The sequence below is a fragment of the Pantoea allii genome (genome assembly GCF_046529425.1).
Classification (GTDB): Bacteria; Pseudomonadota; Gammaproteobacteria; order Enterobacterales; family Enterobacteriaceae; genus Pantoea; species Pantoea allii.
In genome coordinates this window covers 1,374,947-2,297,692 of record NZ_CP125958.1, presented here as the reverse complement: position 1 = coordinate 2,297,692, position 922,746 = coordinate 1,374,947, and the positions used below count along the sequence as shown (strand labels likewise).

The window sequence follows — 922,746 nt, the reverse complement described above, 5'->3', positions numbered from 1 at the left end:
AACTGTCCCAACAGCTCACGACGGTAATCACCCAGGCGCGGTTTATCGTTTTCGAGCCAGGGTAAAGGGCGGCATAACTCCATCGCTTTAATGCCCAGACGCGCCGTCAGCAATCCCGCGCCGATGCCCTGCGCAGCACGCGTCGAAAGCCTGGCGGCGATGTCCTGCGACATCCAGTCCATCCCAACTTCACGCACCAGCTCAGAAGCCCCGGCAAAGGCCATGTTCAGCAGCACCAGTCGGAACAAACGCAATCGACTAAAATACCCAAGCTCAATACCGTAGATGGCGGCAATCCGGTTGACCAGTCGTAAGTTACGCCAGGCGATAAACGCCATATCAACCAGTGCCAGTGGGCTGACCGCGATCATCAGCGCGGATTCGGCCGCATGACGGCTGATTTCCCGCCGCGCCTGGCGGTCAAGAACAGGCTGCACCATCTGGGCATAAAGCCGGACCGTTTCCCCGTCATTGTGGGTTTCATGGCGCGCAGCATGCCAGCGCTGCAAGGCAGGATGCGCCTGATCGAGTTCGGCCTGGCGCGCCAGCTTTTCACAAAAGGCACGTCCTTTCCCAATGCCGTGACTGTTGAGCAGTTCCCGGCCCAGATCGCGCTCTTCGGCCCGCTGACGGAGCTGATACAAACGACGCCACTCGCTGGTCAGCGCGCCCACGCCAGCAAGCACAATCAGCCCGCCCGCCATGCCGCTGCCCAGCGCAAACCAGTCGTGAGCCAGCCAGGCATTGTGGCTCCATTGCACGCCCTGCGCCACCACGCTGACGCCAAACAGCGCCAGGCCAGCGCCCACCATTTTACGCCACAGGCTGCGTTTGGGTTTTAAGGCCGCCTCGACCGCCCGCTCGCCTGCACTTTCTTCTTCAACCGCCGCCTCGTTATCCTGCACGGCTAAAAAGGCGGCCTGTGAATCGGCTTCAAACGTCTGAGCCGGACGCAACACCGCGTCGGGCTTATCGTCCAGAGGCCGGGCAAAATCAATGCGCGGTTTCAACGAATCGCTCATCGCAATTTATCTCCCAGTAAAAATTCCAGTGCCGCATCCATGCGGATATGCGGTACGGGACGATCGATATCCAGCTGCTGCGGGCGAAACTGCTCAAACTGAAAGCCTTGCTGCTGCCAGAACGAGCTGCCTGGCAGCCGCGGCGGAACTTCACCCGGATAAACGGTTAATGCCTCGCCGTCCTGCAGGCGATGACCTCGTAGTGCCGGAATTTTTTCGCCACGATGATCGACCAGCCCGCTTTGCGTGGCCTGAACCGAGGCCAGGCCGATGCAGTCCATACTGATGCCTTCGAACGCCGCGTTTTGCCAGGCATCCTGCACCAGCTGCTGCAACAGCGAGACCATATTGCCATGCTGATCGCTGGTGATGTGATCGGCTTTCGTGGCGGCAAATAACAGCTTATCAATCACGGGTGAAAACAGCCGCCGAAACAGCGTTCGCTGTCCGTAATGAAAGCTCTGCATCAACTGGGTTAGCGCCAGGCGCATATCGTTAAACGCCTGCGGCCCGCTGTTGAGCGGCTGCAGACAATCCACCAGTACGATCTGGCGGTCAAAGCGCAGAAAATGATTTTTATAGAACCCTTTCACCACGTGCTGGCAGTAGTAATTAAATCGCTGCTGCAGCATGGCAAAGTTACTGCCTTTGTCCGCCTGCGCCAGCTTAGCAGCCTGGGCTTCATCAGCTGTCGGCCACGGAAAAAACTGCAGCGCTGGCGCGCCCGCCATCTCGCCGGGCAGCACAAAACGCCCCGGCTGAATAAAGTGCAGCCCTTCCGCTTTACACCGATGCAGGTAATCAGTCCAGGCTGCGGCGATCCCGGCCAGGCGGTTTTCATCGGCGGGGGCAAGCGGATCGAGTTTTTGACAATGTTCGCGCCAGGGTGCGGCCCAGTCTGCGCGATCGCCCTGCATTAAGCCGTTCATCTGCCGCGACCAGGTGAGGTAATCCTGTGCCAGCATAGGCAGATCGAGCAGCCACTCACCTGGGTAGTCAACAATTTCAAGATAGAGCGTGGCGGTATCTTTGAGATGGCGGAGCAATGAATCATTGGGACGGTAACGGAGTGCCAGCCGCATTTCACTGACGCCTCGCGTGGGCGTGGGCCAGGCGGGCGGCGTACTGTACAGCTGCGCCAGCCCTTCATCATAGGTGAAACGGGCGATGCCCATATCCCGTTGCGGCACACGTTTCACGCCCAACAGGCGCTCATCGCGCACCACAGAAAACAGCGGCAGTCGTGCGCCGCTGTGTACAGAAAGGAGCTGGTTAACCAGCGAGGTAATGAAGGCCGTTTTACCACTGCGGCTCAGTCCCGTCACCGCCAGACGAAGGTGTCGATCGACGCCGCGGTTCATCAATGCCAGCAACTCAGTTTGCAGTCTTTTCATCTTTCTCCTTGATGAAGCGTGATGCAACCCGGCTCATCACGCGTTTCAGCAGCGGCTCAAGCGCCAGTCCTAACAGAAGACGAAGTGGACGGCGCGCCACCGATTTTACGGCCCAGCCAGTCACGCCAGCAGGACCATAGGTTACCGCATTGATAATGATAAATTTGGCGGCTGACTTCAATGCAGGCGTTGCACGATGACGAAAAGCCGCAGTGCGTGAAACAGTCATCACTTCCTCCTGACGGTCCGCAGAGGGCCAGTCTGGCCCGCCGCAGGACAACGGTTAAATCTGACGGAAACGACTGCGCACGCTAAAGGTTTCAGAGGTGACGTAACGTTCGATGTCCCGGACATTACGTTCGTCCTGCTGCAGTGCAGTTTCCAGTTGGTCCAGCAATTCGCCGGGGCTGGGTTGATGTTCCCCGTTGTCTGCACCTGCCGGTTTGACGTCCAGGACAAACCCCAACACGAAATAGGCAATCACTGTAAACACGAACAGACCAAAGAACAGCGACAATACGACAATGACACGAAGCAGTCGCACCGGCACATCAAGGTATTCGGCTAAACCGGCACAAACCCCCATCAGTTTCCCTTCGTCAGGCTTGCGCCATAGCGTGCGGCCTTTCATCATGGTTGCCTCCAGTTAGGATGTTCAGCATCAAGGATGGCTTCAAGTGCATCAATACGATCCCGCATGCGCTGTGCATCTTTGGTCACCTGTTGCAGGCGCTGCATCTGGCTTTGCGACAGATCTGCCCCGCCGTTGCGCTTGTTGCTGTAATGTAGCCATAGCCAGACAGGTGCCACAAACAGCACAAATATTGTTAAAGGTATGGCTAAAAATAGTGCGCTCATTGACTCTCCTTAATCTTTTCCAGCAGAAAGCGGCTTATTATTCGCTGCGGTTCATTTTGGCTTTCAGCGCGTTGAGTTGTTGACTGATTTCATCATCCGCTTTCAGGTCGGTGAACTGCTGATCCAGCGTTTTAGGTTTACCAAAACCGTGGCTCTCTGCTTCCGCTTCCATGTGGTCGATGCGACGTTCAAATGATTCGAAGCGCGCCATCGCCTCATCAATTTTACCGCTGTCCAGTTGGCGACGCACATCACGTGAAGAAGACGCAGCCTGGTGACGCAGCGTAAGGGCCTGCTGACGTGCACGGGTTTCGCTCAGCTTTTTCTCCAGCTCGGTGATTTCACCTTTCATACGCGCCAGCGTCTCTTCTACCTGCGCAACTTCCTGCTTCAGCGAGGCAATCAGATCGGTCAGTTTCTGTTTTTCGATTAACGCTGAACGGGCCAGATCCTCTTTATCTTTACGCAGGGCCAGTTCGGCTTTGTCCTGCCATTCCACCTGCTGAATCTCGGCCTGTTCGATGCGGCGTGACAGCTGTTTCTTTTCAGCCAGGGCGCGGGCAGAGGTGGAACGGACTTCAACCAGCGTGTCTTCCATTTCCTGAATCATCAGGCGCACCAGCTTCTGCGGATCTTCTGCACGCTCAAGCAGTGAATTAATGTTGGCATTAACGATGTCAGTGAAACGAGAAAAAATACCCATAATGATGTTCCTCTTATTTGTCATGGTTTCATCTTGCTGGTGATACCTGATTCAAGATGCGTGCCAACTTTTATCTTATTGATTTTATTTGCATTGGTGGCTTTGCAGTTTTTTTAAACTGTTCTAAGATAGTTAAATTGATTAATCCGTGGCGAAATTCATCATGTCCGTTAATAACGACAACCTGCTAGGGGAATCGAACAACTTTCTGGAAGTACTGGAACAGGTGTCGAAACTCGCTCCGCTGGAAAAACCCGTGTTGGTGGTGGGCGAACGCGGTACAGGTAAAGAGCTGATCGCCAGCCGTCTGCACTATCTTTCAGACCGCTGGCAGGGCCCTTTCATCTCACTCAACTGTGCTGCGCTGAATGAAAACTTGCTGGATTCTGAGCTTTTTGGCCACGAAGCCGGGGCATTTACCGGTGCGCAAAAGCGTCATCTGGGCCGTTTTGAGCGTGCAGACGGCGGCACGCTGTTTCTTGATGAGCTGGCTACCGCACCAATGCTGGTACAGGAAAAACTCCTGAGGGTCATTGAATATGGTCAGCTGGAGCGCGTCGGCGGCAACCACGTCTTTCAGGTTAATGTGCGCCTGATCTGCGCCACCAATGAAGACTTACCGGCGCTCGCGGCCGCAGGGCAGTTTCGCGCAGACTTGCTGGACCGCCTGGCGTTTGATGTCGTTCAACTGCCGCCGTTACGCGAGCGCCGTAGCGATATTTTGGTCATGGCCGATCATTTCGCTATCCAGATGTGCCGTGAACTGGGGCTGCCCCTGTTTCCAGGCTTTACACAGCAGGCGCAAAACACCTTACTTGATCATCACTGGCCGGGTAATGTGCGTGAACTTAAAAACGTCGTTGAGCGGTCGGTGTACCGCCACAACACCAGCGATGAACCGCTGGATGAGATTATCATCAACCCGTTTGCGCGTCGTACGGCCCCTGAAGAAGCTCCGCTTCCTGCCAGCACGCCAGATGCTCCCACTGCCCTGCCGTCTCTGCCGCTCGACCTGCGCCAGTGGCAAAACCAGCAGGAGCGCGATGTGGTGGAAATCAGTCTGCAACAGGCGAAATATAATCAACGCCGCGCTGCCAGCTTACTTGGCGTCACCTACCACCAGCTCAGAGCCATCATGAAAAAGCACGGTATCCAGGCGCGGGACGTCCAGGCATAACGGACGATCGACCGGATTAAATTGCAGATAAACGCTGAGTTGTTGCTGTGGTAAACAATGATCATTGTACGGCTGAGACCGGGCGGGTGGAGTCAAAAGGATGGGTGCGGGAAAAAAGGGCCCGCCGAAGCGGGCAACTGGAAGCAATGTGAGCAATGTCGTGCTCTTCTTCGGTAGAGCCACCGTCGAAGCGCAACTGAATAATAATCATTCCTGTTCGCATCTGTAAAGGGGTTGTTGAGAATTTTTCTCATTTCCACACCAATGCTGCGCCTTTATTAGCGCGCCCCCGTCGCCTTTACCCTGCTGCAACGGGCTGGTCGCGCTTCACTTTGCATTGAATTTAACAAGGTGACGACGGTGATGTCTTTCACGCCGCCAACCTGTCCTAACCCGCCTGGGTACAACCCCATCGGAATCGGGCCAGGAAGCATTAGCCGCTTCTTTCTACGCTCAGGTGCGCGAAAAACCGGCAATCGACGATGCGTATTTGGGGCCGCGCCCGCTTTGCGATACACTCTGCCTAATGCCTGAGAATCGTTGAGTTCTATGTTAAAACTAATTCCTTCGCTGTTACTGAGTCTCAGCGTGTTAAGCGCGCCTGTCTGGTCTGCGCCAACACCGGCTGGAGATATTCGTCAAAGCGGATTCGTCTATTGCGTTAATGGCACGCTGAACACGTTTAATCCGCAGATGGCCAGCAGTGGCTTAACGGTGGATACGCTGGCTGCCCAGTTATATGACCGCCTGTTGGATGTCGATCCTTACACCTACCGTTTGCAGTCCGATCTGGCCGCCAGTTGGGAAGTGCGTGATAACGGCGCGACCTACCGTTTTCACCTGCGCCACGGGGTACAGTTTCAGCACACCTCAAACTTTGCACCCACGCGCGCGATGAATGCTGATGACGTCGTTTTCAGCTTTGCCCGCATGTTTGATCGCAAACATCCCTGGCATAATGTTAACGGCGGCTATTACCCCTATTTCGACAGCCTGCAGTTTGCCGATTCGGTTCAGAGCATTAAAAAAATCGATAACGACACCGTCGAGTTCCGCCTTAACAGCCCGGACGCCTCGTTTCTCTGGCATCTGGCGACACATTACGCGCCCGTTCTGTCGAAAGAGTACGCCGACAGTCTGGATAAAGTGGGCCATCAGGAAGAGCTGGACCGGCTACCGGTGGGAACAGGCCCGTTCCAGCTGAGTGAATACCGCAGCGGGCAATATATTCGTCTGGCGCGGAACCCGCATTACTGGAAAGGCGTGCCGCGCCTGCAGCAGGTGGTTATCGATCTTGGTGCCGGGGGAACAGGACGGTTATCGAAGTTGCTCACGGGCGAATGCGACGTTCTCGCCTATCCCGCCGCCAGCCAAATCTCGATTCTGCGCGACGATCCCCGGCTGCGCATGACCCTGCGCCCCGGCATGAACATCGCTTATCTGGCATTTAACACCCGCAAGCCGCCGCTCGACCAGCCGGACGTTCGTCACGCGCTGGCGCTGGCGATTAATAATGAGCGTCTGATGGAATCCATCTACTACGGCACCGCTGAGACGGCCGCCTCGATTTTACCTCGCGCGTCCTGGGCTTATGATACCGATGCCAGCATTACGGGTTTCGATCCCAAAAAAGCCAGAGAAGCGCTTGGGGCAGCGGGAGTAAAAGATCTTCATCTGCGTCTGGTTGTGCCTTCCGCCTCGCAGTCCTGGAACCCAGCACCGCTTAAAACGGCCGAACTTATTCAGGCCGATCTTGCGCAAATTGGCGTGCGCGTCACTATCGTCCCGGTTGAAGGCCGTTTTCAGGAGGCACAGCTGATGGCGATGAACCACGATCTGACGCTGGCAGGCTGGGCAACCGACAGTAACGATCCTGACAGCTTCTTTCGCCCGCTGCTGAGTTGTGCGGCCATCAGTTCCCAGACCAACTATGCTCACTGGTGTTCGCCCGCGTTTGACGACACGTTAAAAAATGCCTTGCTGTCACAGCAGTTGTCTGGCCGCATTGATAACTACGATAAGGCGCAGCAGATTCTGGCGCGCGAGCTGCCCGTGCTGCCGCTGGCTTCATCCCTGCGCCTGCAAGCCTATCGGCATGATATTAAAGGTCTGGTATTAAGTCCGTTTGGTAACGCTTCGTTTGCCGGCGTTTATCGTGATGAGCGAGAGGATCGTTAAGTGATCATCTATATTCTGCGTCGCCTGGTGTTGCTGGTCATTACCCTGTTTTTTCTTTCCCTGGTGAGTTTCAGCCTGAGCTATTTCACGCCGAATGCACCGCTGGAAGGCGCATCGCTGTTTGACGCCTGGTGGTTCTGGTTTAAAGGCATGCTGCAGCTGGATTTTGGCGTGTCCAGCACCAATGGTCAGGAGATTGGCGTACAGCTGCGCGAAGTCTTCCCCGCTACGATGGAGCTGTGCCTGATGGCGTTCACCCTGGCTCTGATCGTCGGCATTCCGTTGGGAATTTGTGCCGGTGCCATGCGGCATAAATGGCAGGATAAGGTGATCAGCGCGCTGGCCCTGCTGGGATTTTCTATTCCGGTGTTCTGGCTCGCGCTGCTGTTTACCCTGTTCTTCTCACTGACGCTGGGCTGGTTGCCCGTATCCGGGCGCTATGACCTGCTGTATCCTGTTCAAAACATTACCGGATTTGCGTTGATTGATGCCTGGCTCAGTCACTCGCCATGGCGACATGAGATGATGATTAGCGTACTGATGCATCTGATTTTACCGGTTACCGTTCTGGCGATGGCCCCCACCACCGAGATCGTGCGTTTGTTGCGCATCAGCACCAGCGACGTCGTCGATAAGAACTATGTGAAGGCGGCCGCCACCCGCGGATTATCCCGCTTTACCGTGATTCGCCGCCACGTATTACACAACGCGCTTCCCCCTGTGATTCCGCGTCTTGGCTTACAGTTTTCCAGCATGTTAACCCTGGCGATGATTACGGAAATGGTGTTTAACTGGCCCGGATTGGGGCGCTGGCTGATTAACGCGATTCGCCAGCAGGACTATGCGGCAATATCCGCCGGTGTGATGGTGACCGGTGGCGTAGTGATCGTGGTGAACGTCCTCTCTGACATTGTCGGTGCGGCGCTGAATCCGCTGAAACATAAGGAATGGTATGCCGTACGATAACATCTACGCCGAAAAGCGCCTGCCCAGCGCGTTTCGTCAAAGCTGGCACCATTTTTATGGCGATATGCCGGCGATGATTGGCCTGTACGGCTTTGGCGCACTGCTGCTGCTCTGCCTGTTTGGGCATTTCCTGGCACCCTATCCCATCGACCAGCAATTTCTGGGTTATCAGCTGCTGCCGCCCTCCTGGTCGCGCTACGGTGAAGTCTCATTTTTTCTCGGCACTGACGACCTGGGGCGTGATTTACTGAGCCGCTTACTCAATGGCGTTGCCCCGACGGTAGGTTCTGCCATTCTGGTGACGCTGTTTGCCACCTTTTGGGCGCTGGTGCTGGGCATTGTGGCGGGTATGACGCACGGCGTGCGCTCTGCGGTGCTGAACCACGTGCTGGACACGTTACTGTCGATACCTTCCCTGCTGCTGGCCATCATTGTGGTGGCCTTTCTCGGCCCTCGTCTTGAACATGCGCTGCTGGCGGTGTGGCTGGCGCTGATGCCACGGCTGGTGCGCGAAATTTACAGCGCCGTCCACGACGAACTGGAAAAAGAGTATGTGGTGGCGGCCCGTCTCGACGGCGCGACCAGCATCAATATTATGTGGCACGCGATTTTGCCTAATGTGTTACCGATGTTGATCAGTGAGATTACGCGCGCGCTCTCCATGGCTATTCTTGATATTGCCGCTCTGGGTTTTCTTGACCTTGGTGCCCAGTTGCCCTCGCCGGAATGGGGGGCGATGCTGGGTGATTCACTGGAACTGGTTTATGTGGCTCCCTGGACGGTAATGCTGCCCGGTGCCGCCCTGATGGTCAGCGTATTAGTCGTTAACCTGCTCGGTGATGGCATTCGTCGGGCCGTTGAGGCGGGAGTAGAATAATGCCGTTACTGGATATTCGTAATCTGACGATTGAGTTCATGACCGCTGATGGCCCGGTTAAAGCGGTCGACCGCATTAACCTGTCGCTCAGTGAAGGGGAAATCCGCGGTCTGGTCGGTGAGTCCGGTTCGGGCAAAAGTCTGGTCGCCAAAGCCATCTGTGGCGTGACCAACGATAACTGGCGTGTTACCGCAGACCGTATGGTATTTGATGACGTCGATCTGCTGCGCCTGTCCCCGCGCGAGCGACGTCGCATCGTGGGTCATAACGTTTCGATGATTTTTCAGGAGCCGCAATCCTGTCTCGATCCGTCGGAAAGTGTCGGACGTCAACTGATGCAGGCGATTCCGCGCTGGACCTATAAAGGCGCGTGGATGAAGCGCTTTTGGTTCTGGCGTAAAAGCCGGGCTATTGAGTTGCTGCACCGGGTGGGCATTAAAGATCACACCGACATTATGCGCAGTTTTCCTTACGAGTTAACCGAGGGCGAATGCCAAAAAGTGATGATCGCCATCGCCCTGGCGAATCAACCCCGCCTGCTGATTGCTGACGAGCCGACTAACGCGATGGAGCCGACCACACAGGCGCAGATATTTCGCCTGCTGAGCCGGCTTAACCAGAACAATAACACCACCATTTTGCTGATTAGCCATGACCTGCGAACGATGAGCCAGTGGGCAAACCGCATTAACGTGATGTACTGCGGTCAGACCGTAGAAACGGCGCAAAGCGAAGACCTGATGAGCACACCGCATCATCCTTACACGCAGGCGTTGATTCGTGCCATGCCTGACTTTGGTCGTCCGCTTCCGCATAAGAGCCGTCTCAATACCTTATCCGGCGCGATTCCATCGCTGGAAAGCCTGCCTATCGGTTGCCGTCTGGGGCCGCGCTGCCCCTACGCACAACGCAAATGTGTAGAAGCGCCACGGCTCACCGGCACGCGATCGCACCTGTATGCCTGCCACTTCCCGCTCAACGTTGAGGGCCAATAAGATGGAAACGTTGCTGGAAGTCCGCAATCTCAGCAAAACCTTTCGTTACCGCACCGGCCTGTTTCGTCGTCAGCATGTTGAGGCGGTGAAATCCGTCAGCTTTACGCTGCGTGAAAAGCAGACCCTGGCGATTATTGGCGAAAACGGTTCAGGCAAATCCACGCTGGCAAAAATGCTCAGCGGCACCGTTGCCCCCAGCGACGGTCAGATTATTATCGACGATCACCCGCTGAGCTTTGGCGATTATGGCTATCGCAGCCAGCGCATTCGTATGATCTTCCAGGACCCATCAACCTCATTGAATCCACGCCAGCGCGTGAGCCAGATTCTGGACCTGCCGCTGCGCCTGAATACCGATCTGGATGCTGAGGCGCGGGAAAAGCGCATTATTACCACCCTGCGCCAGGTGGGATTGCTGCGCGATCACGCCGGTTATTATCCGCATATGTTGGCACCGGGCCAAAAGCAGCGTCTTGGCCTGGCCCGTGCGTTAATCCTGCAACCCAAAGTGATTGTGGCCGATGAGGCCCTTGCCTCGCTGGATATGACCATGCGTTCACAACTGGTCAATCTGATGCTGGAGCTACAAGAAAAGCACGGTATCGCTTACATTTATGTGACCCAGCATCTTGGTATGATGAAGCATATCAGCGATAAAGTGCTGGTCATGCATCACGGCGAAGTGGTGGAGCGCGGCGGCACGGCAGACGTGCTTGCGTCGCCACTGCATGAGATGACAAAACGTCTGATCAACAGCCATTTTGGTGAGGCCTTAACGGCTGAAGCCTGGCGGCGGGAGCGTTGATTTTGCGGCATATAGTGGAAAACGCTGCGCGTTTTTCCTGATTTCAAGCAGACGTGCTAGAATCCGCACGTCGATTAACGTCGGTCGTCTATTATTTAAACAACACGACCGCCAACTACCATGACCATAAGGATTACAGCTATGGGTTTTCTTTCCGGTAAGCGCATTCTGATTACTGGTGTTGCCAGTAAACTTTCCATCGCCTACGGTATTGCACAGGCGATGCGCAAACAGGGCGCAGAACTGGCTTTCACCTACCAAAACGACAAACTGAAAGGTCGTGTGGAAGAGTTTGCCAAAGATTTGGGTTCCGACATCGTGCTGCCCTGTGATGTTGCAGAAGATGAAAGCATCCAATCCCTGTTCACTGAGCTGGCAAAGACCTGGCCAAAATTTGACGGTTTCGTGCACTCCATCGGTTTCGCGCCTGGCGACCAGTTGGATGGCGATTACGTTAATGCCGTAACCCGCGAAGGTTTCAAAATCGCGCACGACATCAGCGCATACAGCTTTGTTGCAATGGCTAAAGAGTGTCGTGCCATGCTGAACCCGAACGCTGCTCTGCTGACCCTGTCTTACCTGGGTGCAGAACGCGCTATCCCTAACTACAACGTTATGGGCCTGGCAAAAGCGTCTCTGGAAGCTAACGTGCGTTACATGGCTAACGCGATGGGTCCAGAAGGCGTGCGTGTTAATGCCGTTTCTGCGGGTCCGATTCGTACGCTGGCAGCGTCAGGCATCAAAGATTTCCGTAAGATGCTGGCCCATTGTGAAGCGGTAACCCCTATTCGCCGTACGGTAACTATCGAAGACGTGGGTAACTCCGCTGCCTTCCTGTGTTCCGATCTGGCGGGTGGTATCACCGGTGAAATCGTTCACGTTGACGGTGGCTTCAGCATCGCCGCCATGAACGAACTGGAACTGAAATAAGTTTCCTCACGGGCGAGCCTTGCTCGCCCTGTGCTGTACACGCCCGATTGCCTCGTTATTCCTTATCGCTATTATTTATCACCGATTGGTCTTTTGCCCTGACCTACCCGTGGGCGACGATAAGTCAGCCCTGCGGCCTGCGACTAAATCACCGCCTGCGCCGCATCAGATTTTGCAAAAGGACGGATGATGCAACAACGCCGCTATCCCGGCCAGGATCACTGGTTTTACGAAAGTCAGACCCGCCCGCGGACCGTACAGGCTGCCCCACTTTTTCCTGAAGCCGCCCATATCGATGACCGGTTTTTACTGGGGTTAGCACAGGAAGCCTCCGTTATTCAGCCTTTACTCCAGACAGACCAGCCCGCGATACAGATCGCCCACAACGTCGTTCTCCAGCTGTTTCCTGACCAGGTGAATACCACGCTGACGCATACGCTCACGCTGTATGATCGGTTAAGTACCGCGCTGACCGTCGCCCAGGTGACAGGCATTCAGCGCCTGTGTAATCACTATTCCGCCCGACTGAACCCCCTGCCGGGTCCAGATTCCTCCCGTGAAAGCAACAATCGCCTGACACAAATTACGCAATATGCACGCTTGCTGGCGATGCAGCCTGCGCTAATCACGGCTGAAAGTGTTCGTGCGCTACATGCGGCTGGGCTGAGTGAAGCCGATATCGTCACCCTTAACCATTTAGTGGGCTTTGTCTGCTATCAGGCGCGTGTCATTGCCGGTATTCATGCTCTGCTGGAATTGCCGGTACGCTGGATGCCGGGGATGTCACCTGCCCCGGATGCCGAGGCAGCGACGTTTGATCAGCCCTGGCAGTGGCAGCCGGTCCTGACGCCGCTGGAGCCGCGTTATGCCAGTGAGGAGCAACATGCTGCGGTCACGCAGTGCCAGGGCTCGCCCGCACTTCAGGATGCGGTCTGGCTGCTGGCGCACGCTGCCGGGTTATTGCAGAGCTGGTTTGCCCTGCGTCATCAGCTTGAAAATACGCTGACCTCATCTGTAGAGGCCACTGCGGCAAGGATTCTGGGCAGCCGCTGGCTCTGTCAGCAGGCTGCAGACGCTAAAAATCTGCTGGATGAAGTGGATGCGGCGCAGTTGCCGGGTGAACAGCAAGTCATTATGACCCTGGCCGCGCAGTTGACCCGCCAGCCGGAGCGCTTTAACGCGCGCGATCTTCAGCCGCTGGCTGACGCAGGCTGGTCACATGCCGCGCGGTTCAGCGTGATTCAGTCCATCGCGCTGGCCAACTGGAACAGCCGTTTATTTTATGCCTGCGGTGAAGCCCGCTAGCTATCGAGATGACTGCGCGCTTCATCGTAAAAATGTTGCGCCAGCGGCGTCGCCCGGCCAGGTTCGGCGACGACCAGCGCCGCCTGGCGCGCCATTTTAGGCATTGCAATGGTCCGTTTTTCCAGTCCATGTAATGAGGCGGGCAGTAAATGTCCTCGTGGTGAGATCAGCACGCCAAGACCGACCTGGGTGCACTGTAACAGCTGCATGATGGACGCGCTTTCGACCACCACGCGCGGCACCAGCGCGACGTCGCGAAACGTCATATCCAGATAGCGGCGAAAATAGCGGGTTGGCTCCGCCAGACACAGCGGCTGCTGTGCCAGCGTTGGCAGGTCAAGCGTTTCATGCGCGCATAAGTGCTGAAAATGGTCGGGATGAAAAACGGCTTCCACGCCACTATCCGGCAGCAGGGATGCCTGAAAATGCAGTTCCCGCAACGTCGCCATTTCAAAAAAGCCAATGCCGACATCGACCGTGTGGCTGTTCAGCGCTTCCAGCAGTTGATCGGCGCTTAATACGGCAATACGATAATCCAGCTGTGGATAGCGCGCCTGCACCGCTTTTAACAATTGCGCCAGCGAAACGCTGCACTGCGGGACAACACCAAGACGAAGCGTACCGTTCACCCCGTGTTTTAACGACTCGACTTCCAGCTTAAGTCCCTGATAAACCGAAACGATTTCCCGCGCCCAGGCCAGTACCCTGTCGCCTTCCGGCGTAAAACCCGCAAAATTGTTGCTGCGGTTGATCAGCGACAGACCCAGCTCACGCTCCAGGTTTTTTAACCGCATCGATAAGGTAGGCTGGCTGACAAAGCTGGCTTCGGCGGCACGACCAAAATGGCGCTCGCGTTCGAGATTGCAGAGATAGATGAGCTGTTTGATGTCGATTTTCTTTACCCGCCGTAACACCGTTTTTATGAATACCTATTATGTGCCGATGGATTAACAGAATGCCAGTCAGAGATAGTGACGTAACCAATACAGCGAAGGCCTTAAACGTACGCTACATATTCAGGGCGCAATAAGGTTATGAAGGTGGCTGTCACAATAGCAGGTCAGATAATCGTGGAAGCGTTGTCAGCATTCACAGGTGAATACCGGTGTTGATGATCTTATAAACGCGTTAATTTGTAATTTTTATTGGTGTTTCCCTGGTGTTGCAGGTGCTTACTTGTGCGGATAAGGCCAGGCGTGATCAATGCCGGTGGAAGAGAGAACGCCCGTGACCAATAAGTAGATCACCACCAAAGCGAAGATAACAATTGCTGATATTTCAAAGATTTTAATCAGACTTCGTTTAGCCATAAATAACCCCCTGCTCATTGCGTGTATTTGACACTCACCTCTTACCTTAGAGTGTTACCGGTAAAGCACAAGTCCTGATCACAAAATGAAACATAAAGTATTGCTTATGTATTGTAATGAATTTGTTAAAGACATAGAAACCAAACGTGAGGAGAGACCGTTGACGGAGATTATTATGGTGAAGGCAGATAACACACCAGGCTTTCGAACGGCTGCACGGCAGCTGCGGAGACTGTAATTAATATTGTGTAATTGCCTGTTTTAGTGTGTTCACTCCCCCTGCCCATACAGGCAATTTATTAACAAAAAACATAACCCCCTGTGGCTGAACTGGCTAAATCAAAACTACCTTGTTGTGTGATGACGGCGAGATGGAGTTGAATACGCCTCGTGACCGTGAAAACACCTTCGAACCGCAGTTGATTAAGACGCATCAAAGGTGCGTAACGCACCTGGACAGCCGGATCGTATCCCTCTATGCCAAAAGCATGACCATCCGTGAAATCGTTGCCACCTTCAAAGAAATTTACGAAGCCGATGTGTTACCCATGCTGATATCTAAAGTCATCGACGCCGTAAAAAGTCAGTCACCACATTCTGCCCAGCTCTTTTTTACGGGACTTTTTTTCTGTCGATGACGGGTTTTATAACGTGACAGTATGAGTAGTAATTAAAGCCAACTTCCCGGTAATATCTTTTCTGGTTCGAACTGATAAGGGATTTTCAAGTGACCATTAAATTTTCCCAGCTCTGGGAGGCACACCCTGAGGTAAAAGGCGATGCCAATCCATGCCGCAAACCCGATGGACATAAAGCCTTTGATGACCAGTGCGCAATCCGTATTGGCACTGCATTAACCCGCTGCGGATACGATGTAAGCCGCCTGAAAGTAGCACAGTGCTGGTATCATCCTAAGGAGGCTGGTCATGTGCTAAGGGCTGAAGAACTGGCCAACGCCCTTAAGAAAACGGCAATTCCGGGTGTTTTCAGTGCGGTGAAAGTAAACCCTGAAAACTTCGAACAGACGCTGCGCGGACAGACCGGCATCATTTTTTTTAAAGATTACTGGCGCAGAGGAAGCGAGAGCTTTGCTAACCGGTCAGGAGACCATATCGACCTGTGGAATGGCGAGCGAGTGACATCAAGATCAAGCTATCTCCGAATTCAGTGGGGACTACACTGGGAAGGTGTGCTCAGCGATTTCTTCAACTCCCGTGAAATCTGGTTCTGGAAGATTATATGAAGCGTTCTTTGCAAATATGTCTGGCGTCATTGGCTGGCCTGGCGGTTGGCGCGGGTCTCTTTATTATTGTATTCCCATCACTTGCCCGCTTCATTAATGGCCCGGTAAAGGGTGAAGATCAAATGTCTGCGAACGCAGCACTTTTATTCATCGGCTTACCTGCAACCGCAATCATCTTTGCTGCTGTGACAGGAACCTGGTGGGCCATACGGCTTAAAACGAAAGCGCAGAGCGGCTTAGGATGACGTTGAAAGCCAGGGCGTTTATTGGGTGAATCCTTGCACGTTTATCAGGACGGTGACGGGGGAGATTACAAGAGCGTTTAAAGAGAGCTGCAGTAGGTACAGGCTGGGACGGACGTTCGATAATTGTTTTATCCTCAAAATCGAACGACCGGTCTCACTTGCTGAAGGGACTGGCCCCCACTTGTACCTTTACTGGGTGAATGGTGATTATCCGACGCCCAGGGCCGCTTTCACCTCTTGTGCGATTTTCTCTACCTGTGGGCCGTAAATCACCTGCACATCATGTTCACTAACGCGGTTGATGCCATTGGCGCCGGTGCTCATTAGCGTCTGATCCACCACTTCTTTCATGTCTTTGACCCGAACCCGTAAACGCGTGAAGCAGCAATCGACATCCTCTATATTGGCTGCCCCACCCAAACCACTGATGATCACGTTGGTGCGCTCGCTGCCTTCAACCAGCTGTGGTTTTTCATCATCCGTTTCACGTCCCGGCGTTTCGACATGCATACGCGTAATAATAAAGCGGAAAGAATAGTAATAAACCGGGGCGTAAATCACCCCAAGCGCCAGCGTCCACCACCAGTGGGTTTTACTGCCGCCAAGCATGCCAAAGACCACCAGATCGATCACACCGCCCTGCACATTTCCAATCATCAAATGCAGCATCGACATCAGCATAAATGACAGGCCGGTTAAAAATGCATGCAGCAGGTAAAGCACCGGCGAAACGAAGATAAAGCAAAACTCCAGCGGTTCGGTGATGCCAGTAGTGAATGACGTCAGTGCTCCAGCCATCACCAGCGCCCTGACGCGCTGTTTGTGTTCAGGCCGCGCGGTGTGATAAATCGCCAGGGCAGCAGCAGGCAGACCAAACATCATGACCGGTATTTTTCCCTGAGCCAGGAACTGGGTGGCGGTGCGAAGCGTCGCGTCCGGGATAAGTCCGGGATGGGTGAGCGAGGCATTAAAGATGTTTAACGCACCGACAATCGTCTGTCCGTCCACGATAGCCATGCCGCCAATGGGCGTGAAGCGCACGGTTTCGTTCAGGATGTGATGCAGGCCCGTGGGGATAAGAATGCGTTCCGAAGCCCCCAACAGAAATGCCCCGTACTGCCCGCTCCGGCCGATCATCTGTCCCACCCAGGCAATGCCTTCGCCAATGGTCGGCCAGACCAGCGCCAGTAAGATGCCGATCAGCGGCAGGAACACCACCGTTACAATCGGCACAAAGCGACGCCCGCCAAAGAAACTGATCGCCGTGGGTAACTGCTGCGTATAGAAGCGGTTATGCAGCATCACGGTGATCAGCCCGGCAATCACACCGCCCAGTACGCTCATATTGTAGGTAAAAATACCCAGCATCTGAATGTACTCAGCCGACGTCATCATGGCTGTGGTCTGATCCAGCCCGGCCTGTTGCAGCGCCTGCGGCGTGGTTGTGGCTGCGGTAATGCCCTTCGCCGCCAGCGTGGCATTGATACCGACATTCATAGCGATATAGCCGATAACGGCGGCAAAGGCTGCGGTAGGCTTTTCTGCTTTCGCCAGTCCAATGGCGCTGGCGACGGCAAAGAATAGCGGCAGATTAGCAAACAGCGCGCCGGCCACTTTACGAATAAACCCGATGATGAGCTGGGCAACCTGCATGTGTGCGAAAGCTTCGCCGGTGACGGCGGGATTCTGCATTGCCGCCGCCAGCCCCAGAAAGATACCGGCCGCTGCAATCACCGAAATTGGCATCATCAACGCCTTGCCAAACGCATGGATCTGGCTGGTGAGTTGTTTCATGGTGTCGCGCCCTTTTCTGTTTTAAACAGCAAGTATTAGCGCGATGTGCCGATAACACCCGTTATGGAGAGGTTACGAGAAGGTAAAACATGAACATCATCACAGTTGGCGCGCCACCACGATAAACGCCAGCTATCGCACCATTAAGCCAATCAATTAGACAAGCTTTGTCGTCGATAGCACACTAATATTTACCATCAGGATATATCCTTGCAACATTCGTCCAACATAAAAATAAGCCTGCACCTATGATGAAATTCAAGCGTCAAATTAAACCATACCGTGCCGCAGCGGGCGGCTGGGGTTCACTGGAAGCTACCACACGTTTTGTTTTCGACAGTAAAGCTGCCCTGAAAAATCTGCGCAATTTAATGCGCATGAACAAAGCTCGTGGCTTCGACTGCCCAGGCTGCGCCTGGGGTGATGACAATAAAAGTACATTTAGCTTTTGCGAAAACGGGGCGAAAGCCGTGACCTGGGAAGCGACGCGCCGCGTGGTCGATACCGACTTTTTCGCGAAACACAGCGTTACGACCCTGTATGCGCAAAGTGACTACTTCCTGGAATATCAGGGCCGTCTGACGCATCCGTTACGCTACAACGCTGAAAGCGACCATTACGAACCCATCAGTTGGGATGACGCCTATGCGCTCATCGCGAAACACATTAAGGCGATGGATAATCCGGATCAGATGGAGCTTTACACCTCGGGTCGCGCCAGTAATGAAGCCTCCTGGCTTTATCAACTGTTTGGCCGCATGTCAGGCACCAATAACTTCCCGGACTGCTCCAATATGTGTCACGAGGCCAGCGGTGCTGGGCTGAAACGCAGCATCGGCGTGGGTAAAGGCACCATTCGTCTTGACGATTTTGATCATGCCGATGCCATTTTTGTCTTTGGGCAAAACCCAGGCACTAACCACCCACGCATGCTGCACAGCCTGCGTCACGCGGCCGATCATGGTGCTAAAATCGTTACCTTTAACACGCTACGTGAGCGCGGTCTGGAGCGTTTTGCCGATCCGCAAAAGCCGCTCGAAATTGTCACCTCCAAAGCGGGCACCATCAGTTCTGCCTATTATCAACCCCATCTTGGCGGTGATATGGCGGCCGTGCGCGGCATGGTGAAAGCCCTGCTGGAAACCCATCGCGCGCGTATTGCTGCGGGCGAAAGCGGCTTGTTCGATCAGGCCTTCCTGAACGCCAAAACACACGGCGTTGAGGCATATTTCGACGCCGTAGATAACACAGACTGGATGCAGATTGTGGCGCAGTCGGGCCTGACAGAAGCACAAATCCGTGAAGCGGCAGCGATCTATCAGAACGCCGATCGGGTGATCTGCACCTGGGCAATGGGCATTACGCAGCACAAGCATTCGGTTGATACGGTGCGTGAAATCACCAACCTACAGCTGCTGTTTGGTCAGTTAGGTAAAAAAGGGGCCGGCCTCTGTCCTGTGCGTGGTCACAGTAACGTTCAGGGCAACCGCACCATGGGCATTGATGAAAAGCCGTCCAAACCTTTCCTGGATGCGCTTGGTCAGCACTTTGACTTTGAGCCTCCGCGTGCGGCAGGCCATAACACCGTTGAAGCCCTGAACGCGATGCTGCGTGATGAAATTAAGGTTCTTATCGCCCTGGGCGGTAATCTGGCCGCCGCGGCACCGGATTCTCCGCGTACTGAAGAAGCTCTATCACGCTGTGGTCTGACCGTGCACATCAGCACCAAGCTCAACCGTAGCCATCTGGTGCCGGGTCATGAAGGGTTGATCCTGCCGACATTGGGTCGCACCGAACGCGATCTGCAGGCGACAGGTAACCAGTTCATTACCGTGGAAGATTCGTTCAGCATGGTGCATGCGTCAGAAGGTGTCGGTATTCCTCTGGCGGAAACACAGCGTTCTGAAACGTCGATTGTTGCCAGTATTGCCCATGCGGTTCTCGGTGATGACAAGGTGAAGTGGTTAGATCTGGCGGCTGATTACAACCTGATTCGCAATCATATTGCGGCAACCATTCCCGGTTTTGGCGACTTCAATACCAAATGCGATCAGCCTGGTGGCTTCTATCTCGGCAATGCCGCGGCAGAGCTGCGTTTTAATACGCCGACCGGTAAGGCCGAGTTCAACCCGGCAGCGCTGCCCGAGTCGCTGTTTCCGAAGCTTGATCAGGAAGTGCCTTTCACGCTGCAAACCCTGCGCTCGCATGATCAGTACAACACCACGATTTACGGTCTCGACGATCGGTATCGCGGCGTGTATGGCCAGCGTGAAGTCGTCTTTATTAACCCAGACGACATGGCTGAGTTAGGGTTTAGTGAAGGCCAGAATGTGGATATTGAAACCCTGTGGAATGATGGCATCACCCGTCGCGTGAGCGGCTTCAAACTGGTGCCTTACAACATTCCGCGTGGCAATCTGGCGGCCTACTATCCTGAAACAAACCCGCTGGTCCCGTTAAACAGCTATGGCGATATCAGCGGCACACCGACCTCGAAATCGGTGCCGGTTAAGCTGGAATTGTCGCAGGCGTTGACCACCCAACGAATCGCCTGATTCAGGCTTTTCTCCAGGCAAAAAGCCGGTTCGTCCGGCTTTTTGCCTTGCCGCGAGACCCCGATTCGCGTAAAACTGTCAGCCGCTATTAGGCCACGAAACGTAAAAATCATGTTCCAGGATAATCCGCTGCTTGCGCAGCTTAAAGAGAAGCTTCATTCGCAAACGCCGCGTGCAGAAGGCGTTGTAAAAGGCACCGAAAAGGGATTCGGCTTTCTGGAAGTCGATGCACAAAAAAGTTATTTCATCCCGCCGCCGCAGATGAAAAAAGTGATGCATGGCGACCGCATTGTTGCCGTCATCCACAGCGATAAAGATCGTGAAAGCGCAGAGCCAGAAACGTTGGTTGAGCCTTTTCTGGGCCGCTTTGTTGGCCGCGTGCAGAAAAAAGACGACCGTCTTTCTATCGTGCCCGATCATCCGCTGCTGAAAGAGGCCATTCAGTGTCGTCCGGTGCGTGGACTGACCCATGATTTCCAGAATGGCGACTGGGCCGTCGCTGAAATGCGTCGTCATCCGTTGAAAGGCGACCGTGGCTTTTATGCCGAACTCACCGAATTCATTGTCAAAGCCGACGACCACCTCGCCCCATGGTGGGTGACACTGTCACGTCATAATCTGGAGCGTGAAGCGCCAGAAATCGGCTTTGGCGACATGCTGGACGAGAACCTGACGCGTGAAGATCTGACCGCTCTGGATTTCGTGACTATCGACAGCGCCAGCACTGAAGATATGGACGATGCGCTCTATGCCGAAGCACTGGACGATGGCGCACTGCGTCTGACCATCGCCATTGCCGATCCCACTGCCTATGTCGCAGAAGGTAGCGAGCTGGATAAGCTGGCGGCGCAACGTGCGTTTACGAACTATCTGCCGGGCTTTAATATCCCGATGCTGCCCCGCGAGCTGTCAGACGATGTCTGCTCGCTGCGCCCTGACGTGCGTCGTCCGGTTCTGGCGTGCCGCGTGACCGTTGCTCAGGATGGTAGCCTGGCTGACGATGTTCAGTTCTTTGCAGCCTGGATCGAGTCAAAAGCCAAACTGGTGTATGACGAGGTTTCCGACTGGCTGGAAAACAGTGGCGAATGGCAACCGCAAAACGAGGCTATCGCTAACCAGATCCGCCTGCTGCATCGCTTATGTCAGTCCCGTGCTGAGTGGCGTCAAAACCATGCGCTGGTGTTTAAAGATCGTCCTGACTACCGTTTTCTGCTGGGCGAAAAAGGGGAAGTGCTGGAAATCATCGCCGAACCGCGTCGTATCGCGAACCGGATTGTTGAGGAAGCCATGATCCTGGCGAACATCTGTGCCGCCAGTGTGCTGCGCGAAAAGCTGGGTTTTGGTATCTACAACGTTCACGCGGGTTTCGATACGGCGAATGCCGAGCAGGCCGCCGCTGTGCTGGCGACTCACGGCATTACCGCCGATCCGCAGGCTATCACCACGCTGGAGGGGTTCCGCGTACTGCGCCGTGAACTGGATGCACAGCCTACTCAGTTCCTCGACAGCCGTATTCGTCGTTTCCAGACCTATGCGGAGATCACCACCGAACCGGGCCCGCACTTTGGCCTGGGACTGGACGCTTACGCCACCTGGACCTCCCCGATCCGTAAGTTTGGCGACATGATCAACCATCGTCTGCTGAAGGCCATCGTACGCGGTGAGCAAATCGGTCGTCCGGATGATGCGCTGACGGTCACCATGAGTGAACGTCGTCGTCTTAACCGCATGGCAGAGCGTGACGTGGGCGACTGGCTCTATGCCCGTTACCTGTCGCCCTTTGCGGCTACGGATCGTAAGTTCAGCGCGGAAATCATCGATGTTTCTCGTGGTGGCATGCGCGTCCGCCTGCTGGAAAATGGTGCCGTGGCGTTCATTCCAGCACCGTTCCTGCATGCCGTGCGTGACGAACTGGTTTGCAGCCAGGAAAGCGGTACAGTACAGATTAAAGGTGATGTGGTTTACCGCGTATCCGACGTGATTGACGTGACCATTGCTGAAGTCCGCATGGAAACGCGCAGCGTCGTTGCACGCCCCGCAGCCTGAGACTAAACCGGTGGGACAGCCTTGTCTGTCCCGCCGACACATTCCACCTCGCCTTCCCTCTGCATGTGCGTGCTAAATTTGCTCCGCGCTTCACAGTTTTATCTTTATTAACTTCCACTTACATTCCATTACATTAACGTTAGCTCGTTGTCTTCGATCGCCTTCCATTCGGTCTCTACAAGGAGTGAGTTATGAAGAACGTCAAAAACGGCGTGCTTTGGTTAGCAGTGGCGTTAATTGGCGCGGGTGCGTTCGCGATGCTGGCGCTTAACCGCGGCGAGCACGTCAACGCAGTCTGGCTGGTGGTTGCCGCAGTCGCCTTTTACAGCATCGCTTATCGTTTTTACAGCCTGTTTATCGCCCGCAATATTTTTGAACTGGACGACCGCCGTCTGACGCCTGCTGAGCGCCTCAGCGATGGTCTTGACTATGTTCCCACCAATAAGTGGGTGCTGTTTGGTCACCACTTTGCGGCTATCGCCGGTGCTGGCCCGCTGGTCGGCCCTATTCTGGCGGCACAGATGGGTTTTCTGCCTGGTACTATCTGGATTCTGATCGGGGTGATGATGGCGGGCGCCGTTCAGGATTTCCTGATTCTGTTTATCTCTACGCGACGTGATGGCCGTTCGTTAGGCGAAATGGCGCGTCAGGAGCTGGGCGCTTTTGCCGGTGTGATTACTATGCTGGGTGCGCTGGGCGTGATGATCATTATTCTCTCTGCGCTGGCGCTGGTGGTGGTGAAAGCCCTGGCGAACAGTCCGTGGGGACTGTTTACCATCGCGGCGACCATTCCGATTGCGCTGTTTATGGGCATCTATATGCGCTTTCTGCGCCCGGGAAAAATCGCCGAAGTCTCGTTGATCGGCTTTGTGCTGATGATGGCGGCCATTATTTACGGTGGTGATGTCGCACAGCATCCTTACTGGGGCCCGTTCTTTACGCTGAAAGGCACCTCGCTGACCTGGGTGCTGGTCATCTATGGTTTTATCGCCTCAGTGTTACCGGTCTGGCTGCTGCTGGCCCCGAGGGATTACCTTTCTACCTTTCTGAAAATCGGCGTCATTGTCGGGCTGGCTGTGGGTATCGTCTTTGCCATGCCAGAAATGAAAATGCCTGCCGTGACCCGATTTATTGACGGCTCGGGGCCGGTCTTCTCTGGCGCCCTGTTCCCGTTCCTGTTTATCACCATCGCCTGTGGCGCTATCTCCGGCTTCCATGCGCTGGTATCCAGCGGAACCACTCCTAAGCTGATAGAGCGCGAAAGCCATATTCGCTTTATTGGCTACGGTGCCATGCTGATGGAGTCGTTCGTGGCCATCATGGCGCTGATTTGCGCCTCGGTACTGGACCCGGGTGTGTACTTCGCGATGAACTCGCCCGCGGCACTGATTGGTACCACGGTAGAAAATGCCTCTCAGGTCATCAATGGTTGGGGATTTGTGGTCACGCCTGAGATGTTAAGCGGTATCGCCCGGGATGTGGGCGAAGCCTCCATCCTGTCACGTGCCGGGGGTGCGCCGACCTTTGCAGTCGGCATGGCACATATCATTACTGAGGTGTTTAACAGCCGCGCCATGATGGCCTTCTGGTACCACTTCGCCATCTTATTTGAAGCCCTGTTTATTTTGACCGCCGTGGATGCCGGCACGCGCGCCTGCCGCTTTATGGTGCAGGATCTGGTTGGCACGGTCGTGCCTTCTATGGCGAACAACCGTTCATGGCTGGGCAATATGTCAGGGACCACCGTCGCCGTCGCCGGCTGGGGTTTCTTCGTTTATCAGGGCGTTATCGATCCACTGGGCGGTATCAACACCTTGTGGCCACTGTTTGGGATTGGTAACCAGATGCTGGCCTCTATGGCGCTAATCCTGGGCACGGTGGTGCTGTTCAAGATGAAAAAGCAGCGCTATGCATGGGTGACGATTCTGCCCACCATCTGGCTGTTTATTACCTCGATGACAGCGGGATGGCAGAAGATTTTTCACGAAAAACCGTCAATTGGTTTTCTTGCTCAAGCCAATAAATTCCGAAAAGGTCTGGATGAAGGCGTTATCATCGCACCAGCTAAAACCGTGGCCGATATGCAAACCATCGTATTCAGTAACCAGATTAATGCTGCCCTGTGCGGGTTCTTTATGCTGGTCGCCGTCACGATGCTGATTGCCGCGTTCTTTGTGATTCGCCGTGCGCTAAGCAGCAACGTGCCTACCACGCATGAGTCAGATGTGGAATTGCGTAAGGAGGTGCGCCATGTATGACAGCATCCATCGCGTAGCGCGGCCCCAGGGTAGCTGGCATATTATGCGTTGCGATTTACTTTCCACCCCTGTTCGCATCGGCTTTCGCTGGCGCGCACTGTGGCAGGGACTTCAGCAAAGTTTTCGTTTGATGGTTGGCGTGCAGGATTATCAAAAATACCTGCAGCACATGCGGCGGCGGCATCCTGAAATGACACCGATGAGCGAGCGGGAGTTTCATCGTTATTGTCTGGATGCCCGCTTTCCCAGTCAGGCCGGAAAGCTGGGTAAATGTCCGTGCTGAACATAAACTGAGCCCCGCTTCGGCGGGGTTTTTTATGCCCGTTTTTTCTGGAAAGTAAAATAAATACAGTTTCATCTTGTGCTGGCATCAGTTGATGAATACTGTTGCTAAAATAACGAGATAACGCCAGCAATGTACTTCCTGGAGGGAGTGACCATGACCGATGAACAAGGGCAATCATTGTTGTATACCTTGTTTGGTACAACCAGCCCTCATTGGCGATTAAACGCGGACAGTGATGCGCTGCTATTTGCCTTAGATGAATCATCGAACACCAGCGTGGCTGTTCCCCTGACGCCGGGTCAATGCAGTTTGCTTCGCGCGATGCCGGTTATCACTTCCAGTATAAATCTGACGTTAACAATACACGGCGAGCAGGTTGCCATGCATTTTGTCGGTCGCAGGATCAATAAATCCGTCTGGGCCGGTACCGCGTCGGCATGGGGCGATACCTCGGCGGTGGCTCGCGACCTGACGCTAGGTCTGTCTTTTGCTGAACAGGTCGTTTCGGAAGCCAATTCCGTCATTGTGATCCTGGACCAGCGCGGCAACATTCAACGCTTTAACCGACTCAGTGAAGAGTACACCGGCCTGTATGAACAGGACGTGATCGGTCGGAATGTTTTTCAGCTGTTTATGACCAAACAGGAAGCTGCCGCCTCACGTCGTAACATTGCGGGTTTCTTCCGCGACGGTAACTCCTACGAAGTCGAACGCTGGATCAAAACGATGAAGGGACAGCGACTGTTTCTGTTTCGTAATAAGTTTGTTCACAGCGGCAGCGGTAAAAATGAAATTTTCCTCATCTGTTCAGGAACGGATATCACGGAAGAACGCCGCGCGCAGGAACGACTGCGCGTTATGGCCAATACCGATGGTATTACTGGCCTGCCCAATCGTCATGCGATTCATCAGCAGATTAGCCAGGCGCTGGAGCGTGCAGAAGGCAGCGAAACCGGCGTGGTCTATCTGGACTTAGATAACTTTAAGAAAGTTAATGATGCCTACGGTCATATGTTTGGCGATCAGCTGTTACAGGCCGTTTCTCTGGCTATCCTGAGCTGTCTGAGCAAAAACCAGACACTCGGACGGCTGGGCGGTGATGAATTTGTCGTGTTGGCGGAACACACCAGCCAGGCGGCGCTGGAGGCAATGGCCACGCGTATTCTCGATCGCCTGCGTCAGCCGTTTCGCATTGGCCTGATCGAAGTTTACAGCGGCTGTTCAGTCGGCATCGCCCTTGCACCGCTGCATGGGGAAGATCGTGAATGTCTGATTCGTAACGCCGATACGGCGATGTATCACGCCAAAGAGAATAACCGCGGTCGATATTGTGTTTTTGCTGAAGAGATGAACCGGCGGGTTTTTGAATACCTTTGGCTCGATACCAATTTGCGTAAAGCGCTGGAGCAGGACCATTTATTAGTGCATTACCAGCCCAAAGTCGATTCTGACGGTAAAGTACGCAGTGCGGAAGCGCTGGTCCGCTGGAATTCGCCAGAGCGCGGGCTGGTATCACCCGGCGAATTTATCCCCTATGCGGAAGAGTCCGGCCTGATCGTGCCGCTTGGTCGCTGGGTCATGCTCAATGTGTTGAAGCAGATTCTTGCCTGGCGGCAGCAGAATATTCACCTGCGCGTCGCGGTGAACGTCTCGGCGCGTCAGTTGCTCGATCAATCGATCTACAGTGACCTGAAGCAAGCCCTGACGGATGCGGGTTTGACCGAGTCCCCAGTAGATATTGAACTGACGGAAAGCTGCCTGATAGAGAATGAAGCCGAAGCGTTGAAGCTGATGCGTAAATTCCAGGAACTGGGCGCGCAGATTCACCTTGATGACTTTGGCACCGGCTACTCCTCCCTGTCGCAGCTGGCGCGCGTGCCCATTAATGCCATTAAGCTGGATCAAAGCTTTATTCGAAATGTGAACAAACGGCCGGTATCGCAGTCTCTCGTCAGGGCCATTGTCGCGGTGGCGAAAGCGCTGGATTTGCAGGTGATTGCCGAAGGCATTGAAACTGTCGATGAAGAAGAGTTTGTCGTGAAAAGCGGCGTCGATGGGCGACAAGGCTATTTTTACGCAAAACCAATGCCCGCAGATCAGTTTGGGCACTGGCTGGCTCAGCATCCTGCCCGCGTCTAGATCGCTAACCCGCTTTACGCAGTGATGCGCTGTGGCGGTTTTGTAACTGTACTAAACGTTCCATATAGGCAATATCTTTCGCTTCGAGCGTAAATGCGTAATCTACCCAGTCCTCGGTAATATCCATTAATTCAGCGCGTGAAAGCTGTAATACCCGCTGACGCGCCTTTAACATGGCACGTACGCCATTGAGTTTTGGCCGCAATGTATCGATAAACGTGCGGGTCGCCCGGTAACTGTCGCCCGGTTGAAATACCTTATCCACTAAGCCTCGCGTTTCGTACCATTCAGCACTGTGGGACTCACCTTGCATGATCAGCTCTTCAGCCAGTTTCATGCCCGAACGCCGCGCGACTAACGAGTAGCCCCCCATTCCCGGAAACAGGTTAAAGGCGATTTCAGGAAAGCCCATCCGGGCATTGTTCTGGGCCAGGATAAAGTGATGCGCCAGCGCGGCTTCAAAACCGCCGCCAAGGGCGCTGCCTTCAATCATCGCGAGCGTAACCGCGCCGGTATCAAATCCGCGGGCGGCCGAGTGGATGCAGTCCACACAAGCCCGTGCATAGGCACGCAAAGCTTCACGGCGGTTATTGCGAATACATTCCACAAAAAAGCGCAGATCGCCACCGGCATTGAACATTTGTGGTACTAACGAGCCGGTTACCCAGAAATCGATAGGTAAGCCCGAACGCTGAGCGGTATAACTCAGGTTCATGATTTCTTCGATCAATTCATGATTAAAACTGGGGCGTGGTTGGGCGCGCAACATCATCCACATGGTGCGACGTCCTTCCTCGTAATAGGCAACTAACTGCGTAGTGTGTCCGGCTTCGGAAAACAGTCTGCATGTGGGTTGGTTAATCACGGTCATTGTCTCATCCTCTGTTATTTTGATGCGCTAATTGCGCCACATCAGCCTAATCCAGAGTGAGGCCAGACCAAATGAGAGATTGATTTACAACATAAATTCCAGAGTGATCCCCGATGCATTCGGTTTAAATGATTAGTATGCTTTCTTGATAAAGTCAGGCTAAATCCCAGAAAGACGCGAACCTATAACGGGTATTGATGAGACTGAAAACTGCTTAACATGCCGCCAGCAAGAAACGGGTCGGGACGCAGACAAGGCTACGCCCCCATAATTATTTCTGGCCGTACCAGGCATTTTCACCGTGCTTACGCAGATAATGCAGATCAAGCAGGGTTTGCTGAATAGGCGGAAGACCGGCAGTGAGTTGCTGGCTAAACAATCCCATGTAGGCCACCTCTTCCAGCACCACCGCACTGTGCACCGCCGCATGTGCGTCTTTGCCCCATGCAAAAGGACCATGCGAGTTTACCAGCACCGCTGGGATGGCGGTCGGGGAAAGCCCGCGTTGTGCGAAGGTTTCAATAATCACCTCACCTGTATTCCACTCATACTGGCTCTTGATCTCTTCATCACGCATTGCTCGCGTGCAGGGAATTTCACCGTAGAAATCATCCGCGTGCGTGGTGCCCCAGGCAGGAATCGGGCGGCCTGCCTGTGCCCAGATGGTGGCGTGGCGGGAATGCGTATGGACAATTCCGCCAACCTCGGGCCAGGCCAGATATAGCGCCCGGTGCGTTGCCGTGTCGGATGAAGGGCGTTTCTCACCTTCAACCACCTCACCGGTGGCCAGATTCACCACTACCATGTCCTCAACTTTCATCACATCGTAGCTGACGCCGGAAGGTTTAATCACTAACAGGCCTTGCTCACGGTCAATGGCGCTGACGTTTCCCCATGTAAAGGTGACAAGGTTATATTTGGGGAGATCCAGGTTAGCTTCCAGAACCTGTTGTTTAAGATGTTCCAGCATTTTTTTCTCCTGCTGAGAAGGGTCTTAATATTCTGCTGAGCAGGCAGGAAAAGCGTTATGGAGCAAATGGCTAAAAAGCAGCGGAAAATGGCTGTGAATGAAAAATTGTGCTGCGAATTAAGAATTATCTATCTTCGGAAATTCTTCAAAATGAATAGAATTCTGTCAGGCATCCGACAGGTCCATCTGTTGATGATGCTTTTCAGCCGCTACAAACAGATCGTCCATGGTGTCTGGCGTTTTTATACCAAAAGGGATGCGGTAATAATGCGACACAGGCGGCCTGAAAAAATTTCACAGCTATACTTACTGTGTTGCCTCTGCATACACAATAAAGGAGAAGTTTATGACAATTACAATGAAAAAAATGACCGCTGTTGTATTAGCAACCACGCTGGTTATGGCGTTAAGTGGCTGTTCAAACTGGTCTAAGCGTGACCGTAACACCGCAATCGGTGCAGGTGCCGGTGCAATTGGGGGTTCTGTATTAACCAACGGCAGCGCGCTGGGTACCGTCGGCGGTGCAGCAGTGGGTGGTATCATCGGTCATCAGGTTCACTAAGAACCGCATTACAATAAATAATAACGGCTACGCAGCGCATCTACATAACAAGCCGGGCTACTTTGTAGCCCGGTTTTTTTTATCCCCCTGCCAGTTTGACCTTCATCCCTTTGGCTTCCAGCAGGCTTTTTAATAAGTCACGTTTGTCGCCCTGAATTTCAATCACACCCTCTTTTACCGCGCCGCCGCAACCGCATTTTTTCTTCAGTTCAGCGGCCAGCTGATTCAACGCTGATTCATCCAGATCCACGCCGGTAATAAGGCAAACGCCCTTGCCTTTTCGTCCGCTGGTTTGGCGCTGGATACGGACAATTCCGTCACCTTTAGGACGTTCTGCCTTTGGCTCGGACTGAGTAAGGCGACCTGCGTCCGTAGAATAGACTAAAGGGTTATCACGGCTCATTTTACCGTCTCCAAATCCTGCAGTAGCGCCTTAAGCGTCGCTGCGGGGTCCGCGGACTGAGTAACAGGACGTCCTATTACCATATAATCCACGCCAGCAAGCCGTGCCTGTTGCGGCGTCATGACGCGACGTTGATCCCCTGCGTCACTACCAAGGGGCCGGATTCCTGGCGTAACCAGCGTGAAATCATGACCGATAACCTGTTTGAACCGCGCGGCTTCCTGTGCCGAACAGACCACGCCATCAAGTCCGCATTCGTGCGTCAGTTTTGCCAGTCGCTCAGCCTGCTCTGCGGGTGACACGGTGATCCCAAGGCCCAATAAGTCATCGGCATCCATGCTGGTCAGGACGGTAACGGCAATCAGCAAAGGCGCCTGCTGACCAAATGGCAGCAGCGCTTCACGGGCGGCATTCATCATACGTGCCCCGCCGCTCGCGTGAACGTTCACCATCCAGACACCGAGATCGGCGGCGGCGGCAACCGCACGAGCGGTGGTATTGGGGATATCGTGAAATTTCAGGTCGAGAAAGATGTCGAATCCACGCTGCTGCAGGGTTTTCACAAGTTGCGGGCCAAACAAGGTGAACATTTCTTTGCCCACCTTCAGGCGGCAACTGCCCGGCTCTATCTGATCGACAAAGTGCAGCGCGCTATTCATATCGTGGTAATCAAGCGCCACTACCACCGGCGAAGTCTGGGATAAGGCCATGCTATTTCCTCTGCAGTAGGCACCTGCTGGCGCGTTAGACAAACGGCACGCATTCTACCTGCCTGCTTTTCGCATCACAATCCCTGTTGTTCTGCTAAGCGATATGCGCACGGAGCTGGACTGTTATTTTGAATAAATGCCGATAGTATGTTGTAACTAAAAAGCAGCGACCGACGCCAGCGCTTCGGGGCTATTGTCCATCGAGTCCGCGAATCGGTTTAACGGATGACCAGGTCCGGCATGAAGGACAGTGCCAGTAAAGCGCATGCGCCGTGAAGCCGCATTTGTGGCAGCGATAGCGTGGCTTGGTGCGGATTTGTTCGCCAACCAGATCGCGCAGCACCATCAGGCTTTCTTTTGCACGCCCATCTTCTGCCTCGTGCAGGTGAAACTCCATCAGGCGATGAAAGACGCGCATATTGGGGTGACGTTGTAACTGATGATTAATGTAGTTTTGCGCGGCTTCGGCGCCCTGCTGCCGCTCCAGAATCTCTGAAAGATAAAGCTCCGCTGCAGCACCTGTATTCTCGTCAACACAACGCTTAAGGAATTCTGCCCAGGCATCAGGCTGGTTGAGGCGCTGAAAACACGTCTCCAGCATTGGAAGCGTTTCACTGACCAGCTCTTTATCCTGATCCAGAACGCGCTGCAAATGCTCGACGGCTTTTGCGTACTCCCCTTTTTCCATCAGGATACGGCCCATCATAATAGAGACGCGGGCGCTCTGCCGATCGGCCGACTCCCCTTTTTTCAGCAGCGTCATGGCTCTGTCGAGGTCGTCGCTGCTCATCGCCTGCAGGGCGAGTTCACAATAAAAATGGGCAATCTCACCTTTCTGCCGGTCTTTACCCAGCTTCACCAACCGCTCAGCGACGTCAATAGCCTGCTGCCAGTCGCTGGTCGCCTGATGGATAAGCAGAAGTTGTTGCAGCGCGCCAATACGAAAATCCGTCTCATCCGTCAGCTGTTTGAACATGTCTTCGGCACGGTCGTAAAGGCCTGCCGCCATGTAGTCCCGCCCCAGTTGCTGAATCGCTAACAGGCGCTGTTCGTAGCTCAGTGATGCGCTTTCCATTAAGGACTGATGGATGCGGATCGCGCGATCAACCTCGCCCCGGGAACGGAACAAATTGCCAAGCGTAAGGTGGGCTTCAACGGTGCCGCTGTCTTCCTTGAGCATATCAAGGAACAGATCGACCGCTTTATCTTGTTGATTGGAGAGTAAGAAGTTTACCCCCGCCACGTAATCACGCGACAGGCGGTTTGATTCCTGTTGCTTGTCCTGCTGCGCACTGCGTCTGCCCATGTACCATCCATAGGCAGCGGCGACAGGAAGTAACAGAAACAGCAGCTCTAACATGGAGGCTTATTCCTGCACAGCCGGCGGCAGCGGTTTACCACTTGTGCCTGGCGTGCTCTGATCGACCTGCGCCTGCAGACGCTTAATTTTACGCTGCGCATTGGCAAGAGAGACGCGAATACGTAACCAGAAGAGCCCGCAGATAACCCATCCCAGCAAAAAGCCAACACCAAAAAGGGTTGCCAGTAAGGTGGAGATACGGAAGTCGCCCTGCGCCAGCAGATAGTTAAAGGTGATAACCTGGTCGTTGTGCGCGCCAAGGGTCACGGAAATGATAAAAATGACCAAAACCACTAAAAAAATCAGCAAATATTTCACAGTGCATCCCGTTGTGAGGTAGTCGAAAAGAATTATGCCAAAATTACGGCAAAAATACTGCTCCTGGCAGCATCAGATGACGCGCTTTTGCTCAATCTCAAGATAAAGATATGGTGCTGAATGTTGCAATTACAATCCTTGCTCCCGTTCAGCGACCTCTTGCTGTTCTTCTGGCGGCAAGCTCAGTGGGCCACAGAAGCGCTGGGCGAGCCAGGTCGCCAGGACAACCAACAGCCAGGAAATGAAAGTGGCAACGGCCAGATCGCGCGGCCAGTGCATACCCAGCAGCAAGCGACTGCCCATTACGGCCACAGACCAGACGCCGACAAGCACGATGGTTTTATAATGCCGACGCGGCCATAACAAGCCGATGACCAGCAAGGCCCAACTGGCGGCAAACATGGTATGTCCGGATGGGAAAGCAAAACCCGTTTCAAACGCCCAGTGTTTTTTCAGCCAGCCGGGAATGTGCGACTCATCCGCGATCAGCTCGGTGACGCGCTGGCCACGTTGCTCGCGGCTCAACTGGTAAAAGGTCTTATCATCCAGCCCGTGGGTTTTCTCCAGCCAGACAACATAAGGGCGCGGTTCCTGCACCTGCTCTTTGATAAAGGATTTCGTGTACTGGCCAGCTAAAATCGTAGCGTTCATGATCAACAGCAGCAGCAGCGCCGGTTTAAGCCTGAAACGCAGGCACCACATCACCCAGGCACTTAACACCAGGCTGGTCAGCATACCCCAGGGCCGCGTGACCGTTTCCGTCATCCAGAACAAGATCTTAAGAAACGTATTACTTTCGCCAGGCTGCCACTGCCAACCGGACAAGCCGACCGCAACAGGCATAATGAGCAGCAGCAGCATTCCTGCCAGCGTACGTTGAAAGATGTTAACCATCCCTTTTCCTTTCTCCTGGTGAAAACCTATAACAAAAGCATAACTTTAGCTTAAAAAAGAATAACATAACCTTTTCAGATTAGATAATCGTGCTTTATCACAACAATCGTTTACACAGATTAACAGCCTGCCTCGCGGTTGTGGCACAATATTCCTCGTTTGTCAGGCCGCATCGGCCTGTGCACTATTATGATGATAGTGCATCCTTTGAGGGTTCTGGAGAGTCACATGCAGCTTAAACGGGTGGCAGAAGCCAAACTGCCAACGCCATGGGGAGATTTCCTGATGGTAGGTTTTGAAGAACTGGCAACCGGTCATGACCACGTTGCTCTGGTCTTTGGCGATATTAATGATAATCAACCAGTGCTGGCTCGCGTCCATTCCGAGTGTCTGACTGGCGATGCGCTGTTCAGTTTGCGTTGCGATTGTGGCTTCCAACTTGAAGCTGCGCTGAATGCCATTGCGGAAGAAGGCCGTGGTGCACTGCTTTATCACCGCCAGGAAGGTCGCAATATTGGCCTGCTGAATAAAATTCGTGCCTATGCTTTACAGGATAAGGGATACGACACCGTTGAAGCCAATCATCAGTTGGGTTTTGCCGCTGACGAGCGTGACTTCACCCTGTGCGCGGATATGTTCAAGTTACTCGGCGTGAATGAAGTTCGTCTGCTGACTAACAATCCGCGCAAAGTCGAGATTCTCAGCGAAGCCGGGATTAACATTGTTGAGCGCGTGCCGCTGGTTGTGGGGCGCAATCCTGAAAATGCGCACTATCTTGATACTAAAGCAGAAAAAATGGGCCATCTGTTGCCTAAGGCCTGAATGAAACAGCCGGGTCGCCCCGGCTGTCTTATTAGTTAAGCATGTTGCGAATGACGTAGTGCAGGATGCCGTCGTTGCGGTAATAGGTCAGCTCATTACCGGTATCAATGCGGCAGCGCGTATCCAGCGTCTCTTTACTGCCATCAGCTCGCGTTAACGTAACCGAAACGGTACATCCCGGCTTAAGCTGAGACAGATTTTCAACGTCCACCGATTCATCCCCCTTCAGACCCAGGGTTTTACGCGTGACACCCTGTGGGAATTCCAGCGGTAAAATGCCCATACCAATCAGGTTGGAACGATGAATACGCTCAAAAGATTCGGCGATAACCACGCGAACGCCTTGCAGACGCGGCCCTTTCGCAGCCCAGTCACGGCTGGAACCCGACCCGTACTCTTTCCCCGCAATCACTGCCAAAGGTACGCCCTCAGCCTGATATTTCATCGCAGCATCGTAAATGGCCAGTTGTTCACCGCTGGGATAGTGTTTGGTATAGCCACCTTCAACGCCGGGCACCATTTCATTTCGAATACGGATGTTGGCAAACGTACCGCGCATCATCACTTCGTGATTGCCGCGACGTGAACCATAGGAGTTAAAATCATTGCGCTCAACGCCGTGCGACAGCAGATAACGACCCGCCGGACTTTCGGCTTTAATGCTACCGGCAGGCGAAATGTGGTCGGTGGTAACCGAGTCGCCAAGGATCGCCAGCAGGCGCGCGCCATGAATATCTTTAACCGGTTTAGGTTCCTTCTCCATGTCATCAAAGAAAGGTGACAGACGAATATAGGTGGAACCTTCATCCCAGTCATAGGTTGCCGCTTCACTCACCTTGATTGCCTGCCACTCTGGCGTGCCGTCAAAGACCTCCGCGTACTCCTTATGATACATATCGCTGGTCACCTGCTGTACGGCGGTCGCAATCTCTTCAGGTGACGGCCAGATATCTTTCAGGAAGACTGGCTTGCCATCACGATCCTGTCCAAGCGGTTCGGTTTGCAGGTTGATCTTCATATTACCTGCCAGCGCATAGGCGACCACCAGCGGTGGAGAGGCCAGCCAGTTGGTTTTAATCAACGGATGAATTCGCCCTTCAAAGTTGCGGTTGCCCGACAGCACCGCCCCCACCGTCAGGTCGCCTTCTTTAATCGCAGACTCAATTTCATCCGGCAACGGACCCGAGTTACCAATACAGGTGGTACAGCCGTAGCCCACCAGGTTGAAACCCAGTTTATCAAGGTGCGGCGTAAGCTGCGCGACGGCCAGATAGTCGGACACCACTTTGGAGCCTGGTGCCAGGGACGCTTTCACCCACGGCTGACGTTTTAAACCACGCTCTACCGCTTTTTTCGCCAGTAAGCCTGCGGCCATCAGGACGCTGGGGTTCGAGGTATTGGTACAGGAGGTGATCGCCGCAATAGCTACTGCGCCATCGGTCAGCGTATGCGTCAGCCCGGTTGCGCTGTCGGTGTACTCAACCTGCTTATGTGGTTTTTGTGCGTGATTGACTTCAAGTTCATTACTGGCGTCAAAAGCGGCAGGCACATCGCCCAGCGACACACGATCCTGCGGGCGCTTAGGACCGGCAAGGCTTGACTCTACCTCATTCATATCCAGCGCAAGGCTGCTGGTGAAAATGGGCTCGTCGCCAGCGTTGCGCCACAGGCCCTGACGTTTAGCATAGTGTTCGACTAACGCCACCTGCTCCGCATCGCGGCCGGTTAACGTCATATAGCTCAGCGTCACTTCATCAACCGGGAAGAATCCGCAGGTCGCGCCGTATTCTGGTGCCATGTTAGCAATGGTCGCGCGGTCCGCCAGCGGCAGGTCAGCCAGACCATCGCCATAGAACTCGACGAACTTGCCGACGACGCCATGTTTACGCAACATTTGCGTAACGGTCAGCACCAGGTCGGTCGCGGTAATTCCGGCGCGCAGTTTACCGGTGAGTTTGAAACCGACCACGTCGGGAATCAGCATGGAGACGGGCTGCCCCAGCATGGCGGCTTCGGCCTCTATCCCGCCCACGCCCCATCCCAGTACGCCAAGGGCATTAATCATCGTGGTGTGAGAATCGGTGCCGACTAACGTATCGGGCCAGGCATAGTTTTCGCCGTTAATTTTTTGTTGCCAGATAGCTTTACCCAGGTATTCCAGATTCACCTGGTGACAGATACCGGTACCTGGTGGTACGACACGAAACTGGTCAAAGGCCTTTTGGCCCCAGCGTAGAAAAACGTAACGTTCGTGGTTGCGTTCCATTTCCAGGCGCACGTTCTCTTCAAAAGCCTCATCGTCGCCAAAATGGTCCACTGTTACCGAGTGGTCGATAACCAGATCGACAGGTGAAAGTGGATTCACTTTCGCCACGTCACCACCGAGGCGATTAACCGCTTCGCGCATAGCGGCAAGATCGACCACCGCCGGCACACCGGTGAAGTCCTGCATTAATACACGTGCCGGACGGTAGGCAATCTCACGATCGGCATGGGCTGTTTTCTGCCAGTCGACGAGAGCCTGAATATCCTCTGCCGTAACAGAGTCGCCATCCTGCCAACGTAACAAGTTTTCGAGCAGGACTTTCATGGACTTGGGCAAGCGGTCAATGTTGCCCAGATGTTGTGATGCGCGAGGTAGACTGAAGATGTGATAGTTTTGATTATCTACCTGCAGTGTTTCCTGACTCTGCTCGCGTAGTGTTAACGACATAGCTCCTCCTTTATAATCATGGTCTTTAAACCTCAGAGACAACAAGGTTTAGTATAAAGATAGACCACTTTTCTGTTAACGTTTTGATTACAACACCAATTGCTACAATCTGACGCAAACAAAAATGCCTCGTAAAATTACGAGGCATTTTTTATAAACCGGAATCGTTATATTACAGGGCAGCCCAAAACGCGGTCATCCACACGGTAAAGGAGAAAGCATAGGCACTGAACCAGGTCATTTTAATCATATTCATAAGATTACTCCTGCGCCGAATGGGCAATAAAAAGCCGTACAACCATCCTTTTTATGGGATGTCATCGTTTATACTGTGTGTGAAAAGGGCTTAATTAAGCAGCCTGAATGACAGAAGATGTGTCTAAAAGAAAAGAGCGATGTTTAATTATTTTGCTTTCGGGTCCAGAAAAGACTCGATGAAATTACGTTGATAATCGTTTAAATCCCAGTTTTCGGGGATAGACACTTTTTCCGCCTTTGCAACCGGCTCTTTTGCTTTGTAGCCAGAGAGACGGTGCTGACGAGTGGTGGTCGTGTGCTTATGGCAGAGTGCGTTTGCCCACATGGCTTAACCCCAAATGCGCCAAATCATTAATGCTACAACAACCCAGAACAGCGCTGAGGCAGCGAATACAGTCAACCAGGCGTTGCGACGAGTGTTACCTGAGCGCTTAACCTTGGTGCTTTTAACCGGGAAACCCGGGTCTACAGTCAGTCTCGTAGTCATAGTTTTTGATAATCACTCTCAACAAAACGATTGATAACATCGATTAAGATTTAGGAAGAATCCTAAACCCGTTAAGGCCAAAAATCCAGTAATTTTTATTGCACAAAACGATTAACGCAATTTATCAAAACGGTTAAAATTACTTAAGTAACGATTAATTACTTATTATTAATAAACCTGAATCGCGGTCACAAAAATTTGAGTTAATTTAACTTTAGATCCAGCCATTACTAAACCCCTCTTTCTGCGGCCCCTGAATAAACGCTTTACCGTCAAGGCTTAACTGGAGTATGGGAATTATCCTGGCGAGTCGCAAAGGTATCACGTCAAAAATGTGTCGTAATTCGCATTTAAGATACAGCAAACTTTAAACATGTGATCGACACAGCATTAACAAAAAAATAATAAAACTTTTCAACCTAAGCATGGCGCTAACGTTCAAACAAAAAAAAGGCTGCACTAAGCAGCCTGAGACTAATGGATTGCACCTACCAGTTACTTAAACGGCAGCTTTATATCCTTAAACATGGCTTCAATATCGTCGTTAGAACGCAGCGCCACCGCCGTATCCACCACATCGCGCGTCAGATGCGGCGCAAAGCGCTGGATAAAGTCATACATGTAGCTACGCAGGAAGGTGCTGCGGCGAAATCCAATCTTGGTGGTGCTGTTGATGAAGATTTCAGAGGCTTCAATTCTGACCAGATCAGGATCAGCGACAGGGTCCACTGCCATACTGGCGATAACGCCGACTCCTAATCCCAGCCGGACGTAAGTTTTTATCACGTCCGCATCTGTCGCGGTAAAGACGATACGCGGCGTCAGGCCCGCGCGCATAAAGGCGGTATCCAGCTCTGAGCGTCCGGTAAAACCAAAGGTGTAAGTGACCAGCGGAAAATCGGCCAGTTCCTCAATGGTCACCTGCCCTTTGCCTGCCAGGGGATGATCGGGCGTGACGACAATAGCCCGGTTCCAGTGATAGCACGGCAGCATGATCAAGTCGTCGTACAGGTGCAGCGCTTCTGTGGCAATCGCAAAATCGGCATTACCCTTTGAAACTGCTTCGGCAATTTGCGTCGGTGACCCCTGATGCATATGCAGTGAGACGCGCGGATAGCGCTCGATAAACCCTTTAATCACGCCGGGCAGTGCATAACGTGCCTGCGTATGGGTGGTTGCCACATACAGCGAGCCTTTATCGGGCCAGGTATGTTCACCGGCCACGGACTTAATCGCATCGACTTTAGAGAGCACTTCACGGGCGATACGAATTATTTCTTCACCCGCCGGCGTCACCTGGGTGAGATGCTTACCGCTGCGGGCAAAAATTTGTACGCCAAGTTCATCTTCCAGCATACGCACCTGTTTACTGATCCCAGGCTGCGAGGTGTAGAGACCTTCTGCTGTCGACGAGACATTAAGATTGTGGTTAACGACTTCTACGATGTAGCGCAACTGCTGTAATTTCATATCTGTTTTTATCCTGGTCGGTTACAGAGTCGCATCCCCGGCTGACGTACTGTCGCCCAGGCGGGTGAAGTATGGCTGAGCAGTAAGAAGGGATCGGAAATGCTATAACCACTATAGCATTTTAAGTACCACTGTAGAACGGATTGATATAAGGCAAGAAAAAGGCCAGCGGGCGCTGGCCTTTAGGGGAATTACTTTTTCGCTTCCTGCCATTTGCCGTCAATATAGAACGCTGACCATCCTGTGGCTTTGCCTTCTTTTTCGGAAGCAACATACTGCTGTTTGGTTTTGCGGCTAAAACGGACCAGGGTTTTATTCCCTTCCGGATCGGTCGCTGGCGCCTCAGCAAGGTATTTCAACTTCTCAGGCAGGCGATCGTGGAAACGTTGCAGTTCCTCAACCAAGGGTGCCCGGGTTTCGCGTGATTTTGGAAACGTGTTGGCGGCCAGGAAAACACCTGCAGCACCATCACGCAGCACGAAATAGGCATCCGACTTCTCGCACGGCAGTTCAGGCAAGGGTACCGGATCTTCTTTCGGCGGCGCGACGTCACCATTGCGTAATATCTTGCGCGTGTTTTTGCACTCATCATTGGTACAAGCCATGTATTTACCAAAACGCCCCATCTTCAGGTGCATTTCAGAACCACACTTTTCACACTCAACAATGGGACCGTCATAACCTTTGATTCGGAACTCGCCCTCTTCGATTTCATAGCCATCGCATTCAGGGTTGTTACCACAAACGTGCAGTTTGCGTCCGTTATCAATCAGGTAGCTGTCCATGGCCGTACCGCATTTCTCGCAACGGCGACGTGCGCGTAACGCATTGGTTTCAGCATCATCGCCTTCCAGAATATTCAGGACTTCATTTTCAGGAATCAGATTGATGGTTTGCTTACAGCGCTCTTTCGGCGGCAATGCATAACCTGAGCAGCCAAGGAAAACCCCGGTGCTGGCAGTGCGAATGCCCATTTTGCGGCCACAGGTTGGGCAGTCGATGGTCGTTAATACCATCTGGTTAGGCTGCATCCCACCTTCTTCGGGATCTTTTTCCGCCTGTTCCAGCTGCTGACTGAAGTCAGAGAAGAAGCGATCGAGCACCGCTTTCCATTCCGCCTGATTGTTAGCGACCTCATCGAGGCTGCTTTCCATATGCGCGGTAAAATCGTAATTCATCAGCTCGCGGAAGTTTTCTTCCAGACGATCGGTGACGATTTCACCCATTTTCTCAGCATAAAAACGGCGATTCTCAGACCTGACATAGCCGCGATCCTGAATGGTGGAGATAATGGCAGCATAGGTTGACGGACGACCAATACCGCGCTTTTCCAGTTCACGCACCAGGGAGGCTTCACTGAAGCGCGCCGGTGGTTTGGTAAAGTGCTGGCTTGGCAACAACGCCTGCAGACTCAGTTCGTCACCCACGTTAACCGGCGGTAATGTGCGATCTTCATCGTTCTTACGCAGTGCCGGCATAACTTTGGTCCAGCCATCGAAACGCAGCGTACGCCCTTTCGCTTTGAGTTTGTAATCGCCCGCGGCTACCGTCAGCGTGGTCGAATCATACTGTGCAGGCGTCATCTGGCAGGCAACAAACTGACGCCAGATGAGCTGATACAGCTTCTGTGCATCCGCTTCCATGTCTTTAAGTTGATCGGCCACAACCTCTACATCAGAAGGACGAATCGCTTCGTGCGCTTCCTGTGAATTCTCTTTACTGGCAAAGGTATTGGCATTGTCCGGCAGATATTTTTTACCGAAATTGCCGTCGATATAGCCGCGAACCATGGAAACCGCATCCTGACTCAGGTTGGTCGAGTCAGTACGCATATAGGTAATGTGGCCCGCTTCATAGAGTCGCTGTGCCATCATCATGGTTTTTTTTACGCCGAAGCCCAGGCGCGTACTGGCGGCCTGCTGCAGCGTGGAGGTGATAAAAGGTGCGCCAGGCTTGCTGCTGGTTGGCTTATCTTCACGATCGGTAACCTCAAAACGCGCTTTTTCAAGCAGCGCCAGTGCGGCATGTGTCTGTTCGTGATTGACCGGACGGAAGGGTTTATCACCCGCGTGGGTGACCTCCATCGCCAGGTCGTCGCCCTTCGGTGTGGTCAGGTTGGCGTTGAGTTCCCAGTACTCTTCAGGAACGAAGGCTTTGATCTCGCGCTCGCGCTCGACCACTAATCGCACGGCAACCGACTGAACGCGACCGGCCGATAAGCCACGGGCGACTTTTTTCCACAACAAAGGGGAAACCATATAACCCACAACACGGTCCATAAAGCGACGGGCCTGTTGCGCATTCACACGGTCAATATTCAGCTCGCCCGGCGTTTCAAAGGCCTGACGAATCGCGTTTTTGGTGATCTCATTAAACACCACGCGGCTAAAGCGTTTGTCATCGCCACCGATCACTTCCCGCAGGTGCCAGGCAATGGCTTCCCCTTCGCGGTCAAGGTCCGTTGCGAGATAGATGTGGTCAGCGTTCTCGGCTAAAGCCTTTAGTTCAGCAACCACTTTCTCTTTATTTGGCAGAATCTGATAGTCCGCTTCCCAGCCGTGATAGGGATCGACGCCCATACGACTGACCAGTGCGGCCTTCTCGTCCTTCTTTACTTTTTTGACTTTTTTATCTGTCGAGGTTTCAGCACTTTTTTTGGCGGTTGAACCACTGGTCGGCAGATCCCGGATATGGCCCACGCTGGATTTCACCACGTAGCCACTGCCGAGGTATTTATTGATTGTTTTGGCCTTTGCCGGGGACTCAACAATAACGAGTGCTTTACCCATATTTACCTTTACCTAATGAATACGTCCTGCTCTACGGGAGAGGATTGGATGCCCAAAAACCCATGAGGTTCACTTTTGCTACGCCTGTTTTTCATTTCAGGTCGTGGGGCTCAATCTCTGGTCAGTGAAAACAGCTCATGCAACGTTATGATAAAAATCGCTTTTTCTCCCTGACTTAATCGCACTTCCCGGTGCAATATCCCTGGAATCTGAAACGCCCACACTGTACCTGATAAAATCTGTTACGCAACTTAATTAGCATCTGCTGTGAGTAAAGCCGCTTTTTTACCCCTCACGGCGGTTTGTCGAACAACGCGGTACGCAAGTAATATAGAAAGAATTAACAGACTGTCAAAAAGGAGCCGACACATGCACAATCAGACCCAGGGTATTTCATCTCAGGCACTACTGGAGATCGCCAATAGGCTGCTTGTACAACATGATGATTATCTCGCCGACATCAAAGCCGATGCGGTCAGTCAACAGGGTGATGTCCTCGTTTTCCGTGGCCCCTATTTTTTGGATGCGCAAGGACTGCCAACGGCAAAAACCACTGCCGTCTTTAATCTCTTTAAACACCTCGCGGTTGAACTGTCGCCCCGCTACCACCTGATATAAAAAAACCCGGCCTTGGCCGGGTTTCCCTTATAACAGCGGTTTGTCACCGCGTTGCCACCACTTCAGCATTAAGCGTTCCAGGACATGCCCCGCGCTATGAGTCAGGCGATCAATCCTTGAACGGCGGCGCACATAGTTAACCCCGAGCACGGTATATTTATCCATATGCTGAATAATAAGGTCGTCACTGGTAGAGATGCGATCGACCAGGCCCAGCGTCAGGGCCTGGCGTCCGTACCAGTGCTCACCGGTTGCCACCTTGTCAATATCCAGTGACGGGCGCATTTCATGCACGAACTGCTTAAACAGCAGATGCGTTTCATTCAGATCCTGCTGGAACTTTTCCCGCCCTTCTTCCGTGTTTTCACCAAACAGCGTCAGAGTGCGTTTATACTGACCCGCCGTATGTAGCTCAACATCAATGTCGTTACGCTTAAGCAGGCGGTTAAAGTTGGGGATTTGCGCCACGACGCCAATCGAGCCGATGACCGCAAAAGGGGCGGAAACGATCTGGCTGGCAACACAAGCCATCATGTATCCTCCGCTGGCGGCCACTTTGTCAACGGCAGCGGTGAGGTTTAAGCCGGCATCCCGCAGGCGTTGCAGTTGCGACGCCGCCAGACCATAACCGTGTACCATGCCACCCGGGCTTTCCAGCCGCAGTAGCACTTCATCACCCGGCTGAGCAACGGCGAGTACCGCAGACACTTCTTCACGTAATGACTTAACTTCGCTGGCATCGATACTGCCATTAAAGTCCAGAACGTAAAGCGTGGGTTTAGTGGTTTCCTGGTTGCCCTGCTTCGCTGCGCGTTTCTCTGCTTTGGCCTTTTGTTTTTCGGCCTTTTTATTGTTTTTTAACCACAGCTTTTGAGCCTGAGGTTTCATTTTCTCAAGCTGCAGCTCTTCTTTCATTTTGGTGTAGTCATCACCCAGTCGCGTCAGGCGGAGTTGCCCACTCTGATGACGTTTGCGCTGTGCGGCGTTAACAACAATCATTATGATAGCTGCAATGGCAATCACCACCGTCACCGCTTTTGCTAAAAACAGTCCATAACTCAAAAGAAGATCCATCGTGTCGCCTTATTAAACAGAGGATTACTGACAAACGGTTAGTTTAACTGGTTTATCCAGACCCGTCGCCTGAAATGCCAGCACCTGGCACAGAATGTACTTATTGCCAATTGCGTCATGGCATGAATTGAGGCATAAAGCGTGAAACCCTCACGTTGCGGGAGGCTCCCAACATGCACTATCAACCTAAAAATGATCTACTCGCGAATCGCCTGATTCTTGTCACCGGTGCCTCTGACGGCATTGGCCGGGAAGCGGCCCTGACCTACGCTCGCTATGGGGCTGAAGTCATCTTACTGGGCCGTAGCGCGGAAAAGCTGCAGCACACCAAAGAGGCGATTGGCCAGTTGAATCAGCGCCCGGCGCACTCGGTGGTATTTGATTTGTCTGATGCAACGCCAGAGCAGTGCCATCAACTGGCCGGGCAACTGGCGCAACAGTTTTCGCATCTGGATGGCGTATTACATAACGCCAGCATTTTAGGAGAAATCATGCCGCTGGCGGACCTTGATCCGCAGGTTTGGCAACAGGTCATGAAGATTAACGTTGATGCGACCTTTTTCCTTACCCAGGCCCTGCTACCGCTGCTGTTGAAATCAGAAAGTGGATCGCTGGTCTTCACCACCTCCAGCGTGGGCCGTACCGGTCGTGCGGGATGGGGCGCTTATGCGGTATCAAAATTTGCGACCGAAGGCATGATGCAGGTGCTGGCAGATGAATATAAAAACCACGCGTTACGCGTCAACTGCATCAATCCCGGCGGCACGCGCACAAAAATGCGCGCCAGTGCGTTTCCGCAGGAAGATGCCAGTAAACTTAAAACGCCTGCCGATATTATGCCGCTCTACCTCTATTTAATGGGTGACGACAGTCGCCGTAAAACCGGTATGAGCTTTGATGCTCAGCCGGGCAGAAAACCCGGAGCAGCTGAATAATGACGGACGAACGCCACCAGCAACGTCAGCAACGTTTAAAGGAACAGGTGGATGCCCGCATTGCCGCAGCCAGTGAAGTCAGAGGTATCCTGATGGTATTTACCGGCAATGGCAAAGGCAAAACCACCGCCGCTTTTGGCACCGCGTTACGCGCCTGTGGACATGGCAAGCGCGCCGCGGCCATCCAGTTTATCAAGGGTGAGTGGCCAAATGGCGAGCGCAACATGCTGGAACAGCACGGTGTTGAGTTTCAGGTGATGGCTACCGGCTTTACCTGGGAGACACAAAATCGCCAGACCGATACCGATGCCTGCCTTGCCGTCTGGCAGCATGCGAAGCGCATGCTGTGTGATAGCAGCCTGGATCTGGTGATTCTTGATGAAATCACCTACATGGTCAGTATGGATTATCTGCCCCTTGACGAGCTGGTCACTGCCCTAAAACAGCGCCCTGCTCAGCAAAGCGTGATTATTACCGGCCGTGGATGCCATCGCACCCTGCTGGATATGGCTGATACCGTCACGGAAATGCGGCCGGTGAAACATGCTTTTGACGCCGGTATTCAGGCCCAGCAGGGAATAGACTGGTAACCTTATTATATGCTATTCAGCAGAGGTCGGACGGGGTGCCTGTCTGACCAGCATCTTTTCGGCATAAATCTGTAAACCTGATCGTCAGCCTGTCACCCGATCGTTACATGAGCCTCTTGCCCAATACCGTTAAACCCTCGTCCGTCGCACCTCAGAATTCCGCTTGCCGCGAGCGCGCTGTTGGGTCGGTTTCGGCAAAAATGCGATCTCTGACGCGCCTGTTTACCCCAACCTGTCGGCCATAAATGTAAATTTTCGATTACGCTTCACGCGCCCTTTCCAGTTCCGTTACCTGAAATTGACCGCCATGATTTACATCAGTCATTGATCACAATCACATAATGCCCGGTGAACGGCCGCAAAAACCGATCGGGATCACTCTTCTATGTTAAAAAAATGATAAAAAAAATTTAGCTTTAATATCATCTCTTTGTGCATGGTTAATCAAAACAAGAGGTTAACCATTAACACGCTAAGTAAATCCATAAATTATTATCTTGTTCGATAACAATTGAATAACTTTTGCCAATGAGAGGGCTGTTATTTTGCTGACCATACTGGGCTTTACGATGGTTGTTTGTTTCATGTATCTGATCATGACCAAACGCATGTCAGCGCTGATAGCGCTAATTCTTATTCCCACCCTGTTCGCTTTGCTGGGTGGTTTCTACCAGGGGCTGGGTGCCATGATGCTGGATGGGGTGAAAACCCTGGCACCTACAGGCGTCATGCTCACCTTCTCGATTCTCTATTTCGGCCTGATGATTGATGCTGGCCTGTTTGATCCACTGGTGCGTTTTATTCTTAAAATCGTGCGGGGCGATCCGCTTAAGGTGCTGGTAGGTACAGCGGTACTGACGCTGCTGGTCTCACTGGATGGTGACAGCTCAACCACCTATATGATTGCTATTGCCGCGTTCCTTCCCCTCTACCGTAAGCTGGGCATGAATGTGCTGGCGATGACCTGTCTGGTTAACCTTGCCAGCGGCATCATGAACCTCTCTCCCTGGGGCGGACCAACGGCACGTGCCGCTGCCGCGTTGCGAATTGACGCGCTCGACATTTTCATACCGATGTTGCCTGCCATTTTTATCGCCTGTGTTGCCCTTGTGGGCCTGGCCTTCATGTTTGGCTTGCAGGAGCGTAAACGCCTGGGCGTGATGAGCATCAGCGACCATCATCTGGATAATATTGAGTTGGGGCTGGGTGATGCTGAAGAGTGTGCAGCCAATCGTCGGCCTAAAATGTTCTGGCCAAACTTTGTTCTGACTACGGTGCTGCTGGTCCTGTTGGTTGTTGGTGCCATGCCCATTCAGATCCTGTTTATGCTGGCCTTCGCGATTGCGGTGATGCTGAACTATCCAACGCTGGAAGAACAAAAGGCCCGTATTGGTTCCCATGCCAGTAATGTGCTGGCCGTGACGGCGCTGATTTTCGCTGCAGGTATCTTTACCGGTATCCTTTCGGGAACCGGTATGGTGGATGCCATGGCGAAAAGCCTGTTGGCCTTTATTCCACACAGTTTTGGCCCCTATCTCGCCGTGTTTACCGCCTTAATCAGTCTGCCTTTTACCTTTTTTATGTCTAACGATGCCTTCTATTTTGGCATCCTGCCGGTGATTGCCCAAACGGCGGCCAGCTACGGTATTTCCGCAGAGGAAATTGCCCGGGCCTCCATTGTGGGTCAGCCTTTCCATTTACTGAGCCCGCTGGTTCCGTCGGTCTATCTTCTGGTCGGTCTGGCGAAGGTGGATATCGGTGACCACCAGCGTTTTGCCATTAAGTGGGGAATTTTAATCAGCCTGGTGCTGATGGCCGGTGGGTTAATTACCGGTGCATTTCCGCTGTTTCACCGGTAAGCCGTTGTCACCTGATCAGTGAGAAAACAAAAAAGCCGCAACGATGATCGTTGCGGCTTTTTTAATGAATCTGTTCTGACGTGCAAACCGATATCAGGTTGCGTTACGCTTACTGCCGGGATTACGGCGGGCAGGTCTGCCACTGGTCTGACTGTGGCGCTTCACGGCCCGACGGATCTGATTGGCCTTGGTACGGCGACGGTCTTTCTCGACAGCAAGTTTGGTGACGGTTTCATCATCCATCCCCACCATGTTACGCAGATAATTGACCGCAGACAGATCAAGCTCCATCCAGCCACCGCGTGGAACGCCTTTTGGCAACGTGATATCGCCATAACGAACACGCATCAGTCGGCTCACCTGGACGCCCACGGCTTCCCACAAGCGACGAACTTCACGGTTCCGTCCTTCGGTCAGCGTCACGTTGTACCACTGGTTGATACCTTCACCACCGGCAAAGCGCAGCGTTTTGAATGCGGCGGGGCCATCTTCAAGCTGCACGCCTTTGCTGAGCTGCCGAATTTTGTCGTCATCAACCTGACCAAATACGCGCACCGCATATTCGCGTTCCACTTCACGGCTGGGATGCATCAGGCGGTTAGCCAGTTCGCCATCTGTGGTAAACAGCATCAACCCGCAGGTATTGACGTCAAGACGACCCACGGCAATCCAGCGCGAACCGCGCAACCGCGGCAGTCGATCAAAGACCGTTGGACGCCCTTCCGGATCGCTGCGTGTGCAGAGTTCACCTTCAGGTTTGTAATAGGCCAGTACGCGGCAGACTTCCGTTGCAGATTCCGCAATAGAAACCAAATGACCGTCAATACGGATCTTCAGGGCTTTGCTGTTTTCGATGCGATCGCCAAGCGTGGCAAGCTTACCGTCAACGCTAACGCGTCCGGCAGCGATCATCGTTTCAATTTCACGACGCGAACCGTGACCGGCACGCGCTAAGACTTTTTGTAACTTTTCGCTCATGGAGCTACCTCATTGTCGCCTTCCCAGGCGTCGGATGGATTAGGAATTTAACCTTAAAAATCAATGGGTTATATTTTCCTGTTGGCCCCATTATACAGGATGTCCCTCGTAATGTAACCCGTATTATGGCGTTGCCCTGATACGCACCGCGGGCAGGCAGCTATCCTGATGGAATCCACCTTCTGCAGCGCTGGCGCGCATTCGTCTGGCAACAGACCCTGCCAGATATCAGCGGCAGGCATAATTATAATAATGAACGCGCTGTACTTAAAGAATCGAGATTATCCTCGCCATCAACAGGACACGTTGTGAAGCACAAAGCATCAGGAAACGCTTTATAGCTTCACGTTTCATCAATTTTATCTGCCTTATTGTGGTGAAATGGCGCACTGATGACCGATGAATTGCCTCAACAGCAAAAAGTAACGCTTTGTTACTTAATTTAAGTTAATGTTTCACCGGCAGCAGTTTTAGATAATTTTGCCGTTAACCCTTCTTAGAGAATTCGCATTAAAAAGATTTGTATTTAATGATTTCTACGCTATAGGTTTATCGCGAAACATTAAAAGCCGAGTAAAAGTGTCGTAAGCAGCGAAAATATAGTGGTGAGAAAAGTTTATTTTTACAGGCGGAATGTCATTTGAGTTAATTTAAAAATACAGAAAACCACACTTAAGCCAAATATTTATTTTTTTAATCATCCGCAGGGTGAGCTTTGCACATTGACCGCACTTTACCGCCTCTTTCCGTCGCATCTTTATTTGATATTTCATAGAGTAACCCACAATAAAGTTGTACAAGAAAAAATATGTTGTACAATTTTAATTATTGCGGGATACTGTGCGAAATAATGCCACCTGACCGACTCACTTTTGGTCAGACGGCTGTGTCGATATTCGCTCTCTCATTACAATAAATTTACATTAAAAAAAATGGACTGGCGGCAATCTCAGCCGATAACCATTATACGACCTTTTTAGCAGCCCTAATCTAATAAGCATGCAGACGACGCAACGTTTCAAACGGCGCTGTATGAAAAAGCCGCTAACTGGTTGTTATTAAATATATATACACCGGCGCATCAGGAATATTTGCGTTAATACGGCTCACGATGAGCTTTAATTTGCATGTCTTGAATCTTCACCAGGGATTTTACTGACATGCTCACCTGAAGACACCACTATGCAAAAACAGTTTGTGTGCGCAGCGTTATTGACGCTGGCTCTGAGCGGTTGTTCTGTGGGCCATACTGAGTACAGCCGTACGGCGATGCAGCACGTTGATATGAGCGTGACAGGCATCCCTACCATTCTTGGTTTAGGTACATTAGGCACCAGCATTCCTTTAACGCCCGACTACAGCCTGACCGCCGCTCACGTGGCAAAATTCGCTGTGCAGCGCGTGAAGTCTTATCACCCTTATTGCGATCTCGCGATTATTTATCATAAGAATCCGCCAAATACACTGACTCAATTCCGCAGCACCGATATTGGCGATGCGGTAAAAATGTATGGATACAGCTATATTTCGGCGCTGCCCGTTGAGTCTAAAGGGGTAAATCTGGCGCGCACGGCGATACGTAATACCTGGAATAAAAGCCCGTGTATTGCCATGGCCTCAAATGCGGGAGTCGTTCAGGGCATGTCCGGCGGCGGCGTCTATAACAGCGACGATACGTTGGGTGGGGTTATCGTAGGTTACTCAGATGCGATTAAAAATGGCCGTAGCGGGAAAGTGATTTTAAAAGATGTTTCACTCTATATCCCTTACGGCCAGTTTAAAAACTGGTTACAGGCGACGATTCCCGTCACCCGTAAAACCTGAGTGGGTTACAGAAACGGTTTCACATCTCCCACACCTTCACGGACGACTTCAGGTGCATCACTGGTGAGATCAATGACGGTGGTGGGCTGCTGTCCAAGCGTGCCACCGTCAATAATCAGATCCACCTGCTTGCCAATACGGTGCTGAATATCTTCCGGATCAGATTCCGTGAAGTCATTACCCGGCAGAATTAACGATGTCGACATCATGGGTTCGTTCAGCACCTCAAGCAGGGCAAGTGCTACCGGATTCGACGGTACGCGTAATCCAATCGTTTTACGCTTTTCATTCATCAGACGACGCGGCACTTCTTTCGTCGCCTTAAGAATAAACGTGTAATTACCCGGCGTGTTATTTTTAAGCAGACGGAAAGCGCTGTTACCCACCTGAGAATAAACAGACAGTTCAGATAAATCACGGCACATCAGCGTGAAATTATGATGACCGTCCAGCTGACGAATGCGACAAATTCGCTCCATCGCCCCTTTCTCTTCCAGCCGACAACCCAGGGCATAGCCGGAATCCGTTGGGTAAACAATCACGCCGCCTTTATTCAGGTACTCTACGGCCTGGTTAATCAGGCGCGGTTGTGGATTATCTGGATGAATATGAAACAGTTGACTCATAGAAACCTCTTATCCCCTTTCCGTACATTCCACTGCGGGTGCCAGTGCGGGAAAACGTTCCCAGACCGGTTCTACCGCCGCAGGTAGCCACAATTTGCGGCCCAGTTCAATCCACGGGCAGGGTTGATGAAAATCAGAACCTTGCGATGCAGCCAGATTGTTATCTCTGGCATATTGCGCTAACTGCGTGCGCTCAGCGGGTGCCTGCTGACATTGTGCGACCTCGATCGCATCCCCGCCAGCAGCGCTAAAACTGGCAATCAGGCGCTTTAGCCATTTTGCCGACAATCCGTAGCGTCCCGGATGTGCCAGCACGGCACAGCCACCAGAATGGTGAATCGCATCAATGGCTTGATTAATTGTACACCATTGCGGTGGGACGTAGCCGGTTTTGCCCCGCGCCAGATAATTTTTAAACACCTGCGCCATGTTATTCGCTTTGCCCAGATCGACCAGATAGCGGGCAAAATGGCCGCGCGTAATCATTCCCCCCTCGGCTAAGCGCTGCGCCCCTGCCAGTGCGTCAGGGATCTGCGCTTTATCCAGCCGTTCAGCAATGCGCTGTGCGCGCTCCAGTCGCGCCGTATACTGACCCGCAAGGAACTGGGTCATCACCGGATGCTGGATGTCGATGTTTAACCCGACAATATGAATTTCATGGTTTTCCCACAGCGTTGAAATCTCAACACCGGCTAAAATTTTTATGGGCAGTTGCTGATTCAATACGGCCTGCTGCGCCTCAGGGATACCCGCGACGGTGTCGTGATCGGTAATTGCCAGCACCCCGACGCGCATGTCTACTGCGCGCTCAACCAGTGCCTGCGGCGACAACAATCCATCGGAAGCCCGCGTGTGACTATGAAGATCGTAAAGCGGAAAACGGGCGATATCGCTCAAAACAACTCCTGCTGGCTACTGATCGGGTCAGCATAATAACGATTTTATCGGCCACTGAAAAAGTGTATTGACATTTTTGTCACGAACCAGTTAACTAGTACACAAGTTCACCGCAGACGGGTATTTGATCATGAAAACTGTAATTACGCTTTTAATGGGTTGGTGGCGCAATGTTTCCCAGTACGGGCGACGTTGTCGTGCACACCTTGCGTAAACACTGTGCAGATACCTGAGCCCGCCTCCAAGCGGGCTTTTTTTTGGACGATATTCAGAGAAATCATCATGCTTAATGCAAAACCGACAGTGAAGTTAATTACCGGCAGCGCGCCCTATCGGGAAGATCCCGCCGCCGTTTTTCATCAGTTATGCGGCGCTCGCCCGGCGACACTGCTGCTTGAATCCGCAGATATCGACAGTAAAGAAAACTTAAAAAGCCTGATGATTGTTGACAGCGCCCTGCGCATCAGCGCATTAGGAAACCGCGTCACTTTACAGGCCCTGTCTGACAATGGCCGTGCGCTGCTGCCGCTGCTGGATGACGCTCTGCCCTCTGAAATCATCAATGAACCTCGCCCTGACGGGCGTGTTCTGACATTTACCCCTGTGCAGGATCAGCAGGATGAAGACTCACGCTTACGCGCCTTGTCGGTGTTTGACGCACTGCGTCTGATTCCACAGTTGGTGAATTCCCCAAGCGAAGAGCGCGAAGCCGTGTTTGTCGGCGGCCTGTTTGCCTACGATCTGGTGGCAGGCTTTGAAGATTTACCGGAACTCAGCAGTGAGCAACGCTGTCCCGACTACTGCTTTTACCTGGCGGAAACGCTGCTGGTGCTGGATCACCAGGCGCGCAGCGCACGTCTGCAGGCCAGTCTGTTCTCGCCTTCTACCCACGAATTTCAACGTCTGCAACGACGCATTGAACAGTTGCATGGACAGATGTTACAACCTGCACCGGCGCTGCCCGTTCAGCCTGTCGAAACGATGACGCTGACCGTCAGCCAGAGCGATGAAGAGTATTGCGCGGTAGTGCGTAAGATGCAGGAGGCCATTCGCATTGGTGAAATCTTCCAGGTTGTGCCATCACGCCGCTTTTCGCTGCCCTGTCCCTCTGCGCTCGCCGCTTATGACACGCTGAAACGCAGCAATCCAAGCCCGTATATGTTCTTTATGCAGGATCAGGATTTTTCACTGTTTGGTGCCTCACCCGAAAGCTCGTTGAAGTACGAGGCTGCGTCTCGTCAGATTGAAATTTACCCCATTGCCGGTACCCGACCACGCGGTCGGCACGCTGACGGTTCGCTGGATCGCGATCTCGACAGCCGTATCGAGTTAGAAATGCGCACGGACCACAAAGAACTGGCCGAGCACCTGATGCTCGTCGATCTGGCGCGCAATGATTTAGCCCGTATCTGCCGTCCCGGAAGTCGTTATGTTGCCGACCTGACGAAAGTTGACCGCTATTCCTTTGTGATGCATCTGGTCTCGCGGGTTGTGGGCACGCTGCGCGATGACCTGGACGTGCTACATGCCTATCGCGCCTGCATGAATATGGGCACCCTGAGCGGTGCGCCTAAAGTCCGGGCGATGCAGCTGATTGCTGACGCAGAAGGCACACGACGCGGGATCTACGGTGGCGCTGTGGGCTATTTCACCGCCAACGGTGATTTAGATACCTGCATCGTAATCCGCTCAGCCTATGTAGAAGATGGCGTAGCCACCGTGCAGGCCGGAGCCGGTGTGGTGCTGGATTCGGACCCTCAGGCTGAAGCAGATGAAAGCCGTAACAAAGCCCGCGCCGTATTGCGCGCGATTGCCACTGCTCACCACTGCAAGGAGATTTTCTGATGGCTGACATCCTGCTGCTGGATAACATCGACTCATTTACCTACAACCTGGTCGATCAGCTTCGTACCTTCGGGCACAACGTGGTGGTGTACCGTAATAACATGCCGACATCGCTGTTAATCGATCGACTGCAAAGCATGAATAATCCGGTGCTGATGCTGTCCCCGGGGCCCGGCGCGCCAAAAGAGGCGGGCTGTATGCCAGAGCTGCTGCGCGCGATGCGCGGAAAGCTGCCGATTATCGGCATTTGCCTGGGTCATCAGGCGATTGTGGAAACCTATGGCGGCCATGTCGGTCAGGCCGGCGAAATTCTGCATGGCAAAGCCTCTGCCATTCGTCACGATGGTGAAGCGATGTTTGCCGGGCTCAGCAATCCCCTTCCCGTTGCCCGTTATCATTCGCTGGTTGGCAGTAACACGCCGGACGAATTAACGGTGAATGCCAGTTACAACGGCATGGTCATGGCGGTCCGCCACGAAAAAGATCGTGTGTGCGGATTCCAGTTCCATCCCGAATCCATTTTAACCACTCAGGGCGCGCGTCTGCTTGAACAGACACTGGCCTGGGCGCTGGCGAAGTAACAGGGAGAAAAGTATGAATACGATTCTGGAAAAACTTTACCAGTCGCAGATCCTGACTCAACACGAGAGTCATCAACTGTTCAGCGCCATTATTACTGGTCAGCTTGAACCGACTCAACTGGCAGCGGTTCTGATTGCTATGAAGGTGCGTGGCGAAAACCCCGAAGAAATCGCCGGAGCTGCCAGTGCCTTACTGGAAGATGCCAAACCCTTTCCGCGCCCGGATTACGCCTTTGCCGATATTGTTGGCACCGGCGGCGATGGCAGTAACAGCATTAACATCTCGACCGCCAGCGCCTTTGTCGCAGCAACCTGCGGGCTGAAAGTCGCGAAACACGGCAACCGCAGCGTATCAAGCAAATCAGGATCGTCTGACCTGCTGGCTGCGTTCGGTATCAATCTGGATATGCCCGCCGAGCTGGCACGTAAAGCGCTGGACGATCTGAATGTCTGTTTCCTGTTTGCACCGCAGTACCACACGGGTTTTCGCCATGCCATGCCGGTGCGCCAGCAGTTGAAAACCCGCACGGTATTTAACGTGCTCGGGCCGCTGATCAATCCTGCCCGCCCGCCGCTGGCCGTGATTGGGGTTTACAGCCCTGAACTGGTGCTGCCCATTGCGCAAACCCTGAAAGTGCTGGGCTACCAGCGCGCAGCGGTCGTGCATGGTGGCGGAATGGATGAGGTGGCGCTACACGATGTCACCCATGTGGCTGAGTTGCGTGAAGGTGAGATTACCCGCTATCAGCTCGGCCCGGAAGATTTCGGCTTTGGCTTCCATCCTAAAGAGGCTCTGGCAGGCGGCACACCGGAAGAAAACCGTGACATTCTTACACGTTTACTCCAGGGTAATGGCGAGCAGGCCCATGAGGAGGCGGTTGCCGTAAATGTGGCGATGCTGCTCAAAGTGTTTGGTAATGAAGATCTCCGTGAAAATGCACAGCGTGCGCTCAATGCCATCCGTAGTGGTCAGGCCTATGAGCGCGTGGTGGCTCTGGCATCAAGAGGATAATCATGCAGGGTACAGTGTTAGATAAAATCGTGAAAGACAAAGCCATTTGGGTTGAGGCACGTAAGCAGCAGCAACCCCTGGAGAGTTTCCAGCAGCGCATTACGCTTTCCAACCGTAGTTTTTATGACGCACTGCAGGGCACCCGCACTGCCTTTATTCTGGAATGCAAAAAAGCCTCTCCATCCAAAGGGCTGATTCGTGATGATTTTGATCCCGAGATGATAGCCGGGGTTTATCGCCACTATGCATCTGCGGTTTCCGTGTTGACCGATGAGAAATATTTTCAGGGTGACTTCGCCTTTTTACCTGTCGTCAGTGCGGCCATAACGCAGCCTGTGCTGTGCAAAGACTTTATTATCGATCCTTATCAAATCTATCTGGCACGTTACTATCAGGCCGATGCCATCCTGCTGATGCTGTCAGTGGTGGATGACGAGCAGTATCGTCAGCTTGCTGCGGTTGCGCACAGTCTACAGATGGGCGTGCTGACCGAAGTCAGTAACGAACAGGAGCTGGAACGCGCCATCGCGTTGGAAGCGAAAGTGGTGGGCATTAATAACCGCGATTTACGTGACCTGTCGATTGATCTGAATCGGACACGCGAACTGGCACCCCGTCTGGGCCAGGGCATCACCGTTATCAGCGAGTCAGGCATTAACAACTATCGTGATGTTCGTGAATTAAGTCATTTCGCCAATGGTTTCCTTATTGGCTCTGCATTAATGGAAGAAGACGATCTTCATGCGGCAGTGCGTCGTGTCACCCTGGGCAGCAACAAAGTCTGTGGTTTGACCCGTCCTGAAGATGCCTGCGCCGCCTGTGATGCGGGCGCCCTTTTTGGTGGGTTAATCTTTGTCGAGGGTTCGCCGCGTCAGGTTGATACCGATAAAGCGCGGGCTGTTATCGCGGGTGCGCCGTTGAAGTATGTCGGTGTGTTCCGCAATGCAGCAATAAGTGACATTGTCACTAAAGTGACTGCGCTACAGCTCAGCGCCGTGCAGTTACACGGTGATGAAGACCCCGCCTATGTAGCTGCGCTTTATCAGGCCTTGCCTGAACAGGTGCAAATCTGGAAAGCGCTGAGTATTCAACATGCCCTGCCTGAGCGTAACTGGCCCCATGTGGATCGTTATGTTTTTGATAATGGCAACGGCGGCTCGGGCCAGACGTTTGACTGGTCACTGCTTCAGGGCCAGGACCTCAAGAATGTCATGCTGGCGGGCGGCCTGAGTGCCGATAACTGCGTCGAAGCCGCGCAGCTTGGATGTGCAGGGCTGGACTTCAATTCGGGTGTGGAAAGCGAGCCAGGTATTAAAGACGCCAGCAAAATTGCCGCCGTATTCCGGACGCTTCGCGCCTACTGATTGACCGGGCCCGTGTTCTGGCGGGCCAAAAAAAAGGATAGCAAAACATGACCTTACTCAATCCCTATTTTGGCGACTTCGGCGGCATGTATGTGCCGCAAATTTTGATGCCAGCGCTAAAACAGTTAGAAGAAGCCTTTGTTAGCGCGCAGAAAGATCCTGAATTTCAGGCTGAATTTACCGACCTGCTGAAAAACTATGCGGGCCGTCCCACGGCGTTAACCCTGTGCAGCAACCTGGCAAAAGGGACAAAAACCCGCCTGTATCTGAAACGCGAAGATCTGCTGCACGGCGGTGCGCACAAGACTAACCAGGTTTTAGGACAGGCTCTGCTGGCGAAACGCATGGGCAAGAATGAGATCATCGCCGAAACCGGTGCAGGTCAACATGGCGTTGCCTCTGCGCTCGCCTGTGCGTTACTGGGCATGAAATGCCGTATCTATATGGGTGCTAAAGACGTGGAGCGTCAGTCGCCAAACGTCTTCCGTATGCGCCTGATGGGTGCCGAAGTGATTCCGGTACACAGTGGTTCAGCCACGCTGAAAGATGCTTGTAATGAAGCGCTACGTGACTGGTCAGGCAGCTATGAAACCTCGCACTATATGCTGGGCACCGCTGCCGGCCCGCACCCCTTCCCGACGATTGTGCGCGAATTTCAGCGCATGATTGGTGAAGAGACCAAAAAACAGATTCTGGAAAAGGAAGGTCGCCTACCGGATGCGATTATCGCCTGTGTCGGCGGCGGTTCCAACGCCATCGGTATGTTTGCCGACTTTATTGACGAAGAAGGTGTCAAGCTGATTGGCGTTGAGCCTGCGGGACACGGTATTGAAACGGGTGAACACGGTGCGCCACTGAAGCATGGCCGCGTCGGCATTTATTTCGGTATGAAATCACCGATGATGCAGACCGACGAAGGGCAGATTGAGGAGTCGTACTCAATTTCAGCCGGACTTGACTTCCCTTCTGTTGGCCCACAGCACGCCCATCTCAACAGCATTGGTCGGGCCGACTATGTGTCAGTCACCGACAATGAAGCGCTTGCTGCCTTTAAAAAGCTGTGCCGCGCCGAAGGCATCATTCCTGCGCTGGAGTCGGCTCATGCCCTGGCGTATGCCCTGAAGATGATTGAGGCAGAACCGGAAAAAGAGCAACTGATTGTGGTGAACCTTTCCGGTCGCGGTGATAAAGATATCTTCACCGTTCACGATATTCTGACTGCGCAGGGAGAAATCTGATGGAACGTTATGATCAACTGTTTACCCGTCTGGCGGCGAAGAAAGAAGGCGCTCTGGTGCCCTTCGTCACACTGGGCGATCCTTCACCCGCGCTGTCATTACGGATTATTGATGCGCTGGTCGAAGGTGGGGCTGACGCGCTTGAACTGGGCATTCCTTTTTCCGATCCGTTAGCGGATGGGCCAACCATCCAAAGCGCCACGCTACGGGCATTTGCGGCCGGTACCACGACGGCACAGTGCTTTGAAATGCTGGCAGCTATACGTCATAAATATCCTGAATTACCTATTGGCTTACTGATGTATGCCAACCTTGTATTCAGCAACGGTATTGATGAGTTCTATGCGCGTTGTGCCCAGGCTGGAGTTGACTCAGTGCTTGTGGCTGATGTGCCTGTGGAAGAATCAGCGCCGTTCCGCCAGGCCGCGATGCGACATGGCATTGCGCCAATTTTCATTTGCCCACCTAACGCCAGCGATGAGCTGCTACGTGAGATTGCCTCTCACGGGCGCGGTTATACCTATCTGTTATCCCGTGCCGGCGTCACCGGGACTGAGAAGCGGGCCAGCCTGCCGCTGGATCACCTGATTGCAAAGCTACGTGAATATCACGCCGCGCCACCGCTACAGGGCTTTGGGATTTCCGAACCCTCACAGGTCAAAGAATCGCTCGCGGCGGGGACTGCCGGTGCGATTTCCGGCTCGGCTGTGGTCAAAATTATTGAGCAGCATCAGGCCGAACCCGAGGTGATGCTGGATGCCCTGAAAACCTTCATTGGTAACCTGAAAGCCGCTACCCGCTAATCGCCTTCATGCCTTACCGTCCGGTAAGGCATGATTTCCCTGTTTTTTTTCATTACCGGTTTGCTAATTTCGGATTTACTGCACCACAATTAACAGGCGCCGTTATGGTAACGTCGCATCCAATTTGTGACAGGGAGAGAAGCAATGAAATGGTTTAAAGTGCTGGCAAGTGCCATGGTCGCGGCTGTTGTTGCATTAACACTGAGCGCCTGTGCGCCAACGCCAACTAAAGAAGGCACCGGCGGTTATATTGATGACACTGTCGTCACGACCAAAGTGAAAGCAGAACTGTTAAAAGATGAGTCGCTGAAATCGACTGAAATTAACGTTGAAACCTTTAAGGGTAAAGTGCAGCTCAGCGGTTTTGTCAGCTCGCCGCAGATGGCTAACCATGCAGTACAGGTTACCCGCAGCGTGGCCGGCGTAAGATCCGTCGTGAATAACATGCAAATTAAATAACGCCGTATTCATCACACGAAGGGCCACTTTTCAGTGGCCCTTTTTTTATCAGAAGCGGTAACCTGCCCCGAAGAAGAATACCCAGGGATCAACGCGCATATGGATGTTCTGCTGCTGATCGCCGGCTTTGAATTTCACGTCAGTATCAATATCCATGTACCACAGAGACGCGTTCAGCATCCAGTCACGGTTGATCTGATAATCCAGCCCGACCTGACCGGCTACGCCCCACGAATTTTTCAGACTCAGATCGCTTAAGCCCGCATCACGTCCGGTCTGGTTAAAATCCGCATCATAAAAGGTGGTGTAGTTCACCCCCACGCCGACATAGGGACGGACCTTACTCTGGCTGTCAAAAAAGTAGTACTGTGCCATCAACGTAGGCGGCAGCTGTCTTACCGTCGCCAGGGTGCCGGTTGGGCCAAGCCCCACTTTATGACGAAACGGCGTGGCGGCCAGAAGCTCGACGCCAATATTGTCAGTAGCCATATAGGTAAAGGTTAGGCCCAGTTGGGTGTCATTGCTGGCGCTAAAGGACCCCATTCCCAGCACATTGTCCGAGCCTTCGGTGGGGCGAACGGTAGCACTCCCTGCACGCACAAAGAAATCGCCAGCCTGATGGGCCAGCGCAAATTGCGGTAACGCAAGCGCCAGCAGCATGGCGCATTTAGCCAGTTTCATGTTCACTCCTGTGAGAAATTAAATGCCTGCACTGAATTATTTTTGCCCGCACAGATTTAGCGCGATTCTTTGGTAAATGCATCTAAATCAACTTAGAAAAATGATTTAAAAAACAATGAATTGATTCAAGTCAATTTTACACCTGCTGCTGCAGGCTAAATATCTCTTGCCGAAATAATATCGCCGCATTACTTTGCTCTTCTTTCCTGACTATTTTGGTTCGATGCCTTAGAGGTGGCGGGCGATCAAATGAGCGAAAATATCAATCCTTGTATTAGCTGTGGTGCCTGCTGTGCCCACTTTCGTGTCTCTTTTTACTGGGCTGAAGCCGATGATGCCGGCGGTCTGGTGCCCACAGAACTCACCGAGCCGTTGAGTCTGTTGATGCGAAATATGCGCGGAACGAACGATCGCTCACCGCGCTGCGTCGCCCTTAAAGGCGATATTGGCGGCTGCGTTTCCTGCGGTATTTATGAGAATCGGCCCTCACCCTGTCGTGAGTTTGACATGTCCGGGGAACAGGGTGTCTGGAATGAAGGTTGCGATCGCGCCAGAGCACGGTACGGCCTCCCCGCACTTTTTCACCCATCTTTACCTGTTATGACAGAAAGTTATCCGGTTGCGGGTGCCAGCGAGCCTCCAGAACATGTACAATCGCCGGGTTAATTAACCCGGTTCTTTCAAGGAGAGTACATGTCTATCACGGCAAGCTCGTTATACCGTGACACTGGAAATTTTTTTCGTCATCAATTGTTCACCCTGGTGTTAATGTCGCTGTTGACCGCGTTTGTGACGGTCATGCTGTTGCATGTTTTAACGCCCGGTGAAGATCAAATGGCGATCTTGCAACAAGGCGAGATAAGCAGTAAGTCGCTGTTTGACCTGGTGCAGAGTATGACACCCGAACAGCAACAGGTGCTGCTCCGCGCCTCTGCGGCCGGGACTTTCGCGGGCCTGGTGGGGAATACGCTGCTGTTAGGCGGTATGCTCTGTCTGATTCCGTTAGTCTCTTCAGGCCAGCGTGTCAGTGCACTGCGTGCGATAGGCGCTGCCGCGCCCTTGCTGCCGAAGTTACTGCTGCTGACTTTTTTAGTCACCTTAGTGGCGCAACTGGGTTTTATGGTGCTGGTGGTGCCCGGCGTATTGCTGACTATTGTGCTATCACTGTCGCCGATTATTCTGGCCAGTGAAAAACTCGGCGTTATCGCCTCGATGCGCGCCAGCATGCGGATGGCATGGAAAAACGTGAAGCTGATTGCCCCTGCCATTATCCTGTGGTTACTGGCGAAGCTTGCCGTAATGTTTTTCTTTACCTCATTGACGGTATTACCTATAAACGTTTCAACGGTCATTTTCACCGCTATAGGTAACCTGGTTTCCACTCTGTTAGTGATTTATTTGTACCGGCTTTATATGCTGTTACGTTGATTGTCCGTGCGCCGCCCGGCGCACTGGCTGGAAAGGCAGCCTTAACTGGAATGACTATGAAGCAGCTACTCGACTTTCTTCCCCTTGTTGTTTTCTTTATTTTTTATAAGTTGTACGACATTTTCGTGGCGTCGGGCGCACTGATTGTCGCAACCGGTCTGGCACTGGTGGCGAGCTGGGTGCTGTATCGCAAGCTCGAGAAAATGACCATCTTTACCTTCGTTCTGGTGGCGGTATTCGGTACGCTGACGCTGGTTTTCCATAATGATGAGTTTATCAAATGGAAAGTCACGGTTATTTACACCCTGTTTGCGCTGGCGTTACTGTTTAGCCAGTGGTTTATGCAGCAGCCGTTAATTCAGACCATGCTGGGTAAAGAGCTGGAGCTGCCTGAGCACGTCTGGCGTAAACTCAACATTGCCTGGGCACTGTTCTTCTTGATTTGTGGTCTGGCGAACATATATGTTGCATTTTGGTTACCCCAGTCATTCTGGGTTAACTTTAAAGTGTTTGGACTGACCGGCCTTACGCTGCTGTTCACGCTCCTGAGCGGCGTCTATATCTGGCGTAAGATGCCGCAACAAGAACAAAAATAATCCTGTTGCCCGTGTTAGCGGGCAGCGTTTCTCTTACGATGACATAAGAAACCAGAGCAATGGACGATAAACATAAATTGCCCCAGGGCGAAATGGTGATGCGCACCCTGGCCATGCCAGCGGATACCAATGCCAACGGCGATATCTTTGGTGGCTGGTTAATGTCACAAATGGATATGGGTGGCGCGATTCAGGCTAAAGAGATTGCCGAAGGCCGTGTTGTTACCGTTCGCGTCGATGGCATGACGTTTTTAAAACCCGTCGCGGTGGGCGATGTCGTCAGTTGCTATGCGCAATGTATTCGAACCGGCAACAGTTCGATGACGATCAACGTTCAGGTGTGGATTAAGAAAGTCTCTTCTGAACCGATTGGGCAGACCTACTGCGCCACCGAAGCGGTGTTTATTTATGTCGCTGTCGATAACGAAGGACAGCCTCGCCAACTGCCCGCAGGGCGGGATAATCAGTCATTCCCTTCCTGATAAAGCGATGCATCTACAATCCCGCTAACAGCCCGTTCGTGGTGAGCGCTTGTCACGTGTAGATCGCTCACCGCTCCATCACTTTCGCCCCCGGCGTCACTCGATGCTGGCCCCGCCATTAATTTTGAACACGATATTCATCGTCAAACCGCTGCCCGGCTTACCACTTTGATAACGCCACGTCCGCATAGCCTGTTTAACGGTGCGCTCAAACATGTTACGCGGCTCAGCAGAGAGAATGTCGATATTATCGACCCGACCATCGCTATCCACGTCAAATTTCACCCTGACGCGTCCTTCGATACGTAATGCCGCAGCCCGAGGCGGATAAGACGGCTTACTGATATTAAGCGCTTTAGGCCCGGTGGATACGCTCTGCGTCGGTGCTGCCGACGGCGTACTTTTCGGGGCCGTCGTGGGTTTACTTTGCGTTGCAGGCGCATCCTGCTTAAACGGGTTCGCCTGCGGCTTCACGTCCTGACGCGGTTTAACTTCGCGTTTTGGCTGTTCGCGCCTGGGCTCTGGCTTAGGTTTCGGCTTAGGTTGCGGTTTGGGGATCGGCACAGGCGCGGGCTTCGGCGGCTCTGGTGCGGGTTGAGGCTCCGGCACGGGCTCCGGTTCTGGCTGGGGTTCCGGTTGCGGCTCGGGTTGAGCGACTGCAGGTTCAGGCTGAACGTCCGGTGCAACCATGGTCACGCTAATCGGCTGTGATGCCTTGGGCAACTCAATGGTCTGATGAAAAGACGCATAGAGAATCCCGCCAATGACTGCACCGTGCAGCGCAACAGACAAGATCATAGCAACAGGCGAGCGTTTAGGTAAGGGCATAGTCAGCGTGGTCATAACAATCGCAGTAATGAAATGAAGTCCCGATTTTAAATGCAAATAGCAATCAGTTTCAATAACCTCCTTATGATGCGGCTAAAAAAGCCTATTTAGCCCAATATGCTGCGTAGGTCATTGACGCAAGGTTTCGTTTGCACTCTACTTAACTATCACTTACCGTGTTGCAAAATTTAAGAGTTAATGGGAGCGCCCAATTGCTTTACGTCATTTATGCTGAAGATAACGCCGATTCTCTGGAAAAACGCAACGCCGTGCGCCCCGCTCACCTGGCACGTCTGAAGTTGTTACATGAAGAAGGTCGGTTAATCGTTGCCGGGCCTATGCCTGCGGTGGACAGTAACGATCCTGGCGTTGCTGGGTTTACGGGCTCTACCGTGGTCGCTGAATTCCCGTCACTGGAAACGGCGCAGGCCTGGGCGGCAGACGATCCCTATATCGCCGCAGGCGTTTATAAGCAAGTCAGTGTGAAGCCCTTCAAGCGCGTTTTCTGATTCGACTCCCATGCAAAAAAGCTTCCGGGCAGCCGCTCTGAAGCTTTTTTTTCGAGATGATGTTTTATGCAAGCGATCATTTTGACCCTGTTACTGGTCATCACGCTGTTAGTCGGGGCGGCGCTCTGTCTGTGGCGCAAACACGGCTGGCGTAATAAAAAACACCTGATTGTGATGCTGATTGTTCTGGCCGCCGCGGTACAGTTGGTCAACGTAAAATTATTGATGACCGGGCAGTAGATTTATCAGCCGCTCAACGCGGCTGAATGATTACAGATTTTGCGTGATAAACAGAATGGAGCGACGTTGCTGCTGCGCCAGTTGATGGCGAATCCCGTGAATACGTTTATAGCGACGTGACTGCCCTTCCAGCCAGCGCGAACGTCGGCGCTGTACCTGACGCAACATTCTCCAGCGGGCAACTTCGTTTCTGCTTTTTCTCATTACGTCCTCTCTGACACCAAACTCACGCGCAGGCATTATAAAGATCTCTGAGCCAATGCCAAATCGGATCTTTCATCGAAAAGCCGTTATTATTAAGGGTTTCGCTCCCCTGCATCTCCACGTAAACTTCTCAAACTCAAGCGCGAACAGGATGTCCACTTAATGACCACGTTTTACACGCTTATCAGCTGGTTGTTGTTGTTTGGTTACTGGTTGCTGATCGCCGGCATCACGCTGCGCATCCTGATGAAGCGACGGGCCGTGACCTCAGCCATGGCATGGCTGCTGATTATCTTTATTCTGCCGCTGGTGGGCATCATTGCTTATTTATCCTTTGGCGAACTGCATTTGGGGAAACGCCGTGCTGAACGGGCGCGTACCATGTGGCCGTCCACCGCCCGCTGGCTGAATGATTTAAAAAAGCGCACCGAAATTTTTGCAACGGATTACAGCGACGTTGCGCGCGCTTTATTTCAATTGTGCAATAACCGCCAGGGCATTGCGGGCGTAAAAGGTAATCAGCTACAGCTACTGACCAGTTCTGATGACGTGATGAAGGCGTTAATTCGCGATATCCAGCTGGCGCGTCATAACGTCGAGATGGTGTTCTATATCTGGAATCCGGGCGGTCTGGCGGACGAAGTGGCCGAGTCGTTAATGGCTGCATCACGCCGTGGCGTTCACTGCCGGCTCATGCTTGACTCTGCGGGGAGCGTTGCGTTTTTCAGAAGCCCGTGGGTGGGCATGATGCGTAACGCAGGCATCGACGTTGTGGAGGCGCTCCAGGTCAGCCTGCTGCGCGTATTCCTGCGCCGCATGGATTTGCGTCAGCATCGTAAAATGGTGCTGATTGATAACTATATTGCCTACACGGGCAGCATGAATCTGGTTGATCCGCGCTTCTTTAAACAAGAGGCTGGCGTGGGTCAGTGGGTTGATCTGATGGCCCGAATGGAAGGCCCGGTATCGACGGCGATGGGGATTGTGTATAGCTGTGACTGGGAGATTGAAACCGGCAAACGTATTCTGCCGCCGCCGCCCGACCGCAATATCATGCCGTTTGAGCAGGAAAGTGGCCACACCGTGCAGGTTATTGCTTCCGGCCCTGGTTTTCCGGAAGACTTGATTCACCAGGCGCTGCTTACGGCAGTTTATTCAGCACGTGAGCAGTTAATCATGACCACGCCCTATCTGGTGCCGAGTGATGACCTGCTTCATGCTATCTGCACGGCGGCGTTACGCGGAGTCAACGTGAGTCTTGTGGTGCCCCTTCATAATGATTCTCTGCTGGTCGGCTGGGCAAGCCGCTCATTTTTTGGCGAGCTACTTGAGGCTGGCGTGAAGATCTATCAGTTTGAAGATGGCCTGCTGCATACCAAAAGCGTACTGGTGGACGGTCAGTTGAGCCTGGTCGGCACCGTCAATCTGGATATGCGTAGTTTGTGGCTGAACTTTGAAATTACCCTTGCCGTGGATGATGCCGGATTTGGCAGCGATCTGGCCTGTGTGCAGGACGACTATATTGCCCGTTCGCGCCTGCTTGACGCTAAACGCTGGGCAAAACGTGCCTGGTGGCAGCGGATTGTCGAACGACTGTTTTACTTCTTTAGTCCTTTACTGTAAAACGAGCGAAATTACGAACTGCCCTTAGATAAACGGGACTGAGAATGGATCTAAACAACCGCCTGACAGAAGACGAAACGCTGGAACAGGCCTACGACATTTTTCTTGAACTGGCAGGCGACAATCTTGATCCTGCCGATATCATTCTGTTCAATCTGCAGTTTGAAGAGCGCGGTGGCGCAGAGCTGTTCGATCCGTCAGATGACTGGCAGGATCATGTGGATTTTGATTTGAATCCCGACTTTTTTTCAGAAGTAGTGATCGGTCTGGGCGAAGCGGACGGCGAGCCAATTACGGATGTCTTCGCGCGCGTGCTGCTGTGTCGCGAAAAAGATCACAAGCTGTGCCATATTTTATGGCGTGAATAGCGGACAGATGGCAAATAAACGCCGGGCAAATGCCCGGCGTTTTGCTTTATAGCGGGTCCACCTTCAGGCAGGACACCGCGTGACGGAAACTGCCTTCAAGCAGCGGTCGGGTCTTCGCACACTCCGGGCCGGCAATCGGGCAACGCGTACGGAAGACGCATCCAGAGGGCGGATTAATCGGGGACGGTAATTCCCCTTCCAGAAGCTGAATCTGCTTATTTTTCTCCAGGTCCGGATCGGGGATCGGCACCGCCGACATCAGCGCTTTGGTATAAGGATGCTGCGGATTGGTGTACACCTCATCGTAAGTGCCCAGCTCAACGGCATGTCCCAGATACATCACCAATACGCGATCGGAGATATGTTTCACCACCGCCAGGTCATGGGCGATAAAGATCAGCGACAGCCCCATTTCACGCTGCAGTTGCTGTAGCAGGTTAACCACCTGCGCCTGGATAGAGACGTCCAGCGCCGACACCGGCTCATCGCAAATGATCAGCTTAGGCTCAAGTATCAAGGCGCGCGCGATGCCAATACGCTGGCACTGCCCGCCAGAGAACTCGTGAGGATAACGGTTGATCAGGTTAGGCAGGAGCCCGACCTTCATCATCATGGTCTTGACGCGATCTTTGATATCCTGGCGCGACAGCTCCGGGTGATAAGTGCGTAACGGCTCTGCGATGATATCGCCGATGGTCATACGTGGGTTTAACGAGGCCAGCGGGTCCTGAAAAATCATCTGGATATCGCTACGCGCCTTGCGCCACTCTTCCTGGCTCTGTCCCAGCAGGTTGCGTCCCAGCCAGGATACGCGGCCCTCTGTGGCCTTAACCAGGCCAATAATGGCACGCGCCAGCGTAGACTTGCCGCAACCTGATTCACCGACAACGCCCAGCGTTTCGCCCTCATACAGGCGCAGGCTGACCCCATCGACGGCCTTAAGGGTTTTTGGCGGCTGCCAGAACCACTGCTTGCCATCTTTGATATCAAAATGGACTTTCAGATCGGCGATTTCGAGTAAGACTTTTTTCTCTGCCAGGCTGCTCATACGAGTTCCTCCACCGGCTTAAAGCAGGCGCGTAAACGCCCTTCTGCAAAAGGTAACAGCGGCGGTGCTTTAGAACAGATATCCATGGCATGAGGACAGCGCGGCTGGAACGGACAACCCTGCGGCAAACGCAGCAGGTTAGGCGGATTCCCGGGAATAGTCGTCAGGCTTTCCCCTTCTGCATCCAGCCTTGGGACGGCGTTCAGGAGGCCAATAGAGTAAGGATGGGCTGGCTGATAAAAGACATCGCGCGCACGGCCATATTCCATCGTGCGTCCAGCATACATCACCAGCACTTTGTCGCAGATCCCCGCGACCACACCCAGATCGTGAGTAATCATGATGATCGCCGTATTGAACTCGCGCTTGAGTTCATTCAGCAATGTCATAATCTGCGCCTGAACCGTCACGTCCAGTGCGGTCGTGGGTTCATCGGCAATCAGCAGCTTAGGACGACACATCAATGCCATCGCAATCATCACACGCTGACGCATCCCGCCTGAAAACTCATGGGGATACATTTTCATGCGTTTACGCGCTTCCGGCATTTTTACCGCATCCAGCATTTTTATCGACTCTTCAAATGCCTGGGCGCTGCTCATGCCTTTATGCAGCTTCAGCACTTCCATTAACTGCTCGCCAACCCGCATGTAGGGGTTCAGTGAGGTCATGGGGTCCTGAAAGATCATGGCGATTTGCTCGGCACGCAGTCTGTTCAGCTGTTTTTCAGGCAGGTTAAGGATCTCCTTACCGTTAAACAACGCCGATCCGCCGATACGACCATTGCTGGCCAGCAGCCCCATCAGCGCAAACGCGGTTTGTGATTTGCCTGAGCCCGACTCGCCCACAATGCCTAAGGTTTCCCCCGCGCGCAGTGAAAAGTTGAGATCGTTAACCGCCGTCACGTCACCATCGTGGGTGCCAAAAGTGACGCGTAAATCTTTGACATCAAGCAGCAGTTCGCTTCCCGTGCGTGCAGCCTGAGAAGGCTGAAATTCATGAATAGTCATCGGGAAACTCCTTAACGATCTTTGGGGTCGAGGGCATCACGCAGGCCATCGCCAATAAAGTTGAAACAGAACAAGGTGACAACCAGGAAAACCGCCGGGAACAGTAACAGCCACGGCGAGACTTCCATAGAGTTAGCACCATCACTAAGCAATGCGCCCCAGCTACTCAAGGGCTCTTGGGTTCCCAGCCCCAGGAAGCTCAGGAAAGATTCAAACAGAATCATACTGGGCACCAGCAGCGAAGCGTAAACCACCACCACACCCAGTACGTTAGGGACGATATGGCGCGTCACAATTTTCCAGGTGGAAACACCACCGACATGCGCGGCTTCGATAAACTCTTTGCGTTTCAGGCTTAAGGTCTGACCACGCACGATACGCGCCATGTCCAGCCAGGAAACCATACCGATAGCGGCAAAAATAAGCAGGATATTGCGGCCGAAGAAGGTCACCAGCAGGATAACGAAGAACATGAACGGGAAGGAGTTAAGGATTTCCAGAATACGCATCATCACGGAATCCGTTTTACCCCCGAGGTAACCAGCGATTGAACCGTACAGGGTGCCGACGATGACGGCGATCAAGGCGGCGGCAATCCCGACCATCAGGGAAATACGCCCCCCAATGGCGACGCGCACCAATAAATCGCGCCCTGATGAGTCAGTGCCGAACCAGTGACCAGAGGTCGTATCCGGCGGTGATGACATCATTCCCCAGTCTGTATCGAAATAGGAGAACTGTGACAGCATAGGCGCGAAAATCACAAACAGCGCGATGAGCATCAGCACCATCAGGCTAATTAACGCGGCACGGTTATGGATAAAACGACGTCGGGCATCCTGCCACAGGCTACGCCCTTCGACTTCCAGTTTTTCACTGAATGCATCAAGAGCTTCGCTATTTTTCTTACTTAACATCATGGCGAACTCCAGAATCAGTAGCGGATTTTCGGGTCGATTACGGCGTACAGCACATCGACAATCGCGTTAAACAGAATGGTTAATAACCCCACCAGAATGGTCAGGCTCAGCACCAGTGAGTAATCACGGTTCAGCGCACCGTTCACGAACAGCTGACCAATGCCCGGCAACCCGTAGATGGACTCAATGACCATAGAGCCGGTGATGATGCCGACAAAGGCCGGTCCCATATAAGAAATCACTGGCAACAGCGCAGGCTTCAGTGCATGACGTAATACGATACGACGCAACGGCAAACCTTTCGCACGCGCGGTACGAATAAAGTTGGAGTGCATAACTTCAATCATCGAGCCGCGGGTAATACGCGCGATACTGGCGATATAGGCGAGTGAGAGCGCCACCATCGGCAGCAGCATGTAGTTCCATTGTCCGCCGTTCCAGCCGCCGCCGGGGAGCCACTTAAGCGTGATAGCGAAAACCAGAACCAATAGCGGTGCGACCACGAAACTGGGTATCACCACGCCGGTCATTGCCACCCCCATCACAACATAATCCCACAGGCTGTTTTGTTTCAGCGCCGCGATTACGCCGGCCGTTACCCCCAGCACCACCGCCAGAATAAAGGCGGCAAGACCCAGCTTGGCAGAAACCGGAAACGCATGGCCGACCAGGTAGTTCACCGAATAATCTTTGTATTTAAACGAGGGACCAAAATCGCCGTGCGCCAGTTGAATAAGATAATCAACATATTGCTTACCGATAGGATCGTTGAGGTGATATTTCGCCTCAATATTTGCCATGACCTCTGGCGAGAGCGTGCGCTCGCTGGTAAAAGGACTGCCGGGTGCCAGTCGCATCATAAAGAAGGAGATGGTAATCAGAACGAAAAGCGTCGGAATTGCTTCAAGCAATCGACGCAGGATGAATTTTAACATTGCCGTACCTACCAGGCTGGTGCTTCACATTGCATTAAAAAAAGTACAGGCGGCGCGCGAGGCGCCGCCGCTGTTCTTGGTATATGTTCTGTTAGTGCTTGATGATATACAGGTTTTTATCGTAGGTGTAATCCAGTGGATCCTTACCGGTATAGCCACCCACATACGGCTTCACTAAACGTGTATTGACGTAGTAGTAAAGTGGCACGATAACGGAATCTTTATCCAGAATCTGTTCGGCTTTCTGATAATCGGCGGCACGGGCTTTTTCATCCCCAGCAGCCAACGCATCTTTCATCACCTTATCAAACTCAGGGCTCTTATAGTGTGGCGTGTTATTACTGCTGTCTGACAGCATGGTGTTCAGGAATGACGTTGGTTCGTTGTAGTCGGCACACCAGCCAGCACGTGCAACATCAAAGTTGCCCTGATGACGCGTATCCAGGAAAGTTTTCCACTCCTGGTTCTCCAGTTTCACTTTGACGCCCAGGTTTTTTGCCCAGATTGAAGAGGCAGCGATAGCCAGCTTTTTATGCAAATCCGACGTATTATACAGCAAATTAAACGTCAGCGGTTTTTCAGGCGTGTAACCTGCTTCGGCCAACAATTTTTTCGCTTCAGCGTTGCGTTTTTCCTGCGACCAGGTAAACCAGTCTGGTTTTAACAATGACATGCCATCAGTTGCCGGTGGTGTATAGCTATATGCTGGCTTCTGCCCCTGAGCCAGTACCTTATCTACGATGATGTCGCGATCAAGACCCAGTTTCAGTGCAGCACGCACGCGCGGATCGGTAAATGGCGCTTTCTGGTTGTTAATTTCATAATAGTAAGTGCACAGATACGGATCGACATGCAGTTCTTTACCGTTATCACGCTGTAATTTCTTAAACAGCTCAATCGGCATATTGTTATAGGTCATGTCGCTGCCGTTATCGGAGAAGTAGCGGTTAACATCACTAACTTCTGAGGAAATGGGCAGGAAGGTTACTTTGTTCAATACAGTGTGCGCATTATCCCAATAGTCTGGGTTGCGTACTAACGTAATGCGTTCGTTGACAACATGGGAATCAAGCTTGAAGGCACCATTGCTGACCATGTTTTGCGGTAAAGTCCACTGGTCACCATACTTCTCGATTGCGCCTTTATTCACTGGTGACATCGATGAGTGGATCAGCAATTTGTAAAAATAAGGTACAGGTTCATCCAGGGTGACCTGCAGGGTGTGGTCGTCTAGGGCTTTCACACCTAACTCAGACGGACTTTTCTTACCGGCAATAATATCATCAACATTCTCAAGGTGACCATATTGCAAGAAGCTAGCATAAGGCGATGCCGTTTTAGGATTCGCCAGACGCTGCCAGCTGTAAACAAAGTCCTGTGCCGTTACCGGCTCACCATTCGACCATTTGGCATTTTTACGCAGATGGAAGGTCCAGACCTTAAAATCTTTATTATCCCAGCTTTCCGCTACGCCCGGGATTGGGTGGCCATCCGTATCACTAATCACCAGCCCTTCAAACAAATCGTGGCTGACGTTTGATTCCGGCACGCCTTCAATTTTATGCGGATCCATCGACTGGATTTCGCTACCGTTTCCTTTAACCAGCTCCTGCTTCGCGGCCAGTTCAACCCCAGCAGGTACCGTGGCTGCCATAACGCTGTTCGCTGTGAACGCACTCATCGCTGCAAAGACGCTGGCAGCAATCAGGGTTTTCTTCGTGATGTTGTTCATTCATAACTCCAGTTTTTTATTTTCACTGAGGGTATTTGCGACCTCAGCGTTCCCCGTATTCGGGTCCCCGGTGTTTGCCTGCCGGGGAGTATTGACCCTGTAGTGTGGTCTGCACGGTCACGCCCTTCCCGACTGTGCCGCCGGTTAAGCGCGTGACTCAGTGTTGTTTAATAAAATAATATTTCAGATCTGTCATGTCCTGCGGATCGTGGCCGGTAAACCCGCCAATCCAGGGTTTGACCAGTCGCACACTGACGCGATAGTAAACTGGCACAATTGCTGAGTCTTTGTCGAGTTGTGTTTCAGCCTGCTGATACAATAATGCGCGATCGGCTTCATTCTCAGTTGTTAATGTTGCGGCTAACAGGCGATCGTATTCCGCGCTGCGGTAAAACGCCGTATTGGTCGACGACTGACTCTGGAACATATTGAGGAAAGTAGAGGGCTCATTGTAATCCGCACACCAGGTGGCGCGAACCACGTCATATTGTGCCTGATGACGTGTTTCCAGCAGGGTTTTCCATTCCTGATTTTGTAACGTCACCTGCGCGCCCAGGTTGCGTTGCCACATGGACGCGGCGGCGATAGCCTGGGTTTTGTTTTGATCAGAGGTGTTATAAAGCAGCGTAAACCGTAGCGGGTTTTTATCGTTATAACCGGCCTCGGCCAGCAATTTTTTCGCCGCGTCATTTCGTTGCGGCTGTGACCAGGCCATCCACGCAGGCGCAGCTAATTTTGCGCCTGCGGTATAAGGCGGTGTAAAGCTGTAGGCAGGAATTTGCCCCTGTCCCATAATTTTATTGGCGATGATGTCGCGATCCAGCGTCATTTTGATGGCCGCGCGAACGCGCGCATCGGTAAACGGCGGTTTTTTGTTATTAATTTCGTAATAAAAGGTGCAGAGCAGCGGACTGACTTTCACTTCATCGCCGATGTCTTTACGCAATTTAGCGAACATGTCAGGCGGAACCGCGCTGTTGGTCATATCAATGCCACCGCTACGATAACGATTGATATCGCTGTTTTCCGAGCTGATCGGTAAAAACGTTCCTTGCTCAATGACGGTCTGGCGGTTGTTCCAGTAGCGCGGATTACGCTTCAGGACGATTTTTTCATTCACTACCCAGTCGCTCAGCGTATAGGCACCGTTACCGATGTAGTGGCCGGGTTGTGTCCATGCTTCGCCCCACTGTTCAATCGCAGGTGCATAGACGGGCTTCATCGCGGTGTGCGCCAGCATTGCCACTAAATAGGGCACCGGCTCGGTTAAGGTAACCTGCAGATGGCGGTCATCAAGGGCTTTCACTCCCAGTTGGTCTGGGGCGACTTTACCGGCAAGAATCGCCTCAACATTGGCAATGTGCGCAGCCTGCAAATAACTGGCATAAGGGGAAGCCGTTTTAGGATCGGCAAGACGACGCCAGCTATAAACGAAATCCTTTGCCGTCACCGGCTCACCGTTGCTCCATTTGGCATTGTCGCGCAGCGTAAATGTCCAGACTTTGCCCTGCTGATTTTGCCAGCTTTCGGCAACGCCCGGCACGACCTTGCCATCATTATCCGTGTTAACCAGCCCGTCCAGCAGGTTGAGGATGATATTCGACTCCGGCACACCTTCTGTCTTATGCGGGTCCAGTGACGCCACTTCTGATCCGTTATTGATGACGATTTGTTGGTTTGCGGACAACGCGACATCTGATGGCACAGTCGCGGCACTGGTGGGTAAAGCTGTCATAGTTAATGCTAAACAAGCCAGATAGTGCTGCGTGTTCATTTACCAACCCTTGTTAAGTGCCAACTTTTATTCTGCCATCCCGTCATCAATAAGGAATAAATCTTATTGTTTGGACATTCGGGAAAACTTTATCGATGCGCCGAAAATTAGCAGATGCTGTTGAGGGGCGCCAAAACTAAATAGCTAAAATGTTACCTGATTCTCTTTTATCATGAGATTTTTCCCAGAGGAAGTGTTAATTTTCGCCATAAAAATAGCTTAACAGACTGATTAATAAACAGACTCATCGATTTGATGGTAATTTAACCAAAAAATAACAATCCAGCCGTTTGACTGTGTTGTTGTAGGGTTATTTCACCTCGGCCCATCATTTAAAAACGCTTTTTGGGACGTATACCAGCATTAATCATGCCAACTTAGGCAGTTAAAGCAGAATGTAATGTGAAAATAGTGACAGGGGGAGAATGCGGGCACGGAGTGGGAGCAGGAAGCTATTAGTGGAAGTGATAACTGGCGAGGGATATGAAGACAGATAAATAATTGCATTAAAATGGTGCAAAACAACCGGAATTTGCACCAGATTAGCGCGCTTCTTATTATTTTTTTTTAAATAAGTGCCTTTTTATCCGACCAGACCGGGAAAAATCGCTTTAATCCCGGTAACGACAAATTCAATCCCCAGGGCCATTAACAATAACCCCATGATACGGGTGATGACGTTAATACCGGTCTGCCCTAACAACCTGACCATCAAGGGAGCAGCGCGGAACAGTAACCAACAGCTGAAGGCAAAAATGGCAATAGCTACGGTAAAACCCAGCAGATTAAGCCAGTTATGGTAACGGGTACTCCAGACGATGGTCGAACTGATCGCGCCAGGGCCAGCCATTAACGGCAGCGCCAGCGGAACCACGCCGACACTTTCCCGAATGGCTGTCTCCGATTTTTCCTGCTTGTTTTGTTTATCCTCGCCTAGCTTTCCGCTGATCATCGACATGGCGATCGTCACGACCAGAATACCGCCTGCAATGCGGAACGAATCGATAGAGATACCAAAAACATGCAGGATCGCATCGCCTAAAAACAGTGAGGTCCAAAGAATAATCGCCACGGCGAGATTTGCCGTCAGATTGGTTTTATTGCGTTCAGCCACGCCCTGATAACGGGTCATGCTGATAAATACCGGAATGATGCCAATGGGGTTAACCAGTGCAAACAGGCCTACGAAAAACTTGATATAGCCAGACAGATCTAATAGCGCAGGATTCACGGTTGACTCCACATCCCAGATGAAAAAACGCGCCTAATGTAAGGGAAAAATGCCCTGGGCGCCAGATGACCTGTTAGTTATTTATTCTGTTAATTTACTTACACTTTAGCGCGTTCTACCAGCCATTAAATATCCTGCGGTAGATGTTACTTTTATTACGGTCTTTTTACTTGGTCGTATGACGCTGATCCCAGGCCGGCTGAAAGGTGTCAGCCGCGATCTAAATTGATCTGAATCATCATTGGTCTCCCCCAAACCAGGTACTCTTTGCCTGTCAGCAACGCGTGTCTCACGTTTAAACCGCAAGAAAGCGCTTTTAGTAAACAATTGAAAACTTGCTGCTTTACTCCCGAAATGGTTGGCGTTTGCATCATAAGTATACTCAGGGACTCAGGCTTGTTTACTAAAAAAGTTTAACTTCCTCAGGAGAGCACAATGGCCGTTACTAATGTCGCTGAACTCAATGCACTGGTTGAACGTGTAAAAAAAGCCCAGCAAGAATTCGCCAACTTTTCTCAACAACAGGTCGATGCCATCTTCCGCGCCGCTGCGCTGGCCGCCGCCGATGCCCGCATTCCCCTCGCTAAAATGGCGGTTGCAGAATCCGGCATGGGTATTGTTGAAGATAAAGTTATCAAAAACCACTTTGCTTCTGAATATATCTATAACGCTTACAAGGATGAAAAAACCTGCGGCGTGCTGCAAACCGATGACACTTTTGGCACCATCACAATTGCTGAACCCATCGGCCTGATTTGCGGCATTGTTCCCACAACCAACCCCACGTCGACTGCTATCTTCAAAGCCCTTATCAGCCTTAAAACCCGCAACGGCATTATCTTCTCACCTCACCCTCGCGCCAAAGACGCAACCAATAAAGCGGCGGATATTGTACTGCAGGCTGCCATCGCTGCTGGTGCGCCTAAAGACATTATCGGCTGGATCGACGCGCCTTCTGTTGAACTGTCCAATCAGCTGATGCATCACCCCGATATCAACCTGATTCTTGCTACAGGTGGACCCGGCATGGTTAAAGCCGCGTACAGCTCAGGAAAACCGGCTATTGGCGTAGGGGCGGGTAACACGCCGGTGGTGATTGATGAAACCGCCGATATTAAGCGCGCCGTCGCGTCCATTTTGATGTCGAAAACGTTCGACAACGGCGTGATCTGCGCCTCTGAGCAGTCTGTCATCGTGGTGGACTCCGTTTATGACGCCGTGCGTGAGCGCTTCTCCAGCCATGGCGGCTATCTGCTCAAGGGACAGGATCTCAGTGCCGTACAAAATATTATTCTGAAAAACGGCGGGCTTAACGCCGCCATTGTTGGTCAGCCTGCGGTGAAAATTGCAGAGATGGCTGGCATCAGCGTTCCGGCAGAAACAAAAATCCTGATTGGTGAAGTTGAACGGGTCGATGAATCAGAACCTTTTGCCCATGAAAAGCTGTCGCCGACACTTGCGATGTACCGTGCTAAAGATTATGAAGATGCCGTCAGCAAAGCGGAGAAACTGGTGGCGATGGGCGGCATTGGTCACACCTCCTGTCTTTATACCGATCAGGACAATCAGACAGAACGCGTGCACTACTTTGGCGACAAAATGAAAACGGCCCGCATTCTTATCAATACTCCGGCCTCTCAGGGCGGCATTGGTGATTTGTACAACTTTAAACTCGCCCCCTCTCTGACATTGGGCTGTGGTTCCTGGGGTGGTAACTCCATTTCTGAAAACGTTGGACCTAAACATCTGATCAATAAGAAAACCGTAGCCAAGCGAGCTGAAAATATGTTGTGGCATAAACTTCCAAAGTCCATTTACTTCCGTCGTGGCTCTTTACCCATTGCACTGGAAGAGATCGCTACCGACGGGGCAAAACGCGCGTTTGTGGTGACAGACCGCTTCCTGTTCAATAATGGCTACGCCGATCAGGTTACCCGCGTCTTAAAATCCCACGGTATCGAAACCGAAGTGTTCTTTGAGGTTGAAGCGGACCCCACATTAAGCATCGTGCGCAAAGGCGCAGAACAAATGAACAGCTTTAAACCCGACGTCATTCTGGCACTGGGCGGCGGTTCCCCGATGGATGCGGCCAAAATTATGTGGGTCATGTATGAACATCCGGAAACCCATTTCGAAGAGCTGGCGCTGCGCTTTATGGATATCCGCAAACGTATCTATAAATTCCCGAAAATGGGCGTGAAAGCACGTATGGTGGCGATTACCACCACCTCCGGTACCGGTTCTGAAGTGACGCCTTTTGCGGTAGTAACGGATGACGCCACCGGGCAGAAATATCCGCTGGCGGATTACGCTCTGACGCCGGATATGGCCATCGTGGATGCGAACCTGGTCATGGATATGCCACGTTCACTCTGTGCCTTTGGTGGTCTGGATGCGGTAACCCATGCGCTTGAAGCCTATGTGTCCGTCCTGGCAAATGAATATTCCGATGGTCAGGCGCTGCAGGCACTTAAGCTACTCAAAGAGCATTTACCCGCCAGCTATGCAGAGGGGGCCAAAAACCCGGTAGCCCGTGAACGTGTACACAATGCCGCCACCATTGCCGGTATAGCTTTTGCCAATGCCTTCCTGGGGGTTTGCCACTCAATGGCGCATAAGCTGGGCTCGGAGTTCCATATTCCTCATGGACTGGCTAACTCGCTGCTGATTTCCAATGTCATCCGCTATAACGCCAATGACAATCCGACTAAGCAAACCGCATTCAGCCAGTACGACCGCCCGCAGGCACGTCGTCGTTATGCTGAAGTCGCGGATCACCTGGGTCTGACGGCTCCGGGCGATCGTACCGCGCAGAAAATCGAAAAACTGCTGACCTGGCTGGACGAAATCAAAACCGAACTGGGTATCCCGGCCTCAATTCGTGAAGCCGGCGTTCAGGAGGCCGATTTCCTGGCGAAAGTGGACAAACTGGCCGAAGATGCCTTTGATGACCAGTGTACTGGCGCTAACCCACGCTATCCGTTAATTGCCGAACTGAAACAGCTGATGCTTGACAGCTATTATGGCCGCAAATTTGTGGAGCCTTATTCAGGTGCCGCTGAAGCGGCAGTGGATCAGCCGGTCAGTGACAGTAAAGCGGCGAAGAAAGCTAAAAAAGCCTAATCAGGTTAATGCCCGGTAATACGGGCTGTAAAAACCCCTTGTCTGGCACGCGCCTCAAGGGGTTTTTTATTGCAATTACTGTGCGGTTACGCAGAACGTCGTCGCTCTCCTGGCTAGCGCGATGATGAAGTGATAACGGTGTCCTGAACCGGACTTATCACTTATTTGGGGCTATGCAACGCGACAGGCTTGAGGCCTTAACAGAGGAAGGTCTGGCAAACCGCAGCGAATCCATTGAGTGACGTCATCAGTCGACGGGCGTTTGCGCGCCATGAATGGCCTGCAAACATCCCTGCTCTATCGCCTTCTTATAATGCTTACGGCATACCGAGATATAACGTTCATTTCCACCAATCACCACCTGTTCCCCTTCTCTGAAAGGTTTGCCATCGCTGTCGAGGCGCAGCACCATGCCCGCTTTACGTCCGCAGTGACAAACTGTCTTCAGTTCAACCAGCTTATCTGCCCAGGCCAGCAGATACTGACTGCCGATAAAGAGCTCGCCAAGAAAGTCGGTCCGCAGCCCGTAGCACAGTACCGGAATATCCAGGTCATCCACCACGTCAGACAGCGCCTTAACCTGTTCACGCGTCAGAAACTGGCTTTCATCCACCAGAACACAATGCACAGGCTGGCGTGCATGCTCTTGTGCAATCTCTACATCCAGTTGGCTGTCAGCATTATACAGTACCGCTGGTGAGGATAATCCAATACGCGAACTGACCTTACCTGCGCCAAAGCGATTATCGATTTCCGCAGTATAGACCAGCGTTCGCATACCGCGTTCCTGGTAATTGTAAGATGACTGCAAAAGAGCGGTTGATTTACCTGCATTCATTGCTGAATAGTAGAAATAGAGTTGAGCCATGTGTGCCGTTTCTCAGATATGATGAAACAAAATAATGGCGATTTTACCATATCTGCTCCGTGATGCCGTGGTGATTTTCAGCATCTTCTGTTCAGATTAGCACCACTAATTGATAATGTCCGGTTAATATGGCACGGCGATTTGTCTTGTTTAAGAGATAAATATTAAAGCACTTTCATGGTGAACCATTAATTTACCCTTTATGCGCAAGCGCATTTTCTGCTAAGCGCTTAATGTTCTCGTTGATTCACGGGTACAGCTGCCACACGTTATCAGGCCGAATTAATAATTCATTAAATTGCTTCTTTCCTCTTTTTAAGCTAAAAATTAATTTAATGTTGAAGTTATTTTTCTCCACCACTACTATTAGCGGGCAGAACAACTCTCCTATTAATTATTCAGAGATCAGGACAATGAGCGAAGCACTTAAAAATCTTAATAATATCCGCACGCTGCGTGCCCAGGCCAGAGAGTGTTCTTTGGAAACACTGGAAGAAATGCTGGAAAAACTTGAAGTCGTGGTAAATGAGCGTCGCGATGAAGAGTCACACTCCAAAGCAGAAAACGAAGAACGTGCGCGTAAACTTGAGCAATATCGTGAAATGCTGTTAGCCGATGGCATCGATCCCAATGAATTATTCGGCGCGCTGTCAGAATCAAAAAGTTCAGGCAAAGCCAAACGTGCTGCTCGCCCTGCAAAATATCAGTTTGTTGACGAAAATGGCGATGCTAAAACCTGGACAGGCCAGGGCCGTACGCCAGCAGCAATCAAAAAAGCCATGGAAGAACAAGGTAAGCAGTTAGACGACTTCCTGCTGTAATGAATGGCGTGTTTCGCTCTTTGTTGGCTTCACTTTAGCTATTTGATTACCAACACCAAAAAAAAGGAAGCGACTGCTTCCTTTTTTATTTTTCACACCGAGTAAAAATTACGGTACCAGTCAACAAAGCGTCTGACGCCTTCATCGACACCGGTTTGTGGTTTAAATCCAATGGCATTATATAACGCTGTCGTATCGGCGCTGGTTGCCAGGACATCTCCGGGTTGCATTGGCATCAGGTTTTTATTTGCCGATATGCCAAGCGCTTTTTCAATCGCCTCAATATAGTGAATCAGACTCACAGGCTGGCTATTGCCCAGGTTATAAACACTATAGGGGGCTGAGCTTGACGCGGCAGAACCCGTTTCAACGGTCCAGTTAACATCGGCTTGCGGAACCACATCCTGCAAACGAACGATCGCCTCGACTACATCATCAATATAGGTAAAGTCGCGCTTCATTTGCCCTTGGTTATACACATCTATCGCTTCACCGGCGAGCATTGCCCGAGTAAATTTAAACAATGCCATGTCCGGACGTCCCCACGGACCATATACCGTGAAAAAACGTAATCCGGTTGTGGGTAATTGATAAAGATGTGAGTAAGTATGCGACATCAGCTCATTGGCTTTTTTGGTCGCTGCATACAATGAAACCGGATGATCGACACTGTCCTCTGTTGAGAATGGCATCTTGTTATTTAAGCCATAAACCGAACTGGATGACGCATAGAGCAGATGTTCGATTTTATGATGGCGGCACCCTTCGAGTATATTCAGGTGCCCAATAACGTTGGCATCGGCATAAGCATGGGGATTTTCAATAGAATAACGTACCCCTGCCTGAGCGGCCAAATGAATAACGCGTTGAAAGTTGTGCTGTGCAAAAAGTGCGGCAATAGCCTGGCGATCGGCCAAATCGACTTTGATGAAGGTAAAAGATGGATTATCGCCGATGACATCAAGGCGAGCTTGTTTAAGGTTTACATCGTAGTAGTCATTCAGGTTGTCAATACCGACAACCTGGTGACCGGCGGCCAGCAGGCGTTGACTTACATGAAAGCCAATAAAGCCTGCTGCGCCGGTAACCAGAAAATTCATAAATCCCTCGTTAATCACACAGCCTGGATAGATGCTCCGCGGCCGATTGCATAATAAACGAAGCCGCGTTTGCTGATACGCTCTGGATCATACAGGTTACGCCCATCAAAAATCACGGGTTCTTTGAGTGCATTCTTAATAACGTCAAAGTCAGGTGCACGGAAGTTCTGCCATTCCGTACAAATCACCAGGCCGTCTGCACCGTGCAATGCCGCCTCTTTGGTACCCATCAGCTTCAAATCATCGCGATGACCATAGATGCGTTGCGCTTCATCCATGGCTTCGGGATCGAAGGCCTGAACGGATGCGCCAGCTTCCCATAAGGTTTCCATTAACACGCGGCTTGATGCTTCACGCATATCATCGGTGTTAGGTTTAAATGACAAACCCCACAGGGCAAACGTTTTACCCTTAAGATCGTCACCAAAGTGGCGTTTGATAAAGGTCGGCAGCTTGGTCTTCTGACTGTCGTTGACGTCTTCCACCGCCTTCAACAGGCGCGGCGTGTAGCCAATGGATTCAGCCGTACGAATAAGCGCCTGAACGTCTTTCGGGAAGCAGGAACCGCCATAGCCGCAGCCTGGATAGATAAAGTGATAGCCGATGCGTGAGTCAGACCCAATCCCCTGGCGCACTTTTTCGATATCCGCGCCTAAGCGTTCTGCGAGATTGGAAATTTCGTTCATAAAGCTGATTTTGGTCGCCAGCATGCAGTTAGCCGCGTACTTAGTCAGTTCTGCACTGCGAATATCCATCAGGATCATGCGATCGTGGTTACGGTTGAATGGCTCGTACAGCTCACGCAACAGCTCCACAACATCGTCATTGTCCGTCCCTACGACGATACGCTCCGGGCGCATGCAGTCATTAACTGCCGCACCTTCTTTCAGAAACTCTGGGTTGGACACCACATCAAAGCTGATGTTGGCATCACGCGCCTTCAGGGTTTCTGTCATGACGGCACGGACGCGGTCAGCGGTTCCCACTGGCACCGTTGACTTATCAATGACGACTTTGTGATCGGTCATATGCTGAGCAATGGTACGCGCCACCGCAGTAACATATTTCAGGTCGGCCGAGCCATCTTCGTCAGGCGGTGTACCCACGGCGATAAACTGCATCACGCCATGATTCACGCCCAGTGCAGCATCAGTGCTGAACTTCAGACGACCCGATTCGTAATTCGACATTACCAGCGGCGTCAGACCCGGTTCAAAAATGGGGATCTTGCCTTGTTTAAGGTTTTCGACCTTCTTTTCATCCACATCAATGCAGAGAACGTCATGTCCGACTTCGGCCAACACCGCAGCCTGAACCAGACCGACATAGCCGATACCAAATACAGTGACTTTCATTGAGCTATCCTGTGTTTAAAATTACTTTTTATCGCTAACGGTTTTGTTGAGCCATTCTGTGAACTCTTTGCCCAACACCGGATGGCGAACACCATATTCAACGAAAGCCTGCATGTAGCCCAGTTTGTTACCACAGTCGTGACTTACCCCTTTCAGGTGATAAGCTTCGACGGTTTCTTTGTCCATCAGCATGGCGATAGAGTCGGTGAGCTGAACTTCGCCACCCGCACCTGGAGGCGTTTTCGCCAGCAGAGGCCAGATGTCAGCAGACAGAACGTAACGACCAACAACCGCGAGGTTAGATGGGGCCTCAGACGCTTTAGGCTTCTCAACCACGCCCACCATCGGTGCGCTGTCGCCAGGATTCAGTTCTGCACCCTGACAGTCCACCACACCGTAAGCCGTCACATCGCTGACTGGCTCAACCATGATCTGGCTGCGGCCGGATTCTTCATAACGGCTGAGCATTTCTGCCAGGTTATCTTTGGTTGGGTTAGATTCGTATTCGTCGATGATGACATCCGGCAGAATAACGGCAACAGGCTCATCACCGATCAATGGATGCGCACACATAACGGCGTGGCCCAGACCTTTAGCGATACCCTGACGTACCTGCATGATGGTCACGTGCGGAGGACAGATAGACTGAATTTCGTCCAGCAGCTGACGCTTAACACGTTTTTCAAGCATAGATTCCAGTTCGAAACTGGTGTCGAAGTGGTTCTCAATGGCGTTTTTAGATGAGTGAGTAACCAGTACGATCTCATTAATACCCGCAGCAATACACTCGTTAACGACATACTGAATTAACGGCTTATCAACCAGCGGTAACATTTCTTTTGGAATCGCTTTGGTAGCAGGAAGCATACGCGTACCCAAACCAGCTACCGGAATTACCGCTTTCTTAACTTTGGTCTTATAGGCAGACATCAAAATACCTCTCTTATAGGCCGTTCAAGTTTTAATGCTTGATATGTCGGTTTAAATTCGGAAATGAGTATATCAGTTACTCGCGAACGGATTTATCCTGGAAGACATCTATCCGGAGAATTTAAGACTATTACCCAAGTGTAAAGCTAACTTCTGGCCCTGTCTTGCGGGCGATAATAAAACAATCATCAGGGTTTACTGATCAGACGATAACATCAGTCGTATGCGGCCTCCGGCCCCCCAAATATGGCATTGCCAGTCATCCGCACGCTGACTAATTTGGTTAGTATGTGTACTGCCCATAGTGCCAAGAGGTACACCGTTACTGAGTTGTATTTGATGGGCCTGAACATGCAAAGTGGCATTTAATCCCGCAGAAACCAGCACCAAATTTTTTAATCCGCGATGGTAATATCCCACCAGCAACGGGAACTGGCCGGTTAAGTTAGCCTGGCGCAGCAGTAAATTAACCTGCCTGAGCAAACTGCTCAGCTCCGGTAAACGCTGCTTTTGTCCTGATAACTGCTCTTGCAGTAATCCATTAAACAATGCGCGCAGGAGCAAAGCGGCCAAAACGCCGTTGTCGCCGGCGCGGGTGACATCAAGACAATAAAAGGCGAGGTCTTTATCAGAAAGCGCGGCAATATCCAGCACCAGACCGGGCTGCTCGGCCATTGTCAGTTGGCGATAATTAATTCGGCAGTTAGCAATACGTTGCTGGACAGGTGGCTGAAGCTCTTTAAGGAGTTTTGCTGCCGCTGACGGATCGCGAACCAGCGCATCCCAGTCCTGAAACAGCTGTTCGTCTTCCTCAACCTTCGATGTAAACATGGAGGGATAAAGGCATTCGTAGACAGCCTCGCGGAAGCGCTCGAAATTTTTTAACGGCTTGAGCAACACATCCTGCACGCCAAGACGCAACACCTGCGCGATATCGGACATATTTTCCGTGGCCGAAATGATCAGAATCGGCACGCTGTTCCCACGGCTACGGACATGCTCGACGAATTCGATGCCGCTCATGACAGGCATCTCCAGATCACAAATGACCAGCTCCACAGAATGCTGCTTAAGTTGCTCAATAGCCTGCAGGCCATCTTCTGCTTCAACCGTGACAGCACCCATGGACGACAGAAATTGGTTTAATAGCGAACGGAAAACGGCCTCATCTTCGACAATGAGTATCTTTTTGCCGATCAGTGGTTTTTCCATTCCATCCCCCTGCGTACCCGATAATTCAATAGTGGTTCATAAAACGCAGTTGCGCCTTTCAGAATAGACCGAAGTAACATCTGTGCGTGAACAACCAGATTATCTTCTACGGACCAGCGGTAATAATTCATCCATTTGTTTCTCAACGGCAACCTTCCCCGCCGCAATAGCTTCTTCAGCACGATGAAAGTCCAACGTGGATATTTGTGGACAAAACGGCTGGATGAGCACGTCGGGCGGATCGCCTGCCATCCGGTTTCGCTTCAGGCGATTTTCCAAAACCTGGATTGAAGTGGCCATGATCTCCATTGCACCCGGCATTTGTGATGCCCGTCGCTGGGTAAAACTGACCAGTCTCTGGCGCAACTTTCCGCGCCAGTCGAGATTGAGCGCAACCGCTGCGGCATGTTCCTCAGTACTTTGGGGCGTCAGCACCATTGAGTTGGGTTGCATGAGGTGCGCATCGTGCTGAAGATCCACGGCAATAACCACATCGGCTCCCAGTGCCCGAGTCAGTGAAACCGGTACCGGATTCACCACGGCACCATCTACCAGCCAATAACCATTGTAGCCGACCGGTGGCAATAAGCCTGGCATACTACAGGAAGCGCGCACGGCCTGATGCAATTCTCCCTCGGTGAGCCATAATTCACGTCCCGTGCTTAAGTTGGTCGCCACCACGCCAAAAGGCTTGTCACATGCCTCAAGCGCATTGTTGGTAATGAGCTGACGGACATGATTAAACACCCGCTCACCGCGCAGAAGTCCACCGCGCTGCCAGGAAAGATCCATTAAGCGGATGACATCCCAGTAGCTGAAGGCGCTGACCCATTTTTTCATGTGCGGCAGCCGATGATTGACATAAGCCGCGCCGACGAGGGCACCAATGGAACAGCCTGCGACGACATCAATTTCTATGCCTGCGCTTTCCAGCGCGTCGATGACGCCAATATGCGCCCATCCTTTGGCGGCACCGGAACCCAGAGCCAATCCAATCTTTTGTTTTCTCATCTTGCTCGGGTCCTGGCGTCAATACATAGCGTCACAAGCGTGGGTCGGATAAAGTAAACGATATCATCAACACCCACTGTTACTCACAGGAGAATATGTGTCCGAATCTTGCCCATGTTGTAGCGGCAAGCAGTATAGCCTATGTTGTCAGCCCTTTGTTAAAGGAACAGAAATTCCCTTATCAGCTGAACAACTTATGCGCTCTCGCTACTGCGCTTACGTTAAACACGACGTCGACTATTTAGTGTCGACCTGGCATCCCACCAGGTGCGATCCCGCGCTTGCCGGGCTGTTGTCTGAAAGTTTTGCTGGTACTGAATGGCTGAGTCTGAACGTCACGCACTGTGAGCCGGGGCGTAATCAGGATGAAGCCTTTGTGACTTTTTTCGCCCGTTATCGTGAAAACGGGGTTAATCGGGCGATGTACGAGCGTTCACGCTTTCTTCGCGAGGATCAACGCTGGTACTATGTAGACGGAATAACGCCCGCTATTGGGCGTAACGATCGCTGTCCTTGTGGCGCCGATAAAAAATACAAGAAATGTTGCGGCTAAGGCAGTTGCCTGCGTAACGGTTTTACCCTTAATGCTTTGACAGGACTCTGATTGAGATGCAAGCGCAAACCATGCAAAGAAAAGTTTTACGAACCATTTGTCCCGATGCAAAAGGTCTGATCGCCAAAATCACCAATATTTGTTACAAGCACGAACTGAATATCGTGCAAAACAATGAGTTTGTTGACCATCGCACCGGGCGTTTTTTTATGCGCACAGAGCTGGAAGGGATTTTTAACGATACGACCCTGCTGGCCGATCTCGACAGTGCCCTTCCACAAGGTTCCGTACGTGAACTGCACAGCGCAGGTCGTCGCCGTGTGGTTATTTTGATCACTAAAGAAGCGCACTGCCTTGGCGACCTGCTGATGAAGAGTGCATTTGGCGGTCTGGATATGGAAATTGCCGCCGTCATCGGTAATCACGATACGCTGCGTTCGCTGGTGGAGCGTTTCGATATTCCGTTTGTCCTGGTCAGCCATGAAGGTTTGTCACGTGAAGAGCATGACAACCGTATGGCAGAAGAAATTGACCGTTATCAGCCAGATTATGTGGTGCTTGCCAAGTACATGCGCGTGCTGACGCCGGGTTTTGTGCAGCGCTATCCCAATCAGATCATTAACATTCACCACTCATTCCTGCCGGCTTTTATCGGCGCGCGGCCTTATCACCAGGCTTACGAGCGTGGCGTTAAAATCATTGGGGCAACAGCGCACTATGTGAACGACAATCTTGATGAAGGCCCGATCATCATGCAGGACGTCATCAACGTCGATCACAGCTATACGGCAGAAGAAATGATGCGTGCCGGACGCGACGTCGAAAAAAATGTCCTGAGCCGCGCGTTAGATAAAGTATTAGGTCAGCGCGTGTTTGTTTACGGTAACCGCACGATTATTCTTTAACCGCCACGGCGCTGGATTGGCTGACATTCCAGCGCTACGGGCAAAAAGTGGACAAACGGTTCACCATTTGCCAGTCGGCGCTTTACAGTCCTGGCGCATTTGGTATGATGCGCCCCGCTTCAGAGCACAACAATTCAGTCCCTGGTGGGATTCCCGAGCGGCCAAAGGGAGCAGACTGTAAATCTGCCGTCACAGACTTCGAAGGTTCGAATCCTTCTCCCACCACCATCTGAATCTGCTGCCTGAACACACATATCATCCCCGGTGGGATTCCCGAGCGGCCAAAGGGAGCAGACTGTAAATCTGCCGTCACAGACTTCGAAGGTTCGAATCCTTCTCCCACCACCATCTCGTATATTGCACTCCCTCCCAAATCAAGACCTTTATCATTATCTTCTTCGGGGAGAGGGATGAGAACCTTCGATCAAGGTTCGAGTCGAGCAGCGCGAGACAACGCGCGCAAGCGTGACCCGCAGGGTGAGGCGCAACGCGCCGAATAATCCTTCTCCCACCACCATCTCGTATATTGCACTCCCTCCCAAATCAAGACCTTTATCATTATCTTCTTCGGGGAGAAGGATGAGAACCTTCGATCAAGGTTCGAGTCGAGCATCGCGAGACAACGCGCGTCAGCGCGGCCCGCAGGGTGAGGCGCAACGCGCCGAATAATTCTGACATCAAGCCCCCCTGATACAGCCTGTCTACCACTCGTTGAAATTGCCCTGCTCTGCCATGACTTTTACTGCAAAAATCGCTACCATCCTGCTTATCATTCGCTGAAGGTCATCCCATGAAATTTATTTCATTTAACATTAACGGCTTGCGGGCTCGCCCCCATCAACTTGAAGCGCTGGTCGAAAAACATCAGCCGGACGTCATCGGACTGCAGGAAACCAAAGTTCATGACGATATGTTTCCGTTAGAAGACGTGGCAAAGCTGGGCTATAACGTGTTTTACCATGGTCAGAAAGGCCATTACGGCGTGGCGCTGCTGACCAAAGTTCAGCCGGTGTCCGTGCGCCGTGGGTTTCCGGGCGATGACGATGATGCGCAGCGTCGATTGATCATGGCCGAGATCCCCAGCCCGATCGGTGATATCACCGTAATAAACGGCTATTTCCCCCAGGGCGAGAGCCGTGACCATCCGACGAAATTTCCGGCGAAAGAGAAGTTTTATCGCGATTTGCAAAGCTATCTGAGTGACAGCCTGGCCGCCGATAAGCCGGTACTGATCATGGGTGATATGAATATCAGCAGTACCGACCTTGATATCGGTATCGGTGAAGACAGCCGCAAGCGTTGGTTACGCACCGGTAAGTGCTCTTTCCTGCCAGAGGAACGTGAATGGATGGATCGCCTGCTCAGTTGGGGCCTGGTCGATACATGGCGCGCACAGAACCCGGACGTTAACGACCGTTTTTCCTGGTTCGACTATCGCTCAAAAGGCTTTGATGATAATCGCGGCCTGCGCATCGATCTGCTGCTGGCGAGCACCGGTCTGGCGTCGCACTGCATTGAAACCGGGATTGATTATGACATCCGCGGCATGGAAAAACCGTCCGACCATGCCCCGGTCTGGTCAACCTTCCGTTTCTGATACGGCCCTGACGCGTGGTAAAAAGCCACGCGTTTTTATTTCACAATTTTCCAAATCAAATTGTTGGTACCCAGCGATTTCTCATCGCGCGCGCACTGCAGCAGCACCCCTTCTGACTTCACTACCGCGCCTTCCGTATAGTTACGGTTTTCAAAAATACAGCACTGCAGACAATTCTGCTGGCGGTTTTGTCCCTGCGTCCAGGCTTCCGCTGGCATATTAACGATCACATCGGTATCGCTACCGCCTGCATCACCCTGTTGGTGACGATAGTTAGCCTGTGCCGGGTTGCAAACAGCCATCACAGCCAGGAGGAGCCATGCTGATTTCATTATTCGGTTTCCTTAGTTTTACGCCTTGCTTTACGCTGCGGACGTTTTTGTCCGGTAGATGGTAAACCACGAAACGCCTGTCCCGACGGCTGCTGCCGCGCCTGCTGAATTAACCCGCTCAGCGTTTGTACCAGCGGCTGCATAAACTCATCGTAACGACAGGCTTTTTCACTGATACGCGTCAGGGTCGATTCCCATTGAGCCGTCATATCCGGCCGGGCAGCGAGATCCGGTAATGAATGGATCAATGCTTTGCCTGCATCAGTCGAATGAATATAGCGTCCTTTCTTGTGTAAAAATGAACGGCGGAACAATAACTCAATAATGCCTGCGCGCGTGGCTTCCGTTCCTAAACCATCGGTCGCACGCAGCACTTTCTTTAATTCTTTATCCTGAACGAAGCGCGCAATGCCGGTCATGGCCGACAACAAGGTTGCATCCGTAAAATGGCGCGGCGGCTGAGTCTGCTTCGCCAGTACCTCACCGCGCTCGCACAGCAGCGCATCGTCTTTCGCGACGACAGGCAACGGCGTGCCATCATTTTCTTCATCACGCTCTTTACTGCCGAGCAGCGCTCGCCATCCTGCCTCAGCCAGAAAACGGGCTTTGGCAACAAATTTACCGCCCGCGATATCCAGATCGATGGTGCATTTACGGAACACCGCATCCGGGCAAAACTGCATTAAATATTGCCGGGCGACCAGACCATAAACCTGCTGTTCGTTTTCGTTAAGCCTGACGGCGCTGGCGCGAGCGGTGGGAATGATGGCATGGTGCGCATCCACTTTTTTGTCATCCCAACAGCGGTTTTTGCGGTCTGCATCAAACTCCGCTGGTGGCGTCAGGTCAGGTTGATGCGCCTGAATCGCATTGAGTACGGCGTGGCGACCGGCAAAATGTTCGTCGGGCAAATAACGGCTGTCAGAACGCGGATAGGTGATCAACTTATGGGTTTCATACAAACGCTGGCACACATCCAGTACCGCCTGCGCACTCAGCCCAAAGCGTTTAGCCGCCTCGATTTGCAGAGTAGAGAGAGAAAAAGGGAGCGGCGCGATCTCGTTCTCGCGCTTGTCATTGTAGGCGGTAACGATAGCTGGCTGACCGCTGATGCGTGCCACCACATGCTCCGCCAGCGAGCGTTTCAGCAGCCGACCTTCTTCATCCTGCCAGGGCTCACAGGCTTCGCTGGGGACCCAGTTGGCGGTAAAGCGACTCTCATCCGGCGTCACAATGTGCGCTTTGACTTCAAAGTAGTCTTTGGGGACAAAATTCGCGATCTCTTCGTCCCGACGTACCACCAGCCCCAACACCGGCGTTTGCACCCTTCCCACTGACAGCACACCATCATAGCCCGCATTGCGGCCCAGCAACGTCCAGGCGCGCGTCATATTGATACCGTAAAGCCAGTCGGCACGTGCACGCGCCAGGGCGGACACGCAGAGTGGAATAAATTCGCGATTTTCACGCAGCCGGTTGATGGCCCGTTCCACCGCTTGTGGGTTCAGGTCGTTAATCAGGCAGCGCTGCACTTTACTGCGTTTCTCTGCGGGGAGTTGCAGATAATCCAGCACTTCATCCACTAACAGCTGCCCTTCCCGATCGGGGTCACCTGCGTGGACCACTTCATCGGCCTGCGCCAGTAATCCTTCCACCACTTTAAGTTGTTTCGCAACGGAAGGCCGCGGCTGCAGACGCCATTTTTCAGGGATAATCGGCAGATCCGCCAGCGACCAGCGCGCATAACGGCTGTCGTAAACATCAGGCTGCGCCTGCTCAAGTAAATGCCCCACGCACCAGGTGACAATCTGATCATTGCCGCAGGCGATGAAGCCATCACCACGCCGGTGCGGTTTAGGCAGCACGTCGGCAATGGCCCGTCCAAGGCTGGGTTTCTCTGCAATAAACAAACGCATTAAATCGGGTAATCCTTAACGTCAGCAAACAACAAGGGTGACAGCGCAAACCGGTCAGCGGAGGGTTGAGCGGCACGATGCCTGCCCCTTAGCCCGCTGAACGGTTGCATCACACGCACAGGCCTGGAGAAGAGTATGCGCTGCCAGATGAAGCAGCGCTATGGTAGCCTGGCGGCGCGCGGCTGATAAGCGCGCCGGGTTCAATGCTGAACTATTCGCACAATAACCGCACAATCTCTCGTCTGGGAGCGATCAGAAATAACGAACGAACGGCACCGTGTCGGGATGTACCACGGTAGTGCTGGATTTCAGCTGCGGTGTGCCCAGGTAAAGGAAGCCCACGATAGCGTCCTGTTCCCGGCAACCGAACGCGTCGCGTACCTGGGGATCGTCGGTCCAGGGACCACTTCGCCAGATACCATTAAAGCCCTGGGCGACCGCCGCCATCTGCATGGCCATCACCGCGCAGCTTGCCGAGGCGATTTGCTCCCAGCGAGGCACCTTGTGGTTCAGCTCACAGTGGGCCACAACGGTAATAATCATCGGCGCACGAAACGGGGCCTGGCTGGCTTTGTTAATGGCCTTTTCATCCAGTTGATTGTCCCGCGCCGCCTTCTCAAGCAGTTGGCTGAGGCGATCGCGGCCCTCGTTTTCCACTATGATAAAGCGCCACGGTTGCAAGGTACCGTGATCGGGCGCGCGCATGGCGGCGCGCAGGATATTATCCAGCACCTCACCGCCGGGGGCTGGCTCCGCTAAGCGGGAGGCCGAACGACGATTAACCAATAATTCAAGTGCATCCATGTTTTTCTCCTGAGGGGTTAAAGCACGCATAATCCTGGCACAGGTGGATTTTTTGTAACAGTCCAGGGTGATTTCCTGCTGACTTTTGTTGCGCCGCTCTTTAGGATGAGGTCGTCAACGGAGACCTGGCCTACAAAGCGGCTATTTCCGGTATATCAATATGGAGAGTGTGATGCGCACATTGTGGCGAATAATTGCTGGTCTGTTCCGCGGGATCTGGCGAGTGTTGAACTTTATCAGGGAATGTATCCTTAACCTGTTCCTGATTTTCTTGATTGTCGTCTGTGTCGGGATCTGGCTTCAGGTCAGCGGCTCAGGCAGTCATTCTGCCCCGGTGCAACAAGGCGCTTTAAAAGTTGATCTGACCGGTGTGCTGGTCGATAAACCTTCCGTCAGCAATCGCCTGAGTAAAATTGGTCGCCAGTTATTAGGCACCAGCAGCGACCGCCTACAGGAAAACTCCCTGTTTGATGTGGTTGATGCGATTCGTCAGGCAAAGGGCGACAGCAATATTAAAGGCATGGTGTTAGATCTGCGTGACTTTGCCGGCGGCGATCAGCCGTCGCTGCAGTATGTTGGTAAAGCGCTGCGCGAATTTCGTGAGAGCGGCAAACCCATTTACGCCTTCGGCGACAGTTACAGTCAGGCCCAGTACTACCTTGCCAGTTATGCGACAAAAATCTACCTGTCACCTCAGGGGACCGTTGACCTGCATGGTTTCGCCACCAATGGGTTGTACTACAAAACGCTGCTCGACAAGCTGAAGGTCAATTCACACGTCTTCCGCGTCGGCACCTATAAGTCTGCTGTTGAGCCTTTCCTGCGTGATGATATGTCGCCTGCCGCGCGCGATGCGGACACCCGTTGGGTGGGACAACTCTGGCAGAATTACCTTAATACCGTGTCGGCTAACCGTCAGATCACCCCTGAGCAGCTGTTCCCTGGCGCGGCAGCCATCATTGCCGGCTTACAGGCCGTTAAAGGCGATACCGGTCAGTATGCGCTGGATAACAAACTGGTCGATGTTCTGGGCTCACGGGCTGATGCCGATCAGATGCTTATCAAGACCTTTGGTTTTGATAAACAGAGCAGCGATTATCGCAGCGTCAGTATTTATGACTACAACGTTAAACCGGACGCCAGCCAACAGAAAGGCAATATTGCCGTTGTTATGGCTAGCGGCGCCATCATGGACGGCGATGAAACGCCGGGCAATGTAGGCGGTGATACCACGGCGGCACAGATTCGTGATGCGCGACTGGACCCTAAGATCAAAGCGATCATTTTGCGGGTCAACAGCCCTGGCGGTAGCGTAACGGCCTCGGAAGCTATCCGTTCCGAACTGGCCGCGGCGAAAGCTGCCGGTAAACCGATTGTGGTTTCCATGGGCGGGATGGCGGCTTCTGGTGGTTACTGGATTTCTACCCCAGCCAGCTACATTATCGCCAGTCCTGTCACCCTGACCGGTTCTATCGGTATCTTCGGCGTGATTAATACGCTGGAAAACACCCTGGACAGCATCGGTGTCCATACGGACGGCGTCGCGACCTCACCGCTGGCGGATGTCGCCAGCACCAAAGCGCTGCCGCCTGAAGTCCAGCAGTTGATGCAGTTGACCATCGAAAACGGCTACCACAATTTTGTTGGGCTGGTTGCGACCTCACGTCACAAAACGCCGGAGCAAATCGACGCCATCGCCCAGGGTCATGTATGGACCGGAAGCGACGCGAAAGCCAATGGACTGGTGGATGCACTGGGTGATTTTGACGATGCGGTGAAGAAAGCGGCCGAGCTGGCGAAGGTTTCACAACCGCAGCTTGACTGGTATCAGGAAGATCCCGGCTTTGTCGATTTGATGCTGAACCAGATGAACGCCTCTGTTCAGGCCGTGCTGCCTGGCCAGCTGAAAGCCTGGCTGCCCGCGCCGATGTACGATGTCATGAGCGCCATGCGAAATCAGCCCGGCCTGTTCGACCATCTTAACGATCCACAAAACCGTTATGCCTTCTGCCTGACCTGCGGTGAAGTGCGATAAACCTCTCAGCCCGACTGCTGGTCGGGCTGCTTTTCCCTGCTGTTGCCCTTATACTGCGCGTTTTACAGCAAGTCTGAGTTCACCTATGCAAAAGAAAAACATCTACGTTGCCTATACCGGCGGTACCATCGGTATGCAACGCTCTGCTCAAGGTTATATTCCGGTTTCAGGTCACCTACAGCAAGAACTGGCAAAAATGCCCGAATTCCATCGCCCGGAAATGCCTGACTTCACGATCCATGAATATCAGCCCCTGATCGATTCGTCCGATATGACGCCTCAGGACTGGCAGTCCATTGCCGAAGATATCCGGCTGAATTACGACCGCTATGATGGCTTTGTAATTCTGCATGGTACAGATACCATGGCTTTTACCGCGTCAGCATTGTCATTTATGCTGGAAAACCTGGCAAAACCGGTCATTGTGACCGGCTCGCAAATCCCGTTAGCCGAATTGCGCTCAGATGGTCAGCAAAACCTACTGAACTCGCTGTATGTTGCCGCTAACTATCCGGTTAACGAGGTGACGCTGTTTTTTAATAACACCCTCTATCGCGGTAACCGTACGACGAAAGCTCATGCCGACGGATTTAATGCGTTTGCCTCACCCAATCTGTCAGCCCTGCTGGAAGCCGGCATCCATATTCGCCGTCTGAACACACCGCCTGCGCCGCAAGGTCAGGGCGAGCTCATCGTACATACGATCACGCCGCAGCCCATTGGCGTGGTGACGATTTATCCCGGCATATCGGCGGATGTCGTGCGTAACTTTTTGCGCCAGCCGGTTAAAGCCCTTATTTTGCGCTCTTACGGCGTAGGCAATGCCCCGCAGAACGCCGAGTTCCTGTCTGAGCTACAGCAGGCCAGCGAGCGCGGCATTGTGGTGGTTAACCTCACCCAATGTATCTCCGGTAAGGTCAATATGGGCGGCTACGCAACCGGAAATGCGCTGGAACATGCGGGCGTCATCAGTGGCTTTGATCTGACGGTAGAAGCCGCCCTGACAAAACTTCACTATCTGTTAAGTCAGGATCTCTCAAGCGAGCAAATCCGTGCCAAAATGCAGCAAAACCTGCGTGGCGAACTGACCGAAGATTGAGACGGAGCAAACGGGAATGAAACGGGCACTGATCATTATTGATATTCAGAACGACTTCTGCCCCGGCGGCCCCATGGCCGTTACAGAAGGCGATCATACGGTAGAGATTGCTAATCGCTATGCCCGTGCCTTTCGCGAAAAAGGTGAGTGCGTTGTGGCATTACAGGACTGGCACCCTGCCAACCATGGCAGTTTTGCCTCCGTGTCTGGTGAGCCGGTTTATACCCTGGGCGAGCTTAATGGTCTGCCCCAAATCTGGTGGCCGGATCATGGGATTCAGCACTCAACCGGCGCAGACTTTCATCCTGGGCTTGATCGCAGCCTGTTCGACGCGGTCTTCCACAAGGGTGAAGATCAGGACGTTGACAGCTATAGCGCCTTTTTTGATAACGGCCACCGGCGTAAAACCGAGCTGGACAGCTGGTTACGCGCGCGCGACATCACGCATCTGGTGATGCTGGGCCTGGCGACCGATTACTGTGTGAAGTACAGCGTTCTGGATGCACTTGAACTGGGCTATCAGGTGGACGTGGTGGCGGAAGGTTGCCGGGGCGTGAATCTCAATCCTGAAGACAGCGAAATTGCCCTGGCGCAGATGGCAGCACAGGGTGCGGTTATTATCTGAAACTGAACGTGAAGGGTTGGCTTGTTGCCAGCCCTTCACGTCTCGAACGGCCTGTCACTTTCACAGGCTGTCCAGGCTTAATGCAGGTTGATACGAGTCACGTCTGGCTCAATGCCAAACTCGTCTTTCAACTGCTTTTTAGACTTGGTGACCATCTCGCCGTCTTTACCGATCGTCATATGCTGTGGGGCCTCGTTATTCCGCGCCTGCCACATCATCACCAGTTGCAGGCTGTTATCACGCTGCTGCTGGGTAAGCGCCACGCCATCTGGCCATTTTCCGGTTTCCACAGCCATAACCAGACGGTCATAGATTTCAGGCGTCATGGCATCAAGCATCGCGTCAAGTTGCTGTTTCATCGTTATCCTTTCGTCTCGTCACCTTGCTGATCGGTAAAGTTCAGCGAGGCGGAATTAACACAGTAGCGTTCACCGGTCGGTTGTGGACCATCCGGGAAAACATGACCGAGATGGGCATCACAACTGCCACAACGGATTTCAACACGCTGCATACCATGTGAATTATCTTCCAGATAGCGAATCGCGTCATCGCTTACCGGCTGATAGAAGCTGGGCCAGCCACAACCTGAGTCATACTTGGTGTCAGACAAAAACAGGGGAGCGTTGCAGACCAAACAGTGGTAGATCCCTTCCTGCTTATTGTGCAGCAGCGCACCGCTGTACGGTGGCTCCGTTCCACGCTGCTGCGTGACATAACGTTGCATCTCAGTCAGTTGGGCGATTTTTGCTTCGGGTGCGGTTTCTTTAGGCATTTGAGCAATTCCGGGATGTCATTCTGTAAAAATCGACTACTATTCTAACAAACGATCAACATTAGTCGGGTCTTTTTTTGTGCTCAACCCTTCAGTCCGTATCCTACAAGGTAGATTTGTGACTTCGATCACCTTTTCTCTGGCATATCCCTATATATTCGGCGAAGGATTCAACAGAGCACGTTTTTTTCAGGTGCGCGCAAGCGGTTGCGGCACAAATAATTCCTGTTGAGTGGATTGACCTGTCGCAACAATTGACACGATTCCGCTTGACGCCTGGTAAGGTTTTTGTAATTTTACAGCCAACCTTTTATTCACTAACAACTAGCTGGTGGAATATATGACTATCAAAGTAGGTATCAACGGTTTTGGCCGTATCGGTCGCATCGTTTTCCGTGCTGCTCAACAGCGCTCTGACATCGAAATCGTTGCTATCAACGACCTGCTGGACGCTGACTACATGGCGTACATGCTGAAGTACGACTCTACTCACGGCCGTTTTGACGGCACCGTTGAAGTACAGGACGGCGCTCTGGTTGTTAACGGTAAGAAAATCCGCGTTACTGCTGAGAGAGATCCGGCTAACCTGAAATGGGACGAAGTCGGCGTTGACGTCGTTGCTGAAGCAACCGGTATCTTCCTGACCGACGAGACTGCACGTAAGCACATCACTGCGGGTGCCAGGAAAGTCGTTCTGACCGGTCCATCTAAAGATGACACCCCAATGTTCGTTCGTGGTGCAAACTTCGACAAATATCAGGGTCAGGACATCGTGTCTAACGCCTCTTGTACCACTAACTGCCTGGCACCACTGGCAAAAGTGATCAACGACAAGTTCGGCATCGTTGAAGGCCTGATGACCACCGTTCACGCGACCACCGCGACACAGAAAACCGTTGATGGCCCGTCTCACAAAGACTGGCGTGGCGGTCGTGGCGCGTCTCAGAACATCATCCCTTCTTCTACCGGTGCAGCGAAAGCGGTAGGTAAAGTGCTGCCAGAACTGAATGGCAAGCTGACAGGTATGGCGTTCCGCGTTCCTACTCCAAACGTTTCTGTTGTTGACCTGACCGTTCGTCTGGAAAAAGCAGCGTCTTACAAAGAAATCTGTGCCGCTATCAAAGCCGCTTCAGAAGGCGAAATGAAAGACGTGCTGGGCTATGTTGAAGATGACGTGGTTTCTACCGATTTCAACGGTGAAATCCTGACATCAGTATTCGATGCTAAAGCCGGTATCGCGCTGAATGACAACTTCGTTAAACTGGTTTCCTGGTATGATAACGAAACCGGTTATTCAAACAAAGTTCTCGACCTGATTGCGCTGGTTTCTGCTAAATAAGGCAGCCAGACAGAAGAGAATAAGGGTGACTTCGGTCACCCTTTTTTTGATCCATTTCGTAAGGAGTCGGGCATGCAAGACAAACTCTTTTCTCTCCCCGTGGTTAAACAGATTACGCCTTACCTGTCACAGCGTCAGGTCGGGGATCTTCCGGCAATCGTTGTCAGCCATCCTCGCGTGCGTGCGGCCATAACGTTACAGGGCGCTCACCTTATTGCCTGGCAACCCAGCGGGGAAAAGCACGTGTTGTGGCTGAGCGATAAAAGCCCTTTCTCGCCAGGTAAAGCGATTCGTGGCGGCGTCCCCATCTGCTGGCCCTGGTTTGGACCAGCGGGTGAACCGGCGCATGGATTTGCCCGTAATCAATCCTGGAAGCTGTCTGCTCATGATGAAAACGAAGAAGGCGTGATCTTAACGCTGGTGCTGGAAAGCAATCCACAGACGCTAAAGTTATGGCCACACGAATTTACGCTAATAGCACGTTTTCGTCTTGGGCAGCACTGTGAGATCGAACTGGAAGCCTATGGTGACTATGAGTCCACCGCTGCGCTGCACAGCTACTTTAACGTGGCAGATATCAATGGGGTCGATGTCTCGGGACTGGGTGATACCTATATCGATAAGGTTAACGACAATCAGGAAGGCACCAGTGACGGTAAGCTGCGTTTTACCAGCCGGGTTGACCGTATCTTTACTGCGGCAAACGACTGCTCCGTGATTAACGATCAGGTGGGACAGCGGCAAATCGAGGTTTATCATCACCACCAAAGTGACGTTGTCACATGGAACCCAGGCGTTGAGCTGTCCTGCAGCATGACAGACATGCCCAACGAAGGTTACAAAACCATGGTTTGTGTGGAAACGGCTCGCATCAGCAAACCGTTACGCAGTGCGGGCGAAAAACCGGCCCGACTGGCGACCACGATTCGTCTGAAAGGTAAACCGAGTTAAGGCTTAAGGGCGCAATTCATACTACGTCCAGTGGTATTTTGTGCCGCGGTGGCGGGAAAGCTTTGTCGATCAGGAAACACTCCTCATCACTCAGGCTAATATCCAGCGCCGCGGCATTTTCCTGCACATGCAGCAGTGAGCTGGCTTTAGGGATAGCAATCACACCCGGCGCACGGATAACCCACGCCAACAGAAGCTGAGCAACCGTAATCCCCTTCTGCTGAGCAATGGCGACCAGGGTTGGCTCTGAAAACAGCCGATTGCGTAAGCGTCCTGCCTGAGCCAGCGGACAATAGGCCATTACCGGCATCGCATGCTGCTGGCACAGGGGCAGAAGATCATATTCGATACCGCGTGAAGCCAGATGATAAAGCACCTGATTGGTTGCGCAGGCTTCACCACCGGCTTCGGCCCACAGCTCATCCATATCATCGCTGTCGAAGTTTGAAACGCCCCAATGCACAATTTTTCCCTGCTGCTGCAGGCTTTGCATTGCGCTTATGGTTTCGTCCAGGGGCACGCTGCCACGCCAGTGCAGCAGGTAGAGGTCAAGGCGGTCGGTTTGCAAACGCCGCAGGCTGGCTTCACAGGCGGCTATCGCGTCATATTCTCCGGCATTCCATGGGTAAACTTTCGATACCAGCAACGCGCTGTCACGGCGCCCTTTTAGCGCCTCGCCGACCACCTCTTCCGCCCCGCCATCGGCGTACATTTCGGCCGTATCAATAATTTTCAAGCCCTCATCCAGCCCAGCCTGAAGCGCGCTGACTTCCTGCTGTCGGCTGTTGCTGTCTTCACCCATGTACCAGGTCCCAAGCCCTATCGCCGGTATTGCCTGTTGACCTGCCACGTTAACGTATTTTGCCATTTTACGCTCCTGCACTGTTATAGGGCAGACAAACTAACAGAGGGCAACGCCTGCCCTCTTAAAGTGCAAATCAGAAAGTGTAACTTACGCCTGTCCAGATCGTGAACTGTCCACTTTTATCAACCATGGGACTGTCTTTGATTTCACTGGCAAAACGGGTGTAGCGTCCTGACAGGTTAGCATTCCACTGTGGCGTAATGCTGTAGCTGGCATTCAGCTCCGCATAAGGTGACCAGCTGTCATCGGGATGATAGCGGCTGATACCGGTACGATCGCTCTCATGGCCAGATACGCCATAGTAGTAACGGTTCTGATTCGCGCTGTTCCACATGGCCCCAATCCCCGGCGTTAAGGTAAAATCACCGAAGTTAAAGCGGTAGAGGTAGGTAAGATCCCAGATGATGCCATTACTGTTGTTGAGTACGTCACCGAGCAGTGAAGTACGAACAATCCCCCAGTCTGCGGTATGTCTGTAGGTCGCACCGCCCATCAGCGTCATGCGGCGCTTATCCAGCCCTTTCATATCGCCCAGATCGTTGTCACCCGGGTCATATTCTTGTGGTGAGCCCAGCAACGTCAGAGACAGCTGATCCTGAGGGTCTTTCCACAGGTAGTAACCGCCCTGTAGCGTGTTAAACCAGAAGTTTTCTCCTTCATAATTGATGATGGGCACGGGCAAATAGCGGTCCTGCCCACCCCGATACGGGGATTGCGCATAAATCACTGATGCACCGAGTGATAAAGGCGCGGCCTGAACTGACTGCCCCAGAAAATAACAAGGGAGAAGCGCGATAAGCGTGTTAAGTTTGAATTGGTTCACAATTTATTCATTCCATAAATATAACAATCACTCATACAGTCTAACGCTTTTTACAGACTGAATTAACCTTATATGAAAATCATCTACCCAATTTAAGGCAGGATGTGGCATAACCGGGTTAGAGACATCACAAATTTGCCATTTATGCGTCAAAAAGGTTTCGCAACAAAATGATTTTGTTATTGATATGTGGCTCACTAATCAAAAATCTATGATGAAATTTCCTGAATGCCTTCTACAGTTAAACTTAATACCGAGGGTTTTGTTGAAAGAGAGTAACCATAAAAGTTGTGCATCCCGATAACAATGATCAGGTTGGCATAAGGGTTGCTGTAGTAAAAGATAATATCTTCCGGGAGCTGTACGAGCACTGATTATTGCTCCTTTACCTGTGCTAAAAACGAAAGGACGGGCATCGCTATGAATATATTCGATCATTATCGTCAGCGTTATGAAGCTGCCAAGGACGAAGAGTTCACACTGCAGGAATTTCTTACCATCTGTAAACAGGATCGCAGTGCATACGCCAACGCCGCAGAGCGACTGTTAATGGCTATCGGTGAACCCGTGATGGTTGACACCGCTCAGGAGCCACGCCTTTCCAGAATCTTTTCTAACCGGGTGATGGGACGTTACCCGGCATTTGAAGAGTTTTACGGTATGGAAGAAGCGATTGAACAAATCGTTTCTTACTTGAAACATGCGGCACAAGGCCTTGAAGAGAAGAAACAAATTCTTTATCTGCTGGGTCCGGTCGGCGGCGGTAAGTCCTCTCTGGCAGAGCGACTGAAATCGCTGATGCAGCGTGTGCCCATCTTTGTATTGAGCGCCGATGGCGAACGCAGCCCGGTCAACGATCACCCCCTGTGCCTGTTTAATCCGCAGGAAGACGCCAATATTCTGGAAAAAGAGTACGGCGTACCCCGCCGCTACCTTGGCACCATTATGTCGCCATGGGCGGCTAAACGCCTGCACGAATTTGGTGGGGATATCACCCGCTTCAAAGTGGTGAAAGTATGGCCGTCGATTCTGGAGCAGTTAGCCATCGCTAAGACCGAACCCGGCGATGAAAACAATCAGGATATCTCCGCACTCGTCGGTAAGGTCGACATTCGTAAACTGGAAAACCATGCTCAGAACGATCCTGATGCCTACGGTTACTCAGGTGCGTTGTGCCGGGCGAACCAGGGCATCATGGAATTCGTTGAGATGTTTAAAGCACCCATTAAAGTGCTGCATCCCCTGTTAACCGCCACCCAGGAAGGTAACTATAACGGTACAGAGGGCATCTCTGCTCTGCCGTTTAACGGTATCATTCTGGCGCACTCGAACGAATCTGAGTGGGTGACGTTCCGTAACAACAAAAACAATGAGGCGTTCCTTGACCGTGTTTACATCGTTAAGGTGCCTTACTGCCTCCGCGTATCCGAAGAGATCAAGATCTACGAGAAACTCCTGAATCACAGTGAGCTGTCCACGGCACCTTGCGCGCCCGGCACGCTGGAAACTCTGGCGCGATTCTCCATTCTCTCACGCATGAAAGATCCAGATAACTCCAGCATCTACTCCAAGATGCGCGTGTATGACGGTGAAAGCCTCAAGGATACCGATCCCAAGGCGAAGTCCTGGCAGGAATACCATGACTACGCCGGCGTAGACGAAGGGATGAACGGATTGTCCACCCGTTTCGCCTTTAAAATTCTGTCCCGCGTTTTTAACTTCGATCATGCTGAAGTGGCAGCCAACCCTGTTCACCTGTTTTACGTGTTGGAACAGCAAATAGAACGTGAGCAGTTCCCGCAAGATCAGGCGGAAAAATACCTTGAGCACCTGAAAGGTTATTTAATTCCGAAATATGCAGAGTTTATTGGCAAAGAGATTCAGACGGCTTATCTGGAATCCTATTCCGAATATGGTCAAAATATCTTTGACCGCTATGTCACTTATGCCGATTTCTGGATTCAGGATCAGGAGTATCGCGATCCTGATACAGGGCAGCTGTTTGACCGTGAGTCACTTAATGCGGAACTGGAAAAAATTGAGAAACCTGCGGGGATTAGTAATCCTAAAGATTTCCGTAATGAAATTGTCAATTTTGTGCTGCGTGCACGGGCCCATAATAACGGCCGCAATCCGAACTGGACCAGTTATGAGAAACTGCGTACGGTGATTGAGAAAAAAATGTTCTCAAATACCGAAGAGCTGTTGCCGGTTATTTCGTTCAATACGAAAACGTCCACGGATGAGCAGAAGAAGCACGATGATTTTGTCGATCGCATGATGGAAAAAGGCTATACCCGCAAACAGGTTCGCCTGCTGTGTGAATGGTATCTGCGCGTACGTAAATCGTCCTGATCAGAGTCTGTAAGCAAACCGGTGCGGGATAGCACCGGTCACTTAAGGACGGGACAGCCCGGCCTGCTTGCAATGTAGTTTGGGGGAACATCATGGCCTATTTTATCGATCGCCGACTAAACGGTAAAAACAAGAGCGCGGTCAACCGCCAGCGCTTCTTGCGTCGTTATAAGTCCCAGATTAAGCAGTCGATCTCCGAGGCCATCAATAAACGCTCGGTGACCGACATCAGTAGTGGCGAATCCGTTTCCATCCCGATTGATGACATCAATGAACCGATTTTCCATCAGGGTCGCGGCGGGCAACGCCATCGTGTCCATCCGGGCAACGATCACTTTATACAGAATGACCGTGTTGAGCGGCCGCAGGGCGGCGGTGGCAGCGGTTCCGGTCAGGGCAACGCCGGTCAGGACGGTGAAGGTCAGGATGAGTTCGTTTTTCAGATCTCCAAAGATGAATATCTGGACCTGCTGTTTGAAGATCTGGCGCTGCCCAACTTGCGTAAAAATCAGCACCGCCAGTTAAACGAGTATAAAACCCACCGTGCGGGTTTTACCTCAAATGGTGTGCCGGCCAACATCAGCGTGGTGCGCTCTCTGCAGAACTCTCTGGCGCGTCGTACTGCCATGACCGCAGGTAAACGTCGCCAGCTGCATCAGCTTGAAGATGAACTTGCCACGGTTGAAAAGTCAGAACCGGCTCAGTTGCTCGAAGAGGAGCGCTTACGCAAAGAGATTGCCGACTTGCGTGCGCGTATCGCTCGGGTGCCCTTTATCGATACCTTTGATTTACGCTACAAAAACTTTGAAAAACGCCCTGAACCTTCCAGCCAGGCGGTTATGTTCTGTCTGATGGACGTCTCGGGCTCCATGGATCAGGCCACCAAGGATATGGCAAAACGCTTTTATATTTTGCTCTACCTGTTCCTGAGCCGCACTTACAAAAATGTCGATGTGGTTTATATCCGGCACCATACACAGGCCAAAGAAGTCGACGAGCAAGAGTTTTTCTATTCACAGGAAACCGGCGGGACCATCGTGTCGAGCGCCCTGAAGCTCATGGATGAAGTGGTCAAAGAGCGTTACGATCCGGCACAGTGGAATATCTATGCCGCTCAGGCGTCAGATGGCGACAACTGGGCGGATGATTCACCGCTGTGTCATGAGATTCTGGCGAAGAACATCTTACCGGTCGTCCGTTACTACACCTATATTGAAATCACCCGTCGTGCTCACCAGACCCTGTGGCGCGAATATGAACACCTGCAGTCGATATTCGATAACTTTGCGATCCAGCACATTCGTGAACCCGAGGATATCTACCCGGTGTTCCGTGAGCTGTTTCACAAGCAGGCAATGGAAGCCTGAGACACGAAGCCGACGCCCTGTCGGCTTTTTTTTGTCTAATAACCTGTTAAAACATGGCCTTCCCCGTCACAAACCCTCCAACTACTCTATTAATATCGTTAAACTGGAGTAACAAAGGCATTAGCAATTGATATAAATTGCATAATGACCATGACAACTCATTGATAAAACATTATCTTGCAGACATAGCATGGGTGTTTCTACACATTAGCTAACATTGATTGCCGTATCTCAGGAGACCGGGTTTGAACCACACTATTGTTTATAGTCTTTTTATTATTGGGTCCGTGCTGGTTGCGTCGAGTATCTTACTCAGTTCCTTTTCATCCCGTCTGGGCATTCCTATCCTGGTCATTTTCCTGGCGCTGGGAATGTTAGCCGGGATTGATGGCATCGGCGGTATCGCCTTCGATAACTACCCAGCCGCTTACCTGATTTCTAACCTTGCCCTGGCGATTATTCTGCTGGATGGCGGAATGCGCACCAAAGCCAGCTCGTTCAAGGTGGCGCTGGGCCCGGCACTGTCGCTGGCAACGGTAGGCGTCATTATCACGGCTGGATTAACCGGCCTGGTCGCCGCATGGCTTTTCCGGCTCGATATGATGCAGGGTTTTTTAATTGGCGCCATTATCGGTTCCACCGATGCGGCGGCGGTGTTCTCACTGCTGGGCGATAAAGGCCTGAATGAACGCGTAAGCTCAACGCTGGAAATTGAGTCTGGCAGCAACGATCCTATGGCAGTGTTTCTCACCATTACGCTGATAGAGATGATCGAGCAGGGCAAAACCGGCCTTGACTGGATGTTTGTGGTACACCTGATTCAACAGTTTGGTCTGGGCATTGCGCTGGGCCTGGGCGGCGGCTGGGCCCTGCAGCAGCTGATTAACCGCATAAACCTGGCTCCTGGCCTTTACCCTTTACTGGCACTCAGCGGCGGTATTCTGGTGTTTGCCCTGACCACGGTCCTGGAAGGCAGTGGGATTCTGGCCGTGTATCTGTGTGGTTTCTTGCTCGGCAACAGTCCTATCCGCAACCGCTTTGGTATTCTGCAAACCTTTGATGGTATGGCCTGGCTCAGTCAGATAGGCATGTTTATCGTGCTGGGCCTGTTAGTCACGCCGTCGGATCTTTGGCATATCGCGGTCCCGGCCATGATTCTCTCGCTGTGGTTGATTTTGGTTGCGCGCCCCCTGTCCGTCTTCATCGGCTTATTGCCCTTCCGTGGCTTCACCGGGCGCGAGCGGGTTTTTATCAGTTGGGTGGGCCTGCGTGGCGCGGTGCCGATTATCCTGGCGGTGTTTCCGATGATGGCGGGCCTGGAAAACGCGTCGCTCTATTTTAATATTGCCTTCTTTGTCGTGTTGGTCTCACTGATGCTACAGGGCACCTCGCTGGGATATGCCGCGAAGAAAGCCAAAGTGGTGGTACCGCCTACGGCGTCGCCCATCAGCCGCATCGGGCTGGATATCCATCCGGAAAACCCCTGGGAGCAGTTTGTCTATCAGCTTAGTGCCGACAAATGGTGCGTGGGCGCCGCGCTGCGCGATCTACAGATGCCGCGTGAAACCCGCATCGCCGCTCTGTTTCGGGATAACGTGTTGATGCATCCAGATAGCGCGACGCGTTTAAAAGAAAACGACGTGATTTGCGTCATTGGTCGTGAGCGTGATCTGCCTGCGTTGGGAAAAATGTTCAGCCAGTCGCCGCCTGTCTCGCTGGATCAGCGTTTCTTCGGTGACTTTATTCTTGATGCCGACGCTCGCCTGAACGATGTGGCGCAAATATATGGTCTTGAACTGGATGAACACACCAATGCGCAACAATCACTGGGACAACTGATGCTCGGCATGCTCGGCGGCACGCCCGTCGTAGGCGATCAGATTGAATGGAATCAGCTGACCTGGACCGTGGCGGAAAAAGAAGATAATCAAATCGTGAAAATTGGTGTACGCCCAAGTGAAGACAAGGAATAATCTTAATTAATTGGCGCGGTTAATTGGCTGAATTGCACTAAGCTTTTATGACATTCAGTTAAAACGGGAGTTATCCATGGGTCACGTGGTTAAAATTGGTCGCTACGAAATTGTCGATGCAGAATTCAGCAGCGAAGAACCTGTGACAGTGAGTATTCCCTGCCACACCAACCCCGGCCTGAGTTATCAGCTCGACGGCTGGGATCATGACACCAGCGTTCCTGCCTGGATTGATGACCAGGAAGTCATCTTGCACATCGGGCATTACGATAAGCAACAAGACCGCTGGGTATTAAAAAAATCAGCATGATCCTGTGAATTGCCGCCAGACAGTGGATTTGGCGGTAATTCCTAAAAAAAGCCCCTGTACGCACTGCTCATAAGTTATACTTTTTAAATATTATCTTTCAAATTAGCCACTTAAACAAAACTCACGCGATTATCGCCTGGTTTTTTAAGAATTATTCCGTATTAACTCTGTCAAATATCTCCTGCATACTCTTCCCCAGTGCTGCATTTTTACGTGACTCAACTCACGCTTAGCGAAATTTTTTCTTGCAGCGTTAATGGCTCTAATGACTGTAACAAACTGAAAACATCCCGGTTTTGGATTTTCAGTCGTTAACCCCTGAACGCGTACTTGATTCTGGTCAGGCCATCTTTTACTTAATTAAGAGAGCAGGTTTTATGGCAAGTACAATGGTAATAAACAATGCGAGTCGCTCATGGAGCGGTCTTCGTAAGAATATTCTTGTAAAGTTTGCACTCAGTTTTTCCGACCTTATTGCGCTGAATTTAGCGCTGTTTCTCTCTGCTGCCACTATTCAGGGTATTTGGGGAGATCTTGATGCGTTTATTCCACCGCATCAAATTGAAAACCGTTTTATTGCGCAGTTTATTATGTCGGTATTATGTACTGGCTGGTTTTGGATGCGTCTGCGTCACTACACTTACCGCAAACCCTTTTGGTTCGAACTGAAAGAGATTATCAAAACACTGGTTGTTTTCTCTCTGCTCGATCTGGCATTAATCGCGTTTTCTAAATGGGACTTTTCCCGCATGGTGTGGGTGTTCAGTTGGAGCTATGCCCTGCTTCTGCTGCCGCTGATGCGCGCCGGCGTAAAAAAAGCCATTAATAAAGCCGGTCAATGGAAAAAAGAGACCATCATCATTGGTTCAGGTCGCAACGCCACCGAAGCCTTCGCGGCCTTACAAAGTGAAGAAATTCTCGGTTATAACGTTCAGGCGTTTATCTCTGTAGAAGACGCGCCGCAGCAGCAGAGTGTTAATGGCGTGCCCGTCATCTCGGCGAAGGATATCAACTGGAACACCATCGACCGTGACAATGTGCAGTTTATTGTCGCGATGGAGTATGAGCAGCAGCCGGAACGCGATCGCTGGTTGAAGTTTTTATCCAAAATGAACTGCCGTTCCGTGTCAGTGATCCCGACCTTACGCGGCGTGCCGCTGTACGGTACGGACATGTCGTTTATTTTTAGCCATGAAGTGATGATTCTGCGCGTAAGTAATAACCTGGCGAAGCATTCCTCACGCTTCCTGAAGCGTGGCTTCGATATTGTGGTGGCATCATTGCTACTGCTCTTCCTTGCACCGGTCTTCGCCCTGCTTTGCTACATGGTCAGGCGTGACGGCGGCAATGCGATTTACGGTCACGAACGTATCGGCCAGGATGGCAAAAAGTTCAAATGTCTCAAGTTCCGCTCTATGGTCACGAATTCCAAAGAGGTTCTGGAAAAACTCCTGGCGACCAGCGAAGAGGCACGCCGGGAATGGGACAAAGACTTTAAGCTTAAGAAAGACCCACGCATTACAGGCATTGGCGGCTTCCTGCGTAAAACCAGTCTTGATGAGTTACCGCAGCTCTGGAATGTGATCCGTGGCGAAATGAGTCTGGTGGGACCACGACCGGTGATTGAGGCTGAGCTTGAGCGTTATGCCGGCGATGTGGATTACTATCTGATGGCAAAACCGGGCATGACCGGGTTATGGCAGGTCAGCGGTCGTAACGATATTGATTACGATACCCGCGTCTATTTTGACTCCTGGTATGTTAAAAACTGGGCGTTGTGGACGGACATCGCCATTCTGTTTAAAACGGCGTGCGTGGTATTCCGCCGTGACGGCGCTTACTGATGTAGCCAGCGATGCCTGTTTCGGACAGGCATCGCGATTTCGTCCGGTAATTCGCTTTCCTTTTGTCCTGTTAATCATTACCCTCTTCCCTCGCTTTATCGAACGTTTACCCTCTGGTTGCTATGCAAAAATATACCTTATTGTTATTGAGCCTGGTGTTACTGGCACCTTTAGGCATCGATCTCTATTTACCGACGCTGCCCCAGATCGCCGAAGGCTTATCAACACCTGTTGCCCTGGTGCAAACGACTATCCCACTCTTTTTGCTGGTGATGGGCCTGGGGCAACTGGTCAGTGGCCCGCTGGTGGACAACTATGGACGTAAGCCCATCGCCTTGCTGGGCCTGGCGCTCTATATTGCTGGCAGCGCCATCGCCGCCACAGCGACCTCTTTCCCGCTGTTTTTACTGGCCCGTCTGGTGCAGGGTTGCGCGGTATGTTGCAGCGCGGTGGTGGCCTTTAGCGGCGTGCGCGACCGACTGAGCGGCGATGATGCCGCCCGGGCTTATGGCTTCCTGAATGGCGCACTGAATATTGTGCCCGCACTGGCTCCGTTACTGGGTGGGCTGTTGGCCAGCGCCTTTGACTGGCGAGCGCCCTTCTGGTTCCTGTGCGCTTACGCGGCAGTAGTGATGCTGATGGTTATCGTCTGGCTCCCTGAAACGCGCCCGGCGGATACGCTGCGCGTTAAAGGCCTTCCCGTGAATCAGTACGCCACCATTCTCCGTCAACCTCGCTTCCTGGCCTTTGCTTTTGCCAATGCGGGGGCACTGGGCATGGTGCTGACCTATGTGTCACTGGCCCCACAGGTATTAATGACCGAAGGCGGTCTGTCCCCTCTGGCTTTCTCTTTCGCCTTCGGCGCCAATGGTTTTTGGATCATGATGGTTAGCGTGGTGGTGAATAAAGCGATTCGTAAAGCGGGCCGACCGTTTTGCCTGGCCATCGGCTTTATTACGATGCTAACGGGTGCCGTGCTGCTGGTGGCAGGCATGACGTTATTCCCTGCGAGTATGCAATCCCACTGGGCGCTGTATATGTTTCCGGTCGCGGTTGCCGTCGCTGGCCTGGCCTTTACCGTTGGGCCAGCCACCAGCTATGCGCTGGAGCCCTATCAACAACAGGCGGGCGTCGCTTCAGCGCTACAGGGGTTTATTCAGATGGCGGGAGGCGCAGCAGGCAGCCTGCTCGTCGTGGCTCTGCCAATGGCAGAAAAGCTGTCGCTGACGTTAATGATGCTGCTGGGTGCAGCGCTGGCCTTCCTGGCCTGGCGCTGCAGCAAAAACATGCAAAGTCGTATTACCGCTGTTAAATAAGCTTAACCGGTACGCGGGGTGCCAGTGCGCACATGAGCTCATAGCCCACGGTTCCGGCTGCTTTCGCCACCTGATCGATTTTGACGTTTTCGCCCCATAACTCGACAGACGAGCCAATGCCAGCCTGCGGGCAAGGCGTGAGATCAACCGTAATCATGTCCATAGACACCGCGCCGACAACCTGCGTCATAATGCCGTCAACGGCAACCGGGGTGCCTGTCGGCGAATGGCGCGGATAACCATCTGCATAGCCGCAGGCTACCACGCCGATACGCTGTGGCTGCTTTGCATGATAGCGGTAGCCATAGCCTACGCCATCTCCAGCCTGAAGTTGCTGCACGCCAATAATCTCACTGGTGAGCGTCATCACCGGCTTCAGACCACTGCTGGCGATATCCTGCCAGTCACCGCTTGGTGAGGCGCCGTACAGTATGATCCCCGGGCGCACCCAGTCGTGATGTGCTTCGGTATGCCACAGCGTACAGGCCGAATTGGACAATGAAAGCGGGCTTTCCAGCCCTTCCGTGGCCTGCGCGATGCGCTTTAACGGCTCGACAATACCGTCAGGATTTTCCGCATCGGCAAAGTGCGCCATCAACGTGATATCCCCGACGTTTTCAATCGCACGCAGTTTATGCCAGATCCCATTGACCTGCTCAGGACGGAACCCCAGACGGTTCATACCGCTGTTGATCTTCAGATAAATATCAACAGGCGCAGAAAGCGTGGCATTGGCCAGGGCGTGAATCTGCCAGTTGCTGTGCACACTGGTGGTCAGTCGGTAGCGATCGATTAATGCCAGGTCATCAGGATGAAAGAACCCTTCGAGCAGTAATATCGGCTTTTTCCAGCCCTGCTCGCGCAACATAATGGCCTCTTCCATGTTAAGCAGAGCGAAACCATCGGTCGCTGACAGGCTTTCCCATACGCGGGCAATGCCGTGACCATAGGCATTCGCTTTGACCACTGACCAGATGCGTGACGCAGGAGCCGCCCGGCGCGCAATCGCCAGGTTATGTCGCAACGCGTGTTGATCGATGGTAGCGACAATTGGACGTGACATACTTCCTCTCCCTGAAGGCTTAACGGGTAGCGTTAACGTTGCGAAGCGGCGATCGGCTGGCCGCAAAACCGGGTAAATAGCGAAAGACGGTGAGATCATCTGCGGCTATCGCGGATGATGTTCCGGACATGACGTCAGCGAGTAACTGACCGGAGCCGCACGCCATTGTCCATCCCAGTGTACCGTGTCCGGTATTCAGATAAAGGTTCGAGAGCGGCGTAGCGCCAACCACCGGCGTTCCATCTGGCGTCATAGGGCGCAGGCCGGTCCAGAAACTCGCCTGGCTGACATCACCGCCTTCAGGATAAAGGTCTGTGACCACCATCTCCAGGGTTTCACGACGCGCCTCCAGCAGTTTGGTGTTAAAACCAACAATCTCGGCCATGCCGCCGACGCGAATACGGTTATCAAAGCGCGTCACTGCCACTTTGTAGGTTTCATCAAGAATCGTAGAAACCGGTGCCGCATCGGGATTGGTCACCGGAATCGTCAGGGAATAGCCTTTAAGCGGATAGACGGGAATATCGACGATATTCTTCATCAGCGAGGTCGAATAGGAACCCAGCGCCACGACATAGCTGTCGCCTTTAATCACTTCCTCACCGCACTTCACGCCATAAATACGATTACCGTCGCGTAGCAACTGATCGATTGGCGTATTAAAACGGAAGACAACTCCGGCTTCTTCGGCCATTTTAGCCAGACGTTGAGTAAAAAGTTGGCAATCCCCGGTTTCATCATTCGGCAGGCGTAATCCGCCAGTGAGTTTATGGTGGGTCGCCGCCAGTGCAGGCTCGACGCTGGACAGCTGATGCGCCTCCAGCAACTCGTAGGGCACGCCGGCCTCGCGCAGTACAGCAATGTCTTTACTGGCGCTGTCAAACTGCTGCTGGGTACGAAACAGCTGCAGCGTGCCGCCCTGGCGGCCTTCGTAGGCAATGCCGGTTTCGGCACGGAGCGCTTTCAGGCAATCACGGCTGTATTCTGCCAGGCGGACCATGCGGCTTTTGTTTTGCTGGTAATGACGCATATCGCAGTTACGCAGCATGTTCCACATCCATTCAAGCTGAAAGCGACTGCCGTCCAGCCGGATTGCCAGTGGAGCATGACGCTGGAACATCCATTTCATTGCCTTCAGCGGTACACCCGGTGCCGCCCAGGGCGCAGCATAGCCCGGAGAGATCTGTCCGGCATTCGCGGCGCTGGTCTCCATAGCGGGCTGAGGCTGACGATCGATCACGGTGACCTGGTGCCCGGCGCGCGCCAGATACCATGCGCTTGTTACGCCTACTACGCCACTTCCAAGAATCACTACGTGCATAAGTCCCCCGCGAAATTAAAAAGCATAATCCACTGTTCACTGGTTTACATTCAGTGTGATCACAAAGTGGAAACATCCTCTAAACAATTCAACTATTTCACCTCTTTTTCCGTCAGCAGGTAACTAAAATCATTTCACAGACTGAAATTCAGAGATTTATGCGCCCTGATGCAAAAAATCAGGCATAAATGACATTGTTTATAGTTAATTCCTCCTCTTGCAGGAGAATCATTTGACGCGCGCCTTTATCCTAAAAAGCAGTGCTTTATGCTAAAAAAAACCCACAGCGCAGCAAGTAGGGCTATTTAATCCCAACCCTTTCAACCTGAAATGATTTTTCTGCCAAAGAATTCGTTTGAGTTCCCCGATCGGATAAGCGACAGTGAACTATCATTGATATGTTCACTCAGTTTTTTTGGGTTTCCTTTCTCAGGAAGAGCCTTAAATAAATCGTAACGGGCAGCCAGTCAGCGTTAGCTCGTTCGCCAAAACAGAGGTGCGCTATGACCACAATCTTTGACGATTCCCTCATGGACAGCAAACGAATTAGCGATGGTCCTGACTGGACATTCGAATTACTGGATGTCTATCTGGCTGAAATTGACCGTGTAGCCAAACACTACGGTCTGGATACCTACCCGCACCAAATTGAAGTGATCACCTCAGAACAGATGATGGATGCCTACTCCAGTGTCGGCATGCCGATTAACTACTCGCACTGGTCATTCGGCAAAAAATTTATCGAAACCGAACAGCGCTATAAACACGGACAGCAAGGCCTGGCTTACGAGATTGTGATTAACTCCAATCCCTGTATCGCCTACCTGATGGAAGAGAACACCATGACCATGCAGGCGCTGGTGATGGCCCATGCCTGCTACGGACATAACTCCTTCTTTAAAAACAACTACCTGTTTCGGAGCTGGACCGACGCCAGCTCCATCGTCGACTATTTGCTGTTTGCTAAAAATTACATCTCTGACTGCGAAGAGCGTTACGGTGTAGAGGAGGTAGAGCGCCTGCTTGATTCCTGCCATGCCTTAATGAACTACGGGGTTGATCGCTATAAACGTCCGCAGAAGATCTCGCTGCAGGAAGAGAAAGCACGTCAGAAAAGCCGTGAAGAGTATTTACAGAGTCAGGTGAATACGCTGTGGCGTACGCTGCCACGACGGGAAAAAGAAGCCACTCAGATTGAAGCGGCGCGTTACCCGTCAGAGCCGCAGGAAAACCTGCTCTACTTTATGGAAAAGAATGCCCCGCTGCTTGAATCCTGGCAGCGTGAAATTTTGCGTATCGTCCGTAAGGTGAGCCAGTATTTTTACCCGCAGAAACAAACCCAGGTGATGAATGAAGGCTGGGCAACCTTCTGGCACTACACCATCCTGAATCACCTCTATGATGAAGGCAAAGTGTCTGAACGCTTTATGATGGAGTTTTTGCACAGCCATACCAACGTCATTTTTCAGCCGCCTTATAACAGCCAGTGGTACAGCGGGATTAATCCGTATGCGTTAGGTTTTGCCATGTTCCAGGACATCAAACGCATTTGCCAGTCGCCAACCGAAGAAGATCGCTACTGGTTCCCGGATATTGCGGGTTCTGACTGGCTTAAAACGATGCATTTTGCGATGCGTGAATTTAAAGATGAGAGCTTTATCAGCCAGTTCCTGTCGCCTAAGGTCATGCGTGACTTCCGTCTGTTTACCGTGCTGGATGACGATCGTAATAACTTTCTGGAGATTGCAGCTATCCACGATGAATCCGGCTACCGCGCCGTTCGCCAGCAGCTTTCGGCGCAGTACAACCTGAGTAATCTGGAACCCAACATACAGGTTTATAACGTCGACTTACGCGGCGATCGTTCACTGACCCTGCGCTATGTACCGCAAAGTCGTGCACCGCTGGATAAAAGCCGCCGGGAAGTGCTTAAGCACGTCCATCGCCTGTGGGGGTTTGATGTGATTCTGGAACAACAGAATGAAGACGGAACAGTAGAGCTACTGGACCGAAATCCACCGCGTAACTCCCCGCTGTAAATGGACAAAAAAAAACCGGACGTCACGTCCGGTTTTTTATTAACGCTTGCTGCCTAAATCATCAGGCATCGTTTTTTGCATTGAATGCCAGATATCCCCGCTCTGACGGCCATAGCGGCGCACGCACTCGACGATTTCGTCCTGAGTGGGCTCTTTATCACACAGGGCAAGCAGCGTCTGATAGAAATCCCGGGCCACTTTGCGGGCTTCCGGATTAGAAAAGTAGTGTCGTCCAACCCGGGTATAGAGCCCTTTCAGCCCGTTCAGGATCAGGCCATAGATTGGGTTGCCGGAGGCAAACGCCAGGCCACGGAACACCTTGTAATCCAGTTCGGTATAGCTATCGACCTGGTCTTCAGCACTATTGACGGCCTCCAGCACTTCGCGCGCCTTCTCAGGATAATGGCGTAATGCGCGGCTAATAAAGATAGAGGAAATATTGGTGCGAACGGATAACAGGTTATCGATCAGTGCGGGCACGCTGTCGTGATCGAGTCGCGCCAGGGTTTCAAGAATATTAAGACCCGAGGTTTCCCAGAAATTGTTAACGCGCGTGGGTTTACCGTGCTGAATCGTCAGCCAGCCGTCACGTGCCAGACGCTGTAACACTTCACGTAACGTGGTGCGCGTCACGCCAATCAGTTCAGAAAGCTCACGTTCAGCAGGAAGAATCGATCCGGGTGGAAAACGGCTGTTCCAGATGCTTTCAATTATATACTCTTCAGCAAATCCGGCTGGACTCTGCGCCTTAATAACCATAACTGTGTGTTCTCATTGCTTTCTGGATCGTAATGGGCACTCATCATACCAGACGCCCTATAGCGGATATAGCCTGCACAACGATTAAAAGCGCGGTTTAGCACAAAATTAAGACAGATTACCGTGATAATCTCTGACGCCATTTAAGCCCACATCACACCTCATTTTTGCGCCTGCACCACCGCAACGGCTGCGGTCTTGCCTATCCGGTTTAGCGCCACCGACGAACAGCAATAACATGCTGTGTGGCGGTTTGCGTGAGGTCATTAATCTGGAGCAGTGTCAGGTCATGTTTGTACATGATTTTTTATCCACGCAGGATGGCGTGCAGCGACTTTTGGTTTACACTGCTGGCTTGACGTTTACAGGGAATGCAATATGTTGCGATATTTAAACCAATGTTCGCGTGGTCGCGGTGCCTGGTTATTACTGGCACTCACAGCACTGGCCTTGGAGCTTACGGCGTTATGGTTTCAGCATGGTTTGGGCTTCAAACCCTGCGTAATGTGTATTTATGTCCGCTGCGCGCTGTTCGGCGTAGTGGCGGCAGGCGTTATCGGCTTTCTTCTGCCTCGCTCACCGTTACGCCTGGTGGCGATTCTGGTGTGGATTTACAGCGCCTGGAAAGGGCTGCAGTTGTCTTACGAACACACGATGATCCTGCTGCATCCCAATCCCTTTGTGACCTGTGATTTCGCTGCGCGTTTCCCGACATGGTTGCCGCTGGATAAATGGCTGCCGTCGGTATTTGTTGCCAGCGGGGATTGCTCAGATCGCGGATGGGATTTTCTGTCTCTCAGCATGCCACAGTGGATGATCGGTATTTTCGCCGCCTATCTGTTAGTCGGCGTGCTGGTACTGATCGCTCAGCCGTTGAAACCTAAACGCCGCGACTTATTTGGTCGCTAACGTAAAAAAGGCTGCCGCTGGCAGCCTTTCGTTTATAAGCATCATCCGTTCCGATCTGGCCGGTCGATAATATGATCTTCCCAGTCGCGGACTTCACTTTCCCGCACGGCAATATAGCGCACCGAAATGCGCTGAGCGTGCATCTCGGTTTTTGACCCTGCGCGCAACGGGTGCCAGGCCGGTAGCGGTTTCCCCTCGCCCAGGAGTCGATAGGCGCAGGTGCGAGGCAACCAGTTAAAGGTCGTCAGGTTTTCGCGCGTCAGCTTGATGCAGTCTTCTTCATATTCAAACCGGCGCTCGTAATTGCGACACTGGCAGGTTTTGATGTTGAGCTGGTTACAGGCAACGTTGGTGAAATAAATTTCATCGGTATCGGCGTCCTGTAACTTGTTCAGACAGCACTGGCCACAACCATCACACAAGGATTCCCATTCCTCATCGCTCATTTGTGCCAGGCGCTTGTGTTGCCAGAAAGGGGTTTCAGTCATGATGGTTGTCCAGATTTAGCGTAAACCGCACCTTATAAAGATATTGGCCCAATGATGCAAGTTTTACAGTACCCGCGTGCTGATGCCATGGCCCGCGATGGAAACCTCTAACGTATCGCCAGCGTGCATTGGCCCAACGCCTTCCGGCGTACCGGTCAGGATGACGTCACCCGCGTGCAGGGTAAAATACTGGCTCATATGGGCAATCAGCGGCAGGATTTTGTGAATCATATCGGCGGTATTGCCGTGCTGACGAACCTCACCGTTCACGACCAGCTTCAGTTCGGTGTTCTGTGGATCACCTGAAAATTCCGCAGTTGGAATAAAACCCGACAGAGGACAGGCGTTATCAAAGGCTTTCGCTTTTTCCCAGGGCTGCCCGGCTTTTTTTAAGCCCGCCTGGAGATCGCGCAGGGTTAAATCCAGTGCCACACCATAACCGGCAATGGCTTTGGCCACATGCGCGTCTGAAGCCTGTTTCAGGGTGGTGCCAATCAGCACCGCCAGCTCAACCTCATGATGCACTTCACCAAACGCATCAGGAATCGATAAAGGCTGACGCATATCGCATAAGGCCGTTTGCGGTTTAATAAAAATTACCGGTTCGGTTGGTGTCGCACTGCCCATCTCTTTAATGTGCTTCGCATAGTTACTGCCAACACACACCACTTTACCCACGGGATAATCTAACAAAGCGCCTTGCCAGTTACGATGCTGATACATGCTAATCCCCTGCTTATGTTACCGAAATGTCAGCCATATCGGCGGGTTGACGTTACGGACAGACGGCACGCAAAGCCAGCCTGCTCATAACGGTTAAGAGTGGTTAAACCTGACAGATGCGTGAAAATTGTCAACAAGTCAGCCAGGCTATTTGTGCGTCACCGCGAACCGATGACCGATCGGATTGCGCTGAAAAAGCAAAAAAACAGCGGTGCTGCACAATTATTATTCACCCCGGCTGGGAATATAAATTGGCCGCCGACCGTCGCGCAAAATTTATATTAAAGGAACAATCCGAGTTAATCTTTTCTGTCGTGTTCGAGATGCGTTTTTAACAAACTTTCGATCGGTGGGGGAATTTGCAAATAATATCCCTGATCGCTTAAACCCTGCTTAACGTTATTGATGTCTGCATTAGCCAGTTTGTCGCGTTGGGCAAGGTTTACCACCATCGCGAGTTGCGGCTTACCAAAGCCTTTGAGCAGGGCGTCAGGAACGCGTGAAAAATCGTCCTTTTTTTCAACGTAGAGATAAGTTCGGTCGCGGACCGGACTTCTGTAGATCACACAAAACATATTTTTTACTCGAATTAACCAGCGCTGAGGCTTGTTTGAATATAGCGGTAACTATAACATGCTTGCAGTACTTCGAATATTCGCCGATCGCGCTTTAACGATGCTTTTATCATCGCTTAGCACAGGGTAGTAAAACAGGACTGAGTCGGGACAGATGCCGCAATCGCCAATCGAATTTAAGGGAAGCAGTTTTACCTTGTCCGTCGTTCATTTGCATCACCATGAGCCAGAGGTGATCCGCAAAGCGCTCCAGGACAAAATTGACCAGGCTCCAGATTTCCTGAAGAACGCACCCGTGGTGCTGAATGTTGCGGCCCTCGATGCCGCGGTGAACTGGAAACAGATGCAGCAGGCCGTGAGCGAAACGGGACTGCGTATCGTCGGGGTCAGTGGATGCAAAGATGATGCGCTGAAAAAAATGATTGCCCGCGTCGGACTTCCGGTGCTGGCTGAAGGCAAAGAGAGCCACAAGCGTGACGCGCAGGAGCCGGAACTCAAGCCCGCTGCAGCCGAACCGCTGGTAGCGAAAACACGCATCGTTAACACGCCGGTGCGCTCTGGCCAGCAAATTTATGCCCGCAATGCGGATTTGATCGTCACCAGCAGCGTGAGCGCCGGTGCGGAACTGGTCGCTGATGGCAATATTCATATCTATGGCATGATGCGTGGCCGTGCTCTGGCAGGCGCCAGCGGTGACAGCGATTGCCAGATTTTTTGCACCAACCTTGCAGCAGAGTTGGTTTCTATCGCCGGGGAGTACTGGATCATGGATCAAATCCCCGAAGCGTTTTTTGCTAAAGCAGCACGCCTCTGTCTTCAGGATGGCGCGCTGACTATACAGACACTTAATTAGGCCCCTTTTCTTTCGTTAAGGAAATCAACATTTATGGCACGCATTATTGTAGTTACATCCGGTAAAGGGGGCGTTGGTAAGACCACGTCAAGCGCGGCCATCGCCACCGGTTTAGCGCAGAAAGGCAAAAAAACGGTTGTCATCGACTTTGATATCGGCCTGCGTAACCTTGATTTAATCATGGGCTGCGAACGCCGGGTTGTTTACGATTTTGTTAATGTCATTCAGGGTGATGCCACGCTGAACCAGGCATTGATTCGTGATAAGCGCACTGAGCAACTTTATATTCTGCCAGCCTCACAAACCCGTGATAAAGACGCCCTGACTCGTGAAGGTGTCGAAAAGGTCCTGAACGATCTTGCAGAGATGGCGTTTGACTTCATCGTCTGTGATTCGCCAGCCGGCATTGAAACCGGGGCGTTAATGGCACTGTATTTTGCAGATGAAGCCATTATTACCACTAACCCGGAAGTCTCCTCTGTCCGCGACTCAGACCGTATTCTCGGCATCATCTCTTCAAAATCCCGCCGCGCTGAAACCAGCCAGGAACCGGTTAAGGAGCATCTGCTGCTGACCCGTTATAACCCGGGTCGCGTTAATCGTGGCGATATGCTGAGCATGGAAGATGTGCTGGAAATTCTGCGCATTCCTCTGGTCGGCGTGATCCCGGAAGATCAGTCCGTGCTTCGTGCCTCTAACCAGGGCGAGCCGGTGATTCTGGACGGTGAGTCTGATGCTGGTAAAGCCTATTCCGATACCGTTGACCGGTTACTCGGTGAAGTTCGCCCCTTCCGCTTTATTGAAGAAGAGAAGAAGGGTTTCCTGAAACGCCTGTTCGGGGGATAAACCATGGCATTACTTGATTTCTTTTTATCCCGGAAGAAGAACACTGCCAATATAGCCAAGGAAAGGCTACAGATTATTGTGGCAGAACGGAGAAGGGGCGACAGTGAGCCCCATTATCTTCCGCAACTTAAGCGCGACATTCTTGAAGTGATTTGCAGATACGTGAAGATTGATCCGGACATGGTGACGGTTCAACTCGATCAGAAAGGGGATGATATCTCCATTCTTGAACTGAACGTCACGCTACCCGAAACGGAAGACGTGCCTAAATGACGTCAACCGTTTCCTGACTTTCCCCTGCGCAGTTGCAGGGGAAATTTTTTACAGCCCGGCAAGGATGTCGGTAATACCGGGTTTCAGCAACTCGCCACGCCAGCCTGTTAACAGCTCGGGTTCGCGGTTCTGTGGCTTAAGCCCCCAGTGCTGACTTAACACCTGATTGATCTGTCGACGAGACGCCAGCAGTTCCTGACTAAAACCACTCTGCTCACTCACCTGCTGTACCAGCGCTTTGATTGCCTTAAACGCCCGCTTGTAATTCACATGATCCACCAGATTGCTTAACGGCGGCGGTAACGCACTCTCATCCAGCTCAGCGGCTTCTGCCACCTGCGCCAGCATCGCCCTGCCGTGGAAACGAATCTCATGGCCCGATAAGCCCAGATGATCTAACTCACCCTGAGAACCCGGCATAAAACGTGCGACTTTCCACAGGTTCTCTTCACGCACCACAAAATTGACCGCCATGTCTTTTTCACGCGCCACTTTCAGGCGCCATGCCGCCAGGCGTTGCAGCGCCGCCAACTGGCGCGGACGCAACTGCCAGGCGTTAGTGATGTCACGCCACGCATCCTCCGGCGCTAACGTATCCAGCCGACGCTGACACAGGTTTTCGCATTCACTCACTGCCGCGGCCATATTACCGGCCTGCTCAACCTGCTGTATCAGTTGATGAGCAATCGGCAGCAGGTAATGCACATCCGCCGCCGCATACTGGCACTGCCGTTCCGTGAGCGGACGGGCTAACCAGTCGGTCCGCGCTTCACTCTTATCTAATTCAACCTGCGTAAAGTGCGCCACCATTGAGGCAAATCCCCAGGAAAGCGGCTGACCACTGAAAGCCGCCAGAATCTGTGTATCAATCATCGGCTGTGGCAGGACACCGAAACGGTGCAGGAACACTTCCAGATCTTCCCCGCCCGCATGGAGAAATTTCGTCACGCGGGTGTCCGTTAGCAGTTCAATAAACGGTGACCAGTCACGAACGGGTAACGGATCGATCAACACTAACTGTTCGCCATCAAACAGCTGAATCAGTCCCAGCTGCGGATAGTAAGTACGGGTACGGACAAATTCGGTATCCAGGGCGACGGCCGCATGCTGGCGTGCTTTGTGGCACACCTCGGCCAGGTGATCATCGTTCTCGATCAGGGAATAGTTCACGTTCAGTTTTCACCGCAGCCGACAACGTGCGGTGCTCCATGTTAAAAGCAATAAAAACGCCGGACAGCGCCGGCGTTCAACCTGAATCCTGACGGTGAATCAGCCTGTGCTGGTTTTCACCTCGTCGCGCAGTTCGCGACGCAGAATTTTTCCTACATTGGTTTTTGGCAGTTCATCGCGAAACTCGACGATTTTAGGCACTTTATAGCCTGTGAGCTGGCGACGACAGTGATCCAGCAGTTCTTCTTTGGTCAGCGAGAGATCTTTTTTAACCACGCAGACTTTAACGGCCTCGCCGGACAGCTCGCTGGGCACGCCGATCGCTGCCGCTTCACGCACTTTGGGATGCTGCATCAGGACGTCTTCAATCTCATTAGGATAGACGTTAAAGCCCGACACCAGAATCATATCCTTTTTGCGGTCCACGATACGGATAAATCCTTCGGGATCAACGGTAACAATATCCCCGCTATGGAGCCAGCCATTTTTCAGGACTTCTGCTGTGGCCTCCGGGTGCTGCCAGTAGCCGAGCATCACCTGAGGGCCACGGATGCACAGTTCGCCAGGCTCTCCGGTAGGCACTTCATTCCCGCTCTCATCCAGAATAATCACGTCCGTTGAGGGCACAGGTAATCCGATACTGCCCGTGTGACAGCTGATGTCATAGGGGTTTACCGAGACCAGGGGGGAACATTCCGTCAGACCATAGCCTTCCAGCAAATAGTGTCCTGTGAGCTTTTCCCAGCGTTCGGCCACCGCTTTTTGGACTGCCATGCCGCCGCCCGCTGAAAGGCGTAACGTCGAGAAGTCGAGTTTGTTAAAGTTGTCGTCATTAAGCAGCGCATTGAACAGCGTATTCACGCCGGTAATGGCGGTAAACGGATATTTGGCGATCTCTTTAACAAAGCCCGGAATGTCGCGCGGATTGGTGATTAACAGATTCTGGCCGCCTAACTCAACGAACAGCAAGCCGTTAACGGTTAATGCAAAGATATGGTAGAGCGGTAATGCCGTGACGACGCACTCTTTACCGTCACGTAACAGCTTGCCGTAGGTCGCTTTGGTTTGCTCCAGGTTGGCCTGCATATTGCGGTGGGTAAGCATGGCACCTTTGGCCACGCCGGTGGTGCCGCCCGTGTATTGCAAAAATGCCAGATCATCGTTGCTGACTTCCGGACGCTGGTACGCCATTTTTTCACCGGCATCCAGCACATGGCGAAACGATATCGCGCCTGGCAGATGATATTTGGGCACCAGCCGCTTCACATACTTCACCACAAAGTTCACCAGCGTGGCTTTAACCGGCGCAAGCTGGTCGCCCATGCGGGTCAGAACAACGTGTTTCACGGCGGTTTCACTGACGACTTTTTCCAGCGTATGCGCAAAGTTAGAAACAATGACGATCGCACTGGCACCGCTGTCATTGAGTTGATGTTTTAATTCGCGCGGCGTGTAGAGCGGATTAACGTTGACCACCACCATCCCTGCCCGCAGAACACCAAACAGCGCCACCGGATATTGCAGGAGGTTCGGCATCATCAAAGCAACACGGTCGCCGGGCTGCAGTTTCAGCGCATGTTGCAGATAGGCAGCGAAGGCCCGGCTTTTCTCGTCCAGTTGGCGATAGGTCATCTTTTGACCCATGTTATAAAAAGCTGGCTGTTCCGCGTAGCGGACAACGGCCTGCTCAAACATATCAACCAGAGAGTGGTAACGATCAGCATTGATTTCGGCAGGTACGTCTGCCGGGTAGCGTTTTAGCCAAACCTTATTCAAGGATTCACCCCGATAATCTTGTTGTGTACTCATCGCCGCCTCGACAATCGTATTTTTAACAATATTTTAACTGATTGTACCAGTTTGCTCTGCTTGTCATGTTGAGGTTGCGAAGTGCATCACTAAATTTCGTGTTAGTTAACAATACAAATAAAAAGCCCGGCTGCGAGCACCGCGACCGGGCTTATTAAAAACGGCTAACGCTTATGGCGTCAGGAAAGTTTCCACCTGGGCAGGCCCGGTGTTATACATGCCCCAGTAAGGATTGGGCCCCCAGTAACCGCCGCGATGACGCGTTGGCCCGTACCAAATCCACGGATCGATCGGCTGTGGTGGCGCAACGATCTGGCGCGTGAGATGCCAGCGCTGGTAGCCCCGCACGTCGATGACCACAAACTGGTAATTTGCCTCGCCAATCTTGCCCTGCTCGGTGCCTTTTAGCGTGCCGAGCACCGTCACGTATTGATCTTTCACATCGGTAGGATCAACAAAGCCCGGAATGTCAGCATAGATTCGGCCAAGCGAGCTGGCACCCAACACCGGTCTTGCGCCCTCATCCAGCGGCTGCGTTGCGATTTCCAGCCGGGTTTTGCCGTTGCGGTTGATAACGTTAACCACTTTACCGCCGAAGCGAGATTCCTGACCAACATAGATGGCCGGATCTTTCATTACGCGCAGCAAGTCCTGCTGGGGCATCGGCGAGTTGCCCTTAATATTATCCGGTACGGAAACACAACCACTTAAAACCAGGGCACAGGCCAACATCAAACCTGCAACACCGCGACGACACATTGACATGGGTATTCTCCTGAACGTTGCTGTTTAGAGTGCCTGGATAACAATAAGTTGCGTCATATTTTACCGTCCGGGCAGTTTTTTCCATGCCACTTCGTTTCTCAGATAAGTGGGCTCGGCATGTTCAGGTTGCACGGTAGCGCCCTGCTGTAATGCGGCGACCGCCAGTGGCAACATATCTTCAGCGGCCGGCAGCGCCACATTGCTGTTGACCAGTTGCAGCGCGTGCCCCTGCTGCAGGTCCGGCCAGGCCTGCCAGCCCGTTCCAGCGGTGTACCATTCCCCTTCCAGCGCCTGCATCCGGGCCAGCGCGGCGGCGGGCGACAGCACGCTCTCAGTCGCTTCCCCCTGCCAGTTGCCCTGTTCATCGCGCTGATATTCGGCCCAGTAGACTTCACCCATACGGGCATCAATCGCGGTTAACACCCGGTTTGCGCCGTGCTGCCGCCAGGCACCCTGTGCCAGCGTGGCCAGGGTGGAGATGCCCGCCATCGGCAAGGCGGCACCTAACGCCAGGCCCTGGGCAATCCCGATACCAATACGGACGCCAGTAAAACTGCCCGGCCCGCGGCCAAATGCCAGCGCGTCGAGTTCGGTCAGTTCAAGCTGCTGAGACTCAAGCAGCTCTGCGATCAGGGGTAAAATGCGTTGCGTGTGATCGCGGGGCGCTATCTCAAAGCGCGCGTCAATCTGTTGCCCGTTGAGCAATGCCGCAGAACAGGCTTCTGTCGCTGTATCCAGCGCTAAAATTCGGACCGACATAACGACCTCTGAAGATTCAAAAACGGCGCGCATCTTAGCACACAATTACTCGCCAGGTTGCTGACGAATAAAGGCAATAGCTTGCGCAATATCACGTGTTCGTGGCGTTGGCGGCAGACTGTTAAGAAACAGCGCGCCATAGGGACGGGAAACCAGCCGCTGGTCGCAAATCACCAGCACGCCACGATCGTCCGTATCACGAATCAAACGGCCAACGCCCTGTTTAAGCGTAATCACCGCGTCGGGCAGTTGCACGTCGCTGAAGGGATCGCCACCCCGAATCCGGCAGTCTTCCATGCGTGCTTTAAGCAGAGGATCTTCCGGCGAGGTAAACGGCAGTTTGTCGATGATCACCAGCGACAACGCATCGCCACGGACATCCACACCTTCCCAAAAGCTGCTGGTGGCCACCAGCAGCGCATTGCCTTTATCAATGAACTGCTTCAGCAGTTGCCCTTTGCTGGTTTCACCCTGCACTAACACCGGCAACGTCATAGAGGCACGGAACTCTGCGGCCAACTCACGCATCATCAGATGCGAGGTACAAAGAAAGAAACAGCGGCCTTTGTTCGCGTCGATCAGCGGCTTCATCATTTTTGCCAACTGACGCGCACCACCCGGACGATTGGGTTCAGGCAGATTGCGCGGCACGCACAGCAAAGCCTGCTGTGAATAGTCAAACGGACTGTTGAGGATCAGATTCTTAGCCTGGCTCACGCCCAGCCGGTCGGCAAAGTGGTCCATCTTTTCATCGACGGCCAGGGTCGCAGACGTGAAAATCCATGCGGCTTTACGGTTATCCATGACTTCGCGGAAGCGTTCGGCCACCGATAACGGCGTCAGCGCCAGCACAAAGTGACGCGATGTGCATTCATACCAGTAACTGAAGCCGGGTTCACTAATGGCGCGTATCCGTTTCAGTCGTGTGCGATAGAGCGCTGCACGTTCAAACGCCGCATCAAGCAGCGCCGAACGCCCTAGCGAGAGCTTGATCACGTCGTAACAAAGCTCCAGCGCATCATCGAGCAGGGTAAACATGCGCATGATGTTGTTATCGCTGAGTAGATCACGCAGGTTACCGCGATAACCCGGCTCGCCCAGCGCCAGACGGAAGTCCTGCGCGCATTGTGCCAGACGGTCGGCTGATTTTTGCAGCTGCTGTACGTCACGGACTTCCGTGCGATAGGCAATAATGATGTCTTTTGCCAGATCGCCTAACTGGCGGCTGGAGAGCTGCTGACCGAAATACTGGCTGGCGATGTCTGGCAGCTGATGGGCTTCATCAAAAATCATCACGTCCGCTTCGGGGATAAGCTCACCGAATCCGCCCTCTTTCACCACCAGATCGGCAAGAAACAGATGATGGTTAACCACCACGACATCGGCGTCCATGGCCTTCTTACGCGCCTTCACCACAAAGCACTCTTTGTACAGCGGGCAGTCGCTGCCCAGACAGTTGTCATTGGTGCTGGTCACCAGCGGCCAAATCGGACTGTCTTCGGTAACGCCGGCACAGGAACTGATGTCCCCATCCGTGGTTTGCGATGACCAGGCGCGCAGCGTCACCAAATCCGTGAGCGCCTGAACGCTCAGATCGCCGCCGGTCGCCGACTGTTGTTCCATGCGCTCAAGGCAAAGGTAGTTAGAGCGACCTTTCAGCAGCGCCGTTTTACCGGTGAACTTCAGCGCGTTGGCAATGGTAGGCAAATCGCGGGCGTAGAGCTGATCCTGCAGGGCTTTAGAGCCAGTGGACACGATCACTTTTTTATTGGCGCGTAAAGCCGGAGCCAGGTAGGCATAGGTTTTGCCTGTCCCCGTCCCCGCTTCAACCACCAGCTCGCCGCTATTCTGCACGGCTTCCGCGACGGCCTGCGCCATTTCACGCTGGGCTTCACGCGGTTTAAATCCCGCAATGCCCTTTGCCAGCGCGCCATCAGTTGCAAAATCGTCTGCCACGAACCCTCTCAATAACGGCAAAAAACACTGTATATTATGCCAGCATTCCCTGACTTAAGGAAATCGCTGACGGTGGCGTCTTTATTACCCTGCCGTCCTGTTGCCTGCAGACCCAGGGATGACGCCGTTTTCAGCGCTAATGACTGATGTAAAGCGCGCCGGCAATCAGAAGCACCAGTAACACCGCCAGAGTGATAAACCCCTGTTTGGCCGTGCGTGACATGCCGACAAAGGTCGATATCACGATAAACAGCAGTGCCAGTGCTCCAAACATCACCCAAAACAGATATTGCGTATTCGCCATGCCTTCATCCTGTTAGTCCTGAACCGGTAAGCGACGTTTTATACCATTTTTCCGCCCGTGATGCGCGGCTGACGCCCAGTGCGCGCTGCAACGGATGACAATCGCACCGGGATTATGGCAGGCTAGGCGTTCAAAAAAACAGGGAGAAGATGATGAGCATTACGCGCATTGATCCAGAACATCGTATGTCCGAAGCGGTCATTCATAACGACACGATTTATTATACCAGCGTGCCTGAAAACCTGGAGGCGGATGCCGAAGCGCAAACCGCCAATGCGTTGGCGGTGATTGATGCCCTGCTTACGCGGGTGGGCAGTGACAAAAGCAAAATCCTTGATGCCACTATTTTCCTGGTGGATAAAGCTGATTTTGCCGCAATGAACCGCGCCTGGGACGCCTGGGTTTCGCCCGATAATGCGCCCGTTCGCTGCACGGTTCAGGCAGGTTTAATGAATCCACAGTATAAAGTCGAAATAAAAATTATCGCTGCACGCTAAACCGCTTGCCGGGCGTCAGCCTTCGTCGTCTTCATCTTCGAAGCGCGCCCGGATCAGTTCACCAGTGTGGCTTTCGCGAATCTCCTGCGCAACCAGGGTAATCGCTTCACCGCTGGACATGCCACCAGCCATTAATTGCTGAATACGTTCAACAGCGCGCTGCTGCTGGTCGTGTGAAAGTGCGGGTAATCCTGTAATCATGTTTTACTCCTGCTATGAGGCTGCCATTATTTCATGGGGAACAAACAGGTGCCAGTCAGGAAAAAATATGTCAGTCTAACGGCCTTACTGATGTCAGATTTCGTGCTCAATGATCGTTCAAACTCATAACCTAAGTTATTCGCCTGACGCCATCACCCACTATTTTTCCCGTATTGCGCATCTGCCGTGGGCGATGCTGTTGTCTTCAGGACAAGCTGACCACAGCGACAATCGTTTTGATATCCTGACCGCCGATCCACTGACGACGCTGACGACCCGGGGCAGGATAACAGAAATTCAGCAGGGCGATCGCTCCCAACGTAGCCAGGACGATCCCCTGTCCCTGGTACAACAGCAGTGCGACGCGTTGGGCATTGCCCCGCAACGCCATCCGGACTTGCCGTTTTTAGGCGGCGCGCTGGGTCTGTTTGGCTATGATCTGGGCCGGCGTTTTGAGCAGTTGCCGCAGACCGCCCTCGCCGATCTTCATACACCGGATATGGCCATCGGCATTTATAGCTGGGCGCTGATTGCCGACCATCACTGTCACACATTAACGCTGGTTGCCATTGATGATGTTGCGCGGCGTCTTCGCTGGCTTGAAGGCTGGCCCGAACGTGAAACCGCGCCTTTCTCGCTGACCAGCAAGTGGCAGTCCAACCTTAGCCGGGATGAATACGCGCAACGCTTCCACAAAGTGCAGGCTTATATTCAGGCGGGCGACTGCTATCAGGTTAATCTGGCACAGCGCTTTAAAGCAGGCTATCAGGGCGATGAATGGCGTGCTTTTTGCCTACTGAACCAGACCAACCGCGCGCCGTTCAGCGCCTTCTTACGTCTGCCGGAAAGTGCCATCCTCAGCCTGTCCCCCGAGCGCTTTATGGCGCTGGATCAACACGTCATTACGACCCGGCCGATTAAAGGCACCCGCCCGCGTAACCGCGATCCTGTTGCTGACGCGGCTCAGGCCGAAAGCCTGCGTACCTCGGCCAAAGACCGCGCCGAGAACCTGATGATTGTCGATCTGCTGCGTAATGATATTGGCCGGGTCGCCGTTGCGGGTTCCGTCAGCGTCCCGGAACTCTTTGTGGTGGAGCCCTTCCCTGCGGTTCATCATCTGGTCAGCACTATTCGCGCCACGCTGCCTGATCACCTACAGGCCTGCGATCTGCTGCGCGCCTGCTTTCCCGGCGGCTCGATCACCGGCGCGCCTAAAATTCGTGCCATGGAGATTATTGATGAGCTGGAGCCGCAACGCCGCAACGCCTGGTGTGGCAGCATCGGTTACCTGAGTTTATGTGGCCGTATGGATACCAGTATCACTATCCGCACGCTGGTGGCCGAAAATCATCACCTTTACTGCTCTGCCGGCGGCGGGTTAGTGGCGGACAGCGAAGTCGAATCTGAATATCAGGAAACCCTGGATAAAGTCAGTCGTATTTTACCTGCGCTGGAAAAAGGGGCCTGAATGGCATTGACGCTCGCGGATTTCCGCACCCGTTTTTTACTGCAACAGCCCCTGGAGCCTGCACAAGCACTCTCAGGTCGTCATGCTGCGGTGTTAATTCCCATAGTGGCACGCCAGCAGCCGGGTTTACTGCTCACCCAGCGTTCGCACGGATTACGGAAGCACGCCGGACAGGTGGCCTTTCCCGGCGGCATGCAGGACCCTGAAGATGCCTCTCTGGTTGCCACCGCATTACGCGAAGCGCACGAAGAAGTGGGTATTTCGCCTCTGCAGGTCGATGTCCTGGGCTGTCTGCCGGCTGTCACCAGCAGCACGGGGTTTCAGGTCACGCCGGTGGTGGGCATCATTCCAGACCAGATTGCGCTGCGCATCAATCCGGATGAAGTGTTAAGTGTGTTTGAAATGCCGCTCACGGAAGCTTTACGTCTGAGCCGTTATGCCGAGCTTGATTACTATAGCGCCGGGATTCGTCATCCTGTCTGGTTGTCGCGCTATCAGGATTACCTGGTCTGGGGAATGACAGCAGGGATTATTCGTTCGCTGAGTCAGCAGATTGCTTTTTAATTGACGCAGCCTCCATTTTTAAGCCTGTTTACAGGCTTCCGCGCAATATCACACTATAATTTTTTCTCGTGGTGTTAATTAGTTTATTTCATGCGAAAAGCAGCGCGTTTACCCTGCTTAGCCGTTTACTATTAGCGCCATAAACTGCTGCGGCAGTCTGAACGTTTTTTGTGAGGAGTGTCACCCATGATTTCGGTTTTTGACATGTTTAAAGTGGGCATTGGCCCATCCAGTTCTCATACGGTCGGTCCGATGAAAGCGGGTAAACAGTTTGTGGATCTGTTGTCTGAACAGGGCAAACTGCATGAGGTGACACGCATCGCCGTCGATGTCTATGGTTCCCTGTCGCTGACCGGCAAAGGTCACCATACGGATATCGCCATTATTATGGGATTAGCGGGTGAGTCGCCTGACAGCGTCGATATCGATGCTATCCCCGCCTTCATTAAAGATGTGCAACAGCGGGAACGTTTGCTGATCGCGAAAGGTGCCCATGAAGTCGATTTCCCTCGCGAAGGCGGCATGGTGTTCCGCAGCGAGAATCTCTCGCTGCATGAAAACGGCCTGCGTCTGCTGGCGTTTTCCGGCGATCTGCTGGTGCTGTCAAAAACCTATTACTCCGTTGGCGGTGGGTTTATTGTCGATGAGGAGCATTTCGGTCAGTCTGCGCTGGATGAAGTGTCCGTGCCCTGGCCGTTCCATTCTGCCAAAGAATTATTATCCCACTGCCGTGAGACCGGGCTTTCCCTGTCCGGCCTGGTGATGAAAAACGAACTGGCGCTGCATTCGCGTGAAGAGATTAACCAGTATTTCACGACAATTTGGCAAACCATGCAGGCCTGTATCGATCGCGGTCTCAACACCGAAGGCGTCCTGCCTGGCCCGTTGCGCGTTCCACGCCGCGCTGCCTCGCTGCGTCGTTTACTGATCTCCTCCGCCAAGCACTCTAACGATCCCATGGTCGTTATCGACTGGATCAACATGTATGCGCTGGCGGTAAACGAAGAGAATGCCGCCGGTGGGCGCGTCGTTACCGCACCCACTAATGGTGCCTGCGGTATTGTGCCGGCAGTGCTGGCTTACTATGACCACTTCATTGAAACGGTTACACCCGATATCTTTATTCGCTATTTCCTTGCCTCCGGTGCCATTGGTATTCTTTACAAAATGAATGCCTCTATCTCCGGTGCTGAGGTCGGTTGTCAGGGTGAAGTTGGCGTGGCCTGTTCGATGGCGGCGGCAGGTCTGGCAGAACTGTTAGGCGCAAGCCCGGAGCAGGTTTGCGTCGCCGCAGAAATCGGCATGGAGCACAACCTTGGCCTGACTTGCGATCCCGTAGCCGGCCAGGTTCAGGTGCCCTGTATTGAACGTAATGCTATCGCATCAGTGAAAGCCATCAATGCCGCACGCATGGCCCTGCGTCGTACCAGCGAACCGCGCGTTTCACTGGATAAGGTGATAGAAACCATGTACGAGACCGGCAAAGACATGAATGCGAAATATCGCGAGACGTCACGGGGCGGTCTGGCAATAAAAGTTCAGTGTGACTAATCATTTTTGAGATTTAATTCTAATTTTTTGCTTTTTAACCAGTGCATTAGTCAGTCCTGCCTGCTATAAATATTAACGATATTAAAGCGACCTGCGGGTCGCTCTGCTTTTCTTCTAGCCTTTCATTTTACGCTCGGGTCCTAAATTTGCGTTGGGCCGTGCCGATAACAACCCAGCTATATCTATTTTCTGGTTTTGGGAAGGTGATTCTTGATGTTCATGGCCCAGCAATATGTTGGACAATACAGACGTAAGCGATTGCTTATTGCTGTGGTGATTGCTTCGATTGTTCTTTCGTTAACGCTGGCTTTTCGCTACTTTGAAGAAAAATCACATGTTCAACAGCGAGCAATCAGTTTTGCCGATAATGCGATTACGCGTTTTGATCGCATGTTTTCACCGCTTGATGTCTCCGCCAACAATATGCAGGGATTGGTCGGAATGTCCTGTCAGGATGCCCGTTTTCCCTTAATCGAAAAGATTTCTTCGCTACAAACCGTGCGCGCTATTTTGCTGGTCGATGAGGACAGGCTTTACTGTTCCAGTATTTTTGGCTCACGAGATATCGCGTTCAGCCAGGTCTACCCTGAACTCGCCCTTAACGAGAAGCGCATGCTGCTCTCCACGGATGACTATTTGCTCAAAGGTTCGCCCGTCTTGTTATTGTGGACGCCCACGACGCTGGATAATCGTTCCGGAATACTTCAGGCCATCAATATTGAATTAATGAGCAGCTACCTGCTGGAGCCGCAGGCCCCCTGGGTTGAACGGGCAATTTTTAACGTGAACGGCAAAAGCCTTGAATATGGCAATCCTCTCATTGAGTCCACGCTGCCTTCTGAGGATGAAGTTACCTATACCGAAGCCTCGCTGCGTTATCCCTATACCGTTACCCTTTATGGTCCCTCACCTTCGCGCCTGGCCCTGGCCTCTTTGCCCTCGCAGTTGCCCCTGGCGCTCATGCTGAGTTTGCTGATTGGCTATGTGGTCTGGCTGGCAACCGCCAATCGCATGAGCCTGAGCTGGCAGATTAGCTACGGCATCACAGCCAATGAATTTATGGTTTACTGCCAGCCCCTGATCAATGCCCGAAACGGTAAATGTGATGGCATTGAGCTTCTGTTGCGCTGGCATAATCCGCGTCAGGGCTGGATTCCACCCGACGTTTTTATTCCCCTGGTTGAACGCCAGAACCTGATTAAGCCGTTAACCCGCTTTGTGCTGAACCGCGTCGTCGACGCCTTGCCGGATCTTCCCCACAGTCCAGACTTTCATATTGCCGTTAATGTCGCGGCGAGCCATTTTCGCGAACGTGCCATTCTGGAAGACCTACAAAATATTTGGTGGCCCGCTAATCCTGTCCCCCAACTGGTGGTCGAATTAACCGAGCGTGATGCCCTGCCCGTGGTCGATCAGACGGTCATTGCTCAACTGCACGACATCGGCGTGCGTTTGGCGATAGATGATTTCGGTACCGGGCACAGTTCGCTGTCCTACCTGAAAGATTTGCAGCCGGACGTGCTTAAACTGGACAAAATCTTTACCGCCTCAATCGGGACGGATGCGATTAACGCCACCGTCACCGATATGGTGATCTCGCTGGCGCAGCGTCTGAATATCAGCCTGGTCGCAGAGGGCGTAGAAACCCAGGAGCAGGCAGACTATCTGCGCGATCGCGGCGTGGATCATCTGCAGGGTTATTACTTTGCCCGTCCGATGCCGCTGGAGGACTTTCCGGCGTGGTTGCGCCATCATCAACTGACCTGTGACCTGTAGTGCCCTCAACGCCATCCATCACGTCAGCAGGTCATGTCTTCGCGCAAAAAAAAACGCATCACTATGTGATGCGTTTTACGCTAAGAAGGTAGGTTAACCTTCTTCTTCCTCATCATGTTGTTGATCTTTGGTCACGCGCACCAGATCGATACGGTACTCCGTGGCTTCGATGATCTGGAAATGAAGCGGCTCAATATCGATGACGTCGCCAGGCTTAGGCAACTGCCCTTTCTGCGCAATCAGCAACCCTGCCAGAGAAGCGTGATCTTCTTCTGGCTTTACCAGCTCGTGGAAGTCGAGGAGCTGCTGCAGTGAATGCAGGTCAGTGCCGCCTTTCACTAACCAGCCATCACCGTCCATGATGATATCCGGCGTTTCATCTTCATCCGGGAACTCACCGGCGATCGCTTCCAGCACATCCAGCGGCGTGATTAAGCCCTGTACCACGCCAAACTCGTTAGTCACGATAACAAAGCTGCCTTTAGCACGGCGCAAGACGCCCAGCAGGTTAATCGGGTCAAGCGTTTCCGGTACAATGATGATCGGTGTATTGGCAGCAAAGGTCGCGACGTCAACGCCGTGATCCAGCGCCACTAACAGCTCTTTGGCTCTGACCACGCCAATGATTTCATCCAGCTCACCCCGGCATACCGGGAACAGGCTGTGCGGCGTATCCAGCAGCTGAATACGAATTTCGTCAACCGGACGGTTGGCATCCACCCAGGAGATATCACCACGCGGCGTCATAATGCTGCGAATCGAACGGGACGCCAGCGTCAGCACGCCATTAATCATATAGCGTTCTTCGTCTTTAAAGGCTTCCTGTGGCATGGCAATGGCAATCGCCTGCTCTTCCGTGCTCGCGGGAGCGGACTGCACCCGATTACGTCCGCCCATCAACCGCAAAATCGCCTCGGCGGTGCGTTCACGCATAGGTCGATGAGACTGATGACGGATAAAGTTGTGGCGGGCAATCTGATTGAACAACTCGATAAGAATCGAGAAACCAATCGCCGCGTACAGATAACCTTTCGGAATGTGAAAACCAAAGCCTTCGGCCACCAGCGACAGGCCGATCATCAACAGGAAGCTGAGACACAGCACCACCACAGTGGGATGCGCGTTGACGAATTTTGTCAGGGGCTTAGACGCCGCCAGCATCACGATCATCGCAATAACAACCGCTGTCATCATCACCGGCAGGTTATTGACCATACCGACGGCAGTAATCACCGCATCCAGTGAGAAGACCGCATCCAGGATGACAATCTGCGTCACAACCGCCCAGAAACTGGCGTAGCTGCGGTTGCCGTTGTTTTCCAACTCACGGTTCTCCAGCCGCTCATGCAGTTCCATGGTGGCCTTGAATAACAGGAATATCCCTCCCGCCAGCAAAATGAGATCGCGTCCGGCGAAGCTGAAACTTCCCACGCTAAACAGTGGACGCGTCAGAGTCACCATCCAGGAGATAAGCGATAACAGGCCCAGACGCATGACCAGCGCCAGCGACAAACCAATCAAACGCGCTTTATCACGCTGCTTAGGCGGCAGCTTATCCGCAAGAATGGCAATAAAGACCAGGTTATCAATGCCGAGGACGATTTCCAGCACAATGAGCGTGAGCAATCCCGCCCAGATCGAGGGGTCGAACAGAAATTCCATTAGTGACTCCTGAACAAGGATGTGATTACGTTAAAGCGTGCCAGCGTCTGATGACGTGACTGAAATAAGCGCGGAAAAGCAGAGAAAACGCGGTCTGGCGTGAATTGACGCGCTGAAGAGCGCAAAGACAAGGTTAAGCAACGTCGGTGACGATCCATAAGGGTGGGCTGCTGCCCGCTACTCCTGAATAATAAACAGATTGCTAATGTATCAGTTCGTACCACGAGGTCAAAAAATTTTCTTATTTTTACACTCTCTCACGGCCGGGTTCAGGCGTCATAAAAACTCAATTTCCCTCTTTTATGCTGCAAATAGCCAACCAATATCACAAACTTTATTTTTTCGGACACTAAAATAAATCCGGCATTCACGTAGTGAGTTGGTTATCCCAACAATGTTGAAATTAGGTTAATTCACATTAACAAGATTTAGATGTTGTTAACGCGATAATTCTTAACGGTTCCTCACATTATGATGAACCAACAAGCGAACGGAGGTAGCACGTGACCATTGCTCTTGTAATTGGTACACACGGCTGGGCAGCGGAGCAGCTGCTTAAAACGGCAGAGATGCTTTTAGGCGAACAGAAAAATGTCGCATGGATAGATTTTGTACCGGGGGAGAATGCTGACACCCTGATAGAAAAATATCAGGCACGACTGGCAGAGCTGGACACATCACAGGGGGTGCTTTTCCTGGTGGATACCTGGGGCGGCAGTCCATTCAATGCAGCCAGTCGGCTGGTCGTTGATAAAACGCATCACGAGGTGGTCGCCGGGGTAAACATTCCTATGTTAGTCGAAACCCTGATGGCCCGAGACGATAACCCCTCTTTTGACGAACTGGTGGCGATTGCGGTTGAAACCGGCCGTGAAGGCGTCAGAGCGTTAAAAGCACAACCTGAAGAAAAACCGGCTGCTGTTGCCGCCCCGCCGTCTGCGCCTCGCGCAGCGGCCCCCGTCAACCGGCCGCTGACGCCTGACGAACATATGAATATTTGCCTGGCACGCATCGACGATCGTCTTATTCATGGGCAGGTCGCTACGCGCTGGACCAAAGAAACTAACGTCAGCCGCATTATCGTGGTCAGTGATGAGGTGGCTAACGACAAAGTGCGTAAAACGCTGTTAACCCAGGTGGCACCGCCGGGCGTCACCGCGCATGTGGTGGACATCGATAAAATGGTGCGCGTCTGGAATAACCCCAAATATGCCCGCGATCGTGTCATGCTGCTGTTTACCAACCCAACGGATGTCCTGCGGATTGTTGAACAAGGCGTGGATATCAAGAGCGTCAACATTGGCGGTATGGCATTTCGCCAGGGGAAAACCCAGGTGAATAATGCCGTCTCGGTCGATGAAAAAGATATCGCCGCCTTTCGCCAGCTTCACGCGCGCAATATAGAACTTGAAGTGCGCAAAGTCTCGGGCGATCAAAAACTAAAAATGATGGATCTGGTGGCTAAGGTGAGCGCATAACACGCCAGCTATATTTTTCTATCCTGTAGAGGACAAGAAGTATGATGGAAATAACCACACTTCAAATTATTTTAATCTTTATTGTCGCCTGTATTGCCGGTATGGGTTCGATTCTGGATGAGTTCCAGTTTCATCGCCCGTTGGTGGCCTGTACGCTGATCGGGATTGTACTTGGTGATATGAAAACCGGCATCATCATCGGCGGTACGCTGGAGATGATTGCACTTGGCTGGATGAATATCGGTGCTGCTGTTGCGCCTGATGCCGCGCTGGCCTCCATTATCTCCACCATTCTGGTGATTGCCGGTGGACAGAGCGTGGGTGCTGGTATTGCGTTGGCCATCCCACTGGCGGCGGCCGGTCAGGTTCTGACCATCATCGTGCGTACGCTGACCGTGGCGTTCCAGCATGCGGCGGACAAAGCCGCGGAAAAAGGCAACCTTACGGCCATCTCATGGATTCACGTTTCCGCCTTGCTGCTTCAGGCAATGCGCATCGCGATACCGGCGCTGATTGTTGCCATCTCAGTGGGAACGGATGCGGTTCACTCTCTGCTCAGTTCCATCCCTGAGGTCGTCACCAACGGTCTGAACATCGCAGGTGGCATGATCGTGGTCGTCGGTTACGCCATGGTCATCAATATGATGCGTGCAGGCTATTTAATGCCGTTCTTCTATCTGGGTTTCGTCACTGCCGCGTTTACCAACTTCAACCTGGTGGCTTTAGGCGTGATTGGCGTCGTGATGGCGGTGCTTTATATCCAGCTCAGCCCGAAATATAACCGCGTAGCCGGTGGGCCCGCGGCATCGCCGTCAGCTAACGACCTCGACAACGAACTCGATTAAGGAACAGGTGACAACATGGTTGATATAACAAAAGTCGAAAAGAAACTGACGCCGGGTGACGTTCGCGCTGTATTTTTACGCTCAAACCTGTTTCAGGGTTCCTGGAACTTTGAACGTATGCAGGCGCTGGGGTTCTGTTTCTCAATGGTGCCAGTGATCCGCCGTCTTTATCCTGAAAACAATGACGACCGCAAGCAGGCCATCAAACGCCACCTTGAGTTCTTTAATACGCATCCTTACGTGGCCGCGCCTGTGTTAGGTGTGACGATGGCGATGGAAGAGCAGCGTGCTAATGGTGCAGCGATAGATGACGGTGCAATAAACGGTATCAAAGTGGGCCTGATGGGCCCGCTGGCCGGCGTAGGCGATCCGATTTTCTGGGGAACCGTTCGTCCGGTGTTTGCGGCCTTAGGTGCAGGCATCGCGATGAGCGGCAGTTTGCTCGGTCCGCTGCTGTTTTTTATCCTGTTTAACCTGGCGCGCCTGTTAACCCGTTACTACGGCGTCGCTTATGGTTACCGTAAAGGGATCGATATTGTCAGCGACATGGGCGGTGGCTTCCTGCAAAAACTGACCGAGGGAGCATCGATTCTCGGCCTGTTTGTTATGGGCGCGCTGGTTAACAAGTGGACGCACGTCAATATTCCGCTGGTGGTTTCACGCATTACCGATCAGACCGGGAAAACCACGGTGACGACCGTACAGTCGATTCTGGATCAGCTGATGCCGGGCATTGTCCCGCTCCTGCTGACTTTCGCCTGTATGTGGCTGCTGCGCCGCAAGGTTAATGCGCTGTGGATTATCGTTGGCTTCTTTGCTATCGGTATATTTGGTTACTGGATCGGTTTGCTCGGGCTGTAACGTTAACCGCATCGGGAGCCTCGGCTCCCGATGCTTTTAAGCGGCCCGCTGCGTGAGAAGTCCGGCTTTTATCTGTAAAGGAAGAACAATGTCATTGACCGACGGCATCATCGCCCTCTGCATCATCGCCCTTCTGTTTTTTGCTGTTTATGATGAAGCGGTTCTGCCACGTCGTCATGGCCCCACGCTGTTACGTGTACCGTTACAACGCCGTCATAAAGCCGACAGCCTGATCTTCATAGGTTTACTGCTCATCCTGTTGTGGAACAACGTCGCCCATCAAGGCCCGAAACTTACCACCGCGCTGTTGATGGTGCTGTGTTTTTTATCATTTTGGCTTTTCTGGCTGCGTCGTCCCAAACTGCTGATGAAAAGTCAGGGATTGTTTTATGCGGGCATGTGGACAGACTATCGACGCATACAGGGCATGAATCTTTCAGAGGACGGCATTTTAGTCATGCAGCTTGAGCAGCGACGTTTGCTGATCGCCGTGCAGCAGCTTGACGATCTTGAACGTATTTACCAAACGCTGGTCGAGGCGCGTTAGTCGCGTTGCCAAAGAGTAATCATAAAGTCCGCGTCACAGTGAAATTGCGAGCTTTCAGCGAGGGACTGCCAGACTTCTGGCCGCGCGCGCCAGGCAAACGGGGTCATCTGCAACAGGGTGGTTGCCGCCTGTGCGGTCAACGCCATCGGATAGGTTAAACGATGCTGGGCCCGTTGCGTAAATCCCTGGTAGACTTTCTCTTCCGACGCGTGAAGCTGCACTTCGCGATAAATCAGCGCCTTGAACTGCTCAAGATGATGAGGCCCCGGCGTAACCGTTAGCAGCAGACCACCCGGTTTGATGACGCGGCTCAGTTCCGCCTCGTTGCAGGGCGCATAGATACGTACCACCGCATCCAACATGTTGTCACTAAACGGCAGGCGCTGGCTTGAGGCCACACAGAATAACACCTGCGGATAGCGCTTAGCCGCCAGTCGAATCGCCATTTTCGCCACATCCAGACCGTATACCTGCCCTTCAGGGGCGAGACTGTCGGCGAATGCGCCCGTGTAGTAACCTTCCCCGCAGCCGATGTCCAGAATCTGCGCAGCCGGTTGCTGCAGGTGCTGATCAAGCACGCTCACCACCCGATCCCGCAACGGCTGGTAATAACCGGCCTGAAGAAACTCACGCCGCGCCTGCATCATGTCAGCACTGTCGCCCGGCTCACGCGAGCCTTTATGTTGAACGGGCAGCAAATTGACATAGCCCTCTTTCGCCTGGTCAAACTGGTGACGATTCTCACAGCGCCAGCTGCGTTCGGTAAGGCTCAGGGGAAAGTGACAAAGTGGGCAAATCAAAGACATCAGGCGCTCCGGCAGAAATCGACGCGCAGAAGTGTACTCGACGGGAAACAATATCGAAAGCGTAAAAAAAGCCTCGGCCAGATGGCCAAGGCTTTAATATCTGAGACAGTGGTGCCTGGCACCCGTCTGAGGCGAAATCAGATAGCAGTAACGTTAACTGCTGCTGGACCTTTCTGGCCGTCCTGAATTTCGAACTCTACGTTCTGGCCTTCAGCCAGTGTTTTGAAACCGTTGCCCTGAATAGCAGAGAAGTGTACGAACACATCTTTGCTACCGTCAGCTGGAGTGATAAAACCGAAGCCTTTAGACTCGTTGAACCACTTAACCTGACCTTTAATCTTTGCCATTTTACTAATTCCTTAAAGTGTTTATTTTGCCCGGAGGCTAACCTACAGATAAAACAGAGACATTACTGAATGAGGCACTGATTAAAGTTCGGCAAGGAAGCGGTATTCAACGTCAACGTCTTTACTCGTAACTTCTTTACTGAAGATGCCATACATAAACAGAACTGTACCTCGTTTAACCCACGAATTGTTATCACATATCCGCTAAATAATGGCAAGCCATTTTTATATGCCTGACCGGCGCTTTTTGCATAATTGCAAAGTGGCTCCCAGAGAATGTACTTCCTGGTACAAAACCCTGGATAGCGAACGCCAGTAATAGCCCTGACATCACTATAAAATAATGCTTTCCTGCCCGGACAGGATGATATCTGACTCCCTTACCCACCTCACTCGCGATGGATAACATTAAAAAAATAACATTGCACTAATATGGCAATATTGCACCAAATAAAGGAGCAGATAAGTGAAGCGCGAGTAATCTATTGCGGCAAGCTTGTACAACAAAACTTATTCCGTACACATATAAATATTATTTTCAGCAAAATCATAAGTTGAGCGTGAACGCAATCATTTATAGCTTGCGCGCAGGCGTTTTTTGAATTAGGCCTGCGCCATGTAGGATATTAAAATGGATTCCAGTCAACACGTAGCGGCGTCTGACGAGAATGTTATCACGACGGATTAATCGGGTTGATATATGTCAGGCTGCGGCTCTCGCCAATCTGCCATGGCGTAAAGTGCCTGCTCGCTTCACCGCTTTGCGTTAAAACACGCTGCAATTCCGCCGGAGGCGCATCCAGCGATTCATCGGCCAGTTCAAAAACCCCCCAATGGATTGGGACAGTAAGAGGCTGGCCGATTGCCCGCCACAACGCCACCGCCTGTTGAGGGTCCATATGTTGTGCCCCCATAAACCAGCGGGGTTCATAGGCCCCGACGGGCAGCGCGGCCAGATTGAACGGGCCGTGACGTTCTGCAATGGCATGAAGATTTTCCGTGTAGCCACTGTCACCCGAGAACCAAAAACGCACTGAGTCGGTTTTAATGACCCAACCGCACCAGAGAGATCGGTTGCGATCGGTAAAGGTGCGCATACTCCAGTGGCGGGCCGGTACCGCATCAAACTGAATCCCACCCATCGCCTTGTGTTGCCACCAGTCCAGCGCGTGCACCTGTTTAACCCCACGACGTTTACACCAGTCCGCCAGACCCAAGGGCACCAGAAAAACAGCCTCAGGAAAATGGCGTACGATCTGCTTGATGGTTGGCTTATCCAGATGATCGTAATGATTATGGGAGATCAGCACGTAATCCAGACGAGGCAACTGACTGATGGTCAGCGGGGACGGCGTTTTCCGTTCTGGCCCGATAAACGGCAGAGGCGATGCCCGCAGGGAAAGCGCAGGATCGATTAATATATAGCGTTGATTCAGCCGCAACAACAGCGCAGCATGGCCCAGCCACCAGAGCCGGTCATCCTCACCGCTCAGGTCGGCAGGTTGCCACCACTGCGCAATAAAGTCGTCATAACCCCGCTGAGGCGGATGGGGTAATCCCTGGGCTTTACGTTCCTTACGCCAGCACTTCAGGTCACCCTGCTGGCGTGTGTCAGGTTCGGGGTTGCGAAAACCCGCCGGTGTGTGATGGGCTTTACTGCTGTCAAACCAGGGATTCTTCCAGGCCATCCGGCCTCCATGCAGGCGTTAACGTTCCGGAATGAGGCGAATAAAATCGCCATTTTCCGGCTGCGCGTCAGTTTTTTGCTCTGACGTACCACTTTGCTTCTCGATCAAACGCTTCAGCAGGGCGTTTTGTTTCTTTTGCTCTTCCAGCAGCGACGCCAGCAACGCAATCTGTTCATTTGCCCGAACGCTGGCGCGGTTAACGTAGAACCACAGGATCAATGCCACAATCAGCATTATCCCCATCACGCCATAGCTGACCACAGGACCCGCATTAGCGGCTAACTCATTCATAACTTCCTCAAGATACCAGGTGAAACCACCATAAAAGGTGCGACCGTCTATTCTACCCTGCGGCGCAGTAAAAGATAATGGCGGAGTAAGGGATGGGCATCATTCTGCTCATTTCAGTTATCTCTGATCGCTTCCCGCGTAAAAGCGAGGCATGCTGCTGCGGTACATCATGTCAGGCAGCAGTCACTGGAACGCTGCGTTAGGTATCATAAGGAGATACAATGAAACTGTTTATTCGGGCGATTATTGTTGTGGGGATTATCTGGCTGGCGATGCTGTTTACCGGCTATGGCATTCTGGCTGGCAGTAATAAGAATGCGGCGGGACTGGGACTTAAGTGTAACTACCTTACCGCACGGGGCATGATCACGGCACAGTATCTGCACACAGACAGCGGCGTAGTGGGCGTGACCGACTGCCCGCTGTTGAAGAAAAGTAGTGAAGTGGTTGATAACTGATCGCACTGAAGCGGGCCAACTGGCCCGCTTTTTTTACGAAAACGTGTAATCGTGATAACCCAGCTCGGCGGAAAGACGTCGTCCCGCGTCTTGCAGCATCATTACATAAGTCTGCTTATTCGACTCTGAGAAGCGAATGGTGGGAAAAGAGATACTCAGCCCGGCGACGGCCACGCCAAAGCGATCAAAAATGGGCACGGCGATACAGCGCACGCCCGCTTCCTGCTCTTCGTTATCCTCACCATAACCCTGCTGCTTCACCTGACTCAGCGCCTCCAGCAGCGCACCCGCGTCAGAAAGTGTATTGGCGGTATGAATGCTAAACGTCATGCGCTGCAGAATCTCGTTGACGTCATCACGGCTGCGCCATGCTAATAACACCTTACCCAGCGCGGTAGAGTGCAGCGGATTACGGCGACCGATACGCGACGACATGCGCAGGTTATACAACGAATCGATCTTGTGAACATAGACGATGCTCTCGTCATCCAGCGCGCCCAAATGAATCGTTTCTTTGGTCAGGCGGGACAATTCCCGCATCTGCACATCGGCACTGCGAATCAAATCGATGTTCTGCAGCGCTTTCGATCCCACCTCAAACAGTTTTAGCGTCAGCGAGTATTTCTCGCTTTCCCCTTCCTGGGCCACATAACCCAGTGACTTCATGGTTTGCAGGAAACGGTAAACGGTGCTTTTCGACATCATCAGCCGTTGAGCCAGCTCGGTAATCCCATGTTCGCGCGCGTCACTTAATGCCTGCAAAATGCCAAACACCTTTTGCACCGACGAGACCGAATCAGGCTGTTTGTCCTTTTCATCAGGAACCATGTGCCACCTTGAATACGTGTTTCAAAAAAAACGGAACGAGGTTGCAGTATAGATGGGCCGACATTGCCCCAGCAATCCTTCAACGCCTGTAACATCTGCAAAATATATTTTTCGGCCCGGCGCGATGCATTTTGTCCGGTAATTGATTAGGATCATGATATTCACCCCCTTTAATATTAGCCTCTATGTCACTCTCTTCTTCAGACGGCGGACTTGCTGTGCCACAACGGTACTGGGCCATTCTGACGATCGCCATTGGCCTCATCATGGCGGTGTTAGACGGTTCGATTGCCAACGTGGCGCTTCCCACCATTTCACGTGAACTGCAGGCCAGTCCGGCCCAGTCGGTGTGGGTGATTAACGCCTATCAGATCGCCATTGTTTCTTCGCTGCTGTCATTGTCATTTCTGGGTGATATCGTCGGCTACCGTCGCGTGTATCAGTTCGGCCTGGTGGTGTTTGTCGCGACCTCCGTATTCTGCGCCCTGTCGTCCTCGCTGACGATGCTGACCGTGGCGCGCGTCATGCAGGGGTTGGGCGGTGCCGCGATAATGAGCGTGAATACGGCCCTGATACGCATTATCTATCCGCCCCGCTATCTGGGACGCGGGATCGCCATTAACGCACTGCTGGTCGCGATCTCAACCGCCGCCGGGCCTACAGTTGCGGCGGCCATTCTCTCGTTCGCCAGCTGGCGCTGGTTATTCCTGGTTAACCTGCCGCTCGGTGCGGTGACACTGTGGCTGGCGTTACGCTACCTGCCGGATAACCCACAGCGGGCAAAAACACAGAAGTTTGATGTCATCAGTGCCGTGATGAATGCGCTTTTTTTCGGCCTGTTGATTTCTGCGCTGGGCGGCTTTGCACAGGGACAATTGCACTGGCTGATAGCCAGTGAAGTGGTGGTGGTCATCCTGGTGGGTTATTTCTTTATTCGTCGCCAGTTAGCGATGGCGGTGCCGTTACTGCCGGTCGATTTATTGCGTATTCCCATTTTCGCCCTGTCTATCTGCACATCAGTGTGCTCTTTCTGCGCCCAGATGCTGGCCATGGTTTCACTGCCTTTCTATCTGCAAAGCGTACTGGGTCGTGATGAAGTTGCTACGGGCTTGCTGTTGACGCCCTGGCCGCTGGCCACCATGCTGCTTTCGCCGGTGGCTGGCCGCCTGATTGAGCGGGTGCATGCCGGTTTACTGGGCGGCATTGGTCTGGCTCTGTTTGCTGTCGGGCTGTTCCTGCTCGCCCGGATGCCGGCCCAGCCTGAGGATAGTGATATTATCTGGCGCATGATGCTGTGCGGTGCAGGTTTTGGCCTGTTTCAGTCACCCAATAACCACACCATCGTCACCGCAGCCCCGCGCAACCGCAGCGGCGGTGCCAGCGGTATGCTAGGAACGGCACGTTTACTGGGGCAGAGCAGCGGTGCAGCGCTGGTTGCGTTGCTGTTCAATCTGATGGGAAATGGCGGAACCCACGCCTCGCTGTTACTAGCCGGGGGATTCTCTACCGTCGCCGCCCTGCTCAGCCTGTCAAGGATGAAAGCGTCCTGAGTCCGGCGACAAAAAAGGCGACTGAGCAGTCGCCTTTTTATCGGGGTTTACTTCAGATATTCGCCGCTACGCAGCGCTTCGATACGTTTGTCTAACGGCGGATGGGACATAAAGAGTTCGCTAAATGACTTTCCTTTACCGTTGATACAAAACGCCATCATGCTGCTGGGTTCCTGTGGCTCATAGCTGGTTTTCAGACGCTGCAAAGCCGCAATCATCTTCTCGCGCCCAACCAGTTTGGCCGAACCGGCATCGGCATGGAATTCACGATGGCGTGAAAACCACATGGTAATAATGCTGGCAAGGATACCAAACACCAGCTCAAGCACCATGGAAACGGCAAAGTACACCAGCGGATTACCGTTGCTGCTTTCTTCACCATCACGGTTGCCGGACATAAAACCGGCCGCAATCTGTGCCAGGATGCGCGACACAAAGATAACAAAGGTGTTCACCACACCCTGAATCAGCGTCATGGTAATCATGTCGCCGTTCGCAATGTGCGCAACTTCATGCGCCAGCACGGCCTCCGCCTCATCCCGGCTCATGTTTTGCAGCAGGCCGGTAGAAACGGCGACGAGGGAAGCATTACGTCGCGCACCGGTTGCAAACGCATTGATATCCGGCGCGTGGTAAATAGCGACCTGTGGCATCGCGATGCCCACTTGCTGTGCCTGGCGGCCAATGGTCTCAAGTAACCAACGCTCGGTTTCATTGCGTGGTTGTTCAATCACTTCACCACCGACCGAACGGAGCGCCATCCACTTCGACATCAGCAGTGAGACAAACGCACCGCCGAAGCCAAACAGACCTGCCATTATCATCAGGCCCTGAACACTGCTTGACTGAATTCCTGTCAGGCTGAGAATCAGCCCGAATACCAACATCACAGCCAGGTTGGTCAGCAGGAAAAGAGCAATACGCATCATAACGGTTAATCTTCCTCAGTAGTTCATGCGCTCATGCGCGGATACATATCCTATGAGCATTACGCGGGTTTTCAAGCGACCTTAACGTTTAAGTGCCTAAAAAGACATAACTTTACAATATGACACAACCTTCCGCGTAACCTGCCGAAAACCGCCCGGAAGAACACATTAACTGCGCTAATCACTGCCAAATTAATGATAAAAAAAAGCACCGCGCTGAGCGGTGCTTTTCGTCAATCTGATGCCGTTAGTTGGTCTTTGCCGCGGGAGCGTCGGGTAATGACTTCTCCAGTTGCGCCAGATCATTGGCAATTTTGACCGTTTCATCCAGATAAGGATCGGGCTCTTTATAGTCCTTCGGTAAATCATCCAGGCTTTTCAGCGGCTTTTTACCTTCAGCCTGATAGCGCGCATTAATCCGTTCCAGACGCAGTGCATCTTCTTCATGATTCTCTTTCTCACGCTGGGCAAGATTGAGTGACACGATATTGCGTTTGTCTTTCATGGCATTAAAGCGAGCGATGTCCTTCATGATGTACTGGAACTCGCGATCTTTAGCGATACGTTCGTCGTGTTCTTTGGTCAGCTGCGGTGCCAGCGCTTTGACATCACCGGTCCTGGTGTACGTGGCGGCCGTAATGCTGTCCCACGGTAACGCGTTATCTTCGAACTTCTCGCCCGTTTCTGCCGCTTCTACGCCGGTCGGCATCAGCAGGTCAGGCGTAACGCCTTTGCGCTGAGTACTGCCACCGTTGATGCGATAGAACTTCTGAATCGTGTACTGCACCGAACCCAGTGCCGGCCATTCCGGGCGCAGCATCTGATCGTAAATCCGGTTCAGAGAACGATACTGCTGAACGGTACCTTTACCAAACGTCGGCTCGCCAACAATCAGCGCACGTCCATAATCCTGCATGGCAGCCGCGAAGATTTCTGATGCTGAAGCACTGAAGCGATCAACCAGCACCACCAGCGGGCCTTTATAGTAAACAATGCCGTCGTTGTCGCTGTCCTGGCGCACGTGGCCGTTGTTATCACGCACCTGCACAACCGGGCCGCTGGGTATAAACAGGCCGGAAAGCGAAACCGCTTCGGTCAGCGCACCGCCGCCGTTGGTACGCAGGTCAATAACAATGCTGTCCACATTCTGCTTCTGCAGTTTCTGCAGCTGGACCTTAACGTCATCGGTCAGGCCAACGTAGAAGCCCGGAATGTCCAGCACGCCGACTTTCTGTTTACCGACGTTATGAACGCTCATTTTAACGGCGCGATCTTCCAGACGGATTTTCTCACGCGTTAACGTCACAATGCGGGTCTTGGTGCCTTTGCCTGCAGGCAGAACCTCAAGGCGAACCTTGCTGCCTTTCGGCCCTTTAATTTTGGCGACCACATCATCCAGACGCCAGCCGATCACGTCTTCCATTGGCTTGCCCGGTTCACCGACGCCGACAATCCGGTCGCCAACGGTAATGGCTTTGCTTTTCGCCGCCGGACCGCCTGCCACCATCGAGTTGATAACGGTATAGTCATCATCCATCTGCAACACGGCACCAATACCTTCGAGCGACAAACTCATTTCAGTATTGAACTGCTCGGTATTACGCGGCGAGAGATAGTTGGTGTGCGGATCGATTTCGTGAGCAAACGAATTCATGGCCAGCTGGAACACATCTTCACTGTTGCTCTGCGCCAGACGGCGTATCGCAAAGTTATAGCGTTTGGTCAGCACTTCACGAATTTCTTTTTCGTCTTTCCCAGCGAGTTTAAGGCTCAGCTCATCGTATTTGACCTTGGCGTCCCACAGCGCATTTAACTCGCTCTGATCTTTCGGCCACGGAGCTTTAGCACGGTCAATATCGATCGTGTCATTGCCGGAAAAGTTCATCGGGCGAGCCAGCACCGTGAGCGCATACTGATAGCGCTCAAAGCGGCGTTTCTGCGCCAGATTATAAAGATCGTAGAAAATATCCAGTTTACCGCTACGCAGCTCATCACCCAGTTGGGCTTTCTTGCTGGCAAACTGCGCGACATCCGACGCCAACAATACGTTGTGGCTGTAGTCGAGCATATTCAGGTAGCGATCAAAAATCTTAGCGGAAAACGTACCGTCAAGATCGAACTGGCGGTAGTGAGAACGGGTAAACCGCGAGGTCACACGCTCGCTCACCGTCGGATCCTGCGGGTCCTCGTGCAATTGAGGAATTTGATCGGCACGCGTGATGTTCTCGGCCGCAAAGGAAGGGCCTGACAACAGCAGGCCCGCGATCAATCCAACTTTTAAAAGGGTGTTCATGCCGGGGTCAGCCTCCGTTTCAGAACTGCAAATGTTCTGCGCGCACAATCATTGCCATGCCGGAAGCGAGCTGCACCCGGACGCCGTCTTTTGATACTTCCAGAACGGTCGCGTCCATCGCACTTTTGCCTGCTTTAACTTTAATACTCTGGCCGGGTTGCAAAGTTGAGGTATCAGTGATGGGTTTAGCCTGCTGCTCCGGGCGTGGTGCCGGTTTGCGATTCTGTGATGCAGTAGGACGCTCAGCAGACTGTGGACGCGGCTTACGCGCGGCCTCACCTTCTGCCGGTTTACGCGGAGCAGGTTTACGTGGGCGACGTGGTGCAGATGCACCTTCTTCGCCTTCACCGGCTTCACGACGCGCGGCTCGCTGCTGGTCGCGTTGTGCCTGAACACGCGCTTTCGCATCTTCAAGCTGCTTGCGGGCATGCTCCACGTGCTGCTCATCGAGCACACCACATGGGTTTCCATCGAGATCCACGCGGGTTGCGCCCGCTTTGATACCGTAGAGATAACGCCAGCTGGAGGTATAAAGGCGCAGGGCCGAACGCAACTGCGTTTTGCTCAGGTTCATTTCGCCCTGAACGCGCTCTACCAGATCCTGAAAGATACCGATTTTGAGCGGACGCGCTTCACCTTCAGCGCTAAAGCAGTGCGGAAAGCGCTCCGCCAGAAAGCTAATGACTTCTTTACTGCTATTCAACTTAGGTTGATTTTCCATGAAATTTCCTGATTACTACGGGTTTGCCGACCAGAGCAGGCATGAACAGGCGACATTATAATGACAACATCGCCAAATGCCATGCAATCCAGTCGATTAGCTGCGCGTCAGTTGCAAATATTTTTCTAAGTCACTGTTCGCGAGCACGTCGCAAAGCCCGTTAGTCAAGGCGACCAGCCCTTTTTCATCTTCACTATCAAAGCGATTGTATTCCACGCTGTCGATGTCCAGAACGCCGACAACCTGACCGTTTATTTTCAGAGGAATCACAATTTCTGCATTACTGGCCGCATCGCAGGCGATGTGTCCGGGGAAAGCATGGACATCATCAACACGCTGAACCTGTTCCTGCGCCAGTGCCGTACCACAAACTCCTTTACCCACCGGAATGCGGACGCAGGCAATCTTACCCTGGAACGGGCCAAGTACCAGCGTGTCCGCTTCCGTCAGCAGGTAGAAGCCTGCCCAGTTCACGCCTTCAAGACGTTCATACAACAGCGCGCTAAAATTACCCATCGCGGCGAGGAACGCCGTTTCTCCCGCCAGTAAGGCGCGCATATCGCGATCTAAATCGGCGTAAAAGGCAGTTTTGTTCATTATTCAACCGTTACTAGTGACATCCGAGCGGCTAACCACTCCGCTTGTTAAAAATAAGCACTAAAAATCCATAGCCATAAGGTGAATCATAGCGTTAGTTACTATAACCTTAACATTCTGTGGATCGAAGCGTGATACCCAAGACAGGTACCCAGGCGATGTCTTACTGACCCTTTGCGTTAATGACAATAAGCGAAACTTGCACTTAATGATGAAAATTCACGCTATCAGCCAGACATTGCCTCACGCACGTTATCAGCGTTGTCCGCAATGCGATACCCTTTTTTCCTTACCAGATGTGAAATCGCATCAGTCAGCGCACTGCCCCCGCTGCAACGCGCAGATTGTGAGCGGCCGTGACTGGTCAATGACGCGTTTACTGGCGATGGCGGCCACCATGCTGGTGCTGATGCCTTTTGCTTTTAGCATGCCGCTCATCGACATTCGCCTCCTGGGTATGCGCATTAATGCCAGCGTGCTGGAAGGCATCGTGCAGATGACGCTGCAGGGCAATGTTCTGACGGCCTCGATGGTGGCGTTCTGTACTATCGGTGCGCCGGTCACCCTGGTGGCGGGCATCGGCTACCTGGCGCTGGGTCAGCGTTTAGGCATGAACCTCCGTCCGGTATTGTTGATGCTGGATAAGCTTAAAGAATGGGTCATGCTGGATATTTTTTTGATTGGCATTGCCGTGGCCTCAATCAAAGTGCAGGATTATGCCGATCTTGAACTGGGCTATGGGCTGGTGGCCTATGTGGCGTTAACCGTGCTGAGCGTGATAACCCTGATCCATCTGAACATGGAGCAACTCTGGGAACATTTTTACCCACAACAGCCTCAGGTGACGCGCCGGGACGATTTGCAGGTCTGCCTCAACTGTCACTATACCGACATTCCTGATGCGCGCGGGCGCTGTCCGCGCTGTCATACGCCGCTCGACTTTCGGCGTCGCCACAGCTTACAAAAATCCTGGGCCGCACTGATCGCTTCTATCGTGCTGTTGATTCCGGCAAATCTGCTGCCGATTTCTGTGGTGTATCTGAATGGTTCGCGCCGGGAGGACACGATTTTTTCCGGTATCCTTTCGCTGGCCTCCGGTAACGTTCCCGTGGCCGCCGTGGTATTTATCGCCAGTATTTTAGTCCCGTTTACCAAAGTGCTGGTGATGCTGGCGCTGCTGATCAGTATCCATTTCCGCTGCGAGCAAGGCATGAAAACCCGCATTCGCCTGTTGCGTTTTGTTACCTGGGTTGGACGCTGGTCTATGCTGGATCTGTTTGTCATTTCACTAACCATGTCGTTGGTCAACCGTGATCAACTGCTGGCTTTTACCATGGGACCAGCCGCGTTTTACTTTGGCGCTGCTGTTGTCCTGACCATTATGGCCGTTGAGTGGCTGGATAGCCGCCTGCTCTGGGATGCACATGCAACAGGAAACGCCGACTACACCGACTAATGCTACGCTGCGCAATAAGCGTAAGATTTCGCCTTTTTGGCTTCTGCCCATTATCGCAATGCTGATTGCGGGCTGGTTGCTCTGGACAAGCTTTCAGGAGCGCGGCACCACCATTTCTATCAATTTCCAGACGGCCGATGGCATCGTGCCTGGGCGGACGCCTATTCGCTATCAGGGCGTGGAAGTCGGTACGGTGCAGGGCATCAATCTGAGCGATGACTACAGCAAGATTCAGATCAAAGCCAGCATCAAAAGCGATATGCGCGATGCGCTGCGTGAAAATACGCAGTTCTGGCTGGTCACGCCGAAAGCCTCGCTGGCGGGTGTGTCCGGTCTTGACGCGCTGGTTGGCGGTAACTACATCGGCATGATGCCAGGTGATGGTAAAGAAAGTGACACCTTCACCGCACTGGATACCCAGCCCAAATACCGCGTGAACACCGGTGAGCTGATGATTCACCTGCATTCACCTGACCTCGGCTCGCTGAATACCGGCTCGCTGGTGTATTACCGTAAAATCCCGGTAGGCCGGGTTTATGATTACAGCATCAACGGTCAAAATAACGGCGTTTCGATTGACGTCCTTATTGAACGTCGCTTCGTGAACCTGGTGAAAACCAACAGCCGCTTCTGGAATGTGTCGGGGATGAACGCTGACGTCAGCCTGAGCGGTGCCAAAGTCCAGCTTGAAAGCCTGGCGGCACTGGTCAACGGCGCTATCGCCTTCGACTCCCCTGACGGCGCTGAAGCCGCGAAAACCGATCAGAACTACCAGCTGTATCCCGATCTGGCACACAGCCAGCGCGGCGTGCTGATATCACTTGATCTTCCCAGCGGGGATAATCTCTCAGCAAACCGGACGCCGCTGATGTACCAGGGCTTAGAAGTGGGCACCCTGACCAAGCTGAATTTGCAGGATGGCGGTAAAGTGACGGGCGAGATGACGATCGATCCGTCGGTCGTGGGCCTGATGCGCGCAGGCACCCGCATTGAGATGCGCAGTCCTAAACTCAGCCTTACCGATACCAGCCTGAGCAGCTTACTCACCGGTAACACCTTTGAACTGGTGCCGGGCGACGGTGCGCCGCAGCAGCATTTCACGGTGGTCGCGCCCAACAAGACGTTACTGCAAAAACCCAATGTCCTCACGGTTAAGCTCAGTGCACCCGAGAGCTATGGCATTGATGCGGGACAGCCGCTGATGTTACACGGCCTGAAAATTGGCCAGGTGATTTCGCGAGATCTGGATGAAAACGGCGTTAACTTTGTGGTCGCAGTCGATCCTGAACAGCGGCAACTGGTCCATGGTGACAGCAAATTCATTGTCAACAGTCGTCTTGACGTGAAGTTTGGTCTGGATGGCATGCAGGTGCTGGGTGCCAGCGCCCGCGAATGGGTTGACGGTGGCATTCGCCTGGAGCCGGGTAAGCAAGGCGCACCCAAAACGGCCTATCCGTTGTTTGCCGATGCCGAACGCGCAGAAGAAGGTATTACCGGCGATGGCCCGTCAACCACACTCATGCTGACCGCCAAAAGCTTACCTGACGTGCAGGCTGGCTCCATCGTGCTCTATCGCAAATTCCAGGTGGGTGAAATTACCAACGTCACGCCGCGAGCCGATGCGTTTGATATTGCAGTCCACATCAAACCGGAATACCGCAAGCTGGTCTCTGGCGAAAGTGTGTTCTGGGCGGAAGGCGGCGCACGTGTTCAGCTTAACGGCAGCGGCTTAACCGTGCAGGCGTCACCTTTGAACCGTGCGTTAAAAGGGGCCATCAGCTTTGATAACCTGACGGGCGCGAAAGTCGATAAAGGCGTTAAGCGGGTGCTGTATCCGTCTGAAACTGCGGCCCGTGCGGTCGGCAGCCAGATTACGTTACATACCTATGACGCGAGCAAACTGTCCGCCGGTATGCCAATTCGCTACCTGGGGATTAACGTCGGGCAAATTGAGTCACTGTCGCTGAGCAATGACAACAATCAGGTGGTGGCGAAAGCCGTGCTTTACCCTGAATATGTCCAGAGTTTCGCCCGCGTCGACAGCCGTTTCTCCGTCGTGTCGCCAGAGATTTCAGCTGCGGGCGTCAATCATCTGGAAACCATTCTGCAGCCCTACGTTAACGTCGATCCGGGTAAAGGCCGTGGCGCGCGGACGTTTGAGCTGCAGGAAAGCACCATTACCGACTCACGTTACCTCAACGGCCTGAACATCTATGTCGATGCCACCGAGGCGGGTTCCCTGTCACTGGGGACGCCGGTGCTGTTCCGCGGGGTGGAAGTGGGTACGGTGACCGGCACCTCGCTGGGTAATATGGCGGACCGCGTCCAGATCGCCCTGCGCATCAGTAAGAAATACCAACATCTGGTGCGTAATAATTCCGTATTCTGGCTGGCCTCTGGCTACAACCTGGACTTTGGACTGATTGGTGGTGTGGTGAAAACCGGCACCTTCCAGCAGTTTATTCGCGGTGGTATTCAGTTTGCTACGCCGCCAACGGTGCCGCTGGCTCCGCAGGCGACCGCAGATAAACACTTCCTGTTGCAGGATGAACCGCCTAAAGCGTGGCGGAACTGGGGAACGGCGATTCCGGACCCGAATCAGCCTTAAGACAGACGGGCAGCGCAGGCTGCCCGTTTTCTTTCTGCGTGCTACACTGCCACCTTTGCCTCAAAGAGAACCTATCCGTGTCCGACTCCGCCTCACGCTTCCCTGCCGACTTCCTCGACCTGATACGCCAGAGTTTGCCCGATGACACCAGCCTGCAGCAGTTTATGGATATCAGCCTGCAGCCTTTGCGCCGCAGCCTGCGGGTTAACACCTTAAAGATCAGCGTGAGCGACTTTCTGGCACAAACGGCCCACTACGGCTGGCAGTTAACGCCCGTGCCCTGGTGCAAAGAGGGATTCTGGATCACCCGCGAGGATGAAAGCCTGCCATTGGGCAGTGTCGCCGAGCATCTGAGCGGCCTGTTCTATATCCAGGAAGCCAGCTCGATGCTGCCGGTAACGGCATTGTTTGATGCGCACCCCGATGCGATGAGCGTCATGGACATGGCCGCGGCACCCGGCTCAAAGACCACCCAGATTGCCGCCTGTATGCATAATCAGGGCGTCATCCTTGCCAATGAGTTCTCTTCCAGCCGGGTCAAAGTGTTGCACGCCAATATTACCCGTTGCGGCGTCACCCATAGCGCACTCACGCACTTTGATGCCCGCGTCTTTGGACCTGCGCTACCGGAGCAGTTTGATGCGATCTTGCTGGATGCGCCCTGCTCCGGCGAAGGTGTCATGCGTAAAGACGCTGATGCCCTGAAAAACTGGTCGCTTGCCAGCACCCATGATATTGCCGCTACCCAGCGCGATCTGATTGACAGCGCGTTTCATGCCCTGAAGCCAGGCGGTACGCTGGTGTACTCCACCTGTACCCTGAATCAGATTGAGAACCAACAGGTGGTGGCCGGGCTACTTGAGCGCTATCCGAATGCCGTCGAAATTGCCCCCTTGCAGTCATTGTTCGCAGGTGCGGAGCGGGCAGCCACGCATGAGGGTTTCCTGCACGTTTTTCCTCAGCTGTTTGACAGTGAAGGTTTCTTCGTCGCCCGCTTACGTAAAACGGCGTCCGTCGAGCGTTTGCCCGAACCGACTTATAAAGTCGGTAAGCTGCCGTTTAGCCACCTGAGCCGCAAGCTCGAAAGCGAGATTGTGCAGGCAGCCGCGAAGGTCGCCATTCAATGGGATGATAGTTTGCAGCTCTGGCAGCGTGATAAAGAGATTTGGCTGTTCCCGACCGCGGTTACACCGCTGTTAGGTAAGGTGCGCTTCTCGCGGATTGGCCTGAAGCTGGCAGAGACCTTTGCAAAAGGCTATCGCTGGCAACACGAGGCGGTTATCGCGCTGGCCTCACCGCGCCCTGAGCAGACGTTTGCGTTGAGCACGGCGGAAGCCGAAGAATGGTATCGCGGTCGTGATATCTATCCTGAAAATGCGCCAACCCTCGACGAAATGATAGTGACCTATCAACATCAGCCGCTCGGTCTGGCCAAACGTGTTGGTAGCCGCATTAAAAACAGCTACCCGCGCGAGCTGGTGCGTGATGGCAGGCTGTTCCGCTAGGCGCACGCACGCAATGTGACACTGTCACGTTGCGTGCCCTGTTTTTGGCCCAGGATTGCGGTTAAATCGGGCGTGATGTGATGGAAGATGCGTTAAACAGGACAGGACCACGCCGGACGCCGCCGGCGCGTTCAGCCTTTATGCGTTGCGCAGTTTGGCGGGATGCGTCAGCAGTTTAGCCGCAGGCCGGATTGGCCGCCGGACTAATTCCCCGCCACAGTTTGGACACAGCCCTTTAAGATGCTGCTCAGCACAGGGAGCGCAAAAGGTACATTCGAACGAACAGATGCGCGCATCGTAGGATGCGGCAGGCAAGTCGGTATCACAGCGTTCACAGTTAGGGCGCAGTTCTAACATGGCATCCTCCTTGGCGGTAGCGTCTGTCAGCGTGGCAAAAGCCGCACCGCTTGTCGAGGATTTTCATCTTGCCATCAGGATGCCGTATGGATTTTATCAGCGGTTAGCGTGTTCCTGATTTTGCGTATCCTTGCTGCCCCGATCGTCATCGTCCTCTTTATTCTCTTCGTCATCCTCGTTCTCTTCGTCGCTATTCACCATCGCCGCCTGAATCGCCTCATCTTCCAGCACCGGGTTAAGCGCCGCGCCTAATGGCGATGTCGCCAGGCTGTCTGGCAAGACCACATGGGGCAGCGGTACTTCGGTGGTCGGCAACGGAAGCGGCGTTTTCATATAGCTCAATGCGGCAATCAGCAGCGTACACAGGGTGAAGAACAGATAAAGCATGTTGCTGCCAAACGGCTGAATTAATGCCCCCACCAGCAAAGGACCGATACTGGCACCGATGCCAAAGGCCATCAATAAACAGGCCGTGAGTGACACGCGCTGCTCGGCAGCCACCTGATCGTTAGCCAGAGCGACCTGTAAAGGATAAAGCGAAAACTGCACCATGCTGGCAACAAACGCGATGCCCAGCACCCAGTTGAAAGAGAGGTTTGGCAATACAACCAGCGGCAGACAGGCCAGCATCAATACGACGGAAATATAGAACAACAGTCGCTGGCGGTCGTAGCGATCGGACAGCCAACTGAGGGGAAACTGTGAAACCAGCCCGGCGAAAATAGTCAGGCTCATGAATATCCCGGTTTGGGCATCGCTGAACCCTTTACTGCTGGCGTAAACCGGTGCCAGACCATAAAACGCACCGACCACCATACCAGTTAACAAGGTGGTACTGAGCAACTTTGGAATCGTGCGAATAAAATAGCTCAGCTCCATGGGCGCGGGCGACATGGGCCGCACATGGGTGCGCGTTGTCAGGGCGATGGGCACCAGACAGAGCGCAAAACACAGGGCCACAATCAACAACGTATTGATACCAAACCCGCTTTGCAGCGTCAGCACCACCTGGCCACTACTCAACCCAAGGTAGGTTGCCACCATATAGAAGCCAAAAATCAGGCCGCGCTGTGAAGATTCCGCCTGATCATTGAGCCAGCTTTCCAGCACCATGTACTGACACATCATGCACAGGCCGATAATCAGACGCAGAAAAACCCATAGCGGTATAAAGTCTGTCAGACCGTGCCCTATCACTGACGCGGTGATAATACCGGCACAGGCCACATACGCACGAATATGGCCGACGCGCGCAATCAGGTTGTGCCCCACTTTTCCGCCGATCACCAGGCCAATGTAATAGGCTGCGATAATCGCGCCGATCACCGCCCCGTTAACCTGTTCATGCGCCAGGCGCAGCGACACATAGGTCGTCAGCAACCCCGACCCCAGTAGCATCAGCAACGTAGTGGTGTAAAGCGGCAGAAATGTTCTAAGAATTTTTCGCATACGACTCCCTGTCAACCACGGTAATCGGTGTCCTGTAATCTTTAAAGATAGTTGATTTTGTGACGGTTTAGGTCGGGACTATTCCGACTATGAAAAAAGCCCGTAAACCTCTCGGCTTACGGGCTGCTGACTCAGGCGTTGGGGAAGGTAATGTTGCTTCCCGGTGCCTCGCGATGGAGGTGGATAAAGTTCAGGTGACGTTCATATTGATCGAGGATATCAATAATCACCTGCTCTTTGCTGTAGTCCATCAGGTCATTGCCCTGACTGCCTTCCAGCAGGAAGGTTTCCAGCCGGTAATAGGTGGACTTACCGCTACGCGCCCGGTAGGTAAAACCAGGTACCGAGTATTGCTGCGGCCAGACCTGGTAGAGGAAGTCCTGCTCGTCGCCCAACTGAACGCGCAAATCCAGATAACCCAGCGGATGCTCGTCGTCAGCCGCCACCTTATCCAGCGAAACCCTGGCGCCACGCAGCTCCAGCTCTTTTGCCACTTCCTGCATGGCAGGGAAGATGGTCTCTTCCATCATCTTCAGGGTGTAACGCGAGCCGGGGTAGTTCATCAGCCGCGACAGGCGTTTTTTCCAGGTCAGACGATCGGTCGCATGTGCCAGGTAAGGCGCAGTATCGCGTGTCGCACTGGCACGACGGTAGTCCTCTACCTTGAGTGACTTATACAATCCCGCCATCACAAAGAAGATCACGAAGCTAAACGGCAGCCCCATAATCACCGTGGCATTTTGCAACGCAGTGATGCCGTTGGTCATCAGCATACTCAACGTCAGCACACCAATCGCCACCGACCAGAAGATACGCAGCCAGTTGGGCGCATCGCTGTTGATGTCTTTCAGTTTTGAGGTGAAGTTACCTAACACCAGCGAACCGGAATCCGCCGAGGTGACGTAGAACAACATACCGGTAATGGTTGCCACCGATGCGCTCAGCTTAAACGCCGGATACTGGGCCAGCAGGCTATAGAAACCGCGCTCTGCGTGCGTCATCACTTCCTGGGCAAAGCCCGCGTCGCCATGAATAATTTCATACAGGGCGGCGTTACCGAATACAGACAGCCAAAGCAGCGTAAAGGTAAAAGGAATCACCAGCGTGCCAAGAACGAACTCACGGATGGTACGACCACGTGAAATACGCGCCAGGAACAGGCCAACGAATGGCGACCAGGCAACCCACCAGGCCCAGAAAAACAGTGTCCAGCTGTTCATCCACTGTGTTGGCCGATCAAAAGCAAAGGTATTCAGCGTCATGCCCATAAAGCGGTTGATATAGTCGCCCACATTAAGGACCAGCGCATTAAGCAGGAAGCTGGTATCACCGGCAAACAGGACAAACAGAATCAGGCCAAGTGCCAGTGCCACATTCAGCTCGGACAGAATACGGATACCTTTGTCCACGCCAGAGGTAACAGAGATGGTCGCGATAACCACCGACAGAATGATCAGGGCCGTCTGGGCGGTCAGCCCTTCGGGAACATCAAACAACACCTTCAGCCCGTAATTCAGCTGAACAACGCCGATGCCGAGCGTGGTTGCGATACCAAAAATCGTGCCGACAACCGCCGCAATATCCACGGTATGTCCAATCGGGCCGTTAATGCGCTTTCCAAAGATAGGATACAGCGCCGAGCGGATGGTTAACGGCAGATTATAACGGTAGCTAAAATAACCCAGCGCAATGCCCATTAAGGCATACATTGACCAGCCGGTTAAGCCGTAGTGGAACAGCGTCCAGACCATCGCCTGGCGGGCCGCCTCCATGGTCTGCCCTGCACCTTCCGGCGGCTGCATATACTGTGAAACAGGTTCCGCTACCGAAAAGAACATCAGGTCAATACCGATACCGGCGGCGAACAGCATCGCCGACCAACTCAGTACACTGAACTCAGGCTTTGACTGCTCTGGCCCCAGCTTGATCGAGCCGAAGCGCGAACACGCCATATAAACCACAAAGACAATGTACAGCGTTGCCGCCAGCATGTAATACCAGCCAAACGCGGCTGACACCCAGTTAACTGCCTTTAAAATCCAGCCTGCAGCTTCGTTGCTAAACAGAATGGTGATGAGTGAAAACGTCAGAATCAATCCTGCCGATGTGTAAAACACTACAGGATTGATTCTGTCTTTTTCACTAGTTGGTGGACTCGTCATCGTTTACCTCTGGTTGTTGGCTTGTAAATTCTGCAAGAGATCAATCCGGTTAAAAATCCGGCGCCCTGGCGGCATGTGTTTTTTTACGCTTCGTTTCCTGCTGTTACATTCTGGTCAAAACTAGCAAATCTGCCACACTTACCGCTTCACTTACTCAACTTTTAAGACACATCATCCTAACAAGGTTTCTATTTATATTGAACATCCAATCAAAAAAAGTTTAAATAGAGGCTCGGTTTCAGGCTGGAGTGAAAGTCATGCCAAAGGTAGGGATGCAGCCAATACGACGTCGGCAGTTGATTGATGCCACGCTGGGCACCATCAATGAAGTCGGCATTAATGATGCCACCATTGCCCAGATTGCGCGGCGCGCAGGCGTTTCAACGGGCATCATTAGTCATTATTTCAAGGACAAGAATGGCTTGCTGGAAGCCACCATGCGCGATGTAACCCGACAACTGCGTGAAGCGGTCGCGCATCGGCTGGCTCCACTGGCGCAGGCTTCGGCAGAAGTCCGGCTGCGCGCTATCGTCGACGGCAATTTTGACGAAAGTCAGGTGGAACGCGCGGTAATGAAAGCCTGGCTTGATTTCTGGTCAAGCAGCATGCATCAGCCTCAGCTTCGACGGCTGGAACGGGTCAGCCACCGGCGCTTGTTTTCAGCGCTGGCAGTGGAATTTCGCCGCCAGTTGCCCAAAGAAAAGGCCCGCCTTGCCGCCCACGGGCTGGCCGCCATGATAGATGGCCTGTGGCTACGCGCCGCACTGAGCGGAAAGCCTTTTGACCCGGCTACCGCCCGGACACTGACCACCCAATTCATTCGTCAGCAGTTAGCTGGCGAACACGAGTAACGGAACCAGGAGAAATTATGTCCCGATTCAACGAGCAACAACTCTACATCAATGGTACTTACGTTGCCGCTACCTCTGGTGAAACCTTCCAGAGCATTAACCCGGTTAACGGTGAGGTACTGGCTGATGTTCAGATCGCCGGACGCGAGGATGTCGATCGCGCCGTTGCCGCTGCCCGAAAAGGACAAAAAGTCTGGGCGGCCATGACCGCAATGGAACGTTCACGCATTCTACGTCGTGCGGTTGATATCCTGCGCGAGCGCAATGATGAGCTGGCTGAACTGGAGATGCTTGATACCGGTAAGCCGTTCAGTGAAACCGCAAGCGTTGACATCGTTACCGGTGCCGACGTGCTGGAATATTACGCTGGGCTGATCCCTGCGCTGGAAGGCCAACAAATTCCGCTGCGTGATACCTCATTTGTTTATACCCGCCGCGAACCACTAGGCGTTGTCGCAGGCATCGGTGCCTGGAATTACCCGGTTCAGATTGCACTCTGGAAGTCTGCGCCAGCGCTGGCGGCGGGCAACGCCATGATCTTTAAACCCAGCGAAGTTACCCCGCTGACGGCGCTGAAACTGGCTGAAATCTACACAGAAGCCGGCGTGCCAGATGGTGTGTTTAACGTGCTGCCGGGCACCGGCGCGGTCACCGGCCAACTGCTGACCGAACATCCGGGCATTGATAAGGTGTCATTCACCGGCGGTGTGGTCAGTGGCAAGAAAGTCATGGCGAACGCGGCAGGTTCCACGCTGAAAGACGTCACGATGGAGCTGGGCGGTAAGTCTCCGCTGATTATTTTTGATGATGCCGATCTCGACCTGGCAGCCGATATTGCCATGATGGCCAACTTCTACAGTTCTGGCCAGGTGTGCACCAACGGTACGCGGGTGTTTGTGCCTGCCGCGCTGCAGTCTGCCTTTGAGGCCAGGATTCTTGAGCGCATTGCACGTATTAAAGCAGGCGACCTGCGCGATCCTGACACTAACTTTGGTCCGCTGGTCAGCTTTAGCCACCGTGATAATGTCATGCGCTTTATTGCATCTGGCATTGAAGAAGGCGCACGTCTGCTGTGCGGCGGTAAGCGCTTAACCGGCGAAGGCTTTGATCAGGGTGCCTGGGTTGAACCCACCGTATTCAGCGACTGCCGTGATGAGATGAAGATTGTCCGTGAAGAAATCTTTGGCCCGGTCATGTCGATTCTGAGTTACACCTCTGAAGACGAAGTGGTGCGCCGCGCCAATGACACCGAGTTCGGCCTGGCTGCCGGTCTGGTGACGCAGGATCTGAACCGCGCACACCGGGTGATCCATCAGATTGAAGCCGGCATTTGCTGGATTAACACCTGGGGTGAGTCCGCCGCCGAAATGCCGGTTGGCGGTTACAAGCACTCTGGCGTGGGACGTGAAAACGGCCTGATGACGCTGCAAAGCTACACCCAGGTCAAGTCGGTTCAGGTGGAACTGACGCGTTTTCAGTCTGTATTTTAATCCCCTAACCTGAGGAACGACGAATGGAATTTGATTACATTATCATCGGAGCCGGATCCGCAGGGAATGTTTTGGCTACCCGACTCACCGAAGACAGCAACGTAAATGTTTTACTGCTGGAAGCGGGCGGCCCTGACTACCGTTTTGATTTTCGCACCCAGATGCCTGCAGCCCTGGCTTACCCTTTACAGGGAAAACGCTATAACTGGGCGTACGAAACAGAGCCTGAGCCCTACATGAACAACCGCCGGATGGAATGTGGCCGGGGCAAAGGCCTGGGCGGTTCATCGCTGATCAACGGTATGTGCTATATCCGCGGTAACGCCATGGATCTGGACAACTGGGCTGACATGCCTGGGCTGGAGAACTGGAGCTATCTGGACTGCCTGCCCTACTACCGTAAATCAGAAACGCGCGATACCGGTGCCAACGATTACCATGGCGGTGACGGCCCGGTCAGCGTCACTACGCCGAAGAAAGGCAATAACGTTCTGTTTGAAGCGATGATTCAGGCTGGCGTTCAGGCGGGCTATCCGCGTACCGATGACCTTAACGGTTATCAGCAAGAAGGCTTTGGCCCGATGGATCGGTTTGTGACGCCTGAAGGCCGACGCTCCAGTACCGCTCGCGGCTATTTGGACAGGGCGAAAAGCCGCCCTAACCTGAAAATCACCACACATGCCACGACTGACCGCATTTTGTTTGAAGGTAAGCGCGCGATTGGCGTCGAGTATTTAATCGGTGACAGCAATACGTTGCACACGGCTCACGCACGTCGTGAAGTCCTGCTGTGTGCGGGTGCCATTGCCTCACCACAAATTCTGCAACGCTCCGGCGTCGGTGCCTCAGCGCTACTGAAGCAGTTCGATATTCCCGTGGTACACGACCTGCCAGGCGTCGGTGAAAATCTGCAGGATCACCTTGAGATGTATCTGCAGTACGAGTGTAAAGAACCGGTATCGCTTTATCCGGCCTTGAAATGGTGGAATCAGCCTAAGATTGGTGCGGAGTGGCTGTTTAACGGCACCGGCGTGGGAGCAAGTAACCAGTTTGAAGCGGGCGGCTTTATTCGTAGCCGCGAAGAGTTTAGCTGGCCAAATATTCAGTACCACTTCCTGCCGGTAGCGATTAACTACAATGGCTCGAACGCGGTTGATGCGCATGGTTTCCAGTGCCACGTGGGTTCAATGCGTTCACCGAGTCGCGGTCACGTGCACCTGAAATCACGCGATCCGCGTCGCCATCCGGCTATCCTGTTCAACTATATGTCTCATGAACAGGACTGGCATGAATTCCGCGATGCGATTCGTATCACGCGCGAGATCATTAATCAGCCCGCGCTGGATAAATACCGTGGCCGCGAAATCAGTCCCGGTATTGAATGCCAGACCGATGAACAGCTGGATGAGTTCGTGCGTAACCACGGCGAAACGGCCTACCATCCTTGCGGCACCTGTAAAATGGGCAACGATGAGATGTCGGTCGTTGACAGTGAAGGCCGCGTTCACGGACTGCAGGGGCTACGCGTTGTCGATGCCTCTATCATGCCGCTGATTATCACCGGTAACCTGAATGCGACCACCATCATGATCGGTGAAAAAATTGCCGACAGCATTCGTGGCCTTGAACCACTGCCACGCAGCACGGCAGACTACTATGTTGCAGGGGATGCTCCCGTCCGCACGGCGCCAGAACGCACGGCGTAACGGTTTTCTGTGCCACCACCAAGCCGGACATCTGTCCGGCTTTTTTATTTCTCTGCCAGAACGAAACCGCGCCTCAACCTACGTCATATTCACCTGATATTCGTCAAATACCCGAACAAACAGACTGTCTCTTCATCTGACTACGTGATATAACGCTGTGGTGTTTATTACCGGAGGCTTTATCCGTCCACTGAAGAGAAGCAACAACGTGGATGCATTGTTAAATTATGAGCAGGACGTTCATTACGCTTTTTACCGCCCTTTTAACCCTTACCGCTTTCAGCGTTAACGCCGTCGATCAGCACTGGCGCAGCGCGCTTTAGCCCCCTCTCTGCCAGCAAATTTCTCTTTCTGCCGTTGCGTTACGCATCACGGTAAATCATGACGTTTATTTGTGGAGAAAACCCATGCGCGCCTGGGGATTATTAGCACTCGCTATTGTTACGGAAATCATTGGCACCTTAACCATGAAATGGTCCAGCCTGAATCAAAGCCAGACGGGATATGTGATCATGCTGGGGATGATTGCCTGTTCTTATCTCTTTCTGAGTTTCGCCATTAAGCGCATTGCGTTGGGTGTCGCTTATGCGCTCTGGGAAGGCGTTGGCATTATGCTGATCACCGTATTTAGCGTGCAGCTGTTTGACGAAACCTTATCGCTGATGAAAGTCTGCGGCCTGTTCACCCTGGTTGTCGGCATCCTGTTAATGAAAGCCGGCAGCGGTGAGGTCAAGGAGGCAGAACATGATCCTGCCTGATCTGATTCACTTTGCCTGGCTGGCGCTGGCCGTACTGCTGGAGATCGCCGCTAATATTTTACTTAAGTACAGCAACGGCTTTAAAAAACCCGGTTATGGGATTCTGTCGTTGGCCTGCGTGCTGCTGGCGTTTAGCGCGCTGTCTCAAGCGGTAAAAGGCATTGAGCTGTCGATTGCTTATGCCCTGTGGGGCGGCTTTGGCCTCGTCGCGACCGTGGCAGCAGGATGGATTCTGTTTGATCAGCGGCTCAACCGAACAGGCTGGGCCGGGCTTGCCCTGCTATTACTGGGAATGATTATCCTTAAACTGGCCTGACACTGCGGGGACGGTGACGTCCCCCATTGTCATTTATGACGTCACGCGTATTAGGCGATGCGCAAAAACATCCCTGCGCGCTCGGGAGGCAGTGCCGGTTCAAAACCATAGCGCGCATAAAAAGCGGGCGTACCGTGGCTGGCGATTAAACTGATATAAGCTGACGGCGGTGCGTGACGCTGAATATAATTCATCAGCGCACGCATAATACGATCGCCTACGCCTTTCTTTTGATGCTGCGGGATCACTGCAATATCCGTAATGACAAAAAAGCATCCTCCGTCCCCGATGACCCGGCCAAGACCAATGGGGCTATCCTGGTTATCCGACCGTGCCCGCGTGCTCTTAGCTGTACTTCACGAGCATTTGCAAAGCCTCATCAAAGTGGCCTTTCGCTTCGGCCTCGCGAAAATAGCGCACGCGCGCCACGCAGACTTCCGCAGGCGTTGCCCCGCTATGCAATAACGTCATCACCTCATCGGCAAACGCATCAAGCGGCATACTGTTGGCATCCTGTGACTGTCCGGGCGCCAGCTCGGTCTGCACCTGGGGCGGGATAATCTCAATCACCTCCACCTTTCCCTGCAATAGCGGCCGAATAGCCGCCGTATAGGAATGGAGTGCCGCTTTGGTCGCACTGTAAGTTGGTGACGCCGGAAAAGGCACAAAAGCCAATCCTGACGAGACGTTGATGATGGCCGCATCGGGCTGACCGCTGAGATGATCGATCAGCGCATCCGTGAGCCTGATGGGGGCAATAAAATTGGTTTCTGTCATTCTGGCTACCTCGCTCAGATCCCGCCCTGTAGTGATATCTTCGGGGCTGAACACACCGGCATTATTCACTAAAACATTCACGTGCGGGTAGGTGCGCAGTAGTTGAGGAATGGCGTTGTTGACGTCGGCTGCATCCGTAACATCCATCACCCAGGTTGCAATCCGCTCTCGTCCGGCAGCCGCGTCGTCTAAGGTTTCCTGCCGACGCCCGGTGATAATCACCTGATTTCCGGCGTCGTGCCAGCGATGTGCCAGTGCGCGCCCAATGCCCGATCCCCCACCGGTAATCAACAACGTATTGCCACTCTTTTTCATGTTTTCGGTTCCCGTTTGACGTACCAGACAGCGTTAGCGAGCACATCATCTCGCCGTTCAATTATTAACCACAGCGTCAGAATCCTCTCACTTTTTTGTTTGCGGGTGGACTTGGCAACAGCGTTAAGGCTTAGTTACCGCCTTAGAGCCAGTATAACTAACTGATTAACGAGGTTTTACCATGTCTGCGACACGAGGTTGGTCCACGGAGCTGGAGGGGTTGCGTGGCATTGCTTCTCTTTGGGTACTGCTGGGGCACATCAGTTTGCTTATCCATTGCCATATCACCCTGATTTCCTCACCCGGCATTGGTGTGGATCTGTTTATCCTGCTTTCGGGTTATCTGATGGCGAAAAACTACGTAGAACGCCAGCATAAAGAGCCCTGGCAAAGTGCGGAAACCATCAAGAAATTCTGGTTACGTCGTTTTTTCCGCATCGCCCCGCTCTACTATTTGCTGCTGGCCGTTGCGCTGATTTACGGCCCCTGGTTTGGTGAAATGCGCGATACCATTGCACAGTTTTATTCCGGCACCGCGACAGAATCCTCCCGCTATGCCGATCAGTCGTTGATGAACGTGCTAACGCACCTGTCGTTCCTGTTCGCCTTGCTGCCCGCCTATGGATTCAATACAACGCTGCCCGACTGGAGCATTGGGCTGGAAATGCAGTTCTATCTGCTGTTTCCCTTTATTATGCTGGCGGTGATGCGCTTTGGCTATGCCACCGCCCTGCTGAGCATTATGGCGCTGAGCTGTGCCGGTCGTTACCTGCTACCCGACTACTATGAAGCGTTTGAAATGCCATCAATGATTCTGATTAAACTGAATATGTTTATTTCAGGTATGTTGCTGGCCGAAGCCGTTCGACGCAAATCCCTGCTTTATATCGTGTTTGCCCTAGCCGGTCCGGCAGTCAGCGTTCTTATCGGATTGGGTGCCATTAAGCTGCAGGTGATGCTGGAAGCCGTCATGATTATCGGTATGGCGGCCGTGCTGTGGCAGTATCAGGAAAACAGTCTGATGGCGAAACTGATCCAGATCCCACGCAAGCTTTTGAACAACCGACTGAGTACATGGTTAGGTGACGTCTCGTTTTCGGTTTATTTGCTGCACCTGCTGATCGTGATTCCAGCGATTGCGCTGTTGCTTAATCAGACGGATATTGAGTATCAACATGATCTGACGCGTTTCCTGATCGTGTGCGCCGTGTCGATTCCGCTGACCTATGCACTGGCATCGTTGCTGTTCAAATACGTGGAAAAACCGGGGATCAATCTGGGTAAAAGGTTCCTGTCAGCTAAGCCTGCACGCTGACCGAACAATGGCTCGCGAGTGCGAGCCATTTTATTCACTTCACACTGCTTTACCCACCTCGTGCTGCCTTTCCCTCACGTGTTCATCCGGTGACTCCGGCGTATCGGCGATGCTGCTATGGGTTTTTAATCCGGCGACATGAACGCGATCGATCCTGGTGTGCACCAGACCTTGTGCGGTTGCCCCAAATGAAATCATCAAAAATAACCAGGCCACGGCTAACGGTTTCTTCATTGCGCTTTCCCATGCTGTGAATGGAGTCGCTATAGTGAAGAAACTGGCGTAATGAAGTGTCTGATAAACTTAAAATTCGCGTCAAGATTGTTACCTCGATCACACATTCTTGCCGCTGTTTATCCTCTCTTCCTGCGGGCACAGCACCCGGTTGCATCCTGCTATCTCGGCACGCGGTGTTATCTGTTCGGTAATGTTGCGTCATCTCCGGGGAGAGAGGATGGCATCGCCGTGTGCGATAGGCGGTAAGGCACTGGCTAAAGCCTGATAGCAGGTCGCTGGCATGATCCTGATGCCCGCTGAATCAGCGCTATCAGGCTTAATCTAAACCACCATTATAATTTATGTTTTCACCGAAAATCCGCGCTCAAACCGATTAAACACATCAACCTGCCATCTTAAATTCCTGAATTCCGCCTGAATATACTGCCCATAACAAAAATATCCCTCTTTATTGATTAAGATCATTTTTCTGATTTATAAAAATAATATTAAAGAAACTTATGTAAATTTTGCTTTTTTCGTTAATCCTTTTCCAGACTGGTGCCGATAGAGAACAAAACGGTAATCCATCGGGAACATCTACATGAAAATCTCTACTCGTCTTTCAATCGGTTTCGGTTTGTTAATTCTGCTTTTTATTATCTGTACCTCCGTCTCCCTTAACTCGCTGCATAACGCTAAAACGGGGATGGATGAGGTCGTGAATGTCAAAATGAGAAAGTACCAGCTTATTCTTGATATGCGCGGCGGGCTGCGGGATTTGGCGATAGCCGTGCGAAATCTGGCCTTACTTTCTGACACGAAAGAGATGCAGCCAGAATGGGAACGCATTGAAACGCAGAAAAGCCTGTTCACCAAAAACCGTGAAACGCTTGAAACCATTATGCAGAGCCAGTCCACTGCTGAAGAACAAGCTGCCTTGAGTCACATCAAAGAACTTGAGGCCACGGTGATGGGTGCCTTTGAGTCCGCCGGGCAACTGGGACTGAAGAATGAGCGAGATGAAGCGACACGTTATCTCATGGAAACCCTGCGTCCGCTGCAACGCGATATGCTGAACGCCCTAAATAAAACCACCGATATTCTGATGCACAACAGCCGAAATGCGGTGGAAGTCAACAGCAATGCCACCAGTCGGGCCTCGCTGACCCTGGTGTTTTTATCCGTGCTTTCCGTGCTGTTCTCGGTGGCCACCGGCTATATGATAACCCGTGTGTTGATGCGCCAACTTGGCGGTGAACCGGCGCAGGCACAGGTGCTGGCGGCCACGATTGCCGCAGGCGATCTGACCTCCAGCGTCACGCTCCGTCGTAATGATTCCACCAGCCTGCTTGCTTCACTGGATGCCATGCAGGCCAAACTTCGTGGTCTGGTATCGGAAATTAAACAGACCTCGGGCAATGTCGCGCTGGCGGCTGAAGAAATCGCCCAGGGTAATACGGAGCTCTCCTCCCGTACCGAACAGCAGGCAGCCGCGCTGCAGGAAACCGCAGCCAGCATGGAACAGCTTACCGCCACAGTGAAAAGTAATGCCGCCGGTGCTCAGAGTACCGCATCTACGGCTCGCGAGACCGCCGTACTGGCACGCAGCGGCGAAAGCGACGTCCACCGGATGTCGGAAACCATGAACGAGATTTCGCTGAGCGCGTCTAAAATTCGCGATATCACCGGCGTCATCGAAGGAATTGCCTTCCAGACCAATATTCTGGCGCTCAATGCTGCGGTTGAAGCCGCACGGGCCGGCGAAGATGGCCGCGGTTTTGCGGTGGTGGCGGGCGAAGTCCGTACCCTGGCGCAGCGCAGCGCTACCGCAGCGAAAGAGATAAAATCACTGATTGAGCAGGCAGTGGAACAGGTTGGTAGCGGCGTGAAAGTCGCCAGCGGTACAGGTGAAAGCATCCTGAAGATTGTCAGCATGGTGGGCGATCTGGCCAGCGCGATGGATGAGATCTCACTGGCCTCTTCCGAACAGATGCAGGGCATTTCTCAGGTCAGCGTCGCCGTCAGCCAGATGGACAGCGTCACGCAGAATAACGCCGCCCTGGTGGAAGAGTCATCGTCCGCTTCACAGTCACTTTCTGAACAGGCGCACGCCCTGCGCGGCATGGTCGAAGCCTTCAGGGTATAAATGCGCCCTCTTCATCTGGCAGAGATGACCTGACCGATCAGGTTATGTCTGCCATCCCGTTACGGGGACCGGGCCAGAACAGTGCGGCCTGGCCCCAGCCGGCCTCTGCGTCCCTGTCTGACTGCCATACCTCGCCCTCATAGATGATGAAACTCTTGCCCTGTTTATCTACCCGCGGCCCGCTGTAGCCGGTGGCAATGCCGTCGCGTTTGACAATGTCCAGCAGGCGCTGCCGCGCTTCCCTGTCGGAAGGTCCGGCACTGAGTCGTGAAGGCAATTGCAGCATCTCTTCCAGGCTGTATTTGAAGCAGCTCAGTGCACAACGATTGGCGTAGACAAATACCGGATCGGCTTCGCTACTGTGGGCCAGAATGCTGTACGGTGCATGTTCATGCAGCCACAGGTAGCGATCAGCACGCTCATCGGGGCAATAAAGGCCACGTCCGGTGAGTGCGCGGTAGCGTTCATCAATACGCTGCAATAAAGCCAGTTGGTTTTCCGTCGACATTATCAACTCCGTTACAAAAGGCAGGATGCGAGGAGGTAATGTGGCGGGATGCGTGTTGAAAATCAAGAATGGGTTACGGTGAAGATGAATGGCTCACAGGTATCTCCCTCGCGCGCTGCGCACAGCACGGCTATCGCCGCTCAGTACACGTTAGAATATTGGCATCTCCCGCGCCCCATCCACAGGGTGATCCATAACGGCATTCGAGTCTGTTGGCTTGCCCTGTGTGCGCTGAAGTCAGCCAGCCTGAACGCAATATCAGGCTGGCTGGCGGTTTAGCTCAACGGCGGCCAAAAGGCTTTATTTGCCTCGATAAGATCGTCGAGAATCGCGTTTGCGACCGCCGCACTCGGCACCGTTTTAGACAAGGTAATGGCCTGCCATAACTTTTGCCGGGAACGCTGTTCCCATGCCTCCACCACAAGCTTTTCGACCGCAACCTGCTGACTCATTAAGCCCTTCTGGAAAGTAGGAATGTCTCCAACCTGAAGCGCTTCCGCACCGTTACGACCGACCAGACAGGGAATTTCCACCATCGCTTCCGGGTCGAAGTTAGAAATGGCACCCCGGTTAGGCACAATTAACAGCATACGCGCCTGAGTATTGAAGGCGATCGCGGTTGCCAGATCGACAATGTAGGAAGCATGTTCGTCTATCTCCAACTCGCCGGCAGATGAATGACCTGCATCGCTGATTGCCCTGCAGGCACTGAATACCTGCTTTTCACGATGATCCATGACTTCATTAGCGCGGGTGCGTGCAGGATTGGAATGCGCGACTACATAATCAGGAAACAGATAATATTTCAGATAGGTATTGGGCAACGTCAGTGGGTCCAGCGCCTGCACATCGCGCGCCTTCACGAAGGTGTCGTTCCAACTCGGCTCTACTGACGACGCCTCTGAAGGCGGCACATAGCCGTGTTTCGCCACGTACTCACGCAGTTGTGGCATCAAATCATTTCCCTTCAGATCTTCAACAGCGGTCCACCAGCCAAAATGATTGAGTCCGTAATAGCGTACCCGCATTTGTTTGCGGTCTTGCAGACCGACAATTTTTGCCATCCGACCTTCTATACCAATCGGCATATCACAAATGTTCAGGATCTTAGCCTCAGGTCGCAGGCGCCGCGTTGCCTCAGCCACGATGGCGGCCGGGTTAGAATAATTCAGCATCCAGGCATCGGGTGAGTACTGCTGCATATAATCGACGAGCTCAAGGACGCCGCCGATTGAGCGCATCCCATAGGCAATGCCACCCGGCCCACAGGTTTCCTGGCCCAGCACACCATGACGCAACGGGATTTTTTCATCTTGCTCACGCATGGGATATTTACCGACCCGAATATGCGCCATAACAAAATCGACGTCGCTAAATGCTTCCTGCGGATCGGTGGTGTAGCTGAACGCAATCTCAGGTGCCTGTTCCTGCAAGATAATCTGACAGGCCTGTGCAATGGTTTCCTGACGGGCGGCGTCATTATCGTAAAATTTCAGCTGGCGCAAAGGAAAGCGGTGCCGGTTCGCCAGGAGCATCAGCACAATACCCGGCGTAAACGTGCTGCCGCCGCCCGCAATTAAAACTGAGAATGTCTTCATAATGGTTTCTCCATGGAAGGTGTTGCTTCAGATTCGGCCTGGTCTTTCATTTGGCTTTCAAGTTGCTCGCGCACCTGGGGGACCTGTAAGCCCACGATGACCTGAATACCGTTGCCACGCCGGACGACACCGTGCGCCCCCAGCGCCATAAACGCGGCATCGTTTTGCGTTTTAGCCTCATCGACCAGGGTTATCCGCAGGCGGGTGGCGCAGTTGTTGATGTTGGCTATATTGCTGGCCCCGCCCAATGCATGCAGAAACCCCCTCGCCTGATCGCGTTGCGGGTTCTGCCCACCAGATGAAGCAGGCGCGTGTCGCGCTGCCCGGTAGTCGGCTTTGTTGTAAAGCCTGACTTCACTGTCCTCACGACCGGGCGTTTTCAGGTTCAACCGCAGGATGAGTTGGTGAAAAACCACAAAGTAGAGGCCCGTAAAAACCAGGCCAATGCCTATTTGGGTCAGGACCATGCCAGCATGATTAGGGAACATGGGTATCCAGTTTTGCGGCAGAAACTGGTCCAGTAAGCCGCCGCCATAATTCCCCACGACGCCGCACATATACATTGCTGTCGCCATGCTGGCGGCCAGCACAGCGTGCACCGCAAACAACAGAGGCGAAATAAACAGGAAGGTAAACTCCAGGGGTTCTGTGATGCCGACCAGTACGGCTGTCAACGTGGCCGGAATTAATAACCCTGCGACTTTGATCCGCTGAAGCGGTGAGGCTGTCGAATAGATCGCCAACGCAATCCCCACTGCGCCAAACACTTTGGCATTGCCATGAAGGGCGAAACCGCCTTGAGGAAACAGTTGTTTGAGGGGTTGCGTGCTCTGGCTGAACGCCTGCAGATGCTCGGCCCAGTAAACCTGGATGCCACCTTCAACCACTGCCGGGCCAAAGATAAAAGGTCCATAAATAAAATGGTGCAGTCCGGTGGGGATCAGAATGCGTTCAAGAAAGGTATAAACCCACACGCCAACAGCGCCCGCATCGCGTAAAAACTGTTGAAGCGACTCAATGCCCATTTGAATTTTGGGCCAGCCAAACAGCGTTAACCAGGCGCAGGGGATCATCGCTAAGAAGGCAACAATGACCACAAATGATGAGCCCTGAAAAATACCCAGAAACACCGGCAGTGGTTTATCAAAATAACGATTGTGTAACGCCGTCACCAGACCGGCGATGACGATGGCACCAATGATGCTGGTATCCAGCGTTTTTATCCCGGCGATCATGGCCAGTCCGCTTCCGGCTTCGGTACCTTTGGAAAAATCGACGGAAAAAAAATCGCCCCAGGTGCTGCCCATGGCATTAATCAGGTAATTCCAGGTTAAAAAACTGACGACAACGGCCAGGCAGGCACGTCCCTGAGCCTGTTTTGCCAACCCCACCGGCAAGCCAACCGCAAAAATTAACGGCATATTTCTAAAAACCGTCCAGCCGCCTTCTTCAATAATGAACACGACTTGATTAAATAAACTATCTGGATGCGTTAGTGCTTCCCCTACAAATAAAGGATTGCGTAACATAATTGAAAGGCCAACGATGATGCCGGCAAAGGGAAATAACAATACTGGGGTAAACATGGCGCCGCCAAAGCGCTGTATTTGACTGAGCATTTTAGTTCCTCACGCAACGACTCTAAGAATATATCGTTATAGTCAATGTAACCGCAGTCAAAATAAGGCAATAGCTCACCTGACATACGTGGTCACTGGCGACTTTGTGAGCACCCTCATGGTTTTATTTTTAATCATGATGTCTATTTTCATGGTAATAACCAGACATCTTGCAGTGCGGTTAAAAAAAATAAAAATTGAGTTTATTTATAACCCCTGCACGCCTTAACGTTATGCTACGTATGTTGGCGGTTATGTCCCCATTCCAGGAGGTACAGAAGTGATCTATAAATTTATTGCTGACAAACTTCGTCTCCGGTTAAATTCACCCTACGTGGCAGTCGGTAGTGCTATACCGGCTGAAAAAGTGCTCGCCACAGAATTTGGCGTGGCGAGAATGACCCTACGTAAGGCAATAGATTTGCTGGTCAGTGAAGGGTTGCTGGAGCGACGACATGGCAGCGGAACCTACGTTTCAGGAAAGGATATTTGTCATGAAACCAGTTCGCTCACCGGGCTGGCTGAGGTATTACGTCTGCAGGGAAAGGAGGTTATTAGTAAAGTTCTGGCATTTGAATTAATCGCCGCGCCTCCCGCCGTAGCCAGTCAGTTACGCATAAACAGCGGTGAACGCCTCTTTTTCTCACGTCGGTTACGATATGTTGATGAAAAGCTGCTGATGCTTGAAGAAAGTTATATGCCAGTTAAAACATTTCCTGATCTTACCCTGGCCCATCTGGAAAAATCTAAATTTGACTATATCGAGCAGGAATGTGGCATTGTTTTAGAGGGCAATTACGAATCTTTGAGCCCGGTTTTATCAGATAAGCGCCTGTCGCACCTCATGAATATCGCTGAGAAAACACTGCTACTTAGAGTCGATTCGCTTTCATACAGCAATACGGGCGCATTTATCAACTATGCAGTGATGTACAGAAACACCTACGATTACCAGGTTAACTATCATTTACGACGCACCGGGTTGAGTGACTAAAGCTATCAGCAGGCTTCATCAAGGCACGAGCGTCCTTCACTCCTGTGAAATAAAATCACCGGTTCGAATCACAGGTCAATTTCCTGAGACAGAGTTTCGCTAACACATTTTAAAATGTCGTTAAATTTAATGTAGCAGGCGATCGGATAAACTTGTCTGTTAATTTAACAAAAGCGTCACTCATAAGGAAAATGAGGGCACTTATTTCAAATTAAGGAAAATGCAGTTCTTTCCTCGCGGCACATCTTTAGCGATCCACTGCTGTGCTGCATAATAGCTTTGTAAAAATTATCCTCCTCCCTATCATCAGCCACGTTCAATTGGTTAATTAAATTTATAAGTCCTTTTAAATGACCATTCCCCCAGAAACTTTCACCCTACGTACAGATTTTATTATTTAAAAAATATGCGTTTTTTATTAATTTTTTATATATTTTCTGCCGATAAGAACCCTGAACTTAACTTTCAGGAATTCTAAGATGAAAATCTCAACGCGTCTGGCAATAGGTTTTGGCCTGTTAATTCTGCTTTTTATTATTTGTATTGTTATTTCTTTCAAAGCCCTTAATTCCGCCAGTGCCGGTATGGATGATGCGGTCAATGTTAAGATGCGCAAATATCAACTCGCCGTTGATATGCGAGATGAACTGAGAGATATGGCTATTGCAGCGAGAAACCTCGCGCTTCTTACCGATATCAAAGCAATGCAGCCTGAGTGGGAGCGGCTGAAACTGCAAAAAGCGGCTTATTTAAAAAATCGTGAAGCCCTTGAAACCATCATGCGTACGGACTCCACGGCCGCCGGGCGTGCCGCGCTGGAAAAACTTCAGGTCAATGAAGATCAGGTGCTCTCCGGTCTGGAAAAGGCCGGTCAGTTTGGTCTGGATAACCGTTCACAAGAAGCCATAAATTACCTGATGGTAACGGTGCGTCCTGCTCAACGTGCACTTCTCAGTTCTCTTAGCGAAATGACTACCGTTCAGTTGAATAACAGCCGTAAATCAGTCGAAGATAACAGTCGTTCAACCCGAACCTCAACGCTCATTTTGGTTATCCTGGGCCTGCTTTCCATCGTGTTTTCAGTCGTCACCGGATTTATTATCACCCGTGTGCTGATGCGTCAGTTAGGGGGCGAGCCTGCTCAGGCCCAGTCTATTGCGGCTGCGATTGCCAACGGTGATTTGACCTCCGCAGTGCTACTGCGTCGTAACGATACTTCAAGCCTGTTGGCCTCCCTTGACGGTATGCAGGCCAGGCTCCGCAGCCTGGTTTCAGAGATCAAAAGCTCTTCCGCTAACGTCGCGCTGGCCGCCGATGAAATCGCACAAGGCAATACCGAACTCTCTTCCCGTACTGAAGAGCAGGCTGCCGCCTTACAGGAAACCGCTGCCAGCATGGAGCAGTTAACCGCGACAGTGAAGAGCAATACCTCTGGGGCACAGCACACAGCGACATCAGCGCGCGAGACAGCCAATCTGGCTCAACGTGGCGAGGCCGATATGCAACGGATGTCGGAAACCATGAAAGAGATTTCAGACAGTGCGACAAAGATCCGTGATATCACCGGCGTCATTGAAGGGATTGCTTTTCAGACCAATATTCTGGCGCTTAATGCCGCCGTTGAAGCCGCGCGGGCCGGAGAGCAGGGTCGTGGTTTTGCCGTAGTGGCAGGGGAAGTCCGAAATCTGGCCCAGCGTAGTGCTATCGCCGCCAAGGAAATAAAAACGCTGATTGAACAGGCAGTTCAACAGGTTGCAGACGGTGTGACAGTCGCGAGTGGAACCGGTCAAAGTATTCTGAAGATTGTTAACATGGTGGGTGAACTGGCAACGGCAATGGATGAGATCTCTCTGGCCTCGTCCGAACAGATGCAGGGGATTTCGCAGGTCAGCATCGCCGTGAGTCAGATGGACAGCGTTACCCAAAACAACGCCGCACTGGTTGAGGAGTCCTCCTCGGCATCACAGTCACTTTCTGAACAGGCACACGCACTGCGCGGCATGGTTGCAGCGTTCCAGGTGTAGCGCCCTTTAGCACAAGGCAATGAAACGTGACCGAGCCCCGGTTACGTTTCGGCCCTCCGGTTGCGGGGGCCGGGTGCTGTCTGACCAACCCTGTGAAAACAGGGCTAGATTGTCGCAAACGCAGTTCCCCTATCTCTTCAGGGCTGGGGTTAAAGTACTTTAGTGCACAATGATGACACCCTGTCTGCTACACCGCTTTAGCCAGAGCTGTAACGCGCTTATTAACACAGTCATGAATAGCCGTCATCGACATCATAAAGGCGGTGAAGCCCACGTCGGCTGAGTTAACCGGAAAATTGATCGATACGCTGCTTAAGGCCAGCATTTTTTAGATAACATCACTCTTTGTGCAGCGAGAAGCCTGATGCGAGGGAGAAAGGTAGTGGACTCTTATTGAACATCAAAAACTCAATATTAGGTGTTATATGCACATGCATGTAAAAATTAGATACTGATATCAGCATGTCAGGGTGCACATAAAGAGAAAAAGACGACATCAAATTTATTTAATGTCGCCATGATTACGTAAGACCTTTTCATTCTGCAAACCAGCTTCAATCAGAGATCATAATCAGCAATTATATCTTCCACCTGCTTGTTACCTCTGTATTTCTTCTTTAACTGTTTTTGTTGCTCACGGGCCTGTGTACAATATTTGTCTACACCAGCTTCAATTTCCTTTTTCCGGCTTTTAGATAAAGAGCTGTCCCACTCACCCGCGAAATGCTGACAGTCCTCAGCGTTGTCCTGAAAAGCCTTTACATCAGCTTGTAATGGCTCAGCTTGCACGGAGGAACAACTGACTGTGACTAATAAGGTTGTTAGCACCATTATTATTTTTTTCATATTATCTCCCATCCGATGACCAGTGGGGCTTATCTCTGGCACCACCATGATATTTAATTACGCCATAACTTCTGCCTACCAGATGAAGTGCTGTATTCATTCCATCCCTCGGGGGGACTTTTATAATGACAGTTCTGTTATTTTTGTCGACGATGTTTAGATCACCTGACCATGAAATGTTCATATCAATAGCATTACCCTCGGTATGCCGACTCCGTAATGCTGGAGCTACATGCAATCCAGTCATGCCGTAGGCGGCTACCATAGCGTTAGCTTCATGCAAACTTTTAGCATCGTTTTTATGGTCCCATTCGATGTTTACACCAGCCATCGGAGGTACATCGGAAACGTGGACGATCCTCCGGCTTATTTTCCAACACCAATGCATGAGGTAAGCTCTTTCTGGTGGGCGAAGCGTAGCTGCAATGGTAACGCTGGCTCCGGCCAGCTTCAATGCAGACAAAAATTGCTCAACATTTGTTCTAAATGGGTAACTTAATGTTTGAGTCGATGCACTGCCCTGAAATTTATTGACCCAACGTGCGCCACTTAACTCCTTCATAATACTCTCCTTTTTTAGCACACTTAATAATAATTGAATTTGAATGGATTGAAAAGTCATAATTAAAATTTCATTAAAATTCACCTGTTAAAAATAGCTTTTTATTTTTTTCTTAAATTACCCCCATCATCGAAAGCACATTTTTAGGCGACAAAGACGAACACTACCAATTTTTATTGGTAGTGCAATTAATTTGAAGCGTGTTTACACGGTATCTAAATCTACGCCTTCCAAAGATGAATTCCTGTGCTTGACTATGGCTTGTGAACCTAAACTCAGTATTGAAATAATCTGGAGTTGAACGATCAGTGCTGTCTTCACAGAGCACGCCCTATAAAAGCGCAAAGAATTGGCCAATAAACATCAAATCATCCCTGAAAAACCATCCATCGACTGGATAAATCAGAGTCATCAGAACCCTTTATCCAAAAGCACCCCTTATAAATATAAACTATTGTATTAATAAAGCATTATTTAGAAATTCATCCGCGACTGTACGTCAGGAAAAGAGTGCGAGTTTTCGAAAAGAATCAGTGAGCCAGTTGAGAAAAATATAAAAAGCAGACAGAAAAAACGATGAGACGGTTAAATTTTTATAACGCCCTATTCAGTAACCGGAGGCGAGTTAAGCGTAAGTCGCTCATAATAATGCTGCAACAAAGCATATTGAAGTGCTAATAACTTTAAAATAAACGGTAATCAGCTTAACTCAAAATACGCTTCACATGAGGGTTGCGAGAATGAGTACGAGCCATGATAAATTGACGTGTATTAGTCAGACTCTGATTTTGTATATTTTTATTGATTTATTAAATTTGTAGCTCGTTCTTAATCGACAAATGTATTTTTATATTTAATTTCCTTCCTGCCAAATCTGGCATCATAGGTTGAATGATCCTCGGGCCATGAATCATGCTTCCGCATAGTATTTGGCCTATGTCCGTCGTTCAGTTCTTTGACCGGTGGTTACCTGACGCCGCTCAAAGAACTGAACGACGGGTTCTAAAAGTTTATCCCAAAGCACTCCGATATTGGTTCGACTAAAGGGCCAGGTTATGCCAAATCCCCACCTGTTTATCTAAAACAGGAAAACCAAAAATCAGCGAAAGCACAAGAATTAACGTATTGATTTTAATGAAAATTAAAATTAATGGTATAAAAAAAGACCGAACACGATTCCTGTATTCGGTCCAGGGAAATGGCTCTCAAGGAGCCGTGCGCTAAAAGTTGGCATTGATAGAGGCTCTCGCCTTGCTAATAAAGCGTAGGACAACCCTGTAGATTTTCCAGCCAGCGCAGCGGCTCAGTCCATAAACCCGACAGGTTTGTGACCGGTAAGACAAATTTTCAGTGATTCGGGCACGTCACCGTGCCCTGAGTCTTATTGGGTGCACAGCGCCTGGGCGCGTTCAACAATCAGTTGCAGACTCATCATCTGACCCGGATGTGCTTTATCGGGTGCCTGAATCACACTGATGGGCTGCGCTGTCACCCGCTTAGCATTGAGCTGGGCATCCGCTTTATCATTGAGCGGATACTGCATCAGAGTACTGGGATTGATGGCAAACAGCGATCCGTCTTTCTCGCAGGTTAACATCACCTCTTCACGATTAAATGGCCATTTGTCTTTGCCAATTTCAAAACGGCTGACGGTGATGATTTGCGCCGCCAGCGCCTGACCAGCCAGCGTTAATAACAGCAGTGTGGGGATCGCTCTCTTCAGCAACATAACTTACCTTTATCGGGTTCTTATCAATCAGATTGGCGACAACGTGGCGAACACGCTGACCAACCCCACTACGCCGCATGCCAGCACAATTTCCAGCTGAGTCATACGAATAAACAGACGTTGCGCAGCAAGGCCCGCAACATGAAAGCGCGGGACCAGCCAGTAACGGTTCCAGAGCGCAATCAGCACCATAAGTGACACCAGCCCTGCCTTGCACAACAACAGTACAACATAATCATTGAGATGCCAGTCTACTGGCGACCCGGCAATCAGCAGGCTGTTAATCACACCGGTGACGATCGTTAAGGCTACAGCAATGTGACCATAACGGGAAAAACGCATCATGGTTCGGATGGCATCAGTCCGGAATTCAATATTACGTGCCACTCGCATCAGCACCAGTATCGGCACTAACCCGCCCGCCCAGAAGGCGGCGGCGACTAAATGTACTGCGTGGTTACCTTGTTGCAGCAGTCCGGTTATACCTTCGCGCATTGCGGCATGGCCGGTGAGCGCCAGGGAGCCGGTCTGCAGCAGGCCAGACAACAACCAGACCTGCTGACGTAGCCGCCCGCGCAGGCTTATCGCGGCCAGGCCGCACAGCGCAAACAGTAGCTGCCATTGCCATACCGATCCCCAGCGGGTTGAGAACACCGCCAACCAGACAGACATGTCTGACAGATTGTGCCAGTCGCCGCTCATCAGCACATTTTGCGTGGCCAGCATCCCCAACGCCGTTAACAGCGCCAGCCAGGCGCTTGCCTTCAGCAAGGGAAACAGACGAGTTGCCAGTGATGGCCGGAACGCAGCAGGCGCCAGCAGCGTGGTATAGAAGGTGCTTCCCACCAGCAATATCAACGCCGTGAAATGCAGCGCGCGCAGCACCAGCCACAACAGGGTCACAGATTTATTTCACGGTAAAAGCGTAACGTCCGTGCGTCTTATGCCCATCCACGGACAGCACGTGCCAGTTGACCTGATAACTGCCCTGCGCCAGCGGTTGGGCAAAATCCACCAGCAGGCGGTTGTGCTGCTTGCCATCCAGCCGGGCCTTTTCGCCTACGGCTTTATGCTGTGCATTGGTTACCTCAACGCCACTGAATGCGGCTTCCACATCTTCTGTGAAGGTCAGCGTAATGTTCTGTGGGGCGGGTGAAACCGCCGCGTTGGCTGCAGGCGTCGAAGACTGCAGATGCGCATGGGCTAGCGCGAACTGGCTAAAAGCCAGGGCACCAGTGGCAACCAGGCCGATTACCACACGAGAAATCGCTGTTTTGTTCATCACATCATCCTGTTAGCTGTCGTTAAGGCCACGAGCGTGGCGCAAGAATACGCCGCAGCGATTTAACTGTCGAGGCCAGCAATGCTATCCTGTACCTTGCGCTATGCGGAGGAAAACATTCCGTTTGGCCACGTTTATCGGGAGAACATCATGAGTCATAACCTTGCCTTGCTGTCGCAGGAAGAGAAAGACAAAGTTAATGTCGATCTGGCGGCGGCAGGCGTTGCGTTTAAAGAGCGCTATAACATGCCTGTCGTGGCTGAAATGGTCGCGAATGAACAACCAGAAGCCCTGCGCGACTGGTTTCGTCAGCGTTTAATGCATTACCGTCAGGCCTCTCTCAACTTGTCACGCCTGCCCTACGAGCCTAAACAGAAATAATGATGCTACGCGTAATTGATACAGAAACCTGCGGGCTGCAAGGCGGCGTGGTGGAGGTTGCCTCGGTCGATGTGGTTGACGGCCAGATCGTCAATCCAATGAGCGATCTTGTGTCACCTGACCGGCCAATCAGTCGCCAGGCCATGGCCGTGCACCGCATTACGGAAGCCATGGTCATCGGCAAACCGCCGATTGAAGAGGCCGTCGCCCGCTATCACGGCAGTGCCTTTTATGTGGCACATAACGCCAGTTTCGATCGCCGGATGTTGCCGGAAATGCACGGCGAGTGGATCTGCACGATGACGCTGGCACGTCAGCTGTGGCCGGGCATCAAATATGGCAATCAGGCGCTGCGCCATAGCCTTAAGCTGGAAGTTACCCCGCCTGCGGAGTTACATGCCCACCGGGCACTTTACGACTGCTATGTGACGGCCGCCCTGCTCATCAGGATTATGGCGATCTCCGGCTGGAATGCGGAAGAAATGTGTCAACGCTCGCAGCCTGCCGCTCAACGTGATGATGTGCTGCCATTTGGCAAGTATCGTGGTCAGGCGTTGGCCGTGATTGCCCGTAAAGATCCGGGTTATTTGAAATGGATGCTGGATAACGTAAAAGATTTGCGCCCACCGTTGCGGCAGGCGCTGCGGAAGTGTCTTAGTCAGCTTCCGTAAGATCTGCCGGTGGCAGGCTGCCCTGCGCAAGGGCGACAATGAAGGTGAGCTCAAGGGCTACGCCTTCATAAGCCTTATATCGACCGGACTTGCCGCCGTGCCCCGAGTCCATGTCGGTACAGAGCAGCAGCAGATTGTCATCCGTTTTATGCTCCCGCAGTTTTGCCACCCACTTAGCCGGTTCCCAGTATTGCACCTGTGAATCATGCAATCCGGTTGTCACCAGCAGGTGGGGACAGGTTTTTGCTTCAACATTGTCATAAGGACTGTATTGCCGGATATAGCGGTAGTACTCCGCCTCATTGGGATTCCCCCACTCCTCATATTCTCCGGTCGTCAGAGGAATAGACTCGTCCAGCATGGTGGTTAACACATCGACAAAAGGCACCTGTGCGACCACGCCATGATAAAGCGTTGGGGCCAGATTAATGATCGCGCCCATCAGTAATCCCCCCGCACTTCCGCCCATCGCGTAAAGCCGGTCTGAATGACCGAATCCGCGAGCCACGAGCGCATTCGTCACATCGATAAAATCGGTGAAGCTGTTCATTTTATTCAGCAGTCGACCACCGTCATACCACTGCTGTCCCATCTCCCCGCCGCCTCGCACATGCACCAGTGCATAGACAAAACCGCGATCCAGCAGACTGAGGCGACTGACGCTAAAATCTGCATCCATGCTACTGCCATAGGCGCCGTAACCGTAAACCAGCATCGGGTTTTGCCCCTTCTGGAAATACTTGCGGTTGTACACCAGCGAGACCGGTACTTCTGTCCCGTCAGAGACGGTGATCCAATGGTGCTCGCTTTTGTAATCATCCGGATTAAAGTCTTTTACCGCACTCTGTTTCAAAATGCGGCGTTCACCCGTGTCCATATCCAGTTCAAACAACGTGGCGGGCGTGGTCATTGACGAATAACCATAGCGCAGCTTGCTGGTGCGGGTCGTGGGGTTGTATGCCAGCCAGGTGACATAGGTGGGATCGTCAAACGCAATGCCGCTGGTTTCTCCCGTTTGCCAGTTGATTTGCCGCAGGCTGGTCAGCCCACGCTGGCGCTCTTCCACCACCAGCCAGTCACGGAAGAGCTGAAAGTCTTCCATCACAATATGGTCGCGCGCCGGGATCACGGTTTCCCAACGTGACTCCTCCAGATAGCGGCTGCGATACAGGCCGAAGTTTTTCCCATCGCGGTTCGAGCGTATAAAAAACGTATGGTCATAATGATCGAGACTGTATTCGTGATCGCGCCGTCTGGGCAAAAAAACCTGAGGAATAGCGTCCGGGAAACTGGCATCAATCAGCTGAATTTCACTGCTGCTGGTGCTGTACAGCACGACCAGGATGAATTGTTTCGATGTGGTTTTATGGATGCTGAGGTGATAGGTATCGTCTTTTTCTTCGTAAACTAACCGATCGTCGCTCTGCGGCGTGCCCAACTCATGTTGCCAGAGCTGGTAAGGCAACAGGGTTTGCGGATGTTTACGTACGTAATAGAGCGTGCGCGAATCGCTGGCCCACGCGAAGCTGGAGGACGCATCGTTGAGCACCTCTGGATACCAACTGCCGTTATCCAGATTGCGAAAGCGGATACCGTACTGACGCCGGGAAAGGAAGTCTTCTGCCAGCGCCATTACCCGGTTATCCGGGCTGATGTGCAGCGCGCCCATGGTGTAAAAATCACTGTGCGACGCACGCTGATTCGCATCCAGCAGCAACGTCCACGCCTCGCTCTCCTCGCTGGCGGCTGGCTGTCGGTAATAGGCAGCGTATTCATTGCCGCTTTCATACCGGCTTTGATAGCGATAGCCATTTTTCACGTAAGGTACGGAGTGATCCTGCGGTGGCAGGCGGTCGATAATTTCATGCAGAATACGATGCTGTAAGGGCTGCTGTGAACCCATGATTTTTTGGCCGTAATTGTTCTCAGCGCGCAAATAGTCCAGTACGTCGCTGTCTTCACGTCTGTCATCACGCAACCAGTAATAATTATCAACGCGCGTCTCGCCATGCAACGAGAGTTCATAAGGTATTTTTTTTGCGCTCGGTGCTTTCATGTCATCCGTCCCGCTGAATGTAATGAACACTAAGCGTGGCACTAATGTAATCAGATGCCAAGTTAAGTACGAACATTGTTAATTAATTCAGGGCCATGTGGCGGCCCTGTTCGGGATTAGCTGGCTTTCTGCTGGAGGATATCTTGCTGAATGCCATCACGGACATCCTGTGGGATTTTTAACGCATCGCCCAGTGCCGATAGATAGCTGCGCTCCATAAAATGGTCCACATCAATGGCGGCACAGCTCAGAAAATAGAGTTCAAGCGCCTCTTCTTCATTTTTGACATCAGCGGCGAGCCACTCAGGGTCCAGCGGTCGCTGCATAGCCTGCTGGATGAGCGTTTCGGCATCCTGACCATAGCCTGCCTGATGGATATTTTGCTCAATCGCTGCGCGTTCCCGATCGTCGATATGACCATCACTTTTGGCGGCAAAGACCAGAGCGGTTACCAGACGTTCTGCCCGCTGATCCACAGGCGTTTGCCATTCGCCAAAGCCGGGGTCATTCTGATGGGTTTCCCGCACCCGTTGTTTATATTTGTTCCACAGCACAGCCCCTGCTGCTGCACCGCCGCCGATAATCAATGCTTTGCCGCCATAGCGGGTTAACAACTTCCGGGATGATTTGCTGGCCACCAGCATGCCCGCCAGCCCACCCAGTGCACCCGGAGCCAACATATCGCTCAATCCACCGCTGGATTTGCCATCGCTGCTTTTTGTAGCCAGTAGCGATTGAATCTGTTGCAGCCAGTTATTCATCGTTCACTCCCTTAACCATTCGGAAACATCATCATTACCAAAAAGATGTCAGGAAACGTCAGAGCAGGAAAAGTAGCGCAAACCCTGCCTCAAAAGCAGAAGGGGTGAGAACGCAAACGTTTTCGTATATACTGCGCGCGCATTTTGACTGCTTTGATTTTAGGTGGATTTATGACGACTCTCGGAACTGCGCTGCGCCCTGCCGCAACGCGCGTTATGCTGTTGGGCTCAGGTGAACTGGGCAAAGAAGTTGCGCTGGAATGTCAGCGTCTGGGTGTGGAAGTGATCGCAGTTGACCGCTATGCCGATGCGCCTGCTATGCATGTTGCCCATCGCAGCCATGTGATTAACATGCTGGATGGCGATGCACTGGCCGCCGTTATCGCGCAGGAAAAGCCTCACTTTGTCGTGCCCGAAATTGAAGCTATCGCGACCGATAAGCTTCTGGAGCTGGAGCAGCAAGGCCAGCACGTGGTGCCCACCGCACGCGCCGCGCGCCTGACCATGAACCGCGAGGGCATTCGTCGTCTGGCGGCAGAGGAGCTGGCGCTTCCTACCTCCAGCTACCGTTTTGCCGACAGTAAAGATAATTTTGTGTCTGCCGCCGCCGAGATAGGGTTTCCATGCATCGTTAAACCGGTGATGAGCTCTTCAGGTAAAGGTCAGAGCTTTATCCGGGATGCCAGCCAGTTGGAAAAAGCCTGGGACTATGCCCAACAAGGCGGCCGTGCGGGCGCAGGACGCGTTATCGTCGAAGGCGTGGTGAAGTTTGATTTTGAGATCACGTTGCTGACCATCAGTGCCGTTGACGGCATTCATTTTTGTGCACCCATTGGCCATCGTCAGGAAGACGGTGATTACCGTGAATCCTGGCAGCCTCAGCAGATGAGCGAACTGGCACTGCAACGTGCTCAGCATATCGCTGAAACCGTGGTAAAAGCCTTAGGTGGCTATGGATTGTTCGGCGTGGAGCTGTTTGTCTGTGGCGATGACGTGGTATTCAGTGAAGTCTCACCCCGGCCGCACGATACCGGTATGGTGACGCTGATATCACAGGACCTGTCTGAATTCGCCCTTCACGTTCGTGCTTTCCTTGGTCTGCCCATTGGTGCCATTCGTCAGTACGGCCCTTCTGCATCAGCCGTGATCCTGCCGCAGTTAACCAGCCAGAATGTGCAGTTCGTGAATGTGGAAGCCGCGCTGGGTGCAGGTTTACAGTTGCGCCTGTTTGGCAAACCGGACATCGAGGGCCAGCGCCGTTTAGGCGTCGCCCTGGCCTGTGCTGATACAACCGAAGAAGCCGTTGCGCGCGCGGTCGCCAGCGCGGCAGCAGTCAGCGTTCAGGGTTAATACCGTTTGCGGTGAGTCCAGGACTCACCGCACACTTTTGACTTGCTTTACTTCGCGCCAGCGACGGCGTCACGCGCCAGTTGGGTAATGCGTTGCCAGTCACCCGCTTCCAGTGCATCGTTGGGCACCAGCCAGGAGCCGCCGATGCAAAGCACGCTTTTCAGCGCCAGATAGTCACGGTAATTCGCTGGTGAGATACCGCCCGTCGGACAGAAACGGACCTGAGGGAAAGGCCCGCCGATAGCCTGCAGCGCTTTTACCCCGCCGTTGGCCTCCGCCGGGAAAAATTTGAATTCCCGCAAACCATAATCCATACCCGTCATTAATTCTGACACCGTGCTAATACCAGGAATCAGCGGGATCGGGCCTTCCACCGCAGCCTTGAGCAACGGCTCAGTAATACCCGGACTGATCACAAACTGAGCACCCGCGTCTGTGACTTCCTGCAGCTGTTGAGGGTTAAGCACGGTGCCGGCCCCTACAATGGCGTCAGGCACATGTTTGATAATGGCACGCAGTGCCTCCATCGCCACGGGGGTGCGTAACGTCACCTCAAGCACCTTGACGCCGCCTGCGACCAGCGCCTGCGCCATAGGAACCGCATGTTCCAGTTTATTAACCACAATTACCGGCACGACCGGTCCGGTTTTCAGAATCTGTTCGGCACTCGTTTTCCAGTTTTTCATCACATCCCCTGATGCATAACATTGGGAGCGGCACGCCGGAGAAAACACAGCGTCAGCCCTGTTAACAGCGCTACTACCATACAGGATTCACGGTTTATCCGTCTATTGCCGGTTGAGATTTTTAAAACGGCAGTTCATTTTTGAGAGTGAGTGCCAAAAAAAGCCCGCACGCGGCGGGCTGAGACATTTATTCAAATTCGTTCCAGGAACGACCATCACGGGTAATCATGGCGACGGAAGCAACCGGCCCCCACGTCCCTGCCTGATAAGGCTTGGATGAATCGCCATCTGCGGCCCATGCATCGATAATCGAATCCACATACGTCCAGGCGGCTTCCACTTCATCGCGACGCACAAACAGCGCCTGAATACCGCGCATGGATTCCAGCAACAGGCGCTCGTAGGCATCCGCCAGATGAGACTGATTGAAGGTTTCTGAGTAGCTCAGATCCAGCTTGGTGGTTTGCAGTTTATGTTTATGATCCAGGCCTGGCACTTTGTTCAGGATCTCGATATCAACACCTTCGTCAGGCTGCAAACGAATAGTGAGTTTATTCTGTGGTAACTGAGAGTAGGAATCTTTGAACAAGTTCATCTCAGGGTTTTTGAAATACACCACAACTTCTGAACACTTTGTCGGGAGACGTTTACCGGTACGCAGGTAGAAAGGTACGCCTGCCCAACGCCAGTTATCGATATCCACGCGGATAGCCACAAAGGTTTCAGTAGCGCTGGTTTTATTCGCGCCTTCTTCTTCCAGGTAGCCCGGTACCTTCTTGCCCTGCACAAAGCCAGACGTGTACTGACCGCGCACCGTTTTTTCGCGGACGTTGGTTTGATCGATTGGACGCAACGAGCGCAGCACTTTCACTTTCTCATCGCGAATACTGTCCGCGCTGAGATCGGAAGGCGGAGACATGGCGATCATCGTCAGAACCTGTAACAAATGGTTCTGGATCATATCGCGCATCTGGCCAGCTTTATCAAAATAGCCCCAACGGCCTTCGATACCGACTTCTTCGGCCACGGTAATTTGCACGTGATCGATCGTGCGGTTATCCCAGTTATTCACAAAGATGGCGTTGGCAAATCGCAGGGCTAACAGGTTCAGCACCGTTTCTTTGCCCAGATAGTGGTCGATGCGGAAAACCTGGCTCTCGTCGAAATATTCGCCCACGCTGTCGTTAATTTCTTTTGACGTTTCCAGCGAGGTGCCCAGCGGTTTCTCCATCACGACACGTGCCGGCTTGTCATTCAGCTTCGCCTTGCCCAGTCCCTGACAAATGGCACCAAAGGTGCTTGGCGGCATGGCAAAATAGTTGATGGTGGTACGGTTTTTCTGATCCAGCATCTTACCCAGTCGTGGGAAATGCGAGGTATCATTCACATCAAGATTACAGAAGTCGAGACGGCTGCTGAGCTTGTCCCAGAGCGCTTCATCAATCTTTTCCTTCATGAAGGTTTCTAACGCTTCACGCACCACTTTGGTGTATTCAGCCTTATCCCACTCAGCCCGGCCCACACCGATGATTCGGGTTTCTTCATGAATCTGGCCCGCTTTTTCTAACTGATACAGCGAGGGCAATAGTTTACGACGGGCGAGATCGCCTTTGGCGCCGAAAATTACCAGATCGCATGCCTGGGCTATTTGTGTTACCGCCATTTTCCTCTCCTCGTTGCAGGATTGTCCCGGTGGCGTTGCGTCCTGAGCACCGGGTCCACGTTGTCATGTTCTTTCAGCACAATGTACTTTTTTCCCCAGGCCAGGTAAACCAGCCAGCGGCGTCACGACGCTAACTCTGCACCCAATTAGCATCTGAGGTAGGTTGACCCGTGCGCTTTCCTCTATTTTTCTGTGTCAAATATTGTCTGGCAAAAATCCAGCGTGGGCCTGATTATCGCAAAAAAAAGTGCTGCAGACTTATCAGACCTTGCGCCCCTGTCGGTCAGGCAGGGTATATTCTCTGTTAATTTACTGTAACAACAGCAATTATTCATTTTAACAGATACGCCATGCTTAGCAGGTCAGGACTATGTTGGATAAAATTCGTGCGCAGATGACTGTGCTCAGTAAGTCAGAACGTAAAGTGGCACACCATATTCTCGCCGCACCTGAGCAAGCGATACATTCCAGTATTGCCACGCTGGCTCGGGCGGCCGAGGTTAGTGAGCCCACGGTAAACCGCTTTTGCCGACACCTGGGCACGGCGGGTTTCCCCGATTTTAAACTTCAGCTTGCCCAGGCCCTGGTGAAGTCACCTAACTGGCTGAGTCGGGATGTGCAGGAAGATGACAGCGTTGAGCGCTACAGCGAGAAAATCTTCGATTCCGCCCTTGCCGGTCTTCAGCGGGTACGGGACAGCCTCGATCTGGCCGCCCTGCAACAGGCCGTGGTTTATTTAACGCGTACCGACAAAATTACCTTCTTTGGTTTAGGTGCGTCCGCCGTGGTAGCGCATGACGCCTTCAACAAGTTTTTGCGGTTTAACCTGCCGGTTATCTGGTCAGACGATGTGGTGATGCAACGCATGAGCTGTATCAACAGCCGCGACAACGAGGTGTTTGTTTTGATCTCCCATACCGGGCGCACCCGCAATATGGTCGAGCTGGCGCAGCTCGCGCGCGCCAACGGTTCTACCGTTATCGCCATGACGTCAGCAGGCTCGCCGCTGGCGCTTAACGCCACGCTGGCGCTGCTCGTCGATGTGCCGGAGGACACTGATATCTATCTGCCAATGGTCTCGCGACTGGCTCAACTCACCGTGATCGATCTGCTGGCTACCGGTTTTACGCTGGAACGGGGGCCGTCCTTCCGGCAGAACCTGAAGCGGGTTAAAGAAGCCCTGAAGGCCTCGCGCTACGATAAAACCGCTATCGCCGATAACGATATCTCCTGATTCACCGGCTGGTCGGGCAGCATCTGGCTGGCGCGTAAGCCTGTGCGAAAAAGCGACCTGGCTTGCGTCTGGTCAATTAAGCTTTCGCTAAAGCCGTCCGGGGGATGACTTCCTTGGTGAGTCTCAGTATTGTATCTAAGAAAAATGCCTTTACTTTACTTCGTAAAGGCCCGGTGCCACAGTTCTGACACACTCGAATGTATAATAATACCTCTGTGTGGTAAGCATGATCTGATAGGTTAACCCCTTAAAATGTAATGATTCAGCTCAGTTCCAACCTCCAAAGGAATCCCTATGTCCCGACGTTTAAGAAGAACCAAGATCGTAACCACCCTCGGCCCAGCCACTGACCGCGACAATAACCTCGAAAAAATCATTGCTGCTGGCGCTAACGTCGTGCGTCTTAACTTTTCCCACGGCACCGCTGAAGATCACCAACTGCGTGCTGACAAAGTGCGCCAGATTGCGGCAAAACTGGGGCGCCATGTTGCCATTCTTGGCGACTTGCAAGGGCCTAAAATCCGCGTTTCAACCTTTAAAGAAGGCAAAGTCTTCCTGAACGTCGGTGACCCTTTCCTGCTGGATGCGTCAATGGGGAAAGGTGAAGGCGATAAAGAGCGCGTGGGCATCGACTATAAAGGTCTGCCTGAAGACGTGGTGCCTGGCGATATCCTGCTGCTGGATGATGGGCGCGTACAGTTAAAGGTGCTGGAAGTTCAGGGCGTAAAAGTCTTTACCGAAGTCACCGTTGGTGGCCCGCTCTCTAACAATAAAGGCATTAACAAACTGGGTGGCGGTCTGTCGGCCGAAGCGCTGACCGAGAAAGACAAAGCAGACATCCTTACTGCGGCAAAAATTAACGTTGATTACCTGGCCGTTTCCTTTCCGCGCTGCGGCGAAGACATGCACTATGCACGTCGTCTGGCGCGTGATGCCGGCTGTGATGCCCTGATGGTCGCGAAGGTGGAACGTGCTGAAGCGGTTGCCTCTCAGGAAGCCATGGACGATATCATTCTGGCCTCAGACGTTGTTATGGTCGCCCGTGGTGACCTTGGCGTCGAGATTGGCGATCCTGAACTGGTCGGTATCCAGAAAGCGCTGATCCGCCGCGCCCGCCAGCTTAACCGTACCATCATCACCGCGACCCAGATGATGGAATCGATGATCACAAACCCAATGCCAACCCGTGCAGAAGTCATGGATGTGGCCAACGCCGTGCTGGATGGGACGGATGCCGTAATGCTGTCAGCTGAAACCGCCGCAGGCCAGTATCCTGCTGAAACGGTAGCTGCCATGGCAAAAGTCTGTCTGGGTGCAGAAAAAATCCCGAGCGTTAACGTCTCCAAACACCGTCTGGACGTACAGTTTGACAATATCGAAGAAGCTATCGCTATGTCGGCGATGTATACCGCCAACCACCTGCAGGGCGTAACCGCGATTATCACCATGACGGAATCCGGTCGTACGCCCCTGATGACCTCGCGCATTACCTCTGGCTTGCCCATCTTCGCCATGTCTCGTCATGAGCGCACGCTGAACATCACGGCCTTATTCCGTGGTGTCACACCGGTGTTCTTTGACAGCAACAATGAAGGCGTGGCTAACGCCCATGATGCCGTAAATCTGCTGCGCGACAAGGGCTTCCTGGTGTCTGGCGATCTGGTTGTAGTAACCCAGGGTGACGTCATGGGTGCCACCGGCACAACCAATACAGGTCGTGTGCTGCGCGTCGATTAATTCCGCCTTTTTAGCCTCACCTGTATTACCATTGGAAACGCGACTGCCCTGCAGTCGCGTTTTTGTTTTTTGACAAGGAGGCCGGATGGCCCGTTACCAACCCATCAGCCAGCTCACTGGTCGCATGATGCTGTTTCCGCTGGCGATGGTGCTGTACGAATTTGCGACCTATATTGCTCACGATATGATTCAACCCGGCATGTTGCTGGTGACTGCCGAATTCGATGTAGGCGCAGAATGGGTATCCACCTCTCTCACAGCCTATTTACTGGGCGGCGTTGTGCTGCAGTGGTTACTTGGCCCGCTGTCAGATAAATATGGCCGTAGGCCAGTATTGCTGTTTGGGATTCTGTTTTTCGCTGCCGCCTGCATTCTGACCACCTGGGTCAGTGATATTCAGGAGTTTGTCAGCCTGCGTTTCGTCCAGGGCATCAGCTTGTGTTTTATTGGCGCGGTAGGTTATGCGGCCATCCAGGAAGCTTTTGACGAAGCCTTAGCGGTGCGCATCATGGCGCTGATGGCAAACGTGGCCTTACTGGCTCCCCTTGCCGGCCCGCTGGCGGGCGCAGCCTGGCTGACAGTGGGAAGCTGGCGCAGTATGTTTTGGCTGTTCGCCGCCTGTAGCGCTGTGGCATTTATCGTTTTATGGCGCGTCATGCCTGAAACCGCCGGGGATCGCACCCAGTCTGTTGCGCTGCCTGTGCTGGCACGCAACTACGGCCGTATTCTCAAAGATCGTCAGGTGATGTTTGGCTCTTTCGCTATTGGGCTGGTGTTTATCCCCATCCTGACCTGGGTTGCGCTGTCCCCGGTGATTTTAATGCGGGATGAAGGGCTTTCCCGTATGCAGTACGCCCTGCTCCAGCTCCCGGTTTTTCTGGCGATGATCGCCGGCAACGTGACGTTGAGTAAGCTGGTAGGCCGGATGCCGATTGAACAACCCGTCAGGTTTGCGGCATGGCCGATACTGCTGGGCCTGAGCCTCGCCCTGTTAGCCACACTGCTTAACGCGCACAGCTACCTGTTTATTACGGCGGGACTCAGTTTGTATGCATTTGGCGGCGGCATGGTCAATGCCGGTCTTTATCGTCTGACGCTGTATGCCAGCGATGAGGGCAAAGGCAGCGTAGCGGCGATGCTGGGCATGGTCAGCATTATGACCCTGGCCACGGGCATTGAGCTGGCTAAGCATTTTTATTTTAACAGCGGGGTGATCGGGTTTAGCCTGATTAACTTTATCAGCGGCATACTGTGGTTTGGTTTGGTGCTGATGTTTCTGCGCGAACGTAAGCGCCACGCAAAAGTGACGCCACTTTAAATCATGCAGGCCGCATTGCGGCCTGCATGTTATTTGCGCGGATACAGCTCGTCACGCGAATAAGGTTCTTTGTCTCCCGCTTTGCGTGTTTTAAGCAGCTTTAATATCCAGGTATATTGTTCCGGATGAGGGCGCACAAACACTTCCACTTCTTCATTCATCCGGCGAGCCAACTGACGGTCATCGGCTTCCACTAAATCGTCCATCGGCGGACGGACATAAATGTCCAGCTTGTGGCTTTCGGCATTATAAACCGGGAACATCGGTATAACCCGCGCACGGCAGACTTTCATCAACCGGCCAACGGCAGGCAACGTGGCTTTATAGGTCGCAAAGAAATCCACAAACTCACTATGTTCAGGGCCATGGTCCTGATCGGGCAAATAATAGCCCCAGTATCCCTGACGGATCGAGCTGATAAAGGGTTTGATGCCGTTTTCGCGCGCATGCATACGTCCACCAAAGCGGCGTCGGGCGCGGTTCCAGACATAATCCAACAGCGGGTCGCTCTGGTGATGGAACATCGCAGCAATGCTTTGCCCTTCTGACGCCAGCAGCATGGCGGGAATATCGATGGCCCAGCCATGCGGCACCAGGAAAATCACGTTTTCCTTTTCGGCGAGCATCTGATCGATAATTTCACGACCGTGCCACTTAACGCGCTTTCGCACCTGAGCCGGATCGCGCATGCCCAGTTCTGCCATCATTGCCATGGCCTGTGGCGCAGTCGCAAACATCTGATCCACGATCGCTTCACGCTGAGATTCACTGAGTTCAGGCAGGCAATAGTAGAGATTAATCAGCGCACGGCGACGCGCTCCTTTCGCCAGCTTTCCGGCAAATTTACCCAGCCGCCCCAGAAGCGGATCGCGCATTTTTGCCGGTACTAACGCAATGCCAGCCAGCGCACCAATGCCCAGCCAACTGCCCCAGTATTTTGGTTTTAAAAAAGAACGTTCAAAAACGGGAATAAATTCACTGTTATTTTTTTTACGGGTTTCCATGCACTCGCCTCAATCAATGACGGGCTAATGATAGTGGCGACGAGTAAATTTGCAATCATCCTGCGCCAGAGATAAAAAAAGTCGACGGCAATACCGTCGACTTTATCAAAAACTTACTTCAGTCCCAACTGGGGTAGCCAGCCTTTCACCTGAGCAAGATACTGTGTTCGTTCTTTACCCGCCAGCCCTTCCATACGCGGCAGCTTGGCCGTTAAGGGGTTCACAGCCTGGTTATTAATCCAGATCTCGAAATGCAGGTGTGGACCGGTTGAACGACCGGTGTTGCCAGAGATCGCAATACGATCGCCACGCTTCACTTTTTGCCCCGGTTTCACCAGCACTTTTTTGAGGTGCATATAGCGCGTCATATACTGACGCCCGTGCCGAATGGCAACATAGTTACCGGCTGCGCCGCCATTTTTGGCCACCACGACTTCACCATCGCCAACCGCCAGAACAGGGGTACCGATCGGTAAGGCGAAATCGACGCCTTTATGAGGCGCAATGCGTCCCGTTACCGGATTAAGGCGACGGGGATTAAAATTAGACGACACGCGGTACTGCTTGACGGTCGGGAAGCGCATAAAGCCACGAGCCAGGCCTGCGCCACTGCGGTCATAGAACTTGCCGTCATCCGCACGGAAGGCGTAGTAATCTTTACCCCCACTGCGTAAACGCACACCCAGCAGTTGGCTTTGAGCACTCTTGCCGTCCATCATTTCACGTGACATCAGCACGCTAAACTTATCGCCTGCACGCAGCTTACGAAAGTCCATTTGCCACTGCATCGCTTTGATGACGCTGCTGGCTTCACCACTGGTCAGGCCGGCACGGCGGGCACTGGCGGCAAAGCTGCCGTGTACCTCACCCTGCATCACGCTATTGCGCCACTCGCCCTGCTGCATCTGCGACTGCATTTTAAAGCCACCGTTATCGGTGCGCTCATAGGTGCGGGTTTCCCGACGCGAAATTTCCCAGGTAAAGGTGTTCAGTGCGCCGTCGTCGTTTAACGTCCAGCTAAGCTGCTGACCGACCTGTAAATTACGCAGATCACGATCGCTGGAGGCCAGGGCGTTAATATCGCCCATGTCGATACCGTACTGATTCAATGCACTACTGAGCGTGTCACCAGAAGAAACCGTGTATTCATGCGTACCAGCGCTGTCTGCGACATCCTGATCGACATCATCCGCAGGAAGCTCTTCATCCGGTTCAGGGGTGCTTTGATCGATGGGTTCACTGGCTTCAGGAAGCAGTGTCCGAAATTCGTTTTTGTCCAGTTCGATGGTTTTGACGATAGGGGTCACATCGTTACTGGGATGGTAGACGTAAGGCCGCCAGACTGCGACGGCCAAAGTGACAACGGTTAACGATCCCAGCATAACGCGGTGGGGGCGCGGCAAATTATTAAATGCGAGGGCGACAGAGCGGGCTATCTGCTGCACGTTGAACTATTCCTCTATGCTCCTTTCAGGCAGGTCTCATACTGGCTCGACAACTGTGAGAGGAATTTCACATAGCTGTCTTTTCCTAAGCTGATGTCTGTGCCCAGTGGATCGAGCGTGCCTTTTCGCACCTGGGTTCCACGGGCAACAGCATCGATGACCGCCGGCCTGAATTGTGGCTCAGCAAAGACGCAAACGGCCTTTTTCTCAACCAACTGTGTTCGAATTTGATGTAAGCGCTGTGCTCCAGGCTGAATTTCTGGGTTAACGGTAAAATGCCCTGTGGGCGAGAGACCGTAGTGTTTTTCAAAGTACGTGTAAGCGTCGTGAAAAACGAAATACCCTTTATCTTTAACCGGAGCAAGCTGTGAGATAATGCGCTTATCTGTGTTCGCTAATTCTGCCTCAAAGTGCTGCAGGTTGGCGTCAAGTTTGGCTTTATCCTGCGGCATAAGTTCCAATAATTTGCCATGGATTGCAACCGCGGTTTTTTTCGCTATCTCTGGTGACATCCACAAGTGCATATTAAACTCACCATGATGATGGTGATGCTCTGCATCGTGATCGTGCTCAGTATCGTCGTGGTCATGATGATCATCGTCTTCACCACCGCGGAGCAGCATCGGTTTTACGCCGGAAATTTGCACTATCTCAAGATTCTTTTTCTCGGGCAGTGCTGCGGCCGATTTGGTCATGAAAGCTTCCATTTCAGGACCAACCCAAACAACTAACTCCGCGTTTTGTAAGCGTTTTACGTCAGAGGGACGCAAGGCATAATCGTGTTCGGATGCCCCATCAGGCAGCAAAACGTCCACGGGCGTCACGCCATCAGCAATGGCCGAGGCGATAAACCCTACGGGCTTAATTGAGGCCACGATAGTGGCATGCGCGGGTAAGGCAGCAGAGGTCGCAAAAGCCATCGCAGTCAGGGTAAAAAATACCCCTTTTTTATTATGTAACATAATGCGTCATTCCTTCGTCATCAACAGATTGGATGTGATATTATAACATTCGAAATTCTGTGCAACCTGTAAATCTTATGCCATCACTTGTCACACTTGAGAACGTATCCATTAGTTTTGATCAGCGCCCGGTGTTATCTGGCGTGAGTTTAGAACTTCATCCTGGTAAAATTTTAACGCTGCTGGGTCCTAACGGCGCGGGTAAATCGACGCTGGTTCGGGTGGTACTTGGCCTGCTTGCGCCCACGTCCGGTCAGGTTCGCCGAAGTGCGGACTTGCGTATCGGTTACGTGCCACAGAAACTGCATATCGATCCTACGCTGCCGGTGACGGTCGAGCGGTTTATGCGTTTGTCACGCGGCGCCCGTAATCAGGATATTTTGCCGGCCCTGAAGCGCGTTCAGGCCGGACACCTGCTGAAATCACCGTTGCAGAAACTGTCGGGCGGCGAAACCCAGCGCGTGTTACTGGCCCGCGCCCTGCTCAGTCAGCCTCAGTTGCTGGTGCTGGATGAACCGACTCAGGGCGTGGATGTTAACGGGCAAGTCGCGCTTTACGATCTGATCAATCAGCTGCGTCATGAACTGAATTGTGCCGTGCTGATGGTTTCCCATGATTTGCATTTAGTCATGGCAAAAACGGATGAAGTGCTCTGTCTTAACCATCATATTTGCTGTTCAGGTACGCCTGAAGCGGTGTCACAGCATCCGGAGTTTATCGCGATGTTTGGACCGCGTGGCGCGCAGGAACTGGCTATCTATCGTCATCATCATAATCACCGTCACGATCTTCAGGGACGTATCGTATTACGCAAAGGACCGGGTCCATCATGATTGAATTACTGCTTCCGGGCTGGCTGGGCGGCGTGATGCTGGCGCTGGCGGCCGGTCCACTGGGCTCGTTTGTCGTCTGGCGCAAGATGTCCTATTTCGGCGATACCCTGGCGCATGCCTCACTGCTCGGTGTCGCCTTTGGTTTACTGCTCAACGTCAATCCCTATTACGCCGTGATCATGGTAACGGTCTGTCTGGCGTTGGGTTTGGTCTGGCTGGAACGCCGCCCACATCTGGCGATTGATACGCTGCTGGGGATTATGGCACACAGTGCACTCTCACTTGGGCTGGTCGTGGTGAGCCTGATGTCGAATGTCCGGGTGGATTTGATGGCCTATCTGTTTGGTGATTTGCTGGCGGTAACGCCTAGCGATCTGTGGGCAATGGCGGCTGGCGTGCTGTTCGTCCTGGCCGTGATGGCCTGGCAGTGGCGCGCACTGTTGTCGATGACCATCAGCCCGGAGCTGGCTCAGGTTGACGGCGTCAATATTCAACGCACCCGACTGATGCTGATGCTGGTAACCGCGTTGACCATTGGTGTGGCGATGAAATTTGTTGGCGCACTGATCATCACATCGCTGCTGATTATTCCGGCCGCCACTGCCCGGCGCTTTGCCCGTTCACCTGAAATGATGGCGGCGGTCGCCGTACTGATTGGGATCATAGCGGTAACCGGTGGATTAACCTTCTCGGCGTTTTATGACACGCCTGCCGGCCCTTCAGTGGTGCTGTGCGCAGCCATACTTTTTATGCTCAGCATGGTGCGCAAACCGGCGCTGTAATCACGCGTCTTTGGTGATACCAAAGTGGCGATAGGCATGCTGCGTGGCCATCCGGCCGCGCGGTGTGCGCTGAATAAAGCCCTGTTGAATCAAGAATGGCTCGATGACATCTTCGATCGTTTCCCGCTCTTCACCAATCGCCGCCGCCAGGTTGTCCAGCCCCACCGGGCCGCCGGTGAATTTATCAATAATGGCCAGCAACAGTTTACGATCCATATAGTCGAAGCCTTCACTGTCCACATTCAACATATTGAGTGCTGTTACCGACACCTCGCCGCTCAGAAGACCATTTGCACGCACCTCCGCAAAATCGCGTACCCGACGCAGCAGGCGATTGGCGATACGTGGTGTGCCCCGAGAGCGGCGGGCAATTTCCAGCGCGGCTTCTTCGCTCAGCGCCAGGCCAAGGCAGGCGGCACTCCGGCCTACGATATGCTGGAGATCTTTTACCTGATAAAACTCCAGACGCTGTACGATGCCGAAGCGATCGCGCAAGGGCGAGGTCAGCGAGCCTGCCCGCGTCGTGGCACCGATCAGGGTAAAGGGCGGCAGATCCAGTTTGATTGAGCGCGCTGCCGGGCCTTCGCCAATCATAATATCCAGTTGGTAATCTTCCATGGCCGGATAAAGGACCTCTTCCACCACCGGCGAAAGGCGGTGGATCTCATCAATAAACAACACATCGTGAGGTTCGAGGTTGGTCAGCATCGCCGCCAGATCGCCCGCTTTCTCCAGCACCGGGCCAGAGGTTGTGCGCAGATTAACGCCCATCTCGTTTGCCACAATATTGGCCAGTGTGGTTTTACCCAATCCGGGCGGACCAAAAATCAGCAAATGATCCAGCGCATCGCCACGCAGTTGCGCAGCCTTGATGAAAATTTCCATCTGCTCGCGCACCTGAGGCTGGCCCACATATTCGGTCAGCATTTTCGGACGAATAGCGCGGTCGAGGCCCTCTTCTTCGTTAATGCTGACAGCGGAGATCAGGCGATCGGCTTCAATCATGAATTACCTCAAATAGCAGCGCGGAGCGCTTCACGGATCAACGTTTCGCAATCCGCATCAGGGCGGCCAACTTTGCTGATCATACGGCTCGCTTCCTGCGGTTTATAACCCAGTGAAACCAGCGCTGCAACCGCTTCCGCTTCTGCGTCGTTGGTCTCCGGCTCCGGGCCAGGCGTGGTAAGCGTAAAGGCCGAATCCCCGCCGAACAGATCGCCATGCATGCCTTTAAAGCGATCTTTCATTTCCACCACCAGACGTTCAGCGGTTTTCTTGCCCACGCCCGGCAGTTTAACCAGCGCGGCGATCTCTTCTTTTTCCACTGCCGTGACAAACTGCTGTGCCGACATGCCCGACAGAATCGCCAGCGCCAGCTTAGGGCCAACGCCGTTCACTTTAATTAACTCGCGGAACAGCGCGCGTTCCTGCTTGCTGTTAAACCCAAACAGCAGTTGCGCATCTTCACGTACCACAAATTGGGTGAAGATCACCGCTTCGTGATTAAGATCAGGCAGCTCATAAAAACAGGTCATTGGCATATGTACTTCATAGCCGACGCCATGCGCCTCAAGCAGCACCAGCGGCGGCTGCTTTTCCAGAATAATGCCCCGTAAACGACCAATCACCTGATGCCTTCCTTATCCAAAGTATGTGGCGGAATTTATACCATAAAAAAGGCTGGATGAATATCCAGCCTGATAGCGATTACGCTGCGGTTGCTGTTAACTCTGGCGCAATCTGCCACGGCTCAGCACCAGCTTGCTGTCACTCATGCGCGCCGCGTTTTGTGCAACGTGGCAGTGCGTGATGGCGATTGCCAGTGCATCGGCGGCATCGGCCTGCGGATTCGCCGCCAGTTTCAGCAGGGATTTGACCATATGCTGAACCTGGCTTTTTTCCGCACTACCTGTGCCCACCACCGTTTGCTTCACCTGACGCGCCGCATATTCGAATACCGGCAAATCATGGTTAACCGCCGCCACGATAGCTGCACCTCGCGCCTGCCCCAGCTTCAGGGCAGAATCCGCATTCTTCGCCATAAAAACCTGTTCTATCGCGAAAAAATCCGGGGAAAACTGCGTAATGATTTCGCAGACCCCGGCATAGATCAGCTTGAGACGTGCTGGTAATTCCGTTGTGTTGGTACGAATACAGCCGCTGCCCAGATAAGTGAGCTGGCGACCGGTCTGACGAATCACCCCATAACCGGTAACGCGTGAGCCGGGGTCAATCCCCAAAATAATCGACATAACGCGTCTCCAGCCTGAGCGTGCGGCAGTACAGCATTAAAGCGTTTCCGCCACCTCGTCGGAGATTTCACCGTTATGGTAAACCTCCTGCACGTCATCACAGTCTTCCAGCATATCGATAAGACGCAGCAGTTTGGGGGCCGTTTCCGCATCCATTTCCGCTTTGGTTGACGGGATCATCGCCACTTCGGCCGTGTCGGCTTTCAGGCCAGCCGCTTCCAGCGCATCACGCACTGCACCCATCTCTTCCCACGCGGTAAACACGTCGATGGCACCGTCATCGTAACTGACCACATCTTCTGCGCCAGCTTCCAGCGCCGCTTCCATGACCGCATCTTCATCATGTCCCGGTGCGTAGGAGATCACGCCTTTTTTGCTGAACAGATAGGCCACGGAGCCGTCGGTGCCCAGGTTGCCGCCGGTTTTGGTGAAGGCATGACGCACTTCACCAACGGTGCGGTTGCGGTTGTCACTCAGGCACTCAATCATCACGGCTGACCCGCCAGGACCGTAACCTTCATAAATGATGGTTTCCATATTGGAATCATCTTCACCGCCCACGCCGCGTGCAATCGCCCGGTTCATGGTGTCACGCGTCATGTTGTTGGACAGCGCTTTATCCATCGCCGCACGCAGGCGCGGGTTCGAGCCAGGATCGCCGCCGCCCAGTTTGGCCGCCGTGACCAGCTCACGAATTATTTTGGTGAAGATTTTACCGCGCTTGGCGTCCTGTGCCGCCTTGCGGTGCTTGGTATTCGCCCATTTACTGTGTCCAGCCATCTTACTTTCTCTCCAATCTTTTATTTCGCCCGAGCTATCTGACGTGCGACCCCGACTCCCGCCAGTGCTCACTCAGGTTGCAGACAACCTGAACGCCCGGAAAAGGCGGCCCCGAAGGGGCGAGCATCACCCGTCATCCTCACGTACTTAAGTACGCGTCGGTTGCGGTACGCTGGCGGTAACCGGCCTCGCTGCGCCGATTACGCTCGACTGTTCAATGCGTTGGTGACGTTGTGTGAAAACTTACCCGCTTCATAAAACTTAATGCATTCGCCGCGCAAATAACGCGTTGCGGCAAGCATTCAAATAAATTCTTCAATCGCCTGACGATTACTCCAGGACTTAGTGAGGGCCGCGGCGGCGGCAGGCTCAAGCCAGCGCGCGGCAAGATGCTCAGTGAGCAGCAGGTCGCGCTCAGTCGGTAAGGTCAACCTGAACCAGTGCTCACGATTGTGCGTGGTGCCGGGCGCGTAACGATGCCGATAGTGCGGGAAAATCTCAAAGTCGATTTCACGCTGACAGTCTTCTATCGTTAGCTGCTCGGCCTGCACATCAATGCCTAATTCCTCACCCACTTCGCGCTCAGCGGCCTTAAGCGGCACTTCATCCGCTTCAAGGCTGCCGGTGACCGATTGCCAAAAGTCCGGGTCGTCACGGCGCTGCAGCATTAACACCCGGCCACTGTCCTGCGCAACAATCACCACTAACACAGAAACCGGATGTTTATACGGCATTACTTATTCTCAAGCTTATCTTTCCTCACCACCTGAATGCCTAATTCAAGCAGTGAGGCCGGATTGGCTTCGCTTGGCGCTTCAGTCATCATACAGGCCGCTGCCGTGGTTTTCGGGAAGGCGATAACGTCACGAATATTATCGGTACCGGTTAACAGCATGGTCAGACGATCCAGACCAAAGGCCAGGCCAGCATGCGGCGGCGTGCCGTACTTGAGTGCATCCAGCAGGAAGCCAAACTTCTCACGCTGTTCATGCTCTTCTATGCCCAGAATGCTAAACACCGTCTGCTGCATTTTACCGTTATGGATACGCACAGAACCGCCGCCCACTTCATAGCCGTTGATCACCATGTCGTAAGCATTCGCTACGGCCTGGGTAGGATCGGCCGCCAGCTGTTCCGCACTCATCGCTTTCGGTGCGGTGAACGGGTGGTGCATTGCGGCCAGGCCACCTTCATCATCTTCTTCAAACATCGGGAAGTCGATAACCCACAGCGGTGCCCAGGCTTTCTCATCGGTGATCTGCAGGTCGCGGCCCACTTTCAGACGCAGTGCGCCTAACGCATCCGCCACCACTTTGGCACGATCGGCACCGAAGAAGAGGATATCGCCATCCTGAGCGCCGGTGCGGCTGAGAACGGTTTCGACGATCTCAGCGTTAAGGAATTTCGCCACCGGACTCTGCACGCCATCCAGACCGTTCGCGCGTTCATTTACCTTCATCCATGCCAGACCTTTGGCACCGTAGATCTCGACAAACTTGCCGTATTCATCAATCTGTTTACGGCTCAGCTGCGCACCGCCTGGAACGCGCAGCGCGGCAACACGGCCTTTCTCGTCGTTAGCCGGGCCGGAGAACACCTGGAATTCCACCGTTTTCAGCAGATCGCCAACATCCACCAGTTCCATCGGGTTACGCAGGTCCGGTTTGTCAGACCCGTAGCGATGCATGGCTTCGGCAAAGGTCATCTGCGGAAACTCACCGAGGTCCACGCCCTTCACGCTCTGCCAGAGTTCGCGGATCATGCGTTCCATAATCTCACGCACCTGCGGCGCGGTCAGGAAGGAGGTTTCCACGTCGATTTGCGTAAATTCAGGCTGGCGGTCAGCGCGTAAATCTTCATCACGGAAGCATTTGACGATCTGATAATAGCGGTCAAAACCCGACATCATCAGCAACTGCTTAAACAGCTGCGGTGACTGCGGCAGTGCGTAGAACTTCCCTTTGTGCACGCGGCTCGGCACCAGGTAATCACGCGCGCCTTCCGGCGTGGCCTTCGTCAGCATCGGCGTTTCAATATCCAGGAAGCCCGCCTCATCCATAAAGCGACGCACAAAGCTGGTGATTTTCGCACGGGTCTTTAAGCGCTCCACCATTTCCGGGCGACGCAGATCCAGATAGCGGTACTTCAGACGCGCTTCTTCGCTGTTGTTCTGATTGGAATCGAGCGGGAGCGGTTCGGAACGGTTAATGATATTCAGCGTTTCGGCAAACACTTCGATTTCACCGGTCGCCATATCGGCATTTTTGTTTTTCCCGTCACGCGCACGCACAGTACCGCTGATCTGAATACAGAATTCGTTACGCAGTTCAGAAGCCAGCTTGAATGCATCCTGACGATCGGGATCAAAAAATACCTGCACAATACCTTCACGGTCGCGCATATCGATAAAAATCAGGCTTCCCAGATCGCGACGGCGGTTGACCCAGCCGCAAAGCGTGACTTGCTGACCTACATGAGACAGATTGAGCTGTCCACAATACTCTGTACGCATAACACTATCCTTTTAACTTCGCCGCTGCAGCTGACAGCACCGGGCCGCGTAACCTGATGAGGTGCTGTCGTAAAAAAGGCCGCTATTATAATGGAAAAAGGCAAACAGGATAAGTGGAGCCACGTTAAAGCGCGGCATTTCCTGTTCGCTTTTCACCGGTTTGCGTCAATATACTGCCTTACAGGATAATTACTATCACACTCAACGGCGGGAGTCAGGCGTGACACTTCGTATTGGTTTGCCACAATGGCACCATGCGCACTGGAAGCGATGGGGCATCGAAACCCTGGCTGACTATGCGCGTTATTTCGGCACGGTGGAGGGCAATACCACGCTGTATGCGCTGCCGGATACCGAAACGGTCCTGCGCTGGCGGGATATGACACATGACCAGTTTCGTTTCTGTTTTAAGTTTCCCAGCAGCATTAGCCATCAGGCAGCTCTGCAAAATACTGACGATTTAGTCACCGACTTTTTTCGCCTGATGACACCGCTCGCCGATCGCATTGGTCAGTACTGGTTACAGCTGCCTGCCAGCTTTTCGCCCGCCCAGTTGAACGATCTCTGGCGCTTTCTGGACAGCTTACCGGCGCATTTTTCCTATGGCGTAGAAGTGCGTCATGCCGCGTTTTTTGCCAAAGGTGAGGCAGAACGCGCCCTGAACCGCGGTTTGCTGCAGCGTGGCGTGAATCGCGTGGTCCTGGACAGCCGCCCGGTTCATAGTTCCACTTCGCAAAGTCCGGCAGCGCTTCACGCCCGTCAGCAAAAGCCTCGCGTTCCGCCGCATGCGCTGTTGACCGGTTCGCGGCCCATGATTCGCTTTGTCGGCAGCGACAATCTGGAAGAAAGCCTGCCACTGTTTCACATCTGGCTGGCAAAGCTGGCGGAATGGCACACCCAGAGTGAACCGCTGGTGTTTATTCACACGCCGGATATGGGACAGGTTTTTCCGCTGGTGCAGGCTTTATGGCCAGAACTCCAAAAAATTGATGCCAGCATCGGTCCCGGACCTGACTGGCCGCAACAGGATTCGCTATTCTGATAGCAATGGGCAGCCTCGCCCCCTCTGGTGATATCGATAAAAAAGGAATCAATGATGATCAGCGCGTTATATGTGGTTATAGGTGCTTTACTGATAATGAAGTTCACGCTCAACGTCGTTCGCTTTCGGCGTCAGCACAAGGTTGCCTTTGGGGATGGCGGCCATCACGACCTGAATATGGCTATCCGTATTCACGGCAATGCCATTGAAACGATTCCCCTGGCGTTGCTGCTACTCGTGACGCTGGAAATGAACGGCGCAGATGTCTGGATGGTTCACCTGACGGGCATCCTGTTTTTTATTGGCCGTTTCCTGCACGCTTATGGGTTGCGCAATGACGCCATGAGCGGCCGCAAATATGGCATGATGCTGACGCTGTTTGCCCTGTGCGGAATGGTGGTTTTTAATCTCATTTATCTCCCCTGGCAGTTGGTGCTCACCCTGCATTAATGTTCGCGGCTTAAAGGGTGCAGGCCGCGGCAGTTTCTGCCAGAATAGCGCCCTTTCCGCTGTCTCTTCGGATTTTCGATATGTCTGATCGCGATCAACTCTTTTCTGCGCCCATTGCAAAACTGGGCGACTGGACTTTTGACGAACGTGTAGCTGAAGTGTTTCCCGACATGATTCAGCGCTCGGTGCCCGGCTATTCCAATATTATTTCGATGATTGGGATGCTGGCTGAACGGTTCGTCCAGCCCAACAGCCAGGTGTTTGACCTTGGCTGCTCATTAGGTGCCGCCACGCTCTCGGTGCGCCGCAATATTCACGTGCCCGGCTGCCAGATTATTGCCGTGGACAACTCTCCGGCCATGGTCGAGCGCTGCCGCCGCCATATCGATGCCTTTCGCGCCGATACGCCGGTTAGCGTGGTTGAAGCGGATATCTGTGACATTGAGATTGAGAACGCCTCTCTGGTCGTGCTCAATTTCACCCTGCAGTTTCTTGAGCCACCGGCCCGTCTTACGCTGTTGAGTAAAATCTGGCAGGGGCTGAATCCCGGTGGTGCGCTGGTGCTTTCTGAGAAGTTTAGCTTTGAAGATCCTGAGGTCGGCGAACTGCTGTTTAACATGCACCATGACTTTAAGCGTGCCAACGGTTACAGCGAGCTGGAAATCAGCCAGAAGCGCAGCATGCTGGAAAATGTCATGCTGACCGACAGCGTGGAAGCGCACAAGGCGCGCCTGAAGCAGGCGGGGTTTTCCCATGCTGAATTATGGTTTCAGTGCTTTAATTTTGGTTCGTTGGTGGCATTAAAATGATCGACTTTGGCCGTTTTTATCAGCAAATCGCCGTTGGCCCCCTGGCAAAATGGCTGGAAGTGCTGCCCGCACAGATCAGCGACTGGCAGCGGGAAAATTTGCATGGACATTTCCGTGACTGGTACAAATCGCTGGAATATTTACCGCTGCTGGAACCCCAGCGGCTGGATCTGCTGAATAGTGTGAGCGCCGATCGTGATGATATCAGCGATCGTCATCGTCAGGGCATTGAGAAACTGCTGCGAAACCTGATTCCGTGGCGTAAAGGCCCCTATTCTCTGTATGGGACTGAGATTAATACCGAATGGCGTTCGGACTGGAAATGGGAGCGCGTGCTGCCTCATATTTCATCGCTGGCCGGACGAACCGTGCTGGATGTCGGTTGTGGCAGTGGCTATCACATGTGGCGCATGATTGGTGCGGGCGCGCATCTGGTGGTAGGTATCGATCCCATGCAGCTGTTTTTATGCCAGTTCGAAGCCGTGCGTAAACTGCTGAATGACGATCGGCGCGCCCATTTGCTGCCGCTCGGCATTGAACAACTGCCGGTTCTTCAGGCATTTGATACGGTGTTTTCCATGGGCGTGCTGTATCACCGTCGCTCCCCGCTTGACCACCTTCTCCAGTTAAAAAATCAGCTGGTGAACGGCGGCGAACTGGTACTGGAAACGCTGGTGATCGAAGGCGATGTGAATCAGGTACTGGTGCCAGGCGAACGCTATGCGCAGATGCGCAACGTCTATTTTATCCCCTCGGCTGAGGCGCTGAAAAGCTGGCTGGAGAAGTGCGGTTTTGTTGACGTGCGTATTGTTGATTTCGCCCTGACCTCCACCGAAGAGCAGCGTCGTACCGACTGGATGACCAGTGAATCACTGGCCGAGTTCCTCGACCCCGACGACAGCAGCAAAACCGTTGAAGGTTATCCAGCCCCGCTGCGCGCCGTGCTGGTTGCCACAAAACCGTAGCCCTCAGCGGCGAGACAGCGCCAGTTTCGCCGCAAAGCCTATAAATACACAGCCGGTTAAACGGTCCATGACCTTCAGTACCCGAGGCCGTTTTAACTGCTCAGCAAAATAATGGCTGCTGCCGATCAGCACCGTGCTCCAGGCCAATCCCACCAGCATATGCGTCAACGCCATCAGGCTGCACCAGATCGCCACGGAAGCACCCTGCGGAATAAACTGTGGCAAAAATGTCACATAGAAAACGCCGACTTTGGGATTCAGCAGATTACCCAGCAAGCCACGGCTAAAGCAGACCAGATGGCTTTGCTGAGCCACGGCTTCAGCAGGCAGCGACGCGCTCTGGGTGCGTGGGTGCCACAGCAGCTTGACGCCCAGATAAAGTAAGTAGGCCGCACCTATCCACTTCAACAGGTTGTAAGCCATTTCAGAGGCCAGCAGCAGCGCGCCCAATCCCAGCCCCACCGCTATCCCCCACAACAAACACCCTGAGGCCACGCCCAATGCCGTGGCGCTGGCGCGCCGCCAGCCTTGTGCCGCTGCCGACCGCAGGATTAAGGCGGTATCAAATCCCGGTGTCAGGGTCAAAATCACAATAGCAAACAGGAAAGAGAGTAAAGAAGCCGTCATATGCGAATCCCCGATAAACACCGACTCACGATATCAAGCGCATTTCTGTCTGTACAGCCAGCAAAAAAGCATTAGCTGCTATTCTTTTTAAGGGCTTTATCTTCGGGCCGGTAACGGCCTTCATTTATGTAACCAGGAGCAACGTTTATGAAATTTATTTTCTCTTCACCCCGCAAATATGTGCAAGGTGCTGGCGTACTCGATGAACTGGGAAACTATGTCGCCGAGCTGGGTAATCATGCTTTTGTGGTGGCAGACGATGTCGTCTGGGGACTGGTCGGTGAGCGGGCGCACTCTACGCTGACCCAGGCGGGCGTGAAGGTTATTCGCCAGCAGTTCAATGGTGAAGCGTCCAGTAATGAAATCACCCGCCTCAGCCAGCAGGCACAGCAACAAGGCTGTAACGTGGTGATTGGGCTGGGTGGCGGTAAAACGCTGGATACCGTTAAAGCAGTTGCCGATGAACTCAAGCAACCGGTGGTTATCGTCCCGACGATTGCCTCCACCGATGCGCCCTGTAGTGCCCTGTCGGTGATCTATTCTGACAGCGGCGTCTTTGAAAGCTATCGCTTCTACAGTAAAAACCCGGATTTGGTTTTGGTCGATACTGCAGTCTGCGCCGCCGCGCCTGCTCGCTTATTTGCCTCGGGCATTGCGGATGGTCTGGCCACCTGGGTCGAAGCCCAGGCAGTAGCCCGTAGCCATGCTAAATCGATGGTGAATGGCGATCCGACCATCGCCGGGCTGGCAATCGCCCGCGCCTGCGAAGAGACCTTATTAACGTGGGGCTACAGCGCCTATGTGGCCGTTAAAGAAAAACGCGTGACGCCTGCGGTCGAGGCGGTGGTGGAAGCGAATACCTTGCTGTCAGGACTGGGGTTTGAGAATGCTGGTCTGGCAGGCGCGCACGCCATTCACAATGGTTTTACCGCCATCGAAGGCGATATTCACCACCTCACTCACGGCGAGAAAGTGGCCTACGGCACCTTAACCCAGATGGTACTGGAGCAGCGTCCCGATGAGGAAATTGCCCGCTACATCCGTTTCTACCGCTCGATCAATATGCCAACAACGCTGAAAGAGATGCATCTGGACGGGGTAAGTTGGGAGAATCTGGTAAAAATAGGGGCGCTGGCCAACAGTGAAGGCGATACGCTGAAAAACCTTAACCCCAACCTGGCACCGGAGCAGATTGCCCATGCGCTGCTGGGGTTGGATGCCTTTAGTCAGACGGTAAAATAATCGCTATTCCGTCGCCTCAGCGGGGTTATCCCAGTACTGGTATTTATAGACCGCGCTGAGGTGACGTTGAATGGTCCCTTTTTCGAACACTTCGGTTTCATTCAGATAACTCAGCGTGCAATTGCCCTTTTCATCCCAAAACTGGCATTCATCCACGGAGCGCAAGGTGCTGACGTCGGTCGTCGCGGTGCCATTCAGGCGCAGTTCCCGCGCCTGCTTGTCGTAGGTGTAAGTATCTTTGCGACGGGCCGAGGTCGAACGCGTTACCAGACCTTGCGAATTCCATTGATAACGGTATTCACCGTTACTGACGGGATCGGTTCCCCGCGCAACACTTTTCAGCAAACGGAAGCCGTTGTCATAACGGTAAGTCGTATCGGTAAAACCGTCTTTGCCCATGCTGATAAATTTATCTGACGCGCTGATGATGTTGCCGTTTTTACCCTTCTGCCAGTTAATCGTGCCCTGGCGATTATCCACCACCACTTCGCTACCCTGCTTTAACACTTTAACCAGATAGGCATATTCCGCGACCCAGCCGCCCTGAACCCGCACCAGGTGTTGCTCCATACTCAGGATGACATTACGCTCATTTTTGTCGTAGCTGATATCGGCCACCAGCAGATCGCCACAGCGGTCGAACTGCCCCAGCACCCGCTTTTGTGAATTAACGTCTTTGCCAAACTCACCGGCGATGACCTGACGTACCTCACCCTTTGCGCTACCGCCCAGCAGAATCCAGTTATTGCTGTTGGTCACCGCTTTATTGTGTGGCTGGCATGCTGCTGCCCATGAAGAGGGGAATGAAATCAGGGTGATTACAGCGGACAGCAGAACGCATCGCATGGTATGAGCCTCGGACGTCAATGTCGTTAACGGTTTACCTTAAATAGCAGGAACCGACTGATGAAGGAAAGCAGAATTATTTTGACAGCACGATTGCCTCACAGGCCATCCCAGAGGCGTCCTGACGGAATTTTGGACAAAAAATACCCCAGCAAATGTGCTGGGGTTTGGTACTTGCAAACATCACGTCATCAAACGGCGTGCTGCGCGGCAAAACTGGTAGTGAGTCAGGCCACTCGGGCGGTATTCATCTGCATCACGCTTTTCATTGCTTCAACGACATCGCTGTCGACGCAGTAACGGCTGAACTCATCAATTTCGGCTTCGGAACACATGGAGACACCCGCTTTGCGGTAGCGCATCGGCGATGCCACAAGGTGGCTGGCCGAGCTGTGTACCTCGCGGATATCCGCATCAAGAAACTTTTGCAGGTTGCTGAGACGTACCCCAGCACCGGCCATAATGATTGGACCTGTGCTGTATTCATTAAGTTCCCTCAATAATGCAATTCCGTTTTCCGCACTTTGTTGCTGGCCAGAGGTCAGGATGCGCCGGACGCCGAAGTCCGTCAGCACCTCAAGCGATCGCTTAGGCCGATGGCACAAATCAAAGGCGCGATGAAAGGTCACCGCCATACCGTCGCAAAGCGCCATAATCTGGCGCATCTGGCTGGCGTGGATATTGGCATCTTCATCCAACATACCCAGCACGATGCCCGGGAACCCCAGTTCACGGATGCGTGCTACGTCTGACTTCATCGTTTCAAATTCACGGCTGGAATAGCAAAAGTCGCCGCCGCGCGGGCGAACGATAGGATGCACCGGAACAGAAATGTCACGACGGGCGACTTCCAGCATGCCTGCAGAAGGCGTCAGTCCGCCTTCACGTGGCGCCGCGCAAAGCTCAATGCGATCGGCTCCCGCCTGCTGGGCGGTTAATGCACAATCCACGCCATAGCAACAAATTTCCAGTGTGGTCATTCTCTTCTCCTTTACATGGCTTCCTGTTCACGCCAAATTCGTCAGGTATGCTTATCCCTTAGAACAGTTTACGTGGAAAACTAACTATGACATTCAATTTTGACCAACGGATAGACCGCCGTCACAGTGATAGTCTTAAATGGCACAAATATGCGGGTCAGGATATTCTGCCACTGTGGGTCGCCGATACCGATTTTCGATCGCCTGAGTCGATCATTGAAGCCATTAAAAGTCGCGTTGACCACGGCGTTTTTGGTTACGGTGATGCGCCTCACGGCCTGATAAAAGCGCTGATCGCACGTTGTGCATCGCGCTATCACTGGCAGGTTGATCCCGAATGGATAGTGGTTTTACCCGGCGTGGTCTGCGGCTTAAATCTGTCGGTTCGGGCCTTTACCTCGCCACAGCAAGGCACCGTTGCCCCCTTACCGATTTATCCCCCTTTCCGTTCGGCCGCCAGACTGGCAGAGCGCGATCAGCTGAGCCTGCCATTAACCTTGCAGCAAGGACGTTGGGTGATGGATCTGCGCGCAGCGGAGGGAAAGATGCAGGACAAAAAGCTGTTGATGCTCTGTAATCCTCAGAACCCAGGCGGCACCGTTTATCGTCGGGAGGAACTGGAGGCACAGCTGGCATTTGCCCAACAGCATGATTTACTCGTGTGTTCTGATGAAATTCATTGCGATCTGCTGTTAACGCCGGGCTTGCAGCATATTCCATTTGCCTCGCTGAGCGATGATGCTGCCCAGCGCAGCGTCACGCTGCTGTCCCCCTCAAAAACCTTTAATATTGCGGGCCTGGGCGCCTCCGTCGCCATCATCCCCAACCCCGAACTGCGCGCACGTTTTACCGCCGTGCGTCAGGGCATTGTGCCCTCGGTGGATATTCTGGCGCTGGTCGCTGCCGAGGTTGCCTGGCGCGACAATGATGACTGGCTTGATGCACAGCTTGAATATTTGCGGGGTAATCGCGACTGGCTGGTTTCTCAGGTGAATGCGCTGCCCGGGCTCTCAATGACATCCCCCGAAGGCAGCTATCTTGGCTGGATCGATGCCAGCGCCTTGCCGGTGGCCAGTCCGGCACTTTACTTCGAAAAGCACGGACTGGGATTCTCACCGGGTCGCGATTTTGGCGATGACCGCTTTGTGCGGATTAATTTCGGTTGCCCGCGCGCCCTGCTGGAAGAAGCGGTCAAACGGCTTAAACGCGCCGTCGAGGCTCTCGCCTAAGACTGCTCACTGGCTACGATCTCTTCCAGGCTCCACGGGTGAAATTTTATCGTGGTTTCCCCATCGGTCACCGCCAGGGTCGGATTAGGCAGACGCTCATTTTCCCCTTTAGGCGAGCTGGTTTTAAAAGAAATACCGGGTTGTGCGAGCGCGTGGTCAGACAGTAGCGCCATCGCACGCATCCCAAGGGTTTCTGGCTCGCCCCTCAATACCACTTCCACATGCTCCCAACCTTCATGGCGATAACGTTTCTCTCCCGGCCACGGCAGTTCAATCACGTCAATGTGCCAACTGGCAATGACCAGAGGTTGATACAGTTTAAACAGGCAGACAGGACGACCATTAATCATGGCCGCCGAGAACTGCCGCCCCATTTGTGCCAATCCCCGCTGCCAACGTTCGGCGGTGGCATTTTGGTGACAGCGCACAGCAACGTGATCAACGTGCAGTTCGTCACCCTTTAACCCCAAACGTTGTGAAAACTTTTGTAACCGTTGTTCAAAGGCGGCCAGATCGTCGCGTAAGTCGTCCAGTTCTGCTGGAAAGGGGGTACTCACTGTTACTTCTCTCCCGATCAAATTTAATTACTTAAGGTTCGTAACTCATTGTCAACGTTGAATCGTAAATGACAAAAGGGTGAGATTCATCTTATTTGGGTGATTATTTTCAGCTAAAGCGAATAAATAACGTTTTTAATTCAGAGTTATCTTCTTTTTAGATCCACTCTTAAGTTGATAAACACCAGCTAATATAATGTTTTTATTGAACATAATTAATACAATAAGATAAGTCTCATTTAATCCCGAACTGATTGCAGCTGCGTCGCCTTTCTTATAAATTTGCATTGATACCATTATAAGGAAAGTTTTTATGACTATGCTCATCGTTGTTGCAACATTGATCGCACTGATGGGATTTGCCCTTGCGCGCCACTGGAAGGTGCGAGAAGACAAAAGTGTTAAAAACGCGCGCCACGCACGCCGTCGCTGACGCCGCCGGGAAACATCTTCGTGCCTGTTTCCCCCGCCTTTATCCAGTTACTGACTCAAGCTGACATTTCACGTATACTTTTTCCCTCATTTTTTCCGTTCTGCCTGATGATTGATCTTTTCACTCCATCCGGCAGAATGATGATGACAGCTCGCTGCGCTGTCAGCGTGCTTTTCTCAGCATATTTAAGGTAATCCGGTGAATATTCAGGCGCTTCTTTCCGCAAAAGTCAGTCAGGCTATGGTGCTGGCTGGTGCTCCCTCCGATTGTGAACCTCAGGTTCGCCAGTCGGCCAAAGTTCAGTTTGGTGATTATCAGGCAAACGGCATTATGGCCGTTGCTAAAAAACTGGGCCAGGCGCCACGACAACTAGCCGAAACCGTCATTCAACATCTGGACCTTAGCGGTATCGCCAGCAAGGTTGAGATTGCCGGACCGGGTTTCATTAATATCTTTCTCGATCGCAGCTGGCTGGCAGATAACGCCAGAAAAGCACTGCATCATCCGCGACTCGGTGTCAGCACCGTTGAACCCCAAACGGTGGTGGTGGATTACTCTGCGCCGAACGTGGCGAAAGAGATGCACGTCGGTCACGTACGCTCCACCATTATTGGTGATGCGGCCGTGCGCACCCTGGAGTTTCTGGGACATAACGTCATCCGCGCCAACCACGTTGGCGACTGGGGCACGCAGTTCGGTATGCTGATCGCCTTTCTTGAGAAACAGCAAAACGAGAACCACGCCGAAATGGCGCTGGCAGACTTAGAAGGCTTTTACCGTGAAGCCAAGCGCACCTACGATGAAGACCCTGATTTTGCGGAGCGTGCGCGCCGCTACGTGGTGAAGTTACAGGGCGGCGACGAGTACTGCCGTCAGATGTGGAAAAAGCTGGTTGATATCACCATGAGTCAAAACCAGCATATTTATAACCGTCTGAACGTCACCCTCACCCGTAAAGATGTCATGGGCGAAAGCCTTTATAACGATATGTTGCCCGGTATTGTCGCCGACCTGAAAGCAAAAGGCTTAGCGGTCGAAAGCGAAGGTGCAACGGTCGTTTTTCTGGATGAATACCAGAATAAAGAAGGTGAGCCGATGGGCGTCATCATTCAAAAGAAAGACGGCGGCTATCTTTACACCACAACCGATATTGCCTGTGCGAAATACCGTTACGAGACGCTGCACGCCGATCGCGTAATTTATTACATCGATTCGCGCCAGCATCAGCATCTGCAGCAGGCATGGACCATCGTGCGTAAAGCCGGCTATGTACCTGAATCTGTCCCGCTTGAGCATCACGCATTTGGCATGATGCTGGGCAAAGACGGTCGTCCGTTTAAGACCCGCAGTGGCGGTACCATTAAACTTTCCGATCTGCTGGATGAAGCCTATCAGCGTGCTTACACGCTGGTGCGCGAAAAAAACCCGGATATGAGCGAAGACGAAGTGGTTTCGCTCGCGGAAGTGGTGGGCATCAGCGCAGTGAAATATGCTGACCTGTCAAAAAGCCGTACCACGGATTACATCTTTGACTGGGACAACATGCTGGCGTTTGAAGGTAACACCGCGCCCTACATGCAGTACGCTTATACGCGTGTGCTGTCCGTATTCCGCAAAGCGGGCATCGAGGCCGAGACGATTCAGGCAGACATCACCCTGAGCGACGATCGTGAAGCCCTCCTGACAACGCGCCTGCTGCAGTTCGAAGAGGTCATCACCCAGGTTGCCCGCGACGGCACGCCGCATGTGATGTGTGCTTACCTCTACGACCTGGCCGGTCTGTTTTCTGGCTTCTACGAACACTGCCCGATTCTGGCGGCAGAGGATGACGCGACCCGCCAGAGCCGCTTACAGATTGCTGCCCTGACCGCTAAAACCCTGAAGCTGGGGCTGGATACGCTGGGTATCAAAACCGTCGATCGCATGTAATTGCTTAAGGCGCTGAGTCCTCACTCAAACTCAGCGCCTGTCTGTCATCCTGCCCACCTGCCTTATCCCCCGCTGCCTCATGATTTCCTCTGCGCCTCTCTGCATGCCTGTCTTCGCACCTGAAGGTGGTAACGACATAAATCAGCACATTATTGCCTCAAAACAAGACATCGTCATGCCTGGCGGCAGCCCGATCGGCGCAGACAACCTACATCCCCTGTTTATCGGCAAAATCTCATGACGTGATGCCATTCTCAGTACCGGACTCTACTATAAGCCCGCATTTCATCAGGTCTTTACGTGTTTCGAGAAAGGATAATCCATCGATGTTAAGAAAAACATTTGCCGAATTCATCGGTACATTCTGGCTGGTATTGGGGGGTTGCGGGAGCGCCCTCTTCGCCGCAAATTTTCCGCAAACCGGGATTGGTTTTGCTGGCGTGGCTCTGGCTTTTGGCCTCTGCGTGCTGACCATGGCCTTTGCTGTTGGTCATCTCTCAGGCGGGCATTTTAATCCTGCCGTCACTCTGGGGCTGTGGGCCGGTGGCCGCATCGGATATCAGACTATTTTCCCCTATATGATTGGGCAAGTGGCTGGCGGTATCGCCGCGGCGGCTCTGCTGTATCTGATCGCACGGGGCCAGGCTGGTTTTGATGTGGCAGCCAGCGGTTTCGCTGCCAATGGCTTTGCCGAACATTCCCCAGGCGGCTATTCACTGTGCGCAGCCGTGGTGACTGAGCTGGTGCTCAGCGCCTTTTTTCTGATCATCATTCAGGGTGCGACCGATAAACGCGCGCCTGCGGGTTTCGCGCCGGTGGCGATTGGCCTGGCCTTAACGCTTATTCATTTAATCAGCATTCCCGTGACCAATACGTCGGTGAATCCGGCGCGCAGTACGGCGATGGCGGTATTCCAGGGAACCTGGGCGTTACAGCAGTTGTGGGTATTCTGGCTGGTGCCGCTGGTGGGCGGTGTAACTGGCGGGTTGCTCTATCGTTATTTGCTGGCAAGTAAAGACTAATGGATGACGGTGATGACCGAACCTGTGGGTCATCGCCCAGACCGGCAGCGGCAACAGGATCGCACGCTGTCGGTCTGACCTGAGCCGGTTGATGGCCCGACTCAGTGATAATTGACCGTCACTTCTGTGCTGACCACTTTTAGTCCCGGCGGTAAGCTTCCGCTGCCGGCGAAACCAAACACCATGTGCAACGTTTCACCTGCGGCAACCCCGGTAAGACCGCGCGTCCCACCATTTGCCCCCTCCAGATCGGTACAACGCTGCTCAGCACAAAGCCGAACCTGCAGGCCTGACGGCGCAGGCTGGGTAAACTGATAGCGCCAGTTTACGAGGCTGATTGCCCCTTTGACCTCTCCCGGCGGCGTCAACGGCTGGGACGATTGCCAGCTCCCGCGATTGACCAGCAACGGCCCTGCGGCGCTGGCACTCCATGCGCCATCTGCGGCCTGAGCAAACATCGGCAGCAGTAGCGCAAACAGCATCATCGATCTCATTGTTTGCCTCCGATGGTGGCGGTCATTCGAATCTGGCGATTATCGCTTAATTCCATATTTGACAGCACCACCAGCTGCGGCATGTTACGGCGCAGGAAGCGGGCCAGTAAGGCACGTAATGGATGATTCACCAGTAATACCGGCGGTGCGCCCATCATCTCCTGACGCTGCAATGCTTCTTGCGTCTGCGCTAACAGACGGTCGGCAAGCCCCGGCTCCAGTCCGCCACCGCCCTGCAGGGCCTGCAGCAACAGGCGCTCCAGTGTGGCATCCAGTCCAATCACCTGAACTTCACCGTTACCCGGGAACCACTGCTGGGTAATTGCCCGACCCAATGCCACGCGTACCACGCTGGTTAATTCCTGCGGATCGCTTTGTACCGGGGCGTGCTCCGCCAGGGTTTCAATAATGGTGCGCATATCGCGAATTGAGACACGCTCTACCAGCAGGTTTTGCAGAACTTTATGCAGGGTGGTCAGATTGATAACGCCCGGCACCAAATCTTCGGTCAGTTTAGGCATCTCTGAAGAGACGCGGTCCAGCAGTTGCTGTGCTTCCTGACGACCAAACAGCTCGCTGGCATACTGACCAATGAGATGATTAAGGTGGGTTGCCACCACGGTACTGGCTTCCACCACGGTAAAGCCCTGAATCTGCGCCTGTTCTTTCAGCGCGCCATCAATCCAGACGGCGGCAAGGCCAAAGGCCGGGTCCACCGTGGCTTCACCCGGTAAGGTCCCTGCGGCGGTGCCTGGGTTGATCGCCATCCAACGTCCCGGATAGGCGTCACCACTGCCAATTTCCACGCCTTTCATCAGAATACGATAGCGGGCTGGTGGCAATTCCATGTTGTCGCGGATATGCACCACCGGAGGCAGGAACCCGACGTCCTGCGCCACCTTTTTACGAATGCTGCGGATACGACCGAGCAGTTCGCCGTTTTGGTTATGATCGACCATCGGAATCAGGCGGTAGCCCACTTCCATGCCCAGCGTATCTTCCAGTTGGACATCGGTCCAGGAGGCTTCAGCCGATGCCGGTGTGTCCATGGATTTGGTGAGGCTGCCCGGCGATTCGATATTCGCTTTAGGCTGCATTTCACGGCCACGTAACCACCATGCCAGGCCCAGCAATGCGGCGGTGAACAGCAGGAAAACAAAGTTTGGCATGCCCGGCACTAAGCCCAGCAAACCAATCACCCCGCCACTCAGCATCAACACGCGGGGATCTTTGAACAGCTGCCCCACCATCTGCTCACCCACGTCCTGGTCGGTCGCTACGCGGGTCACAATCACACCTGCCGCCGTGGAGATAACCAGCGCCGGGATCTGGGCGACCAGGCCGTCACCAATGGTCAGCAACGTATAGGTCTCTGCCGCATGTCCTGCATCCATACCGTGCTGAACGATACCGACCAACAGTCCACCGATCACGTTGATCACCATGATCATAATGCCCGCGATGGCATCGCCGCGTACGAACTTACTGGCACCGTCCATTGAGCCGTAAAAGTCGGCTTCCTGGGTGACTTCGGCACGGCGGCGTTTCGCCTCATCTTCACCAATCAACCCCGCATTCAGGTCGGCGTCGATGGCCATCTGTTTACCGGGCATCCCATCAAGCACAAAACGCGCGCCCACTTCAGCGATACGGCCAGCACCTTTGGTGATAACCATAAAGTTGATAATCACCAGGATGATAAACACCACAATACCGATGGCAAAATTGCCCCCGACCAGAAAGTGGCCAAAGGCTTCAACCACCCGTCCGGCTGCGGCCGCACCCGTGTGACCTTCCAGCAAAATGATACGGGTTGAGGCGACGTTCAGCGCCAGGCGCAGTAAGGTCGAAAACAGCAAAATGGTCGGGAACGCCGCAAATTCCAGCGTCCGCTGGGTAAACATCGCGACCAGCAGCACCATAATCGACAAGGCAATGTTGAAGGTGAACAACAGATCCAGGATGAATGGCGGTAACGGCAGGACCATCATCGACAAAATCATGATGATCAGGACCGGGCCAGCAAGCACCTGCCACTGCATGTCTTTGAAGTTGCCCGGTAGGCGTAGTTTAGCGGCCAGATTAGCCATCGTTTTTGTTCTCTCCTGCAAAGTCCATCTCTGCCGGGACCGGCAGGTCTTTAGGTTTTACGGGTATCAGGCCGCCTTCGCGCTTCCAGCGACGTAGCTGCCAGACCCAGGCCAGCACTTCTGCCACAGCGCCATACAGCGCGCCCGGAATGTGTTGTCCAATTTCAGTATGTCGGTACAGCGCACGCGCCAGCGGCGGTGCTTCCAGAACCGGGATACGGTGTTCCGCGCCCAGTTCACGAATGCGTAAGGCAATATCCCCTGCGCCCTTAGCGATGACCTTCGGTGCACTCATCTTTTTCTCGTTATATTGCAGGGCAACCGAATAGTGCGTCGGGTTAGTGACGATCACATCCGCTTTGGGGACATCGGCCATCATGCGACGCCGGGCTGCGGCACGCATCTGTTGACGGATGCGTCCTTTAACATGCGGATCACCCTCTTGCTGCTTGTGCTCATCGCGAATTTCCTGACGTGACATGCGTAGCTTTTTAAAGTGACTGTACAGCTGCCAGAAAACGTCATAGCCCACCATGGGGATCAACCCGAGCATGACCAGCGAGCAGCAGATGGCAATCATATCCATGCCGTGAATCAGTGCCGTTGTGGGTGACTCGGCAATCAGACGCAGCATATCCGGCCAGTGCGTCCAGATGTACCAGCCTGCCACACAGCCAACCAGGATGGTTTTCAGTATCCCTTTAAACAATTCGGTCCATGCCTGCGCCGCAAACATACGTTTAAAGCCCGTCAGCGGATTAAGCTTGCCGAAATCCACTTTGATGGATTTACCGCTAATCACTACGCCGCCCAGTAGCATCGGCGAGGCGATGGCGACCAGAACCAGCCCACCCAGTAACGGCAACAGTGCGCCAAGAGCCTGCATAATCAGATTGCCGACATGGGCAATAATGATTTTGTCATCGGTGACCATGCCGTGGTCAAAACGTAACCCGGTTGACACCATGGCACCCAGTCGGTGAGCCATCATGGTGCCGCCAATCCATAAAATCATGATGCCGGCTAACAGCATCAGCAATGAGGTCAGTTCGCGCGAACGCGGAATCTGGCCTTCTTCACGTGCTTTTTCAAGTCGGTGGGCCGTGGGCGATTCTGTTTTGTCTTCGTCGCTATTTTCTGACACCACACACCTCGGTTGGCAGGAATTCTGAGCATAGAATGCCAAATTTGGGTTTGGTTAAAGCGTGGATAAAACGTGAAAAACACGCGCTCTTTCACGGATGGCAAAAGAGAAAAGAGAAGTGGCCTGTCAGAAACAGGCCATCTTGAAGAAGGGGGCGATGGCGACCCGGTAGTGGGTCAGCCATCGCCAGACAGGCTGGCGGTTAAAAGCCCAGGCTATCCAACAGGTCATCAACCTGGTCCTGGTTAGCCACAACGCCTGGCGCAGCAGAGTTTACCTGCGGGCCATTGAGCAGCGTGGTGCCAACCTGACGTTTCTCGGCGCTGACTTCTGGCATGTTTTCCAGCAACACCATCAACAACTGGCGCTCGATTTCCTGGATCACATCCATCATGCGCTTGATAACCTGACCGGTAAGGTCCTGGAAATCCTGCGCCATCATGATGTCGAGCAACTGCTTGTTAGTAAAAGAGGTGTGCTCAGGCACTTCCCCTAAATACTCACGCGTATCCGTCACCAGTTCGCGCGCGTCGGCAAGTTCAATTGGATTTTCAAACCACGCATCCCAGCGTCCTTTCAGCGCTACCGCTCCCGCTTCCATTTTATCCTGGTGCGGTTGCGCAGCTTCGACGCTGTTCAGCGCCCGGTCGGCCGCCTGGGCGGTCTTTTGTACTACATAGTCCAGACGGTCGCGGGCGTCAGGAATGGCTTCAGCAGCTTCTGCAATGGCCTGATCCAGCCCCAGCTCACGCAGGCTTTCACGCAGCATGCGGGTCAGTGAACCGATGCGGGAAATAATATCATGTGCCGCGGCTTGCTCAGCTGATTTCGGAAGGTCGCTCATCACATCTCCTTACATACCCAGTTTTTCAAAAATTTTGCCCAGCTTTTCTTCAAGCGTGGCGGCCGTAAACGGCTTAACTACGTAGCCGCTTGCACCCGCCTGAGCGGCAGCAATAATGTTTTCTTTCTTCGCTTCCGCCGTCACCATAAGTACCGGCAGACTCGCCATGGCAGCATCGGCACGAATGGTCTGCAGCAGTTGCAGGCCATCCATATTCGGCATGTTCCAGTCAGAGATCACGAAATCGAAACCACCTGCCTTGAGTTTGCCTAACGCATCAACGCCGTCTTCTGCTTCTTCTACGTTATTGAAGCCCAGCTCTTTCAGCAGGTTACGCACAATACGACGCATCGTATTGAAGTCGTCCACTACCAAAAAGCGCATGTTTTTATCAGCCATATCTACTCCTGTGTTATCTCGCCCGGCAGGACGGGCCTGTTATATACGCAATGCCTGTCCGGCGCTAATTTTCGCCAGCATATGCTGGCTGATGTTGCTTAAATCCACTACTTCGCTCACGCCACCGCTGGCTATCGCCTCGCGTGGCATGCCAAAAACGACACAACTTGCTTCATTTTGTGCGATGGTCCAGGCGCCGGCACGATGCATTTCCAGCATGCCTGCAGCCCCATCGTTACCCATACCGGTCAGGATGACGCCGACGGCATTACGCCCTGCGTTGATCGCAACCGATTTAAATAAGACATCGACGGAAGGTTTATGCCGGTTGACCGGCGGACCTTCATTCAGTTTCACCACGTAGTTGGCACCGCTACGGCCCAGTTCCATATGCATCGCGCCGGGCGCAATGTAGGCATGGCCTGGCAGAATACGCTCGCCGTCTTCCGCTTCCTTCACCGTGATCTGGCACAGCTTATTCAGCCGTTCAGCAAAGGAACGGGTAAAACCTGGCGGCATATGTTGTGTAATCAGCAGCGCCGGGCTGGTCGCGGGTAACGGTTGCAAAACGTGACGAATCGCTTCTGTGCCCCCGGTTGATGAACCAATGGCAATCAACTTTTCACTACTCAGCAACGGGCCGGCTTTCAACGTGAGCGGTGCAGGCATCACGTTACGCACATGCAGACGTGCCCGGGCAGCGGCGCGAATTTTGTCACCAATCATCTGGCTGTAGGCCAGCATACCTTCACGAATACCCAGCTGCGGCTTGGTGACGAAATCAATGGCGCCTAACTCCAGCGCACGCAACGTGATTTCTGAGCCCTGTCCGGTCAGTGATGACACCATGACGACGGGCATCGGCCGTAAACGCATCAGTTTTTCAAGAAAATCCAGGCCATCCATGCGCGGCATTTCCACATCCAGCGTTAACACCTGCGGATTAAACTGTTTAATTAAATCGCGTGCCACTAATGGATCGGGGGCAGTCGCCACCATTTCCATATCAGGATGACTGTTGATGATTTCGGTCATCAGTTGCCGCATCAGCGCAGAGTCATCTACGCACATCACGGTAATTTTGCTCATCATCTTTCCTTCGTCAGTCCATACACGGTTTGCCCACGCAGCCAAAACTCTTTACTAATCTGGCTGAAGTTCTCTGAGTGTCCGGCGAACAGGATGCCGCCAGGCTTAAGCAGAGGAACAAAACGACGTAGAATTTTTTCTTGTGTTTCTTTATCGAAATAGATCATTACGTTGCGGCAAAAAATCGCATCGAAAGGTCCGGGTAAGGCCCAGTCGTTTGCCAGCAAATTAAGTTGGCTGTAGTTCACCATGTTCGCCAGTTCGGAACGTACACGAACCATCCCAGCATGCGGACCCGTGCCACGTAAAAAGAAACGCTGTAACTGTGCAGGCGACAGCGTGCGCAGCTCTTCCTGGCGGTAAACGCCCGCCACGGCTTTCTCCAACACCTGGGTATCGATATCACTGGCGTGAACCTGGAATTTACCCGGTCCCGCGCCCAATGTTTCTGCCAGCGTAATCGCGATAGAGTAAGGTTCTTCGCCGGTTGAGGCAGCCGTACTCCAGACGCTAAAATTACCCTGACGTTTACGTGCATGTTCCGCCAGAATTGGAAAATGATGCGCCTCACGGAAAAAAGCCGTCAGGTTGGTGGTTAACGCATTAATAAACGCCTGCCACTCTGCACTGTTCTGATCATTCTCTAGCAGCGCCAGGTAGCGACCAAAGTCATCAATATTCAGCGTGCGCAGACGACGAACCAGACGGTTGTAAACCATCTCGCGCTTATGATCGGCCAGCACGATACCCGCACGCTGATAAATGAGCTGGCTGATACGGCGAAAATGGGTATCGGAGAGGGGCAGGCGCTGTACCATTTGTGACAGCAGCGTGGTCGCCTCCGGTTGATCTAATAACGTCGATTTCTTCATCTTTGCACCTGGCCTGAACTAAACCTGTTGAACATCTGCTGCTACGCCCAACCGCACATCAGCGGTTGGGCCATCCAGGCAATTAGAAGGTTTCCCAGTTCTCATCACCGCGTGGTGATGGCTGGCGAATACCTTCTGACGGACTTTCTAAACGTAAATTTTTTACCGCCGTAGTCTTGTTAACGGCCTGCGTGACAATTTCTTTACCAATATTGAAGACAGAAACCGCTTGTTTTAAGTTACTGGCCTGATCTTCCAGTGCAGCCGCGGCTGCAGCAGACTCTTCAACCAGTGAAGCATTCTGTTGTGTCACGCGATCCATCTCCGTCACCGCCTGGCCCACCTGGTCAATGCCACGGCTTTGCTCGTCGGATGCAGAGGCAATTTCACCCATGATGTCGGTAACGCGCGTCACCGCGCTGACGATTTCACTCATGGTGTCGCCCGCGCTTTCGACCAGGACTGAGCCGGTGTTAACCCGACCAACAGAATCTTCAATCAGCCCTTTAATCTCTTTGGCCGCCTGCGCACTGCGCTGGGCCAGGTTACGCACTTCACCCGCGACGACAGCAAAGCCACGGCCCTGTTCGCCTGCGCGCGCGGCTTCAACGGCGGCGTTAAGCGCCAGAATATTGGTCTGGAAAGCGATACCATCGATCACGCTGATAATGTCGGCAATTTTGCGCGAACTGCCGGCAATCTCTTTCATGGTTGTCACCACGCCATCCACGACTTTGCCGCCCTGCTGTGCGGTTTCAGAGGCGTTAAGCGCCAGCTTTGAAGCCTGACGGGCGTTTTCCGCATTTTGCTTCACGGTCGCGGTGAGCTGCTCCATGCTGGCCGCCGTTTGCTCCAGCGACGCCGCCTGCTGTTCCGTTCGGGACGAGAGATCGTTATTGCCAACAGCAATTTCGCTGGCACCGGTATAAATCGCATCAGCGCCGTCACGTACGGTGCCGACAGTTCGCACCAGCGCCTGTTGCATGTCTTGCAGGGAGGTCAGCAAATCGCCAATTTCGTTACGCACACTAATATGAATCGGCTGCGTCAGATCGCCGTTCGCGATATGTTGAATGTGTTCGATGCTTTGTTTAAGCGGGCGAATAAGCAGACTTCGCATCAGGTTCCATACCAGCACGATCACTAACAGCGTGACCGCCAGCGTACCGATCACCAGCATAATCATGCTCTGATAGGCGGCATCATTGGCATCCACACCCTGCTGGCTCAGCTTAAGGTTATAATTGAGCCAGTCATCGTAGTCTTTCTGGAATTTGTCCTGATAGCTCTGCGTCGGCTGATCAACAAATCCCTTAAAGTTACCGTTGCCCAGAAACACAATCAGTTCAGCGAGCCCGTCATGGAACTGCTTATAGTTCGCCTGCAGCGTCAGCACGTTAGCTGCGCTTTTGCCTTTCTCAGAAAGATTCGCGTTGAACAAGGCATAGCCTTGCTCGGCGCGCTTTAATTCGCTATCTGCCAGCGCCACTAATTCTTTTACCGTGGCACCTGAACCCGCCATTTGTCCGTCCTGTAAATAACGAATTCCGGCGCGGTTTAAGGTATTTCGCGCCTGAACCAGTGCCACCCAGGAGGTGCCCATGGCGCGTTGAAGAGTACTCAGACGTTGGTTATAGGCAAAGTTTTCTTTATCTTCCGTCACCGTCTTGTAAAACACACCACCTGAAAAAATTTGCAGTAATGCGAACAGTGCCAATACACATAGAAGACCGGAGACAACACGTACTCGACTAAACATAGAAACCTCATTCATTAGCAATTCGATTCTGTTTATCGGCCCGGACGTGCGGAACTTTACGGCCAGCGTGAAGAGAGGTTCACGCTGGCCGTAAAAAGTGTTGGAAAACTTATAAGCGGGAAATTTTAAATACGGCCACGGCCTGTGACAGTGAGCTGGCCTGTTGCTCCAGCGCAGCGGCGGCGGCGGCGGACTCTTCAACCAGTGAGGCGTTCTGTTGCGTCACGCGATCCATTTCCGTTACGGCCTGACCTACCTGGTCGATGCCGCGACTTTGTTCGTCAGAAGCAGACGCAATCTCGCCCATGATGTCGGTGACGCGCGTTACAGCGCCAACGATGTTATTCATGGTGCTGCCTGCGCTTTCAACCTGGAGCGAACCGCTGTCAACGCGCGCGACGGAGTCTTCGATCAAGCCTTTAATTTCTTTAGCGGCCTGGGCACTGCGCTGCGCCAGATTGCGCACTTCACCCGCCACGACGGCAAAGCCACGGCCCTGCTCACCTGCACGTGCCGCTTCGACGGCGGCGTTAAGCGCCAGAATGTTGGTCTGGAAAGCAATGCCATCGATCACGCTAATGATGTCAGCAATTTTCTTCGAACTGCCGGCAATCTCTTTCATGGTGGTTACAACACCGTCCACCACCTTGCCGCCCTGCAGCGCAGTTTCCGATGCCGTTTGCGCCAGCTGAGAAGCCTGGCGGGCATTATCCGCATTCTGTTTCACCGTCGCGGTTAACTGCTCCATGCTGGCAGCGGTTTGTTCAAGCGATGCTGCCTGCTCTTCCGTACGGGCAGAAAGATCGTTGTTTCCAGCGGCGATTTCGCTGGCACCGGTGAAAATGGCATCACATCCACTGCGCACCTCACCCACCGTGGAAACCAGAGAGCGTTGCATCTCATGAATGCCCTCTGCCAGCTGACTCATCTCATTGCGGCCTTCCACCAGAATGGGTTGCGTCAGGTCGCCAGAGGCGATGGTCCGAATATCCACCAGCAGACGTTGCAGAGGATGGATAAGAAGCTGGCGCAGCCCAAACCAACAGCCCATGATGACAACGATAACCAGTACGCCAACCATGCCAAGCAGCCACATCATCTGGGTAAAGGCCTGCTGGTTCTGCTCTGCCCCGTGCGCAGACAGTTCACTCTGCTTCATGCGCCATGTTGAATAGGTGGCCTGCATCGCCTGCTGTTTCTGCTCAATGTTTTGTTTAAACATGCCTTCCAGGTCTTTCGCTTTCAGGCTGGCGATCATGCCGCGCAGTCCGGTCAGGTAGGCGGCAAAATTGTGTTGCAGCTGATCGCGCAATTCGGTATCGGCCCCTGGCGTTTCAGGAATGGCGTTAAACTCCGTCAGGAACTGTTCACCTTTGTTAGCCTCGCTGATGGCTTTATCTGTCAGGCTCTCCAGCTGACCGCCATTCATCTGTGTCGCCAGGCTGGTTTGTAAGCGCAGCATGGCGCGGTTGAGCGTGGTACGTGACTGATTCAGCGCCATATAAGCATCGGTCATCGCCGCAACATTTCGGGTGGAAATTTGCGACAGGGCAAAGGCCTCTTTATCTTTGTGCAGCGCTGACCAGAACAGACTGCCCGATAGCAGCTGCATGGCACCGAAAAGCATCAGTACCGCAATAAGACTGGTCACCACTTTTATTCGTTTTAACATCGTTTTCCCCGAGCGTAATAAGTAAAGTGCAGGGGCTGTATCGGCGGGAATGTGAGATGTTTTAGTGATGATCGAGGAAAAAGCAGCGTTTAAGGCTTTTGTAATTATTGATATCAGTCAATTGTGTTATTTAGCGGGAACGATCACAGACAACGCGAGAAGAATTAACATATTGCGAACGCTGTTAACGCGTTTGAAGCAGGCGAGAATGCAGAAAGCTTTGGAGATCAACACGGGCCAGCGTTCACTGACCCGTGAAGGAAGATTAGGCAGTACGCAGGTTGTCTACCAGCGCCATCTCTTCGCTGCTCAGCAGCTTCTCGATGTCAACCAGAATCAACATGCGGTCGCCCAGTGCACCCAGACCGGTCAGGTACTCGGTGGACATTGTCACAGCAAACTCTGGTGAAGGACGGATCTGTTCCTGCGTTAAAGACAGGACATCAGAAACGCCATCAACCACGATACCGACTACGCGGTTTTCCAGATTAAGGACGATTACGACCGTATTCTCATTGTACTCAACATCGGCCTGTGCAAACTTCACACGCAAATCGATGATGGGCACGATAACGCCACGCAGGTTGGTCACGCCGCGAATAAAGTCAGGCGTGTTAGCAATGCGGGTTACCTGATCGTAGCCGCGAATTTCCTGAACCTTAAGAATATCGATGCCGTACTCTTCATCACCCAGCGTGAACACCAGGAATTCCTGACCAACGGTTTCGCCAGCAATTTTTGTCACGGTTGCCATTCCACTCATGTTATTTACCTTTTCGTTATCAATCAGGCGGCAGCGCCGGCCACACGTTTTTCACGGTTAAGTGATTGCAACGCCGAAACGTCAACAATCAACGCCACGCTGCCATCGCCGAGGATGGTGGCGGCTGAAATACCTGGTACTTTGCGATAGTTGCTTTCCAGGTTTTTAACGACAACCTGATGCTGACCGATTAACTGGTCTACCAGCAGCGCGTAACGCTTGCCCGCGCTTTGCAGAATCACCACGATGCCTTGCGTCGCTTCTGTTTTGGCCTCTTTCACATCAAAGACGTTCCACAGCTCAACCAGCGGCAGATATTCACCACGGACTTCCAGAACACACTCGCCACCCGCCAGCGGTTTTAACTCTTCTGCGCGAGGCTGTAATGATTCCATCACCGCGTTCAGCGGCAGAATGAAGACCTCATCGGCTACGCGCACTGACATACCGTCCAGAATGGCCAGCGTCAGCGGCAGCAGGATACGGATCGTGGTGCCTTTACCTTGTTTAGAGGCAATTTCAACGTGACCACCCATTTCCTGGATATTCCGTTTCACCACATCCATGCCCACACCACGACCAGACACATCGGTTACCTGTTCTGCGGTGGAGAAGCCAGGGGCGAAAATCAACATGCCAACTTCTTCGTCGCTCATGTTTTCGTGAACCGGCAAACCGGATGTGAGCGCTTTAGCAAGAATACGTTCACGGTTAAGGCCCGCACCATCATCTGACACTTCAATACAGATGTTGCCGCCCTGATGTTCTGCCGACAGCGTCAGGTTGCCCGTTGCCACTTTTCCTGCGGCAATACGCTTGTCCGGCGACTCAATACCGTGGTCAAGACTGTTACGCACCAGATGCGTTAACGGATCGATGATACGTTCGATCAGGCTCTTATCCAGTTCGGTAGAACTGCCGAGTAAGGTCAGCTCGACTTCTTTGCCCAGCTTGCTGGCCAAATCGCGAACCAGACGCGGGAAGCGGCTGAACACATATTCCATCGGCATCATACGAATCGACATCACCGACTCTTGCAGGTCGCGTGCATTACGCTCCAACTGCCCCATGCTGTTCAGCAGTTCGCCATGGGCCACCGGGTCCAGCTCACCTGAACGCTGCGCCAGCATAGACTGGGTAATCACCAGTTCGCCCACCAGGTTAATCAACTGATCGACCTTTTCTACGGCAACACGGATGCTGCTCGATTCGCTGGTCTTGGCCGGTGCGGCAACACGTTTGCTTTCGCGCTTGACGGCAGCAACCGGCAATTCGGTGACGGTGGCGGTCTGCACTTCTGCAACCTCAGGCTCAGCATCGCTTTCCGCCGCTGCAGCAGCGTCGGCGTCTGCGCTCGGGAAGCGAATCTGTGCTTCATCAATCACAAAGCAGAGTACGGCAACAATATCGTCTTTACCGACGCCAGTGATGTGGCACTCAAGAGACGTCGAGCCTTTCTTGACGTCGCTGAGCGTGCCGAGGTTACCCAGCTCTTCCAGCATCAGGTCGATGTCTTTTTCTTTCAGATCGACCAGCTGCAGGTGGACGCTGTCTGCGCCCGCTTTCGCTGATTCTGCCTGACTTACTGGCACATCAAGTGAAACCACAACCGGTGCTGCAACCGGAAGACCTTTAGCCTCTAACGCCAGTTGGCGTAATGCTTCACAGATATACTTGAAGCTTTCCGCGTTAGGCTCTTGCGCGGTTTTATAAGCATCTAGCTGTTCCTGCATAATGTCTTTAGTTTCCAAAAACAGATTGATGATGTCGGTGCTGAGCTGCATCTCGCCGCGACGAGCACCATCCAGAATGTTTTCCAGGATATGGGTTGTTTCCTGTAAAACCGTAAAACCAAAGGTTCCGGCTCCGCCTTTAATGGAATGGGCGGCGCGGAAGATGGCGTTAAGCTGCTCAGAATCTGGCTCCTGGGGATCGAGTCCCAACAGGTGTTGCTCCATATCCGCTAACAGCTCATCGGCTTCATCAAAAAACGTCTGGTAAAAATCGCTGATGTCCATGCTCACGGGAATCACCTCTGCTGTGAGGGGGCTGCTGTAGTCACCGCACCCGCCGATGACGCTGGCGGCGCGGAGGTTATTTTACCCGCACCAGCCGATGACGCTGGCGGTGCAGAGGTTACTGTTATCACCGCACTCGTCGACGAAGCTGACGGTGCAGGAGATACTGTGGTTACCGCACCAGTCGAAGACGCTGGTTGTGCGGATGTTGCTGTTTTCACCGCACCCGTCGAAGACGCTGGCTGCGTGGAAGTTCCTGTTTTCACCGCACCCGTCGAAGACGCTGGCTGCGTGGAAGTTCCTGTTTTCACCGCACCGCTCGATGATGATGGCGGCGTGGATGTGGCTGATTTAGCCGCACCCGCGGATGTGGCAGCGGATGAAGGTGCAGACGTTACGTTGTCTACCGCATTCCCTATTGAAGCTGAGGGTGCGGTCACCTTTTCAATGGCTGCCGGATCGCTGACCTGAACGGCGTCACTTTCAGCGTTCTCTTTTTCAATCGCTGCTTCGGTATCATGGTTCAAGACCAGCAGACTAATACGGCGGTTTACGGCATCATCACCACCGCGGTTTTTCAGTTTCATCGTGTCAGCCATGCCGACAACACGAAGAATTTTTCCGCCATCCAGGCCACCAATCACCAGCTCACGACGGGAAGCATTGGCACGGTCAGCCGACAGCTCCCAGTTACTGTAGCCTTTATCGCCCCTGGCATACTGAATGTCATCCGTGTGCCCCGCGATACTGATTCGGTTGGGGATATCATTCAAAACCGGTGCAATCGCACGCAGAATATCGCGCATATAAGGTTCAACTTCAGCACTGCCGGTTTTGAACATTGGGCGATTCTGACTATCGATAATCTGAATACGCAGCCCTTCTTCCACCATATTGATGATCAAATGCGGACGCAGTGCTTTCAGGCGTGGGTCGGCTTCAATCAGCTGGTCGAGCTTTTCACGCAACCGGTTGAGGCGAATCTCATCCAGCTTGCGTTTCTGCGCATCCATATCCACAACCTTTTTAACTTCGCCATCCTTCTTGGTCGCATCGTCACCGCCGCCGGGGATAGGACTGCTGCTATCGCTGCTTCGCTGTCCACCCGTCAGCGCCACTTTTAATGGCGTCTGAAAATATTCCGCTATCTGGATCAACTGCTGTGGACTGGCGATCGACAGCAGCCACATCACCATAAAAAATGCCATCATCGCCGTCATAAAGTCGGCATAGGCAATTTTCCATGAGCCATGTCCTCCTTCATGTTTTTTATGTTTGCGCTTTCTAATCAGCACAATTGGGCGATTGCCATGTTTCATGAGGTCTGATCCGAAGTCTGTTTAGCCGGGTTCTTCGCGTTGCGAACGTGCTCTTCCAGTTCGCTGAACGAAGGACGTTCGGCTGAGTAAAGCGTTTTACGACCAAACTCGACGGCGATTTGCGGTGCGTAGCCATTCAGGCTGGACAGCAATGTCACTTTGACGCACTGCATCATTTTGGTCGTTTCAGCACATTTCTGACGTAATACTGACGCCAGAGGCGAAATAAAACCGTATGCCAGCAAAATCCCGAGGAAGGTTCCCACCATCGCATGTGCAACCAGCGCGCCTAACTCTGCGGCTGGTCGGTCGGCGGATGCCAGGGCATGTACCACACCCATCACCGCTGCGACGATACCGAAGGCTGGCAGGCCATCGCCCACTGCTGCGATACTTTGCGCAGGCACTTCACACTCGTGTTCGTAGGTTTCAATCTCTTCATCCATCAATGCTTCAATCTCAAACGCATTCATGTTGCCGCTGACCATCAGGCGTAAATAATCAGTGATGAAATCTACTAACTGTTTATCGGCTAAGATGCGGGGATAATTAGCAAAAATTTCGCTCTGCGCAGGATCTTCAATATCGCGCTCCAGCGATAACATGCCTTGCTGGCGAGATTTCGCCATTAGCCTGTAAAGCAGGGCCATTAAATCCATGTACACCGCTTTATTGTATTTGGACCCGCGAAACAGCATCGGCAGGGCTTTCAGCGTCTTTTTAATCGCCTTACCGTTGTTACCCACCAGAAAAGCACCCAGACCTGCACCGGCGATCATCAACAGTTCAGCAGGCTGGTACAGCGCACCAAGATGGCCGCCTACTAAAGCGTATCCGCCCAACACGGAACCTAATACAACGATGTAACCTATAATTATCAGCACAAAAAATCCTTACGTCCGTAACGTGTTGGTCGACGTTAAGCCAGAGACCCAGGTGATATTCACCACATGGAGGCAAAAAAAAAGCAGCGGGATTAACCGCTGCTGGATGACTTCCACATTGCGAACAAATTTAAACGGCTTGTTTAACCTGTTCATCCAGCAGTTGTGGAAAGATATCGGCAGTATCTGCAGAAAGTTTACGTCTTTTTACGGCACGTGATGGCGGCTGGCACAGGCTGCAAACAAAACTGCCAATGGGCTGATGTGCATGATTAATGAAGCTACCATTGCAGCTTTTGCAGTCAGATAATTCCAGCATACCGCTTTCAACGAATCGCACCAGGGTCCAGGCGCGTGTCAGCGCCAACAGCGGGCCCTCGTCCGATTGCGGGCACTGCTCAAGATAGAGACGATAAGCTTTAATTACCGCATCAATACCTTTGCTCAAACCGGTTTTCAGTAAGAAAGTCCAGGCGTTACAGAACATGGAAGAGTGAATATTCTGTTCCCACGTCATGAACCAGTCAGTAGAGAAAGGCAACATGCCTTTTGGTGGCGGACTACCACGCAACTCTTTATACAGTTTAATCAGGCGACCGCGGCTAAGCTGGGTTTCACTTTCCAGCATTTGTAAGCGCGCACCCAGTGTGATCAACTCCATCGCGAGCTGAATATCACGTGCTTCCTGAACAATACTTTTTTCACCCATTATACCGCCCTCTTTTTAGTAGGCGCGGCGTCTTTAGACGCGCTGCGTAGTAAACGGCTGGATAACAGAATCCCGGTGTGGATTTGTTGTAAATCATCCACGCGTGATTCCTGCGTCAGGCGATTAATAACGGTGCTATCGGTAAAACGAAACTGACACACAAGTTGATTGGTCTCAGCTAATTTTACCATTTCAGGTAAGGTTAATTCAGACAATGCGTCTGCCATCTTTTCATCAATCCCGAGGCGAAACATTGCCGAAGCTTTTTCCTGGTTAATTAATCGCTGCGCGAGCAGTAAATATGACAAGTTGATATCGTAAATATGTTTTAGTAATTCAGATGTACCCATTTTTCCATCCTGAGAGACGCGACGTAACTTACCGCAGATAACTTCTCTGCGTATCGAGCTGCTGGTTGGTAAATCTAAAGATGGCAAAATAATTAATCATAAACAGCCAATGGTTCTGAGCACTGCTTCTTTTTGTGACCCTTTTACGTCCGGGTCAGAAGTCATTTTTCAGTCCACTTTATTCTTAAGTCGTTAACCTTCTTCCGTGAGGTCTTTTCACATTTTTTAAGACTAATCCGAAAACAAGGCAAATCTATATCGTCTGATCCTCACATACAACGACAGTTAGGTTAAATTTTAGATAAAGTGTGACGCAGGTCACACTTTTGCCCCTATTTTCTTCAGAAATACTTTATGATCACACTTTGCATGGCTAATTTTTGAACAAATCCGTGTTTTTTTTGTAGGGATTTGTCCTGACAAGGACTTAATTGGCAACAAAACCATGACGGAATTGAAACAGGGTGGTTGAGCTCACGTTTATGTTCGCGAATGCAATTTGCGCCCTATTTAGAACCAGCCAAAACCATAAAACTAGTGGAATACTCTGTCACCAGAAACAATTATTCGTATTCAAATTAGACAGTTAGACGTTTACTGACCCCTGAAGACAACCAGTAATGAAAGGCAGCTCAGAAGGATTAGGCGCTTTCTGACAATCCGGTATAAAGGCTGACAGCAAGGTGTTTAGGAGGCGATCGTCGATGTAACAAGGAGTTACATTAAGAACGTGAATGAATTGCAGGCAGGATACTTTTGTGCACTTAGACTATCGGCAGAATTGAAGAGAACTTTAGCTTAACCAGGTAAAAATAGTGTTTTGCCATTTTTGTTACTCATCCTGAGGTCAGGATGGCGTCATACCGTACAGCCGCAGGTCAGGTGAGGCTTTGCGTTAAGGATAACCTATTAGAAACCTGAGTCATGGGACTGGCGAGGCCAGACGCGTTTTGTGGGGGTGAGAAAGGGTTTTGCGAGGTAAGGGATAAGTACGGCAAACAGCAAGCCATCCGTGGCTTGCTGAGGCATCAGGCGAGTTTAGGAAAGGTTGCCACTTTATTCGCTATTCCATGATCTGCGCTACGTGGCGCAATCTTTTCCAAATCGCGTAAGAAGCTTTCACGCCAGGCGGTGATATCGTTTTTGCGTAATACCGCCATCATGTCGTTATAGCGTGAAATCCTTTCTGTACGGGGCATGGTAATGGCCTTGTCCAACGCTGCGGCCACTTCATCCCGGTCATAAGGATTCACTATCAATGCCGAAGTCAGCTCATTAGCTGCACCGGCAAAACGGGACAGCACCAGTACGCCTGGGTCATCCGGGTCCTGCGCCGCAACATACTCTTTCGCCACCAGGTTCATGCCATCACGCAACGGTGTGACTAAACCGACGTCGGTTAGGCGGAAGATTTTCATCAGCAAGCGACGATCAAAGTGCTGGTTGAGGTAATAGAGCGGTGTCCAGCCAAGCGTACCGTATTTACCGTTGATGCGCCCTGCTTCGGTTTCAAGCTGATGGCGGATGTCCTGGTAAGCCTGCACATCACCACGTGACGTTGGCGCGATCTGCGAGTAGCGGATTTTACCCCGATGTTGAGGATAGTTTTCCAGCAGCGCTTCATAAGCCAGGAAGCGCTCGGGAAGCCCTTTAGAGTAATCCAGCCGTTCACAGGCAATGATATTACGCGCATCGCCGAGCTCTTTTTTCATCGCGGCCATCTTCGGTGGCAGCGGCCCTTCTGCCATCTCTTTAATGCTGTCTGGTTCAATCCCGATAGGGTAAACCTCAGTCATAAAGGTGTTGCCGTAGGCGCGATGTTTCTTATCACCCTTGTTCTGCAACTGGGTCAGTTGGCTGACGCTGTCGAGAAAGGCGACGCGATCTGATTCTGTCTGGAAACCCAGTAAATCGTATTCGCACAGCATCTCCAGCAGTTCCTGATGCGGAGGCAGCGCATTGAAAATTTCCGGCGTAGGGAACGGAATATGCAGGAAGAAACCGATACGGTTGTTGATGCCTGCCCGACGCAGCGCGGCGGCGAACGGCAAAAAGTGGTAATCATGAATCCACAAGATGTCATCCGGCTGGATCAATGGCTTCAGGCGCTGTGCCACCGCATCATTTACCTCGCAGTAGCCTTCCCAGGCTTCACGCTGGAATTGCACTAAATCCAGGCGGTAATGGAAGGCAGGCCAGATAACGGTATTGGAGAACTGGCAGTAGTAGAGATCGTACTCGTTCTGGCTCAAAGGGAAAGAAGCGTACTCAATACCGTCGTGCTCCATGACCGATACCGGGTTTTCTTCCTCGCCTGAAAACTCACTAATCTCACCGTTCCAGCCAAACCAGAGTCCGCCAGTGCTCTTAAGCGCATCCAGAATACCGACTGCAAGGCCGCCTGCACTGGTTTTGTTACCATTTGGCATGGCGATACGGTTAGATACAACCACTAAACGACTCATAACCTAAACTCCTTACCAACGTTGTCTTTCTCTAATTGTAATCGTGTTCTTTCAAGCCAGGCATGGACATCCGTAACGTCATGTAAACGATAACGTGCCTCGCTTGGGCCTTCTCCGACTTTTATCGAGATCCCCTGCATCGCATTCACTGCAGCGAATCCTTTTTCATCTGTGAGGTCGTCGCCGATAAATACGGGGATACGGCCTGAGAATGGCGCTTCCTGCATAAATTTATGGACGGCTGCGCCTTTATCAATACCGGTAGGTTTGATTTCAACGACGCATTTGCCTGGCTGCAGCGCAAGTCCATCAAAACGGCTGACTGCCGCCTCTGCCAGTTGCATAACATCCTGCTCGTACTGCGGTGCGCGACGAAAATGCAGCGCAAACGCCATGCCTTTGGCTTCAAGTTGCGTGCCGGGCCACTGCGCCATCGCATTCTCAAGCATGATTTTTAGCGGACGTTCAACGTCGTCCGGCAAGGTCACCCGGTGCAGCTCGCCTGTCGCATCGCGCCGTTCTGCGCCATGAACGCCCGCTGCTGGTGCACGCAGAGGAGCCGCCAGTGCGTCAAGTTGTTCAACGGGTCGACCTGAGACCAGCGCCAGTGCGCCGTGGCATAAAGATGAGAGCCGTTGCAGTTGTGCGACGACATTTTCTGGAATGAAAACGGCATCTGGCTGGGACTGAATCGCTGCCAGCGTGCCATCAACATCAAAAAAGAAGGCATACAGACCGCCGCTCAATGACGGGAATGAGGCATCACTATCTGCCGTCTGGGTCACGTGTCTTCTCCTGTAAATAGGTTCATCATCAGGACATTACAGCAGAGGGATTTCAGCAAGAGGTTGGCTCAAGGCCATATGAAGTAAGGAGAGTGCGTGGTAAAACCCTGCAATTCTATAACGTTATCTCCAAAAACAAACGCGTTTCAATGCTGATAAACCCGCTGACTGTCATTGTCGCCACATAAAGTGTAGTCGCTATCTTCTGTTCTGCCAGAAATATGCATTTCCCGTGCCAGCCGTCTCGCTTTAACAGGGTCGTAGAAAATTTCACTTGCATTTCGCGATTACTGGATCGTTTTTGCGCAAATCCAGACGAAACATAAATGTAATAAATGGACCTGTTTAAGGTTTTCCTAATCTTTCACAGGCAGACTCGACAATATTATTGTCGGCAAATATGTCCTGTCTGTTCTGGACATTTTGATCCCGGCTTTTGCTTCTGGGTTAAATGAATATTCCTCAATTGATAATAAGGGTGATTAATTGTTTTTTCTTATAGCGTATGGCTACCCTCTTTTTCTGATGATTCCTTTTTAAATTGGCGCACTGTCCTTTTTTACTGATTAGATTATTTTTACCGATGCTGAACGCTGTATTTGCCGAAAGGGATGCGTGCTTTACGATAAACGTGCACGTTAACGCGCTTTCTGGTCTTAGCAAATGCGGGCAGGCCGCCGGCGTAAACGCGGTATCATCGAGGCATTGAGTACGGGATGCCTGTAACAGATATTCGTCGTGCGATGTAAAAGTCGCATTTCCCCGGATTCGATAGGCGACCTTCTGGTTTTCGGTCAAAATGCTCAACATGCATGTCCTGAGAAATCCGAGTCTGTTGAGGCGGAGGCGCTGCAACCTCTCTTCCAATAACCTGCGCTGGTTGGTAAAGGTCCCCAAAACACGATTATGAAGATATTGATTGTTGAAGACGATGCCCTGCTCTTACAGGGACTGGTACTGGCGCTGGAAGGTGCAGGCTACGTTTGTGATGGTGTTTCGACGGCGCGTTCCGCAGAAGCGCATCTGGCTAATGGGCTCTATAGCCTGCTGGTTCTGGATATCGGCCTACCAGATGAAGACGGGCTGCATTTGTTGCAACGTCTGCGTCGGCAAAAGCAGATGCAGCCGGTGTTGATCCTGACCGCTCGCGATACCATAGAGGAGCGTATTGCGGGACTGGACGCCGGGGCTGATGACTATTTGATAAAGCCTTTTGCACTGGATGAGTTGCTGGCACGGATTCGTGCGCTGATCAGGCGTCATGTTAATCAGGGTGACTCCCGCGTCGAGGTGGGTAATCTGTCGCTGGATATGACTCACCGCCAGATTCATCTGGACAATACGCTACTGGACCTCACACCAAAAGAGTTCTCCATCCTGTCCCGCCTGATGCTTAAGGCGGGCCATCCGGTTCATCGCGAGTTGCTGTATCAGGACATCTACAACTTTGATAATGAACCTTCCACCAATACGCTTGAAGTTCATATTCATAACTTGCGTGACAAGATTGGTAAAAGCATGATCCGTACAGTGCGCGGTTTCGGCTATGCCTTATCGCCGTCGCGTACAGAAAAAGAGTCGTGATAACCATGAATCCTTATCGCGCTGGCACCACGATGCGTTTTCGGCTGATGCTCACGATTGGCCTGATCATGCTGTTTTTTCAGTTGATCAGCGTTGCGTGGCTCTGGCATGAAAGCAAAGAGCAGGTACAGTTTTTGGTTGAAGCCCATCTGCATAAACGCAATATGGATAAGCACGTTAATAAAGAAGTGCGCGAAGCCATCGTCAGCCTTGCCTTGCCAAGCCTGGTGATGATTACCCTGACGCTGCTGCTGTGCTATCAGGCGGTAAGATGGATTACGCGCCCGCTTTATCAACTGCAGCACGAACTCGAAAGTCGCAGTGAAGTGAATCTGGAACCGATTGTCTTTGAAGGCTCGGTGCAGGAGATTGACGCGGTGACGCAGGCTATTAATCGGCTCGTCGCGCGCTTAACCGCCAGTCTGGAACGTGAACGACTCTTCACTGCCGATGTTGCCCATGAGCTGCGGACGCCTTTGGCCGGGCTGCGGTTACATCTTGAGCTGTTACAACGTAATCAGGCGGTCGATACTCAGCCTTTATTACAGCGGCTGGATCAGATGACTGCAAATGTCGCCCAGTTGCTGCAACTCACGCGTGCCGGTCAGCAGTTTACCTCTGGCAGCTACCAGAATGTCGCGATGGTGGATGAGGTGATCCTGCCGATGGAAGCCGAGCTGAGCGCGATGCTTGAGGCGCGTAACCAGACACTCACTCTGGACGTTGAAAACGCTTTCGTGGTTAAAGGCGATGCCATATTGCTCAGGATGCTGCTGCGTAACCTGGTCGAGAACGCCCATCGCTATAGCCCACCCGAAGGCAACATTACGGTTCGGCTTGAAAACGCCACCGGCATGTCGCTGGTAATAGAGGATGAAGGGGCCGGGATTGACGAGAGTATGAGCGGTGAACTGAGCAAAGCGTTTGTGCGCATGGATACGCGCTATGGCGGCATCGGGCTGGGATTGAGTATTGTCAGCCGGATTGTCCAACTGCATAACGGACAATTCCTGCTGGAAAATCGCCCTGACCGCTCAGGCTGCCGCGCCAGGGTAAACTTCGCTGGCGTGCTTTAGCCGTTGAACCAGCAGGCAAGGAAGGCAATCACTGTGCAGACGGCAATCATGGTAGCAAGATATTCGCTGCTGCTGCGCGACGAAACAGAACTGACGGATACGCTAGTGGTTTTCATGGGTCTCTCCGGTAACGTTTTATGCAGTATCTCTTCCTAATATTAAGGAAACATTAAACCGCACTGCCCTCAGATTTCCCTTCAGGCACAGGCAAGCAATCCCTGCTACGCTAAGTCATTCGCCTCACGGCATTTCCTGACCCTGCTACAGGCTGACACGGAGTGAATTGCCTTGTGGCGTTGAAAACGATCGATCCCATCCCCACCTCTTTCCTTCAGACCAGACAGGAGTAACTTTATGGCTATCGAATATGCAGTGATCGCAGGCGGCTGTTTCTGGTGTACAGAAGCGGTATTTAAAGATGTGATCGGCGTTGAGTCAGTGGAAAGTGGTTATACCGGCGGCGAGCGCCCTAATCCGACCTATGAGCAGGTATGCAGCGGTGCCACCGGCCATGCCGAAGCCATTCGTATTGGTTTTGATCCTGAGAAAGTCAGCTACGGCGATTTGCTGGACATCAGCTTTGCGACCCACGATCCGACCCAGCTTAATCGTCAGGGCAATGACATCGGTACACAGTACCGTTCCGCTATTTTTGTTGAGACGCCGGAGCAGGAAGCAGAAGCCCGGGCGGCCATTGCGCGCGCTCAGCAGGATCACAATGACCCGATCGTGACCACCATTGAGCCGTTAAAAGCATGGTATCCGGCGGAAGGTTATCATCAGGATTATTGGGAAGGTGCCGGTCAGCGCAACGGTTACTGCATGGCGGTGATTCCACCTAAACTGCAAAAGCTGCGTAAGAGTTTTGCTAACCGGGTTAAAAGCGCGCAGTAAGCTTACGCATCCTGGCGAATCTTCCCGACAAATGCGCTGTGCACTGTCGCGTTTTTTGCACTAAAAAACCGACTTTTGCGCAGCCTTAATGCGATTCGTTCAGAGCTTAAGCGAATAGAACAAAAGAGAAAAATAGTGCTTGACCGTTTCAGGCCGACTCCCTATAGTAGCGCCCCGTTGACCCAGCGCGGTCAGCGACAATTTGCGGTGAGGTGTCCGAGTGGCTGAAGGAGCACGCCTGGAAAGTGTGTATACGGCAACGTATCGGGGGTTCGAATCCCCCTCTCACCGCCATCTTCAAAGAAGAGTCCAGACTAACCTCTGGACTTTTTTTTTGCATATTCTCCGTTGAGGGGGATGAGAAACCCCGACCGGGGTTCGACAAAACGGCCCCGCCGTTTTGCATGGCCGCAAGGCCACCCGCAGGGCGAGCGCAGCGAGTGAATCCCCCTCTCACCGCCATCTTCAAAGAAGAGCCTGAACTCACGTTCAGGCTTTTTTTTTACCTATTCTGCGCTGAGGGGGGATGAGAAGCCCCGACCGGGGTTCGACAAAACGGCCCGCCGTTTTGCATGGCCGCAAGGCCACCCGCAGGGTGAGCGCAGCGAGTGAATCCCCCTCTCACCGCCATCTTCAAAGAAGAGCCTGAACTCACGTTCAGGCTTTTTTTTACCTATTCTCCGCTGAGGGGGATGAGAAGCCCCGACCGGGTTCGGCGTCTACATACCTTGATGCTTAGAGGTAAAGAGCTCAGGGCCATTATCGCGAAGAAGTTGCAGCATCCGCATCACCGGTGGGCACGGTGTGATTTCACCTCGCTCCCATTTCGATACGCTATCGACTGTCATGCCAAATGAAAGCGCCACAAGCGATTGCGACATTCCCCAACGCATGCGCACGTCTTTAATTTCAGTTGCCGTCATGGGCTTTACTGCTGCAATACGGGCACGGAGTTCACGATTTTTTGCGCGCTTTGCTATGGACTCCACTTCTTCATCTGTTGCCAGTCCTAACGCGTGAAACGCTTTCGCATCTTCAAGTAGTTCGCTCAATTCGGCGGGTTCAGTTTTCATTACATTTAACCTCTCTGACCATTCCGCTTCTGACGAGCAGGCTCATCACTTCACTGTTTGCACGGAAAAGCATTCTTGCCACATCCCTGTAGGTATCCAGCTGATCTTCATCGATTTCCCTGGCGTATTTCCTCGACAAGTTTTTAACCCATCCATCGTAATAAACCAGGTTGGTGCCTTGTCTGAAGAAGATGACCGTTCGCGCGCCGCCACGCTTGCCCTGGCGAAGAGCAAGGCGCTTTTTAATAACGCCCCCGCCTAAGTCAGCCTCAAACACGCCAGTAATAACGTCACCTGCTGCGTAACACAGGACGCTGTCTGTCAGACGCGTTTTTTTAAACACTCTGTCAAAACGTTTATGAACATAAAGCGTAAAACCCATGAAAAGTCCCTTTTCGTTATGGCGAGAATTATAGTAATGATTACTACACTTCACAAGCCTGAGGCTCCTGGTCTTACGTCCAAATGGGTCTGAAGCTATTCGTAAAAAAGCAAGAAATCCAATCGGTGCGCATCGCCATTACCGATGGCCATGAATAACACCCGCCCACACTATCAGCGATTCAGATTCCCCACTCACCTGTTCACGCCTTGCGTACGCGAAGTGCGAGCCGCTCCCCAAAAAATTACGCGCTACGAAATGTATCCCCCACCAATACAAAAGGCCTACCGGTCTACCCGGCAGGCCCTTAACACATCCATCCCTTATTTTTTATCCAGCGACCATGTCGCACTGCTGACATCCACCTTCACCGGCAATAATCCAATCTGCGTAAATTTATCCGCCAGTGTCTGCTGCTCTTTAAAGACATCCGGCGTCATTCGCTCGGCCCCTAAAGGCATTCTTGCCAGCGCGCGCTGCCAGACAGGTTCGGGCAGGCCCGTCGAGCCAGACAGAATTTTAGCGGCTTCACCCTGATTTTTATTGGCCCAGCTGCTCAGCTTTTCAAGTTCTGAAAGAACCTGTTTTGCGGTGCCGGGATGACCGTCAGCAAATTTGCGACTGGCCAGATAAAAAGTGTAGTGCGGCACCAGGCCTTCGGCATTTTTGAGCAGCCGCGCTCCAGCGTTGGTTTCCACTTCCGCCAGGTAAGGGTCCCAGATGACCCATGCATCCACGGCGCCACGCTGGAATGCGGCTCGCGCATCAGCCGGAGGAAGATAAACCGGCGTGATGTCTTTGTAGCTCAGCCCCGCTTGCTCCAGGGCTGATACCAGCAAATAGTTCACATCCGATCCCTTGTTCAGGGCGACGCGCTTGCCTTTTATATCCTTGACACTTTTTATCGTCGAATCCGCGGGCACCACAATGGCTTCGGTTTGTGGATTCGCCGGTGAGTGACCCAGATAAACCAGGTCAGCCTGTGCGGCCTGCGCAAAGGTTGGCGGCGCATCACCGGTTGCGGCCAGATCGATACTGCCAATGTTGAGCCCTTCCAGCATTTGCGGGCCTGCCGGAAACTCCACCCAGTGCACCGCAATCCCCTGCTTTTTGAATTCGCTGTCCAGCGTGCCACGGTATTTGAGTAAGGCAAAAATATTGGCCTTCTGAAAACCGATATTCACCACGTTGAGCTTTTCTTCTGCCTGTGCCGTCACGATAGTACCAATGTGCGCGACCGCAAGCAGCGCGCTAAATAAGATTTTTTTCATGTCTCTTTCCTGAGTGGTGTTGTCATCAGCGCAACATAACAAATCAGGCGCAAACGGCTTAATGCGTAAAACGTCTATCTTTAGTCATAAAACGTCATTGCGGCCATACCCTGTCACGCACGTTAATCGCTCGGGGAAACAGGCCGAGCGCATAAAAGCGATCGGCGATTCTCTGCTGTTCACGAATGATCGCCAGGTTCATCGACTGCGTTTGATGGCTTCGCCGGGCTAACGCACGTCGCAGCGCGCTATCGGACATGCCCAGCTCTCCGGCCAGCAGACCGGCGGCCTCTTGCGGGTACGCATCAATGTAGCGTCCTGTCTGCTCCAGGGCGGTCATCAGTATCTGCAGCAGGTCTGGCGAATGGTTCGCGAAGTGATGGTCCGCAAGGTAGAACTGATGGTTATTCACTCGCCCGACACCGTCGGCAATGACCCGAAGCTGATCCCCGCTTTCCGCCTCGCTCAGCAAAGGGTCCCACATCATCCATGCATCAACGGCATTCAGATCGCTGGGCGTTAACGGATATTTAGGCGGTGCATAAACAATCCGCACGTCCTCCGGCGTCAACCCTGCCTCATCCAGGATTTGCAGTAGCAGAAAATGGACGTTGGAACCTTTATTCACCGCAATACGTCTGCCCTTTAAATCGGCAATCTGGTTTATTGGGCTGTGCTTTGCCACCAGCAGCGCCACGCTTTGCGGCGCGGGCGGTTCCCAGGCAACATAAACCAGTGCGCAGTGACTGGCCTGGGCAAACAAAGGTGGCACTTCACCCGTGGTGCCAAAATCTATTTCCCGGTGGCTCAGCGCGTGTAACAACTGAGGCCCGGCGGGAAACTCGCTCCACAGGACACTAACGTTTTGCCCGGCCAGCTGCTGTTCAAGTTGCTGGCGCGCTTTGAGGATGCCAAGGTTGCCGAACTTTTGATAACCGATGCGCAACTCGCGCTCCTGCGCGACGGCCATTGAAGCGGTGCGGGGGCTTGACGTCAGGCTACGGCGCGGCTTGATGATGCCGAAATGGCCAAGGTGGGTACGCAGGCTGTTACGGCTGATTCCCAGCAGCGCTGCGGCCTGTAACTGGTTGCCCTGGCTCAGTTCATAGGCATTTCTGACCAGCGCCTCAATGACGCGGGGATAAAGTGGCGACTCGCTGCACTGGATCTGCTGGCGAATAAACGCATCAAGCGCATCCTGCTTTTGTACCTGTCCCGCGCCCGTCACCGTGCCCAGCCGCAGCTGCTGGGGTTCTATCTGCGGTGTTTCGCAGAGCAACACCGCGTTGTGCAATGTATTTTCCAGCTCCCGTATGTTCCCCGGCCAGGAATAGGCTTTGAGCGTTTCCATCGCCTCGTCGCTCAGACGCAACTGCGGTCGCCCCAGTCGGCGCGCATACCGTTGCAGAAAATAGTCTGCCAGAACCGGGATATCCTCAGACCGCTGGCGCAGCGGGGGCAAGGCAACGCTGGCGACGTTAAGCCGGTAGTAGAGATCTTCGCGAAACCGCCGCTCGGCTATCGCCGTTGTCAGATCGCGGTTCGTCGCGGCAATAACCCGGACATCAACCTTCACCGCCTGAGAAGAGCCCACGCGGGTAATTTCCCTTTCCTGTAGCACGCGAAGCAGCTTGACCTGAAGGGGCAGACTGAGTTCGCCGATTTCATCCAGCAGTAACGTTCCGCCCTGCGCGGCCTCAAACCAGCCACGATGGCGATCGCCCGCCCCGGTAAACGCCCCCTTTTCATGACCAAAGAGTTCAGACTCGGCCAGGCTCTCCGTCAGCGCACCGCAGTTAACCGCCATAAAGGGCGCATGACGACGCTGGCTGTGATGATGCAGATAGCGCGCCATCACCTCTTTGCCGGTACCCGTTTCACCGATGATCAAGACAGTGGCGTCCGTGGGTGCCAGCTGATCCAGAATATGCCTGAACGCCAGGGAAGCGGGGTCAATTAAATCGGGGCCAGCGTGCTGCATAGCGCATTCCTGCAGAGTGAGTGAACGCTAAACATATCCCTTGTTGCGGTCAGAAACGAGCCGGTGCCGGTCGTGAATTGCTGCAAACGCAACAACAGCGGTCACACATTGCTGCATTTGCAGCAGTCATTACCACACCGATGAAAATCCATCTTATTGATATTAATAGATAAAAAATAAAATGCCGGTTGGCACGCATTCTGCTTAAGGCTATATAACCGAAAATGAATTTTCTAATTACCAATTTCAAATATCGTTATAAAGGAATCTGCTAATGCGTGATGCCGCTGAAAAAAACATTAATCTTTTTTGGTTCTTACCGACCCATGGCGACGGGCGTTATCTGGGAACCACCCAGGGCGGCAGAGCGGTAGATCTGCCCTATCTGCAACAGGTTGCCCTTGCCGCCGATAATCTGGGATTTTACGGCGTACTGATTCCGACCGGGAAAAGCTGTGAGGACGCCTGGCTGGTTGCCTCGGCGCTGGCTCCGATAACCAAACAGCTTCGTTATCTGGTGGCCGTCCGACCGGGTTTACAACCACCGAGCCTGGCCGCACGCATGGCTGCAACGCTGGATCGTCTGTCTGAAGGACGTTTACTTATTAATGTGGTGACGGGCGGTGACCCGGTTGAAAACAAAGGCGACGGCATTTTTCTCAGCCACGCCGAACGTTATCAGGTCACTCGTGAGTTTCTTGATGTCTATTCTCGCCTGCTTAAAGGGGAAAAGGTGGATTATCACGGGGAACATATTCACGTTGAAGGCGCTGAGATCCTCTTTCCCCCGGTTCAGGCCGAAGGCCCGCCCCTTTATTTTGGCGGCTCCTCGGATGAAGCCGTTGAGGTTGCAGCCAGCCAGGTTGATACCTATTTGACATGGGGCGAGCCGGTAGACCAGGTTGCCGCTAAACTGGAAGTTGTGCGCAAGCGTGCCGAGGAACGTGGCCGGACGCTCTCCTACGGCATTCGTCTGCACGTGATCGTGCGGGAAACCGAGGAAGAGGCCTGGGCCGCAGCCGATAAGTTGATCGCGCACCTGGATGAAGAAACCATTGCCGCAGCACAGAAAATCTTTTCCCGAATGGACTCGACCGGTCAGGCCCGCATGAGCGCCCTGCACGGCGGTTCACGTGATGGACTGCGCATCGGGCCCAACTTATGGGCTGGCGTCGGCCTGGTGCGCGGCGGCGCAGGCACTGCGCTGGTGGGCAATCCGCAACAGGTGGCGGAACGGATACGGGAATATCAGGCGCTGGGCATTGATAACTTTATTCTGTCCGGTTATCCGCATCTTGAAGAAGCACATCGGGTTGCCGATTTACTGATGCCGCTGTTGCCGCTTTCCACCCATGCCGATAAAAAGCAGCGCAGTGTGAATACCGGTCCTTTCGGCGAAACCATCGGGGGCGATCGTCGTCCCGAAAAACAGGCCAGTGCGAGCTAATCAGAGAGGCAGTGTATGTCCGAGCAGCATATTGTCATCGTTGGCGGCGGATTCAGTGGAACGGCGCTGGCCGTTCATTTGGGTCGTCTCGGCAGTTCAGGATTGCGCGTGACGGTTATCGAACCCCGGGCGCAGCTGGCTCAGGGCGTTGCCTACTCGACAACCGATCCGGCCCATCGCATTAATGTGCCCGCCTCGCGTATGCAATTAGCCGGTGATGAAGAAGGCAGTTTTGACCGCTGGTTCCGTGCTTCCAGTGCGTTTATCCGTGATTCGGCTGCCCACTGGCATGACGGCAATGTCTATCCTCAACGCAGGCAGTTTGCTTACTGGGTGAATCAGCAGTTTGAGGCGGTAAAGGCGCATTCCCCGGTCGGGCTGGTACATGTGCAGGACCGCGCCGTAACCTTGCGGCAAGGCACGGTCAGCACCGCATCCGGCAAGCGTATTCAGGCGGATATCGTGGTGCTGGCGATCAGTCATCCCGCGCCCCAGCTTCCCGCAGCCTTAACACCGCTGGTAAATCATCCCGGGCTTATCGCCAATCCCTGGCGGCATCAAGCCCTGTCACAGATTGCGCCTGACGACCGTGTCGCGATTGTCGGGTCGGGCTTAACCATGTCCGACATGGTTGCTACGCTTGAACGGCAGGGACATCGTGGCCCTGTCACCGTCTTTTCCCGGCGCGGGCAGCTTCCCCGGCCCAATCTGAGCGAGGCGAACCTCAGTTGGCAGTTTGATGGTGATCTTACCGTCCCCTTGAGCACCCGCGCCTGGCTGCGGCGAATAAGGCAGGACATCCGCCAGGCCGAAGCAAAATCGATTCCCTGGCAGGTGGTGTTTGATGAGGTCAGGCGCAATGGCCAGGCGATTTGGCAGCGCCTGCCGTTGAGTGAACAACGCCGCTTTCTGCGGCATCTGCGGCCATGGTGGGACGTACACCGCTATCGCATCGCGCCTCAGGTCGGACAGGTCTTAGAGGACAGACAACGCCGTGGTGAATTATGTGTGCTCGCCGCGCGGCTGACAGTAGCTGAAGCCCTACCGTCCGCCCTTCAGCTTACTCTGCAACCCCGTTCTGGCAATGCAGTGATGCTGGAGGTGGAGCGGGTCATCGTGACCACTGGCCCTGCACATGGTGCTTTAACCGAGCGCGATGCGCTGTTAAAACAGCTTTCCGACGACGGCGTTATCCAGCCCGATCCGCTGGCGCTGGGAATACATGTCAATGCGCAGTCACAGACGCTCAACCTTCAGGGCCAGCCTAACCCCCATCTTTACGTGGTCGGCCCCGCGGCGCGCGGGCGTTTTGGCGAACTGATGGGCCTGCCCCAGGTTGCCACACATGCTGAATCCGTCGCCCGCCAGTTGCTGAACCTCACCGCCGAAACGCTAAATGAGCGATGTCCCCTTTCGCTGACTGACTAACTCACCCCTTTTCTTCACCATCCCAATAAAGTGGGCGGCCTGACAGTGCCGCATCCGCTCAGGAGTTTGCTATGCCTAAACAACGTGAAATTCGCTTAAATGCGTTTGATATGAACTGTGTTGGTCATCAGTCCCCTGGCCTGTGGGCGCATCCCCGCGACCGCTCATGGCAATACAAAGATCTGGAGTACTGGACGGACTTAGCGGCGCTGCTGGAACGCGGTAAATTCGATGGCCTGTTTATTGCCGATGTACTGGGTATTTATGATGTGTTCAACGGCAATAATGATGCGGCCATTCGCAGTGCGGCCCAGGTGCCGGTGAATGATCCCCTGGCCCTGATTACGCCAATGGCGATGGTCACAAAACACCTCGGTTTTGGCCTGACCGCATCGCTCTCTTTTGAGCACCCCTATCCGTTTGCCCGGCGCATGTCGACGCTGGACCATCTGACCAAAGGTCGGGTCGGCTGGAATATCGTCACCTCCTACCTGGAAAGCGGCGCCCGCAATCTGGGTCAGGCCACGCAAACCAGCCACGATGCCCGCTATGACTACGCCGACGAATATCTGCAGGTGGTTTACAAACTGCTGGAAGGCAGTTGGGAGGATGATGCCGTCATACGCGATCGCCAGCGCCATATTTTCAGCGATCCCAGTAAGGTGCATCCCATCAATCACCAGGGAACCTTTTTCCAGGTGCCGGGCATTCATCTGTGTGAACCTTCGCCGCAGCGCACGCCAGTGCTTTATCAGGCGGGCGCATCCAGCCGCGGTAAAGGCTTCGCCGCGCAGCACGCCGAATGCGTGTTTGTCGCCGCGCCGTCTAAGGTGCTGTTAAAGAAAACTGTGGCCGATATCCGACGTCGCGCAGAGGAAGCCGGTCGCGATCCACGCAGTATTTTGATTTTCAATATGCAAACGGTGATTGTGGGGGAAACCGACAACGTCGCCCGGGCTAAATGGCAGGATTACAAACGCTATGTCAGCCATGAAGGGGCACTGGCGCTGATCTCCGGCTGGACCGGCATCGATTTCAGTGAGTACCAACCCGATCAGGTGTTTAAGCATCTGCATACCGATGCGATTCAGTCCGTTGTGGAGAGCTTTTCCACTGCCGATCCGCAGCGTGAATGGACCGTACAAAATATGGCCGAATGGGTCGGCATCGGCGGCTTTGGGCCTCTGCTGGTCGGCAGCACTGAAACCGTTGCCGATGAATTACAAAGCTGGGTAGAGGAAACCGATGTTGATGGCTTTAATCTGGCCTATGCCGTTACGCATGAAACCTTTGCAGATGTCGTCGATTTGCTGGTGCCGGAACTGCAAAAACGGGGCGTTTATAAACAGGATTATCAACCCGGTACGCTGAGAGAGAAGCTCTTTGGCCAGGGCGCGCGCCTTGAGCATCCGCACCCGGGCGCTGGCTATCGACGCACCACGTCGGAATCGGGTCTGATTGTCCCGGCGGAGGCATCATAATGAGGTTTGTCCCGCCGCCTGAGGTCTGTCCATCTGGCCTGTCAGCCCCTGGTCAGACCTGAATTATTCCCTCTGACGCTCTCTTTTCACCGGATGCGCGATAACGCTTCCGGTGTTTCTCATGCCAAAAATAAATGAAATAACTTATTGAATTTAAAATAATAGTTATGACTTTTTGTTGTTTGTTTACGGCTCAATTCCTTCATATAAAGGCATTACCTGTACAGACAATAACGAGGACAACATGAGCACACTGAATATTGATGAGGAGGCGGCGATCCCCGCCTCGCCTCACTCCACGCCTATTCGCTCCGTCAGTGATGTCGCGAAACTGATTAATACCCAAAGTGAGAAAACCAGCTATGCGCGCTGGATAGTGTTTCTGGCGCTGGGCGGTGTATTTCTGGATGCCTACGATCTGACGACCCTGTCTTACGGCATTGATGATGTGGTGAAAGCGTTTAGCTTAACGCCCACGTTAACCGGATTAGTCACGTCATCCATTATGATTGGCACGATTTTGGGCAATCTGATCGGTGGATGGCTGACCGATAAATATGGTCGCTATTCCGTGTTTATGGCTGACATGCTTTTCTTTGTGGTGTCCGCCATTGCAGCCGGTCTGGCACCTAACGTCTGGGTACTGATTGGCGCGCGCTTTCTGATGGGCATTGGTGTGGGCATTGATTTGCCTGTGGCGATGGCTTATCTGGCTGAATTTTCGAAATTCTCCGGGAAAGGCAATAAAGCGTCCCGTCTGGCAGCCTGGTGCCCGATGTGGTACGCCGCCTCCTCGGTGTGCTTTCTGATTATCTTCGCCCTTTATTTTCTGTTACCGGCGCAGCACCTTGACTGGTTATGGCGTGCCTCGCTGCTGTTTGGTGCCGTGCCTGCTCTGCTTATCATTGCCGTGCGCAGTAAGTTTATGAACGAATCCCCACTGTGGGCGGCGAACCAGGGTGATTTAAGCGGTGCAGTACGTATCCTGCGCGATTCGTACGGCATCCGCGCGCATGAAGACACCAGTATTCCTGCGGCAACAAAACCGGCCGCACCGGCGGTCAGTTTTCGCGTGTTATTCCAGAAACCTTATCGGGAGCGCACCGTGGTGGCAGCGGTGATGAACGCCTGTATTTCGTTTGAATACACCGCGATTGCCTTTTTTCTGCCCTCCATTCTGGCGCAGTTTCTGGGGGCGGGCATCTTCGAAACCATTTCCGCCTCGCTGGGACTCAACGCGCTGTTTGCCTTTACCGGCGGCCTGCTTGGCATGCGTTTGGCCTGGAAATTTCCGTCACGCCATGTCGCCATTGCCGGATTTGCCCTGCAGTTTATTGCCCTCACCTCACTGGCCTTGATTGGCCATCCCGATGCGACAACCGGCGTGGTGTTTGCCATTTTGATGCTGGGACTGTGGTTGTTTGCTGAGGGCTTTGGACCGGGCGCGCAGTTAATGATCTATCCCGCACTCTCCTATCCCACACATATTCGTGCCACTGGCGTCGGTTTTAGTCGTTCCATCTCGGGCATCGGAAGCGCCCTGGCGCTGTTCATCCTGCCCATCCTGCAGGCGGCTTATGGCACCAACATGTTCTGGATTGTTTCACTGGCCGCCATTATTCCCATCATTTTCTTGTTAGTGGTCCGTTTTGAGCCGACTCGCCACGATATTGATGACCCGTCAACACACGGAGAACACCATGTCTGAACCTGATTACACCTTACTGGCCGCGCGTTTTCGCCCTCTTTTTGCCCGTATCGCCGAAGGCGCCGTCGAGCGTGAACGTGACCGTACGCTGCTGCATGAGCCTTTGCGCTGGCTGAAGGCGGCGGGCTTTGGCACGCTGCGTATTCCTCAGGCACACGGCGGTTTTGGCGCGTCCCTGCCTCAGTTATTCCGCTTACTGACTGAACTGGCCGAGGCCGATTCCAACCTGCCTCAGGCGCTGCGAGCCCATATGGCCTTTGTCGAGGATCGCCTTAATCAACCCGACAGTGACGATCGCCAACGCTGGTTTCGTCGTTTTATCGACGGCGATATCGTTGGCAGCGGCTGGAGTGAAACAGGCAGCGTCAAGCTGGGAGACGTTAACACCCGCGTGTCTCCTACCGACAAAGGCTGGCAGCTCAATGGTGAGAAGTTTTACAGCACCGGCTCGTTGTATGCCGACTGGATCGATGTTTACGCTAAGCGCACTGACAATCAGCGTGATGTGATTGCGGTAGTCAGTACACATCAGGATGCGGTGGCGCGGGACGATGACTGGGACGGATTTGGCCAACGCCTGACGGGTAGCGGTACGACCCGCTTTCGCGAGGCCTGGGTTGAGCCTGCGCACGTCTATGATTTCAGTGAGCGCTTTCGCTATCAAACCGCCTTCTATCAGCATGTTTTACTGGCGACGCTGGCCGGTATTGGGCGGGCCATTGTTCGCGACGTGTCACAGGGCGTGGCAAGCAGAAAGCGAATCTACAGCCACGGTAATGCCCGACAGGTTAGCCAGGACGTGCAGGTTTTACAGGTCGTGGGGCAGATAAGCAGTTGGGTGTGGGCAACTGATGCCGCCGTGCAGCAGGCAACGCATGCGCTACAGCTGGCTTTTGATGCGCACATTCAGGGACGGGACGAAAAACAGATTCATGCGGCCAACGTGCAGGCCGAAGTGGAGGCGGCTAAGGCTCAGGTGGTGGCCGTTGACTGGATTACGCGCGCAGCAAGCGAGCTGTTTAACGCCCTTGGCGCATCAGATACGCGCGTCAGTAAAGCCCTGGATCGGCACTGGCGCAATGCCCGTACTATTGGTTCGCATAATCCAGTGATCTACAAGAGCCGCAACGTGGGTGACTGGGAGGTAAACCAACGTGATCCGACCTTTATCTGGCAGATTGGTGGCGGCGAATAACGCGCCGGGCGAATATAAAAAACCCGGCCGAAGCCGGGTTTTGGTCGCTACATGGCTCAATCGAACGCTAGCTGTAAGCATGCAAAGTGCGCTGACACAGCGCGGAACGCACGCAATCCCCTTTGCCGAAACGGACAATGCCCACCATCTCGTCCTCTTCGAAACGCGCCAGCGCGTCTGCGAGACCAGAAGGCACCCCAGCGGGCAAATCGCACTGGGTTATATCGCCGTTAACAATCACCGTGACATTTTCGCCAAGGCGGGTCAGAAACATTTTCATCTGCGCAGCTGTCACGTTCTGCGCTTCATCCAGAATCACAACCGCATTTTCAAAAGTACGACCACGCATATAAGCAAAGGGAGCGATTTCGACTTTGCCGATTTCGGGCCGCAGACAATATTGCATAAAGGATGCGCCAAGACGTTTAACCAGAATGTCGTAAACCGGGCGGAAATAAGGGGCGAACTTTTCTGAGATATCCCCGGGAAGGAATCCCAGATCTTCATCCGCCTGCAGCACCGGGCGCGTAACGATAATCCTGTCGATATCCTTATGAATCAGGGCCTCTGCCGCTTTCGCAGCACTAATCCAGGTTTTGCCGCAGCCCGCTTCACCGGTGGCGAAGATAAGCTGTTTTGATTCTATGGCGTTAAGATAGTGCGCCTGAGCTTCATTTCGGGCTTCAATCGGTGCCCGGTCACGCACATCGCGCGCCATGCCAATCGAGTCCAACCCACCCATTTGCACCAGCGAAGTGACCGATTCTTCTTCACGCTGACGATGACTGCGGGAGTCATTACGAAGCACTCGTCTTGCTTCTCGACGCGCTTTGATCACTGCTTTCTGTCTTCCCATAGTGGCACCTTACAGTTGGTTTCATTTCCCGCTCAGGCAACAAGCCCGATGCGATTACGTGAACGCTTTAGAGGTTTCAGTTGGCTTCCTTTAGAGCCGTGACAGGCCATGACGATTGATATCCGGCAGCAAAACAGCCTTGCCGTTTACCGGTAAAAAAGGAATGAGGTTGAAGAGAGAAAACACGTTGAGGTGTAAAAGCGATTGAGGAAGAAAGGTCCTCACGGGAAAGTGCGATATTGTTTACTGCTGTACGGCTGTAAAAACATCTATCCATGCGCGAACTCCAGTGTGAGACATCAACACGCCCGATTACGCTTTCATAGTAAAGTGAACCATCTTATTGGTATTTTGCAACAGTATTTTCACTTTAATGAAAAATAAATATTCAACCGACCGTTAACACTGACCTTACTTAAATTAAATTACGCTTGTATTACAGCGTGTTAGTTTATTTGTCGTCAGGTGAACAAACGTTAAAAACGGAGCGCTAAAAAACAGGCTGGAGAGGAAAACGGCCAGGCGAGGAGACGGCATCCTGTGCTGTCACACACAACATGCCGTGACTAAAATTTAATCAACTCTCGAGTAAGGACTGGCCTAAATAATGTTTTTCACTGATAACGCCAGGTAATACAAAAAAGTACCCCCCGCCAAACGGACGTATATACTCTTCCAGCGCCTCACCATTCAGACGATTTTGTACGGTAAGAAAGCCTAATTCTAAATCATGCTGATAACAAACAAACAGCAATCCCATTTCCAACTGGCCCGACGCTGAAATACCCGCTGAATAGCTGTATCCACGGCGCAGCATCAAACTGCTTTCGGTTGCTGCGGTGCGTGGGTTCGCCAGACGAATATGCGCATCCAGCGCAATAATGTCGCCATCAGGGTCCTTGCGATAATCCGGCACGTCGTGCTCGTTCTGCATGCCCAGCGGTGCACCACTCAGTTTCTCTCGGCCGAAAATCGTTTGTTGCTCACCTAATGGCGTGCGATCCCACATTTCAACATGAAAGCGGATCAACCTTACGGCCTGATAACTGCCGTGACGCGCCCACTCAGGTTCGGCCTGTTCTTCCGTTACCCACAGCAGCTTATCCATCAACGCCGTGTTATGCGTGTCCGGGTTAGCCGTGCCGTCTTTGAAGCCCAGCAGATTGATCGGCGTTTCTTTGCCTGCGCTGCGTGCGGCGTGATCGGAAATAAACCCCTCCCGACGCCAGCGAATGCCTAACAGATCGGGCGTGTGTTTGACCACATCACGCAGCGCATGAATCACCGTGTCCTGGGTGTTCGCACAGATTTGCAGCAGCAGATCGCCGTGGCACTGATTTGCATCCAACGCGTCGTTAGGAAAACGCGTCATTGTCTGCAGTTTCACCGGTTTCAGCGCTGACAGGCCAAACCGCGCATCAAACAGCGAGTGGCCGACCGAAACAGTCATGGTCAGATTATCCGGGGCAATCTCTGCCCCGAGAATGCCTGAGTCGAGCGGCGGCAACTGCGGGTTGGTCACTGCGGGTGCCATGCCGCCCCGGGTCAGAAAGGCGATGCGCTGCGTCAGCAACCGGAACAAACGCTGCAGTTCCTGCTTGTCGCTGGTCAGCACATCGAACGCCACCAGCATCATCGACGCCTGCTGCGGCGTCGTAATGCCAGCCTGGTGCACGCCATAAAACGGCTGCGTCTGCTGGCGCGCGTTCGGCGTCACTGTGCCCGGCGAAAAGCTGTCGGGATTCTCGGCGGCCCCGGCATGAAACGGGCATCCGGCACTGACGGCCGCCGCGCCACCGAGCATCCCCAGGCCTTTCAAGAGACGGCGACGCGATGGCTGGGTCAACTCCTGATCCTTATCCATGATTAATCCAGGCCTAAGGTGCCACGCAGCAGGGAAAGATCTTCAGCCAGGGCGGTGATCGGGCCCTTCAACGCGGTGCGGTCGGCAGGCGTCAGTTTTTCGTAAGATTCATACCCCTGACCGCTGCGGTATTTATCCAGGATCGCGTCAACTTTAGCGAAATTCGCATCCACTTTCGCCAGAAGCTGGGGATTCGCCTGCTTCAGAACAGGACGCAACAGCTCGACAATTTTTTGCGCGCCATCGACGTTAGCCCGGAAATCCCACAAGTCGGTGCGGCTGTACCGATCTTCCTCTCCAGAGATTTTGCTGGAGGCCACTTCTTCGATAAGCCCCGCCGCGCCACCGACCACTTTTGCCGGTGGGAAGGCCAGCTCGCTGACGCGTTTTTGCAGATCGTGCACATCGTTGTTCAACTGTTCGGCATAGCCCGCCATATCTTTGGTGCTGTTATCAGCAAACAGGGCTTTTTCCAGACGGTGGAAACCGGTGAATTTCGGATCTTGCGCTTTTTTCTCATAATCATCTTCACGGGCGTCGATGCGACCATCCAGATCGGAGAACAGCTCAGCGATGGGTTCTATACGTTCATAGTGCTGGCGCGTCGGCGCAAACAGCGCTTTGGCTTTTTCTACATCCCCGGCTTTCACCGCGTCAGTAAAGGCCTGGGTGCCCGTCACCAACTGATTCACTTCATCAGTCACATAGGCTTTATAAGCGTTGATCGGGCCGGCCAGTTGCATCAGTTCGGTCTTCCCTTTCTGCGCACTTTTGCCGCCGCTGCCCTGCACAATCAACTTACCTTTCGGGTTGGTCAGCAGGCCACAGGTCATTTCATATTCACCAGCTTCGAGATTGGCGGTCAGTTTTTGACTGAAACCCGGTGCAATATTTTCGCGCTCCTCAACCACCATCACACCTTTGAGGATTTCCCATTCCAGCGCTTTTTGACTGTTATTTTTGATTAAAAACTGAGTCTTACCCGCCTGAACCATCAGCGACATAGGCTCGCACTGCTTGTCAGTGACACTCACGCTAACCTGTGGGATCGCGGCGGCCAGCGTAGAACCGGAAACCGCCAGCAGCGAAGCCAGCACCGCATTACGGCGAAAACGCATCATCATATTTTTCCCTATAAAGTCAGAGGCGCGGCGAACGCGCCAGGTAAACGCGTTAGCGCGCAGCGGCTGAGGTTTCAGCGCGTGCAGGCATAACAAACAGTAATAACGCGGGAATCAAATAAAGCAGCCAGACGGCCACCTCACTGATGCTGGGGGCTTCCTGATAGCCCAGAATGCCCTCCAGCAGCGTGCCAAACAGCGAGTGCGTCGATAAGGTATTACTCATATCGAACGCCACCTGCTGAAAATGGTTCCACAGACCAGCCTCATGAAAGGCGCGGATAGCGCCTGCCGCCAGCCCTGCAGCAACGAACAGAATGAAAATACTGGTCCAACGGAAAAAGTGCGCCATGTTGAGGCGCACGCCGCCCCAGTAGATCGCCATGCCCAGCAACACGGCAGTGGCTAACCCAAGCAGAGCACCTAGCGGCGGTGCGTAACCCACATCCTGCGTGAAGGCGGCCAGCAAAAAGAACACCGATTCCAGCCCTTCTCGCGCCACGGCCAGGAAGACCATCAGGACCAGCGCCAGACCGCCCCCGGCGGATTTCTGTAAGGCCTGATCAACCGCCTGCTCAAGTTCCCGTTTGATATTGCGCGCTACCCGGCGCATCCAGAACACCATAGAGGTCAGGATGACGACCGCAACCACCGCCACGATACCTTCAAACAGCTCTTGCTGTTTCTGAGGAAACTCGCCCGTGGTCTGGTTAATAAAGATGCCCAACGCCAGGCAAAGCGCGGCGGCAATAAACACGCCCGCCCACATGGCCGGAAACCATTGTGTGCGCTGCGTCCGTTTCAGGTAGCTGGCGATGAGGCTGACAATAAGTGCCGCCTCCAGACCTTCACGCAGCATGATGAGAAAAGGAACAAACATCGCCAACCTCTTAAATGTTAAGCAGCGTCAATAAGACGTAAATTTACGTAAAAACGAACGATACCGATTATCATTACCACTCAGAAAAAAACAAGTTCCTTGGTGAAATAATTTCGTAACTGTCTGTGCCAAATGGCAGGCAAAAAAAAGCCCGCCCTCAATAAGGCAGGCTTTTTCAACGCATAACGCGATTTATTTGGTCAGGAATTCAGCCTCGGCAGCCTCAAAGCGTTCGACGGCCTGCGCTGAGGGTTCACGACTCGCCAGGCTAAAGATCACGATGGCGATACTCGCAAAGATAAAGCCCGGAATGATTTCATACAGTCCCAGCCAGCCATACTGTTTCCACACCAGCACCGTTACCGCCCCCACAATCATGCCCGCCAGCGCACCGTTGCGGTTCATGCGTTTCCAGCATACACCAAACAGGACCACCGGCCCGAATGCCGCGCCAAATCCGGCCCATGCATAGCTGACCAGGCCTAAAACCCGGTTCTCCGGGTTAGACGCCAGTGCGATAGCAATTAATGCCACCAACAGCACCATCAGACGGCCGACCCATACCAGCTCTTTCTGACTCGCATTTTTGCGTAAAAAGCCTTTGTAGAGATCTTCCGTCAGCGCACTGGAACAGACCAGCAGCTGACAGCTGAGCGTGGACATGACCGCCGCCAGAATCGCGGAAAGTAAGATGCCCGCAATCCAGGGATTAAACAGGATGCGCGCCAGCTCAATAAACACACGTTCGCCATTCTGCGAAACGCCTGCGGCCTGAGAAGGGTTGTTCTGGAAATAGGCGATACCGAAGAAACCGACGGCTACCGCACCTGCCAGACAGAGAATCATCCAGGTCATACCGATACGGCGCGCGGTGCGAATAGATCGATGTGAGTCCGCCGCCATAAAACGCGCCAGAATATGGGGCTGACCAAAATAGCCCAGGCCCCAGCCCAATAACGACAGCACGGCAACCACATTCAGCCCTTTAAACATATCCAGGTTTTCAGCGCCTTTGGCCTGAATAACCGCCACGGAATCGCTCCAGCCACCCACGGCAATCACCACGAAAACAGGCGTCAGAATCAGCGCGAAAATCATCAGGCTGGCCTGGACCGTATCCGTCCAACTCACGGCCAGGAATCCGCCCACCAGCGTATAGAGAATCGTGGCGGCCGCACCGGCCCACAAAGCCGTGGCGTAATCCATCCCGAAGGTACTTTCAAACAGGCGAGCGCCCGCAACCACACCTGACGCGCAGTAGATGGTGAAAAACACCAGGATCACCACCGCAGAAATCACCCGCAAAATTTTGCTGCGATCTTCAAAGCGGCTGGTAAAGAAGTCTGGCAGCGTCAGGGCGTTATCATGGTGCTCTGTCTGGACACGTAACCGCCCCGCCACGATTTTCCAGTTAAACCATGCCCCGATAATCAGGCCAATAGCGATCCAGCTTTCAGAGATACCGGAAAGAAAAATGGCACCGGGCAATCCCATCAACAACCATCCACTCATATCAGAGGCACCGGCTGACAGCGCGGTTACGACACTGCCCAGACTGCGGCCACCCAATATATAGTCGTCGAAGTTTTTGGTTGAGCGCCAGGCGATAAAACCGATGAGCACCATCCCGAGGATATAAATTAAAAAGGTCACCAACATTGGCGTACTTACTGTCATTTGTTTCTCCGTTATTATCCGATCTCTTAAGAGAAATCTTTTTCCTGAACCATCGGAACGTGACGGCGTCAGGGTAGTACCGCATCAAGAGAAAGCGATTTCCCTTAAGGCGCGGTATCCTGCCGTAAAGGCACGGCGCACACAATGCATTTAACACATCCGTCACATTGGTTTCACCTCCCAAGCCTTTTTAAATGTTCACAGGTTGCGCCCGCTCACAGTTAAGTTGCACCTTTGCATCCCTTTCAGCCTTTATCTTGAATGGGGTTGCAACATTGGCGAGTTTCTTGCAGCAAGATTTGTGCCGCTTTTAAATGTTAATAATGAAAGGGGTTTCAAAGTGTGCAACTGAGGTCACATTTAACACGGTTGCACAAAGTTGCAACATGGGTAATAGTGCAGCCCATGCTCTGGTCAAAACCGTTTTAAGGAAGAGAAAATCATGGGAACAACCACCATGGGGGTGAAGCTGGATGAAGCCACCCGCAGCCGCATTAAACTGGCGGCACAGAAAATTGATCGCACGCCGCACTGGCTGATTAAACAGGCGATCTTTAATTATCTGACCCAGTTAGAAGCGGGTGAGACGGTGGAAGAGATTCCATTGCAGCTGAGCGATGCGGCCGCCGATGAGCTTGCCCCGGAAGAGATGGTTCAGCCCTTCCTTGAATTCGCAGAAAACATTCTGCCTCAGTCGGTTGCCCGCTCGGCGGTGACCGCCGCGTGGCGTCGTCCAGAGACCGATGCCGTTCCCATGTTGCTTGAGCAAGCCCGTCTTCCGGCCGCGCTGGCAGAAAAAACCCATCAACTGGCGTACGCGCTGGCCGACAAACTGAGGCACCAAAAAGGGGCAACCGGCCGCGCCGGCATGGTGCAGAGCCTGCTGCAGGAGTTCTCCCTCTCCTCTCAGGAAGGCGTAGCGTTAATGTGCCTGGCCGAAGCCTTGTTACGTATTCCCGACAAACCGACCCGCGATGCGCTTATCCGTGACAAAATCAGCAACGGCAACTGGCAGTCGCACCTTGGCCGCAGCCCGTCACTGTTTGTGAATGCCGCCACGTGGGGATTACTCTTTACGGGGCGTTTGGTCTCAACCCACAATGAAGCCAACCTGTCGCGCTCGCTCAACCGGATTATAGGTAAGAGCGGCGAGCCGCTGATCCGTAAAGGCGTGGATATGGCGATGCGCCTGATGGGCGAGCAGTTCGTGACCGGTGAAACCATTGCCGAAGCCCTGGCGAATGCCCGCAAGCTCGAAGAGAAAGGCTTCCGCTATTCCTACGACATGCTGGGTGAAGCCGCCCTGACCGCCAGCGATGCCAAAGCCTATCTGGTTTCCTATCAGCAGGCGATTCACGCCATTGGCAAGGCCTCGAACGGCCGTGGAATCTATGAAGGCCCGGGTATTTCGATCAAGCTGTCTGCGCTGCATCCGCGCTACAGCCGCGCCCAGTACGACCGGGTGATGGACGAGCTGTATCCGATTCTTAAGTCTCTGACCCTGCTGGCCCGCTCTTACGATATCGGTATCAACATTGATGCTGAAGAGGCCGACCGCTTAGAGCTTTCTCTTGATATGCTGGAAAGGCTCTGTTTTGAACCTGAGCTGGAAGGCTGGAACGGCATTGGTTTTGTCATTCAGGCTTATATGAAGCGTTGTCCGTTTGTCATTGATGAACTGACGGACCTTGCTCAGCGCAGCCGCCGCCGCTTGATGATCCGTCTGGTAAAAGGGGCCTACTGGGACAGCGAAATCAAACGCGCCCAGATGGAAGGGCTGGAAGGCTATCCGGTTTATACCCGCAAGGTGTACACCGATATTTCGTATCTGGCCTGCGCCCGCAAACTGCTGGCGGTGCCGAACCTGATCTACCCGCAATTTGCCACGCACAATGCGCACACGCTGGCGGCCATCTATCAGTTAGCGGGAAATAACTACTACCCAGGACAGTACGAGTTCCAGTGTCTGCATGGTATGGGCGAACCGCTTTATGACCAGGTCGTGGGCAAAGTGGCAGAGGGTAAACTCAATCGTCCCTGCCGTATCTATGCACCGGTTGGCACGCATGAAACTTTACTGGCTTATCTGGTGCGTCGCTTACTGGAAAACGGCGCGAATACCTCGTTTGTTAACCGTATCGCTGATACGACGATGCCGATTGACGAACTGGTGGCCGATCCGGTGGCCCAGGTCGAAAAAATGGGCATCAGTGAAGGCACGCTGGGCCTGCCGCATCCAAAAATTCCACTTCCACGTGACTTATACGGCAGCGATCGGGTGAACTCTGCGGGTCTCGATATGGCCAATGAACATCGCCTGGCTTCGCTGTCCAGCGCCCTGTTGAGCGGTGCCAGTGAGCCTTACGCCGCACAACCGCTTATCGACGCACCGCTGAGCAGCGGGGAAAGCCAGAATGTCGTCAACCCGGCCGCACCGTCGGACGTGGTAGGTACGGTCCGCAACGCCTCAGAACAGGAGGTTTCGCAGGCCATTGAGGCGGCGGTGAATGCCGGCCCTATCTGGTTTGCTACGCCACCGCAGGAGCGCGCGGCGATCCTTGAACGTGCCGCGCAGCTGATGGAAGGTCAACTGCAGCAATTGCTGGGCATTCTGGTGCGTGAAGCCGGTAAAACCTACAGCAATGCCATTGCTGAAGTGCGTGAGGCCGTCGATTTCCTCTATTACTATGCTGGCATCGTGCGCCATGATTTTGACAACGAAACGCACCGCCCGCTGGGCCCGGTGGTCTGTATCAGCCCGTGGAACTTCCCGCTGGCCATTTTTACCGGTCAGGTCGCGGCCGCACTGGCTGCGGGGAACAGCGTACTGGCGAAACCTGCCGAGCAAACACCGCTGATCGCCGCCCAGGCCGTGGAGATTTTACTGAGTGCCGGTGTTCCGGCTGGCGTACTGCAACTGCTGCCGGGCCTGGGTGAAACCGTGGGTGCGCAACTGACCGGAGATGAACGCATTCGCGGTGTGATGTTTACCGGCTCCACGGCTGTCGCCACGCTGCTGCAGCGTAACCTTGCCGGCAGGCTGGACCCGCAAGGCCGTCCTACCCCACTGATTGCCGAAACCGGCGGCATGAATGCCATGATTGTCGACTCTTCCGCCCTGACCGAACAGGTGGTTATCGATATCGTCGCCTCGGCCTTTGACAGTGCAGGTCAACGCTGCTCTGCCCTGCGTCTGCTGTGTGTGCAGGAAGACGTGGCGGATCATACGTTGAAAATGCTGCGTGGCGCGATGGCGGAATGTCGTATGGGCAACCCGGAACGCCTGTCTACCGACATCGGCCCGGTGATCGATGAAGAAGCGAAAGCCAATATTGAGCGCCATATTCAGGCGATGCGTAATAAAGGCTTTAAGGTGTACCAAACGGCGCAGGATAATCCGCAGGACAGCAAAGAGTGGGCAACGGGCACCTTTGTTAAACCCACGCTGATTGAACTGGATAAGGTCAGTGATCTGACCCAGGAAGTGTTTGGCCCTGTGCTGCACGTGGTGCGCTTTACCCGCAGCAGCCTGCCGCAGTTGATTGAACAGATTAATGCATCGGGTTACGGTCTGACCTTAGGCGTGCACACCCGCATTGACGAAACCATCCTGCAGGTAACGGCGGGGGCCAAAGTCGGCAACCTGTACGTCAACCGCAATATGGTCGGTGCGGTCGTCGGGGTACAACCGTTCGGCGGGGAAGGTTTATCCGGTACCGGCCCGAAAGCGGGTGGTCCGCTTTATCTGTATCGCCTGCTGGCGAACCGTCCGGATGACGCACTGAGCATTACCCTCGCCCGTCAGGATGCTGAGCGTCCGGCCGATAATGCGCAGCGTCAACTCCTGCTGGCTCCGCATCAGGCATTGACCGACTGGGCAACAGATAAACCTCAGCTGTCTTCACTCTGCCAGCACTATGCCGCGCTGGCCCAGGCGGGAACCGTGCGTCTGCTGCCAGGCCCGACCGGTGAGCGCAATACCTTCCTGTTGTTGCCGCGTGAGCAGGTGCTGTGTCTGGCGGACAACGAGCAAGATGCACTGATTCAACTGGCGGCGGTGACCAGCGTCGGTAGCCAGGCACTGTGGCCGGACGATGAACTGCACCGCAAAGTGCTCGCCACCTTGCCGACGGCGGTGAAAGCCCGTATCACGTTGGCGAAAGATCCGCTGGCTGGGCATTTTGACGCCGTGATCTACCATGGTGATGCCGACCAGCTCCGCAGCCTGTGCGAACAGGTCGCGGCGCGCGAAGGGGCCATTGTGTCGGTGCAGGGCTTTGCCCGTGGAGAAACCAATCTGCTGCTGGAACGCCTGCTGATTGAACGATCGCTGAGCGTGAATACCGCGGCGGCAGGTGGAAATGCCAGCCTGATGACCATCGGCTAACGTTCTTCAGACTTTCTCTCTGATCGCTAATGAATAAAGGTTCATGCCCGGCATGAACCTTTTTTTTTCGCCTTACGCATGGCGTAATTTATTTCTGGCATCCGTCATCGTTAAATAAAAACAGCGTTAAAAACGAATATTTCCCCAGAAAGAAAAAAAACTTTATTGCAGCGACCAATGCTGTCAAAAGCGTTGACAGAAAGCGTCAGGTTGATAACGAAAACGCACGCCCTCAGCGCTATTCTCAGTCATTTCCTGCTAATGACTGACGTACGACAACGCGACAGAAACTTATTAGTGGCACTTACACCTTATCCCGCCCTGTCAAAACAAGCCCAATCTAACAACCTGATTTAAAGGCAGTAATTTGATTTAAAATTTCAATATCCCATTATTAATACAATTTTGTTAATCCTTATTTTAGCCAGCCTTCTACCCCTTTAGGCGTATTTGGGGATGTTCTTGATATTTATCAAAATCCACAACCGAAACTTAATCATAATTTAACCAGCAAAATTTACGTTAATTGACATTTCATCATCTTTGCCCTCAATGCAGGCAGATGCCTTCACGCCCGCCTGCACGTAACGTTTATCCTGACCCGGAGTACATTGTGAATAAAAAAGAAAGACTATTACGGGAATGGCATCCTGAAGATTCTGATTTCTGGCAACGGCGCGGGCAGCATATTGCTCGTCGAAATTTATGGATTTCGGTTTCAGCGTTGCTGCTGGCATTTTGTGTGTGGATGTTGTTCAGCGCCGTTTCCGTTTACCTGAATCAGGTGGGTTTTCATTTCACCATTGAACAGCTCTTTTTATTAACCGCACTCCCGGCGCTGTCGGGTGCCCTTTTCCGCATCCCCTACTCCTTTATCGTGCCCATTTTAGGCGGCCGTGTCTGGACCACGTTCAGTACCGCTATCCTGATCGTCCCCTGTGTCTGGCTTGGGTTCGCTGTGCAAAACCCGCAAACGCCCTATGCGGTCTTCATCATTATTGCGCTGCTGTGCGGATTAGCAGGCGCGAACTTCGCGTCCAGCATGGGCAATATCAGCCTGTTCTTCCCTAAACGTCAGCAGGGTTCGGCGCTGGGCATCAATGGCGGCTTGGGTAACTTAGGCGTCAGCGTGATGCAACTCGTTGCCCCTTTTATCATTTTTGTTCCGTTTTTATCCCACGGCGTTCCCCACGGCGAAGGATCAGCCATCTGGCTGGCAAACGCGGCCTGGATTTGGGTGCCGCTGCTGGCGCTGACCGCTATTGCCGCCTGGTTTGGCATGAATGACATTGCCGGAATGCGTTCGTCACTTCGTGACCAGTTGCCGGTGTTGAAAAATGCCCACGTCTGGATCATGGGCATGCTTTATCTTGCCACCTTTGGCTCGTTTATTGGTTTTTCCGCGGGCTTTGCCGTGTTGGCGAAAACCCAGTTTCCAGCGGTGGATATCACGCATTTCGCCTTTTTTGGCCCGCTGCTTGGCGCACTGGCCCGGTCGGGGGGCGGGATGATCTCCGATAAGCTCGGTGGCGTAAAAGTGACCATCATTAATTTTATGCTGATGGTGATGTTTTCCGCCCTGCTGTTCCTCACCTTACCCGGTAGCGGCAGCGGCTCGTTCCTGGGTTTCTACCTGGTGTTTATGGGGCTGTTCCTGACCGCCGGGCTGGGCAGTGGCTCCACCTATCAAATGATAGCGGTGATTTTCCGCCAGCTAACGCAAAGCAAAATGCTGGCACAAGGCCACAGTCTGGATGCCGCACAGCATGCCGCCGTGACCGATACGGCGGCGGCGCTGGGTTTTATCTCGGCACTGGGCGCCATCGGCGGTTTCTTTATCCCCAAAGCCTTTGGCAGTTCGCTGGCCATTACAGGTACGCCCGCCGCGGCCATGATTGTGTTTTTGCTTTTCTACATCGTCTGCCTGCTCGTGGCCTGGCTTTTATATGGTCGTGGTAAGAAAACCAGCGATTAATTCACCCGATTATTATTCACACATCAGCTCATGATTGAGTTGAATTCAACGGGTCGTTGACCCGACTGGAGAAGTGTTATGAGTAAACTTCTTGACCGTTTTCGCTATTTCAAACAAAAAGGTGAAAGTTTCGCCGATGGCCACGGGCAGGTTTATCACAACAACCGTGACTGGGAAGACGGTTATCGTCAGCGCTGGCAGTACGACAAGATTGTCCGTTCAACCCATGGCGTGAACTGTACCGGCTCCTGTAGCTGGAAAATCTATGTTAAAAACGGTCTCGTCACCTGGGAAACCCAGCAAACGGATTACCCTCGCACTCGCCCAGACCTGCCTAACCATGAGCCTCGCGGCTGTCCGCGTGGTGCCAGCTATTCATGGTATCTCTACAGCGCCAACCGCCTGAAATATCCCCTGGTGCGAAAAGCCCTGCTTGAGCTGTGGCGTGAAGCACTGCGTGAGAACCGCGATCCGGTTGTGGCATGGGATGCGTTGATGTCTGACGCGGAAAAATCGCGTCAGTACAAATCGCAGCGCGGCCATGGCGGCTTCGTGCGGGCCAACTGGCAGGAGATGAATCAGCTGATTGCGGCAGCCAACATCTGGACCATTAAACGCTATGGCCCCGACCGCGTTGCTGGCTTCTCCCCTATCCCGGCGATGTCGATGGTGTCCTATGCGGCAGGTACGCGCTATCTGTCGTTAATCGGCGGCACCTGTCTGAGCTTCTACGACTGGTACTGTGACCTGCCCCCGGCCTCGCCCATGACCTGGGGCGAACAGACGGATGTGCCGGAATCCGCTGACTGGTACAACGCGGGCTACATCATTGCCTGGGGTTCAAACGTACCGCAAACGCGTACGCCTGATGCGCACTTCTTTACCGAAGTGCGCTACAAAGGAACGAAAACCGTCGCCATCACACCGGACTACGCCGAGGTCGCAAAACTGAGCGATCAATGGCTGGCCCCGAAACAGGGCACCGACAGCGCCCTGGCCATGGCGATGGGGCATGTGATCCTCAATGAATTCCACCTGAAAAACCCCAGTGATTACTTCCTGAACTATGCCCGTCAGTACACCGATATGCCGATGCTGGTCGTGCTTGAAGCCCGTGAAGACGGCAGTTATGCGCCGGGCCGCCAGCTCCGTGCCGCTGACCTGATGGACAATCTGGGTGAAGAAAACAATCCACAATGGAAAACCGTGGCCTGCAATGCCGATGGCGAACTGGTGGTGCCTAACGGCTCGATAGGTTTCCGTTGGGGTGAAAAAGGGAAATGGAACCTGGAGCAAAAAGCAAACGGCTCTGCCACCCAACTGGCACTCAGCCTCATCGATCAGAACGATGCGCTGGTGGACGTGGCGTTCCCTTACTTCGGTGGACTGGAAAACCCACAGTTCCGCCATGTTAAGCAGGACAACATCCTGCTGCATAAACTGCCGGTGAAAATGCTGACGCTGACGGACGGCAGCCGGGTGCCTGTTGCATCGGTTTATGACCTGACCCTGGCGAACTATGGCATCGATCGTCAGCTGGATGACAGCAACTGCGCACAGGACTACAGCGATATTCGCGCCTATTCGCCAGCCTGGGCGGAACAGATCTGTGGCGTGCCACGCAGCCAGATCGAAAAGATCGCCCGGGAATTCGCCGAGACTGCCCATAAAACCCACGGCCGTTCCATGATCATTCTCGGTGCCGGTATTAATCACTGGTATCACATGGATATGAGCTATCGGGCGATGATCAACATGCTGGTGTTCTGCGGTTGTGTTGGTCAGAGCGGCGGCGGATGGGCGCACTATGTCGGTCAGGAAAAATTACGTCCTCAGACAGGCTGGGCCCCGCTGGCGTTTGCGCTGGACTGGAATCGCCCTCCTCGCCATATGAACAGCACCTCGTTTTTCTACAATCATGCCAGCCAGTGGCGATTTGAGAAATTGCAGGTGAAATCCATTCTGTCACCGCTGGCCAATCCACACGATTACACCGGTCACCTGCTGGACTTTAACGTTCGGGCAGAACGCATGGGCTGGTTGCCTTCCTCGCCACAGCTTAACGTCAACCCACTGGAGATCAGCGCCCAGGCCCGCCAGGCCAACATGACGCCAGAAGCCTGGACCGCTCAGGCGTTGAAAGCCGGTACCGTTCGTATGGCCAGTGAGCAACCCGACAGCGGCACCAACCATCCACGCAATATGTTTATCTGGCGATCCAACCTGCTTGGCTCATCCGGCAAAGGTCATGAGTACATGCTGCGCTATTTACTGGGCACCGATAGCGGTATTCAGGGCCAGCCAGTGGATGATCCGGCGCTGATGCCAGAGGACGTGGAGTGGCAGACCGAGGCGCTGGAGGGCAAGCTCGACCTGTTGGTGACCCTCGACTTCAGGATGTCCAGCACCTGCCTGTTCTCGGATATTGTGCTGCCCACGGCGACCTGGTATGAAAAAGATGACATGAACACCTCTGACATGCATCCCTTCATCCATCCGCTTTCTGCGGCAGTCGACCCGGCCTGGGAATCAAAAAGCGACTGGGATATTTATAAAGGCCTCGCTAAAACCTTCTCGGCACTCTGTCAGGGCCACCTGGGTGAGGAAACCGATGTGGTGCTCCAGCCTGTTCAGCATGACTCGCCCGCCGAACTGGCGCAGACCGGCGATATCTGTGACTGGAAAAAAGGCCAGTGCGACCTGATTCCGGGTAAAACCGCGCCGCATATCGTGACCGTTAAGCGTGATTATCCGGCCACCTATGAGCGCTTCACCTCTGTCGGGCCGCTGCTGGAAAAACTGGGCAATGGGGGGAAAGGCATCAGTTGGAATACCGATAAAGAGGTCGAACTGCTGCGCAAACTCAATTACGTGAAAGCGGACGGTCCGGCCAAAGGACAGCCGCAGATCAACAGCGCCATTGACGCTGCTGAGATGATTTTAACGCTGGCCCCGGAAACCAATGGTCAGGTCGCCGTCAAAGCCTGGAATGCGCTGAGCGAATTCACTGGTCGGGAACATGCCCATCTGGCCCGCAACAAAGAAGAGGAAAAAATCCGCTTCCGAGATATCCAGGCGCAACCGCGCAAGATCATTTCCAGCCCCACCTGGTCCGGGCTTGAAGATGAGCATGTCTCTTATAACGCCGGTTATACCAACGTCCATGAGCTGATTCCCTGGCACACCCTGAGCGGTCGTCAGCAGCTCTATCAGGATCACCCCTGGATGCGGGCGTTCGGTGAAAGCCTGGTGGTTTATCGTCCACCGGTTGATACCCGCAGTCTGGAAGGACTAAAACATATCCCGTCCAACGGCTTTCCGGAAAAAGCCCTTAACTTCCTGACGCCGCACCAGAAATGGGGCATTCACTCGACTTACAGTGACAACCTGCTGATGCTTACGCTGTCCCGTGGCGGACCGATTGTGTGGATGAGCGAAGCCGATGCGCAGGAACTGGGCATTGAGGACAACGACTGGATTGAAGTGTTCAACGCCAACGGTGCCTTAACGGCCCGTGCCGTTGTCAGCCAGCGCGTACCTGCCGGCATGACCATGATGTATCACGCCCAGGAGCGACTGATGAACATTCCTGGTTCTGAAGTAACAGGCATGCGCGGCGGTATCCATAACTCGGTGACCCGCGCCTGTCCTAAACCCACCCACATGATCGGTGGATATGCCCAGCTGGCCTATGGCTTCAACTACTACGGCACGGTCGGTTCCAACCGGGATGAGTTCATCCTGGTGCGCAAAATGAAACAGGTTAACTGGCTGGATGATGAAGGCCGGGATCAGATTCAGGAGGCAGCAAAATGAAGATTCGCTCACAGGTCGGAATGGTACTGAATCTGGATAAATGTATTGGCTGCCACACCTGTTCGGTGACCTGTAAAAACGTCTGGACCGGGCGTGAAGGCATGGAATATGCCTGGTTTAACAATGTCGAGACCAAACCCGGCATAGGTTATCCCCAGGCCTGGGAAGACCAGGAGAAATGGAAAGGCGGTTGGATACGCAAAATCAACGGCCAACTGACGCCACGTCTGGGGAGCCGCAGCGCCGTGCTGACTAAAATCTTCGCCAATCCCGTGGTGCCGGGCATTGATGATTATTACGAACCCTTTACCTATGACTACCAACACCTGCATACCGCTAAAGCAGGTAACAGTCAGCCGACCGCCCGTCCACGTTCGCTGATCAGCGGCGAACGGATGGATAAAATCGTCGGCGGCCCTAACTGGGAAGAGCTGCTGGGTGGGGAGTTCAGCAAACGCAGTGCCGATAAAAACTTCGATGCCATGCAGAAAGAGATGTATGGCCAGTTTGAAAACACGTTCATGATATATCTGCCGCGCCTGTGCGAACACTGCCTGAACCCAGGCTGTGCAGCCACCTGCCCCAGCGGTGCGATCTATAAGCGTGAAGAAGACGGCATTGTGTTGATCGATCAGGATAAATGCCGGGGCTGGCGTTTATGCATTAGCGGCTGTCCCTACAAAAAGATCTATTTCAACTGGAAGAGCGGCAAGTCAGAGAAGTGTATTTTCTGCTATCCCCGCATTGAGTCAGGCATGCCGACCGTCTGCTCTGAAACCTGCGTGGGCCGCATTCGTTATCTGGGCGTGCTGCTCTACGACGCCGATAAGATTGCCGACGCCGCCAGCACGGAAAATGAGCACGACCTGTACCAGCGCCAGTGCGACATCTTCCTTGACCCGAACGATCCCGCCGTGATTGAGGAAGCCTTACGTCAGGACATTCCGCAAAGCGTGATCGACGCCGCCCAGGCTTCACCGGTCTGGAAAATGGCAATGGACTGGAAGCTGGCCCTGCCGCTTCACCCGGAATACCGCACCTTACCGATGGTCTGGTATGTGCCGCCGTTGTCACCCGTTCAGTCGGTGGCTGATGCCGGTCTGCTCGAAGCGGACGCCAGCGTTTTACCCGATGTGGAAAGCCTGCGGATACCTGTGCAATACCTCGCTAACCTGCTCACGGCGGGCGATACCACGCCGGTATTACGCGCGCTGAAACGGATGATCGCAATGCGCCATTACAAACGCTCGCAGACGGTTGACGGCGTGACGGATACGCGCGCGCTTGAAGAAGTGGGCCTGAGTATGCAGCAGGCAGAAGAGATGTACCGTTATCTGGCCATTGCCAACTATGAAGACCGCTTTGTTATCCCCTCCAGTCATCGCGAACTGGCCCGGGATGCCTTTCCGGAACGCAACGGCTGCGGCTTCAGTTTTGGTGACGGTTGCCACGGCAGTGATACTCAGTTCAATTTGTTTAACAGCCGCCGCATTGATGCCATTGATATCGGTAATAAAGCGGGAGGGGAATGATGGATATCCTGAAACTTATTGGCATGTTGCTTGAATACCCGGATGAATCGCTGTGGCAGCACCAGGATGAGGTACGTGCACTGATCGCGCAGCACTATCCTGCACTTTCGTCCTTTACCCAGCATTATCTGGCGGCAGCACCGCTGGATAAGCAGAGCGACTGGTGCGCCCTGTTTGAACGCGGGCGGGCAACATCACTCCTGCTGTTTGAACATGTTCATGCTGAATCGCGCGATCGCGGTCAGGCGATGGTGGATCTGCTGGCTCAGTATGAGCAGGCCGGTCTGGAACTCCACTGCCGGGAGTTGCCCGATCATCTGCCGCTCTATCTGGAGTACCTGAGTCAACAGGATGAGAAAGCGGCGCGCCAGGGCCTGAAGGATATCGCGCCAATCCTCGCCCTGCTGGGCGGACGACTGAAAGCGCGCGGCAGTGAGTTTAGCCAGCTGTTTGACGCCCTTCTCAACCTCGCGCGTAGCCCGCTGCACAGTGAGAGCGTTGCCCGGCAGGTTGCCACCGAGCCGCGCGATGACACGCGCGAAGCGATAGATGCGGTATGGGAAGAAGAACAAATTAAGTTCATCGATGATAAAGCCTGCGATCGTTCTGAACGGCAACAGCATCAACGCCGTTTCAGTCAGGACAGCCGTCCGCAGTATCTTGAACTGACCTCTGGAGGCGCACAATAATGCACTACCTGGACGTGTTATTCTTTGATATCTATCCCTACCTGTGCGGAACGGTTTTCCTGGTAGGCAGTTGGCTGCGCTATGACTACGGACAGTATACCTGGCGTGCCTCATCCAGCCAGATGCTGGACAAAAAGGGCATGCGCTTTGCGTCCAACGTCTTTCACATCGGCATTATTGGGATCTTATTCGGGCATCTGTTCGGCCTGCTCACGCCGCACTGGATGTACGAACCCTTTCTGTCGATTGCCACCAAGCAGAAACTCGCGATGATGGCCGGTGGCGTCTTTGGCTTAATGACGCTGGTTGGCGGCTTTCTGCTGCTGAAAAGACGGCTGCTCAATCCACGCATCCGGGCGACCTCGACGCGCGCCGACATTGTGATTATGGGTATCCTTGTGGTGCAGGTTTCTCTGGGGCTGATTTCCATCATCTTTTCGCTGCAGCACATGGACGGCCTTGGCATGATGAAACTGGTCGGCTGGGCGCAGGCGGTGGTGACATTCCAGGGCAATGCTGCCCAGTGGCTTGACGGCGTTGAGTGGATTTATCGTGTTCACTTGATTCTGGGCATGACGATTTTTCTGGTCTTCCCGTTTACCCGTCTTGTGCACGTCTGGAGCGCGCCAGTTGAGTATCTCACGCGTCGCTATCAGGTGGTACGCGCACGTAAATAAGACGGACGTGAACCCGTCCACCTCATCGCTGGCCGGGTTCATTTCTCTTTTTCAAACCGCTGATATCTCGCCCGGCCAGACGTTATGACCCAAACGCGTGGTCAGATGCCAGGGTAAACTGGCCGTTTTATCAGGGTTGGAAAGATAAACAGCGCGCGCCCTGCTCCCCGATTCGTCAGCGACCAGACGGCAATGGAACACAGTGAGCAGAGGGCCACAATCACCAGCGGATACAGGCTGGCCCACAGCCAGGAAAACCACGCTAATTCAAACAGCTGATGACGCTGTGCCAATAAAATGGCCGTCATACCGAAATACTCAATAAAGATACGATGGAGAACGTAAATGGGTAAAGTATGACGCCCTATCCAGTTGAGCCAGGCCATGCTGCTGATCTGATTTAACCAACGGCAGGCGGCAATACTGATGAGGATGGCAAGGACAGATACGAAAAGGCGCTTATCCACACCGAACAGGCCGTGCAGACCTGCCACCAGCGCCAGCAACAACCACTGCAAGCCATTTTCCCGTCGCCACTCGCTCAAACGCAGCATCTGCGTACACCAGAACGTCCCCAGTATGAAGAACACAAAATACTGCGCCAGACTCTGTGGCCCCCAGAAGGGAATCACCTTTTCTACAGCCAGGTAATTGAGCAGCGTTGCCGCGACCAGCAATAGCACCTTATAACGCTGAAAAAGTTTAGCGCACAGGAAGTAGATCGCTAAACCATATAAGTACCATGAGGTACTCATCGCCAGAAATGTCAGCGTAAGAAACTCCGCCAGCGACCCCGCATAGGCCGCATTAAGATTTTGTGAAATACGCTGTCCGGTGATTTCTGTTGAAATCCCCACGATTGACCACCACTGAATGGCTCCCCATACAAGGTACAGGTAAAACAAATTAGTGATTCGGCTGGTCGTGATGTGCTTCCAGGGGCGATTAATAATGGCATTGCTGGCCAACAAACCTGAAACAAAGAAAAAGGCAGGCATACGCAGTGGGGATAATAATCTATTGAACTGCCCCCACATCTCTGCGGGAAACACGCCCGCGCTCAGGTCTTTTAGCGTATTTTCAAAGCCGGGCAACACCGTATGGTACAGCACAACAAGCAGGATACAGATGCCTTTGAGCGTATTAATCCATGCAATGTGTTCTTTTTCATTGTGCTTCATCAGGGAATTTCCTGCGGCGGTGTCATTCCAGAAAAAACGAATTCGCGCTGCTCATATGATCGTTATGTGGAAAGTATTCCGTATGTCCTGTCACCTGAATGTAGCGAAAGTCTTAAAGTTATCTGTCGGAAACGGTTTAGAACCCAGCTTTACAATAAAGGATATTCTTTGACATTTATGCCGGCTTTAATTTGACGTCGGTAACATTCATTGAGCGTCAGAATAAATCAGGATCGCCCGTCCACAATGGAATATGACTTTACTATGAATTTTCTCTGTCGGTACTTGCTTAACGCTATATTTGCCATTACGTTAACTGTACTTTAAGACAGGCCACTCAACGTAAGTGCAGGTGAGCGTTATCCGACAATCGCGAGTGAGTCAGTCCTCCAGGTAAAAGAGTTTGCCGGAAAAACATTTTGTCCTACGTCGAAACGTATTAATCATGTTGCCCCTTCTCCTGCCGCCTTTAGGGTAATTTCAGGTCCGGATATCACCTGAATAACAGAGAGGGCGCACAGGTCGTGTGGATAAATGCCGTAATAGCTTATTCGTCTTTTTGTTTATTTATGCTCTGCGGAATAACGCAGACAGGCTAAAAAGGCCATTTTGGCTTTTACGGATTCAGGATTAATTTTTCAGTTTTCCATTCGGCACGCGCTGTCTGAATGGTTGTTTCTGATTTACTCACAAATGGAATGTCATCATGAAGCAGACGCGTTTTACGCCCGTTGCCACTACCGCTACCGTTAACGACCAGCAGATACTGGCAAACGACTGGGGCACCCTGACCAAATACGATATGACCTATGTGCGCACCGATGGCACAGAACAGCGCTTTACCCGTGAAGCTTATGATCGCGGTCACGGTGCGACCATCCTGCTCTACAACCGCGACGACAGGACGGTCATCCTGACCAGCCAGTTCCGCATGCCTGCTTTTTTGATCGGTCATCACTTTGAGCTGATTGAAGCCTGTGCCGGTTTGTTGGACGCACGTGACCCCATACAGGCCATCAGAAGCGAAGCGGAGGAAGAAACAGGATATAAGCTGAATGACGTCACTAAGATTGGCGAGATATTCATGAGCCCCGGTTCCGTTACCGAGCGTCTGCACTTTTTTATCGCCCCTTTTACCCGTGAGATGCGAATAAACGCGGGCGGGGGTATTGCCGCCGAAGGCGAAGATATCAAGGTGATTGAGGTGCCGATTAAAGAGGCGCTTGCCATGATTGATGCGGGGACCATCATTGACGCGAAAACCATTATTCTGATTCAGCATCTGGTCATCAAAGGCATCTGCACGCCAGACTAACGTAGACAAAAAACGGGCCAGTAAGCTGGCCCGTGAATTCAGGATGATGAGGTTTGCGTTTCCGCCTGATGCTTACTGAGTAAACGCGGGTGGATAAACAGTATCCGTCCGGGTCCACGGTTCAACAGCGTCCAGACCAACAGCGAAAGCAATGTACACACCGCCACGCCGGTTAACGGCATCAACAGCGCCCAACCCCAGCTAAAGCCCGCATTGCCGAACCAGCCATAATGTAGCGCCAGGGAAATGGCACTCAGCCCCACTAACTCGATAAAAATTCGGTGCAAGACATAAATCTGCAGCGTATTGCGGCCGATGTAATTCAACCAGGCCATATTGAAATGTGCGTTAAGAAAACGGCACAGTACAATGCCAAAGACGATGGTCAACAGGCTGTAAAACGGATTTTTATAAATACCGCCCGCATGATGAAGGATGCCGATCAGCGCTATTGCGCCCAGCCACAGCCAGTGACGACCTTTCAGACCGCTAAGCTCAATTAATGCCGCGCTGAAAAAGACGCCCAGTAAGAAATAGAGATAGTTTTGCGCGACGCTGGCCGGTCCCCATCCGGGAATAAGGCTAAACTGCGCCGCATAGTTCGCCGCAATCGCGAATACGACCAGCACTATTTTCTGTCGATGAAAAAGTTTGGTCACCAGGAAGAATCCGGCCAGCGCATACAGGTACCACAGGCTGGTCATCGACAGCATTAACAGCTTGATAAACTCCAGCGGGGAATCAGCATAGGCGGCATTCTTACTGCTCGACAGCCGCTCGCCCAGATGGGTTGAGATGTAGTGGATACTCAGCCATTGAATCACGCCCCACAGCAGGTAGAGGTAGACAATATTGCTGAACTTCTTGGTAAAGACCGCTTTCCAGCTTTTCTTCACGACCGAATTGGCGGCCAGCAGCCCGGAGACAAAGAAAAATGCGGGCATCCGCAGGGGCGAAAGCCAGGTATTAAATGCTACCCACCAGTGAGCCGGGAACAGACCGGCAGTCAGATGAGGGAGCGAAGGTGCGAACGTGGTGATGATGGAGTGATGCAATACCACAAGTAAGATGCATCCTCCTTTTAGGGTATTAATCCAGAGGATTTCCTTTCTGTCCTGACTCATTATTTCGTCCTGATCGTGCGATGAATTTGTGAAGAATTATTTATATTTTCACGCAGGTCTCAATCAGGCGGCTCTTAAAAGTTACAGTCTGTTACTCGCGCAGAAGCTAAGCCAGTATAAAACCATCAAAATCAAATCATTAAAATAATACTAAATGTAAATTTTCAGAAGAAACTGAGAGGATAAAAGCAGAAGGCACGGCAAGAAACGCCGCCTGTTTCCGGCGGCGTTGGCGTTTATTGATTAAGAAATTTATCGAGAAATTGTCGAGTCCGCGCTTGCTGCGGATCGCTAAACAGCGCTTTAGCCGGTCCATGTTCTACGATGCGTCCCTGATCCATAAAGATGGCGCGGTCGGCGACGTCGCGGGCAAAACTCATCTCATGCGTGACAATCACCATAGTGCGCTTTTCCTGCGCCAGCGCGCGGATAGTGTTCAGCACCTCGCCCACCAGCTCCGGGTCCAGCGCAGACGTCGGCTCATCAAACAAAATCACTTCGGGTCGCATTGCCAGCGCACGGGCAATCGCAACACGCTGCTGTTGACCGCCGGACAAACGCCTTGGGTAGCTGTCTTCTTTACCGTGAAGCCCGACTTTTTCAAGCAGGCTCCGCGCGCGGGCAATCGCGTCCGCTTTTGCTTCACCTTTTACAATCACCGGCCCTTCAATGATATTTTCCAGCACCGAGCGATGGGGAAACAGGTTGAAGTTTTGAAAGACAAAGCCCACCTGCTGGCGTAACAGGCGCACCTGCTCTTTCTGCTTGTGGATGCCCTGGCTGGCATCAATGGTGATATCACCCACTTTAATGCGACCGGCGTCAGGCACTTCAAGCAGGTTAATACTGCGCAACAGCGTAGTTTTGCCCGAGCCGCTGGGGCCGATGATGGCGACGATTTCACCGGGCGCGACGTCAAGGTCAATGCCGTGCAGTACCGTTTGTCCGTTAAACTTTTTCACCAACTGGCGAACGTCGATTGCACTCATTTCGCCTCCTGATCCTGACGGTTAACGTGGGCTTCCAGACGGTTTTGCAATGCTGACAGCACGGTGGCCATCACCCAGTAGATCAGCGAAGCCGCCAGGTACATGGTGAACACTTCCAGGGTACGCGAGGTAATCAATTGCGCCTGGCGAAACAGTTCAGGAACCTGAATGGTGGCGGCCAGTGACGTATCTTTCACCAGGCTGATAAAGCTGTTTCCCAGGGGCGGCAACGCGGTGCGGGCAGCCTGTGGCAGAATAACCCGACGCAGGGTTTGCCACGGCGTCATGCCGATACTGGCAGCCGCTTCCCACTGACCACGCTCAATCGCTGCAATTGCGCCACGCAGCGACTCCGATGCATAGGCCGCCATATTCAGCGATAACCCAATCATCGCCGACGGAATGGGGTCCAGCTCAATGCCAAACTGCGGCAGACCGTAGTAGATCATAAACAGCTGCGCGATGAGCGGCGTGCCGCGAAAGATGGACACATAGATACGCGCCAGCCAGTTTACCGGCCAGAAGCGCGATAAACGCATCAGGGCCAGCAAAAAGCCCAGTATCAACCCAAAGAACATCCCGCCGATACTGAGCTGTAGCGTGAACAACGCGCCTTTAAGTAAAAAAGGTGCTGAATCCAGCACCAGTTGTAAACTTTCCTGCATTATTTCGTTACGTCCGCGCCAAACCATTTCTCTGACAGCTTTTTAAGTGAGCCGTCTTTCTGCATGTCCGCAATGGCCTGATCGATCGCTTTCAGCAAGTCTTCATTGCCTTTGCGCATTGCCACGCCGGCTTCCAGACGGGAGAATGCCGGACCGGCTACGGCCATGGTATCACCGGTTTTCTTCACCAGGTCCAGGGCTGCCAGACGATCGACCAGAATCGCATCAACGCGACCAGAACGCAGATCCTGATACTTGGTTGGGTCATCATCGTAAGTACGGATATCCACGCCTTTAACGTTGGCACGTAACCACTGTTCGTAGTTCGTCCCCAGGCCTACACCGACTTTCTTACCGGCCAGATCCTCTGGTTTGGTAATGCTGCCCGCGTTTTTCTTCAAGGTCAGCGCCTGCACACCTGAAATGGTATAGGGCGTAGAGAAGTCATACTTCTTTTTACGCTCATCGGAGATCGTGACCTGATTGATCACCACATCAATACGTTTAGAATCTAACGCGGCTAACATACCATCCCACTTGGTCGGTTTAAGCTCGGCTTTCACCCCCATGTGTTTCGCCAGTTCCTGGGCGAACTCCACTTCAAAACCCGTCAGCTTGCCCTTTTCATCCTGAAAACTGAAAGGGGGATAGGTGCCTTCCAGGCCCACACGCAGCTCGCCTTTGCTTTTAACCTGCGCCAGTAAATTCTCCGCCGCAAAAGTTTTAACGCTGACGCCTGCAACCAGCGCAACAGCCATCATTCCCGTCACCAGCTGGCGACGAATCTGTGAAAAAGCCATGTTTACCCCATTTATTATTTATCAGTGTGGTGTTAAGCGGCTAAACACGGTTTGCCGCTCTGTCATTATGGGCGTTATTTCGCATAAGACGTCAAAATAACGCCTGAATTATAACCCTTTTTTGCGCTGCGTCTCAGACCGAAGGGTGATAAGCAAATAACGCCGGTGCACCGCCTGTATGCACAAACAACAACGGGCCTTCACGGCGAAAACGATTCTGGTTAATCCCATCAATAAGACCGGCCATCGCTTTACCGGTATAAACGGGATCAAGAAAAATGCCTTCAAGACGGGCCAGCATTTTCACCGCCGCCATGCCCTCTTCATTCGGCTCGCCGTAGCGCGGAGAAAAATACTCATCCCATAGCGTTATAGGTGCCTGCGCCTGCACGGCTAACTGCGTCGCCAGCGCCTGACGTAGTTCTTCAACCTTAGGCAATTGCTCACTGACTTTACGCGACACGGTTACGCCAACCAACTCGGTCTCTGGCAAGAGCTGCTCCAGTCCTATGGCCAGGCCCGCATGGGTTCCGGCGCTGCCTGACGCCACGACCACCGCCGCAAAATCCACTACGCCTTCACTTTGGTGCGCAATCTCCTGGGCACATTCCACGTAACCTAGCGCACCCAGTGCATTTGAGCCGCCCACAGGTAGCACGTAAGGCCGGAAACCCTGCGCCTCCAGACGTTCCGCCTGTTCCGCCAGCTGCGCAGCGGGATGGGTCAGGGCATCGACCATCACTACGTCAACATCCATCAGGTCCAGCATCAGGCGATTACCATTGGTCAGGTAGTTTTCACTCTGAGTCGCAATCGGATTTTCCAGTAACGCTACGCATTTCAGGCCCAGTTTCGCGGCGACCGCCGCCGTCTGCCGCACATGGTTTGACTGAATGGCACCCGCAGTCAGCAACACATCTGCGCCTTCACGCAGGGCATCTGCGGCCAGAAACTCCAGCTTACGCAGCTTGTTGCCGCCCATCGCCAGCGGCGTCACGTCATCACGTTTGATAAAGATGTCGCGGCCAAGATGGTCCGATAATCGGGGCAGGTATTCTAACGGCGTCGGTGCGCCCAGAAGTTCGATACGGGGAAACTGATGAATAAGATGTAAAGACAATGCGGCCTCCATTTGGGCACAGAGCAGTGATCTTTACAGTGTTACAGAAGATGCAGAAAGGATCATCCTGAATTCAAACTCAGGTGATGAACGGAGAAGCGGTCGGGCAAGTATCCACCGGCTGTTACACAACTTCCCCATTTTCCTCCTGTGGACAGGGGGAAAATGGGGTGGGAGACAGAATGTCAGAGGAAAACCTGCCTGACACTTTTACCCGATCCCTTAACGTTGCTGCCAGCCCAAAAACTGGTCGTACTTACGAAGCGCAATACGATAATTGTTATTACCTGCATCGGGTAAGTCTTCTTCCAGGCATTGATGCCAGCTATTGCCTGTGAGTTTTTCAGCCGGAAAATTTCTGGCCTTCAACATATCGTCAAGCCGACGTAAGCGAACCACATATTCACGAATGGTGCTTGGGCTCATTTCAGTCTGTTCAAACAGATATTGTTTGAAGGCCATGATGTCAAAATAATTAGGATGCGTATTACAAAAAATATCGCTGCAAAAACGACAAAGTGCCGTTAATTCTGGCTGCAGTTTTAGCCAAAGCGGCTCATCAATCATTTGATCCATCCGTGCGATGGCCTCTTTATTGATGATCTGGCCACGAAAGACCAGCGCCATACGGTCTAATACTTTGCCACAGTGTGAACAATTGTTTTGGCTGTGTTTGTAGTCTTTAAGATAACGACTTAAAGGTCTGGCTTTGGTTTTGGCTCCCACTGTTGAGTCCCCGATTTCTTATTATTTATAGATCGCCAGGAACTGAGCCTTCTAGCGCGCTCCCGTAAGTCGGGCACGCAAGCGTTTTATCGCCTGACTGTGCAGTTGGCTGACTCGGGATTCCCCCACGTCAAGTACCGCGCCAATCTCTTTCAGATTCAGTTCTTCCTGGTAGTACAGTGTCAGCACCATCTTCTCGCGCTCGGGCAACGCCTCGATCGCTTCAATGACGCGTTCACGCAGACTCCCTTCCATTAACTGATGAAGTGGATTGGCCTCTTCGTGCCCTTCCGTCACCAGTTCCGCACTGTCACCGTGTTCTTCTCGATACTCATCGTACGAAAAGAGCTGGCTGTTGTTGGTATCCAACAGAATCTGCCGGTACTCTTCTATCGAAACATTCAACTGTTGCGCGACTTCCTGTTCAGAAGCGGCCCGACCCAGCATCTGTTCGACCTGATGCATAGCCCCGGCTACCTCACGAGCATTTCGTCTGACGCTACGCGGCGCCCAGTCCCGGCTGCGAAGCTCATCAAGCATGGCCCCACGGATGCGCTGTACTGCATACGTGGTAAAGGCGGTACCCTGAAGCGCGTCATAGCGCTCCACCGCATTCAACAGACCAATGCCCCCGGCTTGAAGCAGGTCGTCAAGTTCAACACTGGCTGGCAGGCGGACCTGTAAGCGCAGTGCTTCATGACGTACCAGTGGGACGTAGCGCTGCCAGAGCGAATGTTTGTCCATCACGCCATCGGCGGTATAGAGATCGTTCACGTTGACTACCCTGCGTTAATGAAGTTATCGGCATGATTATGCAATTCTGTAGGGCTTTTGATTGGCTGAATAGGCGGGATAAACCAAGGTTATTTCAAATTTGTGATGTTTCAGAGCGGGAGGTCCCGCTCTGTACAGACAGACTAACGTAGTGACAGTAAACGCTGGCGGGTTGCGGATGGCACGTTTTCCCACAGTGCACAAACCTGCCCTTCCATCTCCTGATAAAACGGACCAATGCTTTCACGCGTTTTTTCATCCGCATGAAAACGCACCTGCCCGGAATCACCATCAATGCTTATCATTTTGTTGACAAAAAGCCGCTGTAAATCGCTACGCAGGAACAACCCGTTATCCACACTGTTGTCTGCCAGAAAACCTTCATCGTTTTCTCGCGTGTCGATATGGCAGGCTTCAACCCACGGCCACTGATGCGGGTCGAGAAGGCTGGTTCCGGTAATAATACAGGCACCGTAGCGCGCTTTTACGGCCGCCATAAATTCTGACTGGCTGGCTTTCTGCAACACTTTGGCTTTGACTCGCCGCCCCACTTCAGTACCAGGCATAACTGCAGCGGGAATCTTATGTTCGGGCGTGCTCAGTACCACAATAAACTGGATGCGACGAGACTGCGGGAAACAGGGGTTAGACTGCACGTTGAACAGCTGCCACCAGGCATCTTCTTCATCTTCACGCATCAAAACCAGTTTATAACCCCGGCTGTTGATCAGGTTTTGCGCCTGCGCAGAATGGGGATCGACCATGGCATAGACATAGCTTTTCCCTATCACCTTCCAGCGATTATCCTCATCCTCTTTTCCACGACGAAAATAGTGAAAAGGCTGCTGCTGTTTAAGGTAGTACTCAAAACGGCGCAAATAGTTTTTCCGTTCATTGTCGTTAGCAATGAACAACAGGTCTTCCAGAGGACTGTTACTCTCTTCCTGAGCAAAGACAGCACGAATTTTTAACGTCCGATAGCTGGTTGAAGGACTCAGCAGCGCACGCGCCGTCAGTTCTTTCTCATCAGGGTATTGCTGTGCATAACGCCGGGCGATCTCTTCAAAAGAAAGGCGTTCGCCCGGAAGCAGGTCATAGTTAAAGCGCATAACCACCCCAGAACATGAAAAGTTATATCAAAATGAGAGTCATTCTGAAGGGGATTATCGGCATAGTTGTAATGAACTGTAACGCTGCGATGACTTTTTTATTATTTCCCCGTCCGGATTAAAATCCTGCCGTTTAAGTACGTCACATTTGCCTTATTACGCGAGAAAACAGGTATTTTCGTCGCGGATGACCGGGTGTCTTTTCCGCTTGTGCGCTGTGTCTGTTGCTTATCCTTTACTTTACCTGCTTTTTTATCGGTTATTCTTGCCATTAGTTTCACTTGCAAGCTCGTATTCTTTCATCATCACTCTGCAAGCGTAGACCGGTTCTAGAGGAAGTGAATAGCGGGGACGTCATACATGCCCATCGTGAATGGGTTGATTGCAGAACGGGTGACAATTTCCAGAGAGTTTAGGGCATGGCCTGAGATCAGGGCTTCCAGGAAACCTTGCTGAAACAATTACCTAAAGGACCACACCTGCCAAATGAGGAATAACCGCAAAGTGACTTTTCTATCGCCAGTACTGCTGTTGATACTGTGTGCAAATGATCAGCAAGGAACATTACCGCAGGAGTCGCTCTGATGCGCGTTTTACTAACAGGTGCTTATGGTCAACTGGGCCGCTGCATACTGGATCGCTTTCCCACAGACTGGATTACCCTGGCGTGTGGTTCGGCAGAGCTGGATATTACCGACCGTTCAGCAGTCATGCGTATTGTTAAAAAATTCAAGCCTGATGTCATCATGAATACGGCTGCGTACACGGCAGTCGACAAGGCAGAAACTGACCGTACACGCGCACTCAAAGTTAATGCCATCGGCCCAGAGAATCTGGCTCAGGCGGCCAAACTGGTCAGTGCTCGTCTGATTCATATTTCTACTGACTACGTTTTTGATGGCATTAAAAAAACCGCTTACACCGAAAGCGATCAGCCCTGCCCGATTAATTTTTATGGTCTGAGCAAGTGGGAAGGTGAAAAGCGCGTAATAGATATCTTACCTGAAGCCATAATCATCCGTACCTCTTGGGTTTTTAGTGAATATGGAAGTAACTTTGTCGACACGATGCTCCATTTAGCGGAAACGCGTCATGAGATAAAGGTGGTGAATGATCAGTACGGTTGCCCTACCTACGCAGGCGATCTGGCCCAGGCAATGATTCTTCTTGCTGTACAGCCTGAAGCGCGGGGGATTTATCATTACTGTGGTGATGAGCCCGTAAGTTGGTGTGAGTTTGCACAAGCGCTTTTTATCGCAGTAAAAAAAGATATTTCAGTATTCGGCATTCGCAGCACCGATTATCCAACCGCTGCGGTTCGACCGTTAAATTCACAATTATGTTGTGATAAAATCAAAAAAATGAATATAAAAACCTCAGACTGGCAAAGTTATCTGCTAACTATTTATAAAAACTATAAAATAGCCTCTTAGCAGGGGTTGTCTTAATGGGGTAATGTTTACACGACAAAGATGTGCCAGCCAGTTACAAAGCAATCTAACTGGCTGATACATAAGCATTTCATATCAAGGCTATCGCCTCATTATTGAAGTATAGTGTAATCAAAATCTTCCTCTTGCCTGCCTGCTAGCAAATGTCACCCGTTTGCCTCTGTTCATTTCTCAGCTTATTTTTTCAATCTATAAACGTTATCTTTTTTGAATATGGTTATTTGAGCAATGCGAGTGTAATGATGCAGGATAGAGAAAAGTGCTTACTACATTAGAAAGCATTAAGCATCACGGCTAAGGACGAGAAAAGCGTAATAACAGTAAGCAAAACCACAAATAAAATCGTATTATTTCCCTAAACACGATCAAAACTCATAAATATAAAATCCTTGCGTCTTTGCATGGCAATCTTATCGGAGATAGAGATCACTCTGAGGACGTGCGTACATTACTCACTCCGAACGGAGCGCGATAAGAGGTGATCTTTTAAAAATCTTCATCGATGATTATCCTTACAAAATACTTTTTACCATTCTCATCACGAAAAAACGCATTTTTAAAGTCACCATGCGTTGTCGCACGCAATATTTTCAAATGTTCATCAAGCGTAGCGACAGAGTTCAAATCTAATTCACACAGCGCGTTATAGTCCTTAATTCCGTTGTAATTCCCTTCTGCCTGTGGTTTCTTTGTCGTATATGAACCGGAGATGATAGTAAAAATATTTTTACTTATGAGATACTTTTCTGTTGCGATGACGTTTCTGTAAACTGTCAAAGAAGTATCTGAAACTTTCACTTTAACTACCTGCTGATCGATAATTTCGCCATGGTCAACTTCGGCGTCCATTAAATGAATTGTCGCGCCCACAGGCAAACCATTGATAATTGAAAAAGCCTGGGGATACCATCCACGATTAAAAGGATTGAGACCGGGATGAAAGTTAATACAGCATAGGTTATCAGTAAGGGCGGCAGGGAAAATTTGTTTACAATGCAAACTGAAAACCAAATCATACTCCTGAATGATCCTTTCAACTGTGGACTCATCTTTGACATTAATCCGGGTCGCTCCAATAGCCATCATTAGTTGCGGATTCGTGTTAAATGACGTATAGCAAAAGTCCGCGTTGAAGGGTAGCTCAAAGGGCTGTTTTTCAAGTTCCTCTTTAAGATAAAGCGACAGCTCCTGGTTATCGGACACCACCAGTAAACGCTGAGCCTGCGTACTCAGTCGTGCACCTGTTGCCTCTGTATAAACTTGAGTCATCGTCTTAATCCTTTATAAATACGAAATAACCGAAACGGGTTGTAAAGTGTACGAGGAGAATGTGTTTATCTTATATCGACAGTTTACACTGATTCTTACTGGGGTTTGGGACTCCACGAAGATAGTGTTTAAAGGATTAAGAGGGCTTACCCGCGGCAAGCCCTCTTTTTACCTTTACTGCATGTCAAAACGTATTAATCAGGCAACCACATATTCATCCAGTGGCGGAGAGGCTCTCCAGTAAGCATCCAGTCTTTGTGGATGGCATTTCGCAATGCCTCGCCCGAACGTCGTGAGGCTTCCGGATCATCAAGATGCATCTCGATTGCCTCCACCCAGTCTTTATAACGGTTTTTGACGCGCGTGACAGGTAAGTCATAATGATAACACTCCACATCACTGCAAATGACGGGGTATCCGCATGCGCCGTATTCCAGTAGTCTTAGATTGCTTTTACAGCGGTTAAACAAATTATCCTCAACCGGTGCCAGTGCTAAATCGAGATTCAGTGAAGCCAGTTTTTCAGGGTATTTCTTTATCTCTACACCGCTGTAGTATTCATGAATATACGGACGAAGTTTTGGCGGGCACATTCCAAAAAAGACCCATTCAACCCGATCTGCAAAGGCACGAACAACATCCGCAATCATTTCCAGATCGCCCCTGTGGCTCGACCCGCCTGCCCAACCAACCCGAGGTTTCTTACCCTGGTTTCGTAAGCTGGTAAGATGTGCCCACGTTTCAACAGGCAAGCGATTTTCAGCTACGCGGATGTCATGATGGTTACCATCGAATGCATTAGCCAGAGCGGGCGTGGAGACAACAAAACGATCAGCCAGGCTCAATGCTTTGCGAAGCGATTTCAAGATATCTTTCGGCATATTGGCGCGATGAATACTTTTCATTGGCAGATTAGGTAAGTAATCATCCAGTTCAAAGATTTTAAAGGTATTTTTTAATACCCCCAGCCGACGCTGCCATTCCAGTGATTCCGGAGTAATTTGTCTCTGTAAGACGATGCTGTCAGGAGCATACCGGGCAAGTTCAGCCGTGTGATGCATGTAATCCGAAAGACGCCCTTGTACCAGCCCTTCCGCCTTCATTGCTTTTAATGGTTGAATAATTCGGTACTGGCCGCAACCGGTGAAGTCCGCCATCATGGCAATAATAGTCGGCAACGGTTTCCATGACAGTGGTTTCCAGGTCATGTCTAAAGCCTGTTCCAGCTCAAAACCAGTGCCGTTGAGTGACAAGTTAGCGTTATAAGAAGGATCGTTAGCAATTAGCGGCAGCCATTTTTTATAAAAGCTGTCCTGCTCGTCTGTAAATCGTTTGATCTTCTTCTCTTGAGTAGACTTATCCACTTTTTTCTGGCTGACACTCCCTTCGTGCATCACGACGGCGTGCGGTGTCCATACGGTCAGATAGCCTTGTTCACGAACCTTAAGGCAGAGGTCGACATCGTTGTAGGAAACTTTAAAATTCTCTTCGTCCAGTCCGCCAACCGATTCATAAACGGATTTACGGATCATGAGGCAGGCCGCTGTAACCGCAGTGTAGTTTTGATCGACCATCAGGCGGCGCATGTAGCCTTTTGCATCTGCCGGCTCACCAATAAAGGGATGTTCTGCAGGTCCTCTCAGACCTAACAAAACGCCCGCGTGCTGTACTGTATTGTTAGGGAAAAGAAGTTTGGCACCCACCACACCCACTTCGGGCCGCTGTGCATGATTGAGAAGCTCATCAAGCCAGGCACCATCAATAATGGCGGTATCGTTATTTAACAGTACCATGTACTCACCCCGCGCTTCGCGCGAGGCCAGATTATTCATAGCAGAATAGTTAAACGGATAAGGGAAACGCAGAACTTTTATGCGCGCAGGGTCAACAGTTTCTAATCCCGATAACCACTGTTTCGCTTCCGCTGTTTCACTATTGTTATCGACGATGAGGAGCTCATAATTTTTATAAGCCGTTTTTTCCAGCAATGATGTCACACACGTTATCAGTACGGGTAACTGGTCTTTAGTCGGAATAATAATTGACACAAGAGGCTTTTCTGCGTGCTCATATCGAAGATTATACAATCCCGGCCAGGTATTTTTGACCCAACCATTCGAATAACCCCGTTGACGTAGATGTGTGCTCAGGATATCCAGGTACTCTGGATTGGTATTAAGTGAAAAAGTATGAGAAATCACCAGTGGTTCAGGCAGATGCCCAATACTGTTTGTACCATATTGTTCGATAAGTTTAACGATGCCTGCAAACTCCCATGCATTCACATAGCGCGTATCGAAAAAGCCTGAGTTAACGATACACTCACGGCTAAAGAGCCAATGGCGCGCCATTTCAGCAGGATGACTTAACAGTAAATCCAGATTAAAATCAGGACGGAAAGAGGTTCCCGTAATCTCGCCAGCTTGCTGATACATTTCATCCGCATAGACAGCGCTGCAGCCTGCCGCAGAAGGTAATGACAGCGCAAGTTGCAGCAAGCCACTTTCTGTAAGCACACTTCCCGCATTAATGATCAGAATCCATTGTTCCTGACGTTGCTCGATATGTGAATTGATTGCTTCCGCATCATTTCTTCCAGATATGGTTTCAGCATTGCAGGATAATTGTCCGTTATGGTTTACAATAACGGGTACCAACGTCAGGCCTGAAATATGCTTTTTATTAATATCATTTACGGACTGTTCAATAAATAACGGTTCGGCACCACTCGATAAGATATAAACCGCAATCTGTGTGCTAAACATCTGGCTGCTGATGTAATCATCGATCTTTGCTGAATCACGATCGGTGACTGTACGTAATGCCAGCCACTCTTTTAAGCTCTTGTTCGCGCGGTTACCGTCCGACAAGTGTAATGCACTGCTCATCGCAGCAAGAAGATTACAATTGATATAATTTTGGGGATGACTAAGCGCCGTAACCCGCACAGACTGATTCTCATTAGGATCGCCTTTGTACAATCCTAACTGCTCAATCATTAACGGAAACTGTTGATAAGTATTAGAGACAATATCCGCCTGAGATGAAGCCTGATGGCTGACCTGACTTTCAGATACCCTAAATTGCGAAAGCGGCTCACTGATAAAAGCCAAATTACCTTTAACTAAAAGGTTAACATAAATGCAGAGGTCATAAAGATAGGGCAGGACCTGGCCGTTCAGGTAAACCGGATTATGATTTAATTCCGTTAAGGCTTCGCGGCGGCATAGTACGCAGGAAGGCTCACCAATAAAATTAATGATGTAATCACAAAGGAATGAAATAACATCCCGCCCTTCTAAAATAACATCGCCACGGAAAGGATAAGCGGTTGCCATGATATCAGCCAGCACATAACCAGACTCGTCAATACGCTGCCGACGTGAGGAGGCAAGAATGATATCAGGTGAAGCATTGAGTGCTTTGACTAAGCGGCTTACACAATCAGAGCGCAGAATATCGTCGTCATATAAAAATTTAACGTATTCGCCCTGGGCAAAGGATAAGCACCGCTCTATGTTACCCAGTTCCAGTAGCCGTGTTTCGTTTTTATAATAGTGAACTGGATGCGGGCTCCCCTGACTCACTCGCTCAACGACACGAGCGAGCTCATCGCTGCTACTGTCATCACAGATGATAATTTCAATTTCAGGGTAATCCTGCTGCATAGCACTTTTTAGTGCATCCTCGATATAATCACTTTTATATGCAGGGATCAGGATAGACACCAGATTACTTTTTGACATACTAAGCCTCAATGACGATGTGGGAACATCGCAAAATTGTTATTTACGCTGCTCTGACGTGACCGGCTGTCAGGATGACGTGAATAATCTCATTCTGACTCTCTTCACTTAAGGTCGGATAGATGGGTAAGCAAAGAACTTGCTTAGACAGTAAGGACGCCTCAGGGAGATTATCAGGAGATGAAGACGAATAGCCTTTATACATTGGGAATTCTGAAATCAATGGATAAAAATAGCGGCGTACATAAATATTTTTTTCTTTAAAGAGCATATACATCGCATCGCGAGAAAGTGGGAACAGGCTTTCATCGATAAAAATTGCACAGTAGGCATAATTCCAGTCCACACCGGCTGGGACAAAACTAAAAGAAATGCCCTTAAGATGGCTCAACGCCGCAACATATCTCTCAAAAATTTTTCTGCGACAATCCAGGGCGTAGTCAATATGTTTTAATTGCAATAAGCCAAATGCAGCCTGAATCTCGTTCATTTTTCCATTAATGCCCGGGGCAACAACGGTGGTTTCATCTGCAAAGCCAAAGTTTTTCAAATAATCGATGCGACGCTTGATTTTTTCATTTGGGCAAATGATCGCGCCGCCTTCAAAGGTATTAAATACTTTGGTCGCGTGGAAACTTAATACTGACAGATCGCCATGATTCAGTATGCTTTCGCCGTCCTGCTTCACCGAAAAAGCATGGGCTGCGTCGTAAATCACTTTAAGGCCATACCGATCGGCAATTTCCTGAATAGCGTCCATATTACAGGGAATGCCATAGCAATGGACCGGCAATATGGCGGTTGTCTGAGGCGTGATCGCCGCCTCGATTTTAGCCGGATCGAGATTACACGTTACGGGATCGATATCGACGAAGACAGGTTTTATGTCATTCCAGAGTAAAGAGTGAGAGGTGGCAACAAAGGAAAAAGGCGTCGTGATGACTTCACCAGAGATACGCAAGGCCTGCAATGCGGTCACCAGTGCCAGCGTACCATTTGCGAACAGGCAAAGATGTTTCACATCCAGATACTCAGCCAATGCCTGTTCAAGCTGTTGATGAAAAGGGCCGCCATTAGTCAATTGCTTGCTCTGCCAGATCTCTTCAAGATAAGGCATAAACTCTTCCAGAGGCGGAAGCAACGGACTGGTCACCATTATATTGTTATTCATACCCTCTCCTGCTGACCATATGTCATCAAAATAAACCAGATTGATTTATTCTACTCAGGTCAAGGGAGAGTCAATCGGCGCAAAAACACTATAAAAGCGCAGTATTCTTGCTTATCAATAGCAACAGAACAGATAAAAAAAACCCTGCCAAAAGGCAGGGTTCGAATGCGTTGTAAAGAGGATTAACGCAGCAGAGAAAGCATAGTCTGTGGCACCTGGTTGGCCTGGGCCAGCACCGAAGAACCTGCCTGCTGCAGGATCTGCGCGCGGGACATGTTAGACACTTCGGTCGCGTAGTCGGCATCCTGAATACGGCTGCGGGCTGCGGTCAGGTTGGTCACGGTGTTGTTCAGGTTGCTGATGGTGGACTCGAAACGGTTCTGAGATGCACCCAGCAGGCTGCGCTGGTTGTCGACAGATTTGATTGCCGCATCGATATCAGTCAGTGGGCTGCCATCTGTAGCGCCACCAGAAGTAACGGTACCTTTCAGTACGTCAAAGCCTTCAGCGACGGTTGAACGTGCGTTACCGTTGATTGTCTGACCTGAAGTCTGACCTGATGCACTTGCAGTATTGAACAGGTTGAAGCCGTTACTTGAACTGATAGTGATACCGATAGTTTCGCCATCTTTCGCGCCAACCTGGAAGTTATAGGTCGTGCTGCCAGAACCGGTGTTCAGGACTTTAATGCCGTTGAAATCGGTCTGCTGAGTAACACGGTTGATCTCTTCCATACGCTGGTTAACTTCAGACTGAATGGAGTCGATGTCAGACGCTGAGTTAGAGCTGTTCTGCGCCTGTACGGTCAGGTCACGTACACGCTGCAGGTTGTTGTTGACTTCGGTCAGTGCGCCTTCAGCGGTCTGTGACAGAGAGATACCGTCGTTGGCGTTACGTGCCGCAACGGTCAGACCGTTGATGTTAGAGCTGAAGCGGTTAGCAATTGCCTGACCCGCTGCGTCATCTTTGGCGCTGTTGATACGCAGGCCAGAAGACAGGCGCTCAATAGCAGTACCTAATGAAGACTGGGATTTTGTCAGGTTATTCTGGGTAACCAGTGACAGGGTATTGGTATTAATAACTGCCATGATAAGTATCCTTCATAAAGAGATTTAGGTTTGGTTTTTGGCCTGCGGCTTAATTGCCTTCAATAATGTTATCGCCCGCTATGCGCAAAACTTTAAGCCTTACTGGTATTTTTTATCTTAATAAAGGAAAAAACAGGTTTGCGAAAAATTATTTGACCGAGTTTTAAAATCGTCCTTACTGGCTGTCAGCCCCACCTCTCTGAAGACTCATAACCTTATGTTTTTTAAGTCATCATTAAAAATATACATGACCATATCACAGTATCTGACCAGTATATAGACCTCTAACACTACCGCATTTCTGTTGAAGAGAAAGATGCTAAGCCATTGAATTACTGTAAAACCATAATAGTGTAATAGTATTAGTAATGTAACGGACGCAATAATACTTTATCGCGCAATTGAAACCCTCACCGCCCTATTCCGTCTACGTATCACCTTTTTTATGCATGTTATAATCACGGCAGGTTAATAAATGCGGTTTTGCCAGTTAATTAAAACAAGCTATCTTTACGAAATTATAAAAAGAATCAACGATAGTAACGCACAGGATGACAGTAGCAGACTATCCGCTGAAAAATCTTTGCCGCGGTAACATATCCACGGATGGGAATATGAGATAACTGCGTGAGGTTTCAGGCGCCAGAAGACGGAGCTAACGTTTTGCAGCTTCCTACGCGCAGGACGCTATCTAAAAGCCACTTAGCATAGCCAGTAAGGGTGAAAGCCTTAAAACAGTACTGCTTCACTTCAGCTAATATCAGGCCGTGGTAAAACTGTGATTGGCCTGGTATATGCTTGTATAAAATAAAAAAACGCCCTCATTACTGAGGGCGTTTTTATTAATGCGTGCTTTGCGGCAATTAACGCAGCAGAGACAGCATAGTCTGAGGCACCTGGTTGGCCTGCGCCAGCACCGAAGAACCTGCCTGCTGCAGGATCTGCGAGCGAGACATGTTAGATACTTCGGTCGCGTAGTCCGCATCCTGAATACGGCTGCGGGCCGCGGTCAGGTTGGTCACGGTGTTGTTCAGGTTGCTGATGGTGGACTCAAAACGGTTCTGAGACGCACCCAGCAGGCTGCGCTGGTTATCAACCGCTTTAATCGCTTTATCGATATCAGCCAGCGGCGTAGTACCCGTTGCAGTACCACCGCTACCACCCGTTACAGCACCTTTCAGCACGTCGAAGCCGACTGCTGAAGTGGTACGCGCGTTACCGTTAACGATATCTGTGCCTGAAGCCATAGCACGGGTGTTCTGAACACTACCAGACTGACCCGCTGCGGCCAGGTCAAAACCGTCGCTTGAGCTGATCGCGATGCCGATGGTTTCGCCGTCTTTCGCGCCAACCTGGAAGTTATAGGTGGTGCTGCCTGAGCCGGTGTTCAGGACTTTAATGCCGTTGAAATCGGTCTGCTTGGTGACGCGGTCGATTTCCTGCATACGCTGGTTAACTTCAGCCTGAATCGAGTCGATGTCAGACGCTGAGTTAGAGCTGTTCTGCGCCTGTACGGTCAGATCACGTACACGCTGCAGGTTGTTGTTGACTTCTGACAGGGCGCCTTCAGCGGTCTGCGACAGAGAGATACCGTCGTTGGCGTTACGTGCCGCAACAGTCAGGCCGTTGATGTTAGAGCTGAAGCGGTTGGCGATAGCCTGACCCGCTGCATCATCTTTGGCGCTGTTGATACGCAGGCCGGAAGACAGGCGCTCAATCGCAGTGCCCAGGGATGACTGAGATTTGCTCAGGTTGTTCTGAGTAACCAGAGACAGGGTATTGGTATTAATGACTGCCATGATGAATATCCTTTAATAAGAAATACTGGGTCAGGTATTTGGCCTGCGGCTTTATCGCCTTCAATATTGTTATCGTCCGGGCTAAGCAAAACTTTATGCAAGAGGCATATTTTTTAATCGTCTAACGGAAAACAGGTTCAGCCAGGTCTTCAGTCATACCTGAAAAACATCAGCAGAGCTCGAAAGGCCGTAGCGCCGTTTCACTTTCGCCGCTGAATTTCCGATAGCGTAAAAACCGTGGTTAGGATGGAAAGCCAAACGAAAGAAGCGTGGTCGAGGATAATATTGACAGGCCATAAATGAAAAACGCCTTCATCACTGAAGGCGTTTTTATTAATGCATGCTTTGCGGCAATTAACGCAGCAGAGACAGCATCGTCTGAGGCACCTGGTTGGCCTGCGCCAGCACCGAAGAACCTGCCTGCTGCAGGATCTGCGCGCGGGACATGTTAGATACTTCGGTCGCATAGTCGGCATCCTGAATACGGCTGCGGGCTGCGGTCAGGTTGGTCACGGTGTTGTTCAGGTTGCTGATGGTGGACTCAAAACGGTTCTGAGACGCACCCAGCAGGCTGCGCTGGTTATCAACCGCTTTAATCGCTTTATCGATGTCAGCCAGCGGCGTAGTACCGGATGCGGCACCAGTAGCACCACCGGTGACAGCACCTTTCAGTACGTCGAAACCGATTGCTGAGGTAGTACGCGCGTTGCCGTTAACGGTATCGCCAGTGCCCATAGCACGGGTGTTCTGAGTGGTACCGGTAGAGGCGTTACCTGCTGCTGCCAGGTCAAAGCTGTCACTTGAGCTGATCGCAATACCGATAGTCTCGCCGTCTTTTGAACCAACCTGGAAGTTATAAGTTGTGCTCGCAGCACCGGTGTTCAGGACTTTAATGCCGTTGAAATCGGTCTGCTTGGTGACGCGGTCGATTTCCTGCATACGCTGGTTAACTTCAGCCTGAATCGAGTCGATATCAGACGCTGAGTTAGAGCTGTTCTGCGCCTGAACGGTCAGGTCACGTACACGCTGCAGGTTGTTGTTCACTTCTGACAGGGCGCCTTCAGCGGTCTGTGACAGAGAGATACCGTCGTTGGCGTTACGTGCCGCAACGGTCAGACCGTTGATGTTAGAGGTGAAGCGGTTAGCAATGGCTTCGCCAGCGGCATCGTCTTTAGCGCTGTTGATACGCAGGCCGGAAGACAGGCGCTCAATCGCAGTTCCCAGGGATGACTGAGATTTGCTCAGGTTGTTCTGAGTAACCAGAGACAGGGTGTTAGTGTTAATCACTGCCATGATGTTTTTCCTTTAAAAAATTGAGCCAGATTAAGGCGTCTGAATTCGGTTTGCTCACCGATAACCTGATTATCGTCAGCACCTACTCAACCTTTAGAAAAAAAACACAGTAATTTTGAGATGGGCAAACCCAAGAAGACAATTAAAGAAGCACTGCTTATCCAGCCATCGATTTTCTAAAGAACAGGCTAATCTTTTACCACTCGCTGCCGATACTCATTCTACTTAGCGTAAACCTCGTAAAGGATAAACTATGGCAAGTGTAAGTTCACTCGGTGCTGGTACGAATCTCGACCTCAATACTCTGTACACGAGTCTGGAAACAGCTGAAAAGACTAAACTGACGCCAATTACTCAACAGCAGTCGTCCTATAACGCTCAGCTAACCGCCTGGAGCGTGGTAAAAACCGGTCTTGCGAAAGTGCAAACCGCTGCTGCGGCCTTGCAGAATGCGTCCGCTATCGCTGCAACCAAAGTGACCAGTACCAATACGGCATTTACCGCCACGCTTGCCAGTAAAGCCTCTGCCGGTAACTACTCGATTGAAGTAAGTCAGTTGGCCTCTTCTCAGTCACTGCTGTCTAAATCAGCAACCAGTAAAGATACCGATCTGGGTGACCAGAGCATGGCATCCCGCACCATTACTATCTCTCAGTCTGGTCAGAAAACGCCGCTAAGCGTTACGTTGACGAAAGACCAGACCAGCCTGTCTGATATTCGCGATGCGATCAACAAACAACAAGGTAGCGTTAACGCGAGTATTATTAAAGCTGATGACAATACCTATTATTTGTCCCTGACCGCACGTGATAGCGGAACGGCTAATGCGATGACGGTCAGTACCAATGACAGTACCTTGTCTCAGTACATTAACTACAGCCAGGGCGGTAGCAGCAATGCCATGACCGAACAGGTTGCCGCGAAGGATGCTCAGTTAAAGATTAACGGTGTGTCCATCACCCGTAGCAGCAATACCATTACTGATGCTCCTGAAGGCGTGACGCTTAATCTCAGTAAAACAACTGCGACGGGATCACCTGAAACCCTAACTGTTGTCACCGATAATCAACCGATGACGGCAGCGATACAGGCTTATGTCGATGCTTATAATTCGCTTCAGACTACCATTGGTAATCAGACGAAATATACTGCTGTCAAAGCTGGTACTGCTCAGGACTCCGGTAATGGCGATTTATTAGGTGATAACACGTTGCGCAATATTCAGACCAGTTTGCGTAGCCAACTTTCATCGTCTCAGTCCAGTGGAAACCTAAAAACACTGGCTCAGCTTGGTATTACGCAGGATGTGAATGGCAAACTGACTGTCGACAGCACTAAATTGAGTAATGCGTTAACGAATCAGCCTTCCGATGTGTTGAACTTCTTGACAGGCGACGGTAAAACGACAGGTTTTGCAACGCAGGCTAACAACACTCTGACGCAGATGCTCTCAAGTAGTGGTCAGGTACAAAATGCCACTAACGGGATTAATACCTCCCTGAAGCAGCTTTCAGACCGTTACACTGAAGTGAATGATCAGATCACCGCTACGATGGCAAGGTACAAAACTCAGTTTACCAATCTGAGCACCCTGGTTTCTTCCATGACGCAGACGGGTAACTATCTGACCCAGCAGTTCGCCAAATTATAACAGGAGTGGTAAGCATGTACGCTAAGTCCGGTATTCAGGCCTATGCGCAAGTCGGTGTGGAAAGCGCGGTATTAAGCGCCAGCCCACACCAACTGGTCGTGATGCTATTTGATGGTGCCCTAAGCGCCATGAAAAAAGCCGCTATTTTAATTGAACAAGGCGATATCCCGGGTAAAGGAAACGCCTTATCAAAAGCCATTAATATCATTACCAATGGTTTGCGCGCAGGTCTGAATCATGAGGTGGGTGGTGAAATTTCTGCCAACCTCGATAACCTGTATGAATATATGACTCGCCGTCTGTTACAGGCCAATCTCAATAATGATGTTGAGGCGATTACCGAAGTCGAAGGTTTACTGAATAACATCGCGGATGCCTGGAAACAGATTGGACCTAACTATCAGCCACAGCAGGATACGTTTTAATGAGTAATCCACTCGAGCTGCTAAAAGGGTATCAGCAATTGCTCACGCTCAGTAATGCTATGCTGGAGCACGCCAGACAAGGGCAATGGGATGAGCTGTTGAGTTGCGAATCAACTTACATTAGCAGCGTCGAGCGTGTAGCGCGTGATAACGATGCCGACATTCTTTCCGCACTACAGCGGGCACAAATTCGCCCGGTACTTGAGCAAATTCTGCGTAACGAAACCACGCTGAAAACCTTGTTGGGCGAGCGGATGCATGAATTGCGCTCGCTGGTGACGACCTCAACGCAACAACAAAATGTCATGACCTCTTACGGCAATATGGCGGGCAATATTCTTTACCCAAAAAGCCAATAAAAAGCCGACTTTCGCGGGTGGAAACTATATTTTTAGTTCACCCGCGTAATTTCTTCACTCTTATCCCATACTTCCAGTTCTCTCTCCTTTGACTGGAAGCACGTCATGCAGAACCCAACCTTATTGCAGTTTTTCCACTGGTACTATCCCGATGGCAGCAAGCTGTGGCCGGAAGTAGCCGATAAAGCTGCCCTGCTTAACGACATGGGCATCAACATGGTATGGCTCCCTCCTTGTTATAAAGGCGAATCAGGTGGCTATTCGGTGGGTTATGACAGCTATGATCTGTTTGATTTAGGCGAGTTCGATCAAAAAGGCAGTCAAGCCACGAAATATGGTGATAAACAGCAATTGCTGGATGCGGTTAACGCGTTACGCAGTCACGATATTGGTGTGTTACTTGATGTCGTGCTTAACCATAAAATGGGGGCAGATGAGAAAGAACAGATTCGGGTCAATCGTGTTAATCCCGATAATCGTGATGAAATCTATCCAGAAGTCGTGGAGTGCGAAGCCTGGACACGCTTTAATTTTCCGGTACGAGCAGGACAATACTCAAAATTTGTCTGGGACTACAAGTGTTTCAGCGGCGTAGATCATATCGAAAACCCGGATGAAAACGGTGTATTTAAAATCATCAATGATTACACCGCCGAAGGCTGGAACGATCAGGTAGATAATGAGTTAGGTAATTTCGATTACCTGATGGGTGCCAATATCGATTTTCGCAATAATGCCGTCAGAGAAGAACTTAAATACTGGGCGCGCTGGGTTATGGAGCAGGTGCCCTGCACTGGATTCCGGCTGGATGCGGTGAAGCATATTCCGGCGTGGTTTTATAAAGAGTGGATCGATCATATTCAGGACGTCGCCAGCGATCCATTGTTTATCGTGGCGGAATACTGGTCTTTTGAAACTGATAAACTGCAGGAATATATTCACCAGGTTGACGGCAAAACCATGCTGTTTGATGCGCCCTTACATATGAATTTCCATGAGGCATCTAAAGCCGGCAGCGCCTATGACATGAGCAAAATCTTTGATAATTCGCTGGTTCTGGCCGATCCCTGGCATGCCGTGACTATCGTTGCTAACCACGATACGCAACCCTTACAGTCTCTTGAAGCCCCAGTCGAGTCCTGGTTTAAACCGCTCGCTTACGCGCTCATTCTGTTACGGGAGCAAGGTGTGCCAACCGTCTTTTATCCCGACCTGTTCGGTGCCAGCTATCAGGATGAAGGCGGTGACGGCGAAGTCCATCAGGTTGATATGCCGGTTATTCCTGAGCTGGAAAATCTTATTCGTGCCCGTCAGCTATTCGGCTGGGGAGCACAGACCGATTATTTTGATCATCCAAACTGTGTGGCATTTAGCCGCAGTGGCACGGCTGAAAACCCTGGCTGCGTCGTCATCATGTCCAACGGTGACGCGGGAGAAAAACATATTTCGATGGGGGAAGGCTATGCAGGGAAAGTCTGGCGTGATTATCTGGGACACAAGTCAGAAACCCTTACCGCTGATGACAACGGCAGTGCGTTGTTTAGCTGTAACGGTGGCAGCGTGAGCGTGTGGGTAGTTAGCGAGTAGCTCTGTTTTCGACGGTCTTCCTGACCGTCGAATTTTACTGAATAGTTACTAAGCCCAAATTTAGATAGCAAAACATGACATGTTTACAGGCTAGATATGACTAATCTATGGCAAATTTAGGGCAGGATAATAGTCAGTCAGCGTGGCTGTTCATTGTGATAATTTGCAGAAAGGTAATAAAATGCTTGAGCTTGCCGACTTAAAGGTTTTTTTTGAAGAACCCGAAATCAAGAATCTGATCGACCATACCTGGGACAGAGTTGGCGAATCGCTCGCTCAGGCACAATCACAGTTGCCTGCCGAATTAGCAATGCCACGTAAGGAACTCTCCTTTCATACCCAGGTAAAATGTCTCGGGTACCTTTGCTGGTTGTTGCAACATAATAATGTGGAAGGCGATATTATTGAAATTGGCGTCTGGAAAGGAAAATCCACGTCTTTTATGAACGAGATTTGCCAGCACAAGCGCAGAATAATTAGCATTGACCCGATGGAATTGCCAAATCAGGAAAATGAGCTGCGTTTTTATCATCAACGTCTTTTCCCGGAGGTCACGTTGGTTCGTGGCTATTCTGAGGTCAGTATTGAACGAGTGCGGGCATTAAATCCAAGAACGGTACTGCTTCATATTGATGGAGGTCATGAAGGCCGCCATGTTTTACTCGATTTCCTGCTTTATTCTCCCACCGTGATTAAAGGCGGGTTTGTTGTATTTGACGACTACCGCGATCATCAGTATTCACCGCAGGTCGGGCCGGCGGTTGATCTGCTGCGGGCTGGCGGCTATTTTAATGATTTTGATGTCATTGGCAGTCTGCCAGGATTTGAAAATAGCTATCTATTGCAAAAGCGCTAATCACGCTATTGATACGTCTCATTAAAAACGGCCCACAGGGCCGTTTTTACCATCATTTCGCCAGATGAGGACGCATGCTCTCAGGCTCGATATTCTGGATAACCGCAACGCCGGGCTGCTTTGCCACTTCAGCAATGGCGTTTTGACAATCAAGAGTCGGTCGCTCGACCTTACGCATTGTGAGGCCGTCGTATTCCAGCTCCCCATTATCTACATCCAAAGTCATCACCCGCATCTGACGCGTAACGTTGACGTAATCCCCGTTCAGCAGTGTCAGTTTACCTGGTTTCGCAATCACCCGCTGCCACTGGCGACAATCCAGCGTACTGCCATCGGCATGGATAATGAGGCTGGCCATTGCCTTGTCACTGATCAGATCGCTTTGTGGCCCTACCGTCTGCCAGTTACCTTGTAAATTTGCCGGAGCAGGCGTTTGCACCGCACTCTCATAACTATTGATTTGCGCGCAACCACTCAGCGCCAGTGTGGCAATCAGCATCCAGTTTTTCATCTTTGATCCCTACAATCCGGTTGATGGCGGCTACGTTATAATTTTTACGGTAAGGTGCGCAAGCTATCTGAATACGGTCCTCGAGATAAAGCGGCATTTTCCTGGGTATCAGGCGCTGGCGAACGGGGTTTATCCACGCCATCTGCATGAAGGACGCCGTCTTGCCCTGCCCCGGCTATGCCTGACAAGCCTGATGTAACAGGCTACACTGTGCCGCTGCAATAGATATCAGGAAACCTGCAATGAAAACTCCAGAAGCGTATTACGCTCAGGCGCGAACCCTGTTCTTCACTGCCCATGCTGACTTCCAGGCGGCATTAGACGAGCTGACGGAAAGCGATGCACGCGCCGCCAACATGTCGTTGCGAGAATTACGCGAATGGCATGCCGAGCGCATCTACGCCGCTTTTTTACGTCAAAAGAATCTCGATGGCATTATTTTCTCAATCCAGCTCGCGGAACCAGATAAAGCCGTTGCCGCCGAGGCGATAGAGGCGTACCTCAGATCGCATGCGGAATCACTGGGAATGAGCTGGGAAGAGTTCTGTATTAAGAATGAACTGTAGTGACTCAGCCCTTTGCAGGCGAGAAGGCAAGACGCGTGATGCGAACGACAGAGTAACAAAGTGAGCACGCGCTTGCCGATCATCATGTTGACCGGCTTCGCTGGCGACAGACCACAGACTTATCGCCAGCGAAGCCGTTACTCTTCCTCTGCCATTTTACCTCTTACTTCAACATATTTGGCGACGGCCAGCAGCCGGTTGATGTGAGTCAGTAGCAAATCGATATCCGACTGCATGAACTCAGAGGATGAACGTGAAGCCGTTACTATCGCATCCTGAACCGTTTCTGAAATGGTTAACGCGTTGTCTTGTTTCGCCTGGACTAATAAAGCTGCAACCAACAACGACTGCGCTTCGATCTGCGCAGTCAGTTCCTTTGCGTCGACATCCATTTTTGCTAGTTTGAGCAGAATATCTATAACCAATTGTCGCATTGCACTTCTCCTGGTGAGTGAGCGCACATATTGTTGTGAACGCCATCAGAGTAAACCAGATGAAAGTGCTTTTCTACGCAGCTCAGAAAAAACGAATTAACCCGAACATCAGCTTGATACTGTTTTTATTTACAGTAAAATGGCAAAGCGATTTTGCCCTTAAGGGATTGTTAACATGTTTGTAGAGTTAATTTACGATAAACGTAATGTCGCGGGCTTGCCAGGCGCGCGTGAAATGATCTTAGAAGAGTTAGAAAAACGCGTACATCGTGTTTTTCCTGATATCGAGGTTAAGGTCAAACCCATGGAACGTAATGCGATTGAAACCGATCTCAGCAAAAACGAGAAGGCGACGATAGCGCGTCTGGTGGAAGAGATGTTTGATGAGGCAGAGTTTTGGTTGGTGGCTGATTAATCCCTTAATCGCCACCACATCAGTTAGCGGGAGATAACTTAACTCTCCTGCTCACTGTGGTTAATTTCAATTTCGATATCCTGAATCGCCTTCTCCAGATCTTCCAGCAACGTACCCTGCTTGTTGAGCAGCGCATCAATGCGGGCTGCATTGCCCTCATCTTTGTATTCACCGGCATCAAAAGCTAACCAATGGGCGGAAAGTGTCTCGGTATTGGTCTGTGCATAGTGACGCATTTCTTTCAGCTGTGATGCCACGTCACGCAGGTAATCTGTTTTGCTTTTGGTTTCGATTGAATCAGTCATGCTGTCTTTCCTTTTGGTGGTTTATCCAATGAAAATATCGCCTGGAGATTTAAAGATAGGACAATATAGCGATATTGCATTAGGAATAATCGGAAGTGGCTGAAGAGCCTGGTGAGCGAAGTCTGAGTAAGCAGGTCAAACGCTTAGCGTCAGCGTTTAAGCGTAGTCGCAATAGCGCAACAATGCTGGCTAATGCACAGCAGCATTCATCCGTGTCACGGCGGTTTTCCACGAAATTGTTTTGCTGGTCTACACTAAACAGAGTGAAGAAAGGAGCAAACAATGCATAAACATCAGAGTAACGAACAACGTAAACATGAAGGTGATGTCAGCAAAGGATTACCCGAAGCTGCGCCGAATGCGGGTAATGCGTACGAGGAAGATGATCATCCTGCTACCGATGCGCCGAAAGATCATGGCGAAGTCCCAAGAAAAAATGATGACAGCCAGGATGATAAAAAAGATCCATACAAGGCATCCTAGACTATAACACCCTGCCCCTATAAACGGGGCAATCATACTTATTTTTATACAGTAGCTAGTGCAGGAAGCATGCCTTGATGAAATATTATTCTTATCTCGCAACATAAAAACACAATATTTCAAAAAGTCAATTAATTTTAAAACAAAAACTTTACACAAGCTATCCTGGCTAGCCACAAAAAATTAATAAAAAATCATCAATTCAAAAAAACTAATTGCGATCAATAAATTTTAAAAAATTCACAGCGAATGTTTTTTATGCAGGCATAAAAAATGCAATAATTTGCTTCCCCAACACCTTTGAATTAATTAAGAAAAATGACATATTTTTTATTGACATCATTAATTTTATCAACATTTTTATCTAATAGATTTATAATTTGCAAAACAGTTATCACTTGCATAATATTGTTGCTTTTTTGTTTCTGGTCTGTTTGCAATATGTTTACAGGAAATGGCATAACAGATGCCGTTTTTTATCATTTATTCAATAGTACTCGTGGAACATCCCTTGACGACTTATACCCTAAGTTAAAGCTGGCAATACCATTCCTCATTACATCGTCAATACTGATTGGTTATTGTGTCTTATGTAAAAAAAATAAAATCAAAAAAATAAATATAGAAAAAACGAACTATTTTTTCGTTTGTTCACTTCTCATAATACTAACGATGCCATTTTCAAGAAACATATCAGCTTCAATATTACATATTATAAAGCCTCAAGGGAATGCAGACCGCGTCTCGGCGGAATATAAAACTTTAAATTCCAGCTTAAATAAAAAATATAACTATGTTTTTATATATGCTGAAAGCCTTGAAAAAACATTTGAAAAAATAAACGAAACAAATTATTTACCTGAATTATCGAAAATCGCAAACGACTATGCTCAATTTACTAACATAATACAACCAACAAATGGCGGCTTTGGTTGGACGATGGCTGGAATGGTCAATACACAATGTGGCGTACCATTAGTAATGGCGCAAGGGAACACCGGCGGCAACGCGGCCCATTTTTTACCCAAGGCTAATTGTGTTGCTTCATGGCTTAAAAAAATTGGTTACCGGACTCACTTTATCAGAGGCAGTAATAAAGAGTTTGCTGGTGCGGATAAATTTTTTTCACAACATGGATGGAGTCGTCAAGACGATTTGAATTTTTTCATTGAAAATAAAATTGCTAAATCTGATCAAATCAGTGGATGGGGTGTCCAGGATGATGTCTTGTTAGACTATGCATGGGATAAGTACCTTAATTTATCTAATACTAAACAACCCTTTTTATTGTCTCTCCTTACTGTTGGCACCCATGCACCCGATGGTAAAACCTTAGCAACCTGTGAAAATAAAATCATAAAAGAACAAAAAATTAAGATGTTATCCGCAGTGAGATGTTCAGACTATCTTATTTCTAATTTCATTAATAAGTTAATCAATAGTGATTATTTTGATAATACAATTATAGTTTTAGTTTCCGATCACTTAATGATGCGTAACAGTGCCAGCCAACTTCTTGATGCCAACTCTAGCGAGCGTAGAAACAATTTTATTATTATCAAAAAAGGGTTGAATAATTATAAGAATGATAACCCTGGCTCTTTAATTGATGTTTGGCCAACCGTCCTTGATATTTCAGGAAAAAAAGATAACTCACTCGGCTTTGGTGTGAGCCTGCTTTCAAACAATGAAAGCTCTTTTTACAAAAACTTATCTATAGATAACGCCTATGATTATATAAAATTTTCTTCTAAATTATGGAACACCCCCTCATTAAAAGAAGGTTTATCAAAATCTGGAGATCGTATTCAGATCGGAAAGCAGGCTTATTCTCTACCTGTTTTTGCTGAGCTATCAAATGAAAATCTTGGTTCAGTTTGGTTTGAAGGGTTCGCAAAAAACGTAATTCAATATACGTCTAAAGGCAAATCGTTTTTTTACGCAAATCTATGTAAAAACATTGGCATTGATAGTGAAATGATCTGTGCATACCATGTAACTCCAAAAAAAATCACAAAAATGTTAGTAACACCAATGGGTTTGAAATCTGTCTACGAAAAAGATGCAACGAGTATTTTATACAAAGAGCATATTGCAGGTATTTCTTCAGGACCTTACTTCATCGATAGTGGGATTTCTTCAACCGCGGGTAAACGTATGGCTACTCCTTTTGGTTTTTCTTTTCTGACCAAAAAGGATGATGGTTTTAACGTGACTTTAAACTTTGAAACTTGTCATAATCAATCTTTGGATAAAGATAAAATTAAGACCCTTCTGGCAGAAAATCACCATTTAATTTATACTTCTAATGATTCTATTAATTGTGGGGATGATAAAACAACCAATGAGCTTAGCTCGCTTTTGTCAGATAAAAATTTTACAAATCTTGCATTCCGCCAGCAGGTTACGGGAATTATCACTGGAGGTAAAAGCGTCTCTGTAAAAGGATTGCCTGATATGCCGCTTGATACATTCATCGATCTGCAACAAAACACCATTCATCCTGTCTGCGAAGTCTTTCTTGACTGCCCCACCCCCAGTAGTTAAAAAGTATGAAAGGTGCAACAATTGTGTTGCACCTTATAATATTACTTTTCTCACATCACTTTTTTTCATACTATTTAACTGAAAGAGTCATACATCCCTTAGGATAAAAGCCATGTCCTGACAACCCCCTGCTATTTTTATGAAAATTACATAAACCTTAACCAGTTTATTCTCATGAGCAGGATAGTATCTTTTTGATAGTATTGAAGACTCTTGACTCATGCGAGTTATTAATGGCGGAAAAATCCGTTTTTATCATTGCAAAAGCATCCTTCCGACAACTTTCTTCAATTGCATTGGCAAAGTGAGATGAACGTGATAAACGTCTATACAACCAACATCGAGGCCAACAGTTGAGTAAATAATAAGTTCAGACATTCACTGGACCCTTCCCTTTTGGTTGGTCATATTACTCAGGAAAGCTTTTTTATCGTCTGAACCTCAAAAAATTCACACTTCTGGATGTGCCCACAGAAAAGCCGACCGCTGGTTCCCCTCTGTGCATGGATAAATATTTACGGGTACTACCGGGGTTATTAAGAGAAGCAGTTGCTTTACACGTAGGTGGCTACGTTTTTCTTGTAGCGATCTCTGCCCCGGCTGATAGCAGTCCGGTGCATCTGCATATCCTTAAAATTAATGATATTAAGATTCCTTAATAATGTTACGCCATAGACCACATCATGCCCAGGCAAGAGGGCGGGTTGATATTCATCGACGTCGTAAAACTACCTGACGACTATGCACAATTAAACTTGCTGATAACTGTTCTGAGAATATTGTAAAAAGACTGAATTATTGCGGATTTGAGCAAGTCTATCATTATGGATGTTATGCGGTACGGAACACTAATGAGTAACGCCACAGTAAGGTTATCTGACAAACAGTGCTTCAGGAATACGCAAAAGAAACCTACTGCGTCAGCAGGGTGAGGGCTGATGTAAGAATGAAGCCTCTACAGGCTGATAACGATTATGAGAATAAGGTTTTGTAACTGGCAGATTTTTGATAACAGAAGTTATGAGGACGTTTTTCAGTCTGTGGCTATGTGTTTACTCAGGCACACGATTGTCTGTCGTTACTGATGGCGGTTAGATATTCGGAGTCAACGTGAGGAAAAACAGTCTAAACCAGGTTGTCTTGCATCCAGCTGGGCCTGAGCATCTAATAAATTTTATACCATAAACCCGCTTTCTTTCTTTTGCGTGAAAATGAACGATCTTGAGCTACATCCGTTCTTCGTCAAAGTGGCTTCTCAATCATTCATTTTTTTAAAATACGTTAGCCTTCTACACCTGCATGTTCATGATGTCAGTATAAGCCGACACCAGCTTGTTCCTGACCTGAATGCCCATCTGCATAGAAATTGATGATTTTTGCAGATCGACCATCACATCATTGAGCGCGATACCTGGCTTACCCATTTCAAAATCCTGGGCCTGGGTACGTGCTGTCGTCTGGGTTTCACTGATTTTGTCGAGTGCGGCCTTCATGGTCGCGCCAAAGTCGATATGGCTGGTGACGTCGTTGCTTTTGTTGTTGGCCTGAAGCGACGTCATCTGTAGCTGCTGTAAAACACCGTCGATTGCCTGAATTGACATTGCTGTTACCTCATTGAAAAGAGATGAAGATTTTTGATGAGGAGAGAAGTTAACACATTGTCAATAAGACAAAGCCCCTAAATGACACTAAAAACCGTGGCTTATTCACCCATCGAATTTTGCGTTTCATCAAATAATGCCAGGCATTGAAGTGGAAATTTTATTTAAGCAGGTCAGGGAGTCTGTTTTGCCAACACAACTAACCCGGTCAATTACGTCAGGCAGGAATCGGTCATGAATGCGAGTGCAGCCGCCACACAAGATCAAGATAAGAAAGGCTTCGGTGACCTTCTCGCTCGCCTGCGTGCTAATCCACGTATACCTTTAATCGTTGCCGCCGCCGCTGCCATTGCAGTGGTGTTTGCGTTAGTCCTCTGGGCCAAGACACCTAACTACAGCGTGTTATTCAGCAATCTCTCTAATGAGGATGGCGGTGCCATTGTCACGCAGTTGACGCAGATGAATGTACCTTATCGCTTTGCCGATAACGGTGGCGCATTGATGGTCCCTGATGACAAGGTGCATGAACTGCGTCTGCGTCTGGCACAGCAAGGTCTGCCGCAGGGTGGCAACGTTGGCTTTGAACTGCTGGATAAAGAGAAGTTCGGTATCAGCCAGTTCAGCGAGCAGGTGAACTACCAGCGCGCACTGGAAGGTGAGCTGGCGCGTACCATCGAATCACTGGGTCCGGTTAAAAGCGCTCGCGTGCACCTCGCGATGCCTAAACCTACCCTGTTCGTGCGTGAGCAAAAAGCCCCTTCTGCTTCGGTAACCTTAATGTTGCAGCCGGGTCGCGCCCTGGATGAAGGCCAGATTCAGGCCATTACCCACATGGTTTCCAGCAGCGTGGCCGGTTTACCACCGGGCAACGTCACCGTGGTGGATCAAAGTGGTCACCTGTTAACGCGTTCTGATGCAGTTGGCCGTGACCTGAATGATGCACAACTTAAATATGCTGCCGAAGTTGAAACCCGTTATCAGCAACGTATCGAAGCGATCCTGAATCCGATTCTGGGCCAGGGCAACGTGCATGCACAGGTCACCGCGCAGATTAACTTTGATACCCGCGAACAGACTGACGAGAAATATCAGCCAAATGGCGATCCGAAAAACGCGTCTATCCGCTCACAGCAGACCAGTACCAGCGATCAGTCTGGCAGCCCATATCCTGGCGGCGTGCCTGGCGCGCTGTCGAATCAGCCAGCGCCAGCCAACACCGCGCCGGTGAATGCACCTAATACCAACGCGGCTAACGGTCAGAATGGCAATGGCCAGAACGCAAATGGTCAGAATACGAACGCGAATGGTCAACGGACCAGCACTGCGGCCGCCAGCAGCGTGCCCACCAACTCTCGCCGCGATGACACGGTGAACTATGAGCTGGACCGCACCATTCGCCATACCAAGATGAATGTGGGCGATGTGCAGCGCCTGTCCGTCGCCGTGGTAGTGAACTATCGCGAAGACGATAAAGGCAAAGCGCTGGCACTGAATGATCAGCAGCTGAAGCAGATTGAAGACCTGACACGTGAAGCCATGGGTTATTCACAACAACGTGGCGACAGCGTCAATGTTGTGAACTCGCAGTTCAATACCACCGAACCAACGGTCAGTGAACTGCCCTTCTGGCAACAGCAGACGTTCTTTGACCAGTTGATGAACGCAGGTAAATGGCTGTTGGTTGCGCTGATTGCCTTCATCCTGTATCGCAAAATGGTGCGTCCACACGTACTGCGTAAGAAAGAAGCTGAGAAAGTGGCAGCAGAAGCGCTGGCCGCACGTGCCACACAGCAGAACGATCAGGAAGCGTACAGTGTCCAGCTCAGCAAAGATGAAATGGACCAGGAACGGAAAACTAATAACCGCATGAGCGCTGAAGTCATGAGCCAGCGTATCCGCGACATGTCTGAAAACGATCCGCGCGTTGTAGCGCTGGTTATTCGCGAATGGATGAGTAACGAACTATGAGTCTGACCGGTACTGAAAAAAGCGCCATTCTGATGATGACCATTGGCGAAGAACGCGCTGCGGAAGTGTTCAAGCATCTGAACCAACGTGAGGTTCAGCACCTGAGTGCGGCCATGGCCAGCATGCGTCAGGTGTCGCACAAGCAACTAACAGAAGTGCTGCGTGAGTTCGAATCTGATGCCGAGCAGTTCGCGGCGCTGAGCCTGAATTCTAACGATTACCTGCGTTCCGTCCTGACCCGAGCGCTGGGTGAAGAGCGTGCATCAAGCCTGCTGGAAGATATCCTTGAAACCCGCGATACCACCAGTGGGATGGAAACGCTTAACTTCATGGAACCGCAGGCGGCTGCCGATCTTATCCGCGACGAACATCCGCAGATTATCGCCACCATTCTGGTGCACCTCAAACGTGGCCAGGCGGCAGATATCCTGGCGCTGTTTGATGAGCGCCTGCGTCACGATGTCATGCTGCGTATTGCGACCTTCGGTGGCGTACAGCCAGCCGCGCTGGCAGAACTGACCGAAGTCCTGAACAGCCTGCTCGATGGTACCAACCTCAAGCGTGCGAAGATGGGCGGCGTAAGAACAGCGGCCGAAATTATCAACCTGATGAAAACCCAGCAGGAAGAAGCGGTCATCGAAGCGGTACGCGACTTCGACGGCGAGCTGGCACAGAAAATTATCGACGAGATGTTCCTGTTCGAAAACCTGGTGGAAGTGGACGATCGCAGCATCCAGCGCCTGTTGCAGGAAGTGGAGTCCGAGCAGTTGTTGATCGCACTGAAAGGTGCCGAGCAGCCACTGCGCGAGAAGTTCCTCAAAAACATGTCAGCACGTGCGGCAGATATCCTGCGCGACGATCTCGCCAACCGTGGTCCGGTGCGTATGTCTGCGGTCGAGAACGAACAGAAAGCAATCCTGTTGGTGGTTCGCCGCCTGGCAGAGTCCGGCGAGATGGTAATCGGTGGTGGCGAGGAAACCTATGTCTGATGCATTTTCCGCCCGTCCATGGCAGCTGTGGCAGCCGGTAGAGCTGGGTCGTCCTGAAGAACCTGCCATGGTGACGGCTGAGCCAACAGACGTTGAGGTCTTCGAATCTGAAGAAGATGAGCAACAACAACAGTTTGAACATATGCAGCAGCAGCTGCGTAAAGAAGCCCATGGACAAGGCTATAGCGAAGGCCACCTGCAGGGATTTGCTGAAGGGCAGAAGACCGGTTACGACGCAGGTTTTCAGCAAGGTCTGGCCGATGCACAGCAGCAGCAGGCGCCGTTGCAGGCCCGTATGCAGCAGTTGGTGACTGAGTTTCAGAACACGCTGGAATCACTGGACAGCGTGATTGCAGCCCGCCTGATGCAACTGGCGCTTGAAGCCGCCCGTTCGGTGATCGGTCAGGCGACGACGGTGGATGGTAGTGCCCTGCTTCGTCAGATTCAGGGCCTGCTTCAGCAGGAACCTATGTTCAGCGGTAAACCTCAGCTGCGCGTGCATCCGGATGATTTACTGAGAATTGAGCAGACGTTAGGGCCCACGCTTGATCTGCACGGCTGGCGTTTACTGGCGGATAACACGTTGCATCCCGGTGGCTGTAAGCTCAGCGCCGAAGATGGCGATCTTGACGCCAGCGTAGCCACTCGCTGGCAGGAACTGTGCCGCCTTGCTGCACCGGGAGAGTTTTAATGACCACACGTCTGAACCGCTGGCTTGGCTCGCTTGATGCCTTTGAGAGTCGTATTGCGCAGGTCCAACCCATTCGTCGTTATGGACGTCTGACCCGTGCCACTGGCCTGGTGCTGGAGGCAACCGGCCTGCAGTTGCCCCTCGGTTCGACCTGTGTGATTGAACGTAATGACGGTAAAACCATTAGCGAAATTGAAAGTGAAGTGGTCGGCTTTAACGGTCAGAAGCTGCTGATGATGCCGCTGGAAGAAGTGGACGGCATTCTGCCTGGCGCTCGCGTTTATGCCCGCGCCACGGGTGAACACCCACAGGCAGGCAAACAGCTTCTGCTTGGCCCACAACTGCTGGGCCGCGTACTTGACGGCAGCGGACGTCCTCTTGATGGCCTGCCGTCACCGGAAACGGGCTACCGCGCGGCCTTAAATACGCCGCCGTTTAACCCCTTACAGCGTACGCCCATCACTGACGTCCTGGATACCGGCGTGCGTGCTATCAATGCCCTGCTTACCGTCGGCCGTGGTCAACGTATGGGGCTGTTTGCGGGTTCAGGCGTCGGTAAGAGCGTGCTGCTTGGCATGATGGCGCGCTATACCCAGGCCGACGTGATTGTCGTGGGATTAATCGGTGAACGTGGTCGTGAAGTTAAAGACTTTATCGAAAATATTTTAGGTGCCGAAGGCCGCGCCCGTTCCGTGGTGATTGCCGCGCCGGCCGATGTGTCGCCGCTGTTGCGTCTTCAGGGCGCCGCCTATGCCACACGAATTGCAGAAGACTTTCGCGATCGCGGTAAACATGTCCTGTTGATCATGGACTCCCTGACGCGCTATGCGATGGCGCAGCGTGAGATTGCCCTGGCCATCGGTGAGCCACCGGCCACCAAAGGCTATCCACCGTCCGTGTTTGCCAAACTCCCGGCACTGGTTGAGCGCGCCGGTAACGGCATTGATGGCGGCGGTTCCATTACCGCCTTTTACACCGTACTGACCGAAGGCGATGACCAGCAGGACCCGATTGCCGACTCTGCTCGCGCGATACTCGACGGGCACATCGTGTTGTCACGCCGTCTCGCTGAAGCCGGGCACTATCCGGCCATTGATATTGAAGCGTCAATCAGCCGTGCCATGACATCACTGATTGATGAGAACCACTATGCACGCGTACGCCAGTTCAAGCAGTTGCTCTCGAGTTTCCAGCGCAACCGTGACCTGGTCAGCGTCGGCGCCTATGCCGCAGGCAGCGATCCCATGCTGGATAAAGCCATTCAGCTTTACCCGCAGATGGAAGCCTTCCTGCAACAAGGCATTTTTGAACGCAGTGAGTACGACGATGCCTGCCTGCACTTGCACGCCTTGTTCGGCTAAGCCGCGCGTTTAATACGAGGACATCCTAATGAAAACAGCTAATGCCATTGACACACTGCGTGACCTGGCGGAACAGGACCTGGAACGCGCTGCCGTTTTGTTAGGCGATATGCGCCGTGGTCAGCAGGCGGCTAACGAGCAGCTCACCATGCTGCTTGATTATCAGGATGAATACCGCAACAAGCTGAACAACGACATGTCCAGCGGTATTGCCAGCAATCGCTGGACCAACTATCACCAGTTTATCCAGACGCTGGAAAAAGCGATTGACCAACATCGCAGTCAGTTACAGCACTGGAATCAACGACTGGAGCAGGCGCTGGTTAACTGGCGTGAAAAACAGCAGCGCCTGAATGCCTACCAAACGCTGATTACCCGGGCAGAGGAAAATGCATTACGACAAGAAAACCGTCTCGATCAGAAACGGATGGATGAATTTGCCCAACGGGCTTCACAGAGGAAAGGCGAATGATTACGTTGCCAAACACCGCGTTGACGACCAAAGCCATCGGCACCGCTGAAACATCAGGTACTACAGATTTGCTCGCCAGTGGTGGAGAAGCTCTGCCACAGGACTTTATTACCGCCCTGGGAAACCAGTTGCTTTCCCTCGCTAAACTGCACGGTAAAACCCCACTGGCTACCGATAAAAATGTTACCGCTGACACTGAGGGTAAAACGGCCACGTCATTGAATGCCCTGCTCTCTTCGCTGGAAACACCCACGGCGCTCAGTGCCTTGTTTAAACCGGAAAATATTAAAGCCGGTACAAAATCAGCCGATGATAAAGATGAGTTAACTGGCGCCGTCCTTAATAACAGCGACATGCAGAATATTCAGGCGCTGTTTGCCATGTTACCGGCAACGGGTCTGCAGCAGGCGGTCAAAGAGAGCGTGGCAAGCCGTGACGCCGACAGCCTTCGGGAGGCTCCACGCTCAGCGTTGTCAGCCCTGACCCAGGCTGTTAATACGGCACTGACCGGTGATGACAAAGAAACGAAGAACACTAAGGTGCAGGACGGAAACCTGGCGAGCAAAGTTAGCCAGACAAATCAGGCTGCTAGCGGCATAACCTCCGCGACAAACCATAACCCCGCGACTGCGACTGCACCTGCGACGCTGACCACTGACGGCAGCTTTCAGCAAATACTCAGCAGCGTCACGAAGCAGGATGACCGCCCGTTAACGGCAACGGCCAGTGATAATCAGGCCATTATCAGTGCGCCCCTGAGCAGCGCCAGCAGTTTGCTGCAGTCGCCTGGCGCAGCAGCGCCAATGAACTCACCGTCGACCCCGATGCTCAATGCGCATCTGGGCAGTAATGAATGGCAGCAGGCGCTGAGTCAGCAAATTGTGATGTTTAGTCGCAACGGTCAGCAGAACGCAGAGCTGCGTTTGCATCCTGAAGATTTGGGTGCGATTCAGATCAGCCTGAAACTGAATAACGATCAGGCACAGTTAAGTATGGTTTCCAGTCATAGCCATGTCAGAGCCGCGCTGGAAGCCGCGCTTCCCCAGTTGCGTAGTGCGCTGGCTGAAAGCGGTATTAACCTGGGTGAGAGTCAGGTAAGCAGTGAGAGTTTTTCGCAGGGACAAGGCTTCCAGCAGCAGCAGGAGGCGCGTCGCGACGGACAGCACGGCAGCTTCTCCCTTACTCAGGACAGTGATAACGACATCACGCCCATTGCCGTACCGCAGTCTCTTCAGGCCCGGTTAACCGGCAAGGGCGCAGTCGACACATTTGCCTGACAGCGACAAACGCTGAAGGTAAGCGTAAAACCCGTGTCTTTTCTTGCCATTGTTTGACTTAAGACACGCGATAATCTGTTCAGGCGAGCCGAGAGGCTTGCCCATAATTCACAGGAAGTTACTGCAAAAATGTCTGATAACGCGAAAGCCAAAGGCCGCAAACGAAAACTCTTAATACCAGTGTTACTGATCGTAACGCTGGCCGCTTGCAGCGTGGCAGGCTATGCAGTCTGGCGAATAATGAATAAACACGAGGGTGATAAGCCGGAGGTCGCGAAAGTTGAACCGCCTCCCGCCCCGGTCTTTTTTGCACTTGATACATTTACGGTTAACCTGGTCAATCCCGACAACGACCCAGACCGCGTTCTGTACGTAGGCTTTACGCTACGTCTGGCGGATGAAGAAACACGTCGTCGGATGAGTGACTACCTGCCTGAGGTTCGCAGTCGTCTGTTACTGCTGCTGTCTCGTCAGAGCGCAGCTGCGCTGGCGACGGAGCAAGGAAAGCAAGCGCTTGTTGAGCAAATCAAACAGGCACTGGCACCACCACTGGTAAAAGGTCAACCTCCGCAGGCTGTAGACGACGTACTGTTTACCGCCTTCATTTTGAGGTGAATCAATGGGCGACAGCATTCTCTCCCAGGCTGAAATTGACGCGCTACTTAACGGCGACAGTGGCAGTGCGGAAGAAGAAAAGAAACAAAACGGACCTGAGGGCGACATTCGCCCTTATGATCCGAATACCCAGCGTCGCGTGGTGCGCGAGCGTCTGCAGGCGCTGGAAATTATTAACGAGCGTTTTGCCCGTAGTTTCCGTATGGCGCTGTTTAACCTGCTACGCCGTAGCCCGGATATCAGCGTAGGCGCGATTAAGATTCAGCCTTACCATGAGTTTGCCCGCAATCTGCCGGTGCCAACCAACCTGAATCTGATCCACCTTAAACCGTTACGCGGTACGGCACTGGTGGTGTTTTCGCCGAGCCTGGTCTTTATTGCAGTTGATAACCTTTTTGGCGGTGATGGCCGTTTTCCTACTAAAGTAGAAGGACGTGAGTTTACCCATACTGAGCAACGTGTCATCCGCCGCATGCTGAAGCTGGCGCTGGACGGCTACAGCGATGCGTGGAAAGCCATTTACCCACTGGATGTCGAGTACGTGCGTTCGGAAATGCAGGTGAAGTTCACCAACATCACCACATCGCCTAACGATATCGTTGTGAATACGCCATTCCAGGTCGAGATCGGCAACCTTGTCGGTGAGTTCAACATCTGTATTCCGTTTTCGATGATTGAACCTCTGCGTGAGTTGCTGGTGAATCCGCCACTGGAAAACTCGCGTTCAGAAGACACACACTGGCGCGACAATCTGGTGAAGCAGGTTCAGCACTCCGAACTGGAACTGATTGCCCATTTTGCTGAAACATCATTGCGTCTGTCGCGCGTTTTACAGCTGAAGCCTGGTGATGTTCTGCCGATTGAAAAGCCAGAGCGCATTATTGCCCATGTGGACGGTGTGCCTGTTTTAACCAGCCAGTATGGCACGCTCAACGGCCAGTACGCCCTGCGTGTTGAACATTTGATTAACCCGATTTTGAATTCGCTTAACGAGGAACAGCCCCATGACTGACAGCAAGAAACCGTCCGATGACACCATCTCTGCGGACGATCTGTGGGCTGAAGCAATGAATGAGCAGGTTGGCTCTGGTGCCAGCGCTTCACAGAGTGACGACGTATTCAAAACGTTTGAAAGCAGTAATGCATCAGGTTCGTTGCAGGACATTGACCTGATCATGGATATCCCGGTGAAGCTCACCGTCGAGCTTGGCCGCACAAAAATGACGATTAAAGAACTCCTGCGTCTGACTCAGGGTTCCGTTGTCTCACTGGATGGTCTTGCAGGTGAACCTCTGGACATCCTGATTAATGGCTATTTGATTGCTCAGGGCGAAGTCGTCGTTGTGAACGATAAGTATGGCGTGCGCATCACAGATATTATTACGCCGTCAGAACGTATGCGTCGCCTGAGCCGTTAAGATGAATAACCAGAATCACACGCTACAACCTGCTACGCCTCCGGCGCAGCCGATTTCGGCAGGTTCAGTGCTGACTCAAGTCAGTGGCGTATTAGTCGTCATTATATTGTTGATTCTGGCCTGTGCCTGGCTGGCTCGCCGCATGGGGTTTGCGCCTAAAAAAGTGGGCAGCCGTGAGCTTAATCTTACGGCCAGTGTGCAGGTTGGTCAGCGCGAGCGCGTCGTGATTGTGGATACACCTGATGCGCGCCTGGTGCTTGGCGTCACTGCTCAGCAGATTACTCACCTGCATACGTTGCCACCGGCCTCACCCGACATGAACACACCGGAAAAGCCAGCACCGCAGGATTTCCGTCAGCTGTTACAAAATCTGGTTAAACGTCCCGGAAAAAATCCATGATGCGTCGACTGCTTCCTCTTCTGCCGCTGCTGTTGCTGGCACCGGTCGCCCATGCCCAACTGCCGGGCCTGGTTAGTCAGCCATTAGCCAATGGTGGCCAAAGTTGGTCACTGCCGGTGCAAACGCTGGTTTTTATTACCTCGTTAACGTTTCTTCCGGCCATTCTGTTAATGATGACAAGCTTTACCCGCATCATTATCGTTTTCGGCCTGCTGCGTAGTGCCCTGGGGACGCCTTCCGCGCCACCTAACCAGGTATTACTTGGCCTGACGCTCTTTTTAACTTTTTTTATTATGGCCCCGACGTTCGATAAAATTTATCAGGATGCCTACCTGCCTTTTAGTCAGGATAAAATCAATATGGATGTGGCGATTGAAAAAGGGTCGCAGCCGCTACGTGAGTTTATGCTGCGTCAAACCCGTGAGGCCGACTTAGCATTATTTGCCCGCCTCGCTAATACGGCTCCCATCGCGGGACCCGAAGCCGTACCGATGCGTATTTTACTGCCTGCGTATGTCACCAGCGAATTAAAAACGGCTTTCCAAATTGGCTTTACGGTATTTATTCCTTTCTTAATTATCGACCTGGTCGTTGCCAGTGTATTAATGGCGTTAGGTATGATGATGGTTCCCCCGGCAACCATTGCTCTGCCTTTTAAATTAATGTTGTTTGTTCTGGTGGACGGCTGGCAATTGCTGGTGGGATCGCTGGCACAAAGTTTCTATTCCTGATCTCATCCGTTGCACGGGAGAAATACATGACACCTGAATCAGTAATGGCAATGGGACAGGAAGCGATGCGCGTTGCGCTGCTGCTGGCTGCCCCCATGCTACTGGCCGCGCTGGTTAGCGGTTTACTGGTGAGCCTGCTGCAAGCGGCTACCCAGATCAACGAACAAACGCTGTCTTTTATTCCAAAAATTATTGCAGTGGCAACCACTGGCATCATTGCTGGCCCGTGGATGTTAAACGTGTTGCTGGATTACATCCGCACCGTCTTTTCTAACCTGCCTTATATCATCGGCTGATGATTACTCTCGATAGTAGCCAACTTGTTCACTGGGTCAGTCAGTTTTTCTGGCCGCTTGTGCGCATTTTGGCCCTACTGTCGACCGCCCCGGTGCTCAGTGAACGATCGGTGAGCAAACGGGTAAGAATTGGTCTTGCGGCCATGATTACCTGGATACTGATCCCCAATTTGCCCCCGGTAAACGTGACCCTGTTTTCACCAGCTGGCTTCATGTTGCTGATTCAGCAGATGCTCATTGGTATTGCCATTGGTTTTACCATGCAGTTTGCCTTTGCCGCCGTTCGTACCGCCGGTGAGTTGATTGGCTTGCAGATGGGCCTGTCGTTTGCCACCTTCTTCGATCCCGCCAGCCGACTGAACATGCCCGTCCTTGCTCGCTTCCTGGACATGCTGGCGATGCTTTTATTTTTGACGTTCAATGGCCACCTGTGGCTTATTTCGCTGCTGTCGGACAGTTTTCATACGTTGCCCATTGGTGGCGAACCGCTGCACGCTAATGCTTTTATGGCACTGGCAAAATCGGCCAGCATGATTTTCCTTAACGGCATGATGTTAGCGCTACCCTTGATCGTTTTACTCCTCACGCTAAACATGGTCCTGGGTTTGTTAAACCGCCTTTCACCACAGTTATCAATCTTCGCGATTGGCTTCCCGATTACCTTATCAGTGGGCATCCTGACCATCAGCCTGCTAATGCCTCTCCTTGCGCCCTTCTGTGAGCACCTGTTCGGCGAAATATTTGATCTGCTGGCCCTGTTCCTGACAGAACTGTCCCCCGCCTGAACATTAAGTATCTAACTATTTATCACTTTTGATACTTAAGAAACCCATAACTATCAGAGCATTTTTCAAACCACATTTTTCAGAAATCAACTAAGGATAATCTGATAAGCGTGCGGAAAGTCTTAAAATTATTCTTATTAAACCGCGCTTCGCGTATTTTAGTCAGGCGGTTAACAGAGTCATCGACAGGGTTGTTTTGGTGATAAATTCGGCAATACATTGAATTTATTCAAGAAAAATTTTTATGTGATTTTTCTTGTCAGAAAATGTTTTTTCCGGCATTGTCAAATCGCTTATCGACATCACACTTTCGTGAAATAAATGTTTTTAAGACTTGTCCTATCAGAAAACTCTGGGTTTTCGGCGATAGTGACAGCGCTCCCAAAAAACGGTATTTCGCTCAGTGCGGCTTTATATCAACAAATCAGGTTGATACAGGCTCATGTGTGAGGTCAGAGCAATACAAAATTTTTGCAGAACGGGTCAGGGAAGAAGAATTTTATGGGCCATTGCCTGTTGCCTCGCTGCATCAGCACAATAAAAAAAAGCGCTTTGAAATCTTCTCGTACCGCAACGCGTAATTCATCGTTGATTTAAACGGATAACAAATTGGTGAGGGTCGCTAACATGCCAACGATTATTATGGATTCCTGCAACTACACACGCCTGGGATTATCAGATTATATGTCGTCGAAAGGAGTGAAAAAGAAAAATATCACTTCCGTCTCCGACATTGAGCAATTACAGCAAAGATGTGAGCAGTTAAAACCAGGTGTTGTTTTTATTAATGAAGATTGCTTCATTCATGAAACCGACTCCAGCGAACGTATTCGCAGTGTTATTAATCAGCATCCTGAGACACTGTTTTTTATATTTATGGCCATCAGCAATATTCATTTTGAAGAATATTTGTATGTCCGTAAAAATTTAATTATCACCTCAAAAGCCATCAAGCCTTCGACGCTGGATTCACTTTTGAGTACCTATTTGCAAAAGAAACTCAATATGTCACCGCGTATTTCTTCGGGTCTCGATGTCCACCCGCTTACGCTAAGTCAGACGGAGTCCAATATGCTGAAAATGTGGATGTCAGGTCATGACACCATCCAGATATCAGATAAAATGCAAATTAAAGCGAAAACCGTTTCGTCCCATAAAGGCAATATCAAGCGGAAAATTAAAACGCATAACAAACAGGTGATTTATCACGTGGTGCGTTTAACCGATAACGTGACGTCCGGCATCTATGTCAACGTAAGGTAGTACCTCCCGTCTTCAGGAACTGGCCCACAAGGCCGGTTTTTTTTTGGATTAGCGATCCAGATCTCATTTTCAAGCGTAAACCTTTCCGTTCTTTTGCCGATGTTTTGTTCAACAGAACAACCTCCTAAGAGAGCAAGGAAATGAACACGACGCTGGTTAATGAAGGACATCACAAACTCAGTATTTGGCAAAATATCCGCCTGGTTCCTCTGTTTAGTTTGATATTTGGCGGTATCTTGTTTCTGTTCGCGCTCTGTATCGCGATATCAAGCTATTTCCTTATCCTTAGTAATCAATCACTAAAAGACGCAACCGACGAAATTCAGGTACGTAATGGGCTGGTCGACAGTTCCTCTCATATGCGTTCTGCGCGTTTAAATATTATCCAGGCCGGTGCCGCAGCACGTATTGGCGAAATGGATGAGTTCAACGCCAACCTGGCGGCAACCGATGATCGTATCAAACAGGCTTCAGAAGGTCTTAAAATCTATCTGAATCGTAAAAGTAAAACCCCTGAAGGCACCAAGGTGGACGAGCAGTTACAGGCTCTGTTCAAAGAGTATGTGACTAAGGGCCTGATGCCGATGATCGACGCCGGAAAACAGGGCAGTTTTGAAAGTATCATTGCTCAGGAAACCGATACGACGCGCAAACTGGATAACGCCTATAAAGCCGTGTTGATGCAAGCGATTAAACTTCGTGATGTGCGCTCCGCGCAGATCAACGAGCAGGCTGCCGAGCAGTCTCGCATTGGCTTTATCGCTATGGGTTCCGCATTTATTGCTGCCCTTCTACTGGTGTTGCTGACCTTTGTGTTTTTACGTCGGGTGGTCATTAATCCACTGCACAGTTCAGTGGCGCATATAGAACGTATCGCGCAAGGGGATTTAACGGCACCTTCCGTCCCGCACGGTCGTAACGAGATTGGTTTGTTGCTGGACAACCTGCAACACATGCAGCAGTCGTTAATCAAAACGGTAGGCACGGTTCGTGAAGGTGCGATTGCGATTTATCAGGGATCAAGTGAAATTACGGCTGGCAACACCGACCTTTCTTCTCGTACAGAGCAACAGGCTGCCGCACTCGAACAAACCGCAGCCAGCATGGAACAGCTAACGGCCACGGTAAAACAGAATGCTGATAATGCGCACCATGCAAGCCAGCTGGCCGCTGATGCATCAGGCAAGGCACGTAGTGGCGGTGATATGGTGAACGGCGTGGTGAAAACCATGAACGACATCTCCGGCAGTTCGAAGAAAATTGCCGAGATCACCAACGTGATCAACAGCATTGCCTTCCAGACCAATATTCTGGCGCTTAACGCCGCGGTTGAGGCTGCGCGTGCAGGTGAACAGGGACGCGGGTTTGCGGTCGTCGCCAGTGAAGTACGCAACCTTGCCCAGCGCAGTGCGCAGGCTGCAAAAGAAATCGAATCGCTAATCGCAGAATCCGTGAAATTGGTCAGCAGTGGTTCACAGCAGGTGGGTGAAGCCGGCAGCACCATGGGCGAGATCGTAGAAGCGGTCCGTCGGGTGACCGATATTATGTCGGAAATTGCCGCGGCCTCCGATGAACAAAGCCGGGGTATTCAGCAGGTCAGCCAGGCCGTGACTGAGATGGATAACGTTACACAGCAAAACGCCTCGCTGGTTGAAGAAGCCTCTGCAGCAGCGTCCTCACTGGAAGATCAAGCGGGTAAGTTAACGAAAGCGGTCGCCGCGTTCCGTTTACAGGATACGCCGGTAGCGAAGTCAACTTATCAACCGGATACAGCCCCAAAAGTTTCCGCGCCAACGTTACGTCCAGCCGCGGTCACTCACGGCAACGAGAACTGGGAAACGTTTTAAAAAACGCTGAAGCTTTAGCCACACTGCCAGACATTATCTGACTGGCAGGCAGACAAGTAAGAAAAAAATCGCCCTCTGCGTATCACTATGCAGAGGGCAATTTTTTTACCGGTTACGCGCAGGCGTCAGGCGGAAGGATAGGGTTCGACGAAAACGCCATCCTGATGGCTGCTCTCGTTAAAAAACCAGATACCCTGCGGGTAATCTTCCAACGCGACCAGAAACATTGTGCCTTCACTAAAAGGCTCTACGGCAAGAATTGTGCCGGTTCGCCGTGGCCCGCCATCCGTTTTAACACTGACGCGATCGTCTACCTTCATTTACGACTCTCCTGATATTTTCCTGCTGAACAGTTTAATCGAAGAGCGCCCGTAATGCAGGCGTTAGCGACGTGCGATAACCCAGACAGCGTGGATGATACCCGGGATGTATCCGCATAGCGTCAGTAAGATATTGAGCCAGAACGCGCCTGCAAAACCCACCTGCATAAAAACACCGAGTGGGGGGAGTAAGATCGCGATAAGAATTCGAAGTAAGTCCATAACCATTCCTTTAGGTATTGATAAAAAACGTTTTGTTATCAAATATAGCCCCTTTTTGCCAGGTTACAGCAAAAGTCAGGTAAATCTGAGTAATGCGTTTTTTCATTTTCCTGACATTTCCCTGCGAGACGTTTAACAGGCAGAACAGATAAGCTTCATTTCGTTGCTTTCCTCCCCAGGAAATACAACACCCAAAGTAACAAGGATTATTTGCCCGCGCAGCGCGGGCTTTTTTTTAACTTCCCTGCCCCCGCATTTTCCGCTAAGTTGTATATTTATTGCTCACACTGACCGCTGGAGGCATGCCATGACGCTTCCCCACTTACCCGATCAGAACGACAGAGACAGAGAAATGGACGCGCTGCTTAAGGCGATACAGCCTGAAAGCACTGGCGATCTTCAGGATTACTTTTCTCAACAAAAGCATTCATCCTCGCTCGCGGATGATCATCGTGCCGGGCTGTGCCGTGAACCCGCCGAGCAATGTGAGATGGATATTCAGGATTGCCGTTATGGCGAGATAAGCCGATAGACGACAAGCCGCGCGCCTGTCGCCATAGCGCACACAAAAAAATACCCGGCGCGAGCCAGGTAAGTAGTCAATTCGTTACATCAGGGAAGTCATAGTGCTCTTCGAGACTACGCTTCCCATAAGCCATAACAAGCCTTTTCCATGCGTGTTTTACTCACCTCATTGCCGTCCGCGCGGTCAAACCCACTTCTCTGTCTTGTTAATTCAGCAATAATCGATGCACGATATGACGGAACCGGCTTTTCCCCTCTTCCGGTTTTAGGAATCCTCCTGGTTATAAAGCTTCCACTGCGCAAATCAAAGCCTGCTGTAGACTCAACTACACTAAAACGTAATGACTACGCTGTAGTGTCAAACCAGAGTGAAGGAAATCAGGATGCCCAATTTGAATGAATCGCTGATGATAGTGACCGACCTCGATGGATCGCTGCTTGACCACCACGATTACAACTGGGATGCCGCCGCAGAGTGGCTCGACAGGCTGAGGCAGCACGCTGTCCCCTTAATTATTTGCTCCAGTAAAACGGCGGCTGAAATCCTGCCCCTGCAACGCAAACTCGGCGTTGTGGGCGCGCCTTTTATTGCTGAGAACGGTGCGGTGCTCTACCTCGACGACAGCAAAAGCGTTCGTATCCCGGACGATAAAATGAACTATAAGTCGATTTGTCGGGTTCTGGCCACGTTACGGCAGCAGTTCCGCTTTACCGGCTTTCATGACTTTAGCGATGTCGATGTGTCATCCATGACCGGCCTGAGTGAGGCGGATGCCGCCCTCGCCCGCCAACGTGACGCATCCGAGGTGATCGTCTGGCGGGATACCGATGAGGCGTTCAATCGTTTTCGCGCAGCACTTGCTGACTATCATCTTTCCCTGACCCAGGGCGGTCGTTTCTGGCATGTGATGCCCGCCAGAAGCGGCAAAGGAGAAGCCTTACGCTGGTTGCTGTCGCACCAGACAGACCAGCCGTATATCACTGTCGGCCTGGGCGATGGGCCAAATGATGCCCCGATGCTGGATGCGGTCGATTATGCCGTAGTGATAAAGGGCTACAGCAAGACGCCCGTCACTCTGCAGCGCGCGGATGATGACCGGGTTTTCCATACGACACATCATGGCCCGGAAGGCTGGCGTGAAGGTCTGGACCATTTTTTGACTCAGCCATGAAAAGCTGTTGTTCCTCTGGCAACCCCATAAGGATGATGCAATGAGTGATTTTTTTCAGAATGGCGTAATTACTAACTTTCACAATCTTACGCACCGCAGCGTTGAGTCACTGGAAAAGGAAATGGTGCGCTTTGCCCGTAAGCGCAAAATGGGATTGATCCTGCCATCGCTGTTTTCCGAACTGGAAGGCCCGGCATTGACGAAAATCGTGGATGAGCTGGCTAAGGTGCCCTATCTCGATGAAATTGTCATCGGGCTGGACAGGGCTGACCGCGATCAGTTTCTTCATGCCCGCGAGTTTTTTTCCCGACTGCCACAGCGTCACCGTATCCTGTGGAATGATGGCCCGAGGCTCAAAGCCATTGACGCGGAACTCGACAAAGAGGGCTTATCGCCCACCAATCCGGGCAAGGGCCGTAACGTATGGTTTTGTACCGGCTATACGCTGGCGTCGGACCGCACCAGCTGTGTCGCACTGCACGACTGCGATATCGTCACCTACGAACGCGGCATGCTGGCGCGCCTGCTCTACCCGCTGGCGAACCCGGCTTTCCAGTATGAGTTCTGTAAAGGGTTTTACGCACGGGTTGCCGATGGCAAGCTGAACGGCCGCGTAGGTCGCCTGTTGGTGGGCCCGCTGCTGCGCTCATTGCAAAAAGTCTACGGTCACTCCGAATACCTTGATTATCTGTCCAGCTTTCGCTACCCGCTCTCCGGCGAATTTGCGATGCGGACACACGTGCTTAATGGCATCAAAATTCCGGGTGACTGGGGACTGGAAATCGGCGTGCTCTCGGAAATTTACCGTAACTACACCACACGCCAGTCGTGCCAGGTGGAGATTGCGGATAACTATGACCACAAACATCAGCCGCTGGCGGAAGATGATGGCACCGGCGGCCTGAAGCGCATGAGCAACGATATTGTTCAGTCACTGCTGCGCAAGCTGGCGACCATGGGCGTGCCGTTAACCAGTGACTCCTTCCGGGTGCTTAAAGCGACCTATTACCGTAATGCGCTGGATATGATGGAAATCTATAATCACGAAGCGGCCATGAACGGTTTGAAATTCGATCAGCACGTTGAGGAAGCCGCCGTCGAAATGTTTACGCAGTCGATTCTTGACGCCGGACAGTCATTTATTGAGCGCCCAAATGATAAACCCTTTATCCCCAGTTGGAGTCGGGTCCAGTCGGCTTTTCCGGATATTCTGCAGCGTATTTATAAAGCGGTAGAAGAGGATAACGACGGCAACGTCTGATGCTGCGCGCGCCTTGTGATAACGGCGTGTAAGCCAGGTAGCATAAAATCGGCCAGGCCAGTGAGCAATCACAGGCCTGGACGGCAGAAATCAGGACGTAAACTGGGGCTGCGATTCGCTGGAATGACTAAGCTCATCACTGCGAAAAGCTTCATTCCTGACCGCATAACCATCATACCATCGACATTCCACCATGCCGCTGGCATGTCCGGTCACCACCATCGTTTGCCCGCCTTCCTTATGCTGTACTTCATCACTGATTGCAAAAACCATGTTGCGCCCTCTTTGAGAATTGGCTGTCATTGAAACCATTTCTTTATAGCACGGTAAAAGAGTTGCTGCTGTTAAGACGCGCATAAAAATGGCTAATTCAGAATAACGTAGAAGGATATAGCGGAAATAAATAAAGCGGATAAGGCATTATCCGCTTCGGGGGTTGAGTAGATTAGATTTTGCAGCCTTCGCAATCGGCGTCGTCAATCAGGTCTTCTGGCACTTCTGCCGCCTTTTTTTCTGCCTTCGCTTCGGCCTGCTCTAACTGAGCATCAATATCAAATTCAAACATGTCGTCGCTCATAGTTTTCTCCCCAGAACGCGTTAAAGAATGCGCTTTTATACCGATGACTCACGCAGTTTGGCAATAAGGTTAACCACTAACAGCACGATTGACCCAATGATAAAACCAATCACTAAGTTTGCGCCGTTACTGAGCAGGCTTGAAACCAGCGCACTGAACGGTGCAATCGCATTTTCAATCAGATGATGTAATGGGGTCAGGCCATGGACAATAATGCCGCCACCGACCAGGAACATCGCCAGCGTGCCGACCACGGTCAGAATCTTCATCAACCAGGGGGCAGCGGCCAGTAATACCGCACCCAGCGCCTGCGCCACGCGTGAGGATTTTTCACGCAGCCAGAACCCCAAATCATCAATTTTAACAATGCCGGCCACAATGCCGTAGACGCCAATCGTGACCAGAATCGCGATACCTGCCAGGATCACGACCTGATTCAGTAACGGAGCTTCGGAGACGATGCCTAAGGTGATGGCGACGATTTCGGCTGACAGAATAAAATCGGTTCGCACAGCGCCTTTGATCTTTTTCTTTTCGAAATCGCGCGGATCTTGTTTGGACAACTTATCCAGACGTGCCTGACGCGCCTCTGGCGAGTTTTCTTGTTTATCATGCTGCAGGCTGTGCAGCACTTTCTCCACGCCTTCATAACAGAGGTACGCCCCGCCAATCATTAACAGTGGCGTAATCAGCCAGGGCGCGAACGCGGAGATAATTAGCGCCAATGGCACTAATATCAGTTTGTTCAGGAAGGAGCCTTTGGCAACGCCCCACACGACCGGCAACTCGCGGTTGGCTTTCACACCGCTCACCTGCTGTGCATTCAGTGACAGATCGTCACCGAGCACCCCTGCCGTTTTCTTTGCGGCGACTTTTCCCATTACCGAGATATCATCCAGCAGCGTGGCGATATCATCAAGTAGCGTTAATAAACTGGTTCCTGCCAAAATATTTCCCTTATTCGGTCATCAGCAACGGTTTCTGCCTGCATCAGCCGCAACACATCATCCTCGACGATGTGCAAGGCGATGCGGTGTTCACCGTGGTGCCTGTTCCGGTTCGTTATGTTGACAACACGGGCATCGTTCAATTTCTGTCACGGTCATATCAGCGATGCCCTCACAATCCCATTCGACACGCACTGCTTGTCCGGACGGACCCGCCATATGCAGATATTTACTGACCGGGCTTTCCGTCATCCCGGTAATCTCTTCCGTGGCCACCAGCGTTTCCCCAGCATAGATTCTGGCGGTGGCTTTGGTGTTCACCATGCGCTCATCACGAATCTGATAAAGGCGTTTAACCGTCAGTTTTATGCTGCTCATTTTGGGCTCCCGGTCACGGAAAAGCGTCTATCTAACCTTTTACGCGACGGATTAGCAAGGCTGGCTCATTCACTCTCGCGGTAATGATGAATGCCCTGGTGATCAATCTCGGCGCTGTCACTCATCGCCAGCAGCCACTCTTCCAGGCGTTCAAGCAGCGCCTCATCGTCCAGTTTGAGTTTACCGCGTAGCGCACACTCCCAGATGATCAGTACCTTCCAGCCATTTTCCCGTAACTGCCGGACGTAACGCTGGTCGCGCTCCACATTGCTGTTAATTTTGCCCGTCCAGAATTCGGTGCGCGTGGCGGGCACTTTAAACAAATAACAGTGATGGCGATGCCAGAAGCAGCCATGAACAAAGATAATGGCCTGATGCGACGTCACGACAAAATCGGGCCGGCCCGGTAGATTTTTGTCCTGTACCCGGTAGGTAAATCCACGATCTTTGAGCAACAAAGCTATCCGCTGCTCGATGGCTGTGTCCTGCTGACGAATGGCGCGCATATTTTTACTGCGCGTTTCGCTGGAGTGAACGTCGACCATAGCACCTCCTTAATAGCGACTTATTCAACTTTAGTCGCCGTCCTGAAAAGTGAAAGCCAGCGCCATCAAAGTGGGGCAAATATTTAGCTTGATGTCCACGCGTTCCGTGACGACGCGGGCAACAATTGTCTCTTTTTTGAAGCCCGCGCACACGGAAACACCGTCTAACCCCGTGCCTGCGGATTTCCTCATTGGGCAAGGAGTGTTAGCATAGGCGCTTCACTGTTAAGGATATTTGCATGCACGCCGTCGCACCCGCTGAACCTCTTCTCCCCGCTGCTCTGCATTCCGATGAACTGAACATGTTACACCAGGTGCTGTCGATCTATTCGGTCCGGGATGTGGTCGAACGTTTGCATCAGGCAGGCTTTTCGCACTGGACGCCGCCGCTGCTGAACAGTATTCGTCAGGGCAAGCGCGCGTTGCCCTCTCTGGCCTCTGCGGAACGATCACTGTTACAGGCGTTATTGCCTTCACGGCCGGCGCATTATGATTCACCCGATTTCCGCTTTATCGATCTGTTTGCCGGCATCGGCGGCATTCGACGTGGGTTTGAACGTATCGGCGGTAAATGCGTATTTACCAGTGAATGGAATAAAGAGGCGATTCGTACTTATCGGGCCAATCACTACAGCGATCCGCAGGAACACCATTTTAATACGGATATCCGCCAGGTGACGCAGCCCGCCGGGCTCACGGACGAACAGGCGATTTATCAGTCAATTGATGCAGCAATTCCCGATCATCAGGTTCTGTTGGCCGGCTTTCCTTGTCAGCCTTTTTCCCTGGCCGGGGTCAGCAAGAAAAATGCACTGGGCCGGGCGCATGGGTTTGAATGTCAGGCTCAGGGCACGCTGTTTTTTGATGTTGCACGCATTCTGGCGGCGAAGAAGCCGCCGTTCTTCGTCCTGGAGAACGTGAAGAATCTCAAGAGCCATGATAAAGGCCGGACCTTTGCGATCATTATGGAAACGCTGAATGAGCTGGGATACGACGTGGCGGATGCAGATGCCACGTCCCCCGATCCTAAAGTGATTGATGCACGCTATTTTCTGCCACAGCACCGAGAACGTATCGTTCTGGTCGGCATCCGGCGGGATATTGCCGGTTCAGAACAGTTTACGCTGCGCGATATCCGCAAATTTTTTCCTGCACAGGTCCCCAGCTTACAAAGTTTGCTGGAGCCTCAGCCTGACGAAAAATACATTTTGTCGCCCGTATTATGGCGTTATCTCTATGATTACGCCAAAAAGCACAAGGCACTGGGGAACGGCTTCGGCTTTGGCCTCAACGATCCGCAAAATCAACAGTGCTGTGTGCGAACCCTGTCAGCCCGCTACTATAAAGATGGCTCGGAAATTTTAATCGATCGCGGTTGGGATCGGGAAAAAGGCGAAGCCGACTTTCTTGATGCCCGGAATATGGCACGACGTCCGCGTCGTTTAACGCCACGGGAATGCGCGCGATTAATGGGGTTTGATACCGCAGACAGTCAACCGTTCCGTATACCGGTGTCCGACACCCAGGCCTACAAACAATTTGGTAACTCCGTAGTAGTGCCGGTATTTGCCGCCGTCGCACAGCTACTTTCACCGTATATCCGCGATTTAAAAGCCTGACTCACACTGAAAGTTGCGCTTAGGCGCAACGATTCCTCTCTTTTCCTGCTACCCGGTGGGATTGTCACAACATCGTCACGCAAGCCCAGAATACTGCTGCTTTTTCACTTGATGGGTAGAATGATGTCACCTCTCACTTTATTGTCGCTGCGCGTTCTGAAGCAACGCCCCAGGTTTATACTTCCCGCCATCCCCACCTGGCTGACCAGCCTGCGCGGGAATTTTATGCTCTTTGTGGTGCTGTTCTGTTTATTGCAGTCCATAGGTATTGTTCTGCTTACCGCTCAGGTCAGCCATACCCAAGTCAACCTGACCCAGGCCAGCGCCATGCGTGACCGGCTGGCTTTGCTGGATCGTGCGCGCGTTGAGCTGCTGACAGCCAGCGATAACAGCCATCGCGCCGGCCTTTATCTGATGGAAGATCAGAAAAGCGGTTCCGTTGACAGCTGGAAAAGCCTGGCGGAGACCGCTAAATCGTCTTTGCTGCATGCGGAACAGCTTTTTGCCAACTATCACGCGGCGCCTGGCGGCGAACTTCAGCAGGGATTTGTGTTGCTGACCCAGGGATTAGAAGAGCAGTTGAAAGGTCTGGGGGCGAACAACATCGATGCCTTTTTTATGGTACCGATGCAGGCCTATCAGCAGCAGTTTAATAGCGCATGGTTTAACGAAATCACCCAGACCAATAAGCAACTCACTGCCGTAAACAGCCTGACGCTGCAAACGCTGACTGAAAGCCGCAACCTGTCGCTGATGGTAACCGCGCTGCTGTTTACGCTGCTGCTCACCGGCGGCGTACTGTTGCTGCGAGGTGTGATCATTCCATTACGCCTGGCCAGCCGTCAGTTACAGGATATCGCAACCGGGGACTTAATTAGCTGCCCGGTTCCGCCTCGTTTGCAGTCGCTGGAAACCGCTAAACTGTTCAATGCGGTGGCGGAGATGCGCCAGGGGCTGCGCGCCATTGTGGTAGAAATTAATACCATTGCAGCAAGTGTGGCAGACGGAACGCGTGAAATGCAGCACACCAATGAACAGGTGAGTGAGCAATATACAGCGCAAAACAGCAGCTTTAGCCATATTTCACAGCGTTTACACCGCGTGTCTGAAGAAGTTGAAAACAGTACCCTGTTTTCACAGCAGGCCTCCGAGCAGGCCCATTTCGCCGATGATCTGATGCAGCAGTGCACGCTTCAGGTGGATGAAATGGAGGTTCAGATGCGCCACATCGTGGATTCCTCAGGGGAAATTGCCGGTATCGTTGCGATGCTGGATGGCCTGTCGTTGCAAACGCGTTTGCTGGCGCTCAACGCCGCGATTGAATCCGCCCATGCGGGGGTTTATGGACGCAGTTTTGGCGTGGTCGCGAAAGAAATGGGAAATCTGTCCAATAAGAGTGGCGAATCTGCTCAACAAATTAATGGCCTGGTAAATAATACGCAGCTGCACATTTCAGAGGGCTTCAATAAGGTGAAATCGCTGGAAGCGCTGTTTAACCAGATCAGCGCGTCAGTCAGCGCCGTCGTGGCGCAGCTAAAAGAGCTGCAGGAAAACGCCACGGCACAAAGTCGACGCGTCACCGGCATTGCCGCAGAGGTGGTGGCGCTGGATAAACAACTTCAGACGAATGAAGGGCTCAGCGCCCGACAGGGCCGCACGGTTGATACCTTACAACAACAGGCTGCACGCCTGGCCGAAAGCGTCCAGCAGTTCCGTATCACGCTGTAGCCGTAAAGCTTGAGTCGTAAAAAAGCCGCCTGTACTAAAGGCGGCTTTTATTTATTGTCTTAACGGCATTCACGTCGGATTTTTGTTATTTCTTTTTCTTGCTCTGCTTCTTAAGCAGCGTACGGAGCTGCTTAATTTCGCTTGAGTTTAATGCATCCGAGGCTTCTTCCTCTGTGTTCTGGCTGTCAATGATGGGCTGAGAAGGCGCATTCAGGCTCGCCTGAAGCCGTTGCACGATTTCCTGGCTCATTGACACCTGATTTTCGAGCGCCAGCTGTTTGATATGTTCTTTCAATGCAGGATCAATTTTAATCGTTAAATTAACAGTTTCGGTCATTTCATCACTCCTTTTTGTTATTACTCCCACGCTACCGGATGACTGTATCGATTCCTATACTGTCATAAAAATTTAATATTCAGCGTGTAAGGGACTAAAATCGCGAAGCACCGATTCATCCAGGCCCACTAAATTGCCTTGCAGCTCCGCACACAGCTTGGCCATGTAGCCTACCAGGAAGTCAGCATTGTGTTCTGCCAGCATGCGCCCCGCTTCGGTTTGCATGGTTTCTGGCAACCGCAGTAACTTGGTCTGGAAGTGATCCAGCGTCCACTTTACATCATTGAGTTCCCGATCTTTACCAAGCGGGTCCGCACTGTTAAATAAGGGGCGATTCATCGTACCTGCCGTGTAAAACACCCGCGCAAGGCCGATTGCACCAAGCGATTCCAGCCTGTCGGCATCCTGCACAATTTTCGCCTCCAGGGTTTTTGGCGTAATGGCCGCGCTGAAGCTGTGTGCCTGAACGGCATGCATTACCTGCTCGATCAGTTCCTCAGGAAAATCGATGAAGTCCTGCTGTAAAATGCGCTGCGTTTCACTGGCGGCATAGGTGGATGCCTTATGACGCTCAGGATGATTTTTCGGTAAATTCACCACATCGTGGAAATAACACGCGGTCAGGACCACCAGCGGATCGGCCTGGGTGCCGGTCATAATGCGCTGAGCGCTCATCCACACGCGGCGTAAATGTGCGATATCATGCGCGCCATCATCATGAATCCAGTTGTTTTCAAACCAGGTTTCATAGCGAGCCTGCCAAAGAGTGAGTGACATAGTCTCTTTCCTGTCGGGGTTGAAGTGCGTTCTGATTGACGACGATTTAAGCGCTTACGGCCTACCATCATAGCGAATAGCTAATGACATTTTCTTTACACAGCGGACGTTAATCACCTTTTGAACCTTTAAATTCTTAAAGAAAATGAGACGCTGATCATTTTTATAGCATTTTGACGTAATTAAAACGGCCATTTGCTGCTTTTTCAGCCTTGACTGATTTAATTGCAGGCAGGTTAATTAGTTTAATAAATGTAATGATTTCTGAAAGGCATTTTATCGAAGAGGCACAAAAAACATGACATAACCCGATCGCACTTATCAATAAAATCGGCGAAAGTGACAGACAGATTAATCTGAAAAGGTTCCTATTTTTGCCGATATAACGTACTGTATTCTCACTATCAGATGTCCCGGAACGCGCATTTACACCCGCGTTGTTGATTTTTTATCCGCTCCCCTTTTTCGGGGCAAAAATCACCAATGCTCAGATGGCTATAAGACAGCAAATTGTTAAGGGTAATGATTTATAGTTTTTATGATATTGCCACCATTTAGATGCCCTTGTTGTTTTAGCAGTAACCGGGTTCTACTAATAAAAAGAGGTAATCCATGAAAGAGCGGCCGATTCTTTTTTCCGAACAGCGGGTTCGTGCCCTGTTAGTTGGCCAACAAACGCAAACCCGGCGCATAATGAAAACGCAGGCTTTCGGTCCGGGGCAGGATCACCATGAAGGGGTTCATGCTTTTGATGTTCAGGCGAACCACCTGCATGGCGATAAAATGATGACAATGAACGACATTCGTTATCACTGCCCTTATGGCATGCCGGGCGACCTACTCTGGGTGCGCGAAACCTGGCGTGGCCCGATTGTGCCAGAAAGTACGCTGGCGGATTATGAACGCGATCCCGTGCCTTTCCGTTCGCCAGAATTTTGCCAGTACCGGGCGGACAGCAATGAACTGGGGCAGCATACCTTGGGTGGACCGGACGCGGAGCAGTTTGGCTGGCAAACGGCGATACATATGCCGCGCTGGGCCAGCCGTATAAATCTGCTCATCACGGATGTGCGTGCGGAGCAAATCCAGGACATCAGCGAAGATGACATCATGGCGGAAGGCGTTCAAACCGATTCGCACTTTCTGAATAATTTTTTCACCATGAATGTCAATTCAGAAATGCCAAAAGAAGCCTATCGCAAGGCCTGGCAAAAGCAGTACGGCGCAACCAGCTGGCAGGTAAACCCGTGGGTGTGGGTGATCGAGTTTCAGCGCGCCGAACGTGAGTAAACTTAGCCTGCGCTTTGCGGGCTGAATCACAGACAATTTTCTTGCTAACAGGTTGAATATAACGTCTTCATTCCTGAAGCCCGACAATGCCAGCATGAGGTTCTGATGCTGGCATTTTCCTGTCCGGTCTCTCAGGATTCTGCGACAGCTCGATTCAGTGCGGGACTTACGATGTTCAAATGGCCATGGAAAACACATAGCGACACTGCCGTGATCGAATTGCCCTGGCAGGCCGGTCTGGCACAGCCGATTTTTACCCTACTCCGCCCCGATGAACAGCAATGGTTGATTGAACTGGGGCAACGCTTTCTGCAGCAAAAGAAACTGGTTCCGCTTGAAGGCTGTCAGCTTGATGCGCACCGCACCGTCCGTATCGCTCTGCTGTTCTGCCTGCCGGTGCTGAAACTGGGGCTTGACTGGCTGGATGGCTTTCATGAAGTGCTCATCTATCCTGAACCCTTTAATGTGGAAGATCAGTGGCAGGATGAAACGGGTCTTGTCCATCATGCGCCTGCTGTCCATGCCGGGCAGAGCTGGACCCAGGGCCCTGTTATCCTTAACTGGCTCGATATTCAGGATTCCTTCGACCTGTCAGGCTATAACCTGGTCATTCATGAAGTGGCACACAAGCTGGATGCCCGCGGAAGCGGCTACACCAGCGGTGTCCCGTTGATCCCGCTCCGTGACGTCGCCCAGTGGGAAAAAGACTTGCGTGAGGCGATGGCGGACATCGAAAATGAGGTTGATTTAGTCGGTGAACAGGCGGCCAGTATCGATCCTTATGCCGCCAGCGATCCCGCAGAATGTTTCGCAGTGCTCTCCGAGTATTTCTTTACCGCCCCTGCCCTGTTAACGGAACGTTTTCCGGCGATGTATGCACATCTTCAGCAATTTTATCAGCAGGACCCGCTAAGCAGAATGCAGGCCGGGGAAGGCTGATCTGCTTACTTCGCGAACGCTTTGCATTAAAGCTAGCCAGTTGAATGCTAACCGCTTTTTTGCTGTTGACACACCAGAGCGACCTCGCTAATATGCGCCTCGTTCACACGATTCCTCTGTAGTTCAGTCGGTAGAACGGCGGACTGTTAATCCGTATGTCACTGGTTCGAGTCCAGTCAGAGGAGCCACATTCTTGTTTTCATGCGTCTTCACGAATCTTTATACGATTTAGATTCAACAAGTTAGCGTGAAAATCCTTCCCGATGCATTTTCAGTTTTCCCTCCGCATCGGGCAAGATGGGTGGTCTTATTGGGTGTCATTTCAGTACGATTATAGCGTGACCACTCTACGTCTCTGAACGGCACGACCATCCGCAGCCTAAACTCATCCGCTCAAAGTTTCCGATTCTCATGGCCTGTCCCTTTTAATCAATCCAGGCAGTTCACGTCTCTGGTATCTCAACTATCGGATCAATGTGGCGAATCCCGGCCTGGCTCAGGGGCTATCATCAGCGCCACCACCATGCCCTGATTACAGGCTTCCTGGATTGACCCAAGCAGCGCGTTGGATTAGGCAGCATCAATCGCTAGCGCTTTCCCGCCTTAAAAGATCAGGTGTTGCAGCTGGCCTGCTGCTGCGCGGCGTTATCGGCGTTGACCCGGTTGGTTTGCCACTAATCCCTGCCTGATGCCGTCTTCCGCTGCCGGGTTCCAGACAGTCATTATCTGCTGGCACCAGGTATTTCCGGCAAACGAGCGGCTGAGTGCGAACGTGGTATCCGCCGGGCGGGTGCCCGCAAAGGCAGAAGCAGAGAGAGCCGAAAACAGTGACAACGCGGTGATATAACGGTTTTTAGGATTCATTAGATGAACATTTTTAATGTTATATCGGGTACGCGTTCACGGGTGCAGGCATAGCCCACACCGGTTTTCACCGGTGCGGTATGCCCGTTACTTCAGGGTTTCTGGGTTGATAACGTAAGGTTTCAGGGCGTCTTTCTCCCCTTTCAGATAATTAAGGATGTTGTTGATGCAACGCTCGGTGACCAGCCTTTCAGCCATGCGGTCCATACCGGAAACGTGTGGTGACAGCAGAACATTGTCGAACTGGCGTAGCGGTGAGCTGGCCGGTAACGGTTCCACTTCGTAGACATCCAGCCCCACGCCGCCCAAATGACCGCTTTTCAGCGCCTCAACCAGTGCTTCTTCATTAATCAGCGGGCCGCGAGAGGTATTCACCAGGATCGCGCCGGGTTTCATCATCGCCAGGGTATCGGCGTTAATGGTATGGTGGCTTTCCGGGGTGGACGGCGCATGCACCGAGACCATATCCGCGTTACGCAGCAGGGTTTCCAAATCGACCCGCTCGGCGTTCACACTGGCCAGCAGTTCGTCGCTGGCCCACGGATCACACACCAGGATGCGCATCTCCGCCGCATGGCAGCGGCGCGCCATGGCATAGCCGATGCGGCCCAGGCCGATCACGCCCGCGGTACGCCCCCAAAGACCGGGGTGGAAGCCGTCAAAGAACCACTCGCCGCGCTTGACCATTGCATCACGCTGCGGCAGACGACAGGCCAGAGTCAGCGCCATCGCATAGGCGAATTCAGCCACGCTTTCGTGGTTGGCACCAAACGCCATCGCAATCGGCACGCCGGCAGCGGTAGCCGCTGGGACGTTTACCTTGTCGTAGCCAACCCCCCAGCGGGCAACGATTTTCAGATTAGGGGCCTGAGCGAAGACGTTTTCGGTATAGGGTTCGCCTCCGGCAATGGTCGCCACCACGTTCTGCTGAAGTTTGCTAATCAGTTCCTGCTCATTGGGCAACCTGAAGGTTTCATTTACCTCAACGTCATAGCCAGCCTGCCGCAGCGGATCGAAGACAGGATCGCTGTTTTTAAACTGCTCGGTGAATACTACGATTTTTTCAGGTGTTGTTGCGTTCATAATTCTTTCCTTTGATTTCTGATGTTTTTTTCTCTTCCGAAGGCAGTAAAACAAACAGGGCGACAGCAATCACGGCGGCAATCGCCAGCGCGTAGAGGCCGGCAGCCGGCGTCTGGAAGTAGATTTCAGCCCAGGTACGCAGGTTCGGCGCAACGAAGCCCCCTACCGCGCCGCAGCTGTTGATCAGGGCGAAACTTGCCGCCGCCGCCGCACCACCATAGTAGCGGGTAGGCCAGGTCCAGAAGATGGGCTGGGCGGTCATAATCCCCATCGTGACGAAGCTGAGTGCGACAATGGCTAACAGCGGGGAAGCATGGGCGGAGACGATCAGACCAAACGCAATGCAGCACAGCGAGATGGCCCCAAACAGGCGAGCTCGGCCCAGACGGGCAGCCAGCCCCGGCCAGGTGGCTCCGGCAACCAACGCGCATAACCAAGGAATCGCGGTCACCAGGCCGACCATCAGACCAATCTTTACGCCCAGCAGCGCGGCAACCTGGGTAGGCAGATAAAATGCGACGCCCAATCCGGTAATTTGGATCAGGAAGTAGATGGCGGCAAAGTGCAGCAGTACCGGGCTTTTAATCGCGTCGATGAAGCGGGTATGTCCGGCGCGAGCCTTGTCGGCTTTCTCTTCGTCGAGCGCGGCAGTCAGCACCTGTTTCTCTTCCGCAGTCAGCCAACTCACCTCCTTCGGTGAATTACGCAGGAAGAACCACAGAACCACGCCCAACACACTTGCTGCCAGACCTTCTACCGCAAACATAATCTGCCAGCCTTCCCAGCCGCCAAAGCCGTGCAGATCCAGCAACAGACCGGAAATCGGACCGCCAATAATCAGCGCAATCGGAGAACCAAAATAGAAGATCCCCATGATGTGGGCCCTAAAACGCGAAGGGAACCACTGGGCGATAAAATAGATCGCCGTAGGGAAGAATCCGGCTTCAACAATACCCAGCAGCACGCGCAGAAAATAAAAGGTCTGCTCGTTCCAGGCAAAGGATACTGCCGCGGAAACCAGTCCCCAGGTGACCATAATCCTTACCAGCCAGGCGCGGGGGCCAACACGGTGCATCAGCAGGTTGCTGGGTAATTCAAACAGCGCGTAGGAGAGGAAGAAGATCCCGGCACCAAAGGCAAAGGCCGCATCGGAAATACCGGTAGACGCCTGATAGGCCGATTTGGCAAAGCTGACGTTCACCCGGTCAAGGTATGACATCAGATACATCACTATCAGGCAGGGAATAATCCGCCATTTTGCTTTATTTACCGCACGGACTAATACGCTATCGTTTATGGCTTGCTTACGCATTGAATGCACCTTCATTTTGGGCGCCAGAGAGAGGCATAGCCTCTGGTGCTGGTACAGGGTGGATAAATCAGCTGATTTTATTGTTATAGAATTCTGTTCCGCTGCGGATCTGGTCGAGAATCACTCCCAGCCCCCAAAATTTTTCCAGCACATTTTCTTTGTTTACCCGGCAGGCTTCGCTCTCGAAGGTGCCCAGGCGCTGATGGAAGATTTTGGCATTCTTCGGATAGCCCAGCGTTTCCGACACGGCAGTAAGAGACAGGAATGTCGCCAGCTCATTGGCCAGAGCCGGATCTTTCGCGTGGTGGTGATAAAGCCAGACGTACAGCTCTGGATGGAAATTGGTAAATACCCCGCTGAAACCTTTTGAACCGGCCTGCATGGCGGGCCAGGCAATAGCGGCATTGGCGTTAATGATATTCAGCCGCGTACCTTCGGCCAGCGCCACGCGGCGTTTTACCGTGTCCAGATCGCAGCTTACGTCCTTCAGCACCGTGAAACGTCCGCTGCGGGCGCACCATGAGAACTCATCATCCGTCAGAAGGCGGCGATAAGGTGCCGGGCACTCGTAGAGCCCCAGCGGCAGGCTCTCCGGAAGCGCGTCCAGCAGGGTTTGCAGAGTGGCGTAGAACACCTCGCTGCCCTGGTTCTTCGGATCGAGATGGTTGGTAACCAGCACTAACGCATCGGCACCGGTAGAGGCCATCGCCAGCAGCTCTTTGCGCTGATCGTCTATATCATCACTGATATGCCCGGAAACAATCACCGGCACGCGGCCTGCGGTTTTCTCCACAACGAAGCGTCCCAGCTTTACGCGCTCTTCCAGCGTTAAAAATTGCATTTCGCTGGACTGACATACTGCGAACAACGCATCAACGCCCTTCTGCAGGTACCACTCAATCAGGCGCTCCAGGCCAGGCCAGTCGATTTCGTTCTGCGCGTTAAATGGGGTCAGCATGACGGGTACAACACCGTTAATCTCTTTCATTTTTTTCCTTACAGCCACAGTGTGGTCAGAAAACAATTAAACTTTGCTTTTCAGTCTGTTAAGCGCCTGCTGGCGCTCCGGCATATTTGATGCGCCTTCGCGCTCAACGGCCAGCGAGGCAAAGGCAGAGGCAAAGGTTGCCGCCTGCATCAGCGGCTGACCGTCGGCAATTGAAGCAGCCAGCGCGCCGTTAAAGGCATCTCCGGCACCTGTGGTATCAATACTCACGGCGGGGAAAGCGGGAATGTGCTGGAACTGCTGATTCTCATACAGCAGCGCGCCGCGGGACCCCATCGTGATAATGATGCAACGAGCCCCCAGTTCGGCGATGGCAGTGGCAGCACGACGGGCGCTCTCCAGATTGGTGACCTCGATTCCGGAAAGCAGCGACGCTTCCGTTTCATTAGGCGTAATAACATCCATATATTCCAGCGCTGGAATAATATCGGAGGAATAAGGTGCAGGGTTCATAATGACTTTTACGCCCAGCGCTTTTGCCAACTTCATGGCATTCAGCGTGGCGAAAAAATTATTTTCCAGTTGTAGCAACAGAACGCTGGCATCTTCCAGCTCTTCTTTCAGTTCCGCGATTTCTTTTTCACTGATTGTTTTATTTGCACCGGAATAGATGGCGATCATGTTTTCGCCATTCTCCTGTGAAACATAAATAATTGCACTGCCTGTTGGTTCTTCTTCTGACTGATAAAGTTTAAAAGAATAAATTTCAGAGGAAGAGAGATGCTCCATAGCAAACTGGCTGAACTGATCTTTCCCTACTTTAGAAACAAAATGCACTTTCGCCCCGGCACGGCTTGCTGCCTGCGCCTGGTTTGCGCCCTTCCCGCCCGGCCCAAGCGAGCTACCCAGCGCCATCAGCGACTCTCCGCCTTTCGGAAATCGAGCCACTTTCGCCACGATATCTACGTTAAAAGAGCCGAGAATACAGACTTTATTTTTCATATTATCCACTGAACCTTTCTCATATTTCCTCTGCTTGATATTTTTCAATAAAACTTCAAAATCATTGTCAGTTTCGGAAATTAATTTTGATTGCAGGCTTTTACGAATAATAATAGCGCCACCATGACAGCGTTGAATATATCCCTGCTGTGCCAGCATTCGCAGATCACTGCGTATGGTTTCTTTCGTTACGCTAAAATACTGAGCCAGATGCTTTACCGTTGCACTATTATGTTTATCCAGAAAATTAAGGACATTGATTCTCCTCTCGTCCATAAACATATTCACCCCCCGTTGCTGACTGAAGCATAGGGTAGGCGCATTGGCTAAAAAGTGATGAACATCCTGGAACAATCAAAAAAACAAAAACAAACAAAAACCAAACAATAAAGAAACAACGTAACCCTCGGTTAGTTATAGCGTTAATCCTGATTCGCGGCGCGGCATGTGAGAACGCGCTAAGGGAAGTCAGTCCCGATTGTGTGGTCTGACAAGGCTCTTTCCGTTCGGAGTTACGCGTTGTTCTGGCAGGCGGGTGCAGAGAGATGACGGGTTTATCAGAACAGACTGTCGCGTGATCCCACGCTTTTTATCTGCTCAATAAACAGCACGCGGAATAGGTTGGCGTGGTCAGAATAACATCACCTGACCACGTTACGGAAAGAACGGCGACATCGGGTATCACCGTGAATCATGCCATAGCCGCCTGCTGACCGGCATCTGGACATCTTGCCTGATGTTTACTTCGCGCCGTCAACCAGCTGTCGCAACATCTCAATATGAACGGGTTTATCATTGAGCGCCGGTATGTAAGTAAACGACGTTCCCCCCGCATGCATGAAGATTTCCCTGTTCTGCTCATCCAGTTCTTCCAGCGTTTCTAAACAGTCTGCTGCAAAACCCGGGCTGATTACATGCAGGCTTTTGATGCCTTCATTCGGCAGATTTTTAATCGTCTCATCGGTAAAAGGCGTTAACCACGGCTCTCGGCCGAATCGGGACTGGAACGTCATAATGATCTTCAGCGATGGCATATTGAGGGCGTCAGTGAGTAACTGGGTCGTTAACTCACAGCGTTGCTGGTATTTATCACCCTCACTGGAAAACCTGACCGGTATTCCGTGATACGAAACCAACAATGCATCCGGCACACCGTTCGCCTCAAAAGACTCAAGCACCGAGGTTTTTAATCCCTCAATGTAGGCCGGATGATCGGCATAGTCATTGACGAAATTGATGGCTGGTGTGTAGCGGTTCTTCATTTTTTGCAGGTGACGGCTCACGCTATCCCAGACAGATGAAACCGTTGAAGATGAAAACTGCGGGTACATAGGGATAACAATGATTTTCTCGACGCCTTTTGCAAGAAGTCGGTCAATTGCCCCCCCGATACTCGGTTCACCATAACTCATCCCCAGCTCGACGGGCATCCCCGTCGCCTCTTGAAGCAGGCGGGCCTGACGGACGCTGTAAACCATCAAGGGCGAGCCCTCATCCATCCAGATAGAGGCGTACAGTTTCGCCACTCGCTTTGCACGCAATGGGATAATCACACCATGCAGGATCGGGCACCAAATGATTCTGGGTAAATCAACCACCCTGTAGTCGTGCAAAAATTTCGATAAAAATGTTTTAACCGCAGCAGGCGTGGGTTCTTTTGGTGTTCCAAGGTTAACAATTAAAACACCCTGTTTATTCGTCATTAGCTGGGACCTCTGAAAACCCATGGAAAAAAAGTGCCTGAATAATGTAACACACTCAAGGACATCATCACCTCCGTCTGCACCGCTTGCGCGCATTGACGCAAAACGGAGGTTTATATATTTACGCATCCCGGTTGATGGGCAACGGTCGTTCAACCCTGAGTTGACTGACTACGCGCTTTGTTGCCGTCGCGTTGACCGGCGTTCAGCACAGGCCGCCAAAAAACGTCTCCGCCAGCACCTGGCGTAGGCTGTCCGGTCTTAAAAAAGACCAGTCTGCCAGTGACACGTTGAGGCGCCAATGTGACGTTAAAACCGTCATGCGCAGCGACAGCCCCTTTTCTGATTTTTGACCGGGTTTTACTTACTCAGTCAAAACATCAGGTTGTATCTTATCATCGCCCTGTCGACAAAAGACCAATAGCTCTGATAAGTCACCTTTCATTTTACGCCTGCTCGCTTTTTGTCCCCCTGCCTGACGAAAAGACAGCCGATCAATCATCACATTCATACCGGGTTTGATATCACATCTTGTCAACATTTCGATTTATCAAAGTGAATATTGAGCGTGCTAATATTTAGGAATCTATGTTAACCGTGCTCTGGCAGGCGCATCTCCAGCCACATCTGGCGAACGCTTCACGCCATTCAGCGGAATTCACCTGCCGGAGCCTGGATAAAGTAAAACCAGATCGCAGTCATGAATCAGGCTGGTACCACTACTTTCGCCATCAGGCGTTTTCGGGACGGAAATAATTATGCGTACAGGGGTTTCTTCAGGCGAAGCATCGTTGCTGCAACACCGGTCATTTGTGGCGTTCTGGCTGGCCCGAACCTGTTCTTCATTTGGTTTTCAGATGTTTTCCGTGGCCGTCAGCTGGCAAATCTATGCGATTACCCACAGCGCAATGGCGTTAGGCATGATTGGCCTGATGCAGTTTCTGCCTTCGGTACTTTTGGCTTTGCCTGCAGGTCATTTGGCCGATCAATTTGACCGTCGTCGTATCGTCGTCATTGGGCAACTGATTGAGTGGGCTGCGCTGCTCGGCCTGGTGGCACTAACGTTACTGCACTGGGCAGATCAAATTGAAATTTGGGGGTTAGTCTTTCTGATCTCCCTTGCTAAAGCGCTGGAATGGCCTGCCATTACCTCTATGCTGCCTGCGTTGGTCCCGCCGCCGATTCTGGCGCGCGCGATGGCGGCCAGTTCCGTCGGCGGTCAGGCCGCGGTGATTGTCGGACCGACACTGGGCGGACTGCTTTATGTGGCGGGGCCCGAAGTCGTTTACGGGGTTTCCGCCCTCTTCTATTTGTTGTCGCTGATCTTAATAAGCCGCTTACGTTACGAACGCCCTCCTCAGGTGCGCGTGCCGATGAATCTGTCAAACATGTTTATGGGCGTGCGCTTTATCCGCGAACGTAAAGATGTGCTCGGCGTGATATCGCTCGACCTGTTCGCTGTGCTACTGGGCGGCGCAACGGCACTGCTCCCTATCTTCGCCCAGGATATTCTGCACACCGGGCCATGGGGCCTTGGCTTGTTACGCGGTGCACCGTCGGTAGGTGCGCTGTTGGTCGGCGTCTGGCTGAGTCGCCACAAACTGGAAAAGCATGTCGGCATGATTATGTTCGGCTCCGTTGCCGGCTTTGGCCTGGCAACGCTGCTGTTTGCCCTTTCGACTCAACTGTGGCTCTCACTGCTGGCGCTGGCGGCGCTGGGCGGTTTTGATATGGTAAGCATGGTGATTCGCGGCGCGCTGGTTCAACTGGATACACCCGATACGATGCGTGGTCGCGTCAATGCGGTTAACGCCATCTTTATCAATACCTCAAACCAGTTGGGTGAATTTGAGTCGGGGCTGTTAGCGGCATGGATGGGCGCGGTGCCTGCCGCCGTCATTGGTGGCGTCGGGACGCTGGTGGTGGTCGGGCTATGGATGACGCTGTTTCCGAATCTGCGGAAAAGGCAGAAGCTTGAGAATGAAACGGTGGAGTGATTGGGGCGGTAAAGCCGGTCGTGGCGCTTAAAGTGATAGCGAGTAGAAGTGTGCTTGAGTGGGGGATCATCGTCTTAACAAACAACACTGGGTGTAGGTTTGTAAGATCATCCTGCGAGGAAGCTGGCTAATTGTGTTGGACGATTCGACGTATCCGGAATACTGAAATTGACGCAACTTGTTGCGCCCAAGTCAGAACATCATTTAGGCTGAATCAGATGAAAGAAACAGTAATCACTTAACTGCATCGAATATCGTTACGTATGCTTTACATAAATGACTGCAGAAAGGAAAGGCTTAACCAAGCCTTCCTTTATTATCATTATCAAAGTTTAATTTAATTTAATAATGTGACAGTGGATTTTTTTATAGGCGAGAGTTTTTTTTATTATTTCAAGAATTACTTGCCAGTCTCCACCACCTAAACCCGCACCCAGCATTGGCATCTGGACCTCTAATCTATTACAAAGTGCAAAATCGCATACGGTTTTCAGGCAGTCTTCTAAACTTTCATAGGAAACATATCTTTTATTATCTTTATAGGATGTCTTGATGCCATCTTGTGCAACCATATTCGCGACAAATATTTTATCACTTTTGTTGACTTCAATGAACTGTACGTCTCCCATCTTATAACCGTTGGCTGCAGAAGAAAGATATACCTCTTTAGTCACTGGGTATTTTTTTGCCAAGGCAAGGACAAAACCTTTACCCCACTTGCCTAAATTATTAACAATGTGCAAAATCATAATAGATTCTTTTAAAGGTACTGACGCATCTCCAACATGACTGTGGATATAAGACATTTCGTCTTGATCGATAAAACCTTTCCGCCATTGTTCTTCGAAAATTTCTTCTGTAATCGTTTCAGATTCAGATAAATCCAACTCACTTTTCTTGCCATCATAAAGTAAGTAGCCAACATCTTGATCCCAGTCTGTAACTGAAGACGATGAATAATAGCTTCCGTCCAAAATGCTTATCTGCCTTGTGGCTATTTCACCGATAAACTCGGTATAAACGACACCCTCACCCTTAATAAACTCTGAATCTGCACGGTAGTAACTTTTATTATCCACTAGCATGAACTCCCACTACTCACTATTCGATTTGAAACATCAAGATCTTTATCGTTCTTGACCAGAAAAGTACCTTTTCTTGGCTCTGTTATATTCAACCCTGTCACATCAACTTCAACATAATGCGTGATGCTACCAGACTTTCTGGCATCACCATATATATTAGCAGCCAGCTGGCCTAACGAAATTTTATCAGAGCCCTTAACGTCTTTTAATGTACGTCCTCCGATTGTATCAGGATGAATATTAGTGAAATATTGTCCGTCACCAAATCGCGCGTGTACGCCACCAGTAGAAGGCCTGATAACACGACTATCTTTAATTCCTTCCATTCCTTTCGCATCAGTGAAATGGAACAACGTTCTTATTTCTTCATTCGTCAGCCCAAGCGGGTCGATCCATACTAATGGATTCGGACCATAACGATAAGGGCTAATTCCCCCCGCTAGCCCTATCGGGTCCTGACTAATATACCCTGCAATCTCCGGATCATAGTACCGATAGCGGTTATAGTGCAAACCCGTCTCGGCATCAAAATACTGCCCCTGAAAACGCAGTGGGTTTTCAATCCTGTCAGCAAATACCTGGCCTTTTTCACCCCAGGCACCGGTTTTTTCTGCCCAGACAATCTCGCCACTCACCGACGTCAGCCTGACAGGTGCGCCATTGGGATCGCAGTGATAGTGCCAGCTTTGCCTGCTGTCGCCCTGCTGCGTCAGCAAAGCCAACGGACGAAACGTGCCGGGATAATACACATACTCCCGCATCGTACCGAACAGCGCCGCCTGAGCTTTTTGTCGCTTAAGGCGACTGCCGGTATCGAAGATACTCAGCGCCGCTAAGGATGCGTGCGTGCGGGTGACCGTCTCGCCCGCCAGCGCATCATCCTGCCAGTAGAACCAGCGGGTTTCGCTGTCGGTTTGTTTGAACACCCGGCGGCCAAGCCCGTCGTAGCCATAGCGTACCTGGCTGCTGCCTTTACGTACCGCGATCAGTTGTCGATTCTCATCCCAGAGAAAATCTTCTTTTTCGTCCTGTTCGCTCGTCGTCTCTGTCATTCGACGCCGCTGACGCAGCTCGCCCGCGCGGTCAAAGACATAACGTACGCCCTGATGCACGCCTTCACGAAACCAGCCTTCCGCGCTGTCATTGACCTCACGGGTTTGCGTTTGCAACGGGTTACCCGTTGCATCCTGCACAAACTTTCGCAGTGCGCCGTCCGGGGCGATATGGGCCGTCAGCCTGCCAACAGGATCGTAACGGTAGCGATCACTGCCCCACTGGCTGTCCTCGCGCGCGGTGATATTCCCGCTTTTGTCATAGACAACGCCGCTGGCGAACAGCGGCAAATCGTTTTGCAGCACCTGTTGTGAGGTGAGCCGTCCCTGATGGTCGTAATTCAGGGTGCGCGTGAGTGCTTCAGACAGCTGTTCATGGATACAGCGTCCCGCGGCATCGTAGTCAAACGTGATCGGCGTATCGCCATTCAGTTGCACCGTGCGTAAACGTGCGTACGCATCGTACCCGTAAACCACCCGGTGGCCGCTGTCGCTTTCACGCACGCTCAGACGTCCCTGTGAGTCGTACTGATAGCGCAACTGAAAGCCGTCCTGATCGTCTGTCAGTAACCGTCCCGCGTCATCGTAGCGCCAGCTGAGTCGTCGCCAGGGGTTCTGGCAGAGCACCAGCCGCCCGCAGGGATCGTAGTGAAAGGTCGCCTGCAAGGTATCACCGCTGCGCCGTTCACTCAGTCGTCCGGCCTTATCGTAGCCATAGTGCACTTCACGTCCAAGCGGATCGCGACGTGCGATCAGGCGGCTGCCCTTATCCCAGCTGTACTGCGTTTTCTGTCCCCAATAATCCTGCTCTGCGATCACGCGTCCGAGCCCATCGCGCTCCATCTGCCAGCGTTGACCAGATTGATTGATCACGGCCAGCAGGCGATCCTCAGGATCGTATTCATAACCCAGTCGTGCGCCATCAGGGGTTTCACAGGCGGTAAGCATGCCGGTACCGTTATAGTGGAAACGCGTGGTCTGTCCCACTTCATCGGTAAAGGCGACCGGTTCATCTTCACGGTCATAGTCTATCCGGACATCGCCGCCCGTCGGGTCGACCGTAGCGATGAGGCGATCTTTGGCATCCCAGTAAAAGCGGGTCACGCTGTGACCGGCATCGGTCCGTTCGAGGAGATTGCCGCGCACGTTGTGCCTGAAATGCGTGGTGCCCGCTCCCGCCACGCTGACCGCCAGCAGGAAGCCAAAGCGGTCATAGCGATAATCGGTTTGCGGTGAGCCTGGCTCATTGGCCTGGGTAAGTTGCCCCAGACGATCGAACTGATACGTTGCCGTTATGCCACCCGGATCGACACTGGCAATCAGATTGCCGCCACTGTCGTAGTCGGCGTGCCAGACCGCGCCTTTCTGATCCGTGATCGCTAGCGGCAGGCCATCATCGTTGTAAACGGCCTGCACCATACTGCCATCGGGTAAATGCTCGGCCACCATGCGCCCCTGCGCATCGTAATCCCACCGGTGAACGCTGCCGTCTGGTTCAATCACTTCCACCGTTCGGCCAAGGTCGTCGTAACGAAACACCGTATTGCCGCCACAGGGATCGATTTCAGCGATCGGCAGGCCATTATCATCAAAGGTGATACGTGAGAGATGGCCCAGTGAATCGGTTACCTCAACCTCATTGAGCAGCGGTTCGTAAGCAAAGTGATAATCCCAAACGCCGCCGTCGCCCCAGGCATGAATAACGCGCCAGTCTTCATTGTACTGGTAGTGAAACCCCTGACCGTTCCGATCAAAGTGGCTGACCAGATAATGGTGTTGATAGTCAAAACGTCGGGGATGCGACAGCGCATCAATTTCGGCGCTCAGTTGGCCATTCGCGTGGTATTCATAGCGCGTGAGTGGTGTGATTTCACCGTCCAGTGCATTGTGCAGGCGCAGCGTACTCAGGCGGCCTTTATCGTGGGTGACAAGAATTTCTCGTCCGGTCAGCCCTTCAATACTGAATTCGCGGAGCAGCGTCAGTGCTCCCTCGTGCCAGTCGAAAGCCCAGCCATTGCCGTGACGGTCGGATAACTGCTGTATCGGCAGCTCTCCATCGGCACCGGTGAAATGCCACAGACTGCCCCCTTCCTGTTCGACGCACCAGGTCATCCTGCCCTTCGCGCTGTCCCGCCACAGACGGCTGCCATCCGGCAAGCCCATTACCGCATGTTCACGCCCGTCCGCCTGCGGGAGCGTGGCAAACAGTGTCATCCCATCTGGTTGGGTAAAAAACGCGACACCTTCTTCAGTCAGGATTTCAAGCCGCGTGTCGGCAGGCGTCAACCAGCCATAACCGCAAAGCCCTGCCGTATCAACATCGGCCGAGGAATAGGTCCGGTTCCAGGCCAGCGGCAAGCGGCCTGACAACATAAAATCCTGCTGTTCGAGGCTGACGCTGCCATCGCGGATATCAACGGGTTCGGCGCGCAGTACACGGCATTTGAGAAAACCGGGCTCCATGTTGCGAAACAATTTGCGCCTGTGCTGGGCAAAGCGCTTCATGAAATTTTGCCACTTCACCGACTTCCTGAGCGTCTTTAGTCCCTTACCCAGACCGCTTAATCCGGCGCGCATCAATAACGCCATCAGGTTGATGGTCGGCGGGCCCCCCACGATCACGTTGTTAGGAATAGCAAGATTAAAGGTCAGCGGCAATGTCAGGGAAAGCGGCTTTGGCTTGGTGGCGCGTTTGAGGCGGAACGGCGGGATCATGCCGATAATGTTACAGCTCAGCACCGGCATACCGATGCGTGAAAAGGGTTCGCCGTCGACTGAGACGGTTTTACTGCCCATGAACAGCTCGTCTTCAATCTGCGGACCGCCCGGCATACGCAGTGGCGGCACCCAGGCGCCGCCAACCGGAATATGTACCGACATTCCGCCCGTTCCGGCGCTGGCGCGTTTGATGCTGTTGACATGTACCGTAGTGCCAATCAATGGCAGATAGTCGAACACATCAAACACAATGCCAATATGTGGCGTCGGTAACGGCCAGGGATAGGTATGAATATCCAGTCCTAGCTGCGGATCAAAGTGCGCGCCGGAATGCATGGGTTATGCCTCAGAAGATGGCACGCAGCAGCGCGCGTAAAAAGGTTCGGACCTCGGTCGCCAGACCGCTGTCGGAAAGGCTCAGGAACAGCAGTGCGAGTACCGTTACGACGACGATAAGAATGATGCGGTTTTTCATACTGCGTTGCTCCCTGCATTTTCAGGTGATGATGGATTTGCACTTCCCCACGCTGGCAGGCTTTGCCATTCGCCTGGAGGTGCATCAAAAGGATGGGCGATATCCGGCAGGCCGTTCCACTGGGGATGCAACTGCTCCCGTGCCAGCTGGATAACGCGACGAAAACTGTCGTCACCGTTACGAATAAGCGTTTCTCTTTCCTCACGGATCAACAGGAAGGTGGCCTCAAGCTGCAGTTGCAGACGGCTTTCTGTTTTCCTCACCGATTCGGTATTGGGTGGGTAAGGTAAGCCCGCTTCTGCCTGCTGGATCAGCCGCTGTTTATCATTCTGCCAGCGCGTGGCACAGGCTTCGATGGCCTCAGTACGGCGCTTATCGTGCATGCGCAACAAATCCTGGAAAACCAGCGGCAGTGTGGTTTCCCCGCGCTCCGCCAGCGGGATGCCGCCTGCCGCCTGCACGGCTTTGCCGTACGCTTCCATCGCGGCAGCATGATGACCTGACAGCCACAGACAAAACCCCGACATGCGCCAGCCTTCAAGGGAAAAAACCGGATGCGGAATCGCCTGGGCTTCCAGCGCGGCCTGCCGATAGGCTTTTGCGGCCTGCAAATAGGCTTTGTTGGCGAACCATGCTCCGGCTTCACCAAAGGTACTTTGGGTACGAAGCTGGCCTTTTACAGCGGGATCGTCGATGGCGCTGGAGACGTTTTGTGCCTCACGGTAATGTCCGACCGCTTTGCTGTGGTCTTTGCCTTTAAGCCAGCCGCCTGCAATCAGGTTGTGCAACATCGCCTGCTGATCGTGCCAGCCGCGCCGCTGCGCGACGGCCAGAGCCAGGTTACCCCGGCCGGCCACCTGGGCGGCGCTGCCTTTCTCCAGCAGCAACATGGCATCCGCCAGGTAACGACGCAGCAGCAAACGATCGGAATCGGTATCACTTTGCTGCTGGGCGGTCTGATGCATCACCTTCATGCCGTCGACATCATCGACAATCAGTTGTACGTGTTCAGGATGGGCCTCGTACAGCGGCTGCCACAGGGGCTGCTCGGTGGTATCGATCAGCAGCAAACGCGGTGCGGGCTCGGCGTCCTGCCGCCAGCTTTCGAGCCAGCGCATCAGGGCGCGCTCGTCGCTGACAGCGGCGGGTTTTAGCACCAGCATCAGATAACGTAAATCGTCGGGAAAATGACGGGCGAAGTCCTGCAACAACAGCCGTAACTGCGCCGCGGAATAGCAGGGTTGTAGCGCATCGCTGTTCCAGTCGGCCACATCGGGCGTGGCTTCGTAGTGCTCAATAAACTCCCGTGCCAGCGCCTCGCTGTAGCCATAGCCTGTTTCAAAGGCGGTCGTCAGGCTCAGAAACAGGTCAGGGACTGAACGTCCTTCGGGATGCTGTTGCAGGGCAAGAAAGGCGTCAAGAAGCGACTCGCCTGAAGCCGGTACGCGCCAGATAAACAAACGCGCGTCGCGGTTCTCACTGGCGGTGAGCCAGCTCAGCTCCAGCTCACTCATCACGCGTTCGGTTGGGTTCTTTGCAGCACTCATGTCACATCCCTGTCAGGCATTCAGCTCAATTTTTTTACCATTCACCATCACGCCTGCGGCATTAATGGTAATGGTCGATCCGCCAGCAGTGATTTGCACGCTGCCATTACTGATTAAAATCCCGCTCTCGCCCACATTAATATGGAACGTGTCTGTTGCGCTGTCCGCAACGCTGCCCTGGGTAAAGCGCGTATCACCGCCGGTAATACTCAGCGTGCGGCCTGCGCCGATCGTCACGTCTTGCTTTTGCGCAATCGTGCGCACCTCATTGCTGTTCACGGTGACGTGGCGATTGCCCGTCACGTCGAGCGTCTGATTTCCTGTGACCTGCACTGCGCGGTTTTGCTGCACGCTGACCTTTTCATTGCCCTGAACCGTGCGGGTTCGGTCCTGAATCACCGTCAGCGTTTGTTTCCCTTCCACCGTGCCGGTGTTGTTACTTTTCACCGTCGTCGTGTGATTGCCGGTAATGGTTTCATCGCGATTTTGATCCACGCTCAGGGTTTCGTTGCCCTTTACCGTTTCTGTGCGATTTTGCTGGATCGTCGTGGTTTCATTGCCGTTGATCGTTTTACTGCGATCCTGGCCGACAGTTACGGTCTCGTTGCCGTCTACCGTGCGCGTGCGGTTCTGTTTGATATGACTGATTTCATCTTTGCCTACGGTTTTGGTCCGGTTGCTGCCGACATCATGGGTTTCGTCGTTTTCAACTTCGGTGTCCATGTTGCGTTCGGCGTGCAGCCACAGCTGCTCCTGACCCGGTTTATCCTCAAAACGCAGCGCATTGGCATTGTCTGGCGAGCCGTCTTTAGAGCGGCTCATAAAGCCCATTTGGGTCGCCGCAGCCGGCAGCGCCCATGGCGGCATGCTGGCTTCGTTATAGACGCGCCCGGTAATAATCGGACGGTCAGGGTCACCATTGATAAAGTCGACCACCACCTCATCGCCCACGCGCGGGATCTGAACGCCACCGAACCCCTGGCCTGCCCAGGCGCTAGACACGCGCACCCAGCAGGAACTCGTATCATCCCCTTTTGCCAGCCGATCCCAGTGAAACTTCACTTTGACCCGACCGTAGCGGTCGGTCCAGATGCTTTCGCCCTTCGGCCCGACCACCTTCGCCGTCTGGGGCCCGCCGGTGCGCGGCCAGGGCGTTTTCTGCTCTGGACGAAACACCACGCTTGCCGGAATCACCGAGAAGGTCGTGCGATGGATGGTTGCGCTGTCGGGGCCGCTGGCGTAGCGATTCTCTTCGAACTCGTACTCCGCACCGGTAACCAGATACTCTCCGGCATCGCTGAAGAAGGCGGCATTGGTGAGTTGAAAGGTGCTGCCCGGCACAATGCCCATGGCGGTGGCGGTGCCCTGAGTTTGCTGATGCTCCACCTGCCAGCGCTCCTGACGGATGCGTGCATAAAACTCGCCATGACCGTGTTCAACAAAACGGCCCGGCCAGTCATAGACATCGATGGTGCCAGGAGAGGGTGACTGCGGGTTTTGTCGCGCCTGGAAAAGCCAGGCGTTGGGCTTACGGAAATCGTAGTCGTCCAGACTGTACAACCCCGGCGTTACGCTGTCCGTCAGTGCCCACTGGCTGATGCCCTCTTCGCTGGTTGTGCCGCCCGAGGGCGTTTGATGGTAGGGAATAAATTCGTAGCCGCTAAAGGGCTTGTATTGTGCAACGGCATCGGTGAGCACGATCGTGTGCTTGTCAGCCTCATGGCGAACGTGCCAGGCGATGCCTTCCAGCTCCATCAGGCGGCTGATGAAATCAAAACTGCTTTCCTGATACTGAACGCAGTAATCCCAGTTGCGGTAACTGCCTGTCAGGTTATTTTCCACATTAACCTGATACTCGCCGAATAACGTCTGCACAATCTGTGGAACCGTCTGTTCCTGAAAAATGCGCAGGTTGCGATCACGTTTCATTGGCCACAGGTCGGGCTCAAGCGTGAGCTGATAAACCGCATAGCGCGTACCGGATAACTCCACCGCGCTGACGGCAACCCGGGTGATCTTGCCGCTGAGATAGCGCGGGCGCGCCAGAGTTTGCGTTGGGATAATCAGGGTGGCGGATTTGCCAAGCAGCGCGCTCCGTTCGATGCGCGCATCCGTGCCCAATACCTGCAAATTCAGCGTAAAGGATTCGGACAGCGCCTCTCGTCCGGAGAGCTTCCAGAACAGCAGGCCTTCAACAGGTAACTGAACAGTAATACGATTAAGCATAAACCAAACCCTAACGTCAGACGAAAGCCACGCCGGGCTTCGTTGGTGCGTTTGTCGTTGTAGCGTAGAAATAGCCTGATGAACAGTTAAAGTAAATAAGACAATGTCCAATATGTTACTTAGATACTAAGAAGTGTGAGAGGCTATTACATTCGCGGCAGAAGCTTGCATTTCCTGGGGTGAGCGGCAAAAACCAGGCGCTGCAAAGGGAAAAAGACCGGGTGAGCGGCGCAGGAATGCGCGCGGATAGTGAAATAATACTACTTAGTGACAAGTTGTTAGCATTCGTGCTTTCTGGGCTGTGCTGGCCTCGCTCAGCGTCATGCACGCGAAGCACGGGTCAGCAGCAGAATCACAAAAACACCACCGATGCCTGCCGTAATAATCCCGATCGGCAACTCCTGGGGTGCCAGCAGCGTACGGCTGGCGATATCGCCAGCGCACAGCAAAACCGCGCCGCCCAGGCCACACAGCGGCAACAACAGACGGTGTTTTACCCCGGCAACAGAGCGACACAGATGCGGCACCATCAGGCCGACAAAACCGATCACCCCGGTCAGGGCCACCAGCATTGAGGTCGTCAGTGCACAGCAGAGAAAAGTTTCGATGCGCACACGACTGACGTTAATCCCCAACGAGAGAGCCGTTTGCTCCCCCGCAAGCAGGCCGTCCAGAGAACGGTGTCGTAGCAGAACAAAGCCACTCAGCAGTGCCACGCCGGTGAGCGCAACGGGCAGAGTTTGCCAACTGGCCAGCCCCAAACCGCCCAGCGACCAGAACATGACCGAACTGGCCGCCCGCTGATCGCCAGAGAAAATAAAATAGCTGGTGAGCGCGCCAAACAAAAAAGAGACAGCCAGCCCACAGATGATCAGGTGCTCTGCACTACGCCGTTTTTTAAAATGGAACAGCAACATAACCGCCGCCGCAGAACAGAGCCCGCCCGCAAAGGCCGCAACCGGCAAAGTCAGTTCCCCCAACCTGTCACCGAAACGGGTGATGACCAGCACCGCCCCTGCCGAGGCGCCGGAAGAAAGACCAAAGAGAAAGGGATCGGCCAGATCGTTGCGGGTGGTGGTTTGCAGCAGTGCCCCGACCATTGCCAGCCCGGCACCGGTTAACGCCGCCAGCAAGGTGCGCGGCAGCCGGAGGTCAATCACGATACGGTTGACCATTTCAGACGGGGGCGCAGGGAGTAGCGCCAGCGCGCCCAACACCTGCTTTAATGATAACGCGACCGTGCCTGTAGCAATGCTGATGAGCAGTAGCCCTGCCAGCAGAAGGACGCAACTGCACATGACCCAGGCATAACGGTGAGACACCGCACTCACGGCGCGGTCCCGGAATACAGGGCATGCGCCAGTTTTTCTACGGCTGTGATAGTGGCGGGCCCTGGCGTCAGCTCGGCATACTGCAACTTCAGATAACGATGATGTTGTACGGCTGGCGTGAGTTTCATCAGCGGATGATGTTCCAGGAAACGCCGCAGCGCATCAGCCCCGCCGCCGGTCTGATAATCCAGCAGAATAATAAAATCAGGTTCCGTTGCAGCCACGCTTTCCCATGATGTGGTGCCCCAACTGATATCCAGACCGCCCATCGCATTGGTCGCGCCAGCGGCTGCAATAATGGCCGTTGGCATGGCATATTTTCCACTGGTAAACGGCTTATCCTCGCCGGAGTCATAAACAAACACCTTTACGGGCCGGGCCGTGCTGGGCCGTTGAGGAATCTGTCTGAGGCGTTGCTTCCAGCTCTCCACCAGGGCCTGCGCCTCGGCCTGTTTGCCGAAGATTTTACCTAACGTCAGCTCATCGTTATAAAGCAGATCCATGCTGGCCTGATGCTTGTCTTTTTGGGTAAAAACACAGCTTTCACTCAATACCAGTGTCTTAATGCCGTACTGGCTTAACGATGCAGGCGTCACGTCGCCCCCCACTTTCATGCCGTAATTCCAGCCGGCAAAAAAGAAGTCGGGATTTACCGCCAGCAGCGTTTCAAGAGACGGATATTTAGGTGCCAGCTCAGGAATGGCTCCCATCGCCTGCTTAAATTCAGGTGTCATTTTGTACCAGCCGCTGATGCCCGTCAGCCCGACGATACGATCCTGCACATGAAGCGCAAAGGCCATTTCCGACATATTGAGGTCGTTAATCACTGCCCGTTTTGGCGGTGAATTAAACGTGACCGGCTGGCCGCAGCTCTGAATAGTGACAGGGAAATCGGCGGCAAAAGCGTGCCCGACAGGAATGCTCATCAGCCCGGCGGCAAGACAGAGCGTTAACAATGTTTCAGGCACAGTCTGGCACCTCGAAAATGCGTAAATGTTTTCCGTTAGCGGGATGCGGTACGGTAAAACTGTTTAACCCGAACACCGGCCGGAGATAACGGGATGACAAGGCTCGGGCTGGCGTATCAAAGACCACCTGCTCGCCCTGCGACAGAATCAGCACGCGGTCTGCAAAGCCGTCAATCAGTGACAGATCGTGCAACACCGCAACGGCCGTGATCCCTTTGTTTTTGATTAACGTCAGCAGCGCATGTCGTCCCAGGGGATCAAGGTGATTGGTCGGCTCATCCAGCAATATCAGCTGTGGATTTTGGGCCAGAACGCGCGCCAGCATGGCTCTTTGCCGTTCTCCCCCCGATAGCGCATGTAACGAACGTCGCCGTAAGCCCAGCAGCCCCGTTTCCGCTATCGCCTCGCTGATAATGCGCTGGTTTACAGAATGCGGACAGGTGCGTGCATGAGGAAGGCGTCCAAGTGCAACGTAATCTTCAACCGACAACCGCAGATCAGGCACGTCGTTCTGCGCCATAACGGCAACACATGTCGCTAAGTCCTGCCGGGAAAATGTTTTCAGGCAGCGCCCGTTGAGTGCAATCTCGTCCTGCTGTAGCGCCAGCTCGCGGCTTATCGCCCGCAGCAATGAGGTTTTACCACTGCCGTTCGGCCCGATAATGGCCAGGCGCTCCCCTGCCCGGAGGCTGAAGGTAATGTCATTGAGCAGGCAACCGCCATCGGGTTTGTACAGCGCCCCAATGTTCACCCGCAGTATCGACTCCGTAGGACGTAACGTCTCAGGCCGCATTATGTTAACCCATTTGCTATTTGTTATGTTATAACATAACTATTGGGTTTTGAAAAAACAAGCATTCTGGCGAAATGAAAAAAGGTGCCGACTGAGCGGCACCAAAAGATGGGGATAACGAACGACAGAACAGACTATTTAAATCGGTTTTGAAACAGGCTGGCGGTAATGGCTAACATGCCAGCGCCCAGAGAGCTATGTAGCATCAATGTATTCAACATAACCTATCTCCTCGATTTCACTGTAGGGACAAGCGGTTAAACCGCCTCAGCCAGCTTTTCCTCGTTGGCCTCTTTCTCAATCAAGCGCATCAGCAACGATACCCGGCGATCGGTTCGCTCTGGGGTATCCGGTGGCAGGTTATAACGCAGGGTGTAGAGCTTGCCCTTCTCGTTGTAAAAATCCACCACCAGCACAGGCAGAATTCCGCCTGGCACTTTATTGTAATTCACCGACAAGCGGGTCCTGCCCAGCTGCAGTTTGGCAGCCATGACGGTCTCGCCGACCAGTTTTGGATACAGGCTACGATCTTCGGGCACGCTGATGACTCTCATAACAGCCTCCTGATTATCCGCTTGATAACATAGTGCGGAGAGCGCTGTTCACGCTCCCCGCCGTCGGGTCAAACTGCCATTAAGCCTGATGTTCAATTGCCTCGGAAGTGCGGTGTTCAATCGGAATGCGGCGAGGTTTCTCGCTTTCTGGCACCTCATGATGCAAACCGACCCGCAGCAATCCGTCCTGCAGCCGGGCAGTGGTCACTTTCATATGTTCGGGCACGCTGTAGCTCAGACGGAAGTCTGAACGACTGATGCCCCGATGCAACCAGCCGCTGTTCTGACCTTCTTTGTCCGCCTCGTTATCCGTCACCTCCTCTTTCTGGCCGGTAACCGTCAGGCGACCGCCCGCCACCTCGATCTCCAGCTCGCTTTCTTTCCAGCCGGGTACGCTGACGGTGAGCTCATAGTGCTCATTGTCAGTTTGTCTGAGGTCATAAGAGGGTGAAACCGACACGGGCGCATCACCGGTCAACTGGCTGAAAAGCCGATCTATACGGTTAAACCGGTCAGAGAACGCGGAATCCGCGACAGAAGGAAATACAGGGAAATTACGTAATGCCATAGTGATAACCTCCTGAATTAATGGTTCATTCAAAAGCTCATCTGCGTGGGGACCTTCCCCGTTGCTCAGAGAAATTTATAGGATCGTTTCGGGGAATTTCAAGAGGATGAAAAAAATTTTTTTAAGGTGACTGTCACCTGTTCTGTTACAGATGTCACGGCCAGCAGGACCGCTCTCTGTATGACGCTTAGGGCCAGTACAGAGAGCATCAGCCGGTAATCAGAAGTGATATTTGAACCTGACACGGGTGCCGTAACGATCTTTATTTCCGTTATGGTTATCGGCATGAACCTGAGACCAGTAAGCGCCCAGATAGATATCGAAATTCTGCATATTCATTACATTGCGAAAACGGTACGAGGAATGAACGGTGTGAATGTCATACTTCCCTAAAATGAAGTCGCTCAGGCTGGCTGTAGGGAGATGCTGGAGCGTAAATTCTTTAACATCGTTGCGCGCATAGATATAGCCGAGTTGAATATCACGCCATAAGCCATTCAGACCCGCACTGAAGTTTTGCTCTTTCTTCGCGTCCATGTACGCCGTGCTTAGATTGATGACTGCGCCATTATCCGGGTTGGCGCGCTGGCCATGCCAGCTTAGCGTTGCACCGTAACCGTTGCGCCTGGACTGATCCTGAAACTGACCATCGTGGTCCGTATAACCATACGCATTGCTCACCACATTGCTTTCCATGGCGACCGCCGCCGTTACATCGTTACCGTTCCAGGCGATAACCGGACGCAGATAGATCACATTCTTTTTATGCTCAAGCGTATTGCCATGGTATTCGCCATTTTGAAACAATTTGGTTCCGTCATTCGCCATGGTATTTAATTCAAAATAAAAACGCCCGATTGTTTTGCTCAGCTGGATGGCACCCGCCGATCCTATGCCACGCGCCTCTTTCATCATGTAGATATAGCCATAGCCATCTTCATAGAGATCGTTAGCGGTATTGCCGGAATACTCGATGAGCGTGTCCTGGTTAAGCGGGAACATATCAAAGGCTTCGTAACGACCCACTTTCACCTTCCAGTCTTTTTCCTGACCGAAGAAAAAGGCGGCATCGTCTAACTCAAGCCCGCCTGACAGGTCAGCCAGCGGTTGCACGCTAAAGCCTGCAAAGGATTTATCCGCCATGCTACGGTAACCATCCAGCCCGATTAAAATTCGGCCATTGATATCCCAGCGTTCCGCCTCTCCTGCCTTCCAGTTTTTATCAGCACTGGTTTTTAATGAGGTAATCTGGCCCGTTCTGCTTGCACCGTCGAGATTGAACTCAACATCGCCATAGAGTGTAAGCGCACCTTGTTCTGTATCAAATGTCATCGCGGAAAAGGATACTGAAGAGACAAAAACCAACCCCCAGAAATAATGACGGTATTTCATAGCCAACTCCTTATGCTAAATAACCCTGAGTGAATAAAACCTTTAAGGGAAGTATTTTTTTGAGGTCGTAATAAATTCGTTATAGTTATTACACTGACTTATGTTTTCTATAATATCGTCATGCAGAATATTAGTGAGGAAATCATATATCAACATACTGTCAATGAAGTGGTCTTCACTGATGGCCAACATGAAAACCAGTTTTACCCGTTTGCCGGTATCCCATTCAATGCCATCAGGAAAAATGGCAACGGAGACCAGGGTACTTAACGCAATGGGCGCTAAAGGATGAGGAATGGCGATTTTGTCATCCAGCAGCGTGGATGCACGCATTTCCCGATCTAAAACAGACGCCAGGAAATGATCATTCACCCGCGCCTGCGCGTTTAATCTGTCGCAAAGAAAGGTGATTAACGATGACTTAGTATAATCCCCCGCATTGAGGACAAAAAAGTTGTCAGCTGAGAAATAATTAAGCATCGCATTAACAGGTTGTGTTTCAGACACCAGATAATATTTTATATTCTCAAGCTGCCATCTTTCCGGAAACGGTGGCAATAGAATAATACGTTTATTCTTTTCAACGATATTGACCAGACTGATAACAATATCTTCTTCAACGTGAGACATCAGACTATATTGCTCAACGGAGATCTGCCTGACGATGTGCAAACCCGGATACAGGCTCATGATTTTTTGACAGACCACCCTCGTCGATGCCATTCCCTGATCGCTGACCACCAGCGCCCGCATCCCTTGACCACTCTGATGGCAGATACTTTCTTCCAGAATCGCACCAATATGCATGACCAGATAACCGATTTCATCGGCACTGACGGTAGCGGTGAAAAACTGATCTAATTCACTGAATGCACTGAGCGTTAATTCATACATTAACGGATAGTGGCACTTTATTTGTTCGAGTAGCGGGTTAACAATCGTAATCGCGTTGTTGACGCGAACGCGCATGGCTCTAATATGGCTTAACAGCGTAGCCTGTGACAGCGCGTCGTAATTCACGTTAATAAACCATGATGTACTCACGTAGCTCAAAAAGTGATTCATGATTGTGCGTTCAACCGAATACGCCTCAGGGACCCAATCGTGGCTGGAGGTGGTAGTACAAAAGGCAATAAGGTTCATAGCCGTGAAATCTATTTCACTTTGCGGAAACGGCACGGCTGGGTTAATCCATAATGACTGAAGTAAGGCTTCAGCAAGCGTCTTCCAGCCTGGCTCGGCATCACAAAATTCAAAATCCAGTAGCCATTTCCCTCGCGCCATTCTCTCCTGGGCAATAGCGACGATCAGACTTAAAAAATGCAGGTTCGCGTCGCTTATTTCGAGCTTTTTATCGCTAAGAAAGCGACTTAACACGTTTCTACAGTCTGGATAAGCCCTGACCAGGTCGGTATTATTACCGCCGTGAGTGGCCTGCGTCAGCCGCAGTTGGTGGTCGTATATACAGCGCCGAAAGGCAATTTCGCTGCCTTTAAGCTTAAAGATGTCATCGCCCTCCGACACGATACGCAACTGATAGAGAGAAACGTGACGCTTCAGCAAAGCCATATCATTTCTAAGACTGTAAATACTGATAAACCATTCGGCTTCCAGTTCAGCAAGCATCACGCCCTGCTCATCAAACAACAGTGCCTCCAGCATGGCCGCGCGACGCTCCGCACCCGAACGTGTTTCTTTCCAGGGTTGTTGGCACTGATGCAGTAACAGATGCAAGGCATCGGGATCGCTAACCTGTAAAGAGAAGCCCTTTTTGCGCGTATAGATAAGACGGTTACCAGACTGCCTGACAATATCGCCCACTTCTTTGAGGTCAGTACGGATGGTCCTTGTCGACACCTTCATCTCTTTTGCCAGAGCGGACTGGGTGATATCGCCCTGCGCGAGTGTCATGAAGATGTCCCTGACCCGTTTGCTGGTGAACAGTCTCATGGTTATATCCGTTTAATCTGCACCGTCTGCACATCATTTGGCCTGAGCGTCAGGCGCGTCGGCATGGGCGTCACCTCATCCAGCATCACGAAGTGTGCATTCGGGAGTGATGGAATGACGACGTCGGTTTCGAGATGGGGATTATAAAATCTGACAATGATTCCGCTGTGGTCTTCCGCACATTTCACCGCACTGACCAGCGCATCCCTGAACGTCGCGGGCAGATTCAGCGCACTGTAGGTTTCGGGATAATCGCGTTTCTCATCATTCCAACAAAAACGCAGTCGTCCGTTCAGGAAGTCGCTGTCCTGATAAACAGGAAACTCGGTCAGCCAGGTTTTCGACACGCGGGCATGTTGGGCCTCATCGAATGTGCCGCGATAAGTTCGCCAGCCAAAAGCAAAGGACAAGGTTTTCAACAGCTGGGCATCAGGCGTTTCTACGATACTTTCACCGGACGCGCGGCCCGGCCGATAAAGCAAATTTTCTTTACCCATAAAGCCAAACGTGCGGAACAGCGTCAGCGAGAGCGTATTGAAATCATCCCCTACGATTTCGTATTCACGAACGCCGTTGGTGTGCAGCGTAAAGCCGTGCTGCTCGTCATGCACATTGACATAGCTTTGCATCGGTTCAATCGAGATCGGCTTTTCCTGCCAGCGTTCTTCTTCCCACAGGTGAAGCGCATTAGTTAACTGCACAGGCCGGGTTACGACGCCGAACAATTGATCGGCACATGACACGTTGGCACAGATATCCGTGGCAAAGTGCACACAAAGGCGGTGGCTCAGGCCATTGTTATCAACATCCAGGGTAAACCGGATGAGATCGTCGTCCTGCAACCTGATGTTTACGGACAAATTGAGCGTTGCAGATGTCATTCTTGCCGCCCTTTCGGTCAGATCACCCGGCACCTTAAGGGCATACGTAAGCAACAGACTTTGGCTGATCGCACTTTTCTGACTTTGCACTGCCGTCATGCTGTTTTCGGAGGTAATGATCCAGTCAGCGCGCGGCGGGGAATAATTATAAGAATCGCCATCGTCACCATTTTCCACAAACAGCATCTGCCGCTTATAGCCTTTCCCACTCAGCTTATCGGTAATCGTCAGCAAGCCATTTGCTTCTACCTGGATGTGGTAATAGTCATTTTCGATACTGGTCTGGTTGCTGGTATCAGGCTTAGTGGCCCCGTCTTCAGCAAAATCCATATGCCAACGGCAATAGCCCAGCGCGGGTAAGCCAGGACTTTTGGCGGTCAGTCGCGTGCGATAGACTTTTTCGGGCTTGTGCCAGGGCTTACCCGGATCTAAACGGATAGTCTGGTTAAGCACATACTGAGTGAGGTCCTGCTGCTGCTCAATAACGCAGGGAATAGCCTCACCGTTGCTGTCACGTAAGGTAAAAGGCAACCCGGGCAACCAGGCCTCGAAAGTTATTTGCGGAGCTACCTGCCACGGCAGAGGATTAAACACGGTAAAGGTAAAATCATGATGGCGCGGAATGCGCTCTGTGATAAGCCTTGTATGTAACTCCAGTAAATTCTGCGCCAGCCCTTTTGCTTCTTTATAGCGGAAGAAGACATCCTGATTGGTATCATCGCTGTTACATCCGCCGATGCTGTCATGCGCCGCGTTATAAAACATGCGTTTCCAGATGTCGGCAACAATATGCTTTGGATAATCATGCCCAAGGCTCTGGCTCATGGCCAGTATGGGCTCAAGCGTGTTAACCAGCAGCGCTTCAGTCTCATTGTTGAGTAGCTTCAGGTCAGCACGGCAGGAAAAGATCGTTTTATGTACCCGTGAATGTTTGGCTTCGGTGAGTTCACCTTCTAATGTCCGCGCGTCGGTGCCCACCTCCTGCTCCAGCGCCTTGATAAATGTCAGCGGGTTGCTGATTTGATAATGGCGGCTATCATCACGGGCATTAAACTGCTCGACTAATTCTGGCAAGTTGCGGCGCACGGGAGCCTGGTCGAAGCCATGAGGAAACAGCAGGTGCTGGCGATGACTGCGCGCTTCTATAGCTGCCATCTTCTCATCAAGAAAGGCTTTCATGGTTTCAGGCGTTTCATCTAGCAGGCCACCATAGTGGTATCCCCATGGCATTTGCAGGGCAAAAACCCGGTCACCATTATCACCCTGCCAGAAAAATTCTGTTTCGTGCAGCGTATTATCGGCGATGCCGCGCCAGAACAAAGCGTGATTGATACCGAACTGGCGATAAAGTTGCGGCATATTGCCGCCCTGCCCAAAGCAGTCAGGGACATAGCCCAGCTTCATTACGTTGCCATGCCTTTGAGCCACTTCCATACCGTAAAACAAATTCCTGACAACAGACTCCTGATGAATCACCAACTGATCCGTTTGGGTAAACCAGGGGCCGGTCAGCAAACGCTCATCGGCGATCAGTTTCGTGAGTCTGGCTCGATCCTCAGGAGCCCACTGAAGATAACTTTCGATAAGTGAACTTTGCGCATCAAGTAAATAACAGGGAAAGTCTGGATTACCCTCCAGCACCAGGATAAGGTTTTTGATATGGTTAAACAAATAAATACGCGAACGTGATGAGGTAAAATACCACTCCTGGTCCCAGTGAGTATGCGTATACAGATGAACCATGCGTTTCTTCATGTTATTAACCTTACTAAAATAAATTTTTAGTCAAATTTAATTTCAATATCATCGGAGGCGTTATTGATATTTTCGTTGATGATTTCCGACTCATTAAAATTCACTAAGAAATTTGCACCTATGGCTATAATCAGAGTCCCGACCAATGCGCCGAGAAAGTAAGCCCATGCATTCCCCACGGTAAAGCCACCATACAATCCACCCAGTGGCGGCATAATGGGATAGGCTTTAAACAGCGCCACGGTCATTGAGCCCATGGCCCCTGCAAGTATGTTTAACGGAATTAATCGCGCCGGATTTTTTAAGGTAAATGGAATCGCCCCTTCCGAAATACCTAAAATGCCCATAATGACCGAGCCATTTCCGGCTTCTTTTAAAGTCTCACTGAAATTACCGGGACGGAGGAATCGTGCAGCAGCGTAGCCTAAGGGGGGAATAATAATGGCGACATTCACTAAAATGGCCGGTAAATACACGCCACTCATAAACAGCACATTTGCCGTTCCCCATGCGGCTTTATTTACCGGACCACCCAGGTCAAAACAGATCATCCCACCCAGTACCGCAGCCAGCACCACCGTATTGGTGCCGTCTTCGGTCATACGCTGAACCCAGGCCATCAGCGAACTGTTAAGCCAGTACAGGACATCGCCCAGCAGCAACAGCATCACTACGACCTGCAGCCCAACAGTAATAAACGGCAGGATAATAAGGGGCACGGATGAGGCGGCAGAACCAGTGATGCGGATCTTCCGGGATACCCATTCTGCGGAGTAGCCTGCCAGCAAGCCGCCTAGTACGGCCCCCAAAAAACCTGAGCCGGTGACAGAGGCAATCAAACCCGCCGCAAAACCCGGAGCCAGACCTTTTTTACCTGCAATGGAATAGGCAACGTAAGCACCTAATACGTAATTCATTAATCCAATGATTTTGAAGCCGATATCCTGGGCCAGATACAGCCATTTCTCCAGGCCGCTACTGTGAGCGAAGCTGTCAAGGTTAGGTTCGCCAAGCAGGATACCGATAATTTTGGCCACCGCGACCACTAACGATCCGGCAATAATGACAGGCAGCGCAAAAGAGATACCGGTCATTAAATGGTTTTTGATATTGACCATAGTTTTTTTCATTTTGTCACCAATATCACGGGTTACGGCGCGCCTCGACAGCCGCCACGCATTTTGTAATGACCTCGGCTGCATGTCCGACGCACTGGCTGATTTTTACCCTGATTACGGTCTTACCGGCAAAGCGCTCTTCTTCTTCAATCGAGCGATCGGCGGCAATCAACACAAAGTCCGCTTCAGCAATATGTCCCGGGGTTAATTTATCGATCATCCCCATCGCCCCTTGCTGTTCGATATGTACCTGATGTCCCAACTTGCGCCCCGCTTTTTCCAGCGATTTCGCTGCCATCGGCGTATGCGCTAAACCGGCAATACAGGACGTGACGCCTACAATATTCATGCTTCCTCCTTAAACTGGATTCGTTGCATCATAAACTGATGCAGGGCATCCTTATTTTCGATCGTAAACAACGCTTGCCTGAAATCGTCATCGACAATCTGGCTTGCGAGCGCGTTGATGATTTTTAGGTGCAGAATACTGGCGCCCGATTTTGGCACCAACAGCGCGAAAATTATTTTGATGGGTTCACCATCCAGACTTTGCCATTCAATTGCGTCATTCAGACGAATAAAAATCACGCCGGCTTTTATTACGTTATCCGTTTTGGCATGAGGCATGGCGATTTGGCTCTCAAAGCCAGTGGAATATTCCTGTTCCCGCAGCCAGAGGTCGGTTTTTATTTCCTCCACGCTCATCGCCCATCCCTGAGCAACCGCATGTGAAGCGATAAAATCGAATACTTCGTCTTTACTGGTAAATGCTTTATTTAAGAATATGCTTTCACGATCAATAAGCATGGTTTCCCTCTTGCCGGATTGTTCCGTACCTTGATGAAAAGCCTAACGGAAACCTAAGGTATGTAAACACAAGCGGTTTCCGCTAAGGTGCGGAAGATGTCTGCGGCAGAGCGGGCCAGAAATGGGAGCGTTGTCTAAATAAAAAACGTTATGAGCGTCAGATCATTTGATTTGATAAGGGAAGGTTTAACAGAAGTAAGTAAGGCCGGAATCTATTTAGGGTGACAGGAAGGGATATATTTGGAGATGTGTGGTGGATTTTAGAAGACGGGAGACAGCGTTATCGTGTTGAGTGTGATTCAACGCGAGGAAAAAAAAAGGGGATGTGGACGGAACGGGGGAATGAGTTGGTCTGCAAAGAGGATACCACAGACCAACCTGCGTGCTATTTCATGCGACGCTGCCGGGCAACGCTGGCGAGGCGTTGTGTCCGGCAGTAAATGGCAAACAGGATGAAAGCCTGCCCGTTAAGTATCCAGCGAGCACCAGCCAAAGCAACCAATGCCAGAAGCAGCCACAGGCCCGAGTGGCTACCCGTAACAACGCTGTAGCTCAATAGTAAAACGGTCGATATAAGCAACATCGCACAGACGTAAGCCAGCCCCGCCACACCGGCTGTTTGGCCTCGCGCAAGCAGGTAACTGGCCGTGAGTATCGCGCCAATAATGACGATTGAGGGAACAAAAAAACTCAACGCATGTACCTGTGGGCTGAGCGGAGGTAACGCGTGCAGAAATGTCAGCAAATTAAATGCAAAGGCGACCAGCAACAGCATCAGAACTATTGCAACAGGGAAGCCGTTTTGCCTGGGAAGCGACCCGGAAGGCTGTTTGAAATAACGTTCAAGCTCTGGAGTGGAACGGGCTAGTATGGACTTATCCTGTCGTGCGATTACCTGATCTATTTCGCGACCATGATGCAGTAATTCAGCGATATTACGCCCGACAAGCCATGATAAAAATTGCATTAAAATACCGCCAACGATTGAATGGTTCCCACAATATAGTGCCCGGTGCGTGGCACGTTACCGGGAGCAGCAATGATACCACTGACAGCACTGCCTGCCACAGCCGCTGCGCTCGTCACGACCTGCGCGAGTTGATTAACAAGTTCTCTTTGCACTGGCTCAACAGGGAAACGTTTTGGGTAAAGTCCTGGATTGTAAAACCAGGTTGTTACCTTTCTGTTATAACGTAATTTCCTGACCCACTCCATGCTATTTCTTTATAAGACATATTGATTTTATTCTTTTCTTTTAAGTAATCCATGATCTGAGATGGTGCCCATCCCTGTCCATATGAAAATAAAGCATCGATTTCGATCAGCTTTGTAATCGCTATAATTTGTTCACTTTCGTTTTCAAAGCTAACGCAGTAAGATTTTCCTTTTTCCAGAAAGCCACGCGTTGAAAAACAAGATATGTCCTGGCCGCAACCTACCGATTCAAACACCACTTTCTTATCATCTAATATAGTTACAATTATGGCGTTTAACATATCAATCCTTAATGCTTTTTATATTTAATTGTTGCCGTCTGTTTCAATTTCAACTGAAGCAACTTTGTTTTAAATTGCGTAATAAGGCTTATCCATTCCGCATAGGAAACATTTTTAACATAGTAATCACCTAACCATCTTGGATGACAGCGTGAAAGTAAACTTTCAATAGCTGAGAACCTCACAGGATCTATTTCGTTTAATGTGAGTACTTTACTCATTAGATTATTAATTTCTTCGGCTTCATTAGCGTAAGAGGATGACATCAAGATATCATATATTTTTTGACTCAACCCTTCTAAACCCATAGTAATCCTGTTGACCGTTAATATATGGCTGACCGCAGTGACCACTTTCCATCTAACTCATCAATTCCATTACAACTCTAGCGTAATGCTAACCTCAAACCATCGGCACTCTGCTTAAAAAATTAATATCTTATAATCAAAAGTACTAAAAGCTGCATAACTATAAGATTTAATTATTTTATACATTCTTGTAAGATATAAAAACACCAAGCCTTATTTATGATTTAATTTCTTTCTATTTTGAGTGAGTAGCATGACTTCATATGCATCTTGTGCACTTTGTTGAGCTTTGAATGCCTCTTCTGGACTCACTTTACATTTAACATCTTTATTAACAACCCCACCCTCATCGTAATTTATATAGTACTCCTCATTCTGTTGAGTAATAAACATACCAAAACCACTGAAAATAACTTTTTCCATAACTTTATCCAAATTTTAAATTTTAACAATTATTTTCTTAACTACTTGATTAGGATTAATGGTTGCTTCTGAACTCATGACCAATAACAAACTAACACAGCACACATTTCAGCCTGTCAGATTCTATATCATTTAATTTATTACTTCTTAAGAATTATGTTTTTTCAAGCATTTTATCAATTCATTTTTAAATTAGCCCCCATCAAAATTGAAGCTATACCCCTCCTTCTCTGGATTGGGTAGCAATAATAACTTCATAGGCATCACGTTCACTTCTTTGAGCTTTCAGTGCTTCAACAAAAGTAATTTTTGATTCTTTTTCAAACATAGCAACTGTGCCATCGTCATATCGAACGTAGTAATCATCATTTCTTTTTATTATGTCTATACCATAACCTGTAAAAATGAGTTCAGTCACAGAAAACTCCTTATTGAAGTTACTTTTAATTATGCTTATAGTAGCAACCTGAAGTCCAGCTATAGTATCACGACTGATATTTTTTAGTGCGTCGTTTTATAAATGCAATTATTTATTAATTAAAAAGTATTTTTTAAACCTCAGTATTATAAGAGACTTATAGTTCATCATTAATTTTAACAACCACGCCGCAATTCAATCAATTTCATACACTTTATGAATTTAGCCATGAATTCATTAAGCTTCAACTCATTATGTCACTCTATTGAAGTCAACATGGCAATTCGATTAAGTACTCTTTAAGTCTTTTTAACAACACATCATCATTAAGGCAATCAATTGGTCGAATATTTTCCAACATTGCTATTTTTCTTTCACTCCATTCAAGACCACTTTTTAGACCAATCTTACCATTTACTACTATGGCTATATCGCTCATACCATTCATTTTTCGTGCTAAAGCCTTCACATCCTCATCTGGGTAGGCCCCACTAAATGAATCAACTAAATTCCTCCACGCGTCATCTCCAATATAATCCGATTCTATTCCCATTACCGCCTCAAATGATATTAAATTTCTGCCTGTTGAATTACGAATTGACGGAGCTCGAAAACCTTGAATCAGAAAGATCTCTTGTTTAGTGGAAGTGAAAGAAAGAACTAATCTACTACCAAATTTTACATTTCCATTTTCTTTATTAATATTAATTTTAGCTCATCCATGAAGGATGAACTTTTAACATATACAAAACTATGTTTACTTAAAAACAAGATACACATCTGCTTCTTATGGACCTAAGTCTTCATCTGATTTTCTTAATAAGACATCTTGTCAGAATCTGACTTATCAATCCATCCCAGCTCATTCCGCGTCTACTGATAAAGGTTAGCCTGCAGGTTGTTTAGTTGACCTTATCCACCAAGCTTTCCACTAAAAAGCCATAAAATCAAAAGACAAATGCCTCATTGCAAAATAACACTCTTGATTCAGAATCAAGAGCACTCTTTATTGAGGGCATTATTGTCAAATACCCCCACAAGATAGGACTCATAACGAGCAGGCTGTAACTCCTTATAAGTAAAAACAACTAAAACATCATGCAATTCATTTGAACACTTTGTTTCAAAAAATCTTAATTGGCTATTTTTATATCGATACTCTTGGGTTTCATTTCCAGTCAACTTCAACCCTTTAATACTGCTGACTACAGCTTTCATTTTCTTTTCTTCATACATATCTAAATCCGTTGAATTGTGCAATCCATAATAAACCATGCCATCACAGTACGGACACGAAATCAGCTTATCATTCATCAAGAAAGCATTTTCTAAACCATCGTGAATTAATATCTTCTTTTTCTGATAATTAATTAATTTCATACTTTTAGTAAATAGCCATTCTCGATTAGTTTATCAATTATTGAAGGGGTTTCATGTTGAGTTTCGTAGTTTGGTTAACCTAGAAAACACAGATAAGTGAAACATAGTTCTGAATTTCCTGCAGATAGGTCAGCATAGATAAAACGCCCTACACATTGAGGTTAAAAAATAAACTCTCTGACTTACACATTCATCAATAGAGAGTTTTTTACTTTTAAAGCGGAATGCGTTTTGACTAGTCCTGGCATAGGTTGACACTTTTTTATCTTTTAAAACGCCTGATGTACCTCATCAGGCGTTTTGTATTTTAATGACAGATGAGGACGCTGGCTGTTATAGATCCTGACTGACTCACTGACCATCCTGCCTGCCTGCACCACGTCTGCCGGACGCGTAATCAGTAATGCATTTTTCAGTATGCCGTTAACCCTTTCTGCCAGCGAATTCTGATAGCAGTCGTAGCCGTCCGTCATTGAACAGACAAGACCGTGTTTTTTATGCACTGACTGATACATTGCCGAACAGTACTGAAGTCCGCGATCTGAGTGGTGGATCAGGCGGCCCTTTCCCTGCCGCTCCCTCAGTGCCATTTGCAGCGCCTTAATAACGTGTTCCGTATGCAGACTTTCATGAACATGATACCCCACGATTTTTCGTGAGAAAGCGTCCGTTACCAGTGATGTAGGCCATACCTGTCCTTACCGGAAGCCAGGTGATGTCGGCAACCCATACCTGCTCCGGACCGGAGATAACCGTCTGCTCCGGCCCCGCTTTCAGCAGATTCGGATGCCTGTAAAAATGATGATGGCTGTTCGTTGTTTTATGATAAGCCCTTGCCGGATGAACCAGTAACCGGGCTTCCCGCAGCACAGCGAACAGACTGTCCCGCCCGATATGCAATGCGGCATCTTCCCGCTCGTTAAGAATATGCTGCAGTTTCCGGGTACCCAGTCGGGGCTGCTGTAACCTGATAAGTCTGACTTCCTCAGTAATGCGATGTGCCTTTTCAGACCTGAGCATTTCACGCCGGCATCCCTGATACCAGGCCTGACGGCTTATCTTTAAATACCGGCAGACCCTGACGACAGTCAGCTTCAGGGATTGTGTCTGTGCTTTCGCGATAAGGACGCTAACTGCTTCTTTGTGAGTGTGGCACCGAATTCGGTGTTCATCACCTTCACGACAGCTTCAAAAAACTGCGCTTTAACTTCGGATTCAGCCAGTTGCTGCTCAAGTTCTTTGATTCGTTGTTCAGGTGTGAGGGGAAGAGATTTTGTCATGTTTCCTCCACGGGTGGTGCGCTGCCGGGATGACTGCCAGTCCAGATGACCGTATTTACGTAACCACATGAGCACGGTGGAACATCCCTGGATACCGTAGCGTTCCTGAGCCTGGCGGTAAGTCATCTCGCCTTTTTCAACCTGCTCCACGACTGCCAGCTTAAAGGACAGAGAGTAATCCCGCTGAGTGCGTTTAACATACTGTTTCATCACATTCTCCTCAAAACCAGTGGAAAATGTGTCAACGCTATTCAGGACGGGACATTTTTTAAAAGAAAGATATAAAATAATAATTTTTTATTTTTTCCTCGGTACCTTTATTATTTTGTCACTTAAAGAAATTATCACTTCACAAGCATCCCGTTGACTTTTTTGAACTTTTTCAGCTTCCTCTTCGTTAATTTCAGCTTCAAGGTATTCGGGAACAAGCTCACCGGAGTCGAGCAAAGCAAAGATTTTCCCATCTCTATCTACAAGAGTTATGCCGTAATCACAAAATATTTTAATATCCACTTTCAAAGCCTATTAAAGAGCACGCCTTTGCCTTTACCCGCAGACCGTTAACCCGAAGATCCCGATGCGGACTTTTTCCCCGCGCACGCTACCGATCTGACATGACCTTCTCTAAAAACGCAGCGAACCCTGGCAGGCACTTCAGCGGATGAGCGCGGTGATGGCCTGACAGAAGGTTAAAGTAAAAAAACGGAAGGTTCGTTAAGATTGCTTCCGGATTAAACCTCGAAAACATTAACCAATCAACTTGATGATATCATTCTTAATATCAAAAGCTAATTTTACTATCTCACCATTGTATTTATCTGCATCCGACAACACCTTATTTATATGAAATTTAATTTTCATAAGAGCCTCACCAGATGTGGCGCTGTAATCAATAGCATCTGTAATATCCTTAGCAATATTCGCGCTATTGACCGACTGTTTCTCCAACTTGCCAGCTAGTATTTTTGAACGAGAATAAATGTCATTTTTCATAATTAAAAGAGATTAAAGTTCTGAATATCAACAGCATCCGGCGGAACCACTACTTCGATCCCACCCCCCAAGTTTTCTCCAACCCCCGGAGCAGGCCTCGTGACAAATTCAGCCCCAGGTTTTAAACGTGCAGTCATCAAGAAATTACTTCTGTCCACATTTTCCTGTGGGATTCCATATCTATTCGCATAGCCCGGCGAATGGGGATGTTCTAAAGCCCAGAATTGTGCACCTACTGTTTCACTACGCCCGGTCGTACCAACACGATATAATGTTGCCCCGTTTTCTACTTGTGATCTGGCTGCCAAAGCCTCAGGAGCGGTTGATTGAGTTGCTGGTCCGTATGGGGTTTCTACATCTTTATGCGTTGAACATCTACTCAGCCCCAGCGGGTCAATCCAGCTTAACGGATCCGGCGCATATGCATAAGTATTTAAACCACCCGCCAGCCCTATCGGGTCCTGCTGGGTAAACCGGCCGCTGTCCGGGTCATAATAACGAAACAGATTGTAGTGCAGCCCCGTTTCCCGGTCCAGGTACTGGCCCTGCATACGCAGGTTCTGCTCCACCACCGGAATTCGCTGGGTAGACTCGCGCAGCAGTTTGCCCCATGGGCTGTTCACACCTTCCCAGGTTTTCTGCCCTTCAACGTCAGTCAGCCGTTCCGGCGTGCCGTTTGCCGCGCAGTGAAACCAGAATATCTCCGGGCTTTCCACGCCATCAATACGCGCCAGCGGCTCATAGCTCTGGCTGTCGCTGTAAACGTAGGTCAGCGGAATGCCGTCGTGGATCTCCTGCAGCAGACGATAGCCTTCCCACACAAAGCGCGTCGTGACGGCGTTGCCAGACGGCCTGCCCTGTAACAGTTGCTGGCGGGTTTTACTGATGCGTCGCCCCAGCGGATCATAGCGGAAGCTTACCTTAGTGCGTGGCTTATTGCGGTCCCGCGGTTCGCTGATGACGTCCGTCAGACGATGCTCACCATCGTAACGGTAGCGCCAGCGGGTCTGGCCGTCATCCTTCTCGGTAGTACGGCCATGAATGTCGTACTGCCAGCGGATACCGTTCAGCTCGGTGACGCGGTTATGCATGATGTGGGAAGCAGTATGGCGATCCAGCGGGTTGCCTGCACCATCCCAGCGCCACTGCTCATTACCTGGCTGTGCGCCTTCCTGAGACAGCAGCCGACCGGCGTTATCGTAGTTCCATAATGTCTGGCTGAACGGGTTATCGTCGCGCTCTTCACGGATCAGGTTGTTGCCGTAATCGAAGTCCCGCCGACGGGACCAGACGCGCGGCGCAGGGCGCTGTGCTTCCCCTTTGAAAACGTCACGACGGCGCAGCCTGCCCAGCCGGTCATACTCACTGCGCGTGGTCAGGCCGCCCTGCGTGCGGCTGAGTTCCCGATGCAGTGTGTCACGGGTAAACTCGGTGACCGGCAGGTTGTCCAGCGCGATGCTCAGTAAATGGCCGCTGCCATAGTAAAGCTGTTTCAGGTTACGGCCATCCGGCAGGGTTAAGGCCGTGCAGTTGCCCAGCGCGTCGTAATCCCAGGCCAGTGCGCCCTGCTCCCCCTGCTCACCTACGATGCGGCCCAGCGCATCATACGTAAACGTAATCTCCTGCTCGGCCTGCTGGCTCCACGCGGTGTCAGACAGCGGCAGATGCTGCGACACTTTACCCAGTTGACCACCACCGCTGTAGTGATAGCGCGTCTGGCCTTCCGGCGTGGTCCGCGCCAGCAGTTGCCCTGCACGGCTCCAGTGGTAACGATGGGTAATGGACTGAGGATGTCCGGCGGCAAAGGTGCGTGATACCGTGCGGCCCGCGGCGTCATAATCGTATTTCGTGGCAACGCCATCCAGCCCGACCTGGGCCAGCAACAGGGAATCGGCACCCCACTCGAACTGATACTGCTCGCCGTTCTCGTTTTGCAGCGCCGTCAACCGGCCGCGGCTGTCCCAGCTGCGCTGAACCGTCTCACCCTGGGCATTACGGTTGGCGATTAAGCGTCCGACATTGTCGTAGCGGAATTCACTACGTTTACCATCGGCTGACTCATGGGCCAGTGGCAGGCCGTTGTCGCTCCAGCGCAACCGCTCTTCCCAGCCCTCTGCCCGCTCCAGCAGAACAGGACGGCCCGCTGCATCATAGTGATACCGGGTTTCTTCACCATCCGGCGCAGTCACACAGCTGAGCCAGCCAAGGGGATGATAGCGGTAGCGCGTCGTCAGTCCTGAACAGTCTGTTTCACGGATGACCTGGCCGGCATCATTGAATTCACGACGATAGCTGTTACCCGCCGCGTCAGTTTCTTCGACAACCAGCCCAAACTCATCCCGTTTATAGAAGGTACTCTGCCCGAGCGCATCGACCACGCGCTCAAGGCCATGATGGGGATCGTAATAGTATTTCGTTGTGGCACCGTCTGCCCCTGCGACGACCGTCGGCAGAGAACGGTGTGACAGCCATTGCACCGCCTGCACACCGCCATCCGCATCTTTCTCTTCAACGCGGTTGCCCAGATCGTCATAGGTGAAGCTCACCGCGTTGCCCAGCGGATCGATACGACGCGTCAGGAGTTCGTTTTCATCCCACTCATAGCGCCACTTCTCGCCCCGCTCATCAATAAAGCAGGTGATGAGGTCTGCGGCATTCCAGTGGTGTTCGCGCTGTTGACCGTCATAGGTAGAGACGCGCGTGATACCGGTCTCTAAGTCGTAATGCATATGGCAGCCGTCGCCGGTATTGGTGCGGTTTTCAACGACGCGCCAGTGATCCAGTTTCTGCCAGCGATATTCGCTTTCCAGCCCGCCGGGCAGTTGATGCCAGACCATTAACCCGTCATCGTTGTAACGGAAGCGACGCGAGACAACGCCTGCGGCATCGGTGACGCTGGCAAGCTGGCCCTGTTCATTGTAGGTCCAGTGGGCTAATGGCCAGTGCTGATCACCATCAAAATGGCTGGCTGATGTCGGACGCCGTGTGTGCAGCCTGTCGTCGTAATGCAGGGTGACATCAATAGCCAGCGGCGCGTCATGAATACGCACCAGGCGAGCCTGCTCATCCCAGCCCATCTCCAGCGCATTGCCGTACTCGTCGCTCAGAGAAGCCAGCCGCAGCACTTGCGGATCAGCGGCCGTGCGTCTGTACAGACGCCATACCGCACCGTCGTCGTCGGCAATGGCGATATCACCCAATTCGTTGCGCCTTACCATCAGCCCTTCGCTGATGCTGTAGAGCACCTCTTTTTCACCGGGAACCGCAAAGCTCAGCTCGCGCCCGTTGTCATCAAACCAGGTCGCCTGATTGCCATCCAGGGTTAAATAGCTGTCAAACACCGTCGCCCAGCCAGAACCAAATAATCCGCTGCGCTGGGTCAGGCTGTTATAGCTACGCTGGAAACTGAGCGGGAAGCGGCCAGGCAGGGAGAAATCGCGCTCGGCATCATCATTAAGAACTTTGACGCCGGTGGAGGCATGAACCGGGAACAGCGAGGAGAAGGCTGCGTTAATCGCCATATCCGCCATCATCCCGCCCACGGCGCTCGCCAGCGCGCAGGGCATATTTTTCAGGATCTGGCTGGGGCGACCACGAATCAGGGAAAGGCCGATCATCATCACGGCCAGGCCTGGCACCTTGCCACTTTTAATCTCTCTTACAGTGACGGTTTCACCACCAATGATGACATTGGGGGAAACATCGTCACTCACCGTGGCATCACAGGTGGTTTTATCCTTTGCCCGCACCGCAGGCTGGCCATTGATAAAGACGCTTTTCGATCCCTGCGCCAGATATTGCGGTGCACTGTGCTTTTCACAGGCCACTTTGTCCTGCTCCAGCGGAGAGGTGCCAGCATCGGCAGAGGCGACCGTGGGTTGCCACATTGCACTGCCAAACTGCCCCACCGCAGAGAGCAGCATGCCGCCATAGTCTGCGAAACTCTTGGGCGATTGCGGTTCCGGTGGCGGCGTATCTCCAGGCGTAAGCATCCCGGCCGCGCGTGCAGCTAAAAGACCATTAACGTGAACATTCTCAGAGCCGCTAGCAATCACACCGGCTGGAGAAGGCGGGAATATCATGTCTCCCAGCCCATCGGCCGCTTTAGTGATGTCATCCGAAATGCCCGCAGCGTTCGCTAATACACCGCCAATAATGCCGCTGAGCAGACAGCTGGAACCAATGGCTGCCACGCCGGCCGCAGCCATTCCTGCACCCAGCAATGGTGCTGCTGCTGTTGCCGCCGCACCGACCGCAGCGCCGATCACGGCGTAGGCTGCGCCTTCAGCAACAATACTGGTGATATCAGCGAAAATACTGGAGTGAATGATCTCATCGCCCACACGGGCCGCACGGTTATCCATAGCTTATGCTTTCCGTGGGTTGTTCAGACTCAGGCTTTGTTTGAAGGCACTCCAGCGCTGGCCGTCTTCTTCATTGAAGGCGCGCATCGCGGAGAGGGTAAAAATCATTAAGATGTTGCTATCCGGAACCCGGGCCGCCAACTGTCGCTGCCACACGGCTTGTCCGTTACGATCGAATGCGGTTTCAACTTCTAACGCACGCAAAGCGTTATCCGCGCCAGCCGTAACCCGAACAAACTCAGTCTGCTGAATGTGACCCATCTGGCTGCGCAACGTGTCCCACTGACGTTGAAACTCTTTTTCCGCATCGCTGTCCTCAGGAATCACACCCCGGCTCACCACTAATGCCAGTCCGCTGGCGTCATCCCGCAAAATATTCATGGTGGTGTCCTGCCAGGCAGCAGGAAACAGCGCAAAAGCGCCTTCATTAAACTGATAATTCATAGGGTGTCCGTTTTATTGATTGTTTGTGGCGGGTGGAACCAGGCTACGATAATCGCCATCAGCGTTATCGGCATTTGTGAGTATCTGTGTGTTATCACGAGCAACTTTGATATCAAAAAGCCGGGGAGAAATATCCGGGTCCCCGCCGCAACTGACGTCGTGGTTATCTTCACGAACTGTAATGATGTAGAACGCCTTCTCACTGGTGTCATCCAGGTCGTATCTCAGACATTGATCATCAAGCGCGGTGAGGTGATAAGTATGAATCGCGTCCGTCGCTACGGCGATAGCCTGATCAGCGCTGATTTCATGTTGCTCTGCACTCATGGTGGTATTCAACATGATGTGACTGACTTTTTGCTGGTCAATTTCGAACATCAACTGCTTCTCACCCATCTTATAGATAAGCCAGTGCTGATTATCACTGTTGTCTTCTTTTCCGGGTCCATAGGAAGCCCTGACCTGCTCTACACTATCGCCGACAGCGATGTTACGCGCCGTTGGTACCCCAGCACTGTTCAGGGAAATTTTCGCCAGAATCGTGTGACTGGCATTCCCAATCGCTGTCGCGCTATACAAATCGAAACCTTCATAGCTGTGATGGAAATAGTTAAAACGTTGTTTATCGATAACCGTTTCTCCAACGACCACCGAACTCAAGGCTTTGCCAGCACGAATAAAGCTTTGATTGCTCCATGCGTCGCCAGGCGTAAAGGCGAAATCGTTGAGTAAGATGGAAAAATCACCTGGATTAAGTGCAGGTGTTAACGTTTCCGTGCTGGATTCTGCATTGGCAATACATGTTAATAACAACAGTATTAATGCTGAAAAAGCGCGGCCTGGAAAACGATTTACGCTCATTGAGGTTTTTTATCAGGGTAAAGGGAGGAGAATACCAAATGAAATCGGCGTTGGCATCAGGTTATCATCGTGATCTTCAACGAATTGCCACAGCAGAGCAGCCCTTTTCAAAGTGGGGCTTATTCTTTTCATTCAAATTTTTTACGTTTCGACTTGCATCAGGACTTATCTATTCTTGCAGCATCATTCCCACTTCCCCTGCTGATCTACGAGTACCGTTCCCGTTTTTATTACTGTCAGCGATAACGGATTGAACCTTATGACATACCTAACATCCGCATTTGTAAAAATCATACCTTCGACTTTTTTTGTCTGTTCAGCGTTTATAGTTTTACCTGAAAGAGTGATTTGTTTTCCATCTTTATTTCTGAAGCCAATGTATTTAACTCTATCGCAAACGTTAAAAAAATCACCGCAGCGGTTTAACAGAAGAACAGTGAAGTCCGATGTTGAGAAAACCTTAATTTAAGATTTTGAGAAATCTCTGTTTTCTTTAACCAATGCGTATCTCTGAGGGTAATCAACATCACCTTCGACAGGATTTTTATTTAAACCCAAGAAAGCGTATTACCCTTGCGAATCAGATTTGCTTCCCCTCTACCCTAACCAAAACCGGAGTTAAAAAAACTGTAGCCTGAGTCCCTTTTACAGTGCCATTGAGATTTTTATCTCCGTCCACAGAGCAATCTATTTTCTTACCGCTTCGGGTAACATAGCAGTAAGTTCCAATCAACCGACTGCCACGTTGTTCAATTTTTAGGCTTAAGGTTGAATACAATGTACCATCATTCTTTTTCTGGTCGCCGGCCCATTCACCCGAAAAAAGATCTGAAGTATTCAGACTGCATGAATATAATGATAAAACAAGAGAAAACTTAAACAGTATTTTTTCATATTAGTTTATAGATTTTTCGCATGTTAAATCAAGGAAGCCACTTAAACGACATTACTATAAAATCATTGAAGTACAATTCTTATCGACAGAACTTAGTAAGTTAATCTGGATGAAGCGTGCACAACTTAATCAGGTGAAATACCTTCATGCGTCTCAGTCAACCTTCCTTTTTCTACCCAACCTGTAATTTGATCGCCATCACGCGAGAGATACATAACACTATAGAAACTTTTGTATTCAACATAGGCGTATAATCTGTCCCCCGGAATGATAAAAACGCCTTTAAGCGCGCATTTTTTATTTGGTGCAGAATAAAACTGCAACCGCCCAACGCCGCTCACTTTGAAAACATTATCATTGTTATTTAAAATTACGCCTTTAGCACTTGCAAGCTTATCAAGGTCCGCACAAAAATCATTTGCTAAAACATTACATGGCAGTACCAAAACAGCAATCATTAATATCTTAATCATACTTACCCTAAGCTTTAACAACACTCACTCATTAATACAATTAATTTACACCAAAGAATTTTTCGATCAAAATCAACCAAAGCTAAAATGGATGAAGATGGATAAAATGGACAAGAACTTGATTAAAGCATCTCAATAAAGTAAATTAATTATTAAATAACTTTAAGACGAAAAAATATATTGCCATTTAGTTAATTATTACATAAGAGGCCTTCAATGGAGGGTTTACTTGTCAATACGGCTTATCTTTGACAATTACTTTCCCTCTTAAAAAATCATATTAGTTCATTGAATGGTAGTAATAGTAACGTTACTAAGGCAAATGGGTGTTTTCTGATTAAATGAAAAGGTGATCTCATGTTTATCCATATCAGAAAAACTCGTATAGCCAGTTGTCTCGTTTTCAGAATCGCCACGCGGGTAATTTGATAACTTCGCATCATGATAGTGCTTCTTGACATCACTGAGCGTGAAGCACTTTCCATTAAGTGAGAAACGCAGAAAAGGTGCCATACCTCCCGACGTTTTACTCAGACGCAATTCAATATCGGTTATCGTCGATGCATCTTCAAGCTTTACTTTTTCTCGAACCTGATAAAAATTGATATATTCATTCTGATTTATTAATTTGAACGCTAGCGGCGCACTATTAACATCATCTACAGAGAGGTTTTTTACTACAGGATTCATCTGCGAGATAAAATCCCATATATCTATTGCTTGTACCCTGGCATCAGCTACTCCACTTATCAAAACACTTAACAGTAACACTATTGCTCTAATATTGTGCTGACGATTTATTTTGTTGCAGTTAATATAAAGACATTGCACACTATTTTTTTGGGGTGACATTTTCGATATTATCATAGCATCTCCAATATCTTGATCAAGAAAAGAATAAAAAATTGGTAGCGAACTTAATAGCCCGCTACCAAAAAAAAGCACCTTAGCCGCCTGATTTATTTCTGTATGAAGCATCACACATTTTTTAGTTATCAGTGTTAAGGGTCATCATAACATGACTGATTTTTTCATGTTCAAGCTGAAAAGAGATGCGCTTATTATTAGCATCATAATATAGCCAATGTTGATTATCACTGTCAGCCGTTGTACCTTGACCATACTTGCTGACCAGCGCATTCTGCGTGTCGCCGATCTTGATGCCCCTGGCTGTTTCAATCGCGGGAGTGTTAATACTTATCTGCGCAATAAGGTAGCTGTCAATGTCGCGCTTTTCTTGTTGCCAGAATAGATTCGCAGTATAGATTTCAAAACCGTCAAATTGATGCTGGTAGTACTTATAGCTCATGTCTCCAGCAGGCACATCGCCAACAAAATTTTCACTGATCTGGTCGCCCGCCTGCTTCTGAATTTCACCGCTCCAAACGTCACCCAAAGCTAAAAAATGATGATTAATTATCACACGAAAGTCAGAAGTTTTTAGTTCAGTACTGGAACCATCAGCTATTACACCATGAGCATAAAAAGAAACAATAACTGCCAGCAGCATACCCAGGAGAAAATTAACTTTATTGTTAAGGCATGCCATTTAAAAAACCCCATTCAATAAGACGTGCAAACATCGTGTGTGACAGTGCGAAAACATAAAGCACTATCACACACGAATTTCATTACTCGGAAATGTTCTCCCACTTTCCGTTTTCTGATAGTACTATTTTGCTATTAACAACAACCGTAAGATTACTAATAACATTGTTAATAATATAGGTTGCATCATGATTGCGAAATTTATAGCTCAGAACCGGGCAGGAAGCTTCACCACAATCACTTTTCATGGCTTTTCCTTTTAATCTGACAACCGCCCCATCTGATTTCCTTACACCCTCATAACTGACGTCATTACACTCCGAACCAGCAGCACAGAGCGACGTTATCTTAATTTTAAACTTCTGCGTCTCAAAAACTTTCTCGCTATTGCTTTGTGTTTCTTTTGGACTTTTAGCGGGAGTAGCTGACTGTTCTTTATCAAAACGTTTTGCCCAAAGTGCAATATCTTCCTGCATTTTATTATTTTGACGATCATTACTTACATAACGTATTTCATTATCTTCAGGCAGCATCCATGCAGCGTAGACTTTACCGTCTGGCTGTATAACAAATGCTGATGCCTGCTCAAGATAAAGATCCTTTAACCAGCCCTCGACAAATATACCACCACTCGCTGTTTTGTGAGGTTCGCCAAAAACATCAAAATTCTGGATAAAGTTATTGTACTCACTACCTAGAACAGATTTTAAACTGGAAACGACATTCTGGTCATTAAAAATAGTTGAAACATTGCTCAGACTATTATACTGAGAATAAGTCGACTGGGTATCCGATGCAGTTGCAACACTTACTGAGCCACTTGTAAAAACAACCAAAAAAATTAACTTAATAAATAAATTCATTTTATTCACCTGAAAACTTTAAAAACTCAGCAGCTTCATTACTATAGCGCTTGGTCAAGCCGGTAGAATAATGTTCCCACCAGTTATAAGAAACACCATTTTTCACCGTAGTAGTTGAACCATATATTGACTTGTCATAATTCAACCTGGCGCTGACAAGGTCATTTTGGAATTCAGAAGAACCCATTTTTTCAACATAGTCAATTGATTTTTCAGTCAGTTGTGAAGACTTGACGATGTCATCACCACTCATCGAATTGAGTATAGCCTGAGCTCCCCCCACTCCTCTCATATGCGCTAATGACATAACAGCGGCTTGTTTCCCTGGGTCACTAAAATTAAGCGCTCCGGCTTTTTGAGCTGTCTGGTTCATATATTTTGACACCACCTCAAATTCTTCATCACTCCCCTGTCCATACTTCTTCCTGGCGGCAGCGATATCTTTATATGCAGGCCCAAATCCTTTTCTGAAACCGTACATTTCCGGAACACCGCCCTGTTCACCACCTGCTCCTTCTGACTTCATTATTGACCGGACAACACTATCATCGAGCTTCTTCGTATCACCAGAATTAGCGCTTTGTTTTAACGGCGCAGCAGGCGCGGCCTGCCCCTTTTGTTTTGGGGGGAAAAGATTCACAACGGCCTGATTGATGTTGCCTTTGTGGCCAGCACCAGGTGCACCCGTACCCGGCTGCGCACCGGACGTATTTAAATTGAGTTTTCCGCCTGATGTAGTGATGTGTCCATCACCGTTCACAAACAGATTGAAGCCCTTACCGACAATATTAATATGACCATTAGCATTGAGTTCGATAGCACTTTCGCCACATTCAAGCCGTAACTTAGTACCTGAGCCCAGTACATAGGTATCAACAACATTGTCGATTTTCCCTTGTCCCGTTAAACGCTCTTCCCCACCTTTCACGCCATGTACACGGTTGGTTTCAACGCGATAGAGTTCGTTACCGCCTGCATAGTGGCTGTGGTTGTTGGCAACGGAATGGCTGGAATCATTTTTAACATGCGTATCCATGTTCTTCTGCGCCTGGATCCACAAATGCTCCTCGCCCGCCTTATCCTCAAAGCGTAATGCGTTCGCGGTATCCGCAGTGCCGTCTTTCGAGCGACTCAAAAAGCCCATTTGTGTGGCGGCAGCCGGTAGTGCCCATGGCGGCATACTGGCTTCGTTGTAAACACGGCCAATGATCAACGGACGGTCCGGATCGCCGTTGATGAAGTCCACTACAACCTCATCGTTGACGCGCGGGATCTGTACCCCGCCGAAGCCCTGGCCTGCCCAGGCGCTTGACACCCGCACCCAGCACGAACTCGTGTCGTCCCCTTTCGCCAGACGGTCCCAGTGGAACTTTACCTTCACCCGGCCGTATTTGTCCGTCCAGATGCTCTCGCCTTTCGGCCCCACCACCTTCGCCGTCTGCGGGCCGTGCGTCTTCGGCCACGGCGTGTCCGGCTTCGCACGGTACGTCACCGCTGCCGGCAGCACCGTGAAGTCGATGTTGTGCCGCGTGGCACCCACGTCGCCGCTGGCGTAGCTGTTCTCTTCAAAGTCGTAGTGCGCCGACGTCACCAGGTATTTGCCGTTGTCGCTGAAGTGCGGCGCGTTCAGCAGCGAAAAAGTGTACCCCGGCGCGATGCCCGTCGCCGTGCCGCTCCCGCTCACCATGTGGTGCTCCACCTGCCACACCTCCTGGCGGATGCGCGCGTAGTACTCGCCGTGACCGTGCTCCACGAAGCGACCCGGCCAGTCGTACACGTCCACCGAACCCGGGGTCGGCGACACCGGGTTCTGCCGCGCCTGCAGCATCCACGCGTTCGGCTTGCGGAAGTCGTAGTCGTCCGTGCTGTACATCCCCGGCGTCACGCTTTCCGACAGCGCCCACTGGCTCACGCCCTCTTCCGTCACGCTGCCGCCCGACGGCGTCACGTGGTAGGCTATCGTTTCGTAGCCCGGGAACGCCTGATGCTGGTCCGGCGCGTCGCACAGCACCAGCGTGTGCTTGTCCGCCTCGTGACGGAAGAAGTAGTACATCCCCTCCAGCTCCATCAGCCGGCTGATAAAGTCGAAGCTGCTCTCCTGATACTGCACGCAGTATTCCCACACCCGGTAGCTTCCCGCCAGCCGCGTCTCCACGTTTACCCCGTACTCCTTCAGCAGCGTCTGCACGATCTGCGGCACCGTCTGGCTCTGGAAGATGCGCAGGTTGCGGTCGCGCTTCATCGGCCACAGATCCGACTCCACCGTCAGCCCGTACACCGCGTAACGCACGCCGCCCAGCTCCTCGCTGCGCACGCCTATCTGAGTAATTTTTCCGTTAATGTAGCGCGGGTTCACCGCGCTCATCAGGCCGTCCGTCGGCAGCGTGAACGTGACCGGCTTGCCCAGCAGCGACTGGCGGTCAATGCGCGCGTCGGTGGAGAGCAGCTCCGCTTGCAGCACGAACGACTGGGACAGCGCTTCGCTGCCGCTCAGACGTCGGAACAGCAGTCCTTGTGCGGGTAACTGGACTGTAATGCGTGAAAACATAAAATTCATCCCTGTCAGAAAAGGGTTGGTAAAAAGGGGTACGCGTTAAGGCGCAAGCATCAATACTTTGAACTTTATCAGAGCAATATGCATTTAACCACGTTGATTAATCTTATTACAGTATTCAAAAAAACTCTCAAAATGACCAATGCAACGAAACATATCATCATTATTTTAATGTTCGTTATAAATACATGAAACACATTTATTTAATGAGGGGCTTTAATTACAACCACAAACTTTCCAACTTACTTCACTGCCATCACCAAAAGCTGGCACAAAACTCCAATTAACTATTGAGAAATAATGAACCCAAAGACTGCATACACATCATTCATCCCTGACCTCAAAGCATAACGATACAGCAAAGCAAGATCATTTCGTTACCTTGATATTTTTAACTTCCCTATCCGAGTACTTCCCCCAACTCTTTCGAATATCTGCAGCCAAATTCATTAAATATTCAAAGTTTTCTTTTTCTAAAATATCATTTTCATTCAGAGTAATTTTTTTGCTTATATCAAAATGTGAATTAGGGTTAAAATTGGGAAAAAGAACACCGATATACCATCCCTCTCCCACTTGCAAAAGAATGAAATCACCAGCGTGGGACTTAATAACTTTTGCCTCAATCACAAGTCAATCCTTTTTTATAAAAACCAAACATACTCACACTCGATATCAAAGTGGGATTCAAGCTTTAATGTCAAAGGGATTTAATTAAAAATAGCACAGGCATGGCTATTTATTAATCACACTTCCATCAAACCAATAACATTTACACCTTTAAGCTCAGGCTTCAAATTAAACAAGGTTATTATATCAACAACAATAAATAGCACCATTGAAAGTCACCACTTTAAAATAAGTGGTTTATCATACAGAGCAATACGCTGTGGATTTTTAGCATCATATTTAATTGTCGTACCATTGCCTGGTTTAAAGCGTTCAATTTTTTCAACAGTTAACGGCAGTAAAATGCTGGCCTCAAACTCTTTATTTTCTATTGTTCTGAATTTGAGAAAGATTTTAAAAACAGGCTTGCCACCGCTCCACACCGTGGTCTGCTGGGTAGCAATAATATCGGCATTTACTGCAATCCCGTTCTTCATAACATAACTTTGTAAAAAACCACTTTTTATCAGAGGCCAGGCATATTCAATCACATTTCTTGCTACGAGGAACATAACAACAATGCTAAACGCGATACCAAAGCACAGCCATGCACTATCAGAAAAACTCATAACAGCCTCAGAATGTGTGTCTATACTTCAGAATAGTCACTTTACGTATCAACGTGAGCTTATTTTATTAACACTTCCCTAATCCCATTCAAAATTAACCACCGCCATTTTAGGAGGATCATCATGACTGTATTTTACGGAAATCTTAATCTCTCCTTTTATTTTATGTATTTGACTAGGGTTCACGGCACACATGGCACCATATACTTTATTAACACCATTTATAGTGGCATTGAAATTAAAAGTATAAAAAAAATCCTCACCGTACTTTACATCATTTTGACACCAACTTAATGCAGTTACGCTGATAACGTCCCCCGACCAGTTTTCACGAGTAATCCAATCTTTGATACCTTTTAATTGTGATTTATTAGGCTTTAACATAGACATGAAAATACCGACTGCGCAAAGAGTAATGATAATACCAATTAAAAAAGGCACTTCAGTTAAAAAATTCATATCTCAAACCTGATTAGTTCATATGATATAACTATAATCGGAATGTAAGTTAACCACCAACGCGGGGTAATTAAATTTAATGTAATGAATTTACGACTAAGAAATAACATAACCATAAATAAAAATTAGTTTAAATTAATTTTTGTCCGCAGTCAGACCAAGATTTAAAGTATTGACAATTATCAACCCTCAACCTTATTCGTTAATCTTTATTGGTCTTCCACTTTCATCCCTGACAAATAAGACACTATTTCCTTTTGAATCGAACTTACCATTATAGATGTTTCCAACCTGATATATATCAAGTGCAATCAGCAACACTGTTTCTTCATGTTTCTCGACTAACCAACTTTTTCTATGCGAGTCTGTTACTCTCAGACTCATTTCTACTACTGGATTATTGTTCAGTAAAATCCCGTTTTGTTTCATTGATAATATCGTTATTTCTACATCACTCCCTTTCTCGATAATATCGCTTTCACGTTGATGAGATTTTTTTACTATTTTATTGGCAATATAGTAGCTTATAAATATTATAAAAAACGTTAAGAAAAAGTTAATAACACTCAATGTAGACATACAATCCTTTAGGTGTTTTAAAAATTAGCGCTGCTCATTTTTTCATTTAAAACCACCAACATGGGTTATGCAGACATTTCAACCTCTGTTGGATTTTATTTAGGCCTGTAATATAATCAGTCACAATAAACATCTCCCCACGTCAATTTTATATTTACCTTCGTTAAAAATGACTTTCAAAAAACAAGAGGAGTTTTCACAGTTATAAAGTGTAAAGCCCTATGAATTTATCACAACTTTCATGGTATTTCTCCTCTTGGTACGCATCCCATTTATCCTGAATCCTTCAGCAACGTCTGCACGATCTATGGCACCGTAAGGCTCTTGAAGATGCGTAGATGAAGGTCGTGCTTCATCCGCCACAGGTCCTACTCCAGCGTAAACCCGTAAATGGTTAAACTTACAACCTTCAACGCCTGACTGCGTAGGACTATCTGTGTGATTTTGTCGGTGATTTAGCACGTGTTCACCACACGCAGCAGGCCATCTAACGGCAGCGTAAAGATGATCGGCTTGCCTGGCAGCGACTGCCGGTCAATACGCGCATGCATAGTAATCAGCCCCGCCTCTAGCACTAACAGTATTTCGCTTACGCTCACACTTTGTAACATCAGCCCTTATGCGGGAGTTGTGCAGTAATATGTGAAGACATAAATTCATCCCTGTAAGAGCAGAGGAAGTTAAAGACATAGAGCGTTAAGGCGCAAGCATCAATACTTTGAACTGGCTGGGAACAATACGCATGCCGATCACATTCGTTGAATTTTGCAGACTCATGCTCGTCAGCCGCGTTGCCGGCGTGCCTTTCAATAACACCGTGAATGAACCGGTAAGATGACGCGAGGGTCCCATGACCGTTCCCGATGCCACACCGGTTGCGACGCCTGGGTTATCGCCGTTAGTAAGTGGCGTTACAGTTGCCATATTATGCGCGGGCATTCCCATAAATAGTATATTTAGCGCATTTGGGATTGCCGTTGGCCCCAACGCGATATCTGGATAGGGAACAGGCACCGGTGCGGGCGTCGGCGTCAGGCACACATCCGGGAAAGCCAGATCCACACCAAAAAGCTGACAATTTGCAAACATGTTTACTCCTTAACCCATATGAATCTGTTCGGAATCCACTTTGGTTATCGCTTTCGAGGTGATTACCGTATTGTGAGCATGCAAACGTGCGTAATCTTCCGCTTTCATATCAAGTTGCCCAGCACGAACTTGTTCGGTGTTGTGTGTGGTACGCAGCAGGTTATGGCTAATCTGGGTGATGGTCTGCCATACGGATTCTGCTCGTTTTCCAACGATGCGTGAAAGACTGATCCATGCCGACAGCTTGTCACCACTGTAATTCATCTCGTTGATATGGCAATCACCCTGTTCAGCGCTAACGCGCAGAGCGGCACTGCTTAAACTCAGCTCACCCACACTGTTGATATGCAAATCGCCAGGTATGCTGAGTTCCGCCTTTTGCGGATCGGCACGCTCCAGCACAGCCAGTAGCCAGATCTGATTTTCGACACTGGTGATTAAAACTGTGTCACCGGTTTGCGGCACAATCACGCAACTTGCAGCACGGCGACAATGCCAGCCTCGGCCTTCACACTCAACAGTCAGGCTGCCATCGGCGAAGCTGTGCGTGACAACGCCAGCCGCCTGCACTGGAGGTAAAATGGCTTTTGCCAGCGTATGATTGACACTATTCATTTCTTGATCTCCTCAACTGCGGCTCTGGCGCTGTGCGCTCCATGCTTCAGCTGCCAGTAATTCTTCATCAAATTCAATAATGCCCTGACGACCAGAGAATTGCGCATTCTCCTGGCGCGCCCGATGCATGCGCGTTCGGGAAAAGGTAGCACCGCGTAAATCTGCCTTGCATATATCTGCGCCGGTAAAATCGCTGTACGTCAAATCGCAACGAATGAATAACGCCTGAGAGGCCTTTACCTGCTGCAGGATGCTTTGGAAAAAACGGCTGCCCGTAAAATCTGTATGCTCCATGATTGCACCGACAAAAATAGCCTGATCGAAAAGGCTCCCTTTGCACTGTGCTCCAGTGAGGTCTGCTTCCATGAACAGTGCCTGGCTGGCGTTCACCTGATTGAGCTGAGCGCCTTTAAGCGAAGCGCCTTTAAAATTACATTGTGAAAGTTGAGCACCATTGAATTGCACTGCATCCATGACACAGTCAGTAAACTGACAACCTGTAAAACGCAGATGATCGTAATTCTTACCGCGATGATCACAGTTAAAAAAGACAGTACGGTCAAAATCCCCGGGATTTAGGAAGGTCTGACGTAAATCAATGTTGTAAAACGTAGTAAGCAGACTTTTGCAACCCTCAAAGTGTGCCTCGTCCAGCGCCGATTCAAAAAATACGCAACGATCAAACTGCACGCTTTTAAACTGACTGTGCGTAAGTGGGCATTTAATAAACTGCAAGCGGAGCAGCGCGCTACGCGCAAAATTGCAATGCGTAAGCGCACACTGGTTAAATACAGTGTCGTTTAGGCTTGTCTGCTCTGCAATCATCCCCGACATTTCGCATTGGTTAAAGGCAGACTGCTCAATTTTTGCATGCCGAAAATCGGTCTGACCGAGCTGACATTCAGTGAAAACTGTTTCTTTCAAATTGGCACCCTGCAGATTTGCCCCTGTTAAGGACACTTCCTGAAAAATACCCCCGGAAAGATCATATCCCTGCAGATCAACACCATCCAGATTCAGCTCGCTGATGACTTCGCCTTGTTTGATTCGCCGATGAAGCTCCGTTGCAGTAAGCGCGGTCATACAATTTCTCCATCTCGCTTTGGCAACGTTTTAATTCTTTTTGTAAAGGCGCCGTCAAGCTTCGTGGTTTCACTGGTGAACGCCTGTGAGAGATCGGCGCGAAAAAGGTTAGTGCCCCGGAAACATGCCCCACCCAACTGGCTTTTCTGTAACAACGCGCCCATTAAATTGGCATCCGTGAAGTTCGCGTCACGAAAATCCGTACGCACAAACAGGCTGCTCATTAGGTTTGCTTGCTGGAAATTAGCGCCTTTACAGCTTGCCTCGCTTAAATCACTGTTCTCCACTTTTGCCAACATGAATACGGCAGCATCAAGTGGTATCCCACGCAGATTACTTTGTCGAAGCGTTGCATGGGTAAAATCCGCGCCGCTGAGCGTACTACCTGACGTCACCGCGCAGGTGGACAAGGTGGTGCCAGTGAAACTTGCTCCACTTGCCTCTGTATCAACCCATGAGCAGCTCTCTAAGTCGGCGCGGTCAAAAACAACCTGCACAAGCTTGGATTTAAGAAATGTTGTTTTAGTAAGTTTGGCCTCTGTAAAATCAAGACCCGGTAAATCGAGTTCCATGAACACACATGACTGAAGGTTGGCGCACTGAAAGCGGCATTGTGTAAACCAGGTTTCCCTGAACAGTAATTCGCTGAACATTGCTTCATTGAACGTGCAGTTATCAAATAACGTCTCTTGTAGCTGCGTTTCTTTGAAGTAAGCACCTGAAAAATCGCTTTGGCAGCACTGAGCTAAAGCAAAACTTGCATTCTCAAAATTACACTTGCGTAGCGAACTGTGGTGAAGTTCGGTTCGCGCCAGCATCGCACTCTGAAAATTGGCACCGTCCAGTTGGCAATGGCTTAAATCAGCACATTCCAGCAGCGTCTTACTAAAGTCGGCTCCGCGAAGATCCATACCAGAAAAGTCAGCACCGGTAAGATCCATACCGCTAAAGTTGCCGCCCTGTGCCAGCGTTCGTTCCGCGCGTTGACGAATTATCAGTGCCAGATCGCCTTTCAGACGCAGCGCTGGTGGCTGGCTTTTAACAGACATGAGATACATTTGATGGAGAGCATCACGCATCTGTGTCAGCGTCTTCTCACTCAGGCTATCCTTATTGCGCTGCAGCATTTCTTGCATACGGAACAGTGTTTCCGGACCGCGTGGCTGATGCTCGTCACTTTCGCTTTGCGGATAACGGGCCTCAATCTCGCGCTTACGTTGTTCTGCCTGCGCCTTCATTTCCTCAGCCTGCCGCTCCATTTTTTCGATAAATTCCGGAAGATCTTCCAGTTTAGGTAGCTCAGGCTCATCGGGTTCCTTGAGCAAGTCACCCACGTCACCGCCGGATACCTCAAGACGTGCACGATGCTGCTCACGGAGATGTTTTGCCCGCATCTGCATGTTATCCCGCATCGGACTGTGGGTTTGCTCGACCTGATTATCAATCCAGGGCCCGATGGTCTCATCAGGGATAAGATCTTTTTCGCGAAATGAAAACAGCGCGCCTTTTTCTTTATCCAGGCGTTGCGTGAGCACCTTACGATAGTGATTAACTGAGCGTGGTGCCCCCCGTTTTTCCAACGCGGGCATCAACTGCAAGACATCTGCCGCGTCATCTTCATTGATGCGCGTGTTCCCTTGCCATAACAGAACCATTTGCTCCAGATGAGGAAAGAACCATACCGTGGTTGCGCGCAGTGCAATTTCCTCAAACAGTGTTTCATCTTCGCGCTGACGATTAATAAAGCAGCGTGCCTGCCAGGGAGGAAGTTTGCCCTCCTGCATCGGCTTTTGCGGATGCATATTCCAGATTCGCCAGGCAGCTTGCTCAGGTAAGGTATCGCGATCTGCCCACCATTGATCAGGACTGGCAGCATTAAAGACTTTCCAGTCGATATCGCGCGCAAAACCGGGAAAATCATTTTGTAACCAACTAGAATCGTATTTTTTTCCCATACGACTAAAACGTCGTGGCCAGCTAATATCCAGCGGACCAAACCCCGCAGGCTCAGGCTTTTGTTTAGGCTGCGTAAGACGTCCGCTCATCGCTTCGATGTTAGGTAAGCGGACGAACTCATGGCCCTGATGCACCTCGGGGTGAATGCCAATTCCATAAGGATTGTCATCATGGCCTTCACCGCCAAAAGCGCGACTCCAGTCAAGCCGCATCTGTTCAAAAGGCTGAGGCGCTGTGATGTTATTTCCAACCCAGTAGCGATCGCCAAATACCGCCAGCGACTTGCTTAGCGTATCGACTTCAATCTTTGCCACACAGGCGGTTTTGTCGCTTTGATGATGCGTGTAGGCATGGCCGGTCGCCAGAAATTCGGCGCACACTTTTGGCATGGCTAAATCGAGAACGCCGCCGCTGGTCTGTAACTCGCTGGCAGCCAGTTGCCAAAGCTCCATTTCCGGGCGGAGCTTCGGGTTATCACTCATATCGGCTAACGCCAGCACGGTGACGCCAAGATGGTTTTTACCCTGCCAGCGAAAAGGGCGATTAAGTACGCTCAGGCGGAGAGGTTTAATAATTTTCATGCCTGGGCCTCGTTATGAATAACATATTAAAAAGTACCAAACCTAATACTGGTTGGTAACAAATAAGATGGTGAAATCTCGGTTGCGATTAAATTCAATTAATGAATCAAATCAGGTTTTAAAAAAATAACTTATTAAAACTCGAAGACTATTCTAAGTTAAAAAGAGAGTAGCCCTACAACTCTCTTCTCACTATCCAGGCGATTTGAGGTCACTTTCTTAAATCAAGAGGGTTAGGAATATCCACAATGATTTTTTTAGGATCCCCCTTATAATATCTAATTTTAACTTTAGAACCAGGCTGGTACTTATTCACATCCATGGAATTTATGACGGAATCCTTTTTAATTGTTATATCCTCACCATTTTCAGCCCTAAACTCTAACGTTAATGTAACATTGATAAACCCTGAATTCCCTCCTGATCGACCGTAAGCATTAGTTATTACAGCTTGAGTATCAACGCCGTTAGTAAGAATGTTTTCTTTTTCTTTTTTATTTCTAATGTCGCGAATAAGCATTGATGAAATAATATAAACAAAAATAGCAAACCCAGAAATTGCAATAATATTTGCAAAAATTCTCATAACTTCCTCTCAGATAAACATAAATGCGGCCGCAGCCCGTAAACTCAAAGCCAAAGAATCAAACTCCACTCCAGCCACACGTGTTTTCATACCATTGTCGAAATGTAAGGTAACTGGGTTATTTTCTAATTTTACACCTGTCAAACCAAAGCTTAAGGGTGTAAATGACATACTCAAGCCTTTGAAATCAGTACCTTGAACAGCAACACCCAATGAAATACCAATATAACTCTCCTGATGTCCATGGGCATTAGTCACCCAATATGGCGCATCAATATTTACTTCTGTATCACTATGAATGGTGATTTTATTAGGTGATGTAATTAGAGTTTCGCCACCCAACACTTTCTGAGTCCAACCACCAGAATTAACTGTAAAATCTACTCCGCCTGCTTTGATCTTTTTAATATAGCCGCCATCGAGGACGGTTAAATTATCTCCACCGCGAATTTTGGTTATACGCCCGCCAGTTATGTCAATTTCGTCGCCTTTATTTTTAATATTTAACTTTCGACCATTGATGACAGTAACATCCTCACCATCTTTAAATGTTTTTATTTCCGCGCCATCAACGAAGGTAGTCCGCTTCTGTTTATAATGAAAAGTCGCATCACCTGTTACTTCGTCACTCTGCTCTTTGCCAATAGTGGTAGTCCGGGATCCATCAATGGCAACGGTCTTATCATTCTCTACCGAAATATTCATGTCTTTCTCAGCATGCATATTCAGCAGTTCACCGCCCGGCTTGTCTTCAAAGAACAGATAACTGGCATTGGCCTGATGTCCGTCTTTACTCCGTGTCATAAAGCCCATTCGTGTTGCATCGCCGGGCAATTCCCATGGCGGCATACTGGCTTCGTTATAAACACGTCCAGTAATAATTGGCCGATCCGGATCGCCGTTAATAAAGTCCACGACGACCTCATCGCCCACACGTGGGATCTGCACCCCGCCGAAGCCCTGGCCCGCCCAGGCGCTTGACACCCGCACCCAGCACGAACTCGTGTCGTCCCCTTTCGCCAGACGGTCCCAGTGGAACTTCACCTTCACCCGGCCGTATTTGTCCGTCCAGATGCTCTCGCCTTTCGGCCCCACCACCTTCGCCGTCTGCGGGCCGTGCGTCTTCGGCCACGGCGTGTCCGGCTTCGCACGGTACGTCACCGCCGCCGGCAGCACCGTGAAGTCGATGTTGTGCCGCGTGGCACCCACGTCGCCGCTGGCGTAGCTGTTCTCTTCAAAGTCGTAGTGCGCCGACGTCACCAGGTATTTGCCGTTGTCGCTGAAGTGCGGCGCGTTCAGCAGCGAAAAAGTGTACCCCGGCGCGATGCCCGTCGCCGTGCCGCTCCCGCTCACCATGTGGTGCTCCACCTGCCACACCTCCTGGCGGATGCGCGCGTAGTACTCGCCGTGACCGTGCTCCACGAAGCGACCCGGCCAGTCGTACACGTCCACCGAACCCGGGGTCGGCGACACCGGGTTCTGCCGCGCCTGCAGCATCCACGCGTTCGGCTTGCGGAAGTCGTAGTCGTCCGTGCTGTACATCCCCGGCGTCACGCTTTCCGACAGCGCCCACTGGCTCACGCCCTCTTCCGTCACGCTGCCGCCCGACGGCGTCACGTGGTAGGCTATCGTTTCGTAGCCCGGGAACGCCTGATGCTGGTCCGGCGCGTCGCACAGCACCAGCGTGTGCTTGTCCGCCTCGTGACGGAAGAAGTAGTACATCCCCTCCAGCTCCATCAGCCGGCTGATAAAGTCGAAGCTGCTCTCCTGATACTGCACGCAGTATTCCCACACCCGGTAGCTTCCCGCCAGCCGCGTCTCCACGTTTACCCCGTACTCCTTCAGCAGCGTCTGCACAATCTGCGGCACCGTCTGGCTCTGAAAGATGCGCAGGTTGCGGTCGCGCTTCATCGGCCACAGATCCGACTCCACCGTCAGCCCGTACACCGCGTAACGCACGCCGCCCAGCTCCTCGCTGCGCACGCCTATCCGGGTGATTTTGCCGTTGATGTAGCGCGGGTTCACCGCGCTCATCAGGCCGTCAGTCGGCAGCGTGAACGTGACCGGCTTGCCCAGCAGCGACTGACGGTCAATGCGCGCGTCGGTGGAGAGCAGCTCCGCTTGCAGCACGAACGACTGGGACAGCGCCTCGCTGCCGCTCAGACGTCGGAACAGCAGCCCTTCCGCGGGAAGTTGTACAGTTATACGTGAGGACATAGACATACCTGTTAACTATGGGGATCAAGTAACCAAACGCCTTCCTGATTAATGGTCAACGTTTGTTCGCGTTCGCCACGCTGGCCTGTCACAGAAAACGTGTAATTGCCGGGTGCCAGCTGCAGTGCCGCAAAACCGTTGGCTGCCGGAACAACCGCCTGCGGTTTACCATTCACCTCAACACGCTCGCCAGGCTGGAGCTTAATATAAACCTGTGCCACGGGTTCAGGCGGTGGCGCAACCGGTTCCTGTGGTTTTTCCGGTTCGGCCTGTGCGGTCTGGGTTTGCGCTGGCGTTGCTACCGGTTGTTCGACCGGAGGCTGAGAGGCCACCGGCGTTGCTGGCGCGGTCTCTGTCTGAGCAACGGTCGCAGGCTCAGCAGCCTCTTTATCGCCACTCGCCATCATCAGACCGACGCAAACCCCCACCAGCACGCCCGCCGCGACCAGGCCAGGCAGTGCAAAGCGGTTACGCATCAGTTTTTTCAGCGGCGTTGCAGGTGCAGCCGCTGTCTCATCCTCTTGCTCTTCCTGAACTGGTACCAGCATGGTGCCCGGCCCGCTGTACTTAACTTCAGGCAGCGGTTCAGGTGCTTTTTCTGGCAGCACCATTGAGGCCGCGAAAGCATCAATGCTCTGCGGACGATCTTCCGGTTTCAGCGCCAGCGCGCGATCAACTGCGGCCAGCAAGGTCTGGCTGTAACCGGCCGGCGCGCGTTGCACCAGAGGTTGATAGTTATCTTCAATACTGCGCACCACACTGACCGGCGGCGGTGCGCCAGTGATTAATGTATGCAGTACGGCGCCCAGGGCGTAAATATCGGTCCACGCGCCCTGCTCGCTTTCATCGTTATCGCTGTATTGTTCTATGGGCGCATAACCCGGACGCAGCATGGTTTCACTTTCATCAGAAAGATTACCGATGGTTTTACGTGCCGAACCAAAGTCCAGTAATACCGGCTCACCGTTGCTCTGGATTTGAATATTATCCAGCGAGATATCACGATGCAGATAGCCCGCATCATGGATCGTCTTGATGGCACCCAACAACGGTGGCAGCAGGCGACGAATCCAGTTTTCATCAATCAGATGAGGATTTCGTTCACGCATGTTAGACAGCGTCGTGCCACTGTAGAACACCGTGCCCATATAGGCCGTATCGTTTTGCACCCAAAAGCGCAGAACGTGTAGCAGGTTGGGATGATTAAAACGGGCCAGCAGACGCGCTTCCTGAATAAAGCTGTTCAGGCCCGCATGGAAGGTTTTACTGAAGCGTTCACTTCGCAATACCAGGTTCAGGTCATCGCTGCGCACGGCCAGCGACGCAGGCATAAACTCTTTAATGGCGATATCGCGCTCCAGCTGGTGGTCCCAGGCACGATAGACAATGCCGAAACCGCCGCCACCGATGACATCTTTTATTTCAAATTCGTTGAACCGGTAACCAATCGGAAGTGCATTGGGTACATTCTGGTGATTATCATTTTCCGACATATTCGAAAGCTCTCTGATAACAAACGGCTTTAGACAGCAAACTGGCAAACAAACTCGCCCTGATCACAGCTGACCTGCACGCGACGATAACGTTCATCACGGGCATGGGCGCTGAGCAGTATCTGGCTCATCTGCGGCAACAGGGTATTTGTCAGGATGGCATCGACCATGCGACCGCCAGACTCGACTTCCGTACAACGCTGCACGATCTGGCTGACCACCGAATCGTCAATAATGGCTTCAATACCGTGGTTCTCTTCCAGACGACGGACAATGCGCCCCAGTTGCAGCTTAACAATCTCTGCCAGCATCTCATCGCTTAATGGATAGTAAGGCACCACCAGCAGACGGCCTAACAGTGCAGGCGGGAACACCTCAAGTAAGGGTTTACGCAGGGCGGTGCTGAGCGCATCAGGATCGGGCATCAGTTCCGGGTCGGCACAGAGCGCACTGATCAGTTGCGTTCCTACGTTAGAGGTAAGGATGATAATGGTATTGCGGAAATCGATATGGCGGCCTTCACCGTCTTCCATCCAGCCCTTATCGAACACCTGGAAGAACAGCTCATGTACGTCTGGATGCGCTTTCTCAATCTCATCCAGCAGCACGACGCTGTAAGGACGACGACGAACGGCCTCCGTCAGCACCCCACCTTCACCATAACCGACATAACCTGGCGGTGCGCCTTTCAGGGTTGAAACGGTGTGCGCTTCCTGGAACTCGCTCATATTGATGGTGATGATGTTTTGCTCACCACCGTAGAGTGACTCGGCCAGCGCCAGCGCGGTCTCGGTTTTGCCCACGCCCGACGGACCACAGAGCATAAAGACACCGACAGGTTTATTGGGATTGTCCAGGCGGGCGCGCGAGGTACGTACGCGTTTGGCAATCAGATCCAGGCCATGCCGCTGACCGATAACGCGCTGGTTCAGCGTGTCCGCCAGGTTAAGCACGGCGTCAATTTCATTTTTCACCATACGGCCCAGCGGGATACCGGTCCAGTCAGAGACCACCGCAGCAACCACGCTGGCGTCAACGGCGGCAAACAGTAACGGCGCTTCACCCTGCACCGCGTGCAGTTTCTGTCGGGTCTCGTCGAGCTGCTCACGCAGGGAGGTTTCCCCTTCCGTGACGCAACGTGCGCGCAGGGCAATCAGCTGTTCGACTAATTCACGCTCCTGCTGCCAGCGCGCGTCCAGCGCATCGCGCTCCGCTTCCAGTGCAGTGCGCTGTGCGGCAATACTGGCCTGACGCGTTTCATCACCCAGCCCCACTTTGGTTTCGCGTTCGGCGATTTCCGCTTCGATTTCCAACGCAGCCAGACGGTGCAGGCAATCTTCCAGCGCGGCAGGCTGTGCCCCCTGGCTGACGGCAACGCGCGCACAGGCGGTATCCAGTAACGCTACGGCTTTATCCGGTAGCTGGCGAGCGGGAATATAACGGTGAGACAGCTTCACGGCGGCGCTCACCGCCTCATCCAGCAACAGTATCTTATGATGTTTTTCCAGCGCGCTGACGGTGCTGCGCAGCATCAGGATCGCTTTCGCTTCATCCGGCTCCTGCACCTGCACGGTCTGAAAACGTCGGGTCAGCGCCGGATCTTTTTCGATGTATTTTTTGTATTCTGCCCAGGTCGTCGCGCCGATGGTGCGCAACTGACCACGTGCCAGCGCCGGTTTTAACAGGTTGGCGGCATCGCCTGTACCCTGCTGCCCACCTGCCCCGACCAACGTGTGAATTTCATCGATAAACAACACAATCGGCGTCGGGCTGGACTGCACTTCATTAATCAGGGCCTGTAAACGCGCTTCGAACTCGCCTTTCATTCCAGCACCGGCCTGCAACATACCGATATCCAGCAGCCACAACTGTACGTCGCGCAGCGGTGCAGGGACATCGCCGGCGGCAATGCGCAGCGCCAGGCCTTCCACCACCGCCGTTTTACCAACACCGGCTTCGCCAGTCAGTAAGGGGTTGTTCTGGCGACGGCGCATCAGGATATCCACCATCTGGCGGATCTCTTCATCGCGGCCCGCGACCGGATCGATTTTTCCGGCGCGCGCGCGGGCGGTCAGGTCTTGCGCATACTGCGCTAAGGTGCTGTCGCCCGCCGCAGGGGGCGCGGCGGCCTCACCGGCTGGCTGCACCAGCGCCTGCTGAACTTCCTTGCTGTTAGCCAGCAAGGTATCAAACTGCTCCAGCAAGGCATCGGCATTCACGCGTAAAAACTGCGCTGAAATGCCCTTCAGAACGCTGGCAAGCGTAAAGGTTTTTAACATTCCAATCAGCAGATGACCGCCACGAATGCGTGTCGCACCGTACTTCAGTGAGGCATAAACCCAGGCGCGCTCAACGGCGCTATCGATGTGTTCTGCGAGATCGGATACTGCTCCAGCACCGCGCGGCAGGCGGTCCAGTGCAGCGACGATATCCCGCGTCAGCGCGTTTTCATCCAGTGAAAAATGCTTAATCACCTGCTGAAGATCGCCATCCTGCTGCTGCATAAGCTGATGCAGCCAGTGCACCAACTCGACGTAGGGGTTGCCACGCAGTTTACAAAAGGCGGTCGCACTCTCAAGCGAGGTAAATAACAGCGTATCCAGTTTGCCGAATAGCACGGCACGGCTGATCTCTGACATATCGGTTCTCTTTATTGAAAGAAGCGGGCTAACTATCGGGGAAAGCGGTTGGGCTATGACGGCATCGCCTCAACCTCAAAGGCAAAATCTTCACGATCAACGGGCTGCGGTTGCTGTCCAAGCCAACTGGTGTAGCCCAGCCGGGCCGTACCGCCAAGGGTGATTCCCTTAACGGCTTCGGCCGCCAGAATCAGGCTGAGATCCCACTGCATCTCAATGCCCAGATAGTGACGTACCCAGTCACACACTTCGCGCGAGCCCTGTGCATGGGGTAAAAAGCGTTCATATTGCTCGGCGCTGAGTGGACCGATACGCAGACGAAAACGATGTTGCACATCACGCACAGCCACACCGAGAAAGGCAGATTCGCCAAGGCGCGGCATATGTCGTCCGGCAGACAGCCGGGCCTGATCGCGGCTGTCCAGTGATAACCACTGCGGCACGTTCTGTTGCAGCATAACCGGCACGGCAAAGTAATGACGCAGAATGCGAACCAGTCCTTCCGCATCGTGACCATGGCGACTGAGATGGCCTGACAGCATAAGACGGGCATGTAAACTCAGCGAACTGGCCTGCTGCTGAGCAGGTAAACCAATGCCCGCCACGCAGGCCAGATAATCCTGGAAGCGGCGATCGTCGCGGCGATCCAGAGAACTGGTGGGCTGTGAATTTGCCCAGGCCCGGTAAAACAGTAGCGTGGCACGATGGTGAAACAGATCGGCGAAGGCGCTCAGGCTGTGATCCTGATGGTGATCGATGCGTCCGCGTACATATTCCGTCAGGTGCGTGGGCAAAGGGCCGTTAGGACCAAACAACCCAAAGCTGTAAATGGAGACGTCGTAGCGTTCGTCCTGCTCACGGGCTTTAACCTGTGACACAGTCGACGGTGCAAAGGCCAGGGATGGCTTTTGTCCAATACGCACGGCTTCAAATTTGGGCAGTGGCGCTTTACCTAAGGCATAACGCTGCCCACTCTGGGCATCCAGCTTGCGTAACAGCTGAAACAGGTCATAGCGCCAGGGCGCGGCCATGACCGCCTGCCAAAAACCATCAGGCAGGCGAACGGCCCGCTGTAAAGGAATAACGTGCGCCGTCTCACTCATAGCAGGGCCTTTTTACCCATGCGCGGTGGCCAGTAGCCCACTTCGCCGCGCTGTTGGCTGCTCAGGGTGAATTCGGTAAAGCTGTTTAGCGCGACAAGGCGAGAAAAGACCCGCTCCAGCACGCTGCCAAACAGCCACGGACTGGCACCTGAAAATGCCTGTTCATCGACTTCAAGCGCAATACTGACGCCGCGCGCAAATACCACCGGCCCCGGTTCAGGCACCCGACGATGCACGGCTTTGAGGTTGCAGTGACGTATACCGTCAATCTGCCGGGTTAACGGCGTTTCCGCCAGGCTGGCATATAAACTCAGCATCTGGCGCAGTGCAGCCGCGCCTTCGCCATCACTGCTGTCCATCAGGCTCAGATAGTTCATCTGCAGGTGGCTAACCAGTCGCCATGCTGACAGCCCTTCGGCCAGCGCCGGGCGCGGCGGCGTCGGGCCTTTGCACAACTTAAGCTGCCCGACCGGGATGGAGTCCGGCATAACAAAGTTGCCCTGCTCCTGCTGCAACAGCATCAACGGCAGATCACGGCTGGTACACATGACTTCAGCCGACAAATAGCGGATGTCACTGTTCCATGGCGTATGGTTTTGATCGACCAACGAGAGAAACACTTCAGAACCGATATAGCCTGTGCGAGTGCCATAGCGCATGGCGTGCTCAGATAATGTGCGCTGCTCACGACGCAGTGAGAAGTAAGCGCCATAATCTCCGCCATCATGGCTGAACGTGCTCCAGAATGGCCGGAAGATCTGCTCCTCGCGCTGCCCTTCCACTGAGGCAAATAAGCGCTTCACCGAATGTATCTCGTAGTCCAGCGGACGAATGTTATCGACCACCAGATGGTATTCATGCTGGCTGTCACTGACCTTAAGCCGTTCGGCCGTTTTGGGGAACAGGTTAATGACCGGTGTGCAATGCAGGGCAAGGTGCGCGCTGTCTACCACGCTTTCCAGTGCCGCATCGGCTTTATCCAACAAGATGACGATGTCGAAAGACTGTGTGGTGTCGCAGCGGCGCAGGAAAGGTGCCAACTGGCGCAGACTGACAAACTGGAAACGAGCCGGAAAGGCGAAATATTCCTGCAACAGGCGATAACCGTCGAAATTGCGCAGATCGTCCGGCAACAATGCCTGTTCGGGTGCGAAGCCTTCCTGTTGCAGGGCATCATCGGGCAAAAACTGACGTTGCGGTTTTGCTTCCACGGACTGCAGGATGATGCCAACACGGTGTTGCATCAGCAGCTCCATCAGTTTCAGCGCCTGAATATCGGGTCCGCTCAGGAAGAACATGATGTCATCCAGGCTCATCTGGCTCAGCGAGGAAATGCCTTCGCAGGTGATGCGGATACGGAGTGCGCTGGAAGCTGCTGTCGATCCGACCGCTTTCAGTTCGCCTAAAGGGATGTCTGCCGGCACGCCGCCTAACGACACATCGCTGATACGCAGGGGCTGGAGCATGACATCGTGTGCGGTGGTGTAGCTACAGGTAACCCCGGTTTTTTTCAGGTTCTGGCTTTCCATCATCGTGCCGCGCGGCACTAAGAAACCGTTGCTGATATCACCTTTACGGCTGTCCGGTGTGAGCTGTGCTATCGCCATTGAGGGTGTCGGTGAAAGATAGCCCGGTGCCACCATTTCCAGCATCCGCTGGGAAAACCGTGGAAACTCGGCATCCATCTTTAACTGTACGCGCGACGTCAGAAAGGCGAAGCCTTCCATCAGCCTTTCGACATAAGGATCGGCAACGTCAATACCGCGCATGCCAAGCCGCCCGGCGACCTTGGGATACTGGGCAGCAAACTCCGCGCCCATCTCGCGCAGATAGGCCAGTTCACGGTTGTAGTAATCGAGCAGCTTACTGTCCATGATTAACCTGCATCCTGTAGTTCAAAATGGCCGCTCTCTAAATCAACCTGAGTGCGGAACAGAAACTCCAGCGGGTACGGCACGCACCATAACCGGCCTTTAATCTCAATCGATAACACGTTGTGCAGACTCAGTGAGGTCAGGTCGCTTACACAGCGGACCTGCAAGCCCTGGGGTAAAATACGTGGCTCAAAATGCAGAATGGCATCGGTCATTTTGCGTTGCATATCCTGCCATTCAATATCCGAAATATTTTGTCCCGCCAGCGGTGCCACGCCAAAGTTCAGGACAGAACGCTGTACCTCAGTCAAACCGGTGAGATCGTGCTGCGCCTCGTTATTAATGGTGTTAAATAACCACTGGAGATCGCGCAGAACATTACGCCGCAGCGTACTGTGAGTAATAATGGAACTGTTGCCGGACTCGTTGGTTTTGTCTGGCGCGTCATCCGTCAGTCGATCCAGCAAGGAGGACTGAAGTTTGTCGCGCGCCGTTAGCGTGTCGCGATTTTTGCGCGCACGATAACCGCCATGCAGCTGCGAATAGCCGTCTCCGGACGAATTGTCATTACGACTCATGAGCTAACTCAGTTTCGTTGAAAATAAGCTGTTGCAGTGTCAGTACAGGATAGTCAGCGTCATCACTGAGCCACATCTTTTGCCCGTGTCCGATAAACTGACCGTCTTCGCTGTCTGAAGCCTGCCACTCGGTGACGCTGGCGCGCAGGAAACGTTCGTCTGCCTTGTCCTGTAAAGGATAACGTACCGGAATCTGGCAGATCTGTTCACTGCCATCCACCAGCTGCAGTCGGGTGTGACGCCAGACCAGATCCGTGACGCTCGCCGGTGCCTGAAACTCCATTTCACGAATGGCAGCGAACGGAATCCAGTAATAACGGCCATTGGCGATGGCTTCACAGACCGGTCCAAAACGACTGTCACCGTCCATTATCCAGGCAAACTGGCTTTCCCCTTCCTGGGTCGTGGCGGTGCCGGCACTCGCCTCTGCACTTTCCAGCGCCTGAGCACGCAGTGCCGTACCGGCGGCCTTGTCGCCTGCAATGTCTGCTTTCAGCGCGGCCAGTAAGACTTCGCACCACGGCCAGGCGCTGCCCGGCAGTTGCGGCTCAGCGTCACCGCGTAAAACCGCTGCACGTAGCTGTTCGCCCTCGATGGCCTGTTGCAGCAGGGTCACGGTCGGCTGTGCCTGCGGCAGCATGGCCAGCCAGGATTTTAACTGCGTCTGTGCCCGGCTCCAGTTACCGGCAAGGCACAGCAGCTGTACAAAAGCCGCGCGTAAATCGACATCCGCGGGATTGGCCTGAATTTGCGCAGTGATGCTGGAGAGGTTTTCAGCCAGAGAAGCGCTAGCCAGTCGCTGTTGTAATGAGTCCATTCAAACTCCTTATGCCTTAGTTGATGGTGCGATAGACGGCTGCGGCCGGATCTTTAAGTTCCGGATGCAGTTTTTCCACCAACTGCACTTTGATTGATGCAGGGCTGCTTAACCAGGGTGACCAGATTTTACGGACTTCCTGCAGACGGGCACGCAAGGCGTTTTCGTCCGCGGCTTCACTGGCGGGCATCTCAACGACAACCTGATTTACCGCCTGCCAGCCATTGAACTGTTGATTGAACGGCAACACCAACCAGCTGTCCGGTGATTTTTCATCACTGAGGACCATGCGCTCACTGTTGACGGTGGTGATGGTCAGCTCATCAACCGGCTGTTTATTATTCAGGCCCGACACCGGGAAACCCTGAAGAAAACTCACAGAAACCGATTTAGACGCGTCCTTACCCATTTGCGTTAGCGTGCTGTGTCCGCTTAACCAGCCATCTTTACCACAGGTTACGCCCTGCTTAGCGGGAACAAAGAGCGCACTGGACTGGGCGGGCTGATGCCACCAGGTGCGGAAATGGCAACCATCCAGCAAGCTGAACTGAAGCCAGGGCGTCGTATCTGCCGCCGGCGAGTTCAGTACCACCGGGGCGGCAGGTGCGGTCTGGGTGACGGGCTGCTGCACGGGCGCCTGCTGCTGCACGGACGGCTGCTGCGCAGCCTGAACCGGTTGCACCGCGGCTGGCGGCGTGACCACAGGTTTCCACTGCTGCGCTTTTGCCGCCGTACCCGCAGACAGCGCGCCGCCGTCAGTATCGGTTAATTGCCAGTGCAACTGCTGTAACGGTTTACATTGTGACGCCATTAACCCGGCGACACGCGGCAGAAAATCATTCAGCACCGACGCCTCTTTGTCACCGTGCGTCACAATGCGCAGATTGACCGTGCTCTTACACCAGCTCGAAAGCTGGTTATCTTTTACATCATCAATCCAGACATCCAGTTTCTGAGTTGGCGACTGCACAATGCGATAGTTCTCTGCAAAGGCATGTGTACTCAACAGCAATGCAGTCAGGCCCACTAATCCATATTTCATGTTGGCGTTCTCAATCTCGAAGAGGGAAAAACTGCGCCGCATCAGACAGCGAGTGCAATAAGGTGGTGTCTTCTGGTGAACCTACCCACACAGCCATAGCGCTGAAGTTGTCCTGCTGACCACCCTGCGGTTGGCTGTTTTTGATAATTTGTTGCATCAGGGTCAGCCACTCTTCTGGCGTATTCACCATATGCAATGACTGCTGCATTTGTTCGAGCGTGACGCCATGCCAGAAACCATCCGTGCACAGCAAGAAAGCATCCCCGTCTTCAATAGGCACCACATCGCTGTAGCTGGCATCCCGCTGTTCATCGCCCATGCCTAACGCAAAATAGAGCAGGTTACTGTTAATGCCTTCCGTCTGGTGCCCGGCATCTTTCATTTGCTGGATCAGGCTGTGGTCGGTGGTAACGTGATAGAGATAGCCCCGACGAAACAGGTACAGGCGACTGTCACCTGCATGCGCCCAGTAAGCCAGTTCATAGTCTCTGTCGATAAACAAACTGACCAGCGTTGTCCCCATCCGGCTGTGCTGACTGTTTGCTTTTTGCTGTTGCCGAATCGCGCCATTGGCATAATTCACGTAATCGCGGATGGTTTGCGCATCCAGATGCGCATTCCCATCGAAGGCTTCCATCAGGCTACTGCGTGCAATTTTTGCTGCCACATCACCGCCCGGAAACCCTGCTACACCATCACAAACCACAAAGCAGGCTGAACGTTCACCGATGCTCTCACCGGTTTGATCCTGATTGCTGGCGCGATCGCCCTGATTCGACGTGGAAGCAGTAGAGATATTCATGCGTCATCCGTGTGGGTTTGTGAGTCTTTATACTGATTTACTTCCATGTCGTACGCGTGCAAGAAGGCTTCGCCAAACAAGGTATGGAAGTCATCTTCAATTTCACCGGCGGTTTCGCCATAGCGCTGGACAAAATGCTCCCACAACGCGGCTTTACGGCTACCCGGCAGACCAAGGCGCGACACAGAACCCGCCTGGCGTGCTTCGTCTTCAAGTTGATCGGGATTGAAGGATTGCAGCATGGAAGCAATGATGGCGCGAATACCGGCAATCATGCCTAACTGATGCGCCTGCAGATCGATCAGCGCGTCACGCACAGCCTGACGTGGTGGCATAAAGCCAGGCATACGGCTACCAAACATCTGCATCAGGACCGTCTTACCCGACGGCAGGAGCTTGAACGGGTTGTTGGCATCATCCAGGATCACGGTCATGTCGGCTTTCACACCGCGCTTTAAAATTGACCGTGAAGAAAGCAGTGCCACCGTTCCCTGCGAGAACATGCTGAGCATCTGGCCGAACTGCCGCATCTGCTCACGGTCGAACTGCGGCGTCGGTTGCAGGTCCTGTAAACCCATACCTTCCAGTAACGCATCCAGCAACTCACCTTTTAAGGCATCGCCACTGCTGCTGGTACTGCTCTGCTCTGCCCCACCGCTATTGTTGTGAGAGGCAACCGGATCGATACGCAACCGCCCTTTTGGCGTCGGTGAAGGCGTGCGCTGCACCGCCTGCGGTGTGGGTAAGGTAATGCCGCCATAATCAATCGGACTCTGTGCACCTTCAGGCTGGACAGGCTCCGGTTGAGGATCGAAAGCGGGATCGTGAGTGACCTGCGTTTCCGTGTGATCAAACAATGGCGAGCTGCTTAAATCGGCCAACTCAACCGGTGCCGTATCAAGGATATCTGGCATCGGCTGGTGATTTTCTTTCTGCTGTAATGGCGCCGCTTGATGGGGCTCTTTCTGCTGTAAGGGTGCAGACTGATGGCTCTCTTTCTGCTGCAAGGGCGCAGCCTCAGGTGAAGAAAGCACCACATCAGGCTGGGCCAGCGGCACCGCACCGCTCATCATTAATCCCAGGGGATCGTCATGATGGCGCGGGTCCGGCGTGGCCTGGCTGCCAAACAGATTTAACGGGTCCACGTCGGTGGACATTTCCTCTATTTTTGGCTGCCCTTGCGCGTTTTGTTTTGCCGACAAGGTACTGGGTGTGCGGTCATCAAAAATACTTTCCTGAGCAAACAGCGCATCTTCTTCATCAAACAGGCTGCTTGTTTTAGGTTGCTGACCGATATCCAGGGGTTTATCACTGATCAACTGCGCCAGCGGATCTTCGGGATTACGGTTCGCAGCGGTAGAAGTTAATGGATTCGCTTCAGGCATTTCTGGCGCGGGGCTTTTACGCTTCGATAAGTCGTCAGAAATCGAAAACTCTTTGGCAAGGCTGTCCCAGATCTCGCTTGGAATCGCTGCCGTACTGGCAGCGGTCGGAGCGGCCGAAGCTTGAACAGGGGCCGCATTGGGCACAGCCTGCGGCTTTGGCGCTGCCGCTAACGGTGGCTGTTGCGGTTGCTGCTCGCCATTGAGATCGTTAACCAGCAGGCGATAGTCATCAATGCCGAGAACGTCCCCATCCTGCAACTCCACCTGGCGTCCCCGTTCAAGCGGGATGTCATTCAGCAGCACGCGCGTGACATTGCCACGGTTAGTCAGGCGGCATTCCCCCTCAGCAGTGATGTGCACGATAGCCTGCAGGCGGGAAATAGTGCGGTCGTCGTCAGGCAGTACCAGATTATTATCCACGCCTCGACCAATTGTGCCGCCGGGAGGAAGAAAATCAAAACTTGTATGCGGCGGTTCATGGCCGGGTTTAGCGGTTATTATCGTAAAGCGCATCACGGATTCCTGCGGTTAGCTGTTCGACATCTATATCGCGCGTCTCTCGGGGAGAAAGGCGGGATATAGGTGTAAAGGAAGGTTACTTAAAAAATAAGATTTAAAGCTCAGCTAAAAATGAAAAAATGAAAAAATGAAAAAATGAAAAAATGAAAAAAATATTTTAATTGAACTTAGTTAATCCTGTAAGATCAATAAATTTTTTAACAACCACCAGATTTAACATCATGAAATAACACGACCAACGAAAGCCGATGGTATTTATACATGATACCATCGGCTTATTTTTATTACTTAGATTTCAAATAAAGCGTTTTCAACTCTTTGATATCTTTAGCTCCAGACGCACCAATTTTTTCCGTAAGTCCTTGATCAAGGGTAATATCACCACTTTTGTTATCAACTGAAAAAATAATTGATTCATCAGACGAAGCATTTGGAGAAGAAGCTTCATAAATCACAGCAATTTTTGTCGAAGTGTCATTATCTTTAGAGATGATACCAACCGACTTGGTTGAAGCACAGGTCTCGGCTTCCCAATTGTCAAAACCTATAGTAGGGATAACTTCACTTATGAGTGGTTCTTTCTTTGACCACCCGATAAAACACACATTATTATCCTGAGCGTTAAATCCATGACCAGAAATAAAACTACCAATTGTTTTATTATCGCTAATCAAAGCAAAACTTTGTCCATCAACTGGGGAACCACCGCTTATCATTTTATCGGTAGACTTTTTAAACAAATCCTTCTGAAATACTGCACTTTTTATTGGATGGAGATATGTTTTTGCAACCGCATTGCATGATGCCAGCATTGTTAAGACAATCAGTAAATAACGCATAATTTCTCCATCAACCTTTTAAAGCAATCTGATAATTATTAGCCAGTTTATTATCATAGTCGTTTTGTCTGTACTTAGGGCCATTATAGGTTCTGGCGAATGTGCTCCATTGCTTGTTTTGAAGAGCAGGAAGTAAATTCGGGGTGTTTTTGATGAAATTAACGAAGGCGTCTAATTGCCCCTGAACTGTTTCCATTGATTTTACAAAATCGTTAACACTTCCAAAGCCTGCAGCACGATAATTCTCGCCCATAATCTGAAAAGCACCCCAAGATGCAGATTGTAATGCAGCATTCTTATCAAGCGCTATTGCTTTGTTAAGCTTGCCATATTGAGCGCTAAATTTACCGTAACCACCAGAGTTTTTGTTAGAAATTTCAGGGTCACTATCATACTTACCATTAGTTAAGCGATGGAAATAATGTCTTTCGTATAGTATTGTCGGGCGTCCGTTTTCATCAAAAGCGCCACGAGGTGTCTCAGTCAGAACGACAGATTTTATAGCAGCTATTTCACATCCAAGCTCTTTTGCAGCCTGTGTTAATTGTTCATTACTAAATACTACAGCGCGAGTGGAGCGGTTCGTATTTGTGTGAAATGAAGAATGGACGATAAGATTACGCATAGTTATTCCATTAGGAGAAATAATCCCATCCGGATCTTTCATATGCACAACTTTATCCTGAAATTCTTTTATTCTATTAATTGTACCGGGGCCAATAATGCCATCAACATTCAACTTATTTGAAGGCGTCGTTACAACACTGTTTTTGTTCAATAATGTTTGAATAGTAACGACGTCAGCATAGAGATTCCTTTGTCCAATCCCAACAGCTGCACTGATCCTTGCCATATGCGAGCCTCATTTCCGAAAGAGTGATTAGAAGGAGCAGTAAAGGCCTCTTTTAAAAGAGGCCTTATCTATATTACGCTTCTTTATTTTCTTTAATGTTCCAGCCAGCGCTACTTTCAGCACCTTTACCGCCAGCAGAAGTCTGCTCCCAGTATTGCTGTTTCACTTTAGATGCCTGGAAAGCATAAGTCACACCCACGGTGTCGCCATTATCAGCACCGGTATACTGTACTGAGGTTACCAGGACATCATCTAGTGTGATACGCGTATACTCAACTTGCTGACCACCTGCTTTACAAACAGATAATTCAACTTTGGTGAGGTGCTTACCGCTTGCGCAATGCTTCAGGATTGCTGTGGTTGATTTGTCAACAAGCGCATTCACATGCAGGTCGTTGAAATTGACTTTACCTGCACCACCACCTCCGCCAACACTCATATTGCCGGGCTGAGACGCTCCCCATGAAAAGGAAGTGATATCAGTCCAGCCAGTGTGGTTTGAATCTTTTGATTCACCGGTAACACCTTCTACTTTCATGAACATATCAATAGCCATAATATTTACTCTTCGTTATGGAAAAAGTTGTCGCTTTCGAAAAAGCATCTATATGGCAAAGAGAAAAGCATGGGGCTGAATAAAACAGTCCATATTTTACTTTTGCCTCGACTTCGGGTGTTGCTACAGGCATCCCGAAAGATCCCACCACAATTAACCGCAATAGCAGGAGATTTTTTTGCTGTATGGGTATTTCAAATTAAGGTCTTTGTGCAAAAGGCAACGACACTTATAGAGTGAAACCATTATGTTGTGCACTCTGTTTCACCCAGATTACGCTGCTGAAATAAGCCTGAACCCCGACAAACTGGTTGTAATAATTATGTCATCCGTTGTGCTCACACCGCCGATATTTATAACGTAAAGGCAGGCGGAACATTATACTGACTAATTCACGAAGAAAGCGCGACACTCTTCGCGACAAACGTCACTTTCGGAAAAGGTTTATTCCGCTTCGTGCCAGCCGATATGATTAAAATGTGGGGTAAAACGTAAGCCAGTCATTTTACTAAACGGCCCTGCCTTCATGCAGCAGTACAGTGCGTTATGACAAAAAGAGCACACCCCGCAGGGCGTGCCTCATGTTTTAACGATTAGTTTTCGTTCGACTTCAGCGAGGGCAGTTTTGATACCAGACGCAGTGATACCGTCAATCCTTCCAGCTGGTAATGCGGGCGCAGGAAGAATTTCGCAGCGTAATAGCCTGGGTTATCTTCTTGCTCTTCCACATTCACCTCTGCAGCAGCCAGTGGCTTGCGTGATTTGGTTTCCTGAGAAGAGTTGGCCGGGTCACCATCGACATAGTTCATCACCCAGTCGTTCAGCCAGCGTTCCATTTCGTCACGCTCGCGGAAAGAACCAATTTTGTCACGCACAATACACTTCAGGTAGTGAGCGAAACGGCAGCAGGCGAACAGATAAGGCAGGCGAGCGGCCAGACGGGCGTTGGCGGTGGCATCAGCATCATGGTATTCCGCTGGCTTTTGCAGCGACTGCGCACCAATAAAGGCCGCAAAGTCGGAGTTTTTACGGTGAACTAATGGCATGAAGCCATTTTTCGCCAGCTCGGCTTCACGGCGATCGCTGATGGCGATTTCCGTTGGACACTTCATGTCCACACCGCCGTCATCGCTTGGGAAGGTGTGGCACGGCAGATCTTCCACTGCACCGCCCGACTCCACGCCACGAATCGATGTGCACCAGCCATACTCTTTAAATGAACGGTTGATGTTAGCCGCCATCGCATAGGCTGCGTTGGTCCAGCTGTAGTTGCCGTGATCGGAACCGTCGGTCTGCTCTTCAAAATCAAAGCTGTCCACCGGATTGGTGCGGATACCGTAAGGCAGACGAGACAGGAAACGCGGCATGACCAGGCCCAGATAGCGTGCATCTTCCGACTCACGCAGGCTGCGCCATGCAGCATATTCAGTGTTCTGGAAAATTTTGGTCAGATCGCGTGGATTAGCCAGTTCCTGCCAGGATTCCATCTGCATAACGCTTGGGGCCGTACCGGTGATAAACGGACAGTGGGCCGCAGCCCCGATACGTGCCATCTCGCCCAGCAGCTCGACATCCTGCGGGCTGTGATCGAAATAGTAATCGCCAACCAGGCAGCCAAAGGGTTCACCACCAAACTGGCCATATTCCTGCTCGTAGATTTTTTTGAACAGCGGGCTCTGATCCCAGCCCACGCCTTTATAACGTTTCAGCGTGCGGCTCAGTTCCTGCTTAGAAATACTCATAAAGCGAATCTTGAGCATCTCATCAGTTTCAGTGTTGTTCACCAGGTAGCTCAGACCGCGCCAGGCGCTTTCCAGCTTCTGAAAGTCATCGTGGTGAATAATCTGGTTTACCTGCTGAGACAGCTTTTCGTCAATTTCAGCGATCAGCGCCTGAATCGTGCGGTAGGCATCGCTGGACATCGTAACGGTGTTTTCCAGCGCCTGCTGTGCCAGCGTTTTTACCGCGCTTTCTACCGCTTCGCGCGCCTGATCGCTTTTAGGACGGAATTCTTTGTTCAGCAACGCACTGAATTCATCCTGGCTAAAGCTGGCGCCGCCCTGCGATTGCGGTTGTTGAGAAGTCTGGTTCATTACTGCTCCTCCTTACCTTCAGGGGCATCGGGCTGCTTAGGCACGTGTGACAGCGCCTGCATCAGTGATGGGTCCTGTAAAATCTTACCGATAAGCTCTTCAGCCCCGTTTTTGCCGTCCATATAGGTCAGCAGATTTGAGAGCTGGGTGCGTGCTTCCAGCAGACTGTTCAACGGGTCAACTTTGCGGGCAATGGCATCTGGAGAAAAATCGTCCATGCTTTCAAAGGTCAGATCGATGTTGAGTTTGCCGTCGCCGTTCAGCGTGTTGTCTACCTGGAATGCGGCGCGTGGCTTCATGGCTTTCATACGCTCATCGAAATTGTCGATGTCGATTTCCATGAATTTACGATCGTCAACGCTGGCCTGCGGCTCCAGCGGTTTACCGGCTAAATCGGCCAGGACACCCATGATGAATGGCAACTGAATTTTGCGTTCGGCACCATAAACTTCCACGTCATATTCAATCTGAACGCGGGGCGCGCGATTGCGGGCGATAAATTTCTGCCCACTGGACTTCATTGTTGGCATGGTTCTCTCCATAAATAATGCGCGGGTATAGGCTCGCAGGAGGCGCGCAGGTCTCGCTGCGTAAAGGCTTGACTGTTAGCTTAGTCGCGGCGTCCAAAAATGTTCTCTAACTGATGTACACCATCGGGCGCGAGATCGCGAATGATGTCCAAAAAATCCAGTTCGATCAGGCGTTGTACCCTGTCTATCATCAGCGGCGCCGGATGACTCGGCTCATGCTGGCTGAAGTACTGTTTGACTTTTTCCAGCATAAGTTGGGCTTCTGCCCGAGAATTCAGTTGAGCACTGCGCCAGTCAGTCGCGGCACGCGGGGCGGCAGGACTGGCCTGACGCTCGGTTTCCGGTGCTGACTGCACCGCAGCCGCCAGTGAATGTAATGATTCGATATCCGTGGCCTGGCAGCGCTCATTCAGCATCGCAATGCTGCGCTGCAGCTGACTCATATCCGGTAAGGCCGTTTCATCCAGTTTTTCCACCACAATGCGCCGAATATTCTGCAAACGCTCGGCAATGTTCTGGATGGCCGCAATGCCCGGTTGTTCGCCGCGCGCCAGTTCGTCATTGAGACGTGGCAGCCCACCTGGGTAGTCGGCCACCTCTGTTTTGCTGCCGTCACACAGGGCTGAGGCATCACGCAGTGTAATACCGTCGGACGCATAGCGCATGAGCCATGACTGACGCACCGCGCCGGTCAGTGCCGACTGATCGCCCAGCACCGCGAGCGCATTGATGCGATAAAAAGGATCATGCTCGCCATCTTCTTCGAGGCGGGGCCAGAGCGGCTCCCAGTACTGCAGCATGGCCTGCTCAATCAATTGCAGACCCTGGGCATAACCTGGCAGTCCTTTGAGGCGCGTCCAGGCATGTGTCAGCGTCAGCATGACGCGTAAATCTTTGCTGCGGGTCAGTAGCTCCAGCGCCAGCTTTTCCACTTTATTCCAGTCGGCGGGTTCAGCCGGGATAATAGTGTTACCGAACTGCTGTTCGCCTTTCCCCACACTGGCCTGTTCCATCGCCTGAAAATCCGCATCGTACTCCAGGTTTTCACCGCACGGATTATCGTGGCTTACCGGTATCAGCAAGGTGTCAATATCAATACTCATCCGCTTCGCCTCAGGATTCAAACATAGGAGGATAAAGTCCATTTCGTCCCGGCTTTGCACCGCCCGCCGGATCAAACAACAGTGAAAATAACTGCGCCGTTAAGTTTCCACTGTGGACATGGGTATAAAGCGGGAAGCCATCGCTCTGATTCGTCCACCAGAAACTGGTCTGGAACTGGGGATCAAAGCTTTGTGACGGCAAATGCCAGCTCAGTGTTGAATCTTGTTCTCCGCTGCATATAACCGCCAGAATATCCGATGACTCCTCGTCCTGCTGAGGCTGAGGCAGTGGAATACTCAACAGCGCCTGGTCGAACTGCTCGGGTGTTCCGCCATCCTGCACCGCGCGCAACAAGGTATTCCCCATCTGGTGATACCAGTCGCCCGTGCGTGCCAGTAATGAAGGCATCCATTCGGTCGGCGTAAAATAACGTAAGGCGCAGAGTGGATAATGGCGTCCCACGCTGTCACGTGCGGCCGTCAGACAACCCATTTGGATCAGTTGTGTGCCGAGCATGGGCGGCACCACAAAGTTCCACACCGGCGCTTTAAGAAAAGCCCGTGAGGGGGCATTTTCGCCTTCAGCACTGGTTTGCCAGTGATGCAATCCCACCTGAAACCAGTTAGACCACTGGCGCTGCAAGGTATCGGGAAAGCGTCGTTTCACAAAATCACCCGAACTCGGCAGTTTACCGTACCAGCCAGGTGCTGCGTAATGGGTCATAGTCAGATCCTGTTTCAGGGACAGCTAAATGCGGGTAGCTGGAAAGGATTACGAATGCTGCCAGGCGTGAATGACAGCGTCACATTATGACCATCCACACTGAAGCTGGCTTCGCGAGTCAGCCCACCTACCGACGTTACCCGCGCGCGGTCAAAGAAGCGATTGAGCGCCCATGGGCCGCTGGTGGTCAGCGTCGAGGTGGTGCCATTCGTCAGACCCAGTTGCATACGTACCTGACTTGTCCCGCCCGGACCGGGCCAGCTCACTAACTGCACAGCCTGTGGTCCATGACTATAGCGTAAAATCTGTCCATCCACGTCCAATGTCATATTCAGGATATCGTTATCCATCTTCACCGTACGCAATGTCACGCGGAAGGATGGCGTGGTAGCGCCATTGGCAAAGAAGGCATCACGAATCGACTGAGCCTGTTGGAAAGGACGCAGTAAGGCTTCGCCGCCGGGTAACGTTTTACCGTCAATGCCGGGCGTGAAACGCCATGCGGCACGCGTGGTATCCACTTTGCTGGCCAGATTGTCACGGAAAAAACTGTCCATCAGTCCGGTGCCCGGTGCAAACATGCGCGCCAGGTCATCCGGTGTGACTTCGCTTCGTCCATTACGCACCAACGGGTAACGACCTGCGATAGCCTGACGGCAGAAACTGCCCACCTCCATGGTGATGCGTTTACGGACATTATCCATATCGCGACGTTGTGCATCGCTGCTGGCGCCGACAGCCATACCGGACACCATATTTTGCAGCGAGCCAGGCAAGCGTCCGGCGCTGGCCTGCAGACGGCTTATCGCATCACCAGAAGGCGGTGGCATACCGCTGTTGGCGGCATCCTGCACGGCAGTCAGGTAGCGATAAAGATCGTCAATCTGCTTCAGGAAATCATCGACGGCCAGCACTTTGCTGCCTTGCTGCAAGGGCTGTGCGAGTTCAATAATCGGCGCAAAATGCGCGGTGACCGCTTGCTCAGGCGTTTGCTGCACGGCTGCCTGCTCACCGTTGGTACGTGGCGAAGTAAACAGCGCCTGTAGCGTTCGGGTCGCACTGTTATCTGAAGATGCAGACGGGTCTTTTGCGTTCTTGTCTTCAGGCTGTGCGCGGGTCAGCGTGAGCTGTTTGCTCAGGTTAATTACCAACTGGCGCAACGGTGAATGATTGCCTGACAGCAGGCGTGCCGTATTAATACGCTGCGTCAGATCGGCATTACTGTTGAGCTGAATGTCGCTGAGAAACTGCTCCCACTGACGGATGTAGTCCTGAATATACAGCTGGCGCACCGCAAGGTCGGTTTGTTTGCTGTCTTCATGGGCTGTCTCGGCACCCAGCACCCAGGTATCATCCTTGTAGAGCGCATCCGTCACCGGCGCGATCTGTTTATCAACATGATTCCAGTAACCGTCTGGCGTAAAGAGCCCGGACACGCCGTCGTTGACTGACTTACCGCTTTTACGTGAAAACACCAGTTCACTTTGTGGCCCGCCCAGGGCTGACAGGGTAACCGGTGACAGTGAGCCATCGCGTTCCAGCAGGCGTTTCAGGCGTCCGTAAACGCGCTGTGACAGCGGCATCTGACTAATCAGCGCCTGCTCGCGCTTTACCAGCGCATCATCCTTCGCATACGGCGAGGACTGAATCTGCGTCTCCAGGAGCTGCTGCAGATGCCACGCCAGTTGCTTCACTTCTGCCTGGGTCACGTCCTGCGGCAATTCGCGAGAAATGTTTAACATCATCCATGCCTGGAGAAATTTACCGTCGTAGTGTTTTGGCTGGTACAGCATCTGATAAGCCTTGAGCGCTTCATAGCTGTAGTCGGCATCACTCCCGGTGTCATTGCGCAGCCAGCGGGTAATGTTCTGTGCAACCTGTGGCATCAGCAACTGCTTCAGCGCCCGGTCATACAAGGCCTGGGTGGCATCACTGACTTCCGTTCCGCGGTACAGGCCCATCCGGCGCGTAAGCGGGGGATGATCCAGAGAAAAGGATTCACTTTCAGGAAGGTGCAGCAGCGTGTTGAGATAAGGCACCAACGCAAACAGGTTGCCATTTACCTCTTTTTGCAGCTTGTCGCCCAGTTGCTCAACCTGTGGGCTTTTCGCGGCCATCTCCTGCAGGTAGGTTTTGTTTTTGTTATAACTCACCAGCCACAGTGCACCCGCAATCAGTACAATGACCAGTAACGCAACATAGCCAGACCACAAGCCCACCCGGTTACGTAATTCCCACCAGCGGTTACTGCCGGCCAGACCGGACTCCTGGAAGATGACATTTTCCAGCACGCCCTTAAGGAAAAAGCTCTGGCCTTTGTTTTGCGGAATCGGTGCGTCTTTATCGACCTTGTCCCAACTGCCTGATTCCCCTTGCTGTTGGCCCGGCAGATGCAGCGCGCGGGTCAGTTCACCCATCACGCGGTCAAAGGGTAATCCTTCCTGCGTACCGCTGGCGAAGTAGATACCGCGCGGTGCAAACTGGGTTTCAAAATCGGAACGTGCAAACAGGATATCCAACGCTTCGGCCAACTGTGGGCGCAGCGCGGCAAATTCCTGTGGAAACAGGTAGCTTTCGGCACGAGCCTGAGCATCACTTTCCGCCAACAGGACATCAGCAAGTCCCGCATCCAGTCGCTGTTGCAGCAGCGAATATTCCTGCTGAAACTGGCTGCTGAGTTCAAAGTCTGCCGTTGATGCTTTTGCCCAAGGGAAAGTAAAGCCCCAAATCTGCTCGCGCTGTGCCTTGTCCAGGCTGGAAAAATAGCTGCGGAAGCCTTTTAACAGGTCGGTTTTGGTAACCAGAACGTACACCGGGAAACGGATACCGAGTTGGTCATGCAACTCCATCAGTCGCTGGCGCAACGCCACCGCCTGATTACGCATGGCCTCAGGTGACTGGGATAACAGATCCGCCACACTCAAGGTCACGATGACGCCGTTAACCGGCTGGCGTCCACGGTATTTACGCAGGAGTTCAAGGAACTGATGCCATTCACCGGCATCCCGCTCCTGCTGGCTTTCCTGGGTGGTATAACGTCCTGCTGTATCAAGCAACACGGCTTCGTTAGTAAACCACCAGTCGCAGTTACGCGTACCACCAATCCCGCGCAGTGCGGCCTTACCAAACTTATCCGCCAGTGGGAACTGCAACCCGGAATTCACCAGGGCCGTCGTTTTACCGGCACCCGGTGCGCCGATAATCATGTACCACGGCAGTTGATAGAGATATTGATGACTGAAGCGCTGTGCCCAGAAAGGCGCACCTTTACTGCTCTGACGCTGAAAGTGTGCTTTTTTAAGCATCTCTGTGGCTTCAGAGAAGCGAGTCGCCAGGACCTGATCTTCGCTGGTCAGACGCTTGCGGTCTTCTTCCGGCGCATCCGACTTATTACTCTCCAGGCTGGACATCAGTTTCCGGTTCAGCCAGTAGTTGTAAACGCGCGGAATCGCCTGACTGAGGCCCCAGACGACATAGAGCAGCGCAATGCTGATCATGCGGTTCTGTTCAGACTCCAGCGGGCGAGAATCCACAATTGAGAACACCGGGCCGATAACCCAGATAATAAATGATAACGCGGTAATACCGACAAAACCCCAGGCCAGACGGCTGGTCAGTACCGCAAATAGTACGTTCAGCATGGATTAGTTCCCTCTCGCCAGGCCGTTGAGTTCAGCTTGCGTCGTATCAGGTGCGACCTGCAATGTAATCTCGACACGACGATTACGTGCGCGGTTTTCTGCACTGTTATTCGGCACCAACGGATGCGTTTCGCCACGCCCTTCCGCTTTAACGCGTGATGGTTTAGCCAACTGTTTTTGCAATACGGTCTGCACGGACTGGGCTCGCGCCAGTGACAGCTCATAGTTGGACGCGAATCGGGCACTGCGAATCGGAACGTTATCGCTGTAGCCCACCACCAGAATTTTCCCACTGACATTATTCATGGCTTCAGCAATACGCTGGATGACGGCGTCATAACGTCCGCGAATCTCTGTCGAGCCGGAAGCGAACAGGCCATCTCCTTTCAACGTCACCACGCTTTGATCTGCCTCGTCGCGCACGGCAACCAGGCCTTCGTCGATTTCAGGCTTGAGGAAGGACTTCAGGTTCAGGGACGGCGGCGGCGGCGGTGCCGGATTGCGGATCTGCACTTCTGGCAGCGTCGTCTGATAAATTTTTGCCAGGACTGGCGAGGTGTAATCCCCCAGACGCCAGTTCAGCACAATATAGAACAGGCATGCAGCAAGACCGGCCAGCGCCGCGCAGGCCCACAGCGGAATCATCGGTCGCCACAGTTTGCGCAATACTGGCTGGTCAGTCGGATGCGGCGATAACGCAGCGGCAAAGCTGCCCCTGACGCTTCGAATCATCTGCAACAGACGCTGTTTAATGGTGTCCAGTTGAGAACGGCCATTATCTAAAACCCGATAGCGCCCTTCAAAACCAAGCAGTAAGCAGAAATAGATCAGCTCCAGTAACAGGATGTGCTGACGCGGATTTTGCGAAAGCTTAGCCAGCAACTGGAAAAACTTTTCACCGCCCCAGGTTTCATTGTGGAAGGTCACCAGCAAGCCATTACTGGTCCACACGCCACGGCTTCCCCAGGGCGTCAGTGCTGCAGCTTCATCAAGTGCCGTACACAAACAATAACGCGCGCCTACGATCACCTCATAACTCAGACCGGACTGCTGGCAGGCCAGCTCGAAACGGCGGATCTGGTCGATAAGCTGTTGACGTAAACGTGCGGGATCGTCATGCGACACGGAGTGACGAATCTGTGGAATCGCGTTAATCAGCGGATTAGCGGCTGCCACCAAAATATTCTGATGGCTAAGATCCTGCTGAAATGCATCACTGTTCGGTTTATTTTGTTCCTGCATCATGCCTGCTCAGTTTGAATTATTCTGACTGACTGCGAATGGCCCAGAACTCCATGTTCAGGCCCGGAAAATCACCGGCAAGGTGCAGCGCGAAGGCACCCGATCGTTCCATCTCCTGCCACAGCTCGCTGTTCTTATCCAACTCAAAATAGCTGTAACCTGCATGCCATGGGATCTGCGGCGGCGCGCCCGGCATGGCTTTCAGGGCAAGGCCCGGCAACTGCAACTGCACGAGGTCGCGAATTTTCGTGACGGGGGCGACCTTCATTTGCGCCGGGAAATGCGTTTTCAGGGCTTCCGCTGGCACACTGGCTTTCACTGCCAGCACAAAGCCAAACTCGCGCACCATGCTGTTATCCGGCACGGTTGCGACATTCAGGCCGTGTGAACGCTGGGTCAGCGGTAACTGGATAGCGCTCTCTTCCATCACCTGTGACAGCCCCTGGCGCAACAACAGCGTGAGGCGCGAGAAACAGCCCTGCAGGTCATCATGGTCATAGAGGGGAAAAGCATCGGGCGTGCGAGCCTCCGTCCAGGTTGCCAGCTCAGCTGCCAGCTGCAGCCAGTGGCTGTAGAGGGTTTCGGGATGCAATAGCGGCAGGTGCTGCAAATGCGCATGCAGGCCTAACTGGCGATTGAGCAGCGCCAGCAGCATAAAATCCACCATATCTGCGCTGTTAAAACGGCCTGTGCCGGGTGCACGTTGGCTCAACTGCTGGCTACGCTGCTGAATCATGCCGTGCAGGTCGGTCATCATGCTCTGGAGCGGACGACTGCCAGCAAGGGTAAGTGTGGGGGGAATGTAGTCATTGTCTAAACGAATGTGGTTGTCACTGCGTTTTTCAACGATCTGGGCAACGCCCATCGCTGTCCATTCTGCGGTCAGATCCTGCTCCAGCATCAAACGCAGGCGCAGCTTGCCAAACTGGACGGTGGCCGTCCCGACAGCCTGCGCATTATCATCTTCAACTTCCGCTTCCCAGGCCAGATAGCGCGCCAGCGAATCCGGTGAATCCTGAAAGGTCACGGCTTCACGTCCGTTACGGCGAGCAGGAATCGCCAGGACCACTTTAGCGCGGTCTATATTGCCCGGCACATCCAGCGGTGCGGGCCCGTGTTGCGGCTGGCTGAAGGAAAAAAAGGTACCATCTGGCAAGCATCCGCTGGCGGCACTGAGCGCCAGTTTACCCTGCCGTAACAGAGCTTCATCAAATTCGAGATCGAAAAATCCCCAAACGTAAGGACGTTGCGACTGGCCCCATTCACGCAGTGCGTTTTGCAGAAAGTTTTCTGCCTGCTGGAAATGGTGGGGACGTAAAAACATCCCTTCCGCCCAAACAACCTTTTCGGCTCTGTTCATAATCATCCTTTGAAGACGGTTTTATTGCTTAACGGGACGCATGCCGGCATCGTCTACGATAATGTTGGCGTTTAACTCACCATCATTGCTCTTCCAGAACTGCCAGAACGAACTGCTGTCGCTGTCAGGAAAAGGCAACGCCAGCCGCCACACTTTGCCATCCAGCTTTTGATATTCCGCCATGATGCCGATGAAACGTGCTTCAGGAAGACTTTTGGCACTCAGCGTTTTAGTGAGCTGACCGGACATCAGGAAAAACTGCTGGTTGTTAAGCAGCGTATTTCCCAGCGCGGTAGCAGGTTGATTCTGTAAGGTGAAAAAGTCAGCGGACATAAACTCCGCATCAGACGTCAGTAACATCACCCGGACTTTCAACGGCGCGCCACCATTGATTTGTGGATGCGCCTGAAAATTCAGGTTGTAGCGCGCGATATCAGGCTTACTGCTACTGCATGCCGTCAGCAAGAGTAGCAGGAAGGGCCAGAGCCATATTTTCAGACCAGCGCGTAAATAGGTATGTGCCATTTCTGTCCCTCCCTGCCCCTGACTTAGTTGATGATCCAGGTACCGTTATTTTTGTTCTGGCACGCCTGACTGTTGCCATCGACTGACACACAGGTCTTTTTCCTGGCAGCGGCACGCACACGACGCTTTGGCTGGTCAGCTTTAACGGTTTGATCGTACATATCGCTTTTCACCACGGCACGGAACGGCACATAGCCAATGACTTTTACAGCGCTGGTTGGGGCCTGAGCAGCGGCACCTTTGTTATCAGCTGCTTTTGCATCGGCAGCTGGCGCGGGTGCGGCTTCGGCCTGCGCGTCTTCACCCAATGCCAGCCAGTTATTTTCAACCTGGCCGACAACGGTATAGCTTTCACCGGTTTTTAGGGTTTCAACCACTTTGCCGCTGAAATCCGGGCGCGTCATGACGGACGCCGGATACAAGGCGCGATAGGTTTCATTCAAGGCAGAAAACTGAGCGGGTGCAGCAATGGCATGACGATGCATCAAGGTGGTGCCATCAACCGTGCTGGTCACCATTGTGTCATCCGTCATTTTTGTCGGTGTTTTACAGCCTGCAACAGCAAAAACGAACATCAGGCTTAATGCAATTCGAAAGTTCACCATTTTCTTCATATTTAGTTCCATTAATACCCAAAAAGTGGCCATTGGCCGGTGTTAAGCAAACCATGTCGTCATACGAGGTATGCTGGCCGCCATTTGGAGCCAACATCCTGATTAACAAAACAATTTGCCTGAATAAGATAATTTATTGAGTGTAAAATTTATATTCGATGAGATTGAACAGTGTAGAAACTGCTCATAAAAACCTGATGACCGGAACAAGACGGCTAAATGTAAGATTAAACATTCAGCAAACTGACAAATTCCTAAACGCAAACGTCATTAAGACAGCCTGGTTAACTCTTACGCGCAAACAATTCATATTGCTGAATCGTTAAGTTTTGCAAGGCTGATTAATCGTTATAAGTGTGGGGAGAATGGCAACATCCTGCTTAACTTCCAGTCGATCTCACACAAATAGCAATAAATCAATGGCTTACAAATTAAACTGCAGCACCATAGCTACCGCACGAGCCTGAACATCCTGCTCGCCTGTGTAAAGTTCTTTTCCTTTTATTAACATCTTACACAGCTTTACATAATGCCTGCAAAATTTCAACATAGCTCAGACACATCCTAATCAGTAATAAAACTAATATTTATGGTTAACGCAAACTTCATCCTGGCCTGAGAATACTGCCATGAAAATGGCTAAAAACCGCGAATTCAGGCTGCCTCCCGCTCCGCTTAAGCCTGTAAACATTAGCATAACGAATGCTTAATGAAGAAATTACGTCTGGAAAGCAGGATAATGGGCGCGCCGGGGAAGCGTTTTTAAGTATTAAATCGTAATTAAGTCAAATTTTACCCATAAGTAATAAATCCTAATTCATTTAATTTATTTAAATTCAATGAGTTAAAAACAAGTACTTATATTAATTTAAGAATTATCTTAATAATCTGATCAATTAATAGCGTCTTTCTGCAACTGTTATGGGAAATTAAACGGCATCGCGTCAGTTGTTACAGACCAGCCAGGCCCGCAGGGATAAAGCCTGGCCGGTTTTAAATGAAAGTATGGATGCGGGAAGTGACGTCGGGACGGACGAAAACAGGAAGCCGCAAGCGTTACGCTGAACGCCAACACAGACCAGCGTTAGCCAGCGCGGTGTACGCAGAAATCACGACTGCTGGGCTTTGGCAATCATCTTACGGTAATTGTTCAACCACTTACCGCTGTTGAATCGTCTCCAGAAAAAGAGCCCTCTCACCATCCAGTCGAGGAACATCCCAAGCCAGACGCCAGTCACGCCCATCCCCAGTTCAATGCCCAACAGGTAGCCCACAACAACTCTGGCACACCACATGCTGAACATGGAGACATACATTGTGTAACGGGCATCACGCGCGCCCTTGAGACCGGCGGGAAGAACCCACGAGGCGGCCCATATTGGCATGAACAAGGCATTCAGCCAGATGAGGTGTTTAGTCACATTGATGACGTCGGGATCGCTGGTGTAGAAACGGGCCAGTAAACCTGCCAGCGGTACGGTAAGCGCAGCAATACATGACAGACAGAGCGTGGCCAGCCAAAAGACATGCTTTGCCTGCCGTTCAGCCTGAAACACCTGGTATTTGCCCAGCCGCCTTCCGGTGATGATGGTTGACGCTGAACCCAGAGAGTTACCCGGCAGGTTAATCAATGAAGCCACAGAGAAGGCGATAAAATTACCGGCAATTTCATTGGTGCCCATGCCTGCGACAAAAACCTGAGTCAGCAATTTACCGCCGTTAAACAGCACGGATTCGATACTGGCAGGCACGCCTATGCTCAGTACTTCATATAAGATGCTGCTGTTCCAGCGGCGAAAATAGCTGGAAAGCGTGATTTTTAGCGAAGCATTAAATCCAATCATTAACACATAAATAATGGCGAAAGCGCCGATGTAGCGGGTAATGGTTAACCCTAATCCAGCGCCGATAAACCCCAGTCCATCCCATGAAAAGCAGCCATAAATGAGTACGCTACTGATCATGATATTGAGGATATTCATCCCGCCATTAATCAGCATCGGGATCTTGGTATTCCCTGCCCCACGCAGCGCGCCACTGCCGATTAGCGTGATTGCCGCTGCCGGATAGCTCCATGCGGAAACCTGGAGATAGCTCAGTGCTAAGGCTTTAACTTTTGGTTCGGCAGCGCCCGCAATAGCATCAATGATCAGGTGGCCCCAGAATTCGATAGCAATGACCAGCACCAGCGCCAAAATCGTCATCATGGCCAGAGACTGGCGCGTGGCGGCGCGGGCCCGCTTGCCGTTGCGTCTTGCCAGGCTGAAGGCGACGACCACGGTAGTACCGAGATCGATGGCGGCAAAAAAGGAGATGATGACCATGTTAAAACTGTCAGCCAGGCCCACGCCTGCCATCGCCTCTTTACCCAGCCAACTGACCAGGAAAGTACTCAACACACCCATTAACAGCACACAGGCGTTTTCGAAAAAGATAGGAACTGCAAGCGGCGAAATTTCACGCCAGTACAGCGTGCGGTAGGAACGACGTTTGGGATACCACGCCGTGCGCTTAATCGCCTGCACCACTGCTACGCCGGGATTTTGCAAAGGAGTACCAAATATGAAGAAGTCGGGGGAATAACTCTAATGATGGTAGCCTGCGGGCAAATATGCAAAACGTTTTGCATTCCTGTTAAATCATGGTTACACACTTTTTTTATCTCTGCCTCCCACCCATTTAAATCGCCGCGTTGTCGCATCCGGCACGCAATAATCCCTGGAAGAATGCCTTTTCTGTGCGGATAACCTGATGTAATGGTCGGGTTTATCTGCATTTTCACTTACCCCATCGCGCCAGCGTTAAGCCTCGCCTATAACTCGCAGCAGTAAAATGCGCGCGATCATAGATTCTTCACCAAATCCTTCGTTAAACCCGCTAAGCTGAAGGAAATTGTCGTAAGCATGTGAAAGGAGAAGTTATGCCCGCCCAACGGAAAAATCTTACACGCGAGCAGGCGCTTGATACGCTTGAGCAGATGTATGACGATGCAGTGAATGCCCTGCGCGCGTCGATTAAAGCCTACACGGAAGAAGGATCGTTACCTGATCCCGTTGCCCGGTCGCAAGGTCTGTTTGTTTATCCTGAATTACGTATTACATGGCAGGGCGATGGCCCTCAGCAGAATCGTACCCGCGCCTGGGGACGTTTTACTCACACAGGCAGTTACAGCACTACGATTACGCGCCCGGCTTTGCTGCGCCATTACATTTCTGAGCAGCTTGCTATGCTGGAAAAAGAGTATGAGGTAGAAATCGACGTCGGTCCTTCGCGTCAGGAAATCCCTTATCCTTACGTCATTGACGGTTCTGACCTGTCGCTGGACCGCACCATGAGCGCCGGTATTGCCCGCCATTTTCCCACCACCGAGCTGTCGCAGATTGGTGATGAAACGGCAGACGGTTTATTTCATGCCGATGCCACCTTCCCTCTTTCTCACTTCGATGCGCTGCGCACTGACTTTTCACTCGCTCGCCTGCGCCATTATACCGGCACCGCCGTTGAGCATTTTCAGCCGTTTGTACTGTTCACCAACTACACGCGCTATGTAGACGAATTCGTTCGCTGGGCCATTGAGCAGGTTCGCGATCCTTCGACGCCTTTTGACAGTCTTGTCTGCGCAGGTGATGTCGTTCTGACAGCCAGTACGGAAGACAACGAAGCGATGCTGTCTGATTTAGCGTGGAAGAAGCATCAGATGCCCGCCTGGCACCTGACCTCACCCAACCGCCGGGGCATTACCCTGATTAATATCGGCGTCGGTCCGTCCAATGCCAAAACCATCTGCGATCATCTGGCCGTTATTCGTCCCCATGCCTGGCTGATGATTGGGCACTGTGGTGGCCTGCGTGAAAGCCAGCGTATCGGTGACTATGTGCTGGCGCACGCTTATCTGCGTGATGACCATGTGCTTGACAGCGTGTTGCCACCCGATATCCCGATTCCAAGCATCGCTGAGGTTCAGCGGGCGTTGTATGACGCAACCAAATCGGTCAGCGGTATGCCGGGCGAAGAGGTCAAAGAACGCCTGCGCACCGGAACCGTTGTAACGACTGACGATCGCAACTGGGAACTGCGCTATTCGGCTTCTGCCCTGCGTTTTAACCTCAGCCGTGCCGTCGCCGTCGATATGGAAAGTGCGACGATTGCCGCGCAGGGTTATCGCTTCCGGGTGCCTTATGGCACATTACTCTGTGTTTCAGATAAGCCGCTGCATGGCGAGATCAAGCTGCCCGGTCAGGCAAACCGCTTCTACGATGGTGCGATTTCAGAACATCTGCAGATTGGTATTCGTGCCGTGGAATTATTGCGGGCTGAAGGTGATAAGCTGCATTCACGTAAGTTACGCACGTTTAACGAACCACCGTTCCGTTAAACGATAAAAGATGAAAAAGACGGTATTAAGTGTGAATGCATTTCACATTAATGCCGTCTCTACATTGAATACGTTATGCTGATTCAGGCCGCGTTTAATACGGCAGTGTTGATGAACCAGGCAAATACAGCAAGGATAGCCGGGACCATTAACGTCCAGATTAGACGATTATTCAGGCTTTCAAATTTTAAATCCAGTTTATCGAATCTTTCGTCAATCTTGTCGAATCGATGATCCATGGCATCAAGTCGCCTGTCGATGCCATCAAGTCTGATATCAATGCCATTAAGCCTGAAATCAATGCCGTCAAGCCGTGCTTCAATGCCGTTAAATCTCACATCAATAGCGTCGAATTTTTTGTAAACATCATCAAACTTCACATTTATCGCGCTGAACTGGATATCGATAAGATTAAATCGATTAGCAAAGTTGAATAATATGCCATCGATTTCAGTCAGCTTGCTCTCAATGCTGACCAGCCTGCCGTCAACATCGGCAAACCTGATGCTAAAATGTTCAACTTTATCTTCCAGTTGAGTAAATCGCTGACGTATTTCAACATGAAACACAGTCTGCTCCGAGCGCAGACGCTCAAGATCGGCTTTGGTCGCAAACGCCATGGCGCGCCCACTAAAAAGCGCCAGATCGATTTTTATTTGATGATTGTCGGCTTCAAGTCGCTCAAAGCGCATCTCAAAATTTTCCATTTTTCTGCCTCCTGTCCAGCGATGACTGAGGGTCAAATGCGGATTACCGCGATTCCGTTTTCCATACAGATTGCCCATTATTTTTTCCTGACAGGCGGATTAACTCAATCCATTAATGTAAGTTCCAACCTGCTTCACTGTTATTGAAGCAAAGTCTCGCGCAATAAACATTACCTGATTGAATAAAAAGGAAAAATAAAAAGAGAGTCAACTCGTTCCTTTATTCGCAATGTTTAATCAAAGGATAAAAGGACAGCGGCGTGAAGAAAAGGTGGTTCAGAGACGATCTGGAAGGGAGCGCACAAGGATTGCAGATAACCGTGAATAACCGTCATCCGTTAATTTGGTATACCGCATTAAAACCGTTACAGCATATTCAATATACTGTAACGGTCTGATTAATTAGGCACTCAGCCAGCCAAGTTTAATGACAAATAAGATAGAAAGAATAATCAGTGCAACATTAATCTCTTTGGTGCGCCCGCTGAGTAACTTAACCACGGTCCAGGTGATAAAGCCAAACGCGATACCGTTGGCAATAGAATACGTCAGCGGCATCGTCAGTGCGGTTACCGTCACAGGGGCGGCAGTCGTGATATCTTTCCAGTCAATTTCAGCCAACCCGGACGTCATCAAAACAGCGACAAACAGTAACGCCGGTGCGGTGGCATAAACCGGTACGCTTGACGCGAGGGGAGAAAAGAACAGCGCAAGCAGGAAAAGAACGGCAACCACCACAGCCGTCAGACCGGTACGTCCGCCTGCGCTGACGCCAGCGGCAGACTCGACATAGCTGGTGGTGGTAGATGTCCCCAGCAGAGAACCAAACAGCGCGGCAGCACTGTCTGCAACCAGCGCGCGCCCCATCTTAGGCACGTTGCCCTGCTCGTCAGCCAGCCCGGCACGTTTGGTCACGCCCAGCAGTGTGCCGGTGTTATCAAACACATCGACAAACAAGAAAGCAAAAATCACGCTAATTAAGCCGACGTTAAAGGCTCCGGCAATATCCAACTGCATAAACGTTGGTGCAATTGAAGGCGGTGCAGAAAACACACCACCAAATTTGGTCAGGCCGATCCCCATGGAAATAAAGGTAATGAGCAAAATGCCAATTAATACGGCCCCTGTGACGCGACGCGCTTCCAGGACGACGATGATGATAAAACCTAACATCGCCAGCAGCGGTCCCGGCTTGGTCAGATCGCCAATCCCCACCAGCGTGGCCGGGTTATCCACCACGATTCCGGCACCTTCCAGCGCGATAATCGCCAGGAAAAGCCCGATCCCGGCGGCAATACCTGCGCGCAGCGGCAGCGGGATACTGTTAATAATCCATTCGCGAATCTTAAATATGGATAAGGCAAAGAAGATCACGGCGGACAGGAACACCGCACCTAATGCAATCTGCCAGCTATAGCCCATGTGCAAGACAACGGTATAGGTGAAAAAGGCATTCAGCCCCATCCCCGGTGCCAGCGCAATCGGGTAGTTGGCAATCAGCCCCATTAATACAGAACCAATCGCAGCTGCCAGACAGGTCGCGACAAAAACGGCACCTTTATCCATGCCGGTTGCGCCCAGAATACTGGGGTTAACAAACAGAATGTAGGCCATCGCCAGGAAGGTGGTAATCCCTGCGATGATTTCAGTGCGTACGGTTGTGTTGTGCGCTTTTAATTTAAATAGTTTTTCTAACATCATTATCTCTCGATGATAGAGACGTCACTTAGGTGCGCGCTCTCTTGCCAAAGTTATGGTCATGCTGTTTGTTGTGATACTGAGGGATCGCCAGTGCTGTCGCATGCCAGCCCGGCCACCCGAAATACTGTTTTCGCTTTCCTTAGTCACGTGAGCAATTGCAAAGGCTTAAGCAATTGCTGTGCCAGCCTGGCACGCAATCGATTACCTGGGTGAGGGCAAGCGAGCCTTAAGATAATTCTGAACCGAATCAGGGCGCGATTATGGTGCATTGCCCCCTGACAGCGCAATCGTTTTCCTGCACGGTTCACTCTCCGGGAAATTCTGCGCGTACGCACGGTTTAGCACGTTGCCAGGCGACGCTGGTCACGTTTCAGCTGCATCAACCTGCAGACAATATTGGAATGTGTACACTCGCATTTAACCCTTCAGTAACATTGAGGTCACACGATGAAGCCAGCAATTCTGGTGGTGGATGACGATCATGCTGTCTGCGATCTGTTGCAGGACGCACTCAGTGAACATGGTTTGTTGGTTTATCGCTGTCATCAGGGAAAAGATGCCCTCGCGATGGTGCGCGAACGCCCGGAAATTTCTCTGGTGATGCTGGACATGATGTTGCCCGACACCAATGGATTGCTGGTTCTGCAGCAGTTGCAGCGTCAGCGGCCGGACATTCTGGTGATTATGCTGACCGGGATGGGATCGGAAGCGGAGATGGTGGTGGGCCTGGAGATGGGGGCGGATGATTATATCGCCAAGCCCTTCAACCCCCGCGTCGTCGTTGCACGGGCGCGCGCTGCACTCAGGCGCAGCGGGCGCGTCGTGACGCCGGAAGGTGACCATGAAGGATGGCGTTTTAATGGCTGGCTGCTTGATGAGGCGCGCTGCCAGTTACTGAATCCGCAGCGCGAAACCGTGCCCTTAACCCAGGGTGAATACACCTTGCTGCGCGCCATGGTACGACATGCGCGCAAGGTGCTGACGCGCGATCAGTTACTGGAACTCACTCATAGCGAAAGCATGGACGTGTTTGACCGTACTATCGATGTTCTGATTATGCGGCTGCGCCGTAAAATCGAAGTGAACCCGCATCAACCCGGCCTGATCCGTACGATTCGCGGGCTGGGTTATGTTTTTTCAGCGGACGTGGTGAAACCTGAAGGTCTGCGGCTCTCTACGCAAACGGCCTGAGCCATCCACTGCCGCATCTCGGTCAGTGGACGAATACCATCGATGGCATTCGCCGCGCGTAAATTAAAGCAGGCACAGGTGTGAGCCAGTTGCAGCGTCGACAGCATGTCATCGCCCTGATGGCTGGCAAACAGCACCCCCGCGCAAAACGCATCGCCGGCTCCCACACTGCCAACAATGTCGTCCGGTGCCAGTTGCCATGCTGGCTGCCAGATACCCTCGCCGCCCACCTCCTGACCCCATGCACCTTCCGGTGCATGAATGACCACGCGCTGGCGCACGCCCTGCCCTGCCAGCCACTGTGCAGCGTTTGCAAAAGCCGCCGGTGTCTGAATCCCCCGACTGTCACGCAACACAATACCTGACAGCGCCTGGGCTTCCAGTTCGTTAATGATCAGATAATCCAGCCAGCGTAGTGCGGGCAGCACCTGGGGACGATAATCACCCACGCGTGAGGCCAAATCCAGAGAGGTAAAATAGCCACGCTGCTGCATCTGGGCCAGTAAACGGGCGCTGCGCGTACCAAATTCGCTGTCTGCGCCATCCAGCGTTTCAAGCAGCAGTAAATAGCCTAAATGGAAGATGCGCTGTGCGTCATCAACGGCCGCAAAATGGGGCCTGTCCAGCAGGGCGTTCGCGCCGGGTGAAAAGAAAAACGTTCGCTGCCCATCCGGTGCCGTCATCACCTGCGTCATCGCGGTGGGCTTATGACTGGTGCGCTGCACCCAGCGATGATCGATCTGCGCCTCCTGCATCATGGTCAGCAGATAGTCACCGTCGGCGTCATTTCCTAACAGGCCGATCGCCACCAGCGGAAGCTGACATTGCATGCGCGACAGAGTAAGCAGGACGTTAAGCGGCGCGCCACCTGCCGCCTTTTCGCTATGCTGCACCTCCGCCAGCCAGCCCTGCTCCGGCCAGTGACTAATGCGGTGGACGTAATCCACCAGCATCACGCCAGCGGCCAGAATGCCGTGCCGCGCGCTCATCTATGCCTGCCCTACGCTGCCGAAAATCTTCATTTGCTGCATGACCGTCTCACAAATGGCTTTTTCTACCGCCATGAGCAGTTCAGCAAACTCGTCATAACGCGTATTTCGTGATGCCAGACTGCGCTCTACCGCGTCGAGTGCCGCCTGGGACATGCCGGTATAAAAGTTAATTTTATGGATACCTAGCGAGATAGCCCGGCGGAAATCCGCATCGCTGATGCCCGATCCGCCGTGCAGCACCAGCGGCACGCCGGTTTGCTGACGGATGGCGGCCAGCCGGTCAAAATCAAGTTTGGGTTCGCCTTTGTATTTGCCGTGGGCATTCCCAATGGCAACCGCCAGCGTATCGATGCCGGTTTCGCGGACAAATTCGGCGGCCAGACGCGGATCGGTGAATTTTTCGCTATCGGCCTCCCCGAACAGGGCACCACCTTCATCTCCCCCTACCGCACCCAGCTCCGCTTCAACCGACACGCCCACGGCATGTGCCGCCCTGACAACCTCGCGGGTCTGGCGAATGTTTTCGTCATAACTCAGGGTCGAACCGTCGAACATTACCGAGGTAAAGCCCAGGCGGATGGCCTGCATCACCGCTTCGAAGTGCAAACCGTGATCCAGATTGAGCACCACCGGAATAGCGTGCTTCGCGGCTTCAAACTTTATCGCCTCAACGATCTGGTCGAGGGTGACGTATTTAAAATGCACTTCTGCAATGTTGATAATAAAAGGTGAGCGTTGCTGCCCGGCAGCCGCAAACAGCGCGCGCAGGAAATGGCTGTCCAGAACATTAAACGCGCCCAGTGCGTACCCATTCTGCTGTGCATGAGCCAGCCCTTGTGCCAGAGAGATCAATGCCATTATTCACTCCTCAGATTGAGCCAATGGGAATAGTCGTTGCAGAGCAGCCGGTGCGGCTCCTGATCCTCGTCGAGGGCGTTAAAGCGTGCCAGCGGCGTCAGAAACACATTGTCGTTATCGTCATCGTTAGGCATCGAGACTTCCCCGACCAGCACATCGCCAAAGCCGTTTTCGCCCCAGAAACTGTGCCAGACACCGGCTATCAGAGTAACGCTTTCGCCAGGTGACAGCCGGAGCTGTGACCCTGCAGCATGGGTTTGCCTGATGCCATCCAGCGACACCGTGACCGGCGTGCTCGCTTTTTCATTGCCTTCACGGTTGTAAAGCTCGACGATCAGATTGCCGCCACCGCGATTAATAATGTCTTCCATTTTTCGTGGATGGTAATGCATCGGCGTCACCTGCCCTTCACGCACATGCATCACTTTTTCAGCATAGGGTTTGTGCCAGGGCTTTCCGCCCGGTGAGCCATTGCGCAGGGTGAAGAGCGTCAGGCCGGTTTGCAGAAAATCATCGTCCCCAAAGCTGGTGAGGTCCCAGCCCAGACGTAACGCCACAATTTCATCCATATCACACTGCTGCTGACGCCACTGACGGATATCGTAATCCGCCCAGGGCGGCAGATGGACATCCTGACGCGTAAAAAAGTCTCGCGTGTTTTGCAAAAACACATTCACTTCGGAGCGTTGCATCCTCAGCTCTCCCGTTAAAGCGGCACCCTGAGGTGCCGCGCGCCGGTTTATTTCACTGTCCAGCCCTTGTAGCTGCTGACGTTATTACGATCGATTAACTTCACCGGGATCAGTACCGGTTTATCCGGGGCTGGTTTGCCCTGAAGAATGTCGTAACCGATCTCAACGGCTTTGGCTGCCATCACCTGCGGGTCCTGTGCTGGCGTGGCGGCAAACAGCGAGTTTTTACGCTTCAGCGCTTCCTCGCCGTCCGGCGAACCATCCACGCCGACAATAAAGAACTCTTTGCGCTGCGCCTGTTTTGCAGCTAAGTCTGCGCCGATAGCGGTAGGATCGTTAATGGCGAACACCGCATCGATTTTTGGATTTGCCGACAGCAGGCCGGTCATCACTTCCAGTCCGCCTTCACGGCTGCCTTTGGCGTTCTGGTTAGAGGAGAGCAGCTTGATGTCCGGATGGCGTTTCAGCTCGGTCATGCAGCCTTCCACGCGGTTCTGTACTGCCGAAACTGGCGGTCCGTTAATAATCACCACGTTGCCTTTCTCTTTCAGGCGATCGGCGATGTATTTACAGGCCATTTCACCGGCCTGGGTGTTATCGGACGTGATGGTGGCGTTAGCGCCATCTGCGGCCACGTCCACCGCGACCACGACAATACCGGCGTCACGTGCACGCTTAACGGCGGGAGCAATCCCTTTTGAGTCGGCGGCATTCAGGATAATCATGTCCACTTTGGCAGCAATAAAGTTGTCAATCTGACCGACCTGCTGTCCGAGATCGTAGCCGCTCGAGACCAGCGTGACCTTAACGTTGTCACCGGCCAGCTGGCGCGCCTTCATCTCTGCACCTTTAGTGATCTGCACAAAGAATGGGTTAGCCAGATCGCCTACGGTTACACCAATAGATTTCAGTTCTTTTGCCTGAGCCACACCGGCGCTGAACAGCGTTGCCGCCAGCAGCCCAGTTACAATCGGATTAAAACGCATAGATCTTCTCCTGCTGTTATTTATCTGCCAACTGCTGAATGGCGCTTTGTTTGCTCTGCGCATGTGGCCTGTCAGCCCACATGATGACGAGTTCGATATTTGTCGATCAGCACGGCAATAATGATCACCGCTCCTTTAATCACCAACTGCCAGAAATAGGAAACGCCCATTAATGTCATGCCGTTGTTCAGCGTGGCGATAATCAGCGCCCCAATCAGCGTGCCGGTAATGGTGCCGATGCCACCGACGAAACTGGTACCGCCTAAAATGACCGCTGCGATGGCGTCCAGCTCATAGCCCACGCCAAGGTTGCCGTTGGCGCTGTAAAGACGCGACGCACTCATCAGCCCGCCCAGCCCGGACAGCAACCCGCTCATGCCGTAGACAAATACCAGCACCATGCCCACTTTGATGCCCGTCAGTCGGGCCGCCTGGATGTTGCCGCCCACCGCGTAGATATGCACCCCCAGCGTGGTGCGGCGCAAAATAAACCAGCAGATGGCGATGACGGCAAAAGCGATGACGATGAGCCACGGCACCGGCCCAAGATAGCCGTTGCCTATCCACTCAAAATTAATATCGGAATTAATGACCGTGGTGCCGTTGGCCAGCAGATAGGCCGCGCCGCGCAGAGCGGTATAGGTGCCGAGCGTGACGATAAACGGCGGCAGTCCGGCCCAGGCCACCAGAATGCCGTTAAACAATCCCATGACCAGCCCGGCTCCCAGCGCCATTGGGATCGTCAGTGACGCCAGCATCGGGTCCAGCGAGGTCAGCAGCGCCACCACCGCCGTGGTGCCCAGCATCGATCCCACGGACAAATCGATACCGCCCGTCAGAATGACAAAGGTCATTCCTGCCGCCAGCACAATATTGATAGAAGCCTGGCGCGTAATGTTCAGTAAATTGGCTTCGGTAAAGAAGTTAGGGGTAACAAAACCGAAGACCGCGACGATTAAAATCAAAATCGGTAAAATGCCCACCGTCTGCATGATGTCGCCCATCAGAGCGCGCTTGATCGTCGGTGGGTTAACAGGTGCCGTTTGTGTCATTGTTTTATCCTCATACTTCAAGCGGTGATGCGCTGTGCGCACCGGTTGCCAGCGTCATGATGTTTTCCTGACTGATCCGGTCGCCCGCCAGCTCGCCGGCGATGGCCCCTTCATGCATCACATAAACCCGGTCGCTCATGCCGACGACCTCCGGTAATTCGCTGGAGATCATGAGAATGGCCACGCCCTGTCGCGCCATGTCCTGCATCATGCGATAAATTTCGCTTTTCGCGCCGACGTCGACGCCGCGCGTCGGCTCGTCCAGAATCAGAATGCGGGGACCGATGGCGATCCAGCGAGAGATCAACAGCTTTTGCTGATTGCCCCCTGATAAACCGCCAGCGCGTACCAGCGCATGGGGCACACGAATATTGAGAGACGAAATGGCCTCACTGGCGATTTTTCGGGATTTGCGACGGTTAAGCATGCCGTAGCTGGCATCACGCTCCAGGGTAGCCATCACAATGTTTTCCTGCGCGGCCATCTCCAGAAACAGCCCCTGCTCTTTACGGTTCTCGGTAAGAAAACCAATGCCGTGCGCAATCGCCTCACGCGGGGAGTGAATCGCCACCTTCTGACCATCGATCCATATCTCACCCTGTTTAAGCCGGTGCACACCAAAGATCAGCTGTGCCAGTTCACTGCGTCCGGCCCCCACCAGTCCGGCCAGGCCGACAATTTCGCCCGCACGAACCTCCAGGCTACAGGGATGGACTTTGCCGCCGTCGGACAGGTGGTTGATCGCCAGGCGAACGGCACCGCGCGGAATCGTGCGGTCTTTGTTAAACAGGTCACTGAGTGGACGCCCCACCATCATGCGCACCAGCTCACTGGCATTGAGGTTGTCACGCGTCAGGCTGCCCACGTGCTGCCCGTCGCGCAGCACGCTGACCCGATCTGACAGCTCATAGACTTCAGCCATGCGGTGGCTGATATAAATAATCGCCATGCCTTCGCTGCGCAGACGTTTGATGAGGGCAAACAGTTGTTCGGTTTCACGATTCGACAGGGCGGCGGTAGGCTCATCCATCACCAGAATCCGGCTGTTACGGTGCAAAGCGCGCGCAATTTCAACCTGCTGCTGCTCGGCAATACTCAAGCGGCTGACTTTGTCAGTGGCGCTGAACTGTGCGCCCAACCGGTTGATCACCTGTTGCGCCTCGTCCGCCATCTGGTGGCGTTTCACCATGCCTGCCCGGGTAATTTCACTGCCCAGAAAGATGTTTTCGGCCACGGTAAGATTGGGGGCCAGGTTGATTTCCTGATAGATCAGCGTGATGCCAGCAGCTAACGCCTCTTTGGGCCCTTTCAACTGCCAGGGCTTGCCATCAATTAACACCTCGCCACTGCTGGCCGTATAGGCACCCGCCAGTATCTTCATCAGGGTGCTTTTACCCGCGCCATTTTCGCCCATGAGCGCATGCACCTCACCGGGATACACGGTGAGATCCACCCCTTTTAACGCGTAAAAATTACCAAAGCGTCGGGTGATCTCGCGCATTTCGAGTATCGGCTTTGCTGTCATCTACCCGCTCCTGCTGGTTATGAATAGCAGCGAGTTAAGCAGGGCCAGATAAATGGAAAATGTCAGAAGTCATTCATATTTGTCATATTCCGCCTTGTGCTCGCTCCTATACTCGGCTCATCATCGCACGGTCGGAGAGTCTTTATGCAACGCAGTTCACCGTGGCAAGTCGGGGCGCGCGGTCGCCTGTTGCTGTCTCATTTGTTGGTGGTATGCGTCACATTAATGGTCAGCGTGGTGGCAGTAACCAGCTTTCGTCATGCGGGCACCATCCAGGAACAAGCCCAGGCGCAAACCCTGGCCGATATGAACGGCAGCCTTGCCCTGGCGCGGGATACCGCGAACGTCGCCATTACGGCAGTGCGCTTATCCCAGGTGGTCGGTGCGCTTGAATATCAAAGTGAATCGCGACGATTACAGCAGAATCAGCAGGCTTTGCAGCATTCGCTCTTTTTGCTGGCCAACACACCGCTGGCCGCACGTGAGCCTGAGCGCGTGGCACGCCTGCGGGCGCGCAGCCTGATGCTTGAACAGTCGGTCAGTCTGCTGTTACGCACCGGCCATGAGCGCCATCTGCAGCGCAATATGTTGTTAAGCGGTTTATGGCAGTCGCAACTCCTGCTTGAACGCATTAACGACCTGGCCCTGCGGCAGACCGCAGGTGCACCCGACAGGGAGCTGCGACAGCAGACCGGCAGGCTACTGGATATCGCTATCCGTACCCCTTCGTCAGCCGCGGTGATTGAACAGCTGCAGCAGGTCATGAACACATGGCACAGCGTCACGGCGCAAGGAACGCTGGGTGACAACGTGCAGCAACTGGTGCAGGCCCTGCAAAGCCTGACGCCGCTGTCGGCGGATCTGGAACAGAGCGATCTGGCCATCGCCTACGCCACCTACCGTATCAAAGCGCTGGTGGCCGCGCTGAATGACGACATTACTGCTTACGTACAGCAGGTGGCGCAGCAAACAGAAAGGCGCAATATTGCGACACATCACCAACTCGACTCGGTGAGCGGATTTATCATGCTCTCTGCACTGCTGGCGTTGGCGATTACCGTGTATACCGGCTACTACATTTACCGCAACCTCGGCTCCAGCCTGACCGCCATTGCGGGGGCGATGACCCGGCTGGCGCAGGGAGAGCAGAACGTCAGCGTACCAGGATTGCAGCGTCGGGATGAACTGGGTGAGCTGGCGCGCGCGTTTAACGTTTTTGCCCGCAATACCGCCTCTCTGGCGCATACCTCACGTCTGTTAAAAGAGAAAAGCACCCAGCTTGAGTCCACCTTCCTGGCGATGCGCGATGGTTTTGCCCTCTTTGATAACAGCGGGGAATTGGTGGTATGGAATGCGCAGTATCCGCAACTGCTGGGCATCGCCCCGCGGGATTTGCATCGCGGCATGCACTATCAGCAATTGCTGGAGCAGCTTGATGTGCAGTTGCACGATTTAGCGGAACCCCAGGAAGTCAGGCTGGCAGACGGACGGACGCTGGAACTGCGCTTTAGCCCCGTGCCGCGGCGCGGAATGGTGAATACCGTGCTGGAACGCACCTCGCGCAAGGTGCTGGAAGAAGCGCTGGTGCACAGCCAGAAAATGAAAGCGGTGGGCCAACTGACCGGCGGCATCGCGCATGATTTTAATAATCTGCTGGCCGTCATCATCGGCAGCCTGGCGTTAACCGAAGGGCAGCTTGCGCCCGGCCCTGTTGCCAGCCGGATTGAACGGGCACGCCAGGCGGCGGACAGAGCGGCACTCCTGACCCAGCGGCTGTTGGCTTTTTCGCGCAAACAAACCCTGAATCCCCATGCGGTTTCCGTCGTGTCGTTGATAGAGAATCTACAGGGGCTACTGCAGCACTCGCTGCTGCCCGGTCAGCATTTGATTATCGATGCACAGCGGCCCGGCTGGCCAGCCTGGATAGATGCCAGCCAGTTAGAGAATGCGGTGATGAATCTGGTGGTCAATGCCAGAGATGCCATGGGTGGACAGAGCGGCGAGATTCGCCTGCGCATCTGGAATCAGCGGCGAAGCGAACAGGGTGAAAAACGTGATCGGGTGACGATTGAGGTGATCGATCACGGTTGTGGGATGGCGGATGACGTGCGCGCCCAGGTCTTTGAGCCCTTCTTTACCACCAAGACCACCGGCACCGGAAGCGGGCTGGGGCTGTCGATGGTCTACGGTTTTGTCCGCCAGTCGGGTGGACAGGTAGAGCTGGAAACCGCGCCCGGCCAGGGCACAACGGTACGGCTGTTGCTGCCGCGTGCGCCTGATGTCGCGGCGGCACGTCCCATCGTGCCGGCTCCGGCTCAGCCCGATGCCGCCGATGACCGTCTGGTGCTGGTGCTGGATGATGAACCGGCGGTGCGGCAAACCCTGTGTGAGCACCTGCATCAGTTGGGTTATCTGACGCTGGAGTGCGCGACCGGTGAAGAGGCGCTGGCACTTCTGCATCAGACGCCGGATATCGATTTGCTCATCAGTGATTTAATGTTGCCGGGAGAGATAAACGGTGCCGAGGTCATTCGTCAGGCCCAGCAAACCTGGCCGAAACTGGCAACGTTACTGATCAGCGGTCAGGACCTGCGCCACCAGCCGGTCACGCTGCCGCTGTGTGAGCGGCTGGCAAAACCCTGGCAGGAGGCGCAACTGGTACAGGCGCTCCAGCGCGCCTGGCAGCGAAACGCGCGGCTTAATCGTGCCCGCCCGGCTGCCACAACGGCACCGCTTTCCCAATGATATAGCGCTTACGCAGATGGCTTGAGATCGTATCCATGATCATCACCACCACCACCAGAATCAACGTCAGGAACATCACCACATCCCAGTTCCACAGGCGCATATTTTCAGCATAAACCAGGCCGACACCGCCCGCGCCGACAAAGCCGAGGACCGCCGCTGAGCGGGTATTCGACTCGATTTGATAAAGGCTGAGCGCCAGGAACTGCGGAAAAGACTGGGTGAAGATACCAAAACGGTGCTTCTGCAAGCTGTTCGCGCCCAGTGCGCCCAGCCCCCGGCTGGGTGAGCGCTCTACCGCTTCGTGCCCTTCCGAATAGAGCTTACCCAAGAGTCCCACGTCCTGCAGGATAATGGCCAGTACACCGGCCAGTGGCCCCATGCCGACCGCACGCACAAAGATCAGGCCCCAGATGGCCATATCAATCCCGCGCAGCATGTCGAACAGACGACGCATCAGGAAAGCAATGGGCCGGGCTGCCCGGTCATGCATCACATTACGTGCAGCCAGAAAGGATAATGGCAGCGCCAGCAAGGTGGCGGTAAGCGTACCGGCAAATACGATCGCCAGCGTAATCCCTACCTGAGAGAAATAGTAGCCAAAGGGCCAGTTGGCAAAGTCCTGCCAGACAAACATGCGCAGGAAATAGCGCCCCAGTTGCTGACAGCCCATCAGCAGGCGGCCCCATTCAATACCGTACACCATAAAGAAAAAGACGTAATAGAGCATCAGCGCCAGTGCCAGCATAGCCAGACGCCGCAGATAGCGGTTTTGCGCGGCAAAGAGTTGAGGATGTTGCTGCTTCATCGCCATGATATCAGGGGCCAACGTAACCATATTTATTCCTCCACCACACGGCGGCGCAGGCGGCCAGAAACCGTATCCAGTAGCGACACCACAATCAGAATCAACAACAGCGTCATGCTGACCTGATCAAAGCGATCCAGTTTGATGTTGGTCATTAACTCCTGACCGATTCCGCCCGCCCCGACCAGCCCAAGAATGGTCGACGAACGGAAATTCACTTCCAGCCGCATAAAACTGTAGGAAAGAAAGGTAGGTTTGACCTGGGGCCAGAATGCAAAGCGCATACGCTGTAGCTTGCTGGCACCGCAGGCGGCAAGTCCGCGTACCGGCTTATCCGATGCTGATTCAATCGATTCATAAAACAGCTTGGTCAGGCTGCCGATGGTATGTAAAGCCAGCGCCAGAAAACCGGGAATCGCGCCAATCCCAAACGCCATGACAAACATCACCGCCCACGCCAGTTCAGGCATCGTGCGTAAAAATGCCACAAAGGCACGAATCCCGATGCGCAGGCTGGCGGGCGTTTGCGTGTTGTCGGCGGCAAAAAATGCCAGTACGCCTGCAATGACAACCGCAATCAGTGTGGAGGCCAGCGCCAGCTGTAAGGTTTCCCAAATCAGCGGGAGCTGAATGTTCAGACGATAGCCCCAGTAGGCCAGCGACCCTTCCGTCTTACCATCGGCAAACAGCAGCGGCAGATGCAAAACGGGGATAATTTCGCGGATGTAATCGAAAAAGTGCGGCAACGATTGCCAGATGGTCACGAGACTGAACTCTGACATATTGGCCGCCGCCAGATAAAGCACCACCAACACCAAAGACCAGATGAGCGAGTCACGCTTCTGTTGGCGGCGGATACGTTGATAATAACGTTCGAAGTCGGTCACGGGAGATGTCTCAGATTGAGGTGTGGCAAAGCCATCCTGGAAAGGTTGACGTGCAGACAAGCCCGTCGGCTGTCTCGTGCCGCCTGCCTTGCTGGAGGCGGCACGAGGACGGAAAGCTCACTGCCCTGCCGTTAGCCGCGCGCGCCTTTCATCAGCTCGCGTTTCATATCAATGATGTTCTGAAAGTCAGCAACAGAGGTTTTGCCAATGTGCTGCGCGCCGCCCACGGCTTTAACGAAACAGGCGTGATCGGTTTTATCCAGCTTTTTAATTGCCGCAACCACTTTCTCTTTAAAGTCTGCTGGCAGTTTATTGCTCACCAGAATTGGACCGTTAGGAATCAACGGCGATTGCCAGATGATGCGAATCTGCTTCATCAGATCGGGATGGTCCATACGGATCAGTCGGCCAAACGCACCCGATGTGTAACCGGTGTTGTAATCACCGACCATGGATGTCCAGGTCACCGCGCCGTCAAACTGATTATTCAGCACACCCAGAATGTCCTGCTCATGACCGCCGGAGAAGGTCACGCTTGAAAAGAAGTTGTTGTATTTATTGTCAATCGTGCCGCCAAACATCTTCTTAAAGGCCTGGTTTGGCACGAGGAAGCCCGAGGTTGAATCCGGATCGGCCATACCAAAGGATTTGCCTTTCAGATCTTCCAGCTTCTTGTAGGGGCTGTCGGCTTTCACAATCACCACGGAGTGGTAACCGCGAGACTGATCTTTGTCATCCACAACGATACCCACTAAATCAACGGCCTTGGGGTCCTGAATGTAGACGGACGCGTACGAGGAGGGAGACATGCTCAATACCAGATCCACTTTGCCGCCCAGCAGCCCCTGGATCACGCCTGAATAGTCGGAAGAGTTGCGGATTTTGGTATCCACGTTCAGCTCTTTATCGAAGAACGATTTAACACACTGGTTATCACCAATCTGCTGCGTCGCATTCTGACCACCCAGGATACCCAGATTCAGTTCTTTCGGTGCGTCCGCTGCATTAACGCCAAAGGTAATCAGTGCTGTAGTCAATAAAGCGAAAGATCTCATTTTCATTAGCATTGTTCTCTTGCTGTGATAGTTAGTGGATCTGGTTCAGTTCGTCACCGTACAGCTGATGCAGCAGGCCGTCGGTGAGTTCAGAAGGATGACCGTCAAACAACACCACACCACGCTGAATACCAATGACGCGCGTGCAGTAACTTTTTACCAGCTCAATCGAGTGCAGGTTCACCATCACGCTGATGCCCTGACCGCTGACCTGACGCAACACATCCATAATGCGGGTGGTATTTTTAGGGTCCAGCGACGCGACAGGTTCATCCGCCAACAGAATTTTTGGGTTCTGCATCAGTGCACGGCAAATCGCCACGCGTTGCATTTGGCCGCCGGAGAGGTTCTCGGCGCGCTGCAACGCCTGGGGCAGCATATTCATCCACTCAAGCAGTTGAATGGCGCGGGCGCGATCGGCGTCAGAGAAGATTTTGAAAAAGGATTTCAGCGTGGACGTCTGGCTGAGGCGGCCAAGCAATACGTTGGTCAGCACATCAAGCCGGGGCACCAGGCAAAAATCCTGAAAAATCATGCCGCACTGGGTGCGCCACTCACGCATCTGCCGACTGCTGAGATTCACCACATTCCGATCGGCCTCGCCGTGGTGCAGACTGATAATCGCGCCCTGTGAGGCGGAAATGGTGCCATTGAGCATATGCAGCAGCGTCGATTTGCCTGCGCCAGAGCGACCTATTACCGCCACTAATTCGCCCGCATGCAAATCGAAACTGACGTTATCGAGCACCTTATTGTTAGCGTATGCTTTGCTCAATCCCTGAACAGACAACACTTTTTGCCCGCCTGAATGGGTCAATGACGTGACGTTATCGACCACAGTTTTAAGCAGTGCCTGTGCCATGATGTACTCCGCTGTTACAGTTTACGTTCTGTACGCCCGCCCTCCGAATCCAGAGTTGACGTTATATCGCTGGTCGGTGCTGGTTGGCGTGCGTCATTATCTTGCGTCTGTTGCTCACGCCGCAGGAATCTGACGAGAGACCGCTATATTAAGAACATGGGGGATGAAGGCTGTATTACGGTTAGATGATTAAACTGTGACAGGCAAATCGGCACCGAGAGACAACGACAAACCGTCGTAAGCCGCGCGCACCTGAGCAGGCAAGGCGTGCTCTGCCAGCCAGTTATCCATGTGATGACTCAAATGAATCAGCCAGGCCTGATGGGGTTTCAGTTCATCGATGATTTTCAGCGCTGCGGTGAGATCGTTATGATTTCGCCCACCCTGTCCGGGCGGATCGTTACAGTCCACCACCAGGTGATCCAGCGTCTGTCCGCGCAGAAAATCCGCTGTATCGGGCGGCAGACCGCAGGTATCGCACAGCCAGGCCAGACGCGATCCATACCAGTCAAACAGATAGCCGTGCGTCAGCCGGGAGTGCTGCAGCGGCAGTGCCGTCACCCGCAACGCACCGAACGACTCCGCCACAAAAGGGGTGAGGGATGGACGGAAATCCAGCAGTCCGGGATGTTTGAACAGATCGTCACAGCCCTTCTCATCCGGCGGCCCCCAGACGGGAATAGCGTTGCCTTCGCCCCAGCGCAGGGTGAATAATCCCTGCACGTGATCCATATGATAGTGAGTCAGCAAAATCCGGTTAATGTCACCCGGCTGGAAACGTTCGGCCAGCAGGGGCAAGCCCGCGTCCAGTAAAATACGCGCCTGACCGGCTTCAATCAGGGCGCTACAGGGCGCACGTTTATAACGTGGCTGCTGGCGGGCGCGTAAACAGGCGTGACAGTCACAACCGAACACCGGTGCCCCCGTCACGCCGCCGGTACCGAGAAAGGTCAGTTTCATGGCGACAGCGCCAGCAGCTGGCGTAACTGTTGCACGGTATCCGCCAGCGCGCCATCGTTATTCAGCCGCAAACAGCCCTCTGGTTGATGCTGCGCAGCGCGAGCCAGGCGTTGGGCGATCGCCTCTTCATTTTCGCGTCCGCGCTGCCGTAAACGCGCGGCCAGCACCGACGGGGAAACCTCAATGCACACCGGTAACAGCTGCGCGCCGTAACGCGCGCGCACCTGTTCCAGATGCTGCCGGGACCCGTTTACCAGCACGTTTTGCCCGCATTCAAGCCAGCTATCAATTTCACGCCCGATGCCGTAGCGAAAACCGTGGGCCTGCCAGCTAACGGCAAATAAACCCAGCGCCTCGCGCCGGATAAACTCCGCTTCCGTCAGGGCAACATGGTTTTCTCCCCCCACATCGTGGGGGCGCGTAATGTAGCGGTGCGCAATCAGCAGGCCATCAGGCGGTGCCTCGCGCAGCAGGTCCAGCAGGCTGTCTTTCCCTGAGCCGGAGGGACCTGTTAGCCAGATAAACCGGGCCATCAGTACACCTGCCGACCTTTACTCCACACATGGCGAATATGGGGATGACCATGTTGGGTATGCGCCAGCACCAGATCGGCGCGGCAGCCTTCAGTAATTACGCCACGATCTTCCAGCCCCAGCGCCCGGGCCGGATTACAGGTCACCAGCGCAATAGTTTGCGGCAGAGACAGCGCGTTACGCTCATCTGCCGCCAGGCGGAACGCCGCATCCAGCAGGCTGCCGGGATAATAGTCCGATGACAGGATATCCAACATCCCGTGTGACGCCAGCTCCCAGGCGGCAACGTTGCCGGAGTGCGAGCCGCCCCGCACGATATTCGGCGCGCCCATCAACACCTGCATATTGCGGTAGCGGGACGCCTTCGCCGCCTCCAGCGTGGTGGGAAACTCGGCTATCGCGCTGCCCACGCCGTGTGACTCTTCCACGTGCGCTTCGGTGGCGTCATCGTGACTGGCAATGGCGATGCCATGCTCACGGCACAGCGCGGCAATCGCCAGACGGTTAGGCTGTGACCAGGCTTTGGCCAGCGCCAGCTGATCGCGCTCAAACTCATCCATCTGCTCATCATTAAGCTGATATTTTCCCTGATAGTACTCGCGATACTTTTCCAGCGATGCGTACTGGCGCTGTCCCGGTGAATGGTCCATCAACGACACCAGCGACAGCTCCGGTGACGAGATCAGCGCCTCAAACAGCGGCAGCGTTGTGTGGTGCGGCAGCTCGCAGCGCAGATGTAATAAATGCTCGGCGCGGTTTAGCCCCTTGCGATTACTGTCGCGAATAGCTCCAATCATTTTGCTGAGGTTGTCCAGACGGTGACCGCCATCGCGCACATCGCCCACGCCGATAGCATCCAGCACCGTGGTGATGCCGCTGGCCACCATCAGCGCGTCATGGCTGCTCATGGCCGAGTGTGCCGGCCAGTCGACTTTAGGACGCGGGGTGAAAAACTTATCCAGGTTGTCCGTGTGCAGCTCCACCAGGCCGGGCAACAGATACGCGCCTTCGCCATCCAGCGCGCTGGCAAGCTGGCTGGTCGTTTCGCTAAAGTTGGTAATACGGTCTTCACGAAACTCCAGCGATCCCGCTACGACTTCATTTTCCAGCACCAGCTTTACATAATTGATGATCATGCTTCTGCCCCTGTCGTGAAGGGCTGCATCACGTGCAGGCGGTCCGCCACACGTTCCCGCACCGCTTCATCATGAAAAATCCCCACAATCGCCGCACCGCGCTCACGCGCCTGTTCGATCAGGCTTACCACCGCCGCGCTGTTAACGCTGTCGAGCGATGCCGTCGGTTCATCCAACAGCAGCACCGGATAATCGGCGATAAAACCCCGGGCGATATTGACGCGCTGCTGCTCCCCACCGGAGAAGGTCGAGGGCGCAAGGGCCCAGAGACGTTCCGGTACGTTAAGCCGGGTCAGCAGGTCTTTGGCGCGCGCTTCACAGAAGCCGCGTTCAGCGCCGCGCTCCAGCAAGGGCTGCATGACGATTTCCAGCGTTGGTACGCGGGGAATAACGCGCAGAAACTGACTGACCCAGCCGATGGTATCGCGGCGAATCGCGATAATCTGACGGGCTGGCGCCTGCGCCATATCCACCCATTCGCCCTGATGCTGTACCCAAATACTGCCGCTGTTGGCCTGATAGTTGCCATACAGGGCACGCAGCAGCGTGGATTTACCGCTGCCAGAATGCCCATGCAGTACCACGCATTCCCCCTCACTGACATCGAGGCTGTCATCCTGCAATACCGGCAGTGCCGCACCGTTCTGATTGTGCAGGACAAAGGTTTTGCACAAATTTTCCACGCGCAGTTGCGTCTTCATTGTCGCTGTCGCCATTTAGTTAAGCACCGATGAAACCAGCAGTTGTGTATAAGGATGATGCGGATCATCCAGTACGCGATCGGTTAACCCACTTTCCACCACCCGGCCCTGCTTCATGACCAGCAGCCGATGAGCCAGCAGGCGCGCCACGCCCAGATCGTGCGTCACGATGATCACCGCCAGATTCAGTTCACGTACCAGGGTACGCAGCAGGTCCAGCAGCCGCGCCTGCACCGAGACGTCCAGCCCGCCTGTCGGTTCATCCATAAACACCAGTTTCGGCTGGGTCACTAAATTGCGGGCGATTTGCAGACGCTGCTGCATGCCCCCGGAGAAGGTGGTGGGAAGATCATCGATACGGTTAGCCGCGATTTCTACCGCCTGTAGCCAGTGGCTGGCTTCTGCACGGATATCACCATAGTGACGGTGGCCGACAGCCATCAGACGCTCACCGATATTGCCGCCCGCCGTGACCTGAGGACGTAATCCTTCCAGCGGATGCTGGTGTACCACGCCCCATTCGGTACGCAGTAACCGGCGACGGTCGCTTTCACTCATCTGATAGAGATCGCGCTGCAGGTAATGAATCTCGCCCGCCTGCGGCACCAGCCGGGCAGACAGGCTGCGCAGCAAGGTGGTTTTGCCGGAACCCGACTCCCCCACAATCCCCAGCACCTCGCCCGGATAGAGATCAAAGCTGACCTCCTCGAAGCCTTTTCCCGGTGCATAAAGGTGGGTGAGGTTATTGACCGCGAGCAGCGGTTGTTCACTGTGCATGTTGTTGTTCCTGCTGCTGGTGGCAAAAATCGGTATCTGAGCACACAAACATTCGCGTTCCCTGATCGTCCATCACCACCTCATCCAGGTAGCTGTGGCGCGATCCGCACAGCGCACAGGGTTCGTCCCACTGCTGCACGGTGAAGGGATGATCGTCGAAGTCGAGGCTTTCGACTTTGGTATAGGGCGGCAAGGCATAGATGCGCTTCTCGCGTCCGGCACCAAACAGCTGCAGCGCCGGCATCATGTGCATTTTCGGGTTATCAAATTTGGGAATCGGCGACGGGTCCATCACATAGCGATCGTTGACCTTCACCGGATAGGCATAGGTGGTGGCGATATGACCGAAGCGGGCGATATCTTCATACAGTTTGACCTGCATGATGCCGTACTCTTCCAGCGCATGCATGGTGCGGGTTTCCGTTTCGCGCGGCTCAATAAAACGCAGCGGCTCAGGAATCGGCACCTGGAAAATCAGAATCTGATCTTCCTCCAGCGGCGTTTCGGGAATACGGTGGCGCGTCTGGATCAGGGTGGCATCGACCGTGCGTTCGGTGGTGGCGGCCCCACTGACCCGTTGGAAGAAACGGCGAATAGAAACGGCGTTGGTGGTATCGTCCGCGCCCTGGTCGATGACTTTCAGCACATCTTTATCACCAATCACGCTGGCGGTGATTTGAATCCCGCCCGTGCCCCAGCCGTAAGGCATGGGCATTTCACGTCCGGCAAACGGCACCTGATAGCCCGGAATCGCGACGGCTTTTAAGATGGCGCGGCGAATCGTGCGTTTGGTTTGTTCGTCGAGGTAACCGTTATTATAGCCGCTGAGCTCAGCCATTTTGCTGCTCCTGATAGTCCTGGCGCAGACGTTTCAGCAGTTCCAGTTCGGCCTGGAAATCGACGTAGTGCGGCAGTTTTAAGTGGGAAACAAATCCCGCGGCTTCGACGTTATCCGCATGGGACAGCACAAACTCCTCATCCTGAGCCGGACTGGTGATACGTTCATTGTGCTCGCGGGTCTGTAACGCGCGATCCACCAGCGCCATGGACATGGCTTTACGCTCTGCCCGACCAAATACCAGGCCATAGCCGCGCGTGAAGTGCGGTGCGCTTTCACCGTCGTGGGTAAATCCGTTGACCATTTCACACTCGGTCAGCAGCATTTCGCCAATTTCCAGTTCAAATCCCAGCTCTTCCGGGCAAACGCTGACGCTGACATAGCCGGTGCGGATTTCACCGGCAAACGGGTGGGTTCGCCCATAGCCACGCTGAGTGGAGTAGCCCAGAGAGAGCAAAAAACCTTCATCACCGCGCACCAACTGTTGCAGCCGCGCGGCGCGCGAAGCGGGAAACCCCATTGGCTCGCGGGTGATATCCGTCGGTTCGCTACCGTCGTCGCTTTCACTCTGTGCTAAGCCTTCGTCGCTCATCATGCTGAACATATGCGGACAGTGCTCAGGCAGTGCCTGCTCGCTTCGCGGCGGAAGCGGCGTTTCCCCGTTAGCCATCAGGGTAAAATCCAGCAGGCGGTGGCTGTAGTCGTAGGTCGGGCCTAAAACCTGGCCGCCGGGTAAGTCCTTATACACAGCCGAGATACGCCGCTCAATCCGCATGCTGCTGGTGGCTAACGGCGTGCTTTGTGCCAGACGCGGTAAGGTCGTGCGATAAGCACGCAGCAGGAAAATCGCCTCAACCAGGTCACCGCTGGCCTGTTTAATCGCCAACGCCGCCAGCAAGGGATCGTAAATCCCGCCTTCCGTCATCACGCGATCCACCGCCAGCCCAAGCTGCTGTGCAATCTGATCGCAGGAGAGCTCCGCTACGGCGCGATCGCCCCGGCGCAAGTCGGCCTGCAGATGGTGGGCATTCGCAATGGCTTTTTCGCCCCCTTTCACCGCTACGTACATGAGCACACCTCAACATTTGTTGTGCGTGGCACCGCCATCATCGCTTCGCCACAGGTGAAAATCAGGTCGACGCCCTGAGGAAACGGATGGGGCCGGGCGCGCAGGTATTCGAGCACGCTTTCTGGCAGCTGTGGCGCAATGGCGCGGGCTTCACGCAGCCCTGGCCCCGACAATCGCAGCGGCAGGCCACCGTTTAGCGAGGGCACTTCAATAATCAGCGTGGTGCTTTTTTCCGGTGCCAGGTTGTCACCCGCGGCGAAGTCGCCTGGATTGGGTTGAGCGTCGGCGTGGCTTAATGCAAAGGCCGCATCGTTGCTGTCGGTAATGGGAGCGCCGGTATGAAAACGCAGGTTGTCGCGCAGCTGTTGATTATCCACCTGCGGGTCCAGCCATAGCGGGCTTTCCTGATCGACCAACGTCAGCAGCACGGCGGTGGCGGCAGGCGAAAGTGCGCCCCAGCCCTGTTGCAGCGGCAGGGAAACCATCACGCCCGGCTCGCTCATGGCTTTCAGAATGCGGCGAAAGGCGTGCTGCGCATCCGCAACCGGATGATTAAAACTTGCCAGTAAAGTCATTCATTGTCTCCGCGTACCAGCGTAAAGAAGTCCACTTTGCTGCTGGCAATTTCACGTGCGCGCAGCTGACGCTGCTCTTCACGTGAGGCCGCCAGCGGGGTAATAATTTTTTCCTGCAGCAGTTCACCGGTTTCTGTCTGCTGCAACAGGGCATCCATCAGCGCACAACGTTCGGCATGGGCTTTATCCCGCCCGAGCAGGTAGCTGTAACCCAGGGTGCCATCGTTAAGCCGCACGACTGCGCGCGTCACGGTGGCATCGCCGACCACAAAACGCTTGCCGGTAGCGCCCATGCGGGCCTGCAGGCGCGTCAGGCCAATTTCAGCCGGACGAATCAGGGTAAATTCAGGCTTGAGGTTGAGCGGCTGCCAGTGCGCGTCAAGCTCGGCTGCGCTGCTGTGAGCCAACACCGAAAGCCAGTGCTGGCGGGCCGTTTGCTGTTTCATTAGTGCTCCAGAGTCAGTTCGATCATGTCGCCACGGGTCAGGCTGACGGAGTATTCCGCCATCGCGCCATCGGTGGTTTTATTCAGGGTACGCACGCACAACAGCGGGGAATGCAGCGCGATTTCCAACTGTTTACACTCTTTTGCCTGCGCCCGGCGGGTGCTGATACGCGTCTGGCTGCGCACCAGCTGCTTGCCGGTATGGTGCTGCAGAAAGTCATGGAGTGAACCGCTGTTGAAGCGTTGCAGCTGCGGCCACCAGCTGAGATCGGCAAGAAAGTGATTGATCAGACAGACCGGCAGACCATTTACACGGCGCAGAGTACGCAGGTGGATCACGTCATTGCCTTCGCTCACCCCAAGTGCCGCGGCCACATCGGCACTGGCCGGGCGCAGCACCGCCAGCAGACGTTCACTGGTGGGATCGCTGCCCTGCTCCATCAGGTTTTGGCTGAAGCGGGCCTGGGCATGCAGCGGATAGTCGTAGGGGCGCATCAACACCAAAATCCCAACACCGTGGCGGCGTTGCAGCAGGCCTTTATTGACCAGCTCGTCGACCGCCCGACGCAGCGTATGGCGGTTTACCGCATAGTGATCGGCCAGTTGCTGCTCGGAGGGTAAATAGTCACCACTGCGGTAGCGTTCCTGAACAGCCTGCTCCAGTTGCGCTGCGACAGCCTGATACACAGTGGTCGGATGTCTGGATAACTCCATCACAATTAAATCCTCACATCAGTAGAGGGATTTCGCAGCGAAGGTGCTGCGGGATGGAAACAGACTGACGGGATCAGATGACAGCGAGGTGACGAGACGGTGACGTAAACATGAATTCGCGCCAGCCTGTCGCGTACAGGGCAACAGGCTGGCAGACAGGTCCTTCAGGGCTGGCCCAGGCTATCCAGCAGTGCCGCCGAGGTGGCGACCGCGCCAAAGATACCGCCCTGCATATGAATCATGCTCAGGGCGGCTTCATGATGATGTCGCTCAGTGGCGGCACAGCAGTCGGATAAGACCAGGCACTCATAGCCGCGATCGTTGGCCTCACGCAAGGTGGTATGCACACACACATCCGTCGTAATACCGGTAATAATCAAATTGCGGATACCGCGACTGCGTAACACCAGCTCAAGATCTGTTGCATAGAAAGAGCCTTTACCGGGCTTATCGATGATCACTTCGCCCGGCAGCGGTGCCAGTTCCGGGATAATCTCCCAGCCCGGCTCACCGCGCACCAGGATACGACCGCACGGTCCTGGGCTGCCAATTTCTGCATTCATCCTGCCCGACCGCCAGCGTTTATTGGCAGGCAGATCGCTGAGATCCGGGCGATGCCCTTCCCGTGTGTGAATGACGGGAAAATGCAGCGCACGCATGCGGGCCAGCAACACCTTAAGCGGTTCGACAGGCGCGCGCGTAAGGCCAATATCGTAGCCCATGGTGTCAACGTAGCCGCCCGCGCCACAAAAATCGATCTGCATATCGATGACGAGTAGCGCCGTATCAGCGGCACTAAAATGGCCATCAAACGGCCAGGCATAGGGGGTGGAATTCACACTGTACTCAGGCATTGTTCTTCTCCATTCGCGGCGTCGGGGAACGTAATTTGATAATCAGGGTATAGCTCAGTGCCGCCGTCACCAGGCCGATGACCGCTTCGCCAAACTGGGGAAAGGCCAGATGCGCGATGACCGCGCACAGGCTTCCCAGCGCCCAGGCCGCAAAGGCGGCACCGTGAAACCGTTGCGCCGGGCGCTGTTCACTCAGCTTCGCCATAAAAATCAGATCAACAATCATGACCGCACCAAACGGTGGCACCACCACGCCCAGCAGGCTCAGCCATGCCAGGAAATAGGTCCAAACGCCCGCCAGCGCCAGCAGACCGCCGATGGCACCGAGAATCAGCGTCCAGCGGCGCATCTTGCTGTTAAAAAGATGGCTGAAGCCTACCGCACCGTTATAAAGACAGTGCGTACACACCGAGCCAAGATTGATGAACACAAACAGGAAAGCCACCACGGTTAAAATCTCACCATGCCCCATCAACATGGGCAGGAAATTGCCGCCGTTGGTCAGCGGGTCCACCGCCGCGCCGACCGAGACAATAATCACGCCAAACAGATAGGCGATCAGGTTTGCGACCGGGAACGCGGAAAAGGCGGCGATGACCGCAGCACGGCCACTCTTCGACCAGCGGGTGAAATCGGCAGTCATGGTGCCGGAATCGGCAAACCCCGCCACCACCATGGTGACCGCCGTGCCCATGCTCATGGCTCCCGCCACCGTGGGGCTGCCCTTCCAGTGAAACATGCTAGAAAAATCATGTGTCTGCCCGACGAAATACAGCGCGACAAACCCTAAAATCACAAACATTGGCGCAGCAATCATGCCCAGCACGGACAGGGCACGCACGCCCAGAAAGGTCACGGCCGTAAACAGCACCATGGCAAATGCCGTCACCGACAGGGCATTCCAGCCAAAGGTCTGATGAATCACCGTCCCGGTCAATCCCGTCTGGAAGGCGTACCAGCCGATAACCACGGTCGACAGAAAGCCGGACACGAGGATATAGCCTTTGCTGCCGAAGGTCCTTTTCGCCTGCAGGGCAAAATTCATCCCGGTATTGCCCGCAAACCAGCTTAGTGCGCCGACATAGGCAAACAGCACCAGATTGCCCATCACAATCGCCAGCAACGCAGGCCAAAAGCCAAGGTGCCAGGTAATGATGCCGCCAAACAGCGCATTGGTGAGGATCATGGGGAAACCAAACCAGACCGCAGAAACCGAGCGGGTCGGATGGCGATGCGACAGCGGCACGGGTTCGTGCTCAAACTCCTGCTCTAACGTTGGGGAAGCCTGTTTTTTCATGGCAAAAATTCCTGGTTAAGGTGAATCCACGGACAGGCGCGCTGGGGCACTGACGTTCATCCTGTACTCGCCATCTTTATGGCGGCACAGGTGCCGTCGCGCTGGCGACTGTCATTGCATTGCGTGGTGATGTACTGCCGCCTTACCGGGCTGTTAACCCTTTTCCACGCATGTTGTCTTACCGGTATTTTTAACCCGATAAGAAGTGCATGAAGCATGCCAGGAATCGTCCCTCCCGCGTTGGCACGCGCGGATGTCCGTCTGGATACGGGCTGGGATACAAGATCGAATACTTATGATAAGACGCGGCACCTTACCCGTTGCGGTACGGCGGTTTCTGGCACGCTGATGGGGCGGTGATGCACGATAAATGGGAAACTTTTGAATCTCATCTGGAAAGCGAAAAGCACATCAGAATGTCACTGCGTTGTCATGCGCCCTTCACGCCCGGCGACCACAATAGTCGCCCATTATTCTTGTCGAAGGCTTTTATCATGTCTGCTGTTATCCGTTTTGGCACTTTTCTGGCGCTTTTTTCAGGCATGATTGCGGCGCCTGTTGTGAGCAGCGCACGGACTTCGGCCGCGCTGCCTGCACCGCCCGCTGACCCCGGATTTACCGATAGCGCGCCTGCGGCAAAGGTGCCGGCTTTTGTTGACAGCATCGCCACCAACCAACGCGGGGATGCGCGCTTTGCCACGCTGGAGACGAATGCCGGCGTGCGCGTGGTGTCCGGCTTTCTGGCCCTGTGGCGTCCGCGTACGCTCAAGGTGGATGCGGGGATTTCGGCACCGGCTCGTGATTGTTTTGCGGCGATTACGCCCTCTGATTGCACTGGCCTGCCCGGTAAGGCCCCCGTCTGCGGCATGATACTTAATCATCAGGTACTGGCGGCGAATGTTCAGTATGTGGTTACGGCGACCCGCCAGCGTACGGCAGCCCAGGCCGAGGCGGCCTACTTTGACGATCGTCGAGCCAAAGGCTATAGCGTCACGGACGGCCTGGGTCCGCTGACCGCGGCATGGCGCAGTGCCGCTCAGCAGGTCACCACCATCACGCAGATTCCCGCTGATGCCACGACGGTGCTGTATAACGACAAGGGAAACAACACCGGCACGGGCAGCCATGACGGCAATCGCGACTTCGGTGAGGTGGTGGATTTTCTCAATGAAATGGGTAACAACGCCTCTACGGAACCGGCAAAACGTTTCTATAAATACGCCCGTCCCTACCGCTGGCGTTCAGAGGTGGCGGTGGTGCCTGCCCTTGTGCCCGCAGAAAGCCCTACGCCCGCTACCGATGGCGGATTTATCAGCGGACACACAGCGGAGGCGGTCAGAGATGCCCTGACCATGGCGTGGCTGGTGCCGGAGCGCTACCAGGAGATGGTCAGCCGCGGGATGGAGTTGGGCGAAAGCCGGATCGTCGCCGGGATGCATTCGCCTTTGGATGTTATGGGCGGACGCATGTTCGCGCTGGCCGTTACCACCGCAAATCTGACGGCATATCATGAAGATGCACAACGCGCGTACAAACAGGCGCATCAGGCATTATGGCAACGCACCGATACACAACCCAGCACCTTTCTGCAATACGCTCACGCCGCGCCGCTCAGTGCCGACCGCTTCGCCGATCCTACCCTTAACCGTGCCAGTGCCCTTCGGCGCATGACGTTTGGCTTTGCCCCCATCGCGTCCCGCCATCGTCCAGCGGTGGTGCCCAAAGGTGCCGAGATTCTACTGGAAACCCGTTTTCCCTATCTGAGTGCCATGCAGCGCCGCGTGGTGTTAAAAACCACCGCGCTGTCATCGGGTTACCCGATCCTGGATGATGCCGAAGGTTGGGGACGTCTGAATATCGTGGCGGCTGCCGACGGATATGGTCAGTTTACCGGGAATGTGCAGGTGATGATGGATGCTGAGAAAGGCGGTTTTAATCAGGCCGACAGCTGGCGGAATGCGATTGGCGGCCTGGGAAAACTGACCTTACAGGGTTCAGGTACGCTGCGGCTACTGGGTGCAAATCGCTACAGCGGCGGCACTGAAATTGAAGGTGGCGTGCTGGAGGCCGGTTCAGCCAGCGCCCTGGGCGTGGGTGAAGTTTATGTGGGCAACGCCGGCAGCGTGCGTATTGCTGCGGCCACCCCGGTGCGCGTTAAACAATATTCGGCGCGGCCTCAGGCAACTCTTGAACTGGATATCGATGGTCAGGGCGGAGGTCGTCTCAACGTGAAGGGGCCATTGGTTGCAGGCGGCACGCTGTTAGTGAAGTTTGTTAAGGGTTATCACCCCAAAGCAGGCACGCTGATTCCGTTGATTGAGGCGGGCTCAAATGCAGCCCACTTTGGTCGCATTATTGTCGAGGGCTATCAGGCTCAGCCTGTCAGCTCCGCTACGCGAATCAGTATTAAACTGCTCTGATCCTGAGTACGGGTGGCAAGGCGCGCAGAGGATGGGCTTGCCAGGCTTCTGCGCGCCGGGCCGAAAATTACACGCCGAACTCCATCGGGTTATGTTTACTGATCAATGAGCGTAACGGCACACTGCTTTTCATCACGGGTGATTTAATCACGATATAGCTGAAGTACTTATCGATGCCAATTTGCGCATCCAGCATCTTCTCAATCACATCCTGATAATGCTCAATGCTGCGGGTAATAAAGCGCAACAGGTAATCGTAACCCCCGGTAATTAAGTGACATTCCATGAGTTCGTCAACGTCACGCATGGCGGCTTCAAACTTCATAAAGTCTTCGCGCCGGTGTCCGTTCAGCGTCACTTCGGTAAACACCGTGACAGAGTCGGTAATTTTGGTGAGATTGACGTGTGCTTCATAGCCGGTAATAAAACCGGCCTGCTCAAGCCGTTTAACCCGTTGCAGGCAAGGACTCGGGGAAAGTCCTACTGCATCGGCGAGATTAACGTTGCTGATACGGCCATCTTTTTGTAGTTGCACCAGAATATTGATATCGATGCGATCGAGTTTCATTAAGCCGTTCATAGCACCCCTCATTGTTTACAGCTGTACTGGATGTTCGCTACTACCCAGAGCTACTCTGTGTACACAAGCGTAAAGCGCACTTTTATAGATACTTAAAATACGCCACTTTAAAATAACAAGTACGCTATTTTTTTGTAACACAAAAAAACCCCGGTCTGTCACGCTTTGCAAAAATTGCGCCAGCGTTGAACCCGGTGGCGGCCCCGCTGGCCGCGATACCGGGCTGTTGCCTGTTCAATGAGGGAGAGCGGCTATCCTAAGCGTCCAGTCGCACGCGCCAGGGCAATATCAAAAATATGCAGTGCCTCTTCAAGTTGCGAATCGGTGGTCACTAACGGTGCAAGGAAGCGAATCGTATTACGGTGTAAGCCGCATTTAATCAGCAGCAGCCCTTCCTGACAGGCGCTGTCGAGGATCTTTTGCGTCAGCGCGCTGTCGGGTTTGTGGGTGTCCACATCCAGAATTTCTACTGCCTGCATAAAGCCCACGCCGCGCACGTCACCGATGCAGGCATATTTATCTGCAAGCTGACGCAAACGTTGATTCAACTGCTCACCCAACTGACAGGAACGCGCCAGCAGGTTTTCTTGCTCAAACACGTCAAGCACCGCCAGTGCCGCTGCACAGGCCAGCGCATTACCGCCATAGGTGCCGCCAAGTCCGCCCGGTGCCGGGCCGTCCATCACTTCGGCTTTGCCCACCACACCGGAAATCGGCAGGCCACCCGCCAGACTTTTCGCCATCGTCACCATATCAGGCTTAATGCCGAGTTGCTGGAAGGCAAACATGCTGCCCGTACGACCAAAACCGGTCTGGATTTCATCACAGATCAGCATAATACCGTGTTGAGTCGTGATGCGACGCAACGCCTGCATAAATGCCGGTCCGGCGGGCAGGAAGCCGCCATCGCCCTGCACTGGCTCAATGATAATCGCAGCCACGCGCTCCGGCAGAATCTGCACCGCAAACAGTTGGTCCAGCGCTTTCAGGCAGTCCGCTTCCGTCACGCCGTGCAACGGGTTCGGGAACGGCAGACGATAAACATCGCCAGGGAAAGGGCCAAAATTTTGTTTGTAAGGCGCGGACATCCCCGTCAAGGTGACGCCAAGCAAAGTACGTCCGTGGAAGGCGCCGTCAAAGGCGATGATGCCGGGTCGTTGCGTATAAGAACGGGCAATTTTAACCGCATTCTCCACCGCTTCTGCACCGCTGGTGAAAAACACGCTCTTATAGTGTTCGTCCCCGCCCACCAGCTTATTCAGACGCTGCGCCAGTTCGATATATCCCGGATAGGCCACCACCTGAAAACAGGCGTGCGATACCAGGCCCAGCTGGCGGGTTACAGCGTTAACCACAGCCGGATGGTTGTGGCCCACGTTAAGCACGCCAATGCCGCCGACAAAATCCAGATAGCGATTGCCTTCTACATCCCACACTTCACTGCCTTTGGCTCGCTCAATCACCAGCGGATGAGCGGTAACAATGCCGCGCGGCACATTATGATCTCGGACATCCAGCAACTGGCTGTTGTCCGCATAGGTTTGCTGCTCTGCCAGGACATTCTGCATTTTTATACCTCATCCACGTCGTGTTCGATTGGCTTAAGTATCGCAATCTGTGGGGCAATAACGCTGCCGTAATTCCGTCAGCAGCGGCATTTCGTGTCAAAATCCCACGGGTTTCAGCGAGTAAATGTTGTTCCCAGCCCGTGGCAGGCCAGGGTAATCAACGCCTGGATGCCATGCGGTATCAGCGCGTCGTTAAAGTCATAGGCGGCATGATGAAGCGGCTTGCTGGGGGCCGATCCTATCCATACATAGGCACCGGGCTTTGCCTGTAACATAAAGGCAAAATCTTCCGAGGTGAGTGCAGGCTGGCGCGCCAGTTGGGTTGTCATGCCCGCCGCCTGCAAGGCCGCCAGGGCCTGAGTCGCCTCAGATTCATTGTTGATGGTGGCCGGGTAATAACGCAAATAGTTCACCTCGGCCTGTAACCCGTGCGCCGCCGTAATGTGTTCCGCCATCTGCCGCAGCCGGGATTCAATAATATCCTGCGCTGCCGGGTTAAAAGTGCGCACCGTACCGGTGATGTTGGCTTCCGCAGGGATCATATTGTGGGAAAAACCACCCTGCATTCGCGTCACCGTCAGCAAAGCCGGTTCGCAGGGATCGAGCGCCCGGGAAACCAGCGTGTTTAACTGCACCACCAGTTCACTGACGGCTAACAACGTATCGTGCGTCAGATGCGGCTGTGCGGCATGACCGCCCGCGCCTTTGACAGTGATATCAAACCGGTCTGCCGCGGCCATAATGGCACCGGGCCGGGTCTGAATTTCACCCAGGGGTAATTCAGGCCAGTTATGCAGGGCAAACACTGCATCACAGGGGAAGCGCTGAAACAGACCGTCGTCAATCATGGCCTTCGCGCCTGCCAGGCCCTCTTCTGCCGGCTGAAAGATAAAGCAGACAGTGCCGCTGAACTCAACCTCACGCGCCAGTTTTTCCGCCGCGCCCAGCAGCATGGTGGTGTGACCGTCGTGGCCACAGGCATGACTGTGGTTCGCTACCAGACTGGTCCAGGGCACCTCGCCTTTGTCCTGCATGGGAAGCGCATCCATATCGGCCCGCAGCCCAATCATGCGTGAGCCGTTGCCTTTCTTCAGCACGCCCACTACGCCCGTTTTGCCGATTTCCCGATGCACCTCAATGCCTAAATCCTGTAGAAAACGCGCGACAATATCGCTGGTTCGCTGTTCATGGAAACCCAGTTCAGGATTACGGTGTAGATCGCGGCGCAACGCCACTAAATGGTCCATCTCAATATCCTCGTGAACGATCAACGACGCCGTGCAACGGTTCACCACGCTGAAAGCGACGCAGATTGGCCAGCAGTGCGCTGATCGCGCTGTCGTTTTGCGTCTGGCTGGCGATGTGCGGCGTGAGCCAGATTGCGGGATGCGTCCAGAATGCATGATCGGAAGGCAGAGGTTCAGGATCGGTTACATCAATCACCGCCGCCCGTAACTGGCCGCTGTCGAGCGCATCCAGCAGATCCTGATGATTAAGCTGAGGACCGCGCCCGGCCTGCACCAGTGCAGCACCAGTTGGCAGTTGGCTGAACAGCCCGGCATTTAGTCGCCCCTGAGTACTGGGCGTCAGCGGTAGCAGGCACACCAGAATATCGCTGCGGGCGAGAAAGTCGGGCAGCTGATCGTCACCATGCCAGCACGGCACGTCCGGGATAAGATGCGGTGTACGGCTCCAGCCGCCGCAGTCAAACCCCATCGCCTGAAGCTGGGCCAGTGCCGCGCGGCCCAGTTCGCCCAGTCCCATGATCCCGACGCGGCGCTGACCGGCGGGAATAGCCAGATGCGCCTGCCATTGCTGATGCCGTTGCTGCTGAAAATAGCGTGGCATATCACGATGTAATCCCAACACCGCAAAGGTGATGTACTCCACCATGCCCTGCGTCAGGCCGGGTTCAATCGTTCTGACCAGCGGGATATGTGACGGCAGCGTGGACAGGTCAAACTGTTCCGCTCCGGCCCCTACGGAAAACAGGATTTTCAGATTGGGAAAACGGTCTGCAAGGTTATCGGGCGGCAGCCAGGCGACCAGCGCATCAACCTGATCCGCATCGCCGGTCTCCGGCCAGAGGTGTAAATGAATATCGGGCGCGTGCTCAGCCAGCCAACGCTGCCAGTGCAGGCCGCGCTGTGGCTCCGATTTATAAACGATGTGCATCAGGCCATTGCCTGCGTCATCAGCCCAAATGCCTGCATGCCTTGTGGCACCCAGACGTCACCGCGCACCATCGTGATCGGCGCGTCAACGTTTGTCAGGCCCAGGCTCTCCAGCCAGGCGGCCAGCGGCAGCGCGGCATCCGTATCCATGCGCAGATATTCGCCCTTCAGGCTCTGCATCAGCGCGGCGGTTAGCGCCTGGGCAACCGGAAAATCCTGTGCAATAACGGGTCCAATGACCCAGCCACGACCAAAGCGCCGCAGGCTGGCATAACCCTGAGGGGTTTGCTGGTCATCCTGCAAGATAATGGTCTGATTGTCGGTAATCAGATGTTCCACCAGCGCCGGGCGGAAAAGCCCGTGGGCGGCCTGTTCCATCTGCACCAGCGCATCCCGATCGTCAGGGGTGGCGCTGCGCAGCGTCAATCCAGCCGGAATCTCCACTCTGGGTAACGCGTTCAGGGCAGGCGTTTGGTACTGTAGGATCTTACCGCAGGTAACAAAGCCGAGTTTTTCATACAAGCCCTTACCCATCTCCGTCGCGTGCAGACGCACGTTATAACCGGGCACTTTCTCTAATAAGGCCAGCATCAACTGCTTGCCCAGCCCACACCCCTGGTGCTGATTCGCGACAATCACCAGACCGATGGTCGCCGCCTTGTCGCCCCAGCGCCAGAGAATCGCACTGCCTATTACTTCGCCCTGCTCTTCAATGACCACGCCTTCGCCGAGCTGCATGCCGATGGCCCAGTCTTCATGGCGGTGCGGCCAGTTCAGCGCCTGGCTCATCGCGTAAACCTGGGGAATGTCTTCGGTCGTCATGGTACGAATATCAACTGTCATTTTGCTTTCCTTACATCATGCCGGGTGCATCAAGTCCGCTGCCGTCGATAAAACGGCTGTAGCGATAAGGCGTGGGATCGACCACCGGCGTGGAGTCTGTCGCCAGTTGAGCCGCCAGGCGGCCCGCACCGGGACCAATCCCAAAACCGTGGGCACTGAATCCTGCCGACAACACCAGGCCTGGCAGTTTTGCCACCGTTGAAATGACCGGAATCGCGTCCGGCGTACTGTCAATCATCCCGCCCCAGGCCTGGGCGACTTTCAGGTTTGCCAGCGCAGGAAATTCACGCCGCATTGCCGCAAGTCCGCTTTCCACGACCCAGGCATCGGCAGCGGGGTCCAGAATACGCATCCGCTCGAAAGGTGAAATCGCATCCAGATCCCAGCGGCCCATCGCCTCAGGGCCATTAAAGAACGGCTTCACCCCCAGATTCAGGGTAAGATTTTTACGCCGACTTTTAAACGTGGGATAAAACTGTCGCAGGTAACGAATCCCCTGCGCACCGGGTTCAAGCCGCCCGCGGCCCGATACGGAAACGGTATAGCTGCCATCCATCTGCGGTCGACAGGCAAAGCTTTCGGTATAAAAAGGGACGGCGATAGCCTGCTCAATCGGGTGGGTACGGAAGGCGGTGCCAATGACGTTCCCCAGCGGCAAATCAATACCGTGCCGACGGCAAAACATCGAGGTCCAGGCGCCCGCCGCACAGATCACCCGGGTGGTTTTGATCAGGCCGCGTTCCGTTATGACTCCGCTGACGCGCCCGGCTGAAATATCCAGCCCGCGCACTGCGCACTGCTGGAAAACCAGCGCGCCTTTTTTTTGCGCGCCAATCACAATGCCCGGTGCAGCCAGTTTAGGTTCAGCCGCACCATCCGCCGGGGCGGAAACGCCGCCCAGCCAGTTTGTGGTACTGCCTGGCGTCATGGCTTTCGCCTGCTGAGCATTCAGGATATCGCTGCGCACGCCGTACTGTTTGGCCATCTGGCCCCACTTATCCCAGGCCGCAATATCTGCTTCATTGCGGGTAGCATAGACCAGACCGCTGCGACGAAAGCCCAGCTCTTCCCCGGTTTCAATGCTAAGTTCTTCCCAGCCGCGTAAGGCTTCAATCACCAGCGGCAGTTCGCGCTCGTCACGATTCTGCTGACGGCACCAGCCCCAGTTGCGGCTCGACTGCTCGGCGCCGACCAGCCCCTTCTCGATCAGCACCACCTTCAATCCTTTTTTTGCCAGTTCCCAGGTGGCGGCGGCCCCCGCAATACCGGCACCAATCACCACCACATCGGCGGACGCCGGGAAATCACTGCTGTCCTGTACGTAACGAATCGGTGCGGGCATGGCGTAGCCACCTCTTAATCTGTTTGTTTGCCGGTGCCATGACGCTCATCGCGCCCGGCGCCTGGATACTGTCTGTCTGTCGAACGTGGTCGACGGCATAACAGCCTGTTACTCAGCTTTCAGAATCTCTTCATGCTCATCCAGCCAGCCCTGACGCAGCTCAGGAACCGCACGTTTCAGGCGTTCGAAATAGAGTTCACTGGTAGGCTGGTCATAATTGCTGCGCGCCAGCTGAGTGACGATGCTGCCATTTCGCATCACGACGATCTCATCACATACCGCGCGCACGGCGTGCATATCGTGGCTGATAAACATTACCGACAGGCCCAGCTCGCGGCGCAGTTCGCTGATCAGATCCAGCACGGCGGAAGCTACCACGGTATCCAGCGCCGACGTGACTTCATCACATAAAATCACATCCGGTTCAGCCGCCAGTGCACGGGCCAGGTTAACACGCTGTTTTTGCCCACCTGACAGTGACCAGGGGCGGCGGGACAGCACGGTGCGCGGCAGCTTAACCAGATCAAGCAGTTGATAGAGTCGCTGCTGGCGAGCGATGCCGCTCAGACCATGAAACAGCGTCAGCGGACGCGTTAAAATGCGTTCCACGCTATGGGCCGGATTGAGGGCTGTATCCGCCATCTGGAAAACGTACTGAATACGTCGCAGCTCATTGTCGCTGCGTTTTTGCATCTGGCCCGCAACAGAGTGGCCGTTAAACAGGACATGTCCCTGGCAGGCAGGATTGAGACCGGCAATGGCATGCGCCAGGGTGGTTTTACCCGAGCCGGATTCCCCGATAATGCCAATGGCCTGACCTTTCCACAGCGTGAGATTAATATTTTCCAGAATGCGGACTTTGGGCAATCCATCACTGCCCTTTGGACCGTAACCGGCTGACAGGTCACGCACTTCAAGCAACGGTAGTTCATTCGCCTTTGCCTGACACCAGTTGCTGGGCCGCTCTTTTTGCTGAGCGGCATCCATCAGCAGGCGCGTATAGTCCGCCTGGGGTGCACCAATCAAATGCGCCGTTGTGCCGTATTCGGCAATTTTGCCTTGCAGCAGAACCAGAATCCGGTCGGCCATTTGCGCCACCACGGCCAGGTCATGGCTGACATAAATCGCCGTTACGCCGCGTTGTTTCACCACCCGACGAAAGGCTTTTAGCACTTCAACCTGGGTCGTCACGTCTAACGCCGTGGTGGGTTCATCAAGAATGACCACCTCGGGATCGCTAATCAGGGCCATCGCCGTCATTAAACGCTGTAACTGCCCGCCTGAGACCTGATGGGGGAAGCGATCGCCAATCGTATCCGGGTTGGGTAAGGCCAGCTCACGGAACAACGCCAGCGCTTTGACCTTCGCCGCCTTGCGCGTCATGGTGCCGTGAATCACGACCGGTTCGATAACCTGATCGATGATTTTCATTCCGGGGTTAAAAGAGGCGGCGGCACTCTGGGCAATATAGGACACTTTATTGCCGCGAAACACGCGCAACTGCGCGGGCGTGAGATCCATGATGTTGGTGCCCGCCACATGAATATTGCCCTCAGCGATCTTGCAACCGTGGCGCGCATAGCCCATCAGCGCCATCGCAATGGTGGTTTTACCCGAGCCGGATTCGCCAATCAGCGCCAGCACTTCGCCTTTTTGCACCGTGAAGCGGATATCGGAGACGATATCCAGTTCATCCCCATTGTCGGTATGCGCCGTCACGCGCAGGTTATCGACAGAAATCACAGGCATTGCCGTATGTTGTGTCACGTTCATGCCCCCTCCTTTGCCAGCGTCAACGGACGCATGCTTTGCAAGCTGTCAATAAACAGGTTGACCGCGATGGTCAGGCTGGCAATCGCTACCGCAGGCATCAACACCGCCGGTGAGCCGTCAAACAACCCCTGAATATTTTCACGCACTAATGTTCCCCAGTCGGCATAAGGTGGCTGAACGCCCAGCCCGAGGAAGCTCAATCCACTCAGCAGTAAAACGATATACACAAAGCGCAGACCAAAATCCGCCAGGACCGGGTGCACCATGTTGGGCAGAATATCGTGGATGGCGATGTACCAGCGGCTTTCGCCCCGCAGGCGAGAGGCGCGGACATAGTCCATGTTGCGTAAGTTGCTGGCGAGGGCAAAGGCGATACGAAACGCACCCGGCCAGTAGGTAAACACCGCCGTGATCAGCAGCATCGGCAGCGAGGACCCGAACACCGCCACAATCATCAGCGCCAGTATTTTGCCTGGCAACACCAGCATCGCGTCGTTGATACGGCCCAGCAGCTCTTCCAGCCAGCGTCCGGTTACCGCCGCTAACAGCGCCAGCATGGTGCCAATCAGGCTGGCCAGCATGGCAGCGCCCAGCGCCAGCCCCAGGGAAAACTTCGCACCGTACATAATGCGGCTGAGCATATCCCGTCCGAGGTAATCGGTACCCAGCAGGTTTTCATGCGTCAATCCGCCCATTAATGGCCCGACACCAATGTCGTCAAGATTGTGGGGTGCCCACCAGGTGCCGAAGATGGCGATGATCAACCAGAACAAGGTCACCACCAGGCCCAGGCGGCCCGATAAAGACAGTGACTGAAAAATACGCCACGGAAGCAATATTTTCATCAGCTCCTCCATTTCGGGTTAAAGGCGATAGTGACAATATCCGCCGCCAGCAGCAGCACAAGATAACAGCTGGCAAACAGCATTACGCAGAGCTGTACCACCGGCAGATCGCGATTACTGACCGCGTCGACCATCTGGCTGGCCAGACCCGGATAGCTGAAGATGGTTTCGATAATAATGACCCCACCAAACAGGTAAGAAAGACTGAGGGAAATCGCGTTAGCAATGGGGCCGACGGCATTCGGTAAGGCATGGCGTAACACCGCCCGCATGGGGGAAACCCCTTTGAGCAAGGCCATTTCAAGATAAGGGCTGTCGAGTTGGTTAATAATGGCCGCGCGGGTCATACGTGCCATTTGCGCGACCAGCCCGCAGCATAACGTCATCACCGGCAACGCATAGGCTTTGATGTAGCTGGCGAAGTCCATACTGGGACTGCCCAGCGACATCGCAGAAACCCAGTGCAGCTTCACGGCAAAAATCAGCACCGCAATCGTGGCCACCAGAAATTCCGGTACGGCCACCGTCGCCATCGTGCCAATCACCAGCGCACGATCGAGTTTGGAGCCACGATTCATGGCCGCCGCGATACCAATAATCAGTGCGAGCGGCACACAAATCGCTGTGGTAGTAGCAGCGAGTTCAAAGGTGGCGGGAAGACGCTGCGCCACCAGCTGTGCGACCGGCAGATGACTTGCAAATGAGGTGCCAAAATTCCCCGTCAGCATGCCGCCAAGCCAGGTGAAATAGCGCACCAGCAGCGGCTGATCTAAACCGAGCTGCTGGCGCAAGGCCGCTACCGTTTCTGGCGTGGCGTTTTGCCCCAGGATCATTTGCGCCGCATCGCCCGGCAGCAGGCTGGTGATAAAAAATACCACCGCCGAGACGATAAGCAAGGTCAGGATGCCGGCGCCAATGCGCCGGGCAATCAGGAACATCATGTATCGGTTCATCGGCGAACTCCTTCGTCAGACGATTATCAGGCTGAAAGCCAGGCAAACTCATGGAAGCGATAGCCCATTAGCATGCCCGATGGCCAGGCCTCAAGGCCGTTAACCTTCTTGCTGTAGCCATCCATTGAACTGATAAATGCCGGGATGAGCGTACCGCAGTGGTCATAGATCAGGGTTTGCATATCACCGTACATCTGCTTGCGTTTGGCTTTATCACGCTCACCGCGTGCCGCAATCACCAACTGGTCAAACTGGGGATTTTTCCAGCCGCTCTCGTTCGTGGAGGAGCTTGACAGGTAGAACTGTGAGAACAGCATATCCAGCGTTGGGCGCGGGTTGATCGAGCCGTAGCCGACCGGATCTTTCGTCCAGTGTGTTCCCCAGTAGCCTTCATACGGCACGCGCCGCACGTTAACGTTAAGCCCTGCGTTGCGCCCGACCTGCTGGATGAGCTGCGCGCCTTCCGTCGCGCCTTCCAGCGGCGGCGTGGTAATAATCTCTATCGACTGACCGGTCATGCCCGCTTTGTTGATGTAAAACTTGGCTTTTTCAGGATCGAGCGGACGCGGTTTAAGATCGGCGTTAAACAGCGGATGCCACGGCGGAACCGGCGTGTCATTACTGATATCGCCAAAGCCCTGCAGTACCGTTTTCACGATGATTTCTCTTGGCTGCAGGTATTTCATCGCCAGCACGAAATCCGGGTTGCTGCCGGGTTTGATATCGGTACGGATGATCAGGTTGGTATACATGCCGCCCTTGGTTTCAAGCACCGCGTGATCCGTCGTATGACCAATGCGCATACTGTCTGAGGCTTTCAGGCCCGAGGCCACCTGGATATCGCCCGACAGCAGGGCGTTGACGCGGGCAGCCTGATCGGTAACGCCAAGCAGCTCCACTTCGTCCAGATGCGGCAGGCCCGGTTTGAAGTAGTTCGGGTTTTTGGTGCCTACGGTATTCACGCCAGGCGTAAAGCTCTTGCATACGAAGGGGCCAGTGCCGATCCCTTTGCTGAAATCTTTGGTGCCATCCTGAACAATCAGGAAGGGAGACGTGGTCAGCATGTAGGGAAGATCAAAGTTAGGTGCCACGAGAACAAGCTGCACTTCATTATCGTTGACGGCAGTGATGGTCTTGAACTGTTCAGCAAGCTTGAATGCGCTAGAGGCAACGGCAGGATCTTTATGACGATTAAGCGAGAAAATCACATCCTTCGCGGTAAAAGGTTTACCGTCGTGGAAGGTAACACCTTTGCGCAGTTTAATGCTCCAGGTGATGCCGTCGTCAGAATCAACCGACTCTGCCAGGCCGGGCTTAACGGACATCGCCTTGTCGACCTCGGTCAGACAGCTGTAAAACATAAACTGGCGCGTGTAGTCGGCGCTGTTACTGCCTTTTGCCGGGTCCAGCGTATCGGTTGCAGACGCGTTAGACATCCCGACACGCAGTTTCCCGCCCTGTACGGGTTTGCTTTCCGCCAGCGCCATGCCGGGGAAGCCAATCAGTCCCGTGCTCATCACCGCACCGGCGGAGAGTAGCTTCATTAAACTGCGACGAGACAATGTGCCTTCAGTGATCATCCGCGTCAGAGCAGGATTGGTTACGTCAGATTCTTTATTATCAATTTTACTCATCTGTACACCTCATTACGTGTTCGAGCGAACATGGAAAATTCCCTGCGTTATTCAGACGGCGCATGCTGCATTGCCCATCCGCGGCGGGCTGTTGGTCGCTTTCGGCAAACACAACAACTCCGCAACGGCCTGAAAAACAATGTGAATTTACGAAAGGCGATCCTTTGCTTTGTAGTAGAGCCCGGCAAGGGGCAAAAACCACGGTTTTCCGTGATAGCCCGGCAGTGCAGGCCATGTCTGACGCTGCCAGGGGTTGTCCCGGACTTTCTCACTTAACAGATCGGCCATCACGCGGCCCATCCATACCGACATCTGGGTGCCATGACCGCTGTAACCCAGCGAATAAAATATGCCGTCCTGTTCGCCGGCGTGCGGCAGGCGATCGGCCGTCATATCCACCATGCCACCCCAGCAGTAATCAATTTGGGTGTTAGCCAGCTTCGGAAACATCTTCGCCATTGCAGCATGCAATATCTCGCCGCTGCGTGAGTCCGAGGTCGGATTGCTGATGGCAAAGCGCGCGCGTCCACCAAAGACCAGACGGCGGTCCGCCGTGGTGCGGAAGTAGTTACCAATATTCATGGAGGTAACGTAGTTACGATCCTCCGGCAGCAAGGTACGGATGAGCCCATCATCCAGCGGCTCAGTGACAACGATAAAGCTGCCTACCGGCACGATACGACGCTGGAACCATGGAAACGGACCTTCACTGGAGCAGCCCGTTGCCATCAGCACTTTGTCTGCCTGGATTTCACCCTTGCTGGTCACCACCCGGTGGCGATAACCGTCAAGGCGTTCCAGTTGAGTGACGTGATGGTGGGGATAAATTTTTGCGCCGCTGCGTGCCGCGGCTTCGGCCAGGCCCACACCAAACTTGCCCATGTGCATCTGACCGCCGCGCTGTTGCAGCAATCCACCGTGAAAATCGCTACTGCCGATCTCACGCTGAACCTCATCTTTACTCAGTAACTGGATATCGGGGTCCACCGTGCGCCGCATCAACGTGAAGGCGTCCTGCAGTCCGGCAAAATGCGAGGCTTTACTGGCCAGCTTGAGTTTGCCGCACCACCGAAAATCGCAGTGAATCTGCTCGTCCTTCACCAACTGCTCGACATAGGTAACCGCATCATCAAACGCCCGATAGAAGCGACTGGCCTGTTCAAGTCCCTGGCTGGCAACCAGCGAGGCAAAGTTTTGCGCCACGCCGGTATTGCAGTGACCGCCGTTGCGCGACGAGGCCTGACTCATCACTTCTCCGCTATCCAGCACCACAACATTGATACCGTTTCGCGCCAGCGTCAGCGCCGCAGACACACCGGTAAAGCCAGCGCCTATCACCACCACATCCGCCTGTGACGGCAACGGCCCCGGCGCGGCAGCGCTGAACGACGGGGCGGTGGCTTGCCAGTACGATTCCAGTTTCATGTCGATGTCCTCAAAGACCGACGACGCCAGGCAGGCCGCCAATGTCTTTAACTTCGGTGTATTGATAATACGGATTAGCCGGTTCATGGCCGCGGTTGACCCAGACCTTATGCTTAATGCCGAGGTCGTGGGCGGTCATCAGGTCATAACGGAAACTGGATGACACATGCAGGATCTCGTCCGGACGGCAGTCCAGTTTTTCCAGCATGTATTCAAAACCTTTCATATGCGGTTTGTAGGCACCGGCCTCTTCCGCCGTGATCGTCATATGGATCGGTGCGCCCAGGCGAGGAATATGATGAGGAATCAGGTCATTCATCGAGTTAGTCAACAGCACCAGCGGGAATTCTTTTGCCACTTTGGCTAAGCCAGCGGGCACATCAGGATGCGGGCCCCAGGTGGCGCAGTCAGCGTAAATAAAATCGCTGTCTGCCTGTTGCCATTTCACGCCCCACTTTTTGCAGGTGCGCTGAATAGCATTGCTGACGACATCGTAATAGGGTTTCCATGCACCCATGACTTCGTCCAGACGGTAGCTGGAAAAATCAGTTACAAAGGCGTCCAGCGCTTCTGCGTCGACACGATCGGCGAAACAGCGTTTAGCCGCACCGGCCATGTCAAAAAAAATCAGCGTGCCGTAACAATCAAATGTGATGAATTTGGGTTTAAACAGTGCCATTGAATTAACCTCGTTATTGTCAGGTGTGGTGCTTAAAAATCGATAAGTACACTTTTCTGGCGCTGGCAGGCCTGGAAGGCCTGGCGACCCAAATCTTTGCCAATACCCGATCCCAGAAAGCCGCCGGTAGGGATAATAAAATCGCCAGAGCGACCGTAGCGGTTGACCCAGACGGTACCGGCTTCAATCGCGCGTATCGCCCGCATCGCCCGGGGCAGACTCAGCGTATGCACGCCCGCGCACAGGCCATACGTGTCATGTGCCGCCAGTGCCAGCCCCTGCTCTTCCTCATCGAAGGTCTGAATCGTCAGCACCGGACCAAAAATTTCCTGCTGAACCGCCGGGTTATCAGGCTTAACCTGGCTTAACAGCGTGGGCTGCCAGAACCAGCCCTCATCGGTATCCGCAAAGCGTTCGCCGCCCACCAGCACTTCTGCGCCCAGGGCTTTGGCTTCTTCAATCACCGAACGCACTTTATTGCCCTGGCGTGCATCAATCAGCGGCGCATAACGACTGGTTTCCTGCCAGGTGACGCCGGGTTTAACCTCACGGCACAATGTCGTCAGTCGCGCCGTGAGCGCATCGGCAATGCCGCGCTGCACGATTAAGCGCGTACCCGCTACGCAGGCCTGACCGCCATTGGCGGTAAAGCCGCGCAGAATACGCTGCGCCAGCACCTCAATATCACCCGCATCATCAAAGACCAGTTGTGGACTTTTTCCACCCAGCTCCAGCGTCACCGGTTTCATGCCGAACTGCGCCGCATCGCTCATAATGCGCGCGCCGGTCAGGGTTGAGCCGGTAAAGGAGACCTTACGGACCAGAGGATGCCTGACGAGCGCACTGCCCGTTACGGCCCCACTGCCCTGTACAATATTGAGGATACCGGCCGGCAAACCGGCCTGGACCGCCAGTTCTGCCATGCGTACGGTAGAAAGCGGCGTCAGTTCTGATGGCTTGAGTACCACGGCATTCCCCGCAGCCAGCGCCGGTCCGCACTTCCACGAGGCCATCGACAACGGAAAATTCCAGGGTGTAATGGCACCGATCACCCCATAGGGTTCTGCAATCAACATCCCCAGGCTGTTTTCACGGGTGGGGAACAGGTCACCGCTGTATTTGTCCGCGCATTCGGCATAGAAACGGATGGCTTCGGCAGTGAAAGGAATTTCATGCTGTATTACGTCAGCAATCGGACGCGTCGAGCCCAGCGCTTCAAGCTGTGCCAGCAGCCGATCCTGCTCAATTAAATCGGCCCAGCGACGCATTATCCGACCGCGTTCACGGGGTGCACAGCCTGACCAGCCGCTGGTTTTTAATGCCTGATGGGCCGTCATGACGGCATGGTCAACGTCCTCGGCCTGCGCTTCATGCAGAGTGGCAAAGACGTGACCATCTGAGGGGCGTTTGACGGCAAAAGATTCGCCTTGTGTTTGCACATGTTTCCCGCCGATATAATGGCCCAACGGGAGTTGCACGCTTTCCGGGTCGAAACTCAACATGGAAGAATCCTTATTTGTTACAGCCGTCACACACTGGTTTGGTTAAATTTCGGCAATGCTTTTCTGAAATATTAATTAGGTAATGCAGAAAGTATGCCAGCCGTTAAGAAAATTAAAATGCGTTTAAAACCACGCAAAAAAATTTTTCTGCCGTATTAATGACGGATTTATTGCGGAATTGCCGAAGCCTTAAACAGATGATTTACCTCACAAAAAAGCCGCATTGCTTTGGTGCATTGCGCATGAAACTTGCACTAAAAAGGAGAATGGAAGGAAAACTTAGATCTGGCGCACAAAAAAAAGCGCCAGCAGAGTGCTTATGCTGGCGCGTACATTTATGAATACCGTTTTAAATTACAGGCTGCCGAGATGGAAAGTTTTTTGCTCCAGATATTCATCAATTCCGTAACGTGAACCTTCACGACCAATACCGGATAATTTTACCCCACCAAAAGGAGCGACTTCTAAAGAGATTACGCCGGTATTAAAACCGACCATGCCAAATTCCAGCGCTTCCGCTACCCGCCAGGCACGACGAATATTCTCGGTAAAGAAGTAAGCGCCCAGTCCATAAGGTGTGTCATTTGCCATCGCCAGTGCCTGCTCTTCATCGTCGAAGATAAACAGCGGCGCCACGGGGCCAAAGGTTTCTTCCTGGGCAATACGCATCTCACGCGTGACCTGACCGAGCACGGTAGGCTGAACCCAGGTGCCCGTTCCATTGCTGATGCCGCCTGTTAACAGCGTCGCCCCTTTTTGTAAGGCATCATCGATGTGCGCATTCACCTTTTCAACCGCCCCGGTATTGATTAGCGGCCCGATGGTGCTTCCGGCTGCAAATCCGTCACCCACCTTCAGGGTAGCAACGGCCTCCAGCAGACGGGCGGAAAAGCGTTCATAGATGTTGCGCTGAACCAGAATCCGGTTGGCGCAGACGCAGGTTTGCCCGGCGTTACGGAACTTGCTGGTCATTACGCCCGCCACCGCAATCTCAATATCGGCGTCATCGAAAACGATTAACGGCGCATTTCCCCCCAGCTCCAGACTCAGGCGTTTTATGCTGTCAGCGCACTGCTTCATGAGTAACTGACCCACGCGAGTTGAACCGGTAAAAGAGATCTTACGGACAAGGCGGCTTTCGGTCAGCGCGGCACCAATTTCCGTCGGCATACCGGTGACCACCTGCAAGACACCGGACGGAAAACCGGCGCGCTCGGCCAGTACCGCCAGCGCCAGCGCAGAGAGCGGCGTCAGGTCGGAGGGTTTAACGATAATGGGGCAACCCGCCGCCAGCGCCGGAGCCACCTTGCGGGTAATCATGGCGATAGGGAAGTTCCAGGGTGTGATCGCTGCCGCTACACCGACCGGCTGTTTCAACACGATAATTCTGCGGTCTGAGGTGGGAGCAGGAATGGTATCGCCATAAATGCGACGTGCCTCTTCGGCAAACCATTTGACGAAACTGGCGCCGTACAGCACTTCACCTTTCGCTTCCGCCAGCGGTTTGCCCTGCTCGGCCGTCATGATGATGGCAAGATCGTCCGCGTTATCGATAATAAGCTGGTACCACTTCTCCAGCAGCCCGGCACGTGTGGCATTAGGCGTTTTTGCCCATTCATGACGCATCGACTCCGCGTGGTTAATTGCCGCCTCGGTTTCCTCACGGCCCAGCGCCGGAATGGTGGCCAGCGTGTCGCCGGTGGCCGGGTCGATAACCGGCAAGGTTTCGCCCTGATAGCCATTCTGCCATTGGCCCGCAAACAGCGCCTGTTGGCGCAGCAGCGTGTGATCGTTTAGTTGTATACGTGACATCCCATCCCCCTTTGTTCAGATCTTTCCACTTTATCGGGTGGGGGGAAGCGCAGGATGTTGTTATTGCCAGCCAGAAAGCGTTCGCTGAGAGGATTTACGGCAGAAAAAAAATTTTATGCCGTCACGATATGCCCGAGCGTTAAATCTGAAAATCGATCACCGGTTCATCATCACCCGCTGATGAAAGCGCCTGCTTTTTGATCTCTTCAAGCGACAGGTTGGCGTTGCACAGCTCAAGAAATTGCCAGACGTAGTTGCGCTGTAGCTGTCCCCGTTTCAGGCCCAGCCATACCGTGTTGGCGTCAAACAGGTGCGTGGCATCCAGCCTGACCAGCTCTCCGCCCGGCTCGGTTTCACAGGCCTGATCGGCCAGAATACCGACTCCGAGACCAAGTTTGACATAGGTTTTCACCACATCGGAATCCTGGGCGCTGAGCACGATGTCCGGTTTTAAACCTGCACCCTGAAAGGCTCTGTCCACGCGCGAGCGTCCGGTAATGCCCTGACGATAGGTAATAAGAGGATGGTGGCTCAGCGCATTCAGTGATACCGGTTGCTGCTGAACGAGGTCATGATCGTGCGGCACCAGCAAAGCATGATGCCAGCTGAACCATGGAAACGCCGCCAGACTGCCGTTGTTCACCAGCATTTCACTGGCAATGCCGACATCCACCTCTCCTGCCAGCAGCATATTTACGATTTCCTGCGGCGATCCCTGGTTGAGTTCAAGCCGGACATTGGGATAAAGCTGGCGGAACGCCTTAATAACCGGTGGCAGACTGTATCGGGCCTGAGTATGGGTGGTTGCGATGGAGAGAATACCGCTGGATTCATTGGTGAAAACGTCCGCCAGACGACGGACTTTACCGGCTTCGTCCAGAATTCGCTCAGCGATGGTTAACAACGCCTTACCCGGCTCCGTCATACCGAGCAGTCGCTTGCCGCGCCGGATAAAAATTTCGACGCCAAGCTCATCTTCCAGATCGCGGATATGGCGACTGACGCCCGATTGTGACGTAAACAGGGTGCTTGCCACCTCTGTCAGGTTGAACTCCCGCCGCGCGGCTTCGCGAATAATTTTAAGTTGCTGGAAATTCACACCCTTTACCTCTCTTTACACAATCTGATAACCAGAGGGTAAAAAGGATTATCGATAACAGGAAATACTAAAAAAGTTTTATTTATGCATTTAAAGCATATGACACGCAGCAGGAAGGAATGAATCACATCAGGGAGGACAGCCAGAGAAAGGGCAGTGGCGCGATGTCTCCGCGCCCTGCTTTACAGACAGATCAACAAGGATGAGCGTTAGCTGACCAGCGTGAGTTCGCGTTTTTCCGTCAGCGGCTTGTTAAGCAGCGACAGCAGGATATTTTTAACGGCCTGCGCAGGCGGCGATAAAGGCAAACGGTGCGACAGGTTCAGCGACAACGGCAGGCTGATGGTCGGACTGGTAATGCGCGCCATCCACGCCTGGGTTGATCCTACCAGCGCCCGGGCAGCCGACTCCGGCAACACGGTCACACCCATTCCGCTTGATATGGCGGCGGTGAGGGTAGAAAGCGACTCTATTTCGCCAATAATGCGCGCACTCAGGCGACGCAGTGAAAACGCCTCATCGACCCGCTGGCGCACCGCGCTGTAGTCGCGTGGCAGAAACAGGCTCATCTGCGCCACGTCGGCCAGATCCACGTTGGTCCCAGGACAGGCCGTGGTGCCCACCAGATACAGATCTTCTTTCAGCAACGGCACGCTGTTAATGCCTGCCGTCGGCGCCCGGTCATACAGCACGGCCATATCCAACTGACCGTTGATGATGTTTTCGTTTAGCGCACTGCTGCTGTTTTCATGCAGATAAACCATGATATCGGGATACTGTTCCCGTACGGTTTGCAGCAGCGGCATAGTTAAGGCTGAGGCCGCCGTTCCCGGTGCCAGGCCAATCGACACCTGCCCGTTGACCACCTCACCCGCATTCATCACTGCTGACTGTGCCAGTTCGCACTGCCGCAGAATAACGCGCGCATGGCTGTAAAGTAATTTCCCGGCTTCCGTCGGCGTAACGCCGCGCTTGGTGCGGTTGAGAAGCTGCTGTTCCAACTCACCTTCAAGCGTAGCAACCTGCTGGCTCAATGCAGGCTGAGCAATATGCAGCACTTCGGCTGCCCGCGTCAGGCTACCGATATCGACGATTTTCACAAAATATTTCAGCCGTCTTAAATTCATCTTGCCTCCGTTGCTACGTCAAGGTGTCTGGCTGGTCTCTGTCAACCAGCTTGCATAAGAGGGAATTGCAATATGCAGACCAGGTTTATTCAGATCGCGAAACATGTTGGGAAATAATTGCTAAGCATCAGAATAAACAGCGTTTATCTGTACCTCCAAAGAGGTAAGTCTGGGAGCACCGCCGCATTCAGGCGGCAACGCGAGGTGAGCTGCACCGCAACAGTGCGCAATATGTCAAACCAGCGTGCAGCGTCGGCCCTGTGCCAGCAAAGGTTATCGACGTGCCAGCGCCCGGCCCGGTTATGCAGGAGAAAAAGCAGAAAGAGAGAGGCGTTGCTGCGTAAAAGTCTAAGACGGCAGGCTGAGGGGAAACACGTTTATTGCCTGAGCGATTGATCGATTCGAAACGTCTTCCCACCTGTCACATGTAAATTCGCTCACGTTTTATAAAAGGTTAGCAAGGCGAATACGCAAACGCATTTGTGTTGTAGCAAGGCAGATATCCTCTGGCACCAGAGAAAACCTCCACGGGATTTCGGTAAAAAGCTTTTTAGTTTTGCTGTCTCTTGTTCACCTCAGCCAGCAAAGCGCGAATACGCAAACGCATTTGTGTTGTAGCAAGGCGGCGCCAGGCGCTTAGGCCCAGGAGCATAGTCAACTATGTGACTGGGATAAGCGCCTGGTGCCAACGCCGCTACGGCGCAAAGGCGGCAGCGTATTAGCGTTTGGCGCGATTGCGTCGCATATCGATGGTAACTGCGGCGACGATGATGATGCCTTTGATGATGTCCTGGATATACGCATCCACCCCAACAAAGGTGAATCCGCTTTTAATCAGACCAAGAATCACCGCACCAATCAGCGTGCCGGTAATACGACCCACGCCGCCCATCAGGCTGCTGCCGCCGATGACCGCTGCGGCAATCGCATCCAGTTCATAGCCCACGCCCATGCTTGACTGGCCGCTGCTGACGCGTGCCGCCAGCACCACACCCGCCAGGCCTGACAGCGCCCCCGCGATGGTGTAAACGATGATCAGGTATTTATTGACGTTAATGCCGGACACTTTGGCCGAAGTCATATTGCCGCCGATGGCATAAACATATTTGCCGTAGCGGGTATGTTTCAGCGCAACGTGAAACACCAGCGCCACAACCAGGAAAATCACCACCGGCATAGCACCCTGACCAATAGAGGTGAATCCATCGGACAGAAAACTGATGGGGTTGCCCTGGGTGTAATACTGCGCCAGACCGCGCGCGGAGACCATCATACCCAAGGTGGCAATAAACGGCGGGATACCGGTACGGGTAATTAAGACGCCATTGATCAGCCCGCAAAGCAAACCGACCCCGATACCGGCACCAATAGGTACAACCGCAGGCATATTAACCAGCGACGGGAACATCGGCGTGAGACTGTCTGACGTTTGCGCCAGGCTGGCAGCCACCACTGCGGTTAACGCAATCACCGAACCGGAAGAAAGGTCGATACCGGTCGTAATGATCACCTGCGTCACACCCACGGCAATGATGCCGATGATAGCAACCTGCAGGACGATCAACACCAGGCGGTTAGGATTGAGTAAAAAGGACTGATCGCGCACATACCAGCCGAACATTTCAAAAACCAGGGCAATCCCCACCATCACCACAAAGATGCCGGTGTCCTTTGGCATGCGATGGCGCAAGGTCGACAGAAACGAGGGTTGTTGTTGAGGAGCCTGAGCGGCCGTGACTTTTGTGTTACTCATAGTGGTTTCGCGCCTCATTCGGATGCTAACGACAAAATAGTTTCCTGGTCGGCTTCTTCTTTATTGAGGATGCCGGTAATGCGCCCGCCATGCATCACCATTATACGGTCGCTCATGCCCAGAATCTCCGGCAGCTCTGACGACACCATAATGATGGCGACTCCACGGTTGGCAAGCTCACTGATCAAACGGTAAATTTCGGCTTTTGCCCCTACATCGATTCCTCGCGTTGGCTCATCCAGGATCAGGATTTTCGGTTGGGCCAGCAGCCAGCGAGCGATAAGCACTTTCTGCTGATTTCCCCCGCTCAGGTTATTGATGATTTGATCCATGGTTGGGGTTTTGATGTTCAGGCGGCGAATTTGATCCATGCAGTCCTGGGCCATTTTGACATGGCTGACAAAACCGCTTTTACCGCTGTATTCAGGCATGTTGACGATGCTCATGTTCTCTAACACCGACAACACTAAAAACAGCCCAGACTTCTTACGATCTTCAGTCAGAAACGCCATGCCTTTTTCAATCGCGGCAGACGGCGAGTCGATAGTGATTGGTACGCCATCAATCAGGATTTCACCGCTGTCAAAATGCGTCATACCAAACAGGGTTTCCATCACCTCGCTGCGCCCTGCCCCGACCAGCCCGGCAACGCCAAGGATTTCGCCACGACGTACGCTAAAACTCACCTCAGAAAACCGGTCTTTACAGGTGAGGTTACGTACCGTCAGCACCTCTTCACCAATGGCATTGTTGAATTTGGGGAACAGCTGTGTCAGCTCACGTCCAACCATCTTGGTAATCAGCGACTGGCGCGTATATTCACTGGTGATGTCGCTGCCGACCCAGTTACCATCACGGAAAATACTAATCTCATCCGTGATGGCAAAGATCTCATCCATTTTGTGGCTGATATAGATGATGGCTTTCCCCTGCTGGCGCAGATCGCGAATGATGGTAAATAAATGCGCGACTTCAGTTTCCGTTAAGGCGGAGGTGGGTTCGTCCATAATGACAATGTCGGAATTCCAGGATACCGCCTTGGCAATCTCTACCATCTGCTGCGAGGCAATACTCAGCTCGCCCACCATGCTGTCGGCTTTCAGTTTAATATTCAGCCGGTTTAGCAGCGCCTGGGTTTCTTTATTCAACTGAGCATGGTCGACAAAGCCAAATTTAACCGGCTCCCGTCCAAGCCAGATATTTTCAGCCACGGTCATGTGCGGCACCAGATTCAGTTCCTGATGGATCATAGAAATACCGGACCGTAACGCATCCATGGTGTCCCTGAATTGCACTGGCTCCCCTTTAATCTTAATGGTGCCCTGATCGGGACGATATATCCCGATCAGGCACTTCATTAAAGTGGATTTGCCCGCGCCATTTTCACCCATCAAGGCATGTACCGTTCCAGAACGTACGCGCAGTGACACATTGTTCAGTGCCTTAACGCCTGGAAAGAACTTGCTGATGCCTTCGGCTTCAAGCGCAAAAGCGGTCATACATCACCTCCGTACAACAGGTTCGGGACGTTTATTTTTGGTTCATGCCAACGTATTTGGTGTAGTTGTCTTTGGTGATCAGCTGGAAGGGGATATCCACAATTTTCTGCACTTTCTCACCGTTAGCCAGCTTGATGGCGGTCTGAACAGCGCCTTCACCCTGGCCTTTAGCATCCTGGAATACGCTGGCCACCATCTTGCCGTTCTTGATCATCTGCAACGCATCCGGTGTGCCATCCACGCCTGCTACCAGAATGTGTTTATCGTTCTTGCCTAATGCCTGAATGGCGCCAATCGCCATTTCATCGTTGTTTGACGCGATGGCATTGATATCATCGCCAGCGGTCATCCAGTTACTTACGACATCTACCGCATCGTTACGGGTAAATTTGGCCGTTTGTTTTTGTACCACTTTAATATTTGGGTATTTGGCGACCACGGCTTCAACGCCTTTGGTACGTTCACGCGTGGCTTCATTAGCCAGATCGCCCAGCAGAATCGCCACATTGCCTTTGCCGTTCATGGCTTTCGCCAACGCTTCCATCTGCAGACGTCCCGCCAGCTCGGAGTCAGAGCCCACATACGCCATCTTGTCGCCTAACTGGGCCTGAGGTTTACGGTTAACAAACACCAGCGCCACTCCGGCTTTGGTTACCTGATCGATGATGGGTTTCACGGCGTTCGTGTCTACCGGGTTAACGATGATGACGTCCACGCCCTGACCAATAAAATTTTGTACCTGCTGGAGCTGCTGGGCCACATCGCCTTTGGCATCTTCAACCTGACCTTTCACGCCATCTTTTTGCATTTCTTTTTGCATGGCGGTACGCACAATCGTCAGAAAGTTGTCATCAAACAACGCCATTGAAACGCCAACGGAAATATCTTTTGCCATTGCGGCGGCGGGTAACATGCAGGCTAACAGTGAGGCAACAATCGTTTTTTTGATGTTCATAGGGACCCTTCTTATTTGTTAACTTGCTAGCGAATAACGCTTTGAATGAAAAATATTTTTTACATTCGAACCGCTTCGCTGGCGTTTTTATGGAAAATTTGAGGTAAGGCAACTCCGTTAATGCTTTTTTTTCAATCCACCATTACTTTTCTTATCTACATGATTTTACTAACTAAGGATGAGGCATCCTCTTTGCGCTGGCACGTCCATCCCACTTTCCCGCGCCGAGCAGTTTATTTATTCCATATATTTTGTTTTTGAAATTTTTATCATAAAAGCACTGAAACAAGTGTTTTGATATCGTCAAATAACAAAACTTTGACATGCGTCTAACATCTACTGAGAAATGGGTTTAAAGTGAGATCCTGTTAGCAGTTTGAAAAGCAAGCGAATGTGTCTGATATTCGCCAAAGCGCTGCTTTTACGAGCACTTGAACGCAAACGATGAAAGAGTGCTTTGACATCCCGAACTGACGCCGCTACTATTCGCCCCGTTCCAACAATTCCTCTGTAGTTCAGTCGGTAGAACGGCGGACTGTTAATCCGTATGTCACTGGTTCGAGTCCAGTCAGAGGAGCCAGATTTTGAAAAGCCCGCTCAGGGAAACCTGAGCGGGCTTTTTGCTTGCTGGGGGTTAGCGTTTGTGGCGTCGCCCGGTAAGACGGGCTGCATGGGAATAGCGCGATGGCCAAATCTGTTCCGGTTTAACCCCTAACGCAGCCGCAATAATGCTTTCCCCTTTCGGCCAGGGCCGCGTGAGTGCATTGGCCAATGTGGATGAGGCCAAACCCGCCTTGCGCGACAGTGCTGCCAGCGATGTACCTTGTTTCTTTATTCCCGCGATGATATCTGCCGGATGCCAGTCCTGATGTTCCATCTTATTCACTCCTCGTTATGCAAACGCATCGCATTATCCCATTTTGGGATAAATCAGCCAGCGCGAGATATTCGATTTTGGGATAAAGATCGAGATAAAACGATGTCGACTATCTATACAGAAGAATATCAACGCGTTGTTAAAGCATTACGTGATGCAAGAGTAGCGAAAGGCATTACCCAGCAGCGGCTGGCGGATGCGCTCAATAAACCCCAATCCTTTATCGCTAAGATTGAAAGTGGTGAGCGGCGATTAGATGTGATCGAGTTCGTCCATGTGGCACACCTGCTGGGGATTGAGCCTGCGCCGCTTCTGGAGGAGATAGTGCCGAAACGAAAAATAACGCTGAAACAGAATTGAGAGGCCGGGCTGGCGTTCATTACGGCTACGCCATTTTACTGAATGAAGAAGGCTACCTGGTGCCAGGACCGACGCAAGGTACGCGACACAGAAAATACGGGTGGTGTGCCTGTCACTGGCCTTTTCAATCGCCTGAAAAATCAGAACGGGTACGCTGGTCGCGCCACATGGCAATTGATGATGAAAGAACCGGGTGGAATATCAGGGTGCAGACGGGCTGCACACCCTTCAATAGCCTCTGGGAATGCCTCATCCGTTTCAAAGCCCAACCGTGTTCTGAACGGCGGTGACGACCAGAAAACCTTATTGGGATGTAAAGGATTACCATCAATAATCTGCAGGTCACACAGCTCGTCATTGCGCATTTCACGAGAAAGCTTAACGCGTCATGGCGATGTCATAGTCAGCCTGACGCGCAACCTCATTGTGAATATTCAGTAACCTGCCCATCATTCTCTGAGTCAAGCCGTCCGGCTGCGTTCACGACGTGTTTAAGCCCGGAACCCGTATATTTGCTATCCTGAAATGAAACCTTTTTTGCCGGCTTTCCTCCATGAGGTCTGTCCCATGAGCATCTCGTAAAAGGTGTATGAAGTGGCCTTTATCCTTTTGATGTAACAGTGAACAGAGAGCTGCCAGCGTATAGTTCTTCTGACCGTCGTTGCCAAAGTTGAACGGCGCGTCCCGCGAGATCCCCAACGGCGTGCTTCGGGTATTTCTTTCTCCCTCACGCATCCAAAACGATTCAGGTGCCAGAGGTAGCTGACTGTCCAGAAGGTCGGGCAGTTGAGCGACAGCCGGGCATTTTTGACGATGTTCTTCAGGCTAAAGGACGGTAACAGCAGCGGATGCTCGCTGCGGCTGGCTGAAAACGTTTTTAATCATTAACGATGCCTTTGAAAGAGAAATAAGACAGAGGCGTTGTCGGCACAACAGGACGTAATATGCGCAGCACAACACTTTAATTTAATTGATTTATTAAGGTGAGCTTACGCGTTTACCGGTATCTGTCATGGGGTCAGCTCGTAGTGAGATATCCTCAGACGTTAAAAAAAAGCGTTGTTTTGCGCTTTGTGAAAACGGCCCCTTAGGTTCATCAGCACTCTGCCGAAAACAACATGGGTACGACAAACCATAACCGGAGAGAAAGATGAAGGTATCGACACGACTGTCGGCAGGATTTGCCTTTTTAATCCTGCTTTTTGTTATTAGCTCAGCGGTTGCCATGAGCAACCTGCTTGAAGCGCGTCAGAATATTAATGAGATCGTCAATACCAACCTCAAAAAAGTCACACTGGCTAATGATGCAGGTACGGCCCTGAGAAACATGCTTGTTGAAGTGAGGAACATGGCTCTCTTTTCTGATAAATCAGCGATTGAGAATGAGTGGGGGCGCTTTGAAACCCAAAAAGCGGCTTATACTCAGAAACGTACTGAGCTTGCCGCCATGATCGAGAGAGACAGTAACCAGAAGGAACTTAGCCTGCTCAGGAAAGTGCAGGAAAATGAACAGGCTGCGCTCACCACACTCGCCGCCGCTGCCAACATGGGCAGGCAGAGGCAACTGGATGGCCTTGCTGCTTATCTGACAAATGTTGTTCGTCCTCCTCAGCAAATTCTCATATCCAGTCTGAATGAACTAACAGATATGCAGCGGGCGTTTGCTGAAAACACGGCGGTAAAAAGTAATGACTCCGCCAGTCGCGTTATTAAAACCTTTATTGCGCTCATTCTTGCAACCGTCATTTCCGGAGCAGCAATTTGTGTGTTTATTAGCAGGAAACTGATGCGGCAGCTGGGTGGTGAACCTGGTCAGGCACAGGCGCTGGCAGCTACTATTGCGGCCGGAGACCTGAGTTCCACCGTTGTGCTGCGTAGCAAGGATACCACCAGCCTGCTGGCCTCACTGGACAGCATGCAGGCCAGACTGCGCGGTCTGGTCTCGCAGATAAAAGACGCCTCTGCCTCCGTGGCGCTGGCCGCCGATGAAATCGCCCAAGGCAATACCGAACTGTCATCCCGCACCGAGCAGCAGGCCGCCGCCCTGCAGGAAACCGCTGCCAGCATGGAGCAACTGACCGCCACGGTGAAGAGCAATACCGCAGGTGCTCAGCAGACCGCTGAATCGGCTCGCGGGACGGCACAGTTGGCCCGCTCGGGTGAGTCCGACGTACAACGAATGTCGGAGACGATGCACGATATCTCCGTCAGCGCCGCAAAAGTCCGGGATATTACCTCGGTGATTGAAAGCATTGCGTTCCAGACCAACATTCTGGCGTTGAATGCGGCGGTAGAGGCGGCACGCGCCGGTGAGCAAGGCCGTGGCTTTGCCGTGGTGGCTGGCGAAGTCCGTACGCTGGCGCAGCGCAGTGCCACGGCGGCACGGGATATTAAGGTGCTGATTGAACAGGCCGTTGATCAGGTGGAAAGCGGCGTGTGCGTCGCCTCCGCTACCGGGCAAAGCATTATGAAGATTGTTGGCATGGTCGGCGAGCTGGCGGAGGCCATGGATAACATCTCCCTGGCATCGTCCGAGCAAATGCAGGGCATTTCACAGGTCAGCGTGGCGGTGAGCCAGATGGACGGCGTAACGCAGAACAACGCGGCGCTGGTGGAGGAGTCGTCTTCAGCCTCCCGTTCGCTGTCTGAGCAGGCACAGGATCTGCGGGGCATGGTGGAGGCATTTCGTGTCTGAGAACTCATCGCCGGGTGCATGGACGAATGGGTGTTCTTCTTTGCCTTCACATGCAGCCACAACCCGCAGTACTGTGAATCATGGGTTCCTGCGCGGCGTTATCGCATTCATTGCGAACGTCTGAAAAGAATCCCCCTAAAGTCGCCAACGTTTTACCCTGTCGAACCTGCTTATGCGTGAGTTCTGCACAGCGAATCTCTGAGAGGTTCGCTACTTACTGCAACAGGCTGGGCGCTTTCTCTTCAATCAGAAACCGCACGTTGCCTGTCAGCGAGGGATCATGTCTGCACGTTATCGGCACTGGCAGTCGCATAGTTCACCAAACGTAGTCAGGCTAATGATCTAAACAGACAAGGGTTTGTAGCTAAACCGCTCGTTCTTTCAGCGTATACAGACAATGACAACCTCAGCCAGCGGCCAGCATGAATAAAACCCGCCCGGGTTTCCCGGCGCGGGCTTTACGCGACGACAGTCAGCCACTTTTCCTTCGCGATTACAACACCTCTGCCCACGTCATAATCAGTTTGGCCTGCACAGGCTCGGCCAGCAGACTGGCATCTGGCTGCCAGCTGTCCCAGTCGCGGAAAGCACTGAAATCAAGCCCGGCCAGCGTTTCCAGCGAGCGGACAGAGACACGGTATTCGTCCACCTGCGGCACCGCTTCCGGCTGCAAGGACGGTAACACGCGGCGCGGCTCATCCAGCAACTTATCCTGACTGACCAGCAAGGCGGTCGCCTGCGGTTTGCCCTGTGGCCCAATGCGCAGAACCACTTTCCAGAACATCAGCGGCACCTGTAACTCTCCATATTGCCGATGTTGATCGTTGAGTATCGGTCCGGTCAGCACGCTAATCTGCTGTTTGGTTTTCAGCACGCCGTATTCCAGGATATAGCGCTCAACGCCTTGCCAGTACTGCACGCTCTGATTAAAACGAAAATGCTGCGGTGAGCAGTTAGTAAAATGAAACGTATCTTTGTTGGCGCGAACCGCTTCAGCCGCTGTGCCCCAGGTGGGATCGCTGCGGCGGGTAAGATGACCGCGGTCGAACCAGCGGCTGAACGCGCTATAGAACGACTGACCTGTCACATAACGGCTGTCGATGCGGCTGTCTTCAGACCAGCGGTCGCCTTCGGGTAACAGTGACGGCTGCCCGCTGCCGCGGTCGACGTTGATATAGCGCGCGCCATCAATATTGGTCGCGGTGAAAAAAGCCAGCTGCCGTTCAGCGTTCATCAGCAGGGAAAAGTGTTCGTAATCCAGCCTGGCCTCAGCGCCCTTGCGCCCGTCACGCAGGGGCGCGACTTCACCGGAACGCGGGGCGATAATCGCGGCCATATCGATGTGGGTATCAGCCAGAAAGTCCGCCTGAAAACCGTCGCGGTTACGATAATTTTCGTCTGGCGCGGCGGCACCTGGAAGTGCGTAGTCCGGCGCGGGTTCAGCCTTGAGTGCCTGCATCAGGATTGCCTGCCTGTCAGCAGGCAGCGTCGGCAGTTCGCCTTTCAGCCAGTCAGTGAGCGCGCTGATGCGAATGCCTTCATTGACCCATTTGCCGTTGTCCTCTATCCCGCCATGATGAAGGGCCACCAGTTGCCAGCCATCGTTGAATACCGGCGCACCCGACGAGCCGCCTTCACTGTCGGCTTCGTAGTGCAGAAACTGTTCGTGACGGGCTAACAGCGCATTATTGCGCAGCGTAATTTGCTGTGGCGCGCCAGACGGATGATGGATCAGATTAAGGCTGATGCCCAGTGCATGTTTATCGTTGCGATCGTTAAGCGCCAGCGGCAACGGATTCTCAGCGCTGTCGTTAAGCGCTGCGCCCAGCGCGACGAGCGTGCAGTCAAACGCGTCCGTCGGGCTGGTAAGCCAAAAGCGTTCTGCATCTACGCTATAAAGACGCCCCTGAATAAGCTCGTCCGCCTCGCCCTGACGGTAGCCGAACTGAAGTGTGATACGGCCTGATGCTGCGGGGTCAGGCAGCAGATGATGGTTAGTCACAAAGAGGTTGCCATGAGTGAGAAATCCGCTGCCTTTCGGCACGCCATCTTCTCTGACCAGCGCCACGGCTTTGGCCGCGCGCAATCCTTGCTGCAAAAAAGACACCGGTAGCAGATCGTTCGTGCCGATGATGACACCCTGGCGGGCGCGTTGCTGAAACGCATAGCGCTGCGCGCGTCGTTGATCCGGCTCCGCCTGCTGGCCCTGACTGAGCGCTGTGCGTGTCTGCTGTCGTTGCCCGGCCGTTACCGCCAGCCTTGCGGCTATCTGCGCTTTCAGTTGCTCGTTCATTCGCCTCTCCGTGATAATGTTATGCACCCTTTTAACCATAGCTGCTGCTTATCACGGCACAAGCGGCGCGAATATCACCGCGCGCACCAACGCCCTGCCCTCATCCTTAAGGCCAGGTTAGGTATCTGAAAGGCGATTGAACGAATGCTTAAATGGAACCTTACAAAGGGATTATTGCGGGCGAAATAACCAGGCTGTTGAAACCTTCAGCAAAGGGTTCAGAAGCCGGTAAAACCGCTTTGACTCAGCATCCTGACTCCATTAGTATGCGCCCTGTAGCACGATTCCTCTGTAGTTCAGTCGGTAGAACGGCGGACTGTTAATCCGTATGTCACTGGTTCGAGTCCAGTCAGAGGAGCCAGATGTATGTTTTCATGCATCTTAACGAATCTTTATACGATTAAGATTCAACAGGTTAGCGTGAAAATTCTTTCCGATGCATTTTCATTTTCCCCTCCGCATCGGGAAAGATTGGTGGTCTGATTTGGGGTCATTTCAGTTCGATAATGGCGTAACCACTCTACGTCCCTGAACGACACGACAATCCGCAGCGTAAAACCATCCGCTAAACCTTACAAAGTTTCCGATTCTCATGGCCTGTCCCTTTTCGTCAATCCAGCCGGTTCACGTCTCTGGTGTCTCAAATTTCGTATCAATGGTAAAGAATCCCGCCTCGGCTTAGGTGCCTATCCCGATGTTTCTCTGGCTTATGCCCGGCAGCAACGTGATGGCATACGCAAGGTGCTGGCGCAGAAAATCAATCCAGCACAGCAACGTATCGCCAGGAAAGCTGCCCGCTCACCGGAAAAAACGTTTAAGCACGTTGCATTGGGCTGGCATAAGCGCAACAGAACATGGTCACAGAACCACTCCGTCCGTCTGCTTGCCAGTCTCCGGTTTTTTCCTTTCCATATACCCGGGTCAGTCCCGCAGATTGTCGTTTTGGTTAGTTTAATAATAGCATCAGTAGCTTCCATAACCGTTGGACGAACCCTTTCCTCAACACGAATATCATTTCCCCCGTGATAAACCATTGCTTTCATTTTTCTTTGCATGTTAATCACCCTTCTCTTTTTTTATAAAATCGCTCCAGTTTAAATAACATTGAAAAAAAATACTCACAAAATTATCTTAGTTTTGAAAAACTAAACTATTGGGGATTAGCTCACAAAACCAGCGTGATATTAATTGGCATTAAAGTCCGCCACCCGTTATTAATAACTTAGCACCCACATGAGACCGCTATTAAAATAGATAGAAAACACGCCTGGTGAGAAAGATTATCCGATTAATTTTGGCTGAATTGGTTAACAGATTGGCTATATTGCGCAATGACACTTTACTTTTAAATCCATATCATTTTTAGCGATCATGTCTATATTGATCGTATGCGCAAACCGTCATATCCCTAATTAACAACTTGTGGCGATATCGAACCCATTATTATGATGTTCAATGCAATGGACATGATGTGCAGCGCATTGACGCCGACAATTACGGAAATTCAGCATGTTCAACAGGCAGACTGTCCTTGTACTCATATCAAACGGTTATTATCCGCGCCCATCGTGTGTGGTAGTGGGCATGAAGTATGCGCTGGCGATAATCTCACTGACATTCTTTGTTCTTTTTCCGAGCATGTTGCAAGCCGAAGAGATAACCGTTCATCATACTCAGGGGATAACCAGCGTACCGGTCAAGCCCAGGGTTGTGGCTGTACTTGATATCGCTGCACTAGATACCCTTTCCACGATAGGGGTTGATGTTGCGGGCGTTCCCACACTCAACTATCCCCCTTATCTCGCTAAATTTGGGGAAAGCCGTTACCGGAAGGTTGGTTCACTTTTCGAGCCCGATTACGAAGCACTTAATGCGCTGTCCCCTGACCTGATCATCGTGGGGGGACGTTCATCACCCAAGTACACTCAATTAGCAAAGCTCGCCCCTACCATCGACCTTAGTCCTGACTTTCAACACCGGGTTGACAGCGCCATATCGCATGCGCAGCTTCTTGGAGAAATATTTGGGAAGCAAGCCGAGGTTGACCGTCGTACCAGCAAGCTACGTGCAACAGTAGAGGCACTTCGAGCACAAACGTCGAAAATAGGGACAGGACTGCTGGTGATGACCAGCGGTGGACGCATCGCGGCGCTCGGCCCAAACTCTTGGTTTGGTACACTTTATAACGACTTTGGCGTGCAACCCGTGACGCGCAAACTGGATGATGGCCCTCACGGCCAGGTGATATCCTCCGAGTTCATTCTCGAAACGAATCCTGACTGGCTTTATGTGATTGATCGTGACGCGGCCATAGGGGAAAAAGGAGCATCAGCCCAACAGCTGCTGGATAATGAACTGGTGCGTCAAACTAAAGCCTGGAAGGCTGGTCACGTTGTCTACCTTGATCCTGTCGCATGGTATATTGTTGGCGACGGACTCACTGCGCTTCAGTCAATGGCTGATGAAGTTTCCCTGGCAATAACGAAGACAAAATGACGTCTCCAGCGCACGTTGACAAATCGTCAGTGAAAGGACTTTTGATCGCACTGAGCGTTATCGGATTGCTTTCCCTTATTAGCCTCTTTATCGGTGCGACGACAACTTCGCCTGTATCGCTTTTTGCAGGCAATACGACATCGACTATAAGCATTCTGCTGGCTAGCCGCATTCCGAGGACCCTTGCATTGCTCCTCGCTGGAAGTTCCATGGCTGTTGCTGGCCTGATCATGCAAATGCTTTCGCGAAACCGATTCGTGGAGCCTGGCACAGCAGGTACGATTGAGTCCGCCACTCTTGGGTTATTGCTGGCTGCGCTACTGGCCCCCGGGCTGCCTGTGCTCGCGCGCATGCTTGTGGCATGTTGTACCGCCCTTCTGGGAACACTGCTGTTCCTTGTCATCCTGCGACTGTCGCCCATGCGCTCGCCATTAATGGTTCCGCTCGTCGGCCTGATGCTCGGCGGCGTAATCAATGCAATGGCGACATTTCTTGCCTACCGCTTCGACCTTATTCAGTCCCTCGTAGCCTGGTCTACTGGGGACTTTTCATCGGTTCTGCGCGGCCGCTATGAACTACTGTGGATCTCATTTGGCGCAGCCGTCCTCGCTTACATTGCAGCCGACAGGTTCACTGTGGCAGGACTTGGACAGAATTTCGCAAATAACCTGGGCCTGAACTATCGGCTGACACTCATTACCGGGCTGGTCATCGTTTCAATCGTAACGGCTGCAGTGGTCGCGACGGTAGGTGCAATTCCCTTTGTCGGTCTTGTCGTGCCAAATATCATCAGCATGATGATAGGCGATAATTTGCGCAGGTCAGTACCCTGGACCGCCACTCTCGGCGCCGGTTTCGTACTGAGTTGCGACATTCTAGGTCGCTCCGTAAACCAACCCTTCGAGATCCCAGTGGGCCCCATCATAGGGATTGCTGGCAGTGTGATTTTCCTTTTCATCCTCAAAAGGGGAGCTGCACGATTTGATTGAATCTCAAGAGATAAGACCCGTTATAGTAATCATTTTGCTCGCTACACTGACATTACTCTTATCAGTGGCTTTCATGACAGTCGGTGCAGGAGGACATTGGTCTTTTGTGCTACCTCTTCGTGCACAAAAGCTCGCAGGGCTTTTGTTAGTTGGTTATTCGATAGCCGTCTCTACTGTGCTATTCCAGACCATAACCCAGAATCGTATTCTGACGCCATCCGTCATGGGTTTCGATGCACTGTACGTATTTATTCAGACCTTAGTGGCATTCACCATAGGCTATGTCCACGACGCTACCATCAACCCATTTCTACGTTTTGCAGTCGAGACATTCGTCATGATCGGTTCAGCAACCCTGCTCTATAGCAGACTCTTCGCCGGGGGGCGCAGAGACCTGATGTTTCTGGCGATGGCCGGTCTCGTTTTCGGTGGGCTACTGCGAAGTCTGTCAAATTTCCTGCAGCGTGTTATCAATCCGGGGGAATTCGCCGTCCTGCAGGACCGCCTCTTTGCAAGCTTCAATCTTATCGACGCCAGCCTGCTATTCATAGCAGCAATACTTGTCCTTAGCGTCTCGCTGATAGGCTGGAGAATGCGGCACAGCTTTGATGTGTTGGTGCTAGGGCGAGACACCGCGATCAATTTAGGCATTGATTACAAACGAACGGTTAGAGCCATCCTGATGATGATTGCCATCCTCGTATCGGTCTCTACGGCATTGGTTGGGCCGGTTACTTTCTTCGGCCTGCTGGTAGCCAATCTAACTTATCGTTTTGTCGGGAATGCGCGGCATGCTCTGATGCTACCGGCCTCTGTGCTGATCGCGATGACGTGTCTGGTCTGCGGGCAGTTTGTTCTGGAGAGGCTATTTGGCTTTAATACCGGCCTGAGCATTATAATTGAGTTCTTCGGCGGTATTACTTTCATTATATTAATCATGCAGAAGGCGCGATGATAAAAACGCACGCACTCACTAAACGGTACGGCACAATTACGACTGTGGACAACGTCTCAGTGAGTATACCTAAAGGCGGACTGACATCCATCATCGGTCCTAATGGTGCAGGTAAATCCACACTTATGATGCTCATTAGCAGGTTATTGCCAGCAACCAGTGGAACAGTGACGGTTGACGAGATGAATGTCGTTAACACGCCCACGAACATACTTGCACAACGTCTGGCAATTCTACGCCAGGATAACCATACCAGCGTGCGCCTGACCGTCAGTGACCTGGTAGCTTTTGGCCGCTACCCGCACTCGAAAGGACGTTTCACCCAAGATGATCGAGAGCATATTGAGCATGCACTTGAGTATCTGGACATAACATCGTTGCGCGATTGTTTCCTTGACGAGCTTTCAGGTGGACAGCGCCAGCGCGCCTTTATTGCAATGGTCCTGTGTCAGGACACCGATTACCTGTTACTCGATGAACCCCTGAACAGTTTAGACCTCAAGCATGCTACTGCTACAATGAAGATTCTTCGAAGAGCAGCAGACGATCTGGGTAAAACCGTCGTATTAGTGCTTCATGATATCAACTTTGCTTCGTACTATTCAGATCACATTATTGCGATGTCCGCAGGCAAAATATATTGTGAGGGTTCTCCTGACCAGGTTATTAGAGCTGAACGTCTCGGCCAACTTTATGATATGAAGGTTAGTGTCCATGAACTGAGTGGGCAACGGATAGTGACTTACTACGAATGATATACAAAATATTTTAACGTTGCCCTTTCAGACATCTGAATAAACTGTTTTCGTGAAAAAAAAGCATTAATAAATATAAATCACATGCAAATACTTTCATGAAAATAATGTACCGTGTTAAACAGTTGAGAGAAAACAAGGCGAATGTGACGGGTGCTGGTGGTCCTGACAACCGCCATTTTTCGGTTTCGCTTGTCATTCAGCCAGTTAATGGCAAAGGCGATCCTGGTGAGAGGAGCAAGATTTAGAGAAGCCCGCTCAGGGAAACCTGAGCGGGCTTTTTGCGGGGTATCGCTAACGCACCTTGAAACCCGATTGATGTTGGCAGGCAACACTTTCAGATGGCCTCACTGTTTACACATCGATCATGATTGCCTTCACGCGACGGGCAACGTCCATACATTTCCCTTTCCAGACGGGCACTGATCAATAAAAAATTCGTTTATCAATGGTTTATAGATCGGTAATCAATCGGGATGCTAGTGTTCTGGCTGATAAAAAATTTATAATATGCCCCCCACTGAGAGGCAGTTGATGAGTACGCGCTTTCTTTATTTTGCCTTAACAGTATTGCTAACTGGATGTGTAGCACGGTCTCATGAACCCGATCCGTTACAGGTGCAGTTCGCTAATTATGGCACGCTGCCTAATAACTATAAAACGCTAGTCAAAGATACGTTTTATTATCATCTAAAAGATCCCTATAGCGCCCATTATCGTTTTTTCCAGCCCTATAGAGGATATTCATGGATCATGAATGTTCCCGAAGATAAAGAAGAATTGATGTTCGGTTGGATCATTCCCGGCATGGTTAACGCTAAAAACAGTTACGGAGCCTATGTCGGTCAGAGGAAGTTCATTGTGATTTATTCAAATGGCCAATATCACAACCTTAACTACATCAAAGGTACAAAAAAAATTGGCCGGCCGCTTTAAAACTACATGAGCTTTTGGCCGTTGAGCAAGCCGGGAACGTATCGGCGTGACATCAGGATAGAGCCACCATACGGAGTATGATGGCCAGGCGATAACAGAACCTGGATTTACCAGAGCCATGGTTTCATTATGTGCTTTTAATCGGGTAGGTCGTTAAAGGTTTAATTTCCTTTAAGACAAACATGCTTTGCATCTCTTTGATACGCGGCAGCCTGCGCACGACAGACATGGCGAAATCGGCGTACGAGTCGAGGTCGGTTGCCACCACCTGCAACAGAAAGTCAGCGTCGCCGCCTATGCTGTAGCAGGCCACAACGTCCTCCAGTGCGGTCACCTGCTGCTCAAACTTTTCCGCTTCAGCTTCGCTGTGACAGTCAATGACCACCCGAATAAACACCATTACCCCAGAGCCGGTTTTTTTTCGATCCAGTACCGCCCGATAGCCCTGTATCACGCCCTGTTCTTCCAGTTTGCGAACTTTGCGCCAGCACGGTGAGGCGGACAGGCCAATTTTATCGGCCAGTTCCTGATTGGTGATGCGCGCATCGCCCTGCAATACGCTTAAAATTTTTATTTCTGTCTTGTCGAGTGCCATAGAGGTCAGTTCCTTTCCGATTAAGGCATAAAACAGGTAAATTCTTGCAAAGAGTAAGGCATATCGACGTGATTCAGACAACCCATTTCTGGTCAGCTCCGGCATACTGTATTCACCCTGTGTTGTGTGCGGTGCGAGAGGTGAATGCATTACAGACAGGATGAAACGCAACGAAGTAAGGCGGATAAGGGCATTTTACTTCGCCTCTGAGCGAGCGTGCTGTCAGGGCTACAGGACTCGTGAACAGACGCATACATGTCATCTAAAGAAAGGAAATGCTATGCCTGCCAATGCAGAATTACTGCCTTATGTTTTGGCGCTTGGCCTGGCCGCCGCGATTCCTGGCCCGGGCATGACGGCGATTGTCGCGCGCAGCTTAAATGGCGGTTCACTGGCCGGCTTAGCCGCCCTGGCGGGCGTGATAATGGGCGATCTGTTTTATCTCACCCTTGCCGTTTTTGGCCTTGGCGTGGTCGCGCATACCTATACCGCTCTCTTTACCCTGATTAACTGGGCGGCTGCACTTTATTTGGGTTTTCTGGCCTGGCAGTTTTGGTCTTATCAACCCCATGCAATCAACATCGACCAGAAAGTGACGCGTCAGCAACTGGCTTCAGCCTGGCTGTCCGGTCTGAGTATTACGCTGGGTAACCCCAAAACGATTGCTTTTTATCTGGCAATACTGCCGCTGGTGATTTCCCTGGAGACGATCTCACTGAAATTTTGGGGGACAGTGCTGGTGCCCGTTACCGCCGCGGTATTACTGGCTGTCGGCGCAATGTTTATATTGGCGGCGATGAAAATCCGGGTTTTTCTGACCAGCCCGCAATCGCTGCAGATAATGTACAAAGTGGTAGGCGTGATTATGCTGCTGGCCGCCATCGGTATGATCGTAAAAACGCTGTAATGCAGCAATAACGTCAGAGGGGAAAAGGTGCCGCTGCCTTATCGAGAACGCACCTCAGAACAGACTGATTAATCCTGATTGGCCGGGGGATTTTCCCCTGTCGGCGCAACAGTATTGTTTCGCTGTGGTAGTATCAGCCTCTTACTTTCTCGTTATCAGGCAACCCGTTGAGCACTATGTCGGACACTACGAAACGCAAAAACGATCCCGAAGGGCTTAAAAAACGCATTCTGGCTGGTGCACTGAAAACCTTTGCCGAATTTGGTATGCAGGGTGCTCGCCTGGAGCAGATTGCCGAGAATGCCCAGACCACCAAACGCATGGTGGTTTACCATTTTGGCAATAAAGAGCAGCTCTATATCGATGTGCTGGAACAGGTTTATCAGCAGATCCGGGAACACGAAACCGGCCTGAATCTGGCGGCAATGCAACCTGAGCAGGCCATAACCAAACTGGTTGAGGCCAGTTTTGATTACCATGTTTCTCATCCAGACTTTATTCGGCTGATCTGCATGGAAAACCTGTCCCGCGGTCGCTATATCGCGCAGTCAGCCCGCCTGGGCCAGCTGAACCGTAGTGCGCTGGATCTGCTGGATGACATCCTCAGTCGGGGACAGCAGCAGGGGCTGTTTATTCAGGAAGTCGAGACGCTGGATGTACATCGCCTTATCAGCAGTATCTGCGTGCATCAGGTATCGAACCGGTTCACGTTTAATACTCTGTTCAGCCCCGACAAAGATGAAGCGGACATTATCCGTCGTAACCGCCAGTTAGCGGTCACGGCCACCCTGCGTTATATCTGTCGCTAGCGGCCAGCATCCCGGGCGTAAAAAGCAATAGTCTATGCTTAAGAGGTATTTTTAATATCACTTAACTAAGGACTGCAGTTTGAGCAGAGACGCCAACCTTTATCCGCTACGCCAGACCCACGTTGATCCGCACGATGATGCTGTCTGGAACTGGGCGCAAAATGAACAAATTGGGACGCGTCAGCAGGTAAAACACCCCGCTGATGAAGCCGCGCTTCAGCAGTTATTGCGTGAATCCAGTGGCAAGGTACGCGTGACCGGCAAAACCTATTCCCCTGGCAGAATGTTGTCCGTGCACCCGGACGAGTTGCTGCTGGATCTCAGTGCGCTGACCGGCCTTGTCCGCAGCGACGAGAACAGCGTGACCTTCGCGGCTGCCACACCGCTGGAAGACATCTACAGCACCTTGACCGACATGGATCGCATGCTCGCCTCTTCGCCCGGCGTCATTTCCGTACAGACGCTGGCGGGCGCAATGGCGACCGGCACCCACGGTCAGGGCCTGCAACAGAGTTCGATTGCCGATGAAGCTGAGCACATCCGCATGGTGCTGAGCGACGGTTCAGTTCGTGAGCTGTCACGTGGTGATGCGGATTTTGCTGCTGCGCAGGTTTCCCTTGGCGTGCTTGGCATCGTCACTGAGGTCACCTTGCGCACCCAGCCTTTTCGTATTTTCACCTGCCATAAAAATGCGGTTCCCGCAGATAACCTGGAAAGTGATTTGCTGCGCTGGAATGACGAATACGAACTCAGCAAAGCCTGGTGGTTTGTGGATGACAACCTGATGCACGTGTGGAATGCGCATCAGGCAAGTGAAGACGAGATCCAGCATTATGAGAAGAATGGCCGTGAAGTCGTGGAGCACGCTGATGAAGGTGATGACAGCCTGAATGACACCATCGATCAGACGCTGGAACATATGCATCGCGACACGCAGATTCACGGTAAAGGCGGCAAACAGTTCCGCACCGTGACACGTTTTCGGGATTTTACCGATGTCACCGGCGATATCTATCAGCTGTTCTGTCGCGGCATTGCCGTGCCGCAGATCAACGTGGAGATCGGCGTGCCGCTGGAAAAAACACCGGCGGTTATCCGCAAGATTAAACGCTGGTATGCCGAAAATCGCCCGCACATGCACTATCCAATTATCCTGCGCTGTACCGGTGCCTCATCGGCCTGGCTGAGTCCAGCCTTCGACCAACCCACCTGCTTCTTTGGCTTTGTGGTGTATTACGCCGATGACGGTTCCCTTTCTGAAGCGGGCCTGCACTTTTTAACTGAGGTGGAGAAACTGCTGGCAGAAGAAGGCGGTCGTCCTCACTGGGGCAAATATTATGATGCCTCGCTGTACCGCTGGCAGGATCTCTATCCCCACTGGGGAGCCTTCCGCGCCCTGCGGGAGCAGCGCGATCCGCAAAGCCGCCTTAGCAACGACTACACCACCGCGCTGTTTAATGAAACCGATAAGGGATGATATGTTTGCCTGGGTAACCTTACTGACGCAACCGGATTATCTGGTGGGCGTGAAAGCGCTGCACCGTTCACTGATGCAAAGTAAAACGCGCTGGCCACTGGTGGTCATGGCAACCGATGCCATTGATGCACAAGACTGCGCCGCACTGGAAGATGAAGGCTGTGTGATCCATCGTGTTGACGGACTTTATCCGCACAGCGATCTGAACGCGCACTATGCGTCTGAACGCTTCGGGGAAGTCTGGACCAAACTGCGTGCATGGCAGTTGACCGATTATCAGCGTGTCGTGTTTCTGGATGCCGATATGCTGGTCTTACAGAACATGGATGAACTGTTCTCACTGGATCTCGGTGACAACTTTCTTGCCGCCTGTCATGCCTGCCGTTGCAATCCCAACCAGATCGACGCCTATCCTGACAACTGGCAACCCGAGTTCTGTCACTATACTTGGCAGGAACGTGAGGAGTCGCCACCCGCGCATGTGGATGACTACCTCAACGGCGGCTTTCTGGTACTGAAGCCCGATAACGGCGTGTTTGAAAAACTGGAAGCCCGCATTGCGGCTATCGATGACCTGAGCGAGTACACCTTTTCCGAGCAGGATTTGCTGAACGAGGCCTTTAAAGGCCAGTGGATGCCGCTCTCTTATGTTTACAACGCCCTGAAAACGCTTCGTTTCCAGCATGACAAACTGTGGGAATGTGACGACGTCAAGAACCTGCATTACATTCTGGATAAGCCGTGGCAGCGCGATCTGTCTCAGCCTGTCAGTCAGCGCGATCGCTACTATGCGATGGACAAGCTGTGGTGGGATAAAGCGTCAGCCTGATCAACGCTGACCGGCCCCGACAGGATGCTCGGGGCCGACTTTATGTTGTGCAGTCATAAGTATGATGTAACTAAGACCTATACCGCCTTCCAGCGTCTTTCTGCTGCCGACAGGGCTATCGCCTCCAGCACCTTCTGCACCTGCAATCCTTCTGCAAAATCTGGCCACATGCGGTCGCCCGCAGCGATACCATTAATCAAATCGCGAATTTCTACCGTTTTCTGATCGTTAAAGCCGATGCCATGGCCTGCCGATACGCAGAAGTTAGCATAGTCCGGATGCGCAGGCCCGGTTAGCAGCGTTTTGAAGCCCTGCCGCCCTGCCGGTTCATCATGGATATAGAGCTCAAGTTCCGCCATGCGCTCCTGGGTATAACGCAGCGTGCCTTTGGTGCCGGTCACGACATAGGTCAGCCCCATCTTGGCGCCGCAGGCGATGCGCGAGGTTTCAATTACGCCGTGCGCGCCATTGTGAAAGCGCAGCAAGGCGCTGGCCTGGTCTTCATTTTCTACCGGCAGCTGACGGCTCAGGTCTTTTGGGTCCGGACGGGTTTTAATCACCGTCATCATATCCCCACTGACTTCAGCAATGTTGCCTACGAGGTAGTGCGCCATATTGACAATGTGCGCGGCCAGATCGCCCAGTGCACCTAACCCGGCCAGCGCTTTCTGGCAGTGCCAGTCGAGCGGCGTTTCCGGCTTCGCCAGGTAGTCTTCATTATGGGTGCCATAAAAATGCACCACCTCACCGATTTCGCCCCGCGCAATGATTTCTTTTGCCAGCTGGCTGGTAGGATTCTTCATGTAATTGAAGCCCACCAGGGTTTTAACCCCTGCCGCATTGGCCGCCTCTACCATCTCCTGCGCATCGGCCACCGTCAGAGACAGCGGCTTTTCAGAATAAACGTGCTTGCCGTTGGCAATGGCAGCCAGCGCCATCTCTTTGTGCAGGAAATTGGGCGCGCAGATGTCTACGACGTCAATATTCGGGTCGCATACCAGCGAATGCCAGTCACCCGTGGAGCGGGAAAAGCCAAAGGTGGCGGCCTGCTTTGCCGCCAGTTCGGGATTAACCTCTGCCAGCATCTCACGCACGATCGCCCCTTTTAACGCAAACACCGCCGGTGCCTGGGCATAGGCGATCGCATGGCAGCGACCGATATAACCGCTACCGATCATGCCGATTCTGACTTTATTCATTTTGACTCCGGGCTGACAGAGAAAGGATTAAATGAAATTTAAATTCCATTTAAAGGTATTTCAAACTAAAAATGAAATAACTGTGACGAACCTAAAGAACATTCGTGCAACGAGGCCTTTCAGAGTCGTTAAGAAATGGAACAGAGATTCTGTTTATTGAATAAAAGGTGCATTTTGCGGCCATTTTTGGCGGTCACAAAGCAGAGCGGAACGGCTGAACAGCGGGAGTTGGCGAGTATTTCAGCAATTAGACAGTTTTGTGAAAAAGAGCTTTGACAAGCCTGCGGGACGTCGATAATATGCGCCCCGTTCAAACGATTCCTCTGTAGTTCAGTCGGTAGAACGGCGGACTGTTAATCCGTATGTCACTGGTTCGAGTCCAGTCAGAGGAGCCAAATTTTAAGAGCCCGCTCAGGGAAACCCGAGCGGGCTTTTTGTTTTTTATTTTACCCACTAGCGCTGACAGACGTCAGGTAGAAGAAGACGGCAAGTTGTGCTGGATGCTAACCGGGCTGGCGCGCAGGGCTTTTATATTTAACCAGGCGTTGCTACCTGCGTGCGGCAAAAGATGAAGATCGTCCTTAAGGCGATTTTGGGCCTGCGCTTCCCCTTTATGACTTATCGATCCGCAGCACAATACATCCCAGGCTAATTTCTGCCGTCACCCGCGTGCCGGTTTCAAATCCGACTTCCCGCAGCCATTTACCACTTATATTTAGCGCAGGTGTGCTGGTATCGCCAAAATTAGGCACATAGCCGACTTTGTATCGACGCTGGGTTTTAAAAGATACTGAGACAGGTGCAGCGTCAGAAGGTCTTAAGTTCATAGTCATTTGCAAGCTCCTGGTAAAGAGGATGATTCCATGATAAGAGGTGCCCGTTTCAACGGTGATGGGCTGACCGCGTTGTGAACGTCTGCTTATACTAAACCCGCGTCCGCGTACCTCATAACTTACTGCGTCCTTACCGCGCACCTTAGTGTGCTCTCACACAGCGCACGTGATAATGATGCGTCGCAAAGCTGACGAGGTTTAAAAGACGCAGGCTCGCATGATATCGCCGGGAAAGTTTTCGCTGCAGACGTCCCGGCACTGGGTTTTGCAAGTGCCCGTAAACGATAGCGTTTTTGACGCCTGCCAACAAGCCAGACTCTGGAAGCCTCCTCGCATAACGCTAAAAATAGCCCCCTTTCTGCACGATCCCCTGCCGCCGTCCTGTGCCTTTAATAACCCCAGCGATCGTGCCAGTGCGCGCTGTAAGGACAGTGCTTAACGACGCAGTGCCATGAGCAGTGAATTTCTGATTGACGTAAGGATGTGAAAATCCCTTCCCCACAGCGCGGCGGTTTTTTGGTTTGCCCATCGACACGTTACACGCGATGGAAGGCCTGCGTCTGACTCTTCGCCCCGGTACTGTGCCTGAGCGGGTGGGCAAACTGGTTAGCGGAAAAACGCCTCAACTCCCACTGGGCTGGGTCGATTTTGCCCTGGCGCAGACGGTGTAACCTGGAGGCCGGACTCGACACCCGTATTCATGGTCGTTGCATATGAGGGGTAATCGGAACCGCAGGTCCGCCAAACAAGCAGCGGCCGACCCTGAGAAATTCACCTCAGGGCGCTGTACAGCCTGTCATTTTATTAGGAAAAATAGCGGATTATGGGAATTTTAAGTTGATAAGAGTACTGTACTGCGTGCGTGACAGACTTAGCGGTGATTGGTTTCTGAAAAAAACTTTCACAAACGGGTTGCTGGTGCCATACAACTCGACACGCTTATATTCATTGTGAATAAACTGCTGCAGGATAGTCGCCATATCCTGCGCCTGGTCCGGTGTCATCGCGTTATGAGAGGCTACGGTTTGCTCAAAGCTGAGTGGTATGCGCATTTCCGTATCAGGTTTAAAATTGGCACGTTTACGCTCAGCTTCCACTTTAAACTCTTCAAAGGCTTCGTGTGTTGAATTGAATGTATCAGCCAGCGTTTTGATATGTGCAGCCATCTGGTTAACAGCAAACGTTCTTTTTGTGACGAAATAGCCGCCTACACTCGAAGCAATGGACGCAATAACAGGAAGAGAACCACGCCCAATAATACTTCCCAGACCATTTAAGGCTGACCATAAGGCCATACCTGTCGCGCCAGTAGAGCTGGCTACAGCACCTGTCACAATCATACTCGCCTGCTGTACTTTTACGCCCGCAATACGATTATCCAGGCGACGAATCTCCCCGCCCGGCTTTCTATGCGACGCAGACTCTTCATTCCAGCTTTTGAAGCGGCGGTTATTTTCATCTTTATAATTCGACATCGCATAGGCAATCTGGCTTGTTTCCGTTTTACTGAGCTGGGCGATTTCTTTTGGCTCAAACGATCTGACTAAAATCAGGGCTTCTTCAAGCACCTCTTTTGTCAGAAAATTAGCGGAACCCGCAGGGTTAGAACCAGGGTCCGTAGTAAGGCCCTCAATAAGGTTAACTTTGGGAAATGCCATAACGCCCTCTCTGTTTGATGCCGCCTGACGAAGTGATTAGCTTTCTTTATTTTGTTTAATATCCCAGCCCATCTGCACCGAGGCTGCTTTACTTCCCTGAGAAGCCTGCTCCCAGTATTCCAGTGCCACTTTGCTGGCCTGAAATGCGTATTGCATCCCCAGCGTGGAGGCGTGACCGACTCCGGTAAAGTCAGTCTGTGTCACCAATACATCTTGCAGCGTGATACGGGTGTACTCCACTTCCTGTCCGCCCGCTTTACAGACAGACAGTTGAACTTTTGGCAGATGTTTACCGGTGGCGCAATATTTCACTAACGCAGGCGTGGCTTTATCGATCAATGCCTCAACGCTTAGATCATGATAATTAACTTTCCCTGCTCCACCGCCGCCGCCAACAGCCATATTGCCTGGCTGATGCGCTCCCCAGTTAAATGACAGGACATCAATCCATTTTTTATGATTCGCATTTTGCGATTCACCTTCGATTCCATCTATTTTTAAAAATATATCAATAGCCATTTTTCACCTTTATATTTCAGGGCAGATTCACTCAGCTCTCTTTATTTTGTTTAATATCCCAACCGGCTTTGGTTTCCGCGCCTTTGGTGCCGCTTGCGCTTTGTTCCCAATAGCTGGTTGAAACTTTGGATGCCTGAAAAGCGTAGTCAACCACAATAGTGTCACTTTGCCCGATACCGTTGAAATTGGTCGCGGTAACCAGAACATCTTCTAATACGATTTTGGAATACTCGACCTGGCTTCCACCGGCTTTACAGACGGACAGTTCAACTTTTGAAACATGCTTTCCGCTGGAACAGTATTTAAGGATAGCAGGCGTGGATTTATCGATTAACGCTTTAACACGCAGATCATTGAAATTCACTTTCCCTGCGCCGCCACCGCCTCCCACCGCCATATTGCCGGGTTGTGAAGCCCCCCAGTCAAATGACAGCACGTCGGTCCATCCTTTATGGTTGCTGTCCTGGGATTCTCCTGTGGTACCTTCAACTTTCAAATAAATATCGATCGCCATTAATTTTTTCCGATTACGTTGTGATGAGGATAAAACGGGCGTTGCAATCCGTTATGTTCAGTAGGTTTCGACAGAATTTAGTGCCATTTGATATTAAAAAATATAAAGCAGCATGCAATGACTGTCGTAGCGTGCGAACAAGAAATAAAAAGACGCCTGCGTGTTTTACGCAGTGAAAATGAATATGTCAGGATATCTAAAATAGAGGTATCCTTTTGAAGATCTTGATACATTAATAAAATTAACATGACTTCATGTCAATTAATTTACAACGCACGCTAATTTATTGGGATAAATCTGAAAGCAAATATTATCGAAAGGTTATCGTTTCAGGAGGTAATAGTTTTAACCAAAACGCGGCACTGCCATCGACCTAATCGGCAGGCGTTGGGAGCGCGAGGGCTGCAGAAGTGGGGTGATTATTGAATAAAAAAAACCCACGCAACCAGTGCTGCGTGGGGTTATCAATCGGCTGGAACCAATCAGGGCTTAACGCCAGCCCAGCTCCGGAGCCACATACTTCAGAATCGATTCTATGACGTGCGCATTGTAATCCACGCCCAGCTGATTCGGCACGGTCAGCAGCAAAGTATCGGCTTCAGCTATTGCTTCATCCTCTGCCAACAGCTTGATCAGTTTTTCCGGTTCGGCGGCATAGCTGCGGCCGAAAATGGCGCGGGTTTTCTCATCCAGAAAGCCCACTGAATCCTGATCCTGTCCACTGCGGCCAAAGTAAGCCCGGTCCATATCATTTACCAGTGCAAAAATACTGCGGCTGACGGAAACCCGTGGCTCACGCTGGTGCCCTGCCGCTTTCCAGGCTTCACGATAGGCGCGAATCTGTTTAGCCTGCTGAATGTGGAACGGCTCGCCGGTTTCATCATCTTTCAGCGTCGAGCTTTGCAGGTTCATGCCCATCTTCGCCGCCCATACGGACGTAGCGTTGGAGCCGGAACCCCACCAGATGCGATCGCGCAAGCCTTCAGACAGCGGCTCCAGGCGCAGCAGGCCGGGTGGGTTCGGAAACATCGGCTGTGGATTGGGTTTGGCAAAACCTTCGCCACGCAGCGCATCCAGGAACACCTCGGTGTGACGACGGCCCATGTCGGCATCCGTCTCGCCTTCCTGCGGTGCGTAGCCAAAGTAGCGCCAGCCATCAATAACCTGTTCTGGTGAACCGCGGCTCAGTCCCAGTTGCAGGCGACCGTTAGAAATCAGATCGGCAGCACTCGCGTCTTCCACCATATAAAGCGGATTCTCATAGCGCATATCGATAACGCCGGTGCCTATTTCAATTTTTTTGGTGCGCGCGCCGACGGCTGCCAGCAGCGGAAACGGCGAGCTGAGCTGACGGGCAAAGTGATGCACACGAAAATACGCGCCGTCGGCGCCCAGTTCTTCTGCCGCCACGGCAAGATCGATAGACTGCAGCAATACGTCCTGAGCCGAACGGGTGGCTGACTGAGACGAAGGTGTCCAGTGGCCGAATGAGAGAAAACCAATATTTTTCATCTGTGACGTCTCCTGACGAAAGACGGTTGCTTTCGCGTTATAAACCGTAATGCACAAAGGGTACGCCAGCTTGTCCATCACTGATAGTGAATATCCTTAAGCGCTACGTTCAAGAATTTTGACATAAGGTTAGCCTGCCAGTCCCTATCCTGTTGGCGTTCAGGTTGTAATATTACTTGCGAGCGCGTTGGGTTTTGACGCATAACAGAAATTGCGGCGCTGTGTTAGGGCAGACGCTTTTCATACAAGGATATCGGATGCGCATTTTAATGGTGGGTGCCGGAGCAACCGGCGGATATTTTGGCGCACGGCTGGTACAGGCCGGGCAGGATGTGACCTTTCTTGTGCGTGAGCGCCGTCTCAGTCAATTACAAGAAACCGGCCTCGTGCTGCAAACCCCATCCGGACGCGAAGTCCTGCAACCGCAGTTAGTCACTGCTCCTGCGCTGAACAGCCCGTTTGACCTGATCATTCTGACCGTTAAAAGTACCGGCCTTGAGCAGGCGTTGCGCGATATGAATAACGCGGTCGGGCCAGAAACCCTGATTATGCCGATTCTCAACGGTATGCGGCATTTCGATACCCTGATTGCCCATTTTGGCGCAGACAAGGTGGTGGGCGGCCTGTGCAAAATTAACGCCACGCTTAACGAACAGGGCCACGTGGTGCAGCTCACGCCACTGCATCAGCTCTATTACGGTGCGCTGGATGGCCATAACGACGCACGGCTTCAGCAACTGGATGCGGCGCTACGCACCTGTGCGGTAGAGACGTTTTTTACCGAGGATATTATCAGTGAACTGTGGGAAAAATGGCTGCTGTTAAGCACGTTAGGCGCGGTCTGCTGCCTGGCGCGAGGTAACACGCAACAGGTGCTGAACGCTGAAGGCGGCGAGATGCTGCTTCAGGGCATTTACGCTGAGGTGCTTCAGGTTATTTGCGCCGAGGGTTATCACCCCCGCCCTGCCGTTACCGCCAAAATTTATCAGTGGCTGAACAATCCGGCCACGCCGATGACGTCTTCAATGTATCGTGATTTGACCCAGGGTTTCGCGATTGAAGCGGAGACCATCATTGGCGACCTGCTGTTGCGCGCCAACCGTCATAGTCTTACGGTGCCGCTGTTGAATGCGGTGAACGTTAACCTGCAAATCTATCAACAGAACCGTTAAACACGGAAGTGATGAGAAAGCAGCCGCGCCGTTGCAGGACGCGCGGGTAACGGAATTTTGTTACACTCGCTGCCTCATCTTATGGAGGAATAATGACGTCCCGCTCTGTGACCCTTGATGATGTTGCCCAACTGGCTGGCGTTTCCTATCAAACCGTTTCTCGTGTGCTTAACCGGTCTGAGCAGGTCTCCCCCCGCACCCGAGAAAAAGTTGAAGCGGCGATGCAACAACTTAACTATGTTCCCAACCGGGTCGCGCAGCAGCTGGCGGGAAAAGCCACCCGCACCCTGGGGCTGGCCACCAGCAATCTGGCCCTGATGGCACCGGCGCAAATTGCCTCGGCCATACAGCAGCGCGCCGCCAGAGCCGGATACCACCTGGTTATCGCCATGGACAGTGAAGACAACCCCGAAGCCACGGTGAATGAACTGATGGCCCAACGTGTTGATGCGGTGCTGATTAATATCCCTTTAGAGGCGGCTGAGGCAGAAAAAATCCGCGCGATGTGTGGCAAAAAACCCGTACTGTTTCTGGATGCCGATCCGCATGCTGTTGTCTCTCACTGCCAGTATTCAAACGAACAAGGGGCACGAGCCGCCGTGGCGCACCTGATTGCCCTTGGACACCGGCAAATCGGCCTGCTAAATGGCCCTGTGCGCTCGATATCGGCGCGTCAGCGCGAAGCCGTCTGGCGTCAGATACTGGCCGATCATCAGCTCACCCCCTGCTGCGTACTGCGCGGCGACTGGAGCGCAAAATCGGGCTATCAGGCCATGCTGACGCAGCTACCCGATGCCCTGCCCCAGGCGCTGTTAGTGGCGAATGACGAGATGGCGCTGGGCGCGATGCGAGCGCTGCATCAGCACGGCGTGGCGATCCCGGCCGATATTTCCATTGTGGGGTACGATGACACGGCGGAAAGTGCCTGGTATCAGCCCCCGCTCACCACCGTTCGTCAGGACCTTCAACAACTTGGCACCCACAGCGTTGATCGGGTGCTGGCCGAACTGCGCGGTGAGGCGGTGACGTCCCGCATACTGGAGCCGGTTCTGGTGATACGGGAAACCACCGCCGTACCCGCCAGTCAGGACCTGGACTTATCCGATCTGGCCCGTCAGCTGCAGCAGATTGCGCGTAAGCTCTCGGGTTAAGCGTTTTAGCCCGCCATGCGGGCGCAAAAAAGCCCGCCCAACCTGAAGGTTGCTGCGGGCCGGTGATATCGGTAACGGACGGTTTGCGCTACCGGCGCGCCATTATGGCGCTTTTGTCTCACCCACGCCCAGCGTCTTGAGCTTTTTAGACAGCTCACGGCGCTCTTTAGACAGGTCAGCATTTTTGATGATGTATTCATCAACGCGATCTTCATAGTCAGCACGCATGCTGGCGATGATTTCCTGAATCGCCTCAACGCTCATGCCGGGTTTAATGTATTCGCTCAGGTTATCCAGCAGCAGTACGCGCTTTTGGTTGTCACGAATTTTCTTCTCATTATCGACAATTTCACGCTGCAGTTTGTTCTTGCGGCGAAACGTACGCACAAACTCAAGTACGTCCTGAAATGATTGCTTGGCATTTTCCATGATGGCACCTTTCTTTAAGCCTGCTAAAGCAGGGAGAGAGTCAAAACGATCAGCTTAGCGGCTAGCCAGCCTTATGGGCAATTCTCACAGCTAAATTCGGACTGGCTCTTATCTTAGCGCAAAAAAACCGGGTTTCGCATTAAGTCATTGTCTGAGGTGATTATTTACGCAGCGCCAGACGCATCAAATCGGTCATGCGCTCCAGCTGCTTCGCCAGCTCCAGACTCAGCCAGACATAGCCATAAATCGGCGTTTCCTCCAGACGGTCGCTGCCGTCGGCGATCAACTGCTTAAGTTCTTTGACGATTTCTGTTAACTCATGGTTGGCAGCAATAATGTCATAGGTTTCCCCCTTCACCGCCATCACCGATAAGGTGCGTAACGCGTTTTCCGTCATCTGCTGGGTACGACGCAGCGCCGGCGCGTTCAGCATAATCAGATGGCTTTCCCGCGATGCCCACCAGGCATTAATTTGCATCTCAATGGTGTACACCATATTACGGTTAATGGTCTGAATCGCTTCAAACACCGAACGGGGAATGCGCGTTTCCTTACTGGACGGCTCCAGCAAAGCCCGCATTTTGATCACGCTGGTGAGCAGTTTACCAAACGGCTTGTTCAGTCGCGGCTTGTCCACCAGGTTGGCCGAAAACCCCGCATGATAGATTTTTGCCATCTCGCCCAGCGTATCCGAAAGTTGGATACGCCAGTGAATATACGCGCGTTGCGCCCAGACGGCGGTAAATATCAGCGCCAGCAGCGAGCCTAAAATCACATCGCCGCCGCGCCACATGGCAACGGTGAAATCCCCCATCGGCGCGCCCACCACCACGCAGAGCGTGATGCCAATCAACAACGCCATATAGGGATGTTTCCCCAGGGTCAGATAGCCGCTGATAAACATAATCAGCCCGCACCATGCCAGCATGCCCGGCAGCGAAATGATCTCCAGCTTGAGCGCGATTAATCCCGAAATGGAACCGGCAATCGTGCCACCAATGCGCTGAATGGCGCGGGGAAACACATTGCCCCACGTCGAGATCGGCCCCATGACGACCACCAGCGTAATCAGTGGCCAGGTGCCTTCGGGGATTTCAGTGATGCGGACAAATAAAAAAGCAAAGAGAAACGCGACCGCGATGCGCAGACCGTGCACGCTGCGGTAATGACGATACAACCAGAATTCCAGATTTGAGATGGGCTTATCAGAGCGCAAGGTGGCTGTCCGCTGGTAAAAAGGTGATTCTACGCGATGCGCCCTGTCAGTCCTGGCGCGCCGTCAATATTTTAGTGAATGCCTGAAGCAATGGGTCATTATCTCCGACCCGTGACCGTAAATCAGCAAAATTAACCGCTCAGGTGGCCAGACGGTCCTGAGGCAGGCGATCGCCCGGCACCTGCCCGACAGGCAGGTGCGCGTAGCGTGAGATTAAAACTTACGTTTCAGATAGTCAGAGAGGCGGCTAACTATGCCCGCTTCGTTTACAGCGCTGAGCGCCACCAGTGGATAACTGGCAATCTGCTTATCTTTGTCCATCACCTGGATTTCCCCAATGTTTTCATTGGCTTTCAGCGGCGCTTCCAGATCGGTACGCTGAATCACGTATTTGGCTTTGACGTTCGGGATTTCACTGCGCGGTAGCGACAGATAGACGTCCTCTGCCGTGCCCACTTCCACCTGGTGCGGATTACCATACCAGACATGCTCGCTGCCAATTTTCTTACCAGCATGGAACAGTTGCACCGTGTCGAAGGTATTCTGTCCCCAGACCAGCAGCTTGCGGGCCTGCTCTTCGCGCCCTTTGGCACTTTTACCGCCCATGATCACGGCAATCAGACGGTGCTGACCGACGACATTTGAAGCCACAATGTTGAACCCGGCCGTTTCGGTATGGCCCGTTTTCAGACCATCGACATGCAGGTTGTTATCCCACAGCAGGCCATTACGGTTGTTCTGGGTGATGCCATTCCAGGACAGGGTTTTCTCACGGTACATGGCATAGAAATCTGGCTCGCCGCTGATAATGGCGCGGGACAGTTTTGCCATGTCCCTCGCGCTGGAGAATTGTCCTGGTGCATCCAGACCGTGGACGGTTTCGAAATGGGTATTTGCCAGGCCCAGTTTCTCAACGTAGTGATTCATCAGCTTAACAAAATTGTCCTGGCTCCCGGCGACATAGTCGGCCAGCGCCACGCAGGCGTCATTGCCTGAGTCGATGATGACGCCACGGCTCAGGTCGCGCACAGTCAGCTTATCGCCTGGCTTAAGAAACATCAGCGAGGAACCTTTGAAGACCGGATTGCCCGCAGCCCAGGCATCTTTACCCACGGTGACCATATCGTCGCGGGTAATTTTCTTTTGATCGATCGCGCGATCGACCACATAACCGGTCATCAGTTTGGTCAGACTGGCAGGATTGCGGCGCTCGTCGGGATTGCCCGCGGTAAGAACCTGCCCCGTGGTGGCATCCATCAGCACCCATGACGCGGCATCAATCGCCGGTGGCGTCACGGGAAACGGCATATCGTCGGCCTGTGCCAGCGAAGCCCAAAAAACAGTTACGGTAATTAACAGACGCCTTTTCAACACTTCATCCTTAGTTGCGCAAATAAAACAGACGGGAACTGCCGGACGTTTTACGGCAAAAGCCTTAATAAGGTTTAAATAAATTGAAAAAAAATATGAACTGCTGCGCGCCGTTACGCAGCATTGCCCTGCACGGTTGTGCTGAAGCGCGCAGAAGACTATCCTGAACATTGATTTTTTGCAGACAGGACAGCGACGTGCCCGCCTCTGAATTAACTTTCTTGTTCCACGATTACGAAACCTTCGGCACCAGTCCATCCCTGGATCGTCCGGCGCAGTTTGCCGGTTTACGTACCGACAGCAACTTCAATCCGATTGGCGAGCCAGAGGTGTTCTATTGCCGTCCTCCGGATGATTACCTGCCCCAGCCCGAAGCGGTGATGATCACCGGCATTACGCCGCAAATTGCTGCCTCACGAGGCGTGAGCGAGGCCGAGTTTGCCGCCCGTATTCATGCCCTGTTCACCACAGAGCAAACCTGCGTGGTGGGCTACAACAACGTACGTTTTGACGATGAGGTGACGCGGAATATTTTTTACCGCAACTTCTACGATCCCTATGGCTGGAGCTGGCAGAACGGTAACTCCCGTTGGGATTTACTGGACGTGATGCGCGCCTGCTATGCGCTGCGGCCCGAAGGCATTAACTGGCCTGAAAATGAAGACGGCTTTCCCAGCTTCCGGCTGGAGCACCTGACCAAAGCCAACGGCGTGGCCCATGAAAACGCCCATGATGCGATGTCAGATGTGTACGCCACACTTGCCATGGCAAAACTGGTTAAAGAGAAACAGCCCAAACTGTTTGAGTTTTTGTTTACGCATCGCAACAAAAACAAACTCATTCAACTGGTCGACATCCCCCAAATGAAACCGCTGGTGCACGTTTCCGGTATGTTTGGCGCGGCGCGCGGCAATACCAGTTGGGTGGTGCCGCTCGCCTGGCATCCCGACAACCGTAATGCGCTCATCGTGGTGGATCTGGCCGGGGACATCACGCCGCTACTGGCGCTGGATGCCGACAGCCTGCGCGCGCGTCTGTATACGCGCAAAAGCGATCTCGGCGATCTGGCAGCCGTTCCCGTTAAGCTGGTACATATCAATAAGTGTCCCGTGCTGGCACCGGCGAATACCCTGCGACCAGAAGATGCTGAGCGTTTGGGTATCGATCGTCAGTTCAGCCTGGATAACCTGGCGACGCTGCGGCAGCATCCTGAGGTGCGTGAAAAACTGGTGGCGATCTTTGCCGATGCGGACCCCTTCACGCCGTCGGATGATGTCGACACCCAGCTCTATGATGGTTTCTTTAGCGATGCCGATCGGGCGGGCATGAACATTATTCGCCAGACAGCACCGGCGAATCTGCCCGCGCTGGACCTGACGTTTGACAGCCCACGCGTGGCTAAGCTGCTGTTTCGTTACCGGGCGCGTAATTTTCCGGGCACGCTGGATGATGCCGAGCAGCAGCGCTGGCTGCAGCATCGACGCGAGGTGCTGAACCCGGAGAAAGTGCAGTCCTTCCTGATGGAGCTGGAATCTCTGGCCAGCCTGCATGAAAGCGACCAGGAAAAAGTGGCACAGTTGAAAGCGCTGTATCGCTATGCGCAGGAACTGGTGTCCTGACGCTCAGACTGGCCGGGGAAAGCTAATCGCCTTTCCAGGCCTACGCATCAGATCACCCACCACAGCGCCCAGATCAGAGCAAAACCGCACAGCCCCATCAGGGTTGTCAGTACCGTCCAGGTTTTTAACCCATCCGCCACCGACAGGCCCAGATAGCGGGTCACCACCCAGAAGCCCGCATCGTTAACGTGAGACAGCCCAAGCCCACCGAAACAAATTGCCAGCGTCACCAGCACCCGATGCACATCATCAATGCCGGCGACGGCCTGCGTCAGTAAGCCACTGGTGGTGAGAATCGCGACGGTGGCCGATCCCTGAGAGGCGCGCAGCGCCAGTGACAGAATAAAGGCGGCAGGGATTAACGGCAGGTGCAGTGTTTCCAGCGCCAGGGCCAGCGCTTTACCTACGCCGGACTCAACCAGCACCTTACCAAAAGCGCCGCCCGCGCCCGCAACCAGAATCACGCTGGCCGATCCCGGAATCGCCCGTCCGGTCAGGTCTTCCAGCTTATCTTTGCTCCAGCCACGGCGGATGCCCAGTAGCCAGGCAGCCAGCCCTAATGCAATCAACAGCGCAACAGGCGGCGTGCCAATGACCGTCATCACTTTCCCCAGCAGGCTGTCTGGCGCCAGCAGTGAGTGCGACAACGTGCCCAGCACAATTAAAACAATGGGAATCACGATCAGGCCACAGATGGTCAATGCGCCCGGTGGGGCCGGCTCATTTTTCTTGATGGCACCTTCAGGCTTCGCCATCTGTAACTGTTCCAGCACCTCGACTGACAGATGATACTGACGGCGATTCATCACCCGGGCGACGTAATACCCTAAAATACCAACCGGGACAGAGATAAGAATCCCCAGCAGCATCAGCCAGCCCATATCGGTGTGCAAAATCGCTGCCGCCGCCGCCGCACCCGGATGGGTGGGCAATGCCACATGCACCGTTAACATCACCCCGGCCATCGGCAGGCCAAACTTTAAGGGAGAAACCCGTGCCACTTTGGTAAAGCCGTAGATCAACGGGATAACGATAATAAAGCCCACTTCAAAAAAGACCGGGATGCCCAGAATAAACGCCGCCATCGTCAGGGCGGCAACGGTCCGTTTCAGGCCCAGGGCTTTACTGAAGCGCTGGGCCAGCGACTCCGCTCCGCCGGAGGCTTCGATAATGGCCCCGAGCATGGCACCCAGCACAATAATAATGGTGATATGGCCCAGCAGCCCGCCCATGCCGCTGATAATCGTCTCCATGATTTTTTCAGCCGGGATACCGGTCGCTATCGCCACCAGCAGGCTGACAATCAGTAGCGCGATAAAGGGGTGCACTTTGGCTTTGATGACCAGCAGCAGCAGAATCACAATGCTGGCAGTCGCGATGGCTAACAGCAACGCAGTCGTCATGGTAAACCTCAGAGTAAATTATCTTTTTTAGGATTTTTGGCTACAGCTCAACCTGATGCTGGTGCGTATAAAAGACGACCAGAACTGCACCGGTGCTGACACACCGGTGTGATGTTTATCAATGCTTTAGCGGTTTTTTGCCCAGGGCGAGAACCAGTTCAGCCCCTGAACGGTGTCCCCGCGCGGGATATACTCACAGCCGATCCAGCCGTCATATCCCACCTCATCCAGTAAGCGGAACAGCCAGGGATAGTTGATCTCCCCTTCGTCCGGTTCGTGGCGGTCGGGGGCCGCGGCAATCTGCACGTGGCGGTAACGTCCCGCGTAATGGCGAATCAGATGGCTGAGGTTGCCGTCCACGATCTGGGCATGGAACAGATCAAGCTGAGTAAACACGTTGGGACGGTCGATCAGGTCGACCATCTCCAGCGTCTGATACTGGCTGGCATACAGATAGCGCGGTTTCGTCGTGGGATTTAACGCTTCGATTAATAGCCTGATGTTATGGGGTGCGAAGCGTTCTGCGGCGTAACGCATATTGCTGACAAAGGTGTCAACGTACTGCTGGCGATCCGCACCCGGCGGTACGGTGGCCGCCATGATATGCACCTGGGGACAGTCAAGCGCCAGCGCGTAGGCCAGTGCGCTGTCGATATCGGCCCGTGCCTCCGCTTCCCGGCCTGGGATAGCGCTGACGCCCCATTCGCCAGCCGCAACGTTGCCCGGTGCCGTATTGAACAGCACCAGCTTTAGGCCGTTGTCATCCAGCAGCGGTTTTAGCTGCTCAGCCGGATAATCATAAGGGAACAGAAACTCCACCGCCTCAAATCCGGCCTGTGCGGCGGCGGCAAAGCGCTGCAGGAACGGCACCTCGTTGAACTGGGTAGACAGGTTGGCTGCAAACTTTGGCATTATCGGCTCCTGAGTTCGGCGACGTCGTCAGCGCTGAGATAGCGGATGGCCCGATCGCCCAGAGTAAAGATCAGGCGCGCGGTCTCTTCCAGTTCTTCGGTATTGTCCGCGGCTTCCTGCAGAGATTTACCCACCACGACCGGGCCATGGTTAGCCAGCAAAAACGCACGATAGTGCGGTGCCAGCTGTGCCAGATCCTCCGCCAGTCGCACGTCACCGGGTTTGTAGTAAGGCACAACCGGCACATCGCCCACCCGCATCACCACGTAGGGCGTGAACGGGCGGATGCAGTTCTGGCTGTCCAGATTTTGCAGGCACGACAGCGCGGTCAGGTAGTGGCTGTGCAGATGAACGACCGCCTGGCAGTCTGGATTGTTCAGGTAGAGCGCCCGGTGAAAGGCGATTTCTTTTGAGGGTTTATCCCCGCCAAGCCATTCCCCCTGTAATGTGACCGTTGACAGACGGCTGGCATCCAGCGCTCCCAGGCAGGAGCCGGTGGGCGTTGCCAGCAGATTGCCGTCGTCCAGCAGCAGGGAAAGGTTGCCGGCTGACCCGGTGGCATAGCCGCGCTGGAAGAACGACGCACCGAGTTTGACCATCTCTTCACGGGCCTGTTGTTCAGTCATGGGGAAACTCCGTTTGCGCGCGACGGAAAAAGTGCTCGTTGCCAAAATTACCGGATTTGAGCGCCAGCGACAGCGGCTGCTGTATATCTCTGACCCAGGGAACACCCGGCGAGATCACCGGGCCAATATGAAACGCGGTGACGCCCAGGCTTTGGGCGACCACGCCCGAGGTTTCGCCGCCCGCGACAATAAAACGCTGCCAGCCGCGGGATTGCAGTTCCCGGGCCACCTGCGCAAACAGCTGCTCTACCGCTTCACTACTGCGCTGCGCGCCATATTGCTGTTGGATCGACTGCAGCTGTTGGGCCTCAGCGGTGGCAAATAACATCGGGGCCAGCGGTCCATCGCTATTTTCTGCGACCCAGTCACAAAGCACCTGTGCGTAATGTTCATCACTGAGACAACGCTCGACGCTGATCGCCTGGGTTGGTGCCTGCTGTTGATAGGCCGTGACCTGGCGATGAGTCATCTGTGAACAGGAGCCGGACAGCACGACGGCCCGCTCACCCTGCGGATAACCGGCACGCTGCGCCTGACGTTTATCGCCGCTGTCGCCTGACCACTGACGTGCCAGCCCAATCGCCAGCCCGGAGCCACCGGTGACCAGCCGTCTGTCCTGCAGCGCCTGGCCCTGTGCTAACAGATGCTGCTCACTGAGCGTATCAATCACCACATAGTTAACGCCCTGCTCGCGCAGTTGATCCAGCTGCTGCTTTATCGCCATGGCACCCTGATCCACGGTGGCGGCAGAAATGAGACCGGCTTTTCCCGTACTCTGACTTTCCATCAGCCGTAGCAGATTGCTGTCAGTCATTGGCGTGACCGGATGATGGCGCATGCCGGAGTCGGACAGCAGCTGTTCACCGACAAACAGATAGCCCTGATAAACGGTGCGACCGTTCACCGGCAGGGCCGGACAGATTACCGTTTGCGTCTCATTCAGCTCAGCCAGCAGCGCATCGGTGACCGGGCCAATATTGCCGCCGCGCGTGCTGTCGAAGGTGGAACAGTATTTGAAATAAAAACGTTCACAGCCTTGCTGTTGCAGCCAGCGCAGCGCGTTGAGCGACAGTGCCACCGCCTGATCAGCCGGACAGGAACGTGACTTAAGGCTGATCACAATGGCCTGCGCATCAGACGGCGCTTCCTCCTGAGGGATGCCGTTAAACTGAATCGTGGACAGGCCATTTTGCACCAGAAAGCTGGCAATGTCGGTTGCGCCGGTAAAGTCATCGGCAATCACACCTAAACGTATCATGCTTTCTCCTGGCGCTGCGGCAGCGTAATCCCGCTGAAGATTTTAATGACCGCGCTGTCATCCTCGCGCCCAAAACCAGCATTGCTGGCTTCGGTGAACATAGTGAGTGCAGTGGACGCCAGCGGCAGCGGGAAATGCAGGGCTTGCGCAGTATCGGCGACCAGATTCAGGTCTTTCACAAAGATGTCGACCGCTGAGGTTGGGCGGTAATCGCCGTCAACAACGTGGCGCATGCGGTTTTCAAACATCCATGAATTCCCTGCGGCATTGGTGACCACCTCATACATCGTATCCAGGGGAATCCCGGCGCGGGCGGCCAGCGCCATCGCTTCGGCCCCGACGGCAATATGCACGCCAGCCAGAAGCTGATGAATGATCTTGACCGTGGAACCCTGACCGATTTCGCTCCCGACGCGGTAAACCTTCGCCGCCACCGCGTCCAGCACCGGCTGCAACGCCGCAAACGCCGCATCGCTGCCTGACGCCATGACGGTCATGTCGCCTGTCGCGGCTTTGGCCGCACCGCCTGACACCGGCGCGTCCAGCATCAGCAGTTGATGGTCAGCCAGCCCTTGTTCGATTTGCTTTGCATCCTGCGCGGACAGGGTTGAGGAGACCATGACCACCGTGCCGGGTCGAAGCCTGGCAGCCAGTCCCTCTTCGCCAAACAGGATGGCGTTAACCTGCTTCGCGTTGACCACCAGCAGCAGCACGGCATCAAGCTGCTCAGCAAACGCGTGCGCTGAGGTCTGCGCATCGCGCGCGCCAGCCTGACGCAGTGTCTCCAGCGCCTGCGGATTCAGATCGACGCCCCACGTTGACAGCCCTGCCCGGATACACGACTGCGCCGCGCCCATTCCCATTGAACCTAAGCCTATGACACAGACTTGCGAAACTGGCATCGGTGGCCTCCGTTGTTAAATTAAGTGAACTTTTGATTTCTGTTGTTAATAGTGCCAATAAAGTGCGCACAAAAACGTGCCTTAATTCACATAAATTAACGAAAAGGGATGGACATTAAACATTTATTCACACTCGAAATGCGTCAGCCCTGACTGATCAGCGCCTTTAACAGCCGGTTCAGCGGGGGAAACCGCGTTAAAATTTCCGTGTGCCTTCGTGAGCCGATGCTCTACAATGTGAAAAAATGATAAATCGAGGTAGTTATGATCCCCGTTGAGCGTCATCAACAGATCCTGGCTCTGGTGGCAGAGCGCGGCGTCATGAGCATTGCCGAGCTCACGGAGCGGTTTGGCGTGTCACATATGACCATTCGCCGCGATGTGCAAAAGCTGGAAGAGCAAGGCGCGGTGCTGTCGGTGTCGGGTGGCGTGCGTTCCGCTAACCGGCTGGCCAGTGAACCCTCGCATCTAACCAAGACGGCCCTGTTCAATGATCAGAAGAAGGCGATAGGACGACTGGCGGCCGAGCATATTCCGCGCAACAGCTGTATTTATCTGGATGCCGGCACCACCATGCTGGCACTGGCACGGGAAATCGCCGAGCGGGACGATTTGTTAGTGGTGACCAATGATTTTATGGTGACCAATTTGCTGATGGAGACAAGTCGTTGTCGGGTCATTCATACCGGCGGCACAGTATGTCGCGATAATCGCTCCTGCATTGGCGATGCGGCAGCGCGCAGCCTGCGCCAGTTGGCGATCGATATTGCGTTTGTTTCCACCTCAAGCTGGGGACTGCGTGGATTGTTTACGCCGGATGAAGATAAAGTGGCGGTGAAGCAGGCGGTATGTGACGTCAGCAGCAAACGTGTGCTGCTTAGTGACAGCTCTAAATACGACAAAATCGCCACCTGGCTGGCCTTACCGCTGGAGACGTTCGATGTCATTATTACCGACAGTCAGCTGAATGCGACGGGACGCGAAGCGTTGAGTACGGGGAGCTGGGAATTGGTGATCGCGCGGGAAAACTGAATGGATGCTGCCCTGCTCTGCTCCCGTCATCGGGAACAGAACAGGGCCAGGGTCTTACACTTCTTCGCTAAACTGCGGAACAGGATTGCGGAAACTGCGGGTCACAAACGCCAGATAAATAATACCAATGGCAGCCCAGATCAGGCCCAGCACCATTGAGCTTTGCTCCAGGTTTACCCACAGCGCACCCACGGTCAGCGCGCCCAGCATCGGCAGAACCAGATACTGGAAGTGATCGTTAAGGGTTTTGTTACGTTTTTCACGTACCCAGTACTGCGCGATCACCGACAGGTTCACGAAGGTAAAGGCCACCAGCGCACCAAAGTTAATCAGCGCGGTGGCGGTGACCAGGTCAAAGTTAATCGCCATCAGCGCCACGGCACCCACCAGAATGACGTTCAGGGACGGCGTGCGCCATTTTGGATGGATATAACCGAAGAAACGCTCCGGGAAGACACCATCACGGCCCATCACATACATCAGACGTGAAACACCCGCGTGCGCCGCCATGCCGGAAGCCAGTACCGTGACCACAGAGAAGACCAGGATACCGACCTGCAACGCTTTACCCGCCACGTACAGCATGATTTCAGGCTGTGAGGAGTCCGGCTCTTTAAAGCGCGAGATGTCCGGGAAGTACAGCTGCAGGAAGTAAGACGCCACGATAAACATCAGGCCACCAATCAGCGCGGTCAGGAAAATCGCACGCGGAATGGTACGTTCTGCATCTTTGGTTTCTTCCGACAGCGAGCTGATGCCGTCAAAGCCCAGGAACGAGAAACACAGAATGGTCGCCCCCGTAATCATAGGCACCACATGGGCGTTCTCCGACCAGAACGGCTTGCTGCTGACCACGGTTCCCGCGCCTTCACCGTGCGCCACACCGTAAATCACCATGGCCGTAATCCCGACCATCACCACAACCTGCAGGATCACAATCACGCTGTTGAAGTTGGCAACGGTTTTGATGCCCTTAAGGTTGGACAGCGTCATAAAGCCGACCAACAGCACCACGAAAATCCACGACGGGATACCTGGCACCAGGGTTTCAAAATAGTTTTTTGCCAGCAGGATGTTAATCATCGGCATGAACAGATAGTCCAGCAGCGATGACCAGCCCACCATAAAGCCGACATGCGGACTGATTGCCTTTTGAGCGTAGGTATAAGCGGAGCCCGCAGATGGGAAGCGGCGTACCAGCTTACCGTAACTCACGGCAGTGAACAGAATCGCAATCAGGGCGAAAGCATAAGCGGTGGCAACGTGACCGTCGGTCAGCCCCGAGACAATCCCAAAGGTATCAAACAGGGTCATTGGCTGCATGTAGGCTAAGCCCATCATGACAACCGGCAGTAACGTCAGCGTTTTTTTCAGTTGAGCACGTTGTGGTGCAGCAGAGGTATTAAGCGACATGCTTCAGTCCTCCTTGCGCAGCAACCTGACTGGGTTGACTCACAAGGATACTGCGCATTAAGCGACAGGGAGTAAGGTTTGCGGCAAGCGCGGCGCCGTAGTCGTCACGAAAACGTGTACCAGCCTGAGCCGGTAGAGTATTAAACATCCCCATCTTTACATCCTCTATCTCACGCCAATGCGTGTTTTCAGTGTTTATCTATCCGGGTACGCGCCCGGCCTCGGTTGTGTCAGCGAAAATTCACTCTGTGATAACGTGCAAAAAAATAACCGGCGCGGTGAGCGTCGGTTATGTTCTGAATTTGCAGGGGGCGTATTTTGCCCCAACCCAACGCATTATTTCAAGACGTTGTCGCATAGAATGCAAAATATTAATCAGGCGTTCTTTAACATCCAATCAATTTCCGTGGAAGTGATTAACCTTTCGAACTGCATTAGTTCATAATTTTTACAGCTAAACCACACTTTGGCAAACTTCTCACCCAGTAACTTTTGTAAAGGGTTGCTGTTTTCAAATTCATAAAGGGCATCACTTTGCCGTATCGGTAATGCCAGCCCTTCCGCCTCATGACCGTTACCTTTTACCGGCTGCGGTAAGGAGAGCGGCGTATCAAGACCGTGCAACATCCCGGCTAAAATCGCTGACATCACCAGATACGGATTCGCATCCGCCCCGGCAACCCGATACTCAATACGACGACTTTCTATATCGCCACAGGGGATGCGCAGCGCAACCGTGCGGTTGTTATGGCCCCAGGATGCCTGTAACGGCACATAGGCTTCCGGTACAAAACGGCGATAGGCATTCACGTTTGGTGCCAGTAGCGCCATGGAAGCCGGCATTAAATCAATCATGCCGGCCAGTGTGCGCTTCAGCAGCGGTGAGTCGCTGCCGTCGTCGCAGGCAAAGGCATTATGGTCGGCCGCATCCAGCATACTGATATGCACGTGCATGCCACTGCCTGCATAGTCCTCATAGGGCTTCGCCATGAAGGTCGCCGTCATGCCGTGATTTTCAGCCACCTGACGAATGAGGCGCTTAAGCTGAATGGCGTGGTCGCAGGCGCTCAGTACGTCCCGTGTATGGTGCAGGTTGATTTCAAACTGCCCAGGCGAGGCTTCTGCCAGCGCGCCGTCGGCTGGAATCCCCTGCAGGCGGGCCAGCGTGTCGATATCCCGTAGTACATCGGAGAAGTGATCAAGGTTGTCCAGAGAATAGACCTGGCTCTGCATATTGCGCTCGTCGCTGCCCGGTGCACAGGGCGGCTGAATAAAGCCTTCGGCATCGCGCTTTTTATCGACCAGATAGAACTCCAGCTCTACCGCTACCACCGGAAAAAGCCCTCGGTTACGCAGCTGTTGCCACAGCCGGTTCAGGACATTTCGGGGTTCAACGTCAAAGGGAGTGCCATCTTGGTTGCACATGGTTAACAGCAGTTGTGCAATGTGTTGCGGATCGGCGGCAGAGGGAACGAGCGTATCCGGAATGGGGAGGCAAAGATTATCGGGCTCGCCGAGAGACTGTCCCAGCCCGGCGTCTTCAACGGTGTTGCCAAGAATGTCCATGGCAAACACAGAAGCGGGGAAGTAGCAGCCTTTCTCCAGCTTCGCTAACGCGGAAACCGGGATGCGCTTACCACGAAAAACACCATTTAAATCATTCAGTAAAATATCAACGTACTGCGTTTCAGGGTGGCGCTCCAGCCAGTTTTTCACCTCTTGCTGGAACGCGCTGGTTCGTCTCTCTTCACTGTGCAACGTGAAGTCTTCTACTTCTACCAGGTTAGTCATGATTTCATCCGCCTTTAACCACAAAATGGGAGTGCGTAATGCTCAAAAAAACGGCCACACCTCTAACATAGCGCTAACACAAAAAGTGTGCAAATGTAACAAATCTGTTTGAAGATTCAGCGATGGGTTGCTAGATTGACAAAATATTGCACACTTAACCGTCAGTTATGCCCTTTTCGTCAAATATTTTGAACAGCTGTTGAGGGGGAAGCATGGGCATTATTTTTGACAAGCCGTTGATTGGCGTAGTGATGTGCCAGACTCATCACCAGGGCCATCCCGTCCAGTCGGTGCATAATAAATATCTTGATGCTGTCGTTATCGCCGGTGGCGCGCCGCTCGCTCTGCCTCATCAGCTTATGGCTGCCCCGCATCTATTAGAAAACGCTATGGCTGCACTGGACGGCATTTTACTGACCGGCAGCCCAAGCAACCTTGAACCCTGGCTGTATGGTGAAGAAGGCGAGGAACCGGACGCAGATGCAGGACGGGATCGTCTGGCCTTTAACCTGATTACGCACGCCGTGGGCAAACAGCTGCCGTTATTTGGCATTTGCCGCGGCATGCAGGAGCTGGTGGTGGCTAACGGCGGTGCACTTTATCGTCACCTCAATCAGCATCCCCAGTTTCAGCGCCATCACGATGATGCCGCCGCCCCGCTCCCCCAGCAGTACGCTCCCGCTCACGACGTCAATATTGAACCCGGCGGATTACTGGCCGCGCTGCTGGGTACTGCGCCGTTAAGCGTAAACTCGGTGCATCATCAAGGCGTTCGTGAAGCCGGGCCTCAGCTGCGCATTGAAGCCCGATCGCCGGACGGACTGATTGAGGCCATAAGCCTGGCCAGACATCCTTTCGCGCTGGCCGTGCAGTGGCATCCAGAATGGCAATTGAAACCCGCGACGCCTTCCTTTCAACTGTTTAACGGCTTTATTCAGGCCGCGCATCTCTACAAACGGGAAAAGCAACAATGAGCGATGCGACCCAGGCTCCCGGGCGACGCCTGTCGCAGATTCGTCAGGCGATGGGCTTATCCCAACGGCGCGTTGCTGAACTGGCTGGTCTCACCCACAGCGCGATCAGCACCATTGAACAGGACAAGGTCAGCCCGGCGGTCAGTACGCTGCAAAAGCTGTTAAAGGTCTATGGCCTGTCGCTGTCGGAGTTTTTCTCTGAGCCGAAGGGGCAGGATGGGCCAAAAGTGGTAGTGCGCGCCGGGGATCTGCTGGAGATCGGCAGCCAGGGCGTTTCACTGAAGCTGATTGATAACGGCACCACCCGGCGAGCCCTGGGCATGCTGCTGGAGACGTATCAACCCGGTGCCAGTACCGGGGAAAAGTTACGTCACGCGGGTGAAGAAACCGGCACGCTGCTGGAAGGTCAGATTGTACTGGAGATAAACGGTCAGCAATTTCACCTCTCTGCCGGTGAGAGTTATGTCATCGATACGGGCCTGCCACACAGTTTTACCAACCCTGCCGATGTGCCTTGTCGCATCGTCAGCGCCCATACGCCCGCTAATTTTTAACCCGGGTCGACAGCCAAGGAGCTTAATATGAATTATGTGGAAAATTACTACACTGCGACAAGGAATCCACATGCGCCCTGGCCGGTATTACAGGAGAGCGTTCAGTGTGACGTTTGCATCATTGGCGCGGGGTTTACCGGATTATCCGCCGGGCTGTTTTTAACCGAGGCCGGCTACGATGTGGTCCTGCTTGAAGCGTCACGGGTCGGCTTTGGTGCCAGCGGCCGTAACGGCGGACAGGCGGTCAACTCTTACAGCCGTGATGTGGATGTGATTGAGCAACGTTACGGCAACGATACCGCGAAAATGCTGGGCAGCATGATGTTTGAAGGCGGTGATATCATCCGTGACCGCATCGATCGTTACGCGATTGCCTGCGACTATCGGCCTGGCGGAATTTTTGCTGCCTTTAATGCCCGTCAGATGGCGCACCTGGCAAAACAAAAAGCAGCATGGGCGCGCTATGGTAATCATGAGCTTGAACTGCTGGATGAACGTGGGATTCGACGCGAAGTGGCAAGTGAACGCTATGTCGGCGGTTTGCTCGATAAACGTGGGGCACATTTGCATCCCCTCAACCTGGCACTGGGCGAAGCCGAAGCGATTCGCCGTCACGGCGGGCGCATTTATGAGCAGTCCGCCGCGTTAAGCGTCAACTATGGCTCACCTAATCGGGTGAAAACCGCTCAGGGGGAAGTCAGCGCCACCTTCCTGGTTTTTGCGGGTAATGCCTATTTACCTTCCGAACTGGAACCGCGCCTGAGCCGAAAAAGTATGCCCTGCGGCTCGCAGATTATTGCCACCGAACCGCTGTCCCGCGATCAGGCCCTGGCGCTGTTACCCAATAATTATTCGGTAGAGGACTGTAATTATCTGCTGGATTATTTTCGCCTGAGCGCTGACAACCGCCTGCTCTACGGCGGCGGGGTGATTTACGGCGCGCGGGAACCCGCCGACGTAGAGAAAATAATCCGCCCTAAGATGCTGCGCACCTTTCCGCAGTTACATAACGTGAAACTCGATTTCGCCTGGAGCGGCAATTTTCTGCTGACGATGTCACGTATGCCGCAGTTTGGTCGGCTGGAAAACAATGTCTATTTTATGCAGGGCGACAGCGGTCATGGCGTCACCGCAACGCATCTCTCCGGCAAACTGATCAGCGAAGTGCTGCGCGGTGATGCGGAACGCTTTGACGCTTTCGCCAGACTGCCTCATCTGCCCTTCCCTGGCGGACGGCGGTTTAAAGTGCCGCTGACGGCAATGGGCGCAGCCTGGTATGCGCTGCGCGACAGGCTCGGCGTCTGACAGCCGGTTCATACATTCATTGCCCGGCGAGGGGAAAACCGGGCTTATTCCAGAGGCATTTTTTGCGGGTCATCGTAGCGGTACTCAAAACCCAGCTCGTGACAAATCCGCGAACCGTCTATTAGCTTACCGCTGTCGTCACCGGCTTCAGGCGCAAAGGTCGGTGGCGTCATGCCCAACTGGCGTGAGACGCCGGGGTAGAACTGCGCACGAGACGGATGTTTCAGAGAGCACAGGTTGAACGTGCGCCCGCCTTTAGGCGTTTGTAACAGCAACAGGATGGCCTCAACCACATCATCAAGGTGAACCAAATTGACACCATGTGAACCGTTGGGCAGCGCCAGCTTACCGGCCAGGAAACGTCCCGGATGACGCTTTGGCCCCACCAGCCCTGCCAGACGCAGAATATCCACGCTGGTGCCAGGTAAATCATGCAGCCAGTTTTCCAGCTCCACCAGCGTTTTGCCCGCCGTGGTTTCCGGTTGCAAGGCGCTTTTTTCGGTTTTGATGCCTGAGCTGCCGCCATAGACGGATGTCGAGCTGGTAAAGATAATACGCGGTACGTTACGGGCCAGCGCCGTGTCTACCACGTTTTGCACCGCCTGTACGTAAGCGTCCCCGCCCTCTGCCGTGCGGCTGGCGGGCAAGGTGACGACCAGCGCGTCAACGTCGAACAGCACGTCCAGATCTTCCGCATCGCAGATAAGGTCGGGCGTCAGTTCCAGTTGAAACGCGTCGATACCGCAGCGACGGGCCGCCTCAACGCCATCCGGCGTGGTTTTACTGCCGGTGACCTGCCAGCCCCTGGCGGTTAACGCCGTGGCTAACGGCATCCCCAGCCAGCCCAGTCCTACTATTGCGACCTTTTTCATTTTGTCTCCTGCTGCAGACTTCAAGATGTTCTCATCTTAAGCCTCCGCTGAGTTGCAAACCAGTTCAAAGTGTTTCGGCGCTTTGCGAATAACAACATTAAAAAAGAGTTGCCAATTTCAACTATCTTCGTTAGGTTAATTCCACACAAATGAATAACTTTTCATTATCGAGAATTTTATGACACGCGTTCAGTTCAACCATCATCACCACCATCACCCTGACTAGTCTTTCAGGCGATGTGTGCTGGAAGACGTCTAGGATCTTCCAGTGGTGCGAACGCAAGAGAACCCCCGGAAGATCGTCTTCCGGGGGTTTTTTTATGGGCTGACGCAAATCAATCATTCAGGACAGGTCAATCAAGGGGACAGGAACGATGTTAGACAATAGCCGTTTACGCATAGCTATGCAGAAATCAGGTCGATTAAGCGATGATTCACGCGAGCTGCTGGCACGCTGTGGTATCAAAATTAATCTTCAGCAACAGCGTCTGATCGCCTTTGCGGAAAATATGCCTATTGATATCCTGCGGGTGCGCGATGACGATATTCCGGGACTGGTAATGGACGGCGTAGTGGATCTGGGCATTATCGGCGAGAACGTGCTGGAAGAAGAGATGCTGAACCGCCGCGCGCAGGGCGAAGACCCGCGTTATTTCACGCTGCGTCGCCTGGATTTTGGCGGTTGCCGCCTGTCACTGGCCATGCCGGTTGACGACGCGTACAGCGGCCCGCAGGGCCTGAACAATGCCCGTATCGCCACCTCCTATCCTCACCTGTTAAAACAGTATCTCGACAAGCAAGGCGTCAACTTTAAATCCTGTTTATTAAACGGCTCGGTAGAAGTGGCACCGCGTGCTGGTCTGGCCGACGCGATCTGCGACCTGGTCTCCACCGGCGCGACGCTGGAAGCGAACGGCCTGCGCGAAGTCGAAGTCATTTATCGCTCAAAAGCCGTGCTGATTCAGCGCGACGGCGAGATGCCAGCCGCCAAGCAGGAGCTGATCGATAAAATGATGACCCGCATTCAGGGCGTGATCAAAGCGCGTGAATCGAAATACATCATGTTACACGCGCCAAGCGAGCGTCTCGAAGACGTGATCAGCCTGTTGCCGGGTGCCGAACGCCCGACTGTCCTGCCGCTGGCGGGCGATGTCAGCCGCGTGGCGATGCACATGGTGAGCAGCGAGACGCTGTTCTGGGAAACCATGGAAAAACTCAAAGCGCTGGGTGCCAGTTCTATTCTGGTGTTGCCAATCGAAAAAATGCTGGAGTAAGCGATGAGCAAAATCATGACGCCCGTGAACTGGCAAGCGTGCAGCCGCGAGGAGCAACAGGCGCTGCTGGCGCGCCCCGCACTCTCCTCATCTGACAGCATCAGTCAGATTGTGCGCGACGTGTTGGTCAGGGTGAAAGACGAGGGTGACGCGGCGTTACGTGAATTCAGCGCGCGCTTTGACAAGGTCGACGTAAAAACGCTGCGCGTCACACCGCAGCAGATTCAGGCCGCCAGCGATCGTATTGGTGACGAACTGAAGCAGGCGATGGCAGTAGCCATTGGCAATATTGAAACCTTTCACCGTGCGCAGATCTTACCGCCGGTGGATGTGGAAACGCAGCCCGGCGTGCGCTGTCAGCAAATTACGCGCCCGGTACAATCCGTCGGTTTGTATATTCCTGGCGGTTCTGCCCCGCTGTTCTCTACCGTGTTGATGTTGGCGACGCCTGCACGCATTGCCGGTTGCGGTCGCGTCGTGCTGTGTTCGCCTCCGCCCATTGCGGATGAAATTCTCTACGCAGCGCAGCTCTGCGGGGTAGAAGAGGTGTTTCAGGTTGGTGGTTCACAGGCGATTGCCGCCCTGGCCTTTGGCACGGAAAGCATTCCTAAGGTGGACAAAATTTTCGGCCCGGGCAATGCCTGGGTGACCGAGGCCAAACGTCAGGTGAGCCAGCGTCTTGATGGCGCGGCGATTGATATGCCCGCCGGTCCGTCGGAAGTGCTGGTGATTGCCGATGAAGGTGCGACACCGGCTTTCGTGGCCTCTGACCTGCTGTCACAGGCGGAACACGGCCCCGATTCGCAGGTGATTCTGCTGACGCCTTCCCAGGCGCTGGCTGAGCGCGTCGCCGACGCGGTTGAAGAACAGCTGGCCCAGTTGCCACGCGCCGCGACTGCCCGGCAGGCGCTGGAAAGCAGCCGTCTGATCGTGGCCCAGGATATGCAACAGTGCCTCGACATTTCCAACCGATATGGCCCGGAGCATCTGATTCTGCAAACCCGCGCGCCACGGGATCTGGTCGAACACATCACCAGCGCCGGTTCGGTTTTTCTGGGAGACTGGTCGCCGGAATCAGCGGGTGACTATGCATCCGGTACCAACCACGTGCTGCCCACCTATGGCTACACCGCGACCTGCTCCAGCCTGGGCCTGGCCGACTTTCAGAAACGCATGACCGTGCAGGAACTGACACCGCAGGGCTTCCTGAACCTGGCGGCGACCATCGAAACCCTGGCGGCGGCCGAACAGCTGCATGCCCATAAAAATGCCGTTACGTTGCGCGTTGCCGCACTCAAGGAGCAAGCATGAGTCAGGATATTGAACAGCTGGCACGGGCTAACGTGCGGGCACTGACGCCCTATCAGTCCGCCCGTCGTCTGGGCGGCAATGGTGATGTCTGGCTGAACGCTAACGAGTTCCCGCTGCCGGTGCCCTTTGAGCTGTCGCAGCAAACCCTGAATCGCTATCCGGAATGCCAGCCGAAACAGGTGATCACGCGTTATGCGGCCTATGCCGGTCTCACGCCAGAGCAGGTGCTGGTCAGCCGTGGTGCAGATGAAGGCATTGAACTGCTGATGCGTGCATTTTGTGAGCCGGGGAAAGATGCCATTCTTTTCTGCCCACCGACCTATGGCATGTACAGCGTCAGTGCCGAAACCATCGGCATTGAATACCGTACCGTTCCGGCGCTGAAAGACTGGCAGTTGAACCTGCCCGCGATTGCCGAACAACTCGACGGTGTGAAAGTGGTCTACATGTGCAGCCCGAATAACCCCACCGGTAATCTAATTGATCAGGACGATATCCGTCAGTTGCTGGCGATGACCGCCGGAAAAGCGCTGGTCGTCGCGGACGAAGCCTATATTGAGTTTTGCCCCCAGGCGACGCTCGCGGGCTGGTTAAAGGATTATCCGCACCTGGTGATTCTGCGTACCTTATCGAAAGCTTTTGCGCTGGCTGGCCTGCGCTGTGGCTTTACCCTGGCGAATAAGCCGGTCATTGATTTGCTCATGAAAGTGATTGCGCCCTATCCGCTTGCCACACCGGTCGCCGACGTCGCGGGCCAGGCCCTGAGCGAGGAAGGCGTTGCCCTGATGCGCCAGCACGTGGAAGAGCTGAATGCCAATCGCCGCTGGCTGTTTGAGCAGTTACCACAGATTCGCGCCGTAGAGCAGGTTTTTCCCAGCGAAACCAACTATATTTTGGTGCGCTTTACTGACTCGCCGCGGGTCTTTAAAACCTTGTGGGATCAGGGCATTATTTTGCGTGACCAAAACAAGAATCCCGGCCTTGCAGGTTGTCTGCGTATCTCTGTGGGAACCCGAACAGAGTGCGAACGCCTGATCGCCGCGCTGCAAGCCTTATCTCTGGAGTAAGCATGAGTCAGAAGACCCTTTTTATTGACCGCGATGGCACGATTATCTCTGAACCTCCGCAGGATTTTCAGGTGGATCGCATGGATAAGCTGGCATTTGAGCCGGATGTGGTGCCCGCGCTGCTGGCGCTTCAGGACGCAGGCTATCAGCTGGTGATGATCACCAATCAGGACGGTCTGGGCACGGACAGTTTTCCTCAGGCCGATTTTGATGGCCCGCACAATCTGATGATGCAGATCCTGAACTCGCAGGGCATTCGCTTTAGCGACATTTTGATCTGCCCACATAAGCCAGACGATCACTGCGACTGCCGCAAGCCAAAAACCAAAATGGTGGAAGCCTGGCTGGCAGAAGGCGCACTCGACATCGCGCAAAGCTATGTGATTGGCGATCGTCAGACCGATATTCAGCTGGCCGAGAACATGGGCATTCAGGGCATTCGCTACGGCACAGAAGGTCAGGACTGGAAAGCCATTCAGCAACAGCTGACACAGCGCGATCGCTATGCACTGGTACAGCGCAACACCAAAGAAACCCAGGTGCGCGTCGAGGTCTGGCTGGACCGTGAAGGCGGTAGCAAAATCAATACCGGTGTGGGGTTCTTTGACCACATGCTGGATCAGATTGCCGTACACGGCGGCTTTCGCATGAACATCGAAGTGAAAGGCGATCTGTACATCGACGATCACCACACGGTTGAAGATACCGGCCTGGCACTGGGTGAAGCACTGCTGAAAGCCCTGGGCGATAAGCGCGGCATTGGTCGTTTTGGCTTTGTGCTGCCAATGGACGAATGCCTGGCGCGCTGCGCGCTGGATATTTCCGGTCGTCCGCATATCGAATTCAAAGCCGAATTCAGCTACCAGCGCGTGGGCGATCTCAGCACGGAGATGGTGGAACATTTCTTCCGTTCGCTGTCCTACGCCATGATGAGCACCCTGCACCTGAAGACGAAAGGTAAAAACGACCACCACCGTGTGGAAAGCTTGTTCAAAGCCTTTGGCCGTACGCTGCGTCAGGCCATTCGCGTGGAAGGAAATACCCTGCCGAGCTCGAAAGGAGTGCTCTAATGAACGTGGTGATCCTGGATACGGGCTGTGCCAACCTGTCATCGGTAAAGTGGGCCGTTGAACGTCTGGGCTACGCGCCAGAGGTCAGCCGCCATCCTGACGTGGTGCTGCGCGCCGATAAGCTGTTTCTGCCGGGCGTAGGCACGGCGCAGGCCGCCATGAATCAGTTAGAAGAGCGCGAGCTTATTGAGCTGGTCAAAGCCTGTACGCAACCGGTATTAGGTATTTGTCTGGGGATGCAACTGCTGGGCAGCCACAGCGAAGAAAACGGCGGCGTGCCGACGCTGGGCATTATCGACCAGCCGGTTTCGCTGATGGATACTCAGGGGTTGCCGCTGCCGCACATGGGCTGGAACCAGATTACCTCGCAGGCCGGAAATCATCTGTTTCGCGGCATCGATGAAGGCAGCTATTTCTACTTCGTCCACAGCTATGCCATGCCGGTAAACGCCAGCACCATTGCCCAGTGCCACTATGGTCAGGCCTTTACCGCCGCAGTGCAGAAAGATAATTTCTTTGGCGTGCAGTTCCACCCGGAACGCTCTGGCAAAGTGGGCGCACAGTTGCTGAAAAACTTCCTGGAGATGTAATGATTATCCCCGCATTAGATTTAATCGATGGCAAGGTCGTGCGCCTGCATCAGGGTGATTATGCGCAACAGCGTGATTACGGCAGCGATCCCCTGCCCCGGTTGCAGGACTACGCAGGCCAGGGCGCAACGGTATTGCACCTTGTTGACCTGACCGGTGCCAAAGACCCGGCTAAACGCCAGATTGCCTTACTGAAAAACCTGCTCAACGGCGTAAATGCGATCGTGCAGGTTGGCGGTGGTATTCGTACCCGGGATGACGTAAAAGCGTTGCTGGATGCGGGCGCCAGCCGGGTCGTTGTCGGTTCAACCGCCGTGAAACAGCCCGAGGACGTCAAAGCCTGGTTTCAGGAATTTGGCCCCGAGGCCATCGTGCTGGCGCTGGACGTCCGTATTGATGCGGCGAACCGTAAAGACATCGCCATCAGCGGCTGGCAGGAAGCGGCCGGTGTGACGCTGGAAGAGGTGATCGAACAGTTTCAGCCCGTTGGCCTCAGGCATGTCCTCTGCACGGATATTTCCCGCGACGGTACGCTCAGCGGCTCGAATGTGGAACTGTATAAAGAAGTGACCGCCCGCTTTCCGCAGATTGCGTTTCAGTCGTCGGGCGGTATTGGTGAACTCAGTGATATTGCCGCCTTACGCGGCAGTGGCGTTCAGGGCGTGATTGTCGGGCGTGCGCTGCTGGAAGGTAAATTTACGGTTTCGGAGGCAATAGCATGCTGGCAAAACGGATAATCCCCTGTCTTGATGTGCGTGACGGTCAGGTGGTGAAAGGCGTTCAGTTTCGTAATCATGAAATTATCGGTGATATCGTGCCGCTGGCGCAGCGCTATGCGGAAGAAGGGGCCGACGAACTGGTATTTTATGATATCACCGCCTCATCGGATGACCGAGTGGTGGATAAAAGCTGGGTTTCGCGCGTCGCTGAGGTTATCGATATTCCTTTCTGCGTGGCGGGCGGGATTAAAACCCCGGAAGATGCGGCCCGGATTCTGGAGTTTGGTGCGGATAAAATCTCCGTCAACTCACCTGCCCTGGCCGATCCTTCCTTGATCACCCGGCTGGCCGACCGCTTTGGCGTGCAGTGCATCGTAGTGGGCATTGATACCTGGTTCGATGATGCCAGCGGCAAATATCATGTTAATCAGTACACGGGCGATGAATCCCGGACGCGCGTCACCCAATGGGAAACGCGCGACTGGGTGCAGGAAGTGCAGAAGCTTGGCGCAGGTGAGATTGTGCTGAACATGATGAACCAGGACGGCGTGCGCAATGGCTATGACCTGGTACAGCTAAAGACAATGCGTGAAGTGTGCAAGGTGCCGCTTATCGCCTCCGGTGGCGCAGGTACCATGGCCCACTTCCTTGAGGCCTTTGAACAGGCCAACGTTGACGGTGCCCTTGCGGCATCGGTGTTTCACAAACAGATTATTAATATCGGCGAGCTGAAACGCTTTCTGATCGACAACGGTGTGGAGATTCGCGCGTGTTAACTGAACAACAGTTGTCCCGGTTAGACTGGGAAAAGACCCAAGGCATGATGCCCGTTATCGTCCAGCACAGCGTATCTGGCGAAGTTCTGATGCACGGTTATATGAACCAGGATGCGCTGAAGAAAACTCTGCAGGACGGTAACGTGACGTTTTTTTCACGTACCAAAAACCGGCTGTGGACCAAAGGTGAAACCTCTGGTCACTTTTTGCAGGTCGTCAGCATTACGCCGGACTGTGACAACGACACGTTGCTGGTGCTGGCGAACCCGATTGGCCCAACCTGTCATCTTGGTACGTCCAGCTGCTTCTCGCCTGCTGCCCCTGACTGGACGTTCCTCTATCAGTTGGAACAACTGCTGGCATCACGCAAAAGCGCCGATCCGGACAGCTCTTACACCGCGAAACTCTATGCCAGCGGCACCAAGCGCATCGCACAGAAAGTCGGTGAAGAAGGCGTGGAAACCGCACTGGCGGCGACGGTGAACGATCGTGAAGAGCTGACCAATGAAGCCTCGGATCTGATCTATCACCTGCTGGTACTCCTGCAGGACCAGGCGTTAGACTTCAGCACGATTATCAGTAATCTGCGCGCCCGTCATAAGTAGATTGTCCTCTCTACTGCTCCTCCGTCAGGCGGGCAGCAGCGTTACAAAAAGGCGCGGTGGCGCCTTTTTTATTAAAACGGAAAAGCCGATGCTCAGTACCCATGAAAAATTGATCGCGCTGCTCGATCAACATCAGGCACGTTACCGGCTGGTCGCCCATCAGCCCAGCGGCAAATGTGAAGCCGTCGCACAACTCCGCGGCACCGATGTCGGTCAGGGTGCAAAGGCGCTGGTGTGCCATGTCAAAGGCAATGGGGTTAAACAGCATGTGCTGGCGGTGTTGCCGGCCGACCAGCAGGCGGACCTGTCCAAAGTGGCTGCGGCAGTGGGCGGACGCCGAGCCTCACTCGCCTCACCGGCGGAAGTGGACAGCCTTACCGGCTGTGTATTTGGCGCTATTCCGCCATTCAGCTTTCATCACGATTTACTGCTGATTGTCGATCCGCTGCTGTTTGAACGTTACGATGAGATTGCGTTTAATGCGGGCGTGCTGGACCACTCCGTCATCCTGAACACCCAGGATTACCGTGCACTTTGTGGGGCTAACACTGTGAAAATCATCCTCTAATTGCCATCACCCCGGTCGAAAGGTACTCTGCGTAATACAACATTACGACAACAGAAGATCTTAACTATGGCAACGAAAACCCTCAAAACTCGCCTGCGCGCTGCGCTGGCACTGGCCGTGCTTGCCGGTTGCGCGTTCGGCGCACAGGCAAAAATCGAACAGGTCCGCTTCGCCGTCGATCCCACCTATCCGCCTTTCGAATCAAAAACCCCGCAGGGCAAACTGGTGGGGTTCGATATCGACTTAGGCAACGCCCTGTGTGCACAGATGCAGGCGAAGTGCGTGTGGGTGGAAAGTCAGTTCGACGGCATGATCCCGGCACTCAAAGCCCGTAAATTCGATGCCATCCTGTCTGACATGGGCATTACAGAAGAGCGTTTGAAGCAAATCGACTTTACCCAGCCGCTTTACGATACCCACACTCAGCTTATCGCACGCAAAGGTTCTGGCCTGTTACCGACGCCAGAGTCGCTCAAAGGGAAAACGGTTGGTGTAGAACAGGGCACGGTGCAGGAACGTTATGCCCGCGCAAAATGGCAGCCGCATGGCGTCACCGTAGTGCCTTACGGCGATCAGGCCCAGGTGGAAAGCGATTTAGTGGCCGGACGCCTTGACGCGGTCTTTACCGATGCCGCGCAGGCCGCCAATGGTTTTCTGAAACAGCCGCAGGGCAAAGATTTTGCGCTCGCAGGCCCGATTGTTCAGGACCCCATTATCGGTCCAGGCACGGCTATTGGCCTGCGCAAAGATGACACCGAGCTGAAAACGGCGCTGGATAATGCCTTTGATGAAATCAAGAAAAACGGCACCTTTGATAAGATTCAGAAGCACTATTTCTCGACCGACATTTCCATTCAAAAGTAAGGTCATGAAGGGCATTTTCGCCCTTCGGCCTCTGCAGGGCTATACTCAATGACTTTATGGGCAGCGCTTGCTGCCCTGAACCGACAAAAGGACATTAACACGGTATGTACCAACAACATCACCCCTTGTTAAGCGCCTCTCTCGGCACCCAGCGTGAAATCATCAGTTTTCATTTTGGCGATGACCCTACGCGACAGGTTTATATCCAGGCAGCCTTGCATGGGGATGAAATACCCGGCATGGCTGTCGCGTGGTTTTTGAAACAGCGTCTGCAAACCCTGGAGTCCGCCGGGCGGTTGAAAGCGTCGTTTACGCTGATCCCGGTTTCTAATCCTCTGGCGCTCAGCCAGCACTGGCATGGCACTCATTTAGGGCGATTTCATACCCAGACCGGTCAAGACTTTAACCGTAAGTTTCCGTCGCTTGGCGCCTCGCTGGCTAATGAACTGGCCACTGTCCTGACGCCAAACGAAACCCAGAACAAGCGGCTGATTCGCGATGCGATCGATCGCCACTACCGTGATACCGTGCCCAAAACGGAGCTTGAAGCACAGCGTTTCACGCTGATGCGCATGGCCAGCCAGGCTGATTTAATGATCGACCTGCATTGCGACTGGGAAGCCCTGCCGCATCTGTATACCACGCCTCATGCGTGGCCGGAGGTTGAACCGCTGGCACGCTGGTTAGGCAGTGAAGTTCAACTGCTGGCGCAAATTTCTGGTGGAGAGCCATTCGATGAAGCCTGTTGTGAACCCTGGCTGACGCTGGCTGACCGCTTTAGCGAACAGTTTCCGATGCCGCAGGGCTTGTTACCTGTGACGCTTGAACTTCGGGGCGTGCGCGACGTGTCACCAGAGCAGGCGGAGCAGGATGCCGATGCGATTATCAGCGCGCTACAGGAGTCGGGCTACATTACCGCCAGTGAGGCTGCCGTTTCTGTCGAAGTCGCGGCACCGGTTATCGGCGGTGATGAGCTGGTGTCGGTCGCCAGCGGCGGCGAAGATGTAGTAGGCGTTGACGAGAGCGGTACCGGACTCGGCGCTCCGGGTGTGGCAACGAGCATTGATGAAAGCAGCATCATTAAACAGCGTCATATCGAAGGGACATCCGCCCTGTCGCCTGCGCTGAAAAATCCCCCTACTCCGCTTGCGGGTTGCGAATATGTTCACTCGCCGGTGTCGGGACTGATTCTGCATCGTAAACCTCTGGGTGCGCTTATCAGGCCAGGTGAAGTGGTCGCGGAGATTGTCGATCCGGTAACGGACCATATCACACCACTGGTGGCGGAGTTCGGTGGGATACTTTATGCCCGTCACTGGGCCAGATTTGCCACTGCAGGGATGTTGGTGTTGAGGCTGGCGGGAGAGAAGTCGGTGAGGAGTGGGGATTTGTTGGTTCAATAAGGTAAAAACTACAATTTTTAATAAATGTTCAGGATGTGGAGGTGATTTACCACCTACTCACAGATTTTACGAAAGATCTTTTAATCCTGATGCCATCAAAATAAAAAAAAGCTCATTTTACAATGAGCTTTTTCTAACAATTACAATATCAACCTATCATTTTAGATTTCTTAGATGCGTCAATCGCCTTTATTATTTTTGCTTGTAACTGTAAAAAGCATTACGTGTAATAACAAACAATGCTCCAATAATTGCACCGCCTATTATAGCAAGAAATAATATAAGGCCCTTTTTAGGACTGTCTCGCCTAAATGGAAGATCCGCTTGAGAAATGTATCGATAGGATTGGAGGTTTTCAACCTCGACTTTTAGATGCGTCACAGCCAGCAAAGCGCGCTGAGCTTCATAATACTCTTTGCTATAATCAAGAGGTTTAGAATTCTCGTTTGTCACCATAGCATTCAGTGCATCAGTACCCAGCAAATATAAGGTATCATCAGAGAGAAATTCTGCCTGATTAACTTGCAGCTTATCGACGTTGGATGCCTGAGCAACTTTGAGAGCCTGCTTGATTACATCAAGTCGGTGCTCTTTTTGATTAATGGCAACCTGAGTATAGGTATCGAGCGTATTTGTCAGTTCCCTTGTTTTCACTCCAAGGTTACGCTTAATATCATCACCATAATCTCTCACAACATCAGCATTAACATTATCAATATATTTTGAAAGTTGTGATTGTGCTTCTTTAGCCGTGCTTCCAACAAATGAGATATTGAGTGCATCATCTCTTCCTTTGATGGGCTCTACTCGTAACGACAAAGGCTCTTCAAGGTTGGCAAGTGCGCCTGACAAGGCATTTAGAGAAGCGCTGAATCGGCCAAACAGTTGATTTTGTAACCCACTTAATGAAGGTTTATCTTGTGGTGTATCTGCATATACAATAGCTAAAGCAGCATTGTAGTTAGCAACCTGCCCTGCAGCGGGTAAAGTTACTGTAGCTTGCGATGTCCATTTTTCCTTAACCACACTCACATATATTATTGCTATAATAAGCGCCGTCATCATCCCAATGACAATAAATTTCTTACCTTGCCACAGCTGAAAAACAACATCTATTAAGTCAAGCTCATTGCTTGAAACAGAATTATTTTCATGGGCTGCAGATCCTTTACCTTTAGTGGAAATATTTTCATTCATAAAAATTCAACTCGGGATAGACTGTTTCCAATCGCGTTATATGCAAAAAGGCGAACTAAAAAACGAAACCTCCCAGAAGGGAGGTTTCGTTATAAATCAATCTAACCATTCAGTATGGAAAACGCCATCTTTATCGATGCGCTTATAGGTGTGCGCACCAAAATAATCACGTTGAGCCTGAATCAGATTAGCAGGCAGAACCTCTGAACGATAGCTATCGTAGTAGGCAATAGCGGCTGAGAAAGTCGGTGTTGGAATACCATTTTGTACGGCATAAGCCACAACATCACGCAGCGCTTGTTGGTACTGGTCAGCAATATCTTTGAAGTAAGGCGCAAGCAGCAGGTTAGCAATGCCTGCATTCTCTGCATACGCATCCGTAATTTTCTGCAGGAATTGCGCACGGATAATACAGCCAGCACGGAAAATCTTCGCGATTTCACCATACTGCAGATCCCAGTTGTTCTCGTCTGATGCTGCACGTAGCTGTGAGAAGCCCTGTGCATAAGAAACGATTTTACCCAGGTACAGAGCGCGACGGACTTTTTCAATGAATTCAGCTTTATCGCCGGTAAAAGCGTTAGCCTGAGGACCGCTCAGAACTTTTGAAGCAGCGACACGCTGAGTCTTCAGTGAAGAAAGATAGCGCGCAAACACAGATTCGGTAATCAGCGACAGCGGCTCACCGAGATCCAGGGAACTCTGGCTGGTCCATTTACCCGTACCTTTGTTGGCTGCTTCATCAAGAATCACATCGACCAGGTAGTGACCTTCTTCATCTTTCTTAGTGAAAATGTCCTTGGTGATATCGATCAGATAACTGCTCAGTTCACCGTTATTCCACTCAGTAAAGGTTTCAGCCAGTTCTTCATTGTTCAGGCCGAGCGCCCCTTTCAGCAGAGCATAGGCTTCGGCAATCAGCTGCATATCGCCGTATTCGATACCGTTATGAACCATCTTAACGTAATGACCAGCACCGTCCGGACCGATATAAGAGACGCAAGCCTCACCGTCCTCCGCACGTGCAGCAATCTTATCAAGAATAGGCGCAACCAGCTCATACGCTTCTTTCTGGCCACCAGGCATGATTGAAGGGCCTTTCAGTGCACCCTCTTCGCCGCCAGAAACACCAGTACCGATGAAGTTGAAACCCTGATCTGAAAGCTCTTTATTGCGACGGATGGTATCTTTATAGAAAGTATTCCCCCCATCGATCAGGATATCGCCCTTATCAAGGTGTGGAGTCAGAGAAGCAATCGTTTTATCTGTTGCTTCACCGGCTTGTACCATCAGAAGGATACGACGCGGTTTTTCCAGTGAATCAACAAACTCTTCAACGGTGTAGAACGGCGCAAGCTTCTTGCCTGGATTCTCAGCAATCACTTCATCAGTCTTCTCACGTGAGCGGTTAAAGACAGAAACGGTGTAGCCGCGGCTCTCAATATTAAGTGCCAAGTTGCGTCCCATTACTGCCATACCTACAACACCGATTTGTTGCTTAGACATATCTACTCCTGTCTTGATGTGAAATCAGCAGTACACGACTGCTTTTAATGTGTTGACATGTTATCCCATGATAACGAGATGAGGGAAGTAATTGATGGTTTCAGCATATATCGTTAAACCATAAAAACTTAAAATTTACAGGTGTACTAAACGCAACTAAACTAAAAGACATTTTTGACTTTAGGTTTAATTGGATAAATTTAAAAGGTCCAATACTTCAGATGTTTTAGATTGCATCAATTGAATATTGCCTCGTGATTCTACATTCAAACGCACCACAGGCTCCGTATTCGATCTTCTCAAATTAAAACGCCATGTTCCAAAATCAAGACTAATTCCATCAGTAAAGTCTTTACTTTCTGCAATATCTTTGTAGTGCTCGAGCACACGCTCGATCGATGCGTCAGGATCAGCTAATTTTATATTTATTTCACCAGATGAAGGATAGGCGGCGATCCTTTCTGAAACCAGTTCACCTAAAGACACGTTTTTAAGACTAACCAGTTCAGCGATCAACAACCAGGGTATCATTCCACTATCACAATAAGCAAAATCTTTGAAATAGTGATGCGCGCTCATCTCTCCACCATAAATCGCATCTTCTTTGCGCATGCGTTCTTTAATGAATGCATGGCCTGTCTTAGACATGATCGCCTGCCCCCCGACTGAGGTAACAATGTCAATAGTGTTCCATGTCAACCGAGGATCATAGATTACTTTATCGCCAGGATTTTTCTTGAGGAAAGCTTCAGCAAGTAATCCAACGATGTAATAACCTTCAATAAATCTTCCTTTTTCATCGAAGAAAAAGCAGCGATCGAAATCACCATCAAAGGCTATCCCAAAATCGGCGTTATGCTCTATAACCGCTTTTTGCGTATCTTCACGACATTCGGGCAAGAGCGGATTGGGAATACCATTAGGGAAATGGCCGTCGGCATTATGGTGAATTTTTACTATTTCGACAGGTACATTATTTTCTACGAATCTTTTTTCGATAGCATCAATGACATGCCCAGCTACACCGTTACCGCTATTGACGACCAACTTCAGGGGTTTTAAGTTCTTGAGATTGATACTACTTATGATATGAGAAACATATTCGTTAAGGGTTGATATTTTCGAATAAGTCCCTTTAACGCTACTCTCAACAGGACTAAAAATAGCGGACTCAGCAAGGGACTGAATCTCTCTCAAGCCGGTGTCACCACTAACGGGCTTTGCGCCTGCCCGGACAAGCTTCATACCATTATAATTTATAGGATTATGGCTCGCCGTTACTTCAATACCGCCATCGCAGCCTAAGTGAAATGTGGCAAAGTAAATTTCTTCAGTACCAACCATACCCAGATCAAGTACATTAACCCCCGAATCCTGGAGGCCCTGAGCAAGAGCAAGTTTAAGCTCTTCACTTGTAAGTCTTACATCGCCACCTACAACCACTGTTTTAGGTTGTAAAAATTGGCCGAAAGCGCGGCCTATTTTATAAGCAATATCATTATTAAGTTCGTCGCCAAGTTTCCCACGAATATCATATTCTTTAAAACAAGTTAATTTTTTCATATCATTACTTGATGAATTGAGGAAGTTTAGAAAGATTTTTACATATCAGAACAACTGGCCAAAACAAGCCATTTTTTTTGATAACATCAATATCTTCTTTGGATTTCTTAATAATATTACTGAGTGATCGATTGCTTTCTCCGCCCACCCTCATCGAAATCAGAACTTTTGGGAGATAAAATACTGAGGCTTTGTGAACATATAAATATCGCAGCAAGGAATCATAATCTGCTGAGATTCTGTATGAAATATCAAATGCGCCCCACTCATCATATTTTTTCTTTTTCATGTAAAAAGTGGGATGCGGGGGCATCCATCCAAACTTAAGTTTTCTAATATCGAAGACACCACTATGCCATTTACGAACCACTTTATTCATGTTCTTTTGAGAAACATAATTAAGGTCAGAATAAACAGCATCAACATTATTATTACTAAAACTATTTACAATATCCGACACCGCGGAAGGATATGAAAAAACATCATCCGAGTGAAGAAAACCTACAATATCACCTGTTGAATGAAGGATGCCTTTATTTAAAGCATCATAAATACCTTTGTCCGGCTCGCTAATTATTTTAGAAATCCGTGAACTGTGTTCTTGTGCAACAGCGAGTGTGTTATCCTTAGATCCGCCATCAATAATAATAAACTCGATGTCATCATAATCTTGAGACTCTAATGATAAGACAGTATCTTTGATTGTTTTTTCACTATTATACGTTGCTGTAATTATAGAAACTTTCATTCTTAATATCCTGTCCCGTCATCACCAATACGGATGACATCGTCTTCAGACAAGTATGTTCCTGTACGGACTTCAATGATCTCAAGAGGAAGAACACCAGGGTTTTCGATAGCGTGCGCTTCACCTATAGGTATATATATAGATTCGTTTTCTGTAATTAGGTAACTTTGCTCGCCTTTATATACTCTTGCAGTACCAGATACAACAATCCAGTGTTCAGCACGATGATGATGTATCTGAGTTGCAGTGCGCTGCCCCTGTTTTATAGTCAATTTCTTAACATGAAAACGGGCACCTTCACTTATAGTATCATGTGAACCCCATGGTCTGAATACCTCACGGTGCTGAAGATGTTCACAACGGTCATCAATTTTTAACTGTTGAACAATATCTTTAACGCCCTGCACTTTATCTTTATGTGCAATTAATACTGCATCTTTAGTTTCGACAACGACTAAATTATCAATTCCAACAGTGGCAACAAGTTTATTTTGAGAGTATATATAACTATTGGATGTATCTGAAGTAACGACATCACCTCTGATAGCATTGTCATTTTTGTCTTTAGTGTTTATTTCCCACAAAGCAGACCATGAACCTACATCACTCCATGCTGCATTCATTGGAACCAGGACAGCGTCCTGGGTTTTTTCCATCACAGCGTAGTCAACCGATTCATCTGGGCAATTTTTGAATGCGGTGTCATCTAAACGTATAAAATCAAGATCGGTATGTTGACCAAGTAAGGCTTTTTCACAGTGTTCTAAAATTTCTTTATGAAACTTTCTTATTTCTTTTAAGAACACAGAGGCGCGAAATAAAAACATCCCGCTATTCCAATAATACTTTCCAGAGGATAAGTACTCTTGAGCAGTTTCAAGATTTGGTTTTTCTACGAAAGAATCTACTTTAAAGGAGTAATCATTTACATTAGCGCCTTGCTTGATATAGCCATATCCCGTTTCAGGGCGGTCAGGTACAATACCAAATGTAACCAGCTTACCAGACTCAGCAAGAGGAATAGCATTTTCAACTGCGGTTAAGAATGCTTGTTCATCCTTAATTACGTGATCTGCAGCCAGTACTAACATAACAGGATCGTCTAAGTTCTTAACTGCCTGTAACGCCGCTAAAGTTATTGCAGGTGCTGTATTTCGCCCCACAGGCTCCAGGAAAATCCCTCCATGTTTTATATTATGTTGCCGGAGTTGCTCAGCGACAATAAACCTGTGCGATTCGTTACATATTAAATACGGTGAAAGATGAGGCAAAGAATCAACACGCTTAATCGTTTCCTGCAGCATGGTTGCATCAGAGGTAAGTGCAAGGAATTGCTTAGGATATAATGTTCTCGATAATGGCCATAAACGACTACCCGAACCTCCAGCCATAATAACAGGTAACAATTTTACTGACATAAGATCAATGCCTTTCTTGAAAATAGTTTTTAGTATAGGTGTGAACGGAATCAGAAACTAAAAGTTCTTCTTTGCTGAACCATTTAAATTTCGCATGCTGTATGTCAGGCATACTTTCTGAATCAGATACATTAAATATAGCGTAAGCGAGAACAACATAATGCGTTTTAACATCGTCACTGACGAATGAATCGTCATAATGATGTTCATAAACACCTTTAAAGGTAGCAAGATCAATATCTAAGTTAAGATTTAACTCATCATACGCGATCCGTTTAAAGGCATTAGGGATTGTTTCCGATTTAAATATCCTGCCACCCGGTACAAACCAATAGTTTTGTGCAGGTTTATTATTTCTATATCCTAGTAAAACTTCACCTTTAGAATTTTCAACAATAAGATCAATAGAAATTAAAGGCGCATTAGCGATAACAGACTCAAATAAATCTTTGCTTAGTCGGTGTACCATTTCACTTCCTAAAAGAATTTTGATTCTCTAAAAACCAATTATATGTTTTTTTAAGTCCAACATTAAGATCGGTAGAGTAGGACCAACCCATATCTTTCAGGCGCTGTACATCGAGTAATTTCCTTGGCGTCCCGTCAGGCTTTGAACTGTCAAATTTTATTTCGCCCTTGTAACCAACTACTTCAGCAATTGTTTGCGCCAACTCTCTTATAGAGCAATCAATACCCGTTCCTACGTTTATATGTGAAAGCATAGGTGCAGTATTGTTTGCGTAAGTAGCATTATTCAGCTCCATTACAAAAACCGAAGCTTCCGCCATATCATCCACATACAAAAATTCTCGCATAGGGTTACCACTTCCCCATACAATTACTTCTGAATCGTCATTAAGCATGGCCTCATGGAAGCGACGCATCAAAGCAGGAACAACATGGGAATTCTCAGGATGAAAATTATCATTTTCACCATACAAATTAGTTGGCATTACGCTTCGATAGTCTCGCCCAAATTGCCTGTTGTAAGATTCACACAATTTAATACCTGCTATCTTAGCAATAGCATAAGGCTCGTTAGTTTGTTCAAGTTCGCCAGTAAGAAGAGCAGATTCTTTAATTGGCTGTTCGGCAAATTTTGGATAGATGCAACTTGAACCTAAAAAAAGTAATTTAGGTATATTGGCAAGATGCGCTGCATGGATGACATTGCATTCAATCAGCATGTTCTCATAAATAAAGTCAGCTGGAAAATGATTATTAGCATGAATCCCACCAACTTTTGCAGCAGCGAGATAAACCTCATCAATATCAGAAGACTGGAAAAATTCTTCTACATCATTTTTTGAAAGTAAATTTAACTCTTCTTTTGTTTTTGTAATAATTTCGATATCTGTTCGCCTGGATAGTTGGCGTAGAATTGCGGAGCCTACCATCCCGCGATGACCTGCAATAAATACTTTTTTAAGCATAATTAACTTTCCACAGAAATTGAAACGTTGAAGCCATGACTTTTTAATAATGCATGTTGTTTCGCGTTATCTAAATCGTGTCCTACCATTTCTGCACACATTTCTTCTACAGTAATTAAAGGTTCCCAGCCAAGTAGCTCCTTCGCTTTCGATGGATCACCGAGAAGCGTTTCTACTTCCGCAGGACGGAAATAACGGGGATTAACTTTAACAATAACATCGCCGACTTTTACTTCAGGCGCATTATCACCTGAAACAGACGTTACCGTAGCAATTTCATCAACACCGGTACCCGTGAACGCCAGCTCAATGCCAAGCTCACGTGCTGACATTCTTACAAATTCACGGACTGAAATTTGTTTACCTGTTGCGATAACGAAATCGTCAGCCTGATTTTGCTGCAGCATCATCCATTGCATGCGTACATAATCTTTTGCATGGCCCCAATCACGTAATGAATCCATATTCCCTAACTCTAACTGCTTCTCCAGCCCCTGCGCGATATTAGCCAGTGTTCGAGTAATTTTACGGGTAACAAATGTTTCACCACGACGTGGAGATTCGTGATTAAAAAGAATACCATTACACGCGTACATACCATAGGATTCACGATAATTAACAGTGATCCAGTAGGCATACATTTTAGCAACGGCGTAGGGCGATCTAGGGTGGAAAGGTGTGGTTTCCTTTTGCGGAATTTCTCTTACCTGACCGTATAATTCCGAAGTAGAAGCCTGGTAAAATCTGGTTTTTTTCTCAAGGCCGCAAATACGAATAGCTTCAAGCAAACGAAGAGTACCAATCGCATCTACATCTGCAGTATATTCCGGCGATTCAAATGAAACTGCAACATGGGACATTGCGCCAAGATTATAGACCTCATCAGGACTGATATCTTTCATTAATCTTATTAAGTTTGAAGAATCAGTTAAATCACCATAGTGAAGGTACATATTACGATTTTTACTCAAAGCATTATCAATTCGTTCAGTATTAAACGATGATGTGCGTCGAATTATTCCATGGACTTCATATCCTTTTTCCAGCAAAAAATCTGCAAGATAAGATCCGTCCTGACCCGTTACGCCTGTAATTAATGCTTTTTTCATTTTATATCTCTTATTTCATCATAAAAATTTAATGTTTCCTGAGCCATTTTTGTCCAGGAAAATTTAGCAGAATTAACTAATCCAGATGAGATTAATTTTTCTCTTATTACGTTATCACCGAGTTGTAGCAACGCATGACTGATATCGTCTTCGGTGATTTTATCTAATAGAATTGCTGAGCCAGTAGCGATTTCTTTTACAGAAGAAGAGTTCGACGCTATAACAGGACACCCAGAACGCATTGCCTCTATGACAGGGATTCCAAAGCCTTCATACAAGGATGGATAAATAAGGCAATAGGCATTTGAGTAAAGTAAGTTGAGTTCTTCCTCACTAACAAATCCTGCATGATTAAAGCGACCTGGAATATATTGATTTAACAATGTCATTTCTTCAGGGTTAAACTTGCCGCCACCCACTACTACAAGTTTAATATCTTCATGATTGTGAAGTGCTTTTACACAAGAAGTGAAATTTTTATAACCATTTCTTGCCCCTACAAAAACCACATATTTATCGTTGCTGGAAGTTTTCTCTAAAGGAGTAAAATCGCTAACGCCATTGTATATTACTTTTGTAGGAATATCCCGTGCTTCAGGGATGTATTTAAGCATATCTTTTCGCGTTGATTCAGAAATACAAATAACCCCATCACTATTGAGTATTGCACGTTTTTTTTGCCAATGATGAACTATTGTTTTGAGTCCCTTTGGGAAAACTTCATATGTGAAGTCATGCACAGTCGTGATTATTTTTACATTTTTTTTGTTTACGGGGAGTCGATAATAACTAGAATGGAAAATATCATCTTTTGTTTCAGGTGAAATGCTTACGTCAATATATCTTTCTATGCTGAGACTCATCCGCGGAGTTCGGTTTACATTGAATTCGCTGGCATAGGGATTATTATTAGGATAAATAATCAATTCGTTTTCAATTTTATTTTTCTTCAGATATTTCAAATACTCATCAAAATAAACAGATATTCCACCCGAGTTTTGTAGAGAATAGATAATTCCATCAATAAAAATCATTACGTTGCCTTAATCAGTTATTCCACATGTTAACCATTATATTGAACACAGGAATTCAAGCCCCATCTCATGTAAAACTGCGCATTTTTTTTGCGCTTTAATATAAAGCCCTTCATCATTAAGGTAGTTAGCTGCCTGGAAGATAGTTTCCTGATTCATTATTCCATATCGTGAATGCTCATAAAGCATTGGGCGAGCAGCTTGCGCGATCAGAAAAAGATAAATCATTAATTTGGTAACAGGAAAAGACGCTGTGCTTTTAATTTTATCGAAATAAATGGAATCTGAAATTTTCGTATTGAGTACGATAATTATAAAAGGCAATCCATACCAACCAATTCTTGTCATAACTGGCATCATTTTCCCTATGATTATGGAAAAGCTTATATAAAGGACAATTCCTGGCAATACAAAATTCAATCGCTGTAAAATAAAAGGCTCTTTTTTACGTTTTAGTTCTTTATAGCAAATAAAAATTAGTGCAATCAGTATCAAGTCAAATATGGTACCTATTCCGGCTGAAAGCTGTGGTCGATAAGCTTCAGAGTTTAGGTAAAAATTCAGCTTTTCGTACGCAAGTGAACCAGGCTGCAAAACTGAGAAAGCTATTTTTAAAATAACAAATGGTATAAATAAAAATGCGAGGGATAAAGCCAATGTCGACATTGAACTTAATCGTGATAGTCTCGGCGATATTACAGGTAAGATAAAGATTAAACATATTATTGCTGTTGTATGTATAGTGCTTGCAAGCAAAACCAAGATGACATAATTTATTATTTTTCTTTTAAAAAGCAACGGCATGGCCAATAATAACAATGAAACTGCTATCGATTGCCTTATAGCTTCTATATATAACATCCAATACATAAAAGTCAGCATGGAAAAATATATAAAAGCTTTATTTTCAAATTGTTTTGAAAATTTATCCAGGCAATAAACATTGAATAAAACTATTATTATGTTGTAGCCTATAAATCCTAAATTGCCAAAAATGTAAACTATTAAATTAAAACCAGGTTCAAAGCTAGGTGTATTTTCATCACATTGACTATTTTGAATACAGTCATAATTTAAGAAATACCCAATCCAGTCGTTACCGGCTGGATAAGAAAAGCAAAAAACCAACAAAGTAATAATAAGACAAGTTATTCTTTCGCTTTTTTTATGCCTAAACAATGAAAAAACGAGTGTTATCGCAAAATAAGTAAAATAAATCATCTGGCTACCAAAAAAGCTATAAACATGAATAAAGCATATCCTCTCCTGCTACCAAAAAATATTGCTGGTGAGATATGTCTGAATGCAAAAATAATATCGGATAACCAAGAGTTGCCTAAGGAACTCAGAGACTCATTTCCTTTAACTTTCTTTGCTTCTACTATAAGCTTCGTGATTTTTTTCCTGTACTTTATTATCTTAATGAATGTTTTCGGCAGGTACTTTATCTTTTCGGCTAAGGTTTTCCCTGAACCACCAATAACATTATTGTCATGCTGCCTATAAAGAATCGTTTGGCGATCATAGAAAAATAAACCACTTTCAGTAGCTGCATTGAGTGCTAACCAGTTATCATGCATTGTAATTCCTTGTGGCACTGGTAAGCACTTATCGAGCAGTTTTCTATTCATTATTACTGAGCAGCCATAAACACTGCATTGCCAAATCAGATCGCTACAATCGCTGTTTTTTGTAGGCTCAATCGCACGCGACTTATAAAAACTTTCGGAAATGACTTTAAGACTTTCATTGACCAATGTGAGGTCACTAAAAGCCATAGCTACTTTGTCCTGCGGTTTATGCATGATGAAATTTAATAAATCAACAACTCGCTGCTCAGGCCAATAGTCATCCTGATCTGAAAGCAACACATACTCTGCATCGGTAGCCAGTAAAGCTTTGTTGAAATTGTTGACTACACCGCCTTGTCTTTCTGTATTAATTAATTTTATTCTAGAATCAGTAGATGCAAAATCTTTTATAATTTTAATCGTGTTATCGGTAGATGCATCGTCACTGATATACAAGGTCCAGTAAGGATAGGTTTGTTTTTGTATAGACAATAGTTGCTCAGCTATAAACCTTTCACCGTTATAGGTTGCCATTGCTATGTCAACGTTCTGCATCTAATTTCCTTGAAAGATAAAATAAAGCGAAAAAATCTACTATCACCCTCACACTCCATGCGATTGCAGTCCCTGTCAATGCATAATTAATAGTTAAATAATAAAGCATTAGCAAATAAGGTACTAACTCTAACATATGAAGACTTGCTGTAATGTGTGCCTTGCCAATAGCTTGTATTTTCGAAAATGGAATTTGTGCCATCGCATTAAATAAAAAACCAATTAAAAGGATCTTTAATATTTTTGCAGGTTCTCCGGCATAATCATTTCCCATCCAGGCAACCAGTATCTTTTCGGCAAACGGAATGCCGATGATAAGGATGGGCAAACAACATGCTGCCATTAATAAATAACTCAATTTTTCAAGTTTTTTTCTGTCAACGTTGCCCGCACTTAGTTTAGGAAAAAGCGCTCTGGAAAGTGCTGTAGGAATATTTAAGAGACGAGAGACGGCTTCTGAAGGCGCTGTATAATATGCTATTTTGTTTGCACCGAGCAGATGCGATATCACAAACCGGTCAAAATAGACCATGACAGGTGATATAACATTGCTTATTGTAATCCATCCACCGAACTTCAATAGCCGAAGATAAGTTTCTTTACTTAATTTAAAGTCTCTGAGAATAATTTCACGGCTAAAGTAGAAACTCATTATCAGTGAAATAACCCGACCTACCAGTAACCCTAAAATTGCATAATAAAGACTATTATGCAGCAACACTAAAATCGCAGGTATTGCTGCTATGGAGGAGCTACTTAGTGCGCGCTGTATATTAATTACAGCGAACCTTTCGTGCCCTTCCAGATAAGCTAACCATATTTGATTCAATAAAAAAACGGGTATCGTTAGCGCCAGCACTTTAAATGACGATTGAACGTCACTCACATTGACTGTTGACACATTCAAAAAACCCGGGACATAAGAAGTGATAAAGTAAAGTATTACTCCTGCTATACATCCTAATGCCAAAACAGAAACTGATGCTGTTGATATTATTTTAACTTGCTCATCGTCATCATGTCTGTATAAAGATATTTCTCTTATAACCGCACGTGTTAGCCCTGCATCAAATATGCTTGCATAGCCTACTACAGCAAATGCTAACGTAAAAATTCCAAAAAGCTCAGTTCCAAGCGTACGTGCTAAAATACCCAAACTCGGAATAGCTACAATAGTCGGTATTATGAACCCTGACAGATTAAATATGCTGTTTTTTATTAAACTCATTGTATTATACAGATATGAAATTAGTAAAATTTGATTTAAAAGAACTTCCTTTCTCATCTTTTACTGATAACTCAGGCTTGACATTATCCATAAGAGGCCAGGTAATATTCAAATCTTTATCATCCCATTTTATGCATCTTTCGTTTTCTGGAGAATAATAGTCTGTTGCTTTATAAACAAATTCCACCTCTTCAGTTAACGTATAAAATCCATGGGCAAAACCCTCTGGAATCCATAATTGTTTTTTATTTTCAGCTGAGAGATAAACACCTATCCACTTACCAAAAGAAACTGAGTCCGGTCTGATATCTACTGCAACATCATAAACTTCACCCTTAACACAGCGAACTAACTTACCCTGTGACATGGGTGATTTCTGGAAATGAAGCCCGCGTAAAACATTCTTCTTTGATTTAGAATGATTATCTTGCACGAAGTTTACTTCGTAGCCGACTGCCTCCTCAAAAACTTTTTTATTAAAGCTTTCAAAGAAAAACCCGCGATCATCACCAAATACTTTTGGTTCAATAATCATTACATCATTAATATCTGTTTTTAGGATATTCATATTTTCAATCTGTATGATAAATTTCTTAAAGGCTGATTTTTATTTAAGATGATAATACTGGATAAAAAATCAATTATTACTGTTTTATCATTCTCATCAGATATTGGCCGTATTGATTTTTTTCAAGTGGTTTTGCAAGTTTTGCAACCTGCTCGCGATCAATGAAACCTTTCCTGTATGCAATTTCCTCAGGGCATGAAATTTTTAATCCCTGACGTTCTTCAATTGTCTGTATAAAATTACTCGCTTCAATCAAACTCTGATGTGTTCCCGTATCAAGCCAGGCAAAGCCTCTCCCCATCATTGCTACAGATAAATCACCTTGCTTGAGATAAAGACGATTAATATCCGTAATTTCTAACTCACCGCGAGATGATGGTTTGAGTTTTTTTGCCATATCCACTACACGATTGTCATAAAAATAGAGACCTGTTACAGCGTAATTGCTTTTTGGGTTAACTGGTTTCTCTTCAAGGCTAATGGCTTTCCCGTCTTTATCAAATTCAGCAACGCCGTAACGCTCAGGATCGTTGACGTGATAAGCAAATACAGTCGCTCCGCTTTCTTTTTCTATTGCCGTTTCCATTAATTTTGGCAAGTCATGACCGTAAAAAATATTGTCGCCTAAAACTAATGCACAGTTATCATTGCCTATAAATTCTTCACCAATAATAAAAGCCTGAGCAAGTCCATCTGGGCTTTGTTGAACCTTGTATTCAAGATTCAGTCCCCATTGACTTCCGTCACCTAAAAGTTGCTCGAAACGTGGAGTATCTTGGGGAGTACTGATAATTAAGATGTCACGAATACCCGCCAGCATTAATGTTGATAGCGGATAATAGATCATGGGTTTATCGTATATAGGCAGTAATTGTTTACTGACGGCCATTGTAACGGGATAGAGGCGTGTTCCAGATCCACCTGCAAGAATAATTCCTTTACGCTTTGCCATTCATTTATCTCTTTAAGCACAATCAGCCTGAAATCAGGCAATCAATTGATTATTGTTACGGAATTGCTGCAAAAACTTCACTTAGCATACGCTTAACACCTAACTGCCATTCAGGTAACCTTAACCCAAACACCTCCTGGAAACGGGTATTGTTTAACCGGGAATTATTAGGTCGTCGAGCTGGAGTGGGATAAGCGCTGGTTGCTACAGCATTGAGTTTTTCCAGAGACAGCACAACACCTGTTTTTCGTGCCTCATCAAATATCAATGATGCATATTCATACCAGGACGTCGTACCACTTGCAGTCAGATGATAGATGCCTGCGACGTCAGGCTGACTCAATGCCATTCTAAGAGCATGAGCAGTACAATCAGCCAGCAGTTCCGACCCAGTAGGTGCACCAAACTGATCGTCTATTACAGAAAGTTCGTTTCTTTGCATGGCCAACTTCAGCATAGTTTTTGCAAAGTTGTTTCCTTTCGCTGCATAGACCCAACTGGTTCGAAAAATCAGATAGTTAGTTGAATAGGTACTTAAGGCATGCTCACCCGCAAGTTTACTTGCACCGTAAGTATTTATTGGGCTGGTAACATCGGATTCAGACCATGCGCTGTCGCCTGTTCCTGAAAATACATAATCAGTAGAATAATGGACAACCCAGGCATTAATTTTCTGAGCTTCTTTTGCAATCATTTCAACGCAGTGAGCATTAATCAAATAAGCTTGTTCAGGTTCAGACTCAGCTTTATCTACTGCTGTGTAAGCTGCGGCATTGACGATGATACCAGGTTTGATATGGCGAATTGTTTTTATTAATTCTTCGGGCTTACTTAAATCGCCACAATATTCTTTGGAGTGTCTGTCCAGCGCAATTACATTTCCCAAAGGAGCCAGAGCACGCTGAAGTTCCCAACCTACCTGCCCCGATTTCCCTAACAACAGGATATCCATTACTGACGATCTCCGTAATTCTCTTCAATCCAGCTTTTGTAAGCACCACTTTTAATATTGCTTACCCACTGTGTGTTAGCTAAATACCATTTTACTGTTTTACGAATCCCGCTCTCAAATGTCTCTAATGGCTTCCATCCCAGTTCACGCGCTATTTTGCTTGAATCAATCGCATAGCGGCGATCGTGGCCTGGGCGATCTTTTACATAAGTAATTTGTTCACGATAAGAAACATCTTTAGGACAGATTTCATCCAGTAAATCGCAAATAGTATGCACTACATCGAGATTTTTCTTCTCGTTGTGACCACCAATGTTATATGTCTCACCCGCTTTGCCCATTTTAACCACGACGACAAGTGCTCTGGCATGATCTTCTACATATAACCAATCGCGGATTTGATCGCCTTTGCCATAAACCGGCAACGGCTTACCATCAACCGCATTGAGAATGACTAACGGGATGAGTTTTTCTGGAAAATGATATGGGCCATAGTTATTCGAACAATTCGTTATGATTACCGGTAGCCCATACGTACGTGACCAGGCTCTGACCAGATGATCACTCGATGCTTTTGACGCAGAATAGGGACTGCTCGGCGCATAGGCAGTATCTTCAGTGAAAAGTGGCAATTCAGACCCAACCTCAACCTCGTCAGGATGTGGCAAATCACCATAAACCTCATCCGTTGAGATATGATGAAATCTAAATTTTTCTTTTTTAACACTATCAAGTTGAAGCCAGTATTGTCTGGTTGCCTCAAGTAACGTGTATGTCCCTACGATATTCGTTTCAATGAACGCCGCAGGACCTGTAATTGAACGGTCTACGTGACTTTCAGCTGCCAGATGCATGATGGCATCAGGTTGGTGACGCTGAAGAATACTCGCCATCTCACTTGCATTGCATATATCCGCTTTTTCAAAAGCATAGCGTTGATGGCCATCGATTTCTTTTAGAGATTCAAGATTGCCTGCATACGTCAGTTTATCAACATTAACCACAGTATCTTGAGTATTTTTGATAATATGCCTAACTACAGCAGACCCAATAAATCCCGCACCACCGGTAACTAAAATTTTCACGTTCGCTATCCAGAATATTATTTTTAGTACTACATTCTGAAAAGATTTTTAAACATCTAACATCTAATTCAAAATGCCGTTAAATTTTCACATGAAGATAAACTTCAAACCACAAAAAATCGTTATTACATTTGAAATATTTATAAAACACGCATCAATATTTATCTGCAAATACATTGTTATCATTCTGATTTGTCAGAGTAATTTGATTAACCCTATGGAAACGCGCTGACTTATAAATGATGGCGTTGAATGTAAAAAAGATGCCAATGAAAAAGATCAGTTGCCAACAATCACTGAGGCCAAAAGCATCAAAGCCAATGCCTGTTGCTGCAAGCACCGCCGCACATGCAACCATAACAACGAGTGTCCCACGCCCGGTTAAGCCACCTCGCATAAGGAGATGATGTAGATGTTCACGATCGGGTTTAAATGGGCTTGAACCACGACGAATGCGTGCTGTCATCACCCGAACCATGTCCATCAGAGGTACGGCAATAAGCCACAATGCGGTAACGGGTCGCATCACCGGCTCCGTTCCCTGAGTGGCCAACATCAGTAGCCAAATCACTGTGAAACCGATTAGCGTACTTCCTGCATCGCCCATGAAGACTTTAAACTTTTTACCCCATGGAATACCGAGGTTTAACAATATGTAAGGCAGACAAGCGGCCATGAGGCAGGTACACCACAGCGCCAGATGCTTGTTACCACCGAGTTCAAACACAATGCCTAATGCGCCAAAGGTCACACATGATAATGCACCCAATAGCCCATCGATTCCGTCAACCATGTTAAACGCGTTAATCGCACCTATAACAGCGAATAGTGTGACAGCATAACCAAAGATCCCTAAAACTAACTGAAAACCAAAGAGAACATTACCTAGCGAGTAGAGGTAGTATCCATTCCACATCATGATGCAAGCCATTAGTGCCTGAATCATTATGCGCGGCATTACGGGCAGATCGAAACGATCGTCAAGTACGCCTACGGCTAAAAGCACAGTAGCGCAGAACATATAAATGGTGAAGTCAGGTAACCAACCCGGCTGCATGATATACAGTATCCATAATGATAAGTAGACCGAAACGCCACCAACCAGTGGAATGTGTCCTTTATGCTGTTTTCTGTCGTTGGGCTTATCAACCAGCCCGACTTTGCGAGCCACTTTGCGCGCTATGAATAGCAACGCAAATGCACTTAGAAAAACACAAACGATCTCTTGCATGTATGCACCACTGCTGAGTTGTCATATTTTAACCACGCTACCGCCCCTGGCTATCGCAACCACTTGCGTGAACGTAGTTTTAGCCATCGTTAAGCATAGACTGCATTACAAAATGGCGTTGTATTGCCGGGCTAATATTTTTGAGAACCCAGCCTAATCGATAAAAAACCTTACGATTCTCGTACTATACGGGTCTCGAAACAAGGTTTAAAAAGCCACTTTTTGACAATTTTGTAATTAACCCGGCTGCAAAATCACAAACTTGCTCATTTAATCTACAAAGCTCTATATCCATTCGCACAGTAGGTTAAGTATAACGGCCATATTCCCTTGATTTTATTCATTAAAAAAACAAAAACTTGATGTTCTGATTTTTTTCTAATGAACCAGTTTCATTTGCTGGCTAATGTAAAAAAATTAACTGCCTGAAAGAAAAAACCCCCACGTTGTTCTAATGCTATGTAGTCATTAAACAACGTGGGGGTTTTTTATACGCTCAACGTGACGGGATTAGCGAAACCCATCCGGATTCTTCGACTGCCAGTTCCACGTATCGCGCATCATCGCATCGATACCACGCGAAACCCGCCAGTCCAGTTCCTGGTTTGCCAGCGAGGCATCCGCCCAGAACGCAGGCAAATCACCATCACGACGTGGCTTGATTTCAAACGGAATCGGTTTGCCTGAGGCCTTCTCAAACGCCTTGATCATTTCCAATACGGAGAAACCTTTCCCACCGCCGAGGTTATAGGCTTTATAACCCTCAATCTTGCCAAGATGGTCCAGCGCTTTCAGGTGGCCTTCCGCCAGGTCGACAACATGAATATAGTCACGCAGACAGGTGCCGTCTGGCGTGTCATAGTCACCGCCGAAAACGCCTAACTTGTCCAGCCGACCGATAGCGACCTGGGCAATATAGGGCAGCAGGTTATTAGGAATACCCGTTGGGTCTTCGCCAATCTCACCCGACTCATGCGCGCCGACCGGGTTAAAGTAGCGCAGTGCAATGGTTTTGAAATGAGGTTCAGCTTTGGCGAAATCACGAATGATAAATTCAACCATCAGTTTGGAGGTACCATACGGACTCGTGGTACCACCAATCGGTGTGGTTTCCACGTAAGGCACGGGCGCATTGGCACCGTAAACGGTGGCGGAAGAGCTGAAAATAAAGTTCCAGACGCCCGCATTGCGCATCTCTTCCAGCAGAACTACCGTGCCGGCTACGTTGTTTTCGTAGTATTCCAGCGGCATACGCGTTGACTCCCCTACCGCTTTTAACGCGGCAAAGTGAATCACGGCAGAGATACTGTTTGAAGCGAACAGGTCACGCAGGCAGGCGCGGTCAAGAACATCACCTTCGATAAAGGTGGCTTTCTTACCGGCAAGTTTTTCAACCCGATTGATGGCCTCACGCGAGGCGTTGCACAGATTATCCAGTACCACCACATCATCACCGCGCTCAAGCAGTGCCAGCACTGTGTGGGAGCCGATATAACCTGCTCCTCCCGTTACCAAAATAGCCATCTTTTCTCCCTTTCTGCCGCATCAGCCGCAGCGAATAATATGTGATTACTTCGCCAGAATTTTCTTGATGGCTTCGCGGAACTCGCGACCTTGCGCATTGCTACGCAAACCATAAGAAACAAATGCCTGCATGTAACCCATTTTACGTCCGCAGTCGAAACTGTGTCCTGTCATCAGTGACACATCCACCGTTTTCTTCTTACTCAGGCTGGCAATGGCATCCGTCAGCTGAATACGGCCCCATGCACCCGGTTCGGTACGTTCCAGTTCAGCCCAGATATCCGCAGAAAGCACGTAACGGCCTACCGCTGCCAGATCCGAGTTTAACTCATCCGGATGCTCTGGTTTCTCAACGTAGTTGGTAATGGTGCTGACATCGCCTGGGTTTTCCAGCGGCTGCTCCGTAGTGATAACGGAATACTCAGACAGATCGTAGTCAGTAAGGTGTTTTGCCAGTACCTGGCTGTTACCTGTCTCTTCAAAACGTGCAACCATTGCCGCGAGATTATAGCGTAAATGGTCAGCGGTGGAATCGTCTAACAGCACATCCGGCAGGACAACAACAAAAGGATTGTCGCCAATCATAGGACGTGCGCAGAGAACGGAATGGCCCAGGCCCAATGGCTGCGCCTGGCGCACGTTCATGATGGTCACGCCTGGTGGGCAAATTGACTGGACTTCACTCAGCAGTTGGCGCTTAACGCGTGCTTCGAGCAGAGCTTCAAGCTCATAGGTGGTGTCAAAGTGATTTTCTACCGCATTTTTTGACGCATGGGTGACCAGCACAATCTCTTTGATACCTGCCGCAACACACTCATCAATGATGTATTGAATCATTGGCTTGTCCACTACAGGCAGCATCTCTTTCGGAATGGCTTTAGTCGCCGGAAGCATATGCATACCGAGACCCGCAACCGGGATTACTGCTTTAAGCTTGGTCATAGTTATTCCATCTAATGAAGTGAAGACATACGTCAATTATGCCGGATGGACCGGAAAAGGAAGTATAATCTTTATCTGAAAAGGCAACACTAACTCGCTGTGAAATCTTACAAATTCGGGTTTTTACGATGCCTGAACACCGAAATATGCGGAGTGAACACAATTAATTAAGGCGAGCCTGAGACGTGTTATCAGAATTTACTCAGGTGTTTTTAATACCAGCAGTAAAAAGAAACGGGCGACCTGAGGTCGCCCGTAGTTATTGGCTTACAGCCACTGTTCAAACCATTCTGGCATCACGAAAAGATCGAAGTGATTAACCAGCAGCATGAGTCCCACAAACAGCACCGACACAGATACCCACTGTCGGGCGTAAGGGATAAAGCGGATACCTATCACTGGCTTGATGAAGAATGGATGCGCCAGGGCGGAAATCAGCACCTGTGAGATCGACAACGTCAGCGCGACATAGAGCACGTTTGGCCAGATGAAGGTGGTGGCAAGCACGGCCATGACCACCAGGCTGGCTACGATGTTCCAGTAGAACTCCACGTTAGTGCGGCCATTCGCCTGGGAAATCGCCCCGGTCAGTCCGCCCATTGGACGCAACATACCAAACAGCAGCATCAGCGGGATCAGGTGATAAACCTGTTCATGAGATGCACCATAGAGCACGCGTACAATGACCGGAGACAGAATACCGATAGCCAGGTACATGGCGCTGCTGAAGAGCATTATCATCAATGTGCCTTTCAGGAACAGCTTCTTCAACTGCTCCGGGTCCTGCTGCTTCTCGGCAAAACGCGGCAGTGCCAGGCGGTTAATGACCGGCGACACCAACTTCAGCGGCTGCAGCACCAGCTCTTTTGCCAGTGAATAGATGCCGAGCATCTCGGCCCCCATCACTTTACCGACCACCAGCGCATCGGCCTGGGTGCGGAGCTGGTTAATGGTCTGTGAACCCAGCTGATAGATGCCGTAACGTATCGCACTCAAGAAGGTTTGCTTGTCGAATTCCCATGTAGGACGCCAGGACTTCTCACCCAGCGCAATCATGCACAGAATGCGGGTGAAGGCGTTGATGAACAGGCCAAGGATCGCCGCAGCCACCGTCAGCGAGGTAAACTCCAGCATCGCCACGACGCACAGAAACGCAAACAGCTTGGTGCCCATTTCAATCTTCGCCAGCGACACCATGCGTTTGGTTTTAATGTAGTGCGCCTGATATTGCGAAAGATGCCCCAGTACCAGAAAGTTAAGGCTGGTCAGCATAATCAGCCCCACCAGTTCCGGCAGATGATAGAACCAGGAAACAGGCCAGGCAATCAACAGCATAACAAGGCCGGTACACAAGCTGAGCGAGACGTTCACCCAGTAGATGGTGCTCTGTTCGCGCCGGGTAATGTTCTGGCGATGCACCAGATAACTGCTCATGCCCATGTCCTGCAGCACGCCTGCTACCGCCAGAATCGCGTTGATGATCGCCAACAGCCCCAGTTCATGGGTTTCGAGTTTCCGGGCGAGAATACTCAGTTGGGCGACCTGTAATACGCCTGAAAAACAGGTGCTGCCAAACAACCACATCGCCTGTGACTTTATTCCACTCAAACCATTTGCTCCAGAATCTGTGCCAGCTCGCGATACGCGATGTGCTGATTAAACTCGGTTTCAACTTTTTGTCTGGCGGCCGCGACAACCGGCGCAACGTCCACTTCGCCTTGAGATAACTTCAGCAGCGTGTCGGCCAGCGCTTCGGCATCATCTTCCTTCACCAACCAGCCCGAAACGTTATGTTCGATTAACTCTGGAATCCCACTGTGGAAGGTGGAGACCACCGGCAGCCCCACCGCCATCGCTTCCATCAGGGCAACCGGAATCCCTTCCATATCGCCATCTGCGGCTGTTTTCGAAGGCAACAGAAAGATATCGGCTTCATTGAGTGCCTTGCGGATCTCTTCCTGAGGTTTAAAGCCCGGCATGGTGACGCAGTCGTCCATCTTTTCGTGCGCGATGAAGTCACGCATCATCTGATCCTGGTCGCCATTACCGATGATGGTGTACTGGAACTGCCCGCCGCGCTGTTTGAGAATGGCGCTGGCTTTAACGGCCACGTCCAACCCTTTCTTTTCGGTCAGGCGAGCGACGGACACAATGCGCAACGGCTTGTGAAAGGCATCACGCGGCTGGAAATTGAATTTTTCCGGTTCGATGCCCATGCGGGTAACGTGGATCTTCTCTGGCGGACAGCCCATTGCAATCAGCTTGTTTTGCCACAGATGGCTGATAGGCAGCATCAGTTCGCTCTGCTGGAACAGATTGCGATAATCCTGCTTGTGCTCGTCCAGGATGTGACGACGGGAGATATCCGCTCCGTGAAACACCGTTGCCTGTTTACCTTTCAGGATACCCAGTTCACGCAGCTTGTTTGCCAGCGCACCGGCGTAGCCGAAATGCACCAGAAAGACATCGGCGACGTAGGTCTGGCGCGCGTTGGCGACAATCGCAGGCAGCAGCAGTTTGCTGGACTGTGCGCCATAGCGGCGCACGTTCAGCGAACGGAGTAACGAGACTTTGGTGATTTTCGGCAGAACCAGTTTCAGGCGTTGCCCCAGCTTATCAGCCAGGGAAATTTTCTCTTCTGGCAGCAGATAATGGGTTTTTGCCGCCAGGCCATATTCGTCAAACGCGCCGTGCCGGTTCACTAAGTCCCCCGGAAACACCGAGATAATCTCGACGTCGTAACCGGCATCAATAAAGTGAGTGACCTGGTTGAGAACAAAGGTTTCTGAGGCAACCGGGAAACGCATAGTGAAAAAAGTCAGTTTCATCACATTATCCTATTACGTTTAGAATCTCTTCCGTGATTCTGTTACCGACTTCCCTTTCGCGCGCCACGGCGATGTCGACGTTTTGCTTGATGGTGTCGTAGTCGGCCAGGATAGCCTGAACCTTATCAATCAGCGAACCGTCCATCAGGCTCTGCACATCGGTCGCCATTTGCGGCAGACCTAACTGATTCATGACGCCCATGGATTTGTGTTCATAGTTAATAGCGACCGCAGGTGTGCCAAAGTTCATTGAGATGATGGCTGAGTGCAGACGGGTTCCAATGGTCAAATGACACTCGCTGAGGAGCACTCCCAACTCAAGGTCGTTAAACTCATCCATGACAACGTGATAATGCTCAGGCTGCTGGACATGGTCGCGTAAAGTCAGCGCCACCATACGGTCATCTTTTGCATAGCTGTCGATGCCCGTGCAGGTTGATAACGCCACGACCTGGTAACCGCTGGCGATCATGGCATTGATCACCCGACCGAATGCGGCTTCATACTCTTGCTGCGTCACGCCGAGACGCTTATCAAACGGGGCCAGTTCGCGGACCGTAATCGCAATGGTTTTACGTTCACGGATGACGCTTTGCCAGTGCTGCAGGCTGTGGCTGGGATTGTCAACGTGGCGGGCGCGAACCAGGAATGCGGTATCGACGCCGGGCACCACTTTCGAGCTGGTCACGCCGTCGCGCTTCATCAGGTCCAGGCTGACAGACTCACGCAAAATAAGTTGATCAACCCGGTCAAAGACAAAATTGGCCAGTTGATTAGTGCGGGCGTTCTGGAAGGGGCCGACTGAGTGACCGATGAGATAAAGCGGTTTTTTCGCCAGTAGCGCGCAGAGCGCATGATCAAACTGGGTAACACCGTAGAGATCGACGAAAAACGATCCGCCAACCTGAATCACCGCATCGTACTGCGCCAGACTTTCCGTAAAAGCTTTTAGGTGCGGCGGAACGGAAAAGGATTTATACGGCCCGCCTTTGCCCAGGTGCGCCATCATGATATTCGGCATCAGTCGGTTAGCGACTTTGCGTTTCACGGAGCCAATCAGGCCTTTACCCGAGGAGTTATTGTGCAGGAAGAGCTTATCCTGCTGAATATGTTGCTGAAGCAGATAACCGGAGCTGGTTGGATAACGGCTTATAACATCAATATCTACATCGTTGCGCGCGGCCTGAATTGAATCAATCAGTCCACGTAGAATCGCGCCATCCCCACGATTCCCACAGGTATGGTTACCCACCAATAAAATCTTCATAAAAACTCCGAATAATTTTTTCTAATTCTACCAACCGCCCAGTTCCGAAACGGGCAAAATGAATACGATTAAAAACAGCAAGTTATTTCAGTTCACCAACGTCCCAGATTCTGTTGGTGTTGGCTGCCATCAGGCAGCCCTCTCTCATGACGATTTGATAGCAAAATACGGTAAAGCGACCTGCTTACCGTTAATAACGACAGACACGAATCCTTCAGGTTTGCTGGTATCCACCTTGTCATCAGACAACGTGCGGGAGGCCAGCAATAAATCCCCCTGCTCATTCGCGCCCACGCCCGCTTTGCCATTGTGCAGGCTGAAACGCTGTGGGGCAGCATGGCTGCTGCTGTCCGGCGTGGCCTTCGCCATTTTGGCATCGACCCGCGCACAACGGCCGGTCACAAAACGATCTTTCGCTGTGCTCTTGATCATCACGGCGGCAGATGGCGTCCAGCCGGCCAGTTTGACGAAAACCTGGGTGTCGGTATCGGTTTTGGCGACGTAACGCACATCCAGCACCGGGCTACTGCCTTCCGCTGACCAGCTGGCTTCGGCATGGTCTTTCTTACGTTGAATATGAATCACCGCCCGGCCGCCGGTGTTTTTGCCACTGATCAGGTTCATCAGCGGTTCACCGTCCGTGCCGTTATTGAACTGCGACTGACCAAAGAGTTCGATTTCCCACGAATCACCGACGGTCGGGGAATAAAGATTAGCCAGTTCGAACCACACGGCCTGATTGCTGTTGTTTTCCAACAACCAGCGCGAGGTGAGGTAGTTATATTTCAGGCTGCCATCAATGGCGACGCCATAGGATTCAACGCGGGTTGATCCCATCTCCCAGGCGCTTAACCACCGGTCGCCCTGCTCTGAATTATCAATCCAGCTACCGGATTGCAGGTTGGTCTGACGTGTATTCAGGCGGGAATGCCAGGCGATCAGCGGATTTTTACAATCCTCAAGGCTGAGGGCGTCAATAATCCACTGTCCGTTTGAGATATCACCCGGATTGTCGCAGTGCTCTATCCAGCCGTTATGAATCAGCGACTGGCTGCAGCGCGGTAGATTGAGGACTTTGCCGCCCTTACAATGCTGAGCGTTAAAGTTAGACAGCTCGATGGCCGTGCTGTGATCCCAGTTGCCCTTCTTCTGACCGGACCAGCCCGCCTGGATCACATCACCGGTACAGGCCGAGGCGTACCACTGGTCAATCTTACAATCCAGTGTATCCAGCAGGCTGAGCGCGGTGCCGCCGACCTGGTTGAAGCGCAGGCACGCGCCACGGAAAAACTGGCCGCCCGGACAGGTATTACGGAACAGGCCCTGTTTATTGGGACTGGAATCCGTATTGCCGTTGAAAATCAGGTTAGAGATTTCCACCCAGCGGGCGCTGACTTCGAACACAAACGGGGATTTACCATCTGAAACGATGGTGGTCGCCGGGAAATAGCCGAAGTTAACCATCGCCCCGGAGATACGGAAGAAACGGCGCTGTTCTTCGCCGAAATCACAGCCGGACACAAAGAAGGTACCGGCAGGGAACTGCACACAGATGGGCTGATCGCTCTGTTGCGACCACTGGTACATGGCTTTAATCGCGGGCGCACTGTCGGTTTTGCCGTCAGCGATAGCGCCAAAATCAAACAGCGACAGACGGTTGAAGTCATCGACCACGCGACGCCAGTGAAATCCGTCGCCGCTGAAAATCACCCCCTGATCGTCCTGCGCCGGCTGAAAGCTGCCGACGAACTCACCGCCGCCCACTTCAAGCCCGGCGTGCCAGCTTTTCAGCTTGATTTTTGCCCCTTCAAACAGCGGTCGCGTCTTGCGCAGATCGTCTACCGAGGGGATCTCGCCAATAAGCTGGTAACCCGCAGGCTGCGCCAGACGCTGGCTGAAGGCCGCCTGGCCCGGCTGGCTGACATCAGGAATGTTAAACACCATCTGCCCGTTGCTGTCTTCCAGCGCCATCGAGTGCGAGGGGTTGGCTATCAGCGCCGCATTATCTTTAACGAACTGGTCAAAATTGCCTTTGTTCAGGGTAATCGGCTGGCTGATTTGTGCCAGATTACCTTTTGCATCGCGCAGGAATACCGGTATCTGGTTACCCGGTTTGCTGGCATCACTGCCGGATTGACCAATCCACAGTTTTCCCTGAAAGTTTTGCCAAAACTGCGGCGGCATCGCATAGACGTTTTCAGGTGTCAGAATGGGTACATCGCCTTTGGGAATCACGGTGGCATCAACCGACTTTAGCGCCATGCCATTGTTTTTAGCGGCGTAACTGGAAAAGGTGCTCACGGAGAGCGCCCCTACAAGGGCGGAGGCTGCGGTTTGCAAGACTTCTCTTCTTTTCATGCAATAAATCCCGTCGTCATGAAGGCTATAAACTCAGCCATAAAAGGTGTCCCATGAGGCACATCAAAAGTGAGCTTCTCCAGCCCGTTACACCAGTGCCAGCCAGCTTTGTTTAATTTGCTTGCCGTCAAATTTCAGCGCGGTTTGTTGGGTTTTTTCGCTCATGGCGTAGAACAGCGCATCATCGCTGGCGAGCTGTTCCATCCGCGCCAGGAATTCGCTTTTCTTGTTCATTGGCACCAGGAAACCGTCTTCACCGTGGTTAATGATCTCCTGCGGGCCGGTTGGACAGTCATAGGCGACGACCGGCAGTGACCAGGATTTTGCTTCCAGCAGCACCAGCGGCAAACCTTCGTAGCGCGAGGTCATCAGCGCCATATCACTGTCGCGATAGTAATCATTGATGTTGGTGACTTTACCGACAAAATTCACGCTGGAAGTGATGCCCAGTACCGCCGCCTGATCGTGCAACTGCTGACGTAATTCGCCGTCGCCGGCAATGACCAGCGTCCAGTCAGGATGCGCTCTCGTAAAGTCGCGCCAGATATCCAGTAACAGGTCAAATCCCTTTTGATTGTCCAGACGGCCCACGGCCAGCGCCTGACGATGGCGCGTGGTGCGATGCCAGGATTTGTACACTACCGGGTTAGGAATGGCCTGACTGGGAATGTGCCAGCGCTGAAACACCTGGTGATCTTTATCCGTCAGCACGATGACGCGATCGTAGTAGCGCAGTAGCAGGAACTTGAGGAATTTAATGGGTTTACTGAAGGAGTTAATGGCGATGTGCTCGCAGGCATAAGCTTTGAAACGCTTCTTTTTCAGCGTCATCAGGTTCCAGAAGGCAAACATCACGCTCAGGCGACCCATGCTGATTAAAAATACGTTGTCGAAGCCTTCCTGCTGGATACGGGCAACGGCACGCTTGATGGGATTGCTTTCCCCTTCAAAGCTGACGATCTGTTTGACCTTCTCAAAAGGGTAAAAGGGTTCACCGTGCCCCTCTAGCGAGTAGATGGTGACGTCGTGCTCATCGCCGAGACATTCCGACATAAAATTACAGATATTTTCGGTGCCCGCATACGAGTAAGCGTCTTTGATCACCAGGACAATTTTTTTCATGAAACGTTATCCACCTCAAATTTATACACAATCCTGCCGATCGGCTTAGCGGTGTTTCAGGCTAAACAGCACACCATTCACCATATACCAGGCGTAATAGTAATAGATTTTTAACGGATTGTTTTTATAGATAATTCTTAATAGTTCGAGGTGCCATTTGGCGGCTTTATTTTTATTACGCGACAGGGAATCACCCAGTTCGTAATAATTCACCAGAATGCTCTGAATTATGCGGGCCTGTTTATAACGGTTAAACAGTTCGTAGAGGAAAAGGAAGTCTTCATGGCCTTTGCGTTCAAACAAAATGCCACCCGGCGGACGGCGAAAACAGACGGATGAGAAGCACACCCGATACTGTTTTTTCACGAAGTTATCCTGTTGCAGATAAGGCTTTGCATAGCGGATATCGTGGTCGGCTTTGCGCGTTTTGTAGTGATATTCCGTAATGACCAGATTATCGCCATCGGCAATAGCCTGCATCTGCTGACGCAGCTTGTCGCTGTGCCATTCGTCATCGCTGTCAAGAAAGGCGATGATCTCTTCTGTAGCTGCACGCAGTCCGACATTGCGGGTTTCTGCGGCGCCCATGTTGACCGCGTTATCGAGAATGGTAATACGCGGGTCCTGACACTGTTCTCTCACCCACTCGAGTGAATCATCGGTAGATTTATCGTTGATCAGATACAGGTGCCAGTCCTGATAGGTTTGATTGATAACGGACTGCACGGCGCGTAATACCGTCTGGCGAGCATTATACATAGGCATAACAATGCCAACGGTACCAGAGTGATTATTCATTTTCATACCTGAATAAATAAAATAGACGGAGCCACCAGGAGCCTGTCCGGCAGCGTTAAAACGTCACGACATTCAATGGAATCAGGAGAGCGCCTTTTCGCCGCCTAAACGCGCTTTTAACTTGTCTTTCACGCGGTTCAGGAAGTAAGTGCGGTTGTCTTTATTGGTCAGCAAGAAGTAGCGTGCAAAACTGACGCTCGCCATCAGCGAGTTGCCGTCCATTTTGTAGCGCAGGGGCAGCTTGAACGCTTTGTAGGTGTGAATATCACGTGCGGTAAGGTGCGGTTTCATCGTCTCCAGCCAAAACAGGGAGTACTTGACCGATTCACCTTTGTGTTTAGAGCCAAACTTCGTGACCAGATGATAGTTAGCCAGCGGGAAAGCGATCATTTCAAACCGGTAACCCATGCGATCGGCACGGATGCAGAAATCATAATCCTGATGGCGGATAAACCGCGCGTCGAACTGAATTTTAGCGGCATCTTCACGCTTCAGCACAATGGTGCTGGTTTGAATAAAGCCATAACAGCCAAACAGGTATTCCGCCACAGTTTCATTTTCGGCGGGCGGCTGCATGGGCATGACTTTCAGGAACTCACCGTCCTGATAGATGTTCACCTGACTGAAAATAATGGTGTTCTGTTTGCCTTGTGCCTCAAGCTCAGCAATTTTCTCGCTGACCTGCTGCAGCTTGTCCGCATGCCATTCATCGTCGGCATCCAGAAAACTGACGTAGTCACCCGTTGCCAGCTCGATGCCTTTATTACGAGCCCCGGCACCGTTGAGTTTCACCTCAGATAACACCAGATTGATGTCCAGATCCTGATAGCGCTCACTGCGCACCACGTCGGCCAGCGCGGCAGCATCCGCGGATTTGTCATCCACGATGATGACCTCGAAATGACGATACGTTTGTGCTTTAACGCAATCCAGCGTCGTGACAATCGATTCTGACGCGTTATAAGCCGGAATTACGATGGAGAAACGAATGTCCTTCATTGCCAGCACCTCATAAAAGTATTCAAAAATAAACAATTCAATCGACAAACGTCGAAGAAAAACCTGTGATATTTCAGGCGACCGCCGCGCTGAGTGAAGCCGTTCACGCGGCGCGGATCGCCGGGTCCGTTACCGAATCAGCCAAAACTCCTGGGCCACTTCATACCCAACAACCGCTTGCTTGGTTGAAATGGTGTTGTAGTAGAGGTAATAGAGCAGGAAGAAAAACAGCATGCCAAACAGCGCCGGCTTCCATACTCGCCTGGCTTGATAGATCAGTGAGGTCAGGATGATGGGTTCAACCTGTTGCAGATAGTTAGAAAGACGCGAACCTGACGGGAAGTTGTACAGGAAGATACGGATCGCCCCGCCGATAGCAAAGCTTAAAATCAGCAGGTAGTTCAGGCGATACTGCGCATAGTTTTCGCGTTTCAGCTCATTGCTCAGCATGAAATAGAAGAAGATAAACACCAGCATGATGTTCTTCAGGTTCGACACTGACAGGATGCTGCCATCCATTGCATAGGAGGGATCGTTGTTATAACCCGATGCCCTTTCCCCCAGCGATCCAAGATGACCGGCAATCAGGGCAATGAAGCTTGATCCCCCCACCACCGAGAGCGGCAGACTGAAACCGATGATAATCACCGGCCACCAGCGCCAGTCACGAATAAACAGGAATGGCACCAGCGTCACCACCATCACGGCGGTGTTGTGGCTCATAAATGACAGAATAAAAAAGGCAAAGGCCCACCAGTAACGCTTCAGGTATATCGTCCACAGTACGCCAAGGAACAGGGCGGAACTTAAGCCAAAACGTATCTGGTTAATGTCTTTATTGATAAAGATGTGTGCCGAATACAGCGCCAGCGCCAGCACCGGGTAAGGTGACATCTTTTTGAAAAAATAAGCGTTTATCGATACCGCGATGGCGCAGAAGACAAACAGGAACACGCTGGCATTGTGCGAAACTAAGCTGGTTACCCACGCCATCGCAAAAATCAGCGGTTCGTAGCGGAAAAACGCAACGGTCTCGAAAAATCCGTTGATCTGGATGCGCCGGATAAAGTCTTCGAAGAAACTGCGGTACTGGTAGTCATCCATGCCGGTGCCAAGCCCGCGAATACCACCAAACACGATCAGAATAATGGCCGCAAAGCACAGCAGCCAGGTCAGAATATAATTTGTGCGTTCGTCTTTTTTCACCAGGATTTCAAACAGCGAAATCAGCAGCAAAAACCCTGATATATACCAATATGGAGCCATGGTGTGATTCCTTAAATCCACAAGTTCTCATGCCAACAGCGGCCTGTGCTGATTACCTTCCAGGTTGATATCTCAGCGGGTCTGCGCCGACATCGCGACAGACAAAAGCGTGTTGATGATGAATTCTGATGATTGACGTTAGATCGTCGCTTATTGTGCGTTGTATCCAGAATCACCTGTGCAAATCGTTATGTGTCGTCATCCTGAGCCTGCGATCAAAAGGGGCGGTCAAACCCGCCCCTTTTCTTTCAGCTCTTAGCTTTTCGTCGGTTTACCGTACTCGTAGTCGTAGTAGTCATAGCCATAACCGTACGAGTTAGCCGCTTTTCGTACCACGGCGTTAAGGATAATCCCTTTAATTTCGATACCGTTCTGGGCAAAGCGTTTGAAGCTGACATCCACTTCTTTCGTGGTGTTGGTTTCAAAGCGCGCCACCATCAGCGAGGTACCGGCCAGCTTACCGATAATGGAGGCATCCGTTACGGCCAGAATCGGTGGCGTATCAATCAGGACTATGTCGTAATTTTTACTTGCCCACTCCAGCAGTTCACCCATGCGGCGGTGCATCAACAGCTCCGACGGATTCGGTGGAACCTGACCGCGCGGCAGGAAGTCAAAACCGTATGGTCCTTGCTGGATCATCGCCGGCGTAAACTCAGTTTTGCCTGACAGCACGTTAGAGAGACCGGATTTATTTTCCGCGCCCAACAGTTCGTGGGTGTAACCACGGCGCATATCACCATCGATAAACAACACCTTCTGCCCTGCTTTCGCAACCAGAGTGGCGAGGTTAACGCAGATAAAGGTTTTACCAATACCCGGACTTGCACCGGTAATCATCAGAATGTTGTTTTTCGCTTCCATCATCGCGAAGTGCAGGCTGGTACGCAGGCTACGAATCGCTTCGATGGACAGATCGGTTGGGTTACCCAGCGCTAACAACGTCTCATGCGGATCGGTTTTCACCTTGTGACCGCGACGTGCCAGTGCTTCGGTATCTTTCTTACGTTGCCACTCGGACAGCGGGACGCTGGCATAAACGTTCATGCCCAGCTCTTCCAGCTGCTCTGGGTTCTCGATACCGTGATGCAGCAGCGCCTTAAGCAGTACCACGCCCACGGACACCATCAGACCCAGAATCAGGCTGGCGGCAATAATCAGCAGCTTTTTCGGCGCAACCGGTGAATTGGCAGTCGCGGCCTGATCGATAATACGTACATCACCCACGGTACTGGCTTTACTGATGCTCAGCTCTTGCTGACGATTCAGCAGCTGCATGTAGATTTCCTGTCCTGACTGCACATCGCGGGTCAGACGCAGAATTTCCTGCTGGGTTTTAGGCATCTGCGCAATTTTCTTGTTCAGCTGCGTCTGCTCGTCTTCCAGCGTTTTACGCTTTTCCAACAGCGCCCGGTAGGTTGGGTGATCCTTGGTGAACAACTGTGAAACTTCGGCTTCACGGAAGGTCAGCTCGTTAAGCTGGCTCTGAACACTGACGGAAGAATCCAGTGCCGATTTTGCTTCGAGCGACAGGTCAACGGACTCATTCTCACGACGGTAAGTGTTGAGTTTGTCTTCGGCCTGATCCAGTTTGCCGCGAACTTCCGGCAGTTGCTGTTTCAGGAACTCCAGGCTTTTCTCGGCCTGTTCGGATTTACGCTGCACGTTCTGTAACAGGTAGTTATTGACGATCTGGTTCAGAACTTTGCTGATCTGCTCCTGATCTTCACCCACATACTGCAGTCCCAGTACGCCGGTATCTTTCCCTTTGTCCGCAACGGTCAGGTTAGACAGGATGCTGTTAATTGCCTGCAGATCGTTGAGTTTGGTGACGGTAAACGTGGTGCCAGGCTCCGCATTGATATCGCTGACCAGCATGCTCACGTCGCCGTGTTTTTCGAACTGCCCCACTTTACCTTTGAACAGCTCATCGCCATCAGCCGAAACGGTGTAGCTGTCTTTACCCGTAACCGCCAGTTCAACACTGCGTTTTTCAATAGTGCGCGGGATTTCAAGACGGGATACCGCGACCTGTCCGGGCTTGTTGCCCATCAGACGCGACAAGCCTTTACCGATGACCGGAAAGTAGTTCTGCGAAACCATCGCATCCAGGCCGAGGTCCTGAACGGTTTTCCCCAGCACCATACGTGATTCAAGGATCTGGATTTCGGTATCTGAGGCCGGCGTCGTGGGCATGATTGACTGCAGTTCATTCAGGACGGTGCTGCTATTCTTCTGCTCAACCTGAACCATGGCGTCGGCGCTGTAAATGGGCGTCGCAAACAGTGTGTAAAGCGTTGCCACCAGCATGAAAAAAGCGGTAACAGCGACGATGACCCAGCGGTGATCAATAAGCTGTCCCACAAGATGCGCCAAATCCCACCCATTCGATTCCTCGCGTGGCGCGGTCATGACTTTGTTTTTTATATTCATGGATAATCCCAACTATCGGCTTAGTACGCTGACCCATTTCTGAGTGGCGTGTTCCAGTAACCCGTAAACCTCTTCAAAGGCCTCACGGCTTTTTCTGTACGGATCCGCTATTTCCTTCTGATTGAGCCAGTGCCCAAGCAGCATCGTTTTGCCGCGTGCAGCCGGATCGATGCGGTTAACCTGTTCAATATGGCGTTTTTCCATCACCAGAATCAGGTCATACTCCCGGCACAGGCTGGCCGTTAACTGCTGGGCCTCATGACCGTCCAGGGATAACCCTTTTTCGGCCGCCACCTCAGTCGCGGTTTTATCCGCCGCATGACCGACCAGCGCGCCGAGTCCGGCAGATGCCACAGGAAGGTGCGGCAGCGCACGTTTGAACAGGCGCTCTCCTGTGGGAGAGCGGCAGATGTTGCCTACGCAGACGACTAACACGGACTTAATCATGGCTAAACCTTAGTTCGACCAGTTGCGGATGCGCTGTGCGGCCTGAGTCGCATCGTTAACACCGGCGATGGTTGGTATCAACTGCGATATCACACGGTTCCAACGCGTCAGCGGCGTCGAGGTTACGTAGACGATATCGTAAGGTTCAAGTTGGAATTCGGTACCCATGACCATGGAGGCCGCATCTTTGGTGTTTAACTGATAGATGTTGGCAATTTTGCTGCGATCAGTGCCGCGAGTTGGTCGGATAACAAACACACCGGTCGCGTCAGAGGTGGTTTGATCCATGCCCGCCGCGTTACCCAGTGCTTCCGCCAGCGTCATGCCGCTGCGATCCATTTTCAGGGTTGCCTGCTGTTTCACTTCACCCATCACAAAGACTTTCAGATCGTCATTGCGCGGCACATACAGAATGTCACCCGGATAAAGCAGATGGTTTTGGCTCAGATCGCCGTTCTGCATCAATGCCTGCAGCGAAACGCGCTGCTCACGACCGTTGTGAGTCAGAATGACATTACGCCAGTCTGCATCCGCCGCTAAGCCACCTGCGGCGTTAATCGCATCCAGGACAGTGAGCGGGACGTTGGTAATGGGCTGCTGGCCTGAAGTGGTCACGGCGCCGGTCACATAGGTTTTCTGTGACTTGAACGAGGCGATGCTGACATCGACCTGAGGGCTTTCGATGTACTGCGCCAGACGACGCGCGACTTCATCACGCACCTCACCAACGGTACGACCAGCTACACGGACTCTGCCAATGTAAGGATAGAAAATCGTGCCATCTGAATGTACCCAGTTACCGGTGTCGCTGGCGCTGCGGTACTGACCTGCGGGGGTGGTGAGCTCAGGGTGATCCCACACGGTGATGGTGAGCACGTCACCAATGCCGATGCGGTATTCGTAGTTCTGAATCTCGGTCTGGAGTGATGGATTAGCCTGTGCCACCAGGGGCTTGGGACGCATTCTCTCCACCAGCGTTGGTGTTAACGGGTAAACGTTAACGTATTTGTCGATGTCAAAATTGTTGTCCTGCTGCTCAATGACATCTTTTCCCGAAGTGGACAAATTTTGCCCCGGCACGACGGTACAGCCGGCCATAAACGTGGCAGATACCAGAACAGGTATCATTTTCATTTTCATTGTAATCATTTAGATCTTCGCTATCAGTTAATGTTTGATAGAGGCGAATACGCCGCTGTGTAAGCGCTCGAAAAATGTAAACTATCCTGAATCAGGCCCTGAACATGTCGTTCATTATTCTTAGCTCCTGTCTTTTACCAATAACGCGCTTTACCCGGGACGGATTAAAGCAAAGCAGAACATTTCTGTTTATCAATACCGTACCGCTTTTTTTTAGAAAAACCTGCCAGCCGGGCACCTGAAAAGGGCTGCTATCAGAGCATGGCTGACAGAGTTTTTTTCTGCGGCTAGTAAGCACCATCACGTTTAAGTACGACACCAACGGTTTTGAACAAAATCGCAATGTCGTTCCACAGAGACCAGTTTTTTACATACCATGAGTCGAAATAGACTCGCGTTTCATAATCTACATCGTTGCGCCCACTGACCTGCCACAAGCCTGTCATGCCCGGTTTGGCCATCAGGTAGTAATCGACATCGCCAGCATAGCGAGCCAGTTCATCTTCAATCACCGGACGCGGTCCGACCAGGCTCATATCGCCACGCACGACGTTCCACAACTGCGGCAGTTCATCAAGGCTGGTTTTACGAATAAAGTGCCCGACTTTAGTAATACGTGGATCGTTCTTGAGTTTGAAATCTTTGTCCCATTCAGCACGGGCAATCGGGTCCGTGCGTAAGACTTCCTCCAGCACTTCCTTCGAGTTAATCACCATCGAACGGAACTTGAGGCATTTGAACTTACGACCGTTTAAACCTACGCGCTCGTGACCATAAATCGGCGGCCCACCATCGCGTCCGACCAGGAAGCCCAGTACCAGCAGAGCCGGTAGCAGCATCAGGATGATCGACAGTGCACCGAAAATATCGAAGGTGCGTTTCAGGAAACGTGAGGTACGTTTTGCCAGGTTATTCTGAACACGCAGAATCATGACTTCATGGCTGAAGATATAGGCCATGTCGGTGCCGTAAAGCGGCACACCGCGCAGCGTCGGGATCACTGACACAGAACGGCAGTTATGCATGGCCAGGGATTTCAGCCACATGTCGCGGTGCTGACTTTGCTCGAACTCAACCGCAACAATAAACTGCGTTTCACTGTTCGTCAGATTCCACAGCGCTTGCTCATCGCGCAGCACCGGGATACCTGAAATCAACTCCTGCGGGCAGGAGCCGTCCACGTCATAGAAGGCAATCACGTCGAAGCCCATGACTTCTTCGCTCTGCAAAGCCTGCCAGGCTTCCTGGGCGTTTTTATTGCTACCGATGATAATGGTCTGCTTTTTCCACAAGCCGTATTTATTCAGCAGGCGTTTAGACAGCGAACGGCAGACCGGAATGATCACCAGCGTAATAAGCCAGGTCAGCAACCAGACAAAACGTGACATCTGCCATTGAGACAAGGCCGTGATCGACAGTTCAATGACGGAGAAAATGAGAATGGTACGAAAAATTTCTTTTAATTCGAACCAAAAAGGTTTGCGATAGGTGTAATGACGCAGCCTGACCCAGAACCAGAACACGCAAATTACAGACAGGCAGATGTGTGTAGCAACTTTTAAATTTAATTCCCGATCAGACATATCCGACAACAGTGAAGGAGATGTCATATTAATTAGCATCATCGCGATAAATAATGCCGCGTTGAAACATATTAAATCAGAACAAGCCAATAATAATTTGGTGATAAGACTTTTAAACGTAAATTCGTTATCGCGCATATTTAACTCTTTATTTTATTTCCTTAACCCACCACACCAGACTCTTAAGCGACCAGCATTGTCCCTTAAGCCCGAGCGTTTCTGAGGGGAGCTCCTGCGGCATTTACGCCATTGTCATTGACTATGAAACCAATAATACCGTACTCAATACCAACAGATTACTCTGACTTTATCAGCAACATGCTGATTAAATATCAAACCGAAGCGGCGACTCAGACACGCTACCGCCCTTGGCTGTCGCTGCCAATACCGCCCTGATTGCCACTGTTTTTCGCTGCACCGCGTGCGATTGCGCACAAAACATCCTTGTGCAGAATGCGTTGACATTCCGCTACATACCATGACGGATTATCGCGCAAATTACAGATTCAGGCGCAGGCGTTGACTAACTCGTTGCTATACTAGTTATTACTGGCATGTTTACAAGTAGACCCCGCCATCCCTGGACTATTTTAGGAAAAAGACTACCAGTAATAAGTATTGAATCCGCCCATTTTCGGCTTTGAGGTGGAAAAAAATCAGATTTATTCCATGTTGGCACCAGGAATAATCGCATAAGAAATTCCTCTGAATGAGAAATGCGGTGACATTAATCTGCAACCTTTTTCCGCTACTGTCGTCCCCGCATTAATCAATCTGCTGAAGAATTATCCTGTAATTAATGTATGCGGTATTCAATTAAATCGTAAAGAACCTGTAAGGTCGCTATTTGTCCCCTGGCCCTCTCTCCACTATCATCAGATAAAGCTTATTTTTAGACATTCAGGTGAATAAAGCATGTTGGAGGTAATGGCCGACCCCGCGTTATGGGCAGGTTTAGTCACGCTAATCGTTCTTGAACTGGTACTGGGCATCGATAACCTGGTATTTATCGCCATTCTGGTCGAAAAGCTTCCCGCCGCGTCGCGCGATCGGGCCCGGGTTATTGGCCTGCTGATGGCGTTGGTCTGCCGACTGCTGCTGCTGGCATCTCTTTCCTGGCTGGTAACACTGACCCAGCCATTGATGACGCTGGCTAATCACGCCTTTAGCGCCCGTGACCTGTTACTGCTGTTCGGTGGACTGTTTTTATTGTTTAAAGCGACAACAGAACTGAACGAAAGACTAGAAGGTAGCGATGACGACAACGCTCAACAAAAAGGCGGCGCTAAATTCTGGCCAGTAGTGGCACAAATTGTGGTGCTGGACGCGATATTTTCGCTGGATGCGGTGATCACGGCTGTCGGTATGGTAAACGATTTGCCCGTGATGATGGTCGCGGTTACCGTCGCCATTTTATTGATGTTGCTGGCCAGTAAGCCCCTTACCCGCTTCGTCAACAGTCACCCGTCCATCGTTATCCTGTGCCTGAGTTTTTTGCTGATGATTGGCTTTAGTCTGGTGGCGGAAGGGTTTGGCTTTGCCATTCCTAAAGGCTATCTCTATGCCGCCATTGGTTTCTCGGTGCTTATTGAAGCCCTGAACCAGCTTGCGCAGTTTAACCGTCGCAAGGTGCTGTCTGCCGGTCGTCCGTTACGGCAGCGTACCGCTGAAGCGGTTTTACGCCTGTTACGCGGCGAAGCCGAACGGGCAGAACTGGATGCAAAAACGTCGTCGATGCTTGCCGATGGCGATTCAGTCGCGCTGTTCAATCGTCAGGAGCGCGTGATGATCGCCAGAGTCATGGGGCTTGGACAGCGTCACGTAAACAGCATTATGACGACGCGCCACGATGTTCAGCATATTGACTTAAGTGACGATCCGGCCGTCATTATGGCGAATCTCGACAGTAATCAGCATACGCGCATCGTTATCACGGATAACGGCAACGAACCGCTCGGCATTGTGCATGTTAACGATTTGCTGCATCAGTCACTGCACCACCATTCACTCGATTTACGCAGTCTGATCCGCCAGCCGCTGGTGTTTCATGAACGCATCACCCTGTTACAGGCGCTGGAGCTGTTTCGTCAGGGGCACACGCACTTTGCTTTTGTCGTTGATGAGTTTGGTTCTGTGGAAGGCGTTGTCACCTTGAGCGATTTGATGGAAACCATCGCCGGGAGTCTGCCCAATGAGGCAGGTGAGACCGATGCGCGCTATGACATTCAGCCTAACGGTGCGGGCGGCTGGATTGCCAATGGCCAAATGCCGCTAGAAGACCTGGCAATGTATGTCACCTTGCCGCTGGACGACAAACGTAATTATCACACGCTTGCCGGGCTGGTGATGGACCGACTGCAGACGATCCCGCAGGAAGGCGAAGAGATCGCACTCGGCGATTACCGGTTACGCACCCTGCAGGTTGAACACCACCGGATTCAGAAGGTAGAAATCCTGCCAAACCCCGACGCGCCGCACTGAAGGCGCACCTTTATGGGCGCGGCGAATCCTGGTGGCTGTCTTTGGTCTGCTGACGATCGAGCCACTGATTCAGACGTGTTTTAGCCTCGTTTTGCAACTTATCACGGAGCACATCGTCAACCGGCAGCGTATATTGTGGATTATCCCAGCTGCCGTAGATACGAAACGGGATCGCCTGGCTGGAGAGCGCTGCAACCAGTTTTTCATCACCCTGCCAGCCGCTCAGCGTCAGGCTCAGCGTCACGTCTAACTGTTGCTGCACCATATTGACACTGCCGTCGCCCCGTAATGCCAGTTGCTTACTGGTACCGTTAAGATGGCTAAAGGTGAGTTGCCCTTTTTTCAGCGCAAGCTGGCCGCTAATGTCGTCGATGCCCTGCCCTGATGCCTGATCGTCACTGCTGATACGGTCGCTGACGCGTGCGACGGCGCGACGCACCATCTGCTGCAAGTCAATTTGTGCCAGCTTGAGGTGGCTCACACGGATATCCGCTTTGCCCTGCCAGCTGCGTTTCGCATCCTCAAGGGTAAGATTATCACCCGCCAAATCGCCATTAAGATCCACCGTTCCCTGTAACGACTGCGGCAAGGCAAGCGCCTTTAACAAGGGCTGGATATCAACCTGGTTCAGCACCGGCTTAAAGGTGACATGAGTAACGGGCTGACGAATATCAATGCTGCCGGGAACAGAGAAACTGCCCTGTCCTACTGAGCCAGACAGCGTGCGCAGTGTCATCAAGCCCTGTTGGTTAACCGCATCCACAGCGAGTTTGGTGAGGCTAAGACCTCGCCACACCGCCTTATCCGCCTGCAGTTTGACATCCAGATCGATATCGTTGAGCGGCGAGTCCGCATTCGTGGGTTCGCGCTGATCGGCAATCACCGGCGCAGGGGCGATCTGGCTGCTTTGCCCACTCACCTGCTGGGTCAGGGATGAGATAAACAGCAGGTTGTCCATATCGAGTGAAGTGGCATGAAGGTCCAGCGCCAGTTGTTGCGGTGGCGTGAGGTTGCCTTGCGCATTGCCGCTGAGAACGCTGTCGTTGGCGTTAAGCTTCAGGTCGGTGACGGCAAAGGTATTCCTGTCGGCATTCCAGCGTCCCTGAAAGCTCAGCGTACCTTTAATGCCCTGCGGCGGCAGGCTGGCACCAGACAGATCGTAATCCAGCTGATCGAGCTGACCGCTTAACTGATGAGGATACTGTGATTTGTCCAGCCGGCCTTTCAGATTGACTAGCGCCGTGCGCTGGTTGCGCGTCAGGCTGGTATTCAGCGTGATCGTTGCCACGCTGGACTGATCCTGCTCCATATCCAGATTCAGATTGCGGAAGGTGAACGCATCACCGCCCGGCTGTTGCCAGATAAACAGGCTGTCCGACAGCTGAAGCTTGTCAATATCGAATGACCACTGGGCAGAAGAGGTCGGCTCGGTATTGTGCGGGCCGCGCGGCGCATCCTGCGGGGCCTGTGCGGCACTGTCAGGCGTCACGCGCACCACGGCATTTTTCAGCATCACCTGGCTGACGCTCAACTGATGCGACAATAAAGGCAGGAGGTTTACATCCAGGCGCATATTGTCTGCAGAAACAACGGGCTGCGACGCACCGGGCGCCGTCAGACTCATACGACCGGCAAGAATGCTGAGTTTTGGCCAGACATGCCAGCGCAAATCGCCGTTGATGGTAAGTTGATAACCGCTGCGCTGTTCGACCTGTTGTACCATGTAGCTACGAAAGTCGTTGGGATTGACCAGCAAAACCAGCGCGGTCAAGCCTGCTACGACCACCACCAGTAAGATGGCCAGCGTGGTTATCACTCTTCTCATCACATCCTCATGAATTAGTCTTTATCGATACGACTGGCATCAGCACCCTGCTGGCCTCGATATTTCGCGTTCTCACGGCGATTATAAGGGCGCGCGGCTGGCCCGGAAAGCGGCTCAAAGCTTAGTGCACCAATCAGCATCCCGGGGCGCAGCGCCAGGGGCAGTTTGCCCGAATTATAGAACTCCAGCACGATACGGCCCTGCCAGCCTGGATCGATACGGTGCGCGGTCACATGGACCATCAAACCCAGGCGCGCCAGCGAGGAGCGTCCGTCCAGCCAGCCTACGAGGTCGTCAGGAATGGTGACGGATTCCAGCGTTACCGCCAGAGCCAGCTCTCCTGGATGCAGGAAGAACGCCTCGCCTTCGGGGAGAACGATCTCATCGCTCATCACGCGATCGAGCGCGGCACTCACTTCGTCCTTCGGGCCACTCAGGTCGATAAAGGCAGCGGTATGTCCACTGAAAGTACGGAACTGATTGCCTAAACGGACGTCAACCGTTGCACCATTGATACGTTCTACGGGTGGCCGCGGCGTAATCGCCAGTTTTCCGCTATCAAGCCAGGCTTCAATATCGCGGTCGCATAATCTCATTGCGGTAACTCCATGAAGTAAGTGTAGCGAACAGGGCGCATCTGTGCTGTTAACCTGTTCGCGCCACGTCCTTTGAGACGTAAACTACTCGAAGAACTGGTTAATCTTGGCCTTGAGGATATCAATGGCGATACGGTTTTTACCCCCGCGCGGCACAATAATATCTGCATATTGTTTGGAGGGTTCAATGAATTGCAGAAACATAGGGCGAACCGTTTTCTGATACTGGCTCATCACGGAGTCCATTGAACGACCACGTTCATTCACATCACGCTTCATACGACGCATCAGACAAATGTCGAGCGGCGTATCCACAAAGATGGAGAAATTCAGTTCCTGACGCAGGCGCGCATCGGTCAACAGTAAAATGCCTTCAAGGATGATGACTTTTTTACGCTTAATTTGCAGCGTTTCTTTCGTACGGGTGTGCTCGACATAGCTGTACACGGGTAACTCAATGTCCTGTCCTGCTTTTACCGCACGCAAATGCTGTAATAACAAATCATGATCCATCGCGCTGGGATGGTCATAATTGGTTTTAACCCTCTCTTCCATGGTGAGGTGACTTTGATCTTTGTAATACGCATCTTCAGGAATAACGCCGATATGTTCATCGCCCACCTGGTCGCGGATTTCACGATAGAGAGTACTGGCGATTAAACTTTTACCGGATGCGGATGCACCTGCAATGCCAACGATCACGCACTGATGAGACTTGTCAGTCATACTTTTAAAAACCTGATACTGGAGCCAGAAACTGTGCGCAAACTGCGCACCCAGTTAATGGGGCTGAACGGAGAGGGTGAGTTGGCGCTAAGTATAGGGATTTCGGCCTTTTGATGCCAGAGAAATGGCATTCTCCCTTTTCAGACTTTCCCCTTTTAACCTAACGGATTTCACCGATAAACTAGCAGCACAAAACAGAATGACGACGCACAGCACCTGTCGGGCCTGATGTGGCTGATGAATAAGGGCGTTTTGCCCGAAGAAGAATAAAGGAAGACTATGCTCTGGAAGACCCTCACCTATTTTGGTGACAGTATGTTGTTGATTCCCACGGCGGTGATTATTGCACTGATTTTGCCGTGGAAAAGCGATAACCGCCGCACCGTATGGTACTGGATCATGGCGTTTGGTTTAGCCGGGTTGGTTGTCAGCGTGTCCAAAATACTGTTTCTTGGTTTTGGTATCGGTAGCGCCCGCTTTAACTTCACCGGGTTTAGCGGTCACAGCGCCATGTCCGCTACCTTGTGGCCAGTTATGCTTTGGTTAATATCAGGGCGCTGGTCAAGCCGGTGGCGCGTCTTTGCTATTGGTGTGGGCTATGTCATTCCATTGATGGTAGGTCTGTCACGACTGGTCATTCATGCCCATTCCATTAGTGAGGTACTGACCGGGCTGTTGCTGGGCTTTACGCTCAGTACCGCGTTTTTACTGTCGCAACGGCAAACGGCGCTGAAGGGCTTTAGCTGGCCACAAATTGCCGCGGCGCTCCTGGTCCCGGTACTGCTGCTGGGGCACGGCCGGATAGCAACGACACAACAGTTTCTGGAGCAGTTTTCTGCCCGTCTGGCTGGCATGGAAAAACCTTATACAAGGGCCGATCTTTTCCGCGACTGATAAACTGAATGGCGCGTGCTGGCGCGCGCCATTCAATCCAACGAATACCGCAATTTAATGATTTCCCCCCTGTTTTTTCTACCAAATGTGCTAGCATTCTTCCAATAACAATGGCTCGCGCACCGCATTCCATTGCACTATCTTGCTTCCTGCTGGATCGATAAATGATCGTTGAGACACTGGCCTCGTCAGATAAATCACCTAACACGTGGCTACACGCCTGCTGGCTTAGCCTGGCTTCCTTCGTCCTTACGTTGTTCTGTCTTGAACTAATTGTGGTCAGCGGTAAAATTTCGCCGCTCTGGTTCTCAACGGCACTGATGACCATCGTGGTTTTTCGTTGCACTTCACGCCAGCTGCCCTTTTTGCTTCTTGCCTGCTTAATTGGTACGGCGGTGGCAAACGCATTGATCATCGGCCCTGCCCTTTCAAATTTAAAATTTGCGCTGCTTAATCTGTTGCAGGCCCTGATGGGCGGATTTTTATTACGCGCATTACTTAACCGGGATGCGCCGCTGGTTTCGCTAAATGACTGGATACGCTTTGTCATTGCCACCGGCATCATTTCTCCGGTTATTGGCGGCACCCTTGCCCTGTGGGTACTGCACGTGGGTGAACAGGCGTCGTTTGCCTTCTTTTATACCTGGGTGATTTCAGAAATTATCGGCATGCTCGCCCTTGGCCCGGTTTTGCTGCTGCTCTCCTGGCCACTGCCGCACGATTATCTGAAACGCGCGTCGCTGTTTGAAACGCTTATCACCCTCGTTCTGACGCTCACCGCCAGCTATTTATCGCTGCGGTTCTTACCCTGGCCGTTTACCTTTATTTTGGTCGTGCTGTTCTGGTGTGCCGTGCGGCTGCCCAAGGTCGAAGCCTTTGTGCTGTTTTTTCTTAACGCCAGCTTTATGGCGTTACTGCTGTCATTAGACTGGATTAAGGTCACGCCTACCGTCAGCGCCTATGCGGTCATCACCAGTTGGCTTCCGTTTTTGATGGTTTTAATCCCCTGTCATATCATGTCGTTAGTGATGGATGCTTTCCGCCATGAAAAGCATCACATTAGCGAGAGCGAAACCCGTTTTCGTCATGCCATGGAGTATTCAGCCATTGGCATGGCGCTGGTTTCTGTAGAAGGCCGATGGCTTCAGGTGAATAAATCCTTGTGCGATACGCTGGGTTATCCCGAGCATGAACTCACCAAACTAACCTTCCTGCAAATTACCCATCCCGACGACATCTATGACGATCAGAAGCGACTGGAGAAGCTGCTCGAAGGCAAAATTTATTCCTACACGCTGGAAAAGCGCTATTTTCGTAAAGACGGCGAAATAGTCTGGGTACGGCTGACCATCTCCCTGGTGCGCGATAACGCGCAGCAACCGCTCTATTTTATTGCGCAGATTATCGATATCTCCGAACTGAAACAGAGCGAACTGGTGAATCAGCGTCTGATGGAGCGGATTACGCTGGCGAATGAAGCAGGCGGCATCGGCGTATGGGAATGGGACATGATCAGCGGCGAAGTGCTTTGGGATAAACGCATGTTCGAGCTGTTTGGCATGAAATCCTATGAATCGCCCAGCTACGAGCTCTGGGTGAAGATGGTCCATCCCGCCGATCGTGAGTATTGCGTGATGACGATACAAGGCGCTATTGAACAAAGCAGTGCGTTCCAGATGGAGTATCGGGTGGTGCGTGAGGATGAGCACTACTGGATTCGTACTCAGGCTAATCGCCTGCTCAGTAAAGATGGCCGTATTGAGCGCATCCTGGGGATCTCCCAAGACATCACGCCGTTACGTAATTTGAATGATGCACTGTTTCAGGAAAAAGAGCGCATGATGATCACGCTGGACTCTATCGGTGAGGCTGTTATCAGTACCGATCAGGAGATGCGCGTGACCTTTATGAACCCTGTGGCGGAAAAAATGACGGGCTGGTCTCAGGATGCCGCGGCAGGCAAACCGGTCAGCGAACTATTGCATATCACCCATGGTCGTCATGGCCCTGAAGTCGAAAACCTGCTGCTGAACCACATCCCCTCCGAAAAAACCGCGCCCTACCTGTCTGAAGAGTGGGTATTACACACGCTGAACGGCGAACATATTGATATCCATTACAGTATTACGCCGCTCAAATCTGAATCTGGCACCGAGCGCGGTGCGGTGCTGGTTATCCAGGACGTCAGCGAGTCACGTAAAGTGATGAAACGCCTGAGTTACAGCGCCCTGCACGATACGCTGACCCGATTACCTAACCGGGCCAGCTTTGAGCTGCAACTTAAGCGACTGCTTTCCGACGCTGTCGAGCATCAGAATCAGCACGTGCTGGTGTTTATTGACCTTGATAAATTTAAGGCGGTCAACGACAGCGCGGGACATGCCGCCGGGGACGCCCTGCTAAGCGAACTCTCGGACTTAATGCGCCACCGCCTGCGCGGCAGCGACTTCCTGGCCCGGCTCGGCGGCGACGAGTTTGCCATCCTGATGCCCGAATGCCGGGTCGATCAGGCCTGCGAAGAGGTCGAAAACATCGTTCGCGCCGTCAGTGACTACTGTTTTGAATGGCTGGGGCGCGCTTATCAGGTCGGTGCCAGCGCGGGCATTACGCAAATCTCCGCTCAAAACGCGCAGAGCAGTGATGTCCTTTCGCAGGCGGATATTGCCTGTTATAACGCCAAGCGAAGCGGCCGGGGCCGCTATATGGTGTATGAGCAGCACCCTCTCGCGTTGATGGGAAACCCTCACGCCCTGGATCTGACGATGCTGGATGCCTTGCAGGTTGAAATGCAGGTATGGGCGGTCGCGCCGCCCGGTAAGCCTCATTCTGCCAGCGTCTGGCTGGTGGAGATTCAGCTGTTCACCGAGGAAGGGTTGCTTATTGATGAGCATCTGCTGCGTAACAACCTGACCGATGAGGCGCTGAAACGCCGACTGGAAGACAATATCGTTGCGGCCTTTTTCGGTCAGCGTATTTCAACAATGAGCCAAAAAGGCATCGCCTTGATATTGCCCCTTGATGTGAACGCGCTTTACGATCCGGCCTTTGTCGAAAACCTGTGTTTTCGCTTCGCGGAATCGGGTCTGGCCGATAGCCATAGCGGGATTGCGCTTAACGCCGCCAGCGTCCTTGCCAGCGGTGAGCGCCTGATCGGCGCGTTGACGAAACTACGCCAGGCGGGCTGTCGCATCGTATTGCAGCATTTTGGCCGTAATCTGGATGCCTTTAATCAGCTCACCGGCAAGGTCGTTGACTGCCTGATTCTGGCCCCGGAGCTGGTAGCTAACCTGCACAATAATCTGATGGATGAGATGCTGATCTCCATTATTCAGAGCCAGACCAGCCAGCGTGATATTACCCTGCTTGCAGGCCCGGTTTCGGTTCCAGCCGTTCTCACCACGCTCACCCGTCTCGACGTTGACGGCGTCTGGGGAAGCGCGGTCGCAGAACGCCAGCCACTGAGTAAACTGGCGGAAGAGTCCCTTTTCGCGATTCGCTAATTCTGCCGCTCACCGCTTGCCACGACCTTTCAGCTGCGCTAAAGTCGCCCCCTTTTTTCCTGCCTGGGGGCGAAAAATGTTCATTGGATTCGATTACGGTACGGCTAACTGTTCCATTGCGGTCAGCGAAAATGGCTCGCCACGGCTGTTAACGCTGGAGAAGGGTCAACGCCTGCTGCCGTCCATGATTTGCTCCCCTACACGTGAAGCCGTGACGGAATGGCTCTATCGCCATCATCAGGTTGCCACACCTGAACAGGAAAGTACGGCGCTGCTGCAGCGGGCGCTACGCTACAACCGCGAAGAAGATATCGATGTTTTACCCGACAGCATTCAGTTTGGCCTGACCGCGCTCCAGCATTACATGGTCGATCCTGAAGATGTCTGGTTTGTTAAATCCCCTAAATCTTTTCTGGGTGCCACGGGCCTGAAACCGCAGCAGATTGCCTTTTTTGAAGATCTGGTCTGCGCCATGATGCTGCACATTCGCCAACAGGGTGAAACGCAGACCCAGCAGCCGATCGACCAGGCGGTGATAGGCCGTCCGGTTAACTTTCAAGGATTAGGCAGCGAAGACGCGAATCAGCAGGCACAGGGCATTTTGTTACGTGCGGCGAAACGCGCGGGCTTCCGGGATGTGGAATTTCAATTTGAGCCAGTGGCGGCGGGCCTGGATTTTGAGGCAACGCTGGATAAGGAAACCCGCGTGCTGGTGGTCGATATTGGCGGGGGAACCACCGACTGCTCGATGCTGCTGATGGGCCCGCAGTGGCGCAACCTGTCAGATCGGCGTGAAAGTCTGCTGGGCCACAGCGGTTGCCGCGTGGGCGGGAACGATTTGGATATTATGCTGGCGTTCAAGGCGCTGATGCCCTTACTGGGCGCGGGCGGTAACACCCAGAAAGGCACTGCCCTGCCTGCCCTGCCCTGGTGGAACGCCGTCGCCATCAACGATGTGCCTGCGCAAAGCGATTTTTACAGCACCGCCTGCGGCAAGATGCTGCGCGATTTAGTCCGCGAGGCAGAAAATCCTGTCGCCGTCGCCCATTTACTCAAGGTATGGCAGCAGAAGCTGAGTTATCGCCTGGTCCGGACCGCCGAAGAAAGCAAGATCGCCCTGTCCGATCGCCCCGACTTTACGGCATCCCTGGATTTTATCACCGCCGGTTTACAGGCCGATATCAGCGTGACCACCCTGCAGGATGCAATCAGCCAGCCGCTGGAGAAGATTCTGGAGCAGGTACAGCTGGCGCTGGCAACCAGCAATATCAAACCCGAAGTGATCTATCTCACCGGCGGCAGCGCCCGCTCGCCTCTTTTACGCGTCGCACTGCAGCAGGCCCTGCCGGGTACGCCCATTGCTGGTGGAGACGATTTTGCCTCGGTCACCGCAGGTCTGGCGCGCTGGGCAGAGGTGATGTTTGCCTGACCCTGCCGGGTGAGACAGTAAAAGGACAGCGTCAACGGCCGGCGATGTCGCCAGAGTCGGTATCAAGGCTCTGCGCTCCTCGCGCCGCTGAAGCGCCCTCTCTGCATCATTCGTTCACCTGACGTCACCTCATGCCTTTTGCTCGCCTTCCTGCGGGCAAACGCTGGCGTTTTCACGCCGCTCCGCGCTGCGTATTGCCGCCCGACACCTGCCCCTTCTGGCTTTTTGCGCTTGTTGCCATTGATGAATTTAATAAATCATTTCCTGACCACAACAGCTCATCACGCGCTATTCTGTGGCACACTCATTCAAATGCGTTATGAATACGGCCCATCAATTAAACGACAATATGTCTTCAGAAAATCGACATAATTACGCAGTGCTGACAGATATCCTTAATTCCTTCAAATTTTTACCCGCAGGGACGACTACAATTCGTGGTTTGCAGGCAACCTTTTAAGCCCGCGCCCTGGAAAGACAGTGCTGGAGAGCAACAACAACAATGAACAACCGATACCCTGTTATGAAAAAAGCGTTGATTGCGCTGGTGGTGATTGCCGTGGCCGCAGGCGGCTATTACTGGTGGAAGCATCCGGCCCAACCCGCAAGCGACGGTGACGCATCCGGCCAGTCTGCACATGGTAAAAGAGGCAGTGGCGCGCATAAGCCCTTAGCGCCGGTGCAGGCGGCCAGTGCGGTCAAAGAGAGTGTGCCGCAATACCTGAATGGGTTAGGCACCGTGACAGCCGCCAACACCGTGACGGTGCGTAGCAGGGTGGATGGGAATCTGATGGCTATCCACTTCACAGAAGGCCAGCAGGTGAAAGCCGGCGATCTGCTCGCCGAGATCGATCCCCGTCCCTATCAGGTAGCCCTCATGCAGGCACAGGGTCAGCTGGCGCGCGACCAGGCTACCCTGGCGAACGCACGCCGCGATTTAGCCCGTTACCAGAAGCTGGCGAAAACCTCGCTGGTTTCCCAGCAGGATCTGGACACACAGAGCGCCCTGGTGAATGAAACCCTGGGCACAATAAAAGCCGATGAAGGCAGCGTTGCCAGCGCCCAACTGAATCTGACTTACAGTCGCATCACTTCACCTATCGATGGCCGCGTGGGTCTGAAGCAGGTTGATATCGGCAACTACATTACCAGCGGCGACACCAATGGCCTGGTGGTGATTACTCAAACGCATCCGGTCGATGTGGTGTTCAGCGTGGCTGAAAACACTATCAGCCAGATCATGCAGGCGCAGAAAACTGGCGAACCTTTACTGGTCGAAGCCTGGGATCGCAGCAATCAGCATTTGATCACCCGCGGTAAACTGCTCAGTCTGGATAACCAGATTGATGTGACCACCGGCACGATTAAAATTAAAGCGCGCTTTGATAATCAGGATGACCTGCTCTTTCCTAACCAGTTTGTTAATGCGCGCCTGAAGGTGAATACCTTACAGGATGCCGTCGTGATTCCCACCGCAGCGCTGCAAATGGGGAATGAAGGCCACTTTGTCTGGGTGATCAACAGTGAAGACAAGGTCAGTAAGAAAAGCGTGACCGCCGGTCTGCAGGACAGCCAGAAAGTGGTAATCAGCGCCGGACTCAACGCAGGCGACCGCGTCGTCACCGACGGGCTGGACCGCCTGACAGAAGGGGCAAAAGTCGAAGTGGTTGCCGCGCAGAGTCGCGCCACAAAAGAGACCCGCACCAGCTTGCCGTCCAAAGGGGAATCTGAGTAATGCAGGTTATGCCTCCTGACCACAGCGGAGGGCCGTCACGCCAGTTTATCCTGCGTCCGGTCGCGACCACCTTACTGATGATTGCCATTTTACTGGCGGGGATTCTGGGTTACCGCTTTTTGCCGGTCTCTGCCCTGCCTGAAGTGGATTATCCGACGATTCAGGTCGTTACGCTGTACCCCGGGGCGAGCCCGGATGTGGTGACCTCCTCCATTACCGCCCCGCTTGAACGCCAGTTCGGCCAGATGTCCGGACTGAAACAGATGGCATCGCAAAGCTCGGGTGGCGCCTCAATCGTCACGCTGCAATTTCAGTTGACGCTGCCGCTTGATGTGGCGGAGCAGGAAGTGCAGGCGGCGATCAACTCTGCCACCAACCTGCTGCCCAGTGACCTGCCGAATCCGCCGGTTTACAGCAAAGTCAATCCGGCCGATCCACCGATTATGACTCTGGCCGTCACCACCAGCAGCATGCCGTTAACCCAGGTGCAGGACATGGTGGAAACGCGCGTGGCGCAGAAAATATCGCAGGTCACCGGCGTCGGTCTGGTGACGCTGACGGGCGGTCAGCGTCCGGCGGTGCGCGTGAAGATGAACAGCCAGGCGCTGGCCGCCATGGGGCTGACCAGCGAAACGGTGCGCACGGCGATCACCAATGCCAATGTCAACTCCGCGAAAGGCAGCCTGGATGGCCCTACCCGCTCGGTCACGCTTTCCGCCAACGATCAGATGAAATCCGTAGAGGATTACCGCCAGTTGATCGTCAGTTATAAAAATGGTGCACCGGTGCGCCTGGCGGATGTGGCAACCATTGAACAGGGCGCAGAAAACAGCTGGCTGGGTGCCTGGTCCAACCGTGAACCAGCCATTGTGCTGAATGTGCAACGCCAACCAGGTGCCAACATTATTGCCACCGCCGATAGCATTCGCGCCATGCTGCCGTCACTGATCGCCAGCCTGCCTAAATCAGTCGACGTGAAACTGGTCACTGACCGCACCACCAACATTCGTGCGTCCGTCAGCGACACCCAGCATGAACTGATGCTGGCAATGGGGTTGGTGGTGATGATCATCTACCTGTTTTTGCGTAACGTGCCTGCCACCATTATTCCGGCCGTGGCAGTGCCCCTGTCGCTGATTGGCACCTTTGCGGCGATGTATTTTTTGGGTTTTTCCATCAACAACCTGACGCTGATGGCGCTGACCATCGCCACAGGCTTTGTCGTAGACGATGCCATCGTCGTGATTGAGAACATCTCGCGCTATATCGAGAAAGGCGAAAAACCCATGACGGCCGCCCTGAAGGGCGCGGGCGAAATTGGCTTTACCATTATCTCTCTAACGTTTTCACTGATTGCGGTGCTAATCCCGCTGCTGTTTATGGGTGATGTCATCGGCCGTCTGTTCCGCGAATTTGCGGTGACGCTGGCGGTGGCGATTTTGATTTCAGCCGTGGTCTCGCTCACCCTGACGCCGATGATGTGCGCCCGCATGTTGAGCGCAGAATCGCTGCGCAGGCAAAACCGCTTTTCCCGCGCCAGCGAAGCTATGTTTGAGCGAGTGATTGCGGTGTACGGTCGCGGGCTGAGTCGGGTGCTTAACCATCCCTGGCTGACGCTATCCGTGGCACTTGGCACGATGCTGCTTACCGTCTTGTTATGGATCGCGATTCCTAAAGGCTTTTTCCCGCAGCAGGATAACGGCATCATCCAGGGCACTCTGCAGGCCCCGCAGTCGGTGTCTTACGCCAGCATGGCTGAGCGCACCCGTGACGTTGCCTCGGTGATAATGAAAGATCCCGCGGTACAAAGCCTGACTTCGTTTGTGGGCGTCGACGGCACCAATCCGTCACTCAACAGTGCCCGGTTGCAGATCAACCTTAAACCGCTGGATGCGCGCAGCGAACGTATTCCTGAGATTCAGCAGCGACTGCAACAGCAAATCAGCATGATCCCCGGCGTCACGCTGTGGCTCCAGGCGGTTCAGGATCTGACGATTGATACCCAGGCCAGCCGCACGCCCTATCAGTTTACGCTGCAGTCCGGATCGCTGGACTCACTCAGCACCTGGGTTCCTGCGCTGGTGAGCGCCTTGCAGAAACTGCCCGCGCTGCAAGATGTCAGCAGCGACTGGCAGGATCAGGGCCTGGAAGCCTATATCAAAGTCGATCGTGACAGCGCCAGCCGGTTGGGTATCAGCATGGCGGATGTGGATAACGCGCTCTACGATGCTTTTGGGCAGCGGCTGATCTCCACCATTTATACCCAGGCAAACCAGTACCGTGTGGTGCTGGAGCAGGACAACAGCACCACGCAGGGCCTGCAAAGTCTGGAGGGTATTCGCCTGATCAGTACCGACGGCGGCAGCGTTCCCTTAAATGCTATCGCCAGCATTGAGCAGCGCCATGCGCCTTTGACCATCAACCACCTGAGCCAGTTTCCGTCTGCCACCTTCTCGTTTAATGTGGCGAAAGGCTATTCGCTGGAAGATGCCACAAAGGCGATAACCCAGGCCGAAGAACAGCTTGGTATGCCGTCAGAGGTGATGACGCAGTTCCAGGGCAGCACCCTGGCGTTTGAAGCAGCACTGACGAGCACGGTGTGGCTGATTGTGGCGGCTGTCGTGGCGATGTATATCGTGCTGGGCGTCCTGTACGAGAGTTTTATTCATCCCATCACCATTCTTTCAACCCTGCCAACCGCAGGTGTGGGTGCCTTGCTGGCCCTGATGATAAGCGGCAACGAGCTGGATATCGTGGCGATCATCGGCATCATTTTGCTGATTGGCATCGTGAAAAAGAACGCCATCATGATGATTGACTTTGCCCTGGCTGCGGAGCGTGAACAGGGCATGAAGCCGTATGACGCGATCTATCAGGCCTGCCTGCTGCGTTTCCGACCTATTCTGATGACCACGCTGGCCGCGCTGCTGGGGGCGTTACCGCTGATGCTGAGCACCGGCGTCGGCGCAGAATTACGCCAACCGCTGGGTATTGCTATGGTCGGCGGCCTGATCCTCAGCCAGATTTTGACCCTGTTTACCACACCGGTTATTTACCTGCTGTTTGACCGACTGGCGCATAACCTGCGTCGCCGCCTCGGTCACACGGAGGAACAGCAGTGAAATTTTTTGCGCTGTTTATCCATCGCCCGGTTGCCACCACGCTGCTGACGCTGGCGATTGCGCTGGCCGGGATGCTGGGCTTTCGCCTGCTGCCCGTCGCCCCGCTGCCTCAGGTGGATTTTCCGGTGATTATGGTGTCGGCTTCTCTGCCCGGTGCCTCGCCGGAAACGATGGCCTCGTCAGTCGCCACGCCGCTGGAACGTTCCCTGGGCCGCATCGCCGGCGTCAGCGAAATGACCTCCACCAGTTCCCTGGGATCGACCCGCATCATCATGGTTTTCGATTTTGATCGTGACATTAATGGTGCGGCGCGGGATGTCCAGGCGGCGATCAACGCTGCGCAAAGCCTGCTCCCCACCGGTATGCCTTCGCGCCCGACCTATCGCAAAGCTAACCCGTCTGATGCGCCGATCATGATCATGACGCTGACCTCCGACCTGTTCAGCCCGGCTCAGCTCTACGATTACGCCTCCACACAGTTGGCGCAGAAGCTGTCGCAGATTAACGGCGTTGGCGATGTCACCGTAGGCGGCAGCTCTTTGCCCGCCGTGCGCGTTGCGCTGAACCCGCAGGCCCTGTTTAACCAGGGCGTTTCCCTGGACGCGGTACGGCAGGCCATTTCTAACGCCAACCAGCGTCGTCCGCAGGGCGCGCTAGAAGACCGTCAACAACGGTGGCAGCTGCGCACCAACGATGCGCTGCAAACCGCCAGTGAATATCAGCCCCTGGTGGTGCATTACAACAATGGCGCGGCGGTGCGCCTGTCGGATGTTGCCACGGTGCAGGATTCGGTACAGGACGTGCGTAACGCCGGGATGTCACGGGGTAAACCGGCGGTGTTGCTGGTCATACGCAAAACCGCCGATGCGAACGTGATTGACACGGTGGATCGCATTCGTGCCGAACTGCCCGAACTGCACGAGATTATCCCTGCGGCCATTAACCTTGAGGTGGCGCAGGACCGCTCGCCCACCATCCGCGCCTCGCTTGAGGAAGTGGAACAGTCGCTGGTAATTGCCGTCGCGTTGGTGATTCTGGTGGTGTTTGTGTTTTTACGCTCTGGTCGCGCCACGCTGATCCCTGCCGTGGCGGTGCCGGTATCGCTGATCGGCACCTTCGCCGCGATGTATTTATGCGGCTTCAGCCTGAATAACCTGTCACTGATGGCCCTGACGATCGCCACCGGATTTGTAGTGGATGATGCCATTGTGGTGCTGGAAAACATCGCCCGTCATGTGGAAGCCGGGATGAAACCCATGGCTGCTGCGCTAAAAGGCGTGCGTGAAGTCGGCTTCACCGTGCTGTCGATGAGCCTCTCATTAATTGCGGTATTCCTGCCGCTGCTAATGATGGGCGGATTGATTGGTCGCTTCTTCGCCGAATTTTCTATCACGCTGTCGGTCGCCATCCTGATCTCCCTGTTTGTCTCTGTCACGCTGACGCCGATGATGTGTGCTTACCTGCTCAAGCCCCATGCGCCGCGCAGTCAACCGCAACGACGGGGATTTGGACGGCTGCTGCTGGCGGTGCAGTGCGGTTATGCACGCTCACTGACCGTGGTACTGAACCATGCGCGCTGGGTACTGTTGCTGCTGCTGGGGACAGTGGCCCTGACGGTATGGCTGTTTATCAGTATTCCCAAAACCTTCCTGCCCGAGCAGGACACTGGTCGCCTGTCTGGCTTTATCTCAGCCGACCAAAGTATTTCGTTTCAGGCGATGCGCGGTAAGCTGGAAGACTTTATGAAAATCGTCGGTGCCGATCCCGATGTGTCCAGCGTGGTGGGCTTCACCGGCGGGATGCGCACCAACATGGGGCTGATGTTTATTTCTCTGAAACCGCTGTCTGAACGAAAAGACAATGCTCAGGCGGTGATTGCCCGGTTGCGTACGAAACTGGCAAACGAACCCGGAGCCAACCTGTATCTCAATGCAGTGCAGGATATTCGGGTGGGCGGTCGCGAAGCCAATGCCAGCTATCAGTACTCGCTGCTGTCAGACGATCTTGCTGCGCTTCGCACCTGGGAACCCCAAATCCGCCAGGCCTTTACCGCCCTGCCGGAACTGGCTGACGTCAACTCCGACCAACAGGATAAGGGCAGTGAAATGGCCCTGACCTACGATCGCGCCAGCATGGCGCGGCTGGGAATCAACGTCTCAGAAGCCAACGCCCTGTTAAATGATGCATTTGGTCAGCGCCAGATCTCCACCATTTACCAGCCGCTGAACCAGTACAAGGTCGTCATGGAAGTGGACCCCCGCTATACCCAGGACATCAGCGCGCTGAATCAGATGTTTGTGATTAACAGCGAGGGCAAACCGATCCCGCTCGCCTGGTTTGCCAAATGGCAGCCAGCTAATGCCCCGCTGTCCGTTAATCATCAGGGGCTGTCTGCCGCATCGACCATTTCCTTTAACCTGCCAGAAGGTGTTTCCCTGTCACAGGCGTCGGAGGCCATCGACCGCACCATGACCGCGCTGGGCGTGCCGTCCAGCGTGCGCGGCAGCTTTGCCGGTACCGCGCAGGCTTTCCAGCAATCACAGAGCAGCCAGCTGTGGCTGATGCTGGCCGCCATTGCGGCAGTCTATATTGTGCTGGGCATTCTCTATGAGAGCTACGTGCATCCTTTGACCATTCTTTCAACGTTGCCCTCGGCAGGCGTCGGTGCGCTGCTGGCGCTGGAGCTGTTTGATACGCCGTTCAGCCTGATTGCCCTGATCGGTATTCTGTTATTAATCGGGATCGTTAAAAAGAACGCCATCATGATGGTGGACTTCGCCCTGGAGGCAGAACGTAAGGGTAACCTGAGCGCCCGCGATGCCATTTTCCAGGCCTGCCTGCTGCGTTTCCGCCCTATTTTAATGACTACCCTGGCCGCGTTGTTTGGCGCACTCCCTCTGGTGCTGACCAGCGGAGATGGCGCGGAACTGCGCCAGCCGTTAGGGATCACCATTGCGGGCGGGCTGATCATGAGCCAGCTCCTTACCCTGTATACCACGCCAGTGGTGTACTTAATGATGGATAAACTGCGACGCAAAAAGCGCACTCAGACAATGAATGCGACGCAGCACTAAGGGGTAACTATCATGCAGAGCGTAACGGTCCGCTGGCAGTTATGGATTGTCGCCTTTGGCTTCTTTATGCAGGCGCTGGATACCACCATCGTCAATACGGCCATCCCGTCCATGGCCCACGATCTGGGCGTGAGCCCATTGCATATGCATTCGGTCATTGTCGCCTACGTGTTAACGGTGGCGGTCACCCTGCCCCTGAGCGGCTGGCTGGCCGATCGGTTTGGCGTCAGAAATATCTTCTTCAGCGCCATCGTGCTGTTCAGCCTGGGTTCGCTGATGTGCGGGTTATCCCACACGCTGGATCAGTTGCTCGTGGCACGCGTACTGCAGGGCATCGGCGGGGCCATGATGGTGCCGGTAGGCAGGCTGACGGTGATGCGCATTGTGCCGCGCGATCAATATATGTCCGCCATGACGTTCGTCACCCTGCCCGGCCAGATTGGTCCGCTACTGGGTCCGGCACTCGGCGGGGTGCTGGTGGAATATGCCAGCTGGCACTGGATTTTCCTGATTAATATCCCGGTTGGCGTGATCGGCGCTATTGCCACCTTAAAGCTGTTACCCAACTACGCCATGCCGCCACGACGCTTCGATTTTTTGGGTTTTATTCTGCTGGCTGCGGGCATGGCAACCCTGACGCTGGCGCTTGATGGCCAGCGCAGCAGCGGCGGCTCCGCGTTGTTGCTGGCGGCGATGATCCTGACAGGCACAGGTTCCCTGCTGTTTTACCTGCTGCATGCGCGCCACAACGACGATGCGCTGTTTAGCCTGAAGCTGTTTGATAATCGGGTGTTCTCCATCGGTTTACTCGGTAGCCTGGCGGGCCGCATCGGCAGCGGGATGTTACCTTTTATGACGCCGCTTTTTTTACAGATCGGAATGGGTTTCAGCCCGTTTCATGCCGGTTTAATGATGATTGCGATGGTGCTTGGCAATATGGGCATGAAACGCATCGTGGTCCGTATCGTTAACCTGTTCGGCTATCGCAACGTGCTGGTGGGATCGACGGTAGGTCTGGCGTTGGTGGTGTTGCTGTTTCCGCTGGTGGCTATGCTGGGCTGGACGGCCATGCTGCCGCTGGTGTTATTCCTGCAAGGGATGGTGAATGCGATTCGCTTCTCCTCAATGAACACGCTGACGCTGAAAGAGCTGCCGGACGATCTGGCATCCAGCGGTAACAGCCTGCTGTCGATGATCATGCAGCTTTCAATGAGTATCGGGGTAACCGTCGCGGGCCTGCTGCTGGGCGCGTTTGGTCAGTCGGCACTGGGGCAACAGGGGTTAAGCCACCAGGCCTTTATCTATGTTTATCTCTGTATGGCCCTGATCATTATTCTGCCTGCGCTGGTGTTCTGGCGTGTCCCGAAAGAAGAGAGTAAAAGCGTCGATCTGCGACGCCGGAGAAGTGAATGAGATCGTTTCTGCGCGTTGGCATCGGTGCCAAGCTGTTTATGGCTATTTTCTCCACCTGCATGCTGGTACTGATTACCATGCACTGGGGCGTCAGGCTGAGCTTTGAGCATGGCTTCGTCGACTACATCAAACGCGGTAATGAACAGCGACTGAATTTGCTGGGCGCGGCGCTGGCCGATCAGTACGAACAGCATGGCAACTGGGATTTTCTGCGCAACAATGACCGACTGATTTTTACCATGCTGCGCTCGCTGGAGCAGAATCCCGACAGCAACAATCAGCTTCCGCCGCACGGCTGGCGAACCCAGTTCTGGGTGCTCGATCAGCAATATAAAGTGATGGTTGGTCCGCGCTCACAGGTACCGCCAGAGGGAATACGCCACAATATCACCACCAGCAACGGCAAGGTGGTGGGCTGGATCATCAGCTCACCGCCCGAACGCCTGACGCGCAGTACCGACATTAATTTTGATCAGCAACAGCGACGAACCAGCTGGTATATCGTCGGCTTGTCAACTCTGCTTGCCGCGCTGGTGACCTGGCTGATGGCGCGAGGCCTGCTGGCTCCAGTAAAAAGGCTGGTGGACGGTACCCATCATCTGGCCGAGGGGAATTTAGCCACCCGAGTAGAAGTCAGCAGCCAGGATGAACTGGGCCAGCTGGCACATGACTTTAACCTGCTGGCCAGCTCACTGGAGAAAAATGAAAGTATGCGCCGGGCGTTTATGGCCGATATTTCTCATGAGTTGCGAACGCCGCTGGCTATTTTACGCGGTGAACTGGAGGCGATGCAGGATGGCGTTCGTCAGCTGACGCCCGACGCCATTACCTCATTGCAAAGTGAAGTTGCATTGCTGACGAAGCTGGTAGACGACCTGCATCAGTTGTCTCTTTCTGACGTGGGTGCGCTGGCTTACCGCAAGCAGGCCACGGATTTGGTGCAGCTCATTGAGGTCAGCGCAGGCAACTTTACCGAACGCTACCGTGCCCATGACCTGACACTGAAACTGGCTATGCCTGAAGATGCGCCCTTCTTTGGCGATCCCGATCGCCTGATGCAGTTGTTTATCAATCTGCTGGAAAACAGCCTGCGTTATACCGATGCGGGCGGCACGGTTCAGGTTCGTCTCTGGTATGACGCACCCTACTGGCACGTCACCGTTGAGGACAGTGCACCCGGTGTGGATGGCGATCAGCAGGCGCAAATTTTTGAACGGTTTTTCCGCACCGAAGGGTCCCGCAATCGGGCCAGCGGCGGCTCAGGTTTGGGTCTGGCAATCTGTAAAAATATTGTTGATGCGCATGGCGGAACCATAACCGCGACGCACGCTGATTTAGGTGGACTGAAAATCGCGCTACAATTGCGTTATGTTCCTCCCGTTTAGAAGACTATGAATCAGGAAAACACCTACCCGCTGATCCTTGTGGTTGAGGATGAACCCAAGCTGGCGCAACTCATGATCGATTATTTACAGGCGTCCAACTACCGTACCCACCATCTGGCGCATGGCAATGAGGTGCTGGACTACGTTCATCAAACCCCGCCCGATCTGATCCTGCTGGATTTAATGCTGCCAGGTAAGGACGGCCTGACGCTGTGCCGTGAAATCCGCCGTGACTCTGAACTGCCGATTATTATGGTGACCGCGCGGACAGAAGAAATCGATCGCCTGCTGGGGCTGGAAATTGGGGCGGATGACTACGTCTGTAAACCGTTCAGCCCGCGTGAAGTGGTGGCGCGGGTGAAAACCATTTTGCGTCGGGTGAAACGTTCGCCTGAAGAAGCCCCGGTTGCGTCGCTGCTGAAAGTGCATGAAAGTCGCTTCCAGGCCAGCTGGCGCGATGAACCGCTCGACTTAACGCCTGCGGAATTTCGTTTGTTAAAAACGCTGTCCCTTGAGCCTGGAAAAGTGTTTTCACGCGAGCAGCTGTTAAACCACCTCTATGATGATTATCGGGTCGTCACTGACCGCACTATTGACAGTCATATCAAGAACCTGCGCAGAAAGCTGGAAAACCTGGACAGCGAGCAGCCTTTCATTCGCGCCGTGTATGGCATGGGCTATCGCTGGGAAGCCGATATCTGTCATTTGATTTAGATTGATTCAGATCAATTTACTTCCTTTTTCTCACTGCCTACAATTCCGCACCTTTCGCAGGGGTAACGCCCCTGCACGTGCCGCCCAAGGCGGCATACTGACCTGACATCAGTGAGTACGCCATGAAACCAGAATTACTTTCTCCAGCGGGTACGCTGAAGAATATGCGTTATGCCTTTGCCTACGGCGCAGATGCCGTGTATGCCGGCCAGCCACGCTACAGCCTGCGGGTTCGTAACAACGAATTCAGCCATGAAAACCTGGCGAAAGGCATCAACGAAGCCCATGCGTTGGGTAAAAAATTTTACGTCGTCGTCAATATCGCCCCGCATAACGCCAAGCTAAAAACCTTTATCCGCGACTTAACGCCGGTGATTGAGATGCAGCCGGACGCGCTGATTATGTCCGATCCCGGTTTGATCATGCTGGTGCGTGAGGCTTTTCCGGCCATGCCCATTCACTTATCCGTTCAGGCCAATGCCGTTAACTGGGCGACCGTGAAGTTCTGGCAGCAGATGGGCCTGAGTCGGGTGATTTTGTCACGTGAACTGTCGCTGGAAGAGATTGCCGACATTCGTCAGCAAGTGCCCACCATGGAGCTGGAAGTCTTCGTGCACGGCGCGCTGTGTATGGCATATTCCGGGCGCTGTCTGCTTTCCGGCTACATGAATAAACGCGATCCGAACCAGGGAACCTGTACCAATGCCTGCCGCTGGGAATATCAGTTGCAGGAAGCCAAACAAGATGACGTCGGCAATATTGTTGAAATCCATCAGCCGGTGACGGTGCAGGAGGTCACGCCAACCTTGGGCATCGGTCAGCCCAGTGATAAGGTTTTTCTGCTGGAAGAGAAGATGAAACCCGGCGAGATGATGAGTGCCTTTGAAGATGAACATGGCACCTACATCATGAATTCGAAAGATTTGCGTGCCGTGGCGCACGTTGAACGGCTGAGCCAGATGGGCGTTCACTCATTAAAAATTGAAGGCCGAACCAAATCTTATTATTACTGCGCCCGCACCGCGCAAGTCTATCGCAAAGCGATTGACGATGCCGCCGCCGGCAAACCTTTTGATCCTGCCCTGCTGGAAACCCTGGAAGGTCTGGCGCATCGCGGCTATACCGAAGGCTTCTTACGTCGCCATACACATGACAGCTATCAAAATTACCAGAACGGCTATTCTGTTTCTGAGCGCCAACAGTTTGTCGGCGAATTCAGCGGTGAGCAGCGTGATGACTGGGCGGAGGTGGTGGTGAAGAATAAATTCGTCCTGCATGACAGCCTGGAGATCATGACGCCCTCTGGTAACCTGATTTGTACCCTGGATGCCTTGCAAAACAGCCGGGGCGAGCCGACGGACGTGGCACCGGGAGACGGCCATCGTGTCTGGATGAAGGTGCCTCCACAGGTCGATCTGCAATTTGCGTTGCTGCTGCGCAATTTTACCGACGGTCAGGATACGCGCGCGCCTCACGCCACCGGGGTGACAGGTTGACACATTTTGACAAAAGCACGAGAAGGATCACAGACGGCTTAATTTTGCTGCTCTATAGTGCTGCCTGCTACCAATGAGTAACAATTATCAGCAGCTGTAACTGGATCCACCTCATTCACCCGCCCGGCTCCCCCGTGCGGGTTTTCTTTTTTCTCCCTTTCGCCCATCATTTTTCTCTCCAGGCTGTGCTATAACCACTACCTACGCTTTAGATCTTCAAGGAACAGATAATGGACAAAGAATCGCTTACGCTGCTGATCCTTAACGGTAAAGGCGCAGGCAATGATGATCTACGTGAAGCGGTCACTAAGCTGCGCGATGAGGGCTACAACATTGCCGTGCGCGTGACATATGAAAAAGGCGACGGCGAACGCTACGTCGAAGAAGCGCTGGAATTACAGGCGGTCACCGTGGTGGCGGGCGGTGGCGATGGCACCGTCAATGAAATCGCCACCGCACTGGCGTCGGTAAATGTTGCCGATCGTCCTGTCTTGGGGATTATTCCCCTGGGCACGGCCAACGATTTTGCCACCAGCGTCGGCATCCCCGAAGAGATCGAACCGGCTTTACGGCTGGCTATTCAGGGCAAAGCGTACGACATCGATTTGGCCCGGGTGAATCAGCGTCACTACTTTATCAATATGGCGACAGGCGGTTTCGGCACGCGCATTACCACCGAGACGCCAGAAAAGCTGAAATCGGCGCTGGGTGGGGTTTCCTATTTTATTCACGGCCTGATGCGCATGGACACCCTGAAACCCGACAGCTGTGAAATCAGCGGGCCCGATTTCCACTGGCAAGGCGATGCGCTGGTCATCGGCATTGGCAATGGTCGCCAGGCGGGCGGCGGTCAGCGATTATGCCCTTCTGCGTTGATTAATGACGGCCTGCTCGACGTCAGCGTGGTCACCGCGCAGGAGTTACTGCCCACCCTGCTGCATTCCCTCACCGGCGGCGATGAAGATAATCCCAGCATCATTTCGACCCGTTTATCGTCCCTGACGATTCGCTCGCCCCACGAGATGACATTTAATCTGGATGGCGAGCCGCTGTCCGGGCAGGAATTCACGATTGATGTTATGCCGGGCGCGTTAAGCTGCCGTCTGCCACCGCAGTGCGCATTGCTGAACTGAGTGCGCCGGGAGTGAAGGCTCCCGGCTTAGATGTAAACAGTTCGTGATTACATTCACAATTTTGTTACGCTAACTTGTATGGTAGTAGTAGGACGCGTAATTTTTCATCCTTAACGCCGGAATGGCCTGTCGTCCTCTCCGCTACAAGGATGCATTATGCTGCAAACTGACCACCTTCCCGCTGATGTCCAGCGCCCAGCCTACAACCGTCGCCAGCTTAAAACCCGTATGGTGCACATCGGTTTTGGTGCGTTTCATCGCGCACATCAGGCGTTATGCAGCGATAAGCTGGCCGAACACGGCAGTGACTGGGGATACTGTGAAGTCAACCTTAACAGCGGTGCACTCATTCAGGCGCTGCGTGAACAAGACCTGCTCTACACGCTGACAGAGAAAAGTGATGATGCGGTGGAAACCCGCGTGATCGGCATTATCACCGCCGCGTTACACGGCAAAACGGACGGTATCCAAGCCGTGATTGACGCGATGTGCCAGCCTGATGTCGCCATTGTATCGATGACCGTCACCGAGAAAGGCTACTGTCACCTGCCCGCCAGCGGGAACCTTGACCTGCAGCATGTCGATATTCAGCATGACCTGGCGCATCCCGAACACCCGCAGTCTCTGCCGGGTCTGATTGTTGCGGCAATCCGCCGCCGTCGCGATCTCGGCTTAGCGCCGTTTAGCGTTATGTCCTGCGATAATATGCCGGAAAATGGCCGTGTGACGCGTCATGTCGTTATGCAGTTAGCCCAGCAGCACGATCCCTTACTGGCTGAGTATATCCAACAGAACATCACCTTTCCTTCCACCATGGTGGATCGTATCGTTCCCGCCATGAATGACGCGGCGTTTGACGCGTTGCGTCTGCGCATTGGGTCCCATGATCCGGTGGCCGTCGAAGCCGAACCCTTCTTTCAATGGGTCATTGAGGATAATTTCGTCAGCGGCCGACCTGACTGGGATAAAGCGGGTGCAGAACTGGTGCAGGATGTCCTGCCGTTTGAGCAGATGAAGTTGCGCATGCTCAATGGCAGCCACTCATTTTTAGCTTACCTTGGCTATCTTGCCGGTTACGAACACATCAGCGACTGTATGGCAGATGATGCGTTTCGGGCAGCGGCTCGCGCACTGATGGTCAATGAGCAGGCACCCACGCTCACTATTCAGGGCGTTGATTTACCCGCGTACGCCGATGCTTTGATTGCCCGCTTTGCCAATCGCGCGATCAAACACCGGACGTATCAGATTGCAACTGACGGCACACAGAAACTGCCCCAGCGCTTTCTGGACAGTCTGCGCTGGCACCTGAATAACGGCACGCCTTGCCCGTTACTGTTGCTGGGCATTGCCGCCTGGATGCGTTATGTCAGTGCGGTCGATGACAAAGGCGAGCCTATTGAGATCCGCGATCCGCTGAAAGCGCAACTGGCGACATGTGTGGCCGAGAGTGATGACGGTGAAGCACGCGTGCGGGCCTTGCTGCGCTTGAACAGGGTGTTTGGCGATGACCTTGCCAAAAACGGTGAGCTGGTTAAACAACTTACCGCCTGTTACCAACAGCTTGCTGCACAGGGTGCACGCGCCAGCGTACAGCAGGCTACCGCAAGCCAGCCGCAGCACTGATGCGATAGCCCAACGCCCGGACAGACTGATTTTTACATGGACAGCAATATGACACTTTCTTACACCATCACCACCAGCGAGCCGGTAAATCAGCAGGTTTACCGCTACCTGCGCCGCGATATCGTGACCTGCGTGATTCAGCCGGGCGCATCGCTTTCTGAAAAAGAGGTTTCCGCAAGGTTTAACCTCTCTCGTCAGCCGGTGCGTGAAGCCTTTATCAAGCTCGCGGAAGCGGGGCTGGTGCAGATCCTGCCGCAGCGCGGCACCTTTGTCCGCAGGATCTCGGCTAAACGGGTCGAAGATGGCCGTTTTATTCGTGAGGCCGTTGAGGTTGCCGTGATCCGCCGTGCGGCTCAGGAAATCGGTGAGCCGGGACTGATGGCACTGGAACATAATCTGCAGTTGCAGCGCATCACGGCTGCCCGTGGCGACAGTCAGATGTTCTTAAGCCTGGATGATGAGTTTCATCGTCTGATCGCTGAGAGCATTAACTGCCCGCTGGCATGGGAAACGGTAGAGAACATCAAAGCCACCATGGACCGGGTACGTTATTTAACCCTGAACGACGTTGCACCCGCCGAAACGCTGATTAAGCAGCATGACGCTATTTTTGCCGCGCTGAAAGCAAGCGATCCCGAGATGGCAGAGGCAGCACTGCGCCACCATCTGCAGGCCATGAAGTTTTCGATCACCCCCGTCATCAAGCAAAACAGCGCCTGGTTCGACGAGGATTAACGCCTTGCCGGACAGCCAGGCGCAAGCATGGCGGCTACCACCACTGATGAAAATGGTGCACCGGTCCAATCCCGTTGCCGACCTCCAGCGAATCCGCGGCGAGTAACGCCTGCTGTAGCCAGGCTTTCGCTTCGCTAATCGTCGCTTCCCAGCTGTGATGGCGCGGCCGCAAGGCTGCGAGCGCGGCGGACAGCGTGCAGCCGGTGCCGTGCGTATGGCGCGTATTTACCCGTACGCTGCTAAAACGCTGCCGTCCTGTCCGGGTCAGCAGCCAGTCCGGGCTTTCATCGTCATCCAGATGACCACCTTTCATCAGTACCGCCTGACAGCCCATCAGCAACAAGGCTTCGCCCTGGGTGAGCATCTCATCTTCATTGACTGCCACCTGGCATCCCAGCAATGCAGCGGCTTCAGGCAGGTTAGGTGTAATCAATGACACCTGCGGCAAGAGGCGCTCACGTACACAGGCAATTGCATCCGGGTTCAGCAGGGCATCACCGCTCTTTGCCACCATAACCGTATCCAGCACCACAAAGGGAATGTCCCGCCGCTGCAGGCCATGTGCCACGCGCTCCACAATGTCCGTTTCAGCGAGCATGCCAATCTTCGCACTATCGATGCGCACATCATCCAGCACTGAGTTCAGTTGGGCGGTCACAAATTCAGGCGCAATACGGTATACCGACTGCACGCCGCAGGTATTCTGCGCCACCAGCGCCGTAATCACACTGGTGCCGTACGCGCCCAGTGCAGAGAAGGTTTTTAAATCGGCCTGGATACCGGCACCGCCACTGGGATCGGTTCCTGCAATCGTCAGGGCATTAATGCGTTTCATCGCGCGCCTCCAGCGTCCAGAGGGCATCCAGAAAAGCAGGCGCAAAGCTGCCCGGTCCATCTGCTACGTGCGCGGCCTTTTCCCCGGCCAGCGCCATCACCCGGCAGGCGCAGGCGATGTTGATCAGTCGGTCACCTGGCAAACAGGCAAAGGCCGCAACCACCGCCGAAAGCGCACAGCCAGTGCCCACCACCCGCGTCATTAACGGCGAGCCGCCCGGAATCGCCCAGGTCAGCGTGCCGTCAGTGGCATAATCCACTTCGCCGGTCACCACCACACAGGTATGAAAGGCTTTTGCCAGCTGTTGTGCTGCCTGCAGTGCGGCTTCGGCCGGGTGCAGGCTGTCAACACCGCGTCCGCCTGCGGCCTGCTGCGCCAGCGCCAGAATCTCTGAGGCATTGCCGCGTACCACTGCAGGCGATTGCGCGAGCAGCTGCTTGCAAAACGCGGTGCGCAGCGTCAGTGCGCCCACCGCCACCGGGTCCAGCGTCCAGGGCGTGCCAGCCTGGTTAGCTGCAAGCACCGCAGCCTGCATCGCCTGCTTACGATCGTGGGTTAGCGTACCGACATTAATCAGCAGCGCATCGGCGATAGCGCTAAATTGCGCCGCTTCTTCAGCGTCGATAACCATGGCCGGCGAGGCATTAAGGGCGAGTAAGACGTTAGCGGTTAGCGTTTGCACCACATCATTGGTCATGCAGTGCACCAGCGGTGACTGACGGCGAAACTGTTGCAGGATGGGCGCGCATTGCGCATCAGAAAGGTGCTGCGGTTGATGTGTCATCATAACTCCCAACCGGCGGACAAGAAGGCGAATGCGGTCAGGCATCGGACTTCCCTACGCTGGCATTATCCAGATCAGGTAATACGGGTTTTTCTCAGCCTTCACGAAGAAGGGCACCCCGAGTCATTTACAGTAAAATCAAAAGCTTGCGATTAATGCTCCTCATTAATCCCTGATCAGGATATTAATGCCAGCGGGAAGTCTTGTAAACGGCAAAAGCGGCCCTTTTGGGCCATGTGTGACAGGTAGAGTTACAGTTAGTGTGACATAAGCAGCTATCCATTTCTTAGACGTAAGTTTGAATGAGCAGTAGAATATGAACAAATTCGAGAAGGGAAATGGCATGCCAAACTCTCCTGTTTTGGAGTTACAAGCGCTATCTAGTGACCCATCAGTGGACATAGTCGCAACATTGATGAAAGCCAAAATGATCGCAGTAAAACTGGGATTACCAGAGATAACAGAATGGATTGAACTTGAACTGAATGGTTATCCAACTAACAATGCAGCACCTGACTACAGGAAGGGCCAGGGGCAGCTTAAGGCATTGAATCCTTTTAATGGTTGGATTCCGGTTGATTTGGGTCAAATTGACTTTGAGTTACAAAAACAATTCAAGACTTTCACTATTATTGAGTCTATTTCATCCGTGCAAAGAATTGCGATGCTGGGTGAAAAGAAAGCAAGCTTGGTTGTGCCCGTCGAAATCGCAGGGATGTTGGGTATCGGTCGTAAACACATTCCTGAAATCAGATGGTTCTTCAGCATCGGGTTTGTACATGGTTTGATTAACTCTGTCAGACAAAGAACTCTTGATTGGGCATTAGATCTTGAGCAAAAAGGTATCTTAGGGGAAGGATTAAGGTTTTCTCAAAAAGAGAAAGAGGCAGCACCAATGACTGTTCACAACATCACGAATATTCACGGTAATGTTAACAATGCTGGTGTTATTGGCTCTGGTAACGGTGATATCACCCAGAACAACAGCATCACCTCAGGTGATTTCAACTCACTGGAAAAGCAACTGAAGGAATGGGGTGTATCAGACGAGGACGTCAGAACTCTACATCAAGTTGTCCAAGAATCACCAGCGCCAACTAGCCCAGATAATTTTGGTAGCAGAATCGGCGAATGGCTGGGGAACACAATCGGTAAAGCGTACGCGGGTACACTGAGGATAGCAGGTGACCTGCTCCCCGTTGATTAATACACCGCGATGTTAGTAATGTCTTCATAAGCCACATGAGGACATCCCCATGAAGAAGCGTTTTTCCGACGAACAGATCATCAGTATTCTCCGCGAGGCTGAAGCCGGAGTTTCTGCCCGTGAACTCTGCCGTAAGCACGCCATTTCCGACGCCACGTTTTATACCTGGCGTAAGAAGTATGGCGGCATGGAGGTGCCTGAGGTTAAGCGCCTGAAGTCGCTTGAGGAAGAGAACGCCAGACTCAAGAAGCTGCTCGCCGAGGCCATGCTGGATAAGGAGGCGCTTCAGGTGGCTCTTGGGCGAAAGTACTGACGACAGACCAGAAGCGCGAAGTCGTGGTGTTGATGTGTGATGCGACCGGTCTGTCGCAACGTCGTGCCTGCAGACTCACAGGTTTGTCCCTGTCGACCTGCCGCTATGACGCTCAGCGTCCGGCGGCTGATGCCCATTTATCAGGGCGCATTACTGAACTGGCACTGGAGCGCAGGCGTTTTGGCTACCGCCGCATATGGCAGTTACTGCGCCGTGAAGGGCTTCTGGTTAATCACAAGCGCGTGTACCGCCTTTATCATCTGAACGGGCTGGGCGTTAAACGCAGACGTCGTCGTAAAGGGCTTGCAACAGAACGTCTGCCGCTGCTCCGCCCGGCGGCGCCCAACATGACCTGGTCGATGGATTTCGTCATGGATGCGCTGGCTACTGGTCGCAGGATCAAGTGCCTTACCTGCGTCGATGACTTCACAAAGGAATGCCTGACGGTCACTGTTGCCTTCGGGATTTCAGGCGTGCAGGTCACGCGTATTCTGGACAGCATTGCGCTGTTTCGCGGCTATCCGGCTACGATAAGAACCGATCAGGGCCCGGAGTTTACCTGCCGCGCGCTCGATCAGTGGGCCTTTGAGCATGGAGTGGAGCTGCGACTTATCCAGCCCGGCAAGCCGACGCAGAACGGATTTATTGAGAGTTTTAACGGACGCTTTCGCGATGAATGCCTGAATGAACACTGGTTCAGCGACGTCAATCATGCCAGGAAAACCATCAGCGAATGGCGTCAGGATTATAACGAATGTCGCCCGCACTCCACGCTGAATTATCAGACGCCGTCTGAATTTGCAGCGAGCTGGAGAAAGGGTAATTCTGAGAGTGAAGGATCCGACATTACTAACTGAGCTTTGTATCTAATCCTGGGGGCAGGTCAACCCGGCTGGGATAATTGGCATATTTGCCAGCACCTTTGATTTTTGTTGCGTGTACGCTGTAGTTCGAAAAGTAGCTTATAATTCGCTCGCTGGAGCGGTAGTTTAAGCTAAGCGCTAACTCCTTAATCGAAATCCCAGCGAGAGTTCGGAATTCATTCACTGGCATAGCATAGCCACCTAGAGAGCCATAGATAGCTTGATTCGGATCGCCAACGATGAGTATTTTGGTCTGTCCGTTGCCTGCACGAAGTATGGACGTGACAATATTATACTGGATCTGTTTGGTGTCCTGATACTCATCCACAAGGATGTGGGAAAACACTCGCGAGAGCAGCATTGCAATTTGACTTCTGTCCCGCATCAAGCTGTAGGCATACCAAAGGATAAGTTCGAAGTCGATCTGTCGATTCGCTGACAGCTCATCGAAGTACGACTTCAAAACTTTATGAATGATAGGGTGTTTTCCCATATCCACACAGCCGAGCTGATACCCCGTCTCGGTAACATAGTAATCGCAATCCCAATGAGTGACACCTTTATACGGAGCGCATAGTCTCTCCAGTAGACGCTCACGATCATGTGGGTCGATCACGCGGTAGCCCTGTGCAAGTGCAGGGGAATAGATACCGTATGGCTTGAGTATCCACTCTAGACAGAACGAATGGATCGTACCAATCCATAGACCCGAAGTATCGACTCCCAGGTCCTCAATTCGCTCTTGAATCTCATCAGCAGCGCGGTGGGTGTAGGTAATGGCTACAACGATCCGCTTGTCAGTACGACGAGATAGTTCGTAAGCAATTTTGTAGGTCAGGGTGCGGGTTTTACCGCTACCAGGGCAAGCGATCAGAAAGATGCTTGATGGCTCGATTACTGCCGCCGCCTGCTCTGGATTGAGGTCTCTTGGGTCCCAGGCAAACATCACTGCATCTCCGCTAAGAATACATTAATGGCGTCTCCCGGTAACATAAGCCCGATTTCTCTCCTCAATTCAGCCAAGCCAATATTTCCCTGCACAAAACGCTCAACTACCAGAAGAAATGCTTGCTTCGCTGGCGAATTCAATACATCGGAACCGTATCTGTATTCGGCGCGATGCTGGAGAATTCTGACAAGAAGGGGGAGAGGAAATCTGCCATGCGCAAAATGAATCGCCTGCATGATATAGGCTGGGATCTGGACTTGGGGAGTAAGGTACTCAGCGAGCATGAGAGCGAACCACCCCTTACCCTCTTGCTTTGCCATTGTCAGCGTACGATTACCCATTTGTGACAGGTCTCCGGATTGGAGTTGCTGTTTCGCCACTTTCCTTGTTTCCTCGTCCTTGTAGACTGTAGGAATGGTTTGGACAACGGCCTCATGATTACCGGCTGCGACAAAATCGACCTCGAACGTATGTTTGGCGTAGAAGATTGCAAGCCATGGATTATCTGCAGTGAACTTGGTTAAATCGGCCTGCCGTTCTAAACCAGCTTTCTGGGACCCAGCGGCTTTGGCCTTTGCCTTAGCCATACCTTCTGTATCAGTTGGCTGAAGGGTGACGTCAAAGAAGGCTTGGTCCAAATCAGTAATGATGGCGCATCGCTTCTTAATGCGGGTGTTATGGAAGAGTAGAGCAACATTCTTGAAGCCTGTGCTACGAATGTTGATAACACTGATGCCTAACTCATCAACGCTTACTCCCAATACTCGCTTAATTAGGATTGGTATCAGTATCTCCTCCACATCACCTTCGACGAGTATCACGCTTTTGGCGAAGAGCAGGTTGCTACGTACCGCATCCAAGTAACGCTGGATACTATTTATCTGGATTGGTTCAAGACCACTGGCTGGCTGATAGGCCTCGCAGAACGCCCCATGACGACCCAAGATATTGATATTACTTACGTTACTCACTTCAGAGATGTGAGTGGAGTGAGTCGTGTAGATGATCTGCGCGTCGCTATATGCAATGCGATCGAACAGGGTTTTTTGAATGTGTGTATGGATGTGCGCTTCCGGCTCCTCGATCAAGAGGAAATTGGCGATTGTCAGTTTTTCGCGCTGATACTTGAACTCAAGTAGTTTAAGCGTCAAATAGATGAGATTGGCTCCGCCCAGGCTCAACTCATGGATTGCCCCTTCGTACCCTTCCTCTGATTCACCCACGAAAAGTCTGAGAGACTGGAAAAGCTTATCGGCTTCTTCTGGAAGATCAGATTTGATCGAAAGTGAAGCTGGCGAGTAGGTTTCACCAGCGGCGTCCTTAATGGTCTCACGAATGTGATTACGAACTGACTGAACGTCTTCTAACTCTTCGATCGAGGCATTGAGTTCGTGGACCATCTCGGTGATAGGCTTCATCGTTGCTGGATTGATTTCCCCACTCTTGCTCTTAAGAAGGGTGAATAATGGGTTAGTGCGATTGTTGTGGAATTCAGAAACAACATCCCGCAAGGCTTGAATGAAGGTCAGCGATACCTCCTTCGTAACGGAAAGAAAACCGGGCACCTTTGCCCCGATTTCTGGAAATTCCGTCTCTGACGAGAAGATACAATTATCGAAATCGCCAACAATTTTTTTGTACACCGAAGGATCGCTGAAGTCCGCCCAGCTCCGTCCGGTGAAAATAGTTTCATAATCATCGATTGTGATTGCATCAAGGATCTCCGTGAGTTGTTCATCCTCAAAGACGTCCAAGGCAGCCAACTTCAGCCGAATATCTTTTTTAGGCCGGAAGATAAGGTTATAAGTTGCCTTATGGATTGGCCCAGCATCCAAAGGAGCTGTTCCATGGAGAAAGAGTGCTTGAACAGATTCATCGGCGGTTATCTCCTCGAACTCCATGCTGATGATGATCCAGTGGCCTTGCCATTGACCGAGTGAGCGGCTGAAATCAGACTCATCTAGGCGATAGGCAGCACGCACCATGGTGTCGTCAAGTAGAAGGCGAATAGCTCGCAGGATGTTAGATTTACCGGAGCCGTTTTCCCCAATAATGGTGTTCACTCCCTTGTGAAACTGGAGAGACGTGTTTTTGAAGTTCCTGTAGTTGACCAAAGTCAGTTTGGAAATATGCATGTTTCTCCGGCCTACCGCTCCTTGAGCAGCCTAAGTTATTTGCCAACGATTTTAGCGCAACTATTGATAGTCACTCTTCTTCACGTCTGTAGTTTGCACGAAGAAAATCCTCATACTTCGCTGGAAGTACGGCAATTTCTCCCCACGTTTTATCTTTGGACCAGTACCCTGCACCACATGAGTCTATTTTTCCAAAAAAGAGAAGAATTCGTCTCAATGCATTTGCCTGAGTAATTCCTCTGGCATCCAAATCACCATTACTGGCAGATATTCTGAAATCGACATTGCCAACGAGCCTAGGGTGCCTCAAAAATACGTGACTGGTATGTTCAAATCGATCTATGCGTACAATTTCTCCAAAATAAAAATTGGGTATATCATCTTCAGAATCGATCTCAGCGGCCTCCTTCAAAGACTCCGCTAAAACATAATGATATACATGTTCCCCTACCGCAACGTGGATATCTCGATAGTAGTTTTGCCGAAAATTTGTGCACAACGATTGAACACTTGTCACCTTACTTGGTAGGTGGAAGGTCTGGCCTTCGTGCCTAGAGGCAGGAATATTAACTGGCGGCCCATCTTCACTTTCAAATTCTGTTTCAACCGGTTCAGGATGTTCTTCATCTTGTTGTCTTGCATTATTCTGAGGCCGCTCTTGCTTGAAACCACTAATGATAATAAGTTCACCATCTTCGACGGCTTGAGCTGCTTCGGCTTCGTTATCGTATTTTTTCCCAACCATGATCCCACTTCGTAAACGGCAATACGGTGCGTCTTCATCAGGGTAATGTCTAAAAAGAGCGTCAGCGCCGTTCGCCATGATAGACACTGCTGGATCTCCTGGAACTCTTAACAAAGGTTCATAGCATGAAGGGCAGTGAAGATATCCTTTCATTTCTGCTTCATATTCCAACGGCTCAACTTCGACTCGGTTTAGCACTACAATGGGCATTGTTGATTTGTCCCATTTTGGATCGTAATAAGCATAAGCGATTCTGCGGCTAGTCATATTCTCTCCTTTCGATAAATTTCATCAATGATTGCTTTTTCCATAAGATATAGAGATTCCGTCAAGATATCCCTGAGCATAGGCAGCATGCGGGCTCTTATGCCTTACATTTCCAGCTTGACTTTCAGGAAGAGAATCTAAATTAATCTGAAGTGTTTCATCACGTCTCATGCCTGCTTCATAACCTTTTTCATACGCGCAGCCACAACATTTATGTCTACCGATTCCTCCTTGATCGTCAGGAAGCTGTTCAAAAAAATCCCAGTAACGATGCTGATCTTCGCAATTAGCCATAATTCAAATTCCCTTTTGCAAATGAATACTCAAACTATATGAATATCCAGCACCTGCATTTCAAGATGAATCCTAAAGACTTTTTGATCGACATCACAAATGCAGACAAAAGTTTGGTTTCATCCCTCCCAGCGAAGACCATCAATCACATAGCAGACTGAAATCAAAGGGAATGTGTGCAGATAACGCTGGGTAATTCCTGATCCGCTTTTCTCATGACCGACTACCTGTTGCAGATGCGCTAAGTTGCCAACCCAACCGCCTAAACAGGTTGATATCATGGTGTGCCTAAACGAGTGCACCAAGCGCCGCTGTCCATAATCATCAAGGTACGGAATACCAAGCTGATCGCGAACGTCAGCTAACACTTTGCCGATCTTGGGCATGTTCTTACCCGACACTGGCGAGAAGATTTTCTCTTTCCACTGCCGATTAACAAAATCGAGGAATCCCCACTCGATCAGTTTGGGATGGATTGCCACCTGTCTTGTTGCGTTCTCGGTTTTTCCCTGTCCTCCCTCTGCAATCAGCAGATAGTGTCGCTGGCTGTCCTCGTCATATTTGATCTGTGACTTCTCAAGTTTGGCGATCTCTCCTCTTCTGGCTCCCGTGTACGCTAGCAACAACGTGATCCACTTCTCCCAGCCGTCAGACTGCTTGAGCGCCCAGCCTACAAATTTTCTCATTTCTGCCGCACTGTATGCGCCAAACCTCGCTTTAGACGGTGCAGCCACTACGCCATCAGTCGGAGACTTATCCAGAATATCTTTATTGTCAGTCAGGAAGGTTTTGAACAATGATTTGTAGATCTTCAGATGCTTGTGAATAGACTCAGCACCAACCAGATCTTCAGGTGGCACATCATCGCACTCAATCAATTGCTGAACGGTCATCGACCGATACGGCTGCACAACACGCTTAGGCAAGTTTTCAACGACTTCCATCACCTGCTTAATATCCTGTTTGGTGATCGTCGTTACATCTGTTGTTGTACCAAGGACAATTAACAGCACTTCCATAAACCGTTCATTGGCCTGTGAGATTGCCTTTGTCCAGTTCTGGGCCTTCTCCCTTTTGTACATATTCCACGCGCCAGCCAGCGTTAATACTTTCTTTAGTTCAGGCTGCTTTTGAGGCTCAGTAACTGCTGGCCGGGTAATCGTTTCCCGATGTTCCTGAATGACCATTGGCTGAATATTGCTCTGCTCACTATCGAGAAATTGTTGAGCCAGCCAGTGTTCACTCTGCTGCTTCAATCGGTTACTGAAATCTGAAAGACGTTGGCCAAACTGATCCGGGTGGACAGTTCCACGTTTGACTAATGGAATGGCTGGAGAAGCAAATGACATCAAGAGTTGCGCGTGGCTGTGGCTATCCGTCTCTAAAGAACGACGGAAATATTTACTACCGGATAGGCGAAAGCTGACGTAGTAGATCCCGTTACGGATGATGGTGTGATTGATAGATGCGTGTGCCATTTTGTTTGTCTCTGTGAGTGACAACATAACAAAATGAAGAGAAAAAACCGTGCAAGCCTTTGATTTATATCTTTGATAATTGCCAGGACTACGCTGGCATTATCCAGATCAGGTAATACGGGTATTTCTCAGCCTTCACGAAGAAGGGCACCCCGAGTCGTGTTACGAACAGAAGCATAAGTAAGCACCCTGTTTTAAGCAAGGCACTTATTATTTTTTCGATTGGATATGCAAACGTTTTGCATGATCTCGATCAACCACCAACCTCACAAAAAAAGGCTTAATGCTGCGGGCTGTAAATTCATACGTAATAGTCGTGAAAACATTTCCGCTATTTAATAATAATATTCGTATCTATTACACCGCCTTTTAATAAATAAAGCCTGCCTTAGACATCGCAACAAAAAACATATAATTCATGTAGTTAATAAACAAACAGAACACTTCATACTTTACAGGAAGCATGATGCGATTCTTAGCGCTTATTCCTCATCGTCACCGATGGACCGACATTAACATAACCCGTCAGGGTGCGGTTTCTCCTTCTGGTCGACACTATTATTCCACTTATATTTCTGCCCGCTGCACACATTGCGATGATGTCATTCACCGTGTTTACTATCGCGATATCAGTGATGAACAGGCGCGGCGCTGGCTGGGCTAATCATAAAATTGCGACCTGGTACTGACCGGCAGGTTACGTTGCTGGCGTAATTTGCTAATCTCACGTCCAGTGATTTTTTACGTGTGAACGCTTATGCCTTTCCTGCTGGATACTTTAGGACACCAGATTTATCTTTCGGCCCCGTTGTTTATCCTGATTTTTCTGGGATTCGGCCTTATCCGGTTCGGCAAATGGCCCGTTACCGTCAGTGAAGGCATGAACCGTTTTGTGTTCAAAGTCGCCCTGCCCTGCATGCTGTTTCGCATCATGAGTGACTTTTATAACAGTCCACCGGTCGATGTGCGCCTGCTGCTGGCGTTTTTTGGCAGTTGCCTGTTGGTCTTCATTGTGGGCCGGATTGTGGCCTCGCGCCTGTTTCAACTGGATGGCGTAGCCGGATCGGTCTTTGCCCTGGGCGGTGTGTTCTCGAACAATGTGATGCTGGGGATTCCGGTTGCCACCGTCCTGCTTGGGCCTGCGGCCCTGCCCTCCGTCGCCCTGGTGCTGGTGTTTAACAGCCTGATACTGTGGACGTTATTAACGGTGTCGGTGGAATGGTCAAAACAGGGCAGTTTTTCACTGGGCGGCTTTAAACGCACCTTGATCAGCGTGCTAAAAAATCCGTTAATCATCGGGATTTTATCCGGTACCGCCTGGAGCCTGCTACAGCGCCCACTGCCCGTTATTGCCGCCGAACCTCTGCGCATGCTGGCCTCCATTGCTGCACCCCTGTCCCTGATCACCCTTGGCATGAGCCTGGCGCACTACCGGATTCGTGAAGGCTTGAAAGAGAGTTACACCATCTGTGCGTTGAAGCTCATTCTGCAACCGCTGTGCGTATGGGCGATTGCCTGGCTAACCGGCCTGCCCGCGCTGGAAAGCAAAGTGGTGGTGCTACTGGGGTCAATGGCGGTTGGGGTGAATGTGTATCTGATGTCGCAGAAATTCAATGTGATTACCGGGACGACGGCCGCCAGTATGCTGTTTTCCACGCTTTTCGCGGCGATAACCACGCCGCTGTGGATGATGTTAATGACGCTGGCGGGATACTAAAAAGGCCCTGTAACGCAGGTTACAGGGCCTTGATCATGCGCACGAAAACTTAGTGCGCAGGCTGGGTGCGAATCAGGTAGTCAAACGCGCTCAAAGAGGCTTTTGAACCTTCACCGCTGGCAATAATGATTTGCTTGTAAGGAACGGTGGTGCAGTCCCCTGCTGCGAAAACGCCTTTCAGGCTGGTTTCGCATTTCGCATCGATCATGATTTCGCCCATCTTGTTGCGTTCAACCGCGCCTTCCAGCCAGTTGGTGTTAGGCAGCAGGCCGATCTGAACAAAAATGCCCGCCAGCGCCAGCTCATGGGTAGTCTGGTTGGTGCGATCCAGATATTGCAGGCCCGTGACTTTACTGCCGTCGCCTTTCACTTCGGTCGTTTGTGCATTAAGAATCACATCCACGTTTTTCAGGCTACGCAGTTTGTCCTGCAGCACTTTGTCAGCACGCATTTCACTGGCGAACTCCAGCAGCGTCACGTGTTCAACAATGCCCGCCAGATCGATAGCCGCTTCGACACCAGAGTTACCGCCACCGATCACCGCAGTGCGTTTGCCTTTAAACAGAGGACCGTCACAGTGCGGGCAGTAGGTTACGCCTTTGGTGCGATATTGCTCTTCGCCTGGCACGCCCATGTTGCGCCAGCGCGCACCAGTGGCAAGGATAATGCTGCGTGATTTCAGGACCGCGCCGGATGCGGTTTCAATGGCGTGCAAACCGCCTTTGACCGCAGACGGAATCAGTTTAATGGCGCTCTGGCTGTCAATGACGTCCACATTGTAGTCATCTACGTGGGCACGCAGGGCGCCGGCCAGTTTGGCCCCTTCCGTTTTCTGGACGGAAATGTAGTTTTCGATATCGACGGTATCCAGTACCTGTCCACCGAAACGCTCGCCCAGTAACGCAGTGCGGATGCCTTTACGTGCAGAATAGATGGCCGCAGCCGCGCCAGCCGGGCCGCTACCGACGATCAGAACCTCGTAAGCATCGCGTTTGTTCAGCTCTTCTGCTGCACGCTTGTCTGCATTGGTGTCAACTTTACTGACGATCTCGGCCAGGCTCATACGTCCCTGACCAAAGGCTTTGCCATTCAGATAGACAGCAGGCACGCCCATCACATTGCGTTCCTGAATTTCATTCTGGAACAGACCGCCGTCAATCGCGGTGTGGCTGATGCGGGGATTCAGCACCGCCATCAGGTTTAATGCCTGCACCACATCCGGGCAGTTGTGGCACGACAGTGAATAATAGGTTTCGAAATGGAAATCTCCATCCAGTGCCACAATCTGACCGAGCAGGCTTTGCGCTTCTTTAGACGGGTGCCCACCGGTCTGTAGCAACGCCAGCACCAGTGAGGTAAATTCGTGACCCAGCGGGGAACCGGCAAAACGTGGGCCGTTATTCGCACCAGGGTTGGTGATTAAAAATGAGGGCTTACGCACCTGACGATCGTTCTCTTCACGGAAGCTGACTTTGTCAGACAAGCTCGCGATATCGACCAACAGATTGCGAATCTCCGTTGATTTTGCGCCATCATCCAGCGTCGCAATCAACTCCACAGGCTTGGTGAGTTTCTCAAGGTAGGCTTTGAGCTGCGTTTTTAAATTGGTATCAAGCATAGTGAGTTCCTGGTCAAAAAATCGGGTGCCGCAGCACCCGATGAGAAAATGATCGACGTATCGATGCGAAATTAGATTTTGCCAACCAGGTCCAGAGACGGCGCTAGCGTAGCATCACCTTCTTTCCATTTTGCCGGGCACACTTCACCTGGGTGAGACGCGACGTACTGTGCTGCTTTCACTTTGCGCAGCAGATCAGACGCATCACGACCGATACCTTCAGCGGTGATTTCTACCGCCTGGATAATACCCTGTGGGTCAACAATGAACGTACCACGGTCAGCCAGACCTTCGTCTTCGCGCATGATGTCGAAGTTGCGGGTCAGCGCGCCAGTTGGATCGCCCAGCATCGCATATTTGATTTTAGCGATGGTGTCGGAAGAACCGTGCCAGGCTTTGTGGGTAAAGTGGGTATCGGTAGACACGGAATAGATGTCCACGCCCATTTTCTGGAACTCTTCGTAGTGATCCGCTACGTCGCCCAGTTCGGTCGGGCAAACGAAAGTGAAATCAGCTGGATAGAAGAAGAAAACACTCCATTTACCTTCAACGTCTTTCTCGGTTACATCAATGAATTCGCCGTTTTTAAAAGCGCTGTTTTTGAACGGCTTAATTTTGGTATTGATAATGGACATGTGATGGCCTCCTTTAGAATATGTGATGCAGGTTACAAATTTTCTGGGCCAACATCTAATAAGCGCTCGTTATCAATAAAATAAACGAAAGCTATCAAACGCCGATCGTCATGATCTTTCAGGGAAAAAACCGCTTTTTTGCGAGCGGTGCTGTTCGTAACGTCACTCTTTACTTGCTTATGCGCCAAATACCACGTGTAAAAACCGACGGCGCACCGCATTCTCCCCAAACGGCACCATCGAGCAGTGTACCGTGAAAAAGATGACATTTGTTCTGCTTTTGCTTTTTTGGCAATCCCTGCCAGGTTTGTTAAAAAGACTTAACGGAGCATGATGTGCATATTCGATTGTTTACTGAGGCCGATCGCCCTTTTTTGCGAACCCTGTTTTTGGCCGCACGCCGTCATAACTGGAACTGGATTGAAAACGATGACTGGCAGCTTGAAGACTTTGATCGGATCATCCCTGGCGAAACCGTTCTGGTTGCCGAACTGGATGGTCATCGGGCGGGCTTTGCCGGGCTGATGGAAAACGATAACTTCCTGCATAGCCTGTATGTCGATCCTGCGTTCCAGGGTCGTGGCGTGGGCAGCGCTTTACTTGACGAGGTGCAGTCACGCTTTACCTCTACCGGAGCACTGAAGTGCCTGGAAATGAATAAAGCCGCGCAAACCTTTTATTTGCAGCGCGGCTGGAAAATCATTTCACAGGGTGAAAGCGAACAGGGCAACTATGTGCTGATGCACTATCCCGCGGCCTCGCTTTACACCAGCGATGCCGACGCGCGCTAAAGCGCCCGGAAGGCGATATCGCCCGGAATCACCTCACCCTGCCAGTAAAGCTGGGCAGCCACCCGCCCGGCAAGCTGGCGATAAAGTGCCGCGAACTCGCTGTGCGGACGACGGATCACGGTGGGTTCGCCATCGTCGAGATCTTCGCGCAGTTGAATATGCAGCGGAAGCTGCGCCAGCAGCCGGGTGCCATAATCGTCCACCAGCCGTTGCGCACCGCCCGTGCCGAAAATCGGTTCATGATGGCCGCACTGGCTGCAAATATGAATGCTCATATTTTCAACAACGCCCAGCACCGGCACGTTAACCTTCTCAAACATCACCATGCCTTTGCGCGCATCAATCAGGGCAATATCCTGCGGCGTGGTCACTACCAGCGCGCCGGTCACCGGCACACTTTGCGCCAGGGTGAGCTGAATATCGCCGGTACCTGGCGGCATATCCAGCACCAGATAATCCAGGTCTGGCCACAGGGTTTCGGTAAGCAACTGCATCAATGCTTTGCTGGCCATCGGCCCACGCCATACCATCGCATTATCATCTGTCACGAGATAGCCGATGGAGTTGGTTGCCAACCCGTGGGACAGAACAGGGGCCATATGCGTTCCGTCGGGTGACGTGGGACGTTCTTTTTCGCAACCCAACATGTTGGGCACGGACGGGCCATAGATATCGGCATCAAGGATACCCACGCGCGCACCTTCCGCTATCAACGCCAGCGCCAGATTGACTGCCGTACTCGATTTGCCAACACCGCCCTTACCGGAGCTGACGGCAATGATGTTTTTCACCCCGTTGACGCCAGGGTGATTCTTAACCCGTTTCAGGGTGGCGATATCATGACTTAAGCGCCAGTCAATCGCCTGTGCGCCGCTTAGCCGCAGCAGCTCAGCACTGGTTTCGGCTTTAAGGTCTTCAAACGCACCGCTCCAGGCAAACGGCATCAGCAATTCAATGTGCAGCGTGCCATCGAGCAGCGCCACATGATGTAATGCCTTGAGGGCAATCAGGTTACGTTGAAGCGTCGGATGTTCAAAGCTGCTCAGCACGCCGACCACAACGGCGCGTAAGGCTTCTGGTGTATGCGGTTCCCGGGATTGCGCTGTCATCCCCACTCCTTTTTCTGCTGTGCTTGCGCTGTGTTCCAGCGAGGTAATAACAATTCTATCAGATGCCGATCGTTTCGCGGGCTGTTGCGCATGGGAAATCCCTTGTGTTTACGCGGCTGTGCCCATCGGTTACCATCTAAGCCCGTTTTTTACTTAACTGAAAGCTACGCAAACTATGACTCAAGTCGCTAAAAAAATTCTGGTAACCTGCGCCCTGCCTTACGCAAACGGCTCAATTCATCTCGGTCACATGCTCGAGCATATCCAGGCGGACATTTGGGTGCGTTATCAGCGAATGCGTGGCAATCAGGTTTACTTCATCTGCGCCGATGACGCTCACGGCACACCGATCATGCTGAAAGCGCAGCAGCTTGGTATTGCGCCGGAGCAGATGATTGCTGAAATGAAACACGAGCATGAAACAGATTTCGCCGGTTTCAATATCAGCTATGACAACTATCACTCTACGCATGGCGATGAAAACCGTGAGCTTGCCGGGCTCATTTATGGTCGCCTGAAAGAGAACGGTTTTATTAAAAACCGCACGATTTCTCAGCTATACGATCCGGAAAAAGGCATGTTCCTGCCGGACCGTTTCGTCAAAGGCACCTGCCCGAAATGTAAGTCACCCGATCAATACGGTGATAACTGTGAAGTGTGCAGCGCGACCTACAGCCCGACTGAGCTGATCGACCCGAAATCCGTGGTTTCCGGTGCGACGCCGGTCCTGCGTGACTCTGAACACTTCTTCTTTGATCTGCCGTCGTTCAGTGAAATGCTGCGTGCCTGGACGCGTTCTGGTGCACTGCAAGAGCAGGTCGCAAACAAAATGCAGGAGTGGTTTGAGTCGGGACTGCAGCAGTGGGATATCTCCCGTGATGCGCCCTACTTTGGCTTTGAAATCCCAGGCGCGCCGGGCAAATATTTCTACGTCTGGCTGGATGCACCTATCGGCTACATGGGATCGTTTAAAAACCTGTGTGACAAGCGTGGCGATATCAACTTCGACGAATTCTGGCAGCAGGATTCGACCACGGAGCTGTATCACTTCATCGGTAAAGACATTGTCTACTTCCACAGTCTGTTCTGGCCGGCCATGCTGGAAGGCAGCGGTTTCCGTAAACCGAATAACCTGTTTGTGCATGGTTACGTGACCGTCAATGGCGCAAAAATGTCGAAGTCACGCGGGACCTTTATCAAAGCCAGCACCTGGTTACAGCATCTGGATGCCGACAGCCTGCGCTACTACTACGCGGCGAAGCTCTCTTCACGTATCGATGATATTGACCTGAACCTGGAAGATTTTGTTCAGCGCGTCAACGCCGATATCGTCAACAAAGTGGTCAACCTTGCCTCGCGTAATGCCGGTTTCATCACTAAACGTTTTGACGGCAAGCTGTCAGCGGAACTGGCCGATCCCGCCCTGTATCAAACCTTCCTGGACGCATCAGAGAAGATTGGTGAAGCCTGGGCGAGCCGTGAATTCAGCCGGGCCATTCGTGAAATCATGGCGCTGGCCGATTTGGCGAATCGCTATGTTGATGAGCAGGCACCCTGGGTGGTGGCGAAGCAGGAAGGCCGTGATGCAGACCTGCAGGCCATTTGCTCAATGGGCATCAACCTGTTCCGCATCCTGATGACCTGGCTGAAACCGGTGCTGCCATCACTGACCGAACGTGCTGAAGCGTTCCTGAACAGCGAACTGCACTGGGATGCGATTCAACAGCCGCTGCTGAATCATCAGGTCGCGCCATTTAAGGCGCTTTATGGTCGTATTGAAATGGCGAAGGTTGAAGGCCTGATTGAGGCATCAAAAGTGGATGCGGCAGAAGCCAATAAACCGGCGGTAACCGGCCCACTGGCGGATGCACCTATTGGCGATACCATTACCATCGACGATTTTGCCAAAGTGGATATGCGCGTCGCGCTGATTGAGAAAGCGGAATTAGTCGAAGGGTCGGACAAACTGCTGCGTCTTGAGCTGGATCTGGGCGGTGAGAAGCGCCAGATTTTCTCAGGCATTCGTGCGGCCTATCCCGATCCTGCGGTGCTGGTCGGCAAGATGACCATCATCGTGGCCAACCTTGCGCCGCGTAAAATGCGGTTTGGCGTGTCGGAAGGCATGGTGCTGTCTGCCGGCCCCGGTGGCAAAGATCTGTTTGTCCTGTCCGTAGACAGCGGTGCCGTACCTGGCATGCCGGTGAAATAGTCCTCTGGCCATCCTCTGCGGTTTACCGCCGGGGATGGCGCTTCAGCCACACGGCTGATTGCTGGCAGGCCAGGCCGTTAGTGCGTATGATAAAACCCGTTAAAAACAGGAGCCTGTCATGCACACCGTGCTAACGATGAGTTGGCGTTATCTGCGCGCTTTTATCATTATTTATCTTTGCTTATATGCAGGAAACGGCATAGCCCTGCTGCTGCCCATCACCCTGCCCGGCAGCATCATCGGCATGCTTATTATGTTTGCGCTGCTTGCGTCGCAAATCCTGCCCGTGCGTTGGGTCAAGCCGGGCTGTCATCTGATTATCCGCTATATGGCGCTGCTGTTTGTGCCCATCAGCGTGGGCGTCATGAATTACACCGATATCCTCACCGCGCAATTCGGTCCTGTTGTCGTCTCCTGCCTTGTCAGTACCTTCGCTGTCCTTGCCATTGTGGGGTTAAGTGCCCATAAACTGCATTCGCGACCTACGGCCAAAGAGGTTAACGATGAGTGATATTTGGTGGTCGTTGCCACTCACTGTCGGGGCGTTTTTACTGGCGCGCAAGCTGGCGGCAAGACTGAAGATATCGTTGCTGAATCCGCTACTGGTTTCCATGGCCGTGATTATTCCCCTCCTGCTGTTACTGCACATGCCCTATGCCCGTTATTTCGCTGGCAGCGAGGTGCTGAATCAGCTGCTGCAACCCGCGGTGGTGGCCCTGGCGCTGCCGCTGTATGAACAGATGCATCAAATCCGTGCCCGCTGGAAATCCATTATCGGCGTGTGCGTGATTGGTAGCCTGACGGCAATGATTTCGGGCACCGCCATTGCGCTGTGGATGGGCGCAACCCCAGAAATCGCCGCCACGATTTTGCCAAAATCGGTGACCACCCCGATTGCCATGGCGGTCTCCCAATCGCTGCACGGCATTCCTGCGATTAGCGCGATTTGTGTATTGATCGCCGGCGTGCTGGGTGCGGTATTTGGTCATATGCTACTGAATCTGTTAGGCGTGAAGAGCAAAGCGGCACGCGGCCTGGCGATTGGTAATGCCTCTCATGCACTGGGAACGGCACGGGCTGCGGAAATTGATTTTCAGGAAGGCGCCTTTAGTTCGCTGGCATTGGTGATTTGCGGCATCATCACCTCGTTACTGGCTCCCTTTGTTTTCCCGCTGTTGCTGCACTGGTTTGGCTAAAACTTTGGGAGAGATCTCGCAAAGTTGAAAACTGTAAGACATGTTGCATTGTCAGAGCGACGAAGATCACATATAAACCGATGTCTGGCATACCGCTCTGATGATTGAATGAGGCTTCCATGCATCCACGTTTCCACTCTGCCGTTGAAGGACTTCCCGCTGCACTGCAAACCGCGCTTCGCCCGGTGCTGAGCGAGCCGGGATTTGACGCGATGCTGCGGGCCGAGCAGGTCACCCTGTTGCAGGCGCAAACCAAACTGGATGCAGATGCCCTGGCGCTGGCGCTGCTGCCGGTCGCCGCCGCCTGCGCGGTGGCGACGCTGTCGCAGTTTAACGTCGGTGCTATCGCGCGTGGCGTGAGCGGTAACTGGTATTTCGGTGCCAATATGGAGTTTACCGGTGCGACCATGCAGCAAACCGTTCATGCGGAGCAAAGCGCCATCACCCACGCCTGGCTGCGTGGCGAATCGCGCCTTGAAAGCATCACTGTCAATTACACGCCTTGCGGTCACTGTCGCCAGTTCATGAACGAACTCAACAGCGGTACAGACATTCGCATCAGCCTGCCGCAGCGCGACGTACAGACGCTGGCGCATTACCTGCCAGATGCGTTTGGCCCGGGTGATCTACAGATTATGGAACGCCTGATGGATGATGTAGACCAGGGCTACGTTGTAACGGGCGATGCGCTGGCTCAGGCCGCGGTTAAGGCGGCTAATCGCTCTCATGCACCTTACAGCCGGGCGTTTAGCGGTGTCGCGTTACAGACCGTCTCAGGCCGTATTTTTAGCGGACGTTATGCAGAAAACGCGGCGTTCAATCCCAGCCTGCCGCCGCTGCAGGCCGCACTGATTTTACTGAACATGGCAGGTGAGTCCTGTCACGATATCCAGGCCGCCGCACTGGCCCAGACGCACCAGCCTGCTCTGGATCAGTTTTCGGCTACTCAGGCGACATTACGCGCGCTGGGTTGCGATCAACTGACGCAGGTGCCCCTGGCAAAAGCGTAATGTGCGGCACGGTTTTAAACAGTTTCTAAATCTTTTATTTACAAAAGCTGTACATCGGCGAGAAATTTCATAGGATCTGGCGCCAGGCCTTCGTCATCACAATAAAACTGGCGTCCACCCTACTCTTTGATTATTGCGCCAGGAAAACTTGCAACCGGAGCATGACTGCATGGAACTCGAATACGAAAGTAAACGCCCGCTATATATTCCCTATGCTGGCCCTATTTTGCTGGAATTTCCGCTGCTGAATAAAGGCAGCGCCTTCAGCATCGAAGAGCGCAATGAGTTCAATCTCAATGGCTTACTGCCTGAAGCAGTAGAATCCATCGAAGAGCAGGCAAAACGCGCATGGCGTCAGTTTCAGGACTTTAAAAACAATAACGATAAACATGTTTACCTGCGCAACATTCAGGACACCAACGAAACGCTGTTTTACCGCCTGCTGGACAACCATCTCGAAGAGATGATGCCGATAATTTATACCCCAACCGTCGGTGCCGCCTGCGAACATTTCTCGGAAATTTATCGTCGCGCACGCGGCGTATTCATCTCCTACCCCAATCGTGCGCACATCGAAGACATGCTGCAAAACGCCACCAAGCAGAACGTAAAAGTGATTGTGGTCACTGACGGTGAGCGCATCCTTGGCCTGGGCGATCAGGGCATTGGCGGTATGGGCATTCCAATTGGGAAGTTGTCACTGTACACCGCATGTGGCGGTATCAGCCCGGCTTACACGCTGCCCGTTGTGCTGGATGTGGGTACCAATAACCAGCAACTGCTGAACGATCCCTTGTATATGGGATGGCGTCATCCACGTATCACCGGTGAAGAATATGATGCCTTTGTAAATGAATTCATTCAGGCCGTTAAACGCCGCTGGCCGAAAGTGCTGTTGCAGTTTGAAGACTTTGCACAGAAAAACGCGATGCCGCTTCTGGAGCGCTACCGTGATGAAGTGTGCTGCTTCAATGACGACATTCAGGGCACCGCTGCCGTGACCGTCGGCACTCTGATTGCCGCAAGCCGCGCTGCCGGAAGCCGCCTGTGTGAGCAGAAGGTCGTCTTCCTGGGCGCAGGTTCCGCCGGTTGTGGTATTGCTGAGCAGATTGTTGCCCAAATGAAGTCGGAAGGTCTGAGCGACGACGAAGCACGTAGTCGCGTTATGATGGTGGATCGCTTTGGTCTGCTGACCGACAAACTGCCTAACCTGCTGGATTTCCAGAGCAGGCTGGTGCAGAAAAGCGACAATCTTAAAGACTGGGATACGTCAAGCGACGCTATCTCCCTGCTGGACGTTGTGCGTAATGCACAGCCCGACATTTTAATCGGTGTGTCAGGTCAGCCTGGCCTGTTCACGGAAGAGATCATCCGTGAGATGCATAAGCACTGCAAACGTCCTATTGTGATGCCGCTTTCCAACCCAACCTCGCGCGTTGAAGCCACTCCAGCAGACATTATTGCCTGGACCGATGGTGCAGCGCTGGTGGCCACTGGTAGCCCGTTCTCACCGGTTTCCTGGAACGGCAAAATCTACCCGATTGCGCAGTGCAACAACTCGTACATCTTCCCGGGTATCGGTTTGGGTGTGATCGCCTCTGGCGCGTCCCGTGTCACCGATACCATGCTGATGACAGCCAGCCGTGCGCTGGCGGATTGCTCACCGCTGGTGAACGACGGTGAAGGACCGGTACTGCCTGAAATTAAAGATATTCAGGGCGTGTCGAAGATTATCGCCATGGAAGTGGGTAAAGCCGCGCAGCTGGCTGGCGTGGCAGTGGTGACCTCAGAAGACGTGCTGTCACAGTCCATCGCGAACAATTTCTGGCTGCCTCAATACCGCCATTATCGCCGTACCTCGATCTAAAAATTGCTGCGCTGGGTCGTCATTGATTCAGCGCAGCTCAAATTTACACCAGCCAAACGGGGTAAACTTGCTTAGCAGGTGTAGCTCAAGTAGCCTTGTCCCACCAAAACTTCTGATCTCGAGTGCTCAGGCGCATGCTGAAACGCGTTTTCATTGCTCTGCTTTTCATCATCTTAACGATGGTGGCGACGGCGTTCGGCCTTGATCGCTGGATCAGCTGGAAAACGGCACCTTATATTTATGACAACCTCGCATCGCTCCCCCATCGACAAGTGGGCGTCGTGCTGGGGACGGCGAAATATTACCGCACAGGTGTGATTAATCAGTATTACCTCTACCGAATGCAGGGCGCGCTCAACGCCTATAACAGCGGTAAGGTTAACTACCTGCTGTTGAGCGGTGACAATGCACAGCAAAGCTACAATGAACCGATGACAATGCGGCGCGATTTGATCAAAGGCGGTGTCGATCCTGCTGATATCGTGCTGGACTATGCCGGCTTCCGTACCCTGGATTCGATTGTGCGCACGCGCAAGGTATTTGATACCAATGACTTTATTATCATCACCCAGCGCTTTCACTGCGAGCGGGCACTGTTTATCGCCTTGCATCTCGGCATTCAGGCTCAGTGCTACGCGGTGCCGTCCCCTAAAAATATGCTCAGCGTGCGGATGCGTGAAGTGGGTGCACGTCTTGGCGCGCTGGCGGATCTGTTTTTGCTGAAGCGCGAACCGCGTTTCCTTGGCCCGCTGGTACCGATCCCTGCCGTGCATGAGATACCTGAAGATGCACAAAGCTATCCGGCTGTGACCCCGGAACAACTGCTGGAACTCGAACAGAAACGCCGTTAGTTATCCCGCCAGCTCAGTGCTGCTTTTCCTTAACTGAAAGGGCTGACGAGACTTCGCACGGCGCTTCCTGCCCTGCCATCTTTTCATCCTGCCATCTTTTCATTCTGCCGTTCTGCCGTTCTGCCGTTCTGCCGTTCTGCCGTTCTGCCGTTCTGCCGTTCTACTCTCAGTGTTAGAAATCATACGAAAAGGCAATATCGCATCCAGCGCCCGTCGAGGGCTGAAGGCGAACAGACGTGCAGGAGACTGTTCTTCACTGGCCAGTTTATGCACTTATCGAGTTACGGATTTCTGGGTTTGCGGGTTTGCGGGTTTGCGATTTTAGCTGATGAACTGATGATATTAAGGCCGTGCCCAGCCTAAAGACCAGCTGACGAACGCGCATTTGCACGGTCCAAAAAAAAGCGGCCCGGAGGCCGCTTGTATGATTGCCACTTCTGTTATTTTTTACGCGAATACTTCAGCGAGTCGAGCGCCACTGCAAAGATAATGATGCCGCCCTTGATGATGTACTGCCAGTAAGGGTTCACACCGATGTAGGTCAAACCGTAGTTGATAACGGTAAAGATCAGTACACCGGTCACCACGCCCGCAACGGTACCCACACCACCGGCGAAGGAGACCCCGCCGACGACGCAGGCTGCAATTGCATCTAACTCATACATAAAGCCGAGGTTGTTGGTGGCTGAGCCGATACGGCCCGCTTCCAGCATGCCGCCGAAGGCATAAAACACACCGGACAAGGCATAAATTAAAATCAGGTTCAGGTTAACATTGACGCCTGAGACTTTCGCCGCTTCCGGGTTGCCCCCGATGGCAAAAATGTTTTTACCAAAGCGGGTTTTATTCCACAGAATCCAGACGAAAACGATGGCAACCAGCGCATAGAACGTGATGTACGACAGCTTGAAATCACCGAAACGCAGAAACCCCTGAGTAAAGGTTGAGAAGCCGTCATAAAAACCTGCGATAGGTGACGCACCCACAAAGTCGTAATACAGGGAGTTAATACCGTAAACGATAATCATGGTGCCGAGCGTGGTAATAAACGGCGTCACTTTGAGATAGGCAATAATAATCCCGTTAACCAGCCCAATCACTGCACCAATTGCACAGACGATCAGAATAACCACTGGGATCGGTACAGTTTCCATGTGTGGAAACACTTTATTGACGTTATCCATCGACTGCAGCAGCGTTGCCGCGACAACCGCCGCCAGTCCCACCTGACGGCCTGCTGACAGGTCCGTACCCTGGGTCACAATCAGCCCGGCGACGCCCAATGCGATAATAATACGCACCGAGGACTGGGTGAGAATGTTACTCAGGTTCATTAAACTTAAAAATGTCGGGTCCTGGAAAATAATAATAGCCAGTAGTACCAGCAGTACGACATAAATGCCGCCCTCTTTAAGCCAGGTTAGCGCATTCTTTTTTGTAGTCGCTTTCATGTTAACAGCCCTTACTTCATTAAAGGTGTAATGACGCTAAACGCAATATTTCGTTCTGCGTGGTAGTTTTCGTATCAACAATGCCGGCTACCAGACCGTTACTCATTACCAGAATACGATCGGTGATGCCTAACAGCTCTGGCATTTCGGAAGAGATAATAATGATGCCCTTTTCTTTCTTTGCCAGCTCCGCCATCAACTGGTAAATCTCGAATTTGGCACCCACATCAATCCCGCGCGTCGGTTCATCGAGCATTAATATTTCGGGCTGAGTCAGCAACCAGCGTCCAATAATCACTTTCTGTTGGTTACCACCAGAAAGCGAACCAATTTGCGTATGATGCCCAGGGGTTTTTACCCGCATGGAATCGATCACCCATTGGGTATCGCTTTTCATGCGTTTATTATCCAGCAGGCCAATACTGTTCTTATATTTTTTGATATTGGATATAAGAGAATTAAAGCCAATATCCAAAAAGGCATAAATACCGGTAGAACGACGCTCTTCCGTCACCAGCGCAAAGCCGTGGTTAATGGCTTCATTGGCCGTATGATTGTTAATCGTTTTACCATGCAGTTTAATGGTGCCGCCTGATTTTTCGCGAATGCCAAACAGCGTTTCAACGATATCAGTACGTTTTGCACCCACTAACCCGGCAATGCCGAGTATCTCCCCTTTACGCAAATCAAACGAAATATCACGAATAGAAGGCTGACGCAGTGAGGTCAGATTACGCACCTCAAGAATGGTTTCTCCCGGGACGTTGATACGATCCGGGAAGCGCTGGCTCAGTGAACGTCCGACCATCATGGAGATGATCTTATCCATATCCAGCCCTTCAAGCGGCTGAGTCGTAATCCACTGACCATCACGCAGGATGGTAATTTCATCGCACAGCTGGAAGATCTCTTCCATCTTATGCGAGATATAAACAATACCGCAGCCGCGATCTTTCAGCTTACGGATAATCGTGAACAGATGATTAACTTCTTTTTCCGTTAAGGAGGAAGTCGGTTCATCCATGATCACGATTTTTGCGTCATAGGAAAACGCTTTAGCAATCTCAATCATCTGCATTTGCGAGACAGAGAGATGGGCGACTTTATCACGAGGATCGATATTGATATCCAGCTCGTCAAAAATCGCTTTGGTATCACGGTACATTTTGTCCTGATCGACAAAGAAGCCTTTGCGTGGATAACGCCCAAGCCACATGTTGTCCATCACGGTGCGTTGCAATACCAGATTTAATTCCTGATGCACCATTGATACGCCGTTTTCCAGCGCTTCTTTGGAGCTTTTATAATCAATTTCCTGCCCTTGAAAAAGAATACTGCCGGTATCTTTTTTATAGATACCAAACAAGCACTTTAACAACGTCGATTTACCAGCGCCGTTTTCACCCATCAGTGCATGAACGGAGTGAGGCCGCACTTTTAAATTAACGTTATCGAGAGCTTTCACGCCGGGAAATGATTTACTGACGTCGGTCATTTCCAGCAGATATTCGCGCTGCGCGGTCGTATTATCACTGGCCATAATTTACCTGGCTAAAAAACGGTGATGACATAAAAAAGGCGCAGCAGCTGCCGCGCCCATCTGCAAAAACTTATTTCTGGAACTGAGACAGGTTTTCTTGATCGACCGGTACATAAGGTACGCGGACGATCTTATCTACCATCTTGAAGTTGGTGCCTGCTGTAGCCGGTTTGCCATCTGCAAGGTTTTTCGCCATATCAATGGTCGCTTTCGCCTGGTTTTCCGCGTCATTCAGCACGGTACCCGCCATTGCACCTGACTTAACCAGCGCCAGCGCTTCAGGTAACGCATCCACCCCGAATACCGGAATGGAAGACATGTTGTGCGCTTTCAGTGCTTCAACTGCGCCCATTGCCATTGCATCGTTGTTAGCGATAACCACTTCAATTTTCTTAGCGTTTGGACCAGACAGCCATGCGTCCATCTTATCCTTCGCCTGAGCGGTATCCCACATAGCCGTATCCATTGCTAACTTCTGGGTTTTCAGGCCGTCTTTGTTCAGCGTGTCGATAACATATTTGGTACGTGCTTCTGCATCAGGATGGCCCGGCTCGCCTTTCAGCAGAACATACTGGATCACGCCATCTTTATTCAGGTCCCATGCTGGGGTCGCTTTCCAGTGCTTCTCAATCAGTTTTCCCTGAATCACGCCTGACTCTTTAGAGTCGGTACCCACGTAGTACGCTTTGTCATAGCCGGCCAGCACTTTAGCGTTAGGCTCTTTATTGAAGAACACCACGGGAATATCGTTAGCACGGGCTTTTTGCACGACAACAGCCGCAGCCGCCGGGTCAACCAGGTTAATGGCTAACGCTTTCACGCCTTTTGCCATCAACACGTCAATTTGATCGTTCTGTTTGGATTGATCGTTCTGTGAGTCATTCATCAGCAGCTGAATGCCGCCCAGTGTATTGGCTTCTTTCTCGATATCTTTACGAACCATCGACATAAAGTTGTCGTCGTATTTGTAAATGGTCACGCCGATGCGTGTGTCAGCGGCATGAGCAGTTGCACCAAACATCATGCTGGCAACCAGTGCTGTGAGCGTGAAAACCTTCTTATTCATGGTATCTCCGGTTTTTTTTGCAGGGTCTTTTTTTGTTCAGCCGCCCAGATGGCGTCAGAACATCAGGTAGAATTATTCGGCGAGGCAGGATGCGCTTTATCAGGCGGAGCAACTGCTGTGCCATGCAAAACTCGACTTCCGTGACTTCCGTGTAGGCAATGCATCCATAGTGCGTGTCATGAACCATGTAAACCGACGCCCGGTCGGCCCCCTCATCAAGAGAGTGGCGTTACATAATGTTTCAGTACTGTTAGACGCTGCCATCATAGTGAGAGCAATGTTAATTAACTGTGAATACAATCACAGATTGAAAACGGTTACATCGCTGAATCGCCTGAATTAGTGACGGACTCCACAATTTGCTTTTGCGCCACCGAGTGGCGGCGTACCAGCGTCGGCATAAAGATGTGTTTTGCACTGCTGTCGATACAGCCCGCCGCGCCCTGAAGCGCCAGCTCAGTGGCAAGTTTCGCCATAGAAACAATAGGATAACGGACCGTGGTCAGTTGAGGATCGGTATAACGTGAAATCGGGATATCATCGAAGCCCACCACTGAAAAATGCTGGGGCACCTGAATACCGTTGTCTTTTAAGGCCGTGAGGGCCCCCGCCGCCATGCTGTCGTTGTAGGTGAAGATGGCACTGAGGTTGAGATTACGGCCCAGGAGTTCCACCATTGCCGCTTCCCCCCCTTGCATATCAGGCTCCGCGCTGGCAATCCAGCTTTCCTGCGGGCGAATCCCCTGCTCTGCCATTGCCTGCAGCCAGCCTTCCCGTCGCTGCGCGACATCTTCGATAGGATGGCTGGAACACAGATAGCCAATGCGGCAATGACCCTGTTGCAGCAGCATTCTTGAAGCCATCAATGCGCCTGTTACATTATCAAGGCTGACGCACCGGTGCTCAAAACCCGGCACGCTACGGTTAATCACCACCATACCGGGCACCTGGCTCATAAAATCAGCCAGTTCCGCATCTGAAAGCGTTTTCGCGTGCACCACCAGCGCATTGCAGCGTTGGCGAATCAGCACCTCAATCGCGTGACGTTCTTTCTCTTCATGGTGCCAGGAGTTACTGATCAGAACATGTTTATGTACGCGCTGTGCCACCGTGTCTACCGCCTTGACCAGCGCGCCAAAAAAGGGATCGGACACATCCATGACGACCACCCCGATGGTATCGCTCACCTGGGTTGCCAGCGCCTGTGCATTGGCATTTGGGCGATAGCCCAGAGCGTCAACCGCCTGTAACACCACATCACGTGTTTCAGCGGTGACCGCGCTGCTGTTATTTAGTACGCGCGAAACGGTAGCGACCGACACACCGGCCTGACGCGCAACATCACGAATCGTTATCATGCAGCACTTCCAGAGAGATAAGGCATTATGCCAGTTACAACACCGGCGCTATTTTGTCAGGGAAGACGGGCGTGCAGCGTGAATTACGTCACATCAATGAAAACGGTTACATACAATTCTGTAACCTTTGTGATGGCGGTCATTATCTTTCAGAAGGGGAAGTGGATGAGGGGCCTGCCGCAATTTGCGTCAGACGACGCCAGACCCATTCCATTGGGCCCTGCGGAAAATAGCGCAACCACAGCACAGAAAACAGCAGGTTAACGCACCAGATGGCCGGTACCAGCATAACCAGCTGTAGCCGTGAGAAATGCATAAACAAGCCGAAGCGGTAAAACAGCGTGGTGCATATCAGGGATTGCAACAGATAGTTGCTGAGCGCCATCCTGCCCACGCAGCGGATGGCATAGCTCAGCCGCCAGCGTTGGAGAGAAGGCCAAAAGCCGAAACATAATGCGACATAGCCAAGACTGATCAATGGACTGGCCAGGTCACGCGGCAGTTGCAGAAAAAAAGCGCTCCAGCGGTAATCCCAGTCGACCCACCACTGTGCGGCAACACCGACAGTAGCGATCAGTAACCCCAGCGGCAATAACATTGCGGCTACGCGCCGGTAGTGCTGTACCGGAAAGGCGCCTTTCAGCCAGCCGCAGCGCACCAGAGCAGCACCCAGCATCATCAATCCGGCCAGTTGCCAGCCATACTGCGCCACCAGCGCCATCAGGCCCGAGGAAAGGTGGTCCAGACGAATCTGCACGGCAGCCAGCCCGCCCGTCAGCTTCCAGAACTGCTCATACTGAATCCCGGCGGCACCCGGCAGCCACGATGGCGAAGGTTCAGGGCTGGAGATAAGCCCGAACACCAGCAATACGGCACATCCCATTAGATAGAGCAGGACGCCCGTGTTAATGAGCCCTCGCGTAGAAGGTACATCACGCAACATACGCCAGGTGATCAGCCCGATAATGCCGTAATCCAGTAAAATATCCCCTTCCCAGATAAAGACACTGTGAATAAATCCCAGCACCACTAACAAGGATAAACGGGCACTCAGCCAGCGACTGCCGCGTGACAGCTGCATTTGCAGCCCTGCGCCAAACAGCAGAGCGAATAGCGTCAGGAATTTGAGCTGGGCAAAGATGTCGGAAATGGCCCATGTCCAGGCATCAGAGAGCGTGACGCTGCCTTGCCAGGCGGGATTGAGATACGCGGCGGAAGGTAAACCAAAGCCAATAATGTTTAACACCAGAATGCCGAGAATGGCACAGCCCCGAATGAAATCCAGCACGAGGTAGCGTTGCATGTGGAATCCTGAAGTATCAGGCAGACGACAGCCGCGCCCGCCTGTCAGCTTTAGTTATGACGTACCGCGCGCAGAAATTCCTGACGGGTGTTTTGGCTGGATTTAAACAGGCCGCCCAGCGAGGTCGTCGTGGTCGCGCTGGTTGCATCCTTCACGCCGCGCGCTTTGACACAATAGTGAACGGCATCAATCGAGACGGCAACGTTGTTGGTGCCCAACAGCGTCTGCAGCGCCAGCAGGACCTGCTGGGTTAAACGCTCCTGCACCTGAGGCCGCTGTGCGAAAAACTGTACGATACGGTTGATCTTTGATAAGCCAATCACTTTATCTTTGGGGATGTAGGCAACCGTCGCTTTCCCATCGATAATCACAAAGTGATGTTCGCAGGTGCTGGTCAGCGTAATGTCGCGAACCGTGACCATCTCATCCACTTTCATCTTGTTTTCAATGAGGGTGATTTTGGGGAAGTTGGCATAATCGAGACCGGAAAAGACCTCATCGACATACATTTTGGCGATGCGGTGCGGGGTTTCCATCAGGCTGTCATCTTCAAGATCCAGATTCAGCAGCTGCATGATTTCCGTCATATGGCCTGCAATCAGGCTTTTACGCGTTTCATCGTCTATTTCACGCGTGGGTGCACGCAGCGGCGTTTCCAGTCCACGCGCCAGCAGCGCTTCGTGGACCAGTGCAGCTTCCTGACTTAAGGTACTCATCTTACTCTTCTCCGGCAGGTGTTGCGCCCGCCGTTTGTTGCCAGCGGGTCATATTACTGAGCGCGTATTGTGAAACTTTCTGTGCAGGTAATCCAGCAATCAATCTGATTGGGGATGAAAGCTTTTCATGCTGCCCGCCGCCAGACCAGCAGCCCTGCCCATATCAGGCTGGCACCGGCGACCCACAAGGCAGGCTCCAGGCGATGTAAGAACAGCGTTGAAAGCGAGGAAAGCATCGGCCCTGCCAACTGCCCAATCGCATATCCGGTTGTCAGCAGCCCGGCCATATAACGCATATGTTGCGGTGCCAGCTCACGGGCGCAGAGCAGCGACAGCTGCACCACGCACAGAAAGCCCCCGCCGACCAGCAGCGCGCCTGTTAGCAGGCCGCTGAATCCAGGGAGCAGCGCCGCCGCCAGCACGCCCAACGCCTGCGCCCACAGCACCACGGCTAAGCGGGCATGGCTGCTGCCTGTCCGGCGAGTGGCAATGCCTAACACAATACCCACAACTGCCGCCCCGCCGAATACCGGCCAGACGAACTGGGCCGTGGCACTGCCAGGGAAACGCGCCGCCGCCATCTGTGAAAGAAAGGTTGCTGGCAAAATATAGCCAAAGCCGGCCAGACTGTAACTCAGAACCAGCCGCTTCAGATTGCGGGTCAGAACCAGCGGTTGCGGGGCCTGTTCGGGCCGATGCAGTTCACCCGCGCGCGGCAGGTTCCGGCTGATAAGCGCGACCAGCACCGCTGCCAGCGCTGCATAAACCGACCAGGCCAGTGCTGCGCTGACCTGTAAACTGTGTAGCGCCACGGCCAACAGGCCGCTGACAAAAATGCCTGCGCCCGGCCCGGCAAACACCGCTGCCGACAGGCCGGGACGGCCATGGTGGTGCAACTGCTCGTTGCTCCAGGCCGCGACCAGCACCATCGCCCAGCCGCTGGCCCAACCAATAACAAAGCGGATCACCCCATGCCATCCAGGCCCGTCAGCCAGGGCTGACAGCGCCGTCAGTACAACGGTGCCCCATATTCCCAGTTGCAGACGCAGCTCAACGCGTTGGTGCGCGCGCATGGCATCAAAAGAACCACACAGATAACCCAGGTAGTTTAACGCCGCCACCAGGCTGGCACTGGTGAGGGTTAACTGATGTTCCTGGATCAGTAAGGGCACCTGCGGGGTAAAGGTAAAGCGCCCTATTCCCATAGCCACAAACAAGGTTAAAAATGCACTTATCGCCACGCGAAACGCCATCTGGTACCTCAGTTTTTTGCGTTGAAACTTGCTTATAGCATGAACGATGCTTAAACTCACAAAAAGTGAATAATCTTAAGCAACTTGTTTACGGTAAGAGAACACTATGGATTTAGTTCAGTTACGTATGTTCTGTTCCGTGGCAGAGAGCGGTTCCCTGGCCCGTGCGGCAGAACACTTGCATCGGGTACCGTCCAATCTCACCACGCGCCTGCGCCAGTTGGAAGAGGAATTGGGGGTGGATCTGTTTATTCGCGAAAAACAGCGCATCCGGTTATCGCCTATGGGCCATAATTTCCTTAATTACGCACAGCGTATTCTGGCGTTGAGTGATGAAGCATTAAGTATGACCCGGGCGGGTAAGCCTGGCGGTAACTTCGCGCTTGGCTCCATGGAGAGCACGGCGGCGACGCGCCTGCCCGGCCTTCTTGCTGCCTACCATCAACGTTTTCCTGCGGTCGCCTTATCGCTGATCACCGGCACCTCGGGAGAAATTATCGATCGGGTGCGCGAAGGCACCCTGGCGGCAGCCCTGGTCGATGGGCCGGTTCAACACGACGATCTCAATGGCTGCATTGCCTTTCGCGAGGAAATGGTTTTAATCACCGACCTTGACCATATCCCGGTGACCTGCGCACGGGACACCCAGGAGGATACCTTGTTTGCGTTTCGTAACAGCTGCTCCTACCGGGTTAAACTTGAAGCATGGTATCGCGACAGCCAAGCGGCACCTAACACGGTGATGGAGATTCAGTCCTATCACGCCATGCTGGCCTGTGTGGCGGGCGGTGCTGGCGTTGCCATGATACCGGCGTCGGTCCTGAAACAGATGCCAGACCGCACCCGTGTGCAGGTACACAGCCTTCCGGCTGAATACCGCGACACCGCCACCTGGCTGATGTGGCGACGCGATGCCTTCACGCCCAACGTTGAGGCGCTGAAGTACCTTATTATCGAACAATTTCACGATCGTCCGCTCAATGATGAGCTGATGCATCCATTGCATGCAGCGGAATAGTGTTTCCGCGCTATTTTTAACTTATCACGACCATCCAGACGCCATGTCGCGTCACAATCTGACTGTAAGAGGGATTGCATGAACATGATCAAAACCCGCGCCGCCGTAGCCTGGGCCGCAGGCGAACCGCTGAAAATCGAAGAAGTGGATTTAATGCCGCCGCAGAAAGGGGAAGTGCTGGTACGTATCGTCGCGACCGGCGTCTGTCATACCGATGCTTACACGCTGTCTGGCAGCGATCCCGAAGGTGTGTTTCCGGCCATTCTGGGTCACGAAGGCGGTGGCGTTGTTGAAGCGGTGGGCGAAGGCGTGACCAGTGTTGAAGTGGGCGATCACGTGATCCCGCTTTACACGCCAGAATGCGGCAAATGTAAGTTCTGCCTGTCCGGTAAAACCAACCTGTGTCAGGCCATTCGTACCACGCAAGGCAAAGGTCTGATGCCTGATGGTACTACGCGTTTCTTCAAAGACGGCAAACCCATTTTCCACTACATGGGTACCTCCACCTTCTCTGAATACACCGTCGTGCCTGAAATCTCCCTGGCAAAAATCAGTAAAGAAGCCCCGCTGGAAGAAGTGTGCCTGCTGGGCTGCGGTGTGACCACCGGCATGGGTGCGGTGATGAATACGGCTAAGGTTAAAGAAGGCGATACCGTTGCCATCTTTGGTCTGGGCGGTATTGGACTGTCTGCAATCATCGGCGCGAAAATGGCCAAAGCCGGTCGCATTATTGGTATTGATATCAACACCAGCAAGTTCGATCTGGCCCGTAAGCTGGGCGCGACCGATCTGATTAACCCGAAAGATTATGACAAACCCATTCAGGATGTGATTGTTGAACTCACCGACGGCGGGGTGGATTTCTCCTTTGAATGTATCGGTAACGTCAACGTCATGCGCTCTGCCCTTGAGTGCTGTCATAAAGGCTGGGGTGAGTCGGTGATCATTGGGGTAGCGGGTGCGGGTCAGGAAATTTCGACGCGTCCGTTCCAACTGGTTACTGGTCGTGTCTGGCGTGGCTCTGCCTTTGGTGGCGTAAAAGGCCGCTCACAGTTGCCTGGTATTGTGCAGGATTATCTGGACGGCAAATTTGCCCTGAATGATTTCATCACGCACACCATGCCGCTGGAAGAGATTAATGACGCCTTTGATTTAATGCATGATGGAAAATCGATCCGCTCCGTCGTACATTTTAATAAGTAATCGGGGGCGCTATGACATCTACTCTGGAGCTGCTGGAAGAGCATCGAATTTTTGGCGGCTGGCAGCAGCGCTGGCGTCATCAGTCACAGGTGCTGAACTGCACGATGACGTTCAGTATCTATTTGCCAAGCCCGCGCGGTGAGTCCCCACCGCCGGTGGTGTGGTTTCTGGCGGGGCTGACCTGCAATGATGAAAACTTCACCACCAAGGCGGGCGCGCAGCGTGTTGCCGCCGAGCTGGGTCTGGTGTTAATCATGCCAGATACCAGCCCACGCGGTGAGCAGGTCGCCAATGACGAGGGCTATGATCTGGGTCAGGGCGCGGGCTTTTACCTTAATGCCACGCAACAGCCCTGGGCAAGCCACTACCGTATGTTCGACTACCTCAGTGAAGAGCTGCCCGCAGTGGTCGCCGATAACTTTAAAGTCAGTGAACGTCAGTCAATCATGGGGCACTCCATGGGTGGACATGGCGCGCTGATGCTGGCATTACGTCTGGGCAATCGCTTTGCGTCTGCCTCGGCGTTTGCGCCTATCGTCAATCCGTGCGACGTTCCCTGGGGCCAGAAAGCATTCACGGCCTATCTGGGAGAGGATCGCCAGGCCTGGCGCGCGTATGACAGCTGTCAGTTGATGCATAACGTTCAGCATCGCCTGCCGTTGTTGATCGATCAGGGCGACAGCGATCAGTTCCTGGCCGATCAACTCCAGCCGGAGCGCTTAGAAACGATTGCTCAGGAGATGGGCTTTCCATTAACACTGCGTATCCAGCCTGGCTACGATCACAGTTACTTCTTCATTGCCAGTTTCGTTGAAGATCACCTGCGCTTCCATGCGCAACACCTGTTGGTGGGGTGATATAAAAAAGGGGATTGCCTGAGCAATCCCCGGATTCTACGCCAGCCCTTCCTGGATCAGCCCGTCAATCATGACCTGCGGTGTTCCTCGCGAACAGTGCTCAATGCGGCCCTGCACGCCGTAAACCTGCGCCAGCGTCGCGGGTGTAATGACGTGATCCGGCGCGCCTTCAGCAATGAGTTTGCCCTCTTTGAGCATCAACGCATGCTGAGCGTGGCGCAAGGCGATATTGATGTCGTGCACCACCACCACCGTAACCATATTGCGCAGCGCGGTTTCGCGCCGTACCAAATCCATCACGTGGAACTGGTAATTTAAATCCAGCGCGCTGAGCGGTTCATCCAACAGCAGCAGCGCAGGCCGACGAATAAGCGACTGCGCCAGGCCAACCAACTGTTTTTGTCCGCCAGACAGCTGGTCGAGATAACGCATGGCCAGATGAGCGATGCCCAACTGCTCCAGCAGCTTCATCACGTCCGCTTCGCTGGCGGCACTGTGTAATCCACTAGAGGCACGCTGCGCCACAATAATGGACTCCAGCACGTGCAGGTGAACACCCGCCGGCAGGGATTGGGGTAAATAAACCACCTGCCTGGCACGGCGCGCGAAAGGCTGGGTCATCAGGTCTTCCCCGTTTAGCCACAGTTCGCCCTGCCCTTTATTCAGCCCGGCCAGTGCACGCAGCAGCGTTGATTTGCCGCAGCCGTTCGGTCCAAGCAGTACCGTAATCTCGCCACGCGGCAAACGCGCGACATTCAGGTTTTCAATCACCCGACGTTTAGGGTAACCGGTGGTGAAACCGACCAGGCTTAAACCTTGTTCCATCACACATTCCCCCGATGACGCAGAATAATACTCAGGAAGAACGGGACACCAATCAGCGAAGTGACAATGCCGACCGGAATGATCGCGCCAGGGATCAGGTTCTTCGACGCCACGGAAGCCAGCGACAGCACCAGTGCACCGGTAAGTGCGCTGGCAGGCAAATAAAAGCGATGATCTTCACCAAACATAATGCGTGCAATATGGGGTGCGACCAGGCCAATAAAGCCAATGGGGCCAACGAAAGCCACCGCCAGTGCGGAAAGCACGCTGATGCGCAGCAGAGTCGCCAGACGCAAGCGACGCACATCGATACCAAAACTGATCGCCCTGTCTTCCCCCAGCCGCAGCGCGGTGAGCTTCCAGCTACTGAGCATGGAGAAAGGAACCAGCACCGCAAAGGCTGCACTCAGTACGCCCAGTTTTTCCCAGGACGCGCGCGCCAGGCTGCCCATGGTCCAGAACACCAGTCCCTGCAGCGTATCTTCACTGGCGATAAACTGCATCATCGAAACCAGTGCATTGAAGGTAAACACCAGGGCGATACCAAACAGCACCACACCTGACGAGGACACCTGGGTCCAGCGTGTAATCCCGTCCAGCATTAATGCGGCGAACAGGGCAAACAGAAACGCGTTAGCTGAAATAAACCACTGCCCGGAAATACCGGGAATACCCACGCCCAGAATAATGGCCAGCGCGGCACCAAACGCGGCCGCAGAGGACACGCCCAGCGTGAAGGGGCTGGCAAGGGGATTATTCAGGATGGTTTGCATTTCCGCCCCGGCCAGACCGAGCGCGAGGCCGACAACAATGGCCATTAATGCATAGGGTAAGCGGATATCCCAGACGATCACGCGCGTACCCGCATCAACGCTCTCGGGAGACAGCAGTGTGTGCCACAGCACGGATAAAGAAAGCCCTGCCGGACCGAGCGTAAAATCGAGAATGAGTGAGGCGAGTATTGCTATCAGCAGCGCGCCCAGCCAGAACAGGCGGCGGCGCACAACCTGATGATAGTTTGTCAGTGTGTGCTGATGGCCCTCTTCAGCACCGATCAACGAGGATTCCGTTGTCATGATTCAACCCAGTAATGGCTCCAAAATTAAAATCGCAGCCACAATAGTGCAGGTGATAATAATTATCAATTCATCGAATGTTAACAGTGATGACGTAAGGTAAAAAGCGCACGGCTTTCACCGTGCGCTTCTGGTCATTTATCGTCTTGATGGAGAGGGAATTCCATCTCACTGTATTTGATAATGCGACCGCCCCGCACCAGCCTGTAACCCAGCCAGATAAGCAGAAACAGCGGTAGACCAATATAGGTGGTTGCCACACCATACCAGTCAATTCTGTCCTGCAGGAACGCCTGATAATTCTGCCCTAAGGTAATCATCAGGCAGAGGATGAAGGCAAAAATGGGACCGACAGGAAAGAAGCCCGAACGGTAAGGCAATGCGTTAAGATCACGCCCTTGCGCCACATAACCACGACGGAAACGATAGTGGCTGATCGCAATCCCCAGCCAGGCGATGAAGCCGGTCATGCCGGAGGTATTCAACAGCCAGAGATAGACTTCCTGATTGCCAAATTTCGAGGTCAAAAAACACAGGCCCGCCACCACCGTGGTCGCCCATAGGGCATTTCGCGGTACACCGCCTTTTGACAGTCGGGCAAAAATACGCGGCGCTTTGCCTTCACGAGCCAGGTTATAAAGCATTCGCGTTGAGGCGTACATTCCGGAGTTACCGGCGGACAATACCGCCGTTAAAATCACCGCATTCATTACCGCCGCCGCCGACAGCAGACCGGCATTTTTGAACACCAGCGTAAACGGACTGACGCTGATATCTTTAATATCATTGTGCAGCAGCTGCGGATCGGTATAAGGCAGAATCAGGCTGATGATCAGGATTGCCAGCACATAGAACAGCAGAATACGCCAGAACACCTGACGCACCGCGCGCGGGATATTCTTAGCGGGATCTTCTGATTCACCCGCCGCGATACCGATCAGCTCAGTGCCCTGGAATGAGAAACCGACAATCATTGCCACACCGATCATCGAGGCAAACCCACCCGCAAAGGGCGCGTCCCCCACCTGCCAGTTATGCCAGCCCGCATTTTCGGCGCCGCCCATAATGCCGACAATCATCAGCACGCCGACCAGGATAAAGATCACCACGGTGACAACCTTGATCAGCGAGAACCAGTATTCCGTTTCGCCAAAGCCCTTCACCGAGATGTAATTAATCAGGAACATCAGGCTCAGGAACAGGGCGCTCCAGATCCAGCCTGGCGTATCCGGGAACCAGTAATTCATGACCAGTTGGGAGGCCACCAGATCGACAGCAATCGTAACCGCCCAGTTGTACCAGTAGTTCCAGCCCAGCGCGAAACCGAAGCCTTCTTCGACATATTTTGCACCATAGGTAGCAAAAGAGCCCGATACCGGCATAAACGCCGCCAGTTCACCCAGGCTGGTCATCAGGAAGTAGACCATCAGGCCAATTAAGGCATAGGAGAGTAACGCGCCGCCGGGGCCAGCTTGAGAGATGGTGGCTCCCGATGCGACAAAGAGACCTGTACCAATTGAACCGCCGATGGCGATCATGGTGAGGTGACGTGCTTTTAGATCGCGTCGTAACGCAGGTTGTTGTGTTGTATTTGAGTCATTATGCATGTGTAAACATTACGCTGGGTAAAAATAAGGCGCGATTGTAGCAGCAAAGGCCGTGCTGTATAGCGAATGCTATACAGTTATAAGTTACCTTCATGATTCACGGGAAATTATTAGCGGCGATGCCTGTTTCCCTGAATTTCAAGGGGTTGAACCGCTGATTTCACCACCAGATCGGCTCTCTGCGTTTATTCACGGCAGTAGGACAAAAACCGCGTCAGGGCCTTTGAGATGTGTTTTTGCCGATGATGAATGCGATAAAGCGTACGCGTCAGATTGGGCAACGGCGTATTCAGTTCGATAAGCGTTCCGGCGCTCAGTTGATCGGCGATGACGCGGCGGGACAAACAGCTAATGCCCATACCGTGCCGGACGGCATGTTTGATCGCTTCAGAATTCCCCAGTTCCATACCGAGCTGGAACGTCGGTAAATGGGACAATAAGAGATAGTCAACGATTTCACGGGTGCCTGAACCACGTTCGCGGAGAATCCAGGTGGCATCGGCCAGGGTTGTCAGTGTGACCGGCTGCTGCAAAATCGGGGCATCGGGCGCGGCAAATACCACCAGCTCATCTTCAAGCCAGGGCTCACTCACCAGTTCCGTCATATGACACGGGCCTTCTATTAACCCCACGTCTACTCGAAAATCAGAGACGGCCGTGATCACGTCCTGACTGTTTCCGACGCTCAGCTCTAAAGGTAAGGTCGGGAAATCACGGCGGTAGCCGGCAATCATCCCGGGCAGCAGGTAATTCCCTATCGTACTGCTGGCATAAATACGAATCGCACCGTTATCTTCTTTAAATAACTGTTCGATTTCTGTGGCCTGTTCAAGCAGCCCCACGGCGCGGGGATAGAGTAACCGGCCATGCTCGTTCAGTACCAGCCGCTTGCCGACGCGATCGAAAAGCTGAACGCCAAGCTGGTTTTCCAGATCGGCCAGGGCCGCGCTGACGGCTGACTGAGACAAAGCCAGCACCTGGGAAGCCTGGGTGGTGGAACCGCTTTTCAGCACTTCGGTGAAGACTTCAATTTGCCGCAGTGTAATGTGCATGGGAACTCCTGAATGACTTAACGCTGTACAAGGTAAATGATCAAGGCTATCCACAGCAGGAACACCACCGCCAGCACGCTGAACACTTTTTTACCGCGTACGCGTTGTTGCCGGGCACGCTCCGCGCTGCTGTCACGCACCGCCTTCGGCAGCATTTTCAGCAACAACATGGCACCCGTGGGAATGATCACCGCATCATCCAGTAGTCCCACCACCGGGATTACATCAGGAATCAAATCAATGGGGCTGATACCGTATGCCATGAGTCCTACCGCCAGGCCTTTACACCACAGCGGCGTTCGCGGATCGCGACAGGCATAGACGAGCGTTAAAACATCTCTTTTGATAAGCGTAATGAAACGCCCCAGTCGTGCGAACAGCATAAACCCTGCCTTATCACTTATAGCGGTAGATTATAAATATATAATCAATTTCACTTTTAACAAACCTGGCGTGATGATGCGTACTCAACCAGGAGCGTAATCATGGCCGACATCAGCATTTCTAAATCTCATCCCGTGCAGCAATGGCTGCCGGGCCTGTTGTTATGCGGTACGATTGCCGCCGTCACCGCCCTGCTGGATCAGGTGCCGGCCGTCTCGCGTCTGGGACTGGGTTCATTAACCCTGGCCATTATGCTCGGCATCATTATCGGTAACACGGTGTATTCACCCGTGGCCGGTCAATGTGATGCAGGGGTGCTGCTGGCAAAACAAAAATTGCTCAGGTTGGGCGTCATTCTGTTCGGATTCCGCATCACCTTACAGCAAATTACGGATGTCGGCCTGAGCGGCGTACTCATTGATGTGTTGACGCTCAGCAGCACATTTTTTATGACCTGTCTGCTGGGAAGACGCCTGCTGAAGCTGGATCGTGACACCGTGTGGTTAATCGGTGCAGGCAGCAGTATTTGTGGCGCAGCGGCCGTGCTGGCCACGGAGCCGGTCTTAAAAGCGGCCCCGTCAAAGGTGGCGGTCGCCGTGGCAACCGTGGTGCTGTTTGGCACCCTGGCAATCTTTATTTATCCCCTACTGTGGCCACTGGTTCATCATCTTTTCCCCACGGTGAGTCTTACCCAGTTTGGTGTGTTTACCGGTTCAACGATCCACGAAGTGGCTCAGGTGGTTGCCGCCGGGCACAGTATTGCGCCAGAAACCGAAAGCAGTGCGGTCATTGCGAAAATGCTACGGGTGATGATGCTGGCCCCCTTTTTACTGTTGCTGAGCGGTGTGCTTCGACGTGAACAGGCAACACAGCACAGGGCGCAGCCCATCACCTTTCCGTGGTTTGCGTTGCTATTCGTCGCTGTCGCCCTGTTCAATTCTCTGCACTGGTTGCCTGCCGGGTGGGTTAACGCGCTCAATACCATCGGTGGAATACTGTTGACCATGGCCATGGCGGCTCTGGGTTTAACCACTCGCTTTACTGCCCTGCGCGCAGCCGGATTTAAGCCCGTGCTGTTGGGGGCGCTGGTATTCAGCTGGCTGATTGTTGGCGGCGGCAGTATTAATCTGCTGGTTCAACATTTTATGGCCTGAGCGCGCGAACATGGAAGTCTCTGACCGGCTCGACGCCGAGCCGGTTATCCCGGTGCTTCGGCGCGGGCTTGACACAATGGCGACGGTTTTGCGAGACGTGCCGAACATTACCCTGCTGCTGTTAGGTGAACGTTCCTGGCTGCTTTATTTTACGCCGGTGGATGTTTACGAGCCGGGACTCATGAAGATAAAAAATACCACGCCTACGCCTCACGATGCTCTGTTTCGGCAGTTTCTGACACAGCCAGACATTGCCCGGGATTTTATGGCGATCCATCTGCCGCCATCGTTACGCGTGCTCTGCGATCTTTCTACTCTGCAACTGGAATCAGGTTCGTTTGTCGAAGATGACCTGCGGCAGTACTTCAGCGATGTGCTGTACAGCCTCAAAACCTCATCCGGCAAAGGCTATATCCATGTGCTTATCGAGCATCAGTCAGGTCCGGATAAACACATGGCCTTTAGATTGATGCGCTATGCGGTTGCCGCTATGCACCGTCACCTGCAGGCCGGGCATAAAACACTGCCGTTGGTTATCCCAATGTTGTTCTACACCGGTAAACGCAGCCCCTATCCGTATTCCCTCTGCTGGCTGGACGAATTTGCCAACCCAGACATCGCGCGGGCGCTGTATACAACGGCTTTCCCGTTGGTTGACGTAACAATTATCCCGGACGACGAGATTGCGCACCATCGCAGCATGGCCGCTTTAACATTGCTGCAGAAGCATATCCACCAGCGTAACCTGACGGCGCTGATGGACAGGCTGGTCACCCTTCTCCTGAACGAATATCTCTCTTCATCGCAGGTAATATCGCTGGTAAACTACATGATACAGGTGGGCGAAGCGTCGGATGCGCACGCCTTTGTTCATAAGCTGGCACAGCGGGTGCCGCAACACGGAGAGGCTCTGATGACCATTGCAGAACAGCTGGAACAAAAAGGCATCGAAAAAGGCATTGTAAAAGGCAGGAAGGAAGAAGCGCTGAAGATTGCCCAGACCATGTTAAATAACGGTCTTGACCGCCCTACCGTGATCAAAATGACCGGCCTGACCGAAGAGGAGTTAGCGAAACTCCGCCATTAATCCTCTGCCTTCTTCTGACTTCTGACACACATGCGCCATGGGGCAACGGCTGATTTCCCCTTGCCCAATCCCCTCTCTGAGCGCGTTCTCGCGTTAATGGCTGTCAGGAACGCGCGCTTCCCAGCCCGGCTGTTCTCCCGGTCTAAACCGCTCCTGACCTGGCTAAAAATTTCCTGCGCACCGCGCTTTGCCATCGCGCCATCGTGTATCATGCCGTTAAATCTGAGTTAAATCCTTCAGGAGAACGGCATGAAGTATATTGGCGCGCACGTCAGCGCATCGGGTGGCGTGGATCAGGCGGTGATCCGCGCCCATGAACTGGAAGCCACGGCTTTTGCGCTGTTCACTAAAAATCAGCGTCAGTGGAAAGCGGCCCCGCTGTCAGATGACACAATTGCGGCCTTCCGCGCTGCCTGCGAGAAATACCAGTTTGCGCCGGGCCAGATTCTGCCGCATGACAGCTATTTGATCAATCTGGGTCATCCCGTCATGGAAGCGTTACAAAAATCCCGCGATGCGTTTCTTGATGAGATGCAACGCGCGGAACAGCTGGGTCTGACGTTGTTGAATTTTCATCCGGGCAGCCATCTACAGCAGATCGATGAGCTGAGCTGTTTAAAACGCATCGCTGAGTCAATCAATATCGCCCTGGATCAAACCCACAGCGTCACCGCCGTTATCGAAAATACCGCCGGTCAGGGCAGTAATCTCGGCTTCCGCTTTGAGCACCTGGCAACCATTATTGAACATGTTGAAGACAAATCCCGCGTAGGGGTTTGCATTGATACCTGCCATGCTTTTGCGGGCGGTTACGATCTGTGCAGCGAAGCCGCCTGCACCGAAACCTTTGCTGAATTCGATCGCATTGTGGGTTTTAACTATCTTCGCGGGATGCACCTGAACGATGCCAAGAGCACGCTGGGCAGCCGGGTTGACCGTCATCACAGTCTGGGTGAGGGGAATATCGGTAAAACCGTGTTTAGCTGGATTATGAAAGATGCGCGTTTTGATGGCATCCCGCTGATTCTGGAAACCATTAATCCGGATATCTGGAAAGATGAAATCGCCTGGCTCAAGTCAGAGCAACGTTAAAAAAAGGAGCCTTGCGGCTCCTTTTTCGTTTTTAACTTAACTATCAGGCTTTTGCCAGCTCTTCTTCAGGACGCTTCAGTACCGCATAACCTAATCCGGCAATCGCTGTACCAATCAAAATCGCCATCAGATAACCGAGCACTGGGGTAATCGCACCAGGGATGAGCAGCACGAACAGGCCGCCGTGCGGTGCCATCAGTTTGGCACCAATCGCCATCGAAACTGCACCCGTCACCGCACCACCGACGATACAGCATGGCAGAACGCGCATGGGATCACGAGCCGCAAAAGGAATCGCACCTTCTGAAATAAAGCACAGCCCCAGAACCAGCGCGGCTTTACCGCCTTCCTGCTGACCTTTATTAAATTTACGACGCGCAACCAGCGTAGCCAGACCCATGGCCAGCGGTGGCACCATACCGGCCGCCATAATCGCTGCCATCGGCGCGTAGGTTTGTGAACTCAGCAGCCCAACGCCAAACGCATAAGCCACTTTGTTAACCGGACCGCCCATGTCGGTACACATCATGCCACCCAGGATAGCACCTAACAGGATCGCATTGGCGGTACCCATATTAGCCAGCCAGCTGGTCAAAGCACTCATGATGCCCGCGACCGGTTTACCTACCACATAGATCATCAGTAAACCGGTGATCAGGCTGGCAAACAGCGGAATAATCAGGATGGGCTTCAACGCCTCCATACTTTGTGGCAGCTTCACTTTACCGCTAATCAGCCTGGCAGCGTAACCTGCGATAAAGCCTGCGATAATACCGCCAAGGAAGCCCGCGTTAATGCTGGTGGCGATCATACCGCCAATCAGTCCAGGCGTCAGACCCGGACGATCCGCGATAGAGAAAGCAATAAAGCCTGCCAGAACCGGAACCATCAGTGCAAATGCACTGCCGCCACCGATTTGCATCAGCGCCGCCGCCAGAGTACCCGGCTCTTTAAAGGCCGTGATACCAAAAGCAAACGACAGTGCGATACTTAAGCCGCCCGCCACAACCATTGGCAGCATGTAAGATACGCCGGTCAACAGGTGACGGTAAGCGCCCGCGCCGCCCTCTTTCTTCTCTTCCTGCTGACTGTTTTGCGAGCCAGAAGGTTGGTAAGGCTTCGCTTCTGCAACCGCTTTATCCAGCTCCTGTGCAGTCTTTTTCAGCGCCAGACCGGTTGAGGTGCGATACATCGGTTTACCCGCAAATTTTGCCAGATCCACTTCGATATCCGCTGCCACAATCACCAGATCGGCTGCGGCAACTTCTTCAGGCGTAATCGCGTTACCCGCGCCAACAGAGCCGCGGGTTTCCACTTTTACCCACCAGCCACGTTTGGTGGCTTCGGTCTGAATAGCCTCGGCCGCCATAAAGGTATGCGCGACGCCCGTTGGGCAAGCGGTCACGGCAACGACGCGTTTTGGTCCATTCGCTGGCGCAGCGGTAGAGGCAACAGCCGCGGCAGGTGCTGCCGCGCTGGCTTGCCAGGGCTTAGCTTCAGCCTTAGCACGATTCAGGAACTGTTCAGGTTCGCTGACCGCCTGTTGTACATCACCCAGCCAAACGGACTTTCCGTTCAGCGCGGCATCATCCGGCACAGTTTTACCTGTGACGATCACCAGCTCGGCCTCTGCCGGGTTTTCGGTTAGTGTTAAACCAGCCTGCGCAGCCGCAGCAGCCAGGCGTTGTTTTGCCATGTAGGCAGAAGCCAGTCCTGTTGAAGGATCTTTTATCAGCAGCGTTTTCACTATCGCTCTCCTGCTGTCAGTTAACGGGTTGTAAGTCGACGCGCGCCATCATTGCGGCCAACTGGGTACGATCAGTAACGCCGACGTTGCTCTGGCTGACAGCCATCGCGGCTACCGCAGTAGCCAGACGTAACGTATGTTCACTGGATTCACGCATTAACAGGCCATAAATCAGGCCACCTACCATGGAGTCACCTGCGCCAACGGTGCTGACAACCTCGCACACCGGCGGTTTAGCAATCCATTCACCTGAGGCATTGACCCAAAGTGCGCCTTCTGCGCCCAGAGAAATCACCACATGTGCAATGCCCTGCTCACGCAACTCATGCGCTGCGTCAATCACGTCCTGGAGCGCAGGGAGTTTGCGCCCTGCCCAGATTTCCAGCTCGCGACGATTAGGTTTAACCAGCCAGGGCGCAGCCTTCAGGCCTGCCACCAGCGCTTCGCGACTGCTGTCAAAGATGATGCAAGGACAATGCGTACGCAGTTCAGTCATCCAGCGAGTAAAGGCATCGGGATCGACGCCTTCAGGCAGACTGCCGCTCACGCAGACCATGTCAAACTGACCCAGCCAGGTTAATGAATCGCTGGTGAAGCGATCCCAGTCCTGCGCCGTGACCTGGAAGCCAGAAAAGTTAAGATCGGTCACATCACCGGTTTGCTCGGTAAGCTTGACGTTGATGCGCGTACGACCATTGACGACCTGAAAACGGTTGGCGATACCCAACTCACTGAAGAGTTGCTGAAAGCCATCCTGATTGTCTTTGCCGAGAAAACCGCCAACGGTCACGTCGATGCCCAGATCTTTCAGGACCTTGGCAACGTTGATGCCTTTACCGGCAGCATGCAAACCGGTGGTTTTCACCAGATTGACTTCGCCACGTTCAATTTCGGGCGTAAAACCAACTAAATCATACGCAGGATTCAACGTGATGGTTGCAACACGTCTGGTCATGCCGCCCCCTCACCTAAACCACTGTTAATGGCTTCTTCAATGGCATTAAGCGCCTGCTGTGCATCTTCACCACTGGCAGTGAAACGCAGGCGGTGGCCTTTTTTCACGCCCAGCGCGACGACCTTCATCAGGCTGCGTCCGTTTGCCGGTTTACCGCTGCCATCAAGGTTGGTAATCGTGATGTCGCTATTAAACTGTTTGATCACGCTCACCAGCGCCGTACCCGGGCGCGCATGCAGGCCATGCTCATTGCGGATAGTAAACTCAGCCGTCAGCTGATCTGCCTGCTCGTCAACTTCGCTGGTCAGCAGGGCATAAACGCCTGCTGCATCCGCTTTCAGCAAACGGTCGGCTTTGTTGTTCTGTAACAGTGCGCTCAGATAGCCCAGGACCTCTAATGGTCGTTCATCAACAGCGGCCACGCTTACTAACATCGCCACGGATTCACCCTGATGCTCGAAGGCATTCGCCGCGCGGCTGACGGCCACTCCGCTTTGCAGATTGCCCTTGCCGCTGTCACTTAACCAAATACCCTGACCCAGGCTTACGGGATTGCCTGACACCACGTCGGCAACATAGCTGGCATCGACCACGCCAGCGGCCTGTAAGCGTCCGGCATTGAGTGCCTGCAATGTCATCAGGTCGCGTGCGTTAACGTCCAGCGTAATTAACGATGTATCGAAGCTGAATTCTGCTGATTGCTTCTCACCCATCAGCAACGCACGAAGATCCTCGGCGGAGGCGGTTTTGAGCTGTTCAGCAATGCTGTCGTCGCTGAGTACATGGGTCAGCTGGCGCAGCAACGCCAGGTGTTCATCCGATTTCGCGGCAATGCCAATCGCGACATAGGCAGTTTGATCGTCACCCCAGGCAATTCCCTGTGGAAACTGGAAGACCTGAACGCCGGTTTTCAGCACCAGATCGCGCGTGTCGGTGGTGCCATGAGGAATGGCGATACCATTACCCAAAAAGGTTGAGGTTTGCTGCTCACGCGCCAGCATGCCATTGACGTAACCTTCCGCCACGTTACCTGCAGCGGTAAGTGCCGCCGCAACCTGACGAATCGCATCTTCTTTGTTTTGGGCGCTGGCTCCGTTATGGATGGCCTGCAATTCGAGCTGGAACATAATTCTCCTCGCTTGCTGATTGAATCGTTTCAGCTCATTGGTGTTGGAACTTGCTGTTTGAACCCGTGAAGGTTGTTACAGCAACGCTGAAACGTTTCAGGGATTGTTATTCAGCTTGGCTTTACAGGCAAGAAAATGCGTAAACGACATAACAGATCTTTGACGTTACGCACAATTCAGAGAGGTTGGGAAATTATCTTAAAAATAGTGCTGAAGTCTGGACGACACAAGGTCAGTCTTTTCAGAAGGATTTCAGCAGCGTCAGCTGACGCCGCAAACACAGTCACCTTAAGCTCAGGAAGGCACCTTGCCCGACAGTGATAGGCCATCCGCACGTGCACAACAGCATGGACCGCACGTTAATCCCCAGGATGAGGCTAAAGGTTAGAACAGCATGGCTAAACCAGCGGCAAAAAGCATCGACAAGCCGGTGGCCAGTAAACCTGGCAAAATAAACGGGTGATCGATTACTCGTCGGCCCAGACGAGTGGAGCCGGTATCATCCAGCGCAACGGCGGCCAGCAACGTGGGATAGTTAGGCAAGATAAACAGGGACGCGGTTGCCGGAAAACAGATGACAAGTGTGGCGGGCGCAATGCCCATGCTCAAGGCCATCGGAAACAGAATTTTGGTCGATGCCGCCTGAGAATAGAGAAAACATGATGCCAGTACGATAATCAGTGCCAGTAACACTGTGGAATCCAGAAAATAGCGCGCGGCCATATCCTCTAACCACAGGCGATTGCTCTCCATAAACGTGGAACCCAGCCAGGCCACGCCAAGTATACAGATACAAGACGTCATACCGGTTTTAAACACCGATGACCCCGGAATCGTATGCACATTCACCCGACATAACATGACGATAGCCATTGCCACCGCTAACATCACGGCAATGCGCGCCTGTCCGCTATTGAGCACGGGGCGAGTAATGATTTCCAGTTTGGGGCTGCTGATAATGGCATAAATCAGCACCGTCACCAGGCCAATAATAAAAATCAGAACCGAACGTCTGCCGTGAATAGCGGAATGCGTAAGCTGCACGGTTTTCACCGCATTATCCTGATGTTCAAGCTGGTCAGTGTGACGTAAGCGATCCCACCACAGGTAAAACAATGCGGTACATAAGAGCGCCATGAAGGTGGCAGGAATGGTCACGGCAATCAGTTCTATATAGCCCCAGCCGTGCGGCCCCTGTTCCAGAATACCAGCGAAAAAAATCACGGCTGCCGAAATGGGTGATGCCACAATGCCAAGTAACGATGCGGCGACAGAAAGCGCTAATGCGCGGGTTGGACGAAGATGATTATCTTTGGCTACTGCCACAATCACGGGCATACAGGCAAAAGATACCTGCCCAGTACTGGCCATCATGGTCAATAACCAGGTTGAGAGCGGCGCCGTAATCACCAACAGCCGTGGATAACGGCGTAAGGCACGCTCGGTCAGTTGCACCAGATAATCAATGCCTCCTGCCTGCTGCATGGCCGAGATGGCGACAATCACCACCATGATAAATATCATTACCAGCATCGGCAGGTCGCCAGGTGTGGCACCCAACGCGCACAACATTAATACTCCCGCTCCGCCTGCAAACCCCACACCGATACCGCCAATACGCATGCCTAAAAACAGGAAAAAAAGCACGGTCATAAACTGTAGTATTAGCATGATTCCATTCCTTCTGACTGCGTTTTACACAGCTACCGCCCACACTCAATACGGGTACAGGCTTCATTTCCCCGCGCAAGGCTGTATCAGGCTATTTGTCGATATGTCCTACAGAGAAATGGAACACGGCTTAATAACCGTTTTCTGCGCATCGGGTGCACTTAGGGGCGTAAATTCTTTTTGCGTTGATTTATTATTTCTCTGGATGCCTGCCGGTAAGCAGACCGGGACATCTCAGAGAAATACGTTGAATCGCGCTACGTCGTTACGACAGGCAGTTCCCACATTGATGCGTCCTGCCTGCCAGACTCGCCCGTTTTATTTCACCCGACCCAGCTCAGCAGCACGCATTGCCGCGTGAATCTCTTCTGCCGCGCCTTCACCCAGCGGTAACAGCGGTGAACGGACAGTGGCATGTTCCAGAATGCCACGCGCAACCAGCGCATGTTTAAGTGCGACGGTGCCTTCCATATGTGAACCACGATGGTACACCGCTTTAGTCACAGGCATCAGTCGGTCATGTAATGCACGGGCTGTCTTATAATCCTGCGCTTTACCGGCATTGATCATTTCAATCAGTGGCTCAGGTGCAATATTGCCGTAGCCCACCAAAAAGCCATCAACATCAAAAATGGTATGCAGCAGATATTCATCATGGCAGGTCAGAATCTGAAGATCGGGACGTTCACGGCGGATGACAGGAATTTCAGTATCCCAACGACGCATGTTGCGTACACCATTTTTCATCGCAAACACGCCCGGCTGAGCGGAAATATCCAGCAGTGTTTTCAGGTTATAGGTGGCTTTAGTGACGTCGGGATACTGGAATAAGATAAGCGGCAAGCCACTCTCTTCATAAACGACGCGATAGCGATCCTGTGGCGCGCCGTCCTGATAACCAAAACGCAACCAGCCGTGTGAAGGATAAAGTAAACCGGCAGCCGCCCCCGCCTCAACAGCGCGTTTTGCCTCACGTGCCGCCACTTCAGTTCCTTCCCCAGTAATACCGGCAATGACGGGGATCTTGCCTTCAACGGATTTTACAAATGCCCGAATGACGTCGGCCTGCTCATCCTGGGTCAGAAACGTGCCCTCACCTGCGTGCCCCAGGACCACCAGCCCTTTTACGCCGTCAATACTTCCCAGCCAGCTGCCCAGACGTTGAATAGCGTCAAAATCGACTTTTCCTTCGCGAGTGAATGGGGTAACGGGTGCTGGGGTTAAGCCTCTGAGGTCGATATTAATCATAATTAACTCCTTGATGTAATAGACATTTACTCATAAGTACAGTCAGGATGAAAAATAAATGCAAACGTTACTGCAATCGTTTTCACGTAAGTTAAATTCGCAATGTAATCTCATCGCGTCAACCGGCAACTGTTAATAAGTGCGGCAGCCATCACAAAACATCCAGGGAGAAATTCATTGTCTGCGATCCAGATCGCAGAGGGTTCATGACCGCATTACACTCGCAATGCAGTCATTGGTCAGACGGTTACTGATGAGGGGAAGCGGTGGATTTTCGCGGGATTAACGTGGGAATAATGGTCGATAAATGCGGCTCATTCCTGCCATTGATGAGCATATCCACGGCATTACCTGCAATATGTTCCAGTGGCGTACGCACTGAGGTTAAGGCGACAGGCAACCGGCTGACGAGAGGAATATCGTTATATCCTACCAGTGACAACTCTTTACCAATGGTGATCCCTGCATGATGCGCCGCCGCCATCACGCCAATCGCAATCTCGTCATTGACGGCAAAAATCGCTGTAGGCCGCGAGGAATGGTTTAACATCGACGACCCCACCTCTTCGCCCGACTGGATATTAAAGTCAGAGGAACGACACCACTCTGGTCGAACAGACAAACCGGCTTCCTTCATTGCCCGTTCAAAACCTTTACGACGATTCAACGCATTGGAGGCAAAATCCGGCCCACCAATCATACCGATTTTTTTATGGCCTAAATCGATCAGATGGCGCGCGGCAAGGTAGCCGCCCATTTCGTCATCACCCACGGAAGAGGGGCTTACGCCGTCGGTGCGCAATACCAGTACGTGCGGTATTTCACGTTCCCGCAGCGTCTGGGGAAGCGGATCGCCCAGACGGCAGGTTGAAAGAATCAGTCCGTCGACGCGTCTGTCCAGTAAGGATTCAGCGGACGCTTTTTCCTGTTGCGGGTCGTCACCACAGGTCGCCACGATGGCAAAGTAGCCGCGTCGTGAGGCAGCAGTGGCGATAGCCTCAAACAACATCGCCGTCACCGCATCCGTCATGCGGGGAACCAGTACACCAAGCGTACCGGTGTCGCCCCTTCGCAGGCTGGAGGCAACATAATCGCGCCGATAGCCAAGTTCACGAGCAACCTGGCGAACTTTTTCAGCTGACGCGCTTTTTGACTGTGGAAGCCTTTCATCCAGAATTCGCGATACGGTTGAAATGCTTACGCCTGCGGCATTGGCAACATCACGCATCGTTATCAGCCTTTTATCCGACTGTTCCTTTTCCTGGCTTTCCTGATCCATATATCACTCCGGGGATTAATGTGGGTGGCAAAGATCCATCTGCAGACGGCAACAATATACAACAGACGCGATAACAACGGGATACGCGGTTAACATGCACTGCCTGGGGGCCGCACTTATCCTTCTCTTAACGCTCACAGGGTGCCATTTTCAGCCATTACGCTCTTATAGTTCTCCCCCGCCGTAGCCTGTCCGCAAACTCAATGAGAAAGAGTATGACCTGATTCACGCTTTTTTGATTGCCTGAGAGAGGAATGTGAACTCGTTAACAATTAACTACGCCGCTTGATTGACGCAGCAGAATATTAAACCAACGATAACCCATATGAAAACGATTGCATTAACGTTTTCATATTATCAATTTGCATATTTTTTTATGCAATAACCATCAGTGAGTGGGCGGTAAACGTATGGCTCCGGCACGGTCGTTGTCTTGCACGTTTGCCCCCTATCCATCACTAAACAGGGTGTCACTATGTCAACTCAGGTTATCGCTTCCCACGCCAGTCCCGCCGATTCATCTGTATTACTGGCGCGGCTTGAGCGATTGCCCATCACACGCCGGTTAATGGCTATTCGTGTTGTGGTGGGGCTGTCCACTTTTTTTGATGCCTATACCATTATTGCTATCGCGTTTGCCCTGCCACAGCTGACGCAGGAATGGGGACTCACGCCGACATTTGTCGGTCTGATCATTGCAGCAAGCTATATCGGGCAACTGGTAGGTGCACTCTTTTTTGGCACGCTGGCAGAGAAAATTGGCAGGATTGGTGTTTTGCGTATCACCATCATTATGTTTGTCATCATGGATGCCGCCTGCCTGTTTGCCTGGAACGGCTGGTCGATTCTGGTTATCCGTTTTTTGCAGGGGCTGGGAATTGGTGCAGAGGTCCCGGTCGCCAGTGCCTATATCAACGAGTTTGTCGGTGCAAAGAAACGCGGCCGTTTTTTTCTGCTGTATGAAGTTATCTTTCCGGTTGGCATGATGTGTGCCGGTCTTATCGGGTTCTTTCTGGTACCGTTTTATGGCTGGAAAATCATGTTTCTCATTGGCCTGATCCCCTCAGCCCTGGCGGCACCTTTGCGCTGGTTAATGCCGGAATCTCCGCGCTGGTTAGTCTCTAAAGGCCGCCATCAACAGGCTGAAAAAGTTGTCCAGTCCTTCGAGGCAGAAGCTGTACGTCGTGGTATGCCATTACCCGAGCCCGTCATTAAACCTGTAACGGTGATACCCGCGTCATCCAGCGGGGTGAAAGCCCTGTTCTCAGGTATCTACAAATCCCGGACGTTTATGCTGTGGGGTTTGTGGTTGACGGTTTATACCATCAATAACGGTATGGTTACCTGGTTTCCAACCATGTATAAAACCCTGTTCCACCTGCCGTTAGAAACCAGCCTGGCCTATGGGTGGATCACCTCGGCCTGCGGCGTCATTGCCTCTGTAATTTGTGCCTTTAAAATCGATCACGTAGGGCGTAAGCGCTGGTACAGCTGGGCATTTATGCTGGCCATTATTCCGCTCATCGTGCTGTGTGTATTAGGGGCTAATGCGCCCTGGCAGATACTGATCTTTGGCAGCATGGCCTATGCCATTTTGCAAACTATCGCCTTCTCACTTTATCTCTATTCTGCCGAACTCTATCCGACCCGGCTTCGGGCGACAGGTACTGCCTTTTCCAGCGCCTGGCTACGCGCCGGGTCATCTGTTGGGCCATTAATGGTGGGGTTTATTGTGTCTGGCTTTGGGATCAGATTTGTTTTTATCACGTTTGCCGTCATTGCCCTGATCGGTGGCGTGATCACCCTGCTGTTCGCGATTGAAACCAAAGAAAAGTCGCTTGAAGAGTTATCCCCTTAACCAGGCAACAGCACACCGATAATGAAGTCAGTTACATCGCCATCATCCGGTTTTGGCCATGCGCCACCGAGAGCCTGGTCAGCGCATCGTTAACAGCCTGATTTTGGGACGGACAGAAGGAAAAACCAAACGCGCGGTGATAGCTCAACAACAGGGAGGCCGAAAAAGGTTATGGCGCGGTGCTCTGCTCAAGGTGAATCAGATATTCCATGGCGTAATGACGATTGCTGCCGCACATCTCAACCGATGGCTGAAGTCCCGCACACACGTCTGGCCGCAGGGGAGATGCAAAAATTTTGCAGAGGTTATTATCCGCAAGCTGAATGCAGCGCGTATTAGCGGGTTTACCCTGAGGCATGCCAGGAATGGGCGAGGAAATGCTGGGGGCGATACAACAGGCACCGCAATCTGTACGACATTCCATCTTTCACATCCGGGATAGGGTAAACCGCGGACGATAACAGAATGGGGATTACCCCGACATCACTTTTACAGAAAAAGAGGTTAACGCCTAAGCGAACGGCATTGCGGTTTGTGCTGAAATCGCCGTTGCAAGGGGAAGACCTCGTAAAACCTGGCTTATCTACTCATAAAACCGGCCTGTTCTGCCCTGCCACTCACTATCGACAACAAAATTTTTCGCGCTATCTTGCCTGTTAAGAGGCGCGCGAGTAACGTTGCGCGCACTATTACTTTGCGAGTGAGAACAGCAATGCCAAAAGCGAATGAAATTAAAAAAGGAATGGCCGTTACCCACAATGGAAAACTGCTGCTGGTCAAGGATATTGACGTCCAGAGCCCCAGCGCGCGCGGCGCGGCAACGCTTTATAAAATGCGCTTTACCGATGTCCGCACCGGGATGAAGGTCGAAGAACGCTTTAAAGGCGACGAGATTATCGAGGCTATCTCTCTGAGCCGCCGCAGCGTCACCTTCTCCTATATTGACGGTGATGAATACGTCTTTATGGACGATGAGGATTACACGCCTTACGCCTTCAAAAAAGAGCAAATAGAAGAAGAGCTGCTGTTCATTCCGGAAGGTGGCATTCCCGGCATTCAGGTTCTTACTATGGACGGACAGGTTCTGGCGCTGGAATTACCACAAACCGTGGACATGGACATTGTGGATACCTCGCCCGGTATTAAAGGCGCGTCAGCCAGTGCCCGCACCAAACCTGCCGGGATGAGTACCGGTTTAGTTGTTCAGGTACCGGAGTACCTCAGCAACGGTGATCGCATCCGAATCCATGTGGCAGAACGTCGCTATATGGGGCGCGCAGACTAATTGCCTGCGCTACAGGCTGGCGGCTGAATAATGTTATAATATAACAACATTACCTTTTTTATTCTGCAGGAGCCGCTGGCATGACGCGCGTTAACCTTCTTACCGGATTTCTGGGCAGTGGTAAAACCACCACGCTGCTTCATCTGTTAGCGCATAAGCCCGAAGAGGAAAACTGGGCTGTGCTGGTGAATGAATTCGGTGAAGTTGGTATTGATGGTGCGTTACTCGCCAACAGCGGTGCCATCCTGAAAGAGATACCCGGCGGTTGCATGTGCTGCGTCAACGGACTGCCCATGCAGGTCGGGTTAAACCGACTGTTAAAGCAGAATAAACCCGATCGCCTGCTGATTGAGCCCACTGGACTGGGCCATCCGCGCCAGTTATTACAGATGCTGACCTCGCCGGTTTATCAGCCCTGGCTCGAACTGCAGGCAACGCTTACCCTGCTGGATGCACGGCAACTTGCAGATGAGCGCGTGGCGAAAAATGAAAACTTTCGCGATCAACTGGCCGCCGCCGACATTATTGTCGGCAATAAACGCGATCGCTGGAGCGAAGCCGATCGGCAGCGCCTTGAGCAGTGGCTTGCCGCACACCAGGACGATCGTCAGTTTGTTACTGCCGAGTTTGGTCAGATTCCCCTCGCTTTGCTCGACAGGCCGCAAGGGAAAGCGCGCGCCATTCCGCATCCGGCCCACCATCATCATCACTCAGCCCCGGCCAGTGGTATTGCCGCAATGCGACTCGACGGGCACGCAACCTGGCGTCGGGCGGTCAATCAGGGTCAGGGTTATGTTGCCTGTGGCTGGATTTTTGATGATGAAACGGTGTTTGATACTCTGCCGTTGCTGGAGTGGGCGCGGCTTGCCCCTGTCGATCGGGTTAAAGGCGTGCTGCGCATTGCGGAGGGTGCCGTCAGCATTAACCGTCAGGGAGAAGACGTTCATATTGAAATACTGGGTTCAACCCCGCCAGACAGCCGCGTTGAGATGATTCATTCCTCATCTGCCGACTGGAATAGTCTACAATCCGCTTTGTTGAAGATTCGTTTAAGCTGACATGGTTAAGGTCGGCGGTTATTTTTTATTAGGGCAGAATTATGCACGCAACACGCCTTGTCACCATCCTGCTGCTGAATGCACTGGGAATGATGCTGTTTTTTTCCTGGTATTTACCACCTGGTCATGGGTTTTGGTTTGATATCGATAAAGGGATTTTCTTCGCTTTCAATAATGAGATGGTTAATTACCCGGGCTTTGCCCTGCTGGTCGCGATTACCAACTTCCGCGGTTTTGACGCCGTGTCATTACTGGTAATGGGCTTGCTCTATCTGTGGCTATGGCAACGGGAAACACCGACAGGCCGACGTCGTATGCTGGCCATTGGCATTACGATGTTGCTGACAGCCGTCATCCTGAATCAGGCCGGTCATTTGCTACCGGTGAAGCACGCCAGTCCAACGCTGTTTTTTGAAGGGGTTCATCGCGTCAGTGAGTTGACCGGCATTCCAGCCAAAGACGCGTCTAAAGACAGTTTTCCAGGCGATCATGGCATGATGCTGATGATCTTCGCGGCATTTATGTGGCGCTATTTTGGCTTTCGCACATTTTTAGTCAGCGTGGTCATTGTGGTGGTGTTTTCTCTTCCACGCATAATGGCTGGTGCACACTGGTTTACCGATATTGCCGTTGGATCACTTTCGGTTACGCTGGTGGGATTGAGTTGGTGGTTATTAACCCCGGAAAGTGATTACCTGGTTAATTGGTTTTATCACAAATTACCGGGTAAAAATAAACCCCAACAGTAATTCATTAGCCCGGGCGGAATAATGTTTACATTATAAACCGCCCTTATTTATAAAAAACCGAATGAAATAATTAGCAAGCTAACTAGAAATCCCTTTTCTGAACCCTATGATAATCCAGCATTTAGCGTCAGCCCGCAACGCTCGCGGCGCTGCCGTGCTTCTGTTAACCCACACTATGCCTGGAATTAGCGCCAGATCATCCCTTTCCTCAGGTTATCAGCCCTGAATAACTGTTGATAAAGTGAACAAGTTATTTAAGTTTGATAAGTATCAAAAAAACCTATCAGAATTTGATTAAAAGCTCTCGCCACGGCCTCTGTAATCGGTTAATCTCGGTCGCAGTGAGAAAGAAGTAGCAGTATTAAGCACGCTTTCATCGGTAAAATGTGGTGATTTACACAATTTTATAATTAAAGCATTGTCTTGTTCTGACTGGCTTATTAATCTCATTCCGTTTTGTCATCTGGCTGGCGACAATCTTGTCGTAAGGACTTCGAAGGAAAACCCGTATAATGGTCAAGTCTCAACCAATACTGAGATATATCTGGCGGATAGTGCCCGCTCTTGCGCTGGCAACACTTCTCTCAGCTTGTAGCAGTACCCATAACACCGTAAAAAACGAGAATCATGAAGTTAACAACCAGAATGGTTTTTTACTTCAAGCGTCTCAGGATGAGTTCGAAGAGATGGTGCGTAACGTCGACGTTAAGTCGCGCATCATGGAGCAATACGCAAGCTGGAAAGGTGTACGTTACCGTCTTGGCGGTGATACCAAGCGTGGTATTGATTGTTCCGCTTTCGTTCAGCGCACTTTCCGCGAACAGTTTGGCTTAGACCTTCCCCGCTCCACCTCCGAGCAGCAGGGAACGGGTAAAGAAATTTCTCGCACCAGACTGCGTCCAGGTGATTTAGTTCTGTTTCGTGCAGGCTCCACTGGTCGCCATGTGGGTATCTACCTCGGCAATGACAATTTTGTTCACGCCTCAACCAGTAGCGGTGTCATGATCTCCAGCCTTAATGAAGACTACTGGAAAAAGCGTTATAGCGAAGCTCGCCGGGTCTTAAGTAAAAACCCGAGCTAGTGCTACTCTCGAACGTCCTCTCAGCCAGAGAAAAACAGAACGCTGCCTTTGCAGCGTTTTTTTTTGAATCCCTCGAATCCGCGTAAAAATACTTGTTTATCAAAATAATAACGAGACATTATTAACAGACTCGTTATATTCTCAGACGCAAATATTCGGGCGATTGCGCACCATTAAGTTTTGTATTTTGATCAGGGGAAGCACTTCATGCCATTGTCGCGGGCGCTGATACGCCAGGCAACTTATCCTCGTCGAATCGCGTGGAATAGCGCGATTGTTGGCAGTCTGTTTTTTTTGTTGTTAACCTCTGTTTTACTTACCGAGACTCAACATCAACGGGAAAATCAACACAAGCAGTTGCTCATCGACAGCAGCAACGACTTCCAGCGTCACGTGGCGACGCTGATTACAGATACCCTTTCTCCCCTGCTTCCGTTCGTCCAGTCAGAATGCTATATCGGCAATCATGAGTTAACTGCACGTGCCGCGTTTGCCGGCGACATACGCGCCATCATTTTAGTGAAAGACGGTAACGCCTTTTGCTCTTCAGCCACCGGCAGCTTTTTTCAGCCACTGAGCGCGATTTCGGCCCGTACCGATACCACACGCGACCGGGACATCCGTTTATTGCCGGGTACCCCTATGCAGCCGACGAAACCGGTACTGGCGATATGGATCAAGCAACCCGGCACCCTACAGTCCGGCATCTTTACCACCTTGAATCTGAGCCTGGCCGATTACCAAATAAAAGCGTCCTCGCATCCTGAAATTACCGGGATTGCGATACTCGCGCATAATACCGCGATGACCAGCTGGCAAACCACTCTCGTAAGAAATCATCAACTCCCTCCACCGTTAACGCAGATCACTATGGACGGGCTGCCGTTCCAGTTTGCACTCTACGGCTCAACCTTATCCGCAGGCGATTTCCAGACCATTATGTTGAGTAGCCTGTTGATGTCATTACTCGCTGGCTGTACGTGTTGGTTTTTACTGACCCGGGTTCAGCGACCCGGTAAAGAAATTACTCTGGGCATCCGGCGTGGTGAATTTCGCGTCGAGTATCAGCCTTTAATTACGGCTCAGGATGGCAAATCTTACGGTATGGAGGCGCTGCTACGCTGGACGCATCCGTCCGGTGAAACGGTCTCACCCGATATTTTTATCAGTTACGCTGAAGCACAAAACCAAATTATCCCCCTGACCCGCCACCTGTTTGAACTGGTCGCCCGCGATGCACACCAGCTACGTCATAGCCTGCCCAAAGGAACCTGCCTCAGCTTAAATATTTCCCCCCTGCATCTGAGCGCCTGCAGCTTCCGTGACGATGTCCTGTACTGGCAGGACAATATGCCTCACGATCATTTTCAGTACGTCTTCGAAATCACTGAACGGGCCGTAGTTGAAAACGGCAATGCGACTGAACTGTTTCACTGGCTACATCAGCGGGGAATTAAAATCGCAGTGGATGATTTTGGCACCGGGCACAGTGCGCTAATCTATCTTGAAAAGTACCCTTTTGATTATCTGAAAATTGATCGTGGATTTGTGCAAAGTATTGGCACCGAAACGATCACTTCACCCGTGCTGGATACAGTGTTACAACTGGCTAAAAGGCTCAACCTGATGAGCGTGGCTGAAGGTGTGGAAACCGATGAACAAGCCAGTTGGCTGATCAACCGCGGCGTCACCCATTTACAGGGGTATTTCTTCAGTCGGCCGTTACGTCCAGAGCAGGTAAGAGACTATTTTCAACGTCAAAACAGTCAACCCTCGCGTTAATCACCGTCGATTATCGCTGCGGTGCAAGACACTCACAGGAGAGAACATCCCTTATGCCGCTCCGCTTTGTCATTTTGCTGCTGTGTAGCTTGCTCATCACCCCGCTGCATGCTTCTCCCGTTCAGACAAGTTACACCTTTGCTCAACTGGGATCGCCGAAGTACCCCAGAGACTTCCGTCACTATGACTATGTGAATCCTGCGGCACCAAAGGGCGGCAAAATTGTCCTGTCGGTCATCGGCACTTACGATAACTTCAACCGTTATGCCTCACGAGGCAACCCTGGCGTCGGTACCGGGCCACTGTATGACAGCTTATTCACTACCTCGGATGACGAAACCAGCAGCTACTATCCGCTGATTGCTGAATCAGCACGACATCCTGATGACTTCAGTTGGATGGAAATTACGCTTAACCCCCGCGCACAGTTTCACGATGGTTCTCCCATCACGGCTGACGATGTGGCCTTTACTTTCCAAAAATTTATGACCGAGGGCGTTCCACAGTTCCGAATATTTTATCGTGGTGTAACAATTAAAGCCCTTAACCCCCAGACGGTACGAATCACCTTACCGGCCCCGGATAAAGACCTGATGCTGGGGTTGCTGACGCTCCCAGTGATATCTCAAACGTTTTGGCAGAATAAAAAATTTAATGAGCCGCTGAGCCAGCCTCCGTTGTCGAGCGGGCCTTATCGCGTGAGTAAGTGGAAACTGGGCCAGTTTATTGAATTCAGTCGGGTCAAAAACTACTGGGCGGCGGATTTGCCGGTCAATCGTGGCCGTTTCAATTTTGATGTCATGCGTTATGACTATTATCTGGATGACAACGTTGCGTTTGAGGCATTCAAAGCCGGTGCCTTTGATCTCCGCGAAGAAACGTCGGGGAAGAAATGGGCCACCCAGTATCTGGGTCGTAACTTCGATAATCAGCAGATCGTTAAAGAGACCACGCCGAATACGGCCTCAATTGATACGCGCTGGCTGGCGCTGAATAATGAAAAACCCCTGTTTCACGATCGCCGGGTACGGCAGGCAATGGCGCTGGCTTTTGATTTCGAATGGATGAATAAAGCACTGTTTTATAATGCTTTTAAGCGAGCCAGCAGTTATTTCCAGAATACGCAGTACGCGGCGCAAGGCGTGCCTGATGCTGCACAGCGGAAAATACTGGCACCGTTCAAATCACAGTTACCTCCTGAAATCTTCACTGAAGCCTATGCGCCCGCGAAAACTGACGGCAGCGGCTACGATCGCGCTAACCTGCTTAAGGCCATGTCACTGCTGAATCAGGCTGGCTGGCATATCCATAACCAGCGCCTGGTGAACGATAAAACCGGGCAACCCTTTACCGCAGAGTTGTTGCTGCCTGCCGGTGTGAATAGCGAGTGGGCGCTTCCCTATCAGCATAGTCTGTCGCGGCTGGGTATCACGTTAACCCTGCGCCAGATTGACAGCTCGCAGTACCTGCGCCGCCTGCGTAGCGGCGACTATGATATGGTCAGTAATATTTATCATGCTATGCCGACGCCCTCACGCAATCTGCAGGCCAACTGGCAGTCAGACTATATTCAGTCTTCGTGGAACACGGCGAGGGTAAAAGATCCCATGGTCGATAATGTTGTCAAACAGATCATCGCTCATCAGGACGATGCCGACGCGTTGCTGCCGTTGGGACAGGCGCTGGACCGCATCTTGCTGTGGAATGCGTATATGATCCCGATGTGGTATAGCGCCGAGCAGCGGCTTGCCTTTTGGGATAAATTTTCCCATCCTGCCGTTAAACCTGCCTACAGCACAGGTGTGGATAACTGGTGGTATGACGTGAATAAAGCCGGGCGACTGCCGGCCGACAGACGCTGAGGAGAGCCCGGTTGGCACGTTACTTTTTACGCAGACTGTTACTGATTATTCCTACCTTATGGGCGATCATTACGCTCAACTTTTTTATTGTACAGATAGCACCAGGTGGCCCGGTCGATCAGGCGCTGGCAAATATTCAGTTTGGTCAAACCAGCGGGCTGCCCGGTGCGGGCGGCGGTGACAGCGGCGGTACGCAGGCCAGCCTGCATCGCCTCACGCCCGGGGATAATCAGTATCGCGGCGCGCGCGGTCTCGACCCCGAAGTTATCGCAGAAATTGAGCGACGTTACGGCTTCGATAAACCTATCGGGGAACGCTATCTTACGATGCTGTGGAATTATGTGCGCTTCGACTTTGGCGACAGCCTGTTCCGCAGCGCCTCCGTATTGCAGTTAATCAAAGAGAGCCTGCCCGTTTCTGTCAGCCTTGGCCTGTGGAGTACGTTGATCATCTACCTGGTGTCGATTCCTCTGGGCATTAAAAAGGCCGTGCGTAATGGCAGCACGTTCGATATCTGGAGCAGCACCTTCATTATCATTGGCTACTCCATTCCGGCGTTTCTGTTTGGCATTGTCTTGATTGTTCTGTTTGCGGGCGGCAGCTATTTCGACTGGTTCCCCTTGCGCGGACTGACCTCTCCACAGTTTGATACGCTCCCCTGGTACGGCAAAATAACCGATTATCTGTGGCATATCGCGCTGCCGGTACTGGCTACGGTGATTGGCGGTTTTGCCACCTTAACCATGCTGACTAAAAACGCATTTCTTGATGAAATTCGAAAACAGTATGTGGTCACCGCCCGGGCCAAGGGCGTTTCGGAACGGCGCATCCTTTATCACCATGTGTTTCGCAATGCGATGCTGCTGGTGATTGCCAGTTTTCCTGCCACTTTTATCAGCATGTTTTTTACCAGTTCGGTACTGATTGAGGTGATGTTCTCGCTGAATGGCCTGGGCTTACTGGGCTTTGACGCTACCGTCCAGCGTGATTATCCGGTGATGTTTGGCACCTTGTATATTTTCACCTTGATTGGTTTGCTGATGAATATCCTGAGCGATTTAACTTATACCCTGGTTGATCCACGCATTAATTTTGAGGGGCGGTAATGCACATTTCCCCGATGAATCAGCAGCGCTGGCAGCGCTTTCGTCATAACCGCCGTGGCTACTGGTCGCTGTGGATTTTTCTGCTTATCTTCGTTCTTTCCCTGTGTGCCGAGTTAGTCGCCAATGACAAACCGCTGCTGGTGCATTATCAGCAACGCTGGTACGCCCCGCTATTTTTCAACTACAGCGAAAGCGATTTCGGTGGCGAGTTTGCTACCGCGGCAGATTATCAGGACCCCTGGTTGCAACAGCGTATTGAAAAGCAGGGATGGGCGCTGTGGGCACCGATTCGCTTTGGTGCCAACAGCATTAATTTTGCGTCACAGGTGCCCTTCCCTTCCCCGCCATCATGGCAAAACTGGCTGGGCACAGACGCGAACGGTGGCGACGTTTTGGCGCGTCTGTTGTACGGCCTGCGTATTTCGCTGCTTTTCGGCTTACTGCTAACTCTGTTTTCCAGCGTGATTGGCATCGTGATCGGCGCGATACAAGGCTATTTTGGTGGCAGAGTGGATCTGATTGGTCAACGCCTGATTGAGGTCTGGTCCGGAATGCCGTCGCTGTTTTTACTGATCTTACTGTCCAGCGTCATCCAGCCCAGCTTCTGGTGGCTGCTGCTGGTCACCGTGCTGTTTGGCTGGATGAGTTTAGTCAGCGTGGTACGCGCTGAGTTCCTGCGTACGCGAAACTTTGACTATATTCGCGCCGCGCAGGCGCTGGGCGTCAGTGACGGACGGATCATGCTGCGCCATATATTACCCAATGCCATGGTGGCCACACTGACTTTTCTGCCTTTTATCCTGTGCGGTTCCATCACCACTTTGACCTCGCTCGATTTTCTCGGTTTTGGCCTGCCCATTGGTTCGCCTTCTCTCGGTGAACTGCTGCTACAGGGTAAAAATAACCTGCAGGCACCGTGGCTGGGTTTATCTGGCTTTTTCACGCTGGCGATTCTGCTGTCGCTGCTTATTTTCATTGGCGAAGCCGTGCGCGACGCTTTTGATCCCAGTAAAGGAGTCTGAATGAGCGCCCCGCTGCTTGCTGTTAATCATCTCTCCGTCGCCTTTCGTCAGGGCAAACAGCTGCATCAGGTGGTGGAGGATGTTTCGCTGCGCGTTGAGGCGGGTGAAACCCTGGCTCTGGTAGGCGAATCCGGTTCCGGGAAAAGCGTTACTGCCCTGTCGATCATGCGCCTGCTTCATGACGCCGCGGTGACCTATCCCCAGGGGGAAATCCTGCTGGCTGGGGAAGACCTGCTACAGGCATCGGAGCAACGGCTTCGCGGTCTGCGCGGTAATCAGATGGCCATGATTTTTCAGGAACCGATGGTGTCCCTGAACCCTCTGCACAGTATTGAAAAACAGTTATACGAAGTGCTTTCGCTACACCGTGGGATGCGACGTGAAGCCGCGCGGGCAGAAATACTGCGCTGTCTGGATCGCGTCGGTATTCGCCAGCCGGCCTCGCGCCTGAATGATTTTCCCCACCAGCTCTCCGGGGGAGAACGCCAGCGCGTGATGATAGCCATGGCCCTGCTCACCCAGCCGAAACTGTTGATTGCCGATGAACCCACGACTGCGCTGGATGTAACGGTTCAGGCGCAAATCCTTAACCTGCTGCGCGAACTGCAACAGGAACTGAATATGGGGATGCTGTTTATTACCCATAACCTGAAAATTGTTCACCAACTGGCGGACAGCGTGAGCGTGATGCTCGCTGGTCGGGTGGTTGAGCACAACCGCAGCCAACCGCTGCTCACGCAGCCACAGCACGCTTATACCCAGCAACTGCTGGCGGCCGATCCGGAAGGCCGTGCCGTGCCCCTTCCTGCAGCGACGCCGGTTATCCTGAAAGTGGATAATCTGCGCGTCGGTTTTCCCCTGCGCCAGGGGTTATTTAAACGTAAAACGGGCGAGAAAATCGCCGTAAATAACCTCAGTTTTAGCCTGAAACGGGGAGAAAGTCTGGGGCTGGTGGGCGAATCTGGCTCGGGTAAAAGCACTACGGGCCTGGCCCTGCTGCGTCTTATTGCGGCTCAGGGCGAGGTCTGGTTTGATGATCGACCGCTGCATCAGCTGTCACGAAAGCAACTGTTGCCGTTACGTCGCCGTATTCAGGTGGTGTTTCAGGACCCTAATTCTGCGCTGAATCCCCGTATGACGGTGCAGCAGATCATCGCCGAAGGCCTGGCGGTGCATTATCCACAGCTGAGTGCTGCCCAGCAGGATGAACGGGTTAACGCGGTAATGACAGAGGTGGGTCTGGATACAGAGAGCCGCCATCGCTACCCGGCGGAATTTTCAGGCGGCCAGCGTCAGCGCATTGCCATTGCGCGCGCCCTGATTCTTGAACCGGAACTACTGGTACTGGATGAACCGACGTCGTCGCTTGACCGCTCAGTGCAGAAACAGATTCTGACCCTGCTGCGCGGATTACAGCAACAGCGTCAACTGAGCTATCTGTTTATCAGTCATGATTTAGAAGTGGTACGCTCGCTCTGCCATCAGCTGATCGTACTTCGTCAGGGCGAGGTCGTTGAACAAGGCGATTGTGAAGCGTTGTTTGCCGCACCTGCACAGGCTTATACCCGCGAGTTGCTGGGTTCCGTCACGCTCAGTGACCAATAAAGGTTTCCGCAATAGCCACGCCCTGATTTTTCAGGCAGCAGTTTGTGGCGCTCTCATCACACCGGCGGATAAACAGGCAGGGTTGCCCTTCGCACTCGGCGATTTTTCCGTCCACCTGAATGGCTGCCAGCATGTCTTTAAGCTCGTGCAGAATTTCCCATGCCGGGACGCCATCATGGCTGATCAGCCGTAGCGCAATCACATCATGCTCTTCTGAGCCGACATCGTCGGTTTCAATCACGCCACGACGATCGCTAATCCAGCGAAACCGCTGTGGCAAGCGATGCACAACCGAAAGTTGCAACATAGTGATCAGTATCTCCAGAGAATGAAGCTCAATTTACAACCAACGGTGTCTGCATCGAGAGCCGTTAAATCATGCTAACGCGCAGATCCTGCAAGGCGTCCTGTAAAAGCAAATTTGAGAGTTAAATCTCACTTTGGGCTATATGTACCGCGTTTAATGATAACTAACAATCATTTTAGACCCAATGTGATTACTTTATTTGCTATTTTTTTTCACAAATAAGAAACATTATTTTATAAGCGGATAAAGGCGGATCGCAGCAAGGCGCGACGCCCGCTTAGCGGGCGACGGAACGAGGACGTGAAGCGTAGAGAAATAACAAAACAGAGAGGGTCGCGCACAGCGCAATGGTTCCCACCATAGGCCAGGCACTGTTAAAACTGAACAGAGACAGCAGCGCGCCAGCCAGTGCGCCGACACCAAAGCGTAACGTACCCGCCAGAGAGGAGGCGGTACCGGCCATATGCGGAAACTCATCAAGGATGACGGCCATCGCATTAGACGACACCATGGAAACACAGCCGATAAACATCGCAATGCCCAATACCAGCGGCAGGAACCCCAGATCGAAAGCGCTCACCATCAACAACCAGATGCCCATCGCAAACTGCACCAACAACCCAAAACGGAACAGGGCGACGGGGCCAAAATGGCGCACTGCCCGGCTGTTAATCAGCGTCATGATGAACAAAAACACAATATTCAGGCCGAAGTAGTAGCCAAAACTCTGCGGCGAAATGTGATTCAGTTCGATGTAAACAAAAGGGCCGGCATTGAGAAAAGTGAACAGCCCCGCAAACGAGAATCCGCTTGATAACATATAGCTGAACGCCCGCTTATGGCGAAACAGGATAACGAAATTCCCCAGCGTGGTGCGCAGGTGAAAGCGCTGCCGCTGCTCAGGTTTAAGGGTTTCGCGAATCTGGGTCGCCACCAGTACGGTGGTGATAACGGCCGCTATCGACAGCGTCCAGAAAATGGCGTGCCAGCTCCAGATTAACAGCAGCCAGCCGCCGATAATCGGGGCCAGTAGCGGTGCGATGGTGGTAATTAACATCACGAATGACATCATGCGCGAAAAGTCCTCTTTCGAGTAACTGTCGCGCATCAACGCATTGATTACGACGCTGGCGGCGGCCGCAGACAGGCCGTGCAAAAACCGCATCGCAATAAGCTGTTCAATCGACTGCGAGAGTGCGCAGGCCGCCGCCGCACAGGCAAAGATCAGGGTACCCAGCGTAATGACCGGCTTGCGGCCATAGCTGTCGGCCAGGGGACCGTAGATCAACTGACCGATGGCAAACCCCAGGATGTAAAGATTGAGCGTCATCTGCACGCTCCCGGCGGACACCGCAAACTGGCGCGCAATTTGTGGCATCGCTGGCAGATACATGTCTATCGATAACGGCATCAACATCGCTAACAGGCCGAGAATAACGACCAGGCCCATCGGCGAATTCTTTTCCTTACGCACCGGGTTTCTCGCTATTTCTGTTTAAGTTCTTCTGGCAAGCCAATGCTGGCTATCTCTTCTGCGGTTAACGGGCGGTATTCCCCCGGTTCTAACGCGTCGTCCAGCGCAATCGCGCCAATGCGCTCGCGATGCAGGCCAACGACCCGGTTACCCACGGCGGCGAACATACGTTTCACCTGATGGTAACGGCCTTCGCTAAGCGTCAGCAGCACCTCAGTGGGCGTGATGACCTCAAGCTGAGCAGGTTTTGTCAGGTGCTTTTCATTATGCAGTTGCACACCTGCGCTGAATTGCGCGGCCGTATCCTCGCTCACCGGCGCTTCCAGCGTCACACGGTAGGTTTTCTCGCAATGGTGACGCGGTGAGGTAATGCGGTGTGACCACTGACCATCATCCGTAAGCAGAACTAAACCGGTGGTATCAATATCCAACCGGCCTGCGGCATGCAGCTTAAATGCCATCGGTTCTTCAATGAAATAGATAATGGTGGGATGATCGGGATCGTCCGTGGAACAGACATAACCCTGCGGTTTATTCAGCATAAAGTAGCGCGGCCCGGTCTGCATCTGCAACACGTTGCCGTCATACTCAACCTCGTGATCGGGCTGCAGTTTGAAAGCGGTGTCGCGCACCACGTCACCGTTAACGGTGACACGTTGACCACGGATTTCACGTGCAGCGATAGCACGGCTGATTTCCAGTTGCTGAGAGATGAATTTGTCGAGTCGCATGAATTCGTTTTGCCTGTTACTGCGGAGGGAAACTAAAACGGCCTGTTTAACCGTTGAAAAAGTATGAGAAGTATATCCTGAACTGCGCCTCGCTGACAGCGCGTTTACAGTGGATTCGTGGCATAATTGCGGCAGATTTTACAAAAGTGAGCAGCATGTCTTTTACCTTACGCCCTTATCAACAGGACGCGGTCGATGCCACCATCGCCCACTTCCGTCGCCATCATGAACCTGCCGTGATCGTCCTGCCCACCGGGGCCGGAAAAAGCCTGGTGATTGCCGAACTGGCGCGCCTGGCACGCGGTCGGGTGCTGGTGCTGGCGCACGTCAAAGAGTTGGTGGCGCAAAATCACAGCAAATATCAGGCTTACGGACTTGAGGCCGATATCTTTGCGGCAGGGTTGCAGCGTAAAGAGAGCCAGCGAAAGGTGGTGTTCGGCAGCGTCCAGTCCGTTGCACGTAATCTCAGCCTGTTTGACAGTGCTTTCTCACTGGTCATTGTGGATGAGTGCCACCGTATTGGCGACGATAAAGAGAGCCAGTACCAGCAGATTTTTCATCATCTGCGCCAGCACAATCCCCAGTTGCGATTGCTGGGTCTGACCGCCACGCCGTTTCGCCTGGGCAAGGGATGGATTTATCGCTTTCATTACCACGGCATGGTCCGTGGCGATGAGAAGGCCCTGTTCCGTGACTGCATCTACGAGCTGCCTCTGCGCTACATGATCAAGCATCAGTTTCTGGTGCCGCCAGAACGGCTGGATATGCCGGTAGTTCAATATGATTTCAGCCGTCTCACCGCTCAGGCTAATGGTCTGTTCAGCGAAGCCGACCTGAATCGGGAGCTCAAACAGCAGCAGCGGATTACTCCGCATATCATCCGGCAAATTGTAGAATTTGCCGAGGATCGCCACGGCGTCATGCTGTTTGCCTCCACCGTGGAGCACGCGCGCGAAATTCTGGGCCTGCTGCCCGAGAACAGCGCACTGGTGTCGGCGGAAACCCATGCGCAGGCGCGCGATGCGGTGATCGCGGCGTTTAAAGCCCAGCAGCTTAAATTTCTGGTTAACGTCGCGGTGTTAACGACCGGCTTTGATGCGCCGCATGTGGATCTGATTGCAATCCTGCGCCCCACCGAGTCGGTCAGCCTGTATCAACAAATTGTGGGACGCGGTTTACGTTTGTCGCCCGGTAAAAAAGATTGCCTGATTCTGGACTACGCCGGAAATCCGCACGATCTTTTTACCCCTGAAGTGGGCGCGCCAAAAGGCAAAAGCGACAATCAGCCGGTGCAGGTATTTTGCCCTGCATGTGGTTTCGCGAATACATTTTGGGGCAAGGCCACCCAGGACGGCATGGTGATTGAGCACTTTGGCCGGCGTTGTCAGGGCGTTCTGGAAGACGATGAAGGCGAGCGGGAACAGTGCGACTATCGGTTTCGCTTTAAAAACTGCCCGGACTGTAACGCTGAAAACGATATCGCCGCTCGCCGCTGTCGGGAATGCGACAAGATTCTGGTCGATCCCGACGATATGCTCAAAGCCGCCCTGAAGCTGAAAGATGCACGCGTACTGCGCTGCGGCGGCATGGCGCTGGAACAGGGTAAGGACGACAAAGGCGAATGGTTGAAAGCCACCTATTTTGATGAAGATGGCACCAGCGTCAGCGAACGGTTTCGCCTGCAAACGCCCGCACAGCGCAAAGCGTTTGAGCAACTGTTTATGCGCCCTCATCAGCGCGCCCCTGGCGTGCCATTAGGCTGGCAAACCGCTGCCGATGTGCTGGCTTTGCAACCCCTGCTGCGCCATCCCGATTTTGTTGTGGCGCGCGCCAAAGGCCACTTCTGGCAGATCCGTGAAAAGCTCTTTGACTACCAGGGACGCTTTCGCCGCGCTAACGAACTCCGTTAGGCCGGATTAGCGTTTGCCCCTGCTGCCTATTACGGCTATAATGCCGCCCGCTTTTGCATGTGCATAAGCAGTGTTGAATAACCCTTCTGTTACTGGGTCGCCTGTAGCAGGAATCATAAAGAGACGTATCAATGTTCACTATCGAAGCAGCAGAACGTAAAGAGCAGGGTAAGGGTGCGAGCCGCCGCCTGCGCACAGCAAACCGTTTCCCGGCCATCATCTACGGTGGTTCAGAAGCAGCGGTTGCTATCGACCTTGACCACGACCAGGTGATGAACCTGCAAACTAAGCCAGGCTTCTACGATGAAGTTCTGACTCTGGTGGTTGACGGTAAAGACACCAAAGTTAAAGTGCAGGCTGTTCAGCGTCACCCGTTCAAGCCAAAACTGCACCACATCGACTTCGTTCGCGCTTAATCGCCGAATGGGTTGAACGTAGAAGGGCCGGTTGCGAAACCGGCCCTTTTATTTTGTCTGTTATCCGCCGGAACACATTGCCCCGGACTGGTATTACTTACTGCTGGTGCGGCGTTGAAGCTGTTCGCGCAGGTTAGGTGGCGTTCCTTTGATGGTCAGCGTATCCGTTGCCGGGTCCCAGAAAATGCGTTCACCAAGTAACAGTGCGTCGAAGTTCAGGGTCAGACCGCCGCCGCTGCCGGCAAACTTGGTTAACTGGCGTAACGTACCGCGATCCGCCGGGAAATGTTCTTCCAGTTCATAGCCCTGTTCCTGGGTAAAGACTTCAAACGTCTTTTCACCCAGCGGAGGGAGCTCGCCTGATAATTCTTTTAGCGCAATCTCTTCGCCCGCCTGAAGCTGCTCATTACAGTAGCTGTAAACCTGCTGACGGTAATTTTGGCGTTCGTTTTTATCCAGATTCGACTCGTCACAGTAGTCATCTACCGCCTGTAACAGTCCCCGGTTTTGCGCCTTGGTGTCCAGTCCGACTTCCGCACCCAGGAAGTCCATAAAGAAATCAGAAACTTTGCGCCCGACGCGTCCACGCAGGAAGGTCAGGTAACGGGTTGATTCCGGATTCGTTTCCCATTCGGTCAGATCGATACGCGCCACAATATCGGCATGATTAATATCCAGATAATGGGTACTGCTGATATCCATTTGTTCGTTGACGCGCATACTGGACTGGCTGTTCAACACCGCCACCAGTAAATATTCGACCGCCAGGTAGCGATACTGAATAAACAGCACCACGCCGCCTTCGGCGAACGGATATTTTGCCAGTTCATCACGCAGACGTCCGGTCGCAGCCCGGCTAAAAGCGAGAAAATCATCGTTACCTTTGCGGCAGTTGCGCAGCGCTTCTGCCAGTTCGCTTTCAGCATTAAACAGCCCGTAAGCTTTACTTTTCGCACTGTAAACACGGTGCAGCTCTTCCACCATCGCTTCGACGGTGTTGGTGGCAGGCAGTAACGAATCACGAAGCACCAGCTCTAACTGATTTTCATCACGTTTAATTAACTGATGCAAGGCAATCTGGTCGATATCCAGACTCATGGTAAACTCTCCTAATAGCACAGGCGCGTATTCAAACACCGCCAGCAGCAGCTTTCAACTCCATGCATCATGCGAACAGTGCGCTTTCGATAAATTTGCGGAAAAAAGTGCGCTGTTCCGGTACTATATCGCCTTTTGAGACGAGATAACTTTTCGCTATGCCACAATCATCCCGTTACAGCGACCAACGCGTTGAACAACTCCTCGCGGAAATGGCGCAGGTTTTGCAAAAAGACCAGGCACCCACCGACCTCTCCCTGATGGTACTGGGGAACATGGTAACCAACCTGATTAACAGCGATGTTGCGCCTGCGCAACGCCGCTCTCTGGCACGTTCTTTTGCTGATGCTCTGCAGGCATCGGTAGACGACAGCACCCATTAATTCGCTGATCTGACGTAAAACTATGGTAACCAACCGACAGCGCTACCGCGAGAAAGTCTCCCAGATGATTAGCTGGGGACACTGGTTTGCTCTGTTCAATATCTTTTTCGCGCTGATTCTGGGTAGCCGCTATCTGTTGGTTGCCGACTGGCCTGCCTCGTTGGCGGGACGTATCTATGCGTACACAAGCTGGGTGGGTCACTTCAGCTTTATTGTGTTTGCCGCTTATCTGTTGATTATCTTCCCGCTGACGTTTGTCGTCATGTCGCAACGTTTGATGCGGGTGCTTTCGACGGTGGTCGCCACCGCCGGCTTAACGTTGCTGATGGTCGACAGTGCCGTGTTCAATCGTTTCCATTTACACCTTAATCCGGTGGTATGGGAACTGGTGATTAACCCCGATCAAAGTGAAATGGCGCGCGACTGGCAGCTGATGTTTATCGGTGTGCCGCTGATTTTCCTGGTGGAGATTCTGTTTGCTACCTGGAGCTGGCAGAAGCTGCGCAGCCTGAACCGCCGCTCTTTTGGCAAGCCGCTGGCAGCGCTCTTTATCAGCGCCTTCTTTGCCAGCCACTTAATGTATATCTGGGCGGATGCCAATTTTTATCGCCCGATTACCATGCAGCGCGCAAATTTGCCCCTTTCCTATCCTATGACGGCACGTCGCTTTCTGGAGCGCCATGGTTTGCTGGATGCGCAGGAATATCAGCGTCGTCTGGTGCAACAAGGCGATCCTGAAGCCGCAGCAGTACAGTATCCGCTCAGTGATATCACCTTTGCGGATAAAGGCGCGCGCGATAATTTGTTAGTGATTACGGTGGATGGGCTGAACAGCGCCAGTAGTGACAGCGCCCTGCCAGCATTGAACCAGTTTGCCAGCCAGAACGTACGCTTTACCCAACATTTCAGCGCGGGCGATAATGCAGAAAAAGGCCTGTTTGGTCTGTTCTACGGTATCTCGGCCAGCTATATGAACGGTGTGCTGGCACAGCGAACGCCGTCCGCCCTTCTCACCGCATTGAGCACCCAGGGCTATCAGTTTGGCCTGTTCTCATCGGATGGATTTAGTCAGCCACTTTATCGTCAGGCTCTGCTGTCCGACTACACGCTGCCTGCCAGTGAAGAACAGCCCAATGCCAGCACCGTCTCGCAATGGCAAAACTGGCTGGGCGCTCAAAAGAGCGATGGTACGCCATGGTTCTCCTGGGTGGCACTGCATGGCCCGACAGTGAGCGGCGATAACGCCAAAGCACGGCAGCGCAGCTATATGCGTCAGGCACCGGCGCTCAATGATCAGATTCAGGCCATTCTCACTACGCTGCAGCAACGTGACTTGCTGAAAAACACCGTGGTGGTCATTACGGCGCAGCATGGCGTGCCGCTGGATGGCGATCCCGATAATGAAGGCAATCGCCAAATCCTGCAGGTTCCACTGGTTATTCACTGGCCGGATACGCCAGCACAGACGGTGACGCGCCTTTCCGATCATCAGGATGTGATGGTGACGCTGATGCAGCGCTTGCTACACGTAAGTACGAATCCGGTGAATTATGCCCAGGGCGAAGATCTGTTTGCTGCTCAACGTCGCCATGACTGGGTCACCAGTAGTGAAGACAACAAGCTGGTGATCACGACGCGTGACATCACGCTGGTGCTGAACAATAACGGGAGCTACCGCGCTTATGACGCCAGTGGAAAAGTGCTGAAAGATCATAAACCGGAGCTGGCGCTATTGTTGCAGGTGCTCACAGAAGAGAAACGTTTTATCGCTAACTGATTAATAATGCGGCAGTTAGTTGCCGGGTAGCTTGCATTCGTACGAAGAATCAGTAGACTAGCTTTCCAAAGTTCGGCACGTAGCGCAGCCTGGTAGCGCACTGTCATGGGGTGTCAGGGGTCGGAGGTTCAAATCCTCTCGTGCCGACCAAATAATCCCTTTAAAAGCAGCCTCTTACGGCTGCTTTTTTTATTACCTGCGAGCAGAGTCAGGCAATATCCATTCTGACAGCCCAGATGCCCACGCCTTTCTGGTATCTGGGCGATCAAACCCTCAGGGCTGCAGATCGATCACCACCATATTCCAGCTGAGAGGCGGAAGTGACACCTGTTTCTGGCGACGCTGTGCGTCGGTGACAGTGCGCGGCTGCGGCACCACCTTATCCGGCTCAGTAAAGGTATTTTTAGCGTCCAGCGCATGGCCCGCTAACACGACATGTTGTGATAATGTCCCCTCACCAAACTCATCGAGCACAAAGGTAATGTCTGCCGCATCATGGGCGTGCGTGTTCAGCGCGAAGAAGGCGATCTGCTGTTTCTCTTCGTTGTAAACGGCCGCGCTCTGAACCTGTCGGGTTTCGCCATGCACGGTGTTCACCGTAGGAACATTGGCAAAATAGCGTAATGCCTGTCCCCGTCCATACTGACTCACCATCTGGAAAGGCCAGAAGATGGTCTGGCGAATCACCTCACCACCGGGGCGGGTGAAGATGGGAGCAATCACATTGACCAGTTGAGCCAGGGACGCCATTTTTACCCGGTCACAGTGATTGAGCAACGAACACATTAGCCCACCGAACGTCAGCGCATCCAGAAAAGTATAAGATTGTTCCAGTAATGGCGGCGCTTCCTGATACAGGTTGTTCGGGTCGATAAAGTGATCCTGCCAGGGCTCGCCTTCGATAGACCAGATATTCCATTCATCAAACGACAGCATCATCTTTTTATCGCTGCGCAGTTTGGCTTTAACATAGTCGGCCGTTGCCGTAATAGTATGAATAAAATCATCCATTTTCTGGAACGAGGCTAAGAAATCCTGTGGATGACCGGTGCTGTTTTCAAAGTAATGATGGCATGACAGGTAGTCAATCTGATGATAAAGCCCCTCCAGTACAATGCGATCCCATTCGGGATAGCTGGCCTGAAGCGAATTAGAACTGCCGCATCCGACCAGCTTGATATCCCGATCAACCCAACGCATGATTTTTGCCGTTTCACGCGCTTTTTTGACGTAATCTTCCGCACTCAACTGCCCGGTCTGCCACTCGCCATCCATCTCGTTGCCCAAGCACCAGAGCTTGAAATTATAGGGTTTTTGCCGACCATGCTGGATACGCAGATCGCTGAGTGCGGTGCCGGATGCCAGATTACAGTACTCAATGAAGTAACCGGCCTCCTGCGGCGTGCCTGTGCCGAGATTGACGGCGATCATCGGCGTAACGCCATACTTTTCGCACCAGGTGGCAAACTCATCTATGCCAAACTGATTGCTTTCTTTGGTCAGCCACGCGTAATCCAGCCTTACCGGGCGCGCTGATTTTGGGCCAATACCATCGCGCCAGTTGTATCCCGAGACAAAATTACCGCCGGGATAACGGACGGTGCTAATCCCCAGCTCTCTTACTCGTTCGCCCACGTCCTGACGAAAACCCTGTTCGTCCGCCGTGGCATGGCCCGGTTCATAGATGCCGCTGTAGACGGCCCGTCCAAGGTGTTCCACAAAGGAACCGTACAGGGCATCGTCCACCCGATCGATGGTGTTTTGTTTTTGAAAAAAGTACTTAATCATTTTCTTCCCTTCTGTTTTCACAATGGATTACAGCTGGAGACTCAGTCGGGATGAGTCGAGAACAGATCGTCTTCAATGGTTTTCATTTTGGCGGTGGTCAGGATATAGCACGTGCGGACCAGCCACACAGACAGCAGATAACCGACCACGGGAATCCAGACCATCAGTGCGTAAATGCCATCGATCGCGCTGCGGCTTTGTTCGGCCACATTGGCCTGATAGCCGGTAAACGACAGAACCCCGCCCACAATCGCGCCACTGACGGCCAGGGCAATTTTGAGTGAAAACAGGTTGCCGGAGGCACAGATTCCGGATAAGCGCTTGCCCGTTTTCCAGTCACCGTAGTCATCGACATCGCCAATGAACGACCACAGGATGGGTGCACCAATCTGATGAATGACAGACAGGATAAAAAACCAGATGAAAACCAGCACACTACTCTGGGCGGGTAAAAAGAAGAACACGATCGACATTGCCAGGGCTGTCGATTTAGCGGCCTGATAAACCTGGACTTTACACCAGCGGTTGGTGAAATACGGGGTAATGTAAGAGCCAAGAATACCGGCAACAATGCCGGTACTCAGAAACAGCGTGGCGTAATAGTCGTTCAGTCCCATCACGTATTTTGCGAAATAGATACAGGCCGCGCCGCGTACAAAGGAAGGAATGCAGTCGAGAAACATGGCAAAAACACAAACAACCCACTGATCGTTTTTTGTAATTTGCCGGATGATCGCGAAAATCGACTCCCCGGCATTGCTCTTAGGTGTGATGCGCTCTCGGGTGGTCGCGACGCAAAAAACAAACAGAAACAGGGAGATCACGGCAAACAGCGTGATGACCCAGAAGAAACCAATTTGCCGGTTTCCGTTACCGAAAAACGCCACCATCGGCAGTAAGGTCAGGGTGCAGAACAAGCTGGCAAGCCCTGCGCCCATAAAGCGGAACTGCTGGCAGGAAACCCGTTCCTGCGCATTGGTGGTGATCACCCCGCCCAACGAGCAGTAAGGAATATTCACCCCAGAGTAAAGCAGCGACAGGATCAGATAGGTAATAAAGGCATACATGACCTTTGCATGGCCCTGTAAATCCGGCGTGTAAAACATCACCATACAGCTAATGGCAAAGGGCACGGCAAAGCCAATAATCCACGGGCGAAAACGCCCCCAGCGCGTCGTGGTTTTATCAATATAAGCGCCGTAAAAGGGGTCGAAAACCGCATCGGCAAAACGTACAACAAGAAATATGGTCGCCACAACACCCGGTGCCAGTCCAAATATATCCGTATAGAAAAAAGACAAGAACATGGTTATCGGATTAAACAGCATATTACAGGCGGCATCACCGGCCCCAAATCCGGCCTTTTCAACAAAGCCAACGCGGCCCGAACGCACCGGCTGGGCACGATAAGCGGTATCACTGTTTGACGTAATATTCGTTTTCATTTATCACCTTTCACCTTCCTGAAAAGAGGTGGCGATAAGCATATGTTTTAGAGCTATTTTTGGCCTACGATGCCCCTCGCATAAGCAAAATCATGACTATATTTTCCATATATTTAGCTTATGCAGGCATAAAAGCCGGAGGACATTCCCCCATTGTGTAACCTCCTGTGATGGAGAACGGTGTGATTTCCTGTATATAAATATCGTGCTGAATGGTGGCAAAAAGGGCATTAAGAGGAGAGTAAAGAGGAATAAAACAGAATCGCTTCACTCACCCTCTTGTGGGTTTGAATTAACTAATCATTTAAGTAAAAGAGGTTAATTAAAATATTGCTCAATCGATATAAACCTGATGAAAAGCATTATCGTTAAATAATGAAAATTAAAAATATACAGTGCAGAAACATGCATATTTAATGTTGTAAAAACGCGGTGAAAGTGCCCTTACGGCGTCAACGTACCAGGCTGACCGACGATACATCCTCATCGTGCAGCACGCGTTTCCTGCCGCGTGCAGAAAGCAGCCCACCCTCAGAGCAGGCGCGGGGCCATCTGCTCTGAGGGTGGGCTGCCCTGTTGCGGCGGTCTGAAAGCGGCGGTCAGCGCTGCCACAGTGCAACCTCGAAATGACATTATGAATAAATTCCATTAACTTACTCGTCGCAGGAAGCCCAAACGCACGCTACGCTTATCGGCATCATTGGGTTTGTGGTTGAATACAAACAACATTTTCAGGCATACGATTAACATGAATTATTTGAACGACATACAACACTATATTGAAAACAAACCTGCACTTTCTGTTACTATTAACCTCGTTGTGTTGATCGTCGCGGGCCTGGTTGCGCATCTGATTTGTAAGTTTTTTGTGGTAAAAGTGGTACGTAAGGTGTTTTTTAGTACCCATAAGAAACAGGTGCCGCTCGATAAAGATGTCAGGTTGTCTGAAAAAATCTCTAATTTCATTCCGGTTATCACCGTTTACTTTCTGCTGCAGTTTATGCCGGACTTGCCCGAGCATCTGTTAATCGCGATTAAGACTATCTGCGGCATTTTATTTATGGTTTACCTGTCGCTGTTTTTCAATGAAGTCCTGGAGATTATCAATATCTCCTATGTTAAAAAGTCGAAACGTAAAAATCATTCGATTAAAGGTTATATTCAGGTCGGCAAAATCCTGGTGCATATCATCTCGGCGATTATGATCCTGGCCATTATGTCGAATAAATCGCCAGTGATTATTATCTCCAGTCTCGGTGCGGTGGCGGCGGTGCTGATGTTGATATTTCAGCATACCTTGTTGTCGCTGGTGGCGAATATTCAGCTGTCATCCAATGATGTGCTGCAGTTGGGCGACTGGATTGAAATCCCGGCGAACAACATCAGTGGTGAAGTGATTGATATCGCCCTTCACACCATCACCATTCGCAACTGGGACAACACGCTTTCCCGTGTTCCCACCAAAACCTTTCTTACTGAAACCTATACCAACTGGCAGGCCATGTTCTCATCCGGTGCTCGCCGAATCATGCGCAGTTTTTACATTGATCAGACGTCGATAGGTTTTGTGGACCACGCCATGCTGGAGCCCATGACGCAGATTCGCGGCATCAGTGAGCAACTCTCCAAACTTATGGATGGTCGGGAACTGAATGCTGTAGGTGACCGCTGGTTTGTTGAAAACGGTATGACTAACCTGATGATCTTCCGTCACTATCTTACAGCCTGGCTGGCTCAGCGAGATGACATCAAAAAAGACATGTATATCGTGGTGAGGTCGATGAAGCCTTCTTCTGAGGGGCTGCCCATTGAAATCTATTGCTTCACGTCATCAATTCTGTGGGTCGATTATGAAAATACCCAATCGACAATCTTCGAATATATCTATGCCATCGCTAACGTCTTTTCATTGCGCATCTACCAGCGCCCGTCAGGAAGCGACCTGAGTTTTCTGGCACAGGAGCGTCAGCAACCGGCAACCCATAATGAAGCCCAGACCTGAGAAGCCTTTGCCCTGCCTGCTCTTTTTCAGACGTGAGCAGGGCTAAACAAATTCGGTCCGCCAGGCTGTTCAGCCCCGCCTGGCGCTTATCGTTGGTGTATCGGACTTTCCTGAAAAATTGCGAATAAATACAACATTAATTATAAAAATCATTTATTTATTAATAAAATGCAAATGTTGATTACTTCACAAAAACAACAAATATGACAGTCTTTCATTAAATTGAAACAATTCTGTCATGAAAAAAACGTATTCTGTTTGCTCCTGAAATCGAGGGTACAGATATGATCATCAAAGCTAAAAACCTGAAGGATGCAGAAAACTTACTGCACTCAGGCATCAATAAGGTGGAGCTGGCATACGACATCGGTTGTGACGATTTCTTTCGTCTGGCAAGTCAGTGGTGCGAACGCGGTGCGCGCATCAGTAAAAGCCAACAGCATTTTGTCGTTTCAGTAAAAAACTTCCCCATCCCGCCCAACGATTGATTATAACAAGCTACCAACCTCACACCGCCTCCCTGTTGTTACAGCCAGGCACCGTGTGATTTCAAGCGCCAACCAGAACTTTTCTAAGCCGCTCATCACTGAGCGGCTTTCTCGTTTCTCAGTGCCCCTGTCTGACGCTCGCCGCCGATGAGCAACGCGCTCAGCACGGTGTGACTGACTGAGCCTGAGACGATCTCAGCAAAAATTATAAACCCGTATCGGTAAGCTTGACGGCATCCAGGCTGGCGTGGTCGCGTTCGTTACCCGTTAACTCGTAGAGGACGCCATCACGCATCTCCAGCAGGCGGTCGGCGTGGATAAAGTAGTGGTCATCATGGCTGATGGCAAAAACGGTTTTTCCTGCAGCCTGCAACGCGGGCAATAACTCACGATAGAAAACCCGACGGAAATGTGGGTCCTGATCGGCGGCCCATTCATCCAGCAGCAGGACGTCGCGTTGCTCAGCGACGGCCAGCAGCAGCGCCAGCCTTTTACTCTGCCCTTTCGACAACTGCAAATTCAGTATTTTATTCCCTTCAATTTTCAGCTTGTCCTGCATTTTGAGCTTTTCGAGCCATTGCTGTACCCGGCCAGGCGAAGCGGGATCGCCTTTGCTGTCTATCAGACGGTCAAACAAATGCACATCGGTGAAAACCGCTGAGAAGTGTTTACGCCAGCTATCAAGGTCGCTGACATCAACCGGTTTGCCGTCTATTAGCATGCTGCCGGACTGAGGCCGATAGAGTCCTGTGAGTAACATGGCCAGCGTCGATTTCCCGCTTCCGTTACCGCCAATTAAAAACACCAGCTCGCCACGATGAAGCGTTAAATTAATCGGCCCGACCTGGAAACCCTTATCCCCGTAGTGAAAGGTGATATCACGCAGTTCAAGGGTTTGCCACGCGGTGTCGCCAGAAAAGGCAGGAAAATCCGGTTCATACGGGGCGAGGTCAAAGCTGTTGAGTTTGCGAAAGGCGACCTGAGCACTCAGTAGCGTTGGAAGTGCCCCAACCGCTGACAGCAGTGGCGTGCGCAGAAACAACAGCGTCAGGGAAAAGGTGGCTGCCACCGCCGTATTGGCCCATCCCAGACTGTTGGCCATGAAAAATACCATGCCAATCGCGCCAAGCATCATGATGTTTGACCAGTTTACGGCACTGAGATGAAAGGTATCGGCACGCACGATATGGTGCCGGTAATCACTGGCATCCTGCTGATATACCTTGTCGTAGATCAGTCTGGCGCGCTCACGGTTAAGCTGGAGCTCTTTGCGTCCCTCAATAACGGTCTGGTAATCGCGATACAGGTTGTCTTCAACATCCCGCAATTTTGCCATATGCTGATAAACCCGCGACACCAGCATCCAGCCGCCTGCAATCGTCACGACCAACCAGCCGCTGGTCACCAGTAACATCTTTGGGGACAGCCAGGCAAGATAGAGTGCCGATCCCAGCGTGATAATGATTCCCTGAATTAACTCGGGCAAACGAACAAAAGCAAGGGTGATGGCCCGTACATCGCTGGTTAATCCCGCCAGCAGTTGTGCGCTACCAATCTGTTCGATGCGCTCCACGCGCGTGTCCAGGATGCGCTTGATAAATTCACCACGCATACGCCAGACAAACCGATGGCCCAGCCAGGTCAGTGCCAACTGTGAGGCCAGCGTTACCGCCATCAACATAACCACCTGGAACAGGAACGCGGGCAGTACCGTCAGGGAGGTATTAATCGCGACAATCATCTCGCTATTAATAAACGCGATCATGCCAATACCTAACGCGGCACTCAGTAGCGTGAGCAGAATCACGCCAATAAAAGGCCAGCGATACTGGCGAAAAACCACATTTAACAGTGCCATAAAACCTTACCAGACATGAAAATCAGCCAGCAGTGTAAAGTGATGGCAAATGATAGCAATCGTTATTCGCACCTTGCGCGGCGGACTAAAACGCCCGTCGGAAAGTGAGGTTATAGCGAAAGGCGCCGGTGAGCGGATGGATACCGGCTTTAAGCGGTAAGATACCGTGATAGCGCAGGCGCGAAGGCCCGCCCCAGACCACCACATCGCCATGTTCCAGCAAAACCCGCTGTGCATGGTCACTTCGCTCAAAGCCACCGAACTGGAAAACTGCAGGTAAGCCCAGGGAAACGGAGACAATCGGCTGGCGCAAATCTTTCTCATCCTTGTCCTGGTGCAGCGTGAGCTTAGCGCCGGGCTCATAGCGGTTAAGCAGGCAGGCATCCGGATTGAATCCCGGAAAGCCGGCTTCTTCAGCGGATTGTCGGGCCAGCAAACGAAACGCGTCCGGCATAGCTGGCCACTGACGTTGACTGCTGCTGTCCTGCTCGCTATAGCGGTAGCCGCGCGCGTCCGTAGACCAGCCGAAATCGCCGCAGTTGGTCATCGCAACCGACATGCGATGACCACCTGGTGTGATGCGGTGTTCAAACGGATTTTGCGCGGCAATCGCCATCATCGCCTGGTACAGTGCTTCCGCCTCATCGCGGGCGCGGCGGCGTAAAATTACCGCGCCCTCAGCCAGCGGTTCTTGCCAGGGTGAGGCGTCACTAAACAGATCCAGCATAGATGTTCTCTCTGTCAGTCAGATGGAATAATAAAAGCGGAAAACTGGGGCGACATCCAGCTGACAAAGTTGTCTCCTTGCTTGCTGATTAAGTACACCGCCAGTTTCTCTTTGATTGCCAGCGCTTTGGCCTTTTCAGTGCCCAATACCATTAATCCTGTATCCCAACCATCGGCTTCCAGCGCGGTGGTGGCAATCACGGTCGCCGACACCAGCTTATGGTCGATTGGCCGCCCCGTAGCAGGATCGATGATGTGTGAAAGTCGTTTGCCATCCAGTTCATAATAGTTGCGATAGCTGCCTGAGGTACTGATACCGTGCCCCTGCAGATCGACCCGCGCCTGAACGGCATTTTCCCGGTCGGTCGGTTTCTGAATCGCCACCCGCCACGGCTGGTTCTGCGCATTCATTCCACGCGACAAAACAGCGCCGCCCACCGAGACCAGATAATTATTAATGCCTTCCTGCTCCATCAGGCGCGCCAGATGGTCCGTTGCAAAACCTTCTCCCACCGTGGAGAGGTCAACATATAAGCCTGGCAGATCTTTTTGCAGCCACTGCCCTTCTCCTCCCTGAATCACCCGCAAATGTTGCAAGCCAGTCAGGGCTCGGGCCGCGGCGATCTGCTGATCGTCAGGAATATGGCTGGGCTGCTTATCGGGACCAAAGCCCCATAAATTAACCAGCGGACCGACGGTAATATCCATGGCCCCTGAGGTTTTCTTGCCGATTCGCAGGGCAAGCGTCACGATATCAGCCATGTTTTCACTCACCGGCTGTGGCGTCGTGGCACGGCTCTGATTAAAGCGCGACAGCACAGAGGTGGGCTTCCAGGTTGAGAGTTCCGCATCATCGGCATCAAGCCGTTGCTGAATGCGCTGCTGAAGCACGGCTTTACGTCCGGCATCAACCCCTGCCAGGCTAACTCGCCACACCGTCCCCATTGTTTTCCCTTCCAGCACCATGGCGTCTTGCTCTTTTGACGACGGGTTATCACACCCTGCCAGCAGCACCATTGCGGCCACTAACAGCAGATTTATCTTAAAGTTCATCAATATTCATCCGTAACAGGTAATTTATGCATATTTCAAAGCACAAACACTAAGTAAAGTAACTTAAATATGGTTGATAAAACTTATGCGCTCTACCAGACTAGCTCGTTCCGCTCGATCTTGAGGGCGTCAGAAAAAGGAGTAACAGATGATTTTATTAATCCTTGCCGCTGCGTTGGGCCTGTTCGTGTTAGGAAGTTATAAAACGTGGCAGCAGCGTCGAAACCGCAATGTGGCGACAGCCTATCTGCGCCGCCGTTGATCGCCTCTGCACCATTTAAGGTCATCCGCCCCTTTATCCGCGCGCTATTGTAGCAAGATCCCCTGTTTTTCCGTGGCTATGAGAGCGGTCGGACTGGCACGATTCCTGCACCAGTTATATCGTCTGATTTGCTGAGAGGTGTGGGATGGAGAAGACAGAGACTGCGATGGCTACGATGCAAAACTGGTTAAGTTTTGCTGCGTTCACCTTGTCGGGTGTGGCATTCGAGGGGGCGAGATATGGCAACGTTATCGTGCCGCAGGATGAAACCGGGCCAGAACAGATAACGAATGAATAAAACCAGGGAGCGCATTTGCGCTCCCTGTGACTTTTAGAACTGGTAAACCAGCCCTACGCCCACCACGTCGTCGGTATTAATTCCCGCCGCTTTGGTGAAGTCGTTGTCGTCCAGTAAGTTGATTTTGTAATCAACATAGGTCGACATGTTTTTGTTGAAGTAGTAAGTCGCACCGACGTCGACGTATTTCTTCAGATTCTGCTTGCCCCAGTTCTGCACATCGGTACCGCGTGAGTTCACGTAGGCCAGAGAAGGACGCAGACCAAAATCAAACTGGTACTGAGCCACTAATTCCCAGTTATCCGCTTTATCCGCATAACCGTAAGCCGTATTTGGCTGGTTACGGCTGGTGCTGTCACCGAAGCTGGTCGCGTTATACGACCGGGTATACATCGCAGCCAGATAAATATTATTGGCATCATATTTCAGACCGCCGGTATAAGCTTCCGCTTTATCACCACGTCCCAGGATACCCGCAGCATTACCATTCTGGTTGCTGGTACGATCGGACTGGAAGGTTGCGGCACCAATACCGAAACCGGAACCCAGATCATAGGTGGTGCTCAGGCCCCAGCCGTCGCCGTTTTCACCCAGCACATCACGACCGCCGCTCGCTTCCGTTGGGTTGTCATTTTTGCCCTGATACTGGACGGCAAAGTTCCAGCCATCGACCAGACCGAAGAAGCCGTTGTTACGATAGGTCGCCATGCCGTTGCCGCGCTGGAACATAAAGTTGTCCGCCCCATAAGTATCACCACCAAACTCTGGCAGAACGTCGGTCCATGCGCCGATGTCATAAGCCACGCCGTAGTTGCGACCATAGTCAAATGAACCTGCATCGCCAAACTTCAGCCCTGCAAAGCCAACGCGGGTATAGCTGTCAGCCGTGCCTTGTGCCTCAGAATTGTTGAGTGCGGCCTGGTATTCCCACTGGCCATAACCACTCAGTTGATCGGTGACCTGGGTTTCACCCTTGAAGCCAAAACGGACATAGGACTGGTCGCCATTGGCGCTGTCGTTATCCGAAAAATAGTGCAAACCGTCTACTTTGCCGAACAAGTCTAATTTATTGCCGTCTTTATTGTATATTTCAGCCGCATTTGCCGATCCCGCTGCTGCCAGTAATACAGGGATCGCCAGGGAGAGAATGTGACGCTTCATTTTATTACCCTCTGTTATGTGCCTTTTATATTTGCCACTGCAAACCGATGGTAATATCGGTCGGCAAACCATTGTTGTTTCATAGCGAGTAATAATCCATCGTAAAAATGCTACTAAATTTCCGAAACTGTTTCATAATCTGTAAAATTTATTTCTACATGTAAATAACACGGAACTTATTAGCCGCACAGAGTGATAAAAAATAAAGCACAAAATGATAATCCAATCGAAAATAATAGTTATCAGGATGATTTTAATGGGAATATTCCTAAGCACTCAATGGTAAAACTTATTGCGCCCCAGCCAATATACTTACCCCCGCTATCATCATTTATTTCTTATCTTCATTCACCCCGAATGATTTTTTTTACCCTTATATATCGCCGGGCTTATTGCCCGGCTTTTTTTTGCCTGATCGCCTCTGCTCTGGTTTCATACGCGCTAAATAGCCTTGATTGTTGCCGCTTTTATCACCAAATTTATTTATTGATTTAAGAAAATATAGTGCGTCAGCAGGTAAGGCTTATCTGGTAATTAGTCACTCCATGAAACTATAACAGGCCGCCCGATTCGGACTGGCGATATTAGCGTTCGCGCATCGATTCTTTGACTTTATTCAACGGCTTAAGCAAATAGTCCATTACGGATTTTTGTCCCGTCTTAATCTCGACGTTCGCCACCATACCAGGAACAATCGGGAAGCGCCGTCCCGCCCGATTCGTCAGCTCCGCTTTTTGCGTACGCACATAAACCCGGTAATAGAACTGGTCGCGCTTGACCTCATCCTGCAAGGTGTCAGGAGAAACGGTTTCCACCACGCCCGCTAAGTCACCGTAAATCGACGAGTCATAGGCGGTGACTTTGACCACCGCGGCCAGTCCGGGCCGGATATAGGCGATATCACGAGGATTAATGCGGGTTTCAATCAACAATTGATCTTCCAGAGGAACGATCTCCATTATCTTTCCGCCCGGCTCAAGTACCCCGCCGACTGTCGTAACCTGAATATCCTTCACAATCCCACGCACCGGTGAATAGAGCGTCGCGCGCGTCAGCTGATCTTCTTTGCCTGCGGCGACCTGAAGCTGGGCGTCCAGTTCAGCATTGTTTTTTACCTGCTCTTCATGAGCACGGACCAGATAGTCGTTACGCGCCTCATCGATCTTACCGCGCAGATCGCTTACCTGGCGGCGCAGGCGGATCACTTCTACCTGCCCTGCTGCCCCCTTCGCCACCAGCGGTTCAGTTAAACGCAGCTCATCCTGTACCAGCCGTAAAGACTGTTGCAGATTACTGATGGTTTCGGTCAGATTACGGCGACGCGACTCGTACAGTTGCCTCTCACGCGCCACCAGTTGCGGCTCTTTCTGCGTCTCTGCACTGAAGGTAAGCGGAATCCCCGACAGTTCAGCGTTGAGCCGTTCTGATGACGCACGCAGCGTGCGCACTCTGGCTTGTACTTCGCCAAAGTTTGACTGAAAACGGGTGGGATCAAGCGTGGCCAGTATCTGACCCTTTTCGACGATATCGCCCTCATGCACATTGAGCTGCTTAACAATGCCGCCGTCCAGGCTGTCAATCACCTGTGCGCGGGTGGATGGCGTGACCTTTCCGGTGCCTACCGTGACCTCATCAAGAATCGCCATGTGCGCCCATACAAGAAAAATGGCCAGCGCCGCCGTACATAACCAGATGATTGCCGACGTACGCCGTTCATGTTTGGCCAGATCTTTGTCCATCACCACGCTCATGCCGCACCTCCCTGACTGGCATCCGCAACGTTGTGGGTCGCGCGCCGTAAAATCTGATCTTTTGCGCCGTCCGCGATGATGCGGCCGTTTTCCATTACGACAATACGATCGACCATCTTCAACAGGGCGGGACGGTGCGTCACCAGAATCAGCGTGCGTCCACTGATCCAGCCCTGCATCTGGCGGATAACATGCTCTTCAAGCTGCTCATCCATGGAGGCGGTCGGCTCATCCAGCAGCACGACCTGCGGCTGGCGCAGAATCAGTCGGCTGAGCATAATCATTTGACGCTGTCCGCCTGACAGCCCGCGCCCGCCCTCATTGATAATGCGATCCAGACTGGCCGCATCCTGCTGGACCAGCGACAGTGCCCCACTGATGCGTAATGCCTGTAGCATGTCCTGCTCGCTGGCGTGGGGATTGCCGAGCAGCAAATTCTGCCTCAGCGTGCCAAAAAACAGACGGGAATCGTGGGACAGCCAGCCGAGCTGTCGGCGTAGGTCGGTCGGATCGATATGGGCCATATCCACGCCGTCTACCAGCACTTTTCCCTGACTGGCCTGCGCCTGGCCCGCCAGGATCTTCAGTAAGGTGGATTTCCCCGCACCGACCTTCCCCAGAATGGCGATTTTTTCACCCGGCTTGACGTTCAGCTGCTGCACATTAAGCACGTTCTTTTCGTTTTCTTCGTCGTAGGTATAGTGCACGTTGCGCAGTTCATAATGCCCGGTCAGCGTCGGGCAGTGCGCCATGGTGGCGGAATCAGGTTTATCGAGTGGTTTTTTCAGCAGCTCATCCAGCCCTTTCATGGCGGTTTTGGCGTGCTGCCAGCGAGAAAAGACCATGGTTAACTGCATCAGCGGCGCGATAGTGCGCGAAGAAAGCATGCTACAGGCGACCAGCGTTCCGGTGGTGATTTGTGAGTCCAGCACCAGGTAAACCCCAAATACCAGCATGCCCGCATAGGTCAGTTGCTGCACGGTGGCTGCCCAGCCGGTCAGCCTGGCTCCCCACAGGCGTTGCTGATTACCGATCGCGGCGCTGACCTCATGTGTCTGTTCCCACTGGCGCTGAAAATAGGGTTCGGCCTGCAGCGCTTTGATGTCTTCAATGCCTTCGATTGTTTCAACCAGCACGGCGTTTCGTAGCGCGCCTTCGCGCAATCCGGCTTTCGCCAGCCGCGCCATCGGGAACTGGACTAACATGCCCGGAATAATGATTAACGGAATAGCGGCCAATGGGATCAGTACCAGCCAGCCGCCAATAAACGACATGATAAACAGGAACAGAATGACAAAAGGCAAGTCTGCAGCCGCGCCGACGGTGGTTGAGGTCAGTAACTCACGCACCTGATCGATTTCGCGCAGCTGAGAGATAAAGGACCCGGTGGATTTGGGCCGTGACTCATTGCGGATATTCATTGCCCGGGCAAACAGCATGGCGGAAACTTTTAAATCGATGCGTTTGCCCATCAGGTCAGACACCTGCGTGCGCATCAGGCGAATCAGATATTCAATGGCGGCGGCAATCAGTACGCCGACAAACAGCACCCACAAGGTGGCCTCGGACTGGGCGGGAATCACCCTGTCGTAGACCTGCATTGAAAAGAGAATACCGGCCAGCGCCAGCACGTTACTGATTACCGACGCCACGGAGATTTCCGCGATGCGACGTCCCATGCCGCGAAAGTTTTTCCAGAACCAGTGCGGTTCATAGGGCTGCACGAACTCATCGATTCGGGCATCTCTGCCGCGTGCGGCTACGCCAATCACGCCGATATCACCCTGCGCTCTGGAGAGCAGGCCGGCCAGCTCGCCTTCGCGAATCACGTCACCGCCTTCGCTCAGCCAGTAGCGTGCGCCGCCGTCAGCATCGATCTCTTCCAGCACGGCAACGCTGTTATTTTCCATGACCAGCACAACGGGCGTGATCTCCTGCCGCCAGCGTAGTTTGTTCTGTGGCACCATCGTGAGATGGAGCCCAAGGAGACCACACAGGCGCTCCAGCTGCTGTGCCACCGGCAGGTGTTCAAACCAGCGCATTTGCTGGCGCAGCGTTTTTCCATCTGCAGGTTTGCCGAAACGGGCCGCCACGCGCAACATCGCAGCAATCCAGTTATCGGTCGTCGGGTTTTGTGCACTCATCGTAAACGCCTTTTAAAACGGGTTCGCTATTGCAACGAAGGAAGAAGATCGCCACTGCTTTTTTGACGGTCGATACCCATGATGTCGAGCAGGTTATCAACCGCAGCGGCGTAGCGGACGGTGGCATCCCAGCCGTCATAAAGCGCAGTTATCCGCGCGCTGTCGGCCTGAAAAACATCCTGCTCGACGCTGAGCAGATCATTCAGACTGCGTTTACTCAGCCGGTATTCATCGGCATAAACGTTGCGTGTATGTTCAGCGCTGGCTAACTGCGCCTCACCCGCCAGTTGACGCTGCTGAGCGCCAATCATGTCGGCGTAAGATGTGGAGGCATTTTGATTAATCGTGAGTTTGGCTTGCTGTACCGCAGCCTGCGCGGCGAGCCTATCGCCTTCTGCTGACTGTGTTTTGGCATTGACCAGACCGCCCTGATAGAGCGGCGCTTCGACCTGAAGCTGGACTTCATCATCCCAGTATGAGCGAGTGTCATTTTCATAACGTGTCCGACCGGCCTGGACCTTGATACTGGGCCAGTGCCCCGATTGAGCCTGACGTACCCGCTCCCTGGCGGCTTCCTGCTTGTATTGTGCACTGCGCACCGCAGCACTGCTTTCATAGGCAATTTTGTCCAGGGTAATTTGCTGTTGTAGCAGTGCCTGGGGCAGTTCAGGCAGCGTGGCAGGCACCACGCCGGTCAGGACGGTAAGCTGTGCGTTAGCAGAGCGCAATTGCGCCAGATACTGCTCACGCGTGGCATGCATGGCGGCGATACGTGTTTCGGCCTGCAGGACGTCAGACTGAGAGTTCAGCCCGGCATCCGCGCGCATTTTGGCGATGTCACGCACGTGTTCAAGCGAGGCGATATTGGTCTGCGCGGTAGCGGCCAGCGCCTGGTAGCGTTTGACCTCCAGATAAGACTGCAAGGCCTCTTTAGCGACCTGCGTCATCGCGTCGAATAAACTAAACTGGTAGGCATCCGACAAGGCATGCTGTTCGTCTATTGCGCCATTGGTGCGGCCAAAGTCATACAGCAGTTGGCTCAGCACGATCCCGCCGGAACCATTATTATTCAGGCTGCCAGAGGAGTCGGTTTGATGAGAGCGCCCCGCCGCCCCCTGAAGCGATAGCTGAGGATACCAGGCGCTCTGCGCAGCACTGAGATCGCCTTCACCGATATGAATCTGCGCCGCCGCCTCCGAAATCTTCGGGTTACGTGAGAAGGCGCGTAATATGGCATCTCGCAGCGTTAAAATGGCGACCTGCTCTTCACTCGGTGCCGCTCGCCAGTTAAATTCCGCTTTGGGGAGCGGTGCGGCAAACGCCGCGGGTAATACCACGCCATTCAGGGCGTAAAAAAACAGGGCTAAACGCGCTTTGTTCATTATTCATACCAACAGGTGTTCTTATGATCATTTGAAGACGTCCTGGTGATTTCAGCATACAAAAAAGCAAGGTCACGATGAGCATTACGCATTTTATTGTTAATTTACTTAATGCGTTTAATAGAGACCGCTAAGCGCGAGTTAATATTAATAGTACATATCCCCCAGCGGTTCATTCTAAAAATCACCAATTATCAAATATCTTTACTGAAAGGCGATTTTTTAATCAGTTGCACCCCCCTCTACCAGTTAAGAAAAAATAAACAACAACCTGTTTGAATAAGTTGCATGGCTTACCATTCTTAAAAGCGACAATGCAGGATACCAAAGCGTCAAAAGTAAGGCTGCGGCCAACCCGTCGGATGGATACAGGTAACTGCGCAGAGGTTTCCACGGCCCGCGGGTTTGCGCTATGCGGCCCCCTTTACTCAGACAGGAAGCCGTTGCCCGAAACGGCAACGCAAGGCCTGGTGCAGGTTTATAAGCAGGCTGGCCTCCAGCCAGTGCGTCCATTTTGCGCATCGCTCACAGAGCGTGGCGGCCCGCAATTTTGCAGAAAAAAGCAGCGGGTGCTTACGCAACCGCTGCTGTGAGTCACTGCTTAACTACGATGTGGCAATTTAGACGACGTGTACCTGCAGATTGTGCTGGACCAGCACATCCCCAAGCGTGTTGTCATTGGTGAGTGCCGAGTTATGGTAGACCTCATAGGACTGGCCATTCACCATGCGCTCTCCACTGATCTCCCACGTACCGCCCAGGCTGTTAACCAGGGTGACCAGGCTGCCGTCAGCCCCTTTAATCATCAGATCATCGCTCTGTTTGTCAGTAATATTCAGTGCCTCGTTGAGATCCAGTTTCACTGAATTCGTCCCGCTCTGACCGAGATCAAGCACTTCAATATTTTCCACTTTCAGACCAAGATCGGTCAGATCCAGCGTCAGATGTTCACCGTTCAGCACCAGCGTATCGGTACCGGCTCCGCCATCAATATGGTTAAAGTGCAGATCGCTTACCGTGACCGTATCAGCACCACTGCTACCGTTGACCGTTGCACCTTCTGACGTCGTGCCATCGGCCAGCGTAATCACCACGCCTCCAATGCTGTAGCTTTCCTCTGCTGGCGTTTGATCTACTGCGGTTTCAGCCACGGCAGCCGCCGCGACAGCCGTATTCTCCTCCGCCGCACTGACCGGCGCGGCCACATCGGCCTCGGTAGTCAGGGTTGAAGCCACATGCACCGTAGGTGTTGCCTGTTCAGTGGACTGCGTGTTGTGATGCGTATCCAGACTGGACGCAGCACTGTCGTCCACCACCGAGAACAGCGCAACGGATTCGGTCGCCGACGTGGTGGCCACCGGCAACACAGCACCTGCCAGCAACGTATTGGTTGTGGTATAGCTGTTACCGGCCACATCCGTAATCGTGATCTTAGCCAGCGTATTTAAGGACAGCAGCAGTCCACCTACCGACAACAGCGAAGGGCTGAAGTTAGCGGAGTAACGTCCCAGCGCATCCGTCGTGGTATTGATCGTCGGTCCGTTGTTGCCGTTCGCCAGTAGCAAGGTGACGCTGACTTTTGTACCCTGAGCCGCGTTAAGCGAACCCCCTTGCACGGTGAGTCCATTTACCAACGATGACACTACGCTCAGAACGGGGTCCGCGCCCACAAGGGGCTGGTTGTGCGACAGTGCCGTAAAGCTACTTGTGGTCGTGGTGCTGTTACCGCCCACATCGGTGACGGTGACGGCAACAGAATGGCTTCCGTCTGTAATGCCTTTCAGGGTGGCTGACGGCACACTTATTGTCCATGTACCGTTACTGCCTATCGTGGTCGTGAAAATATTACCCGCCACGTTAACGGAAACCTGCCCCCCAACCGCATTACTGCTGGTGCCGCTGATGGTTTCTGCAACATTCGCCTCAGTGATATTCAGATAACCATCACCACCGAAGTAGCTGTTGATGCCCGCCGTTGGCGTCGTCCGGCTGGCAACGCCCAGCGAAGCCGATGCATTGCCCGTGTTACCCACGCCGTTTATCACGCTGGCCGAGACGGTATAGAGCCCATCTGCAATCGCCGCGAGACTGGAAGCAGCGACAGGAATACTCCAGTTTCCATTGCTGCTGACCGTGGTCGTAAAGGTCTGGTTGCCAATCGTCACCTGCACCACCGAACCTTCGGCGTTGGTGGCTGTACCGCTGATGGTCTGGGTAGTTTTAACATCCGCCACGTTCAACGCGTTATCGCCAAACAGCGAGGTAATCGTCAAGGCAGGCGCGGTGTTACTGATGACGCTCAGGCTACCGCTGCCCGTCACGGTATTGCCGTTAACATCCGTGCCGGTCACCGCAACGGCTTTAACGCCATCGCTGATGCCCGTCAAATCGGTTTTCGGCACGCTGATCGTCCAACTGCCGCCGCTGATGACTTTCGTTGAATAGGTGATGCCGTTTAGCGTTGCACTGACTGTCGCCCCCGCAGACAGGTTTGATGTGCCGCTAATGGTCTGGTTAGAAGCCAGATCGGCGGCGCTCAGAATGCCGTCACCAAACACGGTATTGACCGTCAGAGAAGGCTGAGTCAGGGCCAGCTGCACGCCCGCGCTGGTGGACGTAGTATTACCCACAGCATCGGTGACCGAGGCACCCACCGTAAAATTACCGCTGAGCAGGGTTGACAGAATCGCCGGTGAAACCGTTGCCGAGAAGGTGCCATCACTGTTGACCACCGCGGTTAACGTGGTGCTGCCAATCGCCAGCCTTACCGTACTGCCGGCGGCTACGCCGGTTGCGGTGCCGCTAACCGTCTGGGTTATCAGCGACTCGGCAATATTCAGTACGCCATCCCCAAACAGTGGGTTGAGTGTCACTTTAGGTAAATTGTTGATACCTACAATGGCAGAAGCTGAACTATTGGCGGTATTACCGGCGCTGTCCGTAACGCTGACGCCGACCGTCAAGGTACCGTCCGTCAGGCCCTGGAGCAGCCTTGGCGTCAGTGCCACCGAATAGTTGCCACTGGCGTCGGTTGCCGTGACGATTTGCTGACCACCCACGGTCACCACGACACGAGAACCTGCTTCTGCACCGCTCACGACGCCACCAATGGTCTGCCCCAGCAGCGCATCGGCGGCATTCAGCAAGCCGTCACCAAACAGCGGGCTGATGGTAAGCGTAGGCGCAAGAGTATCCACACGAATACCGGCACTGGTGGAGGCGGTATTTCCTGCTGGATCGGTGACCGTTGCGCTAACGGTGAGATTACCCTGTGCCAGGGTGCCGAGAATATCCGGCGTTACGGTGGCGGTGAAAGCCCCGTTGCTGCCCACTGTTGCCGTTACCTGGCTGTTACCCACGTTCAGCGTGACCAGTGAACCTGCAGCAACGTTGTTCACCACGCCGCTAATGGTCTGGCTGGTGGCAATATCGACCAGGTTAAGCACACCATCGCCGAACAGTGACGTCAGGTTGATGGTTGGGGTTTGCGTAAAGATACCGATAGTCGCGCTGTTGCTGGCGACGTTGCCAACGGCATCGGTAACAGTAACGCCCAGGGTCAGATTACCATCAAGTAACGACGTCAGATCGCTGGACGGCAGCGTCACGCTCCAGTTACCACCGGCCTGAACCGTGGTGTTATAAGTGTGAGTTCCCAGGATAACGGTCACGCGTGAACCTACCGCCGCGTTCTCAATCACCCCGCCAATCTGTTGATTGACCGCCGCTTCGGCAATGTTCAGCAAATTATCACCGCCAAACAGGCCGGTCAGGTTACCCACTACAGGCACGGCATCGACAATCGCGGTGACCGTTTCGCCAACGCTGCGGGTGTTGCCTGCCGCGTCGGTTAGCGTCACGTTCACAGCCAGTTCACCATCGCTCAGCAAGCCCAGGACAGATGGCGGCACGACAATCGCCCATTTACCGTCCTGACCGACAGTGCTGGTCAGCGTGGTGCCGCCAAGCGTAACCGCGACCGTTGCGCCTACACCCGCCGACGTTGCCGTACCGGTAATGGTCTGAGCAACCGTCGTGTCGATCGCGCTCAGCGTGCCGTCACCAAACACGGAATCAACCACCAGCGTTAAGGCGGCATTAACCACCTTGTTCACGGTGATAGTGGCATCCGTTTGATTACCCGCCTGATCGTTAACGCGAACGCCAAACACCAGTGCACCATCATTGAGGCTGGACAGCACCTCTGGTGTTAAATCAATGCTCCAGACGCCGTTAGCGCCAATGACACCTGTCGCGATGGGGGCACCATCTCCGACATACAGAGAAATGGTTTGTCCCTCTTCTGCCCCCGTTGCCCTGCCCGTTAACACTTGACCGACGGCAAGATCGGCGGCATTAACCAGGTTATCGCCGAGGAAGCTATCAATCTCAATCACTGGTGCGGTCGTATCAACGTCAATATTACGGCTGGCGGTGCCTGTGTTACCGGCGGCATCGGTCAACTGCGCAGTAATGGTCGTTTCACCGTTGGCCAGTGCCTGCATATCGCTGGCTGGCACGCTGGTGGACCAGGTTCCGTCGCTCTGGACGATGCCTGTGTAGGTTTTACCGTTCAGCGTCACGGTCACCGTGCGGCCCGTTTCGCTGGTGTCTGCTGTACCACTGATCGTCTGACGCGTTGAACTCTCACTGGCGTTAACCACATCATCGCCTGCGAAGCTGTTAATCGTCAGTGTGGGTGCCGTCAGATCGATCTGAACCGTACCGCTGGTGGACACGGTATCTGTTCCGTCGGTGGCGTTGACCGTGATGGTGACGGGTCCGTCAGTGCTTCCGAAATCGCTGACCGGCAGCGTTGCCGTGGTCCAGTTACCGTTAGCGTCGATCGTGGTGCTGTACTCCACCCCGTTGATCACAACGGTGACGACGCCGCTATCCCCCAGGTTTTGCGATGTTCCGCTGACCACAACGCCGCCCGCCTGCTGATCGACCGTACTGATGATATTGTCACCCGACACAGTGCCCAGCGTGACGAGCGGGCCTGGTGGCGGTGTCAGGTCAACCTGTAGCGTCAGATCCTGGGTGACCGGATTACCTGCCAGATCGCTAACCGCAAGCGTTAAGGTGGTGGTCGGTTGTGTAAAGGTGCTCATTTGCTCTGGCGTCAGCGTCAGGCTCCAGGCACCATTCGCGCCCACGACCGCCGTACCCAGCACGGTGCCGTTATAGGAAACGGTTAACTGTGTGCCGGTTTCCGCGCCCTCAGCGACCCCGGTCAATACCTGAGACTGAATACTCTCGGCGTAATCGAGCGCATTATCACCCGCAAACGTCACCCCGGTGATCGAAGGTGGCGTGGTATCGATCACCAGCGATTCGCTGAGCGTCGTACTGTTTCCGGCGGGATCGGTGACGGTGATGGAAACCGGATAGGTGCCGTCGGTAAAGGCTTCCAGCTGCGCGTTACTCAACGGCAATGTCCAGCTACCGTCCGCCGCGATCTGGGCATTGAACGTGCTGGTGCCAATGGTCACCACCACCTGTTGCCCGTCACCAGCCTCACCAGTACTGCCCGTCAGAGAGATGCCACTCGCCACGTCAGCGGCGTTGACATAGCCGTCACGTGGCAGCGGATCGACGCTCGGTGCCGGCGGGGTCAGATCGGCGTTAAAGGTAAACTGCGCGGTGGCGGGGTTGCCCGTGGCATCCACCACATTCACGGTGACGCTGTGGGGACCCGTGCCAATCGCATTTAATGCATTAGGTGGAATCGTGACGCTCCAGTTGCCATTCGCATCGACCGTCCCAGGATAGCGTGTTCCGTTGAGATCCACGCTGATGCTTACTGCCTGGTTTGCGCCGGTGCTGCCGGTCGTACCGGTCAGCGTTACGCCTGCGGCGGCCTCGCTGATGTTCAGCACATTGTCGCCACCAAACTGCAGGTCGGCAAAGGTTGGCACAGGAACGGTGACGGCGGTGACCACATTAAGCGTGGTGCTGTCGGTATTGCCCGCAATATCCGTGGCGGTGACGGTAATCACATGGCTGCCGTTAGGGATCTGCGCCATTTGATCGGGCGTCAGCACCAGTGACCAGCTTCCGTCAGGCTGAACGGTGGCACTGAGCGGCTGATCGTTATTAAAGCCGCTGAGGGTGACCGTTACCGTCTGGCCATCCCCGCTAATGCCTGTCGAACCGGTAAGCGTCTGATTTTGTGCCGCTTCACTGGCGTTCAATGCGCCGTCACCGAACGGCAGATTGAGGCTGACATCCGGCAGCGTTTGTATGGCAACTACAATATTGCTGTTGATGGATGCCGTATTGCCGTTGGTGTCCGTCACGGTCAGCGTGACCGGCCAGTTACCATCTGGCAGTGACTGCAATAAGGTTGAAGGCAGACCCAGTGACCAGGTCCCATCACCATTGATGGTCGCGGCATAGGCTGTGCCGTTAACCGTTACCGTAACGGATGCTGCATTATCGATATTCAGGTTGCCGCTTAACGTGCCATCGGTTTGCGCTTCGACAGCGTTGATACGACCATCACCAAATGGCGTATTGAGCGTCGGCAGCGCAATGGGGGCCGTGGCCGTCGTGAAGTCTTGCGTGGCAGTCGCAGACGTATTTCCGGCACGGTCAGTGGTGGTCACGCTGATCGTGTGCGTTCCATCCGCCAGCCCGGCGATCACGTCTGGCGGCAGACTGGCGCTCCAGTTGCCGTTCGCATCAATGGTCACGTTAAGCGGTGTGCCATCTACGCTGACGCTGACGGTTTGTCCGTCACCAAACGGCGCCGTGCCGGTAATTAACTGCACCGAGGCCGCTTCGCTGGCGTTGATGATGTTATCGCCAAACAACGTTGGGGTTATCGTTGGATCGGCCGGTGTCGTCACCAGGATCTCTACACCTGCGCTGACTTCAGCCGGATTCCCTGCTGCATCGTTGGCGGTGACAACCACCTGCGTTGCGCCATCTGGTAATGCGTCCAGCGCGCCCGGTGCCAGCGTTAAGGTCCAGGCACCGTTGGGGCCGACCGCCGTATTAAACGTCTGATCGCCGATCGTCACCGTGATCGGGGTGCCCTCTGGCAGATTGGTGGCATTGCCGCTGAGTGTAAGCTCGCCCGCCGCATCAGCCTGACTGACAAGCCCATCACCAAACGGCGTATCCAGCGTCAGCTCAGGCAATGTGCGGAAGGCCACATCCAGCGTGGTGCTGTTATTGGTCGTGATATTACCGTTGACGTCCGTGGCGGTAATGGTGAAGGTCTGGCGTCCATCATTGAGCTGCTGCAAATCCGCAGCCGGGATCGCCAGTGACCAGGCCCCGTTACCGTCTGCAAGGGTGGTATAAGTGATCTGATTCAGCACGACGGTAATCTGCGCGCCCGGATCGCTGTTGCCATTGACGGTTAAATCCTGCAACGACTCCGCCTGGTTAAGTGACGCGCCTGCGCTCAGGTTGATATCGCTCAATACTGGCAGGGTCGTATCAACCGCCACATTGTGATTGGTCAGGGCCGTATTGCCTCCCACATCATCCGCCGTGACGACAAAGGTTTGTTGTGAACCAGAAGGCAGGCCACTCAGGGCTGAAGACGGCACTGACACCGTCCAGTTTCCGCTGGCATCCACCGAACCGGTATAGCCGACGCCGTTCAGCGTGACGGTCACTACCGTTCCTTGCGCCAGATGCGTACTGCCGCCGCTCACGTCAAGGTCCGAACCCGCTTCGATTGCGTTAATAATGTCATCATTGGCGACCACGTCCACACTCAGCGTCGGCTGGGCAGCGTCACTGGCAATGACATTCAGGGTTACGTTGCTGCTGGTCGGGTTGCCTGCAGCGTCGGTGGCGCTGACGACGACGCTCAGCTGTCCGTCAGGTAATGCACTCACATCCGCCTGCGGGACGGTAATTGTCCAGCGGCCATCATTCTGCACTTCACCCGTATAATTCTGACCATTCAGCGAGACCGTTACCACCTGACCCGCCGTCAGATTAGTACTGCCGCCGCTGATGGTTAACTCTGCAGCCGCTTCAACCCGGCTAACATAATTATCATCGCTGATGGCATCAACGGTCAGTACAGGCAATGCCGCGCTGTCTGCAACGCGCGTCAGCGTCTGGGTTAACGCCGTCTGGTTGCCTGCGGCATCCGTCAGCGTAATGTCCAGCTGATAGGTGCCATCCGGCAAGCCCTGCATCACGCTGGCTGGAATCTCAAGACGCCAGGTGCCATCCGATAAAACCAGCGTTTGATAGGTTTCACCCTGCAGTGTCACCGTCACCGTTTGCCCTGCATCGGCCAGCGATGCGGTGCCGGTAATCGGAATATTTTGCTGGATTTCCAGCGCGTTAATCAGATTATCACCGGTAACAGGATTAAGGCTGAGTTCAGGTGGTGTGAAGTCGACCGTGACCGACGTGCTCAGGCTGCCGCTATTGCTGCCCGTGGCATCACTGACGTTGACGACGACCGTATTCGCGCCTTCAGGCAGCGCCTGCAAGACTGCGCTGCTAAGCGTGACTGTCCAGTTCCCCTGTGTATCCACCGTTGCCGCATAGTCATTACCGCCCAGCGTGATGGTCACAATCTGGCCCGCACCGGTGAGACCGGTCGTGCCCGTGAGCGTTTGTTCGCTGGCCGCCTCGACCTGACTGATATAATCATCGGCAAATGGCGTATTAATGCTTATCGCTAAGGTCCCCGTCGCGACCGTAATATCACGGGTTTCTGTAAAACTGTTGCCCGCCGCATCGCTGACGGTCACCGCCAGGGTATAGCTTCCCGCCGCAACATCGGCAAGGGCACCCGCGGGCAGAGTAAAGCTCCAGTTGCCGTTCGCATCGACCGTGGTATTCCACACCTGGTTATTGAGGGTGATGGTCACCACCTGGCCTTCACCGGCGTCACTGCTGCCGCTGAGCACGATGGGCGCGGTGCTTTCTGAAGCGTCAACGATATTATCCCCGGCGACCGGGTCCAGCGTCAGGTTTGGTGGCGTGAGATCAATGTTAACATTACCGTCTACCTCACGGCTGTTACCCGCGGCGTCAGTGACCGTAACCCTGTAGTTGGCGCTGCCTTCATTCAGTGTGGTTAAAGCATCGGCAGGAATATTCACACGCCAGTTACCATTGCCGTCTACCGTACCGTTATAAACATTGCCGCCCAGTGAAACACTGACGGTCTGACCCACACCGCTTACACCCGTGGTTCCGCTCAGCTGTTGTGTGCTGGAAATATCAGCGGCATTGAGGGTGCCGTCACCGAATGCCGTGATCACGACAGGATTAGGCAGGTTGTTGATCGCAACGTTTAAGGTGCCTGAACTGCTCAGGGCGGCACCCGTCGTGTCCGTCGCTGTCACCGTCAACGTGGCAGGACCATCCGCCAGGCTCGCCAGCGCAGCAGCCGGGATGATCACGCTCCATGTACCGCCAGCGGAGACCACGGCGTTATAAGTGACATTGTTAAACTGCAGCGTGACGGTGCTGTCTGGTGCCACATTCACGGTGGTTCCCGTGATGATTAACGGCTCACCGGCTTCGCTGGCATTCAGGAAGTTATCACCGCTTATGGTATCCAGCGCCACGCCAGATGCATTGCTGTTAACCGTGAGAGCAAGATCCGCTGTCGTGGTATTTCCTGCTGCATCGCTGACGGCAACCGTGTAGGTGGCACTGCCATCCGCCAGGGACGACAGAACGGTAGCTGGCACCGTCAGCCGCCATGTTCCATCTGCCTGGACGGTACCGCTAAACACATCGCTACCCACGGTCAGTGTCACCACCTGCCCAGCCTCGACGTTCGTCGTGGTACCCGACAGTTCCTGATTAACCTGGCGTTCCGCCCCATCAATCAGATTGTCACCGGCAAAAGCATTCAGCGTGAGTGTGGGTAATGAAGCTGCATCTGCCTTGACCGTCAGGTTGCTGGTATCGGTCGTGATATTGCCCGCCGGATCGGTGGCGGTAATGGTTAAAGGATAATTGCCGTTGGTCAGCCCATTGAACGCAGCAGGCGGTACTTCCAGCGTCCAGCTACCGTCTGGATTAGCGGTGGTGCTGACCGTTGTGCCGTTAATATTCGCCACGATAACGGCATTGCCTTCGCTGTTACCGCTCAAGACCAGTGGCTGCTGAAGTTCAGCAGCATTGAGAACGCCATCACCAGACGGCGTAGCCACCGTCAGCGCTGGCGGTAAGGTATCCACTGTGACATTGCCGGACGCATTGCTGGTGTTACCGGCAATGTCGGTAACGGTCACTGTATAAGGCACCGTTCCCTGGGGTAAGGCGGTGAGCACGCCAGAAGGAATATTGACCTGCCAGTTACCGGCGTTATCGACAATACCGGTGTAGTTGACGCCATTAAGACTGACGACAACGCGCTGCCCTTCTCCGGTTACACCACTGTTGCCGGTGATAAAACCGCCCGCTGCCGCTTCACTGGCATTCAGTACGCCATCAACAAAGGCATCACCCGGTGTGGCAACCGGCACGTCCGTCGCCACGACATTAATATCTGAGGTACTGGTCGCCAGCGTATTGCCGTCAGCGTCGGTGATGGTGGTCGTCACCGGAAGTGCACCGTTAGGTAATCCCACGAGGCTGCCGGCCGGCAGCGTAACCGTCCAGTTGCCATCCGCACCCACCGTACCGGTGTAGTTCGTGCCGTTAACATTGACGTTAACAATGCTGCCCGCCGGAATATTGCTGGTGCTGCCGCTAAGTACCACCTCGCTTGCCACGTCATCGGCATTGAGATAGTTGTTGTTGCCTGCAGGAGCCAGAGCAACGCTGCTTCCCGTTGCGTCAACCACAAAGTTAAGCTCAGTGCTGGTCGTGTTACCTGCGGCATTCACCACGGTGACGGTCAGGGCCTGATTACCCTCATTCAGGGTTGCCAGTGCGGCTGGCGGTATACTGATGCTCCAGTTTCCGCTTGCCTCAACGGTGCCGCTGTAAGTGATACCGTTAATGGTTACGGTGACTTGCTGGCCGGCCTCTACGTTAGTCGATGTACCGGTAAGGGTTTGAGGGAGTTTTTGCTCTGACCCATCCAGCACACCGTTGCCAGCAAAAGTCCCGCTGTCAACGCTCAGCGTGGGTTGCACTTCTGGTGCTGTGGCGACATTCAGCTCGCTGGTGTAGGTCGTCTGGCTGCCATTCGCGTTGGTGATGGTCACGGTAAAAGGATTATTACCCGAAGGCAACGCAGCCAGATCGGACTGATCGATGCGTAACGACCAGCGCCCATTAGTCGTGACAAACGTGCGATAGAATCGGCCATTGAGTGACATGGTGACCTGATCGCCATTCTGACCGGTACCGCTCAATACCAGCGGTTGCGTCAAATCGCTTACGCTGAGCGTATTATCGCCGCCCACGGGGTCCACGCCCAATGAGGGTGGCAGCGTATCAATGGTTACGGTGCTGGTCTGGGTAACCACGTTTCCGGCCTGATCGATTGCGCTAACGATCAGTGAATTATTACCCTGGGGCAGCACAGCAAGATCGCCTGCGGGTAGCGTCACGCTCCAGCTGCCGTCGCTGTTAACCGGAACATCGTAGGTTTTGCCACCCAACTGAACCTGGACCTGTTGCCCGGCACCGGTAATCCCGGTACTGCCGCTCAGCACCTGATCGCTGGCGGTGTCCAGGTTGTTAATCACCCCATCGCTCACCGATCCGGCATCCAGGGTAATGGCTGGCAGGGTCGTAGCCTGCAACGTAACGTCTGCAGTATCGGATAACAGATTACCGTTGGCGTCTACCGTACTGACGGTGATCTGCTTCAGCCCATCGCTTACCCCGTTAAACGCGGTTGACGGAATGGTGACGGACCAGAGGCCATTCGCATCTACCGTTCCGTTGTAATTAACGCCATTAAAATTGACCGCAACCTGCTGCCCTGGCGAACCACCCGCGATCGACCCTTTTACGGTTAATCCTTGTCCTGCTTCAAGGGCATTGAGGAAGCCATCACCGCCCAGTGGCTGCGATATGGTCAATGTACCAGGCGTACCCGTTGCCGGTTCGACGGTAATGGATTCATTATTGGTTGCACTGGCGCCTGCACTATTGCTGACGCTGACGTCAATGGTGGTGGAACCCGCTGCCAACGCCCCGAGCGCTGCGGATGGCACCGTCACGCTCCAGCTGCCGTCCGGCCCGACGGTGGTGGTGTACGTCTGCCCGCCCAGCGTTACGGTGACGGTCTGGCCCGCCTCGACGTTGGTGGTAGTGCCCGACACCGGCTGATCGCTGGCCTTCTCGGTATTATCAAGAACGTTGTCACCGGCAAACGGATCAACGGTCAGCGTCGGTGCGCCCGGCGTGGTAACCGGAGCATCCACCGTCACAACCTGCTCTGCGCTGGCGGTAGTGCCTGCCGCATTGCTGACAGTGACGTTAAGCGTGGTGGTGCCCGCCGCCAGCGCGGTCAGCGCCGCCGACGGCACCGTCACGCTCCAGCTGCCGTCTGGCCCGACGGTGGTGGTGTACGTCTGCCCGCCCAGCGTCACGGTAACGGTCTGGCCCGCCTCGACGTTGGTGGTGGTGCCCGACACCGGCTGATCGCTGGCCTTCTCGGTATTATCAAGAACGTTGTCACCGGCAAACGGATCAACGGTCAGCGTCGGTGCGCCCGGCGTGGTAACCGGAGCATCCACCGTCACAACCTGCTCTGCGCTGGCGGTAGTGCCCGCCGCATTGCTGACGGTGACGTTAAGCGTGGTGGTACCCGCCGCCAGCGCGGTCAGCGCCGCCGACGGCACCGTCACGCTCCAGCTGCCGTCTGGCCCGACGGTGGTGGTGTACGTCTGCCCGCCCAGCGTCACGGTAACGGTCTGGCCCGCCTCGACGTTGGTGGTGGTGCCCGACACCGGCTGATCGCTGGCCTTCTCGGTATTATCAAGAACGTTGTCACCGGCAAACGGATCAACGGTCAGCGTCGGTGCGCCCGGCGTGGTAACCGGAGCATCCACCGTCACAACCTGCTCTGCGCTGGCGGTAGTGCCCGCCGCATTGCTGACGGTGACGTTAAGCGTGGTGGTGCCCGCCGCCAGCGCGGTCAGCGCCGCCGACGGCACCGTCACGCTCCAGCTGCCATCTGGCCCGACGGTGGTGGTGTACGTCTGCCCGCCCAGCGTTACGGTAACGGTCTGCCCCGCCTCGACGTTGGTGGTGGTGCCCGACACCGGCTGATCGCTGGCCTTCTCGGTATTATCAAGAACGTTGTCACCGGCAAACGGATTAACGCTAAGGGAAGGTGTATTGGGTGTGCCTGGCGTTCCCGGTGTACCTGGAGTTCCTGGCGTAGCCGCGTTGTCATCTCCGCCACCACCACCGCCACGGCGGGTGCCGAGTGCTGCGCCCGCAAGACCCAGCAAGCCGACACCACTCGCCGTCATCAGGCCGGTGGAAATATTGCTGTTATCTGCCAGCAGAAGCGGCTCCACGCTATCCAGCGACTCATAGCTGGGCGTCACGGTTGTCGTGGCTAAATCGGTTGCACCAGCCGTGGTGGGAAAGAGCGCATGATCGGGCGGGTTCACGCCATCGTCAAAGACAAGTTCACTGTGATCGCCTGCGGCATCATCCAGGAAGAATTTTTTGTAGCGAACAGAACTTCCGTCACGCATCTGGACGATTAAATCGTCGCCCTGACGCTGGTATTGTACGACGGCCTCACGTGTCCCGTTGATGCGTACAACGCTGGGTTCACTGAGCGTAATCGTTTGTGTTATGCCGCCGTTGACCTGAGACGTGAGCGTACCATTTGCACGAGAAATGATATCGACGCGACTTTGAGTGAGTTCTGCCATCTTGACCTTGCTCCACCAGAATATCTAATTAGCTGAAATGTAAAACCATAAAAATAAGTTATGATTTCACATTGACGTTTTTTCATGCTGTGTATCAGAAAACGTTTCAGTCTGGTGTGGGCAGTGCGAGAAAAAGACACAGAAAACCGACCATGTCCTAAGCATTTACTTTATTTTTTAAAATTCTTGTTAACCGATGTTCATAAACAGCAACACCATGCAATCAATAGTTAACTTATCGCGTTTAAAAATCAATCATAAGATGCAGTTTTATTTATGAATTAATCAAAATAACATTAGCCATATTTGTGATTAATCAGCAGAGCACAGGGTGGGAAAGATGATCTCCCATGTCAAAACATTGCTAAATGTTTCCAGTAAATAGCAAAAGTGACGGAAAAGACTCTCTTTTTTGGGTTCTTTGCTTTCTGCCAGATACTCAAATTCAGCTAAGCTATTCACCTTGCGAACTTGTGATGAAGATCGTCCTGGAAAGGGAGCTGTTTTGGGTTTATTCGCGGGCTTTGCCAGGAAAGTTCTGGAAAACACATCCATCAGGATAAAAGTCGGTACACTGGCTTTTCTCATGACCTGTTACAGCAGGCCGGTTAACCTGTTAAACCTGTGTTCTCACAGCGTTTTACAGGAAATTGATGCTACACTTTTCTGCTTTGCTACTGATGAATTAGAGCCATGACAGCACTGGATGCCGCAAAATCAAGCCAATCTGACAGCCGCCTGAGCGGGGGCACCCGTACTATTTTTTTGATCAACGGATTGGGGATGTCTGCCTGGGCTCCGTTGGTGCCCTATGCACGCGATCGATTGCACTTAGATGGCGCCTCATTGGGTGCGCTTTTGCTGTGTCTGGGAATTGGCTCACTCCTTGCCATGCCGGTGACCGGCACCTTAGTGGCGCGCTTTGGCTGCCGCAGAGTGATCGTCTGTTCGACGTTAGTGGTGTTATTCATGATGCCGCTGCTCGCCACAGTGCAAACACATTTGTTAATGGCAGCAACATTGATGCTGTTTGGTGCCGGACTGGGCATGCTGGACGTCGCCATGAACTATCAGGCGGTAGAAGTGGAAAAAGCATCCGGCAGACCGATGATGTCGGGCTTCCATGCTTTTTTTAGCCTGGGCGGTATTCTGGGTGCCGGTGCGGTTAGCCTGCTGTTAAGCCTGACGTTTACCCCGTTAATAGCCGTGTTAATCATTATGGCCGTGATGGGGGTACTGTTGCTCTGGCGTCTGCCAACCTATATGAATCAGCGCTTACATCAGCCCGATCAGTCGTGGCTGGTGATTCCGCGTGGACGCGTCGCCTTTCTGGGCATGCTGTGTTTTATTCTGTTTTTAGCGGAAGGAGCCGTGCTCGACTGGGGCGCACTTCTGCTGTTACAAAACCCCTCAATGACGACGGCGCATGCCGGGCTGGGCTATGCCCTGTTTTCCGTCGCCATGACGATTGGACGTTTTAGCGGCGATAAAATCATTCACCGCGTTGGCCGCTACCCGGTTATGTTGATGGGCGCACTGGCGGCGGCTTCAGGCATGACCTTAGCCGTGCTCCTGCCCTGGCCAGAAGCCTCACTGCTGGCTTTCTTACTGGTGGGTTTTGGTTTATCGAATACCGTGCCCATGTTATTTAATTCGGCAGGTAATCAGCATGATATGCCGGCGAACCTGGCGATTTCTGCCATGACAACGTTGGGATATGCAGGTATTCTTTCTGGTCCGGCGTTGATCGGGTTCATTTCTCAATGGATTAGCCTTAGCGGTGCATTTTTGCTTATTGCGCTGTTATTGTTAGCTGTGGCTGTCAGTGCGCGCAACGTTGCGCGATAATTCAGGTATCTGAGCGCTATGTTGTATAAGTTTCCGCTGACATCCGGTAATGTCACTCGCTTTTTTATCGTATTTAATCTGGTGCTGTTACTGGCGCTGGGCTTTATGGTGCAAAATTCCGTCAATGCCTGGTTGACGGATAAACGTTATGCCATGGCGGATATGGCGCGTGATATTCAAAAACGCATTGATGCCTATCGCTTTGTGACCTGGCAGATCTATGAAAACCTGTCGACCAGCGCCGCCGGATCGACACCCGCCACGAATTTACAAGAGACGCGCCTGCGTCCGGATGTCTACTATCTGGAAAAAACCCGACGCAAAACCGAAGCGCTGATTTTCGGTTCGCATGACAGCAGCACGCTGGATATGTCGATGCGGATGTCCAGTTACCTGGATACGTTATGGGGTGCAGAAACGCCGACATGGTCAATGTATTTTTTAAATGGTCAGGACAACAGCCTGATCATGATTTCCACCCTGCCCCTGAAAGACATGACCACGCGCTACAAAGAGAACGCCATCAGTTCTCTGGTTGAGGCACGACGTGCAGAAATGCTGCAACAGGCTAATGCGCTGGATGAGCGTGAAAGCTTTTCACCGCTGCGTCATCTCGCTTTTCAGAATGACCACTATTTTACCCTGCGTACGACGTTCAATCAGCCGGGCCATCTGGCCACCGTGGTGGCATTTGATTTACCTGTTAATGACTTGCTCCCACTCAATATGCCGGTGGAAAACTTCCAGCTGCGTCAGGATGCTCCGCTGAATAACAGCGCCAGCAGCAACCAGGAAGATGTCGAAACCACGCAGGTTTCGTTGGTCAGTCACGATATCGAAATAGCCGCAACGCTCCCGAGCACATCGTTACAGCTGGTCTATCAGGTGCCCTTCTTACGCCTGTTGCTCGACAGCGCGCATAATTTGATGTGGCCGTTGCTGATTAACCTGCTGCTGTTCTTGCTGTCACTTGGCGGAATGTTGTTGTTACGTCAACAGTCTCTGCGCCCGAGTGAAAACCAGAGCGCCGAGCTGGATTCGCTCCGTGTACTTAATCAGGAGATTGTCGCCAGCTTACCGGTTGGCTTGCTGGTCTATGACTTCGCCAGCAATCGCACCTTGTTAAGCAATAAAATCGCTGAGCATCTTTTGCCTCACCTTAATTTGCAGAAGATCATCAATATGTCCGATCAGCATCAGGGCGTACTCCAAGCCACGATTAACAATGAGGTGTATGAAATCCGCCACGCGCGCAGCGTCTTATCACCGCATACTCAGCTGTTTATGATGCGCGATCAGGATCGTGAGCTACTGGTGAACAAGAAGCTGCAGAAAGCGCAACAGGTGTTAGATCGTAACCACCAGATGCGTCAGCAGTTGCTCCATCACCTTGGTCACGCGTTAAACCAGCCGCTGGAAAAGATCGTTTCGCAGCTGGTTCACCTGAGCCAGCGTGAGAACGACGAGAGCGTGCTGGATATTCTGGATGAGAGTCAGTCACTGGCCCGCCTGGTTGACGATATCGTGCTGCTCAATCGCCTTGAAGCGCATGACTGGTCCCCGGATGCCTCGGTGTTTAACCTGCAGGAACTGCTGGACGAGATCACTCTGGAAAGTCTGCCGCTGCTGCGTCGCAAGGGATTATCGCTCGTGGTGAATAATCATCAGGCGAATGATGAAATGCGGTTTGGCGATCGCCGTGCCCTGCGCAAAGTGCTGACGACGCTGATGCATTATGCCTTGATCACGACGCGCTGGGGCAAGATAACGCTCGAAGTGAAAACGGCGGAGCACCATCCCGACCGCCTTTATATCGAGCTGGTGGACACCGGTGCCGGACTCACCGTGGATGAACTGGCCAATGTCGACTTCCCGTTCCTGGGCGATACCAGCCAAGATCGTTATGGTCAGGCTTCCGGGATGGCGTTTTTCCTGTGTAAACAGCTGTGCAAGCAGATGGGCGGCAGTCTGGAAATCGTCGCCAAAGCGGATATTGGTACTCGCTATAATATTCAGCTTCCGCTTACGCTTGAAGAAAAGCGCGAAGAGGATGAAGAGAAAATCCTCGAAGGGATTACCGCCCTGGTGGAGATCGCGGTTGAAGACGTCCACAAGATCGTCTGTCGCCATCTGGAGAACTGGGGCGCACGCTGCCTGACGCCAGATGAACGCATCTCAGGCCAGGATCATGATGTACAAATTACTGACGACCCCAGCAAATTATGTGGCTGGGCTTTATTGCTGGCGGAAGATGAACCCGGCCATCATGCTTTAAACGATCAACAGTATCGCGTCAATTTCAATCTCAGCAATGCACTACTTGATGCATTACTGGCACTGATTGAGAAGCAATTGTCCCACGATGTGATGGAGGATGACACCGACGATGACGCCAGCACGCCACTGTTAAGTGGTGGCTATTTCCAGCTGTTTACTGAGACAGTACCGGATGATGTAAAGAGATTGTATACTGAGTCAGCGATATCAGATTATGCCTCGCTTGCTCAGACAGCTCATCGCCTTAAAGGCGTGTTTGCTATGCTCAATTTGACACCGGGCAAACAGCTTTGTGAAGAGTTAGAACACCACATTAAAGTGTGTGACGATTCAAACATTACAAATACCACCAGTAATATTGACGCTTATGTCAATCAACTGCTGCAGCAAGGTAACCAATAAGATGAATAACTTGAATGTAATTATTGCGGATGATCACCCAATTGTTCTTTTCGGTATCCGAAAATCTCTGGAACAAATTGAGTGGGTTAACGTTGTAGGCGAATTTGAAGATTCAACGGCGCTGATCAACAACCTGTCCAAGCTTGATGCGAATGTTCTGATCACCGACCTCTCCATGCCAGGTGAAAAGTATGGTGACGGTATTACGCTGATTAAATATATCAAACGTCACTATCCCGACCTGTCCATTATTGTTCTTACCATGAACAATAACCCGGCGATTCTGAGCTCGGTACTGGATCTGGATATTGAAGGGATCGTACTGAAACAGGGTGCGCCAACCGATCTGCCAAAAGCGCTGGCAGCCCTGCAGAAAGGCAAGAAATATACGCCAGAAAGCGTGGCTAAACTGCTGGAGAAAATCAGTGCGGGCGGTTATGGCGACAAACGTTTGTCGCCAAAAGAGAGCGAAGTATTGCGCCTCTTTGCTGAAGGTTTCCTGGTCACAGAAATTGCCAAGAAGCTGAACCGCAGTATTAAAACCATCAGTAGCCAGAAAAAATCAGCCATGATGAAGTTGGGTGTGGATAACGATATCGCCCTGCTCAACTACCTGTCATCGGTCAGTGCGACCCAAATCGATAAAGATTAAGTCCGCAGGCGGTGCGTTTACGCACCGCCTCTCTTCCCGGCTATCCTTCCCGCGTTTTTCGTACCCGCTCCGCATAAATACCCAGCGTCGTTTTCAGCACGTCTAACGTCACTGGCTTCGACAGACAGTTGTCCATTCCGGCATCCATACAACGTTGTTTTTCTTCCGCCAGCGCATTCGCCGTCACGCCCACCACCGGGAATACGTGCCCAAGCTGACGCAACCGCTGTGTCAGGCGATAGCCATCCATATTCGGCATGTTCACATCGGTCAGCACTATATCAATGCTGTTACGGCTGAGGACATTCAACGCATCAACGCCATCCTGTGCCGTTTTAACCTGATAACCCAGCGTGCCAAGCTGCTCTGACAGCAACATACGGTTGATAGGATGATCGTCAACGATCAGCACCATAATGTCGTCGTTATGAATTTTCTCTTCCACCGGACTGGCCAGCGACAACGCATCGTTCACGTCGGATTCAACCGCAATGCGGTAAATGCGCGCCAGCAGGGTTGGCAGCTCATGCAGGGTGGCGGTGCTGTGAATCCAGCGCCCGGCCTGGGGCTCACGCGGCATGTCCACGTGTGAGCCGTCAACGGTGATAACTGCGCGAACCGGAGAGCTAACGTCTAACGAATAATCCGTTAACACCACATCATCACTGCCGGGATCAGCCTGATATTCGGCGACCTGAATACCATGCTGCTTTAACAACCGCTCAAGATACTGCGCCAGGTATTCATTACGCATCGCCAGCCAGATTTTCTTATCCTGTAACCCATCCAGCAGCGGGATTGAAGGCTGCTTACCGTTATAGATGGGAATGCGCACAATAAACTGGCTTCCCATCCCTGGCTCAGACTCAACCTCAATATCACCGTCCATCATATTGATGAGCTTTTCGCAAATTGCTAAACCCAGCCCGGTGCCCTGAAAATTACGCTGTACGCCATTACCCACCTGGAAAAAAGGATCGAACAGTCGGGTTAACTCTTTTGCCGGAATGCCGACGCCGGTATCCCGCGTGCGGAACGCCAGATAGCCTTGTGTGACATAGGCATGCAGGATAATGCAGCCCGTATGGGTAAATTTAATGGCATTATTCAGCAGGTTAGAAATCACCTGTTGCAGGCGCAGTGGATCGCCATCAAGCGCCTGCGGCACATCGTGCTCGATATAGCAGTAAAGCGTCAGACGTTTCTTTACCACCAGGGAGAGGTAGTTACCAACAATGTGGGTAATCACTTCTCGCGGCGAGAAAGGACGTGGTTCTATCTTCAGCTGCTCCGACTCGATTTTGGAGAAATCGAGAATATCGCTGATGATTTTCAGCAGCAGGCTGGAGGAGTTATTCATTGCGGTGACCAGCGACGCTATCCCGCTCGGCAACTGCCGCGTCTGCAGCAGATCCAGGTTGCCAATGATGCCATACAGCGGCGTACGAAGTTCGTGGCTGACCGTCGCCAGGAACATCGATTTCGACTGGCTGGCCTGTTCAGCAGCATGGGCCATTTCCTGTAGCGATTGCTCCATACGGACGCGCGCGGACACGTCCACCAGCACACAGATGGCTACGTTCTCATTTCGATAGCGGGAATGCACGAAGCTGATTTGCAGGTTAGTGTTGCTGCCCGTCAGCACATCGACAAAGTTAACCTGCTGACCACCGATAATCTCATTCAATCGCTTACGATCTTCTTGCGTCAGCAGCGTGAGATAGTTGTGCGCCAGCTCATTACTGAGAATGTTGGTGCCATCGCTGGTGCGCAGAATACAAATCCCGACCGGGGCCGAGGCCACAATTTTACGGTTAAACTGCTCATGCTCTTCCAGCCGGTGGGCATTTTCTTCCGCTGGCAGAAACATGCGCCGCTCAAATAGCCAGGCCAGCGTAAACAGCACAATCGCGCTCAGGATATTAAGCAATAAGGCATTAATCATCATCAGCTTAAGCTGATCGACCAGCACGTCGGTCGATACCGACCACACCACGTTAAGATTCGAGGGCGGCAGCGGTTTTTTCAGCACCAGTTGACGATAACCGTCAAGATAGCCAAACCAGGTTTTGTCATCGGGCAATTCATTTAGTGAAAAACCTAAACCACCCCGGCGCGAGGTCAGGAGCGGATAATAGTTTTCATCCGTGATCGTGGCTGTTACGGGCAGGCTACCGGGCTGAATAAACTCCTCAAGCTGAATGTTTTGTTCCACCCCCAGCAAGGCCTGAAGCTTATCGGCAACGTATATCGGCATCACAACAGAGAAGCTACCCACGCCAGGCTGCGCGCTACTGTTTACCCAGTAAGCGGGATTGCGCCGGTCCTCTTCCGAGCTGTTGCGGTAGCGTTGTAGGTTTTCTTGCAGTAGTTTCAGACTGCGATCGCGACTGACGTTATTGCCGATAGCAAAATCCGCCAGGCACTTACTATCCCCACTAATCAGGAAAACCCTGCTCAAATCATAAGATGAGGCAAAGTTGCTTTTCCAGTAATTGATATAGTTGCCAAGTGAGTCCAGTGAGGTGCGCCAGGTGGTGCTCATGGAGGCACAGTCGTCGCCTGAATACAGTGGCGTAAACTGCGGTTGAATGGTTTTGCCGGCCGGTAACCGACCTGAGGGATCGGCCCCGCTACTGGTTAAATGGTTTTCAGCGATGTACTTGAGCTCACGCATCATGCCCGCCGAGTGGCGCACGTACCAGTCAATTGTCCCGTAGTTGCTGGCGAATTCCTGACGAACCTTATTCTCTTTATCGTGAAGTACGCTGATGATATAGAAGGTGGTCAGCACCGCGCCCAGTAACCAGATTAGCAGCGCCAGCGCGCGAAACAGATAGCGCGAAATGCGAAGCGTCGTGCGGAAAGAGACTAGATATTTCAAAGGTGACTCGCAGGTGGCAAGGTTAGTCGCATCGTTGGATTTTTAATGCTCATACACTAGCTTTATCGCAGCAAAAAAGCCAGTCGGCTACGGAGCGCGACCGCAGTTTGGGAATGTTTGACCTTACGGGAAATCATCCTTGCTAACACACCACCGCAAAAAAAACGGCAGGTCGGGTTGCCCCTGACCTGCCGTTCATGACTCACGTGCGTTGGATGACTTACACGTCGTCGTCCGCTGCGGGGACATCGTCGTCGTCGTTGTCGACTTCAGGCACGATATCTTCGTCCCCTTCCGCGACGCTGCCGTCGATGGAATCCAGCTCTTCTTCTTCCACCGGCTCCGCAACGCGTTGCAGTCCGACAACGTTCTCGTCTTCTGCAGTACGAATCAGAATCACACCCTGGGTATTACGGCCCACGATGCTGACTTCAGATACCCGTGTACGCACCAGAGTGCCTGCATCGGTGATCATCATGATCTGATCGCTGTCGACCACCTGCACTGCGCCAATCACCGGACCGTTACGCTCGGTCACTTTGATAGAGATAACGCCCTGCGTAGCACGCGACTTGGTCGGGTATTCGCTGTTAGCTGTACGCTTACCATAGCCGTTCTGGGTGACCGTCAGGATAGCGCCCTCTTCGCGCGGCACGATGAGTGAAACCACCCGATCGTTCTGCGCCAGCTTGATACCACGAACGCCCGAAGCGGTACGACCCATGGCACGCACGGCAGATTCGGCGAAGCGCACCACTTTACCGGCAGCCGAGAACAACATCGCTTCATCGTTACCGTTGGTCAGCGCGACACCAATCAGCTCATCATCATCGCGCAGGTTAATGGCAATGATACCGGCGCTGCGTGGGCGGCTGAACTCTTGCAGACCCGTTTTCTTCACTGTACCGCTTGCGGTTGCCATGAAGATGTTGAAGCCTTCGGTATATTCGCGCACTGGCAGAATCGCCGTGATACGTTCGTTGGCTTCAAGCGGCAGCAGGTTGACGATGGGACGTCCACGCGCACCACGGCTGGCTTCCGGCAACTGGTAGACCTTCATCCAGTAGAGTCGGCCACGGCTGGAGAAGCACAGAATGGTATCGTGGGTGTTGGCCACCAACAGACGATCGATAAAGTCTTCTTCTTTAATGCGTGCGGCTGACTTGCCTTTGCCACCACGGCGCTGCGCTTCATAATCCGTCAGTGGCTGATATTTCACATAACCCTGATGCGACAGCGTAACCACCACGTCTTCCTGATTGATCAGGTCTTCGATGTTGATGTCAGCACTGTTCGCGGTGATTTCCGTGCGGCGCTCATCACCAAACTGATCGCGCATCAGTTCCAGCTCTTCGCGGATGACTTCCATCAAGCGCTCTGAGCTTCCCAGGATGTGCAGTAACTCGGCAATTTGATCCAGCAGCTGTTTGTACTCATCCAGCAGCTTTTCATGCTCAAGACCGGTCAGTTTCTGCAGACGTAAGTCCAGAATGGCCTGAGCCTGTTGCTCGGTCAGATAATACTGGCCGTCACGAATACCAAACTGCGCCTCCAGCCACTCCGGACGGGCTGCATCGTCACCTGCGCGCTCCAGCATGGCTGACACGTTGCCCAGATCCCACGCTTGTGAAATCAGGCCCGCTTTGGCTTCCGCTGGCGTCGGTGCACGGCGAATCAGTTCGATGATCGGATCGATGTTAGCCAGCGCAATCGCCAGGCCTTCAAGGATATGTGCGCGATCGCGCGCCTTACGCAGTTCAAAAATAGTACGACGCGTCACCACTTCACGACGATGGCGAACGAAGGCTTCAAGAATCTCCTTCAGCGCCATAATCTTCGGCTGGCCCTGATGCAGTGCCACCATGTTGATGCCGAAAGAGGTTTGCAGTTGAGTCAGTGAATAGAGGTTGTTAAGGACCACTTCACCGACTGCATCGCGTTTGATTTCAATGACGATGCGCATGCCGTCTTTATCGGACTCATCACGCAGGGCGCTGATCCCTTCGACGCGTTTTTCTTTCACCAGCTCGGCGATTTTCTCGATCAGGCGAGCTTTGTTCACCTGATACGGAAGTTCGTGAATGATGATCGTTTCACGCCCGGTTTTGGCATCCACTTCTACTTCGCCACGGGCACGGATATAAACCTTACCACGGCCGGTGCGATAGGCTTCTTCAATGCCGCGGCGGCCATTGATGATTGCCGCTGTCGGGAAGTCAGGCCCCGGAATGTGTTCCATCAGCCCTTCAATGCTGATGTTTTCATCTTCGATATAAGCGAGGCAGCCGTTGATCACTTCGCGCAGGTTATGCGGCGGAATGTTGGTTGCCATACCGACTGCGATACCGGACGAGCCGTTTACCAGCAGGTTAGGGATTTTGGTGGGCAGAACTTCAGGGATCTGCTCTGTACCGTCGTAGTTCGGAACGAAATCGACGGTCTCTTTTTCCAGGTCAGCTAACAGGTCGTGGGCGATTTTGGACATGCGCACTTCGGTATAACGCATCGCCGCAGCGGAGTCGCCGTCGATGGAGCCGAAGTTGCCTTGACCGTCCACCAGCATGTAACGCAGGGAGAAAGGCTGGGCCATACGTACAATGGTGTCGTAAACGGCAGAATCACCATGCGGGTGATATTTACCGATAACGTCACCGACGACGCGGGCAGATTTTTTATAGGGTTTGTTCCAGTCATTACCCAGTTCGCTCATCGCGAAAAGTACGCGGCGATGCACTGGCTTCAGGCCATCACGCACATCGGGTAAAGCTCGGCCAACGATGACCGACATGGCGTAATCGAGGTAAGAATTTTTTAACTCTTCTTCGATATTAACCGGTGTAATTTCTCTCGCAAGGTCGCTCATGGAGCCGCTATCCCTCTACTAATCCCGGATTTTAAAGGTGCGAAAGTATATCATAGAGCCGCACGTGAGGGAAAAGTAAAGCAACGACAACCACGAGGTTTTTCATCCCTTACTGGCACAAATTTAACCCAGACAGGTACAACACGAAAATGCACCTTACAGGCGATGCTGGACACAGAGTGAAACGTATAATTTGCGACCAATAAACAGGTTTACTTCGGCATCAGCCACTCTTATCACTCCTTGATAATCACAGCAGTTGAGGCAGTCGTGTGACATGTTGAATTGTTGCTTTATGACCGCCACTCTAAATTGCAGAAAACCAGGATTAATCCCAAAAAACATCTTTCACGCTCAGTTCCACTGGCTCTGATTGAATTACTCATTCTAAGGTACTTCAAAATCAAAGAGTAAATGTTATGATATTAAAAAAATTAATGTAACCGTTGGCTATCCTATGAATATATCACTGGTTGAAAACACAGGTCTTTATTATATTATCGAGCGTATTTACCCTCGTGACGGACTCATTCCTGATAATTTTTCTTTTGGTGGAATTTCCCCCTCACTCGTTCAGATATATCGCATGGTGATTAGCCTCTCCAGAAAGCAAGATATGTATATGGAGGGAGCAAAAATCAACCCTGCAAATATCACTCTTTGGCAGACTATAAAATATTCGTTTGGCACCCCGGTACAGACAAAATACACAGGTGATTTAGTGTATACGCTGGCATTTTCAGGTTCGTTAGCCTCCTTTTCAGCACTCCCTGACTCTGATGTATTGGATATACCTAAAAACTTGACCAAGCCCAGAACAACCAGAATTTCACCAACGATCAATTATGGGAAAGACCCTATACCTAACATTATTCTTTACGGGAACAAAAACGTAAAGTTCACTATGGATAATGGTGGAATAGATACACCTACGGCAATGGCAAAGTACAATAGCAATACAAAAGAAACAAAATTAGTTACTGATAAAACAGAACTAAAAAAATCAATGCTTGATCTAAAAAAACATGGTGTAACACTATGAATAACAAGTTTTTTTATTTATTTTCAATAATATCATCACTGTTCTTATTTTGTCTCGGCTTTAATTTCCATTATGAAATTTTAACGCTATCTTCTGCCTGTCAAGATTTTTTTTCTGGTAACATCAGTAGCTTATTTTATAATAAAACTATTACTGGCCTCACGTTATCAATATTTTGTTTACTCGCTGCATTTATTCTTAGAAAAAAATCAGCACGCGTAAAAAAAATCATAACCCAACAATTCATTCAAATACTAACATCGATAATTGCAATAACAGTCAACTCCAAGATAAAACCCATTCCATGTGAAAGCATTACCACTGGATATCCACTGAACATCTTCCTGGCTTTTTTATTCGGTTTTATTATTAGCATGATATTTGTTTTAAAAAGGAGAGAACCTTGATTTTTAAAACCATAAAAAAAGGGTTCAGACTCTGCATGAATTACGAAGAAAAAGATTCGAAACTCGAATACTTCATCTTCCTGGTTTTCCAGCTAGTCTGGTTTTCGCTCTACCTGTCCTTTCTGGCGGACGATTCCCTTTCAATCCTGCTGATCATTGCATTTATTATGCCTCTTATTTCCAGCAGTTTGCGGTGCCTTAACTATCTGAACAGAAGCCGTGCGATTGGTTTTTTGTGGATACCCTTTCCCTATTTCATGGCTTTAATCCCTTTGTTGCTAACCAGAAAACACATAACGTAAGCGCGTTTTTTGTCTCGCCGTTTTACCCTTACGCCAACTGCGATCAGGCCATCTTTAGCTTCCGGTCATCATTCTGATAGTGCTGATAACATAATCACATTTCAGTTGCTCCCTCCTTTCGGCTTGCCAGTGAAACATTCTCTTTTGTCATCGTGCCTTTCGATTTAAGCCAGGTTTGGCTATGACTGCTGACTCTTCAGCCTACGGCCTGGTTCAGCTTGAGGTATACTCCCAACCATCAACGCTATTAGCCGGAGTAACAAGGTTATGATTTCAACTTCACAGGAAAGCGGTCAGAACGTTGACCATAAGGAAATTGCCAAGTTTGAGGCCGTTGCCTCGCGCTGGTGGGATCTGGAGGGCGAATTTAAACCGCTGCACCGTATTAACCCTCTGCGGCTGGGCTATATTGCACAACACAGCAACGGGCTGTTTGGCAAGAAGGTGCTGGATGTCGGCTGTGGCGGCGGTATCCTGGCCGAAAGCATGGCACGGGAAGGCGCAGTGGTCACCGGATTGGATATGGGCGCTGAACCGCTGGAAGTCGCGCGTCTGCACGCGCTGGAAAGCGGCGTCACGCTCAGCTATGTGCAGCAGACGGTGGAAGAGCACGCCAGCCAACACGCGGGCGAATACGATGTGGTGACCTGCATGGAAATGCTGGAACATGTGCCCGATCCACGTTCGGTGGTGCACGCCTGCGCGCAGCTGGTGAAACCCGGCGGTGAGGTGTTCTTTTCTACCATTAACCGTAATCCCAAAGCCTGGCTGATGGCTATTTTTGGCGCTGAGTATGTTCTGCGCATGGTGCCGCGCGGCACGCATGATGTGAAAAAATTTATCCGCCCTTCCGAACTGCTGGGCTGGGTCGATGAAACGCCACTGCGTGAGCGCAATATGATTGGCCTGCACTACAACCCCATCACCGATAAGTTTCGTCTGGGTAACGGTGTTGATGTGAACTACATGATACACGCCCACCACGGCGACGCCTGATCCGCCGCAGCGTGCGGCTCTGCCCACGCTGCTGTCATCCTGTTGTCATCTGCTCGCGCTAATTTTCCCATGGGGCAGTTCTGTGTCATCGGAGCCATGACATTTGCACATCTTGCTGATGCCTGCTTTCTGGTGTTTGAAAAACTTGCGCAATGTTTGAAAAATCAGCGGTCGATCATAAATTGCAATATTTTCTCTGGATGGTTGACATGACCTGCGGCCTTACGAGACGCGGCTTAAGAAAACCCTTAGAAAATACAACCCCCGTAGACATCATTTTTTCCTCTTGTTAAGCGCCAGCAAAATACTAGAATAAGCCTCCATATTGTTATACATATCTTCGACAACCCCAAGATGTAGTGTTTATCCACAACATTATTCACAATGAATATGCTGTGCATAAATCGGGATTTCTTTTAATTATTGGATACTCACGCAAAGGTAAAAACGCGACATGAACCAAAGTCTGCTCGTTACTAAACGCGATGGCCGCCAGGAGCGCATTGATCTCGACAAAATTCACCGTGTCCTCGACTGGGCGGCCGAAGGGCTGAACAATGTGTCGGTTTCACAGGTAGAGCTGCGTTCCCACATTCAGTTTTATGATGGCATCAAAACGTCTGACATCCATGAAACTATCATTAAGGCCGCTGCAGACCTCATTTCTCGCGATGCCCCTGATTATCAGTATCTGGCTGCGCGACTGGCTATTTTCCACCTGCGCAAGAAAGCTTACGGTCAGTTTGAACCCCCAGCCCTGTACGATCAGGTTGTTAAGATGGTCGATCTGGGTAAGTACGACCGCCATCTGCTGGAAGACTACAGCCGTGAAGAGTTCGAGCAGATGGACGGCTTTCTCGACCACTGGCGTGACATGAATTTTTCCTACGCGGCGGTGAAGCAGTTAGAAGGCAAATATCTGGCTCAGAACCGTGTATCCGGTGAAATCTATGAAAGCGCACAGTTCCTGTATATCCTGGTCGCAGCCTGCCTGTTCTCAGCTTATCCTCGTGCGACCCGCATGGATTACATCAAGCGTTTCTATGATGCGATCTCGACCTTTAAAATCTCACTGCCGACGCCCATCATGTCCGGTGTGCGTACGCCTACGCGTCAGTTCAGCTCGTGTGTGCTGATTGAGTGCGGCGACAGTCTGGACTCCATCAATGCCACTTCCAGTGCGATTGTGAAATACGTTTCTCAGCGTGCGGGCATTGGTATTAACGCCGGCCGTATCCGCGCGTTGGGTAGCCCTATCCGCGGCGGTGAAGCCTTCCATACCGGCTGTATTCCGTTCTACAAACACTTCCAGACCGCCGTAAAATCCTGTTCGCAGGGCGGCGTCCGTGGTGGTGCAGCCACACTGTTCTATCCCATGTGGCATCTGGAAGTCGAAAGCCTGTTAGTTCTGAAGAACAACCGTGGCGTTGAAGGCAACCGCGTTCGTCATATGGACTATGGCGTGCAGCTCAACAAACTGATGTACCAGCGTCTGCTTAAAGGCGAAGACATCACGCTGTTCAGCCCGTCAGACGTGCCTGGCCTGTATGATGCGTTCTTTGCCGATCAGGACGAATTTGAGCGTCTCTACACCAAATACGAAAAAGACAGCAGCATTCGTAAGCAGCGTGTCAAAGCGGTTGACCTGTTCTCGCTGATGATGCAGGAACGCGCCTCAACGGGCCGTATCTACATCCAGAACGTCGATCATTGCAACACGCACAGCCCGTTTGACGCCAGCATCGCTCCCGTGCGCCAGTCTAATCTGTGCCTGGAAATTGCGCTGCCAACCAAACCGATGAGCGACGTTAACGACGACAACGGTGAAATCGCGTTGTGTACGCTGTCAGCCTTTAACCTGGGTGCCATCGAAAGCCTGGACGACCTGGAAGAGCTGGCAACACTCGCGGTGCGTGCACTGGATGCCCTGCTCGATTATCAGGACTACCCTATCCCGGCCGCACAACGCGGTGCAATGGGTCGCCGTACGCTGGGTATTGGCGTAATTAACTTTGCTTACTACCTGGCGAAACACGGTGTACGTTACTCCGACGGCAGTGCCAATGGTCTGACGCACAAAACGTTTGAAGCCATTCAGTACTACCTGCTGAAAGCGTCCAATGAGCTGGCGAAAGAGCAAGGTGCCTGCCCGTGGTTCAATGAAACCACTTATGCGCAGGGCGTGCTGCCGATCGACACCTACAAGAAAGATCTGGATGCGATCTGTAATGAGCCGCTGCACCTGGACTGGGAAACCCTGCGTGAGCAGATTAAAACCCACGGTCTGCGTAACTCGACGCTGTCCGCGCTGATGCCGTCTGAAACCTCATCGCAGATTTCAAACGCAACCAATGGTATTGAGCCACCGCGTGGTCATATCAGCATCAAGGCATCCAAAGACGGTATTCTGCGTCAGGTTGTGCCGGAGTATGAGCGCCTTAAAGATCAGTACGAACTGCTGTGGGATATGCCGTCGAACGATGGTTACCTGCAACTGGTCGGCGTGATGCAGAAATTCGTCGACCAGGCGATTTCGTCTAACACCAACTACGATCCGTCACGTTTTGCCAACGGCAAAGTGCCGATGAAGCAGTTGTTAAAAGATCTGCTGACCGCCTACAAGTTTGGCGTTAAGACACTCTATTATCAAAACACCCGTGATGGTGCGGAAGATGCACAGGATGATCTGGCACCTTCTATTCAGGATGATGGCTGCGAGAGCGGCGCCTGTAAGATCTGACGGTCGGGCGGGAAGCCTTTCCCGCCCACATTTTCCCGCGAGGCCGGTGCTGAGCCTCGTCTACTTTGGACAGTTTTTATGGCTTACTCCACTTTTTCACAGAACAAAAATGACCAGTTGAAAGAGCCGATGTTTTTCGGTCAGTCCGTTAACGTGGCGCGTTTTGACCAGCAGAAATACGACATCTTTGAAAAACTGATCGAAAAGCAGCTCTCCTTCTTCTGGCGTCCTGAAGAGGTTGATGTTTCACGTGACCGCATCGACTACCAGGCACTGCCCGATCATGAAAAACACATTTTCATCAGCAACCTGAAGTATCAGACCTTGCTGGACTCGATTCAGGGACGCAGCCCGAACGTGGCGCTCCTGCCGCTGATCTCCATTCCTGAACTGGAAACCTGGATCGAAACCTGGGCGTTCTCAGAGACGATTCACTCGCGCTCTTATACGCACATCATCCGCAACATCGTCAACGATCCGGCTGTGGTGTTTGACGATATCGTCACCAACCAGCAGATTCTGGCGCGTGCCCAGGATATCTCGAAGTACTACGATGACCTGATTGAGATGACCAGCTACTGGCATCTGTTAGGTGAAGGCACACATCAGGTCGCGGGTAAGTCCGTTACCGTCAGCCTGCGTGCGCTGAAAAAGCAGCTTTATATCTGCCTGATGAGTGTCAATGCGCTGGAAGCGATTCGTTTCTACGTCAGCTTTGCCTGTTCATTCGCGTTCGCCGAGCGTGAACTGATGGAAGGCAATGCGAAAATCATCAAGTTGATTGCCCGCGATGAAGCCTTACATCTGACCGGCACCCAGCACATGCTGAACCTGCTGCGCACGGGCGAAGACGATCCTGAAATGAAAGAGATTGCCGCTGAGTGTCGCCAGGAGTGTTTTGAGCTGTTTAAGAAAGCGGCGTTGCAGGAAAAAGAGTGGGCGGAATACCTGTTCAGCGGCGGCTCAATGATCGGCCTGAACAAAGATATCCTGTGCCAGTATATTGAATACATCACTAATATTCGTATGCAGGCAGTTGGCCTCGACCTGCCGTTTGAAACACGCTCGAACCCGATTCCCTGGATTAACGCCTGGCTGGTGTCGGACAACGTTCAGGTGGCCCCGCAGGAAGTGGAAGTCAGCTCTTACCTGGTCGGTCAGATTGACTCCGAAGTGGGTGAAAACGACTTCGACGACTTCCAGCTGTAATAATGAGCCGTTCTGTTGTTATTCTGCGCAGCTCCGGTACCCGACTGGAGTGCGCAGACGATCACCCTAACCTGCTGACCATGCTGGAAGCCAACAATCTGTGTGTTGAATTCCAGTGCCGCGAAGGCTACTGCGGCTCCTGCCGTATGCGGCTGCTGAGCGGTGAGGTCGACTATGCGGAAACGCCGCTGGCTTTCATTGAACAGGGCGAGATTCTGCCCTGCTGCTGTAAGGCGAAAGGCGACATTGAGCTTGAGCTTTAACGCCTGAGCCGTCCGCGTTTAAAAACCGTAATCCCGACCGGGTTGCGGTTTTTTTATGCCCACGGATAGTTCAGGGAATACGCGCAATCACCTTAATTTCAAAATCAAACCCCGCCAGCCAGGTCACGCCGACCGCCGTCCAGTTGGGATAAGGTGCCTGAGGAAACAGGGCATTCTTTACCTGCATGATGGTTTCAAACTGATGTTCAGGATCGGTATGAAAGGTGGTGACGTCGATAAGATCGTCCAATGTGCAGCCCGCCGCCGCCAGGGTTTGCCGCAGGTTATCAAAGGCAAGCGCTACCTGAGCGGCAAAATCCGGCTCTGGCGTGCCGTCTGTGCGGCTGCCGACCTGGCCGGAGACAAACAGCAGGTCACCAGAGCGGATGGCAGCAGAATACCCATGCATGTCATACAGCGCATGGCGTCCTTCGGGAAATACGGCCTCACGAGTCATCATACAATCACCTTTAATCGATTTACGGTCAGTAAGTCATGCACGCATCACCTGCTTGATTTAAGATACATGGCGTATATGAAATAGAACACAGATACGCGTCGTATGTCAAATCCAAATACGGTACGTATCTGAAAAGGAGGAGAGATGACAGCACGGCCACGCGCGGTCACGATGGAAGAGAATCGCGTCAAACTGATATCCGCAGCACGCAAAGCGTTTGCAGAAAAAGGCTTTGCAGCCGCTTCTATGGATGAGCTTACTGCCAGCGTCGGGTTAACCCGGGGAGCGCTCTACCACAACTTTGGCGATAAGCGCGGCCTGCTCGCCGCCGTTGTAGCGGAAGTCGATAGCGAAATAGCCCATCGGGCCAAAGAGAGAGCGGCGGGTATAAAAGACAGCTGGAACCAGCTACTGGAGGAAGGGATCGCGTACATTCACATGGCGCTCGACCCTGAAGTCCAGCGCATTGTGTTACTGGATGGCCCGGCCTTTCTTGGCGATCCCTCTCTCTGGCCCAGCCAGAACGCCTGCCTGGCTGCCACGCAAAGCGCGCTGAGTGAGATGGTTGAGAACGGAGTAGTGAAGCCGGTGGACGTCGAAGCGGCAGCCCGCTTGCTCAACGGTGCCGCTTTTACTGCCGCATTGTGGGTGGCCGCCAGTGATGATCCTCAGGCGACCTTAGCGAAAGTGACGGCGACATTTAACGTGCTGGCGGGGGGGTTACTGCAGCCTACGGCATCATGCCAGCCGAGACCGGAGTAGCGTTCGTGCAGAAGAGCCGAACAGCCTGGATGTACAGGGCCGCCTTCACGCAATGCGGCCCTGTAATCCTTAGTGCTTAACCGTTTCGATTACGTCAATCCAGCCGTGGCCTGTGCTTACCTCACTGCCGTGCAACCAGCGCCGCAGCATATTCATCGCCATCATCGCCACGACTTTTTGCCGGGTTTCCAGGTTGTGGCGACCGTGGCTGAACTTCACGCGTTGCCCCCATGTGGCCTCTGGCGTATGGAGCGCAACGGAGATTTCGCCTTCGCGTAGATTGCCTACCGACAGGGCTAACGGTGTCTGAAGCCTCGCCGCCAGCGCCTGAGTACGCATTACCTGTACTTCAAGACTTTCGTCCTGCTGCGGTAAAATTTCGGTGGCGCTCAGGGGAACCTCAGCTGAAGCCAGCTGCCAGTTCAGTAAACCTGCGGTGTACTGCTCGCTAATCGCCAGGCGCCAGTTACGCTGATGCAGCTCACGCGCCAACAGTGCAGGCAGCCCCTCGGTGCCTTCAAAAATCGTGCACTCCGCCAGCAGCAAACGCACCTGTTGCCAGACCTGCTCCATTGCAACACGCTGGGAGGCCGGCCCGGTCAGTTTGATTTCGATAATGGGCATCGACGAGCGGTAGCCCATTAACACGTTCTCTGGCAGGGGCAGCGGCTCCAGTTCATTGGCAATGTCACTTTCCCCACGACCAAACGTGGTCAGGCGCAGACAAAGCGGCGGCTCGGGCAGTTCAAATTTGTCTTTCAGGCGGGGAATGATTTGTTGCTCAACCATGACTTTAAATTCTGAAGGCACGCCAGGGGTGAAAAACAACCAGCAGCGGTTGAGTTGCATGGCGAACCCACAGGCGGTACCGACCGGGTTATCCAGCATTTCAGCGTTAGCGGGGATTTCTGCCTGCTTGCGATTGCTGTCTGCCATCACCCGTCCGCGGCTGGCGAACCAGGCCTCCATGGTTTCCAGCCAGTCTTCCTGCATGACCAGCGCTACCCCGCTCGCTTTGGCCGCCGCCTGAGCACTGAGATCGTCACTGGTAGGGCCAAGACCGCCGTTGACGATGAGGACGTCCGCCTCAAGGCTACGCGTCTGTAGCGTCTCCACCAGCGATGACAGGGAGTCACCGACCGTCGTACGGCTGGTCATCGGCAGCCCGTGCTGAAATAACACATCAGCCAGCCAGGCCGCGTTGGTATCGACGATTTGACCATGTAACACTTCATCGCCCGTGGACAGCATTTCAACTCTAATCACGTTCTTTCTCCTTGTGCCAGTCACTTCACTTTAGGAAGCCCCTGCGTAAAACACAATCTGTAAGGCGGATTTAGCACGGAATAAAACCTTTTCAGGCGGGACAGGCGGGAGAGTAAAACAGCGGGACTAACATGCGGGTGCGAAGAAGCCGGAATTCAAAAAACAAAACGGACAGGACGAAGCCTGCCCGTTGTACGCGATGTAGTGCGCGTTACGATTAACGGCGAGCCAGCAGCAAGCCTAAAATCAGTCCCGCAGTCGCACCGATGCCGATGCCTTTCCACGGTTTCTCATGTACGTAGTCATCAGCACGGTAAGCCACCTGCTTAGCACGATAGTAGTAGCTATCGGATGCCTGGCTAACACGTGACTTTACATCTTCCAGCGCTCGTTCAGCTTTGGTTTTGAGTTCGATATATTTCTGGTCGGCCGGATCGCCTGATGACTTCAGCACTTCTTCCAGCGTTTCGGTCAGCAGTGCGATATCGTCGTCATAGCCTGTTTCGAAAGGTTCAGTCTGTTTTACCATCATTTCCTCCATGTGAATTGCAAAGCACAAAGGTAACTATAGCCATAAAATAGGGCTTTGCGCGGAACCCGACCAGGAATCGCCTGAAAATCAGCATAAGTAAACCGAACGCAAGTCAATCTGTGTCACGCTGAGCGCTACGCAAAGAAGTGTAAGAGATGGCCTGCTGGCCGTAATTTCGCTTCGCTTATTTGATTTATCTGATAAATTTTAGCGAACTGAATTTTTCTCTACGCCGACTGTCGTACCCTGCTGTTGCCTGTAATAATCAGGCCATGTGCATAACAATGTACTGACACGACAGTCACAACAAACTCGAACAGCTAAGGAATGATCTCTGGCATGAATCGAAGAATGTTTATGAAAGCGTCAATGGCCTTCTCCGCGGTAAGCGGTATGACAGGTTTATCGACGCTGTTCGCGCAATCCGCCTGGGCAGACGATGGCATTGCTGACGGAACCGCAGTACGCTTCGATTTCGATGAGTTGAAGAAGAATGCGGCCGCGCTGGCTAAAAAACCCTGGGGCGGCGCACCCGGCCCTCTTCCACCCACGCTGGCGACCCTGACACCGCAGGCATACAACGACATTCAGTATGATGCCAGCCACTCTCTGTGGAACAATATTCCCAATCGCGAACTGGATGTGCAGTTCTTTCACGTAGGAATGGGATTCAAACGCCGCATCCGCATGTTCTCCGTGGACAGCGCCAGCCGTGAAGCACGTGAAATTCATTTCCGTCCTGAGTTGTTTAATTACAACGATGCCAAAGTCGACACCAAACAGCTGGAAGGCAAAACCGATCTTGGCTTTGCGGGCTTCCGCGCGTTTAAAAAGCCTGAGCTGGCCCGCCGGGATATCGTCTCTTTCCTGGGTGCCAGTTACTTCCGTGCGGTCGATGACACTTATCAGTACGGCCTGTCCGCCCGTGGCGTGGCAATCAACACGTTCAGTAATGGTCAGGAAGAGTTCCCCGACTTTACGGCGTTCTGGTTTGAAACGCCGAAAGCCGAAGACACCACTTTTACCTGCTATGCCTTACTGGACGGAGCCAGCGTTACCGGTGCCTATAAGTTTGTCATTCACTGCGAAGCCGAACGCGTGGTGATGGAGATTGAAAACCATCTCTTTGCCCGCAAGGATATTCGCCAGTTAGGCATTTCGCCGATGACCAGCATGTTCAGCTGCGGCACCAACGAACGTCGCATGTGTAATACCTATCACCCACAGATTCACGACTCCGATCGCCTGGCGATGTGGAGCGGTAAAGGGGAATGGATTGCCCGTCCGTTGAATAATCCTCAGCGTTTGCAGTTCAACGCCTATGAAGATGAAAACCCACGCGGTTTTGGTCTGCTGCAGCTTGACCATGACTTCGAGAATTATCAGGACGTTATCGGCTGGTATAACAAACGTCCGAGCCTGTGGGTTGAACCAGTAGGCAAATGGGGCAAAGGCGCCATCAACCTGATGGAAATTCCAACGACCGGTGAAACGCTCGATAACATTGTTTGCTTCTGGCAGCCCGCTGAGCCCATTAAAGCCGGCAGCGAATACAGTTTTGCCTACAAGCTTTACTGGAGTGCCCTGCCGCCTGTACAGAGCGATCTGGCGCGCGTGGATGCAACCCGTACCGGCATCGGTGGTTTCCCTGAAGGCTGGGCACCCGGCGAGCACTTCCCGGATGTCTGGTGCCGTCGCTTTGCTATCGATTTCATCGGTGGTGATTTGCAGGCCGCGGCCGCGAAAGGGATTGAGCCGGTAATTACCGTTTCATCCGGCACCTTCAAACAGGTTGAGATTCTCTATGTCGAACCCATCAAGGGCTACCGCATTCTGTTCGACTGGTATCCCAACAGCGACGCCGTCAAACCGGTTGAAATGCGTCTGTTCCTGCGGACAAAAGAGGAAACCCTGAGTGAAACCTGGCTCTATCAGTACGTTCCGCCGCCGCCGGATCAGCGTAAATACGTTGATGACCGTCAGATGACGGTGAGTTAATCGTTCAGGCTTGACCTAAATGCATCCCAGGCGCTCTGCCGGGATGCATTTTTTTTGCCCATCATCTCCTGCAGCGCGTGGTGAATGCGCACCCGTCAGCGCGCCTCTCTTTTCAAACCTGCTCCGTTTCGCCCAGTGCACAGGCAGACTCATTCACCAGCCTGTTCTGCTCTGCGCATATCAATATGGGCAATGCCATCTTCAAGATAGCTGTCGCTGACCGCCACAAAGCCATGTCGCTGATAGAAAGCCTGGAGATGCGCCTGGGCGGAAAGAAACAGCGAATGTCCCGGCCAGTGCTGTTCACAACTGGCTATCGCCTGCGCCATGAGCTGGTTTCCCAGATTCAGACCACGCGCCTTATCAGAAACGATCACGCGCCCGATGGTGACGTCTGCCTGCGGGCCATCCGGTGACAAGATGCGGGCATACGCAAGCAGTTCACCCTGCGCCATGCCCAACACATGGCGGTTATCGGCCTGCAAATCCAGGCCATCGATGTCCAGATAGGCACAGTTTTGCTCCACCACGAACACCTTGCAGCGCAGGACCAGCGCCGCATAAAGCTGCGGTACGGTTATGGCTTGCTGGTGAAGATCCAGCCAACTGATTTGCATCTCTTATCCTTATCACAATGGGCTGACTGCCCGGCGGCGCAATAACACTAATCTACAATGCTACCCTTTCTGCAGCCAGCGTTGATAATGCCCAGGCCAGGCGACCGTGGGCGTTCCGGGTTTTCCCATGCCAAACCCATGACCGCCCGTGAGATAACGATACATCTCCACGTCAACCTGATGCTGTTGGCAGGCACGTGCCATAATCAGTGTGTTATGGGGATCGGAAACCGGATCGTCCTCGGCCTGGACCAGAAAAAAAGGGGGCGATGTTGATGTCACATAATTCTGCACTGACCAGGCTGCATCTTCTGCCGCCGTGGCATGCGCACCGACTAACATACGGTGCGTTGCCGTGTGCGTATAAGGCGCTTCCAGGGTGATGACCGGATAGATCAACGCAGCAGCATCAGCATAAGCGGGCGTGCTGTCCAGGGCATCCATGGCTGGGTAGCTGTGCAGCTGATGCCGGGTCACGGCCATCCCGAGCAGATGCGCACCGGCTGAAAAACCCAGCACCGTTAACCGCTTTGCCTGCGGCCTTAACAGCCGTAGCGCGCGCTGGGCGTCCTGTAAGGCCACTTCATTCCCATCAGTCCAGCCCTCACCGGGAAGACGGTAGCGCAGCACCGCTGCGGTATAGCCGCGTGCGGTTAACCAGCGCGCTGCAGGCCAGGACTCTTTTGCCATCTCAATGCGCTGATAGCCGCCGCCTCCGGCTATCAGAACAACATGACCGTTCGACACGCTGGGACTTAACACCGTTAAGGTCGGGATGGCGATATGACGTTGCGCCCCTGAAGGCAGCGTCTCGATCTGGCCTTCCGGTCCCCCGCCGCCCGGCGGTGTGCCAGGCCAGAGCGGCACCACCCTTTGAGAGTAAGCGGATGGCTGAGCCTTGGAACCGGTACTCCTGGCGGCAACCCATGCAGCTGCCAAACCTGTCAGAAAACGGCGACGATCCATAGCGGGTACTCCTGATAGCAAGGTATGGCCCATTTCAGCAGGAAACTATGGAAACAGAATGAAGATATGCATTTTATAACGGGAAGGTGGACGCATCAGTAGAAGCAAGCGGGTTTGAACTGACCAACGGGCTGACGGGACAGGATCAAGGCAAAAAAAATCAGGCCCGGAGGCCTGATTCAGTGTAACGGCGTAAACTTACATCAGCGGCTGGGCCATTTGTACCAGTCTGATTAACGGCTGTGGATAAACACCCAACAGCAGCACCAGAATCGCAGAAATCAGCACCACAACACCACCGGCGGTGAAAGCCCAGTTCGCTGGCGTATCGCGGCTCAGCAGTTCTGGTGGACTGAGGTACAGACTGACGGTAACGCGCAGATAGTAATACAGGCCAATCGCACTACCGACCACGACCGCACCGGTCAGCCACCACAGGTGAGCACTGACACCTGAGGCAATAACGTAGAACTTACCGATAAAGCCCAGCGTCATTGGAATACCGGCCAGTGACAGCATCATTACGGTCATTACCGCAGACAGAATCGGACGATGCCAGAACAGACCACGGTAGGAGTACAGTGAATCGGCGTCCGGGCCACGATACGGGCTCGACATCAGGCTCACGACACCAAACGCACCCAGGCTGCTGAACAGATAACCCGCCAGGTAAACCCCAGAGGTTTCCAACGACAGCTGATGATCTTTAACCGCAATCAGCGCGACCAGCAGGTAACCCAAATGGGCGATAGACGAGTAACCGAGCAGACGCTTGATGTTGCTCTGCGAAATCGCCATCAGGTTACCGAACAGGATGGAAACAAAGGCGATAATGCCCAGTACCGTCCGCACGGCTTCGCTGTCCGTGACCGGCGCGTACATGAACAGACGCATGACAACACCAAAAATGGCAATTTTACTGGCGGTTGCCAGGAAAGTTGACACAGGTGCAGGCGCGCCTTGATACACGTCTGGCGTCCACAGGTGGAACGGCACCAGCGACAGCTTAAAGCCCAGACCGATAATCAGCATACCCAGGCCCACTAGCAACAGCGGTTCCTGAATCATGCTGTCAGTGAGGCTTTTGCCCAGGCTGACAAAGCCCAGGTTGCCGGAGTCAGCGTAAATCAGCGCGATACCAAACAGCAGGAAAGACGATGCTGCCGCCGACAAGATAGTGTATTTCAGGGCCGCTTCCAGAGAACGTTTCTGGCGGAACGCGTAACCAATCAACCCAAACAGCGGCAGAGACAGCAGTTCAATACCAATAAACAGCGACGCAAGGTGGTTAGAGGCTGACAGTACAATACCGCCCAGCGCGGCAATCAATACCAGCAGATAGAACTCGTCCTTGTTATCCGGGAATGTTGCCAGCCACGGATAGGCGAAGGTACAGGTTGCCAGGCTGGCCAGCATCACCAGTGCGGTATAGAACATCGAATAAGCGTCGACGCGCAACAGCGGCGTGACGTCCATCGCCCCGACATGGCCCACAAAGTAGAGTGACAGCAGAGCCAGGTTCAGGCCAACCACCGTTAGCGTGGCGTTAACAAAGTGGTTGCGTCGCCAGGCAATGGACAGCATCACAACCACCACCGTCAATCCGACGATTAACAGCGGCAGCAACGCGATCAATTGTTGAGGAGTTATTGTCATGGCGAATTACGGCCTTGTAGTTGAAATTGAAGCGGTAAACCACTGCTGAATATTGCTCATTGCAGCATGTGAGGTATCCAGAATCGGCTGTGGATAAATACCCAGCAGCACCAGCAGAACCACGAGCACGCCAATGGTCATGAATTCACGTGCCGACATTCCCGGCAGTGGATCTTTAGATTTCGCTTCACCGTAATAGGCACGCTGCATCATTACCAGCGAATAAACCGAAGCGAAAACCAGACCAAAGGTCGCAATCACAATAATGACAGGGACGATCTGGAAGCTGCCGGTGAGGATCATAAACTCACCCACGAAGTTACCGGTGCCCGGCATCCCCAGGTTGGCGACAGCAAAGAACAGTGATAAACCCGGAATCCATTTGATACGCGACCACAGACCGCCCATCTGACGCATGTCACGCGTGTGCAGACGCTCATACAACTGTCCACACAGGATGAACAGTGCCGCCGCCGACAAACCGTGCGCAATCATCTGTACCACTGCGCCCTGCATAGCCAGCTGGCTACCGGTGTAAATCGCAATCAGCACAAAGCCCATGTGTGAAATCGAGGTGTAGGCAATCAGTCGTTTAATATCAGTCTGCGAGAACGCCATCCATGCGCCGTAGAAGATACCGATAATACCTAACCACATCGCGACAGGTGCAAACTCAGCCGAGGCGTTGGGAAACAGCGGCAGGCTGAAGCGCAGCAAACCATAGGCTGCGGTTTTCAGCAGAATACCCGCCAGGTCAACTGAACCGGCTGTCGGTGCCTGACTGTGCGCATCCGGCAGCCAGCCGTGCAGCGGCACAACCGGCATTTTCACCGCAAACGCGATAAAGAAGCCCAGCATCAGCAGATATTCAACGGTGTGCGACATTGGCGTTTTCAACAACTGTTCGTAGTTGAAGGTCCAGACGCCGGTAGCGTTGTAATGAACAAACACCAGCGCCAGAATCGCAATCAGCATCACCAGACCTGACGCCTGGGTATAAATAAAGAATTTGGTGGCGGCGGTGATACGTGTCTTACCGTCCGATGCCTTATGTCCCCACAGTGCAATGAGGAAGTACATCGGCACCAGCATCATTTCCCAGAAGAAGAAGAACAGGAACATGTCGATGGCAAGGAACACACCGATAACGCCGCCCAGAATCCACATCAGGTTAAGATGGAAGAATCCCTGATACTTCTCGATCTCGTTCCATGAACACAGCACCGCCATCAGGCCGAGCAGTCCAGTCAGCACCACCATTAACAGCGAAAGGCCATCAAGCGCTAAATGGAAATTAATGCCGAAACGAGGAATCCAGGGTACTGAGAAGCTCGATTGCCACTGCGGAATACCCGCTGCCTGCGTCAGTGAATAGCCACCCTGCAACCAGAGCTGCAGTGAAAGCGCCAACGTCAGCCCCATGGTGATCAGGGCAATCCAGCGTGGCACCTTCGCGCCGAAGCGCTCGGTGAGCCAGCAGATAAAACCACCGAAGAAGGGTATGAAAATTAGCCAAGGTAATAACACGGCATACTTCCCTTTTTTTTGTCCTGGCTCGGGCTATCTCACTTGCCCGTTTCGCCCCCGGCAGTGCTCGCAATCCTCACGTACTTCAGTACGCTCCGGTTGCTGTGCGCTGGCGGTGGCGAAACGGGCTGCGCCGATTACGCCCTTACATCAGACAATCTTTGACATTCTTAATGGGTAAGTTTTCACACCTACCCGCTCATCAATCTTTAAATTACCAGCAACAGGGCCAGAACCACGACAGCACCCACGCTCATCGACGCCACGTACCAGCGCAGATAACCGTTTTCACTCACCACCAGACCTTTATTGGCGATACGTGAAAGCAACGCAGGCAGGTTCATCAAGCCGTTAAGCGGATCGCGTTTCAACAGCCACGCAATGCCCAGGTAAGGTTTGACAAACACTTTATCGTAGAGCCAGTCGAAGCCCCAGGCGGCGAACCACCAGGTGCCAAAGAACCGGCCCGGGCCACTATTGGCGATGCGGGTAACCAGTTGACGCTTGCCCAGCCAGAGTGCGGCAGCAATAACGATGCCGGCAACCGCGACCAGACCAGAAGCGATCTCCAGCGTCACTTTACCGTTTTCACCAAACTCATTAGCCGGTAAAACACCCGCCAGCGGTGGGGTAATTAATGCGCCAATAAAGGTGGAGAGCACCAGCAGTACAATCAGCGGCAGATGATGGGTAATGCCTTTACCCGCATGAGCATGAATTTTCTCTTCGCCGTGGAACACGATGAAGATCATGCGGAAGGTATAGATTGAGGTCAGGAACGCCCCCACCAGACCCGCAACCATCAGGTTAAGATGACCGTTAGCCAGCGCACCAAACAGGATTTCATCTTTACTGTAGAAACCTGCGGTAATCAGCGGCAGTGCCGCCAGCGCCGCGCCGCCGACCAGGAAGCAGGTATAAACCAGCGGGATACTTTTACGCAGTCCGCCCATCTTAAAGATGTTCTGCTCGTGGTGGCAGGCCAGAATAACCGAACCTGAAGAGAGGAACAGTAAGGCTTTAAAGAAGGCGTGAGTCATCAGGTGGAAAATCGCGGCATCCCACGCCTGTACGCCCAGCGCCAGGAACATATAGCCAATCTGGCTCATGGTGGAGTAAGCGAGAACACGTTTGATGTCCGTCTGCACCAGCGCGGCAAAACCGGCAAGCACCAGGGTAATGGCACCGATAATGCCGACCAGATGCAGCACTTCAGGCGTCAGCAGGAACAGGCCATGTGTGCGGGCAATCAGGTACACACCCGCCGTCACCATGGTCGCGGCGTGAATCAGTGCCGATACCGGGGTTGGACCTGCCATTGCATCCGCCAGCCAGGTCTGTAAAGGCAGCTGGGCAGATTTACCGACCGCACCGCCTAACAGCATCAGGGTCGCCCACTGCAGCATGTGATTGTCGGCGGCAAAGTGTGCCGGTGCCAGTTCAACCATTTCGCGGAAGTTGAGCGTACCCAGTTCGTTGTAAAGAATGAACAGGGCAAAGGCCAGAAACACATCGCCGACGCGCGTGATGATAAAAGCTTTCATCGCCGCTTTGCCGTTTTCTGGATTGCTGTAGTAGAAGCCAATCAGTAAGTAGGAGCACAACCCTACCCCTTCCCAGCCCAGATACATCAGCATCAGGTTATCCGCCAGCACCAGAACCACCATGCTGGCGATAAACAGGTTGGTATAGGCGAAAAAGCGGGAATAGCCCTCTTCGCCACGCATGTACCAGGAGGCGAACATATGGATCAGGAAACCGACGCCGGTGACCACCGACAGCATGGTCAGTGACAGGCCATCCAGGGTCAGATTGACCTGGATGTTGAAATTGCCCACGTGAATCCAGGTCCACAGCGCCTGAGTGAAGACCTGCTGCCCGTTAGCAAAGAAGTCGAAGCCAACAAAAACGGTCGTCAGTGCGGCTAACCCCACCGATCCCATTCCCACAGCAGCCGATAAATTCTCTGACCAGCGACCACGGGAAAACGCTAACAGCAAAAAGCCGATTAGCGGAAACAAGACAGTTAAATAGAGAAGATTCATCCGCGCATCTCGCTCACAATATCAATGTTCAGCGTCTGACGACGACGATAGAGCTGAAGCAGCAGGGCCAGACCAATACTGGCTTCCGCTGCGGCGAGGCTGATTGCCAGAATATACATCACCTGACCATCGGCCTGTCCCCAGTAGCTGCCCGCGACGACCAGTGCCAGGGCCGCAGCGTTGATCATGATTTCAAGGCTGATCAGCATAAACAGCAGGTTACGGCGCAGTACCAGCGAGGTCAGTCCAAGGACGAACAGCACCGCGGCCAGAATCAATCCATGTTGTAACGGAATCATGCTTGCTCCTTATTCGCCTGCGCGGCTTCGTTTGAACGGTTGCTCAGCACTTCACCCTGACGCTCTTCGCGTCCCAGATGGAAGGCCACCACCAGACCGGCCAGCAGCAGCATTGACGCCAGTTCAACCGCCAGGACATAAGGGCCAAACAGGCTAATACCGACCGCTTTCGCGTCGATGATTTTACCGTCAATGCCCTGGTCATGCGCTGTCATGATGGCGTAAATCATGACCGCTAACAGCAGAAACGAAACCAGTCCGGGACCAATCCACAATGACGGGCTCAGCCATTCGCGTTCCTGTTTTTCAGTGGCTTTGCCCAGATTGAGCATCATCACGACGAACACGAACAGCACCATAATGGCACCGGCATAAACGATGATTTCCAGCGCACCGGCAAAATAGGCACCCAGGGAGAAAAAGACGCCAGCCACCGATAACAGCGAAACGATCAGGTACAGCAACGCATGTACCGGATTAGTGTGGGTGATAACGCGTAACGTCGTCACTACCGCCACCAGTCCGCAAAGATAAAACGCAAATTCCATGCCTTGCTCCTTAAGGTAATAAGCCTTTGACGTCGATGGGTTTCGCTTCGTTTTCAGCGTCACCTTTATCTTTACCGTCAATCGCCATACCTGCCATGCGGTAGAAGTTGTATTCCGGATATTTACCCGGCCCCGAGATCAGCAGGTCTTCTTTCTCATACACCAGATCCTGACGCTTGAACTCGCCCAGTTCGAAATCCGGCGTCAGCTGGATAGCGGTGGTTGGGCAGGCCTCTTCACACAGACCGCAGAAAATGCAGCGTGAGAAGTTAATGCGGAAGAACTCTGGATACCAGCGACCGTCTTTTGTTTCGGCCTTTTGCAGTGAAATACAGCCTACCGGGCAGGCTACTGCACAAAGGTTACAGGCAACGCAACGCTCTGCCCCGTCGGGATCGCGGGTCAGTACAATACGACCACGATAGCGTGGTGGCAGGTAGACCGGCTCTTCCGGATACATCTGGGTTTCGCGTTTCGCGAAGGCATGCATGCCTATCATCCAGATACTGCGCACTGTCGTGCCGAAGCCTACGACAATATCTTTTAATGTCATTTGTTTACCCCTTACTGCGCTGTATACAGAATGACTGCGGCGGTTGCCAGCAGGTTCAACAGCGTCAACGGCAGACACACTTTCCAGCCGAACGACAGCACCTGGTCATAGCGTGGACGCGGAAGCGCAGCACGAATCAGGATGAACATCATCATAAAGAACGCCGTTTTCAGGGCGAACCAGATGAATGGCGGCAGGAAAGGCCCATGCCAGCCACCGAAGAACAGCGTAACAATCAGCGCTGAAACGGTGGTAATCGCAACGTATTCGCCCACAAAGAACAGGCCAAACTTCATACCGGCATATTCAATGTGGTAACCGTCGGCCAGTTCTTGCTCAGCTTCTGGCTGGTCAAACGGATGACGGTGGCACACTGCGACGCCCGCAATACAGAAGGTCAGAAAACCAAAGAACTGCGGGATGATGTTCCACAGGTGCGTCTGGCTGTTGACGATATCGGTCATATTGAACGAGCCCGCCTGTGCCACTACGCCCATCAGCGACAGCCCCAGGAACACTTCATAACTCAGCGTCTGGGCAGAAGCACGCATGGCACCTAACAGCGAGTATTTGTTGTTACTCGACCAGCCAGCAAACAGCACCGCATAGACCGCCAGGCCTGCCATCATCAGGAAGAACAGTAACCCGATGTTCAGGTCAGTGACGACCCAGGTCGGTGATACCGGTACGATGGCAAACGCCAGCAGCAGTGACACAAAAGCAATTACCGGCGCCAGGGTAAAGATAAAGCGGTCTGTAAAGGGGGGAACCCAGTCCTCTTTAAAGAACATCTTGATCATGTCCGCAACCAGCTGCAATGAGCCGCCCCAGCCTACACGGTTTGGTCCGTAGCGGTTCTGGAACAGACCAAGCAAACGACGCTCGGCGAAGCTCATAAACGCACCACAGCCCACGACAACCAGCAGAATCACCAGCGCTTTTCCCACGGCGATCAGAATGTCGATAACACCCGGAGTTAACCAGCTCATTGCGCCGCCTCCTGCAGAGAATCAATTTTTGCATTCGCCAGGAATGGCGGCACGCCTGGCAGACCGAGTGGAAGGCCCACCTGCCCTGCCTGCAGCGAAGAAGAGAAGCGCACAGGTAAGCGAACGGTTTCACCGGCACAGGTTAATTCCACGGATGCGCCGCTGTTCACGCCCAGCTTAGCCGCATCATCCGGGTTCAGCACCAGGGTCGGTGCCGACATACGCTGTTGGATTACCGGCGCACGCTGCGTCATCTCTTCACTACCAAACAACTGGTAGTAAGGGGCGACACGGAACTGACCGGTGGTGGCATAAGCACCTGGTACGCTGCTGAACCAGGCTAACTGCGCCTCGCTGGCTTCAAACAGGCGAACGCCGGGATCGCCGTGACGCAGTTTGCCGCCCACTTCATCCTGGAATTTGTTCCATGCCTGAGGTGAGTTCCAGCCGGGTGCCCAGGCAAACGGAATCTGCGAACGCGGTGCGCTCGGCTGGTTGTTCCCTTCCATAGAGAAGGCAAACATGGTGTCCTGATCCTGTGGCTGACGCGGCTCATGCACGCTGATATTAGCGCGCGCGGCGGTACGCCCACTGGCACGGTGCGGTGAACGCGCCAGTTTCTGACCACGAATACGGAAGCTGGCATCCGGTGCAGCTTCTTTAATGCCTTTAAGCTGTGGCAGGCTGGCGACCACGGCGTCAATAACATGATCGAGCTGCGTCCAGTCAACGTGACGGCTTTCCAGCGCGCTGTGCAGTGAATGCAGCCAGCGCCAGCTTTCAAGCATCACGATGCTGTTGTCGTAATAGGCAGGATCGTAGACCTGGAAGAAACGCTGTGCGCGGCCTTCATGGTTAATCGAGGTGCCGTCACTTTCTGCGAAGCTGGCAGCGGAAAGAACCAGTCCGGCTTTTTCCAGCGTGGCGGTGCGTTGATGATCAACCACGATCACATTAGCGGCATGATTCAGCGCGGCATCGACCTGCGCTTTTGGCGCATGACGATAAAGATCGTTTTCCAGCACGACGACCGCATCGGCTTCGCCGCTTTGCAGCTGCTCCAGCGCGTGGTCCAGGGTGTTTCCGCCCATCAGGCCCAGCCCCATGCTGTTCGCATGGCTTGCCAGTAAGGTAATACCCACCTCTGCGCCGCGTGCTTTAAGCGCTTTCGCCACGTTTGCTGCGGCTTCAATCATGGCGCGGCTGCCGGAGTGGACGCCGGAGATAATCAGCGGCTTTCTCGCACCCGCCAGAGCCTGTACCACCACATCCAGCTTGCCGTTCAGCGCAGGGTCGAAATCGCTTACGGCCGGGGCGGTTTCGTCCAGCGCATTGGCGATGGCAAATCCAAGACGTGCCTGATCTTCCACTGGGGCACGGTAGCTCCATGCGGCAATATCATCGAGACGCGTTTCATCGACGTTGGTAACAAAGAGTGGATGCTTAGCGTGCTGACCGATATTCATGATGGCCGCGATTTGCCAGTCTGCGACTTTCTGCGCAGCGGCCATTTCACGGGCCTTGCCTTTCACCGCCTGGCGAACAGACAGGGCAACGCGCGCGCCGACCTGCGTCAGGTCTTCACCCAACACCAGCACCGCGTCATAGCTTTCAATTTCGCGCAGCGACGGCGTATAAATCCCACCTTCGCGCAGCACTTTTAACAGCAGCTCAAGGCGCTCCTGCTCACCTGCAGGCATACCGGTAGAGAAGTTTTCGGCCCCGACCAGTTCACGCAGCGCAAAGTTACTCTCGATGCTGGCGCGCGGTGAGCCAATACCAATCACACGTTTCGCCTGACGCAGAACATCAGCACCGACGTTCACCGCCTGCTCTGCATTCAACGTTACGCGGTCGCTGCCACGTAACTGCACCGGATGATGAGGACGATCTTTCAGGTTCACATAACCGTAACCAAAGCGACCACGGTCACACAGGAAATAGTGGTTAACGCTACCGTTATAACGATTTTCTATGCGGCGCAGTTCACCATAGCGCTCACCCGGGCTGGTGTTACAACCCACGCTGCACTGCTGGCAGATGCTTGGCGCGAACTGCATATCCCATTTACGGTTATAGCGTTCAGAATGGGTTTTGTCGGTGAAGACGCCGGTTGGGCAGATTTCGACAAGGTTACCGGAAAACTCGCTTTCCAGGGTGCCGTCTTCCGGGCGGCCGAAGTAAACGTTGTCATGGGCACCATAAACGCCCAGATCGGTGCCATCAGCATAATCTTTGTAGTAACGCACGCAGCGATAGCAGGCAATACAGCGGTTCATTTCATGCGAAATGAACGGGCCAAGATCCTGATTGCGATGGGTGCGTTTGGTAAAGCGATAGCGACGGAAGCTGTGGCCGGTCATCACCGTCATATCCTGCAGATGACAGTTACCGCCCTCTTCACATACCGGACAGTCGTGCGGGTGGTTCGTCATCAACCACTCGACCACGCTTTCACGGAACTCTTTCGCTTCGCCATCATCAATAGAGATGAAGGTGCCATCAGACGCCGGCGTCATACAGGACATGACAAGGCGGCCGCGGGTATCTTCAGCGTTCTGGAATTGCTTTACCGCACACTGGCGGCAGGCACCCACGCTTCCCAGCGCCGGATGCCAGCAAAAATAAGGAATATCAAGGCCCAGAGACAGACATGCCTGTAGCAGGTTGTCCGCTCCGTTCACATCATATTCTTTACCGTCTACATGGATTGTAGCCATAGTGACATGCTTCCGTAAGGCTCGTCATAAACGAGCGTTAATCAAATTCTTGTCCCTGCACACTGCAGCAGGAACGGCGGCACAGGGCCAGCTCCCGTGGATAACGGCGAATTACCAGCGCGCTTTCAGCAGGTTTGGCTGAATACCACCGATAGCTCGGGTATTACCAAACACCTGCGGCGCGATGCCGGCTTCAAACTCTTCACGGAAATATTTAATGGCGCTTTGCAGCGGTTCGACGGCACCAGGTGCGTGAGCACAGAAGGTTTTGCCCGGGCCGAGCTGGCGGCAAAGCTGCTCCAGGGTTTCGATATCCCCCGGCTGGCCTTTTTTCTGCTCCAGCGCGCGCAGGATCTTCACGCTCCACGGCAAACCATCACGGCATGGCGTACACCAGCCGCAGGATTCGCGAGCAAAGAACTCTTCCAGGTTGCGCACCAGTGAAACCATATTGATTTCATGGTCGACGGCCATAGCCAGGGCAGTACCCAGGCGGCTGCCTGCTTTACCGATGCTGGCGAACTCCATCGGCAGATCCAGGTGCTGATCGGTCAGGAAGTCTGTTCCTGCACCGCCCGGCTGCCAGGCTTTGAAGCGCAGGCCATCGCGCATGCCGCCCGCATAGTCTTCAAGGATTTCACGAGCAGTGATACCAAACGGCAGCTCCCAGACGCCGGGGTTTTTTACCCGACCTGAGAAGCCCATCAGTTTCGTACCGGCATCATCGCTCTTTGACAGGCCCTGATACCATTCAACCCCGTTGGCCAGAATAGCTGGCACGTTTGACAGCGTTTCAACGTTGTTGACGCAGGTCGGTTTACCCCAGACGCCAGCGCTCGCCGGAAAAGGTGGCTTAGAACGTGGGTTAGCACGACGCCCTTCCAGCGAGTTGATCAAGGCCGTTTCTTCACCACAAATGTAGCGGCCGGCACCGGTGTGCACGATGAGTTCGAAATCGAACCCTGAGCCCAGGATATTTTTACCCAGTAAACCGGCTTCGGTGGCTTCGGCGATAGCGCGGCGCAGGTGCACCGCAGCTTCAATGTATTCGCCACGCAGGAAGATATAGCCACGGTAAGCTTTCAGGGCAAACGCACTGATCAGCATGCCTTCCACCAGCTGATGAGGCATTTGCTCCATCAACAGGCGGTCTTTATAGGTGCCCGGCTCCATCTCATCGGCGTTACACAGCAGGTAACGGATGTTCATGGATTCGTCTTTCGGCATCAGGCTCCACTTCAAACCGGTAGAGAAGCCTGCACCACCACGTCCCTTCAGGCCGGAATCTTTCACCAGCGCCACGATCTCATCCGGTGCCATGCCTTTCAGGGCTTTTTCTGCACCGGCATAACCGTTTTTACTGCGATACTCATCCAGCCAAACGGGCTGCTGATCGTCACGCATGCGCCATGTCAGGGGATGGGTTTCGGCAGTACGAATGATCTGTTTAATTGTCATTGATACTGCTCCAGCAAAGAGGCGATGCCTTCCGGCGTCAGATGAACGTGCGTATCTTCATCCACCATCATGGTTGGGCCTTTATCGCAGTTACCCAGGCAGCAGGTTGGCAGCAACGTAAAGCGACCATCGGTTGTCGTCTGACCCGGCTTGATATTCAGGTTTTCTTCCAGGGCAGCCTGAATTCCCTGAAAACCCGTAATGTGGCATACCACGCTGTCGCAATAGCGGATCACATGGCGGCCAACCGGCTGACGGAAAATCTGACTATAGAAAGTGGCAACACCTTCTACGTCGCTGGCCGGAATACCTAACACGTCTGCAATGGCGTGAATTGCGCCGTCGGGTACCCAGCCGCGTTGCTTCTGCACGATTTTCAGCGCTTCAATTGACGCGGCGCGTGCATCTTCGTAATGGTGTTTTTCGTGCTCAATCGCATGGTGCTCTTCCGCACTCAGCACGAAGACCTCGTTGGGGTCGATCGTTTTAATAGCAATGTGTTGATCGTGCATAATTAGCGGTCCACGTCTGACATAACAAAGTCGATACTACCGAGGTACACGATTAAATCGGATACCAGGCTGCCACGGATTACCGAAGGAATCTGTTGCAGATGCGGGAAGCTCGGCGTACGCACACGTGTGCGATAGCTCATCGTGCTGCCATCGCTGGTCAGGTAGTAACTGTTAATCCCTTTGGTCGCCTCAATCATCTGGAAGGATTCATTGGCCGGCATAACCGGGCCCCATGACACCTGCAGGAAGTGAGTGATCAGGGTTTCAATGTGCTGCAGCGTGCGCTCTTTCGGCGGCGGCGTGGTCAGCGGATGATCCGCTTTAAACGGCCCTGCCGGCATGTTGTTCAGGCACTGCTCAAGAATACGCAGCGACTGCCACATCTCTTCCATTTTCAGCTGCACGCGCGTGTAGGCATCACTGATACCGGCACCCACGGGCACGTCGAAGTCGAAGTTTTCATAGCCTGAATATGGCCGCCATTTACGCACGTCAAAATCAAGACCGGTCGCGCGCAGAGCCGCACCTGTGGTGCCCCATGCCAGCGCTTCTTCCATATTGTAGGCCGCCACGCCTTGTGAACGTCCCATCAGTACCGTGTTGCGCAGCGCCGCTTTGTCGTACTCTTTCAGGCGCTTCGGCATCCAGTCCAGGAAGTCACGCAGCAGGCGTTCCCAGCCATTCGGCAGGTCGTGTGCCACACCGCCAATACGGAACCAGGCCGGGTGCATACGGAAACCGGTAATCGCCTCAACCACGTCATAAATTTTCTGGCGGTCGGTAAAGGCAAAGAACACCGGTGTCATGGCACCGACGTCCTGAATAAAGGTGGAGATGTACAGCAGGTGACTGTTAATGCGGAACAGCTCGGAGAGCATAACGCGAATCACATTAACGCGGTCAGGGACAACGATACCGGCCAGTTTTTCTACCGCCAGTACGTAAGGCATTTCGTTGACGCAGCCACCGAGGTACTCGATACGGTCGGTGTAAGGAATGTAGCTGTGCCAGGACTGACGCTCGCCCATCTTCTCCGCGCCACGGTGGTGATAACCAATGTCCGGGACGCAGTCGACGATCTCTTCACCATCCAGTTGCAAAATGATGCGGAAAGCACCGTGCGCGGAGGGGTGGTTTGGACCGAGGTTGAGGAACATAAAGTCTTCATTGGCGGTGCTGCGTTTCATGCCCCAGTCTTCAGGCTTGAACGTCAACGCTTCCATTTCCAGATCTTCTTTCTGCTTCGTCAGCGTAAAAGGATCGAACTCGGTCGCGCGCGCGGGATAATCCTTACGCAGCGGATGCCCTTCCCAGGTCTGCGGCATCATAATGCGCGTCAGATGCGGGTGACCATCAAAGGTGATGCCAAACATCTCCCAGGTTTCGCGCTCGTACCAGTTGGCATTGGCGAAAATAGTGGTGATGGTCGGCACATGCATATCGTTTTCAGATAAAGCCACCTTGAGCATGATGTCGCGATTGCGTTCAATCGACAGCAGGTGGTAGAAAACGGAAAAATCCGCGTCAGGTAAACCTGCGCGGTGGGTACGTAAACGTTCGTCCATGCCGTGCAGGTCATAGAGCATGACGTACGGCTTAGGTAATTTACGCAGGAATGTAATGATTTCCAGCAGCTGTTCACGCTTTATCCACACCGCCGGAATACCGGTGCGGGTGGCCTGAACGGTAAAGGCATCCGGCCCAAAACGATTACGCAGCTCGCCAATCACCGGATCATCCAGGTGATCGCGGGTTTGCCATAGTGGCTGAGCGAGATCTTGCGTGGTCAAATCTGTCATACGTTACTCACCATTCCGGCCTGATAACAGGCGCTCAAATGAAGGCGTCAGGATGGTGCCATGCATTAATTTGTGATGTTGTCTGCTGCAGGCACGAATTCCATCCATACGGTTAACTTAAACTTCGTCTGGTGTACGCAGGTTGGTTACTGCAATACGTTCGCCACGCTTACGTTCACGCTCAGACTGCATATTGGCACGATAAACGCCCTGATCACCGACCACCCATGACAGGGGACGACGCTCTTTGCCAATCGACTCCTGCAGCAGCAGTAGCGCCTGCATATAGGCTTCAGGACGCGGCGGGCAGCCTGGGATATAAACGTCAACCGGCAGGAACTTATCCACGCCCTGCACGACAGAATAGATATCGTACATGCCGCCTGAGTTGGCACAGGCACCCATGGAAATGACCCATTTCGGCTCCAGCATTTGATCGTACAAACGCTGAATCACCGGGGCCATTTTGGTAAATGGCGTACCGGCGATCACCATAAAGTCAGCCTGACGTGGAGAAGCACGCATAACCTCAGCACCAAAGCGCGCCACATCGTGCACGGCGGTGAAAGAGGTCGTCATCTCAACGTAGCAGCAGGAAAGACCAAAGTTGTACGGCCACAGGGAATTTTTACGTCCCCAGTTCACCATGTCGTGCAGGGCATGTTCGAGCTTGCCCATGTAAACGCTGCGATGAACGTGCTGCTCCAGCGGATCGCTGACGATTTCCTGCTTTTGCAGAGGGTAACGGTCGTTCTCACCACCGTTTGGGTCTATGCGGGTGAGCGTATAGTCCATCTTATTGCCTCTCTTTTACTGCTTGTGAGGATTGGTGTGACTTACCGTGGGAGTTTTAACCACGATTCGGCGGCGTGCAGGCGTCCAGTCCAACGCGCCAATGCGCACCAGATAAACCAAGCCCGCCAGGAGCACCAAAATGAAAATTGCGGCTTCCGCAAAGCCGATCCATCCACTTTCGCGGATTGAAGTCGCCCATGCGTATAAAAAGAGAGCTTCTACGTCGAAGATAACGAAGAACATCGCCACCAGGTAGAATTTTGCTGACAAGCGGAGGTGAGTATCACCGACAGATTCAATGCCGGACTCAAAAGGTGTGTCTTTGTAACGGGCACGCGCTCTGCCGCCAAGCAGCCATCCTCCGGTTAACATAAACGCACAGAGGCCAAATGCAATGACGATAAAAACGACGAATGCCCAATGCTGAGCGATGATTTCGGTGGTAGTTAACATACTCTTTGCTTACTCATCAAAAGTGGCGCTGGCATCCTGCTCGGGTTCTGGCAGCAAACTCACCACATCGATTCAAAGGGAAGGATAAAAACCTTACAAATTTTGCTGTTACTCTGAAATAAGCAGCAATTTTATGGGGTTTTTTACTCCTTTCTATAACCTTTTGTCAACTTAGACAAAAGTATCCAAACTTTATTTTACACCTGCATCATATTATTAACATATGATGCGCGTGTTTCCAGCTAAATCGCTTCAGTCTGTAAGGGTAATTTTAGTGTAGCGGGTATTTGCGCGCATGGATCGTGCATTTAACCCCCATATTTTGACAGGATTTTCAGGCTTTTCCTTCCCTTTGGAATGGCTATTTTGTTGATCCAGAACACAGAATTATCTTTTTTGTGTTAAATTTCAGCAGTTATCAGACTGATTCGAATCAACTATTTCACATTTTACAGACGTCCTTCTCTCACGTCCGCTCGATTGCGGGTGGCTGACAGCAAGTAAAGACAACACCTCGAAAATCGGTTTTTTTGCGCAAGAAAAAGCCTAAAAAAAAGCCCCCTGTCCTTTTTACAGGACAAGAGGCGTATTTACAGAGGTTATCGTGCTGCTAAATTGCGCATTTTTTGCAAAAGAATGCGGTATTTACTCTTCATCATCCAGCAACAATGTGCCATCGGCATTGGCCACCATGTTGTAAGGATCGTGCGTAGACTGCATAGCATTAAAGATCGCCAGCGCCAGCTCGTTATCACTGTCAGCATTGCGACACAGCAGATATTGCGTATCAGGTAATACCGGTAAGCCTTCAGCGGCACCCATGACACGCAATTCCGGGCTCATCATTTCTACCGGACGCGCCGTTACACCTAATCCTGCTTTCACCGCAGCGCGCACGGCCGCCAGGGTTGATGCAACGTAGGAGATACGCCACGGAATACCAGCTTCATTAAGATGGTCAATCGCCATATCGCGGTACGGGCTTGGCTCATCAAGTAATACCAGTGGAATCGCTTCCCCACGCTGGAACACGTAATCCGCCGCGCAGTACCACAAGGTCGGCGACGTGCGCAGGACCTGGTGAGTAAAGTTACCCGGGCTGGAGGTCGTGACAACTAAATCGACTTCGCCCTGGTTCAGCATTTCCATCATAAAGGGATTGCGTTTCACGCGAACATCAATCGCCAGTTTTGGATAGACAGAGGTCACGCGGTTTAACAGGAATGGCAGAATGGTGTCGGACGTATCGTCAGAAGCGCCAATCGTCAGTACGCCCTGGATGTTGCTGTACATCAGGGAAGTACAGGCTTCATCGTTAAAACGCAGGATTTTCCTGGCATAGCCCAGAAGCTGAATACCGTGTTCTGTTAACAACTTGTTGCGGCCATGTCTGGCAAACAACTCTTTACCAACCAGTTGTTCCAGACGTTGCATCTGCTGACTTACTGCCGATTGCGTTCTGCACACCGCAGCAGCGGCGGCTGCAAAGGTGTTCAAATCAGCAACAGCAACAAAAGTTCGGAGCAGATCGAGATCGAGATTGAGTATCGGACGATTTGCATTAGTCATGTTTTTTTCTTCACTTATTAGATTTTTAAGAACTACTATCCTGGTGTTATTACATGCTTATCAAAGCGATAAGCGGTAATGATGCTTCATGGCGTCCCGGCAAAGGGCCGACATAAAATTTACTTACGGAGGAAGACGGAACTTCCCTGCAAAACAAGGAAACCGGCTCCTGAAGACAGAGACAACTTCTGTGCCGAAGGCACGGGATGCAAAAATGCGGGAAGCTGTGTAGTTGTCTTTTTTCTACCCCCAAAATGCGGTTAAGCAGGGGTAAACAGGTCTGGAATACGCTAACGGTGTGTAGCGTTTAATCTCATCAAATAGTAAATTATACTTAATCATTTTTGACCGCAAAATGGAAATGTTTTTATGAAAAGCATTGCATATTTTGATCAAATCGCATCTTACATTCATCCTTGTCCCTCCTGAGCGGACGTAACCTGCCGGAAAACAGTAAATACGACTTTTCATTGTCGAAACATGCATTGAAGATGCTCTGCATTATTTCTGTCGGCCTTAATAATCGTTAAAAAAACCTTAGATATAAATGCGTTAACATCAAGAGCAACCGTTGTTTTTCAGGTTACTCTGATTAACTGTGGTCAAAGCCGCGCAAATTTTATGCATTAATAAAGCATAATTAAACTATTTCGCTCATGACGCATTGCGCACACTCAGATTGTGTCACGGCCTTCAGGTTCATTATCGGCATAATAAAAGCAGACATTACCCAGCGCTCAACTTTTACTCACAGAACAATAAACCAGGAAAGCCTTATAAACCAAACGTTTCAACCGGACTGCATGATAACCAATATGCATTACGTCGTCTGCCCGAAGACAAAGATGCTGAACACGCCAAAACCGTTTCTTGCCCTTCTTTTGTAGGCCTGAGGAGAGTACATTGTGCAGGTTTGTTTTCAGCGGCAGGCAAAAGGATTCTGCACATTAAGGCGGCCACAATGACTTTTCAAATTGATAAATCCGGCAAACTGGACAATGTCTGTTACGACATTCGTGGGCCGGTTTTAAAAGAGGCTAAACGCCTTGAAGAAGAAGGTAATAAAGTTCTTAAGTTGAACATCGGCAATCCGGCACCTTTTGGTTTCGAAGCGCCGGATGAGATTCTGGTTGATGTCATCCGCAATCTCCCCAGTGCGCAGGGGTACTGTGATTCCAAAGGGCTGTATTCTGCCCGCAAAGCCATTATGCAGCACTACCAGGCGCGCGATATGCGCGACGTTACGGTCGAGGACATTTACATCGGCAATGGTGTGTCAGAACTGATTGTCCAGGCTATGCAGGCGTTACTGAACAGCGGTGATGAAATGCTGGTGCCTGCGCCCGACTATCCGTTGTGGACCGCCGCCGTGTCCCTGTCGAGCGGCAAGGCCGTGCACTATCTGTGTGATGAATCCGCAGGCTGGTTCCCGGATCTTGATGATATCCGCAGTAAAATCACGCCGCGCACCCGTGGCATTGTGATTATCAATCCCAATAACCCCACCGGTGCGGTTTACAGCAAAGAGCTGTTAATGGAAGTGGTTGAGATTGCCCGTCAGCATAACCTGATTATTTTTGCTGACGAAATCTACGACAAAATTCTGTATGACGCGGCACAGCACCATTCTATCGCTGCGCTGGCACCGGATTTACTGACCGTCACCTTTAATGGCCTGTCTAAAACCTACCGCGTCGCGGGTTTCCGCCAGGGCTGGATGGTGCTGAACGGCCCTAAAAAGCATGCGAAAGGCTATATCGAAGGCCTGGAAATGCTGGCATCCATGCGCCTGTGTGCCAATGTACCGGCGCAGCACGCGATTCAGACTGCGCTGGGTGGCTACCAAAGCATTAGTGAATTCATTGTGCCCGGTGGACGGCTCTATGAGCAGCGCCAACGTGCCTGGGAACTGATCAACGAGATCCCCGGCGTCAGCTGTGTGAAGCCGCAGGGCGCGCTCTACATGTTCCCACGTATTGATGCTAAAAAATTCAATATTCACGACGATCAGAAAATGGTGCTGGATTTCCTGTTGCAGGAGAAGGTCCTGCTGGTACAGGGCACGGCGTTTAACTGGCCGTGGCCCGATCACCTGCGAATCGTCACGCTGCCACGCGTTGACGATCTGGAGATGGCGATCAATAAGTTTGGCCGTTTCCTGCAGGGCTACCGTCAGTAGTCCTGTTGCGCCTATACTGATGTGATGTCGGGGAGAGCTCGCCTCTCCCCTGTTGCAAACAGGAACCACCATGACTCAAAGCCATTTCTTCGCCCACCTTTCCCGTCTCAAACTGATCAACCGCTGGCCGCTGATGCGTAACGTACGCACCGAAAACGTCTCGGAACACAGTTTGCAGGTGGCGATGGTTGCCCATGCCCTGGCCGCCATTAAGAACAAGAAGTTCAATGGCAATCTCAATGCCGAGCGCATCGCTATGATGGCGCTGTATCACGATGCCAGTGAAGTGCTGACCGGCGATTTACCGACGCCGGTGAAGTACTACAACGCGCAGATAGCCCACGAATACAAAAAGATTGAAAAGATTGCGCAGCAGAAGTTGATTGAGATGCTGCCGGAAGAACTGCAGGATATTTACCGCCCGCTGATTGATGAGCACCTGCACAGTGAAGAAGAGAAAGCCGTGGTGAAGCAGGCCGATGCACTTTGCGCGTACGTAAAATGCCTTGAAGAGCTGTCGGCCGGCAACAATGAATTTTTATTAGCAAAGGCGCGGCTGGAGAAAACCCTGAGCCAACGTCGCTCACCCGAAATGAGCTATTTCGTCGAGGTGTTTATTCCCAGCTTTAGCCTGTCTCTGGATGAAATTTCGCAGGATTCGCCGCTCTGATACGGGCGGCTGCACGCCGCCACGTTCTGCTTAGTCTTTACTGTGAAAAGCAAACTTGCCCGTCGTCTGTTGGGTGACCACCAGCGATGTCAGTGAGGTCAGGCGCAGCGCCACCTCATCGATGCGTGGTGTATCATCTGGCGCATTGGCGGCAATGACAGCACAGCCTGCCGCCAATCCTGACATCACACCAGCAGGCGCGTCTTCGACCACGACACAGTCGGCCGGAGAGAGTTTCAGCATTTTTGCCCCAAGTAAGTAAGGATCGGGTTCCGGTTTGCCCTTTGCCACCTGCTCAGCCGTAATAAACACGGCAGGCTGCGGTAATCCTGCTGCTTTATGGCGCGCATGTGCCACCGGCACGGAACCTGAGGTGACAATCGCCCAGGGGATCTGCAACGCATCCAGTTGCGTGAGCAGCGCTTTTGCGCCTGGCAGCGCCTGCACGCCGTCGGTGTCTTCTGCTTCTGTTTTTTCCAGCGCCAGAAACTCAGCCTGTATCGCTTCTTCTGACTGGCCCGACATGAAGTGGCGCAGTGAAGTAATAGCCTGCTTACCGTGAATGAAGTCCAGAATTTCATTAGCCGCAATGCCATGACGTGCACCCCAGTTGCTCCAGGCACGTTCTACCGCCGGTAGTGAATCAACTAAGGTGCCATCTAAATCAAATAAAAAACCACTGTACTCCACGCGTCACTCCTCATCAGGCGTTAATGATTTGCGCAATCTCGTTTACGCTTAAATGGTATTGGCGAGGACAAGTCTGCCACAAAGCCAGCATCCGTTGATACTTTTCCCACATCGGCGTTTGCGCATTAAAGCCGTGCGTGCCGGCATCAAAATGGGTATAGCGCCCTTCGGTATTCACCATAAAACGCACGTAGCCCAGATAACGCGATTCCGTGGCGGCATCAAAACCCAGGAACGCCAGACGTCGTGGATCGATGTCGCCTTCGGCTTTAAGGTTTGACCAGGAAACCTGCAGCGCATGGTGCATCTCCATAATGTCGATGAGCGTGCGGCAGGTTTCTTCGGGTAGTTTGCCAAATTCTTTATCCAGTTCACGCATCTGCAGGCCGTAACCACGCTCAATGATGGTTTGGTAGCGACGAAAACGTTCGGCGTTCTCCGGCTCCAGCATCGCCATGATTTTGTACTGGTTTGTCAGGATCAAACGTTGTGCATGGGTCATTTCCATCATCTCTTCCTCAAGCCCGCTGGCCGTTCAGGTTTTATACGATGGAAGGATAATTACACAGGGGAAACGATGTGGGCGTTGCCACATCGCTTTTCATTGATTTAAGCGCGGGTTTGGGTGCAATAATTTGCCGCACGGCGCAGATTAAAGATCGTCCAGAAATGTCCGGTCCAGTTGCTTGAAGGCACGCTTAAGCAGATCGGCCAGCGCCTGGTATGTGGGTTTCCCCTCAACCGGGGCAATCGCCTGCCCTGCGGCTTCCAGTTTCGTGCGCACCTCGTGAAACCAGCGCAGCAGCGTGGGCGGCAATGGCGTGACCGAACGCTTACCTAACCACCATAAACCCTGCATGGGCAAACTGCAGGCGAACAGGGCCGTCGCGACCGCTGGGCCAAGTTGGCCACCCATCGCGATTTGCCACGTTAACGTAAAGATCGCCAGCGGCGGCATAAAGCGAATTGAAAACCGTGTCGCCGAAGAGACACGATTTTCAGGAAAGACTGGCGCCAGGCGTTTATCGTTGGGCCAGGTCTTCATATAATGCTGTCCGCGTTGAAACATCCGGAACCAGCCGGTGTGAGATTCATTCGCCATGGCTCGCCTCAACTAATGCTGTATTTTTTGAAAAATAATTATAACGACACAACTTTACGTAACATCCTTCAAATGTTTTTGTCTTTAAAGGTGACTCCGGCTATTCTGTCGCCGATTTAACAACGTCCCTGCCGCAACTTTCCTTGTAACAGAGACGACAAGGCCCGTTTTAAGCGAATTTTCAAATTTATGCGTAAAAACTCAAATTTTTTTGCGTAAAACGCACTATTTTGACCTGGGTATGACTTCTGTCATTAATCTGGCTGCTTCAATGGGCTACGCTGTAAGTCTGATTGCGTTATTTTTAGCCACTTTTAACAAATAGGTACTTCCATGTCGAGTAAGTTAGTACTGGTTCTGAACTGCGGCAGCTCTTCCCTTAAGTTTGCCATCCTTAATCCCACCAGCGGTGAAGAATTCCTGTCTGGCCTGGCAGAATGCTTCCACCTTCCCGAAGCGCGGATTAAATGGAAACTTGAGGGCCAGAAGCAGGAAGCCCCTCTGGGTGCTGGCGCTGCCCACAGCGAAGCGCTGAATTTCATTGTTAAAACAATTCTGGCACAAAAACCAGAGCTTTCAGCACAAATCGCAGCAATAGGTCACCGTATTGTTCACGGCGGCGAAAAACTCACGCAGTCAGTGGTCATTTCTCAGTCTGTCGTGCAGGGTATCAAAGATGCGTCATCTTTTGCACCACTGCATAACCCAGCCGGCCTGATCGGTATTGATGAAGCCATGAAAACCTTCCCCCATTTGTCCGACAAGAATGTGGCGGTTTTCGACACGGCTTTCCATCAGACAATGCCGGAAGAGTCCTATCTTTATGCGCTGCCGTATGCGCTTTATAAAGAACATGGCCTTCGTCGCTATGGCGCGCACGGCACCAGTCACTACTATGTGACCCACGAAGCGGCAAAAATGCTCAACAAGCCGCTGGAAACGTTGAACATTATTACCTGTCACCTCGGTAACGGTGGGTCTGTTTCTGCTATCCGTAACGGTGAGTGTGTGGATACCTCTATGGGGCTGACACCGCTGGAAGGCCTGGTGATGGGTACCCGCAGTGGCGACATCGATCCCGCGATTATTTTCTTCCTGCACGACACCTTAGGCATGAGCGTTGACGCCATCAACAAAATGTTGACCAAAGAGTCCGGCCTGTTAGGGCTCACCGAAGTCACCAGCGACTGCCGTTATGTGGAAGATAACTATGCAACGAAAGCGGATGCCAAACGCGCGATGGATGTCTTCTGCCATCGTCTTGCCAAATACATTGGTAGCTATACGGCGCTGATGGACGGCCGTCTTGATGGTGTAATCTTTACCGGTGGTATCGGCGAAAATGCGGCAATGGTGCGCGAGCTGACCTTAAATAAACTGGCGCTGCTTGGCTTTGAGCTTGACCACGACCGCAACCTGGCGGCACGCTTTGGCAAGTCAGGTTTTATCAATAAAGAAGGCACCCGCCCGGCTGTGGTGATTCCGACTAACGAAGAGTTAGTGATTGCCCGCGACGCCGCACGTCTTACCGCCTGATCTCCTTTCGCCGTCAGCCCATGCTGACGGCGTTGTTTTGACACCCAGTGAAATCTGAGAGGTTCAATCGTGTCACGTACAATTATGCTCATTCCGACCGGCACCAGCGTCGGTCTGACCAGCGTTAGCCTTGGCGTCATTCGCGCCATGGAACGTAAAGGCGTTCGACTGAGCGTTTTCAAACCCATTGCTCAACCGCGTGCGGGCGGCAATGCACCAGACCAGACCACCAGCATTGTGCGCAAGAGTTCAGGCATTCCGGCCGCAGAGCCGTTGCCAATGTCCCGCGTGGAATCGCTGTTGGGGTCAAATCAGCAAGATGTGCTGATGGAAGAGATTATTGCCCGCTACCACGCCAATACCCAGAATGCTGAAGTGGTCCTGGTCGAGGGCTTAGTCCCCACGCGCAAGCACCAGTTTGCCAACGCTCTGAACTATGAAATCGCCAAAACGTTAAACGCTGAAATCGTCTTTGTGACCGCGCTGGGCAACGATTCGCCTGCACAGCTTAAAGAGCGTATTGAACTGACGCAAAGCAGCTTTGGCGGGTCAAAGAATAAAAACATCACTGGCGTGATCATTAACAAACTGAACGCGCCGGTCGACGAACAGGGCCGCACGCGCCCCGACCTGTCAGAAATTTTCGATGATTCGTCAAAGGCCAGCATTGCCAACATCAATCCTGACCAGCTGTTTGCCAACAGCCCACTGCCCATCCTGGGTTGTGTGCCCTGGAGCTTCGACCTGATTGCCACCCGCGCCATTGATATGTGCCGCCACCTTAACGCCCGGGTCATTAACGAGGGTGAACTTCAGACGCGCCGCGTAAAATCAGTGACGTTCTGCGCACGCAGCATTCCGCACATGCTTGAGCACTTCCGTCCAGGCTCGCTGCTGGTCACCTCTGCCGACCGTCCTGATGTGCTGGTTGCTGCCTGCCTGGCGGCAATGAACGGTATTGAGATTGGTGCCATCCTCTTAACCGGTAACTATGAAATTGATGAGCGCATCGCCAAACTGTGCGAACGTGCCTTCCAGACCGGCCTGCCGGTATTTATGGTGAAAACCAACACCTGGCAAACCTCGCTTAGCCTGCAAAGCTTCAACCTTGAAGTGCCCGTGGACGACACGCAGCGTATTGAGAAAGTCCAGGAGTACGTTGCCAGCTACATCAATGCTGACTGGGTTGAATCCCTGACGGCCACGTCTGAACGCAGCCGTCGCCTGTCACCGCCGGCCTTCCGCTATCAGTTGACCGAGCTGGCACGCAAGGCAGGCAAACGCATTGTGCTGCCGGAAGGGGATGAACCCCGCACCGTCAAAGCGGCAGCCATCTGCGCCGAGCGCGGCATCGCGACCTGTGTTCTGTTAGGCAATCCGGATGAAATCCAGCGCGTTGCGGCAGCTCAGGGCGTTGAGCTGGGCAAAGGGATTGAGATTGTTGATCCCGAAGTGGTTCGCCAGAACTACGTTCCACGTCTGGTCGAACTGCGTAAAAGCAAAGGCATGACCGAAGTGGTTGCTCAGGAACAGCTGGAAGATAACGTGGTGCTGGGCACCATGATGCTGGAAAGTGGTGAAGTCGACGGGCTGGTCTCCGGCGCAGTGCATACCACTGCAAACACCATCCGTCCGCCGTTACAGCTGATCAAAACCGCACCCAACAGTTCGCTGGTCTCATCGGTGTTCTTTATGCTGCTTCCGGAGCAGGTGCTGGTCTACGGCGACTGCGCGATCAACCCGGACCCCACCGCTGAACAGCTGGCAGAAATTGCCATTCAGTCTGCCGATTCCGCCAAAGCCTTCGGCATCGATCCGCGCGTCGCGATGATCTCCTACTCAACCGGTAACTCAGGTGCAGGTAGCGACGTGGAGAAAGTGCGCGAAGCAACGCGACTTGCCCAGGAAAAACGTCCAGATCTGGTGATTGATGGTCCGTTGCAGTATGACGCGGCGATTATGGAAGACGTGGCAAAATCCAAAGCCCCCAACTCGCAGGTTGCCGGTCGCGCAACGGTGTTTATTTTCCCGGATCTCAATACCGGTAATACCACCTATAAAGCGGTACAGCGTTCAGCTGACCTGATTTCAATCGGGCCAATGCTGCAGGGCATGCGTAAACCGGTCAACGACCTGTCACGTGGCGCGCTGGTGGATGACATCGTCTACACCATCGCTCTGACGGCGATTCAGTCGCAGCAGGCTGAAGGCTAAGTTTCCATGGCTGAACAAGAGCATGCAGACTGCATGCTCTTTTTTTTGCCTATTGCAGCGTAACGTCAAGCGCGCGCAGGTGCTGAGGCTGCCAGGACAGTCTCACTTCACTGCCGGCCTTCCAGTCGGGTGACACCTCAGATGCGGCCATTTTCACCATAAAATTCCCCTGCCCGGCAACCTCAGTGAGCATTCTCACGTGATCCCCCAGATAGATAAACTGCTGTATCCTGGCCTGAACAGACTGTTCGCCCGGTTTGTCGGCGTTCACGTTGATGCGTTCTGGGCGAATACTGAGCTGTATTTTCTTACCAGGCGAGCTCGGGCGCACCTTCAGCGCATCCAGCTGAACACCGTTATCCAGCGTCACCTGATAATAATCGCCATGCTGTCCCGACTGCGTGGCCAACAGGCTGTTATTTTCGCCGATAAACTGCGCCACAAAGGCGTTATCGGGCTGCTCATAAAGTTTATGCGGGCTGTCCATTTGCTGGATCATTCCATCATTGAAGACCGCCACCCGGTCTGACATGGTCATGGCTTCACTCTGGTCATGCGTGACATAGACAATGGTTAGCCCGAGCATGCTGTGGAGCTGCTTAATCTCCATCTGCATGTGCTCGCGCAGTTGTTTATCCAGCGCGCCTAGCGGCTCATCCATCAGGATCAGTTTGGGTTCAAAGACCAGCGCCCGCGCCAGGGCCACGCGCTGCTGCTGCCCCCCAGACATCTGCGCGGGATAGCGGTCTGCCAGCGAAGTGAGTTTAATCATATCCAGCACCCGCTTAACCCGCACACTGATATCGGCTTTGCTCAAACGGCGAATCGACAACGGAAACGCCAGATTTTCCGCCACCGTCATGTGGGGAAAAAGCGCATAGTTTTGGAATACCATACCGATATCACGTTGATGCGGCGGCAAGGTGTGAAGGGGTTTATCACGCAGCAGGATTTCACCATCGGTGGGCGTTTCAAATCCGGCCAGCATCATCAGGCTGGTGGTTTTCCCGGAGCCAGATGGCCCTAAAAGAGTCAAAAACTCCCCTTCTGCCACATCCAGATTGAGGTTGCGCACCACCAGCTTGTCGCCGTCGTAGCTCTTTTTGATGTTGCGAAAACTGACAAAATTTCTCATGGCGTACTCTCGTAAACAGGATAAAAAAGGTGTCGGCACGATTCATGCATCATCCTTTTGACGTGCGAATTCTGGCGGGCCTTTTTTTAGCACTACCACAACGCCTTTGATTTGCACAAGCAGAATTTGACAACAGGAAAAGAAACGGCTTACAAAATCACTTTGCAGGCCATTGTATTTTATTGTCTTTTTATATTTAACATTAATTCAACGTGAGATTGCTCACAGAATCAGGCAATCCAGGGTGATGCACGCTGATGGTGCCTCAGGGCGAAACTGAGGCAATTTGCAGATGATGTTCCAACCGGGCAAGGACAGGCGCAAAGGCGGCGGGGATATCTGCCTCGTTAACGCAGGCGTAGCCCAGCAGCAAGCCTCGCTGCGGCGTCCCTTGCAGGTAGTAGGATGAAAGCGGACGCGTTAACACACCGCACTGTTCTAACTCTGCGCTGAAGGCCACATCGTCGATGCTGTCGGGCAGCCTGAGCACCAGATGCAAACCTGCATTGCTGTGGTGCACAATCCAGTCAGCGCCCAGCGAGGTGCTAATCACCTCCACCAGCACGGCCCGGCGACGGCTGTAAATCTGCCGCATGCGCCGAACGTGGGCCGCATAGTGCCCTTCCCGAATAAACTCCGCCAGGGTGAGCTGCACCAGGCCGTAGCCGCCACGATACAGCTCTGAGTGTGCCATTTTCATGCGTGCGGCCATGGATTTAGGCACCACCATGTAGCTGAGCCGGATGCCCGGGTACAGCGTTTTGCTGAAGGTGCCCAGATAGATCACTGGTGCATCCGCCGCCAGGCCCTGTAGCGCCGGGATCGGGCTACCGGTAAAACGAAACTCACCATCGTAGTCATCTTCCACCACCCAACTGCCGCTGCTTTTGGCGCGCTCCAGTAATTCATGGCGCCGTTGCAGGCTCATCACCGCACCCAGTGGGTACTGGTGGGAAGGCGTCACACAAATCAGGCGCGGTACCGGGCTGTCCGGCTGCTCAGGGGGCAAAACCAGCCCCTGGTCGTCAACCTGAGTGGGAATCAGCGTCACCCCATTCACCGCCAGCACATTACGAATTCCCCAGTATCCCGGCTCTTCCACGATAGCCCTGTCACCGGGATCGCAGAGCATTTTCGCCAGCAGATCCAGCGACTGATGCGTTCCGGCGGTGACCAGGATCTGCTCGGGGCTGCAGTTCACCGATCGGATCACCCGCAGGTAATCGGCCAGCGCCTGTTGTAACTCGACGCAGCCGCCGTGGCTGGCATAGCTAAGATTCTCAACCGGCAGCCGCCGGCTGAGGCGAAGCTGTATTTTTCGCCAGATGTCGTGCGGCATATGGCTGACGTCCGGTACGCCGGGCATAAACGCGCCCCACTGATGGCTCCCGGCACCGCTGTTCGCCAGCAGACGTGAACCCCGTCGCGACAGCCGGACGGGTTTCATCGGCGGCGTTACCGGCCTGACCAGCGGCTCTCCCGGTGCCTGTTCCGGTAATACCGCACTGACGAAGGTGCCGCTTCCGGTACGGGTTTGTAAGTAACCCTCAGACTGAAGCTGTTCATAAACTGCCAGCACGGTGTTACGTGAGACTGCGAGTTCACGAGCAAGGTCGCGGCTGGCGGGCAGTCGCGTCGCGGTGGCAATGGCTCCATCCTGAATGGCTGACTGCAAAACATCATACAATCGCTTATTCAGCGTACCGCCGGAAAGCGAGGCCAGACGTTGTGCAAGCAGGTCACCGAGTAAGCTTCGCAAAATTGGTACCTCAAAATAAAAAAAACTGGCTCTGGATTATAAAACCCTGAAAACGCTAAAAAGCAAGGAGGCAGATTCCACTGTAACAATATGGCAACAAACACCATGAGGTCGCGTTATGAGTAACAGTGAAGTTCAGGTTCGTCGTCTCAATGCTACGCCGCGCGGCGTGGGCGTGATGTGCGATTTCTATGCGGTGAAAGCAGAAAACGCCACGTTATGGGATCATCAGGGACGCGAAATTATCGATTTCAGCGCAGGCATTGCCGTGCTGAATACCGGACATCGCCATCCCAAAGTCATCGCCGCCATCAAAGAACAGCTCGACCATTTTACCCATACCGCGTTTCAGGTCGTGCCCTACGAAAACTACATCGCCCTGGCAGAAAAACTGAATGCGCTGGTGCCGGTGAATGGGCCCGCCAAAACCACTTTTTTCTCCACCGGGGCGGAAGCCGTTGAGAATGCGGTGAAAATTGCACGCGCCGCCACGGGCCGTCCTGGCGTTATCGCCTTTACGGGGGCTTTCCACGGTCGCACCAACATGACGATGTCGCTGACCGGCAAAGTGGTCCCCTATAAAACCGGTTTTGGCCCTTTTGCCAGCTCAGTATTTCACGCCCGCTACCCGAATGCACTGCATGGCTGCAGCGTGGATGATGCACTGGAAAGTTTGCAGGCCATTTTCCGCTGCGATATCAGCCCACAACAGGTGGCGGCCATTATCTATGAACCGATTCAGGGTGAAGGCGGCTTTAATGTGGCACCGCCCGCCTTCGTCACCGCTCTGCGTAAGCTGTGCGATCAGCATGGCATTTTGCTCATCGCCGATGAGATTCAAAGTGGCTTCGCCCGCACCGGCAAGCTGTTTGCCAGTGAGTACTATCCCGACGTGCAGCCAGACCTGATCACAATGGCAAAAAGCCTGGCGGGTGGTATGCCGCTGTCGGCGGTATCAGGACGGGCTGAGGTGATGGATGCGCCGCTGCCCGGCGGTCTGGGCGGCACCTACGCCGGCAGCCCACCGGCCATTGCCGCCGCGCTGGCCGTGCTTGAGGTGATTCGCGATGAGAACCTCAGCGAGCGAGCCCTGCAACTGGGTGGGCAACTGGTTGAAACCCTGCAAGGTGCAGGCTGTAAAGCGCTGGCAGAGGTGCGCGGTCATGGTTCAATGATCGCCGCTGAATTCATGGATGGCGCAGGCAAGCCCAGTGCGGACATCGCCAAAGCGATTCAGCAACAGGCGCTGGACGAGGGGCTGCTGCTGCTCACCTGCGGCGTGCACGGCAACGTGATCCGCTTCCTCTACCCGCTCACCATCCCGGACGCGCAGTTCCGCACGGCACTGAACCTGCTGAACCGTATTCTGGGCAAGTATTGAGTTTCGCGTTCTGCCACGCCGCCCGTTCCGCAGCGTGGCAGTACCCTGGCATTAAGATTGCAAAGCAAACACCGGGCAGAGAATTCTGCCCAAATATAATAATTCAGGAGTCCGGGGATGATGAAAAATATAGCGGCACTGGTTCTGGCGGCGGTGGCTGTCCAGGCGCAGGCCGAAAACCTTACGGTGGTTTCTTTCGGTGGTACCAACAAAGACGCGCAGGATAAAGCGTTTTATAAGCCTTTTATGGCCTCAGGTCATGACGGCATAGAAGCGGGTGAATATAACGGTGAGATGGCGCGCATCCGTGCCATGGTCGAAACCAAACAGGTCGGCTGGGACGTGGTCGAGCTCGAAACCCCGGAACTGGAACGTGGTTGTGAAGAAGGGCTGCTTGAAACGCTGGACTGGAGCAAGTTGGGTAACAAAGCCGACTTTGCCAAGGGCAGCGTAAGCGAATGTGGCGCAGGCTTCTTCGTCTGGTCTACCGTACTGACCTACGATGGCAACAAGCTAAAAACGGCCCCAACCAGTTGGGCGGATTTTTGGGACGTGAAAAAATTCCCGGGCAAACGCGCCTTGCGTAAGAGCGCGAAATACACGCTGGAAATTGCGCTGATGGCGGATGGCGTGAAGCGCGAAGACGTTTATAACGTGCTGGCAACCCCGGCGGGCGTGGATCGTGCCTTTAAGAAGCTGGATCAGCTCAAGCCGAACATTCAGTGGTGGGAATCGGGCGCACAGCCCCTGCAGTGGCTGGTTTCAGGCGACGTAACGCTGGCGTCGGCCTATAACGGTCGCATCGGCACCGCCCAGGCAGAAGGCCATAACTTTAAAATCGTCTGGGATGGCAACCTGTACGACTTCGACAACTGGGCCATTGTGAAAGGCTCAAAACACAAAGCGCTGGCGGAAAAGTTTATTGCCTTCACGCTGAAACCCGAAAACCAAAAGGTCTATGCCGAAAATATTCCTTATGGCCCTGCCAATATCCAGGCTGGCAAGCTGCTGGCTGCCGATCGTTTAGCCCAACTGCCCACCGCGCCTGACAATATGGCCAAGGCGGTTCAGGTGAACGCGACGTTCTGGCTGGAACATGGTGAAGAACTGGAACAGCGCTTTAACGCCTGGGCCGCGAAATAACCCTCTGCCGGACCCGCTCCGGCAGCACCATTGAGGAGGTCGGCATGAGTCAAAACCCCGTTATGGATTCAGCGCCCGTAAGACGCACGGAAGGCGCATTCAGTCTGCGTCACAAATTCAACCGGGCTGGTTGGATCAAAACGCAGCGCTCCCTGCTTTTAGTTGCCCCTTTACTGATTTTCGTCGTGGTGTGTTTTTTATTTCCCATCGGCTCGATTCTCAGTATGAGCGTGAATAACCCTGAGCTTAAAGATGGGCTCCCGCAAACCAGCCAGGCCTTAACCAAGTGGGATGGCAAGGCGCTGCCGGATGAAAGCCTGTTTGCCACTATGGCAAAAGAAGTCAGCGCGGCGCGTGAACAGGGCCAGATTTCCGGCATTGCTAAGCGGTTAAGTTATGAAGACAGCACCTTTCGTCGGCTGATCCTGGCCGTCCCTCGCCAGGCTCCCGAGGATGGCCTTAACGTCAAACAAACGTTGATCGACAAGCAGCCGATGTGGGGAGAGCTGTCCACCTGGCAAACCCTGAAACGCGTGGCCAAACCTTATACCAGTTATTATCTGCTGTCGGTGTTTGACCATAAGGTCGATGCCAAAACCGGCGACATCACACCACAGTCGCCCGATCAGGCGCTTTATGTGAATGTCCTGCTACGCACATTGTGGATGGCGACCGTCGTCACTTTATTGTGCGTCGGCCTGGGCTATCCGCTGGCTTACTGGCTGGCGAAACAGCCGTCTAACCGGGCCAACCTGCTGATGATTATGGTGCTGCTGCCCTTCTGGACCTCATTAATTGTGCGTACCGCGAGCTGGATTGTGCTGCTGCAGTCTGGAGGATTAATTAACCGGACCTTAATGGCAACAGGTCTCATCGACAGCCCGCTCACGCTGGTGTTTAACCGGGTCGGCGTCTACATCTCGATGACACATATCCTACTGCCCTTCATCGTGCTGCCTCTGTATGCGGTAATGAAAGGCATTTCCCCCAGCTATGTCCGTGCTGCCGTGTCGCTGGGTGCGCATCCCTTTGTGGCCTTCTGGCGCGTCTATGTCCCACAGACATTTGCCGGGATTACCGCAGGTGCGCTACTGGTGTTCATGATGGCGATTGGCTACTACGTGACACCTGCCCTGTTAGGCGGGCCGGACGATCAAATGGTCAGCTACTTTGTTGCCTTCTTTACCAACAGCACCATGAACTGGGGCATGGCCGCCGCCTTAGGTAGCCAGTTGTTGATTATCGTGACGTTGCTGTATGTGGTGTATTCACGTGTCACCCGGACTTCATCCGAAGCTGCGGTGCGTTAAGGAGCGAATGATGAGACAACAAGGTTCAACGTTGCTGCGGGTCTGGCGCTACCTGTTTAATTTCTACGGCGCAGCGGCACTGCTGTTTTTGATTGTGCCTGTCCTGGTCATCGTGCCGCTGTCATTTAACGAAAGTTCGTTTCTGAGCTATCCGCTAAGTGGCTTTTCACTGCGCTGGTATGCGGCCTTTTTTCACTCGAAGGAGTGGATCGGTGCGCTAATGAACAGCCTGCTGGTTGCCCCACTGGCGACGCTGCTGGCCAGCGTCCTCGGGGTGCTGGCCGCTATGGGCCTGGTACGCGGTGAGTTTCGCGGAAAAGCCCTGGTGATGGCGATCATTATCTCTCCCATGGTTGCGCCCGTAGTGATCATCGCCGTTGGCATGTTTTTCTTCTTCGCCAAACTGTCACTGCTGAACAGCTATCTTGGGCTGGTACTGGCCCATGCGCTGCTGGGCGTGCCCTTTGTGGTGATCACGGTGATTGCCGTGCTGAAAAGTTACGACACAAATCTGACGCGGGCCGCCGCCAGCCTCGGTGCCTCGCCGCTGCTGGCGTTTCGTAAAGTCACCCTGCCGCTGATTGCACCCGGCGTATTTTCCGGCGCGTTATTCGCGTTTGCGACCTCATTTGATGAAGTGGTCGTGACGCTATTCCTTGCCAGCCCAACGCAGCGGACATTGCCGATTCAGATGTTTGCCGGTATCCGCGAAAATCTCGATCCCACCATTGCAGCGGCCGCCACTATCATGATTGCGGCTTCGCTTTTATTACTGATCGTGATGGAAGTGCTGCGGCGGCGCGGGGAAAAGATGCGCCAGGCGCAACCGGCTTAGATCACCCTCAGTATAAGGGTGCGCATTGTACCACCGCCCACGCGGTTAACCTGTGGGCGGTGGTACGATTAGGACAGTGCGCATCCTGCCGCTGTCAGCCTGACAGGCGCACAGTCACAGCAAGCGCTGAACCGGCCCTGCGCCTTGTCATCGTCCGGTGAAGGTGAACCGCACCGTTGACCCATAACCGCTTTCCTGTTCTGACAGGCCGACTAGCATAAATCCCCTGCCCGTTTCTTGCGCGCAAGGTGAATGGACGGCGTTGCCCTGACAACGCGACTGATGGCTAAAAGACGGGGAGCTGATAATCAGGCGGGAATGCGGCGGCGATTAAAACAGAGGACTAGCTTTGCGAACGGCCATGACCGCGCGCAAAGCTAACAGAAGGTATCAGTGACTGTTTTCGTTGTTACGACTCAGCCATAAAGATAAGGCTTTAAGCGAATCATCGGTAAACTCATCACAGCGCGCGGTGATTTCATCCGGGGTCATCCAGAAGATTTCATCCACCTCTTCTTCCTGCATGGCAAAGGGGCCGTGCGACACGCAACTGAATAAGCCGCCCCAGACGCGGCAATGCTCATCTTCAAAGTAGAATTTGCCATGTTCTGCAAAGGGAACATCCGCAATGCCCAGCTCTTCTTCGGCTTCGCGTCGCGCAGATTCCAGCATGTCCTCGCCACTCTGCACCACGCCACCGGCAGTTGCATCCAGTTTACCCGGCATAAAATCTTTGATTTCAGTACGGCGCTGAACCAGTATTTTGCCCATACCGTCATGAACCACGATATAGGTTGCGCGGTGACGTAAGCATTGCGCGCGCATCTGCGCACGCGTAGCCTGTGCAACGACTTCATTCTCTTCGCTTACGATATCGACCCATTCGATTTCGCCACCAGCAATGTGATCCACCATCCGTAACCCTTTCCTGTTTAGCGTGTCTTTATGCACGCGCTGTTTGCCACGTTTTTATCAGTCGTAAGGTAATCACTTATGACGGGTTGAGCAAGCGCCGATCGCTAGCGATTTTTGCCGCTTTCCGCTAACCATAACTGGACTGATGCTCGCTGCCATTGAAACTCGGCATAATGTTGTAAACGCGCAGGCAACGTATCACCATGCAGCGCCAGTCGATTAAGCATGACAGCCAAATCGGTATCTGCAATGCACCACTCACCAAATAAATTTTGCTGCCGCTCCGGTAACAGGCGCTGTACGGCGGCGATCAGTTTATCCGCCGCTTCCAGTGCCGCTGGCGACAACGGCGCAAAGTGCTCTCCCGCAAACAACACCTCGGTAGGACGCTCCTGGCGAATCGGCATCAGATCGCTGCGTAGCCAGGCCTGAATTTGCCGGGCGCGCGCACGTTTCTCGCGATCTTTGGGATAAAGACGTTCGTACTCGGGGGCGGCAAAACGCTCCTCAAGGTATTCGCAGATCGCCGAGGATTCACTCAGCATAAAGTCATCGACCTGTAAGGTCGGCACACGGCAGGTTAACGACAGATCGCGGTAGGTTTCCGCACGCTGCTGGTTTTGCGATAAATCGAGACGCTTTACGCTAAAAGGCACCCCTTTTTCGCTGAGCGCAACATAAGCCGACATGACATAAGGACTAAAGAAAGATGAATCTGACCACAGGGTGATGGAAGGGTAATTCATCTGCTACCTCGAATGGCTAAAAGGGGTGCCTCATGTTTACCGACTTTTATTTCTGAAAACAACCAGGCGCTGGTCCGATGTTTGGGGTCAACTCGCTAAATTACGAAGCGGCTCACGCCACACGGGTACGACTCTTCTATGATGAAGTAAGCAAAAAATAAAAAATCAGACGGAGCCGCACTATGCATATCTTAATCACCGGTGGAACCGGGCTTATTGGCCGCCATCTTATCCCACGTTTACAACACTTCGGTCACGAGGTTAGCGTGGTCACCCGCGACGTGGCCGCCGCACGAGAAAAGCTGGGGGAGGATATCGCGCTCTGGTCAGGCCTGGCGCAACAGCAGTCGCTTGACGGCATCGATGCCGTCATAAATCTGGCCGGCGAACCCATCGCTGATAAACGCTGGACCGAGGCGCATAAACAGCAGTTGTGCGAGAGCCGCTGGCAAATCACGGAACGCATCACCTCACTGATCAATGCCAGCACCACACCACCGCGCGTCTTCATTTCGGGATCGGCGACGGGCTTTTATGGCAACAGTGGCGACGTCGTATTAACCGAGGATGATCCCGGCCAAAATGAGTTTACCCACGAGCTGTGTGCCCGCTGGGAGCAGTTGGCGCTGACCGCTCAAACAGAGCGCACGCGCGTCTGCCTGCTGCGAACCGGTGTCGTGCTGGCGCGCGAGGGCGGCGCGCTGAGTAAAATGAAACTGCCGTTTAAACTGGGTATCGGTGGCCCTATCGGCAGCGGCAAACAGTATATGCCGTGGATTCATATTGATGACATGGTCAATGGCATTATGTGGTTGCTGGACAATGACGACTGCAGCGGCCCTTTTAACATGGTTTCGCCCTATGCCGTGCGCAATGAGCAGTTTGCCGCCACGCTGGGCGAAGTGATGCACCGCCCTGCTTTTATGCGCACCCCAGCCAGTGCCATAAAACTGATGATGGGTGAATCTTCTGTGCTGGTGCTGGGTGGGCAACATGTGCTGCCCAAACGACTGGAGGCGTCGGGTTTTCGCTTCCGCTGGTATGAGCTTCAGGATGCGTTACAGGACGTGGTAAAAAACTGAGCGACAGAGGGGAGCATGGCGCTCCCCTGTCGTTTACTGCGACGTGACGGCGGGTTTTGACTTCACCCTACGCAGCGCGCCGTGATTCGGTTGCGGGACGCGAATGATAAACGTCAGCACACCAGCAAACACATACAGACCGGTGTACGCCCAGACCACGCCGACGATATCAAAAAACGGCAGCATCACCGAGGCGATCGCGGGCGCGACAAAATTGCTCATGCCGGCAGACAGGTTATATACCGAAACGGCCGCGCCCTGATGATGCGGCTCCAGCGTGGGGAAAACCGCCGTCATCGGCACAAAGGCTGCAACGAAAATCCCCAGCATCACGGCGGGAATAAGGGCGACCAGGAAATTGTGACCGGCATAGACAGGCAGGTAGTAGAACGCCAGGCTGGAAACAGCCATTCCCAGGCAGCCAAACCAGCGTACCTGGCGAATCCAGCCAATACGTTCGCCCATGATGCCCCAGAAAATATTGGTAAAGATGGTCACAAAGAAGAACACCGCCCAAATTTGTAGCCACTCCGACAGGGTAAACCCAAGGCGGTCCACAAACAGCAGCGGCATGATGATGGCAAAGCCAAACAGCGACAATGTGTTAATGATGCGGATAAGGCAGGCATAAAACACATGCTGGTTGGTGAACAGGATGGTCACCGCTCGCGACATCTCCGTCATTTTTTCCCGCAGAGGCAAGTTGACGCGAGAACGATCGACCGGCACGTTGCGCAGGCTAAAGTACGCCAGCAAGCCGCCGCAGGTGACCCAGCCAATCGCCAGCCATAATGTGCCGGTTTCACCAACGGAAGGGATAATCAGGCTTGGCAGATAGCTTCCCACTACGCCGATCCCCACCGAATACATCGCCCAGAACCAGCCCGTGGCGGCAGCCAGCCTTTCCCGTGGCAGGACCTGCACCAGCATCATCATGAATGAGTAGATAAACAGCGGATAGGCCAAACCACGAATACCATAGAACAGCACCATGAGCGGATAATTACGCATCCCTAACCCCAGGCTCATAAACAGGGCATGCATGACCACCCACAAAATAAAACCAATCAGCATGGCGCGCTGCGGGGTAATCAGCTCCGCCACCACACCTGACGCCCATGCCGCCAGCGCCACGGCTAAACCGTAAAAAGTGAACACCAGCGCCGACTGGCCTGGCGTGAACCCCATATCGGTAATATGGCGTGACAGGAAAGCCATCTCGAAGCCGTCACCCGCCATAAAAACGGCAATAGCCACAAATCCCCAGATCAGATGTTTGGGCAAGCCAAACCAGTACGCAGTAGAGTGCATGACGATGGTCCTTCTCTGTTCGGTTACAGGTTAATCAGGTCAGCGAGCGAGACTGACATGGTTGACGGTAGAGCCACGGCACTGTGTAAGGCGGCGCTAAAGCCTCTGGTCCTGGGCAGAAAACGCCAGGATTTGGCACGTTGAGGTACATTTGCGCGTCCGCCCGCTCATGACCCGCCGCATTGACGAGATGTATAACGATGGTCAGCGCCAGCACCGCGACGTTCAGGCAGCTGCGCGTTACCCGCTTCATGGGCTCTGCTCTGCCCGGTGCGGATAAGATGCGGCATGTTCCGATGCCATGCTGCTGCCGTGATTTCACCATCGGCGCTTTTAGCGCTGAGCGGCCAATATCCATAGCCAGAACCAGTCATCTCCCTACACCACGGCAAGAAGTTGCTCTGGCTGGACCAACCATGTTTCCAGCCCGGCCACGGTCGTGGTCAGCCGCGCATGAAAATCGTCAGACGCGGCCAGCTCACCAAACAGGGAAGACTGGCTCATATATGCCGCCAGCGGATCGGTGCGGGCAAACCACTGCTGAATCACGTCGGGTTGCAGCACGCCATCCTGATAGTCATAGGGCAGCTCTCCCCGGGCCCAACGCTGCAAAAACAGATAGAACAGCGCGGGTAGCACCAGGCTGGCGGCTGGCGGCGTGCCGCGCCGGTAACATTCCTGCAAGGTCGGCGTCACCATCGCGGGAATTTTTGACAGGCCATCCGCCGCCACACGTTGGTTGGTGTCTTTGATCCACGGGTTACTGAAGCGAGACAACACCACATCCCGATAGTCCGCCAGGTTTAGCGGGCTGGGAGAGAGCGAGGGAATGACATCCTGAGAGACGTATTCCCAGGCCATCTGGTGGATGGCTTTCTGTCGGGTGCTTTCATCGATGTAAAGCAAGCCGATAAGGGTTCCCGCCCAGGCAATTGCACTGTGGGTGGCGTTCAGGATACGGATTTTGGCCTCTTCCCAGGGCAGCACCGAGTCCACCAGCTCGACGCCAACCTGCTCCAGCGCCGGACGCCCGGCAATAAAATCGTCTTCAATGACCCACTGAATAAAGGATTCCGCCATCACCGGCACCGCATCATCTTTACCTGTCGCGGCCTGAACCCGCTCAGCGACATCTGCCGTGGGGCGCGGGGTGATACGGTCAACCATGGTATTTGGCGATGTCGTCTTCTCGCGTACCCACTCGGCCAGGCGATCTGCGCCCTTCGCCGCCAGGAAAGCTAAAAAGCCCTGGCGAAAACGTTCACCGTTATGACGCAGATTGTCGCAGTTCAACAGCGTTACGGGTGCACCGCCGTTGGCAACACGTGCCGTCAGGATGCGCACCAGCGCGCCATACAGCGTCCGTGCCTCGCCGTTAAGATCCGCACGGATATCGGGCTGCTGCAGGTCCAGTTCATGCTCCGGCGTTAAATAGTAACCGGCTTCGGTCACGGTAAACGCGATCACCCGGGTTGCCGGATCGGCACCCTGCCGCACCAGCGCGCTGATCCCTTTGTCCCACGGCAGAACCTGACGAATCGAGGTGATGGTTTCGTAATCGCGATCGCCTTCTGGCGTGACCGTTTCCAGCACATATTCGCCTTGCTGCGCAGCCAACTGCGTGAGTAACGGCGTGGCATCATCGCGGATATTTCCCAGGGCGATATGCCAACGGCTGTCGCCCTGCTGCATCAGTCGATGCAGATACCATGCCTGATGAGCACGATGGAACGAGCCTGCGCCGATATGCATCCAAACTGACGTTGTCATCACGACCTCTTTAAGCATTTGTTTAACTAGAGGGCATTTGCCCGGATACACATATGTTAATCAGAGGTTACGTCGATGTACTGTGATTAATTTCACATTTAAAACATTCGCCCAGAAAATGCGCTTTTGCCCGAATAGGCTTTTCGCCGCATTGCGCGATAAAATGGCGGTTCACAGAAGATGGAATGCCGGAATGAACAAAGAAGAGAAGAAACAGGAACTCGCCGCGCGTGCTGCCTGGATGTATTACGTCGCGGGCTTAACGCAGCAGGAGATCGCCCGGGCGCTGGGATTGTCGCGCCAGGTTGCCCAGCGCCTGATTTCAGGGGCGCGTGAAATGGGAATGGTCAGCGTGAAGATCGATCATCCTGTCACGCACTGCCTGCGTCTGGCGCACGATGTGCAGGAAAAATTTGGCCTGCAGCATTGTCGCGTCGTGCCCTCCGGTGGCCTTGACGACGACGCCATACAGCAGATGCTGGCGGTGGAAGGTGCAGAGGTGATGTCACAGTTTATCAATGACGATCAGCCGCAGGTGTTTGGCATTGGATCGGGCAAAACGCTGCGCGCCATTATCGATGCGCTGCCCTGGGTGGAACGCCCTCAGCACCACTGTGTTTCCATGATTGGCGCGATTGCCCGTGACGACTCGGGCACCCGCTATGACGTGCCACTTAAGCTGTCTGAAAAAATGCAGGGCAAGTATTTCTTCATCCCCGCGCCGCTGTTTGCTGACAGCCCGGAAGATAAGCAGATGTGGTGTCAGCATCAGGTCTATCAGCGCGTGGTCGATCGTGCACTGCAGGCCCATGTGACGTTTCTGGGGATCGGGGAAGTTAACCCCGGCTGTCCACTGAATGCGGAAGGCTTTATTACTGACCGTCAGGTGCAAGCGCTGAATGCGCGCGGCGTTGTCGGGGAAATGCTCGGCCACTTCTTCAATCAGCAGGGCGAACGTGTTCTGGGGGAGACCGATGCGCTGTTAACCAGCGTGACGCTGGAAAGCCAGACGACGCGCAATATCATCGGCTTTGCCGGTGGTGAGCGAAAATATGCTGCCATTCAGGCTGCGGTGAAGGGCGGCTGGATATCGGGCCTGGTGACCGATGAAACCACCGCCATGCGCCTGCTGAATGACAGGTAACTCAACTACTTCAGCGATCCCTTAAGGAACTGCTGTAAGCGTGGGCTTTTCGGGTTACCGAATAATTCCGTCGGGGGTCCCTGCTCCTCAATTTTTCCCTGATGCAGGAAAATCACGTGGCTGGAAACGTGACGGGCAAATTCCATTTCGTGTGTGACCACCACCATGGTTTTGCCCTCTTCGGCCAGTTTCTGCATGATGCGCAGCACCTCACCGACCAGTTCGGGGTCCAGAGCAGAGGTAGGCTCATCAAACAGCAGCACTTCCGGCTCCATCGCCAGTGCGCGGGCAATCGAAACGCGTTGCTGCTGACCACCGGACAGGTGTACGGGATATTTTCCCTGCGCCCGCTCATCAATGCCGACCTTATTCAGATAGGTAATGGCGCGCTCACGTGCCTCGGCTTTACTCAGCCCCAACACCTGAATCGGCGCTTCCATGACGTTTTCCAGCACGGTCATGTGGCTCCACAGGTTGAAATGCTGAAAGACCATCGTCAGACGGGTACGAAGCAGGCGCAGTTGCTCCTTGTCTGCCACTTTTAACTGGCCATCCGTATCGCGCACCAGGGTAATGGCGGTGTTGTTGACCACAATGGCGCCTTCGCTCGGTTTTTCGAGGAAGTTGATACAGCGTAAAAAGGTACTTTTCCCTGAACCCGACGAGCCAATAATACTGATGACATCGCCCGCATTGGCGTGCAATGACACGCCTTTTAATACTTCATGTTCACCGTAATGTTTATGCAGGTCGGTGACGCTTAATTTGTTATCAGCCATAGTCTTACTCAATGCGATGAAGAAGGTTTCACGTGCGCCAGCCAACGACGTTCCGCAAGACGAAACAGGCTAATCAGCACATAAGAAATAATCAGGTACAACACGGCCGCAATGCCGAACGCGGTAAAGGGCTGATAGGTTGCCGCGTTAATGTCCCTGGCGATTTTCAGCAAATCTGGCACGGTTGCGGTAAAAGCCAGTGCGGTTGAGTGCAGCATCAGTATGATTTCATTGCTGTAAACCGGTAAGGCCGTGCGCAGCGCAGAAGGCAAAATAATGCAGCGATACAGTTTAAAGGTGGAAAAGCCATAGGCCCGCGCGGCTTCAATTTCGCCGTGTGGCACAGCACGAATCGCACCGGCGAAAATTTCCGTGGTGTAGGCGCAGGTATTCAGGGTGAAAGCCAGTAACGTACAGTTCAGGCCGCTACGGAAAAACGCATTCAGCAGTTCCGTACCTTTAACGATTTCCAGCGTATACATGCCGGAGTAGAACACCAGCAGTTGCACATAAAGCGGCGTACCGCGAAAAACGTAGGTAAAAAGCCACACCGGCAGGCTGATAAAACGATTCGGTGACACGCGCGCAATCGCCAGCAACACCGCCATGCAGCCGCCCAGCACGACCGAGACAATCAGCAGCCACAGGGTAATGGCTACGCCGGTGAAGCGATAACCGTCTGTCCAGAGCAGCGCTTTCCAGTATTCGTGAAGAATCTCGATCATAGCTCCGCCCTCTTCACACCGACCGTGTAGCGGCGATTGAGCCACCAGAGAATGCCGTTAGACAAGGTCGTAAAGACCAGATAGATCACACCGGCTACGATGGCAAAATAAAACGGCTGCCATGTGCTTTTGCCAGCCAGCTGCGTGGCTTTAACCACATCTTCCAGACCTAACAGGGAAACCAGCGCCGTGGCTTTCAGGATCACCTGCCAGTTGTTACCAATGCCGGGCAGCGCATAGCGCATCATCGCCGGAAACAGGATTCGGCGGAAAATCTGGGAACCGGTAAAACCAAACGCCGTGGCCGCTTCGATTTGCCCTTTTGGCACCGCCATAAAGGCACCGCGGAAGGTTTCGGTAAAATACGCGCCGTAAATAAACCCCAGCGTAATGATACCCGCAACCATAGGATCGATATCGAACTGGGCCAGTCCGAGCGCATCGGTAAGGTGATTCAGCGCAATCTGCAGACCGTAGAAGATCAGCAGCATCAGAACGAGGTCGGGCACGCCACGAATCAGCGTCGTGTAGCCCTCAAAAATCAGGGACAGCAGGCGATTACGCGATAGTTTCGCGCCAGCACCAATCAGACCCAGGATCACCGCCATCAAGACTGAACTCAGCGCGAGCTCAAGCGTGACCAGCGTCCCTTTTAAAATGACATCAGAATAGCCATACAACATGGAAAAAAGTCCTGTCGTGGGGTGGAAACGACGCGGTGCCCGCCCTACAGACGGGCCGCGTTGCTTCTGTTAACACATAAACGATAACGCACAACGTTGCCCCGGCCAGACAGGCTGGGGCAACCAGAGGCGCATCCTGTTATGCGAACAGCAGAAGCGAAGACGACAGATCAGTCACCGTACACGTTGAAAGTAAAATATTTCTTCGCGATTTTGTCGTAGGTACCGTCTTTACGCATAGATTCGAACGCTTTGTCAATGGCCGCTTTCAGCTCGGTGTCATCTTTACGCAATCCCATGCCGGTGCCGACGCCAAAGATTTTATCGTCTTTCACTGCCGGGCCTGCAAACGCATAGCTCTTGCCAACCGGCTGTTTCAGGAAGCCTTCGGCAGCCTGAACTTCGTCCTGGAAGGCAGCATCGATACGGCCAGCGGTCAGATCCTGATACACCAGATCCTGGTTAGCATAAGGCGTGACGGTCACACCTTTTGGACGCCAGTTCTGATTAGCATAGGTTTCCTGGGTGGTGCCCTGCAGTACGCCGATATTTTTGCCTTTCAGCGACTCAGGAGTGGGTTCAATTTTTGCGCCTTTAGGCGCCACTAAACGCGCATTGGCAGCATAGAGCTTGTCAGAGAACGCAATTTCTTCCTGACGCTTAGCGGTGATAGACAGCGAGGAGATGATGGCGTCGATTTTCTTGGCTTTCAAAGAGGGGATCAGCGCATCAAAGTCGCTTTCTACGTAAGTACACTTGGTCTGAATACGTTTACAGATTTCGTTAGCCAGATCGATATCAAAACCGACCAGTTGTCCTTGCGCGTTTTTCGACTCAAACGGCGGATATGTTGGGTCAGTGCCGACACGAATCGAGGTCGGTACTGCTGCAAATACGCTGGCCGCACTGGACAGGCCCAACATTAAAGAAAGAGCCAGAACACGCTTCTTCATAGATTACCCTCAAGTAAAATGCTTATTGTTATGTGGTGCATGATGTGTGTTTGCGACTAACACTGCCTTTTCCTGTGCATGTTTCATGCCAGTTCTGCAACGTTACCGCCTGCCCAGCCAGCCGTTTAGCCACGAAAAGGCTGGGTTTGTGAATGGAATATATCAGTGATGTCGCAGAGAAAAAGCGATGTTGTGAACTTTTAGTTCAGGAAATACAGGAACAGTGATCGCTCCCGCGTTTCTGCACCAAATAAGTGCGGAAGAAGAAACTTATGCACCTTGCCAGCGCACAAATAAATCCTGCGGCAGTTCAATATCAAACTGATCGATAACCCGATTAACGGTCTGATCGACCAGTTGATCAATCGTGGTAGGACGGTGATAAAAAGCAGGCACCGGCGGCATAATGATGGCCCCCAGTTCAGCCGCGGTGGTCATCATCCGCAGATGACCGATATGCAGCGGTGTTTCACGCACGCACAGTACCAGCTTGCGCTGCTCTTTCAGCACCACATCCGCTGCACGTGTCAGCAGCGAGTCGCTGTAGCTATGCACAATACCGGACAGGGTTTTCATCGAGCAGGGCAGAATCACCATTCCCAGCGTTTTAAACGACCCGGAGGAGATGCTGGCGGCAATATCGCGCACATCGTGAACCACATCGGCCAGCGCCTGGACGTCCCGCAGGCTGTAGTCGCTTTCCAGGCTCAGCGTCTGACGTGCTGCCTGACTGATGATCAGGTGCGTTTCCACATCGCTGACCTGCTGCAAAACCTGCAACAGCCGGATGCCAAATATCACGCCGCTTGCGCCAGAAATACCAATAATGAGTCGTTTCATCGTTCAACCTTGCAGTGGCAAAGCGCACCATAATAGCGCAGACCGGCAGAAAACACAGAGGGCGGGATAAGTCCCGCCCTCTTATTTGCATTCAGGTTAGCTTAGCCTTCGTTATGCAGCTCAAGATTTTCCACTTCATTTTGACGGGCAATAGCTTTTGCGTCGTCATTACGCAGGGATTCCAGATATTCAAGATAGCCCTGATCGACGTCTTTCGTCACATAAATACCGTTGAAGACGGAACACTCGAACTGAACGATATCCGGGTTTTCTTCCCGTACGGCTTCGATAAGGTCATCAAGGTCCTGGAAAATCAGCGCATCTGCTTTGATGATCTGGCGAATCTCTTCCACTTCACGACCGTGGGCAATCAGCTCGGTCGCGCTTGGCATATCGATGCCATAGACATTGGGAAAACGCACTTCCGGTGCGGCAGACGCAAGATAAACCTTTTTCGCGCCCGCTTCACGAGCCATCTCGATAATCTGCTCAGAGGTGGTGCCGCGCACGATAGAGTCATCAATCAGCAGGACGTTTTTATCGCGGAACTCGGCACGGTTAGCGTTGAGCTTGCGGCGAACCGCGCTGCGGCGCAGTTGCTGACCCGGCATGATAAAGGTACGGCCGACGTAGCGGTTTTTAACAAAGCCCTGACGGTAAGGCTTATCAAGGATTCTCGCGATTTCCAGTGCGGTATCCATTGAGGTTTCCGGAATCGGAATCACCACGTCGATATCCAGATCTTCCCACTCGCGGGCAATCTTCTGGCCCAGCTTGGTGCCCATACGGACGCGAGCGCTGTAGACCGAAATCTTATCCAGGAATGAGTCCGGACGGGCAAAATAGACGTATTCGAACAGGCAAGGATTGTTTTTAGGGTTTTCGGCGCACTGACGGGTAGAAAGCTGTCCCTGCTCAGTGATATAGACCGCTTCACCCGGTGCAACGTCACGGATGAATTCAAAACCCAGGGTGTCCAGCGCCACACTTTCAGACGCCACCATGTACTCGGTACGGCCATCGGCAATGACGCGTTTGCCCAGCACCAGCGGACGAATGCCGTTAGGATCGCGGAAGGCCACCATGCCGTGACCGATAATCATCGCCACCACGGCATACGCGCCACGAACCTGCTGGTGCACCGCCGCAATGGCGGCGAAAACGTTGTCGGCTTCCAGCGGATAGTGCTGAAAACGATCCAGTTCCTGAGCAAATATATTCAGCAGAATTTCAGAATCTGAGGTGGTGTTCACATGACGGCGACCCTTTTCGAACAGGCGCTTACGCAGCTCATGTGCATTGGTCAGGTTGCCGTTATGGGCAAGAGAAATACCGTACGGCGAGTTGACGTAGAACGGCTGTGCTTCAGAAGCGCTGGAGCTGCCCGCGGTAGGATAGCGTGCGTGACCAATCCCCATGTTGCCTTGCAAACGTTGCATATGACGCGCTTCGAAGACGTCGCTGACCAGACCATTCGCCTTACGCAGGCGAAAGCAGTTCAGCGCATCGATGGTACAAATGCCTGCGGCATCCTGCCCACGGTGCTGGAGCACCGTTAACGCGTCATAGATCGACTGGTTGACCGGCATGAAACCGGTGATACCGACAATACCGCACATGTTGTCATTTCCTCATTAAGCCGTACGCCCGGTGGCCTCACCGGGGCAAAAAACTCGACGTGCTTTTCAGGTAGTCAAAAAACCACCTGATTATAGAACTGAACTCGGGAATAAGTTGAGACTGCTGCCAGTCCGGGCTCTTCGAAAAGCCCGTGAATGTATCAAGGAAGAACAGCAAAGCGGCCACGATGAGCACACCACGCAACGCCCCGAAACAAACGCCTAATACCCGATCGGTTCCCGACAGGCCGGTTTTCTCAACCAGCGAGCCGATAACGTAGTTCACGATTGCCCCCACAATCAGGGTCGCGATGAACAGCACCGCAATCGCGATTCCGTTACGAACCAGTTCGTCGTCAAAACCTGTGAACCAGACTGCAAGGTAGGCATAGTAATGACTGGCGACAAAAAACGCGCATCCCCAGGTAACAAGAGATAAGGCTTCGCGGACAAACCCTCGAACCAGGCTGACCAAAGCCGAAAAACCAACTACCGCAATAATGACGTAATCAATCCAGATCATGAACTCTTCCAGCGCCAGTGCCATTGCACCCCTGCTTCCAGTTCGGGGCGCATTCTAACAGAAAAAGAAAACGTTTGCGTAGGGGTTTTCAGGTTCTGCATCCATAAAAAAGGCGATGAAAAAATCCCTCTTCGCCTGTGTCATTATTAACCCATTAACAGGTTGAAAAGTGGTCGCTATTCACGCCTGAGCCGCACCCGGCGTCCCCGTTCCCGCGGCGAAAGGCGCTGCCTGTTAATCTTATCGGCAGCACCAATCAGCGGTTTAACGTGCGCTGTAAGATTTTACGACGCCGCTTAAGCCCGACACGTTTTTCAGCTCAGCTACCGCCGCCTGCATTTTGGCTTTTGAAGCGTCCGGCCCAACATAAATACGGGTGATTTGTCCCTGTACCGGCGTGGACGGCACCGTATAAGCCCGGTAGCCCGACAAGCGCAACTTCGCGACGATTTCATTGACCTTACTGGCATTTTTCAGCGCACCCAACTGCACGACATAGGCCTGACCGGCAGGCTGACTCTCTTTAGGCTGCTCTGCTGGAGCGGGCTTTTCCGCAGGCTGCGATTGTTCGGCCGGTTTGGTTTTTTCAACCGGCTTAGCCTGTTCAACCGGCCGGGGTTTTTCCACCGGTTTGCTCTGCGGCGGCTCTGCCGATTTCGGTTTAGCCTGTTCAACCTGTTTTGGTCGGGTTGGCTCCACCGGTTTGGCTTTCGGGGTGGTCGTGGCCGTCGATGAATGTACCGGCGGCGGCGATACCACGCTCGGCTCGCTGCTGTGCTCTGGCTGACTGCTGCCCTCGGTGGCGTCAGCGTCATCCGCATCAGGATGGCTGACCGCACTGCCCGCGCCCGCAGGCGGCTGCGCAGGAAGCGACTGCGTCACCGGCGGCACCATTTCGCTGTCCTGCTGATCATCGGGTTTGGGCACCAGAGGGATCGCGGCAAACTCTTCTTTGTAATGCTTTTTCTTACCATCCAGCAGCCCCGGCAATACGATTACGCCGACGGCTACCAGAATAACGGTACCGACTAAACGGTTTTGAAACTTACTCGCCACGTCCTTTCTCCGTTTCAATCGATTCCATGACCTGCGCGACCGTCAGGAAAGAGCCGCAGACCAGAATGATATCCTGCGGTTCCGCCTGCTGGCGCGCCTGTTGCCAGGCCTGTTCAACATCCGCGAACGCCTGAGCGGAGGTCACGTGCGCCATGAGTTGTTCCGCGCTGGCACCGCGAGGGCCATCAAGCGGCGCGCAATACCAGTTGTCCACCTGAGGTGACAGCGCCGCCAGCGTGCCAGCAATATCTTTATCATGCAGCATGCCAACGACCGCATGTACCCGACCTGCCTGCGGCAGCGCCGCAAGTCGCGAGGCCAGATAGGCTGCGGCGTGGGGATTATGGGCAACATCCAAAATTACGCGAGGTGATTCGCTGATCGTCTGGAAACGGCCGGGCAAAATCGCCAGCGGCAGATGCGCACGGATCAGCGCCTCGCTGACCTTCAGCCCTGAAGCGCGAAGCGCCACCAGGGCGGTAGCCGCGTTAGGCAACGGCACCTGAGGCAGAGGCAAATCACTCAGCTCGCCTTGCGCATCGCGCAATGACCAGCTTTCTGCCTGCTGCCGGTACTGCCAGTCGCGCCCGTGCTGCATTAACACCGCGCCTTTTTCACGGGCGACTTCAGCAATGGTGGCGGGCATATCCGGTTCACCGACGACCGCCGGTTTAGCCTGGCGGAAGACACCGGCTTTTTCCCGACCAATACTGTTACGATCCGGGCCAAGCCAGTCGGTATGGTCCAGCGCAATACTGGTAATGACCGCGACGTCTGCATCGACAATGTTGGTCGCATCCAGCCGACCGCCCAGCCCGACTTCCAGAATGACCACATCCAGCTTTGCCTGCCTAAACAGGTTAAGCGCCGACAGCGTGCCAAATTCAAAATAGGTCAAAGAAATTGTACCGCGACCCGCTTCAATGTCGGCGAAACTGGCGCTGTGTTGGGCTTCACTGAGTTCCTGCCCCTGAACCCGGACACGCTCGGTGTAACGCACAAGATGCGGTGAGCTGTAAACCCCGACCCGATAACCGGCGGCGATCAGTAGGGTTTCCAGAGTGCGACAGGTGGTGCCTTTGCCATTCGTGCCCGCAACGGTAAACACGAAGGGCGCAGGCTTAAGCAGGTCCAGACGTTGCGCCACCAGGCGAATACGATCCAGGCCCAGTTCTATCGCCTGAGAGTGGAGGTGTTCAAGATAATAAAGCCACGTGGCCAAAGGCGACGTGGCTTGAGGAAGGTGAAGATTGTCCATATGTCCCGTTTTGCAAATTTATACCCGGTGAAAGCCGCAAGGTATACGGTGCATTGGTGGAAGGCGCGACCCGCGCGCCTTCGGTCTCCTGTCAGGCCTCGTTGCTCTCCGGGTCGGTCGTCGCAGGTGCGAACGCTTCACCGTCGTGCAGCGGTGCTGGCAGATTCATCATTTTTGCCAGCAGACTCGCCAGTTTATAGCGCATTTCAGGACGACGGATGATCATATCAATCGCCCCTTTCTCAATCAGAAACTCACTACGCTGGAAGCCCGGCGGCAGTTTTTCACGCACGGTCTGCTCAATCACGCGCGGACCGGCAAAGCCGATCAGGGCTTTAGGTTCGGCGATATTCAGATCGCCCAGCATCGCGAAGCTGGCAGAGACGCCACCCATGGTTGGATCGGTGAGGACCGAAATATACGGCAGACCCCGCTCCTGCATTTTCGCCAGCGCGGCGCTGGTTTTCGCCATTTGCATCAGCGACATTAACGCTTCCTGCATACGCGCCCCGCCACTGGCAGAGAAGCAGATCATTGGGCAGTTATCTTCCAGCGCCTGCTCCACTGCTCGCACGAAACGTGCGCCAACCACAGAACCCATTGACCCGCCCATAAAGGCGAATTCAAAGGCGGCTGCCACAACCGGCATACCGTGCAGCTGACCTTTCATCACAATCAGCGCATCTTTTTCATCCGTGGCTTTCTGTGCAGCCACCAGACGATCTTTATACTTTTTGGAATCCCGGAACTTCAGCAGGTCCTTGGGTTCCAGTTCGCTGCCCAACTCCACCAGCGTGCCCTGATCGAGCAGGCTCGCCAGGCGCTCACGGGCGTGCATGCGCATGTGGTGGTCGCACTTAGGGCAGACCTCAAGATTACGCTCCAGCTCGGCACGATAAAGTACCTGGCCACAGCTGTCGCATTTCGTCCACACTCCTTCCGGAATATTGGCACGACGTGCAGGCGTAATGTTGCTTTTATTAAGAATGCGTTCAATCCAGCTCATTGATGACCTTTCTGTTAAAAACTGACCTGGTCCAGTCGTCTCGATACTGCTGAAAACCGCTTCAGCAGACGGTAAATGTCGCTCATTAAACCACAACCAATTAAGACTGTGGATAAAAATCTGGTCTTACCCCTGAGCAACGCCGCTGCTCAGGGTGGATTTTACTGCTTAGCCTGGCGGCGATGACGCCAGATTTCAATCACACCCGGCAGAATCGATACCACGATGATCCCGAGGATAAGCAGCTTAAGATTTTCCTGCACCACAGGCAAATCGCCAAACAGATAACCCGCATAGGAGAACAGCAGCACCCAGGCCAGCGCGCCGGTGACGTTAAACAGCGCGAAGTGGCGATAGGACATGTGCCCCATTCCGGCGACGAAAGGCGCAAAGGTGCGCACGATAGGCACGAAGCGGGCCAGAATAATGGTTTTTCCCCCGTGACGGGCATAAAACGCATGGGTTTTATCGAGATAGCTGCGGCGGAAAATCTTTGAGTCTGGGTTACTGAACAGCCGTTCGCCAAACAGTTTGCCGATGGTGTAGTTCACGGCATCCCCGAGAATAGCGGCAATGACCAACAGCGCCACCATGAGATGCACGTTGAGATCGTTACCCGGCAATGCCGCCAGCGCCCCTGCCACGAACAGCAGCGAATCCCCTGGCAAAAACGGCGTCACCACTAATCCCGTTTCGCAGAACAAAATCAGGAATAAAATGGCGTAAATCCAGATGCCATACTGCGCTACTAATTCGGCCAGATGCACGTCAATGTGCAGAATAAAATCGACCACAAAATGGATGAACTCCATAACGATCCCTTGTACGTAAGGTTAATTAATCCGCGAGGAACAATGGCCCCATCGCCGGCTGTGGTAAAGCAAAATGCGCGGGATAATCCACCGCAACCAGATAAAGCCCTTCGGCTTTCGCCGTCGCCGCTGCCAGGGTACGGTCTTTGGCGGCCAGCAGTTCAGCCATCCAGGATTCTGACTGATTTCCACAGCCAATTTCCATCAGACTTCCGACAATATTGCGCACCATATGGTGCACAAAGGCATTCGCTTTGATATCGACAATCACATAAGGCCCCTGACGCGTGACATTAAGGTGCATCACATTGCGCCACGGCGTTCGCGACTGGCACTGCACGGCGCGAAAAGACGTAAAATCATTCTCGCCCAGCAGGCACTGACCGGCACGCTGCATCTTTTCCACATCCAGAGGATAGTAAAAGTGCGTCACACCGTTGCCCAGAATCGCCGGACGTAGCCGCTGATTGTAAATCAGATAACGATAGCGCCGGGCCGTTGCGCTAAAGCGGGCGTGAAAGTCATCCGGCACCGCCTTTACCCAACGCACAGCGATATCATCAGGCAGGTTAGCGTTGACGCCTAACGTCCAGGCCGCATCGGCGCGCGGTGCCACGGTTTCAAAATGCACCACCTGTCCGGTGCCATGGACCCCGGCATCGGTGCGGCCGGCACAGAATACGCTGACCGGATGGTCAGCCACTTTCGACAGCGCCCGCTCCAGCTTTTCCTGCACGCTGCGCACTTCCTGCTGACGTTGCCAGCCATAGTAACGGCTGCCGTCGTACTCAATGCCAAGTGCCAGTTTTTTTGTCTGACCTTCTGACATCAGTACATGTACTCCTGGACCAGCTTCTCAGCGGTTTTTACGGCCATCAGCGCGCCGCCAAAACGAACGTTGTCCGCCACTGACCAGAACTGCAACAGCTCCGGAATGCCGTAATCATTACGCACACAGCCGATGCTCATTTCATCGGTGCCGGAGGCATCCGTGACCGGCGTCGGCACCTCGGCCTCTTCGCTCAGACGAATATCGGCCGCCAGTGCCCATTCTGCCCTCGCCTCTTCGGCCGACAGCGGGCGCAGGTTTTCAATGTGGACAATCTGCGCATTGCCATAAAACACTGGTGCCTGAATGCTGCTGACGGCAACCGGCAACCCGTCGTCCTGCAACACTTTACGCACCTGATCGACCAGGCGACGCTCGCTTTCTACGCTGCCTTCACTGTCCGTCTGCTGCGGCAGAAGGTTAAAAGCCAGCTGGCGACCAAAATGGTGCTCGTCAGCGGGCACGCCGTTCAGCAAACGTGCACTTTCCCCTGCCAGCGCATCCACGGCCGCTTTGCCGTGCGTGGAGACAGAGATCAGATTCGTCACCTGTAAACGGCCTAAACCTGCCGCATCGACCAGCGGTTTAATGGCCGTCAGCAACTGGCTCACCAGATTATCTGCCACGCTGATGATATTGCGATTACGGTAATCCGCCAGCACCTGGGGATTGACGTCCGGCACCACCAGCGGCACGTCCGGTGACAGGGCAAACAGCTCACTGCTGTCGATAACCAGGCAGCCTGCACTCGCCGCTTCTTCTGCATAGCGTTCTGATGCCTCGCGACCGGCAACAAAAAAGGCCAGTTGTGCCTGTGACCAGTCAAACTCCGCCGCGTTTTCGACCCGAACAGAACGGCCTTCGAAACGTTTAATTTCACCGGCACCGTTATCGCTCGCCAGCAAATACAATTCACCAACCGGGAACTGGCGTTGAGCCAGCAGTTCCAGTACAGCGTTCCCTACTGCGCCTGTTGCGCCAAGTAGCGCAATATTCCAGCCGTCAGACATGTTGGTTTACCTCAGACAATGACATAAAAACAGAAGGCGGTGATGTCACCGCCCGGGGATTCAGAATTATCCCTACCTTCACCCGCCGTTCACGCAGGCGGAACCAATCAGGTTGAGGATAATATGGCGTTAAAGCCCAGTTGAATAAGCAGATCAGCGGTGGCCTGATCATCACAGTTCACCTGTAATGATGACCATTCACGACGCTCTTCATACTGTTTGCGCAGGCGGTCAAACTCGCCCGGTTTCGCCGCCACTTTTCGCAGTGGCGCATCATCGCGGCGCACATCATACACCAGATGCACTAACCGTTTCAGCGTTGGCTGATCGAGCGGCCCATTCAGACGGATCTGGCTGAATTCCGGCGTGGGTAACAGGCTGCCGAGCGGCACCTGCTGCGGTTGACCAATAAAGTCGCACCAGGCCTCAAAAACCTGGGTGGTGCCGCGCGCTTTGCCTTCCAGGGTATAACCGGCAATGTGGGCTGTGGCGATATCGACCTTATCCAGTAGTGCCAGGGAGAGATCCGGCTCCGGCTCCCAGACGTCCAGCACCACGCTCAGATCGTGGCGCATGTTCAGCACTTCCAGCAGCGCGGCATTATCGACTACCGGGCCGCGGCAGGCATTAATCAGAATGGTGTCAGGCTTCAGGGCCATCAGCCGCGCAGCATCCGCCAGATGCCAGCTCTTGTAAGGGCCAGATTTAAACAGTGGCGTATGAAACGTCAAAATATCGGCCTGCTCAACCAGCGTATCGAGCGAGTGAAAATCCCCTTTGTCCCCACGGTCAGCCCGGGGTGGATCGCACAGCAGCGTTTTCACGCCCCAGGCTTCCAGGCGTTTCTGCAGACGGCTGCCCACGTTACCCACGCCAACAATGCCCACGGTACGATCGCGCAACAGGAAACCGTCGCGTTCAGCCAGCAGCAGCAAGGCAGAAAAAACATACTCTACGACGGCGATGGCGTTACAACCGGGTGCGGCCGAGAACGCGATGCCCGCCTGCGCAAGCCAGGCTTCATCGACGTGATCCGTCCCGGCCGTGGCCGTGCCCACAAACCTGACAGGTTTATCCTGCAGTAACGCCGCGTTAACCTGAGTGACCGATCGCACCATCAGTCCATCAGCGTCGGCTAATTGCGCTTCGGGTAATGGCCTGCCAGGTACGGCAACCACATCGCCCGTACGGCTAAAGAGTTCACGGGCGTAGGGCATATTTTCATCGACGAGAATTTTCACCACGGCTTTCCTGTGTGTTGCATTTAAGGGCGCTATTCTGGCACAAAAGCCCCGCCTTAGCCTAACCTCCCCATGCCGTCGACCATAAGGCTGGCAGAAGCATGTCAGACAGGCGTAAACTGCCGCGGGTCTGAGGCTGGAGTCATGCTATGTTTTTTCTGTTTCCGCTGTTTGCGGTATTGATTTGGTCGGTTAACGCTATCGTTAATAAATTATCGGCGGGGGCAATCGAGCCTGCAGCCATCTCCTTTTATCGCTGGCTACTGGCGTTGCTGGTGTTAACGCCGTTTGTGTTACCCGGCGTAATACGGCGCTGGCAGGCAATCAGGCCGCACCTCTGGCGTTTGATGGTTCTGGGTCTGCTGGGCATGGCGCTGTATCAAAGTCTGGCTTACTATGCCGCCCACAGCGTGAGCGCCCTGTTTATGGGCATTATTGCGGCGCTGATTCCGCTGTTAACGGTGTTGCTCAGCGTGCTGATCCTGCGGATTGCGCCGACGGTGGGCATTCTGGTGGGCAGCCTGATCTCGTTCTGCGGCTTAATCTGGCTGGTTAGCGCAGGCAACCTTCATCAACTGCTGAATCACGGTATCGGTGCCGGAGAAGCGATGATGCTGGCGGCATCCAGCTGCTATGCGCTTTATGGCGTGATGACAAAACGCTGGTCGATTCCGTTGCCGGTCTGGCAGAGCCTTTACGTGCAAATTGCCTTTGGCGTTCTGCTGTTGTTACCCGGCTTTTTGATGACGTCAGATGTCTCGCTCACGCCGCGCAATCTTCCCCTGGTGGCCTTTGCCGGGCTGTTTGCCTCTATTCTTGCGCCCTGGCTGTGGATACATGGCGTTCAAAAGTTAGGGGCCAGCATTACCAGTATTTTTATGAATCTGACACCGGTGTTTACCGCCATCATTGCGGTGCTGTTTCTGCATGAACATCTGCACAGCTATCACTGGATTGGCGGCGGTCTGACGCTGACAGGCGTTCTGCTGGCCCAGCGGCTGCGCAGGCCGTTAACCGCGCGCAAACCGGTTAACACCGATCCACATTGAACTGGACGGTAACCCGTAGCCCGCCCAGTAACGGGCTGCGATCCAGCGTTACGGCAGCGCCGTGCCAGGCACAAATATCCTGGACCAGCGCCAGCCCAATGCCGGCGCCGGCATGCATAGCGGCATTATCCAGCCGGATAAAAGGCTGCAGCGCTTTTTGCTGCTCGTCCGGGCTAATCCCCGGCCCCGCGTCTTCAATTTGAAGTGTTCCGCTCTGGAGGCGCGCAGTGATCATCCCTTGAGAAGGGGTATATTTAATCGCGTTATCCAGCAGGTTGGCACAGAGTTCGCCCAGCAACAGCGCGTCGCCTTTCACCTCACTGTGTTCATCACCCTCATAACCCAGATCAATGTATTTTGCGCGTGCCGCGGCATAACGGCTAAAGCAGGCCTCGCGGACGATGGCCGCTAAATCCACCCGCGCCATGGGCTTATCTTCCCCGTGACGGGCTTTAATTCGCGCCAGTTGCAGCAAGCGATCGGTCAGCAGGATGGTGTCATCCAGCGTATGCTGCATGCCCTGCAGGCTTTCGCGCCACTGTTCAGGCCGGTCGCTGTCCAGCGCCGTGCTGATCTGGGTTTTAAGGATGGTGAGCGGGGTGCGAAGCTGGTGAGCGGCATCGGCGCTGAACCTGTCCTGCCGCGCCAGTAGCCCTCTCAGTCGCTCAAGGTAGCGATTAAAGGCGATGATGAGCGGCTGTAACTCCGACCACGGCAGGGACGGCAACGGTGTCAGCGCCGCGCCGTTACGGCGCAGCACGATGCGTGACAGACGGCGCAGCGGCCGCAATACCCGGCGCAGCATCATGCTCGCCAGTAACAGCGTGATGAATACCAGCGCGCTTTGGCTGAGTAACGCAGTGCGCATCAGCCCCTGAGCAAATGCCTCACGGGAGTGAATGGTTTCCGCCACCAGCACCAGCGCCATGCCTTCCACGCCCGACTCACTGACCGGCTGCCATAACGCAGCCACCCGAATGCGCTGCTTCTGGTAAAGCCCGTCATAAAAATGCACTAACGCGGGATAGGCTGCAGACATTTCGCTGGTGGCAGGAATCGGGGGCAGCCCGTCATAGCCCGATAACGTCTTGCCCTGGGGCGAAATCACCTGATAATACAGGCGGTCATTCATATTGCGCTCAAAGCTGTCGAGCACCACCCAGGGCACATCCACCTCCAGATGCTGATGACGAACCACCAGCCGCTCGGCGACGGTGCGCGCAGAGGCCAACAGGGAGCGATCGTAGGCCTGATTCGCCGCCGCCAGGCCGCTCTGATAATGGGTATAAACCGACAGAATCCACAGCAGCACCAGCGGCAGGCCGAGCCACGCCAGCAGCTCACCGCGTAGAGAATGAATCAGTCGCATGGCAGGGTTTCCAGGCTATAGCCCAGCCCTCGCAGCGTCACAATGCCCACATCACTCCCGGCCAGTTTTTTCCGCACCCGATGGACATACAGCTCAATGCTTTCCGGGCTGGCCTCGTCCACCAGCGTAAAGGTCTGCTCATAGAGGTGCTGCCGCGAGACCGGACGGCCACGGCGCTGCATCAGCGTGGTGAGCACACTGGACTCACGCGGCGTCAGCGCCAGGGGTTTTTCGTCCAGCAAAAAGTAGCCCTCGCCGTTAAGCTCAAGCTGTCCCAGCGTTTGATTTTGTGGCGATTGCCTCTGTGAACGCCGCAACAGCGCACGCAGACGCGCATCCAGTTCATCCAGTTCGAAGGGTTTGGTCAGGTAGTCATCGGCACCGGTGTTCAGACCCCGCACGCGGTCGTCCAGCGTAGTGCGCGCGGTCAGCAGCAGCACTGGCATATTTTGTCCCCGACGGCGCAGCCGCGTTAATACCTCGATGCCGTCCAGACGCGGCAAAGAGACATCCAGCACCACCAGCGCATAGTCTTCGCTTTGCAGGCTGTGGTCGGCCGCCACGCCATCGACCACCCAGTCCACGGCAAAGCCTTTCTGGGTTAACGCTTTCTGTAACCATCGCCCCAGTTCCGCCGTGTCTTCAACCAGTAAGAGACGCATATCACATCCTTTCACTAAACCTTATCAATGAAAGGTAAATGAAAGGCTACTGATTTAACAATTCAGCAACGCCGAATTGTCGGTGGTAATCACACTCTGGAAGAAAGATGGAGCGCACGATGAAAAAAATAATCCATACCGCCCTCGCCTCTGCCCTGCTGGCTTTAATGTTGCCGTCATCCGGCTATGCTGCTGCACCAGACAGAACGGAATGCATCGCACCGGCTAAACCCGGTGGCGGTTTCGACCTGACCTGTAAGCTGATTCAGGTTTCGCTGATGGAAACCAAACAGATTGAGAAACCGATGCGCATCACCTATATGCCAGGCGGCGTGGGTGCAGTGGCCTATAACGCGATCATTGCGCAGCGTCCTGCCGAAGCCGGTACGGTCGTAGCCTTTTCGGGTGGCTCGCTGCTGAATCTGTCCCAGGGCAAGTTTGGTCGCTATTCGGTTGATGACGTTAAGTGGCTGGCGGCGATTGGCACCGATTACGGCATGATTGCCGTCCGTGAAGACGCGCCGTGGAAAAACCTGGGCGAGCTCATGGCCGCGATGAAAAAAGATCCGACCAAAGTGGTGGTGGGCGCGGGTGCTTCCATCGGCAGTCAGGACTGGATGAAGACCGCGCTGATCGCTAAAGAAGCCGGTATTGATCCACGCAAAATGCGCTATGTCGCCTTCGAAGGCGGAGGTGAAGTGGTCACCGCCCTGCTGGGGAATCATATTCAGGTAATGTCGGGCGATCTCAGCGAGATGGTGCCGCATTTACAAGGGGGCAAACTGCGCGTGCTGGCGGTAATGGCAGACAAACGCCTGCCCGATCAACTGGCGTCGATTCCGACCGCCAAAGAGCAGGGATTTAACGTGGAATGGCCCATTATCCGTGGCTTCTATCTTGGCCCTAAAGTCAGCGATGCCGATTATCAGTGGTGGCAGAGCGCCTTTGAGAAAATGGTGCAAACCCCAGAGTTCAAAAAGCAGCGCGAACTGCGTGGCCTGTTTGAATTCAATATGTTCGGCGCAGAACTGGATAAATACGTGAAAGATCAGGTTGCCGCTTACCGCGAGCAGGCGAAATCCTTTGGTCTGGCTAAGTAACCGGGGGACATCATGAGCGATCGTATTTTCGCCACCCTGTGGCTACTGATGTGCCTGGCAGGCCTGGTCATCGCTTGGCAAATTCAAAGCGAATACAGCTATGAGCCCGTTGGACCGCGCCCTTTTCCGCTCATCCTTCTCAGCCTGATGGCCTTCTGTGCTCTGATGCTGCTGCTGAGAAAACCGGATGACATCAAGTGGCCTACGGCAGCCACGATGAAACGACTGGTGGCGCTGGCGGTGATGATGCTGGTTTACGGCGGGATGTTTGAAACCCTGGGCTTTCCGCTATCCACTTCGCTGCTGACTTTCGGTCTCGGCATGCTGTTTGGTGCACGTTGGTGGGCCGCCCTGCTCTCCGGTGCGGTAATGGGATGGTCACTGTTCTACGCCTTTGACCGTTTACTTGACGTGACCTTGCCCGCTGGCAGCCTGTTCAATTAAGGAGAGAAATAATGGAAACCTGGTCTTTCCTGATGCACGGTTTTGCCGTTGCCATGACGCCTGAAAACCTGCTGATTGCCCTCATCGGCTGCTTTATCGGCACGATCGTCGGCTTACTGCCCGGACTCGGGCCGATCAACGGCGTGGCGATTTTAATGCCGCTGGCGTTCGCCCTGCACCTGCCTGCCGAATCAGCGTTGATTCTGCTGGCGACGGTTTATCTGGGTTGTGAATACGGTGGGCGCATTTCCTCCATCTTGCTCAACGTCCCGGGCGATGCCGGCGCGATCATGACCGCGCTGGATGGCTACCCGATGGCGCTGCAAGGCAAAGCGGGTGTGGCACTCTCGATCTCTGCCGTCAGCTCCTTCGTCGGTTCCACCATCGCCATCCTCGGCATCATCTTATTCGCCCCGTTGCTGGCCCGCTGGTCGCTGGCGTTTGGCCCGGCCGAATATTTTGCGCTAATGGTCTTTGCCATTGCCTGCCTGGGCAGCATGATGAGTCAGAACCCACTTAAGTCGTTCCTGTCGGCCCTGATCGGGCTGAGCATGGCGACCGTGGGCGTCGATGCCAATACCGGCGTCTATCGCTTCACCTTTGACAGTGTGCACCTTTCTGACGGCATCCAGTTTGTGGTGGTGGTCATTGGCCTGTTCTCGGTCAGCGAAATTTTGCTGATGCTGGAATCCACACACAGCGGGCAGAAAGTGGTCCGCGCCAGTGGCCGCATGATGTTCAATATGAAAGAGGCCGCCATGTCTACCGGTGCCACGCTGCGTGCCTCGTTTATTGGCTTCTTTGTGGGTGTGTTACCCGGCGCGGGCGCGACCATCGCCAGTGCTATCGCCTACATGGCCGAGAAAAAAATCAGCGGCAGCGATCAGTTTGGTAAAGGGGATATTCGCGGTGTGGCTGCGCCGGAAGCGGCGAACAATGCCTCCGCCTGTGGCTCGTTTATTCCGATGCTGACGCTCGGCATTCCCGGTTCCGGTACCACCGCAGTGATGGTCGGTGCGCTAACGTTGTATAACATCACCCCTGGCCCGGCGATGTTTACTGAGCAGCCGGATATTGTCTGGGGGTTGATTGCCGCGCTGCTGATTGGCAACCTGATGCTGTTGATCATGAACATCCCGATGATTAACGTGTTTGCGCGTATGCTGACGATTCCGCTGTGGTTCTTAGTCCCGGCTATCGCCGCCATCTCCGCGGTGGGCGTTTATGCGGTTCACAGCACCACCTTTGACCTGCTGCTGATGGTGGGATTGGGCATTTTCGGCTATATCCTGCGAAAAATGGATTTCCCTATGTCACCGCTGATTTTGGGGTTTGTACTGGGTGAAATGCTGGAACAAAACCTGCGTCGGGCGCTGTCTATCAGCAATGGTGAAATGGCTATCCTGTGGGAAAGCCCGATTGCCAAGGTGCTGCTTATCCTGGCTGTAGCCGTATTGATTGTGCCTCTGGTATGGAAACGACTGCGCCGTAAACCCGCCCCCGTGCATCAGTAAGTAAATCTTTGTGCGAAACACACAAGCCCCGTGGATTTCCCAGGGGCTTTTGTTATCATAGCGTATTCTGTTTCCGGCGCACCCCACGCTGTTCTGTTTCCCAAGGAATCCGCCATGCAACCTGTCAGCGGCCCCGGTGTGCCGGTCGGCGATCGTTCATCTGTTAATCCGCAAACTGACGCCCCGCGTGCAGGAAGCGTTGCCGGTGAACAGCCCCTTTCTCCTGCCCAGCGCACGACGCTTGAGCGTTTGATTGTGCGCATTATGTCGCTTAGCACGCTTAAGGCGCCCGAACTCTGGGCCGGTTTACGCCATGAAGTGGGTGTTAAAAGCGAAGCAGAGCTTCAGTCGCGCCATTTTCCGGCTGCGGAGCAGTTTCTCAATGCCCGCCTGGCGCAGGTGCAGACAGGCCACGGCACACGTCAGTTAATGACGCAACTGACCGACCTGCTGCCGAAAGGTAATAATCGTCAGGCGGTCAGTGATTTTATCCGCCAGCAGTTTGGTCAGACGGTGCTGAGCGCCTTAACCCAGGACCAGCTGCGCCAGGTATTAACCATGCTGCAAAATGGTCAGATGGCAATTCCGCAACCCCAACAGAGCCGTACCAGCGATCGTTCGCTGCTGCCTGCGGAGCATCAGGCGCTGAATCAGCAAATTGTTCGTCTGGCTGCCGCGACAGGCGAATCCAGTGGCAAAATATGGACCGCTGCGCTGAAGCTGGTCAATCTCACCAGTGGCGATCCTATTCCGTCGCGCCATTACCCGCTGCTTACACAGTATTTGCAGGTGCGTCAGACGTTGAGCCAGCACAGTGCGCCGACGTTACAACTGGTAGAAGCCTCGTTGAAACATCCTTTGGATCAGCGTGAACAGCAGATGCTGCAGGATTACAGCCTGCAACGTTTTCAGGCCACGCCGCAAATGGTGCTGACCCCGACGCAAACCCAGGATCTGCTTAACTTCCTGTTTGCGCGTCGGGCTGAAAGAGCCCATGAGCAAGCCCTGGCCGACAACGAACTGAATCCGCATCCGATATGGGCGCCCATTTCCGGTTCGCTGCCGCCGGCTTTGCAACCGCTGGCAGCGCGCCCGGTGCTGAGCGCGGTCGTGGGGTTGATTGTTCTGGCCTTTTTACTGTGGCTGGTGTTGTAATTTAACACCCACAGGATGCCGCAGAAGCTGTCTGCGGCCATTCGCCCGCCTCATCGCCCCATGTCATCGGATGACCGTCTCGCTTCCAGAAATCCAGCCCGCCAATCAGTTCTTTGACTTTAAATCCCAGTAACGCCAGCTGATACGCCGCTTTGGTAGAGCCATTACAGCCGATGCCATCGCAGTAAGTCACATAGAGCAGGTCGCGATCCAGAGAAGCCGTGCTGGCTTCATTGATTTCCCGATGAGGGAAGTTTACCGCGCCGCTGATATGGCCTGCCCGCCAGGCTTCCACCTGACGGGCATCGATCACGACAATCCCCTGCCGTTGGTGGGCCAGATCGTCAGCCAGATCCCAGGCATCGGTGTAATAAGCCAGTTTGGCCTGCAGATATGCAACGCTCTGCTGCGGTAACGCCGGGGGAAAACCTAAAACAGATGACATTCTTTTTTCTCCTGTTGTGACAGACAGGCAGTTTACGGCAAAGTGGCCTACTGAATAATACCGCTTTCAACAAGGTGATAAGACCATTATGACGTCGCCGCTGCTGCAATTGTTTCATCATCAGGCAACCGGTGGTCTGCGCGACCGCCTGTGCGCCACACTTCGTCAGTGGATTGAAACCGCGCACCTTCAGGTCGGGCAGAAACTGCCCTCAACGCGTCAGCTGGCAACCGATTTAGCGCTGTCGCGCGTCACGGTTGAAGCCGCTTACGCCCAGCTTGAAAGTGAAGGTTACCTGCGGCGGGAATCCGGTCGCGGCAGCTTCGTCGCCATCACGCTGCCGGGCAGTTCGCCCCGCGTGCGCGCCAACCGCATGGCGACATTCTCACAGCGCGGCCAGCAGATGCTGGCAACGGGCGGCTGTCAGGATGCGCCCTTTCCCTATGCGTTTGCGGCAGGTTCGCCGGATTTACGTGCCTTTCCTCATCCTCTCTGGCGGCGGTTAACCGCCCGCGTTCAGCGCACCGCTGGCCCTGACGTGATGGGCTACGGCGATCCGCTGGGTTATCTGCCACTGCGCCGCGCGCTTGCTGACTATCTGGCTCTGTCACGTGGCGTGCAGTGCGAGGCTGATCAGGTGATTATTTTAACCAGTTCACAACAGGCGCTGCAGCTGCTGGCGCTAATGCTGGTTGATGCAGGTGATGAGATCTGGATGGAAGAGCCGGGCTATGCGGGGGCGCGTAATGCCTTTCTTTCTGCGGGGGCCAGAGTGCGCGGTATTCAGGTGGATGCCGAGGGTGCGGTTCCCCAACCCGGTTCCGCAAAACTGATGTATCTGACCCCTTCGCATCAGTATCCCACCGGCGTGTCCTTAAGCCTGCCGCGCCGTCTCGCCTGGCTGGACTGGGCACGTCGTCACGGCAGTTGGCTGATTGAAGACGATTACGACAGCGAGTTTCACTATGACGATCGCCCTGCGCCTGCGATGCACGCGCTCGACAACGATAGCCGGGTCATTACCCTCGGAACCTTTTCGAAATCGCTGTTTCCCTCGCTGCGTCTGGCGTGGATGGTGGTGCCTGGCCCGTTGGTGGCACCTTTAGGCCGGGCGCGCAGCCTGCTGGACGGGCATAGCGCACTGCTGCCGCAGGCGGTAACGGCAGAATTTATGCAGCAGGGGCATTTTGCCAGCCACTTGCGGCTGATGCGCCAGCTTTATCACAGTCGTCGCGATCGCCTGCTGGAGCAGCTAGCCCAGCGTCTGGCGCCATGGCTCAGGCCGTTTCCCTGCCCGGGTGGATTGCAGACAACCGTTGCGCTGGTGCAGGGCGACGATGCCGCCTTAACGTTACAGGCGGCAAAGGTGGGTTTATTACTGCCCCGACTCAGCCCACTGTACAGCGATAGCGCACCTCAGCAAGGCTGGATTTTAGGCTTTGCGGCGCTAACGCCCGATGAGATTGTGGCCGGGTGCGACAAACTGGTCAGGCTGCTTTCAGCAGGCTCATCACGCAACAGTGGCTGAGTGGCAATCCCAACGTAAAAAAGGCCGGCAAGCGCCGACCTTTTCGTAGGGTTCACGTCATGCTGCGTGCAGCATGACGTTTTAGTCCAGCGTTATGCCTGGTATTTGCGCATGGTCAGCGTGGCGTTGGTGCCACCAAAACCAAAGCTGTTAGACATCACGGTGGTCAGCGTTTTTTCTGTCGGCTGCGTCACGATGTTCATGCCTTCTGCCGCCGCATCCAGCGAGCTGATATTGATGCTTGGGGCAATAAAACTGTGCTCCAGCATTAGCAGCGAGTAGATGGCTTCCTGCACGCCCGCCGCCCCTAAGGAGTGGCCGGTCATCGCTTTGGTGGCAGAAATGTACGGCGTGTTGTCGCCAAACACTTCACGAATCGCGCCCAGCTCTTTGACATCACCGACCGGGGTAGAGGTACCGTGGCTGTTCAGGTAGTCGATTGGCGTGTCCACGCCGTGCATCGCCATCTTCATGCAGCGCACTGCGCCTTCACCCGATGGCGCGACCATGTCTGCACCATCTGAGGTTGCGCCGTAACCTACGATTTCAGCGTAAATGTGCGCACCACGTGCCAGTGCATGCTCCAGTTCCTCAACCACGACCATACCGCCGCCGCCCGCAATGACGAAGCCATCGCGTTCGTTATCATAGGTACGTGAGGCTTTTTCTGGCGTCTCGTTGTAACGCGTAGACAGTGCGCCCATTGCATCGAACTCACAGGCCATTTCCCAGCACAGCTCTTCGCCGCCGCCCGCAAAAACAATATCCTGTTTGCCCAGCTGAATCTGCTCAACGGCGTTACCGATACAGTGCGCGGAAGTCGCACAGGCTGAACTGATCGAGTAGTTTACGCCGTGGATCTTAAACGGCGTAGCCAGACAGGCTGAAACGCCTGACGCCATCGCCTTGGTCACCACATAAGGGCCTACCGCTTTCAGACCGCGTGGGCTGCGCATGGCATCCGCACCAAAAACCTGAAAACGTGGGGAACCTCCGCCAGATCCTGCAATCAGACCAACGCGTGGATTGTTCTGGTAAGCCTCGTTGCTCAGGCCAGAATCTTTGATAGCCTCTTCCATAGAGAGGTAAGCATAGATGGACGCATCACTCATAAAACGCACAACTTTGCGATCGATGAGGCCAGTGGTATCGAGTTTAACGTTACCCCAGACGTGACTACGCATGCCGGAATCTTTCATCTCTTGGGAAAAAGTGATGCCTGAGCGGCCCTCACGCAGAGATGCCAGCACCTCTTGCTGGTTATTACCAATACTGGAAACGATCCCTAAGCCAGTAATCACAGCACGTTTCATTCAATCATCCTCACCACTTCTGTTATTTGACGAGCACTCTAGCTTACACTTGTACGCCGAACAAGTCCGATCAGCCATTTCCTTTTGTAAATTTGCGTCATGTCACGTCGACCGATAAAATCCTGACACTCCCTGAAAAATGAGCCTTTACTGTGAAACTGCCCCAGGTTGAACACGCCCAACTGAGCTGGAACGAACAGGGTACACCTGTTTCCCGAGCGTTTAACGACGTCTATTTTTCCAATGACAACGGTCTGGAAGAGACGCGGTATGTCTTTCTGGGTGGCAATGATTTCCCGCAACGGTTTCATCAGCATCCGCGCGATCTGCTGATTGTTGCCGAAAGCGGTTTCGGCACAGGCCTTAATTTTCTGACGCTGTGGCAAGCCTTTGATTCCTTTCAGCGCCACCATCCTGATGCGGCCTTAAAACGACTGCATTTCATCAGCTTTGAAAAATTTCCGCTGACCCAGGCCGATTTGACGGCGGCGCATCAGCACTGGCCCGAACTGGCCCCCTGGGCTGAACAACTTCAGCGCCAGTGGCCCCTGGCACTGCCGGGCTGCCAACGTGTGTTATTTGATTCGGGCCGCATCACGCTGGATCTGTGGTTAGGCGATATTAATGCGCTAATTGATAATTTTGATGACAGTCTGCATCGTCAGGTCGATGCCTGGTTTTTAGATGGCTTTGCGCCGTCGAAAAACCCCGATATGTGGACGCCTGACCTGTTCCAGTCGATGGCAAAACTGGCGCGACCGGGTGGCACCTTCGCGACCTTTACGGCGGCGGGTTTTGTGCGGCGCGGTTTGCAACAGGCGGGCTTTGCGGTGACCCGGCGTAAAGGGTTCGGGCCAAAACGGGAAATGCTGTGCGGTTCGCTCGAGACCGCACCCGCGCTGGCGCATCGCCAGCCCTGGTATGCGCGCCCTGCGCTGTCCAGCAAGGAGATTGCCCTGGTTGGCGGCGGCGTGGCAAGCGCCACGCTGGCCCTTGCGCTGCTGCGCCGGGGCTTTCAGGTAACGCTCTACTGTGCCGATGAGGCACCCGCTCTGGGCGCGTCCAGTAATCGCCAGGGCGCGCTGTATCCCCTGCTGAATCAGCACGATCCCGCGCTGGCCAGCTTCTTTCCTGCTGCATTCAGTTTCGCCCGTCGCCTGTATGACGCACTCGATCTCCCTTACGAACATGACTGGAGCGGTGTATTACAGTTGGGCTGGGACGAGAAAAGTGCCAGCAAGATTGCGCAGATGCTGAAGATGGCCTTACCGGCTGAGGTCGCTTACAGCGTCAATCGCGACGAGGCGGAGGCACTGGCCAACGTGGCGCTGGATTGTGGCGGCATCTTTTATCCGCTGGGGGGCTGGTTAGCCCCGGCTGAATTGACCTCTGCGTTGTTATCCCAAGGTGAACGACTCGGATTGCGTGTTCACTGGCTGCACCGCGTCACCGCGCTGGAACCGCATTCGCAAGGCTGGCAGTTGACCTTCAGTGAACAACCCGCCACCTGCCACCAGGCTGTGGTGCTGGCCAACGGTCATGCGATTACCCATCTGACCCAGACCGACTCGCTGCCGGTTTATCCGGTCGCCGGCCAGGTCAGTCATATTCCGGCTTCACCCGCGTTATCGGCGCTGAAAACGGTGCTCTGTTATGACGGTTATCTCACCCCAGCCAGCCCACAGTTTGGGACGCACTGTATCGGCGCCAGCTATCACCGTGGCGATACGTCGACGGCCTACCGTGAAGATGACCAGCAGCAAAACCGCAGCCGTCTGCAGCACTGCCTGCCCCACAGCAGGTGGGTGGATGAAGTGGACGTCAGCCAGGGCGAGGCGCGCAATGGCGTGCGCTGCGCCACCCGAGACCATTTGCCCATGGTGGGCAGCGTGCCGGATTACGCGGCGACGCTTGCCACCTATGCGGATCTTGCACAGCAACGCGCCCGCGAGGCAGAAAGCGAAACGGCACCGTATTTTTCAGGGCTTTATGTGTTTGGCGCGCTTGGCTCACGTGGATTGTGCAGTGCGCCCCTGGCGGCAGAAGTGCTGGCGGCTCAGCTCAGCGGCGAACCCCAGCCGCTGGATGCCAGCACGCTGGCGGCGCTCAATCCAAATCGTTATTGGGTAAGAAAATTGCTGAAGGGCAAAAAAGCGGGGAACTAGCACGGGCGGCGTACCGCCCCGTGCATTCAGGCAGACTGCTGGCGGGCCTGTAAAAACAGGTTATCCCACATACCAATCACCAGCGCCTGATCCCGGGGCGATAATTCTCCGGCGGCGATAGCGTTTTGCAGGCTTCGTGTCACCTGGATCTGTAACGCTTGCGGCGTGTGTTCGTCCAGGCGTTCCACTTCCGCCACTGCCAACGTGAGGTGGCCACGCAGATAACCGCTGGCAAATAGCTCATCGTCACTGGCGTGCTCAACCATGTCGTCAATCAGGGCCAGAATACGTGCCTCAAATTCTGCGATCATCTCATCATTCCTCTGTTATTAAGTCCCTTCTGCATCACAAATCGTCCGGCCAGGGAAATTGCGATGCGGTCAGAGAAGGCCTGCCATAATAGTCAGCCAGGGCTGAAATAAAGCGTGCGGGACGGGCAGGAATACCCGACGCCAGGTAGTTCATGACCTGGGCATGAACCTTTCGCTGGAACACAATGCGATCTGGCTCACAATCTCCTTCGAGATTGTCACAACTGACGTTGAAGGGAAAGCCTGCAGCCACACAAAACATCCATTCCAGCGCCTGCGGCTTAACCTCTACCGCTTCGAACTGGCTTTGCGTTTGCGCGTCGCGACCATCCGGACAATACCAGTAACCAAAATCCACCAGCTTGCGCCGGGCTTCACCCGCGATGCACCAGTGCGAAATTTCATGTAACGCGCTGGCGTAATATCCATGAGCAAATACCACCCGATTCCATGGCGATTCGTCATCCGCAGGAAGATAGATCGGTTCGTCATCGCCTTTAATTAGACGGGTCTGAAAGTCGTGGCTAAAGCAATCATCAAACAGCGCGATCAGCTGTTCGTAGTTATGAGTTGTTGTCATTAAGTCATCACGTAAAAGTATTACAGATTCAGCGTGGTCAGCCAGGCCATCAATTCACTGCCGTGGCTGTCCCAGAGCAGTTTGGCGCTCATGACCGCCGAAACGATTACCACCATCGGGCGGATCAGCTTTTGTCCACGTGCCAGTACCAGCCTTGCACCCAGCCGGGCACCACAAAATGCCCCCAGCATCATGATAAGCCCTGTGCCCCACACCACTTTGCCACCAAATATAAAAAACAGCAGGCTACCAAAGTTGGAGGTGAAGTTAAGCAGCTTGGCGTGCGCAGTGGCTTTTGCCAGGTTATAGCCGCACAGCGTAACGAAGGCCAGTGCGTAAAATGAGCCGGCACCCGGCCCAAAAAAACCGTCATAAAAGCCGACACAGCCACCGCCAATCAGGGCGAAAGGCAGCCCCTGCAGACGGTGAACGCGGTCTTCTTCACCGATACGTGGCATCAGCAGAAACCACATGCCGATAGCGATTAACAGCAGCGGCAACACCTGACGCAGCATATCAGCCTGCAGGTGCTGGATGAGAATGGCCCCGCCAATCGACCCCAAAAAGGTCATGGCGATATTCAGCCGCTGCTCGCTGAGTCGGATGGCTCCGCGCCGGACAAAATAGAGGCTGGATGAGAAAGATCCGCCGACCGATTGCAGCTTGTTGGTCGCCAGCGCCTGCGCCGGTGACAGCCCGGCAGCCAGCAAAGAGGGAACCGTTAACAGTCCGCCGCCGCCCGCAATGGAGTCAATGAACCCAGCCAGCAGGGCAATAAAAAACAGCAGCACAACCAACAGCGGGCTGACAACGAACCATTCCATGGGAACCCTTACAGTAAATGTTTATCCAGCAGTGCCTGACAGGCCGCAGGCAGCGGCGGTGGCTCACGTTTTACCGGCGCAGAACCAGGCTGTTTGGGCAAAAACCAGCTCTGAAGTTCGGCTCCACAGCCATCACCCGCAGGCGGTGGGGCCTGCTCTTCACACTCGGTGCTGCCCTGAGGACAGCGCAAGCGAACGTGCATGTGCGCGCGATGCGCAAACCAGGGACGCACTTTTCGTAGCCAGCCGCGATCGCTACCTGCATCAGCACAAAGCTGCTTTTTAATCGCCGGATTGACGAAGATACGTGTCACATCCTCATCTTTGGCCGCCAGTTTGATCAGGCTATCGATTTCAGGCTGCCAGTGACGCGCCACCACGTTCTTGTCGTCAGCGGTGACGAGATCCAACGGCTGCGGTTTAAGGAGTTGCTGCGCGCTCCAGCGGGTTTTAGGCAGTTGTAGCCAAATATCGACGTCCAGCCCGGTTTGGTGGCTGGCATGTCCACTGCTAAAGCGCCCGCCTGCCGCCATGCCCATATCGCCAATCAGCACGTTTCCCAGTTGGAGGTTATGTGCCTGGGTCGCCAGGCGCTGAATAAACAGGATCAGATCGGGATGACCGAAATAGCGGCGCTGATCCTGGCGCATGACCTGATAATCCGGCGAGTTAAGCGGCAATGCCTGGGCACCCACGATACAGCCGTTGGCAAAGCCCCCAATCGCATTGGGCTCACCCGCAACAGGGTGCTGGATACGTTGCCACGGCGTTGCCGCCAGGCTGGAGGCACTCAGCAGGAGCGCACTCACCATCAGCAAGATTTTCATAGGCTCACCAACGTGGCACCGTCGAGTTAACCTCACCGCACTGCGCGCGCTGGCGCAGCAGATGATCCATCAGCACGATAGCCATCATGGCTTCTGCAATGGGCACGGCACGGATGCCCACACAAGGATCGTGACGACCTTTGGTGATCATCTCCACTTCCCCGCCATCGCGGGTGATGGTTTTACCCGGTACGGTAATACTGGAGGTCGGTTTCATGGCCAGATTCGCGCTAATCGTCTGACCGCTGCTGATGCCGCCGAGGATACCGCCTGCATGATTGCTCTGAAAACCGGTAGCGCGGATTTCATCACGATGTTGACTGCCGCGCTGATTCACTACGGCAAAACCGTCGCCGATTTCCACACCTTTCACCGCGTTAATGCTCATGAGTGCATGCGCGAGGTCAGCATCCAGGCGATCAAAAACCGGTTCGCCCAGGCCTGGTGGGACATTTTCCGCCATAACCGTGACCCTGGCCCCAATCGAATCCCCTTCTTTCTTCAGGGCGCGCATCAGTTCATCCATCGCCTCCAGCTTGTCGGCATCCGGGCAAAAGAAGGGATTCTGTTCAACGATGCTCCAGTCTTTCAGTTCGCAGGCAACGTCGCCGATCTGCGCCAGATAGCCGCGAACCAGGATACCGTGCTTCATCTGCAGGTATTTTTTAGCAATCACGCCGGCCGCCACGCGCATCGCGGTTTCGCGTGCCGATGAACGGCCACCGCCACGGTAGTCACGCGTGCCGTATTTTTGCTCATAGGTGTAATCCGCATGGCCCGGACGGAACAGGTCTTTGATGGCACCGTAATCCTGCGAACGTTGATCGGTATTCTCGATCAGCAGGCCAATCGAGGTACCGGTGGTGATGCCATCAAAGACACCGGACAAAATTTTCACCTGATCCGGCTCACGGCGCTGGGTGGTGTAGCGCGACGTTCCCGGACGGCGACGATCAAGATCGTGCTGGATATCGGCTTCGGTTAACGGAATGCCCGGCGGCACGCCATCAACGATACAGCCCAGGGCAATACCGTGAGATTCACCAAACGTGGTGACGCGAAAGAACTGTCCGATGCTGTTTCCGGCCATTGAGATTCCTTGTTACGGTTTGACGGGCGAAAGTTCGCCCACCCTTTTAGTCTTTATAAAATGAGAAATGGTGCTGTGCATCAACGATCTGCTGACGGGTGAGCATAAAGACGCCGTCACCGCCGTTGTCGAACTCCAGCCAGGTGAAAGGCACGTCAGGATATTGCTCCATCATATGCACCATGCTGTTACCCACTTCGCAAATCAGCACGCCCTGTTCGCTCAAATAGCCCGGCGCGCAGGCGAGGATGCGACGCACCAGTTTAAGCCCGTCGCTGCCCGCAGCCAGACCCAGTTCGGGTTCATGCTGATATTCGCTCGGCAGGTCGTCCATATCTTCCGCATCAACATAAGGCGGGTTAGTCACGATCAGATCGTACTGTACCGGCGGCAGTTCGCGGAACAGATCGGCGCGAATCGGCGTCACGTGATGCATCAGACCGTGCTCTTCAATATTCTGCTCGGCCACCGCCAGCGCATCATGAGAAATATCCACCGCATCCACTTCAGCTTCCGGGAACGCATAGGCACAGGCAATCGCAATACAGCCGCTGCCGGTGCACATGTCCAGAATATGACGCGGTTTTTCCGTCACTAAACCGGCAAAGCGGTTTTCAATCAGTTCACCAATCGGTGAACGAGGCACCAGAACGCGTTCATCAACGTAAAACTCATGGCCGCAGAACCAGGCCTTGTTGGTGAGATAGGCGACCGGGATACGCTCGTTCACGCGGCGAATGACGCGCTCAACGATACGATGGCGTTCGCTGGCTGTCAGGCGCGCGTTACGCATATCTTCCGGGATATCTAAGGGTAACCACAGCGTGGGCAGAACCAGCTGGACAGCTTCGTCCCAGGGATTATCTGTGCCGTGTCCGTACCAGATTCCGGCAGCGGTAAAGCGGCTTACCGACCAGCGCAGCATATCCTGAATGGTGTGCAGTTCATTCACTGCCTCATCGACGAAAATTTTGTCCACGTAGCCCTCCGCAGGCCTTTTACTAAATCGGCCGATAGTTTGCCACGAAGCCGAGGAGAATTCAGCGCGGCAAGGTGAAAAAGCTGACAATTAATGACGGTTAACGGTAAGGTATCGGCTTCTGCTGTTAATCAGCCACCTCAGATATGATTTACGAATAATGAGTAAAAAAAACCCCCTGAGCCAGGATGATCAAGCGCTGTTTCGCCAGTTGATGACGGGCACGCGTCAATTAAAACAAGACACTATCGTGCACAAACCGGCAGTGAAAACCCGGGAAGTCCCAATAAAAAGACTGCTGTCTGAACAAGCGGATAACAGCCACTACTTTTCAGATGAATTCCAGCCGCTGCTGTCCACTGAAGGGGCAACGCGCTATGTTCGTGCCGACGTGAGCCATTTTGAACTGAAGAAGCTGCGCCGGGGTGACTACACGCCAGAGATTTTTCTTGATCTGCACGGGCTGACCCAGATGCAAGCCAAGCAGGAGTTAGGCGCGTTGATTGCCGCCTGTCGTCGCGAACACCTCTTTTGTGCCAGCGTGATGACCGGACATGGTAAACATATTTTAAAGCAACAAACGCCACTGTGGCTGGCCCAGCATCCCTGGGTCATGGCCTTTCACCAGGCACCCAAAATGTTTGGCGGCGATGCCGCGTTATTAGTTCTTATTGAAATTGAAGAGTGGCAACCGCCAGAATTGCCTTGATATTCAGGCAGAAAAACGTCTTAAGCCCCTTGCCCTGCCGCCCCGCTTGTTCCCCCTTTGCCGGGGGAATCCGCGCCACTGCGTTACACCTTCTTCCCTTATCACGCGTCATTCCGCCCCTTATTGTCCGGGCGTTCTGCTGATTTCTGTTCAGGCTGACGCAGACTATTTGCTTAAGAAACTATTTATACTGAATACAATTTTCCCGCTGCCGATAACGTTCAGGCATTTAGGCATATTACGTTTGAACATTATTGGCACATTGACCAAGGGAACTTTTTGAATGAGCGGGTTGAGTAATTTTTTTGAGAATTTAAAAGTGGGCAAAAAGCTCACGCTCGGTTTTGGGCTTATTTTATTGTTGAGTCTGGCTGTCGCGATATGCGGCATTAAAAATCTGAATGACATTAGCGTGCGGGCCGAAAAGCTCAGGGAGCTTAAAAGCGTCAATGACCGGTTTTCACAGGCCAAAGATGCCCGCCTGCAATTCGTTAAAACACATGATGAAAAATTCATCGTTCTGAACGAAGACATGCTGAAAGAGGTAGATCAGAACTTGAAAAACCTGGGCGTTTTTCGTTGGGATGACAGTCAGCAGGCAATGATTACCGCGATGCCGTCGGCCATTGCCACTTACCGGCAGAAACGGGCCGGTACCGTGCAGGCCGTCCGTGACGGTACGCAGGCGCTGACGAACCTCTCCGTGGCTGATGAGATGCGTGCTATTGGTCAGCTCGCCGCAAGCAATAACGGTGACGCGCAGACCGCCGCCGCGTTGCAGGAGATCAATAAGCATTTGAGCGGCGTAGCGGTGCGGGTGAAACTCTTTGGCCTTGAGCATAAAGATGAAGATCGCAATGTGCTCAGCAGCTTCCTCACTGAAACCGTCGGACTTATTGCGCAGATCAAATCTCGGCTTACCCCCGCAGACGCTGCAGCAATCGACAAAATCAGTGAACAGCTCGTGACAAAACAAGCGGATATCAGCGCGATGATGGCCTCGGTAAAAGCGGGCGAAGAGGCCACAGCCGAACTGGCGGCGGCAGGCAAAACCCTGACCGATATGAGCAATGCGTTGTTCACCCAACAGCTGGACGCCACTAATCACGATGCCAGACAAGCCGTTTGGCTGATGGCGACCATTGTTATTGGTGCCATCATTGCGGGTATTCTTATTGCGCTGTTTATTACCCGCCAGCTGACGCGTCCCTTATCTGAGCTTCTGCATATTGCCCGACAAATGGCACGTGGCGATCTCAGCACCGTGATGCACACCTCTCGCCGGGATGAACTGGGCGAACTCATGCATGCGGTAGGTGAAATGAGTGATGAACTGCGCCGGATTATCAGCGGTATCCGCAGCGGCGTTACCAGCGTGAGTCAGGCGTCGGCAGAAATCGCCTCCGGGAATAATGACTTGTCTGCGCGAACGGAAAGTCAGGCGGCCGCCCTTGCGCAAACGGCAGCCAGCATGGAGCAGCTGACATCCACCGTAAAACAGAATGCCGATAATATTCATCATTCCAGCAGACTGGCGCAGGAAACCTTCGACACGGCCAGCCGTGGCGGACAACTGGTTACCAGCGTGGTCAGCACGATGAATGAAATTTCTGCCAGCTCAGGAAAAATCTCGGAGATCACCTCCGTGATTAACAGCATCGCGTTTCAGACCAATATTCTGGCACTGAACGCTGCGGTCGAAGCGGCACGGGCCGGCGAACAGGGTCGGGGTTTTGCCGTCGTCGCCAGTGAAGTGAGAAACCTGGCGCAGCGCAGCGCGTTAGCCGCGAAAGAAATCGAAACGCTGATTCAGGATTCGGTTGCCCGTATCAGCGCGGGTTCGCAACTGGTCAGTCAGACAGGCAACACCATGGGTGAAATCGTTACCTCAGTCAGCAATGTGACAGAGATACTGAACGAGATTTCTCAGGCATCTGAAGAGCAGAACCGCGGCATTGCGCAGGTGGGCGTGGCTATCGTTGAAATGGATAACGTGACGCAGCAAAACGCGGCGTTAGTGGAACAGTCCTCTGCGGCGGCCAGTGCGCTTCATGACCAGGCACAAACGCTGGCAGGCTCGGTATCACGTTTTGTGATTGCGTAATCTGTTCGGGAAAAGCCTGACGGGATGGTTGTTCCGTTGAGGATTCATGCATGTTCGGGCCATTTTATGGCCCGACATCATTACATGGCTTTCGCCAGTTTTTTCGGGCTAATCTGCCACAGCAATGTGCCCTGGCTTTCAGCGGGATCGAAGTCAACGCAGGCGATTGCAGAAGTGGCAAACATTGGCGGTGTTTCCTGGGGGCACAGTTCCGACACCAGGTATCCCACCAACGGTAAGTGAGAGATCACCAGCACCGATTTCACCCCTTCATTGGCCAGCGCCTGCAAATGGCATCCCACCAGACCGGGATCGCCGCCGGGCGTGAGTTCCGGCAAAATATCCTCACCGTCTGGCAAAGGAAAGGCCTCACGAAACGTGGCGAGCGTTTGCTGCGCACGCAGATAAGGACTGACCAGTACACGTTCAATGTCAACAGACTGACCTTTTAACCAGTTTGCCATTTGACGTGATTCGTCACATCCACAAAGCGTTAAAGGCCTGACCGAATCACTGGCAGCCTCAAGAGCCGCATCGCCGTGACGCATGATAAAAACTTGCATAAAGCACCGCTGTAGTTTGTCGACATCGCCTGATGCATTCGCGTCAGGCGCTTCATTCTGCGAATGAACGTCGTGTTGTACCCTAATGACTTCAGTATAGTCAACCGGTTGTTTATTAAATAAGCACCTGTCAGATTCGTGTAGCGCCTCACGCTTGTGCGGCGCGTTTCTAACCCCCTGAATCAGGATGGGTATTCGTATTTATGAAGAAGTGTAAAACTTTGTCTGCTGCTCCGCTGCGCGCAGCAATGCCTCACAGGGCGCAAAACGGTCACCGTATTGCTGCTCAAGCCGCGTTAATCTGCTCACAATCTCTGCTGCGCCCAGCCTGTCAATGTAATGAAACGGCCCTCCCAGGAACGGCGGAAAGCCAATGCCAAACACGGCACCGATATCACCGTCCCGCGGCGAGCGAATAACCTGCTCATCCAGACAGCGCACCGCTTCGTTTAACATCATCAACACACAACGCTCGGCAATCTGCGCGCCACTCTGCGTCTTCACCGGTTTACGCTTCAATAAGCTGTACACCGCGGGATCGACTTTTTTGCGCGCGAATCGCGACGATCCATACAGATAAAACCCCTTACCGTTTTTACGCCCTTTGCGTCCGTCCTGAATCACCGCATCCAGCGCAGAAGGCGCAGCAAACCGCTCGCCATAAGCCTGTTGTAACCCCGGGGAGATTTTACTGCCGACATCAATCCCCACTTCATCCAGTAACTGAACGGGCCCGACCGGGAAACCAAACTTCACCAGTGCCCGATCGATGTGATCGATCGGCTCCCCTTCCACCACACAGCGCATGGCTTCGTTGATGTAAGGCGTCAGAATACGGTTGACGTAAAAGCCCGGTTTGTCCGCCACCACTATCGGCGTTTTACCCTGTTTCCGTGCCAGCGTGACCGTGCTGGCCAGCGTTTCAGGTGAGGTTGTCGCATGCGGAATCACCTCCACCAGCGGCATTTTTTCTACCGGACTAAAGTAATGCAGACCGATGATGTTCTGCGGACGCTGGGCCGTCGCGGCAATCTCCGCAATAGGGATCGATGACGTGTTAGACGCAAAGATCGTATCAGGCTGACAATGCGCCTCGACGTCGGCCACCATCTGCCTTTTAAGCGCCAGATCCTCAAACACCGCCTCAATGACCATATCGCGGTGAGCAAAACCCTGATAATCGGTGCCGCCGCTGATGCGTGCCATCTGCTGCTGACGCTGCGCCGGACTTAACTGCCGACGTTTCACTTTTTTACCGAGCAGCGCCCAACTGGTTTGCAGCGCATGGTTGATGCCTTGCAGGCTGATGTCTTTGATGCGCACCGGCAACCCGGCATTGATGGCGCTGACGCTGGCGATCCCGCCGCCCATCAGTCCGCCCCCCAAAACCCCAACCCGCTGGATGAGTCGTGGTTCGGCACGGGTCCCGTTCTCTTTCTTCAGTGCTGTTGAGGCAAAAAACAGACTGCGCAGCGCGGCCGACTCGGGTGTCATCGCCAGCTCGCCAAACGCGCGCGCCTCGGCGGCATAACCGGCCTGGCTGTTCTGCTCCAGGCCGATGCGTACCACCTCGATGATGCGCTGTGCCGCAGGATAGTTACCCTGCGTTTTACGGTCGGTTTCACGCCTGACCAGCGCGAACAGCGCCTGGCGAGCCACCGGGCCTTGCAGCAGTCGATCGCGCAATGGCAGCGGCGCTCTGCGGAATTTTCCTTTTTTTACCTGCGCAATGGCGGTATCCAGCAGAATGGCCTGCGGCACGGCATCGTCCACAATGCCCAGCTTTTTCGCCTGTTTTGCTCGCAGATTTTTACCGGTAAGAATGAGCGGTAGCGCTTTCTGTACGCCGATTAAGCGAGGCAGACGCTGGGTACCGCCCGAGCCCGGCAGTAATCCCAACTGTACCTCCGGCAGGCCGATGCGGGTTTTATCATCCAGCGAGCAGATGCGCGTGTTACAGGCCAGCGCCAGCTCAAGACCACCGCCCAGGCAGGCACCGTGGATCGCTGCCACCACCGGAAAAGGTAAGGCTGCGATAGCGGCCATCACCTCCTGTCCTTGTCTCGCCAGCGCTTCCGCCTCATGGGCGTTTCGACAACGATCGATCATGCTGATATCGGCACCTGCAACAAAGTTGTCAGGCTTGCCGGAAATCAGCACCAGCCCCAGCAACTGCGGGTTCTTGCGCGCCTGCGCGATGATCGCCGCAATCTGTGCCGCAAACTCCGCCTTTAATGTATTCATCTTTTCATCTGGCACATCAATGGTGATCACGCCAACGTGATCGTCCCGCATCTGTAATGTGAAAGCGCTCTGTTCCATTATTCGGCCTCCAGAACCATTGCTGCACCTAAACCCCCGGCGGCACAGGCCGTGACTAAACCCAGCCCTCCGCCCCGGCGGCGTAATTCATTTAACGTCTGGGTGATCATGCGCGCACCGGTGGCGGCAAAGGGATGCCCAAAGGCGATCGATCCGCCCGAGACGTTAAAGCGCGCCTCGTCGACCTCGCCCAGCGCATGCGGACGGTTTAACACGTCCCGGGCAAAGCGTTCATCACGGAACATTTTTAAATTGCTTAACGTCTGCGCCGCGAACGCCTCGTGCATATCTATCAGGGTTAAATCACTTAGCGTGATTCCGGCGCGATCCAGCGCTAAAGGGGAAGCATAGGCCGGCCCTAGCAGCATGTCCTGCCAGACGTCGATAGCGGTAAACGCATAGCTGCGTAAGTAGCCCAGCGGCTGTAACCCGAGCTCTTTTGCCCGGCCTTCACGCATCAAAATGACTGCCGCCGCACCGTCGGTAAGCGGCGTGCTGTTTGCCGCGGTGACAGTACCGTGCTGGCGGTCAAACGCCGGACGCAGTCGGGCATAGTCGGCGGCTTTCGCATCCATGCGCACATTATTATCCTGTTCAATGGGCGTTTTCCACGGGGGTACAAAAGCGGCCATCACTTCCTGATTCAGCACGCCTGACTGCCAGGCCTGGGCTGCACGCTGATGCGATCGCAAGGCCAGCGCGTCCTGCTCTTCCCGGCTAATGCCATGCGTTTTCGCCATCTGTTCTGCGGTATCACCCATGCGTAATCCTGTGGAATATTCCGCGACCGCAGGCGGCACCGGTAACAGATCTCGGGGCCGCAACCGCCGCAGAATATGTAACTTCTGCGAAAAGCTGCGCGCTTTATTCATGTCCACCAGCGCACGCGCCAGCGTTTTACTCACCCCGACAGGCAACACCGAGGAGGAGTCAGCCCCGCCCGCAATGCCCACAGAAATGGTACCGGCCAGTAAGCTTTCGGTGACGTTTGCCACCGCCTGAAAGCTGGTGGCGCAGGCCCGGCTGACGCTGTAGGCGTCGGTATTCACACTCAGGCCACTGCTCAGCACAATCTCACGCGCAATATTCGGTGCTTCCGGCATCTGCACCACCTGCCCGAAGACCAGTTGTTCGATGATGTCGACCGGAAGCTCACTGCGGGCCATGATTTCGCTTATCACCATGCGGCCCAGCTCGACCGCTGGGATGCCATGAAAACCCGTAGCCTGGCGAAGGAAAGGTGTACGTAATCCGTGGGTTATGGCGATGCGCTCGCCATTACGCGTCAGCAGTGACTGCGCTTTGCTCATTGTTTTCACCTGTACATCGTGACCGAGGCATCATTGCCGAAAGAGGTCTGACCTGATCCACAGTGTTAACCACAAGCCGGGGCGCCGCCAACATCAGGAGGAGAAAAGTGAGATGAGAAACACGAAAATGAAAAACGCCGCACAGAAGCGGCGTCTAAAGCCTTAACGTAAACCCAGTTGAAAAATCAGGGTTTCAGCCTGACAGCTAAAGGTGAAATCGATATTAAGCTGCACGCCGTCGGCCTCTTCCACCATGCTGGCTTGGATAACGCAGGGTTCGGACTCGACCTGCCGCGCTTTTTCAGTCAGGCGGGCCAGTTTACTTTCCGCCTCGGCACGCCGGGCAAACCATTCTGACCAGCTGGCCGTACAGTCCGAATTATCCATCACCGTACCGACATCGACACAACAGCACGCGGCCGTTTCTGTCGAGCTACATTTTTTTAAAGCATCAGTCATGGGTCTCTCCTGACAACACATCATAAGGTGGGTAATTTTCTGCTAAAAATTTTACGCCTTCGTTTTTCAGGCTGCCAGACACACCGCGCTAAGTGACGAATATCACAATAAAATTTGATATGGATCAGTTTTAATCCTGCCTCTCTTGCCGTTTTATCCTGAGAAGTGTTAAGCAGATCGAATTTTCATCGATCAAATTGGAAATATTTTAAAAACAATATTGCAACATGTGTACAGGTCGGACCTATACTCTCCGCACTGGTCTGATATGTACGTTTGACATCAGTCCATACAATCCGCCGTTCCTTGTTACGCGACGTCACAACGTTAAATAATAATTCACATGAGGTTGTGGTCATGAACCATAAAAACCTGTTCGCAAAGTCAGCCGTGGCAGCTGCAGTAGCGCTAATTTCCTCTAACGTATACGCAGCCGGATTTCAGTTAAATGAATTTTCTTCCATTGGTTTAGGTCGCGCTTATTCTGGCGAAGGCGCAATGGGTGATACGGCGGCCTCAGCCAGTCGTAACCCGGCAACCATGGCGCTCATGGATCGTCCTGAGTTTTCTATCGGTGCGGTTTATATTGATCCTCAGGTCGATATCAGTGGGCAAAGTCCATCGGGACGCAGTCTGGATGCGAAAAACATCGCCCCCAATCAGTGGATCCCTAACCTGCATTACGTCCAGCCGATTAACGATCAATGGTGGGTTGGCGCATCCGCGACCTCAAACTACGGCCTGGCGACAGAATTTAATGATGGCTATACCGCGGGGGGATTCGGCGGTAAAACCGACCTGATGACCGCTAACCTGAACCTCAGCACCGCTTATCGTCTGAATGAGCATTTCAGCTTCGGTGTGGGCTTTGACGCTGTTTATGCCAAAGCAAAAATTGAGCGTTATGCTGGCGAATCCTTCTCTGCACTCGGCATTCCGGCTGATACGCAGATTGCCCGCCTGAAAGGTGACAAATGGGGCTACGGCTGGAACGCCGGTATTTTGTATGAAGTGGATGAAAATAACCGTTTCGGTTTCACCTACCGCTCTGAAGTGAAAGTCGATTTCGATGGGGATTACAAAAGTAATCTGCCCGCCGCTATCAATGCCTTTAATCTTCCCGGTGCACCTTTTGGCACAAGCGGTAATACCATTCCGGGGTCACTAACCCTGAACCTGCCAGAAATGTGGGAAGTTTCAGGCTGGCATAAAGTGGCACCGCAGTGGGCCGTGCACTATAGCCTGGCTTATACCAGCTGGAGCCAGTTCCAGGAGCTGAAAGCGACGGGCTCAAACGGCCAGACGCTGTTTTACAAAGATGAGGGGTTCCATGATGCCTACCGCATCGCACTGGGTACCACCTATCAGTACGACAAAAACTGGACCTTCCGCAGCGGTATCGCCTTTGATGACAGCCCGGTTCCGGCAGATAAACGTTCTATCTCTATCCCGGATCAGGACCGTTTGTGGCTGAGCGCCGGTGCCTCTTATGCGTTTAACGACGCTGCATCGGTAGACGTCGGCGTGTCTTACATGCACGGTCAGAAAGTCACCGTACAGGAAGGCAACTATACCTTTAACTCCAGCGGTAAAGCCTGGCTGTATGGCGCGAGCTTTAACTACAAGTTCTGATGCGCTAAACGCATAAAAAAAGCGACACTGCGTGTCGCTTTTTTATTGTCCAACAGTCATCAACGTTATCAGGACGACAGCGTAACAGCCTTACATCATCCTGAGGCCGCCCTTTGCACAGGCGGCTTTTCACTGGACTTGGCTTACTGAGAATCAATATCTTTCAGATCGCCCTGAATCGCCGCAGCGTTAGGATTATCTTCTGGCTTCAACTTGCCGCCGCGCGCCAGGAAGTCATAGCGCTGGAAATAGGCGCTACGCACAAAGGCGTAAGGATCGCGTTGCTGTTTCAGGATGGCATCCGAGTCCAGCAGTTGCGCGCGTGATTCAATGCCTTCCAGTGTCCATTTACCAATCGACATGGGCCAGGTCAACCAGCCAAGCACAGGATAAAGCGTATCGACGTAGTCACCGCCGTCCTGACGCACCGTGAAGCTCCCATAGCCAGGTAACTGCACATAAGGACCGTAACCCACACCATAATGACCCAGCGTAGTACCAAAACGCTGCGATCCCTGACGTGCCAGTTCCGGATTGGCTTTACCGGCGACATCGATGAAACCGCCCAGCCCCAGCACCGTATTCAGGAAGAAGCGCGTAAAGTGGATACCCGCGTTACGCGGATCGCCGACCAGGATAGCATTCACCATACTGGCTGGCTCGCCAAGGTTACCCAGGAAGTTGCTCAGGCCAGCACGTGCAGGCACGGGCACGTAGTCGCGCCAGGCGACTGCCACAGGGCGCAGCACGTACGGGTCCAGCACGTTATAGTTGAAGTTGAACATTGTGCGGTTAAAGCCTTCAAGCGGATCGCTACGCCCTGCAGGCGCGTCGTCGTCAGGCTTTGAACTGGCACAACCAACCAGAAGCACACTGGCCAAGGCCAGGCTGGTCAGGCGGTGATCCATTTTTTTCTCCCTGTGCATGTAAGTTATTTATACCCTGCAAGTTTCACCGGGTAGATCAGCGCATTGCAGCAAGCATAGCTGATATCTCCCGTGCGGTTCACAGATTCAGACATTGCCAGATAGCAGCCGGTTAAGGCTGCTGCTGATCGATCGCCACGGCAATGTGCTGATGACCATCCCAGGGAACCACTGCGCTACGCCCGAACCAGTCGCCCGGCTCTGGACTGGCGCGGCCATTGCGTGAAATTCTGACGCGCACCTGGATCTGTTTCTGCGCCGAAAGACGGCGATCTTGCAACATGGCATTACTGTCATCCAGCGTCAGCGATACGGGAAAATGGCCGGGCGATAGCCGCTTCACCGCCACCGGGACAGGCGATATACCGTCAGTAACCGAAATATACATGACTCCGCCCGGCGGTAACATTTTTTCTGCCTGCGGAGAAAGTGTCACGTCGACCGCCAGTTGTGTGTTTTGCTGCCCGGCGTCTGTTTTGGCTTGTTCAATGCTGTGCGCGATGCCGTCGCGACGAGGATCATCGGCCGGCAACATGTGCAACAGCGCTTCCCAACTGTCTATGGCCTGCGAATACTGCTGCTGTTCAAACGCATTATAGGCCAGCAGACTCAGCGTGCGGATATTCTGCGGATGCTGTTTAAGCAGAACCTTAAGCAACAGCCCGGCCTGGCGGTTATCCTGAGGATCGCCCGATCGCGTCAGTACCTCGGCATAATCCTGCTTTAAGGCCATATTGTTGGGTGCTAACTGGAGTGCTCGCTCAAACGCCTGACGGGCGGTTGTGGCATCATTGAGTACCATACCAAGACGGCCCAGCATCGCCCAGCCGCCACGATTATCAGGTTCGCTTTGCAGTTGGCTGCGCAAACCGAGCTGTAAACGTGAGAGTTGCTCCAGGGTAAGCGGCCGGGCATGAGGGTCCATGACCTGCGCGCGCAGCGCCGGATAGTCTTCCTGTATCTGCATCCAGCCACTCAACTGCGTTAATCCGCCGGTTTTGAGATAGCTCGCCACAGACACGACGATCAACACGATAAGGCCGGGTAACAGCACCCAACGACGGCTGCTGCTGTGCGCGTGGGTCTCCGACGCAGGCGGGATGTCACTGAGCAGGGTTTGCTGCAACTCTCGCTCCATCACGGCCCGATCGGCAATCACGCCCTGTTCTTCATCCTGAGTGAGTTCAGCCAACCGTTGCTGATAAAAATGTGTGTTAAGGCTGTCACGCGCATCTCCGCGCGCCTCGCGTTGTCGCCAGCCTGCAGCCAAAAACAGCACGCAGGCCGCCAGCAGGAGCAGCAACATCGTGATTAAAAAAACCGCCATTATACTTTCCTGTCCGACTTCAGAATCGCCGCCAGGCGCTGCTGTTCTTCATCATCAAGCTCGCTGCGGGTTTTGCGCTGACGACTACGCAGCACGATCACGGCAGCGCCCAGTACCATAAACAGTGCCGGCCCGGCCCATAAGATCAGGGTGGATGGGGTGACAGGCGGCTGGTAGCTGACGAAATGGCCATAGCGCGCCACCATATAGTCGATGATCTGCTGACGACTCTGTCCCTGTTTCATCAGTTGGTAAACTTTTAACCGCATATCTGACGCAATCATGGCGTTGGAGTCGGCAATGCTGTTGTTCTGGCACTTAGGGCAGCGCAGCGAGGCCGTGATGTCCCGGTACTGCTCTTCCTGCGCGACGGAGTCAAATGCATAGGTATCCATCGCGGCCCACAGGCTGGCGCTAAACAGCAGCCCACAGATCATCATCACAAGGGATTTCATGCGCCGCTCTCCTTCATATATTTATCCCACAATGGCTTCACTTCCTGTTGCCAGACGCGCGGGTTCAGGTCACCGGCATGGCGATAGCGAATAATCCCGTTGCCATCAATCAGAAAAGTTTCAGGTGCACCGTAGACGCCAAGATCGAGGCCCAGCATTCCGTCACCATCATACAGGCTGAGCGCATAAGGATTCCCCAGCGTATTCAGCCAGGTCACCGCCTTTTGGCGATCGTCTTTGTAGTTCAGCCCTACAACACGGACGCCCTGCTCTGCCAGCGCATTAAGATAGCGATGCTCGGCGCGGCAGGTTGGACACCAGGTCGCCCAGACGTTCAGCAACAGCGGCTTACCGGTAATCAGCGTCTGCTGATTATAGGTTTGACCCGGTTTATCCAGCGCCTCCAGCCTGAAAACGGGCAGGGGCTGGCCAATCAGAGCTGACTCCAGCCGGGAAGGATCGTCCCCTTCAGCATTCCGTGACAGTTGCCACAGGAGGGCGGCTGCCAGCAGTAAAAATAATCCCAGCGGAACAAACAGAATTTTTTTCATGCCTGCGCCTCAGGATCGGCTTTCTTGCGCGAGCGATAGCGGGGGTCCAGTAAACAGAACAGGCCGCCGACAGCCATGAACAACCCACCAAACCAGATCCAGCGAACAAAGGGTTTGTAATAAAGACGCACCGCCCAGCTGCCGTCATTCAGCTCTTCACCCAGCGCAGCGTAAAGATCACGGGTAAAACCCCCGTCAATAGCCGCCTCGGTCATCATGGTACGCGCAGCAGAGTAAAAGCGTTTTTCGGCATACAAGATGGCTTCCGGCTTGCCCTTGCGAGAAACATCAATGACTGCGACGCCGCCACTGTAGTTAGGGCCTTGTAACTCCTGAACATCACGAAAAACAAAATGGTAGTGATGGATATCGACGCTGTCCCCTGCTTTCATTCTTACATCGCGCTCAACGCTGTATTGAGTACTGAACGCAATGCCAATCACGGTGACGCCCACGCCAAGGTGTCCCAGCACCATGCCCCAGTGACTGCGCGAAAGATGACGTAATCCGGTGAAAAAACGGTGACGATGGGTGGCGCGTTCATGCAGCTCCATCAGGGTCAACACGATGATCCATACCGCCATCAGTAATCCCACCACCGTCATGGCTTCAACACGATCCTGTAACCACCAGGGCAGCAGCACGGACGCGATCAGCGTGACGACCAGCGCTAACAGCAAACGGCGCACCAGTTTTTGCGGTTCATCACGTCGCCAGCGCACTAACGGCCCAATACCGAGCATCAATGCCAGCGGGGCCATTAACCAACTAAACATCGCATTAAAGAAGGGTTCGCCTACCGAAATGCTGCCCAGGCCTAATTGCTTATGCACTAAGGGCAACAGCGTACCGAGCAGCACCACCAGCATGGCCGCAATCAACAGTACGTTATTCCCCAGCAGGAAAGATTCGCGCGACCAGAGTTCATTTTGCACCCGACTGCGCACCTGTCCGCCTTTAATGGCATACAGCAGCAGTGAACTGCCAATCACAATCACCAGGAATGCCAGAATAAACATGCCGCGCGCAGGATCGGAGGCAAACGCGTGCACCGACACCAGCACGCCAGAGCGAACCAGGAAGGTGCCGAGCAGGCTCAGTGAGAACGCGGTGATGGCCAACAACACCGTCCAGGCTTTGAAGGTGCCGCGTTTTTCCGTGACCGCCAGCGAATGCATCAAAGCGGTGCCCGCCAGCCACGGCATAAAGGACGCGTTTTCCACCGGGTCCCAAAACCACCAGCCGCCCCAGCCCAGTTCGTAATAAGCCCAGGCTGAACCCAGCACAATGCCGATGGTGAGAAAGAGCCAGGCGGCGGTGGTCCAGGGGCGCGACCAGCGGGCCCAGGCCGTATCCAGCCGTCCCGCCATTAACGAGGCGATGGCAAACGCAAAGGCCACGGAGAAGCCGACATAACCCATATACAGCAGTGGCGGATGAAAAATCAGACCGATATCCTGCAACATTGGGTTGAGATCGCGACCGTCTACAGGAAAATCGGGGAGCGTCCGGCTAAACGGATTTGAGGTGAGGATAATAAACAGCAAAAAGCCCAGATTAATCATCCCCATCACTGACAACACACGGGCCAGCGCGTCCTGCGGCATACCACGGCTGAATATTGCCACGGCCAGCGTCCAGCTGCTGAGCAGCAGCACCCACAACAGCAACGAGCCTTCGTGCGCGCCCCAGGTCGCGGCAATGCGGTAATACACCGGCAGGAGCGTATTGGCGTTGTTAACGACATAGCTGACGGTGAAATCATTAACGATAAAGGCCCATACCAGCAGCATAAATGCGCCCGCGATGCAGGCAAACAAACCGGCGGCAAGCGGGCGCGCCATTGCCATTAAACGCGCGTCCTGACGCCATGCGCCCCACAGTGGATAAACGCTGAGCAGAAGCGCCAGCGCTAAGCCGAGACAGAGTAAAAAACTGCCCACTTCTGGCATCATGGTGTGTTCCCTGCCTGCTGTTTCACGGCTTCCTGCCCTTGCGGTGCGGGCTTCATTGCCATGGTAATTTCGGGTGGCGTGTAGTTTTCATCATGTTTCGCCAGCACCTCTTTCGCGTTAATCAGATTGCCGGGTTCAAGAACGCCCTGGGTTACGACGCCCTGACCTTCACGAAACAAGTCCGGTAAGATGCCGACAAAGTTAACGCTGACCACGGCGCTGCCGTCATAAAGCTGAAAGGCGACGGCCAGGGTTTGGGGATCGCGTGTCACGCTGCCGGGCATCACCATGCCGCCCACGCGCAGGCGCTGTCCAGGCTCAGGTCTGATATGCGCTTCGCCTTTGCCATTGATAATTTCACCCGGCGTGTAAAACAGATCGATATTGGACCGCAGCGCATACATCACCAGCGCCGTGGCCAGCCCAAGTCCGGTTAGTATCGCCAGCACAACATACAGACGATGACGACGACGGGTATTCACTTTTCCTCTCCTGTCGGTTCACTGGCATGTTGACGTCTGGCCGCACGCAGGCGGCGCTCCCGGGCATCACGCTGACGAATGTCAGCCAGCAGACGACGATGCGACAGCAGCGCGTGCAGTGCCAGCCCCAACATGGGTAGTACCGTACACAGGACGGCCAGCCAGACATAGAAGGCATAGCCTCCCATGGCAAAGAAGTCATGCCATGAGGCAAAAGCAGGCGTCATGACTTGCTCCTTGAGTTCGCAAGTGCAATCGCCCAGGGACGTCGGCGTTCCGTTAGCAGGATAAGATTACGCAGGCGCAGTAGCGTAAGAGTAATAAACAACAACAGGTAACCCAGAATCGCCCAGCGCAGCGGCGTGCGCATCGGTGGCGCTATCGCCTGCTGCATCAGCCCGGACGATCCCTGGTGCAGGGTATTCCACCACTGCACGGAAAAATGAATGATGGGCAGATTGATCACGCCGACCAGAATCAGCACACCGGCTGCGCGCCCAGCCGTCCGGCGATCGTCAAACGCATGGTACAGCGCGATAACACCCAGATATAAAAACAGCAGCACCAGCTCAGACGTTAATCTGGCGTCCCAAATCCACCAGGTGCCCCACATCGGTTTGCCCCAGGCAGAACCGGTGACTAAGGCAATAAAGGTGAAGACGGCTCCCACCGGTGCCATCGCTGCCGAGACCAGATCGGCCATTTTCATTTGCCATACCAGGCCGGTGAATGCGGCAACCGCCATGGCGCTGTAAACGCCCATCGACCACATTGCCGCAGGAACGTGAATATACATAATCCGAAAGCTGTCGCCCTGCTGATAATCCGGCGGTGCATAGCCAAATCCCCACACCCATGCCAGCAGCAAACTCGCTATGCAGGCCACGGCGCACCACGGCACCAGCCGACCGCATAACTGATAGAGCCGTTCAGGCTTTGCCAGCTGATGTAATCCTTTCCACATGATGAATTGCTCACATTTAATTAGTGCTTATCTGCACGTCTGTTGCGTGATGATTTATTGCAGCGTGATGCGCAAGGCAGCCGCTGTTGCAAAAGGGGCCAGCGTGGCACTGCCAACCAGCATGGCACCCAGCAGCGCCAGATAACCGCCAATGGCTAACCCCTGCCCCGCCGCATCGATGGCGGCGCTGGCAAAAATAAGGACCGGAATCGCCAGGGGTAAAACCAGCAGGCTGAGCAGCACGCCGCCGCGACGCAACCCAACGGTCAGCCCAACCCCGATGGCACCTAAAAAACTCAGCGTTGGCGTACCGAGCAGTAGCGTTAATGCCATGGCCCGCCAGCTGTGCATATCCAGTGAGAGCAACATGGCAACCAGCGGTGAGAGCAGAATCAGGGGCAGGCCGGTTACCAGCCAGTGGGCGATCACTTTGCCCATCACCGTGACCGGTAGCGGCGTGGGCGATAATAAAAGCTGTTCCAGCGTTCCATCGAGATAGTCGTCACGGAACAGCCTTTCCAGCGCGAGCAGCGAGGAAAGCAAGGCGGCAACCCAGACAATGCCAGGGGCAATGCGCGCCAGCTGCTGTGGCTCGGGTCCAATGCCCAGCGGGAAGAGCGTGATGACAATCAGGAAAAACCACAACGGATTGACCACCTCTGCCCCTCGACGAAATGCGATACGCAACTCACGCTGAATAAGGCGAAACAGCATTAATGACACTCCACGCTTTTCAGACTGATTTTGGTTATTTCTCCGCGCCAGCCGGGCAAAGCCTGATGGCTGGTCAAAATCAGCGCCCCGCCGCCACCCAGGTGGTCGGCAAACCGGGCGATTAGCGTTTCAACGCCGGTTTTATCGATGGCGGTTAAAGGCTCATCCAGAATCCATAACCTTGCCTGGGTCAGCCACAACCGTGCCAGGGCAATGCGACGCTGCTGCCCCGCAGAGAGTTGCGATGCCGCGACGTCTTCATAGCCCGCCAGCTCAACGCTGGCTAGTGCGTTAAAAATTTGTTCATCGCTGCACGTATGATGATAAAACCGCAAATTTTCCAGCGGAGAAAGTGCCGCTTTGATACCTGGAAGATGGCCCAGATACAGCATGGAACGGTGCCATTCGTCGCGTTGCCGCTGAATGGGCTGCGACTGCCACAGCACGTCACCCTGTTCTGGCGCGCTTAATCCCGCCAGGACGCGCAGCAGTGAGGTTTTACCGGCCCCGTTTGGTCCTTCAATTTGCACAATGTTGCCCGCTGCCACGCTAAACGTAAGCGCCTCAAAGAGCGCACGCTCATCACGAACACAAAGCAGATTGATGATTTCCAACATGGGAGGGTAAATCGCGCCAGCCAAATAAGGCGGAAATGATAGCACAATGTTGCAATCTGCCGAAGACCGCGCGCCTCTCGCTTTTCAGGCTGTTGTAGACATTCGTGCTTTACGCGTGGCGCAACGGTCAAAAAGCGCGCTCCATTAAAATGTTGTAACTTTTGTTAGCAATTACAGAAACACTTTCACACACCAAAAAACGTCTACGCTTATAACGCATTTGCACTGTTACCAGGAGAAAACATGAAGCCTTCATCAAGCATGAATCAGGGCAAAAATGATGTTGATAGCGAAGAAAAGGACGAAGGCAAAGAGGATATCGAGGTAAATGAAGATGCCCTTCCCTCACGCGCTGCCGCTATCCACGAAGAAATTCGTCAGGATGGGGAGAAAGAGCTGGAGCGTGACGGCATGGCCCTGCTGTGGTCAGCCATTGCGGCCGGTTTGTCGATGGGCGCGTCGCTCATGGCAAAAGGCATTTTTCAGGTTCATCTGGACGGCGTACCCGGAGCCTTTTTACTGGAAAACCTGGGCTACACCTTTGGCTTTGTGATTGTCATTATGGCCCGTCAGCAGCTTTTTACTGAAAACACCGTAACGGCCGTGCTGCCGATAATGCACAAACCGACGATGGGCAATGTCGGATTACTGCTGCGCCTGTGGGGCATTGTGTTGTTGGGGAATCTCATCGGCACGGCATTCGCGGCGCTGGCGTTTAACGAGATGCCCATCTTTGATGAGGCCACACGACAAGCCTTTACCGATATCAGCATGAAAGTGATGGAACACACGCCGGGTGAGATGTTTGCCAATGCGGTGATTTCAGGCTGGATTATCGCCACGATGGTCTGGATGTTCCCCTTTGCAGGGGGCGCCAAACTGTTTGTGATTGTGATGATGACCTGGCTGGTCGCGCTGGGCGATCTGGCGCATATCGTGGTGGGTTCTGTTGAGGTGTTTTACCTGGTATTTGACGGCAGCGTACCCTGGACCGATTTTATCTGGCCCTTCGCTATCCCGACATTGCTGGGTAACCTTACCGGTGGCACGCTGATTTTCGCCCTGATTAGCCATGCACAGATCCGTAATGATATGGGCGAAGCTGCACAGGCCAAAGTGAAAGCCGAACGGCGAAAAGCAGAGAAAAAACGTCAGCAGCAACAAGAAGAACGCTAAATTGCTGACAGAATGAGCAAACGCGCGGCAGTGTAGTGAATCCTGCCGCATAACTGCGGTATACTGCGCTGGCGTCTCCTTAGTTAAATGGATATAACGAGCCCCTCCTAAGGGCTAGTTGCAGGTTCGATTCCTGCAGGGGACACCAGATGTTAGCTCACCTACGTATTTCAAAATCTATTTACTCCTTTAATTTCAGAAAGTTACCTTCCATTTATTACCCGTTAACGCCACCGCCCTAATGCAAAATCTACGCCGTTTAGTTGGTACATATGTTGGTATGTTAAGTTCGGTAATGCAGCGACCATCAGAAGAGGGTTTTTAGTATGGCGCTCGCTGAGTTAACAGTAAGAAATACAAAGCCTTCTGATAAACCTGTCAAATTGACAGACGGTAACGGTATGCAGTTAACACTCATGCCATCTGCTCGTTTGAGTAAACTGCGATTTGCTCACCGGTCATAAGTGGACTTCAAAAATTCACTTCGGACGATATCCGCAAGGCGTAAACTAATGGAAGAGGTAACCTATTCCGCAAGAAGGGCAAAAATTAAATAAAACCTCGTCTGGTTACATTAAGCACACGAGCCAAAGCACTCCCTGAAAAGCTTTATTCGAGCAGTAGTGACAAAGAAATTAAATCGGGGAAATTCACAAAGCCAGAATAAAAATGAAGCGTCCTCATGCTGTACCAGGATCGACTCAATCCTTGATCGCCCTTTGGAAACCGGAAGAACTAACCGGAAACGACCACCTTATTTTTGCTGGACGATACGATGACTGAATCAACCCCGGCTTTTAGCACTGTGTTTATTTTTCTGTCTGCTGTTTCAGTTCAGCATAATGGGCTGTCAGTTGTTTCAGATGCATTTCCAGTTGAGACCGGGCAGCAGCAGGTAATGGTTTCCCCGCAGGATGTTGTGACAGTGCCCGCAGTTGTTCTTCAGCCGGTATGGATTGATTAAAGAACTGCATCGTGGAAAAAACTACTGATTTCAGCTCACTGATCGTCATGTATTTTCCCTTTTGCTCATCCAGCCCGTTCAACCTGTCACTTAGTTTCTGTAGCGTCATCATTCCCTGATGCCAGCCATTCAGGCGTTCTGTCGACAACGCGGCAGCATTGAGTTGTTGCTGCCATTGCTTTATCAGGGGTTTTGTCTGCTCCGGCCACAGTGCCCTGGCCTGTTCCAAAAGCTGTCGACTCAAGGCGATATTCCAGTCAGGAGGCAATTTATCCAGTCGGGCAAGTTGCTGCTGTGTTTGTGTTATCACTGTTTGTGATGAAAGTGATTGCTGACGCAACATATCCAGTTGTTCAGGCGTGAGCGTTGCAGGTAAAGGCGCCAGGGATGCTGCAAGCTGAGCCTGAAGCGGGTCAGGCCGGTGAAAATACTGCCAGCTCCACACTGCGACGATACTTATCACCAGCATGGTGCACATCCCGGCAGCGAAGGATGTCCGTTTTTTTACCGGGGCAGGTATTGCCGCCAAAACGTCCACATTCGCCTGATGTTCCGCCTGTGCAACGTACACCCACTTCACTGCGCTTTCTGGCATATTTTCAGACGAGCTACCCGCAAGGTCCCCCATGGAGGCATCATGCATCACGGTGGCCGGCAATACTATACCGGACTGAACCGTCGCCGTTGTACTGGTTGTCCCATCGCTGTTTTCCAACCGGACAGCGCAATTGTGCATTAAGGTACGCAGAGTATCGAGCTGGCTAAGATGTTTTAGTTCCAGGCGCTTGAGCACTTCCCCGATACCGGTAAGCCGTTGCTCAGCCCGGTACAACTGGCTGAGGTCGCTGTAATTGATCTGGAGCGAACGCATCCGTTGCTGCAAACGCTGACTCAGACTGCTGAGGATTTCCATGCGGGCATGGACGGGCTGCGGCCACAGCGTCCCCCATTGATGGCTTATCAGGGCGTCGAGTATCGCAAGTCCTTCATTAAGGCCGACCAGTCCGGCCAGTTGCGTTCGGGCCAGCGTGTACCAGGCTGCCGTCTGCAGTTCCACACCGTTCTGCTCAAACAGTGAGAGACAGCGTTTTTCAACATATCGCCAGTTCACATCCGGGCGCGCGGGATGTGTGAGCTTACTCAGTTCATCGCGCAGAGCGGCGTAATCCGCTAACGTGCGCGGGTCGCCACCGGTTTTGATTTTACGAGGGGGGATGTCATGCATGACCAGTTGTCCGTTTGACGTAAAAGGAGCTGTGGAGGGTTATTGCTTATGCGGCTTTGCTTTCTGCATATTCGAGACTCTGTAGATACTGAAGTGCCACCGGGTCAGCGATGTATTAAATCAACATATAGCTGAAAAGTTCCTACCCGGTTCCCGGGGCGAAAGCGATGTTTAACAGGCTCCCTTCGTGATGTGAAACCTTAAAATATAACGTCCAATGCATACCGGGATTCATCGTCATTTAAGACCTGCCTAATCAACCAAGGGCCCTGTAAAAGACCATACACAATGAAAAAATTCATAGCGTCGCCATAAAACCTTAGACCCGCACCAGCGTTCAACCAGAGAGCGAGTGCTCCTTTTTATTGTCCACCAAAGCGCAATCCTGTTATCAAACTCAATCAGGTCGTTTTCACTCTCAATGAGCTGAAAAAATCGTTCATCCCGCCACAGACACCAGCAGTAGTAATGAGTCAGTAAAAAGAGTCTCATCATCAACACGCAATCGACTGAAAAAAAGATCAAAAATCAACACTAACGGCGGCGTCAGCGCAGCGAAATAACGCCAGCTCGCCAGATGAAACTGACAGGATGTGATCTCGCCTTAGAGACGGGTTGTCGTATCGAGATACTGCTGTTGCTTAAGATGGCGTAACAGAACCCGACCTTCGGGCATAAACTCAGTGCCATAGCGGACCAGACCAACGCCTTTGAGTTCTGCGTCAATGGCATAGCGCAACTCACCGGGGACGTTCTGCTCCAGCAGGACAACCGCTATCCTTTTCAGTCGGGGCTCATATTTGAGCAGGACGGCGGACAATGCCCCCATCAGCTCATGGGCCGTTCCCGGCATGCCTTGCAAGATTCTGGTCATATCCGGCAGACCGTAATCCGGCAGGTGCGCCAGGGTTCCCGCACGGCAGTTAAGGATACGCTGCATGTTATCCAGTACAGAGAGGATGACCTGATTTTCTTCACTGACCTGATTGAGAGCAAGGCCACCGGTAAAATGACCGGTGAGCATTTCATACAGCGAAGGCGTGTAATGTTCCCGAGGCATTAGTCATCCTTGAGCGGTTGCAGCATCAGATAGTTATTACCGGCTTCCAGAATACGCGGCTTATCCGGATCGAGTTCTTCGCGCTGAATCACCAGCTTCCAGGTATTCTTAACCCTGTCCGGATGACGGAACAGTCCGGCCACCGCCACAAACTGCGCACCGGCTTCCATTGGCATGTTAAGGCTCGCATCTCCACCCGGCTTCACCACCACATCCCGGCGGGCAAGCAGGTCGGCTTTCAGAATGGTGTCACCTTCCTGGAGCAATTGCTGGTAGAGCGTTTTGTCGAAGGTTTTGCGGTCTTTCAACTGGTAAATCCGTATCACAACAGGCACAGACAACGAGTTGCTTTCGCGGGCGTCGGTATTCAGCGCCTCACGTGCTGTGAAATCAAGGTGCAGCACCTTGATCTTTTTGTAAAAAACAGCGTTAAACGCCGATTGGGTACTATCGGCAACCCCCTGGGTTATTCCGCAGCCCGCCAGACTGAATGCCATCAGAGGCATCAACCAGAGCGTTTTAGTCAAACTTGTACGTAACACGTCGGTTTCCTTGTTGTGGTTTCGCAGGCTCCAGCCCGGTGTAGTAACCCAGTTCGGTCGTAAAGGTCGCAGGGATATCCGCCGGAAGCTCATCGCCCTCTGCGCCCAGCACACCGTTCATGCCGAGCCAGAAAGGGTCTTCGCCCAGCAGTGGCACGGCCAGCAACCGGACAGACGTGGTCAGGGTAATGCGTGCTTTGAAGCGCCATCCCAGGTACACCCGCAGCATGACCAGAAAATCCTGATACAGCAGACCATCCGGTTTCCAGCCCTGCGCCTCCTGTTCATTATTCGTCGCGAGCGCAACCAGCAGTTGGCTGCCCGCATCCATCGCTTCGTCACCCAGTGGCGTATTGCCGTCCAGCAGAAAATCGGCATCACCATAGAAGCCCAGTGGCCGAGTGACCTCCACGGGTCGAAGGCAGTACGGGCTGACCTTCACGGTGGTATCCGGGGCCAGTAGAGTGACCAGCGCCTGCATCCCCTCTTGAGTTTTGCCCGGCTGTCGCAGTACACCCAGCAGCGCCAGAAAGCGCGATACCGGCGTGGCAATGTGGTTTGCTGTGCCGGGAATACCCAACCCCACAAGGCCCAGCAGTGACTGCGAGATGCTGTCGGTACCGCCGGGCTCAAAGGTGGCCGGGTAAGAGTACTTACGCCAGATGCGGTAAAACTGCGTCAGAATGCGATGGCTGAAGATATCCAGAAATCCCTGCAGCGCTTCGTGCCCTTCACTGCGCTGAGAGATGTCATCGAGATAGGCCGTCGGCAATGGTGAGTCAACCCCATACATCCCCATAAACGTGGCACGGATAACCGGTGGCTTGCTGTCATCGTCCTCATCATATTCAACGGTTTTCAGCTCACTGGCCGGAAACCCCATGCCCGGATGCGGCGCAAAACGTACCGGGTCATCCCCGGGGTGGCTGGTCGCGCCCATCAATGGCCTGTCCGGATTACGTTTCTCCAAAAGCTGACATAAACGGTAAAAGTTAATGCGGTGAAGGTCGGCCTCCAGCCTTGGGGTCAGCCGGGAATGCGGCGGTTGTGCTTCTCTTCCCATTCCAGGCGTTCTCCGGTCGGTTGCAAAATGATAATCAGGCGGTTAAAGAGATAGATGTCGGTATAGAGTGCAAAGAAGCGGCTCAGCATCTCGCCAAACAGGCAGATATCGCCGCGCCCGGCAAAGCCGTGGCTGTCCAGCGTCACGTCAATCTGCACACCACGAACCAGGTAGCCCTGCTCGAAACGCTCTGTTTCACTGTGTTTCACGTTGAGGATGGCTTCCAGGCGACGACGGTTCATCTCGCTGTCCGTCCATTCATACAGCGCCAGGGTACCGCGCAACACATCGGCATTATCCATCATCGACAGGAACCCGCTGCCGAGATGGCTCAGTACGCGCCAGTGAAAACGGTCCCTTGCCGGGGGATAACAGGGTAACGTCGGCGCACACAGGTTACGTACGGCAATGCTGGCCGAAGTGGTTTTCATCACCGTATCAAGCACGGTGCTTTGCAGCGCACGCCGCGGCAGTTGGCCGTTGGTGCCGGTGAGCGTCAACGACAGGCTTTCATCTTCCGGCACCGTATGGTTATCAAAGGCTTCTCCACCGAGGATAAGCCAGGTGTTATGTAACCCGGACGGACCGCGACGCACGCGGGTGTGGTAATAATATTCCGGCGCTTCGTGACGCATCATCCCGCCTTTGTGGCGGAAGCTCGAAAACGGTACGTAGGTATGCTGGCTCGATGAGATTACCGAATCCACTGCGTAAATCTCCGTATGTCCATCCTGCACGCGCATCGGGCGCAACATGTATTCGGTCTGCAGGGAGTTGAGCGTCAGCGGATCAGATTCCAGCGGGAACAGGTTAATCACCGGTACGCAATTCAGGCGCAGATGCTTTTCGGTAAAGCTGAAATCATGCTCCCAGCGTTCTGTCAGCACCACGTCGATCTCAAACCAGGGAAGTTCAGCCTGAAAGGCCACGGTCTCCAGCCCACGCAGCCCCGTAAACATGAATTTTTCACGGAAGGTGAAGTACTCCAGCAACAGTTGATAGCCGCTAAAGCTGCTGCTTCCCTTCGGCCACAGGTCATCTTCGTCGCCGAAACCCAGCGCAGTGAAATAACCGTCGAGCGGTCTTCTGTCCCTATCACCCGGCATCCGCAGCCACAGACACGCCGTGTTCATGGTAAAGGCTTCATGCATGGCGCTGGCCAGCGGTGCGTCAGCGTTGAAGTAGAACGGAATCTGACTGAGATCGACACGGCTCCAGTCGGCAAGATGGCTACAGTTGAAACGCAGGTTGATGACCGAACGCCCGTCAGGATCAGTCGACAGGTGGACGTGCTCCAGCGACAACGGCTGAAGGGTTATTTGTTTGGTGGTGGTGTACCGGCAGCGCGTGCCCTTCACACCAATTGGTCGTGAGTTCACTTCGAAACCTTTGGCAATACGCATCTGCTCTTTCATTTCACGCCAGTCAGGGGTGAACTCCACCACCGACATCGACGGAATGGTGCGCAGATAATGCGGCCACAACAGGCTGACCAGCCCTTCGGTCAGTTCAGGCAGGTCGTCATCAAGCTTCTCACGCAGCCGGCCCATCAGGAAGGCAAAGCCTTCGAACAGGCGTTCCACGTACGGGTCGCGCGCCCCCGCTTTATCGAGATTGAGCATTGCCGCCTGCTCGGGGTGAGCGCGGGCAAACTCTTCACCGGCTTCCAGCAGGTAGCGCATTTCAGCGTCATAGTAACGCAGGGTTAAGTCATCCATAAAAACCTGAATATATGAGTTTTAAAGGTATGCCAGGTGTTTTTACCCACACAGCACCGTACTGCTTGCCGGATCGAGCGCAATCAGACCGGACAGAAGCAAGTCCATCTCGGGCTGAAGCCGTGATTTATCGGTTTCACTGCGTGTGGCTTTGATGCGCAGCAGTCTGAGGCGACGCGATTTCACTTCAAACAGCAGTGCCGGTGTCCACTGCGTGAGGGTGATTGACTTTGCGGCACTGTCGAGCTCACCCAGCAGATGCAGGGCAAGTTCATTTTTGCCTTTCTGCTCGGCCACGCGGGCCATCAGCAGACGCAGTAACCATTTGTCTTTTGTGGCGTCTGTGCCCGGGCGGGTCTGCAGCCAGTGAAGTGTGGCATCCAGACCATCAGTATCCGCTTTCTCCAGCGCTTCCGGCTCAAGAGCCAGAATATCGTTATTATCCCCACTGTCGGCACTGACAGGCTCATCCCGCCAGCCAGCCATATCGTCCAGCACGTTCTGATTTATCCAGTTCAGCGTGACCTCATCGGCAAAGGGCGTACCGTCATTAAAGGCCAGGGTTTCAAGCCCGGTAAGGCGGCGCAGCAGTCCTTTCAGGTCGGCGGCGATGATATCAGCCAGTACATCCTGTCCCGATTTCATCAGGGCCTGGTGGACATACCACTGCAAATCCAGCCAGAGGTGATTAGCGCCACGCGAGAAAGTGCTGTCCGCCTGCTCCAGTATCTCCAGCCAGCTCTGCTGCAGGTACAGGCGTTTGAGCATGGCCCGCTGGTCAGCGCGCGGCGGTTCGATGCGCGTTTTTCCTTCGGCATCCGGGGCCGGAATAGCACTCAGCGTGTCATGACGCAGGCTTTTCATCAGCCGGTGTGCGGCAAGCCATCCATCGGGTTGCTCACGCAGATATCCGGTCAGGGTGCGGGCCTGGGCCAGCAAATCCTGACCGGAGGTAATGCGGCTCAGAACCGGCGCGTCAGCCTCTGTCGTGTATGATGCCTGTGCCTTATGACCGACGTTTTGCGGCACCACGGCATCCACGCCACCGGCTTTGATCAGTCGGGATTCCAGCGCGTTGTACAGGGCATTCAGACCGGGGCGTGAGACTTCTGGCTCAGTCTCCAGACAGTCACTGATAAGCAGCAGTGCACCGGCAGTACGCTGAGCATCTTCCCTCACCACTTCCGGCCAGAGTGACAGGCTGTCAAGCACACGGGAGCCTGCGAGCCACTCTAGTGCCGGTTTACGGCTCCGCTCGCGCTGTGGATGAAGCTGCGTGCCATAGCGCTGCAGCAATCCCGCCAGCAGTTCAAGCCCTTCGGCAAAGCCGGTTTCTCCGTCCTGGTGCAGACGTGCCCAGCAGTAATAGGTGGCAATCCGGATATCTTTGGCGATAGTGGTCAGTAGTTTTTCGCCAAGCGTGCAAATCAGCCCGGTATCAATGCCGGAAAGTTTGTTGACTTCCTCCCGGATGCGCTGAAAATCATCGTCATAGCCGGGATCTTCTCCCGTTGCGCTGGCATCGCTGACCGGAGTAAGCCAGGTCTGCCAGTTTTCAGTACGTGCCTGCGCCTGTTGCCGCAGTTGCGTGTCGTCAGCCTGACAGGCGGCAACCAGATTCTGCAGTGTGCTCATTATTCTTCACCCTCCCTGTCACGGCTTCCCGTGTTAGCCATCACCGCACTGTCGACACTGAATATCTGATCCGGCAGCGTGAACCCCCGCAGTTCCAGCAGCGCCAGCGGACCTTTTCCGAGTTGTGAGCGCAGCACCCACTGCAGGGTTCGGCCATCCGGCGCGTTGAAGCTCATCATCCACTGGCTTCGGTCAAGCTGCTCGCGTTTCCCCTTCTCCAGCCAGCGAATCAGTCCCCAGGTTCCGCTGTAGTCCCCGAACAGGCGCGCACCGGCATTGACCGTGCTCCAGGTCAGCATCGTCCCCGGCCTGTAGGTGTCGCCCGGCCAGCGAAAGCGCTGCCAGTCGGCCATCTGGTTAAAGTAGTGCAGCTTTTGTCCGTCAATGGTCAGCTGAGTTTCCACCACCTGCGGCACAGGTCGCGCCTGCAGCTCAAAGCTGATGCCCTGGCTGCCATCGGTGAACAGAATGTCCGACAGCTGGCTCAGCTGATTAATCGCCCGCAGGAAGGCCGGGTTAACGCTCAGCCCCTGGCTGTTGACCCTGTCAGTTATCCACTGACTGCCCTCTTTGTGCAGCACGCCACTGAGTTCCGTGTTCAGGAAGCGCTCAATGCGCCCGCTGTCCCTGCGCACAAACTCCGCCAGCATCGGCAGAGAGGCGTCACTTTTGCTGGCGACAAACGGGAAACGTCCGTCGAAGGCGGTGTGCCAGTTCGCCACCACGGAGCGGCGCCACTTGTCATTCAGGCTGGCTGCCGACGGCTGAAGTACGGTTTCCCAGGCCCGGGTCAGCGGCTGCACAAACATCGTGTTGCCGAAGCCGCTCCACGCCTCGCCCAGGCTTGCCGACATCAGGCTGCCGTACTGCCGGGTGTCGGTGAGGTCGACGCTTTTGCCCCGGAATACGGTCTGCGCCAGGGTCTGCATCATCGCCTGCGGGTCAGAAGCACCGGCCACCTGCTGCAGGCGCAGACGCACGCGGGTGATGCGGGTCAGATACGTCTGCAGGCTCAGCGAATTGTCAGCCGACATCACATGGCTGCCTTTGTTTTTCCCCAGAAGCTGAAGCAGTGGCCCGAAGGTTTCACCGAGCGGCCCCTGCGGGCCGGAAGCGGACGGGTCAGCCGCGGGGTTGTCTTTCCCGCCTACGAGGTCTTTAGCCGATTTGATGAGGGCGTCCGACAGGCCTTCGCTTTGCTGGCCGGTCTGCCCCTGCCAGGCGATAGTATTCATCAGGGCAATCAGCGGCGACTGGCGGACATCACTCATCAGCGTCAGCTGGTCGGTAACGTCCGCAATGTTGCTGGCCGGATTCCAGTGCAGGCTGTTGAGGAAGCTCAGCCAGCTGCCGGCAAAGTCGCTGAAGTAACGCTGCGTCAGACGCGCCTTCAGGGCTTCCGGCGACAGGTCTGCGGAGACGGCACTGCGGCTGTCGCTCAGCACCCAGTCGATTTCATCCCGGCGCGAACGTGCGGCATTTTCGACAGCCTGCTGAATGCCCCCTTCCCAGGCCTGGCGGGTGAACATGCCCGGTACCACTTCCCCGGTGGTGAACAGTCGCCGCGCATCGGTACCGCCGGTCATGTCTTCCAGAGAGACATCGGCGAAGTGACGACGCACGGATTTGAGCATGTTTTCATACAGGGTGCTTTCGGCGTTACGCCGTCCGATTTGCTGTAACAGTACCTGGCGGCTCTGGCTGACCAGCTGCGCATCCGGCGTGATTTTCCACTGTGGCTGTTCAGGCAGTCCGCTGATGTGGAAGGCCCACAGGTCCGGCGACAGGCTCTGCCACAGGGCGGCTGAAATGCCCTGCCGCGCCGGCTGCACGGCCTTCATGGTCCGGGCGTAGAACGCGCCGTCGGCTTTATCCGGACGGGCCATCATCAGCCAGGCTTTCAGCTGGTCATAGCCCGGCTTCGCCAGCGCTGCCCGCTGGTCACTGTCGGGGGCGGCGTTCACCAGCGCGCTGAGCTTCTGCATCAGGGCGGCGTTTGCCGGGTCGCGTATCAGGCGGTTGTTCGCCACGCCGTACCAGGGCAGCATCGCGCTGAGCAGCTGCGGGTTGTGGTCCAGACCGAAGCGCTGATACCAGGGGGCGCCCTCCTGGATGCGGTGCTGCAGGCGGCCGGCCGCGTTACGCAGCGTATGCAGGGCCGTCAGCTGGTCATCCGACACGGAAGGATGCTCCACCAGGGCATGCGCCTGCTGCGCAACGGAGATAATCTGCTGGCGGTTGACGGCAAACGACAGCAGCAGCCCCGCTCCCCAGGCACCCATGATGGCCATCAGCGTCCCGACGGTCGCCTGTTCCCACGGCACAGCGACACGCCGGCCGCGTACGCGGGCACAGTCGTCCACAATGCCCTGCCAGGTCACCGGCAGGGTCAGGGCATGGCGTTGTGATTCAGGGCGGTATTTTTCTGTCATGGCAGCGTCAGGAGATTTGACTGCCCCGGACACATCAACGGGGGTATCCCGCGGCAGGCTGAACATCAGGCCGCGCAGCGGCACGCGCTGCTGAGAGGCAGCCAGCCATGGCACCAGTTGCTGAGCCCGGCGGGCGATACCGCCCTCTCTGAGGTGCCGGCCCAGGCGCAGCAGGAAGTCGTGGCTGTTGTTCTCCGCGACCTGGCTTATCCCCTGCGCCCGCAGGGCCGGCAGCATCCGCTCAAGCTGGCGGACGATATCATCTTCGCTGGCGCGCCGTGGGAACGTTGCCCCGACCGCCTGCTCAGGGCGCGTGGCCTGCGGCCAGTCGCTGCTGCACAACTGCCACAGCCAGACCGGAGCGGAGTAGCGCAGCCGTTCGCTGATTTTCTCCAGCCCGCGAAGGTCGTTGTCGCTGATGTGAGGCGTCAGGTTAAGCGACGCAGGCATGACGCGGACAATCCCGTCCAGCGGGCGTCCGTGACGCAGCCTGCGCAGCGCGGTGTATTTTTCCTTATCGGGTTCAGCGGTGAGGCTGCCGCCGTAGATCAGCACGGTACGGTTGCCTTCCAGCCACTGCTGCTGCTGCAGGCCGGGAACCAGCTGTTCGATTGCGGCTTCGTCGCCGGTGATTAACAGCAGGCGGACTTTATGGCGCCAGAAGAGGTAATAACGGCGGCGGAGGTGTTTTTTAAGGCTGGAAAAAAGCTGAACCGCATCTTCACCCTCAATGGAGAGTTGCCCGATTTTCTCGTCAGGCATTTGAGGCTTATAACCTTTCTGATTTCTTCTCTGCTTCCATCTCCACCAAACAGGTGAAGCAATAAGGCCAAGGAGCAAGACAGCAAAAACGCCGCCCCAAATTGTCCAGAGTTTCTGAGTTGAAATCCCAATGTTGTTCAAACTATCCTGGTTGATAAAAAGTACAAAAGCACTTATCCCAGCCAGGCCAACAAGCAGAAGAAAATATCCCCATGAACCATAGTGAACGTTTGGCAATGTTTGTTTTTCGGTCATGCGTAAAGCTCCCTGGTAATCAAGCAAAGTGTCCCTGTTTGCTGCGGCGTCTGATTAACAAGCAGCTGATCTTTACCCGTTATATTGGCCGCTTCGGCCAGCATGGCCAGGGAGAGCGGTAAAGCCATCTCTCCGGGCGGGCCAAAGGAGAGATCGATAGAATATAGCGGCCTTTTTTCAGGCAGCAGCCACTGATGGAGGGTTGCGTACTGCATAATTTCTGCGGCAGTTTTTTCAGCCGTCCCCAACAGCCAGACGTGTTCCAGATTTTCCCTGTCAGGCTGTATATATTCAAAAAACATATCTAACTCATTAATAAGCGCCCCTGCTTCCAGCGGCATCATCCGGGTTATACCAGCGATAACGGACAGTGAGTGCAGGCGAGCAAAGGTGGATGAAGCGATAAGCTGAGCAGAAATAAACTCACTTGAATGCCCAATGCTTCGAGAGGGCCAGTCCTGAAGACAAAGAATTAATATCAGCCCTTCAGAGATATTCACGTCATAGAATGACTCTAAAGTTACTGGTGAAAAAAATGCAGTGGGCATAAGATCCCATTGTTGATAAATCGACTCATTGCGATATTCATCAACCTTTCCCGGCGACTGAAAAACATAGATAGTGTGTAAAAAATGTCGATACCCTGGATATTGCAGTTCCAGTTTCAGGTCTGCTTCTTTCATTAATACAGGAAAACTATGCGGAGAGTTGAATAATGGTCGGGCTTTATTTGGATATGCTGGCACCTTATCCAAATCCCCCAATAGTGCCTCCATTCCATTTTCTTCTGGAGAAAATAGAACATTACCAACCACGGCGACCTGCCGCCGACTCCAACTACGCCATTCAGCTTTGGTTCGTTCTGTTTCACGTTTCCAGGCCCGACTGGCTATGACAGACTGTTCATAACGGTTTAACATTATCCCAAAGAAACATAACCAAACCAAAAATGCAGGCAGGATACCGTAGAAAAAAACTTCAGTGTAGGTTGCGATATTCCAGATCGCTACGCTAAAAAAAGCACCTAAAATTAACATCAAGATAAGTAGCATTATCCAGAAAAAATATTTTGGTACTGGAAGTGTCTTTTGTTCAGGAATATCAGGTATAGGCCATGCCATAGTAAACTCTATATTTTTGTGATTTTATTTAAAACCCAACGTGAAGAATAAATTCGTGAGTAAAGCTTTTGAATATATGAATATCACAATGCCATCCAATGCATTTCATACATACCTCATACATTACCCAGGGTTATCAATATAACACTTCATAATTCAGGATCATCCATTACCCCCTGTAAATCAACCTGAGAACAGATACGGTAAATTTACTTTTGCATTTAATTGGAAATTTTTTGTAGCTAAGAACATCAACCTTCAGCGCTTTTAAAAAACGATCTATAATTCAAAAAGTAACGCACTATAAATGTAACAAACAGGAGCAACCCATCCGAATGATTTTCCTTCAGCTGTCACAACAGGAAATTAGTAACTATTGAAGGTTTATATTTTGAATCTGCTTCATTGTCGAAAAACATGTCTGAAAATACGCCGCATAAATCAAAGTAAACTAGTTTATATTCCACGTTGTCAATCCCTCCACTTCCTCATCCAGACTGCCTGTCACTTAGTTCGACTCCTGCGCTGATCTTTCCTTGAGCGTGAGACGGATGAAGATATTAAATCCCTCTTTCATTGCAATCACTATCATTTAATAAACCCAGGCTAATCACGTTATCTTTATCTTCAATCTCAGAGATTTGCAATGGATGACCATTTTTATCCAGGCGTCCGTAATAACCCCTATCCTCAGCAGTTATTTTATAACACTGTCCATCAAGGCTTAAACCAGAGAATTGGCTGATTATTTTAATTTTTTATTACGTTCGGCTGTGGCCGGTTTCGTTTGGCAGGCGGTGATGAAAACAATAGATATCAGACTGGCAAGAAATAATATGTGTTGCGGTTTATACCCCATTGATTATCTCTATTTATTTTCAGTCTCAGAAAAACGTTGCAACTGAAATCACCTTCTCAAATAAAGAGATTTTCATTTCATTTATAAACCCCTCATTAACTATTCTGCTTGCAGAATAATATTTATTACATCTTTGAATATTTTTACAACGGAAATGGATTTTTAAGCCCTCCATTTATCTTAATTTTTAGAATAGCTATCATTAATAGTTGGGATAAATTTTGCATTGCACGGGCAGGAACTAAAACTATCAAGTGACCCCGCCAGAAGTTGACCTCCATTAAATGTATCTGACGCTCCGCCTAAGATGTTATAAGTTCCGGAGTGCTTACCACAGCTAACCTTATCTCCTTCTCTGGCAGCAGAAACGCCATACCATTGAAACGTAGAATCACCGGTAAGTATCTTCCCACCGCACGTGGTGCTATCACCCACTCTTAAAAAATATCCGACGATCATTATTTGTCCTTTATTTAAAAATATTTCGGAAGAATATGAAATCGCGACTAAATTCACTAGCGGCTACTTATAGCGCAGGGAATTTACCAGTCTGTCCCAGATTTCAATCATCTGCGCTTCGCTGTAGCGCGTTTTTTTATACTCACTGGTGAGTACAATACTAAATATTGGCTTATCCGGTGTGGCATAACGCTCATTGGCCTTAAAATCAAAATCATAGAATGTATTCTGTTCATCCTTTCCCGTTGCCGTACTCCTGAGGGTCTGGGTACCGCCAAACAACCATGACTCTGCCGGAATACCGTTCGGCGAGAGCGCTACTTTTTTAATGGTGTACTGATTTGAGGTTTTAAGCGCTTCATTAATTTGTGCGCTGCGGTTAAACAAGGTGTCCTCTGACCCGGGGTATTTATTGTTTGTATACACACCCAGAATGAAATCATCGTTTTCATAACTAAATGTAATTTTTTCCCGGTGTTTTCCACCATCATCCCGGATAAACCCATTCGGAATGCACACACCTTTAGCCGGTGGGATATCCTCATCTTTTCTGCCGCTTAAACGGGATATCAGGGACAGCATGGCCGCCAGTTTGGCTGGTTTGGTATTTGAATCGGCTTCAGTAAATCCTCTCGCCAGATATTTTAGTTTTTTTTCACTGTGCTTTTTATCTGAAAAATCACGAATATTCGTTGTAATAACAAAGGCTGTCATACCTGAATAAACATGAGCTTCCAGCTGCCTGTATATATCCGGAGTGCCCGACTCATTATGATCGAAAATAGCGCCTCTGCCATCAGGGAGCAGAATAGTCTCTTTTAAAAACGGGGCATTCTCAGGGCGGTTACCTGGTTTATTAATGGCATCACGCAGCGCCTGCTCTCTTGACTGTACCCGCTGTTTAAAGGCGGGCGGATAAAGAGATTCGCTTTCAATTCTAAACTCATCGATAAAGACCATATCGGGAAGCTGATTGTTGAACGACCCGGGAACGTCAATCACATAACGCCCGATACACTGCGGTTTGGTCTGCGCAAACAAGGTGTTTATCACTGTACTGTCCTTCTGTACTGGCGTGGAGGCCGCTACCGTGGCGACAAGAAGCATCCCGACAGCCAAAAGCGCTGAGGCAGAAAACTCACGAAGACACTGCATGGTGAAAGCTCCTTTTCAGCATGCCCGGCAAGCCCTTTCAAGAAAAAAAGTAAGGCAGGCACCCATCTTTATCCTTCATTTATAACGCAGGGAATTTACCAGTCTGTCCCAGATTTCAATCATCTGCGCTTCGCTGTAGCGCGTTTTTTTATACTCACTGGTGAGCACAATACTAAATCTTGGCTTATCCGGCGTGGCATAACGCTCATTGGCCTTAAAATCAAAATCATAGAATGTATTCTGTTCATCCTTTCCCGTTGCCGTACTCCTGAGGGTCTGGGTACCGCCAAACAACCATGACTCTGCCGGAATACCGTTCGGCGAGAGCGCTACTTTTTTAATGGTGTACTGATTTGAGGTTTTAAGCGCTTCATTAATTTGTGCGCTGCGGTTAAACAAGGTGTCCTCTGACCCGGGGTATTTATTGTTTGTATACACACCCAGAATGAAATCATCGTTTTCATAACTAAATGTAATTTTTTCCCGGTGTTTTCCACCATCATCCCGGATAAACCCATTCGGAATGCACACACCTTTAGCCGGTGGGATATCCTCATCTTTTCTGCCGCTTAAACGGGATATCAGGGACAGCATGGCCGCCAGTTTGGCTGGTTTGGTATTTGTTTGTTCTTCAGTCGAGGTTTTAAGATATTCAGCTTTCCTTTCTTTGTATTTCGGCGCAGAAAAATCCCGAATATCTGTTGTTATAATGAAAGAGATGCCATTTACATATACATGACCTTCGAGTCTTCGATAAAGATCATCCGAACCGGACCGGTTACTATCAAAAATCACGCCTTTACCTTCAGGGAGAGTAATGATCTCTTTTATAAAAGGGGCATCCTTCGGATCATTTTCTGGGTTATTAATGGCATCACGCAGCGCCTGCTCTCTTGACTGTACCCGCTGTTTAAAGGCGGGCGGATAAAGAGGTTTGCTTTCAATTCTAAACTCATCAATAAAGACCATATCGTGAAGCTGATTGTTGAACGCCCCCGGAACATCAATCACATAACGCCCGATACACTGCGGTTTGGTCTGCGCAAACAAGGTGTTTATCACTGTACTGTCCTTCTGTACTGGCGTGGAGGCCATACTCTGGGCAATATAAAACATGCTGCCCGCCACCAGAGATAACGCTGTAAGATGCCGAATAGCATTCATGTGATCGGGATCTCCTGAACCATGTTCACAATGGCCCTAAGGGTAAACTGCAGGGCCGGCCTGGCCTGTATATCCTTCAGGCTGCTGACGTCATAGGCTCCCTGATGGTCAACGTTGGTTGCCAGAATGCTTTTAATTTCACTGTTACGGCATATTGCACTCAGTGACTCCACTGGTACCGTGCCATCCCCGGGCGTTTTTGATGACGTGACAACGTACATCTGAGAACGATTAAAAGGCAGGGGGATCTCCCGGTAGTTGTTGGGCAGTTTCCTGTCACTCTCATGCATATTTTTTGGGTAGGTGATGGAGGTTTTCCGCCACGCCAGGGTCCCGTCGGAGTCGATTTTATGACCATAGAAGGTGTAAGTATTAGGGTGGTAGCCTCTACTATCCAGCAGAGAAATAAATCGACGAACATTACTATCGACTAATTCATGGTAAGTATCCCAATTATTCTGAATAACCGCCTCATCGGTATCGATAATGTCGGATTCATACAAGCGATACCAGAGAGTTCTATTGAGGTAAATTTCACCGAAGGGGTCCCGGGACTGCGGCAATTTAATATCGCTGCCGTCTTCGCCAGCTTCTTCCACGGTCAGCCAGGGTGCCCCGGAAAGGTATTTCGCCGAGGGTAATAACTGCAGCGGCGCGGGTGCTCTGGCGAGGACAGGCATCAGCTCTTTCGCGGTATTACCTAATACGGCTCCGGCCATGCCTTCCTGTTTTGCGCCAACTTTCATGCGGCGGTAGGCCGCTGGTGAGCCAAGGTCGGGTATCACCCCATGTACCATTCCCAGGATTTTATCTTTCGTTCCGCAGACCTGGGACGCATAACGTGCCACCAGCCCGCCCATGGAATGGGTGACGATAATGACTTTTTCCTGCCCGGCGGGAAAGGGCATGCCGTGGCCGCAGTGATTTTTGTAGAGGTTGATAGTCCTGTCGATAAAGGCTACCAGCCCTTCCGCCGAGGTTTTATTATCCTGTAGCCAGTTATAGCCATAGACGTGAACCGGAAATAAAAAGCGCTGAAAATGGTTCAGTTCCTCCTGTGTCAGGACGGATTCGCGGGTAATTTCAGTATCTTTTCTCTCTGCCAGAGATTTACCGACCAGTTGACTTAGTACCCCACTTTTCCCCGACGTTGATTTGCCGTGGTTATCAAGAGCCTGCTGCCAGTCATCTATCAGCGCGCCCTGCAGAATGCTTAAAAATTTGCCATAGCTGAAGGATAAAACTTCCCCCCAGCCCCGTTCCCGGCGGGTTTTAAATAATTCCCCGTCATCGGAAATCGGAGTGTAGATGGTCTGGTGAATGTCTCCTCGGTTATCAACCTTTGTAGTTTCTGGGTTAAGCAGATCTCTTCGTTCAGTACCATCCTTTCGTGCCCATTTAAGATATACCGCCCCCAAACTATCACCACGCCAGATATCATTTTCCTTTCCTTCATCATTGCTCATCAAATTACTCCCCATTACACCAGGAAGGAAGATAACAGGGATCGTTTTAATAGGCGGATGAAGTAAAATGGGCTCAGCGTTCGCCGATTTTTTCTGACTCTGTATACCCGGCCAGCACACCTTACCCTGGTCATCCCATTTCGGATGTATATAGGTTAAAGACGAACTGCTATCATTACTCATAGTATTTTCTTTCCCCATTAATTCCTTTTCCTTCAAGGAAATACTTTCTGAAAATTTCGTTGGAGCCATTATAATTTCGCATCCTTGGATAGCTACCCCATGATAATAAGTAGTGATATCAAATTATTTCAGCCAGACAAAAGGCTAACTATTTTCCGCACTTAATTTTTCATTCAATATAGTGACACTGAGAAAATCAATATTCATATTTTCCGCACAAACATGGTTCTCGAAAAAGATAAATAAAAATCACGACCTTCCTGGCTCAGGATCTCCTCACCAGACTTGTGCCACACTGCCGCTCGCTGGATAATTCTTTCGGTGCGGCGTAACAATGTGCACTCGCTGATGGTGATTCAACTAGCATTTAATGCATCCGGTGTTACTTTATCGTTTAATTAAAATGCCCCTGGACGTAAACGCAGGGCCCGGCTGATCCTGTCCCAGAAGGCGGTAATCTCCGCCTGGCTGTAAGACGTTGGAGGCTCGTTTTCGTTATAGAGATTCAGGAATGCGTTGGGGGTTCGGTATCCCGCTGTCGTTTCATTTATAAATAAGCTGAAATCATAACGGGGCCCGTCTTTCAGCGACTGTAACCCCGCCGACAGTATCTCCTGTGCGTGCAGTCCGTTCACCTTGAAGGCCCCTTTTCTTTCGATATGCCCCCGGGCACGCGCCAGGTTAGCCGCTATTTCGTCTGCTCTGTCGAGCATCGGCTCTTTTTCCCGCGTAAAGTTATCGGTTTCCAGGGCGATACTGATGTTATCCAGCTGAGGACTTACCAGCCATATTGAGGTGTTTTCTTGATCTGCTTCCTGAGGATCGGTGGCAATAAATGCGTGACTGATGCAGGTTCCGGGGATGGACGGAATCTCATCATCCTCGCGTCCATGCATGCGGGACAGCAACTCCTGCATCCGGTTAATATCTTTTTGAACATCATTTCTAACAGGATCCCCATCGCGCATCTTTTCATAACGCGGAGCAGAATCATTAGTTGTCTGCTTTTGTAGTTTTATCGCTACACCATTGGAATAAAAATAACCCTCAAGAATTCGTCCCATATCATTAGCACTAGGATCAATATTTTGCTCAAAGATTACTCCCGCCATACCTTCAGGCAATGACCAGACTTTCTTCAGAAATGGCATATTCTGTGGGTTAATTGTTTTCGCTTCCCTGAGCTCTTTTTCACGCCGCTTCAGCAACTGCGCAAAAGCCGGAGGAGACATCTTCTGGGTTGTGATATAGGTTTTGTATGAATCGTCGGGGCCTGATACATCCGCCACCCAGTAGTTGTCTGCCAGTTTCTCCGAGTATCGCTTAACTGAAAATGAGGCCGGCAGATCTATCAGGTAGCGGCCGGCACAATAGGTTTTCATCTCTGTAAACAGCCGATCCATCTTTTCCTCCTGCGGGGGCGTCAGCTTTTGTGGGGCCGGACTGGCGCGCGAATAAAACCAGAAGGCCAGCAGCACGATAATGCCGCCCGCCAGCGCTGTAATGTGTTTTTTAGTTAACATAAGCCAGCCCCGTTAATTCCGTTTCATGAAAAAAATGATCATTCTCCTGCTAATGCCAGGTATTACCCGTGAATAAACAGCGCGGTTACAGAAGACGCTTTCTGGTTTGGTATTAAAATGCCCCTGGGCGAAGGCGAAGGGTCCGGCTGATCCTGTCCCAGAAGGCGATAATCTCCGCCTGGCTGTAAGACGTCGCAGGCTCGTTTTCGTTATAAAGATTCAGGAATGCGTTGGGGGTTCGGTATCCCGCTGTCGTTTCATTTATAAATAAGCTGAAATCATAACGGGGCTCGTCTTTCAGCGACTGTAACCCCGCCGACAGTATCTCCTGTGCGTGCAGTCCGTTCACCTTGAAGGCCCCTTTTCTTTCGATATGCCCCCGGGCACGCGCCAGGTTAGCCGCTATTTCGTCTGCTCTGTCGAGCATCGGCTCTTTTTCCCGCGTATAGTTATCGGTTTCCAGGGCGATACTGATGTTATCCAGCTGAGGACTCACCAGCCATATTGAGGTGTTTTCTTGATCTGCTTCCTGAGGGTCGGTGGCAATAAATGCGTGACTGATGCAGATTCCGGGGATGGACGGAATATCATCATCCTCGCGTCCATGCATGCGGGACAGCAACTCCTGAATCCGGTTAATATCTTTTTGAACATCATTTCGTCCTTTCCCCCTCCGTTCCCTGTCTTCTTTGTAACGCGGAGCAGAATCATTAATCGTCTGCCTTTGTAATTTTATTGCTACACCGTTGGAGTAAAAATACCCCTCTATAATACGAAGCGCGTCATCAACGCTTTCATTTTCATTTCGCTCAAAGATTACTCCCGCCATACCTTCAGGTAACGACCAGACTTTCTTCAGAAATGGCATATTCTGTGGGTTAATTGTTTTCGCTTCCCTGAGCTCTTTTTCACGCCGCTTCAGCAACTGCGCAAAAGCCGGAGGAGACATCTTCTGGGTCGTGATATAGGTTTTGTATGAATCGTCGGGGCCGGATACATCCGCCACCCAGTAGTTGTCTGCCAGTTTCTCCGAGTATCGCTTAACTGCAAATGAGGCCGGCAGATCTATCAGGTAGCGGCCGGCACAATAGGTTTTCATCTCTGTAAACAGCCGATCCATCTTTTCCTCCTGCGGGGGCGTCAGCTTTTGTGGGGCCGGACAGGCCAGCGGGTAAAACCAGAAGGCCAGCAGCAGCACGATAATGCCGCCCGCCAGCGCTGAAAGACGTTTTTTAGCTAACATAGGCCAGTCCCGTGCTATTTACCTGTTGGGCAATTTTGATTATTGAGCGCAGGGTAAACCAACGAGACTCTTGCGTATGTTCATTTTTATAAGCGCCTTCATGATCAATACTTAAACCTAGCAGGGCTTTAACATGGGGCGCGCGGATAGCCGCCGCACTAACAGGGACTGTACCATCGCCGGCATCTGCTGGTGGCAATAGCGTATATTTTCGGTAAATATTACCGTCATTTTCTGTTATCAGGCCCGCAATTCGCACGGTTTTGTTATAAACAGTTGGCGGATAGAAAATGACACCTTCACTGCTGGTTTGCGAACGATATTTTTTATTGGTCTTATCTGAACTGATATCCTTCCAGTGCAGGTTGGCATAGGTAGGATATGTATTACCGTCATTACCATAAAAAGCAAAAGTATTTTTATGGTATCGTCTATTCAAACTCTCAATAAAAGACTTCACTTTGTTATTAATTAAAAAATCATACTCATCCCAATCCTTATCCAGTTGTATTTTATCCATTAGTTTATTATCCGGATTAATAAAGCGCTCCTCACACAGCGCCCACCATACCGAACGTTTAGTATAAATCTCGTTATAAGGATCTTTCAGGGGTAAACGCTGCGCCATGCCATCAATATGTAACCATCCTTTACCATAACCGGTGCCCGGCAATAGTTGCAGCGGACCTGGCGATTGTGCCAGTACTGCGGTCATTTCCGCACCGTTACTGCCAATCACCCAGCCGGTTGTTCCCGCCTCTCCCGCTTTCATGCGCTTATAGGCCATAGGTGCTCCCAGATCTGGCATCACACCATGCACAATTCCCAGGATGTACTTCTCTCCATTTTGACCTGCCAGCAGTTCTGAATAGAACCGTGCAACTAATCCTCCCATTGAATGGGTGACCAGGATTACCTTTTCACATTTACGCCCGTCGGCCTGATAATCATTAATGATTTTTTTGATTTTAACGTTTACTAAACCGGCCGAATCCGTATTTGACTGTAACCAGTTATAACCAATGGCATGAACCGGAAAAAAGTATTTATAACTGAGCGCTACTTCTTCTTTCGTCAGCGGACTTTCGCCAATTTCAGCATGCAAAACCTTATCCAGCAGCTCCTCGCGCAGTGTTTTTTTACCATTTTGACTGATTTTATTATTCATCATGATGCGGTGATCATTTAAGGCCTGTTGCAGCCAGACCAGAAAGGTACCGTAGCTCATAGCAGCCACTTCTCCCCAGCCTCTTTCCCGTCGGGATCTGAATAACTGCCTTTCTTCCTCACCTTCCGGCTCAATCGCCCCATCGGAATCAACACTGGTCTTGCTCGGATCCAGTAGTTTTTTCCGCTGTGAGGCACTTTTGGTTGTCCAGGACAGCATGCTAGCTATGCTGTCAGCCTTCCAGATTGACTGGTGTTTATCGTTCTTCAAATTACTGCCCATCACGCCAGGCAAGAAAATCACAGGAATAATGCGGTCCGGCATTTTATAAATAACATCAGCTTTACCTTCTTCTTTACGACGAGACGTTACGGTGTAGACAGGCCGCCCCGTCTTATCAAAATGAAAAGGCGCTATATTATTTTCTTTGATATCACTCATCGTCTATTCCTCATCCTTTATCCTGGCCTGAAAAACCTCAGGAGCGACGCCCCGCTGCGTGGCTGCATGACCAGAAAAGGAGGTCGTGAGTGTTTGTGCTGCCTCATCTGCCCCCGTAAGGTTAATCTTCTGTCCTGCAACCGGAGTATTTTCATAAGGCCATACCACCTTAGGCGTCACGGCAAAATCCGCGCTTTCCCAGCTCTGCGCCGCCTGGACCATGCTCTGCCCGCCGAACTTCTGCCACACCGCCGCCCGCTGAATAATTTTGTCCGGTGCCCCGCACTCCACAGTACCCTCAGCGATGCGGATATAGCCGCCTCCGCTGGTGAGAATAAGTTCCTGCTTCGCGCTGATGACCAGCCTGCCTTCGCTGCTGCTGATACGGATATCTTTCAGCGCATCCAGCGTCATCTCATCCCCCTGCGCCTGTATCTCCACCTTTCCTTTGCTGGCAAAAATTTTGATGCCCAGCTTTTGCGCAAATAAACTCACTCTTTCCCCGGCCGCCACGGTGAATCTTTTCAGTGCGCTGAAATCCGTGTGCTTACCACTGGTGCTGATAACATTCTCACCCGCTGACAGCTGCACACTTTTTGGCGTGCTCTGTGCTATGCCCTCCGGGGCAGAAAGTAACAACGCGGACCGTTTTAAATCGGTAAGGGTTTGCTGCAGCAGTGCCTTCTGCGCCTGAATATCGGCCAGTTCGGCTCTGGCTGTTTCCACTGCCCCGCTCAGGGCCTCCGCCTGGTTCAGGGCCAGCTGTAGCTGACTCAGCGCCGCCTCCATCTCCAGCACCTGACCATGTGCTTTCGTCTGGCCATCAGCGCTGATGAATATCCCTTTGTGTGCCCGGATGGCTCCCCACTTATCCGTCCGCAGCTCAAAACCCTCACCGCGCTTCTGCTTCTCAGCATCCACTAAATGTCCGAGATTCAGCTGGCTCTTGCCGCCGTATTCGGTGGAAATCTTGATGTGCTCTTTACCGCGCTCGTCATCGAGGCGGATTTTGTTGTTCGCCGGGGTGCGCAGCACGTTACGTTTGTAGTTGCGGATGGTCACGTGGTCACCGTGGGCCGAGTCGTGCAGCACGCCTGCGATGTACGGCCGGTCCGGGTTGCCGTCCTCAAAGCCAATCGCCACCTCCGTGCCCGCCAGCAGCGGCAGGTGCAGACCGTAGGTGTCCCCGGCATACGGGCGGGACTGGCGTACCCACAGGCTCTCGAATCCGGTTTCCCAGTTATCGCGGTCGAACAGCATGTTCACCCGGTAGCGGCCGTCTTTATCGATGTGGCCATAGGTGTCGTTTTCGGTGGTGCTGGTGACGCGCGCCGGTACGGTGCCGGCCATCACCGGACGTAAGCCCGGCTCCGGGCGGAAGCAAAAATCCGTGCTGTCCGGGATGCCCTCAAAATGCACGTGTAAGTCTTCATCCCGCCGCGCCTGGCTGTGCATCGCCGTGATGACCACGCCCTGCGCAAACACCTCCGCCACTTCATAACCGCCGGTGACTTTCAGCACCTGACCCGGAGAGAGGGTCGGGCAGCTGGTGATGGCATGAGTCTGCGTCTGGCCGTTCAGGTAGCGCTCATGCCGGATGCGGGCATAAAATGCACCGGACTCGGGCACCGGATTACGCTCATACGCGCTGCCCGGCATCAGATAATTGTCAGCATAGTGGTACGCTTCCCCGTACGTGGTCGCGTCCCCCCGGGTGACGTCAACCTGAGTATTCATATCCTCTGTGGCCTGACGGTAGTTGTAGTCCCGGGTGCTGACCTGCTTCTGCACCACGCTGTGATGACTCTCCATCCCCCACACCGAATCCACGCCCTGCGAGTGCTGCCCCGACGGCGGCACCGACGGCAGCGTCAGGCCTTTCTCATAGCCCTGCTGACCGTCGCAGAATTCCACCACGTCGATGTTCAGGCGCGTGTCGGTGGTGAAGCGGAACCAGATACCGACCTCACCCAGCAGGCGGGTGATGAAGTGCAGGTCGTCCTCACCGTACTGCATCACCTGCTCGCGGCGCGGGTACTCTTTTGTGAGCGAGAACAGAAAGTCCTGGCCGCGCATGTTGTGGCGCCCGCGCAGGATTTTTTCCACAATCTGCGGCACCGACATGTCCTGGTAGATGGCGTTCTGGTGCGAACGGTCAAGCAGCGCCAGGCGCGGCCGGAGCGTCAGGGCATAGCGGGTTTCCTCTTTAGAAGTGCTGAGGCGCTCAAAGCCGGTCACCACGCCCTGAATCACCCGCAGCGGCTGCTGCACTTTACTACCGACCCCCGTGTCAGCCGGGGCCTGCAGCGTCAGGGAGCCGGGCTTCATCAGCATCATCTCTTTGCTGATGGCATGGTCTGTACAGGTGAATTCAATCCGGTAGCGGAACGGCGTGCTCAGGGCCTCGTCGCCTTCAAACGCCAGCACGTCAGGCGCGGCTTCACATCCCTTCACCGAAAGCAGGTGGTGGTTGTGGCTAAATCTTATGGGGGGATTGTTGCTCATATGGCCACTCCTTCAGTTCGGTTGAAGTCCAGTGAGACACCTTTTTCATCGCTCCAGCCGAGTGCCAGTTTGCGTGGTTTCTGCTTCGCCGCCATATGGGTCAGCAACTGCTGACTCAGCACCGGCAGAATTTGTTGATTGAGCAGGCTGTCAACGTTGCGCGCCCCGGTGTCCGGCAGCAGACAGGCGGCGGTCAGTGCGTCATAAAGTGTTTCGTCGATGTGCGTGGTCAGCCCGTAGTGACGATGTAAGCGTTTGCTGACCTGAGCCAGTTTCATTTCCACGATGGTACGCATTGCGGCTTCCGCCAGCGGACGGTAAATGACGGTCTGGAAGCGGGCGAGCAGTGCCGGCTGGAAGTGGTCGCGCAGCATCGGGCGCAGCAGTTCGTGCAGGTCGCTTTCGGTGGCATCCGGCTGTTCATCGAGCAGTTGCATCAGGTGGTCGCTGCCGAGGTTCGAGGTCATCAGAATGACCGTGTTGCGGAAGTCGATTTCCCGGCCTTCACCGTCACGCATAAAGCCACGATCGAACACCTGATAGAACAGGTTCATCACGTCACGGTGGGCTTTTTCCACTTCATCCAGCAGCACCACGCTGTACGGGCGTTTGCGTACCGCTTCGGTGAGAATGCCGCCCTGGCCGTAACCGACATAGCCCGGCGGTGAGCCTTTCAGTTGGGAAACGGTGTGCGGCTCCTGATACTCCGACAGGTTGATGGTGATCAGCGATTTTTCACCGCCGTACAGCACGTCTGACAGCGCCAGCGCGGTTTCGGTTTTACCGACCCCGCTCGGGCCGACCAGCAGGAATACGCCCTGTGGACCGTTTTCGGACGTCAGCCCGGTCTTCGCAGCGCGCAGGCGCCGGGCGATGGCTGCGAGCGCCATGTCCTGCCCGACCACGCGTTTACCGATTTCATTTTCCAGGGCCAGCAGTTCAGTCTGTTCGTCTTTCATCAGCGACGACAATGGCACGCCGGTCCAGTCGGCGATGACATTCGCTACGGTGCGCACGTCCACATCCACCGTCAACAACGGGTTACTGCGCTGCATGCCGTTCAGCGCCTGTTGCAGCCTGTACATCTCGCTCTGACGGGAAGTGTCCTGGCGGCATTCCATCAGTTGTTCAGTGAGTTTCAGCTCCTCAACGTACCGGGTTTCCAGCTCCCCGAGTTCCGCCATCAGGTGCGCTTCTTCCTGCTCAATCGCCGTCAGGCGTTCACCGTGGCTCGGATGACCAACGGCAATATCCTCCAGCAACGCCTGCTTCTCTATGTCGAGCGACGTCATCTGCGAGCGAATGCGGATCAGCTGTTCCGGTACAGTGTCCAGGTTCATGCGCACGCGGGCGCTCGCGGTATCAAGTAAATCCACCGCCTTGTCGGGCAACTGGCGGCCTGTTAAGTAACGTCGGGAAAGCGTAACGGCAGCACGCACCGCATCGTTGGTGATGTGCACGTTGTGGTGTTCGGCATAGCGGGATTTCAGGCCACGCAGCATCAGACATGCCGTGTCATCGTCCGGCTCATCCACCTTCACCCTCTGAAAGCGGCGCTCCAGCGCAGCATCGCGTTCGAAATACTGCTTGTATTCGGACCAGGTTGTCGCGGCAATGGTGCGCAATTCGCCACGCGCCAGCGCAGGTTTCAGCAGGTTGGCGGCATCCGCGCCACCGGCCTGGTTACCGGCACCGATAATGGTGTGGGCTTCGTCGATAAACAGCAGGATCGGCACTGGTGACTGCTGCACGGCATCAATGACATTTTTCAGACGCTGTTCAAACTCGCCTTTCACGCCTGCGCCTGCCTGCAACAGGCCGAGGTCAAGGGTGCGCAAGATAACCGGTTTGAGCGATTCCGGTACGTTGCCCTCGGCAATACGCAGCCCCAGGCCTTCGACCAGTGCGGTTTTCCCCACGCCTGGTTCACCCACCAGGATCGGGTTGTTCTTGCGGCGGCGGGAGAGAATATCCACCATCTGGCGGATTTCCGTATCACGCCCAAACACCGGATCGATTTTGCCCTCTCTGGCTTTGGCTGTGACGTCGAGAGTGAATTTATCCAGTGCGTTCTGTAACGCTGGGTTCAGTTCGCCTTCCTTCACGTCCTCGCCAGCCGGGCGAACCACAAATTCAACCTCCCCGCCGTGTCTCTGCGCCAGTTCGGCTTCCTGCTGCACTTGCGGGCGTTCGTCTGACTGTGCGTCCAGCAGCGGACGCAGGCGTTCAAGCTGGCTTTGCCCCAGGGTCAGCAGCGGCCACAGACCATCACAGCGTACCAAATTCTGTTTTTCAACCAGCGCCATTAGCAGGTGGTGACTTCGGATCTGTTCTTCACCGTTAAGCGAGGCAATCAGCCAGGCTTCCTGCATCAGCGACTGGATATTATCGGAGAGCTGCGGTCGGTGGCGCACGGAGCGCGGCTGTTTATCCAGCCAGCCGAGTAAATCCTGCCAGATGCTGTCCATGTCCCACTCGTAACGGCGGGCCAGCACCGTCAGGTCACCTTCCCCCTGTTCGAACAACTTCAACAGCCAGTGCTCCGGCAGGATTTCTGCATGGGCGCGGGTCTGACACAGAGAGGCAGCCCCTTCCATCGCGCGGGCGCAGTAAGGGTTGAGACGTCGAAGAAGGATTGCCGGGTTTTCCATGTTTTTAAACTCGCTCTCTGAAGACCTTCAGGCACGCTACCGCCCATCGCTTTCCTGTGGTCAGGAACCTAAGCGCATCAGGTCAGATTTCTCGGTTGTAGGATGTTTTGCTCAGTACCCGCCGGGCAGGCACTCAGAAAAACTGCGGACAAGTCGCCCTGCCCGCATCAGGCTTACGCCGTGGCGCGTTCGTTCCACGAATCGGAATGAATGATGTTGCCGTCTTTGTAGGTCCAGGTGATTTTTTCGTAACGCAGTTCAATGCGCTCAAGGTGGTTGTGCTTCTCTTTAGAAGGGTCCTTGATGTCGTACATCTCAGGGTTCACTTTCACCACTTTTACGTTTTCCAGTTTGGTGTTGAAGTACTCCACTTCCTGGCCCGCATCGTTGATCTTGTACCACCTGAATTCCGCAGACTTGAGGGTCTGGCCGGTGGTCACCGCCTTGTAGAGATACGGGCTGGAGGAGTCGATCTCCTTGGTGAACAGGAATGGGGTGTGAATGCGGGTACCGGTCAGCTTGCCGGTGTTGTTATCGGTCGGGATATACAGGTTATGCTCCTGAGCCACCACTTCGATGCTGCCTTCACGATCCTGAACGTCCACAGACCCTTTAATGTCCGCGCCGCCGTCGTCTTTCAGCCAGAGATAAACAGGAATTGCCATGGAATTACTCTCCATTGTGTAGTGATGCGCCATCATCCTGAGATGACGCCTGGGTGTGGCCCGGTACCTGGCAGGCATTGGCCTGTGGTACCAGACTGATTTCGACACGGCGGTTGAGCGCGCGCCCATCCGGGGTGTCGTTGGTTGCGATCGGACGGCTTTCGCCATAGCCCTGCACCGCAAAACAGCTTTCCGGCACGTCGCCGGTGTCACGCATCCAGTCGCGCACCGCTTCGGCACGTTTCAGTGACAGTGTTTGGTTGATCTTCGGGTTACCGCTGTTATCGGTATGGCCGGACACAACAATCAGCCAGCCCGGCTTCGCTTTGATGCCGACCAGCGAGTTCACCAGCATTTTGGTGGAGCCGGGCCTGAGGTCGTACTTACCCGAGTCGAAAAGCGACATACTGTTGAGGCGCACGATTTTTGGTTCAGTTTTGGGTGTCGGCTGTGGTGCGGATGGCTGTGGTCCAGACGGCTGGGGCGGCGGCACATACGAACGGATCGCATCCAGCACGGGCATTCGCAGGCGCTCGCCCCGATACAGACCGAGGCTCATTCGGATCGGCTCACCATTGCGCGCCCAGCTATCCAGTTCTGCCGCATCGTTACGCAGGACAGCAACGGCAGCGGCTTTGGGTGCGACATCATGCATCGGGATACGGTCATAGCGGGCAATATCGAAGCTTACGCGTTGCAATAGCTGGCGATTGTTCCAGCCACTGCTGAGCAACGAAGCAATCGCCGCCACAGTGAACATCCCGAGCGCCCAACGGAAGGCTCTCCCACGTGGCGTCAGTCCTTGCCCTTCTGGCAGCAGCGGCAGGATAAAATCCGGGAACGGGGAAATACCCGTGCTGTCGGTTCCCACCGGCTGCCAGCCCTTCACCTGCTGCATCCCAGTGTGACGGGAAAGCCATGCCGTCCAGGCCGATGTAGCCAGGCTTCCGACCAGAATCGGCCCCATTCCCCACAGCACCGCAGTAGGTGCCATGACAGGAACATCGGGGTTTTCATCCATAAAGACAGCTTTGACATGCTGATGGAACCAGCTCATCAGGCTGTTCATCAGCACCTGCTGCTGCATCGCAGGCGTTCCGCCGGTAGTGATCCATGCCGCGATTGAGGCCGGTGCTGAAGATTCGCGCCAGACTCTCACCCCTTCTCCCGGGATAGCCGCCTGCCAGAGCGGGTTAGTCGTCATCGCGCTGCCGATCTGACCATTCAGAATCAGCGGCACTGCATGGCCGGTCTCTTTACGCAGTTGGCTGATTTGCCAGCGCAGGGCCAGCAGGCAACAGGTCAGGGCTTCGCTGTCTGCGTGTTTCTGCGGACAGACGCTGACCATCACCGACAGCTGACGTCCCCAGTCAGGACGCAGCCACAGTACTTTACGGGCTACCTGCTCAAGATCCTGACCATCCGCCACGCGAATCCAGCATCCCTGCGTGACAGTGAGCACCGGTGACGGCTGCGGCCAGGCCAGCGGCAGATCGCCACACACCAGCACAACGGGCTGACGGTAAGTGGCTTCCGGAAGATCATCCAGAGGCAGGGTAACGTTGTGCTCCGCGCGACGACTGGCGACAGTCCAGAACGCCAGGATAAGCCCCAGCATCGCCAGCAGGACAAGTACAGATCCCCATCTGGATACCGGTAAAAAACTCAGACATACCGCCGCGCTCAGCACGGCGGCCCACAGCGCAAGCCCACGCTGTTGTGCAGGACTCATTTCACGGCCCCCGGCAACAGAGTCAGCAGCATCTGATCCAGCCAGTGATCCAGTCCCCACCAGAGTGCGGCAACCACCACCACGCTCAGGCCGATACGCACGGGCCATGACGCCAGCACGCCGCCCATTCCTCGTCCGATATGGCTTTCCGCCAGTACCGGATGGTTTTGTGGATAGCTGAACGGTGTGACATATTCACTGAGTGCGTTAACGAGTTTCTGGCGCTCAGGGTCGTTTAGAGAGCGGAAACTGCCGAGGAATCCCAGCATCATGACTCGCTGGAAGCAGGTCACGACAGCATGGTCAGGCGCCGGTTCACGCAGCACTTCGCGCATCCGATCGCACAGCGTATCGCCGGCGTCCATGGTGCCGAGGAAGTGCCCCTGCAGAGGAATGTGATACCACTGCACACAGGCGTCATCCTCCACACCGCGACCTTTGACCGCCTCATCAAGCAACGCACACTGTGCAGTGAGGATGTGCTGACAGCTGGCTTCATCAAGTTCGCTCGCTTTCAGCTCACGCTGCACACGCTCGACATCAGCGATGCAACGCTCCCACAGCGTTCGCCCTTCTCCATCCTGAAATTTCGGGCCGTGCCGCAGGCTGACCACCTGTAGCCAGGTATCCTGCAGCAGGGCATCAATATCAATGGACGCGGCAGCGCCGCGTTTACCCTCACTCATGTTCTTAGTACCGCAAAGAGTTCAAGTTCAGGCTCGCCGAGCATGCCTGGAACATAAAACATACAGGTGCCGCTCTGGAGCATGTCGTTGGCCAGAGGATGAGAGACATCAAGGCTGAAATACTGGTTTTCCAGACGCAGTGGAATGGCGGCAGGCACATGACGCAGTGGCGTCAGAGGTACGCCCACCCGCGATGAATTGACGATACTCCTGACATGATCGGGACTGCCGACCTTACACTGGCGCGGGAACTGTTCCTGCAACTGTGCCACCGGAATCGGTGAACGCACGGACAGATAGTAATCCGCCCCTTCACGCAAACGTGGATCGTGCAGCCGGGCCTGCCAGACGTGAAGTCGGGCATCATGCTCAAGCGCAATCGCCACCACCCGCGACGGCAGGCTGGCTTCCAGCAGATCGCCCAGTAAATCAAACAACGGCGGGAAGACGTGATTCAGTTGCTCATGCTGCCAGACCGGGATTGCACTCACCTGGTGCTCCAGCGAGAAAGTCAGCAGGCTGCCAGCGAGTCGTGCCAGTTCCAGATACAGGCGCTCAGGCGGGCTTTGCGGGTGGCGCTGAAACTGTCCGAGCACCGGCTCGGCGCTATTCAGGGCATTCAGCAGCCAGAAAAGGGACACGTCGGCCACGGCAAAATCGGCCATCCGCTCATTGCTTTCACGACGCATTGCCATCAGACGACTCAGTCGGGCACGCAACTGGGTCATCAGCTGCTCCAACTGGGTCAGCAGCCAGTGGCTGCCCTGAATGGTCAGAAGGGGGGGCAGAAACGTCTCATCACGTTGCCACAATCCTTGCGAATCCTGCTGCAGGCGCGCGACCGGACAGGTCAGGTAATCGCTGTTGTTCTGATGGCTAAACCGCAGCGTCAGCTCGGGTTGCATCACCGCAATCTGGCGGATATCGTCTCCGAACGTATTGCGGACATCCCGCCAGCGCTGGCGATAACGCACAGGACGCTCGGCCACTTCATCAGGTTTAAGGCAGTTACCGCCATTCGCCCGCAGCAGCGGAAGTGCCAGAACCACCACGACCTCCTGTGATTCCCCCTCAAGCGCCAGTACCGGAGGCAGGTCGTCAGCATTATCCGTGTCGATAAGCGTCCCGTCCGGAAAGCGGATGTGCAGATGGCTGGCCTGCAGGCGGCCCAGTTTCAGTGTTTCCGGTTCAAAAGCGACATTGATCACGCCCCAGGGCTGTGATAATCCCATTCGGGCGATACCTTCGGCAGACCAGGCCGCATACGCGACCTGTTGCTGGAAGTGCTGGGGAGAGATCATAATGCCCCTGCCCCATAACGGTTGTTCCGTTTTCATCGGCTTCCTGCCTTTCGTTACGATTTCGCCTTCGGCATCTGGGAAACCAGTGACAGGTTGACGTCCATGCCTTCTACCTGGAAATGCGGCACCGCGAAGAGTTTCACGCGGAAGAAGCCCGGATTGTCTTCGATGTCTTCCACCACCACTTTCGCGTCACGCAGCGGGTGAGACGCCTGCAGCTCATCGCCCGGATCGGTCATCTCCGTGACCAGACTGCGAACCCAGGTGTTCAGCTCAAGCTCCAGCAGACGACGGTCTTTGGTCGTACCGATATTTTCACGCTGGATCAGTTTCAGATAATGGGCGATGCGTGACAGCAGGAAGATGTAGGGCAGACGGGCATTGATACGGCTGTTGGCGGTCGCATCCGCTGTATCGTACAGCGCCGGTTTCTGGGTGGAGTTCGCCGAGAAGAAGCACGCGTAGTCACGGTTTTTGTAGTACGACAGCGGAATGAAACCCAGGTTGGCGAATTCAAATTCGCGGGTTTCCGGGATCATCACTTCAGACGGGATCTTCACCTGATTACCGGTGCCCAGATCGTACAGATGGATAGGCAGGTCCTGAACGGCACCGCCCGCCTGTGGGCCACGAATCTGGACGCACCAGCCGTTGTTGATAAAGCTGCGTACCATATTCGCGGCAAAGGCAAACGAGGCGTTGGTCCACAGATATTTGTTGTGATCCGGGCCTTTCACCTCTTCGACATAGTTGAAGCTGCGGACCGGCGTGGTATCCGGGCCATACGGCAGACGGCCCAGTACACGCGGCATCACCAGACCGATATAGCGGGAATCATCGGTTTCGCGGAAGGATTTCCACTTGATGTATTCCGCGCGGTCAAAGTAGTTGCCGATATCCTTGATGGCCGCCACCTCCTCCATGGCGTCCTTGAGGAAAAATTTCGGACCTGCGGAGCCGATAAACGGCATATGTGCTGCGGCAGAGACTTTCGAAATATTGCGCAACAGGGCCACATCCTGTGCAGAGGCATCAAATTCGTAGGCGGAGATCAGCGCGGCAATCGGTTCGCCACCCGGTGTGTCATATTCATCAATGTAAGTGTGTTTATACAGTCCGCTCTGGATAATTTCCGGGCTGTCTTCAAAGTCCTGACGCAGGTCTTCTTTCGACATATCCAGCAGTTCAACTTTCACGTTCTGGCGGAAATCGGTTTTATCGACCAGGGATTTCACGCCGCGCCACAGACTTTCCACCGCCTGAAAAGCATCGTGATGCATGACGGCATCAAGCTGACGGCTGATCTGGTGATCCAGTTCGGCGATATGATGGTCAATCAGGTTTCTGTCGAGTTTCTCAACTTTTGAACCAGATTTTGTCAGGCATTCCAGAAACACCTGCATGCCGGCGGTCAGACGTTCATCCGCCGTTGCATCCGACATCGCCTGTGCATCCTGCCAGATATCCAGTGCGCTCAGCTCAGACACCGGGTTCAGATTGATTTTTTCAAACAGGGACGCATAAACCCCACCCGCGGCTGGGCGTTCCAGTACCACGCTTTCGCCACCCGCAGCCTTCTCATTTTTTACAGACATCAACATCTTCCTTATTAATCCGTTATTAATCCGTCAAAACACTCTGACCGTTAGGGCTGTTTCGGGGCCAGAGCAGACAGCTCAGACCGAAGTTCGGCACTTAATGCCGGATCGAGCAGAATGTTTTCCAGCTCTTTTCGGAAAGTCTGGTTGTCCAGCAGGTTGGCCTTTAAATCACGAAGCAAATTGCGCATGGAAAGCATGGCTTTCAGTTGAGGTATTTGTCGGGACACCTGTTCCGGAGAGAAATCTTTCATGCTCTGAAATGTCAGACGGATATTTTCTTCGCTACCGTCACCGGCAAGCGTGTTTTGAACGGTAAGATTGACTTCTGGGGAATATTCGGAAAGTACGGCGTCGAAATTATTTTTGTTCAGATTAACTTTTTTTCGCTCGGATAACGGTGCGGTCTCCTTGCCATGACTGAAATCACCCGCAACCAGTAATTTCAGGGGGAGCTCTGTTTTCTTGCTCGCGCCACCGGTATGCAGTTCAAGTTTTAGATTAATACGTGCTTTCGGAATTTCGGACTGATAGGAAGAATTAGACATGGCTGTCCCTGTTCTATTGCGTTATAGAAACGGTCAATGCCAGCGAGAAATTAATAAGAATAGCAAACCCAGCAAGAACAACGTCCCGGTTCACGTCATCCGACGAGAATAAAAACTCGGAATCAAAAGCGGGTGCATTCCATTCACCAGCATGTCGACACTGTATTGTTGAGCGTTTATCTGCGATGGAAAACATTCGGATAAACGCCAACGGACAGAGTGTAAGAAGGTTAAACACATGACAGTAAATGAAAAAGTGTAACAAAACGTTACAATAATCAGGCTTAACATTTTTATATCATCTTTTTGATTTATATGACTTTTAATTAATAACCCTTTCATGCCGCATGGGACAAGGGTGTTCAGTAAGTGATCAATTTAGCTTAGGGATTGAATCCCGAAAAATCCCGACCACAATGTGAAATATTTAATTTTAGTTTTAACAAAAATAATAATCAGGATGCGACTGCGCTCGGGAAAATATGAAGACATGGTCATACTTTCATAATTCTCTTTTCGTTAACCTGGGGGTTATTTATTTTTATTGAAGGAGAGTAACGATCACCACTGGGCTCTTCACCTTTTTCATGCCAGTGCCTGTGACAGGTAAATCTCAGGCACCAGGTGCCTGGACGATCGGGAACAACAACCGTCCAGGCGGCAATAAGCAGGGAGCGGCGCAACTCACTTTTCAGCGATCTGAACGCGTCGATAAACTGAATGGCATCATCGACAGACAGAATTCGGTAACATTGCCTGCTCAATAGTGATGAGCCAGATTAAGGTAATATTTTAAAACTTCCCATCCATCCCCTGATAAAATCGTGCAAATCACATTGGTGACGCGAGCGATTAGTATCGTTTGGCAGCGGGCCCCAGCAAACTAACGCCGTGTGGTGCTGAAAATATCCGGGCGGTTGAGGTTGATATAATCTACCCCCGCAGACGCTATTTCCTGATGAACCTTTATGTCGTCACCACCGTAATAAACCATGATCTCAAGGCCAGCCTTACGGCTTGATTCAAGGATTCCGGGATTACGCATCTGCTCAACGTTCACCTCGATGATAGAACCATGATGCAGGGGTGCAACAAGAGAGGGAGACATGGCGATATCGAGGGTCATCATTTTGCGAAACTCCGGTGCCACAGCCTGAAGGCCAGTGCGCATCGCGTCGGAAAACGAAAAGAAGAACGTGTCGCGCACCATACCGAGATCCCGGACTAACGCAGCCACTTTGAGTGGATCGCAGTATTTCAGCTCAATATAGACACCCGCGCGACCGCGCAGATGTTCAAGGTAGTCATCAAGCCGCGGCACAATGGCACCTTTAAAGCGGTCGTCGAACCAGCTTCCTGCATCCAGTGCATCAATATCGCGCGACAAGGCATGACCAACGAGGCCCGTGCCGTTCGTCGTGCGATCCAGGGTCTCGTCATGGATAACGTAGAGTACACCGTCTGCGCTCTCTCGCACATCCAGCTCAATGTAATCGGCCCCCTGCTCAAGCGCCAGGTCTGCGGAAAAGAAGGTGTTCTCTGGTGCAAAATGGTTGGCACCACGGTGTGATACGACTCGGGTCATTAACGTATTTTCCTGTTAGCTAGCCAGCATAAACATGTTTGCTGGGGTGGCAGAATACCGAGAGGTTGGCATGAAGATCGACGATGCGTTTACCAGAAGCATTGAAGATAAGGGTCAGTTCGGGTTGACATGCGATACCGATCCGGGAACCGGTCGCATGACGCACCGCTTCACCATATTCCAGCGCGCGGAGAATGCCGGCTGGCGTGTCAATCGTGTAGAAAACTTCACGTCCCATCGGCTCAACGATGATAACGTCACCACAGAGAGGCGCATGATCGGCGGCAACCAGGTTGATATCCTCCGGACGCAGACCGAAACAAACGGGGCCATCGTATCCGTGATTCAGTTCAAAGGATGATTGTCCTAATTGCAGAAAACGGCCAAGTGCCTGTCCCTTCACAAGGTTCATGGGCGGTGAGCCGATGAATCCTGCAACAAAGAGATCGTCCGGACGCCTGTAAAGGTCGTCTGGCGTGCCGATCTGGACTATCTCGCCATGATTCATACAGATGATCCGATCGGCCATCGTGATGGCTTCCAACTGGTCATGGGTGACGATCAAGGTGGTGAAGCCGAGGCGTTTCTGAAGATTCTTGAGCTCCGTGCGCATGGTGATACGGAGTGTTGCGTCAAGGTTAGAAAGCGGCTCGTCAAGTAACAGGATATTCGGTTCCTTGACCAGTGCCCGGGCAAGCGCCACGCGTTGTTGCTGCCCACCTGAAAGCTGCGATGGGCGTCGATCGAGCAGCGCGCTTATTTGCACAAGAGTAGCCGCCTCTTCCACGCGCCGGGCCATTTGGTCCTTATCGATTTTTTTAAAACGTAACGGGAAGGCGATGTTGTCGCGCACCGTCAGGTTTGGGTAAAGCGCATAAGACTGGAAGACGATACCGACATTACGATCGCGGGCATCAATGCGATTGACATTGTGCCCGTCAAACGCGATCTCACCGCTGCTCGGCGCATAAAGCCCCGCCAGAAGAAACAGCGTCGTCGACTTACCACATCCGGATGGGCCGAGAATGGCAACGAATTCACCGTTCTCAATGGCAAGATTCATCGGTTTCAGGACCTGGGTCTCACCCCAGTTTTTGGTGACATTGTTGAGCGTGATCGAGGCCATGACAATTATCCCTTAATACCGCCAAAACTCATTTGGGTGATGTATTTCTGCGTGAAGGTGTAGAGAACAAGCACGGGAAGTAAGTAGATGATGCCGACGGCGGCGATCATGCCGTAATCTGCGCCCGTATTATCCTGTGCAACAAAGAAAAGGTAGAGGCTCATGGTCATCTGGCTTTTGTCGATAAGTAGCGTCTGGACAAAAACGTACTCCTCCCAACCGCGCAAAAAGGTAAAGGTAGCAATCGCAATCAGCCCGCTACGCACCTGTGGCAGAACCACCAGGCGAAAGGCCTGGAAGCGGGTCGCGCCATCTGTCACCGCACTCATCTCAATATCCCAGGGCACGCCGTCAAAAAAGCCCTTAAGGACGAAGATCGCGTAGGGCAGCTCCAGCGCACTCATCACCATCACCACGCCGGAGAGATGGTTGAGCAGGCCCATATAGTGAAGCTGGATGAAGATAGCGATGGTCAGGGCCAGCGCGGGAAAAGCATGTAACAGAAGCAAACCGCGAAGGAAATTTTCCCGACCGGCAAAGGCAAAGCGCGATAACGCGTAGGCTGCTGGCGTCGCGACGATCGTCACAATCAGCGTTTGGGAGACGGCAAAGATCAGGGAGCTACCCAGTGCCGTCCAGGCCGACGGCATCAGCTCCACGCGCGTTGTGCCGGTATTCGCAATATCCCGGTTCCACAGAAAACGGTAGTTGTGCACTGTCATATGGGGCATCAGGAAAATCATCACGAGGAGCAGCACAATGATACCGAGCGCAGTCCAGGACAATATCGGTCTGCGCAGGCGATCTGCCAGAAAGGCAAGCACGATCGCCCCGAAATAAGCCACGCCCGCAATGGCGCTGGTGCGCCAAAGCACAAGCCGGCTGACGGACTCATCAGAGGTGGTCAGGGATTTTGCCAGGAGCCAGAGGTAAGGCAGCAGAATCGGGACCGAAATAATCGTCAGGAAGAGAATGACCGCAGACAGGAAGCCGACACGATTGACGGTGCCTCGACGTTCAAGACGCGCCCATTTCGATTGGGCAACCGCTGTGGTTTGTACGCGTGACATCACAATACCTCGATTTTCGGCGCGGCAAAGGTCGCGCGCATATTACTAACACGCCATTGCACTAAGGTCGCGGCCACGCCAATCACCATCAAACCAAGCGCCAGCGCCGCGCCATAGGCGTAAGCCCCATTTTCAAAGGCACGACGGTAGATATAGAGCGCATACGGCGTGGAATCGTAGACAGGGCCGCCTCCGGTGATGAGCAGAATGTATTCGTAGGTGGTCATCAGGGAGAGGCCCTGATAGATCGTGATAAATCGAATGGGCTGAGACAGCGCGGGGATCACCACATAACGCAGCACGCCCCATTCGCTCGCCCCGTCTATCCGCGCCGCATTGGCGAGATGTGAGGGGATGGAGCGAATTGATGACGTCAGAATGACCATGGCAAAAGATGCCCCCACTAACCCATTCGCCACGACGATCAGAAACAAGGGGAAATCATTGCGCAAATTCACAGGCGGCAGGCCTAAAGACCCGGTTACCTGATTAAGCAAACCGGACGGCGTGGGATCGGCAACCCATATCCACAGAATACTGTAGAGTACGGCCGGTGACATGCGTGGCAACAGCCAGAGACCGCGAAACAGATTACCGAGTCTGTCGGGGATGGCCGTCGACGTTATGGCCAACAGGGCACCCAGCCCGACATTGAAAATAAACAATGTCGCCGTGACGTAGATCAGCGTCGTCAGGAGCACGCCAGGAATGCGCGCATCGCGTGACACGATCCGCTCGAAATTCTGCAGTGTAAATTGGCCGACCCGAAGATCCGCGCCCATATCGGTAAAGGCGATGACAGTATTGACGATGATGGGCGCCAGGAAAAAGACGACCAACAACGCGATAGCAGGCGCGAGATAGAAAACGGGTCGGGCTGGCCGGTGCGCCCGAGGCTGGAACTGAGACATGACCTCATCTCCTTAAATATTAACGATCACGCTAAGCGCGACACCCGACGGGCTAAACACTATTTTTTGGCGACAGAGGCGCGAATCTCAATATCGTCGCCGAACTGCAGTTCAAGCTCTTCAGCGATAAAATCAACCGCCTGTTTTGCGGTCATTTTCCCTGTCTCAACGGCCTGAAGACCGCTGAACAGCACCTTGTTATAGCTGCCAAACTGAATGTGATTGGGCACGAACTTCGCATGCGCCATCATTGGCGAGGCGGCTGACAGCACCCAGTTATCCCGGTATTTCGGCATCGCCGTTTGCGCGTTGCTGATGGCCGTATGATAGGAGGTCACAGCATGCTCGTTGTTGAAATAGGGTAAGGTTGCCAGTGCGACGAGTTCGGCAGCAATATCGGCATTTTTACTTTTGGCATTCACCGTATAGAGAAGCGGATGCGACAGGTTTGAAGGCTGACCGCCCTTTTTGGCCGCCGGGGCCGGAATCCAGCCTATCTTATGAAAATAACCCTCTTTGTCTGACGGCCAGACCGCCCCATTTTTGTCTCCCACCTGCCAGGCCACCGCCCAGACACCCTGGTGAAAGATAAATGCCTTCTCCTGTTTGAATGCCCCCTGAATGGCATCCCAACTCATCGCCGTATTATCGACAGGGGTAACCCCCTGCTTCGCATTACGCGCATACCACCCAAGGGCGTCGGCCATTTCAGCCTTAGGAAACATGAGTTTACCGGTCTTCTCATCCATGAATTTCACGCCGTAAGACTGAAAGACCATAAGATAATCAATACCGACGTTCGGGCGGTGCAGCATGCCATATTGGGCTGCTTTGCCGTCCACGACTTCTTTGGCAAGTGCGGTCAGATCGTCGAGTGTAAAATCACCGGACTCAACCCTGGCCGGAATAGCGTTAATAAAGGCTTCATCCTTGCCGATTTTTCTCAACATATCTTTGTTGTAAAAAAACATCCGTATTTCAGCATCCTGCGGTATGCCGTAGATCTTTCCATCCTTTGCTTTCGCCGATTCCCACAGCACAGGCAGGATATCGCTATAAACCCACGGTGCAGCGGCGATCTTATCGTTCATTTGCATGGCATAACCGTCCTTAGCAAACTGACCGATCCACTCATGGGGCAGCACATAGATATCCGGTCCCTGGCCGACGGACATTGCCTTCAGCATGTCCATGGCAAAGTCGTCCCAGCCTTTGACAGCACTGCTGTTGGCCTGAACCACAATATGCTTGTCGACACCCGCAGCCTTAAATTGCTTGTTCATGATGTCGGCGGCATCTTCGATATTGGTGATGCGGTTGGGAGCACTCCGCTCGGCGAGCGTGGAGAGCTTGATGGTTATCTCCTCGGCGTGGGCAAGGCCGCCACACAGCGCGGAAATCACCAAGGTGGCGAGGACAGTCAATTTTTTCGACATGGTTTTTATTCCCGTTGTGCCTATTATTTAAGTAAGTTAATTTATTTAAATGACAAGTTCATGACCATGTGAAAATGACCGGGAGAAGATGAATTGACTTCATCGAAGCATTGGGAAGGAATCGGTACAACGCAGTCTGCCGTGTTACGTTATCTTCGTCGCAACGACTCTGCATCGCGTGCTGAAATCGCCGATTGTTGTGGCGTGACAGCGGCGGCGGTGAGCATGATGACCCGCGATCTCATCAAGCGAGGTATCGTCGTCGAAGGAGCTCGTCGTCCGTCTGGCCGGGGCGCACCGCACATCGATCTTACGCTTAATTCCGCAATCGGTTATGCCATAGGGATTCATGCCAGCCGCTTTTCTATCACGCTGATGCTGCTTGATTTCAAAGGCAAGTTGGTCGATGAAATTGAACTGATCGGCCTCTATGAAACCTTTGCCGAGGCTCGGTCAGCGATGCAGGAGGGTCACAAAACGCTGCTGGAGAGAAATCACATACCGCATCGTTTACTGATTGGTGCAGGCATCGCCATGCCGACACGGTTTCAACGCGGTGTTGCGCCTCTCCATCTGGCCCCCGAAGTGACTTCCTGGGATGAACCCGGGCTGTATGAGTCCATCCGGCAGGCTTTGGGCTGTCCGGTGTTGATCGAAAATGATGCCAATGCTGCAGCAATGGGCGAGATGGCGCTCGGTAATGCGGCTAATCATCAAGACTTTGTCTATCTCTATCTGTCAGAAGGCATCGGCAGCGGCATTATTTTGGGCAAACAACGCTATCGCGGTCATCTTGGCAATGCGGGCGAAATTGGCCTGTTACTTCCACTCGAAAGACCACGGCCCTCTTTTACTGACCTTGCTGCCTGGTGCAAAAATCACCTCGGCCAGATACCGGATGGTCGTTCACAAGCCGTCTGGCACCGTTTCCTGAGCGAAAACGTATCGGTTCTCGACGGGTGGATTGAACGCACAGGCCCGGAAATCGCACGCCTGGGCTTTATGCTAAACGCTGTCCTTGCGCCAGCGGCTATCTATCTTGGGGGCACACTGCCGCAGGTCGTGCGTCAACGGCTTGCTATCTGGCTCGATTTTTCCGCGTTAGATACCTTAAATGACACTCATGTCGTGCAACCTGAAATCTGCCTGCCGGATATCTCAGCTACGGATACCGTCGCATTCGGTGCCGCCGCCATGGTTCTGCATAATGTGGCTCAGCCGGATACGGGGGAATCGTAGCGCATTTAACCGCCACCTCAGCGTGATTTAACATGGCTTAAAAACACGTCGCCATGGGCGGTAAGCGCTGTCCCGCTGAACGTAAAGTGGAAGCCGCCCAACAGGGTGTTTATCGTGGCCATTCTGTTTCCAGCGTTGTAACACCTCTCAATATCACCCTCAGCCGGGAGCGGTCTGGGTTGATGCGCGTTTATCCCGGCCTCCCCCTGAAAAAGCAGTCCGCACCGACAAATAAAACCACTCGCTTCTGTTTCTGTCTTTTTCACAGGGGAAAACAGGTTTGCCGGGGTGAATATTCCCGTTCTGGCAGGAAGCGATCATCGAGTGCGCGTGCAGCATTGAGAATAAAGGCCGGCAAGACGAATATTCACGCAACAATGCCAGAATAAAGAAGAGCCGCCGCCATCAGACCAGAGGCAGGCGTTTTATTCCGCGTGATCAGAACCGGCAGAGTTGGGATGCCACGCGATCCAGCGCTCTGTCATAACTGGCCCGTTCCCCAGCACTCAAGAATCCCTGCTTCTTAACAAATTGATTGGTGTCTTTTCGCACCTGCTCAACCTGCCGCCACATTTTTTCCGCCTGTGGTTGTGTCAGAAGACGGGCTTTGCGGGCAGTACCAATATCGGCCTGAAGAATATTGGCACGTACGGAGATATGCGCCTGACGGGGATCGGTAATGGCACCGCCCACATTGCCCTGCACATCATGTTGCGTGTTGAGATCGCATCCCGGATAGTCTGGCGCAGCCGACGCGGCGAAGGTGCTAAAAGCGATCAGATAAAGCATGGCGTAACATAGCATTCTCATGGTAGCTATCCTGGTCATCGTCGTTAATTAACCTGTTCGGCTGGCGCGTTGGGCAGCCATAAGGCGAAAATCCACTATAATCCCCACTCAGGCCCGTCGGATGAAAGCGTAATGGTTACAGGTTCTCCGCACACTTCAACACAGGGCGCGTCATGCGTATTCCAGCGAAACAGGCAGAGATGCCAACCGCCGGGGATGATACGAGAACAATCAATGATCCCATGTGCGCCTGACGCCCTTGCCTTATCGGCATTTTCCCAGGACAACGGCATCAGCCCTTGCTTCAGCGCTGCTCGCCAGGGGCTGTTGGATGCCTCGGGGATTATCCCCATTTGCAGGCAACCTGCCTTATCCCGCTGATCGATGACCCTGGCACCGCTCACGCGAAGCGGAATAAGCACACGCGCTAATCCATCTTCCCGCATATAACCCGAAACCGCCATGATGGACCATTCAGGAATGGGGCTCATATAAAGTGCGGGCTGCCCCTGTCGGTGATAACGTCCTGCGCTTTGCGGCCCAGGCGCGGCGAGAGCGGCGTGCGCATTCGTTGACAACACCGAGCGGTAAAACTGGCCCGAAAGGGGCAAAAAAGCGTCAGCGTCCATTTCCCTCACCTTATTAAGCGCCCGGGCGACATTCAGGCTGGCTCACCTAAACACTCTCAACGCCCATCTGTTTGTGCCGGTGCTGTTTTCTGGTCGATGGCGGATGACACCGCTCATGGGTGCCAGGCAGATAATAGTGACCATCAGCAGAGCGCGCCGTACCACCGGGACAACCGTCCATTCCGCGCTGCCCGTTCTTTCCCGCAAGGCCATCACCGCCAGGCTGTCCATTTTGGCTGCCGCCGTTGCCACCTGCGCCCCCATTACCACCCGACCCGGCGTAGCAGGCGGATACCGATAAAAGCAACATTATCCCGGTTACAGCAGCTAACTTATGCATGAACATACCGCCTTCATTCGTCATTATTATTCGACAGTGATCGAGTCCGGTTTTTGCGCCACGATCTTAAGCGAGGTGCCTTTTATCGCGTCACTGACCGCTTCCCGGAGGGTCATGGTTCCCTGCACCGGATTGACGTGGACAGCGCCGGTTCGCGACAGATCTGTCTCAATAAAACAGCCTGAAGCATGGGCTAACTGCTGGGCCGTTTCATCAAAGCGCGGGAGATTAACATGGTAAGTGCCCTCGATATCACATTTACCCGGAGAAATGTGACCAGAGGATGAAGGGCTGCATGAGGTGCAAGCGGCGGCGAGCATCAGCACGCCAAGGCTCTTCAGACTGACTGAATACATAAACCTCTCCGGCAGAATAAACAGGAATTTATTATTCTCACAAGACAGGGTGACTGTCTGCATGCGGAATATGTCTGAGTATGACGCGCTGAAGCGCGCGCAGGCACTTAATCGCCGGTTAACCAATCGCTCTACCGTCGCCCACTGTTACGCATCGCCAGCATGGTCATCTGGGGTAAGCGGAAGAGTTAGCAGGATTTATCGATGCTAATGCCACCGGGGCGAGGGAGAGTGATGCAGTTATGATTAAGCGCGGGCGAAAAAGCAATGCCGGTTAAGAAGCTAAAGATGAAAGGAGAGGTAAAACTGAGGACGGGTAAAGTTGAGGATATCGACGCCATCCCTGGCATTACCATGATGATACGGTCAGTTTTCATACATTAGGCATGAGCCGCTGTCACGCTCTTGCTACAGGCTGAACCGTACCGGGCGTGGAACCCTTTCCTGTCCGGGCGTCATGCCCATTGTTGCTGCTGATTGACAAGATGTTGTGGTTGATTTATTGCCTTACGCGCAATCCAGTAGAGCAGAACTCGCTCGTCGTCACTGTCACGATCCGCCATTGACAATAATTTCAGCGCCAGCGTAGATTTAGTGACAGGCTGCTGCTCTGCGCTCAATTCAATCACTGCCTGACCGATAATGCAGCAAACCTCATCCTCACTGGTGACGGATTCATATGTCCGGTCTTTCATATTTCCTCCTGTTGAATGAACTTTTAGCATGGCAAAAAAACGCTGACTCTGCCGGAAAAAAGCACTGTTTGTAACATTCCCTTACTGCTATTTACCTGAGGTCATCACATAGCTATACCGGTAACGTTTATCGCTCCTGCCATTCATGCCACTCTCGCGGCATTTCATTCCATTTTGCATTCCATTCATGCCCTTTCTCCCCGCACGCGCAAGGCTAAGGTTTATTCTGGCCGCAGTTTCCAGTTTCCCATCGGGAGTAAACATCATGAATAAGCCACAACAGGCTGTCTGCCAGCGTACACGCTGGTTAACTCTTATCGGTACGGTGATTACCCAGTTTGCGCTGGGATCGGTGTATACGTGGAGTTTGTTTAACGGTCAGCTGTCGCAAAAACTGTCGGCATCGGTCAGCGAGGTGGCCTTTTCATTTGGGTTGCTGAGCCTGGGGCTGGCGGTGGCGTCTTCGCTGGCTGGCAAACTTCAGGAACGTTTTGGCGTCCGTAAGGTGACTATCGGCGCGGGCGTGATGATGGCGCTGGGTTTATGGCTGACCTCCCATGCCGATAACCTGATGATGCTGTATCTCAGCGCAGGCATTCTGCTGGGCCTGGCTGATGGCGCAGGCTACCTGATGACGTTGTCAAACTGCGTTAAATGGTTTCCTGAACGTAAAGGGGTGATATCCGCCTGCGCGATTGGTGCCTACGGACTGGGAAGCCTGGGGTTCAAATTTATCTGTGGCGCGCTACTGGCTAAGTTTGGGCTCGAACAGACCTTCATTATCTGGGGATTATTGGCCATGACGATGATGATCATCGGGGCGCTGATGATGCGCGATGCGCCATTGCAAAGCCCGTCGACCGTACAAAATCAGGCAAACCGCAACTATACGCTGGCGGAATCAGTGCGCCTGCCGCAGTACTGGATGCTGGCGCTGATGTTCCTGACGGCCTGCATGAGTGGCCTGTACGTGATTGGCGTCGCTAAAGATATCGGGGAAGGCTTAGTGCATCTCAGCACCCAGACGGCGGCTAACGCGGTGACTGTCATTGCCGTGGCTAATCTGAGTGGTCGGTTAGTGCTGGGCGTACTGTCTGACAAAATGGTTCGTATCCGGGTTATCTCGCTGGCCCAGCTGATTTCGTTAGCTGGCATGAGCGTTTTACTGTTTACCCAGATGAATCAAACCACCTTTTTCCTGTCTCTGGCCTGCATCGCTTTCAGCTTTGGCGGCACCATTACCGTTTTCCCTTCGCTGGTCAGCGACTTTTTCGGCCTCAATAATTTGACCAAAAATTATGGTCTGATTTATCTGGGATTCGGTATTGGCAGCGTTTTAGGTTCGCTGGTCGCCTCACTGTTTGGCGGTTTTACCGTAACGTTCAGCCTTATCATGACGCTATTGGTGATGTCATTACTGCTGTCACTGACGATTCGTATGCCGCAGAGCCCGTCTGTTCGCGAGCCGCTGCTGCAGCGTCAGTAATCGCGAGGGGCCAGGTCAGACTGGCCCCTTTTTTTAGCCGCGAAAGCGCGGTTCCGCCATACCGGCCACATCAAGTTCAACCGCAAAAATATCACCCGACGCTGGATAGCGCTCCCGATCTTCTTTACTGAGATTCTCTCTTGAACTGGTGATATACAGCGTTTTTAAATCGCGACCGCCAAAGGCGACCATCGTTGGCCACTTAACCGGCAGACTGATCTCATCCACGATTTCGCCATCCTGTGGATCGATACGCACCACCCGACCGCCATCAAATAATGCCGACCAGTAAAAGCCTTCGCTGTCTACGGCTGCACCATCGGGCAAGCCCCCGCGGGCATCAAAACGTCGGAAAACCTCACGTTCGCCCGGTTCGCCCTGGGCATCCAACGGATAGCGGTAAAGCACTTCGTTCGGTGTGTCCGTGTGATACATCCACTGACGATCGGGTGAGAAGGCTACGCCGTTTGAAATCTTGATGTCACGCGCTTTGACATCAAGCTTCAGATCGGGCGTCACACGGCATAGCAACCCTCCGTTTTTATCCTGTGGCTCCCACAAGCTACCGCACCAGAAATTCCCCCAGGGATCGACACGTCCGTCATTGAAACGGCTTTTCTCCGCGATGCCTGGATTATCAGCCACTTTCTTCTGCGGTTTACCCTGCTCATCCAACAGCCACACGCCACCGCGCAGGGCGGCGATGATACCGCCCTGCTCACGCAATCCAATGCACCCCACCTCTTCCTGTTGGGGAAACGTCGTCAGTTCGCCACTGATGGGATCAAAACGATGAATAGCTGGAGCCAAAATATCAACGCACCACAATACCTGTTCCTTGACCGACCAGAGCGGGCATTCCCCTAACTCCGCCTGAAGTTGCAGAATATTTTTTACCTTGTGAGCCATGTTTGCCTCCATTTATTGTCCTGCTAATAATGTAGCGCCAATTTCCAGACCCAGGAGAACTATTTTCACCGTATTTTTAAGACGGTTCTTACTTCTGCTTGCGCTTATTCATCCCATTCTGATGGGAAGATTAAAATTGCTTTTTCGACATTGCCGGAAAAGAAATATAAAGAAATACTTCTGCAGGTAACTCTACAATCGCTACATGTTTGCTCCACTATTTCGGCGTAATATCTAAAACATCGAAAAAGAGGAGATGGCGTATGAAAGAAACAAGTACAACAGTCCTTCCCATGGTCGCAGTGGGTTATTTTATAAACGGGCCAAAAATGCTATCAGGACATAAGGATGACAGGCAGCGACAGGGAAAATGGTCTGCCAAATATGAGAACCACTGAAGGGCAAAGATTTCACACAGCATAATATAAAAAAAAGAAGGTGGGATTAAATCCCACCTCGTTTTATTGGTTAACTCTTCACCGCATAATTACACTGATACCAGGTTTTCTTTAAGCCTGGTATTGTGCTGTCCTGAACAGGTAAATTTTCTACCTTATCAAAACCTTTATTCATGCAGTAATTCGCCACATCAATTTCCATCGCGTCGCGATTAACTTTTGACGGGTCGAAACGGTACTGTACGGTGTTTGAATGAGCATCTTCATCTACTCGCTCAAACGCCCCGGGTTTGCTGGCAGTACAGCCGCTCAGCAGAATAAGTGCCAGTGCACCAATAACTATTTTTTTCATTTTTACCTCACATTTTGTCGCAGTGTAAGGCGCGGCAAAATGGGTATCTATAGGAATAGTACGCGAGCTGTTGCGTATTTACGAAGTTTTACCAATTGATTCAATACGGTTAAACAGTTGGCATAATGTGCCATTAAACTGCGAAACTGCATTCAACGGAAAACATTCAAAGCACAACACCAGGCATTACTCTAAAAAAAAGCCTCTCTCAATTCAGCCCGCGTTTAGCGGGCTTTTTTTCGCTTATCCCTCGCCCGAAAGCGCAATCATTCTACGAAGCAGATTGGCTGCTTGCTTGTCAGGGAGTGCGAGAATCGCCGTGTAGAGATCGATGGACATGGCACACATAGATGAGCGGTCAACCGCCGTGTCTGCAGGCATATTGAGCTGTTGCAGCTTATCACCCCATTTTTGGTAAAGGCGATCCACGATATTTTTCAGGTCGTGCTGAGCCTGGTCGCGATCCATCGGCTGTTCTTCGGTCAAACTGTTGAGCAGTAAATACTCGGTGGCTTCTGCATCCTTTTGGTTCAGTGCGGCTGGCAGCGTTTTGGCCAGATTCACCCCGCCCTTCACCTGCGGATAAAGGAATTGAAAACAGAGTCCGGGATCAATCTTATTCAGCGCCTGCATTTCGTCGACGGAAACGCCAATATAATTAACGACGGCGCGACTTGAGCCGCGCATCAGCCGCTGATTAATCACATCTGTGAGCCAGCCTCTTAGTTCACCGACGGCCTGAATCATCGGCTCGCCTTCACGCAGTTTGTGAGACAGTTCGCGCGTCAGTAACTTCCACAGGGCGGGTTCCTGGGTGCGCAGCACGCGATAAACCGTCGCCTGCGCCATATAGTCCGCCGCCCGCTCATAGCGTTTTTCCTGTTGCTGCTGAGGCAAAATCCAGTTGAACCACAACATATTCGACAGGATAAGCGGCAGGATAAAAAGCACGACGCCCTGCCACACCCGCAACCGGGTGGTTCTGACCAACATCACAATGATAAGCGCCAGTAGCACAAAGGCCACCAGCGTAATAAAAAGCAGGGAAGTCATACTACGTTGTTAATCCTTACGCACATCAATCAGTACCGGGCAATGCGCGCGTTCAACAACAGCGGCACTCACAGATCCTTTTAATAAACGGTTAAAGGGTGACAAATGGCGCCGCCCCATAATAATCATATTGGCGTTTAGCTGTTGCGACTGGGCGACGATGGTATCAGCGGCTTCACCGGCCAGTATAATGCCACGCGCCTTAATGCCAGCCTGCAGCAACGGGGCCAGTGCATGCCGTACCACCATCTCAGCGGTATTTTGTTCATCCTGAGCCGCCACAAAATCCGCCGGATCTTCCCCTGCATCAATATCAATAGGTTGGCTGCAGGATGAATAAGCGGGATCGATACAGCATAAAACGACGACTTCCGCACGGTGTGCCTGCGCTTGTTCAATCGTTAAAGAAACCACTTTCTTCGCCACCGGAGAATTATCAATAGCCATCAACACTGTTTTCATTGAGCAGTCATCCTTCAACAGCGGCAATTTTGCCAATTTCGCGAATCAACGCCTGTTTGCATTGCAACATTTCCTCACGATAACGAGCCTCATGTTTCTTAAAACGTGCCGTTGGCACCAATAATGACACGGCAAAACGGCCAAAGAGCGTGTCCAGCGCAAAGGCCATCGTCGAGATACCTTCAAGCGTTTCACCGCGATCGTAGGAAATACTGGTTTTACGCACCTCATGAATCATCTGTAAGAGCTCGGCCAGCGTCTTAACCGTTTTATCAGTCAGTTCGCGCCAGGCGTCGCCCACCCGTGCCTGCACGTCAGCGTCACTTTCCAGCGCCAGCAGCGCTCTGCCCCCTGAGGTGCTGTAAAGCGGCAGATCCAGCCCGATACGCGGAACAACCCGCAACTCTCGTGATGCCACCACGTAATGCACAACGGCAAGCTGTGAACCGCTGGCGCGGGCCAGTGATACGGTTTCATTGGTATCCGCAGAGAGTTTTTCCATCAGCGGTTTGACTAAATCCACCACATCCGTGTTGACGCTGGAGAGGAGCTTAAGCAAAGCCGGGCCAAGGCGCAGTCCACCCGCACCGCTGCTACGAACCAGCTCTGCGCTATCCAGGGCCGCAACGATACGCTGAACGGTGGAACGCGGCAGATCAACCACCTGTGCGATCTCGCCCAGGCTCATGCCACTGGGATGTTCGCCTAAGGCATTAAGAATTTTTGCCGCACGTGCAATAACCTGAATGCCGCCCGTTTTTTCATCCTCGCGGCTGGATGATTGATGAGTCATAGCGTCGTCCTTTTTGAGCTGGCTTACTGTAACCCGAAAAGCGCACCTTTTACAGCATGTACCGCATTGCAATACAGCATATTGCCATGTAATATCGCCGCGCTGTATCGCATTGCAATACATCGAATCATAATAACGAGACCACCTGCTATGACGACCCGGCCCGGCAATGCGCCGACGCTGCATCCCTTTACCCTGCGCCTGGCATTAGGCTTGCTTGGCGTGTGGATCGCTGCGCTCACCTCAGGACTTAACGATCGGGTCAGTGATATCGCCCTGGCCGATATTCGTGCCGCCCTTGGCATCGGCTACGACCAGGGAAGCTGGATTGTCTCTGTCTATCAGGCTGCCGAAGTCGCCGCCATGATGATTGCGCCCTGGTTTGCCGTCACGTTTTCCCTACGGCGTTTTTCGCTGATCATGTCTGCGGGGTTTTTACTGTCCGGCATACTGCTGCCGCTCATGACCAATCCTGTTCTGTTTATGGCGTTACGCGTTGTACAGGGTCTGTTTGGCGGCGCGCTTCCGCCTATGCTGATGACCGTCGCGCTACGCTTTTTGCCGCCGCCGATTAAGCTCTACGGCCTGGGTGCCTACGCGCTGACCGCCACCTTTGGCCCCAATATGGCGGCTTCTCTGGCTGCCTTCTGGACAGATGAAGTCAACTGGATGTTCGTCTTCTGGCAGGTCGTGCCCGGTATGCTGATTGCCATCTTACTGATGGCCTGGGGATTACCTCAGGATCCGCTCCGTACTGAACGTTTTCAGCAGATCGACCTGTTTGGTATGGTCACCGGCTGTAGCGGCATGGCGCTGATCATTCTGGTTCTCAGCCAGGGTGAACGTCTGGACTGGCTTGATTCCCCCCTTATTACAGCAATGCTTTTCGCGGCGTTACCGCTCCTGGTGGTGTTTTTGATTAACGAGTGGTTTCATCCGCTGCCGCTGTTTAAGTTGCAGATGCTGAGACGGCGTAATTTGATGCACGGTTTACTGGTGTTGGCGGGCGTGCTCATTGTGTCGTTATCCGGCTCGGCCCTGCCTTCAGGCTATTTTGCTCAGGTCGACGGATTCCGCATTGGACAGTTTGCGCCGCTGGCTTTAACCATCGGCTTGCCGCAACTGATTATTGCGCCGTTTATCGCCGCCCTGCTGAATATTCGCTGGATCGACTGTCGCTGGATGCTGTCGCTGGGCCTGATCTTTCTTATCGCCTCATGCCTGCTGGGTATGCAGATCACGACGGGCTGGTCGCGGGACAACTTTTGGCTGATTCAGGCTTTACAGGCCGTGGGTCAGCCGATGGTGATTCTGCCAGTATTGATGAGTGCCACCAGCGTCGTTGCCCCACCGGAAGGCCCGTTTGCCTCAGCGATGTTTAATACGGTTCGGGGTTTTTCCAGCATTGCCGCCTCCACGCTGGTGTCGTGGTTCGTCAGCCACCGAGAGCAGTTTCACTCCAACATTCTGATTAATCAGGCAGCCAGCAGGCCCTGGTTGATGACGGCGCCAGACAGCAGCCAGGCCAGCGCCAGCTATCCGCTCCTGCCCGACGGCAGCGCCAGCTCTGTCGAAAATCTGCGCGGCTTTGCCATGCAGGTCAAGCATCAGGCACTGGTACTCGGCCTGAGTGATGCCTGGATGCTGCTGATCGGTTTTGCGCTACTGCTGCTGCTGGTGACGGCTCTGGTACCCAAACGGGTCTGGCCTCCTCAAACCTTGATCCAACCTGCAACCTCCACGTCGGGATAACTGAATATGCGTGCTTTAGCAATGAGAAGAACCCTGCTGCTTTCCCTCCTGCTGCTGGTTTTACTGGCGATGGCGCTGGCGGTCTGGGCGGTGATGACCCGTAACGATCACCGCACCAATGATGCCTGGGTGAATGCCGATTACACCATTGTCGCCCCGAAAGTGTCGGGCTACATCGCCCGTATCAACGTGAAGGATAACCAGCAGGTCGCGGCGGGCGAACTGTTAGCCACGCTGGACGATCGCGATTATCAGGTGGCGCTTGAGAGTGCCAAGGCCGACCTGCAGGTCAGTGAAGCCAAGCTGTTGAGCAGTCAGGCACAGCTGGAGCAGCAGCAATCGGTGATTGCGCAGCAGAAGGCCAGCGTCGCGGCCAGCCAGGCCACAGCGCAGTATGCCGGTCAGAGTGCGGAACGCTATAACCGTCTTTATCAGCGCGGCACGGTGGCCGCAGATGAACAGCAAAAAGCCAGTTCTGCACAACGATCCGCGAGCGCCACGGTGCGCCAGAGTGAAGCGGCCCTGGCCTCGGCGGTTAAGCAGGTCGGCGTGTTACAGGCGGCGGTCAGATCCTCAGAAGCCGATGTCGCCGCAGCGACGGCCAGCGTCGATCAGGCGCGTCTGAACCTGTCTTATACCCGCATTGTGGCACCGGTGGCCGGCATGGTGGGACAGCGTACCCTGCGCCTGGGTGCCTGGGTGTCAGCAGGCACGCGTCTGCTGGCGGTGGTGCCCTTGCAGCACACCTATATCACGGCAAATTATCTGGAAACCCAGTTGAAGGATGTTCGTCCGGGGCAACCCGTGCGCATTGAGGTCGACGCCTTGCCCGATCAGGTCTTTACCGGTCATGTCGACAGCATTGCGCCCGCCACGGGCGCGACGTTTTCAGCGATTTCTCCTGATAACGCTACCGGCAACTACACTAAGGTCGTTCAGCGATTACCGGTGAAAATTGTGCTGGATGAGGGACAGCCGAATCTGGCCCAGTTACGCGTCGGCATGTCTGCGGTTCCAGAAATTAACGTTCAGTAAAAAATGTGAACAAACTCTCAGAACCAAACTATTTCTTTTCGGTCTGATTACGCGTAGATTAGCCCCGATCCTGTTCTGAGTTATTCAGTTCGTCCGGGAGACCGTTGACCGTTGACCTGAACGGCGACCTGTCCCATCTGTCCGCGTTGCGCTGGATCGGGATCGCCAACATCGTAACCGCTCAGAGGAGTTCGCTTGTGAAATATGCTTTGATGGGAATTTCTTTCTTCGTACTGCTTTGGGTCGGCACCTTTGTGCTGATGCTGTAGTATCTGCAAGCATTCCGCAGGGGGCGACAGACGGTCGCCCCAGTGGCGGACTAGATCTGTTCTTCCATGTTTTTCACGCTGCCCGGCAATATACCATCCGCACGAAACATCGCTTTAATCCCTCTGACTGCCTGACGTATACGATCGCTGTTTTCAATCAGCGCAAAGCGGACATGCGTGTCACCGTAGTCACCAAAGCCAATGCCTGGCGAGACGCAGACTTTCGCCTCCTGCAGCATGTGCTTCGCAAACTCCAGCGAACCAAGGTGGGCATAGTGATCAGGAATTTTCGCCCACACGTACATCGACGCTTTCGGGATATCGACCATCCATCCCGCTTCGTGCAGCCCTTTTACCAGCACATCACGCCGCCGTTTATATTGCTCAGCAATATCGCGCACGCACTGCTGATCGCCTTCCAGCGCCGCAATCGCAGCCACCTGTAAGGGCGTAAATGTGCCGTAATCGTGATAGCTCTTGATACGCGCCAGCGCGGCGACTAACTCTTTGTTACCCACCATAAAGCCAATGCGCCAGCCCGCCATGTTGTAGCTTTTTGACAGCGTGAAGAACTCTACCGCGACATCACGTGCCCCTGGCACCTGCATGATGGAAGGCGCTTTCCAGCCATCATAGACAATGTCCGCGTAGGCCAGATCGTGAATCACCAGGACGTTGTACTGCTTCGCCAGCGCAATTACGCGCTCGAAAAAGTCCAGTTCGACACACTGAGATGTGGGATTGGAGGGAAAACCGAGCACCATCATTTTGGGTTTGGGATAGCTTTCGCGAATAGCGCGTTCCAGCTCATTGAAGAAATCGATCCCTTCCACCAGCGGTACAGATCGCACCTGTGCACCCGCGATAACGGCACCGTAGATATGAATAGGGTAACTGGGGTTGGGCACCAGCACCGTGTCGCCATGATCAAGCGTCGCCAGCATCAGGTGAGCCAGCCCCTCTTTGGACCCGATGGTGACGATAGCTTCAGATTCAGGATCGATATCAACCTGATAACGCTCTTCATACCAACGAGAAATCGCGCGACGCAGGCGAGGAATACCGCGTGAGGTCGAATAACCGTGCGTGTCTTCACGTTGTGCCACCTGGCACAATTTTTCTACGATATGAGGCGGCGTTGCCCCGTCGGGGTTGCCCATTGAAAGGTCGATGATATCTTCGCCACGCCGACGCGCAGCCATCTTCAGTTCAGCGGTGATGTTAAAAACGTAAGGCGGCAGGCGTTCAATACGTGTGAAACGACGGGTTGTGCTGTTATCAGCCATGGTGTCCTCTGGGAAACGTTAGCGCCCGGACCGTCCGAGCGACGCTGGTCACTGCGGTGACCTCTACAAGAACATAACTTGCAGATAACAACTTTGTCGAGAGGAGCAGAAAATTTTTTATATTTGCGGATTGAGCCGTTCAAGCAGCCAGTCATTCACCCAGCGGTCATTTAACAGATAATTATTTTGCAGCGTGCGCTGTAGCGTGAAGCCATTTTTTTCCAGAATCCGCCGTGATGCCCAGTTGCCCTCCACCACCAGCGCCTTGAGCTTGAGGAAATCGGCGTCGAACAAACACTGACACAACGCCCCCAGGGCTTCACTGCCGAAGCCCTGGCCACAGTAGCGGTGCAGCAGCATGTAACCGATTTCGGCCTGGCGAGCGGGCTGCCATTCAGGTGTACAGCCAAATAAGCCAATGGCTTCTCCGCTGTCGCGCCGCCTGGCGACCAGGCACAGCATGTGAAAGCTGCCTACCTGCCAGGGTGCCAAACGCTGGCTGAACCGTTCACGGATATCCTCTTCGTCAGGAATTTCACTCACCCAGTTCATCGTGTCGCGATCTTCGTGCACCGCCCGGAACAGTTGCCAGTCTTCCGGGCGTAATGTCGTTAACGTCAAACGTGAAGTGGTCAGATGCATACTCTGCTCCCGGCAAACAGGTCTCAAAGGAAAGCGACTGCGCTGATAATCCTGTCAGGCTTCAGTACCCCGCCCCGAATCCAAAAGAGGGAAATAAATGTTCCCCTTTATCGTGGTCAACATTTCCCCTTTTCGCTGTTTTAGAGAAATTGATCTAAAACATGAACAGTCATGCTGACCGCTGGGCGCGCTGGCGCATTATCATTACATTTTTTATCATAGCGTTCTTTAACATAGCTGAAGAGTCGCCTGTGACCTCACACTTTAACATGCTCCTGGCCGTCTTTGATCGCGCGGCGCTCATGCTGATTTGCCTGTTTTTTCTGACGCGAACCCGGCCTTTTCGTCAGTTATTACAAAAAGATGAGCACACTTCGCTGGAAAAAAGCGCTGTCATTGCCATTTTTTCCCTGTTTGCCTTATTCAGTACCTGGTCAGGTGTTAACGTCGAAGGTTCATTGCTTAACGTGCGGGTTATCGCCGTGATGGCGGGCGGTATTCTTTTTGGCCCCTGGGTGGGGATCGTGACGGGCGTGATTGCGGGCCTGCATCGTTTTTTGATTGATATTCACGGCGTGACGTCCGTGCCCTGCCTGATTACCAGCATCATTGCCGGGGTGGTTGCGGGCGGGATCAATCGTCGGGTGCAGCGCGAGCGACGCTGGGTGGTAGGCATTCTGGGCGGGATGTTCTGTGAAAGCCTGACGATGCTGCTTATTCTGTTATGGGCGAAACCTGTCGCCCTGGGGCTGGCGATTGTGTCCGAAATCGCCCTGCCGATGATCCTCGGCGCATCAAGCATTGGCTTAATCGTGTTACTGGTGCAGAGCGTTGAGGGTGAAAAAGAGGCCAGTGCGGCTCGTCAGGCCAAACTGGCGCTGGATATTGCTAACCAGACGCTGCCGCTGTTCCGGCAGGTAAACAGCGATTCACTTCGGAACATTTGCGACATTATCCGGCGAGAAATCAAAGCAGATGCCGTCGCCATGACCAACAAGCAGAAAATTTTGGCCTATGTTGGTTACGGCGAGCAAAACTATCAGCACGGCGATGACGGCATCAGCCCCACCACGGCTCAGGCCATCAACAGCGGTAAAATCATCATTAAAAACAATGATGAAGCCCACAGAACAAAAGACATTCACTCCATGATAGTGATTCCGTTACGGGAAAAAGGCAACGTCACCGGCACCTTAAAAATCTACTATCGTCGCGCGCACCGTATTACCGGCTCGCTGAAAGAGATGGCCGTTGGCCTGTCGCAGATTATCTCGACCCAGCTTGAAGTCTCCCGCACCGAGCAGCTGCGTGAAATGGCCAATAAAGCGGAACTCCGCGCGCTCCAGAGCAAAATAAATCCGCATTTCCTGTTTAATGCGCTCAATGCGATTTCGTCTTCTATCCGGCTCAATCCAGATACAGCGCGTCAGTTAGTCATCAATTTATCGCGTTATCTGCGCTACAACCTCGAACTGAACGACGATGAGCTTATCGATATCAAAAAAGAGCTGTGGCAGGTAAAGGATTACATCGCCATTGAGCAGGCCCGCTTTGGCGATAAGCTCACGATGATTTACGACGTGGATGAGGATTTGCATTTTTCTCTGCCCAGCCTGCTTATTCAGCCCTTAGTCGAAAACGCCATTGTGCACGGCATTCAGCCCTGCAAAGGAAAAGGTGTGGTGACATTGAGCGTGCGCGATTTGGGCGACCGGGTGCGCATTGCGGTGCGGGACACCGGGCAAGGCATCAGCGATGAGGTCATTGACAGAGTTGCACGCAACGAAATGCCGGGCAATAAAATCGGCCTGTTAAACGTGCATCACCGGGTTAAATTGCTGTCGGGCCAGGGACTGCATATCGTGCGTCATCAACCCGGGACAGAAATCGCCTTTACCCTGAGCAAAACCGGACAGCCACTGGTGGGAAATCTTGCATGAAAGCCATCATCGTAGAGGATGAGTTCCTTGCCCAGCAAGAGCTGAGCTGGATGATTCAGCAGCACAGCAACATTGAGATTGAAGCCTGCTTTGATGACGGACTCGACGTCCTGAAATACCTGCAACAGCACCGGGTGGATGTGATATTTCTCGATATTAATATTCCGTCGCTGGATGGCATGTTACTGGCGCAGAATATTCATCAGTTTGTGCATAAGCCTCTGATTGTTTTTATTACCGCCTGGAAAGAACATGCAGTAGAGGCCTTTGAGCTGGAGGCGTTTGACTACATCCTGAAGCCCTATCATGAGTCACGTATTATCACGATGCTCAACAAGCTGGAAGCCAGCTGGCAACAGCAGCACACAATTACCCAGGCACCGAGCGCGCAAAACCCCCTTACGGTTAACCTGACCAAAGACGATCGCATCATCGTGACCGACGTGAATGATATTTACTACGTCGAGGCTCATGAGAAGTTAACCTTCGTGTATACCCGCCGTGAAGACTATGTCATGTCGATGAATATCAGCGAATTTTGCTCACGCCTGCCCGAGCAGCAATTCTTCCGCTGTCACCGCTCTTACTGCGTTAATCTGAATAAGATCAGAGAGATTGAACCCTGGTTCAATAATACCTATCTGCTCAAATTAAGGGACAAGGACTTTCAGGTGCCCGTCAGCCGTAGCAAGGTAAAAACCTTCAGGCTGCTCATGCGTTTGTAGGGAAACCACAGGACGGAGAGAACCCTTCCCGTTGGGGAAGGGCAATGGCGGTTATCAGAGAATACGGCCCAGGGTTTGACGCAGGTGTGCACCTGCACCTAACAAGCCTGGCTGATCGTGGGTGATCATATAGACCGGAATATCGGCAACGTAATCGCGAAAACGCCCTTTGTCTTCAAATGCCGCACGGAAACCCGAGGATTTAAAGAATTCCAGGAAGCGCGGCACAATGCCGCCTGCGATGTACACGCCACCAAAGGTGCCGAGGTTCAGCGCCAGATTACCGCCAAAACGCCCCATGATGACGCAGAACAGCGACAGCGCACGACGACAATCTGTACAGCTGTCCGCAAGCGCACGCTCACTCACCTCTTTCGGCTTCAGATTCTCGGGAACGCGTTGATCCACTTTCACAATCGCCCGATAGAGATTGACCAGACCCGCGCCTGACAGCACGCGCTCGGCTGACACATGGCCCAATTCTTCCCGCAACACTTCCAGGATTTGATCTTCTTCTTCGCTGTTGGCCGCAAAGTCAACGTGGCCACCCTCACCAGGCAGGCTGACCCAGCGCTTATCAACATGCACCAGATGACTGACGCCCAGTCCAGTCCCCGCGCCGTAAATGGCCACTGGCTTGTCTTTAACCGGCTCTTTGCCACCAAACTGGATCACATGTTCTGCGCCCAGCATGGGAATGGCCATGGACACCGCGGTGAAGTCGTTAATAATTTCCAGGTGTTCAAAACCGATGTTCTCTTTGAGCTTTTTGGTGGAAAAAGCCCAGTCATGGTTGGTCATTTCAACCCAGTCATCGGTAATCGGGCAGGCAATGGCGATACAACCGTCTTTGATATCCTGCTTTTGTTCATCAAGATAGTGGCGGATGACGGCTTCGAGGCTGTCGTAGTCTGATGTTGCGAATGTTTTGGCCTGGGAGATGCTGCCGCTTTCCACCTCACACAAAGCGAGGCGGGCGTTGGTGCCGCCGACATCGCCGACCAAGGCATAAGTTGTCATTCTTCTGGTGCTCCGCTTGGGGGTCTTAAAGAGTTGGAGGACACTATAAAATCCTGCCGATAAAACAACAACGCTCACCGAAGCTATGGGTGAGCGTCTGACTCGTGTGTGCAACAGCCTAACCGCGTTAGTCTGGCGTGCACAGAGGCAACTTTCCGAATCTCAACCGCCGTTGCGCTGGCTCAGGCAGGCTGAGACTTTACGCAGTAACGGCGGCAGGTCATCTTTTTGCATCACCACTTCAATAAACGACAGCCTGTGCTGTTGTTTAAGTAGCGTCATCAGTGCCTGCAACTGCACGGTTTCACTGATGCGCCAGCTCTGCGCCTGGCATTGCAAACTCATTGCCTGCGGCAGCGCTGTCCAGTTCCATTGCGCGATATCATTATAACGTTGAGCGGCACCATGAATCGCCCGCTCTACAGTATAGCCTTCATTATTGAGGAGAAAAATAATGGGATGCTGTTGATCCCGCAGCATGGAACCTAACTCCTGAATGGTCAACTGGGCCGAACCGTCGCCAATAATCAGGATAACGCGCTGAGCAGGCTGGGCAGTTTGCGCACCGAACGCGGCGGGTAAAGTATAGCCGATAGAGCCCCAGAGCGGCTGTACCAAAAGCTGCGCACCGACGGGCAACCGCAGCGACGCAGCACCAAAAGCCGCCGTCCCCTGATCGGCCAGAATAATATCACCCGGCTGCAGGAACGCCTGCATCGCCTGCCAAAAAGCAGACTGGCTGATGATGGCTGCATCCGGAACCGGCTCTGGGGGCGACGGCGGACAGGCGGCCTGCCAGTCGGCACCATGACGTTCAAACACCGGCAGTAACGCGCTTAGCGCATCCGCCATCGTCAGGGGTGCGAACGTTTGCCCCGCCACGCTGGCGCTGTGCGGCTGGATATCAATAAGCCGGGCCGGGCTGAATTGCTGGGTAAAACCGGCCGTAATCGTGTCGGTAAAGCGTACGCCAGCGCAAATCGTCACGTCCGCGTTTTCAATTTGCTGGCGCACGTCACCTTCACTGCCTTCTCCCGCATAGGTACCGACAAAACCCGGTTGCTGTTCATCCAGCACACCTTTACCCATCAACAAGGTGGCACAGGGAAACGCGCGTCCCGCCCGCAAGGCTGCCAGTGCCGGTTGCTGCTGCCAGCGCTGCGCCAGAAAATCGGCGAGCAGCGATACACGCTTCGCAGGTGCCAGCAACCGCTCTGCCGCCTGCTGAAATGCGATGCGCACCTCATGAGGTGAAGCGGTAGGGCGCATTAGCGGCTGCTCAGGCGCTGAGGTTTGCCGCTGGGCCACATCCACCGGCAGCATTAAATAGCCAGGACGGTGCTGCTGAAGCGCGGCCAGGATGACCCGGTCAATTTCAGCCGTGGCATTGTCGGCCGTAAGCTGTGCCGTGGCAGCGCTCACCTCCTGCGCCATGCGGATGAAGTGACCAAAGTCGCCGTCTCCCAGCGTGTGATGCACACAATCCCCCTGCTGCATCGCCTGACTCGAAGGCGCGCCCACAATGTGGATAACGGGCACATACTCGGCAAAGCTGCCCGCCAGACCGTTAATAGCGCTGAGTTCACCCACGCCAAACGTGGTCAGCAGCGCCGCTACGCCTGAGCAACGCGCATAGCCATCGGCTGCATAGGCTGCATTCAGTTCGTTAGCGCATCCCACCCAGCTAATGTCCGGATGGGCAATAACACGGTCGAGAAACTGCAGATTGTAGTCGCCCGGCACACCAAATAAATGCCTGACACTGCACTCCTGCAAGCGAGCCAACAGATAATCACCAACCGTAAAATCGGACATAGCGCGTTCCTTTTAGGGGATTGTTCTGATAAGTATCTGACATGGCGTAAATTTGGCGAGAACGGCTGCAGATTTTAGCCAATCTATTGCATGGCAAGCCCGCGTTACGACCGTGTATTATTCCGTGAATATGCGACTTCACGCGGATTAATACTGAGTGTAAGCGTATACACTCCTCCGGTTTTGGTACATTTATTCGTTTTCACTCAGGACCCTTATATGACAGCTTTCCCTCATCCGGACCGATATCAGCATATGCAGTGGCGTCGCAGTGGGCGCAGTGGCCTGAAACTTCCTGCGATTTCACTGGGCCTGTGGCATAACTTTGGTGACAGCACACAGTTGGATGTCAGCCGCCAGCTATTGCGCCACGCTTTCGACTGCGGTATCACGCATTTCGATCTGGCGAATAACTACGGCCCGCCTCCTGGCTCAGCTGAAACGAATTTTGGTCGTATCATGCGTGAAGATTTTCAGGCACACCGCGACGAATTGCTTATTTCGACGAAAGCCGGTTACACCATGTGGGAAGGCCCGTATGGTGACTGGGGTTCGCGCAAATATCTGGTGGCCAGCCTGGATCAGAGTCTGCGCCGAACGGGACTGGAATACGTTGATATCTTTTATCACCACCGTCCCGATCAGGAGACGCCGCTGGAAGAAACCATGCGCGCGCTGGATCATGTCGTACGTCAGGGAAAGGCGCTGTATGCCGCGATTTCAAACTATCCCGCGCAACGGGCGGCTGAAGCGATGGCGATTTTGCGCGATCTGGGTACGCCTTGCCTGATCCATCAGCCTCGCTATTCGTTATTTGAACGCACGCCAGAGCAGGGATTACTTCAGACACTGGATGAACATGGTGCAGGTTGTATCGCGTTCTCACCCCTGGCAGGCGGTGTCCTGACCGATCGCTATCTACAGGGTATTCCACAGGATTCACGCGTTGCCAGCGGCAGCAAGTTCCTCAACGAAAATCAGCTTACTGATGAAAAAATGGAAAAAGTCCGCAAGCTAAACGCCATTGCTCAACAGCGCGGCCAGAAGCTGGCGCAGATGGCGTTAACCTGGGTGTTACGTGATCCACGCATTACATCAGTGCTGATTGGGGCCAGTAAAACGGCACAAATCGATGATGCAGTACAGATGCTGAATCAGGCTCCTCTCACGGATGACGAGCTTGCCGCCATTGAGTCTGCCCTGCAGTAACATGCGCCGCCTGCTTCGCCGGGCGGCCATGCCGGAATACTCTTAAACCCTGATTTTTCGCGGTTTTTCAGACGGTTTCCACAGGTTTCTCAGACGCAATATCGACAGAATAGCGAACCAGCAGCGGAGACACGCTGCCGTCAGGAGAAAATCATGATACGTGGAATTTTACTGGCTGCCTTTGTAGCCATGTTAACGCCGCTGGCAATGCACACCGCTCAGGCCTCAGGGTCATCAATTAATCTTGCGCCGGGCGTATCGCTTCATCTGGGCGATCGCGACCGCCGCGGCTATTACTGGGACGGCAACCGCTGGCGCGAGCCGCGCTGGTTTAACGATCGCTATGCGTATAAAGAGCGTCGCTGGTGGCGACACGAAGCGTGGCGACGTCATCAGCAGTGGGAACGTGAACGCCAGTGGCGCGCGCGCGACCGGCAACGTCGTTGGGAGCATGAACGACGCCACTGGCACCACGAACGCCGCGCGCACCACCGTTATCCGGAACGCTATCGCTAAAGCGCGTCGGTCGGCCCGCGCATCGGCAGATCACCTGAGGCGATAGCGCTAGAGGTGTTTCACTCTTGCCATAACAAACCCATCCCAGCCCTTTTCACCTACGGTTTGAATGGCTGTGGCCTCCAGACGGGCATCGCTGGCCAGCAGCTCGAAAAACGCACGTACCCCCTGCACGTTGATGTCTGCGGAATCGGCATCGGTTACCGCCCCGCCGCGCACAACGTTGTCGGCGATAATCACGCTGCCAGGACGAGCCAGGGCTAATGCCCAATTCAGGTAAGCGGGGTTATTTTTCTTATCCGCGTCGATAAAGATGAGATCAAAGGGTCCCTGCAGGTGAGGCAGTACATCCAGCGCCGCACCGATGCGCAGATCGACGCGTCCAGACAACCCGGCATTGCGGATGTTATCACTGGCAACCTGCGCATGATGGGCGTCGGCTTCAAGGGTGGTGATTTTCCCTTCTTCGCCCAGCGCCTGCGCCATCAGGATGGTGCTGTAACCCCCAAGCGTGCCGATTTCCAGTACGCGTGCTGCGTTTAGCATTTTTATAAACAGTGCAAGCATGTTGCCTTGCAGGGCAGAAACGTCGTGGGCAGGCAGCCCCGCCTGACTGTTGGCAACCAGCGCGGCTTGAGCAAGGCGATCGGTAGGGAGGAGTAACTGAGAAAAATAGTCGTCGACCGCGGCCCATTTTGCGTGGTCTTCTGAAGGATAATCCGGCTTCCGCATCATTCTGCTCCTGAATCATCAAGACAGAAGAAAATATAAACCAATGCGGATAAACCTCAAGACAATATCATTCACATCGAAAACAGACGCCTGCCTGACCGTTTATCAGGCAGGCGCGTTACATTCCCATTGCCTGACCGATTAACAGATAAGCGTTAAGACTCACCACCAGCACCACGATGACGCGCCCCGTATTTTGCATCAGCCGTGAATTGACCAACGCATCGCCCATCAGCTCGCGGTTGCCGGTAAACGCCAGCAGCGGAATGAGTGCCAGTGCGATACCGAAGCTGAGCAGCACCTGACTCATGACTAACACGCGCGTCGGGTCCCAGCCCGCCCAGATTACGAGAAACGAGGGCACCATGGTCACTGCACGTCGTACCCACAGTGGAATATAGAATTTAATAAACCCTTGCATAACCACCTGACCGGCCAGGGTGCCGACCACGGTTGAAGACAGCCCCGCCGCGACCAGGCTTAGGCCAAATACCGTTGCGGCAGCGTGCCCCAGCAGAGGCTGTAGCGTGGTGTAAGCCTGATCGAGTTCGGCAATCCCACTGTGGCCGCTAAAATGGAAGGCGGCAGCGGCCGTGGCCATCATCGCCAGGTTGACAAACCCCGCAATGGTCATGGCAATGGCGACATCCAGTTTGGTTGAGGAATAGCGCTGAGCCTGACTGTCATCGCTTTTCCCCTGGGTTAAGGCGGAATGCAGATAAATCACGTGCGGCATAATGGTGGCTCCCAGTACGCCGGCGGCAAGAAAGACCGCGTCGGTATTGGGCAGTGACGGCAGTGCCATGCCTTTAACCAGTTCACTCACTTTTGGCTGTGAGAAAAACAGCTCCACAATGTAAGCCGCCGCCACAAACAGCAGTAGCCCGCCAATCACCAGCTCCAGCGGTTTTTGCCCACGATTTTGCAGCATCAAAATTAGCACGGTGGCTACGCCGGTCAGCACGGCGCCCTGCATCAGAGATATCCCCAATAGCAGTTTGAATCCCAGGGCTGCACCGATGAACTCTGCCAGATCGGTCGCCATGGCAATGATTTCTGCCTGCACCCAATAGAACCATACCGCCGGACGGGGAAAACGATCGCGGATATGTTCAGCCAGGTTTTTACCCGTTGCGATGCCCAGCTTTGCTGACATTAACTGAATAAGCATGGCCATGATGTTGGCCCATACCACCACCCACAGCAGTTGATAACCGTAAGCGGCACCGGCCTGAATATTGGTCGCAAAGTTACCCGGATCGATATAGCCGATAGCGGCGATAAAAGCAGGCCCCAACAGGGCGAGTTTGACTTTTCTGGCTCCGCGAGCGGCGCGCTCGGCGGCACGGCTTTCAAACATAGTGGCTACCCTGTCTTTGTTTTACCTGTGCAGCTTAAGGCGACGCAGGCGCAAGTGAAATTTGGTTTTGGTAATCGCTGTAATAGATAGTGCTATAAAGTATAGCCTTTGCTATACCCTGCGTATGTAAAAACCCTACAACTTAAGGCGCAATTCCGTCACTCTACGTGTTGTGTAAATTACAGACAATAGATTTAAGTGAATATGATGTGAAGAATTTGGTTACAGGGCGTGATCGGTGAGAGTTTTCTGAGAAATTTGGCGATATTGAATACTTATATTGTGGTAGAGATCTCGTTTTTCGGTAAGCCGTTACATAGAATACGCAGCAAAATACAATCCTCCTCAAATTTGGAGCAATCATGTCCCATATTTTGCAGTTTCTTTTAGCACTAGTGGTTGTCGGTGTGCTGGCCTTGCTGGTCAGCCACGACAGAAAAAGTATTCGAATTCGCTACATCGTACAGCTTCTGGTCATCGAAATCATTCTGGCATGGTTCTTCCTGAACTCAGAAGCCGGTCTGGGCTTCGTCAAAGGATTTGCCGGTTTCTTCGATCATCTTCTGAAATATGCGGCTCAGGGCACTAATTTCGTCTTTGGCAACATGAATGATAAAGGCCTCGCCTTCTTCTTCCTGAACGTGCTGTGCCCCATTGTCTTCATCTCGGCGCTGATCGGTATTCTTCAGCACTTCCGCATCCTGCCATGGGTGATTCGCGGTATCGGTACTGTGTTGTCCAAGATTAACGGAATGGGCAAACTGGAATCGTTTAACGCCGTAAGCTCTCTGATTTTGGGACAGTCTGAGAACTTTATCGCGTACAAAGATATCCTGGGCAAAATGTCACAACGTCGTATGTACACCATGGCGGCAACCGCGATGTCGACGGTTTCTATGTCTATCGTGGGTGCTTACATGACCATGCTGCAGCCTAAGTATGTGGTCGCGGCGCTGGTGCTGAATATGTTCAGTACCTTTATTGTGCTGTCGCTCATTAACCCTTACCGCGTAGACAGCGAAGAAGATCTGCAGTTGCAGGACCTGCATCAGGGTCAGAGCTTCTTTGAGATGCTGGGCGAATACATTCTTGCTGGTTTCCGCGTCGCCATTATCGTTGCGGCCATGCTGATTGGTTTTATCGCACTGATTTCCGGCCTGAACGCGCTGTTTGACTTCATTTTCGGTGTCACCTTCCAGGGCGTGCTGGGTTATGTCTTCTATCCGTTTGCCTGGGTAATGGGCGTGCCGTCTGGCGAAGCGCTGCAGGTTGGCAGCATCATGGCAACGAAACTGGTTTCCAATGAGTTTGTGGCTATGATGGATCTGCAGAAAGTTGCCGGTCAGCTGTCACCCAATGCAGAAGGCATCCTGTCGGTGTTCCTGGTCTCGTTCGCTAACTTCTCGTCTATCGGTATCGTTGCCGGTGCGATCAAGGGCCTGAACGAAGAGCAAGGTAACGTGGTTTCACGCTTTGGTTTGAAACTGCTGTACGGCTCAACCCTGGTCAGCGTGCTGTCTGCGGCGATTGCAGGCCTGGTACTGGCATTCTGAGTTAGCGCTCTGCAAAACATTAAGGCGAGTCAAATGACTCGCCTTTTTTGTCTTTATCCCGCCTGTTTGCTGGCTTGTGTTCAGACACAATGCTTGATCACGCTTACCACACTCATCAATACTGCCCGACTAGTGGGAGCGCGCCCCGATTATAATCCAGAGCGAATCCCCTCTTTCCATCGGTTATGTTTGTTTAACAGGAGCCATGATGAGTCTGGACCCCGACGGCTATATTCCCACGCTGCCGACAGCTGACATTCAGCCGGCGTTTCAGGCTGTCGTCAACGCAGCCGTGGCCCGTCTGAGCGCTGACTATCGGGATGGCCTGCACAGCATTTATCTTTACGGTAGCGTGGCGTGCGGAAACGCCGTCAAGTGCAGATCGGATTTAGATCTGTGTTTACTCTTCAGCCATCCACTCCGGCAAGAGCAGCAAGACAGACTGTCAGCGTTAAAACAGGCACTGGCGGAAGAGCATCCTGTGGTGAGTAAAGTCGATTTTGATATCGGCACGGTCAATGAGGCACTCGCGCCGGAAAACCGCCTTTCCTGGGGCTACTGGTTAAAGCACCACTGCCGCTGCCTCTATGGCCTGGATCTCTCTGTGTACTTTGAACGTTTCCGCCCGTCCCGCGCGTTGGCACGGGCAATAAACGGTGATGTCGCAGCGGTATTGAGTGGCTATGCCACGTTATTATCCCGCGCCAGCCAGGCTCGTGAGCAGCAGCAATATCAGCGCGCGGCGGCCAGAAAACTGATTCGCTCAACCAATATGTTACGCACAGATAACGATATCGACTGGCCACGCAGCCTGGAGGATCATGTTGTACGATTCGTTGCGCTTTATCCGGAACGTGAAGACGCGATCACCTTCTTTTTAGCAGAGAGCAAGACGCCACAGGCAACTGTTGCGGAATTTACTTCACGCCTTAATGATTTCAGTCGATGGCTGTTGCAGCAATTAGGTTGAACGGGGGCGGAATCCAGGCGTTAAGTGGAATGAGAATGCAACGCAGTGCAGTTGAAAGATGTCAGGAGGCGATAAGCGGGATATATATAACAGATGTGCTTATAAGCAAGCGCTACGAACAAAATGATAATGGCTGAAAAGCCAGAGATTTGGTGGAGATAAGCGGGATCGAACCGCTGACCTCTTGCATGCCATGCAAGCGCTCTCCCAGCTGAGCTATACCCCCACATCTGGAAATCGTTTTTTCAGTGCCAAACTTTTGGGAAGAAGTTTGGTGGAGCTAAGCGGGATCGAACCGCTGACCTCTTGCATGCCATGCAAGCGCTCTCCCAGCTGAGCTATAGCCCCGTACCGAAAAAACCGTCGTGTTAAGCGACGGACGGCATAATATGAAACCCCCCATGGAGTGTCAACGGCAAAATCACATTCTGTGTTTGATCGCTGAAAAAGACGGCAAACTCAGCGTGATGACGGGCGTTTGTTTCTCTCTTGCCCTTGTTAACATCATGAAAGGAGCCTGGGTTTGATGAGTAATTTTTTATCGGCTGCTAGGTTAATACGCGGTTAAATATGTTATAGGAATTATCTTGTCTTCCCTGTAATGTCGTGTAAAACTTAGCCCGCTATGTAATACGGCTGCATGGTTTTCTCCAGCGCACCGTTCTTCAACCAGGCGTTTTCGCTCCAATACTAAAATCAATAGAGAATATATGTCGCTGCATACACCCAAAGAGATCGCCCAACTGGCGATTCAGGCTGGCGTGGCAAAAAGCCATGCCTCCATTAGTTCCTTAATTATTCTTGGCTTCATGGCAGGCGCCTTCATCGCTACAGGCTTCTTGTTGGATGTCCACGTTATCAACTCACTCCCAGCGGACTGGGGTTCATTTGGCGGCTTTTTAGGTGCTGCGGTGTTCCCGGTCGGTTTAATCCTGACCATTCTGGCCGGTGGCGAGCTGTTAACCGGCAATATGATGACGTTGCCTGTTGCCTGGTTTGCACGCCGCGTAAGTGGCTACAGCGTATTACGTAACTGGTTCTGGGTAACCATTGCGAACTTCCTTGGCAGCATCGCTATCGCCTGGTTCTTTGGGCATATGCTGGCCATGACCGAAGGCGACTACCTGAAAAAGACATTGGCTATTGCTAACGCAAAAGTGCATGCCGATTTCCTGCACGCCTTTATCTCTGGCATCGGCTGTAACTGGCTGGTATGTCTTGCCGTGTGGCTGGCATTCGCCAGTAAAGACGTGGTAGGCAAAATTTTCGCTATGTGGTTCCCGGTTATGGCGTTCGTCGCCATTGGCTTCCAGCACGTTGTCGCGAATATGTTCATCATCCCTGCTGCGATTTTCGCCGGACAGATGAGCTGGGCTGAATATTTCCCCAATTTCGTGGCGGTATTCTTAGGTAACGCCGTTGGCGGTGCCGTCTTCGTTGGTCTGGCTTACTTCCTCGCTTTCCGCCCCGCTGCCGAGCAGCCACGCACCGCGCAATAAACTTTCTTTGCCTTTTGTTGAGAGACAAAAGGCAATTTCGTTTCCAGTTACTTTCACGCGTTACGATTTGCTGTAATATGTATGGCTAATGTATTTAACAGGGACAGCATCGTGAAAAAGGAATGGCTAACTCCGGAAGAACTGGCAATCGAAACGGGCTACAGTCGGCAGACGGTGAACAAATGGATCAAACGCGAGAACTGGACGACCACGCCAAAGCCGGGTGTTCAGGGCGGAAAAGCAAGACTGATTCATATTGATGAACGCGTGAAAAGTTTCATTCAGTCGACGCGCAATCTTAATGAACCCACGGCAAATTACACGCCTCCAGCGAATTCTTTACCTGCGTTATTGATAAGCTCTGTCCAGCAAATGAGTCAGAATGAACAAGATCAGCTTACGGCGTTGATTCTGCGGGAAGGGATTAAAGGTGTACTCGGCCGTCTGGGGATTAGTGAAGAGTAAGAAACCGGAAGCGTAATGCTTCCGGTTTTTTTTATTAGTTCTGTGCTTCGCGCTCGGCAATAAAGGCCAGCGCTTTTTCAATACGCGCGACACTGCGGGTGCGACCAATCGCTTCCACCGTGACATCCAGTCCTGGGGACTGACCTGCGCCGGTCACGGCAACGCGCAGTGGCATTCCCACTTTACCCATGCCTACGCCCAGCTCATCCGCGCTCTGCTGAATCGCCTGATGCACGGTTTCGGCATTCCAGTCAGTCAATGCAGCCAGCTTATCGCGAACCACTTCCAGTGGTTGACGTGCAACCGGACGCAGATGCTTTTTCGCGGCATCGGCATCGAATTCTGAAAAGTCCTGATAAAAATAGTGGCATGACGCCGCCATCTCTTTCAGCGTCTTACAGCGCTCACCGAGCAAGGTCACCAGCTTCGCCAGCTCCGGGCCAGTGCGGGTATCAATATTCTGCTGTTCGATGTGCCATTGCAGATGTGTTGCCACATATTCTGGCGGCAGCGCGTTGATGTAGTGATGATTTAACCACTGCAGCTTTTCGGTATTAAAGGCGCTGGCGGACTTACTGACCGCGTCCAGGCTAAACAGCTCTGTCATTTCTTTGACAGAGAAGATTTCCTGATCGCCATGAGACCAGCCCAGACGGACTAAATAGTTAAGCAAGGCTTCTGGCAGATAGCCGTCATCACGGTATTGCATGACGCCTACCGCACCATGTCGCTTAGACAGTTTTTTACCGTCGTCGCCCAGGATCATAGAAACGTGGGCATAAACCGGTACCTGTGCACCGATAGCCTTGAGAATATTGATCTGGCGCGGGGTGTTGTTGATGTGATCTTCACCACGCACAACATGGGTAATGCCCATATCCCAGTCGTCGACCACGACGCAGAAGTTATACGTCGGTGAGCCATCGGTGCGACGGATTATCAGATCGTCAAGCTCCTGATTGCTGAACTCAATCGGGCCACGAATCTGGTCATCAAAAATAACCGATCCCTCTTGTGGATTACGGAAGCGCACCACATGCGGTTCATCATCGGCATGATGTTCATGGCTGTCGCGGCAACGGCCGTCGTAACGCGGTTTTTCACCGTTAGCCATTTGCGTTTCACGCAGCGCTTCCAGACGCTCTCTGGAGCAGTAACATTTATAAGCCGTACCCGCTTCCTGCATTTCATCAATAACGGCGTTATAGCGATCGAAACGTTTAGTCTGGTAATAAGGACCTTCATCCCAATCCAGGCTCAGCCAGTTCATCCCATCCATAATGGCTTCAATGGCTTCCGGTGTTGAACGCTCAAGATCGGTATCTTCAATGCGCAGCACAAACTCGCCCTGATGATGACGGGCAAAGAGCCATGAGTAGAGGGCGGTACGCGCGCCACCTACATGTAAGAAGCCGGTGGGGCTTGGCGCGAAGCGAGTTTTGATTTTCATTCAGTATTGCCTTAAATGCGCAGGTTCGTTGTCTGGATGACAAAAAACAGGTTAGACGCGAAAAGAGTGCGCATATTCTAGCATCTGATGATGAATCCTCAATGCATGCAAGGCAGCTGAGCGCCAGCAAACCCTATATTTCTGCTAAGAAAACCAGCACATTGGATAAAATCGCTACGGGATGTTTAAAATTAAACCGAACGCACAATTATGTTTTAAAAAGCGTTGACTCAAAATCAACTATCCCTATAATGCGACTCCACACAGCGGGGGTGATTAGCTCAGTTGGTAGAGCATCTCCCTTACAAGGAGGGGGTCGGCGGTTCGAACCCGTCATCACCCACCACTCTTAACAAGGTTTAAGATGGCCCGCAGTGTGCAAGAGATAAGATATGGGTGATTAGCTCAGTTGGTAGAGCATCTCCCTTACAAGGAGGGGGTCGGCGGTTCGAACCCGTCATCACCCACCATATCTTAGTCAGATGACACTCTTGTGAAGCAGTACCGAAGTGGGTGATTAGCTCAGTTGGTAGAGCATCTCCCTTACAAGGAGGGGGTCGGCGGTTCGAACCCGTCATCACCCACCACTTCGGGTCGTTAGCTCAGTTGGTAGAGCAGTTGACTTTTAATCAATTGGTCGCAGGTTCGAATCCTGCACGACCCACCAAATTCAGAAAAAAGCGCCTTCAGGCGCTTTTTTCGTTTCTGCGCTCCGATGTCTGACGTGCAGGATGAGAACCTGCTGCAGGTTCGACTGAATCGCAAAGCGATTCAGGCTGATGCGCCAGCATCACCCGAAGGGCGAGGCCCACCGGGCCGAGGCAATCCTGCACGACCCACCAATGTTGAAAGGCGCCCTAAAGGCGCCTTTTTGCTATGCGTAAAACGTGCGGGATGAGAACCTGCCGCAGGTTCGACTGAATCGCAAAGCGGTTCAGGCTGATGCGCCAGCATCACCCGAAGGGCGAGGCCCACCGGGCCGAGGCAATCCTGCACGACCCACCAAATTCAGAAAAAAGCGCCTTCAGGCGCTTTTTTCGTTTCTGCGCTCCGATGCCTGACGTGCAGGTTCGACTGAATCGCAAAGCGGTTCAGGCTGATGCGCCAGCATCACCCGAAGGGTGAGGCCCGGACGGGAGAAACCCTGTCCAACTTCCCTCTCCACATAAAGCCCTGGCGGCCCTTTTTCTTTTATGTGCTCAGATGACAGTCGGGTCCATCTTACCTGCTCGTCACCGCTTCTCTTCCCTGCCCGCCTTAACCTCACGTAAGAATGTAAGAATCTTTTCACATATTTAACACTCAGAGACATTAAGCTTTTCCTGTTAACGTCCGATAACCTAAAACGTCTAATTGTAAGGAGAGCCTCATGACAACTATATTAACCAGCACACCGAGTATCGGAAGCGGCAGTTCATCAGACACGGTCAATTCAAGTGATACCGCATCACAAATCGCCAGCCTGAATAAGCAGATTTCTCGTCTCAACGATCAACTGAAAAGTTTGGGCGACGATAAGACGATGACCACAGAGGAGAAAAAGAAGCAGCAAGATACGATTAAGGCACAAATCCAGGTTTTAGAAGCGCAAATCCAGCAGTTACAACGCAAAGAGCAACAGAAAGCTGAAGCAAAGCAGGCGCAAAAAGAAGGTAATACTGCCCCTGCAGATGGTGTTAATCGCCCTACGCAAAACAACCAACTTGACGTTTATATTTAAAACGCAGGTCTGGATTCGCGTTGTTGCGTCAGCAATCTTGCCTGCTGACGCACTTCCTGCCATATCGCTTCGGCCGCTGGCGTTAAAGAGCGATTTTTACGCTTAATTAACGTCAGGGTGCGATTGATCTCAGGATAGAGGCGCCGTACCGTCAGTGCGCGCCCCGCCGGTAGCGGTAATGCCAGAGCCGGTAAAATGCTGATCCCGATGCCCGCATCGACCATGGGAAAAAGCGTAGCGGGATGGCCGATTTCCTGGATCACGTGAATATTCACGTTCTGCTGGCGTAAAGCCGCATCAATTAATATCCGGCTGCCTGAAGCGTAATCCTGCAGCACCATCGTCCTGCCGTCCAACATAGACCACTGCGCCAGTGCTACCTCGGCAAGCGGATCGTCTTCCCGGCACAACAGCAGAAAAGGTTCGTCCAGAATCGCACAGCAGTCAAAATCCGTGTCATTAAGCGGGCCGATGACGATCCCAAAATCGACTTCAGCATTGCGTACACTTTCTAACACCCATTGCTGAACGCGATCGTGCAAAATGATCTTAATATCAGGATAGCTATGCTGGCTGGCGGCAAGACATTGCGGCATCAGGTGCGCAGAAATGGTCTGGCTGGCCGCGATTCTCACCGTCCCACTGCGCTGTTCACCGTAGCTGCGGATATCAAGCAGCGTCGTATTCATCTCTTCCAGCAGCCTTTCCATGCGCGATGCCAGCTGCTGTCCGGCCTCGGTCAGGACCACTTCGCGCGTCGTACGGTCCAGCAGGCGAACGCCGATTTCATTTTCCAACTCTTTTATACTGTGGCTCACCGCTGACTGGCTCAGGCCAATAGCCTGCCCGGCCTGGCTAAAGCCGCCATAGTGGGCAACGGCAACAAAGGTGCGTAGCTGACGCAAAGAGTAATTCATCGATTTCCCACATAGATTAATCTAATAAATTAATTTTATTTCTAAACCCGCATCACGCACAATCCTCTCAGACTTAATTTAACCGGATTGTAACGATGGGATTTTTACGTATAGACCCAATGATGATAAAGCTTATCATCACCGTGTTGTTGGCCTCTTTTATTCCTGCCAGAGGCGGCTTCGTTGACGTTTTCCAGTACCTCACTACCGCCGCGATTGCCCTGCTTTTCTTTATGCATGGTGCCAAGCTGTCGCGCGAAAAAATCATTGCCGGTAGCAGCCACTGGCGTCTCCATCTCTGGATTATGTGCAGTACGTTTGTGATGTTCCCGGCTATCGGCATGCTAATCGTCTGGTGGCATCCGGTGAACGTCGGCGCAGAGATTTATACCGGTTTCCTGTATCTGTGTATCTTACCTGCCACCGTGCAGTCAGCGATTGCCTTTACCTCGATGGCCGGCGGGAACGTTGCCGCCGCGGTATGTAGCGCATCGGCATCCAGCCTGTTGGGCGTATTTATCTCCCCGCTGCTGGTGAATCTGGTCATGGACGTCAACAGTAACGGGCCGGGCGATGGTCTGGAGCAGGTGGGAAAAATCATGCTGCAGCTGTTGGTGCCTTTTGTTCTGGGCCATCTGTCGCGTCGCTGGATTAGCGGCTGGGTGGAAAGACATCGTGGTCTGATTGGGATTACCGATCAAACCTCCATTCTGTTAGTCGTTTATTCCGCCTTCAGTGAAGCCGTGGTCAACGGCATCTGGAAACGCGTGGGCGTTGATACGCTGCTGTGGATTTTGGCGGGATGCGTACTGCTGCTGACGATCGTACTGCTGATTAACTACTTTGCCTCTCGTCTGTTCGGCTTCAGCCGCCCGGATGAGATCGTTGTTCTGTTCTGTGGTTCTAAAAAGAGCCTGGCAAACGGCGTGCCCATGGCGAACATTCTGTTCCCCGCCAGTGCGGTCGGCATCATCGTTTTGCCCTTGATGATCTTTCATCAGGTCCAGTTAATGGTGTGTTCGTTTATAGCCGGACGTTATAAGAAAACCAACGACATGCAGGCTAAAAAAGTAAAAGCCGCGGCGGTGGAATCGCAGAAGTAACCCAAACGCTGCCTCGTTGGCTTGATACCCACGAGGCAGCGTGCTTATTCACCGCGCTTTAAGGGCTTCACCAGCCCTTCCAGCCCTTCAATTTTAATGGTCAGCGTCAGCTGCATCAGCTCACCTAAACGCCCTGACGGAAAATCACCACTGCGGGCAAACCACAGCAAATAGGGTTCAGGCAAATCAATCAGCATCCGGCCTTTATATTTGCCAAAGGGCATGGCCGTATTGGCTATCTCAACCAGATACTGTTTATCCATTTCAGGCCCCCAATAACCGAATCATTTCAGCCTCATCAATCACCTCAATGCCCAGCTCCTGCGCTTTCACCAGCTTAGAACCGGCAGCTTCGCCAGCGATAAGCAAATCGGTTTTCCTGGATACACTCCCGCTCACTTTCGCGCCGAGCTCGGTAAGACGGGCCTTGGCATCGTCCCGGTTCATCTGTGACAGCGAACCTGTGAGCACCACGGTTTTGCCTGCAAATGGACTGTCAATCTCTTCGGCTTTCACCACCACCACTTGCGGCCAGTGAATGCCAATATCCTCAACCAACTGACGGATGACTTCCCGATTGCTCTCTTCTTCCATAAAGTTGCGGACATGCTTAGCGACGACGGTGCCGACATCCTGCACCGCAATCAACGCATCAAGATCGGCGTCCATCACCTTCTGCAACTCACCAAAGTGGTTGGCCAGATTAGCCGCCGTGGCTTCTCCGACTTCACGAATCCCCAGTGCATACAGGAAGCGCGCCAGCGTGGTGGATTTGGCCTTCTCTAACGCATCGACCACGTTCTGCGCTGATTTCGCGCCCATGCGATCCAGACCGGTCAGGGTTTCACGGGTTAAACGGAACAGATCCGCTGGCGTTTTGACATACTCTTTTTCCACCAGTTGATCGATGATCTTATCGCCCATGCCATCCACATCCATGGCACGGCGCGACACAAAATGCTTCAGCGCTTCTTTGCGCTGCGCGCCACAGATCAACCCACCAGTACAGCGCGTCACGGCTTCGCCTTCGATGCGCTCCACATCTGACCCGCAGACCGGACAGTGGGCAGGAAACACGATTTCACGGGCATCCTCAGGACGTTCGCTGGCGATGACATTCACCACCTGAGGGATAACGTCACCGGCACGGCGAATAACCACCTTATCGCCGATACGCAGGTCAAGCCGTTCAATCTCGTCCGCATTATGCAAGGTGGCATTGCTGACCATGACGCCTGCCACCTGCACCGGCTCCAGTCGGGCGACAGGCGTAATCGCCCCTGTGCGGCCGACCTGGAATTCGACATCACGCACTACGGTCATCTGCTCCTGAGCGGGGAACTTGAAGGCCACAGCCCAACGGGGCGCGCGGGCCACAAAGCCCAGTTTTTCCTGCAAATCCTGAGAATCGACTTTGATCACCACGCCATCAATATCAAACCCCAGCGCTGTACGCTGGGCTTCAACGTCGTGATAAAACGCCAGAGCCTCATCGGCATTATGAGCCAGACGAATACGATCGCTGACGGGCAAACCCCAGGCTTTAAACTGTTGCAGACGCGCCATGTGGCTGCGCGGCATCTCGCCCCCTTCCAGCAGACCTAACCCGTAGCAAAAGAAGGTCAGTGGTCGTTTCGCGGTGATTCGCGGATCAAGCTGGCGCAGGGAACCCGCTGCCGCATTGCGCGGATTGGCAAAGACTTTGCCCTCGGTACGGCGCGCTTCAGCGTTCAGCTTTTCGAAACCGCGTTGGGTCATAAAGACTTCACCGCGCACTTCGACGCGGGCGGGAATATTCTCGCCTTTAAGCCGCAGCGGGATGGCGCGAATCGTCCGCACATTGGTGGTGATATTCTCGCCGGTCGTTCCGTCTCCGCGTGTGGCGGCACGGGTTAACAGTCCATCTTCATACAAGAGGCTGACGGCCAGGCCATCCAGTTTGAGTTCGCAGCAGTAAACCAGATCGTCGCTGCTTTTCAGACGATCCTGAACGCGTTTGTTGAACGCTCTAAAGCTGGCTTCATCAAAAGCATTATCCAGTGACAGCATGGGAACTTCATGACGTACCTGCTCAAACACCATCAGCGGAGCAGCACCCACGCGTTGCGTCGGTGAATCCGGGGTAATCAGATCGGGATGTTGTTCTTCAAGCTCACGCAGTTCACGCATCAAACGGTCGTATTCCGCATCGGGAACGTCCGGCGCATCCATTACGTGATAAAGGTATTCATGATGGCGCAGCGTAGTGCGCAGTTCGGTGATGTGTTCCTGGACGGATTTCATATAACCCCATCAGATAAAAAACCCCCGACAGGCGGGGGTTTATCATAACAAATTGGAAAAGTGCGGATCAGTCTCTGGATTCAACCACATCGCGGATACGCGCTTTGTAGGTTTCCAGTTTCTGCGGCGTCATCATGCGGCGCTCGTCATCAAGTACCACGCCACCGACATCGTCCGCAATGCGCTGTGCCGACTGCAGCATCAGTTTGAAATTCTGATTCGCATCACCATACGACGGCACCATCATGAAAATGGACACGCCAGGCGTAGTGAAGTCGGTCATTTCGTCTGGATTAAATGAGCCGGGTTTGACCATGTTAGCCAGGCTAAACAGCACCGGGCCACTTCCGGCCGGACTGAGATGGCGATGGAAGATGTTCATTTCGCCATACTGGAAGCCGGCCTGCAAAATGCCCTGTAACAGCGCTTCACCATTAAGTTGACCACCAGAATGGGCGGCAACATGCAGAACCAACACGGCTTCTTTCGGTTTGCTGCTGGCCGCCGGTCGGGACTCGGGCTGCTTAGGCTGCGGCGGGCTAACCACTTCTGGCTCAGGCTCAGGTGCCGCCTGGTAAACCGGATTAGGCTGCACCGCATCCAGCGGGTCGGCATCCAGCAGAGGGTCCGCCTGTACCGGAGGCGCGGCAACAAAGGTAGGCTGCTGGCGTGCTGGCGCGGGCCGTTGCTGGGGCGTAGGTTCAGACGTTGGCGCTGGGGCAAAAAGCGGATCGCTGTCAGGCCCGGCGGTGGATGACTGACGCGCACGCGCTGCTGTGACAGGCTCGTCCGGCTGCACGCGAGTGTCATCGAAATGAGGCTCCTGGTGTTCGCGCGTGTGGCGCACACGAACTTCACCGACGCCTTCTGCTACGTCATCGGTCAGGGTCTCATCATCATGTTCATCACGTTGTTTCAAACGTTTGTGAGGGCGATCGCGGAACACTGAAGAGCGCTCTTTACGGCTGGTCCACAGTCCGTGAATAAGAAGCGCTATAATGGCGATCGCGCCAACAACGATTAATATCAGACGCAAATCCTGCATCATTGTATTCTCTGTTGTTCCAATACCTTGCCACCGCGGCAAACTTTATTCTCTAACTGTATTTGCCCTGCCAGATAAGTGCAAGTCTGTGCAGTATTTTCTCACAAATAAGATAGACCACCCACGCTTTTTCGCTGTTTTTTTACCCAAACGGCACCTGGCCAGCAGAAAAAGCCAGGTTATAGTGGGCGCGCCTTAACATCTTCAGGAGAATGGGCTCTATGGCTGTAAACAATTCGGTATCCTCTTTTAACGGTGTGCACTACTTCAGCCAGGGCTGGAAGCTGGTCAGATTACCCGGCATCAGGCGCTTTGTGATCATCCCTTTACTGGTCAATATCGTTCTGCTGGGCGGCGCTTTCGTGTGGCTTTTTTACCAGCTGGATACGTGGATACCACAGTTAATGTCCCATGTGCCAGACTGGCTGCAGTGGCTGAGCTATTTGCTGTGGCCGCTGTCTGTGATTTCCGTCGTGCTGGTGTTCAGCTACTTCTTTTCCACCCTAGCCAATCTGATTGCTGCCCCCTTTTGTGGCCTGCTGGCAGAACAACTGGAAGCGCGCCTGACCGGCAAACCGCTCCCCGACAGCGGCTGGGTCGGCATGCTCAAAGATATACCGCGTATCATGAAACGTGAATTACAGAAGCTGGGCTACTACCTGCCCCGCGCGCTTGGCTTACTGCTGCTCTACTTTATTCCGGGCTTTGGGCAAACTGTCGCGCCGGTGCTGTGGTTTATGTTCAGCGCATGGATGCTGTCCATTCAATACTGCGACTATCCCTTCGATAACCATAAAGTAGGTTTTCAGCAGATGCGCCATGCCTTGCGTCAGCACAAGACGGCGAATATGCAGTTTGGGGCGCTGGTCAGCCTGTTTACCATGATTCCTGTGGTTAACCTTGCCATCATGCCGGTGGCGGTTTGTGGCGCAACGGCGATGTGGGTTGATCGCTATCGCACGCGCCTTGCCCGCGCGAACCCAGGCTAAACTCATCAGCCAGCCTTATGCGATTTTTTGCAGGTCTTATTGCCATGAGACATATAGATATATGATTTCTTTCCTTCCGCCAGAAAGAAGAACAGGTATGCTCTGAGGGTTCCCAATAATTCATACAGTTAAGGACAGGCTATGAGCAAGATTTATGAAGACAACTCTTTAACAATTGGTCATACGCCGCTGGTTCGACTGAACCGCATCGGTAACGGCCGCATCCTTGTCAAGGTTGAGTCCCGTAACCCAAGCTTTAGTGTGAAATGCCGTATCGGTGCCAATATGATTTGGGACGCAGAAAAGCGCGGTATTCTTAAGCCCGGCATTGAGCTGGTTGAGCCGACCAGTGGTAACACCGGGATTGCCCTGGCGTACGTGGCTGCCGCACGCGGTTATAAGCTGACGCTGACCATGCCGGACACCATGTCCGTTGAGCGTCGTAAACTGCTGAAAGCATTGGGTGCGAACCTGGTGCTGACCGAAGGCGCAAAAGGCATGAAAGGCGCAATCGGCAAAGCTGAAGAGATTGTTGCCAGCAATCCGGATAAATTCTTGCTGCTGCAGCAGTTCAGCAACCCGGCTAACCCGGAAATTCATGAAAAGACCACCGGTCCGGAAATCTGGGAAGACACCGATGGTGAAGTGGATGTGTTTATTGCCGGTGTCGGCACCGGTGGCACCCTGACAGGTGTGAGCCGCTACATCAAAAACACCAAGGGTAAAAAATCGTTGATCACGGTGGCGGTCGAGCCAACCGATTCTCCCGTGATTGCTCAGGCAATGGCAGGCGAAGAGCTGAAACCTGGCCCACACAAAATTCAGGGCATCGGGGCCGGCTTTATTCCGGGCAACCTGGATCTGGCGCTGATTGACCTGGCTGTCGCGATCACCAACGAAGAAGCTATCTCTACGGCACGTCGTCTGATGGAAGAAGAAGGTATTCTGGCAGGTATTTCCTCTGGCGCTGCCGTCGCCGCCGCGCTGAAGCTGCAGGAAGACGAAGCCTATGCCAACAAGAATATTGTGGTTATTCTCCCCTCTTCTGGTGAGCGCTATCTGAGTACTGCCCTGTTTGCCGATCTCTTTACCGAGAAAGAACTGCAGTAAGCGGGAACGCTTTCGGATAAATGCTTAAAAAGCACCCAGATGGGTGCTTTTTTGTGGCGTAGATCTCACTTTTACCATGCGGCAGATTGATTTCAGTAACGTGGCTCTGGTATTTAGACTGCCAATTATTTCGAAGCCTGAAATTAATCCTCCTTTGAAGTGGATCAAGCTGAGTCAATATTCAGATTTAGTGAAAGGGCGAATCACGGCATAATTACCCGGTGACGTGCTCAAAACGCTTTTTGACACTCAGCGGGAAAGAAAGACTCATTCAAGCGCATTTGTCAGACAGTAAGATGTATACCCGCGCACCTACACAGGCTAAAGTTACGGCTCCAGGCTAGACTTTAGATCCATAACACTAATCCTGAAAAAGTTGGGGAAATAGAATGTTCCAGCAAGAAGTTACCATTACCGCACCAAACGGACTGCATACTCGCCCTGCTGCGCAATTTGTCAAAGAAGCTAAAGCCTTCCAGTCAGAAATCACTGTCACCTCCAATGGTAAATCTGCCAGCGCTAAAAGCCTGTTCAAGCTGCAGACTTTGGGTCTGACCCAGGGCACCGTTGTCACACTTTCTGCGGAAGGTGAAGATGAGCAAAAAGCCGTAGAGCATTTGGTTAAGCTGATGGCGGAACTGGAGTAATCTCCTTTCTGCACCGCTTTAAAACGACTCTTCTGCGCCATTGCGTGCAACATCTTGATCGCGGACAAACTGTCCGCGTTATTGCTTTCGTAGAGTACGTGTCCCACGACTATGGCAATGCAACGAGTCCAGTCAGCCATCGTGATAAAAAGGTAAGGTTATGATTTCAGGCATTTTAGCATCACCAGGTATCGCTTTCGGCAAAGCTCTGCTGCTGAAAGAAGACGAGATCGTCATCAACCGCAAAAAGATTTCAGATGATCAGGTTGAGCAGGAAATTCAGCGTTTTCTTCAGGGCCGTGGCAAAGCGGCTGAGCAGCTGGAAGCCATTCGCATTAAAGCCAGCGAAACCCTGGGTGAAGAAAAAGCAGCGATCTTCGAAGGCCACATTATGTTGCTGGAAGACGAAGAGCTGGAGCAGGAAATCACCGACCTGATCAAAAAAGATCACGCTACTGCCGATGCCGCTGTGAACTCAGTGATTGACGCTCAGGCTAAAGCCCTGGAAGAGCTGGACGATGAATACCTGAAAGAGCGCGCGGCGGACGTGCGCGACATCGGCAAACGCCTGCTACAAAATATTTTAGGTCTGCACATTGTCGACCTGAGCGCAATCCAGGACGAATCTATTCTGGTGGCGAAAGATTTAACGCCGTCAGAAACCGCACAGCTGAACCTGAAAAAGGTGCTGGGCTTTATTACCGATTTGGGCGGTCGGACTTCGCACACGTCAATCATGGCTCGCTCGTTAGAGATCCCGGCAATCGTCGGTACCGGTAACGTGACCGCCACGATCAAGAACGGCGATTTCATTATTCTGGATGGCGTGAACAATGCGATTCACATCAACCCGTCTGAAGCGGTTCAGGAAGAGCTGAAAGCCGTTCAGCATCAGTATCATTCAGAAAAACATGAACTGGCCAAGCTGAAAGACCTGCCGGCGGTGACGCTGGATGGTCATCAGGTCGAAGTCTGCGCCAATATCGGAACCGTGCGTGATATCGCCGGTGCCGAACGTAACGGCGCTGAAGGTGTAGGTCTGTACCGCACCGAGTTCCTGTTTATGGATCGCGATTCGCTGCCTACTGAAGAAGAGCAGTTCCAGGCCTATAAAGCCGTTGCTGAAGCGATGGGATCGCAGGCCGTTATTGTGCGTACCATGGACATCGGCGGTGACAAAGACCTGCCTTACATGAACCTGCCAAAAGAAGAGAACCCGTTCCTGGGCTGGCGTGCTATCCGTATCGCGATGGATCGTAAAGAGATCCTGCATGCTCAGCTACGCGCCATTCTGCGTGCATCCTCCTTCGGTAAGCTGCGTATCATGTTCCCGATGATTATTTCGGTCGAAGAAGTACGCAGTCTGAAAGCGGAACTGGAGCTGCTTAAAGGGCAGTTACGCGAAGAAGGCAAAGCGTTTGATGAGTCAATCGAAGTCGGCATTATGGTTGAAACCCCCGCTTCTGCCGTGATTGCCCGTCACCTGGCTAAAGAAGTCGACTTCTTTAGCATTGGGACAAACGATTTGACGCAGTATACTCTTGCAGTAGACCGTGGTAATGATTTGATTTCGCACCTGTATAACCCAATGACACCGTCAGTATTGAACCTCATCAAACAAGTTATTGATGCGTCTCATGCTGAAGGTAAATGGACTGGCATGTGTGGTGAGCTGGCAGGTGACGAACGTGCTACACTACTGTTACTGGGAATGGGGCTGGACGAATTCAGCATGAGTGCCATTTCTATCCCTGGCATCAAGAAAATTATTCGTAATACACATTTCGAAGATGCGAAGGCGTTGGCAGAGCAGGCACTGGCTCAACCTACGGCGGAAGACTTGATGAACCTGGTTAACAAGTTCATTAAAGAAAAAACGCTCTGCTGATCCACGAGATGCTGGCCCCAAATTACTGCTTAGGAGAAGATCATGGGTTTGTTTTCTAAACTTTTTGGCGAAAAAACAGATAGCGCTGGGACAATTGATATCGTAGCGCCTCTGTCAGGCGAAATCGTGAACATTGAAGACGTACCAGATGTGGTGTTTGCAGAAAAAATCGTGGGTGACGGTATTGCGATCAAACCCAGCGGCAACAAAATGGTTGCACCGGTTGACGGTACTATCGGCAAGATTTTTGAAACCAATCACGCCTTTTCAATTGAATCAGATAATGGCATTGAGCTTTTCGTTCATTTCGGTATTGATACCGTTGAGCTGAAAGGTGAAGGCTTTAAACGTATCGCTGAAGAAGGTCAGAAGGTTAAAAAAGGCGACGTGGTTATCGAGTTCGATCTGGCCCTGCTGGAAGAGAAAGCAAAATCAACGTTAACACCGGTTGTCATTTCCAACATGGATGAGATCAAAGAGCTGACTAAGCTTTCTGGTCAGGTCATCGTGGGTGAAACGCCGGTGATTCGTATTAAGAAGTAATCCGCACTAAGATGTAAAAAGAAAAACGGCACCCTCAAAGGTGCCGTTTTTTTATGGCCTGTGACAACATTAATGCGGCTGCCAACGCGGTAAACGCAGGGTCAACTCAAGACCGCCTTCTGGCCGGTTAACGGCGCGGACTTCGCCATGATGCGCCAGAACCACCTTACGCACGATAGCGAGCCCCAGCCCATAACCTTTCCCCATCAGGGGTGAATTCACCCGCACAAAAGGGTCGAAAATACTGGAGAGCTTGGTTTCATCCACGCCAGGCCCCTGATCGCGCACGTGAATGGCCAGCCACTGAGATTCCACCTTCAGGCTCACCTCAATCCGCTGTCCCGGAAGCGAGAAGCGCAACGCATTGCGCAACACATTCTCAATGCCACGACGACACAGTTCAGCATTGCCGCGCACGGTATGATCGGCCTGACCGTCAACGTCAAACGTCACCTCAACACCGGGAATCTGCGCTTCATAACGCAGATCTGTCACGACCGCCTCTAACAATCCCGCCAGATCAAAATAGTGTTCACCCGGCATACTTTCATGCTCCGCACGCGCCAGGGTCAACAGCTCGCCGATCATCTTATCGAGCCGTTGTGCCTCTTCGTCAATGCGATCCAGTGAAGCATTCACGTTTTCCGGCCGTTGCCGTGCCAGGCCGGTTGCCAGTTGCAGGCGGGCAAGCGGGGAACGCAGTTCATGGGAGATATCATGAAGCAGAGCTTCACGCGCCTTCACCAGTGTATCCAGCCGCTCCACCATGGCATCAAAGGCCTGCGCCACGCTGGACAGCTCATCGTGGCGTTTACGCAACGCCGGGTAAAGCCGGACGCGCAAATCACCATTTGCCACCCGGGAAAATCCTTCACGCAGTTGTCGCATCGGCCGGGTCAGGTTCCAGGCGAGAAGCAAACTGAACAGCAGCCCCACCGAGCCAGCAAAGATAAACATCGGCTCGGGAATATTCAGGAAACTGTGCGGCCGCCCTTCCCGACTCCGTTCGCGCATGCCTCTGAGATCGTACAGGAGCTCATAATCCTTGCCATCGGCACCTTGCACCTGGCGCACCAACTGGTCGGGGAATAGTGATTTATCGGGTGTTTCGGAAACGGAGGGGATTGCGGTGGCGTCAGACTGAAGATCATCAACGGGATTGATGCTGAGAAATTGCCGTTCTTCAGGCGTCCATTCCGCTGTCATTACCGCAAGTGCGGCGGGCCCTTCACGTTCCAGCACAGATGACGCTGACGCCATTATCACGTCAGCCAGACGCTGTGTCACCAGGAGTTCAGGTGGATGGTGTCGGGTACCGGAAAGCGAAAACCCCAACCAGATAAGCTGGCTGATAATGACAAACACCAGCCAGAAGCCCAGCAGGATCTTCCAGAACATGCGTCCGCGATAGCTGTGATTCATCGAATGCGATAGCCAATGCTGCGGACGGTTTCAATCGTAATGCTCTCCGCCGTCAGCGCACTGAGTTTCTGACGGATATTGCTGATGTGCACGTCCACGCTACGATCGTAAGCCTCACGCGGTCGTCCCAGCCCTTTTTCTGACAGTTCGTCTTTGGTGACGACACGGTCGGGTGAGCGCAACAGCAAATCGAGCAGGTTAAATTCTGAGGCGGTCAGGTCAAAGGTTTTGCCACGCCATTCCGTAATGCGCCTGGCCGAATTGAGGGTTAACTCGCCCCATTGCAGTGTCTCTTTCTTGTCCTGCGGCGGCGCAAGCTCCTCAACGCGGCGCAGTACGGCGCGCAAACGCGCAACCAGCTCACGGGGATAACAGGGCTTGGGCATATAGTCATCAGCGCCCATCTCCAGCCCGATGACCCGGTCAATGTTATCGCCTTTGGCGGTCAGCATAATTACCGGTAAGCGGCTTTGCTGACGCACCTGGCGCAGCACATCGGTGCCGCTCATATCGGGCAGCATGATATCCAGGATCATGGCGCTAAACTCACCGGACAGCGCCCCCTGAACACCGGCCGTGCCGGTTAAAACCAGTTGCGTGTCAAAGCCTTCCGTAATCAGATATTGGCTTAACATGGTGCCTAACTCTACGTCGTCATCTACCAGCAAGATTTTCATTGTTATCTCTCATGTGTAACTGGCGCTATTTTGACCCGAGTCAGCGCAATGCGCAGCCGGTTTTACGCGATCCTTACAGATGCGATTAAGCATAGTGCGAACCCAGGCAAATAAAAAAGGCTTATGCACCCGGCGGATAGCACAAGCCTTTCTTAACGCGTCGATATTGACGACACGCTACTGATAGATGCCGGTAGAAAGATAGCGATCGCCACGGTCACAGACGATGGCCACCACCACGCTTCCCGGCCAGGCTTTGGCAATGCGCAACGCCCCGGCAACCGAGCCACCGGAACTGACGCCACAGAAAATGCCCTCACGACGCGCCAGCGCGCGCATGGTTTCTTCGGCTTCCTGCTGGCCCATATCAATAATCTCATCCACCAACTCAGGACGATAAATGCCCGGCATATAGGCCTGTGGCCAGCGGCGGATGCCAGGAATACTGCTGCCTTCGGTCGGCTGCAGGCCAATCACTTTGACGCCGGTATGATGATCTTTTAAAAACCGACCTACGCCGGTAATCGTGCCAGTGGTGCCCATGCTGGAAACAAAGTGGGTCATCCGCTGTTTCGACTGCTGCCACAGCTCCGGCCCGGTGGTTTGGTAGTGGCCAAGTGGATTGTCGGGATTATTAAACTGATCCAGTACGGTGCCTTCACCCCGGGCAGCCATCTCCTGGGCCCGATCGCGGGCGCCTTCCATTCCCTGTTCACGGCTGACCAGCACCAGCTCGGCACCATAGGCACGCATCGCATCCTGCCGCTCCTGGCTCATGTTATCCGGCATCAGCAGCCGTAGCTTATAACCTTTCATTGCCGCAATCATCGCCAGCGCAATACCGGTGTTGCCGCTGGTGGCTTCAATCAGCCGATCGCCTGGAGTAATGTCACCGCGCCGCTCCGCCTGATGGATCATCGACCAGGCGGCGCGATCTTTCACTGAACCGGCGGGATTATTCCCTTCCAGTTTAAGCCAGACCTCACTGCCGTTGTCAGGCGTCAGGCGTTGCAACCTGATGAGCGGCGTATTACCGATGGTGTCTTCCAGAGTGGTCACGGTGCATTTCCTGGCAAAACGCTATCCGCCATCGTTCAGGCTTCAGCCTGAGTCATTGCGGTATAACGGTCATTAAAAAGGCGGGACACTGTCCCGCCCTGCGTGAAAAAGAAAATATCAGGCGCTATGCGCAAAGGCAACCGCCCGTAACGGCGTCGCCCCCTGATACAGTCGGGCCTGCTGTAACCCGACGAACAGGCGTTCGCCACGCAGCGGTGCGGTTTGTTCGCCATCAAAGACCAGCGAGAACGGCTCGCTCTGCCATCCGCTTGGCTGCACCACCAACTGCCAGAAATGACCGCGAGGGCTCACCTCTAAGACCTGGACAGGCAATGGCGTTTCCAGGCTGCTCCTGCGTGAAACGTCGATTTCCCACGGACGCAGGAACAGATCGACCGCGCCCTGATGCGCTGAGGTATAACCTAACGGCCAGTGATGCGCGCCCACATGGAACTGAGAGCCATGAACTTCACCGTCAAAGCGGTTAACCTCACCCAGGAACTCCAGCACGAAACGCGTGGCAGGATCGCGCCAGACCTCGTCCGGCGTCCCCACCTGTTCAATGCTGCCCTGGCTCATCACCACCACGCGATCGGCCACTTCCATCGCCTCTTCCTGATCGTGGGTCACAAACACGCTGGTAAACTTCAATTCTTCATGCAGTTGGCGTAACCAGCGACGCAACTCTTTGCGCACCTGCGCATCCAGCGCGCCAAACGGCTCATCCAGCAGCAGGATTTGCGGTTCCACTGCCAGCGCCCTTGCCAACGCGACGCGCTGTTTCTGCCCGCCAGAAAGCTGGGCCGGAAAACGGTTTGCCAGATGGGACAGTTGCACCATCTCCAGCAGGCGCGTGACGCGCTGCCTGATCTCCGCACTGGACGGACGCTCACGGCGCGGCAACACCGTCAGACCAAAGGCAATGTTGTCGAATACCGTCATATGGCGGAACAGCGCATAGTGCTGGAAGACAAAGCCTACCTGACGCTCGCGCGCATGCAGACGGCTGACATCGAGGTCATGAAAACGGATCTGACCGCTGTTCTGATGCTCCAGCCCGGCGATAATACGCAGCAGCGTTGTTTTACCGGAACCGGACGGCCCCAGTAATGCCACCATCTGGCCAGAAGGAATATCCAGTGAGATATCGTTCAGCACCGCTGTGCGACCAAAGGATTTGTTGATCTGGTTAATCTCAATGCTCATGATTGTCCTCCAGTTGCAGGCGTTTATGCTGTTGCTCTAAACGCCATTGCACAATGCTTTTCAGAAACAGCGTCACGATTGCCATCACGGTCAGTAAGGCCGCAGCAGTAAAGGCGCCTACCGTATTGTAATCCTGATGCAGTAATTCAACCTGAAGCGGTAAGGTATAGGTTTCACCGCGAATAGAACCGGATACCACCGATACCGCACCGAACTCACCAATGGCGCGGGCGTTTGTCAGCACAACGCCATACAGCATGGCCCAGCGAATATTGGGCAGCGTAACGCGACGGAACATCTGCCAGCCCGAGGCACCTAACAGCACGGCGGCTTCGTCTTCATGACTGCCCTGACTCAGCATCACCGGCACCAGTTCGCGCACCACAAACGGACAGGTAACGAAGACGGTAACCAGCACCATGCCAGGCCAGGAGAACATCACCTGAATATTATGGGCATCCAGCCAGCCGCCCGCCGGGCCATTGATGCCCCAGAACAGGAGATACATCAGGCCCGCCACGACAGGCGATACGGCAAACGGAATGTCGAACAGCGTTAAAAGCAGCTGGCGACCGGGAAAGGTAAAGCGTGTCACCAGCCAGGCCAGCAGCGTGCCGAACACTAAATTCACCGGCACGGTAATCAACGCGACCAGCACCGTCAGCCATATGGCATGCAGCATATCGCTGTCGGTCAGGTTGCTAAACGTCACGCCCAGCCCTTTGTACAACGCTTCCCAGAAGATGGAGACCATCGGCACCACCAGCAGAAGCAGCGATATCAGTGCGCCAATACCAATAAGCAGCCACTTACTCCAGTTAACCGGCTGGCGATCGGCCGTGTTGAGTTGCGAAATCTCTGCCATTAGTGGCCTCCCAGACGACGACCAAATCGGCTTTGTAATGTATTAATCGCGAACAGCAACAGCAGCGATGCCGTCAGAATCACCGAGGCGATGGCGCTGGCTGCCGGGTAGTCAAATTCCTGCAGGCGGACAAAAATCATCAGCGAGGTCACTTCGGTTTTCCAGGCGATGTTGCCCGCGATAAAGATCACCGCACCAAACTCACCCAGGCTGCGGGTAAACGACAGCGCAGTGCCCGCCAGAAGGGCTGGCGCGACTTCGGGCAACACGACCCGGCGAAAGCTCTGCCAGGGCGTTGCGCCCAGTGTCTGAGCGGCTTCCTCGTATTCGGGACCTAACTCTTCCAGCACCGGCTGCACGGTTCGCACCACAAAGGGAATACTGGTAAACGCCATCGCCAGCGCGATACCGATCCAGGTATAGGAAATCTTGATATCGAAATGGGCAAACCACTGTCCGTACCAGCCGTTAACGGAAAACAGACCGGCCAGCGTCAAACCCGCCACGGCGGTGGGCAGCGCAAACGGCAAATCCATCAGCCCGTCAAGCAACGTGCGGCCAGGGAAGCGATAGCGCGTTAAAATCCATGCCATTAACATGCCGAATACGGCATTAAACAATGAGGCCACACCGGCCGACAGTAACGTCACTTTGTAGGCTGCGATCAGTTGAGGATTGGTGACAACGTCCCAGTATTGCTGCAGCGTCATCTGCGACAGCTGCATAATCAGTGCGCTGATGGGCAGCAGCAGCACCAGGCAGGTAAACAGCAGGCTGGTGCCGAGGCTCAGACCGAAACCGGGCAGAACGCGTTTTTGGCTGGCTGCAAACATGATTACCGCCCCGCCGCTAACAGTTTATCCAGCTCGCCGCCGCTGGCGAAATGGGTTTTCATTACGTTATCCCAGCCGCCAAACGCCTCTTCCACCCGAAACAGGTTGGTGGCAGGGAAGCGGGCTTTTTGCTGCGCCATTAACTGCGGATTGTTCACGCGGTAATAAAAATCCGTGATGATTTTCTGCGCCTCGGGGGAATACAGCCAGGTCAAATACGCTTTTGCCGCATCGCCCGTTTTATTCTGCGCGACATTTTTATCAACCCAGGCGACCGGAAACTCCGCCAGGATATCGGTTTTTGGCACCACGACTTCATAGTCATCTTTGCCGTATTGGTTGCGAATGTTATTCACTTCTGACTCAAAACTGATCAGCACATCTCCCAGGCCGCGTTCGGCAAAGGTGGTTGTGGCACCGCGACCACCGGTATCGAACACTTCAACATTCTTTAAAAACTTCGTCATAAACGCGCGGGTTTTGGCCTGATCGCCACCGTCAGCCTGGCTGGCAGCACCCCAGGCCGCAAGATAGGTATAGCGCCCGTTACCGGAGGTTTTGGGATTAGGAAAAATCAGCTTCACATCGTCACGGGTTAAATCGGACCAGTCGTGAATCTGCTTTGGGTTTCCCTTGCGCACCAGGAACGCCATGGTGGAATAAAAGGGTGAACTGTTATTCGGCAGACGCGTTTGCCAGTCGGCCGGAATCAGCTTGCCTTTATCGTGTAACACCTGCACATCCGTGACCTGGTTATAGGTCACGACATCGGCACGCAGACCTTGCAGGATCGCCAGCGCCTGTTTAGATGACCCGGCATGGGACATCTTAATGGTCAGCTTGTCGTCAGGATGGCTGGCATCCCATTGACTGACAAAAGGCGCATTCAGGGCGACGAATAATTCACGTGCAACATCGTAAGAGCTGTTTAGCAGCTCGGTCGCGTTTGCGGCACCGGCCAGGCTCAGCGACAGTGCGAGTCCGCTCACGATTTTTTTCATCGCTGGTAAGGTCATGGTTCACCCTGAAGAAATTTGATGCAGATCTCATCTGCCGATACAGCAGTTTATTTATAACTCAGCGTAAACCCGTAACGGTTTTATATATCGTTTGCTGATTTCAAAGTCGAAAAAGGCATAAGGCGGTGGCAGAAGATAGCGGGAAAATGGCATTGGACGCGCAGGGCTGAGGGTCTGCCCTGCGGTTTAGCGGTATGAAAAGGCCTTAGCGCTGCCAGACAATTTTGCTGAGCTTCCAGCTCTTGAGTGTGTCATCCGACGGCATCAACCCTTCTGGCCCGTGCCAGGTTCCGCTGTAGACATAGCGAAGATGCTGACTGTTGGGCGCGCGGCACTCCACGTCACGGTTGTCCAGCCCGCTCGCCAGCACACAGTTATTGAAGGCTTTGTCGAATTTGGTGCTGAACGCGTCACCGATTTTGCTGCCATCGGCGCTGGCAATGTGGCTGTCCAGCACTTCAATGCGGTCAACCTGCGACTGGCCATAAACCACCAGCATTACTTTGCCGTCATCCATGGCCTGCCAGAACGACACCACCTGACCATTATGACCGCGCATGCCCTGGCGCAGATCGTACTTGCCTTTCAGCCCCTCTTTTATGGCGGCTTCGGTCATGGCGGTGGAGCCATTAATGCCACCCACGCCCTGCTCTGTGGCTGTCAGCGAGGGCCCAAACCAGTTCCAGGGCAGCGCCGATGACCAGTGGTAGCTCAGTGGATTCCACCAGCTTACCTGCTGGCTGCTGTTAGCGTCAGTACCGGAGGAACTGGCACACCCACTGACCAGTATGGCCGCAGTCAGTAACGTGTAACGAACAGCTTTCATGAAAACTCCTGTGAATAAAAGAACAATAAAGGACAATAAGGCAGAACTGATTGGAGTCGCAAAGCGGCAAAAAGTTTATTCGGGATACTGTTGCGGTACAAAGCAGGCGCGAAGCCGGATGCTGCTGAATAACCACAGCAGCGCCAGCAGATCGAACAGCGTCAATAACAAGGGGAGCGGCGAGCTGAGAAAATCAGCCAGATACAGTTGAGCGCCTTGCCAGAGCAGGTTAATCGCCATAGCGAGCATTAAGACCTGGCGCCAGCTGCGCCACAGTCTTGGCAGACGCGAACGGTAGCCGGTCAACAGCAGGCCAAACAGCGCCGGTAAGCCCAGCGCCAGGCCTGACCAGAAGGCCTGGCGGTCAGGATAAAAGAGCGCCAGAAGATCGTTCCCCTGCTGGCGTGACGCGCCGGCCATAATCAACAGCAACCAGGTCCGTGACTGTAGCAGCAGAATCAGCCAGAAAAGAAACGGCAGGCGCAACTGGCCTTTATCATCGTACTCTTCCGGTGGCCAGACAGAATTAATATTCACGATCTTCGATTAAACGTTTGCCCAGTAACACCACATCGACCGTTTCGTAGTCGAGCTTTTCATAGAATGCGACCACCTGATCGTTCTCTTCACGCACCATCAAATGGATTTTTGGACAGCCGCGCGCGATCAGTTTTTTCTCAAGGCGGTTCATCAAGGCATTGGCAAAACCGCGCCCCTGATAATCAGGATGCACAGCAAGGTAATAGGCCGCGCCGCGATGGCCGTCGTAGCCACCCATCACCGTGCCGACGACTTCACCGCCCACTTCTGCCACCAGGAAAAGATCGGCGTCGTGATGCATTTTGCGTTCGATATCCAGCTCGGGATCGTTCCACGGCCGTAACAAATCGCAGCGTTCCCAGAGCGTGATTACTTCTTCAAAGTCTTCCTGGCGGAAGGTGCGGATTTCCATCTTCTTTACCTGCTATTCACCACAATTTGCTGATTATCACGCTTTCTTCGGCTGGCGCAACCCTCCCTACCGGGGGCAACGTTAAAAAAAAGGGATTTGGCTGTTAGTGAGCTGAAATACAAAGTAATAACCTGAAATGGTTGAAAGATCGCCGTGGCGCTAACGTTACGCTATAACACGTTGCATTATTGTTGCTTATGGACCTGCACATGCATTTGCTTAAACGTTTAATTCACCGCCGCCAGCTTCTGCTGTCAGGACTTGCACTGGCCGTGTTGTCTCCGCGCGCCGTACAGGCAAAAGAACAGCAGGCGTCTCTCTCTTCCCGTCACACCTCGCCAAAGCCGCCAGCCAGTAACGGTAAACGCATCGTCATGATCGACCCTGGCCACGGCGGGATTGATTCGGGTGCGGTGGGCGAAGAAGGCGCGGAAGAGAAGCATATTGTCTTAGAAATCGCCAACAACGTCCGCCGTGAGCTACAGTCACATCCGCGCATTGAGGTGCGCCTGACGCGCGACAGCGATCACTTTATTCCCCTTTATCAGCGCGTGGAAATTGCCCATCAGCATGGCGCGAATCTGTTTATGTCCATCCATGCCGATGGCTATACCAGCCCGGATGCCAACGGCGCCTCGGTGTTCGCCCTGTCCAACCGCGGTGCCAGCAGTAGCATGGCGCGCTATCTTTCAAACAGAGAGAACGATGCCGACAAGGTCGGTGGCGCAAAGGTGGAAGCGCAGGATCACTATCTGCAACAGATCCTGTTTGACCTGGTGCAAACGGATACCATCAAAAACAGCCTGACGCTGGGCAAACACGTGCTGGATCAGATCCGTCCGGTGCATCACCTTCACAGTCAGCACACGGAACAGGCCGCCTTTGCCGTATTAAAATCCCCGTCGATTCCCTCGGTGCTGGTGGAAACCTCGTTTATCACTAACCCGCGGGAAGAGCAGTTACTGGGCACCAGCGCATTCCGTCAAAAAATTGCATCGGCTATCGCCACCGGAATAATCAACTACTTTGATGAGTACGATCGCCGAATGTCGTAATGAATCAGCTATAATCACGTCCAATTTTTACCAAGAGAAGCCCATCACATGCCTGATATCTCCCGTGTAAAAACGTTCCTGTTGGATCTGCAGGATGAGATTTGTAGCAAGCTGACCGCCGAAGACGGCGGTGCACAGTTTATTGAAGACAGCTGGCAGCGCCCCGGCGGCGGCGGCGGACGAAGCCGCGTGCTGCGTGATGGCGCGGTCTTTGAACAGGCCGGCGTCAACTTTTCGCACGTTCATGGCGACCAGATGCCTGCGTCTGCTACCGCGCATCGCCCTGAACTGGCCGGGTGCAGTTTTGAAGCCATGGGCGTTTCACTGGTCATTCATCCTCATAATCCGTATGTGCCGACCAGTCATGCCAACGTACGTTTCTTTATTGCCGAAAAACCTGGCGCTGAACCTATTTGGTGGTTTGGCGGTGGCTTCGATATGACACCGTTTTACGGTTTCGAAGAGGATGCAGTGCACTGGCACCAGACGGCATTCGATATTTGTCAGCCCTTTGGCGAAGATGTCTATCCGCGCTTTAAAAAGTGGTGCGATGACTATTTCTATCTGAAACACCGCGACGAGCAGCGCGGCATCGGTGGGTTGTTCTTTGATGATATCCACCAGCCCGGCTTTGAAAACAGCTTTGCATTGATTCAGGCGGTGGGCCGGGGCTTCCTGGACGCTTATCAGCCAATCGTCGCGCGCCGCAAACACGTGCCTTTTGGCGAGCGGGAACGTCAGTTTCAGCTCTATCGCCGTGGTCGCTATGTGGAGTTTAATCTGGTGTGGGACCGCGGGACGCTGTTTGGTCTGCAAACCGGGGGCAGAACGGAGTCTATCCTGATGTCCCTGCCGCCGCTGGTACGCTGGGAATATAACTATCATCCAGAGCCTGACTCGCCGGAAGCGGCGCTCTACCGTGATTTTCTGCCGGTGAAGAACTGGCTTAACCTGCCGGCGTGAAGTCTGTCCGCCTGCCCCGCATGACAGGCAGGCAAACCAGCCCTCTGCGGGGCGAAGGTTAACACGGGGCCGCATCGTTGAATGCGGCCCCGTTTCATTACAGCGGCTGGGTTTGTGCTTCCACCACAGCCAGCGCCACCATATTAACGATGCGCCGCACGGAGGCGATACGGGTAAGGACGTGTACGGGCTTCGTCATTCCCATCAGCACCGGCCCCACCGTTACACCTTCAGAACTGGAGACGCGCAGCAGGTTGTAGCTGATTCGCGCTGCCTCCACATTGGGCATGATCAACAGGTTGGCACTGCCTTTTAGCGGGCTGTCGGGCATGATTTCCCGACGAATACTTTCCACCAGCGCCGCATCACCGTGCATCTCGCCGTCAATTTCCAGCTCAGGTGCCCGCTGCTGCACCAGCGCCAGTACGTCACGCATTTTACGCGCGCCGGGTGCATTTGAGGTGCCAAAGCTGGAGTGCGACAACAGCGCCACGCGCGGTTCAATCCCAAATCGCCGCACGGTCTCAGCTGCCATAAGGGTAATGTCTGCGAGCTGCTCGGGCGTGGGATCTTCATTCACATAGGTGTCAGCAATAAAGGTGTTGCCGTTTGGCAGCAGCAACGCGTTCATGGCTCCCGCGACTTTCACATCGGAACGCAGGCCCAGCACTTTTTCCACAATCTCGTAGTGCTCGTTGTAATCCCCAATGGTGCCGCAGATGAGCGCGTCCGCTTCACCGCGATAGACCATGATGGCACCAATCAGCGTCGGATTACCGATCACCGCGCGCTGCGCCTGCTCAGGCGTTACGCCGCGCCGCTTCATCATCTGGTAATACTCATTCCAGTATGCTTTGAAACGCGGATCGGATTCATTATTGACGATTTCAAAATCCTTCCCGGCTTCGATTTTCAGCCCCTGCTTCTCCAGCCGCATGGCAATCACGTTCGGGCGGCCTATCAGAATGGGTTTTGCCAGCCCCAGCGACACGAGTTCCTGCGTCGCATGCAGCACCCGCACCTCTTCCCCTTCGGCCAGCACCACGCGTTTCGGCGCTTTACGGGCCTGAGAGAAAATCGGCTTCATAAACAGATTGGTTTTATAAACAAATTCCGTGAGCTGTTCGCGGTAGGCGTCAAAGTCGCTAATCGGCCGGGTTGCCACGCCGGAATCTATCGCCGCTTTCGCCACGGCGGGAGCAATCTGCACGATTAAACGGGGATCGAAAGGTTTAGGAATCAGATAGTCCGGCCCAAAACTCAGGTCCTGATCGCTATAGGCCGATGCCACCACATCGCTCTGTTCTGCCTGCGCCAGATCGGCGATAGCGTGAACCGCGGCCAGCTTCATCGCTTCATTGATGGCGGTCGCGCCAACATCCAGCGCACCGCGGAAGATAAACGGAAAGCACAGGACGTTATTCACCTGATTAGGAAAGTCAGAACGGCCGGTACAGATAATCGCATCAGGCCGCACGGCTTTGGCTAACGGCGGCAGGATTTCTGGCTGCGGATTCGCCAGCGCCAGAATCAGGGGGTCCTTTGCCATGGTTTTCACCATCTCAGGCGTGAGCACGTCCGGGCCGGAGCAGCCAAGGAAAATGTCCGCGCCCTCAATCACCTCCGCCAGCGTGCGTTTGCCCTGATCCTCAACCGCATAGTCGGCCTTGGTCTCGGCCATATTGGGTTCGCGCCCGCGATATATCAGGCCTTTGGAATCGCACACCTGAATGTTGTGTTTCTGTAAGCCCAAGGCGACCAGCAGGTTCATACAGGCAATCGCCGATGCGCCCGCGCCGGACACCACCAGCCGCACGTCTGAGAGCGCCTTTTTGATAATGCGCAGCCCGTTTAACACCGCTGCCGTACAGATAATCGCCGTACCGTGCTGATCGTCGTGAAACACGGGGATTTTCATCCGTTGCCGCAGCTGCTGCTCAATGTAAAAACATTCCGGCGCTTTAATATCTTCAAGATTGATGCCGCCAAAGGTCGGCTCCAGCGCCGCGATAATCTCAATCAGCTTGTCCGGGTCATGCTCATCGACCTCAATATCAAAGACGTCAATGCCGGCAAACTTCTTGAATAATACACCTTTGCCTTCCATCACCGGTTTACCGGCCAGCGCCCCGATGTTCCCCAGGCCCAGCACCGCCGTGCCGTTAGAAATGACCGCCACCAGATTGCCGCGCGCGGTGTATTTATGGGCGGCCAGCGGATCGGCGGCAATTTCTAAACAGGGTGCGGCGACGCCGGGTGAGTAGGCCAGGGCCAGATCGCGCTGCGTCGTCAGCGGCTTGGTCGGCGACACCTGAATCTTGCCGGGAGTGGGATACTGGTGAAAATCAAGCGCACTTTGCTTCAGTTGGTCATCCATTTGACGTCCTTCTTCGCCAGGTGAGTGAGCGCCCAGTATAGAAAGCAGACCACCACAAAGCGGTGAGGCGCTTCAAAGAACCTCATTTCTTAGGGCACAGATTGTTACAGTCTGGCCTGCGTCATTTGTCATGGCTGCTATTCTTAATAGCCGGGCAGTCGTTATCCGCAGAAATGCTCTCTCGGGTGGTAACGCGCTACCCTCATCGCACAACATTCAGAGAAAACGCATTTTCACTGCACCCCGTCTGTTGCAATGTGGTGAGTCGGCGTTACTGCGACCCGTAATGTCTGCACGGATTAGGGCACGAGGCCAGAGGTGTTCCCTTTCGTTACAATGTATTTTCAAGGAGTGTAGAAATGAACCAGCTTGAAGCCCTTAAACAGTTCACCACCGTGGTGGCTGACAGTGGCGATATTGAATCGATTCGAAATTATCACCCACAAGATGCGACCACCAATCCCTCGCTTATTCTGAAAGCATCTGCTCTCCAGCCTTACAAACATCTGATTGATGACGCCATCGACTATGCGAAAAAACAGGGCGGCAGCAAAGAGACGCAGATCATCAATGCCAGCGACAAAGTGGCTATTAACCTCGGTATGGAAATTCTGAAAAGCATACCGGGCCGTGTTTCGACCGAAGTGGATGCGCGCCTCTCCTTCGATCGTGGCATGTGCGTCACGAAAGCTGAAAAGCTGGTTCGCATGTATGAAGAGCATGGCATTGACCGCTCACGTATTCTGATCAAACTGGCGTCAACGTGGGAAGGCATTAAGGCAGCGGAAGAACTGGAAAAAAATGGTATCCAGTGCAACCTGACGTTGCTGTTCTCGTTTGCGCAGGCGCGCGCCTGCGCCGAAGCCGGTGTTTACCTGATTTCGCCGTTTGTCGGTCGTATCTATGACTGGTACAACTCACGCAAACCGATGGACCCGTACAGCGCTGATGAAGATCCTGGCGTGAAATCCGTGCGCCGTATTTACGATTACTACAAGAAGCACCGTTATGACACCATCATCATGGGTGCCAGCTTCCGTAAAGTTGAACAGGTACTTGCGCTGGCCGGTTGTGACCGCCTGACGCTTTCACCAAATCTGCTGGAAGAGCTGCAAAACAGTGATGAGCCAATTGAACGTAAGCTGGAGCCGTCAACCGAGTGTTTCCATCAGCCGTCGCCGCTGTCTGAAGCTGAATTCCGTTGGGAGCATAATCAGGACCCCATGGCGGTAGAAAAACTGGCAGACGGTATCCGTCAGTTCGCCGTTGACCAGCAAAAACTCGAAGATGTGCTGGCGGCACGCCTCTAGTTTTCCCCTCTTTTACCGGGCGGGAGCACTCCCGCCCTGATGCTTAACAAGGGAGACCCTTTATGTCCTCACGCAGAGAGTTGGCTAATGCCATTCGCGCATTAAGTATGGATGCGGTACAAAAAGCAAAATCTGGTCACCCTGGTGCGCCAATGGGCATGGCAGATATCGCTGAAGTATTATGGCGTGATTTCCTCCAGCACAATCCCACCAATCCCGCCTGGCTGGATCGCGACCGCTTTATCCTTTCGAACGGCCACGGCTCCATGCTGCTTTACAGCCTGTTGCACCTGAGCGGTTACGATCTGCCTATCGAAGAACTGAAAAACTTCCGCCAGCTGCATTCCAAAACGCCGGGGCACCCGGAAATTGGCTACACGCCGGGCGTTGAAACCACCACCGGCCCACTGGGCCAGGGCCTGGCGAATGCCGTCGGTCTGGCGATTGCTGAACGTACGCTGGCGGCCCAGTTTAACCGTCCCAATCACGATATCGTCGACCACTTTACCTATGTGTTCATGGGCGACGGCTGCCTGATGGAAGGTATTTCCCATGAAGTCTGCTCGCTGGCCGGTACTTTAGGTCTGGGTAAACTGATTGGCTTCTACGATCACAACGGTATTTCTATCGATGGCGAAACCGAAGGCTGGTTTACTGACGATACGCACAAACGCTTCGAAGCCTATAACTGGCATGTGGTGGGTGAGATTGACGGCCATGACGCCGATGCTGTGAAAGCGGCCATCCAGGAAGCGCAGAGCGTCACCGACAAACCGTCACTGATCATCTGCCGTACGGTCATTGGCTTCGGCTCACCGAATAAAGCCGGTAAAGAAGAAGCCCACGGCGCTGCGTTAGGCGAAGAAGAAGTGGCGCTGACCCGTAAGCAACTGGGCTGGAACTACCCGGCGTTTGAGATCCCTAAAGAGATTTACCAGCAGTGGGATGCCAAACAGGCAGGCGCTGAGCGCGAAAAAGCCTGGAACAACAAACTGGCTGCCTATAAGCAGGCTTATCCAGAGCTGGCCGCAGAATACGAGCGCCGCATGAACGGTGGAATGCCGGCAAACTGGGAAGCGGAAACCGCGAAGTTTGTTGCCGAGCTGCAGGCGAATCCGCAAAAGATTGCCAGCCGTAAAGCCTCGCAGAACGCACTGGAAGCTTATGGCAAACTGCTGCCCGAGTTTCTGGGCGGTTCCGCCGACCTTGCGCCGAGTAACCTCACCATCTGGTCAGGCTCAAAATCCATTAAAGACGATCCGGCCGGGAACTATATCCATTATGGTGTCCGCGAATTCGGCATGACGGCTATCGGTAACGGGATTGCCCATCACGGCGGCTTTGTGCCCTATACCGCAACCTTCCTGATGTTCGTGGAGTACGCCCGTAACGCGGTCCGTATGGCGGCACTCATGAAGGCTCGCCAGATTATGGTGTATACCCACGATTCCATTGGCCTGGGCGAAGACGGTCCGACCCACCAGCCGGTTGAGCAAATTGCCAGCCTGCGCGTGACGCCAAATATGAGCGTATGGCGTCCCTGTGACCAGGTAGAGACAGCGGTGGCCTGGCAGGCGGCGATTGAACGTCATCACAGCCCGACTGCGCTGATCCTGTCGCGTCAGAACCTGGCACAGCCTGAGCGTACTCCAGAGCAGGTGGCTAACATCAAGCGCGGGGGTTATGTGCTGAAGGATTGCGATGGCACGCCAGACATCATCCTGATTGCCACCGGGTCCGAAATGGAAATTACCCTGGGTGCGGCAGCGAAGCTGACGACCGGCGGTCATAAGGTCCGGGTGGTTTCGCTGCCATCCACTGACCTGTTTGACGCACAGGATGCGGCTTACCGTGAGTCGGTACTGCCTTCCACCGTGAAAGCGCGCGTCGCGGTAGAAGCGGGCATTGCAGACTACTGGTATAAGTACGTCGGACTGGACGGTGCCATCGTGGGCATGACCACCTTCGGTGAGTCGGCTCCGGCGGAAAAACTCTTTGCTGAATTTGGCTTTACGGTGGAAAACATCGTCAGCCATGCTGAAGCCCTGCTGAAACCGGCGTAATCCCTGTCCGCCTGAGCGTCCTGCCGCTATCCGGCAAGGTCGCTCGTTCAGCGTACCACTGCGCGCCAGCCCTGTGCTGGCGCGCGGCTTTCTGAAATCCGCTTCCTGTCGCAGATCGCCTCACGCCTGGTCTTCGTTATCCGTCCTGAACAGGCGAGATACCGATATCCAGTGAGCATGGCATCCCGCGCGTTATCTCACGTATCTTCCTGCCCGACAGCCGATGTGCATGATGCCGTTGAAGCCCTGCTTTACGCTCCCTTCAGTGGGAACCCCAGCGGAACAGAAGAGGAAAACGCGCGTATGGGATGCGATGGCGTTGAGTGGCGCGGAATACTCGCTATTGCCGAGCGATGACGCGGGTTTACCCTGATTGAATCCTGTTTACCTCTGTGAATATCAGCCAGGCCAACGCTTTTATCAGGACGCCAGGTCAGACTGCCGTCTACGCAGACTGACCTGGCGTTATTTATGGAACAGGTTTATTTCAAAAAGTGGCTCAGCAATAACAACGAAAGCGAAACGTTAATGGCCCCGCCGATGCGCGTGGCGATCTGCGCAAACGGCATCAGGCCCATGCGATTACCGGCCGTCAGAATGGCCACATCGCCGGTGCCGCCCTGACCACTCTGGCAGCAGGAGACAATCGCGACATCAATCGGATGCATACCAATCTTTTTCCCGACGAAAAAGCCCGTGGCGACCAGCGCACTGACCGTGCTGATAATCACCAGCAGGTTGGTGAGCGTAAACGCGGTGACCAGAATATGCCAGGGCGTAATGGCGACACCGACGGCGAACAGCACCGGATAGGTGACAGCAGTGCGAAAGAACCGGTAAACGACCTGAGAACCCGCCAGAATACGGGGAGAAACGCCATTGACCAGCTTCACCAGCACAGCCAGAAACAGCATCCCAACCGGCGCAGGCAGACCGGTAAATTTCTGACCCAACATGCCCACCATATACAGCAACACCGCAAGCAGCGCTCCGGAAGCAATCGCGGTGACGTCAACTTTCCCCGAAAAAACGGATTGCAGCGGCTCAGGTTCAACATTGGCGATGTTCGGCATCAACTGGCCTTCTCCCGTCAGGTGCGGATAACGTTTCCCCAGTTGGTTCAGGCAGCCCGAGATAATAATGGCGGTCACGCCACCCAACATGACCATGGGCAGAATACGGCCCAGCGCGACGCCCTGATCCATATGCAGTAAGGCCGCATAGCCAATGGAGAGCGGAATCGCGCCTTCACCGACACCACCCGCCATAATCGGCAGAATAATAAAAAAGAAGATCTGGAAAGGTTCCAACCCCAGCGCCAGCCCGACGCCCATGCCAACAATCATGCCCACCACTTCTCCGCACAACATGGGGAAAAAGATGCGCAGAAAGCCCTGGATAAGCACCGTGCGGTTCATGCTCATAATGCTGCCGACGATAATGCAGCAGATGTAGAGATAAAGAATATTGGTTGATTTATAGAATTGCGTCGTGGACGTCACCACGATGTCGGGAAGCAAACCGTAGTAAACCAATGCAGAAGGGATAAAGGTGGCACAAATCGCGGCGGCCCCCAGCCTGCCGACCACGGGCAGACGTTTACCAAACTCCCCACAGGCAAAACCAAAAAAAGCCAGCGTGGCGACCATGACCACGATATCGCTTTTCAGCGTCCCACTCAGGCAGTCTACCGCGATAAGCAAGCCCGCCAGTACGAAGAGCGGCAGAGGAATAATCCCGACTTTCCAGTTATCCATAATATGCCACCACTGATCTTTCAGGGTTTTACGGCGCGATGTACTGGACAGTTTCTCAGACAAGAAAGAATCATCAGGTGTGCTCATTATTATCCTCTTTGCATCGTTATTTTTTTCAGGATGCCGTTAAAAGAGGATGAATTACGTGAAGGGGAAGGTGTCTGGCATAAAGTTTTAATGGTCTTTTTTAAATTGAGTGATCGTCGTCCTGATTCGTGCCGTGGTTTTTATGGTTTTTATTGCGGTTCCGTCTGCTTTCCCACGTTAAGGGGCAGCGATGCGGCCAAAAAAACAGCCAGCGTTTTTTTTATGCTGCTTATCATGCGGTTATACTGGGTTGGCCCATATTGTTAAAAAGATGATACAGTAATGTTATTAATTCAAAGCACGTGTAATCGTCATGAAATTGTCATTTCAAACGAAGCTGTTCCTTTCGCTCGTTGTTTTTACGTCTGCCCTGTTCGTGCTACTGGGTAGCTATTATTACGTCAGCATCAACCAACAGATCTACCAGGCGATGAGCATGCGTGCCAAAGTTCAGGCCGAGGAGATTGCGCAGATACCTGACCTTAAAAAAGAGATAGCGGACCACAACATTCAGGCCATCCAGTCATTGATGCAGACGATTGCCAGCAAGAGCGATGCCAGTTTTATCGTTATTGGTGACCACAAGGGCCTGCATCTTTTTCATTCCGTGAGTGAAGATAAAGTCGGCAAGCCGTTAGTCGGCGGGGACAACGCTGCGGTACTCTCGGGCCAAAGTATCACCACCATCCGGACTGGCGGTCTGGGGATTTCGCTGCGAAGCAAAGCACCGATTGTTAACGCTCAAGGCCAGGTCATTGGCATTGTCTCCGTGGGTTATCTCACCCGCTATCTTGAGGCGATTACCTTCAGCAATATGGTCAATATTCTGATCGTGGCTGCCCTGCTGCTTATTGCCCTGTTCGTCTTCTCCTGGTTTTTTACCTGCAATATTAAAAAGCAGATTTGCTCGCTGGAACCGCGTGAGATTGGCCTGATGGTGCGTCAGCAAAAAGCGATGATGGAGTCCATCTATGAAGGGGTTATCGTCATCGATGAACATCTGCGAATCGAAGTGATCAACCAGGCGGCGCGAAAACTGCTTGGACTGGCGCAGTCCGCCGAACAACTGCGCGGGCAATCTGTCAGCCAGGTGATCTCACCCGTTCCATTTTTGTCGCAGCCGGTCATGCTGGAAAAAGATACCCATGATGAGATTAGCCGCTTCAATTCGCTGACCGTTATCGCCAGCCGGGTCCGTATTATGCTGGAATCGTCCCTGATGGGATGGGTGATATCCTTTCGCGACCTCAATGATATCGACTCACTCAGCGCCCAACTCAGCCAGGTAAAACGTTACGTCGATAATCTGCGCATTATGCGTCATGAACAGCTTAACCGCATGAACACCCTTTCTGGCCTGTTGCACATGGGCCGCTTTGAAGAGGCAATCGATTATATTGAGGCACAGTCAGAGCACGAACAGGAGCTGCTGGACTTTGTCTCCACCCGCTTCCAGTCGCCCTTGCTCTGCGGTTTACTGCTGGGCAAAGCGGTACGTGCCCGCGAGAAAGGCGTAGATATCCACTTTGATCCCGCGTGTCTGATGGATCGCCCCTTTCTTCCGCTCACGGATGCTGAACTGATCTCGGTGACTGGCAATCTTCTGGACAATGCCATTGAAGCCACCCAACGCGCGCCACTGCCGCACGATCCTGTCGAAGTGCTGATTAAGCTCAACGCGCGTGAACTGATCATTGAAGTCGCCGATCGCGGTGTGGGCATCCGTCCTGAAATCCGTGAGCATATGTTCGAACGCGGGGTGACGACCAAAACCCGAGGCGATCACGGCATCGGGCTGTATTTAATCGAAAGCTATATTGCCCGCACCGGCGGAACGATTGAGGTGAGCGATAACCTGCCGCGCGGTGCTATTTTCTCGCTGTTTATTCCCTGTGTGGAAATAAATCAGTATCCCACCACGGAAACGGAGAAGGTCAGCAATGCAACATGATCCTATTGATGTCCTGATCGTTGAGGATGAGCATGAACTGGCTCAACTTCATGCAGAACTGATTAACAACCATCCTCAGCTGCGGCTGGTCGGAATAGCGCACTCACTGTCTGAGGCGAAGCAGCAGCTTGAAACAAGATTGCCGCAGCTTGTGCTGCTGGACAATTATCTGCCGGATGGCAAAGGCATCACGCTGATTGGCGATCCTCTCCTGGCAAACGCTAACTGTTCCATTATTTTTATTACGGCCGCCAGCGATATGGATACCTGTAGCCAGGCCATTCGTAATGGGGCCTTTGATTACGTCCTTAAACCTGTCTCATGGAAGCGGCTTAACCGTTCGCTCGCCAATTTTATCGCCTTTGCGGAACAGCAACGCACATGGAAAATCGTCGATCAGAAGAATGTGGACGTGCTGTATCAGTTACAGGCAAAAAACTATCCGCACGACAACGGCAGTAAAGGCATTGAAGAAAATACCTTAGCACGGGTACAAACGCTTTTTGCGGCAGCCACGACGCGCCTTTTTTCGGTGGATGATGTGATGGCCGAGACCGGAGTGAGTAAGACGACCGCCCGCCGCTATCTGGAGCACTGCGTTGAAACAGGGTTTCTGACGGTGGAAATGCTGTATGGCAAGGTAGGGCATCCCAGACGAATGTATAAACGCGCATGATGTTATCCCGGGATTGACGCTGTCGGCGCTGAGCTGCCCAGGCATCACGGCACAAGGGAAACCAGTCCGACAGGTGACCGCCACATTGGGCCAGGATGCGCTATCAGCCCGGCAGCGTGCTGTAATCCGAAACAAAAAAAACTGCCCTTCCCTCTTCCCGTCATTCGCAAACGCATTACTATAGGCTTTCTCCCGATTTCTATAGCGAAGCCGTCCCCGTTGAAAATGCGCACTCCTTATTTACTGGCCTTAATGGTTTCTTTGCTTCCCCTTAAAAGCATGGCGCAGGTTGCGCCCGATCCGTTGCTGGCATCGCAAATTGTCGATCGCTATGCCGAGCACATCTTCTATGCCAGCGGTGCCACCGGTATGGCATTGGTCGCGATAGACGGTAATCAGCGGGTTTTCGCCAGTTTTGGTGATACGCGGCCAGGCAGCAATATTCGTCCGCAAAAAGATTCATTAATTCGCATCGCCTCACTCAGCAAGCTGATGACCAGTGAAGTGATGGTGAAGATGGCCGAGCGCGGTGAGATCCGTCTTGACGATCCCCTGAGTAAATATGCACCGCCCGGAAAACGGGTTCCCAGTTTTGACGGTCAGCCCATTCGCTTGATTAACCTGTCGACCCATACCAGCGGCCTGCCGCGTGAACAGCCCGGCGGCAAACCGCATCGTCCGGTGTTCGTGTGGCCCACGCAGAGTGAACGCTGGAGCTGGTTAAACAAGGCCAACCTCAAAGCCGCGCCAGGCACCAACGCGGCCTATTCCAACCTTGGTTATGATCTGCTCGGTGATGCGCTGTCACGTGCAGCAGGTAAACCTTACCCGGCACTGCTACAGCAGTTGATTACCCGTCCGCTGGGCATGAAAGACACCACCTTTACGCCGTCACCTGAACAGTGCGCCCGTCTGATGGTCGCGGAAAAAGGGGCCAGCCCCTGTAACAACACACTGGCAGCGATTGGCAGCGGCGGCGTCTATTCGACACCTGATGATATGGGGCGCTGGATGCAGCAGTTCCTGAACTCATCGGTGAATCATCGTACGCCGCAAATCGACCGCCTGCAGACCTTGATCTACCGTCGCGACCAGCTACATAAAGTCGATGGCATGGATGTGCCGGGCAAAGCCGACGCGCTGGGCATGGGATGGGTTTATATGGGCCCGGCAAACGGTCGTCCTGGCATTATCCAGAAAACCGGTGGTGGCGGTGGTTTTATCACCTATATCGCCATGATTCCGCAGCAAAACGTTGGGGTTTTCGTGGTCGTCACTCGTTCGCCACTGACGCGTTTTACCCCGATGAGCGACGGCGTCAACAACCTGCTCGCGGAGCTGGTGGGCAATCAGAACGGCTCACCGATGATGGTGCAGGCGATTCCTTAACCGCGGCTATCCGCCGTGACTGACTGGCTCACCCAGAGCGTGGGCCAGTCGTCACTGCTGTGCCAGGCATCGCAGGTCGACTCCTGCGCGTATTCGGCTAAAACAAAGCGCTCGCCATCAAACTGCCAACGGGTGGCCGTGCCGCAGTCGCCCAATCCACGTCCCTTGCCAAAGGTATAGAGCTGCCCGGTTGCCGCATCATAATCCGCATTAATCAGCTCAAGCTGGCGATCTGTGTCACCCGGCGGCGTAAAAGGCAGAGTCAGGGTCAGACCGCGCGCCACGTAGGGCGGCGCACGCGTCACTTCAAAGGCCAGATCGATAACGTTGTACGCGCCCATCTCACAGCTCACCAGCAGCAGCGCTTTTTTATCGGTCAGGGGAGATACGCTCACTTCCCGGCGCAGCGGATCGAGCGAACAGCTGTCCGAATTCACGCGCCAGGTGCCGTAATCGATAAGGCCACTGGTCTCTTCACGCGTCAGTGGCGCAGGCGCAGCTACGGCGGGTTGCAGCTGTGGCACCGCAGGGGCGGCCGGCACGCTGTTTCGTTCCCCGCGCCTGACCCAGGCACTGATGTCATTAACCCGTCCCTGCACGTCATCCATATATAACAGCGCCGCCTTCATACCGCGCAACGAAATCTGCGGACCGGCATTGAACGTCAGCTGCAGGCTTTTGGCATCCATGGTCAGTTCAAGGAACTCATTAATAGCGATGGGATTACTGGTGGCAAGATGGTGCGGTTCGACCGTCCAGTGCTTGAAATCGGGCCGGAGTCGGCGTTGATCGACTAACAGATTATCTTTTAGTGCCGGGCCGGGAAGCGCTCCGCTGTAGGCGCTGCCGTAATCGATGCGCAGTAAAGGCTGGTCATCCGTTCCCGCGTGGCGGGAAAGGGTCATTACCAGGCCTTTGTCGCCAGGTATGCTTCGCGCAACGCAATGCGCTGCATTATTGCAGGTTAATTGCCAGTCAGAAAACAGCTTCTGTACCGGCTCAGCCTGAACAGCTGCAACCATAAAAAAAGGCAACGCAAACAGCGATTTCATCCCATACCACATTAAGAAAAACCAGCCCCAACTTCTTTGAGTGGAAGATGATAGCGCAATCGCGCACGTCACGAAGGCCGCATTCTGTGAAGTGCTCAGCAAGCGCAGCTAACCGTCTAAAAAACATCCGCTTTATGACAAGAGAAGTGCAATAAAGTCTGCAGAATATTTATCATGCTGATTCACCTCGCGCCGCTCAATCGGATTCGTCGGACATTCCCGCCCGTGCAATCGGTCAAATACACATAAACGGTCAAAAACAGGCATGATATAGTCGTCAAAAGATTAAACATAAAAGGTTATCAACAGATTCTTCTCAGGTTAAAAAGCCCTTATAAGGTGATCAGCATCACTTTTTAATAATAACGATTACATCCCGTTTCATAAAAACCCAACAAATATCTCTTTATGTGCGCCGTGAAAATAGCGTCCTGCGTACCCACGCTCAGGCCACATTTTTGCCACGCGCCTTCCAGTACTTTATAACCCTCGGAGGCCAGCATGTTGCCGATTGAACGCCAGCAGAGAATTATTGATGAATTAATGCGTAATGGACGTGTCATTGTCGCGGAACTTACCGCATTGTGTCAGGTTTCGCAGGAAACGATTCGTCGGGACTTAGCGCAACTGGAAAAGAAAGGCATATTACAGCGAAGTCATGGCGGTGCAGTCCCGGTTAAACAATATAATGCGGCTATACAAATAAATACTCGTGGCATTAATGAATATGAATTATCTTTTCGCCAGCGAATTAATGAACATGTCGATGCCAAAATGGCCATTGCCAAACGGGCACTGGGATTTATTAGCGTGGGTGACTGTGTATTACTCGACAGCAGTACCACCTGTTTTTATCTGGCCCGACAGTTACCCGATATAGAATTAACGGTATTAACCAATTCTCTGCGCATTGTGCAGACGCTGGCGGCGCGCAGCAGTATTCGCACGATCTGCCTGGGCGGAGAATATTCCGATCGCTATGAAGATTTTCACGGCATCGTGACTGAACAACCCTTAAAAGAGTTTCAAATAAATAAAATCTTTTTTTCCTGTAGCAGTCTGGGCAATGACGGTTATTTACGCGAAGGGAATGAACGTAATGCACATTTAAAACAACAGCTCATTCTGGCAGCAGAACGAAAACATTTATTAATGGACAGCTCTAAGTTTCTTCGGCCCTCATTCGCGCGTGTTTGCCATTACCGTGATGTGGATTTTCTCATTACTGACCAATTAAAAGATAAAGAACTGGAACAGGAACTGGCGTGGAACGGGGTAAATATTATCGACTGTTCGCAACGCCCTCAGTCCGTACAGCTTATGAATAATTAAATGGAGTCGCTATGAAAAAACAGCTTATCGCCTGCACCCTGATCGCGTTATTTGCATTCCAGGCCCAGGCAGCAGAAAAAATACGAATGGGGATCGTGGTGAAAATTGGCGGCATTCCGTGGTTTAACGCCATGGAGGCCGGGATAAAAAGTGAAGCGGCGAAAAGTGGGATCGATGCGTGGATGGTCGGGCCCACCGCAGCCGACCCCGCCTTACAGGTGCGGGCCATTGAGGATTTGATTGCGCAGAAAGTGGACATCATTGGCGTGGTGCCGAACGATCCCAAGGTGCTGGAACCCGTTTTGCAGCGCGCCCGTAATGCGGGCATCAAAGTGATTACCCACGAGTCGCCGGGCCAGAAGTTTGCCAACTGGGACTTTGAGTTGGTGGATGCAACTACCCATGGCATCAACCATATGAAAGCGCTGGCAGCCTGTATGCACGATGAAGGCCAATACGCGATGTACGTTGGCAGCCTGACGGTGCCGCTCCACCAGCAGTGGACCGACGCCGCGCTGGAATATCAAAAGCAGCATTACCCAAAAATGCAATTAGTCACTGACAAATTTGGCGTGGGGGAATCGCTGGATGATTCCATCCGTACAACCAATGAGCTGATGTCCAGGTATCCGGATCTCAAAGGGATTCTGGCCTTTGGTTCTCAGGGCCCTATCGGCGCAGGCCGGGCGGTGATGAACCGCAACAAGAGTAACCAGGTCTGCGTCATTGGCGCATTCAGTCCGGGCCAGGGCGCGCAGCTCGTCAACCGGGGTGCCATTAAAGGTGGCTATATCTGGAATCCGCATACCGCCGGAGAAGTGTTTGTCCGTCTTGCCGAGATGATGGAGAAGAACACGCCAATTAAAGATGGCATGACCATTGAAGGATTAGGCAAGGTGCGGGTGGATGAAACCACGCACACCATTCTGGGCAACAACACCGAAAGCCTGGATAAAGCCAACCTGCCGAAACTGATTAAGCTGGGGCTGTAGTGATGGAACCTGTCGCACCACAAACGCTCGTCACCCTGAACAGGTTGTCGAAAACCTTTGGCGGTCATCGCGCGTTGAGCGATATGTCGCTGACGCTGCTGGCCGGTGAAGTGCACTGCCTTGCCGGGACGAATGGCTGTGGCAAAAGCACGCTGATCAAGGTGATGTCCGGCGTACATGCGCCGGACAGCGGCAGCGAGATCCGCCTGGGCGACGGGGAAATCGTGCCTCGCCTCTCGACACAGCAGGCCAGGGACTTTGGCATACAGGTGATCTATCAGGACCTGTCCCTGTTCCCCAACCTGAGCGTGGCTGAAAATATCGCGTTTGAACACAACCTGCGTGGCCTGTTCGGCTGGCACCAGCGTAAGACGCTGTTTGACAGCGCCCGGCGCGTTGTCGAGGAGCTGCAATTCACGCTCGATCTTAACGAAAAAGTGGCGCATCTCTCTATCGCCCAGCGGCAACAGGTGGCTATCTGTCGTGCCCTGGTTGCCGATGCCCAGCTGGTGATCATGGATGAACCTACCGCCTCACTTACCCGCACGGAAGTGAATCAGCTGTTGCGCACGGTGCGCTATCTCAAGCAGAAGAACATCTGTGTGGTGTTTGTCAGCCATCGTCTGGATGAAGTGCTGGAGATCTCGGATCGGGTCACGGTCATTCGCGATGGTCGCAAGATTGGCAGCTTTCCAGCGCAGGAGATGACGCCGCACCGCCTGACGGAGCTGATGACCGGACAGAAGCTGGAATATCCGTTAAAAAATCCAACGCGCAAGCGCGATCGGGTGCTGCTGGAGGTGGAGGATCTCAGCCGTAACGGACAGTACCACGACGTGAATTTTCGTTTGTATGAAGGCGAAGTGCTGGGGCTCTGTGGCCTGCTGGGTTCAGGCCGTACCGAGCTGGCCCTGTCGCTGTTTGGTATGACCCGGCCTGACAGCGGCAAGATCTGGCTGGACACGAAACCGGTGCGCTTTCGCAGCCATGAAGACGCGATCAAAGCCGGTATTGGCTATGTGTCAGAGGACCGCCTGACGCTGGGGCTGGTTCAGCAACAGTCGGTGGCCGATAACATGGTTTTACCCATCCTCGACAAACTGCAAAACCGCTTTCACCTGATTGATGAATACCGCAAGAACAGGCTGATCCTGCAGTGGATTCAGCAACTGGGCGTCCGGGTTGCCGACCCTGAGCAGGCGATCGCCACGCTTTCCGGCGGCAATCAGCAAAAGATCGTTTTAGCCAAGTGGGTGCTCACTCAGCCTCGTCTGTTAATTCTTGATTCGCCCACTGTCGGCGTGGATGTCGGGGCGAAAGCCAGTATTTACCAGTTGATCCACGAGCTGGCGCGTGAAGGCTTGTCGATTATGTTGATTTCCGACGAGGTCCCTGAGGTCTGGCACAACTGTGACCGCATTTTGCATTTCCGCGACGGCACGATCCATGCCGAATACCAGCCCGACAGCGTTGAGCAACAGCAACTTGCAGAGGTGATCAATGCCTGACTTATCCCGCTTACGTCCTCATTCCAGTCAGGGCTGGCTGACCTGGGTTTTACTGCTGTTCATTGTGGTTTTCTCACTGACCAGCGACCAGTTCCTCAGCGTGCAAAACCTGCTGGATTTAGCCGAAAGCTATGCGGTAACCGGCATCTTTGCGCTGGGGCTGTTTGTGGTGCTGGTCACCGGCGGCATCGATATCTCCTTTGCTGCCGTCGCCTCGGTGGTGCAGTACTTTATCGCCGCCCTGTTTGTGCACTATCTGTTTGATAACGCACTGCTGAGCATTATCCTGGCCATTGCCTGTGGCACCCTGTTCGGGGTGATCAATGCCTGGCTCATCACCTGGCTGCGGGTCGTTTCCATCATTATCACCATCAGTATGCAGTCGCTGTTGTTTGGCCTGCTGATGTGGTTAACCGGCGGACGCAGCCTCTATCAGTTACCCGACTGGTGGATCACCTTACGCAACGTGCTGCCGTTTACGTGGCAAGGCCAGACGTTTCAGCTTGGCCTGCCGCTGCTCATCCTGCTGATCATCGCCACCCTGACCGCCGTGTTACTCAACAAAACCCACTTAGGCCGCCAGCTTTATGCCGTCGGCGGTGACGCAGAGTCCGCTCGGCGCATCGGGATTCGCGTCGGCCTGATCCACCTGTTTGCCTATGGCTGGTTGGGTGCGATGGCAGCGATTGGCGGGTTGGTACAGGTTTACCGCATGGGTGAAGTGGTGCCGAACGCGCTGGTGGGCGGTGAACTGGATGTGCTGGCTGCCACCGTGCTGGGTGGTGCCAGCCTGATGGGCGGAAAAGGCACGGTCAGCGGCACCTTAATGGGGGTTTTCCTGATCGCCATTTTGAAGAACGGTCTCAACCTGCTTGGTGTATCCAACTACTTCATGAACATCGTGGTCGGCGGGGTCATCATGATCGCCATCGCCGTTACTCACTATAAAAAACGCAAAGAGACTGACGTCAGCTTTGTCTGATGGGAGAACCCCCTATGAAACCTTTATTGACGTTAAAACCTGACGGCACCAATACCGGCCTGCTGCTGCTCATCGCGTTTGCGCTGGCGCTGTTCAGCATCCTGTTGCCCGGTCGTTTCTTTACCGATTCCACCTTTCTCAGCATGGCCTTTCAACTGCCTGAGCTGGGCTTGCTTACTCTGGCGATGTTTATTGCCATTCTGAGCGGGGGATTAAACCTGGCCATTATTACGACCGCCAACCTGACCAGCTTATTCATCGCCTGGGTGCTACTGAGCATGTTGCCGGACGGCGCGGGAACCGGCCAGCAACTGGGCTGGTTGCTGCTGGCGATGCTGGGGGCGATAGTCATTGCGGCACTCATCGGTCTGATTACCGGCGTGATGGTCACGCGCATCGGCGCGCATCCTATTCTGGTGACGCTCGCGACCATGATCACGCTCAACGGCATCGGCATCTGGCTGACAAAAGGGGCGGCGGTGAGCGGCATGCCGCCGGTCGTGCGCGCCCTGGGCTCCGATACGTTGCTGGGTGTTCCGCTGCCGCTGTGGGTGTTTTTACTGGCCGCCGCCCTACTGGCGCTGTTCCTGGGAAAAACCCGCGCCGGTAAATGCATCTATATGGGCGGCAGTAACATCAATGCCACCTGGTTTAGCGGTATCAACACACACCGCATGATCATCCTCGTCTATGTCATCTCCAGCCTGCTGTGTGTCCTGGCGGGGCTGGTAATGATGGCGCGCTTTAACTCTGCGCGCATGGGTTATGGCGATGCCTATCTGCTACTGACCGTGCTGGCCATTATTCTTGGCGGCACCGATCCCAACGGCGGCTTTGGCCGCGTTACCGGTGTCGTTCTGGCGCTGATTGCACTGCAGATCCTCTCCACCGGCTTCAACCTGATGAATATCAGCCAGCACGTTAGCCTGGCGATGTGGGGCGCGGTACTGATTGTGGTGCTCGCCGTGAAACAGGGCAAAGCCCGACTGAATGCACGCCGTGACGTGAAGCGCAGCAAGCGCCTGAGCGCGGCACTGAATCCTCTGACTGAGAAAAAGGAAGTATGATGCGTATTCAAATCTCCCCATCATTGATGTGTATGAACCTGATGGAGATCAAACAGCAGTTGGCTGTGCTGAACTCCCGCGCCGACTTCCTGCATGTCGATATCATGGACGGTCACTACGTCAAAAATATCACCCTCTCACCGTTCTTTATCGAGCAAATCCGTCCGCATACGCCGGTGGCTATCGATGTGCATTTGATGGTTGAGCAGCCTACTGATTTTATTGAGGCGGTGGCCAAAGCGGGGGCTGACTTTATTTGCCCGCACGCAGAGACGATCAACCGTGATGCCTTCCGGGTCATCAACCAGATCCGCAGCCTGGGGAAAAAACCGGGCGTGGTATTAAACCCTGCCACGCCGGTGTCCTTTATTCACCACTATATTCATCTGCTGGAGAAGATCACGGTGATGACGGTGGACCCGGGTTATGCCGGGCAGCCGTTTATTCCGGAAATGGTCGAGAAGATTCAGACACTCAAGGCGTTAAAACAGGCTCACGGCTACCGCTATCTGATTGAGATTGATGGTTCCTGTAATCAGCGCACTTACCGCAACCTGCTTGAGGCCGGGGCGGAAGTGCTGATTGTGGGCACCTCGGGTCTGTTCAATATACATGAGGATCTCACCACCGCCTGGACGATGATGCGCAGCAGTATTGATGCGGCGCAGGAACTGGTGCAGGAGTCGGCATGAAACGACGCTGGCTTGGCATTGACATTGGCGGTACCAGTACGCGCCTGCAGTTGATGGAAGAAGGCCGGAACTGGTGTGGCTTTCGTAAAGTGCCGACCGCCAGCTGGTCACAACAACCGGATGCGCTGACCGCGCTGGGCGACGTGATCGGCGAAACTCTGGAGACACAGCCGGTAAACGGCGTGATGCTCGGCTTGCCCGGTATTCTCAGCCGTGACCGTCAGCAGGTGATCTCTTTGCCCTTTATTCAGGCGCTGGATCAGCAACCCGTGGTGGCGCAACTCAGTGCGCGGCTTGGCGTGCCGGTTGCGATGGATAAAGATGTGAACCACCTGATGTTATGGGATCTGCTGCAGCTTGAGAGGCTACCCGCGAATGCCGTGGGCTTGTATCCCGGAACAGGTCTGGGGAACAGCCTGTGGCTGGAAGGCCGGTTTTATCATGGTCATCATGGGGGTTCAGGCGAGTTAGGCCATATTCCGCTGGCGGACAACGATCTGCCCTGCCCGTGCGGAAACCGGGGTTGCGCCGAAACCCTGATATCCGGTCACTGGCTGAGCGGCTGGGCAGCATCACAGCAGCCCGATACCGCCATTTCGCAGCTCTTTACCCTGCACGGCGATCACCCCGATCTGCTGGCGTTCGTCGAGCGCCTGGCCCAGCTGATCGCCAGCGAAATGAATATTCTCGATCCCGAGTACCTGATTCTGGGCGGTGGCGTGCTGGCGATGGCTGATTTTCCGCTGGCGCGGCTGCGCAGTGCCATACAGCAATACCTGCGTCCACCCGTGACGCGCCAGGGTTTGAAAATCGTCTTCAGTCACGCGACCGATCATACCGGCTGTCGCGGTGCCTGTCTGGCCGCTGAGCGCTATTTTGGAGGGGAAAAATGAAAGGCAAAGTGTGTGTGTTTGGCTCCTTCAACCTGGATATCGTGGCAGGCATGACGCGCTTTCCGTTACCGGGCGAATCCTTAATTGCACAGCACAGCATGATGGGGCCAGGAGGCAAAGGGGCTAATCAGGCCACCGCCGCGCTACGCGCCGGTGCCCGGGTGCACTATATTGGCAAAGTAGGACACGACGACTTTGGTCTCTTTGCCCGGCGACATCTGGAAAAAACCGGTTTTGATGCGATTACGCTGTTCACCTGCAAAGACAAACCCACCGGAAATGCGTTGATTTACGTAGCCGGTAATGACGCCGAGAACATGATTTCCGTCTATCCGGGTGCCAATCTCACCGTGACAGCCGCAGAGGTTACGCGCTGTAAACCGACCGTTGCGGCGGCGGACATTCTGCTGGTGCAGTTGGAAAATAATCTGAGCGCCATTCAGCGCATGATTGATCACGCACGCGCAGCAAATACCTTTGTGATCCTCAATCCGGCCCCGTTTCAAAAAATCAGTGATGCCCTGCTGGCGAAGGTCGATCTGCTGACGCCAAACAGCACCGAAGCCATGCTGCTGACGGGCGTGAAGGTCACGGACATGGCCAGTGCCCGGCAGGCCGCCGAGGCGCTTCACCGTAAAGGCGCACGTCAGGTGATTATTACCCTTGGCACAGCCGGTGCCTTACTGTCTGACGGGCATCAGCTGCTTCACATTCCTGTTTTTCCCGCCACACCACTGGATACCACCGGCGCGGGCGATGCCTTTAACGGTGCGCTGGCTGCCCGGTTAGCCGCAGGGGTTTCTCTGGAGCAGGCCGCGCTCTTTGCGGCGGCGTTTGCCTCTCTGTGCGTCGAACAACCCGGCGCCGCCCACGCTATGCCCTCCTACGCCGATGCACTGGCGCGCCTGCAGGCGCATCCCGAATGCGTGGCCGGGAACGTCATGGCCTGCGCGTAACCCGGCAGCAGATGTGCCGCCAGGCACATCTGCTCTGCACATCATCAGAGCGTCAGCCAGCCGGCGATAAGCGCATGCTGCAACAACATAATGGTTTTGCCGTCGCGAATCCGCCCTTCTTTCACCCACTGCATGGCATCAGGAAAAGCCATTTCCAGCACGTCGATCGCTTCATCGTCGACACCGCCGCCCGCATTCTCACGCAGCGACTCGTGATATTCAGCCGCAAAGAAATGCACCAGCTCGGTCACGCCACCCGGCGACATGTAAACCGCGTAGAGTTTTTCCACCTCTCCCACGGCATAACCGGTCTCTTCGATGGCCTCTTTGCGAATGCAATCTTCAGGGGAATCATCATCCAGCAGGCCCGCGCAGGCCTCAATCAACATACCGTCCTGATTACCGTTAACATAGGTGGCGATGCGGAACTGGCGCGTCAGCACCACACTGTTTTTTTCACGGTTATACAGCAGAATGGTGGCACCATTGCCGCGATCGTAAACTTCGCGTTTGTGACGCACGATTTCGCCCTGGTTGTCGGTAATCTCATAGGTGATATTACGCAGAACAAACCAGTTCTCTGACAGCAGCTTATCTTTGATGATGTTGATCTTGAACGACATGGACGCTCCGCAGCCATATGAAGGGAGCCAGAGATAATAGGACGTGCAGCCAAAGAAAACTATCTGAATTGCGCACCGCCCGCACGCCATCATCAATAACGGCGAGCCGAAAACGCAGGTGCAGCGCAAAAAAATGCCAGCACGCTGGCTGGCATTTTATGCAGCAAATGGGGTCATGTTTATGACGATTTGCCGTCGTGCTCATGGTGGTCATGTTCGGTAGCGGCGATGGCATTAACACGCTTGCGCACGCCAAACCAGCCCAGTACCAGAATCACCGCGATCAACGGAATGGACGCGATAGTGTAGGTTCCATTTGGATAGTCGAACGCCATCAAGACCAGCACGCTAAACAGGAACAGCAGCGTCAGCCACGAGGTAAAAGGTGCACCCGGCAGCTTGAAGCTGACATCGTCCGCTTTGCCTTCTTTGATCGCTTTACGCAGGCGTAACTGGCAAAGCACGATAAAGCCCCACGACGAGATAATGCCGAGCGACGCCACGTTTAATACGATTTCAAACACTTGAGACGGCACGTAGTAGTTAAGCACCACGCCGATGATATAGACACCCACGGTGACCAGAATTCCGGCATACGGAACCTGCTGGCTGCTCATTTTTGACATGAACTTAGGTGCAGATCCGCCCATCGACATGGAACGCAGGATACGACCGGTGGAGTAGAGACCGGAGTTCAGGCTGGATAATGCCGCACTGAGCACCACGATATTCATGATGCTGCCAATATAAGGCACGCCTAACTTAGAGAAGAAGGTCACAAACGGACTTTGTCCGGCCTGATAGGCATTCCACGGCAGCAGCATCACCAACAGCACCACAGAACCGACATAGAACAAACCAATACGCCAGATGACGCTGTTGATCGCTTTCGGCAACATGGTTTCAGGATCTTTACACTCGCCGGCGGCCGTACCGACCAGTTCTATCGAGGCGAAGGCAAACACGACGCCTTGCACCAGCACCAGCGCCGGTAACAGGCCATGCGGGAATAAGCCGCCGTTATCCGTGATCAGATGGAAACCCGTTGCATTACCATCCAGTGGTTTGCCCGTGCCGAGAAACACCACACCGACCACCAGAAACACCACAATCGCCAGCACTTTCACTAAGGCGAACCAAAACTCCATTTCGGCAAACCACTTTACGCCGATCATGTTCATGGTGCCGACAATCGCCAGTGCGCCCAGGGCGAACACCCACTGCGGCACATCGCCAAACGCGCCCCAGTAGTGCATATAAAGCGCAACGGCAGTGATATCAACAATCCCGGTCATGGCCCAGTTAACAAAGTACATCCAGCCCGCCACATAAGAGGCTTTCTCGCCCATGAACTCACGAGCATAGGAGACAAAGCTTCCGCTGCTGGGACGGTGTAAAACCAGTTCGCCCAGTGCACGCAGGATGAAGAAAGAGAAGATACCGCAGACCAGATAAATGATGGCTAAGGCCGGACCCGCTGCCTGTAAACGGGCGCCTGCGCCCAGAAACAGACCCGTACCAATGGCACCACCGATAGCAATCATCTGTACGTGACGATTGCCCATGGCTTTCTTATAGCCGGAGTCGTGGGAATTGAGCCAGCGTCGTTTCGCAGCGCGCATGTCCGCTGCTGATTTCTTAGTAGATTTCATAGCCTTCCTGTTTGTCCTGACCATAAGTCATAGCGCATCCAAACGATTGCGTTTAGCAGTGCGAAATGGGTTGTCTTCCTCTGTGCGCCCGCCTGTGAGTTGACTAAAAGCGGCGCGGGAATTTACGGCGATGAATCCTAACCGTTATGTAACATCGAAGCAAAATATACCGAGGGGATCAGTCGGACGATTTGTAAAAAATTTTTCTGAGATCACAAAAAAACCGGCCTTTGGCTGGCCGGTAAACACTACAGGGATGGAAAAAGAGAGGGTTTAGCGGTAAATCTCTGCGGTGCCGGTCCAAAGACTGGAATCGCCGGGTGTGTCCACGCCGATAACTCGGAAATGGCTGGCGCCTTCGGCTTTCGCCTGCTGCGAAAGCTGGCGGGCGACATCATCAAGTGAGCCATTCACGCTGGAGACAGAGACGCTGCCAATCTTTTGCAGGTTCTGGGCTTCACGTTGATCCACCGCCGTGGCGGCGAAGGTCGGGAATGACGCAGTGGCCAACAGGGCGGCGGCGGTGAGGTAAGCAGGTAAATGTTTCATCAATACTCCTGTACTCGCGTTGGTCGCTGTGGTTAAACACGGTAGTGATTATTGCCGAGATAATGAAAGGCAACCTTTGTGAGGTGTAAAGCTGTGCGAGTAATGTTCGCTCTGACGTCGGGATTCCTGGGAAACGTCAACTGCGGTTATTGAGTGACTGAACGGCGCGCGTTGGGCGATGCCATGACAAGCCGCTTGCGTATCCCGCCACCTCTTTTATAATTCCCTGCCATTAAAGGGGTTATTACCGTGATTGTTAAACGCTCTGTTACCAGAAGTATTGCGCAGTCTTTAACCTTGATTGTGTTGCTGGCTTTACTGACTACCGGTCTGGCGCTGCTCACGCTGTCCAGCAGCCTGCGCGACGCGGAAGCCATTAACCTGGCGGGCTCACTGCGGATGCAGAGTTACCGGCTGGCCTGGGATGCCAGACTGGAGCCACAGCTGCTGGCGAATCATCTGGTGCAGTTCCAGCAAACCCTTGATGCCTCCGTTTTACAGCAGCTCGACCGTCCCTGGGTGCCACGCAAAGTGATTGACCACTATCAGCGTTTGCGTGCGGGCTGGCCCGTTTTGGCTCAGCATCTTCATGACAACGCGGCGCAGGCCTGGCGGCAGCAAATGCCTGCTTACGTCGGGGAAATTGACCGCTTTGTTCTGGAACTGCAGCGTTATGCAGAACTGAAAATGCGGGTGGTGGCGGTCAGTAGTCTGACAGGCGTGGTGGCGATTGTGGCCCTGGCGCTGATGACAATCCGCTTTACCCGCCAGCAGGTGGTTAAGCCGCTGAATGCGCTGGTCACGGCCAGCCGGTATGTGGAAAGCGGTAATTTTGCCTTTCCACCACTGCATGTCCAGCCGCAGAATGAGCTCAAGGTGCTGTCACATACGTTCAGCAGTATGGCCGCACAGTTACAGTCTCACTATCAGATACTGGAGCAGCGGGTACGCGACAAAACCCGGGATCTCACCCAGGCGAACCATACGCTGTCATTGCTCTATGAGAGTTCACAGATTTTGACCCGCGGCCCCTTGCACCCAGCCCTTTTCGACAACGTGTTAGCCAACGTGCGCGCAAGGGAAAACCTTGCGTTTATCCGGCTGGAAGGCGAGTCGTTTATATTTGCGTCGGGCCAGATCGATCCTTCATACGCCTGGCATCATTTACCCTTGCAGCAGGACGGTCAACCTATTGGCACGCTGCGCTGGCAAACGACCGTCACAACGCCGCCGGAGGCATTAATGCGAAGCCTGGCCGCCATGCTGGGGCGGTCACTCTGGATCTGGCAGACCCAAAAACAGCATCAGCAGATGCTGCTGCTTGAAGAGCGCGCAACGATTGCACGCGAGTTGCATGATTCGCTGGCCCAGGCGTTAACCTACCTGCGAATTCAACTGACACTGCTGCGGCGCACCGTCGATGCTGGCGATCGTGCCGCACACGACATCATTGCTGAATTTGATCGGGCGCTGGCAGAGGCTTACCACCAGCTGCGCGAGCTGCTTGCCACCTTCCGCTTAACCATTGAAAAATCAGATCTGGTGGCGGCCCTGCAAGCCATGATCGCCTCCTTACAGGAACAGTCCGCGGCCGAGATCCAGTTCACCTGCCAGCCAGGCCTTCAGGACCTGGATGCCCAGCAACAGGTCCACGTCTTACAGATCGCCCGAGAGGCGCTGTTAAATGCGATTCGCCATGCCAGTGCTCAGGTGATTATTATCGACTACCAGCACACGGAGAAAGGTGAACATGTCCTGACCGTGACGGATGACGGCATCGGTATCGGCAGCACGGAAGAGCCGCCCGGCCATTATGGTTTAACCACGATGACCGAACGTGCTGAACGGCTGGCAGGGTCTTTGCAGATTACAGCACTGCAACGGGGCACGCGCGTCGCACTGCGCTTTCCGCCGCGCCTGGCTCAGCAGATTGAATAACGCCACAACCGCACCGTTTTGCATTTTACCCACGCCGCAATAATCATGCAGGATGTGGCAGATCAACAGACGAAGACGAGATTGCCCCGTACAATGAACATCCTGCGCCTGAACGTTCAGGCGCAGTCTGGAAAACCGATCATACGTACTGCCCATACCGCAAGCCAGTAATGCCAGGGGACAGGGAGATAACATGGAACAACCTGCTTTAACCATCATGATAGTGGACGACCATCCACTCATGCGCCGTGGCATTCGCCAGTTACTGGCGCTGGAACCGCAGCTACAGGTCGTCGCGGAGGCCAGTAACGGCACCGAAGCGCTGGCGGAAGCCCGCCGCCTGACACCAGATGTCATCCTGCTCGATCTGAATATGAAAGGCATGTCGGGCCTTGATACGTTGAAAGCGCTGCGCCACGAAGGCATTAGCTCACGTATTCTGGTCCTGACCGTCTCTGATGCGCGCAGTGATATTTATGCCCTTGTTGATGCGGGCGCAGACGGATATTTACTCAAAGACAGCGAACCCGAAATCTTGCTCGGCCAGATTATGCAGGCCTCGCAGGGCGAGAAAGTGTTTAGCGACGCGGTGAAGCACTATCTTGCTACGCGGCATAACAGCGACGATCCTTTCCGTTTGCTGACCGAACGCGAACGCGGGGTGATGCAGGAAGTGGCGCGAGGACTGTCAAATAAAGAAGTCGCGAATGCGCTGCATATTTCAGAAGAAACGGTGAAGGTGCATATTCGTAACGTCCTGCGCAAACTGGATGTGCGTTCACGCGTTGCTGCAACAATTATGTGGATTGAACGTCGAAACAGTTGATAAAAAACGCGCAAATTTACACATTCTCTATAATTTCTCCACTTTTCAACCCGGCCTCGCACGTAAAGTAGACTTCTACCCGTGCGTGGTTTGCGTGGATTTTTTGTGCATCATGCGCTGTATCGCTCATATTAATAATAAAAGCAGTGAGGAGTGTCGATTCAATGTCGAATTTCTTTATCGACCGCCCTATTTTTGCCTGGGTTTTGGCAATTTTGCTGTGCCTTTGCGGCACGCTTTCCATTATTTCGCTTCCTGTTGAACAGTATCCTGACCTGGCTCCCCCAAACGTGCGTATCACCGCCACCTACCCTGGCGCGTCGGCACAAACGCTGGAGAACACCGTAACTCAGGTTATCGAACAAAACATGACCGGCATCGATAACCTGATGTATATGTCCTCCAACAGTAGCAATACCGGACAGGCACAAATTACCCTGACTTTTACCGCCGGGACCAATCCAGACGAAGCGCGCCAGCAGGTGCAGAATCAGTTGCAGGCAGCACTACGCAAGCTGCCTCAGGCCGTGCAGTCGCAAGGCGTCACGGTAAACAAAACCGGCGACAGCAATATTCTGATGGTGGCCTTTGTCTCGACCGATGGCAGCATGGACAAGCAGGATATTGCCGATTACGTCGCCAGTAATATTCAGGACCCGCTGAGTCGTATTGACGGCGTGGGCGAAGTG

800 protein-coding genes, 15 tRNA genes, 5 other RNA genes, 6 pseudogenes, 2 riboswitches and 2 other annotated features (2 of these 830 only partly in view) are annotated in these 922,746 nt (G+C 52.8%); of the genes and pseudogenes, 319 read left to right on the top strand and 507 right to left on the bottom strand.

Going from position 1 to position 922,746, the window contains the following annotated elements:
• The 6 genes in view from QNH99_RS10880 to pspA are tightly spaced (at most 54 nt apart) and all read right to left on the bottom strand, a layout consistent with a single transcriptional unit that may run on beyond the window.
• Positions 1 to 1,022, bottom strand: partial view of a TIGR01620 family protein gene (locus tag QNH99_RS10880; RefSeq protein WP_410516643.1) — the 5' portion only. Its footprint begins 40 nt before the window's first position; only the first 1,022 of its 1,062 coding nucleotides appear in the window; it begins with the start codon at positions 1,020 to 1,022; its stop codon lies beyond the left edge, outside the window.
• Positions 1,019 to 2,416 carry a YcjX family protein gene (locus QNH99_RS10875; RefSeq protein ID WP_410516642.1) on the bottom strand — a complete coding sequence of 466 codons (1,398 nt, stop codon included), beginning with the start codon at positions 2,414 to 2,416 and terminating at the stop codon, positions 1,019 to 1,021. Before QNH99_RS10875 ends, QNH99_RS10880 begins: the two co-directional genes overlap by 4 nt.
• Entirely contained in the window at positions 2,397 to 2,645 is a 249-nt protein-coding gene (gene pspD / locus QNH99_RS10870; RefSeq protein ID WP_063879741.1) for a phage shock protein PspD, read from the bottom strand. Before pspD ends, QNH99_RS10875 begins: the two co-directional genes overlap by 20 nt.
• Before the next feature lie 54 nt (positions 2,646 to 2,699).
• Positions 2,700 to 3,050 carry an envelope stress response membrane protein PspC gene (pspC, locus tag QNH99_RS10865; RefSeq protein ID WP_063879742.1) on the bottom strand — a complete coding sequence of 117 codons (351 nt, stop codon included), beginning with the start codon at positions 3,048 to 3,050 and terminating at the stop codon, positions 2,700 to 2,702.
• Positions 3,047 to 3,274, bottom strand: a complete 228-nt coding sequence (gene pspB, locus QNH99_RS10860; protein WP_063879743.1) for an envelope stress response membrane protein PspB — start codon at positions 3,272 to 3,274, stop codon at positions 3,047 to 3,049. The genes pspC and pspB overlap by 4 nt, the downstream gene beginning before the upstream one ends.
• A 37-nt stretch (positions 3,275 to 3,311) precedes the next feature.
• A complete protein-coding gene (pspA, locus tag QNH99_RS10855) occupies positions 3,312 to 3,977 on the bottom strand; it encodes a phage shock protein PspA (RefSeq protein WP_063879744.1) in 666 nt (221 codons plus the stop codon).
• A 163-nt stretch (positions 3,978 to 4,140) separates the two neighbouring features.
• Between pspA and pspF the strand changes: the two genes are divergently transcribed.
• From pspF to QNH99_RS10815, 8 genes are all read left to right on the top strand, one after another.
• Positions 4,141 to 5,154, top strand: a complete 1,014-nt coding sequence (gene pspF / locus QNH99_RS10850; RefSeq protein WP_410516641.1) for a phage shock protein operon transcriptional activator — start codon at positions 4,141 to 4,143, stop codon at positions 5,152 to 5,154.
• A 549-nt stretch (positions 5,155 to 5,703) separates the two neighbouring features.
• Complete coding sequence (gene sapA / locus QNH99_RS10845; protein ID WP_410516640.1) at positions 5,704 to 7,332, top strand: ABC transporter substrate-binding protein SapA; 1,629 nt, start codon at positions 5,704 to 5,706, stop codon at positions 7,330 to 7,332.
• A complete protein-coding gene (gene sapB, locus QNH99_RS10840; RefSeq protein WP_145393169.1) occupies positions 7,333 to 8,298 on the top strand; it encodes a putrescine export ABC transporter permease SapB in 966 nt (321 codons plus the stop codon).
• A complete protein-coding gene (gene sapC, locus QNH99_RS10835; protein ID WP_063879748.1) occupies positions 8,285 to 9,175 on the top strand; it encodes a putrescine export ABC transporter permease SapC in 891 nt (296 codons plus the stop codon). Before sapB ends, sapC begins: the two co-directional genes overlap by 14 nt.
• Positions 9,175 to 10,170 carry a putrescine export ABC transporter ATP-binding protein SapD gene (sapD, locus tag QNH99_RS10830; protein ID WP_063879749.1) on the top strand — a complete coding sequence of 332 codons (996 nt, stop codon included), beginning with the start codon at positions 9,175 to 9,177 and terminating at the stop codon, positions 10,168 to 10,170. Before sapC ends, sapD begins: the two co-directional genes overlap by 1 nt.
• Position 10,171: 1 nt before the next feature.
• Positions 10,172 to 10,975, top strand: a complete 804-nt coding sequence (sapF, locus tag QNH99_RS10825) for a putrescine export ABC transporter ATP-binding protein SapF (RefSeq protein WP_063879750.1) — start codon at positions 10,172 to 10,174, stop codon at positions 10,973 to 10,975.
• Positions 10,976 to 11,116: 141 nt separating this feature from the next.
• Positions 11,117 to 11,905, top strand: a complete 789-nt coding sequence (gene fabI / locus QNH99_RS10820) for an enoyl-ACP reductase FabI (RefSeq protein WP_063879751.1) — start codon at positions 11,117 to 11,119, stop codon at positions 11,903 to 11,905.
• Positions 11,906 to 12,094: 189 nt separating this feature from the next.
• On the top strand, positions 12,095 to 13,210 hold the full coding sequence (locus QNH99_RS10815; RefSeq protein WP_410517669.1) for a CMD domain-containing protein: 1,116 nt from the start codon (positions 12,095 to 12,097) through the stop codon (positions 13,208 to 13,210).
• Here QNH99_RS10815 and QNH99_RS10810 read toward each other — a convergent pair.
• On the bottom strand, positions 13,207 to 14,103 hold the full coding sequence (locus QNH99_RS10810; RefSeq protein ID WP_063881185.1) for a LysR family transcriptional regulator: 897 nt from the start codon (positions 14,101 to 14,103) through the stop codon (positions 13,207 to 13,209). The genes QNH99_RS10815 and QNH99_RS10810 overlap by 4 nt on opposite strands.
• Positions 14,104 to 14,382: 279 nt before the next feature.
• Complete coding sequence (locus tag QNH99_RS10805) at positions 14,383 to 14,520, bottom strand: hypothetical protein (protein WP_283355714.1); 138 nt, start codon at positions 14,518 to 14,520, stop codon at positions 14,383 to 14,385.
• 347 nt (positions 14,521 to 14,867) lie between these two features.
• Between QNH99_RS10805 and QNH99_RS10800 the strand changes: the two are divergent.
• The 3 genes and pseudogenes from QNH99_RS10800 to QNH99_RS10790 all read left to right on the top strand — a co-directional run.
• A pseudogene (locus tag QNH99_RS10800) lies at positions 14,868 to 15,107 on the top strand (transposase); the annotation flags it as partial.
• Between the two features lie 140 nt (positions 15,108 to 15,247).
• Positions 15,248 to 15,763, top strand: coding sequence for a T6SS effector amidase Tae4 family protein (locus QNH99_RS10795; protein ID WP_216639865.1), 516 nt, complete (start codon positions 15,248 to 15,250; stop codon positions 15,761 to 15,763).
• Positions 15,760 to 16,008: a hypothetical protein gene (locus tag QNH99_RS10790; RefSeq protein ID WP_082875201.1), complete on the top strand. Its 249-nt coding sequence runs from the start codon at positions 15,760 to 15,762 to the stop codon at positions 16,006 to 16,008. Before QNH99_RS10795 ends, QNH99_RS10790 begins: the two co-directional genes overlap by 4 nt.
• Before the next feature lie 207 nt (positions 16,009 to 16,215).
• On the opposite strand, the gene QNH99_RS10785 is transcribed toward QNH99_RS10790, so the two are convergent.
• A complete protein-coding gene (locus QNH99_RS10785; protein WP_063879753.1) occupies positions 16,216 to 17,802 on the bottom strand; it encodes a PTS transporter subunit EIIC in 1,587 nt (528 codons plus the stop codon).
• A gap of 251 nt (positions 17,803 to 18,053) precedes the next feature.
• On the opposite strand from QNH99_RS10785, the gene QNH99_RS10780 reads away from it, so the two are divergent.
• The 5 genes from QNH99_RS10780 to pdeR all read left to right on the top strand — a co-directional run bounded on the left by QNH99_RS10780 (position 18,054) and on the right by pdeR (position 27,086).
• Positions 18,054 to 20,357 (top strand): FdhF/YdeP family oxidoreductase, encoded by a 2,304-nt coding sequence (locus tag QNH99_RS10780; RefSeq protein ID WP_410517668.1) that lies wholly within the window; start codon positions 18,054 to 18,056, stop codon positions 20,355 to 20,357.
• Positions 20,358 to 20,468: 111 nt separating this feature from the next.
• Positions 20,469 to 22,403 (top strand): exoribonuclease II, encoded by a 1,935-nt coding sequence (locus QNH99_RS10775; protein ID WP_410517651.1) that lies wholly within the window; start codon positions 20,469 to 20,471, stop codon positions 22,401 to 22,403.
• A 191-nt stretch (positions 22,404 to 22,594) separates the two neighbouring features.
• Entirely contained in the window at positions 22,595 to 24,661 is a 2,067-nt protein-coding gene (locus QNH99_RS10770) for a carbon starvation CstA family protein (RefSeq protein ID WP_096010536.1), read from the top strand.
• Positions 24,654 to 24,944: a YbdD/YjiX family protein gene (locus QNH99_RS10765; RefSeq protein WP_283355716.1), complete on the top strand. Its 291-nt coding sequence runs from the start codon at positions 24,654 to 24,656 to the stop codon at positions 24,942 to 24,944. Before QNH99_RS10770 ends, QNH99_RS10765 begins: the two co-directional genes overlap by 8 nt.
• Before the next feature lie 156 nt (positions 24,945 to 25,100).
• Positions 25,101 to 27,086, top strand: coding sequence for a cyclic di-GMP phosphodiesterase (gene pdeR / locus QNH99_RS10760; RefSeq protein WP_096010535.1), 1,986 nt, complete (start codon positions 25,101 to 25,103; stop codon positions 27,084 to 27,086).
• Between the two features lie 4 nt (positions 27,087 to 27,090).
• Here the strand turns inward: pdeR and QNH99_RS10755 are convergent, their stop codons facing one another.
• The gene (locus tag QNH99_RS10755) at positions 27,091 to 27,957 is read right to left on the bottom strand and encodes a crotonase/enoyl-CoA hydratase family protein (RefSeq protein ID WP_283355717.1); all 867 of its coding nucleotides are present in this window, start codon (positions 27,955 to 27,957) and stop codon (positions 27,091 to 27,093) included.
• A gap of 271 nt (positions 27,958 to 28,228) precedes the next feature.
• Positions 28,229 to 28,927 (bottom strand): L-ribulose-5-phosphate 4-epimerase, encoded by a 699-nt coding sequence (gene araD, locus QNH99_RS10750; protein WP_241567886.1) that lies wholly within the window; start codon positions 28,925 to 28,927, stop codon positions 28,229 to 28,231.
• A gap of 346 nt (positions 28,928 to 29,273) precedes the next feature.
• On the opposite strand from araD, the gene osmB reads away from it, so the two are divergent.
• Positions 29,274 to 29,489: an osmotically-inducible lipoprotein OsmB gene (gene osmB, locus QNH99_RS10745; RefSeq protein ID WP_063879760.1), complete on the top strand. Its 216-nt coding sequence runs from the start codon at positions 29,274 to 29,276 to the stop codon at positions 29,487 to 29,489.
• A 79-nt stretch (positions 29,490 to 29,568) separates the two neighbouring features.
• On the opposite strand, the gene yciH is transcribed toward osmB, so the two are convergent.
• From yciH to pgpB, 5 genes are all read right to left on the bottom strand, one after another.
• Entirely contained in the window at positions 29,569 to 29,892 is a 324-nt protein-coding gene (gene yciH, locus QNH99_RS10740; RefSeq protein WP_096010533.1) for a stress response translation initiation inhibitor YciH, read from the bottom strand.
• Positions 29,889 to 30,602 (bottom strand): orotidine-5'-phosphate decarboxylase, encoded by a 714-nt coding sequence (gene pyrF / locus QNH99_RS10735; RefSeq protein ID WP_063879762.1) that lies wholly within the window; start codon positions 30,600 to 30,602, stop codon positions 29,889 to 29,891. Before pyrF ends, yciH begins: the two co-directional genes overlap by 4 nt.
• A 190-nt stretch (positions 30,603 to 30,792) precedes the next feature.
• On the bottom strand, positions 30,793 to 31,962 hold the full coding sequence (lapB, locus tag QNH99_RS10730) for a lipopolysaccharide assembly protein LapB (RefSeq protein ID WP_063879763.1): 1,170 nt from the start codon (positions 31,960 to 31,962) through the stop codon (positions 30,793 to 30,795).
• A 6-nt stretch (positions 31,963 to 31,968) separates the two neighbouring features.
• Complete coding sequence (locus QNH99_RS10725; protein ID WP_063879764.1) at positions 31,969 to 32,280, bottom strand: LapA family protein; 312 nt, start codon at positions 32,278 to 32,280, stop codon at positions 31,969 to 31,971.
• 129 nt (positions 32,281 to 32,409) lie between these two features.
• Positions 32,410 to 33,174: a phosphatidylglycerophosphatase B gene (gene pgpB, locus QNH99_RS10720; protein WP_410517650.1), complete on the bottom strand. Its 765-nt coding sequence runs from the start codon at positions 33,172 to 33,174 to the stop codon at positions 32,410 to 32,412.
• Positions 33,175 to 33,402: 228 nt separating this feature from the next.
• Between pgpB and ribA the strand changes: the two genes are divergently transcribed.
• Entirely contained in the window at positions 33,403 to 33,996 is a 594-nt protein-coding gene (gene ribA / locus QNH99_RS10715; protein WP_256852645.1) for a GTP cyclohydrolase II, read from the top strand.
• Between the two features lie 31 nt (positions 33,997 to 34,027).
• Here the strand turns inward: ribA and acnA are convergent, their stop codons facing one another.
• The 5 genes from acnA to topA form a co-directional block, all read right to left on the bottom strand.
• A complete protein-coding gene (gene acnA, locus QNH99_RS10710) occupies positions 34,028 to 36,709 on the bottom strand; it encodes an aconitate hydratase AcnA (protein WP_096010530.1) in 2,682 nt (893 codons plus the stop codon).
• A 403-nt stretch (positions 36,710 to 37,112) separates the two neighbouring features.
• Positions 37,113 to 37,292, bottom strand: coding sequence for a hypothetical protein (locus QNH99_RS10705; RefSeq protein WP_283355719.1), 180 nt, complete (start codon positions 37,290 to 37,292; stop codon positions 37,113 to 37,115).
• A gap of 3 nt (positions 37,293 to 37,295) precedes the next feature.
• The gene (locus QNH99_RS10700) at positions 37,296 to 37,454 is read right to left on the bottom strand and encodes a YmiA family putative membrane protein (protein ID WP_074181023.1); all 159 of its coding nucleotides are present in this window, start codon (positions 37,452 to 37,454) and stop codon (positions 37,296 to 37,298) included.
• Positions 37,455 to 37,949: 495 nt separating this feature from the next.
• Positions 37,950 to 38,924: an HTH-type transcriptional regulator CysB gene (cysB, locus tag QNH99_RS10695; RefSeq protein ID WP_063879768.1), complete on the bottom strand. Its 975-nt coding sequence runs from the start codon at positions 38,922 to 38,924 to the stop codon at positions 37,950 to 37,952.
• 191 nt (positions 38,925 to 39,115) lie between these two features.
• A complete protein-coding gene (gene topA, locus QNH99_RS10690; protein WP_063879769.1) occupies positions 39,116 to 41,713 on the bottom strand; it encodes a type I DNA topoisomerase in 2,598 nt (865 codons plus the stop codon).
• Positions 41,714 to 42,082: 369 nt separating this feature from the next.
• Between topA and QNH99_RS10685 the strand changes: the two genes are divergently transcribed.
• Positions 42,083 to 42,331, top strand: coding sequence for a YciN family protein (locus QNH99_RS10685; RefSeq protein ID WP_096010528.1), 249 nt, complete (start codon positions 42,083 to 42,085; stop codon positions 42,329 to 42,331).
• A 27-nt stretch (positions 42,332 to 42,358) separates the two neighbouring features.
• Here QNH99_RS10685 and sohB read toward each other — a convergent pair whose 3' ends face one another.
• Positions 42,359 to 43,405 carry a protease SohB gene (gene sohB / locus QNH99_RS10680; RefSeq protein ID WP_283355721.1) on the bottom strand — a complete coding sequence of 349 codons (1,047 nt, stop codon included), beginning with the start codon at positions 43,403 to 43,405 and terminating at the stop codon, positions 42,359 to 42,361.
• Positions 43,406 to 43,578: 173 nt separating this feature from the next.
• Here sohB and QNH99_RS10675 point away from each other — a divergent pair, with 173 nt between their 5' ends.
• The 3 genes from QNH99_RS10675 (at position 43,579) to QNH99_RS10665 (ending at position 46,789) form a co-directional block, all read left to right on the top strand.
• A complete protein-coding gene (locus QNH99_RS10675) occupies positions 43,579 to 44,340 on the top strand; it encodes a YciK family oxidoreductase (protein ID WP_063879772.1) in 762 nt (253 codons plus the stop codon).
• The gene (gene cobO, locus QNH99_RS10670; RefSeq protein ID WP_063879773.1) at positions 44,340 to 44,930 is read left to right on the top strand and encodes a cob(I)yrinic acid a,c-diamide adenosyltransferase; all 591 of its coding nucleotides are present in this window, start codon (positions 44,340 to 44,342) and stop codon (positions 44,928 to 44,930) included. Before QNH99_RS10675 ends, cobO begins: the two co-directional genes overlap by 1 nt.
• A 545-nt stretch (positions 44,931 to 45,475) precedes the next feature.
• The gene (locus QNH99_RS10665) at positions 45,476 to 46,789 is read left to right on the top strand and encodes a CitMHS family transporter (RefSeq protein WP_109716418.1); all 1,314 of its coding nucleotides are present in this window, start codon (positions 45,476 to 45,478) and stop codon (positions 46,787 to 46,789) included.
• Positions 46,790 to 46,882: 93 nt separating this feature from the next.
• Here QNH99_RS10665 and rluB read toward each other — a convergent pair whose 3' ends face one another.
• Entirely contained in the window at positions 46,883 to 47,767 is an 885-nt protein-coding gene (gene rluB / locus QNH99_RS10660; protein ID WP_063879775.1) for a 23S rRNA pseudouridine(2605) synthase RluB, read from the bottom strand.
• Positions 47,768 to 48,949: 1,182 nt separating this feature from the next.
• Here rluB and QNH99_RS10655 point away from each other — a divergent pair.
• Positions 48,950 to 49,591 (top strand): hypothetical protein, encoded by a 642-nt coding sequence (locus tag QNH99_RS10655; protein WP_063879776.1) that lies wholly within the window; start codon positions 48,950 to 48,952, stop codon positions 49,589 to 49,591.
• A gap of 5 nt (positions 49,592 to 49,596) precedes the next feature.
• Here the strand turns inward: QNH99_RS10655 and QNH99_RS10650 are convergent, their stop codons facing one another.
• Together QNH99_RS10650 and rnm are read right to left on the bottom strand one after the other, a co-directional pair.
• The gene (locus QNH99_RS10650) at positions 49,597 to 50,217 is read right to left on the bottom strand and encodes an L-threonylcarbamoyladenylate synthase (protein WP_109716419.1); all 621 of its coding nucleotides are present in this window, start codon (positions 50,215 to 50,217) and stop codon (positions 49,597 to 49,599) included.
• Positions 50,218 to 50,226: 9 nt separating this feature from the next.
• Positions 50,227 to 51,114 (bottom strand): RNase RNM, encoded by an 888-nt coding sequence (gene rnm / locus QNH99_RS10645; protein ID WP_096010523.1) that lies wholly within the window; start codon positions 51,112 to 51,114, stop codon positions 50,227 to 50,229.
• A gap of 154 nt (positions 51,115 to 51,268) precedes the next feature.
• Positions 51,269 to 51,373 (top strand) — a sequence feature (Trp leader region).
• A gap of 23 nt (positions 51,374 to 51,396) precedes the next feature.
• On the opposite strand from rnm, the gene QNH99_RS10640 reads away from it, so the two are divergent.
• The 6 genes and pseudogenes from QNH99_RS10640 to QNH99_RS10615 all read left to right on the top strand — a co-directional run bounded on the left by QNH99_RS10640 (position 51,397) and on the right by QNH99_RS10615 (position 58,416).
• Complete coding sequence (locus tag QNH99_RS10640) at positions 51,397 to 52,959, top strand: anthranilate synthase component 1 (RefSeq protein WP_096010522.1); 1,563 nt, start codon at positions 51,397 to 51,399, stop codon at positions 52,957 to 52,959.
• Positions 52,959 to 54,552 (top strand): annotated as a pseudogene (gene trpD, locus QNH99_RS10635) (bifunctional anthranilate synthase glutamate amidotransferase component TrpG/anthranilate phosphoribosyltransferase TrpD). Before QNH99_RS10640 ends, trpD begins: the two are co-directional and overlap by 1 nt.
• 2 nt (positions 54,553 to 54,554) lie before the next feature.
• Positions 54,555 to 55,916: a bifunctional indole-3-glycerol-phosphate synthase TrpC/phosphoribosylanthranilate isomerase TrpF gene (trpCF, locus tag QNH99_RS10630; protein ID WP_410516399.1), complete on the top strand. Its 1,362-nt coding sequence runs from the start codon at positions 54,555 to 54,557 to the stop codon at positions 55,914 to 55,916.
• A gap of 47 nt (positions 55,917 to 55,963) precedes the next feature.
• Complete coding sequence (gene trpB / locus QNH99_RS10625; RefSeq protein ID WP_063879783.1) at positions 55,964 to 57,154, top strand: tryptophan synthase subunit beta; 1,191 nt, start codon at positions 55,964 to 55,966, stop codon at positions 57,152 to 57,154.
• Positions 57,154 to 57,957, top strand: a complete 804-nt coding sequence (trpA, locus tag QNH99_RS10620) for a tryptophan synthase subunit alpha (protein WP_063879784.1) — start codon at positions 57,154 to 57,156, stop codon at positions 57,955 to 57,957. The genes trpB and trpA overlap by 1 nt, the downstream gene beginning before the upstream one ends.
• 144 nt (positions 57,958 to 58,101) lie before the next feature.
• On the top strand, positions 58,102 to 58,416 hold the full coding sequence (locus QNH99_RS10615) for a BON domain-containing protein (RefSeq protein WP_109716425.1): 315 nt from the start codon (positions 58,102 to 58,104) through the stop codon (positions 58,414 to 58,416).
• 48 nt (positions 58,417 to 58,464) lie between these two features.
• On the opposite strand, the gene ompW is transcribed toward QNH99_RS10615, so the two are convergent.
• On the bottom strand, positions 58,465 to 59,097 hold the full coding sequence (gene ompW, locus QNH99_RS10610; RefSeq protein WP_096010519.1) for an outer membrane protein OmpW: 633 nt from the start codon (positions 59,095 to 59,097) through the stop codon (positions 58,465 to 58,467).
• A gap of 249 nt (positions 59,098 to 59,346) precedes the next feature.
• Here ompW and QNH99_RS10605 point away from each other — a divergent pair, with 249 nt between their 5' ends.
• The 4 genes from QNH99_RS10605 to yciA are packed head-to-tail and all read left to right on the top strand — an operon-like array spanning position 59,347 to position 61,603.
• Positions 59,347 to 59,763 (top strand): YkgJ family cysteine cluster protein, encoded by a 417-nt coding sequence (locus QNH99_RS10605; RefSeq protein WP_063879786.1) that lies wholly within the window; start codon positions 59,347 to 59,349, stop codon positions 59,761 to 59,763.
• Between the two features lie 27 nt (positions 59,764 to 59,790).
• The gene (locus QNH99_RS10600) at positions 59,791 to 60,525 is read left to right on the top strand and encodes a YciC family protein (RefSeq protein ID WP_410517649.1); all 735 of its coding nucleotides are present in this window, start codon (positions 59,791 to 59,793) and stop codon (positions 60,523 to 60,525) included.
• 56 nt (positions 60,526 to 60,581) lie between these two features.
• Positions 60,582 to 61,121 carry a septation protein A gene (locus QNH99_RS10595; RefSeq protein WP_063879788.1) on the top strand — a complete coding sequence of 180 codons (540 nt, stop codon included), beginning with the start codon at positions 60,582 to 60,584 and terminating at the stop codon, positions 61,119 to 61,121.
• 59 nt (positions 61,122 to 61,180) lie between these two features.
• Entirely contained in the window at positions 61,181 to 61,603 is a 423-nt protein-coding gene (gene yciA / locus QNH99_RS10590) for an acyl-CoA thioester hydrolase YciA (protein ID WP_063879789.1), read from the top strand.
• Between the two features lie 96 nt (positions 61,604 to 61,699).
• Here the strand turns inward: yciA and tonB are convergent, their stop codons facing one another.
• On the bottom strand, positions 61,700 to 62,446 hold the full coding sequence (gene tonB, locus QNH99_RS10585; protein ID WP_410517648.1) for a TonB system transport protein TonB: 747 nt from the start codon (positions 62,444 to 62,446) through the stop codon (positions 61,700 to 61,702).
• 197 nt (positions 62,447 to 62,643) lie between these two features.
• On the opposite strand from tonB, the gene QNH99_RS10580 reads away from it, so the two are divergent.
• Both QNH99_RS10580 and QNH99_RS10575 read left to right on the top strand, forming a co-directional pair.
• Entirely contained in the window at positions 62,644 to 62,940 is a 297-nt protein-coding gene (locus QNH99_RS10580; protein WP_014605725.1) for a YciI family protein, read from the top strand.
• A gap of 66 nt (positions 62,941 to 63,006) precedes the next feature.
• Positions 63,007 to 63,180 carry a hypothetical protein gene (locus tag QNH99_RS10575; RefSeq protein WP_164484316.1) on the top strand — a complete coding sequence of 58 codons (174 nt, stop codon included), beginning with the start codon at positions 63,007 to 63,009 and terminating at the stop codon, positions 63,178 to 63,180.
• A gap of 30 nt (positions 63,181 to 63,210) precedes the next feature.
• Here the strand turns inward: QNH99_RS10575 and QNH99_RS10570 are convergent, their stop codons facing one another.
• On the bottom strand, positions 63,211 to 63,384 hold the full coding sequence (locus tag QNH99_RS10570) for a YciY family protein (RefSeq protein WP_096010518.1): 174 nt from the start codon (positions 63,382 to 63,384) through the stop codon (positions 63,211 to 63,213).
• Between the two features lie 162 nt (positions 63,385 to 63,546).
• On the opposite strand from QNH99_RS10570, the gene cls reads away from it, so the two are divergent.
• Both cls and QNH99_RS10560 read left to right on the top strand, forming a co-directional pair.
• Positions 63,547 to 65,007 carry a cardiolipin synthase gene (gene cls, locus QNH99_RS10565; protein ID WP_063879791.1) on the top strand — a complete coding sequence of 487 codons (1,461 nt, stop codon included), beginning with the start codon at positions 63,547 to 63,549 and terminating at the stop codon, positions 65,005 to 65,007.
• A 38-nt stretch (positions 65,008 to 65,045) separates the two neighbouring features.
• Positions 65,046 to 65,375, top strand: coding sequence for an HI1450 family dsDNA-mimic protein (locus QNH99_RS10560; RefSeq protein WP_208624999.1), 330 nt, complete (start codon positions 65,046 to 65,048; stop codon positions 65,373 to 65,375).
• Positions 65,376 to 65,421: 46 nt separating this feature from the next.
• Here the strand turns inward: QNH99_RS10560 and oppF are convergent, their stop codons facing one another.
• From oppF to QNH99_RS10525, 7 genes are all read right to left on the bottom strand, one after another.
• The gene (gene oppF, locus QNH99_RS10555; RefSeq protein WP_063879792.1) at positions 65,422 to 66,423 is read right to left on the bottom strand and encodes a murein tripeptide/oligopeptide ABC transporter ATP binding protein OppF; all 1,002 of its coding nucleotides are present in this window, start codon (positions 66,421 to 66,423) and stop codon (positions 65,422 to 65,424) included.
• Positions 66,420 to 67,433: an ABC transporter ATP-binding protein gene (locus QNH99_RS10550; RefSeq protein WP_063879793.1), complete on the bottom strand. Its 1,014-nt coding sequence runs from the start codon at positions 67,431 to 67,433 to the stop codon at positions 66,420 to 66,422. The genes oppF and QNH99_RS10550 overlap by 4 nt, the downstream gene beginning before the upstream one ends.
• An 11-nt stretch (positions 67,434 to 67,444) precedes the next feature.
• Positions 67,445 to 68,353, bottom strand: a complete 909-nt coding sequence (gene oppC, locus QNH99_RS10545) for an oligopeptide ABC transporter permease OppC (RefSeq protein WP_410517647.1) — start codon at positions 68,351 to 68,353, stop codon at positions 67,445 to 67,447.
• Positions 68,354 to 68,367: 14 nt separating this feature from the next.
• Positions 68,368 to 69,288, bottom strand: coding sequence for an oligopeptide ABC transporter permease OppB (gene oppB / locus QNH99_RS10540; protein ID WP_013025963.1), 921 nt, complete (start codon positions 69,286 to 69,288; stop codon positions 68,368 to 68,370).
• A 91-nt stretch (positions 69,289 to 69,379) separates the two neighbouring features.
• A complete protein-coding gene (gene oppA / locus QNH99_RS10535) occupies positions 69,380 to 71,020 on the bottom strand; it encodes an oligopeptide ABC transporter substrate-binding protein OppA (RefSeq protein ID WP_172897078.1) in 1,641 nt (546 codons plus the stop codon).
• Between the two features lie 157 nt (positions 71,021 to 71,177).
• On the bottom strand, positions 71,178 to 72,794 hold the full coding sequence (locus QNH99_RS10530) for an ABC transporter substrate-binding protein (RefSeq protein WP_410517646.1): 1,617 nt from the start codon (positions 72,792 to 72,794) through the stop codon (positions 71,178 to 71,180).
• Between the two features lie 583 nt (positions 72,795 to 73,377).
• Complete coding sequence (locus QNH99_RS10525; RefSeq protein ID WP_063879797.1) at positions 73,378 to 74,025, bottom strand: YchE family NAAT transporter; 648 nt, start codon at positions 74,023 to 74,025, stop codon at positions 73,378 to 73,380.
• A 435-nt stretch (positions 74,026 to 74,460) separates the two neighbouring features.
• Here QNH99_RS10525 and adhE point away from each other — a divergent pair, with 435 nt between their 5' ends.
• The gene (gene adhE / locus QNH99_RS10520; protein ID WP_410517645.1) at positions 74,461 to 77,148 is read left to right on the top strand and encodes a bifunctional acetaldehyde-CoA/alcohol dehydrogenase; all 2,688 of its coding nucleotides are present in this window, start codon (positions 74,461 to 74,463) and stop codon (positions 77,146 to 77,148) included.
• A 247-nt stretch (positions 77,149 to 77,395) separates the two neighbouring features.
• Here adhE and tdk read toward each other — a convergent pair whose 3' ends face one another.
• A complete protein-coding gene (gene tdk / locus QNH99_RS10515; RefSeq protein ID WP_063879799.1) occupies positions 77,396 to 78,016 on the bottom strand; it encodes a thymidine kinase in 621 nt (206 codons plus the stop codon).
• Positions 78,017 to 78,429: 413 nt separating this feature from the next.
• On the opposite strand from tdk, the gene hns reads away from it, so the two are divergent.
• Positions 78,430 to 78,837 (top strand): histone-like nucleoid-structuring protein H-NS, encoded by a 408-nt coding sequence (gene hns, locus QNH99_RS10510; protein ID WP_063879800.1) that lies wholly within the window; start codon positions 78,430 to 78,432, stop codon positions 78,835 to 78,837.
• A 92-nt stretch (positions 78,838 to 78,929) separates the two neighbouring features.
• Here hns and QNH99_RS10505 read toward each other — a convergent pair whose 3' ends face one another.
• The 5 genes from QNH99_RS10505 to rssA form a co-directional block, all read right to left on the bottom strand.
• Positions 78,930 to 79,937 carry an NAD-dependent epimerase gene (locus QNH99_RS10505; RefSeq protein ID WP_063879801.1) on the bottom strand — a complete coding sequence of 336 codons (1,008 nt, stop codon included), beginning with the start codon at positions 79,935 to 79,937 and terminating at the stop codon, positions 78,930 to 78,932.
• Positions 79,938 to 79,951: 14 nt separating this feature from the next.
• Positions 79,952 to 81,292, bottom strand: a complete 1,341-nt coding sequence (locus QNH99_RS10500; RefSeq protein WP_096010514.1) for a UDP-glucose dehydrogenase family protein — start codon at positions 81,290 to 81,292, stop codon at positions 79,952 to 79,954.
• A gap of 21 nt (positions 81,293 to 81,313) precedes the next feature.
• A complete protein-coding gene (gene galU / locus QNH99_RS10495) occupies positions 81,314 to 82,222 on the bottom strand; it encodes a UTP--glucose-1-phosphate uridylyltransferase GalU (RefSeq protein ID WP_063879803.1) in 909 nt (302 codons plus the stop codon).
• 195 nt (positions 82,223 to 82,417) lie between these two features.
• The gene (rssB, locus tag QNH99_RS10490; RefSeq protein WP_063879804.1) at positions 82,418 to 83,434 is read right to left on the bottom strand and encodes a two-component system response regulator RssB; all 1,017 of its coding nucleotides are present in this window, start codon (positions 83,432 to 83,434) and stop codon (positions 82,418 to 82,420) included.
• Positions 83,435 to 83,533: 99 nt separating this feature from the next.
• Positions 83,534 to 84,445 carry a patatin-like phospholipase RssA gene (gene rssA / locus QNH99_RS10485; protein ID WP_063879805.1) on the bottom strand — a complete coding sequence of 304 codons (912 nt, stop codon included), beginning with the start codon at positions 84,443 to 84,445 and terminating at the stop codon, positions 83,534 to 83,536.
• 97 nt (positions 84,446 to 84,542) lie between these two features.
• On the opposite strand from rssA, the gene QNH99_RS10480 reads away from it, so the two are divergent.
• The 7 genes from QNH99_RS10480 (at position 84,543) to xthA (ending at position 87,500) form a co-directional block, all read left to right on the top strand.
• Positions 84,543 to 84,998: a YchJ family protein gene (locus QNH99_RS10480; protein WP_096010513.1), complete on the top strand. Its 456-nt coding sequence runs from the start codon at positions 84,543 to 84,545 to the stop codon at positions 84,996 to 84,998.
• Positions 84,999 to 85,054: 56 nt separating this feature from the next.
• Positions 85,055 to 85,903 (top strand): formyltetrahydrofolate deformylase, encoded by an 849-nt coding sequence (gene purU / locus QNH99_RS10475; RefSeq protein ID WP_063879807.1) that lies wholly within the window; start codon positions 85,055 to 85,057, stop codon positions 85,901 to 85,903.
• 143 nt (positions 85,904 to 86,046) lie between these two features.
• Positions 86,047 to 86,131 (top strand) — tRNA-Tyr (locus QNH99_RS10470).
• A 35-nt stretch (positions 86,132 to 86,166) separates the two neighbouring features.
• A tRNA-Tyr gene (locus QNH99_RS10465) sits at positions 86,167 to 86,251 on the top strand.
• Positions 86,252 to 86,292: 41 nt separating this feature from the next.
• Positions 86,293 to 86,420, top strand: a non-coding RNA gene (locus QNH99_RS10460) — RtT sRNA.
• Positions 86,421 to 86,463: 43 nt separating this feature from the next.
• Positions 86,464 to 86,591: non-coding RNA, RtT sRNA (locus QNH99_RS10455), on the top strand.
• A 102-nt stretch (positions 86,592 to 86,693) separates the two neighbouring features.
• Complete coding sequence (xthA, locus tag QNH99_RS10450) at positions 86,694 to 87,500, top strand: exodeoxyribonuclease III (protein WP_063879808.1); 807 nt, start codon at positions 86,694 to 86,696, stop codon at positions 87,498 to 87,500.
• A gap of 35 nt (positions 87,501 to 87,535) precedes the next feature.
• Here the strand turns inward: xthA and QNH99_RS10445 are convergent, their stop codons facing one another.
• From QNH99_RS10445 to QNH99_RS10435, 3 genes are all read right to left on the bottom strand, one after another.
• Positions 87,536 to 87,832 carry a YnjH family protein gene (locus QNH99_RS10445; protein ID WP_063879809.1) on the bottom strand — a complete coding sequence of 99 codons (297 nt, stop codon included), beginning with the start codon at positions 87,830 to 87,832 and terminating at the stop codon, positions 87,536 to 87,538.
• Entirely contained in the window at positions 87,832 to 89,748 is a 1,917-nt protein-coding gene (locus QNH99_RS10440; RefSeq protein ID WP_410517644.1) for a DNA topoisomerase III, read from the bottom strand. The genes QNH99_RS10445 and QNH99_RS10440 overlap by 1 nt, the downstream gene beginning before the upstream one ends.
• A 252-nt stretch (positions 89,749 to 90,000) precedes the next feature.
• Positions 90,001 to 90,552: an NAD(P)H nitroreductase gene (locus QNH99_RS10435; RefSeq protein ID WP_241567508.1), complete on the bottom strand. Its 552-nt coding sequence runs from the start codon at positions 90,550 to 90,552 to the stop codon at positions 90,001 to 90,003.
• Between the two features lie 172 nt (positions 90,553 to 90,724).
• Here QNH99_RS10435 and sppA point away from each other — a divergent pair, with 172 nt between their 5' ends.
• The 3 genes from sppA (at position 90,725) to pncA (ending at position 94,311) form a co-directional block, all read left to right on the top strand.
• A complete protein-coding gene (gene sppA / locus QNH99_RS10430) occupies positions 90,725 to 92,587 on the top strand; it encodes a signal peptide peptidase SppA (protein ID WP_109716437.1) in 1,863 nt (620 codons plus the stop codon).
• An 85-nt stretch (positions 92,588 to 92,672) separates the two neighbouring features.
• Complete coding sequence (ansA, locus tag QNH99_RS10425) at positions 92,673 to 93,686, top strand: asparaginase (RefSeq protein WP_063879813.1); 1,014 nt, start codon at positions 92,673 to 92,675, stop codon at positions 93,684 to 93,686.
• Between the two features lie 16 nt (positions 93,687 to 93,702).
• A complete protein-coding gene (pncA, locus tag QNH99_RS10420) occupies positions 93,703 to 94,311 on the top strand; it encodes a bifunctional nicotinamidase/pyrazinamidase (RefSeq protein WP_063879814.1) in 609 nt (202 codons plus the stop codon).
• A 77-nt stretch (positions 94,312 to 94,388) separates the two neighbouring features.
• Here the strand turns inward: pncA and QNH99_RS10415 are convergent, their stop codons facing one another.
• Positions 94,389 to 94,670, bottom strand: a complete 282-nt coding sequence (locus QNH99_RS10415) for a YeaC family protein (RefSeq protein ID WP_063879815.1) — start codon at positions 94,668 to 94,670, stop codon at positions 94,389 to 94,391.
• 2 nt (positions 94,671 to 94,672) lie between these two features.
• On the bottom strand, positions 94,673 to 95,083 hold the full coding sequence (gene msrB, locus QNH99_RS10410) for a peptide-methionine (R)-S-oxide reductase MsrB (RefSeq protein WP_063879816.1): 411 nt from the start codon (positions 95,081 to 95,083) through the stop codon (positions 94,673 to 94,675).
• A gap of 340 nt (positions 95,084 to 95,423) precedes the next feature.
• Here msrB and gapA point away from each other — a divergent pair, with 340 nt between their 5' ends.
• Together gapA and QNH99_RS10400 are read left to right on the top strand one after the other, a co-directional pair.
• Complete coding sequence (gene gapA / locus QNH99_RS10405; protein ID WP_256852235.1) at positions 95,424 to 96,422, top strand: glyceraldehyde-3-phosphate dehydrogenase; 999 nt, start codon at positions 95,424 to 95,426, stop codon at positions 96,420 to 96,422.
• A 72-nt stretch (positions 96,423 to 96,494) separates the two neighbouring features.
• On the top strand, positions 96,495 to 97,373 hold the full coding sequence (locus QNH99_RS10400; protein ID WP_410517643.1) for a D-hexose-6-phosphate mutarotase: 879 nt from the start codon (positions 96,495 to 96,497) through the stop codon (positions 97,371 to 97,373).
• 16 nt (positions 97,374 to 97,389) lie between these two features.
• On the opposite strand, the gene QNH99_RS10395 is transcribed toward QNH99_RS10400, so the two are convergent.
• Both QNH99_RS10395 and QNH99_RS10390 read right to left on the bottom strand, forming a co-directional pair.
• The gene (locus QNH99_RS10395; RefSeq protein WP_410517642.1) at positions 97,390 to 98,241 is read right to left on the bottom strand and encodes an aldo/keto reductase; all 852 of its coding nucleotides are present in this window, start codon (positions 98,239 to 98,241) and stop codon (positions 97,390 to 97,392) included.
• A 70-nt stretch (positions 98,242 to 98,311) separates the two neighbouring features.
• The gene (locus QNH99_RS10390) at positions 98,312 to 99,061 is read right to left on the bottom strand and encodes a MipA/OmpV family protein (protein WP_096010504.1); all 750 of its coding nucleotides are present in this window, start codon (positions 99,059 to 99,061) and stop codon (positions 98,312 to 98,314) included.
• A gap of 420 nt (positions 99,062 to 99,481) precedes the next feature.
• Between QNH99_RS10390 and yeaG the strand changes: the two genes are divergently transcribed.
• From yeaG to QNH99_RS10360, 6 genes are all read left to right on the top strand, one after another.
• Entirely contained in the window at positions 99,482 to 101,416 is a 1,935-nt protein-coding gene (gene yeaG, locus QNH99_RS10385) for a protein kinase YeaG (protein WP_063879821.1), read from the top strand.
• A gap of 92 nt (positions 101,417 to 101,508) precedes the next feature.
• A complete protein-coding gene (locus QNH99_RS10380; protein ID WP_063879822.1) occupies positions 101,509 to 102,783 on the top strand; it encodes a YeaH/YhbH family protein in 1,275 nt (424 codons plus the stop codon).
• A gap of 245 nt (positions 102,784 to 103,028) precedes the next feature.
• A complete protein-coding gene (locus QNH99_RS10375) occupies positions 103,029 to 104,756 on the top strand; it encodes a potassium/proton antiporter (RefSeq protein WP_410517641.1) in 1,728 nt (575 codons plus the stop codon).
• A 76-nt stretch (positions 104,757 to 104,832) separates the two neighbouring features.
• The gene (locus QNH99_RS10370) at positions 104,833 to 105,066 is read left to right on the top strand and encodes a DUF1480 family protein (protein ID WP_063879824.1); all 234 of its coding nucleotides are present in this window, start codon (positions 104,833 to 104,835) and stop codon (positions 105,064 to 105,066) included.
• 377 nt (positions 105,067 to 105,443) lie between these two features.
• Entirely contained in the window at positions 105,444 to 106,910 is a 1,467-nt protein-coding gene (gene wbaP, locus QNH99_RS10365) for an undecaprenyl-phosphate galactose phosphotransferase WbaP (RefSeq protein ID WP_410517640.1), read from the top strand.
• Between the two features lie 122 nt (positions 106,911 to 107,032).
• Positions 107,033 to 108,226 (top strand): multidrug effflux MFS transporter, encoded by a 1,194-nt coding sequence (locus QNH99_RS10360; protein WP_145393957.1) that lies wholly within the window; start codon positions 107,033 to 107,035, stop codon positions 108,224 to 108,226.
• Here QNH99_RS10360 and dadX read toward each other — a convergent pair.
• Together dadX and QNH99_RS10350 are read right to left on the bottom strand one after the other, a co-directional pair.
• The gene (dadX, locus tag QNH99_RS10355; protein ID WP_410517639.1) at positions 108,219 to 109,289 is read right to left on the bottom strand and encodes a catabolic alanine racemase DadX; all 1,071 of its coding nucleotides are present in this window, start codon (positions 109,287 to 109,289) and stop codon (positions 108,219 to 108,221) included. The genes QNH99_RS10360 and dadX overlap by 8 nt on opposite strands.
• A 19-nt stretch (positions 109,290 to 109,308) precedes the next feature.
• The gene (locus tag QNH99_RS10350; protein ID WP_063879828.1) at positions 109,309 to 110,610 is read right to left on the bottom strand and encodes a D-amino acid dehydrogenase; all 1,302 of its coding nucleotides are present in this window, start codon (positions 110,608 to 110,610) and stop codon (positions 109,309 to 109,311) included.
• Between the two features lie 503 nt (positions 110,611 to 111,113).
• On the opposite strand from QNH99_RS10350, the gene QNH99_RS10345 reads away from it, so the two are divergent.
• Entirely contained in the window at positions 111,114 to 112,649 is a 1,536-nt protein-coding gene (locus QNH99_RS10345) for a SpoVR family protein (RefSeq protein ID WP_063879829.1), read from the top strand.
• A 39-nt stretch (positions 112,650 to 112,688) separates the two neighbouring features.
• On the opposite strand, the gene fadR is transcribed toward QNH99_RS10345, so the two are convergent.
• Positions 112,689 to 113,408 carry a fatty acid metabolism transcriptional regulator FadR gene (gene fadR, locus QNH99_RS10340; protein ID WP_063879830.1) on the bottom strand — a complete coding sequence of 240 codons (720 nt, stop codon included), beginning with the start codon at positions 113,406 to 113,408 and terminating at the stop codon, positions 112,689 to 112,691.
• 378 nt (positions 113,409 to 113,786) lie between these two features.
• Between fadR and dsbB the strand changes: the two genes are divergently transcribed.
• Complete coding sequence (gene dsbB, locus QNH99_RS10335; protein WP_063879831.1) at positions 113,787 to 114,317, top strand: disulfide bond formation protein DsbB; 531 nt, start codon at positions 113,787 to 113,789, stop codon at positions 114,315 to 114,317.
• A gap of 41 nt (positions 114,318 to 114,358) precedes the next feature.
• Here dsbB and QNH99_RS10330 read toward each other — a convergent pair whose 3' ends face one another.
• The 3 genes from QNH99_RS10330 to QNH99_RS10320 all read right to left on the bottom strand — a co-directional run bounded on the left by QNH99_RS10330 (position 114,359) and on the right by QNH99_RS10320 (position 116,103).
• Positions 114,359 to 114,805: a YcgN family cysteine cluster protein gene (locus QNH99_RS10330; RefSeq protein ID WP_063879832.1), complete on the bottom strand. Its 447-nt coding sequence runs from the start codon at positions 114,803 to 114,805 to the stop codon at positions 114,359 to 114,361.
• A gap of 63 nt (positions 114,806 to 114,868) precedes the next feature.
• Positions 114,869 to 115,528, bottom strand: a complete 660-nt coding sequence (locus tag QNH99_RS10325; RefSeq protein ID WP_063879833.1) for a fumarylacetoacetate hydrolase family protein — start codon at positions 115,526 to 115,528, stop codon at positions 114,869 to 114,871.
• Positions 115,529 to 115,827: 299 nt separating this feature from the next.
• The gene (locus QNH99_RS10320) at positions 115,828 to 116,103 is read right to left on the bottom strand and encodes a YcgL domain-containing protein (protein WP_063879834.1); all 276 of its coding nucleotides are present in this window, start codon (positions 116,101 to 116,103) and stop codon (positions 115,828 to 115,830) included.
• A 154-nt stretch (positions 116,104 to 116,257) separates the two neighbouring features.
• Here QNH99_RS10320 and minC point away from each other — a divergent pair, with 154 nt between their 5' ends.
• The 3 genes from minC to minE are packed head-to-tail and all read left to right on the top strand — an operon-like array spanning position 116,258 to position 118,075.
• Positions 116,258 to 116,956: a septum site-determining protein MinC gene (gene minC / locus QNH99_RS10315; protein ID WP_109716446.1), complete on the top strand. Its 699-nt coding sequence runs from the start codon at positions 116,258 to 116,260 to the stop codon at positions 116,954 to 116,956.
• Between the two features lie 33 nt (positions 116,957 to 116,989).
• Positions 116,990 to 117,802 (top strand): septum site-determining protein MinD, encoded by an 813-nt coding sequence (minD, locus tag QNH99_RS10310; RefSeq protein ID WP_109716447.1) that lies wholly within the window; start codon positions 116,990 to 116,992, stop codon positions 117,800 to 117,802.
• 3 nt (positions 117,803 to 117,805) lie between these two features.
• Positions 117,806 to 118,075, top strand: a complete 270-nt coding sequence (gene minE, locus QNH99_RS10305) for a cell division topological specificity factor MinE (RefSeq protein WP_063879837.1) — start codon at positions 117,806 to 117,808, stop codon at positions 118,073 to 118,075.
• Positions 118,076 to 118,123: 48 nt separating this feature from the next.
• On the opposite strand, the gene rnd is transcribed toward minE, so the two are convergent.
• From rnd to QNH99_RS10275, 6 genes are all read right to left on the bottom strand, one after another.
• Positions 118,124 to 119,245, bottom strand: a complete 1,122-nt coding sequence (gene rnd / locus QNH99_RS10300; protein WP_410517638.1) for a ribonuclease D — start codon at positions 119,243 to 119,245, stop codon at positions 118,124 to 118,126.
• A 99-nt stretch (positions 119,246 to 119,344) separates the two neighbouring features.
• Positions 119,345 to 121,021: a long-chain-fatty-acid--CoA ligase FadD gene (fadD, locus tag QNH99_RS10295; RefSeq protein ID WP_241567652.1), complete on the bottom strand. Its 1,677-nt coding sequence runs from the start codon at positions 121,019 to 121,021 to the stop codon at positions 119,345 to 119,347.
• 204 nt (positions 121,022 to 121,225) lie between these two features.
• Positions 121,226 to 121,819, bottom strand: coding sequence for a Slp family lipoprotein (locus QNH99_RS10290; RefSeq protein WP_145393950.1), 594 nt, complete (start codon positions 121,817 to 121,819; stop codon positions 121,226 to 121,228).
• A gap of 60 nt (positions 121,820 to 121,879) precedes the next feature.
• A complete protein-coding gene (tsaB, locus tag QNH99_RS10285; protein ID WP_172897604.1) occupies positions 121,880 to 122,578 on the bottom strand; it encodes a tRNA (adenosine(37)-N6)-threonylcarbamoyltransferase complex dimerization subunit type 1 TsaB in 699 nt (232 codons plus the stop codon).
• A gap of 45 nt (positions 122,579 to 122,623) precedes the next feature.
• Positions 122,624 to 124,534, bottom strand: coding sequence for an ATP-dependent DNA helicase (locus QNH99_RS10280; protein ID WP_096010494.1), 1,911 nt, complete (start codon positions 124,532 to 124,534; stop codon positions 122,624 to 122,626).
• Between the two features lie 136 nt (positions 124,535 to 124,670).
• Positions 124,671 to 124,838, bottom strand: coding sequence for a hypothetical protein (locus QNH99_RS10275; RefSeq protein ID WP_186440800.1), 168 nt, complete (start codon positions 124,836 to 124,838; stop codon positions 124,671 to 124,673).
• Positions 124,839 to 124,990: 152 nt separating this feature from the next.
• Here QNH99_RS10275 and QNH99_RS10270 point away from each other — a divergent pair, with 152 nt between their 5' ends.
• Positions 124,991 to 125,335 carry a RidA family protein gene (locus QNH99_RS10270; RefSeq protein WP_063879842.1) on the top strand — a complete coding sequence of 115 codons (345 nt, stop codon included), beginning with the start codon at positions 124,991 to 124,993 and terminating at the stop codon, positions 125,333 to 125,335.
• A 15-nt stretch (positions 125,336 to 125,350) separates the two neighbouring features.
• Here QNH99_RS10270 and QNH99_RS10265 read toward each other — a convergent pair whose 3' ends face one another.
• Positions 125,351 to 125,536 (bottom strand): YoaH family protein, encoded by a 186-nt coding sequence (locus tag QNH99_RS10265; RefSeq protein WP_063879843.1) that lies wholly within the window; start codon positions 125,534 to 125,536, stop codon positions 125,351 to 125,353.
• 109 nt (positions 125,537 to 125,645) lie between these two features.
• On the opposite strand from QNH99_RS10265, the gene pabB reads away from it, so the two are divergent.
• From pabB to QNH99_RS10245, 4 genes are all read left to right on the top strand, one after another.
• A complete protein-coding gene (gene pabB, locus QNH99_RS10260; RefSeq protein ID WP_410517637.1) occupies positions 125,646 to 127,004 on the top strand; it encodes an aminodeoxychorismate synthase component 1 in 1,359 nt (452 codons plus the stop codon).
• Positions 127,005 to 127,568: a CoA pyrophosphatase gene (locus QNH99_RS10255; RefSeq protein WP_410517636.1), complete on the top strand. Its 564-nt coding sequence runs from the start codon at positions 127,005 to 127,007 to the stop codon at positions 127,566 to 127,568.
• A gap of 186 nt (positions 127,569 to 127,754) precedes the next feature.
• Positions 127,755 to 129,119 (top strand): L-serine ammonia-lyase, encoded by a 1,365-nt coding sequence (locus QNH99_RS10250; protein ID WP_063879846.1) that lies wholly within the window; start codon positions 127,755 to 127,757, stop codon positions 129,117 to 129,119.
• 213 nt (positions 129,120 to 129,332) lie between these two features.
• Positions 129,333 to 130,895, top strand: a complete 1,563-nt coding sequence (locus QNH99_RS10245) for an EAL domain-containing protein (protein ID WP_256852249.1) — start codon at positions 129,333 to 129,335, stop codon at positions 130,893 to 130,895.
• 93 nt (positions 130,896 to 130,988) lie between these two features.
• Here the strand turns inward: QNH99_RS10245 and QNH99_RS10240 are convergent, their stop codons facing one another.
• Entirely contained in the window at positions 130,989 to 132,557 is a 1,569-nt protein-coding gene (locus tag QNH99_RS10240; RefSeq protein WP_096010490.1) for a TerC family protein, read from the bottom strand.
• A gap of 503 nt (positions 132,558 to 133,060) precedes the next feature.
• Here QNH99_RS10240 and manX point away from each other — a divergent pair.
• The 4 genes from manX to QNH99_RS10220 all read left to right on the top strand — a co-directional run bounded on the left by manX (position 133,061) and on the right by QNH99_RS10220 (position 136,288).
• Complete coding sequence (gene manX / locus QNH99_RS10235; RefSeq protein ID WP_109716455.1) at positions 133,061 to 134,035, top strand: PTS mannose transporter subunit IIAB; 975 nt, start codon at positions 133,061 to 133,063, stop codon at positions 134,033 to 134,035.
• Between the two features lie 44 nt (positions 134,036 to 134,079).
• Positions 134,080 to 134,880, top strand: coding sequence for a PTS mannose/fructose/sorbose transporter subunit IIC (locus tag QNH99_RS10230; RefSeq protein ID WP_063881190.1), 801 nt, complete (start codon positions 134,080 to 134,082; stop codon positions 134,878 to 134,880).
• A gap of 15 nt (positions 134,881 to 134,895) precedes the next feature.
• Positions 134,896 to 135,741, top strand: coding sequence for a PTS mannose transporter subunit IID (locus QNH99_RS10225; protein ID WP_013026024.1), 846 nt, complete (start codon positions 134,896 to 134,898; stop codon positions 135,739 to 135,741).
• Between the two features lie 88 nt (positions 135,742 to 135,829).
• Complete coding sequence (locus QNH99_RS10220; RefSeq protein WP_096010488.1) at positions 135,830 to 136,288, top strand: DUF986 family protein; 459 nt, start codon at positions 135,830 to 135,832, stop codon at positions 136,286 to 136,288.
• Here the strand turns inward: QNH99_RS10220 and rlmA are convergent.
• From rlmA to QNH99_RS10195, 5 genes and pseudogenes are all read right to left on the bottom strand, one after another.
• Positions 136,285 to 137,094: a 23S rRNA (guanine(745)-N(1))-methyltransferase gene (rlmA, locus tag QNH99_RS10215; RefSeq protein WP_256852251.1), complete on the bottom strand. Its 810-nt coding sequence runs from the start codon at positions 137,092 to 137,094 to the stop codon at positions 136,285 to 136,287. The genes QNH99_RS10220 and rlmA overlap by 4 nt on opposite strands.
• Positions 137,095 to 137,231: 137 nt before the next feature.
• Positions 137,232 to 137,441, bottom strand: coding sequence for a transcription antiterminator/RNA stability regulator CspE (cspE, locus tag QNH99_RS10210; protein ID WP_001062678.1), 210 nt, complete (start codon positions 137,439 to 137,441; stop codon positions 137,232 to 137,234).
• Positions 137,442 to 137,478: 37 nt separating this feature from the next.
• Positions 137,479 to 137,597 (bottom strand): annotated as a pseudogene (locus QNH99_RS10205) (DUF2627 domain-containing protein).
• Positions 137,598 to 138,115: 518 nt separating this feature from the next.
• Complete coding sequence (locus tag QNH99_RS10200; RefSeq protein WP_410517635.1) at positions 138,116 to 139,129, bottom strand: MBL fold metallo-hydrolase; 1,014 nt, start codon at positions 139,127 to 139,129, stop codon at positions 138,116 to 138,118.
• Between the two features lie 18 nt (positions 139,130 to 139,147).
• Positions 139,148 to 139,420: a YebO family protein gene (locus QNH99_RS10195; RefSeq protein ID WP_063879852.1), complete on the bottom strand. Its 273-nt coding sequence runs from the start codon at positions 139,418 to 139,420 to the stop codon at positions 139,148 to 139,150.
• 221 nt (positions 139,421 to 139,641) lie between these two features.
• Here QNH99_RS10195 and QNH99_RS10190 point away from each other — a divergent pair, with 221 nt between their 5' ends.
• Positions 139,642 to 139,878 carry a YobH family protein gene (locus QNH99_RS10190; protein ID WP_109716458.1) on the top strand — a complete coding sequence of 79 codons (237 nt, stop codon included), beginning with the start codon at positions 139,642 to 139,644 and terminating at the stop codon, positions 139,876 to 139,878.
• 33 nt (positions 139,879 to 139,911) lie between these two features.
• Here the strand turns inward: QNH99_RS10190 and kdgR are convergent, their stop codons facing one another.
• Positions 139,912 to 140,706, bottom strand: coding sequence for a DNA-binding transcriptional regulator KdgR (gene kdgR, locus QNH99_RS10185; RefSeq protein ID WP_410517634.1), 795 nt, complete (start codon positions 140,704 to 140,706; stop codon positions 139,912 to 139,914).
• A 185-nt stretch (positions 140,707 to 140,891) separates the two neighbouring features.
• Here kdgR and QNH99_RS10180 point away from each other — a divergent pair, with 185 nt between their 5' ends.
• A complete protein-coding gene (locus QNH99_RS10180; protein ID WP_410517633.1) occupies positions 140,892 to 142,256 on the top strand; it encodes an MFS transporter in 1,365 nt (454 codons plus the stop codon).
• A gap of 47 nt (positions 142,257 to 142,303) precedes the next feature.
• Here QNH99_RS10180 and htpX read toward each other — a convergent pair whose 3' ends face one another.
• The 4 genes from htpX to QNH99_RS10160 all read right to left on the bottom strand — a co-directional run bounded on the left by htpX (position 142,304) and on the right by QNH99_RS10160 (position 146,796).
• Complete coding sequence (gene htpX / locus QNH99_RS10175) at positions 142,304 to 143,185, bottom strand: protease HtpX (protein ID WP_063879856.1); 882 nt, start codon at positions 143,183 to 143,185, stop codon at positions 142,304 to 142,306.
• A gap of 247 nt (positions 143,186 to 143,432) precedes the next feature.
• Positions 143,433 to 145,478 carry a carboxy terminal-processing peptidase gene (gene prc, locus QNH99_RS10170; protein ID WP_063879857.1) on the bottom strand — a complete coding sequence of 682 codons (2,046 nt, stop codon included), beginning with the start codon at positions 145,476 to 145,478 and terminating at the stop codon, positions 143,433 to 143,435.
• Positions 145,479 to 145,497: 19 nt separating this feature from the next.
• The gene (gene proQ, locus QNH99_RS10165; protein WP_013026035.1) at positions 145,498 to 146,199 is read right to left on the bottom strand and encodes an RNA chaperone ProQ; all 702 of its coding nucleotides are present in this window, start codon (positions 146,197 to 146,199) and stop codon (positions 145,498 to 145,500) included.
• 96 nt (positions 146,200 to 146,295) lie between these two features.
• A complete protein-coding gene (locus QNH99_RS10160; RefSeq protein WP_063879858.1) occupies positions 146,296 to 146,796 on the bottom strand; it encodes a GAF domain-containing protein in 501 nt (166 codons plus the stop codon).
• Positions 146,797 to 147,007: 211 nt separating this feature from the next.
• On the opposite strand from QNH99_RS10160, the gene yebS reads away from it, so the two are divergent.
• The 3 genes from yebS (at position 147,008) to rsmF (ending at position 152,365) form a co-directional block, all read left to right on the top strand.
• Positions 147,008 to 148,252, top strand: coding sequence for a membrane integrity lipid transport subunit YebS (gene yebS, locus QNH99_RS10155; protein WP_063881191.1), 1,245 nt, complete (start codon positions 147,008 to 147,010; stop codon positions 148,250 to 148,252).
• Complete coding sequence (locus QNH99_RS10150) at positions 148,221 to 150,860, top strand: PqiB family protein (RefSeq protein ID WP_063879859.1); 2,640 nt, start codon at positions 148,221 to 148,223, stop codon at positions 150,858 to 150,860. The genes yebS and QNH99_RS10150 overlap by 32 nt, the downstream gene beginning before the upstream one ends.
• A 77-nt stretch (positions 150,861 to 150,937) precedes the next feature.
• Entirely contained in the window at positions 150,938 to 152,365 is a 1,428-nt protein-coding gene (gene rsmF, locus QNH99_RS10145; protein WP_410517632.1) for a 16S rRNA (cytosine(1407)-C(5))-methyltransferase RsmF, read from the top strand.
• 138 nt (positions 152,366 to 152,503) lie between these two features.
• On the opposite strand, the gene QNH99_RS10140 is transcribed toward rsmF, so the two are convergent.
• From QNH99_RS10140 to QNH99_RS10130, 3 genes are all read right to left on the bottom strand, one after another.
• The gene (locus tag QNH99_RS10140) at positions 152,504 to 152,722 is read right to left on the bottom strand and encodes a DUF1272 domain-containing protein (protein ID WP_063879861.1); all 219 of its coding nucleotides are present in this window, start codon (positions 152,720 to 152,722) and stop codon (positions 152,504 to 152,506) included.
• 96 nt (positions 152,723 to 152,818) lie between these two features.
• Positions 152,819 to 154,171, bottom strand: a complete 1,353-nt coding sequence (locus tag QNH99_RS10135) for an MFS transporter (protein WP_410517631.1) — start codon at positions 154,169 to 154,171, stop codon at positions 152,819 to 152,821.
• 131 nt (positions 154,172 to 154,302) lie between these two features.
• Positions 154,303 to 156,333: a choline transporter gene (locus QNH99_RS10130; protein ID WP_063879863.1), complete on the bottom strand. Its 2,031-nt coding sequence runs from the start codon at positions 156,331 to 156,333 to the stop codon at positions 154,303 to 154,305.
• 257 nt (positions 156,334 to 156,590) lie between these two features.
• Here QNH99_RS10130 and betI point away from each other — a divergent pair, with 257 nt between their 5' ends.
• The 5 genes from betI (at position 156,591) to mdtI (ending at position 161,454) form a co-directional block, all read left to right on the top strand.
• A complete protein-coding gene (gene betI, locus QNH99_RS10125; protein ID WP_096011177.1) occupies positions 156,591 to 157,184 on the top strand; it encodes a transcriptional regulator BetI in 594 nt (197 codons plus the stop codon).
• Positions 157,185 to 157,201: 17 nt separating this feature from the next.
• A complete protein-coding gene (gene betB, locus QNH99_RS10120) occupies positions 157,202 to 158,674 on the top strand; it encodes a betaine-aldehyde dehydrogenase (RefSeq protein WP_410517630.1) in 1,473 nt (490 codons plus the stop codon).
• 23 nt (positions 158,675 to 158,697) lie between these two features.
• Positions 158,698 to 160,380, top strand: coding sequence for a choline dehydrogenase (gene betA, locus QNH99_RS10115; RefSeq protein WP_096011175.1), 1,683 nt, complete (start codon positions 158,698 to 158,700; stop codon positions 160,378 to 160,380).
• 407 nt (positions 160,381 to 160,787) lie between these two features.
• Positions 160,788 to 161,138, top strand: coding sequence for a multidrug/spermidine efflux SMR transporter subunit MdtJ (mdtJ, locus tag QNH99_RS10110; protein WP_096011174.1), 351 nt, complete (start codon positions 160,788 to 160,790; stop codon positions 161,136 to 161,138).
• A complete protein-coding gene (gene mdtI, locus QNH99_RS10105) occupies positions 161,125 to 161,454 on the top strand; it encodes a multidrug/spermidine efflux SMR transporter subunit MdtI (RefSeq protein ID WP_109716467.1) in 330 nt (109 codons plus the stop codon). Before mdtJ ends, mdtI begins: the two co-directional genes overlap by 14 nt.
• 50 nt (positions 161,455 to 161,504) lie before the next feature.
• On the opposite strand, the gene QNH99_RS10100 is transcribed toward mdtI, so the two are convergent.
• Together QNH99_RS10100 and QNH99_RS10095 are read right to left on the bottom strand one after the other, a co-directional pair.
• Entirely contained in the window at positions 161,505 to 161,762 is a 258-nt protein-coding gene (locus QNH99_RS10100) for a GNAT family N-acetyltransferase (protein ID WP_410517667.1), read from the bottom strand.
• Positions 161,763 to 161,799: 37 nt separating this feature from the next.
• Entirely contained in the window at positions 161,800 to 162,546 is a 747-nt protein-coding gene (locus tag QNH99_RS10095; RefSeq protein ID WP_256852255.1) for an SDR family oxidoreductase, read from the bottom strand.
• A gap of 181 nt (positions 162,547 to 162,727) precedes the next feature.
• Between QNH99_RS10095 and QNH99_RS10090 the strand changes: the two genes are divergently transcribed.
• Positions 162,728 to 163,861, top strand: a complete 1,134-nt coding sequence (locus tag QNH99_RS10090) for an acyltransferase family protein (protein WP_410517629.1) — start codon at positions 162,728 to 162,730, stop codon at positions 163,859 to 163,861.
• A gap of 39 nt (positions 163,862 to 163,900) precedes the next feature.
• Here QNH99_RS10090 and QNH99_RS10085 read toward each other — a convergent pair whose 3' ends face one another.
• On the bottom strand, positions 163,901 to 164,095 hold the full coding sequence (locus tag QNH99_RS10085) for a hypothetical protein (RefSeq protein WP_063879871.1): 195 nt from the start codon (positions 164,093 to 164,095) through the stop codon (positions 163,901 to 163,903).
• A gap of 586 nt (positions 164,096 to 164,681) precedes the next feature.
• On the opposite strand from QNH99_RS10085, the gene QNH99_RS10080 reads away from it, so the two are divergent.
• Complete coding sequence (locus tag QNH99_RS10080; RefSeq protein ID WP_218994465.1) at positions 164,682 to 166,226, top strand: methyl-accepting chemotaxis protein; 1,545 nt, start codon at positions 164,682 to 164,684, stop codon at positions 166,224 to 166,226.
• 37 nt (positions 166,227 to 166,263) lie between these two features.
• On the opposite strand, the gene QNH99_RS10075 is transcribed toward QNH99_RS10080, so the two are convergent.
• The 3 genes from QNH99_RS10075 to QNH99_RS10065 form a co-directional block, all read right to left on the bottom strand.
• The gene (locus QNH99_RS10075; RefSeq protein ID WP_410517628.1) at positions 166,264 to 166,734 is read right to left on the bottom strand and encodes an MEKHLA domain-containing protein; all 471 of its coding nucleotides are present in this window, start codon (positions 166,732 to 166,734) and stop codon (positions 166,264 to 166,266) included.
• A gap of 275 nt (positions 166,735 to 167,009) precedes the next feature.
• Positions 167,010 to 168,332 (bottom strand): 6-phospho-alpha-glucosidase, encoded by a 1,323-nt coding sequence (locus tag QNH99_RS10070; protein ID WP_063879875.1) that lies wholly within the window; start codon positions 168,330 to 168,332, stop codon positions 167,010 to 167,012.
• A complete protein-coding gene (locus QNH99_RS10065; protein WP_283355228.1) occupies positions 168,329 to 169,951 on the bottom strand; it encodes an alpha-glucoside-specific PTS transporter subunit IIBC in 1,623 nt (540 codons plus the stop codon). The genes QNH99_RS10070 and QNH99_RS10065 overlap by 4 nt, the downstream gene beginning before the upstream one ends.
• A 280-nt stretch (positions 169,952 to 170,231) precedes the next feature.
• On the opposite strand from QNH99_RS10065, the gene QNH99_RS10060 reads away from it, so the two are divergent.
• Together QNH99_RS10060 and QNH99_RS10055 are read left to right on the top strand one after the other, a co-directional pair.
• A complete protein-coding gene (locus tag QNH99_RS10060) occupies positions 170,232 to 170,945 on the top strand; it encodes a GntR family transcriptional regulator (protein ID WP_063879878.1) in 714 nt (237 codons plus the stop codon).
• A 479-nt stretch (positions 170,946 to 171,424) separates the two neighbouring features.
• Positions 171,425 to 172,969: a methyl-accepting chemotaxis protein gene (locus tag QNH99_RS10055; protein ID WP_096011164.1), complete on the top strand. Its 1,545-nt coding sequence runs from the start codon at positions 171,425 to 171,427 to the stop codon at positions 172,967 to 172,969.
• A 558-nt stretch (positions 172,970 to 173,527) separates the two neighbouring features.
• On the opposite strand, the gene QNH99_RS10050 is transcribed toward QNH99_RS10055, so the two are convergent.
• The 5 genes from QNH99_RS10050 to copC all read right to left on the bottom strand — a co-directional run bounded on the left by QNH99_RS10050 (position 173,528) and on the right by copC (position 177,388).
• Complete coding sequence (locus tag QNH99_RS10050; protein WP_306277974.1) at positions 173,528 to 173,863, bottom strand: hypothetical protein; 336 nt, start codon at positions 173,861 to 173,863, stop codon at positions 173,528 to 173,530.
• Positions 173,817 to 174,377, bottom strand: a complete 561-nt coding sequence (locus QNH99_RS10045) for a peptidoglycan-binding domain-containing protein (protein ID WP_410517627.1) — start codon at positions 174,375 to 174,377, stop codon at positions 173,817 to 173,819. The genes QNH99_RS10050 and QNH99_RS10045 overlap by 47 nt, the downstream gene beginning before the upstream one ends.
• Before the next feature lie 1,381 nt (positions 174,378 to 175,758).
• Positions 175,759 to 176,106, bottom strand: a complete 348-nt coding sequence (locus QNH99_RS10040; RefSeq protein WP_410517626.1) for a YebY family protein — start codon at positions 176,104 to 176,106, stop codon at positions 175,759 to 175,761.
• Positions 176,107 to 176,133: 27 nt separating this feature from the next.
• Positions 176,134 to 177,009, bottom strand: a complete 876-nt coding sequence (copD, locus tag QNH99_RS10035; protein WP_410517625.1) for a copper homeostasis membrane protein CopD — start codon at positions 177,007 to 177,009, stop codon at positions 176,134 to 176,136.
• Positions 177,010 to 177,013: 4 nt separating this feature from the next.
• Positions 177,014 to 177,388: a copper homeostasis periplasmic binding protein CopC gene (gene copC, locus QNH99_RS10030; protein ID WP_063879882.1), complete on the bottom strand. Its 375-nt coding sequence runs from the start codon at positions 177,386 to 177,388 to the stop codon at positions 177,014 to 177,016.
• 150 nt (positions 177,389 to 177,538) lie between these two features.
• Here copC and QNH99_RS10025 point away from each other — a divergent pair, with 150 nt between their 5' ends.
• A complete protein-coding gene (locus QNH99_RS10025) occupies positions 177,539 to 177,769 on the top strand; it encodes a DNA polymerase III subunit theta (protein ID WP_019105100.1) in 231 nt (76 codons plus the stop codon).
• Positions 177,770 to 177,771: 2 nt separating this feature from the next.
• Positions 177,772 to 178,440, top strand: coding sequence for an exodeoxyribonuclease X (gene exoX, locus QNH99_RS10020; RefSeq protein ID WP_063879883.1), 669 nt, complete (start codon positions 177,772 to 177,774; stop codon positions 178,438 to 178,440).
• Here exoX and QNH99_RS10015 read toward each other — a convergent pair.
• Positions 178,424 to 180,496 carry a prolyl oligopeptidase family serine peptidase gene (locus QNH99_RS10015; RefSeq protein ID WP_256852266.1) on the bottom strand — a complete coding sequence of 691 codons (2,073 nt, stop codon included), beginning with the start codon at positions 180,494 to 180,496 and terminating at the stop codon, positions 178,424 to 178,426. The genes exoX and QNH99_RS10015 overlap by 17 nt on opposite strands.
• Positions 180,497 to 180,612: 116 nt before the next feature.
• On the bottom strand, positions 180,613 to 181,257 hold the full coding sequence (locus QNH99_RS10010; protein ID WP_063879885.1) for a tellurite resistance TerB family protein: 645 nt from the start codon (positions 181,255 to 181,257) through the stop codon (positions 180,613 to 180,615).
• Positions 181,258 to 181,428: 171 nt separating this feature from the next.
• Here QNH99_RS10010 and purT point away from each other — a divergent pair, with 171 nt between their 5' ends.
• Positions 181,429 to 182,607, top strand: a complete 1,179-nt coding sequence (purT, locus tag QNH99_RS10005; RefSeq protein ID WP_063879886.1) for a formate-dependent phosphoribosylglycinamide formyltransferase — start codon at positions 181,429 to 181,431, stop codon at positions 182,605 to 182,607.
• Positions 182,608 to 182,654: 47 nt separating this feature from the next.
• Here the strand turns inward: purT and QNH99_RS10000 are convergent, their stop codons facing one another.
• Positions 182,655 to 183,293 carry a bifunctional 4-hydroxy-2-oxoglutarate aldolase/2-dehydro-3-deoxy-phosphogluconate aldolase gene (locus QNH99_RS10000; RefSeq protein WP_096011157.1) on the bottom strand — a complete coding sequence of 213 codons (639 nt, stop codon included), beginning with the start codon at positions 183,291 to 183,293 and terminating at the stop codon, positions 182,655 to 182,657.
• 187 nt (positions 183,294 to 183,480) lie between these two features.
• A complete protein-coding gene (gene zwf / locus QNH99_RS09995) occupies positions 183,481 to 184,956 on the bottom strand; it encodes a glucose-6-phosphate dehydrogenase (RefSeq protein ID WP_063879888.1) in 1,476 nt (491 codons plus the stop codon).
• 370 nt (positions 184,957 to 185,326) lie between these two features.
• Between zwf and QNH99_RS09990 the strand changes: the two genes are divergently transcribed.
• The 3 genes from QNH99_RS09990 (at position 185,327) to QNH99_RS09980 (ending at position 189,245) form a co-directional block, all read left to right on the top strand.
• Positions 185,327 to 186,190: a MurR/RpiR family transcriptional regulator gene (locus QNH99_RS09990; RefSeq protein ID WP_145393900.1), complete on the top strand. Its 864-nt coding sequence runs from the start codon at positions 185,327 to 185,329 to the stop codon at positions 186,188 to 186,190.
• A gap of 294 nt (positions 186,191 to 186,484) precedes the next feature.
• On the top strand, positions 186,485 to 187,927 hold the full coding sequence (gene pyk / locus QNH99_RS09985) for a pyruvate kinase (RefSeq protein ID WP_063879890.1): 1,443 nt from the start codon (positions 186,485 to 186,487) through the stop codon (positions 187,925 to 187,927).
• An 85-nt stretch (positions 187,928 to 188,012) separates the two neighbouring features.
• Positions 188,013 to 189,245: an MFS transporter gene (locus tag QNH99_RS09980; protein ID WP_145393899.1), complete on the top strand. Its 1,233-nt coding sequence runs from the start codon at positions 188,013 to 188,015 to the stop codon at positions 189,243 to 189,245.
• A 29-nt stretch (positions 189,246 to 189,274) separates the two neighbouring features.
• Here QNH99_RS09980 and lpxM read toward each other — a convergent pair whose 3' ends face one another.
• From lpxM to znuA, 3 genes are all read right to left on the bottom strand, one after another.
• Positions 189,275 to 190,249 carry a lauroyl-Kdo(2)-lipid IV(A) myristoyltransferase gene (gene lpxM, locus QNH99_RS09975; protein ID WP_410517624.1) on the bottom strand — a complete coding sequence of 325 codons (975 nt, stop codon included), beginning with the start codon at positions 190,247 to 190,249 and terminating at the stop codon, positions 189,275 to 189,277.
• Between the two features lie 113 nt (positions 190,250 to 190,362).
• Positions 190,363 to 191,694, bottom strand: coding sequence for a murein DD-endopeptidase MepM (gene mepM, locus QNH99_RS09970; RefSeq protein WP_063879893.1), 1,332 nt, complete (start codon positions 191,692 to 191,694; stop codon positions 190,363 to 190,365).
• Between the two features lie 14 nt (positions 191,695 to 191,708).
• On the bottom strand, positions 191,709 to 192,656 hold the full coding sequence (gene znuA, locus QNH99_RS09965) for a zinc ABC transporter substrate-binding protein ZnuA (RefSeq protein ID WP_256852268.1): 948 nt from the start codon (positions 192,654 to 192,656) through the stop codon (positions 191,709 to 191,711).
• 77 nt (positions 192,657 to 192,733) lie between these two features.
• On the opposite strand from znuA, the gene znuC reads away from it, so the two are divergent.
• Together znuC and znuB are read left to right on the top strand one after the other, a co-directional pair.
• Complete coding sequence (gene znuC, locus QNH99_RS09960; RefSeq protein WP_241567537.1) at positions 192,734 to 193,489, top strand: zinc ABC transporter ATP-binding protein ZnuC; 756 nt, start codon at positions 192,734 to 192,736, stop codon at positions 193,487 to 193,489.
• Positions 193,486 to 194,271 (top strand): zinc ABC transporter permease subunit ZnuB, encoded by a 786-nt coding sequence (znuB, locus tag QNH99_RS09955; protein ID WP_063879896.1) that lies wholly within the window; start codon positions 193,486 to 193,488, stop codon positions 194,269 to 194,271. The genes znuC and znuB overlap by 4 nt, the downstream gene beginning before the upstream one ends.
• Here the strand turns inward: znuB and ruvB are convergent, their stop codons facing one another.
• The 6 genes from ruvB to aspS all read right to left on the bottom strand — a co-directional run bounded on the left by ruvB (position 194,272) and on the right by aspS (position 199,815).
• Positions 194,272 to 195,276 carry a Holliday junction branch migration DNA helicase RuvB gene (gene ruvB, locus QNH99_RS09950; protein WP_063879897.1) on the bottom strand — a complete coding sequence of 335 codons (1,005 nt, stop codon included), beginning with the start codon at positions 195,274 to 195,276 and terminating at the stop codon, positions 194,272 to 194,274.
• 8 nt (positions 195,277 to 195,284) lie between these two features.
• Complete coding sequence (ruvA, locus tag QNH99_RS09945; protein WP_063879898.1) at positions 195,285 to 195,899, bottom strand: Holliday junction branch migration protein RuvA; 615 nt, start codon at positions 195,897 to 195,899, stop codon at positions 195,285 to 195,287.
• A 96-nt stretch (positions 195,900 to 195,995) separates the two neighbouring features.
• Positions 195,996 to 196,523: a crossover junction endodeoxyribonuclease RuvC gene (gene ruvC / locus QNH99_RS09940; RefSeq protein ID WP_410517623.1), complete on the bottom strand. Its 528-nt coding sequence runs from the start codon at positions 196,521 to 196,523 to the stop codon at positions 195,996 to 195,998.
• 36 nt (positions 196,524 to 196,559) lie between these two features.
• Positions 196,560 to 197,303 (bottom strand): YebC/PmpR family DNA-binding transcriptional regulator, encoded by a 744-nt coding sequence (locus tag QNH99_RS09935; RefSeq protein WP_063879900.1) that lies wholly within the window; start codon positions 197,301 to 197,303, stop codon positions 196,560 to 196,562.
• A 302-nt stretch (positions 197,304 to 197,605) separates the two neighbouring features.
• Positions 197,606 to 198,037 carry a dihydroneopterin triphosphate diphosphatase gene (gene nudB, locus QNH99_RS09930; RefSeq protein WP_410517622.1) on the bottom strand — a complete coding sequence of 144 codons (432 nt, stop codon included), beginning with the start codon at positions 198,035 to 198,037 and terminating at the stop codon, positions 197,606 to 197,608.
• Entirely contained in the window at positions 198,037 to 199,815 is a 1,779-nt protein-coding gene (gene aspS, locus QNH99_RS09925) for an aspartate--tRNA ligase (RefSeq protein ID WP_283355221.1), read from the bottom strand. Before aspS ends, nudB begins: the two co-directional genes overlap by 1 nt.
• 220 nt (positions 199,816 to 200,035) lie before the next feature.
• Here aspS and QNH99_RS09920 point away from each other — a divergent pair, with 220 nt between their 5' ends.
• The 4 genes from QNH99_RS09920 to cmoB all read left to right on the top strand — a co-directional run bounded on the left by QNH99_RS09920 (position 200,036) and on the right by cmoB (position 203,081).
• On the top strand, positions 200,036 to 200,857 hold the full coding sequence (locus QNH99_RS09920) for a DUF72 domain-containing protein (RefSeq protein ID WP_283355220.1): 822 nt from the start codon (positions 200,036 to 200,038) through the stop codon (positions 200,855 to 200,857).
• 54 nt (positions 200,858 to 200,911) lie between these two features.
• Positions 200,912 to 201,307, top strand: a complete 396-nt coding sequence (locus QNH99_RS09915; protein ID WP_063879904.1) for an MAPEG family protein — start codon at positions 200,912 to 200,914, stop codon at positions 201,305 to 201,307.
• A gap of 80 nt (positions 201,308 to 201,387) precedes the next feature.
• Positions 201,388 to 202,116 carry a carboxy-S-adenosyl-L-methionine synthase CmoA gene (cmoA, locus tag QNH99_RS09910; protein ID WP_063879905.1) on the top strand — a complete coding sequence of 243 codons (729 nt, stop codon included), beginning with the start codon at positions 201,388 to 201,390 and terminating at the stop codon, positions 202,114 to 202,116.
• Positions 202,113 to 203,081, top strand: coding sequence for a tRNA 5-methoxyuridine(34)/uridine 5-oxyacetic acid(34) synthase CmoB (gene cmoB / locus QNH99_RS09905; protein ID WP_410517621.1), 969 nt, complete (start codon positions 202,113 to 202,115; stop codon positions 203,079 to 203,081). Before cmoA ends, cmoB begins: the two co-directional genes overlap by 4 nt.
• Positions 203,082 to 203,084: 3 nt before the next feature.
• Here cmoB and QNH99_RS09900 read toward each other — a convergent pair whose 3' ends face one another.
• On the bottom strand, positions 203,085 to 203,708 hold the full coding sequence (locus QNH99_RS09900; protein WP_096011182.1) for a LysE family translocator: 624 nt from the start codon (positions 203,706 to 203,708) through the stop codon (positions 203,085 to 203,087).
• Between the two features lie 147 nt (positions 203,709 to 203,855).
• On the opposite strand from QNH99_RS09900, the gene QNH99_RS09895 reads away from it, so the two are divergent.
• Complete coding sequence (locus QNH99_RS09895) at positions 203,856 to 204,950, top strand: glycerol dehydrogenase (protein WP_063879907.1); 1,095 nt, start codon at positions 203,856 to 203,858, stop codon at positions 204,948 to 204,950.
• Positions 204,951 to 204,953: 3 nt separating this feature from the next.
• Here the strand turns inward: QNH99_RS09895 and QNH99_RS09890 are convergent, their stop codons facing one another.
• Complete coding sequence (locus tag QNH99_RS09890; protein WP_063879908.1) at positions 204,954 to 205,796, bottom strand: hypothetical protein; 843 nt, start codon at positions 205,794 to 205,796, stop codon at positions 204,954 to 204,956.
• 227 nt (positions 205,797 to 206,023) lie between these two features.
• Positions 206,024 to 206,776 (bottom strand): copper homeostasis protein CutC, encoded by a 753-nt coding sequence (gene cutC, locus QNH99_RS09885; protein ID WP_063879909.1) that lies wholly within the window; start codon positions 206,774 to 206,776, stop codon positions 206,024 to 206,026.
• Between the two features lie 86 nt (positions 206,777 to 206,862).
• Between cutC and QNH99_RS09880 the strand changes: the two genes are divergently transcribed.
• The gene (locus QNH99_RS09880) at positions 206,863 to 208,005 is read left to right on the top strand and encodes a MalY/PatB family protein (RefSeq protein WP_283378897.1); all 1,143 of its coding nucleotides are present in this window, start codon (positions 206,863 to 206,865) and stop codon (positions 208,003 to 208,005) included.
• Here the strand turns inward: QNH99_RS09880 and QNH99_RS09875 are convergent.
• On the bottom strand, positions 208,002 to 208,562 hold the full coding sequence (locus QNH99_RS09875; protein WP_096011146.1) for a VOC family protein: 561 nt from the start codon (positions 208,560 to 208,562) through the stop codon (positions 208,002 to 208,004). The two genes, QNH99_RS09880 and QNH99_RS09875, sit on opposite strands and share 4 nt — an antisense overlap.
• 631 nt (positions 208,563 to 209,193) lie before the next feature.
• Here QNH99_RS09875 and argS point away from each other — a divergent pair.
• Together argS and aqpZ are read left to right on the top strand one after the other, a co-directional pair.
• Positions 209,194 to 210,924 (top strand): arginine--tRNA ligase, encoded by a 1,731-nt coding sequence (argS, locus tag QNH99_RS09870; protein ID WP_109716486.1) that lies wholly within the window; start codon positions 209,194 to 209,196, stop codon positions 210,922 to 210,924.
• Positions 210,925 to 211,250: 326 nt separating this feature from the next.
• Positions 211,251 to 211,946, top strand: coding sequence for an aquaporin Z (gene aqpZ, locus QNH99_RS09865; RefSeq protein WP_096011145.1), 696 nt, complete (start codon positions 211,251 to 211,253; stop codon positions 211,944 to 211,946).
• A 101-nt stretch (positions 211,947 to 212,047) separates the two neighbouring features.
• Here aqpZ and QNH99_RS09860 read toward each other — a convergent pair whose 3' ends face one another.
• From QNH99_RS09860 to QNH99_RS09775, 18 genes are all read right to left on the bottom strand, one after another.
• On the bottom strand, positions 212,048 to 212,440 hold the full coding sequence (locus QNH99_RS09860) for a flagellar protein FlhE (RefSeq protein ID WP_063879915.1): 393 nt from the start codon (positions 212,438 to 212,440) through the stop codon (positions 212,048 to 212,050).
• Positions 212,437 to 214,530 carry a flagellar biosynthesis protein FlhA gene (gene flhA, locus QNH99_RS09855; RefSeq protein ID WP_109716488.1) on the bottom strand — a complete coding sequence of 698 codons (2,094 nt, stop codon included), beginning with the start codon at positions 214,528 to 214,530 and terminating at the stop codon, positions 212,437 to 212,439. The genes QNH99_RS09860 and flhA overlap by 4 nt, the downstream gene beginning before the upstream one ends.
• Positions 214,523 to 215,674, bottom strand: coding sequence for a flagellar biosynthesis protein FlhB (gene flhB / locus QNH99_RS09850; RefSeq protein ID WP_063879917.1), 1,152 nt, complete (start codon positions 215,672 to 215,674; stop codon positions 214,523 to 214,525). Before flhB ends, flhA begins: the two co-directional genes overlap by 8 nt.
• Positions 215,675 to 215,876: 202 nt before the next feature.
• Positions 215,877 to 216,518 (bottom strand): protein phosphatase CheZ, encoded by a 642-nt coding sequence (cheZ, locus tag QNH99_RS09845; protein WP_109716489.1) that lies wholly within the window; start codon positions 216,516 to 216,518, stop codon positions 215,877 to 215,879.
• Between the two features lie 9 nt (positions 216,519 to 216,527).
• The gene (cheY, locus tag QNH99_RS09840) at positions 216,528 to 216,917 is read right to left on the bottom strand and encodes a chemotaxis response regulator CheY (protein ID WP_013026101.1); all 390 of its coding nucleotides are present in this window, start codon (positions 216,915 to 216,917) and stop codon (positions 216,528 to 216,530) included.
• Between the two features lie 39 nt (positions 216,918 to 216,956).
• Complete coding sequence (locus QNH99_RS09835; protein WP_063879919.1) at positions 216,957 to 218,006, bottom strand: protein-glutamate methylesterase/protein-glutamine glutaminase; 1,050 nt, start codon at positions 218,004 to 218,006, stop codon at positions 216,957 to 216,959.
• Entirely contained in the window at positions 218,006 to 218,878 is an 873-nt protein-coding gene (gene cheR / locus QNH99_RS09830) for a protein-glutamate O-methyltransferase CheR (protein ID WP_096011142.1), read from the bottom strand. The genes QNH99_RS09835 and cheR overlap by 1 nt, the downstream gene beginning before the upstream one ends.
• A gap of 82 nt (positions 218,879 to 218,960) precedes the next feature.
• A complete protein-coding gene (locus QNH99_RS09825) occupies positions 218,961 to 220,637 on the bottom strand; it encodes a methyl-accepting chemotaxis protein (protein WP_109716535.1) in 1,677 nt (558 codons plus the stop codon).
• Positions 220,638 to 220,746: 109 nt separating this feature from the next.
• Positions 220,747 to 222,309 (bottom strand): methyl-accepting chemotaxis protein, encoded by a 1,563-nt coding sequence (locus QNH99_RS09820; RefSeq protein ID WP_063879921.1) that lies wholly within the window; start codon positions 222,307 to 222,309, stop codon positions 220,747 to 220,749.
• Between the two features lie 265 nt (positions 222,310 to 222,574).
• Positions 222,575 to 223,072 (bottom strand): chemotaxis protein CheW, encoded by a 498-nt coding sequence (gene cheW / locus QNH99_RS09815; RefSeq protein WP_013026106.1) that lies wholly within the window; start codon positions 223,070 to 223,072, stop codon positions 222,575 to 222,577.
• Between the two features lie 23 nt (positions 223,073 to 223,095).
• On the bottom strand, positions 223,096 to 225,090 hold the full coding sequence (gene cheA, locus QNH99_RS09810; RefSeq protein ID WP_172823927.1) for a chemotaxis protein CheA: 1,995 nt from the start codon (positions 225,088 to 225,090) through the stop codon (positions 223,096 to 223,098).
• An 11-nt stretch (positions 225,091 to 225,101) separates the two neighbouring features.
• A complete protein-coding gene (gene motB, locus QNH99_RS09805) occupies positions 225,102 to 226,409 on the bottom strand; it encodes a flagellar motor protein MotB (protein ID WP_410517620.1) in 1,308 nt (435 codons plus the stop codon).
• On the bottom strand, positions 226,406 to 227,293 hold the full coding sequence (motA, locus tag QNH99_RS09800) for a flagellar motor stator protein MotA (RefSeq protein ID WP_410517619.1): 888 nt from the start codon (positions 227,291 to 227,293) through the stop codon (positions 226,406 to 226,408). Before motA ends, motB begins: the two co-directional genes overlap by 4 nt.
• A 130-nt stretch (positions 227,294 to 227,423) precedes the next feature.
• Positions 227,424 to 228,002: a flagellar transcriptional regulator FlhC gene (gene flhC, locus QNH99_RS09795; protein WP_063879925.1), complete on the bottom strand. Its 579-nt coding sequence runs from the start codon at positions 228,000 to 228,002 to the stop codon at positions 227,424 to 227,426.
• On the bottom strand, positions 228,002 to 228,352 hold the full coding sequence (gene flhD / locus QNH99_RS09790) for a flagellar transcriptional regulator FlhD (protein WP_006120236.1): 351 nt from the start codon (positions 228,350 to 228,352) through the stop codon (positions 228,002 to 228,004). Before flhD ends, flhC begins: the two co-directional genes overlap by 1 nt.
• Before the next feature lie 1,028 nt (positions 228,353 to 229,380).
• Complete coding sequence (gene otsA / locus QNH99_RS09785; RefSeq protein WP_063879926.1) at positions 229,381 to 230,817, bottom strand: alpha,alpha-trehalose-phosphate synthase; 1,437 nt, start codon at positions 230,815 to 230,817, stop codon at positions 229,381 to 229,383.
• The gene (gene otsB / locus QNH99_RS09780) at positions 230,814 to 231,602 is read right to left on the bottom strand and encodes a trehalose-phosphatase (RefSeq protein WP_063879927.1); all 789 of its coding nucleotides are present in this window, start codon (positions 231,600 to 231,602) and stop codon (positions 230,814 to 230,816) included. The genes otsA and otsB overlap by 4 nt, the downstream gene beginning before the upstream one ends.
• A gap of 462 nt (positions 231,603 to 232,064) precedes the next feature.
• On the bottom strand, positions 232,065 to 232,412 hold the full coding sequence (locus QNH99_RS09775; RefSeq protein ID WP_410517618.1) for a hypothetical protein: 348 nt from the start codon (positions 232,410 to 232,412) through the stop codon (positions 232,065 to 232,067).
• A 96-nt stretch (positions 232,413 to 232,508) separates the two neighbouring features.
• On the opposite strand from QNH99_RS09775, the gene pmrA reads away from it, so the two are divergent.
• The 5 genes from pmrA (at position 232,509) to QNH99_RS09750 (ending at position 235,618) form a co-directional block, all read left to right on the top strand.
• Positions 232,509 to 233,186, top strand: a complete 678-nt coding sequence (pmrA, locus tag QNH99_RS09770) for a two-component system response regulator PmrA (protein ID WP_109716494.1) — start codon at positions 232,509 to 232,511, stop codon at positions 233,184 to 233,186.
• Between the two features lie 5 nt (positions 233,187 to 233,191).
• A complete protein-coding gene (pmrB, locus tag QNH99_RS09765; protein ID WP_283355211.1) occupies positions 233,192 to 234,262 on the top strand; it encodes a two-component system sensor histidine kinase PmrB in 1,071 nt (356 codons plus the stop codon).
• Positions 234,263 to 234,616: 354 nt separating this feature from the next.
• On the top strand, positions 234,617 to 235,156 hold the full coding sequence (gene msrA, locus QNH99_RS09760) for a peptide-methionine (S)-S-oxide reductase MsrA (protein ID WP_063879930.1): 540 nt from the start codon (positions 234,617 to 234,619) through the stop codon (positions 235,154 to 235,156).
• 206 nt (positions 235,157 to 235,362) lie between these two features.
• Positions 235,363 to 235,450, top strand: a tRNA-Ser gene (locus QNH99_RS09755).
• Between the two features lie 42 nt (positions 235,451 to 235,492).
• Positions 235,493 to 235,618, top strand: a non-coding RNA gene (locus QNH99_RS09750) — RtT sRNA.
• A gap of 257 nt (positions 235,619 to 235,875) precedes the next feature.
• Here the strand turns inward: QNH99_RS09750 and QNH99_RS09745 are convergent.
• The 4 genes from QNH99_RS09745 to QNH99_RS09730 form a co-directional block, all read right to left on the bottom strand.
• On the bottom strand, positions 235,876 to 236,229 hold the full coding sequence (locus tag QNH99_RS09745) for a helix-turn-helix domain-containing protein (RefSeq protein ID WP_410517617.1): 354 nt from the start codon (positions 236,227 to 236,229) through the stop codon (positions 235,876 to 235,878).
• Positions 236,219 to 236,611: a type II toxin-antitoxin system RelE/ParE family toxin gene (locus tag QNH99_RS09740; RefSeq protein WP_410517616.1), complete on the bottom strand. Its 393-nt coding sequence runs from the start codon at positions 236,609 to 236,611 to the stop codon at positions 236,219 to 236,221. The genes QNH99_RS09745 and QNH99_RS09740 overlap by 11 nt, the downstream gene beginning before the upstream one ends.
• Positions 236,612 to 236,934: 323 nt before the next feature.
• The gene (locus tag QNH99_RS09735; RefSeq protein WP_410517615.1) at positions 236,935 to 237,882 is read right to left on the bottom strand and encodes a sulfonate ABC transporter substrate-binding protein; all 948 of its coding nucleotides are present in this window, start codon (positions 237,880 to 237,882) and stop codon (positions 236,935 to 236,937) included.
• Between the two features lie 94 nt (positions 237,883 to 237,976).
• A complete protein-coding gene (locus QNH99_RS09730; protein ID WP_410517614.1) occupies positions 237,977 to 239,863 on the bottom strand; it encodes an aliphatic sulfonate ABC transporter substrate-binding protein in 1,887 nt (628 codons plus the stop codon).
• Between the two features lie 274 nt (positions 239,864 to 240,137).
• Here QNH99_RS09730 and ssuD point away from each other — a divergent pair, with 274 nt between their 5' ends.
• The 5 genes from ssuD to QNH99_RS09705 all read left to right on the top strand — a co-directional run bounded on the left by ssuD (position 240,138) and on the right by QNH99_RS09705 (position 247,122).
• Positions 240,138 to 241,310: an FMNH2-dependent alkanesulfonate monooxygenase gene (ssuD, locus tag QNH99_RS09725; protein ID WP_410517613.1), complete on the top strand. Its 1,173-nt coding sequence runs from the start codon at positions 240,138 to 240,140 to the stop codon at positions 241,308 to 241,310.
• A gap of 15 nt (positions 241,311 to 241,325) precedes the next feature.
• A complete protein-coding gene (locus tag QNH99_RS09720) occupies positions 241,326 to 242,738 on the top strand; it encodes an FAD/NAD(P)-binding protein (RefSeq protein ID WP_410517612.1) in 1,413 nt (470 codons plus the stop codon).
• Positions 242,739 to 242,809: 71 nt separating this feature from the next.
• Entirely contained in the window at positions 242,810 to 244,219 is a 1,410-nt protein-coding gene (locus QNH99_RS09715) for an LLM class flavin-dependent oxidoreductase (protein ID WP_410517611.1), read from the top strand.
• Between the two features lie 244 nt (positions 244,220 to 244,463).
• Positions 244,464 to 245,927 carry an MFS transporter gene (locus tag QNH99_RS09710; protein WP_109716500.1) on the top strand — a complete coding sequence of 488 codons (1,464 nt, stop codon included), beginning with the start codon at positions 244,464 to 244,466 and terminating at the stop codon, positions 245,925 to 245,927.
• Positions 245,920 to 247,122, top strand: coding sequence for an acyl-CoA dehydrogenase family protein (locus QNH99_RS09705; RefSeq protein WP_096011012.1), 1,203 nt, complete (start codon positions 245,920 to 245,922; stop codon positions 247,120 to 247,122). The genes QNH99_RS09710 and QNH99_RS09705 overlap by 8 nt, the downstream gene beginning before the upstream one ends.
• Positions 247,123 to 247,189: 67 nt before the next feature.
• On the opposite strand, the gene phoH is transcribed toward QNH99_RS09705, so the two are convergent.
• The 5 genes from phoH to putP all read right to left on the bottom strand — a co-directional run bounded on the left by phoH (position 247,190) and on the right by putP (position 253,520).
• On the bottom strand, positions 247,190 to 247,978 hold the full coding sequence (gene phoH / locus QNH99_RS09700; RefSeq protein WP_096011011.1) for a phosphate starvation-inducible protein PhoH: 789 nt from the start codon (positions 247,976 to 247,978) through the stop codon (positions 247,190 to 247,192).
• A 577-nt stretch (positions 247,979 to 248,555) separates the two neighbouring features.
• Positions 248,556 to 249,842, bottom strand: a complete 1,287-nt coding sequence (gene efeB / locus QNH99_RS09695) for an iron uptake transporter deferrochelatase/peroxidase subunit (RefSeq protein ID WP_109716502.1) — start codon at positions 249,840 to 249,842, stop codon at positions 248,556 to 248,558.
• Positions 249,843 to 249,844: 2 nt separating this feature from the next.
• Positions 249,845 to 250,966, bottom strand: coding sequence for an iron uptake system protein EfeO (gene efeO, locus QNH99_RS09690; RefSeq protein ID WP_109716537.1), 1,122 nt, complete (start codon positions 250,964 to 250,966; stop codon positions 249,845 to 249,847).
• 49 nt (positions 250,967 to 251,015) lie between these two features.
• Entirely contained in the window at positions 251,016 to 251,843 is an 828-nt protein-coding gene (gene efeU, locus QNH99_RS09685) for an iron uptake transporter permease EfeU (RefSeq protein ID WP_096011009.1), read from the bottom strand.
• A 192-nt stretch (positions 251,844 to 252,035) separates the two neighbouring features.
• Positions 252,036 to 253,520 (bottom strand): sodium/proline symporter PutP, encoded by a 1,485-nt coding sequence (gene putP / locus QNH99_RS09680; protein WP_063879942.1) that lies wholly within the window; start codon positions 253,518 to 253,520, stop codon positions 252,036 to 252,038.
• A gap of 442 nt (positions 253,521 to 253,962) precedes the next feature.
• Here putP and putA point away from each other — a divergent pair, with 442 nt between their 5' ends.
• From putA to narI, 6 genes are all read left to right on the top strand, one after another.
• Complete coding sequence (putA, locus tag QNH99_RS09675) at positions 253,963 to 257,907, top strand: trifunctional transcriptional regulator/proline dehydrogenase/L-glutamate gamma-semialdehyde dehydrogenase (RefSeq protein ID WP_109716503.1); 3,945 nt, start codon at positions 253,963 to 253,965, stop codon at positions 257,905 to 257,907.
• A gap of 613 nt (positions 257,908 to 258,520) precedes the next feature.
• Positions 258,521 to 259,882 (top strand): NarK family nitrate/nitrite MFS transporter, encoded by a 1,362-nt coding sequence (locus QNH99_RS09670; protein WP_244181341.1) that lies wholly within the window; start codon positions 258,521 to 258,523, stop codon positions 259,880 to 259,882.
• Positions 259,883 to 259,960: 78 nt separating this feature from the next.
• Positions 259,961 to 263,698: a nitrate reductase subunit alpha gene (locus tag QNH99_RS09665; protein ID WP_410517610.1), complete on the top strand. Its 3,738-nt coding sequence runs from the start codon at positions 259,961 to 259,963 to the stop codon at positions 263,696 to 263,698.
• Positions 263,695 to 265,230 carry a nitrate reductase subunit beta gene (gene narH / locus QNH99_RS09660; protein ID WP_410517609.1) on the top strand — a complete coding sequence of 512 codons (1,536 nt, stop codon included), beginning with the start codon at positions 263,695 to 263,697 and terminating at the stop codon, positions 265,228 to 265,230. Before QNH99_RS09665 ends, narH begins: the two co-directional genes overlap by 4 nt.
• A complete protein-coding gene (gene narJ / locus QNH99_RS09655) occupies positions 265,230 to 265,919 on the top strand; it encodes a nitrate reductase molybdenum cofactor assembly chaperone (RefSeq protein WP_096011004.1) in 690 nt (229 codons plus the stop codon). Before narH ends, narJ begins: the two co-directional genes overlap by 1 nt.
• Positions 265,919 to 266,596, top strand: a complete 678-nt coding sequence (gene narI, locus QNH99_RS09650) for a respiratory nitrate reductase subunit gamma (protein WP_283355202.1) — start codon at positions 265,919 to 265,921, stop codon at positions 266,594 to 266,596. Before narJ ends, narI begins: the two co-directional genes overlap by 1 nt.
• A 101-nt stretch (positions 266,597 to 266,697) precedes the next feature.
• On the opposite strand, the gene QNH99_RS09645 is transcribed toward narI, so the two are convergent.
• Positions 266,698 to 267,777 carry an acyltransferase family protein gene (locus tag QNH99_RS09645; protein WP_410517608.1) on the bottom strand — a complete coding sequence of 360 codons (1,080 nt, stop codon included), beginning with the start codon at positions 267,775 to 267,777 and terminating at the stop codon, positions 266,698 to 266,700.
• Positions 267,778 to 268,483: 706 nt separating this feature from the next.
• Between QNH99_RS09645 and QNH99_RS09640 the strand changes: the two genes are divergently transcribed.
• Positions 268,484 to 269,092, top strand: a complete 609-nt coding sequence (locus tag QNH99_RS09640; protein ID WP_063879950.1) for an NUDIX domain-containing protein — start codon at positions 268,484 to 268,486, stop codon at positions 269,090 to 269,092.
• Positions 269,093 to 269,130: 38 nt separating this feature from the next.
• On the opposite strand, the gene QNH99_RS09635 is transcribed toward QNH99_RS09640, so the two are convergent.
• The 8 genes from QNH99_RS09635 to QNH99_RS09600 all read right to left on the bottom strand — a co-directional run bounded on the left by QNH99_RS09635 (position 269,131) and on the right by QNH99_RS09600 (position 276,399).
• Positions 269,131 to 270,216 (bottom strand): acyltransferase family protein, encoded by a 1,086-nt coding sequence (locus QNH99_RS09635; RefSeq protein ID WP_109716509.1) that lies wholly within the window; start codon positions 270,214 to 270,216, stop codon positions 269,131 to 269,133.
• A 236-nt stretch (positions 270,217 to 270,452) separates the two neighbouring features.
• On the bottom strand, positions 270,453 to 271,205 hold the full coding sequence (gene tcyN, locus QNH99_RS09630) for an L-cystine ABC transporter ATP-binding protein TcyN (protein ID WP_063879952.1): 753 nt from the start codon (positions 271,203 to 271,205) through the stop codon (positions 270,453 to 270,455).
• The gene (gene tcyL / locus QNH99_RS09625) at positions 271,202 to 271,870 is read right to left on the bottom strand and encodes a cystine ABC transporter permease (RefSeq protein WP_063879953.1); all 669 of its coding nucleotides are present in this window, start codon (positions 271,868 to 271,870) and stop codon (positions 271,202 to 271,204) included. Before tcyL ends, tcyN begins: the two co-directional genes overlap by 4 nt.
• Positions 271,870 to 272,670: a cystine ABC transporter substrate-binding protein gene (gene tcyJ, locus QNH99_RS09620; RefSeq protein WP_063879954.1), complete on the bottom strand. Its 801-nt coding sequence runs from the start codon at positions 272,668 to 272,670 to the stop codon at positions 271,870 to 271,872. The genes tcyL and tcyJ overlap by 1 nt, the downstream gene beginning before the upstream one ends.
• 133 nt (positions 272,671 to 272,803) lie before the next feature.
• The gene (locus tag QNH99_RS09615) at positions 272,804 to 273,790 is read right to left on the bottom strand and encodes a D-cysteine desulfhydrase (RefSeq protein WP_096010998.1); all 987 of its coding nucleotides are present in this window, start codon (positions 273,788 to 273,790) and stop codon (positions 272,804 to 272,806) included.
• A 222-nt stretch (positions 273,791 to 274,012) separates the two neighbouring features.
• On the bottom strand, positions 274,013 to 274,516 hold the full coding sequence (gene fliZ, locus QNH99_RS09610) for a flagella biosynthesis regulatory protein FliZ (protein ID WP_063879956.1): 504 nt from the start codon (positions 274,514 to 274,516) through the stop codon (positions 274,013 to 274,015).
• Positions 274,517 to 274,567: 51 nt separating this feature from the next.
• Positions 274,568 to 275,290, bottom strand: a complete 723-nt coding sequence (locus QNH99_RS09605; RefSeq protein WP_063879957.1) for an RNA polymerase sigma factor FliA — start codon at positions 275,288 to 275,290, stop codon at positions 274,568 to 274,570.
• A 143-nt stretch (positions 275,291 to 275,433) separates the two neighbouring features.
• Entirely contained in the window at positions 275,434 to 276,399 is a 966-nt protein-coding gene (locus QNH99_RS09600) for an HNH endonuclease signature motif containing protein (protein ID WP_096010997.1), read from the bottom strand.
• A 584-nt stretch (positions 276,400 to 276,983) separates the two neighbouring features.
• On the opposite strand from QNH99_RS09600, the gene rfbD (QNH99_RS09595) reads away from it, so the two are divergent.
• Positions 276,984 to 277,832: a dTDP-4-dehydrorhamnose reductase gene (rfbD, locus tag QNH99_RS09595; protein WP_096010996.1), complete on the top strand. Its 849-nt coding sequence runs from the start codon at positions 276,984 to 276,986 to the stop codon at positions 277,830 to 277,832.
• A gap of 504 nt (positions 277,833 to 278,336) precedes the next feature.
• On the opposite strand, the gene QNH99_RS09590 is transcribed toward rfbD (QNH99_RS09595), so the two are convergent.
• From QNH99_RS09590 to QNH99_RS09565, 6 genes are all read right to left on the bottom strand, one after another.
• Positions 278,337 to 279,119, bottom strand: coding sequence for a dTDP-4-amino-4,6-dideoxyglucose formyltransferase (locus QNH99_RS09590; RefSeq protein ID WP_096010995.1), 783 nt, complete (start codon positions 279,117 to 279,119; stop codon positions 278,337 to 278,339).
• Positions 279,120 to 279,313: 194 nt separating this feature from the next.
• Positions 279,314 to 282,865, bottom strand: coding sequence for a glycosyltransferase (locus QNH99_RS09585; protein ID WP_283355197.1), 3,552 nt, complete (start codon positions 282,863 to 282,865; stop codon positions 279,314 to 279,316).
• Between the two features lie 43 nt (positions 282,866 to 282,908).
• Positions 282,909 to 284,036, bottom strand: coding sequence for a DegT/DnrJ/EryC1/StrS family aminotransferase (locus QNH99_RS09580; RefSeq protein WP_096010993.1), 1,128 nt, complete (start codon positions 284,034 to 284,036; stop codon positions 282,909 to 282,911).
• Between the two features lie 182 nt (positions 284,037 to 284,218).
• A complete protein-coding gene (locus tag QNH99_RS09575) occupies positions 284,219 to 285,124 on the bottom strand; it encodes a flagellin (RefSeq protein ID WP_096010992.1) in 906 nt (301 codons plus the stop codon).
• 863 nt (positions 285,125 to 285,987) lie between these two features.
• Positions 285,988 to 286,923, bottom strand: a complete 936-nt coding sequence (locus QNH99_RS09570) for a flagellin (protein ID WP_096010991.1) — start codon at positions 286,921 to 286,923, stop codon at positions 285,988 to 285,990.
• A 354-nt stretch (positions 286,924 to 287,277) separates the two neighbouring features.
• Complete coding sequence (locus tag QNH99_RS09565) at positions 287,278 to 288,216, bottom strand: flagellin (protein WP_128604159.1); 939 nt, start codon at positions 288,214 to 288,216, stop codon at positions 287,278 to 287,280.
• A 253-nt stretch (positions 288,217 to 288,469) separates the two neighbouring features.
• On the opposite strand from QNH99_RS09565, the gene fliD reads away from it, so the two are divergent.
• From fliD to QNH99_RS09540, 5 genes are all read left to right on the top strand, one after another.
• Positions 288,470 to 289,867 carry a flagellar filament capping protein FliD gene (gene fliD, locus QNH99_RS09560; RefSeq protein WP_283355538.1) on the top strand — a complete coding sequence of 466 codons (1,398 nt, stop codon included), beginning with the start codon at positions 288,470 to 288,472 and terminating at the stop codon, positions 289,865 to 289,867.
• A gap of 14 nt (positions 289,868 to 289,881) precedes the next feature.
• Complete coding sequence (gene fliS, locus QNH99_RS09555) at positions 289,882 to 290,292, top strand: flagellar export chaperone FliS (protein WP_096010454.1); 411 nt, start codon at positions 289,882 to 289,884, stop codon at positions 290,290 to 290,292.
• On the top strand, positions 290,292 to 290,651 hold the full coding sequence (fliT, locus tag QNH99_RS09550; protein ID WP_063879966.1) for a flagellar protein FliT: 360 nt from the start codon (positions 290,292 to 290,294) through the stop codon (positions 290,649 to 290,651). Before fliS ends, fliT begins: the two co-directional genes overlap by 1 nt.
• A 105-nt stretch (positions 290,652 to 290,756) precedes the next feature.
• Positions 290,757 to 292,238 (top strand): alpha-amylase, encoded by a 1,482-nt coding sequence (gene amyA / locus QNH99_RS09545; RefSeq protein WP_256852297.1) that lies wholly within the window; start codon positions 290,757 to 290,759, stop codon positions 292,236 to 292,238.
• A 181-nt stretch (positions 292,239 to 292,419) separates the two neighbouring features.
• Entirely contained in the window at positions 292,420 to 293,094 is a 675-nt protein-coding gene (locus tag QNH99_RS09540; protein ID WP_096010452.1) for a class I SAM-dependent methyltransferase, read from the top strand.
• A 52-nt stretch (positions 293,095 to 293,146) separates the two neighbouring features.
• Here the strand turns inward: QNH99_RS09540 and yedD are convergent, their stop codons facing one another.
• Positions 293,147 to 293,605 carry a lipoprotein YedD gene (gene yedD, locus QNH99_RS09535; RefSeq protein WP_256852299.1) on the bottom strand — a complete coding sequence of 153 codons (459 nt, stop codon included), beginning with the start codon at positions 293,603 to 293,605 and terminating at the stop codon, positions 293,147 to 293,149.
• Positions 293,606 to 293,847: 242 nt separating this feature from the next.
• Between yedD and QNH99_RS09530 the strand changes: the two genes are divergently transcribed.
• A complete protein-coding gene (locus QNH99_RS09530) occupies positions 293,848 to 294,171 on the top strand; it encodes a DUF6388 family protein (protein ID WP_063879969.1) in 324 nt (107 codons plus the stop codon).
• 137 nt (positions 294,172 to 294,308) lie between these two features.
• Here QNH99_RS09530 and iraP read toward each other — a convergent pair whose 3' ends face one another.
• Entirely contained in the window at positions 294,309 to 294,605 is a 297-nt protein-coding gene (gene iraP / locus QNH99_RS09525) for an anti-adapter protein IraP (protein ID WP_063879970.1), read from the bottom strand.
• A gap of 175 nt (positions 294,606 to 294,780) precedes the next feature.
• Between iraP and QNH99_RS09520 the strand changes: the two genes are divergently transcribed.
• On the top strand, positions 294,781 to 295,020 hold the full coding sequence (locus QNH99_RS09520; protein ID WP_063879971.1) for a DinI-like family protein: 240 nt from the start codon (positions 294,781 to 294,783) through the stop codon (positions 295,018 to 295,020).
• Positions 295,021 to 295,058: 38 nt separating this feature from the next.
• On the opposite strand, the gene QNH99_RS09515 is transcribed toward QNH99_RS09520, so the two are convergent.
• Complete coding sequence (locus QNH99_RS09515) at positions 295,059 to 295,325, bottom strand: hypothetical protein (protein ID WP_063879972.1); 267 nt, start codon at positions 295,323 to 295,325, stop codon at positions 295,059 to 295,061.
• 282 nt (positions 295,326 to 295,607) lie between these two features.
• On the opposite strand from QNH99_RS09515, the gene QNH99_RS09510 reads away from it, so the two are divergent.
• Together QNH99_RS09510 and QNH99_RS09505 are read left to right on the top strand one after the other, a co-directional pair.
• Entirely contained in the window at positions 295,608 to 295,808 is a 201-nt protein-coding gene (locus tag QNH99_RS09510) for a hypothetical protein (protein ID WP_096010450.1), read from the top strand.
• 441 nt (positions 295,809 to 296,249) lie between these two features.
• Complete coding sequence (locus QNH99_RS09505) at positions 296,250 to 298,355, top strand: sulfatase-like hydrolase/transferase (protein ID WP_283355539.1); 2,106 nt, start codon at positions 296,250 to 296,252, stop codon at positions 298,353 to 298,355.
• A 1,289-nt stretch (positions 298,356 to 299,644) separates the two neighbouring features.
• Here QNH99_RS09505 and fliE read toward each other — a convergent pair.
• Positions 299,645 to 299,956 (bottom strand): flagellar hook-basal body complex protein FliE, encoded by a 312-nt coding sequence (fliE, locus tag QNH99_RS09500; RefSeq protein WP_063879975.1) that lies wholly within the window; start codon positions 299,954 to 299,956, stop codon positions 299,645 to 299,647.
• A 234-nt stretch (positions 299,957 to 300,190) separates the two neighbouring features.
• Between fliE and fliF the strand changes: the two genes are divergently transcribed.
• The 15 genes from fliF (at position 300,191) to QNH99_RS09425 (ending at position 314,069) form a co-directional block, all read left to right on the top strand.
• Positions 300,191 to 301,924, top strand: a complete 1,734-nt coding sequence (fliF, locus tag QNH99_RS09495; protein WP_410517607.1) for a flagellar basal-body MS-ring/collar protein FliF — start codon at positions 300,191 to 300,193, stop codon at positions 301,922 to 301,924.
• Positions 301,921 to 302,913: a flagellar motor switch protein FliG gene (fliG, locus tag QNH99_RS09490; RefSeq protein ID WP_063879977.1), complete on the top strand. Its 993-nt coding sequence runs from the start codon at positions 301,921 to 301,923 to the stop codon at positions 302,911 to 302,913. The genes fliF and fliG overlap by 4 nt, the downstream gene beginning before the upstream one ends.
• Positions 302,906 to 303,604: a flagellar assembly protein FliH gene (gene fliH / locus QNH99_RS09485; RefSeq protein WP_109718340.1), complete on the top strand. Its 699-nt coding sequence runs from the start codon at positions 302,906 to 302,908 to the stop codon at positions 303,602 to 303,604. Before fliG ends, fliH begins: the two co-directional genes overlap by 8 nt.
• Complete coding sequence (fliI, locus tag QNH99_RS09480) at positions 303,604 to 304,965, top strand: flagellar protein export ATPase FliI (protein ID WP_063879979.1); 1,362 nt, start codon at positions 303,604 to 303,606, stop codon at positions 304,963 to 304,965. The genes fliH and fliI overlap by 1 nt, the downstream gene beginning before the upstream one ends.
• 28 nt (positions 304,966 to 304,993) lie before the next feature.
• Entirely contained in the window at positions 304,994 to 305,437 is a 444-nt protein-coding gene (fliJ, locus tag QNH99_RS09475) for a flagellar export protein FliJ (RefSeq protein ID WP_256852301.1), read from the top strand.
• The gene (locus QNH99_RS09470) at positions 305,434 to 306,714 is read left to right on the top strand and encodes a flagellar hook-length control protein FliK (protein WP_109718339.1); all 1,281 of its coding nucleotides are present in this window, start codon (positions 305,434 to 305,436) and stop codon (positions 306,712 to 306,714) included. Before fliJ ends, QNH99_RS09470 begins: the two co-directional genes overlap by 4 nt.
• A gap of 129 nt (positions 306,715 to 306,843) precedes the next feature.
• Positions 306,844 to 307,329 (top strand): flagellar basal body-associated protein FliL, encoded by a 486-nt coding sequence (gene fliL / locus QNH99_RS09465; RefSeq protein WP_109718338.1) that lies wholly within the window; start codon positions 306,844 to 306,846, stop codon positions 307,327 to 307,329.
• A 4-nt stretch (positions 307,330 to 307,333) separates the two neighbouring features.
• Positions 307,334 to 308,341, top strand: coding sequence for a flagellar motor switch protein FliM (gene fliM, locus QNH99_RS09460; RefSeq protein WP_063879983.1), 1,008 nt, complete (start codon positions 307,334 to 307,336; stop codon positions 308,339 to 308,341).
• Positions 308,334 to 308,747 carry a flagellar motor switch protein FliN gene (fliN, locus tag QNH99_RS09455; RefSeq protein WP_063879984.1) on the top strand — a complete coding sequence of 138 codons (414 nt, stop codon included), beginning with the start codon at positions 308,334 to 308,336 and terminating at the stop codon, positions 308,745 to 308,747. The genes fliM and fliN overlap by 8 nt, the downstream gene beginning before the upstream one ends.
• A gap of 1 nt (position 308,748) precedes the next feature.
• A complete protein-coding gene (gene fliO / locus QNH99_RS09450) occupies positions 308,749 to 309,147 on the top strand; it encodes a flagellar biosynthetic protein FliO (RefSeq protein WP_063879985.1) in 399 nt (132 codons plus the stop codon).
• Positions 309,147 to 309,878, top strand: coding sequence for a flagellar type III secretion system pore protein FliP (gene fliP / locus QNH99_RS09445; RefSeq protein WP_063881197.1), 732 nt, complete (start codon positions 309,147 to 309,149; stop codon positions 309,876 to 309,878). Before fliO ends, fliP begins: the two co-directional genes overlap by 1 nt.
• Before the next feature lie 26 nt (positions 309,879 to 309,904).
• Positions 309,905 to 310,174 (top strand): flagellar biosynthesis protein FliQ, encoded by a 270-nt coding sequence (gene fliQ / locus QNH99_RS09440; RefSeq protein ID WP_063879986.1) that lies wholly within the window; start codon positions 309,905 to 309,907, stop codon positions 310,172 to 310,174.
• Positions 310,174 to 310,959, top strand: a complete 786-nt coding sequence (gene fliR / locus QNH99_RS09435; RefSeq protein ID WP_063879987.1) for a flagellar biosynthetic protein FliR — start codon at positions 310,174 to 310,176, stop codon at positions 310,957 to 310,959. The genes fliQ and fliR overlap by 1 nt, the downstream gene beginning before the upstream one ends.
• Before the next feature lie 627 nt (positions 310,960 to 311,586).
• Positions 311,587 to 312,222 carry a transcriptional regulator RcsA gene (gene rcsA, locus QNH99_RS09430; protein ID WP_014593952.1) on the top strand — a complete coding sequence of 212 codons (636 nt, stop codon included), beginning with the start codon at positions 311,587 to 311,589 and terminating at the stop codon, positions 312,220 to 312,222.
• Between the two features lie 140 nt (positions 312,223 to 312,362).
• Positions 312,363 to 314,069: a methyl-accepting chemotaxis protein gene (locus QNH99_RS09425; protein ID WP_096010444.1), complete on the top strand. Its 1,707-nt coding sequence runs from the start codon at positions 312,363 to 312,365 to the stop codon at positions 314,067 to 314,069.
• Between the two features lie 125 nt (positions 314,070 to 314,194).
• Here the strand turns inward: QNH99_RS09425 and dsrB are convergent, their stop codons facing one another.
• Together dsrB and QNH99_RS09415 are read right to left on the bottom strand one after the other, a co-directional pair.
• The gene (dsrB, locus tag QNH99_RS09420) at positions 314,195 to 314,389 is read right to left on the bottom strand and encodes a protein DsrB (protein ID WP_096010443.1); all 195 of its coding nucleotides are present in this window, start codon (positions 314,387 to 314,389) and stop codon (positions 314,195 to 314,197) included.
• Between the two features lie 63 nt (positions 314,390 to 314,452).
• Positions 314,453 to 314,611, bottom strand: coding sequence for a YqaE/Pmp3 family membrane protein (locus tag QNH99_RS09415; protein ID WP_074181025.1), 159 nt, complete (start codon positions 314,609 to 314,611; stop codon positions 314,453 to 314,455).
• Between the two features lie 307 nt (positions 314,612 to 314,918).
• Between QNH99_RS09415 and QNH99_RS09410 the strand changes: the two genes are divergently transcribed.
• The 3 genes from QNH99_RS09410 (at position 314,919) to QNH99_RS09400 (ending at position 317,569) form a co-directional block, all read left to right on the top strand.
• Positions 314,919 to 315,143, top strand: a complete 225-nt coding sequence (locus QNH99_RS09410) for a DUF2525 domain-containing protein (RefSeq protein WP_063879990.1) — start codon at positions 314,919 to 314,921, stop codon at positions 315,141 to 315,143.
• A gap of 376 nt (positions 315,144 to 315,519) precedes the next feature.
• Positions 315,520 to 316,308 carry a mannosyl-3-phosphoglycerate phosphatase-related protein gene (locus QNH99_RS09405; protein WP_241567584.1) on the top strand — a complete coding sequence of 263 codons (789 nt, stop codon included), beginning with the start codon at positions 315,520 to 315,522 and terminating at the stop codon, positions 316,306 to 316,308.
• Between the two features lie 40 nt (positions 316,309 to 316,348).
• Positions 316,349 to 317,569 carry a hypothetical protein gene (locus tag QNH99_RS09400; RefSeq protein WP_063879992.1) on the top strand — a complete coding sequence of 407 codons (1,221 nt, stop codon included), beginning with the start codon at positions 316,349 to 316,351 and terminating at the stop codon, positions 317,567 to 317,569.
• A gap of 90 nt (positions 317,570 to 317,659) precedes the next feature.
• On the opposite strand, the gene QNH99_RS09395 is transcribed toward QNH99_RS09400, so the two are convergent.
• The 5 genes from QNH99_RS09395 to QNH99_RS09375 all read right to left on the bottom strand — a co-directional run bounded on the left by QNH99_RS09395 (position 317,660) and on the right by QNH99_RS09375 (position 320,016).
• Positions 317,660 to 317,842, bottom strand: coding sequence for a YodC family protein (locus QNH99_RS09395; protein ID WP_063879993.1), 183 nt, complete (start codon positions 317,840 to 317,842; stop codon positions 317,660 to 317,662).
• Positions 317,843 to 318,014: 172 nt separating this feature from the next.
• On the bottom strand, positions 318,015 to 318,146 hold the full coding sequence (locus tag QNH99_RS09390; protein WP_255474456.1) for a hypothetical protein: 132 nt from the start codon (positions 318,144 to 318,146) through the stop codon (positions 318,015 to 318,017).
• Positions 318,147 to 318,181: 35 nt separating this feature from the next.
• Complete coding sequence (locus tag QNH99_RS09385; RefSeq protein WP_063879994.1) at positions 318,182 to 319,093, bottom strand: DUF808 domain-containing protein; 912 nt, start codon at positions 319,091 to 319,093, stop codon at positions 318,182 to 318,184.
• A 90-nt stretch (positions 319,094 to 319,183) separates the two neighbouring features.
• Positions 319,184 to 319,471 (bottom strand): hypothetical protein, encoded by a 288-nt coding sequence (locus tag QNH99_RS09380; RefSeq protein WP_063879995.1) that lies wholly within the window; start codon positions 319,469 to 319,471, stop codon positions 319,184 to 319,186.
• 65 nt (positions 319,472 to 319,536) lie between these two features.
• Positions 319,537 to 320,016, bottom strand: a complete 480-nt coding sequence (locus QNH99_RS09375; protein WP_063879996.1) for a very short patch repair endonuclease — start codon at positions 320,014 to 320,016, stop codon at positions 319,537 to 319,539.
• 239 nt (positions 320,017 to 320,255) lie between these two features.
• Between QNH99_RS09375 and dcm the strand changes: the two genes are divergently transcribed.
• Both dcm and QNH99_RS09365 read left to right on the top strand, forming a co-directional pair.
• A complete protein-coding gene (dcm, locus tag QNH99_RS09370; protein WP_096010440.1) occupies positions 320,256 to 321,635 on the top strand; it encodes a DNA (cytosine-5-)-methyltransferase in 1,380 nt (459 codons plus the stop codon).
• A 111-nt stretch (positions 321,636 to 321,746) separates the two neighbouring features.
• Positions 321,747 to 323,363, top strand: a complete 1,617-nt coding sequence (locus QNH99_RS09365) for a methyl-accepting chemotaxis protein (RefSeq protein WP_410517606.1) — start codon at positions 321,747 to 321,749, stop codon at positions 323,361 to 323,363.
• A gap of 85 nt (positions 323,364 to 323,448) precedes the next feature.
• On the opposite strand, the gene QNH99_RS09360 is transcribed toward QNH99_RS09365, so the two are convergent.
• Positions 323,449 to 323,700: an Arc family DNA-binding protein gene (locus QNH99_RS09360; protein ID WP_063879999.1), complete on the bottom strand. Its 252-nt coding sequence runs from the start codon at positions 323,698 to 323,700 to the stop codon at positions 323,449 to 323,451.
• Positions 323,701 to 323,772: 72 nt separating this feature from the next.
• Positions 323,773 to 324,477, bottom strand: coding sequence for a phosphohydrolase (locus QNH99_RS09355; protein ID WP_063880000.1), 705 nt, complete (start codon positions 324,475 to 324,477; stop codon positions 323,773 to 323,775).
• A 612-nt stretch (positions 324,478 to 325,089) separates the two neighbouring features.
• Between QNH99_RS09355 and QNH99_RS09350 the strand changes: the two genes are divergently transcribed.
• The 3 genes from QNH99_RS09350 to QNH99_RS09340 all read left to right on the top strand — a co-directional run bounded on the left by QNH99_RS09350 (position 325,090) and on the right by QNH99_RS09340 (position 326,894).
• Positions 325,090 to 325,767, top strand: a complete 678-nt coding sequence (locus QNH99_RS09350) for a hypothetical protein (RefSeq protein ID WP_410517605.1) — start codon at positions 325,090 to 325,092, stop codon at positions 325,765 to 325,767.
• Between the two features lie 171 nt (positions 325,768 to 325,938).
• On the top strand, positions 325,939 to 326,706 hold the full coding sequence (mtfA, locus tag QNH99_RS09345) for a DgsA anti-repressor MtfA (RefSeq protein WP_172823902.1): 768 nt from the start codon (positions 325,939 to 325,941) through the stop codon (positions 326,704 to 326,706).
• Between the two features lie 112 nt (positions 326,707 to 326,818).
• A tRNA-Asn gene (locus QNH99_RS09340) sits at positions 326,819 to 326,894 on the top strand.
• Positions 326,895 to 327,351: 457 nt separating this feature from the next.
• Here the strand turns inward: QNH99_RS09340 and QNH99_RS09335 are convergent.
• The 6 genes from QNH99_RS09335 to hemH all read right to left on the bottom strand — a co-directional run bounded on the left by QNH99_RS09335 (position 327,352) and on the right by hemH (position 333,616).
• Positions 327,352 to 327,570 (bottom strand): hypothetical protein, encoded by a 219-nt coding sequence (locus tag QNH99_RS09335; RefSeq protein ID WP_241567589.1) that lies wholly within the window; start codon positions 327,568 to 327,570, stop codon positions 327,352 to 327,354.
• Positions 327,571 to 327,657: 87 nt separating this feature from the next.
• Positions 327,658 to 328,653: a phosphoglycerate dehydrogenase gene (locus QNH99_RS09330; protein WP_410517604.1), complete on the bottom strand. Its 996-nt coding sequence runs from the start codon at positions 328,651 to 328,653 to the stop codon at positions 327,658 to 327,660.
• Positions 328,634 to 329,965: an MFS transporter gene (locus tag QNH99_RS09325; RefSeq protein ID WP_063880005.1), complete on the bottom strand. Its 1,332-nt coding sequence runs from the start codon at positions 329,963 to 329,965 to the stop codon at positions 328,634 to 328,636. Before QNH99_RS09325 ends, QNH99_RS09330 begins: the two co-directional genes overlap by 20 nt.
• Before the next feature lie 67 nt (positions 329,966 to 330,032).
• Positions 330,033 to 330,953, bottom strand: coding sequence for a dihydrodipicolinate synthase family protein (locus tag QNH99_RS09320; protein WP_410517603.1), 921 nt, complete (start codon positions 330,951 to 330,953; stop codon positions 330,033 to 330,035).
• Positions 330,954 to 330,989: 36 nt separating this feature from the next.
• Positions 330,990 to 332,195 (bottom strand): ribokinase, encoded by a 1,206-nt coding sequence (gene rbsK / locus QNH99_RS09315; RefSeq protein WP_063880007.1) that lies wholly within the window; start codon positions 332,193 to 332,195, stop codon positions 330,990 to 330,992.
• Positions 332,196 to 332,653: 458 nt separating this feature from the next.
• Positions 332,654 to 333,616 carry a ferrochelatase gene (gene hemH, locus QNH99_RS09310; protein WP_063880008.1) on the bottom strand — a complete coding sequence of 321 codons (963 nt, stop codon included), beginning with the start codon at positions 333,614 to 333,616 and terminating at the stop codon, positions 332,654 to 332,656.
• A gap of 758 nt (positions 333,617 to 334,374) precedes the next feature.
• Here hemH and QNH99_RS09305 point away from each other — a divergent pair.
• Positions 334,375 to 335,613, top strand: coding sequence for an MFS transporter (locus QNH99_RS09305; RefSeq protein ID WP_063880009.1), 1,239 nt, complete (start codon positions 334,375 to 334,377; stop codon positions 335,611 to 335,613).
• Positions 335,614 to 335,945: 332 nt separating this feature from the next.
• On the opposite strand, the gene QNH99_RS09300 is transcribed toward QNH99_RS09305, so the two are convergent.
• The 67 genes and pseudogenes from QNH99_RS09300 to QNH99_RS08970 all read right to left on the bottom strand — a co-directional run bounded on the left by QNH99_RS09300 (position 335,946) and on the right by QNH99_RS08970 (position 414,393).
• Positions 335,946 to 336,698 (bottom strand): Appr-1-p processing protein, encoded by a 753-nt coding sequence (locus tag QNH99_RS09300; RefSeq protein ID WP_410517602.1) that lies wholly within the window; start codon positions 336,696 to 336,698, stop codon positions 335,946 to 335,948.
• On the bottom strand, positions 336,692 to 340,804 hold the full coding sequence (locus QNH99_RS09295; RefSeq protein WP_410517601.1) for an RHS repeat-associated core domain-containing protein: 4,113 nt from the start codon (positions 340,802 to 340,804) through the stop codon (positions 336,692 to 336,694). The genes QNH99_RS09300 and QNH99_RS09295 overlap by 7 nt, the downstream gene beginning before the upstream one ends.
• Positions 340,805 to 340,814: 10 nt before the next feature.
• Positions 340,815 to 340,943, bottom strand: a complete 129-nt coding sequence (locus tag QNH99_RS09290) for a hypothetical protein (protein ID WP_096010432.1) — start codon at positions 340,941 to 340,943, stop codon at positions 340,815 to 340,817.
• On the bottom strand, positions 340,940 to 342,490 hold the full coding sequence (locus QNH99_RS09285; protein ID WP_410517600.1) for a hypothetical protein: 1,551 nt from the start codon (positions 342,488 to 342,490) through the stop codon (positions 340,940 to 340,942). Before QNH99_RS09285 ends, QNH99_RS09290 begins: the two co-directional genes overlap by 4 nt.
• Positions 342,491 to 342,502: 12 nt before the next feature.
• Positions 342,503 to 344,716 carry a type VI secretion system Vgr family protein gene (locus tag QNH99_RS09280; RefSeq protein WP_410517599.1) on the bottom strand — a complete coding sequence of 738 codons (2,214 nt, stop codon included), beginning with the start codon at positions 344,714 to 344,716 and terminating at the stop codon, positions 342,503 to 342,505.
• Between the two features lie 320 nt (positions 344,717 to 345,036).
• Positions 345,037 to 346,014, bottom strand: a complete 978-nt coding sequence (locus QNH99_RS09275; RefSeq protein WP_410517666.1) for a FecCD family ABC transporter permease — start codon at positions 346,012 to 346,014, stop codon at positions 345,037 to 345,039.
• A 29-nt stretch (positions 346,015 to 346,043) separates the two neighbouring features.
• Entirely contained in the window at positions 346,044 to 346,973 is a 930-nt protein-coding gene (locus QNH99_RS09270) for an ABC transporter substrate-binding protein (protein ID WP_172897289.1), read from the bottom strand.
• Between the two features lie 34 nt (positions 346,974 to 347,007).
• Positions 347,008 to 347,808, bottom strand: a complete 801-nt coding sequence (locus tag QNH99_RS09265; RefSeq protein ID WP_172897280.1) for an ABC transporter ATP-binding protein — start codon at positions 347,806 to 347,808, stop codon at positions 347,008 to 347,010.
• A gap of 257 nt (positions 347,809 to 348,065) precedes the next feature.
• Positions 348,066 to 348,362 carry a hypothetical protein gene (locus tag QNH99_RS09260; RefSeq protein ID WP_013026217.1) on the bottom strand — a complete coding sequence of 99 codons (297 nt, stop codon included), beginning with the start codon at positions 348,360 to 348,362 and terminating at the stop codon, positions 348,066 to 348,068.
• 79 nt (positions 348,363 to 348,441) lie between these two features.
• Positions 348,442 to 348,930: an Hsp20 family protein gene (locus QNH99_RS09255; RefSeq protein WP_063880016.1), complete on the bottom strand. Its 489-nt coding sequence runs from the start codon at positions 348,928 to 348,930 to the stop codon at positions 348,442 to 348,444.
• A 219-nt stretch (positions 348,931 to 349,149) separates the two neighbouring features.
• Positions 349,150 to 350,322, bottom strand: a complete 1,173-nt coding sequence (locus QNH99_RS09250; RefSeq protein WP_410517598.1) for a carbohydrate porin — start codon at positions 350,320 to 350,322, stop codon at positions 349,150 to 349,152.
• 42 nt (positions 350,323 to 350,364) lie between these two features.
• Positions 350,365 to 352,272: a BglG family transcription antiterminator gene (locus QNH99_RS09245; RefSeq protein WP_410517597.1), complete on the bottom strand. Its 1,908-nt coding sequence runs from the start codon at positions 352,270 to 352,272 to the stop codon at positions 350,365 to 350,367.
• Between the two features lie 2 nt (positions 352,273 to 352,274).
• The gene (gene mngB, locus QNH99_RS09240; RefSeq protein WP_410517596.1) at positions 352,275 to 354,908 is read right to left on the bottom strand and encodes a mannosylglycerate hydrolase; all 2,634 of its coding nucleotides are present in this window, start codon (positions 354,906 to 354,908) and stop codon (positions 352,275 to 352,277) included.
• A gap of 26 nt (positions 354,909 to 354,934) precedes the next feature.
• The gene (locus tag QNH99_RS09235) at positions 354,935 to 356,038 is read right to left on the bottom strand and encodes a PTS fructose transporter subunit IIC (protein WP_241567599.1); all 1,104 of its coding nucleotides are present in this window, start codon (positions 356,036 to 356,038) and stop codon (positions 354,935 to 354,937) included.
• A gap of 13 nt (positions 356,039 to 356,051) precedes the next feature.
• Positions 356,052 to 356,375, bottom strand: coding sequence for a PTS fructose transporter subunit IIB (locus tag QNH99_RS09230; protein ID WP_241567600.1), 324 nt, complete (start codon positions 356,373 to 356,375; stop codon positions 356,052 to 356,054).
• On the bottom strand, positions 356,372 to 356,833 hold the full coding sequence (locus QNH99_RS09225; protein ID WP_109718319.1) for a PTS sugar transporter subunit IIA: 462 nt from the start codon (positions 356,831 to 356,833) through the stop codon (positions 356,372 to 356,374). The genes QNH99_RS09230 and QNH99_RS09225 overlap by 4 nt, the downstream gene beginning before the upstream one ends.
• Positions 356,834 to 357,218: 385 nt before the next feature.
• Positions 357,219 to 357,800, bottom strand: a complete 582-nt coding sequence (locus QNH99_RS09220) for a hypothetical protein (protein WP_410517595.1) — start codon at positions 357,798 to 357,800, stop codon at positions 357,219 to 357,221.
• 208 nt (positions 357,801 to 358,008) lie between these two features.
• Positions 358,009 to 358,329 carry a hypothetical protein gene (locus QNH99_RS09215; RefSeq protein WP_410517594.1) on the bottom strand — a complete coding sequence of 107 codons (321 nt, stop codon included), beginning with the start codon at positions 358,327 to 358,329 and terminating at the stop codon, positions 358,009 to 358,011.
• Positions 358,330 to 358,337: 8 nt separating this feature from the next.
• Entirely contained in the window at positions 358,338 to 358,637 is a 300-nt protein-coding gene (locus QNH99_RS09210; protein ID WP_410517593.1) for a hypothetical protein, read from the bottom strand.
• A 213-nt stretch (positions 358,638 to 358,850) separates the two neighbouring features.
• Positions 358,851 to 359,060 carry a hypothetical protein gene (locus tag QNH99_RS09205; protein WP_410517592.1) on the bottom strand — a complete coding sequence of 70 codons (210 nt, stop codon included), beginning with the start codon at positions 359,058 to 359,060 and terminating at the stop codon, positions 358,851 to 358,853.
• A 214-nt stretch (positions 359,061 to 359,274) separates the two neighbouring features.
• On the bottom strand, positions 359,275 to 359,478 hold the full coding sequence (locus tag QNH99_RS09200; RefSeq protein WP_096010416.1) for a hypothetical protein: 204 nt from the start codon (positions 359,476 to 359,478) through the stop codon (positions 359,275 to 359,277).
• Positions 359,479 to 359,749: 271 nt separating this feature from the next.
• Entirely contained in the window at positions 359,750 to 360,031 is a 282-nt protein-coding gene (locus QNH99_RS09195; RefSeq protein ID WP_410517591.1) for a hypothetical protein, read from the bottom strand.
• A gap of 440 nt (positions 360,032 to 360,471) precedes the next feature.
• Positions 360,472 to 360,858, bottom strand: a complete 387-nt coding sequence (locus tag QNH99_RS09190; RefSeq protein WP_096010414.1) for a hypothetical protein — start codon at positions 360,856 to 360,858, stop codon at positions 360,472 to 360,474.
• Between the two features lie 269 nt (positions 360,859 to 361,127).
• Positions 361,128 to 362,348 (bottom strand): annotated as a pseudogene (locus QNH99_RS09185) (IS3 family transposase).
• 87 nt (positions 362,349 to 362,435) lie between these two features.
• Positions 362,436 to 362,651, bottom strand: coding sequence for a hypothetical protein (locus QNH99_RS09180; RefSeq protein WP_096010413.1), 216 nt, complete (start codon positions 362,649 to 362,651; stop codon positions 362,436 to 362,438).
• Between the two features lie 234 nt (positions 362,652 to 362,885).
• Positions 362,886 to 363,131 carry a hypothetical protein gene (locus tag QNH99_RS09175; RefSeq protein ID WP_072404034.1) on the bottom strand — a complete coding sequence of 82 codons (246 nt, stop codon included), beginning with the start codon at positions 363,129 to 363,131 and terminating at the stop codon, positions 362,886 to 362,888.
• Positions 363,132 to 363,133: 2 nt separating this feature from the next.
• Positions 363,134 to 367,495: an RHS repeat-associated core domain-containing protein gene (locus QNH99_RS09170; RefSeq protein ID WP_410517590.1), complete on the bottom strand. Its 4,362-nt coding sequence runs from the start codon at positions 367,493 to 367,495 to the stop codon at positions 363,134 to 363,136.
• A 3-nt stretch (positions 367,496 to 367,498) separates the two neighbouring features.
• Positions 367,499 to 367,939 carry a DcrB-related protein gene (locus QNH99_RS09165; protein WP_283356165.1) on the bottom strand — a complete coding sequence of 147 codons (441 nt, stop codon included), beginning with the start codon at positions 367,937 to 367,939 and terminating at the stop codon, positions 367,499 to 367,501.
• Positions 367,940 to 367,951: 12 nt separating this feature from the next.
• Positions 367,952 to 368,752 carry a hypothetical protein gene (locus QNH99_RS09160; protein WP_283356166.1) on the bottom strand — a complete coding sequence of 267 codons (801 nt, stop codon included), beginning with the start codon at positions 368,750 to 368,752 and terminating at the stop codon, positions 367,952 to 367,954.
• 1,068 nt (positions 368,753 to 369,820) lie between these two features.
• On the bottom strand, positions 369,821 to 370,168 hold the full coding sequence (locus QNH99_RS09155; RefSeq protein WP_283356167.1) for a hypothetical protein: 348 nt from the start codon (positions 370,166 to 370,168) through the stop codon (positions 369,821 to 369,823).
• 285 nt (positions 370,169 to 370,453) lie between these two features.
• A complete protein-coding gene (locus QNH99_RS09150) occupies positions 370,454 to 371,146 on the bottom strand; it encodes a hypothetical protein (RefSeq protein ID WP_410517589.1) in 693 nt (230 codons plus the stop codon).
• 10 nt (positions 371,147 to 371,156) lie between these two features.
• The gene (locus tag QNH99_RS09145) at positions 371,157 to 371,717 is read right to left on the bottom strand and encodes a hypothetical protein (RefSeq protein WP_255474448.1); all 561 of its coding nucleotides are present in this window, start codon (positions 371,715 to 371,717) and stop codon (positions 371,157 to 371,159) included.
• A gap of 82 nt (positions 371,718 to 371,799) precedes the next feature.
• Positions 371,800 to 372,579 (bottom strand): hypothetical protein, encoded by a 780-nt coding sequence (locus QNH99_RS09140; protein WP_145393822.1) that lies wholly within the window; start codon positions 372,577 to 372,579, stop codon positions 371,800 to 371,802.
• Position 372,580: 1 nt separating this feature from the next.
• The gene (locus QNH99_RS09135) at positions 372,581 to 375,127 is read right to left on the bottom strand and encodes a type VI secretion system Vgr family protein (RefSeq protein WP_410517588.1); all 2,547 of its coding nucleotides are present in this window, start codon (positions 375,125 to 375,127) and stop codon (positions 372,581 to 372,583) included.
• A gap of 375 nt (positions 375,128 to 375,502) precedes the next feature.
• Positions 375,503 to 375,763 carry a hypothetical protein gene (locus tag QNH99_RS09130; protein ID WP_410517587.1) on the bottom strand — a complete coding sequence of 87 codons (261 nt, stop codon included), beginning with the start codon at positions 375,761 to 375,763 and terminating at the stop codon, positions 375,503 to 375,505.
• Between the two features lie 215 nt (positions 375,764 to 375,978).
• Positions 375,979 to 376,371, bottom strand: coding sequence for a DUF3592 domain-containing protein (locus QNH99_RS09125; protein ID WP_145395259.1), 393 nt, complete (start codon positions 376,369 to 376,371; stop codon positions 375,979 to 375,981).
• A 78-nt stretch (positions 376,372 to 376,449) separates the two neighbouring features.
• Positions 376,450 to 376,830, bottom strand: coding sequence for a hypothetical protein (locus QNH99_RS09120; RefSeq protein WP_145395258.1), 381 nt, complete (start codon positions 376,828 to 376,830; stop codon positions 376,450 to 376,452).
• A 195-nt stretch (positions 376,831 to 377,025) separates the two neighbouring features.
• A complete protein-coding gene (locus QNH99_RS09115; RefSeq protein WP_145395257.1) occupies positions 377,026 to 377,409 on the bottom strand; it encodes a hypothetical protein in 384 nt (127 codons plus the stop codon).
• 455 nt (positions 377,410 to 377,864) lie between these two features.
• Positions 377,865 to 378,020 carry a hypothetical protein gene (locus tag QNH99_RS09110; RefSeq protein WP_186440853.1) on the bottom strand — a complete coding sequence of 52 codons (156 nt, stop codon included), beginning with the start codon at positions 378,018 to 378,020 and terminating at the stop codon, positions 377,865 to 377,867.
• Positions 378,021 to 378,105: 85 nt separating this feature from the next.
• Positions 378,106 to 378,498, bottom strand: a complete 393-nt coding sequence (locus QNH99_RS09105; protein ID WP_410517586.1) for a DUF4150 domain-containing protein — start codon at positions 378,496 to 378,498, stop codon at positions 378,106 to 378,108.
• 9 nt (positions 378,499 to 378,507) lie between these two features.
• The gene (locus tag QNH99_RS09100; RefSeq protein WP_109718314.1) at positions 378,508 to 379,113 is read right to left on the bottom strand and encodes a DUF3540 domain-containing protein; all 606 of its coding nucleotides are present in this window, start codon (positions 379,111 to 379,113) and stop codon (positions 378,508 to 378,510) included.
• 12 nt (positions 379,114 to 379,125) lie between these two features.
• Positions 379,126 to 380,196, bottom strand: a complete 1,071-nt coding sequence (locus QNH99_RS09095; RefSeq protein ID WP_145395256.1) for a pentapeptide repeat-containing protein — start codon at positions 380,194 to 380,196, stop codon at positions 379,126 to 379,128.
• On the bottom strand, positions 380,193 to 382,733 hold the full coding sequence (locus QNH99_RS09090; protein WP_145395255.1) for a DUF2169 family type VI secretion system accessory protein: 2,541 nt from the start codon (positions 382,731 to 382,733) through the stop codon (positions 380,193 to 380,195). The genes QNH99_RS09095 and QNH99_RS09090 overlap by 4 nt, the downstream gene beginning before the upstream one ends.
• Before the next feature lie 211 nt (positions 382,734 to 382,944).
• Entirely contained in the window at positions 382,945 to 383,319 is a 375-nt protein-coding gene (locus QNH99_RS09085) for a DUF3592 domain-containing protein (protein ID WP_145395254.1), read from the bottom strand.
• A 9-nt stretch (positions 383,320 to 383,328) separates the two neighbouring features.
• Positions 383,329 to 385,536, bottom strand: a complete 2,208-nt coding sequence (locus QNH99_RS09080) for a type VI secretion system Vgr family protein (RefSeq protein ID WP_410517585.1) — start codon at positions 385,534 to 385,536, stop codon at positions 383,329 to 383,331.
• An 11-nt stretch (positions 385,537 to 385,547) separates the two neighbouring features.
• Positions 385,548 to 387,029, bottom strand: coding sequence for a serine/threonine protein kinase (locus QNH99_RS09075; RefSeq protein WP_410517584.1), 1,482 nt, complete (start codon positions 387,027 to 387,029; stop codon positions 385,548 to 385,550).
• A gap of 29 nt (positions 387,030 to 387,058) precedes the next feature.
• Positions 387,059 to 389,668, bottom strand: coding sequence for a type VI secretion system ATPase TssH (gene tssH, locus QNH99_RS09070; protein ID WP_410517583.1), 2,610 nt, complete (start codon positions 389,666 to 389,668; stop codon positions 387,059 to 387,061).
• 53 nt (positions 389,669 to 389,721) lie between these two features.
• Entirely contained in the window at positions 389,722 to 390,771 is a 1,050-nt protein-coding gene (gene tssG / locus QNH99_RS09065) for a type VI secretion system baseplate subunit TssG (RefSeq protein ID WP_096010731.1), read from the bottom strand.
• On the bottom strand, positions 390,768 to 392,645 hold the full coding sequence (gene tssF, locus QNH99_RS09060; protein ID WP_063880048.1) for a type VI secretion system baseplate subunit TssF: 1,878 nt from the start codon (positions 392,643 to 392,645) through the stop codon (positions 390,768 to 390,770). The genes tssG (QNH99_RS09065) and tssF (QNH99_RS09060) overlap by 4 nt, the downstream gene beginning before the upstream one ends.
• Before the next feature lie 2 nt (positions 392,646 to 392,647).
• Positions 392,648 to 393,223 carry a type VI secretion system baseplate subunit TssE gene (gene tssE, locus QNH99_RS09055; RefSeq protein WP_063880049.1) on the bottom strand — a complete coding sequence of 192 codons (576 nt, stop codon included), beginning with the start codon at positions 393,221 to 393,223 and terminating at the stop codon, positions 392,648 to 392,650.
• On the bottom strand, positions 393,213 to 394,040 hold the full coding sequence (locus QNH99_RS09050; RefSeq protein WP_096010732.1) for a type VI secretion system accessory protein TagJ: 828 nt from the start codon (positions 394,038 to 394,040) through the stop codon (positions 393,213 to 393,215). The genes tssE (QNH99_RS09055) and QNH99_RS09050 overlap by 11 nt, the downstream gene beginning before the upstream one ends.
• A gap of 16 nt (positions 394,041 to 394,056) precedes the next feature.
• Complete coding sequence (locus QNH99_RS09045) at positions 394,057 to 395,082, bottom strand: hypothetical protein (protein ID WP_410517582.1); 1,026 nt, start codon at positions 395,080 to 395,082, stop codon at positions 394,057 to 394,059.
• A 10-nt stretch (positions 395,083 to 395,092) separates the two neighbouring features.
• Entirely contained in the window at positions 395,093 to 395,884 is a 792-nt protein-coding gene (locus tag QNH99_RS09040) for a PP2C family protein-serine/threonine phosphatase (protein WP_013026239.1), read from the bottom strand.
• Complete coding sequence (gene tagH / locus QNH99_RS09035; RefSeq protein ID WP_241567618.1) at positions 395,881 to 397,782, bottom strand: type VI secretion system-associated FHA domain protein TagH; 1,902 nt, start codon at positions 397,780 to 397,782, stop codon at positions 395,881 to 395,883. Before tagH ends, QNH99_RS09040 begins: the two co-directional genes overlap by 4 nt.
• Positions 397,783 to 398,072: 290 nt before the next feature.
• Complete coding sequence (locus QNH99_RS09030; protein WP_096010735.1) at positions 398,073 to 398,627, bottom strand: hypothetical protein; 555 nt, start codon at positions 398,625 to 398,627, stop codon at positions 398,073 to 398,075.
• Positions 398,628 to 398,637: 10 nt separating this feature from the next.
• On the bottom strand, positions 398,638 to 399,480 hold the full coding sequence (locus QNH99_RS09025) for an N-acetylmuramidase domain-containing protein (RefSeq protein ID WP_096010736.1): 843 nt from the start codon (positions 399,478 to 399,480) through the stop codon (positions 398,638 to 398,640).
• A gap of 73 nt (positions 399,481 to 399,553) precedes the next feature.
• Positions 399,554 to 400,036, bottom strand: coding sequence for an Hcp family type VI secretion system effector (locus QNH99_RS09020; RefSeq protein WP_172897195.1), 483 nt, complete (start codon positions 400,034 to 400,036; stop codon positions 399,554 to 399,556).
• A 593-nt stretch (positions 400,037 to 400,629) separates the two neighbouring features.
• On the bottom strand, positions 400,630 to 402,129 hold the full coding sequence (gene tssC / locus QNH99_RS09015) for a type VI secretion system contractile sheath large subunit (protein ID WP_063880060.1): 1,500 nt from the start codon (positions 402,127 to 402,129) through the stop codon (positions 400,630 to 400,632).
• On the bottom strand, positions 402,129 to 402,659 hold the full coding sequence (tssB, locus tag QNH99_RS09010; RefSeq protein ID WP_063880061.1) for a type VI secretion system contractile sheath small subunit: 531 nt from the start codon (positions 402,657 to 402,659) through the stop codon (positions 402,129 to 402,131). Before tssB (QNH99_RS09010) ends, tssC (QNH99_RS09015) begins: the two co-directional genes overlap by 1 nt.
• Positions 402,660 to 402,739: 80 nt before the next feature.
• On the bottom strand, positions 402,740 to 403,762 hold the full coding sequence (gene tssA / locus QNH99_RS09005) for a type VI secretion system protein TssA (RefSeq protein WP_063880062.1): 1,023 nt from the start codon (positions 403,760 to 403,762) through the stop codon (positions 402,740 to 402,742).
• A 10-nt stretch (positions 403,763 to 403,772) separates the two neighbouring features.
• The gene (gene tagF / locus QNH99_RS09000; protein WP_109717289.1) at positions 403,773 to 404,486 is read right to left on the bottom strand and encodes a type VI secretion system-associated protein TagF; all 714 of its coding nucleotides are present in this window, start codon (positions 404,484 to 404,486) and stop codon (positions 403,773 to 403,775) included.
• Between the two features lie 14 nt (positions 404,487 to 404,500).
• Positions 404,501 to 408,127, bottom strand: a complete 3,627-nt coding sequence (tssM, locus tag QNH99_RS08995; protein ID WP_063880064.1) for a type VI secretion system membrane subunit TssM — start codon at positions 408,125 to 408,127, stop codon at positions 404,501 to 404,503.
• A 3-nt stretch (positions 408,128 to 408,130) separates the two neighbouring features.
• Positions 408,131 to 409,372: a DotU family type VI secretion system protein gene (locus QNH99_RS08990; protein ID WP_063880065.1), complete on the bottom strand. Its 1,242-nt coding sequence runs from the start codon at positions 409,370 to 409,372 to the stop codon at positions 408,131 to 408,133.
• A 16-nt stretch (positions 409,373 to 409,388) separates the two neighbouring features.
• On the bottom strand, positions 409,389 to 410,729 hold the full coding sequence (gene tssK / locus QNH99_RS08985; RefSeq protein WP_063880066.1) for a type VI secretion system baseplate subunit TssK: 1,341 nt from the start codon (positions 410,727 to 410,729) through the stop codon (positions 409,389 to 409,391).
• Between the two features lie 21 nt (positions 410,730 to 410,750).
• Entirely contained in the window at positions 410,751 to 411,254 is a 504-nt protein-coding gene (gene tssJ, locus QNH99_RS08980; RefSeq protein ID WP_096010740.1) for a type VI secretion system lipoprotein TssJ, read from the bottom strand.
• A gap of 23 nt (positions 411,255 to 411,277) precedes the next feature.
• Positions 411,278 to 411,880 (bottom strand): SH3 domain-containing protein, encoded by a 603-nt coding sequence (locus QNH99_RS08975; RefSeq protein ID WP_410517581.1) that lies wholly within the window; start codon positions 411,878 to 411,880, stop codon positions 411,278 to 411,280.
• A 1,097-nt stretch (positions 411,881 to 412,977) separates the two neighbouring features.
• Entirely contained in the window at positions 412,978 to 414,393 is a 1,416-nt protein-coding gene (locus tag QNH99_RS08970; RefSeq protein ID WP_410517665.1) for an EmmdR/YeeO family multidrug/toxin efflux MATE transporter, read from the bottom strand.
• Between the two features lie 395 nt (positions 414,394 to 414,788).
• Here QNH99_RS08970 and QNH99_RS08965 point away from each other — a divergent pair, with 395 nt between their 5' ends.
• Positions 414,789 to 416,243 (top strand): AMP nucleosidase, encoded by a 1,455-nt coding sequence (locus QNH99_RS08965; protein WP_063880069.1) that lies wholly within the window; start codon positions 414,789 to 414,791, stop codon positions 416,241 to 416,243.
• An 83-nt stretch (positions 416,244 to 416,326) separates the two neighbouring features.
• On the opposite strand, the gene QNH99_RS08960 is transcribed toward QNH99_RS08965, so the two are convergent.
• Both QNH99_RS08960 and QNH99_RS08955 read right to left on the bottom strand, forming a co-directional pair.
• Complete coding sequence (locus QNH99_RS08960) at positions 416,327 to 416,950, bottom strand: hypothetical protein (protein ID WP_410517580.1); 624 nt, start codon at positions 416,948 to 416,950, stop codon at positions 416,327 to 416,329.
• A 402-nt stretch (positions 416,951 to 417,352) separates the two neighbouring features.
• Positions 417,353 to 418,651, bottom strand: a complete 1,299-nt coding sequence (locus QNH99_RS08955; protein ID WP_216639866.1) for an NCS2 family permease — start codon at positions 418,649 to 418,651, stop codon at positions 417,353 to 417,355.
• A gap of 447 nt (positions 418,652 to 419,098) precedes the next feature.
• On the opposite strand from QNH99_RS08955, the gene QNH99_RS08950 reads away from it, so the two are divergent.
• Positions 419,099 to 419,842 (top strand): response regulator, encoded by a 744-nt coding sequence (locus tag QNH99_RS08950; RefSeq protein WP_145394090.1) that lies wholly within the window; start codon positions 419,099 to 419,101, stop codon positions 419,840 to 419,842.
• Here QNH99_RS08950 and QNH99_RS08945 read toward each other — a convergent pair.
• The 6 genes from QNH99_RS08945 to QNH99_RS08920 all read right to left on the bottom strand — a co-directional run bounded on the left by QNH99_RS08945 (position 419,779) and on the right by QNH99_RS08920 (position 425,947).
• On the bottom strand, positions 419,779 to 420,831 hold the full coding sequence (locus QNH99_RS08945) for a carbohydrate kinase family protein (protein ID WP_410517579.1): 1,053 nt from the start codon (positions 420,829 to 420,831) through the stop codon (positions 419,779 to 419,781). The two genes, QNH99_RS08950 and QNH99_RS08945, sit on opposite strands and share 64 nt — an antisense overlap.
• Positions 420,832 to 421,692 (bottom strand): ketose 1,6-bisphosphate aldolase, encoded by an 861-nt coding sequence (locus tag QNH99_RS08940; protein WP_096010745.1) that lies wholly within the window; start codon positions 421,690 to 421,692, stop codon positions 420,832 to 420,834.
• Complete coding sequence (locus QNH99_RS08935) at positions 421,692 to 422,384, bottom strand: D-lyxose/D-mannose family sugar isomerase (protein ID WP_109717294.1); 693 nt, start codon at positions 422,382 to 422,384, stop codon at positions 421,692 to 421,694. Before QNH99_RS08935 ends, QNH99_RS08940 begins: the two co-directional genes overlap by 1 nt.
• Positions 422,385 to 422,431: 47 nt before the next feature.
• On the bottom strand, positions 422,432 to 423,370 hold the full coding sequence (locus tag QNH99_RS08930; RefSeq protein ID WP_063880076.1) for an ABC transporter substrate-binding protein: 939 nt from the start codon (positions 423,368 to 423,370) through the stop codon (positions 422,432 to 422,434).
• Positions 423,371 to 423,441: 71 nt separating this feature from the next.
• Entirely contained in the window at positions 423,442 to 424,422 is a 981-nt protein-coding gene (locus QNH99_RS08925) for an ABC transporter permease subunit (protein WP_063880077.1), read from the bottom strand.
• 10 nt (positions 424,423 to 424,432) lie between these two features.
• Positions 424,433 to 425,947: a sugar ABC transporter ATP-binding protein gene (locus QNH99_RS08920; protein WP_410517578.1), complete on the bottom strand. Its 1,515-nt coding sequence runs from the start codon at positions 425,945 to 425,947 to the stop codon at positions 424,433 to 424,435.
• Positions 425,948 to 426,091: 144 nt separating this feature from the next.
• Here QNH99_RS08920 and QNH99_RS08915 point away from each other — a divergent pair, with 144 nt between their 5' ends.
• Positions 426,092 to 428,692 (top strand): ATP-binding protein, encoded by a 2,601-nt coding sequence (locus tag QNH99_RS08915; protein ID WP_410517577.1) that lies wholly within the window; start codon positions 426,092 to 426,094, stop codon positions 428,690 to 428,692.
• Here the strand turns inward: QNH99_RS08915 and phnE (QNH99_RS08910) are convergent.
• The 16 genes from phnE (QNH99_RS08910) to QNH99_RS08835 form a co-directional block, all read right to left on the bottom strand.
• The gene (gene phnE / locus QNH99_RS08910; protein WP_410517576.1) at positions 428,646 to 429,530 is read right to left on the bottom strand and encodes a phosphonate ABC transporter, permease protein PhnE; all 885 of its coding nucleotides are present in this window, start codon (positions 429,528 to 429,530) and stop codon (positions 428,646 to 428,648) included. The genes QNH99_RS08915 and phnE (QNH99_RS08910) overlap by 47 nt on opposite strands.
• Before the next feature lie 2 nt (positions 429,531 to 429,532).
• A complete protein-coding gene (gene phnE, locus QNH99_RS08905) occupies positions 429,533 to 430,387 on the bottom strand; it encodes a phosphonate ABC transporter, permease protein PhnE (protein WP_063880081.1) in 855 nt (284 codons plus the stop codon).
• A gap of 131 nt (positions 430,388 to 430,518) precedes the next feature.
• On the bottom strand, positions 430,519 to 431,448 hold the full coding sequence (gene phnD / locus QNH99_RS08900) for a phosphonate ABC transporter substrate-binding protein (protein ID WP_410517575.1): 930 nt from the start codon (positions 431,446 to 431,448) through the stop codon (positions 430,519 to 430,521).
• 25 nt (positions 431,449 to 431,473) lie between these two features.
• Positions 431,474 to 432,304: a phosphonate ABC transporter ATP-binding protein gene (gene phnC / locus QNH99_RS08895; protein ID WP_063880082.1), complete on the bottom strand. Its 831-nt coding sequence runs from the start codon at positions 432,302 to 432,304 to the stop codon at positions 431,474 to 431,476.
• 189 nt (positions 432,305 to 432,493) lie between these two features.
• On the bottom strand, positions 432,494 to 433,264 hold the full coding sequence (phnP, locus tag QNH99_RS08890; protein WP_063880083.1) for a phosphonate metabolism protein PhnP: 771 nt from the start codon (positions 433,262 to 433,264) through the stop codon (positions 432,494 to 432,496).
• Positions 433,261 to 433,797: a ribose 1,5-bisphosphokinase gene (gene phnN, locus QNH99_RS08885; protein ID WP_410517574.1), complete on the bottom strand. Its 537-nt coding sequence runs from the start codon at positions 433,795 to 433,797 to the stop codon at positions 433,261 to 433,263. Before phnN ends, phnP begins: the two co-directional genes overlap by 4 nt.
• Positions 433,797 to 434,933, bottom strand: coding sequence for an alpha-D-ribose 1-methylphosphonate 5-triphosphate diphosphatase (gene phnM / locus QNH99_RS08880; RefSeq protein WP_410517573.1), 1,137 nt, complete (start codon positions 434,931 to 434,933; stop codon positions 433,797 to 433,799). The genes phnN and phnM overlap by 1 nt, the downstream gene beginning before the upstream one ends.
• A complete protein-coding gene (gene phnL / locus QNH99_RS08875; protein ID WP_410517572.1) occupies positions 434,930 to 435,649 on the bottom strand; it encodes a phosphonate C-P lyase system protein PhnL in 720 nt (239 codons plus the stop codon). Before phnL ends, phnM begins: the two co-directional genes overlap by 4 nt.
• Positions 435,650 to 436,411, bottom strand: a complete 762-nt coding sequence (gene phnK, locus QNH99_RS08870; RefSeq protein ID WP_063880087.1) for a phosphonate C-P lyase system protein PhnK — start codon at positions 436,409 to 436,411, stop codon at positions 435,650 to 435,652. It lies immediately after the preceding gene.
• A complete protein-coding gene (locus QNH99_RS08865; protein WP_013026274.1) occupies positions 436,401 to 437,249 on the bottom strand; it encodes an alpha-D-ribose 1-methylphosphonate 5-phosphate C-P-lyase PhnJ in 849 nt (282 codons plus the stop codon). The genes phnK and QNH99_RS08865 overlap by 11 nt, the downstream gene beginning before the upstream one ends.
• Positions 437,242 to 438,318: a carbon-phosphorus lyase complex subunit PhnI gene (locus QNH99_RS08860; RefSeq protein WP_172897205.1), complete on the bottom strand. Its 1,077-nt coding sequence runs from the start codon at positions 438,316 to 438,318 to the stop codon at positions 437,242 to 437,244. The genes QNH99_RS08865 and QNH99_RS08860 overlap by 8 nt, the downstream gene beginning before the upstream one ends.
• Entirely contained in the window at positions 438,309 to 438,893 is a 585-nt protein-coding gene (phnH, locus tag QNH99_RS08855) for a phosphonate C-P lyase system protein PhnH (RefSeq protein WP_218995694.1), read from the bottom strand. The genes QNH99_RS08860 and phnH overlap by 10 nt, the downstream gene beginning before the upstream one ends.
• Positions 438,890 to 439,339 carry a phosphonate C-P lyase system protein PhnG gene (gene phnG / locus QNH99_RS08850; protein WP_063880090.1) on the bottom strand — a complete coding sequence of 150 codons (450 nt, stop codon included), beginning with the start codon at positions 439,337 to 439,339 and terminating at the stop codon, positions 438,890 to 438,892. The genes phnH and phnG overlap by 4 nt, the downstream gene beginning before the upstream one ends.
• Positions 439,339 to 440,052 carry a phosphonate metabolism transcriptional regulator PhnF gene (phnF, locus tag QNH99_RS08845; protein WP_063880091.1) on the bottom strand — a complete coding sequence of 238 codons (714 nt, stop codon included), beginning with the start codon at positions 440,050 to 440,052 and terminating at the stop codon, positions 439,339 to 439,341. The genes phnG and phnF overlap by 1 nt, the downstream gene beginning before the upstream one ends.
• 164 nt (positions 440,053 to 440,216) lie before the next feature.
• Positions 440,217 to 440,906 carry a cysteine hydrolase family protein gene (locus QNH99_RS08840; RefSeq protein WP_063880092.1) on the bottom strand — a complete coding sequence of 230 codons (690 nt, stop codon included), beginning with the start codon at positions 440,904 to 440,906 and terminating at the stop codon, positions 440,217 to 440,219.
• On the bottom strand, positions 440,899 to 442,203 hold the full coding sequence (locus QNH99_RS08835) for a purine-cytosine permease family protein (protein ID WP_063880093.1): 1,305 nt from the start codon (positions 442,201 to 442,203) through the stop codon (positions 440,899 to 440,901). The genes QNH99_RS08840 and QNH99_RS08835 overlap by 8 nt, the downstream gene beginning before the upstream one ends.
• A 494-nt stretch (positions 442,204 to 442,697) precedes the next feature.
• Here QNH99_RS08835 and QNH99_RS08830 point away from each other — a divergent pair, with 494 nt between their 5' ends.
• Positions 442,698 to 444,623 (top strand): phosphatase PAP2 family protein, encoded by a 1,926-nt coding sequence (locus tag QNH99_RS08830; RefSeq protein WP_410517571.1) that lies wholly within the window; start codon positions 442,698 to 442,700, stop codon positions 444,621 to 444,623.
• Positions 444,624 to 444,690: 67 nt separating this feature from the next.
• Here the strand turns inward: QNH99_RS08830 and QNH99_RS08825 are convergent, their stop codons facing one another.
• The 19 genes from QNH99_RS08825 to QNH99_RS08735 form a co-directional block, all read right to left on the bottom strand.
• Positions 444,691 to 445,203 carry an Lrp/AsnC family transcriptional regulator gene (locus QNH99_RS08825; protein ID WP_096010760.1) on the bottom strand — a complete coding sequence of 171 codons (513 nt, stop codon included), beginning with the start codon at positions 445,201 to 445,203 and terminating at the stop codon, positions 444,691 to 444,693.
• Between the two features lie 251 nt (positions 445,204 to 445,454).
• A complete protein-coding gene (gabT, locus tag QNH99_RS08820; RefSeq protein ID WP_063880095.1) occupies positions 445,455 to 446,771 on the bottom strand; it encodes a 4-aminobutyrate--2-oxoglutarate transaminase in 1,317 nt (438 codons plus the stop codon).
• A 113-nt stretch (positions 446,772 to 446,884) separates the two neighbouring features.
• Positions 446,885 to 448,018: a M20 aminoacylase family protein gene (locus tag QNH99_RS08815; protein WP_218995691.1), complete on the bottom strand. Its 1,134-nt coding sequence runs from the start codon at positions 448,016 to 448,018 to the stop codon at positions 446,885 to 446,887.
• Between the two features lies 1 nt (position 448,019).
• Positions 448,020 to 448,946, bottom strand: a complete 927-nt coding sequence (locus tag QNH99_RS08810) for a 2-hydroxyacid dehydrogenase (RefSeq protein WP_256852342.1) — start codon at positions 448,944 to 448,946, stop codon at positions 448,020 to 448,022.
• Complete coding sequence (locus QNH99_RS08805) at positions 448,946 to 449,788, bottom strand: GNAT family N-acetyltransferase (RefSeq protein WP_410517570.1); 843 nt, start codon at positions 449,786 to 449,788, stop codon at positions 448,946 to 448,948. The genes QNH99_RS08810 and QNH99_RS08805 overlap by 1 nt, the downstream gene beginning before the upstream one ends.
• Positions 449,789 to 449,798: 10 nt before the next feature.
• Positions 449,799 to 451,130, bottom strand: a complete 1,332-nt coding sequence (locus QNH99_RS08800; RefSeq protein ID WP_145394102.1) for an NAD(P)/FAD-dependent oxidoreductase — start codon at positions 451,128 to 451,130, stop codon at positions 449,799 to 449,801.
• 108 nt (positions 451,131 to 451,238) lie between these two features.
• On the bottom strand, positions 451,239 to 452,903 hold the full coding sequence (locus QNH99_RS08795; protein WP_109717309.1) for an ABC transporter ATP-binding protein: 1,665 nt from the start codon (positions 452,901 to 452,903) through the stop codon (positions 451,239 to 451,241).
• Positions 452,900 to 453,748, bottom strand: coding sequence for an ABC transporter permease (locus QNH99_RS08790; protein WP_063880101.1), 849 nt, complete (start codon positions 453,746 to 453,748; stop codon positions 452,900 to 452,902). The genes QNH99_RS08795 and QNH99_RS08790 overlap by 4 nt, the downstream gene beginning before the upstream one ends.
• Complete coding sequence (locus QNH99_RS08785; RefSeq protein ID WP_063880102.1) at positions 453,748 to 454,701, bottom strand: ABC transporter permease; 954 nt, start codon at positions 454,699 to 454,701, stop codon at positions 453,748 to 453,750. Before QNH99_RS08785 ends, QNH99_RS08790 begins: the two co-directional genes overlap by 1 nt.
• Positions 454,702 to 454,727: 26 nt before the next feature.
• Positions 454,728 to 456,335, bottom strand: coding sequence for an ABC transporter substrate-binding protein (locus QNH99_RS08780; RefSeq protein WP_109717310.1), 1,608 nt, complete (start codon positions 456,333 to 456,335; stop codon positions 454,728 to 454,730).
• 147 nt (positions 456,336 to 456,482) lie between these two features.
• On the bottom strand, positions 456,483 to 457,760 hold the full coding sequence (locus QNH99_RS08775) for an NAD(P)/FAD-dependent oxidoreductase (protein ID WP_256852344.1): 1,278 nt from the start codon (positions 457,758 to 457,760) through the stop codon (positions 456,483 to 456,485).
• Between the two features lie 10 nt (positions 457,761 to 457,770).
• Positions 457,771 to 458,439, bottom strand: coding sequence for a haloacid dehalogenase type II (locus QNH99_RS08770; RefSeq protein ID WP_063880105.1), 669 nt, complete (start codon positions 458,437 to 458,439; stop codon positions 457,771 to 457,773).
• A 32-nt stretch (positions 458,440 to 458,471) separates the two neighbouring features.
• Positions 458,472 to 459,941: an aldehyde dehydrogenase family protein gene (locus tag QNH99_RS08765; protein WP_145394104.1), complete on the bottom strand. Its 1,470-nt coding sequence runs from the start codon at positions 459,939 to 459,941 to the stop codon at positions 458,472 to 458,474.
• Between the two features lie 354 nt (positions 459,942 to 460,295).
• Entirely contained in the window at positions 460,296 to 461,753 is a 1,458-nt protein-coding gene (locus tag QNH99_RS08760; protein ID WP_410517569.1) for an NAD-dependent succinate-semialdehyde dehydrogenase, read from the bottom strand.
• A 139-nt stretch (positions 461,754 to 461,892) separates the two neighbouring features.
• The gene (gene cbl / locus QNH99_RS08755) at positions 461,893 to 462,852 is read right to left on the bottom strand and encodes an HTH-type transcriptional regulator Cbl (RefSeq protein ID WP_096010770.1); all 960 of its coding nucleotides are present in this window, start codon (positions 462,850 to 462,852) and stop codon (positions 461,893 to 461,895) included.
• Between the two features lie 209 nt (positions 462,853 to 463,061).
• Complete coding sequence (nac, locus tag QNH99_RS08750) at positions 463,062 to 463,979, bottom strand: nitrogen assimilation transcriptional regulator NAC (protein ID WP_063880109.1); 918 nt, start codon at positions 463,977 to 463,979, stop codon at positions 463,062 to 463,064.
• Between the two features lie 718 nt (positions 463,980 to 464,697).
• Positions 464,698 to 465,732 (bottom strand): ABC transporter permease, encoded by a 1,035-nt coding sequence (locus tag QNH99_RS08745; RefSeq protein WP_145394106.1) that lies wholly within the window; start codon positions 465,730 to 465,732, stop codon positions 464,698 to 464,700.
• Between the two features lie 14 nt (positions 465,733 to 465,746).
• On the bottom strand, positions 465,747 to 467,231 hold the full coding sequence (locus tag QNH99_RS08740) for a sugar ABC transporter ATP-binding protein (RefSeq protein ID WP_410517568.1): 1,485 nt from the start codon (positions 467,229 to 467,231) through the stop codon (positions 465,747 to 465,749).
• A 31-nt stretch (positions 467,232 to 467,262) separates the two neighbouring features.
• Positions 467,263 to 468,186 carry a sugar ABC transporter substrate-binding protein gene (locus QNH99_RS08735; protein WP_109717314.1) on the bottom strand — a complete coding sequence of 308 codons (924 nt, stop codon included), beginning with the start codon at positions 468,184 to 468,186 and terminating at the stop codon, positions 467,263 to 467,265.
• Positions 468,187 to 468,690: 504 nt separating this feature from the next.
• Here QNH99_RS08735 and QNH99_RS08730 point away from each other — a divergent pair.
• A tRNA-Asn gene (locus tag QNH99_RS08730) sits at positions 468,691 to 468,766 on the top strand.
• A gap of 54 nt (positions 468,767 to 468,820) precedes the next feature.
• Here QNH99_RS08730 and QNH99_RS08725 read toward each other — a convergent pair.
• Entirely contained in the window at positions 468,821 to 469,063 is a 243-nt protein-coding gene (locus tag QNH99_RS08725) for a helix-turn-helix domain-containing protein (RefSeq protein ID WP_256852345.1), read from the bottom strand.
• 102 nt (positions 469,064 to 469,165) lie between these two features.
• Here QNH99_RS08725 and QNH99_RS08720 point away from each other — a divergent pair, with 102 nt between their 5' ends.
• Together QNH99_RS08720 and QNH99_RS08715 are read left to right on the top strand one after the other, a co-directional pair.
• On the top strand, positions 469,166 to 469,423 hold the full coding sequence (locus QNH99_RS08720; protein ID WP_256852395.1) for a helix-turn-helix domain-containing protein: 258 nt from the start codon (positions 469,166 to 469,168) through the stop codon (positions 469,421 to 469,423).
• Positions 469,424 to 470,573: 1,150 nt separating this feature from the next.
• Positions 470,574 to 472,118, top strand: coding sequence for a methyl-accepting chemotaxis protein (locus QNH99_RS08715; RefSeq protein ID WP_256852346.1), 1,545 nt, complete (start codon positions 470,574 to 470,576; stop codon positions 472,116 to 472,118).
• 493 nt (positions 472,119 to 472,611) lie between these two features.
• On the opposite strand, the gene QNH99_RS08710 is transcribed toward QNH99_RS08715, so the two are convergent.
• On the bottom strand, positions 472,612 to 474,411 hold the full coding sequence (locus tag QNH99_RS08710; RefSeq protein ID WP_410517567.1) for a DNA/RNA non-specific endonuclease: 1,800 nt from the start codon (positions 474,409 to 474,411) through the stop codon (positions 472,612 to 472,614).
• Positions 474,412 to 474,696: 285 nt separating this feature from the next.
• Here QNH99_RS08710 and QNH99_RS08705 point away from each other — a divergent pair.
• From QNH99_RS08705 to QNH99_RS08675, 7 genes and pseudogenes are all read left to right on the top strand, one after another.
• Positions 474,697 to 474,772 (top strand) — tRNA-Asn (locus QNH99_RS08705).
• A gap of 167 nt (positions 474,773 to 474,939) precedes the next feature.
• A pseudogene (locus QNH99_RS08700) lies at positions 474,940 to 475,341 on the top strand (Arm DNA-binding domain-containing protein); the annotation flags it as partial.
• Between the two features lie 654 nt (positions 475,342 to 475,995).
• Positions 475,996 to 476,907 carry a siderophore ABC transporter substrate-binding protein gene (locus QNH99_RS08695; protein ID WP_063881207.1) on the top strand — a complete coding sequence of 304 codons (912 nt, stop codon included), beginning with the start codon at positions 475,996 to 475,998 and terminating at the stop codon, positions 476,905 to 476,907.
• A 29-nt stretch (positions 476,908 to 476,936) separates the two neighbouring features.
• Positions 476,937 to 477,896 carry an ABC transporter permease gene (locus tag QNH99_RS08690; protein WP_063881205.1) on the top strand — a complete coding sequence of 320 codons (960 nt, stop codon included), beginning with the start codon at positions 476,937 to 476,939 and terminating at the stop codon, positions 477,894 to 477,896.
• Positions 477,889 to 478,851 carry an iron chelate uptake ABC transporter family permease subunit gene (locus tag QNH99_RS08685; protein WP_208625003.1) on the top strand — a complete coding sequence of 321 codons (963 nt, stop codon included), beginning with the start codon at positions 477,889 to 477,891 and terminating at the stop codon, positions 478,849 to 478,851. Before QNH99_RS08690 ends, QNH99_RS08685 begins: the two co-directional genes overlap by 8 nt.
• A complete protein-coding gene (locus QNH99_RS08680; RefSeq protein WP_063880115.1) occupies positions 478,848 to 479,606 on the top strand; it encodes an ABC transporter ATP-binding protein in 759 nt (252 codons plus the stop codon). Before QNH99_RS08685 ends, QNH99_RS08680 begins: the two co-directional genes overlap by 4 nt.
• A gap of 534 nt (positions 479,607 to 480,140) precedes the next feature.
• A complete protein-coding gene (locus QNH99_RS08675; protein ID WP_063880116.1) occupies positions 480,141 to 480,542 on the top strand; it encodes a hypothetical protein in 402 nt (133 codons plus the stop codon).
• A gap of 127 nt (positions 480,543 to 480,669) precedes the next feature.
• Here the strand turns inward: QNH99_RS08675 and QNH99_RS08670 are convergent, their stop codons facing one another.
• Positions 480,670 to 481,137 carry an Lrp/AsnC family transcriptional regulator gene (locus QNH99_RS08670; RefSeq protein ID WP_063881208.1) on the bottom strand — a complete coding sequence of 156 codons (468 nt, stop codon included), beginning with the start codon at positions 481,135 to 481,137 and terminating at the stop codon, positions 480,670 to 480,672.
• A 280-nt stretch (positions 481,138 to 481,417) separates the two neighbouring features.
• On the opposite strand from QNH99_RS08670, the gene QNH99_RS08665 reads away from it, so the two are divergent.
• The 4 genes from QNH99_RS08665 to QNH99_RS08650 all read left to right on the top strand — a co-directional run bounded on the left by QNH99_RS08665 (position 481,418) and on the right by QNH99_RS08650 (position 485,159).
• Positions 481,418 to 482,044, top strand: coding sequence for a LysE family translocator (locus QNH99_RS08665; protein WP_063880117.1), 627 nt, complete (start codon positions 481,418 to 481,420; stop codon positions 482,042 to 482,044).
• A 176-nt stretch (positions 482,045 to 482,220) separates the two neighbouring features.
• On the top strand, positions 482,221 to 482,853 hold the full coding sequence (locus tag QNH99_RS08660; protein WP_063880118.1) for a TetR family transcriptional regulator: 633 nt from the start codon (positions 482,221 to 482,223) through the stop codon (positions 482,851 to 482,853).
• A gap of 79 nt (positions 482,854 to 482,932) precedes the next feature.
• Positions 482,933 to 484,330, top strand: a complete 1,398-nt coding sequence (locus QNH99_RS08655) for a D-arabinono-1,4-lactone oxidase (protein ID WP_410517566.1) — start codon at positions 482,933 to 482,935, stop codon at positions 484,328 to 484,330.
• A 1-nt stretch (position 484,331) separates the two neighbouring features.
• Positions 484,332 to 485,159: a glycosyltransferase family 8 protein gene (locus QNH99_RS08650; RefSeq protein ID WP_218995682.1), complete on the top strand. Its 828-nt coding sequence runs from the start codon at positions 484,332 to 484,334 to the stop codon at positions 485,157 to 485,159.
• 77 nt (positions 485,160 to 485,236) lie between these two features.
• On the opposite strand, the gene QNH99_RS08645 is transcribed toward QNH99_RS08650, so the two are convergent.
• Positions 485,237 to 486,358 carry a Gfo/Idh/MocA family protein gene (locus tag QNH99_RS08645; protein WP_410517565.1) on the bottom strand — a complete coding sequence of 374 codons (1,122 nt, stop codon included), beginning with the start codon at positions 486,356 to 486,358 and terminating at the stop codon, positions 485,237 to 485,239.
• A gap of 319 nt (positions 486,359 to 486,677) precedes the next feature.
• Here QNH99_RS08645 and QNH99_RS08640 point away from each other — a divergent pair.
• Positions 486,678 to 486,753 (top strand) — tRNA-Asn (locus QNH99_RS08640).
• A gap of 216 nt (positions 486,754 to 486,969) precedes the next feature.
• On the opposite strand, the gene QNH99_RS08635 is transcribed toward QNH99_RS08640, so the two are convergent.
• Complete coding sequence (locus tag QNH99_RS08635; protein WP_063880122.1) at positions 486,970 to 487,191, bottom strand: SymE family type I addiction module toxin; 222 nt, start codon at positions 487,189 to 487,191, stop codon at positions 486,970 to 486,972.
• 521 nt (positions 487,192 to 487,712) lie between these two features.
• Between QNH99_RS08635 and QNH99_RS08630 the strand changes: the two genes are divergently transcribed.
• A complete protein-coding gene (locus QNH99_RS08630) occupies positions 487,713 to 487,862 on the top strand; it encodes a hypothetical protein (RefSeq protein WP_156506680.1) in 150 nt (49 codons plus the stop codon).
• A 150-nt stretch (positions 487,863 to 488,012) separates the two neighbouring features.
• Here QNH99_RS08630 and QNH99_RS08625 read toward each other — a convergent pair whose 3' ends face one another.
• The 4 genes from QNH99_RS08625 to QNH99_RS08610 form a co-directional block, all read right to left on the bottom strand.
• Positions 488,013 to 488,849 (bottom strand): hypothetical protein, encoded by an 837-nt coding sequence (locus QNH99_RS08625; RefSeq protein WP_109717326.1) that lies wholly within the window; start codon positions 488,847 to 488,849, stop codon positions 488,013 to 488,015.
• A gap of 36 nt (positions 488,850 to 488,885) precedes the next feature.
• Entirely contained in the window at positions 488,886 to 489,368 is a 483-nt protein-coding gene (locus tag QNH99_RS08620; RefSeq protein WP_410517564.1) for an Hcp family type VI secretion system effector, read from the bottom strand.
• A 31-nt stretch (positions 489,369 to 489,399) separates the two neighbouring features.
• Positions 489,400 to 489,882 carry an Hcp family type VI secretion system effector gene (locus tag QNH99_RS08615; protein ID WP_063880125.1) on the bottom strand — a complete coding sequence of 161 codons (483 nt, stop codon included), beginning with the start codon at positions 489,880 to 489,882 and terminating at the stop codon, positions 489,400 to 489,402.
• A 489-nt stretch (positions 489,883 to 490,371) separates the two neighbouring features.
• Complete coding sequence (locus QNH99_RS08610; RefSeq protein ID WP_063881209.1) at positions 490,372 to 491,394, bottom strand: LLM class flavin-dependent oxidoreductase; 1,023 nt, start codon at positions 491,392 to 491,394, stop codon at positions 490,372 to 490,374.
• 257 nt (positions 491,395 to 491,651) lie between these two features.
• Between QNH99_RS08610 and QNH99_RS08605 the strand changes: the two genes are divergently transcribed.
• Together QNH99_RS08605 and QNH99_RS08600 are read left to right on the top strand one after the other, a co-directional pair.
• Complete coding sequence (locus QNH99_RS08605) at positions 491,652 to 492,566, top strand: ketopantoate reductase family protein (protein WP_063880126.1); 915 nt, start codon at positions 491,652 to 491,654, stop codon at positions 492,564 to 492,566.
• 92 nt (positions 492,567 to 492,658) lie between these two features.
• Positions 492,659 to 493,717, top strand: a complete 1,059-nt coding sequence (locus QNH99_RS08600) for a LacI family DNA-binding transcriptional regulator (protein ID WP_410517562.1) — start codon at positions 492,659 to 492,661, stop codon at positions 493,715 to 493,717.
• A 102-nt stretch (positions 493,718 to 493,819) separates the two neighbouring features.
• On the opposite strand, the gene tmaR is transcribed toward QNH99_RS08600, so the two are convergent.
• The 3 genes from tmaR to dacD form a co-directional block, all read right to left on the bottom strand.
• Positions 493,820 to 494,146, bottom strand: a complete 327-nt coding sequence (gene tmaR / locus QNH99_RS08595) for a PTS system regulator TmaR (protein ID WP_063880128.1) — start codon at positions 494,144 to 494,146, stop codon at positions 493,820 to 493,822.
• A 160-nt stretch (positions 494,147 to 494,306) separates the two neighbouring features.
• Positions 494,307 to 495,362 carry an FUSC family protein gene (locus QNH99_RS08590; RefSeq protein ID WP_109717329.1) on the bottom strand — a complete coding sequence of 352 codons (1,056 nt, stop codon included), beginning with the start codon at positions 495,360 to 495,362 and terminating at the stop codon, positions 494,307 to 494,309.
• Positions 495,363 to 495,575: 213 nt separating this feature from the next.
• On the bottom strand, positions 495,576 to 496,733 hold the full coding sequence (gene dacD, locus QNH99_RS08585) for a serine-type D-Ala-D-Ala carboxypeptidase DacD (RefSeq protein ID WP_172823904.1): 1,158 nt from the start codon (positions 496,731 to 496,733) through the stop codon (positions 495,576 to 495,578).
• A gap of 197 nt (positions 496,734 to 496,930) precedes the next feature.
• Between dacD and sbcB the strand changes: the two genes are divergently transcribed.
• A complete protein-coding gene (gene sbcB / locus QNH99_RS08580) occupies positions 496,931 to 498,352 on the top strand; it encodes an exodeoxyribonuclease I (protein WP_096010779.1) in 1,422 nt (473 codons plus the stop codon).
• Between the two features lie 47 nt (positions 498,353 to 498,399).
• On the opposite strand, the gene QNH99_RS08575 is transcribed toward sbcB, so the two are convergent.
• The 5 genes from QNH99_RS08575 to ltnD all read right to left on the bottom strand — a co-directional run bounded on the left by QNH99_RS08575 (position 498,400) and on the right by ltnD (position 503,453).
• Positions 498,400 to 499,755, bottom strand: coding sequence for a GntP family transporter (locus QNH99_RS08575; protein ID WP_410517561.1), 1,356 nt, complete (start codon positions 499,753 to 499,755; stop codon positions 498,400 to 498,402).
• Between the two features lie 126 nt (positions 499,756 to 499,881).
• Positions 499,882 to 500,667 (bottom strand): HPr family phosphocarrier protein, encoded by a 786-nt coding sequence (locus QNH99_RS08570; protein ID WP_241567642.1) that lies wholly within the window; start codon positions 500,665 to 500,667, stop codon positions 499,882 to 499,884.
• The gene (locus tag QNH99_RS08565) at positions 500,667 to 501,293 is read right to left on the bottom strand and encodes an aldolase (protein WP_241567643.1); all 627 of its coding nucleotides are present in this window, start codon (positions 501,291 to 501,293) and stop codon (positions 500,667 to 500,669) included. Before QNH99_RS08565 ends, QNH99_RS08570 begins: the two co-directional genes overlap by 1 nt.
• The gene (gene otnK / locus QNH99_RS08560) at positions 501,286 to 502,548 is read right to left on the bottom strand and encodes a 3-oxo-tetronate kinase (RefSeq protein ID WP_410517664.1); all 1,263 of its coding nucleotides are present in this window, start codon (positions 502,546 to 502,548) and stop codon (positions 501,286 to 501,288) included. The genes QNH99_RS08565 and otnK overlap by 8 nt, the downstream gene beginning before the upstream one ends.
• Positions 502,548 to 503,453, bottom strand: a complete 906-nt coding sequence (gene ltnD, locus QNH99_RS08555) for an L-threonate dehydrogenase (protein WP_109717334.1) — start codon at positions 503,451 to 503,453, stop codon at positions 502,548 to 502,550. The genes otnK and ltnD overlap by 1 nt, the downstream gene beginning before the upstream one ends.
• Before the next feature lie 264 nt (positions 503,454 to 503,717).
• Here ltnD and ygbI point away from each other — a divergent pair, with 264 nt between their 5' ends.
• A complete protein-coding gene (ygbI, locus tag QNH99_RS08550) occupies positions 503,718 to 504,485 on the top strand; it encodes a DNA-binding transcriptional repressor YgbI (protein ID WP_283356207.1) in 768 nt (255 codons plus the stop codon).
• A gap of 54 nt (positions 504,486 to 504,539) precedes the next feature.
• Here ygbI and QNH99_RS08545 read toward each other — a convergent pair whose 3' ends face one another.
• Together QNH99_RS08545 and QNH99_RS08540 are read right to left on the bottom strand one after the other, a co-directional pair.
• A complete protein-coding gene (locus QNH99_RS08545; protein ID WP_063880136.1) occupies positions 504,540 to 505,898 on the bottom strand; it encodes an APC family permease in 1,359 nt (452 codons plus the stop codon).
• Positions 505,899 to 506,273: 375 nt separating this feature from the next.
• Complete coding sequence (locus QNH99_RS08540; RefSeq protein WP_096010784.1) at positions 506,274 to 507,689, bottom strand: glutamine synthetase family protein; 1,416 nt, start codon at positions 507,687 to 507,689, stop codon at positions 506,274 to 506,276.
• Positions 507,690 to 507,901: 212 nt separating this feature from the next.
• Here QNH99_RS08540 and puuD point away from each other — a divergent pair, with 212 nt between their 5' ends.
• Genes puuD through QNH99_RS08525 form a run of 3 tightly spaced genes read left to right on the top strand, consistent with a single transcriptional unit; the run spans position 507,902 to position 510,522 of the window.
• Complete coding sequence (gene puuD / locus QNH99_RS08535; protein WP_410517559.1) at positions 507,902 to 508,663, top strand: gamma-glutamyl-gamma-aminobutyrate hydrolase; 762 nt, start codon at positions 507,902 to 507,904, stop codon at positions 508,661 to 508,663.
• Positions 508,660 to 509,217, top strand: a complete 558-nt coding sequence (gene puuR / locus QNH99_RS08530; protein ID WP_096010786.1) for an HTH-type transcriptional regulator PuuR — start codon at positions 508,660 to 508,662, stop codon at positions 509,215 to 509,217. Before puuD ends, puuR begins: the two co-directional genes overlap by 4 nt.
• A 27-nt stretch (positions 509,218 to 509,244) precedes the next feature.
• On the top strand, positions 509,245 to 510,522 hold the full coding sequence (locus tag QNH99_RS08525) for an NAD(P)/FAD-dependent oxidoreductase (RefSeq protein ID WP_096010787.1): 1,278 nt from the start codon (positions 509,245 to 509,247) through the stop codon (positions 510,520 to 510,522).
• A gap of 44 nt (positions 510,523 to 510,566) precedes the next feature.
• Here the strand turns inward: QNH99_RS08525 and QNH99_RS08520 are convergent, their stop codons facing one another.
• Positions 510,567 to 511,394 (bottom strand): SDR family oxidoreductase, encoded by an 828-nt coding sequence (locus tag QNH99_RS08520; RefSeq protein WP_063880141.1) that lies wholly within the window; start codon positions 511,392 to 511,394, stop codon positions 510,567 to 510,569.
• A gap of 178 nt (positions 511,395 to 511,572) precedes the next feature.
• On the opposite strand from QNH99_RS08520, the gene hisL reads away from it, so the two are divergent.
• The 12 genes from hisL to QNH99_RS08460 all read left to right on the top strand — a co-directional run bounded on the left by hisL (position 511,573) and on the right by QNH99_RS08460 (position 521,641).
• Complete coding sequence (gene hisL / locus QNH99_RS08515; protein ID WP_100396937.1) at positions 511,573 to 511,620, top strand: his operon leader peptide; 48 nt, start codon at positions 511,573 to 511,575, stop codon at positions 511,618 to 511,620.
• Positions 511,596 to 511,716, top strand: a sequence feature (His leader region). (Overlaps the previous gene by 25 nt.)
• Positions 511,717 to 511,768: 52 nt before the next feature.
• Positions 511,769 to 512,668, top strand: coding sequence for an ATP phosphoribosyltransferase (gene hisG, locus QNH99_RS08510; RefSeq protein ID WP_063880142.1), 900 nt, complete (start codon positions 511,769 to 511,771; stop codon positions 512,666 to 512,668).
• A 3-nt stretch (positions 512,669 to 512,671) separates the two neighbouring features.
• A complete protein-coding gene (gene hisD / locus QNH99_RS08505) occupies positions 512,672 to 513,979 on the top strand; it encodes a histidinol dehydrogenase (RefSeq protein WP_410517558.1) in 1,308 nt (435 codons plus the stop codon).
• Complete coding sequence (gene hisC / locus QNH99_RS08500; RefSeq protein WP_109717339.1) at positions 513,976 to 515,046, top strand: histidinol-phosphate transaminase; 1,071 nt, start codon at positions 513,976 to 513,978, stop codon at positions 515,044 to 515,046. The genes hisD and hisC overlap by 4 nt, the downstream gene beginning before the upstream one ends.
• Positions 515,047 to 515,048: 2 nt before the next feature.
• Complete coding sequence (gene hisB / locus QNH99_RS08495; RefSeq protein WP_063880145.1) at positions 515,049 to 516,116, top strand: bifunctional histidinol-phosphatase/imidazoleglycerol-phosphate dehydratase HisB; 1,068 nt, start codon at positions 515,049 to 515,051, stop codon at positions 516,114 to 516,116.
• Positions 516,116 to 516,706, top strand: a complete 591-nt coding sequence (gene hisH / locus QNH99_RS08490; RefSeq protein ID WP_063880146.1) for an imidazole glycerol phosphate synthase subunit HisH — start codon at positions 516,116 to 516,118, stop codon at positions 516,704 to 516,706. Before hisB ends, hisH begins: the two co-directional genes overlap by 1 nt.
• Entirely contained in the window at positions 516,706 to 517,443 is a 738-nt protein-coding gene (hisA, locus tag QNH99_RS08485; RefSeq protein ID WP_063880147.1) for a 1-(5-phosphoribosyl)-5-[(5-phosphoribosylamino)methylideneamino]imidazole-4-carboxamide isomerase, read from the top strand. The genes hisH and hisA overlap by 1 nt, the downstream gene beginning before the upstream one ends.
• A complete protein-coding gene (gene hisF / locus QNH99_RS08480) occupies positions 517,425 to 518,201 on the top strand; it encodes an imidazole glycerol phosphate synthase subunit HisF (protein WP_410517557.1) in 777 nt (258 codons plus the stop codon). The genes hisA and hisF overlap by 19 nt, the downstream gene beginning before the upstream one ends.
• Positions 518,195 to 518,806: a bifunctional phosphoribosyl-AMP cyclohydrolase/phosphoribosyl-ATP diphosphatase HisIE gene (gene hisIE, locus QNH99_RS08475; protein WP_096010791.1), complete on the top strand. Its 612-nt coding sequence runs from the start codon at positions 518,195 to 518,197 to the stop codon at positions 518,804 to 518,806. Before hisF ends, hisIE begins: the two co-directional genes overlap by 7 nt.
• Positions 518,807 to 518,894: 88 nt before the next feature.
• The gene (locus tag QNH99_RS08470; RefSeq protein WP_410517556.1) at positions 518,895 to 519,374 is read left to right on the top strand and encodes a YbaK/prolyl-tRNA synthetase associated domain-containing protein; all 480 of its coding nucleotides are present in this window, start codon (positions 518,895 to 518,897) and stop codon (positions 519,372 to 519,374) included.
• Between the two features lie 66 nt (positions 519,375 to 519,440).
• Positions 519,441 to 520,238 carry an ABC transporter substrate-binding protein gene (locus tag QNH99_RS08465; RefSeq protein ID WP_096010792.1) on the top strand — a complete coding sequence of 266 codons (798 nt, stop codon included), beginning with the start codon at positions 519,441 to 519,443 and terminating at the stop codon, positions 520,236 to 520,238.
• 104 nt (positions 520,239 to 520,342) lie between these two features.
• The gene (locus QNH99_RS08460) at positions 520,343 to 521,641 is read left to right on the top strand and encodes a succinylglutamate desuccinylase/aspartoacylase family protein (RefSeq protein WP_410517555.1); all 1,299 of its coding nucleotides are present in this window, start codon (positions 520,343 to 520,345) and stop codon (positions 521,639 to 521,641) included.
• 192 nt (positions 521,642 to 521,833) lie between these two features.
• Here the strand turns inward: QNH99_RS08460 and wzzB are convergent, their stop codons facing one another.
• From wzzB to wbaP (QNH99_RS08305), 31 genes are all read right to left on the bottom strand, one after another.
• Positions 521,834 to 522,838 carry an LPS O-antigen chain length determinant protein WzzB gene (gene wzzB, locus QNH99_RS08455; protein WP_096010794.1) on the bottom strand — a complete coding sequence of 335 codons (1,005 nt, stop codon included), beginning with the start codon at positions 522,836 to 522,838 and terminating at the stop codon, positions 521,834 to 521,836.
• A gap of 96 nt (positions 522,839 to 522,934) precedes the next feature.
• Positions 522,935 to 524,344 carry an NADP-dependent phosphogluconate dehydrogenase gene (gndA, locus tag QNH99_RS08450; protein WP_096010795.1) on the bottom strand — a complete coding sequence of 470 codons (1,410 nt, stop codon included), beginning with the start codon at positions 524,342 to 524,344 and terminating at the stop codon, positions 522,935 to 522,937.
• Between the two features lie 186 nt (positions 524,345 to 524,530).
• On the bottom strand, positions 524,531 to 525,907 hold the full coding sequence (gene cpsG / locus QNH99_RS08445; RefSeq protein WP_109717345.1) for a phosphomannomutase CpsG: 1,377 nt from the start codon (positions 525,905 to 525,907) through the stop codon (positions 524,531 to 524,533).
• Positions 525,908 to 525,911: 4 nt separating this feature from the next.
• Positions 525,912 to 526,655 (bottom strand): glycosyltransferase family 2 protein, encoded by a 744-nt coding sequence (locus QNH99_RS08440; protein WP_096010797.1) that lies wholly within the window; start codon positions 526,653 to 526,655, stop codon positions 525,912 to 525,914.
• Between the two features lie 2 nt (positions 526,656 to 526,657).
• Complete coding sequence (locus QNH99_RS08435) at positions 526,658 to 528,073, bottom strand: mannose-1-phosphate guanylyltransferase/mannose-6-phosphate isomerase (protein WP_410517554.1); 1,416 nt, start codon at positions 528,071 to 528,073, stop codon at positions 526,658 to 526,660.
• Positions 528,074 to 528,077: 4 nt separating this feature from the next.
• The gene (locus tag QNH99_RS08430) at positions 528,078 to 528,542 is read right to left on the bottom strand and encodes a GDP-mannose mannosyl hydrolase (RefSeq protein ID WP_096010799.1); all 465 of its coding nucleotides are present in this window, start codon (positions 528,540 to 528,542) and stop codon (positions 528,078 to 528,080) included.
• A 1-nt stretch (position 528,543) separates the two neighbouring features.
• Positions 528,544 to 529,506, bottom strand: coding sequence for a GDP-L-fucose synthase (locus tag QNH99_RS08425; protein ID WP_410517553.1), 963 nt, complete (start codon positions 529,504 to 529,506; stop codon positions 528,544 to 528,546).
• Positions 529,507 to 529,508: 2 nt separating this feature from the next.
• Complete coding sequence (gene gmd, locus QNH99_RS08420; RefSeq protein WP_096010801.1) at positions 529,509 to 530,615, bottom strand: GDP-mannose 4,6-dehydratase; 1,107 nt, start codon at positions 530,613 to 530,615, stop codon at positions 529,509 to 529,511.
• Positions 530,612 to 531,649: a glycosyltransferase family 4 protein gene (locus tag QNH99_RS08415; RefSeq protein WP_410517552.1), complete on the bottom strand. Its 1,038-nt coding sequence runs from the start codon at positions 531,647 to 531,649 to the stop codon at positions 530,612 to 530,614. Before QNH99_RS08415 ends, gmd begins: the two co-directional genes overlap by 4 nt.
• 36 nt (positions 531,650 to 531,685) lie before the next feature.
• Complete coding sequence (locus QNH99_RS08410) at positions 531,686 to 532,870, bottom strand: EpsG family protein (protein WP_410517551.1); 1,185 nt, start codon at positions 532,868 to 532,870, stop codon at positions 531,686 to 531,688.
• A complete protein-coding gene (locus QNH99_RS08405) occupies positions 532,867 to 533,775 on the bottom strand; it encodes a glycosyltransferase family 2 protein (protein ID WP_109717348.1) in 909 nt (302 codons plus the stop codon). Before QNH99_RS08405 ends, QNH99_RS08410 begins: the two co-directional genes overlap by 4 nt.
• Positions 533,762 to 535,003, bottom strand: coding sequence for a flippase (locus QNH99_RS08400; RefSeq protein WP_096010805.1), 1,242 nt, complete (start codon positions 535,001 to 535,003; stop codon positions 533,762 to 533,764). Before QNH99_RS08400 ends, QNH99_RS08405 begins: the two co-directional genes overlap by 14 nt.
• Before the next feature lie 4 nt (positions 535,004 to 535,007).
• Positions 535,008 to 535,571, bottom strand: a complete 564-nt coding sequence (gene rfbC / locus QNH99_RS08395) for a dTDP-4-dehydrorhamnose 3,5-epimerase (protein ID WP_264417692.1) — start codon at positions 535,569 to 535,571, stop codon at positions 535,008 to 535,010.
• Positions 535,572 to 535,647: 76 nt separating this feature from the next.
• A complete protein-coding gene (gene rfbA, locus QNH99_RS08390) occupies positions 535,648 to 536,523 on the bottom strand; it encodes a glucose-1-phosphate thymidylyltransferase RfbA (RefSeq protein WP_096010807.1) in 876 nt (291 codons plus the stop codon).
• 55 nt (positions 536,524 to 536,578) lie between these two features.
• Positions 536,579 to 537,475 (bottom strand): dTDP-4-dehydrorhamnose reductase, encoded by an 897-nt coding sequence (gene rfbD / locus QNH99_RS08385; RefSeq protein WP_096010808.1) that lies wholly within the window; start codon positions 537,473 to 537,475, stop codon positions 536,579 to 536,581.
• On the bottom strand, positions 537,475 to 538,560 hold the full coding sequence (gene rfbB, locus QNH99_RS08380; RefSeq protein ID WP_145394133.1) for a dTDP-glucose 4,6-dehydratase: 1,086 nt from the start codon (positions 538,558 to 538,560) through the stop codon (positions 537,475 to 537,477). The genes rfbD (QNH99_RS08385) and rfbB overlap by 1 nt, the downstream gene beginning before the upstream one ends.
• A 154-nt stretch (positions 538,561 to 538,714) precedes the next feature.
• Positions 538,715 to 539,791 carry a UDP-N-acetylglucosamine--undecaprenyl-phosphate N-acetylglucosaminephosphotransferase gene (wecA, locus tag QNH99_RS08375; RefSeq protein WP_096010810.1) on the bottom strand — a complete coding sequence of 359 codons (1,077 nt, stop codon included), beginning with the start codon at positions 539,789 to 539,791 and terminating at the stop codon, positions 538,715 to 538,717.
• A gap of 510 nt (positions 539,792 to 540,301) precedes the next feature.
• A complete protein-coding gene (gene galE / locus QNH99_RS08370; protein WP_063880164.1) occupies positions 540,302 to 541,315 on the bottom strand; it encodes a UDP-glucose 4-epimerase GalE in 1,014 nt (337 codons plus the stop codon).
• A gap of 45 nt (positions 541,316 to 541,360) precedes the next feature.
• A complete protein-coding gene (galF, locus tag QNH99_RS08365; RefSeq protein ID WP_063880165.1) occupies positions 541,361 to 542,257 on the bottom strand; it encodes a UTP--glucose-1-phosphate uridylyltransferase GalF in 897 nt (298 codons plus the stop codon).
• Positions 542,258 to 542,524: 267 nt separating this feature from the next.
• Complete coding sequence (locus QNH99_RS08360; protein WP_410517550.1) at positions 542,525 to 543,865, bottom strand: lipopolysaccharide biosynthesis protein; 1,341 nt, start codon at positions 543,863 to 543,865, stop codon at positions 542,525 to 542,527.
• Positions 543,862 to 545,085: a glycosyltransferase gene (locus QNH99_RS08355; protein WP_109717352.1), complete on the bottom strand. Its 1,224-nt coding sequence runs from the start codon at positions 545,083 to 545,085 to the stop codon at positions 543,862 to 543,864. Before QNH99_RS08355 ends, QNH99_RS08360 begins: the two co-directional genes overlap by 4 nt.
• A gap of 4 nt (positions 545,086 to 545,089) precedes the next feature.
• The gene (wcaK, locus tag QNH99_RS08350; protein ID WP_063880168.1) at positions 545,090 to 546,352 is read right to left on the bottom strand and encodes a colanic acid biosynthesis pyruvyl transferase WcaK; all 1,263 of its coding nucleotides are present in this window, start codon (positions 546,350 to 546,352) and stop codon (positions 545,090 to 545,092) included.
• A 144-nt stretch (positions 546,353 to 546,496) separates the two neighbouring features.
• Complete coding sequence (locus tag QNH99_RS08345; protein ID WP_410517549.1) at positions 546,497 to 548,710, bottom strand: phage tailspike protein; 2,214 nt, start codon at positions 548,708 to 548,710, stop codon at positions 546,497 to 546,499.
• An 87-nt stretch (positions 548,711 to 548,797) separates the two neighbouring features.
• On the bottom strand, positions 548,798 to 549,832 hold the full coding sequence (locus QNH99_RS08340) for a glycosyltransferase (RefSeq protein WP_410517548.1): 1,035 nt from the start codon (positions 549,830 to 549,832) through the stop codon (positions 548,798 to 548,800).
• A 45-nt stretch (positions 549,833 to 549,877) separates the two neighbouring features.
• The gene (locus QNH99_RS08335; RefSeq protein WP_096010815.1) at positions 549,878 to 550,630 is read right to left on the bottom strand and encodes a glycosyltransferase family 2 protein; all 753 of its coding nucleotides are present in this window, start codon (positions 550,628 to 550,630) and stop codon (positions 549,878 to 549,880) included.
• An 81-nt stretch (positions 550,631 to 550,711) separates the two neighbouring features.
• Positions 550,712 to 551,629 carry a glycosyltransferase family 2 protein gene (locus QNH99_RS08330; protein WP_145394138.1) on the bottom strand — a complete coding sequence of 306 codons (918 nt, stop codon included), beginning with the start codon at positions 551,627 to 551,629 and terminating at the stop codon, positions 550,712 to 550,714.
• Between the two features lie 129 nt (positions 551,630 to 551,758).
• A complete protein-coding gene (locus tag QNH99_RS08325; protein ID WP_063880172.1) occupies positions 551,759 to 552,895 on the bottom strand; it encodes an EpsG family protein in 1,137 nt (378 codons plus the stop codon).
• 255 nt (positions 552,896 to 553,150) lie between these two features.
• Positions 553,151 to 555,328: a tyrosine-protein kinase Wzc gene (wzc, locus tag QNH99_RS08320; protein ID WP_410517547.1), complete on the bottom strand. Its 2,178-nt coding sequence runs from the start codon at positions 555,326 to 555,328 to the stop codon at positions 553,151 to 553,153.
• Positions 555,329 to 555,340: 12 nt separating this feature from the next.
• Positions 555,341 to 555,775: a protein tyrosine phosphatase gene (locus QNH99_RS08315; protein ID WP_063880174.1), complete on the bottom strand. Its 435-nt coding sequence runs from the start codon at positions 555,773 to 555,775 to the stop codon at positions 555,341 to 555,343.
• A 9-nt stretch (positions 555,776 to 555,784) separates the two neighbouring features.
• Positions 555,785 to 556,924 carry a polysaccharide export protein gene (locus tag QNH99_RS08310; RefSeq protein ID WP_096010816.1) on the bottom strand — a complete coding sequence of 380 codons (1,140 nt, stop codon included), beginning with the start codon at positions 556,922 to 556,924 and terminating at the stop codon, positions 555,785 to 555,787.
• Between the two features lie 278 nt (positions 556,925 to 557,202).
• Positions 557,203 to 558,636 (bottom strand): undecaprenyl-phosphate galactose phosphotransferase WbaP, encoded by a 1,434-nt coding sequence (gene wbaP, locus QNH99_RS08305; RefSeq protein ID WP_063880176.1) that lies wholly within the window; start codon positions 558,634 to 558,636, stop codon positions 557,203 to 557,205.
• Between the two features lie 777 nt (positions 558,637 to 559,413).
• Between wbaP (QNH99_RS08305) and QNH99_RS08300 the strand changes: the two genes are divergently transcribed.
• Positions 559,414 to 560,979, top strand: a complete 1,566-nt coding sequence (locus QNH99_RS08300) for a TerC family protein (protein ID WP_096010817.1) — start codon at positions 559,414 to 559,416, stop codon at positions 560,977 to 560,979.
• Positions 560,980 to 560,989: 10 nt separating this feature from the next.
• Here QNH99_RS08300 and asmA read toward each other — a convergent pair whose 3' ends face one another.
• From asmA to udk, 3 genes are all read right to left on the bottom strand, one after another.
• Positions 560,990 to 562,804: an outer membrane assembly protein AsmA gene (gene asmA, locus QNH99_RS08295; RefSeq protein ID WP_410517546.1), complete on the bottom strand. Its 1,815-nt coding sequence runs from the start codon at positions 562,802 to 562,804 to the stop codon at positions 560,990 to 560,992.
• A gap of 14 nt (positions 562,805 to 562,818) precedes the next feature.
• Positions 562,819 to 563,400, bottom strand: a complete 582-nt coding sequence (gene dcd / locus QNH99_RS08290) for a dCTP deaminase (RefSeq protein WP_063880179.1) — start codon at positions 563,398 to 563,400, stop codon at positions 562,819 to 562,821.
• 84 nt (positions 563,401 to 563,484) lie between these two features.
• The gene (udk, locus tag QNH99_RS08285; protein ID WP_410517545.1) at positions 563,485 to 564,126 is read right to left on the bottom strand and encodes a uridine kinase; all 642 of its coding nucleotides are present in this window, start codon (positions 564,124 to 564,126) and stop codon (positions 563,485 to 563,487) included.
• A 279-nt stretch (positions 564,127 to 564,405) separates the two neighbouring features.
• Between udk and QNH99_RS08280 the strand changes: the two genes are divergently transcribed.
• From QNH99_RS08280 to QNH99_RS08220, 13 genes are all read left to right on the top strand, one after another.
• Complete coding sequence (locus QNH99_RS08280; RefSeq protein ID WP_063880181.1) at positions 564,406 to 565,020, top strand: phosphatase PAP2 family protein; 615 nt, start codon at positions 564,406 to 564,408, stop codon at positions 565,018 to 565,020.
• Positions 565,021 to 565,184: 164 nt separating this feature from the next.
• Positions 565,185 to 568,520, top strand: coding sequence for a diguanylate cyclase (locus tag QNH99_RS08275; protein WP_410517544.1), 3,336 nt, complete (start codon positions 565,185 to 565,187; stop codon positions 568,518 to 568,520).
• A gap of 76 nt (positions 568,521 to 568,596) precedes the next feature.
• On the top strand, positions 568,597 to 569,949 hold the full coding sequence (yegD, locus tag QNH99_RS08270) for a molecular chaperone (RefSeq protein ID WP_218995657.1): 1,353 nt from the start codon (positions 568,597 to 568,599) through the stop codon (positions 569,947 to 569,949).
• Positions 569,950 to 570,451: 502 nt separating this feature from the next.
• Positions 570,452 to 571,684: an MdtA/MuxA family multidrug efflux RND transporter periplasmic adaptor subunit gene (locus QNH99_RS08265; RefSeq protein WP_096010821.1), complete on the top strand. Its 1,233-nt coding sequence runs from the start codon at positions 570,452 to 570,454 to the stop codon at positions 571,682 to 571,684.
• The gene (locus QNH99_RS08260) at positions 571,684 to 574,806 is read left to right on the top strand and encodes an MdtB/MuxB family multidrug efflux RND transporter permease subunit (protein ID WP_063880186.1); all 3,123 of its coding nucleotides are present in this window, start codon (positions 571,684 to 571,686) and stop codon (positions 574,804 to 574,806) included. The genes QNH99_RS08265 and QNH99_RS08260 overlap by 1 nt, the downstream gene beginning before the upstream one ends.
• The gene (mdtC, locus tag QNH99_RS08255; protein ID WP_410517543.1) at positions 574,803 to 577,880 is read left to right on the top strand and encodes a multidrug efflux RND transporter permease subunit MdtC; all 3,078 of its coding nucleotides are present in this window, start codon (positions 574,803 to 574,805) and stop codon (positions 577,878 to 577,880) included. Before QNH99_RS08260 ends, mdtC begins: the two co-directional genes overlap by 4 nt.
• A gap of 12 nt (positions 577,881 to 577,892) precedes the next feature.
• Positions 577,893 to 579,293, top strand: coding sequence for a multidrug transporter subunit MdtD (gene mdtD / locus QNH99_RS08250; protein ID WP_172898242.1), 1,401 nt, complete (start codon positions 577,893 to 577,895; stop codon positions 579,291 to 579,293).
• Positions 579,290 to 580,678, top strand: a complete 1,389-nt coding sequence (baeS, locus tag QNH99_RS08245; RefSeq protein WP_063880189.1) for a two-component system sensor histidine kinase BaeS — start codon at positions 579,290 to 579,292, stop codon at positions 580,676 to 580,678. Before mdtD ends, baeS begins: the two co-directional genes overlap by 4 nt.
• 6 nt (positions 580,679 to 580,684) lie before the next feature.
• The gene (baeR, locus tag QNH99_RS08240) at positions 580,685 to 581,392 is read left to right on the top strand and encodes a two-component system response regulator BaeR (RefSeq protein WP_063880190.1); all 708 of its coding nucleotides are present in this window, start codon (positions 580,685 to 580,687) and stop codon (positions 581,390 to 581,392) included.
• A gap of 122 nt (positions 581,393 to 581,514) precedes the next feature.
• On the top strand, positions 581,515 to 582,888 hold the full coding sequence (gene yegQ, locus QNH99_RS08235; protein WP_172898243.1) for a tRNA 5-hydroxyuridine modification protein YegQ: 1,374 nt from the start codon (positions 581,515 to 581,517) through the stop codon (positions 582,886 to 582,888).
• Between the two features lie 230 nt (positions 582,889 to 583,118).
• Positions 583,119 to 584,021 carry a lipid kinase YegS gene (gene yegS, locus QNH99_RS08230; protein WP_063880192.1) on the top strand — a complete coding sequence of 301 codons (903 nt, stop codon included), beginning with the start codon at positions 583,119 to 583,121 and terminating at the stop codon, positions 584,019 to 584,021.
• A 156-nt stretch (positions 584,022 to 584,177) separates the two neighbouring features.
• Positions 584,178 to 585,647 (top strand): mannitol dehydrogenase family protein, encoded by a 1,470-nt coding sequence (locus tag QNH99_RS08225; RefSeq protein ID WP_410517542.1) that lies wholly within the window; start codon positions 584,178 to 584,180, stop codon positions 585,645 to 585,647.
• Positions 585,648 to 585,695: 48 nt separating this feature from the next.
• A complete protein-coding gene (locus QNH99_RS08220) occupies positions 585,696 to 586,382 on the top strand; it encodes a GntR family transcriptional regulator (protein ID WP_063881215.1) in 687 nt (228 codons plus the stop codon).
• A gap of 34 nt (positions 586,383 to 586,416) precedes the next feature.
• Here QNH99_RS08220 and thiD read toward each other — a convergent pair whose 3' ends face one another.
• Positions 586,417 to 587,217 (bottom strand): bifunctional hydroxymethylpyrimidine kinase/phosphomethylpyrimidine kinase, encoded by an 801-nt coding sequence (gene thiD, locus QNH99_RS08215; protein ID WP_063880193.1) that lies wholly within the window; start codon positions 587,215 to 587,217, stop codon positions 586,417 to 586,419.
• Positions 587,204 to 588,004, bottom strand: coding sequence for a hydroxyethylthiazole kinase (gene thiM / locus QNH99_RS08210; protein ID WP_253851908.1), 801 nt, complete (start codon positions 588,002 to 588,004; stop codon positions 587,204 to 587,206). The genes thiD and thiM overlap by 14 nt, the downstream gene beginning before the upstream one ends.
• A 31-nt stretch (positions 588,005 to 588,035) precedes the next feature.
• Positions 588,036 to 588,132, bottom strand: a riboswitch (TPP riboswitch).
• A gap of 185 nt (positions 588,133 to 588,317) precedes the next feature.
• Between thiM and QNH99_RS08205 the strand changes: the two genes are divergently transcribed.
• Positions 588,318 to 589,208 (top strand): abortive phage resistance protein, encoded by an 891-nt coding sequence (locus QNH99_RS08205; RefSeq protein ID WP_410517541.1) that lies wholly within the window; start codon positions 588,318 to 588,320, stop codon positions 589,206 to 589,208.
• 49 nt (positions 589,209 to 589,257) lie between these two features.
• Positions 589,258 to 590,378 (top strand): IS3 family transposase gene (locus QNH99_RS08200; RefSeq protein WP_088581779.1). Its coding sequence is split into 2 segments (ribosomal slippage): positions 589,258 to 589,516 and positions 589,516 to 590,378, totalling 1,122 coding nucleotides; the frame shifts between segments, so codons are not numbered across the junction.
• Here QNH99_RS08200 and QNH99_RS08195 read toward each other — a convergent pair.
• From QNH99_RS08195 to QNH99_RS08175, 5 genes are all read right to left on the bottom strand, one after another.
• Positions 590,371 to 591,330: a UvrD-helicase domain-containing protein gene (locus QNH99_RS08195; RefSeq protein ID WP_410517540.1), complete on the bottom strand. Its 960-nt coding sequence runs from the start codon at positions 591,328 to 591,330 to the stop codon at positions 590,371 to 590,373. The genes QNH99_RS08200 and QNH99_RS08195 overlap by 8 nt on opposite strands.
• Positions 591,330 to 593,468, bottom strand: a complete 2,139-nt coding sequence (locus QNH99_RS08190; protein WP_410517539.1) for an AAA family ATPase — start codon at positions 593,466 to 593,468, stop codon at positions 591,330 to 591,332. Before QNH99_RS08190 ends, QNH99_RS08195 begins: the two co-directional genes overlap by 1 nt.
• Before the next feature lie 70 nt (positions 593,469 to 593,538).
• The gene (locus QNH99_RS08185; RefSeq protein WP_410517538.1) at positions 593,539 to 594,480 is read right to left on the bottom strand and encodes a hypothetical protein; all 942 of its coding nucleotides are present in this window, start codon (positions 594,478 to 594,480) and stop codon (positions 593,539 to 593,541) included.
• Between the two features lie 24 nt (positions 594,481 to 594,504).
• Positions 594,505 to 594,774: a hypothetical protein gene (locus QNH99_RS08180; protein ID WP_110956642.1), complete on the bottom strand. Its 270-nt coding sequence runs from the start codon at positions 594,772 to 594,774 to the stop codon at positions 594,505 to 594,507.
• Between the two features lie 119 nt (positions 594,775 to 594,893).
• Positions 594,894 to 596,252, bottom strand: a complete 1,359-nt coding sequence (locus QNH99_RS08175; RefSeq protein ID WP_110956660.1) for an integrase — start codon at positions 596,250 to 596,252, stop codon at positions 594,894 to 594,896.
• 68 nt (positions 596,253 to 596,320) lie between these two features.
• Positions 596,321 to 596,417, bottom strand: a riboswitch (TPP riboswitch).
• Between the two features lie 301 nt (positions 596,418 to 596,718).
• Here QNH99_RS08175 and QNH99_RS08170 point away from each other — a divergent pair.
• Positions 596,719 to 596,916: a hypothetical protein gene (locus tag QNH99_RS08170; protein WP_096010827.1), complete on the top strand. Its 198-nt coding sequence runs from the start codon at positions 596,719 to 596,721 to the stop codon at positions 596,914 to 596,916.
• Positions 596,917 to 597,009: 93 nt separating this feature from the next.
• Positions 597,010 to 597,969 carry an AEC family transporter gene (locus tag QNH99_RS08165; protein ID WP_410517537.1) on the top strand — a complete coding sequence of 320 codons (960 nt, stop codon included), beginning with the start codon at positions 597,010 to 597,012 and terminating at the stop codon, positions 597,967 to 597,969.
• A 49-nt stretch (positions 597,970 to 598,018) separates the two neighbouring features.
• Here QNH99_RS08165 and ahpF read toward each other — a convergent pair whose 3' ends face one another.
• On the bottom strand, positions 598,019 to 599,587 hold the full coding sequence (gene ahpF / locus QNH99_RS08160; protein ID WP_410517536.1) for an alkyl hydroperoxide reductase subunit F: 1,569 nt from the start codon (positions 599,585 to 599,587) through the stop codon (positions 598,019 to 598,021).
• A gap of 71 nt (positions 599,588 to 599,658) precedes the next feature.
• Positions 599,659 to 600,222 carry an alkyl hydroperoxide reductase subunit C gene (gene ahpC / locus QNH99_RS08155; RefSeq protein ID WP_096010829.1) on the bottom strand — a complete coding sequence of 188 codons (564 nt, stop codon included), beginning with the start codon at positions 600,220 to 600,222 and terminating at the stop codon, positions 599,659 to 599,661.
• A gap of 335 nt (positions 600,223 to 600,557) precedes the next feature.
• Between ahpC and QNH99_RS08150 the strand changes: the two genes are divergently transcribed.
• Positions 600,558 to 601,013 carry a GNAT family N-acetyltransferase gene (locus QNH99_RS08150; protein WP_172898248.1) on the top strand — a complete coding sequence of 152 codons (456 nt, stop codon included), beginning with the start codon at positions 600,558 to 600,560 and terminating at the stop codon, positions 601,011 to 601,013.
• Here the strand turns inward: QNH99_RS08150 and apbC are convergent.
• Positions 601,010 to 602,122, bottom strand: coding sequence for an iron-sulfur cluster carrier protein ApbC (gene apbC, locus QNH99_RS08145; RefSeq protein ID WP_410517535.1), 1,113 nt, complete (start codon positions 602,120 to 602,122; stop codon positions 601,010 to 601,012). The genes QNH99_RS08150 and apbC overlap by 4 nt on opposite strands.
• Positions 602,123 to 602,297: 175 nt before the next feature.
• Here apbC and metG point away from each other — a divergent pair, with 175 nt between their 5' ends.
• The 6 genes from metG (at position 602,298) to sanA (ending at position 609,255) form a co-directional block, all read left to right on the top strand.
• A complete protein-coding gene (metG, locus tag QNH99_RS08140; protein ID WP_063880202.1) occupies positions 602,298 to 604,331 on the top strand; it encodes a methionine--tRNA ligase in 2,034 nt (677 codons plus the stop codon).
• A gap of 118 nt (positions 604,332 to 604,449) precedes the next feature.
• Positions 604,450 to 604,842: a CidA/LrgA family protein gene (locus QNH99_RS08135; RefSeq protein ID WP_063880203.1), complete on the top strand. Its 393-nt coding sequence runs from the start codon at positions 604,450 to 604,452 to the stop codon at positions 604,840 to 604,842.
• Positions 604,835 to 605,527 (top strand): CidB/LrgB family autolysis modulator, encoded by a 693-nt coding sequence (locus tag QNH99_RS08130; protein ID WP_063880204.1) that lies wholly within the window; start codon positions 604,835 to 604,837, stop codon positions 605,525 to 605,527. Before QNH99_RS08135 ends, QNH99_RS08130 begins: the two co-directional genes overlap by 8 nt.
• Positions 605,528 to 605,646: 119 nt before the next feature.
• Complete coding sequence (gene cdd / locus QNH99_RS08125; RefSeq protein ID WP_241567696.1) at positions 605,647 to 606,537, top strand: cytidine deaminase; 891 nt, start codon at positions 605,647 to 605,649, stop codon at positions 606,535 to 606,537.
• A 169-nt stretch (positions 606,538 to 606,706) separates the two neighbouring features.
• Positions 606,707 to 608,404, top strand: a complete 1,698-nt coding sequence (locus QNH99_RS08120) for an NAD-dependent malic enzyme (protein ID WP_109717371.1) — start codon at positions 606,707 to 606,709, stop codon at positions 608,402 to 608,404.
• A gap of 134 nt (positions 608,405 to 608,538) precedes the next feature.
• Entirely contained in the window at positions 608,539 to 609,255 is a 717-nt protein-coding gene (gene sanA, locus QNH99_RS08115) for an outer membrane permeability protein SanA (protein ID WP_063880207.1), read from the top strand.
• A gap of 440 nt (positions 609,256 to 609,695) precedes the next feature.
• Here sanA and mglC read toward each other — a convergent pair whose 3' ends face one another.
• From mglC to QNH99_RS08080, 7 genes are all read right to left on the bottom strand, one after another.
• The gene (mglC, locus tag QNH99_RS08110; RefSeq protein WP_063880208.1) at positions 609,696 to 610,706 is read right to left on the bottom strand and encodes a galactose/methyl galactoside ABC transporter permease MglC; all 1,011 of its coding nucleotides are present in this window, start codon (positions 610,704 to 610,706) and stop codon (positions 609,696 to 609,698) included.
• A 19-nt stretch (positions 610,707 to 610,725) separates the two neighbouring features.
• A complete protein-coding gene (gene mglA, locus QNH99_RS08105; protein WP_063880209.1) occupies positions 610,726 to 612,246 on the bottom strand; it encodes a galactose/methyl galactoside ABC transporter ATP-binding protein MglA in 1,521 nt (506 codons plus the stop codon).
• A gap of 70 nt (positions 612,247 to 612,316) precedes the next feature.
• Complete coding sequence (gene mglB, locus QNH99_RS08100) at positions 612,317 to 613,312, bottom strand: galactose/glucose ABC transporter substrate-binding protein MglB (protein WP_063881216.1); 996 nt, start codon at positions 613,310 to 613,312, stop codon at positions 612,317 to 612,319.
• Between the two features lie 317 nt (positions 613,313 to 613,629).
• Entirely contained in the window at positions 613,630 to 614,670 is a 1,041-nt protein-coding gene (galS, locus tag QNH99_RS08095; protein ID WP_109717372.1) for an HTH-type transcriptional regulator GalS, read from the bottom strand.
• A gap of 142 nt (positions 614,671 to 614,812) precedes the next feature.
• On the bottom strand, positions 614,813 to 615,973 hold the full coding sequence (gene yeiB / locus QNH99_RS08090; protein WP_410517534.1) for a DUF418 domain-containing protein YeiB: 1,161 nt from the start codon (positions 615,971 to 615,973) through the stop codon (positions 614,813 to 614,815).
• A 50-nt stretch (positions 615,974 to 616,023) separates the two neighbouring features.
• Entirely contained in the window at positions 616,024 to 616,689 is a 666-nt protein-coding gene (gene folE / locus QNH99_RS08085; RefSeq protein ID WP_014594111.1) for a GTP cyclohydrolase I FolE, read from the bottom strand.
• Positions 616,690 to 616,814: 125 nt separating this feature from the next.
• Positions 616,815 to 617,942 carry a YbfB/YjiJ family MFS transporter gene (locus tag QNH99_RS08080; protein WP_410517533.1) on the bottom strand — a complete coding sequence of 376 codons (1,128 nt, stop codon included), beginning with the start codon at positions 617,940 to 617,942 and terminating at the stop codon, positions 616,815 to 616,817.
• Between the two features lie 106 nt (positions 617,943 to 618,048).
• On the opposite strand from QNH99_RS08080, the gene ptrR reads away from it, so the two are divergent.
• From ptrR to fghA, 3 genes are all read left to right on the top strand, one after another.
• Complete coding sequence (gene ptrR, locus QNH99_RS08075; protein ID WP_410517532.1) at positions 618,049 to 618,960, top strand: putrescine utilization regulator PtrR; 912 nt, start codon at positions 618,049 to 618,051, stop codon at positions 618,958 to 618,960.
• Positions 618,961 to 619,038: 78 nt separating this feature from the next.
• Complete coding sequence (locus tag QNH99_RS08070; RefSeq protein WP_063880215.1) at positions 619,039 to 620,163, top strand: S-(hydroxymethyl)glutathione dehydrogenase/class III alcohol dehydrogenase; 1,125 nt, start codon at positions 619,039 to 619,041, stop codon at positions 620,161 to 620,163.
• A gap of 11 nt (positions 620,164 to 620,174) precedes the next feature.
• Entirely contained in the window at positions 620,175 to 621,020 is an 846-nt protein-coding gene (gene fghA / locus QNH99_RS08065; RefSeq protein WP_410517531.1) for an S-formylglutathione hydrolase, read from the top strand.
• A 36-nt stretch (positions 621,021 to 621,056) separates the two neighbouring features.
• On the opposite strand, the gene QNH99_RS08060 is transcribed toward fghA, so the two are convergent.
• The 5 genes from QNH99_RS08060 to QNH99_RS08040 form a co-directional block, all read right to left on the bottom strand.
• Complete coding sequence (locus tag QNH99_RS08060) at positions 621,057 to 621,845, bottom strand: ABC transporter ATP-binding protein (protein ID WP_410517530.1); 789 nt, start codon at positions 621,843 to 621,845, stop codon at positions 621,057 to 621,059.
• Positions 621,845 to 622,921 carry a FecCD family ABC transporter permease gene (locus tag QNH99_RS08055; protein ID WP_096010843.1) on the bottom strand — a complete coding sequence of 359 codons (1,077 nt, stop codon included), beginning with the start codon at positions 622,919 to 622,921 and terminating at the stop codon, positions 621,845 to 621,847. The genes QNH99_RS08060 and QNH99_RS08055 overlap by 1 nt, the downstream gene beginning before the upstream one ends.
• Positions 622,922 to 623,055: 134 nt before the next feature.
• The gene (locus QNH99_RS08050; RefSeq protein WP_410517529.1) at positions 623,056 to 624,528 is read right to left on the bottom strand and encodes an amino acid permease; all 1,473 of its coding nucleotides are present in this window, start codon (positions 624,526 to 624,528) and stop codon (positions 623,056 to 623,058) included.
• Positions 624,529 to 624,713: 185 nt separating this feature from the next.
• Positions 624,714 to 625,580, bottom strand: coding sequence for a DNA-binding transcriptional regulator YeiE (yieE, locus tag QNH99_RS08045; protein ID WP_063880219.1), 867 nt, complete (start codon positions 625,578 to 625,580; stop codon positions 624,714 to 624,716).
• A gap of 17 nt (positions 625,581 to 625,597) precedes the next feature.
• Positions 625,598 to 625,963 (bottom strand): YkvA family protein, encoded by a 366-nt coding sequence (locus QNH99_RS08040; protein WP_410517528.1) that lies wholly within the window; start codon positions 625,961 to 625,963, stop codon positions 625,598 to 625,600.
• A gap of 102 nt (positions 625,964 to 626,065) precedes the next feature.
• Between QNH99_RS08040 and QNH99_RS08035 the strand changes: the two genes are divergently transcribed.
• The 3 genes from QNH99_RS08035 (at position 626,066) to nfo (ending at position 629,297) form a co-directional block, all read left to right on the top strand.
• Complete coding sequence (locus tag QNH99_RS08035; protein WP_410517527.1) at positions 626,066 to 627,118, top strand: YeiH family protein; 1,053 nt, start codon at positions 626,066 to 626,068, stop codon at positions 627,116 to 627,118.
• 181 nt (positions 627,119 to 627,299) lie between these two features.
• Positions 627,300 to 628,205, top strand: coding sequence for an Rpn family recombination-promoting nuclease/putative transposase (locus tag QNH99_RS08030; RefSeq protein ID WP_410517663.1), 906 nt, complete (start codon positions 627,300 to 627,302; stop codon positions 628,203 to 628,205).
• A 249-nt stretch (positions 628,206 to 628,454) separates the two neighbouring features.
• On the top strand, positions 628,455 to 629,297 hold the full coding sequence (gene nfo, locus QNH99_RS08025; protein WP_063880223.1) for a deoxyribonuclease IV: 843 nt from the start codon (positions 628,455 to 628,457) through the stop codon (positions 629,295 to 629,297).
• A gap of 43 nt (positions 629,298 to 629,340) precedes the next feature.
• Here nfo and fruA read toward each other — a convergent pair whose 3' ends face one another.
• From fruA to QNH99_RS07995, 6 genes are all read right to left on the bottom strand, one after another.
• The gene (fruA, locus tag QNH99_RS08020) at positions 629,341 to 631,044 is read right to left on the bottom strand and encodes a PTS fructose transporter subunit IIBC (protein ID WP_241567705.1); all 1,704 of its coding nucleotides are present in this window, start codon (positions 631,042 to 631,044) and stop codon (positions 629,341 to 629,343) included.
• Positions 631,045 to 631,060: 16 nt separating this feature from the next.
• A complete protein-coding gene (gene fruK / locus QNH99_RS08015; protein ID WP_063880225.1) occupies positions 631,061 to 631,999 on the bottom strand; it encodes a 1-phosphofructokinase in 939 nt (312 codons plus the stop codon).
• Entirely contained in the window at positions 631,996 to 633,126 is a 1,131-nt protein-coding gene (gene fruB / locus QNH99_RS08010; RefSeq protein ID WP_410517526.1) for a fused PTS fructose transporter subunit IIA/HPr protein, read from the bottom strand. The genes fruK and fruB overlap by 4 nt, the downstream gene beginning before the upstream one ends.
• Positions 633,127 to 633,510: 384 nt before the next feature.
• Positions 633,511 to 634,797 (bottom strand): anaerobic C4-dicarboxylate transporter family protein, encoded by a 1,287-nt coding sequence (locus QNH99_RS08005; RefSeq protein WP_410516242.1) that lies wholly within the window; start codon positions 634,795 to 634,797, stop codon positions 633,511 to 633,513.
• Between the two features lie 318 nt (positions 634,798 to 635,115).
• Entirely contained in the window at positions 635,116 to 636,045 is a 930-nt protein-coding gene (locus QNH99_RS08000; protein ID WP_208625005.1) for a dihydrodipicolinate synthase family protein, read from the bottom strand.
• A 247-nt stretch (positions 636,046 to 636,292) separates the two neighbouring features.
• On the bottom strand, positions 636,293 to 637,324 hold the full coding sequence (locus QNH99_RS07995; protein ID WP_109717381.1) for a LacI family DNA-binding transcriptional regulator: 1,032 nt from the start codon (positions 637,322 to 637,324) through the stop codon (positions 636,293 to 636,295).
• A gap of 475 nt (positions 637,325 to 637,799) precedes the next feature.
• Between QNH99_RS07995 and QNH99_RS07990 the strand changes: the two genes are divergently transcribed.
• Positions 637,800 to 639,182: an MFS transporter gene (locus QNH99_RS07990; protein ID WP_410517525.1), complete on the top strand. Its 1,383-nt coding sequence runs from the start codon at positions 637,800 to 637,802 to the stop codon at positions 639,180 to 639,182.
• 169 nt (positions 639,183 to 639,351) lie between these two features.
• Here the strand turns inward: QNH99_RS07990 and QNH99_RS07985 are convergent, their stop codons facing one another.
• Positions 639,352 to 639,606: a YkgJ family cysteine cluster protein gene (locus QNH99_RS07985; RefSeq protein WP_096010852.1), complete on the bottom strand. Its 255-nt coding sequence runs from the start codon at positions 639,604 to 639,606 to the stop codon at positions 639,352 to 639,354.
• Between the two features lie 288 nt (positions 639,607 to 639,894).
• On the opposite strand from QNH99_RS07985, the gene yeiP reads away from it, so the two are divergent.
• The 9 genes from yeiP to yejF all read left to right on the top strand — a co-directional run bounded on the left by yeiP (position 639,895) and on the right by yejF (position 650,733).
• Positions 639,895 to 640,467 carry an elongation factor P-like protein YeiP gene (gene yeiP / locus QNH99_RS07980; RefSeq protein ID WP_063880232.1) on the top strand — a complete coding sequence of 191 codons (573 nt, stop codon included), beginning with the start codon at positions 639,895 to 639,897 and terminating at the stop codon, positions 640,465 to 640,467.
• A gap of 80 nt (positions 640,468 to 640,547) precedes the next feature.
• Entirely contained in the window at positions 640,548 to 641,525 is a 978-nt protein-coding gene (locus QNH99_RS07975; protein WP_145394172.1) for a CobW family GTP-binding protein, read from the top strand.
• A gap of 41 nt (positions 641,526 to 641,566) precedes the next feature.
• The gene (locus QNH99_RS07970; protein ID WP_410517524.1) at positions 641,567 to 642,274 is read left to right on the top strand and encodes a phosphatase PAP2 family protein; all 708 of its coding nucleotides are present in this window, start codon (positions 641,567 to 641,569) and stop codon (positions 642,272 to 642,274) included.
• 512 nt (positions 642,275 to 642,786) lie between these two features.
• Positions 642,787 to 643,356: a bifunctional murein DD-endopeptidase/murein LD-carboxypeptidase gene (gene mepS / locus QNH99_RS07965; protein WP_063880235.1), complete on the top strand. Its 570-nt coding sequence runs from the start codon at positions 642,787 to 642,789 to the stop codon at positions 643,354 to 643,356.
• Positions 643,357 to 643,563: 207 nt separating this feature from the next.
• The gene (locus QNH99_RS07960) at positions 643,564 to 645,138 is read left to right on the top strand and encodes a cyclic di-GMP phosphodiesterase (protein ID WP_172898265.1); all 1,575 of its coding nucleotides are present in this window, start codon (positions 643,564 to 643,566) and stop codon (positions 645,136 to 645,138) included.
• Positions 645,139 to 645,191: 53 nt separating this feature from the next.
• Positions 645,192 to 647,000: an extracellular solute-binding protein gene (locus QNH99_RS07955; RefSeq protein ID WP_109717388.1), complete on the top strand. Its 1,809-nt coding sequence runs from the start codon at positions 645,192 to 645,194 to the stop codon at positions 646,998 to 647,000.
• Positions 647,001 to 647,011: 11 nt separating this feature from the next.
• Positions 647,012 to 648,106, top strand: a complete 1,095-nt coding sequence (locus QNH99_RS07950) for a microcin C ABC transporter permease YejB (protein ID WP_410517523.1) — start codon at positions 647,012 to 647,014, stop codon at positions 648,104 to 648,106.
• Positions 648,106 to 649,128, top strand: a complete 1,023-nt coding sequence (locus tag QNH99_RS07945) for an ABC transporter permease (RefSeq protein WP_109717390.1) — start codon at positions 648,106 to 648,108, stop codon at positions 649,126 to 649,128. The genes QNH99_RS07950 and QNH99_RS07945 overlap by 1 nt, the downstream gene beginning before the upstream one ends.
• Positions 649,129 to 650,733 carry a microcin C ABC transporter ATP-binding protein YejF gene (yejF, locus tag QNH99_RS07940; protein WP_410517522.1) on the top strand — a complete coding sequence of 535 codons (1,605 nt, stop codon included), beginning with the start codon at positions 649,129 to 649,131 and terminating at the stop codon, positions 650,731 to 650,733.
• Here the strand turns inward: yejF and QNH99_RS07935 are convergent.
• From QNH99_RS07935 to rsuA, 3 genes are all read right to left on the bottom strand, one after another.
• Positions 650,720 to 651,040, bottom strand: coding sequence for a hypothetical protein (locus QNH99_RS07935; RefSeq protein WP_063880240.1), 321 nt, complete (start codon positions 651,038 to 651,040; stop codon positions 650,720 to 650,722). The two genes, yejF and QNH99_RS07935, sit on opposite strands and share 14 nt — an antisense overlap.
• A gap of 277 nt (positions 651,041 to 651,317) precedes the next feature.
• Entirely contained in the window at positions 651,318 to 652,514 is a 1,197-nt protein-coding gene (locus QNH99_RS07930; RefSeq protein WP_063880241.1) for a Bcr/CflA family multidrug efflux MFS transporter, read from the bottom strand.
• 11 nt (positions 652,515 to 652,525) lie between these two features.
• Positions 652,526 to 653,245 (bottom strand): 16S rRNA pseudouridine(516) synthase RsuA, encoded by a 720-nt coding sequence (gene rsuA, locus QNH99_RS07925; protein ID WP_145394176.1) that lies wholly within the window; start codon positions 653,243 to 653,245, stop codon positions 652,526 to 652,528.
• Between the two features lie 155 nt (positions 653,246 to 653,400).
• On the opposite strand from rsuA, the gene QNH99_RS07920 reads away from it, so the two are divergent.
• A complete protein-coding gene (locus QNH99_RS07920) occupies positions 653,401 to 655,155 on the top strand; it encodes a DEAD/DEAH box helicase (protein ID WP_410517521.1) in 1,755 nt (584 codons plus the stop codon).
• A gap of 131 nt (positions 655,156 to 655,286) precedes the next feature.
• Positions 655,287 to 655,571 carry a 50S ribosomal protein L25 gene (gene rplY / locus QNH99_RS07915; protein WP_063880243.1) on the top strand — a complete coding sequence of 95 codons (285 nt, stop codon included), beginning with the start codon at positions 655,287 to 655,289 and terminating at the stop codon, positions 655,569 to 655,571.
• Positions 655,572 to 655,664: 93 nt separating this feature from the next.
• On the opposite strand, the gene yejK is transcribed toward rplY, so the two are convergent.
• Positions 655,665 to 656,669 (bottom strand): nucleoid-associated protein YejK, encoded by a 1,005-nt coding sequence (yejK, locus tag QNH99_RS07910; RefSeq protein ID WP_172898270.1) that lies wholly within the window; start codon positions 656,667 to 656,669, stop codon positions 655,665 to 655,667.
• 158 nt (positions 656,670 to 656,827) lie between these two features.
• On the opposite strand from yejK, the gene QNH99_RS07905 reads away from it, so the two are divergent.
• The 3 genes from QNH99_RS07905 to QNH99_RS07895 all read left to right on the top strand — a co-directional run bounded on the left by QNH99_RS07905 (position 656,828) and on the right by QNH99_RS07895 (position 658,979).
• A complete protein-coding gene (locus tag QNH99_RS07905) occupies positions 656,828 to 657,052 on the top strand; it encodes a YejL family protein (RefSeq protein ID WP_063880245.1) in 225 nt (74 codons plus the stop codon).
• Positions 657,053 to 657,074: 22 nt separating this feature from the next.
• A complete protein-coding gene (yejM, locus tag QNH99_RS07900) occupies positions 657,075 to 658,829 on the top strand; it encodes an LPS biosynthesis-modulating metalloenzyme YejM (RefSeq protein WP_172898271.1) in 1,755 nt (584 codons plus the stop codon).
• 73 nt (positions 658,830 to 658,902) lie between these two features.
• Positions 658,903 to 658,979: transfer RNA gene (locus QNH99_RS07895), tRNA-Pro, on the top strand.
• Between the two features lie 123 nt (positions 658,980 to 659,102).
• Here the strand turns inward: QNH99_RS07895 and QNH99_RS07890 are convergent.
• Both QNH99_RS07890 and QNH99_RS07885 read right to left on the bottom strand, forming a co-directional pair.
• The gene (locus QNH99_RS07890) at positions 659,103 to 660,617 is read right to left on the bottom strand and encodes an alpha-N-arabinofuranosidase (protein ID WP_063880258.1); all 1,515 of its coding nucleotides are present in this window, start codon (positions 660,615 to 660,617) and stop codon (positions 659,103 to 659,105) included.
• A gap of 41 nt (positions 660,618 to 660,658) precedes the next feature.
• Positions 660,659 to 662,062, bottom strand: coding sequence for an MFS transporter (locus QNH99_RS07885; RefSeq protein WP_218996054.1), 1,404 nt, complete (start codon positions 662,060 to 662,062; stop codon positions 660,659 to 660,661).
• Positions 662,063 to 662,810: 748 nt separating this feature from the next.
• On the opposite strand from QNH99_RS07885, the gene QNH99_RS07880 reads away from it, so the two are divergent.
• Together QNH99_RS07880 and QNH99_RS07875 are read left to right on the top strand one after the other, a co-directional pair.
• Entirely contained in the window at positions 662,811 to 664,064 is a 1,254-nt protein-coding gene (locus QNH99_RS07880) for a mechanosensitive ion channel family protein (protein ID WP_063880260.1), read from the top strand.
• Positions 664,065 to 664,348: 284 nt separating this feature from the next.
• A complete protein-coding gene (locus tag QNH99_RS07875) occupies positions 664,349 to 664,552 on the top strand; it encodes a hypothetical protein (protein ID WP_063880261.1) in 204 nt (67 codons plus the stop codon).
• A gap of 205 nt (positions 664,553 to 664,757) precedes the next feature.
• Here the strand turns inward: QNH99_RS07875 and QNH99_RS07870 are convergent, their stop codons facing one another.
• The 3 genes from QNH99_RS07870 to apbE form a co-directional block, all read right to left on the bottom strand.
• Positions 664,758 to 666,410: a multidrug ABC transporter permease/ATP-binding protein gene (locus tag QNH99_RS07870; protein WP_410517520.1), complete on the bottom strand. Its 1,653-nt coding sequence runs from the start codon at positions 666,408 to 666,410 to the stop codon at positions 664,758 to 664,760.
• Positions 666,411 to 666,495: 85 nt separating this feature from the next.
• Positions 666,496 to 667,137, bottom strand: coding sequence for a DNA oxidative demethylase AlkB (gene alkB / locus QNH99_RS07865; RefSeq protein ID WP_218996052.1), 642 nt, complete (start codon positions 667,135 to 667,137; stop codon positions 666,496 to 666,498).
• A 14-nt stretch (positions 667,138 to 667,151) separates the two neighbouring features.
• A complete protein-coding gene (gene apbE / locus QNH99_RS07860; RefSeq protein WP_109717399.1) occupies positions 667,152 to 668,192 on the bottom strand; it encodes an FAD:protein FMN transferase ApbE in 1,041 nt (346 codons plus the stop codon).
• A gap of 145 nt (positions 668,193 to 668,337) precedes the next feature.
• Here apbE and QNH99_RS07855 point away from each other — a divergent pair, with 145 nt between their 5' ends.
• A complete protein-coding gene (locus QNH99_RS07855) occupies positions 668,338 to 668,451 on the top strand; it encodes a hypothetical protein (RefSeq protein WP_063880265.1) in 114 nt (37 codons plus the stop codon).
• Between the two features lie 145 nt (positions 668,452 to 668,596).
• Positions 668,597 to 668,749: a hypothetical protein gene (locus QNH99_RS07850; RefSeq protein ID WP_410516232.1), complete on the top strand. Its 153-nt coding sequence runs from the start codon at positions 668,597 to 668,599 to the stop codon at positions 668,747 to 668,749.
• A gap of 33 nt (positions 668,750 to 668,782) precedes the next feature.
• On the opposite strand, the gene ompC is transcribed toward QNH99_RS07850, so the two are convergent.
• From ompC to QNH99_RS07825, 5 genes are all read right to left on the bottom strand, one after another.
• Positions 668,783 to 669,910 carry a porin OmpC gene (ompC, locus tag QNH99_RS07845; RefSeq protein WP_410517519.1) on the bottom strand — a complete coding sequence of 376 codons (1,128 nt, stop codon included), beginning with the start codon at positions 669,908 to 669,910 and terminating at the stop codon, positions 668,783 to 668,785.
• 584 nt (positions 669,911 to 670,494) lie between these two features.
• Positions 670,495 to 671,661: an HlyD family efflux transporter periplasmic adaptor subunit gene (locus tag QNH99_RS07840; RefSeq protein WP_063880267.1), complete on the bottom strand. Its 1,167-nt coding sequence runs from the start codon at positions 671,659 to 671,661 to the stop codon at positions 670,495 to 670,497.
• A complete protein-coding gene (locus tag QNH99_RS07835) occupies positions 671,658 to 673,805 on the bottom strand; it encodes a type I secretion system permease/ATPase (protein WP_063880268.1) in 2,148 nt (715 codons plus the stop codon). The genes QNH99_RS07840 and QNH99_RS07835 overlap by 4 nt, the downstream gene beginning before the upstream one ends.
• Before the next feature lie 26 nt (positions 673,806 to 673,831).
• Positions 673,832 to 675,187 (bottom strand): TolC family outer membrane protein, encoded by a 1,356-nt coding sequence (locus QNH99_RS07830; RefSeq protein WP_063880269.1) that lies wholly within the window; start codon positions 675,185 to 675,187, stop codon positions 673,832 to 673,834.
• Positions 675,188 to 675,807: 620 nt separating this feature from the next.
• A complete protein-coding gene (locus QNH99_RS07825; protein WP_410517518.1) occupies positions 675,808 to 688,983 on the bottom strand; it encodes an Ig-like domain-containing protein in 13,176 nt (4,391 codons plus the stop codon).
• A gap of 693 nt (positions 688,984 to 689,676) precedes the next feature.
• Between QNH99_RS07825 and QNH99_RS07820 the strand changes: the two genes are divergently transcribed.
• From QNH99_RS07820 to rcsB, 3 genes are read left to right on the top strand one after another with little or no spacing between them, the layout of a single operon-like run.
• The gene (locus QNH99_RS07820) at positions 689,677 to 690,831 is read left to right on the top strand and encodes an MFS transporter (protein ID WP_096010871.1); all 1,155 of its coding nucleotides are present in this window, start codon (positions 689,677 to 689,679) and stop codon (positions 690,829 to 690,831) included.
• A gap of 18 nt (positions 690,832 to 690,849) precedes the next feature.
• Positions 690,850 to 693,510: a phosphotransferase RcsD gene (gene rcsD / locus QNH99_RS07815; RefSeq protein ID WP_283356072.1), complete on the top strand. Its 2,661-nt coding sequence runs from the start codon at positions 690,850 to 690,852 to the stop codon at positions 693,508 to 693,510.
• Between the two features lies 1 nt (position 693,511).
• The gene (gene rcsB / locus QNH99_RS07810; protein ID WP_014605387.1) at positions 693,512 to 694,162 is read left to right on the top strand and encodes a response regulator transcription factor RcsB; all 651 of its coding nucleotides are present in this window, start codon (positions 693,512 to 693,514) and stop codon (positions 694,160 to 694,162) included.
• Positions 694,163 to 694,202: 40 nt separating this feature from the next.
• On the opposite strand, the gene rcsC is transcribed toward rcsB, so the two are convergent.
• Positions 694,203 to 697,046, bottom strand: a complete 2,844-nt coding sequence (gene rcsC, locus QNH99_RS07805; protein ID WP_063880273.1) for a two-component system sensor histidine kinase RcsC — start codon at positions 697,044 to 697,046, stop codon at positions 694,203 to 694,205.
• A gap of 220 nt (positions 697,047 to 697,266) precedes the next feature.
• Positions 697,267 to 699,909 carry a DNA topoisomerase (ATP-hydrolyzing) subunit A gene (gene gyrA / locus QNH99_RS07800; protein WP_063880274.1) on the bottom strand — a complete coding sequence of 881 codons (2,643 nt, stop codon included), beginning with the start codon at positions 699,907 to 699,909 and terminating at the stop codon, positions 697,267 to 697,269.
• A gap of 457 nt (positions 699,910 to 700,366) precedes the next feature.
• Here gyrA and QNH99_RS07795 point away from each other — a divergent pair, with 457 nt between their 5' ends.
• The 5 genes from QNH99_RS07795 (at position 700,367) to yfaE (ending at position 706,868) form a co-directional block, all read left to right on the top strand.
• Complete coding sequence (locus QNH99_RS07795; protein ID WP_063880275.1) at positions 700,367 to 700,951, top strand: hypothetical protein; 585 nt, start codon at positions 700,367 to 700,369, stop codon at positions 700,949 to 700,951.
• A 976-nt stretch (positions 700,952 to 701,927) separates the two neighbouring features.
• Positions 701,928 to 702,656: a bifunctional 2-polyprenyl-6-hydroxyphenol methylase/3-demethylubiquinol 3-O-methyltransferase UbiG gene (ubiG, locus tag QNH99_RS07790; RefSeq protein ID WP_063880278.1), complete on the top strand. Its 729-nt coding sequence runs from the start codon at positions 701,928 to 701,930 to the stop codon at positions 702,654 to 702,656.
• Between the two features lie 454 nt (positions 702,657 to 703,110).
• Positions 703,111 to 705,396 (top strand): class 1a ribonucleoside-diphosphate reductase subunit alpha, encoded by a 2,286-nt coding sequence (gene nrdA / locus QNH99_RS07785; RefSeq protein WP_063880279.1) that lies wholly within the window; start codon positions 703,111 to 703,113, stop codon positions 705,394 to 705,396.
• A gap of 78 nt (positions 705,397 to 705,474) precedes the next feature.
• Complete coding sequence (gene nrdB, locus QNH99_RS07780; RefSeq protein WP_063880280.1) at positions 705,475 to 706,605, top strand: class Ia ribonucleoside-diphosphate reductase subunit beta; 1,131 nt, start codon at positions 705,475 to 705,477, stop codon at positions 706,603 to 706,605.
• Between the two features lie 2 nt (positions 706,606 to 706,607).
• Entirely contained in the window at positions 706,608 to 706,868 is a 261-nt protein-coding gene (gene yfaE / locus QNH99_RS07775; protein WP_063880281.1) for a class I ribonucleotide reductase maintenance protein YfaE, read from the top strand.
• 70 nt (positions 706,869 to 706,938) lie between these two features.
• Here yfaE and QNH99_RS07770 read toward each other — a convergent pair whose 3' ends face one another.
• Positions 706,939 to 707,328, bottom strand: coding sequence for a RidA family protein (locus QNH99_RS07770; protein WP_063880282.1), 390 nt, complete (start codon positions 707,326 to 707,328; stop codon positions 706,939 to 706,941).
• A 144-nt stretch (positions 707,329 to 707,472) separates the two neighbouring features.
• Here QNH99_RS07770 and QNH99_RS07765 point away from each other — a divergent pair, with 144 nt between their 5' ends.
• Positions 707,473 to 708,090 carry a TetR/AcrR family transcriptional regulator gene (locus QNH99_RS07765; RefSeq protein ID WP_256852774.1) on the top strand — a complete coding sequence of 206 codons (618 nt, stop codon included), beginning with the start codon at positions 707,473 to 707,475 and terminating at the stop codon, positions 708,088 to 708,090.
• Positions 708,091 to 708,159: 69 nt separating this feature from the next.
• On the opposite strand, the gene QNH99_RS07760 is transcribed toward QNH99_RS07765, so the two are convergent.
• Together QNH99_RS07760 and elaB are read right to left on the bottom strand one after the other, a co-directional pair.
• Positions 708,160 to 709,356, bottom strand: coding sequence for a nicotinamide mononucleotide deamidase-related protein YfaY (locus tag QNH99_RS07760; protein ID WP_410517517.1), 1,197 nt, complete (start codon positions 709,354 to 709,356; stop codon positions 708,160 to 708,162).
• Between the two features lie 217 nt (positions 709,357 to 709,573).
• Complete coding sequence (gene elaB / locus QNH99_RS07755; protein WP_063880285.1) at positions 709,574 to 709,885, bottom strand: stress response protein ElaB; 312 nt, start codon at positions 709,883 to 709,885, stop codon at positions 709,574 to 709,576.
• A 342-nt stretch (positions 709,886 to 710,227) separates the two neighbouring features.
• On the opposite strand from elaB, the gene QNH99_RS07750 reads away from it, so the two are divergent.
• A complete protein-coding gene (locus QNH99_RS07750) occupies positions 710,228 to 711,886 on the top strand; it encodes a glucan biosynthesis protein D (protein ID WP_241567727.1) in 1,659 nt (552 codons plus the stop codon).
• Positions 711,887 to 712,035: 149 nt separating this feature from the next.
• On the opposite strand, the gene QNH99_RS07745 is transcribed toward QNH99_RS07750, so the two are convergent.
• From QNH99_RS07745 to lrhA, 16 genes are all read right to left on the bottom strand, one after another.
• Positions 712,036 to 712,503 (bottom strand): GNAT family N-acetyltransferase, encoded by a 468-nt coding sequence (locus QNH99_RS07745; protein ID WP_241567728.1) that lies wholly within the window; start codon positions 712,501 to 712,503, stop codon positions 712,036 to 712,038.
• Between the two features lie 60 nt (positions 712,504 to 712,563).
• Positions 712,564 to 713,469, bottom strand: coding sequence for an alpha/beta hydrolase (locus tag QNH99_RS07740; protein WP_241567729.1), 906 nt, complete (start codon positions 713,467 to 713,469; stop codon positions 712,564 to 712,566).
• Between the two features lie 198 nt (positions 713,470 to 713,667).
• Positions 713,668 to 715,125 (bottom strand): NADH-quinone oxidoreductase subunit NuoN, encoded by a 1,458-nt coding sequence (gene nuoN, locus QNH99_RS07735; RefSeq protein ID WP_063880289.1) that lies wholly within the window; start codon positions 715,123 to 715,125, stop codon positions 713,668 to 713,670.
• Positions 715,126 to 715,131: 6 nt separating this feature from the next.
• Entirely contained in the window at positions 715,132 to 716,652 is a 1,521-nt protein-coding gene (gene nuoM, locus QNH99_RS07730; RefSeq protein ID WP_063880290.1) for an NADH-quinone oxidoreductase subunit M, read from the bottom strand.
• 209 nt (positions 716,653 to 716,861) lie between these two features.
• Positions 716,862 to 718,697 carry an NADH-quinone oxidoreductase subunit L gene (gene nuoL / locus QNH99_RS07725; RefSeq protein WP_063880291.1) on the bottom strand — a complete coding sequence of 612 codons (1,836 nt, stop codon included), beginning with the start codon at positions 718,695 to 718,697 and terminating at the stop codon, positions 716,862 to 716,864.
• Positions 718,694 to 718,996 (bottom strand): NADH-quinone oxidoreductase subunit NuoK, encoded by a 303-nt coding sequence (gene nuoK, locus QNH99_RS07720; RefSeq protein ID WP_013026506.1) that lies wholly within the window; start codon positions 718,994 to 718,996, stop codon positions 718,694 to 718,696. Before nuoK ends, nuoL begins: the two co-directional genes overlap by 4 nt.
• The gene (gene nuoJ / locus QNH99_RS07715; protein ID WP_063880292.1) at positions 718,993 to 719,544 is read right to left on the bottom strand and encodes an NADH-quinone oxidoreductase subunit J; all 552 of its coding nucleotides are present in this window, start codon (positions 719,542 to 719,544) and stop codon (positions 718,993 to 718,995) included. Before nuoJ ends, nuoK begins: the two co-directional genes overlap by 4 nt.
• Before the next feature lie 10 nt (positions 719,545 to 719,554).
• Positions 719,555 to 720,097 (bottom strand): NADH-quinone oxidoreductase subunit NuoI, encoded by a 543-nt coding sequence (gene nuoI, locus QNH99_RS07710; RefSeq protein ID WP_006120020.1) that lies wholly within the window; start codon positions 720,095 to 720,097, stop codon positions 719,555 to 719,557.
• Between the two features lie 11 nt (positions 720,098 to 720,108).
• Positions 720,109 to 721,086, bottom strand: coding sequence for an NADH-quinone oxidoreductase subunit NuoH (gene nuoH / locus QNH99_RS07705; RefSeq protein WP_096010880.1), 978 nt, complete (start codon positions 721,084 to 721,086; stop codon positions 720,109 to 720,111).
• The gene (gene nuoG, locus QNH99_RS07700) at positions 721,083 to 723,806 is read right to left on the bottom strand and encodes an NADH-quinone oxidoreductase subunit NuoG (protein ID WP_218995459.1); all 2,724 of its coding nucleotides are present in this window, start codon (positions 723,804 to 723,806) and stop codon (positions 721,083 to 721,085) included. Before nuoG ends, nuoH begins: the two co-directional genes overlap by 4 nt.
• Positions 723,807 to 723,917: 111 nt before the next feature.
• On the bottom strand, positions 723,918 to 725,258 hold the full coding sequence (gene nuoF, locus QNH99_RS07695; protein ID WP_172823930.1) for an NADH-quinone oxidoreductase subunit NuoF: 1,341 nt from the start codon (positions 725,256 to 725,258) through the stop codon (positions 723,918 to 723,920).
• A 2-nt stretch (positions 725,259 to 725,260) separates the two neighbouring features.
• Positions 725,261 to 725,776, bottom strand: coding sequence for an NADH-quinone oxidoreductase subunit NuoE (gene nuoE / locus QNH99_RS07690; RefSeq protein WP_013026512.1), 516 nt, complete (start codon positions 725,774 to 725,776; stop codon positions 725,261 to 725,263).
• 2 nt (positions 725,777 to 725,778) lie between these two features.
• The gene (gene nuoC / locus QNH99_RS07685) at positions 725,779 to 727,578 is read right to left on the bottom strand and encodes an NADH-quinone oxidoreductase subunit C/D (protein WP_410517516.1); all 1,800 of its coding nucleotides are present in this window, start codon (positions 727,576 to 727,578) and stop codon (positions 725,779 to 725,781) included.
• A gap of 117 nt (positions 727,579 to 727,695) precedes the next feature.
• Positions 727,696 to 728,373: a NuoB/complex I 20 kDa subunit family protein gene (locus QNH99_RS07680; RefSeq protein ID WP_006120026.1), complete on the bottom strand. Its 678-nt coding sequence runs from the start codon at positions 728,371 to 728,373 to the stop codon at positions 727,696 to 727,698.
• 15 nt (positions 728,374 to 728,388) lie between these two features.
• Positions 728,389 to 728,826 (bottom strand): NADH-quinone oxidoreductase subunit A, encoded by a 438-nt coding sequence (locus QNH99_RS07675; protein WP_410517515.1) that lies wholly within the window; start codon positions 728,824 to 728,826, stop codon positions 728,389 to 728,391.
• A 645-nt stretch (positions 728,827 to 729,471) separates the two neighbouring features.
• Positions 729,472 to 730,395, bottom strand: a complete 924-nt coding sequence (gene lrhA / locus QNH99_RS07670; protein WP_013026515.1) for a transcriptional regulator LrhA — start codon at positions 730,393 to 730,395, stop codon at positions 729,472 to 729,474.
• 961 nt (positions 730,396 to 731,356) lie between these two features.
• Between lrhA and QNH99_RS07665 the strand changes: the two genes are divergently transcribed.
• Together QNH99_RS07665 and yfbR are read left to right on the top strand one after the other, a co-directional pair.
• Positions 731,357 to 732,574, top strand: coding sequence for a pyridoxal phosphate-dependent aminotransferase (locus QNH99_RS07665; protein ID WP_063880299.1), 1,218 nt, complete (start codon positions 731,357 to 731,359; stop codon positions 732,572 to 732,574).
• Positions 732,575 to 732,644: 70 nt separating this feature from the next.
• Positions 732,645 to 733,244, top strand: coding sequence for a 5'-deoxynucleotidase (gene yfbR, locus QNH99_RS07660; protein ID WP_096010882.1), 600 nt, complete (start codon positions 732,645 to 732,647; stop codon positions 733,242 to 733,244).
• A 30-nt stretch (positions 733,245 to 733,274) separates the two neighbouring features.
• Here the strand turns inward: yfbR and QNH99_RS07655 are convergent, their stop codons facing one another.
• From QNH99_RS07655 to yfbV, 3 genes are all read right to left on the bottom strand, one after another.
• Complete coding sequence (locus QNH99_RS07655; RefSeq protein ID WP_410517514.1) at positions 733,275 to 733,934, bottom strand: sugar phosphatase; 660 nt, start codon at positions 733,932 to 733,934, stop codon at positions 733,275 to 733,277.
• Between the two features lie 13 nt (positions 733,935 to 733,947).
• A complete protein-coding gene (locus QNH99_RS07650) occupies positions 733,948 to 734,442 on the bottom strand; it encodes a YfbU family protein (protein ID WP_096010884.1) in 495 nt (164 codons plus the stop codon).
• Between the two features lie 144 nt (positions 734,443 to 734,586).
• Positions 734,587 to 735,036 (bottom strand): terminus macrodomain insulation protein YfbV, encoded by a 450-nt coding sequence (yfbV, locus tag QNH99_RS07645; protein ID WP_410517513.1) that lies wholly within the window; start codon positions 735,034 to 735,036, stop codon positions 734,587 to 734,589.
• A 333-nt stretch (positions 735,037 to 735,369) separates the two neighbouring features.
• On the opposite strand from yfbV, the gene ackA reads away from it, so the two are divergent.
• Together ackA and pta are read left to right on the top strand one after the other, a co-directional pair.
• Positions 735,370 to 736,572, top strand: coding sequence for an acetate kinase (ackA, locus tag QNH99_RS07640; protein WP_410517512.1), 1,203 nt, complete (start codon positions 735,370 to 735,372; stop codon positions 736,570 to 736,572).
• A gap of 84 nt (positions 736,573 to 736,656) precedes the next feature.
• The gene (gene pta, locus QNH99_RS07635; protein WP_063880305.1) at positions 736,657 to 738,786 is read left to right on the top strand and encodes a phosphate acetyltransferase; all 2,130 of its coding nucleotides are present in this window, start codon (positions 736,657 to 736,659) and stop codon (positions 738,784 to 738,786) included.
• A gap of 49 nt (positions 738,787 to 738,835) precedes the next feature.
• Here the strand turns inward: pta and QNH99_RS07630 are convergent, their stop codons facing one another.
• Together QNH99_RS07630 and QNH99_RS07625 are read right to left on the bottom strand one after the other, a co-directional pair.
• Entirely contained in the window at positions 738,836 to 739,921 is a 1,086-nt protein-coding gene (locus QNH99_RS07630) for an ABC transporter ATP-binding protein (protein WP_283379277.1), read from the bottom strand.
• 265 nt (positions 739,922 to 740,186) lie between these two features.
• Positions 740,187 to 741,260: a PLP-dependent aminotransferase family protein gene (locus tag QNH99_RS07625; protein ID WP_371874991.1), complete on the bottom strand. Its 1,074-nt coding sequence runs from the start codon at positions 741,258 to 741,260 to the stop codon at positions 740,187 to 740,189.
• A 58-nt stretch (positions 741,261 to 741,318) separates the two neighbouring features.
• Here QNH99_RS07625 and QNH99_RS07620 point away from each other — a divergent pair, with 58 nt between their 5' ends.
• Positions 741,319 to 741,465: a chaplin family protein gene (locus QNH99_RS07620; protein ID WP_371873607.1), complete on the top strand. Its 147-nt coding sequence runs from the start codon at positions 741,319 to 741,321 to the stop codon at positions 741,463 to 741,465.
• On the opposite strand, the pseudogene QNH99_RS07615 reads toward QNH99_RS07620, so the two are convergent.
• A pseudogene (locus tag QNH99_RS07615) lies at positions 741,441 to 741,608 on the bottom strand (GntR family transcriptional regulator); the annotation flags it as partial. The gene QNH99_RS07620 and the pseudogene QNH99_RS07615 overlap by 25 nt on opposite strands.
• Before the next feature lie 190 nt (positions 741,609 to 741,798).
• Between QNH99_RS07615 and QNH99_RS07610 the strand changes: the two are divergent.
• The 4 genes from QNH99_RS07610 to QNH99_RS07595 all read left to right on the top strand — a co-directional run bounded on the left by QNH99_RS07610 (position 741,799) and on the right by QNH99_RS07595 (position 746,349).
• Positions 741,799 to 743,061: a 4-aminobutyrate--2-oxoglutarate transaminase gene (locus QNH99_RS07610; protein ID WP_063880308.1), complete on the top strand. Its 1,263-nt coding sequence runs from the start codon at positions 741,799 to 741,801 to the stop codon at positions 743,059 to 743,061.
• Between the two features lie 117 nt (positions 743,062 to 743,178).
• A complete protein-coding gene (locus tag QNH99_RS07605; protein WP_063880309.1) occupies positions 743,179 to 744,204 on the top strand; it encodes a polyamine ABC transporter substrate-binding protein in 1,026 nt (341 codons plus the stop codon).
• Between the two features lie 44 nt (positions 744,205 to 744,248).
• A complete protein-coding gene (locus tag QNH99_RS07600) occupies positions 744,249 to 745,514 on the top strand; it encodes an ABC transporter permease (protein WP_096010890.1) in 1,266 nt (421 codons plus the stop codon).
• A 10-nt stretch (positions 745,515 to 745,524) separates the two neighbouring features.
• Entirely contained in the window at positions 745,525 to 746,349 is an 825-nt protein-coding gene (locus tag QNH99_RS07595; RefSeq protein ID WP_410516425.1) for an ABC transporter permease, read from the top strand.
• A 390-nt stretch (positions 746,350 to 746,739) separates the two neighbouring features.
• On the opposite strand, the gene yfcD is transcribed toward QNH99_RS07595, so the two are convergent.
• Both yfcD and yfcF read right to left on the bottom strand, forming a co-directional pair.
• Complete coding sequence (yfcD, locus tag QNH99_RS07590) at positions 746,740 to 747,264, bottom strand: NUDIX hydrolase YfcD (protein ID WP_096010891.1); 525 nt, start codon at positions 747,262 to 747,264, stop codon at positions 746,740 to 746,742.
• A gap of 104 nt (positions 747,265 to 747,368) precedes the next feature.
• On the bottom strand, positions 747,369 to 748,010 hold the full coding sequence (gene yfcF, locus QNH99_RS07585; protein ID WP_063880313.1) for a glutathione transferase: 642 nt from the start codon (positions 748,008 to 748,010) through the stop codon (positions 747,369 to 747,371).
• A 182-nt stretch (positions 748,011 to 748,192) separates the two neighbouring features.
• Here yfcF and QNH99_RS07580 point away from each other — a divergent pair, with 182 nt between their 5' ends.
• Positions 748,193 to 749,092 carry a TIGR01777 family oxidoreductase gene (locus tag QNH99_RS07580; protein ID WP_218995456.1) on the top strand — a complete coding sequence of 300 codons (900 nt, stop codon included), beginning with the start codon at positions 748,193 to 748,195 and terminating at the stop codon, positions 749,090 to 749,092.
• A gap of 33 nt (positions 749,093 to 749,125) precedes the next feature.
• Here the strand turns inward: QNH99_RS07580 and QNH99_RS07575 are convergent, their stop codons facing one another.
• The 3 genes from QNH99_RS07575 to dalD are packed head-to-tail and all read right to left on the bottom strand — an operon-like array spanning position 749,126 to position 752,173.
• Positions 749,126 to 750,403, bottom strand: coding sequence for an MFS transporter (locus tag QNH99_RS07575; protein WP_063880315.1), 1,278 nt, complete (start codon positions 750,401 to 750,403; stop codon positions 749,126 to 749,128).
• Positions 750,404 to 750,437: 34 nt separating this feature from the next.
• The gene (locus QNH99_RS07570) at positions 750,438 to 750,761 is read right to left on the bottom strand and encodes a hypothetical protein (protein WP_410517511.1); all 324 of its coding nucleotides are present in this window, start codon (positions 750,759 to 750,761) and stop codon (positions 750,438 to 750,440) included.
• A gap of 20 nt (positions 750,762 to 750,781) precedes the next feature.
• Positions 750,782 to 752,173, bottom strand: coding sequence for a D-arabinitol 4-dehydrogenase (gene dalD / locus QNH99_RS07565; protein ID WP_410517510.1), 1,392 nt, complete (start codon positions 752,171 to 752,173; stop codon positions 750,782 to 750,784).
• 193 nt (positions 752,174 to 752,366) lie between these two features.
• On the opposite strand from dalD, the gene QNH99_RS07560 reads away from it, so the two are divergent.
• On the top strand, positions 752,367 to 753,317 hold the full coding sequence (locus QNH99_RS07560) for a sugar-binding transcriptional regulator (RefSeq protein ID WP_241567734.1): 951 nt from the start codon (positions 752,367 to 752,369) through the stop codon (positions 753,315 to 753,317).
• Positions 753,318 to 753,322: 5 nt separating this feature from the next.
• Here the strand turns inward: QNH99_RS07560 and hisP are convergent, their stop codons facing one another.
• The 14 genes from hisP to pdxB form a co-directional block, all read right to left on the bottom strand.
• Positions 753,323 to 754,096, bottom strand: coding sequence for a histidine ABC transporter ATP-binding protein HisP (gene hisP / locus QNH99_RS07555; RefSeq protein WP_063880319.1), 774 nt, complete (start codon positions 754,094 to 754,096; stop codon positions 753,323 to 753,325).
• Between the two features lie 8 nt (positions 754,097 to 754,104).
• Positions 754,105 to 754,821 carry an ABC transporter permease gene (locus QNH99_RS07550; protein WP_410517509.1) on the bottom strand — a complete coding sequence of 239 codons (717 nt, stop codon included), beginning with the start codon at positions 754,819 to 754,821 and terminating at the stop codon, positions 754,105 to 754,107.
• Positions 754,818 to 755,504, bottom strand: a complete 687-nt coding sequence (locus QNH99_RS07545) for a histidine ABC transporter permease HisQ (protein ID WP_063880321.1) — start codon at positions 755,502 to 755,504, stop codon at positions 754,818 to 754,820. The genes QNH99_RS07550 and QNH99_RS07545 overlap by 4 nt, the downstream gene beginning before the upstream one ends.
• Positions 755,505 to 755,674: 170 nt before the next feature.
• Positions 755,675 to 756,457, bottom strand: coding sequence for a lysine/arginine/ornithine ABC transporter substrate-binding protein ArgT (gene argT / locus QNH99_RS07540; RefSeq protein ID WP_109717420.1), 783 nt, complete (start codon positions 756,455 to 756,457; stop codon positions 755,675 to 755,677).
• A gap of 270 nt (positions 756,458 to 756,727) precedes the next feature.
• Positions 756,728 to 757,297: a UbiX family flavin prenyltransferase gene (locus QNH99_RS07535; protein WP_063880323.1), complete on the bottom strand. Its 570-nt coding sequence runs from the start codon at positions 757,295 to 757,297 to the stop codon at positions 756,728 to 756,730.
• Between the two features lie 101 nt (positions 757,298 to 757,398).
• Positions 757,399 to 758,916, bottom strand: a complete 1,518-nt coding sequence (purF, locus tag QNH99_RS07530) for an amidophosphoribosyltransferase (protein WP_063880324.1) — start codon at positions 758,914 to 758,916, stop codon at positions 757,399 to 757,401.
• Positions 758,917 to 758,953: 37 nt separating this feature from the next.
• Positions 758,954 to 759,439, bottom strand: coding sequence for a colicin V production protein (gene cvpA, locus QNH99_RS07525; RefSeq protein WP_026021019.1), 486 nt, complete (start codon positions 759,437 to 759,439; stop codon positions 758,954 to 758,956).
• A gap of 264 nt (positions 759,440 to 759,703) precedes the next feature.
• The gene (gene dedD / locus QNH99_RS07520; protein ID WP_410516221.1) at positions 759,704 to 760,495 is read right to left on the bottom strand and encodes a cell division protein DedD; all 792 of its coding nucleotides are present in this window, start codon (positions 760,493 to 760,495) and stop codon (positions 759,704 to 759,706) included.
• The gene (folC, locus tag QNH99_RS07515; RefSeq protein ID WP_410516220.1) at positions 760,485 to 761,753 is read right to left on the bottom strand and encodes a bifunctional tetrahydrofolate synthase/dihydrofolate synthase; all 1,269 of its coding nucleotides are present in this window, start codon (positions 761,751 to 761,753) and stop codon (positions 760,485 to 760,487) included. The genes dedD and folC overlap by 11 nt, the downstream gene beginning before the upstream one ends.
• Positions 761,754 to 761,844: 91 nt before the next feature.
• Positions 761,845 to 762,759 (bottom strand): acetyl-CoA carboxylase, carboxyltransferase subunit beta, encoded by a 915-nt coding sequence (gene accD, locus QNH99_RS07510; protein WP_063880327.1) that lies wholly within the window; start codon positions 762,757 to 762,759, stop codon positions 761,845 to 761,847.
• A 161-nt stretch (positions 762,760 to 762,920) separates the two neighbouring features.
• Positions 762,921 to 763,571 carry a DedA family protein gene (locus QNH99_RS07505; protein WP_063880328.1) on the bottom strand — a complete coding sequence of 217 codons (651 nt, stop codon included), beginning with the start codon at positions 763,569 to 763,571 and terminating at the stop codon, positions 762,921 to 762,923.
• 25 nt (positions 763,572 to 763,596) lie between these two features.
• Positions 763,597 to 764,400 (bottom strand): tRNA pseudouridine(38-40) synthase TruA, encoded by an 804-nt coding sequence (gene truA, locus QNH99_RS07500; protein WP_109717424.1) that lies wholly within the window; start codon positions 764,398 to 764,400, stop codon positions 763,597 to 763,599.
• Positions 764,400 to 765,410: an aspartate-semialdehyde dehydrogenase gene (locus QNH99_RS07495; protein WP_109717425.1), complete on the bottom strand. Its 1,011-nt coding sequence runs from the start codon at positions 765,408 to 765,410 to the stop codon at positions 764,400 to 764,402. The genes truA and QNH99_RS07495 overlap by 1 nt, the downstream gene beginning before the upstream one ends.
• Before the next feature lie 107 nt (positions 765,411 to 765,517).
• Complete coding sequence (pdxB, locus tag QNH99_RS07490; RefSeq protein ID WP_410516219.1) at positions 765,518 to 766,651, bottom strand: 4-phosphoerythronate dehydrogenase PdxB; 1,134 nt, start codon at positions 766,649 to 766,651, stop codon at positions 765,518 to 765,520.
• Between the two features lie 149 nt (positions 766,652 to 766,800).
• On the opposite strand from pdxB, the gene QNH99_RS07485 reads away from it, so the two are divergent.
• On the top strand, positions 766,801 to 767,700 hold the full coding sequence (locus tag QNH99_RS07485; protein WP_063880332.1) for a DMT family transporter: 900 nt from the start codon (positions 766,801 to 766,803) through the stop codon (positions 767,698 to 767,700).
• Here the strand turns inward: QNH99_RS07485 and QNH99_RS07480 are convergent.
• Together QNH99_RS07480 and tctD are read right to left on the bottom strand one after the other, a co-directional pair.
• Complete coding sequence (locus QNH99_RS07480; RefSeq protein WP_218995450.1) at positions 767,681 to 769,069, bottom strand: sensor histidine kinase; 1,389 nt, start codon at positions 769,067 to 769,069, stop codon at positions 767,681 to 767,683. The genes QNH99_RS07485 and QNH99_RS07480 overlap by 20 nt on opposite strands.
• The gene (tctD, locus tag QNH99_RS07475; protein ID WP_410517508.1) at positions 769,060 to 769,731 is read right to left on the bottom strand and encodes a transcriptional regulator TctD; all 672 of its coding nucleotides are present in this window, start codon (positions 769,729 to 769,731) and stop codon (positions 769,060 to 769,062) included. Before tctD ends, QNH99_RS07480 begins: the two co-directional genes overlap by 10 nt.
• A 119-nt stretch (positions 769,732 to 769,850) precedes the next feature.
• On the opposite strand from tctD, the gene QNH99_RS07470 reads away from it, so the two are divergent.
• The 4 genes from QNH99_RS07470 to flk all read left to right on the top strand — a co-directional run bounded on the left by QNH99_RS07470 (position 769,851) and on the right by flk (position 773,944).
• Positions 769,851 to 770,831, top strand: coding sequence for a Bug family tripartite tricarboxylate transporter substrate binding protein (locus tag QNH99_RS07470; protein WP_082875239.1), 981 nt, complete (start codon positions 769,851 to 769,853; stop codon positions 770,829 to 770,831).
• Between the two features lie 12 nt (positions 770,832 to 770,843).
• Positions 770,844 to 771,275, top strand: a complete 432-nt coding sequence (locus tag QNH99_RS07465) for a tripartite tricarboxylate transporter TctB family protein (protein ID WP_063880336.1) — start codon at positions 770,844 to 770,846, stop codon at positions 771,273 to 771,275.
• 11 nt (positions 771,276 to 771,286) lie between these two features.
• Entirely contained in the window at positions 771,287 to 772,789 is a 1,503-nt protein-coding gene (locus QNH99_RS07460; protein ID WP_410517507.1) for a tripartite tricarboxylate transporter permease, read from the top strand.
• A gap of 114 nt (positions 772,790 to 772,903) precedes the next feature.
• Positions 772,904 to 773,944, top strand: a complete 1,041-nt coding sequence (flk, locus tag QNH99_RS07455) for a flagella biosynthesis regulator Flk (protein WP_109717431.1) — start codon at positions 772,904 to 772,906, stop codon at positions 773,942 to 773,944.
• Position 773,945: 1 nt separating this feature from the next.
• Here the strand turns inward: flk and QNH99_RS07450 are convergent, their stop codons facing one another.
• The gene (locus QNH99_RS07450; RefSeq protein ID WP_063880339.1) at positions 773,946 to 774,389 is read right to left on the bottom strand and encodes a rhodanese-like domain-containing protein; all 444 of its coding nucleotides are present in this window, start codon (positions 774,387 to 774,389) and stop codon (positions 773,946 to 773,948) included.
• Between the two features lie 88 nt (positions 774,390 to 774,477).
• Between QNH99_RS07450 and QNH99_RS07445 the strand changes: the two genes are divergently transcribed.
• Positions 774,478 to 775,917, top strand: coding sequence for a PLP-dependent aminotransferase family protein (locus QNH99_RS07445; RefSeq protein WP_410517506.1), 1,440 nt, complete (start codon positions 774,478 to 774,480; stop codon positions 775,915 to 775,917).
• Between the two features lie 92 nt (positions 775,918 to 776,009).
• Here the strand turns inward: QNH99_RS07445 and fabB are convergent, their stop codons facing one another.
• Entirely contained in the window at positions 776,010 to 777,230 is a 1,221-nt protein-coding gene (gene fabB / locus QNH99_RS07440; RefSeq protein ID WP_063880341.1) for a beta-ketoacyl-ACP synthase I, read from the bottom strand.
• 152 nt (positions 777,231 to 777,382) lie between these two features.
• Between fabB and mnmC the strand changes: the two genes are divergently transcribed.
• A complete protein-coding gene (gene mnmC, locus QNH99_RS07435; RefSeq protein ID WP_410517505.1) occupies positions 777,383 to 779,395 on the top strand; it encodes a bifunctional tRNA (5-methylaminomethyl-2-thiouridine)(34)-methyltransferase MnmD/FAD-dependent 5-carboxymethylaminomethyl-2-thiouridine(34) oxidoreductase MnmC in 2,013 nt (670 codons plus the stop codon).
• Positions 779,396 to 779,421: 26 nt separating this feature from the next.
• Here the strand turns inward: mnmC and QNH99_RS07430 are convergent, their stop codons facing one another.
• From QNH99_RS07430 to prmB, 6 genes are read right to left on the bottom strand one after another with little or no spacing between them, the layout of a single operon-like run.
• Positions 779,422 to 779,706: a YfcL family protein gene (locus QNH99_RS07430; RefSeq protein ID WP_063880343.1), complete on the bottom strand. Its 285-nt coding sequence runs from the start codon at positions 779,704 to 779,706 to the stop codon at positions 779,422 to 779,424.
• A 34-nt stretch (positions 779,707 to 779,740) separates the two neighbouring features.
• A complete protein-coding gene (locus QNH99_RS07425; RefSeq protein ID WP_063880344.1) occupies positions 779,741 to 780,286 on the bottom strand; it encodes an elongation factor P hydroxylase in 546 nt (181 codons plus the stop codon).
• 20 nt (positions 780,287 to 780,306) lie between these two features.
• A complete protein-coding gene (locus tag QNH99_RS07420; RefSeq protein WP_063880345.1) occupies positions 780,307 to 781,110 on the bottom strand; it encodes a sulfite exporter TauE/SafE family protein in 804 nt (267 codons plus the stop codon).
• 8 nt (positions 781,111 to 781,118) lie between these two features.
• Positions 781,119 to 781,937: a penicillin-insensitive murein endopeptidase gene (gene mepA, locus QNH99_RS07415; RefSeq protein WP_096010911.1), complete on the bottom strand. Its 819-nt coding sequence runs from the start codon at positions 781,935 to 781,937 to the stop codon at positions 781,119 to 781,121.
• A 4-nt stretch (positions 781,938 to 781,941) separates the two neighbouring features.
• Positions 781,942 to 783,027, bottom strand: a complete 1,086-nt coding sequence (aroC, locus tag QNH99_RS07410; RefSeq protein WP_410517504.1) for a chorismate synthase — start codon at positions 783,025 to 783,027, stop codon at positions 781,942 to 781,944.
• Between the two features lie 46 nt (positions 783,028 to 783,073).
• The gene (gene prmB / locus QNH99_RS07405; RefSeq protein WP_096010913.1) at positions 783,074 to 784,006 is read right to left on the bottom strand and encodes a 50S ribosomal protein L3 N(5)-glutamine methyltransferase; all 933 of its coding nucleotides are present in this window, start codon (positions 784,004 to 784,006) and stop codon (positions 783,074 to 783,076) included.
• 160 nt (positions 784,007 to 784,166) lie between these two features.
• On the opposite strand from prmB, the gene smrB reads away from it, so the two are divergent.
• A complete protein-coding gene (smrB, locus tag QNH99_RS07400) occupies positions 784,167 to 784,715 on the top strand; it encodes an endonuclease SmrB (RefSeq protein WP_096010914.1) in 549 nt (182 codons plus the stop codon).
• Between the two features lie 283 nt (positions 784,716 to 784,998).
• A complete protein-coding gene (locus QNH99_RS07395) occupies positions 784,999 to 786,819 on the top strand; it encodes a methyl-accepting chemotaxis protein (RefSeq protein WP_410517503.1) in 1,821 nt (606 codons plus the stop codon).
• Positions 786,820 to 786,899: 80 nt separating this feature from the next.
• On the opposite strand, the gene sixA is transcribed toward QNH99_RS07395, so the two are convergent.
• From sixA to QNH99_RS07375, 4 genes are all read right to left on the bottom strand, one after another.
• On the bottom strand, positions 786,900 to 787,382 hold the full coding sequence (gene sixA, locus QNH99_RS07390) for a phosphohistidine phosphatase SixA (RefSeq protein ID WP_063880351.1): 483 nt from the start codon (positions 787,380 to 787,382) through the stop codon (positions 786,900 to 786,902).
• A 201-nt stretch (positions 787,383 to 787,583) separates the two neighbouring features.
• Positions 787,584 to 789,704 (bottom strand): fatty acid oxidation complex subunit alpha FadJ, encoded by a 2,121-nt coding sequence (gene fadJ, locus QNH99_RS07385; protein ID WP_410517502.1) that lies wholly within the window; start codon positions 789,702 to 789,704, stop codon positions 787,584 to 787,586.
• Complete coding sequence (gene fadI / locus QNH99_RS07380; protein WP_241567744.1) at positions 789,704 to 791,014, bottom strand: acetyl-CoA C-acyltransferase FadI; 1,311 nt, start codon at positions 791,012 to 791,014, stop codon at positions 789,704 to 789,706. Before fadI ends, fadJ begins: the two co-directional genes overlap by 1 nt.
• Positions 791,015 to 791,176: 162 nt before the next feature.
• On the bottom strand, positions 791,177 to 791,473 hold the full coding sequence (locus tag QNH99_RS07375; protein WP_410517501.1) for a YfcZ/YiiS family protein: 297 nt from the start codon (positions 791,471 to 791,473) through the stop codon (positions 791,177 to 791,179).
• Between the two features lie 357 nt (positions 791,474 to 791,830).
• Here QNH99_RS07375 and fadL point away from each other — a divergent pair, with 357 nt between their 5' ends.
• Entirely contained in the window at positions 791,831 to 793,105 is a 1,275-nt protein-coding gene (fadL, locus tag QNH99_RS07370) for a long-chain fatty acid transporter FadL (RefSeq protein WP_063880355.1), read from the top strand.
• Positions 793,106 to 793,248: 143 nt separating this feature from the next.
• Here the strand turns inward: fadL and mlaA are convergent, their stop codons facing one another.
• From mlaA to ccmA, 10 genes are all read right to left on the bottom strand, one after another.
• The gene (gene mlaA / locus QNH99_RS07365; protein ID WP_063880356.1) at positions 793,249 to 794,013 is read right to left on the bottom strand and encodes a phospholipid-binding lipoprotein MlaA; all 765 of its coding nucleotides are present in this window, start codon (positions 794,011 to 794,013) and stop codon (positions 793,249 to 793,251) included.
• 130 nt (positions 794,014 to 794,143) lie between these two features.
• The gene (ccmI, locus tag QNH99_RS07360; RefSeq protein ID WP_410517500.1) at positions 794,144 to 795,358 is read right to left on the bottom strand and encodes a c-type cytochrome biogenesis protein CcmI; all 1,215 of its coding nucleotides are present in this window, start codon (positions 795,356 to 795,358) and stop codon (positions 794,144 to 794,146) included.
• Complete coding sequence (locus QNH99_RS07355; RefSeq protein WP_256852702.1) at positions 795,358 to 795,813, bottom strand: cytochrome c-type biogenesis protein; 456 nt, start codon at positions 795,811 to 795,813, stop codon at positions 795,358 to 795,360. The genes ccmI and QNH99_RS07355 overlap by 1 nt, the downstream gene beginning before the upstream one ends.
• The gene (locus tag QNH99_RS07350; RefSeq protein ID WP_063880359.1) at positions 795,810 to 796,364 is read right to left on the bottom strand and encodes a DsbE family thiol:disulfide interchange protein; all 555 of its coding nucleotides are present in this window, start codon (positions 796,362 to 796,364) and stop codon (positions 795,810 to 795,812) included. The genes QNH99_RS07355 and QNH99_RS07350 overlap by 4 nt, the downstream gene beginning before the upstream one ends.
• Positions 796,361 to 798,319, bottom strand: coding sequence for a heme lyase CcmF/NrfE family subunit (locus QNH99_RS07345; protein WP_256852701.1), 1,959 nt, complete (start codon positions 798,317 to 798,319; stop codon positions 796,361 to 796,363). Before QNH99_RS07345 ends, QNH99_RS07350 begins: the two co-directional genes overlap by 4 nt.
• Positions 798,316 to 798,801 carry a cytochrome c maturation protein CcmE gene (ccmE, locus tag QNH99_RS07340; protein WP_410517499.1) on the bottom strand — a complete coding sequence of 162 codons (486 nt, stop codon included), beginning with the start codon at positions 798,799 to 798,801 and terminating at the stop codon, positions 798,316 to 798,318. The genes QNH99_RS07345 and ccmE overlap by 4 nt, the downstream gene beginning before the upstream one ends.
• Positions 798,798 to 799,028 (bottom strand): heme exporter protein CcmD, encoded by a 231-nt coding sequence (gene ccmD, locus QNH99_RS07335; RefSeq protein ID WP_063880362.1) that lies wholly within the window; start codon positions 799,026 to 799,028, stop codon positions 798,798 to 798,800. Before ccmD ends, ccmE begins: the two co-directional genes overlap by 4 nt.
• On the bottom strand, positions 799,025 to 799,765 hold the full coding sequence (locus QNH99_RS07330; RefSeq protein ID WP_109717628.1) for a heme ABC transporter permease: 741 nt from the start codon (positions 799,763 to 799,765) through the stop codon (positions 799,025 to 799,027). The genes ccmD and QNH99_RS07330 overlap by 4 nt, the downstream gene beginning before the upstream one ends.
• A gap of 54 nt (positions 799,766 to 799,819) precedes the next feature.
• The gene (gene ccmB, locus QNH99_RS07325; protein ID WP_063880364.1) at positions 799,820 to 800,479 is read right to left on the bottom strand and encodes a heme exporter protein CcmB; all 660 of its coding nucleotides are present in this window, start codon (positions 800,477 to 800,479) and stop codon (positions 799,820 to 799,822) included.
• A complete protein-coding gene (gene ccmA, locus QNH99_RS07320; protein WP_410517498.1) occupies positions 800,479 to 801,096 on the bottom strand; it encodes a cytochrome c biogenesis heme-transporting ATPase CcmA in 618 nt (205 codons plus the stop codon). Before ccmA ends, ccmB begins: the two co-directional genes overlap by 1 nt.
• Before the next feature lie 243 nt (positions 801,097 to 801,339).
• Here ccmA and QNH99_RS07315 point away from each other — a divergent pair, with 243 nt between their 5' ends.
• Positions 801,340 to 802,272 carry a formate/nitrite transporter family protein gene (locus QNH99_RS07315; RefSeq protein ID WP_063880366.1) on the top strand — a complete coding sequence of 311 codons (933 nt, stop codon included), beginning with the start codon at positions 801,340 to 801,342 and terminating at the stop codon, positions 802,270 to 802,272.
• Positions 802,273 to 802,345: 73 nt separating this feature from the next.
• Positions 802,346 to 802,420 (top strand) — tRNA-Arg (locus QNH99_RS07310).
• A 661-nt stretch (positions 802,421 to 803,081) separates the two neighbouring features.
• On the opposite strand, the gene QNH99_RS07305 is transcribed toward QNH99_RS07310, so the two are convergent.
• The 28 genes from QNH99_RS07305 to QNH99_RS07170 all read right to left on the bottom strand — a co-directional run bounded on the left by QNH99_RS07305 (position 803,082) and on the right by QNH99_RS07170 (position 842,524).
• Positions 803,082 to 804,461 (bottom strand): VasL domain-containing protein, encoded by a 1,380-nt coding sequence (locus QNH99_RS07305; protein ID WP_410517497.1) that lies wholly within the window; start codon positions 804,459 to 804,461, stop codon positions 803,082 to 803,084.
• A 604-nt stretch (positions 804,462 to 805,065) separates the two neighbouring features.
• Positions 805,066 to 805,521 (bottom strand): type VI secretion system baseplate subunit TssE, encoded by a 456-nt coding sequence (gene tssE / locus QNH99_RS07300; protein ID WP_241567751.1) that lies wholly within the window; start codon positions 805,519 to 805,521, stop codon positions 805,066 to 805,068.
• A complete protein-coding gene (gene tssJ / locus QNH99_RS07295) occupies positions 805,521 to 806,063 on the bottom strand; it encodes a type VI secretion system lipoprotein TssJ (RefSeq protein WP_410517496.1) in 543 nt (180 codons plus the stop codon). The genes tssE (QNH99_RS07300) and tssJ (QNH99_RS07295) overlap by 1 nt, the downstream gene beginning before the upstream one ends.
• Positions 806,041 to 807,126: a type VI secretion system baseplate subunit TssG gene (gene tssG / locus QNH99_RS07290; protein WP_145394019.1), complete on the bottom strand. Its 1,086-nt coding sequence runs from the start codon at positions 807,124 to 807,126 to the stop codon at positions 806,041 to 806,043. Before tssG (QNH99_RS07290) ends, tssJ (QNH99_RS07295) begins: the two co-directional genes overlap by 23 nt.
• Positions 807,090 to 808,844 carry a type VI secretion system baseplate subunit TssF gene (tssF, locus tag QNH99_RS07285; RefSeq protein WP_145394020.1) on the bottom strand — a complete coding sequence of 585 codons (1,755 nt, stop codon included), beginning with the start codon at positions 808,842 to 808,844 and terminating at the stop codon, positions 807,090 to 807,092. The genes tssG (QNH99_RS07290) and tssF (QNH99_RS07285) overlap by 37 nt, the downstream gene beginning before the upstream one ends.
• A gap of 42 nt (positions 808,845 to 808,886) precedes the next feature.
• Positions 808,887 to 810,479: a type VI secretion system protein TssA gene (tssA, locus tag QNH99_RS07280; RefSeq protein ID WP_410517495.1), complete on the bottom strand. Its 1,593-nt coding sequence runs from the start codon at positions 810,477 to 810,479 to the stop codon at positions 808,887 to 808,889.
• A complete protein-coding gene (locus QNH99_RS07275; protein WP_410517494.1) occupies positions 810,479 to 813,928 on the bottom strand; it encodes an ImcF-related family protein in 3,450 nt (1,149 codons plus the stop codon). The genes tssA (QNH99_RS07280) and QNH99_RS07275 overlap by 1 nt, the downstream gene beginning before the upstream one ends.
• Entirely contained in the window at positions 813,925 to 815,049 is a 1,125-nt protein-coding gene (locus QNH99_RS07270; protein WP_410517493.1) for a hypothetical protein, read from the bottom strand. Before QNH99_RS07270 ends, QNH99_RS07275 begins: the two co-directional genes overlap by 4 nt.
• A gap of 1,039 nt (positions 815,050 to 816,088) precedes the next feature.
• Complete coding sequence (locus QNH99_RS07265) at positions 816,089 to 816,367, bottom strand: PAAR domain-containing protein (protein WP_277628881.1); 279 nt, start codon at positions 816,365 to 816,367, stop codon at positions 816,089 to 816,091.
• Positions 816,368 to 816,430: 63 nt separating this feature from the next.
• Positions 816,431 to 817,522: a T6SS immunity protein Tli4 family protein gene (locus tag QNH99_RS07260; protein WP_410517492.1), complete on the bottom strand. Its 1,092-nt coding sequence runs from the start codon at positions 817,520 to 817,522 to the stop codon at positions 816,431 to 816,433.
• A 75-nt stretch (positions 817,523 to 817,597) separates the two neighbouring features.
• Positions 817,598 to 818,686, bottom strand: a complete 1,089-nt coding sequence (locus QNH99_RS07255) for a T6SS immunity protein Tli4 family protein (protein ID WP_410517491.1) — start codon at positions 818,684 to 818,686, stop codon at positions 817,598 to 817,600.
• On the bottom strand, positions 818,683 to 820,353 hold the full coding sequence (locus QNH99_RS07250) for a lipase family alpha/beta hydrolase (protein ID WP_410517662.1): 1,671 nt from the start codon (positions 820,351 to 820,353) through the stop codon (positions 818,683 to 818,685). The genes QNH99_RS07255 and QNH99_RS07250 overlap by 4 nt, the downstream gene beginning before the upstream one ends.
• Before the next feature lie 380 nt (positions 820,354 to 820,733).
• Positions 820,734 to 821,858: a T6SS immunity protein Tli4 family protein gene (locus QNH99_RS07245; RefSeq protein WP_410517490.1), complete on the bottom strand. Its 1,125-nt coding sequence runs from the start codon at positions 821,856 to 821,858 to the stop codon at positions 820,734 to 820,736.
• 112 nt (positions 821,859 to 821,970) lie between these two features.
• Positions 821,971 to 823,101, bottom strand: coding sequence for a T6SS immunity protein Tli4 family protein (locus QNH99_RS07240; protein WP_410517489.1), 1,131 nt, complete (start codon positions 823,099 to 823,101; stop codon positions 821,971 to 821,973).
• Entirely contained in the window at positions 823,091 to 824,710 is a 1,620-nt protein-coding gene (locus QNH99_RS07235; RefSeq protein ID WP_410517488.1) for an esterase/lipase family protein, read from the bottom strand. Before QNH99_RS07235 ends, QNH99_RS07240 begins: the two co-directional genes overlap by 11 nt.
• A gap of 3 nt (positions 824,711 to 824,713) precedes the next feature.
• Complete coding sequence (locus QNH99_RS07230) at positions 824,714 to 827,215, bottom strand: type VI secretion system Vgr family protein (RefSeq protein ID WP_410517487.1); 2,502 nt, start codon at positions 827,213 to 827,215, stop codon at positions 824,714 to 824,716.
• On the bottom strand, positions 827,212 to 829,866 hold the full coding sequence (tssH, locus tag QNH99_RS07225; protein ID WP_410517486.1) for a type VI secretion system ATPase TssH: 2,655 nt from the start codon (positions 829,864 to 829,866) through the stop codon (positions 827,212 to 827,214). The genes QNH99_RS07230 and tssH (QNH99_RS07225) overlap by 4 nt, the downstream gene beginning before the upstream one ends.
• A 173-nt stretch (positions 829,867 to 830,039) precedes the next feature.
• Positions 830,040 to 830,531 (bottom strand): type VI secretion system effector Hcp, encoded by a 492-nt coding sequence (gene hcp, locus QNH99_RS07220; protein WP_033758542.1) that lies wholly within the window; start codon positions 830,529 to 830,531, stop codon positions 830,040 to 830,042.
• A 4-nt stretch (positions 830,532 to 830,535) separates the two neighbouring features.
• Positions 830,536 to 832,263: an OmpA family protein gene (locus tag QNH99_RS07215; protein ID WP_410517485.1), complete on the bottom strand. Its 1,728-nt coding sequence runs from the start codon at positions 832,261 to 832,263 to the stop codon at positions 830,536 to 830,538.
• Positions 832,260 to 832,949, bottom strand: a complete 690-nt coding sequence (gene tssL / locus QNH99_RS07210; protein WP_063880418.1) for a type VI secretion system protein TssL, short form — start codon at positions 832,947 to 832,949, stop codon at positions 832,260 to 832,262. The genes QNH99_RS07215 and tssL overlap by 4 nt, the downstream gene beginning before the upstream one ends.
• Positions 832,946 to 834,286 carry a type VI secretion system baseplate subunit TssK gene (gene tssK / locus QNH99_RS07205; protein ID WP_063880419.1) on the bottom strand — a complete coding sequence of 447 codons (1,341 nt, stop codon included), beginning with the start codon at positions 834,284 to 834,286 and terminating at the stop codon, positions 832,946 to 832,948. Before tssK (QNH99_RS07205) ends, tssL begins: the two co-directional genes overlap by 4 nt.
• A 17-nt stretch (positions 834,287 to 834,303) precedes the next feature.
• Positions 834,304 to 835,851: a type VI secretion system contractile sheath large subunit gene (gene tssC, locus QNH99_RS07200; protein ID WP_063880420.1), complete on the bottom strand. Its 1,548-nt coding sequence runs from the start codon at positions 835,849 to 835,851 to the stop codon at positions 834,304 to 834,306.
• 44 nt (positions 835,852 to 835,895) lie between these two features.
• Complete coding sequence (gene tssB / locus QNH99_RS07195) at positions 835,896 to 836,396, bottom strand: type VI secretion system contractile sheath small subunit (protein ID WP_063880421.1); 501 nt, start codon at positions 836,394 to 836,396, stop codon at positions 835,896 to 835,898.
• 883 nt (positions 836,397 to 837,279) lie between these two features.
• Positions 837,280 to 837,981 (bottom strand): glycerophosphodiester phosphodiesterase, encoded by a 702-nt coding sequence (ugpQ, locus tag QNH99_RS07190; RefSeq protein WP_283355883.1) that lies wholly within the window; start codon positions 837,979 to 837,981, stop codon positions 837,280 to 837,282.
• Positions 837,982 to 838,000: 19 nt separating this feature from the next.
• Positions 838,001 to 839,107 (bottom strand): ABC transporter ATP-binding protein, encoded by a 1,107-nt coding sequence (locus QNH99_RS07185; protein WP_410517484.1) that lies wholly within the window; start codon positions 839,105 to 839,107, stop codon positions 838,001 to 838,003.
• 5 nt (positions 839,108 to 839,112) lie between these two features.
• Complete coding sequence (locus QNH99_RS07180) at positions 839,113 to 840,177, bottom strand: carbohydrate ABC transporter permease (RefSeq protein WP_063880425.1); 1,065 nt, start codon at positions 840,175 to 840,177, stop codon at positions 839,113 to 839,115.
• The gene (locus QNH99_RS07175; RefSeq protein ID WP_283355884.1) at positions 840,177 to 841,088 is read right to left on the bottom strand and encodes a carbohydrate ABC transporter permease; all 912 of its coding nucleotides are present in this window, start codon (positions 841,086 to 841,088) and stop codon (positions 840,177 to 840,179) included. The genes QNH99_RS07180 and QNH99_RS07175 overlap by 1 nt, the downstream gene beginning before the upstream one ends.
• Positions 841,089 to 841,147: 59 nt before the next feature.
• Positions 841,148 to 842,524 carry an ABC transporter substrate-binding protein gene (locus QNH99_RS07170; RefSeq protein ID WP_241567769.1) on the bottom strand — a complete coding sequence of 459 codons (1,377 nt, stop codon included), beginning with the start codon at positions 842,522 to 842,524 and terminating at the stop codon, positions 841,148 to 841,150.
• A gap of 93 nt (positions 842,525 to 842,617) precedes the next feature.
• On the opposite strand from QNH99_RS07170, the gene QNH99_RS07165 reads away from it, so the two are divergent.
• Positions 842,618 to 843,763, top strand: coding sequence for an ROK family transcriptional regulator (locus QNH99_RS07165; protein ID WP_410517483.1), 1,146 nt, complete (start codon positions 842,618 to 842,620; stop codon positions 843,761 to 843,763).
• 438 nt (positions 843,764 to 844,201) lie between these two features.
• On the opposite strand, the gene QNH99_RS07160 is transcribed toward QNH99_RS07165, so the two are convergent.
• The gene (locus QNH99_RS07160; RefSeq protein WP_410516204.1) at positions 844,202 to 844,573 is read right to left on the bottom strand and encodes a hypothetical protein; all 372 of its coding nucleotides are present in this window, start codon (positions 844,571 to 844,573) and stop codon (positions 844,202 to 844,204) included.
• A 74-nt stretch (positions 844,574 to 844,647) separates the two neighbouring features.
• Entirely contained in the window at positions 844,648 to 845,181 is a 534-nt protein-coding gene (locus tag QNH99_RS07155; protein WP_109717602.1) for an RES family NAD+ phosphorylase, read from the bottom strand.
• A 136-nt stretch (positions 845,182 to 845,317) separates the two neighbouring features.
• Here QNH99_RS07155 and QNH99_RS07150 point away from each other — a divergent pair, with 136 nt between their 5' ends.
• The gene (locus QNH99_RS07150; protein WP_410517482.1) at positions 845,318 to 845,482 is read left to right on the top strand and encodes a hypothetical protein; all 165 of its coding nucleotides are present in this window, start codon (positions 845,318 to 845,320) and stop codon (positions 845,480 to 845,482) included.
• A gap of 65 nt (positions 845,483 to 845,547) precedes the next feature.
• Here the strand turns inward: QNH99_RS07150 and QNH99_RS07145 are convergent, their stop codons facing one another.
• Positions 845,548 to 845,877, bottom strand: a complete 330-nt coding sequence (locus QNH99_RS07145; protein ID WP_063880432.1) for a hypothetical protein — start codon at positions 845,875 to 845,877, stop codon at positions 845,548 to 845,550.
• A 455-nt stretch (positions 845,878 to 846,332) separates the two neighbouring features.
• Positions 846,333 to 846,572: a hypothetical protein gene (locus QNH99_RS07140; RefSeq protein WP_063880433.1), complete on the bottom strand. Its 240-nt coding sequence runs from the start codon at positions 846,570 to 846,572 to the stop codon at positions 846,333 to 846,335.
• Between the two features lie 265 nt (positions 846,573 to 846,837).
• Here QNH99_RS07140 and QNH99_RS07135 point away from each other — a divergent pair, with 265 nt between their 5' ends.
• Positions 846,838 to 848,058 carry an L-lactate MFS transporter gene (locus QNH99_RS07135; RefSeq protein ID WP_096012889.1) on the top strand — a complete coding sequence of 407 codons (1,221 nt, stop codon included), beginning with the start codon at positions 846,838 to 846,840 and terminating at the stop codon, positions 848,056 to 848,058.
• Between the two features lie 33 nt (positions 848,059 to 848,091).
• Here QNH99_RS07135 and QNH99_RS07130 read toward each other — a convergent pair whose 3' ends face one another.
• The 5 genes from QNH99_RS07130 to QNH99_RS07110 all read right to left on the bottom strand — a co-directional run bounded on the left by QNH99_RS07130 (position 848,092) and on the right by QNH99_RS07110 (position 852,025).
• Positions 848,092 to 848,967, bottom strand: coding sequence for an SMP-30/gluconolactonase/LRE family protein (locus QNH99_RS07130; protein ID WP_109717643.1), 876 nt, complete (start codon positions 848,965 to 848,967; stop codon positions 848,092 to 848,094).
• A 468-nt stretch (positions 848,968 to 849,435) separates the two neighbouring features.
• Positions 849,436 to 849,717 carry a lipoprotein gene (locus QNH99_RS07125; protein ID WP_145394037.1) on the bottom strand — a complete coding sequence of 94 codons (282 nt, stop codon included), beginning with the start codon at positions 849,715 to 849,717 and terminating at the stop codon, positions 849,436 to 849,438.
• Positions 849,718 to 849,960: 243 nt separating this feature from the next.
• The gene (locus tag QNH99_RS07120; RefSeq protein ID WP_410517481.1) at positions 849,961 to 850,770 is read right to left on the bottom strand and encodes a hypothetical protein; all 810 of its coding nucleotides are present in this window, start codon (positions 850,768 to 850,770) and stop codon (positions 849,961 to 849,963) included.
• A gap of 9 nt (positions 850,771 to 850,779) precedes the next feature.
• Entirely contained in the window at positions 850,780 to 851,232 is a 453-nt protein-coding gene (locus tag QNH99_RS07115; RefSeq protein ID WP_063880438.1) for a universal stress protein, read from the bottom strand.
• 7 nt (positions 851,233 to 851,239) lie between these two features.
• Positions 851,240 to 852,025, bottom strand: coding sequence for an IclR family transcriptional regulator (locus QNH99_RS07110; protein ID WP_096012887.1), 786 nt, complete (start codon positions 852,023 to 852,025; stop codon positions 851,240 to 851,242).
• A gap of 150 nt (positions 852,026 to 852,175) precedes the next feature.
• On the opposite strand from QNH99_RS07110, the gene QNH99_RS07105 reads away from it, so the two are divergent.
• The 3 genes from QNH99_RS07105 (at position 852,176) to ypdK (ending at position 855,081) form a co-directional block, all read left to right on the top strand.
• Positions 852,176 to 853,777, top strand: a complete 1,602-nt coding sequence (locus QNH99_RS07105) for an MFS transporter (RefSeq protein ID WP_241567776.1) — start codon at positions 852,176 to 852,178, stop codon at positions 853,775 to 853,777.
• 6 nt (positions 853,778 to 853,783) lie between these two features.
• Positions 853,784 to 854,812, top strand: coding sequence for an HlyD family secretion protein (locus tag QNH99_RS07100; RefSeq protein WP_063880441.1), 1,029 nt, complete (start codon positions 853,784 to 853,786; stop codon positions 854,810 to 854,812).
• Between the two features lie 197 nt (positions 854,813 to 855,009).
• Entirely contained in the window at positions 855,010 to 855,081 is a 72-nt protein-coding gene (gene ypdK / locus QNH99_RS07095) for a membrane protein YpdK (RefSeq protein WP_006120362.1), read from the top strand.
• Between the two features lie 50 nt (positions 855,082 to 855,131).
• Here the strand turns inward: ypdK and alaC are convergent, their stop codons facing one another.
• Positions 855,132 to 856,367, bottom strand: coding sequence for an alanine transaminase (gene alaC / locus QNH99_RS07090; RefSeq protein ID WP_096012884.1), 1,236 nt, complete (start codon positions 856,365 to 856,367; stop codon positions 855,132 to 855,134).
• A gap of 117 nt (positions 856,368 to 856,484) precedes the next feature.
• Positions 856,485 to 857,009 carry a GNAT family N-acetyltransferase gene (locus QNH99_RS07085; protein ID WP_109717597.1) on the bottom strand — a complete coding sequence of 175 codons (525 nt, stop codon included), beginning with the start codon at positions 857,007 to 857,009 and terminating at the stop codon, positions 856,485 to 856,487.
• Positions 857,010 to 857,278: 269 nt separating this feature from the next.
• Here QNH99_RS07085 and QNH99_RS07080 point away from each other — a divergent pair, with 269 nt between their 5' ends.
• Positions 857,279 to 858,949 carry a LytS/YhcK type 5TM receptor domain-containing protein gene (locus tag QNH99_RS07080; RefSeq protein WP_410517661.1) on the top strand — a complete coding sequence of 557 codons (1,671 nt, stop codon included), beginning with the start codon at positions 857,279 to 857,281 and terminating at the stop codon, positions 858,947 to 858,949.
• Positions 858,946 to 859,674: a LytR/AlgR family response regulator transcription factor gene (locus QNH99_RS07075; RefSeq protein ID WP_063880444.1), complete on the top strand. Its 729-nt coding sequence runs from the start codon at positions 858,946 to 858,948 to the stop codon at positions 859,672 to 859,674. The genes QNH99_RS07080 and QNH99_RS07075 overlap by 4 nt, the downstream gene beginning before the upstream one ends.
• A gap of 54 nt (positions 859,675 to 859,728) precedes the next feature.
• On the opposite strand, the gene glk is transcribed toward QNH99_RS07075, so the two are convergent.
• Both glk and QNH99_RS07065 read right to left on the bottom strand, forming a co-directional pair.
• Positions 859,729 to 860,694: a glucokinase gene (gene glk / locus QNH99_RS07070; RefSeq protein WP_063880445.1), complete on the bottom strand. Its 966-nt coding sequence runs from the start codon at positions 860,692 to 860,694 to the stop codon at positions 859,729 to 859,731.
• Between the two features lie 162 nt (positions 860,695 to 860,856).
• The gene (locus QNH99_RS07065; RefSeq protein WP_410517480.1) at positions 860,857 to 862,509 is read right to left on the bottom strand and encodes a thiamine pyrophosphate-binding protein; all 1,653 of its coding nucleotides are present in this window, start codon (positions 862,507 to 862,509) and stop codon (positions 860,857 to 860,859) included.
• 219 nt (positions 862,510 to 862,728) lie between these two features.
• On the opposite strand from QNH99_RS07065, the gene mgrA reads away from it, so the two are divergent.
• Both mgrA and QNH99_RS07055 read left to right on the top strand, forming a co-directional pair.
• Positions 862,729 to 863,718: an L-glyceraldehyde 3-phosphate reductase gene (mgrA, locus tag QNH99_RS07060; protein ID WP_410517479.1), complete on the top strand. Its 990-nt coding sequence runs from the start codon at positions 862,729 to 862,731 to the stop codon at positions 863,716 to 863,718.
• 153 nt (positions 863,719 to 863,871) lie between these two features.
• A complete protein-coding gene (locus QNH99_RS07055) occupies positions 863,872 to 864,234 on the top strand; it encodes a DUF2502 domain-containing protein (protein ID WP_063880448.1) in 363 nt (120 codons plus the stop codon).
• A gap of 48 nt (positions 864,235 to 864,282) precedes the next feature.
• Here QNH99_RS07055 and QNH99_RS07050 read toward each other — a convergent pair whose 3' ends face one another.
• Entirely contained in the window at positions 864,283 to 864,966 is a 684-nt protein-coding gene (locus QNH99_RS07050; protein ID WP_410516424.1) for an O-methyltransferase, read from the bottom strand.
• 118 nt (positions 864,967 to 865,084) lie between these two features.
• Positions 865,085 to 866,326, bottom strand: coding sequence for an Nramp family divalent metal transporter (locus tag QNH99_RS07045; protein ID WP_063880450.1), 1,242 nt, complete (start codon positions 866,324 to 866,326; stop codon positions 865,085 to 865,087).
• A gap of 362 nt (positions 866,327 to 866,688) precedes the next feature.
• On the opposite strand from QNH99_RS07045, the gene QNH99_RS07040 reads away from it, so the two are divergent.
• Positions 866,689 to 867,879 (top strand): NupC/NupG family nucleoside CNT transporter, encoded by a 1,191-nt coding sequence (locus QNH99_RS07040; RefSeq protein ID WP_063880451.1) that lies wholly within the window; start codon positions 866,689 to 866,691, stop codon positions 867,877 to 867,879.
• A gap of 205 nt (positions 867,880 to 868,084) precedes the next feature.
• On the top strand, positions 868,085 to 868,849 hold the full coding sequence (locus QNH99_RS07035) for a nucleotidyltransferase domain-containing protein (protein ID WP_244181422.1): 765 nt from the start codon (positions 868,085 to 868,087) through the stop codon (positions 868,847 to 868,849).
• 150 nt (positions 868,850 to 868,999) lie between these two features.
• Here the strand turns inward: QNH99_RS07035 and QNH99_RS07030 are convergent.
• Together QNH99_RS07030 and QNH99_RS07025 are read right to left on the bottom strand one after the other, a co-directional pair.
• Positions 869,000 to 869,075 (bottom strand) — tRNA-Ala (locus tag QNH99_RS07030).
• A 46-nt stretch (positions 869,076 to 869,121) separates the two neighbouring features.
• A tRNA-Ala gene (locus QNH99_RS07025) sits at positions 869,122 to 869,197 on the bottom strand.
• 362 nt (positions 869,198 to 869,559) lie between these two features.
• Between QNH99_RS07025 and QNH99_RS07020 the strand changes: the two genes are divergently transcribed.
• Positions 869,560 to 870,348, top strand: a complete 789-nt coding sequence (locus QNH99_RS07020) for a formate/nitrite transporter family protein (RefSeq protein ID WP_063880456.1) — start codon at positions 869,560 to 869,562, stop codon at positions 870,346 to 870,348.
• Between the two features lie 111 nt (positions 870,349 to 870,459).
• Positions 870,460 to 870,813, top strand: a complete 354-nt coding sequence (locus QNH99_RS07015; RefSeq protein WP_063880457.1) for a YfeC-like transcriptional regulator — start codon at positions 870,460 to 870,462, stop codon at positions 870,811 to 870,813.
• Positions 870,814 to 870,847: 34 nt separating this feature from the next.
• On the opposite strand, the gene gltX is transcribed toward QNH99_RS07015, so the two are convergent.
• A complete protein-coding gene (gltX, locus tag QNH99_RS07010) occupies positions 870,848 to 872,263 on the bottom strand; it encodes a glutamate--tRNA ligase (protein ID WP_256852653.1) in 1,416 nt (471 codons plus the stop codon).
• A gap of 270 nt (positions 872,264 to 872,533) precedes the next feature.
• Between gltX and QNH99_RS07005 the strand changes: the two genes are divergently transcribed.
• The 7 genes from QNH99_RS07005 to QNH99_RS06975 all read left to right on the top strand — a co-directional run bounded on the left by QNH99_RS07005 (position 872,534) and on the right by QNH99_RS06975 (position 873,983).
• Positions 872,534 to 872,609, top strand: a tRNA-Val gene (locus QNH99_RS07005).
• Positions 872,610 to 872,657: 48 nt separating this feature from the next.
• Positions 872,658 to 872,733: transfer RNA gene (locus QNH99_RS07000), tRNA-Val, on the top strand.
• Between the two features lie 41 nt (positions 872,734 to 872,774).
• Positions 872,775 to 872,850: transfer RNA gene (locus QNH99_RS06995), tRNA-Val, on the top strand.
• Between the two features lie 4 nt (positions 872,851 to 872,854).
• Positions 872,855 to 872,930 (top strand) — tRNA-Lys (locus QNH99_RS06990).
• Positions 872,931 to 872,973: 43 nt separating this feature from the next.
• Positions 872,974 to 873,105, top strand: a non-coding RNA gene (locus tag QNH99_RS06985) — RtT sRNA.
• 31 nt (positions 873,106 to 873,136) lie between these two features.
• Positions 873,137 to 873,268: non-coding RNA, RtT sRNA (locus QNH99_RS06980), on the top strand.
• A gap of 364 nt (positions 873,269 to 873,632) precedes the next feature.
• Positions 873,633 to 873,983, top strand: a complete 351-nt coding sequence (locus tag QNH99_RS06975) for a FlxA-like family protein (RefSeq protein WP_096012872.1) — start codon at positions 873,633 to 873,635, stop codon at positions 873,981 to 873,983.
• On the opposite strand, the gene QNH99_RS06970 is transcribed toward QNH99_RS06975, so the two are convergent.
• Positions 873,980 to 874,900: a LysR family transcriptional regulator gene (locus QNH99_RS06970; protein WP_109717593.1), complete on the bottom strand. Its 921-nt coding sequence runs from the start codon at positions 874,898 to 874,900 to the stop codon at positions 873,980 to 873,982. The genes QNH99_RS06975 and QNH99_RS06970 overlap by 4 nt on opposite strands.
• Positions 874,901 to 874,995: 95 nt before the next feature.
• On the opposite strand from QNH99_RS06970, the gene QNH99_RS06965 reads away from it, so the two are divergent.
• On the top strand, positions 874,996 to 876,003 hold the full coding sequence (locus tag QNH99_RS06965; protein ID WP_063880461.1) for a bile acid:sodium symporter family protein: 1,008 nt from the start codon (positions 874,996 to 874,998) through the stop codon (positions 876,001 to 876,003).
• A gap of 44 nt (positions 876,004 to 876,047) precedes the next feature.
• On the opposite strand, the gene QNH99_RS06960 is transcribed toward QNH99_RS06965, so the two are convergent.
• The 3 genes from QNH99_RS06960 to zipA all read right to left on the bottom strand — a co-directional run bounded on the left by QNH99_RS06960 (position 876,048) and on the right by zipA (position 879,334).
• Positions 876,048 to 876,266, bottom strand: coding sequence for a DUF3820 family protein (locus tag QNH99_RS06960; RefSeq protein ID WP_063880462.1), 219 nt, complete (start codon positions 876,264 to 876,266; stop codon positions 876,048 to 876,050).
• Position 876,267: 1 nt separating this feature from the next.
• Positions 876,268 to 878,286, bottom strand: coding sequence for an NAD-dependent DNA ligase LigA (gene ligA / locus QNH99_RS06955; protein ID WP_256853007.1), 2,019 nt, complete (start codon positions 878,284 to 878,286; stop codon positions 876,268 to 876,270).
• A gap of 67 nt (positions 878,287 to 878,353) precedes the next feature.
• Entirely contained in the window at positions 878,354 to 879,334 is a 981-nt protein-coding gene (gene zipA, locus QNH99_RS06950) for a cell division protein ZipA (protein WP_256853008.1), read from the bottom strand.
• Positions 879,335 to 879,552: 218 nt separating this feature from the next.
• Between zipA and cysZ the strand changes: the two genes are divergently transcribed.
• The 5 genes from cysZ (at position 879,553) to crr (ending at position 884,508) form a co-directional block, all read left to right on the top strand.
• A complete protein-coding gene (gene cysZ / locus QNH99_RS06945) occupies positions 879,553 to 880,320 on the top strand; it encodes a sulfate transporter CysZ (RefSeq protein ID WP_063880465.1) in 768 nt (255 codons plus the stop codon).
• A 141-nt stretch (positions 880,321 to 880,461) separates the two neighbouring features.
• Positions 880,462 to 881,430: a cysteine synthase A gene (gene cysK / locus QNH99_RS06940; protein WP_410517478.1), complete on the top strand. Its 969-nt coding sequence runs from the start codon at positions 880,462 to 880,464 to the stop codon at positions 881,428 to 881,430.
• A gap of 389 nt (positions 881,431 to 881,819) precedes the next feature.
• Complete coding sequence (gene ptsH / locus QNH99_RS06935) at positions 881,820 to 882,077, top strand: phosphocarrier protein Hpr (protein ID WP_003848868.1); 258 nt, start codon at positions 881,820 to 881,822, stop codon at positions 882,075 to 882,077.
• A gap of 160 nt (positions 882,078 to 882,237) precedes the next feature.
• Positions 882,238 to 883,965 (top strand): phosphoenolpyruvate-protein phosphotransferase PtsI, encoded by a 1,728-nt coding sequence (ptsI, locus tag QNH99_RS06930; protein ID WP_145394048.1) that lies wholly within the window; start codon positions 882,238 to 882,240, stop codon positions 883,963 to 883,965.
• 42 nt (positions 883,966 to 884,007) lie between these two features.
• A complete protein-coding gene (crr, locus tag QNH99_RS06925) occupies positions 884,008 to 884,508 on the top strand; it encodes a PTS glucose transporter subunit IIA (protein WP_063880468.1) in 501 nt (166 codons plus the stop codon).
• 69 nt (positions 884,509 to 884,577) lie between these two features.
• Here crr and QNH99_RS06920 read toward each other — a convergent pair whose 3' ends face one another.
• The 10 genes from QNH99_RS06920 to QNH99_RS06875 form a co-directional block, all read right to left on the bottom strand.
• The gene (locus QNH99_RS06920) at positions 884,578 to 885,930 is read right to left on the bottom strand and encodes an ATP-binding protein (protein ID WP_109717588.1); all 1,353 of its coding nucleotides are present in this window, start codon (positions 885,928 to 885,930) and stop codon (positions 884,578 to 884,580) included.
• Positions 885,927 to 886,607 (bottom strand): response regulator transcription factor, encoded by a 681-nt coding sequence (locus QNH99_RS06915; RefSeq protein WP_063880470.1) that lies wholly within the window; start codon positions 886,605 to 886,607, stop codon positions 885,927 to 885,929. Before QNH99_RS06915 ends, QNH99_RS06920 begins: the two co-directional genes overlap by 4 nt.
• A gap of 177 nt (positions 886,608 to 886,784) precedes the next feature.
• Complete coding sequence (gene cysM, locus QNH99_RS06910) at positions 886,785 to 887,666, bottom strand: cysteine synthase CysM (protein ID WP_063880471.1); 882 nt, start codon at positions 887,664 to 887,666, stop codon at positions 886,785 to 886,787.
• Positions 887,667 to 887,783: 117 nt separating this feature from the next.
• On the bottom strand, positions 887,784 to 888,872 hold the full coding sequence (cysA, locus tag QNH99_RS06905) for a sulfate/thiosulfate ABC transporter ATP-binding protein CysA (RefSeq protein WP_410517477.1): 1,089 nt from the start codon (positions 888,870 to 888,872) through the stop codon (positions 887,784 to 887,786).
• The gene (gene cysW, locus QNH99_RS06900; protein ID WP_109717586.1) at positions 888,862 to 889,737 is read right to left on the bottom strand and encodes a sulfate/thiosulfate ABC transporter permease CysW; all 876 of its coding nucleotides are present in this window, start codon (positions 889,735 to 889,737) and stop codon (positions 888,862 to 888,864) included. Before cysW ends, cysA begins: the two co-directional genes overlap by 11 nt.
• A complete protein-coding gene (cysT, locus tag QNH99_RS06895) occupies positions 889,737 to 890,570 on the bottom strand; it encodes a sulfate/thiosulfate ABC transporter permease CysT (RefSeq protein ID WP_063880477.1) in 834 nt (277 codons plus the stop codon). The genes cysW and cysT overlap by 1 nt, the downstream gene beginning before the upstream one ends.
• 2 nt (positions 890,571 to 890,572) lie before the next feature.
• Positions 890,573 to 891,586: a sulfate ABC transporter substrate-binding protein gene (locus QNH99_RS06890; RefSeq protein ID WP_063880478.1), complete on the bottom strand. Its 1,014-nt coding sequence runs from the start codon at positions 891,584 to 891,586 to the stop codon at positions 890,573 to 890,575.
• 208 nt (positions 891,587 to 891,794) lie between these two features.
• A complete protein-coding gene (locus tag QNH99_RS06885; protein ID WP_410517476.1) occupies positions 891,795 to 892,415 on the bottom strand; it encodes an RpoE-regulated lipoprotein in 621 nt (206 codons plus the stop codon).
• 75 nt (positions 892,416 to 892,490) lie between these two features.
• Positions 892,491 to 892,952 carry a DUF2919 domain-containing protein gene (locus tag QNH99_RS06880; protein ID WP_063880483.1) on the bottom strand — a complete coding sequence of 154 codons (462 nt, stop codon included), beginning with the start codon at positions 892,950 to 892,952 and terminating at the stop codon, positions 892,491 to 892,493.
• A complete protein-coding gene (locus QNH99_RS06875; protein ID WP_006117810.1) occupies positions 892,942 to 893,367 on the bottom strand; it encodes a GNAT family acetyltransferase in 426 nt (141 codons plus the stop codon). Before QNH99_RS06875 ends, QNH99_RS06880 begins: the two co-directional genes overlap by 11 nt.
• 209 nt (positions 893,368 to 893,576) lie before the next feature.
• Here QNH99_RS06875 and amiA point away from each other — a divergent pair, with 209 nt between their 5' ends.
• Positions 893,577 to 894,422 carry an N-acetylmuramoyl-L-alanine amidase AmiA gene (gene amiA / locus QNH99_RS06870; RefSeq protein ID WP_241567980.1) on the top strand — a complete coding sequence of 282 codons (846 nt, stop codon included), beginning with the start codon at positions 893,577 to 893,579 and terminating at the stop codon, positions 894,420 to 894,422.
• Positions 894,423 to 894,470: 48 nt separating this feature from the next.
• Positions 894,471 to 895,385 carry an oxygen-dependent coproporphyrinogen oxidase gene (gene hemF / locus QNH99_RS06865; RefSeq protein ID WP_218995395.1) on the top strand — a complete coding sequence of 305 codons (915 nt, stop codon included), beginning with the start codon at positions 894,471 to 894,473 and terminating at the stop codon, positions 895,383 to 895,385.
• 97 nt (positions 895,386 to 895,482) lie between these two features.
• Here the strand turns inward: hemF and maeB are convergent, their stop codons facing one another.
• On the bottom strand, positions 895,483 to 897,762 hold the full coding sequence (maeB, locus tag QNH99_RS06860) for an NADP-dependent oxaloacetate-decarboxylating malate dehydrogenase (protein WP_410517475.1): 2,280 nt from the start codon (positions 897,760 to 897,762) through the stop codon (positions 895,483 to 895,485).
• A gap of 359 nt (positions 897,763 to 898,121) precedes the next feature.
• On the opposite strand from maeB, the gene tal reads away from it, so the two are divergent.
• Positions 898,122 to 899,072 (top strand): transaldolase, encoded by a 951-nt coding sequence (gene tal, locus QNH99_RS06855; RefSeq protein ID WP_063880491.1) that lies wholly within the window; start codon positions 898,122 to 898,124, stop codon positions 899,070 to 899,072.
• Positions 899,073 to 899,134: 62 nt separating this feature from the next.
• Positions 899,135 to 901,135, top strand: a complete 2,001-nt coding sequence (gene tkt, locus QNH99_RS06850; protein ID WP_410517474.1) for a transketolase — start codon at positions 899,135 to 899,137, stop codon at positions 901,133 to 901,135.
• Positions 901,136 to 901,617: 482 nt separating this feature from the next.
• Here the strand turns inward: tkt and QNH99_RS06845 are convergent, their stop codons facing one another.
• Positions 901,618 to 902,979 (bottom strand): 2-hydroxycarboxylate transporter family protein, encoded by a 1,362-nt coding sequence (locus QNH99_RS06845; protein ID WP_063880495.1) that lies wholly within the window; start codon positions 902,977 to 902,979, stop codon positions 901,618 to 901,620.
• 313 nt (positions 902,980 to 903,292) lie between these two features.
• On the opposite strand from QNH99_RS06845, the gene QNH99_RS06840 reads away from it, so the two are divergent.
• The 3 genes from QNH99_RS06840 (at position 903,293) to ampH (ending at position 906,995) form a co-directional block, all read left to right on the top strand.
• Positions 903,293 to 904,930 carry an ATP-binding protein gene (locus QNH99_RS06840; protein WP_410517473.1) on the top strand — a complete coding sequence of 546 codons (1,638 nt, stop codon included), beginning with the start codon at positions 903,293 to 903,295 and terminating at the stop codon, positions 904,928 to 904,930.
• Complete coding sequence (locus QNH99_RS06835) at positions 904,920 to 905,606, top strand: response regulator (RefSeq protein ID WP_096012857.1); 687 nt, start codon at positions 904,920 to 904,922, stop codon at positions 905,604 to 905,606. The genes QNH99_RS06840 and QNH99_RS06835 overlap by 11 nt, the downstream gene beginning before the upstream one ends.
• 225 nt (positions 905,607 to 905,831) lie before the next feature.
• Entirely contained in the window at positions 905,832 to 906,995 is a 1,164-nt protein-coding gene (ampH, locus tag QNH99_RS06830; RefSeq protein WP_172823932.1) for a D-alanyl-D-alanine-carboxypeptidase/endopeptidase AmpH, read from the top strand.
• On the opposite strand, the gene QNH99_RS06825 is transcribed toward ampH, so the two are convergent.
• The gene (locus tag QNH99_RS06825) at positions 906,992 to 908,059 is read right to left on the bottom strand and encodes a DUF1176 domain-containing protein (protein WP_063880502.1); all 1,068 of its coding nucleotides are present in this window, start codon (positions 908,057 to 908,059) and stop codon (positions 906,992 to 906,994) included. The genes ampH and QNH99_RS06825 overlap by 4 nt on opposite strands.
• Positions 908,060 to 908,548: 489 nt before the next feature.
• Here QNH99_RS06825 and QNH99_RS06820 point away from each other — a divergent pair, with 489 nt between their 5' ends.
• The 8 genes from QNH99_RS06820 to QNH99_RS06785 are packed head-to-tail and all read left to right on the top strand — an operon-like array spanning position 908,549 to position 916,469.
• Positions 908,549 to 909,379 (top strand): DeoR/GlpR family DNA-binding transcription regulator, encoded by an 831-nt coding sequence (locus QNH99_RS06820; protein ID WP_410517472.1) that lies wholly within the window; start codon positions 908,549 to 908,551, stop codon positions 909,377 to 909,379.
• Positions 909,380 to 909,390: 11 nt separating this feature from the next.
• Positions 909,391 to 910,371 (top strand): substrate-binding domain-containing protein, encoded by a 981-nt coding sequence (locus tag QNH99_RS06815; protein WP_096012854.1) that lies wholly within the window; start codon positions 909,391 to 909,393, stop codon positions 910,369 to 910,371.
• Between the two features lie 2 nt (positions 910,372 to 910,373).
• The gene (locus QNH99_RS06810; RefSeq protein WP_410517471.1) at positions 910,374 to 911,879 is read left to right on the top strand and encodes a sugar ABC transporter ATP-binding protein; all 1,506 of its coding nucleotides are present in this window, start codon (positions 910,374 to 910,376) and stop codon (positions 911,877 to 911,879) included.
• The gene (locus tag QNH99_RS06805) at positions 911,872 to 912,861 is read left to right on the top strand and encodes an ABC transporter permease (protein ID WP_410517470.1); all 990 of its coding nucleotides are present in this window, start codon (positions 911,872 to 911,874) and stop codon (positions 912,859 to 912,861) included. Before QNH99_RS06810 ends, QNH99_RS06805 begins: the two co-directional genes overlap by 8 nt.
• Before the next feature lie 14 nt (positions 912,862 to 912,875).
• Positions 912,876 to 913,928 (top strand): ABC transporter permease, encoded by a 1,053-nt coding sequence (locus QNH99_RS06800; protein WP_096012852.1) that lies wholly within the window; start codon positions 912,876 to 912,878, stop codon positions 913,926 to 913,928.
• Positions 913,928 to 914,620 (top strand): D-allulose 6-phosphate 3-epimerase, encoded by a 693-nt coding sequence (alsE, locus tag QNH99_RS06795; RefSeq protein ID WP_410517660.1) that lies wholly within the window; start codon positions 913,928 to 913,930, stop codon positions 914,618 to 914,620. Before QNH99_RS06800 ends, alsE begins: the two co-directional genes overlap by 1 nt.
• Positions 914,617 to 915,513: an allose kinase gene (gene alsK, locus QNH99_RS06790; protein ID WP_096012851.1), complete on the top strand. Its 897-nt coding sequence runs from the start codon at positions 914,617 to 914,619 to the stop codon at positions 915,511 to 915,513. Before alsE ends, alsK begins: the two co-directional genes overlap by 4 nt.
• Positions 915,510 to 916,469, top strand: a complete 960-nt coding sequence (locus tag QNH99_RS06785; protein WP_410517469.1) for a ribokinase — start codon at positions 915,510 to 915,512, stop codon at positions 916,467 to 916,469. Before alsK ends, QNH99_RS06785 begins: the two co-directional genes overlap by 4 nt.
• A gap of 44 nt (positions 916,470 to 916,513) precedes the next feature.
• Here the strand turns inward: QNH99_RS06785 and nudK are convergent, their stop codons facing one another.
• The 3 genes from nudK to QNH99_RS06770 all read right to left on the bottom strand — a co-directional run bounded on the left by nudK (position 916,514) and on the right by QNH99_RS06770 (position 919,293).
• Complete coding sequence (nudK, locus tag QNH99_RS06780; protein ID WP_063880511.1) at positions 916,514 to 917,092, bottom strand: GDP-mannose pyrophosphatase NudK; 579 nt, start codon at positions 917,090 to 917,092, stop codon at positions 916,514 to 916,516.
• A gap of 179 nt (positions 917,093 to 917,271) precedes the next feature.
• Positions 917,272 to 918,744 carry an L-asparagine permease gene (gene ansP / locus QNH99_RS06775; RefSeq protein WP_028725129.1) on the bottom strand — a complete coding sequence of 491 codons (1,473 nt, stop codon included), beginning with the start codon at positions 918,742 to 918,744 and terminating at the stop codon, positions 917,272 to 917,274.
• Between the two features lie 273 nt (positions 918,745 to 919,017).
• Positions 919,018 to 919,293, bottom strand: coding sequence for a DUF1471 domain-containing protein (locus QNH99_RS06770; protein WP_410517468.1), 276 nt, complete (start codon positions 919,291 to 919,293; stop codon positions 919,018 to 919,020).
• A gap of 249 nt (positions 919,294 to 919,542) precedes the next feature.
• On the opposite strand from QNH99_RS06770, the gene narQ reads away from it, so the two are divergent.
• From narQ to acrD, 3 genes are all read left to right on the top strand, one after another.
• Entirely contained in the window at positions 919,543 to 921,231 is a 1,689-nt protein-coding gene (narQ, locus tag QNH99_RS06765) for a nitrate/nitrite two-component system sensor histidine kinase NarQ (protein WP_410517467.1), read from the top strand.
• Between the two features lie 193 nt (positions 921,232 to 921,424).
• Entirely contained in the window at positions 921,425 to 922,057 is a 633-nt protein-coding gene (locus QNH99_RS06760) for a response regulator (protein ID WP_063880515.1), read from the top strand.
• A 164-nt stretch (positions 922,058 to 922,221) separates the two neighbouring features.
• Positions 922,222 to 922,746 carry the 5' end (the start) of a multidrug efflux RND transporter permease AcrD gene (gene acrD / locus QNH99_RS06755; RefSeq protein WP_109717570.1) on the top strand. Its footprint extends 2,592 nt past the window's final position, so the window shows 525 of its 3,117 coding nt (coding positions 1-525); the start codon lies at positions 922,222 to 922,224; its stop codon lies off the right edge, out of view.

Excerpts from the sequence above, each read along its gene's own strand:
- QNH99_RS10875 (WP_410516642.1), bottom strand. The coding sequence starts at position 2,416 with ATGAAAAGACTGCAAACTGAGTTGCTGGCATTGATGAACCGCGGCGTC.
- pspD (WP_063879741.1), bottom strand. The coding sequence starts at position 2,645 with ATGACTGTTTCACGCACTGCGGCTTTTCGTCATCGTGCAACGCCTGCA.
- pspC (WP_063879742.1), bottom strand. The coding sequence starts at position 3,050 with ATGATGAAAGGCCGCACGCTATGGCGCAAGCCTGACGAAGGGAAACTG.
- pspB (WP_063879743.1), bottom strand. The coding sequence starts at position 3,274 with ATGAGCGCACTATTTTTAGCCATACCTTTAACAATATTTGTGCTGTTT.
- pspA (WP_063879744.1), bottom strand. The coding sequence starts at position 3,977 with ATGGGTATTTTTTCTCGTTTCACTGACATCGTTAATGCCAACATTAAT.
- pspF (WP_410516641.1), top strand. The coding sequence starts at position 4,141 with ATGTCCGTTAATAACGACAACCTGCTAGGGGAATCGAACAACTTTCTG.
- sapA (WP_410516640.1), top strand. The coding sequence starts at position 5,704 with ATGTTAAAACTAATTCCTTCGCTGTTACTGAGTCTCAGCGTGTTAAGC.
- sapC (WP_063879748.1), top strand. The coding sequence starts at position 8,285 with ATGCCGTACGATAACATCTACGCCGAAAAGCGCCTGCCCAGCGCGTTT.
- sapD (WP_063879749.1), top strand. The coding sequence starts at position 9,175 with ATGCCGTTACTGGATATTCGTAATCTGACGATTGAGTTCATGACCGCT.
- sapF (WP_063879750.1), top strand. The coding sequence starts at position 10,172 with ATGGAAACGTTGCTGGAAGTCCGCAATCTCAGCAAAACCTTTCGTTAC.
- fabI (WP_063879751.1), top strand. The coding sequence starts at position 11,117 with ATGGGTTTTCTTTCCGGTAAGCGCATTCTGATTACTGGTGTTGCCAGT.
- QNH99_RS10815 (WP_410517669.1), top strand. The coding sequence starts at position 12,095 with ATGCAACAACGCCGCTATCCCGGCCAGGATCACTGGTTTTACGAAAGT.
- QNH99_RS10805 (WP_283355714.1), bottom strand. The coding sequence starts at position 14,520 with ATGGCTAAACGAAGTCTGATTAAAATCTTTGAAATATCAGCAATTGTT.
- QNH99_RS10790 (WP_082875201.1), top strand. The coding sequence starts at position 15,760 with ATGAAGCGTTCTTTGCAAATATGTCTGGCGTCATTGGCTGGCCTGGCG.
- QNH99_RS10785 (WP_063879753.1), bottom strand. The coding sequence starts at position 17,802 with ATGAAACAACTCACCAGCCAGATCCATGCGTTTGGCAAGGCGTTGATG.
- QNH99_RS10780 (WP_410517668.1), top strand. The coding sequence starts at position 18,054 with ATGAAATTCAAGCGTCAAATTAAACCATACCGTGCCGCAGCGGGCGGC.
- QNH99_RS10775 (WP_410517651.1), top strand. The coding sequence starts at position 20,469 with ATGTTCCAGGATAATCCGCTGCTTGCGCAGCTTAAAGAGAAGCTTCAT.
- QNH99_RS10770 (WP_096010536.1), top strand. The coding sequence starts at position 22,595 with ATGAAGAACGTCAAAAACGGCGTGCTTTGGTTAGCAGTGGCGTTAATT.
- QNH99_RS10765 (WP_283355716.1), top strand. The coding sequence starts at position 24,654 with ATGTATGACAGCATCCATCGCGTAGCGCGGCCCCAGGGTAGCTGGCAT.
- pdeR (WP_096010535.1), top strand. The coding sequence starts at position 25,101 with ATGACCGATGAACAAGGGCAATCATTGTTGTATACCTTGTTTGGTACA.
- QNH99_RS10755 (WP_283355717.1), bottom strand. The coding sequence starts at position 27,957 with ATGACCGTGATTAACCAACCCACATGCAGACTGTTTTCCGAAGCCGGA.
- araD (WP_241567886.1), bottom strand. The coding sequence starts at position 28,927 with ATGCTGGAACATCTTAAACAACAGGTTCTGGAAGCTAACCTGGATCTC.
- osmB (WP_063879760.1), top strand. The coding sequence starts at position 29,274 with ATGACAATTACAATGAAAAAAATGACCGCTGTTGTATTAGCAACCACG.
- yciH (WP_096010533.1), bottom strand. The coding sequence starts at position 29,892 with ATGAGCCGTGATAACCCTTTAGTCTATTCTACGGACGCAGGTCGCCTT.
- pyrF (WP_063879762.1), bottom strand. The coding sequence starts at position 30,602 with ATGGCCTTATCCCAGACTTCGCCGGTGGTAGTGGCGCTTGATTACCAC.
- lapB (WP_063879763.1), bottom strand. The coding sequence starts at position 31,962 with ATGTTAGAGCTGCTGTTTCTGTTACTTCCTGTCGCCGCTGCCTATGGA.
- pgpB (WP_410517650.1), bottom strand. The coding sequence starts at position 33,174 with ATGGTTAACATCTTTCAACGTACGCTGGCAGGAATGCTGCTGCTGCTC.
- ribA (WP_256852645.1), top strand. The coding sequence starts at position 33,403 with ATGCAGCTTAAACGGGTGGCAGAAGCCAAACTGCCAACGCCATGGGGA.
- acnA (WP_096010530.1), bottom strand. The coding sequence starts at position 36,709 with ATGTCGTTAACACTACGCGAGCAGAGTCAGGAAACACTGCAGGTAGAT.
- QNH99_RS10705 (WP_283355719.1), bottom strand. The coding sequence starts at position 37,292 with ATGTGGGCAAACGCACTCTGCCATAAGCACACGACCACCACTCGTCAG.
- QNH99_RS10700 (WP_074181023.1), bottom strand. The coding sequence starts at position 37,454 with ATGACTACGAGACTGACTGTAGACCCGGGTTTCCCGGTTAAAAGCACC.
- cysB (WP_063879768.1), bottom strand. The coding sequence starts at position 38,924 with ATGAAATTACAGCAGTTGCGCTACATCGTAGAAGTCGTTAACCACAAT.
- topA (WP_063879769.1), bottom strand. The coding sequence starts at position 41,713 with ATGGGTAAAGCACTCGTTATTGTTGAGTCCCCGGCAAAGGCCAAAACA.
- QNH99_RS10685 (WP_096010528.1), top strand. The coding sequence starts at position 42,083 with ATGCACAATCAGACCCAGGGTATTTCATCTCAGGCACTACTGGAGATC.
- sohB (WP_283355721.1), bottom strand. The coding sequence starts at position 43,405 with ATGGATCTTCTTTTGAGTTATGGACTGTTTTTAGCAAAAGCGGTGACG.
- QNH99_RS10675 (WP_063879772.1), top strand. The coding sequence starts at position 43,579 with ATGCACTATCAACCTAAAAATGATCTACTCGCGAATCGCCTGATTCTT.
- cobO (WP_063879773.1), top strand. The coding sequence starts at position 44,340 with ATGACGGACGAACGCCACCAGCAACGTCAGCAACGTTTAAAGGAACAG.
- rluB (WP_063879775.1), bottom strand. The coding sequence starts at position 47,767 with ATGAGCGAAAAGTTACAAAAAGTCTTAGCGCGTGCCGGTCACGGTTCG.
- QNH99_RS10655 (WP_063879776.1), top strand. The coding sequence starts at position 48,950 with ATGCAAAAACAGTTTGTGTGCGCAGCGTTATTGACGCTGGCTCTGAGC.
- QNH99_RS10650 (WP_109716419.1), bottom strand. The coding sequence starts at position 50,217 with ATGAGTCAACTGTTTCATATTCATCCAGATAATCCACAACCGCGCCTG.
- QNH99_RS10640 (WP_096010522.1), top strand. The coding sequence starts at position 51,397 with ATGCTTAATGCAAAACCGACAGTGAAGTTAATTACCGGCAGCGCGCCC.
- trpCF (WP_410516399.1), top strand. The coding sequence starts at position 54,555 with ATGCAGGGTACAGTGTTAGATAAAATCGTGAAAGACAAAGCCATTTGG.
- trpB (WP_063879783.1), top strand. The coding sequence starts at position 55,964 with ATGACCTTACTCAATCCCTATTTTGGCGACTTCGGCGGCATGTATGTG.
- trpA (WP_063879784.1), top strand. The coding sequence starts at position 57,154 with ATGGAACGTTATGATCAACTGTTTACCCGTCTGGCGGCGAAGAAAGAA.
- QNH99_RS10615 (WP_109716425.1), top strand. The coding sequence starts at position 58,102 with ATGAAATGGTTTAAAGTGCTGGCAAGTGCCATGGTCGCGGCTGTTGTT.
- ompW (WP_096010519.1), bottom strand. The coding sequence starts at position 59,097 with ATGAAACTGGCTAAATGCGCCATGCTGCTGGCGCTTGCGTTACCGCAA.
- QNH99_RS10605 (WP_063879786.1), top strand. The coding sequence starts at position 59,347 with ATGAGCGAAAATATCAATCCTTGTATTAGCTGTGGTGCCTGCTGTGCC.
- QNH99_RS10600 (WP_410517649.1), top strand. The coding sequence starts at position 59,791 with ATGTCTATCACGGCAAGCTCGTTATACCGTGACACTGGAAATTTTTTT.
- QNH99_RS10595 (WP_063879788.1), top strand. The coding sequence starts at position 60,582 with ATGAAGCAGCTACTCGACTTTCTTCCCCTTGTTGTTTTCTTTATTTTT.
- yciA (WP_063879789.1), top strand. The coding sequence starts at position 61,181 with ATGGACGATAAACATAAATTGCCCCAGGGCGAAATGGTGATGCGCACC.
- tonB (WP_410517648.1), bottom strand. The coding sequence starts at position 62,446 with ATGACCACGCTGACTATGCCCTTACCTAAACGCTCGCCTGTTGCTATG.
- QNH99_RS10575 (WP_164484316.1), top strand. The coding sequence starts at position 63,007 with ATGCAAGCGATCATTTTGACCCTGTTACTGGTCATCACGCTGTTAGTC.
- QNH99_RS10570 (WP_096010518.1), bottom strand. The coding sequence starts at position 63,384 with ATGAGAAAAAGCAGAAACGAAGTTGCCCGCTGGAGAATGTTGCGTCAG.
- cls (WP_063879791.1), top strand. The coding sequence starts at position 63,547 with ATGACCACGTTTTACACGCTTATCAGCTGGTTGTTGTTGTTTGGTTAC.
- oppF (WP_063879792.1), bottom strand. The coding sequence starts at position 66,423 with ATGAGCAGCCTGGCAGAGAAAAAAGTCTTACTCGAAATCGCCGATCTG.
- QNH99_RS10550 (WP_063879793.1), bottom strand. The coding sequence starts at position 67,433 with ATGACTATTCATGAATTTCAGCCTTCTCAGGCTGCACGCACGGGAAGC.
- oppC (WP_410517647.1), bottom strand. The coding sequence starts at position 68,353 with ATGATGTTAAGTAAGAAAAATAGCGAAGCTCTTGATGCATTCAGTGAA.
- oppB (WP_013025963.1), bottom strand. The coding sequence starts at position 69,288 with ATGTTAAAATTCATCCTGCGTCGATTGCTTGAAGCAATTCCGACGCTT.
- oppA (WP_172897078.1), bottom strand. The coding sequence starts at position 71,020 with ATGAACAACATCACGAAGAAAACCCTGATTGCTGCCAGCGTCTTTGCA.
- QNH99_RS10530 (WP_410517646.1), bottom strand. The coding sequence starts at position 72,794 with ATGAACACGCAGCACTATCTGGCTTGTTTAGCATTAACTATGACAGCT.
- adhE (WP_410517645.1), top strand. The coding sequence starts at position 74,461 with ATGGCCGTTACTAATGTCGCTGAACTCAATGCACTGGTTGAACGTGTA.
- tdk (WP_063879799.1), bottom strand. The coding sequence starts at position 78,016 with ATGGCTCAACTCTATTTCTACTATTCAGCAATGAATGCAGGTAAATCA.
- hns (WP_063879800.1), top strand. The coding sequence starts at position 78,430 with ATGAGCGAAGCACTTAAAAATCTTAATAATATCCGCACGCTGCGTGCC.
- QNH99_RS10505 (WP_063879801.1), bottom strand. The coding sequence starts at position 79,937 with ATGAATTTTCTGGTTACCGGCGCAGCAGGCTTTATTGGCTTTCATGTA.
- QNH99_RS10500 (WP_096010514.1), bottom strand. The coding sequence starts at position 81,292 with ATGAAAGTCACTGTATTTGGTATCGGCTATGTCGGTCTGGTTCAGGCT.
- galU (WP_063879803.1), bottom strand. The coding sequence starts at position 82,222 with ATGTCTGCCTATAAGACCAAAGTTAAGAAAGCGGTAATTCCGGTAGCT.
- rssB (WP_063879804.1), bottom strand. The coding sequence starts at position 83,434 with ATGGAAAAACCACTGATCGGCAAAAAGATACTCATTGTCGAAGATGAG.
- rssA (WP_063879805.1), bottom strand. The coding sequence starts at position 84,445 with ATGAGAAAACAAAAGATTGGATTGGCTCTGGGTTCCGGTGCCGCCAAA.
- purU (WP_063879807.1), top strand. The coding sequence starts at position 85,055 with ATGCAAGCGCAAACCATGCAAAGAAAAGTTTTACGAACCATTTGTCCC.
- xthA (WP_063879808.1), top strand. The coding sequence starts at position 86,694 with ATGAAATTTATTTCATTTAACATTAACGGCTTGCGGGCTCGCCCCCAT.
- QNH99_RS10445 (WP_063879809.1), bottom strand. The coding sequence starts at position 87,832 with ATGAAATCAGCATGGCTCCTCCTGGCTGTGATGGCTGTTTGCAACCCG.
- QNH99_RS10440 (WP_410517644.1), bottom strand. The coding sequence starts at position 89,748 with ATGCGTTTGTTTATTGCAGAGAAACCCAGCCTTGGACGGGCCATTGCC.
- QNH99_RS10435 (WP_241567508.1), bottom strand. The coding sequence starts at position 90,552 with ATGGATGCACTTGAATTATTGGTTAATCGTCGTTCGGCCTCCCGCTTA.
- sppA (WP_109716437.1), top strand. The coding sequence starts at position 90,725 with ATGCGCACATTGTGGCGAATAATTGCTGGTCTGTTCCGCGGGATCTGG.
- ansA (WP_063879813.1), top strand. The coding sequence starts at position 92,673 with ATGCAAAAGAAAAACATCTACGTTGCCTATACCGGCGGTACCATCGGT.
- pncA (WP_063879814.1), top strand. The coding sequence starts at position 93,703 with ATGAAACGGGCACTGATCATTATTGATATTCAGAACGACTTCTGCCCC.
- QNH99_RS10415 (WP_063879815.1), bottom strand. The coding sequence starts at position 94,670 with ATGAAACAGCAACTTGACGCGATGCTTGATGCCATGACGCCTGAAATC.
- msrB (WP_063879816.1), bottom strand. The coding sequence starts at position 95,083 with ATGCCTAAAGAAACCGCACCCGAAGCAAAAATCGCCCAACTGACTGAG.
- gapA (WP_256852235.1), top strand. The coding sequence starts at position 95,424 with ATGACTATCAAAGTAGGTATCAACGGTTTTGGCCGTATCGGTCGCATC.
- QNH99_RS10400 (WP_410517643.1), top strand. The coding sequence starts at position 96,495 with ATGCAAGACAAACTCTTTTCTCTCCCCGTGGTTAAACAGATTACGCCT.
- QNH99_RS10395 (WP_410517642.1), bottom strand. The coding sequence starts at position 98,241 with ATGGCAAAATACGTTAACGTGGCAGGTCAACAGGCAATACCGGCGATA.
- yeaG (WP_063879821.1), top strand. The coding sequence starts at position 99,482 with ATGAATATATTCGATCATTATCGTCAGCGTTATGAAGCTGCCAAGGAC.
- QNH99_RS10380 (WP_063879822.1), top strand. The coding sequence starts at position 101,509 with ATGGCCTATTTTATCGATCGCCGACTAAACGGTAAAAACAAGAGCGCG.
- QNH99_RS10370 (WP_063879824.1), top strand. The coding sequence starts at position 104,833 with ATGGGTCACGTGGTTAAAATTGGTCGCTACGAAATTGTCGATGCAGAA.
- wbaP (WP_410517640.1), top strand. The coding sequence starts at position 105,444 with ATGGCAAGTACAATGGTAATAAACAATGCGAGTCGCTCATGGAGCGGT.
- QNH99_RS10360 (WP_145393957.1), top strand. The coding sequence starts at position 107,033 with ATGCAAAAATATACCTTATTGTTATTGAGCCTGGTGTTACTGGCACCT.
- dadX (WP_410517639.1), bottom strand. The coding sequence starts at position 109,289 with ATGTCACGTCCAATTGTCGCTACCATCGATCAACACGCGTTGCGACAT.
- QNH99_RS10350 (WP_063879828.1), bottom strand. The coding sequence starts at position 110,610 with ATGCACGTAGTGATTCTTGGAAGTGGCGTAGTAGGCGTAACAAGCGCA.
- QNH99_RS10345 (WP_063879829.1), top strand. The coding sequence starts at position 111,114 with ATGACCACAATCTTTGACGATTCCCTCATGGACAGCAAACGAATTAGC.
- fadR (WP_063879830.1), bottom strand. The coding sequence starts at position 113,408 with ATGGTTATTAAGGCGCAGAGTCCAGCCGGATTTGCTGAAGAGTATATA.
- dsbB (WP_063879831.1), top strand. The coding sequence starts at position 113,787 with ATGTTGCGATATTTAAACCAATGTTCGCGTGGTCGCGGTGCCTGGTTA.
- QNH99_RS10330 (WP_063879832.1), bottom strand. The coding sequence starts at position 114,805 with ATGACTGAAACCCCTTTCTGGCAACACAAGCGCCTGGCACAAATGAGC.
- QNH99_RS10325 (WP_063879833.1), bottom strand. The coding sequence starts at position 115,528 with ATGTATCAGCATCGTAACTGGCAAGGCGCTTTGTTAGATTATCCCGTG.
- QNH99_RS10320 (WP_063879834.1), bottom strand. The coding sequence starts at position 116,103 with ATGTTTTGTGTGATCTACAGAAGTCCGGTCCGCGACCGAACTTATCTC.
- minC (WP_109716446.1), top strand. The coding sequence starts at position 116,258 with ATGCCGCAATCGCCAATCGAATTTAAGGGAAGCAGTTTTACCTTGTCC.
- minD (WP_109716447.1), top strand. The coding sequence starts at position 116,990 with ATGGCACGCATTATTGTAGTTACATCCGGTAAAGGGGGCGTTGGTAAG.
- minE (WP_063879837.1), top strand. The coding sequence starts at position 117,806 with ATGGCATTACTTGATTTCTTTTTATCCCGGAAGAAGAACACTGCCAAT.
- QNH99_RS10290 (WP_145393950.1), bottom strand. The coding sequence starts at position 121,819 with ATGTCAATGTGTCGTCGCGGTGTTGCAGGTTTGATGTTGGCCTGTGCC.
- tsaB (WP_172897604.1), bottom strand. The coding sequence starts at position 122,578 with ATGTCGGTCCGAATTTTAGCGCTGGATACAGCGACAGAAGCCTGTTCT.
- QNH99_RS10275 (WP_186440800.1), bottom strand. The coding sequence starts at position 124,838 with ATGGCGAATACGCAATATCTGTTTTGGGTGATGTTTGGAGCACTGGCA.
- QNH99_RS10270 (WP_063879842.1), top strand. The coding sequence starts at position 124,991 with ATGAGCATTACGCGCATTGATCCAGAACATCGTATGTCCGAAGCGGTC.
- QNH99_RS10265 (WP_063879843.1), bottom strand. The coding sequence starts at position 125,536 with ATGATTACAGGATTACCCGCACTTTCACACGACCAGCAGCAGCGCGCT.
- pabB (WP_410517637.1), top strand. The coding sequence starts at position 125,646 with ATGATCGTTCAAACTCATAACCTAAGTTATTCGCCTGACGCCATCACC.
- QNH99_RS10255 (WP_410517636.1), top strand. The coding sequence starts at position 127,005 with ATGGCATTGACGCTCGCGGATTTCCGCACCCGTTTTTTACTGCAACAG.
- QNH99_RS10250 (WP_063879846.1), top strand. The coding sequence starts at position 127,755 with ATGATTTCGGTTTTTGACATGTTTAAAGTGGGCATTGGCCCATCCAGT.
- QNH99_RS10245 (WP_256852249.1), top strand. The coding sequence starts at position 129,333 with ATGTTCATGGCCCAGCAATATGTTGGACAATACAGACGTAAGCGATTG.
- QNH99_RS10240 (WP_096010490.1), bottom strand. The coding sequence starts at position 132,557 with ATGGAATTTCTGTTCGACCCCTCGATCTGGGCGGGATTGCTCACGCTC.
- QNH99_RS10230 (WP_063881190.1), top strand. The coding sequence starts at position 134,080 with ATGGAAATAACCACACTTCAAATTATTTTAATCTTTATTGTCGCCTGT.
- QNH99_RS10225 (WP_013026024.1), top strand. The coding sequence starts at position 134,896 with ATGGTTGATATAACAAAAGTCGAAAAGAAACTGACGCCGGGTGACGTT.
- QNH99_RS10220 (WP_096010488.1), top strand. The coding sequence starts at position 135,830 with ATGTCATTGACCGACGGCATCATCGCCCTCTGCATCATCGCCCTTCTG.
- rlmA (WP_256852251.1), bottom strand. The coding sequence starts at position 137,094 with ATGTCTTTGATTTGCCCACTTTGTCACTTTCCCCTGAGCCTTACCGAA.
- cspE (WP_001062678.1), bottom strand. The coding sequence starts at position 137,441 with ATGGCAAAGATTAAAGGTCAGGTTAAGTGGTTCAACGAGTCTAAAGGC.
- QNH99_RS10200 (WP_410517635.1), bottom strand. The coding sequence starts at position 139,129 with ATGGCCTGGAAGAATCCCTGGTTTGACAGCAGTAAAGCCCATCACACA.
- QNH99_RS10195 (WP_063879852.1), bottom strand. The coding sequence starts at position 139,420 with ATGAATGAGTTAGCCGCTAATGCGGGTCCTGTGGTCAGCTATGGCGTG.
- QNH99_RS10190 (WP_109716458.1), top strand. The coding sequence starts at position 139,642 with ATGAAACTGTTTATTCGGGCGATTATTGTTGTGGGGATTATCTGGCTG.
- kdgR (WP_410517634.1), bottom strand. The coding sequence starts at position 140,706 with ATGGTTCCTGATGAAAAGGACAAACAGCCTGATTCGGTCTCGTCGGTG.
- QNH99_RS10180 (WP_410517633.1), top strand. The coding sequence starts at position 140,892 with ATGTCACTCTCTTCTTCAGACGGCGGACTTGCTGTGCCACAACGGTAC.
- htpX (WP_063879856.1), bottom strand. The coding sequence starts at position 143,185 with ATGATGCGTATTGCTCTTTTCCTGCTGACCAACCTGGCTGTGATGTTG.
- prc (WP_063879857.1), bottom strand. The coding sequence starts at position 145,478 with ATGAACACCCTTTTAAAAGTTGGATTGATCGCGGGCCTGCTGTTGTCA.
- proQ (WP_013026035.1), bottom strand. The coding sequence starts at position 146,199 with ATGGAAAATCAACCTAAGTTGAATAGCAGTAAAGAAGTCATTAGCTTT.
- QNH99_RS10160 (WP_063879858.1), bottom strand. The coding sequence starts at position 146,796 with ATGAACAAAACTGCCTTTTACGCCGATTTAGATCGCGATATGCGCGCC.
- yebS (WP_063881191.1), top strand. The coding sequence starts at position 147,008 with ATGAAAATTCACGCTATCAGCCAGACATTGCCTCACGCACGTTATCAG.
- QNH99_RS10150 (WP_063879859.1), top strand. The coding sequence starts at position 148,221 with ATGCAACAGGAAACGCCGACTACACCGACTAATGCTACGCTGCGCAAT.
- QNH99_RS10140 (WP_063879861.1), bottom strand. The coding sequence starts at position 152,722 with ATGTTAGAACTGCGCCCTAACTGTGAACGCTGTGATACCGACTTGCCT.
- QNH99_RS10135 (WP_410517631.1), bottom strand. The coding sequence starts at position 154,171 with ATGCGAAAAATTCTTAGAACATTTCTGCCGCTTTACACCACTACGTTG.
- QNH99_RS10130 (WP_063879863.1), bottom strand. The coding sequence starts at position 156,333 with ATGACGAGTCCACCAACTAGTGAAAAAGACAGAATCAATCCTGTAGTG.
- betI (WP_096011177.1), top strand. The coding sequence starts at position 156,591 with ATGCCAAAGGTAGGGATGCAGCCAATACGACGTCGGCAGTTGATTGAT.
- betB (WP_410517630.1), top strand. The coding sequence starts at position 157,202 with ATGTCCCGATTCAACGAGCAACAACTCTACATCAATGGTACTTACGTT.
- betA (WP_096011175.1), top strand. The coding sequence starts at position 158,698 with ATGGAATTTGATTACATTATCATCGGAGCCGGATCCGCAGGGAATGTT.
- mdtJ (WP_096011174.1), top strand. The coding sequence starts at position 160,788 with ATGCGCGCCTGGGGATTATTAGCACTCGCTATTGTTACGGAAATCATT.
- mdtI (WP_109716467.1), top strand. The coding sequence starts at position 161,125 with ATGATCCTGCCTGATCTGATTCACTTTGCCTGGCTGGCGCTGGCCGTA.
- QNH99_RS10095 (WP_256852255.1), bottom strand. The coding sequence starts at position 162,546 with ATGAAAAAGAGTGGCAATACGTTGTTGATTACCGGTGGGGGATCGGGC.
- QNH99_RS10090 (WP_410517629.1), top strand. The coding sequence starts at position 162,728 with ATGTCTGCGACACGAGGTTGGTCCACGGAGCTGGAGGGGTTGCGTGGC.
- QNH99_RS10085 (WP_063879871.1), bottom strand. The coding sequence starts at position 164,095 with ATGAAGAAACCGTTAGCCGTGGCCTGGTTATTTTTGATGATTTCATTT.
- QNH99_RS10080 (WP_218994465.1), top strand. The coding sequence starts at position 164,682 with ATGAAAATCTCTACTCGTCTTTCAATCGGTTTCGGTTTGTTAATTCTG.
- QNH99_RS10075 (WP_410517628.1), bottom strand. The coding sequence starts at position 166,734 with ATGTCGACGGAAAACCAACTGGCTTTATTGCAGCGTATTGATGAACGC.
- QNH99_RS10070 (WP_063879875.1), bottom strand. The coding sequence starts at position 168,332 with ATGAAGACATTCTCAGTTTTAATTGCGGGCGGCGGCAGCACGTTTACG.
- QNH99_RS10065 (WP_283355228.1), bottom strand. The coding sequence starts at position 169,951 with ATGCTCAGTCAAATACAGCGCTTTGGCGGCGCCATGTTTACCCCAGTA.
- QNH99_RS10055 (WP_096011164.1), top strand. The coding sequence starts at position 171,425 with ATGAAAATCTCAACGCGTCTGGCAATAGGTTTTGGCCTGTTAATTCTG.
- QNH99_RS10050 (WP_306277974.1), bottom strand. The coding sequence starts at position 173,863 with ATGGTGGTGCCAGAGATAAGCCCCACTGGTCATCGGATGGGAGATAAT.
- QNH99_RS10045 (WP_410517627.1), bottom strand. The coding sequence starts at position 174,377 with ATGAAGGAGTTAAGTGGCGCACGTTGGGTCAATAAATTTCAGGGCAGT.
- QNH99_RS10040 (WP_410517626.1), bottom strand. The coding sequence starts at position 176,106 with ATGTTGCTGAAGAGAGCGATCCCCACACTGCTGTTATTAACGCTGGCT.
- copC (WP_063879882.1), bottom strand. The coding sequence starts at position 177,388 with ATGAACAAAACAGCGATTTCTCGTGTGGTAATCGGCCTGGTTGCCACT.
- QNH99_RS10025 (WP_019105100.1), top strand. The coding sequence starts at position 177,539 with ATGAGTCATAACCTTGCCTTGCTGTCGCAGGAAGAGAAAGACAAAGTT.
- exoX (WP_063879883.1), top strand. The coding sequence starts at position 177,772 with ATGCTACGCGTAATTGATACAGAAACCTGCGGGCTGCAAGGCGGCGTG.
- QNH99_RS10015 (WP_256852266.1), bottom strand. The coding sequence starts at position 180,496 with ATGAAAGCACCGAGCGCAAAAAAAATACCTTATGAACTCTCGTTGCAT.
- QNH99_RS10010 (WP_063879885.1), bottom strand. The coding sequence starts at position 181,257 with ATGAATAACTGGCTGCAACAGATTCAATCGCTACTGGCTACAAAAAGC.
- purT (WP_063879886.1), top strand. The coding sequence starts at position 181,429 with ATGACGACTCTCGGAACTGCGCTGCGCCCTGCCGCAACGCGCGTTATG.
- QNH99_RS10000 (WP_096011157.1), bottom strand. The coding sequence starts at position 183,293 with ATGAAAAACTGGAAAACGAGTGCCGAACAGATTCTGAAAACCGGACCG.
- zwf (WP_063879888.1), bottom strand. The coding sequence starts at position 184,956 with ATGGCGGTAACACAAATAGCCCAGGCATGCGATCTGGTAATTTTCGGC.
- QNH99_RS09990 (WP_145393900.1), top strand. The coding sequence starts at position 185,327 with ATGTTGGATAAAATTCGTGCGCAGATGACTGTGCTCAGTAAGTCAGAA.
- pyk (WP_063879890.1), top strand. The coding sequence starts at position 186,485 with ATGTCCCGACGTTTAAGAAGAACCAAGATCGTAACCACCCTCGGCCCA.
- QNH99_RS09980 (WP_145393899.1), top strand. The coding sequence starts at position 188,013 with ATGGCCCGTTACCAACCCATCAGCCAGCTCACTGGTCGCATGATGCTG.
- lpxM (WP_410517624.1), bottom strand. The coding sequence starts at position 190,249 with ATGGAAACCCGTAAAAAAAATAACAGTGAATTTATTCCCGTTTTTGAA.
- znuA (WP_256852268.1), bottom strand. The coding sequence starts at position 192,656 with ATGTTACATAATAAAAAAGGGGTATTTTTTACCCTGACTGCGATGGCT.
- znuC (WP_241567537.1), top strand. The coding sequence starts at position 192,734 with ATGCCATCACTTGTCACACTTGAGAACGTATCCATTAGTTTTGATCAG.
- znuB (WP_063879896.1), top strand. The coding sequence starts at position 193,486 with ATGATTGAATTACTGCTTCCGGGCTGGCTGGGCGGCGTGATGCTGGCG.
- ruvB (WP_063879897.1), bottom strand. The coding sequence starts at position 195,276 with ATGATTGAAGCCGATCGCCTGATCTCCGCTGTCAGCATTAACGAAGAA.
- ruvC (WP_410517623.1), bottom strand. The coding sequence starts at position 196,523 with ATGTCGATTATTTTGGGGATTGACCCCGGCTCACGCGTTACCGGTTAT.
- QNH99_RS09935 (WP_063879900.1), bottom strand. The coding sequence starts at position 197,303 with ATGGCTGGACACAGTAAATGGGCGAATACCAAGCACCGCAAGGCGGCA.
- nudB (WP_410517622.1), bottom strand. The coding sequence starts at position 198,037 with ATGCCGTATAAACATCCGGTTTCTGTGTTAGTGGTGATTGTTGCGCAG.
- aspS (WP_283355221.1), bottom strand. The coding sequence starts at position 199,815 with ATGCGTACAGAGTATTGTGGACAGCTCAATCTGTCTCATGTAGGTCAG.
- QNH99_RS09915 (WP_063879904.1), top strand. The coding sequence starts at position 200,912 with ATGATCAGCGCGTTATATGTGGTTATAGGTGCTTTACTGATAATGAAG.
- cmoA (WP_063879905.1), top strand. The coding sequence starts at position 201,388 with ATGTCTGATCGCGATCAACTCTTTTCTGCGCCCATTGCAAAACTGGGC.
- cmoB (WP_410517621.1), top strand. The coding sequence starts at position 202,113 with ATGATCGACTTTGGCCGTTTTTATCAGCAAATCGCCGTTGGCCCCCTG.
- QNH99_RS09900 (WP_096011182.1), bottom strand. The coding sequence starts at position 203,708 with ATGACGGCTTCTTTACTCTCTTTCCTGTTTGCTATTGTGATTTTGACC.
- QNH99_RS09895 (WP_063879907.1), top strand. The coding sequence starts at position 203,856 with ATGAAATTTATTTTCTCTTCACCCCGCAAATATGTGCAAGGTGCTGGC.
- QNH99_RS09890 (WP_063879908.1), bottom strand. The coding sequence starts at position 205,796 with ATGCGATGCGTTCTGCTGTCCGCTGTAATCACCCTGATTTCATTCCCC.
- cutC (WP_063879909.1), bottom strand. The coding sequence starts at position 206,776 with ATGACCACACTGGAAATTTGTTGCTATGGCGTGGATTGTGCATTAACC.
- QNH99_RS09880 (WP_283378897.1), top strand. The coding sequence starts at position 206,863 with ATGACATTCAATTTTGACCAACGGATAGACCGCCGTCACAGTGATAGT.
- aqpZ (WP_096011145.1), top strand. The coding sequence starts at position 211,251 with ATGTTAAGAAAAACATTTGCCGAATTCATCGGTACATTCTGGCTGGTA.
- QNH99_RS09860 (WP_063879915.1), bottom strand. The coding sequence starts at position 212,440 with ATGAGATCGATGATGCTGTTTGCGCTACTGCTGCCGATGTTTGCTCAG.
- flhA (WP_109716488.1), bottom strand. The coding sequence starts at position 214,530 with ATGGCTAATCTGGCCGCTAAACTACGCCTACCGGGCAACTTCAAAGAC.
- cheZ (WP_109716489.1), bottom strand. The coding sequence starts at position 216,518 with ATGAGCGACCTTCCGAAATCAGCTGAGCAAGCCGCGGCACATGATATT.
- cheY (WP_013026101.1), bottom strand. The coding sequence starts at position 216,917 with ATGGCTGATAAAAACATGCGCTTTTTGGTAGTGGACGACTTCAATACG.
- QNH99_RS09835 (WP_063879919.1), bottom strand. The coding sequence starts at position 218,006 with ATGAGCAAAATTACCGTGATGTGCGTAGATGACTCTGCGCTGATGCGG.
- cheR (WP_096011142.1), bottom strand. The coding sequence starts at position 218,878 with ATGAAGAAATCGACGTTATTAGATCAACCGGAGGCGACCACGCTGCTG.
- QNH99_RS09825 (WP_109716535.1), bottom strand. The coding sequence starts at position 220,637 with ATGTTTAGTCGAGTACGTGTTGTCTCCGGTCTTCTATGTGTATTGGCA.
- QNH99_RS09820 (WP_063879921.1), bottom strand. The coding sequence starts at position 222,309 with ATGTTAAAACGAATAAAAGTGGTGACCAGTCTTATTGCGGTACTGATG.
- cheW (WP_013026106.1), bottom strand. The coding sequence starts at position 223,072 with ATGAGTGGAATGGCAACCGTGACAAAAATTGCTGGCGAAACCGTTGGT.
- cheA (WP_172823927.1), bottom strand. The coding sequence starts at position 225,090 with ATGGACATCAGCGATTTTTACCAGACGTTTTTTGATGAAGCCGATGAG.
- motB (WP_410517620.1), bottom strand. The coding sequence starts at position 226,409 with ATGAAACATGGCAATCGCCCAATTGTGCTGATTAGAAAGCGCAAACAT.
- flhC (WP_063879925.1), bottom strand. The coding sequence starts at position 228,002 with ATGGGTGAAAAAAGTATTGTTCAGGAAGCACGTGATATTCAGCTCGCG.
- flhD (WP_006120236.1), bottom strand. The coding sequence starts at position 228,352 with ATGGGTACATCTGAATTACTAAAACATATTTACGATATCAACTTGTCA.
- otsA (WP_063879926.1), bottom strand. The coding sequence starts at position 230,817 with ATGAGTCGTTTAGTGGTTGTATCTAACCGTATCGCCATGCCAAATGGT.
- QNH99_RS09775 (WP_410517618.1), bottom strand. The coding sequence starts at position 232,412 with ATGTTGAGCATTTTGACCGAAAACCAGAAGGTCGCCTATCGAATCCGG.
- pmrA (WP_109716494.1), top strand. The coding sequence starts at position 232,509 with ATGAAGATATTGATTGTTGAAGACGATGCCCTGCTCTTACAGGGACTG.
- pmrB (WP_283355211.1), top strand. The coding sequence starts at position 233,192 with ATGAATCCTTATCGCGCTGGCACCACGATGCGTTTTCGGCTGATGCTC.
- msrA (WP_063879930.1), top strand. The coding sequence starts at position 234,617 with ATGGCTATCGAATATGCAGTGATCGCAGGCGGCTGTTTCTGGTGTACA.
- QNH99_RS09745 (WP_410517617.1), bottom strand. The coding sequence starts at position 236,229 with ATGAAAACTGAACCCGCCGAATTGAGCGAACTACTTGAAGATGCGAAA.
- QNH99_RS09740 (WP_410517616.1), bottom strand. The coding sequence starts at position 236,611 with ATGGGTTTTACGCTTTATGTTCATAAACGTTTTGACAGAGTGTTTAAA.
- QNH99_RS09735 (WP_410517615.1), bottom strand. The coding sequence starts at position 237,882 with ATGAAAAAAATCTTATTTAGCGCGCTGCTTGCGGTCGCGCACATTGGT.
- QNH99_RS09730 (WP_410517614.1), bottom strand. The coding sequence starts at position 239,863 with ATGCAGCACGCTGGCCCCGATTTAATTGACCCCGCTTCCCTGGCGTTC.
- ssuD (WP_410517613.1), top strand. The coding sequence starts at position 240,138 with ATGCGTGATGCCGCTGAAAAAAACATTAATCTTTTTTGGTTCTTACCG.
- QNH99_RS09720 (WP_410517612.1), top strand. The coding sequence starts at position 241,326 with ATGTCCGAGCAGCATATTGTCATCGTTGGCGGCGGATTCAGTGGAACG.
- QNH99_RS09715 (WP_410517611.1), top strand. The coding sequence starts at position 242,810 with ATGCCTAAACAACGTGAAATTCGCTTAAATGCGTTTGATATGAACTGT.
- QNH99_RS09710 (WP_109716500.1), top strand. The coding sequence starts at position 244,464 with ATGAGCACACTGAATATTGATGAGGAGGCGGCGATCCCCGCCTCGCCT.
- QNH99_RS09705 (WP_096011012.1), top strand. The coding sequence starts at position 245,920 with ATGTCTGAACCTGATTACACCTTACTGGCCGCGCGTTTTCGCCCTCTT.
- phoH (WP_096011011.1), bottom strand. The coding sequence starts at position 247,978 with ATGGGAAGACAGAAAGCAGTGATCAAAGCGCGTCGAGAAGCAAGACGA.
- efeB (WP_109716502.1), bottom strand. The coding sequence starts at position 249,842 with ATGGATAAGGATCAGGAGTTGACCCAGCCATCGCGTCGCCGTCTCTTG.
- efeO (WP_109716537.1), bottom strand. The coding sequence starts at position 250,966 with ATGATGATGCGTTTTCGCCGTAATGCGGTGCTGGCTTCGCTGCTGGCG.
- efeU (WP_096011009.1), bottom strand. The coding sequence starts at position 251,843 with ATGTTTGTTCCTTTTCTCATCATGCTGCGTGAAGGTCTGGAGGCGGCA.
- putP (WP_063879942.1), bottom strand. The coding sequence starts at position 253,520 with ATGACAGTAAGTACGCCAATGTTGGTGACCTTTTTAATTTATATCCTC.
- putA (WP_109716503.1), top strand. The coding sequence starts at position 253,963 with ATGGGAACAACCACCATGGGGGTGAAGCTGGATGAAGCCACCCGCAGC.
- QNH99_RS09665 (WP_410517610.1), top strand. The coding sequence starts at position 259,961 with ATGAGTAAACTTCTTGACCGTTTTCGCTATTTCAAACAAAAAGGTGAA.
- narH (WP_410517609.1), top strand. The coding sequence starts at position 263,695 with ATGAAGATTCGCTCACAGGTCGGAATGGTACTGAATCTGGATAAATGT.
- narJ (WP_096011004.1), top strand. The coding sequence starts at position 265,230 with ATGGATATCCTGAAACTTATTGGCATGTTGCTTGAATACCCGGATGAA.
- narI (WP_283355202.1), top strand. The coding sequence starts at position 265,919 with ATGCACTACCTGGACGTGTTATTCTTTGATATCTATCCCTACCTGTGC.
- QNH99_RS09645 (WP_410517608.1), bottom strand. The coding sequence starts at position 267,777 with ATGAAGCACAATGAAAAAGAACACATTGCATGGATTAATACGCTCAAA.
- QNH99_RS09640 (WP_063879950.1), top strand. The coding sequence starts at position 268,484 with ATGAAGCAGACGCGTTTTACGCCCGTTGCCACTACCGCTACCGTTAAC.
- QNH99_RS09635 (WP_109716509.1), bottom strand. The coding sequence starts at position 270,216 with ATGAGTCAGGACAGAAAGGAAATCCTCTGGATTAATACCCTAAAAGGA.
- tcyN (WP_063879952.1), bottom strand. The coding sequence starts at position 271,205 with ATGAGTGCAATCGACGTTCGCCAGTTGGTGAAAAAGTTTAACGGACAA.
- tcyL (WP_063879953.1), bottom strand. The coding sequence starts at position 271,870 with ATGCAGGAAAGTTTACAACTGGTGCTGGATTCAGCACCTTTTTTACTT.
- tcyJ (WP_063879954.1), bottom strand. The coding sequence starts at position 272,670 with ATGGCTTTTTCACAGATTCGTCGCCAGCTGGTGACGGGAATGATGGCT.
- QNH99_RS09600 (WP_096010997.1), bottom strand. The coding sequence starts at position 276,399 with ATGCGCTTTAACTATGACCTGCTTCCGGGCGAACGCCTTTCTTTTGAA.
- rfbD (WP_096010996.1), top strand. The coding sequence starts at position 276,984 with ATGCGCGTTTTACTAACAGGTGCTTATGGTCAACTGGGCCGCTGCATA.
- QNH99_RS09590 (WP_096010995.1), bottom strand. The coding sequence starts at position 279,119 with ATGACTCAAGTTTATACAGAGGCAACAGGTGCACGACTGAGTACGCAG.
- QNH99_RS09585 (WP_283355197.1), bottom strand. The coding sequence starts at position 282,865 with ATGTCAAAAAGTAATCTGGTGTCTATCCTGATCCCTGCATATAAAAGT.
- QNH99_RS09580 (WP_096010993.1), bottom strand. The coding sequence starts at position 284,036 with ATGAATAACAATATAATGGTGACCAGTCCGTTGCTTCCGCCTCTGGAA.
- QNH99_RS09575 (WP_096010992.1), bottom strand. The coding sequence starts at position 285,124 with ATGGCAGTTATTAATACCAATACCCTGTCACTGGTTACCCAGAATAAC.
- QNH99_RS09570 (WP_096010991.1), bottom strand. The coding sequence starts at position 286,923 with ATGGCAGTCATTAATACCAATACCCTGTCTCTGGTTACTCAGAACAAC.
- QNH99_RS09565 (WP_128604159.1), bottom strand. The coding sequence starts at position 288,216 with ATGGCAGTGATTAACACTAACACCCTGTCTCTGGTTACTCAGAACAAC.
- fliD (WP_283355538.1), top strand. The coding sequence starts at position 288,470 with ATGGCAAGTGTAAGTTCACTCGGTGCTGGTACGAATCTCGACCTCAAT.
- fliS (WP_096010454.1), top strand. The coding sequence starts at position 289,882 with ATGTACGCTAAGTCCGGTATTCAGGCCTATGCGCAAGTCGGTGTGGAA.
- fliT (WP_063879966.1), top strand. The coding sequence starts at position 290,292 with ATGAGTAATCCACTCGAGCTGCTAAAAGGGTATCAGCAATTGCTCACG.
- amyA (WP_256852297.1), top strand. The coding sequence starts at position 290,757 with ATGCAGAACCCAACCTTATTGCAGTTTTTCCACTGGTACTATCCCGAT.
- QNH99_RS09540 (WP_096010452.1), top strand. The coding sequence starts at position 292,420 with ATGCTTGAGCTTGCCGACTTAAAGGTTTTTTTTGAAGAACCCGAAATC.
- yedD (WP_256852299.1), bottom strand. The coding sequence starts at position 293,605 with ATGAAAAACTGGATGCTGATTGCCACACTGGCGCTGAGTGGTTGCGCG.
- QNH99_RS09530 (WP_063879969.1), top strand. The coding sequence starts at position 293,848 with ATGAAAACTCCAGAAGCGTATTACGCTCAGGCGCGAACCCTGTTCTTC.
- iraP (WP_063879970.1), bottom strand. The coding sequence starts at position 294,605 with ATGCGACAATTGGTTATAGATATTCTGCTCAAACTAGCAAAAATGGAT.
- QNH99_RS09520 (WP_063879971.1), top strand. The coding sequence starts at position 294,781 with ATGTTTGTAGAGTTAATTTACGATAAACGTAATGTCGCGGGCTTGCCA.
- QNH99_RS09515 (WP_063879972.1), bottom strand. The coding sequence starts at position 295,325 with ATGACTGATTCAATCGAAACCAAAAGCAAAACAGATTACCTGCGTGAC.
- QNH99_RS09510 (WP_096010450.1), top strand. The coding sequence starts at position 295,608 with ATGCATAAACATCAGAGTAACGAACAACGTAAACATGAAGGTGATGTC.
- QNH99_RS09505 (WP_283355539.1), top strand. The coding sequence starts at position 296,250 with ATGTTTACAGGAAATGGCATAACAGATGCCGTTTTTTATCATTTATTC.
- fliE (WP_063879975.1), bottom strand. The coding sequence starts at position 299,956 with ATGTCAATTCAGGCAATCGACGGTGTTTTACAGCAGCTACAGATGACG.
- fliF (WP_410517607.1), top strand. The coding sequence starts at position 300,191 with ATGAATGCGAGTGCAGCCGCCACACAAGATCAAGATAAGAAAGGCTTC.
- fliG (WP_063879977.1), top strand. The coding sequence starts at position 301,921 with ATGAGTCTGACCGGTACTGAAAAAAGCGCCATTCTGATGATGACCATT.
- fliH (WP_109718340.1), top strand. The coding sequence starts at position 302,906 with ATGTCTGATGCATTTTCCGCCCGTCCATGGCAGCTGTGGCAGCCGGTA.
- fliI (WP_063879979.1), top strand. The coding sequence starts at position 303,604 with ATGACCACACGTCTGAACCGCTGGCTTGGCTCGCTTGATGCCTTTGAG.
- fliJ (WP_256852301.1), top strand. The coding sequence starts at position 304,994 with ATGAAAACAGCTAATGCCATTGACACACTGCGTGACCTGGCGGAACAG.
- QNH99_RS09470 (WP_109718339.1), top strand. The coding sequence starts at position 305,434 with ATGATTACGTTGCCAAACACCGCGTTGACGACCAAAGCCATCGGCACC.
- fliL (WP_109718338.1), top strand. The coding sequence starts at position 306,844 with ATGTCTGATAACGCGAAAGCCAAAGGCCGCAAACGAAAACTCTTAATA.
- fliM (WP_063879983.1), top strand. The coding sequence starts at position 307,334 with ATGGGCGACAGCATTCTCTCCCAGGCTGAAATTGACGCGCTACTTAAC.
- fliN (WP_063879984.1), top strand. The coding sequence starts at position 308,334 with ATGACTGACAGCAAGAAACCGTCCGATGACACCATCTCTGCGGACGAT.
- fliO (WP_063879985.1), top strand. The coding sequence starts at position 308,749 with ATGAATAACCAGAATCACACGCTACAACCTGCTACGCCTCCGGCGCAG.
- fliP (WP_063881197.1), top strand. The coding sequence starts at position 309,147 with ATGCGTCGACTGCTTCCTCTTCTGCCGCTGCTGTTGCTGGCACCGGTC.
- fliQ (WP_063879986.1), top strand. The coding sequence starts at position 309,905 with ATGACACCTGAATCAGTAATGGCAATGGGACAGGAAGCGATGCGCGTT.
- fliR (WP_063879987.1), top strand. The coding sequence starts at position 310,174 with ATGATTACTCTCGATAGTAGCCAACTTGTTCACTGGGTCAGTCAGTTT.
- rcsA (WP_014593952.1), top strand. The coding sequence starts at position 311,587 with ATGCCAACGATTATTATGGATTCCTGCAACTACACACGCCTGGGATTA.
- QNH99_RS09425 (WP_096010444.1), top strand. The coding sequence starts at position 312,363 with ATGAACACGACGCTGGTTAATGAAGGACATCACAAACTCAGTATTTGG.
- dsrB (WP_096010443.1), bottom strand. The coding sequence starts at position 314,389 with ATGAAGGTAGACGATCGCGTCAGTGTTAAAACGGATGGCGGGCCACGG.
- QNH99_RS09415 (WP_074181025.1), bottom strand. The coding sequence starts at position 314,611 with ATGGACTTACTTCGAATTCTTATCGCGATCTTACTCCCCCCACTCGGT.
- QNH99_RS09410 (WP_063879990.1), top strand. The coding sequence starts at position 314,919 with ATGACGCTTCCCCACTTACCCGATCAGAACGACAGAGACAGAGAAATG.
- QNH99_RS09405 (WP_241567584.1), top strand. The coding sequence starts at position 315,520 with ATGCCCAATTTGAATGAATCGCTGATGATAGTGACCGACCTCGATGGA.
- QNH99_RS09400 (WP_063879992.1), top strand. The coding sequence starts at position 316,349 with ATGAGTGATTTTTTTCAGAATGGCGTAATTACTAACTTTCACAATCTT.
- QNH99_RS09395 (WP_063879993.1), bottom strand. The coding sequence starts at position 317,842 with ATGGTTTTTGCAATCAGTGATGAAGTACAGCATAAGGAAGGCGGGCAA.
- QNH99_RS09390 (WP_255474456.1), bottom strand. The coding sequence starts at position 318,146 with ATGAGCGACGACATGTTTGAATTTGATATTGATGCTCAGTTAGAGCAG.
- QNH99_RS09380 (WP_063879995.1), bottom strand. The coding sequence starts at position 319,471 with ATGAGCAGCATAAAACTGACGGTTAAACGCCTTTATCAGATTCGTGAT.
- QNH99_RS09375 (WP_063879996.1), bottom strand. The coding sequence starts at position 320,016 with ATGGTCGACGTTCACTCCAGCGAAACGCGCAGTAAAAATATGCGCGCC.
- dcm (WP_096010440.1), top strand. The coding sequence starts at position 320,256 with ATGCACGCCGTCGCACCCGCTGAACCTCTTCTCCCCGCTGCTCTGCAT.
- QNH99_RS09365 (WP_410517606.1), top strand. The coding sequence starts at position 321,747 with ATGGGTAGAATGATGTCACCTCTCACTTTATTGTCGCTGCGCGTTCTG.
- QNH99_RS09360 (WP_063879999.1), bottom strand. The coding sequence starts at position 323,700 with ATGACCGAAACTGTTAATTTAACGATTAAAATTGATCCTGCATTGAAA.
- QNH99_RS09355 (WP_063880000.1), bottom strand. The coding sequence starts at position 324,477 with ATGTCACTCACTCTTTGGCAGGCTCGCTATGAAACCTGGTTTGAAAAC.
- QNH99_RS09350 (WP_410517605.1), top strand. The coding sequence starts at position 325,090 with ATGAAAGAGCGGCCGATTCTTTTTTCCGAACAGCGGGTTCGTGCCCTG.
- mtfA (WP_172823902.1), top strand. The coding sequence starts at position 325,939 with ATGTTCAAATGGCCATGGAAAACACATAGCGACACTGCCGTGATCGAA.
- QNH99_RS09335 (WP_241567589.1), bottom strand. The coding sequence starts at position 327,570 with ATGAATCCTAAAAACCGTTATATCACCGCGTTGTCACTGTTTTCGGCT.
- QNH99_RS09330 (WP_410517604.1), bottom strand. The coding sequence starts at position 328,653 with ATGAACGCAACAACACCTGAAAAAATCGTAGTATTCACCGAGCAGTTT.
- QNH99_RS09325 (WP_063880005.1), bottom strand. The coding sequence starts at position 329,965 with ATGCGTAAGCAAGCCATAAACGATAGCGTATTAGTCCGTGCGGTAAAT.
- QNH99_RS09320 (WP_410517603.1), bottom strand. The coding sequence starts at position 330,953 with ATGAAAGAGATTAACGGTGTTGTACCCGTCATGCTGACCCCATTTAAC.
- rbsK (WP_063880007.1), bottom strand. The coding sequence starts at position 332,195 with ATGTTTATGGACGAGAGGAGAATCAATGTCCTTAATTTTCTGGATAAA.
- hemH (WP_063880008.1), bottom strand. The coding sequence starts at position 333,616 with ATGACGAATAAACAGGGTGTTTTAATTGTTAACCTTGGAACACCAAAA.
- QNH99_RS09305 (WP_063880009.1), top strand. The coding sequence starts at position 334,375 with ATGCGTACAGGGGTTTCTTCAGGCGAAGCATCGTTGCTGCAACACCGG.
- QNH99_RS09300 (WP_410517602.1), bottom strand. The coding sequence starts at position 336,698 with ATGCTAGTGGATAATAAAAGTTACTACCGTGCAGATTCAGAGTTTATT.
- QNH99_RS09295 (WP_410517601.1), bottom strand. The coding sequence starts at position 340,804 with ATGCATTCCGGCGCGCACTTTGATCCGCAGCTAGGACTGGATATTCAT.
- QNH99_RS09290 (WP_096010432.1), bottom strand. The coding sequence starts at position 340,943 with ATGAAAAACCGCATCATTCTTATCGTCGTCGTAACGGTACTCGCACTG.
- QNH99_RS09285 (WP_410517600.1), bottom strand. The coding sequence starts at position 342,490 with ATGAGTGCTGCAAAGAACCCAACCGAACGCGTGATGAGTGAGCTGGAG.
- QNH99_RS09280 (WP_410517599.1), bottom strand. The coding sequence starts at position 344,716 with ATGCTTAATCGTATTACTGTTCAGTTACCTGTTGAAGGCCTGCTGTTC.
- QNH99_RS09275 (WP_410517666.1), bottom strand. The coding sequence starts at position 346,014 with ATGTGCAGTTGCGTCCTTCTGCTGGCAGGGCTACTGCTCATCAGCATT.
- QNH99_RS09270 (WP_172897289.1), bottom strand. The coding sequence starts at position 346,973 with ATGAGCATTCCTGTCGGGCACGCTTTTGCCGCCGATTTCCCTGTCACT.
- QNH99_RS09265 (WP_172897280.1), bottom strand. The coding sequence starts at position 347,808 with ATGCGGCCTGAGACGTTACGTCCTACGGAGTCGATACTGCGGGTGAAC.
- QNH99_RS09260 (WP_013026217.1), bottom strand. The coding sequence starts at position 348,362 with ATGAGAGTCATCAGCGTGCCCGAAGATCGTAGCCTGTATCCAAAACTG.
- QNH99_RS09255 (WP_063880016.1), bottom strand. The coding sequence starts at position 348,930 with ATGGCATTACGTAATTTCCCTGTATTTCCTTCTGTCGCGGATTCCGCG.
- QNH99_RS09250 (WP_410517598.1), bottom strand. The coding sequence starts at position 350,322 with ATGAAATACCGTCATTATTTCTGGGGGTTGGTTTTTGTCTCTTCAGTA.
- QNH99_RS09245 (WP_410517597.1), bottom strand. The coding sequence starts at position 352,272 with ATGAGACTGTTCACCAGCAAACGGGTCAGGGACATCTTCATGACACTC.
- mngB (WP_410517596.1), bottom strand. The coding sequence starts at position 354,908 with ATGAAGAAACGCATGGTTCATCTGTATACGCATACTCACTGGGACCAG.
- QNH99_RS09235 (WP_241567599.1), bottom strand. The coding sequence starts at position 356,038 with ATGAAAAAAACTATGGTCAATATCAAAAACCATTTAATGACCGGTATC.
- QNH99_RS09230 (WP_241567600.1), bottom strand. The coding sequence starts at position 356,375 with ATGAATATTGTAGGCGTCACGTCCTGTATTGCCGGTTTAGCGCATACG.
- QNH99_RS09225 (WP_109718319.1), bottom strand. The coding sequence starts at position 356,833 with ATGCTTATTGATCGTGAAAGCATATTCTTAAATAAAGCATTTACCAGT.
- QNH99_RS09220 (WP_410517595.1), bottom strand. The coding sequence starts at position 357,800 with ATGCAATTTTTATCATGGCTTGTCGGGCGTAATATCGCTGAATTACTG.
- QNH99_RS09215 (WP_410517594.1), bottom strand. The coding sequence starts at position 358,329 with ATGTTAAACGCCATAATTGTAACTATATTAGATGATAAGAAAGTGGTG.
- QNH99_RS09210 (WP_410517593.1), bottom strand. The coding sequence starts at position 358,637 with ATGGGTTTAGAAGGGTTGAGTCAAAAAATATATGATATCTTGATGTCA.
- QNH99_RS09205 (WP_410517592.1), bottom strand. The coding sequence starts at position 359,060 with ATGGAAAAAGTTATTTTCAGTGGTTTTGGTATGTTTATTACTCAACAG.
- QNH99_RS09195 (WP_410517591.1), bottom strand. The coding sequence starts at position 360,031 with ATGGGAATAGAATCGGATTATATTGGAGATGACGCGTGGAGGAATTTA.
- QNH99_RS09190 (WP_096010414.1), bottom strand. The coding sequence starts at position 360,858 with ATGAAATTAATTAATTATCAGAAAAAGAAGATATTAATTCACGATGGT.
- QNH99_RS09175 (WP_072404034.1), bottom strand. The coding sequence starts at position 363,131 with ATGAAAAATGACATTTATTCTCGTTCAAAAATACTAGCTGGCAAGTTG.
- QNH99_RS09170 (WP_410517590.1), bottom strand. The coding sequence starts at position 367,495 with ATGGATAACCGTGCGGCCCGTGTGGGCGATGAGATCATTCACTCCAGT.
- QNH99_RS09165 (WP_283356165.1), bottom strand. The coding sequence starts at position 367,939 with ATGAATTATCAGTTTAATGAAGGCGCTTTTGCGCTGTTTCCTGCTGCC.
- QNH99_RS09155 (WP_283356167.1), bottom strand. The coding sequence starts at position 370,168 with ATGATTAAGATATTAATGATTGCTGTTTTGGTACTGCCATGTAATGTT.
- QNH99_RS09150 (WP_410517589.1), bottom strand. The coding sequence starts at position 371,146 with ATGCTTCATACAGAAATAAATCAGGCGGCTAAGGTGCTTTTTTTTGGT.
- QNH99_RS09145 (WP_255474448.1), bottom strand. The coding sequence starts at position 371,717 with ATGGCATGCCTTAACAATAAAGTTAATTTTCTCCTGGGTATGCTGCTG.
- QNH99_RS09140 (WP_145393822.1), bottom strand. The coding sequence starts at position 372,579 with ATGAATTTATTTATTAAGTTAATTTTTTTGGTTGTTTTTACAAGTGGC.
- QNH99_RS09135 (WP_410517588.1), bottom strand. The coding sequence starts at position 375,127 with ATGTTTTCACGCATTACAGTCCAGTTACCCGCACAAGGACTGCTGTTC.
- QNH99_RS09125 (WP_145395259.1), bottom strand. The coding sequence starts at position 376,371 with ATGAGTTTTTCTGATAGTGCATGGCTGTGCTTTGGTATCGCGTTTAGC.
- QNH99_RS09120 (WP_145395258.1), bottom strand. The coding sequence starts at position 376,830 with ATGAATTTTTTAACTGAAGTGCCTTTTTTAATTGGTATTATCATTACT.
- QNH99_RS09115 (WP_145395257.1), bottom strand. The coding sequence starts at position 377,409 with ATGTCTACATTGAGTGTTATTAACTTTTTCTTAACGTTTTTTATAATA.
- QNH99_RS09110 (WP_186440853.1), bottom strand. The coding sequence starts at position 378,020 with ATGTTACAAAGTGTGAGCGTAAGCGAAATACTGTTAGTGCTAGAGGCG.
- QNH99_RS09105 (WP_410517586.1), bottom strand. The coding sequence starts at position 378,498 with ATGTTTGCAAATTGTCAGCTTTTTGGTGTGGATCTGGCTTTCCCGGAT.
- QNH99_RS09100 (WP_109718314.1), bottom strand. The coding sequence starts at position 379,113 with ATGAATAGTGTCAATCATACGCTGGCAAAAGCCATTTTACCTCCAGTG.
- QNH99_RS09095 (WP_145395256.1), bottom strand. The coding sequence starts at position 380,196 with ATGACCGCGCTTACTGCAACGGAGCTTCATCGGCGAATCAAACAAGGC.
- QNH99_RS09090 (WP_145395255.1), bottom strand. The coding sequence starts at position 382,733 with ATGAAAATTATTAAACCTCTCCGCCTGAGCGTACTTAATCGCCCTTTT.
- QNH99_RS09085 (WP_145395254.1), bottom strand. The coding sequence starts at position 383,319 with ATGAGAATTTTTGCAAATATTATTGCAATTTCTGGGTTTGCTATTTTT.
- QNH99_RS09080 (WP_410517585.1), bottom strand. The coding sequence starts at position 385,536 with ATGTCCTCACGTATAACTGTACAACTTCCCGCGGAAGGGCTGCTGTTC.
- QNH99_RS09075 (WP_410517584.1), bottom strand. The coding sequence starts at position 387,029 with ATGTCGGAAAATGATAATCACCAGAATGTACCCAATGCACTTCCGATT.
- tssH (WP_410517583.1), bottom strand. The coding sequence starts at position 389,668 with ATGTCAGAGATCAGCCGTGCCGTGCTATTCGGCAAACTGGATACGCTG.
- tssG (WP_096010731.1), bottom strand. The coding sequence starts at position 390,771 with ATGAGTGAGACGGCGCACGTTATTCCTTTACAGCGGGCCGTTCGCCTG.
- tssF (WP_063880048.1), bottom strand. The coding sequence starts at position 392,645 with ATGGACAGTAAGCTGCTCGATTACTACAACCGTGAACTGGCCTATCTG.
- tssE (WP_063880049.1), bottom strand. The coding sequence starts at position 393,223 with ATGAGTCGTAATGACAATTCGTCCGGAGACGGCTATTCGCAGCTGCAT.
- QNH99_RS09050 (WP_096010732.1), bottom strand. The coding sequence starts at position 394,040 with ATGGACTCATTACAACAGCGACTGGCTAGCGCTTCTCTGGCTGAAAAC.
- QNH99_RS09045 (WP_410517582.1), bottom strand. The coding sequence starts at position 395,082 with ATGAAATATGGATTAGTGGGCCTGACTGCATTGCTGTTGAGTACACAT.
- QNH99_RS09040 (WP_013026239.1), bottom strand. The coding sequence starts at position 395,884 with ATGAATATCTCTACTGCTTCCACGTCGAATCAGGGCGATCGCGCCAGC.
- tagH (WP_241567618.1), bottom strand. The coding sequence starts at position 397,782 with ATGCGCTTTACGATAATAACCGCTAAACCCGGCCATGAACCGCCGCAT.
- QNH99_RS09030 (WP_096010735.1), bottom strand. The coding sequence starts at position 398,627 with ATGCGTTATTTACTGATTGTCTTAACAATGCTGGCATCATGCAATGCG.
- QNH99_RS09025 (WP_096010736.1), bottom strand. The coding sequence starts at position 399,480 with ATGGCAAGGATCAGTGCAGCTGTTGGGATTGGACAAAGGAATCTCTAT.
- QNH99_RS09020 (WP_172897195.1), bottom strand. The coding sequence starts at position 400,036 with ATGGCTATTGATATGTTCATGAAAGTAGAAGGTGTTACCGGTGAATCA.
- tssC (WP_063880060.1), bottom strand. The coding sequence starts at position 402,129 with ATGAACCAGACTTCTCAACAACCGCAATCGCAGGGCGGCGCCAGCTTT.
- tssB (WP_063880061.1), bottom strand. The coding sequence starts at position 402,659 with ATGCCAACAATGAAGTCCAGTGGGCAGAAATTTATCGCCCGCAATCGC.
- tssA (WP_063880062.1), bottom strand. The coding sequence starts at position 403,762 with ATGAGTATTGATATTGACACCTTGCTGATACCGGTAAGCCACGATAAT.
- tagF (WP_109717289.1), bottom strand. The coding sequence starts at position 404,486 with ATGACCCATTACGCAGCACCTGGCTGGTACGGTAAACTGCCGAGTTCG.
- tssM (WP_063880064.1), bottom strand. The coding sequence starts at position 408,127 with ATGCTGAACGTACTATTTGCGGTACTGACCAGCCGTCTGGCCTGGGGT.
- QNH99_RS08990 (WP_063880065.1), bottom strand. The coding sequence starts at position 409,372 with ATGATGCAGGAACAAAATAAACCGAACAGTGATGCATTTCAGCAGGAT.
- tssK (WP_063880066.1), bottom strand. The coding sequence starts at position 410,729 with ATGAACAGAGCCGAAAAGGTTGTTTGGGCGGAAGGGATGTTTTTACGT.
- tssJ (WP_096010740.1), bottom strand. The coding sequence starts at position 411,254 with ATGGCACATACCTATTTACGCGCTGGTCTGAAAATATGGCTCTGGCCC.
- QNH99_RS08975 (WP_410517581.1), bottom strand. The coding sequence starts at position 411,880 with ATGGAACTAAATATGAAGAAAATGGTGAACTTTCGAATTGCATTAAGC.
- QNH99_RS08965 (WP_063880069.1), top strand. The coding sequence starts at position 414,789 with ATGCCCGCCCAACGGAAAAATCTTACACGCGAGCAGGCGCTTGATACG.
- QNH99_RS08960 (WP_410517580.1), bottom strand. The coding sequence starts at position 416,950 with ATGGAAAATTTTGAGATGCGCTTTGAGCGACTTGAAGCCGACAATCAT.
- QNH99_RS08955 (WP_216639866.1), bottom strand. The coding sequence starts at position 418,651 with ATGATGTTAGAAAAACTATTTAAATTAAAAGCGCACAACACAACCGTA.
- QNH99_RS08950 (WP_145394090.1), top strand. The coding sequence starts at position 419,099 with ATGAAGCCAGCAATTCTGGTGGTGGATGACGATCATGCTGTCTGCGAT.
- QNH99_RS08945 (WP_410517579.1), bottom strand. The coding sequence starts at position 420,831 with ATGAGCGCGCGGCACGGCATTCTGGCCGCTGGCGTGATGCTGGTGGAT.
- QNH99_RS08940 (WP_096010745.1), bottom strand. The coding sequence starts at position 421,692 with ATGGCATTGATCTCTCTGGCACAAGGGCTGGCTCATGCACAGCAGAAT.
- QNH99_RS08935 (WP_109717294.1), bottom strand. The coding sequence starts at position 422,384 with ATGCAACGCTCCGAAGTGAATGTGTTTTTGCAAAACACGCGAGACTTT.
- QNH99_RS08930 (WP_063880076.1), bottom strand. The coding sequence starts at position 423,370 with ATGCGTTTTAATCCGATTGTAACTGGGCTGCTGGCGGCAACGCTGTTC.
- QNH99_RS08925 (WP_063880077.1), bottom strand. The coding sequence starts at position 424,422 with ATGACACAAACGGCACCTGTTAACCCACCGACGATCAAGCGCGCTCTG.
- QNH99_RS08920 (WP_410517578.1), bottom strand. The coding sequence starts at position 425,947 with ATGACAGCAAAGCCGATACTCGAAATGCGCGAGATCACCCGACGCTTT.
- QNH99_RS08915 (WP_410517577.1), top strand. The coding sequence starts at position 426,092 with ATGCAACGCAGTTCACCGTGGCAAGTCGGGGCGCGCGGTCGCCTGTTG.
- phnE (WP_410517576.1), bottom strand. The coding sequence starts at position 429,530 with ATGGTTACGTTGGCCCCTGATATCATGGCGATGAAGCAGCAACATCCT.
- phnD (WP_410517575.1), bottom strand. The coding sequence starts at position 431,448 with ATGAAAATGAGATCTTTCGCTTTATTGACTACAGCACTGATTACCTTT.
- phnC (WP_063880082.1), bottom strand. The coding sequence starts at position 432,304 with ATGGCACAGGCACTGCTTAAAACTGTGGTCGATAACGTCACGTCATTG.
- phnP (WP_063880083.1), bottom strand. The coding sequence starts at position 433,264 with ATGAAACTGACCTTTCTCGGTACCGGCGGCGTGACGGGGGCACCGGTG.
- phnN (WP_410517574.1), bottom strand. The coding sequence starts at position 433,797 with ATGGCCCGGTTTATCTGGCTAACAGGTCCCTCCGGCTCAGGGAAAGAC.
- phnM (WP_410517573.1), bottom strand. The coding sequence starts at position 434,933 with ATGATCATCAATTATGTAAAGCTGGTGCTGGAAAATGAAGTCGTAGCG.
- phnL (WP_410517572.1), bottom strand. The coding sequence starts at position 435,649 with ATGGCGACAGCGACAATGAAGACGCAACTGCGCGTGGAAAATTTGTGC.
- phnK (WP_063880087.1), bottom strand. The coding sequence starts at position 436,411 with ATGCACAGTGAACAACCGCTGCTCGCGGTCAATAACCTCACCCACCTT.
- QNH99_RS08865 (WP_013026274.1), bottom strand. The coding sequence starts at position 437,249 with ATGGCTGAGCTCAGCGGCTATAATAACGGTTACCTCGACGAACAAACC.
- QNH99_RS08860 (WP_172897205.1), bottom strand. The coding sequence starts at position 438,318 with ATGTACGTAGCGGTGAAAGGGGGCGAAAAAGCCATTGCGAATGCCCAC.
- phnH (WP_218995694.1), bottom strand. The coding sequence starts at position 438,893 with ATGACTTTACTGGCAAGTTTTAATCATCCGGTTGCGGATGCGCAGCAC.
- phnG (WP_063880090.1), bottom strand. The coding sequence starts at position 439,339 with ATGAAACAGCAAACGGCCCGCCAGCACTGGCTTTCGGTGTTGGCTCAC.
- phnF (WP_063880091.1), bottom strand. The coding sequence starts at position 440,052 with ATGGAGTTATCCAGACATCCGACCACTGTGTATCAGGCTGTCGCAGCG.
- QNH99_RS08840 (WP_063880092.1), bottom strand. The coding sequence starts at position 440,906 with ATGCCTGAGTACAGTGTGAATTCCACCCCCTATGCCTGGCCGTTTGAT.
- QNH99_RS08835 (WP_063880093.1), bottom strand. The coding sequence starts at position 442,203 with ATGAAAAAACAGGCTTCCCCAACGTTAGAGCAGGAGTTTGAGCACGAA.
- QNH99_RS08830 (WP_410517571.1), top strand. The coding sequence starts at position 442,698 with ATGTCTGCTGTTATCCGTTTTGGCACTTTTCTGGCGCTTTTTTCAGGC.
- QNH99_RS08825 (WP_096010760.1), bottom strand. The coding sequence starts at position 445,203 with ATGAACGGCTTAATGAAACTCGATCGCATCGATATCAATATTCTGGTG.
- gabT (WP_063880095.1), bottom strand. The coding sequence starts at position 446,771 with ATGCAGAATGTCCTGGCAGAGCAGCAAACCTATGCGGACAACAGCCAG.
- QNH99_RS08815 (WP_218995691.1), bottom strand. The coding sequence starts at position 448,018 with ATGGACCATTTAGTGGCGTTGCGCCGCGATCTACACCGTAATCCTGAA.
- QNH99_RS08810 (WP_256852342.1), bottom strand. The coding sequence starts at position 448,946 with ATGCACATCGTTTATAAATCGGAGCCACAGCGCGGCCTGCACTGGCAG.
- QNH99_RS08805 (WP_410517570.1), bottom strand. The coding sequence starts at position 449,788 with ATGACAGTTGATATTCGTACCATGACGACCGAAGACATTCCCCAGGTT.
- QNH99_RS08800 (WP_145394102.1), bottom strand. The coding sequence starts at position 451,130 with ATGCCCGCACCGATTCGTTACGTACAGGACAGCAGTGATTTCCCGGCG.
- QNH99_RS08795 (WP_109717309.1), bottom strand. The coding sequence starts at position 452,903 with ATGAACGTGACACAACATACGGCAATGCCTGTGATTTCTGTCGATAAC.
- QNH99_RS08790 (WP_063880101.1), bottom strand. The coding sequence starts at position 453,748 with ATGAAAATATTGCTTCCGTGGCGTATTTTTCAGTCACTGTCTTTATCG.
- QNH99_RS08785 (WP_063880102.1), bottom strand. The coding sequence starts at position 454,701 with ATGAACCGATACATGATGTTCCTGATTGCCCGGCGCATTGGCGCCGGC.
- QNH99_RS08780 (WP_109717310.1), bottom strand. The coding sequence starts at position 456,335 with ATGAGTAAAATTGATAATAAAGAATCTGACGTAACCAATCCTGCTCTG.
- QNH99_RS08775 (WP_256852344.1), bottom strand. The coding sequence starts at position 457,760 with ATGAAACTGGAATCGTACTGGCAAGCCACCGCCCCGTCGTTCAGCGCT.
- QNH99_RS08770 (WP_063880105.1), bottom strand. The coding sequence starts at position 458,439 with ATGGCACTGTTTAAACCCAAATTCATCACATTTGATTGTTACGGCACG.
- QNH99_RS08765 (WP_145394104.1), bottom strand. The coding sequence starts at position 459,941 with ATGTTGAGTTTCGACCCGGAAAGCGTGCAACTCCCGTTGGGCCATTAT.
- QNH99_RS08760 (WP_410517569.1), bottom strand. The coding sequence starts at position 461,753 with ATGTCACGTATACAACTAAACGATCACACGCTGCTGCGCCAACAGGCG.
- nac (WP_063880109.1), bottom strand. The coding sequence starts at position 463,979 with ATGAATTTAAGACGGCTGAAATATTTTGTGAAAATCGTCGATATCGGT.
- QNH99_RS08745 (WP_145394106.1), bottom strand. The coding sequence starts at position 465,732 with ATGAGTAACACAAAAGTCACGGCCGCTCAGGCTCCTCAACAACAACCC.
- QNH99_RS08740 (WP_410517568.1), bottom strand. The coding sequence starts at position 467,231 with ATGACCGCTTTTGCGCTTGAAGCCGAAGGCATCAGCAAGTTCTTTCCA.
- QNH99_RS08735 (WP_109717314.1), bottom strand. The coding sequence starts at position 468,186 with ATGAACATCAAAAAAACGATTGTTGCCTCACTGTTAGCCTGCATGTTA.
- QNH99_RS08725 (WP_256852345.1), bottom strand. The coding sequence starts at position 469,063 with ATGGAACATCAGGACTGGCATCCGGCAGATATCATCGCGGGAATAAAG.
- QNH99_RS08720 (WP_256852395.1), top strand. The coding sequence starts at position 469,166 with ATGTCGACTATCTATACAGAAGAATATCAACGCGTTGTTAAAGCATTA.
- QNH99_RS08715 (WP_256852346.1), top strand. The coding sequence starts at position 470,574 with ATGAAGGTATCGACACGACTGTCGGCAGGATTTGCCTTTTTAATCCTG.
- QNH99_RS08710 (WP_410517567.1), bottom strand. The coding sequence starts at position 474,411 with ATGAACGAGCAACTGAAAGCGCAGATAGCCGCAAGGCTGGCGGTAACG.
- QNH99_RS08695 (WP_063881207.1), top strand. The coding sequence starts at position 475,996 with ATGAAGTATGCGCTGGCGATAATCTCACTGACATTCTTTGTTCTTTTT.
- QNH99_RS08680 (WP_063880115.1), top strand. The coding sequence starts at position 478,848 with ATGATAAAAACGCACGCACTCACTAAACGGTACGGCACAATTACGACT.
- QNH99_RS08675 (WP_063880116.1), top strand. The coding sequence starts at position 480,141 with ATGAGTACGCGCTTTCTTTATTTTGCCTTAACAGTATTGCTAACTGGA.
- QNH99_RS08670 (WP_063881208.1), bottom strand. The coding sequence starts at position 481,137 with ATGGCACTCGACAAGACAGAAATAAAAATTTTAAGCGTATTGCAGGGC.
- QNH99_RS08665 (WP_063880117.1), top strand. The coding sequence starts at position 481,418 with ATGCCTGCCAATGCAGAATTACTGCCTTATGTTTTGGCGCTTGGCCTG.
- QNH99_RS08660 (WP_063880118.1), top strand. The coding sequence starts at position 482,221 with ATGTCGGACACTACGAAACGCAAAAACGATCCCGAAGGGCTTAAAAAA.
- QNH99_RS08650 (WP_218995682.1), top strand. The coding sequence starts at position 484,332 with ATGTTTGCCTGGGTAACCTTACTGACGCAACCGGATTATCTGGTGGGC.
- QNH99_RS08645 (WP_410517565.1), bottom strand. The coding sequence starts at position 486,358 with ATGAATAAAGTCAGAATCGGCATGATCGGTAGCGGTTATATCGGTCGC.
- QNH99_RS08635 (WP_063880122.1), bottom strand. The coding sequence starts at position 487,191 with ATGACTATGAACTTAAGACCTTCTGACGCTGCACCTGTCTCAGTATCT.
- QNH99_RS08625 (WP_109717326.1), bottom strand. The coding sequence starts at position 488,849 with ATGGCATTTCCCAAAGTTAACCTTATTGAGGGCCTTACTACGGACCCT.
- QNH99_RS08620 (WP_410517564.1), bottom strand. The coding sequence starts at position 489,368 with ATGGCTATTGATATATTTTTAAAAATAGATGGAATCGAAGGTGAATCG.
- QNH99_RS08615 (WP_063880125.1), bottom strand. The coding sequence starts at position 489,882 with ATGGCGATCGATATTTATTTGAAAGTTGAAGGTACCACAGGAGAATCC.
- QNH99_RS08610 (WP_063881209.1), bottom strand. The coding sequence starts at position 491,394 with ATGAAAAATATTGGTTTTCTCTCATTCGGCCACTGGACACCTTCGTCT.
- QNH99_RS08605 (WP_063880126.1), top strand. The coding sequence starts at position 491,652 with ATGCGCATTTTAATGGTGGGTGCCGGAGCAACCGGCGGATATTTTGGC.
- QNH99_RS08600 (WP_410517562.1), top strand. The coding sequence starts at position 492,659 with ATGACGTCCCGCTCTGTGACCCTTGATGATGTTGCCCAACTGGCTGGC.
- tmaR (WP_063880128.1), bottom strand. The coding sequence starts at position 494,146 with ATGGAAAATGCCAAGCAATCATTTCAGGACGTACTTGAGTTTGTGCGT.
- QNH99_RS08575 (WP_410517561.1), bottom strand. The coding sequence starts at position 499,755 with ATGACGACTGCGTTGCTGTTAGCCATCGCGACTGCCAGCATTGTGATT.
- QNH99_RS08570 (WP_241567642.1), bottom strand. The coding sequence starts at position 500,667 with ATGCCAAAGTTTGCAGCCAACCTGTCTACCCAGTTCAACGAGGTGCCG.
- QNH99_RS08565 (WP_241567643.1), bottom strand. The coding sequence starts at position 501,293 with ATGACTGAACAACAGGCCCGTGAAGAGATGGTCAAACTCGGTGCGTCG.
- ltnD (WP_109717334.1), bottom strand. The coding sequence starts at position 503,453 with ATGCCAGTTTCGCAAGTCTGTGTCATAGGCTTAGGTTCAATGGGAATG.
- ygbI (WP_283356207.1), top strand. The coding sequence starts at position 503,718 with ATGATCCCCGTTGAGCGTCATCAACAGATCCTGGCTCTGGTGGCAGAG.
- QNH99_RS08545 (WP_063880136.1), bottom strand. The coding sequence starts at position 505,898 with ATGTCGCTTAATACCTCTGCTGCACCACAACGTGCTCAACTGAAAAAA.
- QNH99_RS08540 (WP_096010784.1), bottom strand. The coding sequence starts at position 507,689 with ATGACTAACCTGGTAGAAGTAGAAGACTTCACGTTGCACAGTGAAGAG.
- puuD (WP_410517559.1), top strand. The coding sequence starts at position 507,902 with ATGGGCATTATTTTTGACAAGCCGTTGATTGGCGTAGTGATGTGCCAG.
- puuR (WP_096010786.1), top strand. The coding sequence starts at position 508,660 with ATGAGCGATGCGACCCAGGCTCCCGGGCGACGCCTGTCGCAGATTCGT.
- QNH99_RS08525 (WP_096010787.1), top strand. The coding sequence starts at position 509,245 with ATGAATTATGTGGAAAATTACTACACTGCGACAAGGAATCCACATGCG.
- QNH99_RS08520 (WP_063880141.1), bottom strand. The coding sequence starts at position 511,394 with ATGAAAAAGGTCGCAATAGTAGGACTGGGCTGGCTGGGGATGCCGTTA.
- hisG (WP_063880142.1), top strand. The coding sequence starts at position 511,769 with ATGTTAGACAATAGCCGTTTACGCATAGCTATGCAGAAATCAGGTCGA.
- hisD (WP_410517558.1), top strand. The coding sequence starts at position 512,672 with ATGAGCAAAATCATGACGCCCGTGAACTGGCAAGCGTGCAGCCGCGAG.
- hisC (WP_109717339.1), top strand. The coding sequence starts at position 513,976 with ATGAGTCAGGATATTGAACAGCTGGCACGGGCTAACGTGCGGGCACTG.
- hisB (WP_063880145.1), top strand. The coding sequence starts at position 515,049 with ATGAGTCAGAAGACCCTTTTTATTGACCGCGATGGCACGATTATCTCT.
- hisH (WP_063880146.1), top strand. The coding sequence starts at position 516,116 with ATGAACGTGGTGATCCTGGATACGGGCTGTGCCAACCTGTCATCGGTA.
- hisA (WP_063880147.1), top strand. The coding sequence starts at position 516,706 with ATGATTATCCCCGCATTAGATTTAATCGATGGCAAGGTCGTGCGCCTG.
- hisF (WP_410517557.1), top strand. The coding sequence starts at position 517,425 with ATGCTGGCAAAACGGATAATCCCCTGTCTTGATGTGCGTGACGGTCAG.
- QNH99_RS08470 (WP_410517556.1), top strand. The coding sequence starts at position 518,895 with ATGCTCAGTACCCATGAAAAATTGATCGCGCTGCTCGATCAACATCAG.
- QNH99_RS08465 (WP_096010792.1), top strand. The coding sequence starts at position 519,441 with ATGGCAACGAAAACCCTCAAAACTCGCCTGCGCGCTGCGCTGGCACTG.
- QNH99_RS08460 (WP_410517555.1), top strand. The coding sequence starts at position 520,343 with ATGTACCAACAACATCACCCCTTGTTAAGCGCCTCTCTCGGCACCCAG.
- wzzB (WP_096010794.1), bottom strand. The coding sequence starts at position 522,838 with ATGAATGAAAATATTTCCACTAAAGGTAAAGGATCTGCAGCCCATGAA.
- gndA (WP_096010795.1), bottom strand. The coding sequence starts at position 524,344 with ATGTCTAAGCAACAAATCGGTGTTGTAGGTATGGCAGTAATGGGACGC.
- cpsG (WP_109717345.1), bottom strand. The coding sequence starts at position 525,907 with ATGAAAAAATTAACTTGTTTTAAAGAATATGATATTCGTGGGAAACTT.
- QNH99_RS08440 (WP_096010797.1), bottom strand. The coding sequence starts at position 526,655 with ATGAAAGTTTCTATAATTACAGCAACGTATAATAGTGAAAAAACAATC.
- QNH99_RS08435 (WP_410517554.1), bottom strand. The coding sequence starts at position 528,073 with ATGTCAGTAAAATTGTTACCTGTTATTATGGCTGGAGGTTCGGGTAGT.
- QNH99_RS08430 (WP_096010799.1), bottom strand. The coding sequence starts at position 528,542 with ATGGTACACCGACTAAGCAAAGATTTATTTGAGTCTGTTATCGCTAAT.
- QNH99_RS08425 (WP_410517553.1), bottom strand. The coding sequence starts at position 529,506 with ATGCTTAAAAAAGTATTTATTGCAGGTCATCGCGGGATGGTAGGCTCC.
- gmd (WP_096010801.1), bottom strand. The coding sequence starts at position 530,615 with ATGAAAAAAGCATTAATTACAGGCGTAACGGGTCAGGACGGATCTTAT.
- QNH99_RS08415 (WP_410517552.1), bottom strand. The coding sequence starts at position 531,649 with ATGATTTTTATTGATGGAATTATCTATTCTCTACAAAACTCGGGTGGA.
- QNH99_RS08410 (WP_410517551.1), bottom strand. The coding sequence starts at position 532,870 with ATGATTTATTTTACTTATTTTGCGATAACACTCGTTTTTTCATTGTTT.
- QNH99_RS08405 (WP_109717348.1), bottom strand. The coding sequence starts at position 533,775 with ATGCAGAACGTTGACATAGCAATGGCAACCTATAACGGTGAAAGGTTT.
- QNH99_RS08400 (WP_096010805.1), bottom strand. The coding sequence starts at position 535,003 with ATGAGTTTAATAAAAAACAGCATATTTAATCTGTCAGGGTTCATAATA.
- rfbC (WP_264417692.1), bottom strand. The coding sequence starts at position 535,571 with ATGAATATCCTAAAAACAGATATTAATGATGTAATGATTATTGAACCA.
- rfbA (WP_096010807.1), bottom strand. The coding sequence starts at position 536,523 with ATGGCAAAGCGTAAAGGAATTATTCTTGCAGGTGGATCTGGAACACGC.
- rfbD (WP_096010808.1), bottom strand. The coding sequence starts at position 537,475 with ATGGATATCCTGTTGTTAGGGAAATCGGGGCAGGTAGGTTGGGAACTT.
- wecA (WP_096010810.1), bottom strand. The coding sequence starts at position 539,791 with ATGCAAGAGATCGTTTGTGTTTTTCTAAGTGCATTTGCGTTGCTATTC.
- galE (WP_063880164.1), bottom strand. The coding sequence starts at position 541,315 with ATGGCTATTTTGGTAACGGGAGGAGCAGGTTATATCGGCTCCCACACA.
- galF (WP_063880165.1), bottom strand. The coding sequence starts at position 542,257 with ATGACCAAGCTTAAAGCAGTAATCCCGGTTGCGGGTCTCGGTATGCAT.
- QNH99_RS08355 (WP_109717352.1), bottom strand. The coding sequence starts at position 545,085 with ATGAAACTGACTTTTTTCACTATGCGTTTCCCGGTTGCCTCAGAAACC.
- wcaK (WP_063880168.1), bottom strand. The coding sequence starts at position 546,352 with ATGAAGATTTTATTGGTGGGTAACCATACCTGTGGGAATCGTGGGGAT.
- QNH99_RS08345 (WP_410517549.1), bottom strand. The coding sequence starts at position 548,710 with ATGAAAAGAAGAGAAGTCTTGCAAACCGCAGCCTCCGCCCTTGTAGGG.
- QNH99_RS08340 (WP_410517548.1), bottom strand. The coding sequence starts at position 549,832 with ATGAAAAAAATTGTCCTGGTGATCAAAGACGCTTACTCGTATGCGGGC.
- QNH99_RS08335 (WP_096010815.1), bottom strand. The coding sequence starts at position 550,630 with ATGAATAATCACTCTGGTACCGTTGGCATTGTTATGCCTATGTATAAT.
- QNH99_RS08330 (WP_145394138.1), bottom strand. The coding sequence starts at position 551,629 with ATGAAGGACATTCGTTTCTCCATCGTAATTCCGGCTTATAACGCGTCA.
- QNH99_RS08325 (WP_063880172.1), bottom strand. The coding sequence starts at position 552,895 with ATGGCTCCATATTGGTATATATCAGGGTTTTTGCTGCTGATTTCGCTG.
- wzc (WP_410517547.1), bottom strand. The coding sequence starts at position 555,328 with ATGAATATAAAAAACAAAGTCATGACCGCGCCACGCGAGGAATCGAAT.
- QNH99_RS08315 (WP_063880174.1), bottom strand. The coding sequence starts at position 555,775 with ATGATTAAGTCCGTGTTAGTCGTCTGCGTAGGCAACATCTGCCGCTCT.
- QNH99_RS08310 (WP_096010816.1), bottom strand. The coding sequence starts at position 556,924 with ATGATTACAATGAAAATGAAAATGATACCTGTTCTGGTATCTGCCACG.
- wbaP (WP_063880176.1), bottom strand. The coding sequence starts at position 558,636 with ATGCGCGATAACGAATTTACGTTTAAAAGTCTTATCACCAAATTATTA.
- QNH99_RS08300 (WP_096010817.1), top strand. The coding sequence starts at position 559,414 with ATGTTGGAGGTAATGGCCGACCCCGCGTTATGGGCAGGTTTAGTCACG.
- asmA (WP_410517546.1), bottom strand. The coding sequence starts at position 562,804 with ATGAGAAGAGTGATAACCACGCTGGCCATCTTACTGGTGGTGGTCGTA.
- dcd (WP_063880179.1), bottom strand. The coding sequence starts at position 563,400 with ATGAGATTATGCGACCGCGATATTGAAGCCTGGCTTGATAGCGGAAAA.
- udk (WP_410517545.1), bottom strand. The coding sequence starts at position 564,126 with ATGACTGACAAGTCTCATCAGTGCGTGATCGTTGGCATTGCAGGTGCA.
- QNH99_RS08280 (WP_063880181.1), top strand. The coding sequence starts at position 564,406 with ATGCTCTGGAAGACCCTCACCTATTTTGGTGACAGTATGTTGTTGATT.
- QNH99_RS08275 (WP_410517544.1), top strand. The coding sequence starts at position 565,185 with ATGATCGTTGAGACACTGGCCTCGTCAGATAAATCACCTAACACGTGG.
- yegD (WP_218995657.1), top strand. The coding sequence starts at position 568,597 with ATGTTCATTGGATTCGATTACGGTACGGCTAACTGTTCCATTGCGGTC.
- QNH99_RS08265 (WP_096010821.1), top strand. The coding sequence starts at position 570,452 with ATGAACAACCGATACCCTGTTATGAAAAAAGCGTTGATTGCGCTGGTG.
- QNH99_RS08260 (WP_063880186.1), top strand. The coding sequence starts at position 571,684 with ATGCAGGTTATGCCTCCTGACCACAGCGGAGGGCCGTCACGCCAGTTT.
- mdtD (WP_172898242.1), top strand. The coding sequence starts at position 577,893 with ATGCAGAGCGTAACGGTCCGCTGGCAGTTATGGATTGTCGCCTTTGGC.
- baeS (WP_063880189.1), top strand. The coding sequence starts at position 579,290 with ATGAGATCGTTTCTGCGCGTTGGCATCGGTGCCAAGCTGTTTATGGCT.
- baeR (WP_063880190.1), top strand. The coding sequence starts at position 580,685 with ATGAATCAGGAAAACACCTACCCGCTGATCCTTGTGGTTGAGGATGAA.
- yegQ (WP_172898243.1), top strand. The coding sequence starts at position 581,515 with ATGAAACCAGAATTACTTTCTCCAGCGGGTACGCTGAAGAATATGCGT.
- yegS (WP_063880192.1), top strand. The coding sequence starts at position 583,119 with ATGGACAAAGAATCGCTTACGCTGCTGATCCTTAACGGTAAAGGCGCA.
- QNH99_RS08225 (WP_410517542.1), top strand. The coding sequence starts at position 584,178 with ATGCTGCAAACTGACCACCTTCCCGCTGATGTCCAGCGCCCAGCCTAC.
- QNH99_RS08220 (WP_063881215.1), top strand. The coding sequence starts at position 585,696 with ATGACACTTTCTTACACCATCACCACCAGCGAGCCGGTAAATCAGCAG.
- thiD (WP_063880193.1), bottom strand. The coding sequence starts at position 587,217 with ATGAAACGCATTAATGCCCTGACGATTGCAGGAACCGATCCCAGTGGC.
- thiM (WP_253851908.1), bottom strand. The coding sequence starts at position 588,004 with ATGATGACACATCAACCGCAGCACCTTTCTGATGCGCAATGCGCGCCC.
- QNH99_RS08205 (WP_410517541.1), top strand. The coding sequence starts at position 588,318 with ATGAACAAATTCGAGAAGGGAAATGGCATGCCAAACTCTCCTGTTTTG.
- QNH99_RS08195 (WP_410517540.1), bottom strand. The coding sequence starts at position 591,330 with ATGTTTGCCTGGGACCCAAGAGACCTCAATCCAGAGCAGGCGGCGGCA.
- QNH99_RS08190 (WP_410517539.1), bottom strand. The coding sequence starts at position 593,468 with ATGCATATTTCCAAACTGACTTTGGTCAACTACAGGAACTTCAAAAAC.
- QNH99_RS08185 (WP_410517538.1), bottom strand. The coding sequence starts at position 594,480 with ATGACTAGCCGCAGAATCGCTTATGCTTATTACGATCCAAAATGGGAC.
- QNH99_RS08180 (WP_110956642.1), bottom strand. The coding sequence starts at position 594,774 with ATGGCTAATTGCGAAGATCAGCATCGTTACTGGGATTTTTTTGAACAG.
- QNH99_RS08175 (WP_110956660.1), bottom strand. The coding sequence starts at position 596,252 with ATGGCACACGCATCTATCAATCACACCATCATCCGTAACGGGATCTAC.
- QNH99_RS08170 (WP_096010827.1), top strand. The coding sequence starts at position 596,719 with ATGCGATTCTTAGCGCTTATTCCTCATCGTCACCGATGGACCGACATT.
- QNH99_RS08165 (WP_410517537.1), top strand. The coding sequence starts at position 597,010 with ATGCCTTTCCTGCTGGATACTTTAGGACACCAGATTTATCTTTCGGCC.
- ahpF (WP_410517536.1), bottom strand. The coding sequence starts at position 599,587 with ATGCTTGATACCAATTTAAAAACGCAGCTCAAAGCCTACCTTGAGAAA.
- ahpC (WP_096010829.1), bottom strand. The coding sequence starts at position 600,222 with ATGTCCATTATCAATACCAAAATTAAGCCGTTCAAAAACAGCGCTTTT.
- apbC (WP_410517535.1), bottom strand. The coding sequence starts at position 602,122 with ATGACAGCGCAATCCCGGGAACCGCATACACCAGAAGCCTTACGCGCC.
- metG (WP_063880202.1), top strand. The coding sequence starts at position 602,298 with ATGACTCAAGTCGCTAAAAAAATTCTGGTAACCTGCGCCCTGCCTTAC.
- QNH99_RS08135 (WP_063880203.1), top strand. The coding sequence starts at position 604,450 with ATGCACACCGTGCTAACGATGAGTTGGCGTTATCTGCGCGCTTTTATC.
- QNH99_RS08130 (WP_063880204.1), top strand. The coding sequence starts at position 604,835 with ATGAGTGATATTTGGTGGTCGTTGCCACTCACTGTCGGGGCGTTTTTA.
- cdd (WP_241567696.1), top strand. The coding sequence starts at position 605,647 with ATGCATCCACGTTTCCACTCTGCCGTTGAAGGACTTCCCGCTGCACTG.
- QNH99_RS08120 (WP_109717371.1), top strand. The coding sequence starts at position 606,707 with ATGGAACTCGAATACGAAAGTAAACGCCCGCTATATATTCCCTATGCT.
- sanA (WP_063880207.1), top strand. The coding sequence starts at position 608,539 with ATGCTGAAACGCGTTTTCATTGCTCTGCTTTTCATCATCTTAACGATG.
- mglC (WP_063880208.1), bottom strand. The coding sequence starts at position 610,706 with ATGAAAGCGACTACAAAAAAGAATGCGCTAACCTGGCTTAAAGAGGGC.
- mglA (WP_063880209.1), bottom strand. The coding sequence starts at position 612,246 with ATGGCCAGTGATAATACGACCGCGCAGCGCGAATATCTGCTGGAAATG.
- mglB (WP_063881216.1), bottom strand. The coding sequence starts at position 613,312 with ATGAATAAGAAGGTTTTCACGCTCACAGCACTGGTTGCCAGCATGATG.
- galS (WP_109717372.1), bottom strand. The coding sequence starts at position 614,670 with ATGATAACGATTCGTGATGTTGCGCGTCAGGCCGGTGTGTCGGTCGCT.
- yeiB (WP_410517534.1), bottom strand. The coding sequence starts at position 615,973 with ATGCAACGCTACCTCGTGCTGGATTTCATTCGGGGCTGTGCCATTCTC.
- folE (WP_014594111.1), bottom strand. The coding sequence starts at position 616,689 with ATGAGTACCTTAAGTCAGGAAGCTGCACTGGTCCACGAAGCGCTGCTG.
- QNH99_RS08080 (WP_410517533.1), bottom strand. The coding sequence starts at position 617,942 with ATGGCGTTTCGCGTGGCGATAAGTGCATTTTTAACCTTGTTTGTGGCT.
- ptrR (WP_410517532.1), top strand. The coding sequence starts at position 618,049 with ATGGATTTAGTTCAGTTACGTATGTTCTGTTCCGTGGCAGAGAGCGGT.
- QNH99_RS08070 (WP_063880215.1), top strand. The coding sequence starts at position 619,039 with ATGAACATGATCAAAACCCGCGCCGCCGTAGCCTGGGCCGCAGGCGAA.
- fghA (WP_410517531.1), top strand. The coding sequence starts at position 620,175 with ATGACATCTACTCTGGAGCTGCTGGAAGAGCATCGAATTTTTGGCGGC.
- QNH99_RS08060 (WP_410517530.1), bottom strand. The coding sequence starts at position 621,845 with ATGGAACAAGGTTTAAGCCTGGTCGGTTTCACCACCGGTTACCCTAAA.
- QNH99_RS08055 (WP_096010843.1), bottom strand. The coding sequence starts at position 622,921 with ATGACAACGGAATCCTCGTTGATCGGTGCTGAAGAGGGCCATCAGCAC.
- QNH99_RS08050 (WP_410517529.1), bottom strand. The coding sequence starts at position 624,528 with ATGCATAATGACTCAAATACAACACAACAACCTGCGTTACGACGCGAT.
- yieE (WP_063880219.1), bottom strand. The coding sequence starts at position 625,580 with ATGCACATTACACTGCGGCAAATTGAAGTCTTCACCGAAGTGCTGAAA.
- QNH99_RS08040 (WP_410517528.1), bottom strand. The coding sequence starts at position 625,963 with ATGCTGTTCGCACGACTGGGGCGTTTCATTACGCTTATCAAAAGAGAT.
- QNH99_RS08035 (WP_410517527.1), top strand. The coding sequence starts at position 626,066 with ATGGCCGACATCAGCATTTCTAAATCTCATCCCGTGCAGCAATGGCTG.
- QNH99_RS08030 (WP_410517663.1), top strand. The coding sequence starts at position 627,300 with ATGAAGATAAAAAATACCACGCCTACGCCTCACGATGCTCTGTTTCGG.
- nfo (WP_063880223.1), top strand. The coding sequence starts at position 628,455 with ATGAAGTATATTGGCGCGCACGTCAGCGCATCGGGTGGCGTGGATCAG.
- fruK (WP_063880225.1), bottom strand. The coding sequence starts at position 631,999 with ATGACCAGACGTGTTGCAACCATCACGTTGAATCCTGCGTATGATTTA.
- fruB (WP_410517526.1), bottom strand. The coding sequence starts at position 633,126 with ATGTTCCAGCTCGAATTGCAGGCCATCCATAACGGAGCCAGCGCCCAA.
- QNH99_RS08005 (WP_410516242.1), bottom strand. The coding sequence starts at position 634,797 with ATGCTAATACTACAGTTTATGACCGTGCTTTTTTTCCTGTTTTTAGGC.
- QNH99_RS08000 (WP_208625005.1), bottom strand. The coding sequence starts at position 636,045 with ATGATTAATATCGACCTCAGAGGCTTAACCCCAGCACCCGTTACCCCA.
- QNH99_RS07995 (WP_109717381.1), bottom strand. The coding sequence starts at position 637,324 with ATGGATCAGGAAAGCCAGGAAAAGGAACAGTCGGATAAAAGGCTGATA.
- QNH99_RS07990 (WP_410517525.1), top strand. The coding sequence starts at position 637,800 with ATGTCAACTCAGGTTATCGCTTCCCACGCCAGTCCCGCCGATTCATCT.
- QNH99_RS07985 (WP_096010852.1), bottom strand. The coding sequence starts at position 639,606 with ATGGAATGTCGTACAGATTGCGGTGCCTGTTGTATCGCCCCCAGCATT.
- yeiP (WP_063880232.1), top strand. The coding sequence starts at position 639,895 with ATGCCAAAAGCGAATGAAATTAAAAAAGGAATGGCCGTTACCCACAAT.
- QNH99_RS07975 (WP_145394172.1), top strand. The coding sequence starts at position 640,548 with ATGACGCGCGTTAACCTTCTTACCGGATTTCTGGGCAGTGGTAAAACC.
- QNH99_RS07970 (WP_410517524.1), top strand. The coding sequence starts at position 641,567 with ATGCACGCAACACGCCTTGTCACCATCCTGCTGCTGAATGCACTGGGA.
- mepS (WP_063880235.1), top strand. The coding sequence starts at position 642,787 with ATGGTCAAGTCTCAACCAATACTGAGATATATCTGGCGGATAGTGCCC.
- QNH99_RS07960 (WP_172898265.1), top strand. The coding sequence starts at position 643,564 with ATGCCATTGTCGCGGGCGCTGATACGCCAGGCAACTTATCCTCGTCGA.
- QNH99_RS07955 (WP_109717388.1), top strand. The coding sequence starts at position 645,192 with ATGCCGCTCCGCTTTGTCATTTTGCTGCTGTGTAGCTTGCTCATCACC.
- QNH99_RS07945 (WP_109717390.1), top strand. The coding sequence starts at position 648,106 with ATGCACATTTCCCCGATGAATCAGCAGCGCTGGCAGCGCTTTCGTCAT.
- yejF (WP_410517522.1), top strand. The coding sequence starts at position 649,129 with ATGAGCGCCCCGCTGCTTGCTGTTAATCATCTCTCCGTCGCCTTTCGT.
- QNH99_RS07935 (WP_063880240.1), bottom strand. The coding sequence starts at position 651,040 with ATGTTGCAACTTTCGGTTGTGCATCGCTTGCCACAGCGGTTTCGCTGG.
- rsuA (WP_145394176.1), bottom strand. The coding sequence starts at position 653,245 with ATGCGACTCGACAAATTCATCTCTCAGCAACTGGAAATCAGCCGTGCT.
- QNH99_RS07920 (WP_410517521.1), top strand. The coding sequence starts at position 653,401 with ATGTCTTTTACCTTACGCCCTTATCAACAGGACGCGGTCGATGCCACC.
- rplY (WP_063880243.1), top strand. The coding sequence starts at position 655,287 with ATGTTCACTATCGAAGCAGCAGAACGTAAAGAGCAGGGTAAGGGTGCG.
- yejK (WP_172898270.1), bottom strand. The coding sequence starts at position 656,669 with ATGAGTCTGGATATCGACCAGATTGCCTTGCATCAGTTAATTAAACGT.
- QNH99_RS07905 (WP_063880245.1), top strand. The coding sequence starts at position 656,828 with ATGCCACAATCATCCCGTTACAGCGACCAACGCGTTGAACAACTCCTC.
- yejM (WP_172898271.1), top strand. The coding sequence starts at position 657,075 with ATGGTAACCAACCGACAGCGCTACCGCGAGAAAGTCTCCCAGATGATT.
- QNH99_RS07890 (WP_063880258.1), bottom strand. The coding sequence starts at position 660,617 with ATGATTAAGTACTTTTTTCAAAAACAAAACACCATCGATCGGGTGGAC.
- QNH99_RS07885 (WP_218996054.1), bottom strand. The coding sequence starts at position 662,062 with ATGAAAACGAATATTACGTCAAACAGTGATACCGCTTATCGTGCCCAG.
- QNH99_RS07880 (WP_063880260.1), top strand. The coding sequence starts at position 662,811 with ATGAATTATTTGAACGACATACAACACTATATTGAAAACAAACCTGCA.
- QNH99_RS07875 (WP_063880261.1), top strand. The coding sequence starts at position 664,349 with ATGATCATCAAAGCTAAAAACCTGAAGGATGCAGAAAACTTACTGCAC.
- QNH99_RS07870 (WP_410517520.1), bottom strand. The coding sequence starts at position 666,410 with ATGGCACTGTTAAATGTGGTTTTTCGCCAGTATCGCTGGCCTTTTATT.
- alkB (WP_218996052.1), bottom strand. The coding sequence starts at position 667,137 with ATGCTGGATCTGTTTAGTGACGCCTCACCCTGGCAAGAACCGCTGGCT.
- QNH99_RS07855 (WP_063880265.1), top strand. The coding sequence starts at position 668,338 with ATGATTTTATTAATCCTTGCCGCTGCGTTGGGCCTGTTCGTGTTAGGA.
- QNH99_RS07850 (WP_410516232.1), top strand. The coding sequence starts at position 668,597 with ATGGAGAAGACAGAGACTGCGATGGCTACGATGCAAAACTGGTTAAGT.
- ompC (WP_410517519.1), bottom strand. The coding sequence starts at position 669,910 with ATGAAGCGTCACATTCTCTCCCTGGCGATCCCTGTATTACTGGCAGCA.
- QNH99_RS07840 (WP_063880267.1), bottom strand. The coding sequence starts at position 671,661 with ATGAGCGTGGTGATGGACAAAGATCTGGCCAAACATGAACGGCGTACG.
- QNH99_RS07835 (WP_063880268.1), bottom strand. The coding sequence starts at position 673,805 with ATGAGTGCACAAAACCCGACGACCGATAACTGGATTGCTGCGATGTTG.
- QNH99_RS07830 (WP_063880269.1), bottom strand. The coding sequence starts at position 675,187 with ATGAACAAAGCGCGTTTAGCCCTGTTTTTTTACGCCCTGAATGGCGTG.
- QNH99_RS07825 (WP_410517518.1), bottom strand. The coding sequence starts at position 688,983 with ATGGCAGAACTCACTCAAAGTCGCGTCGATATCATTTCTCGTGCAAAT.
- QNH99_RS07820 (WP_096010871.1), top strand. The coding sequence starts at position 689,677 with ATGACAGCACTGGATGCCGCAAAATCAAGCCAATCTGACAGCCGCCTG.
- rcsD (WP_283356072.1), top strand. The coding sequence starts at position 690,850 with ATGTTGTATAAGTTTCCGCTGACATCCGGTAATGTCACTCGCTTTTTT.
- rcsB (WP_014605387.1), top strand. The coding sequence starts at position 693,512 with ATGAATAACTTGAATGTAATTATTGCGGATGATCACCCAATTGTTCTT.
- gyrA (WP_063880274.1), bottom strand. The coding sequence starts at position 699,909 with ATGAGCGACCTTGCGAGAGAAATTACACCGGTTAATATCGAAGAAGAG.
- QNH99_RS07795 (WP_063880275.1), top strand. The coding sequence starts at position 700,367 with ATGAATATATCACTGGTTGAAAACACAGGTCTTTATTATATTATCGAG.
- ubiG (WP_063880278.1), top strand. The coding sequence starts at position 701,928 with ATGATTTCAACTTCACAGGAAAGCGGTCAGAACGTTGACCATAAGGAA.
- nrdA (WP_063880279.1), top strand. The coding sequence starts at position 703,111 with ATGAACCAAAGTCTGCTCGTTACTAAACGCGATGGCCGCCAGGAGCGC.
- nrdB (WP_063880280.1), top strand. The coding sequence starts at position 705,475 with ATGGCTTACTCCACTTTTTCACAGAACAAAAATGACCAGTTGAAAGAG.
- yfaE (WP_063880281.1), top strand. The coding sequence starts at position 706,608 with ATGAGCCGTTCTGTTGTTATTCTGCGCAGCTCCGGTACCCGACTGGAG.
- QNH99_RS07770 (WP_063880282.1), bottom strand. The coding sequence starts at position 707,328 with ATGATGACTCGTGAGGCCGTATTTCCCGAAGGACGCCATGCGCTGTAT.
- QNH99_RS07765 (WP_256852774.1), top strand. The coding sequence starts at position 707,473 with ATGACAGCACGGCCACGCGCGGTCACGATGGAAGAGAATCGCGTCAAA.
- elaB (WP_063880285.1), bottom strand. The coding sequence starts at position 709,885 with ATGGTAAAACAGACTGAACCTTTCGAAACAGGCTATGACGACGATATC.
- QNH99_RS07750 (WP_241567727.1), top strand. The coding sequence starts at position 710,228 with ATGAATCGAAGAATGTTTATGAAAGCGTCAATGGCCTTCTCCGCGGTA.
- QNH99_RS07745 (WP_241567728.1), bottom strand. The coding sequence starts at position 712,503 with ATGCAAATCAGTTGGCTGGATCTTCACCAGCAAGCCATAACCGTACCG.
- QNH99_RS07740 (WP_241567729.1), bottom strand. The coding sequence starts at position 713,469 with ATGGATCGTCGCCGTTTTCTGACAGGTTTGGCAGCTGCATGGGTTGCC.
- nuoN (WP_063880289.1), bottom strand. The coding sequence starts at position 715,125 with ATGACAATAACTCCTCAACAATTGATCGCGTTGCTGCCGCTGTTAATC.
- nuoL (WP_063880291.1), bottom strand. The coding sequence starts at position 718,697 with ATGAATCTTCTCTATTTAACTGTCTTGTTTCCGCTAATCGGCTTTTTG.
- nuoK (WP_013026506.1), bottom strand. The coding sequence starts at position 718,996 with ATGATTCCGTTACAACATGGATTGATTCTGGCCGCGGTGCTGTTCGTC.
- nuoJ (WP_063880292.1), bottom strand. The coding sequence starts at position 719,544 with ATGGAATTTGCGTTTTATCTTTGCGGACTGGTGGCGGTAGTGACGACG.
- nuoI (WP_006120020.1), bottom strand. The coding sequence starts at position 720,097 with ATGACATTAAAAGATATTGTCGTAGGCTTCGGCACGACAGTGCGCAGT.
- nuoH (WP_096010880.1), bottom strand. The coding sequence starts at position 721,086 with ATGAGCTGGTTAACTCCGGGTGTTATCGACATTCTGATCGCCGTGGGA.
- nuoG (WP_218995459.1), bottom strand. The coding sequence starts at position 723,806 with ATGGCTACAATCCATGTAGACGGTAAAGAATATGATGTGAACGGAGCG.
- nuoE (WP_013026512.1), bottom strand. The coding sequence starts at position 725,776 with ATGCACGATCAACACATTGCTATTAAAACGATCGACCCCAACGAGGTC.
- nuoC (WP_410517516.1), bottom strand. The coding sequence starts at position 727,578 with ATGACAGATTTGACCACGCAAGATCTCGCTCAGCCACTATGGCAAACC.
- QNH99_RS07680 (WP_006120026.1), bottom strand. The coding sequence starts at position 728,373 with ATGGACTATACGCTCACCCGCATAGACCCAAACGGTGGTGAGAACGAC.
- QNH99_RS07675 (WP_410517515.1), bottom strand. The coding sequence starts at position 728,826 with ATGTTAACTACCACCGAAATCATCGCTCAGCATTGGGCATTCGTCGTT.
- lrhA (WP_013026515.1), bottom strand. The coding sequence starts at position 730,395 with ATGACTAATGCAAATCGTCCGATACTCAATCTCGATCTCGATCTGCTC.
- QNH99_RS07665 (WP_063880299.1), top strand. The coding sequence starts at position 731,357 with ATGACTTTTCAAATTGATAAATCCGGCAAACTGGACAATGTCTGTTAC.
- yfbR (WP_096010882.1), top strand. The coding sequence starts at position 732,645 with ATGACTCAAAGCCATTTCTTCGCCCACCTTTCCCGTCTCAAACTGATC.
- QNH99_RS07650 (WP_096010884.1), bottom strand. The coding sequence starts at position 734,442 with ATGGAAATGACCCATGCACAACGTTTGATCCTGACAAACCAGTACAAA.
- yfbV (WP_410517513.1), bottom strand. The coding sequence starts at position 735,036 with ATGGCGAATGAATCTCACACCGGCTGGTTCCGGATGTTTCAACGCGGA.
- ackA (WP_410517512.1), top strand. The coding sequence starts at position 735,370 with ATGTCGAGTAAGTTAGTACTGGTTCTGAACTGCGGCAGCTCTTCCCTT.
- pta (WP_063880305.1), top strand. The coding sequence starts at position 736,657 with ATGCTCATTCCGACCGGCACCAGCGTCGGTCTGACCAGCGTTAGCCTT.
- QNH99_RS07630 (WP_283379277.1), bottom strand. The coding sequence starts at position 739,921 with ATGAGAAATTTTGTCAGTTTTCGCAACATCAAAAAGAGCTACGACGGC.
- QNH99_RS07625 (WP_371874991.1), bottom strand. The coding sequence starts at position 741,260 with ATGCCGCACGACATCTGGCGAAAAATACAGCTTCGCCTCAGCCGGCGG.
- QNH99_RS07610 (WP_063880308.1), top strand. The coding sequence starts at position 741,799 with ATGAGTAACAGTGAAGTTCAGGTTCGTCGTCTCAATGCTACGCCGCGC.
- QNH99_RS07605 (WP_063880309.1), top strand. The coding sequence starts at position 743,179 with ATGATGAAAAATATAGCGGCACTGGTTCTGGCGGCGGTGGCTGTCCAG.
- QNH99_RS07600 (WP_096010890.1), top strand. The coding sequence starts at position 744,249 with ATGAGTCAAAACCCCGTTATGGATTCAGCGCCCGTAAGACGCACGGAA.
- QNH99_RS07595 (WP_410516425.1), top strand. The coding sequence starts at position 745,525 with ATGAGACAACAAGGTTCAACGTTGCTGCGGGTCTGGCGCTACCTGTTT.
- yfcD (WP_096010891.1), bottom strand. The coding sequence starts at position 747,264 with ATGGTGGATCACATTGCTGGTGGCGAAATCGAATGGGTCGATATCGTA.
- yfcF (WP_063880313.1), bottom strand. The coding sequence starts at position 748,010 with ATGAATTACCCTTCCATCACCCTGTGGTCAGATTCATCTTTCTTTAGT.
- QNH99_RS07580 (WP_218995456.1), top strand. The coding sequence starts at position 748,193 with ATGCATATCTTAATCACCGGTGGAACCGGGCTTATTGGCCGCCATCTT.
- QNH99_RS07575 (WP_063880315.1), bottom strand. The coding sequence starts at position 750,403 with ATGCACTCTACTGCGTACTGGTTTGGCTTGCCCAAACATCTGATCTGG.
- QNH99_RS07570 (WP_410517511.1), bottom strand. The coding sequence starts at position 750,761 with ATGGATATTGGCCGCTCAGCGCTAAAAGCGCCGATGGTGAAATCACGG.
- dalD (WP_410517510.1), bottom strand. The coding sequence starts at position 752,173 with ATGACAACGTCAGTTTGGATGCATATCGGCGCAGGCTCGTTCCATCGT.
- QNH99_RS07560 (WP_241567734.1), top strand. The coding sequence starts at position 752,367 with ATGAACAAAGAAGAGAAGAAACAGGAACTCGCCGCGCGTGCTGCCTGG.
- hisP (WP_063880319.1), bottom strand. The coding sequence starts at position 754,096 with ATGGCTGATAACAAATTAAGCGTCACCGACCTGCATAAACATTACGGT.
- QNH99_RS07550 (WP_410517509.1), bottom strand. The coding sequence starts at position 754,821 with ATGATCGAGATTCTTCACGAATACTGGAAAGCGCTGCTCTGGACAGAC.
- QNH99_RS07545 (WP_063880321.1), bottom strand. The coding sequence starts at position 755,504 with ATGTTGTATGGCTATTCTGATGTCATTTTAAAAGGGACGCTGGTCACG.
- argT (WP_109717420.1), bottom strand. The coding sequence starts at position 756,457 with ATGAAGAAGCGTGTTCTGGCTCTTTCTTTAATGTTGGGCCTGTCCAGT.
- QNH99_RS07535 (WP_063880323.1), bottom strand. The coding sequence starts at position 757,297 with ATGAAACGACTCATTATTGGTATTTCTGGCGCAAGCGGCGTGATATTT.
- purF (WP_063880324.1), bottom strand. The coding sequence starts at position 758,916 with ATGTGCGGTATTGTCGGTATCACCGGTTTCATGCCGGTCAACCAGTCG.
- cvpA (WP_026021019.1), bottom strand. The coding sequence starts at position 759,439 with ATGATCTGGATTGATTACGTCATTATTGCGGTAGTTGGTTTTTCGGCT.
- folC (WP_410516220.1), bottom strand. The coding sequence starts at position 761,753 with ATGGACAATCTTCACCTTCCTCAAGCCACGTCGCCTTTGGCCACGTGG.
- accD (WP_063880327.1), bottom strand. The coding sequence starts at position 762,759 with ATGAGCTGGATTGAACGCATTCTTAATAAAAGCAACATTACGCCTGCA.
- QNH99_RS07505 (WP_063880328.1), bottom strand. The coding sequence starts at position 763,571 with ATGGAGTTCATCCATTTTGTGGTCGATTTTATTCTGCACATTGACGTG.
- truA (WP_109717424.1), bottom strand. The coding sequence starts at position 764,400 with ATGTCAGAAGGTCAGACAAAAAAACTGGCACTTGGCATTGAGTACGAC.
- QNH99_RS07495 (WP_109717425.1), bottom strand. The coding sequence starts at position 765,410 with ATGTCTGACGGCTGGAATATTGCGCTACTTGGCGCAACAGGCGCAGTA.
- QNH99_RS07485 (WP_063880332.1), top strand. The coding sequence starts at position 766,801 with ATGTTTTTTCTGTTTCCGCTGTTTGCGGTATTGATTTGGTCGGTTAAC.
- QNH99_RS07480 (WP_218995450.1), bottom strand. The coding sequence starts at position 769,069 with ATGCGACTGATTCATTCTCTACGCGGTGAGCTGCTGGCGTGGCTCGGC.
- tctD (WP_410517508.1), bottom strand. The coding sequence starts at position 769,731 with ATGCGTCTCTTACTGGTTGAAGACACGGCGGAACTGGGGCGATGGTTA.
- QNH99_RS07470 (WP_082875239.1), top strand. The coding sequence starts at position 769,851 with ATGAAAAAAATAATCCATACCGCCCTCGCCTCTGCCCTGCTGGCTTTA.
- QNH99_RS07465 (WP_063880336.1), top strand. The coding sequence starts at position 770,844 with ATGAGCGATCGTATTTTCGCCACCCTGTGGCTACTGATGTGCCTGGCA.
- QNH99_RS07460 (WP_410517507.1), top strand. The coding sequence starts at position 771,287 with ATGGAAACCTGGTCTTTCCTGATGCACGGTTTTGCCGTTGCCATGACG.
- flk (WP_109717431.1), top strand. The coding sequence starts at position 772,904 with ATGCAACCTGTCAGCGGCCCCGGTGTGCCGGTCGGCGATCGTTCATCT.
- QNH99_RS07450 (WP_063880339.1), bottom strand. The coding sequence starts at position 774,389 with ATGTCATCTGTTTTAGGTTTTCCCCCGGCGTTACCGCAGCAGAGCGTT.
- QNH99_RS07445 (WP_410517506.1), top strand. The coding sequence starts at position 774,478 with ATGACGTCGCCGCTGCTGCAATTGTTTCATCATCAGGCAACCGGTGGT.
- fabB (WP_063880341.1), bottom strand. The coding sequence starts at position 777,230 with ATGAAACGTGCTGTGATTACTGGCTTAGGGATCGTTTCCAGTATTGGT.
- QNH99_RS07430 (WP_063880343.1), bottom strand. The coding sequence starts at position 779,706 with ATGATCGCAGAATTTGAGGCACGTATTCTGGCCCTGATTGACGACATG.
- QNH99_RS07425 (WP_063880344.1), bottom strand. The coding sequence starts at position 780,286 with ATGACAACAACTCATAACTACGAACAGCTGATCGCGCTGTTTGATGAT.
- QNH99_RS07420 (WP_063880345.1), bottom strand. The coding sequence starts at position 781,110 with ATGGAATGGTTCGTTGTCAGCCCGCTGTTGGTTGTGCTGCTGTTTTTT.
- mepA (WP_096010911.1), bottom strand. The coding sequence starts at position 781,937 with ATGAAAATCTTGCTGATGGTGAGTGCGCTCCTGCTGAGTGCCTCCAGC.
- aroC (WP_410517504.1), bottom strand. The coding sequence starts at position 783,027 with ATGGCCGGAAACAGCATCGGACAGTTCTTTCGCGTCACCACGTTTGGT.
- smrB (WP_096010914.1), top strand. The coding sequence starts at position 784,167 with ATGAGTAAAAAAAACCCCCTGAGCCAGGATGATCAAGCGCTGTTTCGC.
- QNH99_RS07395 (WP_410517503.1), top strand. The coding sequence starts at position 784,999 with ATGAGCGGGTTGAGTAATTTTTTTGAGAATTTAAAAGTGGGCAAAAAG.
- sixA (WP_063880351.1), bottom strand. The coding sequence starts at position 787,382 with ATGCAAGTTTTTATCATGCGTCACGGCGATGCGGCTCTTGAGGCTGCC.
- fadJ (WP_410517502.1), bottom strand. The coding sequence starts at position 789,704 with ATGGAACAGAGCGCTTTCACATTACAGATGCGGGACGATCACGTTGGC.
- fadI (WP_241567744.1), bottom strand. The coding sequence starts at position 791,014 with ATGAGCAAAGCGCAGTCACTGCTGACGCGTAATGGCGAGCGCATCGCC.
- QNH99_RS07375 (WP_410517501.1), bottom strand. The coding sequence starts at position 791,473 with ATGACTGATGCTTTAAAAAAATGTAGCTCGACAGAAACGGCCGCGTGC.
- fadL (WP_063880355.1), top strand. The coding sequence starts at position 791,831 with ATGAACCATAAAAACCTGTTCGCAAAGTCAGCCGTGGCAGCTGCAGTA.
- mlaA (WP_063880356.1), bottom strand. The coding sequence starts at position 794,013 with ATGGATCACCGCCTGACCAGCCTGGCCTTGGCCAGTGTGCTTCTGGTT.
- ccmI (WP_410517500.1), bottom strand. The coding sequence starts at position 795,358 with ATGGCGGTTTTTTTAATCACGATGTTGCTGCTCCTGCTGGCGGCCTGC.
- QNH99_RS07355 (WP_256852702.1), bottom strand. The coding sequence starts at position 795,813 with ATGAAATCCCTTGTGATGATGATCTGTGGGCTGCTGTTTAGCGCCAGC.
- QNH99_RS07350 (WP_063880359.1), bottom strand. The coding sequence starts at position 796,364 with ATGAAAAAAATTCTGTTTGTTCCGCTGGGATTATTTTTACTGCTGGCA.
- QNH99_RS07345 (WP_256852701.1), bottom strand. The coding sequence starts at position 798,319 with ATGATGCCAGAAGTGGGCAGTTTTTTACTCTGTCTCGGCTTAGCGCTG.
- ccmD (WP_063880362.1), bottom strand. The coding sequence starts at position 799,028 with ATGACGCCTGCTTTTGCCTCATGGCATGACTTCTTTGCCATGGGAGGC.
- QNH99_RS07330 (WP_109717628.1), bottom strand. The coding sequence starts at position 799,765 with ATGTGGAAAGGATTACATCAGCTGGCAAAGCCTGAACGGCTCTATCAG.
- ccmB (WP_063880364.1), bottom strand. The coding sequence starts at position 800,479 with ATGCTGTTTCGCCTTATTCAGCGTGAGTTGCGTATCGCATTTCGTCGA.
- ccmA (WP_410517498.1), bottom strand. The coding sequence starts at position 801,096 with ATGTTGGAAATCATCAATCTGCTTTGTGTTCGTGATGAGCGTGCGCTC.
- QNH99_RS07315 (WP_063880366.1), top strand. The coding sequence starts at position 801,340 with ATGAAGCCTTCATCAAGCATGAATCAGGGCAAAAATGATGTTGATAGC.
- QNH99_RS07305 (WP_410517497.1), bottom strand. The coding sequence starts at position 804,461 with ATGCATGACATCCCCCCTCGTAAAATCAAAACCGGTGGCGACCCGCGC.
- tssE (WP_241567751.1), bottom strand. The coding sequence starts at position 805,521 with ATGCCTCGGGAACATTACACGCCTTCGCTGTATGAAATGCTCACCGGT.
- tssG (WP_145394019.1), bottom strand. The coding sequence starts at position 807,126 with ATGGGAAGAGAAGCACAACCGCCGCATTCCCGGCTGACCCCAAGGCTG.
- tssF (WP_145394020.1), bottom strand. The coding sequence starts at position 808,844 with ATGGATGACTTAACCCTGCGTTACTATGACGCTGAAATGCGCTACCTG.
- tssA (WP_410517495.1), bottom strand. The coding sequence starts at position 810,479 with ATGAGCACACTGCAGAATCTGGTTGCCGCCTGTCAGGCTGACGACACG.
- QNH99_RS07275 (WP_410517494.1), bottom strand. The coding sequence starts at position 813,928 with ATGACCGAAAAACAAACATTGCCAAACGTTCACTATGGTTCATGGGGA.
- QNH99_RS07270 (WP_410517493.1), bottom strand. The coding sequence starts at position 815,049 with ATGGCATGGCCTATACCTGATATTCCTGAACAAAAGACACTTCCAGTA.
- QNH99_RS07265 (WP_277628881.1), bottom strand. The coding sequence starts at position 816,367 with ATGATCGTCGGATATTTTTTAAGAGTGGGTGATAGCACCACGTGCGGT.
- QNH99_RS07260 (WP_410517492.1), bottom strand. The coding sequence starts at position 817,522 with ATGCAGTGTCTTCGTGAGTTTTCTGCCTCAGCGCTTTTGGCTGTCGGG.
- QNH99_RS07255 (WP_410517491.1), bottom strand. The coding sequence starts at position 818,686 with ATGAATGCTATTCGGCATCTTACAGCGTTATCTCTGGTGGCGGGCAGC.
- QNH99_RS07250 (WP_410517662.1), bottom strand. The coding sequence starts at position 820,353 with ATGGGGAAAGAAAATACTATGAGTAATGATAGCAGTTCGTCTTTAACC.
- QNH99_RS07245 (WP_410517490.1), bottom strand. The coding sequence starts at position 821,858 with ATGTTAACTAAAAAACACATTACAGCGCTGGCGGGCGGCATTATCGTG.
- QNH99_RS07240 (WP_410517489.1), bottom strand. The coding sequence starts at position 823,101 with ATGTTAGCTAAAAAACGTCTTTCAGCGCTGGCGGGCGGCATTATCGTG.
- QNH99_RS07235 (WP_410517488.1), bottom strand. The coding sequence starts at position 824,710 with ATGAGTGATATCAAAGAAAATAATATAGCGCCTTTTCATTTTGATAAG.
- QNH99_RS07230 (WP_410517487.1), bottom strand. The coding sequence starts at position 827,215 with ATGAGCAACAATCCCCCCATAAGATTTAGCCACAACCACCACCTGCTT.
- tssH (WP_410517486.1), bottom strand. The coding sequence starts at position 829,866 with ATGGAAAACCCGGCAATCCTTCTTCGACGTCTCAACCCTTACTGCGCC.
- hcp (WP_033758542.1), bottom strand. The coding sequence starts at position 830,531 with ATGGCAATTCCTGTTTATCTCTGGCTGAAAGACGACGGCGGCGCGGAC.
- QNH99_RS07215 (WP_410517485.1), bottom strand. The coding sequence starts at position 832,263 with ATGAGTCCTGCACAACAGCGTGGGCTTGCGCTGTGGGCCGCCGTGCTG.
- tssL (WP_063880418.1), bottom strand. The coding sequence starts at position 832,949 with ATGAGTGAGGGTAAACGCGGCGCTGCCGCGTCCATTGATATTGATGCC.
- tssK (WP_063880419.1), bottom strand. The coding sequence starts at position 834,286 with ATGAAAACGGAACAACCGTTATGGGGCAGGGGCATTATGATCTCTCCC.
- tssC (WP_063880420.1), bottom strand. The coding sequence starts at position 835,851 with ATGTTGATGTCTGTAAAAAATGAGAAGGCTGCGGGTGGCGAAAGCGTG.
- tssB (WP_063880421.1), bottom strand. The coding sequence starts at position 836,396 with ATGTCTAATTCTTCCTATCAGTCCGAAATTCCGAAAGCACGTATTAAT.
- ugpQ (WP_283355883.1), bottom strand. The coding sequence starts at position 837,981 with ATGACCCGAGTCGTATCACACCGTGGTGCCAACCATTTTGCACCAGAG.
- QNH99_RS07185 (WP_410517484.1), bottom strand. The coding sequence starts at position 839,107 with ATGGCCTCGATCACGCTCAACAATGTCACCAAAAACTGGGGTGAGACC.
- QNH99_RS07180 (WP_063880425.1), bottom strand. The coding sequence starts at position 840,177 with ATGTCACGCGTACAAACCACAGCGGTTGCCCAATCGAAATGGGCGCGT.
- QNH99_RS07175 (WP_283355884.1), bottom strand. The coding sequence starts at position 841,088 with ATGTCTCAGTTCCAGCCTCGGGCGCACCGGCCAGCCCGACCCGTTTTC.
- QNH99_RS07170 (WP_241567769.1), bottom strand. The coding sequence starts at position 842,524 with ATGTCGAAAAAATTGACTGTCCTCGCCACCTTGGTGATTTCCGCGCTG.
- QNH99_RS07160 (WP_410516204.1), bottom strand. The coding sequence starts at position 844,573 with ATGAGAATGCTATGTTACGCCATGCTTTATCTGATCGCTTTTAGCACC.
- QNH99_RS07155 (WP_109717602.1), bottom strand. The coding sequence starts at position 845,181 with ATGGACGCTGACGCTTTTTTGCCCCTTTCGGGCCAGTTTTACCGCTCG.
- QNH99_RS07145 (WP_063880432.1), bottom strand. The coding sequence starts at position 845,877 with ATGTATTCAGTCAGTCTGAAGAGCCTTGGCGTGCTGATGCTCGCCGCC.
- QNH99_RS07140 (WP_063880433.1), bottom strand. The coding sequence starts at position 846,572 with ATGAAAGACCGGACATATGAATCCGTCACCAGTGAGGATGAGGTTTGC.
- QNH99_RS07135 (WP_096012889.1), top strand. The coding sequence starts at position 846,838 with ATGAATAAGCCACAACAGGCTGTCTGCCAGCGTACACGCTGGTTAACT.
- QNH99_RS07130 (WP_109717643.1), bottom strand. The coding sequence starts at position 848,967 with ATGGCTCACAAGGTAAAAAATATTCTGCAACTTCAGGCGGAGTTAGGG.
- QNH99_RS07125 (WP_145394037.1), bottom strand. The coding sequence starts at position 849,717 with ATGAAAAAAATAGTTATTGGTGCACTGGCACTTATTCTGCTGAGCGGC.
- QNH99_RS07120 (WP_410517481.1), bottom strand. The coding sequence starts at position 850,770 with ATGACTTCCCTGCTTTTTATTACGCTGGTGGCCTTTGTGCTACTGGCG.
- QNH99_RS07115 (WP_063880438.1), bottom strand. The coding sequence starts at position 851,232 with ATGAAAACAGTGTTGATGGCTATTGATAATTCTCCGGTGGCGAAGAAA.
- QNH99_RS07110 (WP_096012887.1), bottom strand. The coding sequence starts at position 852,025 with ATGACTCATCAATCATCCAGCCGCGAGGATGAAAAAACGGGCGGCATT.
- QNH99_RS07105 (WP_241567776.1), top strand. The coding sequence starts at position 852,176 with ATGACGACCCGGCCCGGCAATGCGCCGACGCTGCATCCCTTTACCCTG.
- QNH99_RS07100 (WP_063880441.1), top strand. The coding sequence starts at position 853,784 with ATGCGTGCTTTAGCAATGAGAAGAACCCTGCTGCTTTCCCTCCTGCTG.
- alaC (WP_096012884.1), bottom strand. The coding sequence starts at position 856,367 with ATGGCTGATAACAGCACAACCCGTCGTTTCACACGTATTGAACGCCTG.
- QNH99_RS07085 (WP_109717597.1), bottom strand. The coding sequence starts at position 857,009 with ATGCATCTGACCACTTCACGTTTGACGTTAACGACATTACGCCCGGAA.
- QNH99_RS07080 (WP_410517661.1), top strand. The coding sequence starts at position 857,279 with ATGCTCCTGGCCGTCTTTGATCGCGCGGCGCTCATGCTGATTTGCCTG.
- QNH99_RS07075 (WP_063880444.1), top strand. The coding sequence starts at position 858,946 with ATGAAAGCCATCATCGTAGAGGATGAGTTCCTTGCCCAGCAAGAGCTG.
- glk (WP_063880445.1), bottom strand. The coding sequence starts at position 860,694 with ATGACAACTTATGCCTTGGTCGGCGATGTCGGCGGCACCAACGCCCGC.
- QNH99_RS07065 (WP_410517480.1), bottom strand. The coding sequence starts at position 862,509 with ATGTCCGATTTTACGGTTGGTGATTATCTGTTGGCTCGCTTGCAGGAG.
- mgrA (WP_410517479.1), top strand. The coding sequence starts at position 862,729 with ATGACAGCTTTCCCTCATCCGGACCGATATCAGCATATGCAGTGGCGT.
- QNH99_RS07055 (WP_063880448.1), top strand. The coding sequence starts at position 863,872 with ATGATACGTGGAATTTTACTGGCTGCCTTTGTAGCCATGTTAACGCCG.
- QNH99_RS07050 (WP_410516424.1), bottom strand. The coding sequence starts at position 864,966 with ATGCGGAAGCCGGATTATCCTTCAGAAGACCACGCAAAATGGGCCGCG.
- QNH99_RS07045 (WP_063880450.1), bottom strand. The coding sequence starts at position 866,326 with ATGTTTGAAAGCCGTGCCGCCGAGCGCGCCGCTCGCGGAGCCAGAAAA.
- QNH99_RS07040 (WP_063880451.1), top strand. The coding sequence starts at position 866,689 with ATGTCCCATATTTTGCAGTTTCTTTTAGCACTAGTGGTTGTCGGTGTG.
- QNH99_RS07035 (WP_244181422.1), top strand. The coding sequence starts at position 868,085 with ATGATGAGTCTGGACCCCGACGGCTATATTCCCACGCTGCCGACAGCT.
- QNH99_RS07020 (WP_063880456.1), top strand. The coding sequence starts at position 869,560 with ATGTCGCTGCATACACCCAAAGAGATCGCCCAACTGGCGATTCAGGCT.
- gltX (WP_256852653.1), bottom strand. The coding sequence starts at position 872,263 with ATGAAAATCAAAACTCGCTTCGCGCCAAGCCCCACCGGCTTCTTACAT.
- QNH99_RS06975 (WP_096012872.1), top strand. The coding sequence starts at position 873,633 with ATGACAACTATATTAACCAGCACACCGAGTATCGGAAGCGGCAGTTCA.
- QNH99_RS06970 (WP_109717593.1), bottom strand. The coding sequence starts at position 874,900 with ATGAATTACTCTTTGCGTCAGCTACGCACCTTTGTTGCCGTTGCCCAC.
- QNH99_RS06965 (WP_063880461.1), top strand. The coding sequence starts at position 874,996 with ATGGGATTTTTACGTATAGACCCAATGATGATAAAGCTTATCATCACC.
- QNH99_RS06960 (WP_063880462.1), bottom strand. The coding sequence starts at position 876,266 with ATGGATAAACAGTATCTGGTTGAGATAGCCAATACGGCCATGCCCTTT.
- ligA (WP_256853007.1), bottom strand. The coding sequence starts at position 878,286 with ATGAAATCCGTCCAGGAACACATCACCGAACTGCGCACTACGCTGCGC.
- zipA (WP_256853008.1), bottom strand. The coding sequence starts at position 879,334 with ATGATGCAGGATTTGCGTCTGATATTAATCGTTGTTGGCGCGATCGCC.
- cysZ (WP_063880465.1), top strand. The coding sequence starts at position 879,553 with ATGGCTGTAAACAATTCGGTATCCTCTTTTAACGGTGTGCACTACTTC.
- cysK (WP_410517478.1), top strand. The coding sequence starts at position 880,462 with ATGAGCAAGATTTATGAAGACAACTCTTTAACAATTGGTCATACGCCG.
- ptsH (WP_003848868.1), top strand. The coding sequence starts at position 881,820 with ATGTTCCAGCAAGAAGTTACCATTACCGCACCAAACGGACTGCATACT.
- ptsI (WP_145394048.1), top strand. The coding sequence starts at position 882,238 with ATGATTTCAGGCATTTTAGCATCACCAGGTATCGCTTTCGGCAAAGCT.
- crr (WP_063880468.1), top strand. The coding sequence starts at position 884,008 with ATGGGTTTGTTTTCTAAACTTTTTGGCGAAAAAACAGATAGCGCTGGG.
- QNH99_RS06920 (WP_109717588.1), bottom strand. The coding sequence starts at position 885,930 with ATGAATCACAGCTATCGCGGACGCATGTTCTGGAAGATCCTGCTGGGC.
- QNH99_RS06915 (WP_063880470.1), bottom strand. The coding sequence starts at position 886,607 with ATGAAAATCTTGCTGGTAGATGACGACGTAGAGTTAGGCACCATGTTA.
- cysA (WP_410517477.1), bottom strand. The coding sequence starts at position 888,872 with ATGAGCATTGAGATTAACCAGATCAACAAATCCTTTGGTCGCACAGCG.
- cysW (WP_109717586.1), bottom strand. The coding sequence starts at position 889,737 with ATGGCAGAGATTTCGCAACTCAACACGGCCGATCGCCAGCCGGTTAAC.
- cysT (WP_063880477.1), bottom strand. The coding sequence starts at position 890,570 with ATGTTTGCAGCCAGCCAAAAACGCGTTCTGCCCGGTTTCGGTCTGAGC.
- QNH99_RS06890 (WP_063880478.1), bottom strand. The coding sequence starts at position 891,586 with ATGACCTTACCAGCGATGAAAAAAATCGTGAGCGGACTCGCACTGTCG.
- QNH99_RS06885 (WP_410517476.1), bottom strand. The coding sequence starts at position 892,415 with ATGAAAGCTGTTCGTTACACGTTACTGACTGCGGCCATACTGGTCAGT.
- QNH99_RS06875 (WP_006117810.1), bottom strand. The coding sequence starts at position 893,367 with ATGGAAATCCGCACCTTCCGCCAGGAAGACTTTGAAGAAGTAATCACG.
- amiA (WP_241567980.1), top strand. The coding sequence starts at position 893,577 with ATGCATTTGCTTAAACGTTTAATTCACCGCCGCCAGCTTCTGCTGTCA.
- hemF (WP_218995395.1), top strand. The coding sequence starts at position 894,471 with ATGCCTGATATCTCCCGTGTAAAAACGTTCCTGTTGGATCTGCAGGAT.
- maeB (WP_410517475.1), bottom strand. The coding sequence starts at position 897,762 with ATGGATGACCAACTGAAGCAAAGTGCGCTTGATTTTCACCAGTATCCC.
- tal (WP_063880491.1), top strand. The coding sequence starts at position 898,122 with ATGAACCAGCTTGAAGCCCTTAAACAGTTCACCACCGTGGTGGCTGAC.
- tkt (WP_410517474.1), top strand. The coding sequence starts at position 899,135 with ATGTCCTCACGCAGAGAGTTGGCTAATGCCATTCGCGCATTAAGTATG.
- QNH99_RS06845 (WP_063880495.1), bottom strand. The coding sequence starts at position 902,979 with ATGAGCACACCTGATGATTCTTTCTTGTCTGAGAAACTGTCCAGTACA.
- QNH99_RS06840 (WP_410517473.1), top strand. The coding sequence starts at position 903,293 with ATGAAATTGTCATTTCAAACGAAGCTGTTCCTTTCGCTCGTTGTTTTT.
- QNH99_RS06835 (WP_096012857.1), top strand. The coding sequence starts at position 904,920 with ATGCAACATGATCCTATTGATGTCCTGATCGTTGAGGATGAGCATGAA.
- ampH (WP_172823932.1), top strand. The coding sequence starts at position 905,832 with ATGCGCACTCCTTATTTACTGGCCTTAATGGTTTCTTTGCTTCCCCTT.
- QNH99_RS06825 (WP_063880502.1), bottom strand. The coding sequence starts at position 908,059 with ATGTGGTATGGGATGAAATCGCTGTTTGCGTTGCCTTTTTTTATGGTT.
- QNH99_RS06820 (WP_410517472.1), top strand. The coding sequence starts at position 908,549 with ATGTTGCCGATTGAACGCCAGCAGAGAATTATTGATGAATTAATGCGT.
- QNH99_RS06815 (WP_096012854.1), top strand. The coding sequence starts at position 909,391 with ATGAAAAAACAGCTTATCGCCTGCACCCTGATCGCGTTATTTGCATTC.
- QNH99_RS06810 (WP_410517471.1), top strand. The coding sequence starts at position 910,374 with ATGGAACCTGTCGCACCACAAACGCTCGTCACCCTGAACAGGTTGTCG.
- QNH99_RS06805 (WP_410517470.1), top strand. The coding sequence starts at position 911,872 with ATGCCTGACTTATCCCGCTTACGTCCTCATTCCAGTCAGGGCTGGCTG.
- QNH99_RS06800 (WP_096012852.1), top strand. The coding sequence starts at position 912,876 with ATGAAACCTTTATTGACGTTAAAACCTGACGGCACCAATACCGGCCTG.
- alsE (WP_410517660.1), top strand. The coding sequence starts at position 913,928 with ATGCGTATTCAAATCTCCCCATCATTGATGTGTATGAACCTGATGGAG.
- alsK (WP_096012851.1), top strand. The coding sequence starts at position 914,617 with ATGAAACGACGCTGGCTTGGCATTGACATTGGCGGTACCAGTACGCGC.
- QNH99_RS06785 (WP_410517469.1), top strand. The coding sequence starts at position 915,510 with ATGAAAGGCAAAGTGTGTGTGTTTGGCTCCTTCAACCTGGATATCGTG.
- nudK (WP_063880511.1), bottom strand. The coding sequence starts at position 917,092 with ATGTCGTTCAAGATCAACATCATCAAAGATAAGCTGCTGTCAGAGAAC.
- ansP (WP_028725129.1), bottom strand. The coding sequence starts at position 918,744 with ATGAAATCTACTAAGAAATCAGCAGCGGACATGCGCGCTGCGAAACGA.
- QNH99_RS06770 (WP_410517468.1), bottom strand. The coding sequence starts at position 919,293 with ATGAAACATTTACCTGCTTACCTCACCGCCGCCGCCCTGTTGGCCACT.
- QNH99_RS06760 (WP_063880515.1), top strand. The coding sequence starts at position 921,425 with ATGGAACAACCTGCTTTAACCATCATGATAGTGGACGACCATCCACTC.